This window comes from Corynebacterium maris DSM 45190 (assembly GCF_000442645.1).
Lineage (GTDB): Bacteria > Actinomycetota > Actinomycetes > Mycobacteriales > Mycobacteriaceae > Corynebacterium > Corynebacterium maris.
The window spans coordinates 1941724-2787574 of sequence record NC_021915.1 but is presented as its reverse complement, the minus strand read 5'-3'; the positions used below and the strand labels follow the sequence as shown (position 1 = coordinate 2787574).

At 66.6% G+C, this 845851-nt stretch carries 765 protein-coding genes, 18 tRNA genes, 6 rRNA genes, 1 other RNA gene, 7 pseudogenes and 1 riboswitch (1 of these 798 cut by a window edge); of the genes and pseudogenes, 465 read left to right on the top strand and 332 right to left on the bottom strand.

Going from position 1 to position 845851, the window contains the following annotated elements; all coding sequences use genetic code 11:
* The first annotated feature begins 871 nt into the window (after nucleotides 1-871).
* The 8 genes from rpmH (at nucleotide 872) to B841_RS12960 (ending at nucleotide 6579) form a co-directional block, all read left to right on the top strand.
* Entirely contained in the window at nucleotides 872-1015 is a 144-nt protein-coding gene (rpmH, locus tag B841_RS12995; protein WP_020936609.1) for a 50S ribosomal protein L34, read from the top strand.
* A gap of 19 nt (nucleotides 1016-1034) precedes the next feature.
* Nucleotides 1035-1403: a ribonuclease P protein component gene (gene rnpA / locus B841_RS12990; RefSeq protein WP_041631923.1), complete on the top strand. Its 369-nt coding sequence runs from the start codon at nucleotides 1035-1037 to the stop codon at nucleotides 1401-1403.
* A complete protein-coding gene (gene yidD, locus B841_RS12985) occupies nucleotides 1400-1675 on the top strand; it encodes a membrane protein insertion efficiency factor YidD (RefSeq protein WP_020936607.1) in 276 nt (91 codons plus the stop codon). Before rnpA ends, yidD begins: the two co-directional genes overlap by 4 nt.
* Nucleotides 1676-1735: 60 nt before the next feature.
* Nucleotides 1736-2809 (top strand): membrane protein insertase YidC, encoded by a 1074-nt coding sequence (yidC, locus tag B841_RS12980; protein WP_020936606.1) that lies wholly within the window; start codon nucleotides 1736-1738, stop codon nucleotides 2807-2809.
* A 220-nt stretch (nucleotides 2810-3029) separates the two neighbouring features.
* Nucleotides 3030-3659 (top strand): 16S rRNA (guanine(527)-N(7))-methyltransferase RsmG, encoded by a 630-nt coding sequence (gene rsmG, locus B841_RS12975; RefSeq protein WP_041632422.1) that lies wholly within the window; start codon nucleotides 3030-3032, stop codon nucleotides 3657-3659.
* Between the two features lie 120 nt (nucleotides 3660-3779).
* Nucleotides 3780-4763, top strand: coding sequence for a ParA family protein (locus B841_RS12970; RefSeq protein WP_020936604.1), 984 nt, complete (start codon nucleotides 3780-3782; stop codon nucleotides 4761-4763).
* 2 nt (nucleotides 4764-4765) lie between these two features.
* Nucleotides 4766-5923, top strand: coding sequence for a ParB/RepB/Spo0J family partition protein (locus B841_RS12965; protein ID WP_041631922.1), 1158 nt, complete (start codon nucleotides 4766-4768; stop codon nucleotides 5921-5923).
* A gap of 8 nt (nucleotides 5924-5931) precedes the next feature.
* On the top strand, nucleotides 5932-6579 hold the full coding sequence (locus tag B841_RS12960; protein WP_020936602.1) for a hypothetical protein: 648 nt from the start codon (nucleotides 5932-5934) through the stop codon (nucleotides 6577-6579).
* A gap of 3 nt (nucleotides 6580-6582) precedes the next feature.
* Here the strand turns inward: B841_RS12960 and B841_RS12955 are convergent, their stop codons facing one another.
* The 7 genes from B841_RS12955 to B841_RS13710 all read right to left on the bottom strand — a co-directional run bounded on the left by B841_RS12955 (nucleotide 6583) and on the right by B841_RS13710 (nucleotide 17417).
* Nucleotides 6583-7764, bottom strand: coding sequence for an N-acetylmuramoyl-L-alanine amidase (locus B841_RS12955; protein ID WP_020936601.1), 1182 nt, complete (start codon nucleotides 7762-7764; stop codon nucleotides 6583-6585).
* 94 nt (nucleotides 7765-7858) lie between these two features.
* A complete protein-coding gene (gene trxA / locus B841_RS12950; RefSeq protein ID WP_020936600.1) occupies nucleotides 7859-8182 on the bottom strand; it encodes a thioredoxin in 324 nt (107 codons plus the stop codon).
* Nucleotides 8183-8235: 53 nt separating this feature from the next.
* Nucleotides 8236-9171 carry a thioredoxin-disulfide reductase gene (gene trxB / locus B841_RS12945; protein ID WP_020936599.1) on the bottom strand — a complete coding sequence of 312 codons (936 nt, stop codon included), beginning with the start codon at nucleotides 9169-9171 and terminating at the stop codon, nucleotides 8236-8238.
* Between the two features lie 182 nt (nucleotides 9172-9353).
* Nucleotides 9354-10028, bottom strand: coding sequence for a sigma-70 family RNA polymerase sigma factor (locus B841_RS12940; protein WP_020936598.1), 675 nt, complete (start codon nucleotides 10026-10028; stop codon nucleotides 9354-9356).
* A 149-nt stretch (nucleotides 10029-10177) separates the two neighbouring features.
* Nucleotides 10178-13858 (bottom strand): murein biosynthesis integral membrane protein MurJ, encoded by a 3681-nt coding sequence (locus B841_RS12935; protein WP_020936597.1) that lies wholly within the window; start codon nucleotides 13856-13858, stop codon nucleotides 10178-10180.
* Nucleotides 13859-13893: 35 nt separating this feature from the next.
* Nucleotides 13894-16374 (bottom strand): hypothetical protein, encoded by a 2481-nt coding sequence (locus tag B841_RS12930; RefSeq protein ID WP_020936596.1) that lies wholly within the window; start codon nucleotides 16372-16374, stop codon nucleotides 13894-13896.
* 35 nt (nucleotides 16375-16409) lie between these two features.
* Nucleotides 16410-17417 (bottom strand): NUDIX hydrolase, encoded by a 1008-nt coding sequence (locus B841_RS13710; protein WP_084482056.1) that lies wholly within the window; start codon nucleotides 17415-17417, stop codon nucleotides 16410-16412.
* 142 nt (nucleotides 17418-17559) lie between these two features.
* On the opposite strand from B841_RS13710, the gene B841_RS12920 reads away from it, so the two are divergent.
* The 5 genes from B841_RS12920 (at nucleotide 17560) to B841_RS12900 (ending at nucleotide 21155) form a co-directional block, all read left to right on the top strand.
* Entirely contained in the window at nucleotides 17560-18987 is a 1428-nt protein-coding gene (locus tag B841_RS12920) for a CCA tRNA nucleotidyltransferase (protein ID WP_041632417.1), read from the top strand.
* A 15-nt stretch (nucleotides 18988-19002) separates the two neighbouring features.
* Nucleotides 19003-19608, top strand: coding sequence for a YqgE/AlgH family protein (locus tag B841_RS12915; RefSeq protein WP_020936593.1), 606 nt, complete (start codon nucleotides 19003-19005; stop codon nucleotides 19606-19608).
* Nucleotides 19608-20345, top strand: coding sequence for an AzlC family ABC transporter permease (locus B841_RS12910; protein WP_020936592.1), 738 nt, complete (start codon nucleotides 19608-19610; stop codon nucleotides 20343-20345). The genes B841_RS12915 and B841_RS12910 overlap by 1 nt, the downstream gene beginning before the upstream one ends.
* On the top strand, nucleotides 20342-20683 hold the full coding sequence (locus B841_RS12905; protein WP_020936591.1) for a branched-chain amino acid transporter permease: 342 nt from the start codon (nucleotides 20342-20344) through the stop codon (nucleotides 20681-20683). The genes B841_RS12910 and B841_RS12905 overlap by 4 nt, the downstream gene beginning before the upstream one ends.
* Nucleotides 20684-20762: 79 nt before the next feature.
* Nucleotides 20763-21155: a transposase gene (locus B841_RS12900; RefSeq protein WP_041631920.1), complete on the top strand. Its 393-nt coding sequence runs from the start codon at nucleotides 20763-20765 to the stop codon at nucleotides 21153-21155.
* Between the two features lie 41 nt (nucleotides 21156-21196).
* Here B841_RS12900 and B841_RS12895 read toward each other — a convergent pair whose 3' ends face one another.
* Nucleotides 21197-21520 (bottom strand): hypothetical protein, encoded by a 324-nt coding sequence (locus tag B841_RS12895; protein ID WP_020936589.1) that lies wholly within the window; start codon nucleotides 21518-21520, stop codon nucleotides 21197-21199.
* A gap of 108 nt (nucleotides 21521-21628) precedes the next feature.
* On the bottom strand, nucleotides 21629-22618 hold the full coding sequence (locus tag B841_RS12890) for a bile acid:sodium symporter family protein (protein WP_404825452.1): 990 nt from the start codon (nucleotides 22616-22618) through the stop codon (nucleotides 21629-21631).
* A gap of 52 nt (nucleotides 22619-22670) precedes the next feature.
* Between B841_RS12890 and B841_RS12885 the strand changes: the two genes are divergently transcribed.
* Nucleotides 22671-23777 carry an NADH:flavin oxidoreductase/NADH oxidase gene (locus tag B841_RS12885; RefSeq protein ID WP_020936587.1) on the top strand — a complete coding sequence of 369 codons (1107 nt, stop codon included), beginning with the start codon at nucleotides 22671-22673 and terminating at the stop codon, nucleotides 23775-23777.
* 12 nt (nucleotides 23778-23789) lie between these two features.
* Here the strand turns inward: B841_RS12885 and B841_RS12880 are convergent, their stop codons facing one another.
* The 10 genes from B841_RS12880 to B841_RS12835 all read right to left on the bottom strand — a co-directional run bounded on the left by B841_RS12880 (nucleotide 23790) and on the right by B841_RS12835 (nucleotide 34871).
* Nucleotides 23790-25385, bottom strand: coding sequence for a hypothetical protein (locus tag B841_RS12880; protein WP_020936586.1), 1596 nt, complete (start codon nucleotides 25383-25385; stop codon nucleotides 23790-23792).
* Nucleotides 25375-26289: an ABC transporter ATP-binding protein gene (locus B841_RS12875; RefSeq protein WP_020936585.1), complete on the bottom strand. Its 915-nt coding sequence runs from the start codon at nucleotides 26287-26289 to the stop codon at nucleotides 25375-25377. Before B841_RS12875 ends, B841_RS12880 begins: the two co-directional genes overlap by 11 nt.
* 199 nt (nucleotides 26290-26488) lie before the next feature.
* Nucleotides 26489-27331, bottom strand: coding sequence for a tryptophan synthase subunit alpha (trpA, locus tag B841_RS12870; RefSeq protein WP_020936584.1), 843 nt, complete (start codon nucleotides 27329-27331; stop codon nucleotides 26489-26491).
* A gap of 3 nt (nucleotides 27332-27334) precedes the next feature.
* Nucleotides 27335-28582, bottom strand: coding sequence for a tryptophan synthase subunit beta (gene trpB, locus B841_RS12865; RefSeq protein WP_020936583.1), 1248 nt, complete (start codon nucleotides 28580-28582; stop codon nucleotides 27335-27337).
* A gap of 13 nt (nucleotides 28583-28595) precedes the next feature.
* Complete coding sequence (gene trpCF, locus B841_RS12860) at nucleotides 28596-30035, bottom strand: bifunctional indole-3-glycerol-phosphate synthase TrpC/phosphoribosylanthranilate isomerase TrpF (RefSeq protein WP_020936582.1); 1440 nt, start codon at nucleotides 30033-30035, stop codon at nucleotides 28596-28598.
* Entirely contained in the window at nucleotides 30025-31014 is a 990-nt protein-coding gene (gene trpD / locus B841_RS12855) for an anthranilate phosphoribosyltransferase (protein ID WP_404825483.1), read from the bottom strand. Before trpD ends, trpCF begins: the two co-directional genes overlap by 11 nt.
* Nucleotides 31015-31053: 39 nt before the next feature.
* The gene (locus B841_RS12850; protein ID WP_020936580.1) at nucleotides 31054-31701 is read right to left on the bottom strand and encodes a glutamine amidotransferase-related protein; all 648 of its coding nucleotides are present in this window, start codon (nucleotides 31699-31701) and stop codon (nucleotides 31054-31056) included.
* A complete protein-coding gene (locus B841_RS12845) occupies nucleotides 31701-33278 on the bottom strand; it encodes an anthranilate synthase component 1 (protein WP_020936579.1) in 1578 nt (525 codons plus the stop codon). Before B841_RS12845 ends, B841_RS12850 begins: the two co-directional genes overlap by 1 nt.
* A 320-nt stretch (nucleotides 33279-33598) precedes the next feature.
* Nucleotides 33599-34342, bottom strand: a complete 744-nt coding sequence (locus tag B841_RS12840) for an MBL fold metallo-hydrolase (protein ID WP_020936578.1) — start codon at nucleotides 34340-34342, stop codon at nucleotides 33599-33601.
* A gap of 73 nt (nucleotides 34343-34415) precedes the next feature.
* Nucleotides 34416-34871 (bottom strand): SdpI family protein, encoded by a 456-nt coding sequence (locus tag B841_RS12835; protein ID WP_020936577.1) that lies wholly within the window; start codon nucleotides 34869-34871, stop codon nucleotides 34416-34418.
* A 252-nt stretch (nucleotides 34872-35123) separates the two neighbouring features.
* Between B841_RS12835 and B841_RS13705 the strand changes: the two genes are divergently transcribed.
* The 3 genes from B841_RS13705 to B841_RS12820 all read left to right on the top strand — a co-directional run bounded on the left by B841_RS13705 (nucleotide 35124) and on the right by B841_RS12820 (nucleotide 38015).
* Nucleotides 35124-35681, top strand: coding sequence for a hypothetical protein (locus B841_RS13705; RefSeq protein WP_156844822.1), 558 nt, complete (start codon nucleotides 35124-35126; stop codon nucleotides 35679-35681).
* Nucleotides 35678-36541 carry a serine hydrolase gene (locus tag B841_RS12825; RefSeq protein WP_245561051.1) on the top strand — a complete coding sequence of 288 codons (864 nt, stop codon included), beginning with the start codon at nucleotides 35678-35680 and terminating at the stop codon, nucleotides 36539-36541. The genes B841_RS13705 and B841_RS12825 overlap by 4 nt, the downstream gene beginning before the upstream one ends.
* A 187-nt stretch (nucleotides 36542-36728) precedes the next feature.
* Nucleotides 36729-38015, top strand: a complete 1287-nt coding sequence (locus B841_RS12820) for a dicarboxylate/amino acid:cation symporter (RefSeq protein WP_020936574.1) — start codon at nucleotides 36729-36731, stop codon at nucleotides 38013-38015.
* Between the two features lie 252 nt (nucleotides 38016-38267).
* Here the strand turns inward: B841_RS12820 and B841_RS14270 are convergent, their stop codons facing one another.
* The 3 genes from B841_RS14270 to B841_RS12810 are packed head-to-tail and all read right to left on the bottom strand — an operon-like array spanning nucleotide 38268 to nucleotide 39497.
* Nucleotides 38268-38879 carry a DUF1707 SHOCT-like domain-containing protein gene (locus B841_RS14270; RefSeq protein WP_020936573.1) on the bottom strand — a complete coding sequence of 204 codons (612 nt, stop codon included), beginning with the start codon at nucleotides 38877-38879 and terminating at the stop codon, nucleotides 38268-38270.
* Nucleotides 38880-38897: 18 nt separating this feature from the next.
* Complete coding sequence (locus tag B841_RS14200; RefSeq protein WP_020936572.1) at nucleotides 38898-39023, bottom strand: hypothetical protein; 126 nt, start codon at nucleotides 39021-39023, stop codon at nucleotides 38898-38900.
* Between the two features lie 27 nt (nucleotides 39024-39050).
* Nucleotides 39051-39497 (bottom strand): YbaN family protein, encoded by a 447-nt coding sequence (locus tag B841_RS12810; RefSeq protein ID WP_020936571.1) that lies wholly within the window; start codon nucleotides 39495-39497, stop codon nucleotides 39051-39053.
* 112 nt (nucleotides 39498-39609) lie between these two features.
* Here B841_RS12810 and B841_RS12805 point away from each other — a divergent pair, with 112 nt between their 5' ends.
* The 4 genes from B841_RS12805 to B841_RS12790 all read left to right on the top strand — a co-directional run bounded on the left by B841_RS12805 (nucleotide 39610) and on the right by B841_RS12790 (nucleotide 43430).
* The gene (locus B841_RS12805) at nucleotides 39610-41082 is read left to right on the top strand and encodes an NAD-dependent succinate-semialdehyde dehydrogenase (RefSeq protein WP_020936570.1); all 1473 of its coding nucleotides are present in this window, start codon (nucleotides 39610-39612) and stop codon (nucleotides 41080-41082) included.
* A gap of 73 nt (nucleotides 41083-41155) precedes the next feature.
* Nucleotides 41156-41341 carry a DUF4177 domain-containing protein gene (locus tag B841_RS12800; protein ID WP_041631918.1) on the top strand — a complete coding sequence of 62 codons (186 nt, stop codon included), beginning with the start codon at nucleotides 41156-41158 and terminating at the stop codon, nucleotides 41339-41341.
* 27 nt (nucleotides 41342-41368) lie between these two features.
* Complete coding sequence (locus tag B841_RS12795; protein WP_020936568.1) at nucleotides 41369-41827, top strand: PAS domain-containing protein; 459 nt, start codon at nucleotides 41369-41371, stop codon at nucleotides 41825-41827.
* Between the two features lie 136 nt (nucleotides 41828-41963).
* Nucleotides 41964-43430: an aldehyde dehydrogenase family protein gene (locus tag B841_RS12790; RefSeq protein ID WP_020936567.1), complete on the top strand. Its 1467-nt coding sequence runs from the start codon at nucleotides 41964-41966 to the stop codon at nucleotides 43428-43430.
* Nucleotides 43431-43434: 4 nt separating this feature from the next.
* Here the strand turns inward: B841_RS12790 and B841_RS12785 are convergent, their stop codons facing one another.
* The 4 genes from B841_RS12785 to B841_RS12770 all read right to left on the bottom strand — a co-directional run bounded on the left by B841_RS12785 (nucleotide 43435) and on the right by B841_RS12770 (nucleotide 45613).
* Entirely contained in the window at nucleotides 43435-43947 is a 513-nt protein-coding gene (locus tag B841_RS12785) for a hypothetical protein (protein ID WP_020936566.1), read from the bottom strand.
* Nucleotides 43948-44024: 77 nt separating this feature from the next.
* A complete protein-coding gene (locus B841_RS12780; protein WP_020936565.1) occupies nucleotides 44025-44549 on the bottom strand; it encodes a hypothetical protein in 525 nt (174 codons plus the stop codon).
* A 9-nt stretch (nucleotides 44550-44558) separates the two neighbouring features.
* Complete coding sequence (locus tag B841_RS12775; protein ID WP_020936564.1) at nucleotides 44559-45047, bottom strand: hypothetical protein; 489 nt, start codon at nucleotides 45045-45047, stop codon at nucleotides 44559-44561.
* A 17-nt stretch (nucleotides 45048-45064) separates the two neighbouring features.
* A riboswitch (SAM riboswitch) is annotated at nucleotides 45065-45185 on the bottom strand.
* A gap of 38 nt (nucleotides 45186-45223) precedes the next feature.
* Nucleotides 45224-45613: a PH domain-containing protein gene (locus B841_RS12770; RefSeq protein WP_020936563.1), complete on the bottom strand. Its 390-nt coding sequence runs from the start codon at nucleotides 45611-45613 to the stop codon at nucleotides 45224-45226.
* A 153-nt stretch (nucleotides 45614-45766) separates the two neighbouring features.
* Here B841_RS12770 and B841_RS12765 point away from each other — a divergent pair, with 153 nt between their 5' ends.
* Both B841_RS12765 and leuS read left to right on the top strand, forming a co-directional pair.
* A complete protein-coding gene (locus tag B841_RS12765; protein WP_020936562.1) occupies nucleotides 45767-46039 on the top strand; it encodes a hypothetical protein in 273 nt (90 codons plus the stop codon).
* Between the two features lie 170 nt (nucleotides 46040-46209).
* A complete protein-coding gene (gene leuS, locus B841_RS12760) occupies nucleotides 46210-49056 on the top strand; it encodes a leucine--tRNA ligase (RefSeq protein WP_020936561.1) in 2847 nt (948 codons plus the stop codon).
* Between the two features lie 15 nt (nucleotides 49057-49071).
* Here the strand turns inward: leuS and B841_RS12755 are convergent, their stop codons facing one another.
* Nucleotides 49072-50025, bottom strand: a complete 954-nt coding sequence (locus tag B841_RS12755) for an acrylyl-CoA reductase family protein (RefSeq protein ID WP_020936560.1) — start codon at nucleotides 50023-50025, stop codon at nucleotides 49072-49074.
* A gap of 39 nt (nucleotides 50026-50064) precedes the next feature.
* Here B841_RS12755 and B841_RS12750 point away from each other — a divergent pair, with 39 nt between their 5' ends.
* From B841_RS12750 to B841_RS12725, 6 genes are all read left to right on the top strand, one after another.
* Nucleotides 50065-50625 carry a VanZ family protein gene (locus tag B841_RS12750; RefSeq protein WP_169466623.1) on the top strand — a complete coding sequence of 187 codons (561 nt, stop codon included), beginning with the start codon at nucleotides 50065-50067 and terminating at the stop codon, nucleotides 50623-50625.
* Nucleotides 50626-50647: 22 nt separating this feature from the next.
* Nucleotides 50648-51040 carry a YidH family protein gene (locus B841_RS12745; RefSeq protein ID WP_020936558.1) on the top strand — a complete coding sequence of 131 codons (393 nt, stop codon included), beginning with the start codon at nucleotides 50648-50650 and terminating at the stop codon, nucleotides 51038-51040.
* Nucleotides 51037-51387: a DUF202 domain-containing protein gene (locus tag B841_RS12740; RefSeq protein ID WP_020936557.1), complete on the top strand. Its 351-nt coding sequence runs from the start codon at nucleotides 51037-51039 to the stop codon at nucleotides 51385-51387. The genes B841_RS12745 and B841_RS12740 overlap by 4 nt, the downstream gene beginning before the upstream one ends.
* Nucleotides 51388-51460: 73 nt before the next feature.
* Nucleotides 51461-52105 (top strand): NAD(P)-dependent oxidoreductase, encoded by a 645-nt coding sequence (locus B841_RS12735; protein ID WP_020936556.1) that lies wholly within the window; start codon nucleotides 51461-51463, stop codon nucleotides 52103-52105.
* A 78-nt stretch (nucleotides 52106-52183) separates the two neighbouring features.
* Nucleotides 52184-53662, top strand: coding sequence for a gluconokinase (locus B841_RS12730; RefSeq protein ID WP_041632410.1), 1479 nt, complete (start codon nucleotides 52184-52186; stop codon nucleotides 53660-53662).
* Between the two features lie 10 nt (nucleotides 53663-53672).
* Complete coding sequence (locus B841_RS12725; protein ID WP_020936554.1) at nucleotides 53673-54023, top strand: cupin domain-containing protein; 351 nt, start codon at nucleotides 53673-53675, stop codon at nucleotides 54021-54023.
* Here the strand turns inward: B841_RS12725 and B841_RS12720 are convergent, their stop codons facing one another.
* The 4 genes from B841_RS12720 to B841_RS14195 all read right to left on the bottom strand — a co-directional run bounded on the left by B841_RS12720 (nucleotide 54024) and on the right by B841_RS14195 (nucleotide 56862).
* On the bottom strand, nucleotides 54024-54986 hold the full coding sequence (locus B841_RS12720; protein ID WP_020936553.1) for a flavin-containing monooxygenase: 963 nt from the start codon (nucleotides 54984-54986) through the stop codon (nucleotides 54024-54026). It lies immediately after the preceding gene.
* A 65-nt stretch (nucleotides 54987-55051) separates the two neighbouring features.
* Nucleotides 55052-55657 carry a response regulator gene (locus tag B841_RS12715; RefSeq protein WP_020936552.1) on the bottom strand — a complete coding sequence of 202 codons (606 nt, stop codon included), beginning with the start codon at nucleotides 55655-55657 and terminating at the stop codon, nucleotides 55052-55054.
* Nucleotides 55658-55669: 12 nt separating this feature from the next.
* Nucleotides 55670-56065 (bottom strand): ATP-binding protein, encoded by a 396-nt coding sequence (locus B841_RS14015; protein WP_052337775.1) that lies wholly within the window; start codon nucleotides 56063-56065, stop codon nucleotides 55670-55672.
* A 23-nt stretch (nucleotides 56066-56088) separates the two neighbouring features.
* Entirely contained in the window at nucleotides 56089-56862 is a 774-nt protein-coding gene (locus B841_RS14195) for a histidine kinase (protein ID WP_169466620.1), read from the bottom strand.
* Nucleotides 56863-56973: 111 nt separating this feature from the next.
* On the opposite strand from B841_RS14195, the gene B841_RS12705 reads away from it, so the two are divergent.
* Genes B841_RS12705 through B841_RS12695 form a run of 3 tightly spaced genes read left to right on the top strand, consistent with a single transcriptional unit; the run spans nucleotide 56974 to nucleotide 59776 of the window.
* Nucleotides 56974-58041, top strand: coding sequence for an ABC transporter permease (locus B841_RS12705; protein ID WP_020936551.1), 1068 nt, complete (start codon nucleotides 56974-56976; stop codon nucleotides 58039-58041).
* Between the two features lie 33 nt (nucleotides 58042-58074).
* Nucleotides 58075-58770, top strand: a complete 696-nt coding sequence (locus B841_RS12700; RefSeq protein WP_020936550.1) for an ABC transporter ATP-binding protein — start codon at nucleotides 58075-58077, stop codon at nucleotides 58768-58770.
* A gap of 31 nt (nucleotides 58771-58801) precedes the next feature.
* Entirely contained in the window at nucleotides 58802-59776 is a 975-nt protein-coding gene (locus B841_RS12695) for a winged helix DNA-binding domain-containing protein (RefSeq protein WP_020936549.1), read from the top strand.
* 289 nt (nucleotides 59777-60065) lie between these two features.
* Here B841_RS12695 and paaZ read toward each other — a convergent pair whose 3' ends face one another.
* Complete coding sequence (paaZ, locus tag B841_RS12690; RefSeq protein WP_020936548.1) at nucleotides 60066-62153, bottom strand: phenylacetic acid degradation bifunctional protein PaaZ; 2088 nt, start codon at nucleotides 62151-62153, stop codon at nucleotides 60066-60068.
* Nucleotides 62154-62297: 144 nt separating this feature from the next.
* On the opposite strand from paaZ, the gene B841_RS12685 reads away from it, so the two are divergent.
* Nucleotides 62298-62693: a PaaI family thioesterase gene (locus tag B841_RS12685; RefSeq protein ID WP_020936547.1), complete on the top strand. Its 396-nt coding sequence runs from the start codon at nucleotides 62298-62300 to the stop codon at nucleotides 62691-62693.
* A gap of 1 nt (nucleotide 62694) precedes the next feature.
* Here the strand turns inward: B841_RS12685 and B841_RS12680 are convergent, their stop codons facing one another.
* From B841_RS12680 to paaI, 10 genes are all read right to left on the bottom strand, one after another.
* On the bottom strand, nucleotides 62695-63570 hold the full coding sequence (locus B841_RS12680) for a 3-hydroxyacyl-CoA dehydrogenase family protein (protein ID WP_020936546.1): 876 nt from the start codon (nucleotides 63568-63570) through the stop codon (nucleotides 62695-62697).
* Between the two features lie 14 nt (nucleotides 63571-63584).
* A complete protein-coding gene (locus B841_RS12675) occupies nucleotides 63585-64358 on the bottom strand; it encodes an enoyl-CoA hydratase/isomerase family protein (protein WP_156844821.1) in 774 nt (257 codons plus the stop codon).
* 6 nt (nucleotides 64359-64364) lie between these two features.
* Nucleotides 64365-65570: an acetyl-CoA C-acyltransferase gene (locus tag B841_RS12670; protein WP_020936544.1), complete on the bottom strand. Its 1206-nt coding sequence runs from the start codon at nucleotides 65568-65570 to the stop codon at nucleotides 64365-64367.
* Between the two features lie 64 nt (nucleotides 65571-65634).
* Complete coding sequence (locus tag B841_RS12665) at nucleotides 65635-66411, bottom strand: enoyl-CoA hydratase/isomerase family protein (protein WP_020936543.1); 777 nt, start codon at nucleotides 66409-66411, stop codon at nucleotides 65635-65637.
* A gap of 28 nt (nucleotides 66412-66439) precedes the next feature.
* Entirely contained in the window at nucleotides 66440-67615 is a 1176-nt protein-coding gene (gene paaE / locus B841_RS12660; RefSeq protein WP_020936542.1) for a 1,2-phenylacetyl-CoA epoxidase subunit PaaE, read from the bottom strand.
* Nucleotides 67612-68148 carry a 1,2-phenylacetyl-CoA epoxidase subunit PaaD gene (gene paaD / locus B841_RS12655; RefSeq protein ID WP_041632409.1) on the bottom strand — a complete coding sequence of 179 codons (537 nt, stop codon included), beginning with the start codon at nucleotides 68146-68148 and terminating at the stop codon, nucleotides 67612-67614. The genes paaE and paaD overlap by 4 nt, the downstream gene beginning before the upstream one ends.
* A 35-nt stretch (nucleotides 68149-68183) precedes the next feature.
* Complete coding sequence (gene paaC, locus B841_RS12650; protein ID WP_020936540.1) at nucleotides 68184-69011, bottom strand: 1,2-phenylacetyl-CoA epoxidase subunit PaaC; 828 nt, start codon at nucleotides 69009-69011, stop codon at nucleotides 68184-68186.
* A complete protein-coding gene (gene paaB / locus B841_RS12645; protein ID WP_020936539.1) occupies nucleotides 69008-69295 on the bottom strand; it encodes a 1,2-phenylacetyl-CoA epoxidase subunit PaaB in 288 nt (95 codons plus the stop codon). Before paaB ends, paaC begins: the two co-directional genes overlap by 4 nt.
* A 29-nt stretch (nucleotides 69296-69324) precedes the next feature.
* Entirely contained in the window at nucleotides 69325-70320 is a 996-nt protein-coding gene (paaA, locus tag B841_RS12640; RefSeq protein ID WP_020936538.1) for a 1,2-phenylacetyl-CoA epoxidase subunit PaaA, read from the bottom strand.
* 141 nt (nucleotides 70321-70461) lie between these two features.
* Nucleotides 70462-70920 carry a hydroxyphenylacetyl-CoA thioesterase PaaI gene (gene paaI, locus B841_RS12635; protein ID WP_020936537.1) on the bottom strand — a complete coding sequence of 153 codons (459 nt, stop codon included), beginning with the start codon at nucleotides 70918-70920 and terminating at the stop codon, nucleotides 70462-70464.
* A 154-nt stretch (nucleotides 70921-71074) separates the two neighbouring features.
* On the opposite strand from paaI, the gene B841_RS12630 reads away from it, so the two are divergent.
* From B841_RS12630 to B841_RS12620, 3 genes are all read left to right on the top strand, one after another.
* A complete protein-coding gene (locus B841_RS12630) occupies nucleotides 71075-71710 on the top strand; it encodes a TetR/AcrR family transcriptional regulator (protein WP_020936536.1) in 636 nt (211 codons plus the stop codon).
* A gap of 225 nt (nucleotides 71711-71935) precedes the next feature.
* Complete coding sequence (locus B841_RS12625; protein ID WP_020936535.1) at nucleotides 71936-73246, top strand: phenylacetate--CoA ligase family protein; 1311 nt, start codon at nucleotides 71936-71938, stop codon at nucleotides 73244-73246.
* A 125-nt stretch (nucleotides 73247-73371) separates the two neighbouring features.
* The gene (locus tag B841_RS12620; RefSeq protein ID WP_020936534.1) at nucleotides 73372-74727 is read left to right on the top strand and encodes an MFS transporter; all 1356 of its coding nucleotides are present in this window, start codon (nucleotides 73372-73374) and stop codon (nucleotides 74725-74727) included.
* 122 nt (nucleotides 74728-74849) lie between these two features.
* On the opposite strand, the gene B841_RS12615 is transcribed toward B841_RS12620, so the two are convergent.
* The gene (locus tag B841_RS12615) at nucleotides 74850-76511 is read right to left on the bottom strand and encodes a bifunctional ADP-dependent NAD(P)H-hydrate dehydratase/NAD(P)H-hydrate epimerase (protein WP_404825482.1); all 1662 of its coding nucleotides are present in this window, start codon (nucleotides 76509-76511) and stop codon (nucleotides 74850-74852) included.
* 64 nt (nucleotides 76512-76575) lie between these two features.
* A complete protein-coding gene (locus B841_RS12610; RefSeq protein WP_020936532.1) occupies nucleotides 76576-77388 on the bottom strand; it encodes an Fpg/Nei family DNA glycosylase in 813 nt (270 codons plus the stop codon).
* Between the two features lie 127 nt (nucleotides 77389-77515).
* Between B841_RS12610 and B841_RS12605 the strand changes: the two genes are divergently transcribed.
* Entirely contained in the window at nucleotides 77516-79009 is a 1494-nt protein-coding gene (locus B841_RS12605) for a DUF1846 domain-containing protein (protein WP_020936531.1), read from the top strand.
* A 55-nt stretch (nucleotides 79010-79064) separates the two neighbouring features.
* A complete protein-coding gene (trhO, locus tag B841_RS12600) occupies nucleotides 79065-79967 on the top strand; it encodes an oxygen-dependent tRNA uridine(34) hydroxylase TrhO (RefSeq protein ID WP_020936530.1) in 903 nt (300 codons plus the stop codon).
* Here trhO and B841_RS12595 read toward each other — a convergent pair whose 3' ends face one another.
* The 3 genes from B841_RS12595 to B841_RS12585 all read right to left on the bottom strand — a co-directional run bounded on the left by B841_RS12595 (nucleotide 79968) and on the right by B841_RS12585 (nucleotide 81991).
* A complete protein-coding gene (locus B841_RS12595) occupies nucleotides 79968-80459 on the bottom strand; it encodes a hypothetical protein (RefSeq protein ID WP_020936529.1) in 492 nt (163 codons plus the stop codon).
* Nucleotides 80460-80491: 32 nt separating this feature from the next.
* Entirely contained in the window at nucleotides 80492-81442 is a 951-nt protein-coding gene (locus B841_RS12590; RefSeq protein ID WP_020936528.1) for a universal stress protein, read from the bottom strand.
* Between the two features lie 87 nt (nucleotides 81443-81529).
* Nucleotides 81530-81991 (bottom strand): MarR family winged helix-turn-helix transcriptional regulator, encoded by a 462-nt coding sequence (locus B841_RS12585; protein WP_020936527.1) that lies wholly within the window; start codon nucleotides 81989-81991, stop codon nucleotides 81530-81532.
* A gap of 89 nt (nucleotides 81992-82080) precedes the next feature.
* On the opposite strand from B841_RS12585, the gene B841_RS12580 reads away from it, so the two are divergent.
* From B841_RS12580 to B841_RS12565, 4 genes are all read left to right on the top strand, one after another.
* Nucleotides 82081-82452, top strand: coding sequence for a DUF5318 family protein (locus B841_RS12580; protein WP_041631915.1), 372 nt, complete (start codon nucleotides 82081-82083; stop codon nucleotides 82450-82452).
* A 216-nt stretch (nucleotides 82453-82668) separates the two neighbouring features.
* A complete protein-coding gene (locus B841_RS12575; protein ID WP_020936525.1) occupies nucleotides 82669-84906 on the top strand; it encodes a transglycosylase domain-containing protein in 2238 nt (745 codons plus the stop codon).
* 194 nt (nucleotides 84907-85100) lie between these two features.
* Nucleotides 85101-86582, top strand: a complete 1482-nt coding sequence (locus B841_RS12570; RefSeq protein ID WP_052337773.1) for a glycosyltransferase family 87 protein — start codon at nucleotides 85101-85103, stop codon at nucleotides 86580-86582.
* Complete coding sequence (locus B841_RS12565; protein ID WP_020936523.1) at nucleotides 86576-86764, top strand: hypothetical protein; 189 nt, start codon at nucleotides 86576-86578, stop codon at nucleotides 86762-86764. Before B841_RS12570 ends, B841_RS12565 begins: the two co-directional genes overlap by 7 nt.
* Before the next feature lie 30 nt (nucleotides 86765-86794).
* Here B841_RS12565 and B841_RS12560 read toward each other — a convergent pair whose 3' ends face one another.
* Entirely contained in the window at nucleotides 86795-87871 is a 1077-nt protein-coding gene (locus tag B841_RS12560) for a YeiH family protein (RefSeq protein ID WP_020936522.1), read from the bottom strand.
* Nucleotides 87872-87920: 49 nt separating this feature from the next.
* On the opposite strand from B841_RS12560, the gene B841_RS12555 reads away from it, so the two are divergent.
* The 6 genes from B841_RS12555 (at nucleotide 87921) to B841_RS12530 (ending at nucleotide 93237) form a co-directional block, all read left to right on the top strand.
* Nucleotides 87921-88841 (top strand): LysR family transcriptional regulator, encoded by a 921-nt coding sequence (locus tag B841_RS12555; RefSeq protein ID WP_211215536.1) that lies wholly within the window; start codon nucleotides 87921-87923, stop codon nucleotides 88839-88841.
* A gap of 144 nt (nucleotides 88842-88985) precedes the next feature.
* Nucleotides 88986-89273: a 30S ribosomal protein S6 gene (gene rpsF / locus B841_RS12550; RefSeq protein WP_020936520.1), complete on the top strand. Its 288-nt coding sequence runs from the start codon at nucleotides 88986-88988 to the stop codon at nucleotides 89271-89273.
* Nucleotides 89274-89362: 89 nt separating this feature from the next.
* Entirely contained in the window at nucleotides 89363-90007 is a 645-nt protein-coding gene (locus tag B841_RS12545) for a single-stranded DNA-binding protein (protein WP_020936519.1), read from the top strand.
* A gap of 63 nt (nucleotides 90008-90070) precedes the next feature.
* Complete coding sequence (gene rplI / locus B841_RS12540; protein ID WP_020936518.1) at nucleotides 90071-90523, top strand: 50S ribosomal protein L9; 453 nt, start codon at nucleotides 90071-90073, stop codon at nucleotides 90521-90523.
* Between the two features lie 680 nt (nucleotides 90524-91203).
* The gene (gene dnaB / locus B841_RS12535) at nucleotides 91204-92715 is read left to right on the top strand and encodes a replicative DNA helicase (protein ID WP_020936517.1); all 1512 of its coding nucleotides are present in this window, start codon (nucleotides 91204-91206) and stop codon (nucleotides 92713-92715) included.
* Nucleotides 92716-93048: 333 nt separating this feature from the next.
* Nucleotides 93049-93237 (top strand): hypothetical protein, encoded by a 189-nt coding sequence (locus B841_RS12530; protein WP_020936516.1) that lies wholly within the window; start codon nucleotides 93049-93051, stop codon nucleotides 93235-93237.
* Here the strand turns inward: B841_RS12530 and B841_RS12525 are convergent.
* From B841_RS12525 to B841_RS12510, 4 genes are all read right to left on the bottom strand, one after another.
* A complete protein-coding gene (locus B841_RS12525) occupies nucleotides 93234-94583 on the bottom strand; it encodes an MFS transporter (protein WP_020936515.1) in 1350 nt (449 codons plus the stop codon). The two genes, B841_RS12530 and B841_RS12525, sit on opposite strands and share 4 nt — an antisense overlap.
* Nucleotides 94584-94652: 69 nt before the next feature.
* Nucleotides 94653-96944 (bottom strand): heavy metal translocating P-type ATPase, encoded by a 2292-nt coding sequence (locus B841_RS12520; RefSeq protein WP_020936514.1) that lies wholly within the window; start codon nucleotides 96942-96944, stop codon nucleotides 94653-94655.
* A 141-nt stretch (nucleotides 96945-97085) separates the two neighbouring features.
* On the bottom strand, nucleotides 97086-97295 hold the full coding sequence (locus tag B841_RS12515) for a heavy-metal-associated domain-containing protein (protein ID WP_020936513.1): 210 nt from the start codon (nucleotides 97293-97295) through the stop codon (nucleotides 97086-97088).
* A 75-nt stretch (nucleotides 97296-97370) separates the two neighbouring features.
* Complete coding sequence (locus tag B841_RS12510) at nucleotides 97371-97592, bottom strand: hypothetical protein (protein WP_020936512.1); 222 nt, start codon at nucleotides 97590-97592, stop codon at nucleotides 97371-97373.
* A gap of 143 nt (nucleotides 97593-97735) precedes the next feature.
* Here B841_RS12510 and B841_RS12505 point away from each other — a divergent pair, with 143 nt between their 5' ends.
* Nucleotides 97736-98116 carry a thioredoxin family protein gene (locus B841_RS12505; protein WP_020936511.1) on the top strand — a complete coding sequence of 127 codons (381 nt, stop codon included), beginning with the start codon at nucleotides 97736-97738 and terminating at the stop codon, nucleotides 98114-98116.
* A 226-nt stretch (nucleotides 98117-98342) separates the two neighbouring features.
* The gene (locus B841_RS12500) at nucleotides 98343-99194 is read left to right on the top strand and encodes a PspA/IM30 family protein (RefSeq protein ID WP_020936510.1); all 852 of its coding nucleotides are present in this window, start codon (nucleotides 98343-98345) and stop codon (nucleotides 99192-99194) included.
* Nucleotides 99195-99313: 119 nt separating this feature from the next.
* On the opposite strand, the gene B841_RS12495 is transcribed toward B841_RS12500, so the two are convergent.
* Nucleotides 99314-100639 carry an NYN domain-containing protein gene (locus B841_RS12495; RefSeq protein ID WP_020936509.1) on the bottom strand — a complete coding sequence of 442 codons (1326 nt, stop codon included), beginning with the start codon at nucleotides 100637-100639 and terminating at the stop codon, nucleotides 99314-99316.
* A gap of 225 nt (nucleotides 100640-100864) precedes the next feature.
* On the opposite strand from B841_RS12495, the gene B841_RS12490 reads away from it, so the two are divergent.
* The 13 genes from B841_RS12490 (at nucleotide 100865) to B841_RS12425 (ending at nucleotide 116731) form a co-directional block, all read left to right on the top strand.
* Complete coding sequence (locus B841_RS12490) at nucleotides 100865-101242, top strand: GntR family transcriptional regulator (protein ID WP_020936508.1); 378 nt, start codon at nucleotides 100865-100867, stop codon at nucleotides 101240-101242.
* Nucleotides 101235-102140 (top strand): AAA family ATPase, encoded by a 906-nt coding sequence (locus B841_RS12485; RefSeq protein ID WP_245561050.1) that lies wholly within the window; start codon nucleotides 101235-101237, stop codon nucleotides 102138-102140. Before B841_RS12490 ends, B841_RS12485 begins: the two co-directional genes overlap by 8 nt.
* The gene (locus B841_RS12480) at nucleotides 102137-103228 is read left to right on the top strand and encodes a hypothetical protein (RefSeq protein ID WP_020936506.1); all 1092 of its coding nucleotides are present in this window, start codon (nucleotides 102137-102139) and stop codon (nucleotides 103226-103228) included. The genes B841_RS12485 and B841_RS12480 overlap by 4 nt, the downstream gene beginning before the upstream one ends.
* A gap of 703 nt (nucleotides 103229-103931) precedes the next feature.
* Nucleotides 103932-105455: ribosomal RNA gene (locus B841_RS12475) — 16S ribosomal RNA — on the top strand.
* Between the two features lie 408 nt (nucleotides 105456-105863).
* Nucleotides 105864-108942: ribosomal RNA gene (locus B841_RS12470) — 23S ribosomal RNA — on the top strand.
* A gap of 168 nt (nucleotides 108943-109110) precedes the next feature.
* Nucleotides 109111-109228, top strand: a 5S ribosomal RNA gene (gene rrf / locus B841_RS12465).
* The 16S, 23S and 5S rRNA genes sit together here, the layout of an rRNA operon.
* Before the next feature lie 492 nt (nucleotides 109229-109720).
* The gene (locus B841_RS12455; protein WP_020936504.1) at nucleotides 109721-110035 is read left to right on the top strand and encodes a cation:proton antiporter; all 315 of its coding nucleotides are present in this window, start codon (nucleotides 109721-109723) and stop codon (nucleotides 110033-110035) included.
* On the top strand, nucleotides 110032-111003 hold the full coding sequence (locus B841_RS12450; RefSeq protein WP_156844819.1) for an MnhB domain-containing protein: 972 nt from the start codon (nucleotides 110032-110034) through the stop codon (nucleotides 111001-111003). The genes B841_RS12455 and B841_RS12450 overlap by 4 nt, the downstream gene beginning before the upstream one ends.
* Nucleotides 111000-111305, top strand: coding sequence for an NADH-quinone oxidoreductase subunit K (locus B841_RS12445; RefSeq protein WP_020936502.1), 306 nt, complete (start codon nucleotides 111000-111002; stop codon nucleotides 111303-111305). The genes B841_RS12450 and B841_RS12445 overlap by 4 nt, the downstream gene beginning before the upstream one ends.
* The gene (locus tag B841_RS12440) at nucleotides 111305-112948 is read left to right on the top strand and encodes a complex I subunit 5 family protein (protein WP_020936501.1); all 1644 of its coding nucleotides are present in this window, start codon (nucleotides 111305-111307) and stop codon (nucleotides 112946-112948) included. The genes B841_RS12445 and B841_RS12440 overlap by 1 nt, the downstream gene beginning before the upstream one ends.
* Nucleotides 112945-114459 (top strand): complex I subunit 5 family protein, encoded by a 1515-nt coding sequence (locus B841_RS12435; protein WP_318532927.1) that lies wholly within the window; start codon nucleotides 112945-112947, stop codon nucleotides 114457-114459. Before B841_RS12440 ends, B841_RS12435 begins: the two co-directional genes overlap by 4 nt.
* Nucleotides 114459-116222: a complex I subunit 5 family protein gene (locus B841_RS12430; RefSeq protein WP_020936499.1), complete on the top strand. Its 1764-nt coding sequence runs from the start codon at nucleotides 114459-114461 to the stop codon at nucleotides 116220-116222. Before B841_RS12435 ends, B841_RS12430 begins: the two co-directional genes overlap by 1 nt.
* Nucleotides 116219-116731: a Na+/H+ antiporter subunit E gene (locus tag B841_RS12425; RefSeq protein WP_041632402.1), complete on the top strand. Its 513-nt coding sequence runs from the start codon at nucleotides 116219-116221 to the stop codon at nucleotides 116729-116731. The genes B841_RS12430 and B841_RS12425 overlap by 4 nt, the downstream gene beginning before the upstream one ends.
* On the opposite strand, the gene B841_RS12420 is transcribed toward B841_RS12425, so the two are convergent.
* Nucleotides 116700-117698, bottom strand: a complete 999-nt coding sequence (locus B841_RS12420; RefSeq protein WP_041631911.1) for a pseudouridine synthase — start codon at nucleotides 117696-117698, stop codon at nucleotides 116700-116702. The two genes, B841_RS12425 and B841_RS12420, sit on opposite strands and share 32 nt — an antisense overlap.
* Between B841_RS12420 and B841_RS14005 the strand changes: the two genes are divergently transcribed.
* From B841_RS14005 to B841_RS12405, 4 genes are all read left to right on the top strand, one after another.
* Nucleotides 117697-117843: a hypothetical protein gene (locus B841_RS14005; RefSeq protein ID WP_169466617.1), complete on the top strand. Its 147-nt coding sequence runs from the start codon at nucleotides 117697-117699 to the stop codon at nucleotides 117841-117843. The genes B841_RS12420 and B841_RS14005 overlap by 2 nt on opposite strands.
* A gap of 133 nt (nucleotides 117844-117976) precedes the next feature.
* The gene (locus B841_RS12415; protein WP_020936496.1) at nucleotides 117977-118879 is read left to right on the top strand and encodes a universal stress protein; all 903 of its coding nucleotides are present in this window, start codon (nucleotides 117977-117979) and stop codon (nucleotides 118877-118879) included.
* Between the two features lie 184 nt (nucleotides 118880-119063).
* A complete protein-coding gene (locus tag B841_RS12410; protein WP_020936495.1) occupies nucleotides 119064-119324 on the top strand; it encodes a GlsB/YeaQ/YmgE family stress response membrane protein in 261 nt (86 codons plus the stop codon).
* Between the two features lie 202 nt (nucleotides 119325-119526).
* Entirely contained in the window at nucleotides 119527-120156 is a 630-nt protein-coding gene (locus B841_RS12405) for a TetR/AcrR family transcriptional regulator (RefSeq protein ID WP_020936494.1), read from the top strand.
* Here the strand turns inward: B841_RS12405 and yidC (B841_RS12400) are convergent.
* Complete coding sequence (gene yidC / locus B841_RS12400; protein ID WP_020936493.1) at nucleotides 120144-121322, bottom strand: membrane protein insertase YidC; 1179 nt, start codon at nucleotides 121320-121322, stop codon at nucleotides 120144-120146. The two genes, B841_RS12405 and yidC (B841_RS12400), sit on opposite strands and share 13 nt — an antisense overlap.
* Nucleotides 121323-121468: 146 nt before the next feature.
* Here yidC (B841_RS12400) and B841_RS12395 point away from each other — a divergent pair, with 146 nt between their 5' ends.
* Both B841_RS12395 and B841_RS12390 read left to right on the top strand, forming a co-directional pair.
* The gene (locus B841_RS12395; RefSeq protein WP_041631910.1) at nucleotides 121469-122725 is read left to right on the top strand and encodes a sensor histidine kinase; all 1257 of its coding nucleotides are present in this window, start codon (nucleotides 121469-121471) and stop codon (nucleotides 122723-122725) included.
* Between the two features lie 63 nt (nucleotides 122726-122788).
* Nucleotides 122789-123427: a LuxR C-terminal-related transcriptional regulator gene (locus B841_RS12390; protein WP_020936491.1), complete on the top strand. Its 639-nt coding sequence runs from the start codon at nucleotides 122789-122791 to the stop codon at nucleotides 123425-123427.
* A 39-nt stretch (nucleotides 123428-123466) separates the two neighbouring features.
* Here the strand turns inward: B841_RS12390 and B841_RS12385 are convergent, their stop codons facing one another.
* Nucleotides 123467-123781, bottom strand: coding sequence for a histone-like nucleoid-structuring protein Lsr2 (locus tag B841_RS12385; protein WP_020936490.1), 315 nt, complete (start codon nucleotides 123779-123781; stop codon nucleotides 123467-123469).
* Nucleotides 123782-124637: 856 nt separating this feature from the next.
* Complete coding sequence (locus B841_RS12380) at nucleotides 124638-125273, bottom strand: DUF6474 family protein (RefSeq protein WP_020936489.1); 636 nt, start codon at nucleotides 125271-125273, stop codon at nucleotides 124638-124640.
* 91 nt (nucleotides 125274-125364) lie between these two features.
* Between B841_RS12380 and B841_RS12375 the strand changes: the two genes are divergently transcribed.
* The gene (locus B841_RS12375; RefSeq protein ID WP_020936488.1) at nucleotides 125365-126897 is read left to right on the top strand and encodes a TM0106 family RecB-like putative nuclease; all 1533 of its coding nucleotides are present in this window, start codon (nucleotides 125365-125367) and stop codon (nucleotides 126895-126897) included.
* Here the strand turns inward: B841_RS12375 and B841_RS14150 are convergent.
* The 4 genes from B841_RS14150 to B841_RS12355 all read right to left on the bottom strand — a co-directional run bounded on the left by B841_RS14150 (nucleotide 126894) and on the right by B841_RS12355 (nucleotide 131191).
* A complete protein-coding gene (locus B841_RS14150; RefSeq protein ID WP_245561049.1) occupies nucleotides 126894-127442 on the bottom strand; it encodes a hypothetical protein in 549 nt (182 codons plus the stop codon). The genes B841_RS12375 and B841_RS14150 overlap by 4 nt on opposite strands.
* Nucleotides 127443-127569: 127 nt before the next feature.
* Nucleotides 127570-129231: a cupredoxin domain-containing protein gene (locus B841_RS12365; protein WP_020936486.1), complete on the bottom strand. Its 1662-nt coding sequence runs from the start codon at nucleotides 129229-129231 to the stop codon at nucleotides 127570-127572.
* 66 nt (nucleotides 129232-129297) lie between these two features.
* Complete coding sequence (locus B841_RS12360; RefSeq protein WP_041631909.1) at nucleotides 129298-130497, bottom strand: MFS transporter; 1200 nt, start codon at nucleotides 130495-130497, stop codon at nucleotides 129298-129300.
* Between the two features lie 91 nt (nucleotides 130498-130588).
* Nucleotides 130589-131191 carry a superoxide dismutase gene (locus B841_RS12355; RefSeq protein ID WP_020936484.1) on the bottom strand — a complete coding sequence of 201 codons (603 nt, stop codon included), beginning with the start codon at nucleotides 131189-131191 and terminating at the stop codon, nucleotides 130589-130591.
* A gap of 236 nt (nucleotides 131192-131427) precedes the next feature.
* Between B841_RS12355 and msrA the strand changes: the two genes are divergently transcribed.
* Nucleotides 131428-132099 carry a peptide-methionine (S)-S-oxide reductase MsrA gene (gene msrA, locus B841_RS12350; RefSeq protein ID WP_020936483.1) on the top strand — a complete coding sequence of 224 codons (672 nt, stop codon included), beginning with the start codon at nucleotides 131428-131430 and terminating at the stop codon, nucleotides 132097-132099.
* A gap of 12 nt (nucleotides 132100-132111) precedes the next feature.
* Here the strand turns inward: msrA and B841_RS12345 are convergent, their stop codons facing one another.
* Both B841_RS12345 and B841_RS12340 read right to left on the bottom strand, forming a co-directional pair.
* Nucleotides 132112-132807, bottom strand: a complete 696-nt coding sequence (locus B841_RS12345; protein ID WP_020936482.1) for an HAD family hydrolase — start codon at nucleotides 132805-132807, stop codon at nucleotides 132112-132114.
* Between the two features lie 26 nt (nucleotides 132808-132833).
* On the bottom strand, nucleotides 132834-134669 hold the full coding sequence (locus tag B841_RS12340; protein WP_084482053.1) for an alpha/beta-hydrolase family protein: 1836 nt from the start codon (nucleotides 134667-134669) through the stop codon (nucleotides 132834-132836).
* A 213-nt stretch (nucleotides 134670-134882) separates the two neighbouring features.
* Here B841_RS12340 and B841_RS12335 point away from each other — a divergent pair, with 213 nt between their 5' ends.
* Genes B841_RS12335 through B841_RS12325 form a run of 3 tightly spaced genes read left to right on the top strand, consistent with a single transcriptional unit; the run spans nucleotide 134883 to nucleotide 138377 of the window.
* Nucleotides 134883-136721 (top strand): pyruvate kinase, encoded by a 1839-nt coding sequence (locus B841_RS12335; protein ID WP_084482113.1) that lies wholly within the window; start codon nucleotides 134883-134885, stop codon nucleotides 136719-136721.
* On the top strand, nucleotides 136718-137449 hold the full coding sequence (locus B841_RS12330; RefSeq protein WP_020935830.1) for a glycerophosphodiester phosphodiesterase family protein: 732 nt from the start codon (nucleotides 136718-136720) through the stop codon (nucleotides 137447-137449). The genes B841_RS12335 and B841_RS12330 overlap by 4 nt, the downstream gene beginning before the upstream one ends.
* A 4-nt stretch (nucleotides 137450-137453) precedes the next feature.
* Entirely contained in the window at nucleotides 137454-138377 is a 924-nt protein-coding gene (locus B841_RS12325; RefSeq protein WP_020935829.1) for a DUF5926 family protein, read from the top strand.
* A 77-nt stretch (nucleotides 138378-138454) separates the two neighbouring features.
* On the opposite strand, the gene B841_RS12320 is transcribed toward B841_RS12325, so the two are convergent.
* From B841_RS12320 to B841_RS12300, 5 genes are all read right to left on the bottom strand, one after another.
* Nucleotides 138455-138997 (bottom strand): TetR/AcrR family transcriptional regulator, encoded by a 543-nt coding sequence (locus tag B841_RS12320; RefSeq protein WP_020935828.1) that lies wholly within the window; start codon nucleotides 138995-138997, stop codon nucleotides 138455-138457.
* The gene (locus B841_RS12315; RefSeq protein WP_084482052.1) at nucleotides 138915-140387 is read right to left on the bottom strand and encodes an MFS transporter; all 1473 of its coding nucleotides are present in this window, start codon (nucleotides 140385-140387) and stop codon (nucleotides 138915-138917) included. Before B841_RS12315 ends, B841_RS12320 begins: the two co-directional genes overlap by 83 nt.
* A gap of 119 nt (nucleotides 140388-140506) precedes the next feature.
* Nucleotides 140507-141940: an LCP family protein gene (locus tag B841_RS13690; protein WP_084482051.1), complete on the bottom strand. Its 1434-nt coding sequence runs from the start codon at nucleotides 141938-141940 to the stop codon at nucleotides 140507-140509.
* A 63-nt stretch (nucleotides 141941-142003) separates the two neighbouring features.
* Nucleotides 142004-142750 carry a CPBP family intramembrane glutamic endopeptidase gene (locus tag B841_RS12305; protein WP_020935825.1) on the bottom strand — a complete coding sequence of 249 codons (747 nt, stop codon included), beginning with the start codon at nucleotides 142748-142750 and terminating at the stop codon, nucleotides 142004-142006.
* A complete protein-coding gene (locus B841_RS12300) occupies nucleotides 142740-143882 on the bottom strand; it encodes an amidase (RefSeq protein WP_020935824.1) in 1143 nt (380 codons plus the stop codon). The genes B841_RS12305 and B841_RS12300 overlap by 11 nt, the downstream gene beginning before the upstream one ends.
* 34 nt (nucleotides 143883-143916) lie before the next feature.
* Here B841_RS12300 and pheA point away from each other — a divergent pair, with 34 nt between their 5' ends.
* Genes pheA through B841_RS13475 form a run of 3 tightly spaced genes read left to right on the top strand, consistent with a single transcriptional unit; the run spans nucleotide 143917 to nucleotide 146188 of the window.
* Nucleotides 143917-144861, top strand: coding sequence for a prephenate dehydratase (pheA, locus tag B841_RS12295; protein WP_020935823.1), 945 nt, complete (start codon nucleotides 143917-143919; stop codon nucleotides 144859-144861).
* A complete protein-coding gene (locus tag B841_RS12290; RefSeq protein ID WP_020935822.1) occupies nucleotides 144858-145523 on the top strand; it encodes a histidine phosphatase family protein in 666 nt (221 codons plus the stop codon). The genes pheA and B841_RS12290 overlap by 4 nt, the downstream gene beginning before the upstream one ends.
* Nucleotides 145524-145564: 41 nt before the next feature.
* On the top strand, nucleotides 145565-146188 hold the full coding sequence (locus tag B841_RS13475; protein ID WP_020935821.1) for an SAM-dependent methyltransferase: 624 nt from the start codon (nucleotides 145565-145567) through the stop codon (nucleotides 146186-146188).
* A 101-nt stretch (nucleotides 146189-146289) separates the two neighbouring features.
* Here the strand turns inward: B841_RS13475 and B841_RS12280 are convergent, their stop codons facing one another.
* The 4 genes from B841_RS12280 to B841_RS12265 form a co-directional block, all read right to left on the bottom strand.
* On the bottom strand, nucleotides 146290-146841 hold the full coding sequence (locus tag B841_RS12280) for a hypothetical protein (RefSeq protein WP_020935820.1): 552 nt from the start codon (nucleotides 146839-146841) through the stop codon (nucleotides 146290-146292).
* A gap of 124 nt (nucleotides 146842-146965) precedes the next feature.
* The gene (locus B841_RS12275) at nucleotides 146966-147313 is read right to left on the bottom strand and encodes a metallopeptidase family protein (protein ID WP_020935819.1); all 348 of its coding nucleotides are present in this window, start codon (nucleotides 147311-147313) and stop codon (nucleotides 146966-146968) included.
* Nucleotides 147310-148404: a septum formation family protein gene (locus tag B841_RS12270; RefSeq protein ID WP_041631908.1), complete on the bottom strand. Its 1095-nt coding sequence runs from the start codon at nucleotides 148402-148404 to the stop codon at nucleotides 147310-147312. Before B841_RS12270 ends, B841_RS12275 begins: the two co-directional genes overlap by 4 nt.
* 34 nt (nucleotides 148405-148438) lie before the next feature.
* The gene (locus tag B841_RS12265; RefSeq protein WP_020935817.1) at nucleotides 148439-149191 is read right to left on the bottom strand and encodes a GntR family transcriptional regulator; all 753 of its coding nucleotides are present in this window, start codon (nucleotides 149189-149191) and stop codon (nucleotides 148439-148441) included.
* Nucleotides 149192-149290: 99 nt separating this feature from the next.
* Here B841_RS12265 and serS point away from each other — a divergent pair, with 99 nt between their 5' ends.
* The 6 genes from serS (at nucleotide 149291) to B841_RS12235 (ending at nucleotide 153653) form a co-directional block, all read left to right on the top strand.
* Nucleotides 149291-150550, top strand: coding sequence for a serine--tRNA ligase (serS, locus tag B841_RS12260; protein WP_020935816.1), 1260 nt, complete (start codon nucleotides 149291-149293; stop codon nucleotides 150548-150550).
* 6 nt (nucleotides 150551-150556) lie between these two features.
* Nucleotides 150557-151507 carry a lysophospholipid acyltransferase family protein gene (locus tag B841_RS12255; RefSeq protein ID WP_020935815.1) on the top strand — a complete coding sequence of 317 codons (951 nt, stop codon included), beginning with the start codon at nucleotides 150557-150559 and terminating at the stop codon, nucleotides 151505-151507.
* Nucleotides 151508-151531: 24 nt separating this feature from the next.
* Complete coding sequence (locus B841_RS12250) at nucleotides 151532-152362, top strand: HAD family hydrolase (protein ID WP_041632394.1); 831 nt, start codon at nucleotides 151532-151534, stop codon at nucleotides 152360-152362.
* A 129-nt stretch (nucleotides 152363-152491) separates the two neighbouring features.
* On the top strand, nucleotides 152492-152911 hold the full coding sequence (locus B841_RS12245) for a hypothetical protein (RefSeq protein ID WP_156844817.1): 420 nt from the start codon (nucleotides 152492-152494) through the stop codon (nucleotides 152909-152911).
* Entirely contained in the window at nucleotides 152908-153345 is a 438-nt protein-coding gene (locus tag B841_RS12240; RefSeq protein ID WP_020935812.1) for a hypothetical protein, read from the top strand. The genes B841_RS12245 and B841_RS12240 overlap by 4 nt, the downstream gene beginning before the upstream one ends.
* Complete coding sequence (locus tag B841_RS12235; protein WP_020935811.1) at nucleotides 153342-153653, top strand: transcriptional regulator; 312 nt, start codon at nucleotides 153342-153344, stop codon at nucleotides 153651-153653. Before B841_RS12240 ends, B841_RS12235 begins: the two co-directional genes overlap by 4 nt.
* A 217-nt stretch (nucleotides 153654-153870) precedes the next feature.
* Here the strand turns inward: B841_RS12235 and B841_RS12230 are convergent, their stop codons facing one another.
* A complete protein-coding gene (locus tag B841_RS12230) occupies nucleotides 153871-154098 on the bottom strand; it encodes a recombinase family protein (protein ID WP_020935810.1) in 228 nt (75 codons plus the stop codon).
* Between the two features lie 106 nt (nucleotides 154099-154204).
* On the opposite strand from B841_RS12230, the gene glpK reads away from it, so the two are divergent.
* Nucleotides 154205-155722, top strand: coding sequence for a glycerol kinase GlpK (gene glpK / locus B841_RS12225; protein WP_020935809.1), 1518 nt, complete (start codon nucleotides 154205-154207; stop codon nucleotides 155720-155722).
* On the opposite strand, the gene B841_RS12220 is transcribed toward glpK, so the two are convergent.
* A complete protein-coding gene (locus tag B841_RS12220; protein WP_245561048.1) occupies nucleotides 155719-157773 on the bottom strand; it encodes an N-acetylmuramoyl-L-alanine amidase in 2055 nt (684 codons plus the stop codon). The genes glpK and B841_RS12220 overlap by 4 nt on opposite strands.
* Nucleotides 157774-158060: 287 nt before the next feature.
* Between B841_RS12220 and glf the strand changes: the two genes are divergently transcribed.
* The 16 genes from glf (at nucleotide 158061) to B841_RS13930 (ending at nucleotide 181852) form a co-directional block, all read left to right on the top strand.
* Nucleotides 158061-159257 (top strand): UDP-galactopyranose mutase, encoded by a 1197-nt coding sequence (glf, locus tag B841_RS12215; RefSeq protein WP_020935807.1) that lies wholly within the window; start codon nucleotides 158061-158063, stop codon nucleotides 159255-159257.
* 167 nt (nucleotides 159258-159424) lie between these two features.
* The gene (locus B841_RS12210; RefSeq protein ID WP_020935806.1) at nucleotides 159425-160051 is read left to right on the top strand and encodes an arsenate-mycothiol transferase ArsC; all 627 of its coding nucleotides are present in this window, start codon (nucleotides 159425-159427) and stop codon (nucleotides 160049-160051) included.
* A 71-nt stretch (nucleotides 160052-160122) separates the two neighbouring features.
* Nucleotides 160123-160596 carry a phosphatase PAP2 family protein gene (locus B841_RS12205; protein WP_020935805.1) on the top strand — a complete coding sequence of 158 codons (474 nt, stop codon included), beginning with the start codon at nucleotides 160123-160125 and terminating at the stop codon, nucleotides 160594-160596.
* 858 nt (nucleotides 160597-161454) lie between these two features.
* Nucleotides 161455-162090 carry a three-helix bundle dimerization domain-containing protein gene (locus B841_RS12200; RefSeq protein ID WP_020935804.1) on the top strand — a complete coding sequence of 212 codons (636 nt, stop codon included), beginning with the start codon at nucleotides 161455-161457 and terminating at the stop codon, nucleotides 162088-162090.
* A 230-nt stretch (nucleotides 162091-162320) separates the two neighbouring features.
* A complete protein-coding gene (locus B841_RS12195) occupies nucleotides 162321-164276 on the top strand; it encodes a glycosyltransferase (protein WP_020935803.1) in 1956 nt (651 codons plus the stop codon).
* Complete coding sequence (locus B841_RS12190) at nucleotides 164266-164796, top strand: phosphatase PAP2 family protein (protein WP_020935802.1); 531 nt, start codon at nucleotides 164266-164268, stop codon at nucleotides 164794-164796. Before B841_RS12195 ends, B841_RS12190 begins: the two co-directional genes overlap by 11 nt.
* Complete coding sequence (locus B841_RS12185) at nucleotides 164793-165794, top strand: decaprenyl-phosphate phosphoribosyltransferase (RefSeq protein WP_020935801.1); 1002 nt, start codon at nucleotides 164793-164795, stop codon at nucleotides 165792-165794. The genes B841_RS12190 and B841_RS12185 overlap by 4 nt, the downstream gene beginning before the upstream one ends.
* Before the next feature lie 10 nt (nucleotides 165795-165804).
* Nucleotides 165805-167829, top strand: a complete 2025-nt coding sequence (gene zomB, locus B841_RS12180; RefSeq protein WP_211215535.1) for a flagellar motor control protein ZomB — start codon at nucleotides 165805-165807, stop codon at nucleotides 167827-167829.
* A gap of 127 nt (nucleotides 167830-167956) precedes the next feature.
* A complete protein-coding gene (locus B841_RS12175) occupies nucleotides 167957-168979 on the top strand; it encodes an alpha/beta hydrolase (RefSeq protein ID WP_020935799.1) in 1023 nt (340 codons plus the stop codon).
* 425 nt (nucleotides 168980-169404) lie between these two features.
* On the top strand, nucleotides 169405-171372 hold the full coding sequence (locus tag B841_RS12170) for an alpha/beta hydrolase-fold protein (protein WP_020935798.1): 1968 nt from the start codon (nucleotides 169405-169407) through the stop codon (nucleotides 171370-171372).
* 12 nt (nucleotides 171373-171384) lie between these two features.
* Complete coding sequence (locus B841_RS12165; protein ID WP_020935797.1) at nucleotides 171385-171936, top strand: DUF732 domain-containing protein; 552 nt, start codon at nucleotides 171385-171387, stop codon at nucleotides 171934-171936.
* A 59-nt stretch (nucleotides 171937-171995) separates the two neighbouring features.
* Entirely contained in the window at nucleotides 171996-172937 is a 942-nt protein-coding gene (locus B841_RS12160; protein WP_041631905.1) for a cutinase family protein, read from the top strand.
* A gap of 199 nt (nucleotides 172938-173136) precedes the next feature.
* Nucleotides 173137-174990 carry a FadD32-like long-chain-fatty-acid--AMP ligase gene (locus B841_RS12155; protein ID WP_020935795.1) on the top strand — a complete coding sequence of 618 codons (1854 nt, stop codon included), beginning with the start codon at nucleotides 173137-173139 and terminating at the stop codon, nucleotides 174988-174990.
* Nucleotides 174991-175246: 256 nt separating this feature from the next.
* Entirely contained in the window at nucleotides 175247-180073 is a 4827-nt protein-coding gene (pks13, locus tag B841_RS12150) for a polyketide synthase Pks13 (protein ID WP_041631904.1), read from the top strand.
* A 17-nt stretch (nucleotides 180074-180090) separates the two neighbouring features.
* Nucleotides 180091-181641: an acyl-CoA carboxylase subunit beta gene (locus tag B841_RS12145; RefSeq protein ID WP_020935793.1), complete on the top strand. Its 1551-nt coding sequence runs from the start codon at nucleotides 180091-180093 to the stop codon at nucleotides 181639-181641.
* A gap of 73 nt (nucleotides 181642-181714) precedes the next feature.
* The gene (locus B841_RS13930; RefSeq protein WP_156844813.1) at nucleotides 181715-181852 is read left to right on the top strand and encodes a hypothetical protein; all 138 of its coding nucleotides are present in this window, start codon (nucleotides 181715-181717) and stop codon (nucleotides 181850-181852) included.
* An 86-nt stretch (nucleotides 181853-181938) separates the two neighbouring features.
* Here the strand turns inward: B841_RS13930 and B841_RS12140 are convergent, their stop codons facing one another.
* From B841_RS12140 to trmB, 5 genes are read right to left on the bottom strand one after another with little or no spacing between them, the layout of a single operon-like run.
* Complete coding sequence (locus B841_RS12140; protein WP_020935792.1) at nucleotides 181939-182322, bottom strand: DUF3054 domain-containing protein; 384 nt, start codon at nucleotides 182320-182322, stop codon at nucleotides 181939-181941.
* 55 nt (nucleotides 182323-182377) lie between these two features.
* Complete coding sequence (locus B841_RS12135; protein ID WP_020935791.1) at nucleotides 182378-183460, bottom strand: lysylphosphatidylglycerol synthase transmembrane domain-containing protein; 1083 nt, start codon at nucleotides 183458-183460, stop codon at nucleotides 182378-182380.
* Complete coding sequence (locus tag B841_RS12130; protein ID WP_020935790.1) at nucleotides 183457-185952, bottom strand: MMPL family transporter; 2496 nt, start codon at nucleotides 185950-185952, stop codon at nucleotides 183457-183459. The genes B841_RS12135 and B841_RS12130 overlap by 4 nt, the downstream gene beginning before the upstream one ends.
* A 23-nt stretch (nucleotides 185953-185975) precedes the next feature.
* Nucleotides 185976-186653 (bottom strand): NYN domain-containing protein, encoded by a 678-nt coding sequence (locus B841_RS12125; protein WP_020935789.1) that lies wholly within the window; start codon nucleotides 186651-186653, stop codon nucleotides 185976-185978.
* 51 nt (nucleotides 186654-186704) lie between these two features.
* The gene (gene trmB / locus B841_RS12120; RefSeq protein WP_020935788.1) at nucleotides 186705-187493 is read right to left on the bottom strand and encodes a tRNA (guanosine(46)-N7)-methyltransferase TrmB; all 789 of its coding nucleotides are present in this window, start codon (nucleotides 187491-187493) and stop codon (nucleotides 186705-186707) included.
* Nucleotides 187494-187849: 356 nt separating this feature from the next.
* Between trmB and B841_RS12115 the strand changes: the two genes are divergently transcribed.
* On the top strand, nucleotides 187850-189685 hold the full coding sequence (locus B841_RS12115) for a phosphoenolpyruvate carboxykinase (GTP) (RefSeq protein ID WP_020935787.1): 1836 nt from the start codon (nucleotides 187850-187852) through the stop codon (nucleotides 189683-189685).
* 84 nt (nucleotides 189686-189769) lie between these two features.
* On the opposite strand, the gene B841_RS12110 is transcribed toward B841_RS12115, so the two are convergent.
* Entirely contained in the window at nucleotides 189770-190552 is a 783-nt protein-coding gene (locus tag B841_RS12110) for a class I SAM-dependent methyltransferase (RefSeq protein WP_020935786.1), read from the bottom strand.
* Nucleotides 190553-190605: 53 nt separating this feature from the next.
* Between B841_RS12110 and B841_RS12105 the strand changes: the two genes are divergently transcribed.
* A complete protein-coding gene (locus B841_RS12105) occupies nucleotides 190606-191727 on the top strand; it encodes a glycosyltransferase family 4 protein (RefSeq protein ID WP_041631903.1) in 1122 nt (373 codons plus the stop codon).
* On the opposite strand, the gene B841_RS12100 is transcribed toward B841_RS12105, so the two are convergent.
* Both B841_RS12100 and B841_RS12095 read right to left on the bottom strand, forming a co-directional pair.
* Entirely contained in the window at nucleotides 191699-193207 is a 1509-nt protein-coding gene (locus B841_RS12100; RefSeq protein WP_041631902.1) for a hypothetical protein, read from the bottom strand. The genes B841_RS12105 and B841_RS12100 overlap by 29 nt on opposite strands.
* Nucleotide 193208: 1 nt before the next feature.
* Nucleotides 193209-194351 (bottom strand): porin PorA family protein, encoded by a 1143-nt coding sequence (locus tag B841_RS12095; protein ID WP_156844811.1) that lies wholly within the window; start codon nucleotides 194349-194351, stop codon nucleotides 193209-193211.
* A gap of 102 nt (nucleotides 194352-194453) precedes the next feature.
* Here B841_RS12095 and B841_RS13685 point away from each other — a divergent pair, with 102 nt between their 5' ends.
* Nucleotides 194454-195632 carry an acyltransferase family protein gene (locus B841_RS13685; RefSeq protein ID WP_281168152.1) on the top strand — a complete coding sequence of 393 codons (1179 nt, stop codon included), beginning with the start codon at nucleotides 194454-194456 and terminating at the stop codon, nucleotides 195630-195632.
* 1259 nt (nucleotides 195633-196891) lie between these two features.
* Here the strand turns inward: B841_RS13685 and B841_RS14265 are convergent.
* Both B841_RS14265 and B841_RS12085 read right to left on the bottom strand, forming a co-directional pair.
* Nucleotides 196892-198754, bottom strand: a pseudogene (locus tag B841_RS14265) (DUF3367 domain-containing protein); the annotation flags it as partial.
* Between the two features lie 10 nt (nucleotides 198755-198764).
* Nucleotides 198765-198959 (bottom strand): DUF2613 family protein, encoded by a 195-nt coding sequence (locus B841_RS12085; RefSeq protein WP_020935780.1) that lies wholly within the window; start codon nucleotides 198957-198959, stop codon nucleotides 198765-198767.
* Nucleotides 198960-199051: 92 nt separating this feature from the next.
* On the opposite strand from B841_RS12085, the gene B841_RS12080 reads away from it, so the two are divergent.
* From B841_RS12080 to B841_RS12070, 3 genes are all read left to right on the top strand, one after another.
* Complete coding sequence (locus tag B841_RS12080) at nucleotides 199052-200248, top strand: glycoside hydrolase family 3 N-terminal domain-containing protein (RefSeq protein WP_052337832.1); 1197 nt, start codon at nucleotides 199052-199054, stop codon at nucleotides 200246-200248.
* Nucleotides 200249-200297: 49 nt separating this feature from the next.
* Nucleotides 200298-201983 (top strand): VanW family protein, encoded by a 1686-nt coding sequence (locus B841_RS12075; RefSeq protein WP_052337772.1) that lies wholly within the window; start codon nucleotides 200298-200300, stop codon nucleotides 201981-201983.
* Nucleotides 201984-202094: 111 nt separating this feature from the next.
* The gene (locus tag B841_RS12070; protein ID WP_020935777.1) at nucleotides 202095-203537 is read left to right on the top strand and encodes a tryptophanase; all 1443 of its coding nucleotides are present in this window, start codon (nucleotides 202095-202097) and stop codon (nucleotides 203535-203537) included.
* A 74-nt stretch (nucleotides 203538-203611) separates the two neighbouring features.
* Here B841_RS12070 and B841_RS12065 read toward each other — a convergent pair.
* A tRNA-Gly gene (locus B841_RS12065) sits at nucleotides 203612-203685 on the bottom strand.
* A gap of 82 nt (nucleotides 203686-203767) precedes the next feature.
* Here B841_RS12065 and dcd point away from each other — a divergent pair.
* The 3 genes from dcd to B841_RS12050 are packed head-to-tail and all read left to right on the top strand — an operon-like array spanning nucleotide 203768 to nucleotide 206081.
* Nucleotides 203768-204331, top strand: coding sequence for a dCTP deaminase (dcd, locus tag B841_RS12060; RefSeq protein ID WP_020935776.1), 564 nt, complete (start codon nucleotides 203768-203770; stop codon nucleotides 204329-204331).
* Between the two features lie 42 nt (nucleotides 204332-204373).
* Nucleotides 204374-205693: a UDP-glucose dehydrogenase family protein gene (locus B841_RS12055; protein ID WP_041631901.1), complete on the top strand. Its 1320-nt coding sequence runs from the start codon at nucleotides 204374-204376 to the stop codon at nucleotides 205691-205693.
* Between the two features lie 10 nt (nucleotides 205694-205703).
* On the top strand, nucleotides 205704-206081 hold the full coding sequence (locus B841_RS12050) for a hypothetical protein (RefSeq protein ID WP_041631900.1): 378 nt from the start codon (nucleotides 205704-205706) through the stop codon (nucleotides 206079-206081).
* A 10-nt stretch (nucleotides 206082-206091) separates the two neighbouring features.
* Here the strand turns inward: B841_RS12050 and B841_RS12045 are convergent, their stop codons facing one another.
* From B841_RS12045 to B841_RS12030, 4 genes are all read right to left on the bottom strand, one after another.
* Nucleotides 206092-207702 (bottom strand): ABC-ATPase domain-containing protein, encoded by a 1611-nt coding sequence (locus tag B841_RS12045; RefSeq protein ID WP_020935773.1) that lies wholly within the window; start codon nucleotides 207700-207702, stop codon nucleotides 206092-206094.
* Nucleotides 207703-209046, bottom strand: a complete 1344-nt coding sequence (locus B841_RS12040) for a pyridoxal phosphate-dependent aminotransferase (RefSeq protein WP_020935772.1) — start codon at nucleotides 209044-209046, stop codon at nucleotides 207703-207705. It lies immediately after the preceding gene.
* Nucleotides 209047-209120: 74 nt separating this feature from the next.
* Nucleotides 209121-209759 carry a DUF1707 SHOCT-like domain-containing protein gene (locus B841_RS12035; RefSeq protein WP_041631899.1) on the bottom strand — a complete coding sequence of 213 codons (639 nt, stop codon included), beginning with the start codon at nucleotides 209757-209759 and terminating at the stop codon, nucleotides 209121-209123.
* A gap of 124 nt (nucleotides 209760-209883) precedes the next feature.
* Nucleotides 209884-213255, bottom strand: a complete 3372-nt coding sequence (locus B841_RS12030) for a (Fe-S)-binding protein (protein WP_020935770.1) — start codon at nucleotides 213253-213255, stop codon at nucleotides 209884-209886.
* A 256-nt stretch (nucleotides 213256-213511) separates the two neighbouring features.
* Between B841_RS12030 and B841_RS12025 the strand changes: the two genes are divergently transcribed.
* The gene (locus tag B841_RS12025; protein WP_020935769.1) at nucleotides 213512-214270 is read left to right on the top strand and encodes a hypothetical protein; all 759 of its coding nucleotides are present in this window, start codon (nucleotides 213512-213514) and stop codon (nucleotides 214268-214270) included.
* A 128-nt stretch (nucleotides 214271-214398) separates the two neighbouring features.
* On the opposite strand, the gene sucD is transcribed toward B841_RS12025, so the two are convergent.
* The 4 genes from sucD to B841_RS12005 form a co-directional block, all read right to left on the bottom strand.
* Nucleotides 214399-215301, bottom strand: coding sequence for a succinate--CoA ligase subunit alpha (gene sucD / locus B841_RS12020; protein WP_020935768.1), 903 nt, complete (start codon nucleotides 215299-215301; stop codon nucleotides 214399-214401).
* Nucleotides 215302-215312: 11 nt separating this feature from the next.
* On the bottom strand, nucleotides 215313-216461 hold the full coding sequence (gene sucC, locus B841_RS12015) for an ADP-forming succinate--CoA ligase subunit beta (RefSeq protein WP_020935767.1): 1149 nt from the start codon (nucleotides 216459-216461) through the stop codon (nucleotides 215313-215315).
* 203 nt (nucleotides 216462-216664) lie between these two features.
* On the bottom strand, nucleotides 216665-217189 hold the full coding sequence (locus B841_RS12010; RefSeq protein ID WP_020935766.1) for a carboxymuconolactone decarboxylase family protein: 525 nt from the start codon (nucleotides 217187-217189) through the stop codon (nucleotides 216665-216667).
* Nucleotides 217190-217192: 3 nt separating this feature from the next.
* Nucleotides 217193-217789, bottom strand: coding sequence for a peroxiredoxin (locus B841_RS12005; protein ID WP_020935765.1), 597 nt, complete (start codon nucleotides 217787-217789; stop codon nucleotides 217193-217195).
* Between the two features lie 387 nt (nucleotides 217790-218176).
* Between B841_RS12005 and B841_RS12000 the strand changes: the two genes are divergently transcribed.
* Nucleotides 218177-218662: a hypothetical protein gene (locus B841_RS12000; RefSeq protein WP_156844809.1), complete on the top strand. Its 486-nt coding sequence runs from the start codon at nucleotides 218177-218179 to the stop codon at nucleotides 218660-218662.
* A gap of 57 nt (nucleotides 218663-218719) precedes the next feature.
* Here B841_RS12000 and B841_RS11995 read toward each other — a convergent pair whose 3' ends face one another.
* From B841_RS11995 to B841_RS11985, 3 genes are all read right to left on the bottom strand, one after another.
* Complete coding sequence (locus B841_RS11995) at nucleotides 218720-220675, bottom strand: ABC transporter ATP-binding protein (protein ID WP_020935763.1); 1956 nt, start codon at nucleotides 220673-220675, stop codon at nucleotides 218720-218722.
* Nucleotides 220676-220678: 3 nt separating this feature from the next.
* Complete coding sequence (locus B841_RS11990; RefSeq protein ID WP_020935762.1) at nucleotides 220679-222409, bottom strand: ABC transporter ATP-binding protein; 1731 nt, start codon at nucleotides 222407-222409, stop codon at nucleotides 220679-220681.
* A gap of 99 nt (nucleotides 222410-222508) precedes the next feature.
* Nucleotides 222509-223006 (bottom strand): ferredoxin/ferredoxin--NADP reductase, encoded by a 498-nt coding sequence (locus B841_RS11985; protein WP_020935761.1) that lies wholly within the window; start codon nucleotides 223004-223006, stop codon nucleotides 222509-222511.
* Nucleotides 223007-223354: 348 nt separating this feature from the next.
* Between B841_RS11985 and B841_RS11980 the strand changes: the two genes are divergently transcribed.
* The 8 genes from B841_RS11980 to B841_RS11945 are packed head-to-tail and all read left to right on the top strand — an operon-like array spanning nucleotide 223355 to nucleotide 230578.
* Nucleotides 223355-225028 carry a nitrite/sulfite reductase gene (locus tag B841_RS11980; protein ID WP_020935760.1) on the top strand — a complete coding sequence of 558 codons (1674 nt, stop codon included), beginning with the start codon at nucleotides 223355-223357 and terminating at the stop codon, nucleotides 225026-225028.
* Entirely contained in the window at nucleotides 225028-225330 is a 303-nt protein-coding gene (locus B841_RS11975; protein WP_020935759.1) for a hypothetical protein, read from the top strand. Before B841_RS11980 ends, B841_RS11975 begins: the two co-directional genes overlap by 1 nt.
* A complete protein-coding gene (locus B841_RS11970) occupies nucleotides 225327-226115 on the top strand; it encodes a phosphoadenylyl-sulfate reductase (RefSeq protein ID WP_020935758.1) in 789 nt (262 codons plus the stop codon). Before B841_RS11975 ends, B841_RS11970 begins: the two co-directional genes overlap by 4 nt.
* A 40-nt stretch (nucleotides 226116-226155) precedes the next feature.
* Nucleotides 226156-227073: a sulfate adenylyltransferase subunit CysD gene (gene cysD / locus B841_RS11965; protein ID WP_020935757.1), complete on the top strand. Its 918-nt coding sequence runs from the start codon at nucleotides 226156-226158 to the stop codon at nucleotides 227071-227073.
* Nucleotides 227073-228374 (top strand): sulfate adenylyltransferase subunit 1, encoded by a 1302-nt coding sequence (locus B841_RS11960; protein WP_020935756.1) that lies wholly within the window; start codon nucleotides 227073-227075, stop codon nucleotides 228372-228374. Before cysD ends, B841_RS11960 begins: the two co-directional genes overlap by 1 nt.
* A complete protein-coding gene (locus B841_RS11955; protein ID WP_020935755.1) occupies nucleotides 228374-229054 on the top strand; it encodes a sirohydrochlorin chelatase in 681 nt (226 codons plus the stop codon). Before B841_RS11960 ends, B841_RS11955 begins: the two co-directional genes overlap by 1 nt.
* Before the next feature lie 10 nt (nucleotides 229055-229064).
* Entirely contained in the window at nucleotides 229065-230012 is a 948-nt protein-coding gene (locus B841_RS11950; RefSeq protein ID WP_020935754.1) for a sulfite exporter TauE/SafE family protein, read from the top strand.
* On the top strand, nucleotides 230009-230578 hold the full coding sequence (locus B841_RS11945) for a nucleosidase (RefSeq protein ID WP_020935753.1): 570 nt from the start codon (nucleotides 230009-230011) through the stop codon (nucleotides 230576-230578). Before B841_RS11950 ends, B841_RS11945 begins: the two co-directional genes overlap by 4 nt.
* 4 nt (nucleotides 230579-230582) lie before the next feature.
* Here B841_RS11945 and B841_RS11940 read toward each other — a convergent pair whose 3' ends face one another.
* The 3 genes from B841_RS11940 to B841_RS11930 are packed head-to-tail and all read right to left on the bottom strand — an operon-like array spanning nucleotide 230583 to nucleotide 232401.
* Nucleotides 230583-231179: a DUF3618 domain-containing protein gene (locus B841_RS11940; protein WP_020935752.1), complete on the bottom strand. Its 597-nt coding sequence runs from the start codon at nucleotides 231177-231179 to the stop codon at nucleotides 230583-230585.
* Nucleotides 231176-231670, bottom strand: coding sequence for a phage holin family protein (locus B841_RS11935; protein ID WP_020935751.1), 495 nt, complete (start codon nucleotides 231668-231670; stop codon nucleotides 231176-231178). The genes B841_RS11940 and B841_RS11935 overlap by 4 nt, the downstream gene beginning before the upstream one ends.
* Nucleotides 231667-232401, bottom strand: coding sequence for a hypothetical protein (locus B841_RS11930; protein ID WP_020935750.1), 735 nt, complete (start codon nucleotides 232399-232401; stop codon nucleotides 231667-231669). The genes B841_RS11935 and B841_RS11930 overlap by 4 nt, the downstream gene beginning before the upstream one ends.
* A gap of 325 nt (nucleotides 232402-232726) precedes the next feature.
* Between B841_RS11930 and B841_RS11925 the strand changes: the two genes are divergently transcribed.
* A complete protein-coding gene (locus B841_RS11925) occupies nucleotides 232727-233893 on the top strand; it encodes a YihY/virulence factor BrkB family protein (RefSeq protein ID WP_020935749.1) in 1167 nt (388 codons plus the stop codon).
* A gap of 25 nt (nucleotides 233894-233918) precedes the next feature.
* On the opposite strand, the gene B841_RS11920 is transcribed toward B841_RS11925, so the two are convergent.
* The gene (locus B841_RS11920) at nucleotides 233919-235391 is read right to left on the bottom strand and encodes an AI-2E family transporter (protein ID WP_020935748.1); all 1473 of its coding nucleotides are present in this window, start codon (nucleotides 235389-235391) and stop codon (nucleotides 233919-233921) included.
* Nucleotides 235392-235695: 304 nt separating this feature from the next.
* Here B841_RS11920 and dnaK point away from each other — a divergent pair, with 304 nt between their 5' ends.
* The 4 genes from dnaK (at nucleotide 235696) to B841_RS11900 (ending at nucleotide 240121) form a co-directional block, all read left to right on the top strand.
* Entirely contained in the window at nucleotides 235696-237555 is a 1860-nt protein-coding gene (gene dnaK / locus B841_RS11915; protein WP_020935747.1) for a molecular chaperone DnaK, read from the top strand.
* A complete protein-coding gene (gene grpE, locus B841_RS11910; protein WP_020935746.1) occupies nucleotides 237555-238268 on the top strand; it encodes a nucleotide exchange factor GrpE in 714 nt (237 codons plus the stop codon). Before dnaK ends, grpE begins: the two co-directional genes overlap by 1 nt.
* Before the next feature lie 167 nt (nucleotides 238269-238435).
* Nucleotides 238436-239632: a molecular chaperone DnaJ gene (gene dnaJ / locus B841_RS11905; RefSeq protein ID WP_020935745.1), complete on the top strand. Its 1197-nt coding sequence runs from the start codon at nucleotides 238436-238438 to the stop codon at nucleotides 239630-239632.
* A gap of 54 nt (nucleotides 239633-239686) precedes the next feature.
* Nucleotides 239687-240121 carry a heat shock protein transcriptional repressor HspR gene (locus B841_RS11900; protein ID WP_020935744.1) on the top strand — a complete coding sequence of 145 codons (435 nt, stop codon included), beginning with the start codon at nucleotides 239687-239689 and terminating at the stop codon, nucleotides 240119-240121.
* A gap of 13 nt (nucleotides 240122-240134) precedes the next feature.
* On the opposite strand, the gene B841_RS11895 is transcribed toward B841_RS11900, so the two are convergent.
* Nucleotides 240135-241367 (bottom strand): alpha/beta hydrolase, encoded by a 1233-nt coding sequence (locus tag B841_RS11895; protein ID WP_156844807.1) that lies wholly within the window; start codon nucleotides 241365-241367, stop codon nucleotides 240135-240137.
* Nucleotides 241364-241648 (bottom strand): hypothetical protein, encoded by a 285-nt coding sequence (locus B841_RS11890; RefSeq protein WP_020935742.1) that lies wholly within the window; start codon nucleotides 241646-241648, stop codon nucleotides 241364-241366. Before B841_RS11890 ends, B841_RS11895 begins: the two co-directional genes overlap by 4 nt.
* Before the next feature lie 179 nt (nucleotides 241649-241827).
* Between B841_RS11890 and B841_RS11885 the strand changes: the two genes are divergently transcribed.
* Entirely contained in the window at nucleotides 241828-242631 is an 804-nt protein-coding gene (locus tag B841_RS11885; protein WP_041631898.1) for a carbon-nitrogen hydrolase family protein, read from the top strand.
* A 16-nt stretch (nucleotides 242632-242647) separates the two neighbouring features.
* Here B841_RS11885 and B841_RS11880 read toward each other — a convergent pair whose 3' ends face one another.
* Genes B841_RS11880 through B841_RS11870 form a run of 3 tightly spaced genes read right to left on the bottom strand, consistent with a single transcriptional unit; the run spans nucleotide 242648 to nucleotide 246159 of the window.
* Nucleotides 242648-243844 (bottom strand): FAD-binding oxidoreductase, encoded by a 1197-nt coding sequence (locus tag B841_RS11880; RefSeq protein WP_020935740.1) that lies wholly within the window; start codon nucleotides 243842-243844, stop codon nucleotides 242648-242650.
* A gap of 37 nt (nucleotides 243845-243881) precedes the next feature.
* Nucleotides 243882-244949: an LLM class flavin-dependent oxidoreductase gene (locus B841_RS11875; protein ID WP_041632380.1), complete on the bottom strand. Its 1068-nt coding sequence runs from the start codon at nucleotides 244947-244949 to the stop codon at nucleotides 243882-243884.
* 40 nt (nucleotides 244950-244989) lie between these two features.
* A complete protein-coding gene (locus tag B841_RS11870) occupies nucleotides 244990-246159 on the bottom strand; it encodes an NAD(P)-binding domain-containing protein (protein WP_020935738.1) in 1170 nt (389 codons plus the stop codon).
* Between the two features lie 159 nt (nucleotides 246160-246318).
* On the opposite strand from B841_RS11870, the gene B841_RS11865 reads away from it, so the two are divergent.
* From B841_RS11865 to B841_RS11805, 13 genes are all read left to right on the top strand, one after another.
* Entirely contained in the window at nucleotides 246319-247698 is a 1380-nt protein-coding gene (locus B841_RS11865) for a sodium/glutamate symporter (protein ID WP_020935737.1), read from the top strand.
* A gap of 193 nt (nucleotides 247699-247891) precedes the next feature.
* A complete protein-coding gene (locus B841_RS11860) occupies nucleotides 247892-249367 on the top strand; it encodes an MDR family MFS transporter (RefSeq protein ID WP_020935736.1) in 1476 nt (491 codons plus the stop codon).
* Between the two features lie 207 nt (nucleotides 249368-249574).
* Complete coding sequence (gene clpB / locus B841_RS11855) at nucleotides 249575-252133, top strand: ATP-dependent chaperone ClpB (protein WP_020935735.1); 2559 nt, start codon at nucleotides 249575-249577, stop codon at nucleotides 252131-252133.
* A 75-nt stretch (nucleotides 252134-252208) separates the two neighbouring features.
* Nucleotides 252209-252496 carry a DUF7218 family protein gene (locus B841_RS11850; protein ID WP_020935734.1) on the top strand — a complete coding sequence of 96 codons (288 nt, stop codon included), beginning with the start codon at nucleotides 252209-252211 and terminating at the stop codon, nucleotides 252494-252496.
* Nucleotides 252497-252616: 120 nt separating this feature from the next.
* On the top strand, nucleotides 252617-252997 hold the full coding sequence (locus B841_RS11845) for a hypothetical protein (protein ID WP_020935733.1): 381 nt from the start codon (nucleotides 252617-252619) through the stop codon (nucleotides 252995-252997).
* A complete protein-coding gene (locus B841_RS11840; RefSeq protein WP_041631897.1) occupies nucleotides 252984-253412 on the top strand; it encodes a DUF4265 domain-containing protein in 429 nt (142 codons plus the stop codon). The genes B841_RS11845 and B841_RS11840 overlap by 14 nt, the downstream gene beginning before the upstream one ends.
* Before the next feature lie 47 nt (nucleotides 253413-253459).
* On the top strand, nucleotides 253460-254299 hold the full coding sequence (locus B841_RS11835) for a sulfurtransferase (protein WP_041631896.1): 840 nt from the start codon (nucleotides 253460-253462) through the stop codon (nucleotides 254297-254299).
* A gap of 32 nt (nucleotides 254300-254331) precedes the next feature.
* A complete protein-coding gene (locus B841_RS11830; RefSeq protein WP_020935730.1) occupies nucleotides 254332-255627 on the top strand; it encodes a type III secretion system chaperone family protein in 1296 nt (431 codons plus the stop codon).
* A gap of 35 nt (nucleotides 255628-255662) precedes the next feature.
* Nucleotides 255663-256022, top strand: coding sequence for a hypothetical protein (locus B841_RS11825; protein ID WP_020935729.1), 360 nt, complete (start codon nucleotides 255663-255665; stop codon nucleotides 256020-256022).
* A 38-nt stretch (nucleotides 256023-256060) separates the two neighbouring features.
* On the top strand, nucleotides 256061-256507 hold the full coding sequence (locus B841_RS11820; RefSeq protein ID WP_020935728.1) for a tetratricopeptide repeat protein: 447 nt from the start codon (nucleotides 256061-256063) through the stop codon (nucleotides 256505-256507).
* A gap of 117 nt (nucleotides 256508-256624) precedes the next feature.
* A complete protein-coding gene (pyrE, locus tag B841_RS11815; protein ID WP_020935727.1) occupies nucleotides 256625-257179 on the top strand; it encodes an orotate phosphoribosyltransferase in 555 nt (184 codons plus the stop codon).
* Complete coding sequence (locus B841_RS11810) at nucleotides 257166-257849, top strand: TrmH family RNA methyltransferase (RefSeq protein ID WP_020935726.1); 684 nt, start codon at nucleotides 257166-257168, stop codon at nucleotides 257847-257849. Before pyrE ends, B841_RS11810 begins: the two co-directional genes overlap by 14 nt.
* Before the next feature lie 54 nt (nucleotides 257850-257903).
* Nucleotides 257904-259106, top strand: coding sequence for a glycoside hydrolase family 76 protein (locus B841_RS11805; RefSeq protein WP_020935725.1), 1203 nt, complete (start codon nucleotides 257904-257906; stop codon nucleotides 259104-259106).
* Between the two features lie 14 nt (nucleotides 259107-259120).
* Here B841_RS11805 and B841_RS11800 read toward each other — a convergent pair whose 3' ends face one another.
* The 7 genes from B841_RS11800 to B841_RS11770 all read right to left on the bottom strand — a co-directional run bounded on the left by B841_RS11800 (nucleotide 259121) and on the right by B841_RS11770 (nucleotide 264408).
* Entirely contained in the window at nucleotides 259121-260026 is a 906-nt protein-coding gene (locus B841_RS11800) for an urease accessory protein UreD (protein WP_020935724.1), read from the bottom strand.
* Nucleotides 260026-260640 (bottom strand): urease accessory protein UreG, encoded by a 615-nt coding sequence (gene ureG, locus B841_RS11795; RefSeq protein ID WP_020935723.1) that lies wholly within the window; start codon nucleotides 260638-260640, stop codon nucleotides 260026-260028. The genes B841_RS11800 and ureG overlap by 1 nt, the downstream gene beginning before the upstream one ends.
* A gap of 56 nt (nucleotides 260641-260696) precedes the next feature.
* Nucleotides 260697-261431 (bottom strand): urease accessory protein UreF, encoded by a 735-nt coding sequence (locus tag B841_RS11790; RefSeq protein WP_041631894.1) that lies wholly within the window; start codon nucleotides 261429-261431, stop codon nucleotides 260697-260699.
* Complete coding sequence (gene ureE / locus B841_RS11785) at nucleotides 261412-261888, bottom strand: urease accessory protein UreE (protein WP_020935721.1); 477 nt, start codon at nucleotides 261886-261888, stop codon at nucleotides 261412-261414. The genes B841_RS11790 and ureE overlap by 20 nt, the downstream gene beginning before the upstream one ends.
* A 125-nt stretch (nucleotides 261889-262013) precedes the next feature.
* Nucleotides 262014-263726 carry an urease subunit alpha gene (gene ureC, locus B841_RS11780; protein WP_020935720.1) on the bottom strand — a complete coding sequence of 571 codons (1713 nt, stop codon included), beginning with the start codon at nucleotides 263724-263726 and terminating at the stop codon, nucleotides 262014-262016.
* A 39-nt stretch (nucleotides 263727-263765) separates the two neighbouring features.
* Nucleotides 263766-264077: an urease subunit beta gene (gene ureB / locus B841_RS11775; RefSeq protein ID WP_020935719.1), complete on the bottom strand. Its 312-nt coding sequence runs from the start codon at nucleotides 264075-264077 to the stop codon at nucleotides 263766-263768.
* A gap of 28 nt (nucleotides 264078-264105) precedes the next feature.
* On the bottom strand, nucleotides 264106-264408 hold the full coding sequence (locus B841_RS11770; RefSeq protein WP_020935718.1) for an urease subunit gamma: 303 nt from the start codon (nucleotides 264406-264408) through the stop codon (nucleotides 264106-264108).
* 498 nt (nucleotides 264409-264906) lie between these two features.
* Between B841_RS11770 and B841_RS11765 the strand changes: the two genes are divergently transcribed.
* From B841_RS11765 to B841_RS11750, 4 genes are all read left to right on the top strand, one after another.
* Entirely contained in the window at nucleotides 264907-266112 is a 1206-nt protein-coding gene (locus B841_RS11765; protein WP_084482047.1) for a DMT family transporter, read from the top strand.
* Nucleotides 266113-266562: 450 nt separating this feature from the next.
* Nucleotides 266563-267741 carry a DMT family transporter gene (locus B841_RS11760; protein ID WP_020935716.1) on the top strand — a complete coding sequence of 393 codons (1179 nt, stop codon included), beginning with the start codon at nucleotides 266563-266565 and terminating at the stop codon, nucleotides 267739-267741.
* Nucleotides 267742-267958: 217 nt separating this feature from the next.
* Nucleotides 267959-268993 carry a class II fructose-bisphosphate aldolase gene (gene fbaA, locus B841_RS11755; protein WP_020935715.1) on the top strand — a complete coding sequence of 345 codons (1035 nt, stop codon included), beginning with the start codon at nucleotides 267959-267961 and terminating at the stop codon, nucleotides 268991-268993.
* A gap of 96 nt (nucleotides 268994-269089) precedes the next feature.
* The gene (locus B841_RS11750) at nucleotides 269090-270265 is read left to right on the top strand and encodes an FUSC family protein (protein ID WP_041632375.1); all 1176 of its coding nucleotides are present in this window, start codon (nucleotides 269090-269092) and stop codon (nucleotides 270263-270265) included.
* A gap of 104 nt (nucleotides 270266-270369) precedes the next feature.
* Here B841_RS11750 and B841_RS11745 read toward each other — a convergent pair whose 3' ends face one another.
* On the bottom strand, nucleotides 270370-271302 hold the full coding sequence (locus B841_RS11745) for a PRC and DUF2382 domain-containing protein (protein ID WP_020935713.1): 933 nt from the start codon (nucleotides 271300-271302) through the stop codon (nucleotides 270370-270372).
* A gap of 364 nt (nucleotides 271303-271666) precedes the next feature.
* Nucleotides 271667-272650: a hypothetical protein gene (locus B841_RS11740; protein WP_041631893.1), complete on the bottom strand. Its 984-nt coding sequence runs from the start codon at nucleotides 272648-272650 to the stop codon at nucleotides 271667-271669.
* 110 nt (nucleotides 272651-272760) lie between these two features.
* Here B841_RS11740 and B841_RS11735 point away from each other — a divergent pair, with 110 nt between their 5' ends.
* Genes B841_RS11735 through B841_RS11720 form a run of 4 tightly spaced genes read left to right on the top strand, consistent with a single transcriptional unit; the run spans nucleotide 272761 to nucleotide 276154 of the window.
* Nucleotides 272761-274050 (top strand): adenylosuccinate synthase, encoded by a 1290-nt coding sequence (locus tag B841_RS11735; RefSeq protein WP_020935711.1) that lies wholly within the window; start codon nucleotides 272761-272763, stop codon nucleotides 274048-274050.
* Nucleotides 274051-275280 carry a formate-dependent phosphoribosylglycinamide formyltransferase gene (purT, locus tag B841_RS11730; RefSeq protein ID WP_020935710.1) on the top strand — a complete coding sequence of 410 codons (1230 nt, stop codon included), beginning with the start codon at nucleotides 274051-274053 and terminating at the stop codon, nucleotides 275278-275280.
* A gap of 11 nt (nucleotides 275281-275291) precedes the next feature.
* A complete protein-coding gene (locus B841_RS13470) occupies nucleotides 275292-275729 on the top strand; it encodes a YbjN domain-containing protein (RefSeq protein WP_156844805.1) in 438 nt (145 codons plus the stop codon).
* Nucleotides 275726-276154 (top strand): YbjN domain-containing protein, encoded by a 429-nt coding sequence (locus B841_RS11720; RefSeq protein ID WP_020935708.1) that lies wholly within the window; start codon nucleotides 275726-275728, stop codon nucleotides 276152-276154. Before B841_RS13470 ends, B841_RS11720 begins: the two co-directional genes overlap by 4 nt.
* Here B841_RS11720 and B841_RS11715 read toward each other — a convergent pair whose 3' ends face one another.
* Both B841_RS11715 and B841_RS11710 read right to left on the bottom strand, forming a co-directional pair.
* The gene (locus B841_RS11715; RefSeq protein WP_020935707.1) at nucleotides 276155-276658 is read right to left on the bottom strand and encodes a GNAT family N-acetyltransferase; all 504 of its coding nucleotides are present in this window, start codon (nucleotides 276656-276658) and stop codon (nucleotides 276155-276157) included.
* A gap of 78 nt (nucleotides 276659-276736) precedes the next feature.
* The gene (locus B841_RS11710; RefSeq protein WP_020935706.1) at nucleotides 276737-278104 is read right to left on the bottom strand and encodes an FAD-dependent oxidoreductase; all 1368 of its coding nucleotides are present in this window, start codon (nucleotides 278102-278104) and stop codon (nucleotides 276737-276739) included.
* A gap of 295 nt (nucleotides 278105-278399) precedes the next feature.
* On the opposite strand from B841_RS11710, the gene pta reads away from it, so the two are divergent.
* Nucleotides 278400-279764, top strand: coding sequence for a phosphate acetyltransferase (pta, locus tag B841_RS11705; protein WP_020935705.1), 1365 nt, complete (start codon nucleotides 278400-278402; stop codon nucleotides 279762-279764).
* Nucleotides 279765-280970: an acetate kinase gene (locus tag B841_RS11700; protein ID WP_020935704.1), complete on the top strand. Its 1206-nt coding sequence runs from the start codon at nucleotides 279765-279767 to the stop codon at nucleotides 280968-280970.
* 26 nt (nucleotides 280971-280996) lie between these two features.
* On the opposite strand, the gene B841_RS11695 is transcribed toward B841_RS11700, so the two are convergent.
* The 3 genes from B841_RS11695 to B841_RS11685 are packed head-to-tail and all read right to left on the bottom strand — an operon-like array spanning nucleotide 280997 to nucleotide 285808.
* Nucleotides 280997-283420: a serine/threonine protein kinase gene (locus B841_RS11695; protein WP_020935703.1), complete on the bottom strand. Its 2424-nt coding sequence runs from the start codon at nucleotides 283418-283420 to the stop codon at nucleotides 280997-280999.
* Nucleotides 283413-284441 (bottom strand): glutamate ABC transporter substrate-binding protein, encoded by a 1029-nt coding sequence (locus tag B841_RS11690; protein WP_020935702.1) that lies wholly within the window; start codon nucleotides 284439-284441, stop codon nucleotides 283413-283415. The genes B841_RS11695 and B841_RS11690 overlap by 8 nt, the downstream gene beginning before the upstream one ends.
* A complete protein-coding gene (locus tag B841_RS11685; RefSeq protein ID WP_020935701.1) occupies nucleotides 284441-285808 on the bottom strand; it encodes a hypothetical protein in 1368 nt (455 codons plus the stop codon). The genes B841_RS11690 and B841_RS11685 overlap by 1 nt, the downstream gene beginning before the upstream one ends.
* A gap of 183 nt (nucleotides 285809-285991) precedes the next feature.
* Between B841_RS11685 and B841_RS11680 the strand changes: the two genes are divergently transcribed.
* Genes B841_RS11680 through B841_RS11670 form a run of 3 tightly spaced genes read left to right on the top strand, consistent with a single transcriptional unit; the run spans nucleotide 285992 to nucleotide 288253 of the window.
* Nucleotides 285992-286498: an NUDIX domain-containing protein gene (locus tag B841_RS11680; RefSeq protein ID WP_041632370.1), complete on the top strand. Its 507-nt coding sequence runs from the start codon at nucleotides 285992-285994 to the stop codon at nucleotides 286496-286498.
* Between the two features lie 22 nt (nucleotides 286499-286520).
* On the top strand, nucleotides 286521-287465 hold the full coding sequence (locus B841_RS11675; RefSeq protein WP_020935699.1) for an ABC transporter ATP-binding protein: 945 nt from the start codon (nucleotides 286521-286523) through the stop codon (nucleotides 287463-287465).
* Complete coding sequence (locus B841_RS11670; RefSeq protein WP_020935698.1) at nucleotides 287462-288253, top strand: ABC transporter; 792 nt, start codon at nucleotides 287462-287464, stop codon at nucleotides 288251-288253. The genes B841_RS11675 and B841_RS11670 overlap by 4 nt, the downstream gene beginning before the upstream one ends.
* 13 nt (nucleotides 288254-288266) lie before the next feature.
* Here B841_RS11670 and cls read toward each other — a convergent pair whose 3' ends face one another.
* Nucleotides 288267-289751, bottom strand: a complete 1485-nt coding sequence (gene cls / locus B841_RS11665; protein WP_020935697.1) for a cardiolipin synthase — start codon at nucleotides 289749-289751, stop codon at nucleotides 288267-288269.
* A gap of 5 nt (nucleotides 289752-289756) precedes the next feature.
* A complete protein-coding gene (locus tag B841_RS11660; protein ID WP_041631892.1) occupies nucleotides 289757-290590 on the bottom strand; it encodes an exodeoxyribonuclease III in 834 nt (277 codons plus the stop codon).
* Nucleotides 290591-290654: 64 nt separating this feature from the next.
* Here B841_RS11660 and B841_RS11655 point away from each other — a divergent pair, with 64 nt between their 5' ends.
* Nucleotides 290655-290837, top strand: coding sequence for a DUF6440 family protein (locus tag B841_RS11655; RefSeq protein ID WP_041632368.1), 183 nt, complete (start codon nucleotides 290655-290657; stop codon nucleotides 290835-290837).
* Nucleotides 290838-290853: 16 nt separating this feature from the next.
* Here the strand turns inward: B841_RS11655 and B841_RS11650 are convergent, their stop codons facing one another.
* The 3 genes from B841_RS11650 to B841_RS11640 are packed head-to-tail and all read right to left on the bottom strand — an operon-like array spanning nucleotide 290854 to nucleotide 292952.
* Nucleotides 290854-291285, bottom strand: a complete 432-nt coding sequence (locus B841_RS11650) for a VOC family protein (protein WP_020935694.1) — start codon at nucleotides 291283-291285, stop codon at nucleotides 290854-290856.
* Nucleotides 291286-291341: 56 nt separating this feature from the next.
* Nucleotides 291342-292352 carry an N-acetylglutamate synthase, CG3035 family gene (locus B841_RS11645; protein ID WP_020935693.1) on the bottom strand — a complete coding sequence of 337 codons (1011 nt, stop codon included), beginning with the start codon at nucleotides 292350-292352 and terminating at the stop codon, nucleotides 291342-291344.
* Nucleotides 292353-292952 (bottom strand): peptide deformylase, encoded by a 600-nt coding sequence (locus tag B841_RS11640; protein ID WP_020935692.1) that lies wholly within the window; start codon nucleotides 292950-292952, stop codon nucleotides 292353-292355.
* On the opposite strand from B841_RS11640, the gene B841_RS11635 reads away from it, so the two are divergent.
* The 5 genes from B841_RS11635 (at nucleotide 292951) to B841_RS11615 (ending at nucleotide 298317) form a co-directional block, all read left to right on the top strand.
* On the top strand, nucleotides 292951-293202 hold the full coding sequence (locus B841_RS11635; RefSeq protein WP_041632367.1) for a DUF3263 domain-containing protein: 252 nt from the start codon (nucleotides 292951-292953) through the stop codon (nucleotides 293200-293202). The two genes, B841_RS11640 and B841_RS11635, sit on opposite strands and share 2 nt — an antisense overlap.
* A gap of 115 nt (nucleotides 293203-293317) precedes the next feature.
* Nucleotides 293318-295693, top strand: a complete 2376-nt coding sequence (locus tag B841_RS11630) for an MMPL family transporter (protein WP_020935690.1) — start codon at nucleotides 293318-293320, stop codon at nucleotides 295691-295693.
* A 13-nt stretch (nucleotides 295694-295706) separates the two neighbouring features.
* Nucleotides 295707-296300: a TetR family transcriptional regulator gene (locus B841_RS11625; protein WP_020935689.1), complete on the top strand. Its 594-nt coding sequence runs from the start codon at nucleotides 295707-295709 to the stop codon at nucleotides 296298-296300.
* Nucleotides 296301-296371: 71 nt separating this feature from the next.
* A complete protein-coding gene (locus tag B841_RS11620) occupies nucleotides 296372-297166 on the top strand; it encodes a LytR C-terminal domain-containing protein (protein ID WP_020935688.1) in 795 nt (264 codons plus the stop codon).
* Nucleotides 297166-298317, top strand: coding sequence for a glutamate--cysteine ligase (locus B841_RS11615; RefSeq protein WP_020935687.1), 1152 nt, complete (start codon nucleotides 297166-297168; stop codon nucleotides 298315-298317). Before B841_RS11620 ends, B841_RS11615 begins: the two co-directional genes overlap by 1 nt.
* Before the next feature lie 171 nt (nucleotides 298318-298488).
* Here the strand turns inward: B841_RS11615 and B841_RS11610 are convergent, their stop codons facing one another.
* The gene (locus B841_RS11610) at nucleotides 298489-298953 is read right to left on the bottom strand and encodes a hypothetical protein (RefSeq protein ID WP_156844803.1); all 465 of its coding nucleotides are present in this window, start codon (nucleotides 298951-298953) and stop codon (nucleotides 298489-298491) included.
* 89 nt (nucleotides 298954-299042) lie between these two features.
* Between B841_RS11610 and B841_RS11605 the strand changes: the two genes are divergently transcribed.
* From B841_RS11605 to B841_RS11595, 3 genes are all read left to right on the top strand, one after another.
* Nucleotides 299043-299657, top strand: a complete 615-nt coding sequence (locus B841_RS11605; RefSeq protein ID WP_020935685.1) for an alpha/beta fold hydrolase — start codon at nucleotides 299043-299045, stop codon at nucleotides 299655-299657.
* Between the two features lie 84 nt (nucleotides 299658-299741).
* Nucleotides 299742-301775, top strand: a complete 2034-nt coding sequence (locus B841_RS11600; protein WP_020935684.1) for a hydantoinase/oxoprolinase family protein — start codon at nucleotides 299742-299744, stop codon at nucleotides 301773-301775.
* 11 nt (nucleotides 301776-301786) lie between these two features.
* Nucleotides 301787-303400: a hydantoinase B/oxoprolinase family protein gene (locus tag B841_RS11595; protein WP_020935683.1), complete on the top strand. Its 1614-nt coding sequence runs from the start codon at nucleotides 301787-301789 to the stop codon at nucleotides 303398-303400.
* On the opposite strand, the gene B841_RS13925 is transcribed toward B841_RS11595, so the two are convergent.
* The 12 genes from B841_RS13925 to B841_RS11535 all read right to left on the bottom strand — a co-directional run bounded on the left by B841_RS13925 (nucleotide 303397) and on the right by B841_RS11535 (nucleotide 314973).
* A complete protein-coding gene (locus tag B841_RS13925) occupies nucleotides 303397-303798 on the bottom strand; it encodes a gas vesicle protein GvpG (protein WP_020935682.1) in 402 nt (133 codons plus the stop codon). The two genes, B841_RS11595 and B841_RS13925, sit on opposite strands and share 4 nt — an antisense overlap.
* Complete coding sequence (locus tag B841_RS11585; protein WP_020935681.1) at nucleotides 303798-304226, bottom strand: pyridoxamine 5'-phosphate oxidase family protein; 429 nt, start codon at nucleotides 304224-304226, stop codon at nucleotides 303798-303800. Before B841_RS11585 ends, B841_RS13925 begins: the two co-directional genes overlap by 1 nt.
* Nucleotides 304227-304278: 52 nt before the next feature.
* Nucleotides 304279-305616: an MFS transporter gene (locus B841_RS11580; RefSeq protein ID WP_020935680.1), complete on the bottom strand. Its 1338-nt coding sequence runs from the start codon at nucleotides 305614-305616 to the stop codon at nucleotides 304279-304281.
* A 47-nt stretch (nucleotides 305617-305663) separates the two neighbouring features.
* A complete protein-coding gene (locus B841_RS11575; RefSeq protein ID WP_245561047.1) occupies nucleotides 305664-306047 on the bottom strand; it encodes a hypothetical protein in 384 nt (127 codons plus the stop codon).
* A gap of 62 nt (nucleotides 306048-306109) precedes the next feature.
* Nucleotides 306110-306493 (bottom strand): monovalent cation/H(+) antiporter subunit G, encoded by a 384-nt coding sequence (locus tag B841_RS11570; protein WP_020935678.1) that lies wholly within the window; start codon nucleotides 306491-306493, stop codon nucleotides 306110-306112.
* Nucleotides 306493-306768, bottom strand: a complete 276-nt coding sequence (locus tag B841_RS11565) for a monovalent cation/H+ antiporter complex subunit F (RefSeq protein WP_020935677.1) — start codon at nucleotides 306766-306768, stop codon at nucleotides 306493-306495. Before B841_RS11565 ends, B841_RS11570 begins: the two co-directional genes overlap by 1 nt.
* Before the next feature lies 1 nt (nucleotide 306769).
* Nucleotides 306770-307282 (bottom strand): Na+/H+ antiporter subunit E, encoded by a 513-nt coding sequence (locus B841_RS11560; RefSeq protein WP_020935676.1) that lies wholly within the window; start codon nucleotides 307280-307282, stop codon nucleotides 306770-306772.
* Nucleotides 307282-309012, bottom strand: a complete 1731-nt coding sequence (locus tag B841_RS11555) for a Na+/H+ antiporter subunit D (RefSeq protein WP_020935675.1) — start codon at nucleotides 309010-309012, stop codon at nucleotides 307282-307284. The genes B841_RS11560 and B841_RS11555 overlap by 1 nt, the downstream gene beginning before the upstream one ends.
* Complete coding sequence (locus tag B841_RS11550) at nucleotides 309005-309499, bottom strand: Na(+)/H(+) antiporter subunit C (protein WP_020935674.1); 495 nt, start codon at nucleotides 309497-309499, stop codon at nucleotides 309005-309007. The genes B841_RS11555 and B841_RS11550 overlap by 8 nt, the downstream gene beginning before the upstream one ends.
* Nucleotides 309500-312556 (bottom strand): Na+/H+ antiporter subunit A, encoded by a 3057-nt coding sequence (locus B841_RS11545; RefSeq protein ID WP_041631891.1) that lies wholly within the window; start codon nucleotides 312554-312556, stop codon nucleotides 309500-309502.
* A gap of 306 nt (nucleotides 312557-312862) precedes the next feature.
* Nucleotides 312863-313387, bottom strand: a complete 525-nt coding sequence (locus B841_RS11540; RefSeq protein ID WP_020935672.1) for a hypothetical protein — start codon at nucleotides 313385-313387, stop codon at nucleotides 312863-312865.
* A 224-nt stretch (nucleotides 313388-313611) separates the two neighbouring features.
* On the bottom strand, nucleotides 313612-314973 hold the full coding sequence (locus tag B841_RS11535; protein ID WP_020935671.1) for a dipeptidase: 1362 nt from the start codon (nucleotides 314971-314973) through the stop codon (nucleotides 313612-313614).
* A 221-nt stretch (nucleotides 314974-315194) separates the two neighbouring features.
* Between B841_RS11535 and groL the strand changes: the two genes are divergently transcribed.
* From groL to B841_RS11515, 4 genes are all read left to right on the top strand, one after another.
* Entirely contained in the window at nucleotides 315195-316832 is a 1638-nt protein-coding gene (gene groL / locus B841_RS11530; RefSeq protein ID WP_020935670.1) for a chaperonin GroEL, read from the top strand.
* 438 nt (nucleotides 316833-317270) lie between these two features.
* Complete coding sequence (locus tag B841_RS11525; RefSeq protein WP_020935669.1) at nucleotides 317271-317537, top strand: hypothetical protein; 267 nt, start codon at nucleotides 317271-317273, stop codon at nucleotides 317535-317537.
* 325 nt (nucleotides 317538-317862) lie between these two features.
* Nucleotides 317863-318762, top strand: coding sequence for a polyphosphate kinase 2 (gene ppk2 / locus B841_RS11520; protein WP_020935668.1), 900 nt, complete (start codon nucleotides 317863-317865; stop codon nucleotides 318760-318762).
* A 4-nt stretch (nucleotides 318763-318766) separates the two neighbouring features.
* The gene (locus tag B841_RS11515; protein ID WP_020935667.1) at nucleotides 318767-319513 is read left to right on the top strand and encodes an enoyl-CoA hydratase; all 747 of its coding nucleotides are present in this window, start codon (nucleotides 318767-318769) and stop codon (nucleotides 319511-319513) included.
* Nucleotides 319514-319523: 10 nt separating this feature from the next.
* Here the strand turns inward: B841_RS11515 and B841_RS11510 are convergent, their stop codons facing one another.
* From B841_RS11510 to B841_RS11485, 6 genes are all read right to left on the bottom strand, one after another.
* Nucleotides 319524-320441: a sulfite exporter TauE/SafE family protein gene (locus B841_RS11510; protein WP_020935666.1), complete on the bottom strand. Its 918-nt coding sequence runs from the start codon at nucleotides 320439-320441 to the stop codon at nucleotides 319524-319526.
* Between the two features lie 129 nt (nucleotides 320442-320570).
* Nucleotides 320571-321182: a hypothetical protein gene (locus tag B841_RS11505; RefSeq protein WP_020935665.1), complete on the bottom strand. Its 612-nt coding sequence runs from the start codon at nucleotides 321180-321182 to the stop codon at nucleotides 320571-320573.
* Between the two features lie 277 nt (nucleotides 321183-321459).
* A complete protein-coding gene (locus B841_RS11500; RefSeq protein WP_020935664.1) occupies nucleotides 321460-325353 on the bottom strand; it encodes a Pls/PosA family non-ribosomal peptide synthetase in 3894 nt (1297 codons plus the stop codon).
* Nucleotides 325350-325823 (bottom strand): MarR family winged helix-turn-helix transcriptional regulator, encoded by a 474-nt coding sequence (locus tag B841_RS11495; protein WP_020935663.1) that lies wholly within the window; start codon nucleotides 325821-325823, stop codon nucleotides 325350-325352. The genes B841_RS11500 and B841_RS11495 overlap by 4 nt, the downstream gene beginning before the upstream one ends.
* Nucleotides 325824-325896: 73 nt before the next feature.
* On the bottom strand, nucleotides 325897-326211 hold the full coding sequence (locus B841_RS11490; RefSeq protein ID WP_020935662.1) for a rhodanese-like domain-containing protein: 315 nt from the start codon (nucleotides 326209-326211) through the stop codon (nucleotides 325897-325899).
* A gap of 279 nt (nucleotides 326212-326490) precedes the next feature.
* On the bottom strand, nucleotides 326491-326964 hold the full coding sequence (locus tag B841_RS11485) for an inorganic diphosphatase (RefSeq protein ID WP_020935661.1): 474 nt from the start codon (nucleotides 326962-326964) through the stop codon (nucleotides 326491-326493).
* Nucleotides 326965-327046: 82 nt separating this feature from the next.
* Here B841_RS11485 and dacB point away from each other — a divergent pair, with 82 nt between their 5' ends.
* The 12 genes from dacB (at nucleotide 327047) to B841_RS11425 (ending at nucleotide 338177) form a co-directional block, all read left to right on the top strand.
* On the top strand, nucleotides 327047-328345 hold the full coding sequence (gene dacB / locus B841_RS11480) for a D-alanyl-D-alanine carboxypeptidase/D-alanyl-D-alanine endopeptidase (RefSeq protein WP_041631889.1): 1299 nt from the start codon (nucleotides 327047-327049) through the stop codon (nucleotides 328343-328345).
* Nucleotide 328346: 1 nt separating this feature from the next.
* Nucleotides 328347-329282 carry a tRNA lysidine(34) synthetase TilS gene (tilS, locus tag B841_RS11475; RefSeq protein ID WP_020935659.1) on the top strand — a complete coding sequence of 312 codons (936 nt, stop codon included), beginning with the start codon at nucleotides 328347-328349 and terminating at the stop codon, nucleotides 329280-329282.
* A gap of 22 nt (nucleotides 329283-329304) precedes the next feature.
* Nucleotides 329305-329901, top strand: coding sequence for a hypoxanthine phosphoribosyltransferase (hpt, locus tag B841_RS11470; protein WP_020935658.1), 597 nt, complete (start codon nucleotides 329305-329307; stop codon nucleotides 329899-329901).
* A 173-nt stretch (nucleotides 329902-330074) separates the two neighbouring features.
* On the top strand, nucleotides 330075-332579 hold the full coding sequence (gene ftsH, locus B841_RS11465) for an ATP-dependent zinc metalloprotease FtsH (protein ID WP_020935657.1): 2505 nt from the start codon (nucleotides 330075-330077) through the stop codon (nucleotides 332577-332579).
* Between the two features lie 8 nt (nucleotides 332580-332587).
* Nucleotides 332588-333181, top strand: coding sequence for a GTP cyclohydrolase I FolE (gene folE, locus B841_RS11460; RefSeq protein ID WP_020935656.1), 594 nt, complete (start codon nucleotides 332588-332590; stop codon nucleotides 333179-333181).
* A gap of 4 nt (nucleotides 333182-333185) precedes the next feature.
* A complete protein-coding gene (folP, locus tag B841_RS11455; RefSeq protein WP_020935655.1) occupies nucleotides 333186-334052 on the top strand; it encodes a dihydropteroate synthase in 867 nt (288 codons plus the stop codon).
* Complete coding sequence (gene folB, locus B841_RS11450; protein ID WP_020935654.1) at nucleotides 334045-334434, top strand: dihydroneopterin aldolase; 390 nt, start codon at nucleotides 334045-334047, stop codon at nucleotides 334432-334434. Before folP ends, folB begins: the two co-directional genes overlap by 8 nt.
* Nucleotides 334434-334955, top strand: coding sequence for a 2-amino-4-hydroxy-6-hydroxymethyldihydropteridine diphosphokinase (gene folK, locus B841_RS11445; protein ID WP_020935653.1), 522 nt, complete (start codon nucleotides 334434-334436; stop codon nucleotides 334953-334955). Before folB ends, folK begins: the two co-directional genes overlap by 1 nt.
* Nucleotides 334952-335419 (top strand): DUF3180 domain-containing protein, encoded by a 468-nt coding sequence (locus tag B841_RS11440; protein ID WP_020935652.1) that lies wholly within the window; start codon nucleotides 334952-334954, stop codon nucleotides 335417-335419. The genes folK and B841_RS11440 overlap by 4 nt, the downstream gene beginning before the upstream one ends.
* A gap of 9 nt (nucleotides 335420-335428) precedes the next feature.
* On the top strand, nucleotides 335429-336652 hold the full coding sequence (locus B841_RS13465) for a DUF6779 domain-containing protein (RefSeq protein WP_020935651.1): 1224 nt from the start codon (nucleotides 335429-335431) through the stop codon (nucleotides 336650-336652).
* Nucleotides 336649-337356: a 6PGD fold domain-containing protein gene (locus B841_RS11430; RefSeq protein WP_041631888.1), complete on the top strand. Its 708-nt coding sequence runs from the start codon at nucleotides 336649-336651 to the stop codon at nucleotides 337354-337356. The genes B841_RS13465 and B841_RS11430 overlap by 4 nt, the downstream gene beginning before the upstream one ends.
* Entirely contained in the window at nucleotides 337356-338177 is an 822-nt protein-coding gene (locus B841_RS11425) for a pantoate--beta-alanine ligase (RefSeq protein ID WP_020935649.1), read from the top strand. Before B841_RS11430 ends, B841_RS11425 begins: the two co-directional genes overlap by 1 nt.
* Nucleotides 338178-338253: 76 nt before the next feature.
* Here B841_RS11425 and B841_RS11420 read toward each other — a convergent pair whose 3' ends face one another.
* Nucleotides 338254-340350 (bottom strand): PhoX family protein, encoded by a 2097-nt coding sequence (locus B841_RS11420; protein WP_020935648.1) that lies wholly within the window; start codon nucleotides 340348-340350, stop codon nucleotides 338254-338256.
* Between the two features lie 448 nt (nucleotides 340351-340798).
* Here B841_RS11420 and B841_RS11415 point away from each other — a divergent pair, with 448 nt between their 5' ends.
* Complete coding sequence (locus B841_RS11415; RefSeq protein WP_020935647.1) at nucleotides 340799-341971, top strand: globin domain-containing protein; 1173 nt, start codon at nucleotides 340799-340801, stop codon at nucleotides 341969-341971.
* A 67-nt stretch (nucleotides 341972-342038) separates the two neighbouring features.
* Here the strand turns inward: B841_RS11415 and B841_RS11410 are convergent, their stop codons facing one another.
* Nucleotides 342039-342545, bottom strand: coding sequence for a DUF456 domain-containing protein (locus B841_RS11410; protein ID WP_020935646.1), 507 nt, complete (start codon nucleotides 342543-342545; stop codon nucleotides 342039-342041).
* A 40-nt stretch (nucleotides 342546-342585) separates the two neighbouring features.
* Between B841_RS11410 and B841_RS11405 the strand changes: the two genes are divergently transcribed.
* From B841_RS11405 to lysS, 3 genes are all read left to right on the top strand, one after another.
* On the top strand, nucleotides 342586-343239 hold the full coding sequence (locus tag B841_RS11405) for a DUF6226 family protein (RefSeq protein ID WP_020935645.1): 654 nt from the start codon (nucleotides 342586-342588) through the stop codon (nucleotides 343237-343239).
* A 222-nt stretch (nucleotides 343240-343461) separates the two neighbouring features.
* The gene (locus tag B841_RS11400) at nucleotides 343462-344904 is read left to right on the top strand and encodes an alkaline phosphatase (protein ID WP_020935644.1); all 1443 of its coding nucleotides are present in this window, start codon (nucleotides 343462-343464) and stop codon (nucleotides 344902-344904) included.
* A 150-nt stretch (nucleotides 344905-345054) separates the two neighbouring features.
* Entirely contained in the window at nucleotides 345055-346671 is a 1617-nt protein-coding gene (gene lysS / locus B841_RS11395; protein WP_020935643.1) for a lysine--tRNA ligase, read from the top strand.
* Between the two features lie 78 nt (nucleotides 346672-346749).
* Here lysS and B841_RS11390 read toward each other — a convergent pair whose 3' ends face one another.
* Nucleotides 346750-347091, bottom strand: coding sequence for an ArsR/SmtB family transcription factor (locus tag B841_RS11390; RefSeq protein WP_020935642.1), 342 nt, complete (start codon nucleotides 347089-347091; stop codon nucleotides 346750-346752).
* A 56-nt stretch (nucleotides 347092-347147) separates the two neighbouring features.
* Nucleotides 347148-347696: a TetR family transcriptional regulator gene (locus B841_RS13460; protein WP_020935641.1), complete on the bottom strand. Its 549-nt coding sequence runs from the start codon at nucleotides 347694-347696 to the stop codon at nucleotides 347148-347150.
* A 392-nt stretch (nucleotides 347697-348088) separates the two neighbouring features.
* On the opposite strand from B841_RS13460, the gene B841_RS11380 reads away from it, so the two are divergent.
* The 3 genes from B841_RS11380 (at nucleotide 348089) to B841_RS11370 (ending at nucleotide 353155) form a co-directional block, all read left to right on the top strand.
* The gene (locus B841_RS11380) at nucleotides 348089-350872 is read left to right on the top strand and encodes an ATP-dependent Clp protease ATP-binding subunit (protein WP_020935640.1); all 2784 of its coding nucleotides are present in this window, start codon (nucleotides 348089-348091) and stop codon (nucleotides 350870-350872) included.
* Nucleotides 350873-351079: 207 nt separating this feature from the next.
* Nucleotides 351080-352357: a Na/Pi symporter gene (locus tag B841_RS11375; protein ID WP_020935639.1), complete on the top strand. Its 1278-nt coding sequence runs from the start codon at nucleotides 351080-351082 to the stop codon at nucleotides 352355-352357.
* A gap of 87 nt (nucleotides 352358-352444) precedes the next feature.
* Entirely contained in the window at nucleotides 352445-353155 is a 711-nt protein-coding gene (locus tag B841_RS11370; RefSeq protein WP_156844801.1) for a metallophosphoesterase family protein, read from the top strand.
* An 8-nt stretch (nucleotides 353156-353163) separates the two neighbouring features.
* On the opposite strand, the gene B841_RS11365 is transcribed toward B841_RS11370, so the two are convergent.
* The 3 genes from B841_RS11365 to B841_RS11355 all read right to left on the bottom strand — a co-directional run bounded on the left by B841_RS11365 (nucleotide 353164) and on the right by B841_RS11355 (nucleotide 356590).
* Nucleotides 353164-354555, bottom strand: a complete 1392-nt coding sequence (locus B841_RS11365) for a lipase family protein (protein ID WP_020935637.1) — start codon at nucleotides 354553-354555, stop codon at nucleotides 353164-353166.
* 83 nt (nucleotides 354556-354638) lie between these two features.
* The gene (locus B841_RS11360; protein WP_020935636.1) at nucleotides 354639-355553 is read right to left on the bottom strand and encodes an AEC family transporter; all 915 of its coding nucleotides are present in this window, start codon (nucleotides 355551-355553) and stop codon (nucleotides 354639-354641) included.
* Nucleotides 355554-355711: 158 nt separating this feature from the next.
* Nucleotides 355712-356590, bottom strand: a complete 879-nt coding sequence (locus B841_RS11355; protein WP_245561046.1) for an HhH-GPD family protein — start codon at nucleotides 356588-356590, stop codon at nucleotides 355712-355714.
* A 39-nt stretch (nucleotides 356591-356629) separates the two neighbouring features.
* Between B841_RS11355 and B841_RS11350 the strand changes: the two genes are divergently transcribed.
* Nucleotides 356630-357301 carry a carbonic anhydrase gene (locus B841_RS11350; protein WP_052337769.1) on the top strand — a complete coding sequence of 224 codons (672 nt, stop codon included), beginning with the start codon at nucleotides 356630-356632 and terminating at the stop codon, nucleotides 357299-357301.
* Entirely contained in the window at nucleotides 357298-358038 is a 741-nt protein-coding gene (locus B841_RS11345; protein WP_020935633.1) for a hypothetical protein, read from the top strand. The genes B841_RS11350 and B841_RS11345 overlap by 4 nt, the downstream gene beginning before the upstream one ends.
* A gap of 9 nt (nucleotides 358039-358047) precedes the next feature.
* Here the strand turns inward: B841_RS11345 and disA are convergent, their stop codons facing one another.
* From disA to B841_RS11330, 3 genes are all read right to left on the bottom strand, one after another.
* Nucleotides 358048-359118 (bottom strand): DNA integrity scanning diadenylate cyclase DisA, encoded by a 1071-nt coding sequence (disA, locus tag B841_RS11340; RefSeq protein ID WP_020935632.1) that lies wholly within the window; start codon nucleotides 359116-359118, stop codon nucleotides 358048-358050.
* Between the two features lie 74 nt (nucleotides 359119-359192).
* Nucleotides 359193-360605, bottom strand: coding sequence for a DNA repair protein RadA (gene radA / locus B841_RS11335; protein ID WP_020935631.1), 1413 nt, complete (start codon nucleotides 360603-360605; stop codon nucleotides 359193-359195).
* Nucleotides 360606-360705: 100 nt separating this feature from the next.
* Nucleotides 360706-361272, bottom strand: coding sequence for a hypothetical protein (locus B841_RS11330; RefSeq protein ID WP_020935630.1), 567 nt, complete (start codon nucleotides 361270-361272; stop codon nucleotides 360706-360708).
* 238 nt (nucleotides 361273-361510) lie between these two features.
* Here B841_RS11330 and B841_RS11325 point away from each other — a divergent pair, with 238 nt between their 5' ends.
* The 8 genes from B841_RS11325 (at nucleotide 361511) to B841_RS11290 (ending at nucleotide 368230) form a co-directional block, all read left to right on the top strand.
* Nucleotides 361511-362077 carry a CarD family transcriptional regulator gene (locus B841_RS11325; protein WP_020935629.1) on the top strand — a complete coding sequence of 189 codons (567 nt, stop codon included), beginning with the start codon at nucleotides 361511-361513 and terminating at the stop codon, nucleotides 362075-362077.
* Between the two features lie 5 nt (nucleotides 362078-362082).
* Nucleotides 362083-362832 (top strand): 2-C-methyl-D-erythritol 4-phosphate cytidylyltransferase, encoded by a 750-nt coding sequence (gene ispD / locus B841_RS11320; RefSeq protein ID WP_020935628.1) that lies wholly within the window; start codon nucleotides 362083-362085, stop codon nucleotides 362830-362832.
* The gene (ispF, locus tag B841_RS11315; RefSeq protein ID WP_020935627.1) at nucleotides 362829-363311 is read left to right on the top strand and encodes a 2-C-methyl-D-erythritol 2,4-cyclodiphosphate synthase; all 483 of its coding nucleotides are present in this window, start codon (nucleotides 362829-362831) and stop codon (nucleotides 363309-363311) included. Before ispD ends, ispF begins: the two co-directional genes overlap by 4 nt.
* A 69-nt stretch (nucleotides 363312-363380) precedes the next feature.
* Nucleotides 363381-364178 carry a glucosamine-6-phosphate deaminase gene (gene nagB / locus B841_RS11310; RefSeq protein ID WP_020935626.1) on the top strand — a complete coding sequence of 266 codons (798 nt, stop codon included), beginning with the start codon at nucleotides 363381-363383 and terminating at the stop codon, nucleotides 364176-364178.
* An 80-nt stretch (nucleotides 364179-364258) separates the two neighbouring features.
* On the top strand, nucleotides 364259-365662 hold the full coding sequence (gene cysS / locus B841_RS11305) for a cysteine--tRNA ligase (protein WP_020935625.1): 1404 nt from the start codon (nucleotides 364259-364261) through the stop codon (nucleotides 365660-365662).
* A gap of 15 nt (nucleotides 365663-365677) precedes the next feature.
* Nucleotides 365678-366628 carry a 23S rRNA (guanosine(2251)-2'-O)-methyltransferase RlmB gene (gene rlmB, locus B841_RS11300; protein ID WP_020935624.1) on the top strand — a complete coding sequence of 317 codons (951 nt, stop codon included), beginning with the start codon at nucleotides 365678-365680 and terminating at the stop codon, nucleotides 366626-366628.
* 109 nt (nucleotides 366629-366737) lie between these two features.
* Nucleotides 366738-367169, top strand: a complete 432-nt coding sequence (locus tag B841_RS11295; RefSeq protein WP_020935623.1) for a DoxX family protein — start codon at nucleotides 366738-366740, stop codon at nucleotides 367167-367169.
* A 98-nt stretch (nucleotides 367170-367267) separates the two neighbouring features.
* Nucleotides 367268-368230: a TIGR03885 family FMN-dependent LLM class oxidoreductase gene (locus tag B841_RS11290; protein WP_020935622.1), complete on the top strand. Its 963-nt coding sequence runs from the start codon at nucleotides 367268-367270 to the stop codon at nucleotides 368228-368230.
* 19 nt (nucleotides 368231-368249) lie between these two features.
* On the opposite strand, the gene B841_RS11285 is transcribed toward B841_RS11290, so the two are convergent.
* From B841_RS11285 to B841_RS11275, 3 genes are read right to left on the bottom strand one after another with little or no spacing between them, the layout of a single operon-like run.
* Nucleotides 368250-369158, bottom strand: coding sequence for a metal ABC transporter permease (locus B841_RS11285; protein ID WP_020935621.1), 909 nt, complete (start codon nucleotides 369156-369158; stop codon nucleotides 368250-368252).
* Complete coding sequence (locus tag B841_RS11280) at nucleotides 369159-369860, bottom strand: metal ABC transporter ATP-binding protein (protein ID WP_020935620.1); 702 nt, start codon at nucleotides 369858-369860, stop codon at nucleotides 369159-369161. It lies immediately after the preceding gene.
* 49 nt (nucleotides 369861-369909) lie between these two features.
* Nucleotides 369910-370827, bottom strand: a complete 918-nt coding sequence (locus tag B841_RS11275) for a metal ABC transporter solute-binding protein, Zn/Mn family (RefSeq protein ID WP_020935619.1) — start codon at nucleotides 370825-370827, stop codon at nucleotides 369910-369912.
* A gap of 91 nt (nucleotides 370828-370918) precedes the next feature.
* Here B841_RS11275 and B841_RS11270 point away from each other — a divergent pair, with 91 nt between their 5' ends.
* Nucleotides 370919-372043 carry a LacI family DNA-binding transcriptional regulator gene (locus B841_RS11270; RefSeq protein WP_041631886.1) on the top strand — a complete coding sequence of 375 codons (1125 nt, stop codon included), beginning with the start codon at nucleotides 370919-370921 and terminating at the stop codon, nucleotides 372041-372043.
* On the opposite strand, the gene otsB is transcribed toward B841_RS11270, so the two are convergent.
* From otsB to thrE, 5 genes are all read right to left on the bottom strand, one after another.
* Nucleotides 372040-373350 (bottom strand): trehalose-phosphatase, encoded by a 1311-nt coding sequence (gene otsB, locus B841_RS13920; RefSeq protein WP_020935617.1) that lies wholly within the window; start codon nucleotides 373348-373350, stop codon nucleotides 372040-372042. The genes B841_RS11270 and otsB overlap by 4 nt on opposite strands.
* Nucleotides 373351-373363: 13 nt before the next feature.
* On the bottom strand, nucleotides 373364-373870 hold the full coding sequence (locus B841_RS11260) for a hypothetical protein (RefSeq protein ID WP_020935616.1): 507 nt from the start codon (nucleotides 373868-373870) through the stop codon (nucleotides 373364-373366).
* Entirely contained in the window at nucleotides 373867-375342 is a 1476-nt protein-coding gene (locus B841_RS11255; RefSeq protein WP_041632351.1) for an alpha,alpha-trehalose-phosphate synthase (UDP-forming), read from the bottom strand. Before B841_RS11255 ends, B841_RS11260 begins: the two co-directional genes overlap by 4 nt.
* Before the next feature lie 10 nt (nucleotides 375343-375352).
* Nucleotides 375353-375718 (bottom strand): hypothetical protein, encoded by a 366-nt coding sequence (locus B841_RS11250; protein WP_041632350.1) that lies wholly within the window; start codon nucleotides 375716-375718, stop codon nucleotides 375353-375355.
* 78 nt (nucleotides 375719-375796) lie between these two features.
* Entirely contained in the window at nucleotides 375797-377275 is a 1479-nt protein-coding gene (gene thrE, locus B841_RS11245; protein WP_020935613.1) for a threonine/serine exporter ThrE, read from the bottom strand.
* A gap of 228 nt (nucleotides 377276-377503) precedes the next feature.
* On the opposite strand from thrE, the gene B841_RS11240 reads away from it, so the two are divergent.
* The 7 genes from B841_RS11240 (at nucleotide 377504) to B841_RS11210 (ending at nucleotide 383596) form a co-directional block, all read left to right on the top strand.
* The gene (locus B841_RS11240; protein ID WP_020935612.1) at nucleotides 377504-378466 is read left to right on the top strand and encodes a diaminopimelate dehydrogenase; all 963 of its coding nucleotides are present in this window, start codon (nucleotides 377504-377506) and stop codon (nucleotides 378464-378466) included.
* A gap of 84 nt (nucleotides 378467-378550) precedes the next feature.
* Nucleotides 378551-378623 (top strand) — tRNA-Thr (locus tag B841_RS11235).
* 145 nt (nucleotides 378624-378768) lie between these two features.
* Entirely contained in the window at nucleotides 378769-379311 is a 543-nt protein-coding gene (locus B841_RS11230; protein ID WP_020935611.1) for a hypothetical protein, read from the top strand.
* Nucleotides 379312-379376: 65 nt separating this feature from the next.
* Entirely contained in the window at nucleotides 379377-380111 is a 735-nt protein-coding gene (locus tag B841_RS11225) for a MerR family transcriptional regulator (protein ID WP_020935610.1), read from the top strand.
* Between the two features lie 94 nt (nucleotides 380112-380205).
* Nucleotides 380206-381210: a glycoside hydrolase family 16 protein gene (locus B841_RS11220; RefSeq protein WP_020935609.1), complete on the top strand. Its 1005-nt coding sequence runs from the start codon at nucleotides 380206-380208 to the stop codon at nucleotides 381208-381210.
* Nucleotides 381211-381313: 103 nt separating this feature from the next.
* Nucleotides 381314-382030 (top strand): response regulator transcription factor, encoded by a 717-nt coding sequence (locus B841_RS11215; RefSeq protein ID WP_020935608.1) that lies wholly within the window; start codon nucleotides 381314-381316, stop codon nucleotides 382028-382030.
* Between the two features lie 6 nt (nucleotides 382031-382036).
* Nucleotides 382037-383596 (top strand): sensor histidine kinase, encoded by a 1560-nt coding sequence (locus B841_RS11210; RefSeq protein ID WP_020935607.1) that lies wholly within the window; start codon nucleotides 382037-382039, stop codon nucleotides 383594-383596.
* On the opposite strand, the gene B841_RS11205 is transcribed toward B841_RS11210, so the two are convergent.
* A complete protein-coding gene (locus tag B841_RS11205) occupies nucleotides 383593-384243 on the bottom strand; it encodes an alpha/beta fold hydrolase (RefSeq protein WP_020935606.1) in 651 nt (216 codons plus the stop codon). The two genes, B841_RS11210 and B841_RS11205, sit on opposite strands and share 4 nt — an antisense overlap.
* Nucleotides 384244-384669 (bottom strand): HIT family protein, encoded by a 426-nt coding sequence (locus B841_RS11200; protein ID WP_020935605.1) that lies wholly within the window; start codon nucleotides 384667-384669, stop codon nucleotides 384244-384246.
* A gap of 79 nt (nucleotides 384670-384748) precedes the next feature.
* Between B841_RS11200 and purD the strand changes: the two genes are divergently transcribed.
* The 8 genes from purD to B841_RS11160 all read left to right on the top strand — a co-directional run bounded on the left by purD (nucleotide 384749) and on the right by B841_RS11160 (nucleotide 394069).
* Nucleotides 384749-386035, top strand: a complete 1287-nt coding sequence (gene purD, locus B841_RS11195) for a phosphoribosylamine--glycine ligase (protein ID WP_020935604.1) — start codon at nucleotides 384749-384751, stop codon at nucleotides 386033-386035.
* 84 nt (nucleotides 386036-386119) lie between these two features.
* Entirely contained in the window at nucleotides 386120-387235 is a 1116-nt protein-coding gene (locus B841_RS11190; RefSeq protein ID WP_041632347.1) for a pyridoxal phosphate-dependent aminotransferase, read from the top strand.
* A gap of 37 nt (nucleotides 387236-387272) precedes the next feature.
* Nucleotides 387273-388703, top strand: coding sequence for an adenylosuccinate lyase (gene purB / locus B841_RS11185; RefSeq protein WP_020935602.1), 1431 nt, complete (start codon nucleotides 387273-387275; stop codon nucleotides 388701-388703).
* A gap of 44 nt (nucleotides 388704-388747) precedes the next feature.
* Nucleotides 388748-389629 carry a phosphoribosylaminoimidazolesuccinocarboxamide synthase gene (locus tag B841_RS11180; protein ID WP_020935601.1) on the top strand — a complete coding sequence of 294 codons (882 nt, stop codon included), beginning with the start codon at nucleotides 388748-388750 and terminating at the stop codon, nucleotides 389627-389629.
* 93 nt (nucleotides 389630-389722) lie between these two features.
* Nucleotides 389723-390700 carry an HNH endonuclease signature motif containing protein gene (locus tag B841_RS13455; RefSeq protein ID WP_052337767.1) on the top strand — a complete coding sequence of 326 codons (978 nt, stop codon included), beginning with the start codon at nucleotides 389723-389725 and terminating at the stop codon, nucleotides 390698-390700.
* Nucleotide 390701: 1 nt separating this feature from the next.
* Complete coding sequence (locus tag B841_RS11170; RefSeq protein WP_084482041.1) at nucleotides 390702-392843, top strand: S9 family peptidase; 2142 nt, start codon at nucleotides 390702-390704, stop codon at nucleotides 392841-392843.
* A gap of 38 nt (nucleotides 392844-392881) precedes the next feature.
* A complete protein-coding gene (locus tag B841_RS11165) occupies nucleotides 392882-393565 on the top strand; it encodes a DUF2334 domain-containing protein (RefSeq protein ID WP_020935598.1) in 684 nt (227 codons plus the stop codon).
* Between the two features lie 9 nt (nucleotides 393566-393574).
* Nucleotides 393575-394069 (top strand): glutathione peroxidase, encoded by a 495-nt coding sequence (locus B841_RS11160; protein ID WP_041631885.1) that lies wholly within the window; start codon nucleotides 393575-393577, stop codon nucleotides 394067-394069.
* Between the two features lie 70 nt (nucleotides 394070-394139).
* Here B841_RS11160 and B841_RS11155 read toward each other — a convergent pair whose 3' ends face one another.
* Nucleotides 394140-396770, bottom strand: a complete 2631-nt coding sequence (locus tag B841_RS11155; protein WP_041631884.1) for an ExeM/NucH family extracellular endonuclease — start codon at nucleotides 396768-396770, stop codon at nucleotides 394140-394142.
* A 303-nt stretch (nucleotides 396771-397073) separates the two neighbouring features.
* Here B841_RS11155 and purS point away from each other — a divergent pair, with 303 nt between their 5' ends.
* Genes purS through purL form a run of 3 tightly spaced genes read left to right on the top strand, consistent with a single transcriptional unit; the run spans nucleotide 397074 to nucleotide 400279 of the window.
* Nucleotides 397074-397319: a phosphoribosylformylglycinamidine synthase subunit PurS gene (gene purS / locus B841_RS11150; RefSeq protein ID WP_041631883.1), complete on the top strand. Its 246-nt coding sequence runs from the start codon at nucleotides 397074-397076 to the stop codon at nucleotides 397317-397319.
* Nucleotides 397319-397990 (top strand): phosphoribosylformylglycinamidine synthase subunit PurQ, encoded by a 672-nt coding sequence (gene purQ, locus B841_RS11145; protein WP_020935594.1) that lies wholly within the window; start codon nucleotides 397319-397321, stop codon nucleotides 397988-397990. Before purS ends, purQ begins: the two co-directional genes overlap by 1 nt.
* Nucleotides 397991-398002: 12 nt before the next feature.
* Nucleotides 398003-400279, top strand: a complete 2277-nt coding sequence (gene purL / locus B841_RS11140) for a phosphoribosylformylglycinamidine synthase subunit PurL (protein ID WP_020935593.1) — start codon at nucleotides 398003-398005, stop codon at nucleotides 400277-400279.
* A 54-nt stretch (nucleotides 400280-400333) separates the two neighbouring features.
* Here purL and B841_RS11135 read toward each other — a convergent pair whose 3' ends face one another.
* On the bottom strand, nucleotides 400334-400789 hold the full coding sequence (locus B841_RS11135; RefSeq protein ID WP_020935592.1) for an Lrp/AsnC family transcriptional regulator: 456 nt from the start codon (nucleotides 400787-400789) through the stop codon (nucleotides 400334-400336).
* Between the two features lie 97 nt (nucleotides 400790-400886).
* Between B841_RS11135 and B841_RS11130 the strand changes: the two genes are divergently transcribed.
* Nucleotides 400887-401585 carry a LysE family translocator gene (locus B841_RS11130; RefSeq protein ID WP_020935591.1) on the top strand — a complete coding sequence of 233 codons (699 nt, stop codon included), beginning with the start codon at nucleotides 400887-400889 and terminating at the stop codon, nucleotides 401583-401585.
* On the opposite strand, the gene B841_RS11125 is transcribed toward B841_RS11130, so the two are convergent.
* Nucleotides 401582-402577 carry an acyl-CoA thioesterase gene (locus tag B841_RS11125; protein ID WP_020935590.1) on the bottom strand — a complete coding sequence of 332 codons (996 nt, stop codon included), beginning with the start codon at nucleotides 402575-402577 and terminating at the stop codon, nucleotides 401582-401584. The two genes, B841_RS11130 and B841_RS11125, sit on opposite strands and share 4 nt — an antisense overlap.
* A 119-nt stretch (nucleotides 402578-402696) precedes the next feature.
* On the opposite strand from B841_RS11125, the gene B841_RS11120 reads away from it, so the two are divergent.
* The 3 genes from B841_RS11120 to purM all read left to right on the top strand — a co-directional run bounded on the left by B841_RS11120 (nucleotide 402697) and on the right by purM (nucleotide 405804).
* Nucleotides 402697-403080 (top strand): sterol carrier family protein, encoded by a 384-nt coding sequence (locus B841_RS11120; RefSeq protein ID WP_020935589.1) that lies wholly within the window; start codon nucleotides 402697-402699, stop codon nucleotides 403078-403080.
* Between the two features lie 65 nt (nucleotides 403081-403145).
* Entirely contained in the window at nucleotides 403146-404708 is a 1563-nt protein-coding gene (gene purF, locus B841_RS11115; protein WP_020935588.1) for an amidophosphoribosyltransferase, read from the top strand.
* A 10-nt stretch (nucleotides 404709-404718) separates the two neighbouring features.
* Nucleotides 404719-405804: a phosphoribosylformylglycinamidine cyclo-ligase gene (purM, locus tag B841_RS11110; protein WP_020935587.1), complete on the top strand. Its 1086-nt coding sequence runs from the start codon at nucleotides 404719-404721 to the stop codon at nucleotides 405802-405804.
* A gap of 111 nt (nucleotides 405805-405915) precedes the next feature.
* On the opposite strand, the gene B841_RS11105 is transcribed toward purM, so the two are convergent.
* Together B841_RS11105 and ygfZ are read right to left on the bottom strand one after the other, a co-directional pair.
* Complete coding sequence (locus B841_RS11105) at nucleotides 405916-406146, bottom strand: DUF3073 domain-containing protein (protein ID WP_020935586.1); 231 nt, start codon at nucleotides 406144-406146, stop codon at nucleotides 405916-405918.
* Between the two features lie 169 nt (nucleotides 406147-406315).
* Nucleotides 406316-407449 (bottom strand): CAF17-like 4Fe-4S cluster assembly/insertion protein YgfZ, encoded by a 1134-nt coding sequence (gene ygfZ, locus B841_RS11100; protein ID WP_020935585.1) that lies wholly within the window; start codon nucleotides 407447-407449, stop codon nucleotides 406316-406318.
* 57 nt (nucleotides 407450-407506) lie between these two features.
* On the opposite strand from ygfZ, the gene B841_RS11095 reads away from it, so the two are divergent.
* Entirely contained in the window at nucleotides 407507-408409 is a 903-nt protein-coding gene (locus B841_RS11095) for an aminodeoxychorismate lyase (protein ID WP_020935584.1), read from the top strand.
* On the opposite strand, the gene B841_RS11090 is transcribed toward B841_RS11095, so the two are convergent.
* Together B841_RS11090 and B841_RS11085 are read right to left on the bottom strand one after the other, a co-directional pair.
* Complete coding sequence (locus B841_RS11090; protein WP_404825481.1) at nucleotides 408406-409116, bottom strand: FABP family protein; 711 nt, start codon at nucleotides 409114-409116, stop codon at nucleotides 408406-408408. The genes B841_RS11095 and B841_RS11090 overlap by 4 nt on opposite strands.
* Before the next feature lie 28 nt (nucleotides 409117-409144).
* Complete coding sequence (locus B841_RS11085; protein WP_020935582.1) at nucleotides 409145-409948, bottom strand: LmeA family phospholipid-binding protein; 804 nt, start codon at nucleotides 409946-409948, stop codon at nucleotides 409145-409147.
* Between the two features lie 41 nt (nucleotides 409949-409989).
* On the opposite strand from B841_RS11085, the gene mshD reads away from it, so the two are divergent.
* From mshD to B841_RS11055, 6 genes are all read left to right on the top strand, one after another.
* A complete protein-coding gene (gene mshD / locus B841_RS11080; protein WP_404825480.1) occupies nucleotides 409990-410901 on the top strand; it encodes a mycothiol synthase in 912 nt (303 codons plus the stop codon).
* 356 nt (nucleotides 410902-411257) lie between these two features.
* Entirely contained in the window at nucleotides 411258-412427 is a 1170-nt protein-coding gene (pstS, locus tag B841_RS11075) for a phosphate ABC transporter substrate-binding protein PstS (RefSeq protein ID WP_020935580.1), read from the top strand.
* A 162-nt stretch (nucleotides 412428-412589) separates the two neighbouring features.
* Complete coding sequence (pstC, locus tag B841_RS11070) at nucleotides 412590-413669, top strand: phosphate ABC transporter permease subunit PstC (protein ID WP_020935579.1); 1080 nt, start codon at nucleotides 412590-412592, stop codon at nucleotides 413667-413669.
* A gap of 19 nt (nucleotides 413670-413688) precedes the next feature.
* The gene (gene pstA / locus B841_RS11065) at nucleotides 413689-414603 is read left to right on the top strand and encodes a phosphate ABC transporter permease PstA (protein ID WP_020935578.1); all 915 of its coding nucleotides are present in this window, start codon (nucleotides 413689-413691) and stop codon (nucleotides 414601-414603) included.
* A 46-nt stretch (nucleotides 414604-414649) separates the two neighbouring features.
* Entirely contained in the window at nucleotides 414650-415423 is a 774-nt protein-coding gene (pstB, locus tag B841_RS11060) for a phosphate ABC transporter ATP-binding protein PstB (RefSeq protein ID WP_020935577.1), read from the top strand.
* 119 nt (nucleotides 415424-415542) lie between these two features.
* On the top strand, nucleotides 415543-416724 hold the full coding sequence (locus B841_RS11055) for a cytochrome P450 (RefSeq protein WP_084482038.1): 1182 nt from the start codon (nucleotides 415543-415545) through the stop codon (nucleotides 416722-416724).
* Nucleotides 416725-416746: 22 nt separating this feature from the next.
* Here the strand turns inward: B841_RS11055 and phoU are convergent, their stop codons facing one another.
* Together phoU and dusB are read right to left on the bottom strand one after the other, a co-directional pair.
* A complete protein-coding gene (gene phoU, locus B841_RS11050; protein ID WP_020935575.1) occupies nucleotides 416747-417475 on the bottom strand; it encodes a phosphate signaling complex protein PhoU in 729 nt (242 codons plus the stop codon).
* A gap of 57 nt (nucleotides 417476-417532) precedes the next feature.
* Nucleotides 417533-418657, bottom strand: a complete 1125-nt coding sequence (gene dusB, locus B841_RS11045; protein WP_041632341.1) for a tRNA dihydrouridine synthase DusB — start codon at nucleotides 418655-418657, stop codon at nucleotides 417533-417535.
* Nucleotides 418658-418898: 241 nt separating this feature from the next.
* On the opposite strand from dusB, the gene B841_RS11040 reads away from it, so the two are divergent.
* Nucleotides 418899-420398 (top strand): succinate CoA transferase, encoded by a 1500-nt coding sequence (locus B841_RS11040; RefSeq protein ID WP_020935573.1) that lies wholly within the window; start codon nucleotides 418899-418901, stop codon nucleotides 420396-420398.
* Between the two features lie 92 nt (nucleotides 420399-420490).
* Here the strand turns inward: B841_RS11040 and cydC are convergent, their stop codons facing one another.
* Genes cydC through B841_RS11020 form a run of 4 tightly spaced genes read right to left on the bottom strand, consistent with a single transcriptional unit; the run spans nucleotide 420491 to nucleotide 426416 of the window.
* Nucleotides 420491-422116, bottom strand: coding sequence for a thiol reductant ABC exporter subunit CydC (gene cydC / locus B841_RS11035; protein WP_041632340.1), 1626 nt, complete (start codon nucleotides 422114-422116; stop codon nucleotides 420491-420493).
* A 23-nt stretch (nucleotides 422117-422139) separates the two neighbouring features.
* Nucleotides 422140-423738 (bottom strand): ABC transporter ATP-binding protein/permease, encoded by a 1599-nt coding sequence (locus B841_RS11030; RefSeq protein ID WP_020935571.1) that lies wholly within the window; start codon nucleotides 423736-423738, stop codon nucleotides 422140-422142.
* Between the two features lie 9 nt (nucleotides 423739-423747).
* Nucleotides 423748-424815, bottom strand: coding sequence for a cytochrome d ubiquinol oxidase subunit II (gene cydB, locus B841_RS11025; protein WP_020935570.1), 1068 nt, complete (start codon nucleotides 424813-424815; stop codon nucleotides 423748-423750).
* Nucleotides 424815-426416: a cytochrome ubiquinol oxidase subunit I gene (locus tag B841_RS11020; protein ID WP_041631882.1), complete on the bottom strand. Its 1602-nt coding sequence runs from the start codon at nucleotides 426414-426416 to the stop codon at nucleotides 424815-424817. Before B841_RS11020 ends, cydB begins: the two co-directional genes overlap by 1 nt.
* Nucleotides 426417-426728: 312 nt before the next feature.
* On the opposite strand from B841_RS11020, the gene B841_RS11015 reads away from it, so the two are divergent.
* A tRNA-Lys gene (locus tag B841_RS11015) sits at nucleotides 426729-426800 on the top strand.
* Nucleotides 426801-426917: 117 nt separating this feature from the next.
* On the opposite strand, the gene B841_RS11010 is transcribed toward B841_RS11015, so the two are convergent.
* Nucleotides 426918-427250 (bottom strand): metal-sensitive transcriptional regulator, encoded by a 333-nt coding sequence (locus tag B841_RS11010; protein WP_020935568.1) that lies wholly within the window; start codon nucleotides 427248-427250, stop codon nucleotides 426918-426920.
* 143 nt (nucleotides 427251-427393) lie between these two features.
* Here B841_RS11010 and B841_RS11005 point away from each other — a divergent pair.
* The 5 genes from B841_RS11005 (at nucleotide 427394) to B841_RS10985 (ending at nucleotide 428460) form a co-directional block, all read left to right on the top strand.
* A tRNA-Glu gene (locus B841_RS11005) sits at nucleotides 427394-427466 on the top strand.
* A gap of 48 nt (nucleotides 427467-427514) precedes the next feature.
* A tRNA-Asp gene (locus B841_RS11000) sits at nucleotides 427515-427588 on the top strand.
* Nucleotides 427589-427879: 291 nt separating this feature from the next.
* Nucleotides 427880-427953 (top strand) — tRNA-Asp (locus tag B841_RS10995).
* A gap of 26 nt (nucleotides 427954-427979) precedes the next feature.
* A tRNA-Phe gene (locus tag B841_RS10990) sits at nucleotides 427980-428052 on the top strand.
* 114 nt (nucleotides 428053-428166) lie between these two features.
* On the top strand, nucleotides 428167-428460 hold the full coding sequence (locus tag B841_RS10985) for a GNAT family N-acetyltransferase (RefSeq protein ID WP_020935567.1): 294 nt from the start codon (nucleotides 428167-428169) through the stop codon (nucleotides 428458-428460).
* A gap of 89 nt (nucleotides 428461-428549) precedes the next feature.
* Here the strand turns inward: B841_RS10985 and epsC are convergent, their stop codons facing one another.
* Together epsC and cysK are read right to left on the bottom strand one after the other, a co-directional pair.
* Complete coding sequence (gene epsC, locus B841_RS10980; protein ID WP_404825445.1) at nucleotides 428550-429122, bottom strand: serine O-acetyltransferase EpsC; 573 nt, start codon at nucleotides 429120-429122, stop codon at nucleotides 428550-428552.
* Between the two features lie 169 nt (nucleotides 429123-429291).
* Entirely contained in the window at nucleotides 429292-430227 is a 936-nt protein-coding gene (cysK, locus tag B841_RS10975; protein ID WP_020935565.1) for a cysteine synthase A, read from the bottom strand.
* A gap of 490 nt (nucleotides 430228-430717) precedes the next feature.
* Between cysK and ramA the strand changes: the two genes are divergently transcribed.
* The 5 genes from ramA (at nucleotide 430718) to rrf (B841_RS10950) (ending at nucleotide 438967) form a co-directional block, all read left to right on the top strand.
* Complete coding sequence (gene ramA, locus B841_RS10970) at nucleotides 430718-431557, top strand: acetate metabolism transcriptional regulator RamA (RefSeq protein WP_020935564.1); 840 nt, start codon at nucleotides 430718-430720, stop codon at nucleotides 431555-431557.
* Nucleotides 431558-431577: 20 nt separating this feature from the next.
* On the top strand, nucleotides 431578-432840 hold the full coding sequence (gene murA / locus B841_RS10965) for a UDP-N-acetylglucosamine 1-carboxyvinyltransferase (protein WP_020935563.1): 1263 nt from the start codon (nucleotides 431578-431580) through the stop codon (nucleotides 432838-432840).
* A gap of 831 nt (nucleotides 432841-433671) precedes the next feature.
* Nucleotides 433672-435195, top strand: a 16S ribosomal RNA gene (locus B841_RS10960).
* 408 nt (nucleotides 435196-435603) lie between these two features.
* Nucleotides 435604-438682: ribosomal RNA gene (locus B841_RS10955) — 23S ribosomal RNA — on the top strand.
* A 167-nt stretch (nucleotides 438683-438849) separates the two neighbouring features.
* Nucleotides 438850-438967, top strand: a 5S ribosomal RNA gene (rrf, locus tag B841_RS10950).
* A gap of 334 nt (nucleotides 438968-439301) precedes the next feature.
* Here rrf (B841_RS10950) and ilvD read toward each other — a convergent pair.
* Nucleotides 439302-441005: a dihydroxy-acid dehydratase gene (ilvD, locus tag B841_RS10945; RefSeq protein WP_020935562.1), complete on the bottom strand. Its 1704-nt coding sequence runs from the start codon at nucleotides 441003-441005 to the stop codon at nucleotides 439302-439304.
* A 201-nt stretch (nucleotides 441006-441206) separates the two neighbouring features.
* Here ilvD and B841_RS10940 point away from each other — a divergent pair, with 201 nt between their 5' ends.
* Together B841_RS10940 and B841_RS10935 are read left to right on the top strand one after the other, a co-directional pair.
* Nucleotides 441207-441962: an ABC transporter ATP-binding protein gene (locus B841_RS10940; protein WP_020935561.1), complete on the top strand. Its 756-nt coding sequence runs from the start codon at nucleotides 441207-441209 to the stop codon at nucleotides 441960-441962.
* A gap of 17 nt (nucleotides 441963-441979) precedes the next feature.
* Nucleotides 441980-444538: an ABC transporter permease gene (locus B841_RS10935; protein ID WP_041631881.1), complete on the top strand. Its 2559-nt coding sequence runs from the start codon at nucleotides 441980-441982 to the stop codon at nucleotides 444536-444538.
* A gap of 69 nt (nucleotides 444539-444607) precedes the next feature.
* Here the strand turns inward: B841_RS10935 and B841_RS10930 are convergent, their stop codons facing one another.
* Both B841_RS10930 and B841_RS10925 read right to left on the bottom strand, forming a co-directional pair.
* Nucleotides 444608-444979, bottom strand: a complete 372-nt coding sequence (locus B841_RS10930) for a FluC/FEX family fluoride channel (RefSeq protein ID WP_020935559.1) — start codon at nucleotides 444977-444979, stop codon at nucleotides 444608-444610.
* Entirely contained in the window at nucleotides 444976-445314 is a 339-nt protein-coding gene (locus B841_RS10925) for a fluoride efflux transporter family protein (RefSeq protein ID WP_041631880.1), read from the bottom strand. Before B841_RS10925 ends, B841_RS10930 begins: the two co-directional genes overlap by 4 nt.
* A 155-nt stretch (nucleotides 445315-445469) precedes the next feature.
* Here B841_RS10925 and pgm point away from each other — a divergent pair, with 155 nt between their 5' ends.
* The 6 genes from pgm to B841_RS10895 all read left to right on the top strand — a co-directional run bounded on the left by pgm (nucleotide 445470) and on the right by B841_RS10895 (nucleotide 449663).
* Nucleotides 445470-447128 (top strand): phosphoglucomutase (alpha-D-glucose-1,6-bisphosphate-dependent), encoded by a 1659-nt coding sequence (gene pgm, locus B841_RS10920; protein ID WP_020935557.1) that lies wholly within the window; start codon nucleotides 445470-445472, stop codon nucleotides 447126-447128.
* A 179-nt stretch (nucleotides 447129-447307) separates the two neighbouring features.
* A complete protein-coding gene (locus B841_RS10915) occupies nucleotides 447308-447760 on the top strand; it encodes a MauE/DoxX family redox-associated membrane protein (protein WP_041632338.1) in 453 nt (150 codons plus the stop codon).
* A gap of 55 nt (nucleotides 447761-447815) precedes the next feature.
* Nucleotides 447816-448544 carry a DsbA family protein gene (locus B841_RS10910; protein ID WP_020935555.1) on the top strand — a complete coding sequence of 243 codons (729 nt, stop codon included), beginning with the start codon at nucleotides 447816-447818 and terminating at the stop codon, nucleotides 448542-448544.
* Between the two features lie 93 nt (nucleotides 448545-448637).
* Nucleotides 448638-448710, top strand: a tRNA-Ala gene (locus B841_RS10905).
* 52 nt (nucleotides 448711-448762) lie between these two features.
* Nucleotides 448763-448835: transfer RNA gene (locus B841_RS10900), tRNA-Ala, on the top strand.
* 72 nt (nucleotides 448836-448907) lie between these two features.
* Nucleotides 448908-449663 (top strand): fructosamine kinase family protein, encoded by a 756-nt coding sequence (locus B841_RS10895; protein ID WP_020935554.1) that lies wholly within the window; start codon nucleotides 448908-448910, stop codon nucleotides 449661-449663.
* A gap of 10 nt (nucleotides 449664-449673) precedes the next feature.
* Here B841_RS10895 and nadE read toward each other — a convergent pair whose 3' ends face one another.
* A complete protein-coding gene (gene nadE, locus B841_RS10890; protein WP_020935553.1) occupies nucleotides 449674-450510 on the bottom strand; it encodes an ammonia-dependent NAD(+) synthetase in 837 nt (278 codons plus the stop codon).
* Between the two features lie 35 nt (nucleotides 450511-450545).
* Between nadE and B841_RS10885 the strand changes: the two genes are divergently transcribed.
* The 5 genes from B841_RS10885 (at nucleotide 450546) to nrdE (ending at nucleotide 455669) form a co-directional block, all read left to right on the top strand.
* Nucleotides 450546-451937 (top strand): sugar porter family MFS transporter, encoded by a 1392-nt coding sequence (locus tag B841_RS10885; protein WP_052337763.1) that lies wholly within the window; start codon nucleotides 450546-450548, stop codon nucleotides 451935-451937.
* A gap of 90 nt (nucleotides 451938-452027) precedes the next feature.
* A complete protein-coding gene (ykgO, locus tag B841_RS10880; RefSeq protein WP_003857945.1) occupies nucleotides 452028-452150 on the top strand; it encodes a type B 50S ribosomal protein L36 in 123 nt (40 codons plus the stop codon).
* A 390-nt stretch (nucleotides 452151-452540) separates the two neighbouring features.
* Nucleotides 452541-452774 carry a glutaredoxin-like protein NrdH gene (gene nrdH, locus B841_RS10875; RefSeq protein ID WP_020935551.1) on the top strand — a complete coding sequence of 78 codons (234 nt, stop codon included), beginning with the start codon at nucleotides 452541-452543 and terminating at the stop codon, nucleotides 452772-452774.
* A gap of 206 nt (nucleotides 452775-452980) precedes the next feature.
* Nucleotides 452981-453430, top strand: coding sequence for a class Ib ribonucleoside-diphosphate reductase assembly flavoprotein NrdI (gene nrdI, locus B841_RS10870; protein ID WP_020935550.1), 450 nt, complete (start codon nucleotides 452981-452983; stop codon nucleotides 453428-453430).
* 73 nt (nucleotides 453431-453503) lie between these two features.
* On the top strand, nucleotides 453504-455669 hold the full coding sequence (gene nrdE, locus B841_RS10865) for a class 1b ribonucleoside-diphosphate reductase subunit alpha (RefSeq protein WP_020935549.1): 2166 nt from the start codon (nucleotides 453504-453506) through the stop codon (nucleotides 455667-455669).
* A gap of 89 nt (nucleotides 455670-455758) precedes the next feature.
* Here the strand turns inward: nrdE and B841_RS10860 are convergent, their stop codons facing one another.
* Nucleotides 455759-456481: a FadR/GntR family transcriptional regulator gene (locus tag B841_RS10860; protein ID WP_020935548.1), complete on the bottom strand. Its 723-nt coding sequence runs from the start codon at nucleotides 456479-456481 to the stop codon at nucleotides 455759-455761.
* Between the two features lie 529 nt (nucleotides 456482-457010).
* Between B841_RS10860 and ctaD the strand changes: the two genes are divergently transcribed.
* From ctaD to B841_RS10845, 3 genes are all read left to right on the top strand, one after another.
* The gene (gene ctaD / locus B841_RS10855) at nucleotides 457011-458765 is read left to right on the top strand and encodes an aa3-type cytochrome oxidase subunit I (RefSeq protein WP_041631879.1); all 1755 of its coding nucleotides are present in this window, start codon (nucleotides 457011-457013) and stop codon (nucleotides 458763-458765) included.
* Nucleotides 458766-458902: 137 nt separating this feature from the next.
* Complete coding sequence (gene serB, locus B841_RS10850) at nucleotides 458903-460186, top strand: phosphoserine phosphatase SerB (RefSeq protein WP_156844877.1); 1284 nt, start codon at nucleotides 458903-458905, stop codon at nucleotides 460184-460186.
* The gene (locus B841_RS10845) at nucleotides 460186-460929 is read left to right on the top strand and encodes an aminoacyl-tRNA hydrolase (protein ID WP_020935545.1); all 744 of its coding nucleotides are present in this window, start codon (nucleotides 460186-460188) and stop codon (nucleotides 460927-460929) included. Before serB ends, B841_RS10845 begins: the two co-directional genes overlap by 1 nt.
* On the opposite strand, the gene B841_RS10840 is transcribed toward B841_RS10845, so the two are convergent.
* The 3 genes from B841_RS10840 to B841_RS10830 all read right to left on the bottom strand — a co-directional run bounded on the left by B841_RS10840 (nucleotide 460926) and on the right by B841_RS10830 (nucleotide 465125).
* Nucleotides 460926-461666 (bottom strand): Crp/Fnr family transcriptional regulator, encoded by a 741-nt coding sequence (locus B841_RS10840; protein WP_084482037.1) that lies wholly within the window; start codon nucleotides 461664-461666, stop codon nucleotides 460926-460928. The two genes, B841_RS10845 and B841_RS10840, sit on opposite strands and share 4 nt — an antisense overlap.
* 14 nt (nucleotides 461667-461680) lie before the next feature.
* Nucleotides 461681-463678, bottom strand: coding sequence for an ATP-dependent DNA helicase (locus B841_RS10835; RefSeq protein ID WP_020935543.1), 1998 nt, complete (start codon nucleotides 463676-463678; stop codon nucleotides 461681-461683).
* Nucleotides 463679-463799: 121 nt separating this feature from the next.
* On the bottom strand, nucleotides 463800-465125 hold the full coding sequence (locus tag B841_RS10830) for a nicotinate phosphoribosyltransferase (RefSeq protein WP_020935542.1): 1326 nt from the start codon (nucleotides 465123-465125) through the stop codon (nucleotides 463800-463802).
* A gap of 177 nt (nucleotides 465126-465302) precedes the next feature.
* On the opposite strand from B841_RS10830, the gene clpS reads away from it, so the two are divergent.
* The 9 genes from clpS (at nucleotide 465303) to B841_RS10785 (ending at nucleotide 471645) form a co-directional block, all read left to right on the top strand.
* The gene (gene clpS / locus B841_RS10825) at nucleotides 465303-465602 is read left to right on the top strand and encodes an ATP-dependent Clp protease adapter ClpS (RefSeq protein ID WP_041632336.1); all 300 of its coding nucleotides are present in this window, start codon (nucleotides 465303-465305) and stop codon (nucleotides 465600-465602) included.
* Between the two features lie 9 nt (nucleotides 465603-465611).
* Nucleotides 465612-466148, top strand: coding sequence for a DUF2017 domain-containing protein (locus B841_RS10820; protein ID WP_020935540.1), 537 nt, complete (start codon nucleotides 465612-465614; stop codon nucleotides 466146-466148).
* Nucleotides 466149-466156: 8 nt separating this feature from the next.
* Entirely contained in the window at nucleotides 466157-467116 is a 960-nt protein-coding gene (locus tag B841_RS10815) for a P1 family peptidase (RefSeq protein WP_020935539.1), read from the top strand.
* A gap of 44 nt (nucleotides 467117-467160) precedes the next feature.
* Nucleotides 467161-467889, top strand: coding sequence for a rhomboid family intramembrane serine protease (locus B841_RS10810; protein ID WP_041631877.1), 729 nt, complete (start codon nucleotides 467161-467163; stop codon nucleotides 467887-467889).
* 192 nt (nucleotides 467890-468081) lie between these two features.
* A complete protein-coding gene (locus B841_RS10805; RefSeq protein ID WP_020935537.1) occupies nucleotides 468082-468546 on the top strand; it encodes a MarR family winged helix-turn-helix transcriptional regulator in 465 nt (154 codons plus the stop codon).
* Nucleotides 468547-468580: 34 nt separating this feature from the next.
* Nucleotides 468581-469414 (top strand): glutamate racemase, encoded by an 834-nt coding sequence (gene murI, locus B841_RS10800; protein WP_052337762.1) that lies wholly within the window; start codon nucleotides 468581-468583, stop codon nucleotides 469412-469414.
* A gap of 52 nt (nucleotides 469415-469466) precedes the next feature.
* Entirely contained in the window at nucleotides 469467-470234 is a 768-nt protein-coding gene (locus B841_RS10795) for an MBL fold metallo-hydrolase (RefSeq protein WP_020935535.1), read from the top strand.
* A gap of 63 nt (nucleotides 470235-470297) precedes the next feature.
* Nucleotides 470298-471026, top strand: a complete 729-nt coding sequence (gene rph / locus B841_RS10790) for a ribonuclease PH (RefSeq protein WP_020935534.1) — start codon at nucleotides 470298-470300, stop codon at nucleotides 471024-471026.
* A gap of 4 nt (nucleotides 471027-471030) precedes the next feature.
* Nucleotides 471031-471645, top strand: a complete 615-nt coding sequence (locus B841_RS10785; protein WP_020935533.1) for a non-canonical purine NTP pyrophosphatase — start codon at nucleotides 471031-471033, stop codon at nucleotides 471643-471645.
* Here B841_RS10785 and B841_RS10780 read toward each other — a convergent pair.
* The gene (locus tag B841_RS10780; RefSeq protein WP_020935532.1) at nucleotides 471642-472046 is read right to left on the bottom strand and encodes a DUF3817 domain-containing protein; all 405 of its coding nucleotides are present in this window, start codon (nucleotides 472044-472046) and stop codon (nucleotides 471642-471644) included. The genes B841_RS10785 and B841_RS10780 overlap by 4 nt on opposite strands.
* Nucleotides 472047-472068: 22 nt before the next feature.
* Nucleotides 472069-472641: a hypothetical protein gene (locus tag B841_RS10775; RefSeq protein ID WP_020935531.1), complete on the bottom strand. Its 573-nt coding sequence runs from the start codon at nucleotides 472639-472641 to the stop codon at nucleotides 472069-472071.
* 115 nt (nucleotides 472642-472756) lie between these two features.
* On the opposite strand from B841_RS10775, the gene B841_RS10770 reads away from it, so the two are divergent.
* From B841_RS10770 to acpS, 5 genes are all read left to right on the top strand, one after another.
* Nucleotides 472757-472838, top strand: a tRNA-Leu gene (locus B841_RS10770).
* Nucleotides 472839-473032: 194 nt separating this feature from the next.
* Entirely contained in the window at nucleotides 473033-482077 is a 9045-nt protein-coding gene (locus B841_RS10765) for a type I polyketide synthase (RefSeq protein WP_084482035.1), read from the top strand.
* 211 nt (nucleotides 482078-482288) lie between these two features.
* Entirely contained in the window at nucleotides 482289-482939 is a 651-nt protein-coding gene (locus B841_RS10760) for a hypothetical protein (RefSeq protein WP_020935529.1), read from the top strand.
* The gene (locus B841_RS10755) at nucleotides 482932-483411 is read left to right on the top strand and encodes a DUF559 domain-containing protein (RefSeq protein ID WP_156844797.1); all 480 of its coding nucleotides are present in this window, start codon (nucleotides 482932-482934) and stop codon (nucleotides 483409-483411) included. The genes B841_RS10760 and B841_RS10755 overlap by 8 nt, the downstream gene beginning before the upstream one ends.
* 124 nt (nucleotides 483412-483535) lie before the next feature.
* Entirely contained in the window at nucleotides 483536-483928 is a 393-nt protein-coding gene (gene acpS / locus B841_RS10750) for a holo-ACP synthase AcpS (protein ID WP_020935527.1), read from the top strand.
* Here acpS and B841_RS10745 read toward each other — a convergent pair.
* Nucleotides 483901-484533: a TetR/AcrR family transcriptional regulator gene (locus B841_RS10745; protein ID WP_020935526.1), complete on the bottom strand. Its 633-nt coding sequence runs from the start codon at nucleotides 484531-484533 to the stop codon at nucleotides 483901-483903. The genes acpS and B841_RS10745 overlap by 28 nt on opposite strands.
* A 5-nt stretch (nucleotides 484534-484538) precedes the next feature.
* Nucleotides 484539-485012 (bottom strand): thioredoxin-dependent thiol peroxidase, encoded by a 474-nt coding sequence (gene bcp / locus B841_RS10740; protein ID WP_020935525.1) that lies wholly within the window; start codon nucleotides 485010-485012, stop codon nucleotides 484539-484541.
* A 105-nt stretch (nucleotides 485013-485117) separates the two neighbouring features.
* On the opposite strand from bcp, the gene B841_RS10735 reads away from it, so the two are divergent.
* A complete protein-coding gene (locus B841_RS10735) occupies nucleotides 485118-485399 on the top strand; it encodes a DUF3618 domain-containing protein (RefSeq protein ID WP_020935524.1) in 282 nt (93 codons plus the stop codon).
* A gap of 6 nt (nucleotides 485400-485405) precedes the next feature.
* On the opposite strand, the gene B841_RS10730 is transcribed toward B841_RS10735, so the two are convergent.
* From B841_RS10730 to uxaC, 6 genes are all read right to left on the bottom strand, one after another.
* Nucleotides 485406-485966 (bottom strand): nicotinamidase, encoded by a 561-nt coding sequence (locus tag B841_RS10730; RefSeq protein ID WP_156844795.1) that lies wholly within the window; start codon nucleotides 485964-485966, stop codon nucleotides 485406-485408.
* A 66-nt stretch (nucleotides 485967-486032) separates the two neighbouring features.
* Nucleotides 486033-486242 (bottom strand): TOBE domain-containing protein, encoded by a 210-nt coding sequence (locus B841_RS10725; RefSeq protein ID WP_020935522.1) that lies wholly within the window; start codon nucleotides 486240-486242, stop codon nucleotides 486033-486035.
* A gap of 54 nt (nucleotides 486243-486296) precedes the next feature.
* Nucleotides 486297-486803 (bottom strand): gluconokinase, encoded by a 507-nt coding sequence (locus B841_RS10720; RefSeq protein WP_020935521.1) that lies wholly within the window; start codon nucleotides 486801-486803, stop codon nucleotides 486297-486299.
* Between the two features lie 181 nt (nucleotides 486804-486984).
* Entirely contained in the window at nucleotides 486985-489054 is a 2070-nt protein-coding gene (locus tag B841_RS13450; protein WP_052337827.1) for a cytidylate kinase family protein, read from the bottom strand.
* A gap of 183 nt (nucleotides 489055-489237) precedes the next feature.
* Nucleotides 489238-490641 carry a mannitol dehydrogenase family protein gene (locus B841_RS10705; protein ID WP_020935519.1) on the bottom strand — a complete coding sequence of 468 codons (1404 nt, stop codon included), beginning with the start codon at nucleotides 490639-490641 and terminating at the stop codon, nucleotides 489238-489240.
* A complete protein-coding gene (gene uxaC / locus B841_RS10700; RefSeq protein WP_020935518.1) occupies nucleotides 490638-492044 on the bottom strand; it encodes a glucuronate isomerase in 1407 nt (468 codons plus the stop codon). The genes B841_RS10705 and uxaC overlap by 4 nt, the downstream gene beginning before the upstream one ends.
* Before the next feature lie 197 nt (nucleotides 492045-492241).
* Here uxaC and B841_RS10695 point away from each other — a divergent pair, with 197 nt between their 5' ends.
* Together B841_RS10695 and B841_RS10690 are read left to right on the top strand one after the other, a co-directional pair.
* Entirely contained in the window at nucleotides 492242-492937 is a 696-nt protein-coding gene (locus B841_RS10695; protein ID WP_020935517.1) for a hypothetical protein, read from the top strand.
* Nucleotides 492938-493012: 75 nt separating this feature from the next.
* The gene (locus tag B841_RS10690; RefSeq protein ID WP_020935516.1) at nucleotides 493013-493708 is read left to right on the top strand and encodes a hypothetical protein; all 696 of its coding nucleotides are present in this window, start codon (nucleotides 493013-493015) and stop codon (nucleotides 493706-493708) included.
* 4 nt (nucleotides 493709-493712) lie between these two features.
* Here B841_RS10690 and B841_RS10685 read toward each other — a convergent pair whose 3' ends face one another.
* Nucleotides 493713-494474 (bottom strand): isocitrate lyase/PEP mutase family protein, encoded by a 762-nt coding sequence (locus tag B841_RS10685; RefSeq protein WP_020935515.1) that lies wholly within the window; start codon nucleotides 494472-494474, stop codon nucleotides 493713-493715.
* Between the two features lie 78 nt (nucleotides 494475-494552).
* On the bottom strand, nucleotides 494553-495647 hold the full coding sequence (locus B841_RS10680) for a LacI family DNA-binding transcriptional regulator (RefSeq protein WP_052337761.1): 1095 nt from the start codon (nucleotides 495645-495647) through the stop codon (nucleotides 494553-494555).
* A gap of 94 nt (nucleotides 495648-495741) precedes the next feature.
* Between B841_RS10680 and B841_RS10675 the strand changes: the two genes are divergently transcribed.
* The gene (locus tag B841_RS10675; protein ID WP_020935513.1) at nucleotides 495742-496992 is read left to right on the top strand and encodes a glutaminase; all 1251 of its coding nucleotides are present in this window, start codon (nucleotides 495742-495744) and stop codon (nucleotides 496990-496992) included.
* 244 nt (nucleotides 496993-497236) lie between these two features.
* Here the strand turns inward: B841_RS10675 and B841_RS13680 are convergent, their stop codons facing one another.
* Both B841_RS13680 and B841_RS10665 read right to left on the bottom strand, forming a co-directional pair.
* Complete coding sequence (locus B841_RS13680; protein WP_020935512.1) at nucleotides 497237-497575, bottom strand: hypothetical protein; 339 nt, start codon at nucleotides 497573-497575, stop codon at nucleotides 497237-497239.
* Nucleotides 497576-497654: 79 nt separating this feature from the next.
* Nucleotides 497655-497730, bottom strand: a tRNA-Lys gene (locus B841_RS10665).
* Between the two features lie 287 nt (nucleotides 497731-498017).
* Between B841_RS10665 and B841_RS10660 the strand changes: the two genes are divergently transcribed.
* The 3 genes from B841_RS10660 (at nucleotide 498018) to B841_RS10650 (ending at nucleotide 502400) form a co-directional block, all read left to right on the top strand.
* Entirely contained in the window at nucleotides 498018-499190 is a 1173-nt protein-coding gene (locus B841_RS10660) for a L,D-transpeptidase (protein ID WP_156844793.1), read from the top strand.
* Between the two features lie 19 nt (nucleotides 499191-499209).
* Nucleotides 499210-500187, top strand: coding sequence for an MsnO8 family LLM class oxidoreductase (locus B841_RS10655; protein ID WP_020935510.1), 978 nt, complete (start codon nucleotides 499210-499212; stop codon nucleotides 500185-500187).
* A gap of 107 nt (nucleotides 500188-500294) precedes the next feature.
* Nucleotides 500295-502400, top strand: coding sequence for an acyltransferase family protein (locus B841_RS10650; protein WP_041631874.1), 2106 nt, complete (start codon nucleotides 500295-500297; stop codon nucleotides 502398-502400).
* A 95-nt stretch (nucleotides 502401-502495) separates the two neighbouring features.
* Here B841_RS10650 and B841_RS10645 read toward each other — a convergent pair.
* From B841_RS10645 to orn, 3 genes are all read right to left on the bottom strand, one after another.
* Nucleotides 502496-502568, bottom strand: a tRNA-His gene (locus B841_RS10645).
* Between the two features lie 65 nt (nucleotides 502569-502633).
* A complete protein-coding gene (locus tag B841_RS10640) occupies nucleotides 502634-503413 on the bottom strand; it encodes an NAD(P)H-binding protein (RefSeq protein ID WP_020935508.1) in 780 nt (259 codons plus the stop codon).
* Nucleotides 503406-504044, bottom strand: a complete 639-nt coding sequence (gene orn, locus B841_RS10635) for an oligoribonuclease (RefSeq protein ID WP_020935507.1) — start codon at nucleotides 504042-504044, stop codon at nucleotides 503406-503408. Before orn ends, B841_RS10640 begins: the two co-directional genes overlap by 8 nt.
* Nucleotides 504045-504299: 255 nt before the next feature.
* Here orn and nrdD point away from each other — a divergent pair, with 255 nt between their 5' ends.
* The 3 genes from nrdD to B841_RS10620 are packed head-to-tail and all read left to right on the top strand — an operon-like array spanning nucleotide 504300 to nucleotide 508144.
* Nucleotides 504300-506468, top strand: a complete 2169-nt coding sequence (gene nrdD, locus B841_RS10630; protein ID WP_020935506.1) for an anaerobic ribonucleoside-triphosphate reductase — start codon at nucleotides 504300-504302, stop codon at nucleotides 506466-506468.
* A gap of 14 nt (nucleotides 506469-506482) precedes the next feature.
* Nucleotides 506483-507106: an anaerobic ribonucleoside-triphosphate reductase activating protein gene (gene nrdG / locus B841_RS10625; RefSeq protein WP_020935505.1), complete on the top strand. Its 624-nt coding sequence runs from the start codon at nucleotides 506483-506485 to the stop codon at nucleotides 507104-507106.
* Between the two features lie 9 nt (nucleotides 507107-507115).
* Nucleotides 507116-508144, top strand: coding sequence for a hypothetical protein (locus B841_RS10620; RefSeq protein ID WP_041631873.1), 1029 nt, complete (start codon nucleotides 507116-507118; stop codon nucleotides 508142-508144).
* 92 nt (nucleotides 508145-508236) lie between these two features.
* On the opposite strand, the gene B841_RS10615 is transcribed toward B841_RS10620, so the two are convergent.
* Together B841_RS10615 and cmrA are read right to left on the bottom strand one after the other, a co-directional pair.
* Nucleotides 508237-509166 (bottom strand): PDDEXK family nuclease, encoded by a 930-nt coding sequence (locus B841_RS10615; RefSeq protein WP_052337760.1) that lies wholly within the window; start codon nucleotides 509164-509166, stop codon nucleotides 508237-508239.
* 89 nt (nucleotides 509167-509255) lie between these two features.
* Nucleotides 509256-510056: a mycolate reductase gene (gene cmrA / locus B841_RS10610; RefSeq protein WP_020935502.1), complete on the bottom strand. Its 801-nt coding sequence runs from the start codon at nucleotides 510054-510056 to the stop codon at nucleotides 509256-509258.
* A gap of 130 nt (nucleotides 510057-510186) precedes the next feature.
* Between cmrA and B841_RS10605 the strand changes: the two genes are divergently transcribed.
* Nucleotides 510187-511326 carry a trypsin-like serine protease gene (locus B841_RS10605; RefSeq protein WP_020935501.1) on the top strand — a complete coding sequence of 380 codons (1140 nt, stop codon included), beginning with the start codon at nucleotides 510187-510189 and terminating at the stop codon, nucleotides 511324-511326.
* Nucleotides 511327-511360: 34 nt separating this feature from the next.
* The gene (gene larC / locus B841_RS10600; RefSeq protein ID WP_020935500.1) at nucleotides 511361-512545 is read left to right on the top strand and encodes a nickel pincer cofactor biosynthesis protein LarC; all 1185 of its coding nucleotides are present in this window, start codon (nucleotides 511361-511363) and stop codon (nucleotides 512543-512545) included.
* Here the strand turns inward: larC and B841_RS10595 are convergent.
* Complete coding sequence (locus tag B841_RS10595) at nucleotides 512542-513084, bottom strand: methylated-DNA--[protein]-cysteine S-methyltransferase (RefSeq protein ID WP_041632325.1); 543 nt, start codon at nucleotides 513082-513084, stop codon at nucleotides 512542-512544. The two genes, larC and B841_RS10595, sit on opposite strands and share 4 nt — an antisense overlap.
* Nucleotides 513085-513126: 42 nt before the next feature.
* Here B841_RS10595 and B841_RS10590 point away from each other — a divergent pair, with 42 nt between their 5' ends.
* Entirely contained in the window at nucleotides 513127-514122 is a 996-nt protein-coding gene (locus tag B841_RS10590) for an RluA family pseudouridine synthase (RefSeq protein ID WP_020935498.1), read from the top strand.
* Between the two features lie 91 nt (nucleotides 514123-514213).
* Here the strand turns inward: B841_RS10590 and B841_RS10585 are convergent, their stop codons facing one another.
* The 4 genes from B841_RS10585 to B841_RS10570 all read right to left on the bottom strand — a co-directional run bounded on the left by B841_RS10585 (nucleotide 514214) and on the right by B841_RS10570 (nucleotide 517813).
* Nucleotides 514214-514729 (bottom strand): RDD family protein, encoded by a 516-nt coding sequence (locus B841_RS10585; protein ID WP_020935497.1) that lies wholly within the window; start codon nucleotides 514727-514729, stop codon nucleotides 514214-514216.
* Between the two features lie 200 nt (nucleotides 514730-514929).
* Entirely contained in the window at nucleotides 514930-515601 is a 672-nt protein-coding gene (gene larB, locus B841_RS10580; RefSeq protein ID WP_020935496.1) for a nickel pincer cofactor biosynthesis protein LarB, read from the bottom strand.
* Nucleotides 515598-516452, bottom strand: a complete 855-nt coding sequence (gene larE / locus B841_RS10575) for an ATP-dependent sacrificial sulfur transferase LarE (protein WP_020935495.1) — start codon at nucleotides 516450-516452, stop codon at nucleotides 515598-515600. The genes larB and larE overlap by 4 nt, the downstream gene beginning before the upstream one ends.
* A 35-nt stretch (nucleotides 516453-516487) precedes the next feature.
* Entirely contained in the window at nucleotides 516488-517813 is a 1326-nt protein-coding gene (locus B841_RS10570; protein ID WP_020935494.1) for a lactate racemase domain-containing protein, read from the bottom strand.
* 199 nt (nucleotides 517814-518012) lie between these two features.
* Here B841_RS10570 and B841_RS10565 point away from each other — a divergent pair, with 199 nt between their 5' ends.
* Nucleotides 518013-519065 (top strand): YihY/virulence factor BrkB family protein, encoded by a 1053-nt coding sequence (locus B841_RS10565; RefSeq protein WP_020935493.1) that lies wholly within the window; start codon nucleotides 518013-518015, stop codon nucleotides 519063-519065.
* Nucleotides 519066-519079: 14 nt separating this feature from the next.
* Here B841_RS10565 and B841_RS10560 read toward each other — a convergent pair whose 3' ends face one another.
* Both B841_RS10560 and B841_RS10555 read right to left on the bottom strand, forming a co-directional pair.
* Entirely contained in the window at nucleotides 519080-519559 is a 480-nt protein-coding gene (locus B841_RS10560; RefSeq protein ID WP_041632322.1) for a Dps family protein, read from the bottom strand.
* A 236-nt stretch (nucleotides 519560-519795) separates the two neighbouring features.
* A tRNA-Arg gene (locus tag B841_RS10555) sits at nucleotides 519796-519869 on the bottom strand.
* Nucleotides 519870-519932: 63 nt separating this feature from the next.
* Here B841_RS10555 and B841_RS10550 point away from each other — a divergent pair.
* The 5 genes from B841_RS10550 (at nucleotide 519933) to B841_RS10530 (ending at nucleotide 525840) form a co-directional block, all read left to right on the top strand.
* Nucleotides 519933-522155, top strand: a complete 2223-nt coding sequence (locus B841_RS10550; RefSeq protein WP_020935491.1) for a bifunctional copper resistance protein CopD/cytochrome c oxidase assembly protein — start codon at nucleotides 519933-519935, stop codon at nucleotides 522153-522155.
* Between the two features lie 157 nt (nucleotides 522156-522312).
* On the top strand, nucleotides 522313-522798 hold the full coding sequence (locus B841_RS10545) for a single-stranded DNA-binding protein (protein WP_020935490.1): 486 nt from the start codon (nucleotides 522313-522315) through the stop codon (nucleotides 522796-522798).
* Between the two features lie 117 nt (nucleotides 522799-522915).
* A complete protein-coding gene (gene ettA, locus B841_RS10540) occupies nucleotides 522916-524586 on the top strand; it encodes an energy-dependent translational throttle protein EttA (protein WP_020935489.1) in 1671 nt (556 codons plus the stop codon).
* Nucleotides 524587-524742: 156 nt separating this feature from the next.
* Complete coding sequence (locus tag B841_RS10535) at nucleotides 524743-525201, top strand: acyl-CoA thioesterase (RefSeq protein ID WP_020935488.1); 459 nt, start codon at nucleotides 524743-524745, stop codon at nucleotides 525199-525201.
* A complete protein-coding gene (locus tag B841_RS10530; protein WP_020935487.1) occupies nucleotides 525202-525840 on the top strand; it encodes a hypothetical protein in 639 nt (212 codons plus the stop codon). It begins immediately after the preceding gene.
* An 11-nt stretch (nucleotides 525841-525851) separates the two neighbouring features.
* Here B841_RS10530 and chrA read toward each other — a convergent pair whose 3' ends face one another.
* From chrA to B841_RS10515, 3 genes are all read right to left on the bottom strand, one after another.
* The gene (gene chrA, locus B841_RS10525) at nucleotides 525852-527054 is read right to left on the bottom strand and encodes a chromate efflux transporter (RefSeq protein WP_020935486.1); all 1203 of its coding nucleotides are present in this window, start codon (nucleotides 527052-527054) and stop codon (nucleotides 525852-525854) included.
* Between the two features lie 137 nt (nucleotides 527055-527191).
* The gene (locus tag B841_RS10520) at nucleotides 527192-527587 is read right to left on the bottom strand and encodes a globin (protein WP_020935485.1); all 396 of its coding nucleotides are present in this window, start codon (nucleotides 527585-527587) and stop codon (nucleotides 527192-527194) included.
* A 10-nt stretch (nucleotides 527588-527597) separates the two neighbouring features.
* The gene (locus B841_RS10515) at nucleotides 527598-528635 is read right to left on the bottom strand and encodes a mechanosensitive ion channel family protein (RefSeq protein ID WP_020935484.1); all 1038 of its coding nucleotides are present in this window, start codon (nucleotides 528633-528635) and stop codon (nucleotides 527598-527600) included.
* Between the two features lie 153 nt (nucleotides 528636-528788).
* On the opposite strand from B841_RS10515, the gene B841_RS10510 reads away from it, so the two are divergent.
* Together B841_RS10510 and B841_RS10505 are read left to right on the top strand one after the other, a co-directional pair.
* Entirely contained in the window at nucleotides 528789-529943 is a 1155-nt protein-coding gene (locus B841_RS10510) for a cystathionine gamma-synthase (protein WP_020935483.1), read from the top strand.
* Between the two features lie 106 nt (nucleotides 529944-530049).
* Entirely contained in the window at nucleotides 530050-530775 is a 726-nt protein-coding gene (locus tag B841_RS10505; protein ID WP_020935482.1) for a GntR family transcriptional regulator, read from the top strand.
* Here the strand turns inward: B841_RS10505 and B841_RS10500 are convergent.
* Nucleotides 530772-532658 (bottom strand): FAD/NAD(P)-binding protein, encoded by a 1887-nt coding sequence (locus tag B841_RS10500; protein WP_020935481.1) that lies wholly within the window; start codon nucleotides 532656-532658, stop codon nucleotides 530772-530774. The genes B841_RS10505 and B841_RS10500 overlap by 4 nt on opposite strands.
* A 162-nt stretch (nucleotides 532659-532820) precedes the next feature.
* Here B841_RS10500 and B841_RS10495 point away from each other — a divergent pair, with 162 nt between their 5' ends.
* The 5 genes from B841_RS10495 to B841_RS10475 are packed head-to-tail and all read left to right on the top strand — an operon-like array spanning nucleotide 532821 to nucleotide 539172.
* Entirely contained in the window at nucleotides 532821-534491 is a 1671-nt protein-coding gene (locus B841_RS10495; protein WP_020935480.1) for a TIGR04028 family ABC transporter substrate-binding protein, read from the top strand.
* On the top strand, nucleotides 534488-535429 hold the full coding sequence (locus B841_RS10490; protein ID WP_020935479.1) for an ABC transporter permease: 942 nt from the start codon (nucleotides 534488-534490) through the stop codon (nucleotides 535427-535429). The genes B841_RS10495 and B841_RS10490 overlap by 4 nt, the downstream gene beginning before the upstream one ends.
* A gap of 8 nt (nucleotides 535430-535437) precedes the next feature.
* The gene (locus tag B841_RS10485; RefSeq protein ID WP_041632318.1) at nucleotides 535438-536295 is read left to right on the top strand and encodes an ABC transporter permease; all 858 of its coding nucleotides are present in this window, start codon (nucleotides 535438-535440) and stop codon (nucleotides 536293-536295) included.
* The gene (locus B841_RS10480; RefSeq protein ID WP_020935477.1) at nucleotides 536292-537935 is read left to right on the top strand and encodes a dipeptide ABC transporter ATP-binding protein; all 1644 of its coding nucleotides are present in this window, start codon (nucleotides 536292-536294) and stop codon (nucleotides 537933-537935) included. The genes B841_RS10485 and B841_RS10480 overlap by 4 nt, the downstream gene beginning before the upstream one ends.
* 7 nt (nucleotides 537936-537942) lie before the next feature.
* Nucleotides 537943-539172, top strand: coding sequence for an alkylhydroperoxidase domain protein (locus B841_RS10475; protein WP_020935476.1), 1230 nt, complete (start codon nucleotides 537943-537945; stop codon nucleotides 539170-539172).
* On the opposite strand, the gene B841_RS10470 is transcribed toward B841_RS10475, so the two are convergent.
* Genes B841_RS10470 through B841_RS10460 form a run of 3 tightly spaced genes read right to left on the bottom strand, consistent with a single transcriptional unit; the run spans nucleotide 539169 to nucleotide 541753 of the window.
* Entirely contained in the window at nucleotides 539169-539843 is a 675-nt protein-coding gene (locus B841_RS10470; RefSeq protein ID WP_020935475.1) for a response regulator transcription factor, read from the bottom strand. The two genes, B841_RS10475 and B841_RS10470, sit on opposite strands and share 4 nt — an antisense overlap.
* On the bottom strand, nucleotides 539840-541315 hold the full coding sequence (locus B841_RS10465; RefSeq protein ID WP_020935474.1) for a sensor histidine kinase: 1476 nt from the start codon (nucleotides 541313-541315) through the stop codon (nucleotides 539840-539842). The genes B841_RS10470 and B841_RS10465 overlap by 4 nt, the downstream gene beginning before the upstream one ends.
* A gap of 18 nt (nucleotides 541316-541333) precedes the next feature.
* The gene (locus tag B841_RS10460) at nucleotides 541334-541753 is read right to left on the bottom strand and encodes a hypothetical protein (protein ID WP_020935473.1); all 420 of its coding nucleotides are present in this window, start codon (nucleotides 541751-541753) and stop codon (nucleotides 541334-541336) included.
* 182 nt (nucleotides 541754-541935) lie between these two features.
* Between B841_RS10460 and B841_RS10455 the strand changes: the two genes are divergently transcribed.
* The gene (locus B841_RS10455) at nucleotides 541936-543105 is read left to right on the top strand and encodes an acyl-CoA dehydrogenase family protein (protein ID WP_020935472.1); all 1170 of its coding nucleotides are present in this window, start codon (nucleotides 541936-541938) and stop codon (nucleotides 543103-543105) included.
* Nucleotides 543106-543117: 12 nt separating this feature from the next.
* On the opposite strand, the gene pepN is transcribed toward B841_RS10455, so the two are convergent.
* On the bottom strand, nucleotides 543118-545649 hold the full coding sequence (gene pepN, locus B841_RS10450) for an aminopeptidase N (RefSeq protein WP_020935471.1): 2532 nt from the start codon (nucleotides 545647-545649) through the stop codon (nucleotides 543118-543120).
* Nucleotides 545650-545761: 112 nt separating this feature from the next.
* Between pepN and B841_RS10445 the strand changes: the two genes are divergently transcribed.
* From B841_RS10445 to B841_RS10435, 3 genes are all read left to right on the top strand, one after another.
* Nucleotides 545762-546388, top strand: coding sequence for a mycothiol-dependent nitroreductase Rv2466c family protein (locus B841_RS10445; protein ID WP_020935470.1), 627 nt, complete (start codon nucleotides 545762-545764; stop codon nucleotides 546386-546388).
* A gap of 20 nt (nucleotides 546389-546408) precedes the next feature.
* Complete coding sequence (locus tag B841_RS10440; RefSeq protein WP_020935469.1) at nucleotides 546409-546675, top strand: hypothetical protein; 267 nt, start codon at nucleotides 546409-546411, stop codon at nucleotides 546673-546675.
* Nucleotides 546676-546786: 111 nt separating this feature from the next.
* Nucleotides 546787-547260, top strand: a complete 474-nt coding sequence (locus tag B841_RS10435; RefSeq protein WP_020935468.1) for a ribose-5-phosphate isomerase — start codon at nucleotides 546787-546789, stop codon at nucleotides 547258-547260.
* 143 nt (nucleotides 547261-547403) lie between these two features.
* Here B841_RS10435 and B841_RS10430 read toward each other — a convergent pair whose 3' ends face one another.
* Entirely contained in the window at nucleotides 547404-548285 is an 882-nt protein-coding gene (locus B841_RS10430; protein ID WP_020935467.1) for a hypothetical protein, read from the bottom strand.
* A 126-nt stretch (nucleotides 548286-548411) separates the two neighbouring features.
* Here B841_RS10430 and B841_RS10425 point away from each other — a divergent pair.
* From B841_RS10425 to B841_RS10390, 8 genes are all read left to right on the top strand, one after another.
* Nucleotides 548412-548486 (top strand) — tRNA-Gly (locus B841_RS10425).
* A gap of 197 nt (nucleotides 548487-548683) precedes the next feature.
* Nucleotides 548684-548757 (top strand) — tRNA-Pro (locus B841_RS10420).
* 85 nt (nucleotides 548758-548842) lie between these two features.
* Nucleotides 548843-550243: a trigger factor gene (gene tig, locus B841_RS10415; protein WP_020935466.1), complete on the top strand. Its 1401-nt coding sequence runs from the start codon at nucleotides 548843-548845 to the stop codon at nucleotides 550241-550243.
* A 467-nt stretch (nucleotides 550244-550710) separates the two neighbouring features.
* The gene (locus B841_RS10410; RefSeq protein ID WP_020935465.1) at nucleotides 550711-551871 is read left to right on the top strand and encodes a tyramine oxidase subunit B; all 1161 of its coding nucleotides are present in this window, start codon (nucleotides 550711-550713) and stop codon (nucleotides 551869-551871) included.
* Nucleotides 551872-551913: 42 nt separating this feature from the next.
* A complete protein-coding gene (gene glnA / locus B841_RS10405; protein ID WP_020935464.1) occupies nucleotides 551914-553350 on the top strand; it encodes a type I glutamate--ammonia ligase in 1437 nt (478 codons plus the stop codon).
* A 118-nt stretch (nucleotides 553351-553468) separates the two neighbouring features.
* Nucleotides 553469-554068 carry an ATP-dependent Clp protease proteolytic subunit gene (locus B841_RS10400; protein ID WP_020935463.1) on the top strand — a complete coding sequence of 200 codons (600 nt, stop codon included), beginning with the start codon at nucleotides 553469-553471 and terminating at the stop codon, nucleotides 554066-554068.
* A gap of 21 nt (nucleotides 554069-554089) precedes the next feature.
* Nucleotides 554090-554713, top strand: a complete 624-nt coding sequence (locus tag B841_RS10395; protein ID WP_020935462.1) for an ATP-dependent Clp protease proteolytic subunit — start codon at nucleotides 554090-554092, stop codon at nucleotides 554711-554713.
* A 97-nt stretch (nucleotides 554714-554810) separates the two neighbouring features.
* Nucleotides 554811-555140 carry a Rieske (2Fe-2S) protein gene (locus B841_RS10390; protein ID WP_020935461.1) on the top strand — a complete coding sequence of 110 codons (330 nt, stop codon included), beginning with the start codon at nucleotides 554811-554813 and terminating at the stop codon, nucleotides 555138-555140.
* Here B841_RS10390 and B841_RS10385 read toward each other — a convergent pair.
* From B841_RS10385 to benA, 6 genes are all read right to left on the bottom strand, one after another.
* Nucleotides 555127-556434, bottom strand: coding sequence for an MFS transporter (locus tag B841_RS10385; protein ID WP_020935460.1), 1308 nt, complete (start codon nucleotides 556432-556434; stop codon nucleotides 555127-555129). The two genes, B841_RS10390 and B841_RS10385, sit on opposite strands and share 14 nt — an antisense overlap.
* A 151-nt stretch (nucleotides 556435-556585) precedes the next feature.
* The gene (locus B841_RS10380) at nucleotides 556586-559252 is read right to left on the bottom strand and encodes a helix-turn-helix transcriptional regulator (RefSeq protein WP_156844791.1); all 2667 of its coding nucleotides are present in this window, start codon (nucleotides 559250-559252) and stop codon (nucleotides 556586-556588) included.
* Nucleotides 559253-559267: 15 nt separating this feature from the next.
* Nucleotides 559268-560110: a 1,6-dihydroxycyclohexa-2,4-diene-1-carboxylate dehydrogenase gene (locus tag B841_RS10375; protein WP_041631870.1), complete on the bottom strand. Its 843-nt coding sequence runs from the start codon at nucleotides 560108-560110 to the stop codon at nucleotides 559268-559270.
* A gap of 3 nt (nucleotides 560111-560113) precedes the next feature.
* Entirely contained in the window at nucleotides 560114-561694 is a 1581-nt protein-coding gene (gene benC / locus B841_RS10370) for a benzoate 1,2-dioxygenase electron transfer component BenC (RefSeq protein ID WP_020935457.1), read from the bottom strand.
* A gap of 17 nt (nucleotides 561695-561711) precedes the next feature.
* Nucleotides 561712-562206 carry a benzoate 1,2-dioxygenase small subunit gene (gene benB, locus B841_RS10365; protein WP_020935456.1) on the bottom strand — a complete coding sequence of 165 codons (495 nt, stop codon included), beginning with the start codon at nucleotides 562204-562206 and terminating at the stop codon, nucleotides 561712-561714.
* A gap of 34 nt (nucleotides 562207-562240) precedes the next feature.
* Nucleotides 562241-563755 (bottom strand): benzoate 1,2-dioxygenase large subunit, encoded by a 1515-nt coding sequence (gene benA, locus B841_RS10360; RefSeq protein WP_020935455.1) that lies wholly within the window; start codon nucleotides 563753-563755, stop codon nucleotides 562241-562243.
* A gap of 519 nt (nucleotides 563756-564274) precedes the next feature.
* On the opposite strand from benA, the gene catA reads away from it, so the two are divergent.
* The 3 genes from catA to catC all read left to right on the top strand — a co-directional run bounded on the left by catA (nucleotide 564275) and on the right by catC (nucleotide 566673).
* Nucleotides 564275-565135, top strand: coding sequence for a catechol 1,2-dioxygenase (gene catA / locus B841_RS10355; RefSeq protein WP_020935454.1), 861 nt, complete (start codon nucleotides 564275-564277; stop codon nucleotides 565133-565135).
* Between the two features lie 102 nt (nucleotides 565136-565237).
* Complete coding sequence (locus B841_RS10350) at nucleotides 565238-566359, top strand: muconate/chloromuconate family cycloisomerase (RefSeq protein ID WP_020935453.1); 1122 nt, start codon at nucleotides 565238-565240, stop codon at nucleotides 566357-566359.
* A gap of 17 nt (nucleotides 566360-566376) precedes the next feature.
* Nucleotides 566377-566673, top strand: a complete 297-nt coding sequence (gene catC / locus B841_RS10345; RefSeq protein ID WP_020935452.1) for a muconolactone Delta-isomerase — start codon at nucleotides 566377-566379, stop codon at nucleotides 566671-566673.
* A gap of 91 nt (nucleotides 566674-566764) precedes the next feature.
* Here the strand turns inward: catC and pdxS are convergent, their stop codons facing one another.
* Complete coding sequence (gene pdxS / locus B841_RS10340; protein WP_020935451.1) at nucleotides 566765-567640, bottom strand: pyridoxal 5'-phosphate synthase lyase subunit PdxS; 876 nt, start codon at nucleotides 567638-567640, stop codon at nucleotides 566765-566767.
* Between the two features lie 69 nt (nucleotides 567641-567709).
* Between pdxS and pdxR the strand changes: the two genes are divergently transcribed.
* From pdxR to B841_RS10305, 7 genes are all read left to right on the top strand, one after another.
* Complete coding sequence (pdxR, locus tag B841_RS10335) at nucleotides 567710-568990, top strand: MocR-like pyridoxine biosynthesis transcription factor PdxR (RefSeq protein ID WP_020935450.1); 1281 nt, start codon at nucleotides 567710-567712, stop codon at nucleotides 568988-568990.
* A 196-nt stretch (nucleotides 568991-569186) separates the two neighbouring features.
* Nucleotides 569187-569897 (top strand): protocatechuate 3,4-dioxygenase subunit beta, encoded by a 711-nt coding sequence (gene pcaH / locus B841_RS10330; RefSeq protein ID WP_020935449.1) that lies wholly within the window; start codon nucleotides 569187-569189, stop codon nucleotides 569895-569897.
* Between the two features lie 28 nt (nucleotides 569898-569925).
* Nucleotides 569926-570552, top strand: a complete 627-nt coding sequence (pcaG, locus tag B841_RS10325; RefSeq protein ID WP_020935448.1) for a protocatechuate 3,4-dioxygenase subunit alpha — start codon at nucleotides 569926-569928, stop codon at nucleotides 570550-570552.
* A gap of 5 nt (nucleotides 570553-570557) precedes the next feature.
* Nucleotides 570558-571718 (top strand): lyase family protein, encoded by a 1161-nt coding sequence (locus B841_RS10320; protein WP_020935447.1) that lies wholly within the window; start codon nucleotides 570558-570560, stop codon nucleotides 571716-571718.
* Nucleotides 571715-572128, top strand: a complete 414-nt coding sequence (pcaC, locus tag B841_RS10315) for a 4-carboxymuconolactone decarboxylase (RefSeq protein WP_020935446.1) — start codon at nucleotides 571715-571717, stop codon at nucleotides 572126-572128. Before B841_RS10320 ends, pcaC begins: the two co-directional genes overlap by 4 nt.
* A gap of 5 nt (nucleotides 572129-572133) precedes the next feature.
* Nucleotides 572134-573324 carry a 4-hydroxybenzoate 3-monooxygenase gene (locus B841_RS10310; RefSeq protein ID WP_020935445.1) on the top strand — a complete coding sequence of 397 codons (1191 nt, stop codon included), beginning with the start codon at nucleotides 572134-572136 and terminating at the stop codon, nucleotides 573322-573324.
* Between the two features lie 68 nt (nucleotides 573325-573392).
* Complete coding sequence (locus B841_RS10305) at nucleotides 573393-574658, top strand: MFS transporter (RefSeq protein WP_041632313.1); 1266 nt, start codon at nucleotides 573393-573395, stop codon at nucleotides 574656-574658.
* A gap of 230 nt (nucleotides 574659-574888) precedes the next feature.
* On the opposite strand, the gene B841_RS10300 is transcribed toward B841_RS10305, so the two are convergent.
* Both B841_RS10300 and B841_RS10295 read right to left on the bottom strand, forming a co-directional pair.
* Nucleotides 574889-576280 (bottom strand): benzoate/H(+) symporter BenE family transporter, encoded by a 1392-nt coding sequence (locus tag B841_RS10300; protein WP_020935443.1) that lies wholly within the window; start codon nucleotides 576278-576280, stop codon nucleotides 574889-574891.
* A 26-nt stretch (nucleotides 576281-576306) separates the two neighbouring features.
* A complete protein-coding gene (locus B841_RS10295; protein WP_020935442.1) occupies nucleotides 576307-577023 on the bottom strand; it encodes an SDR family oxidoreductase in 717 nt (238 codons plus the stop codon).
* A gap of 214 nt (nucleotides 577024-577237) precedes the next feature.
* On the opposite strand from B841_RS10295, the gene B841_RS10290 reads away from it, so the two are divergent.
* A complete protein-coding gene (locus tag B841_RS10290) occupies nucleotides 577238-577699 on the top strand; it encodes a hypothetical protein (protein WP_020935441.1) in 462 nt (153 codons plus the stop codon).
* Between the two features lie 57 nt (nucleotides 577700-577756).
* On the opposite strand, the pseudogene B841_RS13675 reads toward B841_RS10290, so the two are convergent.
* Together B841_RS13675 and B841_RS10285 are read right to left on the bottom strand one after the other, a co-directional pair.
* Nucleotides 577757-578108 (bottom strand): annotated as a pseudogene (locus B841_RS13675) (aldehyde dehydrogenase family protein); the annotation flags it as partial.
* A gap of 9 nt (nucleotides 578109-578117) precedes the next feature.
* Complete coding sequence (locus tag B841_RS10285; protein WP_020935439.1) at nucleotides 578118-580112, bottom strand: helix-turn-helix domain-containing protein; 1995 nt, start codon at nucleotides 580110-580112, stop codon at nucleotides 578118-578120.
* 91 nt (nucleotides 580113-580203) lie between these two features.
* Here B841_RS10285 and B841_RS10280 point away from each other — a divergent pair, with 91 nt between their 5' ends.
* Nucleotides 580204-580896 carry an NAD(P)H-binding protein gene (locus B841_RS10280; RefSeq protein ID WP_020935438.1) on the top strand — a complete coding sequence of 231 codons (693 nt, stop codon included), beginning with the start codon at nucleotides 580204-580206 and terminating at the stop codon, nucleotides 580894-580896.
* Between the two features lie 70 nt (nucleotides 580897-580966).
* On the opposite strand, the gene B841_RS10275 is transcribed toward B841_RS10280, so the two are convergent.
* From B841_RS10275 to B841_RS10265, 3 genes are read right to left on the bottom strand one after another with little or no spacing between them, the layout of a single operon-like run.
* The gene (locus B841_RS10275; protein ID WP_020935437.1) at nucleotides 580967-581728 is read right to left on the bottom strand and encodes an alpha/beta fold hydrolase; all 762 of its coding nucleotides are present in this window, start codon (nucleotides 581726-581728) and stop codon (nucleotides 580967-580969) included.
* Nucleotides 581729-581755: 27 nt separating this feature from the next.
* Nucleotides 581756-582976: an acetyl-CoA C-acetyltransferase gene (locus B841_RS10270; RefSeq protein ID WP_020935436.1), complete on the bottom strand. Its 1221-nt coding sequence runs from the start codon at nucleotides 582974-582976 to the stop codon at nucleotides 581756-581758.
* Nucleotides 582977-583004: 28 nt separating this feature from the next.
* Nucleotides 583005-583790 carry an IclR family transcriptional regulator domain-containing protein gene (locus B841_RS10265; RefSeq protein WP_020935435.1) on the bottom strand — a complete coding sequence of 262 codons (786 nt, stop codon included), beginning with the start codon at nucleotides 583788-583790 and terminating at the stop codon, nucleotides 583005-583007.
* A 92-nt stretch (nucleotides 583791-583882) separates the two neighbouring features.
* On the opposite strand from B841_RS10265, the gene B841_RS10260 reads away from it, so the two are divergent.
* Both B841_RS10260 and B841_RS10255 read left to right on the top strand, forming a co-directional pair.
* Nucleotides 583883-584626, top strand: coding sequence for a CoA transferase subunit A (locus B841_RS10260; protein WP_041631867.1), 744 nt, complete (start codon nucleotides 583883-583885; stop codon nucleotides 584624-584626).
* Entirely contained in the window at nucleotides 584626-585273 is a 648-nt protein-coding gene (locus B841_RS10255) for a CoA transferase subunit B (protein ID WP_020935433.1), read from the top strand. Before B841_RS10260 ends, B841_RS10255 begins: the two co-directional genes overlap by 1 nt.
* Nucleotides 585274-585372: 99 nt before the next feature.
* Here the strand turns inward: B841_RS10255 and B841_RS10250 are convergent, their stop codons facing one another.
* A complete protein-coding gene (locus B841_RS10250) occupies nucleotides 585373-585807 on the bottom strand; it encodes a PACE efflux transporter (protein ID WP_020935432.1) in 435 nt (144 codons plus the stop codon).
* 256 nt (nucleotides 585808-586063) lie between these two features.
* Between B841_RS10250 and clpX the strand changes: the two genes are divergently transcribed.
* The gene (gene clpX, locus B841_RS10245; protein WP_020935431.1) at nucleotides 586064-587359 is read left to right on the top strand and encodes an ATP-dependent Clp protease ATP-binding subunit ClpX; all 1296 of its coding nucleotides are present in this window, start codon (nucleotides 586064-586066) and stop codon (nucleotides 587357-587359) included.
* On the opposite strand, the gene B841_RS10240 is transcribed toward clpX, so the two are convergent.
* Nucleotides 587356-588120: a TetR/AcrR family transcriptional regulator gene (locus B841_RS10240; protein ID WP_020935430.1), complete on the bottom strand. Its 765-nt coding sequence runs from the start codon at nucleotides 588118-588120 to the stop codon at nucleotides 587356-587358. The genes clpX and B841_RS10240 overlap by 4 nt on opposite strands.
* Nucleotides 588121-588429: 309 nt before the next feature.
* Here B841_RS10240 and B841_RS10235 point away from each other — a divergent pair, with 309 nt between their 5' ends.
* The 5 genes from B841_RS10235 to B841_RS10215 are packed head-to-tail and all read left to right on the top strand — an operon-like array spanning nucleotide 588430 to nucleotide 595775.
* A complete protein-coding gene (locus B841_RS10235) occupies nucleotides 588430-589401 on the top strand; it encodes a malate dehydrogenase (RefSeq protein WP_020935429.1) in 972 nt (323 codons plus the stop codon).
* Nucleotides 589402-589443: 42 nt separating this feature from the next.
* A complete protein-coding gene (locus B841_RS10230; protein ID WP_020935428.1) occupies nucleotides 589444-590925 on the top strand; it encodes an Hsp70 family protein in 1482 nt (493 codons plus the stop codon).
* 49 nt (nucleotides 590926-590974) lie between these two features.
* Entirely contained in the window at nucleotides 590975-593695 is a 2721-nt protein-coding gene (locus tag B841_RS10225; RefSeq protein ID WP_041632308.1) for a valine--tRNA ligase, read from the top strand.
* The gene (gene folC, locus B841_RS10220; RefSeq protein WP_020935426.1) at nucleotides 593695-595314 is read left to right on the top strand and encodes a bifunctional tetrahydrofolate synthase/dihydrofolate synthase; all 1620 of its coding nucleotides are present in this window, start codon (nucleotides 593695-593697) and stop codon (nucleotides 595312-595314) included. Before B841_RS10225 ends, folC begins: the two co-directional genes overlap by 1 nt.
* Nucleotides 595311-595775: a DUF4233 domain-containing protein gene (locus B841_RS10215; protein WP_020935425.1), complete on the top strand. Its 465-nt coding sequence runs from the start codon at nucleotides 595311-595313 to the stop codon at nucleotides 595773-595775. Before folC ends, B841_RS10215 begins: the two co-directional genes overlap by 4 nt.
* Nucleotides 595776-595846: 71 nt before the next feature.
* Here B841_RS10215 and B841_RS10210 read toward each other — a convergent pair whose 3' ends face one another.
* Genes B841_RS10210 through B841_RS10195 form a run of 4 tightly spaced genes read right to left on the bottom strand, consistent with a single transcriptional unit; the run spans nucleotide 595847 to nucleotide 598195 of the window.
* A complete protein-coding gene (locus B841_RS10210; RefSeq protein ID WP_020935424.1) occupies nucleotides 595847-596314 on the bottom strand; it encodes a carboxymuconolactone decarboxylase family protein in 468 nt (155 codons plus the stop codon).
* Nucleotides 596315-596345: 31 nt separating this feature from the next.
* On the bottom strand, nucleotides 596346-596816 hold the full coding sequence (locus B841_RS10205; protein ID WP_020935423.1) for a carboxymuconolactone decarboxylase family protein: 471 nt from the start codon (nucleotides 596814-596816) through the stop codon (nucleotides 596346-596348).
* A gap of 15 nt (nucleotides 596817-596831) precedes the next feature.
* Nucleotides 596832-597170 (bottom strand): GNAT family N-acetyltransferase, encoded by a 339-nt coding sequence (locus tag B841_RS10200; RefSeq protein ID WP_020935422.1) that lies wholly within the window; start codon nucleotides 597168-597170, stop codon nucleotides 596832-596834.
* On the bottom strand, nucleotides 597167-598195 hold the full coding sequence (locus tag B841_RS10195; protein ID WP_020935421.1) for a pirin family protein: 1029 nt from the start codon (nucleotides 598193-598195) through the stop codon (nucleotides 597167-597169). The genes B841_RS10200 and B841_RS10195 overlap by 4 nt, the downstream gene beginning before the upstream one ends.
* A gap of 39 nt (nucleotides 598196-598234) precedes the next feature.
* Here B841_RS10195 and B841_RS10190 point away from each other — a divergent pair, with 39 nt between their 5' ends.
* From B841_RS10190 to B841_RS13445, 3 genes are all read left to right on the top strand, one after another.
* Entirely contained in the window at nucleotides 598235-598543 is a 309-nt protein-coding gene (locus tag B841_RS10190) for a hypothetical protein (protein WP_020935420.1), read from the top strand.
* A gap of 49 nt (nucleotides 598544-598592) precedes the next feature.
* Nucleotides 598593-599003, top strand: coding sequence for a nucleoside-diphosphate kinase (gene ndk, locus B841_RS10185; RefSeq protein WP_020935419.1), 411 nt, complete (start codon nucleotides 598593-598595; stop codon nucleotides 599001-599003).
* Nucleotides 599004-599154: 151 nt separating this feature from the next.
* A complete protein-coding gene (locus B841_RS13445; protein WP_020935418.1) occupies nucleotides 599155-599745 on the top strand; it encodes a TetR/AcrR family transcriptional regulator in 591 nt (196 codons plus the stop codon).
* A gap of 65 nt (nucleotides 599746-599810) precedes the next feature.
* Here the strand turns inward: B841_RS13445 and B841_RS10175 are convergent, their stop codons facing one another.
* A complete protein-coding gene (locus B841_RS10175) occupies nucleotides 599811-600554 on the bottom strand; it encodes a hypothetical protein (protein WP_156844787.1) in 744 nt (247 codons plus the stop codon).
* A gap of 390 nt (nucleotides 600555-600944) precedes the next feature.
* On the opposite strand from B841_RS10175, the gene B841_RS10170 reads away from it, so the two are divergent.
* The 3 genes from B841_RS10170 (at nucleotide 600945) to rpmA (ending at nucleotide 604833) form a co-directional block, all read left to right on the top strand.
* Complete coding sequence (locus tag B841_RS10170; protein ID WP_041632305.1) at nucleotides 600945-603998, top strand: translation initiation factor IF-2 N-terminal domain-containing protein; 3054 nt, start codon at nucleotides 600945-600947, stop codon at nucleotides 603996-603998.
* A 207-nt stretch (nucleotides 603999-604205) separates the two neighbouring features.
* Complete coding sequence (rplU, locus tag B841_RS10165) at nucleotides 604206-604511, top strand: 50S ribosomal protein L21 (RefSeq protein WP_020935415.1); 306 nt, start codon at nucleotides 604206-604208, stop codon at nucleotides 604509-604511.
* 37 nt (nucleotides 604512-604548) lie between these two features.
* The gene (rpmA, locus tag B841_RS10160) at nucleotides 604549-604833 is read left to right on the top strand and encodes a 50S ribosomal protein L27 (protein WP_020935414.1); all 285 of its coding nucleotides are present in this window, start codon (nucleotides 604549-604551) and stop codon (nucleotides 604831-604833) included.
* A gap of 183 nt (nucleotides 604834-605016) precedes the next feature.
* Here rpmA and B841_RS10155 read toward each other — a convergent pair whose 3' ends face one another.
* Nucleotides 605017-605775 (bottom strand): hypothetical protein, encoded by a 759-nt coding sequence (locus tag B841_RS10155; protein WP_020935413.1) that lies wholly within the window; start codon nucleotides 605773-605775, stop codon nucleotides 605017-605019.
* A 105-nt stretch (nucleotides 605776-605880) separates the two neighbouring features.
* On the opposite strand from B841_RS10155, the gene obgE reads away from it, so the two are divergent.
* From obgE to B841_RS10075, 16 genes are all read left to right on the top strand, one after another.
* Nucleotides 605881-607395 carry a GTPase ObgE gene (gene obgE / locus B841_RS10150; RefSeq protein ID WP_020935412.1) on the top strand — a complete coding sequence of 505 codons (1515 nt, stop codon included), beginning with the start codon at nucleotides 605881-605883 and terminating at the stop codon, nucleotides 607393-607395.
* A gap of 30 nt (nucleotides 607396-607425) precedes the next feature.
* Nucleotides 607426-608640, top strand: a complete 1215-nt coding sequence (gene proB, locus B841_RS10145; RefSeq protein WP_041631866.1) for a glutamate 5-kinase — start codon at nucleotides 607426-607428, stop codon at nucleotides 608638-608640.
* A 14-nt stretch (nucleotides 608641-608654) separates the two neighbouring features.
* A complete protein-coding gene (locus B841_RS10140) occupies nucleotides 608655-609572 on the top strand; it encodes a D-isomer specific 2-hydroxyacid dehydrogenase family protein (RefSeq protein ID WP_020935410.1) in 918 nt (305 codons plus the stop codon).
* A 4-nt stretch (nucleotides 609573-609576) separates the two neighbouring features.
* Nucleotides 609577-610497: a D-isomer specific 2-hydroxyacid dehydrogenase family protein gene (locus B841_RS10135; protein WP_020935409.1), complete on the top strand. Its 921-nt coding sequence runs from the start codon at nucleotides 609577-609579 to the stop codon at nucleotides 610495-610497.
* A 26-nt stretch (nucleotides 610498-610523) separates the two neighbouring features.
* Complete coding sequence (locus B841_RS10130; protein WP_020935408.1) at nucleotides 610524-611810, top strand: glutamate-5-semialdehyde dehydrogenase; 1287 nt, start codon at nucleotides 610524-610526, stop codon at nucleotides 611808-611810.
* Between the two features lie 46 nt (nucleotides 611811-611856).
* Nucleotides 611857-612798, top strand: coding sequence for a cutinase family protein (locus tag B841_RS10125; RefSeq protein ID WP_156844785.1), 942 nt, complete (start codon nucleotides 611857-611859; stop codon nucleotides 612796-612798).
* Between the two features lie 11 nt (nucleotides 612799-612809).
* Nucleotides 612810-613409, top strand: coding sequence for a nicotinate-nucleotide adenylyltransferase (nadD, locus tag B841_RS10120; protein ID WP_041631865.1), 600 nt, complete (start codon nucleotides 612810-612812; stop codon nucleotides 613407-613409).
* Nucleotides 613410-613481: 72 nt separating this feature from the next.
* A complete protein-coding gene (gene rsfS, locus B841_RS10115) occupies nucleotides 613482-613982 on the top strand; it encodes a ribosome silencing factor (protein WP_020935405.1) in 501 nt (166 codons plus the stop codon).
* A 15-nt stretch (nucleotides 613983-613997) separates the two neighbouring features.
* On the top strand, nucleotides 613998-614633 hold the full coding sequence (locus B841_RS10110) for a histidine phosphatase family protein (RefSeq protein WP_020935404.1): 636 nt from the start codon (nucleotides 613998-614000) through the stop codon (nucleotides 614631-614633).
* 5 nt (nucleotides 614634-614638) lie between these two features.
* Complete coding sequence (locus B841_RS10105) at nucleotides 614639-615448, top strand: DegV family protein (protein WP_020935403.1); 810 nt, start codon at nucleotides 614639-614641, stop codon at nucleotides 615446-615448.
* Between the two features lie 114 nt (nucleotides 615449-615562).
* Nucleotides 615563-615850 (top strand): hypothetical protein, encoded by a 288-nt coding sequence (locus B841_RS10100; RefSeq protein WP_020935402.1) that lies wholly within the window; start codon nucleotides 615563-615565, stop codon nucleotides 615848-615850.
* Nucleotides 615851-615973: 123 nt separating this feature from the next.
* Nucleotides 615974-616642, top strand: a complete 669-nt coding sequence (locus tag B841_RS10095) for a ComEA family DNA-binding protein (RefSeq protein ID WP_020935401.1) — start codon at nucleotides 615974-615976, stop codon at nucleotides 616640-616642.
* A 3-nt stretch (nucleotides 616643-616645) separates the two neighbouring features.
* Entirely contained in the window at nucleotides 616646-618286 is a 1641-nt protein-coding gene (locus B841_RS10090; RefSeq protein ID WP_020935400.1) for a ComEC/Rec2 family competence protein, read from the top strand.
* 37 nt (nucleotides 618287-618323) lie between these two features.
* A complete protein-coding gene (gene holA / locus B841_RS10085; RefSeq protein WP_020935399.1) occupies nucleotides 618324-619259 on the top strand; it encodes a DNA polymerase III subunit delta in 936 nt (311 codons plus the stop codon).
* 11 nt (nucleotides 619260-619270) lie between these two features.
* On the top strand, nucleotides 619271-619672 hold the full coding sequence (locus B841_RS10080) for an ankyrin repeat domain-containing protein (RefSeq protein WP_020935398.1): 402 nt from the start codon (nucleotides 619271-619273) through the stop codon (nucleotides 619670-619672).
* A complete protein-coding gene (locus B841_RS10075; protein ID WP_020935397.1) occupies nucleotides 619669-620316 on the top strand; it encodes a LysE family translocator in 648 nt (215 codons plus the stop codon). Before B841_RS10080 ends, B841_RS10075 begins: the two co-directional genes overlap by 4 nt.
* 80 nt (nucleotides 620317-620396) lie before the next feature.
* Here B841_RS10075 and rpsT read toward each other — a convergent pair whose 3' ends face one another.
* Nucleotides 620397-620660, bottom strand: coding sequence for a 30S ribosomal protein S20 (gene rpsT, locus B841_RS10070; RefSeq protein WP_020935396.1), 264 nt, complete (start codon nucleotides 620658-620660; stop codon nucleotides 620397-620399).
* 172 nt (nucleotides 620661-620832) lie between these two features.
* Nucleotides 620833-621402, bottom strand: coding sequence for a type II toxin-antitoxin system PemK/MazF family toxin (locus B841_RS10065; protein WP_020935395.1), 570 nt, complete (start codon nucleotides 621400-621402; stop codon nucleotides 620833-620835).
* A gap of 155 nt (nucleotides 621403-621557) precedes the next feature.
* Here B841_RS10065 and lepA point away from each other — a divergent pair, with 155 nt between their 5' ends.
* Nucleotides 621558-623405: a translation elongation factor 4 gene (gene lepA / locus B841_RS10060; protein ID WP_020935394.1), complete on the top strand. Its 1848-nt coding sequence runs from the start codon at nucleotides 621558-621560 to the stop codon at nucleotides 623403-623405.
* A gap of 1 nt (nucleotide 623406) precedes the next feature.
* On the opposite strand, the gene B841_RS10055 is transcribed toward lepA, so the two are convergent.
* The 5 genes from B841_RS10055 to B841_RS10040 are packed head-to-tail and all read right to left on the bottom strand — an operon-like array spanning nucleotide 623407 to nucleotide 628836.
* Nucleotides 623407-624108: a YoaK family protein gene (locus tag B841_RS10055; RefSeq protein WP_020935393.1), complete on the bottom strand. Its 702-nt coding sequence runs from the start codon at nucleotides 624106-624108 to the stop codon at nucleotides 623407-623409.
* A 44-nt stretch (nucleotides 624109-624152) separates the two neighbouring features.
* The gene (locus tag B841_RS10050; RefSeq protein WP_156844783.1) at nucleotides 624153-625295 is read right to left on the bottom strand and encodes an L-lactate permease; all 1143 of its coding nucleotides are present in this window, start codon (nucleotides 625293-625295) and stop codon (nucleotides 624153-624155) included.
* On the bottom strand, nucleotides 625235-625558 hold the full coding sequence (locus B841_RS13440; protein ID WP_156844781.1) for a hypothetical protein: 324 nt from the start codon (nucleotides 625556-625558) through the stop codon (nucleotides 625235-625237). The genes B841_RS10050 and B841_RS13440 overlap by 61 nt, the downstream gene beginning before the upstream one ends.
* A gap of 40 nt (nucleotides 625559-625598) precedes the next feature.
* A complete protein-coding gene (locus tag B841_RS10045; RefSeq protein WP_020935390.1) occupies nucleotides 625599-626972 on the bottom strand; it encodes an FGGY-family carbohydrate kinase in 1374 nt (457 codons plus the stop codon).
* Nucleotides 626973-626982: 10 nt separating this feature from the next.
* Nucleotides 626983-628836 carry a BCCT family transporter gene (locus tag B841_RS10040; RefSeq protein WP_020935389.1) on the bottom strand — a complete coding sequence of 618 codons (1854 nt, stop codon included), beginning with the start codon at nucleotides 628834-628836 and terminating at the stop codon, nucleotides 626983-626985.
* Between the two features lie 89 nt (nucleotides 628837-628925).
* Here B841_RS10040 and B841_RS10035 point away from each other — a divergent pair, with 89 nt between their 5' ends.
* Together B841_RS10035 and B841_RS10030 are read left to right on the top strand one after the other, a co-directional pair.
* A complete protein-coding gene (locus B841_RS10035; protein WP_020935388.1) occupies nucleotides 628926-629570 on the top strand; it encodes a DsbA family oxidoreductase in 645 nt (214 codons plus the stop codon).
* Complete coding sequence (locus B841_RS10030; RefSeq protein WP_020935387.1) at nucleotides 629570-630133, top strand: metallophosphoesterase family protein; 564 nt, start codon at nucleotides 629570-629572, stop codon at nucleotides 630131-630133. Before B841_RS10035 ends, B841_RS10030 begins: the two co-directional genes overlap by 1 nt.
* Here B841_RS10030 and B841_RS10025 read toward each other — a convergent pair.
* Complete coding sequence (locus tag B841_RS10025) at nucleotides 630119-631840, bottom strand: FUSC family protein (RefSeq protein WP_020935386.1); 1722 nt, start codon at nucleotides 631838-631840, stop codon at nucleotides 630119-630121. The genes B841_RS10030 and B841_RS10025 overlap by 15 nt on opposite strands.
* Nucleotides 631841-632048: 208 nt before the next feature.
* Between B841_RS10025 and B841_RS10020 the strand changes: the two genes are divergently transcribed.
* On the top strand, nucleotides 632049-633479 hold the full coding sequence (locus tag B841_RS10020) for a YeeE/YedE thiosulfate transporter family protein (RefSeq protein WP_020935385.1): 1431 nt from the start codon (nucleotides 632049-632051) through the stop codon (nucleotides 633477-633479).
* Here the strand turns inward: B841_RS10020 and B841_RS10015 are convergent.
* Nucleotides 633476-634228: an aldose epimerase family protein gene (locus tag B841_RS10015; protein WP_020935384.1), complete on the bottom strand. Its 753-nt coding sequence runs from the start codon at nucleotides 634226-634228 to the stop codon at nucleotides 633476-633478. The two genes, B841_RS10020 and B841_RS10015, sit on opposite strands and share 4 nt — an antisense overlap.
* Nucleotides 634229-634416: 188 nt before the next feature.
* Between B841_RS10015 and B841_RS10010 the strand changes: the two genes are divergently transcribed.
* Nucleotides 634417-635418: a bile acid:sodium symporter family protein gene (locus B841_RS10010; protein WP_020935383.1), complete on the top strand. Its 1002-nt coding sequence runs from the start codon at nucleotides 634417-634419 to the stop codon at nucleotides 635416-635418.
* Nucleotides 635419-635423: 5 nt separating this feature from the next.
* The gene (locus B841_RS14000; RefSeq protein WP_169466613.1) at nucleotides 635424-635564 is read left to right on the top strand and encodes a hypothetical protein; all 141 of its coding nucleotides are present in this window, start codon (nucleotides 635424-635426) and stop codon (nucleotides 635562-635564) included.
* Between the two features lies 1 nt (nucleotide 635565).
* On the opposite strand, the gene B841_RS10005 is transcribed toward B841_RS14000, so the two are convergent.
* Nucleotides 635566-636831: an HNH endonuclease gene (locus B841_RS10005; RefSeq protein ID WP_020935382.1), complete on the bottom strand. Its 1266-nt coding sequence runs from the start codon at nucleotides 636829-636831 to the stop codon at nucleotides 635566-635568.
* 155 nt (nucleotides 636832-636986) lie between these two features.
* On the opposite strand from B841_RS10005, the gene B841_RS10000 reads away from it, so the two are divergent.
* Entirely contained in the window at nucleotides 636987-637481 is a 495-nt protein-coding gene (locus B841_RS10000; protein ID WP_020935381.1) for a hypothetical protein, read from the top strand.
* A gap of 6 nt (nucleotides 637482-637487) precedes the next feature.
* Here the strand turns inward: B841_RS10000 and B841_RS09995 are convergent, their stop codons facing one another.
* From B841_RS09995 to B841_RS09975, 5 genes are read right to left on the bottom strand one after another with little or no spacing between them, the layout of a single operon-like run.
* The gene (locus B841_RS09995) at nucleotides 637488-638891 is read right to left on the bottom strand and encodes an ATP-binding cassette domain-containing protein (protein WP_020935380.1); all 1404 of its coding nucleotides are present in this window, start codon (nucleotides 638889-638891) and stop codon (nucleotides 637488-637490) included.
* Between the two features lies 1 nt (nucleotide 638892).
* A complete protein-coding gene (locus tag B841_RS09990) occupies nucleotides 638893-639690 on the bottom strand; it encodes an ABC transporter permease (protein WP_020935379.1) in 798 nt (265 codons plus the stop codon).
* Nucleotides 639687-640649 (bottom strand): ABC transporter permease, encoded by a 963-nt coding sequence (locus B841_RS09985; protein WP_020935378.1) that lies wholly within the window; start codon nucleotides 640647-640649, stop codon nucleotides 639687-639689. The genes B841_RS09990 and B841_RS09985 overlap by 4 nt, the downstream gene beginning before the upstream one ends.
* On the bottom strand, nucleotides 640646-642145 hold the full coding sequence (locus B841_RS09980) for an ABC transporter substrate-binding protein (protein WP_020935377.1): 1500 nt from the start codon (nucleotides 642143-642145) through the stop codon (nucleotides 640646-640648). The genes B841_RS09985 and B841_RS09980 overlap by 4 nt, the downstream gene beginning before the upstream one ends.
* Before the next feature lie 45 nt (nucleotides 642146-642190).
* Nucleotides 642191-642952: a GntR family transcriptional regulator gene (locus tag B841_RS09975; RefSeq protein WP_020935376.1), complete on the bottom strand. Its 762-nt coding sequence runs from the start codon at nucleotides 642950-642952 to the stop codon at nucleotides 642191-642193.
* A 397-nt stretch (nucleotides 642953-643349) separates the two neighbouring features.
* Between B841_RS09975 and B841_RS09970 the strand changes: the two genes are divergently transcribed.
* On the top strand, nucleotides 643350-645200 hold the full coding sequence (locus B841_RS09970) for a BCCT family transporter (RefSeq protein WP_020935375.1): 1851 nt from the start codon (nucleotides 643350-643352) through the stop codon (nucleotides 645198-645200).
* Here the strand turns inward: B841_RS09970 and B841_RS09965 are convergent.
* From B841_RS09965 to B841_RS09935, 8 genes are all read right to left on the bottom strand, one after another.
* Nucleotides 645197-646234 carry an LLM class flavin-dependent oxidoreductase gene (locus tag B841_RS09965; protein WP_041631864.1) on the bottom strand — a complete coding sequence of 346 codons (1038 nt, stop codon included), beginning with the start codon at nucleotides 646232-646234 and terminating at the stop codon, nucleotides 645197-645199. The genes B841_RS09970 and B841_RS09965 overlap by 4 nt on opposite strands.
* An 83-nt stretch (nucleotides 646235-646317) precedes the next feature.
* Entirely contained in the window at nucleotides 646318-647673 is a 1356-nt protein-coding gene (brnQ, locus tag B841_RS09960; RefSeq protein WP_020935373.1) for a branched-chain amino acid transport system II carrier protein, read from the bottom strand.
* 60 nt (nucleotides 647674-647733) lie between these two features.
* The gene (locus B841_RS09955) at nucleotides 647734-648882 is read right to left on the bottom strand and encodes a hypothetical protein (RefSeq protein ID WP_020935372.1); all 1149 of its coding nucleotides are present in this window, start codon (nucleotides 648880-648882) and stop codon (nucleotides 647734-647736) included.
* Nucleotides 648875-650707: a maltose alpha-D-glucosyltransferase gene (treS, locus tag B841_RS09950; protein ID WP_020935371.1), complete on the bottom strand. Its 1833-nt coding sequence runs from the start codon at nucleotides 650705-650707 to the stop codon at nucleotides 648875-648877. Before treS ends, B841_RS09955 begins: the two co-directional genes overlap by 8 nt.
* An 83-nt stretch (nucleotides 650708-650790) precedes the next feature.
* The gene (locus B841_RS09945) at nucleotides 650791-652521 is read right to left on the bottom strand and encodes a hypothetical protein (protein ID WP_156844779.1); all 1731 of its coding nucleotides are present in this window, start codon (nucleotides 652519-652521) and stop codon (nucleotides 650791-650793) included.
* Entirely contained in the window at nucleotides 652521-653123 is a 603-nt protein-coding gene (locus tag B841_RS13670) for a DUF3558 family protein (protein WP_169466611.1), read from the bottom strand. Before B841_RS13670 ends, B841_RS09945 begins: the two co-directional genes overlap by 1 nt.
* 601 nt (nucleotides 653124-653724) lie before the next feature.
* Nucleotides 653725-654861 (bottom strand): MalY/PatB family protein, encoded by a 1137-nt coding sequence (locus tag B841_RS09940; RefSeq protein WP_020935369.1) that lies wholly within the window; start codon nucleotides 654859-654861, stop codon nucleotides 653725-653727.
* 27 nt (nucleotides 654862-654888) lie between these two features.
* Nucleotides 654889-656757, bottom strand: coding sequence for an ABC transporter ATP-binding protein (locus B841_RS09935; protein ID WP_020935368.1), 1869 nt, complete (start codon nucleotides 656755-656757; stop codon nucleotides 654889-654891).
* A gap of 61 nt (nucleotides 656758-656818) precedes the next feature.
* Between B841_RS09935 and B841_RS09930 the strand changes: the two genes are divergently transcribed.
* Nucleotides 656819-657439, top strand: coding sequence for a hypothetical protein (locus B841_RS09930; protein WP_020935367.1), 621 nt, complete (start codon nucleotides 656819-656821; stop codon nucleotides 657437-657439).
* A 28-nt stretch (nucleotides 657440-657467) separates the two neighbouring features.
* On the top strand, nucleotides 657468-658022 hold the full coding sequence (gene idi, locus B841_RS09925; RefSeq protein WP_020935366.1) for an isopentenyl-diphosphate Delta-isomerase: 555 nt from the start codon (nucleotides 657468-657470) through the stop codon (nucleotides 658020-658022).
* Here the strand turns inward: idi and B841_RS09920 are convergent.
* Entirely contained in the window at nucleotides 657983-659242 is a 1260-nt protein-coding gene (locus B841_RS09920; protein ID WP_041632298.1) for a carboxylesterase family protein, read from the bottom strand. The genes idi and B841_RS09920 overlap by 40 nt on opposite strands.
* Before the next feature lie 22 nt (nucleotides 659243-659264).
* On the opposite strand from B841_RS09920, the gene B841_RS09915 reads away from it, so the two are divergent.
* From B841_RS09915 to B841_RS13995, 3 genes are read left to right on the top strand one after another with little or no spacing between them, the layout of a single operon-like run.
* Nucleotides 659265-661280, top strand: a complete 2016-nt coding sequence (locus tag B841_RS09915; RefSeq protein WP_156844777.1) for a M3 family metallopeptidase — start codon at nucleotides 659265-659267, stop codon at nucleotides 661278-661280.
* Nucleotides 661281-661457 carry a hypothetical protein gene (locus tag B841_RS13915; protein ID WP_156844775.1) on the top strand — a complete coding sequence of 59 codons (177 nt, stop codon included), beginning with the start codon at nucleotides 661281-661283 and terminating at the stop codon, nucleotides 661455-661457.
* Between the two features lie 10 nt (nucleotides 661458-661467).
* On the top strand, nucleotides 661468-661611 hold the full coding sequence (locus B841_RS13995) for a hypothetical protein (RefSeq protein WP_020935363.1): 144 nt from the start codon (nucleotides 661468-661470) through the stop codon (nucleotides 661609-661611).
* Nucleotides 661612-661695: 84 nt separating this feature from the next.
* Here B841_RS13995 and B841_RS09905 read toward each other — a convergent pair whose 3' ends face one another.
* Nucleotides 661696-663804, bottom strand: coding sequence for a 4-alpha-glucanotransferase (locus tag B841_RS09905; RefSeq protein ID WP_020935362.1), 2109 nt, complete (start codon nucleotides 663802-663804; stop codon nucleotides 661696-661698).
* A gap of 121 nt (nucleotides 663805-663925) precedes the next feature.
* Here B841_RS09905 and B841_RS09900 point away from each other — a divergent pair, with 121 nt between their 5' ends.
* The gene (locus B841_RS09900) at nucleotides 663926-665776 is read left to right on the top strand and encodes an AMP-dependent synthetase/ligase (RefSeq protein ID WP_020935361.1); all 1851 of its coding nucleotides are present in this window, start codon (nucleotides 663926-663928) and stop codon (nucleotides 665774-665776) included.
* A gap of 120 nt (nucleotides 665777-665896) precedes the next feature.
* Nucleotides 665897-666577: a hypothetical protein gene (locus tag B841_RS09895; RefSeq protein WP_020935360.1), complete on the top strand. Its 681-nt coding sequence runs from the start codon at nucleotides 665897-665899 to the stop codon at nucleotides 666575-666577.
* An 18-nt stretch (nucleotides 666578-666595) separates the two neighbouring features.
* Here B841_RS09895 and B841_RS09890 read toward each other — a convergent pair whose 3' ends face one another.
* Nucleotides 666596-667633, bottom strand: a complete 1038-nt coding sequence (locus B841_RS09890; protein WP_020935359.1) for a CNNM domain-containing protein — start codon at nucleotides 667631-667633, stop codon at nucleotides 666596-666598.
* The gene (locus tag B841_RS09885; RefSeq protein WP_020935358.1) at nucleotides 667634-669016 is read right to left on the bottom strand and encodes a hemolysin family protein; all 1383 of its coding nucleotides are present in this window, start codon (nucleotides 669014-669016) and stop codon (nucleotides 667634-667636) included.
* 171 nt (nucleotides 669017-669187) lie between these two features.
* Between B841_RS09885 and hemW the strand changes: the two genes are divergently transcribed.
* The 11 genes from hemW to B841_RS09830 all read left to right on the top strand — a co-directional run bounded on the left by hemW (nucleotide 669188) and on the right by B841_RS09830 (nucleotide 679570).
* Entirely contained in the window at nucleotides 669188-670306 is a 1119-nt protein-coding gene (gene hemW / locus B841_RS09880; protein ID WP_041632296.1) for a radical SAM family heme chaperone HemW, read from the top strand.
* A gap of 107 nt (nucleotides 670307-670413) precedes the next feature.
* On the top strand, nucleotides 670414-671445 hold the full coding sequence (hrcA, locus tag B841_RS09875) for a heat-inducible transcriptional repressor HrcA (protein WP_020935356.1): 1032 nt from the start codon (nucleotides 670414-670416) through the stop codon (nucleotides 671443-671445).
* A gap of 50 nt (nucleotides 671446-671495) precedes the next feature.
* Nucleotides 671496-672632 (top strand): molecular chaperone DnaJ, encoded by a 1137-nt coding sequence (gene dnaJ, locus B841_RS09870; RefSeq protein ID WP_020935355.1) that lies wholly within the window; start codon nucleotides 671496-671498, stop codon nucleotides 672630-672632.
* Nucleotides 672629-673339 (top strand): 16S rRNA (uracil(1498)-N(3))-methyltransferase, encoded by a 711-nt coding sequence (locus B841_RS09865; RefSeq protein ID WP_020935354.1) that lies wholly within the window; start codon nucleotides 672629-672631, stop codon nucleotides 673337-673339. The genes dnaJ (B841_RS09870) and B841_RS09865 overlap by 4 nt, the downstream gene beginning before the upstream one ends.
* 43 nt (nucleotides 673340-673382) lie before the next feature.
* A complete protein-coding gene (locus tag B841_RS09860) occupies nucleotides 673383-674378 on the top strand; it encodes a PhoH family protein (protein WP_020935353.1) in 996 nt (331 codons plus the stop codon).
* Nucleotides 674375-674980 (top strand): rRNA maturation RNase YbeY, encoded by a 606-nt coding sequence (ybeY, locus tag B841_RS09855; RefSeq protein ID WP_020935352.1) that lies wholly within the window; start codon nucleotides 674375-674377, stop codon nucleotides 674978-674980. The genes B841_RS09860 and ybeY overlap by 4 nt, the downstream gene beginning before the upstream one ends.
* A 64-nt stretch (nucleotides 674981-675044) precedes the next feature.
* A complete protein-coding gene (pdxY, locus tag B841_RS09850; RefSeq protein ID WP_020935351.1) occupies nucleotides 675045-675893 on the top strand; it encodes a pyridoxal kinase PdxY in 849 nt (282 codons plus the stop codon).
* A gap of 129 nt (nucleotides 675894-676022) precedes the next feature.
* Nucleotides 676023-676943, top strand: coding sequence for a GTPase Era (era, locus tag B841_RS09845; RefSeq protein ID WP_020935350.1), 921 nt, complete (start codon nucleotides 676023-676025; stop codon nucleotides 676941-676943).
* Nucleotides 676944-677696, top strand: a complete 753-nt coding sequence (recO, locus tag B841_RS09840) for a DNA repair protein RecO (RefSeq protein ID WP_020935349.1) — start codon at nucleotides 676944-676946, stop codon at nucleotides 677694-677696. It begins immediately after the preceding gene.
* A 14-nt stretch (nucleotides 677697-677710) separates the two neighbouring features.
* Nucleotides 677711-678469, top strand: coding sequence for an isoprenyl transferase (locus B841_RS09835; RefSeq protein WP_020935348.1), 759 nt, complete (start codon nucleotides 677711-677713; stop codon nucleotides 678467-678469).
* Complete coding sequence (locus B841_RS09830) at nucleotides 678470-679570, top strand: VIT1/CCC1 transporter family protein (RefSeq protein ID WP_020935347.1); 1101 nt, start codon at nucleotides 678470-678472, stop codon at nucleotides 679568-679570.
* A gap of 21 nt (nucleotides 679571-679591) precedes the next feature.
* Here B841_RS09830 and B841_RS09825 read toward each other — a convergent pair whose 3' ends face one another.
* Nucleotides 679592-680029: a Fur family transcriptional regulator gene (locus B841_RS09825; protein WP_020935346.1), complete on the bottom strand. Its 438-nt coding sequence runs from the start codon at nucleotides 680027-680029 to the stop codon at nucleotides 679592-679594.
* A 45-nt stretch (nucleotides 680030-680074) separates the two neighbouring features.
* Nucleotides 680075-680563: an ArsR/SmtB family transcription factor gene (locus B841_RS09820; protein WP_020935345.1), complete on the bottom strand. Its 489-nt coding sequence runs from the start codon at nucleotides 680561-680563 to the stop codon at nucleotides 680075-680077.
* Nucleotides 680564-680789: 226 nt separating this feature from the next.
* Between B841_RS09820 and B841_RS09815 the strand changes: the two genes are divergently transcribed.
* From B841_RS09815 to B841_RS09805, 3 genes are read left to right on the top strand one after another with little or no spacing between them, the layout of a single operon-like run.
* Complete coding sequence (locus tag B841_RS09815) at nucleotides 680790-682172, top strand: glycine--tRNA ligase (protein WP_020935344.1); 1383 nt, start codon at nucleotides 680790-680792, stop codon at nucleotides 682170-682172.
* A complete protein-coding gene (locus B841_RS09810; RefSeq protein WP_020935343.1) occupies nucleotides 682172-682693 on the top strand; it encodes a hypothetical protein in 522 nt (173 codons plus the stop codon). Before B841_RS09815 ends, B841_RS09810 begins: the two co-directional genes overlap by 1 nt.
* An 18-nt stretch (nucleotides 682694-682711) precedes the next feature.
* Complete coding sequence (locus B841_RS09805; RefSeq protein WP_020935342.1) at nucleotides 682712-683200, top strand: hypothetical protein; 489 nt, start codon at nucleotides 682712-682714, stop codon at nucleotides 683198-683200.
* A 21-nt stretch (nucleotides 683201-683221) separates the two neighbouring features.
* Here B841_RS09805 and B841_RS09800 read toward each other — a convergent pair whose 3' ends face one another.
* Together B841_RS09800 and B841_RS09795 are read right to left on the bottom strand one after the other, a co-directional pair.
* On the bottom strand, nucleotides 683222-685303 hold the full coding sequence (locus B841_RS09800; protein ID WP_020935341.1) for a TPM domain-containing protein: 2082 nt from the start codon (nucleotides 685301-685303) through the stop codon (nucleotides 683222-683224).
* Between the two features lie 55 nt (nucleotides 685304-685358).
* On the bottom strand, nucleotides 685359-688340 hold the full coding sequence (locus tag B841_RS09795; RefSeq protein WP_020935340.1) for a TPM domain-containing protein: 2982 nt from the start codon (nucleotides 688338-688340) through the stop codon (nucleotides 685359-685361).
* A gap of 69 nt (nucleotides 688341-688409) precedes the next feature.
* Between B841_RS09795 and B841_RS09790 the strand changes: the two genes are divergently transcribed.
* The gene (locus tag B841_RS09790) at nucleotides 688410-689105 is read left to right on the top strand and encodes a YdcF family protein (protein WP_020935339.1); all 696 of its coding nucleotides are present in this window, start codon (nucleotides 688410-688412) and stop codon (nucleotides 689103-689105) included.
* 3 nt (nucleotides 689106-689108) lie between these two features.
* Complete coding sequence (locus B841_RS09785) at nucleotides 689109-690386, top strand: deoxyguanosinetriphosphate triphosphohydrolase (protein ID WP_020935338.1); 1278 nt, start codon at nucleotides 689109-689111, stop codon at nucleotides 690384-690386.
* Between the two features lie 7 nt (nucleotides 690387-690393).
* Here B841_RS09785 and B841_RS09780 read toward each other — a convergent pair whose 3' ends face one another.
* Together B841_RS09780 and B841_RS09775 are read right to left on the bottom strand one after the other, a co-directional pair.
* A complete protein-coding gene (locus B841_RS09780; protein ID WP_020935337.1) occupies nucleotides 690394-690651 on the bottom strand; it encodes a hypothetical protein in 258 nt (85 codons plus the stop codon).
* Nucleotides 690641-691075, bottom strand: a complete 435-nt coding sequence (locus B841_RS09775) for a ribonuclease domain-containing protein (RefSeq protein WP_020935336.1) — start codon at nucleotides 691073-691075, stop codon at nucleotides 690641-690643. The genes B841_RS09780 and B841_RS09775 overlap by 11 nt, the downstream gene beginning before the upstream one ends.
* 115 nt (nucleotides 691076-691190) lie before the next feature.
* Between B841_RS09775 and dnaG the strand changes: the two genes are divergently transcribed.
* Together dnaG and B841_RS09765 are read left to right on the top strand one after the other, a co-directional pair.
* A complete protein-coding gene (gene dnaG / locus B841_RS09770; protein WP_020935335.1) occupies nucleotides 691191-693098 on the top strand; it encodes a DNA primase in 1908 nt (635 codons plus the stop codon).
* A 95-nt stretch (nucleotides 693099-693193) separates the two neighbouring features.
* Nucleotides 693194-693556, top strand: coding sequence for a DUF6640 family protein (locus B841_RS09765; RefSeq protein ID WP_020935334.1), 363 nt, complete (start codon nucleotides 693194-693196; stop codon nucleotides 693554-693556).
* Nucleotides 693557-693581: 25 nt separating this feature from the next.
* Here B841_RS09765 and B841_RS09760 read toward each other — a convergent pair whose 3' ends face one another.
* The 3 genes from B841_RS09760 to B841_RS09750 form a co-directional block, all read right to left on the bottom strand.
* Complete coding sequence (locus tag B841_RS09760; RefSeq protein WP_020935333.1) at nucleotides 693582-693878, bottom strand: DUF503 domain-containing protein; 297 nt, start codon at nucleotides 693876-693878, stop codon at nucleotides 693582-693584.
* A gap of 6 nt (nucleotides 693879-693884) precedes the next feature.
* Nucleotides 693885-694148: a hypothetical protein gene (locus B841_RS09755; protein ID WP_020935332.1), complete on the bottom strand. Its 264-nt coding sequence runs from the start codon at nucleotides 694146-694148 to the stop codon at nucleotides 693885-693887.
* Between the two features lie 63 nt (nucleotides 694149-694211).
* Nucleotides 694212-696047: a glycoside hydrolase family 15 protein gene (locus B841_RS09750; RefSeq protein ID WP_245561043.1), complete on the bottom strand. Its 1836-nt coding sequence runs from the start codon at nucleotides 696045-696047 to the stop codon at nucleotides 694212-694214.
* Nucleotides 696048-696174: 127 nt separating this feature from the next.
* Between B841_RS09750 and B841_RS09745 the strand changes: the two genes are divergently transcribed.
* The 5 genes from B841_RS09745 (at nucleotide 696175) to B841_RS09725 (ending at nucleotide 702555) form a co-directional block, all read left to right on the top strand.
* Nucleotides 696175-697524: a glucose-6-phosphate dehydrogenase gene (locus tag B841_RS09745; protein WP_020935330.1), complete on the top strand. Its 1350-nt coding sequence runs from the start codon at nucleotides 696175-696177 to the stop codon at nucleotides 697522-697524.
* A gap of 479 nt (nucleotides 697525-698003) precedes the next feature.
* Entirely contained in the window at nucleotides 698004-698894 is an 891-nt protein-coding gene (locus B841_RS09740; RefSeq protein ID WP_084482028.1) for a YwiC-like family protein, read from the top strand.
* Nucleotides 698895-699073: 179 nt separating this feature from the next.
* Nucleotides 699074-700276: a non-hydrolyzing UDP-N-acetylglucosamine 2-epimerase gene (gene wecB / locus B841_RS09735; RefSeq protein WP_020935328.1), complete on the top strand. Its 1203-nt coding sequence runs from the start codon at nucleotides 699074-699076 to the stop codon at nucleotides 700274-700276.
* Nucleotides 700277-700424: 148 nt separating this feature from the next.
* Nucleotides 700425-701318, top strand: a complete 894-nt coding sequence (locus B841_RS09730) for an SDR family oxidoreductase (protein WP_020935327.1) — start codon at nucleotides 700425-700427, stop codon at nucleotides 701316-701318.
* 70 nt (nucleotides 701319-701388) lie between these two features.
* Entirely contained in the window at nucleotides 701389-702555 is a 1167-nt protein-coding gene (locus tag B841_RS09725) for a tyrosine-type recombinase/integrase (protein WP_020935326.1), read from the top strand.
* A gap of 36 nt (nucleotides 702556-702591) precedes the next feature.
* On the opposite strand, the gene B841_RS09720 is transcribed toward B841_RS09725, so the two are convergent.
* Nucleotides 702592-703017, bottom strand: a complete 426-nt coding sequence (locus tag B841_RS09720) for an OsmC family protein (protein ID WP_020935325.1) — start codon at nucleotides 703015-703017, stop codon at nucleotides 702592-702594.
* 16 nt (nucleotides 703018-703033) lie between these two features.
* Entirely contained in the window at nucleotides 703034-703534 is a 501-nt protein-coding gene (locus tag B841_RS09715; protein WP_020935324.1) for a TspO/MBR family protein, read from the bottom strand.
* 98 nt (nucleotides 703535-703632) lie between these two features.
* On the opposite strand from B841_RS09715, the gene B841_RS09710 reads away from it, so the two are divergent.
* Complete coding sequence (locus B841_RS09710) at nucleotides 703633-704109, top strand: DUF3817 domain-containing protein (RefSeq protein ID WP_020935323.1); 477 nt, start codon at nucleotides 703633-703635, stop codon at nucleotides 704107-704109.
* 137 nt (nucleotides 704110-704246) lie between these two features.
* Here the strand turns inward: B841_RS09710 and B841_RS09705 are convergent.
* A tRNA-Asn gene (locus tag B841_RS09705) sits at nucleotides 704247-704319 on the bottom strand.
* A 400-nt stretch (nucleotides 704320-704719) separates the two neighbouring features.
* Here B841_RS09705 and B841_RS13910 point away from each other — a divergent pair.
* On the top strand, nucleotides 704720-708175 hold the full coding sequence (locus tag B841_RS13910) for a reverse transcriptase domain-containing protein (RefSeq protein WP_156844773.1): 3456 nt from the start codon (nucleotides 704720-704722) through the stop codon (nucleotides 708173-708175).
* Between the two features lie 341 nt (nucleotides 708176-708516).
* Here the strand turns inward: B841_RS13910 and B841_RS09700 are convergent, their stop codons facing one another.
* A complete protein-coding gene (locus B841_RS09700) occupies nucleotides 708517-710178 on the bottom strand; it encodes a flavin-containing monooxygenase (RefSeq protein WP_020935322.1) in 1662 nt (553 codons plus the stop codon).
* Nucleotides 710179-710182: 4 nt separating this feature from the next.
* The gene (locus B841_RS09695) at nucleotides 710183-711148 is read right to left on the bottom strand and encodes an alpha/beta hydrolase (protein ID WP_020935321.1); all 966 of its coding nucleotides are present in this window, start codon (nucleotides 711146-711148) and stop codon (nucleotides 710183-710185) included.
* A 313-nt stretch (nucleotides 711149-711461) separates the two neighbouring features.
* Here B841_RS09695 and B841_RS13435 point away from each other — a divergent pair, with 313 nt between their 5' ends.
* Nucleotides 711462-712541 carry a helix-turn-helix domain-containing protein gene (locus tag B841_RS13435; protein ID WP_020935320.1) on the top strand — a complete coding sequence of 360 codons (1080 nt, stop codon included), beginning with the start codon at nucleotides 711462-711464 and terminating at the stop codon, nucleotides 712539-712541.
* A gap of 89 nt (nucleotides 712542-712630) precedes the next feature.
* Here B841_RS13435 and nrdF read toward each other — a convergent pair whose 3' ends face one another.
* The gene (nrdF, locus tag B841_RS09685; RefSeq protein ID WP_020935319.1) at nucleotides 712631-713614 is read right to left on the bottom strand and encodes a class 1b ribonucleoside-diphosphate reductase subunit beta; all 984 of its coding nucleotides are present in this window, start codon (nucleotides 713612-713614) and stop codon (nucleotides 712631-712633) included.
* Between the two features lie 448 nt (nucleotides 713615-714062).
* Between nrdF and B841_RS09680 the strand changes: the two genes are divergently transcribed.
* The 4 genes from B841_RS09680 to B841_RS09665 all read left to right on the top strand — a co-directional run bounded on the left by B841_RS09680 (nucleotide 714063) and on the right by B841_RS09665 (nucleotide 724077).
* A complete protein-coding gene (locus B841_RS09680; RefSeq protein ID WP_020935318.1) occupies nucleotides 714063-715361 on the top strand; it encodes a glycosyltransferase family 4 protein in 1299 nt (432 codons plus the stop codon).
* Nucleotides 715358-716911, top strand: a complete 1554-nt coding sequence (locus B841_RS09675) for a glycosyltransferase (RefSeq protein WP_020935317.1) — start codon at nucleotides 715358-715360, stop codon at nucleotides 716909-716911. Before B841_RS09680 ends, B841_RS09675 begins: the two co-directional genes overlap by 4 nt.
* An 86-nt stretch (nucleotides 716912-716997) precedes the next feature.
* The gene (locus tag B841_RS09670) at nucleotides 716998-721344 is read left to right on the top strand and encodes a glycosyltransferase (protein WP_245561042.1); all 4347 of its coding nucleotides are present in this window, start codon (nucleotides 716998-717000) and stop codon (nucleotides 721342-721344) included.
* 75 nt (nucleotides 721345-721419) lie between these two features.
* Complete coding sequence (locus B841_RS09665; protein WP_020935315.1) at nucleotides 721420-724077, top strand: heparinase II/III domain-containing protein; 2658 nt, start codon at nucleotides 721420-721422, stop codon at nucleotides 724075-724077.
* Between the two features lie 3 nt (nucleotides 724078-724080).
* Here the strand turns inward: B841_RS09665 and B841_RS13665 are convergent, their stop codons facing one another.
* The 4 genes from B841_RS13665 to B841_RS13660 all read right to left on the bottom strand — a co-directional run bounded on the left by B841_RS13665 (nucleotide 724081) and on the right by B841_RS13660 (nucleotide 731284).
* Nucleotides 724081-724914, bottom strand: a complete 834-nt coding sequence (locus B841_RS13665) for an ABC transporter ATP-binding protein (RefSeq protein WP_169466608.1) — start codon at nucleotides 724912-724914, stop codon at nucleotides 724081-724083.
* A gap of 7 nt (nucleotides 724915-724921) precedes the next feature.
* Nucleotides 724922-725839, bottom strand: coding sequence for an ABC transporter permease (locus tag B841_RS09660; protein ID WP_052337752.1), 918 nt, complete (start codon nucleotides 725837-725839; stop codon nucleotides 724922-724924).
* A 147-nt stretch (nucleotides 725840-725986) separates the two neighbouring features.
* On the bottom strand, nucleotides 725987-727240 hold the full coding sequence (gene wecC / locus B841_RS09655; RefSeq protein WP_020935313.1) for a UDP-N-acetyl-D-mannosamine dehydrogenase: 1254 nt from the start codon (nucleotides 727238-727240) through the stop codon (nucleotides 725987-725989).
* A gap of 324 nt (nucleotides 727241-727564) precedes the next feature.
* Nucleotides 727565-731284, bottom strand: coding sequence for a glycosyltransferase family protein (locus B841_RS13660; protein WP_084482027.1), 3720 nt, complete (start codon nucleotides 731282-731284; stop codon nucleotides 727565-727567).
* A 314-nt stretch (nucleotides 731285-731598) separates the two neighbouring features.
* Here B841_RS13660 and B841_RS13905 point away from each other — a divergent pair, with 314 nt between their 5' ends.
* From B841_RS13905 to B841_RS13900, 4 genes are read left to right on the top strand one after another with little or no spacing between them, the layout of a single operon-like run.
* A complete protein-coding gene (locus B841_RS13905; protein WP_156844771.1) occupies nucleotides 731599-731931 on the top strand; it encodes a hypothetical protein in 333 nt (110 codons plus the stop codon).
* Nucleotides 731858-732274 carry a transposase gene (locus B841_RS14245; protein ID WP_404825442.1) on the top strand — a complete coding sequence of 139 codons (417 nt, stop codon included), beginning with the start codon at nucleotides 731858-731860 and terminating at the stop codon, nucleotides 732272-732274. The genes B841_RS13905 and B841_RS14245 overlap by 74 nt, the downstream gene beginning before the upstream one ends.
* Entirely contained in the window at nucleotides 732157-732732 is a 576-nt protein-coding gene (locus B841_RS09635; protein WP_404825479.1) for a transposase, read from the top strand. Before B841_RS14245 ends, B841_RS09635 begins: the two co-directional genes overlap by 118 nt.
* 14 nt (nucleotides 732733-732746) lie before the next feature.
* Nucleotides 732747-732890, top strand: a complete 144-nt coding sequence (locus B841_RS13900) for a hypothetical protein (RefSeq protein ID WP_156844769.1) — start codon at nucleotides 732747-732749, stop codon at nucleotides 732888-732890.
* A 168-nt stretch (nucleotides 732891-733058) separates the two neighbouring features.
* Here the strand turns inward: B841_RS13900 and B841_RS09630 are convergent, their stop codons facing one another.
* Complete coding sequence (locus B841_RS09630; protein ID WP_156844767.1) at nucleotides 733059-733262, bottom strand: tripartite tricarboxylate transporter permease; 204 nt, start codon at nucleotides 733260-733262, stop codon at nucleotides 733059-733061.
* 226 nt (nucleotides 733263-733488) lie between these two features.
* On the opposite strand from B841_RS09630, the gene B841_RS13895 reads away from it, so the two are divergent.
* Nucleotides 733489-735657, top strand: a complete 2169-nt coding sequence (locus tag B841_RS13895; RefSeq protein WP_156844765.1) for a hypothetical protein — start codon at nucleotides 733489-733491, stop codon at nucleotides 735655-735657.
* Between the two features lie 83 nt (nucleotides 735658-735740).
* Here B841_RS13895 and B841_RS09620 read toward each other — a convergent pair.
* Both B841_RS09620 and B841_RS14240 read right to left on the bottom strand, forming a co-directional pair.
* Nucleotides 735741-735952, bottom strand: a pseudogene (locus B841_RS09620) (transposase); the annotation flags it as partial.
* The gene (locus B841_RS14240; RefSeq protein WP_404825485.1) at nucleotides 735941-736111 is read right to left on the bottom strand and encodes a hypothetical protein; all 171 of its coding nucleotides are present in this window, start codon (nucleotides 736109-736111) and stop codon (nucleotides 735941-735943) included. The gene B841_RS14240 and the pseudogene B841_RS09620, both read right to left, overlap by 12 nt.
* Before the next feature lie 269 nt (nucleotides 736112-736380).
* Here B841_RS14240 and B841_RS13890 point away from each other — a divergent pair, with 269 nt between their 5' ends.
* The 3 genes from B841_RS13890 to B841_RS09610 all read left to right on the top strand — a co-directional run bounded on the left by B841_RS13890 (nucleotide 736381) and on the right by B841_RS09610 (nucleotide 739695).
* Nucleotides 736381-737136 (top strand): hypothetical protein, encoded by a 756-nt coding sequence (locus tag B841_RS13890; RefSeq protein ID WP_156844763.1) that lies wholly within the window; start codon nucleotides 736381-736383, stop codon nucleotides 737134-737136.
* Between the two features lie 63 nt (nucleotides 737137-737199).
* On the top strand, nucleotides 737200-737445 hold the full coding sequence (locus B841_RS14060) for a hypothetical protein (RefSeq protein ID WP_020935306.1): 246 nt from the start codon (nucleotides 737200-737202) through the stop codon (nucleotides 737443-737445).
* A gap of 345 nt (nucleotides 737446-737790) precedes the next feature.
* Nucleotides 737791-739695: a calcineurin-like phosphoesterase C-terminal domain-containing protein gene (locus B841_RS09610; RefSeq protein ID WP_020935305.1), complete on the top strand. Its 1905-nt coding sequence runs from the start codon at nucleotides 737791-737793 to the stop codon at nucleotides 739693-739695.
* A 105-nt stretch (nucleotides 739696-739800) separates the two neighbouring features.
* Here the strand turns inward: B841_RS09610 and B841_RS14235 are convergent, their stop codons facing one another.
* Nucleotides 739801-740400: an excalibur calcium-binding domain-containing protein gene (locus tag B841_RS14235; protein ID WP_169466605.1), complete on the bottom strand. Its 600-nt coding sequence runs from the start codon at nucleotides 740398-740400 to the stop codon at nucleotides 739801-739803.
* A gap of 955 nt (nucleotides 740401-741355) precedes the next feature.
* The gene (locus tag B841_RS09600; protein ID WP_041631860.1) at nucleotides 741356-741838 is read right to left on the bottom strand and encodes an excalibur calcium-binding domain-containing protein; all 483 of its coding nucleotides are present in this window, start codon (nucleotides 741836-741838) and stop codon (nucleotides 741356-741358) included.
* A gap of 307 nt (nucleotides 741839-742145) precedes the next feature.
* Here B841_RS09600 and B841_RS09595 point away from each other — a divergent pair, with 307 nt between their 5' ends.
* Both B841_RS09595 and B841_RS09590 read left to right on the top strand, forming a co-directional pair.
* Nucleotides 742146-743195, top strand: a complete 1050-nt coding sequence (locus B841_RS09595; RefSeq protein WP_020935302.1) for an alpha/beta fold hydrolase — start codon at nucleotides 742146-742148, stop codon at nucleotides 743193-743195.
* A 356-nt stretch (nucleotides 743196-743551) separates the two neighbouring features.
* Nucleotides 743552-744334, top strand: a complete 783-nt coding sequence (locus B841_RS09590; protein ID WP_245561041.1) for a GntR family transcriptional regulator — start codon at nucleotides 743552-743554, stop codon at nucleotides 744332-744334.
* Nucleotides 744335-744350: 16 nt separating this feature from the next.
* Here B841_RS09590 and B841_RS09585 read toward each other — a convergent pair whose 3' ends face one another.
* Entirely contained in the window at nucleotides 744351-745607 is a 1257-nt protein-coding gene (locus tag B841_RS09585) for a CaiB/BaiF CoA transferase family protein (RefSeq protein ID WP_020935300.1), read from the bottom strand.
* 245 nt (nucleotides 745608-745852) lie between these two features.
* Between B841_RS09585 and B841_RS09580 the strand changes: the two genes are divergently transcribed.
* Genes B841_RS09580 through B841_RS09550 form a run of 7 tightly spaced genes read left to right on the top strand, consistent with a single transcriptional unit; the run spans nucleotide 745853 to nucleotide 752823 of the window.
* Nucleotides 745853-746614 carry an SDR family NAD(P)-dependent oxidoreductase gene (locus B841_RS09580; RefSeq protein ID WP_020935299.1) on the top strand — a complete coding sequence of 254 codons (762 nt, stop codon included), beginning with the start codon at nucleotides 745853-745855 and terminating at the stop codon, nucleotides 746612-746614.
* Between the two features lie 23 nt (nucleotides 746615-746637).
* On the top strand, nucleotides 746638-748086 hold the full coding sequence (locus B841_RS09575) for an aldehyde dehydrogenase family protein (protein ID WP_020935298.1): 1449 nt from the start codon (nucleotides 746638-746640) through the stop codon (nucleotides 748084-748086).
* The gene (locus B841_RS13430; RefSeq protein WP_020935297.1) at nucleotides 748083-749465 is read left to right on the top strand and encodes an MmgE/PrpD family protein; all 1383 of its coding nucleotides are present in this window, start codon (nucleotides 748083-748085) and stop codon (nucleotides 749463-749465) included. Before B841_RS09575 ends, B841_RS13430 begins: the two co-directional genes overlap by 4 nt.
* A gap of 6 nt (nucleotides 749466-749471) precedes the next feature.
* Nucleotides 749472-750356 (top strand): amidohydrolase family protein, encoded by an 885-nt coding sequence (locus B841_RS09565; protein ID WP_020935296.1) that lies wholly within the window; start codon nucleotides 749472-749474, stop codon nucleotides 750354-750356.
* A 41-nt stretch (nucleotides 750357-750397) separates the two neighbouring features.
* Nucleotides 750398-750721, top strand: coding sequence for a 2Fe-2S iron-sulfur cluster-binding protein (locus B841_RS09560; RefSeq protein ID WP_020935295.1), 324 nt, complete (start codon nucleotides 750398-750400; stop codon nucleotides 750719-750721).
* A gap of 23 nt (nucleotides 750722-750744) precedes the next feature.
* On the top strand, nucleotides 750745-751587 hold the full coding sequence (locus B841_RS09555) for an SDR family NAD(P)-dependent oxidoreductase (RefSeq protein ID WP_020935294.1): 843 nt from the start codon (nucleotides 750745-750747) through the stop codon (nucleotides 751585-751587).
* Between the two features lie 30 nt (nucleotides 751588-751617).
* Entirely contained in the window at nucleotides 751618-752823 is a 1206-nt protein-coding gene (locus tag B841_RS09550) for a cytochrome P450 (protein ID WP_020935293.1), read from the top strand.
* Between the two features lie 143 nt (nucleotides 752824-752966).
* On the opposite strand, the gene B841_RS09545 is transcribed toward B841_RS09550, so the two are convergent.
* The 4 genes from B841_RS09545 to B841_RS09530 form a co-directional block, all read right to left on the bottom strand.
* Nucleotides 752967-753818, bottom strand: coding sequence for an SDR family NAD(P)-dependent oxidoreductase (locus tag B841_RS09545; protein ID WP_020935292.1), 852 nt, complete (start codon nucleotides 753816-753818; stop codon nucleotides 752967-752969).
* Between the two features lie 99 nt (nucleotides 753819-753917).
* A complete protein-coding gene (locus B841_RS09540; protein WP_020935291.1) occupies nucleotides 753918-754736 on the bottom strand; it encodes an N-acyl homoserine lactonase family protein in 819 nt (272 codons plus the stop codon).
* A 35-nt stretch (nucleotides 754737-754771) separates the two neighbouring features.
* On the bottom strand, nucleotides 754772-756007 hold the full coding sequence (locus B841_RS09535) for an NAD(P)/FAD-dependent oxidoreductase (RefSeq protein ID WP_020935290.1): 1236 nt from the start codon (nucleotides 756005-756007) through the stop codon (nucleotides 754772-754774).
* A gap of 463 nt (nucleotides 756008-756470) precedes the next feature.
* Nucleotides 756471-757538: an AbrB family transcriptional regulator gene (locus tag B841_RS09530; RefSeq protein ID WP_020935289.1), complete on the bottom strand. Its 1068-nt coding sequence runs from the start codon at nucleotides 757536-757538 to the stop codon at nucleotides 756471-756473.
* Nucleotides 757539-758009: 471 nt separating this feature from the next.
* Between B841_RS09530 and B841_RS09525 the strand changes: the two genes are divergently transcribed.
* From B841_RS09525 to B841_RS09515, 4 genes and pseudogenes are all read left to right on the top strand, one after another.
* A complete protein-coding gene (locus tag B841_RS09525; RefSeq protein ID WP_245561040.1) occupies nucleotides 758010-759152 on the top strand; it encodes a type 2 periplasmic-binding domain-containing protein in 1143 nt (380 codons plus the stop codon).
* Between the two features lie 25 nt (nucleotides 759153-759177).
* Nucleotides 759178-759771, top strand: a complete 594-nt coding sequence (locus tag B841_RS09520) for a TRAP transporter small permease (RefSeq protein WP_020935287.1) — start codon at nucleotides 759178-759180, stop codon at nucleotides 759769-759771.
* 1 nt (nucleotide 759772) lies between these two features.
* A pseudogene (locus B841_RS14230) lies at nucleotides 759773-759847 on the top strand (hypothetical protein); the annotation flags it as partial.
* Between the two features lie 118 nt (nucleotides 759848-759965).
* Entirely contained in the window at nucleotides 759966-761270 is a 1305-nt protein-coding gene (locus tag B841_RS09515) for a TRAP transporter large permease (RefSeq protein WP_404825478.1), read from the top strand.
* Nucleotides 761271-761575: 305 nt separating this feature from the next.
* Here B841_RS09515 and B841_RS09510 read toward each other — a convergent pair whose 3' ends face one another.
* Nucleotides 761576-762496 carry a VOC family protein gene (locus B841_RS09510; protein WP_020935285.1) on the bottom strand — a complete coding sequence of 307 codons (921 nt, stop codon included), beginning with the start codon at nucleotides 762494-762496 and terminating at the stop codon, nucleotides 761576-761578.
* Between the two features lie 164 nt (nucleotides 762497-762660).
* Nucleotides 762661-764412 (bottom strand): alkaline phosphatase D family protein, encoded by a 1752-nt coding sequence (locus tag B841_RS09505; RefSeq protein WP_020935284.1) that lies wholly within the window; start codon nucleotides 764410-764412, stop codon nucleotides 762661-762663.
* Nucleotides 764413-764532: 120 nt separating this feature from the next.
* Here B841_RS09505 and B841_RS09500 point away from each other — a divergent pair.
* From B841_RS09500 to B841_RS09470, 8 genes and pseudogenes are all read left to right on the top strand, one after another.
* A tRNA-Ile gene (locus B841_RS09500) sits at nucleotides 764533-764609 on the top strand.
* Between the two features lie 572 nt (nucleotides 764610-765181).
* Nucleotides 765182-765631, top strand: a pseudogene (locus tag B841_RS09495) (extracellular solute-binding protein); the annotation flags it as partial.
* Nucleotides 765632-765794: 163 nt separating this feature from the next.
* A pseudogene (locus B841_RS14225) lies at nucleotides 765795-766079 on the top strand (DUF6308 family protein); the annotation flags it as partial.
* Complete coding sequence (locus tag B841_RS14190) at nucleotides 766034-766303, top strand: DUF6308 family protein (RefSeq protein WP_084482023.1); 270 nt, start codon at nucleotides 766034-766036, stop codon at nucleotides 766301-766303. The pseudogene B841_RS14225 and the gene B841_RS14190, both read left to right, overlap by 46 nt.
* A gap of 352 nt (nucleotides 766304-766655) precedes the next feature.
* Entirely contained in the window at nucleotides 766656-766952 is a 297-nt protein-coding gene (locus tag B841_RS09485) for a cupin domain-containing protein (protein ID WP_020935281.1), read from the top strand.
* Between the two features lie 268 nt (nucleotides 766953-767220).
* A complete protein-coding gene (locus tag B841_RS09480; RefSeq protein WP_052337751.1) occupies nucleotides 767221-768246 on the top strand; it encodes a UTP--glucose-1-phosphate uridylyltransferase in 1026 nt (341 codons plus the stop codon).
* A 119-nt stretch (nucleotides 768247-768365) separates the two neighbouring features.
* Entirely contained in the window at nucleotides 768366-769556 is a 1191-nt protein-coding gene (locus B841_RS09475; protein ID WP_020935279.1) for a nucleotide sugar dehydrogenase, read from the top strand.
* A gap of 753 nt (nucleotides 769557-770309) precedes the next feature.
* Entirely contained in the window at nucleotides 770310-771767 is a 1458-nt protein-coding gene (locus B841_RS09470; RefSeq protein WP_020935278.1) for a polysaccharide biosynthesis tyrosine autokinase, read from the top strand.
* On the opposite strand, the gene B841_RS13425 is transcribed toward B841_RS09470, so the two are convergent.
* A complete protein-coding gene (locus tag B841_RS13425; protein ID WP_084482022.1) occupies nucleotides 771752-772282 on the bottom strand; it encodes an arsenate reductase/protein-tyrosine-phosphatase family protein in 531 nt (176 codons plus the stop codon). The two genes, B841_RS09470 and B841_RS13425, sit on opposite strands and share 16 nt — an antisense overlap.
* A 78-nt stretch (nucleotides 772283-772360) precedes the next feature.
* Between B841_RS13425 and B841_RS09460 the strand changes: the two genes are divergently transcribed.
* The 8 genes from B841_RS09460 (at nucleotide 772361) to B841_RS13415 (ending at nucleotide 782880) form a co-directional block, all read left to right on the top strand.
* Nucleotides 772361-774127: a nucleoside-diphosphate sugar epimerase/dehydratase gene (locus B841_RS09460; protein ID WP_169466599.1), complete on the top strand. Its 1767-nt coding sequence runs from the start codon at nucleotides 772361-772363 to the stop codon at nucleotides 774125-774127.
* Entirely contained in the window at nucleotides 774124-775272 is a 1149-nt protein-coding gene (locus B841_RS09455) for a polysaccharide biosynthesis protein (protein WP_020935275.1), read from the top strand. The genes B841_RS09460 and B841_RS09455 overlap by 4 nt, the downstream gene beginning before the upstream one ends.
* 116 nt (nucleotides 775273-775388) lie before the next feature.
* Nucleotides 775389-776555 (top strand): DegT/DnrJ/EryC1/StrS family aminotransferase, encoded by a 1167-nt coding sequence (locus B841_RS09450; RefSeq protein WP_020935274.1) that lies wholly within the window; start codon nucleotides 775389-775391, stop codon nucleotides 776553-776555.
* Nucleotides 776552-777571 (top strand): ATP-grasp domain-containing protein, encoded by a 1020-nt coding sequence (locus tag B841_RS13420; RefSeq protein WP_020935273.1) that lies wholly within the window; start codon nucleotides 776552-776554, stop codon nucleotides 777569-777571. Before B841_RS09450 ends, B841_RS13420 begins: the two co-directional genes overlap by 4 nt.
* A gap of 53 nt (nucleotides 777572-777624) precedes the next feature.
* The gene (locus B841_RS09440) at nucleotides 777625-778851 is read left to right on the top strand and encodes a glycosyltransferase family 4 protein (protein ID WP_020935272.1); all 1227 of its coding nucleotides are present in this window, start codon (nucleotides 777625-777627) and stop codon (nucleotides 778849-778851) included.
* An 82-nt stretch (nucleotides 778852-778933) separates the two neighbouring features.
* Nucleotides 778934-780262, top strand: coding sequence for an MATE family efflux transporter (locus B841_RS09435; RefSeq protein WP_156844758.1), 1329 nt, complete (start codon nucleotides 778934-778936; stop codon nucleotides 780260-780262).
* An 11-nt stretch (nucleotides 780263-780273) separates the two neighbouring features.
* Nucleotides 780274-781641: a phenylacetate--CoA ligase family protein gene (locus B841_RS09430; RefSeq protein ID WP_020935270.1), complete on the top strand. Its 1368-nt coding sequence runs from the start codon at nucleotides 780274-780276 to the stop codon at nucleotides 781639-781641.
* Nucleotides 781642-781704: 63 nt separating this feature from the next.
* Nucleotides 781705-782880 (top strand): glycosyltransferase, encoded by a 1176-nt coding sequence (locus tag B841_RS13415; protein ID WP_020935269.1) that lies wholly within the window; start codon nucleotides 781705-781707, stop codon nucleotides 782878-782880.
* 98 nt (nucleotides 782881-782978) lie between these two features.
* Here the strand turns inward: B841_RS13415 and B841_RS09420 are convergent, their stop codons facing one another.
* The 3 genes from B841_RS09420 to B841_RS09410 are packed head-to-tail and all read right to left on the bottom strand — an operon-like array spanning nucleotide 782979 to nucleotide 786491.
* Nucleotides 782979-784193: an O-antigen ligase family protein gene (locus B841_RS09420; protein ID WP_020935268.1), complete on the bottom strand. Its 1215-nt coding sequence runs from the start codon at nucleotides 784191-784193 to the stop codon at nucleotides 782979-782981.
* A gap of 49 nt (nucleotides 784194-784242) precedes the next feature.
* A complete protein-coding gene (gene wecB / locus B841_RS09415) occupies nucleotides 784243-785373 on the bottom strand; it encodes a non-hydrolyzing UDP-N-acetylglucosamine 2-epimerase (RefSeq protein ID WP_020935267.1) in 1131 nt (376 codons plus the stop codon).
* Nucleotides 785374-785375: 2 nt separating this feature from the next.
* A complete protein-coding gene (locus tag B841_RS09410; protein WP_020935266.1) occupies nucleotides 785376-786491 on the bottom strand; it encodes a polysaccharide biosynthesis C-terminal domain-containing protein in 1116 nt (371 codons plus the stop codon).
* 854 nt (nucleotides 786492-787345) lie between these two features.
* Here B841_RS09410 and B841_RS09405 point away from each other — a divergent pair.
* The 6 genes from B841_RS09405 (at nucleotide 787346) to B841_RS09380 (ending at nucleotide 795071) form a co-directional block, all read left to right on the top strand.
* Nucleotides 787346-787840, top strand: a complete 495-nt coding sequence (locus B841_RS09405; RefSeq protein ID WP_041632265.1) for an ElyC/SanA/YdcF family protein — start codon at nucleotides 787346-787348, stop codon at nucleotides 787838-787840.
* Nucleotides 787841-788542: 702 nt separating this feature from the next.
* On the top strand, nucleotides 788543-789601 hold the full coding sequence (locus B841_RS09400) for an ATP-grasp domain-containing protein (protein ID WP_020935264.1): 1059 nt from the start codon (nucleotides 788543-788545) through the stop codon (nucleotides 789599-789601).
* 206 nt (nucleotides 789602-789807) lie between these two features.
* Nucleotides 789808-790476, top strand: coding sequence for a sugar transferase (locus B841_RS09395; RefSeq protein ID WP_020935263.1), 669 nt, complete (start codon nucleotides 789808-789810; stop codon nucleotides 790474-790476).
* 150 nt (nucleotides 790477-790626) lie between these two features.
* A complete protein-coding gene (locus B841_RS09390) occupies nucleotides 790627-791946 on the top strand; it encodes a type III PLP-dependent enzyme domain-containing protein (protein WP_245561039.1) in 1320 nt (439 codons plus the stop codon).
* Nucleotides 791947-792415: 469 nt separating this feature from the next.
* A complete protein-coding gene (locus B841_RS09385) occupies nucleotides 792416-793732 on the top strand; it encodes a DUF418 domain-containing protein (protein ID WP_084482019.1) in 1317 nt (438 codons plus the stop codon).
* Nucleotides 793733-793946: 214 nt separating this feature from the next.
* A complete protein-coding gene (locus tag B841_RS09380) occupies nucleotides 793947-795071 on the top strand; it encodes a trimeric intracellular cation channel family protein (protein WP_020935260.1) in 1125 nt (374 codons plus the stop codon).
* Between the two features lie 7 nt (nucleotides 795072-795078).
* On the opposite strand, the gene B841_RS09375 is transcribed toward B841_RS09380, so the two are convergent.
* On the bottom strand, nucleotides 795079-795330 hold the full coding sequence (locus B841_RS09375; RefSeq protein WP_020935259.1) for a hypothetical protein: 252 nt from the start codon (nucleotides 795328-795330) through the stop codon (nucleotides 795079-795081).
* Nucleotides 795331-795442: 112 nt separating this feature from the next.
* Between B841_RS09375 and B841_RS09370 the strand changes: the two genes are divergently transcribed.
* From B841_RS09370 to B841_RS09360, 3 genes are all read left to right on the top strand, one after another.
* On the top strand, nucleotides 795443-796252 hold the full coding sequence (locus B841_RS09370; RefSeq protein ID WP_041632261.1) for a serine hydrolase domain-containing protein: 810 nt from the start codon (nucleotides 795443-795445) through the stop codon (nucleotides 796250-796252).
* Between the two features lie 18 nt (nucleotides 796253-796270).
* Nucleotides 796271-797257 carry an alpha/beta fold hydrolase gene (locus tag B841_RS09365; protein ID WP_041631856.1) on the top strand — a complete coding sequence of 329 codons (987 nt, stop codon included), beginning with the start codon at nucleotides 796271-796273 and terminating at the stop codon, nucleotides 797255-797257.
* Nucleotides 797258-797414: 157 nt separating this feature from the next.
* A complete protein-coding gene (locus tag B841_RS09360) occupies nucleotides 797415-797888 on the top strand; it encodes a Rib/alpha-like domain-containing protein (RefSeq protein WP_156844752.1) in 474 nt (157 codons plus the stop codon).
* Nucleotides 797889-798188: 300 nt separating this feature from the next.
* Here B841_RS09360 and B841_RS13880 read toward each other — a convergent pair whose 3' ends face one another.
* Nucleotides 798189-798350, bottom strand: a complete 162-nt coding sequence (locus tag B841_RS13880; RefSeq protein ID WP_169466593.1) for a hypothetical protein — start codon at nucleotides 798348-798350, stop codon at nucleotides 798189-798191.
* Nucleotides 798351-798640: 290 nt separating this feature from the next.
* Between B841_RS13880 and B841_RS09355 the strand changes: the two genes are divergently transcribed.
* Nucleotides 798641-799225, top strand: coding sequence for a hypothetical protein (locus tag B841_RS09355; protein ID WP_020935255.1), 585 nt, complete (start codon nucleotides 798641-798643; stop codon nucleotides 799223-799225).
* 9 nt (nucleotides 799226-799234) lie between these two features.
* Here the strand turns inward: B841_RS09355 and B841_RS13410 are convergent, their stop codons facing one another.
* Genes B841_RS13410 through B841_RS09340 form a run of 3 tightly spaced genes read right to left on the bottom strand, consistent with a single transcriptional unit; the run spans nucleotide 799235 to nucleotide 801129 of the window.
* Entirely contained in the window at nucleotides 799235-799783 is a 549-nt protein-coding gene (locus tag B841_RS13410; RefSeq protein ID WP_020935254.1) for a GNAT family N-acetyltransferase, read from the bottom strand.
* Nucleotides 799780-800778 (bottom strand): NAD(P)-binding domain-containing protein, encoded by a 999-nt coding sequence (locus B841_RS09345; RefSeq protein WP_020935253.1) that lies wholly within the window; start codon nucleotides 800776-800778, stop codon nucleotides 799780-799782. Before B841_RS09345 ends, B841_RS13410 begins: the two co-directional genes overlap by 4 nt.
* A gap of 3 nt (nucleotides 800779-800781) precedes the next feature.
* Nucleotides 800782-801129 (bottom strand): ArsR/SmtB family transcription factor, encoded by a 348-nt coding sequence (locus B841_RS09340; RefSeq protein WP_020935252.1) that lies wholly within the window; start codon nucleotides 801127-801129, stop codon nucleotides 800782-800784.
* An 83-nt stretch (nucleotides 801130-801212) separates the two neighbouring features.
* Between B841_RS09340 and arsB the strand changes: the two genes are divergently transcribed.
* The 3 genes from arsB to B841_RS09325 all read left to right on the top strand — a co-directional run bounded on the left by arsB (nucleotide 801213) and on the right by B841_RS09325 (nucleotide 803739).
* Nucleotides 801213-802322, top strand: coding sequence for an ACR3 family arsenite efflux transporter (gene arsB, locus B841_RS09335; RefSeq protein ID WP_041631855.1), 1110 nt, complete (start codon nucleotides 801213-801215; stop codon nucleotides 802320-802322).
* Entirely contained in the window at nucleotides 802319-802735 is a 417-nt protein-coding gene (locus tag B841_RS09330) for an arsenate-mycothiol transferase ArsC (protein ID WP_020935250.1), read from the top strand. Before arsB ends, B841_RS09330 begins: the two co-directional genes overlap by 4 nt.
* 71 nt (nucleotides 802736-802806) lie before the next feature.
* Complete coding sequence (locus B841_RS09325; protein WP_020935249.1) at nucleotides 802807-803739, top strand: LLM class flavin-dependent oxidoreductase; 933 nt, start codon at nucleotides 802807-802809, stop codon at nucleotides 803737-803739.
* A gap of 113 nt (nucleotides 803740-803852) precedes the next feature.
* Here B841_RS09325 and B841_RS09320 read toward each other — a convergent pair whose 3' ends face one another.
* The 3 genes from B841_RS09320 to B841_RS09310 all read right to left on the bottom strand — a co-directional run bounded on the left by B841_RS09320 (nucleotide 803853) and on the right by B841_RS09310 (nucleotide 807076).
* Complete coding sequence (locus B841_RS09320) at nucleotides 803853-805262, bottom strand: amidase (protein WP_041631854.1); 1410 nt, start codon at nucleotides 805260-805262, stop codon at nucleotides 803853-803855.
* Entirely contained in the window at nucleotides 805255-805437 is a 183-nt protein-coding gene (locus tag B841_RS09315; protein ID WP_041631853.1) for a hypothetical protein, read from the bottom strand. The genes B841_RS09320 and B841_RS09315 overlap by 8 nt, the downstream gene beginning before the upstream one ends.
* Nucleotides 805438-805906: 469 nt before the next feature.
* Nucleotides 805907-807076 (bottom strand): ArsB/NhaD family transporter, encoded by a 1170-nt coding sequence (locus B841_RS09310; RefSeq protein ID WP_020935246.1) that lies wholly within the window; start codon nucleotides 807074-807076, stop codon nucleotides 805907-805909.
* Nucleotides 807077-807529: 453 nt separating this feature from the next.
* On the opposite strand from B841_RS09310, the gene B841_RS09305 reads away from it, so the two are divergent.
* Nucleotides 807530-807919, top strand: a complete 390-nt coding sequence (locus B841_RS09305; protein WP_156844748.1) for a hypothetical protein — start codon at nucleotides 807530-807532, stop codon at nucleotides 807917-807919.
* Here B841_RS09305 and B841_RS09300 read toward each other — a convergent pair.
* Both B841_RS09300 and B841_RS09295 read right to left on the bottom strand, forming a co-directional pair.
* Entirely contained in the window at nucleotides 807916-808221 is a 306-nt protein-coding gene (locus B841_RS09300) for an acyl carrier protein (protein ID WP_084482018.1), read from the bottom strand. The two genes, B841_RS09305 and B841_RS09300, sit on opposite strands and share 4 nt — an antisense overlap.
* A gap of 59 nt (nucleotides 808222-808280) precedes the next feature.
* Nucleotides 808281-808760 carry a GNAT family N-acetyltransferase gene (locus tag B841_RS09295; protein ID WP_020935243.1) on the bottom strand — a complete coding sequence of 160 codons (480 nt, stop codon included), beginning with the start codon at nucleotides 808758-808760 and terminating at the stop codon, nucleotides 808281-808283.
* Between the two features lie 110 nt (nucleotides 808761-808870).
* Here B841_RS09295 and B841_RS09290 point away from each other — a divergent pair, with 110 nt between their 5' ends.
* On the top strand, nucleotides 808871-809368 hold the full coding sequence (locus B841_RS09290) for a hypothetical protein (protein ID WP_020935242.1): 498 nt from the start codon (nucleotides 808871-808873) through the stop codon (nucleotides 809366-809368).
* An 87-nt stretch (nucleotides 809369-809455) separates the two neighbouring features.
* On the opposite strand, the gene aceE is transcribed toward B841_RS09290, so the two are convergent.
* A complete protein-coding gene (gene aceE / locus B841_RS09285; RefSeq protein ID WP_020935241.1) occupies nucleotides 809456-812191 on the bottom strand; it encodes a pyruvate dehydrogenase (acetyl-transferring), homodimeric type in 2736 nt (911 codons plus the stop codon).
* Nucleotides 812192-812568: 377 nt separating this feature from the next.
* Here aceE and B841_RS09280 point away from each other — a divergent pair, with 377 nt between their 5' ends.
* Nucleotides 812569-813000, top strand: coding sequence for a DUF3052 domain-containing protein (locus tag B841_RS09280; RefSeq protein WP_020935240.1), 432 nt, complete (start codon nucleotides 812569-812571; stop codon nucleotides 812998-813000).
* Between the two features lie 88 nt (nucleotides 813001-813088).
* Nucleotides 813089-813164, top strand: a tRNA-Val gene (locus B841_RS09275).
* A 141-nt stretch (nucleotides 813165-813305) separates the two neighbouring features.
* Here the strand turns inward: B841_RS09275 and B841_RS09270 are convergent.
* Nucleotides 813306-813728 (bottom strand): DUF6924 domain-containing protein, encoded by a 423-nt coding sequence (locus B841_RS09270; protein WP_020935239.1) that lies wholly within the window; start codon nucleotides 813726-813728, stop codon nucleotides 813306-813308.
* 162 nt (nucleotides 813729-813890) lie between these two features.
* Between B841_RS09270 and B841_RS09265 the strand changes: the two genes are divergently transcribed.
* Nucleotides 813891-815129, top strand: a complete 1239-nt coding sequence (locus B841_RS09265; protein ID WP_020935238.1) for an MFS transporter — start codon at nucleotides 813891-813893, stop codon at nucleotides 815127-815129.
* Between the two features lie 191 nt (nucleotides 815130-815320).
* On the opposite strand, the gene B841_RS09260 is transcribed toward B841_RS09265, so the two are convergent.
* The 4 genes from B841_RS09260 to B841_RS09245 all read right to left on the bottom strand — a co-directional run bounded on the left by B841_RS09260 (nucleotide 815321) and on the right by B841_RS09245 (nucleotide 818298).
* Nucleotides 815321-816025 (bottom strand): hypothetical protein, encoded by a 705-nt coding sequence (locus B841_RS09260; RefSeq protein ID WP_020935237.1) that lies wholly within the window; start codon nucleotides 816023-816025, stop codon nucleotides 815321-815323.
* A gap of 64 nt (nucleotides 816026-816089) precedes the next feature.
* Nucleotides 816090-817133, bottom strand: a complete 1044-nt coding sequence (locus B841_RS09255) for an SURF1 family cytochrome oxidase biogenesis protein (protein ID WP_084482017.1) — start codon at nucleotides 817131-817133, stop codon at nucleotides 816090-816092.
* A gap of 18 nt (nucleotides 817134-817151) precedes the next feature.
* Complete coding sequence (locus B841_RS09250) at nucleotides 817152-817646, bottom strand: low molecular weight protein-tyrosine-phosphatase (protein WP_041631852.1); 495 nt, start codon at nucleotides 817644-817646, stop codon at nucleotides 817152-817154.
* A complete protein-coding gene (locus B841_RS09245) occupies nucleotides 817630-818298 on the bottom strand; it encodes an HAD hydrolase-like protein (RefSeq protein ID WP_041632258.1) in 669 nt (222 codons plus the stop codon). The genes B841_RS09250 and B841_RS09245 overlap by 17 nt, the downstream gene beginning before the upstream one ends.
* A gap of 35 nt (nucleotides 818299-818333) precedes the next feature.
* On the opposite strand from B841_RS09245, the gene B841_RS09240 reads away from it, so the two are divergent.
* A complete protein-coding gene (locus tag B841_RS09240; protein WP_020935233.1) occupies nucleotides 818334-819467 on the top strand; it encodes a Nif3-like dinuclear metal center hexameric protein in 1134 nt (377 codons plus the stop codon).
* Between the two features lie 49 nt (nucleotides 819468-819516).
* Here B841_RS09240 and B841_RS09235 read toward each other — a convergent pair whose 3' ends face one another.
* Nucleotides 819517-820671, bottom strand: a complete 1155-nt coding sequence (locus tag B841_RS09235) for an RNA-guided endonuclease InsQ/TnpB family protein (protein ID WP_020935232.1) — start codon at nucleotides 820669-820671, stop codon at nucleotides 819517-819519.
* 64 nt (nucleotides 820672-820735) lie between these two features.
* On the opposite strand from B841_RS09235, the pseudogene tnpA reads away from it, so the two are divergent.
* The 5 genes and pseudogenes from tnpA to B841_RS09220 all read left to right on the top strand — a co-directional run.
* Nucleotides 820736-821006: pseudogene (gene tnpA, locus B841_RS13640) on the top strand (IS200/IS605 family transposase); the annotation flags it as partial.
* A gap of 54 nt (nucleotides 821007-821060) precedes the next feature.
* Entirely contained in the window at nucleotides 821061-821777 is a 717-nt protein-coding gene (locus tag B841_RS09230; RefSeq protein ID WP_020935231.1) for a zinc ribbon domain-containing protein, read from the top strand.
* Nucleotides 821774-822937 carry a bifunctional RNase H/acid phosphatase gene (locus B841_RS09225; protein WP_020935230.1) on the top strand — a complete coding sequence of 388 codons (1164 nt, stop codon included), beginning with the start codon at nucleotides 821774-821776 and terminating at the stop codon, nucleotides 822935-822937. Before B841_RS09230 ends, B841_RS09225 begins: the two co-directional genes overlap by 4 nt.
* A gap of 238 nt (nucleotides 822938-823175) precedes the next feature.
* Nucleotides 823176-823574, top strand: an RNA gene (gene rnpB / locus B841_RS13490) — RNase P RNA component class A.
* Nucleotides 823575-823628: 54 nt separating this feature from the next.
* Nucleotides 823629-825026, top strand: a complete 1398-nt coding sequence (locus B841_RS09220) for a ribonuclease catalytic domain-containing protein (RefSeq protein ID WP_020935229.1) — start codon at nucleotides 823629-823631, stop codon at nucleotides 825024-825026.
* Here the strand turns inward: B841_RS09220 and B841_RS09215 are convergent.
* Nucleotides 825023-826309: a galactokinase family protein gene (locus B841_RS09215; protein ID WP_020935228.1), complete on the bottom strand. Its 1287-nt coding sequence runs from the start codon at nucleotides 826307-826309 to the stop codon at nucleotides 825023-825025. The genes B841_RS09220 and B841_RS09215 overlap by 4 nt on opposite strands.
* A gap of 130 nt (nucleotides 826310-826439) precedes the next feature.
* Between B841_RS09215 and B841_RS09210 the strand changes: the two genes are divergently transcribed.
* On the top strand, nucleotides 826440-826649 hold the full coding sequence (locus B841_RS09210) for a hypothetical protein (protein WP_020935227.1): 210 nt from the start codon (nucleotides 826440-826442) through the stop codon (nucleotides 826647-826649).
* 3 nt (nucleotides 826650-826652) lie between these two features.
* Here B841_RS09210 and B841_RS09205 read toward each other — a convergent pair whose 3' ends face one another.
* Nucleotides 826653-828269, bottom strand: coding sequence for a CYTH and CHAD domain-containing protein (locus tag B841_RS09205; protein ID WP_020935226.1), 1617 nt, complete (start codon nucleotides 828267-828269; stop codon nucleotides 826653-826655).
* 76 nt (nucleotides 828270-828345) lie between these two features.
* Here B841_RS09205 and B841_RS09200 point away from each other — a divergent pair, with 76 nt between their 5' ends.
* The 5 genes from B841_RS09200 to B841_RS09180 all read left to right on the top strand — a co-directional run bounded on the left by B841_RS09200 (nucleotide 828346) and on the right by B841_RS09180 (nucleotide 834360).
* Nucleotides 828346-829683, top strand: a complete 1338-nt coding sequence (locus B841_RS09200; RefSeq protein WP_020935225.1) for a glutamine synthetase family protein — start codon at nucleotides 828346-828348, stop codon at nucleotides 829681-829683.
* 21 nt (nucleotides 829684-829704) lie between these two features.
* Nucleotides 829705-832764 (top strand): bifunctional [glutamine synthetase] adenylyltransferase/[glutamine synthetase]-adenylyl-L-tyrosine phosphorylase, encoded by a 3060-nt coding sequence (locus B841_RS09195; RefSeq protein ID WP_020935224.1) that lies wholly within the window; start codon nucleotides 829705-829707, stop codon nucleotides 832762-832764.
* Between the two features lie 127 nt (nucleotides 832765-832891).
* Nucleotides 832892-833257, top strand: a complete 366-nt coding sequence (locus tag B841_RS09190; protein ID WP_020935223.1) for a hypothetical protein — start codon at nucleotides 832892-832894, stop codon at nucleotides 833255-833257.
* A 108-nt stretch (nucleotides 833258-833365) separates the two neighbouring features.
* Entirely contained in the window at nucleotides 833366-833602 is a 237-nt protein-coding gene (locus B841_RS09185) for a hypothetical protein (RefSeq protein ID WP_020935222.1), read from the top strand.
* A gap of 8 nt (nucleotides 833603-833610) precedes the next feature.
* Nucleotides 833611-834360 (top strand): AAA family ATPase, encoded by a 750-nt coding sequence (locus B841_RS09180; protein ID WP_041632256.1) that lies wholly within the window; start codon nucleotides 833611-833613, stop codon nucleotides 834358-834360.
* Nucleotides 834361-834367: 7 nt separating this feature from the next.
* Here B841_RS09180 and B841_RS09175 read toward each other — a convergent pair whose 3' ends face one another.
* Nucleotides 834368-835714: an MFS transporter gene (locus B841_RS09175; protein ID WP_020935220.1), complete on the bottom strand. Its 1347-nt coding sequence runs from the start codon at nucleotides 835712-835714 to the stop codon at nucleotides 834368-834370.
* Nucleotides 835715-835773: 59 nt separating this feature from the next.
* Here B841_RS09175 and thrC point away from each other — a divergent pair, with 59 nt between their 5' ends.
* Genes thrC through B841_RS09165 form a run of 3 tightly spaced genes read left to right on the top strand, consistent with a single transcriptional unit; the run spans nucleotide 835774 to nucleotide 838278 of the window.
* Nucleotides 835774-837216, top strand: coding sequence for a threonine synthase (gene thrC / locus B841_RS09170; protein WP_020935219.1), 1443 nt, complete (start codon nucleotides 835774-835776; stop codon nucleotides 837214-837216).
* A gap of 2 nt (nucleotides 837217-837218) precedes the next feature.
* Entirely contained in the window at nucleotides 837219-837365 is a 147-nt protein-coding gene (locus tag B841_RS13990; RefSeq protein ID WP_020935218.1) for a hypothetical protein, read from the top strand.
* Nucleotides 837349-838278, top strand: a complete 930-nt coding sequence (locus B841_RS09165) for a trypsin-like serine protease (RefSeq protein ID WP_020935217.1) — start codon at nucleotides 837349-837351, stop codon at nucleotides 838276-838278. The genes B841_RS13990 and B841_RS09165 overlap by 17 nt, the downstream gene beginning before the upstream one ends.
* Here the strand turns inward: B841_RS09165 and B841_RS09160 are convergent.
* Nucleotides 838275-839081, bottom strand: a complete 807-nt coding sequence (locus B841_RS09160; RefSeq protein WP_020935216.1) for a hypothetical protein — start codon at nucleotides 839079-839081, stop codon at nucleotides 838275-838277. The two genes, B841_RS09165 and B841_RS09160, sit on opposite strands and share 4 nt — an antisense overlap.
* A gap of 106 nt (nucleotides 839082-839187) precedes the next feature.
* On the opposite strand from B841_RS09160, the gene B841_RS09155 reads away from it, so the two are divergent.
* Nucleotides 839188-839712 carry an NUDIX hydrolase gene (locus B841_RS09155; RefSeq protein ID WP_020935215.1) on the top strand — a complete coding sequence of 175 codons (525 nt, stop codon included), beginning with the start codon at nucleotides 839188-839190 and terminating at the stop codon, nucleotides 839710-839712.
* A 10-nt stretch (nucleotides 839713-839722) separates the two neighbouring features.
* Nucleotides 839723-840124 carry a cupin domain-containing protein gene (locus B841_RS09150; protein WP_020935214.1) on the top strand — a complete coding sequence of 134 codons (402 nt, stop codon included), beginning with the start codon at nucleotides 839723-839725 and terminating at the stop codon, nucleotides 840122-840124.
* Nucleotides 840125-840134: 10 nt separating this feature from the next.
* Here B841_RS09150 and B841_RS09145 read toward each other — a convergent pair whose 3' ends face one another.
* Entirely contained in the window at nucleotides 840135-840611 is a 477-nt protein-coding gene (locus tag B841_RS09145; protein ID WP_020935213.1) for a hypothetical protein, read from the bottom strand.
* Between the two features lie 250 nt (nucleotides 840612-840861).
* On the opposite strand from B841_RS09145, the gene B841_RS09140 reads away from it, so the two are divergent.
* Both B841_RS09140 and B841_RS09135 read left to right on the top strand, forming a co-directional pair.
* Nucleotides 840862-841506 (top strand): biliverdin-producing heme oxygenase, encoded by a 645-nt coding sequence (locus B841_RS09140; RefSeq protein WP_020935212.1) that lies wholly within the window; start codon nucleotides 840862-840864, stop codon nucleotides 841504-841506.
* Between the two features lie 40 nt (nucleotides 841507-841546).
* Nucleotides 841547-842278: a PIG-L deacetylase family protein gene (locus tag B841_RS09135; RefSeq protein WP_020935211.1), complete on the top strand. Its 732-nt coding sequence runs from the start codon at nucleotides 841547-841549 to the stop codon at nucleotides 842276-842278.
* 2 nt (nucleotides 842279-842280) lie between these two features.
* Here B841_RS09135 and B841_RS09130 read toward each other — a convergent pair whose 3' ends face one another.
* The 3 genes from B841_RS09130 to glnA (B841_RS09120) all read right to left on the bottom strand — a co-directional run bounded on the left by B841_RS09130 (nucleotide 842281) and on the right by glnA (B841_RS09120) (nucleotide 845054).
* Nucleotides 842281-842484, bottom strand: a complete 204-nt coding sequence (locus B841_RS09130) for a hypothetical protein (protein ID WP_020935210.1) — start codon at nucleotides 842482-842484, stop codon at nucleotides 842281-842283.
* A gap of 110 nt (nucleotides 842485-842594) precedes the next feature.
* Nucleotides 842595-843407 carry a DUF1206 domain-containing protein gene (locus B841_RS09125; RefSeq protein ID WP_020935209.1) on the bottom strand — a complete coding sequence of 271 codons (813 nt, stop codon included), beginning with the start codon at nucleotides 843405-843407 and terminating at the stop codon, nucleotides 842595-842597.
* Between the two features lie 210 nt (nucleotides 843408-843617).
* Nucleotides 843618-845054, bottom strand: coding sequence for a type I glutamate--ammonia ligase (gene glnA, locus B841_RS09120; protein WP_020935208.1), 1437 nt, complete (start codon nucleotides 845052-845054; stop codon nucleotides 843618-843620).
* Between the two features lie 123 nt (nucleotides 845055-845177).
* Here glnA (B841_RS09120) and B841_RS09115 point away from each other — a divergent pair, with 123 nt between their 5' ends.
* Nucleotides 845178-845660 carry an RDD family protein gene (locus B841_RS09115; protein ID WP_041631851.1) on the top strand — a complete coding sequence of 161 codons (483 nt, stop codon included), beginning with the start codon at nucleotides 845178-845180 and terminating at the stop codon, nucleotides 845658-845660.
* A gap of 174 nt (nucleotides 845661-845834) precedes the next feature.
* Here the strand turns inward: B841_RS09115 and B841_RS09110 are convergent, their stop codons facing one another.
* Nucleotides 845835-845851: the end of a DUF4191 domain-containing protein gene (locus B841_RS09110; RefSeq protein ID WP_020935206.1), read on the bottom strand. The gene runs 787 nt beyond the window's last position; the window shows 17 of its 804 coding nt (coding positions 788-804); the start codon falls outside the window, past its right edge — the gene reads right to left on this strand; the stop codon is at nucleotides 845835-845837.

The following is an 845851-nucleotide window of genomic DNA, read 5'->3' as shown; positions in this document are numbered from 1 at the left end:
ATGTTCCCCGTTCTGGTCGTCGTGTCGGCGGCGCCCGTGAGGAGAGGGCGTCGGTTGGCGGCCTGGATGCCGCAGTGTGTGATGCGACGACGGCGTAGGTACGCCGTCATCGCGCGGAGTGCGCGCAGCTACTGGGTGGTAGATCCTCACAACCTGCTTTAGGGCTGTGACCTTGATGCTCGCACTCTTATCCACATCCTGTGGATAATTTTATGTCACTGAGTTATCCACAGTCTACGCTTTTGGTTGTGGACGGAATAATCGGCGGCATGAACTTTTGTGACCTGCCGATTGTGCGGGTGACTCCGGAGGGCGTCGACCAGCCATGCACAGTTATTCACAGGCGGCTCCTCACAGCTATGTGAATGTGGGTGGTGGCCTTCCATTGTTGTCGAGCGGGCGGAAATGTGGCGGGAGGAGGGGAAACGTCATCTCTATGAAATCTGGCCGCCACTTTTCGGTGGCGACGTTTCCGCGCAGTACGGGTCGGGAAAAACGCGGTGAATTACATGAATGTCGTTTCGGGGACACCCGTCGTGTGCAGCGCCCCCGCCACGCGTGTCGATTTGTTCAGGGTTGTCAATCTCACGTACCCTAAGAGCGTCTGTTACATCCCCGGACAACGCTGACCGGCCTGCGAGGGCAGGTCCGAGAACGTCCGGCGATGTGCTTTGAGAGCGCTCTCGGCACCGAACACCGGGCTGCGGGAGAGGCTCCGGTATGCCGGGCCCGCCGTAGACGTGTGCGGATTGCGCGCGCCGCCGCGAGGTCATTCTGATCCGGTGCGGCACTCATATTTAAATGAACACACTGTCGCTGACGTCGGCCTACCCGTGGGGGACGACGCAAATCACACATAAGGAGCTCCACCATGGCAAAGGGCAAAAAGACGTTCCAGCCGAACAACCGCCGCCGTTCCCGCAAGCACGGCTTCCGCACCCGCATGCGCACCCGCGCCGGCCGCGCCATCGTTTCGGCCCGTCGCCGTAAGGGCCGCGCCAGCGTGACCGCCTAAGCGGAAAGCAGCCGTATCCGTGCTCCCCAAACGGCATAAACTCACCTCGCCGGCCGAATTCAAACGGACCATCAAGGGTGGGCGCCGAGCCGGGAGCCGAACACTGGTTGTGCATGTGCGCGACCGCTCGACCGAACCAGGAGACCCGGACCCGTCGCTGACGGGCGGTCCCCGGTTCGGTCTCGTCGTTTCCAAGGCCATCGGCAATGCGGTGGCCAGGCACTCGACGTCCAGAAAGCTCAGGCACAACGCCCACGCCCTCGTCGACAAGCTGCCGCGGGCGACCGACGTCGTCATCCGCGCACTTCCCGCCGCCGGCGCCTCAGACAGCGCCCAGCTGGCCGCCGACCTGGCGAAAGCCCTGCGTAAAGCAGGCGTTCCGCTGTGAGTGAGGACATCCACTACAACAGCGCCGGGGAAGCGATCCCCACGCCCCGCGGCCCCTTCGCCCGAGGCGCCGTCGCCGCGGTTCGGTTCTACCAAAACAACATCTCCGCCCTTAAGATGATGTCCACCTGTCGTTTCGAACCGACATGCAGCGCGTTTGCGCTGGAGGCCGTGTCCCGGCACGGTTTCGGCCGCGGAATCACCATGGCGGCGGCCAGGCTGAGCAAATGCGGACCCTGGCACCCGGGCGGATACGACCCCGTTCCCACCTAGCGACAGCCCTCCGGCCGGAGACTGTCCCGACGATTTCAGACCAAGGAGCTACGACCAGACGTGCTCAATTTCATCTACTGGCCGATTTCGGCCATCATGTGGTTCTGGCGCGAAGCGCTGAGCATGGTCATGGACCCGCACGCGGGCGTGACCTGGCTGCTTTCCATCGTGCTGTTGACCTGGACCATCAAGGCCCTGCTCGTGTGGCCGACCGTCAAGCAGATCAGGTCCGGACAAAAGACCGCCAAACTCGCGCCGCAGATGAAGGCCATCCGCGAACGCTACAAAAATGACCAGGCCAAGATGGCCGAGGAAACGCAGAAGCTGTACAAGACGGCCGGCGTGAACCCTCTGGCCGGTTGTATCCCGATGCTGGTGCAGATCCCGGTGTTCATCGGCCTGTTCCACGTGCTGCGCTCCTTCAACCGCACCGGTGACGGCTTCGGCGGCCTGGGGTTGACCAACGAGGAAAACCGCAGCATCGGCAACTACATGTTCTCCCCGGAGGACGTGCAGTCCTTCCTCGACGCCCGCGTCTTCGGCGTTCCGCTCTCGGCGTCCATCTCCATGCCGGCGGAACAGTACGAGGCCTTCCAGCCGGTCGACTTCGGCCGTTTCGACATCATCCTCGTCGCCGTGCCCATGGTCCTGCTCGTCGCAACCTTGACCCACCTCACGGCCCGCTACTCGCTGGGCCGCCAGCAGGCGCGTCAGGCCGCCGGCAAGACCAACGCCCCGGCCGGCGACAACGCCGAGATGATGGAGATGCAGCAGCAGATGATGGGCAAGATGATGCTGTGGGTCATGCCCGCCATCACCATCTTCACGGGCTTCATCTGGACCATCGGCCTGCTGGTCTACATGTCCTCCAACGTCCTGTGGTCCTACGTCCAGACCCGTCTGGTCTACCGCATGATCGACCGCGAAGAAGCGGCCGAGGAAGCTGAGAAGGAAGAGCTGCGCCGCGCCAACGCCCCGGTCGTCGGCGCCCGCAAGGTCGAGAAGAAGTCCAAGAAGGAACGCACCGAGGACAACCTCGCCCGCGAGCAGGCGGCCCGCGATGCCGCCCAAGCCCGCCAGCAGGCGCAGAACGCCCGCGCCCAGAGCGGCAAGAAGAAGAAAAAGAAGGGTTAACCGCCCCTCGACGCCCGCCCCGCCCCGGTCTTCGACACCTCTGTCGAAGGCCGGGGTTTTTGGGTGGGTACGCTCGGATAACCCGGTTCGTCGCAAGGCGCGCGCCCCCGCTATCGTGGAGGCCTAGACATCCCAGCGCCTCATCCACGGGGCACCTGAGCCAAAGGAGCATTCTGCAGTGTCAGCCGACAGCGAGAAGATCACCCGGTCCGACGACGCCCTGCCCACCCCGCCCGCCGTGGCCGCCGACGTCTTCGGCGACCGACTGGATCTGGCGATCGCCTACCACCGTTCCCTGGCCACCGACGGATCGGAGCGCGGCTTCATCGGCCCCCGCGAGGTGCCCCGGCTGTGGACCCGCCACATCCTCAACTGCGCCGTGATCGGAGAGGCCTTCGACGAGGGGCTCACCATCGCTGACATCGGCTCGGGCGCCGGCCTGCCGGGCATCCCGCTCGCGATTGCCCGCCCCGACCTGCAGATCCGTCTCATTGAGCCGCTGCTCAAGCGCTCGGTGTATCTGGGTGAGGTCAAGGAGCAGCTGGGGCTGGACAACGTCACCGTCGTGCGCGGCCGTGCCGAGGAACCGCACGTGCGCGAGCTGGGCCAGGTGGACGTGGTGACCTCGCGGGCGGTGGCCCCGCTGGGCAAGCTGACCGGCTGGTCGCTGCCGCTGGCCAAGGTCGGTGGCGCGATGATCGCGATGAAGGGCTCCTCCGTCGGGGAAGAGCTGGAACGGGACCGCGCCCAGATCAGGAAAGCCGGCGGCGGCGACGGCGAGATCTTCACCGTCGGGGCCGACCACCTCGAGGAACCGACCACTTTGATCCGCATCCCGCGGGTGAAGTGACGGACGAAGGGCGTGCTCCGGTTCGGGATAGTGCTCGCGCCTACTAAGATGGAAGGATGACTGCCAGAGGCAGTCTTTGTGAAGTACAGATCGTGAACCGGGAAGGCGGAGAAAGTCTCCATGGAAGACGCGCAGTGGGATGACGACTCCCTGGCAGCGGACGAACGTCGTGCCGCCGAGGTGCGGAAGCTGAACCGTCTGGTGCTGCCGAAGCCGGACGGCCCACGCCTGATCACGGTCGCGAACCAGAAGGGCGGCGTCGGCAAAACGACGTCCACTGTCAACATGGCGGCGGCGTTGGCCACGTACGGCCAAAAAGTGCTGGTCGTCGACCTCGACCCGCAGGGCAACGCCTCCACGGCGCTGGGCGTGGACCATCACGCGGGCGTCATCAGTTCGTACGAGATGCTCATCGGGGAGGCCAACGCGGCCGAAGCCATCCAGATCACCCCGACCAATCCCGACCTGCACTGCATCCCGGCGACGATCGACCTCGCCGGCGCAGAGATCGAGCTGGTCAGCCTGGTCCGTCGGGAATACCGCCTGGCGGACGCCCTGCGCAAGGGCTACGTCGCGGCGGAAGGCTACGACTACATCCTCATCGACTGCCCGCCCTCGCTGGGCCTGCTGACGATCAACGCGATGACCGCGGTCGACGAAGTGATGATCCCGATTCAGAGCGAGTACTACGCCCTGGAGGGCGTGGGGCAGCTGCTCAACAACATCTCGATGATCCGGGAGCACCTGAACACCAGCCTGCACATCTCCGCCGTGCTGCTGACCATGTACGACGGGCGCACCAGGCTCGCCGAAGACGTCAGCACGGAGGTGCGCAAGCAGTTCGGCGACGTGGTGCTGCGCAACATCATCCCGCGTTCGGTGAAGGTCTCTGAGGCGCCCGGGTACGGGCAGACCGTCATCGACTATTCGCCGACGTCCAGCGGGGCAATGGCGTACCTGTCGGCGGCGAAGGAGTTCGCCACCCGCGGCGACTACCAACCGCACGCGTCGACCGGACCGATCGGCGTCAGCCCGGAGATCGCGCGTCAGCTCGACGGCCCGATCAAGCCGGTACACTCAAGTGTCATGAGTGACGAGGAGTAGCTATGGCCAAGGAGAATCGTAGAGGGGGGCTCGGCCGGGGATTGGCCGCGCTGATTCCCTCCGCGCCCGTCGAAGAGACGAACGACAAGTCCAACCCGTCGCTGGGCGACGGCGCGGCGGACGTGATCATCGGCGGCACCAAGGGCGCCCGCAACGCGCAGGTGCCGGGCGCGCCCGTCTTCGGCGGCGGCCGCGCTTCCCGCGAGACGCCCGCCACCATGCGCCGGGTCGTCCAGCAGAGGCCGCCGGAGGCCACGGAGGAATCCGAAGCAGGGGACGTCGCCGCTTCCGCCCAGTCAGACCCCCGCGCCCACGAGCAGGCGCAAGACGAGGGGCAGTCCGGCAACGACTTCGGCGCCACCTACCGGGAGATCGGCGTCGGGGAGATCCGGCCGAACGAGAAGAACCCCCGGCAGGTCTTCGATCACGAGGAACTCGCCGAGTTAGTGCATTCGGTCCGCGAGTTCGGTCTGCTGCAGCCGATTGTGGTCCGCCGCGACGCGGACGACGACGGTTACGAGATCATCATGGGCGAGCGTCGTTGGCGCGCCGCAGCTAAGGCCGGGCTGCGTACCATCCCGGCGATCGTGCGCGACACCGACGACAGCGACATGCTGCGCGACGCCCTGCTGGAGAACATCCACCGGGTGCAGCTCAACCCGCTGGAAGAGGCGGCCGCGTACGAGCAGCTGCTGGAGGAGTTCAACGTCACGCAGACGGAGCTGGCGGACCGGCTCGGCCGCTCCCGTCCAGTGATCACCAACATGCTGCGTCTGCTCCAGCTGCCGGTCAGCGTGCAGCGCCGCGTCGCCGCCGGAGTGCTCTCCGCCGGCCATGCCCGGGCCATCCTGGGCCTGAAGGCGGGTGCGCACGCACAGGCGGAGCTGGCGGACCGCGTCATCGCCGAAGGGCTCAGCGTCCGCGCCACGGAAGAGGTCGTCACCCTGGCCAACCGCGACGGGCAGCTGCCGGATGAGACCCCGGCCCGCGCACCCGTCGAGCAGCCCGCCGCCCTTAATGAGGCGGCCGAGCAGTTGGCCGACGTGTGGGACACGAAGGTGTCGGTGACCATGGGCAAGCGCAAGGGCAAGATCGTGGTCGAGTTCGGCGACCAAGAAGATTTTGAGCGCATCATGCAGCTCATCCGGGGAGAGAGCTAGCCCCGATCATGGACGCCCGCCTGTCACCGCTGACCGCGCAGACCGCCGGGGGAATTCACCTGCAGGCCGCGCGGAGCGTGTTCTGGGAGTTGGAACCGGAGCTGGCGCGGCGTGTGGCGAAGGCGGGCAACGCGCCCTTCGAAAAAGAAGTCTGGCTGTCGACGGTCTTGCTGACCTTCGGCGCCTGCGGTTTCAACATCGGCTTCCCGCGCTCCGAAGTGCCCCGCCGCCGGGCGCGGGCGACGGTGCTGTACTGCCCGCGCGAGGACGCCCCAGGCGCCCGGCAGCTGCCGACGGCCCCCGTCAGTGAGGACGCGGCGGTGGTGACGTCGTTGTTCATCGACCCCGGCTTCGAGGGCACCGGACTGGAGGCGGTGCTGATGGACGCCGCGATCATGGACCTGCTGCAAAAAGGAGTCGAGGCCGTGGAAGCCTTCGGCTGGCGCAAAGACGCCGAAGATCCCTTGCCCATGGCGGAAAAACCACAGGACATCGGCCTGATTGACGCAGCGGTGCTGGAGTCCGCGGGCTTTGAGGTCGTCCGCGACCACCCGGTTCTGCCGCGGCTGCGCCTGGAGATGCCTCCGGCGAAAGGGTTGCTCTCTGCGGAGGCGGTGGAAAAGCTCCTCTCGGGCGCGGAGGCGCACGTGAGCTGACCTTTAAGCCTGTTCGGCGGCCAGCAGCTCTTCGAAACGGTAGGTGCCGGTGGCCATGTCGTCCTCATCCAGCAGGTACAGGCGCTTGATCGCCACCACGATCGCCTCCGAGATGGCGTCGCGCGTCGCCGGATCGGTCAGGGCCTTCACGTCGTTAGGGTTACTGAGATAACCCAGGAACAGCTCCACGGTGGGCATCTCCGTCAGGCGGAGAATGTCCCACGTGCGCGCGTGGTTGCCGCAGTTGATCAGTTTGGTGCGGGCGACGATCTCGCGCTGAATGTAACCGGAGAACATCTCCCCGGTCATGGAGGACGACCCGATCTCGGAGCCGAAGTAGAAGCTGGCCACACCGGAGGCCTTCTCGTTCGGGTAGGAGTCGAACCGCAGGCTGATCATCAAATCCGCGTCGAAGGCGTTGGCGATGTCGGCTCGGTCGCGGGTGCTGGGGTCGTCGCCGCGCTGCCGGGAGATGATCGTCTCCATGCCCGTGGAGATCATGCGCCCCTCGGTGCGTTTGGCGACGTCCCAGAGCAGCTCCTCTTCGGTGACGTCGCCGTACTTGCCGGAGACGGTCATGCCGGTGGTGGCGCCACCCAACCCGGGGTCGATGACGACGCGTTTGCCGGCGAGCTGGGGGCCGGCGTCGCGGACGTGCTCGCGTTCGCGGATGCGCAGCGGAGAGCCGCCGGTGATGCGACGCCCCAGCAGGGACAGCGCGCGCAGCGTCTTCGGCCCGCAGACGCCGTCCTTCTGCAGCCCGGAGTTGAGCTGGTAACTGCGCAGCGCCTCATGGGTGTACGGGCCGAAGTGCCCGTCGATGCGATGAACGTAGAAGCCCAGCTCCTGCAGCTGATTTTGCAGCTGGGAGACGTCGTCGCCGATCAGCTCCTGGTTCGGCTGATACTGCAGGACGCGCGCACCGAGGCGGTACGAGGCGTGGCGCAGCTCGCGCAGGGTGGTCTCGTCGATCTTGCCGCTGGGCACGATGCCGCGCGACTGCTGGAAAGCCTTGAGCACTTCAGCGAGGTCATCGTCGAAGAGTTTATCGTCCTCGCTGAAGCTACGGGTCTTCCACTTGCTCACGTCGCCTTCAAAGGACGCGAGCAAACCGAGACCGGCGAGAGTGGTGCGCACTTCGGCGACCCGTGGGCTGGACTCGCCGGGTCGAATGCTGTCCGTCACCGAACTACCTCCTTGGCCGTGTGGTGTGCGGCTGCAAACCGGTGTGGAAAGTACTTGATGGAGTAAGTACTTATGATCTTAACTAGACTAGCAGTTACAGCTGGGCTTGAATCTTATCGACGATCTCGTGCTTCGGACGCAGACCGATGACTTCATCGACCTTCTCCCCGTCCTTGAAAAACAGCACCGCCGGGATGGACATGATCTGGAACATCGCGCCGAGCGTACGCTCGTCGTCGACGTTGACCTTGGCCACGGTGACTTGGTCGCCCATCTCCGCCGCGATCTCCTCGAGCATCGGCGAGAGCTTCTTGCAGGGCCCGCACCATTCCGCCCAGAAATCCACGACGACCGGCGTGTCTGATTCGACGACGACCTCGCGGAACGTGTCCTGTGTGACGTCGATGACGTTGCTCATGTTTTCCTCCTGAAGTCTTTTTCGTCTTCTGCCTGGAAGTCTACGGTTATTATCTACGCGTCGAGCTCGGTGAGGTAGGCCTCGGCGTCCAGCGCGGCCTTGCAGCCGGAGCCGGCGGCGGTCACGGCCTGCTGGTAGTGGTCGTCCACCAAGTCGCCGGCGGCGAAGACGCCCGCCACGCTGGTGACGGTGGACGGCTGCTCGACCTCGACGTAACCGTTCTCGTCGAGCGTCAGCTGGCCGTCGAGGAAAGTCGAACGCGGGTCGTGGCCGATGGCGACGAACATCGCGGAGACGTCCAGCTCGGAGATCTCGTCGGTGGTGGTGTCGCGCAACTTCAGGCCGCCGACCTTGCCGTCGTTCTCCTCCACCGAGTCGACGACCTTGTTGGTCACCAGCTCGATTTTCTCGTTCTGCTTCGCGCGATCCAGCATGATCTGGGAGGCGCGGAATTCTTCGCGGCGGTGGATGACGGTGACCTTCTCCGCGAACTTCGTCAGGAACAACGCGTCGGTCATGGCGGTGTCGCCGCCGCCGACGACGGCGATGTGCTGGCCCTTGAAGAAGAAGCCGTCACAGGTGGCGCAGTAGGACACGCCGCGGCCGGTCAGCTGCTGCTCGCCCGGCACGCCTAGGTGCCGCGGCGCGGAACCGGTGGCCAGGATGACGGAACGGGCCTGGTACTCCTCGTCGCCGACGTAGATCTTCTTCATCTCGCCGGAGAGGTCGACGCGGTCGACGAGCTCCATGCGCAGGTCGGCGCCGAAGCGGATGGCCTGCGAACGCATCTCCTCCATGAGCTCCGGGCCCATGATGCCCTTCTGGAAGCCCGGGTAGTTCTCCACCTCGGTGGTGTTCATCAGCTCGCCGCCGTACTCGTAGCCCTCGAAGACGATGGGCTTGAGCTCAGCGCGGGCGGCGTACAGGGCGGCGGTGTAACCGGCCGGGCCGGATCCGATGATGGCGACCTCGTGGATGGCGTCGGACATGAACTGGCGTCTCCTTAGCTGTGCGCGGGCCGCACGGGCGGGCCCACAACGATTCAGGGGAAATATACGGCTCGCTCGAGGCGGCGCGGCACGCGGCAGCGCGGTGCGAACCTATGGACTGCCAGACATTGTATAGCCCGAGGCAACGAAAGTACGAGACGCTCACCGCCCTGTAAGCGGAGTCACTGCACAGCGGCCCCGTCTCCGAGAGCGGCCAACGCGTCGGCCAGCGCCACCCGCCCCCGCGCCCGGCGGGACTTGATGGTGCCGGGCTGCACGCCCTCCGACTCCGCGACGGAGGTGACCGTGTACCCGGCCCCGTCCACGGCGAGCAACGCGGTGCGCTGCTCCGGGCGCAGCGTCTCCAGCGCCGCGCGCAGCATCATCGCCGTCTCGTGCTCGGAGTGCGGGTCGTGGGCCAACCGGTCCTGGTAATCATGTGCCGCGTCATCCTGGTCCAACGTGGAGATTTCCCGCCGGAAGCGGTGGTTGCGGAAGTCATAGCCGGCGTTCATGACGAGTCGGTGCAACCACGTGCTCAAGGTGGCCTCCGCCCGGTAGGAGTCCAGGTTGCGGGAGGCCTTGAACAACGCGTCCTGCAGAATGTCCTCGGCGTCGTCCTCGTTGCCCGCGGTGTAGCGGCGGGCCACCCACAACAGGCGGGCGCGGTGGCGTTCCACGATGGTGGAAAACGCGCTGACGTCGCCGCTGAGGAAGTCTGCGACGAGGTCCATGTCGGACTCGTCGGGAAGTTCCCGGTTCTCGGCGCGTTCGGCGTCGTTGAAGTCGGCGAATAATTGTCGTCTGCGGGCACGTTCTGCGGGTGTGATCTGCGGTCGCGCAGCTGGTTCGGCCATGATTTTCCCCCCGAAAAATGCTGTTGGCGTACACCACGCATCGTATCGGCGGAAGCACCGTCGGGAGGCCGGGAAATCCCATTGAGATAGGCACGCCCGGGGAACCCTCGGCGCGTGCGGGAAGCGCCGAGGGGGTAAAGGACGCCGGGTTAAGGCTCGGTCATCTCCTCCGACGCCTCAGCCTCCCGCTCGGCGTCGTCGCGGGCGTCGGTGACGGCGTCCGAGGTCGCGGTGCGTCCGACGACGGCGACCTCGGAGACGGTCACGGAGTTTGCGACGGCGCTGCTGGGCAGTTCGGTGATCCAGAAGATCACCCCGTCGGCGGGCGGGGTGTGTTCCGCCAGTTCGATGTTGTTGCGGCCGGTGTGCAGTTCCCCCTCGGCCACGCGCGGCAGCTCGGCGAGGTCGGAGACCTCGTTGGCGGCGACGTCTTCCGGCAGGGCGTAGACGGAGAAACGGGTGCCCGCGGACGGGGACTGCACCAGCAGGTGATCCAGCAGCACCGGATCGGCGGTGGACAGCGCCAGTCCGATGCCCGGTTTCGTGCCGAGTCCCTGCGGGTACTCGTCGGAGGTCCACTGGGTGTCGGTGTCCTGGTCGGTGAGGTAGGCGGCGTCCTCCGGGTTGTCGGCGGCCGGGTTCTGCCCGGCGGCCTGCCAGATGGAGACCGCCTCGATGTCCTGCAGGATCGGCAGCTGGGGCGGGGCCGCGTTCTGCCGCTCGCCCTGGATGGAGTCGGTGCTCACGGGAGATTGCTCGCTGTCGCCGCCGATCAGCCCGGCGAGGAAGGTGGTGGCCGCGGCGATGAGGGAGACGAAGAGAATCGCCGTCACCACGATCAGGGCCATGCCGGAGCGGGAGTAACCGCGCGAGCCGAAGCCGCCCTTGAGCTGCTTCGGCGCGTCGGCGGCGTCACTGGCGACCGCCAGGTGCGGCGCCGCGCCGAGACTCTGGCGATCGTCGTCGGACGCGTCTGCCACGTCGGTTTCTGCCGCGACGTCTGTGCCGACCTCGGTGTAGGAGCCGAAGGTGTGCAGGCGGGAAGACAGGTCGCGGATCTTGGGGTTGCCGGTCTGTTCCTCATTGGCTTCCTGGGCGGCGGCCTGGTCCTCCTCGGATTCGTCGGCGACGGCGCGGGCGTCGACGGCGAGCTGGGCCAGCGTCGGGTCGACCTCGCCGCCGTCTTCGGCGGAGGCGCCGGCGAGCAGCCTGATGGCGGAGGCCAGCCCGGAGGCGTCGCGGTGGACGGTGGCCTCCGGCAGGACCGCCGGGAAGGCGAGTACCGCCGTGCCGTCGCGGGAGATGCGCAGGCGCGAGGAGTTGTCCAGGCCCAGCGGGGTGCCGGCGGCCTCGGCGTCGGCGACGACGTCCGCCAGCGGCGCCAGGGCGTAGGCCACGGCGTGCGGGTTGAGCTCGGTGGGGTCGTCCGGGTCGGTGCCCGACTGGGCGACGGTGCGCAGCGGCAGCCCGTCCACCCAATCCGAGACGATCAGGCAACCGGAGCGGTAGCCGAGGATGCGGATGTTGTCCGCCACGGCCGGGTGGTCCAGCTTGCCCAGCCGGCGGGTGTTGCGGGCGACCTCGGCGGCGACCTTGGCGGCCTCCGCGGTGGTGCGCGGGGCCAGCGGCGCCTGTCCGGAGGTGTCCACGAAGGTCAGCGCCACCTGTTTGCCGCTCTCGGCTTCGACGGCTTGCCAGAAGCGTGCGCCCGGCACGGAGCCGTGGTCGGCGATGAGGCGGAACCGGCCGTCGGAGACCGGGGCGCCCGGCACCAGCCGCGGGCCGCGGACCACGCCGGCGGACATCGGGGGCGGTACCGGCGAGGAGTTGAAGCTGTCTTGGGCGAAGAGCTGTTCGGACAGGTCCCGGGCGTCGGCCGCGGCGATGTCGATGGCCTTGTCCTCGTCCGGGGTGATCACCTTGTTCAGTCCCGGGATGCGCGTCAGCATGCGGCCGACGTTCTGGACCTCCGGCAACCCGGACTTGGCCAGGACGACGCCGGTGACGATGACGAACACCACTCCGGCGACGGCCAGTTCGACGAGGGTGCCGATGGACAGGTGGAACCCCGTGAGCACAGGCTCCAGCGCGAAGCTCAGCGCCCAGCGCACCAGCACCGCGGCGGCTATGCCGACCAGCCCGGCGGCCAGCGCCCACGCGGAGGTGCGCAGCACCGTGCGTGAGCCCAGGGGGCCGAGCTTGCGGCGCAGCAGCAGGGAGCCGATGACGGCGCCCGCCACGAAGCCGAAGCCGTTGGCCGCGGCCAACAGGATCACCACCAGCGTCGGGCTGGCGGCCACCAGTGGCGCGAGGTAGCTGAGCACGATCTTCGTGGCGGTGATGCCGGCGATGATGAACGTCGGGGTCCAGGCCTCTTCGCGGGCGTAGAACACGCGCAGGTGCAACATCACCAGGGCGTACGGGATCAGCGTGAACGCCGAGAAACTGATGGACAGGCCGAGGACGTAGGCCTCCTGGAAGTCCAGGGAGCCGTAGTGGAACAGACCGACGCCGATGTCCGGGCCGAAGGCGGTCATGAACACGATGATCGGGATGATGGCGATGAACGTCAGCTTCGTCGCCAGGGAAAGGTCCCGGATCACGCCCGCGTCGTCGCCGGCCGCCGCGTTGCGCGACAGCCGCGGCATGATCGCCGTCACCAGGGTCACGCCGATGATGCCGTAGGGCACCTGCAGCAGCAGCCAGGCCTGCGAATAGATGTAGGGGGCCGCCTCGTCGGCGCCGGAGGCCACACGGGTGGTCACGATCAAGCCGAGCTGGCTGATGGCCACGTAGACGATGATCGCGACGGCCATGCCGCCGAATTGCTTCAACCGGGCGTCGATGCCCCACAACGGGCGCAGATTCACGCCGGCCGTCTTCAGCGCGGGCAGCATGATCGCGCACTGCGCGACCACGCCCAGGGTCGTGCCCAGGCCGAGCAACACCACGTGCGGGTCCAGCAGGTTCACCGGGGCGGCGGGGTTGATCGATCCCGGCAGCAGCCCGTACAGCAGGAGCGTGGCGATGGCGATGACGTTGTTGAGCACCGGCGCCCACGCGCCCGGCTTAAAGATCTCCTTGGTGTTGAGCACCGCCATGAACAGGGAGAACAGCCCGTAGAAGAAGATCTGCGGCAGCAGCAGGTAGGCGAAGGACGTGGCCAGCTCCACGTTGACCTGGCCGTCTTCGCGCAGTTGGATGCGGGTGAGGAAGGGCGCCGCGAGCACCGCGGCGACCGCCACTATGCCCATCAGCGTGATGGTCAGGGTGAACAGCCGGCGGATGAAGGCGGCGCCCCGGTCGGGGTCCTCTCTTTCCGCCCGTACGAGCACGGGCACGACCAGGGAGGTCATGACGCTGCCGAGGACAATCTCGGTGATCATGTTCGGCAGCGTGTTCGCCGTGGTGAACGCCGAGGCGACGGCGCCGCCGAGCATCGCGCCGATGAGCAGGTTCCGGATGAAGCCGGTGATGCGCGAGATCAGCGTCGCGATCGCCATCGACCCGGTCGAGGCGACGACCTGCCGGTCGGAGGTCTTGCCGTCGCCCGCCCGGACGGGGTCCGCGGCCTGGTTCTCGCCGCCGACGTCCGAGGCCGGCGCCGCCGGAGGGGCCGCGGGGGCGGGGGCCGTGGCGGTGGCCGCCCCCGCCGTGGGGGCGGTGGTCAGCGACGACCGGTCGAGGCGGGCGCCGTCTTCCGGCTCCGGGTCGATCAGCGGTTTCGGAGCGGTCGTGGGGACGGGGGCCGGCGGCGACGGCGTGACGATGCGACGACGCAACCCCGCGGGCTGCGGGGTGCGGTTCTCATCGGTGGAAGGTGTGCTCACTGGCACTCCAATCTCGGTCGAAGGCGGGTCGGAGGTTACTGGGCGGCGTCATCGGGGGCCGGGGCCCGGGGTCTGTCCGCGCCCTTCTTGCGTCGTTGGCGGCCGAAGCGCATGACCAGCGCCAGCCCCATCACCACGATGAGCAGGGCCACCAGCACGACCAGCCCGGCGGTGCCGGTGCGGGTCTGCACGGAAATGTCCACCGGCGAAGAAATCGGCGCGCCGTCGGGCGTGGCCAACCACAGGCTGATCTGCGTCTGGTCCTGATCCGACGGGATGTCCGCGGTCATCTGCACGGTGATGGACCCCGCCGCCGGAATTAGGACGGTGCCCGGCCGGTTCAACCGGATGGCGTCGTCCGGGTCGGTGGCGGCGTAGGCGATGGTCGCCTCCACGGGCAGCGGCAGCCGGTTCTCCGCGACCAGCAACAGCGGAGAGGATTCGGAGGCGCGGGTGTAGACGTTGCCCGGCGGCAGCAGCGCCACCGAACCACGCAGCTCCTGGATCGTGTCGCGGTTGGCGTTCAGCTCCCGGGAGGCGCGGGCGACGGCGTCGTCGTAACCGCCCAGGGAGTTGCGCCCGGTGGCGGCTAGGGCGTTGAGCAGCTCATGGCGCAGCGGCTGAGTGAAGCCGTAGCGGGTGAGCGCGATGGCGGGGTCGTTGACCATCAGCCGCGTCAGGTCGTCGAGGTAGCCGGCCTGCTGGCTGGCCTGGATGATTTCGGTGTCGGTGATGACCGAAGGATCCGGGAACGGGGCACCGGGTTCGGCGCCTTCGGCCAGGGCCGCGGGAGAGCCGTTCGGGGTCAGGTACGCCCCGAGCGCGAGCGGCTCGGCGGCGCCGTCGGCGAGCACGCCGGCGGCGGCGGACAACAACCGGCGCGCGGAATCCGGGTCGAGGGTGGGCGGCAGCATGGCCAGCACCGGGTCCGGGGCCGACTCGGCGGCGGGCGGGGCGGTGTTCTCGGCCACCGTCAACCGCAGCGCGGAGGCGGCGGAGGCCGCCCGGGAGTACTCGGAGTCGACCCGGTAGTCGTAGCGGGTCGCGGTGTTGGAGTACCCGACCGTCAGCGGCTGTCGCCCGACCGTGGCCAACGTGGCGGCGAGCGAACCCTGGTAGCGCACCGCGTGGACGTTGGGGGCGAGCTCGACGAAACGGGGATCGATCGCCTCCTCGTCCCCGGCCTGGGCCGGGGCGGGGACGGTGTTGTCCGCCACCAGCACGCGCACCGGGTTCCGCGCCTCCGGGGCCGCGCCGCCCGCCCCGTCCTCGGCGGCCGCGCCGGAACTGTGGTCGGCCCACCCGGCGGCGTCGACGACGGCCGGGTCCACGTACCCGCCCGGGGCGATGACCGTGTTGGTCACCCCGGTTGTTCCGAGGGCCTCCTGGAGAACGCCCGGGCCCCGGCCGATCGCCTCATTCATCAGCGCGGCGTCATCCGCGTCGGCGACGGCGCGCAGATCCGTGTTGGCCCACGGCAGGCTGACGACGCAACCCTCGGCGGCCACGGCGCGCACCCGCTCGAGCCACGCCTGCGCGTCCTCCACGCCCCGGCCGGGATCCGAGGCGGCGGACTCGTCGTCCTGGGTCCAGGAATCGCGCAACCGCTGCGGAGCCTGCAGATCAGGACGGTCGGGCGCGACCCGATAGCCGTCACTCATCCGGTCCACGACGCTGACCAACGCCGGATCCAGCGCCAGACAAGAAGCATGGAAAAGCTCGAGGGAACCGCCGGCGCCGACGGTCGCGTCCTCGTAGACGCGCAACAGCTCATCGAGGCGGCCCCCGTCGGCCAGCTGCCCGGCGAGCTGCTCACTGCGCAACAGCAACGGCGGATCCGCCACGGCCTCGCCGGTCTCCCCCGGCGTGACGTCGACCTCGGCGGTGACCGGGTACACCAGGCTGAACGGCGGCACGGACGCCGCCGCCTCCTCCTCGGCGTCCCCGGCCGAGCCAGGGTCCTCTGCGGACAGGAGGAAACGTTCCGTCGTGACGGAGCCATCTACCCCGCGCAGGGCGAACATGACCGGGTACACCCCGGCGTCCCGGATGGTCAGGGTGCCGTCCGCGCCGGGAGCGGTCGGCACCGTGAGATTCACGGTGCGGGACTCCCCCGGCGCCAGCACCTCGTCCTGGACGGCGGTCAGGCCGTACCAGGCGTACTGGGAGTCGTGGGCGGCCAGCGCCTGGCGGGCGTCCGCGGCGCTGCCGACGGGTTGGGCGCGCCGGGCGCTGAGCTCCAGGCCGGAGACCGGCTCGTCGGAGGTGTTGCGCAGCGTGAGCGAGACGCTGAGGTCGGAACCGGCGGCCACCGGGCCGGAGTCCATCGTGGGCGAGCCGCTCAGCTGCAAGGACACTGGGATTTCGGTCTCCCCCGGCCGGATCGCCGGGTTCACCCAGGTGGTGGCCACCGCCGGATCGGCCGGGCTGGTGGGGGCCGGCAGGGCGTCCGCCTGCGGGACGCCGCCCGCGGGGGCCGCTGCGGCGACGACGGCTGCGGCCAGGGTGGCGGCCACAGTCCGCACCCTGGCCTTCATCCGGCGCAGCCGAGTCACCTCGGCGTCGCCCTTCCCTCGGCCCGCTCCTTCCGCGCCAGCTCCGGCAGCCGATCGTGGGCGATGCGCGCCAGTTTTCTTTCGTCGGCGTAGGCCAGATGCTCGATGAGCTCGCTCGCCGGGATCCAGGCGACCTCGGTCACCTCCGGGTCCTCGTCGTTGAGCTCGCCGTCGACGTAACGCAGCAAGTGGTGGTAGACGGTCTTGTGGATGCGCACGCCCTCGGAGACGAACCAGTAGTCGATGACGCCGAGCTCGGCGAGGACCGTGCCGTAGATGCCGGTCTCCTCCCACACCTCGCGTTCGGCGGTGGAGAACTGCTCCTCCCCCGGTTCCACGTGCCCCTTGGGCATCGACCACAGCAGGCGGCCGCGCCGGTCGAGACGACCGATCAAGGCGACGTAGATCAAGGAGAGATCCACCTCGCCGTCGTCGCCGACGGCCTCGGCGAGCCCGGAGATGACCAGGCCGCCGGCGCTGGTCTCGTCGCGGGTGGTCATGCGTGAATCGTGGCGCCGCCCGCCCCGGGACGGGGCGCCCCGGCCCCGCTGATTACGGGCGTTGCGCCCGCCCCGCGAGGTTTTCGACGGCCGCCCGGACCGGCTCTTCGAGCCAGTCTTCTCGGACTTCTCGCCTGCGTTCTGCCTGCTCTGGGTCTCTTTCGTCGGAGACGATCCGCCCTGGCCGCCGCGCCGGCGACGCGAGCGGTTCCGGCCACGCGAACGCTTCGCGCCGCCGCCGGACTGCCCGGCCTTCTCGTCCTTGCCGGATTCTTTGTGTGCTTCGCCCGCGGCGCCCTGCTGTTGTGACTGCTGGGGACCGCCGTGAGCGTTCTTCCCGCTGTGGGCACGACGACGCGAGCGGCGGCGCCCGCGCCGTCGCTGAGTGTTCTGCGAATTGCCGCCGCCCTGGTCAGACGCCTGCGCGTCCCCGCCGGTGGGGCGCGACGAATTCGCCGGCCCGGAACCGGGCTTCGCCGATCCCGTCCGATCGTTGTCGTTCATTCTTCGCATCGTATCCGCCACCGACCCCTTTCGGTACTTCCCGCACCGCGTCCGGGATGGTTCGGAACCAACCAAATCCCCCGCTAAGCTAACGCGCGTGACATCTATCGAGCCGACCGACCTCAGCCCCGCGACCCTGGGCATGCTCGCGCGCGCCCAGAACACCGTCCTGAGCTACGCGGACCTGCTCACCGACCTGGTCCGTGCCTTCAGCGACGCCGGCCACAGCCTGTACCTGGTGGGCGGTTCGGTGCGCGACGCCTTGCTCGGCCGGCTCTCCGGGGACCTGGACTTCACCACCTCGGCGCGCCCGGACGTCGTCAAGCGGCTTCTCGACGCCTGGGCCGACGTCGTCTGGGACACCGGCATCGACTTCGGCACCGTCTCCGCCCAGCGCGGCGGGCAGGACGTGGAGATCACGACGTTCCGCGCCGACCAGTACGACGGCGTGACCCGCAACCCCGAGGTCACCTTCGGCGACACCCTCGAAGGTGACCTGGTGCGCCGTGACTTCACCGTCAACGCCATGGCCGTGGAGCTCGTGCTCGTCGACGGGGCGTTGGACGTGCGCTTCCACGACCCCGTCGGCGGGATCGCCGCCCTGCAGGAACGGCGCCTGGACACTCCCGACGAGCCGGAGATCTCCTTTAACGACGACCCGCTGCGCATGCTGCGCGCCGCCCGCTTCGTCTCCCAGCTGGGTTTCGGCGTCGCCCCGCGCGTGCGGGAGGCGATGACGGACATGGCCACCGAGATCAAGCGGATCACCGTCGAACGCGTCCAGGTCGAGCTGGACAAGCTCATCCTCGGCGCCGACCCCGCCGCGGGCATCGATCTGCTCGTGGAGACCGGGATCCTGGACCACGTCTTCCCCGAGATCCCCGCCCTGCGGCTGACCGCCGATGAACACATGCAGCACAAGGACGTCTACGCCCATTCGCTGCAGGTGATGCGCCAAGCCATCGACCGGGAGGACGAGGGCCCGGACCTGGTGCTGCGCTGGGCGGCGCTGCTGCACGACATCGGCAAGCCCGACACGCGCGCGGCCAAGCCGGGCGGCGGCGTGACCTTCCACCACCACGAAGTCGTCGGGGCCAAGTTGACGCGACGCCGGCTGCGCGCCCTGAAGTACCCCAAACACCGGGTCAGCGACATCAGCCAGCTGGTCTACCTGCACATGCGCTTCCACGGCTTCGGCGAAGGCCAGTGGACGGACTCCGCGGTGCGCCGCTACGTCAACGACGCCGGCGAGCTCCTGCCGCGTCTGCACAAGCTCGTGCGCGCCGACTCCACCACCCGCAACGCCAAGAAGGCGGCGCGACTGCAGCGCACCTATGATGGGTTGGAAGAGCGCATCGCGGAGCTGGAGCAGCAGGAAGACCTGGCCAAGGTGCGCCCGGACCTCGACGGCAATGAGATCATGGAGATCCTGGACCTCAAGCCGGGCCCCGACGTGGGCAGGGCGTGGGCCCACCTCAAGGAGCTGCGCCTGGAGCATGGCCCCTTGGAACGCGACGCTGCGATTGCGCATCTGCGCGCGTGGTGGGAATCTGACAAGTCAGCAGACTGAGCACAGGGAGGAAACGTGCCTAACTTTTACGCGGACCGGTTGTTCAACGCCTTGGAGCGCAACGACCCGGCACCGGGCATGCTGCTGGTGGCGGCGCCGGGCATGTTCTCCCCCGAGTTCGCCCGCTCGGTGGTGCTCATCATCGAGCACTCCGACCGCATGACCTTCGGCGTCAACCTCACCGCCCGCAGCGAGCTGGCCGTCTACAACGTCATGCCCGACTGGCTGCCGGTGACCGCCAAGCCGCAGGCCCTCTACATCGGCGGGCCCGTCAACCAACAGTCCGTCGTGGGCCTGGCGGTGACCAAGACCGGGGTGGACATGAACGACGCCCCGCAGCTCAACCGCCTGGCCAACCGGCTGGCGCACGTGGACCTGCGCGCCGACCCGGAATCGCTGGCCGAACTCGTCGACGGCATGCGGTTGTTCGCCGGCTACGCCGAGTGGGCGCCGGGCCAGCTGCACGAGGAGATCGAAAACGGCGACTGGTTCCTGGCCCCCGCCCTGCCGCACGACGTCATCGCCCCAGCCGCCCAGGACCTCTACGGCGACGTCATGCGCCGCCAGCAGATGCCGCTGCCGCTGTTTTCCACCTTCCCGGCAGACACCATGGACAACTGATGACGCGCCGTTCCCCCGCGGCCGCCGAGGTGGCCGCGGGTCTGCGTGATTCCTGGGCCGTCGGCTTAGGCATGGTTCCCCTGGGCCTGGCCTTCGGCCTGCTGGTCACCCAGATGGGGTTCGCCTGGTGGTGGGCGCCGATCTTCTCCGTCGTCATCTACGCCGGCTCCATGGAGTATTTGGCGCTGGGCATGGTCACCGCCGGCGTCGGCTGGCTGCCGTCGCTGTTGACCGGCTTTCTGGTCAACTTCCGCCACATTTTCTACGGCCTGACGTACCCGCGCCACCGCATCACCCCGGGCGCGGGCCGGGCGTACGCGACCTATGCGCTCACGGACGAGGTGTATGCGATCACCTCGCGCTGGGGCGCGGACGGCACGCTCGCCGACGGCCGCCCGGTCTCCTCCACCCGCCTGCTGACCATCACCGTCTTCTGCCAGCTGGCGTGGGTGGTCTCCGGGGTGGTGGGCGCGCTCTTCGGCGCCGGGATCACGGTGGAGCTGCTGGGGCTCGACTTCGCGCTCACCGCGCTGTTCGTCGTCCTGGCGCTGGAGGCGTTCAAGGCGAACACGGACCTGTCTCTGCCGTTGATCGCGGTGGTGCTCGGCGTCGTGGCGGCCGTGTTGTTTCCGGGCCAGATCCTGTTGGTGGCCCTCAGCGCGTATTTCCTCGTGCTGCTCGCGCGCTTTTATTCTCCTCGCCTGGACGACCGGCTGACGTGGCGGTGGAGTAAGTGACGGGGCTGCCTGCGGGCGTCGGGCTGGGGACGGTGCTGGCGGTGCTGGTTCCGGTCGCCGTGGTGACGGTGTTGCTGCGCGCGATCCCGTTCCGGGCGCGACGGGCGTTGGGCGACTCAGACCTGGTGAAGCTGCTCGGCGTGACCATGCCCGTGGGCGTGATGACGGTGCTGGTGGTGTACACGCTCGCCGGCTCCGGGGAGGTGCCCGGCGGGTTGGTGGCGGGGTTGCTCGGCGTCGGGGTGACGCTGGTGGCCCACCTTCTCTTCCGTCGCCCCGCGGTATCCATTCTGACCGGCACGCTGGCGTACATGGCCTTGGTGAACTTCGTGTTTTAAGGTGTGCCCGGTCGTGGGCCGCCGCCGCGTCGGCGTGTCTCCCCGCCCTGCCTCTGCCCGACAAGGTTGACTGGGAGGCATGGTTCGTCGTGGAGAACTCACCAATAAATCCTGGGAACGCATTGCGCCCCTGCTGCCGGGCAACTCGGCCGACTGCGAGGAGAGCGGTCATCGCCAGATGGTCAATGCGGTCTTCTGGAAACTACGAACTGGAACGCCCTGGCGGGATCTGCCCGGGCGCTACGGCCCTTGGCAGACCGTTCGGGAACGGCTGCGGAACTGGACGGAGGACGGCACATGGCAGAAGATTCTTGCGGAGGCCGTCGTCAAGGATGACGCCGTCGGTGAAGTCGAGTGGGGTGTTTCCGACGACACCCTTGTCGCACACCTACACGAGCGTGCTGCCCTGATTCGATCGCGGCCCGCCCTGTGGGAAGACACAGCCGAGGAAGCTCTCGACGAAGAGGAGTGAGTGGCAGTCGTCTGGCCGTCGCAGGATGGGCCGGGGCGAGGTCAGCACAGCTCCGGGAACTTGGCCACGGTCTCGGTCCACAGCGCATCAAACTCATCGGCCTCGAGGTACGTGGCCGAGATGTCCGGGAACTGGTCGTAGGTGTCGGGGTGCGGGACGGTCTCGTTGGGCTTGTTCACGGCTCCCACGGTGTGGCCGTCGACGGAGGCACCCATGATGACCTCCTCGCCGTTCATCTCGATCATGCGGCGCAGCGTGCACCGGGTGTCATCGATTTCCTCGAGGTGGGCGACGTTGATGAGGGCGCCCACCCCAGGAACGAAGAGGTCGGTGCGGACGTAGAGGTGTCGTTTCACGTGAAACATAGTGACCTTTCCGTGGACATTATGCAAGCTTCTCACGGCATGCGTTCAGGGGATTGCTAGCTTTTAGCCTGCGCAGAGGGGGTTATTTTCTCTGCCCGGCCACCGCCGTCACGCCGCCACCGCCTCCGGCGTCTGCTTGCCGTAGCGCGCCGCCAACCAAGAGCAGATCATCAGCTGGATCTGGTGGTAGATCATCAGCGGCAGAATGAGCAGCCCCAGGCTCGCGCCCCCGAAGATCACCGACGCCATGGGCAGACCCGTGGCCAGCGACTTCTTGGAGCCGCAGAACTCGATGGCGATGACGTCGGCGCGCGGGAAGCCCAACCACTGGGAGATCACGCGGGTCAGCCACAGCATGAACACCACGACGACGGCGGAGAGCACCACGAGGAAGACGATCTCCCACACCGCCACCTGCGTCCAGACCCCGGCGACCATGCCCGAGGAGAAAGCGGAGTACACCACCATGGTGATGGAGCCGCGGTCGACGACCTTCGTCGCCTTGTGCGCGGCGAAGCCCTTGGCCCACCGGCGCACGAGCTGGCCGAGGACGAACGGCAGCAACAGCAGCAGCGCGATGTCGAGGAAGACCTGCGCGTCGATGTGCACGCCCTCCCCCGTCGACATCAGGGCCATCACCAGCAGCGGGGTGGCGAACACGCCCACGAGGCTGCTGGCTGAGGCGGCGACGATCGCGCCCGAGACGTTGCCCCGGGCGATCGAGGTGAACGCCACCGACGACTGCACCGTGGACGGCACCAGCGTCATGAACAGGATGCCGCGGTAGAGCTCGTCGGAAATGAAGAACGTCAACGGATACAACGCCAACCCCAGCAGCGGGTAAATGACAAAAGTAAACGCCAGGATCGTCAGATGCAGCTTCCAGTTCGTCAGGCCGGCCAGCGCCTCCCTCGTCGACAAGCGGGCGCCGTAGAGGAAGAACAGCAACGCGATGGCCAGGTTGGTGGCCACCGCGAACCACTCCGCGAATTGGCCGCGGGCGGGCGCGACGATGGCGATCAGGACGGCGAGGATGATCAGGACGATCAACGGGTCGACGCCCTTGACCATTTTTGTGATTCTCTGTGAGACGCTCATGGCCGGTCAGTCTACGAGCCTTAAACCGCGGCGGGTGGATAACCTGGGGGCCATGACGAACCTGCATCAGCCCCTCACCCTGCGCGGCCTCGAGATCGCCAACCGGATTTGGCTTCCTCCCATGTGCCAGTACCACTGCACGAACCGGGACGGAGTCCCCGAGGGATGGCATTTCGCGCATTACGGGGCGCGCGCCGTCGGCGGTTTCGGATTGCTGATCGCCGAGTCGACGGGCGTGACCCCGGAGGGGCGGATCTCCCCGGCGTGCACGGGGCTATGGAATGACGAGCAGGAAAAGGCGTGGGCGGAGATCGTCGCCTTCGTTCACTCCCAGGGCGCGAAGATGGGCGTGCAGCTCAACCACGCGGGGCGCAAGTCCTCGACGGTGCCGGCGTTGCCCAGCCAGCCGGACTACGGCTCCCAGACGATCCCGGAAGAGCACGGCGGCTGGCGTCCGGTGGCGCCCTCCCCCGTCGCGGGCCCGAATATGGCGACGCCGAAGGAACTCGACCGCGATGAAATCCGCGCCCTGCCCGAGCATTTCGCCGCCGCCGCGAGGCGCGCGGTGCGGGCCGGTTTCGACCTCGTCGAGATCCACGCCGCCCACGGCTACCTGCTGCACCAGTTCCTCTCCCCGCTGACGAACCACCGCGAGGACTCCTGGGGCGGTTCCTTCCACGACCGCACCCGCCTGCTCAGTTTGGTGGTCACCGCCGTGCGCGGCGTGATCCCCGACGACATGCCGCTGCTCGTGCGGCTGTCCGCCACGGATTGGGTCGACGACGAACCGGCGTGGGACCTGGAGCAGACGGTGACGCTCGCCCAAGAGCTCAAGACCGCGGGCGTGGACCTCATCGACGTCACCTCCGGCGGGCTCGTGCCCGCGGAGATCCCCGTCGGCCCGAACTACCAGGTGCGCTTCGCCGAGGAGATCCGCCGGCGTGCGGACGTCCCCACCGCCGCCGTCGGCATGATCACTTCCCCGCAGCAGGCGGAGGCGATCATCGCGGAAGACCGGGCGGACGCCGTCCTCGTCGGCCGCGAGGCGCTGCGCGACCCGCACTTCCCGCTGCGCGCCGCCCACGAGTTGGGCGTCGCCCGCGAAAAGATCGCCTACCCCGACTCCTACCACCGGGGCGCCTGGCCGGACCCGCGCTAAGGGGCAGGCCGCTCAGCGCACTTCCCGCCGGGCCGCACCCACCAAGCCGACGGCGGTGAAGCCGGCGCCGAGCAGCACCATGACGACGATAGGCAGGACGTCGCTTTCCGCGTTCACCATGGTGTGTGAGAACGGCGAGAGGTCGATCGCCCACTGCGGGAACTGGAAGATCTCCCCGACGAGCGCCACCGTCCCGGCGACCCCGACGATCAGCCACGTCGCCATGGTGGCCTGCGGACGCAGGCCGACGACGGCCGTGGCGAAGCCGAGGGTGACCCACGCCGCCGCCAACTGCGACCAGGACGCCCACGCCAGGGTGGTGTAATCCTCCGGCACGGTCGTCTCCTGCGTCCACAGCCCGAAGGCGCCCGCCCCGTGCAAGACCGCGACCAAGGCGACGGCGACGATGAGCGCCCAGCTGAAAATCACCGCCGGCGGCGTCCCCCGGCGAAGCCCCGTGGAGCGCGCCAGGTCCAGGGTGCGGTCGGCCTCGATGCGGCTCAGCCCATGGATCACGCTGACCGCGGCGACGGCGATGAGGATGCCACAGACCTGGGCGATGTAGCCGATGAACGCCTCGTAGGCGGCGGTGCCCCCGAGCAGGTCCCGGAAGATCTCCCCGGTGGCGCCCTCGCCTGCGACCAGCTCCTGGATCGAGCCGGACATGGCCATGAGGAAGGCCGCCAGCACGGCGAGCACCGCCAACCATGCGACCACGGCCGGGGTGATCTGCAGGCGGTGCAGCCCGAACATGCCCTGGACGCGGCGGTCGGGAGTGCGCTTCGGCAATGGCATGCGCACCAGGGCGGACCCGAAGGAGCGGAACCGCTCCGCGGTCATCACGGCGACGACGCCGACGAGGCAGATCGCCGCGGCGATGGCGGCGGCGGACCAGTCGTCGCGGTCGTACGGCACGATCTGGGCGCGCCAGCCGAGCGGGGTCAGCCAGTTGAGCCAGTCGATCTCCTGGACGTCCGCGGCGGCGCGGAGGAGGAAGGACGCGACGATCGTCACCAGCGCCGTCAGGGTCAGCGAGCTGCCGTCGGAGACGAAGAGCAGGACGAGTTCGGCCAGCAGCGCGCCGGCGAAAGTCATGAGAAAGACCGTCACGCCGAAGGCGAGTGCCCCGGCGGCATAAAACTCGTCGACGACGGCGCCCAGCCCGAACAAGATGACGCCGGCGCCCGCGCCGAGTACGGCGGTGGCCACGAACGTCGTCGTCAGCGCCGCCGCCGCGGGCGTCGCCGGCCTGATCCCCGTCGATCGTTGGAGTTCGCCGACGCCGTCATATTCGGTGCGGCGGTGCAACGAGGTGATGAGCAGCACCGCCATCACGGAGCCGAGCACGCCGAGCCACATCGCCACCTCCCAGGTGACCATGTCGCCGACGGTGCCGGGTTCCGCGATGTGTCCGTAGATGGCGATGGTGCCGGCGTTGGCGTTCATCGCCTCCTGCATCTCCTGCCGGGAAGCCAGCGTCGGGTAGTACTCCTGGTAGGCCACCGGGAAGGCCGCGACGAGGATCCACAGCGGGATGAGCCACGCCGCCAGGTAGCCGCGTTTGAGTCGCAGATTCAACCGGGTCAGGGTCAATGTCTCAGCGATCATGGTGGCCTCCCTCCGCGGGCGCGACCTCGTAGTGCTCCAGGAAGATTTCCTCCAGGCTGGCAGGTTGGCTCAGGACGTCTTCTCCCCCGGCGTCGAGCACGTCGCGCAACATGGCCGACAAGTCCGCGCGGTCGACGGTCAGCGTGACGGCCTCTCCGTCGCGGCTCGCCGAGGGGTGGCGGGCGAGGAAGGCCTCGGCGTCGGGCATCCGTGCCGAGACGCGGTGCGCGGAGAGGTGTCGCAGCTGCGTGAGCGTCCCGTCTTCGACGACGCGGCCGTCCTTGATCACGGTGACGTGGTCGCAGAGTTTTTCCACCTCCGCCATGATGTGGCTGGACAGGAGCACGGTCGTGCCTTCGGCGTGGGCGGCGCGGATGTGCTCGATGAAGACCTGCTCCATCAGCGGGTCGAGCCCCGCCGTGGGTTCGTCGAGGATGAGCACGTCGGCGTCGATGGACAGTGCGGCGATCAGGCTGACTTTACGACGGTTGCCCGTCGAGTATTCCCGCGTCCGCTTTCTCACGTCGAGCTGGAAAGCGTCGACGAGTTCTTTCTCTTTGCGGCGGTTGCTGGGCCGGCCGCGCAGCGACTCCAGGGCACGCAGCACTTCCGCCCCGGTGAGCGTGGGCCACAAAGCGACGTCGCCGGGGACGTAGCCGATGCGACTGAGGACCTGCGGGGTGCGGGCGGGATCCTCGCCGAGGACGCGCACGGAGCCTTCCGTGGGGTGGAGAAGTCCCAGAAGGGTGCGGATGGCGGTGGATTTCCCCGAGCCGTTGGGGCCCAGGAAGCCGTGGACGCTCCCCCGCTCCACAGTCAGGGACAGTCCGTCGAGGGCACGGAAGTCCCCGAAAGTCTTGACTAGTTCGGTAATTTCTAGTGCTGGCGCGTCTCTGTGTTTCACGTGAAACTTCACTCCTTCACGGCCGTTGTCGAGGGGGTGGAGAAGGTTCCGAAGGGCATGTCTCCAGTATGCCCGCGACGGGGGCCGCCCCCGTCGGGGCGGTAAGGCGTGGGGCGTGTTTCGAGGGGGAGTTTCACGTGAAACAAAAGACCCGGCCCCGCGAAGAAATCGAGGGGCCGGGCCGAGGGGTGGGAGAAGGCTACTTCGTGGTGGCGGCCTTCATAGCGCTGACAAATTCGGTCAGTTCCCGCTTGAGCGCGTCCATGTCGGTGATGCGCCCCGGGTTCGGGTGCTCATACTCGGTGTACTTGTCGATGATCTTCGTGATCGCCGAGCCCGAGATAGCGCCGGCCGCACCCGCCGCGATGGCGTCGGAGACGTGCTCCGGGCGCGAGATGCCGAAGCCCAGCAGCACCGGCGGGCCGTCGAACTGGGTGACGTTGTCGACGACGTCCTTCAGGCCGGTGGTTTCCGAGGCGCGTTCCGTGCCGGTCACGCCGTCGCGGGAGATGGCGTAGATGTAGCCCTTGGAGCGGGCGGAGACGCCCTCGAGGGTGGCGGCCCCGGCGTTGGCGGGTGCGATGAAGATCGGGTCGACGCCGTGGCGCTCGGCGGCCTCGGCGAAGGGCTTGCCCTCCCGCACCGGGACGTCCGGCAGCAGGATCGAGTCGACGCCGGCCTCCTGGAACTCGGTGTAGAAGTCGTCCAGGCCGCGGACATAGGCCACGTTGGAGTAGATGAGCATGCCCATCGGCAGGTCGGGGTACTTCGCGCGCAGCGTGCGGATCTGGTCGAGGGCCTTGGCCACCGTCGCTCCCCCGTCGAGGGCACGTAGGTGGGCCTTCTGGATCGTCGGGCCGTCCGCGATCGGATCGGAGAACGGCACGCCGAGCTCCAGGGCGTCGGCGCCGGCGTCGACGATCGTGGAGATGATCTCCAGGGCGTCCTCCGGCGACGGGTCGGAGAGCATGATGAAGGGGACGAAGCCGCCCTCGTCGCGCTCGGTGAGGTCGGCGAAGAGCTTCTCGTAGCGGGTGCTCATGATTTAGTCCTCCTTCAGGACGTAATGGGGATTTTCTTCCAGCGTGCGGCGCACGTGGTCGACGTCCTTGTCGCCGCGGCCGGACAGGCACACCAGGATGTCGATGGCGGTGCCCACCTCCTCGGCCTGCTTCGCGCGCTTGAGGGCGTAGGCGAAGGCGTGGGAGGACTCGAGCGCCGGGATGATGCCTTCGTGGCGGCTAAGGTACTGGAAGGCCTGCAGCGCCTCGGCGTCGGTGACGGGCAGGTACTGGGCGCGGCCGGTCTGGGCCAGGTGCGCGTGCTGCGGTCCGACGGCCGGGTAGTCCAGTCCCGCGGAGACGGAGTAGGACTCGGAGATCTGCCCGTCGGCGTCGCGCATGAGGTAGGACTTGGTGCCGTGCAGGATGCCGATCTTGCCTTCGGTGATGGCGGAGCCGTGCTTGCCGGAGTCCATGCCCTCTCCCCCGGGCTCGGTGCCGACGAGTTCGACTTCGTCATCGTCGATGAAGGAGGAGAACATGCCGATGGCGTTGGAGCCGCCGCCGACGGAAGCCACGACCAGATCCGGCAGCTTGCCGATGCGCTCGGCGAGCTGCGCCTTGGATTCCTCGGCGATGACGCGGTGGAATTCGCGCACGATCGTGGGGAACGGGTGCGGCCCCGCGGCGGTGCCCAGCAGGTAATGGGAGTCGTGGAAGGTGGCGGTCCAGTCGCGCATCGCCTCGTTGACGGCGTCCTTGAGGGTGCCGGCGCCGGCGTCGACGCCGACGACCTGCGCGCCGTGCAGCTGCATGCGGTAGACGTTCGGCTGCTGGCGGGCGATGTCCTTGGCGCCCATGTAGACGACGCACTCCAGGCCCAGCAGGGCGCACACCAGCGCGGTGGCGGTGCCGTGCTGGCCGGCGCCGGTTTCGGCGATGATGCGGGTCTTGCCCATCTTCTTGGCCAGCAGCGCCTGACCGATGACCTGGTTGGTCTTGTGGGCGCCGCCGTGGACCAGGTCCTCGCGCTTGAGGAAGATCCGCGCATACCCCTTGCCCTCGCCTTCCTTGGGCAGGTTGGAGGTTTCGGTCAGCGGGGTCGGGCGGCCGAGGAAGTCGCGCAGCAGGGCGCGGTACTCGGCCATGAACTCGTCGTCGTTCCACGCCTCGACGAATTCGCGCTCCAGCTGGTCGAGGGCGGGCAGAAGGGACTCGGGGACGAACTGTCCGCCGAATTCCCCGAAGTAGGCCGGCAGCAGGGTGGAGCCGCCGTCACGGTTGTCAGTCATGGTGGTCCTTCGGTTAGTAGGTGAAGTTGCGGATCGTATGGAAGGCGCGGTTGACGGCGGCGGAGTCCTTGCGGCCCGCCCACTCCCCTGCCCCGGCGCCGTATTCGAGGCCGGAGTTCAAGTCCAGGCCACCGCAGCCGACGGCCAGCGCCGCTTCCACGTTGTCGGGGCCCAGGCCCCCGGCCAGCAGCGCGTGCTTTTTGACGTCGTCGGGAACCGTGCCCCAGTCGAAGCTGACGCCGGTGCCGCCGTCGCCCGCGTCGAGCACCAGCCGGTCGGCGACGCCCTCGGCGACGAGCGCCTGAGCCACGGCGGGGCCGTCCGCACCGGTCATGGAGACCGCGCGCCAGACCTGGACGCCTTCCGGGACCTCCGCGCGGACGGTACGGATGAGCTCGCTCTCCGCAGCCACCGAGCCCTGGTAAGGGGCGTGGACCTGCACGGCGCCGATCCCGTCCTGGAGGAGCTCGCCGTACCCGGAGGTCCGTCGCGAGACGGCCACGTAGGTCAGGTCGGGTTCGTGGGCGATGATGTCGGCGGCGGTTTCACGTGAAACATTGCGCGGGGTGCCCTCTTCGAAGACGAGGCCGCCGTAGACGGCGCCGGCGGCGCGCGCCGCCTGGGCCGCCGACCAGCTGGTCAATCCGCACACCTTGTTCTCCCCGAACACCAGGGCACGGGCGGCCCGGTCGATGTCCTCCTGCCCGGTCAGCTGCGAGCCCACCAGGAAGGCGTTGGAGTGCGCGCCGATCCGCCGGACGGTCTCGGCGTCGCGGATGCCCGACTCGGAGACCACCACCACGTCCTCCGGGATATTACGAGTCAGGCGCTCGGAGCGGGACAGGTCGATGGACAGGTCGTGGAGGTTGCGGTGGTTGATGCCGAGGATCTTCGCGCCCAGGCGCAGCGCCCGCTCGACCTCCTCCTCGGTGATGGCCTCGGTGAGCACGTCCATGCCCAGGCGGGCGGCCTCGTCGGCCAGCGCGGCGTACTCTTCGTCGTCGACCACGGAGAGCATGAGCAGGATGGCGTCGGCGCCGTAGTAGCGCGCGGCGTGCACCTGCACCATGTCGACGATGAAGTCCTTGCACAGCACCGGGATGTGCGAGGAGGCGGAGACGGTGGCGAGGTGGTCGTAGTCGCCGCCGAAGAAGTCCGGTTCGCACAGTACCGAGATGCCCGAAGCGTAGCGGGAGTAGACCCGCGCGATGGCGCCCGGCTCGTAGTGCTCGCGGATCAGACCCAGCGACGGGGAGGAGGACTTGCACTCCATGATGAAGCGGTTGAGTCCCCTCCCCTGCCCGCCGCCGAGCGAGTCATAGAGCGAGCGCGTGGACGCCGGCAGCTCGGCCGGGTCCACGTGTGCGATGCGCGCGCGGATCTCGTCGAGGTGCCCGCGTCGGCCCTCGACGATGCCCTCGAGAACGGTCGGAAGATGAGTGTTATTCGCCATAGTTGGCCTCCTCGTGCTTGCTGAGCCAGGTGGCGACGGAGCCGTCGTCCAGCAGTGTTCTGGCCTTGTCCGCGCCGTCGCGGAAAGTGTCCACGTCGCCGTGGAGGTAGAACATCGCGCCCGCGGACGCCACGATGGCGTCCCGGTGGGCGGGCGCTCCCTCGCCGTTGAACACAGCGTAGAGGTGTCGCGCGTTTTCTTCCCCGTCGCCGCCGGCGAGGTCCGCGAAAGTGTGGACGCCCACGCCGAAGTCCTCCGGCTGGAGCGTGTAGTGCTCGATCTCGCCGGCGCGGGTCAATTCCCACACCTGGGTCGGCCCCGTCACCGCGATCTCGTCGGAGCCGTCGCCGTGGACGACCAACGCGCGACCCCGGCCGAGCTCCTTGAAGGTCTCCGCGATCATCTGCCCCTGGGCCGGGTTGGCCACGCCCATGATCTGGTACTCCGGGCGCCCCGGGGACAGGATGGGCCCAAGGGTGTTAAACAGGGTCGGGAACTTCAGTGCGCGGCGCACCGGCTGGACGTGCCCGATCGCCGGGTTATACGCCGGGGCGAATAAGAAGGTGAACTTCGAGGCCTCGAATTGGCGGACCGCGCGCTCGGGGTCGAGGTCCAGCGGAATGTTCATCGCCTCGAGCACGTCCGCGGAACCGGACTTGGAGGACACGGAGCGGTTGCCGCACTTGACCATCTTGACTCCCCCGGTCGCCGCGACGAGGGAGGCGGCGGTGGTGATGTTAATGGTGTTCTTGCCGTCGCCGCCGGTGCCGGCGGTGTCCATGACGCCCTCGCCGGTGATGGGGAACGGGCGCCCGGCCTTGAGGAAGGCGCGCGCCGCGCCGAGCAGGTCGTGGGCGGTCTCACCGCGGGTGCGCACGTGCGTCAGCAGCGCCGCGATGTGCACGTCGTCGTAGTCGCCGATCGTCAGCGGGGTGTAGGCCTCGATGCACTCCTCGACGGACGGGGCGGGGTTGTCCATGAAGGTAAGCAGCGTGTCCAGCGAGTTCTGACTGGTCATCTAGTTGGTTTCTCCTGTAATTGAATTAGTCAATAGTTGGTCGATGCAGCGGGTCAGCATCGTCGGGCCGGCCGGGGTCAAGATCGACTCCGGGTGGTACTGCAGGCCGAGTGCCATTCCGTTGGCGGTTTCCGCGGCCATGACCACGTCCCCGGCGGCGGTGCCCGTCGTCGCCAGCGGGGTCAATCCCGCCGGCGCGGTCGTACACCCCAACGAGTGGTAGCGCGCCACCGGCACGAGCCGACCCACATGATCCGGCATGTCCGGGCTGGCGTCGACGGTCAACCCCGCGAAGACCGGGTGCGCCACGCCGGCGTCGGTCAGCCGCATCGGCACGGATTTCCCGTGCTCCGGCCCGCAGGGAGCCACCTCGCCGCCGAAGTGCTCGAGCACCGCCTGAAAGCCCAGGCAGATGCCCAAAATGGGAATCTTGCCGATCGCGGCGTCGACCAGCTCCATCAGGTTGCCGGCCGCCGTGGGGTGTCCCGGCCCCGGAGAGAGCACGATGAGCGCCGGTTCGGCCGCCAACACCTCCGCCACGTCCACGGTGTTGCGGTACACGCGGTACTCGTGGCCGGTCGCAGCCAGGGACTCGACCAGGTTGTAGACGAAGCTGTCCTGGTTGTCGATCAACATGATCTTCGCCATCAGCGGATCACCTCCAGTTCGGAGCCGGCGGCCAACGCGATGGCGTTGAGCACGGCATAGGCCTTGTGCAGGGTCTCGTCGGCCTCGCCCTGCGGATTCGAGTCGCGCACCACGCCGGCGCCGGCCTGGACGGCCGCCACTCCCCCACTGACGTAGGCGGAGCGGATGACGATGCAGTTGTCCATGTCGCCGTTGCCGCGCAGGTAACCGATCGCCCCGCCATAGGAGCCGCGGCGACGCTTCTCGACGCCGCGCAGCAGCTCCATCGCCTTGAGCTTCGGCGCGCCCGTCAGCGTGCCCATGTTCATGCACGCCCGGTACGCGTCCAACGCGTCGAGCTCCGGATCCAGCTCCGCCGTCACCCGGGAGACCAGGTGCATGACCCGGGAATAGCGGTCGACCTGCAGCAGGTCCGCGACCTTGCGGGTGCCCGGCACGCCGACGCGTGCCAGATCGTTGCGCGCCAGATCCACCAGCATGGTGTGCTCGGCGATCTCCTTCGCGTCGGTGCGCAGCTCGAGCTCCATGCGGATGTCCAGCTCGCCGTTGACGCTGCCGTCGGGGTTCAGCCCGCGTGGGCGGGTGCCCGCGATCGGATACAGCTGTACCTCGCGGGTGGCGGCGGTGAACTTCAGGTTTGACTCCGGGGACGCGCCGAACAGCTCGTAGGGATCGCCGTGGACGTCCAAACCGCGGGCGTAGAACATGTACGGGCTGGGGTTGGTCTCCCGCAGCTGTCGGTAGGCGGCGAAGGCGTCCGGGCAGGGCGCGGTGAAGGTGCGGGCCGGGACGACCTGGTAGATGTCGCCGTTGTGGATGTGCTCCTTCAGGCGCGTGACCTGGGCGCGGAACTTTTCGTCGGGGATGTCGGCCTCGACGGTCAGGGTGTCGCCGTCGTGCGGAGTGACCTCGTAGGCGTGGGCGTCGGTGAGGTCGGCGGCGTCGATGAGCGCGGTGAGCTCGTCGAGCCGGGCGCTCAGCGCCGCCGGGTCGCCGGTGGCGTCGACGGCCGACAGTGTGCCGGTCTGCTGCTCGTGGTTCATGGTCAGCACGATCTCGGCCAGCACGAACTGGTAGTCCGGGTAGGTGTTCGCGCTGGGCTCGACGGCGGGCAGATCTTCGAAGGTCTCGAGGAAGTCGAAGGCCATGCCGCCGGCGAGCATGGGCAGCGTCTCCGTCTCGTCGGTGTAGCCGGCGTCGCGGGTCAGCGCGCGCAGCACCTCGACGGAGGAGACGGCCGTGAGCCGGGCGCGCTCGTCGACGGCCTCGGAAGGCGGGAACACGTAGGCGTCCTCGCCGGTCAGGTACTCGCTGAGCTGGCTGCGCAGGCGCGCGGCCAGGGCCTCGCCGGAGGGGCTGAGCTTATCGACGCGCACCTGGTCGCCAGCGCACGTCAGCCGCAGGGAGGACTCCAGCACCGCGACGGAGGCCACGCCGCTGCGGGTGGTGATGTCCGCGGACTCGAAGAGCACCGAGTCGGTGGCGGCGGTTCCGCCGACGTAGGCGAACAGGCTGGAGGCGTCGGCGTGGTAGCGCACGGGGCGCGTGAAAACTTCCGGGGCGAACGTCGCGTTCATGCGCGCCCCCTGCGGATCAATGTGCTCATGGCTGCTCGTGAGGCCTTTCAGAGTGTCGAGGTGGTGCCTGCCGGTGTGCTCCGACTCGCCGCTCTCGCTTCCTCTCCAGGCTACTGCGCTGCCAGGGGTGGACCTGAATAAGGCCCGCGAGGCTTCGGTGATCGAAGCTGGCGGGCCTGGTCGTTAGATGTGGGGATGCAACGTGGGTGGCTCGCCGGTTAAGGGCGCCACCACCAGTGAAGATTCACGTTCATGTTGCTCACAAAATGAGATTTTAGTCCCATGGGGCGAAACCCGCAACAGGACAGGGGTGAATGGGGTCACTTCATCCCGTTGCGGCGGGCGGCCTCCGTGGCGCGGGCCGCTCCCCTGTCCCACGGATTGCCGTGGCCCGGCAACACGTGCTGCGCGCCCGTCTCGGCGATCGCGTCCAGGGAAGCCGCGGCCTGGTTTCCGTCGGCGGTCGCCGCTCCGGCCACCAAACGTGGCCCGACCAAGGCGGTGTAGGGGTCCAGGGTCACCAACGCATCGCCGGTGATCACGGCATCACGTTCCGGAAGGTGCAGTGCGACGTGCCCGAAGGTGTGGCCCGGTGTGGCGATGACCTGCGGTCTGCCCGGGACTTTGAGGGTGTCACCGACGGTGAAGGAACCGACGTCCTCTATGCCTTTGACGAACAGGGCCCCGGCCAAGGCCATCGGGCCCACGGCACCCAACGACTTCGGATAGCGCAGAGGATACTTCAGGATGGGGCTTTCGTGTGCGTACTTATAGGGATGGGCGGCCAGTTCGTGCTCTTCCGGATGGGCGTAGACCGGTAATTGCAGGTCTTTCTTCAACCCCCGGGCCATGCCCACGTGATCGAAGTGGGCGTGGGTGAGCACCAATGCCCGGATATCGGACATCTGGTGTCCCAGGGTGGCCACGGCCTTTTCCAGGTGAGGCCGGGTGCGGGGAAGCCCGGCGTCGACGAGGGTGAGCCCGTCGTCGTCTTCGAGCAACCAGCAGTTGACGTTGGCGTGCTGGAGCAGATGCACGCCTTCGGCGACGTCGGTGATCAGCATGGCGGGTCCTCCAGAAAACGGGTGGGAGAATGTATGCCACCACGCTAATGAATTTCGCCGTGGCGTGCGGGCGCTACTTCACGTCCCCGTTGTTCTTGTCGTCGGCGGCGTCGGCGGCGCGGCGCAACGCGTCCATGTCCACCTTCGGCGCAGGAGCGGCGGGGGCCGGCGCATGCTCCTCCTCGTACTTCTGCGCCACGTCGATGGCCGCGGCCCGACGGGCGCCGATGTTGGCGCCCGCGCCCACGGCGGCGAGGGCCACAATCACGGCGAGCACCGGCAGCAGCCACATCCACCCTTCCGCGCGGAAGGCGACCAGCCCGCCGAACACCAGGGCCACGCCGCCCACCAGCCAGAGTGGGCCGGCGACCTGGTGCGCCGCCTCCCAGATCTCCTGCGACTTACGCACTTCAGCCACGCGGATGCCGATGACCGGGTTGCCCGGCAGCTTCCTGCGCCAGGCGAGGACGCCAATGACCAGCAGCGCGATCGCGAGGATGAGCAACACGGTTCCGAGGATTGTCGTCATGTCTGCTTACTTTACGGCCGGAGGGCCGACACCAGGCAATTCCGGGGATCGCCGTCGTTGGCCGCGCTTTGAGCCTGAATTTCCGGCTGATCCTCGTGCTCCCCGCTTTCGGGGTGATCGCCCCAACTTCCTGCCAGGGTGTGCCAAGATTTGCGTAACTCAATCGCCCACGTCTGGAGGGGCTCGCCCATGCCCGAGAATTATCATCCTCATCCTGAACATCCGCAGGGACCCCAGGGGCAGCCTTCTTGGGTGCCACCGCCGAACCCCTACTATCCGGCGACTGAGCCGCCGCGGAAGTCGAACACGGGCAAGAAAGTGCTGGTGGGCGTGCTCATCGCCCTCGCACTGGCGGTGGTGGCGGGGATCGCGGGTGCGGCGATGTTCTTGTTCGACTCCTCGCGCACGGCGGCGGGCTCTGCCCCGTCGACCGTCGTGCAGACCGTCACCGAGTTCGTCGACCCGCCGGCCGGCGAGGACGAGCAGCCGGAACCGGAGGCCGAAGGGCCGGCCCGCCCGGCGTCGCCGCAGATGCCTGCCGGTGCGACGGCGGTCAGCTCCGAAGCCCTGCGCGGGGAGCCGGCGGGAAGTTTCCGCAACGTCTACACCGGCTCCAGCGTCACCAGCGCCCCCTTCGCAGAGGCCGTCGCGCAGGCCTGGCGCGCCAACTACGACCGCACCGGGGCGCTGAATGACACGATCACCGCCTACAGCCCGGTCACCGGCGTCAGCTACTCGATGCAGTGCAACGACAACGGCTCCTACGTCACCTGCAGCGGCGGCAACAACGCCGTCGTCTACCTGGCATGAGGCGCCGCTTGTGTGTGGTCGCCGCGGCGGCGCTGCTGGTCTCCTGCTACCCTGCGCCCGAGACCCCGCGGGAGACTCAGTCACCTGCGGCCCCGCCGGCGGCCTCTTCTGTGACGGCCCATCCCTCCCCCACCGAGGATGCGACGTCCCCGTCCGCCCAGCCGGTCGATCTGCAGCCGATCATCGACGACGTCGTGGCCGTCTACGGCGGAACTGCGGGCGTGGCGGTCTCCGACGGCGGAGCGGAACTCGTCGGCGGTGATGACGGGGCGTATCCGGCGTGGTCGACGATCAAGGTGCCCATCGCCATCGCCGCACTACGGCAGGACCCCTCGCTCGGCCCCGTTGCGGCGGCGGCCATCCAGTACTCAGACAACGATGCCGCCCAGCGGCTCTGGTCCGCGCTGCCGCCGGGCGCGGTCGACGCGGTGCTCGCCGAGGGCGGCAACGACGTCCAAGTCAACACGGCGGTGCTGCGGCCGGAGTTCTCCCTGTTCGGCCAGACGGCCTGGTCACCGAGTGAGCAGGCGCGTTTCGCCGCGCACCTGCCGTGCATCGCCGACGCGGATGAGGTGGTTGCGTCCATGGGCCAGGTCACTGCGGAGCAGGCCTACGGGATCGGCCGTCTCCCCGACGCCCGTTTCAAAGGTGGCTGGGGCCCTGATCTGCAGGGAAAGTACACTGTGCGGCAGTTCGGCCTGGTCGCCGGGCCGTCCGGAGAGGTGGCCGTAGCGTTGACCGCCGCCCCGGCCTCCGGCACGTATGCCGACGCCCAGGCGATGGCCACGCAGATCGCCGACGGGGTGGCGAAGCAGTTGCCGCAGGCGCCACTGGCGGTCTGCGGCGGCGCGACATCGTGAACGTGCCCGTTGTAATGACGTGGTTATTCAGTGTGTCTAGTAGTTTTAGATTGGTAACGCCTTTCGCCTGACCAGCACACGTCGTCACATGCCCGTGGCCTGCTCCGGGGCCGCGGGGTGCGCGTGGGCGTCGATAAGCACACGATGTCGCGCTGACCGGGCAGGACCTAGAAAGAATGTACCGACCATGGACTTCAAGCGCATTGCTTCGTCACTGTTGTTCCGGATCATCGTGGCGATCATCCTGGGCATCATCTGCAGCTTCTTCTTCCCGGAATGGCTGGCCCGGGTTTTCATCACCTTCAACGAGCTGTTCGGAAACTTCCTGAACTTCTTCGTCCCCGTGTTGATCTTCGCCCTGATCACCCCGGCGATCGCAGGCCTGGGGCGCGGCGCCGGCAAGTGGCTCGGCGTCACCATCGGACTGGCCTACGGCTCCACGATCCTGGCCGGGCTGGTCGCCTACGCCGTCGCCTGGGGCCTGTACCCGTCGCTGCTGGGCGGGCAGAGCCTGGACACCAGTGTCTCCGACATTGATGAGGGTGCGCTGACCTCGTACTTCAGCATCGAGATGCCGCCGCCGTTTGAGATCATGACGGCGCTGCTGCTGGCGTTCTGCGTGGGCCTGGCCATGACCGTGGTCAAGTCGGACACGATGTACGCCGTCTCCCGCGAACTGGAGCGCGTGGTGATGAAGGTGATCACCGCCTTCGTCATCCCGCTGCTGCCGTTGTTCATCTTCGGCATGTTCCTCAACCTGGGCATGAACGGCAACCTGGGCGACACGCTCGTGGCTTTCGGCAAGGTGCTGGTGCTCTCGATCGTGATGACGCTGCTGTACCTGGCGCTGCAGTACGTCATCGCCGGCGCCGTCGCCCGCAAAAACCCGCTGACGGCGTTCAAGAACGTGCTGCCCGCCTACTTCACTGCCCTGGGCACCTCGTCCTCGGCCGCGTCGATCCCGATCTCGTACCAGTCGGCGATGCGCAACCGGCTCGACGAGAACGTCGCCGGTTTCGTCATTCCGTTAGGCGCCTCGACGCACCTGTCGGGCTCGATGATGAAGATCACCCTCTACGCCTTCGCCATCACTTATATGGCAGACATCGAGGTCTCCTTCGGGCTGGCCCTGGGCTTCCTGCTCATGCTGGGCGTGACCATGGTGGCCGCCCCCGGCGTGCCCGGCGGCGCGATCATGGCCGCCACCGGCCTGCTGGGCTCCATGCTCGGTTTCGACGCCGACATGATCGCCTTGATGATCGCCGCCTACATCGCGATCGACTCCTTCGGCACCGCCGCGAACGTCGCGGGCGACAACGCGATCGCGCTGATCGTCAACAAGTTCGCCGCCGGCAAGATCGAAAAGCGCGCCGAGCACTACGACGACTCCCGCCTGGTCAGCTCCATGAACGTCATCCAGGAGGTCGACCCTTACGCCGGCGACGGCCCGGAAGCCGGGTCCACTAGGGCGTAGCGGCCGCCTCTTACTGCTGCGCGCCTCGCGCCTGAACCGAGTGCCCCCGGAGATGTCCGGGGTCACTCGGTTTTTGTCTACGGGTGGCGGTATCAGCGGTGGGTGAAAGCTGGGTGATGAAAGACCGAGTGTCCATCCTCCCCAGGGAGGGCGGGCACTCGATCTTTCATCAAACGTTTTTCAGCACATGGCGGTGGGACGGGGTGGGGAGAGCGACATCCGGCCTCCCGGCCTCCCGGCCCCGGGGTGGGGTCAGAGGTTCTTGAACCCCAGCGGCAGCCGCTGCCCCGCCTGACGGGAGACGACCTTGAGGTCACCCAGGATGATGCGGCCGGTGACGATGATCCGGGCGGCGCCGGGGGCGGGCGGGTCGACGTTGATTTTCGGCGTATCGCTCATGATCAGCTCCGCCTCGGACTCGACGATGACCCCGGGGCTGACCACGATGCGTGCGCTGCCGAGGAGCACGTGGACGTTGATGCGCACCACCGGGGCCGAGGACGTGGCTTCCCGCATGTCCAGAAAGAGCGTGCCCAGGGTGACGGTGTACTTCGCCCCGTCAGTGACGGTCCAGGCGCCGGTGCGCTCGATGTTGGCGAACCACGCGGTCTTGTCCTCCGGGCGGGTGTGCGCCGGGGCCGGGGAATGCATCTGCGGGGCGGGCGCCCCGGTCGTCGACAAGGATTGGACGCGCCGGACCACGTCCTCGAGCTCGCCCATGTCCTCGGTGCGGGCGATGACGCCGGAGAATTCTTCGTAGTCCTGGATGTCCAGGCGGCCGTCGGCGATCGCCTGATCGAGGTGGCGCAGGGCCTGTTTGCGGTCGGCGTTGTACACCCGCCGCTGCGGGGAAGAATCGCTCATGGGAATTGAGGGTACCGCCTACTCCAGCAGTTGGTTGAAGATCTCGCTCGTCGACGGGTGCGTGTAGATCCCCCGGCCCAACTCGCTGGCGGTCACGCCGTGGCGCATGGCCAGCGCGATGAGGTCGAAGTGCGCGGGGTCCATGGCCCCACTCTTGCTCTTTTCCTCGGCTCAGGCGCGCCGGGCGGGTTCTGAGGGCTCCCCGTCGGTGAGCTGCGGGGTGTGCTCGGAGTCGTGCTCGCGCAGTCGGGTGGGCGAGTTCTCCGGGCGCGGCCGCAGCCGCAGGAGGTGGATCGAGACCAGCGTGGCGATGACCGGCAGCAGCACCCAGGCGAAGGTCCGGCCGATGAGCAGACACGAGACGATGATGCCGAACCACAGCACCGCCAGGGTGCGCGCCTTGTGTTTCGGCGTCATCGCCCGGTGATAATAGTTGTAGATGTAGGTGCCCAGGATCCTGTGGTTGATCAGGTAATTGTGCAGCCGTTGTGAGCTGCGGGCGAAGCAAAACGCCGCGAGCAGCAGAAACGGCGTCGTCGGCAGGATGGGCAGCACGACCCCCGCTGCACCGAGGGCAGTGCTGAGCACACCGATGGCGATGAGAAGTGGCTTGAGCATGGCCCCAATCTTACAACTTTAGTCCGGGAATTTACAGAGAAAAGCGGCGGCGCGGGGTCTGCACCTACGCTGGGGCGGGCACCTGATTCACCACTCTCCGGGAGGAACGTACATGACGCCCACTGTGCAGGAACTGCTGGCCAAGGTCCCCACCGATCTGCTTATCGACGGCGCGTGGCGCCCCGGTTCCACCGGCGAGACCCTCACGGTGGACAATCCCGCCACCGGCGAGCAGATCGCCACCGTCGCCTCCGCCACCTCCGAGGACGCGGTCGCGGCCCTCGACGCCGCCGCGGCCGCCCAAACCGGGTGGGCGCGCACCGCCCCGCGCGAACGCGCCGAGATCCTGCGCCGCGCCTTCGACCTGGTCACCGAACGCGCCGAAGACTTCGCCACGCTCATGACCCTGGAGATGGGCAAGCCGCTCGCCGAATCCCGCGGCGAAGTCACCTACGGCGCCGAGTTCCTGCGCTGGTTCTCCGAGGAGACCACCCGCCAATACGGCCGCCACGCCCAGGTCCCCGAAGGCACGCTGCGGATGCTCACCGCCCGCAAACCCGTCGGCCCCTGCCTGCTGATCACCCCGTGGAACTTCCCCCTGGCCATGGCCACCCGCAAAGTCGCCCCGGCGATCGCCGCCGGCTGCACGATGGTGCTCAAACCCGCCAAGCTCACGCCGCTGACCGCCCACTACTTCGCCCAGACGATGCTCGACGCCGGCCTGCCCGCGGGCGTGCTCAACGTGGTCACCTCCTCGTCGGCGTCAGCGATCTCCGAACCGCTGCTGGCCGATCCCCGCCTACGCAAACTCTCCTTCACCGGCTCCACCGCCGTGGGCAAGCAGCTGCTCAAGCAGTCCGCCGACAACGTGCTGCGCACCTCCATGGAGCTCGGCGGCAACGCCCCCTTCCTCGTGTTCGAGGACGCCGACCTGGACGCCGCCGTCGACGGCGCGGTCGCCGCCAAAATGCGCAACATCGGCGAGGCCTGCACCGCCGCCAACCGTTTCCTCGTGCATGACTCGGTCGCCGAGAACTTCGCCGCCCGCCTGGCTGAGCGCCTCGCCGCGATGACCATCGGCGACGGCCTGGACGACGGCGTCGAGGTCGGCCCGCTCATCGAGGCGGGGGCCGTCGACAACGTCGAAGCGCTCGTCGACGACGCCGTCGCCGCCGGCGCCCGCGTGCTGACCGGCGGCAAGCGCATCGACGGCGCCGGGCACTTCTTCGCCCCCACCGTGCTGGCCGACGTCACCGACGACGCGCGGGTGGTCACCGAAGAAATCTTCGGCCCCGTCGCCCCCGTCGTCACCTTCGCCACCGAGCAAGAAGCCTACGAGCTGGCCAACGCCACCGAATACGGCCTGGCCGCCTACGCCTACAGCGAAGACCCCGCCCGGCTGTGGCGACTGTCCGACGGCCTGGAATTCGGCCTGATCGGCTTCAACGCCGGCGTCGTCTCCAACGCGGCGGCCCCCTTCGGCGGCGTCAAACATTCCGGCCTCGGCCGCGAAGGCGGCGCCGAGGGCATCGACGAATACACCACCGTCCAGTACCTCGGCGTGGCCGACCCCTACCAGCGCTGAGGCCAGAGCCCCAGAGTCAGGGCCGGTGAAAAGAATGATCGCAGCGCTCTTTCGCCGTCGCTAGGCTCAAAGCATGGAATACAAAGTGCTGGACATGGACAACGCTTTGGTGGACGGGCGACTCGAGGGGGCGACGCTCGAGTCCGCCCTCAACGAGTACGCCGCCGACGGGTGGCGATACTCCGCGTTGATCACCGCCGCCCATAATCAGCTATTCCTCCTATTGGAGCGCGACGAACAGGCGAAACGAGTCGGCTGAATTCGCCGACGGACCAAGGAGAACACTATGACCGAGCACACCTCCGACGCTTCGTGGCAGGAGACCGCGGCCCGCATCGTCGCCGACTCCACCCTCGACGCCGTCATCTACGCCGACCGCTCCGGCACCATCCGGCTGTGGAATGACGCCGCGGAAACCCTCTTCGGACACACCGCGGACCACGCCATCGGCCAGTCCTTGGACCTGATCATCCCGGAGAAGCACCGCGGCGCCCACTGGACCGGCTGGGATCGCGTCATGGACAGCGGCCGGACCCGCTACGGCCACGACCCGCTCTCCGCGCCGGGCGTGAAGGCGAACGGTGAGCGGGTGTCCCTGGAATTTTCCATCGTCATGCTCAAAGACGACGCCGGGGAGATCGAGGGCATCGCCGCGATCCTGCGGGACGTGGGCAAGCGCTGGGAACGGGAGAAGGCGCTGCGTGCGAAGGTGCGCGAACTCGAGGGCCAAGCGCAGCAAGACTAGCGACCCCGACCCTTTACCCCTCTGCGACCTCTCTACCAGCGCCTACGGCACGGCCGTGACCCTCGTTGGCATACTTGCCCGAAAGGCCGGGGAGATGTCTTCCCGAGCTCACGGAACGCTTAAGGAGACTTGCACGATGACCACCACCGCCACTTTTGCCGGCATGGATTTGCTCGGCGTCTACATCGACGGCGCGCCCGCCGCCGGCTCTGACACCGCAGAGATCGTCGACGTCAACCCGTACACCGACGAGACCATCGTCACGCTGCAGGGCGCATCAACAAACGACGTCGATAAGGCGTACGCCTCCGCACGTACGGCACAACGCGAGTGGGCGGGGCTGACCCCGAACAAGCGTTCCAAGGTCATCGCGCGTGCCGCGGAACTACTCGCCGAGCGCCGCGAGGAGATCGTCGACTGGCTGATCACCGAATCCGGCTCCACCGCGATCAAAGCCAACAAGGAAGTCAGCCTGGCGATCGCGATCACCCGCGAGGCCGCGACCTTCCCGGCACGGATGACCGGTCAAATCTTCCCGTCGAACACCCCCAACAAGGAAGTACGCGTCTACCGCAAACCACTCGGTGTGGTCGGGGTGATCAGCCCCTGGAACTTCCCGCTGCACCTCTCGCAGCGCTCGGTGGCACCGGCCCTGGCGCTGGGTAACGCCGTGGTGCTCAAACCCGCGACCGATACCCCGGTCACCGGCGGGTTGTTGATCGCGAAGATCTTCGAAGACGCCGGCCTGCCCGCCGGGGTTCTCAACGTGGTCGCCGGGCGTGGTTCCACCATCGGCGACTACTTCGTCGAACACGAGGTTCCATCGTTGATTTCGTTTACCGGTTCCACCCCGGTCGGCCGCGGTGTGGGGGCGAAGGCGTTGGGTGGCCAGCACATCAAGCCGGTGTCGTTGGAGCTCGGCGGCAACGCCCCGCTGGTGGTCCTCGACGACGCCGACATCGACGCCGCCGTTGGCCAGGCCGTGGTCGGTACGTTCCTGCATTCGGGGCAGATTTGTATGGCGGTCAACCGCATCATCGTGGACGCGAGCGTCTACGACGAGTTCGTCGAGAAGTTCGCCGCCGCGGCCTCCCAGGTGGCTTACGGGGATCCGGCCGGGGACGGGGTGCTGGTCGGCCCGGTGATCAACGACTCGCAGCTGAACAACCACATCGAGCGCATCGATCAGGCCCAGGCTGACGGGGTACGGATCGTGGCTTCCGGCGAGATCGAAGGGCGTGTCGTGCCGCCGCATGTGTTTGCGGATGTGGATCCGGATTCGGAGTTGGCGCAAGAAGAGTTGTTTGGTCCGTTGGTCAGCGTGATCAAGGCCGCGGATGAGGCGGATGCGGTTCGTATTGCCAATGATCATGAGTTCGGGTTGTCGAGTTCGATCTTTACCCAGGATCTGGATCGTGGGGCCCGGGTGGCGCAGGCGTTTGCGGCCGGGATGACCTATGTCAACGAGATGCCGGTGCAAGATGAGGCGCATATCGCGTTTGGTGGTGAGCGTAACTCGGGTATCGGTCGGTTTAACGGTGAGTGGGCGATCCAGGAGTTCACCACGGATCACACCATCGGCTTCACCCGCCTGGAGGGCTAGCCGCTCAGTACAGGACGTCGTCGGGGCCGCAGTAGTACACGGCCTCTTCGATCTCCTCGGGGACCGGGGCGTGGGCGTTGACGGTCTCCGGCAGGTGGCAGTCCACCGTGAGTCCGACTCCGGCGAAGTGCCCGTCGGATTCCAGCCATGTCCAGACGCCGCCGTCCCAGACCAAGAAGCTCTCGATGCCGGTTTGTTCCAGGCCCACGTGCGCCCACTGTCCGTCGCAGAAGAACTGGATCAACCGGTCCGCGTTCTGCGGCTCACCGATGGCCTCGGCGATGAAGGGCGTGTCGCAGCGCTCGGCGGAGGCCACGTCCGTGGTCTCCGGCGCGCGCGTCTGCTCCAGCTGGGGCGCGGACGTCGGCGGCGGGGCCTGTGTCTCCGACGGTGCTGGTTCGGCCACGGATTCCTCCGCCGTAGTCGGTGCCGCGTCAGTCGCGCCGTCGCCGATGGTGCAGCCCACCAGGCTCAGCGAGGCGAGGGCGCTGACGCAGAAAACGGGCACGGGTTTCATGCCTTGATCTTAAAGCGCGGTGGTGGGGGTTCGCCGCGGACAGAGGAATCTATAATCGAATCATCACCCCCGCCCGGTCAGTAGATGACGTCGCCTGCCTCGCAATAGGGGGTGGTGAGCTCTGCGGGCGGCAGGCCGATGTCGGCGAAAGATTCCCGCAGGTAACAGCCCTGGGTCATGCCCATGCGCTTCTCGCCGTCGAACTCCGGCTGAACCCAGCGGGAACCGTCCCAGTGTATGCGCACGATCCAGTCGGTCTGGTTCTTGCCGATCTTCGCCCACTCCCCGTCGCAGTAGGACACCACGTCCAGCTCCGGGGTGTCGATGTCGGAGGTCAACCGACCCAGCTCGCAGCGCTCCTCCACCGAGGGCCCGGCAGGGGCCGCCGTCGTGGTCGGGTCGCTCACGGTCGGCTCCGTGTTCTCCGCCGGGGCGTTTTCCGTAACCGTGACCACGGAGGTGGACACCACCGTGCTGGTCGACGGCCCGACTGCGGCGGTGGTGTCGGGCGCTTCTCCCGTCGCCTGCGTCTCCTGCTCGCCGCAGGCGACGAGGGCACACGCAGCAGAGACGGCGACGATTGCCAGGGTGGGGCGGATCATGGCCTCCATCTAAGCAGCCGGCAGCACCCAGTGCAGCGTACTGACGTAATACGCGTCCGGGTCACGGTTTTCACGCCGCGAGGCGCCGTTGGCGTCGTGGCCGCCGGGGCTGTCGTCGCAAGGACTGCGGGCGTCGTCGTCCCAGGCCAAGGAGAGGCCGACGGACTCTGTGCCGTCGTAGGCGGCGAGGATGTTGCCCCGGTTGAACTTCGCCACCACGGCGTTCTCGCTGGTGGCCACCGCACAGAATTTCGCCACCGCCGCGTGCGAGGAGTGCCAGGCGCGGTGCTCCTTGCCGTCGTAGGTGACGGTGAATTCGTTGCGGCCGACGTCGGTGACGCGGGCGGTGTGAATGTCTTCGGGCGGGCACTTGGAGAATACCCGGGCCTGGATCATGTGGATGATGTGTCCGGGAGAGCAGATTTTGCAGCCGCAGTGCAGCATGCGCAGCTGCATTGGCTGGACGGCAGCATGGCGCTGGTGGATGTCTTCGGTCATGGAGATACTCCTGAAAACTCGCGATCTTTCCCCGGACCGGAGTGGCCGCAGGGCGGATCTTCCTTCGAGGGCACCACAGGGCGAATCCCGGGTTGCCAGTCGGCCGCGTCGAAGGGCGTGGGGCCGAACTTCCTGATCCGCCGATCACTCTACACCATGCAGACTAAGCTGTCTACTTAGCTCTTGCGCAGGGCCGTGGCCAGCAGGTTCTGGATCTCCTTAAGTGCCTCGTTATCGCGGATCTCGAGTGCGACGGTCGGGGTCGTCGCCGAGGAGACATAGATGTCGATCTCGCTGTCCATGTCCATCGTGCCGGCGGTTTCCACGGAGAAGCGGCTGATCGACGAGTACGGCAGCGTCTCGTAGGACTTCTTCTTGCCGGTCAGCCCCTGCACGTCGACGGAGATGATCCGCCAATCGGTGAACACCACGAAATCGCGGAAGAGGTTGAAGGCCTTGACCACGCGCTCGCCGTCGATGAGCACCCGATCCTCGGCCAGCTTATTCACCACGTCCTGCGGGTCCATGTTTCCGGCGTTGCCCATCATGCTGTCAAAAAATCCCATGTCGATGTCCTTTTCTTTGGGATGGTCGCTGCGCTGAAAGCGCGGTTCAGGATAACAGGGGCGGGCGAAAAGAGCGGAGATCGTTACCTGGGGAGCCTTCTTAATAAGTGAGGGAAATCATAGACTAAATGTGCAACCAGAAAGGAGCCCGTCATGCGACTCGTTGCACGTATCTTCTTCCAGACCCTGATCGCCCTGGGGTTTTTCGTCGGAGCCTTCTTCCTCTTCGAAACCGGCGGCACGCTGGCCGTCGTCCTCGGCTGGGGTGCCATCGTCGTCGGCGTTGCGATATTGGCTGAACTGATCGTCGCCAGCGCCTTCGGCAGGCTGCGCACCCCGGAGGACTACGGGGCCGGCTTCGTCGTCCCGCCTTACCGCCGCCGCCCCTGGTTCGGAAAGGAGGGACTCATCCATCGCCAGGCCTAAACCACGGATCAACCCTGCAGCCGTTCCTTCGACCAGACACATCGCCCTGACATCGACACTTTTAGGGCGATGTGTCTGGTCGAAGGAACACCCCGGCACCAGCGCCCCGACCCCACGCCCGCCCAGCCCATCCCCGCCCCGGGTCGTGGGGCCTACTAGACTTCCCAAGCATGACGACGCCGAGCGAAACCCCCGCCCACCGCTATAACGCGGCGAAGGCGAACGAGATCGAGACCACGTGGCAGCGGTACTGGAACGACAAGGACACCTTCAACGCGCCCAACCCCGTCGGTGACCTGGCCCCGGCTGATGGCCAGCAGCTGCCGGAGGACAAGCTCTTCGTGCAGGATATGTTCCCCTATCCGTCGGGAGCGGGCCTGCACGTCGGCCACCCGCTGGGCTACATCGCCACCGACGTCTTCGCCCGTTACCACCGCATGCTGGGCAAGAACGTGCTGCACACCCTGGGCTACGACGCCTTCGGCCTGCCCGCCGAGCAGTACGCCATCCAGACGGGCACCCACCCGCGCACGACCACGATGAACAACATCGAGAACATGCGCCGCCAGCTCGGCTCCCTGGGCCTGGGCCACGACCGGCGCCGCTCCGTGGCGACGACGGACCCGGAGTTCTACAAGTGGACGCAGTGGATCTTCCTGCAGATCTACAACTCCTGGTTCGACGAGGATCAGCAGAAGGCCCGCCCCATCGCCGAGCTGATCGCCGACCTGGAGTCCGGCGCCCGCACCACGAAGGACGGCCGCGTCTACGCCGACCTCGATGACGTGGCCAAGCAAGAGGCCGTCGACGAGTTCCGCCTGGTCTACCGCTCCAACTCGATGGTCAACTGGTGCCCGGGCCTGGGCACCGTCCTGGCCAACGAGGAGGTCACCGCCGACGGCCGTTCCGAGCGCGGAAACTTCCCGGTCTTCCGCAAGCGCCTGAGCCAGTGGATGATGCGCATCACCGCCTACTCGGACCGGCTGCTCGACGACCTCGAGCTGCTCGACTGGCCGGAGAAGGTCAAGAGCATGCAGCGCAACTGGATCGGGCGATCCCGCGGCGCCGAGGTGGATTTCACCGCCGGGGAGACCACCATCCGCGTGTTCACCACCCGCGCCGACACCTTGTTCGGCGCCACCTACATGGCGATCGCGCCCGAGGCGGAGCTCGCCGCGGAACTGGTCTCCGATGAGCCCTACGCCGCGGACGTCGATCAGCGCTGGACCTACGGCGCCGCCTCCCCGCAGGAGGCGCTGGCCGCCTACCGCCGCGACATCGCCGCCAAGTCCGACGTGGAACGCCAGGAGAACAAGGACAAGACCGGCGTCTTTTTGGGCACCTACGCCACGAATCCCGTCAACGGCGCGCAGATCCCGATCTTCGCCGCCGACTACGTGTTGGCCGGTTACGGTACCGGCGCGCTGATGGCCGTGCCCGCCCACGACGAGCGCGACTACGAGTTCGCCACCGCCTTCGGCGTCGAGATCCTCCCGGTCCTCGACGGCGACGTCTCCGAGCAGGCTTTCCTGGGCGACGCCGCCCACATCAACTCCGCCAACGACTCCGGCCTGGGACTCAACGGCCTGGGCAAGGACGAGGCCATCGCCGCCACGATCGCGTGGCTGGTGGACAACGAGCGCGGCGCCGAGAAGATCCAGTACAAGCTGCGCGACTGGCTGTTCGCCCGCCAGCGCTACTGGGGCGAGCCCTTCCCCATCGTCTACGACGACAACGGCGTCGCCCACGCGCTGCCGGAGGAGATGCTGCCGGTCGAGCTGCCCGAGGTCGACGACTACGCCCCGGCCGCCCACGACCCGAACGACGCCGACAGTGAGCCGCAGCCGCCGCTGGCCAAGGTCACCGACTGGGTCAATGTCGAACTCGACCTGGGCGACGGCCCGCGCACCTACACCCGCGACACCAACGTCATGCCCCAGTGGGCCGGCTCCTCCTGGTACCAGCTGCGTTACGTGGACCCGACCAACGACGAGAAGTTCGTCGACCTGGACAACGAGCGCTACTGGACCGGCCCGCAGCCGGAGAAGCACGGCGCCGACGACCCCGGTGGCGTGGACCTCTACGTCGGCGGCGTCGAGCACGCCGTGCTGCACCTGCTGTACTCGCGCTTCTGGCACAAGGTCCTCTACGACCTCGGCCACGTGAGCAGCAAGGAGCCCTACCGCCGCCTGTACAACCAGGGCTACATCCAGGCCTACGCCTACACCGACGCCCGCGGCGTCTACGTCCCCGCCGAAGAGGTCGAGGAACGTGACGGAAAGTTCTTCCACGGCGACGAAGAGGTGACCCAGGAGTACGGCAAGATGGGCAAGTCGCTGAAGAACGCGGTCGCCCCGGACGACATCGTGCGCGACTTCGGCGCGGACACCCTGCGCGTCTACGAGATGTCGATGGGCCCGCTGGACACCTCGCGCCCGTGGGCGACGAAGGACGTCGTGGGCGCGCACCGTTTCCTGCAGCGCCTGTGGCGCCTGGTGGTCGACGAGGACACCGGTGAGGTCTACACCGTCGACGCCGAGCTCACCGACGAGGACAACAAGCAGCTGCACCGCACCATCGCGGGGGTGCGCGACGACTACGCAAACCTGCGCGACAACACGGTGGTGGCCAAGCTCATCGAGTACGTCAACTACCTGACCAAGACGTACCCGAACGACGTTCCGCTGGCGGCCGTCGAGCCGCTGGTGGTCATGGTCTCCCCGCTGGCGCCGCACATCGCGGAGGAGCTGTGGTCGAAGCTGGGCCACGACGAGACGATCACCTTCACCGCGTTCCCGACCTTCGACGAGGCGTGGCTGGTCGACGACGAGATCGAGCTGCCCGTCCAGGTCAACGGCAAGGTCAAGGCCCGCATCATGGTGCCCGCCGACGCCGGCCAGGACGACGTGGTGGCGGTCGCGCTCGCCGACGAGAAGGTCGCCGCGCTGGTCGAGGGCAAGAACCTGGTCAAGCAGATCGTGGTCCCGGGCCGCATGGTCAACCTGGTGGTGAAGTAACCCGGCCCGGGGAGATCACTGCACCTTGACCACGGTGCGTCCGAGCCGCTTGCCGGCGAGCAGCTCGGCGCCGGCGTCGATGACCTGGTCGAGGGTGATCTCCTCCGTCATGGACGCCAGCACGTCGAGGTCCAGTTCGGCGGCGAGGAGATCCCAGGCGCGTTGCCGCAGCGGCAAAGGGGCGTCGACGGAGTTGATGCCGATCAGTCGCACGCCGCGCAGGATGAACGGCATCACCGACGCGGACACGTCGGTGCCCTGCGCCATGCCGCAGGCGGTGACCGCCCCGCCCCACTGCGTCTGTGCCAGCGCATTGACCAGCGTGTGCGACCCGAGCGTGTCGACGACCCCGGCCCACCGGCCGCGCTGCAGCGGCTTGCCGGGTTCGGCGTACTCGGCGCGGTCGACGACGTCGGCGGCGCCGAGCCCGCGCAAGTAATCGCCGTGCTCTTCGCGTCGGCCGGTCAGCGCGACGGTGGTGTAGCCGAGCCGGTGGAGCAGGTGCAACGCCACGGAGCCGACGCCGCCGGTGGCGCCGGTGACCAGGATTTCTCCGCTGTCCGGCGACACGTGCTGGGAGCGGAGGGCGTCGACGCTGAGCGCGGCGGTGTAGCCGGCGGTGCCGATGGCCGCCGCCTCCGCCGCGGTGAAACGCTCCGGCACGGTGACCGCGACGGCGGAGTCGACGCGCAGGTGCGGGGTGTAGCCGCCGTGGCGGCGCTCGCCGAGGCCGGCGCCGTTGACGGTGATCAGCTGGCCGTCGCTGACGCCGACGGCGTCGATGCCGGGCACCAGCGGGGTGGTGCGCACGACGCCCGGGTTCCCGTCGAGCGCCATCGCGTCCTTGTAGTTCAACGAAGAGTGGGAGACTGCGACCTCCAGGTCCCCGTCCCCGAAAATGTCGTGGGTTTCTTCGAGTCGCGCGGTGCGTGACCCGTTCTGATCGCGGATGATGATGGAATGGCCCATGACCCCAACTGTAGCCACGTCCGGCCTAAGGAGGCGCGCATGCGACGAGGCCCGGGACCCCGAGTTCTGGCGAGGACGGCGACCGTCGTCGCGGCTCTGGCGACCTTGGCGATGGTCGCCGCTGTGACCATGGGCAAGGCGCTCGTCGAGGTCGGTGGCCTGTGGGACGCCTCCGTGCATCGGCGCCGCAGCCTGGATTTCATGCTGTTTGAAGGGTTCGTGGAGCCGACGACCTGGTGGGCGCCGTGGTTGAACACCCTGGGCAACGTGGCCTTGTTCATTCCGGTGGGGGTGATGGCGGTGTTCGTGCGCGACCTCTTCTTCCGGCGGCCGGGCCGCAAGCCGCGCCTGTGGCGGACGGTGTCGTACGGCGGGGTGGTCGGTCTGTTGCTCAGCCTCGCGGTGGAGGTGGCCCAGTACGTCTTCGCGCTGGGGTATTCGGACGTGGACGATCTGTTGTTCAACACCCTGGGCGCGGTGCTCGGCGCGTGGCTCGCCCACCTGCTTCCGCGGCCGCTGCGGCGGGCCGCCACCGGGGTGGTCATTCTGACGGCCGCGGTCGTGGTGCTCCCCATGCTCGGCGCCGCCGTGGCGGGGTGAGAATTCCATTAGGGTCGACGGCATGAACGACAGTGGAGAGGACGAGGGCGCGGATCAGCGGGGATGGCTCGCCCGGGTGACCTTCCCGGACGGGCAGGAGCCGGACCCTCGGTTCACGCTCGCCAACGAGCGCACTTTCCTGGCGTGGACGCGCACGTCGCTGGCTTTTCTGGCGGCGGGCATCGCGCTGGAGGCCTTCGACATCGAACGCCTGAACCCGCACCTGCAGTCATGGATCGCGGTGGCGATGCTCGTCGTCGGCATCCTGATCGCGGCCGGGGCGGCGTTGCGCTGGTTGAACGTGGAGAAGGCGATGCGTCGCGGCAAGGCGCTGCCGGTGCCGGGGATCGTGCCGTTGCTGGGGCTGGCCGGCGTCTTCGCCGCGTTGATGGTGCTGGTGGGCGTCGCGCTGTGACGGACCGGCGACTTTCCCGCGGCCTGCACGAGGACCCTGGTCTGCAACCGGAGCGGACGTCGTTGAGCTGGACGCGCACGTCGTTGTCGTTGATGGTGGTGGCGGCGACGATGGTGCGCTGGTCCGCGGAATTCCCGGCGGTGATTCTGGTGCTGGCCACGTTGATGTTCGGCTTGGCCTTGGTCATCGTGCTGGATGGGCGGCCGCGGTATGAGCGCGGGGCGTGGGGGATCGCGGGGGAGGCGATGACGCCGAATATCGTCCCGGTGGCGGTGGTGACCGCGTGCATGGTGCTCTTCGGGGTGACGGAGCTGGCCCTGATCCTGCGCAGCATGGCCGGGGCGTAGGGCTCCGCCTCGGCGCGGCGCCCGCTACCGTGGGGCGTCTGCCACGAGGCACGCAACGAAAGGACTCATAGCCATGAGCATGCAGATCGGAATCATCGGCGCCACCGGTAAGGCGGGCTCGGCCGTCACCGCCGAGGCTTTAGGCCGCGGCCACGACGTCACGGCCCTGGTGCGCGACGCCGAGCGCGCCCGCGACCTCGGTGACGTGGAGGTCCACGTGATCGACGCCCTGACCATGACCTCCGACGACGTCGTCGGCCTCGACGCGGTGGTCAACGCCTTCGGCGTCGCCCCGGCACACGCCGGGCAGCATCTCGAGGTCACCGAGAACCTCATCGCCCTGGCCCGGGAACTCGGGCCGAACTCTCCGCGCCTGATCTTCATCCTCGGCGCCGGTTCCCTGACGCACCGGGGCGGGCTGTTCCTCGAGGAGATCCGGAAGGTGCCCGGCTCCGAGCACTGGATCGCCATCCCGGAGAACCAGCTCGCCCAACTGGAGTATTTGCGTGGCGTCGACGACGTCGACTGGACCGGGGTGTCGCCGCAGGCGCAGTTTTCCCCGGGGGAGGCCACCGCGCCGAAGTTGGGCATGGACGAGATCCTGTTGGCCGCTGACGGCGACTCGCACACCAGCACCGGGACCATGGCTGCGGCGATCCTCGATGAGATCGAATCCCCTGCGCATCGCGGTAGGCGCTTCACGGTCTCCGACGCCTAATTAGACTCGACGGCCAAGAGATGCCGCCGTCGTCCGCCGAGGGAGACCACCGTGAAAGAAACCAAGAAAATCCCGACCATGTCGATCCCCCTGGATCAGGCACGGGGGCCATATGTGTTGGGCATCGACGTCGGGTCCACGGCCTCGCGCGGCGGGCTTTACGACGCCTCCGGGCGCCCCGTCAAAGGCTCGAAGCAGCGCATCGCCCATGAGTTCAGCACCGGCATCGACGGCACGTCCGCGATCGACGCCGATCAGGTCGTCGACGAATGCCGTGAGGTCATCGACGGGGTGGTGGCCTTCGTCAAGGAGAATAAGCTCGAGGTCAGCGCCGTGATCATGGACTCCTTCGCCTCCTCGCTGATCCTGGTCAGCCGGAAGGGCAAGGCGCTGACCCGCTGTGTGACCTACGCGGATTCGCGCTGCGCCCCCTACGTCGGCACGCTGCGCGAGGAGCTGGACGAGCAGGAATACCACGCCCGCACCGGGGTGCGTTTCCACACCTCCTACCACCCGGCGCGCCTGGCGTGGCTGCGCGAGGAGCATCCGGAGCTGCTGGCGAAGACGGATGTGGTGATGACGATCGGCGAGTACGTCTACTTCCAGCTGGCGGGGATCCGTGGCGTGGCGACGTCGACGGCGGCGTGGTCGGGCATCGTGAATCTGCGGACCGGGGAGCCGGACGTGGAGATCCTGGATGCAGTCGGGGTGGACAAGCATGTGATTCAGCCGTTGTTCGATCCGGACGAGCCGGCCTATCCGGAGGCTACGGGGTGGAAGCGGCTCAACGGGGTGCCGTGGTTCCATGCGATCCCGGACGGGTGGCCGTCGAATATCGGGCCCGGCGCGGTGGACGAGAACACGGTGGCGGTGGCGGCGGCGACGTCGGGGGCGATGCGGGTGGTGCTGCCGGAGATTCCGGAGCGGGTGCCGGCGGGGTTGTGGTGTTACCGGTTGTCGGCGTCGTCGTGCATCGTGGGCGGCGCGCTCAATGACGTCGGCCGGGCGGTGGCCTGGCTGGAGCGCACGTTGGCCCCGGTGGAGCACGAGGAGCTGGCGGAGGCGTTGGCGGCGGAGCCGGACGACGACACCCCGTTCGTGTTGCCGTTTTTCTCCGGGGAGCGGGCCACCGGGTGGGCGGCGAATGCGCGGGCGGCGTTCGCGCGCGTCAGCGATGACACGTCGGTGCTGGATATGTGGCGGGCCACGGTGGAGGGGTTGGCGTTGTCGTATGGGCGTATCGCGGAGGAGCTGGAGACGTTGGGGGTGTCAGCGGACCGGGTGATCGCCTCGGGGCGGGTGACCAGCGAGCATCCGGCGTGGTTGCAGGTGTTGGCGGACACGTTGCGGACGCCGGTGGTTCCGTTGGCGATGAAGCGGGCGACGTTGCGGGGCACGGCGTTGATCGCCCTGGACGTCATTGATCCGGGCGGGGAGCGCGCCACCCCGCCGTTCGGTGATCCTTATGGCCCGGTTGCGGGGCGCGAGGAGCATTACCGGGGCATTCGGGAGGAGTTCGACCGTTTGTACGGGGTGCTGGTCGAGGAATCTCGGTAGCCTGGCGAGTATGAAGAACCTGGAGAAAAAGATCACGGAAGCCCTCGAGAACGCGCGTGCCGACGAGCGCGGCCGCTACGCCAAGCTGGTGGTCAATGATGGCCCGTTGCGGCAGACGGTCATTGCCCTGACGAAGGGCGGTCAGATGGCGGAGCATAATTCTCCGCCGGCCGCCTCGTTGTTGTTGTTCACCGGCACGCTCACGGTGACGGCGCAGGAGGACACGGAGATCACCGCCGGTGAGCTGGTGGAGCTGACGCATTTCCGCCATTCGGTCACCGCGCAGGAGGACAGCGTGTTCCTGTTGACCACGGTCACGAGCCAGCCGGGCACGGACAGCCATGACGGCGTGCCGGAGTAGTTAGCGCCGTTGACGCTTGTCGACGGCGCGGGTGATCGTCCGCGCCGTCTGTTGTGCGTGACGGCCGACCCCGGCGAGGGTGTCGGAGCCGACGCCGGTAATGGCGCCGTAGCCGACCAGGTGCAGCCCGTCGACGGTGGGCCGCAGCTCGTCGTCGAGGAGCCCGCGGGCCGGGCCGAGCGCGGGTTTGTAACCGGTCGCCCAGATGAAGTGGTTGACCGTGAGATCGCCGAGTGAGGCGGGTGGCCGCGTGGTGGTCATTCGGCCCTCGGCGCGCGCCCGGGCGATCTGCGGGGTGCGCACGACGTCGCCGAGCGCGCTGAGGTCTTCGCCGGCGGTGAGGCGGCGGTGCAGTTCGGCGCCGTCGATCTCTTCGGGCAGGTAGCGGGGTTCGTGGCGGGTCAGCCAGGTGACGTCGGCGATCTCGGAGAGTTCCGCGACGAGTTGGGCGCCGGAGTTGCCGGCGCCGATGACGGCGACGTCGGTGTCGCGGAAGGTCTCTGGGCCGGGGTAGTTGGCTGAGTGCCAGAATTGGCCGAGGATCGTGCCGGGGTAGTCGGCGACGAACGGGGTGGACCAGGTGCCGGTGGCCATGACCACGTGCTCTGCGCTCCAGTCGCCGCGGTCGGCCGCGACGTGGAAGACCGTGCCGTCGTGGGTGACGTCGGTGACGCGGACGGGGCGCTGGACGGGGACGTCGAACAGTCCTTCGTAGTTGGTGAGGTATTCCACGATGTGCGCGGGCCGGAGCTGGCCGGGGATGGGCGGCATGGCCATGCCGGGCAGGGAGGAGTACTCGGCCGGCGACAACAGTCTGAGGCTGTCGGCGCGGTGGTTCCAGGCGCCGCCGGGGGCGACGCCGTTGTCCAGGACGAGGACGTCCACGCCGGCGGCCAGCAGGTAATAGGCTGTGGCCAGGCCGGATTGTCCGCCGCCGATGATCAGGGTGGTGTGGTGGGCCAAGGCAGTCTCCTTTGAGGTGGGTTCGCCGCCCAGTCTATCACTTTAAGTTTCAATAAAGTGCGGGGCTAAATCAGCCTCTGCTCCCGGGCCACGGTCACCGCCGCCGTCCGGTTGTCCACCCCCAGCTTCTGATAGATGTGAATCAGATGCGTCTTGACCGTCGCCTCCGAAATAAACAGCTGCGCCGCCAACTCCCGGTTCGACGCCCCCGAGGCCAACGCCTGCAACAACTCGATCTCACGTGAGCTGAGCGCCTCCCGCGGCCGGGTCACCCGCTCCGCCAGCGCCGCCGCCACCTCCGGGGCCAGGGTGCGCTGCCCCGCGGCCGTCGCCACCACCGCCTCCCGCAGCCGCTCCTCCGGGGCGTCCTTGAGCAGATACCCCACAGCGCCGGCCTCCAAGGCGGCGACGATGCCCGCCTGGGTGTCGAAAGTCGTCAGCACCAGCACCGGCGGCCCGCCCGCCTCCTGCAGCCGCCGGGTGGCCGCCACCCCGTCGACCCCGGGCATCTGCAAATCGCACACCACCACGTCCACGCCCGGCGGCAGCTCGTCCACCGCCGAACCGTCGGAGCCCTCCCCCACGACGGTGATCTCGTCGAAAGAATCCAGAATCGAGCGCAGGCCCGCGCGGACGACCGGGTGGTCGTCGATGAGCATCACATTGATCATCACAGTCTCCTTTTAATCGATGGGCAGACGCGCGGCGATGGCCGCACCGTCACCGGGCCGGGACTCGACCGACAACACCCCGCCAAGCTCGTCCACCCGGGCCTGCAGCCCCGGCAACCCGAACCCGTCGCCGCTTCGCGCCGGGTCGAAGCCGCGGCCGTCGTCGACGACGTCGACGGTCACCGCGTCCGGCCACACCCCGTAGGTGACCACCACGTTGGCCGCGTCCGCGTGCCGCAGCGCGTTGGCCAGGGCCTCCTGCACCACCCGCACCACGGCCGCCGCGACGTCTTCCGGCACCTGGCGCTGCGCCTGCCCGGTATACGCCAGCTGCACGTTCGTCTCCTGCCCCAGCGCGCGCAGCCGCGTCCGTTCCTTATCGATGAACGCCCCCAGCGCGTCCGGCACTGAATCGAGCAGCGCCGGGGAGCTCAGCCCCGCGACGAACCGGCGGGCCTCCGCCAGATTGTCCGCCCCGCCCCGCCGATCGCGCGCACCTGCTCCCCCGTCGCGGCGCCGTCGTCTGAGGCCAGCGACTTCTCCGCCGCGCGCGAGAGCAACAGGATCGAACTCAACCCCTGCGCCAGGGTGTCGTGGATCTCGCGGGCAAGGCGCTCGCGTTCGGCGAGCCGGCCGGCCTCGTGCTGGGCGGTGGACAGCTGCGCCTGCGTGGCGCGCAACGTCTCCGCGATGCGGCGCTGCCCCTCGGCCTCCGCGCGCAGCGAGGTGTAGACGAGGTATCCCGCCACCGCGGCCAGCGTGCCGATCGCCGGGCCCAGAAACCCGCCGACCGTCGCCGCCGTGTGTCCCACTGTCACCGGCAGCACCGTCGCCACGGCGAAGGCCACGGCCACGACCACCAGCCCCGCCGCCCAGGGCAGCACATGCAGAATCAAAAAGACCAGCGGGAACAACAGCCAGATGAACTCCGCCGACAGCGCCACCAGCCCGGCCCACACCGCCAGCACCACCGCCAACCAGGCCGGCGCCCACGGCGACGACGCCGTGGATACGCCGCGCGCCTCCGCGACCGTGCCGGCGAGATACACCCCCGCCAACAGGGCGACCAGCACCGCGACGGCCGCCGTCAGGTTCCCGGCGCCGCCCGCCCCCGCCACTGCGACGGCCAACAGCCCGGCAAACAGCACGTGCAGACCGACGCGCAGGGAGGCCAACAACTGCGACAGGGAAGAAGGAGCATTCACACTCCCCCACGGTAGCCAGCCTTTCGGCGCCCGTAATCAACCGACCGGTTGATCGCAGGTTCACCTCGCCAGTCGATTGTTTTCGGCCCACGGGACAGCAGGATCAACATCATGTTCCTAGCACTGAGAGACATCGCCTCCGCCCGCGGCCGCTTCACCCTGGTGGCCACCGTCGTGGGCCTGATCACCCTGCTCGTCGTCATGCTCTCCGGGCTCACCGGCGGACTGGGCAAGCAAAACACCTCCGCCCTCGAGGCACTGGGCCCCGACCGCTTCGCCCTGGCCGAAGCCGACGGAGAGCACACCTTCACCGCCTCCACCGTCACCGCCGACGACGTCGCCGCGTGGTCCGCGGCCACCGGCGTCGACGAGGCCATCCCGCTGGGCGCCGCCCAGACGGTCATGGACGCCACGCAGGCGACCACCTCCGTTGCGGTCTTGGGCGTCCCGGCCGGCATGACGCTGCCCGACGGCCAGACCGTCCCCGCAGACGGCGCCGTCGTCAGCGAAGAGCTCGCCGAGGAGTACGCCGCCGCCCCCGGCGCGACCGTCACCCTCGCGGGCCAGGACGTGGACGTCACCGCCACCGCCGCAGACGAGTACTACTCGCATTCCCCCGTGCTCTGGGTCGCTACCGACACCTGGCGCGAGATCGCCCACGCCGCGGACGACGTCGTCGGCTCCGCGATCATGCTCACCGGCTCCCTCGCCGGCGAGGAGTGGGAGCAGGCCTCCGCCGCCAACGGTACCGACGCGCTGACCATGACCGGCGCGTTCAACGCCCTGCCCGCCTACCAGTCGGAGAACAGCTCCCTGCTGCTCATGCAGGTCTTCCTCTACGCCATCAGCGCCCTGGTCACCGTGTCCTTCCTGACGGTGTGGACGATCCAGCGCACGCGCGACCTGTCTGTCCTGCGCGCCCTCGGCGCTTCCCCGCGCTACCTGCTGCGTGACTCGCTGGGCCAGGCCGCCGCCATCCTCATCGTCGGTGCGGGCGCAGGCGCCGTGCTCGGCGCCGGCCTGGGCCAGATCGCCGGCGCCGCCGTGCCCTTCCAGCTCGATCTCTCCACCACCCTGGCCCCGGCCCTGGGCATCGTCGTCCTCGGCCTGATCGGCGCACTCGTCGCCACCCGGCGCGTCACCCGTATCGACCCGCTCGCCGCCCTCAACGCCGCCTAACCGATTCGCAGACTCCCCGAAGGAGAACTTGTCATGACTGTCCTGCACATTTCCGACGTCTACGTCAGCTACCCCGACGGCGAGGGCACCGTCACCGCCCTCGACGGGGCCAACCTGGCCGTCGACGCCGGTGAACTACACGCCATCGTCGGAGAATCCGGTTCCGGGAAATCCACCCTGCTCGCCGTCGCCGGCGGCCTGACCGCCCCCGACAGCGGACTCGTGGAGATCGACGGCACGCGCATCGACGGCGCCGCCGACCCCGAGTGCACCGCCGTACGCCGCGACGACGTCGGCATCATCTTCCAACAGCCCAACCTGGTGGGAGCGTTGTCGGTGCGCGACCAGCTGCTGATCACCGACCACATCCGCGGCCTGCGCGGAAAGGCGCTGCGGGAACGCGCCCGCCGCGCCGACGACCTGCTCGAGCGCGTCGGGCTCGGCGGTTACGGCCCGCGCAAGGTCAGCCAGCTCTCCGGCGGCCAGCGCCAACGCGTGGGCGTCGCCCGGGCGTTGATGGGCTCGCCGAAGGTGCTGCTGGCCGACGAGCCGACCTCCGCGCTGGACGCCGCGAATTCCCGCGCCATCATCGCGCTGCTGCGCGAGATCGTCGACGAGACGGGCGTGGCCGGGGTCGTGGTCACCCACAACCGCTCCTTGCTGCCCGCCTTCGACTCGGCCACGGAAGTCATGGACGGCGCCACCCGAATGTTGGCGCCGGCCGCATAAACCCCGCTGCTTTCTGGCTACCCTGGCCGGCATGGATCTCTCCCGCCCCGCTGAGCTGCGCGCCCGCCGCCTCATCGCCCAGGCACTCGCCCCCACCGCCGCCCGCCCACGACCCGGCACCGTCGCGGAGGTCATCCGCTGGATGGGCGCGGTGCAGGGACAAACCTACGACGCCGGGATTCGGGCCCTGGGCCTGCGCGCCGGGTATGGGGAGGAGGCGGTGCTCAAGGCCGTGGCCGAGCACGAGGTCGTCCGGTGCTGGCCGCAGCGCGGCACCTTACATTTCATCCCCACCGCCGACGCCCGGTGGATGCTGCGGTTGGGCAACCCGCGCGTGGCCCGGTCCACCGCCACCCGTTTCGCGGCGCTCGGGCTCAGTCCCGAGGACGTGGCCACCGCCCGCCGAGCCCTGCATGACGCCCTGCTTGCCGACGGCCCGCTCACCCGCCCCGCCGTCTATCAGACCTTCGCCGCCGCCGGGGTCGATCCGACGGACGGGCGAGGGCCGTACCTGATCCGGACCTTCGGCCGCGAAGGCGACGTCGTCCAAGGCCCCCGGCAAGGCAAGACGGAAACTTTCCTGCACCTGGACGCCCTGCGCGTCGCCCAGAACGACCCCGACCCCGATCAGGCGCTGGGTCTGCTGCTGACCCGCTATCTGCACTCCCACGGCCCGGCGACGATGAAGGACCTGGTCTGGTGGACCGGCCTGGGATCGCGCGTGCTGCGGGCCGGGCTCGACGCGGCGGAAGACGTCCTCGAGGTCTCCGCCGGCGGGGAGACCTACTGGCTGGGCGCGTGGCAGGAGGCGGTGACCGCCGAAGAGCTCGAGGCCGCCCTCGCCGCGACCTACCGCCTGCCCGCCTTCGACGAGTACCTGCTCGGCTACGCTGATAAATCTTATGCCCTGCCCGAGGAGCTGCGCCCGCAGGTGCTCACCAAAAACGGATTGAGCTGGCCTTTCGTGGTCGAGGACGGCGTGGCGGTGGGCAGGGACGTCGGCTGAGGGGCAGCGCTGACGAGCGGCGAAGAGCCTGAATTCCGGCCCCGAGCCTCAGGGGTGACTCCATAATTGGCTGCTTCCATCGTGGGTGACCTGTAATTATATGAGTTCACGCTGGTGGGGGCCGGATTGTTGCGATGGAAAACACAATGATTGGAAAATCTGATCATTGAGAGCACAGACGTTTTAGCTTCTCTCATTGCGTCCCGGCAGCCAGGCAGTGCCTTGGACCACGCAGCGAAACACCCCCGCGGCAGGCGCGGGGGTGTGGGCGGTCAGACGCTCGTCGGGGCTACTTGTCCCAGTTCGCGTAGGTGGTGTTGACCTTCTCGTTCAGGGTGAGCACGTCGTAGGTGGCCACCAGTTCGTCGTCCTGGTTGAGGATGGCCGCGTCCCAGACGACCTCGGCGTAGTCGTCGGTCACGCGCGGGGTGATGCGCTTGGCGGTCAGCTCGATGCGCACCGTGTCCCCGGCCGTGACCGGCTGGGTGAAGCGCAGGTTCTCCAGGCCGTAGTTGGCCAGCACCGGGCCCGGGGCCGGCTCGACGAACAGCCCGGCGCCCCAGGAGACCAGCAGGTAGCCGTGGGCGACGCGGTCCGGGAAGAACGGGTTGGCCTGGGCGGCCTCCTGGTCGACGTGGGCGTAGAACTTGTCGCCGGTGGTCTCCGCGAAGTCCAGGATTTCCTGCATCGTGACCTCGCGCGGGTCGGAGGCGAACTGGTCGCCGAGGCGCAGGGTGGCGCCGTCCTTGCGGAAGGGGTGCTCGGCGGTGCCGGCCTCGACCTCCGTGCGGGTGACGCGCTGGACGTCGGCGCCGCGGTGCCACTGGCCGGTCACGGCGGTCAGGTGGTTCGGGGTGCCCTGCAGGGCGGTGCGCTGCATGTAGTGCTTGATGGCGCGTACGCCGCCGAGCTCCTCGCCGCCGCCGGCGCGGCCCGGTCCGCCGTGCACGAGGTGCGGCAGCGGGGAGCCGTGGCCGGTGGAGGTCTTCGCGTCGTCGCGGTCCAGGAAGTGAAGGCGGCCGTGGTGGGAGGCGATGCCCAGGCCGATGCGGGCGGCGATCTCGTTGTCGTGCGTGACGACGGAGGCGACCAGCGAGCCCTCGCCGCGGGCGGCGAGGCGGACCGCGTCCTCGGTGTCCTGGTAGCCCAGCACCGAGACGACCGGGCCGAAGGCCTCGACGGAGTGCGCGGCGTCGGTGTCTGCGTCGTCGAACAGCAGGACGGTCGGAGCGAAGAAAGCGCCGTCGGCGTGCTCCGGGCCGCCGGTGATGACCTGGCCGCCGGCGTCGATGAGCTTCTGGGTCGCCTCGGCGACGTCCTGGGCCTGGTCCACGGAGACCAGCGGGCCCATGGTGGTGCCCTCGGCGCGCGGGTCGCCGGCCACGACCTTCTCGTTGAGGCGGGTGGCCAGTGCCTCGGCCACGGCCTGGGCGTGGGCGGCGGGCACGATCGCGCGGCGCACCGCGGTGCACTTCTGGCCGGCCTTGGAGGTGACCTCGTTGAACACGGCCTTGACGTAGAGGTCGAATTCCGGGGTGCCCGGAGCGGCGTCCTCGCCCAGGATGGCGGCGTTGAGGGAGTCGGCCTCGGCGGTGAAGCGCAGGCCGCGCTGCTGGACGGCTTCGTGGGAGCGCAGGGTGGCCGCCGTCTGCGCGGAACCGGTGAACGCGACGTGGTCGCGGTAGTCCAGGTGGTCCAGCAGGTCATGGGCGGAGCCGGAGATGATCTGCAGCGAGCCTTCCGGCAGCAGGCCGGAGTCGAGCATCAGGCGCACGCAGGCCTGGCTGATGTAGCCGGTGGGCGTGGCGGGCTTGACCACCGTCGGCATGCCGGCGATGAAGGCGGGCGCGAACTTTTCCAGCATGCCCCAGACGGGGAAGTTGAAGGCGTTGATCTGCACGGCCGCGCCGGTCATCGTGGTGTAGACGTGGGTGCCCAGGAAGCTGCCGTCGCGGGAGAGGACCTCGGTGTTGCCGTCGACGATGACGGTGGAGTTCGGCAGTTCGCGACGGGCCTTGGAGGAGAAGACGAACATCGTGGAGATGCCGCCGTCGACGTCGACGCCGTTGTCGCGGGCGGTGGCGCCGGCCTTGGCCGCCAGGCGGTAGAGCTCGTCCTTGTTGTCGTTGAGGTGCATGGCCAGCTGCTTGATGATGCCGGCGCGTTCGTGGATCGTCAGCTCGCGCAGGTTGGCCTGGCCGACGGTGCGGGCGTAATCGACGGCGCCGGCGATGTCGAGGCCCTCGGCGCTGACACGGGCGGCGACCTCGCCGGTGCTGGCGTCGAGGACGTCCTTGGCGCGGGCGCCTTCGGCCGGGCTGGTCCACTGGCCGCTCAGGTAGGAGGGGACGAGGGTGTCGGTGAGAATCGCAGTCATGGTGTGGTCCTTCCGGGGTAATGCGTGGTCCTGACCCGATCGGATTAAGTGACCGACCGGACGGTCAGGAATTATGGCTAGTATAAGTCCGCGGGCGGAATCTGTAACCCCCCGCAGGAAAATCAAAGAGAAGGGGTAGGACTAATGGCTGATGTCTGGACGATCGAACTCGGCGAGCTCGACGAGAAAATGGGCGTGAAAGTGCTGGAACAGTCGGCCAAACGGGTGGTGGCGACGATGCCGATCGACGGCAACCGGCAGTCCCTGGGACTGCTGCACGGCGGGGGGATGGTCGCCCTGGCCGAGGCCGTGGGGTCCTGGGCCGCGGTGATTCATGCCTCGACGATGGGCAAAGCGGCGGTGGGGGTGGACGTCAACGCCACCCACCACGCCTCCGGCCACGAGGGCACGGTGACGGCCACGGCCACGGCGATCCGGCTCGGCAGGCGTCTGACCAGCCACGAGATCGTCATCGAGGACGACGCCGGCCGACGGCTGTGCACGGCGCGGATCACCAACGCCATCGTCGATAAGCGGTGACTCAGTTGTAGTCATAGAAACCCTTGCCGGCCTTGCGACCGAGCTCCCCGCGGGCGACCATGTCGCGCATCAGCTGTGGCGGAGCGAAACGCTCGCCCAGGGTCGACTCCAGGTACTCGGCGATGCCCAGGCGCACGTCCAGCCCGACGATGTCGGTCAGCGCCAACGGGCCCACCGGGAACTTGTAACCCAGCACCATCGCGTTGTCGATGTCCTGCGGACTGGCCACGTCCTCCTCGACCATGCGGATGGCCTCCAACGCGATGGCCACGCCCAGGCGCGAGGACGCGAACCCGGGGGCGTCGGCGACGACGATCGGGGTTTTGCCCAGCCCGGAGACCCAGGTGCGCGCCTGTTCCACGAGCGGGGCGGGGGTGGAGTCGGCGACGACGATCTCCACCAGCTTCGACGCCGGGACCGGGTTGAAGAAGTGCAGCCCGATCACGTCGTTGCCGACGGTCAACGCCAAGTCGGAGACCGACAGCGAAGAGGTGTTCGTGGCGATCACGGCCTCTGGGGCGACCTCCGCGATCTTGGCGAAGGACGATGCCTTCAACTCCATGGACTCCGGCACCGCCTCCACCACCAGCGGCAGGCCGGTAAAGGCCGCGTGATCGGTGGAGGTGCTCAGGCGGGAGAGCCACTCGTCGACGGTGCCCGCCGCGCCGCGCTTGATAGAGCCCTCCGTGTCGCGGATGATGCGTTCGCGGGCGGCGTCGGTGGCGTCCTCATTGATGTCCACGACGGTGACGTGCGCGCCGGCCGCGAGGAAGGAGTGGGCGATGCCCGCCCCCATGCGGCCGCCGCCGAGCACGCCGACGCGGGCGGGGACGGACAGATCGGTGGGCAGGGTCTGGGTGGTGGTCTGAGTCGTCATGGGGCTGGTCTCCTTTAACGGTTCTTCTTGCGGTCGAGGAAGGCCTGCATGCGGTCGAACTTGGCGTCCGACTCAAACAGCACGGCCTGGGCGATGTTGTCGACGGCCGGGTGCGCGGACTCCGGCATGGCCATCACGGCCTTGGAGATGCGCACGGCCAGCGGGTCCTGCTTGGCGATGCGGTCGGCGAACGCCTGGGCGCCGTCGAGCAGCTCTTCGGGGGCGTGGATCTCGTTGACCAGGCTCGCGTCCCGGGCTTCGGCGCCGTCGAGGATGCGCCCGGCCAGCAGAATCTCCTTGGCCAAGGCCTCGCCGACGAGCTTGCGCAGGCGCCACAGCCCGCCGGCGGCGGCGATGATGCCCAGGCCGGTCTCCGGCTGACCGAACTTCGCGCGCTCGGTGGCGACCCGGAAGTCCGCGGCCAGCGCGAGCTCCAGGCCCCCGCCGAGGGCGAAGCCGTCGACGGCGGCGATCACGGGCGAGGGCAGTTCGGCGATGCGGTTGAACACGGTGTTGTTGATGCCGCGCAACGCGTCGTCGCGGCGGCGCTCGCGTAGCTGGCCGATGTCGGCGCCGGAGACGAAGATCCCCTTGCCGCCTGCTTCGCAGCCGGTGATGATCAGGATCTTGGGGTCGTTCTCGAGACGCGCGCAGACCTCGTGCAGCTCGGCGACCATGGTGTCGTCGATGGCGTTGCGCACCTCCGGGCGGTTGAGCCGGACGGTGACGCGGTCCTCGGTCTCCTCGAAGATCAGGGAGGTGAACTCGGTGGCGGTGGTGACGGTCATGGTCAATTACACCCTTTCAATCGCGATGGCGGAGCCCTGGCCGACGCCCACGCACATGGTGGCCAGGCCCTTCGTCCCGCCCTCCGCCTCGAGGCGGTTGAGCAGGGTGATGGTGAGGCGGGAGCCGGAAGATCCCAGCGGGTGGCCGAGCGCGATCGCCCCGCCCCAACGGTTGACTTTCTCCGGGTCGAGCTCGAGTTCGCGCATGCAGGCCAGCGACTGGGTGGCAAAGGCCTCGTTGAGCTCGACGGCGTCGAAGTCTTGGACCGACCAACCGATGCGTTCGCTCAGCTTGCGGGTCGCCGGGACCGGACCTAAGCCCATGATCTCGGGGGCGAGCCCGGCGTTGGCGGCGCCGACGACCCGGGCACGTGCCTTAAGGCCGAAGCGCTCGATGGCCGCCTCGGAGCAGACGAGGATGGCGGAGGCGCCGTCGTTGAGCGAGGAGGAGTTGCCGGCGGTGACCACCTCTCCGCCCTTGACCACCGGGCGCAGCTTGGACAGCGCGTCTTCGGTGGTGCCGGGGCGCGGGCCTTCGTCGGTGTCCACGACCGTGACGTTGCCCTTGCGGTCGGTGACCTCCACGGGCACGATCTCGGCGTCGAAGCGGCCTTCCTCGATAGCGGCCGTCGCCTTAGCCTGCGACTGCGCGGCGAAAGCGTCGGCGTCCGCGCGGCTGACGTCGCGCACGCGGGCGACCTCCTCGGCGGTCTCCGGCATGGAGAAGGTCGTCTTCTCCTGGGCCTGAAACACCGGGTTGGTGAAGCGCCAGCCGATCGAGGTGTCGAAGACCTCGCCGGGCTTGGCGAAGGCCGTGGTGGGCTTTTCGGTCACCCAAGGCGCGCGCGACATGGACTCCACGCCGCCGGCGACGACGACGTCCGCCTCACCGGTCTTGATCATGGCGGCGGCCTGCGCGATGGCGGACATGCCGGAGGCGCACAGGCGGTTGACGGTGATGCCGGGGACCGTGTCGGGGTAACCGGCCAGCAGCCACGCCATGCGGGCGACGTTGCGGTTTTCCTCGCCGGCGCCGTTGGCGTTGCCTAAGATGACCTCGTCTACGGCCGCGGGGTCGACGCCGGACTCTTCGATCACGGCGCGGATGGTCAGGGCGGCCAGGTCATCGGGCCGGACAGAGGACAATGCTCCGCCGTAGCGGCCGACGGGGGTGCGTCGGCCGGATACCAGGTAAGCGTTCGGGTTACTCATGAACGGAAACTCTCCTCGCTAAAACAGGCTCAGGAATGAAAGGGGTGGGTGTGGGGTGGGCGGGTCAGCGGCCCGCGAAAGCGGGCGCGCGCTTGGCGTTGAAGGCCGCGAAGCCTTCGGCGTAGTCCTCGGTGGAGCACAGGCGACCCTGCTCGACGTTTTCCTTGTCGACGCTCGCCCACAGACCCACGGATTCGTCGCGGATGTCGTGGACGAGCCGGCGGCTGGCCAAAAACGCCTGGGTGGCGCCCCGGGCGGCGGAGGCCGCGCGCTGCCGGGTGAAGTCCACCAGCTCCTCGGCCGGCACCGCGCGGGAGAACAACCCCGCCTGCACCGCTTCAGCGCCGGAGAGCAGGTCACCGGTGATGATCAGATCCATCGTGCGGTGCGCGCCGAGGCGCTCGGTGAACAGGTGGTGGCCGCCGGAATCCAAGGTCGCGCCCAAGTTGGCGAAGGGCGAGCCGATCTTGGCGTCCTCGGCGACGTAGACGACGTCGGTGGCGATCGCCAGGCCCAGGCCCACGCCCAGGCAGGCGCCGTGGACGGCCGCAAACGTCGGGGCCGGAAACTGGCTCATCTGCTTGAGCACCGGCGTGACTTTGTTGGCCAGGTAATCGGTGGCGTCGTCGTCCGCCGGGTCCAGGCCCTTGATGTTGCGTCCGGCGCTGAAGCCCTTGCCTTCGCCGCGCAGCACCAGCGCGCGCACGCCGGCGGATTCCGCCTCGGTGTAAGCGGCGGAGAGTTCGGCCAGGTCCGCCTCGGTCAGGGCGTTGCGTGCGGCCGGGTTGTTGAGCACGATCTCGGCGACCGCACTGTGCGAGTCAACGTGGACGTCGATCATGTGGGGATCCTCCAGGGAGTCGGATGGGTTAGGCGTCGAAGTCGACGGTGAGGTTCTTGCCCTTCGGGCGGGTCTGGCAGGTCAGGACGTAGCCGGCCTCGATTTCATCGGGTTCCAGCGCGTAGTTCTCGTCCATCTCGAAGTCGCCTTCGACGACCTTGGCGCGGCAGGTGCCGCACACGCCGCCGGCACAGGCGTAAGGCACGTCCGGGCGGGACCGCAGCGCGGCGTTGAGCACGGTCTCGTTCGCGGAGACCGGGGACTCGACGGTGGAGTCCGTGCCCTCCAAGTGGAAGCTGAGGGTGACGGTCTCTTCGTCGGACTTGATCTCGATCTGGCGGCCACGGGCGGGCGACGGGCCCTTGCCCGGATCCCCGGTGGTGAACAGTTCGAAGCGCACGCGCTCGGCCGGCACGCCGCGGGCGGCCAGCGTGTCGCGGATGAGCTGCACGTACTCGAAGGGGCCGCAGAGGAACCACTCGTCGACGGAGTCGACGTTAATGATCCGGTCGAGCAGGACGTCCAGCTTTTCCTGGTCCAGGCGGCCGGAGTACAGCGGGTTGGCGCGGCTTTCCCGGGTCAGGATGTGGTGCGCGGCCAGGCGCGTGGGGTACTTGTCCTTCAGATCGCCGATCTCCTCGGCGAACATGACGTCGTTTTGGCCCTTGTTGGAGTAGACCAGCTCGACGGTGGCGTCCTCGGTGCGGTCGAGGAAAGCCTGGGAGATGGACATCACCGGGGTGATGCCCGAGCCGGCGGCGAAGGAGACGATGTGCGCGCGGTCGGTGCGCGCGGCCTGCTCGTCGACCAGTTTCTCCGGTTCGTTCATGCTGGTCATGTGTATCTTGGGGGTGAACGCGCCCTGCGGGTTCATCACCTCCATGGTCATGCCCGGGGTCAGCTCCTCGTTGGCCCAGGTGGAAAACAACCCGCCCAGGTCCTTCTTGATGGCCACGCTGATCTTTGTCGGGTCAGAGACGTCGCAGATGGAGTAGGAGCGACGGACTTCCTGGCCGTCGAAGTCGCGGCGCAGAGCCACGTACTGACCCGGCAGGTAGTTGTAGTCCTCGCGCAGCTCCTCGGGAATGTCGAAGGTGACCTCGACGGAAGAGTCGGTGAGCGGGCGCACGGAAGACACGGTCAACGTGTTGAAGGTCGCGCGGCGGCGGGTCGTGGTCGTCGGGGGCACAGTGGAGGTCGTCATCGCAGCACCTTGAAGTAGTCGAAGGGCTCGTGGCACTCGTTGCAGGAGTAGAGGGACTTGCACGAGGTCGAGCCGAAGTGGCTGAGTTTGCTGGTGTTGAAGGACTTGCAACGGGGGCAGGACACCGGCGGGCTGAGCGTCAGCGGCACTGGGCCGGCGGCGCGTTCTTCCTGCTCGGACGGCGGCGCGATGCCGTAGTCTTCGAGCGCCTGGCGGCCGTGGTCGGTGATCCAGTCGGTGGTCCACGCCTCGTCGAGACGCAGATCCACCTGCGCGCCGGGATACCCGGCGTTTTCCAGGGCGGCCTGCACGTCCGTGGTGATGGTGTCCATCGCCGGGCAACCGGAGTAGGTCGGGGTGATCGTGACGACGGCTGTGTCACCGTCGAGACGGACCCCACGCAGGATGCCCAGGTCGGCGATGGAGATGACCGGGATCTCCGGGTCCGGGACGTCGGCGGCGGCGTCCCAGATGCGCTGCAGGGCGGCGTCGTCCGGGCGCAACGGATGGTCCAGGTTCGGCGTCGGATCCAGGGCGATGTCGGTCACGATGCTGCTGGAGAAGTCGCTCACCATGTCGCCCCCGGGTGACGGCGGGCCAGCACCTGCATCTCGGCGAGGATGTAGCCGCGGTGCTCGCTGAACTGACCGGTGCGATGACCGGACATGGCTTGTTTGGTCGTCGGGACCTGCAGGTCAGCGCGTTCGATGATGTGTGTGACGGCGGCGTCGAAATCGGCGCGCAGGCTCGACGGCGGCACGGCCACACCAGGCAGGGAAGTATGCACCTCGAGGTCCTCGAAGAGCTCGTCGACATACGGCCACATGGCGTCGAGTCCGGCCTGCATGCGGGCGTGCGACTCGTCGGTGCCCAGGCCCAGGCGCAGCAGCCACTGCGACGCGTGGTCCACGTGGTACTGCAGCTCCATGATGGCCTTGGCCGCGATGTTGGCCAGGGTCTGATCCTGGGAATCCTTCAGCGCGCCGTACAGGCCGTAGGCGTAGTAGGAGTAGAACAGCTGGCGGGCGATGGTGTGGGCGAAGTCGCCGTTGGGCTGCTCGACCAGACGAGCGGAGCGGAACTCCTCCTCGTCGCGGAAGTAGGCGAGCTCGTCCTCCGTCTTGTCCCACGCGGTGCCCGCGTAGGTGTAGAGGAAGCGGGCGTGACCGACCAGGTCGAGCGCAATGTTGGTCAGCGCGATGTCCTCCTCCATTTCCGGGGCGCGGGAGACCCACCAGCCGAGGCGCTGGGCGAGGATGAGGGAGTCGTCGGCGAGCGTCAGGGCGTAGCGCGCGACGTTCTCGTCGGCGCGGACGCCGGATTCAGCGATGGCTTCGGCCGTGATGCCGTCGCCCATCTTCTGCTTGGTCGCGGATTCGTTCGTCGTGATGCTCACAGGTGCTTCACTCCTTCTGCCTTGGTGTAGTACGTGGCGTGGCGGTAGCTCTTGCCGGAGGACGACTCGAAGAAGCCGCCCTTGGAATCCGGGTCGGAGGCGCTGACCGCGGCGGCCGGGACGACCCAGACGCTGGAGCCTTCGTTACGACGGGTGTACAGGTCGCGGGCGTTGCGCAGCGCCATCGTGGCGTCGGCGGCGTGCAGGGAGCCGGCGTGGACGTGGGAGAGGCCGCGGCCGGTGCGCACGAAGACCTCGAACAGGGGCCAGGTGTTGTTGCTCATGGAAATAGTCCTTTGTTCTGCGGGAGGGGTTAGGCGATCAGGGCGCTGTCGACGACGGGCTGGTCCGCTTGTCGGCGGGCGTAGGCCGCCGCCGCTTCCCGAACCCAGGCGCCCTCGTCGTGAGCGGCGCGGCGGTGGTTCAGGCGCTGCTCGTTGCAGGGACCGTTGCCCCGGACGACGGCCTTGAATTCGCTCCAGTCGAGTTCGCCGAAGTCGTAGTGGCCGCGCTCCTCGTTCCACTTCAGGTCCGGATCCTCGAAGGACAGGCCGAGGGCCTCCACCTGGGGGACGATCATGTCGACGAAGCGCTGGCGCAGCTCGTCGTTGGAGAAGCGCTTGATGTTCCACGCCATCGACTGCTGGGAGTTCGGGGACTCGTCGTCCGGCGGGCCGAACATCTGCAGAGCCGGGCCGTAGAAGCGGTTGATGGCTTCCTGGGCCATCTGCTTCTGCTCCGCGGTGCCGCGGGCGAGTTCATACAGAATCTCCCAGCCCTGACGCTGGTGGAAGGACTCTTCCTTACAGATGCGCACCATGGAACGGCCGTACGGGCCATAGGAGGCGCGGCAGAGGGGGACCTGGTTGGCGATGGCGGCGCCGTCCACCAGCCAGCCGATGGCGCCGACGTCGGCCCAGGTGCGCGCCGGGTAGTTGAAGATGGAGGAGTACTTCGCCTTGCCGCTGAGCAGCTGGTCGACGAGTTCGTCGCGCGGGGTGCCGAGGGTTTCGGCGGCGGAGTACAGGTACAGGCCGTGGCCGGCCTCGTCCTGGACCTTGGCCATGAGGATGGCCTTGCGCTTGAGGCTGGGGGCGCGGGTGATCCAGTTGGCTTCCGGCTGCATGCCGATGATCTCGGAGTGGGCGTGCTGGGAAACCTGGCGGACGAGGGTCTTGCGGTAGGCCGCGGGCATCCAGTCGGTGGGCTCGACGCGGTTGTCGTCGGCGATGAGCTGGTCGAAGTGGGCCTGGCCCGCTGCGTCGTCGTCGAGATGGCCGGTGGTGGGGGGAGTGAGCGTGGTGGTCATCTGTCCTCCTTCAGTCTGGCGGTGGTCGTCGGCTGAATGTGGCGAACCACTTAATTACCGATCGTTCGGTCAGTATATGAATGCGGTCTGCGTCACGTCAATGGGGGGCGGGCCGCGGGGGCGCTCCGGGGGTGATTCAGGTTACGCGGAGCGCACCGTGCGAGAGGTGCCGCGGAACTCGGCGACGGGCGTGCCGTTGCAGCTCAGCGCGACGTCCGTGATGCCGTTGCGCCCCCAGGCGGCGCGGGTGACGGCGTGGCCCTCCACGACGTCGCCGACGCGGGCGGGGGAGATGAAGTGCATCGACAGCTGCGCCGCCACGGCGATATCGCCCGGCGCGTTGCAGGCGCCGGCGAACAGCGCGTCCGCGAAGGTGGTGAGAATGCCGCCCTGGGCGGTGCCGTGGCCGTTGCACATGTCCTCGGTGACGGTGAAGTGGCCGCGCACCTCCTCGAGGTCGAGGTGGGTGACGGTCATTTTGAGCGCCTGGGAGGCGCGGTCGGCGGCGAACATGGCGCGCACGTGCTCGAAGCGGGCGTCGTCCGCGACGCCGGGGGCCAGAATCTGGTGGGCGGTGGGGTTGGTGACGGTGTGGGTCATGGAGAAACCTCGGGGTCGGGGCAATTACCTACCGATCGGAAGGTAATGTTGGGCAGTGTAGGTTGGGCCCAACCTTTCGGGGAGGGATCCGACATCCGTCTACCCCCGCCCGCTGTTGCGCGCCTTTCGACCCCATTTAAAGGAAGTGTTTGTCATGACCGAGAATTCTTCGACCTCCCTCGCCACCCCCACCCAGAACGACTCCGGTCACCGCGGCCGCCCCGGGTATTCGCGTGAGGACGTCATTCGCATCGCCGTGGCCGAATTCAACGCTTACGGCTACGAGGCGACGTCGATGGGCAAGTTGGCCCAGCGATTGGGGTTGACCAAGTCCGCGATCTACCACCACGTCTCCTCCAAGGAGGAGATTCTCGTGGGGGCCACCAGCAGGGCCCTCGAGCTGTTGACCGAGGCGCTCGACGAGGCGGGCGCCTTGGCCGGCGACTCCCGGGAGCGGCTGAAGGCGGCCATCGTGGGCGCGACCAGGGTGCTGTGCACGTACCCGGACGAAGTGACGCTGTTGCTGCGCCTGCGTGGGAACACCGACGTGGAGGAGGAGTTGATGGAGCGTCGCCGCGGCATCACCCGGGACTTCGTCGCTTTTGTGCGCGACGCGCAGGAGGACGGGGTGGTGCGCGACGACCTGGACGCCGGTCTGGCCGGGAGGTTGACCCTGGGCACCGTCAACTCGCTCACGGAGTGGTACCGCGTCGATGGCGAGCTCGGCCCCGAGGAGTTGAGCGGGGCGGTCGCTAGTCTCATCATGAAAGGCCTGCTCAGTCGCGCTTAGCCTGGGGGTGGTTCGGGGGGTTTCTCGGGGAGGGGGGCCGTTCGGGGGTGGCTATAGGATTACCTTAAATGGTTTTTCCTGTGATCACTTGCCTGGAATGGCGGTGCATGTAGTCTGACTCACAACGAACCGACCGATCGGTTAGTTTTTACTCGGGAAGTATTTTCGCACCCGGAACTGCATTGAATGGGAACCTGCGAAGGTTTTCCAGTGAAAGGACAACCCATGACTGCCGCCCTCGTCACCTCCAGCCACAACGGCCCCCAAACCGGGATCGAGTACGCCTCCCGCGATGAGATCGTGACCCTGCAGACCGCCCGCGCCCGCAACACGCTGCGCCACGCCTACTACAACGTCGAGCACTACCGCCGCGCCTTCGACGCCAAGGGAGTCCACCCGGACGACTTCAAGGAGCTCAAGGACTTCTCGCTCTTCCCCTTCACGGAGAAAGACGACCTGCGCAAGCAGTACCCCTTCGGCATGTTCGCCGTCCCGCAGGACAAAATCGTCCGCATCCACGCCTCCTCCGGCACCACGGGCCTGCCCACCGTGGTCGGCTACACCCGTCAGGACATCGAGACCTGGTCCGACTTGGTCGCCCGCTCCCTGCGCTTCGGTGGCGTCCGCGCCGGCGACAAGGTTCAGGTGACCTTCGGCTACGGCCTGTTCACCGGCGGCCTCGGCCTCCACTACGGGGTGGAAAAGCTCGGCGCCACCGCCATCCCCACCTCCGGCGGCCAGACCGAACGTCAGCTGCAGGTCATGCGCGACTTCCAACCCGACGCGATCGTGGGCACCCCCTCCTACATGCTCAACGTGCTCGACCGCCTGCGCGCCGAGGGCCAGGACCCGCGCGAGACGTCCCTGCGCGCCGGCATCATGGGCTCCGAGCCCTGGACCGAGGGCATGCGCCGCGACCTGGAAGAGGGCTTCGACATCTCGGCCACCGACATCTACGGACTCTCCGAGGTCATGGGCCCGGGCGTCGCCCAGGAGTCCATCGAGACCAAGGACGGGCTGACCATCTGGGAGGACCACTTCTATGCGGAGATCGTCGACCCGGTCACCGGCGAACCCGTCCCGGACGGCGAGTACGGCGAGCTGGTCATCTCCTCGCTGACCAAGGAAGCCTTCCCCATCATCCGGTACCGCACCCACGACCTGACCCGCCTGCTTCCGGGCACCGCCTGCTCCATGCGCCGCATCGAGCGCATCAACGCCCGCAACGACGACATGATCATCCTGCGCGGCGTCAACTGCTTCCCCAGCCAGTTCGAGGAAATCATCGTCGAGGACAGCACGTTGCGCCCCCGCTACCAGTGCGTCCTGAGCAAGAAGGGCCGCATGGACCACCTCACCCTCGTCGTCGAGCACACCCCGGGCGTTTCCCGCGACGACATCGACGCCGCCCGTCTGCGTCTGCGCCGCGCGATCAAGGACCGCATCGGCGTCTCCGTCGACGTCGACGTCCGGGACCAGGTCAACAGCGGCGAAGGCAAGGCCAAGCGCATCGTCGACAACCGCCCCGCCCAGTAACTCTCCCTCTCCTCGCTTTTCTCTCTCACGGCACCAGTGCCACCCAGTCCGTCTGGCCTGGTGCCGTTGTCGTCTCCACTTCCGGCCTAACCCCCACTGGGCCGCCCCACAGAAAGCTCCCACCGATGACCACAGAAATTACTTCTGATCAGCGGCTGCACGAGACCGCGACCAAGACCACGCAGGACACCGGCAACATCACGCCCGAGCACCGCAAAGTGCTGGCGGGCGCCCTCGTCGGAACCACCATCGAATGGTTCGACTTCTTCATCTACGCCCAGGCCGCCGGCCTGATCTTCGCCATCCAGTTCTTCAACCCGGCGACCAACGACAACCCCAGCCTCGCGCTCATCGTCTCCTGGGCCTCGCTGGGCATCAGCTTCCTCTTCCGCCCGCTCGGCGCCGTCATCGCCGGTCATCTCGGTGACCGACTCGGGCGCAAACCCGTGCTGGTGATCACGCTCGTCGGCATGGGCGGCGCCACCGCCGCCATCGGCCTGCTGCCCACCTACGCGACCATCGGCATCGCCGCACCCCTGCTGCTGGTGCTGCTGCGCATCCTGCAGGGCCTGTCCGCCGGCGGCGAATGGGGCGGCGCCGCCCTCATCGCCGTCGAGCACGCGCCCACCCGCCGCCGCGGCTTCTTCGGCGCCTTCCCGCAGGTCGGCGTGCCCGCCGGCATGCTGCTGGCCACCGTCTTCATGCTCGTCATGACCAGCGCCCTGACCACCGAGCAATTCGAGTCCTGGGGCTGGCGCATCCCCTTCCTCTTCAGCATCGTGCTCATCGTCGTCGGCTTCCTGATCCGCCGCCTGGTCGAGGAGTCCCCGGTCTTCTCCGAGATGGAGCAGATGAAGAAGAAGGCCTCCGCCCCGCTGTCGGAGCTCTTCCGCGCCCACTGGCGCACCGTCCTGATCGCCGCCGTCATCTTCGCCGGCGTCAACGCCGCCGGCTACCTGGCGATCGCCTACTTCCTGTCCTACGGCACCGGGGTCCTCGGCATGGACCGTTCGGTGCTGCTCCTGCTGACCTCGCTCACCGCGGTGGCCTGGATCGTCGCCACCCTCTTCTTCGGGGATCTCTCCGACCGGATCGGCCGCAAGCGCACCTTCGCCTTCGGCTACCTGGCCATGATCCTGTGGGCCATCCCGACGTGGCTGCTCATCGACACCGCGAACCCGCTGCTCTTCGGCGTCGCCGTGGTGGTCCTCGGTGTGCTGCTCGGCATCACCTACGGCCCCCAGCCGGCGCTGTACGCCGAGATGTTCCCCGCCAGCGTCCGCCTCTCCGGGGTGTCCATCAGCTACGCCATCGGCTCCATCATCGGCGGCGCCTTCGCCCCGATGATCGCCGAACTGCTCTTCAGCGCCACCGGCACGTCCCTGTCCATCGGCACCTACATCGCCGTCATCTCGCTGCTGTCCCTGATTGCGGTCATGGCCGTGCCCGCCGGCATCCAGCGCCGCAACCTGAGCGAGTAACCGCTCCCCGCCATCCTCACCGGCGTTCGGCCGGATCTGACGTCGACCGAAAGCCCGCGACCGCCCTGCCCCTCGACCTCGTCGAGAGGCAGGGCGGTCGCCTGTGCTCGGCCGGGCGGTGCTCAGCCCAGCGCCGACAGCCGAGCCGTCGCCCGCGGAACATACTTCGCGATCCGGCTCGCGGACGTCGGCGCCGCCCCGTCCGGGGTCTGCGCGCTCAACCACGTGGCCACGGCGTGGATCTGCACCCCGTCCGCCAGCGAATACAGGCCCGGGTGGAATTCTTCGTCCTCGGAATACTGCGGCATCTCATCGGAAGCGACCACCGAGCTGTGCGCCATCCGGGCGCCCAGCAGCCCGGAGAGCACGTCCCCGGAACCGGCGGTGGCCGCCCAGGAGGTGCCGGCGTCGACGGTGCTGACGGAGACGAGCTCGCCGGCCGGCCGGGCGATCACCGTGAACCGGCCTTTGAGCAGCACCGCGCAGCGCAGCTCACGCACCATCGCGGTGACGGCGCCGATCGGGTCCTGCTCCGGGTCGGGGACGTCCCCGGACACGGCGTCGGCCAGGCGGCGGAACTCCCCGGCGTGCGGGGTGAGCACGGTGGAGCCGGTGCGCTCGATCAGCGCCGCACGCAACTCGGGGCGCTCGGCCAGCAGGGTGACGCCGTCCGCGTCGATGAGCAGCGCCGCCTCCTCGTCCAACAGGTCCGCCAGTTCGGCGGCGGCGCCGTCGTCGACGCCCCGGCCGGGGCCGAACACCCACGCCTGCACCCGCCCGGCGTCCTCGAGCGTCGTGGTGGCCACGACCTCGGGGAAGGCGCGCACCACCTCGTCGGCCTGGGTGCCCACGTACCGCACCATCGAGCTGGTCGCCCGCACGGCGGCGTGCGTCGACAAGATCGCCGCGCCCGGGTACTGCGCGGAGCCCGCGCAGACGCCGACGACCCCGCCCGAATATTTGTCGTCCGCGGGGCCGGGTTCCACGGCGGTGATGTCCTCCGGCTGCGGGGAGACGAACGTCGCCGGCCACTCGTAATCGCGCCGGTAGGGGATGGCGCGCACCGCGAAGACCTGCGGGATTTTACCCGTCGACTGCTGCTGGGCCAGCTGGGAGGACAAGGACGTCCCGCCGGCCTCAATGTCCGCGAGAATGACCTCCCCGCACGCCGCGGTCAGGCAGTGCGCGTAGCGCAGGCCACCGAAAGTGACGGTCACGTCCGCGTCGATGTGGGCGGGGACCCGCTCCTGCAGGTCCGTCTCGAAGGGCTCGGGCAGGACGCCGGAGTCGGCCTCCACGCCGGAGGGGACGTCGACGGCCAGCACCGGAGCGTACGCCCGTCGCAGCGGCAACAACGTGTGCGCGAGCGACTCCCGCAGGCCGCCCTCCCCGCCGAGGCCCAAAACGCCGTCGATGATCAGCCGATAAGAATTCAGGTCGCGCCCCGGGAACCCCTCCAGCACCCGGCCCCCGGCCGCGAGGAAAGACTCGTGGGCGCGTTCGTGGACGCGCGCCTGCGCATCCAGCAGCACGGCATGCACCGGATAACCGAACTCCGCCAACGACGCCCCCGCGTACAGGGCGTCGCCGCCGTTGCCGCCGCCGCCCACCAGCAGCAACACCGACTCGGCGCCGGGCCGGGTGGGCTGGGAGCGCAACATCGTCTGCGCGGCGACCGCCACCACGTACGCGGCGGAACGCATCAGCTCGTCGGGTTCCTGCTGGGCGTTGATCAGCGGCTGTTCGGCCGCGCGGACGACGTCGGCGGGGAAGGCGTAACTCAAGGCGGGCATGTCGCCGACTGTACCCGCTTCGCCCTGCATTTCAGGGCGGTTTTCCCTCCTTGGATCACTCCGGCTGGCACCGCGGGCACCAGAAGAGGTTGCGGCCCTCCATCACCTGCTGGCGCACCGGGGCGCCGCAGACATAACAGTCCAGACCCGCCCGGCGGTAGACGTAGACCTCGCCGCCGTGCTCGTCGTCGCGGGCCGCCCTGCCCATCTGCTCGGGCATGTGATCGGCGCGCACGGTGTCGATCTGGCCGGTCTCCGCGCCGATCGTCATGATCTCCACGAGGTCCTCCCACAGGCCGTCGAACTGCGCGTCCGTCACCTCCTTGCCCGGGGTAAAGGGCGAGACGCCCTGCCGGAACAGGGTTTCAGCGCGGTAAATGTTGCCCACCCCGGCATAGAGCTTCTGATCCATGAGCAACGAGCCGATGGAACGCCGCGACCGGGCGATCTTCGGGCGGATCGACTCCGGGTCGGCGTCCGCGCGGAGTGGATCGGCCCCGATCTTCGCCACCGCCGCCGCGTAGTCCTCCTCCGTGATCAGCCGGCACCACTGCGGACCGCGCAGATGTGCGGCGACCGTGCCGTTGTCCAGCCGCAGGCGGATCTGCCCGCGGGCGCCGTCGTTGGGCTCGAAGCGCAGCTGGCCGATCAACCCGAGGTGGATGTAGACGATGTGCTCGGGCTCCGGGTTATCGAAGTGCATGAACAGATGCTTGCCGTGGGCCTCGGCCTCAATGAGGCGGTGGCCGTCGATGAGCGCGGCCTCAGCGGAGAAACGGCCCTGCGGACTGGTGGCGGTGAGGGCGCGGCCGGTGAAATCGCGGTTGAATTCCCGGGCGAGACGGTGAATGACATGACCTTCGGGCATAAATGACAAGTCTATCGCCGCCCCGGGCGGGCCAGAACCACGAGTGCGCAGGAAGGACGGCCGGGTCGTGGTCGGGCGCGGACACGGCGTAGAGTGCAAGGCGGTAAAAGACGACGGAAAGGCAGCCATGTCGACGAAGATCGGGTTCGACCGCGAACGCTACATCCAGATGCAGTCGGATCACATCAACGCCCGCCGCCAACAGATCGGCGGCAAGCTGTACCTCGAGATGGGGGGCAAGCTTTTCGACGACATGCACGCCTCCCGGGTCCTGCCCGGCTTCACCCCGGACAACAAGATCGCCATGCTCGACCGCCTCAAAGACGATCTGGAGATCCTGATCTGTCTCAGCGCCAAAGACCTGGAGCGCCAAAAAGTGCGCGCCGACCTGGGCATCCCCTACGAGGACGACGTCCTACGCCTGATCGACGTCTTCCGGGAACGCGGCTTCCTCGTCGACAACGTCGTCATGACCCAGCTGGAGGAAAACAACCAGCAGGCCTACGCCTTCATCAGCCGCCTGGAGCGCCTCGGCCTGAAAGTCGCCCGCCACTACCCCATCCCCGGTTACCCCACGAACAGCGCCAAGATCGTCTCCGACGAAGGCTTCGGACGCAACGACTTCGTGGACACCTCCCGCGACGTCATCCTCGTCACCGCGCCGGGCCCGGGCTCCGGCAAGCTCGCGACCTGTCTGAGCCAGGTCTACCACGAATTTCAGCGCGGCCGTTCCGCCGGCTACGCCAAATTCGAGACCTTCCCCATCTGGGATCTGCCCCTGGAGCACCCGGTGAACCTGGCGTACGAGGCCGCGACCGCGGACCTCGACGACATCAACGTGATCGACCCGTACCACCTGGCCGCCTACAACGAGCAGGCCACCAGCTACAACCGGGACGTCGAGGTCTTCCCGCTGCTCAAGACCATGCTGGAGCACCTGGCGGGGGAGTCGCCGTACCGCTCGCCCACGGACATGGGCGTGAACATGGTGGGCCGGGCCATCGCCGACGACGACGTCTGTCGCGACGCCGCGATCCAGGAAATCGTGCGCCGCTACTACAAAGCGCTGGTGGAGGAACGCGTCAACGACGCCGACGACGTTGTCTCCGGGCGCATCGCCGTGATCATGAGCAAGGCCGGCTGCTCCCCGGAGGACCGCGCCGTGGTCCGGCCGGCGCTGGATGTGGCGGCGGCCACGGAACAACCCGCCGCGGCCATGCAGCTGCACGACGGCTGCATCGTCACCGGCAAGACCTCCCCGCTGCTGGGCTGCTCCGCCGCGATGCTGCTCAACGCGCTCAAGCACCTGGCCGGCATCGACGACGAATCGCTGCTGCTCTCGCCCGCCTCCATCGAACCGATCCAGACCCTCAAGACCAGGCACCTGGGCTCCCGCAACCCGCGTCTGCACACGGACGAGGTGCTCATCGCCCTGTCGGTGTCCGCCGCCACCTCCGACGAGGCGCGCCGCGCCCTGGCGGAACTGCAGAACCTCGTCGGCTGCGACGTCCACACCACCACGATCCTCGGGTCGGTGGACGAGGACATCTTCCGCAACCTGGGCGTGCTGGTCACCTCCGAGCCGGTGTACTGGCGCAAGGCATTGTACCACAAGCGCTGAATGTCTCAGCCCCGGATCCGTGGATCCGGGTCGCCGCCGACTAGACTCTGCTCACGTGTCCCTCAGCAAAATTCTTCTGTATTACACGTTTACGCCCATCGCCGACCCCACCGCGGTCATGCTGTGGCAGCGCGACCTGTGCGAATCCCTGGGACTGAAGGGCCGGATCCTGATCAGCGAGCACGGGATCAACGGCACCGTCGGCGGGGACATGGCGGCGTGCAAGAAATACGTCCGCAAGACCAAGGACTACCCGGGCTTCAAGGACATGGAGTTCAAGTGGTCCGAGGGCGGCGCGGAAGACTTCCCTAAGCTCAGCGTGAAGGTCCGCGATGAGATCGTGGCCTTCGGCGCGGCGGAAGAACTCCAGGTCGACGAGGAGGGCGTGGTCGGCGGCGGCGCCCACCTGAATCCGGAGGAGGTCCACGCGCTCGTCGACAAGCACGGAGACGACGTCGTCTTCTTCGACGGCCGTAACGCGATGGAGGCGCAGATCGGAAAGTTCCGCGGCGCCGTCGTGCCCGACGTGGACACCACCCACGACTTCATCGCCGAACTCGACTCCGGAAAATACGACTGGATGAAAGACCGGCCCGTCGTCTCCTACTGCACCGGCGGCATCCGCTGCGAAGTTTTGAGCGCGTTGATGAAAAACCGCGGCTTCGAGGAGGTCTACCAGCTCGACGGCGGCATCGTCCGCTACGGCGAAAAATACGGCAACAAGGGCCTGTGGGAGGGTTCGCTCTACGTCTTCGACGGCCGCATGCACACCGAATTCGGCGAAGATTACGCCCGCCTCGGCCACTGCGTCCACTGCGGGGAACCGAACGACGTGTTCGTCAACTGCGCCAACGAGGACACCTGCCGGAAGCAGGTGCTGATCTGCGAGAATTGCGTCGCTGACCCGGCCACGGCCGTGTGCCTCGACTGCGCTGAGCCCGCGGGTCCTGCGTCGTAGCTAGACGACGAGCGCCAGCCGGCCGAGCGTCCAAGTCAGCCAGGCCATGGTGAAGGGCACCAGGGCCCAGAACACGCCCATCCAGGGGCGCCAGCGCAGGTAGGCGTTGAGCTTGCGGACCATGATCACGCCGCAGCCGGTGATCGCGATGATCGGCGTCAGCGACGCGCCGATCGACCACCACACCTGCGAAGCTTCGGTGCACAGCCACGTCTCCTCGCCCGCCTCACACAGCGGGCCGCCCATGAGGCGGGCGATCACGCCGAGCACCAGGGCCACGAGGACGGTCGCCACGATGGAGCCGATCAGGTAGCGGATCGCCTGCCGGGTGGACGCCCGGTTGCGCGCGGCGCGTTCGGCCGGGTCGCCGGATTGGGCGAGCTCCTCGGCCGACCGTGGCTCCGGGGGACGACGGTTGGCGAAGTCCGCGTCGTCGTCCATCAGGTCGTTTTCCGGGTGCTCACGATCATTCGGCTTTCGTGGGTGGGACATGCCCCCAGCCTAGCCCTCCGCCGGAGGGGTTCCTACCGGCGAGGCGCGGGATTGAGCAGGACGGGCGCCTGCACGTGGCGGAGGAACTCCGCTTCGGTCGAACCGATGAACACCCGCTCGATCGGCCCGCGCTCGACTGAGTCCAGGCAGATGAGGTCCCCCTTCTTCCACTTCAGGGCGTCGACGGCGCCGCCCCACCCGGATCCGGCGCCGATGTCCGTGCTGACGTCCAGGTCAGGCACGTTCTCCATCACGGCGTCCCGGGCCCGGTCGAGCATGCTCAAGGCCTGTTCGTGCCACTCGTCGGAGATGGTGCGGGCGATGTCCGCGGAAATTTTGTCGGACGTCTTCGTCAGCCCCATCGGGGAGAAGGCCACCAGCCGCAAGGGGACCTTCCAGCGGTCGGCCAGCTGCGCGGCGAAGTGCAGGAGCTGCGTGTGCTGGGTGTAGTCGGACTCCAGCAGCGCCATGTTGATGCGGGTGACCCCGCGCTTGGACAACTTCACGGCGCGCGGAGTCAAGGCCACGGGATGAGGGGACGAGTGCAACAAGGTCTCTGCCGTGGAGCCGGCGCGGAAACGGCCCTTGGGGGCGGTCGCGTTCGTGCCCAACACGAGCAGATCGGCGTCATAGTCCTCGGCGGCCTGGGTGAGCATGGTCGCCTCGGAGGTCCCGTCGCTGAACACGGCGACGCGGTCGTCCCAGTGGGACTGGTCGAGGTTGACCTCCGTGAGGGTGGACCTGACCTTCTTGGCGTAGCGTTCCGCCTGGTGGCGGTGCCATTTTTTGTATTTGGAGCTCGTTTTATTCCGGCTGCTGGTAGGCCAGATTCGGACATAGGTCATGACGACGCGGACCTGCACGATGGTGGTCCGGGCCAGCCAGGCCGCGAATTCGAGGGCTTCTGTTCCGTCGGCGTCAGGACGCCAGGCCACCAGGATCCGGAGCGGATCGGCGTCGGGGGAGGTGTCGTGTGTCGGCATTCCTTCAACCAGTGGATTGGGGACGAGCGCTGCGGCGGCGCCGGTTACCGTACGGTAACCGGCGTTCACTGGTTATATTATCGCTGTTTACTTGCCGTCTTTGGAAATCGAGTCGACGCCGTAGGAATCCGCGAGCTTGAGGATGATGTCCGCCAGCTTGTCCAGTTCCTGGGCGTCTTCCTCGCTCAATGTGGCGATCATGTCCGCGAGGTACCTTTCGCGCTCTTCGCCGACCCGGTTGAGCTCGGCGGCGCCGAGGGGAGTCAGTTCCACGCGGACGCCGCGGCGGTCCGACTCGTCGCGGACCCGGTGCACCAGTTCGCGCTGCTCGAGCTGATGCAGCGCGTTCGAGGCCGTGGGCATGCGGATGCCTTCCTCGCGGGCGACCTGGCTGATGCGCGACGGCCCGTTTTCCTGCAGTCGAGACATGATGGACAGCTGCGGCCCCGTCAGGTCGGACTGCTCCGCGATGCGGAAATACATCACGTAGAGCTTGGTCATGGCAGGACGGATACGGCGGGCAATGTTCGCGGGGGTGGACGAAGTCATGTGTCTATCCTAAACAATCGTCGACAAACATTTGCTCCCGAAACTTTTGGGGCGGAGTCTGCCGGTGGGCCCTCCGCGGTCTTCCTACAATGGAAGGCGTGATCGTCTACCGTAATGAAGTTTCGCACCGCTGGCGTCGGCAAGCCCTGCTCCGAGCTTTCGGGGAGGGGGAAGTCCTCCGGGAGAACCTGTGCGACGCCGATTTCTTGCTGGTCGCGGCGGCGACTCACCATGGCTACGCCGTCGACCGGGCCTGCCCCGTGTGCGGCCGGGACAGCTTGCGTGAGGTGCGCTGGATCTACCACGAACGCCTCGGGCGGCGTTCCGGCACGGCGCGCAGCGAGGAAGAGATCGCCGAGATCATCAAAACAGTGCCCAACATCACGGTGCACCTCGTCGAGGTGTGCGTCGAATGCCGGTGGAATCACCTTTTGACGGCGACGGTCGCGAGCCCGGAGTGACGCTCCCGAAGGGGGGAGGCGACTCTGCCACTTTCTGCCCATCGGGGAAGGAAGTAGTCTTATCCTCGGTTGTTGAAGATACGGGGAGCTCATCGGGTTGTAGCGCATCATGTGCGGATCTATGAGGTCTCGGCCGTAAAAACGCTGATCGGTCAACGCTGGTCATTAACCGCTCATTGCCACACTCTTTAAGGAAGGGCACAGGTAGCCGGAGAAGTGTCTGCACCCTCATCGAAATCTTCGTCGTCCGCGGCGAAGAAGAATCCCCCCGGGCGGAAGAACGCCTGGAAAATCATTCTCGGCGTCCTCGCCGTGATCGTCGCGATCCCGGTGGGCGCGTTCCTCGCCTACTACATCCGGATCGACGTCCCGGAGCCCCAGGAAGTGACGACGGCGCAGGTGTCGACGGTCTTTGCCTCCGATTCCTCCACCGAGCTCGCGCGCATCGTCCCGCCGGACGGGAACCGCCGCCAGATCCCGCTGGAAGAGGTGCCGGAACACGTCCAGGACGCGGTGCTGGCCGCCGAGGACCGGGAGTTCTGGACCAACAGCGGCTTCTCCGTGACGGGCTTCGGCCGCGCGGTCATCGGCCAGCTGACGGGCGACGAGTCCGCCGGCGGCGGCTCCACGATCACCCAGCAGTACGTCAAAAACGTCCTGGTCGGCAACGAGCACTCCATCGAACGCAAAGCCAAAGAGCTGGTCTATTCCATCAAGATGACCAACCAGTGGGACAAGGAGACCATCCTCGGGGCCTACCTGAACACGGTGTACTTCGGCCGCAACGCCTACGGCCTCGAGGCCGCCGCCAACGCCTACTTCAACAAGCCCGCCAGCGAGTTGACCGTCGACGAGGGCGCACTGTTGGCCGGCGTCATCCAGATGCCCAATCAGCTCGAACCCTGGGCCAACCCGGAGGGCGCCGAAAGCCGGTGGAACTACGTCCTCGACGGCATGGTGGAGGAAGACAACCTTGACCCGGCCACCCGGGACTCCCTGCAGTTCCCTGCCACCCGGGACCCCGCCGAGTACTCCGCCTACACCGAAGCGGAGGGCACCAACGGCCACATCAAAGACCACGTGATCGCCGAACTCGAGACGGTCGGCATCACCGAGGAAGAGGTCACCACCCGCGGCCTGCAGATCACCTCGACGATCGACATGGACACCCAGAACGCCACCCTGGACGCGGTCGCCACCCACCTGGCCCCCCTGCAGGACGACGCCGCCGCCGGCGTCGTCTCCGTGGAACCGGGCACCGGCGCCGTCCGTGGCTACTACGGCGGAGAAAACGCCGCCGGCTGGGACTACGGCAACGCCGCATACCAGACCGGATCCACGTTCAAGATCTTCGGCCTGGCGGCCGCCCTCCAGCAGGGCATCCCCCTGGCGGCCCAGTACTCCTCCGCCCCGCTGACCCTGCCGGGCGGGTTCGCCGTGGACAACGTCACCGGCTACTGCGGCACCTGCTCCATCGAGTACGCGCTGCACCGCTCCTACAACACCTCCTTCATCCGGCTGCAAGAGGACCTGGAGAACACCACCCAGGACACGGCCGACATGGCGCATGCCCTGGGCATGGCCCGCTCCCTGCCGGGCATCCCGGCGACCCTGACCGAAAACGGCGAACAGCCCTACGAAGGCATCATCCTGGGGCAGTACCAGTCCCGCCCCCTCGACATGGCCGCCGCCATGGCCACCCTCGCCAACCGCGGCGTCTACCACCAGACCCACTGGGTCGAGCGCGTGGAAACCGCCTCCGGCGAGGTCCTCTACGAGTTCGACGACAGCAAGGGCGAGCGCCGCGTCTCCGAACAGGTCGCCGACAACCTGCTGCACGCCATGGAACCCATCGCCGCATACTCCAACGGGGCCCAGTTGGCCGGCGGCCGGCCCTCCGCCGCCAAGACCGGCACCGCCCAGCTCGGCGACACCGGCCTGAACAAGGACGCCTGGATGCTCGGCGCGACCCCGCAGCTGTCGACCGCCGTGTGGGTGGGCACCGAAGACAACACCACCCCCATCTTCAGCCAGTGGGGCGGCAACATGTACGGCTCCGGCGCCCCCACCCAAATCTGGAAGGACGTCCTGGACAACGCCTTGGCCGACGAGGAGATCCGTTACTTCGCCACTCCCGAGCCCGTGACGTACGGGCTGAATTACTACGTCACGGGACCGTCCGCCGGCACGGGTTCCACCGGCGGCGGTTCAGCCGCCACCAGCACCGCCGCCCCGGCGCCGGCGCCGGCGACCACCGCCCCTGAGGTCAGCCCCAGCGCAGCGACGCCGGAAGGCGGCGAAACGCCGGAAGGGGACCAGGCGCCGCCGCCCGAGGGCGAGCCCGCCCCGCCGGAGCCTCCGGCAGAGCCAGAACCGGCGCCGGAACCGGCCCCGGTCCCCGGTCTGGACGAGGTCATCCCCGACGAAGTCAGCGACTTCTTCGACAGCCTCTAACCAGCCGAGGTCTTGGCCCCGCCCCGCAACGCGCACGCACACCGCGTGCGCGTTGCGCTTTGTACGGGGGCTACGGTCAATCACGTGAATGCACGGCAGAAAGCAGACCCCAGATGAGCGGAGCACCGGAGAAAGGCGCACCCCGCCGCCCCCACGGCCCGACGGAACACCCCGCCCGTCGTTCCTCCCCCGCCATGGAAGAACCCCTCGCCCGCGGCTTCATCACCTTTCTCGGCGGCCGCATCGGCCGCCACGCCGACGTCGGTGTCGCCCGATGGTGGACCCCCGTCCGTGTCCTGACCCTCACGTCGTTGGTGTTCCTGGCCTTCGGCTTCCTGAGCAAGGCGAATTGCCTGCAAGGGACACGCGGCGAGGGCGGGGGCGTCGACCTGGACTGGTCCGGCAACCGCCAATACGTCTCCGCCTGCTACAACGACGTCATCCCCCTGTACCACGGACGCGGGCTCGACCAGCCGGGCTTTCCCTACGCCTACTCCTGGCAGGAAGGCGACCTGACGCGCTACATGGAGTACCCGGTCCTCGCCGGACTGTTCCAAGGACTCACGGGCTGGCTCACCCGCCTCACCTACCCGGTGATTGAGGCGCTGCCCTTCACCATCGCGGAGGCCGCCTGGTACTTCTGCCTCACCGCCTTCCTCCTCGCCGGCCTGTGGGTGATCACCGTGCGCATCGTCGCCGACCTGGCCGGCAACCGCATCTGGGACACCGTCCTGGTCGCCGCCTCCCCGCTGGTCGTCGTCCACGCCTTCACCAACTGGGACATCCCGTCGGTCACCGCGGTCGCGGCGGCGCTGCTGCTGATGAAGAAAGGCCGACCCGGCTGGGCGGGAGTCGCCGTCGGCCTGGGCACCGCCTTCAAACTGTGGCCGCTGTTTATCCTCGGCGCCTATCTCGTGCTTGCCGTGCGCTCGCTGCAGTGGCGGCCGATGACCCGCATGACGATCACCGCCGCCGCGTCCTGGGCGGTCGTGAACGTCCCCGTCCTGCTCGCCTACCCCGCGGCGTGGAAAGAATTCCTCCGCCTCAACAGCGAGCGCGGCTGGGAATGGACCACGGTCTGGGCGGTCGTCGCCCGTGCCACCGGCTGGACGGGCTTCGACTCCGGCGCCGGCGCCCCCACCATCCTTAACGCCGTGACCTTCCTCCTCTTCGCCGGCGCCTGCCTGGCGATCTTCGTGCTCGGCCTCCGCGTGCGGCGTAGGCCCCGGGTGGCGGAACTGGTGTTCCTCATCGTGGCGGCCTTCCTGCTCGTCAACAAAGTCTGGTCGCCGCAGTACTCCCTCTGGCTGCTCATCCCCGCGGTCCTCGCCTTGCCGCGGTGGCGGCTGCTGCTGAGCTGGATGACCGCGGAAGCGCTCGTGTGGCCGGTGTTGATGTGGCACATGCACGGCGTGGAGAACAACGGCGCGCCGGGGGAGCTGTTGAATCTGGTGATCGTGATCCGAGGCGCGTTCATTATTGTGATGATGGTGCTTGTGATCCGCCAGATGCTCGGTCGCGGCCACGACAAGGTCGCGGCGGCGCACGAGGGGCTCGACCCGCTGGCGGGAGCCTTCGGGTGGGCCGACCGGCTCAGCCGCAGATCCGCCGCCGGGCGGGACGGCGCCTCCCACGCAGCGGGAGACGCCCCTGAGAAGAAAGTGTCGTCATGCTGATCACTATGTTGGGGATTGCGTCCATCGTCATCGGTTTCTTCTGCATCGCGACGGCCTTCGTCGCCGTCATGCGGAAAAAGCCGGTGTGGATCCCGGTGACGCTCGGGATCACGTCCCTGATCTTCGTCACCGTCGTCCCCGTCACCCTGGCGATCTTTTTCGCCGCCCAGACGCCCAGCTGACCCATTCTCGGGGCGCGCCGAGAAGGGTCGTCACCCGGTGAGGGAGACGCTGACTCCGACGGCGCCGACGGCCGCCACCGTTACCGACGTGGACAGCCCCAACACCAGGGGCCGCCAACCGACCTGCCGCAGGTCCGTGAACTTCACGCCGCAGCCCAGGGCGAACATCGCCATCGTCAGCAACAGCGTCTGCAGCGTCGACGCGGCGTCCAGCGCCGGGGCGGGCAGGAACCCGGACGCGGCGTCGGCCGTGGCGAGGGCGACCATGGCCAGGAACCCGAGGACGAAACCGGGGATCAGCGGGGGCCGGTGCGCCGGATCCGCGCCTTCCTCCCCGTCGTCGGCGGTCAGTCCGCGGCGCCGCACGTACACCCCGAGCGCCGCGATCACCGCGACCAGCAGGACCACGCGGGCGAGCTTGACGACGACGGCGTACTGCATGGCGGTGGAGTCCGGCCCGTCGATGATCCCCGCCGCGGCCACCACTTGAGCGACCTCATGGACGCCGGCCCCGATCCACGCCCCGGCGACGTCCGGGGCCATGCCGAGCACCCCGGCGAGGGCGGGGAACAGCGGAATGGCGAGGGTGCCGAACAGCACCACCAGCGTCAAGGCCGCGACCACGGTGGCGCGGGCGGCGCGCACCACGGTCTGCGCCCCGGCGACGGCGGCGGCGCCGCAGACGGAAAACCCCGCCGCGATCAGCAGCGTCAGGTGCTCGTCCACGCCCAGCCGGCGGCCCAGCCAGACGGTGAAGGCCATGCCGCCCGCGACGACGGCGCAGACGGTGAGCAGCACTCCCCAGCCCAGGCTCAAGATGTCGGGCAGGGCGATGGCCAGCCCGAGCAGCACGATGCCCAGCCGCAGCAGGTGCTTGGCGGCCACGGTTATCCCTGGGGTGAGGATCTGCGGCAGGTCGATGAGGTTGGCCAGTGCGGCTCCCAACACAATGGCCAGCAACAGCGGCGGCAGCACCGGAACGAGCGCGCCGATCCCCGCCGCCGCGAGGGCGCCGAGCAGGCACAGCGCCAGGCCGGGCAAGGGGGCGAACCAGGCGGGCGTGGCGGCGGCTGGGGCCACGGTGGAGGTGGAGGTACGACAAGTCATATCTTCCATTCTGGCTTGCGGGCCGAGGGGTGGGAAGACTTCCTTTGCCATGAGCACATATCATGAACGCATGAGCCGAGACGCGGAACTGACCACGATGCGACTGTTGGTTCTCATCGGCGACCTGGGATCCGTGGGCAAGGCGGCCCGGCGTCTGGGCATGGCGCAATCTAACGCGTCACGCGCCCTGGCCCGCTATGAGCGCGTCACGGGGTTGCACCTGGTGGACCGTTCCGCCAGCGGATCGCGCCTGAGCCCGCACGGTGAGCTCGTCGCCACCTGGGCGGAAGAGGCGCTCCGTGCGGTCGATGACTTCACGCATGCGGTGGCGTCGCTGCGGGCCGAGGTCGGCGGCCACCTGGCCGTCGGGGCCTCGCAGACGATCGCGGAATATCTCGCGCCGCGGTGGCTGGCCCGTTTCCGCATCGAGCACCCGGAGGTCGAGGTGACCCTCAAGGTCGCCAACTCCGAGGACACCCTGCATGCGCTGGCCACCGGCGTCATCGACATCGGCTTCGTGGAATCCCCGGCGGACGTCACCGGCGTCCGCGTCAACATGCTCCTCAGCGACGAACTCGCCCTCGTCGTCGCCCCCGGCCACCCGTGGGCGCGACGTTCCCGCCCCGTCGACGCGGCGGAACTGGCGGCCACCGCCCTCGTCGTCAGGGAGCCCGGGTCCGGCACCCGGGGCACCCTCGACGCCCTCCTCGACGACCTGGGGCGTGCCGACCCGGCCCTGGAGGTCAGCTCCAATTCCGCGGTGCTCGGTTCCGTCGTCGCCGGGGTCGCGCCGGCGGTGCTCTCCCGCCTGGTGGTCGACGCCGCCCTGCGCACGGGGCAGGTCGTGGACGTGCCCACCACGGGGGTGGACTTGCGCCGCCCGCTGCGGGTGGTGTGGCCGGACGCTCCCCTGGTGCCGCCGGCGAGCGATTTCCTCGCCGTCGCCCGCGCGGAGTCCGCCGGTGGCTGACGGGTCGGGGAGGCGCCGTGGCTGGTTTCGCTTTGACCTGCGATTGCGGTAGTCTGATCGGGTTGCTTGACGCAACGACCCTCCTGCCATACCTAATCTGGGTGTGGCCGAAAAACTACTAGACCACAGGAGGTGATGAGGTCCGTGCGTCACTACGAAGTAATGATCATTCTGAACCCTAGTCAGGATGAACGCACCGCAGCCCCGTCCCTGGACAAGTACCTGGAGATCATCCGCAAGGAAAAGGGATCCGTGGACAAGGTTGATGTGTGGGGCAAGCGTCGCTTGGCCTACCCGATCGAGAAGCAGGAAGAAGGCGTCTACGTCGTCGCCGAGCTGACCTGTAACTCCGAATCTGTTGCGGAGCTCGACCGTCTTCTCAACCTGAGCGACAACGTCCTGCGCACCAAGGTTCTGCGCACCGACAAGTAAGAACGGGAATACTGGGAGGCGGAACAGACACACCCGCCTCCGGAACGCATCATCGCCCGGATATGCACTTGTAAGGAAGAGGAATACACATGGCCATCGGAGACACACCAATCACCCTCGTCGGCAACGTCGTCGCCGACCCGGAGCTGCGCTTCACCCCGTCGGGTGCTGCCGTCGCAAACTTCCGAGTCGCCTCGACGCCGCGCGTGTACAACCGCGATGCGGGTCAGTACGAGGATGGCGAGGCCCTGTTCCTGACCTGCAACGTGTGGCGCCAGGCAGCCGAGAATGTCGCGGAAAGCCTCTCGAAGGGTATGCGCGTCATCGTCAACGGCCGTCTGAAGCAGCGCTCCTACCAGACCAAGGACGGCGACAACCGCACCGTCTACGAGGTGGAGGTCGACGAGGTCGGCCCCTCCCTGAAGTTCGCGACCGCCCAGGTCAACCGCACCCCGCGTGAAGGCGGCGGTGGCGGCGGCTTTGGCGGTGGCGGCAACGCTGGTGGCGGCGGCAACTGGGGCGGAAACCCCGGCGGCGGCTTTGGCGGCGGTGGCAACGCTGGTGGCGGCGGCAACTGGGGCGGAAACCCCGGCGGCGGTTTCGGCGGCGGTGGCAACCCCGGCGGAAACAATCCGAACCAGCAGAACCAGGCGCCGGCGAACGATCCGTGGAACTCCGCGCCCTCGGCCGGCGGTTTCGGCGGATCCGGCGCTGATGATGAACCCCCGTTCTAATGACGAGTTCGTCGCTTCACACATCGAACCACCACCCTTTTTAAACAACGAAAGGCAGGGATCATGAAACTGATCCTCACCGCTGCCGTTGACAAACTTGGCGCTCCCGGCGACATCGTCGAGGTCAAGAACGGCTACGGACGCAACTACCTGCTTCCGCGGGGCCTGGCTATCCCGGCCACCCGTGGCGCAGAAAAGGAGATCGAGGAGATCAAGCGTGCACAGGCTGCCCGCGAAATCCGCGATCTCGACCACGCCCATGAGGTGCGCGAGCAGCTCGACGGCTTGACCGACGTGACCGTGCCGGTGAAGACTTCGGCCAACGGCAAGCTCTTCGGCTCCGTCAAGGCGGGCGACCTCGCTGACGCCGTCAAGAAGGCAGGCGGGCCGACCCTGGACAAGCGCAACATTGAGCTGCCCAAGGGTCTGGTCAAGAAGACCGGTAACTACCAGGTTGTAGTCAAACTGCACCCCGAGGTTTCCGGCAAGGTGAACTTTTCGGTCGTTGCCCAGTAACTCACACAGTTACCACCGGTAATCGACGGCTCTAATACGAGCCCATGACAACAGCATGCTTATGCCCTCGCACGTGGTGCGGGGGCATTCGCATTTTTGGGGCAGTGTGCCAGGTCAAAGTGGTCGCTCTGTGGGTACCATCCTCACCCTGTGGATAGCTGTGGATAATTCACCTCAGGTTCACCTGCCGTAACGTGTGTATTCATTGCGGACGTGGGAAAAATAACCCGACCAAATGGGCTGGTCAGGAAGTTATCCACGAAAGACAACAATCTATCCACAAGACACTCGAGTTCGCTACCTGCGCATACTCCGGAATCGGGAGAAGGTGTGCCCAGTTATCCCCAAAGACTCCACAGGGCAGGGTGGGGGAGACACGCCGTTTACGCACCGTCAACCTGAGTTATCCACAAACGCTGTGGAACATTGGTTGTCAGAAGCGTCCACAGCAGGTTAATTCCAGCGAAGTTGTGCACAGGCCTTGTGCGTAACCAGAGGTCATAGCGTGCGCAGAAACAGCCCGGCCACGCGGATGAGAGTTCTCCCCAGGAGCTGGCCGGCGTCTTTCATGTCGGCCGGAAAACCCCTTACACTCAGATCCATTGACCTCCCCCGGCCCGGCGCCCTGCGCGGCTCCGCGACCCTTCGGGAGGCGACGAGCAGCCCAGCGGAAAGGCATCATGACCACCAGCAGCGGAGCCGGCGACAACACCGGCGACTTTGACAGCTTCGACGACGACTTCGTTCCGCCGCCGGAGCCGGAGGACCCCGACCAGGGCTCCTGGTCCGGAAACCGCGGCGGTGACGGACGTTTCGGCGGTAAGCGACGCTTCCGGAACCGGGGCGGCGACGAACCGCAGCGCTACGGCGATTTCCGGCAGCCCCCGCACGACCGGGAAGCGGAGCAGGGCGTGCTCGGCGCGATGCTGCTCAGCCCGAACACGGTCACCGAGGTGGTCGAGGAGCTGGCGCCGGAGGACTTCTACTACCCGGCGCATCAGCTGATCTACCAGGCGATGCTGGATCTGTACTCTTCCGGCACGGACATTGATCCGGTGATCGTGTCCGGTCGGCTCGACCGGCTCAACGAGCTGGAGCGCATCGGCGGGGCGCCGTATCTGCACACCCTGATCTCTTCGGTGCCCACGGCGGCCAACGCGCGCTATTACGCGGAGATTGTGTCGGAGAAGGCGATCCTGCGCCGGTTGGTGGAAGCCGGCACACGCGTGGTCCAGCTGGGCTACGAGGGCGCGGAGGGCGCCGAGGTCGAAGTCGTCGTCGACCGGGCCCAGCAGGAGGTGTTCGCGGTCGCGCAGAACAAGTCCGTGGAGGACTACCAGGTGCTGGGTGACCTGTTGACCCCGACGCTGGATGAGCTCGCCGCTTTTCAGCGCGACCAGGGCACCGCCATCGGCGTGCCCACGGGCTTCACTGACCTGGACAATCTGACCAACGGCCTGCACGGCGGCCAGATGATCATCATCGCGGCGCGTCCGGGCGTGGGTAAGTCGACGTTGGCGCTCGATTTCATGCGTTCGGCGTCGTTGGGGCACCACAAGTCTTCAGTGATCTTCTCTCTGGAGATGAGCGCCTCGGAGATCGTCATGCGCCTGCTGAGCGCGGAGACGGCCATCAAGCTGACGGACATGCGCGCCGGCAAGATGGAGGCCTCGCAGTGGGACAAGTTGACGGACCGGCTCAATGAGATCCAGGACGCCCCGCTGTTCATCGACGACTCCCCGAGCCTGACGATGATGGAGATCCGTTCGAAGGCCCGCCGCCTGAAGCAGGCGCACGGGCTGGATCTGGTCGTGCTGGACTACCTCCAGCTGATGAGCTCCGGCAAGCAGGTGGAGTCGCGCCAGCAGGAGGTCTCGGAGTTCTCGCGTCAGCTCAAGCTATTGGCGAAGGAGTTGGATGTGCCCGTGATCGCTATTTCGCAGCTGAACCGTGGGCCGGAGAACCGGCCGGACAAGAAGCCGCAGCTGGCGGATCTGCGTGAGTCGGGTTCGCTGGAGCAGGACGCGGACATCGTCATGCTGCTCAACCGCCCGGATTCGCAGGAGCGCGACAGCGAGCGCGCGGGCGAGGCGGACATCATCGTCGCGAAGCACCGTGGCGGGCCGATCGACACGGTGCCGGTCGCGCACCAGTTGCATTACTCGCGTTTCGTGAACATGGCGCACGGCTAAAGCCCTCCGGGAGGGCGATGGCCCTCCGAAGGGAGAGGGGAATCGACCGGGGACGGGGCACCCGGTCGATTTATATTCATCAAACATCATTCTTTTGTGTCACTACTGATCAAACTATGTGATCTACGTCATTGGTCATTTTTGTGGGCTAGGTCGCACCCGTCGGATTTAAGCGCCCCGAAACACGCACTTTTAGGCTGTTTTGGGGCCGTTTTAGGGCAGCCTATCTAAAAATCTCTCCTTTTAGGATTGCCTTACCAATCGCTCTGACCAGTGCAAACTCCGCTACTATCGGGAGCATCGCCAAGCAACAACAACTTTAAGGAGAGCGCGATGAGCATCAAGACCATCAACGCCGACGCGGCCTGTGCAACGACCTTCGCGCGGCTCGACGACACCCCGATGGTGGCCCGCACGGAGGACAACACCCTCCTGCTGAACCTGCCTCGGAGCATCGACGATCTCGCAGAGGTCACCGGCCCCCGCAAGAAGGGCTTCTTTTCCCGCCTGTTCGGACGCTAAGCGTCCAACACCTTCCCCCGCTGTTCGGGCAGGGTGAAGGCAGCCACCGCGGCAATCGCGAAAGACAGCGCGAACAACCCGAACAACCACGCCGCCCCGCCGAACGCCATGACCGGCGGAACGATCAACGGGGCGACGATCGACGCGATGCGGCCGAACCCCGCCGCCGCGCCCGTGCCGGTGGCACGGATATTCGTGGGATACAGCTCCGGGCCGATCGCATACAGCGCGCCCCAGGCGCCCAGGTTGAAGAACGACAGCAGGCAGCCCGCCGCGAGAATCATCCATTCTTCGCTGGCGAGGCCGAAAAGCCCCGCTGAGGCGGCGGAACCGACCAAAAACACCGCCAGGGTCAGGCGCCGTCCCCAGCGCTCGATCAGCCAGGCGGCCACCGCATAGCCCGGCAGCTGCGCCACGGTGATGATCAGCGTGAAGCTGAAGGAACGCACCATGGTGAACCCGTCGGCCACGAGCAACGACGGAATCCACGTGAACGCCCCGTAATAGGACAATGAGACACAGAACCACACGATCCAGAACGCGATCGTGCGGCCCCGCAGGGCGGGGGACCAGATCGACGTCTCCTGCGCCGCGGCCATGTCCTTGGCGACGCCCGGGGACGCCGCGTTTTCCGCGTCGATGCGGGCCAGCTCCTCGGCCGGGACGTCGGCCTCGAAGCTGCGCACCACGTCCTCGGCCTCCTCGCGGCGGCCTTTTCTTTCCAGGAAGCGCACCGATTCCGGCATCCCCCACCGCACATACAGGGCGTAGGCGGCCGGGACCATGCCGATCAACAGCGCCCACCGCCAGCCGTTGTCGGAACCGGCGACCACGAAGGTGCCGATCACGGCCGCGGCGACCCAGCCGACGGCCCACCACGCCTCGAGCAGCACGACCATGCGTCCGCGGATCTTGCGCGGCGAGAACTCGCTGACGAGGGTGGAGGCGACGGGCAGCTCCGCACCGAGGCCCAACCCCACCACGAAACGCAGGGCGATGAGTACGGCCAGACCAGTGGACAGGGCGGAAGCGCCCGTCGCCACGCCGTAGACCAGCAGGGTGACGGCGAAGACTTGCCGACGCCCGAATTTATCGGCCAGCAGTCCGCCGAAGGTGGCGCCCAGCGCCATCCCCAAGAAGCCGACGGAGGCGATCCAGGAGGTTTCCGTGGAGGTGAGGTTCCAGTGCACGGCCAGCGCGGCCATGATGAAGGAGATCAGCCCGACGTCCATGGCGTCGAGCGCCCACCCGACGCCGGAGCCCACGAGCAGACGCCGGTGCTTGCCGGTGACCGGGAGGCGGTCGAGCCGCTGGTTCCGGGTGAGTCGAGGGGCGGGGGAGCTCATTGCGGGGACGTCCTTTTAGGGCCGACGACTGTGACGGCTAAAGGATAACCCCCGCGCGCTGCTCCGCAGTTACTGGTGGCTGGATTTAAAACCGCGCAACGTCAGCGAGTTGAGCACCACGAACACCGACGAGAAGGCCATCGCCATGCCCGCCAGGCCGGGGTTGAGGAACCCGACGGCCGCGACCGGGATGAGCACCACGTTGTAGGCGAAGGCCCAGAACAGGTTGCCCCGGATGGTGGTCAACGTGCGGCGCGACAGGCGGATGGCGTCGCCGGTGGAGCGCAGGTCGTTGTTCATCAGCGTGATGTCGGAGGCCTCGATGGCGACGTCGGTGCCCGCCCCCATGGCCAGCCCCAGGTCCGCCTGGGCCAGGGCGGCGGCGTCGTTCACGCCGTCACCGACCATGGCCACCCGCTTGCCTTCGGCCTGCAGCTTGTCGACGGCCGCGACCTTGTCCTCCGGCATCACGTCCGCGATGACGTTGTCCGGGTCGATGCCGACCTCCTGGGCGACCGCCGCGGCGGCCTTGGCGTTGTCGCCGGTGAGCAGGTGCGGGGTGAGGCCGAGCTTCTTCAGCTGGGCGACCGCCTCGGCGGAGGAGGTCTTGATGGTGTCGCGCACGACGATCACGCCGGCGGGCACGTCGTCGACGTAGACGGCGACGGGGGTGGCGCCCTGGGACTGGGCGTCCTCGAAGGCCGTGGCCAGGTCGGCCGGCAGATCGCCTGCGGGGCGGCCCACGGTGACGGTGCGGCCTTCGACCACGGCGGTGACGCCGCGGCCTGCGGTGTTGGCGAAGTCGGTCGCCTCCGGGGTGACGACCGCGCGGTCCGCCTCCGCGACGACGGCCTTGGCGATGGGGTGCTCGGAGCCGGCTTCGACGGCCGCGGCGAGGGAGAGGACCTTGTCCTCGTCGTGGCCTTGGGTGGCGTGGACGCCGGTGACGGACATGGCGCCCTCGGTGACGGTGCCGGTCTTGTCCATGACGACGGTGTCGACCTGACGGGTGGACTCGAGCACCTCCGGGCCCTTGATCAGCAGGCCCGACTGCGCGCCACGGGAGGTGCCCACCAGCAGGGCGGTCGGGGTGGCCAGGCCGAGGGCGCACGGGCAGGCGATGATGAGCACGGCCACCGCCGCCGAGAACGCCCAGTTCACGTCGTTGCCGATGGCGAGGTGGATGATGAGGGCGAGGATCGCGATGACGATGACCGTCGGCACGAAGATCGCGGAGATCTTGTCCACCAGGCGCTGAACCGGCGCCTTCTTCGACTGGGCCTCGGTGACCAGCTTGGCCATCTGCGACAGCGTGGTGTCTCCGCCGGTGCGGGTGACCTCCACGAGCAGTCGGCCGGAGGTGTTGATCGTGGCGCCGGTGACCGCCGTGCCCACGGCGGCCTCGACGGGGACGGACTCGCCGGTCAGCATCGATTCGTCGATGGCGGAGGTGCCCTCCAGGACGCGGCCGTCGGTGGCGATCTTTTCTCCCGGGCGGACGACGAAGACGTCGCCGACCTGCAGCTGTGAGACGGGAACGCGGACCTCGGCGCCGTCGCGGAGCATGACGGCGTCCTTGGCGCCCATGTCCAGCAGGGACTTCAGGGCGGCCGAGGACTGGCCCTTGGCCCGGACCTCGAACCAGCGGCCGAGCAGCAAGAAGGTGATGACCACGGCGACGGTCTCGAGATAGATGTGGTCCATGCCGTCGTCACGCGGCAGCAGGCTCATCTCCATCACCATGCCGGGTTCGCCGGCGTTGCCGAAGAACAGCGCCCACAGCGACCAGAGGTAGGCGGCGGTGGTGCCCAGGGACACGAGCGTGTCCATGGTGGTGGAGCCGTGGCGCAGGTTCACCCACGTCGCGCGGTGGAAGGGGGCTCCGCCGTAGAGGTAGATCAGGGTGGTCAGCACGAGCGCCGCCCACTGCCAGTTCACGAACTGCAGGTCCGGGATCATGGAGACCGCGACGACCGGGATCGACATGATCGCCGACCAGATCAGCCGGGACTTCAGGTCCTTCGTCTCCGCCTCGCGGGCCTGCTCGTGGCGGTCGCCGACCGCCGCGCCGTCGGCGACGTCTGCGTCGTCGGCTTCGGCGGGGGCGTTCGGGTCGGCCATGGTGAAAGCGTCGTAGCCGGCGTTGCGGACGATCTCGATGAGTTCGCCCTCGTCGAGCTTGGTGGGGTCGTAGTCGATGGCGGCGGACTCGGTGGCGTAATTGACCGTCGCGTTCGCCCCGTCGGCCTTATTGAGCTTGCGCTCGACGCGGGAAGAGCACGAGGTGCATGTCATTCCGGTCACGCCGAGCTCCAGGTGCGCCACGTGGGTGGCGTCCACCGGGGTGGGGGTCTGTGTCATTGTCCTTCACTTCTCGTAGTGGGGTCGGCGGTAGTGTTCTGACCCCTACTATATACCCCCGTGGGGTATCTATCAAGGGTAAAAAACCCGCCACCCCGGGAAACGTGTCCTGGCGGGGTGGCGGGCGAGGTCGGAAGGGGGCTAGGCCTTGACGGTGTAGCCGGCCTCCTCGACGGCGGCGGCGACCTGCTCATCGGTGAAGTCCTCGCCAGCGACGGACACCTGTCCGGTCTCGTGCGAAGCCGTCACGGTGGAGATGCCGGCGATTTCGCCGACTTCTTCCTTGACGGACATTTCGCAATGTCCGCAGGTCATGCCTTCGACGGTGTAATTCTTGACGTTCTCTGCCATGGGTGCAACCTTTCTTCGGGGGGCTCTCCACCTCCGACCGTATACCCCTGAGGGGTACCTATCAAGGGGTGGCGGTCAGTCGTCCTCGTTGACGACGAGGCCGGCGGACTCCACGGTGCCCTCAATCCATTCGTCGCTGATCAGCTCACCGGTGACCTCTAGGGTCCACTCGTTGGAAGCCTTCTCCGACTGGGCCAGTTCTGCACCCTGCATGCCGGGAAGCTCGCTGACCTGCGTGATCAGGTTCTCCCTGGAAAAATCGTTGAGAGTGCCGTGCAGGGTGTAAGTCTTCTGCATCAGACTGCAGTCCTTTCCGTGCGGGAGGGAATGGACTCCGTCCCGCTAGTGTTGTGGTGAACGAAGGATGAATTCACACTAGGTCAACCGCTAGGGTGGGGCCCGAGTTCATGACAAACCCCACATAAATTTAGGAGTAACTTATGGCAACCATCGACATCACCGAGGACACTTTCGAGCAGACCGTCACCGGCGAGGGCATCGTCTTCGTCGACGCCTGGGCAGAATGGTGCGGCCCGTGCAAGCAGTTCGCGCCGACCTACGAGAAGGCCTCCGAGCAGCACTCCGACGCGACCTTCGCCAAGCTGGACACCGAGGCCAACGAGCAGCTGGCCGCGGCCCTGCAGATCCAGGCCATCCCGACCCTGATGGCCTTCCGCGACGGCATCCTCGTCTACCGCGAGGCCGGCGCTCTGCCGCCGGCCGCCTTCGAGGACCTCATCGGCCAGGTCAAGGGCCTCGACATGGACGACGTCCGTAAGCAGGTCGCCGAGCAGAACGCCGCTCAGGAAGAGCAGAACTAACCCCTCGCGGGCACTGCCCCGACAGCACCCGGCCACCCTGGATCACAGGGAGGGCCGGGTTCTTCTTTTTGCCGGATAGAAAGGGTTTTCGCGCCGCAAGACCGGCCGGGCCCCACTGAAATCCGTAGACTCGCAGACATAGAAGGACTCAAAGCAGCGATTCGAAGCTCGGGCCGGTCCCTGATCTGTCCGGCCCCGACGACCCACAGAAAGAAGGACACCGACCATGGCTAATCCGTTCAGCAAGGGCTGGAAGTACCTGATGGCTTCCTTCGACCAGAAGATCGACGAGAACACCGACCCCAAGGTGCAGATTCAGCAGGCGGTGGAAGCAGCCAAGAAGCAGCATCAGGAGATCACCAGCCAGGCGGCTTCGGTCCTGGGCAACAAGCGCCAGCTTGAAATGCAGATGGACCGTCTGGTCAAGTCTCAGGACGATTACGCGGAGAAGGCCCGCAACGCCATCAAGCTCGCGGATCAGGCCTCCGTCGAAGGCGACTCGGAGAAGGCTTCCCAGTACTCCAACACCGCTGAAGTCCTGGCGTCCCAGCTGGTGGCCGTGGAGCAGGAGATCGAGCAGACCAAGACCCTGCACGAACAGGCCACCCAGGCGGCCGAACAGGCGCAGACCCAGCAGCAGCAGTCCGAGGCGCGGCTCAAGGAACAGCTCGCGGAGGTGGACAAGCTCATGGCGCAGGCCGATCAGGCGGAGATGCAGCAGAAATCCAGCGAGGCGATGCAGTCGATCAACACCAGCCTTTCTCCCGACGGCAACGTCCCCACCCTGGACGGCGTGCGTGAGAAGATCGAGCGCCGCTACTCGGACGCGCTCGGCCAGCAAGAGCTCCTGGGCAACACCGTCAACGACCGGATGGGCGAGATCGCGGCGGCGGGCACCGACATGAAGGCCTCCGCCAAACTCGACGAGATCCGCGCGTCCCTCAAATCTGAGACCTCTTCCCTGGAAGCGGGGAAGAAGGCCCCGAACCAGGCGGCCATTGAGGACGCCGAGGTGGAGGGCGGCGATGAGGCGGCCGCCGGCAATGCCGACGAGAAGGGCCAGGCCGGCCAGAAATAGGCCCCGGCCGCACTATGCGCGCGCATAGTGCTTCCTTGCGGGCCAGGGACCTCAGCCGTAAAAGAATTCTGGCCCGGGTCCTCATCTAAGGAACCGGGCCAGAGCCGTATGTAGATCATTCAGTCACGGCGGATGATCAGTACCCCCCGAATGCCGGAATGAAAACCGTCGCGCAGGTTCACGCGCTGGGTTTCACTCAGGGTGTATTCGTGCAGCGTCTCGCACGCGAACTGCAGCAACGGGCGATCGATCTCCGGGGGCAGGCCACCGCCGGAGAGAAGGTGCGCCTGATCCCGCTGGTCCGAGGTCGCGGCGTTCTCATACCACCAGGTCGCGTATTGCTGGCCGACGTCGAAAGGCGTCTGGAAGCCGGCGGACGCCCAGACCTCCTCCGGCAACGGCACATAGCGTGAGCGCAACTTCCGACGCGGCGCCATCATCGACGGCTTCGGTGCGGAGGTACGCTTGGCGCCGGGTTTCGGGGCCTCCGGCGGGTGCTTCGCCAGCTCCGCCTCGACCTCGGAGGGCTCGAAATCGTCGTAGTCGTCGATCTCGTCCGTGTTGGTAGGGGTGTCCTGCTTCTTCGCCGGTCCCGGGCGGGGCGGAGTGCCGGCTAAGTCGCCGGGCTTTGGCATCGGTCGCGGCGACGCCGGGGTGGCGGCCGAGGTGTCCGTGGGGGCTCCGGCGGCGTGCCCGTCGGAGGTCGCCTTGTCCTCGCCTTCGTCGCCTGTGTCGTCGGCCTCGGCGGGCGCGTCCGTGGCCTTCGGAGTGGGCGACGGCGGTGTGGTGCGGGCGGTGGCTCCCTGGACGACGGTGCCCGGGACGGTCTTCATGCCAGGCTCCTCGAGGGGCTCCGCGTCGCCGAGCGGACGCTCCCGGATGGATGGCGGGAGGGGGCCTTCCAGCACCTGCAGTTGCATGGCCTCGGCGAAATCCTCGCGCGGGTCCAGGATGGTCGTGGTGTCGCAGGAGTGGCGCAGCGCGGAGGACATGGAATCCCAGCCGAAGCCGTAGAGGTGCACGCGCACGCCGTTGTTGGAGGCCTCCTGCACGCCCGGGATCATGTCGGCGTCACCGGAGACCAGCACGAAGTCGGAGACCTGGCTGCGGCAGGCGGCGGTGACCATGTCGGCGACCAGGCGGGTGTCCACGGCCTTCTGCGTGCGTCGGTCGCCCCATTCGATGAGGGTACCGGTGCGCAGCTGCACGCCGTCGCAACCGCGGAGAGCACGCTGGTAACGGTGGGGCCCGGAATCGGGGATGCCGTCGTACCAGTTCTGGCGGTGGATGGGTTGGTGGAGTTGGTTGGTGATCATGTTGCCCAAGACCGCGACGACCTCGGGCAGGTCAATTTCTAATTGTGAGCGGGCCCCGGTCTCCCACGAGTTATAAAAGCTCGCGAGCAGGTAAGAGGTGTCGACGAAGACGAGTGTGCGTTCAAGCATGGCTCCTAAATTCCGTATCTTTTGTCGGTCTAAATTTTATTGAGGTACGCCTTCCAGCATGCACTAAGTTCCTCCGCCACGTCGATATTTGGCGGATAACAGGACGCTGGAATGCGCCTTAATTAATTCAACGCGTGCGGTTGAACGATAGTTCCCGGCAATATAGGTTAGTTACTTGAGTAACTAACTAACTCACTGACCCTGCTGACGTGGAGAGAGATGACGATGGACAACGCGGCGGCGCCACTGTTCCGGCAGATAGCGACGCTTCTCGAAGATTCGATCGTGGACGGTGATCTCCAAGAAGGTGATCGCGCCCCCTCGACCAACGAGCTGGCGAGCTTTCACGCGATCAACCCCGCGACCGCGCGCAAGGGCCTGAACCTGCTCGTCGATCTGGGCGTCCTGGAGAAACGGCGGGGAATCGGGATGTTCGTCCTGTCCGGGGCCACGGAAGCCATCAAGGCGCGTCGCCGGGACGACTTCGCCGCCGCCTACCTGGCTCCACTCGTCGACGAGGCCGTCCGCCTCAACCTCACCCGCGATCAGTTACATGACCTGCTCAACCGAGTGGCAGAAAGCCGAGGCCTCTACGATGACTGATCCCATGCCGTTGATCCGCGCAGATTCCCTGAACTGCGGTTACGGAAAACAGCCCGTGCTGCACGACGTCTCCTTCTCCCTGGCCGCCGGCCTGGTGCACGGCCTGATCGGCGCCAATGGCACCGGTAAGACAACGCTTCTGCGCACCCTCGCCGGCCAACTGCAGTTCTCCGGCGAACTCGTCGTCTTCGGCGTCCACCCCTTCGACACCCCGGCGGTCATGGATCAGACGACGCTCGCCGGCATCGACGCCCCGCTTCCCGACGGCTGGTCCGCCCGCCGACTCTTCGCCATCGGCGCCGCCCGTCACCGCCGCTGGGACGCCGCGCGGGCCGACGACCTCCTGGAGCGTTTCGGGGTGCCGGGCCCGACGAGCTACAACCGACTGTCCCGCGGCCAGAAATCCGCGCTCTCGATCATCTACGCCTGCGCCTCCGGGGCGGAACTGCTGCTTCTCGACGAACCGTATCTCGGCCTCGACGTACAGAAACGCGCGCTGTTCTACGAGGTCCTCGCCGAGCAGATGGCCCGTCCGGACACGACCGTCGTGCTGTCCACCCACCACCTCCACGAGGTGGAGACGCTGCTGGACACGGTGCTCTACCTTGACGGCGGCGGCGTGGCGATGAACGGATCCATCGACGAGCTCGCTGATGCGGTCATCGAGGTGGCCGGGCCGACCGAGGATGTCGACCGGATGCTGGGGCGCCTCGGCACCCCGTTGGAATTAGTGCGGGAAGAGCTGTCGGTCGGCAGCCGGGTCGTGCTCGATCTCCGGAGCTCTCCGGCGGCCGCCGAGTCCGTCTACGAGACAGCAAGTCAGGTCAGTGGCCGGATCCGCGTCGGCGAAGTCACCCTCGAGCAGGCAGTGCTCGCCCTGGGAGGTGAGCGGGCGTGAACACAGTCACCAACCACCTCCGGCTCGCCCTCCCGCTGGTCTTCGGCGGCGTCTGGTTCCAGGTCGCGACGCTGCTCGTGCTCGGATTCATTGTCTCTGTGAGCGTCTGGGACGGCAACGACACCTGGATGTACGCCATCGTCTTCGGGTTGATCACCGTCGGAACCATCGTCGGTTACCGCCCGGAGGCGGCGCGTTACCGGGCGCTCAACCTCTCCAGCGGTCTTTATCAGCGGCACTTCCGCATTGGCCTTACCTTGCTGCTGTTCGTCATCGCAGTCTTCTTCGCGGTGATCCTTATGCGGACGGACTACGCCCGTTGGTGGGTGATCGTCGGCGTCGTGCTGGTGCTCTACGGCGTCCAGATGGTGACGGAGACGAACCTTTCTCAGCCCGGCACGCTCGCGGACCGGGTGCGCGAGGGCTCCGTGCCGGCGGCTAAGGACGTGCGGGGAGAAGATTTCGTGGTCGAGGATCTCGAGCAAGAGCTCATCGTCCGGCCGCAAAGAAACTTCTGGGTGGGGGCGTGGATCGGCATCGCCATCGCCGGCGCCGTATGGCTGCTGATGATCCGATTCTGGGGCGGTCCGGCGGCGGAGAGCTCCGCTGTTCCCGCAGTGGTCAGTGTCGCGGTGATGATGACCGTGGCGAACGGCACCTTCAGAGACAACTTCTCCCAATGGGTGGCTTTCGGCGGATCGCGGATGCGGTGGGCGAAGAAGACCCGCTGGGTGATGCTGATCAACCCGCTGGCTGGAGCAGTGGCTACCGCTGCACTGGTGTTGCTCGGTGCGGTGGAGACGGTGGATGGGGTGCTGGGGCTTCTCGCCGCGGCCTTGTGGGCGCCGGTGCTCGTGGTGCTGCTGCAGCTGACGACCAGAGGGACAGCGGTCTACCTGGTGGCATCTCTTGCCCTGGCTGTCGCCGGCATCGCCGCCCTTATCGCTGGTTACGAAGAGGTCTTGTTTGCTCTCGCCGTGGCGTGCTTCGTCGGGTTCGAGATCCTCCTGCCTCGCATCGCCCGTGCGTACAGCCCTTTTTCTGGGGGTGTGTGGGTGTGGTTCGGTATGCGTAAATCGGCTGCGTGAGTGGTTGGTTCGTGCTAGGGCGTTGTAAGCGTGGTTGTGTGGGCGTGTTTTTAGTGTGTTGAGCTGGCGATTTGTGTTGTTCGGGGTGTGGTGTGTAAGTTTAATTCTTGTCAGCGAGACCGACAGCGCCCCGCCAGACAGTGAGACTCTGAAAGAGGGTCCGGCACTGTGCAGGTGAGTGGCGAGAGGAAAACAGTCGCGGACCAAACCAAGAATGAAGCCACACCGGCTACCGTGCGCCCACCTTGTGGGGGTATCGTGAAAGCAGTGTGTGCGTGTGTTGTGTGAGAACTCAATAGTGTGCCAATGTACTTTTGTTTAGTGCCACGTGCCGTGCCTTTTTGGTGTGGTGGGTGGTCGTGACGATTGTGTCTGCCCTCACGTCCTGGCCTTGATGGTTGGGGTGTGGTGGTGGTGCCGGGTGATGGGCTCCTCCCAGTGACGGAGTCCTCATCCTTAAAAGCTGGCCTGCGCGTTGATCGTGTGGGTGTTGCTGGTGCCGGCAGAGACAATCTCACATAGATGGCCGCTTCCTTGATGTGCCCCGTCAAGGGTTGAGGAAGTGGCGTGAGTTTTGTGCTGACATTTGTCGGTAAAAGTTTTGGATAACGAGTGACGCCACCACGTGTGGTGGTGTGCTGGTTGTTTATGTTGTTTGTTGGGAGTACAGGCTTTTCACGAGCTTGAAATCTTTGACAGATTTTTTGTGGAGAGTTTGATCCTGGCTCAGGATGAACGCTGGCGGCGTGCTTAACACATGCAAGTCGAACGGAAAGGCCCCTGCTTGCAGGGGTACTCGAGTGGCGAACGGGTGAGTAACACGTGGGTGATCTACCCCGCACTTCGGGATAAGCCCGGGAAACTGGGTCTAATACCGGATATTCACGCCCCTTTTGTGTGGGGTGTGGAAAGATTTATCGGTGTGGGATGAGCTTGCGGCCTATCAGCTTGTTGGTGGGGTAATGGCCTACCAAGGCGTCGACGGGTAGCCGGCCTGAGAGGGTGTACGGCCACATTGGGACTGAGATACGGCCCAGACTCCTACGGGAGGCAGCAGTGGGGAATATTGCACAATGGGCGCAAGCCTGATGCAGCGACGCCGCGTGGGGGATGACGGCCTTCGGGTTGTAAACTCCTTTCGCCCACGACGAAGCCCTTCGGGGTGACGGTAGTGGGATAAGAAGCACCGGCTAACTACGTGCCAGCAGCCGCGGTAATACGTAGGGTGCGAGCGTTGTCCGGAATTACTGGGCGTAAAGAGCTCGTAGGTGGTTTGTCGCGTCGTCTGTGAAAGTCCAGCGCTTAACGCTGGGATTGCAGGCGATACGGGCTTACTTGAGTGCTGTAGGGGAGACTGGAATTCCTGGTGTAGCGGTGAAATGCGCAGATATCAGGAGGAACACCAATGGCGAAGGCAGGTCTCTGGGCAGTCACTGACACTGAGGAGCGAAAGCATGGGTAGCCAACAGGATTAGATACCCTGGTAGTCCATGCCGTAAACGGTGGGCGCTAGGTGTGGGGACCTTCCACGGTTCCTGCGCCGTAGCTAACGCATTAAGCGCCCCGCCTGGGGAGTACGGCCGCAAGGCTAAAACTCAAAGGAATTGACGGGGGCCCGCACAAGCGGCGGAGCATGTGGATTAATTCGATGCAACGCGAAGAACCTTACCTGGGCTTGACATACACCGGACCGGGCTAGAGATAGTCCTTCCCTTGTGGCTGGTGTACAGGTGGTGCATGGTTGTCGTCAGCTCGTGTCGTGAGATGTTGGGTTAAGTCCCGTAACGAGCGCAACCCTTGTCTTATGTTGCCAGCACGTTGTGGTGGGGACTCATGAGAGACTGCCGGGGTTAACTCGGAGGAAGGTGGGGATGACGTCAAATCATCATGCCCCTTATGTCCAGGGCTTCACACATGCTACAATGGTCGGTACAACAGGTCGCGATACCGCAAGGTGGAGCTAATCCTTAAAGCCGGCCTTAGTTCGGATTGGGGTCTGCAACTCGACCCCATGAAGTCGGAGTCGCTAGTAATCGTAGATCAGCAACGCTGCGGTGAATACGTTCCCGGGCCTTGTACACACCGCCCGTCACGTCATGAAAGTTGGTAACACCCGAAGCCGGTGGCCCAACCCTTGTGGGGGGAGCCGTCGAAGGTGGGATCGGCAATTGGGACGAAGTCGTAACAAGGTAGCCGTACCGGAAGGTGCGGCTGGATCACCTCCTTTCTAAGGAGATTTTATTGTCAGTCACCCGCGGCAGTAGCCGTGGTGTGCGCCTGGTGGTTGAGACGCCGTATGTGTGTCTGCCACCGTAGTATGGAGTGGAACACCGCCTGTCGCACAAGAATGTGCGTCGGGGTCATGGTCGTCACGAAGCAAAAGCGCTGCCCCTATGGTGGGTGGTGGTTGGCACACTGTTGGGTGTCTGGGACAACATGGTCCTGGGTAAACCGTTCACATCGTCATGATCTGTGCTCGTTCGGGCTGGGTTGTGGTGGGTGGGGGTTGTGTTGTGTGAGAACTGTATAGTGGACGCGAGCATCGTACACACCATCAAAGGTGGTGTGTGTGATTTCTTTATTGTTTGTGATTTTGTACGTGTAAGACCACAGGCAACACCTTTGGGTGTTGTTGTGTGTGTTTTTTAAGGGCGTACGGTGGATGCCTTGGCATACTGAGCCGATGAAGGACGTGTGAGGCTGCGTTATGCCTCGGGGAGTTGCCAACAAAGCGTTGATCCGAGGATGTCCGAATGGGGAAACCCCATCACCGTTATGGGTGGTGACCGTCATCTGAATTCATAGGGTGTGCGGGGGTGACGCGGGGAAGTGAAACATCTCAGTACCCGCAGGAAGAGAAAATAACAATGATTCTGCTAGTAGCGGCGAGCGAACGTGGAGGATGGCTAAACCGTGTGTGCGTGATACCCGGCAGGGGTTGTGCATGCGGTGTTGTGGGCTCGCAACATATCCTGGTCTGCCGGCTGGGAGCATAGACGCGTGTGGTTAGTGGAAGTGCCTTGGAATGGGCTACCGAAGTGGGTGAGAGTCCCGTACATGAAGGCCATGTGTGCTGTGTTGTTGTGGTGCCCGAGTAGCAACGGGCTCGTGAAATCTGTTGTGAATCTGCCGGGACCACCCGGTAAGCCTGAATACTCAGTATGACCGATAGCGGATAGTACCGTGAGGGAATGGTGAAAAGTACCCCGGGAGGGGAGTGAAATAGTTCCTGAAACCGTGCGCTTACAAGCCGTCAGAGCACTTCTTATGTGTGATGGCGTGCCTTTGGAAGAATGAGCCTGCGAGTCAGCGGCATGTCGCGAGGTTAACCCGTGTGGGGTAGTCGTAGCGAAAGCGAATACTAACGAGTGTGTTTAGTGGCATGTCCTGGACCCGAAGCGGGGTGATCTACCCATGGCCAGTGTGAAGCGATGGTAAGACGTCGTGGAGGCGCGAACCCACTTAGGTTGAAAACTGAGGGGATGAGTTGTGGGTAGGGGTGAAAGGCCAATCAAACTCCGTGATAGCTGGTTCTCCCCGAAATGCATTTAGGTGCAGCGTCGTGTGTTTCTTCCCGGAGGTAGAGCTACTGGTTGGTTGAGCGGGACTACAATCTTAGCAATGTCAGCCAAACTCCGAATGCCGGTGAAGGTATAAGCACGGCAGTGAGACTGTGGGGGATAAGCTTCATAGTCGAGAGGGAAACAGCCCAGATCGCCGGCTAAGGCCCCTAAGGGTGTACTAAGTGGAAAAGGATGTGTGATCGCGAAGACAGCCAGGAGGTTGGCTTAGAAGCAGCCACCCTTGAAAGAGTGCGTAATAGCTCACTGGTCGAGTGGTTGTGCGCCGACAATGTAGTGGGGCTCAAGTACACCGCCGAAGCCGCGGCAATATCCCTTGGGGATATTGGGTAGGGGAGCGTCGTGCATGGGGTGAAGCCATACCGTAAGGGGTGGTGGACTGTGTGCGAGTGAGAATGCAGGCATGAGTAACGAGAGTAAGGTGAGAATCCTTACCGCCGGATGACTAAGGGTTCCTGGGTCAAGTTCGTCTTCCCAGGGTGAGTCGGGGCCTAAGGCGAGGCCGACAGGCGTAGTCGATGGATAACGGGTTGATATTCCCGTACCCGTGTGTATGCGCCCAGTGGTGAATCAGTGATACTAACCACCCACAACCCATTGTCTGGGCCTTCGGGTCTGGTGATGGTGCGTGCGTGGGGCCTGAACTGGTAGTAGCCAAGTGATGGGGTGACGCAGTGGGGTAGCCGTGCCACTTATTGGATTGTGGTGTAAGCGTGTAGGACGAGGTATAGGCAAATCCGTACCTCATATGTCTGAGACGTGATGCGCAGCCCTTATTAGGGTGATGTCGGTGATCCCGTGCTGTCGAGAAAAGCCTCTAGCGATGTATGCACATGGCCCGTACCCGAAACCAACACAGGTAGTCAGGTAGAAAATACTAAGGCGGTCGGGTGAACTGTGGTTAAGGAACTCGGCAAAATGCCCCCGTAACTTCGGGAGAAGGGGGGCCCAACACGGTGAACACCTTTACGGTGGGAGCTGTGGTGGGTCGCAGAGAATAGAGGGAAGCGACTGTTTATCAAAAACACAGGTCCGTGCGAAAACGATTAAGTTGAGGTATACGGACTGACGCCTGCCCGGTGCTGGAAGGTTAAGAGGACCAGTTAGGGGACGTAAGTCCTCGAAGCTGAGAATTTAAGCCCCAGTAAACGGCGGTGGTAACTATAACCATCCTAAGGTAGCGAAATTCCTTGTCGGGTAAGTTCCGACCTGCACGAATGGCGTAACGACTTCCCTGCTGTCTCAACCACAGACCCGGTGAAATTGCAGTACGAGTAAAGATGCTCGTTTCGCGCGGCAGGACGAAAAGACCCCGGGACCTTCACTATAGCTTGGTATTGGTGTTCGGTTCGGCTTGTGTAGGATAGGTGGGAGACTATGAGACAGCCACGCCAGTGGTTGTGGAGTCGTTGTTGAAATACCACTCTGGTCGGATTGAATGTCTCAACCTTGGCCCATGATCTGGGTCGGGGACAGTGCCTGGTGGGTAGTTTAACTGGGGCGGTTGCCTCCTAAATGGTAACGGAGGCGCCCAAAGGTTTCCTCAGCCTGGTTGGTAATCAGGTGGTGAGTGTAAGTGCACAAGGAAGCTTGACTGTGAGAGTGACAGCTCGAGCAGGGACGAAAGTCGGGACTAGTGATCCGGCACCAACGTGTGGATGTGGTGTCGCTCAACGGATAAAAGGTACCCCGGGGATAACAGGCTGATCTTCCCCAAGAGTTCATATCGACGGGATGGTTTGGCACCTCGATGTCGGCTCGTCGCATCCTGGGGCTGGAGTAGGTCCCAAGGGTTGGGCTGTTCGCCCATTAAAGCGGCACGCGAGCTGGGTTCAGAACGTCGTGAGACAGTTCGGTCTCTATCCGCCGCGCGCGTGGAAACTTGAAGAAGGCTGTCCCTAGTACGAGAGGACCGGGACGGACGTACCTCTGGTGTGCCAGTTGTTCCGCCAGGAGCAGGGCTGGTTGGCTACGTACGGACGGGATAACCGCTGAAAGCATCTAAGCGGGAAGCCTATTTTGAGATGAGGTTTCTGTTGAGGTTCCCTAAAGATGATGGGGTTGATAGGCCAGATCTGGAAGCACAGTAATGTGCGGAGGTGACTGGTACTAATTTACCGACTAACACACACCCTTTGTGATCGTTTTGCCGCACAAACAACAACGATATGAGAAACATAATTCGCGTCTACTATGCAGTGTCTGACACGACACCACCCCCAGTGGGGATGGTTGCCCAGGACACACATGCGCCGGCCTTCCTGTACGGGAGGGTTGCGGTGGTGTTGTTCTGATGGGTGTGTCGGTGGTTGATAGCGGTAGGGAAACGCCCGGTCCCATTTCGAACCCGGAAGCTAAGCCTACCTGCGCTGATGGTACTGCACTCGGGAGGGTGTGGGAGAGTAAGACACCGCCGACCAACAACAAAACACAACTACATACAGTATGTACAGAGAGGGTATCTCTCATGATGACAACATCATGAGAGATACCCTCTTTTCGTGCTTTCCTCTCTGCGAGGGCAGGGAGAATTTCGCTAAGCTGGCCTTATCAGACCCTAAGCAGAGCACCCCATCCCTACGCTGACGTCGTATGCCCGCCGAAGGAGGGAGCGCCCCATTCAGCCTTTTTTGATTGTTGTTGTCGTCGTCCTGCTCCTGAACTTCGCAGTGGCGATGACAGTGGTGCTCCGACGCCGCGAATCACGCAGTTGGCTGCTGATTCTCTTGCTCTCCAGTACCACTGGCGCCGCCGTGGCCGCGGTGCTTGCTCTACTCCTCCCCCCTGACATGACCAGGGCGGTAGAGGTATCCGCGATCTTCGCGGGGCTGGCCGCGCTCAGCGCGGTGGTCGCGGTCGTCGCCCATCGACAGAGAGGTCTCGCCCGAAGCGGAAACGGAGGGGAAGGATCGTGATCATTGATCTCCTCAGTGGCGCCGTCATCGTCGTTGGCGTCGTGTTCTTCACTGCCGGCACGATTGGTCTCATCCGTTTCCCAGACACCCGTAGCCGGCTCCACGCTCTGACCAAAGCGGATAACATCGGTCTCGCACTGGTGCTGATCGGGGTGGCGTTACAGGTGGGATCCGGCTCCACGGCCGTACTGTTGCTGATCGCCTGGGTCCTCGTGTTGGGGGCGGCGTCTGTCTCCGCCCAGACTCTGGCTGGCGTGGAAGCGGACAACTCCAGTGAGGTCGCATCTGCCGGCAGCGGTGAGAGCGCATGATGCAGACTCCGGACACGATCACGGCCGTCGACCTCATCCTGACCCTGGCTGCGGTGGCCGCCGTCGCGTTGGCAGTGTCGCTGCCCAGCCGTCGCACCCAGGTGGGGGCCTTTCTCAGCCTCGGGGTGATCCTGAGCCTCATCTGGCTGCGGCTGGGTTCCCTCGACGTCGCCTTTGCCGAGGCTTCGCTGGGAACCGGTCTGCTCAGCGCGTTATTGGTGTGGCTCGTCGTGGAACCACGCACCCACCCGGACGCGCGCAGGACGAGCCGTGGCTCAGCGTGGTTCACCGGGGCTGCGGCCGTCTTGGTCGGAGCCCTGATCACCCTGGGGGTCACGGCCGCCTTCCTGCGGACCGACCAACGTTTGCCGGCCTGGACTGCGGCGGTCGACGCGGAATTGCCGGCCGCCGGCCTGGAGCACGACGTCAGCGCGGTGCTGTTGGCTTTCCGTGGTTACGACACCCTGCTGGAGTCGGCTGTGCTGTTGCTCGCCGGCGTGGTGGTGTTGTCGCTCAGCAGAGACGGTGGCCTGAACCAGGCGTCGGATCCGCAGCCGGAGCTGCCGTCGATCTTGAACTACTTCACCCGGCTGACGGCGCCGCTGTTGCTGTTGTTGGGGCTGTGGCTGTTGTTTGCCGGCAGTTCCACGTCGGGCGGGGCGTTTCAGTCGGGGGCGATCCTGGCGGGCTTGATGATCTTGCTGCGTACCGCGGGAGTGAACGTCGCCGCCTTCACCCGGACGTGGGGTCTGCCGTTGTTGGTCGTCGGCGTGATCGTCTTCATCCTGGCCGGGGCGATCGCCCCGCTGGCGGGGGAGGCGTGGCTCAGCTGGGACATGGACGCCGCTTTCGCGGTGATCCTGACGGTCGAGGTTCTGCTCACCATAGGAATCACCACCGGTCTTTACGCCTTGTACCTGGGTCTCAGTGATCCAGGCCGCCGGATCAGAGAGGATGCGACGTCATGATCGACATGTTGTCTACCCTCACCGTTCCCCAGTGGTATCTGGGGCTAGCCGCGGTGCTCGTGGCCGCGGGCCTGATCCGCATGCTGCTGGCCGCCGACCACGTCGCCCGCCTTGTGGCGATGAATATTCTGGGCTCAGGCACATTGCTGACTCTCATCGCCCTGGCGGCGCGGTCGGAGGAGATCGATCCGGTGCTTTCTGCGCTGGTGATCACCGGACTGGTGATCACGGTGGCCTTCACGGGAGTCGCCGCGGTGCTGATCCGCAGGATAGAGGTCTTCGACGCACAGGAGGCCGACTGATGACGACTGCAGAGTTCAGCCTCGGCGCCCTGGTCTTGGCGCCGCTGCTCATTGCGGCGGTGGCGGTGTTGCTCCCGGCGCCCGCACGCCGCGGAGCCGGGTTGGTCGCGACCACCACGGTCGCGGCGCTGACCTGGCCGGTGGTCACGACCGTCGCGACCGGACAGCCGGTGGAGCTGGCCGTGGGCGGCTACGACGCCCCGCTGGGCATCACTCTGCGCGCCGACGGGTTGTCGGCGCTCTTCCTCCTGCTGACCACCGTCGTCGGTGCCCTGGTCACCGTGTATGCGGTGCTGGTGCCGGCGTCGACGGGACAACGGTTGGTGAGCGAGGCGTCGTCACGCAGCGGTGACGCGCCTGATCTGCAGTGGCGTCCCGGGCACCCGGCGTTCTGGCCGCTGTGGCTGGGCTGCTGGTCGGGGCTGAACGCGGTGTTCGTCTCCGGGGACCTGTTCAACACCTACGTCGGCCTCGAGGTCGTCGGCCTGACCGCGGTGGGCCTGGTCGCCCTGGGCGGCCGGCCGGCGTGGCGGGCGGCGCTGCGTTATCTCTTTGTCGCGGTCGCCGGGGCGATGCTTTTCCTCGTGGGCGTCGCGCTTCTCGTGGCGGCCACCGGCACGCTGGATATCCTGCAAGCGGGCCAGGTCATCCAGGCCGACCCGGGCACCCACTCCGCGGCGGCGTTGGCGCTGGTGCTGATGACCGTGGGCCTGGCGATGAAAGTGGCGCTCGTGCCCATGCACGGCTGGTTGATCCCGGCCCACTCCAACGCCCCGGGGGCGGTGTCGCCGCTGTTGTCGGCGCTGGTGATCAAAGCGTCGTTGTTCGTGCTGTTGCGCCTGTGGGTCTGGCTCGCGGCCCCGGCGGCGCTCATCGAGCCGGAGCCCGGGGCCGTCGAGTCCTCCGTGCTGGAGCCGGTGACCGTGGCGCTGAGCTGGGGCCTGGCGGTGCTCGGCGTCGCCGCGATCTTGGTGGGCTCGTTGCTCGCGTTGCGGCAGAACCGGCTCAAACCGTTGATCGCCTACTCCACCGTCGCGCAGGCGGGCTACTGGTTCCTGTTCTTTCCGATCCTGGTGGATCGGGAGTCGGACCTGCTCGAGGAGCAGGCGGTGACGACGCTCACCGACGACGCGGTCATCGCCGCCGCCACCACCGGCACCGTGGCCCTGGTGCTGGGCCACGGCTTATCCAAGACCGCGGTGTTCCTCGTCGCCGGCCACCTCAAACACGTGTACGGCACAGACGAGTTGGCCCGGCTGCGCGGCGTCGGCGTCCGCCATCCCCGCCTGATGATGGCCCTGGGGTTGGCCGGGGTCGGACTCGCCGGCGTCCCGTTCTCCCTGGCGTTCAGCGGGAAGTGGGAACTGGCGACCGCGGCGGTCTCCTCCGGTGACATGTGGATCGTGGGCGTCATGGTGTTGGCGACGCTGTTGTCCGCGGGGTATGTCCTGCGGATGGTTTCCCCGTTGCTGCGCACCGACGCCCCGTCGGAAGACGAAGAAGAGCGCGTCCCCGCCCAGCCCCAGACGCGCCGTGAACGTGCCGCCCAGCTGGTGCCGTTCACGCTCGGCGGGCTGACCGTCCTGACCGGATTCACCGGTTTCTGGGTCGCAGACATGATGGAGGTGGGGGCCCCGTGGTGACCGCGTTGTCCGAAGAAGTCCTGACCCTGATCCCGGTCGTCCTGCTGTTCGTGTCGTTGGCGGCGGCGGCGCTGATCTTCCCGATGAAGGAACACCAGGTCGGGTTGCGCTCGACGGTGAACATCGGCCTCGCCGTGGTGAAAGTCGTGCTGGTGCTGCTGTTGTTTCCGGTGGTGCTCGACGCGGATCTGCGCCCGGAATTCAGCATGCCCTTCCTGGGCGGGATCGAGCTGGTGCTCCGGGTGGATCCGCTGGCCCTGTACTTCGCCACCCTGTCGTCGGTGCTGTGGCTGATCACCACCGTCTATGCCATCGGCTACCTGCGGGAAGGGCAGAGCCGCAGCAAGTTCTTCGGTTTCTTCAGCCTGTGCGTCACCGCCACGGTGGGCATCTCCTTCTCCGGTAACCTCATCACCTTCCTCGTCTTCTACGAGATGCTGACCCTGGTGACCTACCCGCTGGTCGCGCACTGGGGCGATAAGAAGTCGCTGCGGGCGGCGCGGACGTACCTGGCGTTCACGCTCAGCGGCGGCCTCGCGCTGCTGTTCGGCGTCGTCTGGCTGACCATCTACGCGGGCCCAGTGGACTTCGCCCCGGGCGGCGCCCTCGGCGTGGCGGAGCTGGCAGAACATTCGCCGGGGATCGCGATCGCTATTTTCGTGCTGTTGGTGGGCGGCTTCGGGGTGAAGGCGGCGCTGTTCCCGCTGCACGCCTGGCTACCGAAGGCCATGGTCGCGCCGGCGCCGGTCTCCGCGTTGTTGCACGCCGTGGCGGTGGTCAAGGCGGGAGTCTTCGGCATCGTCCGGGTGCTTGACGACGTCTACGGCATCGAGGTCGCCGCCGGGTTGGGGGTCCTGCCGCCGCTGCTCATCCTCGCCGGCTTCACCGTCATCTACGGCTCCTACCAGGCGCTGCGGCAGACCGACCTGAAGGCGCGGCTGGCTTACTCCACGATTTCGCAGGTCAACTACATCACGGTCGGGTTGGCTTTGGCCACGGTCACAGGCGTCGCGGGCGCCCTGGCACACCTGGTGCACCAGGGCGTCATGAAGATCACGCTCTTCTTCTGCGCGGGCCTTTACGCCGAGGTCTTGGGCGCCAAGGACGTGCGCCAGCTCCGCGGCCTGGGCCGGCGCATGCCCGGCACCTCCGTGGCGTTCACGGTCGGCGCCTTCGGCATGATCGGCCTGCCGGCCACGGCGGGATTCATCTCTAAATTTCAGTTGGGGCTGGGCGCCTTGGATTCCGAGTACCCCTGGGTGGTCGCCGTGTTCATCGCCTCCTCGGTGATGAACTCCATGTACTTCCTGCCCGTGGTCTACCGGCTCTGGTTCCAGGCCCCCGAGCCGACGGAGGAAGAGGAGACCCCTGACCGCGTGACCGAGCCGAAGTCCATGCTGTATCCGGCCCTGACCACCGCCGCCGGAACGCTCGTGTTCGGCCTGGTGGCGTCCGCCTCGTTTCTGCCGCTGGATATTTCGCGGCAGATCGCGGAAGGGGTGTTTCAGTGATGTTCTTCCTCGCATTCTGTCTGCCGGCCGTTATTCTCGCGGTGATCGCCGGCGCCGGGCTGCTGCCGGACGGGGTCCGGCCCCGAGCGCGGCGCGCCGCCGCTGCCGTCGCCCCCGCCACGGTGCTGCCGGCCGTCGTCCTGGCCGTACAGGGATCGGCCACCGTCGAGTTGCCGTGGCTGCTCTTCGGGTCGACGGCGGCCCTCGACGAGGTGGGCCGGCCGCTGCTGGTGACGGCAGGCGTGCTCTACGGCGCGGCGTTGGCGGCCGTGGGGTGGCGCCGGAGCGCCGACGCAGAGGTGCGCGCCGCCACGTTGTCCGGCTTCCTGCTGGCCAGCTACCTGGGCAACATCGGCGTGTACGTCGCCGCGGACACGGTCAGCTTCTACCTGGCGTTCGCGGTGATGAGCTTCGCCGCCGTCGGGCTGGTCATCCACTACCGCAGTGATCAGGCGCGCCGGGCGACGGTCATTTACCTGGTGATGGCGGTGCTCAGCGAAACCGCGTTGCTCGCGGCCCTGATGATGACCGTCCACGCCGGCGGCGCGGCCGTCGCCGACGCCCCGCAGGCGGTCATCGACGCCCCCCGCACCGGCCTGATCTTGGTGTTGTTCTTCCTCGGCTTCGGCATCAAGGCGGGCGTCGTCCCGCTGCACGTGTGGCTGCCGTTGGCGCACCCGGCCGCGCCGCCCGCCGCTTCGGCGGTGCTCTCTGGGGCGATGGTCAAGGCCGGCGTGGTCGGTTGGTTGCGGTTCTTCCCCCTCGGCGAGGCCGGCGGGGGCGGCGCGGTCCAGGCGCTGGCATGGACGTTGCTGGCGTTGAGTTTGCTCGGGGCCTTCGGCGCCGCGGTGGTCGGCGTGCTGCAGAACGACCCGAAGGTCATCCTCGCCTATTCCACGATTTCGCAGATGGGATTCCTCGGCGCCGTGATCGCCGCCGGGGTGCTCATGCCCGGCGCGGCGCCGGCGGTGACGGCCGCGGTCGTCCTCTACGGCGTCCACCACGGCTTTGCCAAGGGGGCGTTGTTCCTTGGGGTGCCGGTGGTCAAGCGGCACGGCCGGGGCCCGCTGGGGGCGGTGGTGCTTCTCGGCATGGCCTGGGCGGGTCTGGCGATCGCGGGCGCCCCCTGGACTTCCGGGGCTTTCGCGAAATACATGGGCAAGGAGGCCGTCGTGGAGGTGTCCGTCTGGGGCGTCGGGCTGGATGAGATTCTGCCGCTCGTGGCGACCGGCTCGACGGTGCTGCTGCTTCGCGCCGCGTGGGTGATGTGGCACGGCGAGCGTTCCCGCGGGCGTATCGACGGTGAGCTGCTCGGCTGGCTGGCCGTGTGTCTGGCGGGGCTGACCGTGCCCTGGTGGGTCGGCCGGCAGTGGCTCGGGCTTGAGGCGCCGACCTGGGACTGGTCGACTCTCTGGGACATGGCGTGGCCGATTCTGCTCGGGCTGGCGCTCGCCCTGCTTGCCCGGCTGCGACCTGTCAGCGGCTCGAAGATCCCGCCGGGCGACCTCGTCGGGGCCGGGGACGCGGCTGTCCTGGGACTCGGCCGCTGGGGTGGCCGGGCGCTGGACGGGCTGCACGACGGCACGCGGCGCCTCGGGGCGGGCGTCGGCACGCTGGGCGCCCGCGTGGCCGAGACCACCCAGCGTGGCCTGGAGCGCGCCGACACGACGCAGCGCACCTGGCCGAACACCGGTAAAGCCACGCTGCTGCTGATCGGGGCCGGTGTGGTCGTCTTCCTGCTGACGTGGGGGGCCGGATCATGAGGTGGTTGACGGCCATTGTGTTGCGCGCCCTGCTGTTGACGGCGGCGTGGGTCTCACTGGCCGGCTGGGACGCGGACTACGCGGCGTACGGCCTGCTCAGCGTCGGCGCCGCGACTGCGTTGAGCCTGGCGCTTCTCCCGCCGGCGCGGGACGGCATGCGCGGTTGGCCTGGTCGGGCGTGGGGCTCGGTGCGCCTGGCCGGGTGGTTCCTCGCTCAGGCGGCGGTCGGCGGCGCGGACGTGGCGTGGCGGGCGGTGCAGCGCACCCCGGACATCGAGCCGGAGGTCGTCTCCGCGCCCTTCCTGCTGCCGGCGGGATCCGGCCGACAAATGGCGATGCTGCTGATGAACCTCATGCCCGGCACCATGGTGCAACGGGCGGTCAGCGACGGAGTGGAGTTGCATACCCTGTCGCTGGAGTTGAACCCCGTCGAACAGTGGGAGCAGCTGCAGCGGCGGGTCGCACGGGCCTACGGGGTCAGCCCCACGCCTGGCGCCGGAGAGCCGTGAAGGTCCGCCGCACGCCGCTGAGGGGATCGACGAAAGCCAGCTCCCGGGAAATCAGGTGCAGCGGCACCCCCAGATCCTCGTCCTCGGCGGGGTGGATGACCGGGTAGATCCCGTCGCCCAGGATGGGCACGCCGGCGGCCCACATGTGCAACCGAAGCTGGTGGGTGCGGCCCGTCTCCGGACGCAGTCGGTAGCGGGCCTGGCGGGGCCGGGGGCCATGGACCGCTTCGATCTTTGCCTGTTCGGTCTCCGACAGCGCAGTGACGTCGTCGAGGACAGTGAAGGCGTTGGCTTCGCCGTCGACGACGCTGCCCTGAATCTCCCCGTGGACCTTGTGCATGCGCGAGGCCCAGCGGACCGGGGCGGCGTCGGCGAGTGTCGCGTCGTGGTCGGCGATCGCCTCGTAGACCTTGTCCACCTTCCGCTCCGCGAACAGCCGCTGGTAGGCGCCGCGGACCTCGCGGCGTTTGGTGAACACCAGGACGCCGGAGGTCTGCCGGTCGAGGCGGTGGGCGGGCACTAGATCGTTGTTGCCGGTGGCCCGACGCAGCCGGACCGTGGCGGTTTCGGTGATGTGGCGGGCGCGCGGCATCGTCGCCAAGAAGGGCGGTTTGTCCACCACCAGCAGCGCGTCGTCTTCCTCGATGACCCGGATCTCGTAGGGCACCGGGGTTTCCGGTGCGGGCATGCGGTAAAACCACACGTCCTGGCCGGCGGGGATCAGCGAGTCCGGGTGCAGGGGCGTGCCGTCGCGCAAGACCACCTCACCGTCATCGAAGCGGGCGCGCAGGGCTTCGGCGTCGTCGGCGGGGTGGCGGTGGCGCTGGGTGGAGATCAACGTGTGCAGGAAGTCCCGGGCGCTGACCGGGGCGTGCCCCTCGGGCACCCGGGCGCGGGTGGGGTTGAGCCCGTCCCGGATGGGCAAAGGTTCCCGGCGACCCCGTGAGTGTATTAATCTGTCTGACATGAACTTCGACGATATCTTGAATGCCGCCACCGATTTCTCATCGGAGGGCGTGGGTGCGATGCTGCGTGACGCAGCCATCTTCCTCTATGAGCTGCTGTACCCGGCTAACGCTGGGCCGGCCGAGGACGTCATCATCCCGGCCTAAAATATTTTAAAATCACTGGTAGTAACCAGTCCCGAGGCAGGTATTAACCGGCTACACTGGAAGGTGTAAAGGGAACTCAGGGTCTTGGCGGCCCGGAAGTTTCCACGCGCACCCGGACTGAAAGGGCAACGCCATGACCACCCACGAAGACATTGTTGTTGTAGCCGTCGACGGCTCGCCGGCCTCTGAAAACGCAGTGCGATGGGCCGCGAACACCGCGAACAAGCGCGGCATCCCGCTGCAGCTCGCGACGAGCTACACCATGCCGCAGTTCCTGTACGCGGAGGGCATGGTGCCGCCGCAGGAACTTTTTGACGACCTGCAGAACGAGGCGATGGGCAAGATCGACGACGCCCGCCGCATCGCGCATGAGACCGCCCCCGAGATCAAGATCGGCCACACCATCGTCGAAGGCTCCCCCATCGACATGCTGCTGGAGATCTCCAAGACCGCCACCATGATCGTCATGGGTTCGCGCGGCCTCGGCGGACTCTCCGGCATGGTCATGGGTTCTGTCTCCGCGGCCGTGGTCTCCCACGCCGAGTGCCCGGTCGTCGTCGTCCGCGAAGACAACCCGCTGGACGAGACCACCAAGTACGGCCCGGTCGTGGTGGGCGTGGACGGCTCCGACGTCTCCCAGCAGGCCACGGAGGTGGCTTTCGCGGAGGCCGACGCCCGCGACTCCGAGCTGATCGCCGTGCACACCTGGATGGACATGCAGATGCAGTCCTCCCTGGCGGGCGTGACCGCCGCGCAGGCGGACTGGAACGAGATCGAGCAGCAGCAGATTAGCCTGCTGGAGGAGCGCCTTCAGCCGCTCGTCGAGCAGTACCCGAACGTGCAGGTGAAGAAGGTCATCACCCGCGACCGTCCGGTCCGCGCCCTGGCGGAGCAGGCCGAGGGATCGCAGCTGATGGTCGTCGGCTCCCACGGCCGCGGCGGTTTCAAGGGCATGCTGATCGGCTCCACCTCCCGCGCGCTGCTGCAGTCCGCGCCGTCGCCGTTGATGGTGGTCCGCCCGGGCGTCACCGCCTGACGCCGGCCAGCGGCTCATCCTCTGAGACGCTACAGAACCCGTCTTCTCTCCCAGGTCGGGAGAGGGGACGGGTTTATTGCGGTTGAGTCTCAATCTCTTCGCAGCCCGGCTAAGGTCGCACGTTTCTTATATAAAGGGGACATAACCCTGAAAGCACCCGAACAAAGAAACGAGGACAACACACATGGCTCTTTCACTGGGATGGATCGCCTGGATCGTCATCGGCGGCCTGGCCGGCTGGGTCGCTTCCATGATCAAGGGCACTAACGCTCAGATGGGACTGTTGGCGAATATCGTCGTCGGTGTCATCGGCGGCCTGATCGGTGGCTGGCTGCTGGCCTTGCTGGGCTTCGACGTCGCCGGCTGGGGATGGATCCTCAGCTTCTTCACCTGTCTCTTGGGTGCGGTGATCCTGCTGACGATCGTCAACGCCATCCGCCGTTGACGTTGTGCCCGACCTCTGCCCCGCCCGCCGGCCCCTCGCTTACGCGAGGCCTGCGGGCGGGTCTTTTCATTCTGTCTGGTGGCATCGGCCCGGCGGGTTAGTCTGAACGTACCGGTTTGTCTATATTGGAGTTGAGACTTTCCCTCCCCGCGGCGACCGCCAGCGCCGAGGGAGGGCCCCGAGCGGAGAGGAAAGATCCGAGATGGCCTCAGGCACAGCCAAGAAGAAGACGACGAGCCGCCGCCGAAACCGGCCGAGCCCCCGGCAGCGGCTCTTGGCGTCCGCCACCAACCTATTCACCACCGAAGGAATCCGGGTCATCGGCATCGACCGCATCCTGCGGGAAGCGGACGTGGCCAAGGCCTCCCTGTACTCCCTGTTCGGATCCAAAGACGCCTTGGTCGCCGCCTACATCCAGGAACTGGACGAAGAGTACCGGGCCGAATGGGCCGAGCGCACCACGGACATGGCCGACGTCGACGGCAAGGTGCTGGCCTTCTTCGACATGGCGATCGACAAGGAACCGGAACAGAACTTCCGCGGCTCCCACTTCCTCAACGCCGCGAACGAATACCCGAAGCCGGACACGGACGGCGAACGCGCCATCGTCGCCGCCTGCCTGGAACACCGCAAGTGGATGCACACCACCATGACGGCACTGCTCAGCGAAAAGAACGGATACCCCTCCGGCACCCAATCCGATCAGCTGCTGATCTTCCTCGACGGTGGACAAGCCGGCGCCCGCCTGCTGCGCGAGGTCGGGCCGTTGAAGACAGGTCGCGACCTGGCGCGGCAGATGCTCGCCGAGCCGCCCGCCGATTACTCGATCTGACCCTTATCGTCTCCGTCACCGGCGTCCTGCCCGTCAGCCCCCTCCGGCCGACGGGCCTTTTTCTTTTCTTCGTTGCGCTGCCGGCGCCGGTCATTACGGGCCTTCGTCTGGGCACGCGTGCGCTCCCGGCGGGCCTTCTTCTCCTCCGCCGCGGCGTCCTTTTTCCGTTGCAGGAACTCGTCGATCTCTGCGCGGATGGCCGCGGCCTCCTCCGGGGCGGCGCGCCGGGCCTCGCGGCGGCGCTGCTTCACCCACTTCTCCTCGTCCTTCTCCTCGGCCCGGGCGGCGTAGAAGGCCGCGCGGTTGCTCTCCCGCAGTTCGCGGTGTTCCTCCAGCTGGGGCCACTTGCGGGCCACCGCCGTGTTGATGACGGCCGTCTGTCCCAGCGTCCAGAGCCCGTTGCAGAACCAGTAGAAGATCAGCGCGACCGGAATCGGGCCGAACAACCCCAGCAACAGCAGCAGCACCGGCACGATCGCGGAGACCGCCACGAGAAACTTGAATGTGCCTCGGGCCGTGCCGGACGACCAGTCGAGCGTCCGCCAGCTCCACAGCAGACCGAGAATGAGGTTCAGCGTGGTGAACACAATCGCGGCCAGCAGGAACGGCACGACGAAGGAGCGCACCTCTGTCGTGGTGGTGCCCAACTCCAGCAGCCGCTCATCGGACATGGCCAGGTACGCCTGCACCGGCTGGCCGCCGATCTCCGCCTGGAGGAAAGACTCGATGTCGGCGCGGGACAGCACCCCGATGGGAGCCTCGGCGTCCGCGCGCGAATCCGGCCGGGCCATCCACAACAGCATGCGGTACAGGCCGAGGAACACCGGCAGCTGGATCAGCGCCGGCACACAACCCGCGGCGAGGCTGTAATTATACTTCTCCTGCAACTCTTTCTTGCCGTCTTCGAGTGCGTAGACGTCCTCCGGTTCGGTGGAGTCGCCGTAGCGTTCCTGCAGTTTCGCCAGCTCCGGGCGCATGAGGACGGAGGCGCGGCCAGAGCGTTTCATGATCCAGGTGAACGGGGCGATCAGGGCGCGCACCGTGATCACCAGGCCGACGATGGACACGACCCAGGCGGTGGACTCGTCCATGCCGAACACATCGTGCAGCAGCAGGTGCCACAGTTTCATCACGGCGGAAACCGGGTAGACGAAGATCTCCAGCAAAGGTGTCCCTCTTCTTCAGGCAGAGCCGACGGCAGACAAATACGATCTTGATGGTACGTGCAGTGGGCGCCGGAACGGGCAATCGGCGTGGACGAGCTCCGCACGGTGACGCTGAGGCACGCCACCCGCTGGGTAGGCTCAGAGCCATGAGTTCCCCGGTGAAGGCGTCGTCCCCGACGTCCGACGAGTTCATTCTCAACGAGACGGCGATGCGGCAAGGCATCCACGTTCTCACCCTGATGCTGCTGGCCGTCACGGTCGCCTCCTCCTTCGCCCTCGAATTCATCGACGCGGCGATGAACCTGCTGCTGGTGGCGGTGTTCGCCGTGTTTTACTTCGTCGGATTCGACAGCCTGGACAAATGGGGTGAGACGTGGCGGCAAATGTGGGTCGTGGCGATGACGGGGGTGTGGATCCTCGACATGCTCATCTCCCCGGTGGCCATCTATCTGGTCTTCTCCCTGTACTTCGTCCTGCTGCGGGCCATGGACGACCTACGCGGAGCCGTCAGCGTCGTCTTCGTCACCGCGATCGCCATCGTGCTGCAGATGCCCGGCGGGGTGACGCTGGGGGCGGTCATGGGGCCGACGGTCGCGGCGGCAGTGACGCTGGCGATGCATTACGCGGTGCGGCGGATGCAGCGACTGACCAGGGAGCGGGAACAGGCGGTGCGGGAACTGGTGAGCACCCGACACCAGTTGGCGGAGACGGAACGCTCGGCGGGCGTGGTGCAAGAACGTGAACGCCTCGCGCACGAGATCCACGACACGGTGGCGCAGGGGTTGTCGAGCATCCAAATGCTCCTGCACGTCGCGGAGCGCGACCTGAAGCGGGAGAGGACGCCGGAACAGATAGGCAACGCCCTGCAACGCATCGAGCTGGCCCGCTCCACGGCGGCCGACGGCCTGGCGGAGGCCCGCGCCATGATCGCGGCCCTGCAACCCGCCTCCCTGGCCCAGACGAGCCTGTCCGGCGCCCTGGAGCGCATGGTGGAGTCCTTCTCCCAGGTCGGCGAGCTGGACATCACGGTCGAGGTGGAGGACGGCGGGACGGGGAAGGACCACCAGCTGCCCATGGGCGTGGAAGCGGCGCTGCTGCGCATCGCGCAGGGGGCCGTGGGCAACGTCGTCAAGCACGCCGGGGCGACGCGCTGCCGGGTGACGGTGACCTACCTCATCGACGAAGTCAGGATGGACGTCGTGGACGACGGCGCCGGCTTCGACGTCGAGACGGTGGAAGGCACGCCGGCGGGCCTGGGCCACGTCGGGCTGTCCGCCATGCGGTCGCGGGCCAGGGAACAGGGCGGTGAGCTGTTCGTGGAATCTGCGCCGGGCGGGCCGACGGCGGTGTCGGTGGCGATCCCGCTGCAGGCGGACCAAGACTCCGCGGTGCCGGAGGAATAGGAGGCACCGGCTATTATGAGCAGATAGTTATCTCGCCGTAGATATGAAGGGAACCTAAAGTCGATGATTCGCGTGCTGCTTGCGGACGACCATGAGATTGTCCGGCTAGGGCTCCGGGCCGTGCTGGAAGAGGCGGAGGACATCATGGTGGTCGGCGAAGTCGCGACCGCCGAGGCCGCCATTTCCGCCGCTCAGGCCGGGGGCATCGATGTGATCCTCATGGATCTGCGTTTCGGCGCCGGCGTGGAAGGCACGAAGGTGACCACCGGCGCGGAGGCCACCGCGGCGATCAAGGCGGCGATGGATAACCCGCCGAAGGTGCTGGTCGTGACCAACTACGACACGGACGCCGACATTCTCGGCGCCATTGAGGCCGGTGCGGTGGGCTACCTGCTCAAGGACTCCCCGCCGTCGGAGTTGCTCGCGGCCGTGCGTTCCACCGCCGAAGGCGATTCCGCTTTGTCGCCGGTGGTCGCGGACCGGTTGATGACGCGGGTGCGTACGCCCCGGATGTCTCTCACGCCCCGGGAGCTGGAAGTGCTGCAGCTGGTGGCTTCGGGCTCGTCCAACCGCGAGATCGGCCAGGAGCTGATGTTGTCGGAGGCGACGGTGAAGTCTCACCTGGTGCACATCTACGACAAGCTGGGGGTCCGGTCGCGGACTTCGGCGGTGGCCGCCGCTCGCGAGCAGGGCGTGCTCTGACGGTCGCATGACCGAACGCCGAGGATGTTCCTCGGCGATTTAGGCGTGGGCCTCCTGGTAGGCCTTCATGATGCTGTGGGGGATCTTGCCGCGGTTGGCGACGTCCATGCCCTTGCTCTGGGCCCACTGGCGGATGTCCGCGGGGTCGGCCTTTTCCAGGACATTGGCGGTTTCTTCGCGGGCGACCTCCAAGTAGCGGGCGAGGAGTTCCCGGAACTCTCGGGCGTTGTCTTCGGAAAGGTCGAGTACGTAATCGGTGCCGTCCAAGCTGAAACGAACGACATTCAGTTCTTCTTCAGTCAAGGCAGAGCCATCCAGATCGTCGAAGTATTGGGTGATTTCACGGCGTGCCATGGGTATTCTCCTTTGTGTTCATGCTCTTTTTTCTTATGCCATAAACTGTGAAAATGGGGTGGAACGAAGGGGGAAGGTACGCCATCTTTATATCATATTTTAAAATACTATAATTTGTGTTTCCTGGTCAAGCGATTCTTCCTACAAGATAAGCGGTGTGGCTGGAGATGGCGGGGGAAATCGTTGAAATGTCTGTGTGAATTATTTCCTCAGATATGAGGAAATGGATGGAAATTGTTTTCTATTCGTGGCGGGGGCGACTCCAGAAAGAGGCGGTGAACCAGTCTCCCGGTAATGACGTGTCGCGATTATCCCTGGTCGGGCTGCGGGGCATCACGGGATGACGACGTAACTGGCGGCCACGCCCCTTCCTCCTGGCCACGTGCGTGCCCGGCGGCGTCGAGGCCGTTGCGTTCGATGACGTCCTGGAGGGCGGGCGCCGTTGGTCGGCTTTCTGGCCGAAAAGCACGCTGGGTCGGGGCGGCGCGCGCTGCCGGTGTGGCGAAGATAGTTGTCGCTGCAACTTTCATCTGAAGAGAGAGGGGGTGGGGGCGACCATGGAAAACACTTTAGCTTTCCGTCGCCGCCTCCTCTTCCGGGGGTATATCCCCGGCACTCTGGCTGGAGGGGCATGAGGTCGCGGAATCGCCTGCGCATGGCCCCGAACTCAGTTGACTAGGCGGCCTCAGCTGGTCGGATGCGCTGAATCCGGGCGGGACGTCGGTGTGTGGCGGGCCCCGCCGGCACACCTGTGTGCCGGAAGGTGTGCGGGGGTAGGGCTGCGGTCCCGGTAAGGGTGGGGGCCGAAGGCATGTAGATACTTCTTTGTTTCCCGGGCGATACCGCCGACAACACGCTAACCGCGGGTGATCTTCTGCTGAATCTCCTGCGCCACCTTGTCCAGGTCCCGGTTGATCGCGGACAAGGAACGACGGCGCTGCTCCGGGCTCATGTATTCCGCGTTGTCGACGGCGATGACGAGCTCATCCAGGCGATCTTCGGCGTCGCGGGTGAATCCGGTCGGCAACTCCGCTTCCGTCAGCGTGGCGCGCACGCCCTCGATGCGGGCCTTGACCTGCCCGCCGTGCCCCGAAAACTGCGCCAGCTGGTCGCTGCTGATCCCGGCCTGATTCGCCCGTGCCGTCACCAGCTGTTCCCGGCCAGCGGTGATCGCCCGATAAATCAGCGGCAGCAGCACCGGCGCGGCGACCCGGGCGGCCCCGATCCACCGGCGCACCCGCTGCGGATTGACCTTGCCGGCCTTGATCTTCTCGTACTCCTGCTTGGCCTGCTTCTCCTCATGCTTACGCTTGTTCTTGAGGTTCTTCTGCTCGGTCTTGACCAGGTCCTTCTCCAGGTTGGCCAGCAACTTCTCGCGGCGCGTCTGCGTCTTCGCGGACTGCTTGACTTCCTGGCGGGCACGGGTCTGCGCAGACTTGATCTCCTTCCGGGCCTTGGCGCGCTGCTTACGGATCGTCGAGAGAATGCCCATGGTTATCGTGTCCTGCCTAAAGTTTCGTCGTTCCCTAACGCCATTCACCTTACCGTTTTCTGTCCACTAAGCTGTCAAGGTTGTGAGCGCTATGGACCCGCGGCAGGTGACGGCATCCGACCTCGTCGGCTGCCGGTACCGCTATGTCCAGCGCCAACATTTCCCGGACGTGCCGCCCACCGACTCCTCCGTCGCCCGCCGGCAACGCGCCGACGCTGAATTGCAGGCGATGTTGGCGCTGTTGCCGACCCGCCGCGGACTCGGCGACGGCCGCCGCAAGCTTTTCCTGCGCGTCGACCTCCCCGGCGCCGATGACCCCGACGACGCCGAGCTGTCCACCCTCGCGGCCATCGCCGCCGACGCCACCTTGATCACCGGCGCCGTGTTCACCGGTTCTGACGCCGGCCACCGGTGGCGGGTGGTCGTCGATGTGCTCGTCCGGCGTGAGGACGGTAACTACGCCCCGGTCATCGTCAGCAACCACCGCGTCGCCCGGCCAGACAAGCATTCCGTGATGCAGGCCGTGGCCACCAACCGGCTCGGCCTCAGCCGGCCGCTGGAGGTCGGCTACCGGCCGCGCCACCACGTCGTCGACGGCTACCGGCTCGGACTCGCCGCCCGCGCGCTGGCAGAGATCGGGCGCGACAGCGGCCGCGGCGGCGCCATCGGGCAGGACCGCACCACCGTTTTCCTCACCGACACCGCCGGATTCCAGCCGGCGCTGACCGCCGCGTTGGAGGCCGGCTGGCCGATTGTGGCCCGCCGCGTCAAGGAATGCGCCACCTGCCGCTTCTGGTCGCGCTGCGAGCCAGAACTGGTCGCCGCCGACGACATCAGCCTCGTGCTTCCCGGCGACAAGGCGCGCGATTTCCGCCAGGGCGGAATCACCACCGTCACCGGCCTCATCGACGCCCGCGCCGGCGAGCCCTCCGCGTTGGCCGCCGCTTGGCGCAGCGGCACGCCCCTGCTGCGACGCCTCGCGGCCGGGGCGGTCACCGGCCCGCACGCCGACGTGGAAATCGACGTCGACATGGAGGCCTACCTCGACCACGGCGCCTACCTGTGGGGCGCTTTCGACGGCGCCGACTACCACGGCTTCGCCACCTGGGAGGGTCTCGGCGGCGCCGCGGAGGCCGAGAATTTCGCCCGCTTCTGGGATTGGCTCATGACTAGGCGCGCAGACACACACGCCGCTGGCCTGACCTTCGCCGCCTACTGCTATTCCGCCAACGGCGAAAACCACTGGTTCCGCTCCACCGCCACGCGCTTCGGCGGCCGTCGTTTCGGACGCGTCGTGGTGCCGGAGCTCGACGAGGTCGACGCCTTCATCGCCTCCGACGAGTGGCGCGACGTCTTCGTCTGGGTGCGCCGTCACCTGATCGGACCGCACGGCGTCGGCCTGAAAATCGTCGCCCCCGAAGCCGGGTACACCTGGGCGGACGAAGGCTTCGACGGGGAGGACTCCGTCCACACCTGGCGCCGGGCGCAGGCGGCCGACGAGACGGGGATGCGCGCCCGGGCCACTCTGCTGCGCTACAACGAGGACGACACCCGGGCCACCGCCGCCGTGCGCGCCTGGCTCCGCGACGGCGCGCCGGGCGTGCCCTCCGCCGAGGACTTTTAGTAGAAGTGCACCGCCGCGTCGTCCGCGCCGGAGCAGGTCACCAGCTTCTCGTTGCGGGGAGCGCACGTCAGCGTGTACTCCTGCTCGGTGACCGGACTGTAGACCTCGACCTGATTGCGCAGGTGGTCGCGGATATCGTCCTCGGTGGCGTTGAGTCCCTCGATCAGCGCTTCGTGGGTGGCGATCACGAATTCACAGCTGGTGTTCTCGTTGCCGGCCCAGATATTGGTGCCCCAGCCGTCGCCGTGGATGCAGATGGTGGAGGGTTCGCCGGCGATGGTCACTTCGCTGCCCACCGGTTCGTAGGGGAGGTCGTCGGCCGGGACTTCATCGCCGGGGCCGCCGGTCTGGGTGGTGGTCTCGACCGCGGCGTCAGTATCCGTGGTCGGCGCCGGCGGTGCCTCGGGCGGTGCGGTGTCTTGGGTGGGGGCGTTGTCGGTGGCGGTGACGGTGGTGACTTCGCCGTCAGCCTCGCCGTCGGCGCATCCGGCTAAAGCGAATGCGGCTGCGGCCGTCAGCGCCGCCACTTTCACAGGTGTCCTCATGCTCATGGCGCTCCTCGTCGGGGCATGGTCGTCGGGTACCCGCCAGGGTAGACAGTGTGGGCTCGGTCAGAGCTTTTCGTGATGCGACTGTGAGGTTTCCGCAACTGGGTCGATGCGGTTCTCCGGCCTACACCACGACGACGTCGAAGGTCATGCCCTGAATCTCGTGGCCGGCGATCGTGCACCAGCCGTGCATGTCGGCGCTGACCACGCCCAAATCCATCTCCATTGATTCCCCTTCCGCCAGCCGCCCGGATTGCACGCCCGAGGCCATCTTCAGGTCATGGGCCTGCGCGTCGTCGTTGGTCAGCGTGATGATCACCTGGTTGCCCGCGGGGACTTCCACGACCGCCGGGTCGAAGGCCATGCCGACGGCACGGACGTCCACGGCGGTGACCTCCTCGGTGCCGGTGGGCGCCACCGCGGCAGTCCCGCCGGTCTCCTTCAGGCCACCGAAGAGCGCGAGAATCAACGCCAGCACCGCTATGCCCGCGGTGACCTGGCCCCACGGAGTGGTGGGCTGTTCCGGGCGCGGGAAGTCCTTTTCCTTCAGCAGCACCGCCTTCTGCGACTTCACCGAGCGGAGCAGCAGCGGGACAAAGGCCGCGAAGGATCCGAAGACCAGCACGCTGAGCACGACCTTGAGCCAGGAATTGTCCGCCAGCTGCCAGAAGATGAAGCCCAGGTTGATCAGGGTCAGCCGGAACAGCCCGCCCCGGTTGAGTTCCGCCAGGCCCGCCCGCTTGGGAGCCGGGCCGCCGCCCATGGTGGTGGGCAACAGGTAGCTCATCACGCCGATGAGCAGCTGGGCGGCGAAGCCGATGAGCAGCGGCATCGTCGGCAAGTCCACCAGGTAGATCTCCGAACCCGCGGCGATCAGCTGCACGGCGTAGAAGACCACCGCGCCGATCAGCCAGAGGACGGCCAGCAGGATGGACGCCGATGGGTAGGTGATGCGGTCGCGGGGGTCCTTGGCCACGTCGAGGACGTTGGTGAGCCAGGCCTGGAACCCGACGATCCAGCCGGCCGCGTACACCATCAGCCCACCGCCGGCGAGGAGCCCGGAGTCGAGGATTCCGCCGACTGTCGCGGCGACGACGCCGATGCTCAACAGCCAGATCATGGGCACCGACCGGTCCTTGAGGCCGTTGATGCGCCAGATGGACGGGAAGAGCACCGTTAGGGAACCGGCCGCGGCCAGCCCGAGGAACCCGCCGAGGTTGATCACGGTGTGCCCCATCAACAGCTGCAGGTGCAGCTCATCGGGCAACCCCATGGACAGGAGGGCGCCGAAGACGGCGCCGACCGGCAGCGCGAACCCGGAGAGCACGTAGGCGAAGACCGCGGTCCGGAAGCGTTTGCTTTTCTCGGAGCGCAGCCACTGCTGGGCCAGCACCACGGCGTGCCAACCCAACGCCACGGCCACGGCTGCGGCGCCGATCTGGGTGAGGATCCAGTGCCGCTCCCACCAGTAGACGAGGACCTCGCCCAGAATCGTGACGACGATGCCGGCGTTGAGCAGATAGGTGCGCCGGAGCTGCCAGGGGCGGGCCGAGTCCGGCAGGCGTTGCCGGAGGAACTTCTCCGTGAAGTGTTGCGACCACAGCACAATCGAGTTGGTGAGCACGCCGAGGGTGAAGATATGGATGAGCACCCAGCGGTATTCGGGGATCCAGAGGTGCGTCACACCGGCGACGAGGAAAATGGCCATCCACACTGTGACGGGCCGGGCGGCCTTGCGGTGCCAGGTGTCGGAGCGCCACTCTTTGGTCGGAAACTGCTGGCTCATGCGGATCAACGTTACTACATTAAAAACGTCATTTCCCGGTCAAAAAGCCGGGGCGGGTGAAGCGTCTCAGCGCTGCCGTTCGCGCGCCGCCATGACGGCCGCGACGGCCACCGCCACGAAGAGCACGGCCGTCAACACCGCGATGAAACCGGTCCAGGGCAGCGCGCTGAACGCCCAGCCAGAGGCGCCGCCGAGCAGCGACGACCCGGTGTAATAACAGAACAGGTACATGCTCGAGGCCTCCGCTCGGTTCTCGGTGGCGATGACGCCGATCCAGCTGGAGGCGGTCGAGTGCATGGCGAAAAAACTCGCGGTGAACACGAACAACCCCGTCAACGCCAGCCACAACCACCCGGCGGCGACCGCCCACAGCCCCAGCCACATGCCGACCGCACCGCCCAACATGACCGTGCCCCGGCCGATCCGGTCGGAGAGCGCGCCGGCGCGCGCCGAGGACCAGGTGCCGGCGAGATACATCACGAACACGGCGCCGACGAGGGCGGGGGAGAGCCCGAAGTCGTCGATGAGGCGGAACCCGAAGAAGTTGTACACCGAGACGAACACGCCCATGCCGACGAAGGCCACCGCGAACAGGGCCACGAGACTGGGGGTGCGCACATGGCGGGCCATGGCGGCCACCTCGTGCCGTAGCGTGATGGAACGCGGCGTGAAGCGGCGCTGCTTCGGCAGCGCCACGGCGGTGATCACGGCGAAGACGAGCGCCACGACGGCCGTGATGAACAGGGCCCACCGCCATGAGGTGAACTCGAGCAGACCCGCGGGGATCAGGCGGCCGGACAGGCCGCCGAGGGTGTTGCCGGAGATGTACAGGCCCATCGCCCGCCCCAGGTCGCGCTGGTCGACCTCTTCGCTCAGCCAGGTCATCGCCACCGCCGGGGTGCCGGCGACCAACGCCCCCTGCACGGCACGCATGACGATCAGGGTGCCGGCGTCAGGGGCCAGCGGCAGCAGCAGGCCGACCGCGGTGGCGGCCAGGGCGGAGATGATCAGCACCCGGCCACGGCCGTAGCGTTCGGAGAGTATCGAGGCCGGCACGATGCAGACGGCGAGCGCGCCCGTCGCCGCGGACACGGTCAGGGCCGCCGCCGTGGGGGAGACCTCCAGGTCGGCGGTCAGCATCGGCAGCATCGCCTGGGTGGCGTAGAGGGCGTTGAACACCGCCAGGCCCACCGCGAGCATGGCCAACGTGGCCCGTCGGTAGTCTCGGTGGCCTCGCCGTAACCCTTGGTGGTTCTCCTCGCCCATGGCGTCTATGGTGCCCCACCGGGGCCGGAAAGCGCGGCAGCCACCCGCCCCCGATTCGGGGCGGGCGGCTGGCAGAGAGAAGTTACGTCGTTTACTTCTTGGCGTCGGCGTAACGTGCGGCGACGTCGTCCCAGTTGAAGACGTTCCAGACGGCCTTGACGTAGTCGGCCTTGACGTTCTTGTACTGCAGGTAGAAGGCGTGCTCCCACATGTCCAGCATCAGCAGCGGGGTGAAGTCGACGGAGACGTTGCCCTGCTGGTCGGTCAGCTGCTGGATGATCAGACGATCGGCGATGTGGTCGTAGCCCAGCACTGCCCAGCCGGAGCCGTGGAGGGCCAGCGCGGCGTTGGAGAAGTGGTCCTTGAACTTCTCGAAGGAACCGAAGTCGCGGTTGATGGCCTCGGCCAGCTCACCGGTCGGCTCGCCGCCACCGTTGGGGGACAGGTTCTTCCAGAAGATGGTGTGGTTGGTGTGGCCACCCAGGTTGAACGCCAGGTTCTTGGACAGGGCGCGCACGGCGTCCTGGTTGGTGCCTTCCTCGCGCAGCTTCTCCAGGGCCTCGAGGGCGGCGTTGGCGCCGGCGACGTAGTTGGCGTGGTGCTTGGAGTGGTGCAGCTCCATGATCTCGGCCGAGATGTGCGGCTCAAGGGCGTCGTAGGCGTAATCAAGTTCCGGCAGCTCGTAAACAGCCATGGTCTAGTTTCCTTTCTTCGGGTGTTTCGTTCAGCGTCGCACCAGCCGAAGCAAGTGCAGCGCTCTAAGACTCCACTATAGGCAAGAATGGGATTTCGGCAACGAAGTTATGTCTGAATTGCTTGGCCTAACGCGCGGGCGCCTTGGGAGCGCCGATGAATTTATTTCCGCCGGAATCTTTTCGGGCCGGCTGACGTTGAAGGGACACAGACACTCTGTTTGAGGAGGCACCGCCCGTGTACTGGATGTTTCAACCCACCCCTGAACTGCTGCCCGAGGGCCAGACCCTCAAGGGCGGCTCCATGCCCGTTCTGGAGAACCCGCGGCCGCACGCCGTGCTCGGCACCCCCATCACCGGGCCATGGCAGGACGGCCAGAAGTCGATCATCGTCGCCATCGGCTGCTTCTGGGGCGTCGAGCGGATGTACTGGGAGATGGACGGGGTGGAAGGCACCTCCGTCGGCTATGCCGGCGGCGTGACCCCGAACCCGACCTACCGCGAGGTCTGCTCCGGGCGGACCAACCACACGGAGGCCGTCGAGGTGGTCTACGACCCGGAGAAGATCAGCCTGGACGCCATCGTCGCCGCCGCCCTCGAGGCGCACGACCCGACCCAGAAGAACCGCCAGGGCAACGACGTCGGCACCCAATACCGCTCCGCGATCTACACCGTCGGAGACGGCGCGGAGGCGGAGAAGGCCCGTGTGCGCGACATCGTCGACCACTACGCCCAGCTGCTCGCGGGCAAGGGCTTCGGCGACGTGACCACGGAAGTCAAGACGCTGACGGAGACCCCCGCCGGGAAGTACTATCTGGCGGAAGATGTCCACCAGCAGTACCTGCACAAGGTCCCGGACGGATACTGCCCGCACCACTCCACCGGGGTGGCCTGCTCCCTGCCGGCCTAGCCCACGGCGGGTTCAGAACTCGATCTGGCTGAGGGAAGCGACCGGGGTTTCCTCCTGTGGCATGGCCCGATGTGGCGCGATCCCTTCCCGCACCAGGTAGATGGCCTGCCACCCGGCGAGGCGGGCGGCCGCGACGTCGTTGTGCCAGTCGTCGCCGATCAGCAGCATGCTGCCCGGGCCAGCCACCCCTAACCTGGCCTCGGCCGCCGCATAGGCACGCGGATTCGGTTTCGCCGCCCCGAGGTCCGTGGCCGCCAACAGCCGCAGGCCGTCGAAATCAAGTCCCGTCGCGCTGAGCTTGCGGGCCTGCATCTCCGTCGCGCCGTTGGTGAGGATCCCGACCTCCCGGCCAGAGGCCGCCGCCCTCTCTAAAGCGTCGGCCGCGTCCGGGTAAGTCCGCCAGGCGGCGCGGTAGGCCTCGACGTAGACGTCGTAGATCCGCAAGGCGGTGGCGTCGTCAAGCTGATCGTCGCCCAGAAACTCCCGGCACCGCCGGATGCGCTGCCCGGTGTGGGTGACGGTCCCGCGTTCGAATTCGAGGAACCACCTGCGCTCGATTTCCGCCCACCGCCGCCACTGCTCCTGCGGGGACGGCAGCCCAAGTTTGGTGGCCAGATGCACGGCCCCGGCGCGCGCCGCGGCGTCATGGTCGACCAGCGTGCCGTCCAAGTCGAAAAGCACGACGCCCACTTCGGATCCGATCTGCATGGTCTTCGATCCTAAACCCGGGTCGATCAACGTTTGATCAGGTGGACCCGCACCCACTGTTCGATGTGGCGGGCCAGCCGGTCGTCGAAGTCGACGACCACCTGCTCGCCGAGCACGCCGACCCAGTAATACGGCATTTCTCCGTGGTACTGGTGGGCGTGGCCGCCGGGGAACTTCAGGGAGCTGATCTGGTCAAGGCCGACCTGCCAGCCGGTGATGAACGGCGCCCATCGCATGCCCTCGAACACGTCGAGTTGTTGTGCCTTAGGCGCAGGCACCCCACGGGAGCCGGGCTCGCGCAGCCAGGCCGGCTGGGTGAAAAACAGGTTCCAGTCCCAGAAGGTGATGGGGTCGGAGGCGTGTTGCGCGAAGACGATGCGCGGGGACTGCCAGTCCTCCGCGAGGTCGGCCCCGGAGAAGTCGTGGCGCAGGTGCGCCGGCACCGCGGCGAAGCGGACGTGACGGCCGCGGTCGAGAACCGGGAGCCGCTCCGGGGAACCGGGGTCACGCGTTTCGGTCAGCGCCCGGTGGATGCGGGTAAACCGCGGCGGCCCGGAAAAGACGGCCCCGTCGACCTGCTCCAGCAGCTGCGCGTAGTCCCGGAAGGAGTCCACGATGCCGTAGGCGCCGAGGGACTCGCCGGAGACGTAGAGCTTCGGCCGCGTCGCCGGATCCATCTCCGCCAGCCGTTGCCGCACCGCGTCGATGAGGATACGGGAAGAGACGACGGGGGAGTCGTGGTCGGTGACGTAGGCGACGGCCGAGGGCAGGTAGGAGTACTGCATGGCGACCGTGACGCAGTTTCCGCCGGTGAGAAACTCCACGGAGCTGACGGACCAGTCCGCCAGCCAGCCGGTGCCGGCGGCGGCCATCATCACGATGGTCGGGCGTCGAAAAGCGCCGGTGCGGTCCATTTCGCGGAGCACCTGGTCGGCCTGCTGCCGAAAATCCCGGCCGCGGCGCAGGCCGACGTAGATGCGGATCGGCTCGCGGACGTCTTCGTGGCCGGTCACCGCGCGGATGTCGCGCGCCCGGGGGCCGCCGGAGACCAGCGCACGACCCTGCGATCCCAGGGCGTACCACGGCTCGTGCGACCACGGGGAACCCGAGCGCTCCGGCTCCCAGGGCTGCACGGTGCCGGGGAAGATCGACAGGTTGCGTTCCTGGGCGCTGCGGCCCACGGAGTTGAGCAGCCGACGGATCACGAACCGGTCGGACGTGACGCCCAGGACAAGAACCAGCGCGACCAGCGCCAACGGCCAGCTGACCACCGGCGGCAACCAGCGCGACAGGGTGCGGCTCATCCGGTTGATCGACTGCTGGGCCGTCTCGCCCACAAGCAGCAGGGCGCCGTAGCCCAGGGTGCCCACGAGCAGGCCGGCGACCGCGTCCCGCCGCCCTTCCCGGCCGGGCGTGCTCACCAGCTGCGCCTGTTGCTCCTGCCGCAGCAGTGACGTCACCGTCACGGTGGCGGTGACCGTGCCCATCACGGCGTGCAGCACCTCGTGGGTGCGCTGCGTGACCCGTGCCCGCGGCCGCCACCCCACCAGATCGAAGCCCCGGCTGACGGTGAACCGCACACCCGTGGCGGCGGCGTGCCCGAAGCCCTGGCAAAACGCCACGTTCAAAGCGGTGACCCACCACGGGCGCGGCAGCAGGGACGGCGAGATCGCCCACCACGTCGCGGCCTCCGCCCCCAATATCCCGGCGCCGAGCTGCTCCGGCAGGCGACGCCGCTTGGTCATGCGCACCCCCGGCAGCAGATCCGCATAGACCTCGAGGGCCACGACGGCGACTTTCAACGCCCCGACGGCGCCGCGGCGGGCGAGGTTGCGCAGCACGACACGGGGGCTTTTTGACATAGCGACAATTGTGGCAGATGCCCCCGCCCCGCGCATGCGGGCCCGCAACCGCCCGCACGCAGGCATCCCCACGGCCCAGGATGCCGGGCCCGCCGGAAGCGGGCACAATGAAGAAGACGCACATGCACTAGCCGACCCCATCCACCGCGCCCCGGGAGGTATGACGTGGACCAGCACCTGTTGGCCGAAACCATCACCAAAATCGACGACCTCATGGAGCGGTTGGCCAACGCCGAGGAGTCCAACCGCGCCGCCATCGACAAGGTGCACCCCGACCACCGCGACGGCGCGCTCAACCTGGTCCACTACACCACCCTGCGCTCCCGTGACATCCGCCCCCTGCAGGCCCGGCTGTCCGAAGTGGGCGCCACCCGGCTGACCACCACCGAACCCTCCGTGATCCCCCGCCTCAAAGTCGCGCGCAACGTGCTCAGCGCCTACGCCGGCCAGGAGCTGAAATACGGCAGCGAAGAAGTCACCGGCGCCTTCAACCTGGCCGACGACATCCTCGAGGCCAACGCCAACCAACTGCTCGGCGAGCACCTCGACGGCACGCACTCGCGCATCATGGTGACCTTGCCGACGGAGGCCGGCGACGACCCCGACCTGGTGCGCGGCTTCGCCGAGGCCGGCATGGAACTGGCCCGCATCAACTGCGCCCACGACGCCCCGGAAGTGTGGGCGCGCATGATCGACAACGTCCACGCCGCGGCCGAGGCCGTGGGCCGGGAGATCAAGGTGGCCATGGACCTGGCCGGGCCAAAGCTGCGCACCGGCGACATCGCGCCGGGCCCCGCCATCGAGCGGGCGCGCGTCACCCGCACCAAAGTCGGTGAGATCATCACCCCGGCGAAGCTGTGGCTGACCCCCGCCGGCACATCCGCCCCCGAGCCGCCGGCCAAACCCGGCCGCCCGACGCTGTCCCTCCAGGTGGACCCGGCGTGGCTGGACGACCTCACCGAAGGCAGCGAACTCCGGCTCGTGGACGTCCGCGACTCCAAACGCGTCTTTTACGTCCGGGACGTCCACGAGGCGGACGGGATGCGCTGCGCCTACGCCGAAGGCGAACAAAACGCCTACCTGGCCAACACCACCCTCATCGAGCACGACTGGCAGCGCACCCGGGTCTCCGGCATCGAGGCCAGCGAGCAGAAACTGCGTCTGGCCACGGGCGACCGGCTGACCCTGACCACCGACCAGACCCCGGTCGACCCCTCGCAGGCGGACCGCCACATCATCGGCTGCACCCTGCCGGAAGCCGTCGAAGCCATCCAGGTCGGGGAAAAGGTGCTCTTCGACGACGGCGCCATCGCCGCCGTGGCCGCGGCCAAAGACACCGTTGGCGAGCACACCGAAGTCACCCTCGACATCACCCGCGCCGGACTCGGTGGCACCAACCTGGCCGCCCACAAAGGCATCAACCTGCCCGACACGGAACTGCCGCTGCCCAGCCTGACCGACGAGGACCTCGAGGCCTTCCGTTTCGTCGCCCGGCACGGAGACATCGTCAACGTCTCCTTCATCCGTAACGCCGAGGACGTCGCCGACGTCCTCGACGCCTTGGCCGAGATCGCCGACGACATCGAGGCCGAGTCCGGCCACGAGGCCGGCGACCGGGCCCGCGGACTGGGCGTGGTGCTCAAAATCGAGACCATTCCCGCCTATGAACAGCTGGGCTCCGTGCTCTTGGAAGGCATGCGCCACCCGAACCTGGGGATCATGGTCGCCCGCGGCGACCTGGCCGTCGAACTCGGCTTCGAGCGCATGGCGGAGGTGCCGCGCTTCATCATGAACCTGGCCGAATCCGCCCACGTGCCCACGATCATGGCCACCCAGGTGCTGGAATCTTTGGCCAAGTCCGGGCTGCCCACCCGTGCGGAAATCACCGACGCCGCCTACGCCCTGCGCGCCGAGTCCGTCATGCTGAACAAGGGCCCCCACATCAACGACGCCATCGCCATCCTCAACCGGATGTCCGCCAAACTGGGCAACAGCCAACGCAAGAACCGCATCCAGCTGCGCAAGATCGACAGCTGGGAAAACACGCTGTGAAGATCGTCTCGCACCGCGGCAACGCCCCGGGATTCTCGGAACTGACCCCGGCCGCCTTCGAGCACGCCCTGGGCCTGCCCATTCACGGCGTGGAATGCGACGTTCGCATCAGCGCCGACGGCGTGGTCGTCGTCCACCACGACGTCACCGTCGACCGCACCTCGGACGGCAGCGGACCCGTGGCCAAGAAAACCCTCGCGGAGCTGCGCGAACTCAACATCGGCACCGACGAGAACCCGCAGGGCATGCTCACCCTCGACGAACTGTTAGGCATGGTCGCCGACGCCGGGGACAAACACCTCTACCTGGAGATCAAGGACCCCCTGCTGACCAGCCAGGTGATCGAGGAACAGGTGGCGCTGCGGCTGCGCCGCGCCGGGTTGCTCACGGATCCACGGATCCACGTCATTTCTTTTTCGCACGCGGCGATGCGGCGCATGGCGCGGCTGACGCCTGACCTGGAGCGCTACTACCTGCGTCACGACCGGGAGATCCGCTTCAACCGGAAAGATCTGTTGCTGTCGCGGCCGACGGGCCTGGGGCTGTCCATTCGGGCGGGGCGGAGCAGGCCGGCGTTGGTGGGCTCGCACGGTCTGCCGAGCTACATGTGGACGGTCAACGACGCCGAGGACATGCGCTTCGCCGAACAGCTGGGGGTGGAGGTGCTGGCGACGGATGATCCGCAGCTGGCCCTCGACGTCCTCGAGAGCGCCAGGCCTGTAGATTAGGCGCATGGCCAAGAAGAACCGTAAGAACAAAGACGCCCTGCCCGAGGGCATGAGCCGGCGCCAGGCGAAGCTCGCCGCCCGCGCCGCCGAGCGCGCCGCCCTGGAAAAAGACCCCCGCCCGTTCGCCGGATTCACGGCAGAGGCCGAGCTGGTGGCCCTGCAGGAATTCATCGCCTCCGGGTACGCGAAGGTGGACGTCACGGGCGCCGACCGCGACATCTACGTGTGCAGCATTTTGCCCGGCGCCGGCGCCGTGCAGGTCCGCGACTCCGAATTCGGCGGCGACGCCTTCGTCGCCCTGCAGGTCAAGGGACGCTCCCACAACCCGGGCCGCGACCTGGCGTACGCGCTGAACTGGGCGAAGGACGCCCGCCCCGGCGAGACCCTGCAGTCCACGGTGGCGGACGGCACGCAGCCGGAGCTGTCCGAATTGATTGACACGGACGCGGAGCTGGACGTGCAGATCCAGGATGACTTCAACTGGTGGGTGCCGGAGAAGGCGGACGTGCCCGTTGAGATCCAGCACGCCATCCAACAGGCCAATGAGACGGTCGTGATCACCCGCCGCATCGAGGCCGACGTGCCGGGCGCCGCCTGGTTCGCCGACCAGGGCGGCGGCAAGACCTACGTCCGCTGGGTGCGGGTCGACGACAACGAGACCGCCCTGCTCAACGCCTTGGCCCGCATCGCCGCCGCCGGCGACCTCGCGTTCGGGGAGGGCACCAAGTTCGCCGGCGTGTTCCGCACCCACGGCCTGATCGTGCCGGTCTGGGATCTGCCGGAGGACGCGCAGCCGCAGGACTACGTCGCCGAGCTGGAGCGCGTGGACGGTCTGATCTCCGCGGAGCTGGGCAACGACGCCCAGCTGAACCCGGAGGAGCGCAAGCAGCTCGAAAACATCAAGTCCCGTCAGGTCACTATCCGCTAGTCGACGACCCGTCGTCCGCCTCACGCCACGCCGCCCCCGTCCGGGCCGCGTGGCGTGCTTTCGTGGTGGGGCCCGGGTCAGTCGTCGTCCGGGATGAGGCGTTCGGCGGCCCTGAGCAGCGCCTGTTTTTGCGCCTGCGTCGTGGTGACCAGGTTGAGCTGGTCACCGGCCCACAGCCCGTCAGCGACCAGCTGCACGAGGTAGCGGGCGGTGGCGTCGTCGTCCTCGCCGACTTTGTCCAGCGACGGGTTCCACTTGTCGAGCACCTCGCGCCAGATCTGAGCGTGCACGGGATGGTCGAGGGCGTCGAGGGAGACCAGCAGGTCGCTGCGCGTGGCCCGGTGGGCGGCCATCGCCAGGTTCCCGCGCAGCCGCTGCGCCGGGGTGGCTTCTGCGGCGGGGCAGCCGACGATCTGCTCGAGCCGGTCGTCCCAGTCCGCGGCCATGTACCGGTGCAGATCGGTGATCATGTCGTCGCGGGAGGGGAAGTGGTAGATCAGCCCGGACTTGCTCAGCCCGCTGGCCTGGGAGACGGACTCATAGGTCACCGCCGACAGCCCGGACTTTTCGACGATCTCCTCGATCGCCTGCAGGATCTGCGTCTTCTTGTTCGTGCGCATAACTCGTCTCCTTAGGGTTGCCGCGGAACAGGATGGCGGTCAGCGCCGCCGCCAGCACGGCCACGGCGGTCAACACGGCCATGACCGCAAGATAGCTGGCGTCGTAGGCGGAGGCGTCGAAGCTCTCCGAGTCGGAGACCTGCCGGGCGTAGAACATCGTGATAAGGCTGCCCGCGACCGTGACGGACAGCAGGGTCCCGAATTCGTAGGAGACCTCTTCCACGGCGGCGGCCATGCCGGCCCGGTGCCGGGGCGCTGAACCGACGATGGCGGTGGAGGCCACGCCGAACGCCGCGCCGGTGCCCGCTCCGACGCCCACCATGCCGGCGATGACCGGCCAGAGCGTGTCGCCGGCCACGCCCGCGTAGACGGCAGCGCCGCCGAGGGCGACGACGGTGAAGCCGCCGGTGATCAAGGTGCGAAAGCCCAGGCGGTGCAGCAGCGCGCCGCCGGCGATGGAGGTGGGGAAGGAGGCCAGCGCCCCGGCCGCGGTCAACAACCCGGCCTCCAGCGGGCTGAACCCGGCGCTCAGTTGGAAGCGCTGGGTGGTCAGCAGCTCGGCGCCGGCGAGCACGAACATGCCCAGGCCGGCGGTGAGCACCCCGCCGGTAAACAGCCGGTCGCGGAAGACGTCGAAAGTCAACAGCGGCTCGGTCAGCCTGCGTTGGCGCAGGACGAAGACCGTCGCGCCGATGGCCAGGGCCGCCGCGCTGAGGGCGAGCACGACGGGCGAGCGCCCCGCCGAGAGTTCCTTGATGAACATGACTAGTCCGAACATCGCCACCAGGGCGTACAGGCTGGAGGCGAAGTCCCAGTGCTTGTCCGGGTGCGGCTCATTCGGCGGCGCCAGCGCCGGCAGGGCGATCAGGCTGACCAGCACGACGGGGACGTTGATGAGAAAGACCGAGCCCCACCAGAAGTGCTCGAGCAGCGCTCCGCCGATGACCGGCCCGGCGGCGGCGCCGAGCAGGGCCACCGACGCCCACACGCCGATGGCGGTGCTCAGCTCCTTCGGGTCGCGGAAGGTCTGGCGGACCAGCGCCAGGGTGGCGGGCATCATCGTCGCGGCGCCGAGTCCGAGCAGGGCACGGGCGGCGACCAATGCCCAGGCGCTCGGAGCGAAGGCGGCCGCCAGGGAGGCGACGCCGAAGATGACCAGGCCGGCGGTGAACATCCGGCGGTGGCCGATCTTGTCGCCCAGGGTGCCGGTGCCCAGGAGGAAGCCGGCGAGCACGAGCGGGTAGGCGTTGATGATCCACAGGGCTTCGAGCTCGCTGGCGTCAAGTTCCGCGCGCAGGGTCGGCAGCGCGGTGTAGAGCACGGAGTTGTCCACCCCGACGAGAAACAGGCCCAGGCTCAAGAGCAGGAGAAAAATCCAGCGTCGTCGCATGGGAAGTAACTGTAACGCATGTTCGGTACAGTTGCTGGGTCGGGAGGCCAGTACGCACAATCCCCGCCGTCCTCCAGGTCAAGGGGGACGACGGGGATCTCGCCGCACGGTTTCTGTGCTTAACGCATCGACTCCCACATCGCTTCGGCGGGGGCCTCGTCCCACATCACGACGTTGCCGACGGAGGTGTCCAGGAACCCGGACACCGGCACGGTTTCCGTGGACACGCCACTGCCCATCGCCAACGCCACGCGGGCCAGGTGCCACACGTGGTCGTTCTCGCCGACGGTGAAGGTGGCGGCGCCGCTGTTGATCAGGCTGAACATCCGCACCGGGTTAATCAACGTGCCGGGCGAGGCGATCTCACCCATTAGCGCCGCGAAGAACTCGCGTTGGCGCTCCACGCGGTCGAGGTCGCCCATGGGGGTCGCGCGAGTGCGCACGTACCCCAGCGCGGTGGGCCCGTCCATCTCCTGGCACCCGGCTTGGACGTCCAGGTTCGCCAGCGGGTCGTCGATCGGATACTCCGGGCACAACTCGACGCCGCCGACGGCGTCGACCAGCCGGGCCAGCCCGCCCATGCCGATTTCCGCGTAGTGGTCGATGTGCAGGCCGGTCTCGGCTTCGACGGTTTCGGTGAGCAGTTGCGGGCCGCCGTAGGCGAAGGCGGCGTTGATCTTGTTTTCCCCGTATCCGGGGACGGTGACCAGGCTGTCGCGCGGGATGGAGATCAGCCGGGTCTCCCCGCCGCCGAGACGGGGGATGTGCAGCAGCATGATCGTGTCGGTGCGCCCGGCGCCCATGTCGCCGCCGGTGCCGAGCTCCGCGGCCTCATCCTCGGTCAGTCCTTGTCGGGAGTCGGAGCCGACGAGCAGCCAGTTGGTGCCCGGGGTGTTGGCCACCTGCTGCTCCGGGGTCGATTGGACGCGCACGAGACGGGCGTCCGCCCACAGCGTGACCACCACCGTCAAGACCGCGATGAGCGCGACGACTACGCCGAAGCAGCCCAGGCAGCCGGGGCCGCGGCGTCGGCGGCGCCGCGGCGCGCGCTGCCGGACCGGCCGGGAGGCACGCGGCGGGGCCTGCGGGGGCTCCGAAGAGCGGGGGCGGGGCTGTGGATGGGGTGGCCGCTGCTGCGACGACGGTGATTGCGGCGGGTATTGGGTCGGGCGCTGTTGCCGGGGCGGTTGCTGCTGGGCCGGTTGTCCGGCCCCGCGCACGTCGAAGCGGGTCTGGTCCGGCTGCGCCGGGCCGGGGCGGGCCGCGGACGCCCCGCCGGCGGCTCCGGCGGCTCCGGCGGCTCCAGCAGCTCCTGCCCTGCCCGCCGCACGGCCCGAATCGGGGTCACGGCGTGGGCGGCGTCGCGGCGGGTGCTTGGGGTTGGTGCGGGCGCCCGGCGTGCCCTGCGACGCCCGCTTGGCCGGGGGACGACGCCGGACGGGGCGTCCGTAGCGGTCGACGATCGGTCTGCCGTCGGCGCCGAGGACGTACTCATCGTGGGATGGCCGGCCGTCGTTGGGTGGGCGGGACCCCTCGCGTCCTGAGTCTGTCATGGGCATAGCGTAGCCCGCAGACCCGCTCCGCAGGAACTGTTCTCGGCGCGTGTGCGCCCACGCTCACAGCCCCAACCAGCTCAGATCGCCGCCGAGGGCGGTGTAGCCGACGAACGCGACCGCGTCGATGAGAAAGTGCGCGATCACCAGCGGCCAGACGCGGCCGGTGCGGTGGTAGAACCATCCGTAGACCAGGCCCATGACGATGTTGCCGAAGCCGGCGGACACCCCCTGGTACAGGTGGTAGGAGCCTCGCAGGATCGAGGACGCCGCCAGCACGGCCGGCAGGCCCCACCCGAGGTGGCGCAGCCGGGTGAACAGCCACATCACCACGACCACTTCTTCGCCGAAGGCGTTGGCCAGCGACCACAGCAACAGCACGGGCACTTCGATCTCCGGGTGCGCCATGCCGGTGGGCACGACCACCTTCGATAGCCCGGTGTGCACGGAGAAGACGTAGAGGCCGAGGCCGGGCAGCCCGATGACGGCGGCGAGCACCGCGCCCCACCCCAGGTCGGACCAGCGCCACCGCGGGATGCGCACGCCGTCGATGATCAGTAAGAACAACGCCAATCCGCCCCAGGCGAACAACACTCCGGCGCTGCACAGCTGCAGCGCCAGATCCAGCCAGGGAAACTCGGACTGGGAGACGTTCAGGGTGACTTGTTGTTCGTTGAGGGCTTCCTCGGCCAGCAGGTCGTCGATCAGTCGCAGCACGCTGCGTAAGCCCGACATGCCGAAGGTGACGGTCAGGACCAGCAGGATTTCCGCGCGCAGCCGTGTCTTCCGGGGCATGGTCTCAGCGGTCATCGGTCAGCTCCTGCGCCAGGCCGAGCAGCGTGGCTCCGTCGACGGTGACGGAGCCCAGCTGCACGGCCGTCGGTGGCCGCCCGGCCCGGGGCCACGGCACCGAGATCGCCGCCGTGCCCGCCACGTTGAACAGCGACGCCCACGGCGACCACTGCGTCTGGGCCCGGAAATTATCCTCCGGCGCCTGCCGGGCGAAATGCCCGATGGGCGGGGGATCGGCGGCCAACGTCGGGGTCAGCAGCACGTCCACGTCCCAGGACTCGTGCAGTGCCCGCGGCAACGCTGCCGCATGCGTCCGGGCGGCGGCCAACCGGGCGCCGGTGACCTCGCGGCCGCGCCAGCGCAACCAGGCGGCGAGCCCCTCGGCCTCCGGCAGGGGCGCCAGCTTGGCGGTGAACAGGTCGGTGAAAGCCTCGAAAGTCTCCGCCGCGTACTCCCAGGGGCGCACGCGGCGGACGGTGTGCCCGGCGTCGGCAAGCCGCTCGGCGGCCTGCTCGGCGCTGCGCAGCCAGTCCTCGTCCACCTCGACCGGGGCGAACAGCGGCTCGAAGAGCACCCCGACCCGGACGTGACGACGCCGCGGAACGAGGCCGTGCAGGAACGCGGAGTCGGCCACCGAACGGGTGAGGAACCCCTGCGCGGACAGCCCCTCGTGCGCCGGCATGAACCCGACGAGCCCGGTCGCGGCGGCCGGCACCCGGATCGACCCGCCCCCGTCGGAGGCGTGCGCCGCCCGCACCAGCCCGCGCGCCACCATCACCGCGGCGCCGCCCGACGAGCCACCCGGAGTACGGCCCGGATACAGCGGATTATCCGGCGCCGGCAGGCCCACCGGCTCGGTGTGGATGGTCAACCCCAGCTCCGGGACGGCGGACTTGCCCGGAATCACCGCGCCCTGGGCTTCCAGGCGGGCGAGAAAAGGCTCGGTGTACTCGGCTGGCCGGATGCGCCGCACCGACCCGAAGGTCGTGGGCATCCCGGCGACGTCGTATAAGTCCTTCGCCGGGATCACCCACCCGTCCAACCGTCCCGCCCCGGTGGGACGCCTGTCCAGATCGACGTGGACGAAACCGTGTTCCTCCGGTGACAGCGCGGCGAGATGAGCGGCGAGACGCTCAAGGGTGTGGACCATGCGTTCTACTCTAAGGCTGGATAAGCTGACGGTCATGACTACCACCGTCGCCTACCTGGGGCCGGCCGGAACGTTCACTGAGGCCGCACTGCAACAATTCACCGACCGCGGCGCCTTCGGCACCGCCGACGTCACCCCGCTGCCGTGTGCCTCCCCCGCCGCCGCCCTCGACGCGATCCGCGACGGCCGCGCGCACTACGCCGTCGTCGCCATCGAAAACTCCGTCGACGGCGCCGTCACCGGCACCTACGACGCCCTCGTGGAAGGCGACCGCTCCGTGCAGATCTTCCACGAACTCGAAATCGAGATCGCCTTCGACGTCATGGTCCGCCCCGGCACAACGCTTGCCGACGTCACCACCTTCGCCACCCACCCCATCGCCCACCAACAGGTGCGCCACTGGCTGGCCAAACACGCGCCCCACGCCGAATTCGTCCCCGCCTCCTCCAACGCCGCCGCCGCCCAACTCGTCGCCGAAGGCAAGGCCGACGCCGCCGCCGCGCCGGGCCGCGCCGCCGAGATCTTCGGGCTGGACACCCTCGCCGAAGGCGTCGCCGACCGCAACGACGCCCGCACCCGCTTCGTCGTCGTCGGCGCCCGCGACGCCCCCACCGCCCGCACCGGCAACGACACCACCCTGGTGGTGTTCACCCTGCCGAATGAACCCGGCACCCTGGTCTACGCCCTGCAGGAATTCGCCCAGCGCGGCGTCAGCCTCTCCCGGATCGCCTCGCGTCCGAACCCCGACAAGACCCGCACCTACCGCTTCTACGTCGACGCCGTCGCCCACATCGACGACCTGCCGCTGGCCGAAGCGCTGCGCGCGCTGTGGCTGCGCGCCGAAGACATCTCCTTCTTAGGCTCCTGGCCCTCCGCCCACGAAGACGGCCGCGACGACGCCCTGGCCGCCGACCTCGCCCGCCTCGACGAAGCCACCGCCTGGGTCACCGCCGCCCGCACCGGGAAGGCGGACCAGTGACCGGACGCCTCATCCTCGTCCGCCACGGACAAACCACCTCCAACGTGGTGCGCAAACTCGACACCCTCCCACCCGGCGCGGAACTGACCGCCATGGGCCGCTACCAGGCGCACCGGGTGGGGGTGGAGCTCGCCGAATTCTGCGGCGTCGCGCCGGGGCACAAGGGGCGCATCCAGTCGGTGACCACGTCGGTGGCGATCCGCGCGCAACAGACCTCCATGATCCTGGCGCGCGCCCTCGAGCACGCCGCCACGTTGCCGCGCCGGGCGATGAACGTGCAGGTGCGTGCGGGCATCCACGAGGTCGCCGCCGGCGACTACGAGATGCGCGGCGACGACGACGCCCATCGGGAATACGTGCAGGCCATGTTCGGGTGGTTACGCGGCGACCCGGAGGCACGCACCCCGCGGGGCGAAAATTACACGCAGCTGCTCGGCCGATACCGGCCGGTGCTGGAAGAGTTGGCGGACACGCATCCGGATGGGGATGCGGTGGTGGTCAGCCACGGCGCCGCAATCCGGACGGTGGCCTCGCATGCGGCGGGCCTGGAGCCGACGTTCGCGTTGGAAAACTACCTGAACAACTGCCGTTTCGTGGTGCTGGAACCGAACGGCCGGAACTTCGGCCAGTGGTCCGTGGCCCGGTGGGGCGACTCGTTCTAAAACCAATGGCGGCGCCGGGGAATTAGTCCTATAACGGGAGTATGAACAACCAAGAGATGTGGGAATCCCGTTACCGGGACCAAGACGGACACACGCCCGACGGGGTGGATCCTCACCCGGTGGTGGTGGAACAGGCCGAGGAACTGATCGCCCGGGCATCGTCTGCGGGCGGGGGAGCGGGCGACCTGCAGGCCGCCGACCTAGGATCCGGGGCCGGACGCCACACGGTGGCTCTCGCGGGGTTGGGGATGCGGGTCACGGCCGTGGATTTCGCGGATTCCGCCCACGACGTAGTCGGCCGCGACGCGGAGCATCGTGGCGTCACTGAACGCATCACGTCGGTGACGGCGGACGTGGCGGAGTGGTGGCCGGACGGGTCGGTGAAGTTCGATCTGATCGTGGTGGCGTATCTCCACTCGGGGCTGGAACCGTTGCGCCGGGCGCTGCAGTGGCTGGCGCCGGGCGGACGGCTGGTCTGGATCGCCCACGCCCCCGACAGCCCGCACGGCCCGCCGCCGTCGGTGCCGAGGGAGAGCCTCACGGAATACCGCGAGCTGCTGGGCGGCCTCGACGAAAAGCAGGCTCGAGTACTGCGACTGGAGGAATATCAGCTCGACGAGGAGTTTCTGGACGTGCTCGCGGTGCTCGAACGGCTGCCCCAGTGACTTGACCTGCCCGTGGGGGACTCAGAGACAACCGGTGAGCAGAGCCACCCGGATGCTCAGCGAACCAAGGAGGCTAGAGGGGTGCCCGTCGATGGTGTCACTCATTCTTTTCCTTCTCGACGCAGGGGCACGGGGCAGGACACCTGTCCCCGGAGCCGCCAGTACAGCGCCACCGCCGTGAGCGCCAGCCCACCCGCCGCCAGATAGGGCTGTGCCGGAGCGAACCAGGTCAACGCCCCCGAGTATCCCACTGCGAGGAGCACGAGCTTATTGCACACCGGGCAACCGACCGCGAACCAGGCGAGTATCCCGCCGACCATCCCGAAACGCCCGGCCCGGCGCTGCTGCGGGGTTTCCGTGCCGTCGTCGTCATCGTCGTCGCCGCCGGGCGTGCGCACGAAGGTGGCGATGAGCATGCCCGACAAGATCGAGGTCAGGATCCACACCGGGTAGTTCCACCCCACCGCGGGGATGTCGCGGGTGAAAAAGGGGTTGGGTATCAGGACGCTGGGCAGGCCGATGAGCACTGCCACGACGAGCGCTGCGACCGCTGCGACGAGGATGTGGCGGCCGGTCCACAGGGACAGCGCGGTCAGCGCGTCCGGACGTTTCTTGTGGGAACTCTCCAGTTCCAGGACCGCCGAGTAGTTCATGCGCGCCACTCTGCCACACATCGACTACGGAGGAGAGGCACCTACGCGACTTAGCCGATTCTGGGCCGTGGTCATCATGGTGCGTGGTCACGCCCCTACTGGGGCGGGGAGGCTGACGGAGACGTCAGCCCCAGCCGAGGAGATGCAGCTGGTCTTCCTCGATGCCGAAGTAGTGGCCGATCTCGTGGAAGACGGTGACCTCCACCTCGTGGGCGAGCTGCTCCTCGGAATGGCAGATGGCCTCGAGGGCTTTCTTGTAGATGAAGATCGCGTCCGGCAGGAAGCCGGTGTGGTCGTGGGTGCGCTCGGTCAGGGCCACGCCCTCGTATAACCCCAGGATGGTGGGGTCGTCCTCGTTGTGGTCGCGCACCAGGATCACGACGTTACGGAGTCGACGGGCGAACTCATCGGGGAGTTTGTCCAGCGCGTCGTCGACCATCTCGTCGAAGCGCTCCTCGCTCACGGAGATCATGGGGCGGGCGCGCCTCCTTCTGCCGGGGCAGGTCCGTCCTCGGGGGCGGGGGCCGGTGGGCGCACCGGGTCGCGCTCCGGCGGGGGCGTCGGCTGCTCGCCGTCGATGGTGAAGCCTTCGGGGCCGTCGGTCGCGGAGCCGTTGAGCACGGAGAAGAACTCGGTCTCCTCGTTGGCATGGACCAGCCCGCAGTTCGTGGAGCGCGATCCTCCCTCCCAAGAGGCCGACGGGATGACGTTCCAGTAGGGCTGCAGCGTCGACTGGTACAGATCTTCTTCCTCCCCGAGGTAGTCGATGGCCGCGTCGGTGCACACCTCCCGCAGGTGGGCGTCTTGTTCTTCGACGCCGGGGGCGCCGTCGGGGAAGACGCCGGAGAGGTCGGCGACGGCGGTGATCTCGATGTGGTGGTCTTCATCGCAGCCGACCACGTTCAGCGAGTCAGAGCCGTCGACGAATTGGCATTCTCCGGGCTGGGCGACGCGCGCCTGGTCCTGCTCAGCGGCATAGCCGGTCGTCTTGACGGGCTGGCCCGAGGAGTCGGTGGACTGCACGCCGCAGAGCAGGGTGCGGTCGCCGGCCGCCCACCGTTCCGGCGGGGGCAGGATCGAGGCGACGGAGTACCGACCCAGCGGATCGTAGTTGCCGTCGAGGTAGCGCACGGTCGGGTTCAAGCACAGTTCTTCGCGCAGCTGCGCCTGACGGGTGGTGTTGGGGATCTCGGAGTCGCGGCCGAATTCACTGGCCGGATACGCGGCCAGGTCCTCCCGGGAGGAGACCTCGAAGCGGTGCGGCTCCTCGCAGGAGATGCGTTCGAAGGATTCGACCTCTCCGTCGGGGGTGAACTCCCAGGTCAGGCAGGTTCCGGCGTCGGCGGTGGTGAAGGGGGTGGCGCGCGGGACGTCGGTCGCGGATTCGCCTGGCGCGGTGCTGGTGGACGTCGTGGCGTCGCCGCCCGCCGCGGTGTCCGCGCCATTGCCGTCCGCGACGTATTGGTAGGAGCCGACGGCGACGGCCGCTGCGAGCGCGCCGATGAGCCCGACGTTCACCGCAGTTGCGGAGCGCCAGGCACGGCGGGAGCTGCTGCTACTCATTGTGCTCCTATTGTGCACGCGTCGGGCCCGAAAATCATATTGCTCGGGCGATATGGGAATGAAGCCGATACCTGTCTGAACGATACAAGGAGGCGCACCATTCCACCGGCCGGTCGCCGGCCAGGGATTGCCGGACCACATGTAGCAGGGCGGTGCCGGGGTCGACGTCGAGCTCTGCGGCGACCCGGCGGGTGGCGGAGACCGCCGTGACGGTCTGTTCCGCGTGCGTCACCGGGGCGCCGTAGTCTTCCGCCAGGATCGCGTACACGGAGCGGTAGACGTCGTTTTCCAGCAGATTCGGGGCGATGTCGGCGTTATACCAGGCGTCGTCGATGGAGTAGGCCTGGTCGTCGCCGAGGCGCAGTCTACGCAGGTGGATCTGCGGTTGGCGCGGATCCACGCCGAAAAAGGCGGTGACCTCGGGCGGGGCGGGGGCGCGTTCGGACGACAGGATGCGGGACGAGGCCCGCACTCCTTGCGTGGCCATCTCCGCGGAGAAAGACGCCAGCTCCATGCGAGAAATCAGTGGGTTGGGGGCGACAAAGGTCCCTTTGCCGCGGATGCGGTGCAGTCTGCCCTCGGCGACCAGATCCCCGATGGCGCGCCGCACGGTGATGCGCGAGACCCCGTAGAAGTCCTCGATGGCGCGCTCTCCGGGGAGCATGTCTCCCGAGCTCAACACGGTGGAGCACAGTTCCTCGAGGATGGCGCGCAGCTGAGCGTGTTTCGGCGGCGGCCCCTCGGTGATCTCACGGGGCAGAAGGTAAGAAGCGTCATGCTCAGACATGGTTTCCATCCTACCGGACTGGTTATGACCAGTGGGGGCCTTCGCGCGGGGGCGGGGCGTGGGCGCGGTGAGCGGGAAGTCGCGGTAAGGTCTGAAGGTGTGATTGACCTCAAATTCCTCCGCGAAAACCCCGCCGTCGTCCGTGAAAGCCAGGTCAACCGGGGCGAAGACCCCGCCCTGGTCGACCAGCTGCTCGCCGCCGACGAGCGTCGCCGTGAAGCCATTTCCGCCGCCGATGTCCTGCGCGGCGAGCAGAAGGCCTTCGGCAAGAAGATTGGCCAGGCCTCCCCGGAGGAGCGCCCGGCGCTGCTGGAGGGCTCCAACGAGCTCAAGGCCAAGGTCAAGGACGCCGAAGAGCGTCAGAAGGGAGCCGAAGCCGAGGTCCACGACCTGCAGTTCAAGCTCTCCAACGTCGTCGCCGGCGCCCCCGCCGGCGGCGAGGACGACTTCGTCGTGCTCGAGCACATCGGCGAAAAGCGGGAGTTCGACTTCGAGGTCAAGGACCACCTGGAACTCGGCGAATCCTTGGGCATGATCGACATGAAGCGCGGCACCAAGGTCGGCGGGGCGCGTTTCTACTACCTCACCGGCGACGGCGCCTTCCTGCAGCTGGGCATGATGATGCTGGCCGCCCAGAAGGCCCGCGACGCAGGCTTCAGCCTCATGATCCCGCCCGTGCTGGTCCGCCCGGAGATCATGGCCGGCACCGGCTTCCTCGGCGAGCACTCCGACGAGGTCTACTACCTGGAGCGCGACGACCTGTACCTCGTCGGCACCTCCGAGGTGGCCCTGGCCGGCTACCACTCTGACGAGATCATCGACCTTTCCGACGGGCCGCTGCAGTACACCGGCTGGTCCTCCTGCTTCCGTCGCGAAGCCGGCTCCTACGGCAAGGACACCCGCGGCATCCTGCGCGTGCACCAGTTCGACAAGTTAGAGATGTTCGTTTACTGCGACCCGGCCGAGGCCGAAGAGCAGCACCAGAAGCTGCTGGACATGGAAAAGGAGATGCTCGCAGCGATCGAGGTCCCCTACCGCGTCATCGACGTCGCTGGCGGCGACCTGGGTGCCTCCGCCGCCCGCAAGTTCGACACCGAAGCCTGGATCCCCTCGCAGGGCACCTACCGCGAGCTGACCTCCACCTCGAACTGCACCACTTTCCAGGGCCGCCGCCTCAACACCCGCTACCGCGACGCGGACGGCAAGACCCAGACCGTCGCCACCCTCAACGGCACGCTGGCCACCACCCGCTGGCTCGTCGCAATCCTGGAAAACCACCAGCAGGCCGACGGCTCCGTCGTCGTCCCGGAGGCGCTGCGCCCGTTCGTGGGCAAGGACGTCATCGAGCCGGGGAAGTAACGGTAGATGGAGTTCAAGATCGCCGGCGGGCAATTTCGCGTACCCGCCGATCTGCCGGAGGTGCCCGACCATCCGGTCGAGGCCAAGGAGCGCTTCTACAATGGCTTCATCATCCGCGCGCTCAAGGCCATCCTGCGTGCCCAGGGCGTCAAGGTCACCTGCTTCGGCGCGAAGAACCTGCCCTTAGAGGGCGGGGCCCTGCTGGCGATGAACCACACGAACTACTACGACTTCATCCTCGGTGAAATCCCCGGCCACGTCCGGGGCCGCCGACTGGTGCGCTTCATGGCCAAGAAAGAAGTGTTCGACGCCCCGGTGGTCGGAACGTTCATGCGCTCCATGGATCACATCAGCGTCGACCGTAAGCGGGGCGGCACCTCCATCGACGAGGCCGTGAACCGGATCCAGTCCGGTCAGATCGTCGGCATCTTCCCCGAGGCCACCATCTCCCGCAGCTTCGAGCTCAAGGACTTTAAGACGGGTGCGGTGCGCATCGCTGCGGCCGCCGACGCTCCGCTGGTCCCCATGGTCACCTGGGGTGGGCAGCGCATCTGGACCAAGGGGCTGGACAAAAACCTCGGCCGTTCTCACGTCCCGGTGTTTATCCGGGTCGGCGCGCCCGTCGATTCCTCGGGGACCCCGGAAGAGGCCACCGCCCGGCTGAAAGCCGCGATGCAAGAGCTGCTCACCCAGGTCCGTACCGACTACGAGACTGAATACGGTCCCTTCCCGGAAGGGCTGGCCTGGCGACCGGCCTCCCTGGGTGGGGCCGCGCCGAGCCTGGCTGACGCCGACCGCATCGAAGCCGCCTACCGGGCGGAGCGCGACGCGAAGCGGGAGGCGAAAACCGCCAAGCGTGGAAAATCCACTGCCCGCCGCATCGACCGGAAAGCCGATCGCGCGCTGGGCAATGGCCCAGGACTGCTGCGTCGACTAAAGTCGCTGCTTAGACGCTAAAAACAAGGGGTTGACACTGTGGAGATGACCAGGCCGGCGCCGAAGCTGGTGGCGAGTGACATTGACGGCACGCTGCTCAATTCAGCCGACCGGGTGATTCCGCGGCTGCGTGAAGTCATCGGCCGCGCCACCGCCGCCGGCTGCGAAGTCGCGCTGGCCACCGGTCGTCCGCACCGCTGGATCTACCCCGTCCTGGAGCAGCTGCCGATCCGCCCCGTCTGCGTGACCTCCAACGGCGCGGTGCTCTATGACTCCGCCGCCGACCGCGTCCTCGACTCCCACGTGCTGGCCTCCGACACGATGGAGCACGTGCTCAGCGTCGCAGAGCGGGCACTCGCCTCTGAAGGCGGCGTCGCCGTGGCCGCTGAACGGGTCGGCGTGTCGTCGAAAGACCTGGCCGAGGACCTCTTCGTGATCGGCCCCGGTTACATGCACACCTGGGAGGAGCAGGGCTTCGGCATGGCCGAGCGCGACGAGGTGATTTCTCGTCCGTCGGTGAAAATGATCCTGCGCAACAGCCGGCTGACCGCCGCCGAGATGTACGACGCGATCATCCCGCACGTCGATCCGGAGCAGGCCTACATCACGTATTCGATGAACGAAGGCCTCCTCGAGGTCGCCGCCCCCGGCGTGACCAAGGCACTCGGAGTGGCGACTCTGGCACGGATGCACGACGTGGATCAGCAGGACACCATCGCCTTCGGCGACATGCCCAACGACATCGAGATGCTCAAGTGGGTCGGCCACGGCGTGGCTATGGCCAACGCCAACCCTTCCGTGAAGGACGCCGCCGACGAGATCACCGCCGCCAACGACGACGGCGGCGTGGCCGACGTGCTCGAGCGCTGGTTCTAGGGTTCTTCTTTAGGGGTCGGGACGCCTCGTGGGTTCGCCCTTGGTGACCTCGTGAGATGCGTTTAGACATGGACATCATCTCTGTTTTAACCATTGATTTCCACCATGGAAAGCAATAGGTTGAACACCATGGACAGCAAAGAAGCCCGGGCCGCCCTTGAAGCGGTGGCAGAGGTGGAGGGCGACGCCCGACCACGGCCCTGGTGGCCAGGGGCCCTCGTGGCGCTTTCCTACGGTGCCAGTTTATTCGCTCTTACGCTCAACACTGTTTTCTGGACCGTATTCTCATTAGTCATCCTGGTCGCGGCTGCAGCGGCGTGGTTCGCTGTGCGCGGCCGCTCCGTCCGCGAGTCCGTCCGGCAGCCGGTCGGGGTGCAGGAAGCCTGGTCCTGGCGGACGCACTGGCCGATTCTCCTGTTTCTCATTCTGATTCCCTTCCCGAGTCTGCTGAAGGTCTTCGGTGAGCCGTCCTGGCCGTCGGCTCTGGTGGTCGGGCTGCTCGGTGCAGCGGCCGGGTGGGTGCTGGTGGAAAAGGACCGCCGCCGATGAACACACCACATGACTTCTCCCTGCAGAGCACAGAAGCGCACGCCGCCCTTGACGTGGTCGCCGATGCAGAGGTCCGGGCGAAAGCACCTGGAAAAACTGGTTTTGCGGCGGTGTTCGCGGTCCTCGTCGGCCTAGGCGTCACCGTCACGATCATGAATCTCCTCCCGTGGATGCTGGGCGTCATGGCCGCGATCGTCGTCTACTACATCGTCTGGATCTTTTGCAGGCCCGGAGTGCGCGACTCCGCCCGGCAACCGGTGGACACCTCTACGAGTCGTGAACGCAGCCGCTGGTCCGCGTTCTTCCCCGTGTTGGCGATTTCCGTCGCCAACGTGCTGCCGCCGCTGTGGTGGTTGGCCGTGCCCGCGGGCCTCGTCGTCGCCCCGTTGACCTGGCGGGTGGCCATGAAATATCAGGACGTGTATTTCCGATGAGTGAACTCGACCCCGTCATCCACCCGATCAACCGGCTACGCATCTGCGCCACGCTCAACGCCGCCGGCGCCACACAAGGCGAGGTGCACCGCGAAATGAAATTCGCGACCTTGCGCGATCACGTGGGGGTTTCCGACGCGACGCTGTCCAAGCAGCTGAGCCACCTCGAGTCAGCCGGGTACGTGCACCGCAACCGCGAGTACGGGCTCAGCCGTGACCGCGACGTCGTCTGGGTGCAGCTCACGCAGAAAGGCAAGGCTGCATACGACGGGCACGTGGCCGCGCTCCGAGAGATCGCGGGGCAATAGGGCGGGGGATCCTTTGTGGACGTGTCAGGGCCAGAAGGCGTTGGCACACATGGCAGAAGTCCCTGGCGCAGATTCCGAGAGCCGACCTGTCGCAGTGCCCGGTTATGTGGACTTGTGGGTTTCTTCTGCCGTGCGGGTAGTGTTCCAGTCTCTTTGCACAATGCCCGGTAGACCGTCGCTTGGCTAACTCCGAAGACTTCGCCGATTTGGACGACGGTCATGTCTTTTTGCTCAACAGCTTCCGGGCAGTGCGCAGCTTGTCCCCGCTGAGCATCGGTGGCCGACCTCCGACCCGGCCCCTCGCTCGGGCGGCCTTCAGCCCGGCGCTGGTCCGTTCCCGGACGAGGTCACGTTCGAACTCCGCCAATGAGGCGAAGATGTGGAAGACCAGCTTTCCACCGGAGGAAGACGTATCGATGCTTTCCTGCAAGGACCGAAACGCCACCCCACACTCCTGCCGGTCGTGTCCATTAGCGTGGTGTATCTGTAACTGCCGGTAACCGACCCCATGGAAGACGTGGGCCCCGCCGCGATCGGGCACAATGAGCGATATGGTCGCCGTTCATCACACCCCGTTGATCGCCACGATCGATCAGGGGACCACCTCCAGCCGTTGTCTCATCCTCGATGCCGCCGGGCAGGTGCTGGGTTCCGCCCAATTCGAACACGAGCAGATCTTCCCCCGCCAAGGCTGGGTGGAGCACGACGCCCTGGAGATCTGGGACAACGTGCGGCGTGCGGTCTCCGCCGCGATGGTGGAGATCGACGCCGCACCCCAGGACGTCGGTGCGATCGGGCTGACCAACCAGCGGGAGACGGCCGTGGTGTGGGACAAACGCACGGGCCGGCCCATTCACAACGCCATCGTCTGGCAGGACACCCGCACAGCGGACGTCGCCGGGGACGATCCGAGACGCTGGCTGGAGCGCACGGGCCTGCTGGCGAACTCCTACCCGGCGGGCCCGAAGATCGCGTGGATTTTAGATCACGTGGACGGTGCCCGGCAGCGCGCGGAAGCCGGCGAGCTGTTGGCGGGGACGATGGACACGTGGCTGTTGTGGAACCTCACGGGCGGAGCGGCGGGCGATGCGGGGCGCCCGGCCCTGCACGTCACGGACGTCACCAACGCCTCGCGCACGTTGCTGATGGATCTGCGCACCCTGCAGTGGGATCCGCAGCTGTGCGAGGAGGTCGGGGTGCCGCCGGCGATGTTGCCGGAGATCCGGCCGTCGATCGGGGAGTTCGGCCGGGCGCGCAGCCGCGGCATCCTGCCCGGAGTGCCGATCACGGGCGTGCTCGGAGATCAGCAGGCGGCGCTGTTCGGCCAGGCCTGTTTTGCGGAGGGCGACGCCAAAAACACCTACGGCACGGGGCTGTTCATGCTGCTTAACACCGGGCCCACTCCGCATATCTCGCGGCATGGGCTGTTGACCACGGTGGCGTGGCAGGTGGCGGGGCAGGCGCCGGTGTACGCGCTGGAGGGTTCCGTGGCCGTCGGCGGCTCGTTGATTCAGTGGCTGCGCGATCAGCTGGGCATCGTGCGCGACGCCGCCGAGTCCGAGACGCTGGCCGCGCAGGTCGACGACAGCGCTGGGGTGTACATCGTGCCGGCGTTTTCGGGGTTGTTCGCGCCACGCTGGCGTGCCGACGCCCGCGGCGTCATCGTCGGGCTGACCCGGTATGTCGACCGGCGCCACCTCGCCCGGGCGGCGCTGGAGGCCACGTGCCTGCAGACGTTGGAAGTCACCGAGGCGATGTCCGCCGATTCCGGGGTGGCGCCGGAGCGGCTGCGCGTCGACGGCGGCATGGTGGCCAACGACCTGCTCATGCAGCTGCAGGCGGACGTGCTGGGGATGGACGTGCAACGCCCCGCCAACATTGAGACGACCGCGCTGGGCGCGGCGTATGCGGCGGGGCTGGGGGAGGGGATCTTCTCCAGTCTGGAGGAGATCGCGGGGCTCGTCGGCGTCGAGAGGTCCTGGTCGCCGACCATGGGAGACAAGGACCGCAGGAAGCTTGTCGACGGCTGGAACACCGCCGTCGAGAAGTCCTACGGTCTGGCCGACTAAGCGGTCTGGACGTCGGTGGTCTGGGTCGCCGGGTCGTAGGTGATGGAGCCGCCCTCGAAGTCGACGCGGACCTGATCGCCCTCGCCGGTGGCGTACTCCTCGTTCAGCGGCAGGCCGAGCGGGCCGGCGTCGAGGCCCTGGGCGGCCCAGGCGTCGGCGATGCCGCCCCACAGGGCGCGGGCGCCGACGGCGTCGGAGTCGATGATCAGGCCACGGTCGAAGAGTGCGACCTCCAGGCCGGTGTCGGCGGCGCCGGTGACTCCGCCGTTGGGCTGGCCGAGCACACCGCCGTAGAGCTGATAGACCTCGTTCCACTTGCGCTCGACGTCGGAGCCGCCGGCGATCGACAGCTGCTCCCCGCCGAGATTCGGCAGGTCGGTGACCCCGGCGCCGCGGGTGAAGCCGGCGGCGACGTTCTCGGAGGCTTGGCCCTCGAGGGCGCCGCCGTCGAGGAGTGCGGTGAGCACGAGCAGGACGACGGAGGCGCCCGCCGTGGCGAGTGCTTCCTCGTCGCCGGAGGTCAGCGACTCGACGAGGTGGGTGATGGTGCCGAAGGCGGGGCCGGCGGCCTGCGAGGAGCCGTCGTCGCTGCCGGTGGCCGGTTCCTGGGCGGCGTCGTTGGTGTCGGCGGCCTTGTTGACTGTCGAGGACGTGGTCGGGCTCGTCGAGCTCGTCGACGAGTTCGTGTCGGAGCCGGCCAGGCCGCCGCCGATGGCGTTGTAGCGCTGCGACGCGATGTCGCGGATGGTGTCCAGCTCGGCGTAGAGGTACTGGCCCGGGCACTCGTTGTAGTGGAAGTCCCGGTGGGCGTTGATGTTCGGGAAAGTGTCGCCCTGGCCCTGCGCGTAGCGGGACCCGGAGAAGGAGAACTCGGCGTAGTGCTCGTCGGTGCCCTTCGGGTCGAAGCCGTGGACCGCGGCCTTCCAGCCGGCGAGCTCGCCGATGGCCTCGAGGGCGGCCTGCGTCGGCTGGGCGTTTTGGTAGTTGCCCATCAGGGACACGCCCCAGGTGTTCTGGTTGAAGCCGCCGACATGCGCGCCCTGGACGGCCTTGTCCAGTCCGCCGGCGCGGCCTTCGTAGATGTTGCCGTACTTGTCGACGAGCGCGCCGTAACCGACGTCGCACCAGCCGAGGTTGCTCGCGTGGTACTGGTAGATGCCGCGCACGATGCCGGGCGACTGGTTCTCCGAGTAGTTGTTGGAGCCGGCGGTGTGGTGCACCGTCACGGCGCTGACCGGGTCGGAGTAGCTCGGCGAGCCACAGCGGATGGACTCGTTTGCGCGCCAACCGGCACGGGAGATGACCTCCGGCATGCCGTTGGTGTTGGAACCGTCGACGACCTGGGTGATGCCGTCGTCGGCGATCTTGCCGTCGATGAACACGGCCTCGATGTCCGAGGCGCTCAAGCGGGAACCGGCCTGGGCGACCTCGGTGACGTCGGCGACGGGCTTGATGTCGTCGTAGCTCGGGGGCACGGGCGCGCCCGCCCCGGCGGCCGGAGCGGGAGCCTGGGCCGGCGCCGGAGACTGCTCGGCGGGAGCCTGCTCAACCGGAGCTTCCTGAACCGGCGCCTGCTCAGCAGGCGCCTCCTGGGCCGGGGCCTCTGCGGTTCCGGCGTCGCCCGGGAGTTCGAGGTCGACGCCGCTGACGTTGACCTGCACGCGCGTGGTGGGCTCGACGTAGATCAGCTCCGTGCCGGTCTTGCCGTCCTCGCTGACGATGTTGAGCGGATCGGTCTGGTACCACTCGCTCCAGGAGCCGTCCTCGCGCTCGGCGCGGACGAAGGCGGCGATGTCCGCCTCGCCGTACCAGGTCAACGCGAACATGGAGAAGGGTTCGTCAGAGGCGAACTCTTTGACGGTGCGGGCGTCCTCGCCGGTGCCTTGGGTGGCGATGGCGGCGTCGTCGACGACGACGTTGTCGCCGCTGGAGAGCGAGACGGCGGTTTCGTCCGCGGTGATCGGGTCCGACCCGTCGGACTGGGTCTGAAGGACGGTGTTGCCGCCGAAGACGGCGGCGATGACGAGGGCGACGACGAGGAGTGTCGCCAACGCAGGCATCAGCCATGCTGGCGCGGTGTGAGCGCTCGCATTAAGGCGGCGTCGTTGCTGCACTGTGGAAACTCCCTAAAAATAAATATTGATCAACGCCCCGAGTGGTGAGCGCTGGTAGTCCAAACGATAGGCAGTCTATCCGAGATTCGTGATTCTTGGGAAGCAAGTAGTCAAAGTTGTATGTGTTTCTGGTGTTGCTTGTGGTATAGTTGTGAGTTTGCTGTGAGGCATCGGGTGGCCGTGTCGACGAGCGGGAGTGGCCGTAGCGTCGATAAGCTGGGGACATGACTTACGATCTCTTCGTCGTCGGCTCCGGTCTCTTTGGACTCACGGTCGCGGAACGCTTGGCCAGCCAGCTGGATAAAAAGGTGCTCATCGTCGAGCGCCGCGAGCACCTCGGCGGCAACGCCTACTCCGAGGCCGAGCCGGAAACCGGCATCGAGGTCCACAAGTACGGCGCCCACCTCTTCCACACCTCCAACAAGCGGGTGTGGGACTACGTGAATGAATTCACCGACTTCACCGACTATCAGCACCGCGTCTTCGCCATGCACGACGGCAACGCCTACCAGTTCCCGATGGGCCTGGGCCTGATCAACCAGTTCTTCGGCCGCTACTACTCGCCCGACGAGGCGCGCGAACTCATCGAGTCGCAGAAGGGCGGCCGCGACCCGAAGGAGGCGAAGAACCTGGAGGAGAAGGCGATCTCGCTGATCGGCGAGCCCCTCTACGAGGCCTTCATCAAGCACTACACCGCCAAGCAGTGGCAGACCGACCCCAAAAACCTGCCCGCCGCCAACATCACGCGCCTGCCGGTGCGCTACAACTTCAACAACCGCTACTTCAACGACACCTACGAAGGTCTGCCCGTCGACGGCTACACCGCCTGGCTGGGGCGCATGGCGGAGCATCCGAACATCGAGGTGCGCCTGAACACCGACTGGTTCGACGTCCGCGACGAGCTGCGGGCGGCCTCGCCGGACGCCCCGGTCGTCTACACCGGCCCGCTCGACCGCTACTTCGACTACGCCGACGGCACGCTGGGCTGGCGCACCCTGGACTTCGACACCGAGGTGGTGGACACCGGTGATTTCCAGGGCACGCCGGTGATGAACTACAACGACGCGGACGTCGACTACACCCGCATCCACGAGTTCCGCCACTTCCACCCGGAGCGCGAGGACGTGTATCCGAAGGACAAGACCGTGATCATGAAGGAGTACTCGCGCTTCGCGGACCAGGAGGGTGACGAGCCGTACTACCCGATCAACACGCCCGAGGACCGGGACATGCTCAAGTCCTACCGTCAGCGCGCGGCGGAGGAATCCCGGCAGAACAAGGTACTGTTCGGCGGCCGCCTGGGCACGTACCAGTACCTGGACATGCACATGGCGATCGCGTCGGCGTTGATGATGGTGGACAACCACCTGACGCCGCACTTTGTGGAAGGCGCTCCGTTGGAGCAGGAGCGCGGGCACTAGCCGCGCCGACGCCGGCCCCTCCCCGCAGTGCGGCGAGGGGCTTTTTCGGTGCCTTTTCGGCGAGGAAACCTTTGCGGGGCGGCCGGTGTGGGGAGTAAAGTTAACTTCAGGTTAACGGGCGGGAAAGCCAGGCTGACTCGCCCCGGATCGGAAAAGGAGCCCCCGTCATGATTGACCGTAACCGTTACCGCATTGTCCGCGAAGACCTTCACCGCGCTTACGACGATCAGCTGGACCCGGCCGTCATCGACCGGGTCCTGGACGAGACCGCCGCCGAAGCAGAGGCCACCGCCTCCGTCACGACGTTTTTGCCCGTCACCGTGGGCCGCGCCACCATTGACAAGCTCGAGGAGCTGGCCGTCACGAGCGTGGTCGGCGGGCTCAAACCCCGGCCGGAAGTGCTGTTCGTCTCCGGGCGCAACGCCGGGCGCTCCCAGTTCGCCGCGGCTTACGCACACCACCTGGCGGGCGATCGGGTCTTCGTCCGCGCCGTCGGGATCGAGGGCAACGACGACCCCTCCGAATCCGTGCTCAAGGTGCTCCGCGAGCGGGGCATCAGCGAAGCAGGGCTGTACAACAAGGAGATCATCGCGCGCACCGTCCACCGCAGCGACGTCATCGTCCTGCTCGGGGTGGAGGAGACGCCGGATCTGCCCGGCGACCGATACGAGTACTGGCCGGTGGCGGACCCGGCCGGGCGATCGGAGATGAAAGTCCGGGAGATCGCCGACAACATCGAGCGGCGGGTCCGCGAACTGCTGGACCGGCTCGGGGTGCTGGCGGGCGTCGCCTAAACTGAGGCGTCATCGACGCTTTCATCCTGGATCTTTTCCTCGGCGTCCGCGCCCAGTGGCTCACGCCCCCGGTGCGGGCGCTGACCGAACTGACCCGCCCGTCCGTGGTGCTGCTGTATGCGCTGGCCGTGGCGGGCGTCGCCGTGTTCCGGTCTCGACCCCGGTGGCTGTACCTGCCCGTCGCGGTGTTGTCGGCGAACCTGCTCAGTCACGCGCTGAAAGCGGTGATCGGCCGGGAGCGTCCGGGCCTGGAGCTGCAGCTGATCTACGAGTACAACCCCGCCATGCCGTCCGGGCACGCCATGGGGGCGGCGGCTTTCGCCATGGCGGTGACTTTGCTGCTGGCCGGGCGACGCCCGTGGCTGGTGGCGGGGCTGTGGGCGCTCGCGGCGGCCACGGGGATGACACGGCTTTATCTGGGCGTCCACTGGTTCACGGACGTGGTGGCGGGCTACGTCCTCGGGGCCGCGGTGGCGGCGGGGGTCTGGTTGCTCTGGCGATTCTTTGGTCGCCGGCAAGGTGCACCCGAAGTGGCGCACTGCTAACTGTGGCCGGGGTGTGCCGACGGTTTCGGTGACTGGATCCCGTGGCTCGACCTGGCATTATCGGGTAGCGAACAGGTCTTTCCCCGCCATTTAATTTGACCAGTCCTTTAATCCCGGATAGGTTAACGGTAGGTAAACGGCGCAAGGCTGGGGTTGATTGCCCTTCCTGTTCGGGGGCTCCCGCCCCGCGCACTGACAGGGGAGCTGGCTGTGAGCATCGCTGGCATGATCCGTCCGCCCCGCCGGTCAGCCGGCTGGCGAAGCTGGGCGTTCGCGCCGGCGCACACGCCGCGGTGGGGTGAGCCATCGCAGCGACGAACAACGTCGCCGGGGCTGGATGTCCCTGCCGGGCGCCTTGCGGGGGTGGGGGCGGGGGAGCGGGAAATTTTTTCCGGATTCCCGCCCGCCGCAAAGCCATAAGTGTAGGGTCATGCTTGGCAGCAAAGGTTAACCCTAAGTTAACTCCGGGTGGCCGGCAGTTCCACCGGTCCCCCCCTACGTGAGGACCCTCGCGGGTATATCGCCAGTTCAACGGTGGCAGGGGTGCAACCCCTTCCGGTTGACAGGATCTGCCTACCCGGGTAGGTTAACACTAGGTGAACAAAGAACGGCCTGACGGTTAACTTCAAAAGTTGGATCCGTCATCACGTTCCCGACTTGCAGATAAGGAGGGCAGATCCCATCAAAGTCATCACTATGGCGCCGGACCCTGGCCCCGCTTCCGGGGCTCACGGCCGCTAAGCGCGCACCCTCGACGTCCCTTATCACGTCGTCGGAATGCCTGCGCACCACAACCGAAGAACTAGCAAGTCCATCCGAGACTCAACGAGGGTCTCCACACTTTTCAAGGAGGGCGACATGAACGCCACCATTTTCAAGACCATCCGTCACGACCTGCACAACCGTTACGGCCATGCCGTCGACGCGGAGACCATCGACCTGATCGTCGACGAAACCTACGCGGCCCACAAGCGCACCGCCGCCGTCGAGCAGTTCCTCCCCATCTTCGTCGAGCGTGAAGCCGTCGAAAAGATCGAGGCACTCTGCGCCGACGAGGGCGTCGCCTCGGACGCCCGCAAGCGCATCGTCTTCGTCTCCCGTGGCAACCGCGCGCTGGCCGACGCCGCCGCCGCGATCGCGTCCCGTCTCGGCGGCGACGCCGTCCTGACCGCGTCTGCGGCCACCCACCCGGAAAACGTCCACGACTCCCAGATGGAGTCCGTGGCCGCCGAACGCGGCGTGGACATGCGCGACACCGCGATCTACCGCGGCGGCGAGCGCACGCTCGAGTCCGTCGCCGCCGTCGTCTACCTGACGCCGAACGAAACTCACGACATCAACGCCCTGCGCGCCTTCGTCTGGGACTTCCAGCGCACCGACGGCATGACCCTGGAGCAGACCCGCGAGCTCGCCGACGACCTCGGCGCCCGCGTCCAGGCCCTGCTGCTGAACCTGGACGTCCCGGTCGCCTCCGGCGCCGCCCTGGCCGCTTAACCGGCAGGGCCGGGTCAGTACCGGATCGACGCACGCCGCCGTTTCCCGCACCTCGAGTGCCGGGAACGGCGGCGTTTGGTGTGTCGCAGGTCCCAGCCAGCCCCGCAGTGCCGTGAATCTCGCCCGGGTTGCGCGCGCCGCAGGCGTGTACGGCTCTCGATTGTCGCCGCCACCCATTACGCTGGGTCGACAGAAGTGTCCACCAGGGCCGAAAGGAAGTAGCTCCCACCGTGACCGACACCACCACCGCTCCCGAGGTGCTTTCGCGCATTCTCCTTCCTCGCATCGGTGAGCCGCACGACGTGCGCATGCTCTATCTGATCGAGGCCGACCACAACAAGGACCGCGCCCACTGGGGCGACCGCTCCTCCCTCACCGTCCCCGCCGGCGCCGAGGTGTCCTTCCAGACGTACTTCAACGCTTTCCCCGCCTCCTACTGGCGCCGCTGGTCGCAGCTGGACACCGTCCTGCTCACCCTGACGGTCGCCGGCAGCGCCAACGTCTCCGTGTACCGCTCCAAGTCCGACGGCACCCGCGTGGCCGTCGAGTCGCGCCTGATCACCGACGAGACGGCGACGTTTGCACTGGAGCTGAAGAACTTCGAGGACGGCGGCTGGCTGTGGTTCGACGTCACCTGTGAAACCGAGACCACCATCTCGGAGGCCGCCTGGTGCGCCCCGCACGCCCCGGCGGCGCAGACGATGCCCGACGGCTCCACGGTCGGCCCCTTCGACAAGCGGGTGACCGTGGGCATCCCCACCTTCAACCGCCCGGCCGACGCCGTCAACGCGCTCACGGAACTGGCGATCGACCCGGTCGTCGACGAACTCATCGACGCCGTCCTCATGCCGGATCAAGGCAACCAGCACCCCGCCGACCACCCCGGCTACGACGAGGCCGTCGCCCACTTCGGCGACCGCTTCCGGGAATTCCGCCAGGGCAACCTCGGCGGCTCCGGCGGCTACTCGCGCATCATGTACGAGGCCATCGCCGACGCCGAGACCAATAGCCCGTACATCCTGTACATGGACGACGACATCGCCATCGAACCGGACTCGATCCTGCGCGCCGTACAGGCCGCCCGCTACGCCGCGAGTCCGATCATCGTCGGCGGCCAAATGCTCAACCTGCAGGAACGCTCCCAGCTGCGCACCATGGGCGAACAGGTCCACGGCCACGACTTCATGTGGGGCGCCGCCCCGCACTCGGTCTACGACCACGACTTCGCCAAGTACCCCCTCGGCCACAAGCGTCGCCCGGAGGACGAGAAGCGCCCGGACGTCTACGACTCCCGCGCGCTGCACCGCCGCATCGACGTGGACTACAACGGCTGGTGGATGTGCCTGTTCCCCCGCGTCGTCGCGGAACAGATGGGTCAGCCGCTGCCGCTGTTCATCAAGTGGGACGACACCGAGTACTCGCTGCGCGCCGGCAAGGCCGGATTCCCCACGGTGACCTGGCCGGGCGCCGCCATCTGGCACATGGCCTGGGCCGACAAGGACGACGCCATCGACTGGCAGGCCTATTTCCACCTGCGCAACCGCCTGATCGTCGCCGCCCTCAACCACGACGGCGACGTCGACGGCATCATCGCCTCACTGCGCAAGACGACGCTCAAGCACATCATGTGCATGGAATACTCGACCCTGGCGATCCAGCTCGAGGCCATGCGCGACTTCCTCGCCGGTCCCGAGCAGCTCTTCGACGTGCTGGAGACCTCCCTGCCCCGGATCCAGAAGATCCGCCAGCAGTACTCCGACGCCCGCGTCATCGAATCCGCGGCCGAGCTGCCCGCCGCCTCCGGCGCCCCGGGCGTGCCCACCGCGGACATCGGCGGCCGCCTGGGCAAAATCAAGAAGATCCCCTGGCTGCTGAAATCCGCGAAGCACCTGCTGAGCAAGGAAGACGGGCGCCACCACGAGGTCCCGCAGCTGAACCTCACCGCCGGCGAAGCCCGCTGGTTCACGCTGGCGCGCGTCGACTCCGCCACGGTGACCACCGCCGGCGGCACAGGAGTGACCTTCCGCAAGCGCGACCGCGACCTGGCCAAGCGGCTGTGGGACGAGACGACCGCGCTGCACAAGGAGATCGAGCGCGACTTCGACGAGCTACGCGCCACCTACCGCGCCGCGCAGGACCGGCTGACCAGCCGGGAGGAGTGGAAGAAGGTCTTCGATGCCCAGTGACCCGTTGCATAAGCTCAACGAGGCCGAAGTCGACGCTTTGATCCGGATCCAGGGCGTGGCCCTGGAGATCCCCCGGGTGCAGCAGGTCGCCCGCGGCCTGTCGTACTTCGGCGAGCACGCGCTCGGCTGGATGGGCACGGCTGCGGCGGGCGCGGCCGTCGACAAGCGTCGTCGCCGCCAGTGGGTCGCGATGGGCGTCTCCGCCTTCACCTCCCACGCGGCTTCCGTCGTGATCAAACGCATCGTCCGCCGCCGTCGGCCGGTGGACCCGCGCATCACGGTCGGGGTCGGCACCCCGTCGACCCTGTCGTTCCCGTCCTCGCACTCGACGTCGAGCACCGCCGCACTGGTGTCGCTGGCGCGGCTGACCGGGTCCCCGTGGCCCTTGGTCGGCGTCCCGGTGATGATGGTGTCCCGCACGGTGCTTGGAGTCCACTACCCGACCGACACCATCGTCGGTGCGGCGATCGGCGCCGCCACCGCGGGAGCAGTCCACGAGATTGAGAGGCGAACCAGGTGAGCCAGCAGCCCTACCCGTCCGAACACACGCCGGGCATCCTGCACTCGGAACCGCACACCGAGGGCATCGACAACACTCGCAAACGACAGCCCCCGAAGAACCTGCCGGACGCGATGGTCAAGTCCCTGCGTCCGAAGCAATGGGTCAAAAACGTCCTGGTCGTGGCGGCCCCCCTGGCCGCCGGCGCAGAGGCGTTCACGGCGCGCACCGCCCTGGACGTCCTGCTCGCCTTCGTCGTCTTCTGCCTGGCGGCCTCGTCGATCTACCTGGTCAACGACGCCCGCGACGTCGACGCCGACCGGGAGCACCCGACCAAGCGCTTCCGCCCGATCGCCTCCGGCATGCTGCCCATCGGCCTGGCCTACGCCATGTCGGTGGCCCTGATCGTCCTGGCCGTCGGCCTGTCGCTGCTGGCCTCCTCCGGCGTCGGACTGGCGATCGTCGTGGCGGTCTACATCGGACTGCAGCTGGGCTACTGCTTCGGCTGGAAGCACATCCCGGTGATCGACATCGCCCTGGTCTCCTCCGGCTTCATGCTGCGCGCCATGGCCGGCGGCGTGGCCGCGGGCATCGTGTTGTCGCAATGGTTCCTGCTGGTCGCGGCCTTCGGCTCGCTGTTCATGGCCTCCGGAAAGCGCTACGCGGAATACCTGCTGGCCAAGAACACCGGCGCGAACATCCGTAAGTCGCTCGAAGGCTACACCGACACCTACCTGCGTTTCGTCTGGACGATCGCCGGCGGCGGCGTGGTCATCTTCTACTGCCTGTGGGCGTTTGAGCTGTCCAACAGCGTCGGCGGCGCCGCCGCGATCTGGTACCAGATTTCCATGGTGCCGTTCATCATCGCGATCCTGCGCTTTGCCGCCACCATCGACCGCGGCGACGGCGGCGCACCCGACGAGATCGCGCTCTCTGACCGGGTGCTGCAGATCCTGGCCGTCGTCTGGGTGCTGACCATCGTGGTGGCGGTGTACGTCGTTCCGGCGCTGGCGACCTAATCTGGAACACATGGCCACTGCGCTCACGTCTCGCAGGACCGCCGCCCCACGGCTGACCGTGGTGACGGCGGTCCTTTCCGCGTCAGTCCTGGCGGTCTTCGCCTTCGTCGGCGGTTGGCAACGTCGGTGGATCAGCGACGACGGACTGATCGTGCTGCGTACGGTACGGAACCTGCTGGCCGGCAACGGGCCGGTGTTCAACGCCGGTGAACGCGTCGAAACCAACACCTCCACGCTCTGGCAGTACGTCATTTACTTAGGCGGCCTGCTGACGGACGCCCGCCTGGAAACCATCGCGATGTGGGCGGCCCTGCTCTGCACCACGGCGGCTCTGCTCATCGCCGCGCTGGCCACCGCCCGCCTCTGGGGTGCGCGGGGCGGTCTGCTGATCTTCGTCCCCGCCGGCGGGCTGGTGTATCTGGCGCTGCCCCCGGCCCGCGACTTCGCCACCTCCGGTCTGGAGTGGGGCCTGTCCCTGCTGTACCTGGCGGTGCTGTGGGCGCTGCTCGTCCGCTGGGCCGAGGGCGCCCGGCCGGCGGGTCGCCACCGCGCCCCGGGGGTGGATTGGGCGGTGTACCTGCTCGCGTTCTGGTGCGGGCTGTCCTGGCTCGTGCGTCCCGAATTGGCCCTGTACGGCGGACTGGTGGGTATCCTGCTGCTGGTCGCGGCCCGCTCCTGGAAGACCGCGGCGGGGATTCTCGCCGTCGCCCTGCCCGTCCCGCTGGGGTACCAGATTTTCCGGATGGGCTACTACGGGCTGCTGACCCCGCACACCGCCGTGGCGAAATCGGCGAGCGACTCCATGTGGGGCGAAGGCTGGGGATACGTCCGGGACCTCACTGACCCGTACACGCTGTTCTTGGCCCTGGCGGTGCTGGTGGGCATGGCGGCGGCGCTGCTCTGGCGGGTCTCCGCCCGCCCCGCCGATTCTGCCGTCACCTCCTCCGCGGGGGAGGCGCGGGCCGGTCGGATGCGCGTGCGTTCCCGGACCGGCGTCATCGCGCTCATTCTCGCGGCCGCCGGGCTGCACATTTTGTACGTGATCCGGGTCGGCGGCGACTTCATGCACGGACGCATGCTCCTGCTGCCGTTGTTCGCGCTGCTGCTGCCGCTCATGGTGGTGCCCGTCGTGGATCTTTCCCGCCGGGATTCCGGTCTGGCCCGGTGGGCGCCGGTGGCGGCGCTGGGGTTGGGTTTCTTCGTGCTGCTGTGGTGGACCGTGGCCACCGTCGACCGCGGCCATGAGGTGGATTGGCAGGAGTATGAGGAAGGGGAGCTGGGCGTCGTCGACGAGCGGGAGTTTTGGACGAACGCCACCCGCCGGGAGCCCGGCGATCCGCCGCGGACGGCGGACGACTTCCTGCAGGCGAAGGTCCTCGGCGACTTCGACGACTCCGTCGACGAGATCATGTCGCGCAACGGCGCGATGATGGTGCCGATCATCGTGAGCAGCGACCCGGAGACCTACTCCTGGTTCACGCAGCCACGTCAGGAGCAGGACACGAACCTGCGCGCGCTGCCCCCGACGATGTATCTGATCAACTTAGGGATGACGGGGATGCATGCGCCGCTGGACATGCGCGTGCTGGACACCGTGGGGCTCTCCAGCCCGGTGGGAGCCCGCCAGCCCCGCGATCCGGACGGGCGGGTCGGCCACGACAAGTGGTTGCCCTATGAGTGGCAGATCGCGGACACCGACGCGGATCTGGACGAGGTGCCCGCCTGGTACGACCGGGAAGAGGCGTTGTTGGCGCGTGCTGCGCTCCATACCCCTGAATTCGTGGAGCTTTTTGAATCTTATCGGGCCCCCCTGACGGCGGGGCGCTTCTTCGATAACATCGGCTTCGCATTGACCACTGGGCGAACCCTGGAATTCTCCTTGGATCCCCGTGATCACCTTGAGGAAAGCACGGTCACTGCGATTGAGGATTACGTCCGGGACACAGACGCCGGCCGCCCCGCGGCGGACGTGAACGCGGTAGTCCAGCCCCCCGATGTGGAGATCGCATGGCCCGCGACAATTAAGACGGAGTAGCTTCGTGGTCTATGCTTCAAAAGCAGATCACGGTAAAGTAACGATTTTTACCATCCCGTGTTAACGCCGGTGCTTGCGCCGACGATAAAACCGTAGATGACCTCACAACCCACAACGAGGAGAAAGCATGTCCGCACTCGCTGGACTCCATCGTATCCGCCGCGCGGTCCTGGCCTTCGTCGTGGCCATGCTGCTCGGCACGTCTTTGGTCGCCGCCGGAACCGGCACCGCGCACGCATCCCGTGGCGTACTGCGCGAGAGCGCGGGATGTGTATGGGACGCTCATGGGTGGTGGGTCCAGCGTTGCAACGTCTGGTCAGAAGCCAACGGACGTGATATCCCGGTGCAGATCGTCGCCGCCACCCAGGGCGGAAACGCCGCGTACTACATGCTCGACGGCCTGCGCGCCACAGAGCACTCCAACGCCTGGCTCGTGGACACGAACGCCGCCCAGACCTTTCAGGGCGACAACATCACCTTGGTGATGCCGGTCGGCGGCAAGGGCTCCTTCTACGCGGACTGGGACGGCCCGGCCACCTATGACCTGGAGAACCCGGTCAACTACCAGTGGGAGACCTTCCTCACCCAGGAACTGCCCGCTTACCTGGAGCGCCACTTCGGCGTGGCCCGCAACAACAACGCCATCTCGGGTCTGTCGATGGGCGGCACCGCCGCGCTGAATCTGGCCGCCAAGCACCCGGACCAGTTCCGTCAGGTGCTGTCGTTCTCCGGGTACCCGACCACCACGCTCCCGGGCGCCCAGACGGCCCTGCGCGTGGCATTGCTGGACGCCGGCGGCTTCAACCTCAACGCCATGTACGGCTCCCTGGTCAGCCCCCGCCGTTTCGAGAACGACCCGTTCCTGAACATGGACGGGCTGCGTGGCTCCGACGTCTACGTCTCCGCGGCTTCGGGTATCCCATCCCCGGCCGACGCCAATATCGCGTGGAACCACCAGCTCTCCGGCGCGGCGCTGGAGTCCCTGGCGAATGTGAGCACCAAGATTTGGGCCGCCAAGGCGAATACGACCGGCATCGGCATCCGGGAAGATTACCCGGCGACGGGCATGCACAACTGGAACCAGTTCGGCCATCAGATGGAGAAGACCAGGCCGCTGGTCCTCGACGTCATGAACGCTCACCGCTGGTAACTGATCTCACCCCGATTCGGCGCCCGTTTCCTCATCAGGAAACGGGCGCCTTCTCGTTTCCGCGGGCACAGCCCTGCGCGTACGGTCTGTGGCGCGCGGGATGGGCCCGGATGGGGGCAGTCCCAGTTTTCCCAACTTTTTCTCTGGCCCCGCCGAGTGTCTCCAGCTAAAGTCTCAAGTTGTACTTAAACTTGGTGTGGATCTGCCAGGACGGCACGTCTTCGGGGCGACACCTCCGAGCACGGCGCAGTCCCTGGCGGCAGACACCCCAACTGCATAACAATTCATCCGGTGGCGAGCCGTCGCATCCGCCATCCCGGGAGAGGGGAACTCTCGGGGTCGGGGGAGGCCGCGAGGACCCACGGGGCTTATTTCGGCTGCCCGTCCACCGTGCTACTCCCTGACAACGTAAGAGGACTGTTTACATGCGCGACACCGCATCTTCTTCCCCCTTCGGCAGGCTCAAGCGCCGCACCCTAGCGGCCGTCGCCGCCCCGACCGCCCTGGTGCTCGGCTTTGGCGCCCTGCCCGTCGCTGGCGCCCAAAGCTCCCTGACCGATGGCATCGCCCCGGGCAACCCCCCGGCGCGCTCTGAGATCGACACCACGTACCCGGAGGTCGACGGCCTCCCGGCGGGCGTCGAGGTGGACCGCGTGGTGTGGAAGAGCCCCCGCCACGTCGAGCTGTGGATCCAGTCCGCCGTCATGCCGGAAGGTTCCCACGCGGATTCCGATGGCCTGATGCAGGTGGAGATGCTGCTGGCCCGCGACTGGCACGCCAACCCGGAGCGCACCTTCCCCGAAGTGTGGGCGCTGGACGGCCTGCGTGCGCGCGAGGACGAGAGCGGCTGGACCATCGAGACCAACATCATCCAGCAGTACGCCGACAAGAACGTCAACGTCATCCTCCCGATCGGCGGCCAGTCCTCCTTCTACTCCGACTGGAATGAGCCGGACAACGGCGTGCACTATAAGTGGGAGAGCTTCCTGCGCGACGAGCTCGTCCCGATCCTGGACAACGAGTTCCGCTCCAACCAGAACCGCGCCGTGGTGGGCCTGTCCATGGGCGGCACCGCCGCGATGAACCTGGCGCAGCGTAACCCGCAGCTCTTCGACTTCGTCGGATCCTTCTCCGGCTACCTGGACACCACGTCCGTGGGCATGCCTCAGGCGATTGCGGCGGCGCAGATGGACGCCGGACGCTTCGACGCCACCAAGATGTGGGGCCCGCTCGGTTCGCAGCGGTGGATCGACAACGACCCGAAGCTGGGCGTCGGGGCGCTCGAGGGCAAGACCGTGTACGTCTCTTCCGGATCAGGCCAGGACCCGAACCCGAACCCAAACGCCGCCGGCATCGGCCTCGAGGTGCTCTCGCGCCTGACGTCGCAGACCTTCGTCGACTACGCCCAGGAAGCCGGAGTCCCGGTCATCACCAAGTTCCGTCCCTCCGGTATCCACTCGTGGGACTACTGGCAGTTCGAGCTGAATGAGGCGTGGCCGTACATCGCCGATGCCCTGGCCATCCCGGAGGAGGACCGGGGAGCGGACTGCGACGTCGTCGGCCCGATCGCCGAAGCCACCCAACAGACCGACATCGGATCCTGCGTCAACGACGCTTACCCGGTGGCGGACGGTGAAGCCCAGGACTTCCGCTCCGGCACGGCGTACTTCTCGGAGGACACCGGCGCCCACGCCCTCTTCGGTCTGATCGACGCGAAGTACGCCGAACTGGGCGGCCCGGCCAGCTGGCTCGGCTTCCCGACCACCGGTGAGCAAACCACCCCGGACGGCGTCGGCCGTTACGTCCACTTCGAAAACGGCTCCATCTACTGGACCCCGGGCACCGGCGCCCACGCCATCCCGGAGGACATGGTCGACCACTGGGAAACCAACGGCTGGGAGACTGGCGACCTGGGCTACCCGGTCGGCGAGGCCACCGCGATCAACGACGGCCTGGTCCAGGAGTTCCAGGGCGGTTACCTGACGCGTAACCCGAACGGCGACACCCACCACATCGTCCACGGCGCCATCGCCGACAAGTACGGCGAGACGGGCACCGCGGACTCTGCGCTGGGCTTCCCGACCTCTGAGGAAATCGCCGTCAGTGGTGGCGCGTTCCAGGAGTTCGAGAACGGCAACATCTACTGGTCGCCTCAGACGGGCGCGCACGTGATCTACTACGGCGCCATCTTCGACGCCTGGGGCGAGGAGGACTGGGAGCAGGGGCCGTACGGCTGGCCGACGACGGACCAGACCGACATTTCGGCCGGCGGCCAGACCATCGACTTCCAGAACGGCACGATCAGTCAGGTCAACGGCCAGATCCGCACCGAAGGGGGCGAAGGAGAAACTGACAGCGAGACCAATGGTGACGTCGAGGTAAACCTGAGCTAGGTGAGGCATTCTATGACCATGAAAAGCCACTTTTCCCGGATCGGCCTGGTCGCCGCCGCCTTCGGCGCGTCGGCGGCGTTGCTCGTCGGCTGCGGCGGAAGCACGGTGACCAGCGACGACGTCGAGTCTGAGACGACGGTGGCCCCGCTGGAACGTTCCGGCACCGAGACCACCGGCGCCGCCGACCCCACGGAGTCGGAGGACGCCGAGGAAACCACCACCCAGGAACGTCCTGACGGGCAAGGCGGTGCGGGTGTCGCCGCGCCGCCGCCCCCGGAGGACCAGGGCGCCCGGGAGATCTCCGAGATCCCCGAGACAGAGGTGCCCACGTCCCCAGAGGACGAGGAGTATCTGGCCACGCTCACTGACGCCGACGTCGACGTCGCGGGCGTGGAGCCCTCCCTGCTGGGTACGGCGACCACCGTGTGCGCCTCTGAAGGGGGCACGAACGTCACGGCGAGCGCCGTCGCGGGCCAGCTCATCGAGCAGGGCCGCACCGAGCTGGACCACGGCCAGCTCACCGAGCTCATCGAGGAGTCGGCGCGCGCCACCTACTGCCCCTGATGGCCGGGCAGCGGTGCGCGTGGGCATGCCCCAGGCCTGAAGAACTGCGTTAAGGAACAATGCGAAGAAAAGTGCTCACGATCCTCGCCGTCCTCGCTGTGCTCGTGCTCATCGTCGGCGGCGCCATGACCTGGCTGCAGACGACCGAGGACGGTGCGCTGCCGGACGTTCCCGGGCTCACCGACGAGGCGTCCCCGGATGACGAGCCGCCCGCGGAACCGGAGCAGCCGGCGTGGTGCCCCCGGGTCGAGTTCATTTCGGCCCCGGGCACCTGGGAGTCCGCCCCGGACGACGATCCCATGAACCCGCAGGCGAACCCCTACTCGTTCATGCTGTCGATCACGCAGCCGCTGCGGGATACGTATGAGCCCGACGACGTGAAGGTGTGGACGTTGCCGTACACGGCGCAGTTCAAGAACATCAACGCCGAGCACGAGATGTCCTACGACGAGTCCCGTTCGGAGGGCACGTCCCGCCTCAACGGGGAATTAGGCTACATGAACGAGGAGTGCCCGGGGACGGACTTCATTCTGGCCGGGTTCTCGCAGGGCGCGGTCATCGTCGGCGACGTCGCCGATCAGATCGGCGCCGGGCTCGGGCCCGTGCCGGCCGACAAGATCAGGGGTGTCGCCCTGGTCGCGGACGGCCGCCGGGAAAACGGCGTGGGGGTCAATCCCGGCAACCCGCTGTCGGGCATCGGCGCGGAAATCGCGTTGGAGACGGTCAGCAACCTGGTCCAGGTGGTGGTGCCGGGCGCCACGATGCGCGGGACCCGGCCGCATGGTTTCGGTGAACTCGCCGACCGCACCATGCAATTCTGCGCGCCCAACGACTCGATCTGCGACGCCCCGCAGGACATTTCCAATGCGCTCGGCCGCGCGTTGGATTTGGCGGCCGCGGACGGCGTGCACGCCCAGTACGCTTCCAACCCGAACGTCATTCCGGGCACGACGACGCCGGAGTGGATCGTCGACTGGTCGCACGGGCTGATCAATCAATGACCGGTGAGGAGGGAAAACGCCCCGGCAGCGACCCCTGAATGTGTAACATTGCGAAATGTTTGCCAGACTAACTGATACAGAAGGCGAACCTGTTAGGTTGGCCGTGAAAATTCCTCACTGCGCCCGCCGGAGACACGGACGGCGCAGACCCGGGTGAACGTTCGAGTTCACCGCATCATCAGGACAGACGGAGACGCACATGGATCTTGAGAAGGCAATCGCCCAGTTCTTCAACGAGAAGGGCGAAATTCAGCTGGCCCCGCAGCTGACTCTGGCGGGCCTGTCGGAGCTGATGTACCAGGGCGACCTGCAGACCGGCGGCGGTGAACGCCATTGCCTGCGCTTCTGGGACTATTCCGAGTCTCGTGCGGGCGTCGCGGTCGATTACAACCGCACCGAGATCAACACCCGCATCAAGTCGGTGGCGGCCCGGCTGCAGCAGGTGGCCAAGATCGGCGACCGCGTGGCCATCCTCGCCGGCAACTCCCCGGAGTACCTCTTCGCCTTCATCGGCGCCCTCTACGCGGGCATGGTGCCGGTGCCGCTGTACGACCCGAACGAGCCGGGCCACGGCGAGCACCTCAAGGCGGTGCTGGCGGACTCCACGCCGACCGTCGTGCTGACCAACAAGCACGCCGCCGGGGCCGTGCGCGAGCACTTCGCGGACACCCCGTCGCGGGAGCGCCCCCGCATCCTGGCGGTGGATTCGCTGCCGGATTCGTTGGCGGAGAGCTACGTCAACCCGTCGACCACCCTGCAGGGCCAGCAGCTGATGGCCTCGGCGACCACGATGCCGATCGACCAGACCGCTTTCCTGCAGTACACCTCCGGTTCGACCCGCACCCCGGCCGGCGTGGTGCTGACCAACCGGTCGATCCTGACCAACGTGTTGCAGATCTTCACCGCGGTTCAGCTGAAGATGCCGCTGCGCCTGGTGACCTGGCTGCCCCTGCACCACGACATGGGCATCATCCTGGCGGTCTTCGTCATCCTGCTCGGCCTGCCGATGGAGATGATGAACCCGCGCGACTTCGTGCAGCAGCCGTCCCGCTGGGTCAAGCAAATCTCCCGCCGTAGTGAGGACGACATCCACACCTACGCCGTCGTCCCGAACTTCGCCCTGGAGATGGCCGTGCGCTACGGCACGCCGGAGGAGGGCTCCGACGCCCGTTTCGACAACATCGACGGCATCATCATCGGTTCTGAGCCGGTCAGCGAGTCCGCCGTCAACAACTTCGTCGAGGCCTTCACCCCCTTCGGCCTGGAGCCGACGGCCCTGCGCCCGTCCTACGGCCTGGCGGAGGCCTCCCTGCTGGTGTCCACCCCGCAGACGCAGGAGCGCCCGCTGATCAACTACTTCGACCGCGACAAGCTCGCCGACGGCGAGGCCGTGGAGGTGGAGAAGGGCTCGGAGAAGGCCGTGTCCTTCGCCTCCAACGGGCAGGTCGTGCGCCCGCAGGCGATGACCATCGTCGACCCGGAGACCAAGGACGAGATCGTCGACGGCCTGGTCGGCGAGATCTGGACCAACGGCGGCAACACCGCCGCCGGCTACCTGGACCGCCCGGAGGAGACCGCCGAGACCTTCGGCCAGACGCTCGGCGAGCGCCTGGCGGAGGGCTCCCGCGTGGCCGACGCCCCGGATACTGGGTGGTTGGCGACGGGCGATCTGGGCGTCATCGTGGACGGCCAGCTCTACATCACCGGCCGACTGAAGGACCTGGTGATCATCGCCGGCCGCAACCACTACCCGCAGGACATCGAGGCCACCGTCCAGGAGGCGAGCGAGCACGTGCGCGCCGACTCCGTCGCGGCCTTCGCCGTGCCGGGCGACGACGTCGAAAAGCTCGTCGTCCTGCTGGAGCGCGCCGACGACGCCGAGACCACCGGCGACGCCGAGGCCGTGGAGGCCGTGCGCGCCGCCGTCAGCTCCATCCACGGGGTCACCCCGGACGAGATCCGGGTGCTGGCGCCGAACGAGATCGCCCGTTCCTCCTCGGGCAAGATCGCCCGACGCGTGAACCAGCGCAACTACCTGGCGGAGAACGCCTAAACTCCCCAGCCGATGATCCTCCCGCCCCGGCCGGCGGGAGGATTTCGCGTTTTCGGCGCCGCGAGATGCCCGCCTCACCCCGGCGGAACAGACTTTCTGCGGTATCGCAGCCTAATGAGCTGGGGAAAGAAACATCGTGGAACAATGTGACGATAGACAGCCATAGACCTTAGTGGCGTTTACGACGACAATTGTCATAATCAACGGCAACAGCCCGGCAACGTCCCTCTTTTAGTTAGTAAGGAAGATCCTTCGGATGAGCTCAACCTCGATGACCGAGTCCCAACTCCGGGAGTGGCTGAAGAACTGGGTCGCGCGCACCACGGAACTGAGCGTGGACGAGATCACCGACGCCACCCCGATGGAACGCTTCGGTCTGTCCTCCCGTGACGCCGTGGTGCTGTCCGGAGAGCTGGAAAACCTGCTGGACACACAGCTCGACGCGACGATCGCCTACGAGTATCCGACGATCGCCCAGCTGGCGAAGCGACTGGTCGACGGGCCCCCGGCCGAGACCGCCACCCGCCGTACCTCCCGCCCCGCCGCGCCGACGGCCGGCGCCCCCGGCACCCACGACATCGCCGTAGTCGGCATGTCCGCCCGCTTCCCCGGCGCGAAGAACCTCGACGAATACTGGCGCCTGCTCATCGAAGGCCGTTCCGCCACCGGCGAGCGCCCGGAAGGTCGGTGGGCGGAGTACGCCGCCGACCCGGTCACCACCGCCAAGATCGACGCCGTCAGCACCGCCGGCGGCTACCTGGACGGCATCGACGTCTTCGACAACGAATTCTTCGGCCTGTCCCCGGTGGAGGCCGCCAACATGGACCCGCAGCAACGGCTGCTGTTGGAGGAGGTCTGGCACGCCTTAGAAGACGCCCACCTGCCGCCCAGCCAGCTGCGCGGGGCTGCCGTCGGCGTGTTCATGGGCTCGTCCAGCAACGACTACGGCATGCTCATCACCGCCGACCCGGCGGAGGCCCACCCCTACGCGCTGACCGGCACCGCCAGCTCGATCATCCCCAACCGCGTGTCCTACGCCTTCGACTTCCGTGGGCCTTCCGTCAACGTCGACACCGCCTGTTCGTCCTCGTTGGTCGCCACCCACGACGCCGTGCGTGCCCTGCGCGCCGGCGACGCCGACGTGGCCCTGGCCGGCGGCGTGAACATCCTGGCCAGCCCGTTCGTCTCTACGGCGTTCGGCGAACTCGGCGTGATCAGCCCCTCCGGAGGCATCCACGCCTTCTCCGACGACGCGGACGGCTTCGTCCGCGCCGAAGGCGTCGGCGTGCTCGTGCTCAAGCGCGTCGCGGACGCCCTGGCCGACGGCGACGACGTCCTCGCCGTGATCAAGGGTTCCGCGGTCAACTCCGACGGCCACTCCAACGGCCTGACCGCCCCCAACCCGGAAGCCCAGGCCGACGTGCTGGAACGCGCTTACGCGGACGCGGGCATAGACCCGGCCGACGTGGACTACGTCGAGGCCCACGGCACCGGCACCATCCTCGGCGACCCCATCGAGGCCACCGCCCTCGGCGAGGTCCTGGGCACTGGCCGCGAAGCCAAGCACCCGACGCTGCTGGGTTCCGTGAAGACCAACCTGGGCCACGCCGAATCCGCCGCCGGGGTCGCCGGCCTGGTCAAGGTCGTGCAGTCCATCCAGAACGACACCCTGCCGCCGTCGATCAACTACACCGAACCCAACCGCTACATCGACTTCGACGCCGAAAAACTCGAGCTCGTCGAAGACCCCCGCGAATGGCCCGAATACTCCGGCCGCAAGATCGCGGGCGTCTCCGGCTTCGGTTTCGGCGGCACCAACGCGCATGTCGTGGTCAGCGAATTCGTCGCCGAAGACTACCTCGACGACGGCGAGCCCGCCCCGCAGTCCACCCCGTCGCAGCTGATCGACCCGGACAATCCCAATGCCGTGGCGCTGCCGGTCTCCGGGCTGCTGCCGTCGCGCCGGGCGAAGGCGGCCGCCAACCTGGCCGATTTCCTGGAGGGCCGTGACGACGTCGACCTCGTGCCGGTGTCGCGTTCCCTGGCGGGGCGCAACCACGGCCGCAGCCGCGCCGTCGTCACGGCGGACAACGTCGCGGACGCGGTCAAGCGGCTGCGTCAGGTCGCCGAGGGCAAGACGTCGATCGGGTCGGTCGCGGCGGATTCCCCGTCGCCCACGGGCCCGGTGTTCGTGTACTCGGGCTTCGGTTCCCAGCACCGCAAGATGGCCAAGAAGCTGCTCGAGATGAGCCCGCTGTTCACCGCCCGGATGGAGGAGCTCGACGGGTACGTCGACTTCGAGTCCGGCTGGTCGATGCTGGAGATCATCCGCGACGACGAGCAGACCTATGACACGGAGACCGCGCAGGTCACGGTCACCGCCATCCAGATAGCGGTCACCGACCTGCTGGCCAGTTTCGGGGCGAAGCCGGCGGCGGTGGCGGGTATGTCCATGGGCGAGATCGCCGCGGCGTATGCCGCGGGCGGGATCTCCGCGAAGGACGGCATGCTCATCGCCTGCCACCGCGCCCGTCTCATGGGCGAGGGCGAGGAGATGATCGCCGGCACCGAGCAGGAAGGCGCCATGGCCGTCGTCGAGCTCACCCGCGAGCAGCTCACCGAACTCGTCGACGCCGACGAGGCGCTTAACGGCGTGGAGCCGGCCGTGTACGCCGGGCCGGGCATGACCACGGTGGGCGGGCCGGCCTCGGCCGTCGATACGCTGGTCGCCCAGCTGGAGGAAGAGGGCAAGTTCGCCCGCAAGCTGCAGGTCAAAGGCTCTGGGCACACCTCTGCGCTGGATCCGATCATGGCGGACCTCGCCGGTGAGATCGCCGGCATCGCTGCGCAGCCGACCACGATCCCGGTCTTTTCCTCCGTGGACCGCGGCGAGGTCTACCCCGCCGGCTCGGTCATCCACGACGACCAGTACTTCCTGCGCATGACGCGCCAGCCGGTGTGGTTCCAGGACGCCACCGAGCAGGCGCTGGCCGCCGGGCACACCACGCTCGTGGAGATCGCCCCGAACCCGGTGGGGATCATGGGCATGATGAACACGGCGTTTGCCGTCGGCAAGGCCGACGCGCAGCTGTTGTACGTGCTCAAGCGCAAGGTCGAGGAAGCCGACTCCATCCGGGACCTGCTGGCGAAGCTCTATGTCGCGGGCATGCCGGTGGACTTCGGCGCGCTCTACGGCGACGGCGAGCGCATCGACGCCCCCGTCACCGAGTTCAAGGAATTGAGCTACTGGACCAACGCGCGTCCCAGTGCGGGGTCGGCCGCCGGCCTGCCGGGAACGAAGGTCACGCTGCCGGGTGGCGCGGTGGCGTTCAGCACGAACGCCGACCAGGCGCCCTCGGCGCTGGCGCTGCTGGAATCCGCGGCCGCCGCGGTCAACGCCGAGGCGCAGCTGGTGGCCACCAAGGGGCACAGCACGCTGCCCGCCTCCGGTGAGGTGACCACGATGGTGGAGTCGGGCCTGGGCGGTCTGAATCTGGCGGTGTACGCCGTCGACGCCGCCGGCGAGACCACCCTGATCGAGGAAGGCTTCGCCAGCGCCCTGGCCGGCGTCGAGCCCGTGGGCTATGACGCGGCGCCGGCCCCGGCGGCCCCCGCACCGGGAGGCTTTGACGACGACCTCGACGTCGAGGCCGTGCGGTGGGACCCGGACAGCGGCGAATCCGTGGAGGAGCGCCTGCGGGCGATCGTCTCCGAGTCGATGGGCTACGACGTCGAGGACCTGCCCGGCGAACTGCCGCTGATCGACCTGGGCCTGGATTCTTTGATGGGCATGCGCATCAAGAACCGGGTGGAAAACGACTTCCAGATCCCGCCGCTGCAGGTGCAGGCGCTGCGCGACGCGTCCGTCGCGGACGTGGTCGCCATGGTCGAGGACGCCGTCGCCCAGGGTGGCGCCGAGCCGGTCGGCGAGGTCGACGCCGCGATGAGCCCGGTCCAGGGCGAGGGCGTCGGTGCGGCGACCGCCGAGCAGGCCACCCCGGAGGAGCAGGGCCAGGGCGTGGGCGTGGCCCCGCGCGACGCCTCCGAGCGCATGGTCTTCGGCACGTGGGCCACGGTCACCGGTTCCGCCGTGGCCGGCGTGACCAGCCCGCTGCCGGAGCTGACCGACGAGCAAGCCCAGCGCATCGCCGAGCGCCTGACGGAGCGCTCCGGCATTGAAGTCAGCGCCGCGACGGTGCGCGAAGCCACGACTTTGGAGCCCCTCGGCGATCTGGTCCGCGAGGGACTGGAGACCCCGGTGGAAGGCAATATCCGCATCCTGCGCCCCCGCCCGGAGGGCTCGGAGAAGCCGGCCGTGTTCTTATTCCACCCGGCCGGCGGCACCACCGTCGTCTATGAGCCGCTGACCCGCCGCCTGGACGAGGACGTCCCGGTCTACGGGGTGGAGCGCCTCGAAGGTTCGCTGGCAGAGCGGGCGGCGGCCTACGTCTCCGACATCGCGGCCTACTCCGAGGGCCGCCCGGTGGTCCTCGGCGGCTGGTCCTTCGGCGGCGCGCTGGCCTACGAGGTCGCGCACCAGCTGCAGGACACGGACGTCGTCGTCGACCACATCGCGCTGCTGGACACCACCCAGCCGGCGAACCCGGCGCCGAAGACGATGGAGGAGACCAAGGCGCGCTGGCGCCGCTACGCGGACTTCGCCAAGAAGACCTACGGCCTGGAGTTCGAGGTGCCCTTCGAGCTGCTGGAGACCGCCGGGGAAGAGGCGCTGCTGGGCATGTTGGAGCAGTACCTGGCCACCACCGACGCTTCCGCCCACGGCCTGTCCGCCGGTATCCTGGAGCACCAGCGCGCCAGCTTCGTGGACAACCAGATCCTGGGCAACCTGGACTTCGCCCGTTGGGTGTCGGTCGAGGTTCCGGTGCTGTTGTTCCGCTCCGAGCGGATGCACGACGGCGCCATCGAGCTGGAGCCGGCGTACGCGGAGATTGACCCCGACGGCGGGTGGGCCGCTATCGTCGATGATTTAGAGATTGTGCAGCTGCCGGGCGACCACCTGGCGGTGCCGGACGAGCCGGCGATCGGGATCGTCGGGGCACACATGATGAAAAGGATCAGGTGAGTAAGCCAGTGACAGCGATGAGCACCGCCGACAAGCTCGCGGACCTGCGCGAGCGGCTGGAGACGGCGCAGGACCCCGGTTCGGAGCGCGCGCGGACCAAGCGCGACGAGGCCGGCCGCTCCACCCCGCGCGACCGCATCGCCCGCCTGCTGGACGAGGGCTCTTTCACTGAGATCGGCGCTTTGGCCAAGACCCCGGGCGTGGACGACGCCGTCTACTCCGACGGCGTGGTCACCGGCTACGGGCGCATCGACGGCCGCCCGGTGTGCGTCTACGCCCACGACAAGACCGTCTACGGCGGCTCGGTCGGGGTGACCTTCGGCAAGAAGGTCGTGGAAGTCATGGAGATGGCCATCAAGATCGGGTGCCCGGTCATCGGCATCCAGGACTCCGGCGGCGCCCGCATCCAGGACGCGGTGACGTCGCTGGCGATGTACTCGGAAATTTCGCGGCGCCAGATGCCGTTGTCCGGGCGCAGCCCGCAGATCTCGATCATGATGGGCAAGTCCGCCGGCGGCGCGGTGTACGCGCCGGTGACCACCGACTTCGTCATCGCGGTCGACGGCGAGGCGGAGATGTACGTCACCGGCCCCAATGTCATCCGCGAGGTCACCGGCGAGGACGTCACCTCCGCGGAGCTCGGCGGGGCGCGGCAGCAGGAGCTCAACGGCAACATCCAGGCCGTCGTCGACTCCGAGGACGACGCCTTCGACCTGGTCCGCGACCTGCTCGGTCACCTGCCGCTGACGTGTTTCGACGAGACGCCGGCGGTGCTGGCCCCCACGGACGAGGACGTCTCCGGCGAGGACGAGCTGGTGCTGGACGAGTTCATCCCGGACGACACCAACGCCGGCTACGACATGATGGACCTGCTGGTCCAGCTCGGCGACGACGACGATCTCATCGAGCTGCAGGAGAACTTCGCCCCGAACATGATCACCGCCTTCGGGCGCATCGACGGCCAGACGGTGGGGTATGTGGCGAACAACCCCATGCACCTGGCGGGCTGCATCGATGCGGACGCCGCCGACAAGTCGGCGCGGTTCATCCGCATCTGCGACGCCTACAACATCCCGATCGTCTTCGTCGTCGACACCCCCGGCTACCTGCCCGGGGTGGAGCAGGAGAAGGCCGGCCTGATCCACCGCGGCGCGAAGCTCGCCTTCGCCGCGGTGGAGGCGACCGTGCCGAAGGTGACGCTGGTGGTGCGCAAGGCCTACGGTGGCGCGTACGCGGTGATGGGGTCGAAAAACCTGGCCGGAGACATTAACCTGGCGTGGCCGACCGCGCAGATCGCCGTGATGGGTTCCGCCGCGGCGGTGGTGATGATCCAGGGCAAGCAGCTCGACGCGATCACGGACCCGGAGCAGCGGGCGCACATGAAGAAGGTGTTCATGGACTTCTACGACGAGTCCATGACCAGCCCGTACGTCGCCGCGGAGCGCGGGTACATCGATTCGATGATCCAGCCGCACGAGTCCCGGCTCGCGCTGCGCCGGGCGCTGCGTCAGCTGCGCACCAAGGACGTCCGCGACCTGCCGAAAAAGCACAACATCATCCCGATGTAACACGATGGCCGCCGTGGCCGACAGATAGGGAAGAAGAGCTTGCCGACGTCCCGCCCTGTCGCAGGGCGGGCGCGTGGTCGGCAGGCCAGACCGTGAACACCGCCAACTATCTCTGGAGGCACTCATGCTTAGCTCCGCAGTGGACATCATCTTCGAGCTCGTCAACTACATCGTGATGGGCGCCAATTACCTGGGCGTCAGCGTCCTCTAGCCTGGCCGGGCCCAGGTCAAGACCAGAAGCGCCGGGCATCCCACTCAGACTGAGTGGGATGCCCGGCGCTTCGTCGTGTCCGTGCTTTAGACCGCGACCGTCGTTTTCCGCCGGGTGACGGCCGTGGCCACCGCCCGCCAGCCGAGCATGAGGATCACGGACATGACCGAGGCGACGATGATGAACGACCAGTGGGGGAAGGCCTGGTTGCGGATGCCCCAGATACTTAAGCCGACGACGACCACGATGAGCCACGCGACCCAGCCCGCTGGGTGCAGCTTCGCCCCGTCCCACTTGGCGGCGGCGATGACGACCCAGGCGGCGGCCACGCCGATGAGGAAAGGCCACAGCGTGGACAGCCAGCCGCCGAAAGTGAACGGCATGTCGTCGGACTGGTGCGCCATGCGGGCGAGCAGGGCGAACACGGCGATGGCGACGACGTCGGCGATGATGGCACTGGCGCGGCTCATGGTGGGCGACCTCCAGGGTGCGGGGTGGGGCAGTGTCGCCGATGAGTCTAGCTCTTTAGGCGCTCTGGGCTGATTCCTGCGCACGCCGGCGCAGCTGGTGGGGGCCGCTGAAACCGTCGCGGGCGTAGTGGACCACGTAGACGATCCATCCGATGACGGTGATCAGTGCGAAGGAGATCACCCGGTAGACCAGCGCGGCGGCGGTCGCGTCGACGGCGGTCATGCCGGTGGCCACCAGCGTGGCGATGATCGCCGCCTCCACCGTGCCCAGGCCGCCCGGGGTCACCTGCGCCGAGCCGGCGAGTTTGGCGGTGATGTAGGCCAGGGCCACGCCCATGACGGTGGTCTGGTTTTCCCCGGCGGTCAGCCCGGGCAGGTGCCCGCTCACCGCCCACACGGCCAGCCACAGGGTCGCGGCGTCGAATAGTCGATTGGCCAGCGAATAGATGGAGACGACCGCGAAGGAGCCTCCGGAGAAATGCACGGAGTCCAGTTGCCGGATCTGCTCCACGGCGCCGTTCACACCCGCCTGCCGGTCGCGTCGCAGCAGCCCGTTCAGGCGCGGCAGGAGGGAGCGGATCCACCGCTCCAGGGTGGCCGGGTTCTTCATGATCCAGTACACGCCCGCCCCGGCGGCGAGCATGAGCAGGAAGCTGACCCCCAGCGACCACACGGAGACCTGCGCGCCGAGGAAGAGTACGGCGGCGGCGCCGATGAGCACCAGCCACATCGTGGAGATCGCGGAGCTCATGATGAAGAACCAGCCGCACAGCAGGATGCTCGCGCCCCAGCGCCGTTGCACCTGGAAGGTCAGCACCGCAGAGAAGGCCGGGCCGCCCGGCAGGGACGTGGACCAGGCGTTGGAGGCCAGGGTCAGGGCGTTGGTCTCGTACAGGGGGACGCGCACGGAGCCGGCGCGCAGGAGCAGGCGCATCACTTCGGCCATCGCCAGGATCGACAGCAGGGCGCTGAGCGCGGCCAACACCAGCGGCCCGGGGGCCGTGTCGCGCAGTTCCGCGACGGCCTGGCCGATGAACGGCAGCTGGTCCCGGAAGGCCAGCAGCACGATCACCAGGATCGCCAACGACGCCGACCACTGGAACCAGCGGTTGGCGGCGAGGGCGCGCAGGGACTTCATCGACGGTCGGGGCCGCCCTGCTCGCGCTCCTCCTGCAGTCGGCGCATCAGCTCGGCGAAGGGGATCAGCTCGGTGTCCTGGTTGGTGGACACGCCGCTGCGGGCGGCGTGCGAGTCCTCGGCGACGGTGACCTCGTCGACGGAGAGATCCTCTTCCTCGGGCACGACCGGGTCAGGCACGGCCGGCTGCTCCGCGGTGACGTCGTTGCTGGGCAGCGGCGGCGCGGTCTCTTCGGCGGCGTCGGCCTCCGCCGCGGCTTCGGGTTCGACCTCGGCGGCGGTGGAGGCGGCCCCGGCGCCGACGGCCGCGGGTTCGCGCTCGCGGTGGACGGGGGCGTCAACGCGCTCGGTGACCGGGTCGTCGTCGCCGCCGTGGCCGCCGATGGAGTGGTAGATCTTCTTGACCCACGCCGGCGCCCACCAGTTGTCCTCGCGCAGCAGGTGCATGACGGCGGGCACCAGCAGCAGGCGGATCACGGTGGCGTCGATGGCCAGGGCGAAGATCAGCCCGAAGGCGATGTACTTCATCATCACGATGTCGGAGAACGCGAAGGCCGCGGCGACGAAGATCATGATCAGTGCGGCGGAGGTGATGATGCTGCCGGTACGCGCGGTGCCGTAGACGATGGCCTCGTCCGAGGTGGCGCCCTTGTCTCTGGCCTCGACCATTCTGGAGGCCAAGAAGACTTCGTAGTCGGTGGACAGGCCGTAGATGATGACGATGATCAGCACCACCACCGGGCTCATCAGCGGGCCCGGCGTGAAGTTCAGCAGCCCCGAACCCAGCCCGCCGACGAACATCAGGGTGAGGATGCCCAGGGTGGCTCCCAGGCCCAGGACGGTCATGATGATCGCCTTGGCGGGCAGGATCAACGAGCCGAACACCAGCGCCATCAGCAGGAAGGTGGCGACCACGATGTAGATCGCCATCCAGGGCAGGCGTTCGAAGAGCGCCTCGATGGACTCGGTCTCCATGGCGGGGGTGCCGCCGATGTAGAGCCCGACGCCTTCCGGGGCCTCGATGGCGCGCAGCTGGTCGAGGACGTACTGGTTGTCGTCGCGGTCCTCGATGCCGGCGGAGAGCACGGTCGTGCCGTCGACGGTCTGCGTCATCGGGCTCAGCGGCTCGGTCAGGCCTTCGACGTCGCGGGTCTGCATGACCACGTCGACGAGCTGGGCGTTGGTGGCGTCGGTGACGACGAGCTTGATCGGCTCGGTGCGGAAGTTCGGGAACTTCTCGTTGAACTCGTCTTGGGCGACGCGCGTCTCCTGGGTCGGCGGCAGGTAGGTTTCGTTGATGCCGCCGAACTTGGTGCCGGCGACCGGCAGGGTCAGCAGCACCAGTCCGCCGGCGACCACGACGGTGAGGACCTTGGCGTTTTTCGTGGCCCAGGCGGGGATCTTGAACCACCAGGTGTCCTCAAGGCGGCGGGCGGTGCGGTTGGTGCGCCGGATGGACCACTTGTCGATGTTGTGGCCCAGCATGCCGAAGACCGACGGCAGCACCGTCACCGACAGCAGCGCCGCCAGTACGACGGCGGCGATCACGCCGTAGGAGACGGACTTGAGGAAGGCCTGCGGGAAGATCAGCAGGCCGGACAGCGCCACCGCGACGATGAGCGCGGAGAACACCACCGTCTTGCCCGCGTGCGTGGTGGCCTGGGCGACGGCGTCTTCGACGGATCTGCCCTTGTCCAGCTCCTCGCGGAAGCGGGAGACCATGAACAGGCCGTAGTCGATGGCCAGGCCGAGTCCCAGCAGGGTGACGATGGCCTGGGCGAAGACGTTGACCTGCAGGACGCCCGCCAGCATGGACAGTACGCCGAGGGAGCCCAAGATCGTCAGAATGCCGACGATCAGCGGCATGGCCGCGGCGACCACGGAGCCAAAGACGAACAACAGCAGCAGGGCCACGAACGGCAGTCCGAACATTTCGGCGCGGCCGATGTCGTTGGCCATGCCGTCATCCAGGGCGTCGGCGACGGCGGTGGCGCCGCCGACCTGCACGGTCATGCCCTCGGGCAGGGCGTCCGCCGGCGGGACGAGGTCGTCTTCGATGGCCCGGAAATCCTGCAGCGTCTGCTCGCCGTCGCCGGCCAGGCCGATGGCGGCGAAGGCGGTCTGCCCGTCGTCGGTGATCAGCTGGGCGTTGCGGGTGCCGAAGTAGCTGGTGACGTGCGCGATCTGTTCGTCGTGCTCGGCCTGTAGTCGCTCCAGGTGGGCGGCGCCGGCCTCAAAGACCTCCGGGTCGTTGATGCCGTCCGGGGATTCGAACAGCAGGATGACGTCGCCGGAGTCGTCGCGTCCGAAGACCTCCTGCTCGATGGCGGCGGCCGTCGTGGACGAGGCCGTGGGATCCTCCCAGCCTTCCTGGCTCATCCGGTCGTCGAGGCGGGTGCCCCAGCCGAAGAAGAGCAGCAGGACGACGCCGATCATCACCAGCGGGACGATGCGGCGGTGCCGGTAGGAGAAATAGCCCCATTTGAGGAACACGTGGCGTTGCCTCCTTGACGCAGTTAGTGGTGCTTCGTGTTGACGAGGGCGGACAGGGGACGAAACGGCTGGAGCCAGGCGCCTTCGTCGGGCAGCTGATCCAGGTTGACGCGCGGCAGCGGTTCCCGAAACACGCCCGGGATGTCCTCCAAGTCGAGGAATTCAATCGACTGTGAGGATACCGCCCAGGCGGCGTGCTCGTGGAAGCCGATGACGGTGACGGGGACGCCTTCGTCGTGCAGCTCCTCGAGCGTGTCCTGGAAGTTCTGCCCGTCGGCGGAGGCCACGACCAGCCCCTTGAGCACGCCCTCCTCGTGGCGGCGGCGGATGTGCGCCAGCATGTCGGGGTCGACGTCCGAGTCGTCGGTGATCTTCGGCTTGGCGAAGACCGCGAAGCCGACGTTGCGCAGGGCCTCCACCCAGGGGCGGACGACGTCGGCGCTGCCCGGGGCCACGTTGGTGAACACGGTGGCCTCCGGCTCGATGTGGGTGCCGGAGCGCCGGGCGATCTGCTCGGCGCGGGCGATCAGCCACCGGCCGATGGCGTCGAAACGCGGCCGGTACGCGGCGGTCGGGCGGCCGCCGAGGATGGCCCCCAGGCCCATGTCCAGGTTGGGGGCGTCCCAGATCAGGAGCAGATCGTCCGGGCCGGTGACGGCGCCGGAGTTGTAGTGGTGGGCGGCTTCGTGGATATCTGACATGGCGGGGCTCTTTTCAGGTGAAAATCAATAAGTGTTTAAGTGACACCCACCCTATTCCGGATTCGGTGCGTCGGTACGCTCCCACAGGTATTCCCGGATGACGTGATCCTTGGTCAGCCCCTTGCCCTCAAACTTCGTGATGACTTGCCGGTCGGTCAGGATCGGGCAGTCGTCCCACGGCCACCCCTTGTAGTCCAGCAGCGGCTCCACGTCGACGAGTTCGTCGATCCACTCGGCGTAATCGGCGTGGTCAGTGGCCACGTGCAGCACGCCGCCCGGCTTGAGGCGGGAGGCGAACAAACGCAGCGGGCCGGACTGGATGATGCGGCGCTTGTTGTGGCGCGCCTTCGGCCACGGGTCAGGGAAGAAGACGCGGATGCCGTCCAGCGAGTTGGGCGCGATCATCCGGACGAGCACCTCGATGCCGTCGCCGCGGACCATGCGGACGTTGTCGGTGCCGGCGCGGACCACGGAGCCGAGCAGCTTGGCCAGGCCGGGCTTGTACAGCTCGACGGCGATGACGTTGGTGTCTTCCTCCAGCGGCGCCATCGCCGCGGTGGAGGTGCCGGTGCCGGAGCCGATCTCGACGATGGTGGGGTGCCCGGTGCGGCCGAACCACTCGTCGAGGTCGATGCGTTCGTCGGCGAGCACCCTGCCCAGGTGCGGCCAGTGCTCGTTGAACAGGGCCTGCTGGTTGTCGGTCAGCGTGCCGCGGCGGAAGCTGACGGTGCCCAGGCGCGGGTAGTCCAGGCCGTCGTTGAAGTCCGTCTGGAGCGGGCGGCCGGCGGGCAGCTCACCGAGCGGCTCCTGCCGGGGGGAAGTGTCTTCAGGGCTATTCACCACTCCTATTGTTCACGTGACGTGCGCCTGTTCCAATTCCTTGCGGTGGAAAACGGGCGGCTGCGGCGAGAGTCGGCCGGCGGGGCTGGGGCGGGGCGGAGGCCGGAAGTCGGGGCTGGGCCGGAAATGAGAGTCTTTTCCCGGGGAAACTGTGTGTTTACGGGCCCCGAAAGGGGGTGGATGGACAGTGGCATACCCCATGTACGTATGTGACCTATCCTGCATTACACTGGGAAAAGTGCTGGTAGTGACCACTGGTCAGACGTACGACCATTGAGTATGACCCACGTGGGCGATAATGCCCGATATCGTTGGGGGGAGTACTCCCATCGCGAGCATTCAGTCAGGAGATGTGCATGACCACCGCAATCAAGGGCCTTGTCGGAGAAACGCCGACCCAGAATGAGGAGTTGATCACCTGGATCAACGAGGCCGTCGACCTTTTCCAGCCGGAAAGTGTGGTCTTCTGCGACGGTACCCAAGAAGAGTGGGACCGTCTCACCGGTGAACTGGTCGAAGCGGGAACGCTGATCAAGCTGAACGAGGAAAAGCGCCCGAACAGCTTCCTCGCCCGTTCGAACCCGGCCGACGTCGCGCGCGTCGAGTCGCGCACCTTCATCTGCTCGGAAAACGAGGAAGACGCGGGCCCCACCAACAACTGGGCCCCGCCGGCCGCCATGAAAGAGGAGATGCGCGAGCAGTTCCGCGGCTCCATGAAGGGCCGCACCATGTTCGTCGTGCCCTTCTGCATGGGCCCGATCAGCGACCCGGAGCCGAAGCTCGGCGTCCAGCTGACCGACTCCGCCTACGTCGTGCTGAGCATGCGGATCATGACCCGCATGGGCCAGGAGGCGCTGGACAAGATCGGCGTCGACGGCGACTTCGTGCCGTGCCTGCACTCCGTGGGCGCCCCGCTCGAGCCGGGCGAGGAAGACGTCGCGTGGCCGTGCAACGACACCAAGTACATCACGCACTTCCCGGACACCAAGGAAATCTGGTCCTTCGGCTCCGGCTACGGCGGCAACGCCATCCTGGCCAAGAAGTGCTTCGCCTTGCGCATCGCTTCCGTCATGGCCAAGGAAGAGGGCTGGATGGCCGAGCACATGCTCATCCTCAAGCTCACCAACCCGGAGGGCAAGTCCTTCCACATCGCCGGCGCCTTCCCGTCGGCCTGCGGCAAGACCAACCTCGCCATGATCACCCCCACCCTGGAGGGCTGGACCGCCGAGGTCGTCGGCGACGACATCGCCTGGCTGCACCTGCGCGAAGACGGCCTGTACGCCGTCAACCCGGAGAACGGCTTCTTCGGCGTCGCACCGGGCACCTCGTACAGCTCCAACCCGATCGCCATGCGCACCATGGAGCCGGGCAACACCCTGTTCACCAACGTCGCGCTCACCGACGACGGCGACGTCTGGTGGGAAGGCATGGACGGCGAGAAGCCGGCCCACCTCATCGACTGGCAGGGCAACGACTGGACCCCGGACTCCCCGCAGCCGGCCGCCCACCCGAACTCCCGCTACACCGTCGCCATCTCCCAGTGCCCGACCGCGGCGCCGGAGTACGACGACTGGAAGGGCGTCAAGCTCGACGCCATCCTGTTCGGCGGCCGCCGCGCGGACACCGTCCCGCTGGTCACCCAGGCCACCAGCTGGAACCACGCCACCATGATCGGCGCGACCCTGTCCTCCGGCCAGACCGCCGCCTCCGCGGAGGCCAAGGTCGGCTCCCTGCGCCACGACCCGATGGCCATGCTGCCGTTCGCCGGCTACAACATCGGCGACTACCTGCAGAACTGGATCGACATGGGCGCCAAGGGCGGGGACCGTCTGCCGGAGGTCTTCCTGGTCAACTGGTTCCGCCGCGGCGAGGACGGCCGCTTCCTGTGGCCGGGCTTCGGCGAGAACTCGCGCGTGCTCAAGTGGATCACCGAGCGCGTCGAGGGCAAGGCCGGCGCCGCCGAGACCCTCGTGGGCCACACCGCCCGCGCAGAGGACCTGGACCTGAGCGGCCTGGACACCCCGATGGAGGACATCGAGGCCTCGCTGGCGGTCATCCCGGACGAGTGGGCCGCCAACATCGAGGACAACGCCGAGTACCTGACCTTCCTCGGCCCCCGCGTCCCGAGCGAAGTGCACGAGGAGTTCGAGGCGCTCAAGACCCGCATCACTGAGGCACAGAAGCAGGCGTAACACCTCCTTCCGGCCTCGTCGGCCGAGCCGAATCCGGCCCGCCCCTCCTCAGGAGGGGCGGGCCGGATTTCTCTTTCCCTGTTCTCAGCGCTTCTGGGCAACCACCACCAGGTTGCTCACCAAAAACTCCCGCAGCACCGGCACCCGCACCAGCCACCACGCCCACGACGGGTGATAGCGGGGAAAACACAGCCGGACGTCGGCGAGCCCGCGCGCCTCCAACGACCGCGCCCACGCCAGCCCGTCGGCGCAGGAGACGTCGAACAACGACGTGCCGAACACGTTCTTCGGGGGATGACCGTGCTTACGCGTGTGGCGGTCGCGTGCGAACTCCCCGCCCACGTAGTGCTCCCACACCCCGGTCTCATGCCCGCCGAAGGGGCCGAGCCAGACCGTGTAGCTCAACACCGCCAACCCGCCGGGGCGCGTAACCCGCACCATCTCGTCGCCGAGGGCCGTGAAATCCGGGACGTGCTCGGCCACGTTGGAGGAATACACCACGTCGAAGGCGTCGTCGCGGAACGGCAGGGCGGCGCCGTCGCCACGCACCCCGGCGGCGACCTCGATGCCGGCGGCGGACATCTCGCCCACGTCCGGCTCCAGGCCCACGTAGCCCGCGCCCCGGGCGTGGAAGGCGTCGGCGAAGTAACCGGGCCCGCCGCCGACGTCCAGCACGGACGCCCCGGCCAGGCCGGCGCCCGTAATGTCGAGGGACACCGCGGCGATTAACTCGGCAGTGTCCTCGGCCAACCCGCCGTAGAAACGCGCTGGGTCGGCCTGTTCCGAGGGGAAGGAGCGCAGCAGCCCCATGGAGCGGGACAGCGTGGCGAGGGAGGCGGTGGCAGGAAAACGGGCGTGGCGGTTCATCCTCGTCAGTGTAAGGCGACGCCACGGCGATAAGTAGGCTGGTGACGGAAACCATGAAGATTCTTTTGTTGTGTTGGCGCGACTCCACCCACCCGCAAGGCGGCGGCTCGGAGCGCTACCTCGAGCACGTCGGCGAGTACCTCGCGGCCCGCGGCCACGAGGTGGTCTACCGCACCGCCGGGCACACCGAGGCCCCGGTCAAGACGGAACGCGGTGGGGTGCGGTATGTGCGGGCGGGCGGAAAATTCACCGTCTACCCGCGGGCGTTGGCCTCGATCCTGCTGGGCCGGCTGGGGATCGGCTCGCTGCGCGGGGTGGACGTGGTCGTGGACACCCAAAACGGCGTCCCGTTCTTCGCCGCCCTCGTCGCAGGCCGTCCCACCGTGTTGTTGACCCACCACTGCCACCGGGAACAGTGGCCGGTGGCGGGCCGGCTGCTCGGCCGGTTCGGCTGGTTCCTCGAATCCCGGGTGGCCCCGCGGATCTACCGCGGACGGCCGTACCTGACGGTGTCGCAGGCGTCGAAAAGCGAGCTGGCGGAGCTCGGCGTGGACGCTGACGACGTCCGCATCATCGCCAACGGGGTCGACCCGGTGCCGGGCAGTCTGCCGCAGCTGACCGACGACGGGGCGCTGCACCTGGTGACGCTGTCTCGCCTGGTGCCGCACAAGCGGCTGGAGCACGCGATCGACGCGGTCGCCGACCTCGTCGACGAGCACCCCAACGTCGTCCTCGACGTCATCAGCTCCGGCTGGTGGGAGGACAACCTGCGCTCGTACGCCATCCAGCGGGGCGTCGCCGAGCGGGTCATCTTTCACGGCCAAGTCACCGAGGATTACAAGCACGCGCTGCTGGCCCGCGCCGCCGTGCATCTGATGCCGTCGCGCAAAGAGGGGTGGGGGCTGGCGGTGATGGAGGCCGCCCGGCACGCGGTGCCCACGGTCGGCTACCGGGTCTCCGGGGGCCTGCGCGACTCCATCCGGCACGAGGAGACCGGTCTGCTGGTGGAGACGCTGCCCGGCTTCATCGCCGCCGTCCGCGAGCTGCTCGACGACCCGGCCCACCGCAGTCGGCTCGGCGCGGAGGCGCTGGCCTGGAGCGGGCAGTTTTCCTGGGACGACACCGGCGCACAGTTCGAGGAACTGCTCACGGGATTGACCGCGCAAGATTCCTAGACCGCAGAGCCCACAACCCCGCCAGCATCAGCGGCACCGCCAACCACCAGGCCAGCAGCGCCACCCCGGCCGCAGGCAGCCCCCGGGCGGGGGCTCCGGTCTCCACGACGCGCTCGCCGTCCACGACGACGCCGACGCCGAGCTCCGCCAGCGCCTCCACATCACGCTTCGCCCACGCGCGCTGCGCCGCCTCATAACGCGGGGACGGCGCGTCGACCCGCACCCCGTCGACGACCAGCTCCCCGGACTGGACCACCGACAGCGCCTTGGTGAAGGGATCGACGACGACCATGCCGTCAGCACGCGTGCTCAGCCCGGAGCGGCCGGGGAAAAACACGTCGCGCCCGTCCGCGAATTCCACCAGTCCCTCATCCACGGCGACGTGCACCGGCGCAATCTGCTGCACCGCCTTGGGCGCGTCCGGCACCTGCAGAATCGCCAGCACCACGATCAACCCGGCCGGGATCGGACGCGCCAGCCCGGCCAGAGCCACGTAGGCGGGCAGCGCGAGCGCCACCAGCTTCTGGCCGTCGCGGAGCAACCCCGCGCCCGGCACGGTTTCCACGAGCCAGCCGACGGCGCCGGGTAAAAGCCAGACCGCGATCGCCCCACTGAGGCCCGCCGCGGCGAGGACTAGCAGCACCGGCGGGCAGCGGCGGGCGCTGAGCAGGAGAACGACAAAAAGCAGGACGCCGGCCAGCGCGAAGCCCACCGTGCGGGAGGCGGGCACGGCGGCGGCGTTCCAGATCCCGCCGAGCCCCAGCAACGCTCCCAGGGTGCCAGCGTGTTCTTCCGCCCGCGGCGCGAAAGCCGCGACCGAGGCCGCCGACGAGGTCGTCGCCCCCGCCCCGGCCAGCAACCCCGGCACCACCCAGGGCAGACAGCACGCCACGCCCACGGCCAGCGCGCTGAGCCGGTGCCGGCCGCGGGCGGTGACGACCGCCGTGGCCGCGGCGAAGAGCCCACCGGTGGGGGTCAGCGATGCAGCGAAGATCAGCAGCCCCTGCGGCAGCGGCCGGCCCGTGAGCCCGGCGGCCGCGATGGCGGGCAATAGCCAGGCGGCCACCACCAGCGACCAGTGGCCCTGCAGGAGGCGTTCGACGGCGAACGGGTTCCACACGGCCACGGTCATCGCCGCGGCGATCGGCAGCGCCGTGACCGGCGACCCCGCCCGGCGCCGAACCACCGCGGTGAGCCAGGCGGCGCCGGCGGCCGCCCCCGCGGAGGCGACGACGATCACGACGCGCGCGAACCAGGAGGCCGGCAGCAGCGTGCCGACGAGCGCCAGCAGCCCGTCCTGCGGCACGTTGCGCGCCGCCAAGTCGCCGAAGCCCAGCGCCGCGGCGGTCAGCGCCGGGTGATCCAGCACCAGCATGTCGCGCGCGGCAAGTTGCCCCGGGCGGAGCAACGGCCAGGTGAGCAGGCCGACGAGCAGGACGGCCCAGGCGGCCAGCGCGGCGACCACCCCCGGGCGCGGCATTCTAAAGCTCGGCGGGGGCGGTCAGGGTGCGGGCCCGGTTACCGCGGACGCGGACGACGTGCACGACCAGCGCGGCGATCAACGCCAGGGCCACGGCGTTGGCCACCCACGCCAGGATCTGCAGCCCACGCAGCACCGCCAGGTCGGGTCGGGCCTTGTCCGCCTGCTGTTCCCGGGTGTCGGCGTCCCAGTCGGCGTCGGTGTGCAGGAGGGTGCGCAGCGGGTGCGCCGCCCCGTCGGTGGCGGCGATGAGGTCAGCGGCGTCCTCGTCGTCCGTGGCCAAGTAGAGGTGCAGGGTTTCCCGCACGTCCAGCACTGTGCCGGTCTCCGGTTCGACGAAGACGGTTCGGTCGACGGCGTAGTAGGGGTCCAGGGCCACGCCGGTGTCGTCGGCGAAGCCGCGGTCGGCGCGCTCGGCCGGAGTGTAGAAGCGCTCGGCGGGGCCGAAGAAAGTCTCCTCCGACGGCCACGGCAGGGCCGTCCCGTCGAGGGTCTGGGAGAATTCCCAGGCCTCCAGCCCGGAAACCTCGGTTTCACCGACGTAGTCGATGGGCGTGGGCTCCTGGGCGAGAACGTCAAAGTAGAGGTAGGAGCGCCGTTCGGTGGTGAAGGGGAAGAACCACTGCAACCCTTCGCGGACCTCCGGTTCCCCGGCGGCGTCGATCTGCAGGGCGGGGGAGGTGATCGTCGTGTGGGCGCGGGGCTCGGGGACGGGGAAGTTGGAGTCGCGGCTGATCCGCAGCTCGTCCTCGATCTCCAGGGCGGTCGGACCGGCGACGTCGACGGTGATGTGGGTGGTGACGTCGGCCTCGATGTATTTCTCGGCCGGGGCCGTGGCCGTGGTGCGCTCCACCTGGGCGGGGCCGGTGACGTGGAAACAGCTCAGCGGGGCGGCGTCCCCGTCGGCGCACTCTTCCCGGCCGGCGTTGCCGGGGGTAGGGGCGCCGTCGCGGAAGGCGGCGACGTCGAGCAGCTGCGCCTCGGCGGGGGCGGTGCGATACGTCGAGGAGACGTTCGTGTCCTGCAGCTTCATCAGGTTGATGAGCAGGGGCGGGGCGACATGCCCCGCCACCAGGGCTACGGCGACGCCGATGAGCAGCCACAGCATCCACCGCCGGTTCGGGGTGGTCGTTGATCTCTTCACTCGCGCGTCCTCGTCGATGGGGCTGGATACACTGTTCGCTACCAAGACAAGCACGTGCGGCAGTCAGATGTGAGCGAGGTGGGCGAAATAGCCACGGCCAGTGTGTCACCATCATATAAAAGGGGCTTCAACCCGTCGTTGGAGGGACTGCGCGCCGTGGCCTCCTTCGGGGTGCTCGCCACCCACGTGTCCTTCCAGACCGGCATGGACCCCGCCACCCCGGTGGGGTCGGTGCTGGCGCGTTTCGATTACTTCGTCGCGGTGTTCTTCGCGCTGTCGGCGTTTTTGCTCTGGCGGGGCCAGCTGGGCGGGCGTCGCATCCGCACCGGCGGGGACGTCGCCCGCTACTGGCGCAACCGCCTCGGTCGCATCCTGCCCGCCTACCTGGCGTGCGTGACGGCGGTGGTGCTGTTGCTTCCCGACGCCGCCGGCATGGACGTGGGCCAGATCCTGGCGAATCTGACCATGGCCCAGATTTACGTCGCCGACGGGCTCGCCCCCGGGCTGACGCACCTGTGGTCGCTGTGCGTGGAAATGGCCTTCTACGTGGCACTCCCGGTGTTGGTGCTGCTGGCCCCGGCGCGGCGCACCGGGCGTATCGTGTTGACGGTGCTGGTGGCGGCACTCAGCCTGGGGTGGGCGTTTCTGCCGTTCGTGGAGGCCACCCCGGCCGAGGGGGTGGCCAACCGGCAGATCTGGCCGCCGGCCTATGCGTGCTGGTTCGCGGTGGGGATCCTCGCCGCCGAATGCGAGGGGCGGGTCGGCCCGCGGGTGCGGCGGGTGCTGCGTATCCGTTGGCTGTGGTGGGCGCTGGCCCTGGCCACGGCCTGGGTTGCCGGCCAGGAGTTTTTCGGCCCGCTGGGGCTGACGCACCCGTCGCCGGGGGAGTTCGTGCTGCGCATTCTGGCGGGCACGGTGTTCGCCGCGGCGTTGGTGGTGCCCTACGCGCTGGCCCCGGCGAACGGGTGGTTGGCGTCGCCTGTGATGACGTGGCTGGGGCGGATCTCGTATTCGGTGTTTTTGTGGCACCTGGCGGTCATGGCGGTGGTGTTCCCGTTGAGCGGGATCGATTACTTCCAGGGCGGGCAGGATTTCCTGCCGGTCTTCGTGCTCACCGCGGCGATCACGGTGGTGGTCTCCGCGGCGAGTTATGTCTTCGTCGAGGAGCCGGCCCGGCGCTTCGTGCGTGCGCTGGGGGCGCGCGGGTCGTCGACGTCGACGACCAGGCACGACACCGTGAGCGCGCAGACGGCTGCCAGCGCGAGTTCGTCCCCGGCGTAAGCGGCGTCGGGCCAGGGGGCACGTGCCAGCCAGGCGCCGGCGATCGCCCCGGCCGCACCGGTCAGCAGCGGCGCCGGGATGACCGTGAAGCGGCGGATTGCCGCGGCGACGAGCACGGCGGCCAGGCCCGCCCAGCCGACCGCGACGGTCAGCGCCACGACCACGGCCACGAGCAGGCCCCACCCGGAGCCGGGGCGCTCCACCAGGGTTGCGGCCGCGTGACGACGCCCGCGGGTCACCACCAAAAACACCGTGCACAGCAGCGTCAGCGCCGCTGCCGCGATCCCGCCGCCGAGCAACGCCGCCCGGTAGGCCGGGTCGCCCGCGAAGGAGAAGGTGACCTGTCCGCCGAGGCCGGCCGGAATCACAAAAGCCTGCATGCCCGCGTCCACCCGGCGCGGCTGCAGCGCGACCCCGTCGAGCTCGGCCTCTAGTCCGGGGTTCGCGGAGCGGGCGGTCAGCAGCAGGCGCTGCGAGTCGGCGGGCTGGATCTGGGTGCCGGTGTCGGTGAACGCGGGGCTGGGGTTAAAGCCGGGTTCGGTCAGGGTGACCCAGCGGGCGTCGGTGCGCAGGCGATGCTCACCGGGCTCCAGGGTGAGCTCGGTACCGGCGGGATGCGCGACGCCGTCGATGAGCACCTCGTCGTCGCCGTCGCCGAGGCCGACCTCGACGGCCATCTCGCGCGGGACGGTGAAGTCGCGGATGATCACCCCGGTGTCCACGACGATGCGCTGGAAGAGGAATTGCCGCACCTCGGGGGAGGTGTCCGGCACGGTGACCGCCCGCTCCACGGGGTGGTCTTCGACGGCGAGTTCCGCGACGCCCACGGGCGCAGGTCCCACGAGCGTGACCCGCACCGTGTCCGTCGCCGGGCCCGGCACGACGACCTCGGTCTCCTCGTCCGCGGCCAGGGGGACCTCGACCCGGGGTGCGTCCGAGTCCAGCGGGCCGGTGGAGACGACCACCGTGGTGTCCTCCGTGGCGGTGACCCGCAGATTCGCCTGCGCCGGGAAATCCCCGCGCAGCTCGATCCACTCGCCCTCCGCCGGACCGGGCGTCGGCCACCACGCGGTGCGTTCGTCGCCGTCGACCGCCGCCGTGATCGAACGCGCCGGGTCCGCCCCGCCGAAGCTGGTGGCGTCGGCCGCCGAACTCGACGCGGCGACCCGCCCGCCGTGCTCGTCCACCCGGGTCAACGGGCCGGCCGACGGGTAGTCGAGGACGCGGTTGCGCACGTCCGCGCCTTCGGCGGGCGTGGCCAGCGGCGCGGAGACCGCAGAATCCAGGGTGCCGTAGTTGCGGGCCACCAGCATCGGGGTGTCGGTGACTACCTCCGCGCCGGAATCGACCAGCTCGCGCGGACCGGGCCCATAGAGCATGTCCAGCAGCGCGAGCGATTCCCCGCCGCCGGCCACCGCCACCGGATCCTGCTCCGTGACGGCCATGCCCGCGGCGTCGTCAAGCAACACCACCTCGATCTCCCCGTCGCCGAAAGCGTGCACGCGGGTGTCGGCGGCGTCGGCGATCGCCCCGGCGTCGACCGGTTCGCCGCCCACGCCCTCGTCCAAGTCGTGGCGCACCAGCACCGCGCCGACCCCCAGGCTGCGCAACGCTCGCGCGCCCGCCGCCGGGTCCTCGTGCAACGCCGCCATCACCCCGTCGAGCCCCCGGATCGCCTCCGGATCCACCAACGGAATCGCATCCCGGACCGCCCACGGCACCTGAAGCAACGGCTGCGCCGGCTCATCGCGCGTCCACCCCCACTCCTGCCGCGCGAAAGACGCCTCCGGGGTGATCAGCGTGCGCGTGCCCGCCGCCCGCTCGTTGAGAAAATCCGTCGCCGCCACCCAATAGTCGGGCACCTCCTCCCACGTCCCGCGCGGCAACAGGCGCCCCGACCACGCCGGCGCCACCGCAGCGCAGGCCACCACCACGACCAACCCCGCCGCCGCATGCCGACGCCCCGGCGCCAACCACTGCGCCCGCCCCCGCGGAAACGACAACGCCGACCCCATCCCGGCGAGCCCCACCAACAACGGCAGGCGCACCAACGGATCAAACTTGTGCACGTTACGCAGCGGCGCGCCGAGCCCGTCGAGAAACTCCAGCCACACCTGCCCGAACGGCCCGTGCGCCGCCCCCAACACGGCCACCCCCACCGCCAACATCGTGATCCACAACCCCCGCGCCGGTACCCGGTGCGCCGGCGCGGTCCGCGCCAGGCCCACCAATCCCACGACCGCCACGGCCATCGTCACCAGCACAAACACCGGCCACGTCACCAACATCACGCCCGCGACGCGCTCGGAGTCCGCGAACGGCGACCAACTCGTCGTCCCCCGTAAAATCTCCGCCAGATTCAGCCACCGGGTGGTCACGAAAGACGACTCGATGAAATCCGTGAACGGCGGCGAATACCGCCCCAACACCAATAGCGGCCCGATCCACCACGAACTGACCACCGCGCATCCGACCAGCCACGCCACGGCGAACCCGGCGACGCCGCGCCGGGAGTTCTCCCCCGGGCACGCGATCAGCCGCCAGGCCAGCGCCACGCCCGCGGGCAGGCAGGCGGCCAGCGTGGCGGTGGCGTTGACCGCACCCATCAGCGCCACAGGGATCAGGGCGGCGGCCACGCAGCGCCAGCTCAACCGCGCGGTGAGGAAGGCGGCGAGGACCCAGGGGGCCAGCATGACGGGCCAGGTCTCCGAGGAGATCGCCGTCAACGTGCTCAGGGTGCGCGGCGACAGCGCATACAGCGCGGCCGCCATCACCCGGAAGACCGGGGAGCCGACCCGCAGCCGGTCAGTGAGCACCAGAAAGCCGGAGAACCCGACGCCGGCGACCACCGTCCACCACAGCCGCTGCGCCACCCAATCGGGCAGCGGGTCCGCGAGCACGAAAAACAGGCCCTGCGGGAAGAAATACCCGTAGGCTTGGTTTTGGAGTTGGCCGAGCGTGAAGTCGTCGGTCCACGCGCTGGCGGCGCGCGACAAAAAGCCGACGGGGTCGGCGACGAGGTCGAGCTTGGTGTCGGCGGCGACACGCCCCGGCGACTGCGCGAACATGACCACGGCCAGCACCAGCCAGCCGATCACGTGCGTCAGGGCGCGCGGGCGCATCCGCACGGGGTTACTCGCGGGAGCCGTACTCGGGATCGCCCAAAAGCGCCTGTTCGGCGGGCACCGCGTTGGATTGCGGAATGGCGCCGCCCGAGAAGGAGGCCACCCCGAGCACGCCGACGACACCGAGCGCCACGCCGACGACGGCGCTGGCCACGACGGGGCCCAGCGTGCGACGGTTGAGGGAATCGGATTCGAAAGCCATGCGGATAAATCTACCAGTGCGGGGCGGATACTGGAATCATGGACGAGACGCGCAATACTGGAGCGCATGACGAAGGGGGAGCGCTTGTGACCATTGATCGACGCCGCCCGCGGGCGCTGGGTGCCCTGGGGGCGGCCCTCGCGCTGCTCGTCGCCGCCTGCGCCCCGGCAGAAGAGGCGCCGTCGCCCGTCGCGACGGACACCAGCGTGACGACGTCCACCACGACGTCGACGAGCCCCCGGCCAACCCCGACGCCGACGCCGGCGCCAGAACCGACGCCCGAGGAGATCGCCGCGCAGCGCGTCCCGGACGACGAGCGCGCCACCATCGCCTCCCTCATGGTCGTCGGCGTGACCGACTACGACGACGCCCTGGCCAAACTGCGCCAAGGAGTCGGCGGCATCTTCATCCCCAGCTGGGCGGATTCGCGCCTGTTGCACGAACCCGGGCGCGACGTCGCCGCCCTACGGGAGGCCGTCGGTCGGCCGTTTTCCGTCTCCATCGACTTCGAGGGCGGGCGCGTGCAGCGCCACTCCGAGGTCCTCGGCGACCACCCCTCGCCCCGGGAGCTGGCCGCGACGATGAGCCCGCAGCAGGTCGAGGAGGCCGCCCACGGGCTGGGGCGCACCCTGCGCGCCCACGGGATCACCGTCGACTACGCCCCGGTGCTCGACATCCATGCCGCCGGCCTCGAGGTGGTCGGGGACCGGGCCTTCAGCGCCGACCCGTGGGTCGCCGGCGACTACGGCGCCGCCTTCGCCCGCGGACTGAACCGGGCCGGGGTGGCCCCGGTGTACAAGCACTTCCCAGGCCACGGGCGTGCCAGCGGTGACACCCACCACGTCGCCGCCGTCACCCCGCCCTGGCCGGAGGTCGCCGCCCACGACGCGGCCGCCTGGGCCGTCGCCCTTAAGCAGCGCCCCGCCGCCGTCATGGTCGGGCACATGATCGTGCCCGGCCTCGGCGAGCACGTCCCCGCCTCGTTGAATCCGGAGGTCTACCGGGTGCTGCGCGAAGGGGATTACCCCGGTGGTCAGCCGTTTCACGGTTTGACCTACACCGATGACCTGTCCGGCATGCGGGCGATCACCGACGCGATGAGCCTGCCCGAGGCCGTGGCGCGTGCGCTGGCCGCCGGCGCGGATCAGGCGCTGTGGTCCTCTGGCGCGGAGATCGGCCCGGCCGTCGACGCCGTCCAGCACGCCTTAACCCAGGGAGAGATCTCCCCGGAGGCCGTGGACGCCGCGGCGCAGCGGGTCCAACTCCAACTGGTCTACGCGGGGTTGTGAGCGCGGCAGAACTAGGAGCTTTCCGTTCGCTGCAACTACCCTGGACGTCGTGAGCGGATCAACGAGCAAGCGTAGTAACGGCCGGGGCTGGAAAGTCGCCCTCGGCGTTGTCGTCGGCTTAATCCTCATCGCCGTCGTGGCCTACGGCGTCGACTACTTCGCCAACAAGGACAAGGTGCCGCGCGGCACCGCCGTCGGCGGCGTGGAGATCGGCGGCATGGACAAGGCGGAGGCCAGCCAGACTCTGCAGGCAGAACTCGGCGGCGTGGAAACCGACCCCGTCACCGTCGCCGCCGGGGAGCTGACCAGCCAGCTCATCCCGGCGGAGTCCGGCCTGGGCATCGACTGGGACGCCACCGTCGCCGCCGCCGGTGAATCCTCGGCGAACCCGCTGGTGCGTATCGCGGGGTTGTTCACCACCCGGGAAGTCGACGTCGTCTCCCAGACCGACGAGGCCGCGCTGAACCCGCAACTGGACCGCGTCGCCGGGGAGCTGTTCGTCGCCCCGGCCGACGGCGCCGTGGGGATTGAGGACGGCGAGGTGCGCGTCACCGACCCCGTCGTCGGCCAGGAAGTCGACCGCGCCGAATTACAAGGCGAGGTCACCGACGGCTGGCTCGACCCCGCCGGCGTCGAGGTCGAGGCCCTGCCGCTGGAGCCGGCCATTAATCAGGACGTCGTCGACGACGTCGCCAATGGTGTGGCCGCCGAAGCCGTCTCCGGCCCGCTCGTGCTCAGCGGCGACGATGACGTCGACGGCGTCATCGAGCCCGCCCGCATCGGTGAATTCGTCGCCTTCCGCAATGAAGACGGCGCCATCCTCCCCGACGTCGACGTCGAGGCGGCCACCGCGATCCTCGACGAACAGCTGGCCGTCACCGAGACCGAGTCGATCAACGCCCAGATCCTCTCCGACGGCTCGATCACCCCGCACCAGGACGGTCGTGCCGTCGACTGGGAGACCACCATGGACGGCTTCGTCGAACGCGTCCTCGGCGACGAGCCCCGCGAGTGGGACGCCCTCTACGAGGACGACCCCGCGGGATTCACCACCGAGATGGCGCAAAACGCCGAATTCAACCAGGTCATGGGCGAATTCACCACCTCCGGCTACTCGACGACCTCCGGGCAGAACATCGCCGTGATCGTCGGCGACGTCTCCGGCGCCATCGTCGCCCCCGGTGAAGTCTTCTCCCTCAACGAGTTCACCGGCCCCCGCGGCACGGCCCAGGGCTACGTCGAAGGCGGCATCATCGAAGACGGCCGTGCCGGCACCGCCGTCGGCGGCGGCATCAGCCAATTCGCCACCACCTTGTACAACGCCTACTACTTCGCCGGCCTCGAGGACGTCACGCACACCCCGCACAGCTACTACATCTCCCGCTACCCGGCCGGGCGTGAGGCCACCGTCTACGAAGGCGCCATCGACCTGGCCTTCCGCAACCAGACCGACGTGCCGGTGCGCATCGAGGCCACCGTCGGCGGCGGCTCGTTGACCGTCCGCATCATGGGCGTGGACCAGTACAACGTGGAATCCGTCAACGGCGGCCGCTGGGCGGCCACCCAGCCGCGCGAGATGAGCGTCTCCGGCAGCGAGTGCATCCCTTCCAGTGGCAACCCGGGCTTCACCACCTCGGACACCCGCATCGTCCGCGACAAGGCCGGCAACGAGGTCTTCCGCAACACCGAGACCACCGTCTATGACCCGCAGCCCATCGTCCGCTGCACGGGCTAGCCCGCTGTGGTCAATGTCACTTCATTTGCCCTCGTGTGGGACGAGTCGGGGTAGCCGCGTAAGCTTCCCGCTGGGTGAACCGCAAGGGCTGCGGTCACCGGAGGAGTGAGAATGTCCAGGGTTAAGTTTCACGGCGACCAGCAGTACCCGCTGGAGATGCACAAGGTTCGTATCATCCAGAAGTTGAACCTGCTGCCGATCGAGGAACGCCTCGACGCGCTGCAGCAGGCCGGTTACAACACGTTCCTGCTGCAGAACGACGACGTGTTCCTCGACATGCTCACCGACTCCGGGGTCAACGCCATGAGCCAGGAGCAGCAGGCCGCGATGATGCAGGCCGACGACGCCTACGCCGGCTCCTCCACCTACACCCGCCTGGAAAGCAAGGTCCGCGAGCTCTTCGGGATGCGGTACTTCCTGCCCGCCCACCAGGGCCGCGCCTGCGAGAACATCATCTTCTCCACGCTCGTCGACGACGGCGACGTCATCCCGATGAACTACCACTTCACCACCACCAAGGCCCACATCACGGCCAACGGCGGCACCGTGGCGGAATACCTCCACCCGGAAGGCATCGACGTCACCGCGGAGCACCCGTTCAAAGGCAACATGGACGTCGCGCAGCTGCGCGAGCTGCTCGCCTCCGACGCGAATGTGCCGCTGGTGCGCATGGAGGCCGGCACCAACTTGATCGGTGGCCAACCCTTCTCGCTGGAGAACCTGCGCGAGGTCCACGCCGTCGCCCAGGAGTACGGCATTCCGCTGGTATTGGATGCCTCCCTACTGCAGGACAACCTGTACTTCATGAAGAAGCGGGAAGAGCAGTGCGCCGACATGGAGATCCGCGAGATCGCCATGGCCGTCGCCGACGCCTGCGACATCTTCTACTTCTCTGCCCGCAAGCTCGGCTTCGGCCGCGGCGGCGGCATCTGCATCCGCGAGGAAGAGACCTACAAGCAGATGCGCGGCCTGGTGCCGCTGTTCGAGGGTTTCCTCACCTACGGCGGCATGTCCGTCCGCGAGATGGAGGCCATCACCGTCGGCCTGGAAGAGACCATGGACTACGACATGATCTCGCACGGCCCGGAATTCATTGAGTACACCGTGCGCGAGCTGGACGAGCGCGGCGTGCCCGTGATCAAGCCCGCCGGCGGCCTGGGCGCACACCTCAACGCGATGGACTTCGTCGACCACATCCCGCAGACCCAGTACCCGGCCGGCGCGTTGAACGCGGCGCTATACCTGACCTCCGGGGTGCGCGGCATGGAGCGCGGCACCATGAGCGAGGAACGCGACGCCGAGGGCGTCGAGCCGCTGGCGAACATGGAGCTGGTGCGTTTGGCATTGCCGCGGCGCGTGTTCACGCTCTCGCAGCTGAACTACCTCATCGACCGCGTGACCTGGCTGCACGAGAACCGTGAACTCATCGGTGGTCTGGAGTGGGAGGAGGAGCCGGAGATCCTGCGCTTCTTCTACGGTCGGGTGCGCCCGACCTCGGACTGGCCACAGAAGCTGCTGGCCAAGTTCCGCGAGGACTTCGGCGACTCGCTGTAAAACACACGCCATGTTTCACGTGAAACATGAATGACAAAAGGGGGCGACCGTATCGGTCGCCCCCCTTTTTGAAGTGGAGCCGGTGACGAGAATCGAACTCGCACCCTCAGCTTGGGAAGCTGATGTTCTACCACTAAACTACACCGGCATTCGCCCGCATCGCTGCGTGCCAAATAACTGTAGCACTGGGGCCCGGCCCACGGAGAAACCGGGGCACGTAGACTGGTGTCGTGCTTCTCTCAGACCGTGACATCAGATCCGCCGTAGACTCCGGCCGCCTCGGCATCGAGCCATATGAGCCACGATTGGTGCAGCCGTCGAGCATCGACGTCCGCCTGGACAAATACTTCCGGGTGTTCAACAACTCGCGATACACCCACATCGACCCCAAGCAGCCGATGGATGACCTGACCACCATGGTGGAGGTGCCGGAGGAGGAGCCTTTCGTCTTGCATCCGGGCGAATTCGTGCTCGCCTCCACGTTGGAGATGTTCACCTTGCCGGAAGACCTCGCCGGCCGCCTGGAAGGAAAAAGTTCTCTGGGTCGTTTGGGGCTGTTGACCCACTCGACCGCCGGTTTCATCGACCCGGGTTTCACGGGATGCATCACCCTGGAGCTGTCGAACGTGGCGAACTTGCCGATCACGCTGTGGCCGGACATGAAGGTCGGCCAGCTGGCGATCTTCCAGATGTCCTCGGCCGCCGAGGTGCCCTACGGCACGGGTCAGCTGGGGTCGAAGTATATGAACCAGCGCGGCCCCACGCCCTCGAAGTATTATCTGAACTTCCGCTAGGTTTCACCCCTCGTTAAGGCCGCGTCGCTATCCTAGGCGTTTATGCGTATGTCGGTGATCGGCACCGGGTATCTCGGTGCCACCCACGCGGCCTGCATGGCGGAACTCGGCCATGAGGTCATCGGCGTGGATGTGGATGACAATAAAATCAACCAGCTCACAGGCGGCGAGGTGCCGTTCTACGAACCGGGGCTGCCGGAGATCCTGCGCAGGAATCTTGACGACGCCCGCCTGCGCTTTACCGCCGACTACGCCGACGCCGCGGCCTTCGCCCACGTGCACTTCCTGGGCGTGGGCACCCCGCAGGAGCGCGGCTCCTATGCCGCGGATCTGACGTATGTTAACGCGGTAATCGACACGTTGGTGCCGCTGCTTGAGGGCGATCACCTGATCGTCGGCAAGTCGACGGTTCCGGTGGGCACCGCCCAAGCCCTGCAGGAACGCGCCGACGCGCTGGCCGGGCCAGACACGAATGTGGAGATCGCCTGGAACCCGGAGTTCCTGCGCGAATCCCACGGCGTGGAGGACACCATCCACCCCGACCGCATCGTCATCGGTCTGCGCGACGGCTCCCGGGCGGAGGGCGTGTTGCGGGAGGTCTATGCCTCGCAGATCGCCGAGGACATCCCCTTCCTAGTAATGGACCTGGCCACCTCCGAGCTGGTGAAGGCGTCGGCGAACGCGTTTTTGGCCACCAAGATCAGCTTCATCAACGCCGTCGCCGAGGTCTGCGAGGCCGCCGGCGCCGATGTGACCAAGCTGGCCGACGCCATCGGCTACGACGAGCGCATCGGCCGGAAGTTCCTCGGCGCGGGCTTAGGCTTCGGTGGCGGGTGTCTGCCGAAGGACATCCGCGCGTTCATGGCCCGGGCCGGCGAGCTGGGCGCTGACCAGGCGCTGACTTTCCTGCGCGAGGTGGACGCCATCAACATGCGCCAGCGGGAACGTCTGGTGCTGATGGCCAAGGAGTTCCTCGGCGGCTCGGTGATGGGCCGGCGCATCACGGTGCTGGGCGCGGCGTTCAAGGCCAACAGCGACGATGTGCGGGATTCGCCGGCGTTGTCGGTGGCCGGTCAGCTCAACCTGGCGGGAGCTGACGTCAGCGTGTTTGATCCGCAGGCGATGGGCAACGCGCGGAAGGTGTTTCCGACGCTGACCTACGCCGACACCCTCGACGAGGCATTGACGGGCGCGGATCTGGTCATTTTGGCCACCGAGTGGCGCCAGTTCCGGGACATGGACCCGCGCCACGTGGGTGAACTGGTCGCGCAGCGGCGGATCATCGACGGCCGCAACGTGCTCGACGTCGACGCCTGGCAGGCGGAGGGGTGGACGATCGGCGCCCTCGGCCGGAGCCTGTGAGGGCAGGGTAATGTCTGAGGGCATGAAGGTGTTGACCGTGTATGACCCGGCCCAGGTGCCGCATGAGACCATTGCTGATTTCCTGTACTGGTATGACCTGACGATGGAGTTCGTCGAGGACCGGGACTACGACTCCACCGACGGCACCGCCGAGGTGCTGCTGCCGTGGCTGACGAAGGCACGCGAAGAGTTCCCGCCGAAGGTCGACGGCGCGGACAACACCACCCGCTACATCATCGGTTCCACCTATATTTACGCACGCTTCGCCGATGACGTCGCCGACGAGGCCTTCGCCCGCGGCCAGGCGCGTGCCCGAGAACTCGGCCTCGGCTCTTATGTCGCCGGTTCCGGTCAGACGGTGCTTCCCGACGGAACGGTCGTGGCCTGACACCCGGCTCTCACGGACGCAGGTGGTTGACCGCGAACATCAGCTCCTGCGGCCGCACCTGCGCCAGCCTGCCGGGGTGTCGCCCGGGCCGGGTCACCACGTTCTCATGCAGCGCGGCCGCGACAGCTTCGGCCAATGACATGCCGCCCTCCAGCCGTTGCTGCACCCGCGGCAGTAACGTCGCGATGGTGCGGGTCTGGGAGCCGTCGACGAGTTGGGCCAGCGCGGAGAGATCCAGCTGGCCGTCGCCCACCCGGATCACCTGCAGGCCTTTGGCCTGGGGCGGGCGCTTGCCCCGGACGTCGATACGCGGGCGCCGCGGCGCGGGCAGGGGATAGGGCTCCTGCGCCGGGACCGGTTCTCGGAGTTTGGCGGCGCGCTCGGTGACGTCGAGGGGCAAGTAGTCGTCCATGAGGATGACGCGGTCCGCGACGTCCAGATACGCGCCCGATCCGCCCGTGACCAGCACGGTGGACACGCCCGCGCCCTCCCAGAGGCCGCGGATGCGGTCGATGAGCGGGGTGATCGGCTCCCTGTCGGCGGGCACGAGCAGGCGCATGCGTTCGTCACGGATCATGAAGTTCGTCGCCGAGGTGTCCTCATCGATGAGCAAGCAGCTGGAACCGGCCTCGAGGGCCTCGCTGAGCCAAGCGGCCTGGGAGGTCGACCCGGAGGCGTTGGGCGTCGAAAAGTTCGTCGTGCCTGCGCCGGTGGGCAGCCCATCGATGAACTGGGAGATGTCGACCCCGGTGACCGCGCGGCCGTCCTCGGCGCGCAGGGCGACGGCGTCGTCCACGGACACGATGAGCTCGCGCCCGTCGCCCGCCACGTGGTCATAGACCCCGGACTGCAGGGCACGCAGCAGCGTGGACTTGCCGTGGAAGCCGCCGCCGACGATCACGGTGACGCCGCGGGCGAGGCCCATGCCGGTGACCTCGCGGCCCGACGGCAGCCGGTAGCTCCGCCGCAGCGACTCCGGGGACTGGAAGGTGACGGCTGTGCGTAACGGCTCGTCGCTGTCGCCGGAGCGGCGCGGGAGCACGGAGCCGTCGGCGACAAAAGCCACCAAGTCGTCGGCGCGCACCTGCTCGCGCAGATCTTCCTGATCGACCTTGAGGCGGATGGCCTCCTGCAGCTTCTCCGGGTCGGCGTCGACAACGGCCCGCGTAACGACGTCGGGCAGCACCTCGGTGAGCAGCCGCGCCGCCACCCGGCCGCGGATCCTTCGACCCTTCGCGGGCAGCGCCGCCTCCATCCGTAGCTCCAACCCATGACGGGTGAAGACCACGGTGGAGCGCACCAAGACCTGCTGGCCTGGTCGGTCGATGCCCAGCTGGCCGTTCTCCTTGCCGCGCGGGCTCAGCTCCGCGATCGCTCCCACGAGCCGGCGAGTCAGGTGATCGCCCGCTGCCCCGGGATGCCAGACGGCCAGATCGTGGATATTCCCCAGGACAGCGCGCTCGAGCACGACCCGGATCAGCGAGGGCGGGGCGAAGGGGTCCGCCTGCACCTTATCCAGGTGCAGCGTCACGCCCGGGGCGACGGCATGCTCCCCGCGCAGCGACTTGTACGCGCCGTAACCTTTACCGTCGAGCGCAGTGAGCCGGGACGCCAGCGACATCTACTGGCGATAGCTGGCCAGGAAGTTGCCCAGCCGGTCGAGGGCATTTTCCAGCTGTGAGGCCCACGGCAGCGTCACCACCCGGAAGTGCTGGTGGTCCGGCATGTTGAAGCCGGTGCCCTGCACCATGAGGATCTTTTCCTGGCGCAGCAGGTCCAGCATCAGTTGGGTGTCGTCGTGGATCTCGTAGACGTTCGGGTCCAGCTTCGGGAACGCGTACAGCGCCCCCTTCGGCTTGACCGCAGACACGCCCGGGATTTCGTTGAGCTTCTCGTAGGCGATGTCGCGCTGGCGCAGCAGCCGGCCGTCCTCGCCGGTCAGCCCGTAGATGGACTGCCGGCCGCCGAGGGCCACCTGGATGGCGTGCTGGCCCGGCACATTCGAGCACAGCCGCGTTCCGGCGAGCAGCTCCAGGCCCTCGATGAAGCCCTTGGCGTACTCCTTCGGCCCGGTGACGATGACCCAGCCCGCGCGGTAACCGGCGACGCGGTAGGCCTTGGACAGGCCGTTGAAGGTCAAGGTCAGCACATCGGGAGCGACCTCCGCCATGGAGATGTGCTGCGCGCCGTCGTAGAGGATGCGGTCGTAGATCTCGTCGGCGAGGATCATCAGGTCGTGTTCGCGGGCGACCTGCGCGATGTCTTCCAGCACCTTGCGCGGGTACACCGCACCCGTCGGGTTATTCGGGTTGATCACCACGATGGCCTTGGTGCGCTCCGTGATCTTGGAACGGATGTCCTCGATCGACGGGTTCCAGTCGTCCTCCTCGTCGAGGACGTAGTGCACCGGATTGCCGCCGGCCAGCGTCGTCGAAGCGGTCCACAGCGGGTAGTCCGGCATGGGGATGAGGATCTCGTCACCGTCGTTGAGCAGCGCCTGGGTGACCATGGAGATCAGCTCGGAGACGCCGTTGCCCAGGTAGACGTCGTCGACGTCGAAGTGGGGGAAGTCCTCGATGACTTCGTAGCGGGTGACCACCGCACGGCGCGCCGGCAGGATGCCCTTGGAGGTGGAGTAGCCCTGCGAGGTCGGCAGGTTGGCGATCATGTCGCGCATGATCACGTCCGGGGCGTCGAAGCCGAAGACGGCGGGGTTGCCGGTGTTCAGCTTGAGGATGGTGTGGCCCTCGGACTCCATGCGCTCAGCCTCCGCGGCGAGCGGTCCGCGGATGTCGTAGAAGACGTTCTTCAGCTTGTCCGCCTGGTCGAAGGTACGCGACGTGCGACGGGCCGAGGCGGCCTTCTTCTTCGGCTGCTCCGGCGCCTGCTTCGCCGGGGCCGTCTGTTTGGTAGTTTCTTTTTCGTTCTGCGGCGTGTCTGTGGTATCTGGCTCGTTCTCGCTCATAGGGACATGGTGCCACACGGAGCAATGCCCAGGGAAAAGTGCCGGAGGGCCACCCCGCGCGTGCGGGCCGGATGCTACTTCTTCTTGAACTTGTCCAACGAGCGCTTCGCGAATCCCATCGCCTCATTCGTCAGTTCACTGGCCAACTGCTGCCGCTGCGCCTTCAACTCCGCTTGGCGGGCCTGCTCCGCGGCCTTGCGCTCTGCGTTACGGAGGGCGTCGGCGGACTGGATCTCGCGCAACCGCTCCTTCTCAATTTGCTTCGGCGACGGCGTGTACCAGGACTTCGGGCCAATCTTCATGATGTACAACAAGATCCACACCATCGGAATCACAAAAATCAGCAGACCCGCGAGCTCCCCGACCGCGGTCATGAGGATCGGGGTAGCGACCAAAGCGCCGACCGTGGTCAACCCCAAGAGCCCGGCCTTGATGTTCTTCGACGACTTATGCGCCGCCGCAATCTCCTGGGCGGAGTACACGGCGTCCAGTTCCTTGCCGGAGCCGTCCGGGTTTTGCGGAATGTCTAGGAAGTACTGGTCCAGATCACTGCGCACGTTGGCGTGGGTCACGCCTTTGCAGCGGTCGTCGTACTCGTCAATGGTCAGACGGCCTTCCGCGAACGCGCGCCCCAGGGCAGCCATCGCTGAATTCCGCTCTTCGTCACTGAGACGAACAGCAGGATTACGACGGTTGTCATAAGGGATGCTCATAGTCCCGATTCTAGACACAGGCCCACGTCGATGAATCGGGGAAGACCCTGATTTCCGTATGCTCTCCGCGAATGCCGAAATCCCCTGACTCCGGAACGGAATCAGGGGATTGAATCACAAGAACTCACTGGCGGCCAGACTCGTCGTCCTGCTCATCGACGTCCGGCTCGACGCCTTTCGGCGCCGGAGGAGCGGGAGGAGCGGGAGGTGCCGGTGGCGTTGGCGGCGTGGCGGGCGCCGCAGGGGGAGCGGGTTTTTCTGCAGCTGCAGAATCTGCGCCAGGCGTCTTGGGAGGGGCAGGGGCACTCGGCACGGAGGGGCTTTCTGAACGTGCAGAATGTGAACCAGGCGCCGCAGGAATAGCAGGTGTACTAGGAGCCTGTGGCGCAGCAGTATTTTCTGCGGCCGCAGAATCTCCACCCCGTGCTTGCGGTGCGGGCGGCGCTGTCGGTGCTGCCGGGGCATTAGGTGCTGCAGGAGGGATGGGGATGCTTGGCACGGAGGGGCTTTCTGCACGTGCAGAATCCGCACCCGGAGCAGACGGTGCCGGCGGGACTCCTGGAGGAGTCGGCGCGGTTGGCACACCCGGAGCATTCGGTACTGGAGGTGCTGACGTCTTGGCAGATTCTGCAGCTGCAGAATTTCTGCCCGGTGCCGCAGGCGCTGCAGGGATCGATGGTGTGCTCGGAACAGCCGGGTTTTCTGCACGTGCAGAATGTGTGCCTGGCGCAGCAGGTGCCGGGGAAGTAGGCGCGCCGGGCGCACCAGGTATTGCAGATTTTTCTGCAGCTGCAGAATTTCCACCCGGGGCGGGTGGTGCGGGCGGGGCTGGGGGAGTGCCCGGGGCGGCTGGTACGGCCGGCCTTTCTGCAGCTGCAGAATCTATACCCGGCGCAGGCGGGGCAGGCGGGGTTCCGGGAGGAGTCGATGCGCCCGGGACACTCGGGAGGCTCGGGGTCGGAGGCGCAGGCATCTGTGCAGAATTCATGCCCGGCGCAGCAGGGGCTGTGGGCACTGCCGGGGAAGTAGGCGCACCGGGCACGCCAGGTACTGCAGATTTTTCTGCTGGGGCAGGGGGTGTGCTCGGGGCAGAGGGTGCCGCGGGGACGCCCGGCGCGGTAGGAGTTCCCGGAGCAGCAGGCGTTTCTGCGGCTGCAGAATTCGCGCTCGGAGCAGAAGGCGCCGCCGGCGCACTCGGAGTAGCCGGAGCCGCAGATGCCGCCGTCGACCCGCCTTCCGGCGGAGTCGTGGACTTCTCGGGCCCCTTCTTCTTCGGGGTGATGCTGAGCTCGAGGCGTTTCGGCTCGACGAGGAATTCCTTCTGGCGGGGTGCGGGCAACTGGTCGTCGACAAGCACGCTGTCACGCAGTCGCACGGCGACGTCGCGGACCTCCGGCTTGGGGCCTTCGGAGTCTTGCGTCAGCGCCTTGACGCCGCCGTCGAACATGGTGGTGCAGAACGGGCAGGCGGTGGCGATTTCCTCGGCGCCGGTCTCCATGGCCTGTCCGGTGCGGAACTCGTTGACGCGCTGGCCGATGTTCTCCTCCATGAACATGCGGGCGCCGCCCGCGCCGCAGCAGAAGGCCTCGTTGCGGGATTTGTTCATCTCGCGTAGCTCGATGCCGGTCGCGCCGAGCAGTTCGCGCGGCGGGTCGAAGACCTGGTTGTGGCGGCCGAGGAAGCAGGGGTCGTGGTAGGTGATCGGCTTGCGCTGGTCCGGGGTGCGCGGAACCGGGGTCAGCCACTTGTCACGCACCAGGCGGTTGAGCAGCTGCGTGTGGTGGAAGACGTCGTAGTGGCCGTCGAAGTCCGGGTACTCGTTGCGGATGGTGTTGAAGCAGTGCGGGCAGGTGGTGATGATCTTGCGTTGGCCCTGCGGCACGCCGTCGAAGACCTCGTCGAGCGTGTCGATGTTCTGGGCGGCCTGCATCTGGAAGAGGAACTCGTTGCCCGCACGGCGCGCCGGGTCGCCGGTGCAGGTTTCGCCGGTGGACAGCACCATGTACTTCACACCGGCGGTGTGCAGCAGGTCGACGACCGCGCGGGAGGTGCGGCGGCCCTGTTCGTCGTAGGCGCCGGCGCAGCCGACCCAGAACAGGTACTCGGTGTCGTTGAAGTCGTGGACGTCCTCGCCGAAGACGGGCACCTCGACGCCGTCGCGGCGGGCCTGTTCGACCCACTGGGCACGCTCGGAGTTGTTGCGGCCCCACGGGTTGCCCTTGTTTTCGATATTGGTGAACATGCCGGCCAGCTCGGAGGGGAAGTCCGCGTCGGCCAGCACCTGGAAGCGGCGCAGGTCAGTGATGTGGTCGATGTGCTCGATGTCCACCGGACACTGGTCCACGCAGGCGCCGCAGTTGGTGCAGGACCACAGGACGTCGTCTTCGATGACGCCACCTTCACCGGCGAGCTTGAGCACGTCGAGGCCCGCGTGCGAGTCGTCCGCCTCGAGGACGCTGGGATCGCGCAGCACATCGGCGTCGGCCATCGCCGCGTCGCGCAGGTCCATGATGACCTTCTTCGGGCTCAACGGTTTGCCGGTGTTCCACGCGGGGCACAGGTCTTGGCAACGGCCGCACTCGGTGCAGGTGGTCGTGTCCAGCAGCATCTTCCACGAGGCGTCGGTGGTGAAGCCGACGCCGGTGACGGTGTCGTCGTCGACGGTGTCCAGGGTGACGCGGTTGCCGTGCTGGTCGGTCATCGGCTTGAGCTTGCCGTTGGCGGGCTTGCCGTCGGGGTTGCGCTGGAAGAAGAGGTTGAAGAACGCGGTGAAACGGTGCCACGCCACGCCCCACGTCAGGTTGATGCCGACAAAGACGAGGAAGACCATGCCGGAGAGCAGCTTGATCAGAGCGATGACGCTGACCAGCACCGGCGAGGCGGGGAACAGGTTCGCCAGGTGAATCGTGAAGAAGTCGGCCCACAGGGAGCCGCCGCCGAAGGTCGCGATTTTCGAGGCCTTGACCAGCAGCATGCCCAGCCCGGAGAGCAGCACCACGGCTTCGATGACGTAACCGGGGATCATGTGCGAGCCGTAGAAACGTGACGCGCGTTCTTTGTCACCGAGCTTCAGGCGCACGCCAATGAGCACCAGAATGCCGATGACCGTGGCCAGGCCGAGGATCTCCTCCACGAAGTGGTAGATCGGCCACCCGGAGAGGATCGGCCAACCGCCCGCCGGATTGAACGTCTGGATGAAGGCTTCGAACCAGACGACGATGCCGAACATGAATCCCAGCATCACCGCCAAGTGCGCGGCGCCTGCGAGCGGGCGTTTGAACATCTTCGTGTGGCCGAAGGTCTGCCGCAGCGTCGTGCCCAGGCGTTGCCATGGGCGGTCGAGCCTGCCGGGCAACGGCTTGCCGGCGGCGACGAGCCGGAAGATCCGGTAGGCGCCATAGAGGAATAGCGCGAAGGCCGGGATGGCCAGGACGACGCCGATCACCCCGAGGGTGATCGTGGCCGCCGAGACCGCTTCGTCAGCGGAGTAGATCATGCGTGGCTTCCCTTTGCATTTTTAAAACCGAGTGGTCGATACCACCATAAAGCGGTCTGGGGATAACGCGGCAGTCGCCATCGGGTTTTATTCGGGAACGGCAGTTTGGGATCTGCTCGGGAAGACTGCGGCTCCGAACCATCATCCCGCCGGTCCTCGGTAACTTGGGGAGCAATGACACCTCATCGGCTTCTGGCCACCGTCGCGGGCACCCCCCGCCGCGGTGCCTGCGCGCACCGGGAGGAGAAGCACCACGATGAGCACCGGTAACGACGACCGAAGCCCGCTCCGTGCCCTCTTGGGTCTCGTCCTGGTCGCGGCACTGATCGCGGCGCTGGCGATCTATGGCCCCGGCCTGCTCCGCAGTGTGCGGGAGGGGGACAACCCGTTGCCTTGGCCCGCCGAGTGCACGGTCGAGACCGCGGACGGCGCAATCGGACTTGACCGAAAGCAGGCGCAGCTGGCCACCACGGCGGTGGCGCTCGCGGACCGGGGAGCTGAGACGCCGGACGTTTCGGGCATTGATGACGCCGTGCTGCGGCGGCTCGCGGAAGGCCCGCCCGAAGACGCCGGACCGAGCTTGACCTGCAGCGGAACAGCCGCCGGCGACCTTCCTGACGAGCAGATGACGGCCAGCGGCCTGACCCCGCGTGCCGAGCAGGTGCGTGCGGCGATGACCGAAGTCTTCGGTGAGCTTCCCCTGGGCGGCTTCACCCCGGGCGGCTTCGATTACGGCCACGGTGAAAACTCGACGCACTATGACGGGCGTGCCATCGACGTCTTCTTCCGCCCAGCCACGGAGGATAACCGGCGGGCGGGGTGGCGGTTGGCTCAGTGGTTGATCGCCCATGCCGATGAGCTGCACGTCCAGTACGTCATCTTCGATGACCGGATTTGGAGCGCCCACAGCTTCCGCGGGCAGTGGCGGAACTACCGGGCGCCTGAACCTGCCAACGAGATCCTGCGGCACCTCGACCACGTGCACGTGGATGTGCTGGGCGGGGGAGCGACCTAGGCGGGGCAGGGTGCGCGAAGAGCTTGGGTCCCGTTACCCCATAGGCGTTGCCCCATAGGAAGCGATTTTGTGTGCTCCGGCCCGGAAAACTGAGTCCTATGGGGCAACGCCTATGGGGTAACAGACGGTCACGGGCATGATTCCACGCGAAGCTTCCCGACGAGTTCCTTCATCAGGTCGGCGGTCTCCGTCGGGGTGGTGCCCACGTGGACGCTGGCGGCTTCCAGAGCCTCCTTCTTTGCTTGGGCGGTGCCGACGGAGCCGGTGACGATCGCGCCCGCGTGCCCCATGGTCTTGCCCTCCGGGGCGGTGAAGCCGGCGACGTAGCCGACGACGGGCTTGCTCACGTGCTCGGCGATGTACTCGGCGGCGCGTTCCTCGGCGTCGCCGCCGATCTCGCCGATCATGATGATGGCCTCGGTGGCCGGGTCCGCCTCGAAGGCCTCGAGCGTGTCGATGAAGGTGGTGCCGATGATGGGGTCGCCGCCGATGCCGATGGCCGTGGAAATGCCGACGTCGGAGAGTTCGTACATCATCTGATAGGTCAGGGTGCCGGACTTGGACACCAGCCCCACCGGGCCTGAACCGGTGATCGAGGCGGGGATGATGCCGGCCAGGGAGACCTCCGGGGTGATGACGCCGGGGCAGTTCGGGCCGATGATGCGGGTGCCGCCGACCTTCTGCGCGTGTGCCCACGCCTCGGAGGTGTCGTGGACGGGGATGCCCTCGGTGATGACCACGGCCAGCGGAATGCGGGCGTCGATCGCCTCGATGATCGCGGACTTGGCGAAGGCCGGCGGCACGAAGATCACCGTCACGTTCGCGTCCGTCTCCTCCACTGCGTCGGCCACGGTGCCGAAGACGGGCAACTGTGTGCCGTGCAGGGTGAGGGTCTCGCCGGCCTTGCGGGGGTTGGTGCCGCCGACGACGTTCGCGCCGGCGGCGAGCATGCGGGTGGCGTGCTCACGGCCTTCGGCGCCGGTGATGCCTTGGACGATGATGCGGGAATTCTCGTCGAGGAAGATCGCCATGGTGGGCTCCTTTAGGTGGTGACGGGCGCGAGCTGCTCGCTGGCGGCGAGCTCGGTGACTTTGTCGGCGGCGTCGTCCATGCTGGACACCAGGGTCAGCAAGGGGTGGTCGTAGTTGGCGAGGATGCGGCAACCCTCCTCGACGCTATTGCCGTCGAGGCGCACGACGATGGGCTTGGAGGCGGCGTCACCGATCTCCCGGAGGGCGCCGACGATGCCTTCGGCGACTGTGTCGCAGGCCGTGATGCCGCCGAAGACGTTGACCAGCACGGCGGTGACTTGCTCGTCGTCAAGCACCCGCTCCAGGCTGGTCGCCATGACCTCCGCGGAAGCCCCGCCGCCGACGTCGAGGAAGTTGGCGGGCCGTTGCCCGCCGTGGCGTTCACCGGCGGCGGCGACCACGTCGAGGGTGGACATGACCAGACCAGCGCCGTTGCCGATCACGCCCACCGAACCGTCGAGCTTGACGTAGTTGTAGTCGTGCGCGGAGCCGTTGTCGCGGTCGTCGTGGCGGAACGCGGCGTTGCCGTCCAGGGTGACCTTCGCGTCGAGGGCGAGGATCTCGCCGTCGGCGGTGAGCACGAGCGGGTTGACCTCCACCAAGGTGGCGTCTTCCTCGTGGTAGACCTCGTAGATCCGCTGCAGCACGGGCGCGACCTTCGCCGCGACGTCATCGCGGAAGCCGGCTTCTGCCACGATGCGGCGGGCGGTGGCGGCATCGATGCCCGTCAACGGGTCGACCGGGACCCGGGCCAGGGCTTCCGGCCTGTCCTCGGCCAACTGCTCGATGTCCATGCCGCCCTGCGTCGAGCACAGCGCCAGATACGAGCGTTCCGCCCGGTCGAGCAGGACGGAGAAGTAGTATTCCTCCGCGACGTCGACGGCCTGAGCCACCATGACCTTGTCCACGGTGTGGCCCTTGATGTCCATGCCCAGGATCTCCTCGGCGGCGGTGGCGGCCTCTTCCGGGGTGCTGGCCATCTGGATGCCGTCGGCCTTGCCTCGGCCGCCGACCTGCACCTGCGCCTTGACCACCGTTGGGCCGCCGATGCGTTCCGCGGCGGCGCGGGCCTCGGCGGGGGTGGTGGCGACCTGGCTGGGCAGGACGGGGACGTGGTGGGCGGCGAAAAGTTCGTGTGCCTGGTACTCGAAGAGGTCCATGGTCGTGCTCCCATCGCTGGTGCGGTCAACGGTGACGCCGACGTGCTCGGAGCGCCGTTAGCCCCGCAGTGTAGCGACATTGCCACGGGCGTGACGGGAGACCGAGAAAGCCGAAAAGCCGCCGCCCCTTCAGTGAATATCCACTGAAGGGGCGGCGGCGAGCGGCGCTGAGAGCTAGCGACGCGCCGATAAGCGGGAAACGCTTAGCGGGCGGCTTCGATCTGCACGGCCTGGGCGACAGCCTCGACGACTGCGGCGACCTTGACGGCCTCCCAGACCTGCTCCTTGGTCAGGCCCTCTTCGCGCACGGTGTTGGCGTGTGCGACGACACAGTTCTCGCAACCGTTGATGGTGGAGACTGCCAGGGACCACAGCTCGAAGTCGACCTTCTCCACGCCCGGCTTGGAGATGATGTTCATGCGCAGGCCCATCTTGACCTGCGCGTAGTCATCACCCAGGAAGTGACGGGCACGGTAGGCGACGTTGTTCATCGCCATGACGGTGGCGGAGCCCAGGGCTGCCTCGAAGGCCTCCTCGGACAGGTGCTCCTTGGCCTCCTCGGAAATCTCCGAGAAGACGGTGTCGTTCTTCGTGGCGGCTGCGGAGGCCAGCAGGGTGCCCCACAGCTGCTGCTCGGACAGCTCGGTCGAACGGGTCAGAGTGCCCAGGTTGAGCTTCTGATCCTTGGCGTACTCCGGAAGCGCGCTACGCAGGTTATCGATAGACATACTTTACTTCAGAGCCTCCTGGACCACGTCCATCTTGTCGATGTTCTTGGTCGGGTCGTTGGCTTCCCAGTTGCAGGCGCAGACTTCCTCGGACTGCAGGGCGTCCAGGACGCGCAGGACCTCGTCGACGTTACGGCCGACGGCGTCCGGGGTGACGGAGACGAACTGGATGATGCCGTCCGGGTCGATGATGAAGGTCGCGCGGTCGGCGACGCCCTCCTCGTTCTCGACGCCCAGCTCACGGATGAGCTCGTGCTTGATGTCGGAGAACATCGGGAACGGGACGTCCTTCAGCTCATCGTTGGTCGCGCGCCAGTTGAAGTGGGAGAACTCGTTGTCCACGGAGCCGCCCAGGACCTGGGTGTCGCGGTCCTGGAACTCCTCGTCGAGCTTGCCGAAAGCGGCGATCTCGGTCGGGCAGACGAAGGTGAAGTCCTTCGGGTAGAAGAAGACGATCTTCCACTTGCCCGGGTAGGTGTCCAGGGAGACGGTCTCGAAGTAGTCGTCCGGCTGCTGGGCGTTAGCCTCGGACAGGTTGCCGCCCTTGAGGGCGAGGAGCTCGAACTCCGGGAACTTCTCTCCAACGGTCATGATTGCCATAGAAAAACTACCTCTTCTGATAGTGGAATCTGCTGTCTGGTGCTCCGCATACGTGAGCGTTGTCTCTAACGATATAGAAACGTGGCCCATTCGCAATAGGAGGGCGGGAAATTCATACCCAAACGGGTGTAAATTTTCGCCATTAACATCAGTATACCTATTTCTTTATTTATTGCCAGAAAATATTCATGCTGCCCTATAGGTGCATGTGTGCGGGCTACAAGGCCGCGAGGGAGAAGAGGCCAGGAAGGTGACATGCAGGAAAATTTTTCGTCGACCACAGGGCGTGAGGCGCGGCCTACGGTCACTCCCCGGCACAGGGACGGGAAAGCGGAAGTGGTCCTGGTGGGGCTGCATAGCCTCACCGACGGTGGCACGATGGCGGGCATGGCAAACGTGCTCGCGACTCATGTCAGGGTGACCCTCCAGGTCGAGGTCGGCCCCGCCGGCCTCCCGCTGTCCGACCTGCAGTGGTTGCTCTCCCGGCTCGGCCGGCTCTTTGAACTGAGCGCCTGGGTGGCTGATCCGGGCATGCTGACCGACCCGGAACGTGCCGACACACAGGCCGCCGGCTCCCGCATCCCGCGGCTGCCGGTGCGCTACACCACCGGCCTCCGCCCGGAGGTCGACCCGCAGCTCGTCCGCGTCACCGCCGATCCGTCGAGGATGACGTATCTGCTTCCCCACACCATGCTGTGGGCGCTGGTGCAGCTGCTGCGCGGGGCGCCGGGCTCGGACGAGGTGATCACCCTGTCGGTCCCCGACGCCACCCTGTGGTCCCTACAGGAAATGCGCGCTCAGCCCGATCGCACCAAGCGAGTCCAGGACGAATTCACTCTTCGGGTGCAACAGGTGGAGGAGCACTTCGGCTGATCCGGGCCGGTCCTGTGGGGCGGGCTTAACGACGCTCGGCCCCGGACAGCTCCGTGACTACTCTTCTTCCGCGAACTGTGACTGGTACAGCCGGTGGTAGGCGCCCTCGGCGGCGATCAGCTCGTCGTGGGTGCCCTGTTCGACGATGGCGCCGGACTCCATGACCAGGATGAGGTCGGCGTCGCGGATCGTCGACAAGCGATGCGCGATGACGAAGGAGGTGCGCTCGGCGCGCAGGGCGCTCATCGCCTCCTGGACCAGCACCTCGGTGCGGGTGTCCACCGAGGAGGTCGCCTCGTCCAGGATGAGCAGCGCCGGCCGGGCCAAAAAGGCGCGGGCGATGGTGATCAGCTGCCGCTCGCCGGCCGAGAGCGAACCGCCGTCCTGGGAGATCTCAGTGTCGTAGCCCTCGGGCAGCGTGTGCACGAAGCGGTCGACGTAGGTGGCCTTCGCCGCGGCCAGGACCTCCTCGTCGGTGGCGTCGAGGCGGCCGTAGCGGATGTTGTCCCTGATGGTGCCCTCAAACAGCACGGCGTCCTGCAGCACCATCCCCACCTGGGAGCGCAGCCCACGGCGCGACAGCTCGGAGATGTCGGTGCCGTCAAGGGTGATGGCGCCGCCGTCGAGTTCGTAGAAGCGCATGATGAGGTTGACCAACGTGGTCTTGCCCGCCCCCGTGGGGCCCACGATCGCGGCGGTCTGACCGGGTTCCACCCGCAGGCTCAGGCCACGGATCAACTCCTGGTCTTCCGAGTAGGAGAAGTCCACGTCATGGAACTCCACCAACCCGCGGGCGCGGCCGTCGAGGCGGGCGCCGGCGGTCTCGGGGCGCTGCTCCTCGGCGTCGAGAAGCTCGAAGATGCGCTCCGCGGAGGCCACGCCCGACTGCACCATCTGCAGCATGCCGCCCAGTTCGCTGAGCGGCTGGTTGAACTGCCGCGAGTACTGGATGAAGGCGGTCGCCTCGCCGAGGGTCATCTGCCCGCCGGCCACGCGCAGGCCGCCGAACACCGCGATGGCCACATAAGACAGGTAGGAGATGAACTGCATGATCGGCATCATCAGCCCGGAGAGGAACTGCGCGGACGCGGCCGCCTCGTAGAGCTCGCCGTTGCGGCGGTCGAAGACCTCGCCCGCCTGCTCCCGGCGCCCGAAGATCTGGATGAGGTCGTGGCCGGAGAAGGTTTCCTCGATGTGGCCGTTGAGCATGCCGGTGGAGCGCCACTGGGTGGCGAACTGGCGCTGTGAGCGCGAGCCGATCACCGCCAGCACCCCGGCCGTCAGCGGGATCGCCAGCAGCGCCACGAGCGCGAGCTGCCAGGAGACGGTGAACATCATCACGGTGATGCCCACCAGCATCATGAGCGAGTGCACCGCCTGCGACAGCGTCTGCTGCAACGCCTGCTGCACGTTGTCCACGTCGTTGGTGGTGCGCGAGAGGATGTCGCCGCGCTGGCCGCGGTCGAAATAGCTCAACGGCAGCGAGTTGATCTTGGCTTCCACGTCGACGCGCAGCCCGTAGACCACGCGCATGACCATGCGGTTGAGGATGAAGCCCTGCAGCCACATGAAGAACGAGGCAAAGACATAGAGGGCGATGATCAAGAGGATCAGCTGGCCGAGCCGGTCGAAGTCGATGCCCGTCCCGGGGGTCAGCTCCATGGCGGTGAGCATGTCGGCGAAGGTGTTCTGTCCTTCGGCGCGCAGGCCGGCGATGACGTCCTCGCGGGTCAGCCCGGCCGGCATCTGAGAGGAGATCGCGCCGGAGAAGATGACGTCCATGGCGCGGCCGGTCACGAGCGGGGCGTAGACGGTGAGCACCACCGATATCGTCACCAAGAGTAGGACGAGGCCCATCTTCGCCTTGTGCGGGGCGATCAGGCCCAGCAGGCGGGCGCCGGCAGCGGCGAAGTTCTTCGCCTGGCGCGGCGCGGACCCTTCGCCGGCTTTCTCCTGCAGCTCGAGCAGTTCTTCCTCAGTCAGGTCCTGGAGCTCATTGCGCGTGCGTGCCATGGCCTATGCCTCTTCCGCGGTCATCTGGGAGCTGACGATTTCCCGGTAGGTCGTCGAGGTCTCCAACAATTCTTCGTGGGTGCCGCGGGCGGTGACGGCCCCGGCCTCCATGACCAGGATCTGGTCGGCGTCGACGATGGAGCTGACGCGCTGCGCGACGACGATGACGGTGGCGTCGGCGATCGTGGGGCGCAGCGCCGCCCGCAACCGGGCGTCGGTCATGACGTCGAGGGCGGAGAAAGAGTCGTCGAAAAGGTGGATCTTCGGCTCAGCCACCAACGAACGGGCGATCGCCAGCCGCTGGCGCTGCCCGCCGGAGACGTTGGTGCCGCCCTGGGAGATCGCCATGTTCAGGCCGTCCTCGTGGCGTCGCACGAAGTCCGCCTGGGCGATCTCGAGGGCCTCCCAGAGGTCGTCGTCGGTGGCGTCGGGGTCACCGATGCGCAGGTTGCTGGCCACCGTCCCGGAGAAGAGGTACGGCTTCTGCGGGACCATGGCCACCCGGTCGACGATGTCCTGGCGCGCGAGTTCGGTCACGGGCACGCCGTCGATGAGCACCCGCCCGCCGGTCGGGGCGTAGAGCCGCGGGATCAGCGACAACAACGAGGACTTGCCGGAACCGGTGGCGCCGATGATGGCGGTGACCTGGCCGGGTTCGGCGGTGAAGGAAATGTCGTCCAGCACGGGGGCGTCGGCGCCCGGGTAGGTGAAGTCGACCCCCTCGAACGTCACGACGCCGCGGGCCGGGGCCGCCGGGGTGGGCTCGGCGGGCTCCGCGATGGACGGTTCACGCTGCAGCACCTCGGTGACGCGGCGGGCGCAGACGATGGCACGCGGCAGCATCATCGCCATGAACGCACCCATCATGACGGCGGCGAGAATCTGCAGCAGGTACTGCAGGAACGCGGTCAGCGAGCCGACCTGCACCAGGCCCTGGTCGACGCGGATCCCGCCGAACCACATCACCGCGCCGGTGGCGACGTTGAGGATCAACATGATCACGGGAAACATCAGCACGAACAGGTTGCCGATCTTCAGCGACAGTTTCGTCAGGTCGGCGTTCGCGGCGTCGAAACGCCGTGTCTCGTGGTCCTCGCGGGTGAAGGCGCGGACGACGCGCACGCCCGTGATCTGCTCGCGCAAGATCCCGTTGATGCGGTCGATTTTGCCCTGCAGGCCCTGGAACAACGGCATCAGGGCCGCGATCAGCGCGCCGACCGCCACCAGCAGCACCAGCACGGAGACCCCCACCAGCCAGGACAGGCCGGGGTCCTCGCGCAGGGCCATGACCACCCCGCCGACCATCATGATGGGCACCGGCGCCATGAAGTTCAGCACCATCAGGAAGGTCATCTGGACCTGCTGCACATCGTTGGTGCCGCGGGTGATCAAGGTGGCGGCCCCGAAGTGGGAGACGTCTTCCGCGGAGAAGTCCGTCACGCGGTCGAAGACGTCGGCGCGCACGTCGCGGCCGACGCCCATGGAGGTACGCGCGCCGAACCAGATGGCGATGCCCGCCGAGATGACCTGCACGAACGCGACGATAAGCATGACGCCGCCGATGCGCCAGATGAACGGGACGTTGCCCTGGGACACGCCCTCGTCGATGATGCGGGCGTTGAGTGAGGGCAGGTACAGCGTGGCCAGGGTGGAAATCGTCTGCAGGACGACGATGGCCGCGATCGCGCCCAGATAGGGCTTTGAGCGCGCGGAGAGCAAGCGGAGCAGTTCCACGGGAATCCTTTGTGGGGTGAAGCGTGGGCTGGAGGCGTGGACGGAGGTGGCGTCACGCGCCGGGTCCGCTTAAATTTAGCAGCTTGACGACGCCTGGCCTCACTGGTCGCACACGGGCACCGCGCGGGCCCGCAGCACGGTTTCCCGCCATCCGCCGGCGCCCCGGCGCACCGACTCGTCGAGGCGGCGCCATCCGGTCCAGACGGTGTGCGGCAGGGAGCGGAAGGCCAACAGGTCGGTGACGTCGCCGAGGGCGGTGGCGATCAGCGTCGTCACGTCGACGGCGTCGGGGGCCGCGCCGGCGGTGGCGTCGAGGACTGCGTCGTAGTGGCCGTCGAGCTCCTCGCGGAGCACGTCGCGGCCCACGGTGACGTTGCCGATCACCCGCAGGTGCGGGCGGGTGTAGTGCTCGGGGAGGGGCTCGACGGCGCCGTCGATGGCCTGCGTGAACTTGATCAGCCCGGGTGCGGCGGGGCGGGCCTCGAGGATGTCGACGTGGACCTCCCGCATGCCGTTGCAGATCAGCTGCTCGGCTGCGTGGAGGCCGACCGGGCCGGCGCCGATGACGGCGATGCGCAAGGGGGTGCGGTGAGTCATGTGGGAAGCCTTTCTTGGGCGATTTGTCTGCCATTGGTAGACCGCTTTGTCTAAGAATTAGCACCCCAGGCGGCGGCAGGGAACGTTTCCCCGCTTTTAAATTCAGGGGCCGGCGGGGGTGGGGGTCGGGACCGGGGATAAAATTCAGCCTGCACATAGGCGTGAATATGCAGGTATCGGCCGTTTCTGGTTCTGGACTCTTCGGGCGCGGGTGGGTGAACCGAACTGATCCAATTGTTTAGACCGAGTGGTTCGGTTAAGTTTCATTCCAGACAGCGAACGAGCGCCTAGAGTGGGTGCCGACAAACCGGAACTAGACAAACCAGTCCGGAGAAAGGTGTGCCCGACGTGACCACAGCAACCGACACCAAACCGAAGCGCCGAGCCCCCAAGCCCGAAGGCCAGTGGAAGATCGACGGCGACGCGCCCCTCAACCACGAAGAAGAGGTCAAGCAGGAAGATCCGGGCCTGGCCGTCAAGCAGCGGATCATCGACATTTACTCCAAGGAGGGCTTCGCCTCCATCCCCGACGACGACCTGGCCCCGCGCTTCAAGTGGGTCGGCATGTACACCCAGCGCAAGCAGAACCTGGGCACCGAGCACACCGGCAAGGACAACTCGGAGCTGCAGGACGAGTACTTCATGATGCGCATCCGCTTCGACGGCGGCCAGTCCTCCCCGACGCGCGCCCGCGCCATCGGCGAGATTTCCCGCGACTACGCGCGTTCCACCGTCGACTTCACCGACCGCCAGAACATCCAGCTGCACTGGGTGCGCATCGAGGACGTCCCCGCCATCTGGGAGAAACTCGAGTCTGTCGGCCTGGACACCCTCAACGGTTGCGGCGACGTGCCGCGCGTCATCCTGGGCTCCCCGGTCGCCGGGGTGGCCAAGGACGAGATCATCGACGCCCAGCCGGCGATCGACGTCATCAAAAACGAACTCCTGCCGAACCCCGAATTCCAGAACCTGCCGCGCAAGTACAAGAGCGCCATCTCCGGCAACGCCCGCCAGGACGTCACCCACGAAATCCAGGACGTCTCCTTCCAGGCCGTGCAGCACCCGGAGTTCGGCCCCGGCTTCCAGTGCTTCGTCGGCGGCGGCCTGTCCACCAACCCGATGCTCGCGCAGTCCCTCGGCGTGTTCGTCACCCTCGAGCAGGTGCCCGAGGTCTGGGCCGGGGTGACCAAGATCTTCCGCGACTACGGCTACCGCCGTCTGCGCAACCGCGCCCGCCTGAAGTTCCTCGTGGCCAAGTGGGGGCACGCGAAGTTCCGCGAGATCCTCGAAGAGGAGTACCTGGGCTACCGGCTGCCCGACGGTCCGGACCCGGCCGCCAACCCCGTCGACCGCGACCACATCGGCGTGCACGAGCAGAAGGACGGCAAGTTCTACCTGGGCGCCAAGCCGACGCTGGGGCACATGACCGGCGAGCAGCTGATCGCCCTGGCCGATCTGGCGGAAAAATACGGTCTGACCCGACTGCGCCACACCCCGTTCAAGGAGCTGCTGTTCCTGGACCTGGAAAAGGATCAGATCGAGCCGTTTTCCGCGGAGCTGGACCAGCTGGGCCTGTACACCACCCCCAGCGAATTCCGCCGCGGCCTGATCTCCTGCACCGGCCTGGAGTACTGCAAGCTCGCGCACACGACCACCAAGTCGCGCGCCATCGAGCTCACCGACGAGCTGGAGGAGCGCTTCGGCGACCTGGATTCGCCGATCACCATTTCACTCAACGGCTGCCCCAACGCCTGCGCCCGCACCCAGGTCTCCGACATGGGTTTCAAGGGCCAGACGGTCACCGACGCCGACGGCAACCGCGTCGAAGGCTTCCAGGTCCACTTGGGCGGCACCGTCGGCGAAGGCGCCAACTTCGGCCGCAAGATCCGCGGTCACAAGGTGCTGTCCACCGAGCTGACCGACTACGTGGTGCGCGTGGTCAGCAACTACAAGGACAAGCGCGAGGAAGGCGAGATCTTCCGGGACTGGCTCCTGCGCGCCGACGAGGAAGACATCAAGTAATGGCCTTTCGTCGCAAGCCGAACCCGAACCGCAACCACCCCACGCACTGCCCCTACTGCGGCGGCATGGACCTTTTCCCCGATGAGGAAGGCGACTTCGCCTGGAAGTGCGAGGAGTGCCTGCGCATCTTCTCCGTGATGTTCCACGGCCAAGACGACCCGGAACACGCGCCCGCACCGGCGCTCTCCACCGAGCAGGCCCTGCAGAATTCACTGCGTAGGCACGGTCATGATGCGGTGCTGAAGAAAACGGGCGACACTGGGGCGACCCCTGCCAAAGAACACGAGGTGGAAGAACAATGACCAGCAGCGTCAACTTATTGGGCGGCGGCGGCCCCGCGCACCGGGACCCGGACATCAGTCCGGCCGGCACGACGGGCACCGCCCCGTTGCCGGAGGACGTCGTCGCCCGCAACGCGGAACTGGTGGAGGAGTGGGCGGATACGCTGTACGACGAATCCGCGCAGAACATCATGGAGTGGGCCCGCGAGCACGCACCGCACCCGCTGGTGATGACCATGTCCATGGAAAACACCGTCCTCGCCGAGCTCTCGGCGCGCCACTTCCCGGGCCTGGACGCCATCTTCCTGGACACCGGCTACCACTTTCCGGAGACCGTCGACGTCGCCGACCAGGTGGAGCGCCGCTACCCGGACAACCGGCTCACCCGGGTGAGATCCATCCTCACCACGGAGGAACAGGACGACACCTACGGCGTCAACCTCTACCGCAACAATCCGACCGCCTGCTGCCGCATGCGCAAGGTCGAGCCCATGGCCGCGGGCCTGAGCCCGTACACCGGCATGATCGACGGGCTGCGCCGCGACGACGGCCCCTCCCGCGCCGAGGCGCCCGCCCTGTCGCTGCACCGCACCGGGCGGCTGAAGATCTCCCCGATGATCACCTGGACGCTGGAGGAGACCGACGCCTACATCGCGGAGCACGATCTCATCGTCCACCCGTTGACCACCCAGGGGTATCCCTCCATCGGCTGCGCGCCGTGCACCCTGCCGGTCGCCGAAGGCCAGGATCCGCGCGCCGGGCGCTGGGCCGGGTCGGGTAAAACCGAGTGCGGCCTGCACACCTAATTTCTTAGCCTCAACTACTTTCAGCCAAGTGAGCCAACACATGACCCAAACAGTGACTGACACAACTCTGTCCCCGCACCTGCGGGACCTGGAAAACGAATCCATCCACATCCTGCGCGAGGTCGCGGGACAGTTCGACAAGATCGGGCTGCTCTTCTCCGGCGGCAAGGACTCCTGCGTCGTCTTCGAGCTCGCCCGCCGCGCGTTCGCCCCGGCGACCGTTCCGTTTGAGCTGCTACACGTGGACACCGGGCACAACTTCCCGGAGGTCCTCGACTTCCGCGACCGTCTCGTGGAGGAGACCGGCGCCCGCCTGCACGTGGCCAAGGTCCAGGACTGGATCGACCGCGGCGAGCTGCAGGAGCGCCCGGACGGCACGCGCAACCCGCTGCAGACCGTCCCGCTCGTCGAGACGATCGCCGACCGCGGTTACGACGCCGTCCTGGGCGGCGCCCGCCGCGACGAGGAACGCGCGCGTGCCAAGGAGCGCGTTTTCTCCGTGCGCGACTCCTTCGGCGGCTGGGACCCGCGCCGGCAGCGCCCCGAGCTGTGGAGCCTGTACAACGGCGAAAAGCTGCCGGGCGAAAACATCCGCGTCTTCCCCATCTCCAACTGGACGGAGACGGACATCTGGGAATACATCGGTGCCCGCGGCATCGAATTGCCCAGCATCTACTTCTCCCACGACCGCGAGGTGTTCAACCGCGACGGCATGTGGCTGACCCCGGGCGAATGGGGCGGCCCGGGCAAGGACGAGCAGCTGGAGGTGCGCACCGTGCGCTACCGCACCGTGGGCGACATGTCCTGCACCGGCGCCGTCGAGTCCGACGCCGCGTCGATTGACGCGGTGCTCGCGGAGATCTCCACCTCCACCCTCACCGAACGCGGCGCCACCCGCGCCGACGACCGCCTGTCCGAGTCCGCCATGGAAGACCGTAAGAAGGAGGGTTACTTCTGATGAGTAGCTCCGCACCCGTGATCGAATCCGCCTCCGACGTCATCGCCGACCGCGAGACGCTGCGGCTGTGCACCGCCGGCTCCGTCGACGACGGCAAGTCCACCTTCGTCGGACGCCTGCTGCACGACACCAAGAGTGTGCTGGCCGACACCCTCGCCTCGGTGGAGCAGTCCTCCGCCGACCGCGGCTTCGACGGCCTGGACCTCTCTCTGCTGGTCGACGGCCTGCGCGCCGAGCGCGAGCAGGGCATCACCATCGACGTCGCCTACCGGTACTTCGCCACCGACGAGCGCGCCTTCATTTTGGCCGACACCCCGGGGCACGTGCAGTACACCCGCAACACCGTCACCGGCATGTCGACCTCCCAGGTCGTCGTCCTGCTCGTCGACGCCCGCCACGGCGTCGTCGAGCAGACGATCCGGCACCTGACCATCGCCTCCCTGCTGGGCGTGAAGACGGTCGTGCTCGGCGTCAACAAGATCGACCTCGTCGACTACTCCGAAGACGTCTTCCGCGGCATCGAGGAGAAGTTCACCGCCAAGGCCAAGGAACTCGGCGTCGCCGAACCGCACGCCGTGCCGATCTCCGCGCTCAAGGGTGACAACGTCGTCGAGCAGAGCCAGAACATGGGCTGGTACGCCGGCCCGACCGTGCTGCAGATCCTCGAGGGCGTCGAGGTCGGCCACGGCCGCGCCGACGAGCACGACTTCCGCCTGCCGATCCAGTACGTCATCCGCGAGCACGCCACCGACTACCGCGGCTACGCCGGCCGCATCGAGGCCGGCTCCGTCTCCGTCGGCGACGAGATCACCCTGCCCTACGGCCGCACCACCACGGTCACCCACATCGACACCGCCGACGGCCTGGCCGCCGCGCAGACCGCCGCCGCCGGAGAGTCCGTCACGCTGCGGCTCGCCGACGACATCGACCTGATCCGCGGCGACCTGATCACCGGCCCGCAGCGCCCCGAACCGGTCCGCTCCTTCGCGGCCACCGTCGTGGGCCTGACCGAGCAAGACGTGCGGGCGGGCCAGACCGTCAAGATTCGCTACGGCACCTCCCTGATCCGCGGCCGCATCGCCTCCGTCGACCGCGTGCTCGACATCGACGACGCCGCCGGTGACAAGGAATCGCCGGGGTCCCTGGGCCTCAACGACATCGCGCACGTCACCGTCGAGGTCGCGAGCGAGCTGCTCGTCGAGGACTACGCCGCCCGCGGCGCCGTCGGCAACTTCCTGGTCATCGACAAATCCTCCGGCACCACCCTGGCCGCCGGCTTCGTGGGAACCAGGTTGCGCTGATGGCCCCGCCGCTGATCGTCCTGTCCCACGGATCCCGGCACCCGCACGCGCACGCCGGGGTGGCGAAGTTGGCCGCGGCCACGCTGCCGCTGCTTCAGCCGCAGACACGATCAGCGGCCATCGCCCATCTGGAGTTTCACCGCCTCACCCTCGATTTCGTCGTCAGCACGCTCGGCGACGACCGCGAAGCCGTGGTGGTGCCGCTGCTGTTCACCCGCGGATACCACACCACCGAGGACGTCCCCGCCGAGATCGGGGAGGCCGAACGAGACCACGGCGTGAAACTCATCTTGGCCGACGGCCTGGGCAGCGGCCCGGACCTGGCGGACATTCTCGCCGAGCGCGCTCGCGCCGACGCCCCCGCCGACGCCCGCCTGGTGCTCTACCCGGTGGGCTCGTCCCGGAAGCAGTCGCAGGACGACGTCGACGCCCTCGCGGCATTGGTCGCCGAGCGACTCGACCGCCCCGTGGACGTCGTGCCCGCCACCAACGCCACCCGCACGCTCACCGACGTGGAGGCCGAACACGGCCCCATCCACGTGCTCCCACTCTTTGTCACCCACGGACTGCTGCTGGACAAGGCGGCGTCCTCCCTCAGCGCGGACTCGAGCATCTCCGCCCCGCTGTTTCCCGACCTGGCGCCGCTCGTTGCGGCCCGCTACGCCGCCGCCTTGAGATAAGGACACCACGATGACGACCCTGATCCTGATCGCGCTCGCGGGCTTCGCCGCCCAACTCGTCGACGGCGGCCTGGGCATGGGCTTCGGCGTGACGTCCACGACCATGCTCATCACGCTGGCGGCGCTGACCCCGGCGATGGCCTCCGCCGTGGTACACACCGCAGAGGTGGGCACCACGCTGGTGTCCGGCCTGAGTCATTGGCGCTTCGGCAACGTGGACTGGAAGGTCGTGCTCAAGATCGGCGTGCCGGGCGCCGTCGGCTCCTTCACCGGCGCGACGGTGCTGTCGCACATCTCCTCGGAGGCCGCCCGCCCAGTGATGGCGTTGATCCTGGCGGCGATCGGAGCCAACCTGGTCTGGCGCTTCTCCCGCGGCAGAACGCGACGCACGCTGAACACGCGGCCGCATTCGACGGGCTTCCTCGGCGGGCTGGGCGTCTTCGGCGGCTTCATCGACGCCTCCGGCGGCGGGGGCTGGGGGCCGGTGACCACCTCGACGCTGCTGTCGATGGGCCGCAGCGAACCGCGCCGGATCATCGGCACCGTCAACACCGCCGAATTCCTCGTCTCGCTGGCGGCGACCCTGGGCTTTGTCATCGGCTTGTGGGACGACCTGGTGGCCAACATGGCCGCCGTCGTCGCGCTGCTGATCGGCGGATGTGTCGGCGCGCCCATCGCCGCCTGGCTGGTCACCCGCATCAACGCCGTCTTCCTCGGCGGGATCGTCGGCACCTTCCTCGTCGCGATCAACCTGCCCACCGTGCTCGCGGCTCTCGGCGCCGCCGGTGGCGTGCAGGCCGCCGTGGTCGCCGCGGTCCTCGCCGTCGGCCTGTCGCTGGCGGTGGTGGGCGTACGGCGGGCCCGCCGTAACCCTCAGCCCGATCCGCAGGAAGACCAGCAGCAGGAGCCCCAGGGGGAAACGGCCCCGACGACGCGAGAGGCTAATGTCGGGGGATGACCGCTTCCGAGATTCTGTTCGTTTCCGCCACCACCGAGGAAGCCGCGCACCTGCCCCCGGGCAGCGATGTGCTGGTCACCGGCGTCGGCACCATCAACGCGACCATCGCGCTTAGCCGTCGCCTGGCGGACGGGCTGCCCGGCAGGCTAATCAACGTCGGCACCGCCGGGGCACTCATCGACGGCCATGCCGGCGTCTACGAGATCACCTCGGCGCTCCAGCACGATTTTTCCGACGACATGATCTCCATCATGACGGGCCGCCCCTACCCGAACCTCGTGGAGATCCCGGCCGTCACCGATCTGCCGAAGGCCACGCTGGCCACCGGCGACGCCTTCATCTCCGACTCGGAGACCCGCACGCGCCTGGCCGGCCGTGCCGAGCTCGTGGACATGGAAGGCTACGCCGTGGCCCGCGTCGGCGCCGCCTACGGGGTGCCGGTGACCTTGCTCAAGCAGGTCAGCGATTCGGCGGACGAGGCGGCTTCGCTCACCTGGTTCGACGCGGTGGACCGCGGCGCCCGGGAATTGGCCCGGGCGGTCGCGGTCGTGCGGTCGTGGAACTAAAAGATCAGGAGTCCTGGGCGGTGTCCCGCACCCGCTGGGCGGCCTGCTGAGAATCCTCCTGCAGGTCCTGGGCCCGGTCCTGGCCTTCGCCCTTCACCCGGTCCATGCTGTCCTGGGCGGATCCCTTGAGGGAATCGGCGGCTTCCTGCGCCTGCGGCTTGAGATTCTCGCCCATCTCCTGGGCGGCTGACTTCGCTTCCTCCATGGCCGGCTGCGCCTTGTCCTTCACGGTGCTCGCCGCGTCTTGCTCGGCGCGGCTGGCCGGGATCAGCGAGCCGATCAACCAGCCAGCCCCGAGGGCGATCAGGCCGGCGGCCAGCGGATTGCCGCGGGTGCGTCGCTTGATGGTCTCCGGTGCCTGATCAGCCATCTGGCTGGCCTTGTCGCCGGCCTGCTGGATCGCGCCAGGCCCGTCGTGGTCGTCGGCAGAGCCCATGACAGACTCTTTGATATCGGTCCACTTGTTGCGGACCTTCTCGGTCTGTCGGTCGACGACCTTGTTGGGGTCCATCTTTTCGGCGAGCGCGTCGACGTCGCGTCCCAGCTCGGCCCGGGTCTGATCGATGTCGCGGCGGATCTCGTTCGGATTCGGATTACTCATGGGGTCTCCTTGCTCGGGTTAACGGTCGGGGGAATGTCTTGCATGGTGTCCTGGGTCTGGGGCAGGCCCTTCATCTCGTTGAAGCGGTTTTTGCCGATCACGGCCAACACAGCCAGGGCGATGGCCCACACACCGGCGACGATCAACGCGGCCCAGCCCAGGTGGATGACGCTGCCGAGAGCCCACATCAGGGCCAGCGAGAGAAACATCAGCAGGAAGAAGGCGGCCACGCCGGCGCCGGCGAACATGCCGGCCCCGGTGCCCGCTTTCTTGGCGGTGTCGGTGGCCTCAGCTTTGGCCAGTGCGAGTTCTTGGCGCATGAGCGTGGAGAAGTGGTCCGCAAAGCTGGAGAACATCTCGCCGAGGGATTCGGTGCGGGCGCGGACCTCCGGCTCGGTCATGGGAAGGTCATCGGAGGCGGCGTGCGCCCCGGCCCCTTCCAGCCTCGGGTCCGGGCGTCCGAGGGGGTTGTCGTGCGGAGTGGAACTCATCGGCGCTCCTCCGGGTCAATGACGGGGCTCTCGGGAAGGTAGCCCTCGAGGGAGGCATCCGGATCACCCGTCAGATGGTGCTTGCCACTGGTATCCAGTGTGTCGCCCGGGGTGTTTTCCGGGGTCAGACCAGCAAGACTGCTATCGGCAGCGGCCGGGGTGGCCGGCGTCGTGTCCTCGCGCGCAGTGGTGCTGAGCTGCTGGCGTGGCGTCGAGCTGACTGCCTGGTCATCGTCATCGTCGTTATCGCTCAGACCGCGGGTCAATCGCCCTGCGACGAGCCCGACCCCGGCGGCGATGGCCAAAAATGCGCCGGGGCGGCGGGCCGCGAAACGACGCACGTCGTTGAGTAGTTCCTTCGGCTGCTTGTTCTCCAGCTGCGTGGTGAAATCCTCGGCCCGCTGAGCGGCCATGCTGACGAACCTGGTGACCAGGTCGGACTCGGGGCGTTCCCCGCGGGAAATACGGTGGATGTCGTCGGTGACCGTACGCGACTGCTCCGCCAGACGCTGCTGCTGGGTGGAGGCCTGGGAAAAGAGCTCGTCCTGGGCGGAGGCGCCGAGAGACTTGACGTGCTCGGTGGCCTCGTCAGCGACCTGGCGAGCTTCCTGTTGGGCGGTGCCGGCTACCTCGCGGGCAGCGTCCTGCGCCTTATCGGCGACCTGTCCTGCCTCATCTTGGGCGGCTTGCGCGGTCGGGTTTTCGTTCCCGGAATCTGAGTTAGTCGTCATGAGAGATGTCCTTAAAGTTCAGGTCAATGTCTTCGTCTGACATATGGCTCAGAGCTAATTGCTCCTCAAGGAAAGTGTCTATGATCACTGCAGTATTGGCGACCATGCTTTAATGACCAGGGAGTTTGGGTGAATTTTTTTCGGCGCGTCAAAGTGGCGAGGTCATTGCGGGAGGAAAGAGGACTGTTATAACGTCCCTGGCGCACCCCGAACGGCGCTGCGGGAAAGGGCGATGCCCGCTTATGCTGAGGGCACTGGGGCAGAAGAAATATTTTATACGAGCCTTCGCCCAGGCAGGTCGGGAGAGCGAAAGGAAAGACGCGTCATGCCGGATCAGGATTACGTGGACGAAACCCTGGAGGCGGCCGATGCGCCGCCACCGGAAAGCGACGAAAAGCCAGACGGCCCCGCGAAACTGACCGGGGCCAGTTGGAAGTACGCCCTCAAGCGTGCCGTCAAGGAATTTTCTTCCGACGGCGTGACCGACTTGGCCAGCATGCTCACCTATTACACGGTCTTATCGCTGGCGCCGGCCTTGCTGGCGGTCTTCTCCATCATCTCACTGGTGTTGCGCAACAACGCGGACACCGTCACCTCGATGTTGGATCAATGGGCGCAGGAGTACGTGCCCGCGGATTACCAGGACTTGGTCCTCGACCTGATAGGGACCCTGACCGGTTCCGCCACTGGCGGCGTGATCGCGCTGATCATCGGCATCGCCACCGCTTTGTGGTCGGCTTCCGCCTACGTCAAGGCCTTTTCGCGCAGCTCCAACATCATTTACGCGCGCGGGGAAGGGCGCGGATTGGTCATGCAGACCGCCACCATGCTGCTGACCACCCTGGCCATGCTGCTCGGCCTCGTCCTGATCTTGGTCGCCTTAGCGCTTAACGAGGCCCTGGTGTCCGCCTTGTTGGGCCCGATCGCCGAACCGTTGGGTCTCGGTGGGGCACTGACGTTCATGACCGAGACATTCTTGCCGGTGTGGGCGTGGGTGAAGTGGCCGGTCATCTTGGCGCTACTCATTGTTCTGGTCGCGGTGCTCTACCATTACACGCCGAACGTCCGGCCCCCGAAATTCACCTGGCTGAGCCTCGGCTCCGTGGTCGCCATCCTGGGCATCGTCATCGCCGGCGTCGCCCTGTACATCTATTTCCGCTTCTTCGGCGGGTACAGCTCCTACGGCGCGGTCGGCGGCGTCATGGCCCTGCTGCTGACGCTGTGGGTGTTCAACATCGTTCTGCTGCTCGGCGTCGAGGTCGACGCTGAGGTAGAGCGCGCCCGGGAGCTGCAGGCGGACCTGCCCGCGGAAGACAACATTCAGCTGCCCCCGCGTGCGGTGAAAAAGGCGAAGAAGCAGAAGAAGTCCGACGAGAAACTGGAGCAGGAGGCCCGGGAACTGCGGGAGGCCCATGGCGGGGGAGACGACGCCGACCGCCGGGACGGCGGCGACCGGGGCGGCAGCACCCCCAGCTCGCAGGTCGAGAACTAGGTTCCGGGCCTGCGCAGGGGATGCCTCACTCGCGTTCCGACGAGGGCGTGGACCCCTTGGATTCGTCGCCGGCGACAGCGCCCTCGGTGACGTCGTCCATCAAGTCGTGTTCGGAGGCTGACTCGGCGAGATCGTAGTCGCCCGACTTGCTGGCCGCGGTGCTGCCGCTGCCGGAGGGCTTGCGGGCGCCAATGTTTTTCAGATGGTCGCGCACGGCGATGAAGGCTTCCCTCGAGCTCATCGACTGCCCCCTCGACGTGGCTATCTCCACGTCGTCGATGGTGATCTCGCCGGCACGTAGCGCCACCATCTCGGAGTGGTAGCGGATCCACACCGCCACCACGGCGGCGATGGGCACGGCGAGGAAGGCGCCGAGGATCCCGAAGAGCGCCGAACCGACGGTCACGCTCAGCAACACGATGGCGGCGTGCAGGTTCATCGCCTTGGACTGCAGCACCGGCTGGAGGACGTTGCCCTCCACCTGCTGGACGACGATGATCAGCGCCAACACCAGCAGGGCGTTGGTGAAGCCGTTGGTCACCAAGGCGATGATCACCGCCAAGGCGCCGGCGGTGAAGGCACCGACGATGGGGATGAAACCGGCGAAGAAGGTGATTACCGCCAGTACCAGGGCGAGCGGGACCTGCAGGATGATCAGGCCGATGCCGATGAAGAAGGCGTCGACGAAGGAGACCAGCGCCTGGGTGCGGATGAAGCCGGACAGCGTGTTCCAGCTGCGGGTCAGCACCTCAGAGAGGTGCCAGCCAGCGTTGGAGCCGGTGTAGCGACGCACCATCGGCAGGAAGCGGTCGCCGTCCTTGAGCATGAAGAAGGTGACCACGGCCATGATGAACATGGTGGCCACCACCGTCGTAGCGATGGAGATGCCCGAAGTGACCCCCGAAATAATGTTCTGCGACTGCTCCTGCAGGAACGTCACGGCGTCGTTGACGACCTGGTCGAGGTTGATGCTGCCGGTGTCCAGGTTCAACGGCGGTCCCTGCAGCCAGTCAATGATGGAGTTCACTCCGTCGACGAGCTGATCCACGATCTGGCCACCCTGGCTGCGCACGGTCGGAGCCATCGCGGCGAAGACTCCGATGATGAGGGCGAGAAAAATCACGATTGACAACAGTGAGGCGAGCGCGGCCGGCACGCCCAAGTTGCGCAACTTCCGGGTCGGCGGCCACAGGAGCGTGGCGATGATCAGCGCCAGAATGACTGGCAGCAGGCCCACCCAGATATAGCTCAACAGCCGGAAGGCGATGAACGCCGCGATGACCACGACAATGAACCGCAGTCCCCAGCCGGCGATGACCTTGCCGTCGCGGGCGAGGATGGCGGAGCGGTCGTAGAGCTCCTTGGCGGATTCAGTGCTCGGGACCCCGGGGTTGGCGCGGGGAGCCTGCGCTGATTCGACGGCCGTTTCCTGGTTGTCCACGAGGCCCGGCACCTTGTCGGCGAAATCGTCCGACTCGCGTTTGTTGTGGCTTTCCATCGCCTCTCCGTCCTCTTGCAAGCGAGCGAAATTGCATTCGCGCGGATTCGTTCTTTACCCGTGCCAGCATACGTCTCCTTAGCTGGGGAGGGGCGGCGCGCCGAGGCGGCGGAAAGGGCGGAGGTCAGCGCGTCGAGCAGAGAAATGCGGAAAGTTGAGCCCATCGGGAACAAGTTTGTGGGTAGGGTCGTTGAAGGCAGTGTGAGGTTGAGTGCACTCAACTCAAGTGATCTGATACAGTGGTTTCAGAAGTTGAGTCAGAGACAGTCAACTTGAAGAAAACAACAACAACAGGAGGAAAATTATGGGACGCGCAGTTGGCATTGACCTTGGAACGACGAACTCGGTCGTCTCCGCCCTGGAGGGCGGCGAGGCCGTCGTTATCGCAAACTCCGAGGGTGCCCGCACCACCCCGTCCGTCGTCGCCTTCGCCAAGAACGGCGAGGTGCTCGTCGGTCAGTCGGCGAAGAACCAGGCGGTCACCAACGTCGACCGCACCATCCGCTCCGTCAAGCGGCACATGGGCACCGACTGGTCGACCAAGATCGACGACAAGGATTACACGGCCCAGGAGATCTCGGCCCGCACCCTGATGAAGCTGAAGCGCGACGCAGAGGCCTACCTGGGTGAGGAAGTCACCGACGCCGTCATTACCGTTCCGGCCTACTTCGAGGACGCCCAGCGTCAGGCCACCAAGGAAGCCGGCCAGATCGCGGGCATGAACGTCCTGCGCATCGTCAACGAGCCGACCGCGGCCGCTCTGGCCTACGGCCTGGAGAAGGGCGAGCAGGAGCAGACCATCCTGGTCTTCGACCTGGGCGGCGGCACCTTCGACGTCTCCCTGCTGGAGATCGGCGACGGCGTGGTCGAGGTCGTCGCCACCGCCGGCGACAACGAGCTCGGCGGCGACGACTGGGATCAGCGTGTCGTGGACTGGCTCGTGGAGAAGTTCCAGTCTTCTAACGGCGTCGACCTGTCCAAGGACAAGATGGCGATGCAGCGTCTGCGTGAGGCCGCCGAGAAGGCCAAGATCGAGCTCTCCAGCTCCCAGCAGGCGTCCATCAACCTGCCTTACATCACCGTGGACGCGGACAAGAACCCGCTGTTCCTGGACGAGACCCTGTCCCGCACCGAGTTCCAGAAGATCACTCAGGACCTGCTGGACCGCACCAAGACCCCGTTCAATCAGGTCATCAAGGACGCGGACATGTCGATCTCCGAGGTCGACCACGTCGTGCTCGTCGGTGGCTCCACCCGTATGCCGGCCGTCACCGAGATGGTCAAGGAACTGACCGGCGGCAAGGAGCCGAACAAGGGCGTCAACCCGGACGAGGTCGTCGCCGTCGGCGCGGCCCTGCAGGCCGGCGTCCTGCGCGGCGAGGTCAAGGACGTGCTCCTGCTCGACGTCACCCCGCTGTCGCTGGGCATCGAGACCAAGGGCGGCGTGATGACCAAGCTCATCGAGCGCAACACCACCATCCCGACCAAGCGCTCCGAGACCTTCACCACCGCGGAGGACAACCAGCCGTCGGTGCAGATCCAGGTCTTCCAGGGTGAGCGCGAGATGGCCGCGGCCAACAAGCTGCTCGGTTCCTTCGAGCTCGGCGGCATCGCCCCGGCGCCGCGCGGCGTCCCGCAGATCGAGGTCACCTTCGACATCGACGCCAACGGCATCGTCTCCGTCTCCGCCAAGGACAAGGGCACCGGCAAGGAAAACACGATCACCATCCAGGACGGCTCCTCGCTGTCCGAGGAAGAGATCGACCGGATGGTCAAGGACGCCGAGCAGCACGCCGAGGAAGACAAGGCACGCCGCGAGGAGCAGGAGACCCGCAACTCCGCAGAGTCCATGGCCTACCAGACCCGCAACTTCCTGGAGGAGAACTCCGACAAGGTCTCCGAGGACGTCAAGACCAAGGTCGAGGAAGCCGCCAACGAGGTCGATGAGGCGCTCAAGGGCGATGACCTCGACGCCATCAAGGCCGCCGTGGAGAAGCTGTCCACCGAGTCCCAGGAGATGGGCAACCAGATCTACCAGGCTCAGGCCAACGAGGGCGCCACCCAGGCGGACGGCGCTTCCGAGTCCGCCGACGACAACGTCGTCGACGCCGAGGTCGTGGACGAGGACGACAACACCGACACCACCAAGGACGGTGACAAGTAATGACCAACCCCGGCATGCCGAATGATCCGGGCGATCCGGATCAGAACGACGAGCAGAACATGAGCCCGGACGAGTTCGAGGCCGCGGCTGAGGATGCGGCGGAGGCGCAGGGCGTCGACGAAGACGACGACCTGTACACCACCCAGCCGGATCCGACCGTCGACGGCGAAAGCGAGCCGGTCGAGGAAGATGACTTGGCCGCCAGCGTCGACGAGGCCCTCGCCGATGTGGAGGCAGAAATCGCCGAGGCGGAAGCCGTCGAGGACGCCGAGTCCGCGGAACCGACCGTCGAAGCCCAGCTTGCGGAGCGCACCGAAGATTTGCAGCGGCTGAGCGCGGAGTACGCCAACTACCGTCGCCGCACCGAGCGCGACCGGGAGAACATCGTGCTCAACGCGAAAGCCACGGTACTGACCTCCCTGCTCCCAGTGCTGGACGATCTGGACTTGGCCAAGCAGCACGGAGACCTGGAGGAGGGGCCGATGAAGGCCCTCGCCGACAAGATCCGTGACACCCTCAACGGGCAGAAGCTCGAAGCCTTCGGCGTCGAAGGCGAGGCCTTCGACCCGGAGATCCATGAGGCGGTTCAGGACCTGTCCTCCGGTGAGGACAAGGTGATCGGCACCGTCCTGCGCAAGGGTTACCGCACGGGCGAGCGTCTGCTCCGGACTGCGATGGTCATCATCGCGGACCCGGCCGCCGACGACGCCTAACCACTGGCACGCACCCTCACACCGCCGCCCCGCCTCGGCCCCGACTCAGGGAGCCCGTGCGCTCGGGCGGCGGTGCCTTTAAATTTATTAGTTAACAGACAAAACTTTTTAGCCCCTGCCGACAACGGCGTACCCGATACACAATGCAAGGAAAGGAGGAGAAACCCATGACTGCACCACGCGAATGGGCGGACAAGGACTTCTACGCCGATCTCGGCGTCTCATCGTCCGCGTCCGCCGAAGAGGTCAAGAAGGCGTACCGCAAGCTCGCCCGCGAAAACCATCCGGACAAGAACCCGGGGGACACCGCCGCGGAAGAGCGCTTCAAAAAGGCGGCGAACGCCTACGACGTCCTCGGTGACGAAGACAAGCGTAAGGAATATGACCAGCTGAAAGCCATGCTCCGCTCCGGCGGGTTCGGAAGCTTCGGTGGAAGCGGAGGCGCCGGTTTCCCCGGCGGGTTTCGGACGACGAGCGAAAACTTCGACTTCTCGGACATCTTCGGATCCGGAGGAGGACCCAGTGGGGGATTTTCTTCGGACGGCGGTTTTAGCGATATCTTCGGCGGCATTTTCAACCGTGGCGGTGGTGCTGGCGGCACAGCTCGGCCGAAAAGGGGGGCCGACGTCGAAACGGACGTCACCCTTGAGTTCCGGGAGGCGGCGCAAGGGATCACGATCCCGCTTCAGCTAAGTGGCGACGCACCCTGCTCCACCTGCCACGGCTCCGGCGCCCGCAGTGGTCGACCGACCACCTGTGACCAGTGCCGGGGTACCGGTTTCGTCAGTGAGCAGAAGGGCGCTTTCGGGCTGTCCCAGCCGTGTTCCAAGTGCCATTCCACCGGCCAGGTGATCGAAGACCCCTGCCCGACGTGCCGGGGCACCGGTACCGTCCACCGCACCCGCTCCATCACCGTGCGCATTCCCGCCGGCGTCATCGACGGCCAGAAGGTCCGCTTGGCGGGGCAGGGCGAGGCGGGCCCCAACGGCACCCCGGCCGGCGATCTGTTCGTCACGGTGCACGTGCGCCCGGACGAAGTGTTCACCCGCACCGGCGACGACCTCGAAGTCACTGTCCCGGTCTCTTTCGCGGAGCTGGCTCTCGGCGGCACCGTCGCCGTACCGACCTTGGACAACCACGTGAAGGTCAAGGTCCCCGCCGGCACCCCGGACGGACGCACCCTGCGGGTCCGCGGCCGCGGCGTACCCAAGCGCGGCGGTGAGGCCGGTGACCTGCTGGTGACCGTGCAGGTGCAGGTGCCGAAAGACCTGGATCCGGCGGCCACGAGTGCTCTGCGCTCCTATGCCCAGGCGGAAAAGGACTCCGGCTTCAACCCCCGCAGCGGGTGGGCCGGCGCCAAGTAGCGCCACGATCCCACCCCGACGCACCATGACCACAGGAAAGGAGGTGATCCGGATATGACCTCTCCCAAAAGGAAAGACACGTTCAGCGACGACCTGTCGGAGGTCTTCGTCATCTCCGTCGCGGCGGAGTTGTCGGGCATGCACGCCCAGACACTGCGCACCTACGACCGGATGGGGCTGGTCACGCCCATGCGCACCTCTGGCGGCGGACGCCGCTACACCCGCGGGGACGTGGCCACCCTCCGGGAAATCCAGCGCCTGTCGCAGGAAGAAGGCGTCAACCTCGCCGGCATCAAGGCCATCATCCGCCTGACCGGTGAGAATGAAAGGCTCCGGGAGAAACTCGACGCCGCTCGTGCAGAGAACCGCCGGCTGCGGGAACAGCTCACCCGCGGCGCGGTGCCGCCGGGCAGGGAAATCGTCCATGTCCCGCAGTCCACCGCCGTGGTGATGTGGCGACCGCGCCGCAGACGGGCCACCTCCGGATAACCGGCTCCGCAGGTCAACCGCCGCGTCGCTGGGCGACGACCCGCGCAAACTCCCGCAGAAACTCCGTGTCCTCAGGATGCGGAGTTTCTGCCGTTCCCGCTCCCGGGAAGTAGCTGGAATGATCGCCGAGCCCCTCCAGCTCCCACACGTTGGCCCCGAACCTGCGCCCCGCCGGATCCGGGCCGTGCACCCCCGTCAGCGGGGCAGTCGTCAACGAGATGGGGTCGCCGACGGCGGTGGCGGCGTGGACCTGCGGGTCATCGGAATCCAACGCCAAGTCCGAGACGTGATCGACGCCCATGCCGGGCGACCCGACCACCACGAGGTCGTCCGCGGCCAGCCCGCCGTGCTCGATGGAGGCGGCCGCGCCCGCGACCACGGAGCCGTAACTGTGACCGACCACCATGCGGTGGTGATCGGGGTAGCGGCGAGCGAGTTCGTGTTGGAACTGCGCCAGCGCCGCCCCTCCTGCGGCGGCCGGGCGCGGGTCCAAACCGGAGGGCACGTCAGGCGGCGCCGCGTACCCCAGCCAGACGACTCCGGCGCCGCCGGCCGCCCCGGCCAAGGCGCGGGTGTGATCGACTTGTCGTGACCAACCGGCGGGGTCGGAGGAGGAGACCCCGGCGACGAAGGTGGTCACCGACTCGGCCCCGGCCACGTCACCCACTGCCGCGACCAGCCCGCCGTCCGGTGTTTCCAGTAAGCGCAGGTCCGGGTGCTGGCGAGCCAGGTCCACGATATGTTCCGGGGCGCTCAACAGCAGGTATTCATGGATGACGTCCAGTTCCTCGTCGGGGAAGTCCGTCCAGCTCTCGGCGGGCGGAGGAAGGGAGTCGGCGCATAAAGCCTCGATCTGCCGGGCGCACGCCAGATCGAGGACCTCGCCCATGGCACGCAGTGAATTCAGCATGGTGAGCACGGCGGGGGAGCGGTCCGTGAGCCGGTCGGCGACGGCGATGACGGCGGCGAGCGCAGTGTCCAGGTGGTGTTGTAGATCGGCGGTGACGCGGAGGGCGTCCACGATGCCGGCGATGGTTTCCGCCGGCTGCCGGTATTCTTCTGCGGTCGCGGCCAAGACACGGAAAGCGCCGTCGGCGGCCGCGCCGGATAAAGCGGTGCCGGCCAGCGCCGCGCGTTCCTCCAGGAGGTGCTCTTGCGTCGTGGTGACCTCTCCGCCGAACCCGGACCAGGCGCCCATGTGTCCGACGAGGCGAGCTGTGGAGAGCGGAAAGTCTGGGGCACTCACCGGCGTCCGCCCCAGCGCAGCGCGGCGGCGGTGTGCCCATCGGCGTCGACGACGTTCTGCGCCAGCCGGCTGATCTCCCGCCAGCGCGTGGCGCCGATGCGTTGGATTTCCTGCAGGCGGCGGGTCTCTGAGTCGGCGGCCCGGCGGAGGGCGGCAGCGGTGCGGGAGCCGTCCGCGTCGGGACCTGGGGCGGTGAGCAGGTGACTGGGGTGGCGGTTGCGCTCGGCGATGCGGGCGGCCGCGGCGTCGATGGTGAGGTGGTCTGCCAGTGAGTGCGTCATGTCTCGCAGTCTGACTGCACCACCGCGCGACAGGAGTCGTGTGCCGAGAAGCAGTGTGGATAAGCGGGGTTATCCACAGCGGGGCCCGGGTGACTCCGGCTCCTCGGGTGCGGGGAGGTGTGCCAGCTGTTAGCGCGAGGGCCGTGGAAAGAACGCGGCCGTCTCTCTACGCTGGGGGCATGCGAGTAGCAGCAGTGCAATTGACCACCGGGGCGGACCTGGATGAGAACTTGACGATCGCCGAGGACGCGGTCAGGCGTGCCGCTGAACGGGGCGCTCGGCTGATCGTGTTGCCTGAGGCCACCAGCCAAGCCTTCGGCACGGGTCGGCTGGACACGGCGGCGGAGGGTCTCGAGGGGAAATTCGCCACCGCTCTGCGGCTGTTGGCCGCGGAGCTGGAGGTGGTGATCGTCGCCGGCACCTTCCGGCCCGCCGACACGATCGAGCGCGACGGCAAGACCATCAACCGGGTGTACAACACCGCGCTGGTCACCGGCGCCGGTCTGCACGTCGGCTACGACAAGATCCACACCTACGACGCCTTCAACTACCGCGAGTCCGACACCGTCCACCCGGGGGAGGAGACGCTGGTCGTCGAGGTGGACGGAGTGAAGGTGGGGGTGGCCGTCTGCTACGACATCCGGTTCCCGGAACAGTTCAAGGAGATGGCCCGCGCAGGCGCAGAGATCATCGTCGTGCCCACGAGTTGGGCGGATGGCCGCGGCAAGCTGGAGCAGTGGCGCATCGTGAGTGCGGCGCGTGCCCTGGACTCCACCTGCGTGATCGTCACGGCCGGGCAGGCCCGGCCCGGCGGCGAGGAGGCGGCCGGGGAAGAGTCCGGACCGACCGGGATCGGCCATTCGGCGATCATCTCCGCCACGGGGCGCATGTGGGCGGAAGCCGGTTATGAGCCGGAGATCCTGATCTGGGACGTGGAAAAAGAGCACGTGGCCAAGACGCGGAAAGCGCTGCCGGTGCTTTAATCCTGCCGCACCGAGGTCAGAGCAGCGGCCGCGGCCAGAGTTCGGCGGCGTCGAAACGTTGGATGTGGATGCGCGGCCACGGGGTGTCGCGGGCGCTGAGCTCGACGACGGTTTCGTCGACGGCGTCGGCCGGGCCGGTGATGAGGAATTCCGCCGCGGCGAGATCCTCAGGCGTCACCGCGGCGTCGAGAAGTTCGCCGGTGGTGGCGGCGATGACGGGGGAACGCTGCAGGGAGCGTTCGGTGGGCCACCACGCGTTGGTGGCGGATTGACTGACGGGGGTGACCGTCAACCAATCCACGTCGGCGGCGAAGGCGTCGAAGAAGTCGACCCCGGTGAGCTCGCCGGGGTATTCGGCGGCGAGGACCAGATGGACGGGCGGGGTGTCGTCGTGTCCCGCCCGGTCGAGGATGAGGGCCTTGGCGGCGGCCGCGCCGGCGCCGTAGGCGATGAGCACCGCCGGTGCGTCGGTGGGGAGGGTGAAGTCGCCGCGGGCCGCGCCGATGGACCAGAGGTCGCCCACGCGTGCGGTCGCCAGCAGTGGGGAGGCGGAGCCGCCGTCGACGGACTGGATGTTGAATTCGACGGTGCCGTAGTCGTTGACGGGGTAGGCGGGCGTCAGGTTGCGCCAGATGCCGGGCAGGTAGTTGGTGGTCACCGGCAGGTACTGTCCCGGCTGGTAGGACAGCGGGGTGCCGCATTCCAGGTGAACGGTGCTGCGTCGCTGCGAGTGGCGGATGACTTCGGTGACTTCGCCGACGGACACCGCCGGGATACCGGAGAGGTCGGCGGTGTGGGCGGAGGCCTGCATCGCGAAGCAGATGGAGGTGACGGCGCGTTCGGCGGGGGCGAGCAGACGGGAATCGAAGGAGGCGTCTTCGCTGACCAGGGTGCGCAGCCCGGTGAGGAGCATGTCGTTGAAGCGTTGGTAGAGCTCGGTGGGGAAGCCGTGCCGACGGTGCGACATCCCGAGCTGGCGCATGCGCACCAGCGCTTCCTGCGACACGGCGCCGGAGGAGTCGCTGCGTTCTAAGGCCCAGGCCACAGAGACCGCCAGCTCCCGGTGACTGGCGGAGGCGCGCATGGGAAAAATTTGCCGGGAGGCGAGTTCGGCCGCGTACAACTGGTTCTGGACGAGGTCGCGGAACCGGCCGGCGTGGGTGCGCAGCAACGCGCCGACTGGAGCGAGCGTGTCAGGTAAAGCGTCGGGCATGGCCCTATTCTGCCCGACGCCGCAGAGGCCGTGCGCTTCAGTCGATCGGGTAGCCGGTGGCGGGTCCTTCGGTGGCGGGGATCCAGCCGAGCGCCGGGGCGACATGCTCGGCGAAATTCTGCAGGATCGACACGTTCAAGTCCACTCCCATCTGGTTCGGGATGGTCAACAACAGGGTGTCGGCGGCGGCGATGGCGGGGTCGGCCTTCAGCTGTTCGATCAGTGTGTCCGGTTCGGCGGCGTAGGAGCGGCCGAAGGTGACGTTGGTGCCTTCACCGAGGGAACCGATCTGATCCTTGCCGGTGGCGGAGGCGGCGAACAGCTGACGGTCGCGGTCGGTGACGATGGGAAAGATGGAGCGGGAGACGGACACGCGCGGGGTCCAGTCGTGTCCGGCCTCCTTCCACGCCTTCCGGTAGACCTCGATCTGTTCGGCCTGGACCTCGCCGAGGGTGCGGCCGTCGGCTTCGGAGACGAGCGTGGAGCTCATCAGATTCACGCCGTCCGCGGCGGCCTGTTCGGCGGAGGCGTTGGTGCCGGAGCCCCAGAAAATGTTCTTGCGCAGGCCGGGGGAGTGGGGGAAGACGGGTAGCGGGGTGCCGGCGCGGTACATGCGCGGGTACTGCTTCTCGGCGGGCGCGGCGGTGGCCACGCCGTGGCCGTCGATGGCGGCCAGGAAGGACTCGAACTTGGCGCGGGCCATGTCGGCGCCGTTGTCGGCCTCGGCGGTGTAGCCGAAGGCCTCCCAACCTTTGTCGGCGGGCTCGGGCGATCCACGGGAGACGCCGAGGGCCACGCGCCCGTCGGAGAGCAGGTCCAGTGCGGCGGCCTCTTCGGCGAGGTAGAGGGGGTTTTCATAACGCATGTCGATGACGCCGGTACCGACCTCGATGTGCTTGGTCGAGCCCGCGATCGCGCCGAGCAGCGGCATGGGGGAGGCACCCTGCGGGGCGAAGTGGTGGACGCGGAAGGAGGCGTTGTTCACGCCGATCTCGTCGGCGGCCTGGGCGATGGCCAGGCCGTCCTTGAGGACCTGGGCGGCGTCGGGGCCGGCCTGGTTGCCGAGGGCGTAGTGGCCGAAGCTTAAAAATCCGAATGCTTTCATGCCCGCCATGATAGTTGACGTGTCACCATCGGGCAAGGGGTCAGTTCAGGCGTCGATACGCTTCCCTGCCCGCCCGCCGCCCCGCCCGGGTCGCCCCGACCGTCGACGCCGTCGAGCCGTAGCCGACCAGCAGGACCCGCCCGTCGGCGGCCGGCGAGACCTCGTCGGCCATCTCGATGCCCTCCGGCCCACGCAACTTCATCGGCGCCAGGTGGCGCAACGCCGCCCGGAAACCCGTGTTCCAGAAGATCACGTCCGCCTCTACCTCCGTGCCCGGCGGCAGCGGGTCCCAGGACTCCGGCAACACCAACTCCTCGTTGTCCGACGGGCCCAGGCCCTCCGCCTTGTCGCTCAACGGCTCACCGAAGACCACGCCCGTCGGCGTGATCCGGTCGAACATCCCGCGCGAGACCAGCAGCCCGCGCTCCACGCCCGCCACATAATCCGGGATCAGGCCGATGCCAGTGGTGCGCACCACCGACGCCGGCTGCTTGCCGGCGAACGTCCGCTCCCGCACGGACTTCTCCACGTCGACGCCCCACTGCGCGTCCTCGCCCTCCCAGCGCACGGTGAAATTTGGCGGGCGACGCGTGGCCCACACCGTTTCCGCGGCCACATCCTCCAGCTCCAGCAGGAACTGGATCGCCGACAGGCCGCCCCCGACCACCAGCACTTTCTGACCCGCGAAATCCTCCGCCCGCACGTAATCGCTGGTGTGGAGCTGGGTTCCTTGAAATGAACCGATCCCCGGCAGATAGGGCACGTAGGGGTTGGTCCAGGTTCCCGTCGCGTTGAGCACGGCGTCGGCGGTGAAGTCCCCCGCCTGGCTGGCCACGTGCAGTGCGGACGTCGGGTCATCGGAATCGACGGGGGAGACGGACTTCACCCGCACCGGGCGCACGACCTGCAGGTCAAACTCTTCCTCATAGGCGTCGTAGTATTCGGCGACCAGCGTGCTCGAGGGGACGGTGGGGTCCGGGCGCTTCATCTTCAGGCCGGGCAGGTCGGCGATGCCGTGTGCCTTGCCCAGCGTCAGGGAGTCCCACCGGTGCCGCCACGCCCCGCCGGGCCCGTCGTTGCGGTCGAGCACGAGGAAGTCGCCGTCCGGCCCCGGGGTGAGGTCGCGGCGGGCCAGTTCGTGGGCGGCGGCGAGGCCGGCCTGGCCGGCGCCGATGATGATCGCGCGGAAATGGGGCATGGGGGTGGTCATGGGGCCAGCTTAAACCATTTTGTGGACGTGTCAACAAGTGGGCGGCTTGAAAAACCCTACCAATGGCTTAGGATTACCTGGATCTTAATCGTGATCGGCGCAACATCCCGTGCCCTTGCCAGGGACGCCGTGCACATATGAACGAAAAGAAGGTGAACCGTGGACTACACACCCTATGATCTGCTGATGGACGTGGGCTGGATCTCCCTGCTGATGGTGATCGGCAACATCCTGCGCAACCGCATCCGCGTCTTCCAGCAGCTCCTGCTGCCGGCCTCCATCACGGCCGGGCTGCTCGGCCTGCTGTTCGGGCCGGAGGTCCTCGGCTGGATCGGGTTCTCCGACCAGATCGGCGCCTACACCACCCTCCTCATCGCCGTGGTGTTCGCGGCCATGGCCTACTCCATGAACCTCGGCGGCACCGTCACCAAGGGTGCGCGCACCATGTGGAGCTACTCCACCGGCATGTTCATGGCGCAGTGGGGCCTGTTCATCCTCATTGGCGTGTACTTCTTCGCCCCCGTCTTCGGCACCGAGGACTGGTTCGGCATGATGCTGCCCGTCGGCTTCGTCGGCGGATTCGGCACCGCCGCCGCCGTCGGCTCCTCCCTGGAGGCCGCCGGCGCGACGGCCGCCAGCTCCCTGGGCTTCACCGCCGCGACCGTCGGCACGCTGGCCGCCATCGTGGGCGGCGTCATCGTCGCCGCCTGGGGCGTGCGCACCGGCCGCGCCTCCGGCTTCACCGACGGCCAGCTTCCCGACGAGATGCGCACCGGCTATATCGAGAAGATGGAGGACCGCCCCTCCATCGGCCGGGCCACCACCAACCCGTCGGCCATCGAGCCGCTGGCCCTGCACGCCGGCATCGTCATCTTCACCGTCCTGGTCGCCTACCTGGTCAACGGTTTGATCAACGACATCTTTCCGGCGGTGTCCATCCCGCTGTTCGCGATGTCCTTCGTCATCGGGCTGCTCGGCCGCGGTCTGCTCACCGTGACCAAGCGCCCCGAGTACCTGGACAAGGAGACCGTCAGCACCATCTCCGGCGCCTCCACCGACTACCTCATCGCCTTCGGCATCGCCTCCATCGTCCCGGCCGCCATCGCCGACTACTGGGTCGAACTGATCATCCTCTTCGTCCTCGGCGTGATCTTCTGCGTCATCTTCCTGTTCGTCGGCGCCCCGGTCTATTTCGGAAAGCATTGGCTCGAGCGCGGCATCTTCGGCTGGGGCTGGGCCACTGCCGCCGTGGCCACCGGCATCGCCCTGCTCAAGATGGTCGACCCGAAGCAGAAGTCCGGCACCCTGAACGAATACGGGCTCGCCTACGTGGGCTTCGCCCCGTTCGAGATCGGCATGACCATCCTCGCCCCCATCGCGGTGCTGGCGGGCGTGACCGCAGGCTTCGGCTGGATCTCGCTGATCGTCGCCGTGGTCGTCCTCGGCATGGCGTTTGTGTTCAAGTGGGTGCCCGGCAGGGGAGGCAAGGGAACCGGTGCGCCCGATTCTCCGCCGACAGAAAATTCGTCGGTGACGTAGCTGCGTCCGGCTCCGGCAGCGGTTGACAGCGGAGCCGGCATCGTCGAAACTATTTTTCTGGCGTCGACGCCCGCCAACGAGGTGTGTGCCGTCATTTTTGGTCGGTCGGGAACAGGATGTTCCCGGCGGGCCCTTTTATTTTCTTTAGCCTCGCTTTTGCGCCGTACGACTTCCGAAAGGATCTGGAGCCGCCATGTCCTCCAGCGCCGACAGCCCCCGCTTGCCTGACGCAGCCCCCACCACCATGTCCCGCGACGCGATCGTCGTCCTCGCGGTGCTCGTCTTCACCGCCTTTCTCATGCTGGTCAACGAAACGACCCTGTCGGTCGCGTTGCCGACGATCATGGCGGATTTCGACGTCACCGCCGCCACCGCCCAATGGTTGCTGACCGGCGTGATGTTGACCATGGCGATCATGATGCCCACGACCGGGTGGATCCTGGACCGTTTCACCACCCGGCAGGTCTACCTCTTCGCGGTGCTCGCCTTTTTGGCCGGCACCGTCGTCGCGGCGGTCTCGCCGACGTTCGCGGTCATGCTGATCGGGCGTGTTCTGCAGGCCATCGGCACCGCGGTGATCTTGCCGCTGCAGATGACCGTGGTCATGACCGTCGTGCCCGTGCACCGTCGCGGCGCCGTCATGGGTCTCGTCTCCGTGGTCATGGCCGTCGGCCCCGCCCTCGGGCCGACCATCGCCGGTCTGATCCTGTCGATCGCGGATTGGCACATGATCTTCTGGGCGTTGGTTCCTCTCGTGGCCGTCGCTGGCCTGATCGGGGCGTGGAAACTCCGTAATGTCGGAGAACTGCGCTCCACGCCGTTGGACGTGTTCTCCGTGATTCTCTCCGCCTTCGCCTTCGGTGGCCTGATCTACGGGCTGAGTTCCATCGGCATCATCATCGACGGCGGGCCGACCGCGACTCTCGCGATCGTCCTGTCCGTCATCGGCGTCCTCGGTCTGGGACTCTTCGTCTGGCGTCAGCTCAGGCTGAGCCGGCAGGGGCGCGCCCTGCTGGATCTGCGTCCGCTCCGGGTGCGCAACTACACGTTGGCGATCACGTCGCTGCTGTTTTTGCACGCCGCGCTGCTCGGCGTGGTCAACACGCTGCCCCTGTACCTGCAGGGCGCGTTGCTGACGACCGCGCTGGTCGCCGGCCTGGTCAACCTGCCCGGCGGCATCCTGGAGACCATCGCCTCGCCGATCAGCGGCGCGCTCTTCGACCGGATCGGAGCCCGTGTGCTCGTGGTCCCCGGCGCCGCCGTCATGGCCGGCTCCCTGTTCTGGTTGTCCACCGTCGACCAGGCCACCGACGTGTGGACCGTCGTGGTCATCTTCGCGATCCTCTCCGTGGGGCTGGCATTTTGCCTGACCCCGTTGATGACCTTGTCGCTGAGTTCGCTGCCCAAAGACCTGTACTCCCACGGTTCCGCGATCCTCAACACGTTGATGCAGCTGGCCGGCGCCGCCGGCACCGCCGTGCTCATCGCGATCTATTCCTATGGCAGCCAAGCCGGTGGCGGCACCGCTGAGGCGCAGGCCGACGGCTCGGGGGCCGCTTTCTTCGTCGCTGCCTGGCTCAGCGTCGCGGCGCTGGCCTGCGCCCTGTTCCTCCGGAAGCCGTCCGCGCAGGAGAAGGCCGTCACGGTCACTGAGGTTGGGCCGGAGTGACGGTGGGCGTCGCCACGGCTGCACGGTGAAGGGCGGGGGCGCTAGCTCCGGGATGAATTCTTGCATGACCCTTCTCCCTGACGCCTTTCTTTCTCTAAACTTGAGTCTCACAGGCTCAAACTTTTTTGGGTTGAGTGGAATAGACTCAACCCTAGAGCGTTGTACTTGGTGACAAAAGAAATTTAGGAAAGAAAGGAACTCGCCCTCATGAGCCAGTTCAACCCCACCACGAAGACGCAGGAAGCCATCCAGACGGCCCTCCAGCAGTCTTCCGCCAACGGCAACCCCGACATCCGGCCCGCGCACCTGCTGGCTGCGATCCTGGGGCAGGAGGACGGCGTCGCCGCGCCGGTGCTCAAAGCCACCGGCGTCGACCCCGACACGATTATCCGCGAAGCCAACGAACTCATCGACGGCTACCCGAAGGCCGAGGGCGCCGGCATGGCTAACCCGAACTTCAACCGCGACGCGCTCAACGCCATGACCGCCGCGCAGGAGCTCGCCGGTGAACTCGGCGACGAATACGTCTCCACCGAGGTGCTGCTCGCCGGCGTCGCCCGCGGCAAGTCCGACGCCGCGGAGCTGCTGACCAAGCGCGGCGCCACCTATGACGCGATCAAGGAGGCCTTCCCGGCGGTGCGTGGCTCCAAGAAGGTCACCACCCAGGACCCGGAGGGTCAGTTCCAGGCCCTGGAGAAGTACTCCACCGACCTGACCGCCCGGGCGCGCGAAGGCCGCATCGATCCGGTCATCGGCCGCGACCAGGAGATCCGCCGCGTCGTGCAGGTGCTCAGCCGCCGCACGAAGAACAACCCCGTGCTCATTGGCGAGCCCGGCGTCGGCAAGACCGCGATCGTGGAAGGCCTCGCCCGCCGCATGGTCGCCGGCGACGTCCCGGAATCGCTCAAGGGCAAGACCCTGGTCTCGCTGGACCTGTCCGCCATGGTCGCGGGCGCGAAGTACCGTGGCGAATTCGAGGAGCGGCTCAAGGCCGTCCTCGAGGAGATCAAGGAATCCGACGGCCAGATCATCACCTTCATCGATGAGCTGCACACCATCGTCGGCGCCGGTGCGTCCGGCGAAGGCGCCATGGACGCGGGCAACATGATCAAGCCGATGCTCGCCCGCGGTGAACTGCGACTGGTCGGCGCCACGACCCTGGACGAGTACCGCAAGTACATCGAGAAGGACGCCGCCCTCGAGCGCCGTTTCCAGCAGGTCTACGTCGGTGAGCCCAGCGTGGAAGACACCATCGGCATCCTGCGCGGCCTCAAGGAACGCTACGAAGTCCACCACGGCATCCGCATCCAGGATTCCGCCCTGGTCGCGGCCTCCGAGCTGTCCAACCGCTACATCACCAACCGCTTCCTGCCGGACAAGGCCATCGACCTGGTCGACGAGGCCGGTTCGCGTCTGCGCATGGAGATCGACTCCTCCCCGGAGGAGATCGACGAACTCGAGCGCATCGTCCGCCGCCTCGAGATCGAGGAGATCGCGCTGCAGAAGGAGACCGACGCGGCCTCCCAGGAACGACTGGCCGACCTGCAGATCCAGCTCGCCGACGAACGCGAGAAACTCGGTGAGCTCAAGGCCCGCTGGGCCAACGAGAAGGGCGCGATCGACCAGGTCCAGGCGGTGAAGGAGGAGCTCGAGCAGCTGCGCAACGAGTCCGAGATCGCCGAGCGCGACGGTGACTACGCACGCGTCTCCGAACTGCGCTACGGGCGCATCCCCGAGCTCGAGAAGCAGCTCGAGGACGCTGAGACCGCGGCGGAGGACCGTCACGGATCCGGCATGTTGGCCGAGGAAGTCACCCCCGACGTCATCGCCGACGTCGTCTCCGCCTGGACCGGCATCCCGGCCGGCAAGATGATGCAGGGCGAGACCGAGAAGCTGCTGCACATGGAGTCCGTGCTGGGCAAACGCGTCGTCGGCCAGCACGAGGCCGTGGGCGCCGTCTCCGATGCGGTGCGCCGCTCGCGCGCCGGGGTCTCCGACCCGAACCGACCGATCGGCTCCTTCCTCTTCCTCGGCCCCACTGGCGTGGGTAAGACGGAGCTGGCCAAGACGCTGTCGGAGTTTCTCTTCGACGACGAGCGTTCCATGGTGCGCATCGACATGTCCGAGTACGGGGAGAAGCACTCCGTCTCCCGCCTGGTCGGCGCCCCTCCGGGATACGTCGGTTACGAGACCGGCGGCCAGCTCACCGAGGCCGTCCGTCGTCGCCCGTACAGCCTCGTGCTCTTCGACGAGGTGGAGAAGGCCCATCCGGACGTCTTCGACGTGCTGCTGCAGGTGCTGGACGACGGTCGCCTCACCGACGGCCAGGGGCGCACGGTGGATTTCCGCAACACCGTCATCATCCTGACCTCCAACCTGGGCGCCGGCGGCGACCGCGAGCAGATCATGGCGGCGGTGAAGTCGGCCTTCAAGCCGGAGTTCATCAACCGTCTCGACGACGTGGTCGTCTTCGAGCCCCTGTCGCAGGAACAGCTGGTCGGTATCGTCGACATCCAGCTGGGCGCGCTCGCCGAGCGACTGTCCGAACGCCGCCTGACCCTGCGGGTCTCCGACGCGGGCAAGAGTTGGCTCGCGGACCGCGGTTATGACCCGGCCTTCGGCGCCCGACCGCTGCGTCGCCTGATCCAGCAGGCGATCGGCGACAAGCTGGCCAAGAAGCTGCTGGCTGGTGACGTGCGCGACGGCGACACCGTGCACGTGGACGTCGCCGATGGCGGCGAGTACCTGGACATCAACGCGGTCTAAATTCCTTCTCCGCGTGCCAGGCGGCCTCCCCGATATGCGGGAGGCCGCCTTCGTGTTTTCGCTACGCTCGGGCACATGACACAGGACAAGAACCCGGAAAAGACCCCAGGCGGCCCGTCCGTCAAAGACGGCGAACTCTACGAGTCGCTGCGCGAGGACGGCGCCAGCAAGGAAAAGGCCGCCCGCATCGCCAACGCCGCCGCGAATTCCTCCCGCGAGGACGTCGGCGAAAAGGGCGGCGAGGCGGGCAGCTACGAAGATTGGACCGTCGACGAATTACAGGAAAGGGCCGCGGAGCTCGACATTGAGGGCCGCTCGAAGATGAACAAGGACGACTTGATCGAAGCACTGCGCAACCACTGAAACTCTGCGGGATGACACCGCCACGGGAAAAGGGCGGTCTACGTGGTGACGGCTCGTTGCGCTGGGTGTGACCGGCGTGGCGGCGTTAAGGTACGGCACACGAGGCAGAAAGGCATCCCCATGGCGAATTCGGCGAACACGCCCCTGAACAACCCGGACCCCAACTGGGTCTGGGCCACCCCGGCGATCGGCGTTCCGTGGTGCACCTGCGGCGTAGACCCGTTGACGAAGCAGCCGCCGCACCAGGTCACCCGCCCGCTGGTGACGAAGTACGTCACTGAGACACTCGGTTCCCTCCCGGAGCGGATGACCAACCGGGAGATCGCGTTGGTCGTGCAGAGCCTGTGGCGCTTTCCGGACATCACGCCACCGATCGCGGAGTCGTTGATGCGCTCGGTCAAGGCGGTCAACGCCCAGATGGCCGAGGACTATCCGCTGGCCACCGCGATGGCGGCCGTCAAGCATTTCTCCAACACCTGGGCGGGCGATGACAGGCCCTGAGCCGAGCGCCCGCACCATCATCTTGACCAGGGTCGATGTGCCGGGCGTCGACACGGAGGAACTCGCCGCGGACGACCTCGGCGAGGGACAGTTCGTAATCCGGTCGATCCCGTTCGTCGACACGCACCTGGCGCTGGGCGACATCGTCGCCTGCGTGCGTGTCGACGGCCGCTGGTGCGTGGACTCCGTCACCGCCCGCGGCGGGAACTCCACCCTGCGGGTGCTGCCCGGAGCCGTCGACGTCGTCTCTCCGCTGGAGCAACTCGGTTGCCGGGTCGAGACCGGCCCCGCCGGGCTGATCGCCGTCAATGTCGGACCCGACGCCCCGGTCAGCGGCATCGGGGAATGGCTCACGGGCCTCGCCGCGGAGGGGCTGATCGACGTGTCGCCCGGCTACCTGGCGTCACGGGAGTGACCTGGCCGTCCGGCGAATGACAGCAAACATCCATACACTGACGAAGTATGACCACAGTGGTTTCCGCTCATCAACTGAACGACGCCATCTACCAGGGCAAGAACAACGTCGTGCTCGCCTCCCTCTGGAACGACGCCGACGTCACGGGTTACGCCCGCTACAGGTCGATGCACATCCCCACCGCCCAGTTCTGCGAACCCCAATCCGCGCTCGTCGGCGTCCCCGGCTCACAACAGGGCCGCAACCCGCTGCCCGCGGTGCCGCACCTGCAGCGCGCCATCCAGACGTGGGGGCTGCGCACCGGCCGGCCCGTCACCGTCTACGACGAGGGCCGCGGGCTGTTCGCCAGCCGGGCGTGGTGGATCCTGCGCTGGGCGGGCGTCGAGGACGTCCGCATCCTCGACGGCGGCCTGAAGCACTGGGAGGCGGCCGGATTCGACTCCGTCGGCGGCCCCGGCAACCTGGGTACCAGGGCGAACGTCACCGTCCGACCGGGGCAAATGCCCGTGGCCACCGTCGACGACGTCCGCGCACGGCAGGACGCTCCCCTGATTGATTTCCGTGAACCCAACCGCTTCCTCGGCCGCCGCGAGATCCTCGACCTCAAGGCGGGCCACATCCCCGGGGCCGTCAACCTGCCGGTGTGGACGCTGATGAACGACGACAACACCTTCCGCTCCCCGGAGGAGATCCGCGCCCACTTCGCCCGCGTCGGAATCACGGAGGACAACGCCGCCTCCGCCATCGTCTACTCGGGTTCCGGCATCCACTCTTCCCTGGGCTTGGCGGCGATGGGGCACGCCGGCCTGCCGTTCGCCGCGCACTTCGTCGGCGGTTGGTCGCTGTGGTCGGCGAATCGGGCCAACCCGATCGCGCGCGGCGATTAATTAGTTTGCCTGCCCCGGTAAGGTCGTGAGACGTGGCTTATCTACTGCTCGCACTCGCACTCTTAGCCGCCGTGGCGGGAGTCGCCCTGTGGTACCTCGACGCGCGGCAACGCGCTGCCGCGACCACAGACGAGAGCACCCCGGCCGCGACTGACGCCGCCCACTCCGGGCCTGCGGCGGGCCCCGTGGAAGCGGACGAGGCCAGCGACGACGTGGCCCCCACCGCGCCTGCCCCGTCGGCCGAGCCGACCGCGGCTGAAGAAGAACCCACCCCGGGACCGCCGGCGCCCGCACGTCCTGTGATGGCAGCCCCTCCAGCGCAGGAGCCGCACCCAGAGCCGGAGCCGAAGGCGGACACACCAACGCCGAAGGACGAGCCCGTTCCAGAGCCGGAGGCAGAACCAGAAGCGGAACCGGCCGTCAAGCCGACCGCGAAAACCACCGCCTCGTCCCGCGCCTCCGGGCTGCAGCTTCCGGGCGCGACCCGCCGGGAACGCAAGTCCTGGGCGGAGGAGCGTGGCTTCACCTTCACCCGCACCGACGAATACCTGGTCGACGAGTGGCGTCGGGGCGCGGCGGCGACCGGGGCCCCCGCCCGCGACATCGTCATCGGCGACGCCTTCGGCCACGAACTGCTCCTGATGGACTTGGGCGGGATCAACGTCATGGCCATGCGCACCGGCGCCGCCTCCGACACGGTGGTCGATTTCCGCCGCGAGGACCTGTCGGCGGGCACCGTGGGCGAGGGCGACCTCGTGCTGGTCGACCAGGTGGAGGGGTTCAACGTCTACGGCACGATGGCGAACACCGCTCGGCGCTTCCTGGACAGCAGGGTCCGCATGGCGCTGGGGACCTTCCCCGAGATCGTCACCGCCGTCTGGCTGGAATCGGACTGGGTGCTCGCACAGACGGTGCGCGGCACCAAAGCCGAGGACTGGGACGAGATGCTGGCGCCGCTGGCGCTGATCGCCGACGCCGCGCGAGTTCTGCCGCCCCGCGGCGGCACGGAGCCGGAGCTGAAGATCGCCGACTTCACGCCCTCGCGGCACATGGAGCCGCTGCCCGTGGACGCGTCCTTCGCAGGCGGCGTCGACGCGGATCAACGACCGGACGTGTCCGAACCGTCGTCCGCGCCACCAGTGTCGCGCCCCGACGAGCCCCTGGAGTTGCCCAGCCGGTCCCGGCCGCAGGCTCGCGGCGTCGTGGAACCGAGCAGCCTCGGCGGGGACGAGGTCGACGCCATCGCCGACGGCCGCGGCCCCAGCGCCTCCGACCCGACGCGGATGCCGCGCCGGCAGGACCGCGGACCGTCGATCTTCGGGGATTAGAGGTCGGGCCTCGCCGCCGTTGTTAGCGTGGGGGCATGACAGCAGATGAGGCGGTCGGACTTCTTTTGGCGGAGATGGAGCGAACGAGCTCTCCGCTTTCAGCGGCCACGGCCCTCGGCACGCTGGGCGTCAACCCGTTTCACGTCGCTGAGAACCAGATCAGGTTCTTGCTGGTCGCAGTACGCGACAGCGGGCGGTTTCAGCTGAGCAGGGTGGGGGCAGGGGGCGACGAGACCATCCCTTCGTCAGTGCCCGTGACCGAGCTCCTCGACGAGCTCCACCGTTCTCCTTCCCACCACCCTGACCCATTGGAGATGCTCAAGCCAGGACGGACAGATCCCCTGGCCGCGGACCGGGTCGAGGCGATGAAACACATGCTCATCCGCCGCGCGTGAACTCACGGCTTGAGCAAAACCCTTTAGGATCGACACCCATGTGCCCTGCTTCTGATTCCCCGGAGCCCGACGCCCGACTGCTCAGCGCCGCTGAAGCGGTGCAGACGGGACGCTTCGGCGACGCCGTCGCCCTCTACGAGCAGCTGCTTACCGACGCCCCGCAGGACCCCACCCTGCTGCGCGCGCACGCCGCCGTGTCCGTGCTGGTCCGCGCCGAAAACATCGACCGGTCCACCGACCCGATCGGCCGCTCGGACGCGGCGCCGCAGCACGTGGCGAAAGCCTTGGACGCCGCCGACGTGCTGGTGCTCTTCGACCAGCCCGCCGATGCGGTGGATCGGCTCTCCGCGTTGGTGGAGAGCCTTCCGAAAGACGACGTCGCTCCCGTGCGGCAGCGCATCCTGGAGCTGCTCACCCTGGTGGAGCCACAGGATCCGGCGGTGGAGCGGGCCCGTCGCCGCCTGGCCAACGCCACCTTTCAGTGACGGCGCCGCTCGACTATGCGCGCGCATAGTCGCGCCACATTCACGGCCCACGCCGGCCCGCCCACTAGGCTGCAGAGGCAGATACGACATCCCGCACCCCGATGAGGAGTTTGCCCCATGAGCGCACCACAGGTCGATACCGATCAGTTGCAGCAGCTTGCCGAACTGGTCAAGGAGCACGCCGTCGTGCACGGCCGCGTCACGCTGTCCTCCGGCAAGGAAGCCGACTACTACGTCGACCTGCGCCGGGCCACCCTGCACCACGAGGCCTCCCGCTTGATCGGCGCGCTGCTGCGAGAGCTCACCGCCGACTGGGACTACGTCGCCGTCGGCGGGTTGACCCTCGGCGCCGACCCGGTGGCCGCCTCCGTGATGCACGCCGACGGCCGCCCGATCAACGCTTTCGTGGTGCGCAAGGAAGCCAAGAAGCACGGCATGCAGCGCCGCGTCGAGGGCCCGAACATCGTGGGCGAGAAGGTCCTCGTGGTCGAGGACACCACCACCACGGGCAACTCCCCGTTGACCGCGGTCCACGCGCTGCGTGAGGCCGGCGCCGAGGTCGTGGGCGTGGCCACCGTGGTGGACCGGGCCACCGGCGCCGGCGACGTCATCGAAGCCGAAGGTATCGAGTACCGCTACCTGCTGGGATTGGACGACCTTGACCTCGCATAACGACCCGGCGACAGAGGAGAAGGGCCCCACCGAGTGGGGCGAGGGGCGCCACGGGGTGGGCCCGTGGGAGCAGGAACACCCGGGGACGCCGCGGCCCGTCGATGAGCGCTATGACCCGGAGTTACTGGACGAAGGCGATCGCCGCAACGTCGTGGACCCGTATCGCTACTGGACGCGCGAGGCGATCGTCGCAGACATCGATACCCGACGGCACCCGCTGCACATCGCGATCGAGAACTTCGAGAACGACGCCAACATCGGCACCGTCGTACGCACCGCCAACGCTTTCGCCGTGGACACCGTCCACATCGTCGGCCGCCGCCGATGGAACCGGCGCGGAGCCATGGTCACCGACCGTTACCAACACCTGATGCACCACCCGGACGTGCACTCGTTGCTGGTCTGGGCGCTGCGCAACGACCTGACCGTCGTCGCCATCGACAACACCCCGGGCGCAATCCCCCTAGAAACCGCCGAATTGCCCCGCGAGTGCCTGCTGCTGTTCGGCCAGGAAGGCCCCGGCGTCTCTCCCGAAGCGCAAGCAGGCTCCCTGATGACGTGCTCCATCGCGCAATTCGGGTCGACGCGCTCGATCAACGCGGGCGTGGCCGCCGGCGTCGCCATGCACACCTGGGTGCGGCAGCACGCCGATTTGTCCTCCTCCTGGTGAGTGCTTTCGTTACGATGGAGTAACGAACCACGAACCAGGAGCGACGACAACAACGTGCACGAAACATGGGCCCACCGCGCTGACCTCGCTGAAAGCGCCATCAACGACCGGCATTCCGCCCGTGTCTGGGGACTGCCCAGGACGAACCTCGCCGTGGTCAGCTGGCCGCCCGTGTCGAAAGAAAAGGTGTTCGTCCACTGGCACTACTGGTGGCAGGCCCACTACCTGGATTGCCTCGTCGACGCGGCGATCCGCCGTCGCACCAAGGCCCGTCACGCCATCGTCAACAACACCGTCCGCGGCATCGGCCTGCGACAGGGCGGCAAGTTGTCCAGCAACAAATACTACGACGACAAAGCCTGGATGGCGCTGGCGTTGGCGCGCGCCGGGAAACTCAAGAACGTCGCCGTCCCGAAGCAGCTCGCCGACCTGGAGTTCGACGTGATCTCCGGCATCGACGCGCTCACGAGAGTGCTGCCGTGGCGGGCGGGGGAGACGTTCTACAACGTCCCGTCCAACGGCCCGGCCGCGATCATGATGGCACGCACCGGCCGCCTGGATCAGGCGGTCTCCGTCGTGGACTGGATCTTCGACAATCTCCTCGACGAGCAAGGGCTGGTCATGGACGGCCTGCGCATGCGCATGCACGGTCCGGAGACGGTGACCGACATCCATCCGTACAACCAGGGCACCGCGTTGGGGGCGTGCCTGGAGATCGCCCTGGAACTGCGGGAACGGGCGGGATTCAGCCACACCGAGAGCATCACCGGCGTCCACGACGCGGAACGCATCGACGACGCCATGCGCTTCATCACTCGCATCCGTGGGGTGGTGCAGGCCGTGGCCACGCACATGGCGACCCCGGGGCGGGTCATCGACTGGGACACCGGCGACGGGGACGGGGGCCTGTTCAAGGGCATCCTGGCGCGGTACCTGGCGGATGTGGCGGTGCGGTTGCCGGCCGATTCGCCGGCGAACCGGGCGACGAAGAAAGTGGCGGCGCAACTGGTGATGGCCTCTGCGGCGTCGGTGTGGAACCACCGCCTGGAGGTCGACGGCCTGCCGGTGTTCGCGACCGACTGGACGGAAGGCGCGCGCCTGCCGCACAACTACGGTCTCGGCCCGGCGAAGCTGTCCGAAGCCGTCGGCGGCGTACGCATCGACGAGCGGGACCTGTCGGTGCAGCTGTCGGGCTGGATGCTCATCGAGGCGGCCGCCAGGGTCAGCGCCGGCCAGGCCGAGGCCGGCCAGCGCTGACGCACGAAGCTGCGCTAGTACTTGCGCAGGTGCAACGGGCCCTGCCCGCGGAAGCGGGAGCGCAGCTCGTTGCCGATCACGGTCACCAGGCCATAGAGGTCCTCGGTGTAGGAACCGATGGCACGGACCGCCAGGCCCGGGCCGTCGATCAGCGTGATCCCGTGATGGACGGTCTGGGCGTAATTCGCCGCATGCTCGTCCATGACCTCGCGTAGCTCCTCGACCAGGGTCTGGTCGATGCGGTGATCCACCGCCAGCAAGGAGGCGAAGTGGGTCTGATCCTCCAGGTACAGCAGGGAGTCGGAACTCAAGGTCCCGTCACCCGGGCGCAGCAGGAGATTATCGACGACCGCGAGCTGCTCGCCGACCTCGATGGCGGTGCGCATCCGGATCTCGTCGTAGCGGAACAAGGTGCCGTCCGGCGCCCAGCCCGGGGTGACGATCTCCGCGGTGAGGAAAGACGCGCTCGGGTGCATGCGCACCCGCATGTGCTGCTCGTAGGTGGCGTCCTCGTAGGCTATCAACTGGTCCGGAATGTACTCGAGGACTGCGTCGGGGCCGAGCTCGACGTCGAAGTCCTGCAGCGAGTAGTTGCCCGGGGTCTTGTAGATCTTCGTGGCGGACTGGCCGGTGAGCAGCATCGACGCGCCTTCTTCAACGTTGATGTTGAAGTGGTAGTCGTCGCCGGCGAAGTAGGCGCCGCCCGGGTTGATGATCGTGTAGTAGACCTGCCCGGTGTCGTCGAGGTAGTGCGGGCGCATGACGCGCAGCGCACCTTCGTGGTACTGGTGGCGGGCCACCGACTTGCCGTGCCGGTGCGCGATGTCCAGATCGAGCTTGCCGACGGGTGCGCGCATCGTGTGCAGTTTCCGGAGGCTGCGCGGCTCCGTGTCGATGGTGGTGGTCGTGGCGTTCGGCATTAACCGACCAGATCCTTCATCAGCACGTCCTTCTTCAGCCAGTCGATGATCTGCTGCAGACCGTCGTCGGTCTTCAGGTTGGTCATCGCGAAGGGCTTGTCGCCGCGGAACTTCTTGGAGTCGGCCTCCATGACGGACAGGTCGGCGCCGACGTAGGGGGCCAGGTCGGTCTTGTTGATGACGAAAAGGTCAGACTTGATCATGCCCTGACCGGCCTTGCGCGGAATCTTCTCGCCCTGGGCGACGTCGATGATGTAGATCGAGAAGTCGACCAGCTCGGGGGAGAAGGTGGCCGACAGGTTGTCGCCGCCGGACTCGATGAACACGACCTCGAGGTCCGGGTGGCGCTCCAGCATCTCTTCGTAGGCGGCGTCGTTCATCGACGTGTCCTCACGGATGGCGGTGTGCGGGCAGCCGCCGGTCTCCACGCCGATGATGCGGTTTTCCGGCAGCACCGAGTTGGAGGCCAGGATCTTGGCGTCCTCGAGGGTGTAGATGTCGTTGGTGATCGCGGCGGCGGAGACTTCGCCGTCCAGAGCACGCGTCAGACGCTCGATGAGCTGAGTCTTGCCGGAGCCGACGGGGCCGCCGATGCCAATTTTGATGGGTTCCATGATGATGCCTTTCTTGGGTGTGCGTTGTGGTTTATCGCGTTCGGTTTTGCCCGATATTAGGACATGAACATTCGGGAACGCTGTGCTTCGTGCTGCATTTGCGCGACCTCGAGGCCCGGGGCGGTGGAGCCGACGTCGAGGAGCCCCAGCCCGTTGATGACGCCGAGGCACTCATCGATGACCGGGTAGGCGCCGACGAGCACCCGCTGCCCGGCGTCTTGGCCGATGGGGATGCCGCGGATGGCGTTCTGGGTCAGCGACGCGGCCAGCTGCATGAGGTAGCTGCGGGTGGCCAGGTCGGTGGGCATGCCGGCGGCCGCCAGCGCGAGCCCGTGGCCCAGCGCTGGGCAACCGTGCAGCTTGCCGGACTGGACCTGCTCGACGTACCAGGTGACCAGCGGGTGGTCGGGCACGGCGATCGCGATGATTTTGCACATGCGCTTGCCCATCGACTTATTCGCTTCGCGCACCTGGCGCGAGACGAGGGTGGCGTGGGCGAGCGCGTCGAGCTCGGCGAGCGTCTCCTGTGCATCTTCGGTGGGAAGGGACACGGCGTCGGCGGAGAGCTTGGCGATGAGCGCGTCGTTGTAGCAGGCCTGACGCAGGTACGCGTACAGCCACTGGGAGTAGGAGTCCGCCGAGTCGACGAGATCGCGATTCAGGTAGGTCTCCATGCCGAAGGAGTGGGCGAAGCCGCCGGTGGGCAGCGCGGAGTCCGTCAGGTGGAGCATGGTCAGCAGGGCCGCGTTGCCGCCGCTGAGCTCCATCGGGTTAGTGGGAGTGTTCTGCATGGCGGAAAGCCTCCGGCATCACACGGTCTTCGCGGCTGTAGGCGACCTCGAGGTGGTCGAGGTGGTGCTCGACGGTGTGGTCGTACTGCACGACCATCACCGGCTGCCCGTACTCGGAGTCCGCGTCGAAGAACTGGGCCTGCAAGTGACGGTTGCCCAGCGAATGGGCGACCACCCCCATCTCGTAGGTCGAGATCGGCTTGATCACGATGACGTCGGTGGGAGCCGCCTGGACGGTGATCAGCGTCGTCTCGTCGCGGTGGAGGACGTCTCCGTCGCGCAGTTCACGGATGGACGACGGCAGGCGCAGGCCGATCTCACGGCCAGCGTCCGTAGTGCCGCGCTGGATACGCTTCGTCAACTCGAGGTTGTCGAGGACGAGGCGTTCCTCGGTGAGCGCGGACAGCTCCTCGGCAGATAAATCTGATCGAGTACCGAGGATGTCGGTGATGAGCATCGAACGGACTCCTTTCGGGGTTATGACGTCGATGCTGGGCGCATCGACGTGAGGGAGAGAAAAAGAATGCACCACGGTCCGGCCCTGAGGGGCAAGACACGGGGTGCATTACTTAGGACAGGGCTTTAGAACAGGAAGTAGCGCTGGCCCATCGGCACGGTGTCGACCGGCTCAGACATGATCAGTTCGCCGTCGACGCGAACTTCGTAGGTCTGCGGGTCGACCTCGATGTTCGGGGTCGCGCCGTTGAACTTCAGGTCGGACTTCTTCAGCTCGCGGATGTCCTTGACTGCGGCGTAGGCACGCTTCATGCCCAGCTTCTCCGGAACGCCGTCCTCGATGGAGGACTGCGACAGGAAGGTCAGGCTGGAGGAGTACACCGCGTCGCCCTTGGATCCCCAGCTGTTGCGGTAGGACACCGGCTGCGGGGTCGGGATGGAACCGTTGGAGTCGCCCATCTCGCTGCGGACGATCTGCCCGCCCTTGATCACCATGTGCGGCTTGACGCCGAAGAACTTCGGCTGCCAGATGACCAGGTCGGCGAACTTGCCGACCTCCACGGAGCCGACCTCGTGGGCGACGCCGTGGGTGAGGGCCGGGTTGATCGTGTACTTGGAGACGTAGCGCTTGATGCGGTTGTTGTCGTTGTCGGCGGAGTCGCCCTCGGCCGCGCCACGCTGCTTCTTCATCTTGTCTGCGACCTGCCAGGTGCGCAGGACGACTTCACCGACGCGGCCCATGGCCTGGGAGTCGGAGGAGGTGATGGAGAAGATGCCCAGGTCGTGCAGGACGTCCTCGGCGCCGATGGTGGCGCCGCGGATGCGGGAGTCGGCGAAGGCGACGTCCTCCGGCAGATCCGGGTTCAGGTGGTGGCACACCATGAGCATGTCGAGGTGCTCGTCGATGGTGTTCGTGGTGTACGGCAGGGTCGGGTTGGTCGACGCCGGCATGATGTTCGGCAGGCCCGCCAGCTTGAGGATGTCCGGTGCGTGACCGCCGCCGGCGCCCTCGGTGTGGTAGGTGTGGATGACTCGACCGGCGATGGCGTCGATCGTGTTGTCCACGTAGCCGCCCTCGTTGAGGGTGTCCGTGTGGATGGCGATCTGGACGTCGAGGTTGTCCGCGGCCTCCAGGGAACGGTTGATCGAGGACGCGGTCGAGCCCCAGTCCTCGTGGACCTTCAGGCCGATGGCGCCGGCGCGGATCTGGTCCTCCAGCGGCTTGAGGGTGGAGGCGTGGCCCTTGCCCAGGAAGCCGACGTTGATCGGCAGGTCCGCAGTGGCCTCGATCATGCGCTGGATGTGCCACTCGCCCGGGGTGATGGTGGTGGCCTTGGTGCCCACGGACGGCCCGGTGCCGCCGCCGATGAAGGTGGTCACGCCGTTGTCCAGGGCGGTCTCCGCCTGATCCGGGGAGATGTAGTGGATGTGGGTGTCCAGGCCACCGGCGGTGATGATGTGGTGCTCACCGGCGATGATTTCGGTGTTGACGCCGACCGGGATGTCGATGTCGTCTTGGACGTCCGGGTTGCCGGCCTTGCCGATGCCGGAGATGCGGCCGTCGGTGATGCCGATGTCGGCCTTGTACACGCCGGTGTGGTCGATGATGAGGGCGCGGGTGATGACGGTGTCCGGCACGCCTTCGTCACGGGTGAGGCGGCCGTTCTGGCCCATGCCGTCACGGATGCTCTTGCCGCCGCCGAAGGTGACTTCTTCGCCGTAGTTGGTCAGGTCCTTTTCCACGCGAGCGACCAGATCAGTGTCGGCCAGGCGCACACCGTCGCCGGTGGTCGGACCGTAGAGGTCTGCGTACTGCTTGCGAGAGATCTCGAAAGACATTTATCTAAGTTCTCCTATGGTTCCGGTCTACTGAACGGGTTAGTTGATCGGTCCGTTGACCTGATCGTTGAAGCCGTGGACCTCGCGGGCGCCGCCGAAGTCGACGAGGTTGACGCTGCGCTTGTCACCCGGCTCCAGGCGGACTGCGGTGCCGGACGGAATATCCAGGCGCTTGCCGCGGGCGGCCTCGCGGTCGAACTCGACGGAGTCGTTGACCTCTGCGAAGTGGAAGTGGGAGCCGACCTGGATCGGGCGGTCGCCGGTGTTGACGATGTCGATGGAGACGGCCTCGCGGCCCTCATTGCCGATGATGGTTTCGTCTGCGTTGACGAAGTATTCGCCGGGGATCACTGTAATTTCCTCCAGTATGTCGAAATGGTTAGCGGATCGGGTCGTGCACGGTGACGAGCTTGGTGCCGTCCGGGAACGTGACCTCGACCTGAACGTCGTCGATCATTTCGGCGACGCCGTCCATGACGTCGTCCTTGGACAGAATCTCGGCGCCGGAGCTCATGAGCTCGGCGACGGTCTTGCCGTCGCGGGCGCCCTCCATGAGTTCGGAGGTGATGTAGGCGACCGCTTCAGGGTGGTTGAGTTTGACTCCCCGCTCCTTGCGGCGGCGGGCAACATCGGCGGCAACGGTGATGAGCAGTTTCTCCTGCTCACGTGCGGTGAGGTGCATGTCTCTCCTTTTAGTTTGACACTGCTTGACGCTCGGGATCCGGCCTTTAGTCCTGGTAAGTCCGGCTTAAGTACTACTTATAGCACAATGGCCGTTGAATGAAGGCGGATCGCGGTGTGTAGTTGTTCTGCCGGGTGCGGAGGCCCAAAGCCCTGATCCGGCTGTCGCGGGCCCCGCGCGTGTCCTCAACACTGGCCGGTGTTTCCCACTCTAATGAAAAATCATGCTTTAAGGAGGGAATATTCTCCCGTGCGAGACCAATGAGCTTTAAGCTACTGTCGGCATTATGTGGATCGGGCGTGCGTCCGCTCTCGGCGTTGGTTAGGGTCCTGCGGGACACGGTCGCCGAAGTGAACGGGCGTCCGAATGCACCTTGGCCACCGCTGAACTGTCCCGCATGGGGCGAGTCGATTACGAGGAGGATATTTGCAATGGCGGAGCCAACCAGCTTCAACATACAAAACTGGTTCACCTCTATGGGATTAAGTAGGTTTCCTCATGTCTGACGCAACGAATACGGGGGCTGCTTCACCGAAGTCCGGTGGGAAGGCCTTGCCGGAGCGGTACACCCCCAAGTACGAAATGAGCCACGGCAAGGCCGTGCTGATCCTGCTGATCGGTACGGCCTGCCTCGCTTTCTCCGCGATCTGGGTCAAGGGCGCGAACTTCGAGCCGGCCACTTCCGTGGTGCTGCGCTGCTGGCTGCCGATCATCATTTTCCTTCCCTTCGCCTGGCGCGAGTACAAGAAGAAGGGTGGGCTCAACAAGGCCGGTTTCGTCTGGTCGGCCATCGCCGGTTTGATTCTGGGCATCGACTTCACGGCCTGGAACTACTCGATCTTCTTCGTCGGCGCCGGCATTGCGTCGGTGCTGCTGAACTTGCAGGTGATCATCCTGCCGCTGCTGGCCTTCTTCATCGACCGTGAGCGCGTCCCGGCCAACTACTGGTTCGTTCTTCCGGTCATGGCCGTCGGCATCGTCGCCGTCGGCGGCGTGTTCGACATGCTGCTGCCGGGCTACGAGGCTGCCGCCGGCCCCGCCGAGCTGTGGGGCATCCCGACCGCGGTGCTGGGCACTCTGGCGGGCCTGGTGTCCGGTGTCGCTTACGGTACGTACCTCTACACTTCCCGTAAGGCCACCGTGGTCAACCCGGGCAAGTATGTCCAGCCGATCTTCATCGTCACCATCTTCCAGGGCATCGCCCCGATCATCTGGATGCTCATCCGCGGCGAGGGTTTCAACTTCACCCAGGGCGTCCTGATCGACGGCCAGCTGCCGATGGATAACCCGGAGGCCATGGCCGGTGACCCGATCGACGCCATGAACTGGGTCAACATGATCCTGCTCGCGGTGCTGGGTCAGTTCATCGCCTGGACCTTCGTCCAGATCGGCTCCGCCAACATGAACCCGACCTTGGCCGGTGGCCTGCTGTTGCTGTCCCCGGTCTCCACGATCTTCATCGCCGCCATCATCTACGGCGAGATTCCGACCATGCTGCAGGTGATCGGCGTGGTTCTGGTCCTGGGCGCAGTGGCCTACCAGAATGGCCTGCACAAGATTCTGGAGCGCAAGGACCTGCTGTCCCCGGACGGCATCCCGGAGGAGGAGATGGGCTCCCGACCGGAGGGTGCCGTTACAAGTGATGGGGCCGCCGGCTCCACTCCAGTCTCGGACCCTGCTCCAGGGGTGGATGACAAGCGGTAGTTGGTCGCTCGTCAACGATCCCCGCTTCTCAAGTGAAAATAGTGCCGCGTCATCGGACGCGGCACTATTTTTCTTTCCTTTACCTCGCACGATGGCCGAAGGGTGGGGAACTACATGCTTCGAAAGTATGAAGGCCACCCCTCGAAAGGGGTAAGGGGATCCCGTGTGATTGATGTCACCTTTCCTGGATTGCCCTCTTGTTCTGGATGTTCACGTGCCTTGTGCCCATTCGGACACCCCCGCGTAAAGGTATTATTAAGCTGGGAAAATGCCGGATCACTCCCCGGTTTGCTGGCCGTGGGGGCGGGCCCCGGTTCTGTCGAAAAGGTCCACGGCCAGGCCGGGGATGGCGGCAAGTGTTGGTTGCGAGATTGTTTTCACCGGGAGTGCCGGTTAAATTTAAAGGTGCAATCATTCGAGCTGCACCTTTCAGAGAAACAGGATCACCTGATGTCTTATACCGACACGACGGGGACAACTGCAGCGGCCATCAAAGATGAGGCCGGAACCGCCCCCAAGTACGAAATGACCCACGGCAAGGCCGTCGCCATCCTCCTGATCGGCACCGCCTGCCTCGCTTTCTCCGCGATCTGGGTCAAGGGCGCGAACTTCGAGCCGGCCACTTCCGTGGTGCTGCGCTGCTGGCTGCCGATCATCATTTTCCTTCCCTTCGCCTGGCGCGAGTACAAGAAGAAGGGCGGGCTGAACAAGGCGGGCATCATTTGGTCGGCCATCGCCGGTTTGATTCTGGGCATCGACTTCACGGCCTGGAACTACTCGATCTTCTTCGTCGGCGCCGGCATTGCGTCGGTGTTGCTGAACTTGCAGGTGATTATCCTGCCGCTGCTGGCCTTCTTCATCGACCGTGAGCGCATCCCCCGCTCCTACTGGTTGGTTCTGCCGGTCATGGCCGTCGGCATCGTCGCCGTCGGCGGCGTGTTCGACATGCTGATGCCGGGCTACGAGGCCGCCGCCGGCCCCGCCGAGGTGTGGGGCATCCCGACCGCAGTCCTGGGCACCGTCGCCGGCCTGGTCTCCGGCATCTGCTATGGCACTTACCTGTACACCTCGCGTAAGGCCACCGTGGTCAACCCGGGCAAGTACGTCCAGCCGATCTTCATCGTCACGATCTTCCAGGGCATCGCCCCGATCATCTGGATGCTCATCCGCGGCGAGGGCTTCAACCTCACCCAGGGCGTCCTGATCGACGGCGAGCTGCCGACGGTCAACCCGGAGGCCATGGCCGGTGACCCGATCGACGCCATGAACTGGGTCAACATGATCATGCTCGCGGTGCTGGGTCAGTTCATCGCCTGGACCTTCGTCCAGATCGGTTCCTCCAACATGGACGCCACGCTCTCCGGTGGCCTGCTGCTGCTGTCCCCGGTCTCCACGATCTTCATCGCCGCCGTCATCTACGCCGAGATCCCGACCGTTCTCCAGGTCGTCGGCGTGGTTCTGGTCCTGGGCGCAGTGGGATACCAGAACGGAGTCCACAAGCTCTTTATCAAGGGCAAGGACGTCAAACCGGTGGGCCTGGAAAAGCAGCACTCCACCAGTTACCGAGAAGGGGACTTCGCGGAGGTCGGCACAATCCGCACGGACACCCGCACCCCTCGGGAAGAATAGCTGAGGACCCCTCGACTTCTATCGGATGAGAAACACGCCGCGTCACCTGGACGCGGCGTGTTTCGCTTTCCGTCTCCCCGCATTCAGTGGTGAGGGGGTGGGGACGGCGGGCATGTCAGCCTTAAAGAAGGCATACTGACAATTAACGCGCTGCACGTGGCGGCGCGACCTGTGCACTGAACGCACCAACACGCATATGTGACGGAGGAATATAGATATGCCTATCGCAACTCCCGAGGTCTACAACGAGATGCTCGACCGCGCCAAGGAAGGCGGCTACGCCTACCCCGCGATCAACTGCACCTCGTCCGAGACGATCAACGCCGCTCTGAAGGGCTTCGCCGAGGCGGAGTCCGACGGCATCATCCAGTTCTCCACTGGTGGCTCCGAGTTCGGCTCTGGCCTGGGGGTGAAGAACATGGTCGCCGGCGCGAGCGCCTTGGCCGCCTTCGCTCACGAAGCCGCGAAGCACTACGGCATCAACGTCGCCCTGCACACGGATCATTGCCAGAAGGAAAAGCTGGACACCTTCGTGCGTCCGCTGCTCGAGATCTCCCAGGAGCGCGTCAACGCCGGTCAGTTGCCGCTGTTCCAATCCCACATGTGGGACGGCTCCGCCGTTGAACTGGAGGAAAACCTGGAGATCGCCCAGGAATTGCTGGCGAAGTCCACGGCCGCGAACATCATCCTCGAGGTCGAGATCGGCGTCGTCGGCGGTGAAGAGGACGGCGTGACCGGCGAGATGGGCGACAAGATGTACACCACCCCGGGTGACTTCGAGAAGACCGTCGACGCCTTGGGCCTGGGTGAGAAGGGTCGCTACCTGCTGGCCGCCACCTTCGGAAACGTCCACGGCGTGTACAAGCCGGGCAACGTCAAGCTGCGCCCGGAGATCCTGCGCCAGGGCCAGGACGTCGCCGTCAAGAAGGCCGGCCTGGAGGCCGGCGCGAAGCCGTTCGACCTGGTCTTCCACGGTGGTTCCGGCTCGTCGGTCGAGGACATCGAGGAGGCGCTGTCCTACGGCGTGATCAAGATGAACGTCGACACCGACACCCAGTACGCCTTCAGCCGCCCGATCGTCAGCCACATGTTCCAGAACTACGACGGTGTGCTGAAGATCGACGGCGAGGTCGGCAACAAGAAGGTCTACGACCCGCGCAGCTACCTCAAGAAGGCTGAGCAGTCCATGGCCGAGCGCGTCATCGAGTCCTGCCAGGACCTGCACTCCGCAGGCAAGTCCGTCTCCAAGTAAGACCCGAACTGCGATTTCTCCCCGCCTTCCCGTACGGAGGGCGGGGAGTTTTCTGTGGGTATGGCGCAGCTCCTGCGGGGCGATAAGCTCAGGGGCATGGCAAAGCAACGCATGGGCACGAGGGAGAGGCTCAAGGTCATCGACCAATCCCTGCAGGCGCGGTCGCGCCGCCTGCGGACACGTGCCATCTCCATCATTCAGATCACCATCGCGGCGGGCGTGGCCTACTGGGCCGCGCAGCAGTTGCTGGGGCACGAGATGCCGTTCTTCGCCCCCATCACGGTGGTCATCATTCTCGGGCTGTCGGGCGTGGACCGCATCAAACGGGCGCTGGACATGTCGCTGGGCAGTGTCCTCGGCGTGCTGGTCGGTGACTTGTTGTCCCTGTGGCTGGGGCCTGGCGCGTGGCAACTGGCCATCATCGTGGCGGTGTCGTTGACGCTGGCGTCGTTCGTCACCACTTCCCAGATGGTCAACAATCAGGTCGCCATCGGCGCGATCCTGATTTCCACGATCATGCCGCCCGGTGCGGAGATGACTGGTCTGGACCGCACGATGGACGCCATCGTGGGCTCACTCATCGGTTTGTCGGCGGCGGCGCTGATCCCGTCGGCGCCGCTGCGCCGGGGTAGGGAGCAGGCGGCGAAAGTGCTGGAGATGGCCTCGTCGGTGTTGGACGATATCTCTGACGGTCTGCGCGAGCGCGACGTCGAGAAGATCGATGAGGCGTTGACCGCCGCCCGCGGTTCGCAGGACAGCATCAACGCCATGGAGACGGCGGCGCGCTCGGGAATGGAGACGTCCCGGTTGTCGCCGATTCTGTGGAGTGCGCGCAGGCACGTGCGTCACTTCGAGCGGGCGGTCAACCCGGTGGACAACATGGTCCGTAACGCGCGTGTTCTGGCCCGGCGGGCGCTGGTCCTCACGGAGGACCGGGACGAGGTCAGTGAAGCGCAGTTGGAGATCCTCGACGAATTGGCGGCGGTGTCGCTGTCGCTGAGCGACGTGTTCGAGGGCAAGGATGAGTCGGAGGAGGCGCTGGAGATTCCGGAGCTGGTCAACCGGTTGCGTGCGTTGGGGGCGAAAGCGGGCATGGACGTCGTGGACGACAAGTCGGTGCTGTCCGCTTATGTGATCTTGGCGCAGTCGCGGTCCATCATTTCGGATCTGCTGGAGGTCTGCGGCATGTCGCGGGAGTCTGCGGTGGCTGTGTTGGCCCCGACGTCGGAGACGCCGGCCTACCCGCCGGAGGTGTGGGAGGACGACGCTTAAGACGCCCCGATGAATCAACGAACCCCTCGGCGACCTCCTTGTGGAGGCCGCCGAGGGGTTCTGGCGCTAGGGCCGTGGGGTGCTACGCCCAGCCGGTCGCTGGCTTAGCGACGGTCGCGGCGACGGGCCGCTTCTTCGTCGGTGAGGTCGGTCTCGACGCGCTCCTTGGCGACGTCCTCGGAGACGGTCTCGGTGTCACGGACGGTGTCCTTTTCCAGGCTGACCTTCTCCACCGGGACGGTGTCCTTGGAGACGTTCACGCGCTCTTCGCTGAGGGTGACGGAGGCTTCGTCCTCGCCGAGGTCGGCGTTGCGGACGGCGGCGGCGTCATCGGCGTCCAGCGGGGTGCGCTCGACGTGGACCTCTTCGCGCTCGACCGGGACCTCGACGGTCTCGGTGTCGTGGACGACGTACTTGCGCAGGCGGGCCTCGCCGGCGTCGACGCGGTCCTTGTCCACGTTCAGGCGCTCCTCAGAACGGATGACGCCGTCGGTCTCGGTGCCGGCGACACGGTTGCGGTCGGCGTCAGCGACGCGGTCAGCCTCGGCGACGCGCTCTGCATCCGTCTCGAGGCCGGCGCCGGTGGCGAAGCCTGCTCCAGTGTTGGGACGGTTGACGTCGGCGACGTCCTGGTCGGCACCGCCGCCGACGCCGGCGGTGCGGGGCTGGTCGGTGAGACCGGCACGGTCGCGGTGATCCGGCTCGTAGGTGGTCACGTTTTCAGTGGCGTCCAGGCCGTAGTGGGCGTACAGGGACTGCTGCTCGTCGGTGGACAGGTGGGCCTCATCCTCCAGGTTCGGGGCGTCCTTGATGCGGTCCTTGTTGAATGCCAGGCGCAGGTCCTCGCCGGCGAGGGAATGGCCACGGAGCGGGACCAGGGAGGAATTCATGCCGAACAGGCCGTGGTTGACCTCAACGAAATCCGGCTGGCCGGTGGTGTCGTTGATGTACACCTCCTTGACGTTGCCCAGCTTGTCGCCGTCTACGTCGTAAGCGGTGGCGTCGAGCAGTTCGCGGATCTGACGGTTGGTAGCCATGTGATGTTCCTCCAGTGAAAAGTTGTTGTTCGTGCTGTATCTAAATTCTGCGATCGAGAAGCGCTGAGTGCGCCTCATCGACCAACACCAACCACGTTAAGAACGTTCGCTGAAGATTGCATGGATGATTGTTCAAGTAAATATGAGTGCTGACTCGCGCCTTGAAATACGGCACGTATGCGCCTACCGCCATGAGTCGCCGGGGCGGGGACGCTAAAAGGGGTGGATACGCAGCCCCGATTTGGAAATTTTGAAAATCATGAGTAGGGGGAAAACGACAACCGGGCGATCCTGAAGGTTAAAGATTCCTCAAAGTCACATCACAGATGGGTAAAAATTTGTCAATAGTGATATTGGTCACATTCTATATTCTCACGGCCTGGAGGTCCCGCAGGTGTCGATAAAACGTCACCCGCGTGACCGGACGTTTGCCGCGCACCCCGTCCACGGTGACGGCGATGTCGCTGCCACCGCTTTGCACCGCGCGTCCGCGCAGCAGGGAGTCGGGGTCCACCCCGCCGGGTTCCAACGGCGCCTGCTCCACCAGCCAGGCCAAGGCCTTCGTCTCCGACCAGGCCTGCACCTGCACCGGCGGCATCGATCCGGCCATCCTTTTGCCTACCCAGCCACGCAGCCCGCGGCCACCGCGCCGGTTCTCCGGCACGGTCGCCGGGGTGGTCATGCGCACCGCCGCGATGCCGGGCGCGTCGGCGGTGGGCACTAGGCGGACGCCGAACTGGCCGTAGAAACGGGCCTCTTCCTGACGCTTTTCCGCGAAGACGAGGGTGTCCTCGTCGACGACGACCTCGCCGACGAAGGCCCTGTCGTCCCAGGCGGTGATCGTCGCGGAGCCGGCGACCACCAAACCAGCGTCGTTGCGGATCGTGGGCATGGGGCGCACGGAGCCGGCCGCCGCTAGCCGGAACGCGGCCTCCGGCGACTCAGGCAACGACCAGGTCGTGGCGGCGGGAGAACCGGGCGTGGCCGGAACGTAACCGACGGTCGCCCACAGGTAATCGGCGCGCATCATGCGGGTGAGCACCGCGGACAGGGCGGCGTCGGAACCGACCACCACCACCCGCAATTCCTCCTCGGGCCGCTGCGGGGCGGGCCGCGGCTCGCGCAGGTGCTCGACGTCGGGCTGCGCCGCGATCTCATCGAGGGACGGCGTCGGGTCGACGGGCAGGGCCTCGGCGGCGGCCTCATCGAGAATCCGCAGCTCCTTCCGGGTAGGTACGGCGGAGACGTCGACGGTCTCGAGCCGGCGGACGTCGACAAGTTCGCGGAGCACAGACACGTCGGGAACCCGGAACTCCGGGGCCCCGCACCGCATAACGATAAGGCGCATGAAACAGGATTCTAGTCCCTGAACGGGTAGGATTAATCAATGTCCTAACGTCCGTCGATCCGTGCCGGGTCCGGACAAACCCAAAAACCGGGAGAGACTGAGACAAGCACATGGCTGCAATCGTGATCGTGGGCGCCCAGTGGGGCGACGAAGGCAAGGGCAAGGCCACCGACATCCTCGGCGGACGCGTCGACTACGTGGTCAAGCCGAACGGCGGCAACAACGCCGGACACACCGTCGTCGTCGGCGGTGAAAAGTACGAGCTCAAGCTCCTGCCCGCCGGGATACTCTCCGAGAACGCCACCCCGGTGCTGGGCAACGGCGTAGTGGTCAACCTGGAGGCGCTGTTCGAGGAGATCGACGGACTCGAGGCCCGGGGCGCCGACACTTCGCGGCTGCGCATCTCCGCCAACGCCCACCTGGTCGCCCCCTACCACCAGGTGCTCGACCGGGTGCAGGAACGTTTCCTGGGCAAGCGCGCCATCGGCACCACCGGCCGCGGCATCGGCCCGACCTACGCGGACAAGATCGGCCGCGTCGGCATTCGCGTGCAGGACGTGTTCGACGAGTCGATCCTGCGCCAGAAGATCGAGTCCGCCCTCGACGTCAAAAACCAGATGCTGGTCAAGATGTACAACCGCAAGGCGATCGACCCGGAGGAGATCGTCGACTACTTCCTCGGCTACCGCGATCGCCTCGAGCCGATGGTCATCGACTCCGAGCAGGTGCTGAACCGGGCGCTGGACGAGGGCAAGCACGTGCTCATGGAGGGCGGCCAGGCCACCATGCTCGACGTCGACCACGGCACTTACCCGTTCGTGACCTCCTCGAACCCGACCGCCGGCGGCGCCTGCGTCGGCGCCGGCGTCGGACCCACGCGCATCACGTCCGCGCTGGGCATCATCAAGGCCTACACCACCCGCGTCGGCGCGGGCCCGTTCCCGACCGAACTCTTCGACAAGTGGGGCGAGTACCTGCAGGAGGTCGGCGGAGAGGTCGGCGTCAACACCGGGCGTAAGCGCCGTTGCGGCTGGTACGACTCGGTCATCGCCCGCTACGCCTCCCGCGTCAACGGTTTCACCGACTACTTCCTGACCAAGCTGGACGTGCTCACCGGCATCGGCGAGATCCCGATCTGCGTCGCCTACGAGGTCGACGGCGAGCGTTTCGACGAGATGCCGTTGACCCAGTCCCAGGTCCACCACGCCACCCCGATCTACGAGACGATGCCCGCCTGGGACGAGGACATCACCGGCGTCACCCAGTTCGAGGACCTGCCGCAGAAGGCACAGGACTACGTGCTGCGCCTCGAAGAGCTCTCCGGCTGCCGGATCTCCTACATCGGCGTCGGCCCGGGCCGTGATCAGACCATCGTGCGCCACGACGTGCTGGAGGCGTAAATGACGGAACCGGACGACGTGGCCCCGCAGCCGATCTCCCGCCTGGGCACGCCCATGAGCGGCAACGCCACCAAGGTGCTGCTGCTCGGCAGCGGGGAGATCGGCCGGGAACTGACCATCTCCTTTCAGCGCCTCGGGCTGGAGGTGCATGCCGTCGACCGGTACCCGAACGCCCCGGCCCACCAGGTGGCCCAGTTCGCGCACGTCGCCGACGTGCGCGACCCGGAGCAGATCCTCGGCCTGGTGCAACGCCTGCGGCCGGACTACGTGGTGCCCGAGATCGAGGCCGTGGCCGCCGACGCGTTGGCCGAGGTGGAGGCCCGGGGCAGCGCCGAAGTCATCCCCGTCGCGCACGCCTGCGGGCTGACCGGCGGGCGCCAGGCGATCCGGACGAAGGCGCACCAGGAACTCGGCCTGCCTACGACCGCCTACCGCTTCGCCACCGACCGCGAGGAATTTGCGGCGGCGTTTGAGGAGCTCGGTTATCCGTGCGTGGTCAAGCCGGAGTCGGCGACCTCCGGCCGCGGCCACAGCACCGTGCGCGGGCCGGAGGACGTCGACGACGCCTGGCGGCACGCCCAGCGCGTGCCGGCCCCCGGCCCCGTGACCGTCGAGCGCTTCGTCGACTTCGACTACGAGGTCACCATCATCGCGGTGCGCTCCATCGACCCCGCCACCGGTGAGTTGGCGACCTGGTTCTGTGAACCGATCGGGCACCGTCACGAAAGCGGTGATCTGGTCGAATGTTGGCAGCCGATGCAGATGAGCCAGCGCGCGATGGACAACGCCCGCTCCGTCGCCGCCCGCATCACCAACGCCTTGGGCGGGCGCGGCGTCTTCGGCGTCGAGCTGTTCGTCGCCGGCGACGACGTGTACTTCTCCTCGGTCACCCCGCGCCCGCACGACACCGGGTTCGTCACGCTGCAGTCCCAGCGCTTTTCCCAGTTCGACCTGCACGCCCGCGCCATCCTGGGTCTGCCGATCGACGTCACGCTCACCACCCCGGGCGCCTCCGTGGTGCTGCATGCCGACGCCGCGTCGCGCACCGTCAGCTACACCGGGCTCGCCGATGCGCTGGCGGTCAGCGAAACCGACGTCACCGTCTTCGGCAAGCCCACCACCTACGAGGGGCGTCGCATGGGGTTGGCGATCTCCACGGGCGAGACCGTCGAGGCCGCCCGCCAACGCGCGGCGGAGGCGGCGGCGAAACTCGTCGTCGAAACCCGCTAGCCTTGGCGGACATGGATACTCTTCCCGCAGTCAGCGCGGCCCGGATCCGGGCCGTCTTGGAGGAACGCGGACTGGACTACACCGTCAACGACGTCGACGACACCGGCTTCACCACCGGCGACATCGATTATTGGGTGTTGCTGTCCGGGGAGCCCGCCAGCGTCGTGTCCGTCACCGCGACTGATTCTCGGGTCGTCGGCTCCGGGCGACTGGACCGGGTGCGGGAGTTCATCGACGACTGGCACGCGCACACCCACTGGCCGGTGTGCGCGCCGGCCCGCACCGACGGCGGCGGGGTGCGGCTGAGCGCGCACATGAGCGCCGACTGGTCCGTCGGCGTCACTGAGGAGCAGCTCATGGATCAGATCGACATGGGCGTGGCCATCATCGCGGCGGCGTTTCGCGAGTTCGGCGCCGCCCTCGCCCTCGACGAAGAAGGAGAGGCATGACGCAGCTACCGGAGTTTGACGACGCGCGGGTGCGCGCCGCCGTCGACGCCATCGGCGCTCCCTGGACGGAGTCGCCCACGGGCGGGACCGTCACGTTCTTCCGATCCGGGTATTTCGTTCCGGCCGCGACCGAGGACAAGCTCATCCTCACGGGCCTGCTGGATCTGGACCTTGACGCGCAGCTGCGCGACGCCGCCGTCGAAGCCGTGGAAACGTGGCACCGCACCCGGTGGTTCCCCAAGGCCACCTGCTCGGAGGTTTCCGTGGAGGACGGGTGTTTCCGGGTCCTCATCGAGACGACCGCCTACTACGAGCACGGCGTCAGCGATGCGCAGCTGGAGTCGCAGCTGCGTTCGTTCATCGCGGCCGCGGAGGAGTTGGCGCAGGAGATGGCGCAGACCCTGGGCGTGACGCCGGACTGGTGATCAGCGGCGGGCGGTGACGATCTCGGAGAGCGCGCCCGCCGAAAGCATCATCGGCTGGTGGGGGACGCCGGAGTCGTCGTATTGCTCGCCCGTCGGCTCGAAGCCGTACTTGGCGTAGTAGCCCGTCAGTTCCGACTGGGCGGACAGGTGCACGTCGCGGCCGGGATAGGTCTCGAACGCCAGACGTTGGGTCTGGAACATCAGCTCCTGGGCGAGCCCGGTGCCGCGGTCGGAGTCGGCGACGACGAAACGGCCCAACTGGGTCACGTCCTGGCCGTCGACGACGTCCGGGTAGATACGGGCGGTGCCGACCAGCTGGGTCGGCCCGTCACCCCGACGCCACGCCAGCATGTGCTTCGTGGTCGGTTCGGCGTCGATGTCGTCGATTTCGGCGTAGGGGGTGGCCTGCTCGTGGACGAAGACGTCCACGCGCAGCTTGTACAAGCGATGGACTTCCAGAGCAGCCATCTCGGACAGGGAACTCACCGAAAAGAATGTGGTCATGCCGCTGAGTTTAACCGCCCCGCGCGTCCGTTGCGTCCGGTGCCGGGCGCCACCGAAGACGGGGGCGAGGGGGAGTGTTTAGATGTGGTACTCCGGGCCGGCGTGCTTGACCATGTCGTCCCATTCGACGATCTTCTTGCGCTCGCGGCCTTCGGCCTCGCCGGCGGCGCGCTCGGCGGCGTCGAGACGGTGCCAGCCTTCCCAGGTGGTCACCGCGACGTCGCTCTGGGCGAGACGGTCCAGGATGTCCTGGAGTTCGCGCTTCGGGGCCGGCTCCAGCTTGCCGGCCTCGTGGTCTTCCAGCAGCATGGCGGTGGTGTCCTTGGCGTCGGACTTGGTGTTGCCGATCAGGCCGACCGGGCCGCGCTTGATCCAGCCGGTGGCGTACAGGCCCGGGACGGCCTCGCCGCCGGGGCCGTCGAGCACGCGGCCGCCGTCGTTCGGCATCACCGACTCATTCTCGTCATACGGCACGCCCTCGACGCCCTCGGGGCGGTAGCCGATGGCGTGGTAGACCTGCTGGGCCTCCCAGGTGGTCTCCTCGCCGGTGCGGGTGACGTTGCCGGCGCCGTCGAGCTCGGTGCGCTCGGTCTTCAGCCCGGCGACCTTGCCGTCTTCGCCGAGGATCTCCACCGGGGCCTCGAAGAGGTGGATGTAGATCTTGTGCGGCGCTTCCTTGGGCTCGCGCATGGCGTAGCCCTCCAGGATCTGGCAGACCTGGTCGACGGCCTTGGCTTCGCGACGGGCGCTTTCGGAGGCCTCGTCGTAGTCGATGTCGTCCGGGTCCACGATGACCTCGATGGTGGGGGAGTGGTCGAGCTCCTTGAGCTCCTGCGGGGTGAACTTCACCTGCGCCGGGCCGCGGCGGCCGAAGATGTGGACCTCCTTGATGCGGCTGCGGGAGAGGTTTTCGTAGACGTTGTCCGGAATTTCGGTGACGCGCAGTTCGTCGGCGGTCTTGGCCAGCACGCGGGCGATGTCGAGGGCGACGTTGCCCACGCCGATGACGGCGACCTTCTCGGCGTCCAAGTCCCAGTCGCGGCTGAAGTTCGGGTTGCCGTCGTAGAAGCCGACGAACTCACCGGCGCCGTGGCTGCCGTCGAGGTCGTGGCCCGGGATCTGGAAGTCGCGGTCGTCGGTGGCGCCGGTGGAGAAGACGATGGCGTCGTAGTACTCGCGCATGTCCTCGACGGTGATGTCCTTGCCCACCTCGATGTTGCCCAGGAAGCGGATCTCCTCCTGCTCGAGGACGCGGTGAAGCGACTTCACGATGCCCTTGATGCGGGGGTGGTCCGGGGCGACGCCGTAGCGGATCAGGCCGAAGGGGGCCGGCATCTTCTCGATGAGGTCGACGCGGACGTCGACGCCGGACTTGACCAGCAGGTCCGAGGCGTAGATGCCGGCGGGGCCGGCGCCGACGACGGCGATGCGGAGGGGGGAAGCCATGGAGTTCACATTCCTTCACAAATGTACGTACAGAGTGGTCTATTAATGCACTAACCACTCAGTCTACTTATGGACTGGGGGGACACAATCGTCACCCTCAAATTTATGCAATGACCGAGCCTATGGGTAATAACGTCCCGAAGGTGTGCTTGATTGTGGCGCAATTCAGTAAAATCCGCTGTGATCTCCCCCGCTTTCAGTTAAGCTAGTCGAGGAAATCACACAGATTGAGCCGAAGCCGGGTAGGGAGACCACCTACGATCCTACGGCCGGTGGCGATAGAAAGGCGTGGCCTATGTCCGACAACCGATCCGTCCTCCTCACCGTCGAGGGGCGCAGCTTCGATGGCATTGACCTGGACGGCCTGGCCTCCGGAAACCATCTCCTCCGCGTCGACCTGGGTGAACTGGCGGGCCTGGCCGCCGTCATCGACAGTGCCGCAGACCGCTCCGACATCTTTTACGTGGGCACCGGCAACCTCGACTTCGACGCCCGTGCCGCCGCGGCGATCGGCGTCCCGTTGCTGATCGCCTACGACCGGAGCGGCCCGCACGTCGAGCGCGCGATCCGCCAGGCCACGGACCTCGGCGCGGTGGTGGCGGAAGCCTGCGACGGACATCGCCTGGCCTGGGCGGTCGGCCCGGCGCTCGAGGTCGAGGCCCCGCAGGTGATGAGTCAGGCGGTGTTCGAGCACCGCCTGCTGAACAAGGCGAAACGGATCGGCGCGCACATCGTCCTGCCCGAAGGAGAGGACAGCCGTATCCTGCGGGCGGCCCACCGGCTGCTGGCCGACGACATCGCGCGGTTGACCATCCTGGGCAACCCGGACCAGGTCAACGTGCGGGCAGAGGAACTCGGCTTGGACCTGTCCAAGGCGGACATCCTCAACCACCACACCAGCGACCTGGCGGAGCGCTTCGCCCGCACTTTCGTCGAGCTCCGCAAGAAGAAAGGCGTGACCCTGGACCAGGCCCGGGAGACGATGAAGGACGTCTCCTACTTCGCCACGATGATGGTCCACGAAGGAATCGCCGACGGCATGGTCTCCGGCGCGGTCAACACCACCGCCCACACCATCAAGCCGGCCCTGCAGATCATCAAGACGACCCCGGAGGCCTCCGTCGTCTCCTCGATCTTCCTCATGGTCTTCGAAGGCCACCACTGGGCGTTCGGCGACTGCGCCGTCAACATCAACCCCACCGCCGAACAGCTGGGCGAAATCGCCGTCGTCTCCGCGCGGACCGCCTCGCAGTTCGACATTGACCCGCGCGTGGCCATGCTGTCCTACTCCTCCGGCACCTCCGCCTCCGGCCCGGAGGTCGACCGCACGACTACCGCCGTGGAAAAGGCCCGTGAACTCAACCCGGGCCTGCTCGTCGACGGCCCGCTGCAGTTCGACGCCGCCGTGGACCCCGGGGTGGCGGCCAAGAAGATGCCGGACTCCGACGTCGCCGGCCGCGCGACCGTCTTCGTCTTCCCGGACCTCGAATCCGGCAACATCGGCTACAAGGCCGTCCAACGCACCGCCGATGCACTCGCAGTCGGGCCCATCCTGCAGGGTTTGAAGAAACCAGTCAACGACTTGTCCCGCGGCGCCACCGTCCCGGACATCGTCAACACCGTCGCCGTCACCGCGGTCCAGGCCGGGGAAGGGAAGTAAATGAGCTACGCCTTCGTCATCAATTCCGGCTCCTCTTCGATCAAGTTCCAGATCGTCGATCCCGCGGCGGACGCCTCGGAAGCGCCCCTGGTCTCCGGCGTCGTCGAGCAGATCGGCGAGCCCAACGGCCGGCTGACCGTCCATTACCAGGGGGAAAAGCATTCCGAGCAACGCCCCATCGCGGATCACACCGCGGGTCTGCACACGGCGATTAAAAGGCTGGAGGCGCTCGGATGCGGGCCGAGCGACCTCCACCTCGTGGCCGTCGGCCACCGCGTGGTGCACGGCGGCCTGGTCTTCTCGCAGCCGGAGGTGATCAACGACCAAGTCGTCGACATGATCCGCGACCAGATCCCCCTGGCCCCGCTGCATAACCCCGCCAACATCGACGGCATCGAGGTCGCCCGCGAACTGCTGCCGGACATCCCGCACGTGGCCGTCTTCGACACCGGCTTCTTCGCCCACCTGCCGCCGGCCGCCGCCATCTACGCCATCAACAAAGACGTCGCCGGCGACCACCAGGTCCGCCGGTACGGCTTCCACGGCACCAGCCACGAATTCGTCTCCGCACAGGCCGCCGCCATGCTCGACCTGCCCGACGCGGCCGTCAACCAAATCACCCTGCACCTGGGCAACGGCGCCTCCGCCGCGGCCATCCGCGGCGGTGAACCGGTCGACACCTCGATGGGGATGACCCCGCTCGCAGGCCTGGTGATGGGCACCCGCACCGGCGACATCGACCCCGGCGTCATCTTCCACCTCTACCGCCACGCCGGGATGAGCATCGACGAGATCGACCAGTTGCTGAACAAGAAATCCGGCGTCAAGGGCCTCGCCGGCGTCAACGACTTCCGCGAGCTACGCGCCATGATCCAGGAGGAGGACCAGGACGCCTGGCTGGCGTACAACATCTACATCCACCAGCTCCGCCGTTTCCTCGGCTCGTACATGATCTCCGTCGGCCGCGTCGACGCCATCACGTTCACCGCCGGCGTCGGGGAGAACGACCGCTTCGTGCGTGCCGACGCCTTGGCCAACCTGGAAATGTACGGCGTCAAGATCGACCCGGAACGCAATGCGCTGCCCAACGACGGTCCGCGGGAAATCTCCGCCGACGACTCCCAGATCAAAGTCTTCGTCATCCCCACGAACGAAGAGCTGGCCATCGCCCAGAAGTCCGTCGCGTTGGTCGCCGACCACCGGTAGACGAGGGGGCGCCGCAGCGGCCGGGATCAGAACCAGGTCACCGGCCGCACCTTGTTGGCCATGTCCACCAGCGCGTAACGGTGCTGCGAATAGGGGGACATCCGCGCCAAATCCTGCAGCGTGTCCGACAACCCGTGCCGCAGCCCCCGCTGGGTGAAGGGGTACTCGAACAAGGCGTTCGCCGCCGACGCCTGCTCCAGGCCGGCGTCGCGCAGGAAATTTAAGCCCGCCGACATCACCGCGATCTTGATCTGCAGAAACCGCGGCTCGTTGGCGGGGATCTCCTCCAGTCTCCGGGACGCCCGCCGGATCCGCGACTCCGTGAGCTCGCCGCTGACCAACTGCAGAATCGTCGTCAACTTCGCCATTCGCTGATGCCGCGAGGACACCGGCACCCGGTCCAGGGCGCGGACGGACATCTCGATGAGCTCCTCCGCCATCAGCTGCCGGGACAACCCGAACGCGGACGACATCGTCGTCGGGTTCGTCGCCCAGATCATGCCGTACAGACGAATCGCGTGAAAACGCAGGATTTCCGGATCCTCCGTCAGATGCGACCAATTTTCGGACAGCCGCTCGAAGAGCGGATCCTCGACCTCCCCCAAATCACCCTCCAGCTGGGAGGCGGCGGCCGCCGCCGCCGGATTCAGCAACGGCGTATGATCCAGGCCTTTCTCCTGCAGCATCAGATCATCCACGGCCGCCAACCCCAGCTTCGGGGCGGCCTCCCCGGGCAGGATGTCCAGCACCGCGGCGAAATGCTGCTGGGCGGTGACGAAGTCGTCGAGAAGCAGCGCCGTCACCCCCGAGTACCACTGGAACCGCCACGTTTTCCCCAGTCGGTCCCTGAGCGTGGCCAACCAGCTGCGGGCCTGCTCGGTGAACCCCAGATCGAGCATCGTGCGCACCACCCCGAAGGGGATCTCGGCGGAGTGCTCGTACTCAGCGGTCTGCATCGCTTGCCGCAGCGTCTCCAGCGTTTCCAGCGGCTCCGTGTACGACGAGCCCGACAACATCGCCGCCCCCACGTCCGCCCGGTCGATCAGCGGCGCCGGCAACGCCGCCACGATCTCCTCTGAAGTGATCTTGACCGTGCGGTCGATGCCGTCGATGAGCTGATCCGTGCGAAACACCAGGTGTTTCGTGCCGAAAGTCGTACGCTGCGGAGAAAACAACGAATGCTGCGCCGGGTGCTGAATCCCGTCGCGCAACGCGATGACCTCCCGCAACACCCCGTACAGTTGCGTCTCCAACTCTGCGATCGAGGTAAATCGGTGCTCCGGGTTCGGATCCGTGGCACGCATCAGCAACCGGTAGAACGACAGGAAACGACGGAAAATCGGCTCCTCGCTCGGCGAGGGCAACCCGTCGACGAAGACGCCGTCCTTCTTCGGTATGTGCACCGTCATCACGGCCAACGTGCGGCCGATCGTATAAATGTCGCTGGCGATGCTCGGCCCCTGGGACGCCACTTCCGGAGCCTGGATCCCCTTCGTGCCGTAGATGTAGCCGAAGGCGCCGATGCCGGACACCGCCCCCAGGTCGATCAGCTTGACCTGATCCTCCGTGACGATGACGTTGTCCGGCTTCAAGTCGTTGTAGACGACCCCGCGGGTGTGCAGATACTCCAGCGCCGGCAACACCTCCAGCAGGTAGGCGATGGCCGTGTCGATGGGAAACAACCCGTCCGGCTGGGCGTCGCGGCGCTTCCGCAGCGTCGGCCCGCCCACGTACTCCATGACGATGAATCCGCCCGGCACGCGGGGATCGTCGATGAAGTTGTAGATCTTCACGATGCCCGGGTGCGTGATGTCCGCCAGAAACTCCCGCTCGGCCACGACCGTGGCCGCCTCCTGCTGGTTCTTCTTCGACTGCAGGCCTTTGAGCACCACCAGCCGATCCGAGACGAACTTGTCGTTGGCCAGGTACACCCAGCCCAACCCGCCGTGGGCGAGCACCCCCAGGATCTCGTACTGCCCGGCCACCAGCGCCCCGGTCTCCAGCTGCGGCGCGGGCACCCCCTTGGCCACCGCGTCGGCCGGGTCCCGCAGCGCGTCCTCCGGCCTGGTGGGCGGGACGAAAGGGAGGCTGACCATGCCGTCCGCCACCGGCCGGGCGGTGCGGCGCGCGCCGCGGCGGGAGCGAAACGTGCTGATCGCCTCGCGGTGCGAACGCTCGGCCGTGTTCAGGCGTTGCTCGTCCCGGGTGTCGCGCAGCTCGTCGAGGTCTTTGAGCAACTCCGCGATGTCCTCTTCGGCGTCGTCCGTGTCCTGCTCGTAGTCATCGTCGTCGGCGAACGGGTCGAAGGCGACGGCCTGGGTGCCGTGCGTGTCGACGGGCTCGGACAGCCCGGTCACCGGAGTCGACGCGCCGTCGCCCTCCGCCTCCTGGTCGGCCCCCTGCTGCTCCGGCAGAGGACGGATGCTGCGGTCGGTGTCCTGCTCACTCATCGGTCGATTCCTCTCGGTACTGCAGATCCGGCGGGCCCAGGCTGGTCAAATACGGCCCGAACCACCGGTCGAACATCGTCCACCACGTCCCGTCCCGCCGGATCCGTTCCATCGTGGAGTTGACCTGGCGCACCAGCCCTTCCGTGTTGCGTTCCTCCGCCTCTTTCGCAATCGCCACCCCGTAGTGTTCCTGGCCCACCGCGGCGCCGGTCAAGTGCGTGAACGGGTCCTGCGAGGCCATGCCGGAAAGCACCGTGTTGTCGGAGATGATCGCGTTCGCCTGATTCTGTTGCAACGCCATCAGGCAGTCTGACCACCGGCGGGTGAGCAGCAGCTGCGACTCGGGCGCGTGGAGCCGGGCGTGCTCCAACGACGTCGAGCCTTCCGCTATGCACACCGTTTCCCCGGTCAGGTCCTCGTAAGTGCGGACCCCGGATCCCTGTACGGTGAGCAGGCGCACGTCGGCGTTCATGTACGGGGTGGAGAACTCCAGGATTTCCTGGCGGTCCTGCGTGATCGACATCGTGCTGATCACGACGTCGACGGTGTCATTGAGCAGGGCGTTCTCCCGCTCGCCGGCCTCGATGAACCGAAAATCCACGGCATTGGAGTTGCCGAAGATGTCGCGGGCGATTTCCCTGGCCAAATCCACCTCGAAGCCTTCCAGCTGGCTGGTGACCGGGTTGCGGAAGGACAGCAGGTTCTGGGACTGGTCGATGCCCACGATCAGGCGGCCGCGGTCGACGATCTGGGGGACGCGCTCTTCCGGCGGGGCGTCGTCCGGGCGGAGCGAGCCCACGACCTCCTCCGTCTCCGGGGCGGACGGCGGGACGTTGCCGGCGTCCTCGATCACGGAGCCGGCGGGAAGCGGCGGGCCCGCCGGTTCTTGGGCCTGATTCTGCGCCTGCTGGAGGGAAGACGCGGTCTGTTGTTCCGAAGACGGCGGAGGCTCCGGGAGGGGAGCGCAGGCGGCCAGCGTGGCGGCGGCCGCGAGCAAGGCGGTCAGGACACGGGCGCGCATCACAGGTACTCCTGGAGTCGGGCTCGGATGCCGATCCACACGCTCAATACGGCGATGACGGCCAGTACCAGCACCACCGCGGCGACGGAACGGTTGGCGCCGGCGCCTTCCTGCACGAACTCACGCATGGTGGCGCGGGCGTCGTCGATGAGCTCGGCGAGGGCGCGGTCCAGGCGGGCGTAGGATCCCGCCGCCGTGGGGGCTTCGCCGGGGCGTTGCAGTGCGCTGTTGGAGAGCCGCAACGCCTCATCGTAATTGCCGTTGTCCAAAGCCTCGGTGAAACGGTTGTGGGAGTTTTGCCAGTCGGTCAGCGCCGAGCGGGCCTGCGCCACCGTGGACTCGTCGGCGTCCGGCGCCTCCGCGTAGGAGTCCAGGGCCAGGTTGACCGTGAACACCGTGGAATTGAAGGACTGCGTCGACTGGGTGACGGACTCCCGGCGCACCAGGGCGAGCGTCTCCGTCGTGCGGGCCTGCTGAGCCTGAATCCGGGACGCGGTCAGCGAGTCCCACGGCTGGGCGGCTTGCTCGAAGCCACGGGTGCCGGCTTGCCAATTGACGAAGTTGGAGCCCGCCACCCAGCCGGTGGCCACCACCATCGCCAACGTGGCGGCCACAAAGCCGCGGTTGAAGCGGCGGCGAGTGGTTCGCCACAGCCACCACTGCGCCAGCAGCAGGAAGCCGATCGCGGCGAACAGCCCGGACAACGGCACCCACTGCGGTTGGGTGAGCTCCTGCTGCTGTTCGCCGACGCGGTCGCTCGTCGCGGTGAACAGGTCGGCGGCCGTCGGCAGAATGCGCTCGCGCATCAGCGCGGAGGCATTCGCCATGTAGGTGATGCCCACGGGATTGCCCACCCGGTTGTTGGCGCGTGCGGTCTCCACCAGGCCGGTGTAGACGGGCAATTCCCGTTGCACCTGGGCGACCAGTTCACGCAGCCGCTCCTCGTCGGGGGGAATGCCGACGGCGGCCTCCGTCGCCGCCGAGGTGGCTCGCTCGATGGCGGCGTGATAATCCTCCAGCCGGTCGGCGTTGCCCACGCCGGGTTGCACGAAATTGGTCGTGGCGATGGTGTCCGCCAACGACAGGTTCGAATACAGGTTATGCGTCGAGTACGACAGCGGCTCCGTGGAGGACAGCAGAACCCCGAGCCCCTCCTGGCGGTTGGCCGCGGACTGCGACATGGAATATCCCGCCGCCCCGATGGCCACGGACATCACCAACGTGATCGCGACCATCTTGCCCGGCGTGGTGGCCAAGAAGGAGAGGATGCGACGCAGCCGGTGCCAGGGGCCGGCGAGTGTTCCGGAGAGGAAACCGGAGGCGGTGGTGCGGGAGCCGTTGGCGCGATCCGCCGCCAGCTCATCCATCCAGGCATCGTTGTATGGGGAGACGTCCTCCGCCCTCGTGTCAGGCGCGGCGGGACCTCCCGGATTCGTCTCCGTCCTGTGACGGCTCCCAACGCCGTTCATCTGTTTAACACTAGCCCCTCATCCCGCCAATTAGCCATGGTCGACACCCCCTGCGGGGCCACCGCGGGTAGCCTCGTGGACATGGAAGGCGATGGAAACGGATGGGCGGCCGCTCCCGGCGGCTCGCGGGTGTGGGGACGTCACGGGGCGGCGGGACTGTTTTTGATCGCTGCGGAACCCGAACCGGAGTTGTTGATGCAGCATCGCGCGTTGTGGACGAATGCGGGCGGGACCTGGGCGTTGCCCGGCGGTGCCCGGGACTCGCATGAGGACGCCGCGGACGCCGCCGTCCGGGAATCCGTGGAAGAAACCTCCCTCGACCCCCGCCTGATCGAGATCCACCGCAGCGAAGTCACCGCCGGCCCTTTCCCGGCCGACCCGGATCGCCCTGCCTTGGCCGGAGGGTGGACCTACACCACTGTGCTGGCACTCACCCGCGACGGCGCGCGCATCGACGTCGACCCGAACGAGGAGTCCCTCGAGTTGCGCTGGGTGCCGTTGCATAAGGTCGAGGACTTGCCGCTCATGCCAGCGTTCCGGGAGGCGTTTCCCAGGTTGAAGACCCTGTCCACGGAGCTATTTCAGTGACTTCTGTGACAGGGTTGAGCGCATGATCGAAGTTTCCGGGCTCACCAAGGATTACGGGAAGGTCCGCGCCGTCGACGACTTGAGCTTCACCGTCGCCCCCGGCGTGGTCACCGGCTTCCTGGGCCCCAACGGGGCGGGCAAATCCACCACCATGCGCATGATCCTGGGCCTGGACGCGCCGACCGCGGGCTCCGCCACGATCGGCGGGCGCCGCTACGCCGACATCGCCCGCCCCTTGACCAAGGTCGGCGCCCTGTTGGACGCCAAGGCGGTGCACCCCAGCCGCTCGGCGGCGGCGCATCTGCGCTGGCTCGCCCACTCCAATGGATTGCCCGCCAGACGGGTGGACGAGGTGCTGGGCCTGGTCGGATTGAGCGCTGTGGCGGGGAAGAAAGCCGGCGGTTTTTCCCTCGGCATGGGGCAACGGCTCGGCCTGGCGGCGGCGCTGCTCGGGGACCCGGAGGTGCTCATCCTGGATGAGCCGGTCAACGGACTCGACCCGGAGGGCATCCGGTGGGTGCGCGGCCTGCTCCAGGCGCTCGCGGGGGAGGGCCGCACGGTGTTCGTCTCTTCGCACCTGCTCGCGGAGATGGCCATGACCGCCGACCACCTCATCGTGATCGGCCAGGGGCGCCTGGTCTCCGAGTCCTCGATGAGCGAGTTCATCCGCCGCCATTCGGCCACGTCCGCGATCGTGCGCACACCCGACTTACCGGCGCTCCAGGACCTGCTGCGGACGGAGGGCCTCGATCACCGGGTCGACGTGGACCCGGAGGGGCGCCAGTTCCTGGAAGTCCCCGACCGCACCACCGACGAGGTCGGTGCGTTGGCCTTCGCCGGCGGCGTCGCGCTGACCGAACTGACCCAGCGCCGGGCCTCCCTGGAGGACGCGTACATGCAGATCACCCGGGACAGCGCCCAGTACCGGGCGCAGCCCGCGCACCCGGCGCAGGAGGAGAAGCGATGACGGTGCACCACACCCTGCTCTCAGAGTGGACGAAGCTGCGCACCACCGCCTCGTTCTGGTGGACGACCGGCCTGGTCCTGGTGTTGTCGATCGGCTGGGCGGCGTTGACCACCTGGTCCCTGACGTTGTTGTCGGGGGATCTCGGTGGCCCGGGCGCCGCTGTGGTGGGGCCGATGATCACCCCGGACATCGTGCTCACCGGGTTCACCAGCTTCGGCATTCTGATCATCATGATTCAGGCGGCGATGACGGTGACCACGGAGTACCGCTACGGGCTGCCGTCGATAAGTTTCCTGGCCACCCCGCGCCGCGGGCAGGTCGCCCTGGCGAAGGCACTGCTGTACGCCGCGCTCGCCGCAGTGATCTCGGGCGCGGCGGCGGCCGGCGCCTACGTGGTGGCCCTGGGGGTGCTCGCCGGTGACTCGCCGGGCGTGTTCACGCCGTTCTCCGATCCCGCCGGCCAACGGGCGCTGTGGGCGGTGCCGTTGGCGATGTTCGTGCTGGTGTTCCTCTGCCAGGGGGTCGGCATGCTGGTGCGGCAGTCCGCCGGCGCGATCTTCCTGCTGGTGCTGTGGAACCTCGTCTTCGAGACCGCGGTGCGTCTGCTGCCGCGGTGGGGCGAGGACATTCACACCGTTTTACCGTTCGTGAACATGGATGCCGTCATCCAGAACACGCCGGTCTACGGGGCGGAATGGGGAGTGTGGGGGTCGTTGCTGATCTTCGTGGCCTGGTCGTTGGCGGTGTGGCTCGTCGGCGTGTTCGCGCTGCGCGCCCGCGACGCCTGAGGCCGGCGCCCGGCTACTGCAGCGCGCTGGTCAGACGCATGACGTTGTCGATGTAGCGTCGCCAGAACCCGCGCTTATTCCATTCCTCCAGCGTCAGCGGGATGGACACCGACTTATAGGTCTCGCCCAGCAGGTACAGGTCGTCGAGCAAATCACCCTCCGCCACGAGCAGCGTCGATTCGTAGTTGAGCCCGAAAGAGCGCATGTCCAGGTTCGAGGAGCCGAAAGCCGCGACGGGGACGCCGGACTCGGGGCCGTGGTCAGCCAACAGGAACTTCGTGTGCAGGATGTACGGGGCCGGGAACTGGTGGATGTGCACCCCGGCCTCCAGCAGCGCCTGGTAGTAGGAGGTCTGGGCGTGGTGCACCACGAACTGGTCCGCTTGCTCGGACACCAGCAAATCCACCCGGACCCCGCGGTAACAGGCGGTGGTCACCGCCGACAGCAGCGCCTCGTCCGGAATGAAGTAGGGGGAGCAGATCACCAGGTGGTTTTTGGCGTGGTGGATGATCGAGATGAAGGTCCGCAGGTTCGGTTCCGTGGTGTAGCCGGGACCCGAGGGGATCATCTGTAAGACGTTGGTGTCGCCGGGGCGTCGCTCACCGTCGTCGACCGGGGGAGAAATCGCCAGGGACTCGCCGGATTCGCTGTACCAGTCCACGGCGAAGACCGTCTCCATGGACGTGACGATCGGGCCGGTCAGCTCCACCATCACGTCGATCCACTGGCGCCCCGCCCGGCGGTGGTTGGCCATGAGGTAGCCGCGGTCGATGAGATTGAGGGAGCCTAAGAACCCGATCTCGCCGTCCACGACGATGATCTTGCGGTGGTTGCGCAGGTCCGGGCGACGGAACCGGCCCCGCCAGGGCGCCAGCGGCAGCATCATGCGCCATTCGACGCCGATCGCGCTGAGCCTTTTCCCGAGCTTGCGGGAGCCGGGGTATTTCAGGGAGCCGATGTGGTCGAAGAGCAGCCGCACCTTCACCCCGCGGTCGGCGGCACGGCCGAGGGCCCGGTAGAACTCGTCGGTGCTCTCGTCCCAGGCCTGGATGTAGACCTCCACGTGGATGTAGTCGCGGGCGGCGTCGACGACCTCCACGAGGCGGTGCAGCGCATGCTCGTAGTCCGCCCACAGCCCCTGGTTGTGGCCCACCGTGGCGGGAAACGTGGTCAGGGTGCGGTTGAGCCGCAGCATCGACTCGATCTCCGGGTCGGGGTCCATGTCGACGGGGTGATCCGGGATCTCCCGCTGCGCGTCGCCGACCATGACGTTGGCCTCCTGCTGAATGCGGTGGCGACGTCGGCTGACGAAGTTGGAGCTCATCATCAGATACAGCGGCAAGCCGACGATCGGCAGGAAGAGGATCAGCAGCAGCCAGGCGTTGGCGGAGGAGGGTTTCCGGTCCTCCGGGATGACTCCGATGGCGAGCAGTTTGATGCCGTATTCGAGGATCAGGCCGATCCACTGCCACGTCGTCAGGTCGACGTCGATGCTCACGACAGTCAGCGAACTTCGTCGTAGGCGGGCGCACTCTGGCCGGCGCCCGCAAAGTCCACCACCACCGGGGCGTGGTCGGAGGCGCCCTTGCCGGAGCGCTCCTCGGTGTCGACGAAAGCGTCCTTCGCCAGCTCGGCGAGCGATTCTGAGGCGAGCTGGAAGTCGATGCGCATACCCTCGCCCTTCTGGAAGCGCATGCCCTTGTAGTCCCAGTAGGTGTACTTCTCATGCGTCAGCCCACGGGTGACCTCGGTCAGACCGGACTCCAGCAACATGTCGAAGGCCGCACGTTCCGGTTCCGTGACATGGGTCTTGCCCTCGAAGACGGAGATGTCCCACACATCCTCGTCCCGCGGGGCGATGTTGAAGTCACCGGTGAGCACGAGCTGCTGGCGCGGATGCTCCGCCAGCTGATGTTCCACGTGAAACCCCAACTGGTACAGCCACGCCAACTTGTAGTCGTAGTGCGGGTCGCCGATCTCCCGGCCGTTGGGCACGTACAGGCTCCACACCCGGACGCCGCCGCAGGTAGCGCCCACCGCGCGGGCCTCCCGGTCCTGCGGCTGCGCCGGATCCTTGTGGAATCCGGGCTGGCCCGGAAAGTGGTCGGCGACGTCCTCCAGCCCGACGCGGGAGAGGATGGCCACCCCGTTCCACTGGTGGTAACCGACGTGGGCCACCTCGTAACCGAGTTCAATGAAGGTCTCGTAAGGGAACTTGTCGTCCTTGACCTTGGTTTCCTGCAGCGTGAGCACATCGATCTCGTGGCGGGTCAAGAAATCGACGATGCGGTCGGCGCGGCTGCGGACCGAGTTCACGTTCCAGGTGGCGATTCGCATGGCTAACAGCCTACCCGGGCAAAAGCCGCGGGCGTCGGTCGGTGGGAAACTAGACTCCGTGGACATGAACAGATTTCGCACCATTCATAAAGAGAGTGAAGGAATGACGCGCCGGGTCATCCTCGTCGACACGACCACGGGGGTCTGTTACCTGGAGTTTGCGCGCGGCTCCGCGGGCGGGCTGACCCCGCTGTTGGACGCGCACGGCAAGCCCGTGGTGGCCTCGCCCGGGGAGTATCTGACCTGATCGGCCCGCGGCCGGGTCAGCCCGCGGCCGGATCAGATCCGGCGGGGACGTTGACCGCCCACAGCACGCCGTACCGGTCGGTGACCTGCCCGTAGTGCGCGCCCCACGCGACCGGGGCCAACGGCATGGTCAGGTCCGCGCCGGAAGCGGTGAATTTCGCGAGCATGTTCTCCGCCTCCGCCACCGTGGCGTAGTTCAGCAGAAAAGAGTAGGCGTGGGAGTCCAACGCGTCCGCGGTGGGCGTCAGGACGTCGTCGCCGCCCGCCAGGCTCAGTCCGTCGGCGACCAACGTCCCGTGCGCCAGGGCGTCTGCGGGCGGGTCGAAGGGGAATGCGCCGGTGAGCTCCCCGTAGGTGGTCAGCTCGAGTTCGCCGCCGAAGATGTACTGGTAATAGGTCAGTGCTTCGGCGCCGGTGCCGGGGAAGGACAAGTACGTGTACGCGTGCATGTGGAAGTCTGCTCCCAGTGGGTGGTGCGGGCGAGGACGACGGGGCACGCCCCAGCCTACGTGTCCCGGCGGGCGTAGCGGTGCCGGTGCTGCTCCAAGAAACCGAGCTTGTCGTAGAGTGCGATGCCGGCGGCGTTCGACGAGACGACCTGCAGGTACGCCTTCTCGGCGCCGCGGTCGGCGCCCCAGTACACGGTGTCCGCGCCGAGGCGGGTGCCCAACCCCTGCCGGCGCCACGTCGGGGTGACCTCCACTGCGGAATATCCCAGCCACACCGTCTCGTCGCCGGATTCGGTCAGGGTGGCGCGCGTGATGGCGACGGTCTCGCCGGCCGGCGTGGTCAGCCGGGCGAATCCCATGGTCCCGTCGATCTGGTCGTGCAGGAGTTGAAGCGCCCGGGCGGGCAGTTCCCGGCCGCGGAAGTGGTAGAGCGTCAGCCAGTCGGCGTCGGGCTGCGGGTCGACGGAAAAAGTGAGCCCGGCGGCGCCGCCGTCGACGGGCGGGGCCGGCAGGTCACTCAAGTCCTGCAGGTCACGGACCATGACGAGGATCTCCGGGCCGAGCGTCCAGCCGCCGGCCGCGACGAGGCGTTCGGCGGGTTTGCCGATGCGCTCGGGGATGTGCAGCTGCACCGGCAGGTCGTGGCGGGCGTAGAAGGCTTCGATCTCGGTCAAGGGCAGATCCACAAAACCCGCGGAAGGGCCCAGCGGAGTCGCGGAGTTGGAGCGCTCCGTGATGCCGTCGCCGGCGCGCATCAGCCACTGCCCGTCCTCGGTCCACGTGTGTTCGACGCCGGGAAAAGCCTTGGCGTAGGCGGTCTCCACGTGCCGGATGTCGGAGTTGCGGATCATCCGCGGACTGAGCCGTTTGATGATGTGGATCTGTTCGTCCGGGACGATGATCTCATCGAGCGACGACGGGAAGCCGCCGACCTCCTGCGGGCGCACCGTCAGCGGGGCCAGGGCGGTGACGTGGCCGATGACGTCGGAGAAGATCTCGCCGAGCCGGCGGCGGACGACGATGCGTTCGCCGACGGAGACGTCGTCGGAGCGGAAGATGCGTGACATTTAATGTCCGAAGGGGTCGTCGTCGACGCCCGGGGTCCAGGTCCGGCCCGGTTCGGTCCACCCGTTGGCCTTGATGGCCTTTTTGGCGGCGCGCTTGTTCCGCCCGATCAGGACGTCGGTGTAGACGTAGCCGTCGAGGTGGCCGACCTCGTGCTGCAGGCAGCGGGCGAAGAAGCCGTAGCCTTCGACCTCGACGGGGTCGCCGTTTTCGTCGGTGCCGGTGACCTTGGCCCAGTGGGCGCGGCCGGTGGGGAAGGATTCTCCGGGAACGGACAGGCAAGCTTCCTGGTCGTCGTCTTCGTCCGGCATGGTCTTCGGGATCTCGGAGGTTTCCAGCACGGGGTTGACGAGGGTGCCGCGGCGCATGCCGCCGTCCGGTTTCTCGTTGCCGTCCGCGTCCTCGACGTCGGGGCAGTGGTAGACGAAGAGGCGCTTGTTCACGCCGATCTGGTTGGCGGCGAGGCCGACGCCGTTGGCGGCGTCCATGGTCTCGTGCATGTCCGCGATCAGCTCAGCGAGTTCGGCGGGGGACTCGGTGACTTCTTCGGTCGGGGTGTGCAGGACGGGGTCGCCGTGAATGACGATGGGACGGATGGTCATGGCATACAGTTTAAGCATGGCCGAACTCAGCGACATCGACGCCCGCATCCTCGCCTTCGAGGAACGGGCGCCGCGTTCGATCGGGGCGAAGGAAGAGTCGATCCGCGCGGAGTTGGGGATCAGCCCGGTGCGCTATTACCAGCGTCTCAACCTGCTCATCGATCTGCCTGCGGCGATGCAGGAGCATCCGACGTTGACGGCCCGGCTACGGCGGATCCGGGACCGGCGTGCGCAGGAGCGGGAAGGGTGACAGGGGCTTCCTCCGCCATAGTTGCAGAGACGGTGCAACTTTGCGTGAAGTGTGCAAAATGCTTTAAGCTCTCACTGTTTCCTGTGCCCCTCCTCCCTTAAGGACTTCGTGCCGCATGGCCACCTTCTTGTATCGACTCGGTAGCCGCGCCTACCGCACCGCCTGGCCGTTTCTGGCCTTCTGGCTCGTGTTGCTGATCGCCGTCGGCACGCTCGCCGGCGTCTTCGGCAAGACGCCTTCCTCGAACTTCAGCATGCCGGGGCTCGACTCCGTGACCACCATGGAGAAGATGCAGGAACGCTTCGACGACGCCGAAGACTCCACCACCGCGCCCACCGGCAGCATCGTCGTCCAGGCCCCGGAAGGTCGCACCCTGGTCGATCCGGAAGTCAACGCCGAGGTCAACGCCCTGCTTGACGACGTCCGCGCGACCGGCGTGCTCGCCGACCCGGAGACGATCGTCGACCCCGTCCTGGGGGAGCAGGGGCTGCAGGCCCAGATGGTCCCGCAGCTGCAGGCACAGGGGGTGCCCGAAGAAAAGATCGCCGCCGACGTCGCGGCCGTCAGCCCGCTGAGCCCCGATGAGACCACCGGCATCGTCACCGTCCGATTCGACGCCGACGAGGTCGGCGACATCCCCGCCGAGGACATCCAGGCGGTCACCGACGTGCTCGACGCCCAGGATGAGAGCGCGTTGACCGTCGCCTACAACGGCAACGCCTTCAGCGCGGCCGCCGCCGAGATCAACCTGACCTCCGAGCTGGTCGGTCTGCTCGTCGCCGCCGTGGTCCTGCTGGTGACCTTCGGCTCGGTCGTGGCCGCCGGCATGCCGCTGATCTCCGCGATCATCGGCGTGGGCGTCGGCGTGTTGGGCATCAGCCTGGCCACCGTCTTCACTGATGCGGTCAACGACATCACCCCGGTCTTGGCCTCCATGATCGGCCTGGCCGTGGGCATCGACTACGCCCTGTTCATCGTCTCCCGCTTCCGCAACGAGCTGATCAAGGCCTCCGGCGCGAACGACCTCGAGCCGAAGGAGCTGGCGCAGAAACTGCGCGGCATGAGCGTGGACACCCGCGCCCACGCCATGGGCATGGCCGTGGGCACCGCCGGCTCCGCCGTGGTCTTCGCGGGCCTGACGGTGCTCATCGCACTGGCCGCGCTGTCCATCATCAACATCCCCTTCCTGACCGCCATGGCCCTGGGCGCGGCGGCCACCGTCGCCATCGCCGTGCTCGTCGCCCTGACGCTGCTGCCGGCCCTGCTGGGACTGCTGAGCGTCCGCGTCTTCGCCGGCCGCGTGCCCGGCGTGAAGGCCCCGGACCCGGAAGACGAACACCCGACGATGGGGCTGCGCTGGGTCCGCCGCATTCGTCACCGGCCGGTGCTGCACCTGGTGGCGGGCGTCGTCGTGCTCGTCCTGCTGGCGCTGCCGGCGGTCAACATGCGCCTGGCCATGCCCACCGACGGCACCGCCAGCCCGGACACTCCGCCGCGAGTGGCCTACGAAATGACCGAGGACGCCTTCGGCGCGGGCCGCAACGCCCCGATGATCGCCGTCGTCGACGCCGTGGACCTGCCCGACGAGCAACGCCCGGCCGCCTTCGGCGCCGCCACGCAAGAATTTCTGGGTGTGGACGGGGTGGCCAACGCCCAGGTCGTCGGCACCACCGAGAACTTCGACACCGCTCAGATCCTGATCACCCCCGAATTCGGCGCCACCGACGAACGCACCTCCGACACCCTCGACCGGTTGCGGGACGCCGCGCCCGGCTTCGCGGACGAGACCGGCGCCACCTACGGCGTCACCGGCGTCACCCCGATCTTCGACGACATCTCCCAGCGCCTCCAGGACGTGCTGCTGCCGTACATCGCCATCGTGCTGGTGTTGGCCTTCGTGCTCCTGCTGCTGGTGTTCCGCTCCATCTGGGTGCCGTTGATCGCCGCCCTGGGCTTCGGGCTGTCCGTGGTGGCCACCTTCGGCGTGACCGTGGCCATCTTCCAGGAGGGGTGGTTCGGGCTGATCGACGACCCGCAGCCGCTGCTGAGCTTCCTGCCGATCATGCTCATCGGCCTGGTCTTCGGCCTGGCCATGGACTACCAGCTCTTCCTGGTCACCCGCATGCGCGAAGGTTGGGCGAGCGGCAAAACCGCCGGCAACGCCACCGCCAACGGCTTCAAACACGGCGCCCGGGTGGTCACCGCCGCCGCACTGATCATGATCTCCGTGTTCGCGGCCTTCATGCTGCAGGAGATGGTCTTCATCAAGACCATGGGCTTCGCCCTGGCGATCGCGGTGTTCTTCGACGCCTTCATCGTCCGCATGATGATCATCCCGGCCACGATGTTCCTGCTCGGCGAACGCGCCTGGTGGCTGCCGGCGTGGCTGGACAAGATCGTGCCCCGGGTCGACGTCGAGGGAGAGGGCATCCGCCACCTGACTGTGGAGGATGGGCAGGAGCCCGGCCGAGAGCCCGCAGCGGCCCGATAAACTCGGAGGCGATATGTCCAGTCTGCGAGAAACCAAGAAAGCCGCCACCCGCGCCACCTTGGCGCACGCCGCCGCCCGCACCGCCCTCGACGGCGGCGCCGAAGGGCTGACGGTCGCCGCCGTGGCGGAGGCGGCGGGGGTCTCCCCGCGCACCTTCCACAACTACTTCGCCTCCATGGACGAGGCGCTGGTGGCCTTCATCGTCGACCGTTCCGCCGATCTGGCGACGCGGTTCGACGAGGTCCCGGCGGGCGTCGGCATCTTTGAGGCGGTCGAGCGCGTGCTCGTCGCCGGCCTGCACGAGGATCTCGGGGAACGCGGGGAATGGGATTCTTTCGCCGTCCTTTTCCAGGTCGGCGATGTGCTGCAGACGTTGACGGGGGCGCAGTCCCGGCCGGGACTGGCCAGGCGCCTGTACCCGGTGTTTGCGGCGGTGTTGCCCGCTGACGGTGGCCTCGACGACTTTGAGGTGCAAGTGACCATTCAGGCGGCGGTGGCCGTGGCCCGCACCGCCCTGGAGGCCTACTACGACCTGCCGGAACCGCGTGACGTGGCGGCGGGGGAACGGTTGGTGCGGCGAGCTTTCGCCGCCGTGCGGTTGGCGTAGCCGGGTCCGCGATGAATATTCTGGCGCGCCGGTAAAGACAAGACCCCGCCAAGCGGGTTAATGTTACGGGTGTGACGAATGTGAATCCGGAGAACTCCACCAACCAGCCCGCCCCGGAAGGCAAGGACGCCGCCGGGGGACTGCCGCTGCGCGGCCTGGCGATGGTGCTCATCGCCGTCGCCGTCCTGCTCGGACTCTGGGGCCTGTACTCCCTGACCCAGGGTGACGGCAACGGCACCGTCGCCACCTCGGGCGACGAGGCCGAGACCTCCGCCACCATCGAGCAGGGCGGGACCGGCGACGCCGGCGACGCCGACCAGGATCCGAACGCGCCGGACGCCGCTGCAGAGGATGGCGGCGACGACGGCAGCGAGGGGGAAGATGGCGAAGCCGCCGCCGGAAACGGCCGTGACGGCGCGGATGCCGACGCCGACGACGACGAACGTGACGCCCGGCGCGACGACGAGGACGGGCGCGACACCCGTGGTGAGGCCGCCGCGTCGGACCGCTCCGCCGGAGCCGCCGGCGCCGGCACCTCTGCCAAGTCTGAGCCTGTGGTCAACGTCCTGAACAACTCCACCGTCAACGGCCTGGCCGAAGACATCTACGACCGCCTCGAAGAAGAGGGCATCGCGGTCGGCGAGCACGGCAACCTGCCGGGCGAGGTGACCACGCTCAAGGAAACCACCCTGTACTACCACCCGGGGGACATCGCCGGCGAGCGCGCCGCCCGCGACCTCGGCGACCGCATCGGCGACACCAACGGCGTGCCCGTGCGCATCGAGCCCAACATCGACGGCTTGCCCGAGGAGACGACCGGCCCCGGCAAGGTCACCCTCGCCCTGATCGGAGAGGTCGTCCTCTGATGACCGTCCCGATCCCGCCCGTCCCGAAACTCGAGTTCAACCGCTCCCCGAAACACACCCTCGGGGTGGAGTGGGAACTCGGCGTCATTGACCCGCAGACCCGCGACCTGGTGCCGAAGGCCGTGGAATTGATCGACCTCGTCGCCCCCAAGCATCCGAAGCTGCACTTCGAACGCGAATTCCTGCAGAACACGGTTGAATTGGTCACCGGCGTGCACGATGCCGTCCCGGCTGCCATCGACGAGCTCACTCGCGGTGTCGACGCCTTGCAGGAAGGCGCCGAGGAGCTCGGCGTGCGCCTGTGGGCTTCCGGTTCGCACCCCTTCTCTGATTTCCGGGAGCAGCCGGTCAGCGCGAAGATGACCTACGCGGAAATCATCAACCGCACCCAGTACTGGGGTTCCCAGATGTTGATCTGGGGGATCCACGTGCACGTGGGCATCTCCCACGAAGAGCGCGTGTGGCCGATCATCAACGCCCTGATGACGAAGTACCCCCACTTGCTGGCCCTGTCGGCCTGCTCCCCGGGCTGGGACGGCATCGACACCGGCTACGCCTCCAACCGCACCATGCTCTACCAGCAGCTGCCGACCGCCGGCATGCCGTACCACTTCACCTCCTGGCAAGAATGGGAGGAATTCGAACGAGATCAGGCGATTTCCGGGGTCACCAGCCACACCGGCTCCATGCACTTCGACATCCGGCCGGCCGCGAAATGGGGCACCATCGAGGTCCGTATCTCCGATGCGACCAGCAACCTGCGGGAGTTGTCCGCCATCGTCGCGCTCACGCACACCCTCGTCGTGCACTACGACCGCATGCTCGAGCGCGGGGAAGAGCTGCCCACCCTGCAGCCCTGGCACCTCGCGGAGAACAAATGGCGAGCGGCGCGCTACGGCCTGGAAGCCCTGGTGGTCACCTCCCGCGACACCGAGGAAAGATGGGTGACCCAGGAGCTCAGTGAACTCGTGGACGAGCTGACGCCGCTGGCCGAGGAACTCGGCTGCGCCGCGGAATTGAACCTGGTCCCCGAGATCTTGGAACGCGGCGCCGGCTACGCGCGCCAACGCCGTATCTTCCAGCGCACCCGCGACTGGAAGAAGGTCGTCGACGCCACCTGCGACGAAATGGAACAGCTCCGACCCCTGTGACGGCGGTGGGGGCGAACGTCATGCACTCCTATCGGAACACCGTGTGAGCTCCCTAGTCTGACCTGCAACATACTTTCGGGTCATCTGGCTAAGGGGCTTTCCTGGTTCGGGACATTCACAACTTCATCGGCGGAGAGCACCCGCCGGGCGCCTCTGGCGCGTCGAGGTGGGCTACTTCAGGACGTCGATGGCCGTCGGCAACGGGCCAAAAATCACGGAATCCAACGTTACGGTGGCGCTCAACGCTGCGGTCGACGCCTCAGCCCCCGGCACGGCCCCGCCCGACTGGTCCGGTTCGAGGGACGCCGCGCCCGAACGGCCGGCGGAGCACTGGTTGAGCAGGAAACGCAGATTAGTGGAACGCACCTCCCGCTCATCATGCGCCACCCTGGCCTTCATCGCCGGCACGTCGGCGACGCTGACCTCATACTGCAAGACTCCCTCGGCGACGGGGACCGCTTGCGCGCCGGGCAGGTTCGCGGTGATGAAGGGGCGTTCCGAAGACGTGGCCGTGAGGGTGCAGGCGCCGTCGTCCTCCGTGATGATGGCGGCCCCGGCGGCTGGAGTCGTGCCGAGGATGAGGGCTGCGGCGGCGATGGCGCCCAGACCGCGCCACCTCATCTTCGACAATGTCATTTGTTTTAACTTAGTCGTCGTATTTATTTAGTGGGACACTAAGAGGTTGAGGTTCGATAACGTTTCTATAGCTTTCTACAATGGGGGACATGACCCGTAACGTCGTTTTCCTCCACCCCGCCGGCACCCAACCCGACTCCTGGGTCGGCGTGGTCAACGCCCTGCCGCCGGGCGTCACACCCTGGTTGCCGAACGTGTCCACGGGCGACCTGGGCTCCCAGTTCGCGGACGTCGAAAAGCTGCTCGACCGCAACGAACTCCGCGACGTCGCGTTGGTGGCCTTCGGCACCGGCGCGCCCGCCGCCGTCCTGTTGGCGGCGCGGCAGCCGCACCGCGTGAATTCCCTGGTGCTGGCCTCCCCGCTGTTGCACGTCGATCCGGAGCGCACCCAGGCCATGGCCCGCGCCCTGAAGTGGGTGCCCGGTTTCCTGCTCAAGCGCCGGGGGATGGACAAACACGAGATGCTCGCCCGCCTCGCAGAAGGCCCCGTCCATGAGCCCGCCGCCGCGCTGGCGGAGATCACCGCTCCGACGCTGCTGCTGTCCACCCAGGAGAAACAGGTCGCCGAACAAGTCTCCCAGACCGCCGAGCGGATGCCGCAGGCCACGGTGCGCGTCATCGAGGACGTCTCCGGCGCCTGGTACGAAGACGACCCGGACCGGTTCAGTTCCGAGGTCTTCCAGTTCCTCGACCAGGGGCGGTAGGGGGCGCAAAACTCCCCCGGGCGCCGACTGATTTCAGATACCGTCGAAGACATGTAATCACGACCCCTCGACTCAGGAGCGCCTGTGACCCCCGACCCCCACACCGAATCCGGATCCGACCTGCATATCGCGGCCGACACCGGCGGCACCTTCACCGACATCGGCATCCGCCTGCCCGGCGGCGGCCTCGCCGTGTGGAAGGTGGCCTCCACCCCGGACGCGCCGGACGACGCAGTGATCGAAGGCGTCACGGAGGCGCTCCGCCGACAAGACGGCGACCCGGCGGACGTCACCCGGCTGGTCCACGGCACCACCGTGGCCACCAACACCGTGCTCACCCGCGACGGCGCCCGCGTCGGGCTGGTCACCACCCGCGGTTTCCGCGACGTGCTCGCCATCGCGCATCAGGCCCGCCCCTCGCTCTACGACAACACCGTCCACCGCGCGCAGCCGCTGATCGGCGACGACGCGATCGTGGAGGTCGACGAACGCGTCGGCTCGGGCGGCGACGTCATCGCCGCGCTGGATGAGGGACAACTGAAGCAGGTCGCCGAGGAACTCCGTGCGTTGGGCCTGGATTCTCTCGTGGTCTCCTTCATCAACGCCTACTCAAACGACGAGCACGAACGCCGGGCCGTGGAGATCCTGCGCCGGGAAAACGTCGCTCCGATCGTCGTGGCGGCCACCTCCATTTCCGCAGAGATGCGTGAATATGACCGCACCTCCACCGCCGCGATCAACGCCTACGTCCAGCCTAAGGTCGCCGGCTACATGGGGCGGCTGGAAGAGCGGATCGAGCAGATGCAGATCCCCTCGCAGCTGTGGATCATGCAGTCCAACGGCGGCCTGCTCAACCCGGTCACCGCCAGCGAGCACAGCGCGCGCACGGTGCTCTCCGGACTGGCCGGCGGCGTCGCCGGCGCGAGCCGGTGGGCACGTCACCTGGAGCTGGACAACGTGGTCAGCTTCGACATCGGCGGCACGAGCACGGACATCGCCTTGATCCGCGGCGGCGAACCGGACGAAACCACCACCGGCGAGATCGACTCGATGCCGCTGCGCTTGCCGAGCATCGACCTGCACACCATCGGGGCGGGCGGCGGCTCGATCGCCTGGCGCGACTCCGGCGGCAGCCTGCGCGTCGGCCCGCACAGCGCGGGCGCCGACCCCGGGCCCATCGCGTACCGCCGCGGCGGCACCGAGCTGACCGTCACCGACGCGCATGTGGCGCTCGGCCGGCTGGGCACGGAACTGCTCGGCGGGGAGTTCACTCTGGACGTCGAGACGGTGAACCGGCAGATCGCCTCCCGGGGCGAGGAGATGGGGCTGGACCCGCAGGAGACCGCGGAAGGCATCATCAAGGTCATCACCGCCACGATGGCCCGCGGCATCCGCAAAGTCAGCGTCGAGCGCGGCATCGACGTGCGTTCCTGCCACCTCATGGCCTTCGGCGGCGCCGGCCCGCTGCACGGCGCCGACCTGGCCCACGAACTGGGGATGCGCTCGGTGGTCATTCCGCCGCATCCGGGCATCGCCTCGGCCGTCGGCATGCTGGATGCGCCCGTACGCCATGACTTCGCCGCCCCCGTGCACGCCGACGCCGGCACCGGCCTGGGCGACTTGCCCGCCGAATATCGACGGTTGGAACAGCGCGCAGAGGAGGAGATGGGCACCGCAGACTTCGAGGGCGAGTACCTGGTCGACGCCCGCTACGTCGGCCAGAGCTACGAGCTGACCATCCCCTTCCTGGACGATTTCGACGCCCAGCTCGAGTCCTTCCACGCCGCACATGAGCGACGCTACGGATTCCGCGACGAGGACGCGGCCATGGAAATCATCGTCGTGCGCCTGATCGCCGTCATCGGGCACGACGACGCCCCGCAGGAGCTGCACGAAGGCAGCGGCCCAGAACCCGAGCCCACCGGCCGCCGCGACGTCTACGTCGACGGACGGTGGCTGGACGTCCCGCTGTATGACCGCGCGGCGCTGCCGCCGAATTCCACGATCGCGGGACCGGCGATCCTCAACCAATTCGACACCACCACCTACGTCCGCCCGGACCAGGACTGCCGGTGCGACGCCCACGGTTTCCTGCACCTGACGCCGCGGAAGAAGTAAGGGATAAAGCAATGACGAAGCAGACGAATCACAAGAATTCCGACGAGCTCAACGCCGTCGAGCTGGAGATCGCCCGCAATCGACTGGCGTCCATCGCGGAAGAGGTGGGCACCGCTTTGATCCGCACCTCCTACTCGCCGAACATCAAAGACCGCCGCGACTGCTCGGCCGGCATCTACGCCCCGGACGGCGAGCTCCTCGCCCAAGCCGAGCACATCCCCCTGCACCTGGGGCTGATGCCCACGGTCATCCGCAACGCGCTCGCCGAATACGGCGCCGAGAACTTGCGCCCCGGCGACGTGCTGATGACCAACAACCCCTACCTGGGCGGGCCGCACCTGCCGGACATCTGCGTGATCACGCCCGTGTTCCGGGGAGAAGAGCTGGTCGCGGTGGTGGCGAACATCGCCCACCACGTCGACGTCGGCGGCATGACGCCCGGCTCCATGGCCGGCCACTCGCAGGAAATTTTCCAGGAGGGCGTGCGCATCCCCACCATGCGCCTGTACGCCGAAGGCGAATTACAACGCGAGGTGCTGGCGCTGCTGATGATGAACATCCGCACCGCCGATAAAACCCGCGGCGACCTCATGGCGCAGGTCGCGGCGAACCGGCTGGGGGAGCGACGCCTGTTGGAGCTTCTCGACGAATGGGGGACCGACGGCTACGCCCGCGCCGGCCGCTCGCTGATTTCGTATGCGGAACGACGTACCCGCGCCGCCATCGCCGAACTCCCCGACGGCGCCGGCACCTTCACCGACTACCTCGAGCACAACGGCGTCGAGGAAGAGAAGATCCCGATCACCGCGACCGTCACCGTCGACGGCGAGGAATTACACATCGACCTGACCGAGACCGCCGACCAGGTCGCCGGCGCCGTCAACTGCTCCTTCGCCGTCTCCGAGGCGTGCGTGGCGTACGTGATCAAGACGCTGACCGACCCGACGTTGCCGTCGAACGCGGGGCTGATGGCGCCGATCACCGTGAAGACCCGGCCGGGCAGCCTGGTGCACGTGCAGTTCCCGGGGGCGGTGGCACACGGCAACATCCAGACTTCTCAGCGCATCGTCGACGCCATTTACGGGGCCTTCGAAAAATTCACCGACGGCGTCGTCCCGGCGGCTTCCTCCGGCTCCATGAGCATGGTCACCGTCGGCGGCGTCGACCCACGTGACGGAACCTATTACTCGTACGTGGAAACCTACGGCGGCGGGCAGGGCGCCGCGGCGAGCGGCCCCGGCGCCTCCGCCACGCACACCCACATGACGAACACGCGCAACACCCCATGCGAGGTCATCGAACGCGAATACCCGCTGCGTGTCGACGCCTATGAAATCGCCCGCGGCACCGGCGGCGAGGGACGCCACCGCGGCGGCGACGCCCTCCTCCGGCGGCTGACGCTGACCCGCGGGCAGGCCGCCGTCGTCGCCGGCACCTCGCGGGTGACCACCGCCCCGTGGGGACTGGACGGCGGCCACGACGGCGCCCCCGCCCGCGTCCTCCGGCGCGGGGCCGACGGCGTCGAGGAGGAACGGGCGTCGATGAGCCACTTCACCCTGGGCGAAGGCGACAGCGTGTCTATCCAGACCGCGGGCGGCGGCGGGTACGGCTCGGCCGGAAACTAGGTTTCGGGCCGGTCGAAACCGACGATCAGCCACACGATCAGCAACAGCGTGCCCGGAAACCCGATGCCCAGCGGCCAGAAGTAGACGGCCCCGGCAGAGACGGACAACACCGCCAGCACCGTGACGTTGAGGAGGAACGCCGCGGCCCAGAAGATGAGGAAACCCGTCAGGATGCGGCGGGCGCGCGGGTTGCGGGTCGGGCGGGCGCCCCGGCGGCGCGGGCTCCGGGGAGGGGCAGGGCCCGTCGTCGGCGGGCGAACGGGCTCGCCCCGTTCGGCACGAGTGAGGGCGGCCTCGGCGAGGGCGTCGAAGTCCTCCGTGTCGATTTCGCCGCGCCCGACCGCCTCTTGTAGTTCTGCGAGGTAGCGGCGGATATCGGGGTCATCCGCGGGGGCCATCAGAAGCGCTGCGGTTCCTCGCCTAGGAGGAACACGCGGCCGGACACTTCCCGCGGGGTGATCTCCACGAAGTTGTACTTCAGCGACGGCGTCCACGGCTTCAAGGGCAGGTCCTCCGCGGCCAACACCTCGGAATGGGACGTCAGGATGCGGGCCTCGCCCTTGACGATGACCGACCAGGCGGAGCTTTCATCCAGGTCGGCGTCGTCGGCCTCAAAGAGGACGTCCTTGTGGAAGGCGAGGTTGAAGAGCTTCGTTCCCTCCGCGGTGCGGAAGAAGATCTTGCCGTCGTGGACGGTGTAGTTCAACGGGAACAGCTCGATGTCTTCCCCGCTGCGCACGACCAGGCGGCCGAGCGTCTTGGTGGACAGCCGCTCGAGGGCGGCCTCGGTGGACAGGGACTCGGTGTAATCGTTGTGGGTGCTCATGGCTCCATTATCTCATTAATCGCTCTAAGTTATGGAGACTTCGGACACGTTTCTAGGACGGGTCCGGGCGTCGCACCCCGAGCAACAACGCTCCGCCTACGAGCAGCACCAGGCCGATGCCGATGATCCCCGCCCGGTCGTCGCCGAACACGCCCACGAACCAGCCGAACATCAACGGGGTCAGCCAGCTCACGGCCCGGCCCGTGGTGACATACAGGCCGAAGAGCTGCCCGTCCCGGCCCGCGGGGCTGATCCGGGACAAGAAGCTGCGCGACGCGGATTGCGCCGGGCCGACGAACAGGCACAGGATCAGCCCGAAGATCCAGAACATCGCCGGCCCGTCGACGACGAAGAGAGCGACGGCCGTGGCGACCATCGCTGTCAACGAGAACACGATCACCGGCTTGGGTCCGACTTTGTCGTCGAACCATCCGCCGGCCAGGGCACCGAGCGCGCTGAACACGTTCGCCGCCACGCCGAAGAGCAGCACGTCGCCGGCGTCGAGCCCGTAGACGCTGACCGCCAGGATCGCCCCGAAGGTGAACACCCCGGCCAGGCCGTCGCGATAGACGGCGGAGGACAACAGGAAAAACACCGAGTTCCGGTCCACGCGCCACAACGTGCGGACATCCCGGATCAACGTGCGGTAAGAGTCGAGGAACCCGGTCCGGGCCTGTCCGCTGGGCGCGATCTCCGGCACCCGAAAGAGCACGGGCAGGGCGAAGACGAAAAACCAGACTGCGGCGAACAACGCGACCAGGCGGATGTTCAGTCCCCCGGCCACCGGCAGATTCAGCGCGCCCCGGGTCTCTCCCTCCCCGGCGACGAAACCGACGTAGCAGGCCAGCAACAACACGATGCCGCCGAAATACCCCATGGCCCAGCCGAACCCGGAGACCTTACCCACGGTGTCCCGCGTCGAGATCTGCTTGAGCATGGCGAAGTAGTTGACCTCGGCGAATTCAAAAGTCACCGACGCGGCCGCCAGAATGCCGATGCCCAACCAGAAATACACCTGGTCGTCGTTTCTGATCAACGCCAGCAGCGCCATCAACGCCACCGTGACACCGGTCCACACCCCCACGGAACGGCGGCGGGCGCCGCGGACGTCGGCACGCTGTCCCATCACGGGGGCGATCAGCGCGATGGCCAAGCCCGCGGCGCCCATCGCCCAGCCGTACCACTGCGCCGGGGTGGCGGAGATCTCCACGCCGAGGACGGTGACGGAGTCGTCGAGGTTCTGACCGACGGAATCCGTCAGATAGACGGAGAAGATGAAGGTGATCAGCACCGCATTGAGCGCGGCGGAACCCCAGTCCCACAATCCCCAGGACACCACGGTGCCCCGGTCGGTGCGCTGCGCGCTTGTCCCGGAAGAAGCGGTGGTCATGCGCTCACAGTAGCCGGGGCGGAGGCGCCTCGCTGGACGTTCGCCGGCTAGGGGCCCTCAGCGGCGCGGGCTGCCCGGTCGGCGCGGCGCGCAGCCGCCAGGAGGATCCCGATTTCGAGCGCCATGCCGGCCCCTGCCGCCGCCATGCCCCACATGCCGCCGAGGAGCGTCTGCGCGATGATCGCGGCGGCGACGGCGCCGGCGGCCACCCAGCCTGTGCGGTTGACCAGGGGAAGAGCGGCCGTGTGGGCCGCCCGCCACGCTTTGTCGGAGGCTTGTGTGCGGTGGGTCAGTATGCCCGCCCCGCCACCCCGCGGCAGGCGCCCGGCGGCCGCGCCCCGGGTGACGGAGATACTCACCACCGCGATGAGCGCCACGGAAAACAACAGGGTCACGGGACCTGCGAGAGCCGACTCCATGCGTCCCAGCATGCCACGGCCACCCAGTGAAAATGCCCCGCCTGCAGGCGGGGCATTCGCAGGGGTGCGTGGGGCTAGCGGCGGGTGCGGGCGCGACGCTCCGCCGGAGCGTCGTTGCGCGACATGTCCTCCTTCGCCCCGTAAAGGGCTTCACGCCGAGACACGCGGCCCAGGCGCTGTGCGGTGACCGGGCTGGTCATCAACGCGAAAAGGATGAGCAAGACCAAGATGCCGAGGTCGCCGCGCTCGGCGACCGAGAAATCCTCGGAACCGACGATCCGGATGATCGTGCCGGTGACCACCAACAACAGACCGGTCGTCTGTGGTTTGGTGATCGCGTGGATGCCGGACATGGTGTCCTTGAAACGGGTGACGCCGACGGCGGCGGAGAAGACGAAGATCGAGCCGGCCAGGATGAAGACCAGCGAAATGACGTCTGCGATGAGTATCCAGTTCATTAGTTACCGTCCCTCTTGCGGAAGCGCGCGACCGAGATCGAGGAGATGAACCCGAGCAAGGCGATGACCAACATGGCGTTGGCGATGGTGGTGTCCAGCGTCCAGCAGATGTAGACGGCCAAGGCGCACTGGAGCATCGCGATGAACCCGTCGAGGCCGATCATCCGGTCCAGCGAGTTCGGGCCCACCAGGATGCGGAAGGTCATGATGAGAAACCCCAGCGCGAGGAAAACCGCCGCCACCAGGAGAAACGAGGTATAGAGTGTGTCGTTCACGTCAGACTCCTTCGAAAATCTTGATCATGCGGCGTTCCAGGTCGAGCACGTTCTGGATTTCGCGTTCGATGTCGTCTTCGTCGTCGGCGTCGAGGACGTGAATGGTCCAGATGCGGTTCGCGATGTCGATGTCGGAGACTGAACCGCCCGGCTGCAGGTTATAGGCGCAGGTGGCGAAGTATAGGACGAACTCGTTGGACACGCGCATGGGGACTTTGAGGATGGCGGTCTTCGGCGGCGCGGCGGGCCGCAGCGCCAACCAGGAGACCTTCACCGACGCGAAGGCCAGGTCCTTGAGCCAGATGCCGATGAAGGCCAGCAGACGCAGCCAGCTGACGTTGACGCCGCGGGTGGGCATCGCCGGCAGCGGCAGGGCGAAGATGACCAGCAGGCCGATGAGCAGTCCGCCGACGAGGTTGGGCCAGTTGAACTCGCCCATCATCAGGCACCACAGCACCACGATCCAGATCAGGTACATGGGGTGGAAGCGGGCAGTGAATTTTTGCCAGAGCATTAGCGGTCCTCCTCGTTGCCCGACGTGGACTCGGACATCAGGTGCTCGCGTTCGTCGAGACGGTCGGAGCCGTCGTCGAGACGTTCCTGGTCGATCGTGCGACCCGGGTCGTCCTCCCAGTTTTCGCCGAGCACCGCGGTGCGGTACACGTTCGCGTCTTGGGCGCTTTCGGCGGCGCGGGAGGTGATGCTGGAGATCGGCCCGGCCAGGACGGTGATGGACACGCTCGCCAGGATCAGCGTCGTGGTGGAGGCGACCATGCCGAAGGGCAGCCTGCCCACGTCCTTGCGGTCCTTGATGTTGACTTCATCGGTGACGTCGGCCAACGGCGCCGGACGCGCAGTGGCGATTTCGCCTTCGGGGGCGTCCTTGCGGTCGCGCCAGAACGCCTTCGACCAGACCAGCACCATCACGTACAGGGTCAGCAGGGAGGTGATCACGGCGCCGGCGACGAGCACCCACGCCAACCAGGCGCCCTTTTCTGCGGCGGCCTCGAGCAGGATGATCTTGCCGATGAAGCCGGAGAACGGCGGGATGCCGCCGAGGTTGATCGCCGGGATGAAGTACAGCACCGCGATGAGCGGGGCGGTGTACATCAATGAGCCGAGGCGGCGCAGCGAGGTGGTGCCGGCCTGGCGCTCAATGAGGCCGACGACCAGGAAGAGGGCGGTCTGCACCAGGATGTGGTGCACGGCGTAGAAGATCGCGCCGGACAGCCCCATCGCGGATCCCAGCCCAATGCCCATGATCATGTAGCCGATGTGGCTGACCAGGGTAAACGACAGCAATCGTTTGATGTCGTTTTGCGCCATGGCGCCGAGGATGCCCACGATCATGGTCACTAACCCCACCCATAAGAAGAGGTCGTCGAAGATGCCGTCGGTGAACACGGCGGTGCGCATCCGGATGATGGCGTAGACGCCGACTTTGGTCAGCAGGCCCGCGAAGATCGCGGTGACCAGCGACGGTGCGGTGGGATAGGCGTCCGGGAGCCATGCGTCCAGCGGGACGACCGCGGCCTTGATGCCGAAGGCGACGAGCAGGGTGCCGAAGATCGCGGCGCGGGTGCCGACGGGAACGTCTTCCATGCGTTCACCGATCTGGGCCATGTTGACGGTGCCCACGGAGGCGTAGACCATCGCCAAGGCGAAGAGGAAGATCATCGAGGAGATCATCGAGACCACCACGTAGCCGATGCCGGCGCGCACGCGGGAAGGCGAGCCGCCCAGGGTGAGCAGCACGTAGGAGGCCACCAGGAAGATCTCGAAGCCGACGTACAAGTTGAAGAGGTCGCCGGCCAGGAAGGACAGGTTCACGCCCATGCTCAGCAACATGTAGGAGGGCAGGAACACGGCCACCGGCTCGTCCTTGCCGCCGTCGCGCACGCCTTGGGCGATGGCGTACCACATGACGCAGAGCAGGACGACGGAAGAGACGAACAGCATCGTCGTCGACAGGCGGTCGGCGACCAGGGTGATGCCGATGGGGGCGTCCCAGCCACCGATCTGGACGGTCTGGATGCCTTCCAAGTCGGTGATGACGATCATCAACAGGCTGAGCACGGAAAGCAGGGTCAGCGAGCCGAGCGCCACGAAGCGCTGGGCTCCCGGGGTGCGGCCCAACAGCAGCGCGAGCGCCGCGGCGAGAGCCGGCAACAACACCGCCGTCGGGATCATGTACGGCATGTAGGGGATGAGGGCGTCGGTGAGCGACTGCAAGAAATCAATCATCCTGGGCTCCCTTCACCGGCTCCTCGAAGGACTTCGGGCCGAAGGAGTCGCCTTCGCTGGTCATGCGCCCGGTTTCCGGGTCGTCGGAGGCGTCGTGGTCCGGCGCCGCGGCAGCGGAAATGGGGCGCGCCGCGATGGCCTGGTCTTCCTCGTCGTCCTCCACGACGTCGACCGTGCGGTAACGGTATTGGCGGTAGATCAGGGCGAGGATGAACGCGGTCAGCGACATGGCGATGACGATCGCGGTCAGGATCATGGCCTGGGCCAGCGGGTCGGCGACCTGGCCCTCCCCGTATATCTCGCTGTCGCGGAACATCACCGGCGGGGAACCGGCGGGGCCGCCGGCCTGCAGGATGAGGAGGTTGGCGCCGTTTCCGATGAGCAGGATGCCCAACAAAATTCGGGTGAGCACGCGGTCAGTGACCAGGTAGACGCCGGCGGCGATCATTGTGCCCGACGCGAGTAAGAGGAAGAGATTCGCTTCCATTTACTGCTCCTCCTTTCCGTGGTTGTCGTCGTCGCGCGCCGCGTCTTCGGCGGCCGCGATCCTGGACTTGGTGGCGGTCGAGGAGCCGGCGACTCCGCCGGCGCCACGGGGGCTGGAGGCCATCGGGCCTTCGGTCACGCCCTGGGACTGGCGGCGCTGTTCGGCGGCGCGCTGCAGCGAGCGGGCGCGGTCGCGGGCGCGCTGCTTGCGCACCTCCTCCTCGAGGTCGAGCTGTCCGCCCATGGAGTCGAGGACGTGTTTGATCAGGCCGACGACGATGAGGTAGACGCCGACGTCGAAGAGCAGCACAGACGGCACATGCACGTCGCCGACGAGCGGGAGGGCGATGTCCCAGCTGTAGGACGTCAACGGCGGGGCGCCGAAGAACATCGGCGCGAAAGCCGCGATCAGGGAGGCGATCAGGCCGGTGCCCAGGATCTTGCCCGCGTCGATGGGCAGGGCCTCCTCGAGTTCGGCGCGGCCGCCCGCGATGTAGCGCAGGGTGAAGGCCAACGCGGCGACCAGGCCACCGGCGAAACCGCCGCCCGGGGCGTTGTGGCCCGTGAAGAAGAAGTACAGGGACAGCACGATCATCGTCGGGAAGAGCAGGCGCGTGACCACGTCCACCATCATGGAGCGGTTCTGCGCCTTTTCCCCTTCGACGCCGGAGGCCAGCCAGCGGCGGCCGCGGACGCTCAGCGTCGGGCGCCGCGAGCCGCGGGTGAAGGAGCGGGTGCGGTAGATCAGGGACGCCACGCCGGTGGCGGCGATGACCAGCACGGAAATTTCGCCGAAGGTGTCCCAGGCACGGATGTCGACGAGGATGACGTTGACCGCGTTGGCGCCGTGGCTGACCTCGTAGGCCAGATCCGGCATGTAGGACGAGATCGGGGACTCGGTGCGGGCGTTCATCGCGAACATTGCGACGACGCTGACGGTCAGCCCGACGGCGATCGCCAGCCACGCGCGCAGGCGCCGGTTCTTGGCGGTCTGGGACTTGTCGACCTCCGCCGGGAGCTTGCGCAGCACCAGCATGAACAGCACCATGATGACCGTTTCGATCAGGGTCTGGGTCAGCGCCAGGTCAGGGGCGCCCTGCAGGGCGAAGAGCATCGCCAGCGCGTAACCGGTCACGCCCACGAGAATCACGCCGGACAGGCGGTTCGTGGTGATCGTGGCCGCGATGGCGGCGAGAACGATGATGACGGAGGCGATCGCCTGGCCGGGCGAATCCCACAGCACCATGCGGACGTCGTTGCGCTCGCCCAGGAACAGGGCGATGCCGGGCAGCAGGATGAGGACCGAGAAAATGATCCCCAGGTTGCCGCCGAGGGAGCCGCGCTGGGTGGAGGCGGTCAGACGCAGCGAGATGTTGCGGAAGAAGGTCAGCACCAGGTCGTAGCCGTGGTCGGCGGAACCCAGCGCGGGTTTCTCGAACTGCGCCTTGGCCACCACGTCGCGTTGCCAGAACATCACGACGCCGGCGACGATGATGATCGCGGTGAGCAGCAGCGGGAGCGTGAACCCGTGCCACAGCGCGAGGTAGGTGTCCTCCGCGCCGGCGGGCAGCGGGGTGACGTTGTCCAGGTGCGTGCCGATGGCGTGGTCGAGTGGGTGGGTCCAGAAACCGAAGACGACGGTCAGCAGGTTCAGCACAGCCGGGGCCAGCCACAGGGCGGGGCCGATGGGGTGCATCTTGTCCACGGCCTCCGAGGTGCCGCCGCCGGTGGGGTGCGTCGCCGGCTTGGTGGCGAACGCCCCGTAGAGGAAGCGCAACGCGTAGGCCATCGTCAGGATGGAGCCGACGACGAGGCCGACCAGCATGAGGTTGCGCGGCATGCCCGCCAGCATCGGCTCTTCGAGGACGGCGCCCAGCGCGGCCTCCTTGGCCACGAAGCCCCACAGCGGCGGGACGCCGGCCATGGACAGTGCGCCGACCCAGCCGAGGACGGCGACCCAGGGAGCCTTCTTGCCCAGGCCGGAAATCTCGTTGACGTCGCGGGTGCCCAGGGTGTGGTCGATGGCGCCGACGATCATGAACAGGGCCGCCTTGAACAGCGAATGGCTGAACGTCAGCGCCAGGCCGGCCATCAGCGCCTCGCGGGAGCCGATGGAGATCACCGACATGATGAAGCCCAGCTGCGACACGGTGCCGTAGGCCAGGATCAGCTTCAGGTCCTTCTGTTTCAACGCCATCCAGCCGCCGAGCAGCATGGTGAAGATGCCCAGCGACACGACGATCAGGTGCCAGCCCTCCACGACGTGGAAATCCGGCGCGAGGCGGGCCACCAGGTAGATGCCCGCCTTGACCATCGCCGCGGAGTGCAGGTACGCGGACACCGGGGTCGGCGCGGCCATGGCCCCGGGCAGCCAGAAGTGGGCCGGGACGATCGCGGACTTGGACAGCGCGCCCGCCAGGATCAGGATGACCGCCGGCAGAATGTACGGGGTGTCCGCCAGCTGCTCGATGCCGCTGATCTCGGACAGGGTCCAGACGCCGGTCTGCTGGCCGAACAAGATGATGCCGACGAGCATGGCCAGGCCACCCAGGGTGGTGACCATGAGTGCCTGACCGGCGGCGTGCCGGGACGAGGCGCGTTCGCCGTAGTAGCCGACGAGCAGGAAGGACAGCACCGACGTGATTTCCCAGAACACGTACATCAGCAGGAAATTGTCGGAGATGACCAGGCCGTACATGGCCGCGGCGAAGGCGACCATTTCGCCGCCGAACTTCATCAACCGCGGCGGGTTAGAGTCGAAATACCCCCAGCAGTAGAGGAGCACGAGGGCGCCTACGCCGAGAATGATCAGGCTGAACAGCGCCGCGAGTGAATCCAGGCGGAAATCAAGGTTAAGGTGCGCGGCGGGTACCCACTCCACGGAGGCGTCGAGTGAGCCCCCGTCGGCGAAAGCGCCGGTGAGAAAGAGGCTGAGGACCCAGAAGAATCCAGCCGCAGGTACCAAGGCCAATAGCGCAAATCCGGCGCGCCCCAGGTACCGAATGGCAACCGGTGCGAGGAGCGCCGCCAGGGTGAGGATAAGAAGCAGAATAAGCACGTATCCGTAACTCCCCTATTAGCGTCGATGTGGCAGGGTCAATGAGCCGGTTGCCCATGTCGACGCCAAAACCATGCGTGCGCCTTCTGCCTCCCGTCATCGGAGTCTCACGACGGCGGAAGGGCGGAGAAACACCCAGAATCGTAGGCGGCGTCATCAGCGGCGCGGCCAACGAAAGCCAGTCTAGCGATTGCTGACACGCCATGGGAATCCGATCTAACTGCACCTTATATATAGGCGCTGCTATGCGCCCGCGGCGGCACCCCTTGGCGAGCGACATCACACCCGTGGGGTGGGGCCGGCCACTTAACCGTGGATGCGGTGGGCAGCCGCAGACATGGCGGAGGCGATGGAGGCCTGCGGCGTGGCGCCGAAGCCGAAGGCCCACTTGGCGCGCTCGTGGTGATGCGGGTGGTGCGCCAAGATGAAGGTCGCGGTGGCCTCATGCAGCTCGACTTGACGGAAAGTGAGGATCTCCAGGCCGCGCCCGGCCCGCGACAGCAACTGGGTGCAGGCGGAGACGGGGCCGGTGGCGACGATCTCGTGGGCCCCGCCGCGGCCGGAGGAGGCGTGATCGGTGAGCTCTGCGCGAAAACGGAAGCGACCGCCACGCAGCGACTCGGCTCCCGTCAGCTGCAAACGCAAGGACGGCGTGGGGGAGAGCAGGGAGCTGAAGGTGAGCCAGTCCGCGAATTCTAATGCCAAGGCAGGCAGGTCTTTGCGCAGCGGCAGCGGAAGTCGATGCCCCGGGCCGAAACGCCCCTCGAGCGGATCGAGGGCACGGGTCTGGGTGGAAAGGGTGCGCTGAAGGGAGGGGGAAGGAGTGAACATTCTCGGTCGGTCCTTTGATCTACGTGATGAGGTGCGTGAGGGGACCGACCTCGTGGCTGGTGGCTCTAACGACTACTCCCCCGTGCGCGGGGGTCAGTCCCTATGCCGCGCCGGGGTGCGTAGCCACCAGTACTCGTGCCTGCAGGCCGAGGAGAACGTTCGTGATCATGCGCCCGACTATAGCGCGGGTCACACCGACGGGCAAAGGCGCGGCGGGAAATCGCTTATCGACGGCCGTAGTGCAGCAGGAACGCCGCTTCCGCGGCGGCGACCCGTTCGATCTCGGTGGGGTCGACGGACTCGTTGGGGGAGTGGATCGCCGCCTGTGGCTCCTCGACGCCGAACAGTGCGATCTCCGCGTTCGGGTAGGCCGACTGCAGGGCGGAGGTCAGCGGGATGGACCCGCCGGAACCGACCTCGGCCAGTTCGTCGGCGCCGTAGGCCTCGGTCAGGCACTCACCCAGCAGGGCGATGGCGGGCTGGGAGGTGTCGGTGGCGAAGGCGTCGTTGACGTCGGCGATCTCCACCTCGACGTGTGCTCCCCACGGGGTGTGCGCCTTGATGTGGGCGGCGAGCTTGTCAGCGGTGTCGGCGGCGTCCATGCCGTGGGGCACGCGCAGGTTGATCTGCGCGCTGGCGGTGGCGGGCACCGCGTTGACCGCCTCGGCGACCGGGGTGGAGGTGAAGCCGGTGACCGTCACGGCCGGCCGCGCCCACACGAGGTCGGCGGGGGCGTCACCGCCGCCGAGCAGGGCGACGCCGTCGAGGACGCCGGCGTCGGCGCGGAAGGTTTCCGCATCATAGGGGGCGCCGCCCCAGGAGCCGGGGGCGTCCACGCCGTCGATGACGGTGCGGCCGGCGTCGTCACGCAGGCTGTCCAGGGCGCGGGTCAGCGCGGCGACCGCGTCCGGCGCGGCCCCGCCGAACATGCCGGAGTGCAGGGCGCCGGTCAGCGTGTTCACGGTGACGGTCACCTGCGCACCGCCGCGCAGGCCGGTGGTCAGGGTGGGCACGCCGACGGCGGCGTTGCCGGTGTCGGCGATGAGGATGACGTCGGCGGCGAAAAGCTCCGGACGCCGCGCCAGCAGGTCGTCCAGGCCTGCACCGCCGTTTTCCTCGGACCCTTCGACCAGGACGATGAGGTTTAAGTCGGTGCCGCCGGCCTTGTCGACGGCACGCAGCGCCGCCAGGTGCATCGCGAGGTTGCCCTTGCAGTCCGCGGCGCCGCGGGCGTACCAGCGGCCGTCGTGCTCGGTGAGGGTGAACGGGTCGGCGGACCAGGCGGCGTGGTCGCCGGCGGGGACGACGTCGTAGTGGCTGTAGAGCAGGACGGTCGGCGCTTCCGCGGCGCCGTCACGGCGGCCGATGACCGTGCGTGATCCGTCGGAGGAGTCGATGGCCTCGACGGTGAGGCCGTGTTTTGTCAGTGCGTCTTGGACCCAGTCGGCGGCGGCATGCGTCTGGTCGACGAGGGCGGGGTCGCCGTGGACGGAATTGAAGCTGACGAGTTCGGACAGTTCAGTGAAGATGCGCTCGCGGTCTCCCGCGACGTCGGTGACAAGGGTAGAAATGTTGATGTCGGTCATGCCCCATAACTTACTCGGGCGCTCTGACGGATAATCTTGCACTCGGCGGAGGGGAGTGCTAAAAAAGGGGTTAGCACTCTGAAGTTGAGAGTGCCAGAATTTGAGAGCCGAGTGGGATGAAGGCTGGGTCACACTCCCCAGCCCTGCCGTCGCGGGCGCCTGCTTGGGTTCGACGTGAGTGTCGTCGCCGATAAACACCAAACGAGGAGAACTACACCACCATGGCAAAAATCATCGCCTTTGATGAGGAAGCTCGCCGCGGACTCGAAAGCGGCCTGAACACTCTGGCCGACGCGGTCAAGGTCACCCTAGGCCCGAAGGGCCGCAACGTCGTCCTGGAGAAGTCCTGGGGCGCCCCGACCATCACCAACGACGGCGTCTCCATCGCCAAGGAGATCGAGCTCGAGGACCCGTACGAGAAGATCGGCGCCGAGCTGGTCAAGGAAGTAGCCAAGAAGACCGACGACGTCGCAGGTGACGGCACCACCACCGCCACCGTCCTGGCTCAGGCACTGGTCTCCGAGGGACTGCGCAACGTCGCCGCTGGCTCCAACCCGATGGGCATCAAGCGCGGCATCGAGGCCGCCGTCGAGAAGGTCTCCGCCGAGATCCTCTCCACCGCCAAGGACATCGAGACCGAGGAGCAGGTCGCCCAGACCGCCGGCATCTCCGCCGCCGACTCCGAAATCGGCAAGCAGATCGCCCGCGCCATGTACGCCGTCGGCAACGGCGCCGTGAACAAGGACTCCGTCATCACCGTCGAGGAGTCCAACACCTTCGGCGTCGAGCTCGAGGTCACCGAGGGCATGCGCTTCGACAAGGGCTACATCTCCGGCTACTTCGCCACCGACGTCGAGCGCCAGGAGGCCGTCCTGGAAGACCCGTACATCCTGCTGGTCTCCTCCAAGATCTCCAACGTCAAGGACCTCCTGCCGGTTCTGGAGCAGGTCATGCAGTCCGGCAAGCCGCTGCTGATCATCGCCGAGGACCTCGAGGGCGAGGCACTGTCCACCCTGGTCGTCAACAAGATCCGCGGCACCTTTAAGTCCGTCGCCGTCAAGGCCCCGGGCTTCGGCGACCGCCGCAAGGCGCAGCTGCAGGACATGGCCATCCTCACCGGCGGCCAGGTCATCGACGAAGAGGTCGGCCTCTCCCTGGAGACCGCAGACCTGTCCCTGCTGGGCCAGGCCCGCAAGGTCGTCGTCACCAAGGACGAGACCACCATCGTCCAGGGTGCCGGCACCTCCGAGCAGATCGACGGCCGCGTCAAGCAGATCCGCGCCGAGATCGAGGCCTCCGACTCCGACTACGACCGCGAGAAGCTGCAGGAGCGCCTGGCTAAGCTGGCCGGCGGCGTCGCCGTCCTCAAGGTCGGCGCAGCCACCGAGGTCGAGCTCAAGGAGCGCAAGCACCGCATCGAGGACGCCGTGCGCAACGCCAAGGCAGCCGTCGACGAGGGAATCGTCGCCGGCGGCGGCGTCGCCCTGCTGCAGGCGGCCAACGTCCTGGAGAACGACCTGGACCTGACCGGCGACGAGGCCACCGGCGTGCGCATCGTCCGCGCCGCCCTGTCCGCCCCGCTGAAGCAGATCGCCTCCAACGCTGGCCTGGAGGCCGGGGTCGTGGCCGACAAGGTCAAGAACCTGCCGGTCGGCGAAGGCCTGAACGCTGCCACCGGCGAGTACGTCGACATGATGGCCGCGGGCATCAACGACCCGGCCAAGGTCACCCGCTCCGCGCTGACCAACGCCGCGTCCATCGCCGCGCTGTTCCTGACGACTGAGGCTGTCGTCGCCGACAAGCCGCAGCCGGCAGGCGCCGCGCCGGGCGCCGACGAGATGGCTGGCATGGGCATGTAAGTCGCCCGCCCCGGTTGACGCTCACGCGTCCACTGACCGCCCGCCGCCCGCCGTACGAGTCGTACGGCGGGCGGCGGGCGGTGTGCTGTCTGCGGCTAAGTGTGTTTTTACCCCCGAAAAGGGTGGGTTTGGCGGGATCGTCACGCCCGCTCGAATGGTGTGCTCTTTAATGGAAATGAAGGAAAGGTAAGCCTAAGTTAACTTTGCGTTAACCGGGCGCGTGGCGTTTCCGCAGGTGGACGCTTATCCGCCTGATTGTTTTGCAGGCAAATATTAATAAAAGGTGCTCTGCGCTGGCGCGATGTCCGAAAAAACTTTCCGGAAAAAGCCGCACACCACAACAATTGTGTGCCAGAATGACTCCCTGTGATGCCCAGAGGGGTGTCGAAAATGGAAACTTTTGCCAGCGGGTCTGGCTCTTTCTCAAGGAGAAAACACATGGATTTCGTGGACATCGATTTCATCCAAGAGGCACTGGACAACTTCGCGACCTTCGGTGACGCCGCAGCCGACATCCTCGGCGGCCTCGTCGAGCTCTTTGAGCCGAGCGAGGTTAAGGTAGATGGCGAAACGGTCGACGGCCCGAGCATCGTTGAGTCCCTGTCCTCCGCCCTGGATTCTGATGCAGGCGACGACGCCACGCCCACCGAGGGTGACACCGAGGACGGCTCCTCGCTCTCCTCCCTCTCCTCCTCCGCTGAGTAAGCCCCTCCCAGCCATTGAGGCCAGGAACCTTTCTCTTTCTCGTCACCACTCTGATTAGGAGCCATTCATGAACATTGAACTGTCTTCCGCTCTCGCGGATGTTTTCGGCCCGCTCGCTGACATCGCCGGCGGCATCGTCGACCTGCTCGGCCTGCTCTAAGCCACACCCCTCAGCCGGAATGATCTCGGCACAGGAACCCGAACCCCGCTCATTCGAGCGGGGTTCGTTTTGTCTGCATGGGGCGGGGCTGGGTGGGCGTTGATGAACGGGGCCTGCAGAACCTTTAACAAGCTTGGAAGAGAGGCTGCCGGTAAACTCCGTGGTATGGCTGAAAACAAGGATGACGAACTGCCGATGCTTGATCTGGCGGAGACCGAGGGTTACGTGGTCGACGACTCGGACGAGGATGATCCCACGCTGCTCAAGGAGGACGGCACCCCCGTCGAAACCTGGCGTGAGAATTACCCGTACGACGAGCGCATGACCCGGTCCGACTACGAGCACATCAAGCGGGCCCTCCAGATCGAGCTGTTGAAGTGGCAGAACTGGACCAAAGAAACCGGCCAGCGCCACATCATCCTGTTTGAAGGCCGGGACGCCGCCGGCAAGGGCGGCACGATCAAACGCTTCAACGAACACCTCAACCCCCGTGGGGCGCGTACCGTCGCGCTAGAGAAGCCGACCTCGAAGGAAGCCACGCAGTGGTACTTCCAGCGCTATATCGCGAACTTCCCCTCGGCCGGCGAGATCATCTTCTTCGACCGCTCCTGGTACAACCGCTCCGGTGTGGAACGCGTCATGGGCTTTTGCACCGAATCCCAGCACGCCGAGTTCCTCCGTGAGGTGCCCATGCTCGAGAACATGCTGCTGGGCTCCGGCATCTCGCTGACTAAGCTGTGGTTCTCCGTGACGCAGAAGGAACAGCGCACCCGCTTCGCCATCCGTCAGATTGACCCGGTGCGGCAGTGGAAACTCTCGCCGATGGACCTGGCGTCCCTGGACAAGTGGGACGATTACACCCGCGCCAAGGAGGAGCAGTTCCGCTACACGGACACCGACGAATCGCCCTGGATCACGATCAAATCGAATGACAAGAAACGTGCCCGCATCAACGCAATGCGCTATGTGCTGAGCAAGTTCGAGTACACCAACAAGGACCACGACGTGGTCGGTGAACCGGACCCGTTGATCGTCAAGCGCGGCCGCGAACAGATCGGGGATTAGGGCAGTGGCAGACCTTGTGCACAGGCAGTCCCTCAACCAGGGGTTGGTGCAGTTGCTGACCTTGAACAGGCACCCCAAGCGCAATGCCTTGGACACAGCCATGTGCCTGGCCATCGAGGAAGCACTGCTCGGCGCCGTGGAGGAGGGCGCGCGGGTCGTGGTGCTCACCGGCGACGGCACCGTGTTCAGCGCCGGGGCGGATTTGACGTCGCAGGCCTTCGCGGATGAGCTCTACCCCGCCCTGGAGAACATGCTGGACACGATCCGCACGCTGCCGATCGTCGTGATCGCCGCGGTCAACGGACCGGCCATCGGGGCGGGCACGATGCTCGCCATGGCCTGCGACATCCGACTCGTCGCCGAAGACGCGTATTTCCATGTCCCCGTCGTGGACGTCGGGATCGCCCTCGATGAGATCACCATCCGCACCCTCGAGCTGCTGGTCGGCGGCGCCCGGGCTCGCCAGATGTTGCTCACCGGCGCCCGGCTGACCGCCGCCGCGGCGGTCGACTCCGGTTTCGCGGTCGCGGAGGGGGACATCAACACCGCGCTGATGTTCGCGGACATGTGCGCATCCAAGGCGCCGCTGACGGTCAAGCAGATCAAGATGGAGTTCGCCCACAGCTCCGGGCGCCCTTTCGGCAGGGAAGATCGCGCCACCGCGCAGCTGAACGCCTGGTGGTCCGAGGACCTGCAGGAAGCCCGCCGGGCGCGGGAAGAAAAGCGGCGTCCGGAGTTTCACGGGAAATAACCCGTTCGGCTCAGGCCGGGTCTGTGATCATGTCCGGGTGTTCCCGCAACCGCTGCCGGTTGGCTTTCGCCCGCCGGGCGCCCACGATCGAGACGACCAGACCGACGACGAGGAGTACGACACGAATGACGGTCAGCCACTGGCCGTCGTCGACCCCGAGGTAGGGAAGGATCTTCGGCACGTTGAGCACCAGCAGCAGCGTGCCGACGGCCCCGCCCAGCAGCGTGGAGTTCATGCGGCTGACCGCCCAGGCCGCGATCGGGGCCCCGAGCACGCCGCCGATCAGCAGCGCCAGGGTGATCGTCAGGTTCGCCACCAACTCATCCCACAGCCCGAACACGAAGCCCGTGACGGCGGCCACCGTCACCAGCACTTCAGCGGTGTTGACGGTGCCGACGACGCGACGTGGTTCCATGCGGCCGTCGGTAAGCAACGCAGAGGTGGTCACCGGCCCCCAGCCGGCCCCGCCCGTCGCGGAAATGAACCCGCCCACCAGTCCCAACCCGCCGAGCAGCCCGGCTGAGTGCGGGGTGGCGTTCATGGTGCGCTGCACCTGCCCGCGGGAGAAACGGATCAGCAGATACAGCCCGATGCCCGCCAAAATCGTCGCCGTCAGGGGAGTGGCCGCGGACAGGGAGAGATTCGCCAGGAACGTCGCGCCGACGAACGAGGCGATCGCCCCGGGTATGCCGATGGTGAAGACGATGCGCCAATTGACGTTGCCGAACCGCCAGTGACTGAAGCCGGACACCAGCGTGGTGCCCAGCTGGGCGGTGTTGACCACCGCGGAGGCCGTCGCGGGCGCGAGCATCGCCCACGTGGTCAGGATCGTCATGGAGGTGGCGCCGAATCCCATGCCCAGACCGCCGTCGACGAGTTGCGCGGCGAAACCCGCAAAAGCGATGAGCAGGAGAGAGGGGAACTGCATGGAGTCATCCTTCTAGGGGCCGCCGCGGTCAGAAGTGGGGCGGGATCGTCGGGACAGGACATAAGTGTACGGCCCCGACCACCGAAAATGCGGTGGTTGGGGCCCAAGGGTGAGCAGTGGGGGCGGTAGTTAGTCCTCCACGACCTCGACGGTCAGCTCCTTGAATTGGTCGCCGTCCTGGTAGTCGATGCGGGTCGGCGTCATCGGGTTGCGGCGCTTGCTGGAGTCCAGGGCCTTCTTCACTGCCGCGTTCCCCGCGAACTTCGGGTCAGACTTGAGGGCTCCGACCATGGCCTCCCAGGCTTCGTCCTTCGACGGGTAACCGGTTTCGCGGTACCAGAGGGGTGCTGCTGGGTCGGTCGATTCCTTCGTGCTGGTGTCCGCGATGCGGAAGCCGTAGGTGCCCGCCTGTGCCTTCGCGTCGGAGGCTTCGCCGGCGGCTGCGTCCGCGCTCTTGGCGGACTCGGTGAGCAGCACCGCCAGGCGGTGGGAAGACCCCTCGTGCCAGTAGCCGATGGAGGTCGGGGTCATGGGGTTGCGGCGGCCGGCGCCTTCGAGGGCCTTGAGGAAGGCGTTGTCCGTCGGAAAGCCGTCGTCATTGCGGAAGGCGGTCATCATCGCCTGCCACGCCTCGTCGCGGCTGGCGTAACCGTCTCCGCTGTGGTGGACGGGGGCGTCGGAGCCGTCTTTGTCGCTCTTGGTGGTGTCGAAGATTTTAAAGCCGTACGTAGTATCAGTCATGCCGCCCAGTATGGTGAAAATCCGTGGCTCGGTGGGGCCAGGGCACTAAGTCGGGGCAATTCATACGGTCACGGACAGTGTGGATTCAGACGTAAATGAAAATAAATACATGCCACAAGACCGTGGGGTTTCCCGGGTAACGGTGAGATTATCCCGGCGACCCGACGTCCACGCCGATCGCGAGTCAGCTCTGCTCGCGGACCAGATCTACAGTCGCCGGCAGAAGGCGCACGCCCTCGTGCTCAGCCAGGCCTCCGGAGGGGAGGCCCCGGCCGAGCTAAGCGCGCGGCACCGGCTCGATGGGGTTGCCCTGCCAGTCGGTGTTGGCCGGCACTTGATCGCCGCGCATGACCAATGAACCGGGACCGATGCTCGCGCCCCGGCCGATGACGGCGGCCGGCAGCGCCACGGAGTGGGCGCCCAAGGTGGCGCCCGCTTCGACGGTGACGTGGTCCAGGCTCATGACCCGGTCCTGGAACAGGTGCGTCTGCACGACGGTGCCGGGGCCGACGGTGCCGCCCTCGCCGACCGTGCACAGGTCGGTTTCGGGGAACCAGTAGGTTTCTATCCAGGCGCCCCGGCCGATCTTCACGCCCAGCATGCGCAGGGCGACGTTCAGCTCGCCGGTGCCCAGGGTGTGGTTGAAGAACCACGGCGCGGCGACGGCCTCGACGAAGGCGTCCTGCAGCTCGTTGAGCCACACGAACCAGCTCCACAGGGGGTGATCCGCGGGGCGGTGGGTGCCCACGCACACCCACTTGACCACCACGGTGATCAGCACGGCGAGCAGACCGGCGGCGATGAGCGTCAGTCCGGAGGCCAGCCACATCCACCCGAAGCCGTAGGCCACGTGGACGGTCTGCAAGACGCCCAGCACCAGTGCCAGCAACATGGCAGAGGTCATCGGCGCCAGCAGGCGCAGGGTCTCGATGGCGCCGCGAGCGATTTTCACGCTCGTCCCGGGGCGGTAGGTGCGGTCCTCGCCGCCGTCGGCGGTGACTTCGACGCGGCGCATGCGCTCCGGCGGGCTGCCCCACCAGTTGGAGCCGGACTTGGCTTTCTTCGGGGTGGAGGACAGCACCGCCACCAGGGAATTTTTCGCCAATTTGCGTCCCGGCCCGGTGATGCCGGAGTTGCCCACGAAGGAGCGGCGACCGATTTTCGTGTCGCCGGCGAGCATCCAGCCGCCGCCGAGCTCGTAGCCGCCGACCAGGGTGTCGTCAGCGAGGAAGGCGCCGTCTTTGACCTCGGCGAGCTTCGGCACCATGATCGCGGTGGACATCTCGACGCCGCGGCCGATCTTCGCGCCGAGGGAGCGGAACCACAGCGGGGTCAGCTGGCCGGCGTAGAGTGGGAAGAGGTAGGTGCGGGCGTCGTCAAGCAGCCGGACGACGGTCCACAGCCGCCAGCCTTGGGCGGAGCGCACGGGGAACACGCCCGGCCGCAGGCCGAGGGAGACCACGCGCACGCCGAGCCAGGTCATGAACATGTACGCGGCGAACGCCAGCAGCGCGCCGAGCGGGGCGAACAGCATCGCGCCGATCAGCGCGTTGCCGCCGGTCGCCTCCAGCAGCCAGACGACCAGTGCGACGCCGAGGGCGAGCGCGACCAACGGTTGCAGAGCCAGGCCGATCGACGTCGCCCCGTAAAACATGACCCAGTAGGGGCGGCGCGGCGGGTGGGCGTCCGGGAAGCGGTGCTTGGAGCGGCCGACCTTCGCCGCCGGCGAGCCCGACCAGCGGGAACCGGCCTTGACGGGGGTGCGGCCGGTGGCGGTCGAACCGGCCTCGACGTGGGCGCGTTCACCGATGACGGCGCCCGGCAGCAGGTGCGAACGGGCGCCGATGCGGGCTTCGCGTTTGATGGTGATGGCCCCGACGCGCAGGACGTCGCCGTCGACCCAATAACCCGTCAGATCCACGCCCGGCTCGACCGCGGCATGGTCCTCGATGGTCAATAGGCCGGTGACCGGCGGCAAGGTGTGCAGGTCCACTCCCTTGCCCAGGCGTACGCCGAGCAGGCGAGCGTAGCCGTTGACCCAGGTGGCGCCGGCGATGCCGCGAGAGCCGGAGGCGTCCGCCCACCGTTCCGCGGCCCAGATGCGCAGGTGGGCGCCGCCACCGCGCGGGTACTCGCCCGGGGCGATCCCGGCGGTGAGCAGCCGGGCGCCGAACGCGCCGATGGGGATGCGGCCGATGGGGGTGCCGAAGACGACGAGCACCGTCGCGACGATCCACCACGGGGTATGCACGGCCCAGCTGAGGTCCAGTGCGGCGGCGACGTTGCTGATCAGTAGCAGCCACGACACCCAGGTGGCGGCCTGCAGCGTGGCGGCGACCACTTGAAAGAGCGACTGTGCGATGCGGGCGCCGGCTCCGACGGGGCGGACGGCGCGCTCGGGGACCTGCTCGTCGGTCTCTAAGTCGACGCCGGCCTCTGCCGCGACGACCGCCACGCGCTCGGCGAGTGCGCCCAGGCGCGGATGGTCGTAGAGGTCGCGCACGGACATGGTGGGCACGCGGTCGCGGATGCGGCCGACGAGGGTGGCCGCCGCGAGGGAGGAGCCGCCCAGAGAGAAGAAGTCCGCGTCCGGGCCGTCGATGCTCACGCCGAGCACGTCGACCCAGAGTTCCGCCAGCCACGCCTCGGTGGGACTCAGTCCGGCGGCCACGCCCACGTCCGGCAACGGCCAGGGCAAGGCCTTCTTGTCCACCTTGCCGGAGGTGCGGATCGGCAGTTCTTCCATGACGTGGATGCGCGGCACCAGCGCCGCGGGCATGGTGTCGGCGAGCCGCTCGGTGGCTGCGCGGTGGTCGAACTCGACCGTCGGATCGGCCAGGGAGACGTAGCCGACGAGCACGTTCTGGTCGGCGCCGGTCTTTTGGACGGCGACGGCGGAGTTGTAGACGTTGTCCAGGGCGGCGACGTTGGCCTCGACTTCACCGAGTTCGATGCGGCGGCCGCCGATCTTGACTTGGTCATCCACCCGTCCGATGAAATAAAGACCGTCGGCCTCCAGGCGGACGTGGTCGCCCGAGCGGTAGGCGCGCTCCCAGCCGACGGACGGCATGGGGGCGTATTTCTCGGCGTCTTTCTCGGGGTCGAGGTAGCGGGCCAGGCCCACGCCGCCGATCACGAGTTCCCCGACTTCGCCCTCGGCGACGGGCTGGTCGCGTTCGTCGACGACGACCAGGTCCCAGCCGGCCAGGGCGGTGCCGATGCCGACGGGCTGCCCCGGGTACAGGCGCGCGGCGGAGGCGACGACGGTCGCCTCGGTCGGCCCGTAGGTGTTCCACATTTCACGGTCCTCGGTGGCCAAACGCTCCACGAGTTCTTGGGAGCAGGCCTCGCCGCCCACGATCAGCAGGCGGACGTGGTCGAGGGCCTCGGCGGGCCACAGGCCGGCCAGGGTCGGGACGGTGGAAACGACGGTGATGTCGCGGCGGATCAGCCAGGGCCCTAGATCCATGCCGGAGCGCACGAGCGTACGTGGCGCCGGAACCAGGCAGGCGCCGTGACCCCAAGCCAGCCACATCTCCTCGCAGGAGGCGTCGAAGGCGACGGACAGCCCGGCCAGGACACGGTCCTCGGGGCCCAGGGGACCGCCGGGGGAGTCGACGAGGAAGAGTTCTGCCTCGGCGTCGACGAACGCGGCCGCCGAGCGGTGGGAGACCGCCACGCCCTTGGGTTTGCCGGTGGAGCCGGAGGTGAAGATGATCCAGGCGTCGTCCTGCAGGTGGGGGCGTTCGACGTCGACGCGGCCGTCATGGGTGCGGTGGGTGAGCATGCGGAAGCCGTCGTCGGTGAAGACGGCGTGGATGCCGGCCTCGGAGAAGACGAGTTCGGCGCGTTCGTCCGGGTCGTCGGCGTCGACGGGGACGTAGGCGGCGCCGGCGGCGAGAGTCGCGAGGATGGCGATGTAGAGCTCTTTGTGCCCGGAAGTCATCCGGACGCCCACGCGGTCGCCGCGGCGCAAGCCGTTGGCGTGCAGCTCATCGGCCCACACGTGGACCGCGGCCATGAGTTCGGAATAGGTCAGGACGTCGTCGCCGTCGTCGATGGCGGCGGCGTCGGGGTGGCGCGCGGCGGTGGTGGCCAGGACGTCGTACAGGGTGCGCGGCGCCGGGGCGTACGGGCCGCGTAAGAATTGCGGTTCGAGCGGGTCGGTCACGGCTGTGCGGGATCCTCCCCGGCCGCTTCTTCCTCGGCGGCGAGGATGGAGGAGGCCAGCTTGCGCAGATGCTTCAGCTGCTTATTCGTGGACGCGTCCAGGGCCCGGTCTTCGGCTTCGGTGACCAGGTCAACCAGATCGCCGTGGGCTTTTTGGCCCTTCTTCGTCACGGCCACGATCTGACGGCGGCGGTCCTGGGCGTCGCGCTCGCGTTTGGCCCAGCCACGCTCCTCGAGGGCGTCGATGAGCCGCACCATGTCGGAGGCGTCGATGGCCAGGGCCTCGGACAGCGCAGACTGCGAGGAGGCGGTCGCGGAAATCAGGCAGGTCAGCACCCAGTATTCGCGCAGGGTGGTCCGGCGCTCGGCCAGGGCGTCTTCGACCTCCTCGCGGGTGCGGCGACGCAGCCGCTCAAGTTGGAAGGAGGGGGATTCCAGCAGGGTCACGGGGATGAGAGAATGTGTCGGCATGGTAGGCGATGGTATTCTTCCCACCGTTACACATTCAAATCATAGGCCCGCGCCCATTAATTGGTCAGCCCACTCACTTTTCGGTCGGCAGTTCTGAGGCCACCCACGCCAGCGTGCCGCCCTCGACGTTGACCAGGTGCTCCGCGCCGGCCGTGGACTGCAGGTATTCGCACACCTGCAGGGAGCGCCCGCCGGAACGGCAAATGACGTAGACCTCTTCGTTGGTGTCGATTTCGTGGAGGCGGCCGATGATTTCGCTCATGGGGATGTTGACGGTCCCTGCGGCGTGCACCTCCGCGTACTCATCGGTTTCACGCACGTCGATGAACTGCACGTCCGGGTTCTGCTTGTGGATCTCGGCCATTTCGGTCACGGTGATGTTTTTCATGGGGTCGAGTCTGCCAGAATGCCCCTCCGGGCCGATACCGGGCGCCTCTCGGCTGTTACCCCATAGGCGTAACCCCATAGGACGGGTTTTTGCGCGCTTTAGCCAGGAAAACCGACGCCTATGGGGTTACGCCTATGGGGTAACGGGGGCGAAGCCTGCTGCGACAGAGAAACCGAACAGGCGTCAGGCGGCGTTTCCGCCGGAGAAGGCAAAAACCGCCCGTCCGACCTGCACCCAGGTCGAACGGGCGGCGCCGTGATCACACGGGCGTCGGCACGCTTACTTGAAGCGCTCGACGGACTCCTCGTAGATCTTGACGGCCTCGGCCTTGTCGCCCCAGCCGGAGCCCTGCACGTGCTTGCCCGGCTCCAGATCCTTGTACCGGAGGAAAAAGTGCTCGATCTCGTCGCGGGTGAACTTCGAGACGTCGTCGATGTCCTGGAAGTCGTCGTAACGCGGGTCGTCGAGGACGCAGAGCAGCTTGTCGTCGCCGCCGGCCTCGTCGGTCATCTTGAACACGCCGACGATGCGCGCCTTGACGATGACGCCCGGGAACACCGGCTCCGGGGTGATCACCAGGGCGTCCATCGGGTCGCCGTCCTCGCCGAGGGTCTCGTCGATGTACCCGTAATCGGCCGGGTACGCCATCGGGGTGAACAGGTAACGGTCCAGGTAGACCTTGCCGGTCTTGTGGTCGATCTCGTACTTGTTGCGCGAGTTCTTCGGGATCTCGACGGTGACTTCAACCTTCACGGTGCATCTCCTTGGTGATCGGCTACGGAAAGGAAGGAACTCCTACATCGTAGCCGGGGCGCCGGGCGCTAGTCTGACACACATGCAGGCAAAGAACGTGACGGCGGGAATCATGACCGTTGTGCTGGGCGTGACGGTCGCCGGCGCAGCCGTCCTCGGCGTGGAAATCCACGGCCGCTATTCCGACCTCGACCACGGCGAGGCCTATTCCCTCGCCGACCCGCAGCGCTCCCTTCTGCCGGTGACGCAGCAGTCGCCGGCGCCGGTCGACGACCAGGCCCTGGCCGCCGCCCTCGACGCCGCCGCCGACGACCCCGTGCTGGGCGTCATCCACGGCCGTGTCACCGACGTCACCGCCGGCGAGACCGTGTGGGACGCCGATTCCGCCACGGCGCTGACCCCCGCGTCGGCCACCAAGGTGCTCACCGCCGCCGCCGCGATCCACACTCTGCCGGCCGATCACACCCTGACCACCGAAGCCGTCCCCGCCGCGGACGGCGACACCTTGGTGCTCAAGGCCGCCGGCGACGTCTGGCTCGATCAGGACGACGTCGACGACCTCGCCGCCCAGATCGCCGACAGCGGGCAGACCTACGCCCAGGTCGCGGTGGACGTCTCCGCGTGGGCGGGGGAAAGCTACCTGGACAGCTGGGACCCCGACAACGTCGCCTCCGGCTACATCGCCCCCATGGAGCCGGTCATGCTCAACGGCGCGCGGATCGGCGCCACCGCCGGCGACGTCCCGCGCAGCCCCACCCCGGCCCGCGACGTCGCCCAGGCGCTGGCTGATCGCCTCGGCGCCACCGTGGTCACCGGGGTCACGGCCCCGACGGAGGCGACCGTGGTGGCCAGCGTCGAGTCCCCGCCGCTGCGGGAGCGCCTCGAGCACATGGTGAAGTGGTCCGACAACGTCATGGCCGAGGCCATCGGGCGCGAAATCGCCGCCGCCCGCGGAGCGGAAGCCAGCTTCGCCGGCGCCACCGACGCCACCCTCGACGCGCTGGCGGAGCAGGGCTTCGACGTCTCCGGGGTCACGCTCGTCGACAATTCCGGCCTCTCCGACCGCAACCTCATCCCGCCCGCCCTGCTCGACGACGTGCTCGTCGACGCCGCCACCGGCGAGGAACTGCGCCCCCTGCTCGGCACCCTGCCCGTCGCCCGGGGCGTGGGCACCCTGGAAGACCGGTACGCCGACCTGCCCGGCCGCGCCTGGGTGCGCGCCAAAACCGGCACCCTGACCGGCACCAACGCACTCGCCGGGACCGTGATCGGCGACTCCGGCCGCGTCTACACCTTCGCCCTGCTGTCCAATGACGGCGGCGACGCCCTCGCCGTGCGCCGTGCGCTCGACGAGTTCGCCTCCGTCCTGCGCACCGCCTGAGATGCCCCCGACCATCGGCGAGATCACCGTCCCGCGCGTCAGCCCGCACCTGCTGGCCTGCCGCCGCGCGCTGCGCCCCTACCGTGGGCGCGACGTGCTGGTCGGCCTGTCCGGCGGGCCCGACTCGTTGGCGCTGCTGGCCGCCTGCGCCGCCGAGGGGGTCCCCGCCGAGGCGCTGATCGTCGACCACCGCTTGCAGCCGGGTTCCGGGGACGTCGCCCGCGCCGCCGCGGCCGAAGCCGCCCGGATGGGGATGGCCGCGCAGATCCGCCCCGTCGAGGTGCCGCGCGGGGAGAACATGGAGGCCGCCGCGCGCCGGGTCCGGTACGCCGCGCTCGGCGAGGCCGCCGTCGGGCGTCCCGTCCTGGTGGGCCACACCGGCGACGACCAGGCGGAGACCCTGCTGTTGACCGCGCTGCGCGGCAACCCCGCCGGCATGCGTGCGGTCTCGGGTCAGGTGCACCGGCCGTTGCTGGGGGTGCGCCGGGCGGACACCGTCGGCGCGTGCCGCGAGCTCGGGTTGCGGCCCTGGTCCGACCCGCACAACGACGACCCCGCTTTTCGACGCGTCGCCGTGCGCACCCGGGTCATGGATCTGCTCGCGGAGATCACCGGCGCGGACCCGGTCGTCCCGCTGGCCGCCGGGGCGGACAAGCTCGCCGAGGACGACGCGCTGTTGGATGAGCTGGCCGGCGCACCCACCGACGACTGCGCGGAACTCGCCGCCCAGCCGACGGCCCTGCGGCGGCGGCGCATCACCGCGTGGCTGCACGCCCGCGGCGGCGCCGTCAACGCCGCCACGGTCGCCGCGGTGGAGGCGTTGTGCGTCGACTGGCGCGGCCAAGGCGGGGTCGCCGTCGGCGGCGTGGGCGGGGCACGGTTGGAAGTGCGCCGGGTAGGTGGCAAACTGACACTTATTCCGAAGGCCTCGGACTAGGCGACTTTTAGGAGATAACCTCATGCACGACACCAAGGATTTCAACGTTCCCCCGCACCGCTACGGCGACGACGTCGAGTCAGTGCTCATCAGCGAAGAGCAGCTGACCCAGCGGGTGCAGGAGATGGCGGACAAGGTTTCCGACCACTACCGCGCCGAGTCCGGCCCGGACAACGAACTGATCCTGGTGTGCGTGCTCAAGGGCGCGGTATTTTTCCTCACCGACTTCGCCCGCGCCCTGTCCATCCCCTCCGAGCTGGAGTTCATGGCGGTGTCCTCCTACGGAAACTCCACCAACTCCTCCGGCGTCGTGCGCATCCTCAAGGACCTGGACCGCGACATCGAAGGCCGCAACGTGGTCATCGTCGAAGACATCATCGACTCCGGCCTGACCTTGAGTTGGCTGGTGCGCAACCTGCAGGGCCGTAACCCGAAGTCCCTCAAGGTGGTCACCCTGCTGCGCAAGCCCGAGGTGCAGACCGTCGCCGTCGAGCTTTCCGACGTCGGCTTCGAGATCCCCAACGAATTCGTCATCGGATACGGCTTGGACTACGCGGAGCGTTACCGTGACCTGCCGTATGTGGGGACCCTGCAGCCGCGCGTGTACAGCGACAACTAGACTTCGGGCAGTCACCAACTTTCGGAGGGTGTGCACCGCCCTCTGAGATCAGGGCGGGGGAACGAAAACACGCCGCGCGGCGTTATGAAGAGGCACCTGCTTTACCCCGTCCCTCCCCGACTAACTAGACGAAAGGTGTTCGGCTCCGGCGTCACGACCAGGCAGCTGTACCTATGAAGAACAAGAGAATCCTCCAGATCGGCCTAGGCGCGGCCGTCTTCCTCGTCGTGCTCTTCATCTTCACGACGCTGACGGACGACACCCGCAGCTACCTGCGCGTCGACACGTCAGTCGCCATGGAGCAACTGAACGGCGGCAACGTCGAAGAAGCGCAGATCGACGACCGCGAACAACGCGTCCGCCTCACCCTGCGCGAGCCGATCACCGTCGATGAGACCGAAGACGTCGAGGAGGTCATGGCCCAGTACCCGGCCCGGGCCACCGACCAGGTCTTCAGCTCCGTCCGCGACTCCGGCGCCGAGAGCTACACCACCGAGGTCACCCAGGACAGCTTCCTGATGAGCATGCTCGGCTTCCTGCTGCCGATGCTCATCCTCTTCGGGCTCCTCTTCTTCTTCCTCACCCGGATGCAGTCGGGCGGCATGTTCGGCATGGGCGGCAACAAGGCCAAGGAGCTCACCGAAGACAACCCCACCAACACTTTCGAAGACGTCGCCGGCGCGGAAGAGGCCGTCGACGAGCTGCAGGAGGTCGTGGACTTCCTGCGCCACCCCGAACCCTACGAACAGCTCGGCGCCAAGATCCCCAAGGGCGTGCTGCTCTCCGGGCCGCCCGGCACCGGCAAGACCCTGCTGGCGCGCGCCGTCGCCGGGGAGGCGGGCGTGCCCTTCTACTCGATCTCCGGCTCCGACTTCGTCGAGATGTTCGTCGGCGTCGGCGCTTCCCGCGTGCGCGACCTGTTCAAGAAGGCCCGCGAAAACTCACCCTGCATCATCTTCATCGACGAGATCGACGCCGTCGGCCGCCAGCGCGGCTCCGGCACGGGCGGCGGCCACGACGAGCGCGAGCAGACCCTGAACCAGCTGCTCGTCGAGATGGACGGCTTCGGCGACCGCGAAGGCGTCATCCTCATCGCCGCCACCAACCGTCCCGACATCCTCGACCCGGCGCTGCTGCGCCCGGGCCGCTTCGACCGCCAGATCCCGGTCAGCGCCCCGGACGTCGCCGGCCGTGAGCAGATCCTCAACGTCCACGCCAAGGGCAAGCCCCTGGCCCCGGACGTCGACCTGCACGCCCTGGCCCAGCGCACCGCCGGCATGTCCGGCGCGGACCTGGCCAACGTGCTCAACGAAGCCGCCCTGCTGACCGCCCGTATCGGCGGCAACGTCATCACCCCCGACGCGCTGGAGGAGGCCACCGACCGCGTGATCGGCGGGCCGCGCCGCAGCAGCATGATCATCTCCGAGCAGGAAAAGAAGGTCACCGCCTACCACGAGGGCGGCCACACCCTGGCCGCCTGGGCGCTGCAGGACATCGAGCGGGTGTACAAGGTCACCATCCTCGCCCGCGGCCGCACCGGCGGGCACTCCATGATCGCCGGCAACGACGACAAGAGCATGTACAACCGCGACGAGCTGTTCGCCCGCCTCGTCTTCGCCATGGGCGGCCGCGCCGCCGAGGAAGTCGTCTTCGGCGAACCCACCACCGGCGCCAGCGCCGACATCGAGCAGGCGACCAAGATCGCGCGCGCCATGGTCACCGAATACGGGATGTCCCCGCAGCTGGGCACCGTCAAATACGGCGAAGAAAACGGCGACCCGTTCTCCCGCATGAGCGGAGGCGGCACACTGGACTACTCGCCGGAGGTCGCCGCCGAGATCGACACCCAGGTCGCCTACCTCATCGACCTGTCCCACCGCCGCGCCTACGACATCCTGGCCGAGCACCGCGACTACCTGGACACCCTCGCGGAGAAACTCCTGGAGAAGGAGACGTTGCGCCGCCCCGACCTGGAAGCGCTCTTCGACGGCATCGAACCGCAGCCCATCGGCGACCTCTACCCGGACGACCCGTCCAGCTACCCGCGCCAGGAAGGCCGCGAACCGGTTAAGACCCCGGTGGAACTCGCCCGCGAGCGCGGCGAGGAACCCCCGAAGCGCATGAGCCTGCTGGAGGCCTCCAAGAAGGCCCGCGCCGCCCGCCAGGCGGAACTGGAAGCCAAGGGCGCCGGCGCAGCCCGGCCGCTTGGCGCAGACGCCCCCGCCCCGGCCCAGGGGCCCGGCCCCGGCTCGAGCGCCGCCCCGGCCCCCGGCCACTACGGGGACACCCCGCCGCCCGCCGACTGGCACGTGCCGGGCTGGCCGCCGCAGAACACGCCGCAGCAGCAGCCCCCGGCGCACCAGGCCGAGGGCGGGTCCACCGCCTCCCGCGAACACCCCGGCATGCGCAACTATGCGCCGGGCCAGTCGCCGCAGGACAGCGAGTCCGAGCCGGACGAGAAGAAAAACGGGCAGCGCGACGAGCCGATGATCGGGTTCCGTCTGCCCGAGCACGAACGTCCCGAGCACCCGGAGACCCCGACTCCGAGCGACGACGAGACCACGCAGATTCCGCGCGTGATCGACCCGCTGGACGCCGCGGACGACCCCGACCTGAAGCTGCCGGACGCCTCCCCGCGCCCGCCGCAGGACCCTGATTCGCCCACCACCAAGGAGTGACCGAGCACATGTCCGACACCGAGCGTTCCCTGCCCGAGGGATTCGACCAGAAACGCGCCGAGGCGGCCGTCCGTGAGCTGCTCATCGCCGTGGGCGAAGACCCCGACCGGGAGGGCCTGCTGGAGACCCCGGCGCGGGTGGCCCGCGCCTACGCGGAGACTTTCGCCGGGTTGCACGAGGAGCCCACCGCGGTGTTGAACAAGACCTTCGACGAAGGCCATCAGGAGCTCGTGCTGGTGCGCGACATTCCGATCTACTCCACGTGCGAGCATCACCTGGTGCCGTTCTACGGCACGGCGCACATCGGCTACATCCCGAACCAGGACGGCAAGGTCACGGGCCTGTCGAAGCTGGCCCGCGTGGCGGACCTCTACGCCCGCCGCCCGCAGGTCCAAGAGCGTCTGACGGCGCAGATCGCGGACGCGCTGGTGGAGAAGCTGGACGCGCAGTCGGTCATCGTGGTCATCGAATGCGAGCACCTGTGCATGGCCATGCGCGGCATCCGCAAGCCCGGCGCGATGACGACGACGTCGGCGGTGCGCGGCGGGTTCAAGAATTCGGCGGCCTCGCGCGCCGAGGTCCTCAGCCTGATTAGGAGTTAGCGGCATGCGGGTTCGTGATCTGACCGTGCAGGGGCGGTGCCTGGTGATGGGCATCGTGAACGTCACCGAGGATTCTTTTTCCGACGGCGGCAAGTGGATTGAGGTGGACAACGCGATCGCGCACGCCCGTGAGCTGGTCGCCCACGGCGCCGACATGATCGACGTGGGCGGCGAGTCCACGCGTCCGGGGGCGACCCGGGTCGACCCTGAGTTGGAGGCGCGTCGGGTGGCGCCGGTGATTGCGGCGCTGTCGCAGGAGGGCATTCCGACGTCGGTGGACACGATGCGGGCGGCGACGGCCCGGGCCGCGGCGGAGGCGGGGACGTCGATGATCAACGACGTCTCCGGTGGGCTGGCGGATCCGGAGATGTACCGCGTCATGGCGGAGACGGATCTGCCGGTGTGTCTGATGCATTGGCGCACGGTGGCCGGCGCCGCCTTCGCGGAGGCCTCCGGCGCGGCGGATCACGGCGACGGCGTCGTGGCCGACGTGCACCGGGTGCTGGATGAGCTGGTGGACAAGGCGCTGGCCGCCGGGGTGGACAAGGACAACATCGTGTTGGATCCGGGGCTGGGCTTCGCCAAGACCCGGGAGGACAACTGGTCGTTGCTGCAGGCGTTGCCGGAGTTCATCGCCGGCGAGTTCCCTATCCTGGTGGGTGCGTCGCGCAAGCGTTTTTTGGCGGAGGTGCGCTCGGCGCGCGGCCTTAAGCCGTCGCCGGTGGACGCGGATCCGGCGACCGCCGCCGTCACCGCCATTTCGGCGCATCAGGGCGCCTGGGGCGTGCGGGTGCACGACGTGCCGTCGTCGCGGGACGCGGTCGACGTGGCCGCCGCCTGGAACACCGGAGGAAAGGATTGTCATGGCTGACCGAATCGAACTTAAAGGGCTGGTCTGTTACGGCTACCACGGGGTGCTGGAGCACGAGAAGCTGCATGGACAGACGTTCACGGTGGACGTGACCTGCTGGCTGGACACGGCCGAGGCCGCGCGGGACGACGATCTGACCAAGACCGTCAACTACGCGGAGCTGGCGGAGTTGGCCCACGAGATCGTCACCGGCCCGCCACGCGAGCTCATCGAGACCGTCGCCGGGGAGATCGCGGACTCCGCCCTGGAGCACTACGACCCGCTGCACGCGGTCGAGGTGACCATCCACAAGCCGCACGCCCCGATTCCGCTGCCGTTTGCGGACGTGGCCGTCGTGGCGCGGCGTTCGCGCAAGAATCGCCCGCGGTTCAGGAACGCCTGATGCGCGCGGTGTTGTCGGTCGGGTCGAACATGGACGACCGGTGGGCGCTGCTGCGCACCGTCGCGGAGGATTTCGCGGCGGAGATCGTCGCCGAGTCGCCGGTGTACGCCACCCCGCCGTGGGGGGTGACGGACCAGGACGAGTTCCTCAACGCCGTGCTCGTCGTCGAGGTCGCGGGCACCCCGCTGGAGCTGCTGCGCCGCGGCCAGCGGCTGGAGGACGCCGCGGAACGGGTGCGGGTGCGCCGCTGGGGGCCGCGCACCCTCGACGTCGACGTCGTCCAGGTGCTGGACGACGGCGCCGAGATTCTCAGCGACGACCCGGAGCTCACCCTGCCGCACCCGCACGCCCACGAGCGTGGCTTTGTGCTGGTGCCGTGGTTGGCCGCCGATCCGGCGGCGACGCTGCGTGGGCGGCGGGTGGCCGCGCTCGTCGAGAAGCTGGCTGCGGCCGAGGTCGCGGAGATCCGCCCCGTCGGCACCCTGACCGGCGGGCCGGACGTCGGGGTGAGTGGGCGGTGACCCGCACCCCGGTCGTCGGGCTCGTCGTCGTCGGGGTCGTGCTGGCCGCGGCCACTGGCATCGTGACCTGGGGGTTCTACGGAAATTTCGTGCCGATCCACTGGGGCGTGTCCATCACGTTGTGGATGATGGCGATCATCTGCTTCGCCGCCGCCCGCAAGGTGAAGTCCTCCATGGACGGCGGCGCCATCGGGCTGGACCGCAGCCAGCTGGACCCCATGACCGTGGCGCTGTTTCTGGTGTTGGCGAAAGCGTCGGCCTGGACCGGCGCGGTCGTGGCCGGGGCCTACCTGGGGATCGCGACCTACGTGGTGCCGAACGCCTTTGACCTCGTCGCCGCGGCGCAGGACCTGCCCGGAGTGCTGACCTCGTTGCTCGGCGGGATCGTGTTGGCCGCGGCGGCGCTGTATCTCGAACGACATTGCGAGACACCGCCGCCCACGGACGGCGAGCGGGTTGGTTAAGGTAGACCCATGACTTCAGGGACGGGCGACCAGCGCACTGAACCCACCGCCGAGCGCACCGACGGCGGCTGGAGCCTCGCGCAGCAGGACAGGGGCCAGCTGTGGCTCGCTGTGCTGGTGGTGTTGGCGATCGTCGCCAGCGTCATCATGCTGCTCACCGACAGTGCCACGGCGCTGAAGTTCGCGCTGATCGCCGCACTGTGGGCGGCGGTCATCGGGTTCATCCTCGTCGGCCGTTACCGTAACCAGGCCCGCTCGGCGAAGGACGAACTCGCCTTGCGGGAGCAGACCCTGCAGGCCGAGCTGGAGAAAGCCAAGTACGAGGCGGAGGCCGCCGCGGCGAAGGCCGCCGCCGCGCCGTCCCCGGCGGACCTGGAGGTCCTCGAGGAGATCAAGCGCGAGCTCGCCGTCGTGCGCTCTCAGCTGGAGGAGCTCAGCGGCCGTGAGTTCGGCTTCGAACCGGCCGCCCTGCGCGCCGAGGCCCGCCGCATCATCGAGCTCGAGGCCCGCGCGTACGCGAGCACCCAGGAGCGTATCGACGCGCTGAGCAGGGCGTCGGAAGAAAAGCCGGATGAGCCGGTGGAAGCGGAGGTCGACGAGCTGCCCGAGTTCGATGACACGCCGCTGGCGCCCAGCCTCGACGCGATCGCCGGCCGGCTGGGCAGCCAGCCGAGCCCGCGCACCGCGGATTTGAACCCGCTGTCCGCGATCATCACGGAAAACGCCCGCCGCAAGGAAGAGGAGGCGGCGCAGGCGAAGAAGGCCACCGAGTCCGGTGAGAAGCCGGAGGGGAAGCCGGCGGAGAAGAAGCAGGCTGCGGACGCTCCAGCCCCGGCCGCGCCGCAGGCCCCGGCCGCGCCGGAAGCGAAGACTCCGAAGAAGAGCCCGGTTCCTTTCCCGTACGCGGACGATAAGGACGCTCCGGCGGTGAAAAAGGACAAGGAACAGCTCAAAGGCAAGAGCACGAAGGCCGACCAGTCTGACCAGTCAGAGCAGGCGTCCCCGGCGGAGGCGCCGAAGGCTCCGGCACAGAAACAGGCCCCGGCACAGACCCCGGCCCCCGCTCCGAAGCAGAAGCCCGAGCAGAAAGCGGAGGCCGCCACGGCCGAAGCGGCGGAGCAGGACGAGGATTATTCGGGTGGCCGGCGCCGCCGCGAGAACAACCAGGGCATCTCCGTCGCTGAGCTGCTGGCCCGGGCCAAGCAGCGGGATGACGAGGACGAGGGGCAATGAGGGCTCCCCGCCTGACGGTGGGCGCATTCATCGACGAGACGGACGACACGAAGTTTGCCGAGAGTCTCCGCGGGGTCGGCCATGACGTCACGACGCTGCACGATCCGGAAGAGGCCGCCGACTACGAACTCATCGTGCTGTCCGTGCGGGAGACCGACCTGCCGGACCTGGTGCGCCAGTTGTCGACGCAGGCGCGCCGCGGCCAAATTTACCTGCACACCTGCCTCGGCTACGGCGTCCAGGTGCTCGACGACGTGGAAACCCACGGCGCCGTCGTGGCCGCCGCCCACCCGCTGACGCCGGAGCTGTGGGTGACCGCCGCCACCGACGAACTCGGCGAGACCATCGTCGAATTGCTCGTGGGGGAACTCGGCGGCGCCAGTCGGGCCGTGCCCGACACCCAGCGCGCCCGCCTGGCGGCCGCGCGCACCCACCTGAGCTTCGTGGAGACCGTCCGCCGGGATGCGACGACGATGTTGGCGGAGGCCCTCGGCAACGTCGAGACCGCCCGCGAGATCGTCGACGCGGGGGGACGTCGGCACGGTCTGTTGGCCGACGTCGACGGGCCCGGCGGCGTCGACGCCCAACACGCCGGCATCGAGGACCCTGGGCTGGCCCGGGTGTTCCGGGAATTGGTGCGGCGCACCGCCCAGCAGAAAAGCGCCCACGACGCTGAATTGTGGGCAATACAGAAGGAGACATGATGGTATTCACCCCAGGACAGGCACACGTCCTCGATTCCGTGGACGGCGCCGGGCAGTTCGGCCGCGCCATGAACAAGACCGGTCGCCCCGTCGCCCTGGTGCCGCTCAACGAGGGGCTGCACGCCGGTCACATCGCGTTGATCCGCGCGGCCAAGCGGCTGCGCAACACCCTCGTCGTGGTGGCCTGGACCGGTGAGACGATCCCGGAGGACTTCGCCGAGGAGCAGGTCGACGCCGTCTGGCATTACCGCGGCGACCAGCTGTGGCCGGGCGGCATGCGCACCACGATCACCCCGCTCGAGGTGGGGATGGAGCCCGCGGCCGTGATCGGCCGTGAACTGACCCGCCTGGTCAGCCTGATCAACGTGCTGCACCCCTCCGACGTGGTGGTGGGGGAGAAGGACTACCAGACCGTCGTGGCGCTGCAGCAGGCCATCACGGATCTCCACCTGCCCGTGCAGCTGCACGGCGTGCCCACCGTGCGCACCTCGGAGGGGCTGGCGATCTCGTTGCGTAACGCCGGCGTCGACGAAGACGCCCGGGAGCAGGCGCTGGCGCTGTCCGCGGCGTTGACGGCCGGCGCGCACGCCGCCGAACACGGGGCGGAGCGGGTGCTGGAGACCGTGCACGGCGTGCTGGACGCCGCCGGGGTCACGCCCGAGTACGTGGAGCTGCGCGGCCTGGATCTGGGCCGGGCCCCGGAGGAGGGGGACGCGCGGTTGTTCGGCGCGGCCACCGTCGGCGGGGTGCGTCTGACGGACAACGTGGGCCTGCCGATCGGCATCGGTTTCCGCAACCTGGAGCCGGAACAGGACAGCTGACCGGCGCCGCCGCGCCGTATATGACGCACTGCCGGGGCTCCCTTGCTGCGGGGAGCCCCGACAGTGTCGTCAGGGGTTAGACGCCGATGCGGCCGCCGTCGGCGCGCCAGGCGACGACCGCCGCCGGACGCGGGACGCTGTCGCCGCCGTCGGGCCAGTGCGACGAGGGGTCTTCGACGGTGGAGTCATCGGCCTCTCCCGGGTGCTGGACGTTGACCAGGACCCGCTCGTCCATGACGATCGGGCCGCAGGTCTCGGCGTCGGTGGGCATCGTCATGAAGCACTTGAGCTCGCCGCGGTTCGGGCCGGTGGTGGTCACGGCGTACAGGCCGTCGTGGGAACCCAGGGCGTTGCCGTCGGTGGAGATCCACAGGTTGCCGTGGGTGTCGAAGGCCAGGTTGTCCGGGCACGAGATCGGGGAGACCCGCTCCTTGTCGAAGCCGCCGAAGTAGGTGTAGGCCTCGTCCGGGTCGCCGCAGACCAGCAGCAGGTTCCACGCGAAGGACTCGCCGGCGTGATCGTCCTCGATCTCCATGACCAGCCCGTTCTTGTTCTCGCGGACGGGGGCGTACTCGGTGGCGTCCTCCCAGTTCGCGCGGTCGCGTTCCTCGGCGGCGCCGCGGTACTTGTTGTTGGTCAGCGCGAGGTAGACCTTGCCGTCGACCGGATTGGCCTCGAAGTCCTCCGGGCGGTCCATCTTGGTGGCGCCGACCTCGTCGGCGGCCAGGCGGGTGTAGACGCAGACCTCCTCCGGGGAGAAGCCGTCGACGTGGGACTCGGCGGTGCCGTCCTCCTGGACGGTGACCAGCGGGTGCCACGTGCCGGTGCCGTCGAAGGCGCCGTCCTCGGGCAGCTGGCCGGAGCCGTCGATCTCCGAGGCGGGGGAGTTGCCCTTCAGGGAGGCGACGTAGAGGGTGCCGGAGTCGAGGATGCTCATGTTGTGGGCCTTGTCGCCCTCGACGATCTGCTTGTTGGAGACGAACTTGTAGATGTACTCGAAGCGCTCGTCGTCGCCGGAGTAGCAGACCACGGTGCCGTCGTCGGCGACGTAGATGCTGCCGGCCTCGTGCTTGAAACGGCCCAAGGCGGTGTGCTTGACCGGGGTGGAGACGGGGTCGAAGGGGTCGATCTCGACGATGTAGCCGAAGCGCAGGAATTCGTTGGGCTCCTTGGACATGTCGAAGCGGTCGTGCAGTCGCTCCCACTGACGGCCCGACGCGCCCTCCGGGGCGCCGATGCGCTCGGCGTCCTCCTTGGCGCGGCCGGTCAGGTCGGCGGAGTTGGCGAAGTACTGGTTGATGTTCTCCTCGCCGGAGAGGTAGGTGCCCCACGGGGTCAGGCCGCCGGCGCAGTTGTTGAGGGTGCCCAGCACGGTCGTGCCCTCCGGGTCCGCGGAGGTCTTCAGCATGTCGGAGCCGGCGGCCGGCCCGGTGAAGCGGAAGGGGGTGGTGGCGGTGATGCGGCGGTTGAGCGGACCGAATTCGCGCTTGAGCTCGCCGGTGTCCCCGGCCTTGGAGACTTCGAGGATGGTGTGGCCGTGGGCGGCCAGGCCGATGTTGATCTGCTCGTCCGTCGGGTTGTCTTCGTCATAGCCCGGGTGCATCTGCGGCTCGGTGGTGTATTCGTGCGAGGCGACGAAGACCATGCGCTCCGGGTCCTCGGGGTGCTCGAAGAGGCCGCCGAAGTCGTTGTTGAAGCCGAACTGGCGCTCCTGGGCCTCGACGCTCTGGTTGTCGACGTCGAACTCGGGGGCGTCCTCGAAGATCGGGTCGCCCCAGGCGATGAGGATGGAGTGATCGTAGCCCTCGGGCAGGGTGATCTGGTCGTCGGTGTTCATCTCGACGGGATCGAACCGCATGCCCTCGACGGAGGTCAACTCGACGTCCGCCTCGGTGGTGGAGCCGGCACCGGAGGAGGACCCCGAGGAGGAGGCGGCGGCGGTTTCTTCGGAGGGGGAGCAGGCGGCCAGGGCGGCGGCGCCGCCGACGGAGACGACGGTCAGGCTGCCGGCCTTCAGTGCGGAACGGCGCGACATCAGGTCGCCGAAATAGGTGTTGTCGGACTGGTTTCCGCACTCGCCGAAGCAGGCGTTGCCGCATTTGTAGGTGCAGGTCATGCTGGATCGGCTGGACATGAATTTATTGGCGAAAAGGTTGAGGCCCTTGAGCGACACGAAAGCTCCCACTGTGTAAAAGCGATTAATGACACGGGAAAATGTAGGCGGGCCAGGTGTCGGGCAGGGGCGTTCTGGGTTAAATGTCGTTGAATTCGGAAAGTCGTTTCAGCGAACTGGCTGGACAAGGTGTGGCGAAGGGGGTGGCGGCCCCGTCGGCTGCTGGTTACACTGAGTGATAGATGTATCTATTTCTCTGAGTGTGATTGTCGATAGGTTGAGCTCCTCCATTGGGTCACCCCTTTAATTAGGTAAAGGCCGTTTAAAAGCGAAATTTTGTGGGCGGGGAAGATTAAACACCGCTATTGTCGTCCTTAATCGCTTCCGTCTCTGCAGGGCGGGGGCGACGCCGCCAAGAACGCAGCCGTGTCGGCGGCCGCAGGCGCCGCACCGGCGCCTGCGGTGAGGAAGACAGCCCCGCACACGGCTCACGAGCTCGAGGAGAACCATGTACGTCAGCACCCCACCCCAGGTCAAGGAACAGCGACTTTCGGAAGAGCACGCGGCTTTGGTCAAAGCGACCCTGCCAGCGGTCGGCGAAAACATCGAAACCATCGCCCGGAACTTTTACGAAAGGATGTTCACGGCGCACCCGGAGCTGCTGCGCGACACGTTCAACCGCGGCAACCAGAAGTCTGGCGCCCAGCAGAAGGCGTTGGCGGCGTCGGTGGCGACTTTCGCCACCATGCTGGTCGACCCGGAAGCCCCGGATCCGGTCCACATGCTCAACCGCGTCGCCCACAAGCACGTCTCCCTGGGCATCGTCGAAGATCAGTACCCCATCGTCCATGAGAACCTCATGGCCGCGATCGGTGAAGTCCTTGGCGACGCCGTCACCGAGGACGTGGCCGACGCCTGGTCCACCGTCTACTGGCTGATGGCCGACGTCCTGCTCAATCAGGAGGAGGAGCTCTACGCCTCCGACGACGTGAAGCCGGGGGACGTCTTCCGCGAAGTCGAGGTCACCGACAAGCAGTCGCTGACCGAAAACGTCACCACCTACACCCTCCGGGGCGATCTGGTGAAGCCCCGCCCGGGCCAGTACACCTCCATCGGCGTGGTCCTGCCGGACGGCGCCCGCCAGCTGCGCCAGTATTCGATCGTGGCCGGTGACGAAAACTTCTACCGCATCGCGGTGGAAACCGACGGCGAGGTGTCCAACCACCTCAAGCAGAAGGTTGACACCGGAGACACCATTCAGGCCACGCTCGCCGCCGGCGACCTGGTCCTGGAGGACGGCGACAACCCGGTCGTGCTGATCTCCTCCGGCATCGGCTCCACCCCGATCATCGGCATGCTCTCCTACCTGACGCGCACCCAGTCGGACCGTAAGATCACCTGCCTGGTCGCCGACGAGAGCGAGGCCACCCTGGCGCAGAAGGCGGAGGGAGACTCCTTCGTCGAGCAGCTGAAGAACGCCTCGGTGTTCTTCTCCTACCGCGACCACGGTGAGATGCTCAAGCCCAGCGAGCACGACGTGGCCGGCGCCGACGTCTACATCTGCGGCGGCAGCGCCTTCCTGCAGTCCGTCCGTGACGACCTGGAGACCCTGCCCGCCGATCAGGCCCCGGCCGTGATCCGGTACGAGCTGTTCAGCCCCAACGACTGGCTGGTCAACTAGCGCCTGCTCGTCGACGTTCACCGCGTGGCGTCGTCTCCCCTCCCAGAGGGCGCCGGCGCCGCGTCGGTCAGGCGAAGAAGTGCACCACCGCGCCGATCACGAACGCTGAGGCTGCCACAGAGGCGCAGGCGAATTCGATCAGCATGCCCAACCCCATGGACTTCAACGCCTCCCAAGAGGTCCTCCCCGCCGCGGTGAGGTCGCGGCGCCGGGCCAGCTCGGCGAGCAACAGGCCGAGCGCGAAGCCGAGGAACAGCCCCACCACCGGGACCACGAACATCCCGACCACCCCGGCCACGACCCCGACCGCCACCGGGCCGTTGGGGATGCGTTCGCGGCGCATCTTGCGCCCCGTCAACATCAGCGACGCGCTCATCCCGATCACCGCCAGAACCACGCCGATCAGGCCGGCCGTCCACGACGCCGTGGAACCCAGCAGCCAGGCCCAGACGAGGAGCGTGCCGATCGTCAACAACGACCCCGGCAGAATCGGGAAAACTGTGCCCAGCACGCCGACCGCCAGCAACAACGCGGCGACGACGGTGGCGATGGCCTCGAAGACAGTCGTATCCATGCCGCCAGTATCCCACCGCCCGGGCGCGTAGATTGGGCACATGACGACGTGGTGGGAAGAGCACAACGCGATGGCGCGCGAACACGGGGTCGACGTCCCGCTTCTCGACGACGCCGTGACGTTGCTTGACGACGTCGAGGCCGCCTTCGCCAGCACCGGCGCCGCCACACCCGGATGGCCCGCGCCGGACGTCGACCACTCGGACAGCCGTATCTACGAGCGGGTCACCGAACCGGAACGCTTCGCGATCGTCGCCGCCCGGGCCGAGGCCTGGGTAAGCGTGCTGACGGCGCGTGGCTGGGCCACATCCTGGACCCGCGGAATCCAGCGAGTGCTCGTGCCCGCGCGCCGGGAGGCGGCGCCCATGGTGCTCCAAGTCAGTCACAACCACGGGGCGACGTTTGTGACAGTCGGCGTCGGCGATCCGCCTTTCATGCTGCAGGAACACCCCGACTGCGCCTGCGACGGCTGCGACATGGGTTCCGAAACGTTGCTCCAAGGCATCGACGAAGACATCTTTTCCATCGTCGACGGCTCCCTCGAAGTGGTGGAAGGGGCGGGGCAGCGCACGCTGCGGACCTCCTTCAGCGGTGCGCGCAGCACCACGTCGAAGCGGCGGCCGGTGCGCGGCGTGTTCGGCGGGCCGTGGGACCAAGACTGGTCGCCACGTCGGCTGATCAAGATGTCGTTCTAAGGCAGTGACCGGCAACCGGGTTCAGGAAATACGGTCGGCACGAGAAGTTCTCCTGAAACTGATCTGCTGTTGCCGGACACGTAAGCAATCGTTCATTCCGGGGACACTTTCACGGTTTAGCGTGATCCTGGATCGCAACACGCCGTGTGGCCGATGCGACCTGCCGCTGACCAGTCGCGCACCACATCTGTGCCGTGCGGGCTTTTTGAGAAAAGGATTGATATGGCTATTTCCCCTTATGCGCTGCGCACCGTCGCAACCGTTTCCGCCTCCGCCGTCGTGCTCGCCGGTGCTTTGGTTCCCGTCGCCAACGCGCAGAGCAGTGATGGGCTCAATTTCCCGTCCTCCTCGCTCTCCTCCACCCCGGGCCAGGATAATCAGGAAGGCACAGGCGGCCCGAAGAACATCATTTACATGGTCGGTGACGGCATGGGCTACAACCACGTCGCCGCAGCCAACCTCTACGAGTCCGGCCAGACCAGGTACCAGGTCGAGGGTGAAGCCGCTCCGGAGCAGCTCGAGGAGCTGGAAGGCGAGGCCGTCCAAGTCTACGAGGGCGACGACTGGAACCACTTGGCGATGGCCACCTTCCAAGAGGGCAACTCTTACGACGGTCTGCGGGCGTGGAGCGACCACAATTACGTCAACGAAGACTTCACCGACTCCGCGGCCGCCGGCACCGCCATGGCCACCGGCGGGAAGACCAGCAACGGCTCCCTGGGCGTCAGCTCCGACGGCGAGGCCATGGAGAACACCTCCGAACGCGCCAAGGCACAGGGCAAGGCCGCCGGCGTCGTCTCCGACGTCCCGTTCAGCCACGCCACCCCGGCCGCCTGGGCCGCGCACAATGCCGACCGCAATGATTACCATGCCATCGCCGACGAGATGCTCGCCGGTGACCTCGACGTCATCATGGGCGCCGGACACCCGCTCTACGGCGTCGACAACGAGCTGCTGGCGGAGCCGAACTACCGATACATTTCCGAAGAGGGTTTCACGGCCGCCTCCACCGGCGAGACCGATTTCGAGTACTTCGAGGAGGACGCCGCGTTTGAGGCGCTGGCCAACGGCGAAGTCGAGGAAGGCACCCAGTACTTTGGCCTGGCCCAGGTGGCCTCCACCCTGCAGCATGACCGCACCGGCGCTTCGGCGGTCCCGTACGACGTCGAGCAGAACGACGTCATCGACCTGGCCACCATGTCCGAGGGTGCGCTCAACGCCCTGAACACCGACGACGACGGTTTCCACCTCATGATCGAAGGCGGCGCCATCGACTGGGCGGGCCACGCCAACGACATCGCCCGCGACATCGAGGAAGTCCAGGCCTTCAACGACACTGTCGACGTCGTCGTCGAATGGGTGGAGGAGAATTCCTCCTGGGACGAAACCCTGCTGATCGTCACCGCGGACCACGAAACCGGCTATCTCTCCGGACAGGACGAGCTGCCGGGGTGGAAGGCGCTGCACGGCGGAGCGGGTGAGGTCCCAGAGCACGAGTACTACTCCGGCAACCACACCAACCAGGTGGTCCCGTTCTTCTACAAGGGCGCTGGATCCGAGGACATCGCCGCCAACGTCGCCGGCACCGACCCAGTCCGCGGCGACTACATCGACAACACCACCGTCGCGAACCTGACGTTCAACGAGTGGTGGAACGAAGATTAATACGCGCGCCCTGAGCCGGTGACGGCAGCGGGCGAGCCTGCACGATGAGGAGCGGTTCTCGGCACACGCCGAGAACCGCTCCCGTGCTCTTTCCTTCCGGACACGGTCGGCTTCTCGTCTCCGCCCGGTGATCGGCTACCCTTAGAAGCCGTGAGTGACGCAAAGAATTCCCAGGACAAGCGCGACCTTCCCGAGCAGCTGAAGATTCGCCGTGACAAGCGTTCCAAGCTGCTCTCCGAAGGCCATGAGCCGTACCCGGTCGTGGTCGACCGCACCACGTCCCTGAAGGATCTGCGCGCCAAATACGTCGTCCTCGCCGAAGGCGAAGAGCCCGCGGGCGCCGAGGGCGTGACCTACCTCGAGGCCGGCGGAGAGACCCAGGACGAGGTCGCCGTCGCCGGACGCATCATGTTCCAGCGCAACACCGGCAAGCTGTGCTTCGCCACCCTCCAAGAAGGCGACGGCACCCAGCTGCAGGTCATGCTCTCCCTCGCCGAGGTCGGGGAAGACGCCCTGGCCGCCTGGAAGTCCGACACGGATCTGGGTGACATCGTCTCCGTACGCGGCCGGGTCATCTCCTCGCGCCGGGGCGAGCTGTCGATCATGGCGAAGACCTGGTCGATGGCCTCCAAGGCGCTGCGCCCGCTGCCGGTGGCCTTCGCCGAAATGAACGAGGACCAGCGCGTCCGCCACCGCTACACCGACCTGATCATGCGCGAAGAGGCTCGTAAGAACGCCATGACCCGCATCAAGGTCATGCGCGCCCTGCGCAACTTCCTCGAGGGCCAGGATTTCCACGAGATCGAGACCCCGATGCTGCAGACGCTGCACGGCGGCGCTGCAGCTCGGCCCTTCGTCACGCATTCGAACGCGCTCGACCTCGACCTGTACCTGCGCATCGCGCCGGAGCTGTACCTCAAGCGCGCGGTCGTCGGCGGCCTGGAGCGCGTCTTCGAGGTCAACCGCAATTTCCGCAACGAAGGCATCGACTCCACGCACAGCCCCGAGTTCGCCATGTTGGAGACCTACCAGGCGTGGGGGACCTACGAGGACGGCGCCCGTCTGATGCGTGAGCTGGTGCAGTCCGTGGCGCAGCAGGTCTTCGGATCCACCACCGTGACGTGGGCTGACGGCACCGAGTTCGACCTCGGCGGCGACTGGCCCGTCATCGAGATGTACCCGTCGCTCAACGAAGCATTGCAGCGCGAGCACCCGGGCCAGCCCGAGGTGACCATCGACTCCAGCGTCGAGGAGCTCAAGGCCATCGCCGAGGTCATCGGCCTGGACGTGCCCAAGGACGGCGGCTGGGGCCACGGCAAGCTCGTCGAGGAAATCTGGGAGCTGCTCTGTGAGGATCAGCTGGAGGGCCCGATCTTCGTCAAGGACTTCCCGGTCGAGACTTCCCCGCTGACCCGCCAGCACCGCGAGAAGCCGGGCGTGACCGAGAAGTGGGACCTCTACATCCGCGGCTTCGAGCTGGCCACCGGCTACTCCGAGCTCGTCGACCCGGTCATCCAGCGCGAGCGCTTCGAGGACCAGGCCCGCCTGGCCGCCGGCGGTGACGAGGAGGCCATGGTCCTGGACGAGGACTTCTTGTCCGCCATGGAGCAGGCCATGCCGCCGACCGCCGGTTGCGGCATGGGTATCGACCGCCTGCTGATGGCCCTGACCGGCCTGGGTATCCGGGAGACGGTGCTGTTTCCGATCGTCAAGCCGGAAAGCAAGCAGGTTCAGAAAGGCACGGGCGAGCAGGACAGCGCCAAGTAGGCCTGAACCCACACACAGGCGACGTCGGCGGGCCGGCACCGAGATTCTACGGTGCCGGCCCGCCGACGCTTCTACGCATCAGTGCGAATGGTCGCGGGGCGTGGAATGGGTGGCGCCGAGGTAATGCAGAACTTCATGGGCGTGCTGATCCACCAGCGAATAGCGGACTTCCCGGCCCTGCCGCTCCGCCGCGAGCACGCCGACCGTGGCCATGTGGGTCAACGCGGCGGAGGCGGTGGGCACCCGGATACCCGTCAATTCCGCCAGTTCGCCGACGCTGGCCTTGCCGGGCCCCACATAGTGCATGGCCAGCAACAGCCGCAGCCGAGTGGGATCGCCCAGCAATTTAAATAGCGGGGACCATTCTTCTGCGAGTTCGAGCAGCGTCGCGGGGATCGAGGGAGAGGGACGGTCGGTCATGGCTTCATCTTATCGACGTAACGGAGGCGGCGGCCCCGTCTCTGAAGCCGCCTGGCTCAGGCCTGGCGGGGGAGGGCGACCGCGCGCCGGTAAATGACCGAGGGCAGCTCCACCGCCTCCACGTCGCCTCCGGCGTCGCGCAGCGCACAATGCCAGTGCGACCACACCGCCTGAAACACAGCGACCCGGTGGCCCGCCGCCAGCCGCAGCGTCAAGGCGTCCGCCTGCGGCGCGGCCCGGCGCAGGGTGGCGAGCAACAGATCGGTCAGGCGGATGAGCAACGTCCCGGCGGCGTCGCGCACGGCAGTGTCCTGGGCGAGGAGCATAAAGAAGTCGCGGGAGGCGGCCGCGTCGAGGATGGTGGTCTCCTCGATGAGACCGGCCAACGCGTCGTCTACGTCAGCGAGCAGGCCGGGGAGAGAGTCGACGGTGGGCGACACTCCGCCGAGGACCTCGACGAAGGGGGCCAGACTCGGCAGCGCGGCGGATTCCTTCGTGGCGAAGTAACGGAAAAACGTGCGCGAGGACACCCCGGCGAGAGCGGCGATCTCATCGACCGTGGTGGCGGCGGAGCCCCGGGCCAAGAACAGCCGGACCGCGGTCAATCTGATAGTTTCCTCGGTGAATGCTCGCTGTCGCTCGCGGAGGCCCATCGGTTCTGCTTTCTGCTTGACAGTACCTACTGCGGTAATAGCATATCAGTCTGACAGCCTCCGACACCTGGGAATACGGCCCCCGCGCGAGTCGATCGGAGGGTGGGAAACAGAGGTTTCCCGCCTGCGCCGGGCAGGTTCTGCGCCGGGATGCCCACCTGCGGGTTTCCCGGGGCTCGTCAGTCGCCCCTAAACCCCTGTTCGCTACCGGCGTACATGTCTCCTACCTGCATAAACAGCCCTTTTTTCGCCTTCCGGTTTTGGAGGTGGGACGGTTTCGGCTCCCTCCCGCGTTACAGTGGGGGACAGCTAAAGACAATTAGACCGGTTAGGGAGACTCAGACATGTTCGAAAGGTTCACGGACCGGGCCCGTCGCGTCATCGTTCTCGCACAGGAAGAGGCGCGCGCGCTCAACCACAATTACATCGGAACCGAGCATATTCTGCTCGGTCTCATCCACGAGGGTGAAGGCGTCGCCGCCAAGGCCCTCGAGTCGATGGGCATCAACCTCGAGGACGTGCGTCGCGAGGTCGAGGAGATCATCGGCCGCGGCACCCAGCCGCATACGGGACACATCCCGTTCACCCCGCGCGCCAAGAAGGTGCTCGAGCTGTCCCTGCGTGAGGGGCTGCAGATGGGGCACAAGTACATCGGCACCGAGTTCCTGCTGCTCGGCCTCATCCGCGAGGGTGAGGGCGTGGCGGCCCAGGTGCTGACCAAGCTGGGGGCCGACCTGCCGCGTGTGCGTCAGCAGGTTATCCAGCTGCTCTCCGGCTACGAGGGTGGTCAGGGTCAGGGGCAGGAAGGCGGCCAGGGTGGCGGCCAGGGTGCCCTCGGGGCGGGCGCCGGGGCAGGCGCCGGTGCGGGCGCCGCCGCCGGCGGCCGCGGCGGTCAGCCGGGCGGCGACCGCTCCAACTCCCTGGTTCTCGACCAGTTCGGCCGCAACCTGACCCAGGCAGCCAAGGACGGCAAGCTGGATCCGGTCGTCGGCCGCGAGAAGGAAATCGAGCGCATCATGCAGGTGCTCTCCCGCCGCACGAAGAACAACCCGGTCCTGATCGGTGAGCCGGGCGTCGGTAAGACCGCCGTCGTCGAGGGGCTGGCCTTAGACATCGTCAACGGCAAGGTCCCGGAGACGCTCAAGGACAAGCAGGTCTACTCGCTGGACCTGGGATCGCTGGTCGCCGGTTCCCGCTACCGCGGTGACTTCGAGGAGCGCCTGAAGAAGGTGCTCAAGGAGATCAACCAGCGCGGCGACATCATCCTGTTCATCGACGAGATCCACAACCTCGTCGGAGCGGGCGCGGCTGAGGGCGCCATCGACGCGGCGTCGCTGCTGAAGCCGAAGCTCGCCCGCGGTGAGCTGCAGACCATCGGTGCGACCACGCTCGACGAGTACCGCAAGCACATCGAGAAGGACGCCGCCCTGGAGCGTCGCTTCCAGCCGGTGCAGGTCGACGAGCCCAGCATGGAAAACACCATCCTGATCCTCAAGGGACTGCGCGACCGTTACGAGGCGCACCACCGCGTCTCCTACACCGACAGCGCGCTGTCCGCCGCGGCGAACCTCGCAGATCGCTACATCAACGACCGTTTCCTGCCGGACAAGGCCGTCGACCTCATCGATGAGGCCGGCGCGCGCATGCGCATCAAGCGCATGACGGCTCCGGAGTCGCTGCGTGAGGTCGACGAGCGTATCGCCGACGTCCGCCGCGAGAAGGAGGCGGCCATCGACGACCAGGACTTCGAGAAGGCCGCGGGCCTGCGCGACAAGGAGCGCAAGTTGGGCGAGGAGCGCTCGGAGAAGGAGAAGCAGTGGCGCGCCGGCGATCTCGAGGACATCGCCGAGGTCGGCGACGACCAGATCGCTGAGGTCTTGGCGCACTGGACCGGCATCCCGGTGTTCAAGCTCACCGAGAACGAGTCCTCCCGCCTGCTCAACATGGAAGAAGAGCTGCACAAGCGCATCATCGGGCAGGACGAAGCCGTCAAGGCCGTGTCCCGTGCCATCCGCCGCACCCGTGCGGGCCTGAAGGACCCGAAGCGCCCGTCCGGCTCGTTCATCTTCGCCGGCCCGTCCGGCGTGGGTAAGACGGAGCTGTCGAAGGCACTGGCGGAGTTCCTCTTCGGCGACGACGACGCCCTGATCCAGATCGACATGGGCGAGTACCACGACCGCTTCACGGCGTCGCGCCTGTTCGGTGCTCCCCCCGGATACGTCGGCTACGAGGAGGGCGGCCAGCTCACCGAGAAGGTGCGCCGCAAGCCGTTCTCCGTCGTGCTGTTCGACGAAATCGAGAAGGCCCACAAGGAGATCTACAACACCCTGCTCCAGGTGCTGGAGGAAGGCCGTCTCACCGACGGTCAGGGACGCATCGTGGACTTCAAGAACACGGTCCTGATCTTCACCTCGAACCTGGGCACGCAGGACATCTCCAAGGCCGTCGGCCTGGGCTTCAGCGGCTCCAGCGCCACGGATTCGGACGCCCAGTACGAGCGGATGAAGAACAAGGTCGACGACGAGCTGAAGAAGCACTTCCGTCCCGAGTTCCTCAACCGCATCGACGAGATCGTGGTCTTCCACCAGCTCACGCAGGAGCAGATCGTCGAGATGGTCGACCTGCTGATCAGCCGCACGAGCACGGCGCTCGCCGAGCAGGACATGGACGTCGAGCTCACGGACCAGGCCAGGAACCTCCTGGCCAACCGAGGCTTCGACCCGGTCCTCGGCGCCCGCCCGCTGCGTCGCACCATCCAGCGCGACATCGAGGACGTCATGTCCGAGAAGATCCTCTACGGCGAGCTCGGCGCCGGCGAGATCGTCACCGTCGACGTCGAGGGGTGGGACGGCGAGTCGAAGAAGACGGACGAGGCCCGCTTCACCTTCACCCCGCGTCCGAAGCCGCTGCCGGAGGGCGCCTTCTCGGAGATCTCTCCGGAGGCCGCCGACAGCGTCCGTGAGGTCGACCTCGAGGACGAGGACGGCACTGACACGGACGGCGACAATCCGGAGGACGACCAGCCGGACGACCTGACCCCGGACGTGCTGGCCGGCGGCGAGAGCGGTTCGGACGACGACTCCGACGGCGGACCCGCCGGCGGAGCCGCCCCGCAGCCGCAGAACTAAGCTGTACGACACGACGCCCCCGCCCCACCAGAATTCTGGTGGGGCGGGGGTTTCGTCGTTCGCTCATCGGCACAGGTGGTGGAAACCAGCTAAAAAGAGCGACCCACCTGCGGATTTATTGGAAATACCAACGGTTTGGCACGATGGTGCCGTACATGATTGTGTGTCGGGTGCCCGGCACCTCATCTGATCCCTTAGGTAGAGGCCATGACCAATCCACGCCCCCAGGGCGGGACCAAGGCCGCGACCGTCCTGCAGGATGACGCGGTAGATCTGAACACTGCGGGGATCACCGCAGAAGAACAACGGGAAGCCCAGGAAAAGTACCCGCTGAGCTTCCTTCACCTGACTGGCGTCACGAAGACCGTGATTGACTGGATCGTGGTCGCAGTCGCCGTCTGGGTGTTGATCACCGCGGTCAGCGCCATCGGCTCCGGATTTGGCATGGCCGTCGGTGACCGGGCCGCGGACATCTTCCAGCTCGCACAAAATCCTTTCGTCGGCTTGATGATCGGCGTGCTGGCGACGGTGCTGACCCAGTCGTCTTCGACGACCACGTCCATCACGGTGGGCATGGTGGCGGGCGGGCTGCCCATTGAGATCGCCATTCCGATTCTCTTCGGGGCCAATATCGGGACCACGGTCACCTCGACGCTGGTGTCGCTGGGGTTGTCCGGCGACAAGGTGATGTTCCGGCGCGGTTTCGCCGCGGCCAGCGTCCACGACATGTACAACCTGCTCGCCGCCCTGATCTTTTTCCCGCTGGAGTTGATCTTCGCCCCGCTGCAACGCAGCTCCGCGTGGCTGTCGGAGCAGCTGGCCGGCGAGGACGCCGGCCCGGTGGGGGCGCTTTTCGACGGTGCGGGCGCCGCAGTCAGTGTCGTCACCGAACCCGGTGTCGCCCTGTTGGAGTGGGCGGTGACCCCGCTCGGCGTCGTCACCGGTGGCGTCACTCTGATCCTCATCGGCGTCATTCTGATCCTGGCGGTCATCAGTTTCATCGGCAAAATGCTCAAGGCCCTGCTGGTGGGCACCGCACAGAAGATGTTCCACAACGCCATCGGCCGCGGCCCGATCTCGGGCGTGGCGTCCGGGACCCTGGTGACGGTCCTGGTCCAGTCCTCGTCCACCACCACGTCCCTGGCCGTGCCGCTGGCGGCCACCGGCAAGTTCTCCCTCCGGCAGATCTTTCCTTTCGTCGTGGGCGCCAACATCGGGACCACCGTCACCGCACTCATCGCGGCCTTCGGATTCAGCGGGGTGGAAGGCCAGACGGCGCTGCAGGCGGCGTTCATCCACCTGCTCTACAACGTCTTCGCCGCCCTGCTGATCATGGGGGCTCCGGGGCTGCGCACACTGCCGATCAAGGCGGCGTCACTGCTCGCCCGGCTCGGCGCAGAAAACAAGATGTATGTCGTCGGCTGGGTGGCCGGAGTCTTCCTGATCCTCCCCGCCCTTCTCATCGGGGCGACGATGCTGCTGTAGGGGCGGCCCCCCTTTTCGCGGGCACAGCGTCCGGACACAGTGTCACATTTGCTCAGGAAAGCAGTGCCTGTATATAAGGTTGTGCTCATGCCTGAGAGCCGTATCGCTGCCATCGGTGACCTACACCTTGGCCGACGCAACCGGTTGTGCCAGCCTGACGTGGTTGAACCGTGGTTCAGGCGGGTCGTGGACATAGCCGTGGAACGCGGGTGTCGCGCGCTAGTCATCACCGGTGATTTCTTCGACAAGAAGGCCGTCCATGACCCTGAGCCGCTGCTCGCCTGCGGGGAACGCATGCTGCGCCACGCAGTGGTCGAGGGGTTGCCCGTGGTGCTCGTCTGGGGCAACCACGACGTCGCCTCTGGACTGCACCGCCAGCTTCCAACCCTCGACGGCGTGTACGTGGCCGGCACGGAACCCGCGCTCATTGAGGTACCGGGAGTCGACGTCGTGTTCCCGGCAGTCAGCGTCGAAGTCAACCGGGATCCGCGGAAGGTGGTGGGCAAGTGCCCGGCCACCTTCCGGCCTTCGCTGGCCATCCTGCACACGTCCATGGAAGGGCAGTGGGACACCTCCGAGTGCCTGCCGACCTCGTTGGCGGAGATGAGGGGACGCGGTTACGCCGGCTGGGTGTTGGGCCATGTCCACGACCGGATTCACCTGCTGGAACGACCGTTCATCGGCTACACGGGGGCGCCGTGGCGCCGCCGCCCGGACGTGCCCGGCGGCAGCGAGTACATCGAAGTCAGCGTCCCCAGCGGCGGGGACGCGGCGACCGCGACGGTGGTCCCGGTCTGACGCGGAGTTTAAAATGCGCCGCAGTTGTCGGGCACCGGGACCTCATAGAAACGGTCGATGAGGTAGTTCAACGCCTGTGGCTGGGACATGAGCATGCCGACGGCGTGGTCGACGGCGAAACGCTCGCCGCCGGTCAACGACGGCATCGCCTCCTCCAGGTAAAAGACAGGAGTACCCGCGGCGCAGTAAGTACGGCCGAGCTGGCGGACCTGGTCGTTCGGGATCACGTCGTCGTGGTCGCCGCCACTGATCATCACCGGGGCTGTGGGTCCCCGCTGGCCGAGGTTCTGCGCGGTCAGTGCGTCCGTGAGGTAGGGATCGGCGAACGCCGCCTCAGAAAGGCTCGCTCCGCTGGCGGTCAAAGAGTTCGTCGGGCGCATGCCCCAGTTCACAGCACTGTCGCCGATGCATCCGGCGGCGTTGTCGTCGACGAATGCCCGTCCCTCATCGGAGAGGATACCGTCGAGCGCGGCGGCGAACTCAGGGTCACGTGCGGAAAAACCGGCCATCGCATAGCCCAGCACCCCGGAGATCAGAGAGCCATCGACGGCGGTCATCACCGCCGGCAGATCCGCTGGCGGAGCCCCCGAGTAGGTGCCCTTGACATTGAGTTCCGGGGCGTATTCCACGGCCAGTTCCGCGGCGGCGGCCGCTGCGCCCCCACCCTGCGAATAGCCGGAAAAAGCGAGTGGTGAATCGGTGGGTGCGCTGGCGGCACGCAGCCCGGCGCGGGCGGCGTCGAGCACCGCATGCGCTTCTTCTGTGTGGTGGACGTAGGTGTGCGGCCCTGGGGTGCCCAAGCAGATGTAGTCGGTGACGACCACCCGAATGCCTTGCAGAGACGCCGCGTAGTACATCGGTATTTCATAATTGACGCCCACTGACTGGCCGACGGGGTCAACGGCGCCGGTCAACCAGGGGCCCCGGGAGGGGGCGCAGGCGTCGCCGCCGCCGCGGGTGCCGGGTGCAAAAACGATCGTCGGGGTGGGGCCGTCTCCCGGCCAAGCGTGCGCCGGCTCGATGACGACGCCGGAGACGGCCGTCGGGGCGCCGTCCGCTCGGGTGGAGGTGTAGAGGATCTTGCTGGCGTGGCCGGGCAGGTTCTCGCCGCCGACGTTGAGCAGGTGTGGGGCGTCCTGGGTGCGCAGCACCGTCCCGGGGTCGGCCGGCAGGCGTTCCGGCGGGAGGTAGAAAGGGTCGGTGGGGTCGAAGAGGAACGGGTCGACGGGGGTGGAAAAAGAGTGGGCGGCGGCGTCGGCGAGTTGTTCCGGGGCGGGGGCCGGTTCATGCGCTGGGGCGGGCGGGGCGAAGGCGTCGCTGGGGATGGCGGCCGCCGTCGGCGCCAGCGACAGTGCGGCGAGGAGGGGGGCCAGCGTTGTTGTGAGATGGTTCCACGGCATACCCGTTCACCGTAACCGGGGAATTTCCGGCGAGTGCGTAGACGGCTGGAGTGCCCCCGTCCGAGGGCGCGGCACCGCCGCCGCTATTGGCCGAACAACGCCGCGATTCCCAGCATCACCGGTAAGGCCGCGAACGTGGTGATGAATACGGTGTCGCGGGCGACGATGGTGCCTTTGCCGTAGGTGGCGGCGAAATTGTAGACGTTCTGGGCAGACGGCAACGCCGCCAGGATGAGCACGGCGTAGAGCTGTTCGGCCTCCAGCCCCCACAGCAGACCCACGCCCCAGGCGATCGCAGGCATGCCCACCAACTTCATGGCGGAGGCGGTGAGCACCGAGGGCCGGTCCTCGCGCACCTGCAGCACTCGGGTGGCGCCCAGCGAGGCGCCGAAACTGACCAGCACGAGCGGGACCGCCGCCGCGCCGAGGATGCTGGCGGGGGCGAGGATCGGCTCCGGCACGGACCACGGCGAAAGGGTGAACACCAGGCCCACGAGCGTCGCCACCATCACCGGGGTAAACAGGGAGCGCCGCAGCAGCTGGGAGACCTTCACCCCGCCGGAGGCCAACCCCGCCAACAGCAGCGGGTTGATCAACACGGCCTGAATGATGATGATCGGCGCCATGTAGGCCGCGTCGCCCAGCACGTAGCTCATCACCGGCAGTCCGATGTTGACGGCGTTGACGTACAGGCTGGCGCCCGCGCCGGCGGCGGTGGTGGGCAGGTCCCGACGCAGGAAAATCACCGAAATCACGCAGTAGGCCACGCCGGTGAGCACCGTGGCGACCAACGTGACCAGGATGACCGGCGACAGGAGGTCGGAGGCGTCCGTCTGGGAGACTTCCGAGAACATCAGGGCGGGCAACGCCGCGTAAAACACCACCCGGTTGATCACGCCGCGGTCGGCGTCGGTGCGCAGCACGCCGCTCCGGTTGAGGAGGTAACCGACGGCGATCACCAGCAAAATGATCGCGAAAGCCGTGATGATGTTGAGCATGTTTCAGGGCACCTTGGAGCGGAAATACAGGCACGGCCGGGCACGCGGCCACGGAGGATGAGCGCCAGTATAGGAATCCCCGCCCCGCGCCGAGCGGGATCCATCTTGTGTCCGCCCCCGAAAAAGTTCAGCGGGCGCCCCTGGGCCCGCGGCGCCGCCTACCCCGGCAGGTGGAACCTGCCGTCTTCGTTCTGCTCCGCCAAGCCGTCCTCGATGAGGGAGAACAGGGCGCGAGAGCGTTGTGAGGCATCCGGCCACACGGCGTCGATGGCGCCCATGCCCACCGGCTCACTCGCGGAGCGCAGCACGGCCATGATCTTACCCCGGACCTGCCGGTCGGTGCCCACGAACTTCTGCACCCGCTTCTTCGCCGCGGCGGCGTCCTCCGCCGACGGCGCGGGGCGGCCGGCGGCCTGCCAGGCGCAATGCGCCCGCACCGGGCACACCTCACATTCCGGGCTGCGGGCGGTGCAGACCGTGGCGCCCAGCTCCATCACGGCCACGGAGACGGTGGGGCCGGTGCCGTCGTGGGGAAGCAGGGCGGCGACCTTCTTCAACTCGGCCTTGGCGGCGGGCGGCTGCAAGAAATTCCCCTCGATCAACCGTTCATGCACGCGACGGACGTTCGTGTCCACCACCGGCACGTTCTGACCGAAATGGAAGCACGCGATCGCACGCGCGGTGTAATCACCGATGCCCGGCAGCGCCAGCAGCGCGTCGACGTCGGCCGGGACCTCGCCGTCGTGCTCAGCGACGATCGTCCGGGCGCACTCCAGCAGTCGCAGGGCCCGTCTGGGGTAGCCGAGGGTGCCCCAGGCGCGCAGCACCTCGTCGGCGCCCGCCGCGGCGAAACTCGCCGGGTCCGGCCACCGGCGCACCCACTCTTCCCAGATCGGCGCGACCCGGGCGACGGGAGTCTGCTGGCTCATCACCTCGGACAGCAGCACGCCCCACGCCGTCGTGCCCGGCCGTCGCCAGGGAAGATCCCGTGCATTGGCGCGGTACCACTCAACTAAAATCTCGTTCACAGTCGACACAATGCACCCAGTTTAGGCCGGAAGTGTAAAACTACAGGTATGCCAACCCACTACTCGCCCAAGGAAGCCTGGGAGCAATTGCTCGCCGGGAACGAACGTTTCGCGGCTCAGCAGGCCAGCCACGCGAACACCGACCTGGACCGCCGTGCGCAGTTGCGCGACGGGCAGAACCCCATCGCCGTGGTGCTCGCGTGCTCGGATTCGCGGGTGCCCGTCGAGTTGATCTTCGACGCCGGCCTCGGCGACCTCTTCGTCGTGCGCACCGCCGGCGAAATCCTCGGGGAATCGGTCATGGGGTCCATCTCCTACGCCGTCAACTCCCTGGAGGTGCCGCTGGTCATCGTCTTAGGCCACGAGTCCTGCGGCGCGGTCGCCGCGGCCCGCGCCGCCGTCGACAACGGCAAGATCCCGGACGATCATCAGCGGGTGCTGGTGGAACGCGTCGCCCCGTCGATCATGGTGGCTAAGTCTGAGGGCAAGACCGAATCCTATGAATTCGAACGCCGCCACGCCGCCCAGATGGCGGAGCAGCTCGCCGGCACGATGCCGCGCCTGGGACAGAAGCTCAAGGACGGCTCCGTGGGCCTGGTCGCGGCCCGGTATCTGTTGTCCGACAGCCGCGTCGAAACGATCATGTCCGCGGGAGTCGGAGACACGCCCAAGCGCAGTGGCTCCCTGGCCACGGATGGGGTTCTAAAGTTAGGGGTGTGACATACCGCAGCTCCGACTCCAAGCGACTCCCCGAAAAATACTACGTCCGCCGCCGCATCGCGGCCGCCGTGGCGCTGTTGGTCGTCGTCGCCCTGGTCATCTGGGGTCTGGTCGCTTGGGGCGGATCCCGCGGCGATGGCGGCGAGGAGACCACCACCGAGACCACCTCGCCGATGGCCGCCCCGGCCGCCGAAGGGTCGGAAGACGAGCTCGCCCCCGACGAGGGCGAAGAGGCGACGGGGGAGACGCCCACCTCGAATGAACCCGTGCCCGAGGACGAGGAGCTGCCGGCCTCGCCCTACCCGGAGGCCGAGGACGAAGAGACCGAGGAGCCGGAGTCGGACACCTGCGCGCTGCGGGACCTGAACATCGTCGCCAACAGCGACCAGCCGACCTACGCCGCCGGGGACCTGCCCACCTTCTACATGACCGTCGAAAACCCCACCGGGGCGGACTGCGAGATCGACCTCGACGAGCAGACCCTGCGTTTCGAGGTCTACGACCTGGCCACCAATGAGCGCGTCTGGTCCGACGTCGACTGCTACGACGCCATCGAAAGCGGCGAGGAAACCTTCGAGTCCGACTCCAGCCGTTACTTCGAGGCCGTCTGGTCAGGCACCGCTTCTTCGCCGGGGCAGTGCACGGACCGTCCGGAGGTGTCGGGCGGCAGCTACTTCCTGCACGCCGTCGTCGGCGACAACCCCTCCCCGGCGTACACCTTCAACCTCACGGGATAGCGCGCCGCTTCAGCGGCGCCAGCCGCGGAGCCCGTCGTGGATGTGCCGCGCCCAGAGCGCGCCGACGGCGTCGACGGCCGCCAGGTCCTCTTCCGACGCCTTGAGCAGGCTGCGCACGTCGCTGAAGGCGGCGACGACCTCGTCCATCAGGAAAGGCTGCACCCGCGGGATGCGGGAGAGCACGCGGTAGCCGCGGGGCACGATCCACTGCGCCAGCGCCTCCTCGGTGGCGGGCAGCCCCAGGATGCGGGAGATGTTCGTCGACTTCAGCAGGTCCGCGTCGGCGAGCCGGTCGAGGGAGACCAGGGCGTCGGCAAGCTGCTCGTCGGAGGGCGGGCCCGCAGAAACCAGGTAGTCGCGCAGCAGCATGGAGATTTCCCGGTCGTTGTCGCCGCGCAGCTCCGTGAGCTGAAGATTCAGTTGCCGGCCGTCGGTGCCCAACTCCAGGACGTCACGGTCGAGCTCCAATCCGACGCGCTTGAGCATCACCTCGCGCTCCAACACGGACGCCACCGAGTGGACGGTGGCGTAACCGCCCAGTTCTGACGTGAATAGGCGCTGGTTGGCGGTGTCGAGGCGGGTGCGGTAGCGCTCCATGGTGGCGATGGCCTGGTTCGCACGGGCGAGAATGGTCGCCGGCTCCTCCAGGACGTGACGGACGCCGTCGACGTACAGGGTGATGATGTTCATCGACTGGCTGACCGCGACCACCGGGCGACCGGTCTGCAGGGCCGTGCGTTCGGCGCTGCGGTGCCGGGTGCCGGATTCCTGGGTGGGGTGGCTGGGGGAGGGCACCAGTTGGACGTTGGCGCGGCGGATGCGGGTGCCGTCGTCGCTCAAGATGACGGCGCCGTCCATCTTGCACAGTTCCCGGAGGCGGGTCGGGGCGAAGGGGACGTCGAACTCGATGCCGCCGTCGCACAGGCTGATCACGTCGGCGCCGTCGCCGACGACGATGATGGCGCCGGTGTTGCCGCGCTGGATGCGGGCCAGCGCGTCACGCAGGTGGGTGCCGGGGGCGAGGCGTTGCAGCGTCTCGTCCAGGGTGGGGGCGTGCTCTGGGGCGGTCGACTCGGTCATGCTCGAAAGTGTATGCCGTAGGTCAGCGCAGGTCCGGCCTCGCCTTCGGGGGCGGGCGGCCGGGCGAGTTCTTCCTAGCCACGCCGCGGCGCCACCGCCGTGATCGCCTCCCGCAGCGTCGAACACGGCGCGACGCGCATGCCGGGCACCTGCAGGTCCTCGCCGTCCGGAACGACGGCGTACTGATAGCCCAGGCGGGCCGCCTCGCCGAGGCGGCGGGAGAGATTCGGCACGCGACGCAGCTCCCCGGCCAACCCCACCTCGCCGATGACCACCGTCTTCGGCGGCAGCGGCGACTCGTGCAGGCTCGACCACGTCGCCAGGGCGACCGCCAGGTCCGTGGCCGTTTCCGTGATGCGCATGCCGCCGACGGTGGCCACGTAAGCGTCCTTGTCGTTGGTGCGTTCCCCGGCGCGCGCTTGCAGCACGGCCAGCACCATCGGCACCCGGTTGGAGTCCAGGCCGGTGACCACGCGCCGGGGGCTTTTGGCCACCGGGTCCACGGTCAGGGACTGTACTTCGGCGAGGATGGGGCGCACGCCGTCCATGGCGACGGTCACGGCGGAGCCGTCGGGGGTTTCGCCGCGGTGGGAGAGGAAGAGTCCGGAGGGGTCGGGAACTTCGCGGATGCCGTCGGCGGTTTGCTCGAAGCAGCCGACTTCGTCGGTGGCGCCGAAGCGGTTTTTGATGCCGCGCAGCATGCGCAGGCTGGTCTGGCGGTCGCCTTCGAAGTTGAGGACGACGTCGACCAAGTGCTCGAGCACACGGGGGCCGGCGACGTTGCCGTCTTTGGTCACGTGTCCGACGAGCAGGATGGGGATGCCGGTGGTTTTGGCCAGGGTGGTCAGCGCGGCGGTGACGGCGCGGGATTGGGCGACGCCGCCGGCCACGCCTTCGACTCCGGAGGCGTGCATGGTCTGCACGGAGTCGATGATGATCAGGGAGGGTTTGAGCTGGTTGACGTGGCCGAAGATGACGTCCAGGTTGGATTCGGCGGCGAGGTAGAGCGTGTCTTTGAGCGCGTCGGTGCGTTCAGCGCGGGCGCGGACCTGGCCGGCGGATTCCTCGGCGGTGACGTACAGCGCGGTGCGGGTGCCGGCGCCGTCGTCGGCGGGTTGCTGGGCCCATTTGGAGGCGACTTCCAGCAGGAGGGTGGACTTGCCGACGCCCGGTTCACCGGCCATCAGCACCACGGAGCCGGGGACGACGCCGCGGCCCAAAACCCGGTCGAGTTCGCCGATGCCGGAGGAGACCACATGCGAGGCGGTGGCGTCGATCTTGGTGATCGGCTGGGCCGGGGTGGTGGGCGTCAGCCCGGCGGGGGCTGTGCCGCTGACGGCGGCTGCGGCGGCGGAGCCGGCTTTGGTGGGCGCGGCGGATTCTTGCAGGGTGCCCCAGGAGCCGCATTCCGGGCAGCGTCCCAACCATTTGGGGGAGGCGTAGCCGCACTCCGAGCAGGTGTGGACGCTTCGTGGTTTCTTGGCCATGCCTCAGAATCCTAGAGCGGGTGGCGGACACCGCAAATACGGCGAGCGCCCGGAACCCGCCGGCCGTGCGGCGGGTTCCGGGCGTCTGAAAGCTGCGGGCTTAGGCCGGACCCGGGGTGGAGTAGTCGCGGTCGACCTCTCCGGCCGGCAGGGTGTGCGCGGCGACGGTGGCGTCGAGCTCGATGTCGCCGAAGTCGAAGGAGAAGACCACCGGCACGTTGCCGCCGTAGGGGAAGTCCTCGTTCTCCAGAGAGGTTTCGGTGTACTGGATGCAGGCGATGTCCTCGTCGGCCTGCGGCATCGCCTCCAGGTTGTCGGCGGTGTCACCGATGAGCACGCAGTCCTGACCGATCGGGTCGACGGCGTCCATCTCGACGTCCTGGCCGTCGACGGTGACGGACTCGAGGGTGACCGGTTCTCCGGAGTAGTCCTCGTTGGAGGCGCCGAACTTCAGGGCGGCCTCGCCCGTGACGTCGTTGAGCAGGACGGTGACGTCGCGCACGGACACGGCCGGATCGGTGCTGGCGGCGAAGTTGCCGTCGACCGCGGCGACCTGGTCGGCGGTCTGGGTGACCTGCCCCGCCGAACAGGCGGACAGGGCCAGGGCGGAGACGCCGGCGGCGGCGATGATGCTGCCGCGGCGGGCGGCCGACTTCAGAGACTTCACGGGGTGTCCTCCACACTATTCGTCAGAATCGGTATAACAGGACTCCACCCTAGTTGGTTACCCGCGCCGAGACCGACTTCCGGTGGAAGCTCACGTCCGGGTCGGGGGTGGTGGGGTCAAACCTTCGGCGGAGTTCGCCGCCCCGGCTGCGGGGGTTGCGGCCATGGTAGAATCGGGCGGTTGAGAATACCTTGAATGCGTGATGCGCGAAGGTTGCGCTAGAGCCGGAGGAGTGGGAATGGAATACGAGGTCGGCAAAGTCGTGGTGTATCCGCACCACGGTGCGGCCGAAATTACGGACATCGAGACCAGGCAGATGGGGGACGAAGAGCTCCAGTTTCTGGTTCTGAAGATCCTCCAGTCCGACCTGACGGTCCGGGTGCCGATCAAAAACGCCGAGTTCGTCGGCGTCCGCGACGTCGTGGGCGAGGACGGCCTGCGCAAGGTCTTCGGCGTCCTGCGGGAAACCGACGTCGAAGAGGCGGGCAACTGGTCGCGCCGGTACAAGGCGAACCAGGAGCGGCTGGCCTCCGGCGACATCAACAAGGTCGCCGAGGTCGTCCGCGACCTGTGGCGCCGCGACCAGGACAAGGGCCTGTCCGCGGGCGAGAAGCGCATGCTGGGTAAGGCCCGCCACATCCTCGTGGGCGAGCTGTCGCGCGCCAAGCCCGTCGACGACGACAAGGTGGCCAAGTTCGAGAAAGACATGTCCGACATGATTGCCCGCCATAACGCGGAGAAGAACGCGGACGAGATCTCCGACGACGTCGACCTCGACGACCTGAGCTTCGACGACGAGGATTAACTGAGGTGGCCAGGCGGGTCTACGCGGTCGTCGCCGCGGCGGGGCGGGGGACGCGGCTGGGGGCGCAACTGCCGAAGGCCTTCGTCAGCCTGCGCGGGCGCACGCTCGTGGAGCGTTCCGTGACCGCGATGATCACCTCCGCGATCGTCGACGAGGTCCTCGTGCTCGTCAGCCCCGACATGGAGTCCTACGCCCGGGAGGTGCTGGGCAGGGCCGGTCTGCTTGACGACGCCGCCGAGGTTCCCATCCGCCTGGTCCACGGCGGCGGCGAACGCGCCGACAGCGTGTGGGCCGGGTTGCAGGCCATCGCGGCCACCGAAGCCGTCGTGCTCATCCATGACGCGGCGCGCGCGCTGACCCCGCCCGGCATGATCGCCCGGGTCGCCAACGCCGTCCTGCACGGGCGTGACGCGGTCATCCCGGCCGTGCCGGTCGCCGACACCATCAAGCGGGTCGACGTCGACTCGGAGACGGTGCACGGCACCCCGGACCGCGCCAGCCTGCGGGCGGTGCAGACCCCGCAGGGCTTCGACCTGGCGCAGCTGCGGGCCGCCAACGAAAAATACTTCGCCGCCGCCGACCCAGGCTTCATCGCCACCGACGATTCCTCGCTCATGGAGTGGCACGGGAGCTCGGTCAAGGTCGTGCAGGGCGACCCCATGGCGTTCAAGATCACCACCCCCATCGACCTGACCCTGGCCCGCACCATCGTGGACGAGGCCGAACCGACCGTATTCGAGGTGTCCGGAGAATGACCGAACCCATCATCCCCCGCGTCGGCACGGCTTTCGACGCCCATCAGATCGAAGCCGGCAAGGACTGCTGGATCGCCGGCCTGCGCTTCGAGGGTGCCGACGGCTGTGAGGGCCATTCCGACGGCGACGTCGTCTCCCACGCCATCGTCGACGCCCTGTTGTCCGCCGCGAACCTCGGCGACCTGGGCTCTTTCGTCGGCGTCGGCCGCGCCGAGTACGACGGCGTGTCCGGCGCCCGCCTGCTGCGGGAATGCCGCGAATTGTTGGAACGGGAAGGCTTTGTCATCGGCAACGCCTCCGCCCAGCTGATCGGGCAGACCCCGAAGATGGGGCCGCGGCGCGAGGAGGCGCAGCGGGTGCTCAGTGAGGTGCTCGGGGCGCCGGTGTCGGTGTCCGCGACCACCACCGACACGATGGGGTTCACGGGCCGCGGCGAAGGTCGCGCGGCGATCGCCACCGCGGTGGTCTGGCGGGGCTGATCGTCCCATTCGGGGGAAAATCGGGTGCTCTTCTCCCGTGCGGCGGCGTCGGGCAGTAGAGTTGCGCGCATGGAAATTCTGATTCGCGACACCCCGGACGAGGTGGCGGTCACGGCCGCCGACATCGTCGCCACCTACGTCCGCCGCGGAGCGGTCTTAGGGTTGGCCACGGGTTCCACCCCGGTCGCGACCTACCAGGAACTGATCCGCCGCCACCGCGAAGAGGGGCTGTCCTTCGCCGGGTGCACGGCCTACCTGCTGGACGAGTACATCGGCCTGTCCCCGGAGCACGAGCAGAGCTACTACCGTTTCATCCGGGACGAGTTCACCGCCCACATCGACATCGACGACGCCGTCGTGCACAGCCCCGACGGGCTGAACCCCAAGCCCTGGCTCGCCGCGGAAAAGTACGACGCCGCGATCCGGGAATCCGGGGGCATCTCGGTGCAGATCCTGGGCATCGGCACCAACGGCCACATCGGCTTCAACGAGCCGGCGTCCCCGCTGAAGGCGCGCACCCGCGTCGAGACGCTGCACGCGCAGACCGTCAGCGACAACTCCCGGTTCTTCGACTCCATCGAGGAAGTGCCCACCCACGCCCTGACCCAGGGCCTGGGCACCATCCTCGACTGCGAACAGCCGCTGCTGCTGGCCACCGGCTTCGGCAAGGCCGACGCGATCGCGGCCATGGTCGAAGGCCCGCTGAGCGCCTCCTGCCCGGCCAGCGCCCTGCAGATGCACGACCGCACCACCCTGGTCATCGACGCCGACGCCGCCAGCGGCCTGGTGCGCACGGACTACTACCGCCACGTGGAGGAGTCCCGCCCGGCATGGAGCGCCGTCGACGGCCGCCCGGTCGAGGCCTGATTCCAGCCCCTCGGGCAGTGCCCTCGGCGGTCAGGCGCTGCGTGGCCGGAAACTGCGGCCCACCCCGTAGACTGGGGCCCGTGACCCTACGCATCTATGACACCGGTACCCGTTCGCAGCGTGAGTTCGTCCCTTTGAGGAAGGGCCATGCGTCGATCTACCTGTGCGGTGCGACGCCGCAGGCGCAGCCGCACATCGGCCATTTGCGCAGCGGCGTGGCATTCGACGTGCTGCGCCGCTGGTTGCTGGCCACGGGCTACGACGTCGCTTTCGTGCGCAACGTGACCGACATCGACGACAAGATCCTGACCAAGGCCGCGGAGCACGGCCGCCCCTGGTGGGAGTGGGTCAGCACCTACGAACGCGAGTTCACGGCCGCCTACGACGCCCTGGGCGTGCTGCCGCCGTCCGTCGAACCACGTGCCACCGGCCACATCACCCAGATGGTCACCTACATGCAGCGTCTGATCGACAACGGCTACGCCTACGTCTCCGACGGCTCCGTCTACTTCGACGTCGTCGCCTGGACGCGGGCGGAAGGCTCCGACTACGGGTCGCTGTCCGGCAACCGCGTCGAGGAGATGGAACAAGGCGAGACCGATCACACCGGTAAACGCAACCAGCTGGACTTCGCCCTGTGGAAGGCCGCCAAGCCCGGCGAGCCGTCCTGGCCCACCCCCTGGGGCGAGGGCCGGCCGGGCTGGCATCTGGAGTGCTCCGCCATGGCCACCTGGTATCTGGGCGACAGCTTCGACATCCACGCCGGCGGCCTGGACCTGCAGTTCCCGCACCACGAAAACGAGATCGCCCAGGCGCATGCCGCGGGCGACGACTTCGCCGCCTACTGGATGCACAACCACTGGGTTACCATGGCCGGGGAAAAGATGTCCAAGTCCCTGGGCAACGTGCTGGCGGTGCCGGAGCTGCTGAAAATCGTGCGCCCGGTGGAATTGCGCTACTATCTCGGTTCGGCGCACTACCGCAGCGTGCTCGAATACTCCCAACCGGCGTTGGAGGAGGCTGCGGCCGGTTACCGTCGCATCGAGGATTTCCTCCACCGCGCCGTCGACGTCGTCGGCGACGTCGAGGTCGGCGCGTGGACGGACGCTTTCGCCGAGGCCATGGACGACGACCTCGCCGTGCCGCGCGCCCTGGCCGAGATCCACAACACCGTGCGCGCCGGAAACTCGGCGCTGGCGGACAAGAACACCGAGGAGATTCGCCGCCTCGCCGAAACCGTCCGCGCCATGACCGGCGTGCTCGGCGTCGACCCGCTCGCACCGCAGTGGGCGGACGCCGGCGCCTCCGACGACGGCTCCACCCACCACGCCCTCGACGTGCTGGTCCGCGCAGAGCTCGAGCGACGCACCGTCGCCCGCGCCGAGAAGGACTGGGACGCCGCAGACTCCGTCCGCGACCGGCTCAACGAAGCCGGCGTCGACGTCACCGACACCCCCGACGGCCCCCAGTGGTCGATCAAGTAAGAAAGAAGCACCCGTATGGCAGCTAACCCCAACCACGACCGCCGTGGCGTCCGCAAGAGCAACAAGAAGGGCGCCGTCAAGGGCTCCGGCGGCCAACGCCGCCGCGGCCTGGAGGGCAAGGGCGCGACCCCGAAGGCGGAGGACCGCGTCTACCACGCGGCGCACAAGCGCAAGATCGAGCGCAAGCGCCGCGACTCCGGCCGCCACACCAAGGAGGCCACCACCGAGCTGGTCGTCGGCCGCAACCCGGTCATCGAGTGCCTGCACGCCAAGGTCCCCGCACTGGGGCTCTACGTCGCGCAGGGCACCGGCAACGACAACCGCCTGTCGGAAGCCGTGGCCATCGCCAACTCCCGCGGCATCCCGATCCTCGAGGTGCCGCGCCAGGACCTGGACAACATGACCGGCAACGGCATGCACCAGGGCCTCGGCCTGCAGATCCCGCCGTACAAGTACGCCGAGGTCTCCGACCTGATCGCCGAGGCCGCCGATGCACCCGCCCCGGGCATGTTCGTCATCCTCGACAACATCACCGACCCCCGCAACCTCGGCGCCGTGATCCGCTCCACCGCCGCGTTCGGCGGCAGCGGCGTGATCATCCCGGAGCGCCGCTCCGCCGGAGTCACCGCCGTCGCCTGGCGCACCTCCGCCGGCACCGCGGCGCGCCTGCCGGTGGCGCGCGCCACCAACCTGACGCGCACCGTGCAGGAATTCCAGAAAAACGGCTACCAGGTCGTCGGCCTCGACGCCGGCGGCCAGCACACCCTGGACACCTACGACGGCGGCACCGACCCGGTGGTCATCGTCGTCGGCTCCGAAGGCAAGGGCATCTCGCGCCTAGTGCGCGAAAACTGCGACGTGATCATGTCGGTGCCCACCACCGACTGGGTCGAATCGCTCAACGCGTCCGTCGCCGCAGGCGTGGTCTTGAGCGAGTTCGCTCGCCAGCGCCGCGTCGGCAAGTAACACCCGCCCCGGAGGCTGTCTCCGGCGCAGATCCGACCCGGGCGGGGTTACACTGGCGGATTCCTCGCGGCGGCGACCGGTCGCCGCTTGATCCCGCCCAGGAGGCGCCATGGCCGACCAAAACCACCCCGCCCGCACCGATTCCCGCCCGCGCCGCTCGCAGACGCTGACCCGGCTGGCGCTCGGCGGGGCGATGACTTTCGCCGGTGTCTCGCATCTGACCACCGCCCGAAAAGAATTTCAGGCGCAGGTGCCCGACTGGTTCCCCGCCAGCAAAGACCTCGTGGTCCTAGGCTCTGGCGTCGCGGAAATCGGGCTCGGTGCGGCCCTGCTAGCGCTGCCGAAGCACCGGAAGGTCACTGGCACGGCCCTGGCCGCGTTCTACGCCCTCATCTTCCCCGGCAACATCGCCCAATACGCCGAACGCACCGACGCCTTCGGCCTTGACAGCGACGCCAAACGCCTGGGCCGCCTGTTCGGCCAGCCCGCGTTGATTGCCGCGGCACTCTGGGCCGGCGGCATCCCCGCCCGCCGCTCCTGAGGGAGCCGGGTCACCTCTCCCCGACGGTGGCGAAGCCGCGGAGCAATGGGCAAACTTGAGGCACACGACCTCGTAGCCCAGCCGAAAAGACACCCACCATGACCGTCATCGGGTTCCACGCCTCTCACGAACAGATCGGCCCCGCCACGCTGCTGCGCGACGTGCAGCGCGCCGAAGCCGCCGGCTTTGACGCCGCGTCCTGCTCCGACCACCTAGAGCCCTGGTCCGCGCAGCAGGGGCACTCCGGCTTCGCCTGGTCCTGGCTCGGCGCCGCACTGGCGACCACCTCCCTGCGCTTCGGGGTGGTCACCGCCCCCGGCTACCGGCATCACCCGACGATGATCGCCCACGCCGCGGCCACCCTGGCCGAGATGTTCCCCGGCCGCTTCTGGTTCGCCCCGGGCAGCGGCGAATTCCTCAACGAACACGTCACCGGCAAACCGTGGCCGGACAAAGAGGCCCGGCAACGCCGCCTGGGGGAGTGCCTGCAGGTCATCCGCGAACTGCACGACGGGGCGCGGATCACCCACCACGGCGAAGTCACCGTGGACCGCGCCCGGATCTGGGACGTGCCCGACCCCCGGCCACCGATGATCCTGCCGGCGCTGACCACAGAGACCGCCCGACGTTTCGCAGCCCAAGTCGACGGCCTGACCACCGTCAACCAACCCCTGAACGACCTACGCGACATGCTCGCCGCCTACCGCGCCGGCGGAGGCACAGGGAAAGCGATCCTGCAGGTGCACCTGAGCTGGGCGGAGACCGAGGACGAGGCCGCGGCCATCGCCCACGAACAGTGGCGCACCAACGTCTTCGCCCCACCCGTCATGGCGGACCTGGCCCTGCCGGAGGACTACGAACGCCGCGCGGAGGAAGAACAGGTCACGGTCGACGACGTCCGCGGCGCGGTGAACGTCTCCGCCGACCTCGACCGCCACGTCCACTGGCTGCAGCAGTACCGGGACATCGGCTTCGACGAAATCTACCTGCACCACGTGGGGCAAGACCAGGGGCCGTTCATCGAGGCCTTCGGCGCACACGTGCTGCCACAGTTGCGCTGAGAAAGCGCTGGCCGGAAGATCACTGTGTCGACGGGGGAGAAGACGTCTCCGGGAAGCACACGCTGCCGCCCGTGTGCTTCGCGGCGGCCACCTCGTCGCGGGTGGCGCGCCGGGAGCGGGCGGCGCCGATGGCGCGGCAGATCAGGTAGATCGCGAACGACAGCGAGGTGACCATGACGCTGACCGGCAGGCCCGGGGCCAGGGACAGGATCAGCCCGCCGACGGCCGCGATTTCCGCGAAGAGCACGGCCCACAGCACCGCCCGCAACGGCGAGGAGGTGATCTGTACGGCCGCCGCGCCCGGGGTGATGAGCATGGCCATCACCAGCAGGGCGCCGACGATTTGGACGCCCTGGGCGCTGGCCAGGCCGACGAGCACCGCGAAAGCAATCGACAGCGTGCGCACCGGCAGCCCGGCGGCCTGCGCCATGACGGGGTCGGCGCTGGCGAACAGCAGCGGCCGCCACAACAGGACGACCGCGCCGACCACGACCACCGTCACGGCGGTCAGCAGCCACGTCGACGCCGCGGAGATGCCCACGACCTGGCCGGTGAGCAGGCTCATCGCGGTGGAGGAGTTGCCGGGGTACAGGTGCAGGAACAACACGGACAGGCCGAGCCCGAAGCTCATCACCACACCGATGGCGGAGTCCTGCTGCCCGCGCATGCCCAACAGGGCCAGGACGATGGCGGCGACGATGGCGCCGGCGACGGCGCCCAGGCCGACGTTGAGGCCGAAGAGCAGCGCCGCGGCCGCGCCCATCAGCGCCAGCTCGCTGGTGGCGTGCACGGAAAACGACATCTGGCGCAGCACGATCAGGGGGGTGATCACCCCGGACAGCAGCCCCAGCAGGGCAGAGGCCACGATGGCCTGCTGCACGAAGTCCGCGCTCAGCAGCGCGGCGGTGTCGGCGAAAAACGCGTCCATCTACAACACCACCAGCCGGTCGCCGAGGCGATGGACTTCCACGTGTGCGCCATAGAGCCGGGACAGCACCTCGGTGCGCATGACCTCGTCGACGGTGCCCAGAGTGTGGCCGTGCGGGGCGAGGTAGAGCAGCCGGTCCACCACGCCCATGACGGGGTTGACGCTGTGGGTGACGAACAGCACGGAGGTGCCGTGCTCGCGGCGGCGTTGGTCCAGCTTCGCCACGGTGTCCTGCTGCCGGGCGAGGTCCAGGCTGAGTAAGGGTTCGTCGGCCAGCAGCAGCTGCGGGTCGTTGGCCAATGCCTGGGCCTGGCGGATCAGTTGTTGTTGCCCGCCGGACAGGGTGCCCACCCGGCGGTCGGCGAGGCCCGTCGCCCCGACGGCCTCTAACAGGGCGTCGACTCGCTCACGGCGGGGGGAGCGGCGGCGCACGACGCCGTGGGACAGTGACAGGGACACGAGGTCGCGGGCCCGCATGGGTAAATCTTGCGGGAACATCCGCTGTTGCGGGATGAAGCCGACACGCGCGTTGACGTCCACTCTCCCCCCGGTGAGGCGCCGGGTGCCCAGGACGGTGCCCAGGAGGGTGGATTTTCCGACTCCGTTGGGGCCGAGGACGGCGATGAATTCGCCTGGTTCAATCGTGAGATTGAGCCCCGACCACAAGGGCTCGATGGCGGCGTCGGTGAAGCTGACCAGCATTCTCAACATCCTACTTTTGCGGCACGGATCATGCTCTCGGGAAGAGACGTCATGCGGCGACGGTTTCCAGCTCGTCGATGATCTGGTGGAAGTAGTCGAGGAAGTCGGTCCCCTCCGGCGGGGTTTCGCCGATCTCGACGACGGAGACGCCCGCGTCTTCGGCGGCGTCGCGGATGCGCTCGCTCATGTCGGTCTTGGTCTGCGGGTTGTGGATCAGCAGCTCCAGGTCGCCGGAGTCGATGAGCTCTAAAAACGCCGCGAGGTCGGCGGCGGCGGGTTCGGTGTGCCGCAGCGCCGCGGAGCGGTAGGACTCCGGGGTGACGTCTTTCATGCCGGAGTCCGCGACGAGGTAGTCGGCGATGGTTTCGGTCTGTGCCACGCGCAGGTCCGGCAGGGCGGCGACGCGCTCGGCGAGGGCGGCCATTTCGTCGATGACCGGCTGGGCGTCGACCTCGGCCTCCGGATCGAGCGCCGTGACGGCGGCGGCGAGGTCGGACGCGACGGCGGCGACGGCCTCGGTGTCGTACCAGATGTGTTCGTTGCTCTCGTGGTCATGGTCATGGTCATGCCCGTCGTCGTGGCTGTGGTCGTGCCCGGCCAGCGGCAGTGCGTGGATGACCTCGGGTCCGTCGCCGCCTTCCGTCAGGTCGCGGTAGAGCCAGGCGTCGTAACCGCCGCCGCCGACGACGACCAAGTCGGCCTCGGAGGCGCGCACCAGGTCGGCGGCGGCCGGTTCGAAGGAGTGGGGGTCGACGTTTCTGGCTTCCACGATCGGGTGGACGGCGGCGTCTTGGTCGGTGAGCACGGCGTCGGCGACGTCTCCCCAGATCGCCGTGGAGGTGACCACGCTGAGCCCGTCGTCCTCGGCGGCCTCCCCGGTGGTCGAACAGGCGGTGAGGGCGAGGGCGCAGACGGCGAGGGCGGCCGTGGCGGCACGGCTGGCGCGGCGGCGGGGGACTGGGTGCATGACCCCATCATTGTCCTTAATGAAAATGATTGTCAAGGTGAAAATCAATTGAAAACTCGCCGACTTGCCTGCCCCGGTAGATTCTTTAGACATGGCACCCAGGTCTTCGCGCGCACCCCGCAAGGGCACGTTGGCGTCGTTGGCGGCCGACCTCGGTGTGTCCCGCACCACCGTCTCCAACGCCTACAACCACCCAGATCAGCTCTCCACGGCGCTGCGCACCAAAATACTCGCCGCCGCCGAAGCCCGCGGTTACCCCGGCCCCGACCCCGCGGCCCGCTCCCTGCGCACCCGCCGCGTCGGCTCCATCGGCGTCCTGCTCACCGAGCAGCTGTCCTACGCCTTCGAGGACCACGCCTCCGTCGACTTCCTCGCCGGGCTCGCCGAATCCTCCTACGGCACCGAAAACTCACTCACCCTCGTGCCCGTCGGATCCGGCGACGACCTGGCCGCCGGCCCCGAATTGATCCACCGCGCCGTGGTCGACGGTTTCATCGTCTACTCCGTCGCCGCCGACGACCCCAACCTCGACGCCGTCCGCTCCCGCGGCGTCCCCATGGTCGTCTGCGACCAGCCCTACGACACCGATCTGCCGTACGTCGGCATCGACGACGCCGCCGCGATCACCCCCGCAGCCGAGGCACTCGTCCACGCCGGCCACCGTCGCATCGGCGTCCTGGCCAAACGCCTGACCCGCATACGCCACGACGGGCCCGTCGACGGCCACCTCCTCGACGACGCCACCCTGCACGTCCAACGCGGACGCATCACCGGCGCCCTCGACGTCTTCGCCGCCGCCGGCATCGACCCCGCCGGCGTGCCCGTCGTCGCCCGCCACCACAACGACCACGCCACCGCCGTCGACGCCGCCCGCGAACTGCTCACCGCCCACCCGGACCTGACCGCCGTGCTGTGCACCACCGACTCCATGGCCTTCGGTGTGTTGGCCTACGCCCGCAGCCAGGGCAAAAGCGTGCCGAGGGATCTCTCCGTCACCGGCTTCGACGGCGTCGAGCTCGCGCGCACCCGCGGCCTGACCACCGTCGCCCAACCCAACAAGGCCAAAGGCGCCGCCGCCGGCGCCATGCTCGGCGAACTCATCGACGCCCACGCCGCCGACCGGCCCATACCGTTAAAGACGCCGCGCAAGATCCTGCCCACCTCGTTCCTGCCCGGCGCCACCGTCGCCAACCCAGCCCCGGGGCGCGAGATTTAACGCAGCCCGAACTCCGGGTCGCGCCCGCTGAAGGCCATCAACTCATCGCCCGCCGACGCGCCCTCCGGGACCTCACGCGGCTCGGCGAACCGGCCGCCGTCCTGCAGCGCCTCGCCGAGCCCCTGCAGGCCCCGGAGCTGACGCCGCGCGAAATCCGGGTCCAGCCCCACTCTCATACCCTGCGAACGCGCCAGATCCCAGGTGTGCATGAACACGTCCGGAATGAAGTATCCGTTCGTCACCTGCTCCACCGTCTTTCCTTCGTCGGGGCCGGCGGCGTAGACGGCCTGCGCCCGCGCCGGATCCTCCAGCACCTCCTGCGCCGCCCGGGCCAACTCGTACCAGGCGCCCAGAGGGTCGGCCTGTGCGTCGACCGTCAGGTGCAGGTCGACTCCCGCCCGCGCCAGATTGTGTGGATACCAGTGAGTCAGGTGGGCGACGACGTCACGCGCGAGCCACTGCTCGCAGGGGGTCTGCGCCTCCCAATCGGTGACCTGGACCGCCACGGCGGTGAACCCGGCGGCCACGGCCTGACAACGCGCGGCGCGGTCTGAAGGAATGCCCGTGTGCGCGGCGCGGGCGGCGGCCAGCTGCGTCAACCACTCCGCCGCCGCGTCCCGGTCGGGCACCCGCACTGCGGCCAGGGTCTCCCCGTCACCGACCTTCACCCCCAGGTCGTCCGGGCCGAGGGCGGCGAACCCGTTTTCATCCGTGACGTCATCGCCGACGAACACCGTGCGCCCGGCCCCCACGTGCGCGCGCTCCGCCGCGATCCAGGTTCCCTTGGTCACCGTGGCCGCGGAGAACTCCACGATGTTCTTCCCGCCGGCCACGGTCGTGCCGTGCGCATAAACCAACCGCGCCTGCTCCAACAGCGCGGCGGCGGCCGCCGGGTCCCGGGCGGCCAATGGCGCCACGTGAAACACCGTCTGGAAAGGCTTGCGCTCCACATAGGCGGAGCCGTCGGAGCGGGTCAACGAGTCCAGTTCCGCGGCCACCGACTCCAGGGCCGCGGCCATCTCGTCGGTGAGGGTGACGCCGTGCTCGCCGGACTCCGCCCCGTGCGAACCCGCCAACACCACCGGCGCCCGCAACGGGCACACCCGCCGCAGATCCTCCCGCCCGCGGCCGGAGAGAATGGCCACCGTCGTGCCCGGCAGCCCGGCCAAACGGGCCAAGGCCCCCAGGCCCCCGCGGTGCACGGGCACCGCCGACGGGTCGGGGACGATGCCGGCCAAGGTGCCGTCGAAGTCGGAGACGACCAGCAAGGTTTCCGCCGTCGCCACATCATGCAGGCTGGGGTTCATGACCCCAACCTACCTACAGGGCCACCAAACGTATCGACGGCGGGTCGACCGCCTCCTCACGCGCCGTGAGCACCAGCTCCGTCGGGGTGGTCAGGGACATGTCGAACTCCGCGCCGGGGACGATCAGCTCGGTCAGGTGCCCGTGCGACCAGGCGTCGGAACCCGAGCACTCGCCGTCGACGGGGCCGAGGTCGACGATGTCGAAGGTCACGGCGTCGGCCTCGTCGACGGTGGCGGGCTCACCGTCCGCGCTATATTCCACCCGCGCCTGGATCGGCGCGCACCCGGTGGAGCCGGTGGCGCTGCCCGAGCCGAAGATCAGCCCCACGGAGCCCGCGGCACCCGGCGGGACCGACGACGGTTCGCCCGGGGCGGTGTAGATGTCGGTGACCTGCCACATCGGCCCGGCCACCGACACCGGTTCCGGAAGGGGTTCTTCCTGACCGCCGCCGCAGGCGCTCAGGGCCAGCGCGCAGGCGGACAGCAGGGCCGCCGCGGCCGGTATCGTCCGTGCCCTCATGCGCGCGACTCGTCCACGGAGGCGTCGTCAAGCGTGCCCAGGCAGCGCAGGAAGGAGCGCGCCCACAGGCGCACGTCATGGGTGGCGACCTGCTCGTGCATCGCGAGCATGCGCTCGTGCAGCGTCTGCGGATCGTGCTCGAGGCCGCGCACCGCGTTGACAACCGCGCGCTTGAGCGACTCCAGGTCAAAGGGGTTGCACAGGTGCGCCCGGTCCAGCTCTGCGGCGGCGCCCGCGAACTCGGAGAGCACCAGCGATCCGGAGCCGTCGCCGTGGCAGGCCACGTACTCCTTGGCCACCAGGTTCATCCCGTCCTTGAACGGGGTGACCAGCATGACGTCGGCGAGCGCGTAGTAGTGGTGCAGCGTCTGTTTCGGCAGCGAACGGTGCAGATAATGCACCACCGGTCGGCCGATGGCGGCGAAACGGCCGTTGATCCGGCCGACGGCCTCCTCCACCTGCGAACGGGCGTGCTGATAATGGGCGATGCGCTCGCGCGACGGCGTGGCCACCTGCACCAGCACGACCTCCGCCGGGTCCAGCGCGCCGGCTTCCAGCAGCTCCTCGAAAGCGAGCAGCCGCTGCAGAATGCCCTTGGTGTAGTCCAACCGGTCCACGCCCAGCAGCACGGTCTCCGGGTCGCCGATCTCGCCGCGCAGCTTATCGACGGTGGCCGGGTCACTCTCCCCCAACGAGTCCATGTCGATGGAGATCGGGAACGCCCCGACCCCGACGCTGCGACCGTCGGCGGCGGTGATGCGGGCGCCCACCCGGCGGGTCGCCGGGGTGCCTTCCACAATGAGGCTGTCGGGCTGCCCGATGTGCGATCCACCGGGGCCGGCCACCTTGCGCACCAAGTCCAGGAAATTAGCGACGTTCGACTCCAGGTGGAAGCCGATCAGGTCCGCGCCGAGCAACCCGCGCACCGTCTCCTCCCGCCACGGCAGCTGGCGGAACAAGTCGGCGCTGGGGAAGGGGATGTGCAGGAAAAATCCGATCGTCAGGTCAGGACGCGTCTGCCGCAGAATGCCCGGCACGAGCTGCAGTTGATAGTCCTGCACCCACACGGTCGCGCCTTCCGCGGCGACTTCCGCGACCGCGGCGGCGAAACGCTCGTTGACGTCGCGGTAGGCGTCCCACCACTCACGGTCGTACACCGGGGTGACGATCAAGTCGTGGTACAACGGCCACAGCGTGGCGTTGGAAAAACCCTCGTAGAACAGCTCGTAGTCCGTCGCGGTCAGCTCCACCGGGTGCAACAGGACGCCGGATTCCGTGCGAAAAGGTTCCGGGGCGGTGTCCGCCACCCCGGGCCAACCGACCCAGCAGCCCGAAAAACGCTCGAGCACCGGCGACAACGCGGCGACCAGCCCGCCGGGCGACGGCGTCCACGTGCGGGCGCCGTCAGCGTCCGTCGTCAGGTCGACCGGCAGCCGGTTGGCCACCACCACGAAATCGTTGTCACCGCTCAAAGCCACGCGCTTACGCTCCGCCGGTCGTCTTCTTCGTGGTTTTCTTCGTCGTCTTCTTGGCGGGCGTCTTCTTGGCGGCCTTCTTGGTCGTCTTCTTCGTCGTCTTTTTGGTGGTTTTCTTCGTGGTTTTCTTCGTCGTCTTCTTGGCGGGCGTCTTCTTGGCGGGCTCCTCCGGCTCCTCCGGCTGCAGCTCCTCCAGGACCTTCTTGTGGACCAGACCCTCGGGCTCCACCCCGAGCATCGACATCAACGTGACGCCGTCGAGGTAATCTTCCGCGAAGGTCGCGACGACGGCACGGGCGTTGCGTGCGGTCTCGGCCTCGATGGCCTCGATTTCCTCGGGGCTGGGGCGGGTGTCGTGTACCTTCGGTGGCACGTAATCCTCCTGTGGCGTGGCTGAACGGATGTAGGGGGCCGTCACGTGAGAAGGCCCCGGCAGGTTCTCCATTCTACGCTACGACCCCGGCTTCCGGCGCACCCGGCGTGGCGCCCGCCCGGGCCGCGGAAACGGCTGGAAAGCGTGCCGACGCGCCGCCTTGATCGCCGCGTACGGGCGGAACACCCGCGGGCGGCGAATCCGGCGGGCGATCCACTCGCCGAGCACCACGCCCGCCGCCAACGCCCCCGCCGTGGCCAGCGCCACGAAAAGATTGGTGAAGCCCACGAGCATCTGGTCCTGCACCAGCGCGTACATGCTGCGGTACAGCATGAGCCCCGGCAGCATCGGCGTGATGCCCGCAATCGTCGTGATCACCGGCGGGATCAGGAAGCGACGGGACAACAGGCCACCGGACAGACCGATGATGGTGGCCGTCAGCGCCGCCGCCGCCACCCCGCCCACGCCGAGAGGGATGAACACCAGGTAGTAGAAGGACATGCCGAACAGCGCGGCGAAGAACGCCACCACCACGGCGGAACGTTCGGCGAACATGGCGATGGCGAAGCCGGTGCAGATCAACCCCGCGCCCAGCAAGCGCACCAGCAAGGACGAGAAGTTCGGCGGCGCCTGCGTCTCCAGGGGAGGCAGGGCGAAGCCCAGCGTCTCCGCCAACTGAATGCCCATCGCGACGCCGGCGACGATGCCCGCTGTCATCAGGATCGTCTCGAAGAACCTGGCGGAGCCCGTCGCGGAGGCGCCCATGATGCCGTCCTGCAGCGATTGCGTCAGGCTCAGGCCGGCGACCAGCACCACGATCCCGGAAGCGATGATCTGGCTGGGGGAGACCGGCACGCCGAGATACCCCGCAAAGTTGTACAGCAACGCCGCGGGCACGGTGGCGATGACGCCGCCGATGATCTGCTGGAAAAACGCCGGCAGGCCGTTGCGCCCCAGATAGGTGTTCAAGGCGGTGATCACCGTGCCCATGATCGCGGCGATGACCACCGCCAACGCGTCGCCGCCGAGCGTCAGCGTCACCGCGCCGCCGAACAACCCCCACCCGAGCACGGCCATCTTCGCGCCGTAATTGGCGGGCTTGGCTTCCAGCTCGGTGAGGATCTTGGCGGCCACCTCCGGGGTGGTGGCGCCCGCCTGGATGGAACGGATCAACCGGTCGACCTCGGAGAGCTTGGAAAAATCCGTGTCCAGGCCGCGGATCACCCGGAAGATGACCAACGGCTGCCGACGCGGCGTGCCGATCGACGCGTGCATCGTGATCGTCGTCTTCGTCACGTCCACGTGCACGTAGTGCAGGCCCCAGGCATTCATCACCGCATGCAGCTGGGCCTTGGCGTCCCGGTTCGCGGTGCCCGAGGACAACAGGATGTCGCCGATGCGGGCGGCGATGTCCATCACGCCCGTGACCTGGCTGGAGTCCGTCAGATCGATCGGCGCCAGCGGCGACGGCGGCGGGGCGGCCTGTGCGGCGTCGATCGTGGCGATGCGGACGGTGTTGCGCCACCGGCCACGGATCTTGGCCAACAAGCTGGTCATCGCGAATCACACTCTCCCCACACTGCGCCCCTGGACGTCGGAGCTTGGCGCTCCCCACCGCTGAAGTTACCGGAGCCACGGTAGCGCCACGGTGACCAGGGCGCACACGGGTGAGAGATTTCAGACATAGTGGTATCCGTCATATCGTCGCTACAGGCGAATTCATGCATTTAGACTGGCGCCCGTCAGTCATCCGCCAACACACCGACAACACCAAAGGGGTACACAATGGCTACTATCCGCGCCGCAATCGTCGGCTACGGCAACCTGGGCAAGTCCGTCGAGAAGCTGCTGGCCAAGCAGCCCGACATGGAGCTCGCCGCCGTCTTCTCCCGCCGAGAGACCCTGGAGACAGACGCCCCGGTCCTGCCGGTCGACGACTTCGCCGAGCACACCGACAAGTTTGACGTCGCCCTGCTCTGCCTCGGCTCCGCCACTGACATCCCGGAACAGGCCGTCGGCTTCGCCCGCCACGCCAACACCGTCGACACCTACGACAACCACCGCGACGTGCCGCGTCACCGCGCCGACATGGACGCCGCCGCCAAGGAAGCCGGCACCGTCGCCATCGTCGCCACCGGCTGGGACCCAGGCATGTTCTCCCTCAACCGCACCATCGCCGACGCGCTGCTGCCGGGCAACGAACAGCACACCTTCTGGGGGCCGGGCCTGTCTCAGGGCCACTCCAACGCCGTGCGCCGCATCGACGGCGTGCAGAAGGCCGTCCAGTACACCCTGCCGGACGAGGACTCCCTCGAGCTGGCCCGCCAGCGCAAGGCCGGCGACCTGGACGGCAAGTCCGCCCACGTGCGCAAGTGTTTCATCGTCGCCGACGAAGCCGACCACGAGCGCATCGAGCACGAGATCCGCACCATGGAGGACTACTTCGTCGGCTACCAGGTCGAGGTCACCTTCGTCGACGAGGCCACCTTCGACGCCGAGCACACCGGCATGCCCCACGGCGGGCACGTGATCACCGCCGCGGACACCGGCGGCTTCAACCACACCATCGAGTACATCCTGAAGCTGGAGCGCAACCCGGACTTCACCGCCGCGTCCCAGATCGCCTACGCGCGTGCCGCCCACCGCCTGCGCGAACAAGGCGTCTCCGGCGCCTTCACCGTCCTCGAGGTCGCCCCGTACCTGCTGTCCCCGACGCCGCTCGACGAGCTCATCGCCCGCGACGTCTAAACCGCCCGGGCCGTGGTTTCCCCGGTCACATCAGCTCGGCTAAGATCAGGGAAGTGCACCTGTGGCTTTATGGTCGCGGGTCACGCTGGAGTGGCGCAATTGGCAGCGCAACGCACTTGTAATGCGTAGGTTGCGAGTTCAAGTCTCGTCTCCAGCTCAACGTAGGCAGAACGCAAGGGGCGCTTCCATTGTGGGGGCGCCCCTCGCACCTTTCGGGAACTGTGCTGCCGCCAGGGTTGTGTTCGCCCCGAAAGCCGCCTTTTCCTAGCCGATAAAAGAAGAACACTCGTAGGCTGGGGCGCATGAAGCGTCTCGTTCTGTTGCTGCCGGTGGTTGCGCTCGCCGGTTGCGGAAACTACCTCAACGTCGAGGCGCAGGGCATCTCCGGCATGTCCACGGACGGCGCCGGAAACATCACCGTCCACCTGTATGTGTGCGAGGGCAACGCGGTGGACCGGCTCGAATTGGTCGGAGGCTTTTACGACGGTCCGTCGGGGACGAACAACCCTCCGCTGGGGGCGTTGGAGCTGGCGGAACCCGCCTCCGGACACGTCGTCATTGACCTGGCTGATCCGGCTCCGTGGGAGATCGTGGAACCTCTCGCGTTGCCCCTGGACAAGGATAAATGGGTCATCGCCGGGCCACGCGTCGTGGACGGCGGCTCATCCATCCCGTTCACGGTCGAGAAATACATCTCTGGCGTGTCGCTGACCGTCGGAGAGATTGAATCGCTCGAACCCGACGTCGTCGTGCGCGACATGTTCGAGGCGCCCAACCAGGTGTACGGGCCGCCGGAGGAGTTCGCCGCGTACGGCGAGCGGTGGTGCGCAGACCGCGACCGGTGACCCCGGCGAGAAAAGCCTGCCGCTGGCTTGCCCTTGCCGCCGCGTCAACCGGCACACTGAACCACGTGACCGATTACAGCATTGGCGAGGCCGCCGAGATCCTCAACGTCACCACCCGCACCCTGCGTCATTGGGACCAGGTCGGGCTGCTCGTCCCGGGCTGGCGCACGTGGGCCGACCACCGGCTCTACACCGACGCCGACATGGAGCGGGCGCTGCAGATCCTCGTGTACCGGGAGGCCGGGTTGCGGCTGGGGGAGATCGGCGAGCTTATCGACGCCCCGGGCACCGCCGCCGAGAAGCTGCGGCGCCAGCGGGGCGTGCTCGTCGACAAGATCGGTCAACTGCACCGGATGATTCGGGCGGTCGATGAGCTTCTGCAGGAAGGAAAAGACATGGACATAAACGACAAAATCTCCCATTTCGAGGAGGCGCGGCGACGCTGGGGAGACACGCCCGAGTGGGCGCAGTCCCAGGAGGCGTCCGCGAACATGGGCGCCGACGAGGTGACGAAGGTGCGGCGCGGACAGGAGGAATTCGTGGACCGGCTCGTCGACGCCGCCGAAGGCGGGGTCGCCCCCGGTTCTGCGGAGGCCGCGGAGCTGGTCGCCGCGCACCGGGAAAGCATTTCGGGTTGGTACGAGGTGACGATGTCGCGACAGGTGATCCTGGCGCGGATGTATGTGGGCGACGAGCGTTTCGACGCCGCGTACCGCGAGCAGTCCCGTTATCTGCTTGCGCTTGTCGAGGGGCAGGCGCGGCGGGAGGGCGTAGATCTTGACGACGTGCAATGGGGGTGATCAAAGGGTCGGAAGTGGCAGATGGGGCGTAAGGTGCGAAAGAAGTGCCCCCATTACCTAAGGAAATAATATGAAAAGCCGTACAGGAAGCTTAGTGTCGCGTCTCGTCGCCGTGACGGGCAGTCTCGCCGTCGGCATGGGCCTGCTGGCCACCCCGGCGCTCGCGGCGGAGGGCCCCGACCTCGATGAGCCCTACAGCTGGGTGGAGGAGTTTGACTCGTGGGAGGCCCTCGACGGGTGGAACATCTTCAACCAGCCGGACTACAACAACGACGACGCGCTGTACACCAAAGACGCGCTCGAGGTGGTCGACGGACAGCTCGTCATCACCACGCGGCGCCACTGCGTCGACGAGGACATTGACCTGCACGATCGGAGCAATCACCACCTGCTCACGGACGACAACGCGTCCGTCGCCCCGTGCGCGGACGATGAATACGAAAAGTTCACCTCCGGCCGACTGCAGAGCCCCGACATCGCCCGCGGGGAGTTCGACGTTGCGGTGACCGCCAGCATTGAGACCGGCGATACCCGCGGCGTACGCAGCGCAATCTGGATGCAAAACGAGTCCGCCGCCTGCAGCGCGGACCCGACGCAGGCCTACGGCGAACTCGACCTGGTCGAGCACTTCTCCCACGAGGCCCGCTCCGTGTGGTCGCCGTCGAACACCCATCTCGGATGTCGGCCCTTGGGCCAGAACGGCACGAACAACGCTCCCCGTGAGCTGCGGGTGGGCCCGGAAATCACCGGGGAGACGCACACCTGGTCGGCGTCGACCACGCGGGATCAGGTGGCCTACTTCTTCGACGGCGAGCCCATCGATCGCGAGTCCTGGCGCCATGACACGGTGCTGGGCCACGCCCAGGTCGACGACTTCAACCTCGCGCAGTGGGACTACGACGAGATCCTCAACCAGAACTGGAAGCTGATTTTGAACCAGAAGGTGGAGAACGCGGAATGGACTAAGCCGGCCTCCCCGGACGAGGATTTCCCGGTCCGCACCATGACCGTCGACCGCGTTGAGGTGAACGGCACGCCCTTCACCGAGGTCGCTTCGGCGCCGAATCCTGGGGAACGTCTGTCATCTTTCTCCTCGTAGGGCGGTGACGGAAATTTTTCACAGCCTGCATTCAGTGACTGTGCAGTGGGGGTGCATGGCGAAGGGGTTGGATTGTTCGGGTCATCGAGGAAAGTAGTGGACAATGGAAGACATGAACGAACACACCACCCCGGTCAAAATTCTCGTCGTCGACGATGAACCCAATATCGTCGAGCTGCTCAACGTGAGCCTGAAATTCCAGGGTTTCGAGGTCGTCTCCGCCAACTCGGGGCAGGAGGCGATCACCCTCGCCCGCGAAGTCCGCCCCGACGCCTTCATCCTGGACGTCATGATGCCCGGGATGGACGGCTTCGAGCTGCTGAGCAAACTCCGCGACGAAGGCCTCGACGGTCCGGTGCTCTATCTCACCGCCAAGGACGCCGTCGAAGACCGCATCCACGGCCTGACCATCGGCGCCGACGACTACGTGACCAAACCCTTCTCCCTGGAGGAGGTCATCACCCGCCTGCGCGTCATCCTGCGCCGCGGCCGCGTCGCCGAGGACGAGGAGAAGGACGCCACCATCCGGTACGCGGACCTGACGCTCAACGACGACACCCACGAGGTCACCAAGTCCGGTGAGATCGTCGACCTGTCGCCGACCGAATTCAACCTGCTGCGCTACCTCATGCTCAACGCCGAGGTCGTGCTGTCCAAGGCGAAGATCCTGGACAACGTGTGGCACTACGACTTCGGCGGCGACGGCAACGTCGTCGAGTCCTACATCTCGTACCTGCGCCGCAAGGTCGACACCGGCGACGTGCCCCTGATTCACACCGTGCGCGGCGTCGGCTACGTGCTGCGCACCCCGCGTCAGTAGGTGCGCATGACGGTGCCGGAGGATCGTCGGGACGATCAATCCCACACCACCCGCGCGTTGTCGTTGCGGGTGTCGTTGGTGTTGATCATCGTGATCGTCTCCTCGATCGGGCTGTTCGGCAGCTCCATCGCGGTGCATTATTCGATGCGTTCCGTCCTGATCTCCCAGGCCGACGAGGAACTGGCGTCCGCCTTGACTGGCTGGACGCAGAACCCGGAGCTCTACAGCTCGGGGGCGGTGCACACCTCCCCGGATTTCTCGGTCCTGGTGTTGACCACCGACCGGGAGATGTACATGCTGCACAACGAGGAGCGCAGTCGACCGAACTTCAGCCAGGTGCAGGTCAACGGACCTCCCCGCACCATTGATTCGGTGCCGGAGGCGGAGACGAACACGCAGTGGCGGGCGGTCGGCAGCGTCAACTCCGGCAACATGATCTACATCGTCGCCAAGTCGCTGGACCCGATGAAGCGGGTCCTGGCGGGGTTGGACGCGGTGCTGATTTTCATCAACCTCATCGCCCTGGTGCTCATGGCCATCATCGGCGCCGTCTTCGTGCAGCGCGCCCTGGCCCCGTTGCGGGAGGTCAAGTCCACCGCCCGGGCCATCGCCGGCGGCGACCTCAGTCGCCGCGTGCCGTCCTGGTCGCCGAACACGGAGGTCGGCCAGTTGTCGTTGGCGCTGAACTCGATGCTGGGCAGGCTGCAGGAATCCCTGGAAACCGCCCAGCACTCGCTGACGGTGGCGCAGAGCAAGGAAGAGCAGATGCGACGCTTCGTCGGCGACGCCTCCCACGAGCTGCGTACCCCGCTGACCAGCGTGCGCGGTTACACGGAGTTGTACCGCTCGGGGGCGACCGACGACGTCGACCGGGTCCTGGACAAGATCGAGGAGGAGTCCGGCCGCATGAAGCTGCTGGTGGAGGACTTGCTCGCCCTGACCCGGGCGGAGGGGTCCCGGTTGAACCTGCGGACGGTGGATCTGCTGGAACTCGCGCTGTCCGCGGCGTCGACGGCGCGGGCGGCCTTCCCGGAGCGCTCCATCGAGGTCGTCAACGACACCTCGGAGGTGCCCGTGGTCAAGGGCGACCCGGACCGGTTGCATCAGGCGCTGCTCAACCTCATCACCAACGGGCTGCGCCACGGCGGCGAAGGCACGGCGGTCACGCTGCGGCTGCACCGCGACCCCGCCGAGGACGGTCACGTGCTCATCGACGTGATCGACGACGGGCAGGGGATGGCCGAGGACACCGCCGCGCATATCTTCGAGCGCTTCTACCGGGCGGACTCCTCCCGCTACCGCGGCTCCGGCGGCGGCTCGGGCCTGGGCTTAAGTATCGTGCGGTCGATCATCGGCCAGCACGACGGCGCGATCAAGGTCGCGTCGAAGGAAGGGGTGGGCACCACTTTCCGGATCACGTTGTCCCAGGCCGAGCAGGAACAGCCCGGGACCCCGGAGCCGGAGGAAGATCCGAAGCCCGGCAAGCCCAAGGGCAAGCTCTTCAACGGCAAGGCGAAGAATAAGGAGCCGAAAGGGTCGGAGACCCCGACCCGCGACGACGGCTAGGGGCGCCAGTCCAGCGCCTCGAGCACCGGCCCAGTGGCCTGGGGGAGATTCTCGTGGATCATCCCGTCGATGCGCACGAGCTCACCCAGCTGCGCGGAGCTGACCGGCACGACCCGGTCCGCGGAGGAGACGATGGACACCACGCGCGTGTCCGCGGGGACGGTGGCCTCCCACGGCTCGGGCCGCAGAATCTCGGCCACGCCCGGCCCGGCGATGATGCCGGCGGCGTGCAACAACCAGGGCCGCCCCTGATAGGGCACCCCGCGGAAGGCGGCGCCGAGGCCGACCAGCGTGCGCACGGTCCCGGGCGAATAATGGTGCGCCAGCCGCAGACCCAGATGCCCGCCGAGGGAATGGCCGACCACGTCGATGCGGCCGGTGGGGGAGGCATCGAGAAGCTCCTGCGTGGCGCTCACCAGCTGGGCGAAGGACTCGTCGACGCGGGCGGTGCCGCCGTCGCCGTAGGCGGGGGCGGCCACCGGGATCCCCTCCCGGATCAGCGCGGTCAGGGGCAGTTCGAAGTTATTCGGCGACGCCAAAAAGCCGTGTAGGAAGACGACCGGCGTGCCGGGCCCCGCCGCTATCTCCGTCAGGGAGGGCAGGGCGGGCAGCGTGCCCCGGTGCGGAAGCCAGGACAGCAGACCCACTCAGTTGGGGCGGCCGGAGTCGTCGCAGTCGAGGGCCTCGCGCAGCTTGGCGGCGGCCTCGTCCATCTTCGCCGGGTCGGTGGAGTCGGCGGGCATGGCCTTCGCCAGGCTGTAGCCGGACATGTCGTCGGCGGGGAAGAGGTGGATGTGCAGGTGCGGCACCTCGAAACCGGCGATGAGGTAACCCGCGCGCTGGGAGCCGAAGACGTCGATGATCGCACGCCCGATCTGCTGGGCGACCTCGTTCATCTGCGTCCAGATCACCGGGTCCAGGTCGGTCCACTTGTCCACCTCCTGCACCGGCACGACCAGAACGTGGCCGTATTCGACCGGCTCGATCGAGAGGAAGGCGACGACGTTGTCGTCGCGGTAGACAAAGCGGCCGGGCAGATCGCCCTCGATGATCTTCGTGAAGACGGTACTCATGCCCACTATCCTACCCCGCTGACGCCGCCCCTGGGGCGCTGCACGCTGAGGCGGGAGCGCCGCCCGCTACGATGAAGGCATGCGCATCCTCGTGATTGGTTCGGGCGGCCGTGAACACGCCCTGCTCACCGGCCTGGCCGCCGACGACACTGTCTCTGATCTGCACGTAGTCCCGGGCAACGCGGGAATGGAGACGGTGGCCACCGTCCACGCCGACGCCGGCGCGGTCGACGACGGCCCCGCCATGGTCGCCCTGGCGCAAGAGATCGCCGCCGACCTGGTGATCATCGGACCGGAAATCCCGCTGGTCGCCGGCGTGGCGGACGACCTGCGCGCGGCCGGAATCAAGGTCTTCGGCCCCGGCAAGGAGGCCGCCCAGCTGGAGGGCTCCAAGCAGTTCGCCAAGGACGTCATGGCCGCGGCCGGCGTGCGCACCGCCGCCGCCGAACAGCTCATGCCGGGCGCCACGGAAGAAGCCATCGACGCGGCGCTGGACAAGTTCGGCCCGCGCTGGGTGGTCAAGGACGACGGCCTGGCCGGCGGCAAGGGCGTGGTGGTCACCGAGGACCGGATGGCCGCCCGCCAGCACATCGACGCCGTGCACGCCGCGACGAACCCGGTGCTGCTCGAAGAATTCCTCGACGGCCCGGAGGTGTCCCTGTTCTGCCTCGTCGACGGCGAGACCGTCGTCCCGCTGCTGCCGGCCCAGGACCACAAGCGCGCCTTCGACGGCGACGAGGGCCCCAACACCGGCGGCATGGGCGCCTACACGCCGCTGCCGTGGCTGCCCGTGGACGGGGTGCAACGCATCGTCACGGAGGTGTGCGAACCCGTGGCCAAGGAAATGGTGCGCCGCGGCACCCCGTACTCGGGACTGATGTACGCGGGCCTGGCGTGGACGGTCAACGGCCCGGAGGTCATCGAGTTCAACGCCCGCTTCGGCGACCCGGAGACCCAGCCGGTGCTCGCGCTGCTGAAGACCCCGCTGGGCGGGGTGCTCGACGCGGTGGCCTCCGGCACCCTGGACCAGCTCGAGCCGCTGGAGTGGGAGGACGGCTACGCCCTGACCGTGGTGCTGGCCGCCGCCGGCTACCCCGCGGATCCGCAGACCGGCGTCGCCCTCGGCGGCGAAGGACTCGACGACCCGGCCGTCGTCCTGCACGCCGGAACCACGCGTGACGACGCCGGCGGGTACGTCTCCGCCGGCGGCCGCGTCCTCAACGTCCTCGGCGTCGGCCCGACCTTGGCCGAAGCCCGCCGGGAGGCCTACGCGCGCGTCGATAAGATCGACTTCGACGGAGCCCTGTACCGCACCGACATCGCCGGCCCGGCGACCGAAGGGCGCATCACCATCCCAGAACAGTAGGTCGTGACCTTAATGAACACCCCGGAACGCCCCCACCCCGCCCACCTCGTCGCAGCCAGAGGGGTGGTCGAACCGTTCCGGGTCATGAAGATGCTGGACCTGGTCGCCCGCCGCACCCAAGCCGGCCAGGACACCATCATGCTGTGCGCCGGACAGCCCGCCACCGGCGCGCCGAAAGTCGTCCTCGACGCCGCCGCCGACGCGCTCTACGCCTCCCCGCTGGGCTACACCGAAGTCGTCGGCGACCGGGCGCTGCGCGAAGCCATCGCCGCCTGGCACTCCGACACCTACGGCGTGACGACGTCCGCCGACCACGTCATCGTCACCACCGGCTCCTCCGGCGGCTTCGTCGCCGCCTTCACCGCCCTGCTCGAGGTCGGCGACACAGTCGCCCTGCCGCGGCCCGGCTACCCCGCCTACCGCAACATCCTCAAGGCCCTCGGCGCCGAGGTCGTCGACCTGGTGTGTGGCGCGGAGACGAACTTCCAGCCCACCGCCGCGATGCTCGACGCCCTGCCCGCCGAGGACAAACCCACCGCCGTGCTGATCACCAGCCCCGGCAACCCCACCGGCACCATCATCGACCCCGCGGAACTGGCGCGCATCGCCGCCTGGTGCGAAGACAACGGAGCCACGCTGATCTCCGACGAGGACTACCACGGGATGAGCTTCGGCCCGCCCACCGCGACCGCCCGGGAATTCTCGGATCGGGCCATCGTCGTGGGCACCTTGTCCAAATACTTCTCCATGACCGGCTGGCGCGTCGGCTGGCTCATCGTCCCCGAGGATCTCGTCGAAACCATCGAAAACCTCCAGGCCTCCGTCGCCTTATGCGCCCCCGCCATCTCCCAGGTCGCCGGACGCGCCGCCTTCACCGACGCCGCCCGCGCCGAACTCGACGGCCACATCGACGACTACCGTGACACCCGCGCCGCCCTGCTCGAAGAACTCGCCGCCCTGGGCCTGGACAACTACGCCGAACCCGACGGCGGGCTCTACCTGTGGGTCGACGTCTCCTCGCTGACCGACGACTCCGAAACTTGGGCACGCGAACTCGTCGACGAGATCGGCGTCGCCGTCGCCCCAGGCGTCGACTTCGACCCCGTCGACGGCGCCGGCTGGGTGCGGCTGTCGTTGTGCGGGCCCGCCGCCGACGCCCGCGAAGCCGGACGCCGCCTCCGCGAACACCTGGGCAGGTGACTGCCCCTTTCCCCAGGCGCGTGCCATAATCAGGGGCGTGGCTGAGAAAAAGAAGATCGTAAACGTCCTCGCGTCCCGATACGCGTCCCTCGAAATGGCCGACGTCTGGAGCCCCGAATCCAAGATCATCATGGAACGGGAACTCTGGATCGCGGTGATGAAAGCCCAGAAACAACTGGGCGTCGACATCCCCGACGCCGCGGTCGCGGCCTACGAGGCCGTCATCGACGACGTCGACGTCGACTCCATCACCGAGCGCGAAAAAATCACGCGCCACGACGTCAAGGCCCGCATCGAGGAATTCAACGCCCTCGCCGGACACGAGCACATCCACAAGGGCATGACCAGCCGCGACCTGACGGAAAACGTCGAGCAGCTGCAGATCCACCGCTCCCTGGAGCTGGTGCACGCCAAGGCCGTCGCCGTGCTCGCCCGCATCGGCGAGATCGCCGCCCGCTACCAATCCCAGGTCATGGCCGGGCGCTCCCACAACGTCGCCGCCCAAGCCACCACCCTGGGCAAGCGCTTCGCCTCCGCCGGCGACGAAATGCTCGTCGCCCTCGAACGCGTCGAAAACCTCCTCGGCCGCTACCCCCTGCGCGGCGTCAAGGGCCCCATGGGCACCTCCCAGGACATGCTCGACCTCCTCGGCGGCGACGAAAACAAACTCATCTCCCTCGAGCGCTCCATCGCCGATTTCCTGGGCTTCAACCGCCTCTTCGACTCCGTCGGCCAGATCTACCCCCGCTCCCTGGACTTCGACGCCGTCTCCGCGCTCGTCCAGCTCGGCGCCGGCCCCTCCTCGCTGGCCACCACCATCCGCCTGATGGCCGGCAACGAAACCGTCACCGAAGGCTTCAAAGAAGGCCAGGTCGGCTCCTCGGCGATGCCGCACAAGATGAACGCCCGCTCCTGCGAACGCGTCGGCGGCATGCAGGTCATCCTCCGCGGCCACCTCACCATGGTCGCCGACCTCGCCGGCCAGCAGTGGAACGAAGGTGACGTCTTCTGCTCCGTCGTCCGCCGCGTCGCCCTGCCCGACGCCTTCTTCACCCTCGACGGCATGTTCGAGACCTTCCTCACCGTCCTCGACGAATTCGGTGCCTTCCCCGCCATGATCGACCGCGAACTCGAACGCTACCTGCCGTTCCTGGCCACGACCCGCCTGCTCATGGCCGCCGTCCGCGCCGGCCAGGGCCGCGAAGAAGCCCACGAGATCATCAAGGAACATGCCGTCGCCGTCGCCCTGAACATGCGCGAGCACGGCGGCGGACAAGACCTCGTCGAGCGGTTGGCCGCCGACGCGCGCTTCCCCCTCGACCAAGCCCAGCTCGAGGCCGCGCTCGAGGACCGCCACGCCTTCATCGGCGCCGCCGAATCCCAGACCGGCCGGGTCATCACCCGCATCGAAGAACTCGCCGCCGAGCACCCGGAGGCCGCCGCCTACACCCCGGGCGACATCCTCTAGGCCCGCTCACCGACGGGGCGCATCGGCAGGCTAAAATGCTGCCCATGCGCCCCGAGCTGTCTGACTACACCCACCTGTCCGCGGGCAAAGTCCGCGAACTCTACGAGATCGACGACGACCACCTCCTGATGGTGGCGACCGACCGCATCTCCGCCTACGACCACGTCCTCGAACCCGCGATCCCCGACAAGGGGCGCGTGCTCACCGCCATGAGCGTCTTCTTCTTCGACGCCATCGACTTCCCCAACCACCTCGCCGGCCCCCTCGACGACGAACGCATCCCCGCCGAGGTCCTCGGCCGGGCACTGGTGGTCAAGCGGCTGAAGATGCTGCCCTTCGAAGCCGTCGCCCGCGGTTACCTCACCGGCTCCGGACTCGTCGAATACCGCGACACCGGCACCGTCTGCGGCATCCCGCTTCCCGACGGCCTCACCGAGGCCTCCCGCCTGGAGCCGCCCATCTTCACCCCCGCCACCAAGGCGGAACAGGGCGACCACGATGAAAACGTCAGCTTCGACGTCGTCGTCGAGAAGCTCGGCGCCGAGCGCGCCGAAGAACTGCGGGACGCGACCCTGTCGATCTACTCCCGTGCCGCCGCCCTGGCCGAAGAAAAGGGCATCATCCTCGCCGACACCAAATTCGAGTTCGGCCTCGACGCCGACGAGCGCCTCGTGCTCGCCGACGAAGTGCTCACCCCCGACTCCTCGCGCTACTGGCCCGCCGACTCCTACACCGTGGGCAAAGTCCAACCCAGCTACGACAAGCAGTACGTGCGCAACTGGCTCACCAGCGACGACTCCGGCTGGGACAAAGCCTCCGACGACACCCCGCCCGCCCTGCCGGCCGACGTCGTCGAGGCCACTCGCGAACGCTACATCGAGGCCTACGAGAAACTCTCCGGCCAGAAATTCAGCGATCACATCTAACCTCCTGTGGACAACCGCCCGGTGAGCTGAGTTATCCACAGCCCCGGGTGGTTCTGTCTTTGGCTGGGGAGCCCCGTCGATAGCGTGGCGGCCATGAACCTCATCGACATGCTGCGCGCCGTGCAGTCCCAGGGCATGGGACTGCTCGAAGCCGTGCACCGCATGCCGAAAACCGAGCTGACGGCCCTGGGGCTGGCCGGCTCCACCGCCGGTCGCTGGCTGCGGCTCGCCGACGTCTTCTTTGGCCCCACCCGCCGACGACGCGCCCAAGCCGACGCCGTCGCCGCCGCCCGCGTCCGCGAACTCAACCGCGCCGTCGACAACGCCGAAGCCCGCGCGCACGCCCGCCGCAGCCTCAAAGGCGGCAAAAACACCGACGCCCGTGGCTGCCGCACCTTCACCGTCACCGGCCCCGAACGCGTCATCGCCGCCACCCTCGCGGCGATCGAGAAGGCCGCCCGCCGACTCCGCAGGGACAACCCGCGCCTGAGTTACGAGCAGGCCATGTTCGACGCCCTGCTCGCCGGCCACGGCCAACCACAAGAAAAGCTCACCCCGCACGTCGTCATCGGCCTGCCCGACTGGGCCACACTCCTCCGCGACGACGGCGACGAAAGCGTCTTCGCGCTGACCGACGGCACCACCATCACCGGCGCCGAACTCGTCAGCCGACTCATGGACGACTTCCACCTCGTCGGCCTCTACGACCCCTGCACCGGGCCCATCAACCTCTATGGCTCCCGACGCCAATCCAACGCCAAACAATCCGCCCTCCTGGCCGCCGAAGCCATCCTCTGCGACTGGCCCGGCTGCACCACCGCCGCCGACCAAGCCCAAGACCACCACATCGCGGCCTGGCGCGCAGGCGGACACACCAACATCCGGAACCTGGCGAAACTCTGCCGCAAACACAACGGCGACAACGACGACGACCCCAACGCCCCGCCGCGTAACGGCCGCGTCGAACGCGAGGGCGGCGACGTCGTCCACCACGGCCCCGACGGGGTGACCAGACGCAACACCCACCCCATCAAGAACCTCTCCGCCAGAGCGCTGGCCGCCCGCCGGTAGCATGGCGCGCATGCCTGAACACACTCCTGCACAGCCCCCGATCGCGACCAAGAAGCCCGTCACCCGGAGTTTCCACGGTCGCGATTTCGTCGACGACTACGAATGGCTGCGCGACAAAGACTCACCCGAGACCATCGACTACCTCGAGGCGGAAAACGCCTACACCGAAGCACAGACCGCCCACTTGAAGGATCTCGCCGACAACATCTACAACGAGATCACCTCCCGGGTGAAACAGACCGACATGTCCATCCCGGTCCGGGCCGGCGACTGGTGGTACTACGGACGCACCGAAGAGGGCAAGAACTACGGCTACTCCTGCCGCCTGCCCGTCGAAGAGGGCTCCGACCCCTGGACGCCACCGACAATTCCCGAGGGAGGCGTGCCGGACGGCGAGCAGATTATCCTCGACCTCAACGAACTCGCCGAGGGGCACGAGTTCTTCTCTCTCGGCGCGTCGACGGTGACGGATTCGGGCCGCTATCTCGCGTACTCCATTGACACCGAAGGCGACGAGCGCTTCGATCTGTTCGTCAAGGACTTGGAGACCGGCGAGCTTCTCGACGACCGTCTCACCGGCGTCTTCTACGGCGCCACCTGGGTCGACGAGGACTACATCTTCTACCAGCGCGTCGACGAGGCCTGGCGCCCGGATTCGGTGTGGCGCCACAAGATCGGCGCCCCGGAGTCCGAGGACGTGTTGGTCTACCGGGAGGAGGACGAGCGGTTCACCGTCGGCGCGGGCGGCACCCGCAGCCGCAAGTACCTGATGATCGAGTCCGCGTCGAAGATCACCACCGAGACGTGGGTGCTGGACACCACGAACCCGGAAGGTGAGTTCACGGTGTTGTGGCCGAGGGAGCACGACGTCGAATATTCGGTGGATCACGCGGAGGTCGCCGGGCAGGATCGGTGGATCGTCACGCACAACGCGACGGGGAAGAACTTTGCGGTGGGGGAGACGGGCGTCGAGGAGCTTCCGCCCCTGCGCGAGCTCAACCCCCTGCTGCCGCACGACGAACAGGTGCGCGTCGAAGGGGTCGACACCTACCAGGGCCACATCGTCGCGGCTTATCGACGCGGCGCCATCGGCCGCCTCGCCATCATGCGCCTCGGCGCCGACGGGTACGGGTCCTTCGAGGAACTCGACTTCGACGAGGAGCTCTACACCGTCGGCGCCGGCGGTCAGCCCGAGTGGGACGCGCCGGTCATCCGCGTCAGCTACGTTTCCTTCACCCAGCCCACGCAGCTGTTTGATTACCGGGTGGCGACCGGCGAGCGCACCCTGCTCAAGGAGCAGGAGGTCCTCGGCGGTTATGACCGCAACGACTACACCGCCTACCGGTTGTGGACCACCGCGCAGGACGGCACCCGGATCCCTGTCTCGGTCGTCCACCGCGCTGACCTCGACACGTCCACCCCGCAGCCGACGCTGCTCTACGCCTACGGATCGTATGAGTCCTCGACGGACCCGGGCTTTTCGATCGCGCGGCTGTCACTGATGGACCGCGGCCTGATTTTTGCGGTGGCGCATGTGCGCGGCGGCGGGGAGATGGGCCGGCGCTGGTACGACGACGGCAAGATCCTCAAGAAGAAGAACACCTTCACCGACTTCATCGACGTGGCGGATGACCTCGTCGACAGGGGACTGACCTCCTACGACAAGATCGTCGCCGAGGGCGGGTCGGCGGGAGGCATGCTCGTGGGCGCGGTGGCGAACATGGCGCCGGAGAAGTTCGCCGGCATTCAGGCGATCGTGCCTTTCGTCGACTCGTTGACGTCGATGCTCATGCCGGAGCTGCCGTTGACGGTCACCGAATGGGACGAGTGGGGCAACCCTTACGAAGATCCGGAGGTCTACGATTACATGGCCTCCTACTCCGGTTACGAGAACGTCGCGGCCCAAAACTACCCGGACATCCTGGCGGTCACCAGCCTCAACGACACGCGCGTGTTGTACGTGGAGCCGGCGAAGTGGATCGCGGCGCTGCGGGACAAAGCCACGGGTGGGCAGTTCCTGCTCAAGACGGAGATGTCGGCCGGCCACGGCGGGGTGTCGGGCCGGTACAGCAAGTGGCGTCAGACGGCGTTCGAGTACGCGTGGACCGTCGATAAGGCGACGGGCGGCGCCGTCACCCGATAGTCGGGCGGGAGGCCGGGTTTCGTGGGATAATCGCCTGCATGTCTGGCCATCTGCTTGTCTCGATTTCGAGCATTTTCGCGGAGACTCGGCCGGGGGTGCAGAAACTGGTGCGCACCCTCGACGCCGAGGGCATTCCCGTGTCGTTGTTGGTGGCCCCGCGCATCGACAGTGATTGGCGCCTGTCGAAGGACCCGGAGACGCTCGAGTGGTTGCTCGGCCAGAAGGAGGAAGGCCGGGCGATCATCCTCAACGGTTTCGACCAAGCCGTGCAAGGTCGTCGGGCGGAGTTCGCGAACTTGGGCGAGCATGAGGCGCGGTTGCGGTTGCAGGGGGCGACGAGGCAGATGACGCGGGTCGGCTTTGACCCGGACGTCTTCGCCCCGCCGCGGTGGCGGTTGTCGCCGGGGACGTTGGCGGTGTTGCCCGAATTCGGGTTTACTGTGGCGTGTTCGACGCGCGGGGTCCATAAGCTTGTCGACGGTTCGTTTCTCCAGGCCCGCAACCTCTCCGTCGGCGAGGGGTTCGGCTCGGCGAAATGGTGGCGCACCTCGCTGATCAAGGCGGCGGACCGGGGAGCGTCGAAAGGCAACACCGTCCGACTGTCGATCTCCGGCCGCAACATCGTCGACGGCAAGACGGTCCGCGACTTTCTGCGGGCGGCGACGATGGCCCGGGAACGTGGATCTACACCTTCTGACTACAGACTCTTCGTTTCCGCGTAACCTGTCGGTATGACAACTCTTCGTGACATCCCTGTGACCCTTAATAACGGCACCTCCACCACCCTCGACGAGATCGCGCCGGGCAAGCTCGTGCTGCTGGTCAACACCGCCTCAAAATGTGGCTACACCTCCCAGTACAGCGGGCTTCAGTGGCTGCAGGACGCCTATGGCGAGCGTGGCTTCACCGTCGTCGGGGCCCCGTGCAACCAGTTCAAGGGGCAGGAGCCCGGTTCCGACGAGGACATCGCGGAGTTCTGCTCCCTCAACTTCGGCGTGGACTTCCCGCTGCTGGCGAAGCTCGAGGTCAACGGCGAGGGAACGCACCCGCTGTATGAAGAGCTGAAGGCCGCCGAGGACGCTGAGGGGCAGGCGGGGGACGTGGCGTGGAACTTCGAGAAGTTCCTCATCGACGTCGACGGCGCCGTGGTCGGCCGAGTGCGCCCAGTTGTCGAGCCGCAGGACGCGTCCGTGGTCGAGTGCATCGAGGAGAACCTGCCGGCTTAAGCGGGCCACGACGGAAAACACCTCCGCCCTCCCCGGTAAACCGGGGAGGGCGGAGGTGTCGTCGTCTGCGCTAGCGGAAGAAGCTGAAGAAGCGTTCGAGGGCGGCGCCGATCGACGCGAAGATCGCGGCGACCGAGCTCATCAGGCTCGAACCGGTCGGGGCCGGCGCGGGCGTCTCGTCCTCGTCCTCGACCGGCGGCGTCGGGGCGTCGACGGTGAGGTTGAAACCGACCTTGATCGGGTCGTGGTCGGAGGAGCGGAACGGGTTGTCGGCCTCGAAGAAGTCCACCGTGTTGTAGTTGCGGCGGGAGTATTCGTAGGCGATGGACTCGTCGGCGTTGATGTTCCACACGACGGCGTCCTGCACCAGCTCCATGGCGGCCTCGTTGCCGAAGGCGTGGTCGAGGGAGCCTAACTGGCCGTCGAACTGGTAGGTCGGTTCGTGGCCGGCGTATTCGGTGTTGATGTTGGTGAAGCCGTTGGCCTCGAGGGTGCGGATGGCGTCTTCGCGGGCGTAGGCGTTGAGGTCGCCGAGGACAAAGACCGGGGCGTCCACCCAGTCTTCCTGGGCGTCGAGGTGGTCGAGCAGGGCCTGGGATTGGGCGTTGCGGACGTTGGGGTTGTTGCCCTGGCCGTCGTTTTGGTCGCTGTCGCCGCGGCTCACGGAGCCTTTGGACTTGAAGTGGTTGGTGACGGCGACGAAGGAGTCGCCGCCCTCGACGGGCTGGAACTCCTGCGCCAGCGGCTGGCGGGCGGTGCCGGTGTAGGCGTCGCCGTCGAAGATGCGGGATTCGCCGACGGTTTCGACGGTGGCGGGGTTGTAGATGAAGGCGACGCGGATGACGTCTTCGTCGGTGCCGAGATCGGCGGGGGATTCGACGTAGGCCCAGCGCTGCTGGCCGGCGTCGGCGTTGAGGGCGTCGACGAGGGCGGCGAGGGCGTCGTCGCGCGCGTCGACGTCGCCGGTGAGGCCGTAGGTGTTTTCGATCTCTTCGAGGCCGAGGACGTCGACGTCCATCATGTTGATGGCCTGGACGATTTTGGCCTGCTGGTCGGCGAACGCCTCTTCGCTGTAGGCGCCGCGGACGTCGCACCAGTTGGCGCCGACGGGGTTGCCGTCGACGTCGGTGTAGTAGTCGCAGCCGGGTTCGTCGACGCCGAGGGAGGTGAAGTAGTTGAGGACGTTGAAGGAGCCGACGGTGAATTCGCCGTCGACGGCGTCGATTTCGGCGAGGGCTTCGGCGCGGGAGTCAGCCCAGGTGATGGGTAGCTCGGCGGCGGAGTTGTCGCCGGTGATCGGGGTGGTGGGTTGGAAGCGCCAGCTGTCGAAGCCGTAGTCGACGACGACGGGGTGCTGGAAGTCGACGTGGTCGCCGGTGCGGATCGACTGGTGTGGGGCGCCGTCGACGGCGAGGTAGGGCAGGGGCACGTCGGTGGCGTCGTGCATGTAGTTGGGGGTGCGGCCGTCGTCAAGCGTGACCAGCCGGGCGTCGTTGCTGGCCTGCAGGTCGTTGGCCGCCGTGCCGGGCAGGACGACGTCGGTGGGGGTGGAGAATGCTTCGGTGCCCGGGGTGAGGCCGAGTTCGCCGTGGGTGTTGAGGGCGTAGTTGTCGGTGACGGTGTAGTCGCCGGTCGGCTGCACCAGCATGCCTTCGTAGGGTTCGCGGGCGTCGTCGCCGGCGGGCAGGACGTCGATGGTGATCGGGGTGACCGGGTCGAGCTCGGCGTCGGCCGGGGTGACGGCGGCTCCGGAAAGCTGGGTGACGTCGTAGTATTCGCCGGCGGTGCCCGTGACGACGACGGACTCACCGATCTCCGGGTACGCCTCAGCGCCGCGGTGACCGAGGTGGACGAAGACGCCGTGCGAGGCGTCGCCGACGTTCTGGGCGTCGCCGCCGGTGCCGGCGGTCTGCAGGTAGAAGCCGTTCTTGCCGCCGTCGGGGTAGACGCCGGTGACGACGCCTTCGGTGGTCACGGTCTGGCCGTTAAGCGGGGTGGCGTCGCCGGTGCCCTGGATCTCGGCGATCGGGGTGACCTCGCCCGGCTCCGAGGCGGGGACGTCGTCGCCGCCGCCGGCGTCTCCACCTGTCGCGGATTCGTCGGCGGAGTTGGTGGGGGTGGGGGCGTCGACGATGAAGTCAGCGGCGTTGTCGTCGGTGTCGACTTCGACGGGGATGCGCTGAACGGACTGGTCGGCGTTCGGGCTGGCCGCCGCCGCGCCCTCGGCGACGTCGATGGCGCCCCAGCCGAGGAGATCGATGGTCGTGCCGGCGTCGTCCTTCAGCTCGGCGGCGGCGGTGCGGGCGCCGAAGCCCAGGTCGTCGCCCGCGTCGAAGTCCGGGGTGGGCAGGGCCCCGGTGTCGTTGTTGCCTGCCGCCGTCTGCACCAGGTAGTGGCCGCCGGCGGGGATGGCGCCCGTCAGCGTCACCACGTCGTTCTGGGGGTTGCCGCTGGCGGAATAGCGGGTCAGGGTGTGGTCCGCCAGGTCGATGACGTCGTCGGTGGGGTTGTAGAGTTCGACGAAATCGTTGGCGAAAACCGAACCGCCGTTGCCGCCCGCGGAGTACACTTCGGAGATGACGACGTCACTGCCGTCTGGGGCGGCGACGGCGGCGGGGACGACGAGGAGGGCGGAAGCTGCGCCGAGGGCGACGGAGATCGCTGCGGCACGCATGCTCCGGGGGCGAAGGGATCGAGACATCACTGAGTAGGCCTTCTTATGAGGGGAATCGGAAAAGCGTGCTCGCCACGTGGGTGAGCACAGCCGTGGATTCGTTGTAGCGCATGCGCTCACCGGGCGCTGGGCGAGGCGGTGACGGCCCCTGGGGGTTTGCTTTCGGCTGGTCGAGAATTCACTTGTCCGCCATTTTCCGGCCCGGTGACGTTCATTCGCCGGCGCCCCGGGGGCGGGAGGGCACACCGTTTCCGGCAGAGAATATGAACCGTGTTTCTGGACCTATACACTGAAGCACGTCCAACTGGCAGCAGAAAGTTAGGGAATGTCATGGCCCGTGTCGTTGTAAATGTCATGCCGAAAGAAGAGATCCTGGACCCCCAGGGTCAGGCGGTCGTTCGGGCCCTGGGGCGGATCGGCGTCGAAGGCGTCTCCGATGTCCGCCAGGGCAAGCGTTTTGAACTCGAGGTCGACGATTCCGTCACCGCCGAGGAGCTGGAGAAGGTCGCCGCGACGCTGCTGACCAACACCGTCATCGAGGACTACGAGATCGTCGGCGCCGAGGTGAAGAAGTAGTGTCCGCGAAGATCGGCGTCATCACTTTTCCCGGCACGCTTGACGACGTCGACGCGCTGCGGGCCGTCCGCACCGCCGGCGCCGAGGCCGTCAGCCTGTGGCACGACGACGAGGCCCTCAACGGCCTCGACGCCGTCGTGGTCCCGGGCGGTTTCTCCTACGGCGACTACCTGCGCTCCGGCGCGATCGCCGCGTTGTCCCCGATGATGCGCTCCGTCGTCGAGGCCGCGGGCAAGGGCCTGCCGGTGTTGGGCATCTGCAACGGCTTCCAGATCCTCACCGAGGCCGGCCTCCTGCCCGGCGCGCTGACGCGTAACCAGGGGTTGAACTTCCATTGCGTCGACACCTACTTGGAGGTGCAGAACACCGACACCGCCTGGACCAGTGGTTTCGAGGTCGGTCAGCGCATCATGGTGCCGTCCAAGCACGGCGAGGGCCGGTTCCAGGCGTCCGCCGATACCATCGCGGAGTTGGAGGGTGAGGGGCGCGTCGTCTTCCGTTACACCGACAACTACAACGGTTCGATCAACGCGATCGCCGGCATCACCAGCGAAAACGGTCGTGTGGTCGGCTTGATGCCGCACCCGGAGCATGCCATCGACACGCTCACCGGCCCGTCCGTCGACGGTCTGGGACTGTTCTTGTCCGCCATTTCCGCGGTCGCGGCTTAAGAGAGGAAAGCAATGACTGTCCACAACGACACCGTTGAGGCCGCGCAGGCCACCCCGGAGCTCGAGCAGCCTTGGGAGGAGCTCGGCCTCAAGGAGGACGAGTATGGCCGGATCCGCGAGATTTTGGGCCGCCGTCCCACCGACGCGGAGCTGACCGCGTATTCGGTGATGTGGTCGGAGCACTGCTCCTACAAGTCCTCGAAGACGCATCTGCGTTACTTCGGGCAGACCGCCACCGAGGAGATGAACTCCAAGATTTTGGCCGGCATCGGCGAGAACGCCGGCGTCGTCGACATCGGCGACGGTGACGCGGTGACCTTCCGCGTCGAGTCGCACAACAGCCCGTCGTTCGTCGAGCCCTACCAGGGTGCGGCGACCGGCATCGGCGGCATCGTCCGCGACATCATGGCCATGGGCGCGCGCCCGATCGCCGTGATGGACCAGCTGCGGTTCGGCCCGGCCGACGCCCCGGACACCAAGCGGGTGCTGCCGGGCGTGGTGTCCGGCATCGGCGGCTACGGCAACTCCCTCGGCCTGCCGAACATCGGCGGCGAGACCGTCTTCGACGAGGCCTACTTGGGCAACCCCCTGGTCAACGCCTTGGCGGTGGGCACCTTGAAGGTCGAGGACTTGAAGCTGGCGTTCGCGTCCGGCACCGGCAATAAGGTCATGCTCTTCGGTTCCCGCACGGGGCTGGACGGCATCGGTGGGGTGTCGGTGCTGGGGTCGGCGAACTTCGAGGAGGGCGAGGAGCGCAAGCTGCCGTCCGTCCAGGTCGGCGACCCCTTCGCGGAGAAGGTGCTCATCGAGGCGTGTCTGGAGCTTTACGGCGCCGGCGTGGTTGACGGCATCCAGGACCTCGGCGGCGGCGGGTTGGCGTGTGCCACGGCGGAGCTGGCCGCGGCCGGTGACGGCGGCATGCGCGTCAACCTGGACAACGTGCCGCTGCGCGCGGAGAACATGACCGCCGCCGAGATCCTGGCGTCGGAGTCGCAGGAGCGCATGTGCGCTGTCGTGGCTCCGGAGAACCTGGACAAGTTCTACGATATCTGCGCGAAGTGGGACGTCACCGCCGCGGAGATCGGCGAGGTCATCGACGAGAAGGACCGCTACGTCGTCTACCACAACGGTGAGGTCGTCGTGGACGCCCCGGCGTCGACCATCGACGAGGGCCCGGTCTACGAGCGTCCGTTCGCCCGCCCGGAGTGGCAGGACGAGCTGCAGCGGCTGCAGCCGGTCGAGCGTCCGGAGGACCTGAAGCAGGCGCTGCTGGACATGGTGTCCTCGCCGGCGCTGTGCTCGCGGGACTTCATCACGAAGCAGTTCGACCGCTACGTGCGCGGCAACACGGTCAAGGCCCAGTACTCCGACGCCGGCGTGCTGCGGATCAACGAGGAGACCGGCCGCGGCGTGGCCGTCTCGGCGGACGCGTCGGGCCGCTACGCCAAGCTGGACCCGAACATGGGCGCCCGTCTGGCGCTGGCGGAGGCGTACCGCAATGTGGCCGTCACCGGTGCGAAGCCGGTCGCGGTGACCAACTGCCTCAACTTCGGCTCCCCGGAGAACACTGACGTGATGTGGCAGTTCCGCGAGGCCGTGCACGGGCTCGCCGACGGCGCCGTGGAGCTGGGCATCCCGGTCTCCGGCGGCAACGTCTCCTTCTACAACCAGACCGGCGACGAGCCGATCCTGCCGACCCCGGTCGTCGGCGTGCTCGGCGTCATCGAGGACGTCCACCAGGCCATCGGCCACGATCTGGGCACGGTCGACGAGCCGGAGGTGCTCGTCGTCCTGGGTGAGACGAAGGACGAGTTCGGTGGCTCCATCTGGCAGCAGGTCTCCGGCGGCGGGCTCAACGGCCTGCCCCCGCAGGTGGATCTGGCCGACGAGGAGAAGCTGGCGGAGTTCTTCGTCGGCAACACCGGCCTGACCGCCGCGCACGACGTCTCGGAGGGCGGCCTGGCGCAGGCGGTCATCGAGATGCTGCTGCGCGCCGGCAAGGGCGTCGACCTGGACCTGTCGAAGGTGCACGAGGACGATTTCGTGGCGCTGTTCTCCGAGTCCGCGTCGCGTGCCGTCGTCGCCACCACGGCCGACCGGGTCGACGCGCTGCTCATCCGCGCGGATGAGTTGGGTATCCCGGCCGCGACCATCGGCGCCACCGACGACTCGGCGGAGTTGACGGTCGGCGGCGTGTCGCTCGCGATCTCCGAGCTCTACGAGGCGTGGTCGCAGACCCTGCCGGAACTCTTCGGCCACGCGGTGGGCGCGAACTCCGTCGTCGAGTAAGAACGACTGACGCCCCTGTACGGCGCCTCCCCTCGACGAGGGGAGGCGCCGTCGTCATTCGACGGGGACGGCGCGGTCGTCGACGATGGTGCGCATCACCAGTGTCGAGGTGATCTTTTCGACGCCCGGCAGCGTGCTCAACTTTTCGTCGCGCAGCCGTTGGTAGTCGGCGAGGTCGCGGGCCACCAGCCGCACCAGGAAATCGGGGTCGCCGAAGAGTCGTTCGGCGGTGAGCACCTCGGGGATGTCGGCCAAGCCCTGCTCCAGGGCGGCGACGGTGTCGCGGTCTTCTTTGCCCAGCGTGATGAAGGCGGTGACCTGGGTGCTAAACCCCAGCGCCGCCGGGTCGACGCGGGCGTGGAATCCTGCGATGACGCCGTCGCGTTGCAGGGCGCGGAGCCGTCGTAGGCACGTGGAGGAGGACACTCCGGTGTGATGGGCCAGTTCTGCGGCGGAGATGCGCGCGTTGTCCTGCACCAGTGACAAGATCGTGCGGTCGACGGGGTCCATGTGCACGATTCTGGCACATCTACTAGGAAAAGCGCGGCAGATGACGGTAACGGCCGCCGTTTTCCCGCCACCCCGTCACCGGGGCAGACTCACGACCATGGATATCGCGACGGTGTTGAGTTTCTGGGCGCTGGCCCTGCTGCTGGTGGTCACCCCGGGCCCGGATTGGGCGTTCGTGCTGGGCCACGGCCTGCGCGGGCGTGGCCTCGCCGCGCCGTTGGCGGGCATCGCGCTGGGCTACCTCGGCTTGACGACGGTCGTGGCCGCCGGGCTGGGCGCCGTCGTCGCCGCCCGGCCGATGGTGATGACCCTGGTGACGCTTACGGGGGCCGCGGTGCTGGCCTGGATCGGCGTCTCCATGCTGCACTCCGCGCTGGCCCGGCCCGTCGACAAGCACGGGCCCACCGTGGCCGCGGAATCAGCCCCGGCGCCGCCGGCCGGCGGGGGAGGGGTCGCCACGCTGGAGCGCGCCCGGGCCCGCGTGGAGCCCCGCGCCGTCCAGGTCATCGCCCAGGGCGCCACCGTCAGCGGGCTCAACCCCAAGGGCCTGATGCTGTTCATCGCCCTGCTCCCGCAGTTCGTGGACGCTGGCGCTGTCTGGCCGGCGGCGGCGCAGATGTTCGCCTTAGGATGCGTCTTCATCGTCTCCGCGGTCTCGGTCTACGCGCTGTTGGGCGTCGTCGCCCGCACGACGCTGTCCGCATCCGCACGGGCTTCCCGCATCCTCACCGGGGTGGCCGGGGCGGCGATGATCCTGGTGGCCGTCATCATGACGGCCGAGCACGTCCTGACCTAATCGACGTGGTTCGGGGCGGCGTTCGAAATCAACGGCATCGGCCGGTAGTCCGCCCGCAGATCGCGCAGCACCTGCGCGTGCTCGTGCAGCCGCTTGTCCTCGTCGGTCACCGGAAGGAACTGCCGGGCCTCCAACGGCTCGTCGTCCTCGTCGATGCCGATATAAGAGACGGTGGCGTGGATGGCTTCGGTGAGGTGCTCGCGCCCGCCGCGCGGGCTGCCCGAGCGCACATGGATGGACATCTGCATGCTGCGCCGGTCGGTGCGCATCATCCGGGCGTCGACCTCGATGAGGTCGCCGATGGCGATGGGCTTGTAGAAGCGGATGCCGCCGGCGTAGACCGCCACGGTCCGCTCCCCGGACCACTCCATCGAGCACGCCACGCCGGCCTCGTCGATCCACTCCATCGCGGTGCCGCCGTGGACCTTGCCGCCCCAATTGACGTCGGTCGGCTTCGCCAAAAAACGGGTGACCAGGCGCGGGGCGTCCGACGGTCCCTCGTAGGTCTGCTTCTCCATCTCCGCCTGAATCGCCTGACGCAGCCCGATGCGGGACTTCGCGGCCTCCTCCACGCGCTGCTCCTCCGCGGTCTCCGGCACGAACGGCGGCACCGGGGTGGACTTGCCGGTGGCGGTGTCCTTGGCCACGAAGATGACCAGACAGTCACAGGCGCGGGTGAACACGCCCTCCCGCGGATCCGCGGAATAGACCTCGTTGACGATGTGCATCGAGGAGCGCCCGGTCAACGCGACGCGGGAACGCACCTCCACCAGATGCCCCGACGGGATGGGGCGGGTGAAGTGGATGTGACCGACGTAGGCCGTCACGCAGTACGTCGACGACCACTGCACCGCACACGCGTAGGCCGCCTTGTCGATCCACTCCAACACCCGCCCGCCGTGCACGCCGAAGGAACCGGCCTGCAGAATATCGGTGGGCGCCGCCATGAAACGCAGCGTGACTCTCGGTGACTTGGTGGTGGTCGTCGTCATAGGGGTGACTCTTTCAATTGCAATCGAATGGTCGGCGGACAGGGGCCGCAGTGATGGCACTTAACACTAGTCCACAACATACGCTAAGGGCCCCGATGAAAAGCGCTATCATTCAGTCCATGAGCAAGCCCGTCGATCCAGACCAGATGCGCCAGGCCGTCGTCACGCTGCAGGAGTGGATCCACGGCCCGGCCACGGCCCCGCGACCTCCCCGCGGCGACCTGGCGGCGGCGGTGCGCCTGAGCGCGCGCACCCTCGCCCAGGACGCGCCGGGCCATTCCGTCGAAGTGCGGGTGCCACCATTTGTCGCGGTCCAGTGCGTGGCGGGCCCGCGGCACACCCGGGGGACGCCACCGAACGTCGTGGAGACCGACCCGCACACCTGGCTGCGGCTGGTGACCGGGCGCACGGACTTCGCGGACGCCGTCGCGGCGGGCCTCATCGACGCCTCCGGGGCGCGGGCCGGCGACGTCGCCGACCTGCTGCCGCTGCTCAGGGTGTGAGCGACGGGGCGGGCAGGGGAGGCGGCAACTTCGTGAAACGCGTGAGCGGTACTACAGTAAGCGGCGTGACGACAGCTCCGCACATCCAGTCCCTGACCCCCGTGACCGGCGACCTCGATGACCGCGACGAGACCAAACCCCGCGAAGAGTGCGGCGTGTTCGGTGTCTGGGCGCCAGGCGAAGACGTGGCCCGGCTGACGTATTTCGGGTTATTCGCTCTCCAGCACCGCGGCCAGGAAGGCGCCGGCATCGCCGTCGGCGAGGACGGCAACGTGCTGGTCTTCAAAGACACCGGGCTGGTCTCCCAGGTGTTCGACGAGACGACGCTGCGTTCCCTGCAGGGCAGCGTGGCCATCGGCCACACCCGCTACTCGACGGCCGGCAACCAGTCCTGGCACAACGTGCAGCCGATGTTCCGCACCTGCCCGGACGGCACCGACGTGGCGATGGGCCACAACGGAAACCTCGTCAACTACCGGCAGCTGCACGACGAAGCCGTGCGGCGCGGCCTGATGTCCGACGACGAGCATGACGGGAAGCCCGGCGGATCGTCCTCGGACACCGCCGTGATGTCCGCCCTGCTGGCCGCCGAGGTCGCCGACGGCGCGAGCGTCCTGGACGCCGCCCGCCGCCTCCTGCCCCGGTTCGAGGGCGCCTTTTGCCTCACCTTCACCGACGGCCACACCCTCTACGCCGCCCGCGACCCGCACGGCGTGCGCCCGCTGGTGCTGGGCAAGATGGACGCCGGCTGGGTCGTGGCCTCCGAGTCCTGCGCCCTCGACATCGTCGGCGCCGCCTTCGTCCGCGAGATCGAGCCCGGTGAGCTCGTCGCCATCGACGAGGCCGGCGTGCACTCCGAGCACTACGCCGAGATCTCCCACCGGGGCTGCGTCTTCGAGTACGTCTACCTCGCCCGCCCGGACTCCTACATCCGCGAGCGCTCCGTCAACGCCGTGCGCATCGACATGGGCAAGCGGCTGGCCCGCGAATTCCCGGCCGACGGCGACCTGGTCATCCCCGTCCCGGAGTCCGGCATCCCCGCCGCAGTCGGCTACGCCCGGGAATCCGGCGTCCCGTTCGGCACCGGCCTGGTGAAAAACGCTTACGTGGGGCGCACCTTCATCCAGCCGTCGCAGACGCTGCGCCAGCTGGGCATCCGGTTGAAGCTCAACCCGCTGCGTGAAGTCATCGAGGGCAAGCGACTGATCGTCGTGGACGACTCGATCGTGCGCGGCAACACGCAGCGCGCCCTGATCCGCATGCTGCACGAGGCGGGCGCCGCCGAGGTGCACGTGCGCATCGCCTCCCCGCCGGTGAAGTGGCCGTGCTTCTACGGCATCGACTTCGCCAGCCCGGGTGAGCTGATCGCCAACAACGGCGACTACTCGGATGAGGCCGGGGTCATCGAATCGATCCGCACCGCGATCGGCGCGGACTCCCTGGGCTTCGTGTCCATCGAGGAGATGGTGGAGGCCACCGAACAGCGCGACGAGGAGTTGTGCACCGCCTGCTTCAGCGGCACTTACCCGCTGGGCCTGCCCGACGACGGCCCCAACGCAGATGCAGTCCGTAAGATCCAGAACAACCGGGCGGCCGACCAGACCGGCCCCAGCACCGAACTCAAGTAGGAGAGCGACAATGACCGACCAGAACACCCCCGACACCACCGGTGCCTCCTACGCGGCGGCCGGCGTGGACATCGAAGCCGGCGACCGCGCCATCGACCTGCTCAAGGGGCACGCCGCCCGCGCCTCCCGCCCGGAGGTCCGCGGCGGTCTCGGCGGCTTCGCGGGGCTTTTCGCCCTGGGCGAGTACAAGAACCCGCTGCTGGCGGCCGGTTCCGACGGGGTGGGCACCAAGCTGGCCGTCGCCCAGGCCATGGACAAGCACGACACCATCGGCATCGACCTGGTGGCCATGTGCGTCGACGACCTCGTCGTCTGCGGCGCCGAGCCGCTGTTCCTGCAGGACTACATCGCCATCGGCAAGGTCGTTCCCGAGAAGATCGCCGAGATCGTCTCCGGCATCGCGGAGGGCTGCGTCCAGTCCGGCGCCGCCCTGCTCGGCGGCGAAACCGCCGAGCACCCCGGCGTGATGGAGCCGGACCACTACGACGTCTCGGCCACCGCCGTCGGCGTCGTGGAAGCCGACGAGCTGCTGGGCCCCGACAAGGTCCGCCCCGGTGACTCCATCATCGCCATGGCCTCCTCCGGCCTGCACTCCAACGGCTACTCCCTGGCGCGGCACGTCCTGCTCGAGCGCGCGGGTCTCCCGCTGGACGGCTACATCGAGGAATTCGACCGCACCCTCGGCGAAGAGATGCTGGAACCGACCCGCATCTACGCCAAGGATTGCCTGGCGCTCGCCGCCGAGTGCGAGGTCCATACCTTCTGCCACGTCACCGGCGGCGGCCTGGCGGGCAACATGGCCCGCATCGTGCCGGAAGGCCTCATCGCCGAGATGAGCCGCACCACCTGGACCCCGGCGCAGATCTTCCGCACCATCCAGAGCCTGGGCAAGGTGGAGCAGGCGGAAATGGAAAAGACTTTCAACATGGGCGTCGGCATGGTGGCCGTGGTGTCCGCGGCGGATCGGGATCGGGCGCTGGCGATGCTGACCGCGCGTCACATCGACGCCTGGGAGTTGGGCACGGTGCGCGCCGCCGAAGAGGGCGAGGCCGACGCCGAGCGCGCGACGCTGACCGGCAGCCACCCGAACTACTAGGGGAAAAACAACGCAAAAGGCGCGCCTCCCAGTGTGCACCGGGAGTGCGCGCCTTGTTCGAAGCTTCCAGGATTGCCAAGCGCTGCAGGGCGCTTTGGAAACAACTAGCGACTAGCGGCGGGAACCGGAGGAATCGTCCTCGTCGTCCCAGTCGTCGTACCCGTCCGCATAAGCTGCGTACTGGTCGTCGACGTCGTAATCATCGTCCTCGTCAGCCCAATCACGTGCTGGTGGCTTGCCGGCCAACTCGCGCTGGAGCCTGTCAAGGTCCATCTCGGGAGAACTGTACTTCAGCTGGCGTGCAACCTTGGTCTGCTTTGCCTTTGCTCGACCGCGTCCCATGGCCTGACCCCCTTGAGGTGTGTGGAAAGCGTCCAGGGAAACATTCGGACGTTCCATCGACTATCTACTGTGTATGCAATCCTGCCAAACACAATAGCCTGTTTGCCCGAAAAAATCCCCACCGGCTTCCGACAAACCCCTAAGAGGGTCGAAAATCGCCGTCGAAACGTTATTCTTCGCCGCCGGAACGCAGCCGCTTAATGGCCTCCCGGCCAGCCTTATCGCCCTCGTCGGTGGGGATGGAATCGGGGTCGACGGAAGCCGCGACGGGGGCGCGCTCGGCGTCGTCGGCGGGGGTGATCGTCAGCTCTCCCGCGTCGAGGGCGCTGCGCTTGACCACCCCGAGGGCGATCGGCCCGAAGTCGCAGTCGTGGACCACGGTGCCCAGGCGGCCGACGGTGCGGCCGTTGAAGGAGAGCGTGTCGCCGGCCACCGGGGTGGTGGGGGCCGAGCCGTCGAGGTGCAGCAGAACCATCAGACGTGGGGAGCGGCCGAGGTTTTCCACGCGGGCGACGGTCTCCTGCCCGCGGTAGCAGCCCTTGGTCAGGTGGACGGCGCCGTGGCGCTCGCCGCGGCCGATGAACTCCGGGACCTCGTGGGGGATGGATTTGGCGTCGAGGTCCGCGGCCTTCTCCGGGATCAGGGCGCGCACGCGTTCGGCGGTATAGGCCATCAACCCGCCGAGGGAGGCGCCGGCGGCGAGCAACGTGTCGACGCCCTCGTTCAGCGCCCCGCGCTCCAACGCCAGGTCCCGGCGCGCGGCGCCCTGCCAGTCCACCCGGCGGACGAAGGCGGCCTCGGCGGCGAGGTCGGCGGGGATCTCGACGGCGTCGCCGAGCAAGGTCAGGAGCCCGAGCTCGGTGCGTTCGAGTTCGACGGCGGACCAGAAGATCATCTTGCTCAGGAAGTCCTGGAAGCTGTCCGCCTGGTCGGAGGGGACGTCGAGGTAAAAGGTCTCGCCCACGCGCACCACGTCGGCGTGGTGGAGGATGCGTCCCTGAATGTCGAGGTCCAGGGCGCCGGCGGCGAAGCCGTCCTCGACGTCGTCGAGCTTCTGGCTCAGCACGGTGTTGAGGAAGGTGGCGGCGTCGTCGCCGGTGACTTTGAGCACGACGCGGTGGGAACGGTCGACGACGACCGTCGTCGAGGCGATGGCGCGTTGTTCGCCCAGCGGGTCGCCGTAGTGCCAGGGGACTCCGGCGGTGTCCACCGCCGTGTCGTCCTGGAGCTCGGCGGCGCCGGGGCGCTGCAGGAGCGGGGAGAGGTAACGATCGGGATTGACGTCGGTAGATGTATCACTCACGTCTTCGATGGTAGTCGCAGCGTCAAACCTGGGCGGGCTGGCATAATGGGGTTCACCATGGTTTCTCTGGTTCAGCCTCAGCCGATCATCTACGTGCTCGAACCTTTCGGCGGTTCCGCACGTCTCCACAATCCGATGTTGCCGCACGTTTTCCACGACGACGCCGCCGTCACCCGCGGCGACGGCGTGTTCGAAGCGATTCTGCTGCTCGGGGGTGAGCCGACGAACCTTGACCGCCACGCCGCCCGCTTCGCGTCCTCTGCGGCGCGGCTGGGGCTGCCGGCCCCGTATCTGGGGCAGTGGCGCGAGGTCACTGCCGCGGCGGCGCAGGCCTGGCACGCGCAGCACGGGGAGAAGCACCCGGCGGCGCGGTGCACGTGGACCTACACCCGCGGGCGGGAATCCACCGGCGTGCCGTCGGCGTGGGTGACGGTGGGGGCGGAGCCGCGGGAGCATGCCCGTGCCCGGGCCGAGGGAGCGCGGGCGTTGACTGGGCCGCGCGGTTATCAGGTGGACACCGGAGACAAGGCGGCCCCGTGGCTGACGACCGGGGCGAAGACCCTCAACTACGCGGCGAACATGGCCGCGCTCCGGCATGCGAAGCAGAACGGCTTCGATGACGTGATCTTCGTCGACACGGAGACGGGCCGGGTCTTGGAGGCCACGACGTCGACGGTGATCGTCGTGAAGAAGGGGCGGCGTCTCCGGACGCCGAGGCCCGGCCAGGACATTTTGTCCGGCACCAGTCAGCAGGCGCTCTTCGAGTACGCCGGCCAACGGGGATACAAGTGCAAGGTCAAGGACCTCTACGTCGACGACTTGCTGTCGGCCGAATCTGTGTGGCTGGTCAGTTCCGTGCGCCGCGGGGTGCGGGTCACCGCAGTGAACGAGGTGGAGTTGCCGGCGCCGAAGAATGCGGCGGAGATCGCCGCACTCATCGACGCGGCGTTGGCTGACTAACCCGCGATGCGCTTGAGCTGGGCGGAGCGGGAGGGCGTGAGTTCGCCGTCGATGACCCGCTCGTCGACCCAGCCCAGGTCGTTGTTCGGCATCAGGCCGTAGAGGCGCTTGCCGGGGCCGTGGCCGGTGGGGCCGGTTTCGGTGACCATCGTCGACGCCGATTCGACCTGCCAGGCGCGCTCGTTGTAGGGCTCGCCGTAGAGGATCTCGATGACGCCGTCCGAGCTGGTCAGCGTCACCTGGATCTCGTCTTTCTCGGAGATCCGCCAGTAGCCGACCTCGCGCTGGTCGGCGCCCGTCGCGGCGCCGTCGTCGTCGAGGCGCCACGTGCGGGACTCGAAGGAGAGGAAGTCGCGGCCGTCGTGGGCGAAGGTCAGCTGCTGGCCGAAAGAGAATTCGCTGCCGTCGGCGTCGCGGCCCTGGCCTTCGCCGCGCCAGACGCCGACCAGCGGCAACAGGGCGAGCAACGCGTCATGCAGGTTGGGGCCCAAGCGCAGGTTGGCGGTGTCCTCGTCGACCGGCAGCGGCTCGGGGCCGGCGGGGCCGATGTTGCGGTGCGCGGTGCCCTTGGACTGCTCGGCGGCGAGGTTGACCGCGTCGGAGCCGGAGAGGTTGTCCGGGTCGGCGGGCTGGGCAGGGGTGGGAGCCTGCGACTCTGCGGCCGCCGCGTCGGCGGGGGTGTCCTGCGGGGTCTCGTTCGGGTCGATGTTATTTCCCTGAGTCATGCGCCCCAGCCTAGTCGCTGAGGGCGGATTCGCCGTCGTCGGCCGCGGCGAGATCGCTCATGGCGACCACGGTGTTGAAACGCTGCGATTCGAAGGAAATGGAACCGCCGCCCACGGACACCGCCGACGCCTGACCGCCGAGGGGCAGGCGTCGAGTGTCGAAGTTCAAGGTCAGGGCGTCTTCGGCGTCGTCGACTCTGCCGGCGGGGGCGGTGAGGACGTCGACGACTTCCATGTGGAATTCCGGCCCGTCGAGACGGAGGGTGACCAGCCCGGAGATCTGCTCGTCGAAGCCGGGCGGGGTGCCCGTCAGTTGGGCTTCGGCGGCCACCCCGCCGCCGGGGGAAATGTCGTAGGGGTGCGAGATGTCCAGGTCCGTCATGTGCAACAGCTGGCCGAAGGCGACCCCGTCGAGGGAGACCCGGCGCAGCAGCATCTCCGCCGGCGCGCCGACGATGTCGCCGCGCAGCGCCTGCTGCGGGGAGACGCTGACCTGATGGAGCTCGGTGCGCGTGTTGGCGATGCCGAGCCCGGCGACGTCCACGTCGAGGGAATCCACCGAGGCGTCGGGGAGCTCCCCGGTGAGCAGGACTTGGGCGAAGGGGAAACCGCCGAGGTAGACCCGCGGGCTGGCCCTGAGGTCGGAGACTTCCTCGATGTCGGAAGAGAGGGAAGCCTCGGCGCGGGAGGCCAGCGCCGAGTCTGCGGCCCAGAGCAGAAGAAAGACGACGACGAGAGCGCCCGCCGCGCGCAGGCCCCGCAACCGCGGGCGGGAGGGGCCGGTGCGGTCGGCTGCCGCCGTGGAAGTGTTCACACCATATATTCCTACCCGATAGCCTGGGGGACATGACGAACCTGAAACTGACGTGGACCACCCTGCCGGACGATGCCGCCCTCGCCGAGCAGGTCGCCGAGCTGGCCTCCCGGGCGGAGGGCGCCGACGGCATCGCCCCGCTCTCGGAGCAATTCCTGCTCGGGCTTGACGACGCCCGTCTGGGCCACCGACACCTGCTCGCCGTCGAGGACGGGCAGGTCCTCGGGGCCGCGGCGCTGGCGGGGGACGAAGCGGAATTCTTGGTCGACCCGCAGGCGCGCCGCCAGGGCATCGGCGCCCGGCTCTACGCCGGGCTGGCCGAGGAGGTCGCCGAGTTGAAGGCCTGGGCGCACGGCAACACCGACGGCGCCCAGGCGCTGGCGGCCCGCCGGGAGGCGCAGGTCACCCGCCGGTTGCTGGTGATGGAGGTCAGCGGCGACGCCCTGCGTGACTCCGTGGACTTCACGCCGCCGACGGAGATGACGGTGGCCGACCTCGCTGACTCCCGCCGTCGGTGGGGCGCCGACCCGGTCGAGCGGGCGTGGCTGGAGGTCAACAACGACGCGTTCTCCTGGCACCCGGAGCAGGGCGGCTGGGATCTGGCGCGGCTGCGGCGGGCCATGGAGGTCGACTGGTTCGACCCGCGGGACGTGTGGTTTATCTGGGACACGCCCGCCGGGGAAGAGCCGGGCCAGGAACCGCCGGCATTGGCGGGTTTCCACTGGACGAAGTGGCATGACGCGGACACCGCTGAGGTGTACGTCGTCGGGCTGTCCGGCGACTACCGGGGGCGTGGACTGGGCGGGCCGGTGGTCAGCATGGGGCTGGCGCACCTGGCGGAGGGGGGCGCGCAGCGGGTGATCCTGTACGTCGAGGATGACAACGAGGCCGCGGTGAAGCGGTACCGGGAGCTCGGGTTCACCGTGGCGGAAGAGCACGTGGTGTATTCCTGAGATTGAGTGGCGACGGGGGTGGCGAATCCGGCGATAATCACCCCCGAGGGGGCGGAAAGGTAAAATTTTTCGCCCTGGAAGGTCGTGGGGAGGCCGATTAATGGTGCTGGTCAAGGGCTGTTCCGGAAGCGGTTAACCTCTCGTTCATCTTTTAGGACCTTTTGGGTTAACGTCCGTACCCTACATTCACATCGGTGAGCAAGGCGGGCGTCTGCGCCCGAGGGCATACCTCAGCGGTGAGTTTCCTGTGAAAGTCACCCAGCGCACTGCTTGAACCGCCACTACCCTGGCAAGGGTCTTGGCAATTGCTCGGACTTCCATCTGAAATGAACCTGCACTGGAAAGGCATTATTCCTGTGATTCGTAACCTTAAGCGTTCTGTCGCTGCGCTCGGCGTCGTCGCCGCCGGCTCCTTCGCTCTCGTCGCCTGCAACGATTCCGGTGAGGGTGAGGACACCACCACCACGGACACCACCACCGCTGAGACCACCGCCGCCGAGGGCACTGACTCGGAAGACGCTGATTCTGAGGCGTCCGCGGACGGCCTGTCCGGCCAGTCCGGCCAGCTCGTCGGCGAGGGCGCTTCCTCCCAGCAGAACGCCATGGACTACTTCGGCCAGCAGTACGCCGAGGCCGTCGACGGCGCGTCCTTGGCTTACACCGCTTCCGGCTCCGGTTCCGGCCGCACCAACTTCATCGCCGGCCAGTCCGACTTCGCCGGCTCTGACTCCCCGCTGGCTGAAGAACAGGTCGCCGAGGCCGCCGAGCGTTGCGAAGGCAACGACGCCTGGCACCTCCCGCTGGTCATCGGCCCGGTCGCCATCGCCTACAACCTCGAGGGCGTCGACGAAGAGCTGAACCTGTCGATCCCGACCGTCGCCCAGATTTTCAACGGCGAGATCACCAACTGGAACGATGACGCCATCGCCGAGGAGAACGAGGGCGTCGAGCTCCCGGACCAGGACATCAGCGTCGTCTACCGTTCGGACGAGTCCGGCACCTCCGACAACTTCCAGATCTTCCTGAACACTGCCACCCCGGAGAACTGGGACACCACCGGTCAGCAGTTCCCGCAGGAGGTCGGCGCCGGCGCCAACGGCTCCAACGGCGTGGCCACCGAGGTGTCCAACACCCCGGGCGCCATCACCTACGTCGAGTGGGGCTTCGCTGAGCAGCAGGGCCTGGGCGTGGCCAACCTGGACTTCGGCTCCGGCCCGGTCGAGCTCAACGCCGAGAACGTCGGCGTCGCCCTGGACGCCCTGGAGTTCGAGACCGAGGGTCACGACATGGTCGTCAGCACCGACGCCCTGTTCTCCCAGACCCAGGAAGGCTCCTACCCGCTGATCCTGACCCCGTACTCCATCGTCTGCTCCGCAGGTTACGATGAGGAGACGTCGAACATGGTCAAGGACTTCCTGACCGTCTCCCTGGATTCGCAGGACGACATGCTCCAGAGCCTGGGCTTCATCCCGGTCGAGGGAGCGCACGCCGAGCGTCTGCAGGAAGCGATCGACGCTATCCAGTAAGACTTCGTGATACGGAGTTGGTGCCAGCCCAGAGCTGACAAAATTCGGTAGGCGCCAGCTTGCCCCCGGCGCTTCAGGCGTCCGGGGGCGCTCGCGCGTTTAGAGCCAGTGCCGAGATGACGTCGTCGGCGAACCGCTAAACTTCAAAAGGATTGTCACCTAATGACTAACAACGATCGGCCCAATTCGGCGTTCCCCGCAGGGGACGCGGAACAGCACACCGAGCCCATCGCCAACAGCACCGCGACCATCGGGTCCTCCAACCAGCCGGAGGAACCCCAGGCCCCCGCCACCCGCATTCAGTCACGTGGCTCCGGCGTCAAGCGCCCGGGCGACCGCGTCTTCGAGTTTTTCTCGACGGCTTCCGCGACGCTGATCACCGTGCTGATCATCGCGATCGGCCTCTACCTCATTGCGCAGTCGATCCCGGCGATCACCCGTAACGAGGGCGGTCTCTGGGGATTCTTCACCTACAACGGCCCGTGGCAGACCAACAACCTCGACGCGATGCAGTTCGGTATCCCGAACATGTTCGCCTCGACGGTGCTGATCTCGGTCATCGCTTTGGTCATCGCCATGCCGATTGCGTTGGGCATCGCGATTTTCCTGTCGAACTACGCGCCGAAGCGCCTGGTCAAGCCGATGGGCTACCTGGTGGACATGCTCGCCGCAGTGCCGTCGATCGTGTTCGGGCTCTGGGGCTGGCAGGTGTTGGGCCCCTGGCTGTCGGACTTCTACGTCTGGCTGCACGGCTGGGCCGGCGGCTTCTTCCTCTTTGAGACGTACATGAACTCGCCGTCCTTCGCGACCGGCCGCAACATCCTCACCGGCGGCGTCGTGCTGGCGATCATGATCCTCCCGATCATCGCCGCCACCGCCCGCGAAGTGTTCGTCCAGACCCCTCCCGGCCAGGTCGAGGCCGCCCTGGCCCTCGGCGCGACCCGATGGGAAGTCGTCCGCATGACCGTGCTGCCGTTCGGCCTGTCCGGCTACGTCTCCGGCTCGATGCTCGGCCTGGGCCGCGCCCTGGGCGAGACCATGGCGCTGTACATGGTCGTCTCGCCGTCGTCGGAATTCCGGTTCTCGCTGTTCGACGGCGGCTCCACGTTCGCCACCGCCATCGCGAACGCCGCCCCCGAGTTCAACAACCCCATCAGTGCGGGCGCCTACATCGCGGCCGGCCTAGTGCTGTTCCTGTTGACCTTCATCGTCAACACCATCGCCCGCGCGATGGTCAAGTAAGGAAGGCGAGGAAAACATCATGACTACCGCTGTATCCGACTCCTCGAAGACCGCCGGATCCGACATCTTCATCGATATCTCCCCGCGGCGTAAGTTCACCAACAACGTGGCCTCCGTCCTGGTGTGGGCCACGATGCTCATCGCGCTGATCCCGCTGGTCTGGGTGCTCTGGACCGTGATTTCCCGCGGCCTCAGCCCGATCCTCACCGCCGAGTGGTGGACGACCGACCAGTCCACGACGCTGCTGTCCCTGCCGGGCGGCGGCGCCCTGCACGCCATCATCGGCACCGTCGTGCAGACCCTGATCGCCTCCCTGGTGTCGATCCCGATCGGCGTCTTCACGGCGATCTACCTGGTGGAATACTCCTACGGATCCCGTCTGGGCAAGATCACCACCTTCATGGTGGACATCCTTTCCGGCGTCCCGTCCATCGTCGCCGCACTGTTCGTCTACGCGTTCTGGATCACCTCCTTCGGCTTCAACCGGTCCGGTTTCGCCGTCGCCCTGTCACTGATTCTGCTGATGATCCCGCTGGTGGTGCGCAACACCGAAGAAATGCTGCGCGTCGTGCCGATGGATCTGCGCGAAGCCTCCTACGCCCTCGGCGTGCCGAAGTGGAAGACGATCTACAAGATCGTCCTGCCGACGGCCCTCTCCGGCATCGTCACCGGCATCATGCTCGCCATCGCGCGTGTCATGGGCGAATCGGCCCCAGTGCTGGTTCTGGTGGGCTCCACCAACGCCATCAACTGGAACCTCTTCGACGGCCCGCAGTCTTCGCTGCCGCTGATGATGCTGGACATGTACAAGTCCGGCACCGCCCCGGCGACCCTGGACAAGCTGTGGGGCGCGGCCCTGACCCTGGTGCTCATCATCGCGCTGCTCAACATCGCCGCCCGCTGGATCGCCGCCAAGTACTCGGTCAAGAAGTAACCCACCGAACCGCACACCAACCACTCATTTGCATCAGGAGACATTGATGTCCAAGCTCGTTCTCAAGGATCTCGACATCTACTACGGCGACTTCCACGCCGTGCAGAACGTCAACCTCGATATCCCGGCGAAGTCGGTCACCGCCTTCATCGGCCCCTCCGGCTGCGGCAAGTCCACCGTGCTGCGCACCCTGAACCGCATGCACGAGGTCATCCCGGGCGCTTACGTCGACGGGGAGATCCTGCTCGACGGCAACAACATCTACGACAGGCGCGTCGACCCGGTCGCCGTCCGCAACACCATCGGCATGGTCTTCCAGAAGGCCAACCCGTTCCCGACCATGTCCATCGAGGACAACGTCGTCGCCGGCCTGAAGCTCTCCGGCGAGAAGAACAAGAAGAAGCTCAAGGAAGTCGCGGAGCGTTCCCTGCGCGGCGCCAACTTGTGGGAGGAAGTCAAGGACCGGCTGGACAAGCCGGGCGGCGGGCTCTCCGGCGGTCAGCAGCAGCGTCTGTGCATCGCCCGCGCGATCGCCGTCCAGCCCGAGGTCCTGCTCATGGATGAGCCTTGCTCGGCGCTCGACCCGATCTCGACGCTGGCGATCGAGGATCTGATCCACGAGCTGAAGAAGGACTTCACCATCGTGATCGTGACCCACAACATGCAGCAGGCCGCCCGCGTCTCCGACCGCACGGCCTTCTACAACCTGGAGGCCACCGGCAAGCCGGGCCGTCTGGTCGAATACAACGACACCAAGAACATCTTCGAGAACCCGGAGATGAAGGAGACCGACGACTACATCAACGGCCGTTTCGGCTAGACGCTCGCCGACTCGACGTCCGCCCCGCACCTGATCGCAGGTGCGGGGCGACGTGCTTTCCGGCGGGGGGAAATTAAAACCGTTAATATTGGCTTTAATGTTCCCAACCAGGAGACGCCGTGAACGAACCCCAATCAGCAGCATCTTTGCCCGCCGCCGACCCCACCGCCACGCAGCCCGTCGCCTACGGTGACGGGCTCCACGCCCGCGGCTGCCCCGTCGTCCACGGCCCCGGCGGGGAGGTGATCGTCGTCGGCCACGAGGAGACCCGGCGCGTGGCGGAGGACGCGGAGACCTTCAGCTCGTCGGTGTCCCGCTTCCTGCAGATCCCCAACGGTCTGGACGGCGAAGAACACCGGCGATTCCGGGCCCTGTTGGACACCTACCTCGACGCGTCGGTGGTCCAGAACCTCTCCGGCGGCTTCCACGCCGTCGCCCGCGAGGTGGTGGCGGAGCACCTCACGGGCGAGACGGTGACCGTCGACGCCGTCGGCGACCTCGGCGACACCTTCGCCGTGCGCACCATGCTGGACTGGCTGGGGTGGGCGCCGGAGCTCGAGGACAGGTTGGTGGCGTGGGTCAAGGAGAACAACGTCGCCACCCGCTCCGGTGAGTTGGAGCGCACCGCCGCCGCGGCCGCGGAGTTTGACGCGATCATTGACGCGGCGGTGGGCCCCAAACTGGCCGACCCGGGCGAGGACGTCACCTCCCGTCTGATCGAGGATGACAGCTTGGGTCGCCGTCTCACCCGCGAGGAGGTCGTCTCCATTCTGCGGAACTGGACCGGCGGGGATTTGAGCTCGATGTCTTACTGCATCGGGGTGCTGCTGAAGGCGCTGGCGGACAATCCGCCGCTGCAGGAGCGGCTCCGCGCCGGCGTCGGCGGCGCGGAGTTCGAGGCCATCGTCGACGAGGTGCTGCGGCGGGATTCGCCGTTCGTCTCGAATCGACGGGTGACCACCTGCCCGGTCACGCTCGGCGGCGTGGAGGTCCCGGAGGGAAACCAGATCCGACTGCACTGGACCGCCGCGAACCGCGACCCGGAGGCGTTCGAGGATCCGGACGGATTCGACCCGGAGGCGCACGCGGACAAGAACCTCGTGTGGGGCGCCGGCCCGCATTATTGCCCGGGTAAGGCGCTGTCGATGGTGGAGCTGGAGGCCTTCCTCACCGAACTGCTACGGGCCGCGTCGGTGCGCAACCCGGACTGGGAAGAGGCGCAGCCCGCCGCGGTGCGTGAAATTCATCCGGTCGGCGGATGGAGCAGCCTGCCGGTCACTCTCGTCCGGCTCGACGGCTGACGGGGCGGGGCCCAAGGCGTCGTTAAGCCCCGGTCCAGTACAGCCGCCGCAGTTCCTCGAAACGTTGCGGCGTGTCCAGCTCCGGGGCTGGGGTCTCGTCGAGGTACTCCTCCGGCTTCATGCCGGTGATCAGGTAGACGATCCGGGAGGCCACCGCCACGCAGTGGTCGGCGTAACGTTCGTATTCGCGCGCGAGCATGGCGACGTCCACCGCCTCCTTGCTCGAGTATTCCCAGTCCTCCCGGGACACCAGCGCCACCAGATGGTGGTAGAGCTCGTCGACGGCGTCGTCGTCCTCCGCCATGTCGAGGGCGACGTCGGTGTCCGGCTCCACCAGCACGCCGCGGGTCTTGGCGGACATCTCGCCGACCAGACGGTGCAGCTCGGCGAAGTAGGCGCCGACGGCCTCCGGGATCGCGGTCTCCGGGTGCCGTTTCCGGGCGGTGTTGGCGATGTGCATGGCCAACCGGCCCATGCGGTTGAAGTCATTGACGATGTAAATCGAGGAGATGACCTGACGCAGGTCGCTGGGCGTCGGGTGTTCCAGGGCCAACAGGTTGACCGCGCGTTCCTCGCTGCGGGCGCGGATCTCCGCGAGCGTGTCTTCGTGGGACAAAGCGTCTTCGGCGCTCTGCAGCGATCCGCGCAACAGCGCATCAGAGGCCTTGTCCATGACGGCGCGCACCGTGTCGCACATGACGATCAGGTCATGCGCGAAGTCGTCGAGATCTTCACGGTAGGCGGTACGCATAGCGGTAATCCTAAAGTAGAACGGCGCCTGTCGCCGGGCATGTCGGGAAGAACACAATTAGCCGCCGGAGTGCATGATTTCCGCGCCCTCCGGCACGGTGGCGTCCTCCGGATCGTCGAGCCAGCCGTCGGGGAGGGCGACCTTCGCCGGCGCCCCCTGCCGGCCCCGGGCGCCCTCGGGATCATTGGCCAGGTCAGTGGAATCGGCGTAGGGGGCGAGCTTCTCCCGCAGCTCCGTCAACGAGCTGATCTTCGCCAGGGAGGCGCGCAGCTCGCCGCCGACGGGAAAGCCCCGGAGATACCAGCCCATGTGCTTGCGCAGGTCGCGGGCGGCGCGCTCCTCTCCGTCGTGCTGGGCGAGCAGCTCCGCGTGACGGTAGATGATGCGGGTGACCTCGCCGAGCGTCGGCTGCGCGGGCAACTCCTCGCCGCGCAGCTGGGCGGAAAGCTCCGCGAACAGCCACGGGCGGCCCAGGCAGCCGCGGCCGACGACCACGCCGTCGCACCCGGTCCGGGCCATCATCTCTTCTGCGTCGGCGGCGGCGAAGATGTCGCCGTTGCCCAGGACGGGCACGCCGCTGCCGGACATGTGGTCGACCAGACGGGCGATCTCGCCCCAGTCGGCTTCCCCGGAGTAGCGCTGCGCTGCGGTGCGTGCGTGCAGCGCGACGGCGGCGGCGCCTTCCGCCGCGGCGATGCGGCCGGAATCCAGGTGGGTGTGATGTTCGTCGTCGATGCCCACCCGGAACTTCACGGTCACCGGAATGTCGGTGCCCTCGGTGGCCTTGACGGCGGCGGCGACGATGTCGCCGAAGAGGCGCCGCTTGTACGGCAGGGCGGAGCCGCCGCCCTTGCGGGTGACCTTGGGCACGGGACAACCGAAGTTCATGTCGATGTGGTCGGCGAGGTTCTCGTCGACGATCATCTTCGCCGCTTCGTAGGTGTATTTCGGGTCCACCGTGTACAGCTGCAGCGACCGCGGGTTCTCGTCGGCGGCGAAGGTCGTCATGTGCAGCGTTTTGTCGTTGCGCTCCACCAGCGCGCGCGCCGTGACCATCTCGCAGACGTACAACCCGGAGACGGTGCCGGTCTTCTCCAGCTCCTGCTCGCGGCACAGGGTGCGGAAAGCCACGTTGGTCACGCCTGCCATGGGGGCGAGCACGACGGGGGAGTCCAGGGTCATCGAACCGATGGACAGGGAACGGGCAGAGGGGGAGAAAGTCTGTGTCACCCCTATATTGTCGCTGCCCCAGGCGCCACCGGCAAAATGGGCCGGACGGAACACGCCTCCCCATAATGGGGGCGGGGGAGGAGGGTGGCAAGCGTCATGACTCTTTTAGCGGACTTAGGTTACAGTATTTATCTGTAATCTATCCGGGATTGCCCCCATTAATGTGGTGCATATCAAAAAATAAGGAGAGCGAATGTCCGAGCGCATCGCCAATGCTGAGTTGGCCGCGAAGGTCATGTCCGCAGATGAGGCCGCCGAGTTCGTCAACCACGGCGATAAGGTCGGCATGTCCGGCTTCACGGGCGCCGGTTACCCCAAGGCCCTGCCGGCCGCCATCGCCGCCAAGGCGAAGACGGCCCAGGGCGCCGGCGGCGAATTCAAGATCGACGTCTTCACCGGGGCCTCCACCGCCGACGCCGCCGACGGCGTGCTGGCCGAAGCCAACGCGATCGGCTTCCGCACCCCGTACAACTCGGACCGCACGCTGCGCGGCCAGTTCAACCAGGGCGAGGCCCACTACTCCGACATCCACCTGTCCCACCTGGGCCAGCAGGTCCAGCAGGGCTTCTTCGGCACCATGGACGTCGCCATCATCGAGTGCACGAAGATCAACGAGGACGGCAGCCTCGTCCCGTCGTCCGCCGTGGGCAACAACGTCGAGTACGCCGACGCCGCCGACCGCATCATCCTCGAGGTCAACTCGTGGCAGTCCCTCAACCTGGAGGGCATGCACGACATCTACGCCCCGGAGCAGCTCTGGGACCGCACCCCGATCGAGATCAACGACGTCGGCGACCGCATCGGCGAGACCTTCCAGCGCATCGACCTGTCCAAGGTCGTCGCCGTCGTCGAGACCGACGACGCCGACCGCAACACCTCCTTCAAGGAACCGGACGACGTCTCCAAGCAGATCGCCGCGAACTTCCTGCAGTTCCTGGAGGACGAGGTCGCCGCGGGCCGTCTGACCTACGACAACTACATCATGCAGTCGGGCGTGGGTAACGTCCCGAACGCCGTGATGGCGGGCCTGCTGGACTCGAAGTTCGAGAACATCACCGCCTACACCGAGGTCATCCAGGACGGCATGCTGGACCTGATCGACGCCGGCAAGATGACCATGGCCTCCGCCACGTCCTTCTCCCTCTCGCCGGAGTACGCGGAGAAGATGAACGAGAAGGCCGACTTCTACCGTCAGCACATCATCCTGCGCCCGCAGGCGATCTCCAACCACCCGGAGGTCATCCGCCGCGTCGGCCTGATCGCCTCCAACGGCCTGATCGAGGCCGACATCTACGGCAACGTCAACTCCACCAACGTCTCCGGCACGAAGGTGATGAACGGCATCGGCGGCTCCGGCGACTTCACCCGCAACGCCTACATCTCCTCCTTCGTCACCCCGTCCGTGGCCAAGGACGGCGCGATCTCCTGCATCGTCCCGTTCTCCTCGCACATCGACCACACCGAGCATGACGCGATGGTCTTCGTGACCGAGTACGGCTACGCCGACCTGCGCGGCCTGTCGCCGCGTCAGCGCGCGGAGAAGATGATCTCCGTGGCGCACCCGGACTACCGCCCGCTGCTGCGCGAGTACGTCGAGCGCGCCAACGAACTCGGCGGCCACACCCCGCACGACCTGGCGACGGCGTTTGAGTTCCACACCCGCCTCGCCCAGACCGGCACCATGAAGAAGTAACGCCTTTTCCCGCCGCCGGGAAAGCGAGCGCCGCCGCCCCGCGCCGATCTCTTGTCAGATCAGCGCGGGGCGGCGGTTCTTCTTGCCGGGGCTCACCCCGCCGTCACGGGCGCGGGCAGCACATCCACGCTGACCTCGTCGACGACCACGTCCACGTCCTCGGCGGAGGCGTGCGTGACCACGATGACGCTGCGGTCGGCACGCGCACCCGGCAGCCGCTCTGACAGCAGCATGCGCAGCAGCCGATCGGCGCTGGCGGAGTCGATGTGCTCGGTCGGCTCGTCGATGAGCAACACCGGCGCCTCGGAACACAGGGCACGGGCGAGCAAGAGACGCCGACGCTGGCCGGAGGACAGGGACCCGGCGCCGTCGGCGAGATGCAGATCCAGGGATTCCACCCAGTCCGTGAGCCCCACGGCCTCGAGGCACTCCCACAGCAGCTCATCAGTGGCGCGCGGGTTGGCCACCTTGAGGTTCTCGCGGATGGTCGTGGCGAAGACCCACTCGTCCTCGGCGTGGTTGCGCACGCTGGCGCGCAACACGTCCGCGTCGACGGAGTCGACCGCCCGGCCGCCGAGCGTCAGCACGCCGGAGGCGGCCGGCACCAGGCCCGCGACGGTCTGCAACAGCGTGGTCTTGCCGCAACCGGAGGGCCCGCGCACGACCATGCGCGCGCCGGGCTCCAACCGGAAATCCCACGTTGCCTCACCGTAGGGGCAGGTCAGGTCCCGAGCCTCGAGGGCGACGTCCGCCAGGTCCAGCGGATGCGGGTCGGCGGCGGCCGGCAACGCAACCTCCGAACCCTCGCCGACCAGATCGACCAAGCGGCGGGCGGAGCGGGAGGCCTCGTCTGCGTGGACGGCGGCCTTGGCCAGCTGGCCGTGCGCCTCGAAGGCGGCGAGAGGAAGCATGACCAGCATGCCCAGCCACACTGGCTCGCCGGTGTAGGTCAGCACCGCGAGGACGAGCACCGCCGCGGCGGTCAGGCCGGTGGCCCAGGACTGGACGCCTTCCCCCACCGCTTCCGGGCGCTCGGCGGCGACGCTGGCGGCGGAGGAGCGGGCGGAAGCTTCCCGGGTGGCGGCGGCGTGTGTCTCGCCGAGCCCGGCGGCGGCGAATTCGGCGCGGTGGGACAGCGCCTCGTCGATACGCAGGTTGAGTTCGTCTTCGGCGTCGATGCGGCGCCCGCGGCGGGAGGCGCGGATGGCCAGCCACGGGGTGACCACGCCGGTGAGCAGGAAGCCCGCGACCATGATCACGGCGGCCACCGGGTGCAGCAGGCCCGCGATGAGCACCGAGGCCGCAGACAGGACCAGCGCCACCCCGGCGGGCACGATGGAACGCACGATCAGGTCGGTGACCCGCTCCGTGTCGGAGACCAGACGCAGCAGGCCGTCGCCGCGGCCGAGCAGATGCGCCTTGCCGGAGGAGTCGAGGGCGATGGCGTCGAAAAGCCGGGCGCGCAGGCGGGTCAACGCCCCCAGCGCGATCTTGTGGCTGGTCATGCGGTCGAGGTAGCGGAACACCGCCCGCGAAATGCCCAAGGCACGCACCGCGGTGATCGCCACGCCCAGGTCGAGCACGGGCGGCATCTGCCAGGCGCGCGTGATCAGCCAGCCGGACAGCACCGTCAGCGTCAGCGCGGACAACAGTGTGACGGAGCCGGCGGCGATCGCCAGCGCCAGCTGCCGGTGCTTCACCCCGGCCAGGCGCAGCATGGCGCGCAGGTAGCGAAAAGCAATCACAGGTGAACCACCTCGTCGGCGATGGCGACCATCCGGTCGTCGTGGGAAGCGATGATGACGGTGTCTCCGCGGGCGGCGCGGGCGAGCAGGGCGTCGATGAGCTCGGCCACGAGCTCGGGGCTCAGGTGGGCGCTCGGCTCATCCAGCAGCAGCACGGGGGCGCCCCCGTCGGCACGCGCCAGAGTGCGGGCCAAGCCGATGCGCTGGCCCTGGCCGGCGGAGACCCCGCGGCCGGCGGCATAGACCGCGTGGTCGGGCGGCAGGTCGAGGCCGACGTCGGTGGATGCGGAGGCGGCCAACGCGGGCTCGGCGCCCAGCAGCGTCGTGTTCGAGGCGACCGTGCCGGGAGTCAGCACCGGGCGAGCCGGCAGGTAGGAGATCTTATCCGCCGGCGGGGCGGTCACCCGGCCGGTGACGGCGGCGTCGGGAAGCATGCCGAGCACGGCGAGGAACACGGTCGACTTGCCGGAGCCGTTGGGTCCGTAGAGCACGGTGACCGTGCCCGGCCGGGCGGTGAAGTTCAGGTGGGCGGGACGGACGCCGTCGCGCCCGCCGATCGACAGGTCCGCGGCGGAGACGGTGGCGTCGGCGGCGGGGGAGAGGTACCCGCCGGCGGGCGCCGCCCCGTCGGATTCGAGCAGGTCGAGGATCTCCTCGGCGGCGCTGAGCCCGTCCGCGGCGGCGTGGTAGTTCTGCCCCACCTGCCGCACCGGGTTGTAGACCTCCGGGATGATGATGAGCACGATCAGGCCGGCCACCAGGTCCATCTCCCCGTAGACCAGGCGCAGACCGATGTTCACCGCCACCAGCGCGACGGAGAGCGTCGCCAGGAACTCCAGGGCGAAAGAAGACAGGAACGCCAGCCGCAGCACCCCCATCGTGGCTTTTTCATGCGCCTCGCCCGTGGAGCGCAGCTGACGAGACGGCTGGCGGACGGCGCCGAGCGAACGCAGCGTCACCGCCCCGGACAGCAGGTCCGCCAACTGCCCGCCGAGTGCGGAGGTCACGCGCAGACGACGTTCGGTGTGCACGGCCGTCAGCTTGCCGATCAGCACCATGAACAGCGGAATCAGCGGCAACGTGATCAGGGCCAGCACCCCGGAGAGCGGATCAAGGAAGAACACGACGAGCAACGCGGCCGGGGTGGCCAGCACCAGGGCCACCAGGGAAGGCAGAAATTCGGAGAGGTACGGGCGAAACTCCGCGACGCCGTCGGTGAGCACCGTGCGCCAGTGTGCGGACTGCTCCTGCACCTGGCGGGGGTCGCGGCGTCGCAGCGCGTCCAGCGCTTTGACCCGCAGCGTGTCCACGACGTCGCCGACCGACCGGGAGCCTTGCCGCTTGGCCACGTAGCTGACTCCGCCGTGCAGCAGGACGACCGCGACCAAGGCGACGACCGGCCACGTGAGGGCATCCCACTGCGGTGCGCCGAACTCGGCGGTCTGGATGATGGCCTGCGCCGCCACCCACCCGATCAACACGCCGCGAGCCAGCACCAGGACGGTGGAGGCGGCCTGGGTGACCCCGGCACGGGCGATCAGCCGGGAGACCGGCGGGATGAGCGACAGCAGACGCTTATCGACGGGCGAAGCCATGCATTCCTATCAGACGTTGGTGGTGGTGTTCTTCCGGCGCGGACGGATCTTTTCCTCCGGCGGGTGGGGCTCGGCCGTGACGCGCTTGCGGAAGACCCAGTACGTCCACCCCTGGGCCAGCAGGATCGCCGGCAGGAGGAAGAGCATCGCCCAGCTCATGAAGGTCAGGGTGTAGTCGGAGCTCGATGCGTTGTAGATGTCCAGCGAGACGCCGCCGACCATCGTCGTGGGCATCAGTTGCGGGAACAGCGACCCGAAGATCTGGACGGTCAGGGCGAGCACCGCGATCGACGTCGCGGCGAAGGCCCAGCCGTCCCTGCCCTTGGCCAACGTGGAGACGCCGAGGAGCACGGTCGCGCCCAACACGGCGACGGCCCACCAGGTCTCGGGGCGGCCGTGCACGTCCTGCGTCCACAGGGAGAACGCGAAGACGACGAGGACGGTCGGCAGCGTCAGCCACTTCAGGCCGATCTGATGGACGCGGGCACGGACCGGGTCGGTGGTTTTGAAGCCGAGGAACATCGCGCCGTGCAGCAGGAACAGCAGGACGAACGCCAGGCCGCCGAGCAGCCCGTACGGGTTGAGCAGGCCGAGCAGACCCTCGACGCCCGAATCGATCTGCCGGTCGGCGTCGATGGGCACGCCGCGGAGGATGTTGGCGAAAGCCACGCCCCACAGCAGGGCCGGGACCCAGGAACCGATGGCGGTGCCCACGTCGCAGAGGTTGCGCCAGCGCTGCGTCTCCACCTTGGTGCGCCACTCGAGGCCGACGCCGCGCATAATCAGCGACAGCAGAATTAACAGCAGCGGCAGGTAGAAGCCGGAGAACAACGTGGCGTACCACTCGGGGAACGCGGCGAACATCGCCGCGCCGGCGGTGATCAGCCATACCTCGTTGCCGTCCCAGACGGGGCCGATGCTCTTGACGGCGGCGGTGCGACGCTCGGCGCGTTCTTTCGCGTCCTTGCCGCCGAGGAACGGCAGGAGCATGCCGACGCCGAAGTCGAAGCCCTCCAGCAGGAAGTACCCGGCGAAGAGGACGCCGATGATGATGAACCAGAGAATCTGGAGATCCATTATTTCTCCTCCTCCGACGTGTCGGCCCGGGGGTCGGTGAGCACGGCGGTGCTGCCCGCCGAAGCGTCGCCGGAGTCATCGGCGCTGTCGCCGTCGCCGAAGGTCAGCGGGGCGACCCCGTCGTCGTCATCCGGGGCGTACTCCTTGTGGGCGATGTCCTCGGCGGCGCCCGGCGGGAGCGGGCCGGCGATCGTGTGCCGGCGCAGCAGCCAGAACCAGACGATGGCCAGCACGCCGTAGAGCAGGGTGAACGCGATCAGGGAGGTCCAGACGGTGCTGAGTGAATGGTCGGAGACGCCGAAGTCCACGATCATCCGGATCTCGTCGCGGCCGAGCGGATCGTCGGTGCCCATGAATTCCGGGTTCGGGTGCACGATCCAGGGCTGACGGCCCATTTCGGTGAAGATCCACCCGCACCAGTTCGCCAGGAAGGGGAAGGGGATGACGATCAGGCTCAGCCACCCGAACCACTTCTGGCCGTAGACGCGGCCCTTGCGGGTGACCCAGAAACCGACGGCGGCGATGATCACCGTGGCGGCCATGAAACCGATCATGCCGCGGAAAGACCAGTATGTGACGAACAGGTTCGGGGTGTAGTTCCCCGGCCCGAACAGCTGCTCGTACTGCAGCTGCAAATCAGTGACGCCCTCCAAGGTCACCCCGGTGAACCGGTTGCCCGCCAGGAACGACAGCACGAACGGCACGCCGATCAGCTGGATCGCGGTACCGCAGTCATTCATCGTGGAAATCGACAGAATCGAGAACAACGGGTCGGTCTCCGTGGTGCAGAGCGCCTCCGCGGAGGCCATCTTCATCGGCTGCTGGACGAACATCAGCTGCGCCAGGCTGTGTCCGGTCAGGGACACCCCGATGATCCCGAGGACGGAGACCCACAGACCGAACCGGAGTGTGGCGCGCCACAGTCCATGGGCGTCGTCGGTGAAACTGCCCGGCGCGGAGCTGCCGCGACGGATGGTCCGGACCATCCACCAACCGGAAATACCTGCGACCAGGGTGCCGGAGACCATGAAGGAACCGAAGATCGCGTGCGGCCACCCCGCCAGGGCGGTGGGGTTGGTCAACAGTGCGACGATGTCCACGAGCTCGGCGCGACCGGTCTCCTCGTTGAAGCGCGCGCCCACCGGGTGCTGCATGAACGAGTTGGCCACGATGATGAAGTAGGCGGACAGGTTGACGGCGATGGCCACCATCCAGATGCACACGTTGTGTAGCCAGCCGGGCATGCGTCCCCAGCCGAATATCCACGCCCCGAGGAAGATGGATTCGATGAAGAAGGCGGCGAGGCCTTCAAGGGCGAGGGGAGCGCCGAAGACGTCGCCGACGAAACGGGAGTACTCGGACCAGTTCATGCCGAACTGGAATTCCTGGACGATCCCGGTCACGACGCCCATGGCGAAGTTGATCAGAAAAAGAGTGCCGAAAAAACGGGTGGCCCGATACCAGTGTTCTTTGCCGGTGCGGAGCCAGGCCGTCTGCATCGCCGCGACCATCGGCGCCAGGCCAATGGTCAGCGGCACAAATATGTAGTGATACACGGTGGTGATGCCGAATTGCCACCGTGAAACATCAACTAGATCCACAGATTGACCTTCCACGAAAACAAAGCACGCCGGGTCCCTTGGGTTCCCACGGATGGCGCGCTGAGCGCAGTTCCGGAGCCGGAGAGAGCGTGCGTCGAATTGAACGACACCTCAATACTCACTCAAGTCATCCGAAAGTTCCAGTCACAATGACGGAAGTGTGATGAAAGAGTCATTATAAATAGGTGGGAGCCAGGATCGGCGGGGTGGGGGTGGGGCTTTGCGCGGGTCGAGTTTTTGCCCACGGTGGACACAGGCTAAGATTGTCCGTGTTTCCGGTCGACGTCTTCAGCGTCCGGCGGGTAAACGGTAGGGCCTCTAGCTCAGCGGTAGAGCTACGGACTTTTAATCCGCAGGTCGCGGGTTCGATCCCCGCGGGGCCCACGCTGCTTCTGCGCCAGGCTTGGGCGGGGAGGGCAAAAGGGGCGCACCCAGGGAAGGGTGCGCCCCTTTTGCATTTCTGGCCGCGGGCCGTGACCCCGGTTCAGTCCGGTGGCCCGGTCAGGACTTCACCATGCGACGGATGGCGTCCATGGCTTCGGTGAGCTTTTCCTCCGCCATCTCTCCGCCTTCCTCCACGGCGTCGGCGACGCAGTGGTCGATGTGGTCCTCCAGTAGCGCGAGGGCCACGTTTTCCAGTGCGGACCTCACCGCTGAGACTTGCGTGAGGATGTCGATGCAGTACTGGTCTTCGTCGATCATGCGGTGGATGCCGCGGGCCTGCCCTTCGATGCGGCGCATGCGGGCGAGGTACTTGGCCTTGTTTTCGCCGTAGCCGTGCGTGTGATTCTCGCAGGCCGGTGACTCGGTGGATTCTGGGTTCGTCGCGCTCATGGCCCCATTCTACCCTATACCCGGGCAGGGTATAAAGGGCGGGGATAGTGGGTCCATGAGCTGCGGTTTTGAACTTTGGTGCATGCTGGGTATACTTTTAACACGTTGCACCGGATCGCATCAGTGCGAGAAAGTTCAGCAAGGCCCCCATCGTCTAGTGGCCTAGGACACCGCCCTTTCACGGCGGCGACACGGGTTCGAACCCCGTTGGGGGTACGGAGATTGCGTGCTGCCATAGTGCGAAATGCTCTACAAAATGAATATGGCCCTGTGGCGCAGTTGGTTAGCGCGCCGCCCTGTCACGGCGGAGGTCGCGGGTTCAAGTCCCGTCAGGGTCGCAGTTCGGGTAAGCGCCGACATCACGTCATTGTGGTGTCGGCGCTTATTTCTTTCGGGCCCACATGCTGTTTGCTGGTCGGGCCTCGGCGTGGGCCGTCGCCCTTCCCTGCGTGGTGGACGCCCGCCCCGGCCGGCGAGGGGCTCGTGGGGCGTGAGGTGGTGGGGCTGCAATGGTGGCGGTCGGGGAAAATGCTCGTTGAACAGGTGATTTGTAACTTCATGGCCCTGCTGTGTAATGTTATTCCTTGTGCACAGCGGGAAACCCTGAAGCACAAAACCACATAAAGTAAGGCCCTGTGGCGCAGTTGGTTAGCGCGCCGCCCTGTCACGGCGGAGGTCGCGGGTTCAAGTCCCGTCAGGGTCGCCGAGATCATCGTGACGATGATTTCTGGCCAGATAGCTCAGTTGGTAGAGCGTCCGCCTGAAAAGTGGAAGGTCAGCGGTTCGACCCCGCTTCTGGCCACATGTGGTTCACCCCCGCAACACATAGTGTTGCGGGGGTGTTTTTCTGTCGGGAGAAGGTGGTGCTGGCTAAACTGATGGGAAAAGACACATCACTACTTCCCTGGGGGAATCCATGACTGAATTACAGCGCACCATCACCCATGATGAGGCGGCCTCCCGCTATGTCCTGACCGTGGACGGCGTTGAAGCAGGCTTCTGCGCGTACCGCGAGGCTGACGGCGTCCGCGACTTCGACCACACCGTCATCGGCCAGGATTTTCGAGGCCAGGGGCTCTCCGGGCCGTTGATTAAGGCGTCGTTGGACGACACCCGCGTAGCCGGCAAACCGATCGCGGCCTCCTGCTCGGCGATCGAGCACTTCCTCAACAAAAACGAAGAGTACAAGGACATGCTTGCGGACGCTTAAGCAAGGCTGCTCGCATGCAAGAAGGCCCGCCCCCTTCCTCCCTTGACGGGTGGGTGGGTGCGGGCCTTCGACGCCTTTTTGGGCGTGGATCAGATCACGTAAAAGCCTGGGTCCACGAGGGGCTTGTCCTCGCCGCGGTGGCGGGAACGGATCTTGGCGGGCACACCCGTGGCTATGCTATCCGACGGCACATCCTTGGTGACGACGGCGTTGGCGCCCACGGAAGAGTTCTCCCCGACGGTGACGGGGCCGAGCACTTTGGCGCCCGCGCCCACGGTGACGTTGTTTTCCAGGGTGGGGTGGCGCTTGGTCTGGGTCAGCACCTGACCGCCGAGCGTGACGCCGTGATAAAGCATCACATCGTCGCCGATGATGGAGGTTTCGCCGATGACGATGCCCATGCCGTGGTCGATGAAGAACCGTCGGCCGATCTGCGCGCCCGGGTGAATTTCAATCCCGGTGAGGAAGCGGGTCAGTTGGGATAACACGCGGGCGGGGCCCTTGATGTTGCGTTGCCACAGACAGTGCGAGACCCGATGCGCCCAGATGGCGTGCAGTCCGGAGTAAACGATCGCGTTTTCCACGTCACCGCGCGCCGCCGGGTCGTGTGCACGGGCGTTTTTGAGGTCTTCCCGGATGGTTGTGACCACGTTCATCAACATGGCTCACGAGTCTAACAGGGGCGTGGGAAGGCGAAGAGACGAGACAATTTAAAATTCAACTTGGCGGTGGCGGCGACGCTCGCCGAGCTTGTGTGGGCCCAGAAAACCACGAAGGCCGGGAAGTCGGTCACTGACTTTCCGGCCTTGAACGCGGCGACGAGAAGAGGTTTTAGTCGCGGATGTCCTCGTAGAGGATGGTGGAGACGTAGCGCTCACCGAAGTCACAGACGATGAAGGCGATGGTCTTGCCCTCATTCTCCGGGCGGGCGGCGACCTCCAGGGCGGCCTTGACGTTGGCGCCGGTGGAGATGCCGCCGAGGATGCCGTCCTGCTCCGCCAACTTGCGGGAGTAGGCCACGGCGTCCTCGTTGGAGACGGTGATGATTTCGTCGACGACGGTGCGGTCGTAGGTCTCCGGAATGAAGTTGGCGCCCAGACCCTGGATCTTGTGGGCGCCGGCCTTGCCCTCGGACAGCAGCGGAGACGCGGTCGGCTCGACGGCGATCGTCTTGATCTCCGGGTTCTGCTCCTTCAGGTACTTGCCGGCGCCGGAAATCGTGCCGCCGGTGCCGACGCCCGCGACGAGGATGTCGATCTTGCCGTCGGTGTCGTTCCACAGCTCCGGGCCGGTGGTGTTGTAGTGGATGCGCGGGTTCGCCTGGTTGGCGAACTGGGAGGCCAGGACAGAGTTTTCGCGCTCGGCGGCGATCTCGTTGGCCTTGTCCACGGCGCCCTGCATGCCGGCGGAGCCCGGGGTCAGGACGATCTCTGCGCCGTAGGCGCGCAGCAGGACACGGCGCTCATTGGACATGGTCTCGGGCATGGTCAGTACGACGTTGTAGCCACGGGCAGCGCCGACCAGGGCCAGGGCGATGCCGGTGTTGCCGGACGTCGCTTCGATGATGGTGCCGCCCGGCTTCAGGTCGCCGGACTCCTCGGCTGCGTCGACAATGGCCATGCCGATGCGGTCCTTGACAGAATTAGCGGGGTTGAAGAACTCGAGCTTGCCCAGAATCGTGGCATTGACGTCCTTGGCCAGGCCGTTGACCTTGACCAGCGGGGTGCCGCCAATGGTGTCCAAGATGTTCTCGTAGATCTTTGCCATCGATGTACTCCTTCGGGAGACGAAAGTTGATTTATATTCGGTTCGGTCGCGCAATGATAGGTCGGCGCGGCGATGTACGGCTCGACCATTGCGTGCCATGATACACAAGTTTACTAGACCGCTTGGTATGATCCAACTAGACTGAAATGTTTTGCATGGTTTCGACCTGGCAGATTTCTGATAGAGCCCTAAAAATCATCTGTTACGTGGGGCGAGCTTGAGTGGTGTGAGGGCGTAAGGCTTGCGCGGCGACACGACCCTTAGCATAAGTACTCTCATATATCCTCTCGTGTTCGGCGCAGGAGCGGTTCTTTTCCCCGGAAACTGAACCTTTGTGCGCCACTGGGTGAGGTGAGGGCGAGAGCGGTGGAGTGGGGTCAGGTTTTATTACCCCCGAAAATGCGGTTACGATACCCAATTGAAGCAATATTAAGCCCGTGTCCGTTGCCCCTTCGGGTGCACCTGATCGGGGTATTTCCAAGGAGAGACGATGGAGTCCCAACGCATCAAGGACGACGATGACGCGATCCGCGCAGCCTTGACCTCACTGAAGACAGCTACCGGAATTCCGGTGACGATGTACGGAACGCTCCATTCAGACAACCGCATTCAGATCACTCAATGGATCGGACTGCGCACCCCCACCCTGCAGAACATGTTCATCGACCAGGGCACCGGAGTCGGCGGGCGGGTGGTGACCACCCGTCGTGCGGTGGGCGTCTCCGACTACACCAGGGCCAACGTCATCAGCCACGAGCATGACCGCGCTATTCAAGAAGAGGGTCTGCACTCCATCGTCGCTGTGCCGGTCATCGTCCAGCGGGAAATCCGGGGCGTCTTGTACGCCGGCGTCCACTCGCCCGTACGTCTCGGAGACAAGGTGATCGAAGAGGTCGCCATGACCGCCCGTTCTCTGGAACAGGATCTCGCCATCAACTCGGCGCTGCGTCGCGTCGACGGAGGCAAGGGGGCCGCGAAGTCCGGCCGGGTCATGAACAGCGCTGAATGGGAACAGGTGCGCGCCACCCATTCGAAGTTGCGCATGCTCGCCAACCGGGTGGAGGATGATTCGCTGCGCAAAGAGCTGGAATCCCTCTGTGATCAGATGGTCAGCCCGGTTCGGGTCAAGCAGTCCACGAAACTTTCTGCACGAGAGCTCGACGTCCTCTCCTGCGTCGCGCTGGGGCACACGAACGTCGAGGCGGCTGAGGAGATGGGCATCGGCGCAGAGACGGTGAAGTCCTACCTGCGCTCTGTGATGCGCAAACTCGGCGCTCACACCCGATATGAAGCCGTGAACGCGGCACGGCGTATCGGCGCACTGCCCTAAGTATGACTACTGTTTGAAGTGTGAAGGAAACATTTCAAGTAGCCGGTGGCGCCCGACTGGCCGGTTCGGTGCGCGTGGACGGAGCCAAGAACAGTGTCCTTAAGCTCATGGCTGCGGCTTTGTTGGCCGAAGGCACCACGACGCTGACCAACTGCCCTGAGATCCTCGACGTCCCGTACATGCGGAGCGTGCTGGAGGGGCTCGGCTGCGTCGTCCAGATCGACGGCCCGACGGTCACCATCACCACTCCCGCCGAACTGAAGGCCGACGCAGACTTCGACGCCGTCCGTCAGTTCCGGGCCTCTGTCGCGGTCCTCGGCCCACTGACTGCACGGTGCGGTCGAGCGGTCGTGGCATTGCCCGGTGGCGACGCCATTGGCTCCCGCCCCCTGGACATGCATCAGACTGGGTTGGAAAAACTCGGGGCGACCACCCGCATTCAGCACGGTGCGGTGGTTGCAGAGGTAGATGAGCTGCGGGGCGCAAAGATCCGACTCGACTTCCCCTCCGTCGGCGCCACAGAAAACATCCTCACTGCCGCAGTCCTGGCCAAGGGGCGCACGGTGCTGGACAACGCCGCCCGTGAGCCGGAGATCATCGACCTCTGCGACATGCTCATCTCCATGGGGGCGCAGATCGACGGCGCCGGCACCTCCACGATCACGATCGACGGAGTGGACAAACTCGAGCCCACGGAGCACGAAGTCATCGGTGACCGCATCGTCGCCGGCACATGGGCCTACGCGGCGGCGATGACCCGCGGCGACATCACCGTCGCCGGAATCGCTCCACGTCATCTGCACCTTGCGCTGGAGAAGATCAAGTTTGCCGGGGCCGACGTGGAGACCTACGAGAGTGGATTCCGGGTGCGGATGGATGGGCGGCCGACGGCAGTCGATTACCAGACCCTGCCTTTCCCCGGTTTCCCCACAGACTTGCAGCCGATGGCGATCGGCATCTCCACCATTGCCGAGGGAACCAGCGTCATCACGGAGAACGTTTTTGAGTCGCGGTTCCGTTTCGTCGATGAGATGCAGCGACTGGGGGCGGACGCCACCGTCGACGGCCACCATGTAGTGATCCGCGGCATCGAACAACTTTCCTCCACGGGCGTCTGGAGCTCCGACATTCGTGCGGGCGCCGGGCTGGTGCTCGCCGGCCTCGTCGCTGACGACCAGACGACGGTTCACGACGTATTCCACATCGACCGCGGGTACCCGAACTTCGTGGAGAACCTGCAGAGACTCGGTGCGGACATCGAAAGAGTCCAGGTAGAGCCGTGATTCGCAGCTAACGCCCCAACCATGTGGTTGGGGCGTTTTTAGTGGGTGATCAGGGAAGGCGAAGTGCTATGTCTTTGCATTTCACCTGGTTATGGTCTGTTTTTGGGGTGCGTAAATCGGCTGCGTGAGTGGTTGGTTCGTGCTAGGGCGTTGTAAGCGTGGTTGTGTGGGCGTGTTTTTAGTGTGTTGAGCTGGCGATTTGTGTTGTTCGGGGTGTGGTGTGTAAGTTTAATTCTTGTCAGCGAGACCGACAGCGCCCCGCCAGACAGTGAGACTCTGAAAGAGAGTCCGGCACTGTGCAGGTGAGCGGCGAGAGGAAAACAGTCGCGGACCAAACCAAGAATGAAGCCACACCGGCTACCGTGCGCCCACCTTGTGGGGGTGTCGTGAAAGCAGTGTGTGCGTGTGTTGTGTGAGAACTCAATAGTGTGCCAATGTACTTTTGTTTAGTGCCACGTGCCGTGCCTTTTTGGTGTGGTGGGTGGTCGTGACGATTGTGTCTGCCCTCACGTCCTGGCCTTGATGGTTGGGGTGTGGTGGTGGTGCCGGGTGATGGGCTCCTCCCAGTGACGGAGTCCTCATCCTTAAAAGCTGGCCTGCGCGTTGATCGTGTGGGTGTTGCTGGTGCCGGCAGAGACAATCTCACATATGAGCTACTTCCTTGATGTGCCCCGTCAAGGGTTAAGGAAGTGGCGTGAGTTTTGTGCTGACATTTTGTCGGTAAAAGTTTTGGATAACGAGTGACGCCACCACGTGTGGTGGTGTGCTGGTTGTTTATGTTGTTTGTTGGGAGTACAGGCTTTTCACGAGCTTGAAATCTTTGACAGATTTTTTGTGGAGAGTTTGATCCTGGCTCAGGATGAACGCTGGCGGCGTGCTTAACACATGCAAGTCGAACGGAAAGGCCCCTGCTTGCAGGGGTACTCGAGTGGCGAACGGGTGAGTAACACGTGGGTGATCTACCCCGCACTTCGGGATAAGCCCGGGAAACTGGGTCTAATACCGGATATTCACGCCCCTTTTGTGTGGGGTGTGGAAAGATTTATCGGTGTGGGATGAGCTTGCGGCCTATCAGCTTGTTGGTGGGGTAATGGCCTACCAAGGCGTCGACGGGTAGCCGGCCTGAGAGGGTGTACGGCCACATTGGGACTGAGATACGGCCCAGACTCCTACGGGAGGCAGCAGTGGGGAATATTGCACAATGGGCGCAAGCCTGATGCAGCGACGCCGCGTGGGGGATGACGGCCTTCGGGTTGTAAACTCCTTTCGCCCACGACGAAGCCCTTCGGGGTGACGGTAGTGGGATAAGAAGCACCGGCTAACTACGTGCCAGCAGCCGCGGTAATACGTAGGGTGCGAGCGTTGTCCGGAATTACTGGGCGTAAAGAGCTCGTAGGTGGTTTGTCGCGTCGTCTGTGAAAGTCCAGCGCTTAACGCTGGGATTGCAGGCGATACGGGCTTACTTGAGTGCTGTAGGGGAGACTGGAATTCCTGGTGTAGCGGTGAAATGCGCAGATATCAGGAGGAACACCAATGGCGAAGGCAGGTCTCTGGGCAGTCACTGACACTGAGGAGCGAAAGCATGGGTAGCCAACAGGATTAGATACCCTGGTAGTCCATGCCGTAAACGGTGGGCGCTAGGTGTGGGGACCTTCCACGGTTCCTGCGCCGTAGCTAACGCATTAAGCGCCCCGCCTGGGGAGTACGGCCGCAAGGCTAAAACTCAAAGGAATTGACGGGGGCCCGCACAAGCGGCGGAGCATGTGGATTAATTCGATGCAACGCGAAGAACCTTACCTGGGCTTGACATACACCGGACCGGGCTAGAGATAGTCCTTCCCTTGTGGCTGGTGTACAGGTGGTGCATGGTTGTCGTCAGCTCGTGTCGTGAGATGTTGGGTTAAGTCCCGTAACGAGCGCAACCCTTGTCTTATGTTGCCAGCACGTTGTGGTGGGGACTCATGAGAGACTGCCGGGGTTAACTCGGAGGAAGGTGGGGATGACGTCAAATCATCATGCCCCTTATGTCCAGGGCTTCACACATGCTACAATGGTCGGTACAACAGGTCGCGATACCGCAAGGTGGAGCTAATCCTTAAAGCCGGCCTTAGTTCGGATTGGGGTCTGCAACTCGACCCCATGAAGTCGGAGTCGCTAGTAATCGTAGATCAGCAACGCTGCGGTGAATACGTTCCCGGGCCTTGTACACACCGCCCGTCACGTCATGAAAGTTGGTAACACCCGAAGCCGGTGGCCCAACCCTTGTGGGGGGAGCCGTCGAAGGTGGGATCGGCAATTGGGACGAAGTCGTAACAAGGTAGCCGTACCGGAAGGTGCGGCTGGATCACCTCCTTTCTAAGGAGATTTTATTGTCAGTCACCCGCGGCAGTAGCCGTGGTGTGCGCCTGGTGGTTGAGACGCCGTATGTGTGTCTGCCACCGTAGTATGGAGTGGAACACCGCCTGTCGCACAAGAATGTGCGTCGGGGTCATGGTCGTCACGAAGCAAAAGCGCTGCCCCTATGGTGGGTGGTGGTTGGCACACTGTTGGGTGTCTGGGACAACATGGTCCTGGGTAAACCGTTCACATCGTCATGATCTGTGCTCGTTCGGGCTGGGTTGTGGTGGGTGGGGGTTGTGTTGTGTGAGAACTGTATAGTGGACGCGAGCATCGTACACACCATCAAAGGTGGTGTGTGTGATTTCTTTATTGTTTGTGATTTTGTACGTGTAAGACCACAGGCAACACCTTTGGGTGTTGTTGTGTGTGTTTTTTAAGGGCGTACGGTGGATGCCTTGGCATACTGAGCCGATGAAGGACGTGTGAGGCTGCGTTATGCCTCGGGGAGTTGCCAACAAAGCGTTGATCCGAGGATGTCCGAATGGGGAAACCCCATCACCGTTATGGGTGGTGACCGTCATCTGAATTCATAGGGTGTGCGGGGGTGACGCGGGGAAGTGAAACATCTCAGTACCCGCAGGAAGAGAAAATAACAATGATTCTGCTAGTAGCGGCGAGCGAACGTGGAGGATGGCTAAACCGTGTGTGCGTGATACCCGGCAGGGGTTGTGCATGCGGTGTTGTGGGCTCGCAACATATCCTGGTCTGCCGGCTGGGAGCATAGACGCGTGTGGTTAGTGGAAGTGCCTTGGAATGGGCTACCGAAGTGGGTGAGAGTCCCGTACATGAAGGCCATGTGTGCTGTGTTGTTGTGGTGCCCGAGTAGCAACGGGCTCGTGAAATCTGTTGTGAATCTGCCGGGACCACCCGGTAAGCCTGAATACTCAGTATGACCGATAGCGGATAGTACCGTGAGGGAATGGTGAAAAGTACCCCGGGAGGGGAGTGAAATAGTTCCTGAAACCGTGCGCTTACAAGCCGTCAGAGCACTTCTTATGTGTGATGGCGTGCCTTTGGAAGAATGAGCCTGCGAGTCAGCGGCATGTCGCGAGGTTAACCCGTGTGGGGTAGTCGTAGCGAAAGCGAATACTAACGAGTGTGTTTAGTGGCATGTCCTGGACCCGAAGCGGGGTGATCTACCCATGGCCAGTGTGAAGCGATGGTAAGACGTCGTGGAGGCGCGAACCCACTTAGGTTGAAAACTGAGGGGATGAGTTGTGGGTAGGGGTGAAAGGCCAATCAAACTCCGTGATAGCTGGTTCTCCCCGAAATGCATTTAGGTGCAGCGTCGTGTGTTTCTTCCCGGAGGTAGAGCTACTGGTTGGTTGAGCGGGACTACAATCTTAGCAATGTCAGCCAAACTCCGAATGCCGGTGAAGGTATAAGCACGGCAGTGAGACTGTGGGGGATAAGCTTCATAGTCGAGAGGGAAACAGCCCAGATCGCCGGCTAAGGCCCCTAAGGGTGTACTAAGTGGAAAAGGATGTGTGATCGCGAAGACAGCCAGGAGGTTGGCTTAGAAGCAGCCACCCTTGAAAGAGTGCGTAATAGCTCACTGGTCGAGTGGTTGTGCGCCGACAATGTAGTGGGGCTCAAGTACACCGCCGAAGCCGCGGCAATATCCCTTGGGGATATTGGGTAGGGGAGCGTCGTGCATGGGGTGAAGCCATACCGTAAGGGGTGGTGGACTGTGTGCGAGTGAGAATGCAGGCATGAGTAACGAGAGTAAGGTGAGAATCCTTACCGCCGGATGACTAAGGGTTCCTGGGTCAAGTTCGTCTTCCCAGGGTGAGTCGGGGCCTAAGGCGAGGCCGACAGGCGTAGTCGATGGATAACGGGTTGATATTCCCGTACCCGTGTGTATGCGCCCAGTGGTGAATCAGTGATACTAACCACCCACAACCCATTGTCTGGGCCTTCGGGTCTGGTGATGGTGCGTGCGTGGGGCCTGAACTGGTAGTAGCCAAGTGATGGGGTGACGCAGTGGGGTAGCCGTGCCACTTATTGGATTGTGGTGTAAGCGTGTAGGACGAGGTATAGGCAAATCCGTACCTCATATGTCTGAGACGTGATGCGTAGACACTTTGGTGTTGATGTCGGTGATCCCGTGCTGTCGAGAAAAGCCTCTAGCGATGTATGCACATGGCCCGTACCCGAAACCAACACAGGTAGTCAGGTAGAAAATACTAAGGCGGTCGGGTGAACTGTGGTTAAGGAACTCGGCAAAATGCCCCCGTAACTTCGGGAGAAGGGGGGCCCAACACGGTGAACACCTTTACGGTGGGAGCTGTGGTGGGTCGCAGAGAATAGAGGGAAGCGACTGTTTATCAAAAACACAGGTCCGTGCGAAAACGATTAAGTTGAGGTATACGGACTGACGCCTGCCCGGTGCTGGAAGGTTAAGAGGACCAGTTAGGGGACGTAAGTCCTCGAAGCTGAGAATTTAAGCCCCAGTAAACGGCGGTGGTAACTATAACCATCCTAAGGTAGCGAAATTCCTTGTCGGGTAAGTTCCGACCTGCACGAATGGCGTAACGACTTCCCTGCTGTCTCAACCACAGACCCGGTGAAATTGCAGTACGAGTAAAGATGCTCGTTTCGCGCGGCAGGACGAAAAGACCCCGGGACCTTCACTATAGCTTGGTATTGGTGTTCGGTTCGGCTTGTGTAGGATAGGTGGGAGACTATGAGACAGCCACGCCAGTGGTTGTGGAGTCGTTGTTGAAATACCACTCTGGTCGGATTGAATGTCTCAACCTTGGCCCATGATCTGGGTCGGGGACAGTGCCTGGTGGGTAGTTTAACTGGGGCGGTTGCCTCCTAAATGGTAACGGAGGCGCCCAAAGGTTTCCTCAGCCTGGTTGGTAATCAGGTGGTGAGTGTAAGTGCACAAGGAAGCTTGACTGTGAGAGTGACAGCTCGAGCAGGGACGAAAGTCGGGACTAGTGATCCGGCACCAACGTGTGGATGTGGTGTCGCTCAACGGATAAAAGGTACCCCGGGGATAACAGGCTGATCTTCCCCAAGAGTTCATATCGACGGGATGGTTTGGCACCTCGATGTCGGCTCGTCGCATCCTGGGGCTGGAGTAGGTCCCAAGGGTTGGGCTGTTCGCCCATTAAAGCGGCACGCGAGCTGGGTTCAGAACGTCGTGAGACAGTTCGGTCTCTATCCGCCGCGCGCGTGGAAACTTGAAGAAGGCTGTCCCTAGTACGAGAGGACCGGGACGGACGTACCTCTGGTGTGCCAGTTGTTCCGCCAGGAGCAGGGCTGGTTGGCTACGTACGGACGGGATAACCGCTGAAAGCATCTAAGCGGGAAGCCTATTTTGAGATGAGGTTTCTGTTGAGGTTCCCTAAAGATGATGGGGTTGATAGGCCAGATCTGGAAGCACAGTAATGTGCGGAGGTGACTGGTACTAATTTACCGACTAACACACACCCTTTGTGATCGTTTTGCCGCACAAACAACAACGATATGAGAAACATAACTCGCGTCTACTATGCAGTGTCTGACACGACACCACCCCCAGTGGGGATGGTTGCCCAGGACACACACACCGGCCTTCCTGTACGGAAGGGCTGCGGTGGTGTTGTTCTGATTGGGTGTGTCGGTGGTTGATAGCGGTAGGGAAACGCCCGGTCCCATTTCGAACCCGGAAGCTAAGCCTACCTGCGCTGATGGTACTGCACTCGGGAGGGTGTGGGAGAGTAAGACACCGCCGACCAACAACAAAACACAACTAAATAACAACCGGTGGCCCGGTCGACGACAAGGAATTCTTGCCGTCGGCCGGGCCACCGGCTTTTTGTATCCGGAAAACAAGGCGTCTCTTGACGTCGCGTTCCGTGCCGGCGTCGAACGTAGGTGTTGGGGTAGCAGGAGGCGGTGTCCCACGTTAGGAGTCTTGATGCCCGTCTGAAGGAGACACAGCATGCCGTGGACACGGCCTAATCCCAGGAGCTATCCCCGCCCCGCGACATAAAAACCTCCCTGCCCTAAAGGGCAAGGAGGTTCATTCAGTGAGGTGCCGCCGTCGGAACGGGCGAGGAAACCGCCGGCTAGTACAAGACAGCGCCTTCAGCGGAAGAATGCACCAGCTTGGCGTACTTGCCCAGCACGCCACGTAGGCGCGGGTTCTCCGGCGCCTCCCAGTCGTGGCGGCGCTGCGCCAGTTCGTGCTCGTCGACGTGCAAATCGATTGAGCGGTTCGGGATGTTGACGGTGATCTCGTCGCCGTCCTGGACGAAGGCGATGGGGCCGCCGTCAACGGCCTCGGGGGCGACGTGGCCAATGCACAGGCCGGTGGAGCCGCCGGAGAAACGACCGTCGGTGATCAGCAGGACATCCTTGCCGATGCCGGCGCCCTTGATCGCGCCGGTGATGGCCAACATCTCGCGCATGCCGGGTCCGCCCTTGGGTCCTTCGTAGCGGATGATCACGACGTCGCCGGCCTTCAGCTCCCCGCCCAGGACTGCGTCCATGGCCGGCTGCTCCCGATCGAAGACACGGGCGGTGCCCGTGAATTCTTCGGCGTCGAAGCCGGCGGTCTTGACGATCGCTCCCTCCGGGGCGAGGGAGCCGCGCAGGACCGACAGGCCGCCATTCTCGTGGATCGGGTTGTCGAGGGCGCGCAGAATCTTGCCGTCCGGATCCGGCGGGTTGATGCCCTCGAGGTTTTCGGCCACGGTCTTGCCCGTGACGGTGAGGCACTCGCCGTCGATGAGCCCGGCGTCGAGAAGCGCCTTCATGACGACGGGGATGCCGCCGATCTTGAACACGTCGTTCATGACGTAGTCGCCGAAGGGCTTGACGTTGGCCAGGTGCGGAACCTTGTCGCTGACTGCGTTGAAGTCGTCGAGGGTCAGCTCCACCTCGGCCTCCTTGGCGATGGCCAGCAGGTGCAACACGGCGTTGGTGGAGCCGCCGAGGGCCATGACCACGGCGACGGCGTTGAGTAGCGAGGCGCGGGTGACGACGTCACGGGCGGTGATGCCCTTCTCCAGGAGATTGACCACGGCCTCGCCGGAAGCGCGGGCGTACTCGGTGCGGTTGCGGTGGATCGCTGGCGGGGCGGCGGAGCCCGGGAGGGACAGCCCCATGGCCTCTGCGGCGGAGGCCATCGTGTTGGCTGTGTACATGCCGCCACAGGCGCCCTCGCCGGGGCAGACGGCGCGCTCGACGGCGTCGAGGTCTTTCCCGCTCATCTTGCCGGCGCGGCAGGCGCCGACGCCCTCGAAGGCGTCGATGAGCGTGACTTCCTTCTCCGTGCCGTCCTCGAAGGTGGCGGTGCCCGGCATCGTCGAACCGTTGTAGAGGAACACCGACGACAAATCGAGGCGGACGGCCGCCATGATCATGCCCGGAATGGACTTGTCGCAGCCGGCCAACACCACGGAGCCGTCGAGACGCTCAGCGGACATGACCGTCTCCACGGAGTCCGCGATGACCTCGCGGGAGACCAAGGAGTAGTGCATGCCCTCATGACCCATGGAGATGCCGTCGGAGACGGAGATCGTGCCGAATTCGAGCGGGTAGCCGCCGGCGATGTGGACGCCGTCTTTGGCGAATCCCGCCAGTTTCTTCAAGGTGAGGTTGCAGGGGGTGATTTCGTTCCAGGAGGAGGCGACGCCGATCTGCGGTTTGTCCCAGTCGTCGTCGCCCATGCCCACGGCACGGAGCATGCCCCGCGAGGCAGTGGCCTCCAATCCGTCCGTGACTGAGCGGGAACGCGGTTTGATGTCAACGTGGTCGTTTTCACTCATACGCCCACTATAGAAACACGGCGCACAAAATGTGCGGGCCGCCGCACATTCCCTCGACGCCGGAAAGCAACGGAAAATCAGGGGGTACCCTGATGTTTCTGACAGGTAGGCCGGTTACCGTTGGTACAGTACGGCGGAACTGTTTTTGCAGCGTTTATCCGCAGAACCTCATCGAAGATGTTAAGGAAACCCACCCCAGCTATGTCGCACCCTGCCAGCACCGCGCCGACCCGGGAAGCCGCGGCCCGTGCCGTCGACCTGCACAAGGCCTACGGCTCCGGAGACACCGCCGTGATTGCCCTGGACCACGTCAACGTCGAGTTCGGACGTAACGAGTTCACCGCCATCATGGGCCCGTCGGGCTCCGGCAAATCCACCCTCATGCACACCATGGCGGGTCTGGACGCCGCCACTTCCGGTGACGCCTACATCGGCGACACGAACCTCTCGGGGCTGAAGGACAAGGAGATCACCGCTCTGCGCCGAGACCGGTTGGGGTTCATCTTCCAGTCCTTCAACCTGGTGCCGACGCTGACCGCCGCAGAGAACATCACTTTGCCCAGCGACATCGCCGGCCAGAAGCTCGATACGGACTGGTTCGACGAGGTCACCAGCCGGCTGGGGCTGGCTGAGCGACTCAGCCACCGTCCGGCGGAGCTTTCAGGCGGCCAGCAGCAGCGCGTGGCGTGCGCCCGGGCGCTGGTCTCCCGACCGGAGATCATCTTCGGTGACGAGCCCACCGGTAACCTAGACTCGAAGTCCGGCACCGAGGTCCTCAACATTTTGCGCACCGCCGTCGACCAGGACAACCAGACCGTCGTCATCGTCACACACGACGCGCGGGCGGCGTCCTACGCCGACCGCGTCATTTTCCTCGCCGACGGCCAGGTCGTCGACGAGCTGCGGGAACCGACGATGGAAACCATCCTTGCGACGCTGACGGGGATGGATAACTAGTGGCACGCAACTCAACCATGCGCAAGGTGTCTTTGCGCAACATCGCCTCCCATAAGCTCCGGCTGGCGCTGACCGTCCTGGCCGTCGTGCTGGGCACGGCGTTCATCTCGGGCGCGTTCATGTTCACCAATGCGCTGTCGAACACCTTCGACTCCGCGGTCAACAGCGCCTATTCGGACGTCGACGCCGTCGTCAGCGGCGAAGAGGGGGCCCCGGGGGTGACCGTCGAGCAGCGCGAGTCGATCGACGGTGAGGACATGGTCGCCCGCACGAATGTGACCGCCTCGACCACGGTGGTCGTGGCCACGGGCGGTGCGGAGGACCCGGAGCCGATCCAGACCGGCGGAGGCACCTCCTCGCTGACCATCTGGTACGCCCCGGAAGACGTCGTCGGCAACCCGATCGAAATGGTGGATGGCTCGGCGCCCGAGACCGCGGAGGAAGTCGCCGTCAACGCCGCCGGCGCCGAGAACTTCGGGGTCTCCGTCGGCGACGAGTTGCTCGTCGTCGATCCGGAGACCCGCTACGAGGTCACCGTCACCGGCATGTACGAGCAGGAGCTCGACCAGGGTGCGTCGCTGATGATTTCAGTGCCGGAAAACGTCTACCTCGACCGCTACACCGACGGCACACACGCTGGGGAGCTGCTCGTGGCCGGGACCGACGGCACTGACCCGCAGGAGCTGGTCGATTATCTGACGGCCACCTACCCGGAACTGGGCGTCGAGACGGGAGAACAACTCGCCGAGGAGGTCTCCGAGCTGATTTCCACGGCGCTGGACTTCGTCAACTACTTCCTCATCGCCTTCGGGCTGGTGGCGTTGCTGGTGGGAACGTTCCTGATCGCCAACACCTTCTCGATGATCGTCGCGCAGCGCACCAAGGAATTCGCGCTGCTGCGCGCTCTCGGCGCGTCCCGCGGCCAGATCACCCGCTCGGTGATCCTCGAGGCGTTCATCGTCGGCCTGATCGGTTCCGCCCTCGGTGTGCTGGCCGGAATGGGCCTGGTGGCCCTGATCAAGGCGTTCATGGCGTCCCAGGACGCCGCGTTGCCGGGCTCGGGTCTGGGCTTGTCGACGTCCGCGGTCATCGTGCCCATCGTCCTGGGCACGGTGGTCACCATCATCTCCGCATGGGCCCCCGCCCGGAAGGCGGGGCAGGTGGAGCCGGTCGAGGCGATGCGCTCCACGGAGGCGTCGACGAGCCAGCCGCTCATCGTCCGCACCGTGGCCGGCGTTATTCTGCTCGCCGTCGGCATCCTGCTCGGCCTCGGCGGTGCGCTGTGGGAGGACGGCACCACCGCCAACCGGGCGTGGCTGGTTGGCGGTGGCGCACTCAGCCTCATCGTCGGCTTCTTCTTGGCCGGCCCGGCCCTGTCCCTGCCGATCGTCCCGACCTTCGGCCGCCTCATCGGCGCGCCGTTCGGCGCCATCGGAAAGCTGGCCTCGACCAACTCCCGCCGCAACCCGCGCCGCACCTCCACCACGGCCTTCGCGCTGGCACTGGGCATCGCCCTGGTCACGGTGATCGGCATGCTCGGCCAGACGATGAAGAACTCCGTCTCCGATCTGCTGGAGTCGAACATCAGCGCAGATTACGTCCTCACCGGCCCGACGACCGGGTCGTTCCCGACGCCGCGCGAGGTCCCGCAGCGGGCGGCCGAGACCGACGGGGTGGCAGAGACCATCACCTACAGCTCCATCCCGGTCGCCTCCGACGGCATCTACTCGAGCAGTTTCGGCCCGGGCGGAGGCGTCAGCAACGTCATCCAGGGCGATCCGGCGGACATGGTGGCCACCGAGGCCATCGAAGGAACCACCGACATCAGCGAAGACGGGATGATCGCCACCGAGTCCTTCGCGGCCGAACAAGGCTGGTCGGTCGGCGACGTCCTGGAACTCACGGCCCCGGGCATCTCCCCGGCCGCCACCGACGTGGAGGTCGTCGGCATCTACGAGGACAACGACATCCTCAACAGCAGCGTGATCTCTCAGGGCGCCGTCGAACGCCTGGAGCTGCCGAATGACATCACCCAGATCCTGGCCGTCGGCGTCAACGGTGAGGAAGGCATCGACATGGATCAGTTGCGCGCCAACCTCGAGGACTCCGTGGCGGATCTGTTGGTGGTGCAGGTAATGAGCCAGGAGGACGTGACCGGCATGGCCGGGCAGTCCGTGAACCAGATGCTCAACATCCTGTACTCGCTGCTGGCGCTGGCGATCATCATCGCGATTCTGGGCATCGTGAACACCCTGACCCTGAGCGTGATCGAGCGTCGTCAAGAGCTCGGCATGCTGCGGGCCGTGGGCGCGCAGCGTCGACAGGTGCGCACCATGATCATCCTGGAATCCGTCCAGATCGCCGTCTTCGGCGCGGTCGCGGGCGTGCTGCTCGGCCTGTTCCTGGGCTGGGCGTTTTTGGAGGCGCTGTCGAACACCGGCATCGAGAACATCGCCGTCCCGTGGGCGATGGTCGGCGGGGTGCTCGTCGGCTCCTTGGTCGTCGGCGTGCTCGCCGCGATCTTCCCGGCGCAGCGGGCGGCCAAGACCCCGCCGCTGGACGCGATCTCCGACTAGCGAAGCACCGCCATCACGACTGCGGGGCGCCCCTTCCCATTCGGAGGGGCGCCCCGCCTGCTTTCCGCCTCAGAAGGACCAGTTCTCCCAGACCCGCCCGGCCCACACCCCGCCACGGTGCGCCGCCACGATGCCGACGGCGACGGTGACCGCCAGGTAGCGGGCGAAGACACCCCACCGGCGGGCAAGCACCAGGTCCGCCAATTCTTTCGCGAACGTCGACCACGTGGACAGGGCCGCGGCGAAGCCCACCCCGACGAGCAGCGGCGCCCACGACCACACATCGCCGGACCCGGCCGCGAAGCCCAGGATGAGACAGGCCACCACATTGGCCGCGAACGTGCCGGGCCGCCCGCCCGGCCAACGGGAGAAGGCCCAGCGGCCCAGTCCGCCGAAGAAACCGCCGACGAACACGGCCGCCACCGAAATCACCGCGCTCATGTGTCCCTCCCGGCCCGGTCACTGAGCCGGTGACCGAGCAGCACCGCCCCGACACAGCCCACCGCGGTCGATAGAACGTAGGCGATCGCCGCCTGCCAGGTGCCCGACGCCGTCAGCAACGAGAAAGTCGCGAACGTGGTGAAGCCGCCGAGCACCCCGGCCCCCCAGAACGCGCCCGGCCGGAAATACCCCAGGGCGAGGCATCCGAGCACGTTGATCACCAGGATCCCGACATGGCCGTCCAGCCCAGCCAGGAGGAAAAGATGGCGGGCCACGGCCCCTGACGCGGCGCCCAGGCCGACCGCGATTGCTTCCCGAAACACACTGTGCAGCATAGACCGCGCCCCAGGGCAGGGGAGCGGGTAACCCCGTCCGGGCCTGATGGACGCCCACATACCGTGCAGGAAATCTCTTTTAGAGAAACAATGGGGGGACGACGTGACTCACTTTCCGGGCCTTTGTCCGGAAGAACCCATGAAGGAGTGCCGCTATGGCTCATGAACGCGCAGGCCAACTCGCCCGTCCCGAAGATCTGATTGACATCGCCGAGGTGGTGTCGGCGTACTACACGCGCGACATCGACGCCGGCGACGTCGCCCAGCAGGTCGCCTTCGGCACCTCCGGCCACCGCGGTTCCTCCCTGGACAACGCCTTCAACGAGCAACATATCCTGGCCACCACGCAGGCGATCGTGGACTACCGCCGCGACAACGCCATCGGCGGGCCGGTCTACGTCGGCCGCGACACCCACGCGCTGTCCGAACCGGCGATGCTCTCCGCACTCGAGGTGCTCATCGCCAACGAAGTCGACGTCCTCGTCGACGACCGCGGCCGCTACACCCCGACGCCGGCGGTCTCCCACGCCATCCTCAGCCACAACGCCCAGCTCGACGGCGGCGTGACCGGCACCGCCCCGAAGCGTGCCGACGGCATCGTCATCACCCCGTCGCACAACCCGCCCCGCGACGGTGGCTTCAAGTACAACCCGCCGTCGGGCGGCCCCGCGGACACCGACACCACCGACTGGGTCGCGCAGCGCGCCAACGAGTACCTGCGCGCCGGGCTGGAGGGCGTGAACCGGACCTCGGTCAGCGGCGTCCTGGACAAGCGCGCCGGCAAGTACAACTTCCTGGACACTTACGTCGCCGACCTGCCGAGCGTGGTGGACCTGGCCGCCATCAAAAAGGCCGGCGTCCGCATCGGCGCCGACCCCATGGGCGGGGCCGCCGTCGACTACTGGGGCGCGATCGCCGAGACCCACGGCCTGGACCTGACGGTGGTCAACCCGCTGGTCGACTCGACCTTCCGCTTCATGACGCTGGACACCGACGGCAAGATCCGCATGGACTGCTCCTCCCCGGACGCGATGGCCTCGCTGATCGGCAACCGCGAGAAGTTCGACGTCTCCACCGGCAACGACGCCGACGCCGACCGCCACGGCATCGTCACCCCCGACGCCGGGCTGATGAACCCGAACCATTACCTGGCCGTGGCCATCGAGTACCTCTTCTCGCACCGGCCGAACTGGGCTGCGGGCACCGCCGTGGGCAAGACCCTGGTGTCCTCGTCGATGATCGACCGCGTCGTCGAGTCCCTCGGTCGCACCCTCGTCGAGGTGCCCGTCGGCTTCAAGTGGTTCGTCCCGGGGCTCATTGACGGCTCGATCGGCTTCGGCGGCGAAGAGTCCGCCGGCGCTTCTTTCCTGCGTCACGACGGCACCGTCTGGTCCACCGACAAGGACGGGCTGATCCTCAACCTGCTGGCCGCGGAAATCACCGCCGTGACCGGTAAGACCCCGTCGCAGCGCTACGCGGAACTGGCCGAGAAGTTCGGCGCCCCGGCCTACGCGCGCACCGACGCACCCGCCGACCGTGAGCAGAAGGCCGTGTTGAAGAAGCTCTCCCCGGATCAGGTCGCCGCCACCGAGCTCGCCGGTGAGCCGATCACCGCGAAGTTGACCGAGGCCCCGGGCAACGGCGCCGCGATCGGCGGGCTCAAGGTCACCACCGACAGTGCCTGGTTCGCCGCCCGTCCCTCCGGCACGGAAGACAAGTACAAGATCTACGCCGAATCCTTCCAGGGCGAAGAGCACCTGGCGAAAGTGCAGGAGGAGGCCCAGGCGGTGGTCTCCGAGGTCCTCGGCGGATAGCGCGGCGGACGCTTCTGTCAGGGAACTCGCAGCGAACACTGCGCGTCTAGGACTATCGTCCGGTTGAAGATTGAACTAAAGTACGGGCCGTGTCCACAATCGAAGCACCGCATGACTCTGAGCCCGCCGGGGCGCGCGGCAGCGTAGCCACCGGGAACGCCACTGGCGCCTCCCGGTGGCTGACGCGCGGCCGGGCGCTCGACGTCGTCAGTTTCATCGCACGGTTCTACATGGCCTACATCTGGATCTCCGCGGGCGTGGCCAAGCTGGACAGCCACATGGAGACCACCCAGACGATCATGGCCTACGAGATCTTCACGCCCGAGTGGTCGGACCTCCTGGCCAGAATGATCGGCCCGCTGGAGATCGCCGGCGGCGTCCTATTGCTGCTCGGCGTCTTCCTCCGCCACGCCAACGTCGTGGCCATCGTGGTGCTGAGCCTGTTCATCGTCGGCATCGCCCAGGCGTGGTCGCGGGGTCTGATCATCGACTGCGGCTGCTTCGGCGTCGAGCAACTCTCTGCGGACCCGCGCGGCGAGTACGCTACAACCATCGCCCGCGACGTCGTCTTTATTGCGCTGAGCGCATGGAGTATCTATCGTCCGTTCAAGAAGTGGGCCATCTACCCGTAGCGGTGCACCGCCGACACGGTCGACCAACAACCATCAACGTGGGAAAGCAGAACCAGTGAGCAGCACGAAAGTCACCGACCCGAACGCGAAGGGCAGCTCGGGTTTCCTCTGGGCCATCGTCGCCGTTTTGATCATCGCCGCCGTCGTGGTCGGCTTCATCGTCTTCCGCGGCCAGAGCGCGACCGTCGACCGCTACGCGGAACGCGACCGCACCGAGGTGGCCGCGGAAGCGGAGTACTCCGACGGCGCCATCACGCTGGCTGCCTCAGGGGCGCCCGCGGGGGCGGAAGAAGTCGAGATCTACGAAGACTACTCCTGTTCCTACTGCGCCGACCTGGCGGAGCAAACCGATGAGCGCATGCTCGAGGAAATCGAGGAGGGCAACGTGGTGGTCCACCTCCGCCCGCTGAATTTCCTGGATCAGGGCAGCGTCGGCCACTCCACCGAGTCCCTGGCCGCGTCCCTGGCACTGATTTCCCGCGGTGAGGTCGAGGCGTACTGGAACTTGCGCGAGGTCATGATGGAAGAGCAGACCGAGATCTACAACCAGTGGGGCGCCGATGACTTCGCCGACGCCGCCGCCGGCCTGGGCGCTTCCGACGAGGCGGTCGACGCCATCCGTGCCGAAGAGCACTTGGATGAAGCCGTCGAGCTCGCGGAGGGCAACGCCTCTCGCCTCGAGGAGCAGACCGGCTCCGTCTCCTCCCCGCGCATCGTCCAAGACGGCCAAGCCATCGCCGAGCAGGATCCGACCCAGTGGATGAACGAAGTGCTGGGCGCCTAGACTCCTGACAGCGCGCCACCCCGCGACCAGCCGATTTGGTTCGGTCGCGGGCCGGTGTGTATATTCATATGAGTTGAAAAGTTCAACATGAGCGGGGCCTTGGCGCAGCTGGTAGCGCACCACACTGGCAGTGTGGGGGTCACGGGTTCGAATCCCGTAGGCTCCACCGCAGAACGTCGCCCACGGGCGGCCGGACGCTTCAAATAAATATCTCAGACGGGGCCTTGGCGCAGCTGGTAGCGCACCACACTGGCAGTGTGGGGGTCACGGGTTCGAATCCCGTAGGCTCCACGTTCAGTCGGCCCGGCACGCATCGCCCTGATGCGCGCCGGGCCGGCTTTTTCGTCGCTAAGGTGGGCGGGCATGAGCGAGGCAGACTTTTTCACCAAACGCCCCGACGAACCCCGCGCCGCGGAAGCCGAGGCCGCCGGCCTGCGCTGGTTACGCGAGGCCTCAACGGCGGTCGTCGATGTGCATGACGCTGACGAGCGTTCGCTGACCATCACCCGCATCACGCCGGTGCGCCCCACGCCGGCCGCTGCGCGGCGGGCGGGCGTCGAATTGGCGCGTATCCACGACGCCGGGGCGGAGGCCTTCGGCAGTCCGCCGCCGGGGTGGGACGGCCCGAATTACATCGGCCGCCAACGGCAGGACTGCATCCCGACCGATGACTGGGGACAGTTCTACGCGGAGCAGCGGGTGCGGCCCTTCGCGCAGAAGGCGGTGCGGGTCGGGCACCTGGACGAAGCCGGCTTGACGGTGGTGGAGCGGGCGCTGGACGCCGTGACCGCCGCCGGGATCACCGATTCCGTGGCGCGTCTGCACGGAGACCTCTGGGCGGGCAACCTGTTGTTCGGCGCGGACGGCCCAACGTTCATCGATCCCGCCGCCCACGGCGGACACCGGGAAACTGATCTGGCGATGCTGGCGCTGTTCGGGGCCCCGCACCTGGAGGAGGTCCGGGCGGGCTACGAGTCGGAGCACCCGCTGCCTACGGGTTGGCTCGACCTGACCGCGATGCATCAACTGCATCCGCTGGCGGTCCACGCGGCCAGCCACGGGCCATCCTACGGGCAGGCGCTCATCGACGCCGCCCGGCGGACGCTGACGATGCTGTAGGCGCAGGCCCTCAGCGCCACCAGGTGTCCGCGGGGCCTGGGGCCACATGGCGTTTGTGTTGGCCCGTACGCCACAGCTGCCCGATGCGTTCTGCCGCTTCCTGCGGCACCTCTTTGCCTTCCAGATAGTCGTCGAGGTGGGCGTAGCTCACGCCGAGGGCGACTTCATCCGGCAACGCCGGGCGGTCGTCCTCGAGGTCGGCGGTGGGCACTTTCTCCCAGGTGGAGCGCGGCGCGCCGAGGTGCTCCAGCAGCTGGGCGCCCTGGCGTTTGGTCAGGCCGGCCAGCGGCATCAGGTCGGCGGCGCCGTCGCCGTGCTTGGTGAAGAACGCGGTGAGGTTCTCCGCAGCGTGGTCGGTGCCGATCACGAGCAGGTTTTTCTCGCCGGCGATGGCGTATTGCGCGATCATGCGTAGGCGGGCCTTGACGTTGCCCTTGTTGAAGTCGCCCAGCTTGTCCTGCCCCAGGGCGGCGGCGGTGTCGTCGGCGATGGCTGCGGTGGAGTCCGCGATGTTGACCGTGACGTCGTGGTCGGGGGCGATGAAGGTCATGGCGACGTCGGCGTCGGCCTGGTCCGATTGGACGCCGTGGGGGAGGCGGACGCCGTAGAACTCGGCCTCGTGGCCGTGGGCACGTCGTTTTTCCACGGCCAATTGTGCGAGTTTGCCGCCGATCGTGGAGTCCTGCCCGCCGGAAATGCCGAGGACGAAGCCGGCGGCGTTCGTCGTGGCGAGGTAATCGACCAGGAATTGCACGCGGGCCTCGACCTCCTCAGCTGAATCGATAAAGGGCCTCACATGCAGCGTGTTTATGATGTCTTCTTGCAGTTTTTTGTCATCGGGGTTCATGTCCGCCATCGTAGCGTGAGGCATGATCGATGTTTATGAGTAACACCATTGGGCATTCGCCTTCTTCGACGCCCGCCACGCGTCGCTACGTGCGCACGGTGGCGGCCGTGGCCGCGTTCGGCGGTCTGCTGTTCGGTTATGACACTGGCGTCATGTCGGGGGCGCTGCTGTTCATCAGCCCCGAGTTCGACATGACCGCGGCCCAGGAAGGGTGGGTCACCTCCATGCTGCTCGTCGGGGCCGCGGTGGGCGCGCTGCTCGGCGGCCGCATCGCCGACTGGCTGGGGCGCCGTCTCACCCTGATCATCGGCGGCCTGATCTTCATCACCGGGTCCCTGTGGTGCGCATTCGCCGGCTCGATCGCCTCCCTCGGGGCGGCCCGCACCTTCCTTGGCGTGGCGGTCGGTGCGGTCAGCATCGTGGTGCCGATGTACATCTCGGAGAAGTCCCCGGCGGGCGTGCGCGGCAAGATGGTCTCGCTGAACACCTTCATGATCGTCGTGGGCCAGTTGACCGCCTATTTGGTCAACTCCGTGCTCGCCGGCACGGGCAGCTGGGAGGCCATGCTGGGGATGGCGGCGATCCCGGGCGTGATACTCACCGTCGGCATGATCTTCCTGCCGGACACCCCGGTCTGGCTCGCGCGGCAGGGGTGCATGGAGGAGGCCCGGGCCACCGCCGCCCGCGCCGGCATGGGGCTGGATGAGCTCTCCGCGGCGGAGGACGGCCGCGGCAGTCGGGGCGGCGGGGGAGAATGGGCGGCCTTCCGGGCGCACCGGTGGATTCGGCTGACGGTGATCATCGCCGCCGTCATCGGGGTGATCCAGCAGATCACCGGCGTCAACGCCATCATCTACTTTGCCCCGACCCTGATGAACGAGGTCGGGATGAGCGTGGAGAACTCCATCTACACCTCCATCGTCGTCGGCGTGGTCAGCGTGCTCGCCTGCTGGGTGGGGCTGCAGATCATCGACCGGGTCGGGCGAAAGCGGCTGCTGCTGATCGGGTTGTCCGGCAACGTCATCTCCCTGGTTGTGTTGTCGGTGACCTACCGCGCGGCGGAGGGCAACCAGGGCCTGGCGCTGGTGTCTTTGGCCGTGATGGCGGTGTTCATCGCCTTCCAGCAGGCGGCGGTCTCGCCCACGACCTGGCTGCTGATCTCCGAGATCGTGCCGGTGAAGGTGCGCGGGTTGGGCATGGGGCTGGCGGGTCTGGCCCTGTGGGTGGCCAACTGGGCCGTGGCGCAGTTCTTCCTGCCGATGGTCGAGGCGCTGTCGGCCACCGGCACGTTCCTGATCTTCGCTGTTCTGGGCCTCGCCGCCGTGGGGTTTGTGGCCACTCTCGTCCCGGAAACGAAGGGGCACAGCCTCGAGGAAGTCGGAGCGTCTTTCCGCAGGCGGTTTGGTGGCGACGTGTCTGTGGGGTAGTGTCATACGTCGTGTCATGGTCGGGTTTTCCCGTCACCGTGCGAGCAAGTTTATCCGCCGCAGATTAGCGCAGAGAGAAAGGAGCGCCCGATGAAGGTCCGCAATTCGCTTCGGTCGCTGAAAAACAAGCCGGGCGCCCAGGTTGTGCGTCGCCGCGGCAAGGTTTACGTGATCAACAAGAAGGAGCCGCGCTTCAAGGCCCGTCAGGGCTAGTCGCCGACTTCCTGCGAAAGTGGGTCGTCCACCACATGTTGTGGTGGGCGGCCCACTTTTTCATTTTCGCCCCTGGTCGGTGGTGGGTGCCACTTCGGGGTGGGGGCAACGTTTCGGTCACGGGAATTCGGGACGAGCTGGGGGAGTTACACGGTTGTAATTTCATCGCGGTGAACCGGGTGCCCGCGGAGGGACAACATGTGGGCCGGCAAAAGGTGTCGTGCTGGGAATACCACGTTTGCAACTACTAGATGTAGTGTTTCTTGCGCTTATTGACCACAAAGTATAGTGTCTATGGTGTCGCCAGGAACAAGGCGCGGCGGCGGTCCGGAAGGTGGCCCGCCCCACAGAACACCATTCACATTTGAAGATTCGACGAGGTTTACTCCCATGGCTATCACCCTGTACACCAAGCCCGCTTGCGTTCAGTGCAACGCCACCCAGAAGGCCCTCGACCGCGCCGGCCTCGACTACACGATGGTCGACGTCTCCGTGGACGACGAGGCCCGCGAGTACGTGCTGGCCCTTGGTTACCTGCAGGCGCCGGTCGTGGAGGTCGACGGAGAGCACTGGTCGGGCTTCCGCCCGGAGCGCATCCGTGGCCTGGCCGCACAGGCCGCCTAACTTCCACATCTCCGTGAAGGGGGACGGCACGTCCGTTCCGCCGGGAGTCGGAACGGCCCGCGGCGGTCTGACGTCGGCCGCCCGCCACCGCCCCTGTCCCGCCGTCTTGCTGCGCCAGTGAGGCGGCGGTTTTCTTTGGGCCCGCAGCCCCGAGTTCCTGTCACCCGCCCGCCGCACAACGCTTCAGAAGGGAAGTGAGTCGTCACATGCTGATCGTGTATTTTTCCTCCGTCACGGAAAACACGCGACGCTTTGTCGACAAATTGGACCTGCCCAGCGTGAGGATTCCGTTGCACAAACGCGACGAACCGCTCATCGTCAACGAGCCTTACTGTCTGATCCTGCCGACCTACGGCGGGGGAGCCTCGCTCAACCATCAGAACTCCCGGCCCGTGCCCGTGCAGGTCATCCGCTTCCTCAACAACGAGCACAACCGCAGCTTCATCCGCTGCGTCGCGGCGGGCGGAAACACCAACTTCGGCAGCGACTACGGTAGGGCGGGTGAGATCATCTCGCAGAAATGCCAGGTGCCCTACGTCTACCGCTTCGAGCTCATGGGGACTGAGGACGACGTCACGATCCTCCGCAACGGCCTGCTGGACAACGCTGAGCAGCTGGGTTTCGTGCCCCGCGAAGACGTCGCCAGCGGCGTGTAGCCGCCATTAAACTTCATCCATACCGCCGATTGACCATTACAGCCTCCACCGATCCAGGGAAAGGGTCTCATCTGTGACTTCCACCGTCAGTAAAACCATCGCCACCCCCGTCAAGCAGGACACGCAGCTGGACTACCATGCGCTCAACGCGCTGCTGAACCTCTACGACGACGACGGCCAGATCCAGTTCGAGAAGGACCGCGAGGCCGCGAACCAGTACTTCCTGCAGCACGTCAACCAGAACACGGTCTACTTCCACGACCTCGAGGAAAAGCTCAAGTACCTGATCGACAACGAGTACTACGAGCAGGCGGTGCTGGACCAGTACGACTTCGACTTCGTCAAGGACCTGTACAAGCGCTCCTACTCCTACAAGTTCCGTTTTCAGTCTTTCCTGGGCGCCTACAAGTACTACACCTCGTACACACTGAAGACCTTCGACGGAAAGCGCTACCTGGAGCGCTTCGAGGACCGCGTCTCCATGACCGCCCTGTTCCTGGCGGAGGGCGACACCGCCCTGGCGGAGAACCTGGTCGACGAGATCATGACCGGCCGCTTCCAGCCGGCCACCCCGACCTTCCTCAACGCCGGCAAGGCGCAGCGCGGCGAACTCGTGTCTTGCTTCCTGCTGCGCATCGAGGACAACATGGAGTCCATCGGCCGCGCCATCAACTCCGCCCTGCAGCTGTCCAAGCGCGGCGGTGGCGTGGCGTTGCTGCTGAGCAACATCCGGGAGGCCGGCGCCCCGATCAAGCACATCGAGAACCAGTCCTCCGGCGTCATCCCGGTGATGAAGCTGCTCGAGGACTCCTTCTCCTACGCCAACCAGCTCGGCGCCCGCCAGGGGGCCGGCGCGGTGTACCTCAACGCCCACCACCCGGACATCCTGCAGTTCTTGGACACCAAGCGTGAGAACGCCGACGAGAAGATCCGCATCAAGACCCTGTCGCTCGGCGTGGTCATCCCGGACATCACCTTTGAGCTGGCGAAGAAGAACCAGGACATGTACCTGTTCTCGCCGTACGACGTCGAGCGCGTCTACGGCAAGCCCTTCGGCGACGTCTCCGTGACGGAGAAGTACGCCGAGATGGTGGAGAACCCGCAGATCCGCAAGTCCAAGATCAACGCCCGCGACTTCTTCCAGACCCTGGCGGAGATTCAGTTCGAGTCCGGCTACCCGTACATCATGTTCGAGGACACGGTCAACGAGTCCAACCCGATGCGCAAGGCCGGCCGCATCAACATGTCCAACCTGTGCTCCGAAATTCTGCAGGTCAACACCCCGTCCGAGCTGAACGAGGATCTGACCTACGGTCACATCGGCGAGGACATCTCCTGCAACCTGGGTTCGCTGAACATCGCCATGACCATGGATTCGCCGGACTTCGGCAAGACCGTCGAGACCGCCATCCGCGGCCTGACCTCCGTCGCCGACCAGACGTCGATCGATTCCGTCCCGTCCATCCGCGAGGGCAACGACGCCTCCCACGCCATCGGCCTGGGACAGATGAACCTGCACGGCTACCTCGGCCGCGAGCACATCTACTACGGCTCCGAGGAAGGCCTGGACTTCACCAACGCCTACTTCGCCGCCATCATGTACCAGGCGTTGCGCGCGTCGAACACGATCGCCCGTGAGCGTGGCGCGACCTTCGGGGACTTCGAGCTCTCCGACTACGCGGACGGCTCCTTCTTCGACCGCTATGATCCGGCCGAGTTCGCGCCGCGCACCCCGCGCGTGCAGGAGCTCTTCGCCGCCTCGTCGATCCACACCCCGTCGGCGGAGGATTGGGCACAGCTCAAGGCCGACGTGATGGAGTACGGCATCTACAACCGTTACCTCCAGGCGGTCCCGCCGACCGGTTCGATCTCCTACATCAACAACTCGACGTCCTCGATCCACCCGATCGCCTCCAAGATCGAGATCCGCAAGGAAGGCAAGATCGGCCGCGTCTACTACCCGGCTCCGCACATGGACAACGAGAACTTGGATTACTTCCAGGACGCGTACGAGGTCGGCTACGAGAAGATCATCGACACCTACGCCATCGCGACGAAGTACGTCGACCAGGGGCTGTCGTTGACGCTGTTCTTCAAGGACACCGCCACCACCCGCGACATCAACCGGGCGCAGATCCACGCCTGGCGCAAGGGCATCAAGACGCTGTACTACATCCGTCTGCGTCAGATGGCTCTCGCCGGCACCGAAGTCGAGGGCTGCGTCTCCTGCATGCTCTAACGGCTCCCTGAAAACGGCCGCGGCTCCTCATTCCGAGGGGCCGCGGCCGTTCTGCGTCCGGGACAGGCTTGACGACGAAAGCGTGGTCTTTAGTGGGCGTCGTCGGCCGAGGCTTCACGGACTTCCTTCAGGATCACCCGGGACGCGCTCTCGGCGTCGTCGGCTCTGCCGTCCGCGATGGCCTGCGCCACGTTCTCGTGGGCCGCGAGGCCGTCCTCGTCCGGGTTCTTCGGCTGCAGGCCGAACTGGGTTCGCCCGCGCAGCGCGGAATCGAGGGAGGGGGATAAGGCCATGAACATGTCGTTGCCGGAGGATTCCATGAGCAGGGTGTGGAAGCGCATGTCCGCCGTCAGGAACGCTTCCGTGTCGCCGGCGCCTGCGTCGCCGAGTCGGCGCAGCGTGGCCGCCAGCTCCACAAGTTCTTGCCGCTGTTCCTCGGTGGCGGAGGTCGCCGCGTTATAGGCGGCGATCGGCTCGATGGCGATGCGCAGCTCCGTCAACGCGCGCAGTTGCAGGGGGCGTTCATGTTCGGTCTCGAGCCGCCAGTCGATGACGGTGGGGTCGAACACCGCCCAATGGGCGCGAGAGAGCACGGTGATGCCCACGCGCCGAGACGAGGACACGAGGCCGAGTTGTTCGAGCGCCCGCATCGTTTCACGCGCTACGGTGCGGGAGATGGCGAATCGGTCGCTGATGTCTTGCAGAGTGAACGTGCGTCCTTCGGGGAGTTCGCCGGAGATGATCCGGCGACCGATGTTGTTCAACACTGAGGCCAGCAACGGGGTTGCGGAACCGGTCGCACTGGGAGTCACGGGGTTGCTCCTTTAACATTGAGGACTTCTAAAGATAATCTTATAGTGTATTGTCCAAGAAATTAATAAAAATACCCCCATATATGCACATGAATTTCTGCCTCGCAGGCGAGGGCCTCCGTCTTGCCGGGAGGTGGCTGTAGGGGGCCAAGGCTTGCAGTCAACCCACAGGAAGAATCCAGTTACCGGGCATGCGGAGGTGCCCCTCTTCATGGCCTCAACCTTTAGGATGACGCTGTTCGGGGGTGGGGTGGCGGGTCTCGCCCCTCCGCCTTTCGTGCAGGTCGGCCCCATTTTGGTGGCGTAAGTCACCCGCCACCCGCTTCTTTGCGTGATTTCCGGCGCAGGTGGGGCCCCGTCCGGAAAAATCCGACTTGGGTTCTCCCGTGGGCGGGCTAAACTGGCGGTGTCTCTAGCCACAGGTGGGCTAGTAGTGCGTTCGCCCTTTCCGGGACTGCCCCGGAAGGGGCGGCAAACAAATTTGGGCACACCGACTACCGACAGGTGTGCCTTACGTCAGGAGGATCACATGACTGCTGTGGCGCCTAGGGTGGACGACTACGTCTCGCCCGAACGTCCAGGTCCGGCAGGCACTGAGCGTAAGGGCTCATGGGCCTGGGACATACTCACCACCACCGACCACAAGAAGCTCGGCATTATGTACATCATTATGTCGTTCCTGTTCTTCTTCATCGGTGGACTGATGGCGCTGCTGATCCGTGCGGAGCTTTTCTCCCCGGGTCTGCAGTTCCTGTCCAACGAACAGTTCAACCAGCTCTTCACGATGCACGGCACCGTGATGCTGCTGCTCTTCGGCACCCCGATCGTCTGGGGCTTCGCCAACTATCTCATCCCGCTGCACATCGGCGCCCCGGACGTGGCCTTCCCCCGTCTGAACGCCTTTGGCCTCTGGATCACGTCCGTCGGCGGCATCATCATGCTGTCCGGCTTCCTTACCCCGGGCGGCGCCGCTGACTTCGGCTGGACCATGTACATGCCGCTGGCCGACCACGTCCACACCCCGGGCATTGGCGCGGATATGTGGATCATCGGCGTCGGCCTGACCGGCATCGGCACGATCGCCTCCGCGATCAACATGATCACCACCATTTTGACCCTGCGCGCGCCGGGCATGACGATGTTCCGTCTGCCGGCCTTCGCCTGGTCCATCTTCACCACCTCGGTCATCGCCCTGATGGTCTTCCCGCTGCTGACCGCTGCGGCCCTCGGCGTCCTGTACGACCGCAAGCTCGGCGGACACATCTTCGACACCGCCAACGGCGGTGCGATCCTGTGGCAGCACATGTTCTGGTTCTTCGGTCACCCGGAGGTCTACGTCCTGGCCCTGCCGTTCTTCGGCATCATCTCCGAGGTCATCCCGGTCTTCTCCCGTAAGCCGCTCTTCGGTTACATCGGCCTGGTCTTCGCGACCCTGGCCATCGGCGGACTGTCCATGGCCGTGTGGGCGCACCACATGTTCGTGACCGGCGCGGTCCTGTTGCCGTTCTTCTCCTTCATGACCTTCCTCATCGCGGTTCCGACCGGCGTGAAGTTCTTCAACTGGGTGGGAACCATGTGGAAGGGCCACATCACCTGGTCCACCCCGATGATCTTCGCGGTCGGCTTCGTCGCCACCTTCCTCTTCGGTGGCATGACGGGCATCATGCTGGCGTCCCCGCCGCTGGACTTCCACCTCGCGGACTCCTACTTCCTGATCGCCCACTTCCACTACACGCTCTTCGGCACCGTGGTGTTCTCCTCGTTCGCCGGCGTGTACTTCTGGTTCCCGAAGATGACCGGCCGCATGCTCGACGAGCGTCTGGGCAAGATCCACTTCTGGCTCACCTTCGTCGGCTTCCACGGCACCTTCCTCATCCAGCACTGGCTGGGCAACATGGGCATGCCGCGCCGCTACGCCGACTACCTGGACTCGGACGGCTTCACCCTGTTCAACCAGATCTCCACGATCTTCTCCTTCGTGCTGGGCGCCTCCGTCATCCCGTTCCTCTGGAACGTGTTCAAGTCCTGGCGCTACGGCGAGGTCGTCACCGTCGACGACCCGTGGGGCTACGGCAACTCCCTGGAGTGGGCGACCTCCTGCCCGCCGCCGCGCCACAACTTCACCTCGCTGCCGCGCATCCGCTCCGAGCGCCCCGCGTTCGAGCTGCACTACCCGCACATGGTGGAGCGCATGCGTCGTGAGGCGCACGTCACCTCGCACGACGAGCGTGCCGCGACTTCGCAGTCCGGAGAGCCGCAGGACGCTCACGCCGGCGTGAGGTAACCCCCTCCTTCGCCCACCTTCCTGACTGCACTGACCCCCAGCCCGCCGTGTTCCACGGCGCCGGCTGGGGGTCAGTCGTATATTCCCTATTCGCGGCAAAGCGTGCCACAATAGACACCGTGTCTGAGCCTAAGAATATTTCTGCTACCAGTGACTCCCTGGCGGAGTCAGCCTCTCTCCAGGTGGAGCTGCAGCCGGGGCTGAAGCCCGCTGTGGTGACGACTAGCGGACGCGACCGCTCCGGAGTCACCGCGGCCTTCTTCCGGGTACTGGCCTCCCACGGCGTCCAGCTCCTCGACGTGGAGCAGGCCCAATTCCGCGGCCGCCTTTCGCTCGCCGCTTTCGTCGGCATTAAACCGGAGAGCCTCGACGTCCTCGAGGAGGGGCTGCGCGAAACGCTCAAGAGCTACGGGCAGACCGTCGACCTCGAATTCGGCGAGGGCACCACGACCCACTCCCGCCCGCGCTCCACGCACGTCGTGGTCGTCCTGGGCAACCCCGTCACCGCCGCGGACGTCTCGGCCATCGGTCAGACGCTGGCCAACTACGAAGCCAACATCGACCGCATCCGCGGCATCGCGGATTATCCGCTGACCGGCCTCGAGCTGTCCGTCACGGTGCCCAACCCGGCCCCGGGCGGCGCGGAGAAACTCCGTAAGGCGCTGGCGGAGCTGACGCCGGAACTGGGCGTCGACATCGCCATCGAGCGCTCGGGGCTGACCCGCCGTTCCAAGCGCCTGGTGTGCTTCGACTGCGACTCCACCCTGATCACCGGCGAGGTCATCGAGATGCTGGCCGCTCACGCCGGCCGTGAGGAGGAGGTCGCCGCCGTCACCGAACGCGCCATGCGCGGTGAACTCGACTTCGAGGAGTCCCTGCGCGAGCGCGTCAAGGCGCTGGCCGGACTGGACGCCTCCGTCATCGACGAGGTCGCGGCCGACATCGTCCTGACCCCGGGCGCGCGCACCACCCTGCGCACCCTGAAGAAGCTCGGTTACCGCACCGCCGTGGTCTCCGGCGGCTTCATTCAGGTGCTCGAGGGGCTGTCCGAGGAGCTGGAGCTGGATTACGTCCGCGCCAACACCCTCGAGATCGTCGACGGCAAGCTCACCGGCAACGTCATCGGTGAGATCGTCGACCGGGAGGCGAAAGCCACCCTGCTGCGCGAATTCGCCGACGACTCCGGCGTGCGCATGGACCAGACCGTGGCCGTCGGCGACGGCGCCAACGACATCGACATGCTCTCCGCGGCGGGTCTGGGCATCGCCTTCAACGCCAAGCCGGCGCTGAAGGAAATCGCGGACACCTCCGTCAATCACCCGTTCCTCGACGAGGTGCTCTACATCCTGGGTGTGCCGCGCAGCGAAATCGACGTCGCCGAGGAAGAGGCCGGCACCCTGCGCAAGGTCGCGCTGCAGTAGTGGTCGAGCCCGACCTGCTGCGCGGCGCCCACGAGTTGTTGGCCGCGCGCACGAGCACGGACCGGCGCAGCCGTACGGAAGATCCCGACCGCCCGGAGACGGTGCAGGCGATGCAGATCGCCCTGCACATCCCGAAGGCCGATCCACCCGCGCGGACCCCGCTGCTGGAGGCGGCGGCGCAGGCGGTCGTCATGGTGTGCCTGGATTCCCGCGCGGTCACCGACGAGCGGTGGCGGGCCGGGTTGACCGGCTGGTACGACCGGCTCATCCGCAAGGTCGCCCGCCGGGCCCGCAACACCCCGTGGCAGGACGCGCATGCGGTGCCCGGCGTCACCGCCGACGTCGACGGGGCACAGGCGCGTGCCTTCGTGCCGTCGGCCGTCACCGAGGTGCCGGCGTCGGTGAAAAAGCTGCAGATCCGCGGCACGGACCTCGAACCCGACCCGGCGCGGCCGATCGATCCGGCGGTGCCGCTGATCGCCGTCGACAAGGCGTTGCACATGTCGACGGGCAAGGCCGCCGCCCAAGTCGGCCACGGCTCCATGCTGCTGGCCGCGCAGCAGCCCTTTGAGTGGGTGCTGCGGTGGGCCGAGGCCGGTTATCCCCTTCAGGTCCGTGGGGTGGCGGCACAGGAGTTGGCGGAGCTCGCCGCCCGTTCCGACGCGGTGGCGGTGCGCGACGCCGGTTTCACGGAAATCGCCCCCGATTCCCTCACCGTCGTCGCGACGCCGGGAGGCTTCTAGCCGCCCTCGGCCACGTCGCGGAGACCGGCGGCGTCGGTGATGGCGACCCATTCGCGGCCGGCGTCGACGAGGCCGCGTTTCCGGAGCCTGGTCATGGCGCGGGAGGCGGATTCGATGGTGGTGCCGGCCATGCCGGCGATGTCGTCGCGGCGCACCCGCGCCTGGATCAGGTGCGAGCCGTCGGAACGCACCTGCCCCATCCTTTCGTCGAGGTCGAGCAGTACCGCGGCGACGCGCTGCTCGACGGTCTTGGTCGCCTGGTCGACCTCCCGGGTGCGGGAGGCGGCCAGCCGCTCTTGCTGCATCTGCAGCAACGAGACCGCGAAGGCGGGGTAATCGGTGACTACGTCGCCGAGCGCCCGGGCCGGAAGATACAGCGCGCAGGTGGTGTCCATCGCCCAGGCGGAGTCCATCGCTTCGGCGGTGCTGGTGTGCAGCGGGCCGATGACGTCGCCCGGGGCGGCGACGTCGACGGTGATCTCTTTGCCGTCGACGGTGTCTCTGGTGACCCGCACCCGGCCGGCGACGATGAGGTAGCTGCCTTCGCTTTCCTCCCCGGCGAGCAGGATCGGGTCGTTGTCCGCCCAGGACCAGGCGGAGAGTTTCTCGTCCAGCTCCAGGTGCTGCTGTGGGGTGAGCTCACCCAACAGCGGGCTCATCCGCATCGCCCGCAACCGCACGTCGAGGGAGCACTGGTGGGGTTGCGCACAGCTGGAACGGACGGGATTGCGAGCCATGGCCCCGAGTGTAGCTACTGAGCGACCAGCCGCTTGAGCGCCCCGGTGACCACGGCCGGGTCAGTGGTCTCCCAGAACTGCGGCAGGGAGGCCTTGAGGAACCCGCCGTAGCGTTTGGTCACCAGCCGATTGTCCAGCACCGCCACCACGCCCCGGTCCGTGACCGAGCGCAGCAGCCGGCCGGCGCCTTGGGCCATGAGCAGGGCGGCGTGCGTGGCGGAGACCTCCATGAACCCGCTGCGGCCCGCGGCGTTGGCGGCCTCGGAGCGGGCCTGCAGCAACGGGTCATCGGGGCGGGGAAAGGGGATGCGGTCGATCATGACCAGCGACAAGGCGGTGCCGGGCACGTCCACGCCCTGCCACAGCGTCAAGGTGCCGAAGAGGCAGGAGTTCTCGTTCTTCGAGAACTTGTCCACCAGCGCGCCGGTGGTGTCCTCGCCCTGGAGATAGATGTCGAAGGGGAGGCGCGGGCGCAGCTCCTGGGCGGCCTGCTCGGCGGCGCGGCGGGAGGAGAACAACCCTAAGGTGCGGCCGCCGGCGGCGGTGATCAGCTCGGCCATCTCGTCGAGGGTTTCGGCGGCGAGCCCGTCGCGGCCCGGCTGGGGCAGGTGTTTGGCGGTGTAGAGGATGCCGGACTTCTTGGGGTCGAAGGGGGTGCCGGCGTTGAGTCCGTCCCACGTGCCCTTCGGCAGCCCCCAGGAGGCGGCCATCGCGTCGAAGTTGCCGCCCACCGTCAGGGTCGCAGAGGTCAGCACCACGGTCTGCTCGGCGAAGAGCCGGTCGTGCAGCAACCCGGCGACCGACAGCGGGGCCACGGCGAGTGTGTCGCCCCAGCGGTCGCTGCGGTCCAGCCACACCACGTCGCTGGCCTCCTCCGCGTCAACGACGTTGTCGCCCTCGCCGGCCTCGTAGACCTCCAGGATGCGCACTACCGCGTCGTGCAGATCCTGCAGGTGGTTGCTCAGGTTCTGCCGCTCGGCGAAGCGTTCGGGGTTGTTGGCGGCCTCGCCGTCCGGGGTGCGGGCGATGGCCTCGCGCAGGGACCACAGGCCGTCGCGAAGCCCGGTCAGCGACGCCAGCACCGGTTCGTCGATGGCGGTCCACCGGCCGGGTCCCTGTAATTCGGTGACGGCGTCGAGGTCCTCGGCGAGTTCCTCCAGCTTCTTGTCGCGTCCCTCGGCGCCCAGTTTCTCGGCGCGCTTGGCGGCCATCTTCAGGCTGCGGGAGGAGATCTCGGCGGTGGCCACCGCGGTGATGCGCCCGTCGAGTTCGTGGGCCTCGTCGATGACCACTGCGTCGTGCGCGGGCAGGATATCGACGTCGGCCAGGGCGTCGATCGCCAGCAACGCGTGGTTGGTCACCACCACGTCGACGTCGCGGGCCTTCGCCTTGGCCAACTCCGCGAAGCACTCCTCGCCGTGGGGGCAGCGGGAGGCGCCCAGGCACTCGCTCGCAGACACCGACACCTGCTTCCAGGCCAAGTCGGAGACGCCCGGCTCCAGGTCGTCGCGGTCGCCGGTCTCCGTGTCGTTGGCCCACTCGTGGACCCGGGAGACCTGCTTGCCCACCCAGGACACGTCCGTCTCGTCGAGCAGCGAGTCCTCCGGCTCACTCTGCGCGCGGGCGATCTTGTTCAGGCACAGGTAATTCGAACGGCCCTTCATGATGGCGAAAGACGGGCGGCGCTCCATCTCGGGCTCGAGGGAATCGGCCAGGCGCGGCAGGTCACGGTCGACGAGCTGGCGCTGCAGCGCCAGCGTGGCGGTGGACACCACCACCGTGGAATCGGCGGCGTGGGCGTGCCGGATGGACGGCACCAGATACGCCAGCGATTTACCGGTGCCGGTGCCCGCCTGCACGGCCAGGTGCCGCTCCTTTTCCAACGCCGCGGTCACGGCGTTGGCCATGGCCATCTGCCCGTCGCGTCGGACGCCGCCCAGGGCGGAGACGGCCGCGTCGAGAAGCTCCTCCGTCGAAGAGACGAGCGGCTGGTCGGAAGAGGTCGAGGTCACTGTGGGGCGTCTTCTTTCATTCGCGGCAGGGCAGGGAGAAACGCCTCCGCGGGGCGAGGGGAGGCGGTGCGTGGCGAGTCTAACGCCGAGGGAGGGGCAGAACCGAACGCGCCGGGCCCCGTCATTCGCCGTAGGGGTCCGGGAACCCGCTGAACCGGGTGGGAATCGCCGGCTCATCGCGCGAGAGCGCCAACCCCTCCCACGGCAGCGTGCGGATCTGCTCCGCCAGGTGCGCCCGGGAAGCCTCCAGATCCGGCAGCCCGTCGACGACCTTACCGTCGCGCATCAGCGGGATCGTCAGATCGGTGCTGTCCAACTGCCCGCAGTCCGGGGTCGGGGTGCCGAAGGGATGGACGATCTCCTCGACCGCGACGCCGGTGGCGCGGTAGGCGCGCACCGCCGTCTTCGTGCCGCCGGTCATGGCCTTGCCGGAGGAACGTTTGACCACCGGGTGCCCGTCGACCTCCACGAGCTTGTACACCAGCCCCGCCGTCGGCGACCCGGAGCCGGTGACCACGGAGGTGCCCACCCCGTAGGTGTCCACCGGATCGCCCCGCAGCCCGGCGATGGTGAACTCGTCCAGGTCGGAGGAGACCACGATCTTGGTGTTGTAGGCGCCGCGCTCGTCGAGCTGGCGGCGCACACGCCGGGTGATCATGCCTAAATCGCCGGAGTCGATGCGCACCCCGCCGAGCTCGGGGCCGGCGACGTCGAGGGCGGTGTTCACTCCCTCGGTGATGTCGTAGGTGTCCACCAGCAAGGTGGTGGACACCCCCTGCGACTCGATCTGGGAGCGAAACGCCGCGGCTTCGTTCGGGGAGCCGTCCTCGTTGACGTGCAGCAACGTCCACGCATGCGCGGAGGTGCCGGAGGCGGGGATCCCGTAGCGGTGGGAGGCCTCCAGGTTGGAGGTGGCCACGAAACCGGCCAGGTACGCGGCGCGGGCGGCGGTGACGGCGGCGTACTCATGGGTGCGGCGCGAGCCCATCTCGATGATGGGCCGGCCGTCGGCGGCGGTGACCATGCGCGACGCCGCGGAGGCGACCGCGGAGTCGGAGTTCATGATCGACAGGATCACGGTCTCCAAGATGACGCACTCGGCGAAGGTGCCGCGCACCGTGAGGATGGGGGAGTAGGCGAAGTACAGCTCGCCTTCCCGGTAGCCGTCGACCTGGCCGGAGAAACGGTAGTTGCGCAGGTACTCCACCGTGTCTTCGTCGAGGAAGTCCATCTCCGCGAGCTGTTCTTCGGTGAAGACGAAGTCCTGGATGGCCCGCAGCACCCGGTCGGTGCCGGCGACGACGCCGTAGCGGCGCTCGTTGGGCAGCCGCCGGCTGAACACCTCGAAACTGCTCTGCCGGTGGGCGGTCCCGTCGCGCAGGGCGGCCTGCAACATGGTCAGCTCGTACTTGTCGGTCAACAACGAGGTGGATCGACCGGCGGGCATGGAGGGGAAAGTCCTGTTCACGAATCCCACCTTAATACAGTCTCTTTTTCTGCCGACGGGATATGTGCCCGGGCGGGCGGGGACTGCACATGCGGGGCGGGGCGGACTAGACTCGGTGGCATGAACGCCGGAAACCACCTTAACCCCATGACCGCCGGGGCGAGCGCCCCGTCGGCGATGACGTCGCCGGCGGCCAGCCCGGAGCTCGACGAGCAGATCGAGCTCGACGTCGCCACCGCCGAAAACCTGCCGTGGCTGTGCATCGTCTGGGATGACCCGGTCAACCTCATGAGCTACGTCACCTACGTGTTCCAGACGATCCTGGGCTACGACAAGAAACGCGCCACCGAACTGATGATGCAGGTGCACACCGAAGGCAAGGCCGTGGTCTCCTCCGGGGAACGCGACAAGGTCGAGGGCGACGTGAAGAAGCTGCACACCGCGGGCCTGTGGGCCACCATGCAGCAGGCGGGATAGGCTGACTCCGTGCAACCTTGGCGTAAGAAGAAGGGCCTGATGCGGTCCGCGAAGTTCGTGACCACCCTCGACCCGATGGAGCGGGAGGTGCTCGGCGACCTGGCTTCGTCGGTGGCGGAGGCGTTGATCCAGCGGGCCCGCTCCGCCCCGAAGGATGAACTGGCGGAGATGATGGGGATGGCCTCCGGCAACAAGGACGCCCCGGAAGATCCGTCGTTGGCGCGGCTGCTGCCCGACTTCGAACGCGAGGGCGACGAGGAGTACGAGGGCGACAACTCCCTGCTGCGCGCCCTGCACGAAAACGACATCATCAAAAACAAGCTGGAGAACCTGCAGGCCATCACCGTCGCGGTGGGGCCCGACGGCGGGGTGGAGATCTCCCTGACCGAGCAGGAGGCGCAGCAGTTCATCGCCGCGCTCAACGACCTGCGCCTGTTCCTGTCTGCCGCGGAGGTCCGCAGCGAGGGCGAGCAGCAGGACCGCGACAACCTGGTCGAGTGGCTGGCCTTCAACCAGGACAGCCTGCTGACCGCGATGATGGACTAGGCCCGGCCATGGCCCGTGGCTCACTTATCGACGTCCCCGGCCTCCGCCTCGGGCACCGGTCCCTGGGGGACACCGGGGTGACGGTGGTGCTGGCGGAGGACCCCGCGGGCATGACCGCCGGCGTGGACGTGCGTGGCGGCGGGCCCGGCACCCGCGAGACCGACCTGTTGGCCCCGCACAACACCGTGCAGCGCGCCCACGCCATCGTCTTGGCCGGCGGCTCCGCCTTCGGTCTGGCCGCCGCCGACGGGGCGATGACCGAGCTGGAGGCCGCGGGCTACGGCTTCCCCGTGTTCGGCGAAGACGCGCCGGGCCCGCGGGTGCCGATCGTGCCGGGCGCGGTCATCTTCGACCTGGTGGTGGGGGATCCGGCGCACCGGCCCACCGCGGCGGACGGGGCGGCGGCGGTGCGTACCGCGCTGGCGGAAGGAAAGGACGTCCGCTCCGGTGCGCTCGGCGCGGGCTGCGGCGCCACCGCGGGCGTGCTCCGCGGCGGGTTCGGCCAGGCCAGTCTGGGCGTGGGGGAGCACGTGGTGGCGGCCGGGGTCGTGGCCAACCCCGTCGGCTCAGTCGTCGACCCGGTCACGGGGCTGCTGTACGGCGATGCGTCGGCCCCGGCCGTGGACACGGCGGCCTTCGCCCAATTGGAGCGGCCCACCCCGAGCCTGAACACGACCATCGGGGTCATCGCCACCGATGCTCCGGTCACCAAGGCGCAGGCCGCCCGCTTGGCGATGACCGGACACGACGGCGTCGCCCGCGCCGTGCGGCCCGCGCATTCCCCGCTGGACGGCGACACGCTGTTCGCGGTCTCCACCGCCCCGGACGCCACGGGCGTGACCCCGGATATTCTGCACGAGCTCTCGGCCGCCGCCGCGGACGTCGTCGCCGCTGCGATCGTGGCGGCGGTGGTCGCGGCGGAGTCGGCTTACGGCGTCACGGCGTGGAGTCAGGTGCGGAGGAGCTGAGTCTCGGGCGGGGGCCGGAAAGCCTCTGTAATCTGGAGCCCACCATGACTTATCCGAATCCTTACTCGAGCCCGTACGACGGGTACCGGCCCCGACCGGGAGGTCAGCCGCCGGCCCAGTCTGGGCGGCGTCCGCCCGCCGGCCGGCGCCAACCCGTGTTGTCACGCACGTCGCGTCTGGGCACGGGCGTCGCCTACGCCCTCGGCTACGTCGTGCTGATCTGGGCCGTGCACCTGGTCAACCTCCTGTTTTTCGGCGGGACGTTGAATTTCTTCGGCATCCATCCGCTCGACCTCAGCTCCCTGTGGGGCATCCTGACGTCCCCGCTGCTGCACGCCAACTTCTCCCACCTGATCTCCAACACCGTGCCGGGCGCGGTCTTCGCGTTCCTCATCGGCGTCTCCGGGCACCGGGTCTTCTGGGAGGTCACGGCCATCGTCGTGCTGTTCGGGGGAGCGGGGGTGTGGCTGTTCGGCGGGATCGGCACCAACCATATCGGCGCCTCGGGTCTGGTCTACGGCTGGCTGGGCTACCTGCTGGTGCGCGGCATCTTCAACCGGTCCCTCTCCCAGATCGCGCTCGGCGTGATCTTGGGATTCATGTACTCGGGGTTGGTGTGGGGTGTGCTGCCCGGCGTGCCCGGGGTGTCGTGGCAGGCGCACTTGTTCGGGGCGCTCGGCGGCGTCGGCGCCGGCATGTTCATCACTTCGGACGACCCGAAGGCGTTGCGGGAGAAGCGGAAAGCGCGGGAGCTGCGGCGAGGCCGGCGCTGACGGCGACGAGCAGGAGGCCCGTCCGGGCATTGTGCGAGGGATGATCGTGGGGTTCCTCCCCTTTGGGGGGTGTTAGGCCGCGTCCTGGCCGCGCGGGATCCCCGCAGGTGATACGGGTCGTGCCGGGCCCGGCACGGGCAGCGGGCACAGACAGTGAATGCATCTTATTTTCTCTGCCGTAGCATACTTGCCATGGCCGACAACTCACCCCAGTCGCTGAACGACGAAGAAACCGAAACGTGGCTCAACGTCTGGTCCTTCTACTCCGGCGTGCCCGCCATCCTCGACGCCCAGCTCAAACGCGAGGCCGGCGTCTCCCACTACGATTTCCTCGCGCTGCAGACGATCTCCCATGCGGTCGACGGCCAGATGGGCATGAGCGAGGTCGCCCAGGCCTCGGGCATGACGTTGTCCCACCTCTCCCGGGTGATCACCCGCCTGGAAAAACGCGGTCTGGTGCTGCGCTCCCCGAACCCCACGGACGGCCGCTCCACCCTGGTCGAACTCACCGGCGACGGTTGGCAGTTGCTGCGCGACGTCCTGCCCTCGCACGTCAGCGAGGTCCGGCGCCTGCTCTTCGACAACCTCACCGAAGAGGAAAACCGCCACGTCGGCGCGGCTTTGCGCAAGATCGTCGGCAACATCACACACCGCTGACGCCGCGAAACCGCGCCCCCGACCGGGCGTTAAGATGAACGGCGTGAACGCCACCCCCGCCTCCGCCCGCGCCGCCGCCCCCATCGGAATCTTCGATTCCGGGGTCGGCGGCCTCACCGTCGCGCGCACCATCCTCGACCAGCTGCCCCACGAATCGGTCATCTACGTGGGCGACACCGGGCACGGCCCCTACGGCCCGCTGCCCATCGCGCAGGTGCGCGCCCACGCGATGCGCATCGCTGACAACCTCGTCGAACGCGGCTGCAAGATGCTGGTCATCGCCTGCAACACCGCGTCTGCGGCCTTCCTTCACGACGCCCGCGAGCGCTACGACATCCCCGTCGTCGAAGTGATCCAGCCCGCCGTCCGCCGTGCCATGGCCACTACCCGCAACGGCAAAGTCGGCGTCATCGGCACCGCCGGCACCATCAAGTCCGGCGCCTACCAAGACCTGTTCGCCCTCAACCCCACCATCTCCACTACCGCGGTGGCGTGCCCGGCGTTCGTGGAGTTCGTCGAACGCGGCGTCACCTCCGGCCGGCAGATCCTGGGCGTGGCGGAAGGTTACTTGGAGCCGGTGCAAAGCGCGGGCGTCGATACGCTCGTTCTCGGCTGCACGCACTACCCGCTGCTCTCCGGGGTCATCCAGCTCGCGGTCGGCGACTCCGTCTCGCTGGTCTCGTCCGCGGAAGAGACCGCCAAGGACGTGTTGCGCATGCTCACCGAACACGACCTTCTCGCCGACCCGGCCGTGTACGGCGCGCCCACCCACGTCTTTGAGGCCACCGGCGACCCGCAGCGCTTCCGCGAATTGGCGAGCCGTTTCTTGGGCCCCCGAATCGGCGCGGTCAGCCACACCCGGCTGTGACCGACGGCGCGTTAGGTTCGAAAAGCACCCTGATTCGTGGCACAGTAAACACATGAAGCTGACCATCCTCGGCTGCTCGGGCAGCCTCGGTGCCCCGGGAAACCCGGCCTCGGGATACCTCCTGTCCCCCGATGACGGATCGAGCGTCATCGTCGACTTAGGGCCCGGCACGCTGGCCGCGCTGCAGGAAATTCAGAACCCGGCCGACGCGCACGTGCTGTTCAGCCACCTGCACGCCGACCACTGCCTCGACTTCCCGTCGCTCATGGTGTGGCGCCGCTTCCACCCGGAGCTCAAAGCCACGCAGCGACACCGCTGCCTCGGCCCCGCGCACACGCCCGTCCACCTGGGGCGGCTCACCGCGGACGAGCCGGACGACGTCGACGACTTCTCCGACACCCTCGAGTTCACCGCTTGGCGCCACGGACACACCGAAACCGTGGGCGGCGTCGAGGTCACCCCGTTTACGGCCAGCCACCCCGGTGAGGCCTACGCCTTGCGCATGCAGGACCCCGTCAGCGGAAAAGTCGTCGCCTACAGCGGCGACTCGGCGGACCACCCCAACATCGTGGCCGCGGCCCGCGGGGCGGACCTCTTCCTGTGTGAAGCGGGGTGGGGGCCGACCAGCGAAGGCAAGATCATGGGCATGCACATGTCTGGCGAAGAAGCCGGCCGCATCGCCGCCGCGGCCGGCGTCAAGCGCCTCGGCCTGGTGCACATCCAACCGTGGACCGACAAGGAAGCCACCCTGGCGGCCGCGCGCACTGAATTCGACGGCGAGGTCATCCTCGGCGAACCCGGCATGGTCTTCGACGTCTAAGTCTCCCCGCCTCTTCCTGGGCGCAGTGAGCTGACCCGGAGGTGGCTGAGTACCCTGGTGCGCATGACTGATTTCACCCGTGCCGACGGCCGCGACCTCGACCAGCTGCGCGCAGTGCGCATCACCCGCAACTTCACCTCCAACCCGGCGGGCAGCGTGCTCGTCGAGTTCGGCGAGACCCGCGTCATGTGCACCGCCTCCGTGGAGACCGGCGTGCCGCGCTTCAAGCGCGACTCCGGGGAAGGTTGGCTGACCGCCGAATACGCCATGCTCCCGGCCGCCACCCACGAGCGCAACCGCCGTGAATCCATGTCCGGCAAGGTCAAGGGACGCACCCACGAGATCTCACGCCTGATCGGCCGCTCCCTGCGCGCGGCCGTCGACCTGAGCGAGCTCGGCGAAAACACCATCAACCTCGACTGCGACGTCCTGCAGGCCGACGGCGGCACCCGTACCGCCGCGATCACCGGCGCCTACGTCGCCCTCGCCGACGCCATCGAGGTGCTCAAGGCCCAGGGCGTCGTCCCGGGCAACCCGCTGCTGCCGCCGGTCGCCGCCGTCTCCGTCGGGCTGGTCGACGGCCACGTCTGCCTCGACCTGCCCTACGAGGAAGACGTCCGCGCCGAGGTCGACCTCAACGTCGTCATGACCGAGGCCGGCAAGTACGTCGAGGTCCAGGGCACCGGTGAAGCCGGCGACTTCGGCCGCGAGGAGCTCAACGCGATGCTCGACTCCGCCGAGAAGGGCATCCGCGAACTGCAGGCCGCCCAGCGCGCCGCCCTGGAGGCCTAGGATCATGCGCTTGCTCGTCGCCTCGAACAACGCGAAGAAACTCGGCGAACTCGAACGCATCCTCGCCGCCGCCGGCATCAATGGCGTCGAACTGGTGCCGCTGTCCGCCGTCGCCGACTACGACGAACCCGTCGAAAACGGGCGCACCTTCGCCGACAACGCCCTGATCAAGGCGCGCGCCGGGGCCCGGGAAACTGGCCTGGTCACCGTCGCCGACGACTCCGGCCTGGCCGTGGAAGAACTGGGCGGCATGCCTGGGGTGCTCTCAGCGCGGTGGTCCGGCGGCCACGGTGACGACGCGGCGAACAACGCCCTGCTGCTCGCGCAGATGTCGGATGTGCCCGACGAGCGCCGCGCCGCGGCGTTTGTCTCCGTGTGCGCGCTGGTCACCCCGGACGGGCAGGAGCACGTCTCCGAGGGGCGTTGGGAGGGGCGCCTGCTGCGGAAAGAAGTGGGGGACAACGGCTTCGGCTACGACCCGCTTTTTCTTCCGGGGGAGGAGATCGACGGCGCGGGGCGTTCTTCTGCCCAGTTGAGCGCGGCAGAAAAAGACGCCCTGTCGCACCGGGGCAAGGCGCTGACAGGGCTGGTCGAGGTGATCCGCGGGCTGGCCGGTTAAGCCGCGGACGGCTGGTCCAGCTGGAACTTCTCGGTGACCTGCTTGCGGCGGTTGTTTTCCACGTAGAAGGACAGGAACGGCACCACGCCGCCGAGGATGGTGGTGACCCACCACTTCGGCTCCCAGCGGGCCTTGAGCCCCAGGTTGAAGGTGGCGATCACGAACGCCAGGTAGCACCAGCCGTGCAGGATGGCGACCCAGCCGAAGCCGCTGACGTCCATGCCCAGGACGTACTGCATGATCATGCGGATCACGAGCAGCAGCAGCATCACGCCGGTGATCCACGCGGTGGCGGAAAAGAAGGTGAGCGCAGTGCGCACGCGGCGCTGGCGCTCGGGGTGAACCTTGCGCAGCGGTTTCTGCCGGGTCTGAGAGACGGAAGAGTTGCCGGGGGTCGTCATAAAATGCTTCCTCTGGGTGTTTCTAGGTGTTCAGGTGCTTGTCGTCGGCGCGGTGCGGGCGGCCGGTGTCGGAGTCGCGCCCGCGGCGCGGGGTGTTGAGCGCGTTGAACTCCTCGACGTTCAGGGACGGGCGCGAGGGCAGGAAATCCTCGTCGATCTTAGTGACCTCCTGCTTGGCCTCCCCGAATTCCTCGAGATCCGCTTCGTACAGGAAGTCATCGTCGTCGGCCTCGTTCTTGGCGTGGCGCGCCTCGTTCTCGTACTTGACGCCCATGCGGTAGGCGTAGATGAAAAACACGGCGAACAGTGGCCACTGGAAGGCGTAGCCGAGGTTCTGGAACGTGCCGGAGCCCGCCTGGAAACGGGTCCACTGCCAGTAGGCCAGACCCAGGCAGGCGAGCACGGCGACGACGAGCAAGATGATGTGCCAGGCCTTGATTTGGAACTTCTCGCGCTGGGGCGGGGTGCTTTCCGCTTGGTCGAGGCCTTCCACCGCGTCGTCGGGCGTGGCGGAGGCATGCGGCTGGTGGGTGTCCCCGAGCTCGCCATGGCCGCTGCGAGCCCGAGTGTCGCGGTCATCCTCGAATTCGGTCACACACGTCATCATATCCAAGGTCGTTCAAAAGGTGGACTTTCTCGCGGTTTCCATTCCCGCCCAGCCTCGAGGGTATGATGCGAAAGGTCCCCTGGGCGTGATTCCGGGGGTCGTTGCGCCCGTGGCGGAATTGGCAGACGCGCTGGATTTAGGTTCCAGTGCCTGAGGGCGTGAGGGTTCAAGTCCCTCCGGGCGCACTTTTTAGAGTTCCGCGGCGCTGTCACTATGCGCGCGTAGCGCGTGGGGCGTCGAAGGGGTGGGGCGTCGGTGGCGCGGCTGAATTCTTTGGGCCCGCCCAGGCCCGTGATGGGGTACTTTTGTTTGGGCTTGTAACAGTCGTATTGTTTCTATCGACTAACTAATATCAGGGATTCGTGAGGGTGCGGCACCAATGCGTCCTCGCGCATGCCCGTGGAGGCGCCGCCCGCGGCGTCTCACGACAACCCCACTGGTGCCGGATCACCCAGCCGGCCGCCTGAGTAACAGGAGAGCTTCGCCCGTGACCGATCGTCTGATCAACCGCCTTGAGAACGAATCTTTCGCCCTGACTTTCGCCGGTCAAGGCTACGATTGGCGGGCGAGCCTGGCCACCGCGCTGGCGGCCGGGGTCGGTTCCACTGTCTCGGCGGACCTGGCGGAGGCGGACGCGCTCCTGGAGCCGGTGGCCGATGCGCTGGCCGCCGCCCGTCCGCACGGCTTTGATCCGGTGGGGTGGGCCACCGAGGCCCCGTCCGGGGTGGACACGCAGGCCGCCGCGGTGTCGGTGCCCGGCATCCTCGTCGCCCAGGCCGCGACGGCCGAGTCGCTGCGCCGTCAGGGGTTGTCCCTCCGCGGCGCCGTCGCCGTCGCCGGGCACTCCCAGGGCGCGCTGGCCGCCTACCTCGCCGAGGGCCGCGCCACCGCCGCCCAGCTGCTGGCCGTCGCTCAGCTCATCGGCGCCGCCGGAGCACGCGCCGCACGTGCCGCCGGGCTGGTGCGGGCGGGAGAGTCCTCCCCGATGATCTCCATCGCGGGAGCGACCCGCGAGCAGGTCGAGGACGCCATCGCCGCAGCTAGCCTCACCGACGAATGCGTGGTCGGCCTCGTCAACGGCCGCGAGCACGTCGTGCTGGTCGGCGCCCCGGCCCACAACGAGCGGGTCGTCGCCGCGCTGGAAGCGGCCGCCGCGAAGACGGCGAAGGCCATCGAGGCCAAGCGCCGCGGCGGTTCCGCCCCGAACCTGCGCATCAACCCGCTCGACGTGCAGATCGGTTTCCACCACCCGGCGCTCGCCCCCGCCGTGGAGCAAGTCGTGGCCTGGGCCAGGGAATGCGGCCTCGATACCGCCCTGGCGAAGGACGCGTCCCAAGCCGTGCTCACCGCCTTCGTCGACTGGCCCGCCGACGTCACGCGCCTGGCGGACGCCGGCGCGCAGTGGATCCTGGATCTGGGCCCGGCGGACGGCGTGGTCTCCTTGACCGAGCGCGCCGTGCGCGGCCGCGGCGTCGGCGTCCTGGCGGTGGCCTCCACCGACGGGCAGGCGCAGCTTTTCGACGCCGGCCTGGCCCCCGCCCGCCCGACCCCGTACGCGGAGTATGCGCCGCGCGTCGTCACGCACGACGGCGACAAGCGGCTGGTGACCAAGTTCACCCGGGTCACCGGCCGCAGCCCGATGTTATTGGCCGGCATGACCCCGACCACCGTCGACCCGGAGATCGTCGCCGCGGCCGCCAACGCCGGCCACTGGTCCGAGCTCGCCGGCGGCGGGCAGGTCACCGAAGCCATCTTCAACGACAACCTCGCCCGACTCAACGAGCTGCTGGAGCCCGGCGTGGCCGTGCAGTTCAACACGATGTTCCTGGACCCCAGTGCCTGGGGCAAGCACATCTCCCAGGGCAAGTGGGTGCCCAAGGCGCGTGCCAACGGCGCGCCCTTCGACGGCGTCACCGTCTCCGCCGGCGCCCCCGACCCGGAGGAAGCCACCCAGCTCATCGCCGACCTGCGCGCCGGCGGCTTCCCCCACATCTCCTTCAAGCCCGGCGCGATCGCCCAGATCCGCCGCGTGCTGCGCATCGCCGACGCCGTCGACACGCCCGTCATCCTGCAGGTCGAGGGCGGCAAGGCCGGCGGCCACCACTCCTGGGAGTCCCTCGACGAGCAGCTGATCGCCACCTACGACGAGATCCGCGCCCGCGACAACGCCGTGTTGGCCGTCGGCGGCGGCGTCGGCACCCCGGAACGCGCCGCCGAATACCTCACCGGTTCCTGGGCCGAGAAATACGGGCTGCCGGCCATGCCGGTCGACGCGATCATGATCGGCACCACCGCCATGGCGGCGAAGGAGGCCACCGCCACCGAGTCCGTCAAGCAGGCGCTCGCCGACGCCAAGGGCACCGACCAGTGGATCGGCGCCAGCACCGCCGAAGCCGACATCGCCTCCGGGCTGAGCTCGCTGGGCGCGGACCTGCACGAGATCGACAACTCGTTTGCCCGCGCCGGGCGCCTCGTCGACGAGGTCGCCGGCGTCGCCGCCGCCGTGGCCGCCCGCCGCGACGAGATCGTCGACGCACTGAACAAGACCTGTAAGCCCTACTACGGCGACCTCGAGACCATGACCTACCGCGCCTGGCTCGAGCGCTACCTCGAACTCGCCGGCCCGGACCACCGCGGCTGGCTCGACGTCACCTGGCACTCCCGCTTCGTCGGCATGCTCGAGCGCGCCGAGGCCCGCCTCACCGAGATCGACCACGGCGCCTTCACCCCGGTCGTCGAGCTGGGAATCGACGACGACCCGCAGCTGGCCGTCGACACGCTCGGCGAAATTTACCCCGGCCTCGACGACGTCCTCGAACCCGCCGACGCCGCCTGGTTCCTGCGCCACTGCCGCAGCAAGGGCAAGCCCGTGCCCTTCGTCCCCGTCATCGACGCCGAAGTGCGCCGCTGGTTCCGCGCCGACACCTTCTGGCAGGCCCACGACGAACGCTACGGCGCCAACGCCGACGCCGTGTGCATCATCCCGGGCCCGGAGGCCGTCGAGGGCATCGAGCGCGCCAACGAACCCATCGCCGAGCTGATGGAACGCTTCAACGCGGCCGCCGTCACCGCCGCCACCGAGGCCGGCGCCGAGGAAATCCCCGCGCCGGGCCTGGTCGAGCGGATTCTCGCCGCCCCGGCCGTCGAGTGGGCCGGACGCCAGCAGAACTCCCCGGTCACTGCTCTGGGCACCGAGTGGGAGCTCGCCGCCGACGGCCGTTCCGCACAGCTGCCGACCGGCGCGACCCTGACCCAAGAAGACGACGCCCACGTCGTGCTCACCGTCCCGCTGACCGGCTCACTGCCGGGCAATCAGGCCCACGACCTGCAGATCCGACTGTCGCTCGCCGCCGACGCCCCCGCCGGCGCCGTCCCGATCATCGCGCGCGCCGACGCCGAGGCCGCCACCACGGAGCTGACTCGACTGGCCGCCGGGGGAGAGCTGCCGCAGGTCGTCGACGGCGTGGCGACGCACTCCGTCACTGTGAACGCCGCCGACCTCGCCGACTACGACACCGTCACCGCCGGTTACCTGCCGGCCGACGTCGCCGCCGCGGGAACCGCGCCGGACGTGCTGGTGGGCAAGGCCTGGCCCGCCATCTTCGCCGCCATCGCCGACGCCGAGATCCCCGGCACGGACGGCGCCAAGGTCGTCGAAGGCATGCTCAACCTGGTCCACCTCGAGCACCGCATCGAGCTGCACGCCCCGCTGCCGACCGACGCCGACCTGGAGGTCACCGCCCGCGTCGACGCCGTCACCGACACCATCGTCGGCCGCGTCGTGGAGATCACCGCCGAGATCGCCGGTCTGGCCACCCTCACCGAGCGCTTCGCCATCCAGGGCCGCCGCGGCGACGCCCCGGCGCCGGCGCCGACCGCCGCGGACGCGACCGTCGACACCGCGCGTTCCTTCCGCGCCCAGGCCAGCGTCACCGCGCCGGCGAGCATGCGTCCCTTCGCCATCGTCACCGGCGACCGCAACCCGATCCACGTCGCCGACGCCGCGGCGCGTATGGCCGGGTTGAGCGACGGCGTCATCGTCCACGGCATGTGGACCTCCGCCCTCGGCGAAATCGTCGCCGCCTCCGACGGCGCCGGCCGGGTCGTGGAGTACACCGCCACCATGCTCGCCCCGGTGCTGCCGGGCGCGCAGGTCGACTACGTCGTCGAACGCACCGGGGTGGACGCCCGTCCGGGCCGCGGCGAAGTCCGCTCCGTCACCGCCACGGTCGACGGCGAGACCGTGCTGACCGCCACCGCCGTCATGGCCGAGGCCGACGTCTTCTACGGATTCCCCGGCCAGGGCATCCAGTCCCAGGGCATGGGCATGACCCAGCGCGCCGCCAGCCCGGCCGCCAAGCAGGTGTGGGACCGCGCTGACCGTCACACCCGTGCCAAGCTGGGCTTCTCCATCCTGGAGATCGTCCAGAACAACCCCGCCGAGGTCGTCGTCGGCGGCTGCCGCTACCAGCACCCCGACGGCGTTCTCTACCTGACGCAGTTCACCCAGGTCGCCATGGCCACCCTGGGCTGCGCGCAGATCGCCGAGATGCAGGAAGCCGGCGTGCTCAACGACCGCGCCTACTTCGCCGGTCACTCCGTCGGCGAATACAACGCCCTGGCCGCCTACGCCCAGGTGCTCTCGCTGGAGGGCGTGGTGGAGATCGTCTACCGTCGCGGCCTGACCATGCACCACCTCGTCCCGCGCAACGCCGCGGGCGTGTCCGAGTACGCCCTGGCCGCCCTGCGCCCCTACAAGATGGGCCTGTCCGGCACGGACGTGCAGGACTACGTGGCCGACATGGCGCACCGCACCGGCGAGTTCCTCGAGATCGTCAACTACAACATCGACGGCCGCCAGTACGCGGTCGCCGGCACCCTGTCCGGGCTGCAGGCCCTGGCCGCGGACGCGGAAACCCGCGGTCCGGGCAACAAGGCGCTGGTGATGATCCCGGGCATCGACGTGCCCTTCCACTCCTCGAAGCTGCTCGGCGGCGTCGACGACTTCCGCGCCCACCTCGACGAGCTCATCCCGGACGAGGTCGACGCCGAGGTACTCGTCGACCGCTACATCCCGAACCTGGTGGCGCGCCCCTTCGAGCTGACCGAGGACTTCGTGCGCTCCATCGCCGGGGTCGTCGACTCGCCGTACATCACGGCGCTTCTCGACGACTTCGCGGCCGCGGCCAAGGATGAGACCGCGTTGGCACGTACCCTGCTCATCGAGCTGCTGGCCTGGCAGTTCGCCTCCCCGGTCCGCTGGATCGAGACCCAGGACCTCCTGCTGACGGGCCTGGACGTGAACCGTTTCGTCGAGGTCGGCGTCGGCGCGTCGCCGACGCTGAGCAACATGCTCGGCCAGACCATGAACCTGCCGCAGTACGCCGGTTCCGAGCTTGAGGTGCTCAACGTCGAACGCGACCGCTCGGTCGTCTTCGCCGAAGACGCCGTGGGCAAGCCGAGCGCTGACGTCGCCGAGGACGCCGCAGACGAGGCAGGCGACGTCGACGTCCCCGCCGAGGTCACCGCCCAGGCGGCCGACCCCGCGCCGACCCCGGCGGCGGTGGCCTCCGCCCCAGCCGGCGAGCGTCCCGCCGACCTCGACTACGGCGCGGCCGACGCCTTGGAGCTGCTCGTCGCCGTGTGGACCAAGGTCCGCCCGGACCAGATCGGCGCCGCAGACACCATCGAATCGCTGGTCGAAGGCGTCTCCTCCCGCCGCAACCAGGTTCTGCTGGATTTGGGCAACGAGTTCGGCACCGGCTCCATCGACGGCGCCGCCGACGCCCCTTTCTCGGAGCTGTCGGCCACCATCGTCACCATGGCCCGTGGCTACGGCGCCTTCGGCCCGGTGCTCACCGAATCCGTCGCCGACTCCCTGCGCCGGGTCACCGGCCCGACCGGCAAGAAACCCGGCCACATCGCCGAGCGCGTCACCGGGCACTGGCAGCTGGGCCAGGGTTGGGTCGACCACACTATCGCCGCCCTGGTCATGGGCACCCGCGACGGCGCCTCCCTGCGCGGCGGGGACCTGGCGACCCTGCAGCCGGCCGCCCCAGCCAGCGCCGCCGAGCTGGACACGCTCATCGACGCCGCCGTGCAGTCGGTCGCCACCGTCCACGGGATGCAGGTCGCCCCGCCGGCTGCCGGCGGCGCCGCCGGGGGCGTGGTCGACTCCGCGGCCTTGGGCGAGTTCGCCGAGCAGGTCACCGGCGCCGACGGCGTCCTGGCCACCACCGCACGCGACCTGCTCAAAGCGCTCGGCCTGGATCAGCCCGAATCCGCCTCCTTCGACGCGGCCGACGAGAACGCCGAGCTCTTCGACCTGGTCTCCCGCGAGCTGGGCTCCGACTGGCCGCGCCAGGTCGCCCCGCGCTTTAACGCTGAGGAGGCCGTGCTGCTCGACGACCGCTGGGCCTCCGCCCGCGAAGACGTCACCCGCGCAGGCCTCGGCCAGATCGATCCCGCCGCACTCGACGTCACCGGCGCCGGCGAGGAAGTCGCCCGCCAGGCCGAGTACTTCGAGCTGCCCGAGCTGGCCGCCCAGGCCCGCGACACCGCGGCCCTGAACTTCGCCGAGGACATCGCCGTGGTCACCGGCGCCTCCCCGAACTCGATCGCGGCGGCCGTCACCGGCAGCCTGCTCGCCGGGGGCGCGACCGTGGTGGTCACCACCTCCAACCTGGGGCATCAGCGCCTGGAGTTCTACAAGGAGCTCTACCGCACCCACGCTCGCGGCCACGCCGCCCTGTGGGTCGTCCCGGCCAACCTCAGCGCCTATTCTGACCTCGACGCGCTCATCGGCTGGATCGGCGAGGAACAGACGGTCACCGTCGGCGCGGAGGCCAAGGTGGTCAAACCCGCCATGGTGCCGAGCCTGCTGTTCCCGTTTGCGGCCCCGCGTGTGGCCGGCTCGCTGGCCGACGCCGGCGGCGCCGCCGAAACCCAGATGCGCCTGCTGCTGTGGTCCGTCGAGCGCCTCATCGCCGGCCTGTCCGCCCTCGGCGCCGACACCCACCTCGGCCACCGCCTGCACGTGGTGTTGCCGGGCTCGCCGAACCGCGGCCGCTTCGGCGGCGACGGCGCCTACGGCGAAGCCAAAGCCGCCCTCGACGCGGTGGTCACCCGTTGGCACGCCGAACCCGTCTGGGGCGCGCGCACCAGCCTGGTGCACGCCCTGATCGGCTGGGTGCGCGGCACCGGACTGATGGGCGGCAACGACCCGCTCGTCGAGGCCGTCGAAGCCAAGGGCGTGACCACGTACTCCACCGAGGAGATCGCCGAACGTCTGATCAGCCAGGCCAGCGCGGACGTGCGTTCCGACGCCGCGTCCTCGCCGGTCACCGCGGACTTCACCGGTGGTCTCGGCGAGGCCGACATCAACCTCGCCGAGCTGGCCGCCGACCGTCCGCAGACGACTGCTGAGGAATCCGAAGACACCGAGCGTACGCTGCCGGCCCTGCCGACCCCGTATCGCCGCATCGACTGGACCGACGCTGACTTCGGCAAGATCGGGCAGAAACTCGAGGACATGGTCGTCATCGTCGGCGGCGGGGAACTCGGCCCCTACGGCGCCTCCCGCACGCGTTTCGACGCCGAACTCACCGGCGACCTCACCGCCGCCGGCGTCACCGAACTGGCCTGGAACATGGGCCTGATCTCCGCGGCGGAGGACGGCACCTTCCTCGACGCCGACGGCGCCGACATCGCCGAAGAAGACATCTACGACCGCTACCACGACGAAGTGCTGGCCAACGTCGGCATCCGCCGCTACGGCGACGAGGTCGGCCTCGTCGACAACCTCGCGCCCGAGCTGACCACCGTCTACCTCGAGCACGACCTGACCTTCCAGGTCTCCGACGCCACCACCGCCCGCAGCTTCGTCGACTCGGACCCCGAGCACACCACCGCGGTCGTCGCAGACGACGGCGAATGGACCGTCACCCGCACCGCCGGCGCCCCGGTGTCGGTGCCGCGCCGCATGGCCATGTCGCGCTTCGTCGGCGGTCAGATGCCCACAGGCTTCGACCCCTCCGTCTACGGCATCCCGGCCGACATGCTCGAGAGCATCGACCGGGTCGCGGTGTGGAACCTCGTCTGCACCGTCGAGGCGTTCCTGTCAGCCGGCTTCACGCCTGCGGAGCTGCTCTCGGCCGTGCACCCGGCGCGCGTGTCCTCCACCATGGGCACGGGCATGGGCGGCACCGGTTCGATCCGTGGCATGTACGTCGACCGGCTGCTCAACGAGCCGCGCGCCAACGACATCCTGCAGGAGGCGCTGCCGAACGTCGTGGCCGCGCACGTCATGCAGTCCTATGTGGGCGGTTACGGCCAGATGATCCACCCGGTCGCGGCGTGCGCCACCGCCGCGGTCTCCGTGGAGGAGGGCGTGGACAAGATCCGGCTGGGCAAGGCCGACGCCGTGGTGGCCGGCGGCATCGACGACCTGTCCGTCGAGGGGATCGAGGGCTTCGGCAACATGAACGCCACCGCCGACTCCGCCGAGATGGAGGCCAAGGGCATCGAGCACCGCTACTTCTCGCGGGCGAACGACCGCCGCCGCGGCGGTTTCGTCGAGGCCGAGGGTGGTGGCACGCTGTTGCTGCTGCGCGGTTCGCTGGCCTATGAGTTGGGGCTGCCGGTGTTGGGCGTGGTCGGTTTCGCCGAGTCCTTCGCCGACGGCGCGCACACCTCCATCCCGGCGCCGGGACTGGGCGCGCTGTCCGCCGCCCGCGGCGGCATGGATTCGCGCCTGGCGCAGGCGCTGGCGGCACTGGACGTCACGCCGGACGATGTGTCGATCGTGTCCAAGCACGACACCTCGACCAACGCCAACGACCCGAACGAGTCGGACCTGCACCACCGCATTGCCCGGGCCACGGGGCGCGACGAGGCCACGCCGCTCTACGTCATCTCGCAGAAGTCGCTCACCGGCCACCCCAAGGGCGGCGCCGCGGCCTTCCAGGTGATCGGCCTGACCCAGGTGCTGCGCTCCGGTCTGGTGCCGGCGAACCGTTCGCTGGACTGCGTTGATCCGGCGCTGCGTGAGCACGGCGAGATGGTGTGGCTGCGTAAGCCGTTGGATCTGCGCTCGGCGCCGCCGAAGGCCGGCGTGCTCACCTCGCTCGGGTTCGGGCACGTCTCCGCGCTGGTGGCGATCGTGCATCCGGGCGCCTTCCTGGCGGCGGTGCGCGCCGAGCACGGCGAGCAAGCGGCCCGCGACTGGCAGTCCTCTGCCGAGCAGCGGGAGAAGGCCGGTCTGCGCCGTGTCTCGCGTGCGATCCTGGGCCAGGAGTCGCTCTACGAGCGTCCCGCCGAGCGCAACCTCGGCGGTGGCGGCGCCACGGCCAAGGAACGGGAGGTGGCGGTGCTGCTCGATGACCGCGCCCGACTGGTGGACGGGGTGCTGCAGCCCGGGGAGTAGTTTCTAGCCTGTCCGCGGGACGTCGGGGCGGGGCGGTGGGGCCTGGGGTGCAAACATATGTTGCGCTCCAGGCCCTTTGCCATAGTGAAACACAATAATCAGGCGGACGGAGCAAAAGTTTGCAGGGGTAAAACACGACGCGGGAACCCATGCCGGCATCGGGATAGTCCAAGGAAGCGAAGTACCATTTTTCGACGACTGGAGAAGCAACGTGGGCTATCACGGAGGCCTCATTGATGGCCGCTTGGGCGAGCAGGGGATTGTTTATGACGGCATGCCTCTGATCCCCGGTGAGCAACCGACGCCGGAAGCCTTGCGCGACGTGCGGACCCGCATCGCCGCCGCCCGTGGATTGCACGTACGCAGCCGGGCAGTGGACGCGGCGATCAACGACAATTTCACGAAAATCACCCCCGGCCACGTCATCGCGAATGAACTCGGCCGTCCCCGCTGGCTGCAGCTGCATCAGGCCCGTTCACACCCGCGAGGTTTCGTCTACCCCGCCGGCGCGTGGACAAGGGCTGTGGCCCACCTCCGGGAGCACCCCACCTGGGTGGCCGAGAGCTGGAGCGCGGCTGCGTTGTACGGGGTCGGGGACTTCAGCGATGGGGCGGACACGGCGGTGTATGCGGCCGGAGACCGCAGTGCGCCGAGGACCGCGTTGCGGGCGGCGATGCGCAGAAAACCGGCGGAGCTTCCGGTATGGGCGGTGTATGAATATGGCGCACGGTTGCACGTGACGCCGCCGATGCTGACGGCGACGTTGTCTACGGTCAGTGCTGCAGGAAGAACACGTGTGGCCGACGCCGGCGCTGCCATGGATCCGACCCCGTGTGCTGCGGGCGGTGCAGGTCGTGGATAGATTTCGTCGGGTGCTCGGAGTCACCGGCGATGATGTGGTCTGGGCGGGGAAAAACCGTCTGGACCGTAGACTCCTCGCCCAGGTGGTCGGACTTTCCAGCGCGGGCATGGATTCGCCACCGGAGACGATTCTGCGGTTGATCGCCAACCGTGCCGCGGCGACCGTGGGAATGCGCTTCACTCCCCAGGTGCCGTTCCGGCAAAAGGGCAGGACGGTCACGGTGCTGGACCTGGCCATCGAGGAATGTCGACTGGGGTTGATGTTTGACGGCGCTCAGCATTGGGATAAGGCCCGGCGGGAGAAGGACGCGCGCATCAACGTGGCTCTGGAGCGCTCCGGATGGCGGGTGCTGCGGGTGTCGCACGGGATGTTCGAGGACGCGGATCAGTTGTCGCGGTTGATCCTGGATCTAGTCACTGACGGCGTGCAGGGTGCAAAAGTACGAGCCGCTACAGGCCGTTTGCAGGGGTAAAGCACATAACGCGGCGGGTTCGTGTGGAATTTTGCACTGGTGGCGCGCACTGGCCGCCGGCCCCGCACGAATCCGGTGCGTCTCCCACCCCGGGCGCGAGGTAACCGTGCCAGAATAGGCAACCATGATCGGCATCGACATCGTCCACGTCCCCGCGTTCGCCGGACAGCTGGCCACCCCGGGCAGCACCTTCCAGAACGTGTTCACCGCCTTGGAGTTGCGCGTCGCCAGCACCAAACCGGACCGGGCCGCGCACCTGGCGGGCCGGTGGGCGGCGAAGGAGTCGTTCATCAAGGCGTGGTCGCAGTCGATCTACGGACGCCCGCCGCTGATCGGGATGGATTCGGTGGACTTCTCCGAAATCGAGGTCCGCCCCGACCGGTGGGGGCGGGTGGCGCTGTTTCTCAGCGGGGTCGTCGCGCAGCAGGCGGGCGATCCGCAGACGCACGTGAACATCTCCCACGACGGGGACTACGCCGTCGCGGTGTGTCAGTTCGTGGCGACCGCAAACAAGTAGGCCACCAACATGCGCTTGACCTCGTTGACCACGGAGTTGAAGTATTCCTCGCCGCGTTCATGCAGGTCACGCACGGCGTAGTTGAGCATCGACGATACGGTGTGCACCAAAAACCCGGCCAGACGCTGGCGGTCGGCGTAAGCGGCGGTGCGGTTGAGTGGGCGCAGGATGTCGGCGATGATCTCGATGACCTCGCGTTCGGTGTGCGCGCCGGTGTGACGGGTGGACGGGGTCGACTGCATGGCGTGCCACACGGCGCGCCGGGAGGGGTCTTCGCGCCACATCTTGGCCAGGTGGTCGATGAATTCGGAGAGGATTTCCGGCCACTGCAGGGCGGGCACCTGACGGGAGAAGCGGTGCAGTTCGTTGACGGCCTGGGCGGTGTCGACGCGGTCTAATTCGCAGATCAGCGAGTATTTGTTCGCGAAGAACTGGTAGATCGTGCCGATGGGCACTTCGGCGCGCTTGGCCACTTCGTCGAAGGTGAAGGACTCGAATCCGACGTCGACGAGCACGCTTCTCGACGCCTGGAGGATCCGGTCGAAGCGCTCCCGGCTGCGTGCCTGCGCGGGCCGGCGCCGCGGAAGGAGCAGTTCGTCGTCCATGCCGATTACGCCGTGATGTCCCTCAGGATGCGGGCGACGTGGCCGGTGGCCTTGACGTTGTACTTGGCCAGGGCGACCTTGCCTTCTTCGTCGATGAGCAGGGTGGAGCGGATGACGCCTTGGACGACCTTGCCGTAGTTCTTCTTCTCCCCGAAGGCGCCCCAGGCGGTCATGACGGATTTGTCCTCGTCGGACAGCAGGGGGAAGTTGAGGTCCTGGTCGGCCTTGAACTTGGCCAGCTTGTCCACCGGGTCCGGGGAAATGCCGACGACGTCGATGCCCAGATCGCCGAGGGCGGCGAGGTTGTCGCGGAAGTCGCAGGCTTCGGTGGTGCAGCCGGGGGTGGCTGCCTTGGGGTAGAAGTACACGAGTACCTTACGGCCCGCGTAGTCGGACAGGGAGACGGTGTTTCCGGCGTCGTCCGTGAGCGAGAAGGCGGGGGCGGTGTCACCGACGGTCAGGCGTGCTGCTTCATTCATGCCGTCCACCTTAGCCTGTCAGCCGTTGCCGTCACGTGAGGGCACGAACGATTACACTGGCTGTGAGCTTCAGACGAAAAGACGATTCACTAGGGAGAATAATCCGTGGCACGCAACATTGATGAGATCCAGCGCGACATCGCCCGCAACCGTTCGCAGTTGGCCAACACCTTGGATGAGCTGGCCAACCGCACCAAGCCGGCCAACTTGGCCGAGGACGCCAAGCAGGGCGTCGTCAGCAAGCTGCAGGACCCGACGGTGCAGAAGGTGCTCGCCGGCATCGGCGTCGCGGTGGTCGGGATCGTCGCTTTCAGCATGGCCCGTGGCCGTAAGCGCAAGAACGACATCAAGGAGATCCAGAAGATGCTCGCGGAGCGCTCCTTCTAGCGCGGACTACACGAGCTCGGCGCCGGCCTTCTCCATCTCCTCGAAGGCTTTGTCGCCGCGGGCGTTGTCCACGGCGGCGCACATGCCGGTGAGGATACGCACCTCAAAACCTTCCTGAAGGGCGTCCAGGGCGGTCGCGCGGACGCAGTGGTCGGTGGCGATGCCGACCACGTCCAAGGAGTCGACGCCGCGCTCACGCAGCCAGTCGGCCAGCGCCGTGCCGTCGGCCTTGCCCTCGAAGCCGGAATAGGCGGCCTCGTATTCGCCCTTCCGGAAGTACGCGTCGATCGGGGCGTCCTTCAGCGCGTCGTGCATCTGCGCTCCGGCGGTGTCGGCGACGCAGTGGCGCGGCCAGGAATCTACGAAATCGGGGTTCTCGGAGAAGTGGGCCCCCGGATCGATGTGCCAGTCCTGGGTGGCCACGACGTGGGCGTAGTCGTTGACCTTAGCCAGGTCGCCTTCCAGATAGTGTCCGACGGCGGCGGCGACCTCGTTGCCGCGGGCGGTGCCCAGGCTGCCGCCGGGGCAGAAGTCGTTTTGAACGTCGACGATGATGAGTGCGCGCATGAAAATCGGGACCATCCTTCAATCCGGGGACTATGGGGATGATCCCGATGGTAGTGCGCCGACTGGTTAGTGGGAGCCGATCATGACGTCGGTGGACTTGATCACGGCCACGGCGTCCTTGCCCTCGACGAGGCCGAGGTCTTCGATGGCGGAGTTGGTGATGTCGGCGGTGATGATCACGTTTTTGGCCACCTCGATCTTCACGATGCCGTTGACGAGGCCTTTTTCAATCGAGACGATGCGGCCGGTGAACTGGTTGCGGGCGGAGAGCCTCATTATCAGATCCTTATTGATCGCTCATGCAGATGTCCCCGCCGATTCTAACGACGTTTAGTCGAGTGCACTGATCCAGGCGATGGTGGCCGCCACGATCTCGTCGGGGGTGCCGGAGATATCGAAGATTCGTCCCCGCTCATCGGCCTCGAGGTGCTCGAGGGTGTCCAATTGGGAGTCGAGCAGGCTGGCGGGCATGAAATGCCCCGGACGCTCCTCCATGCGTTCCTGCAGCAGTTCGACGCTGCCGTGTACGTGCACGAACACGGCGTCGGGGGAGACCTCCCGGATGGCGTCGCGGTAGGAGCGTTTGAGGGCGCTGCAGCCGATGATGCCGCCGTCGGGGTGGTCCATGAGCCATTCGCCGATGAGCTTCAGCCACGGCCAGCGGTCGTCGTCCGTGAGTGGCTCACCGGCGGCCATTTTGTCGATGTTGGACTGCGGGTGCAGGTCGTCGCCGTCGTGGTAGGGCAGGCCGATGCGGGCACCGAGGAGATCGCCGACCGTGGATTTTCCGGAGCCGGAGACGCCCATGACGACGATGTGGCGGGGGGAGGGGGACATGATCTTTTCTGCTTCCTGGGGGTGGTCGAATACGTGTGGTGCGGGTGGGGAGGAACTCCCGGGTGGGGCGTGCGCCGGGGCGCGGTACACGCCAGCCCCTCACTTAAGGTATTATCTTAGCGTTCAGGCTGGCGGGAGGCCAGACCCCTCCCCGTGGGTGGGCGCCCGCCCACGGGGAGGGTCAGTTGCCCGCCTGGTTCTGCGGCGGCACGTTTTCCGGGTACTTCGAGCGGTACATCTCTACGATCAACTCGGCCACCTGCTTGTAGGTGGTCGAGGCGGTGTTGATGACCAGGTCGTACTCCTCGTCCACGTTCGGGTCCCACTTGTAGAGCTTGCGGCTCATCTCCGCGCGCAGACGATCCTCGATCTCACACTGTTCGGCCGCCGCAGAGGCGGACAGGCCGGCCTTGTGCATGACGCGCTCGATGCGTTTGTCCAGCGGGGCGATCAGCCGCACGTGCAGCGTGCCGACGACCGGCCCCAGCACCAGGGCGCCGTTACGGCCCAACAGGACGCCGCCGTTTTCGGCGTCCGCGAGCACGCTCTTGGTGTTGTCCTGGGCGATCCGGTGGTTCGACGCGGTGTCCATGGCCACGGCCATGTCGGTGTTCTGCGAGCCGGAGTAGGACAGGTTGCGCATCCACCGGTTGAAGCCGGAGTCGGACAACAGGGTCGTGCGATCGGCCTGCGCCAGCGTCTGCGAGCTGAATTTCTGCCCGATGTAGGGGACCTGAAGCAACTCCGCGACCATGGGGCTGATTTCCGTGGCGCCGGAACCGCGCTGACCGAAGATCGTGACGATCGGCGGGTTCGGGGTGCCCGGCCGACGCATCAGCGTCGTGCGGCCATCGCCCAAGTTCGACTCGCCGACCAGGGTGCGTTCCGCGTCCACGCCCTTGGCGCCGGCGATGGCGTTCTGGGTGCGGCGCTCCGTCAAGTCCTCGACGACCTGCATGTGGGTGGCGCTGTCCAGGCGGTAGAACATCACGGAGATCATGGCGGCCAGCGCCAGGATCGCCGGAATGGCGCCGGTGGCCACGCGCAACCCCATGGCCACGGTCGAGCCTTCCAGAACCGCCACGCCGGCGGCGTAGCCGAAGACGCCGATCACGAAGCCGCCGACCCAGCCGCCGATGCCCTGGCCGACTTTGCGGGTGAACGACAGGATGGAATAGGAGCCGCCTTCGGAGCGGATGCCGGTCTTCCACTCGCCGTAGTCGACGGTGTCCGCCTGCATGGAAAACATCATCGCGTTGGAGCCGCCGACGCCCAGGCCGACGATGAACCAGGCGACCAGGGCGATGGATAAGGTGCCGCCCGGGATGAAGAAAATCATGGCGTAGCCGACCGCGGCCAACAAGGCGGCGAGCATGTAGCCGTTGCGTTTGCCGTACCGGCGGGTGATGGCCGGGGCGAAGGAGGCGAAGAAGATCATGCCGATGGTCTGCGCCAGCTGCAGGAAAGCGAAGTAGGCGGCGTTGCCGGTGATCGCGCGCACGTAGTACAGGCCCACCGCGTTGAACACGAAGTTCGAGGTGAGGAACAGCAAAGCGGTGAGCAGCAGGATCTGCAGCGGCCGGTTCTGGCGCAGCATCTTGAAGGTTTGCCTGAAGGAGATGCGGCCTGCGGCGCGCGGGACGACTTCCCGGGAGTTGGCGAAGCAGATCAGGTACAACACGATCGCGATGACCGCCAGGATGATGCAGGTGATCATGAACTGCATGCGGATGCCGTCACCCTGGGTGTCCTCGAACTGCGGGGCGACGACCCAGGCCAGGGCGACCGACGCCAGCGACGAGGCGATGGCGCGGGAGCCGGAGAGCTTGGAGCGATCCACCGGGTCTTGGGTCATGGCCGAGGCCAGGGAGCCGTAGGGGATGTTGACGAAGGAGTACGCCAGCTGGAACAGCGCGTCGAAAATGAAGATCCAGGCGATCGCCGCGACCTCGTCCAACCCCGCCGGGGTGGAGAACAACGCGACGAAGAAGACGGCCAGGGGCGCGGGACCGAAGAGCAGGTAGGGCCGCAGCCGACCCCACCGGCTGTTGGTCTTGTCGACGACGTTGCCGGCGATCAGGTCGGCGAAACCGGCCCAGATCTTCGTGACGCCGTAGATGGCGCCGGCCACGCCGGCGGACAGCCCCACGATGTCGGTCATGTAGACCATCAGGAACATCGACGTCATCATGAACGACAGGTTGTTCGCGACGTCGCCGAGCGAATAGGTCAGCACCCGATGACTCGGCATGCTGCCCGAGGGCGCGGAGGCCTTCGGGGTAGTGGTGGTGGACACGGTTTCCTCCTCGTGGAAAACCACGGGGAGAAGGTCGTGCCCGTGCGGGTCAGTCCGCCTCGCTCCCCATGGAGCGGCAATCAATGATGTCTAGTTGTCTTTCGGTCGTGGAAGAGCATGGCGGGCAACCCCTTTCCTTTAACTCCGCAGAGCGGCGACGTGGGTGCGGATCCGGTCGACGGCGGCCACGTCGTCCGCCAGCTCCAGGTCGAGCGTGGCCACCAGCGCCGCCACCGGGTCATCCAGCTGGCGGGCGCCGTCGAGCTCCATGGCGCGGGTGTCGGCGATCTCGTGGGAGGCGTCGTCGCGCAGCAGGAAGGCGATCCAACCCGCGATGGAGAAAGCCGCGGCGTCACCGGTGCGCCCGGCGGCCAATTCGGCCTTCATGATGGGCACCGCGCGCATGCGCTGCTTGGTGCCGCCGTCGACGGCGATCTGGGCGAGGTTGTGGCGGATGCGCGGATTCTCGAAGCGCTCGATCAGGCTGGCCCGGTACTCCGGCACCTTCAGCTCCGGGGCGGTCAGGTGCCGCTCCGCCTCGTCCCACAGGGCCTCGACGCGGGCGCGGACCTGCTCGTCGCCGATGGCCTCGGCCACGGTGGCGTGCCCGCGCAGCTGCCCGTAGTAGGCCATCAACGAGTGCGAACCGTTGAGCAGCCACAGCTTGCGACGCTCGAACTCCTCGATGTCGTCGACGAATTCCACGCCCGCGCGCTCCCACTCGGGCCGGCCCGCCGGGAACTCACCCTCGATCACCCAGGAGGCGAAGGGTTCAGTGACCACCGGGGCGGCGTCCTGGCGCCCAGTGTGCTTTTCGACGTCCGCCAGCAGCTCGTCGTCCGTGGCCGGGGTGATGCGGTCGATCGAGGTCGACGGGAAACTCACCTCGCGCTCGATCCACTCGGCCAGGTCCGGGTTGAGCTCGCGGGCGAACCCGATGACCGACGCCTGGGTCAGCCGGCCGTTGTCCGCGACGTTGTCGCAGCTCACGATCGCCACCGGGCCGGCGTCGCGCAAGCGCCGCGCCGCCAGGCCCAGCACCAGCTTGCCGGCCGCGGTGACCAGCGGCCGGTCGAAGCCGAAGGGGTCGCCGACCGCCTCCTGCAGGGTCGCCGCGTCCGCCTGGACGTCGGGGCTGTCGACGTTGAGGGAGCCGTCGTCACGCAGGTGGTAGCCGGCCTCGGTGACGGTGAGGGTGATCACCGCGATCTGCGGATCGCTGAGCAGGTCCACCAGCCGGGTGGTGTTCGCGGCGTACGCCGGGTCCACCAGGGACGTGATGACCTCGAAGTCGTCGCCGTCGCCGGAGCGGGTCACCAGGGTGAACAACCCGTCCTGATCACCCAGGACATTCGCCATCCGGGGGCTGCGGCCGGTGAAGGAGGCGTAGCCCCACTGCGGGTTCGCCGGGTCCTGCTCGGCCTGCTGGGTGTACCAGACCTGGTGCGCGCGGTGGAAGGCGCCGAGGCCCAGGTGCACCAGGCGGATCGGCGGCGTCGGAGTGTCTTTCGTGCGGGTCAGTGTGTTCTGCTCGGTGCTCATAGCTTGAAAACCCTCCTCGGGGAAGCGTCGATCAAATCGACGATGATGTCGGCGGCGCGGTCCTCGGTCAACCGGTGCTCGGCGACCAGGCGGGCCAGGTAACCGGCCTCCACCCGGCGCGAGGTGTTGTGGCGCGCCGGGATGGAGCAGTAGGCGCGGGTGTCGTCGATGAACCCGGAGTAGCGGGAGAAACCGGTGGTGCCGGTGGTGTAGGAGCGGAAGCGGCTCATGGCGTCGATCTCGTCGATGAACCACCACGGCGCACCTGCGTAGACGGACGGGTAGTAGCCGGCCAGCGGGGCGATTTCGCGGGAGAAGGTGGTTTCGTCGATGGTGAAGATGACGAAGTGGAAGTCCTTGTTCTCGCCGAAGTCGCTGAGCATCGGCTGCAGCGAGCGGGTGTATTCCATTTGGAACGGGATGTCGTGGCCGACGTCGGCGCCGAACTTCTGGAAGGCGCCGGTGGAGTGGTTGCGGTAGACGCCCGGGTGCAGGGTCATCACCAGGCCGTCGTCCTGGCTCATCTCCGCGAAGCGGTAGGTCATGTTCGCCTCAAACGCCAGGGCCTCCTCGAAGGTGGCCTCGCCGCGCATCCCCTTGTCCAGCAGGCGCTGGGCCTCGGCGTCGCTCAGCGGGGTGGTGTCGGCGTTGTGCGTGCCGTGATCGGAGGAGGTGGCGCCGTGGTCGAGGAAGTACTGACGACGGTTGCGCATCGCGGCCAAATACCCCTGGTAGCCGGTCTGGCCGTCACCGGCGGCCTCGATGAGCGTGGTCACGTTGTCCGCGAATTCGGGCTTGTACATCTTGGTGTAGGCGTCCGGGCGGAAGGTCGGCAGCACGCGCGGGGTAAAGGTCGGGTCCTCGGCGAGTGCCTTGTGGTGCGCCAGATCGTCCAGCGGGTCGTCGGTGGTGGCCAGCACCTCGAGGTTGAAGTCCTCGGCCAGGGCGCGCGGGCGGAAGTCCGGGCGGGCGAGGATCTCGGTGAGCTCGTCGTAGATGGCGTCGGCGTTGTCCGCCGAGATGCGGTCCGGGTTGATCTGGAAGACGTGCTCGAATTCCTGCTCCACCCAGTAACCGGTGGCAGTGCCGGCGTAGAGGTGCCAATGCGCGCAGAAGATGCGCCACGCCTCGCGCGGGTCGGCCTCGTGGCCGCCGACGCCCAGGTCGGCCAGGTCCACGCCGGCGGTGTGCAGCACGCGGGTCAGGTAATGGTCCGGGCTGATCAACAGTGCCGTGGGATTGGGGAAGGGCTCGTCGGCGGTGAACATAGCCGGGTCGAGGTGCCCGTGCGGAGAGATGATCGGCAGATCCTCCACGTGCGCGAGCAAGCGGCGGGCGATGTCGCGGGTGCCGGGGTCCGCGGGCAACAGGCGGTCGGGGTGAGCTGCGTGTGAGGTACTCATATTCCCATTCAAGCCGCAGTGACCGGGACAACACAACGAGTTGCACGAAATTGCCGTCACGGTCTTTCGTGGGAGGCGGTTTTTAACGGGCGGGATGGGGTTCTGTGCTGGTGAGAGCCTTCCTGCAGGCCGCCGTCGATTAGGCTGGGCGGGCCGACTCCGGCTCTTCGCACACCTCTCACCGATCGGACGCCCACATGAACGCATCGACGCCCGCCCGCCGCCTCACCTCGCTGCTTCTCACCGCCCCCGTGGCGCTGGCGTTGCCCGCCTGCGGCGCCGGCGCCGTCCATCTCACTCCCGAGCAACTGGAGGCGGCGCTGCTCACGGAGGAGGAATTTCCTCTGCAGGCCAGCGCGGACACCATGGCGCAGGACGCGGTCACCCTGGACGCCGACAGCCAGCTGTTCAACGACTACACCGCGGAATCCGTCGACGAGCAGTGCGCTGCGGCCTTACACGGCGTGTACCCGGACGACGGCGTGCAGGCGCCCACGGCGATCGGCGACTACGCCACCGGCAAGCACCGCATCATCGTCCGCACCATGTCCCTGCCGGAGCAGGCGGAGCTGGACCTGGAGGAAGGCTTCGCCGCGATCGCCGAGGCCTGCGACGGACAGACGCTGGCCGGCGCCGACGGCGAGGGGCTCACGCTCACGGCGCTCAGCGACGACGCCCCCGCCGGCTTCCACCAGTCCGTCACCTCCTCCTCCCCGCTGTGGGCGGAGCTGATGGCCGAGCTGACGGCGTTGCTGGACACCCACCGGGTCGTGTCCCAGGACGGCAACAACGCCGTGGAGGTCATGGGGATCGGCCTGTCGGAGACCGAGGCCCGCGACATCCTCGAGGCGCAGGAGGCCAAGCTCGCCGACGCCGTCGCCGCTGCGCGTTAATTCGCCGCCGCGCCCCACGGTGACTGGCTAGGCTGAAAGGCACTCGCCCCCGCTGACCGACGATGGGATTACGGCATGACTGTTGCCACCACGAAGACAGCCCGCCCGCTCGTGGCGTTGGCCGCCGCGGCTACGGCGAGTCTGGCGCTGAGCGCCTGCGCCACCGAGGGGCCGGTCGTGCTGTCCGCCGACCAGTTGACGGAAGCCTTGCTCACCGCCGGGGACATCCCGGTGGACGGCGGCGCGGTCATCGACGTCACCTCCGAGGAAGCGGCCGCGATCACCGCCGAGCACATGTCGCTCACGGACGCCGAACTCGACGGCGCCGACGAGGCGTGCCGGGCGGCCTTCGACGAGGTCTACCCGGCGGACGGGTTGACGGCGAACACCGCCACGGGCACCTACGAAGCCGAAGACGAGTCCACGATGACCGTCACACTGTCCTCTTTCCACGAGCGGCCCGAGGTCGACCTCGGCGAGCGGTATCAGCGGATCGGGCAAGCCTGCGACGGGCAGACGTTGCTGGGCGACACCGGAGTCGGCGCCGTGTTTTATGGCCTGGCCAGCGATGACGCCCACGGGTTCATCATGCGGTCGGCGGGCGCGGCCGGCGGGGCGGGGGAGTCCGGCCCCTTCGAAACCACCGTGTTGGTGGAACAGCGCGACAACCACCTCATCGAGGTCGTCGGCCAGGACATGAGTGAAGAACAGGCCGTCGACGTCCTGCACACCCAGGCGGACAAACTCGCCCGGGCGATCGAGCAGGCCTGAAGACTTACGCCCAGGCGGACACCGAGTCGATGAGCACGGCCCGCATCTGCCCCTGCCACTTCGGGCCCCAGGTCAGACGGCGCACGCCCAGGGACCGCAACGTGTCCCGGTCGGCGGGGGCGTCGTCCACGGGGTCGACGGTGACGTTGACCGGCACCTCGGTGGACTCGACAAGACGGCCGATCAGGTCGGGTTGGGTGGCGGCGACCGGGTACACCGCGCGGGCGCCGGCCTCCACCATCGCCTGGATGCGGCGGGTGGCCTCGCCCTCCGGATCCTCAAACTCGGCGGTGCCGTGCTTCAGGGCGTCGGTGCGGCCGTTGATGACCAGCTCCACCCCCTGCCGGTCGGCCTCCGCGCGCACGGCGGCGATGTAGTCGGCGTGCTCCGTCAGCGTGCGCACCCGCTTGCCCTCGCGGTGGACGGTGTCCTCGATGTTTAAGCCGACGGCGCCGACGGCGATGACCTGGCGGGCCAACTCCGCGCCCGGCAGACCGTAGCCGGACTCCACGTCCACGGAGACCGGGACGTCCACGGAACCCACGATGCGGCGGGCGATCGCCAGATACTGGCCGAAGTCCATGGCTTCACCGTCCTCGGCGCCGATGGCGTCGGCCACCGGGTGCGAACCGATGGTCAGGCCCCGGAAACCGGCGTCGACGCACAGACGCGCGCTCCACACGTCCCACACGGTGGGCAGCACGAGCATGTCGCCGGAGGCATGGGCGGCGGCGAAATTCTTGGCGAGTTCACGATTGACGGTCACGATGGGGGTCCTCCTGGGAGACGGCGTTCACGGCGGGGACTGGGAAGAAATGTCCCTCAGTCACCCATCGTGGCAGAACTAACCCGCCCGGGTGGAGGACTCCCGCACGATCAACCGGGCCGGCAACACCCGCGGCTTCGACAAGGGGCTGTCCAGACCGCGGGCCAGAGCCATGGCGTTGGCGGCGGCGACGCGCCCGACGGCGCGCAGGGGACCCGCCACCGTCGTCAAGGAAGGACGGTGCACGCCGGCCAGATCCGTGTTGTCGAACCCCACGATCAGCAGATCCTCCGGCGCGGTCACCCCGGCGCGCCGGGCCTGGTCCAGAAAACCGACCGCGACCAGGTCGTTGAAACAGATCACGGCGTCCGTCGGCTGCGTCCGCCACACCTCGAACGCCCGGCGCCCGCCGCGGATCGTCGGCTGGTCCACCTGCCGCTGGCGCACCGTCATGCGTGTCAGCTTCTGGGCCCGCTCCGCCGACAGGGCGGCGGCCCGGGTGAGCACCGCCGGCCGGTCCGTGGGGTCGGTGTTGCCGGCCACGTCCAGCAGCGCCCGCCAGCGCACCGCGTCCGACCAGGAATCGGCGGGGCCGGACAGGTAGGTGATTGATCGGGCGCCCTGATCGTGGAGGTGCGCGGTCACGCGGACCATGCCGTCGTAGTCGTCGACCAGCACGCTGGGCACGCCGGGGACGGGTCGGTTGACCGACACGGTGGGCACGCGGCGCGCGATTTTTTGGATCTCCCCGCCGCTCAAGCGGGTGGAGGCCAGGATCAGGCCGTCCACCAGCGGAATCATCCGTTCAATGGCGGCGTGGGTCCGGGGCACGGATTCTTGGACGTCGGCGGTGAGCACCGCCATGTCCCCGACCCGGGCGGCGTGCTCCGCCCCGCGCCAGACTTCCTGGAAGAAAGGGTTGGCCACGTCCGCGAGCACGAGGCCGAGCGTGTTGGTCGCCGGGTCGGGTTTGGGGCGGGTGTCCAGGGTGCGGCCGTAACCGAGTTCTTCCGCGGCGGCGCGGATGGCGGCGGCGGTGCGGCCGGACACCCGGTCCGGGCGGCTGAAGGCCCGCGACACGGTCGACGCGGACACCCCGGCCCGGTGCGCGACGTCGTAGATGGTCACGGGCGGGGACGTCTTCGGTGCAGGCCTCGGGTTCGACTCCGACATGCCCCTGAGGTTAGCGCCCGGACACGAGGCCGGGGGAGTTTCCCGGTACTGTGCAGACATTGACCGGACAGCGATTTTGGGGAGGATTGAACGCGTGCACAACTTGATCAGCGACTACCTGGGGGAGATCCTCGACGACGTCCGCGACCACGTGGACGGGGAGATCCCGACCTACATCACCTCCCTGACCAAGGCGGACCCGGACTGGCTGGGCATCGCCATGTGCACGACCTCCGGGCGCGTCTATGAGGCGGGCGACGCGGAGGTGTTGTTCACGATCCAGTCGGTGTCCAAGCCCTTCATCTACGCTCTGGCCCTCCAGGAGTGCGGGCTCGAGCGGGTGCTGGACGTCGCCGGGATGGAGCCCTCCGGCGAGGCGTTCAACGAGCTTTCCCTCCGGGAGGAGGACAAACGCCCCCTCAACCCCATGATCAACGCCGGGGCCATCGCGGTGAATCAGTTGATCAACGGCGAGGACTCCTCCGTGGAGGATCGTGTCGACGTCATTTTCGACTTCCTGTCTAAATTGGCCGGCCGCGAGTTGGAGATGGACGAGGAATCCGCCGTCGACGAGTTGGAGAAAGCCGACCGTAACCTCTCCATCGCGCACATGCTGCGCAGCCACGACGTCATCGTCGACGCCGCCCACGACGCCGTGGACAGCTACACCCGCCAGTGCTCCGCCCTGGTCACCGTCCGCGACCTCGCGGTGATGTCAGGGACCCTGGCCAACGGCGGCGTGCAGCCGGTCACCGGGGAGAAGTTGCTGGATCCCGAAGTGTGCCGGCAGACGTTGTCCGTGATGAGCTCCTGCGGCATGTACGACGCGGCCGGCCGCTGGATGGCGCGCGTCGGCATTCCCGCGAAGTCCGGCGTGTCCGGCGGGCTGATCGGCATGCTGCCCGGCCAGCTGGGCATCGCGACGCTTTCTCCGCGCCTGGATCCGGCCGGCAACTCGGTCCGCGGCGTCGACGTCTTCGAGGACCTGTCCACGGACATGGGGCTGCACCTGATGTCCACCGAACACCGCACCGGCTCCCACGCCGTGCGCTCCGTCGACCGCAGCGGCGAAGACACCATCATCACTCTGCAGGGCGTGGTGACCTTCACCGCCGCGGAAGAGATCCTGCACAAGCTCAACAGCCTGGATTTCGTCTCCGAGCGCGTCGTCTTGGACGTCAGCCGCGTCATCGACTCCCATTCGATGGGCCGGCGCATGCTCAAGGAGCAGCTGCAGCGCATCCGGGAGGCAGGCTACGACATCGCGGTCGTGGATCCGGACGCGGAGCTGCGCGGACGTCAGCTTTCCGACGGTTCCCAGATCCCGCTGGCCGAAGACCTGTAGGCGGGCCCTCGCTGTGCCTCTGCCTCGCATTCCGAGGGGTTTTAAGCCCCACATGTGTGTCCGGGAATCCGGGTAGGCCCAGCACAGCGACCCTCATCCTGGGTGTCATGGCCCGTTAGCCCACCCCCGATGCTCTCGCCCGCTGGGCCCGTTCGGTTGGTTGTCGGCGTGATCGCCCACCGAGGAACACCCCCGTTTACCTGCCTCCAGCCCCTGCCGGGGCGCTGGATCCGGGTCGAGGCAATTATGTGATCCTATTGTCTTGTCTTTTCGGCCATTCTCCTGCCGGGCGCAGCAGAACGTCCATCATGGCTCCTACCGGGTGCGGGTCGGAGAAAATCCCGTTCGTCACCGTGGTGGGGTCCCAGTCGGCTGGGAGATCCTGGAATCCTCCAGTAAGCCTTCCGGGAATGATGGCCTGATTGTTCTTGATGGCGGTGAGAATTGCGACCACGTCCTCGCGAGTGGCATGGAAGGAATTCTTTCCATTGGCTGCAGTCGCATCGGCGATGCTGGTCCACTCCCCGATTTCCGCCATGTCATCGAGAATATTGACGATGATTTTATCCGGATCTGTCTCCATGCTTGCGACACTATTGTGCGGGTCGGGCGCCCGCACGCAAACAACCCCTCTCCGGAGAATCCCGGAGAGGGGTTGTTGGTGGTGCGCCATCCTGGGATCGAACCAGGGACCCACTGATTAAGAGTCAGTTGCTCTGCCAGCTGAGCTAATGGCGCGTGCCGCCGGACTGTGCTTCACAGTGTCGCTCTCGCTTCTCTGTGCTGCGTTGTCTGTGCAACGAGAAGAAATATTACGCACTAAAGTTAAAAAGGTAAAATCGCCTGGTCATTGCGCGTTTTTCGGATCTTTTTAATGTTGCTTCATGCATCGTGCTCTCCCCCGGGTCCGCGAAGGTACTTCCAAACGGCTTAGGGAGCAGATAGTCTACATGGGTTATGTGTTGGGGCGGTCGACAGGTCGCGGCCGCAGCCCAGGGGGAAGAGTCGTTGTGAGGGGAAGAATGATGAAGAGGAACGCTGCGTTGGCGTTGCTTGCTTTGGCTTCGGTCGTCGGCTTGACGGCCTGCACCATTGAGACCGCGGGCGCGCAGCTGGGAGAACAGACCGCGTCGGCCGAGGCCAACGCGCCGGCCGCCGCGCCGGAGGTCTCGGTCAAGGACGGGGCCACGGGCGTCGACCCCAGCGAGCCGGTGACCGTCACCGGCGGCGCGGACGGCCTGGACGAGGTCGTCATGACCAATGAGAACGGCAAGGTCGTGGAGGCGGAGCTGTCCGCCGACGGCCAGAGCTGGTCGACGGACGAACCGCTCGGTTACAACCGCACCTACACGCTCACCGCCACCGGCAACAACGGCAAGACCACGGAGCGGGTCTTTTCCACCGCCACCCCCTCGGCGACGACCGGCGTGGCGCTGGCCCCGTTGCCGGATTCCACCGTCGGCGTCGGCCAAGCCATCAACTTCATCTTCACCAACGCCCCCACTGACCGCGTCGCCGTGGAGGACGCCATCACGGTGACCACCTCGAATGACACGGAGGGGGCGTTCTACTGGGTCAGCGCCAACGAGCTGCGCTGGCGCCCCGCCGAGTTCTGGGAACCGGGCACCGAGGTCACCGTAGAGGCGGACATCTACGGCCTCGACATGGGCGACGAGCTCTACGGCAGCGACGACAACGCCACGAACTTCACCGTCGGCGACCACGTGGAAACCATCGTCGACGACGCCACCAAGACCATGACGGTCTACCGCAACGGCGAGGCGCTGCGCTCAATGCCGGTGTCCCTGGGCCGCGACGGCACCCGCTGGGCCACCCCCAACGGCACGTACGTCGTCGGCGACGAGTACTCCGAACTGCTCATGGATTCCGCGACCTTCGGTTTCGCCTACGAGGACGGCGGCTACCGCACCCCGGTGGACTACGCCACGCAGCTGTCCTACTCCGGCATCTACGTCCACGCAGCCCCGTGGTCGGTGGGAGCGCAGGGCAACACCAACACCTCGCACGGCTGCATCAACGTCTCCACCGAGGACGCCGCCTGGTTCCAGGAAAACGTGCGCCGCGGAGATCCTGTGATCGTGAAGAACACCACCGCCGGGACGCTCAGCGGCACCGACGGGCTGGGCCACTGGAACATTGACTGGGACACCTGGGAAGCGGGCAACGCCACCTACTAGCCCCGGTTAGGCTGGGGGCATGCGCTTTTCTGTTCTGGACCGGGCCAACACGATTGCGGGCCTCAGTGAATCGGAGACCCTCCGCGGGGTGATCGAGCACGCCCGGAGCGTCGAAAAGCTGGGGTTCGAGCGCTTCCTCGTCGCCGAGCACCACGCCGTGCCGGGGATCCCGGGCTCGCAGCCGGCGGTGCTCGCCGCGGCGGTGGCGGCGCAGACCTCGGACATTCGCGTCGGCACCGGCGGGATCATGCTGCCGAACCGTCAGCCGCTGCTGGCCGCGGAGCAGATCGCCACCTTGGAGGCGCTGTTTCCCGGCCGCATCGACGCCGGCGTCGGCAACTCCGTCGGCTTCACCGCCCCGGTACGCAGGGCGCTGCGCCAGGGCGATCCCCGCGAGCTCAAGGGGCGCTACCGCGACGACCTCGTCGAGATGCTCAGCTACCTCGACGGCACCGCGGAGGTCACCGCCCGACCGCTGAACGACGCCCGCACCCCCGTCTGGATCCTCGCCGGATTCAAGTCGGTGGCCCTGGCCGCGGAACTCGGCCTCGGCGTCATCATCGGCGGGCCCTCCCTGGTGGCGGGGGAGGGCGACTCCCACCAGGGGCTGGATTACTACCGGAAGAACTTCCGCCCGAGCGCCTTCGCCCCGGAGCCGAAGGTGATCGTCTCCCTCGACGTCGCGGTCGCCGACACCACCGACGCCGCCCGCGACCTGCTGCTGCCCGAGACCTGGGCGGCCACGCTGTCGCGGCGCACGGGCACCTTCGATTACCTGGAGCCGGTGGGCGAGCTGGACGAGGCCGCGCTGTCGACGCAAGACCGCGGGCGCCTGGCGGACCGGCTGTCGGCGGCCGTCTACGGCACCCCGCCGGAAGTGGGGGAGCGGCTGGGTGAGATCGCGCGTTACACCGGGGCCGACGAAGTGCTGGTCACCGGCGGCATGAGCGATGTGGATGGACGGGCGCGCTCGGAGGAGTTGCTGGCGCAGCTCTGAGAGCAATCTCGCGACCACCAGTCGGAATGGGGGAAACTGGCCGCCCCGGGCTACACTGGTTCAGCAGTTTTTAGCGCTAGAACTTTTGATGGGGGCGGTTAGTGGCCATGTCTGCCCGTTCACATACCTACCGGTGGGACCTCAACGGGCTCCGTGGCGTCGCCATCGGACTGGTGGTCTTATTCCACGTCTTCGGTGACCGTGTCTCCGGCGGCGTGGACGTCTTTCTCCTGCTGTCCGGGTACTTCTTCCTCGGCTCGCAGCTGCGCTACGCCACCCGTCGCAACGCTTCCCTCAACCCCTGGTGGCCCATCTGGCGCACCCTCCGGCGCCTGATCCCCAGCCTGGCGGTGGTGCTGGCCACGACCGTCGCGCTGGTCTTCTGGCTGGCCCCGCACTTGATGAGCCCCGAGCTGGCCAAACAACTGCCCGCCAGCCTCTTCCACTACCTGAACTGGGAGTTGATTCGCCAGGACGCGGACTACGCGGCCGCCTCCGCCGACACCTCCCCGCTGCAGCACCTGTGGTCGATGTCGGTGCAGGGACAGTTCTACCTCGTCGCCATCTTCTTCGCCCTGGGATTCGCCGTGCTCGTGCGCCGCCGGGGCTGGGACGACGCCCGGGTGCGCCGGGTCGCGGGCCCGATCCTGATCGGCCTCACCGCGCTGTCCTTTGCCTGGGCCTGCCGGGGCGGGCTGATCGGCACGCCCGCGAACTACTATTCGACGTTCTCGCGCATGTGGGAGCTGACCCTGGGCGCGGTGCTGGCGCTGTACCTGCCATACCTGCGGATCCCGCAGCGACTGGCGGGCCCGGCCACCGCCGTCGGCCTGGCCATGATCGCGCTCACCGGCTTCCTCATCCCGGTGTCCCTGGCGTTCCCGGGTCCGGCGGCACTGCTGCCGATCGGCGGCGCCGTGCTCATCATCGCCGGTGGCGGCGACAACGCGACGTCCCGGTTCCTGGCCGCCCGCCCCGCGACCTGGCTGGGTGGGGTGGCCTATCCGCTGTACCTGTGGCATTGGCCGCTGCTGATCATCCTGACCACCGCGACGGGCAACCAGACCCCGCCGCTGTGGCTGGGCGTGGCGGTCATCGCCCTGTCGCTGGTGTTGGCGGACCTGACCCACCGTTTCGTGGAAACGCCGCTGACCCAACGCTCCCGCCGCCCCACGCGCGACCAAAAACCCATGCGCTCCGCCCTGCGGTCGCTGCGGGACCGGCCCGGTCAGCGCCGCGCGGCCAGCGGCGCCGTGGTCAGCATGATCGTCGTCGCGCTGCTGAGCGTCAGCCCCGTCTACGCCTCGTATCTGACGAGCCTGGACAACCAGGAATCCAGCCCGACGCTGCACCCCGGCGCCGCGGCGCTGGACGGCCCCGCCGCGCCCGACTGGGCGCCGCTCCAGCCGGACCCGGCCTTCGTCGCCGGCATCCGGCCCGCGCCCACCGTGGACAAGTGCATGATCCACCGGGGCGCACCCGTGGACCGCTTCGCCGACGAGGAGTGTGTCTACGGCGACCCCGCGGCCGAGGCCACGGTGGTGCTCGCCGGCGGATCCCACGCGGAGACCTGGATGACGCCGCTCGATGAGCTCGGCCGTGCCCACGGCTTCCGGGTGGTGCCGCTCCTGCGGCAGGCCTGCCCGGTCGTGCTCGGTGAGCACTACGGCGTCAGCGACGACTGCGCCGCCTGGTCGGAGGGGGCGGTCGAGCGCATCCTCGAGCTGGACCCAGACGTGGTGATCTCCACGACGACCCGGCCGATCCACTCCGGCGGCCCTGGCCCCGACCTGGTGCCCGCCGGCTACGAGAACTTCTGGCGGACACTGGACGAGCACGGCGTGACCTTCTTCGGCCTGCGCGACAATCCGTGGGTGCACGGGCGCGATCAGGGCGTGCCCGACGCCAACCGGTGCCTGCTCAACCACGCCGCCGGCGGCGCCACGTTCGTCGACGACCCCGATCCGCTGATCGCCTGCGCCGTGCCGCGCGCCGAAACCTACGCGCCGGTGGATCCGGCCGCCGCCGTGCTGGCGCAGTACCCGTCGGCGGTCGCGGTGGACACCGCGGACTGGTTCTGCGGGCCGGAACTCTGCCTGCCGGCCATCGGCAACGTCCCCGTCTACCGCGACGACGACCACGTCTCCAACGCGTATGCGGCCACGCTCGCCGACCTGCTGTGGGAGCGGTTGCGGCCGGCGCTGGGGCGGTAGGTCAGCGGGAGTGCTGGGGCGTGGCGATGCCCGGCCCGCGGCAAAAAGAAAGACTTAACCCCCGACCTCATATGAGGTCGGGGGTTATTCTTCGGGGTGGCTGACGGGGCTCGAACCCGCGACACCCAGGATCACAACCTGGTGCTCTACCAGCTGAACTACAGCCACCATCGCTGCCTCAAAAGCAGCGAGATTAACCTTAGCCCACGGCCTCGAAATAGTAAAAATCGCTGCTAGACGCCGTGTTTCCGGAGATCTTCCCGTACGGAGGCGGGTTCCCCGGACAGCGGCAGCCCGGTCGGGTCGTGCACGCCGTCCAGCCGGTCCGACGTATCGGCCTCGAGGGTGGCGAACGCCTCCGGCCAGTCGTCGACGGGCTCGCCGGGGCCGGAAAACAGCTCCAGCGTGCGACCGGCCGCGGCGGGCGTGCACACCGCCTCCACCAACGCGGCCGCGATGTGGCGGCGTCGCACCCCGCGCATGGCGCTCAGTGGAGTGGCGTCACCCTGCTCGAATTCGGGGCGGTCGTCGCCGGGGGAGTGGCCGTCGAACCAGCCGGGCCGGATGATCGTGTGCCGCAGCGCGGAGGCGCGCAACAACCGCTCGCCGCGGCGGCGCCACTCGAGGATCTCAGAGAACGCGGGGATGTCCTGGGTGACGGCGATCGCGGACATCAGCGACACGGGCGTGCCCGCCGGCAGCGTCTCGACGGCTGTGGCGATGACCCGGTAGTTGCTCTCCGGTTCGGCGTCGTTGCCGTGCGCGAGCACCACCGCGTCTACGCCGTCGACTACCGGCGCGAGCTGGCGGGCGTCGGTGGCGTCGGCCTCGTGCAGCGTCAGGTTCGGGTCATCGAGGTGGCCGCCGAGCACGCGCCGGGCGCGGCGGGTGGAGCGGTTGACGGCGCGCACCTGCAGGCCGTGGTCGAGCGCGTGGGCGACGGCGAGTCGGCCGTTGGAGCCGGTGGCGCCGACGATCGCGAGGGTGGTGGGAGGTGGTGCGACGTTACTCAAAGTGCTCCTGGAAAGCGTCGGTCGACGCCTGCTTGGCCTCCTGCGCCTCCGGGGAGGCGGGCCCGGGGACGTCGACGAAGACGGTGCGTCGGTAGTAGTCGAGTTCGCGGATGGATTCGACGATATCGGCCAGCGCGCGGTGCGACATCCCCTTGTCGGGCTGGTTGTAGTACGCCTTCGGGAACCAGCGGCGGGCCAGTTCCTTGACCGAGGAGACGTCGACCATGCGGTAGTGCAGGGCGGCGTCCAGGCGCGGCATCTCCTTGCGGATGAAGGCGCGGTCGGTGGCGATCGAGTTGCCGGCCAAAGGCGCGGGATGCTCGGGATGGCAGTGCTTTTCGATCAGGGCAAGGACGGCGTCCTCGGCCTCTGCGATGGTGACGGTGGAGGAGCGGATCTGGTCGGTGAGCCCGCTGGTGGCGTGCATTTTGGTGACGAAGTCGTCCATGTGGGCGAGGTTCTCTTCGCTGGTGTGGACGACGAGGTCGACGCCTTCGCCGAGGATGTTCAGGTGGGCGTCGGTGATCAGCGCCGCGACTTCGACGATGACGTGCTTGTCCAGGTCCAGGCCGGTCATTTCGAGGTCGATCCAGACGAGGCGGTCGTCTTTTGCGGGCGTGTCCGGGGTCATTTTGTGGGTCCTTTTGGGTTGTTTCGCATTGATGATCCCACCTTATCGGAGCGGGTGGGGCGGGCTGGGTTCTCATGTGTACGTCCTCCGCGGGGCACTAAATGCTGCATGATGAATCCGCCACAGCCACTACATGTAGTGCTAGGCGGCTATGGGTGTGATATGAATATGCAATCACCGTGGGGTAGGGTTCGGTTTAGCCCGATTACATCCGTGTAATTACATGGATCCCGCCACCGCAACAAAGGACCCGCCATGACCGCGCCCGTCACCCCAGCCGCCGCCCTGTCCCCGGCCACCGAGGACCTCGCCCGCACGATCGCCGTGCGCAAGAAGGACGGCCGTACCGTGGCGTATCGCCCGCGCAAGATCCTCAACGACCTGAACTCCGCCGAGCGCGTGTTCGGCGTCGAGTTCCACGCGTCGAAGGCCCAGCTCGTGGAGACCGTAACCCGGCGCGCCGCGGAACACCGCACGATCGACGGCGCCGAACTCTTTCGCATCGTGGAGGACGTGTTGGCGCAGGCCCCGGCGGTGTTGGCCGCCTTCCGTGAGTACAAGCGTCGTCAAGATGAGTTGATCGCCGATTCCACGGACGTGGCGCGCGCGATCGCCCGGGTCGTGGAGGGCGATGCCAAGGTGCTGGCGGAAAACGGCAACAAGGACGCACGCACCTTCACCACGCAGCGGGAGATCCTCGCTGGCTCGGTGACCAAGGCGAAAGGACTGCAGCTGCTGCCGACGGACATTCGTCGCGCGCACATCAAGGGCCTGATCCACGTCCACGACCTAGATCGCTCGCCGTTTGCGGCGATGCCGAACTGCTCGCTGCCGGATTTTGAGTACTTGCTGAGCAACGGCTTCGTCCTCGGCAACGCGCGGATCGAGCCGCCGCGCTCGATCGGGGTGGCGACGACGTTGCTGGTGCAGCTGCTGGGCGCGATCAGCGGGGAGCAGTACGGCGGCATCTCGATCCACGAGATCGACAAGCTGCTCGAGCCGTACGCCGAGATGACCCTGGAGAAGAACCGGGCGCTGTTTCACGACGCCGGGGCGCCGGACGCGGACGGGTGCGCGAAGAAAAAGACGGTCAAGGACATCTACGACGCCATGCAGGCCTTCGAATATCAGGTCAACACCCTGACCACCGCGGCGGCACAAACCCCGTTCACCTCCATCTCCTTAGGCATGGGCACGTCCTGGTGCGCACGCGAAATCCAGCAGGCGATCCTTGCGGTCCGGGAGAAGGGCATGAGCGGGGAGACCGCCATCTTCCCGAAGATCCTCTTCTTCGTCGACGAAGGAATCAACCTCGCCCCGGGCGACCCGAACTACGACGTCAAGCAGGACGCGATGCGCTGCTCCATGCGCCGCATCTACCCGGACCTGATCTCTGTGCCGCGCATCCGGGAGGAGAAGGGCGGGCAGCTGATCACCCCGATGGGGTGCCGCTCTTTCCTGCACCCGTGGACCAACGCCGATGGCGAGCACGAACTCGTGGGCCGCAACAACCTGGGCGTGGTCTCGATCAACCTGCCGCGCATCGCCGTCGCCGCCGAAGGATCCCTCGAGGACTTCTTCGCCGGCCTGGACGAGGCCATGGACCTGACGGTGCGCGCGTTGAAGATCCGCGAGGACGTCGTGCTCTCCGCCGACCTGGACAACGCGCCGGTGATGTACACCCAGGGCGGCATGGGCGACCCGACCGGCAAGACCAGCGTGCGCGACTTCTACACCGGCGAGAATCACAAACGCTCCTCGATCTCCATGGGCTATATCGGCGTCCACAACGCCATGGTCGCGCTGACGGGGCAGCGGCGCTGGCACGACAACGCCGAGCACCGCGCCCTGTCACGTCGCATCCTGGAGCGCATGAACACGCGCGTCGACGCCGCCCAGGCGGACTTCCACGCCCGCATGTCCGTCTACGCCACCCCGTCGGAGTCCCTCTGCGACCGCTTCGCCGAACTCGACCGCGCCCGCTTCGGCGAGATCGCCGGCGTCAACGACACCGAGTACTACGAAAACTCCTTCCACTTCCCGAGCCACCTGGACACCAACCCGGTGGCCAAGATCCGCTTCGAAGCCGAGTACATGCCCCTGACCCCGGGCGGGTTCATGTACTACGTCGAAGCGCCGAACCTGCTGGCCAACCCCGCCGCCTTCGAGGCCATCTGGGACGAGGCCTTCGACCACGTCGGCTACTTCGGGATCAACTCGCCGGTGGACGCCTGCTTCGTCTGCGACTTCGAGGGCGAATTCCGCTGCGACGCCGACGGCTACGTGTGCCCCGGCTGCGGCAACCGCGACGAGTCCCAGGCCTCGGTCACCCGCCGGTTGTGCGGCTACCTCGGGGCGCCGATGAAGCGTCCCGTGGTCGCCGGCAAGCAGTCCGAGATCACCGCCCGCGTCAAGCACATGTAGAAGGAGGCCGTCTCATGTACCGCGCGCCAAACACCCCCGCCGAACGCTTGACGACGATCGCCCGCGCCGATCAACGCTCCCGCACCTGGGCACAAATCGACGTTATGCGCATCGCCGACTACAAGCCTTTCCAGGTCCTCGACGGCGAAGGCCTGCGCTGCTCGCTGTATGTCTCGTACTGCCCGTTTCACTGCCTCGGCTGTTACAACAAGGCCGCGCAGAAGAAGGGCTACGGGTTCGCCTACACCGCGGAGCTGGAGGAACGCATCCTGCGGGATCTCGCCGAACCACATGTGGCCGGCCTGACGCTGGTCGGCGGCGAGCCGTTCCTCTCCGCGAAGCATCTGCTTGGCCTGGTGCGCCGCATCCGCACCGAGCTGCCGGGCAAGACCGTCTGGTCCTACTCCGGCTACACGTGGGAAACCCTGCAGATCTTTGACGACGAGCGCCGCGATCTGCTCCGCGAACTCGACGTGCTCATCGACGGCCAGTTCATCGCCGAAGAGCGCGACGAAGCACGCTTGCCGACGTTCGCCGGATCTTCCAACCAGCGCCTCATCGACGTGCCCGCCTCCTTGGCCGACGGCGTCGTCGTGGACTATGAGGCGGCGGTAGTGCCGGGGAAGACCGGTCGGTAGTCTGAAAAGATGATCATAGTGATAGCGGCAGTCGGTCTCCTCCTGATCGCCTTCTGGGTGTGGGCCGCCCTGGTGGCGCGCCGGTGGAAGAAGACCGCCGACGAACTCGCCGAGCGTTCCTGGCCGACCCGGAAATTCGACGCCAGCATCGACTCCGACCCCCACCGGCTGGCCGTGGCCACCGGCGGGCGCTCCGGATTGCTGACGGTCCTGCTCGTCCAGGCCCGCCGCCAGGGGCTTCTCGACGTCGGTGAACGCGGCCTCGAGGCGACGCAGACCCTCCGCCCGGACTCGCCTGACCTGGTTGAACGCGTCGCCGCTGAAGCCACTGCCGAAAACGCCGCTACGGTGCTGCAAGACCTGTCCACCGCGCTCTGGGAGGCGGCACGGAAAACCGCGGGCCGGCTCCAGCACGGTGGACTGTGGCGCAGCGACGAAGAATACGAGGCCTACCGGCCGCTGCGCGAAGCCGACCAGTCCTTCGTGGGCACCAAACAATGGACCTACGTGGTGACCTTCGTCCTGTTGTTTCTTCTGCTCGGCTATGAAGCCTTCACCGGCGAGCCGATGCTGTCGGTGATCATCTTCGCCATCGTGCCCTGGCCGCTGGCCTACTCCTGGTGGGTCGCCTCCAAAGTCCAGCGCGTCGCCTACCGCCTGGTCACCGACGCCGGCTACGGCTACCGCCGCACCCTCTACATCCGCAACGCCGAACAAAAACTGCGCGACACCTACACCGAGCGCTACATCAAGGACCTGAACCCGAAGATCAAGAAGCTGCTCACGCGTCCGCTGAAGCTCTCCGACTTCGACCTCCGCGTGGCGCTGTTCGGCACGCTCGCGCTGAAGGAGGACAAGTCCTTCCAGCGGCAAGTCAAGAGGCTCGGCGATTCCGTGAAGTCCGCCTCCGTCGCGGCCTCCCGCGCCGGGGAGGGGGAGACCGGCCTCGATACGATGCTCAACGACTATGCGCGCTTCGGCGACGGCGTGCAGCGCGACGAAATCACCGCCACCGCGAACCTAGACAAGAAGGTGTAAGGCGGGACCCGGCTGTTGCCCCATAGGCGTTACCCCATAGGCCTCGTTTTCACCCCGGTTTCCGCTGTTTTCGGAGCCCTATGGGGCAACGCCTATGGGGTAGTAAGGTGGCGCGCCCGCCGGGCGAGCGCCTGCGCGATCAGATCCACCATCGGGACGCTGCCGTCCGCCGCCGGAACCATGTCGGCGTGCCCGATCCGCAGAACCGTGTACCCGAGGTTCTGCAGGGCCTTTTCCCGCTGCCGCTCTTCCCGGAGAACCTGATCGGTGGGCTTGCCGTACGTGACCCCGTCGTACTTGATCTGCCCGTCCACCTCCACGACCAGCCAACCGTCGATGAGCAGATCGACCCGGATCTGCCTGCCGCCCACTGCCACGCGGGCTTGCGTGCGCACCTTCTTCACCCCGGGCAGCGCCGCCAGGTGGATGAGCGCACGGGCCTGCGATTCCTTGGGGCTCTCGGACTTCTCGTCGCACAGCTGGACCGCCCGTCGGTAGGTGGCGATGCCCCGCAGCCGGAGATGCTCTCCCGCGGCGGTGAGCCGTTGCACGTTCAAGCCGGGAAAGCGCCGCAGCGCGGAGTCAATTACGACGACCCCTTCGACCACCCCGTGATGGCGGGCGACGTCGACCAGGGTGCGCTCGACGCCGGTGACGCGGAGGCCGTCTACCACCACAATCTCGGTGCGCGGCACGCGGCTGCCGTAGTAGCGCGTACGCGGCGCCCGCTGAGACTTCGGGGGCGTCCGGTCGCTGTTCACATAACCCAGTTCGACGGTGTCGTCCCAGCTGAGCACCTCGATGCCGAGGATGCGGGCCGCCGACAGGGAGCACAAGACCGCCCGGTCCGCGGCCATGCCGAAGGCCCGGGCCCGGACTTCGGCCCGCTCCCACGGTGGCAACCTGCGGTAGGTGGCGGCGTCGACGGCGATTTCTGGGGTGAGCGACAGGAGCGTGCCGTCGGCAAGCTGGGCGCGGGTGGCGGTGTCGTAGCTGGTCAGGCGGCGAAGGTCGGTGAGCATGCCGCCCAGCGTGACAGGGCCGGCGCACACTGGGCGGGCCGCCGACGCCGGTTTGTGGATGAGCCCCGCCCATCCACAGGAACGACCGACTAGCTCATCTTCGAGTAGAACCACCCCATCAGCGGTGAGAGCAACCCGCTGGGGGCGTAGGTGGAGATGAAGTCCATGCCCTTGGACAGCGGGCCGGGAACGACGCGGCGTCGATTAGCGGACAGCGCTTCCAGGGTTTCCTCGGCGCAGGACTCGTAGGTGGTCCAGAGGAAGTCGGGCACGACTTTGTCCACGATGGATTTCTCGGCCTCGGGGATCGTTGCTTCGCGCACGGGGCCGGGCGCCAGCAGGGTGCAATGCACGCCGGTCTTCTTCAGCTCGTAGTGCAGCGCCTCCGTGAAGGTGTTGACCCCGGCTTTGGTGCCCACGTAGGTGGCGTTATTGGGGATCGGCACGTTGCCGGCCGCGGAGCCGACGTTGCAGATCGCGCCTTCGCCGCGCGGAACCATCTGGTCGACGGCGAGCCTGGTCAAGCGGAACACCGCCGTCGCGTTCAGCTGGTATTGGGCGACTTCGTGGCCCCAGTCCTGCTCGGCGAAAGGCCCGAAGGTGGCGATGCCGGCGGAATTGACCATGATGTTGACCTCCACCTCGGCGAGCCGTCCCAGGAGCTCATCGACGTCCGCCTGCTCCGACAGGTCGCACGGGTAGACCTCGACGTCGACGCCGTGGGCGGCCTCGATTTCGGCGGCGATCTTCTCCAGCACCTCCCGGCGGCGGGCGACGAGGATCAGATTGTGCCCGAGCGCCCCGAGCTGACGAGCGATCGCCTCACCGATGCCCTGGGAGGCGCCGGTGATCAGGGCGCGGGCGGTGCGCGACGGGGTGGGAAGTGCCATGTGTGAGCTAACTCCTAGCCGAAAAGGGGTCGTAGATTGCCTCAACGGTAGTGGAACCGGGGGCGAAGAGCCGCGATCTGTCTTAAGGTGAGGAAGCTGTCTGGCTGATCGTCGCGAAAGGTGCGCTACCGTGTCCCCATTGTCCTCTCCTCTTCGTCGGGTCGCCGCCGCGGTGGCCGGGGTGGCCGTCGCCGCCACGCTCGCTCCCGCAGCGGCCGCCGCGCCGGTGGCCCCGGGCGCCCCTCTGCGGATCTCCCCGGCCGACCCGAGCCTGCCGGGCATCCCCGACGAGTTCGACACCTTCGCCTGCTCCCAGGGCGTCTCCGGTGAAGTCCGCCGCCAGGACGGCACCACCGGCCCGGTCATGCTCACCGCCGCGCACTGCGTCAACAGCCTGCACCCGGAGATGCCGTTCGCGGCGGAGGTCAAGGTGCCCAAGCACGGCGGTGACCAAGTCGTCGGCACGCGCGGGGCGTCCGGCGGGCCCATGGCCGAAAACGCCGAGGTGTCCTCCGTGGACAGCACCGTCGAGCTGTTCACCTCCCAGGACTGGGCCGTCGTCGACCTCGACCCGGCCGTGCCCACCTCCCGGCTGTCCGAATCCATCGACTACCACGGCAACCCCAGCGGCCACGGCGTCGCCATGACCGGCGTCCGCGACTACCGGAACGTCCCCGGCGGCCAGGTCCGCGTGGACAACTTCGGCCAACCCATCTGCAAGGACGGCATGGTCTCCGGGCGCTCCTGCGGCGTGCAGATCGCCCGCACCCAGCACGCCGTGTTCAGCTGGGGCCTCAGCTACGCCAGCGGCGACTCCGGCGGCAACAACTTCGACCCCAACACCGGTGAGGTCATCGGCGTGACCAGCCAGGGCGTCGGCCCCTTCGGCCGCACCCAGACCGCCGACGCCGCCCTCCAGGACGCCTACGACATCCCCGACGGCCAGGTCAACGACCACTTCACCCTGCCCGAATCGGCCGCCCCGCACGACACCGACTTCCGCGCCTTGGAACAGGACGGCTCCCAGGCCCTCGGTTGGATGGAGCACAATGGCTACGCCGCCGCAGAAACCGCCGCGCCGGGCGAGCAGAGCACCCAGGAACCGGCCGCCCCGGCCAGTGTTCAACAGCACACCGACCAGCTGCTTGAGCACGTGCAGTCCGGTGACGTCGACGCCGCCCTGGACACCGCCCGCCACGCCGTCGACGCCGCCCTCGGCGACGCCCAGGCCCAGTGGTCCGACGCCCTGCCCGCCCCGCTGCACTTTTAATCCCCTCGCCGCGGGCACCGCGTAGCGTGAAGTCATGAAGTTGTGGATCGACGCAAGCGCCGGAGTCGCCGGCGACATGCTGCTGGCGGCCCTGGTGGACGCGGGCGCGGACCTGGACGAGGTGCAGCGGGCCGTCGACGCCGTCGTCCCCGGCGCGGTGCGCCTGCGGGCGGAAACCGTGCGGCGCGCCGGGCAACGCGCGCTCAAAATTCACGTGGACGCCACCGACGAGGGCCAGCCGCACCGCACCTGGACGACGATTCGTGCCTTGTTGAACGAGGCGGCCCTCCCGGAGCGCACGCGCGCCGACGCCCTGGCCGTCTTTGAGCTGATCGCCCGCGCTGAGGCCACGGTGCATGGCGTGGACCCGGAGACGATCCATTTCCACGAGGTCGGCGCGCTGGATTCCCTCGCCGACGTGGTCGGGGTGTGTGAGGCGATCCGGCAGCTGGGAGCGACGACGATCAGCTCCTCGCCGGTGGCGGTCGGTTTCGGCCGCATCACCGCCGCGCACGGCGACATCCCCGTGCCCGTGCCGGCGGTGGCGCAGCTGCTGCTCGGCTGGCCGACGACTTCCGGCGCGCTCATCGGTTCAGACCGCCTGGTGGGGGAGTTGACGACCCCCACCGGCGCCGCGCTCATCCGCCACTTCGCCGCGCAGGCGGGCCCGCTTCCCGACGGCACTGTCACCGGCGTCGGCGTGGGCGCGGGGACGAAGGACACCCCGGGGCGCCCGAACGTCACCCGCGTCTTCGTGCTTGCCGGCGAGCGTCCTGACCCCAACCCCGACACCGGCAGGTTGGTGCAGATGGAGGCGAACGTCGACGACCTGGATCCCCGCCTCTGGCCGGGGGTGCTGCAGGCGCTGCTGGACGCCGGCGCCCGAGACGCATGGCTGACGCCCATCTTGATGAAGAAGGGGCGTCCCGCCCACACCGTGCACGTGTTGGCCGACGAGGCGGACGCGGAGACAATCCGCCGGACGCTGTTTCACGTCACCACCACCTTCGGCGTGCGCTGGCGGTCCGTGGCGCGGGAGGGGCTCGACCGGCGGTGGGAGAGCGTCGACGTCGAGGGCCACGCGGTGCGGGTCAAGATCGGCTCCCGTGGCGGCGAGGACCAGACCCGCCAACCAGAGTTCGACGACGTCGCGGCCGCCGCCCAGGCGCTGGGGCTCAGTCAGGAAGAAGTGCTGCGCCGGGCACAGGGGCAGGGTTAGAGGGCGGTGCCGGTCGTCGGTACGCTCAGTGAGCTGAAGTCGACGCCTTCGTGGCGCAGCAGCCAGATTTTGGCGGCCATGCCGCCGCTGTAGCCGGTCAGGGAACCGTCGGCGCCGACGACGCGGTGGCACGGCACGATGATCGAGACCGGGTTGTGCCCCACCGCGCCGCCGACGGCCTGCGAGGACATGGACTGCCTACCCAGACGGGCCGCGGCCTGCTTGGCCAACGCCCCGTAGGTGGTGGTCTCCCCATAGGGGACGTCGGCGAGCAGCGCCCACACGGACCGCCGGAACTCGCTGCCCGCCGGCGCCAGAGACAGCTCACCGGGGTCGGGGCGCTCGCCGTCGAAGTAGCGGTCCAGCCAGTCCGCGGCGTGCGTCAGGGCGGGCACACCGGAGTCTTCGACGACGTCTTTCGGCATGGTTTTATCGGTGTGGCGGTGGTGTTCGAACCACACGCCCAGCAGCTGCCCCTCGGTGCCGGCGAGGAAGAGTTCGCCCAGCGGGGACGGGTGGCGAGCGCCGAAGATAGCCATGGCCGCCATGGTAGTCGCCGGTCCTGCTATGGTCCGGAAGTCATGGAACCGACCGCATCGACAGCCCCCTCCGAGATGGAGGTGCCCGCCGCCCACGCCGGGCGCCGACTGGATAAATTCCTGCGCGCCCAGTTCAAGGGGGTGCCGGCGGGCCTGATCTTCCGGCACCTGCGCAAGGGCGGGATCCGGGTCAACGGGCGCAAGGCCGACGGCGGTTACCGCATCCAGGAGGGCGACGTCCTCACCCTGCCGGCCTTCGAGGTCCAGGACGCCGCGCCGAAGCAGCCGCCGCCGAAGGCGCTGGTGGCCCGGCTCAACCGGGCGATCGTGTACGAGGACGAGCAGCTGTTGATCGTCGACAAGCCGGCCGGCGTGCCCGTGCACGTGGGCACGGGGCACCGCGGCGGGGTCATCGAAGCGCTACGCGCCGACCGGCCGCACGAACCCGACCTGGATCTGGCGCACCGGCTGGACCGGGAGACTTCGGGGTTGTTGATCCTCACCAAGACACCGGCCATGCTGCGTTATTTGAGCGAGCTTTTCGCCCAGGGCGACGCGGTGCGCCGCGACTACGTCGCCCTGGTCAGGGGCGCGTGGCCGGAGCGACTGACAGAGCTGACCGACCCGATCGCCCGCACCCCGCGCGGAGTGGTCGTCGCCGCCGACGGTGATCCCGCACTGACCCGAACCAGGGTGCGCCGCCGCTTCGGGGACGTCGCGACGCTTCTCGACGTCGAGTTGATCACCGGGCGTAAACACCAGATCCGCGTGCACACCAGCCACGCCGGCCACCCGATCGCCGGCGACGACAAATACGGTGACGCGGCTTTCACATCTCGGGTCGGAGGCAGCGGTTTATTCCTGCACGCCACGGGGCTGTCATTCCCGCTTCCCGACGGCGAGACGCTCACCGTGACCTCACCGACGCCGGACTCCTGGCAGCGAATCTTCGACCGGCTGGCGGGACGACCACCCGCCGGCAACCGCCGGGGCGGGCAGCGCCGCAGGGGAGGCCGGCGTCCGGGCAGGCGCGGCTAAGCGGCTCATCCGGTTCTGGAGTGCGTAACGGTGGCCGAAGGACACTACTTCATCGCTGACATGGAAAACCGTTGGACGAACGTGACGGTTGTCAGCCTTGGCTGGTGATCGCGGTGCCGACCACCCTGGTCCCGGAGAGCCGGTCATGGATGGTGCTACCGTCGCCCAGCACGACGCCCAGGATCATGGCCGCAAGCAACGGGTAGGTGATAAACGCCGCCCCCAGCGTCAGGGGATCCTTTTTGTCGAAACCGCCGAAGACTGCGCCGATGGCCACCATGTGTCCGAGTTGCCAGGGAATGGCGATTTTAAGGCAGTTGCGCGTCAGTGCCCGCCCGAAGGTGATCGGCGTGCCCGCTCTTTTCGTGACGATAAGGTGATGGTGGCGCTTGCCTGGCGTTGCTCCGTGGCGGGCCTCCTGCCGGGCCGCCAGGAGCGCGGCGAGAATCGGGGGCGCCACGCTCACGGCGTAGGCAAAAGGCGGCTTTTTCCCCCAGCCGGTGATCTGCCCCACCACCCCGAGGGGAACGGTGGCTGCGGCCAGGCCCAGATAAGCGCCACAGTCACGCAGGTAGGCACGCGCGCGGGAAACCGCCAGGTAATGCATGGTGCCAGCGTAGCAAAACGCGGCCGGGCGCAGTGTGCGAAGAATCTCTCTGGGCAGGGGACCCCAAGATCAACGCACTTGACATCCGAGAGAGCCAGATCAGGGACACAAATGCCAGCATGGACTGCAATTCTCGCAACGAAAATTGCCGGGTTGCTCCGAAGTGCCCACCGTAAATCGGGGGCCTCCCCTGCAGCCGGCTACCTGGCCGCGATCTGCGCGGCCAAATGCCCCGCGCCGTACCCGTTGTCGATGTTGACCACCCCGACGCCCGGGGCGCACGAGTTGAGCATGGTCAGCAGCGGAGCGACGCCGCCGGAGCCCGCGCCGTAGCCCACCGAGGTCGGCACCGCCACGACCGGGCACGAGACGAGTCCGCCGACCACGCTCGGCAACGCCCCGTCCATGCCGGCGGCGATGACGATCACTCCGGCGCTGTGCAGCTCCTCTTCGTAGCTGAGCAACCGGTGGATGCCGGCCACGCCGACGTCCGCGATCAGCGACACTGCCCTGCCCAGGTAGCGGGCGGTGTGCATCGCCTCTTTGGCCACCGGCAGATCCGAGGTGCCGGCGCACAGCACCAACACGGACACCCCGCTGGGCTCCGGGGCGGCGGCCGGGTAGGCGAGGAAGCCCGCGTCGGGGTCGTAGAAGACGTCGTCGAGCACCTCCAGCACGGCGTCGGCGTGCTCGGGACGGGCGCGGGTGAACAACGTCGTCTGCTCCACCTCGCGCAGGCTCAACGCGATCGCGCCGACCTGCTCGGGCGTCTTTCCTTCGCAGTAGATGGCCTCCGGGTAGCCGCGACGACGTGCCCGGTCGACGTCCAGGTGCGCGAAGTCGCCGACCTTCCTGCTCCGCCCGTCGTTCACAGTGATCCCCTCGCATTCAGGATCGACAAGGTCATCGCGCCCGACTGGATGCCGCGCAGATCCACCGTGGCGTAGGTGAACCCGGCGCGGGTGGCGGAGGCCTCGATGTCGCGGGCGATCTGCGGTTCGGCGGCGCGCGCCATTTCGTCGGTGGGCAGCTCGATGCGCGCGATCTCGCCGTGGTGGCGGACCCGGGAGTCGCTGAATCCGAGCTGGTAGAGGGTCAGTTCCAAGGCCTCGACCTGGGCGAGTTTTTCCTCGGTGACCTCGTGGCCGTGCGGGATGCGCGAGGCCAGGCAGGGGGCGGCGGGCTTGTCGGCCACCGGCAGGTCGAAGGCGCGGGCGACGGCGCGCACGTCGGCTTTGGTCAGCCCGGCGTCCGCCAGCGGGCGCAGTACACCGTGTTCGGTGGCGGCGCGGGCGCCGGGCCGGTCGATGCGACGGGCGTCGTCGGCGTTTTCGCCGTAGGCGACCGCGGCTAGATCGTGTTCGTCGATGACGGCGGCGTCGATGCGCTCGAACATCTCGTTTTTGCAGAAGTAGCAGCGGTCCACGTCGTTGTCGCGGTAGCCGTCGACGTCCTGCTCGCGGGTGGTGATCTGGAGGACCTCGGCGCCGATGAAGGCGGCGGTGTCTACGGCCAGGGCGCGTTCGCGGGCGGCGAGTGACGGGGAGACCGCCATGATCGCCAGCACGCGTTCGGGGCCGAGGGTGTGGCGGGCGACGGCGAGCAGGGACGCCGAGTCCACGCCGCCGGAGTAGGCGACGCCGAGGCGTCCCTCGTCGGGCAGGTGGGCGGCGACGGCGTCGATGAGGTGGCCGGCGGCGTCGGCTGGCTGGGGGAGCGGCATGGGGTCTCGGGCCGAACCTTTCACGAAAAAGAGAGTTAGCGCTGGGGTTCCAGGCGGTGCAGGATCTCGCCGGCGTGCTCGATGACCAGGGTGTCCGGGTCGGCGTCGAACTCGGCCCAGTCGAGGGCCTCGGGATCCGCGTAGCCGAGATTGTAGGCCTCGCACACTTCCGGCGGGACCTGGGAGGCCAGGGTGACGTTGATGCGCAGTTTCTCCTCGCCGGTCTCCGGGTCGTAGGTGCCCAGGCCGCGGACGTGGGTGGAGTGGGCGATCTCGCCCCAGGGATGGTCCTTGAACGTGTCCCACTGCTTGGTGAAGTATTCGATGCAGTGGTAGCCGATCTCGCCGATGCCGGGGTGCATCTCGGAGATCTGGGTGATGTGCGGGGCGTAGACGATGATCTCGCCGCCGTCGGCGCACACCGGCTCCATCTTGTACACGCCCTTCGCGCCGGTCCACAAGTCCTCGTACATCTCCGGGACCTTGGACACGATGCGCGGGTACGGCCGGTCCAGCCACGTGATGTGGGTGCGGGAGGCGACCTGCGCGTTCGCGGCCCAGGCGGAGCGGGTGTCGCCGTAGGCCACGGAGTGCAGGATGGAGTCGTCCTCGTCTTCGCCGCTGGTGGCCACGTACGTCACGGCGAGCTTCTCGCCCGGAATCATGTCCGCGGCCGTGTCGATGAGCTGGCGCACCGGGGTGATGCCGAGGGTGCCGATGATGTCGGAGGCGGTGATCAGCGCGCCGACCCAGTGGGAGATGTCGATGACGTCGTGGACGGAGCAGCCCGGGAAGAAGTATTTGTTGCCGCCCGAGAAACCGACGACTTCGTGCGGGAAGACGGGGCCGACGACCAGGTTGACGTCGGCTTCGGCGACGATCTTGTTGATCTGGACGGCCATGGCCCGATCGGCCAACAGTCCGTGGGTCAGACGTGAGATCTCTTCCGCCGGGACGGTGCCGAGCGTGGCGATGGCCTCCGGGTTGTGCCAGTCGTGGTTGAGCACGCGGGCCTTGGGGAAACGGTCCGCAATGGAGCCGGACGGCACGCCGAGCAGCTTCGCGATCGACGGCTCGTCCATCGCCGCGTGGGTGCCCAGGGCGATGAGGATGGTGATGGATCGGGCGCGGTCGGCGAGGGCGTCGTAGGCGGCCTGGATCATCAGGTCGTGCGGGCCCGAGCGGGTGCCGTCCGGGATGACGATGCAGACGGTTTTGTCGTCCACCTCGGCCCCCGCCAGCTGCTCGAGCACGAAGGCGCGCGCCTGCTCGTCGGTGAGCCGCTCGGTGGCGCCGCCGAGCAACGCGGCGGATTCGGCGAGGCCCTCCGGCACGGGGAGGGTGAGATTCTCTTTGAACATACCTATAGTCTTCCCCGCGGATGGGGCGTTTTCAAGTGCCCTATACTGCGGAAACCCAGTCGTTGTTTAGGGTGGTACAGGTGACTACTGCTGAGAAGGCGCCGCAGCGCGAACGCCACCCCGCGTCGAAGGGGCCGAACCCGGCTGAGGTGGACGGCTTCACCTGGTACGTGCGTAGCCGATGAGGGGCGGGCTGACTGTGTCCGACCGCTGGTATGTGTTCCGGCGCGCCGCCGTGTCCTTCTGGCTGGGCAGGGGGCTTGACGACGGCGCCAAACTCACCTTCTTCACCGTGCTGGCGTTCGCACCCACCGTGCTGTCCCTCTACTCGATCTCCACGCTGGTCGTGGCGAATAACCGGGCGGTGGTGGACGAGATCACCGGCTCCTTCATCGACTCCTACGTTCTCGACGAATACGAACAGCTGAGCAGGGACATCGTGGGGATGGTGACCGGCTCGGCGGCCGAGGGCTGGGTGGGCCTGATCGTCGCGGTGGTGATCTCCCTGTTCTCCGCCTCGGCGTATGTGCGGGCGTTGTCGCGTACCGCCAACAACGCCTTCGGGGTACGGGAGGGCCGTAACGTCATCCGCCTCTTCGCCACGATGGCGTTGGTCATGGCGATGATGGTGGTGGGAATGCTGGTGATCCTGGCGGCGGTGACCGTCAACGCCACCGTGGTGGATGCCGTGCTCAGCCCCATCGCGGCGCCGCTGGGGCTGGAGGGCCTGGTGGCGTTTCTCACCGACAACTTTCTGCCGGTGTGGCAATGGGTGCGGTGGCCGCTGGTCGTGGGCGTACTCATGTTGATGCTGGATGTGCTCTACCATTTCACCGCCAACCTCAAATTGCCGGTGTTTCGGTGGATCTCCGCGGGCGCCATCACCGCCACCGTCGGCCTCGCGCTGGTGGCGGGCGCGTTCTGGATCTACCTGAGCTACTTCACCGGCTTGAGCTCCTATGGTGCGATCGGAACGCTGCTCGCCGCCTTATTCGCCTTGTGGGCGGCCAATACCGTCGTGGTCTTCGGACTGCTGGTCGTGGTGGAGACCGAACGCGTACGTCTGTTGCGCCGCGGCCAGGAGGCCGAGGAGGATTTTCCGCTGCCGATGCGCTCTGGGCGGGCGTTGACACTGCAGAAGAAAGTCAGTTCGCGGCTGCTCAAGGAGGCCCGGCAGATCCGTCGGGAGGGAAAAGAAGGCCCCGGGCATGACGAAGGGCCCGGGCGCGGGGACGCGCCGGCGGGCCCTTAAAACGCCGGAGAGGTTTAAGCCTTGTCCAGGTGTGCGCGGACGAACCACTGGAACTTCTCCAGCTCCGCGGCCTGGGCGATGAAGACGTCCTCGGTCACCGGGTCGACGTCGCCGGCGAGCTTCATGGAGGCACGCACCTGCTCCAGCACCTGGGTGTAGGTGGCGTCGATGGCGGAGAGGTGATCCTCCACGCTGGCCTTCTGCGGGGCGTACTTCAGCGGGGTGCGGTCGGTGGTCTGGCCGACCGGGGTGCCGTCCGGTTCGCCGCCGAGGGTGGAGATACGCTCGGCGACTTCGTCGGCGTAACCGCGCACGAGGTCGACCTGCGGATCGATCATCTCGTGCACCGCGATGAAGTTCGGGCCCACGACGTTCCAGTGGGCGTGCTTCAGGATGAGGTGGAGGTCGTTGTAATCGTTGAGGCGCCCTTGCAGCTCAGTGATCAGCTGGTTGGCGTGGTCGTTGGTCAATCCAGGAACTGTGTATGTGCTCATACCTTCTAGTTTGGTGAAATAGTTCACCCATTTCAAGGATGACGCGGTGGGCCTGCGGCTTTTCCTGGAGCCACCGCCCTGGATCCTTCGGCGCAATGTCGGCGCGCTGTGGGCGATGACGCAGAGAGGGGACGACCGTCAGGGACGGACCAGGCAGGAAGAATGTGCCCATTCGGTGGCCATAAGAGGGGAGAGGGGCACCCTCGGGATGTCCCGAAAGTGCCCCTGAACTGCGGTGCCCCCAGCAGGACTCGAACCCGCGACACACCGGGTAGAAGCCGGTTGCTCTAATCCACTGAGCTATGGAGGCGCATGTACGTGTGCGTACGGGCAAGAATCTTAGCTCATGGACTCAGGAAGTAGGGTAAAGGCCATGTCCACGAAGACCACCGACGCTCCCGTCGATACGCATTCCTCGGGGGCTTCCCGGGCCCGACCCACGTGGCCGCTGCACCTGCTGGCGATCGTCGTCGCCGGTCTGGTCGGCGGAACCATCGCCTATTCGTTCCTTTCTGAGTCCCTGGCCGCGCTCGGCATCCCCGACCCCGGCGCGGTCACCACCTACGGCCTGCCGTTCTTCCGTGCCGTCGCCTGGATGCTGGCGGCGCTGTCCATCGGCTCGTTCATGTTCTCCGCCTTCTACATTTCCCCGAGCGTCCCCGACGGGGACAACACCCGGCTCAACAGTGCGACCCTCACCGTCGACGGACACCTGGCCGCGCGAACGGGCGCGGTGTCGGCGTTGCTCTTCGGGCTGATCGGCCTGCTCATGATCCCGCTGGTGTTGTCGGACACATCCGGCACCCCGCTGACCGGCGTGCTCAACCCTTCGGCGATCGCCGTGGCGTTGGAACAGGTCGCGACGTCGCAGGCGTGGCTGGTGTGCGCGCTCATCGCGGGCGTGGTCGGCGCCGTCGGCCTGGCCTTGCGCACCTGGCCGTCGCAGCCGGTGCTGCTGCTCGGGGCGATCGGCATGATCGTGCCGCTGGGGATGGAAGGCCACGCCGCCTCGGGTGGTTCGCACGATTACGGCACCAACGCTTACCTGTGGCACCTGGTGTTCATGGCCGTGTGGATCGGCGGGCTCATGGCGCTGATCGCGCACGCCCGCCGACTGGGCCCCGACCTGGAGACCGCGGTGCGCCGCTACAGCGCCGTCGCCTTCTTCGCCATTGCAGCCGTCGCCGTCTCGGGGTTGGTGAGCATGATTATCCGCATCGAGCTCTCCGACCTGTTCACCACCCGCTACGGGCTGATCATCGTGGCGAAGATCGCGGGCACCCTGATCCTCGGCCTGGTGGGGCTGGCGCACCGCTGGTTGACGATCCCGCAACTGAACACCGATCCCCGCGCCTTCACCCGCCTGGCGATCGGCGAGGTCGTGATCATGGCCGCCGTCGCGGGCATCGCGATCACCATGGGGCGCACCCCGCCGCCTCCGCCGCGGGACCCGAACCTGTCGCCCATGCAGATCCAGATGGGCTACAACCTGTATGAGGCGCCGACCTTCTTCAACGTGTGGACGATCTGGCGTTTCGACGTCATGTTCGCCAGCATCGCGATTTTGTTGGCGGTCTTTTATCTGTGGGCGCTGTGGCGGGTGAAGAAAGCGGGCAAGGACTGGCCGGTCTCCCGCACCGTGTGGTGGCTGCTGGGCTGTGTGAGCCTGGCGCTGATCATGTCCTCCGGCATCGGCATGCACATCCCGGCCTCCTACTCGATGCACATGGTCGGCCACATGCTGCTGAGCATGGTCGTGCCGCTGTTTCTGGCGATGGGAGGCCCCCTCGGGCTGATCATGACCGCCTGGGACTCCGGCGAGCCCGGTAAACCGAACGTCCACGACTGGGCGTACGCGTTCACGCGCACGCGGTTCCTGCGCCTGCTGACCATCCCGTGGGTCAACCTTCTGCAGTTCCTGATCGTCTTCTACGTCCTGTACCTGTTCATCCCGCTCTACGACCTGGCGATCAGCGAGCACGCCGGGCACTTGATCATGAACTTCCTGTTTTTGATCTCCGGGTACTTCTACTTCTGGGAGCTCGTCGGCCCCGACCCGATCCCGGGGCGCGCGCCGACCACGATTCGGCTGGTGTGGCTGGTGGTCTCCATGCCGATCCACCTCATCCTGGGCGTGTACCTGATGCAGCTGAACGTGATCATGGGCGAGGAGTTCTACCGCTCCCTGGAGCTGCCGTGGGACCCCGACCTGTTGGCGGATCAAAAGAGCGGCGGCGGCATCGCCTGGGCGTTTGGTTCCTTCCCGTTGACGTTCGTGTTCATGCTGATGCTGGTGTGGTGGCGCCGCGAGGAGCGGGTCGTCGAAGCCAAGATCGACGCGGACTTCGACGAGGCCGCGTTGAAGCGCGAACGACGCGCGGCTGCCAAGGCCGGCGCGGCCGCCACGTCCGGGACCGACGAACGGCCGGGCCCGTCGACGTCCACCGCCGCGGGCGCGCAGGCGCAGGCCGCGGAAGACGAGGAGGAAGAGCTCGACGAGTTCGAGGCCTACAACCGGATGCTGCAGCGCTACAACGAAGGCGAGGGAGGGTCGATCAGCGACTACTACAACCGGGGCTTCCCAGACCAGAAGTAACCGCGGGGGTGTGGACAACCCGGCGGTGGGCCGGGTTGTCCACAGGGGCGCGGCCGCCGGCCCTGGGGGAGGGCGGGGCCGGTGGCAGGGTGAGCGGTGAGCGCGGCACCCACGCCGCGCCGACGCAGCCACCGAACACCTCAGGGGGAAACACATCATGGCTCAGCAAACCGTCACCGTCACCGGCAACCTCACCGACAATCCCGAAATGCGCGGCCCGACCACCAACGGCGGCCTCAAATGCAACCTGCGCATCGCCTCCTCGCGCGCTTTCCGCGACGAGAACGCCGAGGGCGGCTGGCGCACCTACGATCAGCTCTACATCTCCGCCGAGGCCTGGGGTGACCTCGCGGTCAACATCCGCAAATCCCTGCGCAAGGGCATGCCTGTGATCGCCACCGGCACGCTGATCACCCACGAGTGGGTCACCGGGCAGGAGCCGAATGAAATCCGTCACCAGCGGATCGTGCTCAAGATCCAGCAGATCGGCCTGGACCTGAACCGTTACGTCATCGGGTGTCGCCGCACCGACGTCCAAGAGCACAACGCGGAGAACCTCGACCTGCCGGAAGGCGAGGCCGAAGACTACATCGACCGGCCCGTCTCCGGCGGCGCCCCGGAGCCGGAACTGCAGCCGGCGTGAAGGGCAGGCGGCGCTGAGGCGGCCGCCGACGATTCAGCCGGGCAGGAACCTCCGTTCTAGCAGCTGGTCATGTAACCTTTGTTGGGACTACCACGTTTCATCGACAAAGGGGAAACATTGGCTGAATTCATCTACACGATGAAGAACGTACGCAGGGCCATCGGCGACAAAGTCATTCTGGACAATGTCACCATGGCCTTTTACCCGGGCGCCAAGATCGGCGTCGTGGGCCCGAACGGCGCGGGCAAGTCGTCGCTGCTGAAGATCATGGCCGGCATCGACCAGCCGAACAACGGCGAAGCATTCCTGGATCCGGGCGCCACCGTGGGCATCCTGCTCCAGGAGCCGCCGCTGAACGAAGAAAAGACCGTCCGCGGCAACGTCGAGGAAGGCCTCGGCGAGATCATGGACAAGAAAAACCGCTTCGAGGAGATCGCCGAGGAAATGGCGACCAACTACAGCGACGAGCTCATGGATGAGATGGGCAAGCTGCAGGAGGCCCTCGACGCGGCCGATGCTTGGGAAGTCGACTCCAAGATCGACCAGGCCCTGGAAGCGCTGCGCTGCCCGCCGGCGGACGAGCCGGTCACGCACCTGTCCGGCGGCGAGCGCCGCCGCGTCGCGCTGGCGAAGCTGCTGCTGACCCAGCCGGACCTGCTGCTGCTCGACGAGCCGACGAACCACCTGGACGCCGAGTCGGTGCTCTGGTTGGAGAAGCACCTCGCCGAGTACCCGGGCGCCGTCCTGGCGATCACGCACGACCGCTACTTCCTGGACAACGTCGCCGAGTGGATCTGTGAGGTCGACCGCGGCAAGCTCTTCCCGTACGAGGGCAACTACTCCACCTACCTGGAGAAGAAGGCCGAGCGCCTTGAGGTCGCCGGCAAGAAGGACCAGAAGCTGCAGCGCCGCCTCAAGGACGAGCTCGCCTGGGTGCGCTCCTCCCCGAAGGCACGTCAGGCCAAGAACAAGGCCCGCCTGGAGCGCTACGAGGAGATGGCCGCCGAGGCCGAGCAGTACAAGAAGCTCGACTTCGAGGAAATCCAGATCCCGACCCCGCAGCGCCTGGGCAACAAGGTCGTCGAGGTCAAGGGCCTGGTCAAGGGCTTCGACGACCGCGTGCTGATCAAGGACCTGTCGTTCACGCTGCCGCGCAACGGCATCGTCGGCGTCATCGGCCCGAACGGCGTGGGCAAGTCGACGCTGTTCAAGACGATCGTCGGCCTCGAGGAGCCGGACTCCGGCACCGTCGACGTCGGCCCGACCGTCGACATCAGCTACGTCGACCAGAACCGCGCGAACATCGACCCGGAGCAGACCGTCTGGGAGGTCGTCTCCGAGGGGCTGGACTACATCCAGGTCGGCCAGAACGAGATCCCCTCGCGCGCATACCTCTCCGCGTTCGGCTTCAAGGGCGCAGACCAGCAGAAGCAGTCGAAGGTGCTCTCCGGCGGTGAGCGCAACCGCCTGAACCTGGCGCTGACGCTGAAGCAGGGCGGCAACCTGCTGCTGCTGGACGAGCCGACGAACGACCTCGACGTCGAAACCCTCGGCTCCCTGGAGAACGCGCTGCAGAAGTTCCCGGGCTGCGCCGTCGTGATTTCGCACGACCGTTGGTTCCTGGACCGTACCTGCACCCACATCCTCGCCTGGGAAGGCGACCATGAGGAGGGCAAGTGGTACTGGTTCGAAGGTAACTTCGGCGACTACAACAAGAACAAGATCGAGCGCTACGGCGAAGAGGCCGCCAACCCCAAGGCCTCCACTCACCGCAAGCTGACCCGCTGACGCAGGTCTGCCCGCCGCCTCCGCCCGCCGGTCGTTTGCTTTACGAAAGCATGCGTCCGGCGGGCGTCGGGCTTTCGTATAGTGTGGATGTACGCGCGACGACTCTGCGCGAACGTCCCAGACCTGCCTGTGAAGTAAGGAACACCCGCCGACATCATGAACACCGCCCAGAACGCCTCCGGAAACTCCACCCTCCACACCCATACAGTTCCGGTCCGCTGGTCCGACTTCGACCGCTACGGTCACCTGATGAACGCGAACTACATCGAATTGGCGCAGGAGGCACGCCTGGAGTTCGCCAACGACTACTTCACCGCCAAGGGCCACGACTTCTCCGTCTTCGTCCGCCGCATCGAGGCCGACTACCTGCGCCCGGTGCTGCCCGACACCACCGCCATCACCGTGGAGACCCAGGTCGTCGAAATCGGCAACACCTCCTTCGTCACCCGCCAGGAGCTCAAGGACCGCCAGGGGCGTACCGCGTGTGTGGTCGAATGCGTGCAGGTCGCCATCGACATGACCACCGAGCGCCCGCGCTCCATCACCCAGCGCGAGGTCGGCATCCTCACCCAGACGGCGGACTCCGAGGTCGACGCCGAGGAGATCGAAGACTAAGTGCGGGAATCCTTGTCCATTACGGCGGGCGCGCCGGGGCTGTTGTCCCTGGTGGGTCGCGCCAACGACCTCGACGCCTCGGCCTCGGCACGATTCCGCGACCGCGGCGACGGCACGGTGGACGTCTTCGTCACCACGCCTTTCGAGGTGACCGCCTCCCGCCGCGTGCAGGGGGAGGCCTCCCGGGACGGGGCGGTGGTCTCCGCCTACGACCTGCTCACCGCGCTGCAGAACGACTCCGAGGACATCGGCCCGGCGCGCGACCCGAACTGGCCCGGCGCGTTGCCGCCGACCGACGGTTACGAGGAGCTGGACACGCTGCCGGTGCAGGTCGTGCGGCAGCTGGCGGATGAGGGACAGTCGCTGGCGCGGCAGTTCTCCGGGCCGATGGGCCCGCCGTCGAGCCTGATGAATCAGACGGTGATCACCGTGACGCACGACGGCAGCGGCACGACGGTGGAGATCCCGATGCGGATGATCTTCACGTGCACCGCCCTGGGCCTGATCCCGGGGTTCGCCGCGCCGATCGAGGTGCCCCGGCATCTGCGGGTGTCGGCGGCGGGCCGCTGGGTGCGCATCGACGCCCCCTTCGGCAGCGTGTATCACACCACCGGCCTGGGCAACGTCCTGGTCTTTTAGGTCTTAGCCGCTTATAGCAGCAGGAACCCGGCCGCGGCCCCGAACAGCGCCACCGCCCAGGCGGGCAGCTTCCACATGGCCAACAGCAACCAGCAGAGCGCGGCGACGGTCAGCGACGCGACGCCGGTGACGCCGTGGGCGAGCACCGGATCCCAGAAGGCCGCCAGCAACAACCCCACGACGGCGGCGTTGACGCCGGTGAACGCCGCACGCAGCCACGGCAGGTGGCGCCAGCGGCCCCAGAAGTGCAGACCCGCGACCATCAGCAGGGCGCTGGGCGAGAAGATCGCGACGGTCGCCAACAGCGCGCCGGCCACCCCGCCGTCCACCGCGCCGAGGTAGGTGGCGAAGGTGAACATCGGGCCGGGCACCGCTTGGGCGGCGGAATAGCCAGCGAGGAAGGTCTCCTGGCTCATCCATTCGCCCTCGACGGCGTAGTTCTGCAGCAGCGGCATGACCACGTGCCCGCCGCCGAAGACCAGGGAGCCGGTTTCGAAGTAGGCGGCGGCGCGGGTGAAGACGTAGCCGCCGACGGTGCGCGCCCCGACCCACAGGCCCACGAGCAGGACGACGAACAGGCTGAGAGCGAGGGCCGCGGCGCGTCCGGAGACGGGCCGAACGCCGTCGGGTCGCCCGTTTTCCGGGTCGGCGTCGTCGTGCTTGCGGAACAGGAGTGCGCCCAGCGCGCCGGCGGCGAGGATGATCGCCAGGTGCGTGAACTGGGCGGGCACGCTCAACACCGTCAGCGCGGCGGCCACGGCGATGGTGGCGGTCCGCGGGGTGTCCGCCAGAGTGCGGGCCATCCCGGCCACGGCGTGGAAGACCACGGCGACGGCCACGGCGAGCAGTCCCTGGACCCAGCCTGCCTCGGCGACGGCGGCGGCGTCCGCGTCGGCCAGCGCCAGGCCAAAGATCAGGAGAATGAGCGCCGAGGGCAACGTGAAGGTCAGCCAGGCGGCGAGCATGCCGAGCCAGCCGCCGCGGTGATACCCCAGCGCCATGCCCACCTGGGAGGAGCCGGCGCCGGGCAGGAACTGGGAGAGGGCGACGACGTCGGCGTAAGCCGGGTCGCCGAGCCAGGCGCGCCGGTGGACGAATTCTTCGCGGAAGTACCCGAGGTGGGCGGTGGGGCCGCCGAAGGAGGCCAGACCGAGGAGCCCGAATCGGGCGGCGACCTCGCCCGGGCGGGTCGGGGAAGGGGAGGAGGTGCTCACGTCGCTCGACCCTAGGGGGAGCGGGGCGGTGGCGCAGGGCGAGGGCTGGCGTCGGCGCGCTGTTCGTCGGCACGCACAAACCCGGCCCCGCGCTGAGGGGCCGGGTCGGGCGGCGTGCCTGGCCACTGCGGGCGCGGTCAGGCCTTGTTGATCACCATGTAGGCGACCTGCTGCATGTGGTTCCACAGGGCGTGGCGCTGCGCGTCGTCGATCGTGTCGGCGTCGATCTCGGCCAGCGAGTTACCCATCAGCTCCAGCCAGCGCTCGGCTGCGGCGGCGTCGATCTCGAAGGGGAAGTGGCGCCTGCGCAGCATGGGGTTGCCGCGCTGTTCGGCGTAGGTGCGCGGCCCGCCCCAGTACTGGATGAGGAACCACCGGAGGCGGTCTTCCGCGCCCTCCCAATCGTCATCGGGGTACATGGGGGCCATGATGTCGTCGACCTTGACCTGCTCGTAGAAGCGCTTGACCAGGCGTCGGAAAGTGTCTTCGCCGCCCACGGCGTCGTAGAGGGAAGTGGCGTTGGCGTCAGTCATGGCGCCCAGCCTATTCGCCTTGGGCCTGGCGGTAGTCGGCCGGGCCGACGGCGCCGATGCCGTGGGGGTAGGGCATGGTGACGTCGTTGTCGCGCAGCGCGTCGACGATCTTCGCCTGGATCAGGCGCTGCACGCCCCACTGCTCGCCGGGCAGGGTCTTGACGGAGACGCGGTAGGAGATGTGGTCTGGTTCGACGGCGGTCACGCCGTTCATCATCGGCTCCTCGAGGATGACGTTGCGGATCGACGCCTCCTGGGCGGTGGCGCGGGCGGTGTCGAGGATGACGTTCCAGGCCTCCTCCGTGTCGTTGGACAGGCCGACCGGGATCTGGATGCGGGCGATGGCGTATTCGTCGGAGAGGTTGCCCACGCGCAGGATCTCGCCGTTGCGGACGTACCACAGGGTGCCGTCGATGTCGCGGATGGTGGTGATGCGCAGGGAGATGTCCTCGACGTCGCCGATGATGCCGTCGCCGGCGTCGATGGTGTCGCCGACGCCGTACTGGTCCTCCATGAGCATGAAGATGCCGGAGAGGAAGTCCTTGACCAGGGACTGGGCGCCGAAACCGAGGGCGACGCCGACCACGCCGGCCGAGGCGATCAGCGGGGCGATGTTGACCCCGATTTCGGACAGGATCGCCAGCACCGCGAAGGACCAGATCACGATCGCGATGGCGGACTTGAACACCCCGGCCAGGGTGCGCACCCGGGATTGGCGGCGTTGTTCCTGGCTGTCGCGCATGGCGCGGACCTGGTCGTCGACGTCTTCTTCTTCTCCTCCGCGGCGACCGAAGGCCCGGGAGATCTTCAGGGGCCGACCACCGGCGGCGATGTTCTTGTTGGCCAGGCGATCGACCAGGCGGCGCAGGGCCCAGTGGGCGATGACCGCGACGATGAGGATGATCAGGATGGTGATCGGCTTCTGGATCAACCATTCCTGGGTCGCGGGATTGTCCCACCAGGTGGTGACGGCGTCGACGGCCTCTTCGGGCGTCTGGGGCGTCTGGTCGGGGGATTCTTGGGCTAAGAGTCTCGGTTGAAAAGTCATCCCTGTCAGCCTAATGGCGCAGCCTGAAAATTCCCTTCGTCCGACATGAGTGCATATTAATGATGGGCGAGCAGTCGGCGAACGAACAGCTTGGTCTAGAGTGGGCTGCACCGAGATTTCTGTACCTTTACGACCACTAGGAGTATTTTCTCTATGGCCGCTGATAACCAGGGTTTTTCCACCGCCGCGATCCACGCCGGATACCAGCCTGATGCGCTGTACGGATCGATCAACGCACCGATCTACGCCTCCACGACCTTCGCCCAGGACGGCCTGAACGAGCTGCGCGGCGGATACGAGTACAGCCGTGTCGCCAACCCGACCGTCACCGCTTTAGAGAAGACCGTGGCCGCCCTGGAAAACGGAACCCACGGCGCGGCCTTCGCCTCCGGGGCGGCCGCCACCGACATCGTCCTGCGCATCCTGCTGCGCCCGGGCGATCACCTGATCCTGGGCAACGACGCCTACGGCGGCACCTTCCGCCTGATCGACGCGGTGCTCTCCGAGTGGGGCGTCGAGCACACGATCGTCGACACCGGCGACGTCGACGCCGTGGCCGCCGCGGTGACCGACAAGACCAAGCTGATCTGGCTGGAGACCCCGACCAACCCGGCGCTGAACATCTCCGACATCGAGGCCATCGCGCAGGTGAAGAAGCAGGCCAAGCTCATCGTCGACAACACCTTCGCCTCGCCCTACCTGCAGCGCCCGCTGGGCCTGGGCGCCGACGTCGTCCTGCACTCCACCACCAAGTACCTGGGCGGGCACTCCGACGTCATCGGCGGCGTCGTGGTCACCGACGACGACTGGCTCGACGAGCAGATGCGTTTCTACCAGGGCGGCGTCGGGCCGACCTCGAGCCCCTTCGACGCCTACCTCACCGCCCGCGGCATCAAGACCCTCGGCGTGCGCATGGACCGCCACTGCGACAACGCCGAGGCCGTCGCCCAACTCTTGGACGAATCCGACCAGGTCAAGCAGGTCCTGTTCCCGGGCCTGAAGTCCCATCCCGGCCACGAGATCGCGGCGAAGCAGATGGACCGCTTCGGCGGCATGGTTTCCGTGCGCTTCCACTCCGAAGACGCCGCCCGCACCTTCTGCACCTCCACCACGCTGATCTGCCTGGCAGAATCCCTCGGCGGCGTCGAATCGCTCATCGAGCACCCGGCGACCATGACGCACCAGTCCGCCGCCGGCTCCCAGCTGGAGGTCCCGCGCGATCTGGTGCGCATCTCCATCGGCATCGAGGACGAGGCCGACCTGCTGGCCGACGTCCGCCAGGCGCTCGCCGCCGTCGCCGCGCTCTAAGCCTCCGCGGCGCGCAACCGGGCGGAACGTACGATGAGAGGGTAAAAGTAAGCGGGGACGGATCCCGCCCCCGCCCCTTCTCATCGCCTTCAGGAAGACCACCACAGTGAGCACACCTCCGCGCCGGCAGCCCGCCTACCTCGAGATCGCCGACAACGTGCGCGGCATGATCGAACGCGGGGAACTCCAACCGGGGGACAGGCTGCAGACCGAACGCGAACTGGTCGAACACTACGGCGTGGCGCGTATGACCGTCCGCCACGCCCTCGACATCCTCCAGCTCGAAGGGCTCATCGACCGTAAACGCGGCCGCACCGGCGGCACCTTCGTCCGCGTCGTGCCCCCGCTGCTGGAACTCACCCGCATGGACGGCTTCCTGCCCCAGCTACGCGAACGCGGCCAGACGGTCACTTCGCATGTGCTCATCGCGGAAGAGACGAGGGCGAACCCCACCGTGGCCCAAGGACTCGCCGTGAGTCCCGACGACCCCGTCTACCGGGTCATGCGGGTGCGCCGGGTGGAAAACGTGCCGATGCTCATCGAGGAATCCTTCTTCCCGCACGCGCTGTTCCCCGACCTGCTGGACCGCGACCTCTCCCACTCGCTCTACGAACTCCTGGACGCCTACGGCCGCCGCCCGACGCGCAAGGAGGAGTCCGTCGCGCCCGGCGTAGCCACCGCACTGGAGCAGGAGCGGCTGGAGATCTCCCGCAACCTCCCGCTGCTGCGGATCACGCGCACGGCGGTCGACGCCTCCGGGGCGGTCGTCGAGTATTCGGAGGACACGCTGCGTTCGGACGTGGCGCGCGTGCAGGTGATCACGACTGGCTAAAGCCCCGCCGCCGCCAACAGGCTCAGCGCCGTCTTGTCCGTCTCCTGCAGCATCAGCGGATCCGTGCCCGGCATCGGGGAGATCGTGGTGTCGGGCAGCTGCCCGTGCGTGGGAATGCCGATGACGTGCAGCCGTGGATCGACGTTCCCGTCGACGCCGACGCACCGGCGGGTGGCGGGGTCGACCTCCGGGGAGCCGGTCGGGCCGAAGGGGCGGATCCGCTCGCCGAGGGAGGACCACAAGGGGTCCCCGCCGGCGGGGCGGACGTCGGGTTTGTGCATCCACGCGTCGATCAGGGTCGTGGCCCGGACCTCTTCGCCGCCGGTGGTCGGCGAGCTCATGACCCAGGCGCCGTCCCGGGCCTCCAGGTGGGGGCGAGCCCCGAGGAAACGCACCAGCCCCGCATCGACGAGGGCGAGCAGCTGCCGGGTGCGAAACAGCGGGGGACCGGAGCCCGCCATCTGGCCGATCGCCATCATCGTCGCGAACATGTTCGCCCGCGACACCCATGTGTACCGACCTTCCGCACCGAGGATCTGGGCGGGCTTGCGCGAGACGCTGACCGACCACAACGCCGCCTTGAGTGGGGAATCCCGCCCTAGGGCGGCTTCGGCGACATCGTCGGCCAACCGGTCGGCGACAATGCCCGTGACCTCGTCGACGCCGCCGGAGACGCCGGCCAACGGCTCCACCCACGGCCGCAGGCTGAACGGCTCCGTGCTGTGCGGCGCCAACGCCTCGTCGAGCTCCGCCGGGGCCGTCGCGTCGATCACGGCCACAATCTCCTCGTACGACGTCCGCACCGACGCCGGACGCACCCGGGACAACACCCGGTAGTAGGCCTCGTAGGCGTCGCGCACGATCGCCGGCCACACCTGGACGTCGAAGTCGATGCCCTGCTCGACCGCGCCCGCCAGTTCGTCGATCACCGCCCGCAGCCGCGTGATCCGCGCCCCGGGCGGCAACCCGCCGAAATCCGACTTCGGCAGATACGGATAGCCGCGCCCAGAAGAGGCCACGAGCGTCGGCTCCCGCCCGCCGGGCTCATAACGCATCCCCGAACGCGCCGCCGGATCCTCGACGAAACGCCCGCCCCGATCCACCGTCAGCAGCGCCATCACGTCGAAAAACCCCATGCCCAGCCCGCGCACCAGCACGGTCTCACCGGCGGGGACGACAGAAAGATCCTGATCCAGCGGATTGTCGGGACGAACCCAGGTCGGCCCGGCCGCGGCCAGGCGACGCTCCTCCGCGCCAGGCCCGGGGACCGTCCAACCGGTGGCCAGCACCACGGCGTCGGCGGTGACGACGGCGCCGTCGGCAAGTCTGACCTCGTCGCGGCCGTCGCGTTCGCTGACCCCCACCGCCCGGCTGCGATGGGAGATGACCTCGACGCCGTCGGGAAGCCGGGCCAACGCGACGTCATACACCCACCGCAAATACGCGCCGTATAAGGCGCGCGACGGATTGGACTCCGGGCGGGTCGCGGCGATCTCGTACAGGAAATCCTCGGCGACGGACGGGGCCGGGGGATGGGCGTCGAAAAGCTCGGCCTTGGCGGGATCGATATCCTCGCGCTGCCCGCGCAGCAGTTGGATCCACTCGTATTGGGTCGGCCCCTCCACCACCGGGGCTGTGACGGTGGAACCGGGTTCGGTGAACAGCGTGACCCGTGCGGCCAGCGTGTTCATGCACAGGGTGCGGGTCTGCTCCGTCTCCCATACTCGGCCGGCGCCGTGTTGGGCGTCGTCAATGACGTGAATGGTCAGCGGGGTTTCAGTGGAGCGCTCGCGCAGGGCGGCCGCGACCCGCTCGATCACGCTGATGCCGCGGGGACCGGCGCCGACGACGGCGATCGACGGTGCGGTGGAGGAGGGGATCATGATGCCTTTCCGGTCAAGGTGTAGACCACTCGGTCTTTGAAGTTTGCACTTATTAGTCTATCGTGCGTTGATAGTCATGAATAGATAGAGGTTGACGGTCCCGTAGCCGGTGACACGGACCCCGTGAATAAACCGACGTAAACGCGTCAAGGAGCGAAAGACGTGAGTATAACCATAGGAAGGTCCACGCGCGTCGGCGCCGTCGTCGTCGCGCTGGCGCTGAGCGCGTCGGCGGTCGCGGCGTGCAGTCCGGCGGCGACGGAAGACACCGACGCCACGGTGCTGACCCACCTCGAGCCACAGACCTTCACCACCCTGTACCCGCCGGCCGCGGGTTTCTACCCCAATGGCGTGATCGTCAACAACATCACCGACCGGCTGCTTCACCAGGACCCGGATACCCTCGAACTACACCCGTGGATCGCCACGGATCTGCCCGAGGTCAACGGTGACAGCACCGTCTTCACCTTCGACATTCGCACCGACGTCACCTACTCCGACGGCAGCCCGCTGACCGCCGAGAACGTCGTGCGTAACTTCGACCTCTATGGTCTCGGCGACTCCGACCGACTCCTGACGGTGTCAGAACAGATCACCAATTACGAGCGCGGCGAAGTCATAGACGAAGACACCGTGCGTTTTCACTTTTCAGAACCCGCCCCCGGTTTTGCGCAGGCCACCAGCTCCTTCAACGCCGGCCTACTTGCGGACGCCTCCCTCGACCTGACCCAGGAGGGCTTCGGCCCCGGCAACGCCACGCAGATCATCGGCTCCGGCCCCTTCGTCATCGCCGATGAGACGCTCGGCACCGAGCTCATCCTCGAGGCCCGTGACGACTACGAGTGGGCCCCGCCCAGCCACGAACACCAGGGACCGCCCCGTCTCGACAGAGTCAACGTCACCGTCGCCGGCGAGGAATCCGTCCGGGTCGGCGCGCTGACTTCCGGCCAGGCCGACACCGCCCGCCAGATCGAAGCCCCCGTCGAGCGCCACCTCATCGACCGCGGCCTGGAGGTCATCTGGAACCCCACCTCGGGGGTCAATAACCACCTGAGCATGCGTTTCCAACATCCGCTGCTCGAGGATAAACGCGTGCGCCAGGCCATCATTCACGGCGTCGACCGAGACGAGATTCTCTATACGCTCTTTTCCGACTCCTACCCGAAGGCGACCTCTGCGCTCGCAGAGAATGCCCTGGGGTATAAAGAACAGCCCGCCCAAGCCTATGAGTACGACCCAGACAAAGCCGCGGCCTTACTCGAAGACGCCGGCTGGACGGAGTTTGACGGGGACGGCTACCGCGTCAAGGACGGCCAGCGGCTCAGTTTGACCGTCAATGAAGCACTGCCACAACCCCGCTCGCGGGAAGTCATCACCAAGATCCAGGAGCAGCTGAGTCGACTCGGGGTCCAGATCAACCTGAACCCGGGTGACCAGGCGACCCAGAACGCCGATTCGAAAGACATGGATAAGATTCAGCTGCGCCACACCATGGTGGGCCGAGCCGACTACGACGTGATCAAATCCGAATTCTCCGTCGACAACCGCGACGAGCTGGCCGCCGTGGACCCGGAGACCGGTGAACCCGCCGACCCTCACCTCGAGGAGCTGCTGCAGAACATCGCCTCCAGCGCCGAGGAGGCCGATCGCGCCGACTACACTCGCGCCGCGCAGGACTACCTGACGGAGCAGGCCTATATCCTCCCGCTCTTCGAGGAGCCCGTGGTCTACGGCGTACAGCCCTACATCCAGGGCTTTCAGCCCGAAGCGATCGGCCGCCCGTCCTTCTACGGCGCGTGGATCGACTCCGAATTCAAGGAGGGACAGCAGTGACCGCCCCCATGATCGCCCGCCGCGTCGGCCAGGCCATCCTCGTCCTCTTCATCACCTACACCCTGGCGTTCTTCATGCTGGCCGCCCTGCCCTCCGACGGCGTCATGGCCCGCTACGCCAGCCCCGAGCTCGGCCTCTCCGCCGCTGAAATCGCGGCTATCCGGCAGGAGACCGGCGTCGATGAGCCACTGATCCAACGTTACGTGCAGGCTCTGTCCGGGTTCGCCACCGGCGACTTCGGCTACTCCGTCCAAACCGGCGCCGCCGTGTCCACCCTCCTCGCCGAGGCATTGCCCGGCACCCTGGTGCTCGCCGTCAGCGGCTTCGTCCTCGCCATCATCCTGGCGTTGGCCATCGCTTTGCTGTCGACGTTCCAGCGGTTCAGGGCCGTGGGCGGCTTCTTCCGTTCCCTGCCCTCGCTGCTGGTCTCCCTGCCCAGCTTTTGGCTCGGCATCATCCTGATCCAAGTCTTCTCCTTCTGGCTCGGCTGGGTTCCGATCATCAACGCCGGACCGGTGGCCGCGTTGATCCTGCCGACGATCACCCTGGCTATCCCCGTCGCGGCACCATTGGCGCAGGTGCTCATCCGCTCCATCGACGACGTCCAGCGCCAGCCGTTCATCGACTCGGTGCGCTCCCGTGGCGCCGGTGAAGGCTGGGTGTTCTGGAAGAACGTGTTGCGCAACGCCATGCTGCCCACCCTGACTATGGCGGGTCTGCTCTTCGGTGAGCTGGTTGGCGGCGCCGTCGTCACGGAGGCGGTGTTCGGCCGCGCCGGCGTCGGGCAGATGACCGTCCAGGCCGTCTCTAACCGCGACACCCCGGTGCTGCTGGCGGTCGTGGTCATCGCGGCCACCGCCTTTGTTCTCATCAACCTGATCGTCGACCTGCTTTACCCGGTCCTCGACCCCCGTCTGCGAAAGAAGGTGCAGGCATGAGTCTGACCATGAATGCCGCCCCCGCACTGGGTGGCGGACGCTCCCGCCGCCCCCGTCGCCTCGACCACAGCCCTTGGGTCCGCCCCGGAACCCTCCTCGCGAGCCTAGTCCTCATCCTCGCGGTGTCGTGGGCCCTGGCACCGGGTCTATTCGCTACCCACGACCCCTACATCGGCGATTCCCGCGCGCTGCTGGCCCCCAGCGCCGAACACTGGTTCGGCACCGACTCCGTCGGCCGCGACCTGTATTCCAGGGTGGTCCACGGCTCGCGCCAGTCACTGCTGGGGGCGGCCATCGCGGTGCTCGTCGGCCTGGTCGTGGGCACGTTGATGGGTCTGATCGCGGGCACCCGGCGCGGTGCGGTCGATGCGGTGCTCATGCGCATCGTCGATGTTCTGTTGTCGATCCCCGCCTTACTGCTGAGCCTGTCCGTGATCATCCTGCTCGGTTTCGGCACGACCAATGCCGCGATCGCGGTCGGCGTGACCTCGGTGGCGACCTTCGCCCGCCTGTCGCGCTCACAGGTGATCTCCGTCGCCGGCTCCGACTACGTGGAGGCCGGCTACGGCTCCGGCGGCACGGGCCTGCAGGTGCTCTTCCGCCACATCCTGCCGAATTCCCTCGGGGCCGTCCTGGCGTTGGCGGCGCTTCAGTTTGGCTCGGCCATCCTGCAGCTGTCTGTGCTCGGCTTCCTGGGCTACGGCCCGCCGCCGCCCGTCGCCGAATGGGGTCTGCTGATCTCTGACGCCCGCAACTACATGGCGACCGCCTGGTGGCTGACGGTTCTGCCCGGGCTGGTCATCGTCGCCGTCGTCGTCTCCACCAACCACCTCAGCCAGATTATCCAGAAGGAGGTCAACCGATGAGCCCGCTTTTGTCCATCGACAACCTGGTCGTCTCCTACGGCACTGGCCGAGGCCGCCGCAGTCGACGCGCAGGGTCCCGCGGGGAAGGGGAAGTGGTCCACGCCGTCAACGGTGTCTCGGTGACGGTGGAAAAGGGGCAGATGACCGCCATCGTCGGCGAGTCCGGCTCCGGCAAATCCACCACCGCGAAGGCGGCTCTGGGACTGTTGCCGGCGAACGCAACCATCGACGCGGGACAGATCCGTTTCCAGGGCACGGACACCACCGCCTACCGCGAGCGCCAGTGGCGGGGCCTGCGCGGCCGTTCCATCGGTCTGATCCCGCAGGATCCGACGAACTCGCTGAACCCGGTCAAGACGATCGGCGAATCGGTGGGGGAAGGATTGGCCATCCACACCACCCTCAGCCGCGGTGATATCCGGGCCCGAGTCATCGACCTGCTGGCGAAAGTGGGCATCGACGATCCCGCGCGCCGCCACGACCAGTACCCGCACGAGCTGTCCGGCGGCATGAACCAACGCGCACTCATCGCCGCGGCGCTGGCGCTCGAGCCGGAGCTGATCGTCGCGGACGAGCCGACCAGCGCGCTCGACGTCACGGTGCAGAAGGTCATTTTGGACCTGCTCGACGAGATGCGGCAAGACCTGGGCATCGGCATTTTGTTCATCACCCATGATCTCGCCGTCGCGGGCGACCGGGCGGATCGAGTCGTGGTCATGCAGAACGGCGAGGTCCGTGAATCCGGCTTGGCGGCTTCCGTGCTCAGCGACCCGCAGGACGACTACTCGCGCGGTCTGCTCGCCGACGCCCCGTCCCTGGCCGTGGCCCGCGTGAATCCGCGTCCGCCGCTCGGCGACGACGTCTTGGTGGAGGCCAAGGACGTCACCAAAGACTTCGGCGACTTCCGGGCCGTCGATGGGATCTCCTTCGAGGTCGCGCGCGGATCGACCCATGCCATCGTCGGCGAGTCCGGCTCCGGCAAGACGACGCTCGGGCGAATTATCAGCGCTTTTGAAGATCCGACCGACGGGCAGGTTCTGCTGGACGGCGTGGATCTCGGTGGGCTGGACAAGGCTGGCCGCCGGGCCTTGCGCAAACGCGTGCAGCTGGTCTACCAGAACCCCTACGCCTCGCTGGATCCCCGGCAGCGCATCGGTGACATCATCGCCGAGCCGTTGCGCAACATGGCCGGCGCCACCAGGGCCGAGGCCGCGCAGAAAGTCGAGACATACCTGGGTCGCGTCGCCCTCGACCCCGCGGTGGCCGCGCGCCGCCCGCACGAGCTCTCCGGAGGTCAGCGTCAGCGCGTCGCCATCGCCCGCGCCCTGATCGTCGAGCCTGACCTGATCGTGCTGGACGAGGCGGTCTCCGCGCTGGATGTGACGGTGCAGGCACAGGTCCTGCGTCTGTTGAACGAGCTCCAACGGGAGCTGGGCCTGACTTACATTTTCATTTCCCACGACCTGGCCGTCGTCCGCCAGATCTCCGATACGGTGTCGGTGATGAGCCAAGGGCGGCAAGTAGAGGCGGGCCCGACCCACGAGGTGTACACGAACCCGCAGACCGACTTCACCCGCACCCTGCTCGACTCCATCCCCGGCGCCAAGCTCCGCAGCGGCCAACTGAACCTAGGATTATAGATTTACCGTGACTGACACAGCAGACATCATCAACTTCCTCGCAGACCTGTCGGCCGACCACCCGTTGGCGCAGGCGCGCGCCCGGCGCGACGACGCCCTCCACAACGCGCAACTCAGCTTCTCGGCCCTGTTGGAACCTGAGCGGCCGGGCACTTTTACCCTGGCTGAGCGTTACGCCGTGGCCACCTACGTCGCCGGCCTGCATCGTGCCGACCGGGCGCACGCCTTCTACGCCGACCTGCTCGCAGACGAAAGCGACAGCCTCCCGGGCCACGTCGACGCCGCCATCGAGCGCGGCTTATCGGCGGGCCCCTACGGCGTCTTCCGAGAGTCCGAGTTAACCGATTTCAGCGAGCCGGGGGGATTTTTCCTCCACGACGGCCCCACGGAACGCTTGGCCGGCGCCTTCGACATCGCTCACCTGCTCGTCTACCACCCGCGCGACTCCCGCCCCGAAGCTATCGGGCACCTCTACGCCACGGGCTGGTCTTCCGACGACATCGTCAGCCTGGCCCAGCTGGTGTCGTTTTTGGCCTTCCAGCTGCGCGTCGTGCACGGGTTGCGCGTGGTGAGCGGGCAGTCAGTCACGGGCTCCGACACAGCCACCCGTGGTGCGGGAGAGCAACCGGACTGGCGGGTGACCGACGACGTGCTCACCTACGAGGAACTGGCCCGGCCCGAACGTTTCGTGGACCACCCGCTGGGGTGGCACGGGTGGGTGCCACCCGTCGACAAGAAGGACCTGACCGCCGAGCAGGTGGACTCGCTGATCAAGCCCGAGCGCGCCGACATGCCCTACTTCCGGCTGCTGGCCCGCGACCCGGCGGCGCTCAAGGCCCGCACCCTGACGGATCTGGACATCTTCTACAACACCGACGGTGGCCTCGGTCGCGCCGAACGCGAGCTGGCCGCCACCGTTGTTTCGCGGCTCAATGGCTGCATCTATTGTGCGTCGGTGCACCAGAGGCGAACGAAGGACGAGGGCGGGGACGCGGAGCGCGTCGATGCGCTGCTTGCGGACGGCGTCGACGTCGACCTCGGCTCGAAGTCCTGGAATCAGCTGCGGGACCTCTCCGTTGCCCTGACCGTCACGCCGATGTCCCTGACCGCGGAGCACATCGCCGGGCTCGACTGGGCGGAGGCGCTGGACGCCGTGTACTCGGCGGCCTTTTTCAACTGGGCCAACCGGCTGATGCTCTTCCTCGGTGAGCCGGAGGTGCCGCGCCGCTTCCGTTAGACCAGCCGGTAACCCGACCCCCGGATCGTCTCGATCCGCTCCGCCCCGATCTTCTTGCGCAGCGTCCGCACATACACGTCAACGACGTTGGACCCCGGATCAAAATCCATGCCCCACACCATCGACAACAGTTGCGCGCGCGACAGAATCTGGCCCGGGTGGCGCAGAAACGTCTCCAACAACCCCACCTCGCGCCGGGAAAGGTCCTTCCACTTCTCGTCGATGCGCACCCGCTGGGTGCGCAGGTCCAGCACCATGTCGTCGCGGCTGAGCTGCACGGAAGAGTCCCCGGTCGGCTCGGCGCCCGGGGAGGAATCCGCCAACCGCAGCCGCACCCGCGCCAAGAGCTCGGCGAACTGGAAAGGTTTGGGCATGTAGTCGTTCGCCCCGCCCTCCAACGCCTTGACGCGGTCCTCTACCTTGGTGCGCGCCGTCAGCACGAGGACGGGGATCTGCACGCCCAGGGCACGCAGCTGCTCCAGCACGTCCGCGCCGTCCATGTGCGGCAACCCCAGGTCCAGGATCATCAGATCGAAATCCCCCGTCCGGGCCATGGCGAAGGCGGGCGGGCCGGAATCGACCACATCACAGGCGTAGCCGGCGGCGGTGAGGCCGCGCTCAATGAAATCCGCGATGCCGCGGTCGTCCTCCGCAATCAAAATCCTGCTCACTGCGTGTTCTCCTTCTCCTGCTCAACCTGCGGGGCAGGCAACTCCATGCCGAACACCGACCCCAACCCCATTATCGACTCCACGTACGGGCGCCCGCCGTGGGCCTCGGCGATGGCCTTGACGATGGACAACCCCAGGCCCGCGCCGCCACCCGGCTGAGACATCCGCGCCCGCTCGCCGCGGCTGAACCGGCTGAACAGCGTGTCCAGCTGTTCCTTCGGCACACCCTGGCCCCCGTCGCGCACCCAGACACGCAGCACCCGGGCGGCGCCCTCGCCATGGAACTCGGTGCCGATCTCCACGGGACCGTCGCTGTAACGCAACGCATTGCCGTAGAGCTCCAGCACCGCCTCGGTCACCCGCTGCTCATCCACCACCGCCGTGCCCTCCGCGACCTGCACCAGCCGCACCCGGTCAGAGATCGTCGCCGCCTTGTCCTCCACGTCGATGGTCAACTCCGCGACGTCGACCTCCGCCGGCGTCACCAACTCCCCGGAATCCGCCACCGCCAGCGTCAACATGTCGTTGACCATCCGCGCCATCCGATCCAGCTCCGCGGTGGCCAACTCAATGGACCGGGCGCGCTGCTCCGCCGTCGAAAACTCCAGCAGCTCCAGCTGGCCGCGCACCACCGTGATCGGGGTCCGCAGCTCATGTCCGGCGTCGTCGACGAACTGCCGCTGATCCCGGTAAGCCACTTCAATGCGATCCAACATCGCGTTGAAGGTGGTGGCCAGGCGGGCGACCTCGTCGTTGCCTTCCACCGGGACGCGCCGGGTCAGGTCGGAGTTGTTAATCTGGGAGGCGACTTTCTCCAGTTGGCGGACGGGGGCGATGATCTGTCCGGAGATCAGCCAGGCGATGAGTACCGACGCCACTAGCCCCGCGGCGGCGAAGGTCGACAACATGCGCACCTGCTGATCGGCTTCCGCCCGCGCCTCTTGGCTGAGGTTGGCGACGGCGAAAGCCGCGGACTGTTCCCCGCCGCCGACGTCGATGCGGCCCCAGTGGGTGCGGCCGCGCTCCGGATGGTCGTAGATGCCGGAGGACTGCGCGGCGGCGAACATGACGTCCAACAGCGGATCGTCTTCGGTGAGGGGATCGGCGTGGACGTCGTCGATGGAGGTGAAGTCGTGTTGTAAGACGGTGTCGCCGACCAGGCCGACGAAGATTTCCTCGTCGTCGGGGATCTGCCGGGTCATGAAGGCGTTGATTAATGTGTACGGGTCGTCGTAGTGTTCCCCGGTGTTCGGGTCGCGGCCCTCTTGGGCGAAAAGTTGGAACTCCTGCAGCTCCTGGGTGACGTCGGAGTTGGAGTTTTCGACGACTTTCGCGATGAGCAGGGAGCGGGTGATGAGCACGACGCTGATCAGCGCCGTGGCCACGACCACGGTGATCCAGAAGACGATGCGCCACCGCAGGGACGCAGGCGCGCTCAACCGCGACGCCGCGGCGCCGGTCGGGGTGCTCATGGCCGACCGCCGTAGAAATTAATCGTCCCACTCATCATCGTCATCATCCCAGTCATCGTCGTCCCAGTCGTCGTCCCACTCATCGTCGTCGTCCCAGTCGTCGTCCCAGTCCGGGTAGGTGTGGACCGCCACCGGCGGTTGCGGGGGAGCGGGCTGGGCGGGCTGGGCGGGCTGGACCGGCGCAGCGGGTACGAGGGGAGCGGGATCGGCCCCGCCGGTCTCTTCGGCCGACTCATCCGGCGCGGCAGAGCCGGGCTCCGCCGACCGTTCCGCTTGACTCGTCGCCGTGCCCTGCGCCGGCGACAGTTCGATGGTGGCGTCGGCGGGGGCGACCTGCGGGGCCTGCTGGTTGTTCGCCAGCGCGCCGCCGCCGAAGGCCACCAGGAGGAGCAACCCCACAATGGAGAGAACCGGGGCATAGCGCTTTACGACAGACATAACGGGCGCTCCTTTGATGGGCTGGACGAGACGACGTGGGCACTGGCGGCCGGGGGCCGTCGTGTTCTCTCAGTGTCCCCGGGCGTCGTGAAACGTCGATGAAGCCAAGATGAAGATTCTTTCATCGTTACCCTCGGGGGAGACGACACCGAAAGTACCCGAATGACAGGAAAGCTCCCCACATGAACACCGCAGAGCATAGCCCCCGCGTTATCGAACTTCTTCCCGACGACCTGCTCGAGACCCTGCGCGATCGTGCCGCAGGCTACGACGAGCGCAATGAATTCTTCACCGAGGACCTCGAGGACCTCAAGGCCGCCGGTTACCTGACCATGCTGGTGCCGGAGGAGTTCGGTGGCCACGGCTTCACCCTCCAGGAGGTCTCCCGGGCGCAGCGCCGCCTCGCGCAGGCTGCCCCCGCCACCGCGCTGGGCGTCAACATGCACCACGTGATCATGGGCGTGGCCTACACGATGTGGCTGCGTGGCATCGACACCCTGAACTGGGTGTTCGAGGACGCGGTCAACGGCGAGATCTTCGCCTTCGGCATCTCCGAGGGCGGCAACGACGCCGTGCTCTTCGATTCCGTCTCCACCGCGGAACCCACGGACGAGGGCGGTTACACCGTCACCGGCACCAAGATCTTCACTTCGCTGTCGCCGGTGTGGGACAAACTGCTGGTCCATGCCCGCCGCAGCGACAAGGACGAGCTCGTCTTCGGCTTCATCGAACGCGGCGCAGAGGGCATTGAGGTCAAAAACGACTGGAACACCCTCGGCATGCGGGCCTCCCAGTCCTGCACCACCAAGCTGCACGACGTGGCCATGAAGCCTGCGCACGTCGGCGCCCACACCCCGCTCGGCCCGAACCCCGACCCGCTGGTCTTCGGCATCTTCGGCCCCTTCGAGCTGTTGTTGGCCAGCGTTTACGCCGGCATCGGCGAGCGCGCGGTCAACCTCGCCGTGGAGATTACCGGTAATCGCCGCAGCCACGTCAACAATGCCCCGTACTCCCACGACCCGGACATCCGCTGGCAGATCGCCGACGCCGGCATCCTCATGGACGGGGTGCTGCTCCAGCTGGACAAGCTCACCGACGACGTCGACCACCTCACCGAGCGCGACTACGGGTCCAAGTGGTTCCTGCACTTCTCCGGCGTGAAAAACCGCGCCACTGAAGCCGCCAAGACGGCCGTCGAACTGGCGGTTCGCACCACCGGCGGGGCGCAGTACTTCCGCACCTCCGAATTGCAGCGCCTTTACCGCGACGTGCTCGCCGGTCTCTACCACCCTTCCGACAACGAATCCCTGCACGCCTCCTACGCCAAGGCGCTGCTCGGCCCGGTCAACTAAGGCCGACCGTGATTACTCAGCGGCGTCGGCGCGCCGCAGGCGCAGGGCCCGGCGCTGCCGGTCCTGGCTTTCCGACGTCAGGCGGCGCAGCCCCGCCGGCAGGTCTGTGCGGGCCAGGAACTCCTCCGCCCGGGCGACGCCTTCCTCCGTGACGTCCCAGGAGGGGTAGATCCCGGTCAGCGTGTTTAGCGCCATCTCCGTGGACTGGCGCTCCCAGATATCGAGGGCCACGTCGTAGAAGGTGGCGTTGAACTGCTCGAGGAGGGGCGCGGCGCCGGCGTAGGTCAGCCCCGCCAGCTTGTGACGGGCCGCCAGGTTGGACAGATCGCCTGTGATCAGCTCGTCGACGACCTCCCGCTTGTTCTCCTCGTCGGGCAGAACCGCGCGGGCCAGGACGGCGGACATGGCGCCCGAGGCGGTCTGATCCTCGGTGAGCAGCTCCGCGATGTCCTGTTCGCCGCGTTGCCCGCGGGCGACGAGTGCGGTCAGCGCCCGCCAGCGGGTGTCGGCGTCGTCGGACTGGGCGAGTCTGCCGGTGAAGAAGTCGGCGGCGTCGTCGGTGATTTCGACCCGGGCCAGCGCCTGCTCATAGACCAGGGCGGTCTCGGGGGAGGATGCTTGCGCGCCGACGAGCAGGGCGTCGGCCAGCACGGTCGAAGCGGCGGCCCAGTCCTGGTCGGCGTAGTCCCGCTGGGCCTGGACGGCCTGGCCGAGAATACGCTCCAGGACGGCGAGCTCGGTTTCGGCCCCTGCTCCGTGGGCGACGAGCGCGATGAAGTCGCGGGCGCGCAACGTCGCGCCGCGGGTGGCCTCCCAGGCCGCGGACCAGCACAGGGTGCGGGCCATCGGGTCGGCGATCTTGTCGATGTGGGCCAGCAGGAAGTCCATGGAGGCCTCGTCGAAGTCCTGGATGGCGTAGGTCAGATCGTCGTCGTTGACCAACACCAGGTCGGCGGCCTCCACACCGGTAAGTTCCGGCACCGGGGTGGAGGCGCCGGAAATGTCCAGCTCGAGCTGGCGGGTGCGGGTGACCCGGCCGTCGATAAGCGAGTAGAGGCCGACGGCGATGCGGTGGGTGCGCAGCGTCTCGCCGTTCTGAGCCACGGCGAAGGAGGTGTACTTTCCGTCTTCGACGGTGAAGTCGGCGGAGAGGTGGTTGACTCCGGTGGTCTTGAGCCACTCGTCGGCCCACCAGGACAGGTCGCGGCCGGAGGAGTGCTCGAGGGCGCCGAGCAGGTCGTCGAAGGTGGCGTTGGACCAGGCGTGATTCACGAAGTGGCGGCGCACCCCGGCGAAGAAATTCTCCCGGCCCACATACGCCTGCAGCTGCTTGAGCACGCTGGCGCCCTTGGCGTAGGTGATGCCGTCGAAGTTCTGCTCGACGGTCTCGATGTCGGAGGCGTCGGTGGACACCGGGTGCGTGGACGGCAGCTGATCTTGGGCGTAGGCCCAGGCCTTCTCGACGTTCGCGAAAGTCACCCACGCGGTCTCGTACTGCGTTTCCTCCGCCTGGGAGACCACGGCGGCCCAGGTGGCGAAGGACTCGTTGAGCCACAGGTCGCCCCACCAGCGCATGGTGACCAGATCACCGAACCACATGTGCGCCATCTCATGCAGGATCGTCTCGGCGCGGCGCTCGTACTTGTAGTGCGTGGCCTGCGAGGTGAAGACGTATTCGTCGCGGATGGTCACGCAGCCGGCGTTTTCCATGGCCCCGGCGTTGAACTCGGGCACGAAGATCTGGTCGTACTTGGTGAAGGGGTAGCGCACGCCGAAGTTGCGGTGGAAGAAGTCGAAGCCCTGCTTGGTCTCCGTGAACAGCCGCTCGGCGTCGAGGTGTTCGGCGACGGAGGCGCGGGCGTAGAGGCCCAGGGGGATCTCCACCTCGCGCGGCTGCTCGGCCGGGGTCTCGTCGTGGTGGGTGAGTTCGCCGCGCCAGAGGTCGGTGAACTCGGCGTACTCGCCGACGCACAGGCCGATCAGGTAGGTCGGCAGCGGGTAATCGATGGTGGAGGTGTGCACGGCCTTGCCGTCCTCGATGACGGTGGTCTGCGGTTCATTGGAGATCACGCGCCACGCCGGGTCGGTGGTGACCGTGAGGTCGTAGGTGGCCTTCATGTCCGGTTGGTCGAAGCAGGCGTAGACGCGCTTGGCGTCGGCGGTCTCGAACTGGGTGTAGTGGTAGATCTTCCCGTCGGCCGGATCGGTGAAGCGGTGCAGTCCTTCACCGGTGCGGGAGTAGGGGATGGTGGCGGTGACCATGAGGATGTGCTGGCCCGGGGCGAGGTCGTTCAGCGGCAGGCCGGCCTCGGCGTCGTAGTCGGAGACGTCGAGTTCTTCGCCGTCCAGCAACGCCTGGTGAACGTCGTCGGTGCGCAGGTCGATGAAGGTGGAGCCGGAGTGCGTGGTGCTGAAGGCGACCACGGTGCGGGAGGTGAAATGCGTCTGGCTGCCGGTCAGGTCGAGGGTGACGTTGTAGTGCTCGACGTCGATGAGGGCGGCGCGGGCGGCCGCCTCGGTCTCGGTGAGGTTGAGAGAAGTCATGGGGGACAGCGTAATCGGGGTGAATGTAGGGGCCACGGGCACGTCCGCGGGACATAGGCTAGGGTGGGAAACGTACCGAAAATACTTGAAAGATAAAGAAAGGCGTGCCGCCATGGCCACCACCGTAAAATTCTGGTTCGACGTCTCTTGCCCGTTCGCGTGGAAGACCTCCCGCTGGATCAAGGAAGCGGAGAAGGTCCGCGACCTCGACCTCGAGTTCATCCCGATGTCCCTGTCCATCCTCAACGAGGGCGCCGACATCCCGGCCGACTACGCCGACAAGATGAAGGCCAACTGGGGCCCGGCCCGCGTCTTCGCCAAGGTCAAGAACGAGCAGCCGGAGAAGATCGACGAGCTGTACACCGAGATGGGCGAGATCGTCCATGAGCAGGGCGAAAACTCCAAGGACGACTTCGGCGGCTTCAACGACGTGATCAAGCGCGCCCTCGACGCGACCGGACTCGACGCCTCCTACGCCGACGTGGCCGACACCGACGAGGTCGACGAGGATCTGCGTAAGTACCACCAGGCCGGCCAGGACGCCGTCGGCTCCGACTCCGGCACCCCGATCGTCCAGGTCGAAGGCAACGCCTTCTTCGGCCCCGTCATCACCCGCTTCCCGGAGGGCGAGGGCGCCGGCGAGATTTTCGACGCCTACGAAACCCTCGCCGCATACCCCTACTTCTTCGAGATGAAGCGTAACCGCACCGAGATGCCGCAGCTCGACGGCTGGAAGTAAAAACCACGTAGACTGGACCCATGGGATTTACCGTCACAGCAATCGTCATCGCGGTGCTCGCGGGCATCGGAACCTTCTACACGTGGGACCGTAATAAAGGTCTGTCCATGGGGCTGGCCGTGATCACCCTGCTGGCCGGCGCCGTCGGCACGGTCGGCGCCTTCGTCGCGGCCCTCAGCTTCTTCTTTCGGATCCTGCCCATCCTGCTCATGGTCGGCGGCGTCTGGCTGATCTGGAAGGTGATCCAGAAAAACCGGGGCCGCGACCGCACCGACGTGCAGTACTGACCGGCCCCTCGCCGCTTCCGCGCCCACCACGACCCCGCTTCCTGTCCCTGTCCGGGCAGGTTGGCGGGGTCGTGGCCGTATGCGGCCGGTTCCTTCGCTAGAGTCTTGAGCATGCGCGTTTACCTCGGAGCAGACCATGCTGGATTTGAAGCGAAAAACTACGTCAAGGAACAACTGACCGCCAAGGGCCACGAAATCATCGACTGCGGCGCCCACGTCTACGACGCCGCCGACGATTACCCCGCCTTCTGCATTGAAACGGCCTCCCGCGTCGTCAACGACCCGGGCTCCCTTGGCGTCGTCTTCGGCGGTTCCGGCAACGGCGAGCAGATCGCCGCCAACAAGGTCAAGGGTGCTCGCTGCGGACTGGCCTGGTCCGTCGAGACCGCCCAGCTGGCCCGCGAGCACAACAACGCCCAGCTCATCGGCGTCGGCGGCCGCATGCACACCCAGGAGGAGGTCCTCGCCATCGTCGAGGCTTTCCTCGACGGCGAGTGGTCCGGCGCGGACCGTCACCAACGCCGCATCGACATCATGCTCGAATACGAGCGCACCGGCGTGGCCCCGGAAGTCCCGGAAGCTTAAAGCCGCACCCGCCACTGCCCACGGGGCGCCGCCCCTTGAGGGTGGGGTATGAGGGGCAAAGAAAATACCTCTCGCTGCGCGAGGCCTGGAATCTGGCCCGCATGGCGAGAGGTATTTTTTATGGGGAGGGGAGGGGTCGCGGTTTACTCGAAGCCGAAGTCCAAGCCGCCGAACAGGCCGCCGTCGTCGCCGCCGAACCCGAACAGGCCGCCGCCGTCATCGCCGCCCATGTCTCCACCCATGTCTTCGCCGCCGCCCATGTCTTCTCCACCCATGTCGCCGCCCATGTCCTCACCGGCCATCGCGTCTTCGTAGCCTTCGCCGTAGCCGCTGGCCCAAGCGTCGCCGCCGTAACCGACGCCGGACATGCCCGCGAACATGGAGGTGAACATCATCATGGAGGTGGCGGTCCACATGCCGGAGATCATCGCCGGGGCCCACCACTGGGCGGAGTACCAGCCGGCCGGGACCGGACGTCCGGCCACGTTGCCGCCGGGGTAGTAATTCGGGGTGTCGTCGGTGGCCACCGGCGACGCCGTCAACGTCTGACCGTCATGCTCGACGGTGCGGCGCTCCGTGACCTTGCCGGCGTTGCGCTGCCCCTCCAGCGGCGGCAGCTCCGGCCCGGCGCCCATGTCCATGAGCTCACGGGCGGCGTTGACGTAGTGCATGCCCTCCAGCGCCGACTCACGGGCCAGCTGGGCCTGCTTGATCGTGGCGGCGGTGGAGACCTGCGAGGAAGCGGCGTTGTAACGCTCCGAGGCGTCCGCCATGGCCTGAGTGGACGCCGCGTCCGTGCCGGAGATCGTCAGCACCTGCGAACCCAGGCGCTCCGTCCAGCGACGGGCGTCGGCGAGGGCGTCGTCGAGCCGGGAGGCTTCCAGCTCCTGTTTCTTGTTCTTCTCGTTGCGGTTCATGAAGTACAAGCCGGCGGCGCCGGCGAGGATGAGGATGAGCAGTAGCTCCACGGTGTAGGTCACTTCCGGTGTAGGTCGGCGGTCAAGGAACCCGGGCCAGCCGATCATCGGAGACGTCCCGAGTGTTTCTATTTCCTTCTAGTCTATTCAACGTCACAGACGCCGGGGATGTTCCCCTATCGGCCAGGGGATTTCACGCCGCACCCCTTGATGGGTTAGACTCTTCCACGCACTGGGGATGTCGTATAGTGGCTAATACCTCAGCCTTCCAAGCTGAAGACGCGGGTTCGATTCCCGTCATCCCCTCCAATTTATTTCAGGCGCCCCGCGTGGGGCGCCTGAAGTCTTTTCCGGCTCCTCTCCGGCCTTTTGTGAAGGTGGCGCGGGCAACGGAGGGGGCGCGCAGAAGACGCGCGGGGGACTAAAGCGACCCCAATGAATCCGCCGTGACGGGGTAGGCGGTAAAGTGACTTCTTGTGATCGCTGCGGTGCATTCCGCGGTGACACGGGGCGTGGCGCAGTTTGGTAGCGCACCTGCTTTGGGAGCAGGGGGTCGCAGGTTCAAATCCTGTCGCCCCGACTCACGGGGCCGTTTTTACGCGGCCTTGAGAAAAACTTCAGAATTCATATTTAGTCATCATCAACGAATCCAGGAGAGTAACTACGTGAAGACTTCCGTCGAGAAGCTCAACGACACCCGCGTCAAGCTGACTGTCAACGTTCCCTTCAGCGAACTCGACACGGAATTCGACCAGGCGTACGCCGCTATCGCGCAGCAGGTCAACATTCCGGGCTTCCGTAAGGGCAAGGCTCCGCGTCAGCTCATCGACGCGCGTTTCGGCCGTGGCCCGATCCTGGAGCAGGTCATCAACGACATGCTGCCGGCGAAGTACCAGGAGGCCTGCGAAGAGCACAACCTCAAGGTCATCGCGCAGCCGCAGATCGACATCTCCCAGGTCGAGGACAACGACTTCGTCGAGTTCACCGCCGAGGTCGACGTCCGTCCGGAGTTCGACGTCCCGGACTTCGCGGACTTCTCCGTCACCGTCCCGGCCCTGCAGGTCGACGACGAGGCCGTCGACGCCGAGCTGGACGAGCTGCGCGCGCGTTTCGGTGAGCTCAAGGACACCAAGCGCAAGATGAAGACCGGCGACTTCGCCGTCATCGACATCGAGGCCGAGGTCGACGGCGAGAAGGTCGAAGAGGCCTCCACCGAGGGCCTGTCCTACGAGATCGGCTCCGACGACCTGATCAAGGGCCTGGACACCGCGCTGCGCGGACTGAAGACCGACGAGGACGCCGAGTTCACAGCGACCCTCGAAACCGGCGAGCACGCCGGCAAGGAAGCGACCATCAAGGTCCGCGTCCAGCAGACCAAGGAGCGCAAGCTCCCGGAGCTTGACGACGAGTTCGCGCAGATGGCTTCCGAGTTCGACACCGTCGACGAGCTCCGCGAGTCCACCAAGACCCAGCTCGAGGAGTCCAAGAAGGGTGACCAGGCCGCGGCCATCCGCGACGAGGTGCTCAAGCTCGCCCTGGAGAAGGTCGACTTCGCTCTGCCGGAGTCGGTCGTCGACGAGCAGGTCCACTCCCAGCTGCACCAGCTCCTGGGCCAGATGGCGCACGACGAGGCCGCCCTCGCTCAGCTGCTCGAGGCGCAGGGCACCACCCGCGAAGAGTTCGACAAGCAGTCCCGCGAGCAGGCCGAGGAGTCCGTCCGCACCCAGCTGTTCCTGGACACCCTGGCCGAAGAAGAGGATCCGGACGTCTCCCAGCAGGAGCTGACCGACCACATCCTGTTCACCGCCCAGTCCTACGGCATGGACCCGAACCAGTTCGTCCAGCAGCTGCAGCAGGGCAACCAGATCGGCAACCTCTTCGCCGACGTCCGTCGCGGCAAGGCGCTGGCGTCCGCCATCTGCCGTGTCGAGGTCAAGGACGACGAGGGCACCGAGGTCGACCCGAAGCAGTACTTCGGTGAGATCGAGGAAGACGAGGACGCCGACCTGACCGGCGCTGACATCGCCGCTGGCGAAGAAGACGCCGCCGAGGGCGACGACAAGTAGTCTCCCAGTGCATTGACGCCGGATAGAGGCCCGGCCACGCAGAAGCGTGGCCGGGCCTTTTTCGTGTCTGCTGGTTGCCGGGTAACGGGGATCAGGTGAGGCCCCGCGGGCGCGCAAGAATGTTTGAGCGGAAATACCCGATGTGTCGGCGACGCCCATCTGCCCAGCCCGTCCACGACGGGGGTGGAAGAATTTTGCCCCATCATGTGTATGTGTCCGTAGGTCGATTTCCCCCGTATGGGGGTAGCCGGGCGATACCTGCCTATGTACTGTCTGACCTGCGGGATCAGGCGCTGGCGGTGCGGAAGCGGCGGCATGATCATCCAAATTAGGTACTGTGGTGGGAGACCACCCGCACGGTATGCGTAGTGTGGGCGCCTCCGGGCACGGCGGTTGCGACATCACCGTTTACCCCGTTGGAGAAGTGCCCGCATGCCGTGCGGTCCGTAATCTACAGAAGGCAGAATGTGAGCGACCCTTACGCTAACGGACCGAAGATCGACCTCCTCTGGCTCTCCGAGCCCGACATGATCGAAGCGGGGGTGACTGATTCGGCGGCCTGCGTGGAGACCATGGAAGAGACCCTCATCCTGTTGGCCGACGGCGACTACCGCATGGCCGGAGCATCAGGAAACTCGCACGGCGCCCAGATCAACTTCCCCGACAACCCGGAGCACGAGGGCATGCCGGCCAACGGGCCGGACCGTCGTTTTATGGCGATGCCGGCGTATATCGGCGGCCGCTTCCGGTCCACCGGCGTGAAGTGGTACGGCTCCAACACGGAAAACCGTCAGCACGATCTGCCGCGTTCCATCCACGTGTTCGTGCTGAACGACACCGTGACCGGCGCCCCGAAAGCCGTCATGTCGGCCAACCTGTTGTCCGCGTACCGCACCGGTGCGGTGCCGGCCGTGGGCGTCAAGCACCTGGCCGTCGAGAACGCCGAAACCGTCGGCATCATCGGCCCGGGCGTCATGAGTCGCACCATCTTCGCCTCCTCGCTGACCCAACGACCCAGCATCAAGCACTTGAAGATCAAGGGCCGCTCCGCCGGCTCCACCCAGCGCACCGCCGACTGGTTCCGGGAGAATTTCCCGCAGCTGGAGTCCGTGACCGTCGTCGACACCGAGCAGGAAGCCATCGAAGGCTCCGACATCCTCATCGGCGGCACTTCCACGTCGCCGGACGGACCGCAGGGCTTCCCGTATTTCAAGCGCGAATGGCTCAAGCCCGGCGCCCTGGTGCTTTGCCCGGCGGCGGCTCGTTTCGACGAGGACTTCATCAAGGACGAGTCCACCCGTCTCGTCGTGGACTACACCGGCCTCTACTCCGAGTGGTTCCACGAGAACGGCCCCGACGTGACCTATGAGCAGCTGCTCGGTATCCCGGGCAACCGCTGGTGGGACATGAAGGAAGAGGGCGTACTGCCGGAAGAGCGACTGGTCAACATCGGTGACATCGCCTCCGGCAAGGCCCTGGGACGTCAGAACGACGACGAGATCTTCTGCTACTCCATCGGCGGCATGCCGGTCGAGGACGTGGCGTGGGCCTTCGATCTCTACAACAATGCGGTGGAGAAGGGCATCGGCACCCCGCTCAACCTGTGGGACACGCCGACCCTGTCTTAACGACGCCGACCGCACCCCTTACCTAGGAGCAATGAACGAATAATGTCATTTTCCACCAACGACGAATTAGTTTCTTATCTGCGTGATGAGGAGGTGGAATACCTTGATATTCGCTTCACGGATCTCCTGGGTACGGAGCGCGCCCTGACCGTTCCCGCCGCAGCTTTCACGGAAGAAGCAGCGCAGGAGGGCTTCGCCTTCGACGGCTCTTCCGTGGCGGGCTTCACCACCGTCGACCAGTCCGACATGACGCTCATGCCGGACGTCGCGACCGCGCACCTGGACCCGTTCCGTCGCCGCAAGACGGTCAACATGAAGTTCTTCGTCCACGACCCTTTCACGTACGAGCCCTTCTCCCGCGACCCGCGCAACGTCGCACGCAAGGCGGAAGAGTACCTGGTGTCCACGGGCATCGCGGATTCCTGCAGCATCGGCGCGGAGGCAGAGTTCTACGTCTTCGACTCGGTGCGTTACTCCACCGACGTCCACCGCTCCTTCCATGAGGTCGACTCCGACGAGGGCTGGTGGAACTCCGACGCCGAGACGATGATCGACGGATCCCCGAACCTGGGCAACAAGATCCGCGTCACCGACGGCTACTTCCCGACGGCCCCGTACGACAAGACCATTCCGGTGCGCGACGAGATCGCCCACAACCTGGCGCAGGTCGGCTTCGAAATCGAACGCTTCCACCACGAGGTCGCCACCGGCGGAATCCAGGAAGTCAACTACCGCTTCAATACGCTGCTGCATGCGGCCGACGATCTGCAGACCTTCAAGTACGTGGTCAAGATGACCGCGGATCAGATGGGCCAGGTCGCGACCTTCATGCCCAAGCCGCTGCTGCACGACGGTGGTTCCGGCATGCACGCCCACCAGTCGCTGTGGAAGGACGGCAAGCCGCTGTTCTACGACGAGGAAGGCTACGGCGGCCTGTCCGACATGGCACGCCACTACATCGGCGGCCTCATGGCGCATGCCCCGGCGGTGCTGGCCTTCACCAACCCGACCGTCAACTCCTACCGTCGTCTCTACTCCGGCTTCGAGGCGCCGGTGAACCTGGCCTACTCCCAGCGCAACCGCTCGGCCGCGATCCGCATTCCGGTCACCGGCCCCTCGCCGAAGGCCAAGCGCATTGAGTTCCGCGCCCCGGACCCGTCGGGCAACCCCTACCTCGGGTTCGCCGCGCAGATGATGGCCGGCCTGGACGGCATCATCAAGCGCATCGAGCCGGGCGAGCCGATGGACAAGGACCTCTATGAGCTCGACCCGGAGGACGCCGCGAAGGTGGAGAAGCTGCCGGAGTCTCTCGAGGAGTCGCTGCGTGCGCTGGAGGAGGACAACGAGTTCCTGACCACCGGCGACGTCTTCACCGCCGACCTGATCGAGTCCTACATCGGGCTGAAGTACGATCGGGAGATCAACCCCATGCGAGAGGGGCCGACCCCGAAGGAATTCGAGCTCTACTTCAACTGCTAGAGCCAGTGTTTTGACCATGGCCCGCGTGCAACGCTGTTAGCGAACACGTGGGCCATGGTCGACTGTGCGCTAGTAGGGTGGAGGCATTGAAATCGACGATTACAGGAGCAAGAACGATATGACTGACAAGATCCAGATGACGTCTCCGACCGGAGGCATGAACCTGGGCGACTCCGTCTACGAGCGCCTGCTGCGTGAGCGCATTATTTTCCTCGGCCAGCAGGTGGACGATGAGATCGCGAATAAGCTCTGCGCACAGATTCTGCTGCTCTCTGCGGAAGATCCCACCCGCGACATCTCGCTGTACATCAACTCGCCGGGTGGCTCCGTCACCGCCGGTATGGCGATCTACGACACGATGAAGTACTCGCCGTGCGACATCGCCACCTACGGCATGGGCCTGGCCGCCTCCATGGGCCAGTTCCTGCTTTCCGGTGGCACGAAGGGCAAGCGTTTCGCGCTCCCGCACGCCCGCATCATGATGCACCAGCCCTCCGCCGGCATCGGCGGCACCGCGGCCGACATTTCGATCCAAGCAGAGCAGTTCGCCGCCACCAAGCGCGAGATGGCCGAGCTGATCGCAGAGCACACCGGGCAGACCTTCGAGCAGGTCACCAAGGACTCCGACCGTGACCGCTGGTTCACCGCAGCGGAAGCCAAGGATTACGGCATGGTCGACCACGTGATCACCAACGCCCAGGGCGCTGTCGGAAACTAAGGGATCGAAGGAGACAAAATTATGAACAACGCACGTATGCCTGAATCCCGTTACGTTCTGCCGTCGTTTGTCGAGCAGTCCTCGTACGGAACCAAGGAAACCAACCCCTACTCCAAGCTCTTCGAGGAGCGCATCATCTTCCTGGGCACCCAGGTCGACGACACCTCCGCGAATGACATCATGGCACAGCTGCTGGTGCTGGAGTCCCAGGATCCGGACCGCGACATCACGATGTACATCAACTCGCCGGGCGGCTCGTTCACCGCGCTGATGGCCATCTACGACACCATGCAGTACGTCCGCCCGGACGTCCAGACCGTCTGCCTCGGTCAGGCGGCCTCCGCTGCGGCCGTGCTGCTGGCCGCCGGCGCCCCGGGCAAGCGCGCCGCGCTGCCCAACGCCCGTGTGCTCATTCACCAGCCGGCCACCCAGGGCACCCAGGGCCAGGTCTCCGACCTGGAGATCCAGGCCGCTGAGATCGAGCGCATGCGCCACCTCATGGAGACCACCCTCTCCCGCCACACCAACCGGAGCGCGGAGCAGATCCGCATCGACACCGACCGCGACAAGATCCTCACGGCAGAGGACGCTCTCGAGTACGGCATGATCGACCAGGTCTTCGAGTACCGCAAGCTCAACGCGTAACCGCACCGCGGCGCACGATAAAGCCGGGCACCTCCCAACAGGGGAGGGGCCCGGCTTTGAGCTTTTTTCTTAGCCTACGGCGGTTACTGTCAGTCCCATGACGGTTCTACACATCGGAGAGATCAACGACGTCGAGGACGGGCACGCCCTCGTCGTTCCACCGGAACAGACGGGCCATGACCAGGCGATCGCCGTGTTCCGGCAGGGCGAAGAATTTTTCGCCGTCGACGACGTCTGCACGCACCTGGGCGCTTCCCTCGGGAAAGAGGGGCGCAGGAGCTGCGCCGACGGGGTCGTCACCTGCTGGCTCCACAAAGGCACCTTCGACGTGCGCACCGGCGAGGCGGTCAACTACCCCGCCCGCGGGCGGCTGGGCGTCCACGAGGTGGAACTGCGCGGCGGGGAGATCTGGCTCAGCGTGCGCTGAGCTGTTTCTCCGACTCCGCGGCACTCTGGATGTGAGTCACTGTGCGCTCCGGGTTGAGGCGCAGGGCCATCAATACGATCCCGGCGGCGGCGACGATGACGGCGGCCAGCGTGTAGAGCGCGACGGGGGACCAGCCGCCTTCGTTGAGGTAGCCGATCACGATCGGCGCGAGCACCGCGCCCAGCCGAGAGACGCCGATGGCTGCGCCCACCCCGGTGGCCCGCACCGTGGAGGGGTATGCCGCCGGGGTGATGGTGTACAGGCCGGTGATGCACCCGTTGAGCAGCATGCCCACGGCGACGCCGAAGAGGAACATCAGAGTCGGCAGCGAGGTGGAGCCGATGAACCCGACCAGTACGACGGTGCTGCCGAAGGAGAAGAAGACCAGCAATTTACGGGCGTCGACCCTGGTCGTGAGCGCCCCGTAGAGCAGCGACCCGATCGTCCCGCCGAAGGAGAGCATGATGCCGCCGACGATGCCCTGCTGTGCGGACAATCCGGATTCGGTGAGCAGTCGCGGAGTCCACTGGTTGGCGAAGTTGAAGGCGAAGTTGATCAGGGAGAAGGCGATCCAGATTTTGATGGTGGCGGCCAAGAAACGGGAAGAGAAAATCGCGCTGAGCGGAGCCTTCCCACTGTCCGGGGACGACGCCGCGGGACTCAGCGGCTCCGTCTTGCCCAGCCGGGCAGCGAGGGAGACGATCTTGTCCTGCTGGCCGCGCGCCACGTGGAAATCTGCGGATTCCGGAACAAAGATCCATGTCAGGACAATGGAGACTGCGGTGAGAATGGCGCCGGTGAGGAACACGGATTCCCATCCGTGGTCGGGAATGAGCTGTGCGGCCAGCACGCCACAGAGGGACGCGCCGAGGCCGTATCCGGCGGAATAGATGGACATGGCCAGGCCCCGGAACCGAAGGTTGGAGTACTCGCTGACCAACACGGTGACGGCGCTGAGGATGCCGCCGACGCCGATGCCGGTCACCAGGCGCCAGAGCATGAGCTCCGTGAAGGAGTCGGCCGTCGCAGTCATGAGGAGGCCGAGGAGATCGATGCTCAGGGCAATGAGGATGATCTTGCGGCGTCCGAGCTTGTCGGCGAGCGGCGCGAGAATCACGGCGCCGATGCCGATGCCCAACAGCGCCGCGGACAGAAGCCAACCCAGTTGGCTGGAGGAGAGCCCGAACTCCTCAGTGACTGCGTTGGCGGAGAAGGCCATCGCCACGAGGTCGTAGCCGTCGAGGGCGTTGAGGAAAGCGGCGATCGCGATGATCAACCACTGATAACCCGACATGCGAGTGTTATTGATGATGGTACGAATATCCACGGGTAGAAGTGCTTTCTGGAAATAGCTGCAGATCGCTACCCGGGGCTCCGGTGTCACGCAGGGGGACGGAAACTTTTTTCATCGTATAAGACCGCAGACGGGAGCCGCCCTTATATATTCATCGGCTGTTCATCAGCGCTGCGAGCTCGTTTCGGGTACGCACGCCCAGTTTCCGGTACACGCGGGTCAGGTGATACTCGACTGTCTTGGGGGAGAGGTAGAGCTCCTGCGCGACTTCCTGGTTGGTGGCCCCGGCGCTGACGAGCTTGGTGATCTCCTCTTCCTGCGGAGTGAGCTCACCGCTCTGGCGGACCCGGCTGCCCAGCCCACTCGCGCGGCGTTCGCGACGGCATCTTTCGACGAATTCGTGCGCTCCGAGGGCGGCGAAAACCTCCTGGGCGGTGCCGAGAACTTCATCGGCGCGTCGCCGGCGTCCCAGCCGGCGCAGGGTGCGTCCGTAGTCGTAGAGCATGTTCGCCTGGTAGGTCGGCATATGCAGGGTGGAGATCAGGTCAACGGCGTCGTCGTAGACAGCCAACCCCGCCTCCGTCTTTCCTTGCTGCACCATGATGCCGGCGCGGGCGACCGCCAGGCGGGCGGTGACGGAATCTAGGCCGGATCCGGCGTTGCGTTCCTCCGCCCGGGAGATCAGGGCGTCGGCTTCGTCGATGCGCCCGGAGATCACGAGGTGGTTCGCCCAGATGTGTTCCCACACCCAGAAACCGGGGTGGCCGAAGTCGATCTCGGCCTGCATTTCCTCCAGGGCTTCGCCGGCACGATGGGCGGCGACCTGGTCGTTGTTGACGTTGGCCAGCTGAAGCCGGGCGATGTGGGAGGCGATGCGCTGGATGGGGAAAGAGTCGGAGCTGATCACCAGGCGGGAGGCATAGGAGTTCGCCAGTTCTTTTTCGCCGCGGAGGCTGGCGATCTGGGAGCCGGACCACAATAGCAGCGGCTCCAAAAAGTGAATGCCGAAGCGCTCGGCGCGGGCCAACCCGCGTTCGACGGCGCGTTGTGCTTCCTGGAATTCTCCGAGGACGATCAGACAGCGGGCGAGCCAGGCGTCCATCCACAGGTCGATGCGTTCTGAGCTGTCGATGTAGCGGGAGCGGCTGAGCCGCTGGCGCGCGTAGACGGGGTCGTCCTGGGCGAGCGCGACCCAACCGACCGCCATGTCCCGGCGTTGGGCCAGCACGGGGGTCTCGCCGGGGAAGGACTGGTCGCCGGTGACCTGCCCGGTGGTGGCGGCTGTACCGATCATCGCGACGTAGCGCGCCTCCGGGCGCATACTGGATCCGGGAACGGCCCACCGGTCGGTGACCTCTGCCCAGCTGATGATCTGCTCGGGGCGCCACTCCAGCAGACTGAGCAACGCTTGACGGGACGCGACGCGGGCGCGGTCCTGGGGACTGGTGTTGCCGTCTTCTTCCAGTGTGGCCCAGGCGCGGGTGATCAGGTCGACGGACTCGGAGCGTCGCCCCTCATGCATCGCGATGTGCCCGCGCAGAGAATACACGCGGGAGTCACCGGTGACGGGGGAGAAGGCGTCAGCGTACTGCCGTGCCTGCGGGATGTCTGAGGCAGAGACCAGCGCTTCGATGGAGGAGAGCTGCCGTTCCCGGACGAGGGCGGGGTCTTCCGTGACACGGGCCGCCATTTGGAAGGCGTCGGCGGCGGAGCGCCACCAACCGCCTGCGGCGCGCTCTTCACCGTAACGGTTCAGCGCGAGGGCGATGTCTTCGTCGGTGCCCTGCACACCAAGAGCCTCATGGAGCAGGGCGGCGCTCTCCTGACCGCGTTCGCGGTAGAAGTTGGCTGCCTTCTGGTGCAGCCGGTGTGATTCAGAGGGGCTCAGCAAGGAACGGACCACCGCGCGGTCGGTGGGGTGGACGAAGTTGACCACGTGGTTTTCCGACGGCATGGCCCGCTCCAGAATGCCGAGCGCGAAAGCTTTTTCCACGACGTCCTGGTCATCGCCGGCGAGGTAGTCGATGAAGTGGCCGGAGGCGACTTCCTCTTCCTGTTTGAGGGCAGCCGCGATGAGCACGAGACGCATCCGGGGGGAGCTGTTGTCGCCGAGGCGTCGGCGGAAGGCCGCGTGCCAGGAGCGGGGGATCGGAATGCGTGGGTCGACGACTTGCCAGTGGTCGGCGGAGCCCGCGTCGAGCACTTCCTTGATCAGGCCGGGACGGCCACCGGTGATGGAATGAATTTTGGCGGCCGTGTCGGGGGAGATGTGCGCGCCGACGTGGGCGAGCGCGAAGGCGCGGACGTCGTCGACGTCATAAGGGGGCAACCCCACATGGATGTCGGCCATGTCGCGCAACTGCGCCATGGAAGGCTCACCCACCCCGTTGGCGTCGTCGAGGGCCGTCAGCACGACCGCGATGCGGGCGTGTTTGAGGGAGCGGGTCACTTCGAAGAGTTCGCGCAACGAGGCCTCGTCCGCCCAGTGGGCGTCGTCGATGACGAGGAGAACTGAAGATTTGGGTTTATCGAAAGCGGTGAGCAGATCGACGCTCTGCTTGCCCGCCCGATTCAATAAAAACTCGACTACGGCCCCAGGCTGGTGCGCGCGCCAGGACAAGGAGGTGACGCGGTACGACGTCCATCCTTGGCTGTTGGCGAGCAGGTCCTGGAGCAACTCAGTTTTACCGGCGCCATGCGGGCCGGTGAGCATGACAAACGCCCCGCTCCCTGGTTTCAGCGCCGCCAGAAAATCCGTCAGGTTGCGAAGAACCTGCACGGGAGAGCGGCGTGAACCAGTGATGAGCGAGGGCGTCATGGAAATGCAGGCAAATTAGCCCTGATCGCCGCCTGCCACGGGAAGGACGCTGCCGGTGATGTAGCTGGCTTCGGGAGAAGCCATGAACACGATTGGAGCGGCCTGCTCGTCGAGGGTTCCGTAGCGCTTGAACAGGGACGAGTCGATCGTCTGGTCGACGATCTCCTGGTACCACTGCTTTTCCTGCTCACCCTCGGGGCCGGGGCCACGCTGGACCTTACGCTCCGGGGCAAGCGTGCCACCGGGGGCGGTGGCGACGACGCGGACGTTCTTCTCGGCGGCTTCGAGGGCGAGTGCCGAGGTCAGAGCGTTCACGCCGCCCTTGCTGGCCGCGTACGGGACGCGGTTGACGCCACGGGTGGCGACGGAGGAGACGTTGACGATGGTGCCACCGCCGTTGTCAATGAGCGCGGGAAGTTCTGCGCGCACCGACCACAACGTGGTGAACAGCGAACGCGTCACTTCCTTTTCAATCTCTTCGGGGGCGTAGTGCTCGAAGGGCTTGGCCCAGATCGTGCCACCGACGATATTGATGGCCACGTCGAAGCCGTCGAAGGCCTCGGTGGCCGCCGCGACCATGGACTCGGCGCCTTCCCAAGTCTCAAGGTCCGCGGTTGCGGAGCCGATGCCGCCGCAGGAGACGTCGAACAACCCTTCGGCGACCTCATGGACCAACTCAGAGCGGTCCACGAGGAACACCGAACCATTTTCATGGGCGATGCGGTTGGCGACGGCCAGGCCGATTCCTTGGGCGGCACCCGTGACCAGCACCCTTTTTCCCTTAAACCGGTTGGGGGTGAAAATCTCCGGTGCGCCCTCGACTCCGGCGCCGACGGGCATCTCTCCGTGTGCGCTCATTACTTAGTTGTCCTCCGTTACGTTGGTCTCGATCGCCTTGTTCATCGTCTCCACTGCCTTGACGGTGTGGCCGTCGACGACCTTCTTGACGGCGTCCAGGTCCTTATTCTTCAGCGCCTCGATGAAGGCCAGGTGATCCTCCGGAATGCCGGATTCGACCCCGTAGCCGTCGTCGAGCTGAGCGACCATGACTTCAGCGGTGCGCAGCTGACGGTAGGCTGCGAGCATCGCCGGGTTGCCGGAGCGCTCGAAGAGGAACTCGTGGAACGCGCTGTTCGCTTCGATGAAGCCCTTCGCGTTCTTGAAGGAAGCTCCGTCGATGTGCTGGTTGGCGGCCTCGGCGCGCTTGGTCAGCTCCGCGAAGTCCTCCTCATCCAGCTGATCGATCAGGAGGGAAGCCACACCGATCTCCAGGGCACGCAGAGCCTCGAACTGGGCGGCCGAGTCGCTCTTGGTGCGGTGGATCTCGCCGGACTCCACCTGGCTGGAGGAGACGGAGAGAGACTGCTTGTCCTCGGTGGTCTTGGAGCTGACCTCGACGGCGTCGCCTTCGTCGCCGCCGTCGGAGGTGCCCTGCGGGGTGAACTTCTCGTAGTAGAAGCTCGCCGGAGGGGTGTCCAGGCTGTTGAGGTGGGTGCGCACGGCTTCGACCATCGGCGGCGGGCCACAGAGGTAGACGTCGGCGTCGCCGTTGTGCAGGTGCTCCTCCACGTCCATGTGGTCGGTGACGAAGCCCTTGCGCTCGTGCTCCTCATCCGGGCTGGAGACGACCGTGAACCAATCGAAGTCGGCGAGCTTGTCCTTGAAGGAGTTCAGCTTCTCGACCTCGACGATGTCGTGGTTGAAGGTCGCACCGTAGATCAGACGAACCGGGTCCTTGAACTCCTCGTCCTCTGCCAGGCGCTCCAGGATGGCCAGAATCGGGGCCAGGCCGGTGCCGCCGGCGAGCAGCAGGATCGGGGCCACCGGCTCGCGCAGGAAGAACGAGCCCATCGGGCCGGTCAAGTTCAGCTCGTCGCCGACCTTGGCCTCCTCCGTGAGGTAGGAGGTCATGAGGCCGCCGGGGGTGTACTTGACCAGGAACGTGACGATGTCGTCCGACGGACCCGAGGAGAACGAGTACGAACGGTGGAAGTCGGCGTTCGGCGGGGCGATGTTCATGTACTGGCCCGGCAGGTAGTTGAGCTTGTCGCGCTCTTCCAGGCGGACGGCGAACTTGACCGTGGACTCGCTGAGGCGGTCGAGCTCGGTGATCGTGCCGATCAGCGTCGATGCGCCGGTCTTGGCCTGTGCCGAGGGGATCGGCACCTGCACGACCATGTCGGTCAGCGGGTACGTCTGGCACTGCAGGATGTAACCGTCGTCGGCCTCGGCGTCCGTCATCGCCTCGTCGACGTAGTCGCCTTCTTCGTACTCACCGGTCTCGCAGAACGCCTTACAGGTGCCGCAGGCACCGTCACGACAGTCGAAGGGCAGGTTGATGCGCGCTTTGTAAGCGGCATCAATGATGGTCTGGTCCTCTTCGGTGGTGATGAAGCGGGTGATGCCGTCTTCGAAAGTCAGGGCAACTTGAGGTTGCGCCATAGTCTGATCTCCTGTTTCTAGATCTGGTAGACGTCGACGACGTGGTGGATGTAGTCGTTCTTGAGCACGACCTTCTTCTTGGCGATCAGCGGCTCGTCGCCGGAGACGTCGAGGGTCAGCCACGTGGTGCCGAAGTAGTGGTCGGTGGTGTTGTAGCGGAAGTAGTAGGAAATCCAGTTGTAGCGGACGTCCACTTCGCCGTCACGACGCTCGAGGATCTCGAGGTTGGTCGTGTAGTGGTTGGTGCGCGGCTCCGGGATGGAGGTCGCGGCGGAACGCTCGGTGCGGATGCGGAAGATGCGGTCTTCGAGGCCGGCGCGGTTCGCGTAGTAGATCAGCGAGATCTCGGACTGCGGGTCCGTGGTCAGGGTCTCATCGTCGTCCCAGGCCGGCATCCAGTACTCGGCGTCCTTGCGGTAGCACTCGAGCCAGGTTTCGAACTCACGGTCGTCGAGCAGCCGGTTCTCTTTGAAGATGAAATCGTAGATTTCGTCGCGGGTGATATCGGACATAGCGGAACTCCTCAGGTGTTTGTGGGGTGGGCGATTACTGACGGCGGCGGCGACGACGACGGCCGCCGGTGCCCTCAGAGGACGAGGAGCTGCTGGCGGTGGCGGCCTTGGCGGCGGCCTTGGCCTTGGCGAACTCGGCGGTGACCTCGGCGGACTGCTCTTCGTTGCGGACCTGCTTGCTCGTGCGTGCCTGGTAGTCGGCGTCTTCGGCCTCGACGGCCTTTTCCATGACCTCTTCCCAGTAGCCGTGCTGGATCGGGTACAGACCCTCATCCTCGGCGCGGGAACCGGAGGAGAGAACCTCGTTCATGCCCAGGTCGCGAGCGACGTCGTTGAGTCCCTCGACCTGCTGGGTGAGGCCACGGGTCATGTCGTTCCACGGGAAGGAGCTGGCCTGGTAGGTCTTCTGGGAGGAGCGGAATTCCTCCAGGTCATCCGGGGTGGCCATGCCGGTGGCGTTGAAGAAGTCCTCGTACTGGCGGATGCGGTTCGCGCGGTTCTCCGCGGACTCGCCCTTCGGGGCGATGCACCAGATCGAGACCTCGGTCTTGTCCACGCTGACCGGCTCGAGGCGACGGATCTGGGTGGAGAACTGGTCCATGATGTAGACGTTCGGGTACAGGCAGAGGTTGCGCGAGGCGTTGACCATGAACTTGCCGCGCTCTTCACCGTGCAGCTCCTTGAGCTCCTCCAGGCGGTCGTAGACCGGGCGGTCCTCCGGGTTGCCCCACTCCTGCCACAGCATCAGGTGGCCGTAGGGGTAGGAGAAGTAGCCGCCGCCCTGCTCACCCCAGCTGCCGGCGTCCATGGCGGTGGTCTCGTTCTCGGACTCACCGGTGCCGCGACGCGAGGTGGTGGCGGCGTAGTTCCAGTGGACGGAGGAGACGTGGTAGCCGTCGGCGCCGTTTTCGGCCTGGAGCTTCCAGTTGCCGTCGTAGGTGTAGGTGGAGGTGCCCTTCAGGACCTCGAGGCCGTCCGGGGACTGGTCGATGAGCATGTCCAGGACGACGCGGGTGTCACCGAGGAACTCCTCCAGCGGGACGACGTCGTCGTTCAGGGAGCCGAAGAGGAAGCCGCGGTAGGACTCGAACTTCGGGACGCGACGCAGGTCGTGGGAGCCGTCCGTGTTGAAGTTCTCCGGGTAGCCGCCGGTCGCCTCGTCCTTGGCCTTGAGCAGGGAACCGTCGTTGGAGAAGGTCCAGCCGTGGAACGGGCAGGTCAGGGTGGTGCGGTTGTCGACCTTCTTGCGGCAGAGCATCGCGCCACGGTGGGAGCAGGAGTTGATCAGGCAGTTGAGCTTGCCGTCGCGGGAGCGGGTGATCACCACGGGCTGACGGCCCATGTTGGTGGTGAAGTAGTCGCCCGGGTTCTCGACCTGGGACTCGTGCGCGAGGAAGATCCAGTTGCCCTCGAAGATGTACTTCATCTCGAGCTCGAAGAGCTCCTCATCGGTGAAGATCTCGCGGTTGACGCGGACGATGCCTTCGTCCGGGCGGTTGTCCAGGGCGCGGGAAAGAATCTCGCGGGTTTCAGCGGTAGGGCTCGACATGTGATACATCCAATCGTTATGCGGACAGGGTTTTCTCACGATCGGTAGTGAGTGTGGCAATCATGATGCCCTTTAATGATGCAAGTCACACTAGGGGAATCCCTAGGACTGGCTAAGGGGTGGTCGTTCGGAAGTGTAGCATGGGTCAATAAATGCCCCTCATGCAGCGCATATGTAAAAAACTCGGGCCGAAAAAATCTTTTTGAGGTCTGAATTGAATTTCTCACCAATAGTATTAACCAAGGGTAAATCCTAGGATCGAATATGGGGTTAGGGTCACCTAAGGGGTTTTGCCATTGCACCCATTTCGACCCCCTGTGCTGCATAAAATTCGTAATACTATATATTTTCAGGGGTGGTTTTTCAATGGGAATCCCTAGGGCGCCCCTTGCGGTTATTGGTGCGCTGGGCCACACTCTTTATCTATCCGGAGAGCGCATCACAAGGTCACCTTCACTGCATGATGGCCTCCTGGAGCACGAGACCATCTGACCCTGAATCTTTGACGAGGAGATCACTATGACTGATCAGACTGTTCACGAAGACCCGAGCGCCCACGCGTCCGGCAACGCCGCCACCGACAAGTTCAAGGGCGAGTCCGTCAAGGCCGACACCACCCCGGAGCGCGCTCGCGCGATCTACCAGGACGTGTTCAAGGCCATCGGTGAGATCACCCACAAGCACCAGATCACCTACGACGAGTACCGCGTGCTGAAGAACTGGATGATCCAGGTCGGCGAGTACGGCGAGTGGCCGCTGTGGCTGGACGTCTTCGTCGAGCACGAGATCGAGAAGGTCAACTACGACCGCAAGGGCTACACCGGCACCAAGGGCTCCATCGAGGGCCCGTACTACGTCGAGGACGCACCGAAGCTGCCGTGGAAGTGCGAGATGCCGATGCGCGACAAGGACAAGGCCGCCACCCCGCTGATCTTCAAGGGCCAGGTCACCGACGTTGACGGCAACGGCCTGAGCGGCGCGACCGTCGAGCTGTGGCACGCTGACGAGGAGGGCTACTACTCCCAGTTCGCCCCGGGTATCCCGGAGTGGAACCTGCGCGGCACCATCGTGACCAACGAGAACGGCGAGTACGAGATCAAGACTCTGCAGCCGGCTCCGTACCAGATCCCGACCGACGGTCCGACCGGTTGGTTCATCCTCTCCCACGACGGCCACCCGTGGCGTCCGGCCCACCTGCACCTGCGCGTCAAGCACCCGGGCTACCGCGAGATCACCACTCAGCTGTACTTCGAGGGCGGCGAGTGGACCGAGAACGACGTCGCCACCGCCGTGAAGCCGGAGCTGGTTCTGGACCCGAAGAAGAACGACGAGGGTCAGAACGTCGTCGAGTACGGTTTCAAGCTCGACAAGGAAGACTAATCTCAACCATTAGTCTCTAGACTCGTGAGATGAGCCCCGCACCCCAGGTTTTTGCCGGGTGCGGGGCTTTTCCTCGTTTAGCAACAGCTTAAGGAGCCATTCATGTCAGACATGACCATTTCTCGGGTAGATACCCGCATCCTCGACGTCCCGTTGTTCCGTCCGCACGGATTCGCCACTTTCACCGCGACGGCGCAGCCGATCCTGCTGGTGACCGTGGAGCTCGAAGGCGGCGTCACCGGTTTCGGCGAGGGCGTGGTCCCGGGCGGAGCCTGGTGGGGCGGCGAGACCGTCGAGACCATGAAGGCGATCATCGACGGCTACCTCGCGCCCGTCATGGTCGGCCGTCCCGTCACCGACCTGGCCGGCATCGTCGCCGACTTCGAGAAGTCCGTGGCCAACATGCGTTTCGCCAAGGCCGCCTGCGACATCGCGATGCACGACGCCTGGGCCCGCGCCCTGAACGTCCCGATGCGCGATCTGCTCGGGGGCCGGGTGCGCGATGAAATCGACTGCACCTGGGCACTGGGCGTCCTGCCCCTCGACGAGGCCATCGCAGAGATCGAAGAGCGCATCGAGGACTACGGACACAAGTCCTTCAAGCTGAAGATGGGCTCCGGCGACCCGGCAGAGGACACCGACCGCATCGTCCAGCTGGCCGAGGCCCTGGACGGCAAGGTCAGCCTGCGCATGGACGTCAACGCCCGCTGGGACCGCATCACCTCGCTGAAGTACCTGCCGAAGTTGGCCGAGGCCGGCCTGGACCTCTTCGAGCAGCCGACCCCGGCCCACGACCTGGACACCTTGCGCGAGATCACCACGCGTATCGGCGTGCCGGTGATGGCGGACGAGTCCGTGTGCTCGCCGGCTGACGCGCTGGCCGTGGTGCGGGCGAAGGCCGCGGACGTGATCGCCATCAAGACCACCAAGCTCGGTGGCCTGCTGGAGTCCAAGAAGACGGTGGCCATCGCGGAGACCGCCGGCCTGGCGTGCCACGGGGCGACCAGCCTCGAGGGCCCGTTCGGCACCGCGGCGTCCCTGCACTTCGCCGCCGCGACCCCGGGCATGAACTACGGGTCCGAGTTGTTCGGCCCGATGCTGCTCAAGGAGTCCTACACTACGGAGGACATCGTCTACACCGACGGCGTCGTCAAGGTTCCGGAAGGCCCGGGCTCTGGCCTGGAGCCGGACTGGGACAAGATCAACCACTTCACCCGCAAGTAAGAGCAAAGGAATAACACATGCTGTTTCTCGCCCGTATGGACGTCAACTTCCCCACCGACATGGACCCGGAGGTCATGGCCGACTTCCAGGCACAGGAAAAAGAATACTCCGCTGACCTGCAGAACCGCGGCATCATGAAGGCCATCTGGCGCGTGGTCGGCGAGTACGCCAACTACTCCGTCTACGACGTCGACGACCACGATGAACTGCAGTCGATCTTCCAGGGCTTCCCGATGTTCAAGTACATGGACGTCAAGGTCACCCCGCTGGCGAAGCACCCGAACGCGCTGAGCTACTACCTGCGCGAGGACTAGCCTCCGCCTGCGCCTCACCCGCGCACACGACATGACCCGGCTGATCCGCTCACCGCAGATCGGCCGGGTCATCGCTGTCTCGGGGAAGGAGCTACCAGCCGCGCTCCGAGAGGCGGTGCGGGGCGGGCAGGTCGGCGACGTTGATGCCGACCATGGCCTCGCCCAGCCCGCGGGAGGCCTCGGCGACGACGGCCGGGTCCTCGTAGTGGGCGGTGGCCTTGACCACCGCGGCCGCGCGCTGCGCCGGGTTGCCGGACTTGAAGATGCCGGAGCCGACGAACACACCGTCCGCGCCGAGCTGCATCATCATGGCGGCGTCCGCCGGGGTGGAGATGCCGCCGGCGGTGAACAGCGGCACCGGCAGCTTCCCTTCCTTCGCCACCTGCTTGACCAGGTCATACGGGGCGGCCAGCTCCTTGGCGTGGACGTAAAGTTCGTCCTCCGAGACAGCCGACAACGCCGCGACCTCCGCCTTGATCTGGCGGATGTGCCGGGTGGCCTCCGAGACGTCGCCCGTGCCGGCCTCCCCCTTGGAACGGATCATGGTCGCGCCCTCGTTGATGCGGCGCAGCGCCTCACCGAGGTTGGTGGCGCCGCACACGAACGGCACCCGGAACGCGCGCTTGTCCACGTGGTGGACGAAGTCGGCGGGGGAGAGCACCTCGGATTCGTCGATGTAGTCGACGCCGAGCTCCTGCAGGATCTGCGCCTCCACGAAGTGACCGATGCGCACCTTCGCCATGACGGGGACGTCGACGGCGGCGATGATGGAATCGATCAGGTCCGGATCGGACATGCGGGCCACGCCGCCCTGGGCGCGAATGTCGGCGGGCACGCGCTCCAAGGCCATGACGGCGACGGCGCCGGCGTCTTCGGCGATCTTGGCCTGTTCCGGCGTGACGACGTCCATGATGACGCCGCCGCGGAAGGTCTCGTGCAGGGATGGTGCTGAGGTGGTTTCGGTCATGGAACATCATCGTGCCAGCGTCCCTGGACTATTATGTAGGCCAAAACGAAACAATCTTTTTGGACCACTGTGGCTGACACCATTCCTGCGCGCATCGTCGCGACGATCCGTGAACGTATTTCCTCCGGCACGCTGCTCCCCGGCGACGGGCTGCCGTCGACCCGTACCCTGGCCGGGCAGTTGGGGGTCGCCCGCGGCAGCGTGGTCGCCGCTTTTGAACAGCTCGTGGGCGAGGGCTTTTTGGTGTCCGGGCCGGGCGGCACGCGGGTCAACCCGGACTTGCCGCCGCGTCCGGCCCGGTCGGGGCGGGCGCGACCGGGCGTCGATAAGCCGGACCCCGGTCTGTTGCGCCCCGGCGTGCCGGAGACCGGGCAGTTGGCCAGCACGCTGTGGCGGCGATGTTGGCGGGTCGCGGCGGCTGACCCGGTGGTCCACCCCGCGCCGGGGTCGTGGCGGCTGCGCGAATTGATCGCCGAGCATGTGCGCGTGACCAGGTCGGTGGCCGTGGATCCGGCGTCGGTGATCGTCACGGCGGGCGCGCGCGACGGTTTGCGCACGTTGCTGCAGGTCGTGGAGGGGACGGTGGCGGTGGAGGACCCGGGCTACCCGTCGCTGCACCGGGTTTCGCGGGCGATGGGACGCAAGCTCGTGCCGGTCGGGACGGACGGCGACGGCATCAGTGTGGCGCAGTTGGAGGCAGTGCGTCCGGCGGTGGTGCTGGTGATGCCGAACCACCAGTATCCGACGGGCCGGCAGATGCCCGCGAGCCGGCGCTTTGAGCTGATCGAATGGTCGCGGCGCAGCGGCGCGTTGATCGTGGAGGACGACTACGACTCGGAGCTGCGGCGGGCGCATCCGGCGTTGGCGGCCCTGGATCCGGGGGCGGTGCTGTTGGGTTCTTTCGCCAAGACGCTGACCCCGGCGCTGGGGCTGGGGTATCTGATAGTCCCGGAGCGGCTGCGGGAAGCCGTGGCGGGTCAGGCCGTGCCGGTGTCGGGGCTGGTGCAGGAGGCGATGGCGGAGTTCCTCGCCGCGGACGGGGTGCGGCGGCACACCGCCCGGATGCGTCGGGGCTACGGGCGCCGCCGCCTGCTCTTCGCCGAGGTGTTCCCGGAGGGGGTTCCCATGGACGGCGGGCTGCACGCGGTCATCGAGTTGCGTCCGGGCGCGGATGAGGCGGCGGCTGTGGCCCGGTGTCGGCGGGCGGGGCTGGCGGTGTCCGGGCTGGGGGATTATTGGACGGCCGCCGACCGGCCGGGCGTGGTGGTGGGCCTCGGCGGGGTGGGGGAGGAACGGTTGCGGGAGGCGTTGGAGCGGCTGCGCGGCCTGCTGCTGAGCTACTTGCCCTAAACCCCTGAAGGTCACCCCTGGCTGGACCCTGGGTCAAAAACGGGGGAGAAAACAGCAGGCGGCAGGTTTGATAGCCCCTTTCGCCCTGTTCGCCTAGCGAACCCCTTGCCGTGCGGGCGGTCACATTCCTAGTGTGAACGACATCACTGGCGCCCATGAGTTGAGGCGCCCGCCCAGCAGGAGGAAAGGACCACCCATGACTGACCGCCTCACCCCCCACAACGCCCCCGTGGAGGACGCCTTCGCGCCGCTCCACTTCCCCGACTACCGCACCACCGTCAAGCGCAACCCGAACAACGACCTGATCCTGGTCCCGGAGCGCCTCGGCGAACTCACCGGCCCCGTCTTCGGCGAACGCGACCTCGGCGGCGTCGACAACGACATGACCCACGCCAACGGCGGCGAAGCCATCGGCCAGCGCATCCTCGTCCACGGCCGCGTCCTGGGCTGGGACGGCAAGCCCGTGCCGAACACCCTCGTCGAGGTCTGGCAGGCCAACTCCGCCGGCCGCTACCGCCACAAGGGCGATTCCTGGCCCGCCCCGCTCGATCCCCACTTCAACGGCGTCGCCCGCACCCTGACCGACGCCGACGGCAACTACAGCTTCTACACCGTCATGCCCGGCGCCTACCCCTGGGGCAACCACCACAACGCCTGGCGTCCCGCCCACATCCACTTCTCCCTCTACGGCCGTCAGTTCGGCGAGCGCCTGGTCACCCAGATGTACTTCCCGAATGACCCCTTCTTTTTCCAGGACCCGATCTACAACGCCGTGCCGGCCGACGCCCGCGAGCGCATGATCTCCGTCTTCGACTACGACGAGACCCGCCCGAACTTCTCCCTCGGCTACAAATTCGACATCGTCCTGCGCGGCCGTCACGCCACCCCGTTCGAGACCCAGCGCTAACCCGACTTCCGTCTGAAAGGACCACACCATGATCGACACCGGTAAAACGGGTGAGTTCCGCTACCCTGTCTCCACCATCACCGACCAGGATGAAACCACCGCCGGCATCACCCCCTCGCAGACCGTCGGCCCTTACGTCCACATCGGCCTGACGCTGGAAGGCTCGGAGCAGGTGGCCACCGCCGAGGACGGCGACGCCCGCGAGATCTCCTTCACCGTCTTAGACGGCGACGGCGCCCCGGTCGCCGACGCCATGGTCGAAATCTGGCAGACCCGCCCCGACGGCACCTTCAACGCCCCCAACGACCCGCGCACCGGCGCCGCCGCCACCGTCGACGGCTTCCGCGGCCTCGGTCGCGCCATGGCCGACGAGACCGGCACCGCCACCTTTACCACCCTGCTGCCCGGCGCCTTCGACGGCCAGGCCCCGCACCTGAACGTCGGGGTCTTCGCCCGCGGCATGCTCGAGCGCCTGTTCACCCGCCTGTACTTCCCGGAAAACTCCGACGCCAACGCCGCCGACCCGGTGCTCGCCGAGGTGGGCGAGCAGCGCCGCGGGGCACTGGTCGCGGAGCAGACGGAGCGGGGATACCACCTGACCATCCACGTCCAGCACGACGACCCGGACGTCGAAACGCCCTTTTTCCGGGTGTGATCGCCATGGGCACAAGCAACCTCTCCCGCAACACCTACAGCGACCGCGCCGCCCACGGCGACGGCGTCCCCGCCGCCGCGACCCGGGTGTCGGACGCCGCCTGGCTCGACGCCATCCTGGAGTTCGAACGCGCCCTGGCCACTGCCGCCGCGGACGTCTCCGTCATCGACGCCGACGCCCGCGCCGCCGCGATCTCGGTCATCGACGCCGTCGAACTCGATTTCGACGCGGTGTCGGCGGCCTCCGCCGCCGGGGCGAACCCGGCGATCCCCATCGTCGCGCAGCTGAAAAAACAGGCCGAAGACCAGGGCGTGAGTACCGCCGGCATTCACCTCGGGGCCACCAGCCAAGACGCCATCGACACCGCCATGGTGCTGTGCCTCAGGCGCGCCGCGTCCCACACCCTGTCGCGGACCACCGAGATCGAGCGCATCCTGCGCATGATGGCGGTCACCCACCGCGCCACCCCGATCATGGGACGCACCCTGGGACAGCAGGCGTTGCCCACCACCTTCGGGCTGGTCGCCGCCACCTGGCTGCAGATCGGCAGCGCCGCCCGGGCCGCTTTCGAAGACGCCGTCGACGCCCTGCCCCTGCAGTACGCCGGCGCCACCGGCACCCTGGCCGCCACACACCCGCACGGCCTGCGCATCCACGACCGGCTCGCGGAGCTGTTGGAACTGGAGACGTGGCCGCTGGCCTGGCACTCCGACCGGCAACCCCTGGTCGCCGTCGCCTCCGCCGCCGCCCGGTTGGCCGGCGCGGCACGCAAAGTCGCCGGCGACGTCATCTTCTACTCCGCCACCGAGGTCGGCGAAGTGCGCGAAGGCGCCCCGGGCGGATCGTCCTCGATGCCGCACAAGGCCAACCCTGCGGCGGCGATCGCCTGCGACGGCTACGCCCGCCGCACCCCGGCGCTGGCCGCCACCATGTTCGACTCCCTCGACTGCCGGCTGCAGCGCGGCACGGGCAGCTGGCACGCCGAATGGCAGACGATGCGCGAACTCATCGCCGCCACTGACAGCGCCATCGCCCGCATCCACGTCAGCCTGGCCGGACTGATCGTCGACGCCGACGCCATGGCCGCCAAACTCCCCGACAACCCGGACGTCGGCCACGCCGCCGCCCTGGTCGACGACATCCTCGAAAGGACCGCAGACCTATGACCAACCCCGACTACGACGCCGGACGCAGCGCCGCCCACGAGGTCGGCATGACCAACCGCCGCGCGGTCCTGGGCGACGCCCACGTGGACCGGGCGATCGCCAACCAGAGCCCGGTCACCGAGAAGTTCCAGGACTTCATCACCCGCACCGCCTGGGGCGACGTCTGGAACCGCGACGCGTTGGACCACACCCAGCGACGCCTGCTGACCATCGCGATCCTCACCGCCGTCGGCAACGACGGCGAGCTGGACATGCACATCAAGGCGGCCCTGCGCGCCGGCGTCGACGCCGAGACCATCGGCGAAGTGCTGCTGCACACCGCCGTGTACGCCGGCGTACCCAACTCCAACCACGGCTTCAAACTGCTCGACGCCGCCGTGGCAGAACACAACGACACCCAGGAGAAGTGAGAGCCATGACCCACACCCCCGTCGCCATCATCGGCGCAGGCCCGGCAGGACTGACCCTGTCGCACCTGCTGCACCAGCACGGCGTCGAATCCGTCATCTTCGAATCCCGCTCCCGGCAGGACGTCGAAGAAACCGTCCGCGCGGGCGTGCTCGAGCAGGGCGTCATCAACATGATGCGCCAGACCGGCGTCTCCGAGCGGATGGACGCCCACGCCGACATCGACGACGCGATCGACATCTCGATCAACGGCTCCCGCACCCGCATCGACCTCAAGGAACTGACCGGCCACCAGATGGCGGTCTGGGCGCAGCACGAGTACCTCACGGACTTCATCGCCAAGCGCCTCGCCGACGGCGGCACCATCTTCTTTGAGACCCAAGTCGATGACGCCGACGGCTACGACGGCGACAAGGTGGTCATCGACTACACCACCGCCGACGGCCGCCACGAGCAGATGACCGCCGACTACGTCGTCGCCGCCGACGGCTCGAAATCGCCCTACCGCGGCCCGATCCTGGAACAGGACGGCGCCGTGCGCTCCCGGCACGAATACCCCTACGCCTGGTTCGGCATCCTGGTCAACGGCCCGCAGACCCAGAAGGAACTGATCTACGCCACCCACGAAGAGGGCTTCGCGCTGATCTCGACCCGTTCCAAAGACGTCCAGCGCTACTACCTGCAGTGCGACCCGAACGACACCGTCGACCAGTGGTCCGACGAGCGTATCTGGGAGCAGCTGCACAAGCGCGTGGACGGCGAAGGCCTGACCGTGCAGGAAGGCGAGATCTTCGACAAATCCGTCCTGAAGTTCCGCTCCGCCGTCACTGACCCGATGCAACGCGGCCGCCTGTTCCTGGCCGGCGACGCCGCCCACACGGTGCCGCCGACCGGCGCCAAGGGCCTGAACCTGGCCGTCGCGGACGTCTCCGTCCTCGCGCCGGGGCTGGTCCGCGCGATCAAGCGCGGCGACAACGACCTGTTGGACAACTACTCCGCGATCGCGGTGCCGCGCATCTGGCGGGCCCAACACTTCTCCTACTGGATGAGCTCCATGCTGCACTCCGTTCCGGAGCAAGGCTACTTCCAGCACCGTCGCCGCCTCGCCGAGCTGGAGGCCATGATCTCCTCCGAGGCCGGTCGCCGCTACCAGGCGGAGCAGTACGTCGGGATCGATCTGCCGAAGTTCGAGGTGTAGCGCCCGTGAGCTCTCTTACCACCGCCGCTGACCGCGGGGCCGGCGCCGCCGTCGCGCGCAAGTCGCCGATGATCGCCGTCGTGCTGTGTTGGGTCGCCGTGCTCCTCGACGGCTTCGACATGGTGGTGCTCGGCGTCGTGCTGCCCGCCATGATGGAAGACCCGCAGCTGCAGCTCACCGCCGGGGAGGGCACCCAAATCTCCACGGCGGGGCTGTTTGGCATGATGCTCGGGGCCCTGGCCATCGGCCGGCTCACCGACGCGGTGGGCCGGCGCTGGGTGATCATCGGTTCCGTGTTCTCGTTCTCCGTGCTCACGCTGTTTCTGGGGTTCGTGGACCAGCTCTGGTTGTTCATCCTGCTGCGCTTCCTCGCCGGCGTCGGCCTGGGTGGCTGCATGCCGACGGCGATTTCCATGGTGACCGAATTCCGCGGCCGCGCCAAGGCCGGGTCCTCGGCGACGTTCACCACCACCGGCTACCACGTCGGCGCCGTGCTCACCGCGCTGCTGGGCATCGTCATGCTCGCCGACTTCGGCTGGCAGTCGCTGTTCGTCGTCGGCGCGCTGGCCGGCATCGCGGTCACCCCGATCATGATCTGGAAGCTGCCGGAATCCCCGCAGTTTCTGCAGTCCAAGGGCAAGGACGAGGAAGCCGAGCGGGTGGCCGCGGAATACGGCATCGAACTCAACGACGAGATCGACGCCGCCGAGAAGGAGGACGCGAAGGGCTTCGCCTCCCTGCTGACCCCGCGGTACCGCCGCAACACGATCTTCATCTGGTTGACCTCGTTCATGGGGCTGCTGCTGGTCTACGGGTTGAACACCTGGTTGCCGCAGATCATGCGCGAGGCCGACTACGACATGGGCAACTCCCTGGGCTTCTTGCTGGTGCTCAACGTCGGCGCCGTCGTCGGCCTGATCATCGCCGGCCAGATCTCCGACAAGACCAACCCACGCTCCACCGGGATCCTGTGGTTCGTGCTCTCCGGCGTGTTCCTGGCGTTGATGGCCATCAAGCTGCCGCTGCTGGCCCTGTATGCGATCGTCTTCTTGACGGGCGTGTTCGTGTTCTCCTCGCAGAACCTCGTCTACGGTTTCGTCGGCGCCAACCACCCGTCGTACCTGCGGGCGACCGCCATGGGCGGGGCGGCCGGCGTGGGTCGTCTCGGCGCGATCTCCGGCCCCTTGTTGGGCGGGTTGCTGCTGTCGCTGGGCATGGCCCATCCGTGGAGCTTCTTCGCCTACGCCGCGGTCGGTTTCCTCGGCGCGGCGCTCTTCGCGGTCACCCGCCCGCTGCGGGTGACCAGGAAGATGCTCGTGACGCATCCGCAATAACCGCTGGCCGCAGTCGCCTCAGCGCGGAACGCCCGCGCGGCTGTCCGACCCCGTCACCAGGCGCGCGCATGGTGACGGGGTTTTCTGCATGCACGGAATCTTCCGCAGGCGTTGGCGCCGCGGGGCCGGCGATGCGCGCGCATAGTGGGCGGGCATGGAAACGGCGACTCCCCCGGGCGGAACCGTTCACAGTTCACGTCCGCCCAGGGGAGCGCGCGGGGCATAAAGAGTCAGCGTCGTGCACCGGACCTGACGTCGTGCTCGCAAGGAACGGAAGCGGCGGGGCTGGAAGTGGAGGCCTCCGGCGCCTTCGTCGACGTAGCCTCAGTGTTCGCGGCCCTCTCGGTGGAGTCGGCCACGGTGCCTTTGTCCTTTTCTTCCGTCACCGGCGCCGCCTTCTGCGGTTTCGGGTCCAGCAGCCAGGCGACGAGGCAACCGAAGACGATGCCCCAGAACGGTGCGGTGATGCCCAGCAGCGTCAGCTCAGAGACGGTGACCAGGAAGCACACGAGTGCGCCCGTGGAGTACGCCCCCTTGAAACCGGCGAGGAAGGCGTTCTTCAGCGGGGTGAGCATCGCGATGCCGGCCAGGGCGGCGATGAAGGAGGCGGGCATGGCCAACATGAAACCGACGAAGGCGGGGGCGAACAAGCCGACGACGATGGCGCCGACGGCGGTGACCATGGCGGCCGTGTAATGGCGTTCCTTGTTCGGCCCGGAAATGATCAGGGCGTTCGTCGGGCCGGTCAGGCAAGTGGTGACGTTGCCGATGAACGCCATCGGAATCGACACCAGGCCGCTGGCCGCGGAGGCGAGGTTGACGCTGGGCTTGTGGCCGGCGGCGGAGAGCACCGCCACGCCCTGGCCGTTCTGGACGATGACCACGGTGATCGCGAGCGGGAGGACGAGCTCCATCATGGCGCCGAGGGAAAACTCCGGCGTGGTGAGCACTGGGGCGGCGACCACGCCGTCGTCGAAGATCCCGGAGTCGACCCGGCCGGCGGCGAACGCGATGAGCGTGCCGACGACCGCGGCGATCGCCACCGGTGGCGCGACCGCCGCGATCTTCGGGAAGACGGTGAGACCGACGAACACCACGATCATGGAGATCGTGATCAGCGGGTCGTCGACGGCGGCGGTGATCAGGTCGAGCCCGAAGCGCAGGAAGATGCCGGCGACCATCGCCATCACGATCGTCGCCGGCAGCAAGGCCATGATGCGCCCTATCAAGCCCGTCCATCCGAGCAGGAAGACGAGCACGCCCGTGGCCAGATACGCGCCGATGACTTCGCCGAAGCTCAGGTGCATCAGGGCGTCGCCGACGATGACGGTGCCGGGAATGGTCCAAAAGTAGGCCTGGGGGCTGCGGTACAGGTACGTCAGCAGCAGGGTGAGGATGCCGTTGCCGAGGAAGGCGCCGAGAATCCAGGAGGAGGTCTGGTCCGGGCTGAGGTTGCCGGCCGCGGCCGCGGCCAGGATGACGGCGATCGGGCCGGAGGCTGAGAACACCAGCGCCACCAGACCGTTGCCGATCTCCTGCGGGCCCAGGTCGCGGCGAATGTCCCGCAGCGTGGGGCGGGGCAGTTCCGGCCGTTCGACCGCGAGCAGGGGAGAGAGTTTCATGGGTGTCCTTGTTCCGCGCGGGCGTCTTAAGCCTGGTCGCGGGGCATGATGTGGATGTGGTCGATGTTGACGTGCTTGGGCTGGGAGGCGACCCAGCGGATGGATTCGGCGACGTCGGCCGCAGACAAGTTGAGCTTGTCGGCGTACACGGCCGCCGCCTTGTCCTGGTCGCCCTTGAAGCGGACGAGGGAGAAGTCCGTCTCGACGCGGCCCGGGTCGATCTGGGTGACGCGGACGGGGTCGCCGACGTGCTCGAGGCGCAGCACGCGGGTGAGCGCCCCTTCGCCGAACTTGGCGGCGTTGTAGCCGGCGCCGCCGGCGTAGGCCGTGAAGGAGGCCATGGAGCCGATGTTGATGACGTGGCCTTCAGACGCGATGAGTTTGTCCAGCAGCGCCTTGGTCATGCGCAGGGTGCCGAGGACGTTGACGTCGTACATCCACTGCCAGTCGTCGAGGTCGGCGTCCTTGATGGAGTCCAGCCCCATGGCGCCGCCGGCGTTATTGACCAGCAGGTCGACGCGCTCGACCTGGGCGGTGAGCCGGTCGACGGACTCCTGGTCCGTCACGTCCAGTTCAATGGCGGTGCCGCCGACCTCGTCGGCTACGGCCTGAATTTTGTCGGTGCGGCGGGCGGCGGCGATGACGTGCCAGCCCTCCTGGGCGAGTGCCCCCGCAGTGGCCTTGCCGATGCCGGAGGAGGCGCCCGTTACAATTGCGATCTTTTTATCGGTGGGGATGCTCATAGGGGGCATTGTGCTCTACGGCACAGATCGCTGCATCGAGGCTACCCCCGGCCGGTTGGCGACTGGCCGTATTATATGATGAAATATCGACGAATTCGCTGTTCAGGGCCGAAAAAACAGGTTCGCTACGCGCACGAAAATACCCCCTTTTTCTTATGCCCGCGGCGACCGGGCACTGCACTGTCCGCTCTGCCTGACCAGAAAGAAGCTGCTGATGTCCGACGAGCACACCTTCATCAGACGACTGAACGGCCCCGTCCTCATCCTTATGGTCATGGCGGCGCTGGGGATTATGGTGGTCGCGTGGTCCGTGATCGGAAGCTCGCCGGTCACCGCGATCGGGGTGACGGTGCTCGTGGCGGCGGCCGCGCTGGCCCTCGGCCTGCTGGCGCTGCGGGTGAAGTTGACGGTGCGGTCCGATGGCGTGACGGTGTCCATGCTGGGCAATTCCGAGACCATCCCGGCAAGTTCGATCACCGGCGTGAGCCGGGGGCCGGTCACGGGCATCAAAGAAGGGGCGGGTCTGCGGTTCGTCGGGCAAACCGGGCGGGACACCGGCTATCTCGTCGGCGGAGAAACCGTTCGCATCGACGCTGCGGCGCATTCCTATCTGGTGTCTTCCGACGCCGTCGAGGACGTCATCACGGCGATCGAGAAGATCACTGCGCGTCACTGACGGCGGTTGTCCTTATATATATAAGGACAACCGCCGTCAGTGACACATAGCCCAGACCTACCGGATGCGGCGGTGAATCGACTTGTAGGACAGGTAGGCGTGCAGACCTTCAAGCCCGTATTCCACGCCGAGTCCGGAGTCGTGCCGGCCGCCGAAGGGGGCGGAGTGGTTGGATCCGAAGAAGTTGATGCCCACGGAACCGGAGTCGATCTGGCGGGCGATCCTGAGCGGCGGAGGAGATGGTCTCGGCGGCCATGTCCACCACTTCGTCGTAGCACGACGCCAGGGCGAGGATACGGGTGGGGATGTAGCAGGTCTGGCCGGTGTTGCGCATGCAGGAGCGAATCAGCGCCTGCGATATGGCGTCTTGTGCAGCATCGACCGCCCCGGAACTTTGTTGTTGCCCGCCATCTCCCACCTACTCCTTGTCCAGGGGGTCGAACAGGCCACGCAGCTCGCGCCGGCCCGGCACCCCCAGCTTCTTGTACACGCGCGTCAAGTGGTACTCCACCGTCTTCGTCGACAACGTCAGTTGCTGCGCCACCGACCGGTTCGACGCCCCGTCCGCCACCAATAAGGCGATCTGCTCTTCCTGCGGGGTCAACCCCAGCCGGGTCTCCGAACGCTCGCCCACTCCGCTGGCCCGGCGCTCCGCCGCGCACCTCCGCGCCATGGTCGGCGCCCCGATCTCCGTGTAGACCTCCCCGGCGCGCCCGAAGATCTCGTCCGCCTGGGAGCGGCGACCGTAGCGGCGCAAGGCCTGCCCGTATTCGAAGAGCACCCGCGCCAGGTAGGTCGGCATGTGCCGGCCCTCGAGGGCGGCGACGGCGTCGTCGAAGGTGGCGAACCCGGCTTTCTTCTCCCCGCGCTGCAGCCGGATGGTGGCGCGGATCATGGCGTTCTTCGCGTTCAGCGAGGACAACCCAGAGGGCAAGTGACGGGATTCGGCGGCGCTGATCAATTCGTCGGCTTCGTCCACGCGCCCGGCCCGCAGCAGCGTGGAGGCGTAGATGTCTTCCCACGGCCAGAAACCCGGGTGTTGGGTGTCGGTCAGCGCCACGATGCGCGCGAGATCGGCGCCGGCGCGCAGCGCCACGGGCAAATCCGCCGAGGAGGCGGTGACGATCATCCGGCCCATGGCCGCGGGCAGGCGCTGCAGCAGGAAAGCGTCTTCGCCCACGGTCATCCGCGAGAAATAGTAACGGCGCAAGGCCGCGTCGCCGCGCATGCCGGCGGTTTGCGCGGCGGTCCACAACAGCAACGGCTCCAGCAGGCGCACCCCGCGCGACTCCGCGCTGGCCAAGCCGCGCTCCACCGTCTCCGCCGCGCCGGCGAGATCGCCGAGGACATACTGGGTGCGCGCCAGCCACGCGTCCTGCCAGATCCGCAACAACGGCGTCTCCCCGGCCCGCAGCCGCAGGTGCTCCCGCGCGCTGAGCGGATCGTCGTGGGCCAGCGACACCCAGCCACGCAGCAACGCCAGTCGCTGGCGCCCGGCGTCGGTGTGCATCCGGGGCACGGCTTTCGGGGTGGCCCCGGTGATTACGGTGCGCCCCAGCATGACCAGGGCGTGGGCCTCGTCGGCCTCATCGGTGCGGGGCACCGCGTGCGCGGCGGCCTCGGTGGCGCGCTGCAGCAGCTGCCGCGGCTGCCAGTCCGCCAGGGCGAGCAACGGCCCGCGCACGGAACCGGGCCGAATCAATTCCCGCGCCCGCTGGCGGTGCCCGGAGTACAAGGAAAGATAGCCCTCGACGGCTTCTCGACGCCCGGCCTCACCCTCCGCTGCGGCCGCCGGGTCAGTCAGGTGCACCCAGGCGGTGGAGACGTCGCCGCGCCGGGCGTGTTCCTCGGCGGCGCGCAGGGAGCCCGGGGTGGGTGGCGACGGGCGGTGCCAGTGGTCGGCGGGGTAGGAGTCGAGCAGTTCGTCGATGCGCTCGGGGCGCCCGCCGGTGCGGCGGCGGATGTCTTCGAGTGCGGCGACGGGCAGCGGGGCGCCGGTGCGGTTGTGGACGTAGTCCGCCAGTTGCGCCAGCGACAACGGCGGCACCCGATAGGTGGCGGTGGCGAAGCGGGTGACGCGTTCTTCGCTCGCGGCGGCGATGACCACGGGGCGGGGTTGGGGCCCTTGGTGGATGGCGGTGAGCAGGGTGCGCAGGGAGTCGTCGTCGATGAAATCGAGGTCGTCGATGAGGGTGACCGCGGCGGGCGGGGAGGGCAGCAGGGCGCTGACCGATCCGGGTTGGTGACGGTTGTGGGGCAGGAGTTGGAGCCGGTGCACGCGTTCTTCGGCCAGGGCGTGGGCGAGTTCGTCGAAGAGGCGGCGGGTGGCGCCGTCGAGGAGCAGGAGGTGGCCCTGTCCGGGGATCCGCGAGGTCACCAGGTGCGCCAGGCGCGTGATCAGAGGATGACTCATGCGCTCAGCTTACTGCCGGGCTTTTCCGTAGGGTGGCGGGCGAGGCGCCCCAGACAGGGGCGCAGACACAAGTGTCAAGGAGAGTGTTTTCATGTCGAACGTCACGATCATCGGCGGCCACGGAAAAGTCGCGCTGCTCGCCGCTCCGCTGTTGGTGGAGGCTGGCCACACGGTGCGGTCGATCATCCGTAAAGAGGAGCAGACCGCCGATGTGGAGGCGACTGGGGCGAAGGCGATGGTCGCGGACGTCGAAAAGCTCGACGAGAACGGCATCGCCGAGGTGCTGTCCGGAAGTGACGCCGTGGTCTGGTCCGCCGGCGTCGGCGGCGGCGATGACGAGCGCACGTGGGCGCTGGACCGCGACGCCGCGATCCGCACGATGGACGCCGCCCGGGCCGTCGGCGTCAACCGCTTCATCATGGTGTCCTTCTACGGTTCCCGGCTCGTCGACGGCGTCTTCCCCGGCGTCGACGAGGGCGAGACGATGTACGCCTACTTCAACGCCAAGGCGCAGGCGGACGATTACCTGCGCATCAAGAGCGGCCTGGATTGGACGGTGCTGGGCCCCACGGAGCTGACGCTGGAGGAGCCCACCGGAAAGATCACCGTGGCGCAGCTGGATGAATCGGGCACGCAGACGCCCGCCACCTCCCGGGCGAACGTGGCCCGGGTGGTCGCCGCGGCGGTGGACAACCCGGCCTCGATCGGCTGCACCGTAAACTTCTACGACGGCGACACCCCGATCGAGAAGGCGCTCGAGCAGGGCGTCGACTACGTCGGCTGACCACCGACAAAAGAACGCCGCCGTGGCCCCGGAAATCGGGGGCACGGCGGCGTCGTCTTTTCAGGCGTGACTAACCGGCCAAGAAGGCCGTGAGGGCCTCGTTGACCTGGTCCGCGGCCTCGTAGGTGGGCACGTGCGCGCCCGGGGTCACGGTCACGGTGGTGGCCGGGCCGGCGACGCCGTCGGCGATGGTCTGCAGCGCGGCCGGGGGAGTGGACTCGTCCTCCGCGCCGGCGAGGGTGAGCACCGGGACGGTGATCTCCGACAGGCGCTCCCGGAAGTCCCAGCCGGCCAGCGCGTCCGAGCAGGCGGCGTAGCCGATGCCGCGGGTGGTGGAGATCATCGCGCGGTACCAGTCGGTCGTGGCCGGCAGGGCGCCGCGGAAGCCCTTGGTCACCCACAGTCCGACGACGCCTTCCAGCATCGGGGCGACGCCCTCGGCGCGGGTGAGTTCGGCGCGCGGGTTCCACTTGTCGGCTCCGCCGAAGTAGGCGGCGGTGCACAGGAACGCGGCGCGGGTGACGCGCTCGGAGGTCGCGGCCAGGTACTGGGCGAGGGCCCCGCCCAGCGACAGGCCGACGACGGCAAACTCCGTGACGTCGAGGCTGTCGAGCGTCTCCAAGACGTCGTTGGCAAGGTCGTCGATGGTGGTCTCGCCCGGCTCGACCTCCGGGTCGGGCGACAGGCCGTGGCCGCGGTGGTCGAGGGCGATGACGCGGTGGCCCGAGCTCAGCGCGTCGAGCTGCGGCAGCCACATGTCCGTGGTGGAGGCGATGGAGCCGAGCAGGACCACGGCCGGGCCGGATCCGTATTCAACGTGGTGCAGAATCATTGTCGTGTCACTCCTTGTAAAACTGGGTTAGACGGTCTCGATGACGGCCGCCATGCCCTGGCCGCCGCCGATGCACATGGTCACCAGTGCGCGGTGCTTGCCGGAGCGGGCGAGTTCGTGGGCGGCGGTGACGATCATGCGGGCGCCGGTCGCGCCGACCGGGTGGCCCATGGAGATGCCGGAGCCGACCGGGTTGAGGCGCTCGTCGTCCGCGGAGATGCCCCACTCCTTGAGCACCGCCAGCGCCTGGGCGGCGAAGGCCTCGTTGAGCTCGATCAGGTCGATGTCGTCGAAGGTCAGGCCGAGGCGCTCAAACAGCTTCGCGGTGGCGTTGACCGGGCCGATGCCCATGGTCTCCGGGGCGACGCCGGCGACGGCCCAGCCGGAGAGCTTGGCGACGGGGGTCAGGCCGAGCTCCTCGGCCTTGGCGGCCGTGGTGACGACCACGGCGGCGGCGCCGTCGTTCTGGCCGGAGGCGTTGCCCGGGGTGACGGTGGCCTCGTCGTCTTGCCGGCCCATCATCGGGCGCAGGGTGGACAGCTTCTCCAGGGTGGTGTCGCCGCGCGGGTGCTCGTCGGTGTCGAAGACGATCGGATCACCCTTGCGCTGCGGGATGGTCACGGGGACGATCTCCGCGTCGAACAGGCCCTGCTCCTGCGCGGCGACGGCGCGCTGGTGGGACTCGTAGGCCATCTTGTCCTGGGCCTCGCGCTCGATGTCGTGCTCGCGGCGGAGGTTCTCGGCGGTTTCGATCATGCCGCCGGGGATCGGGTGGTTCTTGCCGCCGGCGGTCTCGCGAGCCTCGGCGAGACGGTCGCGGAAGACCATGTTGCCGCCCTTCTTGCCCCAGCGGACGTCGGCGTCGACGGTGTACTCGACTCCGGACATGGACTCGGCGCCGCCGGCGATGATCAGGTCAGCCGCGCCGGACTGGACGTGCGCGGCGGCGGTGGCGATGGCCTGCAGGCCGGACCCGCAGCGGCGGTCGAGCTGCATGCCGGGCACGGACTCGCCGAGGCCGGCGTCGAGGGCGACGACGCGGCCCAGTGCGGGGGCGGCGCCGTTGGGGGATGCCTGGCCCAGGATGAGGTCGTCGATCTGCTCGCCCTTCAGACCGGTCTTGTCGACGAGGGCCTTGACCACGGTGGCGGCCAGGTCCTGGACGGGCACGTTCTTCAGCGCGCCGCCGTACCGGCCCACTGCGGTGCGCAGCGGGGAGCACAGGACGATGTCGGTGGGGTTGGTCATGGTGAGTGCCTTTCTGTGTCTTTTCGGGTTAAAGGTGCTGGGTGGAGATGTAGTCGGAACTGATGTCCCGCGCCGCCTGGCGGACGGCGGGGATCACGTGCCGCTGGAGGGTCTCCAGGGTGTATCCGGCGGTATGCGTGGACACGTTGATCGCGGCGACCGTGCGCCCGGCTGAGTCCACGATAGGCGCCGCGACGGAGCGGAGCCCTGGTTCGAGCTCCTGGTCGACCACGGAGTAGCCGACGTCGGCGACCGTGGCGATGGCCTGGCGCAGCTCAGCCTGACTGTCTGCGGTCTCGGAGGTCAGGGCGGTCAACTCCGCCGCGGCGAAGTAGTCGTCGAGTTCATCCGGGGGCAGCCCGGCCAGCAGCGTCCTGCCCATCGAGGTGGCGTGGGCGGGGAAGCGGGTGCCGATGTTGATGTTGACGCTCATGATGCGCCGCACCGGCACCCGGCCGATGTAGACGACGTCCGTGCCGTCGAGCACGGACAACGACGAGGATTCGCCCAGCGTCGCGGACAACGACTCCATGTGGGGCTGGGAGATGTCCGGCAGCTCCTGGGAGGAGACGTAGCTGTAACCCAGCTCGAGAATGCGGGGGGTGAGCCAGAACTCGGTGCCGTCGGTGCCCGCGTACCCCAGGCCGACGAGGGTGTGCAGGAATCGGCGGGCGGTGGCCCGGGCGAGTCCGGTGTTCTCGGCGACCTGGGTGAGGCTTTGTCGGCGGCGGTCCGCGTCGAATGAGGTGATCACGCTGAGGCCCCGGGCGAGCGACTGCACGTATGCGCTGTCGCCCGTAGTGTGGGGTGTCACGTCGGCGGCTCCTTTCCTTACTGCAATGGTTGCACCAAAGTTCGCTCTGTGAACCCTTGTGCGCTTCTCGCACCAAGTGTACAGTGTCAATCATGCTTGACAAGACTCTTCCTAGTACGGATGCCGCAGTGGCCGACATCCCCGACGGTGCGTCTGTCGCCGTCGGCGGGTTCGGCCTCGTGGGTATCCCCGCCCGTCTCATCGACTCCCTGCGCACCCAGGGGGCGAGCGACCTGACCATCGTCTCCAACAACCTCGGCACCGACGGATTCGGCCTGGGCCTCCTCCTGGAGGACGGCCGCATCAGCCGCTCCATCGGTTCCTACATCGGTTCCAACAAGGAATACGCCCGCCAGTACCTCTCCGGCGAGCTTTCCGTGGAGTTCACCCCACAGGGCACCCTCGCCGAGCGCATGCGCGCCGGCGGCGCCGGCGTCCCGGCCTTCTACACCAAGGCCGGCGTGGGCACCCAGCTGGCCGACGGCGGCCTGCCGGTGCGCTACAACTCCGACGGCACCGTCGCGGAGACCTCGAAGCCGAAGGAGACCCGCGAGTTCAACGGTGAGCTCTTCGTCCTCGAGGAGTCCATCCGCACGGACTACTCCTTCGTGCACGCCGCGAAGGCCGACCGTTACGGCAACCTGGTCTTCGAGAAGACCGCCCGCAACTTCAACCCGGACGCCGGCATGGCGGGCAAGGTCACCATCGCCCAGGTGGAGGAACTCGTCGACGTCATCGATCCGGACGACGTGCACCTGCCCGGCATCTACGTCGACCGCATCGTGGTGGTCGGCCCGCAGGAAACTGGCATCGAGAATCGGACGGTGAGCAAGTAATGACTTGGACTCGTGAAGAAATGGCGGCCCGTGCCGCCAAGGAACTGGACAACGGCCAGTACGTCAACCTCGGCATCGGCATGCCGACCCTGATCCCCGGCTTCCTGCCGGAGGACCTCGAGGTCGTCCTGCACTCCGAGAACGGCATCCTCGGCGTCGGCCCGTACCCGACCGAGGACGAGCTCGACCCGCAGCTGATCAACGCCGGCAAGGAAACCATCACCGCCGGAGAAGGCGCCGCCTACTTCTCCTCCTCGGACTCCTTCGCCATGATCCGCTCCCGCTCCATCGACGTGGCCGTCCTGGGCGCCATGGAGGTCTCCGAAACCGGTGACCTGGCGAACTGGATGATCCCGGGCAAGATGGTCAAGGGCATGGGCGGCGCGATGGACCTGGTCCACGGCGCCAAGAAGATCATCGTCATGATGGACCACACCACCAAGAAGGGCGCCTCCAAGGTCCTGCCGGTGTGCAAGCTCCCGCTGACCGGCGCCAAGTGCGTCGACCTCATCGTGACCAACTACGCGGTCTTCTCCGTGGACTCCGAGGAGGGCCTGACCCTGCTCGAGTGCGCCGAGGGCGAGACCGTCGAGTCGGTCCGCGAAGTCACCGAGGCAGAGTTCAAGGTGCACGACGCCCTCGTCTAGCACCTTGTGCGTTGACGGTCTCGTGCGTTGACGCGGCACTGGGCCGGCCCTTCCCCGATCAGTCGGGGAGGGGCCGGCCCAGTTGCGTGTCTGGCGGGCTCAGCGGGGATCTTCCTGCCGCACCACGGTCGCCGGCGGCGGCAGAATGCGGTCGAAGACCCACGCGAACACGAACGTGTAGATGAGAAAGAAGATCAGCAGCCCCAGCTCGAGGATGAACGCCTCCACCAGGCCCACCCCGAGAATCAGCGCGATGATCGGCACCAGGAAGAAGACGAGCCCGCCCTCGAAACCGAGCGAGTGGACCACGCGGCGGCCGAGCGTGCGCTTCTGCGATTGCTGGCGCTTCTCCCAGTTTTCGAACAACGTGTTCCAGATGAAGTTCCAGATCACCGCCACCACCGAGGACACGACGGCGATCAGCGTCGAATTGCCGCCGCCCAGCCCCAACAGGGTCAGGGACACGGACACGAAGAGGATGGCGATGGCTTCATACGACAGGACGTAGATGATGCGGCGTTTGACGGGTGACATGTTTTCCTTCTCATGAGCGTTCATGGGAAGCCGCGTTACCGGTTCACGTCCACGATCGACTGCTGGGCGACTGTAAAAGGTAACACAGCGGCCGGATCCGGGTAATCACGGAGTACGCCGTCCCTACGCGCAGGGGAAATGTGGTCAGATGGAATAGCGCCCGGCCTCGGCCAGTTGAATTGACGTGAGCGCTAGAGTGGGCGTGAGACATGAGGTCAAAGCTGGCCCGCGACAAGAACGGATTCCCAACCAGAAAATGGCACGTATGCAAGAAAGCGCAGATCTGCTGAAATGCTCCTTCTGCGGAAAGAGCCAGAAACAGGTCAAGAAACTCATTGCCGGCGGCGGCGTCTACATCTGCGACGAATGCATCGAACTCTGCAACGAGATCATCGAAGAGGAGATCGGCGCAGAGGACGTGAAGGATGAGGCCGCCGACGTCGCGCTGCCGCGCCCGTCGGAAATCTCCGCCTTCCTCGACCGCTACGTCATCGGCCAGTCCGACGCCAAACGCACCCTGGCCGTGGCCGTCTACAACCACTACAAGCGCATCCAGGCGGGCATGCAGGCGGACACCGCCCGGCACCGGAAGCGGGGCGACGACCACGAGGGCGTCGACATCGCCAAGTCGAACATCCTGATGCTCGGCCCCACCGGCTCCGGCAAAACCTACCTGGCCCAGACCCTGGCCAAGCTGCTCGACGTGCCGTTTGCCATCGCCGACGCCACCAGCCTGACCGAGGCCGGCTACGTCGGCGAGGACGTCGAGAACATTCTGCTGAAGCTGCTGCAGGCCGCGGACTTCGACGTCGAGCGCGCGCAGCGCGGGATCATCTACATCGACGAGGTGGACAAGATCTCGCGCAAGTCGGACAACCCGTCGATCACCCGCGACGTGTCCGGCGAAGGCGTGCAGCAGGCGCTGCTGAAGATTCTCGAGGGAACCGTCGCCTCCATCCCGCCGCAGGGCGGGCGCAAGCACCCCAACCAGGAATTCATTCAGCTGGACACCACCAACGTGCTGTTCATCGTCGCCGGCGCCTTCTCCGGCCTGGAAAAGGTCATCGCGGAGCGGGTCGGCAAGAAGGGCCTCGGCTTCGGCTCCGAACTAGAGACCGCCGACGACCGGGAGAAGCAGGACCTGTTTGCGAGCGTGCAGCCGGAGGACTTGGTCAAGTTCGGGCTCATCCCGGAGTTCATCGGCCGACTGCCGGTCGTGGCCACCGTCGACAACCTGGACCGGGAATCCCTCGTCCGGGTCCTGACGGAACCACGCAACGCACTGGTCAAGCAGTATGAACGACTCTTCGAGATGGACGGGGTCAAACTCACCTTCGAGGAGGAGTCCCTGGGCGCCATCGCGGACAAGGCCCTGGAACGCGGCGCCGGCGCCCGCGGCCTGCGCGCCATCATGGAGGAGCTGCTGGTCCCGGTGATGTACGACATCCCGGACCGCGACGACGTCGCCGAAGCCATCATCACCCCCGAATGCGTCCAGGGCGACGCGCAACCGGAACTGGTGCTGCGCGACGAGGCGGAGAAGACCGCCTAAAAATCCTCGTCGGCGTAGACGCTCAAACTGGTCTGCGCCTGCGTGGTCGACTCCAGCGGGCTCAAGTAACTGCTTTGCCCGGTGTCCGGGATGTTCGAGGTCAAGAAAGCCAGCACCGTGTCGACGGTCAGCCGGTGCATGCCGGCCAGGTTTTCCTCGGAATCGAAGTCGATGCCGAGCAGGTTGTGGGTCTGCAGCTTGTTGGTCAGCCGATAGAAGGGCAGCGCGCTGATCAACGTGATGAGGTCGTCGGCGTTGATGCCCGGGCGGAAGGCCCCGGCGTCCTGGCCCATCAGCAGCAGCCGATCCAGCCGCAGCTTCAGTCCGGTCTCATCGATCAGCGGGGGCTGTTCGTCCATCTGCAGGACGTTGACCAAGTTTTCCGACACCACCAGGCGCAGTGACTGCGGGTGGAGCGTGAACTGCGTGAACACCGCGTCGACGAGGACGCGGATGCCTTCGACGGGCACGGCGGAGTCCACCTGGAACGTCTCTTCCGGGACGTGCAGCCGCTGCAGTGCCTCGGCGACGGCCTGCTGGTAGAGCCCCTTTTTGTCGCCGAAGTGGTAGTGGATCATGCGCTTGGACATGCCGGCGTCGCGGGCGATCGCCTCGAGCTTGGCGCCCTCGAACCCGTCGCGGGCGAAGTGCTCGACCGCGACGTCGACCGTGATTTCCGTCGCCCCGGCCTCGTGGTGGTCGAATGCTGCTCCGTCGGGCGAGCCCGGCTCGGCTGAGTCGGTGGACTTGTCGGAGCTCATCGCAACCATCCTTTGAATTAAATATCGGTGATCGGTGTGGTGGTCAAAAGTTTGGTTTAGGACACAACTGGTTTCTATCGTGCCCGAAAGGGGTGGCACCGGGAATCTGTAACGTGCCAGATCCCGAATAATAAGTAAAAGTGCAGGGGCGGCGGGGGTAGCGACTACGTTTCGCCTTCCCCTGCCCACCCCATTCCTGGGGTGGCGCGCGCCACGCCATAATTTATTAGAGTGAGCGGGAGAACCCATTGATTGACTTGCCCCGCCATCTGGTGCGGGGCGCCCCCGACAGAAAGTGGACGTCGTCTCATGACCACCGCCAAGATCACCGTCACCGGCGCCGCCGGAAACATCGCGTACTCGTTGCTGTGGCGCCTCGCCGCGGGAGAGGTCTACGGGCCCGACACTCCGGTCGAGCTTTCCCTGCTGGAGATCCCCCAGGCCACCGACGCCGCGGAAGGCGTGGCGATGGAGTTGGCCGACTCCGCTTTCCCGTTGCTGCGGTCGATCACCGTCACGGACGACGCCAACACCGCCTTCGACGGGGCGAACGCCGCTTTCCTGGTCGGCGCCAAGCCGCGCGGCAAGGGCATGGAACGCGCGGACCTGCTCGCGGCCAACGGCGGCATCTTCGGTCCCCAGGGGGCGGCCATCAACGAACACGCGGCGGATGACGTCCGCGTCCTCGTCGTGGGCAATCCCGCGAACACGAACGCCCTGATCGCACAATCCGCCGCCCCGGACGTGCCGGCGGAGCGTTTCACCGCCCTCATGCGCCTGGACCACAACCGGGCCCTCGGGCTGCTGTCCACGCGCCTGGAGGTTCCCACCACGGACATCGAGGACGTCGTCGTCTGGGGCAATCACTCCGCGACCCAGTTTCCGGACCTGACCTACGCCACGGTGGACGGCCGCCCGGCCCTGGAGCTGGTGGAACAGGAGTGGTACGAGTCCGAGTTCATCCCGCGCGTGGCCAAGCGCGGCGCCGAGATCATCGAGGTGCGCGGCAAGTCATCGGCAGCCTCCGCGGCCTCGGCGGCGGTCGATCACATGCACGACTGGATCCACGGCACCGAGGCGTGGTCCTCCGCGGCCGTCGTCTCGGACGGCTCCTACGGCATCGACGAGGGGCTGGTCGCCGGTGTGCCGACGGTGGCGCGCAACGGAAAGTGGGAGATCGTGCAGGGGCTGGAGCTCAATGACTTCCAGCGCGGCCGCATCGAGGAGTCTGTGCAGGAACTGCGGGAGGAACGCTCCGCAGTCCAGAATTTGTTGGGTTAGGTTTGCTGGGTTAGGTCGGACACACAAGGAGACTGGGCGGTTATGCGCTTCGGGATTGATTTCGGCACGACACGTACGGTGATGGCGGCGGTGGACCGGGGCAACTACCCGGTGGTCCACTCCGCGGATCCGGAGGGGGATTTCTTCGACTACCTCCCCTCGGTAGTCGCCATCGACGCCGCCAGGGGAGGAAAGATCGTCGCCGGGTGGGAGGCGCTCGCCTTGGAGGGGGCGGAGTACACCCGCTCTTTCAAACGCATGTTGAGCGGGGAGGGCGTCACGGCGCGCACCCCGGTGCGCATCGGCGATGAGCTGCGCCCGATCAGCGAGGTGTTGTTGGCCTTCGCGGAGGAAGTGGCCCGCCAGCTGCGTCGCTACCAGGCGGAATTAGGCGACTACAGCGCCACGGAGGCGGTCCTCGGGGTGCCGGCGAACGCCTCGAGCGCGCAACGGCTGCTGACGATGGACGCCTTCACCCGGGCGGGCGTCCGGGTGCTGGGACTCGTCAACGAGCCCAGCGCCGCGGCCTTCGAATACAGCCACCGCCATGAGCGCACCCTGAACACCAAACGTTCCAGCATTCTGGTCTACGACTTGGGCGGCGGGACCTTCGACGTGTCGTTGATCAAGATCGACGGCAACGCCCACGAAGTGATCACCTCCCGCGGCGTCAGCCGCCTGGGCGGGGACGATTTCGACGAGCTGCTGCTTTCCCTGGCGTTGGCGAAGGCCGGCCGGCAGGACGACGCCTTGGGTCGCCGCGCGAGCATGCGGTTGCTCGAGGAGGCGCGCACCGCGAAGGAGCAGCTCAAGCCACAGTCGCGGAGGCTGATCCTGGACGTCGCCGACACCGACGTGACCGTGCCCGTCACGGAGTTCTACGACGAGGCGGAGGCGCTGGTGACCCTCACCATGGACCTGCTCTCCGACGTGGTGGGGCACGAGGAGTCGCTGACGGACACGGACATCGCCGGGATTTACCTGGTGGGTGGCGCCAGTGCCCTGCCGTTGATTCCGCGGACGCTGCGGGAACGCTACGCCCGCCGCGTGCACCGCTCTCCGCTGCCGGGCGCGTCGACGGCGGTGGGGCTGGCGATCGCCGCGGATCCGGAGTCGGATTTCCACCTGCTGGACCGCCGGGGCCGCGGCATCGGCGTGTTCCGGGAACGCGACGGCGGGGCCGGCGTCGTCTTCGACCCGTTGGTCGAACTGTCGGCCAGCCCCGACGAGGACGGGGTGACCCGGGTGGTGCGCCGCTACGAGGCGGCGCACAACATCGGCGTGTTCCGGTTCGTGGAGTACACGTCGCTGGACGAGAAAGGCCAGCCGGGCGACATGTCGGTGCTGTGCGAGGTGACGGTGCCGTTTGACCGGAAGTTGCCGCCCGTGGCGCAGTTGAAGGACGTGCCGGTGGAGCGCCGGGACGGCGGCCCGGAGGTCGTCGAGCGCATCCGGGTCAGCCCGGACGGCATCGCCAAGGTCGCCATCGAGGTTCCGGCGATGGGGATGGTCGTCACCAAGTAGCCTCTCCCGCCTGGCCGCGTGTGCTGGGCCCGGGGCCACGACGGCTATGATGGTGCCCGTGACTGAGCAGAGCATGGGAAAGAATCTGGGTACCAATCGTGCCGACGCGCTCCCTAAGTCGTGGGAGCCGAAAGAGCACGAAACGACGATGTACGACCGCTGGGTCGACGGCGGCTACTTCACGGCGGACGCGGAGAGCGAAAAACCCGCGTACTCCATCGTTTTGCCGCCGCCGAACGTCACCGGGCAGCTGCACATGGGCCACGCCCTGGACCACACCCTGATCGACTCGATCGTGCGCCGGAAGCGGATGCAGGGCTATGAGGTGCTGTGGCTGCCGGGCATGGACCACGCCGGCATCGCCACCCAGACCAAGGTGGAGGAGATGCTGCAGGAGACCGAGGGCAAGGACCGCTACGACTACGGCCGCGAAGAGTTCATCGCCAAGGTCTGGGAGTGGAAGCAGCAGTACGGCGGGGACATCCAGTCGCAGATGCGCGCCATCGGCGACTCCGTCGACTGGTCCCGCGACCGCTTCACACTCGACGAGGGGCTTTCCCGCGCGGTGCAGACGATCTTCAAGGCGCTCTACGACCAGGGCATGATCTACCGGGCCAACCGACTGGTGAACTGGTCGCCGTCGCTGGAGACCGCCGTCTCCGACATCGAGGTCGTCCACAAGGACGTCCAGGGTGAGCTGGTGTCCATCCGCTACGGCTCGCTCAACGACGACGAACCGCACCTGATCGTGGCCACCACGCGCGTGGAGACGATGCTCGGCGACGTCGCGATCGCCGTGCATCCAGAAGACGAACGCTACCGCGACCTCATCGGCGCCGAGTTCGCGCACCCGTTCCGCGACGACCTGAAGCTGAAGGTCATCGCCGACGACTACGTCGACCCCGAGTTCGGCTCCGGCGCCGTCAAGGTGACCCCGGCGCACGACCCCAACGACTACGCCATGGGCGTGCGCCACGATCTGGCCATGCCGACCATCATGGACAAGACCGGACACATCGCCGACACCGGCACCGACTTCGACGGACTGGACCGCTTCGAGGCCCGCGTCAAGGTGCGCGAGGCCCTGGCCGAGCAGGGACGCATCGTCAAGGAAGTCCGCCCCTACGAGCATTCCGTGGGCCATTCCGAGCGCTCCGGCGAGCCGATCGAGCCGCGCCTGTCGCTGCAGTGGTTCGTCAAGGTCGATGCACTGGCGAAGATGTCCGGCGACGCGATTCGCGAAGGCGACACCGTCATCCACCCGGAGGCGATGGAGCCGCGCTACTTCGACTGGGTCGACGACATGCACGACTGGACGATTTCGCGCCAGCTGTGGTGGGGCCACCGCATCCCGATCTGGTACGGACCCGACGGCGAGGTCGTGTGCGTCGGGCCGGACGAGCAGCCGCCGGCCGGCGAAGGCTGGGAGCAGGACCCGGACGTCCTGGACACCTGGTTCTCTTCCGCGCTGTGGCCGTTCTCCACGATGGGGTGGCCGGACAAGACCCCCGACCTGGAGAAGTTCTACCCCACCTCGGTGCTGGTCACCGCCTACGACATCCTGTTCTTCTGGGTGGCGCGCATGATGATGTTCGGCACTTTCGCCGGCACCCTGACCCCGGAGCTGCTGGGACGCGGCAAGGACGGGCGCCCGCAGGTGCCGTTCACGGACCTGTACCTGCACGGCCTGGTGCGCGACGAGCACGGCCGCAAGATGTCCAAGTCCCTGGGCAACGGCATCGACCCGATGGACTGGGTGGACAAGTTCGGCGCCGACGCGCTGCGCTTCACCCTGGCCCGCGGCGCCAACCCGGGCATCGACCTGCCGGTGGGCGAAGATCACGCGCAATCCTCGCGTAACTTCGCCACCAAGCTCTTCAACGCCACCAAGTTCGCCCTGCTCAACGGCGCGGACGTGGGCGAGCTGCCGCCGCGCGAGGAGCTGACCGACGCCGACCGCTGGATCCTCGACCGCCTCGAGGAAGTCCGCGGCAAGGTCGACGCCTACCTGGAGGACTACCAGTTCGCGAAGGCCAACGAGGAGCTCTACCAGTTCACCTGGTCGGAGTTCTGCGACTGGTACCTGGAGATCGCCAAGACCCAGATCCCGCGCGACGAGGTCACCCAGCAAGGCACGAACACCCAGATCGTGCTCGGTCGGGTGCTGGACGTGGTGCTGCGTCTGCTGCACCCGTCGATGCCGTTCATCACCGAACTGCTGTGGACCACCCTGACCGAGGGGGAGACCGTCACCGTGGCGCCGTGGCCGACGGCCGCGGACACCAACGGCGGCGCGACGGCCGACGAGGTCGCCGCCCGCCGCATCGAGGACGCCGAGAAGTTGGTCACCGAACTGCGTCGGTTCCGTTCGGACCAGGGCGTCAAACCCTCGCAGAAGGTGCCGGCCGCCATCGACTTCGCGGCGGCCGACTTGGCCGGGCAGGAGCCGCTGGTGCGTTCGCTGGCGAAGGTGACCGCCCCGGAGGACGATTTCGAGGAGTCTGCCTCCCTGGAGCTGCGCCTGTCGCAGTCCACCCTGACCGTCGCGCTGGACACCTCCGGCACGGTGGACAAGGTCGCCGAGCGCAAGCGCCTGGAAAAGGAACTCGCGGCGGCGAACAAGGAACTGGACGGCACCGGCAAGAAGCTCGCCAACGAGGCGTTTTTGTCGAAGGCGCCGACCGAGGTCGTCGATAAGATCCGGGCCCGCCGGCAGGTGGCCCAAGAAGAGGTCGAGCGACTGACCGCCCGACTGGGGGGATTGAAGTAGTGGCCGATTCCCGCGACGAGCACACCCCCGACGAGGCCGAGGCGCTGGAGAAGATCCGGGAGGCGCTCGAAGACATGAACGGGCCCGCCACCGTCGACGACCTCGACGAGGAGGGCGACGCCGAGGGTGGCGAGGACCTCAGCGAGTTCGGCGACGTCAAGCTCACTGACCACGGGCTGACGCTGAACCTCGGCGGCGCCAACCTCGACGAAGAGCGCGCGGCCCCGGCGTCCGAGGCGATCGGCGACGCCGACTGGGCCGAGCTGGCGCGCGTCGACGCGGAGTTGAACCAGCGCTGGCCGGAGACGAAGATCGAGCCGAGTTTAGAGCGCATCGAGCTGCTCATGGATCTGCTCGGCTCCCCGCAGCACTCCTTCAAATCGATTCACGTCGCCGGCACCAACGGCAAGACCTCGACGGTGCGCATGATCGAGTCGCTGTTGCGCGCCTTCCACCGCCGCACCGGCCGGGCCACCAGCCCACACCTGCAGTCGGTGACCGAGCGCATCACCCTCGACGGCGTGCCCGTCCACCCGCGCGACTTCGTGCGCACGTGGGAGGAGATCAAGCCCTACGTCGAGCTGGTGGACCAGCGCACCGGAACCCCGATGAGCAAGTTCGAGGTTCTCACCGCCCTGGCCTACGCCGCGTTCGCCGACGCCCCCGTGGACGTCGCCGTCGTGGAGGTCGGCATGGGCGGGGAGTGGGACGCGACCAACGTCATCCACCCCGAGGTCGCCGTGATCACCCCGATCGGCATGGACCACACGGACTACCTGGGCGAGACGATCGAGGAGATCGCGGCGGAGAAGGCCGGCGTGATCAAACGCCGGGCGGACGCGGATGACCCGTTGACCCCGTCGGACAACGTCACCGTCGTCGCGGAGCAGGACCCCGCCGCCCTGCAGGTCGTGCTGGAACGCGCGGTCGAGGTGGACTCCGCCGTGGCGCGCGCCGGCAGCGAATTCGGGGTGCTCGAATCCGGTATCGCGGTCGGCGGCCAGCAGCTCACCCTGCGCGGCCTGGCCGGCGACTACGACGACGTCTTCCTGCCCCTGTCCGGCGAACACCAGGCCCGCAATGCGGCCGTGGCACTCGCCGCCGTGGAGGCGTTCTTCGGCGCCGGCCCCGGCCGCCCGCTGGACGTCGACACCGTGCGCCGCGGCTTCGCCCAGGTCACCTCTCCGGGCCGGCTGGAACGCATGCGCTCGACCCCGACGACGTTCATCGACGCCGCCCACAACCCGCACGGCGCGAAAGCGTTGGGGGAGGCGCTGGAGCGCGACTTCGACTTCCACCGGCTCATCGGCGTGGTCGCCGTCCTCGGCGACAAGGACGCCCCCGGCATCCTCGCCTCCTTGGAGCCGCACCTGTCGGAGATCGTGGTCACCCAGGTTTCTTCCCCGCGGGCGCTTGACGCGTATGATCTGGCGGAGACCGCCCGCGAAATCTACGGCGAGGAACGCGTACACGTGGCGGATTCGTTGCCCGGCGCCTACGCCCTGGCCGTTGAACTGGCGGAGGACGCCGACGTGCAGTCCGGCTCCGGCATCGTGATCACCGGCTCCGTCGTCGCCGCCGGCGAGGCCCGCACCATGTTCGGAAAGGACCCCCAATGACGGACCCGCAGCACGACGCCACGTCCGACCACGCCGTGAATCCCGGCCCCTTAGGCCCCGGCCACGCCCCCGCCAAAGACCCCCTGAAGGGATTGCGCGGGGTGATGAGCGGAGTGCTGGTGCTGGAGGCGCTCACCGTCTGGCTGTCGCTGACCGTGATCCTCAAAATCGACAGCGGCGTGCTGTGGACGCCGTTCAACATCTGGTTCACCGTCATCCTCGGCGCCCTGTACTTCGTGATGGCGTTCCTGCAGCGGCTGCCGAAGGCACTGCAGATCAACCTGGCGCTGCAGGCCGTCGGCCTGGTGGGCTTCCTCGTCCACTGGTCACTCGGCGCGATGGTCGTGATCTTCATCTTCGTGTGGTGGTATCTGCTGGCCCTGCGCCGCAACTTGATCGAGCGCATGCGCCGCGGCCTGCTGGTCACCCAGCATCTGGGCACGGCCGACGACGTCAAGTAACCGCGGCGACAACGCGCCGCACGGATCATTCTCCGTGCGGCGCCTCGTGTATTTAAGGCCCAGCCACCCCGTCACCCGGTGGGGCCGTGGCCCGAGGCGATCGAGATGCGGTTATACGTGTTGATCATGATGATCGCCCACTCCAGGGCGACTAACTGCCCGTCGGTGAAGTGCTCGGCGGCCTGCACCGGGGCGTCGGCGTGGCGCCTGCCCCGCGGCAGCAGAGTCAACGCCTCGCAGAGCTCGAGCGCGGCCTTTTCCTGTGCGTCGAAGACGTCGACCTCGCGCCAGGCGGGCAGCACGTCCAGCTTTTCCTGCGGCACCCCGGCCTTACGGGCGGCCGGCACGTGTGTCGTCAAGCACGCCGCGCAGCCGTTGAGCTGGCTCGCGTGCACCATCGTCAGCTCCACGAGCGCCTCGGGCAGCTCCACCTCGGCGTATTTCTTGCCCAGCAGGGAGGCGGCCTTGTCTTGCGCCAGGAAGACGTCGCGAAGCTCCTGGTCGAGCTGCGGGCCAACGGGGGTGTTCTGGTCAGTCATGAAGTGATCCTTCCTGTTTTGGGTGCCCCGCTCATCGCGTCAGCGGCGGATGTCCCGAGGCAATCGAAATGCGGTTGTAGGTGTTGATGAGGATGATCGCCCACTCCAGGGCGGCGACCTGCTCCTCCGCGAAGTGCTCGCAGGCACGCACGGCGGCGTCCGCGTGACGACGCCCCGGCGGCAACAGGGTCAGTTCCTCGCAGAGCTCGAGCGCGGCCTTTTCCTGCGCGTCGAAGACGTCGACCTCCCGCCAGGCGGGCAACACCTGCAGCTTGGTCTCGCTCACGCCGGCGCGTCGGGCGGCGGGCACGTGGATGGACAGGCAGGCGGCGCAGCCGTTGAGCTGGCTGGCGCGCACGCTGATCAGCTCGATCAGGGCGGTGGACAGGTCCACGTCGGGGTAAATCTTGCGCACCTGACCGGAGACTTTGTTGAGGGACTTGTAGACCTCGGGGAAAAACTTGTCCAGGTAGGGGCCGTAGCTCGGGGTGGAATCAGTCATGGGGTTCTCCTGATGTCAGAGGTGTCGGCGCAGCCAGGTCAGGTCATCGGGGGAGGGTTTACGCCAGGTGACGGGCCCGGCGTCTTTCTCCAGGCGGGCTTTCACGAACGGGCAGACGGCCACGACGGTCAGGCCGTCGGCGGCGGTGGCGGCCAGGGCGGCGTCGAGGAGCGTGGACGCCAGCCCACGGCCGCCGTACTGTTCTTCGACTTCGGTGTGGAAGAAGAGGCGTTCGCCGTCTGTGTCGCGGAAGTCGGCGCGACCGGCGACTTCGTCGTCGGCGTAGGTGATATGGAAGGACTGCCCCTGTGGGCGGACGTCCACGGGGTTGCCGAGTGTGTCGCTCAGGCTCATGATTCGGTCCTCAATTCCGGGCGGGCGACCGGGTCGGGGCTGACGCGGGGGCGGATGCGGGCGTTGGGGAAGCCGGGGGCGGGCAGGCGGTCCAGGCCGTCGGCGTCGTGGGAGACGTAACCGCGGGTGACGCCGAAGCGCTCGGCGTGGTTTTCCCATTCCTCGCGGAACTGGACGATTTCATCGTGGTCGCGGCCGATGAAGTTCCACCACATGACCACGTCTTCGGTGAAGGGCTCGCCGCCGATGAACACCAGCCGGGCGCGGTCGGCGCCGTTGTTGCGGATGCGCAGGCGGGTTTCGCCGACGCCGGTGTAGGCCAGTTCGCGGGGCGCGACGGCGACGCCCTCGAGGTCGATTTCGCCGGCGTCGACGAGCAGGCCGTGTTCGAAGTCGGGGTCGACGTCGAGCTCGAGGACGGCGCCCGGGTCCAGCCGCAGCTCCGCGCCGACGAGCGGGGTGAAGGCGGGGATGGGGGAGGAATAGCCCAGCAGCTCGCCGATGAACACCAGCGCCTCGCCGCCGTCGAAGGCGACGGGTGCGGGGGCGTGGTGGTCGAAGCGGCGTTCGCCGTGGCGGGCGGAGTCCGGCAGCACGGTCCACAACTGCACGCCGTGCAGAATGGTCGTGGATTGGGTGGACACCTCCGAGTGGCAGATGCCGGCGCCCGCGGTCATGAGGTTGACCTCGCCGGGCTTGACGACGGCGTGGTGGTCGCCCGAATCGTGGTGGGTGACGTCGCCCTCGAACAGCCAACTGACGGTCTGCAATCCGGTGTGCGGGTGCGGGGCCACGTCCATACCGCCGGTGTCGCTGACGTCGTCGGGGCCGTAATGGTCGACGAAGCACCAGGCGCCGATAGTGGAGCGCTGGCGTTGCGGCAGGGTGCGGTGCACGGTCATGGCGCGCGGGCCGCCGAGGGGGACGGCGCGGGCGGTGATGATCTCCACCTTGGCCCCGTCGGCGCAGACGGGCGCGGTCGTGGCGAGATCGATTTCGCTGGGGGCGGGCTCGGTGTTCGACATGGCCCCACGCTACCCGCGCGGCGATTAGACTGGCGGGCCATGCGCATCCTCTATTTCTCGCTCGCCGCGGTCTTCTCGGTGGTGGCCATCGCCCTGCGTGTGCTGGGCCAGCCCACCTGGACGGCCGTCGTCGCCATCGTCGTGGCCGGAATCTTTTTGGCGCTCGGGTTCGTGGTGACCGCGAAGAACCATGAACCGGAGCCGATCGTGCTGGACGAGGAACAGACGGAGACGGTCCGCCGGATGAAATCCGAGGGCAACCACGCCGGCGCGATCCGGCAGGTGCAGCTGTGGTTTCGCTACGCGAGCACCGAGGACGCGGGCGCGGTCGTGCGTGGGGTGAAGTGAGCCGGACCTCGGCGCACTGTCGGGAAAAGAATTGGGTAGAGTCTTGTCCATGACTGAACGCACTCTCATCCTCATCAAGCCGGACGGCGTCAAGAACGGCCACGTCGGCGAGATCATCGCCCGCATCGAGCGCAAGGGCCTGAAGCTGACCGCTCTGGACCTGCGCACCACTGACCGCGAGACTGCGGAGAAACACTACGAGGAGCACAAGGATAAGCCGTTCTTCGGTGAGCTCGTCGACTTCATCACCTCCGCTCCGCTGGTGGCGGGCATCGTCGAGGGCGAGCGCGCCATCGAGGCGTGGCGTCAGCTGGCCGGCGGCACCGACCCGGTGTCCAAGGCCACCCCGGGAACCATCCGCGGTGACTTCGCTCTGACCGTCGGCGAGAACGTCGTCCACGGTTCGGACTCCCCGGAGTCCGCCGAGCGCGAGATCTCCATCTGGTTCCCCAACCTCTAGGCACGACGTGTTGCGCCGCCGCTCCCTGGACAAGGGTGCGGCGGCGTCGTCTTTTCGTGTTCGTCCGAGGCATGGGGAAGAAACGGGAATTGCATGCCGCCCCCCATTCAAATAAGTTGTTATGCATGAGTTTGTCGCTTAAGGGTTGGACATGACCGTTGTGCGTCGTGCGCAGCAAGCCCGCGCGGTTGAGAAAAAGAGGCAGATTCTCGACGCCGCCGTCGCGCTGATGTTTGAAAAGGGCGTGCCGGGGGTGACCCACCGTCAGGTCGCCGCCCGCGCACAAGTACCGGTGGGATCCATCGGCTACTACTACAACACCCGCGAAGACCTGCTGGTCACCGCCGTCGCAGAGTTGGGGCGTCGTCGACGACGAGACGCAGAAACGATTCTGCGCGAGGTGCGCGCCCCACTTCCGCCGGAAGCCACTGCGGACCTGCTCCTGCGGATCATGGTCGGCGAGGAGCCCACCGGGGACATGCTGACGGACTGGCTGGCGATCATGCTCGACGGCATCCGGGAGTCCGAGCCGCTCCGCGCGGCGCTCGACGGAGTGCGCTGCGATCTCTACTTGGATTTCCGCGTGCTGCTCGACGCAGCCGGGTATCCCGGCGTCGAGGAAAGCAGCGTCAACGCCCGCATCGGCGGCGCCGTCCTGGTGGCCGTGGTCGAACAACGCGAGGACGTGCTCGCGTCGGTGCGCGGCGCCCTCGTCGACCTGCTGGAAAAGCAGCCGGGGTGAGAGGGGAGGGGGCCCTTATGTCCGACGTATCCACTATGCGCGCGCATAGTGCACGGAGTGCGGGATCACCGCCGCGGAAGTTCGGCGCCCACCCGCACACCCACCTCGCTCAGGGACAGCCACCAGTGCCGGGTGGCCGAATCCAGCCCGATGTTGGCGATGCGGACCAGCCCCAGCTCCGCCAGTTCCCGGCCCGCGGCCGTCACCTCCTCCACCGACGTGCCCGTCAACTGCGCGAGCTTCCAGGCGCGCACCTGCACCCCGTCGATGGCGCCGACCCCGGCCAGGGTGGCGACCAAGTCCCCGTGCCGCTCGAATGCTTCCAGCCGGGCCTCGGTGACCTCTGAAATGTCGGTGGAGGCCACAATGGCGCGGGCCCGCCGTTGCCCCACGCGGGCGTCACGGCCCTCCACCCGGCGCACACTCCACGCCCCGAACACGGTCAGGCCCGCGGCCAACCCCGCCGCGGAGAGCCACCCGACCAGCGGACTGGCGAAGATGCGTTCGTCGATGACGTCGAACACCGGGGCGGAGGCCACCAGACTGCCCGCCCAGCCGAGCACCGGCACCGCCGCGTAATGCGGCGGATAGTCGCCGGGGCGGTGATCGTCGAGTCGCATCCCGGTCCGCAGGCGCGGGCCCAGCACGATCAACGACGCGACGACGCACACGACGGCGATCAGCACTTCCCATCCGCCGAAGTCCAGAAAGCGGCTGAGCGCCACGCCGAGGGCCATGGGGGCGGCCACCGCGGTGGCGTGCGGCCACGAAATGATGTTCCGCCGCCGGTACACGCTGACACTACTCATCGCCGAGTACCTTAACCGGTGTGTCACAATGGAGGGCAGCTGTCGTCCCCTTTGCCGCAGAAGGCGCGGGTGCGGAAACAGCGCAAGATTTCACTCACATAATTGCAGACATCATGGCCCCACACTCCCGGGGCGCTCCGCGACGGCGGCGGCGGGCACGTCAGGACATGCCCGCCAGCGCCCGGAGGCCTCGAGGAGAGCGGATCGGCCATATCAACGACGGGAGTTTCACCTGTGGCGACGAACGACACCACTGACGCACACGACGACAACGACAAGGAATCGACGCCGACGCCGAAGCGCCGCGCAACCCGCAAGACCACCCGCAAAACGGTGAAGAAGACCGCCCCGGCGGCCAAAAAGACCACGAAGAAAACCACCAAGAAAAGCGTGAAGAAGACGGCGAAGAAAACCGCCGCGCCCGCCCAGCCCACCACCTCCCCGGCCGAGTCGGCGACTAGCCTCGACCGCGCCGCCCTCGCCGAGAAGACCCGGGTGCACGCCCTGGCCAAGCAGCTGGGCATGACCTCCAAGGAGCTCATCGTCGCCCTCGACGCCGTGGGCTTGGTCAAGGTCGCGCAGTCGGCGCTCTCCCGCGAGGAGGCCGGCCGCGTCCTCGATCACCTGGCGGGCGTCGACCCCACCCCGCCCGCCGCGGAACCGGAGCAGGCCCCGGCCGCTCAGGAAGACACCGCCGAACCCGCGGAGCAAGCGGAGCCGGAACAAAAAATCCGCACCCGCGTGCGCAAGAACGTCGAAAACGAAATCCACCAGATCGAAGCCAAGGTCGACGCCGACCTCGCCGACGCCGTCGAGGACGCCCACAGCGACGAACCCCTCGAAGACGTCACCCCCGAGATCACCCCGGCGCCGGAAGACAAGCCCGCCGCCGCGGCCTACGCCCCGCTCTTCGTGGCCCCGGCGGCAGACACGCCCACCCGCTCCAAGGACCGCGACGACCAAGACGAAGACGACGCGACCCCGGCGAAGCGTTCGCCGGCGAGCTCACGCCGCCGCGCCCGCCGCAGCACCCGGGCCGCCGCCCCGGCGGAGACGACCGCACAAACCGAGCCCACTGAGCCCGCCGCGCCCGCCGACCAGGTCGACGAGACCCGGCAAGAGGAAGAAGCGGACCTGCCGACCGAACCCGTCGCACTGAAGGGCTCGACCCGTCTGGAGTCGCAGCGACGCCGCCGCAACGAAATGCGCGAGGCCGGCCGCAAGCAGAAGCGCGTCGTCTCCCAGGCGGAATTCCTCGCGCGCCGGGAATCCGTCGAGCGCACCATGGTCGTGCGCGAACGTCACCGGGTGGAGGACCCGGAGCACCCGGGCCTGGTTACCCAGGTCGGGGTGCTGGAGGACGACCTGCTCGTCGAGCACTTCGTCACCTCGGACGCGCAGGCGTCGATCATCGGCAACATCTACCTCGGCCGGGTGCAGAACGTGCTGCCGAGCATGGAGGCCGCGTTCATCGACATCGGCACCGGCCGCAACGGCGTGCTCTACGCCAGCGAAGTGGACTGGAAAGCCGCGGGCCTGGGCGGTCGCAGCCGTCGCATCGAGCAGGCGCTGAAGTCCGGCGACCAGGTGCTGGTGCAGGTGTCCAAGGACCCGATGGGGCACAAGGGCGCCCGCCTGACCACCCAGATCTCTTTGGCCGGCCGCTACCTCGTCTACGTGCCGGGCGGAAGGTCCGCGGGCATCTCCCGCAAGCTGCCCGCCCCCGAGCGCAAGCGCCTCAAGGACATCTTGGGCCGCGTCATCCCGGGGCAGGGCGGGGCGATCATCCGCACCGCCGCGGAGAACGTGCCCGAGGAGGCCATCGGCGCCGACGTCGACCGCCTGCACGCGCTGTGGGAGGACGTACAGCGTCGCGCGGAGAAGGAGAAGGCGTCCAAGGGCGCCCAGCCGGTCACCCTGTACGAGGAGCCGGACATGTTGATCAAGGTCGTGCGCGATCTGTTCAACGAAGACTTCACCCACTTGGTCGTCGACGGCAAGCGTTCCTGGAACACGGTGTCGGCCTACGTGAAGTCGGTGGCCCCGGACCTGGTGGACCGCCTCGTGCGCTATGACCGTCGCGACCACGACGACCAGGACGCCTTCGCCCACTACCGGATCGACGAGCAGCTGGAAAAGGCCCTGCACCGCAAGGTGTGGCTGCCGTCCGGCGGCTCGCTGGTCATCGACCGCACCGAGGCGATGACCGTCGTCGACGTCAACACCGGCAAGTTCACCGGCTCGGGCGGCAACCTCGAAGAGACCGTCACCCGCAACAACCTCGAGGCGGCCGAGGAGATCGTCCGCCAGATGCGGTTGCGCGATCTGGGCGGCATGATCGTCGTCGACTTCATCGACATGGTCCTGCCGGAAAACCAGGACCTCGTCCTGCGCCGCCTCAAGGAGGCGCTCGGCCGCGACCGCACCCGCCACCAGGTCTCCGAGGTCACTTCCCTCGGGCTGGTGCAGATGACGCGTAAGCGCCTGGGCACCGGACTGCTGGAAACCTTCTCCACCGACTGCGAGCACTGCGGCGGACGAGGACTGATCCTGCACGAGGACCCGGTCGAGCACCACGAGCACGACCACGGGGGACGTCACAACCGGGGCAAGGGCTCTCGTTCGCAGTCCAAGCGCGAAGAGCGGAAAGAGCAGACGAAAAAGACCGCACCCAAGCGCGAGGAACGGGAAACCGGCAAACACGCGGGCACAGACGCGGAAACCTTCGAGCAGATCGCCGCAGCCGTGGTCTCCGGTGGCGAGCAGGCGGAAGACACCGAGCGGGAAGAACGCTCCGGCAAGTCCTCCTCGCGTCGCCGTGGCGGACGCGGCCGCGGTCGCGGCCGGGGTCGTTCCGGCGATGACCGCCAACGGCAGGACCACGACGCGCAAACGCCGCAGGAGGACACGCTGAGCGAGGTCGACGCCATCGTCTCTGCTGCGATCGACGCCGCGACCCAAGCTGATCCCGAAGAACCGTCGGACGCCGATTACGTCGCCGAGACCAGCGGAACGGGAGAGAAGACGTTCCAGCAGGCGGTCGCCGAGTTTGAGGCCTCCCCGCGCCGGCGTCGCCGCACCCGCGGCAACTCGCGCTCCGATCACCGCCCCAAGCGGCAAGACTTTCAGGACACGCCCCGCGAGGACACCCGCCGATCGGAGCAGAAGCAGGAACAGCGGCAGGAGCCGGCGCCGGAAAAGCAGGTCGCGCAGAAGCAGGCCCCGCAGAAGGCCGCGGTCCAGGCCTCGCCGGGCCGGCGGGGCCGCCGACGCGCGGTGCGCAAGAGCGTCGTGCCGCAGCAGCAGGAGCAGCCGACGAAGCAGAAGGAGACGGGCGGGGCCGAGCGTCCCGCTCAGGCCCCGGCCGCTGCGAAGCAATCGGGCGGCGGGCGCGGACGCCGACGCGCGACCCGCAGGCGCTCGTCGGGTTCAGGGCGCCAGTAGCCCCGGAGACATGATCGGAACCGGGGGCGGTTTGGAGAAACCGTCCCTTTCACGGTATTCTTTGACAGTCGCTGTTTTAAAGAGAGTGCGCGGGTCCCGATCTGTGGTTGCCCGCGCCCTTTGAAACGCAGGAATGAACACATTGTCCATTCAGCGCCCGGTTCAGTCTGGGGGCTGAGCCGAGTATAGATAAGGGGTAACCCTCCTATGTACGCGATCGTCAAGACCGGCGGCAAGCAGTACAAGGTTGCCGAAGGTGACCTCGTCAAGGTCGAGAAGATCGAGGGTGAGCCGGGATCGTCCGTGGCTCTCACCCCCGTTCTGCTCGTCGACGGTGCCGATATCAAGTCGAAGTCCGATGAACTTTCCAACGTGCAGGTCGACGCCGAAATCGTCGAACACGCACGTGGCAAGAAGATCGACATCATGAAGTACAAGAACAAGACCGGCTACAAGCGTCGCCTGGGACACCGTCAGCCCGTGACGGTTCTCAAGATCAACGGCATCAAGTAGTCTGCAGGCTAAAGAAAGGTAGAAGGAGGGACATCCCATGGCAACTAAGAAGGGCGCATCCAGCTCCAGCAACGGCCGTGACTCCGAGGCCAAGCGCCTTGGCGTGAAGCGTTTCGGCGGCCAGCAGGTCAAGGCCGGCGGAATCATCGTCCGTCAGCGCGGCACCAAGTTCCACCCGGGTGAGAACGTCGGCCGTGGCGGCGACGACACCCTGTACGCTCTCGCAGATGGCGCCGTGCAGTTCGCGATCAAGCGCAACCGTCGCGTGGTCAACATCGTCCCGGCCGAGGTTCCGGCCGAGGCTGAGGCAGCCACCGTTTAAGGGCTTCTCCCTGACGTCGGGATAAAGACGTTGACACTGAAACCCGTTTCTCGCCGTGCAGGTGAGGAGCGGGTTTCAGTGTTTTCTGCATGAATCCTGCGCGTGCCAGACAGTTCGCCGGCCACGCGGAGGCGCTCCCCACGGACGTGATCACAAGCTACGTCATCCTGGGAGGCGGAGCTCCTAGAGCCCCCGCTCCTCGTTGTGCTGGCTGTAGTCGATGACGGCCTCGGGGAATTCCAGCAGCCGCCAGTCGTGGCGGGTCTGGTAGGCGGTGTCGCGGGTGACCCAGTCGAAGAAGATCTGCCGCACTTCCTCCTGCTCCCGCACCGTCGCCAAGTAGTGGCGGCTCTGCGCGCCGAGGCGGTACTCGACTTGCCAGGACTCCTGTTCGGGACGGTAGACTGCTTGCACGTAGTATTCCGGTTTCTCATCCATCCCGACGATGAGGAAATCCTCGGCGAAGTCCTGTTTGCCGTGGTCGGCGTGCGCGTCGACCTGGGCCTTGCGCACCGCGTCCAACAGGTGTGGCAACTCCGCCCGGGAAAACGTGGGCATCTCGATGTCGGCGGTCTCGGTGGTGAATTCGTCGGTCTCGTCGCCGCAGAAGATCACCGCCTTGTCCGTGGCGGACGCCAGTCCGAGGTGATTGCTCAGGCTCAGCGCGGACAACCACTGGCCGGTGGCGTTGACGGAGGATTCGTCCACCGCGATCAACAGGCATCGGTCGCCGGTGAGGCGGACCGCGCCGTCGGCGAGTGCGACTCCGGCGGGCCGTTCGCCGGCGTTGACGGCGTCCCGCAACGCGATCAAGCGGTCGTCGGCGGTGACCTCGGCGGCATCGACGCGGAAGCGTAGGCGCTGCCAGGCGTTTTCGCCGACCAGGACGGGAGTGCCGTGCTGGTTGACGTCGGGCGTGAAGATGATGAAGTCGTAGCTCATATGCACCACAATCCTATTTGGTTCCGTTAAAACCGGCTTTAATGTTAGATAGCCTACCGGTGCTACCATTTTCTTAGTCTTATCTACCCCTGTGAAGGAAAAATTATGGCCCAGTTCGTAGACCGCGCCGTGCTGCATCTGTCAGCAGGAGACGGCGGCCACGGCTGCGTGTCCGTCCACCGCGAGAAGTTCAAGCCGCTCGGCGGCCCCGACGGCGGCAACGGCGGCCACGGCGGCGACGTCATCCTGGAAGTCTCCAACCAAGTCCACACCCTCCTCGACTTTCATTTCCGCCCGCACATCAAGGCCGAGCGCGGCGACAACGGCGGGGGCGACAACCGCAGCGGCGCCCGCGGCGAAGACCTCATCCTCGAGATCCCCGTGGGCACTGTGGTGCTCGACCGCAAGGGGGAGGTGCTCGCGGACCTGACCGTGCCCGGCACCCGCTTCATCGCGGCCCAGGGCGGCTTCGGCGGCCTGGGCAACGCCGCCCTGGCCAACATCAACCGCAAGGCCCCCGGCTTCGCCCTCAAGGGGGAGCCGGGCGAGGAAATCGACCTGACCCTCGAGCTGAAGTCCATGGCGGACGTCGGCCTGGTCGGTTTCCCGTCGGCGGGCAAGTCCTCGCTGATCTCCGTGCTCTCCGCCGCGAAGCCGAAGATCGCGGACTACCCGTTCACCACGCTCGCGCCGAACCTCGGCGTGGTCAACGTCGGACACGAGAGTTTCACCATCGCCGACGTGCCCGGCCTGATCCCGGGGGCGTCGCAAGGCAAGGGCCTGGGCCTGGACTTTTTGCGTCACATCGAGCGCACCGCCGTGCTCGTGCACGTGGTGGACACGGCCTCGATCGAGCCGGGCCGTGACCCGGTCAGCGACATCGAGGCGCTGGAACACGAGTTGGCCGACTACCAGTCGGAGCTGAGCGACGACATCGGCCTGGGCGATCTCCGGGACCGCCCGCGCATCATCGTGCTGAACAAGGCCGACGTCCCGGAGGCCCGGGAGTTGGCGGAGTTTTTCAAGGAAGACCTCGAGGAGCAGTTCGGCTGGCCGGTGTTCATCATCTCCGCCGTCGCGCGTCAGGGGCTCGACCCGTTGGTGTACAAATTGCTCGAGGTGGTCAAGGAAGCCCGCCGCAAGCGACCGCGGCAGCGACCCGACGCAGAGCACACGATCATCCGCCCGAAGGCCGTCTCTTCCCCCAAGCGGGGGAAGCACGCGCACTTCACGGTTTCCGAGGATCCGGAGGCTCCCGGAGCCTTCATCGTCGAGGGCGAAAAGATCGAGCGCTGGATCAATCAGACGGATTTCGAGAACGACGAGGCCGTCGGCTACCTCGCAGACCGGCTCGCAAAGGCGGGTGTGGAGGACCAATTACGCAAGGCCGGGGCCCAGGAAGGTGCAACAGTCACCATCGGCGATATATCCTTCGAGTGGGAACCGTCCCTTGCGGGCGACCCGACTCTGGCCAGCCGTGGGAGCGACGCCCGACTCATGGGCACTGACCGCGCCTCCGCAGCAGAGCGCAAGCGTGCCTCCCAGGCACGCCGCGGCTTGATCGACGAATACGACTTCGGTGATGGGGAGGTCGCGGATCGCGATCGCTGGCAAGGCTAGAGAGACCTGACCTCTAGACGAAACTAGGACATGGATTCACTACCTCGCACTCCGTACGACACCAGCCCAATGCTGGGGGCCGAATTCCCGCAGCCGTTGGCAGCGGCTGAGGGGCCCGCTTTCGGTCACAGTTCGCCGCTACGGGATGACATCGCGAGGGCGAAACGCATTGTCATCAAGCTCGGCTCCTCCTCCGTGACGGATCCGGAGAAGGGCGTCGACTCCGAGAAGATCGACGCTTTCGTGGACGCCCTGCAGGCGCGCATGGCCGCAGGAAGCGACATCATCGTCGTGTCCTCGGGCGCCGTTTCCGCCGGCATGGCTCCAATCGGGCTGAAGACCCGACCGACGGAGCTGGCGGTCAAGCAGGCCGCCGCCACCGTCGGTCAGGTTCATCTGGCCGCCGAGTGGGGCCGTTCCTTCGCCCGTTTCCACCGCACCATCGGCCAGGTCCTGCTGACCGCCAGCGACGCGGGCCGCCGCGACCGCACCCGTAACGCGCAGCGCACCCTGGAGAAGCTGATCCAGTTGCGCATCATCCCGATCGTCAACGAAAACGACACGGTGGCGACCTCGGAAATGCGCTTCGGCGACAACGACCGCCTCGCCGCGATCGTGGCCGCCCTGACCGGCGCGGACGCGTTGTACCTGCTGTCCGACGTCGACGGGCTCTTCGACCGCAACCCGGCTGAGCCGGGCGCCAAGTTCGTGGAAGAAGTCCGCACCGGCCACGACCTCGCGGGCGTGGCCGCCGGCGACGGCGGCAAGCTGGGCACCGGCGGCATGGCGACGAAGGTCTCCGCCGCCCGATTGGCCTCGCGTTCCGGTGTGCCGGTGCTGTTGACGTCGTCGTCGAACATCGGCCCCGCCTTGGCGGACGCCTCCGTGGGCACCGTGTTCCATCCGCGCCCGGAGCGCCGCCTCAACGCCTGGAAGTTCTGGGCGCTCTACGCCGCCGACGCGGAGGGCGTGCTGCGCCTGGACGCCGGCGCCGTCGAGGCGGTGACTTCCGGCGGCACCTCACTGCTGCCGATCGGCATCACTTCCATCTCCGGCGACTTCAAGCGCGGCGACATCGTCGACATCGTCGGCCCGGACGGGGAGGTCCTGGGCCGCGGCGAAGTCAACTACGACTCCGAGATCCTGATCGACATGGTGGGCAAGCGCAGCAAGGACCTGCCGGCGAACCGCCGCCGCCCGGTTGTGCACGCCGATTACCTCTCCAACTACGCCACCCGCCTCTAGGTAGGGTGGGGTGCATGAAATTCACCATGTACCCCGCCCCCTGGGACAACGTCGTCGACGAGGTCGCGGCCGCCGGCCACGAATTCGTCGACCGGATCGAAGACGCGGATTTTCTCATCTTCAACGGTGGGCCGCGGCACTTCCCGGACCCGTTGCCGGAGAACATCGGTTTCGTGCAGCACGTGTTCACCGGCGTCGAGCATCTGATCGGCAGCGGCACCATCAAACCCAATGTGCGCTGGGCGAATTCGGCCGGCGTCTACGGCACTCCCGTCGCGGAGATCGCGATGGCGTTGCTGCTGGCCCAGCTGCACCAGGTCAAGGCCGTCACACAAGCGGGAAGCTTCGACATCCGCTGGGAGGCCGACGAGAAGCAGGGCTGGCTGTTTTCCGGCCGCACCGTCGCGCTGATCGGGGCAGGTGGCATCGCCAAGGCCATGATCCCGATGCTGCGCCCCTTCGGCGTGAAGATCATTGCGGTCAACCGCTCCGGCGACGACGTCGACGGCGCCGACGAGACCTTCGCCATTGACCGGGCGGAGCACGTGTGGGGCGAGGCGGACGCCTTCGTCCTGACCATGCCGCTGACCGACGAGACGCGCGGCGTGATCGACGCCGAGGTGCTGGGCAAGATGAAGCCCAACGCCGTGGTGGTCAACGTCGGCCGCGGCCAGCTGGTGGTCACCGACGACCTGGTCGACGCGCTGCGCGACGGCGTCATCGCCGGCGCCGCCATGGACGTCACCGAGCCGGAACCGCTGCCGGAGGGCCACCCGCTGTGGGAGCTGCCGAACGCCACGATCACCCCGCACATCGCCGCCACCGCCCGCATCGCGCGGAAGATGATCGCGCCGCAGATCGTGGACAACGCCGCGGCCTTCGAAGCCGGCGAACGCATGCCCACCGAGGTCGACGTGGAAGCGGGGTACTGACTCCGTGCGTTTCACCATGGCCCCGGTCCGCCACGACGTCGTGGTCGAGGACCTCACCGCCGCCGGGCACACCTTCGTCGAAGACCTGTCGCAGTCGGATTTCCTCGTCTTCGACGGCGGCCCGGACGAGCTGCCGCTGCCGCTGCCGGAGTCAGTGGGATTCGTACAGACCCAGTCCGCCGGCATTGATCCGCTGCACGCCGCGGGGGTGCTGGAAAAATCCGGCGTCCGTTGGGCGAACGCGGCGGGGCTGTACGCGGACACCGTCGCCGAATCCTGCCTGGGCCTGCTGCTGGCGGTGACGCACCAGCACAAGGCGGCGGGCATGGCCGGCTCCTTCGCGGTCAGCGACGAGATCGCGGCGAAGACCCGCTACCTGACGCCGGACACCACGGTCGCCGTGGTGGGCGCCGGCGGCATCGGGCAGCGCATGATTGAGCTGCTCGCGCCCTTCCGCTGCCGGACCGTGGCGGTCAACCGCACCGGCCGGCCCGTACCAGGGGCCACGGAAACGGTCGCGCTGGCCGCCGCCGGGCACGTGTGGGGTGAGGCAGACGTGTTCGTTGTGCTCCTGCCCCTGACGCCAGACACCCGCGGGCTCATCGACGCCGAGGTGTTGGCCAAGATGAAGCCGCACGCGGTGGTGGTCAACGCCGGCCGCGGCCCCCTGATCGTCACCGATGACCTGGTCGCCGCGCTGCGCGACGGCACCATCGCCGGCGCCGGGCTCGACGTCACGGACCCGGAGCCCCTGCCGGAAAACCATCCGTTGTGGGCCATGCCGAACGTGGTGATCACTCCGCACACCGCCAACACCGAGCAAAACATCCGGGCGTCCATCGGGGCGTTGGCGGCGCGCAACGCCGAATTCTTTGCGGCTGGTCAACGCATGTCCACAGAAGTGGATATAAAAGTCGGCTACTGAGGCGCGGGCTATGTACGCTGGTGGCCATGACTGATCTCACTCCCGAACGACAAACCGAACGAGAAGAAGTCCTGAGCAAGGCACGCGCTGCGAAGCAGATCGCTCCGCAGCTGGCGAAGCTGCCGACCCCGCAGAAGAACGACATTCTGCTGGCCGCCGCCGATGAATTGGTGTCCGCCACCGACGACATCCTGGCGGCGAACCAGGAGGACATCGACACCGGCCGTGAGCGCGGCCTGGCGGAATCCCTCATCGACCGCCTCAGCCTGGACGCCGAGCGCATCGAAGGCATCGCCGGAGGCCTGCGCCAGGTCGCCGGCCTGAAGGACCCGGTGGGCGAGGTCCTGCAGGGTGGGGTGATGTCCAACGGCATCCAGATGAAGCAGGTCCGTGTGCCGCTAGGCGTCATGGGCATGGTCTATGAGGCCCGCCCGAACGTCACCGTCGACGCCTTTGGCCTGGCCTTGAAGTCCGGCAACGTCGCGCTGCTGCGCGGCTCGAAGTCGGCGCGCAGCTCTAACGCCAAGCTGGTGGAGGTGCTGCAGCAGACCGTCGTCAAGCATGGCCTGCCCGAAGAGACCGTGCAGCTGCTGCCGTGCGACACGCATGATTCCGTCCAGGACCTGATCACCGCCCGTGGTCTGGTCGACGTGGTCATCCCGCGCGGCGGCAAGAACCTCATCGACGCCGTGGTCATGGGCGCCACCGTCCCGGCGATCGAGACCGGCACCGGCAACTGCCACTTCTACATCGACCGCGACGCGGACCTGGACACCGCCATCGAGATGCTGCTCAACGGCAAGACCCGCCGTTGCTCGGTGTGTAACGCCACCGAGGTCGTGCTCATCGACGCCGCGCTGGATGACGCCGACAAGCTGCGTATCGTCACCGCCCTGCAGGAGGCCGACGTCACCGTCCACGGCGACGTCTCCGAGCTGGAGGCCTTCGGCGCCACGGACGTCGTCCAGGCCGAGGAGGTCGACTGGGCGGAGGAGTACCTCTCCTTCGACATCGCCGCCAAGGTCGTCGACGGCGTGGAAGCCGCCATCGCGCACATCGCCGAGTGGGGCACCGGCCACACCGAGGCCGTGGCGTCGCTGAACGCCTACACCTGCCAGAAGTTCGCCAACGAGGTCGACGCGGCCGCCGTGATGGTCAACGCCTCCACCGCCTTCACCGACGGCGAGGTCTACGGCATGGGCGCGGAGATCGGGATCTCCACCCAGAAGCTGCATGCCCGCGGCCCGATGGCGCTGCCGGAGCTGACTTCCACCAAGTGGGTCCTGGAGGGCACCGGCCACACCCGCCCGTAGCGTAGGCTGTGTTCTGTCTGTGAATCGGGCGACTACACTGAGAGATATGCGCAAAATTCTCTCTAGTCTGGCCGCCGCGGTGATGACGTTAGGCGTGGTCGCCCCCGCCCCTGCCTCTGCAGAGCAGGAGCAGGGCGTATGCCCGGAGGTGGCGGTGGTCGCCGCCCGAGGCAGCGAGGAAAACGTCGATCTGGGACCGACCCGTTATGCGCCGGATTCCGCGTGGGAGTCCAACGGCTATGAGGGCTACCAGATCGGGATGTTCCTGCGTTTCGCCGAAGCCCACCACGTGGAACAAACCGGTGAGTCGCTGCTGGAGGACGTGCCGGTGATCGCCCTGGATCCGGAGGTGTACCCCGCCGCCCTGCCCCTGCCGGTGCTCGTCGAGGAGGGCGAGGAGGTGGCGGCGCGGGAGCTCGTTCAGCGTGTCTCCGAGCTGTTGGACCAGATCTCCGTACCGGAGATCGCCCGCATCTCCTTGGGCGAATTGGCCCGCAGCGTGAACTCCGGCGTCACCAATACGATGAGCTACCTGGCCGGATGGGAGGCCGCCACCGGCTGCGAGCCAGACTACGTCCTGGCCGGGTACTCGCAGGGCGCGGTCGTGATGACGGCGCAGGAGCGCAAGCTGGCGGAGGATGACCGCCTGGCCGGGGTGGTCTATCTGGGTAACCCGTTGCTCAAGGCGAATGATCCTTCCCTGGTCGGGGGAGCGGCTCCTGGCGGGGGCCTGCTGCAACGCGTGCCCGCGGAGTGGGAGGACGCCGTAGCGGAGGCGCCCCGGGTCAACTACTGCCTGCCCGCCGACGTCGTCTGCAATCTTTCCGTGACCGGCGCCGTGGACGCGGCAAAAGAGACGTACTTGTCCGGCGAGTTAGAGGACTTGGGCGCGCACACCCACTACTTCACCGGCAAGGCCCCGCGGGAATATGACGAGCGCGCCGCCGAAAGCTTCGCTTCGTGGATCCTCGCCGCCCAGGGGCGCTAGACTTCGTGACCATGACTACCCCTGCGCGCATCGGCATCATGGGCGGCACGTTTGACCCGATCCACAACGGACACCTCGTCGCGGCCAGCGAAGTCGCCGACCGCTTCGACCTGGACCGGGTCGTGTTCGTGCCCACGGGGGAGCCGTGGCAGAAGGCCGATCGCCGAGTCAGCCCCGCCGAGGACCGCTACCTGATGACGGTCATCGCCACCGCCGCCAACCCGCGGTTCACGGTCAGCCGGGTCGACATTGACCGGTCGGGGCCGACCTACACTATCGACACCCTCAAGGATCTGGGGGAGCAGTTTCAGGGGGCGGAGCTGTATTTCATCACCGGCGCCGACGCGATGGCCTCGATCATGAGCTGGCACGACTGGGAAAAAATGTTCGACTTGGCGCATTTCGTGGGGGTCACCCGCCCGGGGTACGAGTTGAGCGAGGAGATGCTGCCGGAAGGGCACGATGACCGGGTGGAGCTCATCGATGTGCCGGCCATGGCGATTTCTTCCACCGATATCCGGGAGCGCTCCGCCGCCGGCCGGCCGGTGTGGTATCTGGTTCCGGACGGGGTGGTGCAGTACATTGCCAAGAACGAGGTCTACGGTGAATAGCGCTCGGGCCCGCGTTCGTGGAAGACTAGCGGGTGACTATCAAAACCACTCTTAAGTAGGAATGTTTATTCATTGACTGCCACTGACGAATCCCGCCGTTTGGCGACCATCGCCGCCCTCGCCGCCGATGAGCGGAAGGGCTCCAACATCGCCGTGTACGACGTCTCCGACGTCATGGCGATTTCCGACGTCTTCGTCGTGATCACCGGCGACAACGAACGCCAGGTGCGCGCGATCGTCGAAGAGGTCGAGGACAAGCTCACCGAGGCCGGAGTCGAGCCGCTGCGCCGTGAGGGCCACCGCGAAAACCGGTGGGTGCTGCTGGACTACGGCCAATTCGTGGTCCACGTCCAGCGCACCGCCGAGCGCGAGTTCTACGGCCTGGACCGCCTGTACCGCGACTCCCCGCTCATCGAGGTCGACGGCGTGGAGCCGCCGGAGCGTCCGGGCGCCTACGCCGACGACGTGGACGTGCGCTCCGTCGAATCCATCGACGAGATTCCGCTGGCCGGCGAAGGCCCCGCCGAGGGAGACTCCGACGACGACTATTACTACTACGACGACGAGCAGTAGGACACCAGCGACTTCATGTACCGCCGCCTGATTTTGTTGCGCCACGGGCAGACGTATTACAACGCCACCCGTCGGATGCAGGGACAGTTGGACACCCAACTGGACGACGTCGGCCGTGAGCAGGCGGCGCTGGCGGCGGAGCGGTTCGCCGCGGCCGGCATTTCCCGGGTCATCGCCTCCGACCTGGAGCGCGCCTTCGACACCGCCACCATCATCGGCGACCGGATCGACGTGGCCGTGGAAACGGACGCCCGGCTCCGGGAAACCGATCTGGGGCAGTGGCAAGGCTGCACGCACGCTGAAGTGGACGCGGAGGACCCCGACGCCCGGCTGCGGTGGCGCAACGACGCCACCTGGGCCCCGCCCGGCGGCGAGTCGCGCCTCGACGTGGCCCGCCGCGCCCGGCCCGTCGTCGACGGGCTGATCGAGGACTTCGGCGCGTGGCCCGGCTCCTCGGTGCTGCTGGTCGCCCACAGCGGAACCATTTCGGCGTTGACCTCGCATCTGCTGGGGCTGGACGTGTCTCAGTACCCGCTGTTGACCAGCCTGCACAACACCGCCGCCGCAGTGCTGACGGATCGCGCGAAGGCGGAGGACGAGCCGGAAGGCCAGTGGCATCTGCAGGCCTGGAACCTGGGCGGGAAGGTCTAGTCGCCGTGGCTGTGCGCATTGTCGTGGATTCCTCGGCCGGCGTGCCCGAGGACGTCGTCAAGGAACTCGGCATCACCGTCGTTGACCTCCATGTGATGGACAAGGAGACGGAGACGACGACGTCGGGGTTGTCCTCGTTGGAGTTGGCGGCGGCGTACGCCCGCCAGCTGGAGCGCGGCGGCGACGACGGCGTGGTCGCCCTGCACGTGGCCAAGGAGCTGTCGTCGACGTATTCGGCGGCGGTCGCCGCGTCTGCGGTGTTTGACGGGGCGGTCCGGGTCATCGACACCGCCAGCGTGGGCATGGCCGTGGGCGCCGCGGCGATGGCCGCCGCCAAACTCGCCCAGGAAGGCGCCGACCTGGATGCGTGCGAGAGGTTGGCCAGCGACACGCTGCGACGGTCGTCGACGTGGGTGTATCTGCAGAAGATCGACGATCTGCGTAGATCGGGCCGGCTGTCGACGGGCACGGCGATCATGTCCGCCGCCGTGTTGGCGATCAAGCCGATCATGGAGATCCACGACGGCAAGCTGGAGCTGGCGGGCAAGACGCGCACCCAGGCGAAGGCCTTCAGCAAGGTGGCGGAACTGGTCGTCGAGCGGGCGGCGGGGGACCCGGTGTTCGTCGCGGTCCAGCACGTCGACACGGAGCCGGCCGCGCTACAGTTGCGCGATCTGCTGGAGGAAGTCCTGCCGGAGGGTTCCAGCTTCATGTTGGCGCCGTTGAGCCCGGTGCTCACGGTGCACACCGGGGCGGGCGCGATCGGCGTGTCCGCAGTGTTTTCCACCGCCCCGGACACCGGCGACGACGACTGAGGCCACCCCGCCCGGTGAGAGGGAGGTCACGTTTCTTCCTTCCAATTCTTCCGTTCGGCGCCCCGGCTCTAGGGTGGAGGGCATACTATTCCTAGCGGAAAGGACACGTCAGCAGTGAATATCTGGGTGCGGTTGGTCGGGGAGAGCGTCCTCGGGGCGGTGCTCATTGCCGTGGGGGCGTTGTTGATCGGTGAGTCCCCGGAGACCACGTGGGGCATGGTGGTGGCCGTCGTCCTGCTGGTTGTGGGCGTCGGGTTGATCGTGGACCTCGTGCTCGCCGCGGCTTTCGGCAAGATCAAGACGCCGTCCAACCTGGGTGCGGGCGTCGCTCCGCCGGGAACCAGCGCCGCTGAGCGCTACGACCTCGAACGCGCCACCGGTGAACAGGCGCAGTTGAATTAACGATCTTCTTCCCGGCCGGGGAGGAAGAACATTCCACAGGATCAGTGACGTGTCACCGGGGTTATCCCCGGTCGGTGGCCGGACCCGGCGGAGCAGGCCGGCCGCCGTTTTAGTCTCAGGGGCATGGCCGTCATTGACAGACTCACCGAACTGACCCGTCCGACCGGGGAGGAAGACCTCCTCGACGTCTCTTATCCGACTCCCCGCCTGGCGGTCACGCCGAAACAGGCGGTCATCGCCGCCGCCGTGGTGGTCGTGGCCGTCGCCGTGTGGGCGGTGTGGTTCCTCCAGCGCCCCGACCCCGTGGAGCCGTCCCTGGCCGCGTTGCCGGAGGTGGGGCAGGAGGCGACGCCGGGCGAAGAGACCGACGAGATCGTGGTCTCCGTGGTGGGGGCGGTGGAGAAGCCGGGGTTGATCACGGTGCCGGCGGGCTCCCGGGTGGCCGACGCCCTGCTGTCCGCGTTGCCGCTTCTCGACGCCGACGTCACCGCGCTGAATCAGGCGCAGCTGCTCGTCGACGGCCAGCAGATCCACGTCCCCGCCCGACCGGAGGCGCCCGCCCACGACGGGGCGCCGGAGGCACAACCGCCCGCAGGCAGCGGGCTGGTGTCGTTGAACTCCGCCGACGTGACGGAGCTGACCACCTTGAACGGGGTGGGGGAGGCGACCGCCCAGGCGATCATCGACCACCGCACCAGTGCCGGCGGGTTCACCGCGATTGAGCAGCTGCAGGAGGTCAAAGGCATCGGACCGGCGAAATTCGAGCAGCTCAAAGATCACGTCGGCTTATAGGCGATGGCGGAGCTACGACTGGTCCCGGCGGCGCTGACGGTCTGGGCCGCCGCGCTGCTGGTCCTGCTCACCGGGCAACCTTGGCCGTCGTTGGCGGCGGTGCTGCTCGCCGCCGGCGCGTTGGCCGCGGCGCGGCAGCCGGGCCAGACGACGCTGACCGCGGTGTTGGGCGGGGCCGTCACGCTGATGACCTGGCTGCGTGCCCGGCAGGCCGCGGAGACCGACCTGGGCGGGCAGATCACCGGCACGCTGAACACGGCTGCGGGCACGACGTCCGCCGGCGGCGGGATACTGCGTTTGAGCGTCCCCGGTTACCCGGCCCAGCTGACCGCGTTCACGGACGAGTCCGGGCAGGGGCTGCCCGCCGGCGCCACCGTCGCCTTAGAGGCCACCTACTCGGAAGCGGGCTCACCCGGGCTGTCCCCGGTGGTCGCTGACGCGGAGATCCTCTCGGCGGGTCCGCCCACCGGATGGGCGGCGATCGCGGCACACGTCAAGGACACCTTCGCCGCCGCCGTCGACGCACGGCTGTCCGGGGAGCACCGCGGCCTGATCCCCGGGATGGTGCTCGGCGACGTCTCCCTGCAAAGCGACGCCGCGCAGCAGCTCTACATCGACACCGGCCTCAGTCACCTGAGCGCGGTGTCCGGATCCAACGTCACCATCGTCACCACCGTGGCTATCATGGCCTGCCGGGCCATCGGCGTCGGCCCGCGCGGCCAGACGGCGGTCGCGGCGCTGGCCCTGGTGGGGTTCGTCGGGCTCGTCGGCCTGGAACCGAGCGTGTTGCGCGCCGCGGTCACCGGCCTGGTGGGGTTGGCCGCCGTGCTGGGATCCGCGCAGATGGAACCGGTCCACGCCCTGTGCGTCGCGGTGATCGTGCTGCTGGCCGTCGACCCGGACCTGGCCGCCGCGTGGGGTTTCGCACTGTCGGTGGCCGCCACCGCCGGCATCGTGGCGCTCACCCCCTTGCTGGACGCCCCACTGTCACGGACCAGGCTGCCGCTGCTGCTGGTGCGCAGCCTGGCGGTGTCGATCGCCGCCGACGTGGTCACCGCCCCGCTGATCGCCATGATGGCGGGGGAGGTCTCGCTGGTCGCGGTCGTCGCGAACGTCGTCGTCACCCCGGCCACCGCCCCGGTGACCGTGCTCGGGCTGTTCGCCGCGGCCCTGGCGCTGCTGCCCGGGCCGGGCGCCGGCCTGCTGATCACCGTGGTCTCGCCGTTGACGTGGTGGATCCACGCTTCCGCGGACTGGCTGGCCTCCCTGCCGGTGGTCACGGTGTCGGCGGACCCGGTCTGGGTGCTGATCGTCTACGGGTGGATCATCGCCGCCATCCTGGCCGGTAAGACCTGGCTCGTGGTCACCGTGGGACTGGTGGGGCTGCTGAGCTATGCGCGCGCAGAGTCACCCGCCCCCGAGATCCCGCTGGAGCTGCTGGTCACCCACACCGTCGCCACCGTCGACGACGTCGACGCCGCCCCGCCCGGCACCCAAGCCATCATCGTCACCGACCCCGACGGCCGCCGCGCCGACCGCCCCAGCGCCACCGTCGACGGCGTGCCCGTCCTCTTCCCCGCCCGCGACGGCCCCGTCACCCTGCACACCGACGGCACCCAACGCGCCGCCGACGGCCGGTTCTGACGTCTGCGCCGCACCCCCGGTGTGGCACCATGAACGCATGGACATTCCGCAGGTGCACCTCATCCTCGGCGACGACGAATTCCTCGCCGAGCGGGCCCGCCATCGCATCCTGGACCGCCTCGGCCCCGAGGTGGAAAGCACCGTCATGCGCGCCGGGGAAGTCACCGGCTCCGAAATCATCGAGGTCTCTAGCCCGTCGCTGTTCGCGGAAGACCGTGCCATCGTCTTCCAGAAGACGGAGGACGCCGGCAAAGACGCCGCCGACCTGCTGCTGAAATCCGCCCGCGATCCCGCCCCGGGCATCTACTTCCTCATCGAGCATTCCGGTGGCGGGCGCACCAAGACGCTGGTGCCCAAATTCTCCAAGATCGCCGAAGTCCACGACGTCGCGGCGATCAAGCCCTCGCAGCGCACCGGCTGGGTGATGCAGGAGTTCCGCGCCCATGGCGTCCGCCCCACCCCCGACGTGGTGCAGGCCCTGCTCGAGTCCGTCGGCTCCGACCTGCGCGAGTTGGCCTCGGCCATCGAGCAGCTCATCGCGGACGCCCAGGGCGAGATCACCGTGGGCACCGTGCGGGCCTACTACACCGGGGTGGCGGAGGTCTCCGGCTTCGACATCGCGGATCTCGCGGTGACGGGCAAGACCTCCCAGGCGCTGGCCTCCACGCGGCGCGCCCTGCAGCTGGGCATCTCCCCGGTGGCGTTGGCGGCGGCGCTGAGCTCCAAGGTCGGCGGCATCGCCCGGTTGTATTCCACCCGCGGCGGCAACCCCAAGCAGCTGGCGGGCACGGTCGGCATGGCGCCATGGCTGGTGGAAAAAACTCAGCGCGTCGCGCGGCGGTGGTCGGGCGAATCAGTGAGTCAGGCGGTGGTGCTCATGGCGGACCTGGACGCCGAGGTCAAAGGCCAGGGCGGGGACCCCGAGTTCGCGATAGAGAACGCCGTGCGCCGCATCAGTGAACTGGCGGGCTAAACTCCGGTGTCATGAACGAACAACCCGAAGCCCTGCCCGAGGATGTCCAGGAACTGGTGACCAAACTCTTCGCCATGACCCGCGAGGGGGACCTGACGCTGCTGGAGTACGTCCGCCAGGGCGTCAACGTCGATTTAGCCAACCAGGACGGCAACACTTTCCTCATGCTGGCCGCCTACAGCGGGCGGGAGGAACTGGTCAAGGGGTTGCTGGCGGAAGGCGCCGACCCGGACAAGCTCAACGGCCACGGCCAGAGCCCGCTCGCGGGGGCGATCTTCAAGAAGGAGGACGGCGTGGTCGAGGCGCTGCTGGAGGCGGACGCCGACCCGCTGGCCGGGCACCCGAACGCGGTGGACAGCGCAAAGATGTTCGGGCGCACCGACCTGCTCCCGCGGCTGACCCGGCAGCAGTGACTCTGACGAACCTGGCGGCGTTGGTCGGGTTGAACCTGGTCGGCGCGTTGTCGCCGGGCCCGGACATCATTCTGATCACCCGGACCGCCACCCAGTCGCGCCGGCACGCGGTGGCCGTCACCGCCGGCATCCAGTTAGGCGTGCTGTTCTGGTGCACCGTGACCGTGTTCGGCGCGGCGGCGGTGCTCAACGCCTTCCCCGAGGTCCTCGGCGTGATTCAGATCCTCGGCGGCGCGTGGCTGCTGTGGATGGGCCGCGGCATGCTCGCCAGCGGGTGGCGCAACCGCACCAGCCCGCCCGTGGACTTGGAGGACGCGGAGAGCCGGATGGGCAGTCTCGGCCAGGCGTTCCGGCAGGGGTTGACGACGAATCTGTCGAACCCGAAGATCGTGCTGTTCTTGGCGGCGTTGATCGCCCCGCTGTTGCCGCGCAGTCCTTCGGTCGGCCTGGCGGTGACGGTGGTCTTGGCGTTGTCGTGGTCGTCGTTGGCGCTGCACCTGGTGCTCAGCCTGGTGATCTCCACGAAGGCGGTGCGCCGCCGGTTGCTGCGCGCGGGCCCGTGGATCGACGTCGTCGCCGGGTTGTTTTTCCTGGTGGCCGGCGCGGTGCTGGTGGTCAACGGCGTCATCGACGTCGTGGACTAGCGAGGCGGGCGCAGACGAGAAATCGCCCCGCTCCCTGATTCAGGGTGCGGGGCGATCGTCGTCAAGCGAAGGCGGAAAGATTAGCCCATCTTGTTGAAGGCGAGAGCCATCGCGGACTTCTTGTTCGCCGCGTTGTTGCGGTGGAAGACGCCCTTGGAGACGGACTTGTCCAGCGCGCGGGAAGCGGTGCGCAGCTGCTCCTCGGCCTTGGCCTTGTCGCCGGCCTCGACGAGGGCGCGGAACTTGCGGATCTCGGTGCGCACAGCGGTGCGGACGGCCTGGTTGCGCTGACGGGCCTTCTCGTTGGTCAGGTTGCGCTTCTGCTGAGACTTGATGTTTGCCATGGTGAGCTACCTCTTGAACTAGATCGGAATCGATGCTGTTTTCCCTTGTCACCGCTGGGAGACGCGACGCCGATTACGAAGAGCGAACCCAAGGTCCTGCCCGCCCCGACCGGCGTTCCCGGATGAAGGATAACCTCAGGGAGTTTAGCAGGCCGGTGGGCCCGTTCCAAACCTAGTTCCAGTCGAAACGTGAGCGCAGGGCGCTGGCAACGCGCTCGAAGCGGGCGCGGGGGAACAGCGCCCCGGCGCGTCGTAACGCATGGTCCGGGACTTCCAGCACCCGGTCGAGCCGGATCCAGCAGGGGCGGCCCAGCGAGTCCCACTGGCCGGAGCCGATCTCCATCCAGTTGCCGTCGTGCGAATGCGTGGAGTTCGGGGAGATCAGCAGGCCGAGGACGCCGCGGCGGCGGGTGCGTCCGACGACCAGCATCGCGCGTTCGGAGTGCTGTTTGGCGGCTGCGTCGACGGGGGCCAAAAACCACACGATCTCCCCCGGGTCCGCCTGGCCGTCCAGGTCCGGGGCGTAGAAGATGGTGCGGGCGTGGTCGTCGGTGTCGCCGACTTCGAGCGGGGCATGGCCGCGGTGAGAGTTGTCTTCCGGTGTTTCTGCGCCCGCGTTCGGACCGAGGCCCAGTTGATTGCGCAGCGCTTCCAGACCGCGGTCTAGTGCAGACTTCTTCGTGGCCTTGCGTTTTTCGCCGCGCGAAAGAAGTGCGTTTCGGGCCCGCCCGCTGAATTTCATGCGGATCATCCTGGTTCGACGTCGAGGTGGGGAATGTGAGGGGTGTCTGAATAATTCATCCCCATCGCCACTCTAACCGTTACTCCACTTAAGTAAAATGTGTTGTCACTGTAGAGTTAGGGGGATTCAACTAGGAAGGGATTGAAGCCCAGACAATGGCGAATAACTTTGCGGAGCAGACGTTCACCGATCCTGCCAAGATCAGGAACTTCTGCATCATCGCGCACATCGACCACGGCAAGTCGACGCTCGCCGATCGCATTCTGCAGCTGTCCGCCGTCGTCGCGGATCGCGACATGCGCGACCAGTACCTCGACAACATGGACATCGAGCGGGAACGCGGCATCACGATCAAGGCGCAGAACGTCCGCCTGCCGTGGGTGCCGCGTTCCGGGGACCACGCCGGCGAGGAGATGGTCCTGCAGATGATCGACACCCCGGGCCACGTGGACTTCACCTACGAGGTCTCCCGTGCGCTGGAGGCCTGCGAGGGGGCGGTGCTGCTCGTCGACGCGGCGCAGGGCATCGAGGCCCAGACCCTGGCGAACCTGTACCTGGCGATGGAAAACGACCTGGAGATCATCCCGGTCCTGAACAAGATCGACCTGCCGGCCGCGGACCCGGAGAAGTACGCGCTGGAAATCGCCAACATCATCGGCTGCGAGCCGGGCGACGTGTTGCGCGTGTCCGGCAAGACGGGCGAGGGCGTGCCGGAGCTGCTGGACCGGCTCACCGACACGATCCCGCATCCGACCAGCGAGCACCCGGTGGACGCTCCGGCCCGGGCGATGATCTTCGACTCGGTCTATGACACTTTCCGCGGCGTGGTCACCTACATCCGCGTGGTCGACGGTCAGCTCAAGCCGAACCAGAAGGTGCAGCTGATGGCCACGGGCGCGACCCTGGACATCAACGAGATCGGGGTGGTCTCGCCGACGCCGAAGCCGTGTCAGGGGTTGGGCCCCGGCGAGGTCGGCTACATCATCACCGGCGTGAAGGACGTCCGCGAGACCAAGGTCGGCGACACCGTCACCTGGGCGCGGGGCGGGGCGGACGAGCCCCTGGAGGGTTACGCCGAGCCGGTGCCGATGGTGTATTCCGGGCTGTTCCCGATCTCCCAGGCGGATTTTCCCGCGCTGCGTGAGGCGCTGGAGAAACTGCAGCTCAACGACGCGTCCCTGTCATATGAGCCAGAGACGTCCGTGGCGCTGGGCTTCGGTTTCCGCTGCGGCTTCCTCGGCCTGCTGCACATGGAGATCACCCGCGACCGCCTCGAGCGCGAATTCGACCTGGATCTGATTTCCACGGCGCCGAGCGTGTCCTACCGCGTGCACACCGAGTCCAACGAAGAAATCGTGGTGCACAACCCCTCCGAGTGGCCGGAGGGCAAGCACCAGGCGGTGCACGAGCCGATCGTGAACATGACGCTCATCGTGCCGTCCGAATTCGTCGGCCCCACGATGGAGCTGTGCCAGACCAAGCGCGGCCAGATGAAGAACATGGACTACCTGTCCGAGGACCGCGTCGAGCTGCGCTACGTCATGCCGCTGGGCGAGATCATCTTCGACTTCTTTGACCTGTTGAAGTCTCGCACCAAGGGCTACGCCTCGCTGAACTACGAGGAGGCCGGCTCCCAGGAGGCGGACCTGGTGAAGGTGGACATCCTGCTGCAGGGTGAGCCGGTGGACGCGTTCAGCGCCATCGTCCACCGTGACGACGCCCGCCACTACGGGCTGAAGATGACCAAGAAGCTGCGCGAGCTGATCCCGCGCCAGCAGTTCGAGGTGCCCATCCAGGCGGCCATCGGTTCGCAGATCATCGCCCGCGAGAACATCCGCGCCCTGCGCAAGGACGTGCTGGCGAAGTGTTACGGCGGTGACATCTCGCGTAAGCGCAAGCTGTTGGAGAAGCAGAAGGCCGGCAAGAAGCGCATGAAGAACATCGGTTCCGTGGAGGTCCCGCAGGAGGCGTTCGTCGCGGCGCTGTCCACCGACGAAGGATAGGTCAGCGCGGCTCGACGTCCTCATGCACCCGCACCACGCCCCGTCGTCGCCCGTGGAGGCGCACCACCTCCACGAGCCCGGTCAACAGCAGGCACAGCCCGGTGGCGATGAGGATGGCGTGGACGCCGACCGCCCGGTAGGCCAGGGCCCCGGTGATCGCGCCGGCCGACAGCGACGCCCACATCACGAAGTGCTGCAGCCACTTGGAGTGGGCCCCGCCGAAGAACGTGTCGATGAAGCGCTGTCCCATTTTCACCAGCGTGCCGGTCATGTAGGTCAGCGCGATGTCGACTTCGCCGTCGCGTTCGAAAATCGAGTTCATCGCCCCGATGCCCAGGGAGGCGAACATGATCCCGATGCGCGGCTGGTCCATGAGGATGAGGACGCTGGAGATCACGAACAAAATGTCCATGTTCGCGATCACGACGTCGCGCACCCAGTGCAGCGGCACCCAGCGCCGCGCCAGCCGGCGCACCAGCGCCCCCTGCATCACGCCGACGAGGAAGAGGATCAGGCAGCTGCTGGCCAAGACCGCCAGGTCCCAGTCGGCGCTGACCAGGGAGGTGGCGGCGCGGGTGGTGTTTCCGGACATGAAGGACAGGAACACGCCGCCGAGAAAGAGAAAGCCGATGGAGTCGACGAAACCGGCGATGAACGCGTAGCTGGCGGCCAGGCCGCGTTCCCGCTTGCTGTAACCACTCATGTCCAGGCATTTTAGCCCCACCGCGGCGGGCGGGGTTATCCCGGTCAGCCCACCAGCACAACCGTGAGCACCGACAACGCCAGGATGACCGGGATCGCCATGCCGAGTGTCCAGACGAAGACGGGCCGGCGGGCGGGCGGGTCGGGGCATAGACGCACCGCCAGCTCTATTCGGGCGGGCGAGGACATCGTCAGCAGCGAGGCAGAGACGTTCTGCGCGGCCGTGGCCGACGCCACCGACGCTCCGAGTGCCGCGGCGGCCTGCGCCTGGGGGCCGGCGAACATGGCGTTGGCCCCGCTGTTGGACCCGGTGATGAACCCGCCCACGCCCCCGAGGACGGGGACGAAGAACAGGAAGACGCCGCCGAGCCCGGCCAGGGCCACGGCGATTTGCCCCGACATCCCGGATTCGGACATCACCGCCCCGAGCAGGATGAACAAGGCGGTGGCGGGGCCGACGTGCGCCCACGTGCGCACCGCGTGCGACGCGGTGGGCGCGACGTCGGCAAGCGAAGAGCGCAGCGTGAACAGGGCCGTCAGAACCAGCCACGGCGCGGGGGAGGCCAGGTAGCGCCAGCCGGTGCCGTCGAGCCCGAGGACACGCACCGTCACCGACGCCGCCAGCACCCCACCGAGCAGCAGGCCATAGGGCGCCAGGGCACGCAGCTCGGCCGCGGAGACAGCCAGGCGACGGCCGTGGCGCAGCCGGTGGGCGAGCAGGTGGACCGCCAGGGTCACAGCGGCGCCCACCGCCCCGGCCGGGGCAGTGCCGAAGACGAGGTTGGCGACCGTCACACTCACCCACAGCACCAGCCCGGAGGCCACCGCCAGCCCGACCGCCCGGGCCCGGTCGCCGCGCTCGGCGGCGATGAGCGCGGCCGCGACGCCCGCGCCCAGGAACACGGGGAGACTGAGCAGGGCGCTCATCACGCCCAGTTCCCGGAAACCGGTGCCCGACAGTTCCGCGGCGATCAGCGTGCCCGGCCCCATGGACCCCCACGGCACCGCGCACAACCCGAGCAGCCCGATGGGGGCGGCCTTATGTCCCGCATAGCCCAGGCCGATCAGCAGCGGCACCGCGATGGTCACGCCGACGCCGAAGCCGGTCAGTGATTCCGCCAGCGGGGTCACCCCGTGCACCACCGCCAGGGCAGGCGCCACCCCGGAGCCAGGCAACGGCGCAGCCATTCCGACAGCCTGGCTTGATCGCCCATGCGCCGCCCGGCTTCCGCGAAGGCCACGCCGCCGCCGATGATCACCATGACCTCGACCACCAGCGGCCACCAGCTCCCGGCCAGCTCAGCGACGCTCGCCCACGACAGGTCGAACTCCGTCGCCGCGACCACGACCGCGGACAGCAGACCCAGCACCGCCGCCGACAGGGTGGACCGCCGTGCCAACAATGCCCCGATCACCACGAGCAGGGGAAGCACGGCCAACAGCACAGTCACGGCCACATGGTAGCTCTGCAACAAGTGCGCGCGGAGACATTCATTCTGGCGGGCCCGCCGTATCACCGAGAGCGGAATACAGCCGTCGATGCCGTGCCCGCAGACCCCGGTAGCCCGCGTGGGCCACAGCGTCGGGGGCGACGGCGTCGACATCGCCGCGGCCCAGCGGCATGATCCCGTGCTCCAGGCCCAGCGCCTCCGCGGCGACGAGCGCCGCCCCGGTCAAGGCGGCGTCCCCGCCCGTGCTCACGCGGGTCACCGGACGCCCGGTGACGTCGGCCAGGATCTCCAACCACGGGCGCGAGGCCGCCCCGCCGCCGACCACCGGCAGGGGCCGGTCGACGGGCTCCTCGGCCATGGCGTGGGAAAGCCCGAACGCGACGGACTCCAGCAGCGCCCGGTACATCTGCGCCGGGGTCGTCGTGGCGCGGATGCCGGTGATCGCGGCGCCCAGCGCGTCGTCGCGCACCGGGAAACGCTCCCCGCTCAGACTCGGCAGCGCGAGCAGCCCGCTCGGGGCGCGCGGACCGGTGGCCAGCACCGCGTCCGCCTCCGCGGGCGAGGCCCCGCCCAACAGATTCTCCCGGCCCCAGTCGGCGAGGGCGCCCGCTGAGGACAACGCGGCGATGTGCAACCGCCGCCCGCCCGGCGCGGCGAGGCGGTGTACCGCGCCGGGCAGGTCCACGTCTTTTTCGGCGAGGAAGGCGTACCAGCCGGAGGTGCCCAGGTAGACGTAGTCGTCGCCCGGAGCCAGGCCGACGATGCCGGCGGTGGTGGCGACGGCGTCGCCGGGGGCGAGCACCACGGGGACGCCGTCGACTTCACCGAGCGGGCCGTCGGTGATCGCGGGCAGCATGTCGGCGGTGACGCCCGCCACCCGGCACACGGCGGGGGAGAAGTCGCCGGTGGCGGCGTCGATGAGCCCCGTCGTGGAGGCGGTGGTGGAGTCCACGTGCGCGCCCAGGCCGAGGTGGTGGGCGAGGTAGCCGGACGGGGAAAACAGAATGCGCGCCGGCGTGAGCCCCGCGCGCACGAACATCGCCGCATTCGAGGTGGCGGACTGTTCGTTGCCGGTGATCCGGTTCCAGTCGCCGAGGGCGCGGTGCAGGGCGTCGGCCTCGGCGCGGGCGCGGGTGTCGGAGTACAACACGGCCGGGGCCATCGGCGACCCGTCGGCGTCCAGACAGATCAGATCTTGCATTTGGCCGGTCAACGCGATGGCGTCCGCCCCGGGCAGGCGGGCGGCGCAGGCGCGGGCGGCGGCGACCCAGTCGGCGGGGTGTTGCTCGACGCGGCCGTCTGCGCCCGTGTCCGTGGGGTACGGCTCGAAAGCCTCGCCGTGGTAGGAGCCGTCGGCGGGGTCGATGAGGGCGGCTTTCGCACCCGAGGTGCCCAGGTCCAGCGCGAGGATCATGCGTGCAGAACTACTCCTTGGGAGTGGTTTTTTCTTCCTTGGGGTCCGGGTTGGGCTCCCATCCGTCGGACCAGGTTTCGGTTTCGTAGTCGTAGCCGACGTCGTTGCCGTCCTCGTCCTTGCGGCGGTACCACTCGGTGACGTTCTCGGCGGTGGAGTCGAAGTCCGCGCCCGCGCCGCGGCCCTCGGGGGCCTCGGCGACGGCGAATTCGAAGTCGTCGCCGTGCGTCTCCAGGCCGCGGACGACGGCGTTGTCGACGGCGGTGCGGGCATAGGTGCGGCGGATGGCGGAGGGGTCGGTGCTCAAGTCCTTGACGAAGGAGACCATCATGCCCAGCAGCACCAGACAGAACGGCAGGGCGATGAGGATGGTCAGGTTCTGCAGTCCGGACAGGGCGTCCTCGCCGCCGGCCAACAGCATGACGATGGCGATGCCGACCATGCACAGGCCCCAGAAGACCACGACGAAGCGGTTCGGGGTCGGGTTGCCGCGCGTGGACATCGTGCCCATCACCGTGGAAGCGGAGTCCGCGGAAGTGACGAAGAAGATCGCCAGGATGAGGATGAGGATGAACGGCGTGACCTGCGACAGCGGCAGCTGAGCGAACATGTCGAAGAGCACCTGCTCGGAGGAGGAGCTGCCGTCGAAGCCGGCGACGCCCTCGCGGTTGAAGACGATGGCCGCACCGCCGAAGACGGTGAAGGCCAGGATGAGGATGAAGGTGGGCACCGCCATGCACACCAGGGCGAACTCACGCAGGGTGCGGCCGCGGGAGATGCGCGCGATGAACATGCCGACGAACGGGGTCCAGGCGATCCACCACGCCCAGTAGAAGGCGGTCCAGGCGCCCTGGAACTCGACGGTCTCCGCACCCCAGGACAGGGATTTGCCCATCATGGCCAGCAGCTCGTCGAAGTAAGTCAGGGTGCCGGAGGGAATCAGGTTGAGCAAAAAGAGCGTCGGCCCGGCCAGGAACACGAAGGCGACGGCGGCCAGCGTGAGCGTGATGTTGACGTTGGACAGGTAGCGGATGCCACGGGCCACGCCGGAGACGGCGGAGAAGATGAACGCGATCGACAAAATCGCGATGATGACGATCAGGACGTTGTTGCCGACCTGGCTCATGCCGGAGACGATGCGCACGCCCTCGCCGATCTGGATGGCGGACAGGCCGAGGGTCGCGGCGGTGCCGAAGAGGGTGGCCACGATCGAGAGCATGTCGATGAGCTTGCCGACGGGCCCGCCCGTGTTGTTTTCGCCCAGCAGGGGAGCGAACACCGAACTGATCAAAGAGACGCGCCCACGGCGGTAGATGGAGTAGGCGATCGATCCGCCGACCAGGGAATACAGTGCCCAGGCGGACAATCCCCAGTGGAAGTGGGACTGGGCCATGGCCTGGTGCAGCGCGGCGGGGGTCTCCGCGTCGACGGTCTCCGGGGGCGGGGAGAGGTAGTGCCACAGCGGTTCGGAGGGGCCGAAGAAGAAGATGCCGACGCCGATGCCGGCGCCGAACATCATCGCGACCCAGGAGAAGCGGGAGAATTCGGGCTTTTCGTCGTCGCGGCCGAGGGTGATGCGGCCGAAGCGGCTGAAGGCCAGGATGACCATCACGACGATGCCGAGGATCATCACGATGTTGAGCAGCCAGCCGACGTTTTCCATGGCCCAGGAGAACATCGTGGAGGAGACGGTGGACACGGAGTCCGGGTTGATCAGGCCCCAAGCGATGAACGCGAGGATGAGGATCGCCGTGAGGGCGAAACTGATTTTATCGAGTCCGAAGCGGTTGCGTTGTTGATCGACGCCGATGCCCGGGACGAGCCCTGGGTGGAGGTCGTCCGGATAACTGGTCTGGTTGGACATTCCTGTAAGTGTTCTCTTTTGCGCAGGCGTCCGCAACTTCTCGGCCCTGGTGGGGAATGGAAATAGGGGTTGTCGTGTTGGATGGAAGTATGAAAATCGATATCTGGTCCGACTACATTTGTCCGTTTTGCACCGTCGGCGAACGGCATCTGGCGCTCGCCCTGGAGAAGTTCGCCGGCGCCGACGACGTGGAGATCACCTGGCGCAGTTTCCAGCTGGATCCCTCGGCGCCGACGGAGCCGACGGAGAAGGCCCCCGAGTACCTCGCCCGCTCCAAGGGGATGAGCCTGGCGGAGGTGAAGCAGATGAACTCCGGCCTGGCGGAGCGCGCCGCCGCCGTCGGCCTGGATTTCCAGTGGCGCGACTCGGTCGTGGCGAACACCTTCGACGCTCACCGGGTGGGTCATCTCGCCCGCGCGGCGGGCAAGGGCAACGAGTGGGACACGGTGGTCAAGCACGGCTATTTCACGGAGGGCGCCAACGTCGCCGACCACGGTGAGCTCACGGAGTTCGCGGCTCAGGTGGGCCTGGACGCGGACCGCGTCCAGGAGGTGCTGGCCTCCGACGAGTACGCCACCGACGTCGTGCAGGAAATCACCATGGGTCGCCAGCTGGGGGTCCAAGGCGTGCCCTTCTTCGTCTTCGACGGCCGCTTCGCGGTCTCCGGCGCGCAGCCGGTCGAGCTTTTTGAGCAGGCCCTGGCACAAGCCTCGGAGAGCTCAGGCGAACAATAATGCGGGTGTGGTTCACCTCTGACCTGCACCTCGGCCACCGCTTTGTGGCCGGGCTGCGGGGATTTTCCGACGTCGACGAGCACGACGCCCTGATCCTGGCGGGCCTGGCCGCCGTGCCCGCCGGAGACCGGGTGTGGGTGCTGGGCGATCTCAGCGGCCGCCACGACGACGAGGACCGTGCGCTTGATGTGATCGCCGAACACGCCGGGCACCTCGAACTGCACTTAGTCCCCGGCAACCACGACTCGTGCCACCCGATCCACAAGTCGTCGTTCCGGATGCAGCGCCGTTTCCTCGAGGTCTTCGAGTCCGTGCAGGCGTTCCAGACGTTGCGGTGGCAGGGGAGGGCGGTGCACCTGTCGCACTTCCCGCGCCCGGGGCAGGACCACGAGGGGATGGCCTCGCGCTACGACGACGTCCGGTTGCGCACCGAGTACCTGGTGCACGGGCACCTGCACTCCCCGCAGCCGGTGACCGGCCCCGGGCAGGTCGACGTCGGCGTGGAGGCGTGGGGCTTTCGGCCGGCGCCGCAGGAGAGCGTCGAAAAGCTACTGCTGGGCTGAGTCGGCCTCGGTGGCGCGGACGTGCTCGGCCAGGCCGGCGATCTCCGCGATCGACACTTCCCGGGTGGTGTTGGCGTTGCAGTGATCCAGCAAGTGGTAACCGGCGCGCTGCAGCTGCAGGTGGTGTTCCCACCGGGCCGCGGCGATGGGGCGGTGATCCTCGGCGACGGACTGGATGGCCCGGCGTTCGGACAGCAGCTCGTACTGCAGGTCGCGGCGTTCCTCCAGGGCGCCCTCCGGGGAGCGGGTGGCCAAGGCGCCCAGGAGCGAGCCCATGGCCTTGCGACAGCGGCCGACGAGCCGGATCTGGTCCGTCGCGGCGGCGCGCGGACGCCAGAACCACAACGCCAATGAGCCGAAGACAATGGACAGCACCACCTCCGCCGTGCGGGAGACGACGACCTCGCCCAGCGGATCGGCCACCGCGTTACCCATCAACAACGCCAGCGGCGTGGTGAAGATGACGCAGACGGCGTAGTTTTTGACCACGAACACCTCCGCCCCGAATTGGCACACCGCCAGCGCCACCAGCAGCGTCCACCCCTGGAAATCAAGCAGGTGGAACACCGCGAACAAGGCGATGCCCAGCAGGGAGCCGATGACGCGGTGGACGCCGCGGATCTGGCCGGGGGTCTTGTCCGGCCCCCACTGCAGCATCAGCAGCGCCGAGACGATCGCCCAGTCCGGCCTATCCAGCCCGAGGGCGATGCCTGCGACCGAGGCCCCCAAACACGCCAGGAAAATCTTCTGCGCCGTCACCGAGGCGTGCGAGCTCCAGTCCATTGACCGGTAGACGCGGTAATTGCGTGACGGCCGGGCCAGCGGGATGTGGGCGCGGTTCGCCTGGACCAGCGCGGGCACGTCGCTCAACAGCTCGGCGTCGGCGTCGACCACCCCCAGCTCCGCGCCGCGGGCCACGAGCCGCAGTTGCGCCTCCCGGGTGCGGTGGACCAGATGCGCCTGGTTCGGCTTGAGCACTCGGCCACCACGGATCACGCCCGCGTCCTCGAGGGCGGACCAGGCGGCGGCCAGCGCCGTCTGGCACTGGTTGCGTTGCGCCAAGGTGGGCGAGGGCGTCTCCTCGAAGTCGGCGACGACCTTGTCCAGGGTGAGCACCGCGCGGTGCTCCGGGACGTGCGGGGACAACAGCGCTGGCAGCAGCCCAAGGATGACGCCGCTGACGGCGCCGACGCTGGTCCACAGGCCGACCTCCACCGGGTCAAGCCCCAGGCGCGCGACCATCGTCGAGGCGCCGGCGACCATGACGATGAAAAACGACCCCGGCGGGCGCAACCGCAGCGCGTTCTGCACGAAACCGCCCACGGTGGCCATGCAGGTGGCGAACAGGGCCGGGAGCATCAGCCACCACTGGGATCCGCCCGCCCCGATCTGGGCCCAGGCGACGGAGCCGACGAAGGCGCCGACGGTCGCGCCCGTCGACAGCAGCAGACCCGCGATGAGCATGATGCGCCAGCGCGTGCGGTAGGGGTGGCCCTCGCCGTAGATCACGGCGCAGCCGCCCGCGGCGATGAGAAACATTTCCTGGTGATACCCCAGCAGGAGGGCCACGGCGCCGGGCAGGAAGATCGCCAGGGCCGCGCGCAGTGCGCCGGGCCAGCGTGGGGCGGAGGAGTTGAAGGCGGTCAGCAGTTGCCACGGGTTGACGCGGGAGGGTAATTGCTCTGCCGCGTGCCGGTCGTCGCTCACTGTATCGTTCTGCCTCTTTATACTCTTTATGTATTCTTCGTCTGCCCGATCAGGCGTCGGGCGGTGGTCAGCGTCATTCTATGCCGAGGAGGCAGGCCGGGCCCGCACCCACCTGCAGACAGCTCGGTTCAGGGTTCTAGACAGATGTGTCTGCAGGGGGTAGTGTGATCTCCCGTCAACGAGATGTGAAAGTGAAAAGAGTACACAAATGATCGTTTCCGGACTGATCTTGGGTGCCGTGCTGGGCGTCGTCCTGCAGCGCGGGCGCTTCTGCGTCACCGGCATGCTGCGCGACATCTGGCTCAGCGGAACCTACCGCAATCTGGTGGCGCTGCTCATCGTCATCGCCGTCCACGCCGTCGGCCTGGCGGCGCTGACTTCCACGGGCGTCATTGCGCCGGATTACTCGACCTTCGCCCCGGCGGCGGTCATCGTCGGCGGCCTGATCTTCGGGTTGGGCATCATCCTCGCCGGCGGCTGCGCCTCCGGCACCTGGTACCGCTCCGGGGAGGGCCTCGTCGGTTCGTGGATCGCGTTGGTCATGTACGCGGTCTCTGCGGCCGCGATGAAGTACGGCCCGCTCGCCGGCTTCGATTCCTGGATGAAGTCCTGGGACACCGGCCTGACCACCGTGCCGGAAGCCCTCGGGGTCTCCCCGTGGTGGTTCGCGCTCGCCATCGCCCTGGTCACCGCCGCCCTGGCCCGCCACTTCCTGCTCCAGGACGCCGCGAAGCCGAAGGTCACCCTGAACCAGCCGTGGTACAAGAAGCCGCTGCACATGTACACGGCCGGCGCGATCGTCGGCGTCATCGGCGTCATCGCTTGGCCGCTGTCCGCCGCCACCGGACGTAACTCCGGACTGGGCATCACCACGCCCACCGCGGACACCCTGACCTACGCCACCACCGCCGATCCGGCCCGCCTGAACTGGGGCACCCTGCTGGTCCTCGGCCTGCTGGTCGGCTCCTTCATCGCGGCCAAGGCCACCGGTGAATTCCGCGTCCGCGTTCCGGACGCCAAGACCAGCGTGCGCTCCGTCTGGGGCGGGCTCATGATGGGCGTCGGCGCCTCCCTGGCCGGCGGCTGCACCGTGGGCAACGGCATGGTCGAGACCTCCCTGTTCAGCTTCAAGGGCTGGATCGCGATGGTCTTCATCTTCCTGGGCGTCGGACTGGGCGCGAAGCTGTGGATCAAGCCGAAGTCCGGCTCCGCTACGCCGACCACGGCCGCCCCCGCCGCCGGCACCTACTCCACCCCGCAGTCCCTGGACCATGGCGCCCCCGCCAACCCGGTCGACCCGATCACCCCGCCGGCCGGCCCCGCCGGAACGGGCAACCTGGCGGTCGCCACCGGCCTGATCTCCATGGCTCCCCGGCCTAAGGTCTCCGAGAAGGTCCGCACGCTCTCGGAGGGCCGCTACGCGCTGGACACCATGGGCGCGGTCTGCCCGTTCCCCCTGGTCGAAGCCAAGGACGTCATGAACACCCTGCAGCCGGGCGACGAACTGATCATCGCCTTCGACTGCACCCAGGCCACCGACTCCATCCCGCAGTGGGCGGCCGATGACGGGCACAGCGTGAGCGACTTCCGTCAGAACGGCGACGCCGGCTGGGAAGTCACCCTGGTCAAGGGCGGCTAACGCGCCTCGACCCGCACGATCATCTCCAGCGTGTTGACCTCACCGGGGGTCAACAGCGTGCCCTTCTGATCGGAACCCAGGAGGGCGGGCTCCACGCACACGAACGTGTTCCACTCCCGCGGCCCGATGTCCGGCATCCCGTCGGCCTTACGCTCGCCCGGGTTCCAGATCACCGTCGAGTCCGCGCCCCGCGAACTCACGGTGATCACTCTTTTCTCGTCCACGATGCGCACCTCCGGGGCACCCGACACGATCTGGTCGACCAGCCCGTCGAAGGTGACTTCTTCCGGCAGGGTGATCTCCGCGCCGGAGTCGCGGTCGACGCCGCGCAGGGCGCCGAGCCCCTCCAGGTGGACGTCCTCGACGTCGCTGACCGCGAAGTACGGGTGGTAGGCCAGTTGCACGCGGCGGGATTCGTCGGTGGTGTTGGTGGCGCTCAGCCGGAAACGCAGGCTGTTGCCCAGCTCGCCGACGTCCAGGCGCAGGCTGATCCCGTCTTCGGCGTATTCACCGGAAAAACCGACGTCGGTCTTGGCGACCTCCCAGCGGCGCCGACGCGCCCACCCGTGCTGCTGGTCGCCGAGGAACTGGGCGAACCAGGGCGCGATGATCGGCACCCCGCCGCGGATCGCCGCGCCTTCGCCGAAATCACTGGTGGAAGAAACGTAGAAGAGATCGCCGAGCGGGGTCTCGGCGGAGGTGACGTGAGCTCCGTTGGCGTGGATGGTCAAGTTCCGGTTCTTCAGCATGAGGCCCAAACTACCCCTGCGCCATGGTTTTCGCGCAGGATACGGGGAGGACGTCCACGCAGGGGGTACTATGTCCGCATCCACCTCAGGGGCCTCATCCGGCGGCCCGCGAACTGAGTGAGGCTTTAGGGCACCCATCCCGGAGCGCGGATTCACTTTCACCGTGTCATTTTTGAAAGGACTGCGTCATGTCTACTTCTCACATCGTCGACCCGGACACGACCGGGCACTGGGAGGACGCCAAAAAGAAAGAAGACCGCTCCGCGCTGATCACGGTGACGGTCTTCCCGCTGTTCATATTGGCGGGCGCCGCCGTCGCCTACTTCTTCCCGCAGCCGTTCCTGCCGCTGAGCGACTACATCACCTACTTCCTCATGATCATCATGTTCGCCATGGGGCTGACCTTGACGATCCCGGACTTCACCGAGGTGCTCCGCCGCCCCGGGCCGATCGTGCTGGGCGTGATCCTGCAGTACACGATCATGCCGCTCGGCGCGGTGCTCGTCGCCTGGGCGCTGGACCTCAACGCCGCGTTGGCCGTCGGCCTGCTCATGCTGGGCACCGTCCCCGGCGGCACCTCCTCCAACGTCATCGCCTACCTGGCCAAAGGCGACGTCGCCCTGTCCGTGACCATGACGAGCGTGTCCACGGTGCTCTCGCCGATCGTCACCCCGGCGCTGATGCTGCTGCTGGCCGACGCCCGCACCGACATCGACGCCGCGGGCATGGCCTGGTCGCTGATGCAGACCGTCCTGCTGCCGGTCCTCGGCGGCCTGGTCATCCGCTACTTCTTCAGCTCCCTGGTGGAGAAGGTCACCGCCGTCCTGCCGCTGATCTCGATCCTGGGAATCGGGGGAGTCGTGTTCCCCACGGTCGCCGCCAGCCGCGACCTGATCGCCACCGTGGGCCTGCTCGCCGTCGGCGCCGTTCTGCTGCACAACCTCATCGGCTACGTGCTGGGGTACCTCGCCGGCATGGGCTTCCGGCTCGACAACCGCGCCAACCGCACCATGTCCGTGGAGGTCAGCACCCAGTCCGCCGGCCTGGCCTCCGGCATGGCGGGCAAGTTCTTCAGCCCGGAGGCGGCCCTGCCCGGGGCCATCGCGGCGGTGCTGCACAACATCACCGGGGCGATCTACGCGGCGATCATGCGCAATATTCCGCTCGAGGAGAAGCGTCGGGTACGGTAAGTGGCATGCAGGCTCCTGATTCCCGCGAACACGTGGGACTATCGCATGAGGAAACCTCCGAATTCGACCGCTTGACCAGCGTCTTTGAGGTCCATGAAGAACACCTCGCGGACCCGTCGCTGCTGGTGCGTTTCTACTCCAGCTAGCTCACGCCGCCGCCCTGTGGGCGGCGGCGAAATGCGTGCCCAGCCGGATGGGCGTGCCCCGATTCCGGGAGACGAAGCTGTGCCCGCCGGGGAACCGGAACCGCATCAGCCCGGTGTCCGCCGGATCAATCTCCACCCGCACCCGCCCCACCGTGACCAGGGCGTGACAGGCCGAACACAACGGCACCAGATTCCACAGATCCGTCGGCCCGCCGGCCGACCACTCGTGGAGATGGTGGAATTCGAGGAACCTGGTGTGGTTGCAGCCAGGCATCGCGCACTGGTGGTTCCACCGGGTCATCAGCGCCCTGACCTGCCCGTCGCTGACCAGCCGGCGACCGCGCCCGAGCGTGAGGTGCACCCCCTTTTCATCCAGCAGGTGCGCCCGGATCTCCCCGCCCAGCACCGCCGCCACCAGCGCGCTCGCCGGGGCCGCGGGCTGCGTGGGCAGGTAGGCGTGGCCGTCTTCGGTGACGGTGAGGTTGACCTGCGCGCCGGGCGTGCGCAGCTTGTTCGTGGGCCGCGACCGGGTCATCTGGATCATGCCGGTCAAGGCGCTGAGCAGGGCGTTGCGGGTGGGCACCCCGAAATTGGTGGTGGACAGGTCGACGCCGGTGGCTTCGTCGACGGCCTCGACCTCCACGGGGGTATCTTCCGCTTCGGCGAGGGCGGCGTCGAGCCGCTCGGCGTCGTCAAGCACCGCCGGATCGATGTCCGCGAGGTCGCGCAGGTTCGCCAGTTCGGCGATCTTCAACGCCGCGAGCAGTTCCGCGCCGAGCACGGGGTTGAGTTCGCCGTGGAAGCGCACCCAGCCGGTCTCGTCGTCGACGATGACCCGGAACCGGTCGGCCGGCGGGGCGGGGGCGGCGTTCTCCCGACCGGCCAGCGCCTGTTCGAGTTCGCGCAGCGTCATCTGCCCGGCCAGCGCCACGAGTTCGGGTTCATTGTCGGCGGTGAGATGGCGCAGCAGCACCCGGATTTTGGAGTAGGACACGCGGCCGGCGAGGAAGGCCTGCGCGGCGAGCTCAAAGGCGCTGAGCTGCGTTCCCACCCGCAGGTATTCGAAGGCGGTGGATTCCCGGACGTCGCAGTGGCGCAGCAGCCAGATCACGGTGTTGGGCGCGCCGTGGTCGCGGGCGAGGCCGCGGGCGTGGAATTCGGCGAGGGCGAGCAGGAACAGGGCTTTGCTTCTGGTCATCTCCTCGTGGGAGTCGGCCAGGGTGGACACAAGGGCGGTATCGGTCAAGGAAGCGGGCAGCGTGGTCATTGTTTCCCCCAAATTTTGGCACGCATGTTCGGTGACGCCCCCTACGTTAAACCACGGGGCGGACATGTGCTCGAACAGAGTTTCGAGAATCTCTTGACCTGCGCTTATCCACTATGCGCGCGCATAGTGCACAGCTCCCGCGGTACTCTTCGGCCATGCAGAACACGACCATTCCCGACTGGGTGGCCGCCGAAATCGCCGCCGGCCGCACCGAGCTGCAGCCCTTGCTCGACCGCGCCCCGTTTCCCACTGCGGCGGTGCGCACCGTCGCTGAATCCGGCGACTTCCACATCACTGGCGGGCACGTGGCCCGGATTTCCCGCCCACGGCTGGGCACCTGGTTCCCGCAGCACGAACCCCGGCTCACCGACGCCGGGGCAGGCGCCTGGGCCCTGCCCGTCACCGTCACGGCCGAGCTTCTCGACGGCGCCGTCGTCCCCGTCCCGCGGGCCGTCGCCGGCCTGCTCGGCGTGCCGCGCCACTACCAGCGCACCCTGACCTCTGAGCTGGGCGGACAACTGGTCCACCTCGGTGAGCGGGACGCTATCACCGGCCCCATCGATCGCTTCCTCGCCGCCCTGAACGCGCGCGCCGGCGAGCGCGTGGAGCTGGTCTTCGACCCCGCCGGCCGCTTCACGGTGCGCCGATGACCACGGCTACGTAGCGGCCCTGGCCAACAACGCCCTGGTGTACTCGTGCCGCGGATGGGCCCACACATCTTCGGTCGCGCCGTGCTCGACGATCTGGCCCTCATGCATCACGGCCACCGTCGAGCACACCTGGCGCACCACCGACAGGTCATGGGAGACGAACACCAGGGTCAGGCCGTGATCCTCCACCAACTCATCCAGCACCCCCAGCACCTGGGCGCGCACGGAGACGTCCAGCGCGGACACGGGCTCGTCGGCGAGCAGGATCTCCGGACGGCCGGCCACCGCCCTGGCGATCGAGATGCGCTGGCGCTGCCCGCCGGAAAACTCCGCGGGAAAACGACGGGCGGCGTCCGCCGGCAACCCCACCTCGGCGAGGGCCTGCGCCACCCGCCCCACGTCGCCGCCGCCCTCCGCCACCGCCTTGCCCACGCGCAGCCGCGGATTGAGCGAGGACTGCGGATCCTGGAAGACGACGTGCAGGCCGGCGTCGACCCGCACGGAACCGGAGTCGGCCTCCGCCAGGCCGGCGATGATCCGCAGCAACGTGGTCTTGCCGGCGCCGGAACCGCCCACCACCCCGAGACGTTCACCGCGGTGCACCGTCAACGACACCTCCCGCAGCGCCTCCCGGGTGCTGACGTCTTCGACCCGGATGACCGGCTCACCGACCTCGGTCACCCGCGCCGGGGCGCCGGGGCGCGACGCGGCGACCAACGCCCGGGTGTACTCGTGCCGCGGACGGCGCAGCACCTGCTCGACGGGGCCGGATTCCACGACCCGGCCGTCGCGCATCACCCCGACGCGCCCGCACATCCGCGCGATCACCGCCAGGTCGTGGCTGATGAACACCAACGACATGCCGCGCTCCGCCACGAGCCGCTTCAGCAGTCCCAACACCTGGTCCTGACTGGTCACGTCCAGCGCCGTGGTCGGCTCATCCGCGATGAGCACGTCCGGGTCACCCGCCATGGCCAAGGCGATGAGCACCCGCTGCCGCTGCCCGCCGGAGAGCTCATGCGGGTAGGAGCGCTGCTTCTCCGCGGCCAGACCGACGTCCGAAAACAGCTTCTCGACGCGCGCCCGGTCCCCGCCGCAGGCCTCACCGACCTGCCGGCCGACCGTCATCATCGGATCCAGCGCGGTCATCGGCTCCTGAAACACCATCGCCACCTTCGACCCGCGCAGCGCCCGCATCTTCTTGTCCGGCAGATTCAGAATCTCCCGCCCCGCCAGCGACACCGACCCGGTGGCGCGCATCCCGTCCGGCAGCAGCCCCAGCACCGCCAGCGCGGTCATCGACTTGCCGGAACCGGACTCGCCGATGATGCCCACCCGCTCGCCGGGGCCCACGGTGAAGGAGACGTCCTCGAGAATCCCGCCGACACTTAACCCGGTGACCTCCAACATCTCAACGCCTCCGCTTCGGATCCAGGGCGTCACGCAGACCGTCGCCCAACAAATTGAAACCCAACACCGCCACCGCGATCGCCAACCCCGGCCACAACGCCAACTGCGGCGCCGAACCCAGATACGCCTGCGCACCCTGCAACATCCGGCCCCACGACGGCGTCGGGGGAGCGGTGCCCAACCCCAGGAAAGACAACGCCGCCTCCGCCAGGATCGCCAACGCGAACGCCACCGTCGCCTGCACCACCAATATGCCGCCGATGTTCGGCAGCACATGCCGCCACGCGATCACCGGGCCCGGCACCTTCGACACCCGCGCCGCCGCAATGTAATCCTGCGTCATCACCTGCAACGTCCCCGCCCGCGCCACCCGCGCGAACCCGGGGATGCCCGCCACACCGATCGCCAGCATGGACGTCACCGTCGACGGGCCGAACACCGCGCCCGCCACGATCGCCAACAACAACGCCGGAAACGCCAACACGATGTCCGCACCCCGCATAATCAGGGTCTCCGGCCACCCGCGGCGCATCCCCGCCCACACGCCCAAAGCGGTGCCGAACACCGCCGCGACGCCCACGGCCACCAACCCAACCAACATCGTGATCTGCGCGCCCGCCATGATGCGCGACAACACGTCGCGCCCCAACCGGTCCGTGCCCAACGGATGCTCCCACGACGAACCGGCGAGCCGCTCCGCCGGCACCGCCAGCAACGGATCCTGCGGCGTCCACACCAACGACACCACCGCCAACGCCACCGTCACGCCGACGATGACGGCCCCGATCTTCAGCTTCATGCGACCACCGCCTCGTCGTCGCGACGACGCCGCCGCAGCCGTGGATCCACCAGCCGGTACAACAGATCCACCACAAAATTCACGGCCAACGTGAACACCACCAGCAACATCACGATCGTCTGCACCGCCGTCAGATCACGGTTCGACACCGCGTCCAGCAGCATCGACCCCAACCCCGGCAACACGAACACCTGCTCGATGACCACCGCGCCGACGATCAGACTCGTCAACTGCACGCCCGTCACCGTCAACACCGGCAACGCCGCATTCCGCAGGCCGTGCCGCCACAACGCCTCGTCCCGCGACTGGCCGATCGAACGCGCCGTGCGAATGTAATTGGTGTCCAACACCTCGACCACGGCGCCGCGCACATACCGCGTCATGATCGACGCCTGCACCAGCGTCAACGCCACCACCGGAAGAATCAACCGCCGCAGAAACTCGCCGAAGTCCACCCCCGGCGGCACCCACCCGTTCGCCGGCAGCCACCCCCACCGCACGGAAAACACCGCCACCAGCAGGACACCGGCCAAAAAACTCGGCACCGCCATCCCCACCTGACTGAACGCACTGATGACCACACCGTCCGCCCGGTACGCCCGCCGCGCCGCCCACACCCCCAACGGCACCGCCACCAGCAAAGACAACACCATCGCCGTCCCGCACAGGATCAACGACACCTGCAACCGGTCCCACACCAACGGCGTGATGTCCTGCCGAGACGCCAACGACGTCCCGAAATCACCCGTGAGCAGACCACCGACCCACTCGACATACTGCACCGCCAACGGCCGGTCCGTGCCCAACTGCGCAGACAACTCCGCCACCGCCTCATCCGTGGCCGTGACCCCCAGCGCCACGCGCGCCGGGTCGCCCGGAATCGCCCGCAACAGCAGAAAAATCACCACGCTGGCCACCGCCAGGGAACCTAAAAACCGTGCGAGGAGCCGAAGAATCATGCGCTTCTCCCGATCTCCGCGAGGGGTAGGGCGTCGGTGACCACGTTGGCTTCCACGCCGGTCACACCTGGCGCGGTGAGCACGATGTTCGGGGTGTTGACCAACGTCAGCGACCCGGCCTCGGCCATGATCTCGTCCACCGCGCGCCGCATGTGGCCCACCTGGTCGTCGCCGGAGTCCGCGCGGGCGAGGTGCTCGCGGACCGGCTCGGAGTCGAAGCGCAGGTAGTGGTCGGGGTTTCCGAAAAGCACCGGGACGTCGCGGGGCTCCACGTGCGCGATCAGCGACATCTGGTAATCGGCGGAGCCCATCACCTCGGACAACCACACGGCGGGAAACTCGGAGGAGACCAGCGAGACGTCGAAGCCGATCTGGCGCAATTCGGAAAACAACAATTCGGCGGCGGTCTCGGCGTAGGGCAGCGACGGGATCTTCATGGTCACCTGCGGCCGGTCGTCCTCGGAATAGCCGGCCTCGCGCAGCAGCCGCCGGGCCCGCTCCGGGTCGTGGGAGTAGTAGTCGCGGCCGGTGAACCACGGGTCGGTGGGAGGCACGGGGGCGCCGCCGGTGTCCGTCGCCAAGCCCTCATAGACGACCTGGCTGACGGCCTCGCGGTCGACGCCGTAAGCCACGGCCTGGCGCACCCGGACGTCGTCAAAGGGGGCGGCGTCGTTGTTCATGCTCAGCAACAACTCTCCGTTGGTGGTGCCCACCTCGACGCCGAACTCCTCGGGCAGCGTGTCCAGAAGCTCCGGGGCCTGCAGCGACCACACCACGTCGACGTCCCCGGAACGCAGCGCGTTGACGGAGCCGACGGCGTCGGAGAAGTACCGGATGGCGGCGTCACCGTCCGCGGGCTCGCCCCAGTAGTCCGCGCGCGCGGAGTAGGAGACGGACTCGCCCACGGCGAAGCGTTCTACGGTGTACGGCCCGGTGCCGATCGGGTCGGTCGCCAGGGTCTGTGTGCCGGTCGGCGTCATCATCGCGCCGGTGAGCGTGCCCATCGACCACAGCCATTCATTGGAGGGGTGCGCCAACGTCACTTCCAGGGTCAGCGGGTCGACGGCGCGGGCCTGGGCCACCGGATCCATCTGCGATTTCAACCCGTTCGTCCACTCGTTTTGCACGTAGTCGATGGAAAAAGCGGCCGTCTCGGCGGTGAACTCCTCGCCGTTGGAAAAGGTGACCCCGTCGCGCAGGTGGAAGGTGTAGGTCAGTCTGTCGTCGGAGACGTCCCACCCGGTGGCCAGGTGCGGGACGATCTCGCCGTCCTCGTCGATGCGCACGAGCGTCTCATAGACGTTGGCCATCAGCGCCTGCGGGATGGCGGCGCCGCCGGTCGAGGTGAAATCCAGGGAAGCGGGGGCGGCGACGGTGCCGACGACGACGCCGTCGTCGACGCGTCCGACCTGGGTGGCGGTGGATCCCGCGGAGCAGGCCGGCAACGCCAGGGCCAACACCACGGTGCAGGCGAGGACTACCCGGCGGATCAGCATGGACAAATCATAGGCCGTCCCTGGAGACCGGGGTCAAGCGGGAGCTTAAATGTCCAGTGATCCCCAGAGCGGGATGGACGTGCCGTTGATGTGCGTCGTGCCCAGGCTGAGCACGTCGCCGAGGTACCGGTAGTCCGCGAACTCCACGGGCACGCCGTTCTGGTCGTAGACGTGCAGCAGCGTCTGCAGAAGCGGCGAACCAGGGGTCACGCCCAGCTTCTCGGCGTCGTCCTCCGACGCCTCACGCAACCGCAGCGAACGCCGAATGGTGTCGAACTTGACGCCCTGGCGGGCCAGGTGGCTGTGGATGGAACCGGAGCTGGTGTCGAACCCGAGGACGTGGACGCCGGCCTCGATGCGGAAGCTGACGTTCTCGATCATGAACGGGGTGCCGTCCGCCAGGCGGACGCGCTCCACGGACACGATGGGATCATCCGACTCCAACTCGAGCTTTTCGGCGATCTCCTCGTCCGCGGGGCGGCGGGTGATCCACTCCGTCCGCTGGCCGGGCTCGTAGCCGAGCTTTTTCAGCCACTGGCTGGTGGACAGCACCGTCTCGAAGGACGCGGCGTTGTTGTCGCCCGTGTCCAGGACGATGGAGCGGCGGCCGCGGCCGGAGGAGATCAACCCTTCGGAGCGCAGGGTGGACATGGCCTGGCGAACCGGACCACGTGAAGAATCGAACTGTGCACACAACTCCGCCTCCGACGGCAGTGTGTCGCCGGGTTCGTATGTGCCGTCGCGAATTTCTTTCCGCAGGTATTCGGCGATTTTCTCGTGCTGCTGCGGTCGGCGAAGGGGTGCCATGGGCGACTCCTTGAGATGATGAAAGCGGGTAACGGCCTAAGTTGTAAATAATACTACCACTGGCGAAAATTCAACAAAAGGCACGCGTCCCCATGAGCTTACGCGGGAACGGGTGGACATGCGGCCGAGGTCGGGGAGCTCTATTAAAGTGCGGTGCGACATACACACGACGGGGTGGGAAAGAGGGGCGTCGCATGGCCGGGGCAGGGGTCTACGCCTACCGGTCCGCGAGATCTGCGAGGTCGCCGACGCCGAAGCCTGCCACGCGCTCTAACCCCAGGTCCACCTGGAGTTCACGCCACCGCCAACAAAAACGGGGGGAAGGGGGTGCAAACCAGTCTGTTCTTCGCAATCATGGGGGTATTCTCTCTTTTCTCGAAAGATAAGGAAACTCGTCATGTCCTCAGAGACGCCACCCCTTACTTCGGAGCCCCGAAGTAAGGAAGAGTACGAACAAAAACCCAAAAAGCCTTTCCTCGGCCTACAATCGGACCCCGCCATCACACTGGGGGCCGTCGGGTTCATCGTCATCTTCGTCGTCGGGGCGATTCTGGCGGGTGAATCCGCGCAGAATTTCTTCGCCACCGTCGCCGACGGGTTGAACACCAACCTCGCCTGGCTCTACATCGGCGGAGTCTCGGCGATCTTCCTCTTCCTGATCGCCATCTTCATCTCCCGGTTCGGCACCCTGCGGTTGGGCGACGACGACGAAAAGCCCCGCTACCCGCTGCACATCTGGTTCGGCATGCTGTTCGCCGCGGGCATGGGCGCGACCCTGATGTTCTGGGGCGCGGCCGAACCGCTGCACCACTCCTATAACCCGCCGCAAGGCGACATGGCCTCGATGTCGGACGCCGCGGTCACCCAGGGCTTCGGCTACGCCTTCTACCACCTGGCCACCCACATGTGGGTGGTCTTCACCATGCCGGGCCTGGCGCTGGGCTACTTCATCTACAAACGTAAACTGCCCCCGCGCATCTCCTCGGTGTTCGCCCCGATCCTGGGCGGACACATCTACAAGTGGCCCGGCAAGTTCATCGACGCGTTGTCGATCATCGGCACGACTTTCGGTATCGCCGTGTCCGTCGGCCTGGGTGTGTTGCAGATCAACGCCGGCCTGAACATCATCTGGGACGTCCCGCTGGCCGGCTGGGTCGAGCTGCTGGTCATCATGTTCATCACCGCCGTGGCCTGCATCTCGGTGGCCTCGGGCCTGGACCGCGGCATTAAGATCCTGTCCAACATCAACATCGGCATGGCCGTCGCGCTGCTGGCGTTCATCCTGCTGACCGGCCCGACGCTGACCCTGCTCAACCAGACGGTCGAAAGCTTCGGCATTTACGCTTCCACGCTGCCTGAGCTGATGTTCTGGGTCGACGCCTCCAACAGCAACCCGGGTTGGCTGGGCTCCTGGACGGTGTTCTACTGGGCCTGGACGATCTGCTGGTCGCCGTTCGTGGGCATGTTCATCGCCCGCATCTCCCGCGGCCGCACCGTCCGCGAATTCATCGGCGGCGTGCTCGCCCTGCCGTCCATCTTCACCGTCGTGTGGATCTCCATCATGGGCCGCACCGGCATTGAAATCGAGCGCAACGACCCAGGCAGCATGACCGGCCCCGTCGTCGACGACGGCCAAACGGAAGCGGCCCTGTTCACCTTGCTGGACAACCTGCCGCTGACCGCCATCGTGGCCCCGATCGCGATCCTGATCATCATCGTCTTCTTCATCACCTCGATGGACTCCGCCGGCCTGGTCATGGACATGTTCACCACCGGCGAGGAAGCCAAGACCCCCACCTACTACCGCGTCACCTGGGTCATCGGCATCGGCGCGGTGACCGCGGCCATGCTGATCATCTCCCCGGAGACAGGCATCGCCACCCTCCAGGAGGTGGCCATCATCATGGGCCTGCCCTTCCTGATCATGCAGTTCATCATGATGTTCTCCTTGATCAAGGGCATGAGCGACGATGCGGCGGCCGCCCGCCGCATCCGCACCAGGCAGTGGGAGAAGACCGACTCCCCGGAGAAGCTGGAGGAGCACGACGCCCGCCCGGCGCCGGGCTACGACGAGGACGGCGACCCCCTGCCGGAACCGGTCCTAGAGTACGACGAGGACGGCAACCTCGTCATCCCCGGCGACGTCGTCATCGGCGGCGAAATCGTCAACCGCGACGAGGCCGGCAACGTGACCCGCGACCTACGGGTCGTGGAGCAGGTCCGGCCCCGCGCCTGGGACGAAGACTAGCGCTTTTCATTCCAGTCGCCCGGGGCCCCGGCGGCCTCCGCCGGGTCCAGCTCCCACGCGTCCGCGAGGATCTCCATCGAACGCACCGCGTGCGCGTGGGAGGGGCCCTGGAAAGACACCATCAGCTCGTCGGCCTGCGCCGTCTGCGTGAACCCTTCCAGGTACTCACGGACCTGCTCACCGGTGCCGGTGGCGGTGAACTTCAACATTTCGATGATCTGCTGCCCCGAATGAGATTCGACCAGCCGGTCCAGCTGGGCCTCCGTGATCGGCGCCCGGCTGTTGACCATCTGCTTCACCCGGTTTCGGCGCACGATCTCCGTCTGCCGCTCCGCCTCCTCCTGCGTTTCTGCGGCGGTGACGTTGACCGCCGCGATGACGTACGGCTCGGAGAGCACGTCGGAAGGCTCGAAGTTATCGCGGTAGTACTTCGTCGCCTGCATCAGGTGGGTGGGGGCGAAGTGCGAGGCGAAGGAATACGGCAACCCGAGCTTCGCGGCGAGCGTGGCGCCAAACATGGAGGAACCCAGGACATACAGCGGGACGTTCGTGCCCGCCCCGGGGATCGCCTGCACTCCCGGGATGTGGGAGTTGCCGGTGAGGTAACCGTGCAGTTCGACGACGTCGTCCGGGAAGTGCTCCGCGGCGTTGGGGTCACGGCGCAGCGCCCGGCCGAGGGTGTTCATGTCCGTGCCAGGGGCGCGCCCCAGACCTAAGTCGATGCGGCCCGGATTGAGCTCGGCGAGGGTGCCGAACTGCTCGGCGATGACGTAAGGGGAATGGTTCGGCAGCATGACGCCGCCGGCGCCGAGCCTAATCCGCTCGGTCTTCGCCGCGATGTGCGCGATCAGCACCGCCGGGGAGGACGACGCGATGGACGGCATGTTGTGGTGCTCGGAGTACCAGATGCGCGAGTACCCCAGCCGCTCCGCCGTCTGCGCCAGCTCCAGGGAACGCGCCATGGACTGACCGGCGCTTTCTCCTTCATAAATGGTACAGAAATCGATGACGGACAAGGGGAGGCGGGCAGTCATGGTGGCCTGGCCTTTCGTTGACGGGGAACAAGGATTCTCATTCCCAGCCTACGGAAGGCCCACCGGGTGCGCCCCGGCCGCTGTTAGCTTTCGGTCAGCACCTGCGGCTGCTGCGTGGCCGGCGGCGGCGTGGGCTGCCCGCGACGGGTGGTCAGATCGATGATCAAGCCGATCACGACGGCAACCACCGTCGGCAAGACCCAGCCCAGTCCGGCGCCCTGCAGCGGGGCCCAGTCGACCAGGGCGGTGACGCCGAAGCTGGTCAGCGCGGACCAGATGACGGCGACCCACACGCCCAGCAGGTAGGTCCACCGGAAGCGGCCACGGCCGAAGATCGGCTCAATCAGGGCGATGAAGATCAGGGCGATGGCCGGCGGGTAAATGAAGCCGATGATTGGGGCGGCGATCGACAAGACGGTGTCCAGGCCGGCGGTGGCCATGGCGAAGGACGCGAAGGCGAAGATGACCGCCCAGGTTTTGTAGCTGATGCCGGGCAGCAGCTCGGTGAAGAATTCGCTGGTGGCGGTGATCAGGCCGACGGCGGTGGTCAGGCAGGCGAGCACCACGATCGCGGCGAAGATGATCTGGCCCGGGACGCCCATCGTCAGGTTCGCCGCGGAAGACAGGATGGAGGCGCCGTTGTCGTAGGAGCCTCCGTCGGGGATGACCTGGCCGATCAAGCCGAGCCCGATGTAGATCGCGCCCAGCAAGACGCCGGCGCCCACCCCGGCGACGATGGCGGCGGAGGCCAAGGGCTTGCCCTCTTTCACGCCGTTGTAGCGCAGCGCGGAGATGACCACGATGCCGAACGCCAGCGCGGCGATGGCGTCCATGGTCAGGTAGCCCTCCAGCAGGCCGGCGGCCATCGGCGCGTCGGTGTAGACTTCGTTCGGGGCTCCGGCGGCGTAGTCGAAATTGACCAGGGCGAGGATGATCAGCAGCGCCAGCAGCACGACCAAGACCGGGGTGAGGTATTTGCCCAGCGTCGAGGAAATCGTGTTCGGATTCCACGACAGGGCCAGGGCCACGCCGAAGAAGATGAAGTTGAAGATCCCCGACGCCAGCATGGAATCCCAGCCGGTCAGCGGGGTCACGGCCATCTCGAAGGACACGGCGCCGGTACGCGGCAGAGCGTAGAACGCGCCGATGGACAAGTAGGCGAGGATCGGGAAAATGAGGCCGAACACGCGGCCCGCCCGGGAGGCCAAGTCACGGACGCTGTGGCCTGACAGCGCGATCGCGATGATGCCCAGCACGGGCAGCAGCACGCCAGCCCCGAGGAAGCCGATGATGGCGGGCCAGAAGTTCGTGCCCGCGTCCACGCCGAGCTGCGGCGGGAAAATCAGGTTGCCGGCCCCGAAGAACATGGAGAACAGCATGAGTGACGTGACCACGATGAGGGACACGTGGGATTTCTTGGGGGCGGTCGTCGTGGACATCATTCTCCTTATGCCGGTGATGTGGGCAAACGCTACCGGGCCACTGTGAGGTAGATCAATTTAGGAGAGCAGGCGGGTGACCGCCGACAGGGGGATCCCCACCCAATCGGGGCGGTTATCCGCCTCATAGACTACCTCGTAGAGCGCTTTATCCAGCACATACGCATCCAGCAGGGGGGTGCGTCGGATGCCATAGCCCGCCAGGAAAGCCTCCGACGCCTCCGCCACCCACTTCTGCGGGTCCGGGCTGTCGGCGTGGAAGTGCGCCGCGTAATCCAACGACCGTAACACCCCGGCGACGTCCCGCAGCGGGGAATCCGGCAACTGCCGATCCGCCAGCGAACGGGCGGGCTCGCCCTCGAAGTCGATGAGCAGGTAGCGGTCATCGGTGCGCAGCACCTGCCCCAGGTGCAGGTCGCCGTGCACCCGGTGCACCGTGGTCATCTCCCCGGCCAGGGACGCGTACAGGTCATGCGCTTGATTGGCGTGCTTTTCGACGTCCGGGTTACGCGCCGCCAATTGCTCCAGGTGCCGGTCCAATTCGCCCGCGCGAATCTCTGCGTGTTGCTCCTCCACTCCGAACTCCGCCGCCAGCGCCACGTGCACTGCCCTGGTGGCCTCGCCCAACATCCGCGCCTCCTCGGCGAAGGAACCGCCGGTGCGGGCGTAGCTGAGCGCCAACTCCCACCCGTCGCGGCCGCCTTCGATGAATTGCTGCGCCATCGCCAGGGTGTAGGTCTCGCGGCCGATTTCCTGGGTAACCCAGCCATACACCCCGGCGACGTGCGGGCAGTCGCCGATGCGCGACAACAGCTCCACGTCCGGGTTCAGCCCGGCCTCCAGTTTGCGGAAGGCCTTGAGCATCACCGGCGGATCCGCTTCCACGATCAGGGAGGTGTTCGACTGCTCGCCCTCAAAAGCGCGGACCGGGGCGTCGGCGGGGTAGGGGAACGAGCCATGCACGGTGCCCAACCGCGATTCCGCCAACGAACGGGCATAGGCGCCCGCCGGCTGCGACCGGTGTAAGGCGTCGCCGTCCGCGTCGGTCAGCACCTGGTAGAAATCCTGAACCCCACCATGGGTGACCTGCAGCAGCTCATGCCGGTAGTGCCCGACCAGGCGCGAATCAATCACGTCGACGGCGTCGATCGCCTCGGACTTGGCGCCGTAGAAACGCGCCTCAGCCAGCATCTGCTCATAGTTAGTCATCGTTGTCCTCGCCGCTCATGTCGTACCAGAAGAAACCGTGCGGAGGCAGAGTCACCGTGATGGGGTAATGCTTAACCTCCGGGAACAGCTCGCCGCCCGTCAGCTCCCGCGGGGTGACACCCTCAAACTCCGAGACATCCAGCTTCACTGCCTGCGGGCGCGAGGAGAAGTTGTTCACGCACAGGATCGCTTCGCCCTTGTGTTCGCGGAGGAAAGCCAGCACATGCTCGTTGCCCGACGGCACCTCCCGGTAGGTGCCGCGGCCGAAAGCCTTGTACTGCTTACGCACCAGCACGTGCTCGCGCGTCCAGTGCAGCATGGAGTTCTCGCGCCGCATTTGATTTTCCACGTTGACGGTGGAGTAGCCGTACTGATCGTTCATGATCGCCGGCAGGTACAGCCGCTCCGGATCCGCCCGGGAGAAACCGCCGTTGCGGTCCGAGGACCACTGCATCGGGGTGCGCACCCCGTCGCGGTCGCTGAGCCAGATGTTGTCGCCCATGCCGATCTCATCGCCGTAGTACAGGAACGGCGATCCTGGCAGCGACAACAGCAACCCGGTCAGCAGCTCCACCTTGTTGCGGTTGCCGTTGAGCAGCGGGGTCAGACGGCGGCGGATGCCCACGTTCGCCTTCATCCGCGGGTCCTTCGCATACGTCGAGTACATGTAGTCGCGTTCTTCGTCCGAGACCATCTCGAGCGTCAGCTCATCGTGGTTACGCAGGAACATGCCCCACTGCGCCGTCTTCGGGATGTGCGGCGTCTCCTTCAAAATCTCCGAAATCGGAGTACGCGACTCCTGATCCAAAGACATGAAGATCCGCGGCATCACCGGGAAGTGGAACGCCATGTGGCACTCGTCGCCGCGGTCCGGCTCGCCGAAGTACTCGACGACCTCCTCCGGCATCTGGTTGGCCTCCGCCAGCAGCATGCGCCCCGGGTACTCCTCGTCAATGACCGCACGAACCTCCTTGAGGAACGCGTGGGTCTCCGGCAAGTTCTCGCCGTTGGTGCCTTCCCGCTCGTACAGGTAGGGCACCGCGTCCAGACGCAGCCCGTCCAACCCCAGATCCAGCCAGAAGCGCATGACGTCGAGCATCGCCTCCTGCACTTCCGGGTTGTCGTAATTCAGATCCGGCTGATGCGAGAAGAAACGGTGCCAGAAGTACTGCTTGCGCACCGGGTCCCACGTCCAGTTCGAATCCTCGGTGTCCACGAAGATGATGCGGGCCTCGGAATAGAGTGTCGGGTCATCCGACCACACATAAAAGTCCCCGTACGGGCCCTCCGGATCATGGCGCGACTCCTGGAACCACGCGTGCTGATCGGACGTGTGGTTCATCACCAGATCCGTGAGCACGCGGATGCCTCGACGGTGAGCCTGGTCCATCAACTCGACGAAGTCGTCGACCGTGCCGAACTCCGGCAACACCTCACGGAAATTACGGATGTCGTACCCGCCGTCACGCAGGGGGGAATCGAAAAACGGCGGCAACCAGATGCAGTCGATGCCCAACCACTGCAGATAATCGAGCTTCTCCGTCACACCCTTCAACGTGCCGGAGCCACTGCCCTCCGGATCGTAAAAGGCACGCACCAACACCTCATAAAACACGGCGTCCTTGTACCAGTCGTGTTCCGGGCGCTCCCACGGGTTGTCACCGGGGGCAGGAGTCGGAGTCTCATACTCCTCCGACTCATGCTCGATCACATAACCTTCCGCGTCCGTCGCCGGACGAGGAACCGGCGCCTCCTCATCCGTGTTTTCGGCCAGAGGATGCGTCGGATTCTCATCCGGGTTCACCGGCGGTTCAGGGCTGTCCATGAATGCATTTCCAAATTCGGAGTCCATGGGCACCAGCGTAGGGATTTCCACCCACCCCTGCAGGTGACCCCGGCGACATTCCCTTATTTATCAGGGCTCTGTGCAGCAGAATCAAACACCCAACTGCCGATGACCCCGGGCACCACCGGATCCTTGTCGCCGAGCAGATCCTTCAGATTGCCCTCTCGCTCCACCTGCGACGTCACGGCCTTCGCCTTCGTCGCCTGCTCGGTGCGGCCACCCGCTCCGCGCGCCGGGGGAGTGTTGACGATGTGCCCGCCGCGGGCCATGCCTGCGCCGGACCCTCCGCCGGCTCCTGCTGAGCGGGCCATCGTCTGCTGCCCAGCAGCCGGATGCGCTGACTGCCCGCCGACCCCGGCCGGAGGCGTGCCGCCGGCCGCACCCGGAAACACCGTATTCGCCAGCCGCGGCATTCCGGACGGAACCGGGACCGGGCGGGAAGCGGCGCCACCGCTTGTCGACGCTCGCCCGCCGCCACCGTTCTGTGCGGCGGCGCCCAGCCCGGCCAGCGCCGGAATCGGGGACCCTCCCGCCCCGAGAGCGCCCGCAGGAACACCACCCGTGCCCGCCAGACCGGGAAGCCCGGTGGGCGACGTGGGGACGGAACCAGTGCTGAAACCGGAAGCAGGTGAAGCACCGCCCATCCCGCCGGTGATCGACGCCGGCTGCGGCATACCCGTACCTGCGGAGGTGGTGTCGAACATCCCCGGATCCAGCAGCTGCCCGCCCGGGTTCTCACCGATCCGGTCGAGGATCTCTGTCGCGCCGTCGATGTCGGTGAAGTTCTCCGGATGCGTCGCGATCTCCCGGTTGACGGTCTCGGCGAACTCACGGGGAAGCTGCAACGAATTCACCGCCGCCTGCAACCCTTCATGTGCACTGACGGTGCCCATACCCGCCTGCATGATCTGCGCAGAGCTCGGCGGTGACGGGTCCGTCAACGCAGTCACCAACGGTTGCGACGGCGCCAGGATCGGGAGGAAGTACGACGGGAAAGCCGTGGCCAAACTCCTGTCGGTCGCTTCAGCCAACGCCTGCGCCTCCGGAAGACCAGCGCTGCGGACCGCCCGGACCATCATGAGCATCGAGGTCACCAACGCATGGCCCTCAGACTTCGCGGCGTCCAAAAGAGTGACGTGGGTGTGCATCGCCGTCGCGTTCGCCGCAAAGCGGTCAGCTGCGCCGGCAGTCTCATGGATTGCGTTCGTCGCGGCGTCGATGGCTGCGCCGCTGTTCGTCCCGGCCAGCCCGGCTGCGATGCCTCGCAGGTCGCTGGCGATCGTCTGGGTGGAATCCACCAGGTTGAGCCAGGTTAACGCCGCGTCCTTCGCCTGCGCCGCCTGTGTCTGCGAGAACTGGCCGTGCAAGGTCCGCAGATCCGGTGACGGCAAAATAACTGGCGGAGCGCTGATCAAAGCGCCCCACCCGCCGCCGCTCTTAGCTGCAGACGCCACCGAATTCTCGTGCATGCTCGAGCCCATGTCCGCCCGGTCGATGGCGAATGTGGCCGCATCTTCCTGAGATGAGAAGGCCTCCAGGTTGGAGGTGAGGTTGTCTCGAAGCCAATGGATATCCCTGGAAATCTGCTCCAAAGTGCCGTTGGCGGAGCTTGCGCCCTCGCGAAGAATTGATCCGTGGGTAGTGCCCATTTGGTCCATCCCAGAGACTGGTGAATAGGAGGGCCCCAGTGTGGTTCGCTGGGCTTCTAGCGCAGCTCTTGAAGTCTCGTCTTTTATGAGGAACATTTTCTGAACCGAATTTTGCAGCGATTCATTTACGATGTGCAGTGTCATTACTTCCCCCGAAGTTGAAAATAGATTGACTCAAGTGCCTTTAGAGCCGGGTGACATAAATCTTCTTGCGGAGCCCCAGTAAAAGGGTTGTCATAGACTACTGAGATGAGCCCTTGGCTCGTTTCTGTGGCTATAAAACAGGATGCATTATCAGATGGGAATGCATAGAAAAAAGAACCAGGGACCGTCTTGGTTAAGCGCGGTTCTATGATTAGGTCGTTGTCCTGAAAAACTTGTTTTGTCAGTGCGTCTGAAATCAGACTGAAGTCACCTTTGGACAAGGTTTTTTCTTGCGCCCGCAAGGTGCAGATTATCGACTCACTTCCTTCAATCCCCCCAGTGCCATTATTTATCATCCCCGCCTCCAGTAACACCTCATCCGGAATTTCTTCGCATAGGTCGATGAGCTCAACTTTGTTCGGGTTGAATTCCCCGATCTCGATGAATTCTTCTCCGAGATAGAACCCGGGAGGTAGCTCGGTTTGGGTGGTGGCCGCGACGTCGGTGTCAGTTTCCGGTGCTTGGCTGGTGGCCGGTGCACAGGAGCTGAGTAGCGCAGCTGTGGTGATGGCAGCAATGGCGCTGAGAATTCTTTTTCCCACTGGGTCCCCCGATCCCTTGGTGTGGCTGTGTGATGATGCGGCCTCGTCCTGGTGTGGGCGCGTTCCGCCCCATGAATAGTGCCTCACGCGGCGTGATCCTGCAGGCCTTCCCCTGGCTGCGGGCTGGCTCTGCGCACTATGCGCGCGCATAGTGCGCAGAGTGGCTTTCACGGGGTGGAACGCACCCATGTACTTAGACTGGACTGCCGCCGGAATGGTTCCCGGGCCAGCGGGAGGAGTTTTACTATGCGCGCGCATAGTAAGTCACTGCAGGTAGAAGGATTTTCTCTTGGCATAAACAAGGCCCGGCGCACTATGCGCGCGCATAGTGGAGGCACTGGGATGCACCGCACTGAAGAGAGCAAAACACCCGGGTGTGGCGCGGATATGCGCCCTACCCGGGTGTTGTGGACTCCCCCGAATCCATCCCCCGAAACGGCCCCGGTGGTGCGGCCGGCGAAGCTCTTCAGCCTCGCAGAAATAAATATGCCTTACCGGGCGGGTTCTGTCGCAGCGTCATTGCTCAATGAGTTGTGCGCACTTGCTCGGTGACTTCCCGGGAATTGGGCTACTCCCAGGGAGCAGGCAGGGAAGTGGCAGCTTATTCCGCTTTTGCGATGGCGTCGGCGATGCGGCTGATGGCTTCCGCGAGTATTTCCGGGGACGTCGCGAAGTTCAGCCGGGCGTGGTGGGCGCCCCCGGGGCCGAAGGTGACGCCCTCATTGAGGGCGACCTTCGCGTTCTTGACCAGCCACGAGGCGGGCTTTTCCAGGTGCCCGATCGCGGTGCCGGAAAAATCGATCCACATCAGGTAGGTGGCCTCCGGGCGGGTGACCTTGATGCCGGGGACGTTTTCCTCGAGTTCGTCGGCGACCCAGTCGCGGGTGGAGCGCAGGTAATCGATTTGCTTGTCCAGCTGCGGCCCGCCGTCGCGGTAGCAGGTGGCGGCGGCCCAGATTCCGAGCGTGCCGACGCCGTCCTTGGCCACGCCGGTCAGGCCGCGCCAGGTGCGCACGTCCTCGTCGTTGGAGAAGATCATCTGCGCGCACTTCAGGCCGGCGATGTTCCACGCCTTGGAGGTGGCGGTGACGGTGACGCAGACCTTCTCGGCCTTCTCGCCGAGGGAGGCGGCGGGGACGTGGGTGCCGTCGAAGACGATGGCGGCGTGGATTTCATCGACCAGCAGGCGGGCGTCGTACTGGTCGGCCAAGTCGATTAGGTCGGTGAGCAGCTCGGCGCTGAGGGTGTAGCCGAGCGGGTTGTTCGGGGCGGCGAGCAGCAGGGAGCCGGCGCCGGCGCGGAAGGCCTCTTCGATTTCGGCGAGGTCGAGGCCGCCGGCGGCGCGGACGTCGATGCGCTCCCGTCCCGCGGTCTCCGGTAGCTCGAGGAACGGCGGGTAGGTGGGCACGGGCACGACGACGGGGGAGTCGGGGCGGGTGAAGTACTGGATGCCCAGCAGCATGCCGCGCACGACGTCGGCGACGGGGAAGACTTTCGCCGGGTCCGGGCGCCAGCCGAAGCGCTGCGCGTAGAAGTCGGAGAGCGCTTCCGGCAGGTCGCTGGTGGCGGGGGTGTAGCCGAAGGACTCGTTCTCGACGGCACGGCGGACGGTGTTTTTGACCGCCGGGTCGGTGGGGAAGTCGCTTTCGGCCACGAACAGCGGCAGGACGTCGTCGGGGTAGACGGTCCACTTGCGGGTGTTGCGGGCTTTCAGGTCGGCGAGGCTGGGAAATTTCATACCCGCCAGCGTACTTATCCCGCCGGGTTACTCATCTTCGTCGGTCGCGTCTGCGGTGAAGCCGAACTTCTTCAGCCGTTCCCGGTCGGCGGCCGAGGTGGAGGCGGTCAGTTGCAGCAGCTGCGAGTAGATGCCCCCGGAGCCGGCGAGCTCGTCGGGGGAGCCGATCTCGTCGACGCGGCCGCTGTCCAGGGTGATGATGGTGTCCACGTCGGCGATCGTCGACAAGCGGTGGGCGATGATCAAGGTGGTGCGGTCTTTCATCAGCTCGTCCAGGCCGGCCTGCACGGCGCGTTCGGAGCGGTTGTCCAGGGCGCTGGTGGCCTCGTCGAGCACCAGGACCGGGGCGTCCTTGAGCATGGCGCGCGCCACGGAGACGCGCTGTTTCTGCCCGCCGGACAGGCGCAGGCCGCGTTCGCCGATGACGGTGTCGTAGCCGTCGGCGAATTCCATGATGAAGTCGTGCGCGTTGGCGCGCTTGGCCACGGCCACGACTTCCTCGTCGGTGGCGTCGGGCTTGCCGTAGGCGATGTTGTCGCGGATCGTGCCGGAGAACAGGTTCGGTTCCTGGAAGACCACGCCGACGGAGGCGCGCAGCTGTTCGGAGGTCAGGTCGCGCACGTCGTGCCCGCACACGGACATGGAGCCGGAGTTGAGCCGGTATAGCCCGAGCAGCAGGTTCACGATGGTGGATTTGCCGCCGCCCGACTCGCCGACCAGGGCGATCTTCTGGCCTTCCCGGGCGGTGAAGGACACGTCGCTGAGGACGGGTTCGCCGACTTCGTAGGCGAAGGTCACCCCGTCGAGCTCGATGACCGGGGTGTGCGGGCTGGGGCGCAGTGGGGCGACGGCGACGTCCTGCAGCGCCGGCACGTCGGAAGCCTGCGTCGCTTCGACGAGCTGGGCGTTGGCGGTCGGTTCGAGCTCCTCGGCCATGACCTTGAAGTAGTCCTTCGACCCGGCGATGGCGCGCTGGGCGGCGTCGACGATGAAGCTCATCATCTGCACCGGCTGTTTGGCCATGTTCACCAGCGTCAGCAGCATCACCATGTCGCCGAGCGTGAAATTGCCGTTGAGGGTCTGGAAGAACAGCACCAGGTAGATCGCCAGAAAAATGACGTTTAAGGCGCTGCCGCGGGCGGTGTCCATCCGGTGCCACCAGGAAGACTGCGGGCGGGTGATGTCGACGGTCTTGCCGTAACGACGCCCGAAGTCGCCCAGCTCCCGGATCTCGGCGGTGAAGGACTTGACCACCTTGACTTGGCTGACCGTCTCGGAGAAACGTCCGTTGGCCAGGTCCACTTGCTCGTTCTTCGCGCCTTCCAGTCGCTGCCACCGCTTGGAGGTCAACGCCGTCAGCCACATGTAGATCGGGAAAAGGGCGGCCAGCAAGAGAGTCAGCGGCCAGTAGTAGAACGTGGTGATCACCAGGATCGCGACCACCTGGATGATCATCGGCAGGAAGTTGTTCGCCGCGGACTGCAGAAACTGCGTGATCGAGGTGATCGAGCGGTCCAGGCGGGCGATGACGGTGCCGGTGACCTGGTTGTCGAAGTATTTCTGCGGCAGCGCCAGCAGCTTGGCGTAGTAGCGCGTGGACAGGATCTGTCGCAGCCGCGCGCCCATCACGTCGCCGTAGTAGCCGCCGACGTTGGTGGAGACCGTGTTGGCCAGATCCGCGGCGAACAGCCCCAGGGCGAGCCAGACGATCGTGCCGGCGACGTCGCCGGCGGTCACGTCGCCGCTGAGCGACGCCACGATCGTGTCGGTGGCCTCTCGCAGGAGGAACGGGGACACCAGGCCGAAGCCGGCGACCAGCGACGCACAGAGGAAGATGAGGAGGTAAAAAGGCCACAGCGCGGAGGCGTTGCGGAGGATCCGGGCGAGGGACTGCACGGGGTGATGCGCTCCTAAAACGGGACTCGATGATGAATAGCTGATGCTAGCAACAACGCCCATGCACCGCCTCAGGCCGCGGGCGGATAAACTGACGGTCACCGTTTTATCCGCGATCGACGACGATGAGAAGGAAGGTCCGCCCGTGAGGTTTGCCCTGGCCGTCGTGCTCACCGCTGGTCTTGTTCTGGCCGGCTGCTCAAGTCCCGACGAAGAGACCGGCCCGGGGGAGTCGCTGGAGGTCAACGAACCGGTGGAACCCGGCGCCGACTTCGAGGCCCAGGACGTGAACACGCGCACCGTGGACTCCAGCGAGTTCGCCCAACCCGTCCTCGACGAAGGACTGAACGTGGAATACCACTTCCAGGGCACCTCCTGGGGGCCCTACGGCGGCACCGCCGTCACCGTCGCGGTGACCAACCTCAACGACGAGGCCCTGCCCCCGGAGGCCCTGGGCGAGCCGGAGCTGCGTTACGACGACGGCACCGGCTCCACCACCGCCAGCCTGTTGGAGACCACCGTGCCCGAAGGCTCCCCGCCGGCGCAGGTCCCGCTCGACCTGCCGTTGGGCACCGGGGCGACCACCAACCTGCGCTTCACCTACGACGTCTCCCGCAGCAGCCTCTACGACGCGGAATTCGAGATCGGCAACATCATCTACGAAGGCAACCTGGTCAACTGACGACGGCGCTACGGCTAGGGTGGAGGCCATGACTGAACTCGTTGTGCTCGCAGACAGCCAGGGCCGCCCCGCGGGCACGGCCCCCAAGGCGGACGTGCACACTGCCGACACCCCGCTGCATTTCGCCTTCTCCGCCTACCTGCTGGGCGCCGACGGCCGCCTGCTCATGACCCGCCGCGCCCTGAGCAAGAAAACCTGGCCGGGTGTGTGGACCAACAGCTTCTGCGGACACCCCGGCCCGGGCGAATCCAACGAAGACGCCGTGCGCCGCCGCGCGGCGGAAGAAGTCGGCATCGACCCCGCCGACCTCGGCGAGGTCCAGCCGGTGCTGCCGGACTTTCAGTACCGGGCCACGGATTCCTCCGGCGTCGTCGAAAACGAAATCTGCCCGGTGTTCATCGTCACCCTCGCCGACGGCGCCACCTTCACCCCCAACCCCGACGAGATCGACTCGCATGACTGGCTGACGGTCGAGCAGCTGTGCGCCGCCGTGGACGCCGCCCCCTTCGCCTTTTCGCCCTGGCTGGTGGAAGAGCTCGCGGATCAGCGCCTGCGCGTCGGGTTGAAGGCCTCCCGCACGTAACCCAACGGGTCGACCACGTGGTCGAAGGAGCCGTCGATAAGCGAAAAACGACGCGCCACCTGTCCCTGCTTATACGGCTCCCACCCGGGCTCCCCGGTATGCGCGTAGCCGACCAACCAGTCGTTCAACGGGGAGTCGTGGACCCCGAACAGCGGCCGGATCTCCCGGCAATGACGGGCCGGCTCCTCCTGGGAACCGACGAACTCCGCCATCCACACCGGGCCCGGGGCCCGCTCGGCGACCTCGCTGACCCACCGACGGTTGCAGGAATCGCCGATCAACCGCCCGGCCAACCGGTTCGGATCGATCTCCTTCGCCGCCGCCAACCAGTCACGGAAATTCCCCTTCACCCCCATGATCGGGGCGAGCATCCGCGCCGCGAAAGCGCCGCTGCCGCGCTTGTCCGCCGGCTCGCCTAGATCGTAGAACTCATCTCGGGTCGAGGTGATCACGATCGGCACCCTCGCCATCTTCTTCGGCTCCAACGGATGCGGGCCCAACGCCATGTCCGACCAGATCAGCCGGCGGAAAACTCCGTAGCCGCGCTTGATGCGCGCCGGGTTCGCCCGCGACAGGTGCTTGCGCGTCAGCGGGGTGTTCACGCACTGGCGCAGCAGCCCCTTGCGCTTTTTGTACGGCACGCGCGGGAAACACGGCGACATCGCCAGCACCCGCTGAAACGTCTCGCGGTAGTGGTCCTTGCGGCACAGCCACAGCGCGGTCGTCGCGCCGGCGGACTGGCCCACCACCGTCACGTTGCCGGCGTCGCCGCCGAAGGACTCTATGTTGCGCTGGATCCAGTCGAGGGCGAGCTGACAGTCGTGGACCGCGCGGTAGTGCGCGGGGTCGTCGTCGTGGAAGCGGGCGAGCCCGGCGAGCATGACGCGGTAGCCGATCTGGACGGTGATGACCCCGCCGCGGGCGTTCGCGCTGCCCTCGGCGCGGGGGTCGGTGTGCGAGCCCTTTTCGTAGCGCCCGCCGTGGATGTAGACCACGACCGGAAGATCGTCGGAGGCGGCGGTGCCGGCGGGGACGGTGATCGACAAGGCGATCGCGTCCGGGCGGGGGACCGTGGCGTCGATGTCCCCGCCCTCCGCGGCGGGTTCGGCGTCGAGGTACTCGCCGGGAATGTGGGAGTACGGGATGGAGTGAAAGTGGGTGACGTCATCTTCCGTCACTCCGGTGATTCTGCCCGCGGGCGCTGCTACTGTGACGGCCATGCCGGAAGTATAGGCCACTAGGATGGCGGGTGTGATTGACGTGAACCCCCTTGTGACCTCTTCCCAGCTTCCCTACGGCCTGCCGGACTTTATGGCCGTCGAACTCGACCACGTCGTGCCCGCCGTCGAACGCGGCATTACCGAACACGACGCCGAGATCGCCGCGATCTGCGCGGTGGACGAACCCACCTGGCAGAACACCGTGGAGGCGCTCGAAGCCTCCGGCGAGACCCTCGACCGGGCCACCGCCTGGTTCTTCAACCTGCAGGGCACCGACGCCGACGAGCGCTTCGACGCCGTCGCCGAAAAGATCGTGCCGATGCTCTCCGCGCACTCGGACGCGATCTACCAGAACGCCGAGCTCTACCGCGCGCTGCAGGCGGTCACCCCGCCGGGCGACGAGGAATCCCGCCGCCTGCACGAGCACCTGCTGCGTGCTTTTCGACGCCGCGGCGCCGAACTCGACGACGCCGGCAAGGCGCGCCTGACCGAACTGAACCAGCGCCTGAGCGTGCTCTCCGAGCAGTTCGGCCGCAACCTGTTGGCCGACACCCAGAAACTCGCCGTGCGCTTTGACGACGCGGACGAGCTGGCCGGGCTGTCCGAGGCCCGCATCGAGGCCGCCCGCCATGATGACGGCGGCTACGTGCTGCCCCTCGAGCTGCCCACCACCCAGTCCGCCCAGGCGGAGCTGAAGTCCGCGGCCTCTCGCCGCGCGCTGTTCGAGGCTTCGCGTGCCCGCGGCCGCGAGGACAACGTGGCCGTGGCCACGGAGTCCGTGCGCCTGCGCGCCGAACGCGCCCGCCTGCTCGGCTACGACACCCACGCCGACTACGTCATCGAATTGGAGACCGCCGGCACCGCCGACGCCGCCCGCACCCTGCTGCGCGATCTGGCCCCGGCCGCCAGCGCCAACGCCGAGGCCGAACGCAAGCTCGCCGGCGAACTCGCCGGCGGCCACGACCTCGACGGCGCCGACTGGCCCTACTGGCAGGCCCGCCGCCAGGAACGCGACCTCTCCCTCGACGAAGCGCAGCTGCGTCAGTACTTCCCCCTGAACCAGGTGCTCGTCGACGGCGTCTTCTACGCCGCCGAGCGCCTCTACGGCGTCACCGTCAAGCCGCGCCCCGACCTGCGGGCCTACCGCGACGATGTGGACGTGTGGGAAGTCCTCGACGCCGACGGCGCCGGTGTGGGCCTGCTGCTCACCGACTACTTCGCCCGCGACTCCAAGCGCGGCGGCGCCTGGATGTCCACCTTCCGCCGCCAGGCACGCCTGACGGGCGAGCGACCCGTCGTGGTCAACGTCATGTCGATCACCCGCCCCGCCGACGGCTCCGAACCGCTGCTGTCCATCGACGAAGTCACCACCTTGTTCCACGAATTCGGCCACGCCCTGCACGGGCTGCTCTCCGATGTGCGCTACCCCTCCTTCTCCGGCACCAGCGTCCCGCGCGACTGGGTGGAATTTCCCTCCCAGATCAACGAGAACTGGGCGTTTGACCCCGCCGTGGTCCGCAACTTCGCCCGCCACGTCGACACCGGCGAGACCATCTCCGACGACTGGTTGGCCGCGGTGCAGGCCTCCCGCCAATTCGGCCAGGGCTTCGCCACCGCCGAATACCTCGCCGCCGCCATCATCGACCTGGCCTGGCACTCCCTGACCCCGGAAGAAGCCGAGCAGTACACCACCGCCGCCGACGTCGAGGCCTTCGAGTCCCGCGCCCTGGACGAGGCCGGCCTGCGCGTCGACGAACTCGCCCCGCGCTACGCCACCACCTACTTCAACCACATCTTCGCCGGCGGCTACTCCGCCGGCTACTACTCCTACCTGTGGGCCGAGGCCTTAGACGCCGACGGCTTCGACTGGTTCACCGAACAAGACGACGTCCGTGCGGCCGGGGAGAGGTTCCGCGCACTGATCCTGTCCAAGGGCGCCTCCCGCGACTACCAGGAGGCCTTCACAGCCCTGCGCGGCCGCGACAAAGACGTCCAGCCGCTGCTGGCCCGCCGCGGGCTGGCCGGCACAGGCGTGTAAGTGAACGTCTTCGACTCGATCGCCCAGCAGCTGACGGCCATGCCCCTGTGGCTGCAGCTGCCCCTGGTCCTGCTCGTCCTCGTCCCGCTGGCCGGCGTGCTGGGGTGGGCGCTGCTGCGCGCCGTCGACCTCACCGCCTTCTACCTGAATCGGTGGTTCAACCCGGACGTTGACTAGACTCGACGCCATGGCCAATCCGGAGGAACTGCGCAAGCAGGACAGCAATCTGCCGAAACGTCGGCGCAAGTACCCGCAGTCGCTGGTGACGAAATCCCTGTGGGTGCTGCTGGCGCTCGTCGTCGTCGCCTGGCTGATCAGCCTGATCCTGTAACCCCACCCGACCCCGCACGACGACGCCCGCACCGGGGCGGCCCCTGAAACAGGGCCACCCTGGTGCGGGCGTTTCGGCCGTGCGTTAGCCGCGTCGGGAAGCGGCGCCGACCCGGCGGAACAACTCGTTGTCCGCGAGGTCCTCGATGAGGACGACCTTCCCGGCGCCGTCGGCCAGCGGGAGGCGCCAGTTCGGGTGCTGTTCGGAGTTGGTGCCCGGCTGGTTTTGGATCTGCACGTCGCCGACCAGGTCGACCAGGTTGGTCACGGTCAGCGCCGAGGGGGTGCCGGCCATGAAGCGGTGCAGGCCGACGAGCAGGTCGGCGACGTCGCCGCGCTGCCCGCGCGCCAGACCGGTGAACGTCGTGTCCTGCGCGGCGGTGCCCTCGAAGCCACCGGCCTGCCGCACCCGGTCCAGGACCTGGCCCTGCCAGCGCAGGTCCTCTGTTTCTTCGTCGGCCGCGTCGGTGGTGAGCAGGCCCAGCTCGTCGCGCAGCCGGATGTGCTCGCCGACCAGGTAGCCGGCCGTCGGCGGCAGGTCGTGGGTGCCCACCGCGGACAGCGCCAGTTGGCGGTATTCGTCCTGGTGGCGGGGGCCGTCCTCCCGGTCGCTGGACTCGAACCACAGCACGGAGGTGCCCAGCACCCCGCGCGAGGTCAGCACGTCCTGCACCCAGGGTTCGAAGGTGCCCAGGTCCTCGCCGATGACCACGGCCCCGGCGCGCTCGGCCTCCAGGGTCAGCACGCCGACCATGGCCTCGTAGTCGTAGTTGACGTAGGTGCCCGTGGAGGGGTGCTGCATGCGCGGCATCCAGAACAGTCGGAACAGGCCGAGGATGTGGTCGGCGCGCACGCCGCCGGCATGCCGCAGCACGGTGTTGATCATCTCCCGCCACGGTTCGTAGCCGGCGGCGGCCAGTTCCGCGGGGTTCCACGGCGGCTGCGACCAGTCCTGGCCCTGCTGGTTGTAACCGTCCGGCGGGGCACCCACGGAGGCGTCGGCCGCGAGCCAGGGGGCGAGGTTGTGGGCGTCGGCGCCGCCCGGGTGCACGCCCACGGCCAGGTCGGTGACCACGCCGACGGCCATGCCGGCGTCGACGGCGCGTCGCTGGGCGGCGGCGAGTTGTTCGTCGCACAGAAACTGCAGCCACATGTAGAAGTCGACGAGGTCGTCTGCGTGGTCGTCGTCTTGTCGGGCGCACCACTCGGCGAAGTCGACCAGGCCCTGGCCCTCGGTCGCGCGGTAGGCGGCGAAGGCCTCCCGGCGTTCGGCGGTGGGATTCACGGCGTGCAGCGCCCGCAGCGCCTCGAGTTTGGCGGCGTAGATCGGGTCGCGTTCGATGACTTCGCCGGAACGGTTGCGCGGGTGGAAGCGCTTGGCGGCGGCGTCGATCTGCGCGCGGACCTTCTCGTCGGCCTGCGTGTACTCGGGGACGTCCTCGACGTGCAGGTAGATCGGGTTGGTGAAGCGCCGGGTGGTCGGCAGGTAGGGCGAGTCCTCCACCGGCGGGACCGGCTCGGCGGCGTGCAGCGGGTTGACCAGCAGGAAGTCCGCGCCGATCTCCGTGGCGACGGTCTTCGCCAGCAGCCCCAGGTCGCGGAAGTCGCCGATGCCCCAGGAGGCTTCGGAGCGCACCGAGTACAGCTGGGCCATGACCCCGAAGCGGCGTTCGGAGAGGTAGGCGTCCGCGGTGGTCAGCCGGGCGGGGGAGACGATCAGCCGGGTGCTGGCCTCCAGCTCGCCGGAGGTCAAGGTGATGGTGTGGTAGCCGGTCGGCAGGTCGGCGGGCAGGCGGAAGGTCGCCTCGCCCCAGGTGGTGCCCGCCACGGTCACCGGTTGGCGCCAGTTGTGTTCCTGGGTGACCTCGCGGCGGGTGCCGTCCTCGCAGACGATCGCGACCTCGGCGGGGGAGCCGTGGTGCACGTGCACGTCGAAGGTGGCGGCGTCGCCTTCGACGGCCGCCACCGTCAGCGGCAGCGGCCGGGTGGCCAGCTCCTCGCGCATGGTCTGTTGGGCGGCCTGAATGTCCGACTCAGCGGGTTCTTCGGCCTCACCCAAGTCCACGCCCATGGCGCGGAGCAGTTTGACCAACGTGTCGGCCGTCGCGGTGACGGTCGTGCCACTGCTGTCGGTGTACGAGGGGGCGAGGCCGTAGGCCTTCGCCAGTTCATTGAGCGCATCCAGATGAGTCACATCCGCCATCCTGCCAAAAAGGTCCGGTTCCCGCGCGGGGATCGGGCTGACCTACCGAGAATGCCCGGGGGTGCGGGTACGGTGAGCGGTGACTGCAATGCGACCAGAAAGGCACGCCACCGTGACCGCCACCGACCCTTCGCAGGAATTCCACACCCCCGCCGGTTTCGAGCTGGCGCCGGACGAGAACTGCCTGTCCGCCATGCTGGCGGGGGCGTTCGCGCACCCCTACACGGTGCTGTTCACCCGCCCCGCCAACTACGAATGGATCAACGTCACCGCCCGTGACTTCGCCACCGAGGTCAAGGAGGTGGCCAAGGGGTTGATCGCGATGGGCGTGGAGCCGGGGGACCGGGTCGCGCTGCTGTCGACGACCCGCTACGAGTGGTCGCTGCTGGACTTCGCCATCTGGGCCGCCGGCGCCGCCAGCGTGCCCATCTATCCCTCCAGCTCCCTGGCACAGATCCAATGGATCATCGAGGACTCCGGGGCGGTCGTCGCGATCACCGAAACCCGGGAGAACACCTCCCTGATCGAGCACCTCCTCCTGCAGGAGGACGGCACCCCGCAGCTGGCCGGTTCCCCGAGCCGGATGCGCCGCATCCTGGAGATCGACGCCTCGGCGATCGACACCCTCAAATTCGAGGGGCGCACCGTGCCGGACGCGGACGTCGAGAAACGGATAGCCGCCATCCGCCATGAGGACCTGGCCAGCATCGTCTACACCTCCGGCACCACCGGCAAGCCCAAGGGCTGCCACCTGACCCACTACAACTGGATCTTCCAGGCCCGCGCCATTTTGACCAACCCGATCGGGGCGATCGCCAAGCCGGGCACCCGCATGCTGACGTACCTGCCGATGGCCCACGTGCTCGCCCGCGCGGTGTCGCTGGCGCTGACGATCTCGGGGGCCACCCAGTCGCACTGGTCGGACACCGCCACCCTGACCGTCGCGCTGGACCGGGTGCGCCCGCACCTGATGCTCGGGGTGCCGCGCGTCTACGAGAAAGTCCGCACCGCCGCCTACAACAAGGCCGCGGACAGGGGCGGGATCCCGGCGGCGTTGTTCACCAGCGCCGAGAAGACCGCCATCGAATACTCCCAGGCACTCGACACCGAGGACGGCCCCTCCCGGACGTTGAAAACCCGTCGCGCGCTCTTCGACCGGCTGGTCTACGCCAAAATCCGCGACGCCTTGGGCGGACACGTCGAATACTGCATCACCGGCGGCTCCACCATGTCCTCGGATCTCTCGCACTTCTACCGCGGTCTGGGCGTGCCCGTCTACGAGGGCTACGGGCTGACGGAAACCGCGGCGGCCTGCGCCGTCGACTTCGCCGACCAAAAGATCGGCACCGTCGGACAGCCACTGAACGGCTACGGCGCCAAAGTCACCGCCGACGGAGAAATCCTCGTCTGCGGCGGCGGCGTGTTCCAGGGCTACTGGAACAACGACGAAGCCACCGCCGAGGTGCTCGAGGACGGGTGGTTCAACACCGGCGACCTCGGCGAAATCGACGACACCGGCCACATCACCATCACCGGCCGCAAGAAAGACCTCATCGTCACCGCCGGCGGCAAAAACGTCTCCCCGGGCCCCATGGAAGAAATCCTGCGCCAGCACCCGCTGATCTCCCAGGCGTTGATCGTCGGCGACGGCAAGCCCTTCATCGGGGTGCTGGTCACCCTCGACGACGAGGAGTTCCGTCGCTGGAAGGACGACCGCAACATCCCGGAAAACCGCAAGCTGGGAGACCTGGTCACCGAACCCTCCCTGCGCAGCGAAATCCAGGACGCCGTCAACATGGCAAACAAGAGCGTCAGCCACGCCGAAGCCATCAAGAAGTTCTGGATCTTGGACCGCGACCTCTCCGAGGAGGAAAACGAACTGACCCCCACCCTCAAGGTCAAACGCAACGTCGTCTTCCAACGCTTCGCAGAGGACATCAACGCGCTCTACGATGGACGCTAGCCACGCCGGTGTGTCTTAACGCCCCAGGGTGGGTGATCTCGCCTAGAGTCAGGCACGACGAACACGAGTCCTCGTCTTCACACCGAAGGCGTCCGGGTCGGTGAAAGGAGTAGCACCTCGATGCAGAAAGTCGCCGCACAGCTGCGCCACCGGGAGCTGACCCAGGAAATCTACAACATCGGGGACGAGGTCGCCGAGTACATCGAGCACCTCGTCGAAGCCGTCCACGACTGGGACGGCGACCTCGCCGCCGAATGCCTCGCCGAATTCTCCGAAATCGTCGACGACGCCCGCCACGACGCCCGCCGCATCATCGGCGAGCTGCTCGGTCTGCGCCAGGCGCTGACCTCCGGGGTGCGCGCCGGGGTCCTGTCCGCGTCGTCTTCCGTGGACGCCCGCATTCCGGAGCCGGAGCTGCTCGACGCCGACGGGCTCGAGGAACTGCACCCGGTCTCGTCGACGCCCGTCGCCGTGCGCGAGCTGGCCGACGCCCTCGACGCGCGCACCGCCCTGGCGGTGCAGCATCTGACCGAGCTGGTGGACTTCACCCTCGAACAGACCGACCGCGTCGCCCGCGACTTGGACGCCGTGTCGCTGCCGCGCCACTACGCGCGCATCGGCGAGCTGGTCACCCAGGTCACCCGCGGCTGGTTGGACACCGTCGTCGAGGCGCACCCGGGGTACACCCGCACGATGCGGGGAGCGAACCCGCCGGAGTTTTTGGTCGAGCGCGCCCGCGTCGACGCCATCGTCGCCCGCGTCGCGGCGAAGAAGGCCCGGGAACGCGACTTCGCGTCCTAGGCCGTTCCCCGTCCCGGTTTAACGGCCCGCCCGGTCGAGCTTCTGCTCGATCTCCGGCCACAGCTGGTTCATGATGTCGTCCCACGTGATCAACCCGAGGATGGTGCGTCCCTCGGTGACCAGCGCCAGCTGATCGTTGTGCTCGCGCATCAGGTCCAGCACGTCGCGGATGGCGGTCGCGGCGTCGCACTGCAGCGCCGGGTAGGAATACCGCGCGGCCGGCTCGTCCGGGTCCGCCAGCACGGTGTCCTGGGCGTGGACGACGTGCGGCAGCGCGGAGCCGGGCTTATCGATGAGCACCCGTAGGTAGTTCTCGGCGCGGGCCTTCGCCTGCACGTCGGCGACGGTGGCGGTGGACGGCAACGTGGAGATCGCGGAGCCGTAGTCTGTCACGGCCTGGCCGATGTCGCCGGACTCGATGGCGATGACGCCCTCGAGGTTCTCGGCGGAGTCCTTGTCCAGGGTGCCGGTCTCCGCGGAGTGGCGCACCAGGTGGTGCAGCGTCTCGGTGTCGTAGCCCTTGGCGGCGGCCCGGTCGACGGGCATCTCCCCGGTCCGGGCGACCAGCTTGTTGGCGATCTTGTTGATCCACAGCAGCAGCGGGCGGAAGACGGCCACGAACCACCGGGCCGGCACCGCGATGATGCGCAGCGCGGATTCGGGGTGGGCGATGGCCCAGGACTTCGGCGCCATCTCGCCGATGACCAGGTGCAGGAACGTCACGATGAACAGCGACACGATGAAGGCGATGACGTCGGCCGCCCCGGCGGACAGGGACGCCGCCTCAAACAGCGGCGTCAACAGGCCGTGCACCCACGGCTTGGTCACCGCGCCGAGCGCGAAGGTGGCCGCGGTGATGCCCAGCTGCGCGCCGGCGAGCATGACGGTCAGCTCGTTGAGGCTGCGCAGGCCGGCACGGGCCGCACCCGAGGTCTCCGCCTCTTCTTCGAGACGGTGGCGGCGGGCGGAGAGCAGCGAAAATTCGATGACCACGAAAAACGCGGAGGCCGCGATGATCAAGACCGTCACCGGCAAAGCGATGTACCACTCAGTCATCTACTTGTCCTCCTCGTTCTCGTTCTCATCTTCGGGTTCGATCAGGGTGAGCTTGATTTCACTGGGCACGTTGCGCTCGACTTCGAGGATTTCCGCGTGCAGCGAGCGCTCGGGGATCTCGTCGCCGTCGATGAAGTCCTCGGGCAGCGCCTCCAGCTCGAAGACGACGGTCTCGCCTTCCTCGATCAGGCCGCCGGACTCGGAGAGCAGCAGGCCGGAGAGGGTCTCGTAGTCGCCGGTGGGCAGTTTGTAGCCGACGGCGCGGATGACTTCATCGACGGGGGTGTCACCGTCGGCGATCCACTCGTCGTCGGCGGACTCGGTGATCTCCTCGGTCTCGGAGTCCTCGTGGCGGTCGGTGAACTCGCCCAAGATCTCCTCGCCCAGGTCCTCGAGGGTGATGATGCCGACGAAGCCGCCGTATTCGTCGATGACGCAGGCGATCTTGTCGTTGGCGGCGCGGAGCTCGGAGACGGCGTCCGGCAGGCTCATCAGTTCGTGCAGGATCGTCGGTTCCGCCATGAGCTCGCGTACGGGCGTGTCCTGGTCCAGGGAACGGTCCAGGACGTCGAGCAAGCTGATCACGCCGACGGGCACGTGCTCGTCGTCGATGACGGGAAAGCGGGTGTGCGAGTTGTCCATCTCCTGCCGGGCTTCGGCGACGGTGGATTCGGGGGAGAGGACCGCCACGCGGGAACGCGGGATCATGGCGTGGTCGACGTCTTGCCGCGGGAATTCCAGCATGCGGTCGAGCACCAGGTAGGTGCGCCCGTCGAGGTCGCCGGAGTCGCGGGAATTCTCGATGACGCGCTCGAGGTCCTCGCGGTTGGCGGAGGAGTCGACGTCGTCGACCGGTTCCATGCCCAACAGGCGCAGGAAAGTGTTCGACGACCAGTCGAAGAAGCGGATCAGCCAACCGAACAGCAGCAGGTAGATCTGGGTGGGCCGGGCGAGTGCGAGGGAGGATTTATAGGGGGCGGCGAGCGTGTAATTCTTGGGGAAGAGTTCCCCGAAAATCATCTGAACGATGGTGGCCAGCGTCAGGGCTAAGACGGTGCCCACGCCGATGCTGACCGCCTCGGACACGCCGAACCCTCCGAAGATCGTGCCGAGGGCCTGCCCGACCAGCGGTTCGGCGATGTAGCCGACGAGCAGGCCGGTGACCGTGATGCCGAGCTGGGCGCCCGACAGCATGAACGAGGTTTTCCTGGTGATATCCAGGGCCCGCCCCGCGCGGGCGTCGCCGTCGTCGGCGGCCAGGCGGAGCTCATTGCGGTCGACCGACATGTAGGCGAATTCCTGGGCGACGTGAAAGCCGTTCCAGACGATGATCAGGCCGATGATCACCAATCCGACCAGCAACAAAACTATGGCTTCAATCATGCTGCACCCCCTTCCGCACAACTGTGGGGTCGGGGGCTGCGACTGTCGGGGTCGGGCACTATCCATCCTCTTCTCGCCCGTGAGGGGCGGTATCGTGGTAAAAGCAGATAAAGCAAAAGTACACGAAACCACCGTTCGGCGGGAGAGGTCGGGTGGACTATCGTGGGCGGCATGTTTGGTGTCTATGTCCACGTCCCGTTTTGTGCCACCCGCTGCGGGTATTGCGACTTCAACACCTACACCCCGGGTGAGTTGGGGGCGGCGTCGTCGACCGACGCCTACCTCGAGGCGCTGGAGCGCGAACTCGACGCCGCGGCGGCGCAGCACGGGCGGCCCGCGCAGACGGTGTTCGTCGGCGGCGGCACCCCCTCACTGCTGGGCGCGGCGGGTCTGACGCGGGTGCTGGACGCGGTGCGCAACTCCTTCGGCCTGGCGCCGGGGGCGGAGATCACCACGGAGTCGAACCCGGAGTCGGTGTCGCCGCAGTTTTTCGAGGGCATCTTGGAGGCCGGCTACAACCGGGTCTCCCTGGGGATGCAGTCGGCCGCGTCGAATGTGCTGCGCATCCTGGAGCGCGCGCACACCCCGGGCCGGGCGGTCGACGCGGCGAAGGAGGCCCGCGCCGCGGGCGTGGAGCACGTGAACCTGGACATGATCTACGGCACGCCCACCGAAACCGACGACGACGTGCGCCGCACCCTGGACGCGGTGCTGGACGCCGACGTCGACCACGTCTCCGCCTACTCGCTGATCGTCGAGGACGGCACCGCCATGGCGCGCAAAGTCCGCCGCGGCGAGCTGCCCGCCCCGGACGAGGACGTCTTCGCCGACCGTTACGCGATCATCTCCGAGCGGCTGGAGGGCGCCGGCTTCGACTGGTACGAGGTCTCCAACTGGGCGAAGCCGGGCGGGCAATGCGAGCACAACATGATCTACTGGCGCGACGGCGACTGGTGGGGCGCCGGCCCCGGCGCGCACTCGCACCTGGGCGACAGGCGTTTCTACAACGTCAAGCACCCGGCGCGGTACTACGCGGCCGAAGGGTTGCCGATCGCGGCGACGGAGGAGTTGACGCCGCAGGACCGCCACACGGAGCGGATGATGCTGGGGCTGCGGCTGCGCGAGGGCGTTCCGCTCACCTGGGTGGGGGCCGGGGCGCGGGCGCTCGTCGACAAGTACGTCGCCGACGGGTTGCTGCGTGTCGACGGTGATCGTCTCGCGGTCACGGACCGTGGCCGGTTGCTGGCGGACGGCATCGTCACCGACATCTTGATCGCCGAGGAGGGCTGAGTTCCGGGGACGTTTCGAAGGCACGCTTCCCGCCTGCACGAGGGCATTTGCCCCGCGCCGGTCAGTGATTACACTGGGCAATTAGCAATCGAGGAAGGTGAGTGCCAATGGCGGGAGCGACGGATCAGCGACGCGGGCAAGTTCTGCGCGCCATCATCGCCGACTACATTTCCCTGCACGAACCGGTGGGGTCGAAAGCGCTGCTGGAGAGACACCACATCAACGTCTCGTCCGCGACCATCCGCAACGACATGGCGGTGCTGGAGTCCGAGGGCTACATCACCCAGCGGCATGCGTCGTCGGGCCGGGTGCCCACGGAGAAGGGCTATCGGGCGTTCGTGGATTCGATCCACGACGTCAAGCCGTTGTCCACCCCGGAACGCCGCGCGATCGTGACGTTTTTGGAAGAGGGCGTCGACCTGGAGGACGTGCTGCGCCGCAGCGTGCATCTGCTGGCGCAGCTGACCCGGCAGGCGGCGGTGGTCCAGTTGCCGACGCTGAACACCTCGCGCGTCAAGCACTGCGAGGTGGTGGCGCTTGGCCCGATGCGATTGCTGCTCGTCCTGATCACCGACACCGGCCGGGTGGACCAGCGCAACGTGGAGTTGGCGGCGCCCGCCGCCGAGGAGCAGGTGCACCGCCTGCGCGACCTGCTCAACGAGGCGCTGCAGAACAAGACCATGGCGGAGGCGTCGACGAGTCTGGCGGAGCTGGCGGATCAGGTGCCGCCGGAGCTGCACGAGCATATGCTGCGGGCGGCGACGGTGCTGCGGGAGACGCTGGTGGATCAGCCCAACGACCGGCTGATCATGGCGGGCGCGTCGAACCTGACGCGGATCGCCCGGGATTTCCCCGTCGGGCTGCCGGACGTGATCTCCGCGCTGGAGGAGCAGGTGGTCATGCTCAAGCTGATGGCGGACCTGCCGGATCTGGGCAATGTGTCGGTGGTGATCGGGGAGGAGAACGAGGAGAAGCAGCTCCACGTCACTTCGATCGTCACCAGCGCGTACGGTAACGAAGAGGACGGCAAGCTCGGCGGCCTCGGTGTGGTGGGGCCGACCTACATGGACTATCCGGGAACTATGTCGAAGGTCTCGGCCGTTGCCCGGTATGTGGGTCGCATCCTGCAGGGTGAGTAAGATCGCCCACCAGTCAACAACAATAATTCACTTAGAAAGACTCTTATAACGTGGCTCGTGACTATTACGGCATCCTGGGCGTCGACAAGTCCGCGTCGGACGCGGACATTAAGAAGGCGTACCGCAAGCTGGCTCGCAAGTATCACCCGGACGTCAACCCCTCCGAGGAGGCGGCCGAGAAGTTCAAGGAACTGTCCACCGCCTACGAGGTGCTGACGGACGCGGACAAGCGCCGCGTCGTGGACATGGGCGGCGACCCGATGGAGTCCGGCGGCGGCATGCCGGGCGGCGGACAGGGCGGCTTCGGCGGTTTCGGCGACATCTTCGAGGCCTTCTTCGGCGGCGGCGCCGGCGGCTCCTCGGGGCCGCGCTCGCGCGTGCAGCCGGGCAACGACGCCCTGCTGCGCACCGAGGTCACCTTGGAGGAGGCCTACGCCGGGGTGCGCAAGGACGTCACGGTGGACACCGCCGTGCTGTGCGACCGGTGTGAGGGCAGCGGCTCGAAGACCAAGGCCAAGCCGGTCACCTGCCATTCCTGCGGCGGCAGCGGCGAAGTGCAGTCCGTGGAGCGCTCCTTCTTGGGCAACGTGCTCACCACGCGTCCCTGCGGCACGTGCGAAGGCTTCGGCGAGATCATCGAGGACCCGTGCGACCACTGCGCCGGCCAGGGCCGCATGCGCAAGCGCCGCGACCTGACGGTGACCATCCCGGCGGGCATCGACGACGGCATGCGCATCCGCATGTCCGGCCAGGGCGAGGTCGGCCACGGCGGCGGACCCGCCGGTGATCTGTACGTGGAGGCCCGCGTCAAGCCGCACCCGGTGTACCGCCGCGACGGCGACAACCTGCACGTCGACGTCAAGGTCCCCATGGTCGACGCCGCGTTGGGCGTCACCTTCACCGCCGCCGACCTCAAGGGCGAGGAGGTCAGCCTGGAGGTCGCCCCCGGCACCCAACCGGGCCAGACCATCGTGCTCGAAGGCGAGGGCATGCCGCGCCTGCGCCGCGAAGGCCACGGCAACCTCATCGCCCACGTCAACGTCATGGTGCCCAACGAGCTCGACGACAAGACCCGCTCCCTGCTGGAGGAGATCCGCGACTTGCGCGCCGAGAACTCCTCCGTGCACAGCGACGACGACGGCGACGGCGGGTTCTTCTCCCGCCTGCGCGACCGGTTCCGGCGATGAGCCTGCCGGTCTTTCTCACCGACTCCCTGGCCGGCGAGCGGCTCACGCTCACCGGCGGGGAGGGCCGCCACGCGGTGACCGTCAAGCGCATCCAGCCGGGCGAGCGGGTCCTGCTCATCGACGGCTCCGGCGACGCCGCCACCGTGGAGGTGGCGGAGGTCAGCGGCAAGGACACGCTGGTCGGCGAGGTCATTGAGCGTCACCCGCACCAGCCGCCGCGGCCGTACGTCGTGGTGGTCCAGGCGCTGCCGAAATCCGAGCGCAGCGAACTGGCCGTCGACCTGGCCACCCAGGCCGGCGCCGACGAGATCATCCCCTGGCAAGCCGCCCGCTGCGAGGCGAAGTGGACGGACGCCAAGACCCCCAAGCACGTCGCCAAGTGGGAGGCCGCGGCCACCGCGGCGGCGAAACAGTCGCGGCGCACGCGCATCCCGCCGATCAATAAGCCGGTCACCACGAGCCAGCTCGCCGAGCTCATCGCCGGGCACACGGCCTACGTGCTGCACGAGGACGCCGCCGAACCGATCGGGGCGGTGGACCTAGACGTCGACAAGCTCTACCTGCTGATCGGCCCGGAAGGCGGCGTCGGCGAGGAGGAACTCGACGCCCTCGGGGCACGTGCCGTGCGCCTGGGCCCGGAGGTCTACCGCACCGCCAGCGCCGCCATGGTGGCGCTGTCGGCCATCGGGGCGCTCAAGCGCTGGTAAGCTCACCCACAATCGTTTAAGGAAAGGCAGGGCCGGCGCCATAGTGGCTGACGTGGTCAAAACCAAGATCGAACTCGACTCCGCCTACGCGGGCGAGGTGCTCGGAATCAACGACGACAACCTCCGGGTCCTCAACAACCTCATCGACGCCGACCTCTTCGCCCGCGGGCACGTCGTCACCGTCACCGGCCCCGGCTTCGAAGTCGCCCGCGCCGGCAAGGTGCTGCGCGAACTGGAGGCGATCGCCCGCCGCGGGCACACCATCTCCCCGGACGGGGTCAAACACGCCCTGAACATCGTCACGGTGGAAACGCCCCAGTCGGTCAGTCAGATCATGGGCTCCGACATCATCGCCCGCCGCGGCAAGGCCATCCGGCCCAAGACGGCGGGGCAGAAGAACTACGTCGACGCCATCGACGAGCACACCGTCGTCTTCGGCATCGGCCCCGCCGGCTCCGGCAAAACCTACCTGGCGGTGGCCAAGGCCGTGCAGGCGCTGCAGGCCAAGCAAGTCCAGCGCATCATCCTCACCCGCCCCGCCGTCGAGGCCGGCGAAAAACTCGGCTTTTTGCCCGGCACCCTCAACGACAAGATCGACCCCTACCTGCGCCCCCTCTACGACGCGCTGCGCGACATGCTCGACCCGGAGATGATCCCCAAACTCATGGAGGCCGGCGTCATCGAGGTCGCCCCGCTGGCCTACATGCGCGGGCGCACCCTCAACGACGCCTTCGTCATCCTCGACGAAGCCCAAAACACCACGCCCGAGCAGATGAAGATGTTCCTCACGCGTCTGGGCTTCGGCTCCAAGATGGTCGTCACCGGCGACGCCACCCAGGTGGACCTGCCCCGCGGCACCAAATCCGGCCTGCACATCGTGCGCCACATCCTGGACGGCGTCGAGGACATCCACTTCGCCGACATGTCCTCCACCGACGTGGTGCGCCACCAACTGGTCGGGCGCATCGTCACCGCCTACGACAGCTACGACGAAGACAACGCCCGCCGCGCGGCGCAGCGAAAGGAAGCCCAGCAATGAGCATCGAAGTCCTGAACGAATCCGGCTACGGCGGAGTCAACGAAGAAATGCTCGTCGACGTCTGCTCCTTCGTCTTAGGCGAAATGGACATCCACCCCGACGCCGAAGTCACCCTCACCTGCGTGGAAGAAAAGGTCATCACCGACCTGCACGTGCGCTGGATGGACCTGGACGGGCCCACCGACGTCATGAGCTTTCCCATGGACGAGCTGACCCCCGGCACCGGCGGGCGCCCCGACGCGCCGGGGCCGGGCCCGGCGATGCTCGGCGACATCGTGCTGTGCCCGGAGTTCGCCGAGAAGCAGGCCGCCGCCGCCGGGCATGGGCTGGGCCACGAGTTGGCCCTGCTGACCGTCCACGGCGCCCTGCACCTGCTCGGCTACGACCACGCCGACGCCGAGTCCGAGCGCGAGATGTTCGCCCTGCAAAACGAGTTGCTCGCCGACTGGTACGACGACGTGACCCGCCGCGGCGTGGAGTTCCAGCCCAAGCCCAGCGGGGCGGCGGCCTTCCCGAGCGCCGCCGACCGCGCCGCACTCGACGAGGTCGTGCCCGGCGGGGGACTGCCCGCGATCGGCGAACCCCGCGCCGACGACAAGTAATACCTGAATAAATCCGGCGGGGCGATGCCCGGCCCCCGCCGGACAGGGTGCACAATTGCTTGTCATGAACATCCTGTCGATCCAGTCCGCCGTCGCCTACGGACACGTCGGAAACTCCGCCGCCGTCTTCCCGCTGCAGCGCATCGGCCACGAGGTGTGGCCGGTGCACACGGTCAACTACTCCAACCACACCGGCTACGGCGCCTGGCGCGGCCCGATGATCCCGGCGGCCGACGTCGCCGAGGTCATCGCCGGCGTCGGCGAGCGCGGCGAATTCGCCTCCATCGCCGCGATCCTCTCCGGCTACCAGGGCGGGCCCGACATCGCGCACGTCATCGTCGACGCCGTGGCCAAGATCAAGGCGGAGAACCCCGAGGCGATCTACGCCTGCGACCCGGTGATGGGCAACGCCAAGAGCGGCTGCCACGTCTCCGACGACATCCCGCCGCTGCTGCGCGACGTCGTCGTCCCGCACGCCGACGTGATCACCCCGAATCAGTTCGAGCTGGGCTTTCTCACCGGCCGGCAGGCCGGCGACCTGGACTCCACCCTCGCCGCCGTGGACGCCGCCCGCGCCATGGGACCGAACACTGTGCTGGTGACCTCCGTGCTGCGCCCGGAGCGCAGGGAAGGCACCGTGGAGATGCTGGTGGTCGACGACCGCGGCCGGTGGATCGTGGAGACGCCGTACCTGCCGTTCAAGATCAACGGCTCCGGCGACGTCACCGCCGCGCTGTTCACCGGCCACTACATCAAGCACCGCGACGCCGCCGACGCCCTGGCGCGCACCGCCTCCTCGGTCTACGACCTGCTGGAGACCACCTACCAGGCCGACTCGCGTGAGCTGCGGCTGATCGACGCGCAGCACTACTACGCCGAGCCGCGCCTGCAGTTCCAGGTCCGCGAGATCTGACTCCGGCGCGCGGGGTCGGCCCGCCCGGCACTCTGCGCGCGCATAGCGGATAACCGCAGGTTGGGCGATGATCAATGGGCGCGATAGGATGGAGGGCACTATTTCATCCGCACTACCCCAAGGAGACAGGTGCACAGTTTCACCGACACCCCGGAAGGCTTTCGTTCCGGTTTCGTCAGCTTCGTCGGCCGCCCCAACACCGGAAAGTCGACCCTGACCAACGCGCTCGTCGGTGAGAAAATCGCCATCACCGCGGACCAGCCCGAAACCACCCGCCACCCGATCCGCGGTCTGGTGCACCGCGACGACGCCCAGATCATCGTCGTGGACACCCCGGGCCTGCACCGCCCGCGCACCCTGCTGGGCGAGCGCCTCAACGAGGTGGTCAAAGAGACCTACGCCGACGTCGACCTGATCGGGCTGACCATCCCGGCCAACGAGAAGATCGGCCCCGGCGACCGCTGGATCCTGGACAACGTGCGGGAGGCGTCGCCGAACACGCCGATCATCGGCGTGGTCACCAAGACCGACGCCGTCTCGCGCGACGAGGTCGCCGCCCAGCTCATGGCCGTCTTCGAGCTGCTCGGCGGGGGAGACGTGGACGTGGTGCCGGTCTCCTCCGTCAACAACGAGCAGATCGACGTGCTTTCCGACGTCATCGTCAAGAACCTGCCCGAGGGCCCGAAGTTCTACCCCGACGACCACCTGACCGACGACGACACCCAGACTCGCATCTCCGAGCTGATCCGCGAGGCCGCGCTGACCGGGCTGAAGGACGAGCTGCCGCATTCGGTGGCCGTCGAGGTCGACGAAATGCTCGAGGACGACGAACGCGACCGCCTCAACGTCTACGCCGTGCTGTATGTGGAGCGCCCCGGCCAGCAGAAGATCATCGAGGGCCGCGACGGCCGGCGCCTGAGCCGCACCGTGCAGCAGGCCCGCCGCGAAATCATCGAGTTGCTGGGCCGCAACGTGTACCTGGATTTGCGCATCAAGGTGCTCAAGAACTGGCAGTCGGACCCGAAGTCGCTGGGCCGGCTCGGGTTTTAGATGCGCCGCGGCTCCTACCGCGACCGCGCGGTGGTGGTGCGCACCTACGACTTCGGGGAGGCCGACCGCATCGTGGTGCTGCTGACCCGCGAGCACGGGCTGGTGCGCACCGTGGCCAAAGGGGTGCGCCGCGGGAAAAGCCGCTTCGGCTCCCGCCTGCAACCTTTCGTGGCTCTGGACGTGCACCTGTACCGGGGCAAGAACTTGGCCACCGTCGCGGAGGCCGACACCGTGGCCTACTACGGCGCCGGGATCATCGAGGACTACGACCGCTACACCGCGGCCAGCGCCGTGCTGGAGACCGCGGAACGGCTCGCCGGCGTCGAGGCCGCCGCGGGTGACCCGTACCTGTACGAGTCCGTCACCGAGACCTTCGCCCGCATGCAGTCCACCCGGCACCCGTCGTTGGTGCTCGACGCCTTTTGTCTGCAGGCGATGCGCCACGCCGGCTGGGCGCCGGGGTTGTTCGACTGCGCGCAGTGCGGGGCGCGCGGCCCGCACCACGCGTTTCACCCCGGGATCGGCGGGGCGGCGTGCGTGCGGTGCCGGCCGTCGAAAAGCGCGGAGGTGCCGGAGGAGACCCTGCATCTGATGTGGTTGCTGGCCCACTCGCACTGGCCCGCCGCCCGGCAGATCGCCGAGGCCGACGGCGGGGCGCAGCTGGTGGCGGCGGCGCACCGGCTGACCGTGGCGCACCTGCAGTGGCACGTGGAGACCACAATCACCAGTGTGCAGGTCATGGATCAGCGATAGGGCACAATAGAGGCGTGAGTGAGCCGAATAACCCCCAAGCAGCGGCGCTGAACCCGCCGACGATCCCCGCGGAGTTCCTGCCCGAGCACATCGCCTTAGTGATGGACGGCAACGGCCGCTGGGCGCAGCAGCGCGGCATGAAGCGCACCGAAGGACACAAACGCGGCGAGGCCGTGCTCATGGACGTCGTCGACGCCTGCCTGGCCCTTAAGGTGCCGTACCTGTCCGCCTACGCGTTCTCCACGGAGAACTGGCGCCGCGCCGCCGACGAGGTCCGCTTTTTGATGGGTTTTAACCGCGACGTGCTGCGCCGTCAGCGCGACGTCCTGCACGAGAAGGGCGTGCGCGTGGTGTGGGCGGGCCGGCGCCCGCGGCTGTGGCGCTCGGTGATCCGGGAACTGGAGGCCGCCGAGGAGATGACCGCAAACAACACGCGTATGACGCTGGTCATGTGCGTCAACTACGGCGGACGCGCCGAACTCATCGACGCCGCGCGCACCATCGCCCACGAGGCCGCGGCCGGACGGCTGCGGCCCGAGGAGATCACTGAGAAGACTTTCCCGCGGTTCCTCTACGACCCGCGGATGCCGGACGTGGACCTGTTCCTGCGCCCCTCCGGGGAGCGGCGAACCTCCAACTTCCTGCCCTGGCAGTCGGCCTACGCGGAAATGATCTACCAGGACAAGCTCTTCCCCGACTTCACCCACGAGGACCTGTTCGACGCCGTGGTGGAATACGCCCGCCGCGACCGCAGGTTCGGAGGCACGAAGTAAATGCCCGTGCAGAAACCGCCCACGCGCGCGCAAATCAACACCTGGCGCCGCTACCTGGCCAACGAGCGCGCCGAGGCCGCCGTCTACCGGGAGCTCGCCCGCAAACGTGAGGGCGCCGAGCGGGAAATCCTCCTGGAACTGGCAGAAGCCGAATCCCGGCACGAGCAATACTGGCGCGACAAACTCGGCGACTACGTCGGCATGCCCCGGCAACCGGACTTAAACACCCGCGTCATGGGCTTCATGGCCAAACACTTCGGCTCGGTGTTCACCCTGGCGCTGATGCAGACCGCCGAATCCCGCAGCCCCTACATCGACGATAAGGACGCCTCCCCACAGATCGCCGCCGACGAGCGGATGCACGCCGAAGTCGTCCGCGCCCTGGCCGCCCGCGGCCGGGAACGGATCTCCGGGGGATTTCGCGCCGCGATCTTCGGCGCCAACGACGGCCTGGTCTCCAACGTGGCGCTGGTGCTCGGCGTGCTGGGCTCCGGACTGGGGTCCACCGCGATCCTGTTGACGGGCATCTCCGGGCTGCTGGCCGGCGCGCTGTCCATGGCGGCGGGCGAGTACGTGTCGGTGAAATCCCAGTCGGAGCTGCTCGAGGCCTCCACACCCGACGCCGCCGCCCACACCCTGCCCGGGCAGGTCGACGTCAACGCCAACGAACTGGCCCTGGTCTACCGGGCCCGCGGCATGAGCGCCGAGGACGCGGCAGACAAGGCGGCGGACACCTTCGCCCGCATCTCCACGGCCCCGCGCCACGACGCCCGCGACGCCCACGCCCCCGCCCCGGCGCCCGCCGCGCCGGACGAGCAGAGCCACGGCGGGGCCTGGGTGGCCGCCCTGTCCTCCTTCGTGTGCTTCAGCCTCGGCGCGTTCATCCCCCTGATCCCGTTCCTCTTCGGCGCCCCGGCCGCCGTCGGCGCGATCATCGCCCTGGTGCTGGTGTCCGTCGCCCTGCTGATCACCGGCGGCATCACCGGCCTGCTGTCCGGAAAACCGCCCGCCGCGCGCGCCCTGCGCCAACTGCTCATCGGCCTCGGCGCCGCCGGCGTCACCTACGTGCTGGGGCTGCTCTTCGGCGCCCTCTTAGGCTGAGCCCTCTTAGACTGAGGCGGGCTACGCTTCCTTCCCGGCCCCCGCCTCGGCGCACGCGCCGCAAACGCCGTAGATCTCGGCGTCATGCCCCGTCAAGGTAAAACCGTGCTGGCTGGCGACCCCCTTGGCCCACGCCTCGACGGGACCGCCGTCGATCTCCTCCGTGAAACCGCACTCCGTGCACACCAGGTGATGGTGATGCACATCCGAATGACACGCCCGGTACAGCGTCTCCCCGGACGCCATATGCAACGCGTCGACCCCGCCGACCTCCGCCAAGGACTGCAAGGTGCGGTACACGGTGGTCAACCCCACCTTCGTGCCGCGCTCCTCCAGCTTTAAGTAGATATCCTTGGCGGAGCTGAAGTTGTCGAGTCCTTTCATGAGCTCGACGACGGCGGTGCGCTGCCGGGTGTTGCGCGCCCCGAGCTTCGGGACCCCGGAGTTCACGGGGGACATGAATGCTGCTCCTGACATGACGGGACTGGGATGTGTCCCTCCATGCTACTTCGACGTCGGCGACGGTGACTCCGGGGTCGCGGGAACCAGGCCCGGCATGTTCTCGTGCACGTGGGTGGGAGGATCCACGATCGCGGCCTTACTGATGGAGACGGTGGACTCCTCCACGTCCGTCCCCCGGGCGCGCCGGGATTTCCGGCGGGCGGCCAGTTCGTCCTGCTGCCCCTGCCGTTGGCTGACCTGCTCGCCGAGGCGGGCGGCCAGGTCGATGACGTCGATCGTCTCGGGCGTGACCAGCCGGTAGGAGACTTCTCGGCCGGAGCGCCGCGACTCCACCAGCCCCGCGCGCTTGAGCACGCGAAGGTGCTGGCTGATCAGCGGCTGGGATTTCCCCAGGTGGGAGACGAGCTCATGGACGACGTGCGTCCGCTCGTGGAGTTTGATCAGGATGTCTAGGCGTAGAGGGGAATCGAGGGCGGCGATGACGGTGGCCGCCTTGTGCAGGGATGTGGGATCGTGTTGGCGAATGGTCACGCTGCGATCGTTCCTTCAAAGGTTTTCTTACGCCCTAGTCCGAAAGAGGCTTTCCAGGAAAGAGTTTCGGCGAAATAGAGTGAATTGTAAAGGCGAGGGGCATTTTTCAATATTATACAGGTGTCCTAGATATGTTGCGGTGGTGGACCCCTGCTAAACAGGGAACACGCGCAGGCTAGACTGGGCGCGAGTTGACCGCCTATCACAGGAGAATGAGTTCAGAGCCATGGCAGCTTCCGTTCTTGACACCGTCATCAACCTCTGCAAGCGCAGGGGTCTGATTTACCCTGCGGGTGAAATCTACGGCGGTACCCGCTCCGCCTGGGACTACGGCCCGCTGGGCGTGGAACTGAAGGAGAACATCAAGCGTCAGTGGTGGCGCCACATGGTCACCCGCCGCGACGACGTCGTGGGCGTGGACACCTCGCTCATCCTGCCGCGCCAGGTGTGGGTGACCTCCGGCCACGTGGAGGTCTTCACCGACCCGCTGGTGGAGTCCCTGCACACCAACAAGCGCTACCGCGCCGACCACCTGATCGAGGCGTACGAGGAAAAGCACGGCCGCAAGCCGGAAAATGGCCTGGCCGACATCAACGACCCGGAGACCGGCCAGCCGGGCAAGTGGACCGAGCCGAAGGCCTTCTCCGGCCTGATGAAGACCTACCTGGGCGCCGTCGACGACGAAGAGGGGCTGCACTACCTGCGCCCGGAGACCGCGCAGGGCATCTTCGTCAACTTCAAGAACGTCATGACCTCGTCGCGCATGAAGCCGCCGTTCGGCATCGCCAACATCGGCAAGTCCTTCCGCAACGAGATCACCCCGGGCAACTTCATCTTCCGCACCCGCGAGTTCGAGCAGATGGAGATGGAGTTCTTCGTCAAGCCGGGCGAGGACGAGGACTGGCACCAGTACTGGATCGACAACCGCCACCAGTGGTACATCGACCTGGGCATCGATCCGGAGAACCTGCGCCTGAACGAGCACGCGCCGGAGGACCTGTCGCACTACTCCAAGCGCACCGTCGACATCGAGTACGCCTACGGCTTCCAGGGCACCAAGTGGGGCGAGCTCGAGGGCATCGCCAACCGCACCGACTACGACCTGCGCGTGCACTCAGAGGCCTCCGGCGAGGACCTGAGCTACTACGACCAGGAGGCGGAGGAGCGCTGGATCCCCTACACCATTGAGCCGGCCGCCGGCCTGGGTCGTGCGCTCATGGCCTTCCTCATCGACGCCTACACCGAGGACGAGGCTCCGAACGCCAAGGGCGGGGTGGACAAGCGCACCGTCCTGAAGCTGGACCGCCGCCTGGCCCCGGTCAAGGTGGCCGTCCTGCCGCTGTCGAAGAAGCCGGAGCTGGCGGAGCCGGCGCAGAAACTCGCCAACGAGCTGCGCGAGTTCTGGAACATCGACTTCGACACCTCCGGCGCGATTGGCCGCCGTTACCGTCGTCAAGATGAGACGGGCACCCCGTTCTGCGTGACCTACGACTTCGACACCCTCGAGGACAACGCCGTCACCGTCCGCGAGCGCGACTCCATGGAGCAGGAGCGCGTGCCGCTGGATGAGCTGCAGGGATACCTGGCCCAGCGACTGATCGGCTGCTGATGCACTACACCAGCTGGGACCGCGGAGACCGCGACCGCCCCAGGCTGCTGGCCGAAGACGGACCGCTGGAGCTGGCGGTGTTCGACACCGCCGCGGAAAAGGCGGCCGTCGCGGGGGAGACCTGGGAGTTGAGTTACTCCAAGGACCTCGGCGCCACGGCCACGCTTGCCGACGGCCGGGTCTACCGCGCCGCCGGCAAGTTCCCGCGCGACAAACAGCTCAAGGTCTCCCTCAACGGGCACTCGTTCACCCTCGTCAACGAGAACAAGAACGACTGGATCATCGACGACAACCACGACAACAAGATCGCCCAGTTCACCGGCTCGCACCACGGCGTGCGCAAGGCGATCCTCGAGTTCGAGGGGGAAGCGGAGGACCACGGCTTAGACAGCGACGACGTCGTCGCCCTGAGCTGGTTCGCCCGCTTGGCGCTGGAGTCGCGGATGGATCAGACGGCGAACGCGTTGATCGTCACGCTGATCATTCTCAGCATCGCCGGGGTTCTCGCCTTTATCATCTAGGCGCGATAGATTGGCCCTGTGCCTAATCTCAGCAGCGACCGCGCCGGAATCTTCACCGACGATTCCGGCGGCCAATGGGTCTGGGACGGTTCGGAGCTTCGCGACGGGACCGGGCAGACCCTGGCCATCGTCCGCGCCGACGTCATCGTCACCAGCGGCCAGCGCCTCCTCGTGGAACATTCGTCCGGCCCCATGTATTTCCGGGTGCGGGCGACCACCGACGACGGCCACGTCTACCGGGTGACCCAACCCGGCATGACCGTCTCCCGGCTGATCGGGGATTGCGCCGGGCGACGCTACCGGCTCAACCGGACGTCCGTGTTCCGTAAGGAGCGCGCGGTGGAAACCGCGGACGGCAAGGTGGCCGCGTACGTGCGGCCGCTGCTCACCGGCGACGTCGAGGTCCGGGACGGCCCGCACCCCGACGCCCTGCCGCTGCTCGACGCCGTGTTCCTCACCTGGGCGTGCGTGCTGGTGGACGCCCCGGTGCGCCGCACCCTGATCTAGCTGTACTGGCCGGGCAGCGCCTTAGAAGGAGCCGCCGCGGCTGGAGAACCCGCCGCCGCCTCCGCCGAAGCCGCCCCCGCCACCGAAACCGCCGCCGAAGCCCCCTCCGAATCCGCCGCGTCCGCCGCCGCCGAGCAGCTGGCCTAACACGATGCCGGTGACCACGTTGCCGACGCCGCCGCCGACCTGCTGGGTGGTCATGCGGCGCCGGTACTCGGACACGTCCGACTGCGCCTGCTTCGACGCCCGCTGCGCCTGCTGGGCCGCCTGGCGGGCGTACTCGGTGGCCTGGCGCGTGTGCGTCTTACGCCCGTGCATCGCCTGGGCGGACAGCTGCTTCGCGTTCGCCAGGTACGTGCGCGCCTGGGCCTGGACCACCGCACCACGCGAGGCGATGAGATCCTCCGCGGACTGGATCTGCGACTGGGCGGCGGCCAGCTGCTTGTCCAGCAACGCCAACTGGCGTTCCTGCGACGCCGTGGACTCACGCACCGCGTCCAGCTGGACGTCCAGCCTGCTGTCCGAGTCCATGAGCTCGGAATAAGCGCCCAGCGGGTCACGCGCGGCCTGGGTGCGGACTTGCTCCAGCACGGAGGAGGCCTCCGCGACGGCCTCGTCGAGGGCCTCCCAGTCGGCCTGCGCGCCCTGCTTCACGCCGCGTTTCTTGAGCTGTTCCGCCTCCTGGATTTCCTCGGTGACCTCGTCGATCAGCGGCTGCAGGCCCTCCTGCGCGGTGACGATGTCCTGGTCGGCGTGCTCCACGCCCACCAGCAGCGTCTCGGTCAGGTCCAGGGCGCGTTCGGTCTCCCGGATGGCGTTGACCAGCCCGCCCTGCTGGCCGGCGGGCTTATTTTCCAGCTCGCGGCCCTTCTCCAGCTGCTGCTCCGCCTGTTCGAGGGCGACTTCGGCCATCTCCACGTTGTCGTCGATGGATTCCAGCATCGCCTCGTCGTAGCGCGACTGCAGATCCGAGAGCGTGGCCCGGGCCGGTTCCACGCGGGCGCGCAAGGCGATGGTCTGCTGCGTCAGCTCGTCCAGCTTCGGTCCGGCGTTGACCAGGAGGTTACGCAGCTCGGCGAACTCCGCCGATTGCTCGTCCAGGGACTCTTGCGCCAGCCCGCACGTGGAGATGATGTCCACCAGCATCGCGCGTTTTTGCGGTTCGGTCTCCGGGATGGCGTCGTTGAGCTTCTGCTGCGTCTGGTGCGCGCGCTGCAGGGCGCCGCTGGCGTTGTTCATCGCCCGGGTGAACGGGCGGGTGCGCTCCGCGCCGAATTCGGCAACGGCGATGTTGAGCTCTTCCCGGGCGTGGCGCACCGACTCGTCGGTGGCGACGATGGCTTCCTGGGCGCGGGTCTCCAGGGTCTCCACCGGCAGGCGCAGCATCGCGTCCGTGTCGTCGGGAGAGAGCTCCCGGGCGGTTTCCAGCTGCTGGGCGGAGGTCTTCTTCTTGTTGCGGCGCGACACGGCCCAGATGCCGGCGCCGGCGCCGACCACGGCCACCCCGCCGGCGCCCAGCCAGGCGGCGGACTCCCCGGAGATCTGGCCCGAGGTGGCGGCGCCCTCGACGACGGCCAGGCCGGCGCCCGCCCAGTCGGACTCGACGAGGGGGCCGTACATGGCGGAGTCGATGTCGTCGAGCTCCTGCTCCGTCCAGTATCCGGCGCTGGTGTCTGCCCCGAAGTTGTATTGCCGGTCCTCGGTGGCGATCGCCGCGACCAGGGTGTTGCCGCCGCCGTTGGCCGCCGCGGCCTGCTCCGCCCACTGCTGCGGGGTGTACTGGCCGAACGACGGCAGGTACACGATGAAGATCGACTTCTGGTTCTCCGTCATGAACTGGTTGATCGCGTCCTCGATCTCGGCGAGCTCGCTGGCGCTCAAGACCCCGGAGGCGTCCGTGACCCGGTTGGTCAACTGCCCGGGCGGTACCGTGCCCGCCGGGGCCTCGGCCTGCGCCTGCTGCCATTGCAGCGGCTCCGCCGGGGCAGGGGCGGGGGAGGGCGCTTGCTGGGCCGCGGCCAGTGGCGTCAGGGACACCAGTGCGGCGGCGCCCAGGGTGGACGCGCCACCGAGAAGAATCGAGCGGAAACGCGAGGAAGTCATGCACCCAAGACTACCGGGAACCGCCCTGTGGGGATTGGGCGATGGCGGCAGAAAACTAGAACGAGCCGCCCCGGCTGGAGAACCCGCCGCCTCGGCTGCCACGGTTGCTTCTGGTGCTGCTTCCGCCCCCGAAACTTCCGCCTCGGCTGGAGCTACGGCGGGAACTAGACGATCTGGAGCTAGAGCCGGAGGATCTGCGGCTGGAACTGGAACTCGAGTTGCCGCTGGAGCTCGAGCTCCAGCTGGAGTGGGAGCTGGTCGAAGAGCTGGAGGCGGCGATGGCGGCTGCCCAACGGGCGGCTCTGTTGGTGGCCTTCCGCGCAGCTTTGTTCTCGTTCTCTCGTTCTTGGGTCGCCCTGCGTGCTTCTCTCAGCGTTGCCATGCGAGCTTCTCTATGCGCTGCGGTGCGCGCGGCTTCCTGCTCCGCCTCCACTTTTTCCTGGTGAGCTGTGATGTCTTTTTGCGCCTGCTCGGCAGCCTGCTTCGCATGCTGGGTAGATGGTGTCGCGTATTCGATTGCTTGCCATAACGGGGCCGCGGCTTCTCGGAGCTGCGTCGCTCGTTCGACCAGTCGCCGAGCGTTCAGCAGGGAGGCGCGGGTTTCGGTATTCACTATCTCCTGATGAGTGACGATGAGGTTGTCCGCCACCTGGATCTGTTCCTGGGCGGGTAACAGGTATTTATTAAGTCGCGTCAGCTGTCGCTTCTGTGCGTCAATGACCGTGTGAGCGGCTCGGAGCTGTTCTTCTAACGCGGTGTCCGCCTCCAAGAGGGCGACATACGACCCTAAGGGGTCAGTTGCGCCGCGGGTTTCCGCTTCCGCCAACACGATCGAGGCTTCTGCGGCGGCGGTGTCCAAGGCGTCCCAGTCAGCAGGCAGATACAGTGACGCGCCACGTTTCTTGAGCTGCGCCGCCTCCTTGATTTCTTCGGTGGTTTCTTTGATGAGCGGTGGCAGCCCTTCTTGGGCGATGGTGAGGTCGTCTTCCGCATTTCGAATGCGCAGCAGCAGGTCATCGGTCAGTTCCACCGCCCGGGTGGTGTCCCGGATGATGTAAGACAACCGTCCTTGCTCCCCGGCTGGCTTGGCTTTGAGTTCGTAGCCGATCTGCAGTTGTCGTTCAGCGTGGTCGAGGGACTCGGTGGCCTTGCCCACGTTTTCGCTGATGGACGAGAAGAGGGCCGGTCCGTAACGGGCTTCCAGATCAGAGAAGACGACGCTCATCCTCTTGAGACGAGTCCGCAGGGCGACGGTTGCTCGGGTGAGCTCATCGAGATGCGCGTGAGCGTGCAGGAGAAGTTCTCGCCGGTCGGCGAATGCGCTGATTTGTTCGTCGAGTTCTTCTTGGGCCAGACCATAAGCAGAGATGAGATTGATGAGTCTGATGCGTGTGCGCGGCTCTTGTTCCACGTCAGAGCCAGATTGTGATTTCACGGAGTGGAACCACCGCCGTTTGAGACTGTAGCCGAGTTTCTTCAGCGTGCGGGAAAAACCGGTGGAGTTTTCGGCCTGCACCGTGGGAACGACCAGGAAGAGTTCTTCCCGCTCACGCTGCGTGTGCTGGAGGACGTGATCGGCGTTATCGAGCGCTCGAGTAAAGGCACGGGTGCGGCCTATCCCGAACTCACTATGGGCGTTGTCGAGCGCTTCTTGGCCCCGGAGCACGGAGGCTCGAATGGCGACGGTGATTTCTTCGGCCCGGCGACGCAAGGTGGTGGTCGCCAATAAGGACAGCTCGGAGGGATCTGCGGGGGAGATGCTGCGGGCAGTGGCCATCTTTTTCGCAGCTTTCTTTTGCGCCACATACCGGACGATCGCTAAGGCGCCGACAGCGGCGATAACGAGCATGGCCAGCAGGAGCCAGCCGGTCCCTGCGCCGTCGTTGCGGGCAGGCCTGCTCGGGGAGACTTCATAGGCGGGCCGTGTCGGGGAGACCTGGGCGGGTTCAGCGGCGACTGCGGCGGGGTCGACGCCTGCCGCGGAGATCTCCGTGGAGAAGGCCGCCTCGATGGCCGCGAACCCGCCGCCCGCCCACCCGGACTCTTCTAAACCGGTGCGGGTGGCTGCCTGTAGGTAATCGAGCTGCTCCTGGTCCCAGTAGCCGGTCTCCGAGAGCGGGCCGACGCTGTGCGCCACGTCGTCGGTGAAAAACATGGCCGTCAGTGTGGCCTCATCCGCCTCATCGGAAACCTGGGCGGACCATTCGCTGAGATCATATTCCGCGGTGGGCACGTAGACCACGAAGAGATTTCTGCCGGCCTCCTCCGCGAGCTCATCGATCGCGTCTTCCATCTCAGCCGCCTGAGCTGGATCCAACACGCCGGAGAGGTCCGTGACATAGGGCGGGTCCTCTTCCGGGACAGCGGCAGCGGTCTCCTCCACCTTCTCCGGCTCCGCCTGGGCTGGCGGTTCCGGCTCAGCATCGTCGTCGAGCCCGAAGAAGCTGGCGATACCGCCCACCACATCGTCCACGGCCTCGTTCATCCGAGCTGACGCAGTCGCATCCTCCACTGCCGCGAATCCCACGCCCGCCCAGTCGGAGTCCACCAGTGACGGGAAGATGGCGTCCTCGACGTCGTCGAGCTCCCACTCGGCCCAGTACCCGGCGGAGGTGTCCGCGGCCAGGCCGTAGTGGCGGTCCTCGGTGGCCACCGCCAAGACCAGGGTGTTGCCCCCGCCGTTGGCGGCGGCCGCAGCTTCGGCCCACTCCATCGGGGTGTAGTCGCCGAAAGAGGGGAAGTAGACCAGGAAGATCGACTTCTGGTGATCCGTCAAATACTGCTGGAGGGCGGCGGCCAGCTGCGCGTTCTGCTCTGGGCCCAGCACGCCGGAGGCATCCGTCACCCGGTCGGGCAGCTGGCCGGGTGGGAGAGTGTCGGCCAGCGCAGGGGCCTGCGCCTGGAGCACCTCCTGGGCGGTGGAGGCGACCGCCGGAGCTGCGTGGGCCACGGCTGCCGGGGTCAGGGACAACAACGCCAGGGCGGCCAAAGAAGACACGATTTTAGGAAACACCGAGCGCACACGGGAGGAAGGCATGCCTAGCACACTACTGTGAGAACCCTGCCTACAGGGTATCGGCGAGAAACCTGTCATACTGGGGACAGCATGAACACACCATTCCGCACCGGGGCCCTAGCCCTGCTCACCGCCCTCCCGCTCGCAGCGGCCAGCTGGCCCGCCCGGATTCTCTGGCACTCCGCCCGCCGCTCCCGCAGCACCCCGGCGACGGTCGACTCCGCCGCCATCTTAGGCACCGCACAGTACGACGGCCGCCCCTCCGCCCAGCTGCGCGGCCGCCTGGACCACGCCGTCGACGTCGCCGCCCGTTTCCCCGACGCGGTGCTGCACCCACTCGGCGGCAAACTGCCCGGTGACCGTTACACCGAGGCCCAGTCCGCCGAGAAATACCTGCGCGACGCCGGCGTCACCGGACGCATCAACGCCGTGCCCGTCGGCTCCAGCACCAAAGACTCCTTCGAGGAACTCGCCGCCCGCAGCAAGGTGGGCCGCTGCCTGGTGATCACCGACCCCAACCACTGCCTGCGCGCGGAGAAAATCGCCCGTTCCGCCGGCATCGACGCCGTCGCCTCACCCACCCCGTACTGCCCGTCGCAATTTCCGGACCGCTCCTGGTGGGAATCCGTGGTGCACGAAAGCGGCGGACTAGTCGTCCTGGACGTCTCCCACCTCCTGGGCCCCGCGGCGGCGGATATGCTGGAAACCACACTGCGCAGGCTGCAACTGCTGTTCAAGCCGTCGCGCCGGGACCGAATCAACCAGCTGGAAGACACCGACACGTAACCGATGCCCCCGTACACCTACACCGCCCACGACACCGCCCGCATCTTCGCCGAAGGGGCGAAGGGCAGCCAGTTCGCCGACGCCGAACCCGACCACCGCAGCGACTTCGACCGCGACCGCGCCCGCGTGCAGCACTCGGCGGCGCTGCGCCGGCTGGCCGACAAAACCCAGGTCGTCGGGCCCCGCGACGGCGACACCCCACGCACCCGGCTGACGCACTCGCTGGAAGTCGCCCAGATCGCCCGCGGCATCGGCTCCGAACTGGGACTCGACCCCGACCTCTGCGAAGTCGCCGGCCTGACCCACGACATCGGCCACCCGCCCTACGGCCACAACGGGGAACGCGCCCTCGACGCGCTGGCCGCCGACTGCGGCGGCTTCGAAGGCAACGCCCAGAACCTGCGCATCCTGTCCAAACTGGAGCCCAAAACCCTGGACGACGCCGGCCGCAGCGTCGGATTAAACCTCACCCGCGCAGCGCTGGACGCCTCGTGCAAGTACCCGCGCACCCGCACCAACCCGGACGGCACCCTCAACCGCAAATACAGCGCCTACGACTCCGAGGCCGACGTGCTGGCCTGGCTGCGCGACGGCCACGACGACGACTCGCCGCCCATGGAGGCGCAGGTGATGGACTGGTCCGACGACATCGCCTACTCCGTGCACGACGTCGAAGACGCCGTCGTCTCCGGCCGGATGTCCTTCACGGTGCTGTGGGACCTGGTGGAACTGGCGTCGCTGGCGGACAAAGGCTCCCAGGCCTTCGGCGGCACCCCCGACGGACTGCTGGAGGCCGCCGACCGCCTACGCCAACTCGACGTGATCAACGCCGCCGCCGACTTCAACCACTCCCTGCGCGGCTACGTCGACTTAAAACGCATGACCTCGGAACTGGTGGGCCGCTACGTCGGCGCCGCCGTCGCCGCCACCGACGAGACGGCCGAGCGACCCGTGGGCCGCCAACACGGCCGCCTGATCGTGCCCGAACACGCCCAGGCGGAAGTCACCCTGCTCAAAACCGTCGCGGTGCTCTACGTCATGGGCATGCCGGTGCACCAGCAACGCCAACACCGCCAACGCGACCGGATCTACCGGGTCCACGACTATCTGCTGGCGGGCGCGCCGGGCACGTTGGATCCGATGTACCGGCAGTGGTACCGGGAGGCGGAGACGGACGCGCAACGCCAGCGGGTGGTCATCGACCAGATCGCGTCGATGACGGAGGCCCGCCTGGAGCGCATCGCGAAGCACTCCGCCGGCCTGGCCGGGTTCATGGGCTAGGCGTCGATCAGCGGCACAGGGTGATGCCGAGGTCGTCGAGGATCCCGTTGATGCGGGAGGTGTCGGCGTCGTCAAGCCCCCAGTCGGAGGCGATGATCTTGCCGGCGCGGGCTTCGCGGAGCAGGTCCGCCATCCCGTCGAGGTTGGTGGGGGCGGGGCGCGGGTTGACGCAGTCGCGGTAGCTGATCGCGGTCAGCGCGTCGAAGAAGTCCTGGCGGCAGCGCAGGCGGTGGTTGATGAGAATCGGGTTGTCTCTAAGAGGCATCGGGGATCTCGCAGAACGATTCGTAGTGGTCGTGGGTGTAGTACCAGACGTCCGGGTCGGTGTCGGCGTCGCCGCCGGTGACGATGCGGCGGGCGCCGCGGTGATCAAGGCCCGGGGTGTCCACCGTGTATTCCCGGTAGTAGCCGAGCTCTTGGTCGGGCAGTTCGCCTTCGTAGTTGCCGAAGCGGGTGCCGTCGTTGTCCGGATACTCGAAGGGGCCGCCCGCGACGATGTCGGCGGCGGTTTCCTCGGCCTCGTCGGGAAGTGAGCCCATCTCGCAGGCCGGCAGGCCAGAGACGGTCGACCCGGCGGGGGCTTGCTCATCGGTGAGCAGGTCCACGCCGAAATATCCGCCGATGGCAACCAGCAACGCTGCGCCGATTGTCCCGAGGACGGTCTTTTTCTGCGGGGCCTGATGAGCCATGCGCTCATTGTGGCACCCTGAAGGCCAGCTAATAAAACTCTATAAACCCTAGGTTAATGGCGGGCGGGGAAGCGTCCCTCGGCGCGGTTTGCCCGCCCCGGTAAACTACGAAGTTATGGCACAGGGACGAATTCCGGAGAGCGACATCGAAGCCATCCGCGAGCGCGCCCCGATCGATGAGATCGTCGGCGAATACGTGCAGCTCAAACCGGCGGGCTCCGACTCGATGAAGGGGCTCAGCCCCTTCAAGGACGAGCGCACCCCCTCCTTCCACGTGCGCCCGGCGCGCGGCTACTACCACTGCTTTTCCACCGGCAAGGGCGGCGACGTCTTCAGCTTCCTCATGGAGATGGAGCAGCTGTCCTTCCCGGAGGCGGTGGAGTCCGTCGCCCAGAAAATCGGCTACACCATCCGTTATCAGGGCGGGTCGACGGGGGCGCGGAAGGAGAAGCCGGGCACGCGCCAGCGGTTGATCGCCGCGAACAAGGCGGCCCATGAGTTTTACCGCGAGCAGCTGGAGACCCCGGAGGCCGCCCCGGCCCGCGACTTTTTGCTGCAGCGCGGCTTCGCGCGCGAGCACATCTACGAGTTCGGGTGCGGCTACGCCCCGGCGGGGTGGGACACCTTGACCAAGCATCTGTTGCGCACGGGCTTCGACTTTCAGGAGCTGGAGGCCGCGGGCTTGGCGAAGATGGGCCGGCGCGGGCCGATCGATCAGTTCCACCGCCGCCTGTTGTGGCCGATCAAGGATCTGGCCGGCAATGTCATCGGCTTCGGCGCCCGCAAGCTCTTCGACGACGACAAAATGGGCAAGTACATGAACACCCGCGACACGATGTTGTACAACAAGTCGAAGGTGTTGTTCGGGCTGGATCTGGCCAAGCGCAACATCGCTCAGTCGCATCAGGCGGTGGTGGTGGAGGGCTACACCGACGTCATGGCCATGCACGCCGCCGGGGTGACCACCGCCGTGGCCTCCTGCGGCACCGCCTTTGGCGGCGACCATCTGCAGGTGCTGCGCCGGTTGATGCTGGACGACAACTATTTCCGCGGTGAGCTGATCTACACCTTCGACGGCGACGAGGCCGGCCAGAAGGCCGCCATGCGCGCCTTCGAGGGGGATCAGAACTTCACCGGCCAGTCCTTCGTCTCCGTGGCGCCGGAAGGCCTGGACCCGTGCGACCTGCGCTTGGAGCGCGGCGACGCCGCCGTCCGCGACCTGGTGGCCTCCCGCATCCCGATGTTCGAGTTCGTCGTCGACTCCCTGATCGCCGAGTACTCCCTCGACACCGCGGAGGGCCGACTGCAGGCGCTGCGGCGCGCGGTGCCCGTGGTCGCCGACATCCGCGACGATGCCCTACGCGTCGAATATGCCCGCCAGCTGGCCGGCTGGGTCGGCTGGCCCGACCCGGACGAGGTCATCCGCCAGGTCCAGGCCGAATCCCGGAAGCCGAAGCGGAAGAAGGACGACGCCCGCCGCCGCGCCACCCGCTTCGAGCACGGTGAGTCCCAGCCGGTGCAGGACATCCCCCTGCTGATCGCCCCGAACCCGAAGGACCCGCGCCTGTGGCCGGAGCGCGAATCCCTCAAGATCGCCCTGCAGTACCCCAGCCAGGCGGGCTCCTACTTCGACGGGCTCAGCTCCGACACTTTCACCAACGAGGCCTACTCGGCCGTGCGTGAGGCCATCGTCGCCGCCGGCGGATGTGCGTCCGGCGGGGACGGGGGAGTGGAGTGGATCGCCGCCGTCGCCGGCGAGATGGCGGACCTCTCCGGCCGCAACCTCGTCTCCGAGCTCGCCGTCGAAGCACTCGCCACCGAAGACGACCTGGCCACCTTCACCGACTCCGTGCTTTCCCGGCTGCAGGAGCAGCGCGTGAGCAACCAGATCGCCCAGTTAAAAAGCCAACTGCAGCGCATGCGCCCCGCCGACGACGAACAGGCCTACAACACCTTGTTCGCCGACATCATCGCCCTAGAGCAGGCGCGACGCGAGTACAACCACCGGGCGTTTCGGATGTGAGACGCTTACCCTGGGGGTCATGAAGCAGACATTCTTTCAGCTCAGCGGCCGTGCCGGGTAGGGCGCGGGCCTGGGGCCGGCGGATCCTCACCGGGGTGGCCGCCGCGACCGCGGTCGGGGGAGCAGCCGTCGACGCCAACCGCACGCACCTGTTCAATCCCGCCTGGCCGCCGCATGCGCGTTTTCACGACGCCCAGACCATTTCCCTGGCCGCGCTGTTGGGCGGCGGCTTATACGCTCTGCACCGCCGTGATGACGCGGCCGCCGGCGCCGCGTTGCCGGCGCTGTTCTGGGCGTCGATGGCAAGCGCTTTCCTTTACCCGGGCACCGGCGGGCTGCAGGCGGAATTCCCGGAGCTGATCCCGCGCATCCGCGGGGTATGGATCGACGAGCGCTTCGCGGCCGGGACGATGCTGGGGTTAGGCGCGGTGGGCTACGTGCTCACCCGGCGCCGGTGACCGGCCGACCGCGCCCCTCGGCGGGTCACTCCTCGTCGGAGCGCAGCATGTCCCGGTGCGCGGACAACAGCTCGAACTCCGGCCGGAAAGCCACCAGGCGTTCGATTTCGTCGAGCACGTCCACCACGTGCGCGCGGTCCGCGGCGACGACACTGGCGCCCACCAGCGCGCGGCGGTGCAAGTCCAGGTGCCCGACCTCGGCGGCGCTGACCGGGAACTTCCGCCGCAGCTCCGCGACCACGGGGCGCACCAGCGAGCGCTTCTGCTTCAGCGAATGCACGTCGCCCATGAGCAAGTCGAACTCAATCCACCCGATCCACATGAGCGCTCACCGCTTGTCGTCGAGGTCATCGCGCTCCAAGATCTCCTGGCCGTCCACGCGCGAGTCCTTGTTCAGATTCTTGACCTCGCGCATCCGTGGCTGCGGATCGAGCTTGTCGGCGATCGCCTTGCGGGTGGAGGAGACCACCGATTTCGTCACCGGCGAATTGATCACGGCCTGATAGCCGTCCTTGATCTGATAAAAACGCTTGCGTCCCGCCCGGGTGCCGAAGACGTACCCCGCGGCGGCTCCGATGACGAACTGAATCATGAGAAAATACTTCCTTCACTCGTCGAACAACATTCCCCGGGGCGGCCCCGAACACTGACGGAACTAGTCTACCTGCTCGACTTCCCCGATCGTCTGCGCCGCCCGCACCAGACCCAGGTGCGAAAACGCCTGCGGGAAATTCCCCGCCAGCCGGCCATGCTCCGGAGAATACTCCTCCGACTGCAGTCCCAGATCCGTGCTCACCGACAACAACCGCCGCATCTCCGCGTGCGCATCGTCCAGCCGCCCGGAAAACGCGTACTGCTCCGTCAACCAGTAGGAACACATCAAAAACGGATACTCGTCGCCCTCCAGGCCGTCGAAACCGGTGGTGCGGTAGCGGTGCAGGAACCCGGCGTCATCCAGCAGGTCACACTCAATGCGCGCCACCGTGGCCAGCATCTTCGGGTCGTCGTAGTCCACAAACCCGATCTGGGCGAGCTGCAACAACGAGGCGTCCACCTCCGTGCCGCCGTACACCTGGGTGAAAGACTCGATCTCGTCGTTCCACCCGCGCTCAAAAATCTCCTCGCGCAGACGCTCCCGCAACTCCCGCCACGTGTCGAGCTCCCCGTCCTCCACGGGATAATCATGCTTGTCGACGGCCGCGATCCCCCGGTCGAACGCCGCCCACATCATCGCCCGGCCATGCGTGAACCAGTCCGGCTCACCGCGCATCTCCCACAGCCCGTGGTCCTTGACGTCGAAACGCGCCTTCTGGAAGCGCAACAACGCCCGCTGCAGATCCCACGACAACTCCGACTCCGGCACACCCGCGTCCCGGATCTTCTCCAACGCGACCATCACCGTGCCCACCACGTCCGCCTGATACTGCTCCGCCGCCCCGTTGCCGATGCGCACCGGGCGCGACCCCTCATAACCGGGCAGATGATCCAACTCGAACTCCGGCAGATGTCGCTCACCGCCCAACCCGTACATGATGCGCAGGTCATGCGCGTCACCTGCGATCGCTCGCAGCAGCCAATCCCGCCACTCCTCCGCGCGCCGAGAAAACCCGGAGCGCACCAGCACCTCGATCGACAGCGCCGAATCCCGCAGCCACACGTAGCGGTAATCCCAGTTCCGGCTGCCCCCGAACTCCTCCGGCAACGACGTCGTCGGGGCGGCGACGATGCCGCCCGTCGTGGAATCCGTCAATGCACGCAACACCACCAACGAGCGACGCACCTCATCCTCGTACTGGCCCGACAACTCCGGATGCGCCGCCCACTTCGACCAATACTCCCGGGTGGTCTCCATCGCCTCGGAATAATCCATCGGCTCCGGCGCATCGTCATAGGAGCGATGCCAGGTCAACACCCAATTGGCCTCCTCGCCCTCCGCCAACCGGTGCGTTCCGTGGTGACAGTTGGTCTTCGGAGACCGCCGCAACTCCGGGCCCGCCACCTGCACCGCGTTCGGCCCCGAAATCGCGCAGATCAACGCATCGCCGTCGACGTCGGAGTCATACGTGAAAAACGGGGTGGCCGCCCCGTAATCGAACCGCAGCCGCAGCACCGTCTCCACCTCCACGACGCCGCTGAGACACCGCACCCGCCGCACCAGGTCATGCCGGACGTTGCCGTCGGCGTCCGGCGTGGTCGGCATGAAATCCACCACCTCCGCGGTGCCCGTCTCACTGGCCCACACGGTGCGCAGAATCATCGAATACCCCACATAATGCCGCTCCGTGACCTCCCCGCCAGCGATTCCGATCCGCCAATGGCCGTGCGACTCATCGCCGACCAACGACGAAAACACCGCCTGCGAATCAAACCGCGGCAGACACAACCAATCCACGCTGCCGTCGCGGGCCACCAGCGCGCCCGTATGCGTGTCAGAGACCAACGCGTAGTCCTCCAACGGGGTCGAGCCGGAACCTGCCTGCCGCTCTGCCATCATCATCTCTCCCACACTCGTCTTCCACGGCCATGCTTGCGCCACCACCGGGGCGCATCACCCGCCCAGCCTAAAGAAACCCACACCCCCACGCACCGCCGCCGCCACCGCACTACCGTGGAGAACCATGACGGAGAACAACGCCCCCACCCCCCACACCTTCCTCATCCTCGGCGGCAACAGCGACCTCGCCGGACGCCTGCTCATCCCCGGCATCGCGGACTACCTCTCCCTCACCCCGCAGGCGAGCATCCGCATCGTCGGCAGCAGCCGCAGCGACGACCACGACTACCCCGGCTTCATCCGCGACGCCCTCGCCGACGCCGACGCCGACGGCATCACCGACGACGTCATCGACCACCTCGCCGACACCGCCACCTGGGTCACCGCCGACGCCACCGACCTCGACGACCTCACCACAGCCGTCGAGCACGCCGTCCACCGCGACCCCGACGCCCGCCTGGTCATCTACTACGGCCTCGCCCCCGAAGTCACCGACGACACCATCGACCACCTCCGCCAAATCACCCTGCCCGACAACACCGTCCTGGCCATGGAAAAACCCTTCGGCGTCGACGCCCCCTCCGCGGCCGAACTCGAAGACAAACTCGCCGCCACCGTCACCGAAGACCACATCTTCCGCGTCGACCACTTCCTCAGCCAAGCCGCCACCATCAACCTCATCGGCGCCCTCGAAGCCAACCACCTCCTCCAAGCCGGCTGGAACAACACCGCCGTCGAAACCATCGACATCGTCTACGACGAAGCCCTCGGCCTCGAAGGCCGCGCCGACTTCTACGACTCCACCGGCGCCGCCGAAGACATGCTCCAATCCCACCTGCTCAACACCGCCGCCCACATCCTCGCCGCCACCGACCCCGACACCAGCGTCAACGACGTCCTCGACGCCGCCACCGCCGACGTCAGCGCCGCGCGCCGGGCCCGCTACACCGCGGGCACGGTCGAGGGCCGCGAGCTGCCCGCCTACGCGGACGAAGAGGGCGTGGATCCCCAGAGACAGACCGAGACGCTGGCGCAGGTGACCTTCACCGTGGACAACGACCAGTGGCGGGGCGTGCCGGTGACGCTGCGTTCCGGCAAGGCCATCGGCAATGCGCTACAGGCGATCACGGTGACCTATAAGCCCACCGAGCAGCACCCCGACGCTCCGACCACCCGCCTGGTCGTGCCTTTCGAGGACAAGATCGCCGTCGACTTAAACGTCGCCGACCACGGCGACCCGGAGGCGCTGCAGCAGGTGCGCCTGAACAGCGCATTGTCGCCCTCACGGCTGACCCCGTACGGGCGCATCGTCAAAGCGATCGTCACCGACGACCACGACGTGGAGGTCCCTGCTGGGGCACCCGAGCGGGCGTGGGCCATCATGCAGCCGGTGCTGGACGCGTTTTCCTCCGGTGAGGTGCCGCTGGACGAATACGAGGCCGGCTCCCACGGGCCGCAGGAGTGGTTCGACTGACGCTGCCCTCTAGGGGGGCGGGGCGAAAAACTGGGCTGAGCCTAAAGACGGCCCCCGCCCGCCACTTTCCGCCGGAACTATCGCTTTTCGGGTTGAACTCGGCTAACTTCAAAGATGATCCGAATTAAATCTGAAATATTGGGCTTATAGGTGGTGGGTACGTGGGGAAAATGGGCTCTCCTCAGCGGGGGCAGGTCGATGAGCGGACGTCCGGTTCAATAGCCCTCGCGGCACTGGCGTCGGCGGAGTTCAATGCCAGCGGTGTGCCCCCGGCGGAGCAGCAGGTCGACCGGGAGCCCCTGGCGGAGGGTGAATCCGCGAACAGGTAGTCCCCTCTCCGGCGGCGGGCACGGTGAACATACCCGTGCCCGCCGCCGCCTTTCCCGGGCCCTCATGGGGCGCCCAGCAGGGAGGCATCTCAAACTTTCGATTGATATAGACTGGCGATGACAGTCAGCAATCGGACAGGGGAGAAGTGCATGACCATCGCGCACACCGCAGCGCAGACATCCGCCACGCCGACCACGCCGGCTCGGGCGGGAAAGAAACGTCGGGGCAGGGGCGTGTCCCCGTGGATCTCCAACCAGCACGGGGCATGGGCCATGCTCATCACCCCAGCGGTCTTGGGGTTGGTGGCCGGGGCGCTCGCCTGGGCCCGCGGCGGCGGCCCGGCCGGTGACCTCATCGCCCTGGTGGCCGTGCTCGTGGCCTGGTTCTTCGGCTACGGCGTCTTCTTCGCCTTCGGCCTTGCGGCACGGGCCCGCACTCCCCGCCGACGCCGGAAATACCTCGCCCCCGTCTACGTCTACGGCGCGATATGCCTGGCGGCGCTGCTGGTCGTGGCGCTGGCGCGTCCGGCCACCGCCTGGTGGGCGATCCCCTACGCCCCGCTGGTGGCGGTCGCCGTCTACGAAACGCTGCGCGGCAGATCACGCTCGCTGCCCTCCGGGGTCTCCACGACGATCGCCTCCGCGCTGCTGGTGCCCGTGCTCGCGGACGTCGGCGGGGCAGAGCTGACCTGGACCCACGGGGCGACGGTCTCAGCGACGTTTCTCGCCCTGTATTTCTCCGGCACCATCCCGTTCGTCAAAACCATGATCCGGGAAAAGGGCAACGAGTCTTTCCTGCGCCTGTCCGTCGGCGCGCACGTGTTTTCCCTCGTGGTGGTGGCGGCGATGGTCTGGGCGGCGTCGCTCAATGTCTGGGCCGCGGCGGTCATGGTCGCCGTCATGGCCATTGCGCTGGTCCGGGCCGTGTGGTTCCCCGTCACCGCCGGCCGGGGGCGGGCATGGACGGCCCGCGACGTCGGCGTCGCGGAAATGCCGGTGTGCCTGCTCGCCGCACTCGGCGTGCTGCTGGCGGTCTCGTAATTACTGAGGAGAACCTGAGATAGTGGCGGTTGTTCTGCCTGGGAAAGAGTTGTCAGATAAGGTAGCGCACGCTGTGTGCAACACAGCGACAGTGCCACACACTCCGCCTCCGGGGCCCGTTTCCTGGGAGCTGGCGTACAGGGGTGTGGTCGAACACCGCGTAGCCTGCAAGGAGAACCATGGCGAGACCGAAGATCATGACCGTCTACGGAACCCGACCGGAGGCGATCAAGGTCGCCCCGGTGATCAAAGCGCTCGAACGCGATGAGCGTTTTACCTCCGTGGCCGTGTCGACCGGCCAGCACAAGGAGATGCTGGATCAGGTCAACGCGATGTTTGAGATCACCCCGGCCCATGATCTGGCGTTGATGAAAAACGGCCAGTCTCTTAATCAACTGGTCTCGCGCGCACTCGAGGGACTGGACAAGATCATCGTCGCCGAGCGCCCGGACGTGATCATCTCCCAGGGCGATACCTCCACGGCGATGGCCGCGGCGGTGGCCGGGTTCAACCGTGGGGTCAAGGTCGTGCACCTGGAGGCGGGTCTGCGTACGGGCAACATCTATTCGCCTTTCCCGGAGGAGGCCAACCGCAAGATCATCGGCCAGGTCGCCGAGCTGCATTTGGCGCCGACCTCGGAGTCGAAGGAGAACCTGCGGACGGAGAATTTCCGGTCCCGCAACATCGCGGTGGTCGGCAACACCGTCATTGACGCGTTGTTGAAGGCCTCGAGCTGGGAGACCTGCTTCGATGACCCGCGCCTCAACGCGTTGACCAGTACGGATCAGCGGGTGGTGTTGGTGACCACGCACCGGAGGGAGAATCTGGATGCGATGGCCGAGATCGGCGCCGCGGTCCAGGAGTTGGCCGTGCAGTACCCGGATGTGGTGTTTGTGTTGCCGCTGCATCTGAATCCGCGGGTGCGCGAGGCGGTGTTGCCGCACGTGGATGCGTTGGCCAACGTGATGATCACTGATCCGTTGGCCTATGACCAGTTCACCCGGTTGATGGCACGGTCGAGCATTGTGTTGACCGATTCCGGTGGGGTGCAGGAGGAGGCCCCGTCGTTGGGTAAGCCGGTGTTGTGCATGCGGGAGAACACGGAGCGCCCGGAGGCGGTGTTGGCTGGCACGGTCAAGCTGGTGGGCACCGATCGGGTGCGTATTGTGGCGGAGACCTCGATTCTGCTGGATTCGGCCGGGGCGTATGAGGCGATGTCGAAGGCCGTCAACCCGTACGGCGACGGGAAGGCGGCGAAGCGTTCGGTGGCGGCGATCGCCCAGTTGCTGGGCGTCGGTGAGCGGTTGCCGGACTTCGCTCCGGAGGTCGAGGTCGCGGAACCGGGGATGGATGAACCCCGCCTGAGCGACCAGCTGGTCTGACGCCCACCTGGGCGGGGGTGCGGACGGGCGTCCAATTTGACAACCCGCCCGCAGTCACTTTCTTCCTCGACACCGCGGGGCAGGGTGCCTACACTGGGGCGCACCATTGACCCCGTGGCCGCCGCCGGCTGCCGAGAAAGGAAGACAGATGTCGAACGATTCCGCAGCTCAAGACCCCCGCACCATGTACCCCAAGGTCGACCCGCCGCGCCAGAAGCAGCCGGAGCCCGGCCTAGACGTCAAACTCGACCCGCGCGCCGACGTCGGCTTAGACAGCTATGAGGGCACCGGCCGGCTCAAGGGTCGCAAGGCCCTGGTCACCGGCGGCGACTCCGGCATCGGCGCCGCCGTCGCGATCGCCTACGCCCGTGAGGGCGCCGACGTGGCCATCGCCTACCTCCCGGAGGAGCAGCCCGACGCCGACCGCATCGTCGCCGCCATCGAGGACGCCGGCCAGAAGGCCTTCGCCTACCCCGGCGACTTCGCCGACCCGCAGTACTGCCGCGACCTGGTGGACAAGTCCGTCGAGGCCCTCGGCGGGCTGGACATCCTGGTCAACAACGCCTCCCGCCAGATCTGGGCGGATGGGCTGACCGAGATCTCCGACGAGCAATTCGACGCCACCATGAACGTCAACCTCGGCGGCAACTTCCGCGTCACCAAGGCCGCCTTGCAGCACCTTCAGCCGGGTGCGTCCATCATCTTCACCACCTCCATCCAGGCCTACCAGCCCTCGCCGACCCTGCTGGACTACGCGATGACCAAGTCCGGCCTGAACAACCTGTCCAAGGGACTGGCCACCGCCCTGGCCGGCGAAGGCATCCGTGTCAACGCCGTGGCCCCCGGGCCCTTCTGGACCCCGCTGCAGCCCAGCCACGGCCAGCCGCAGGAAAAGGTCGAGGGCTTCGGCCAGCAGGCCCCGCTGGGACGTGCCGGCCACCCCGTGGAGCTGGCGGGCGCCTACGTCTACCTCGCCTCTGACGAAGCCAGCTACACCTCTGGCGAAACCCTCGGCGTCACCGGCGGCACCATCACGCCTTAACGCTGTGCCGCGGCGCACGTTCCCTCCGGGGTAGGGAACCCGCGGCGCCGCCCGCACAGTCCAAAGGGGCATGGACACCTTTACAACGCCCGGGCACGACCCCGTCGGAGACATCCGCCTCACCCTCCTCCCGACGGGGCGGTGGCGCGGGGAGACCACCGTCCGCCTGCCGGACGGTGAGGTCGTCGCCGTCGCCGCCGAAGGCGACGGCAGGGAAGAGGCGTACGAACGCACCCGCCAACGCGCGCTGGTGCGCGCCGTCGGCGGCCCCGCCATCGCGCTCACCCCGGAGATGACCCTGCTCGAACTCGTGGACCGCACCCTGGACGCCATGCGTGCCGACCAGGTCGGCCGGGGCAACAAGATCCAGACGATCAACATGTACGAACGCCACGTGAAATTCCTGCGCGGCGGCACCGGCGACATGGCCATCGGACACCTGCCGCTGACCGAATGCACCGCCGCCGTGATCATCGCCTGGCTGGAGCACCTCTCCCGGCGCGCGCCCACCTCCGCCCGGCACACCAAGGTCCTGCTGCTGCACAGCTTCGACCTGGCGATGCGCCACGGCGTGACCCTCTGGGCGCACAACCCGGCCCGGCGCGCGCACCTGACCCAGCCCGAGCCCTACGTGCCGGTGGAATTGACCGAGCAGGAGATCTCCGGGTTGTGGCGGCGCATCCTCGAGTGGGAAAAGACGGGCAAGCGCACCGATCTCTCCGGCATCATCGGATTCCAGATCGCCACCGGCGTGCGGTCCGGGGAAGTGCTCGCCGTGCGCTGGCGCGACCTCGACCTCACCGCCACACCCGCCACCGCCACGATCTGCGGGACGATCGTGCGCCCTGACGGGGTGCTGACCCGCCAGCCCACGCCGAAGAGCTCCGCCGGACACCGCACCCTCTCCTTGCCCGGCTGGTGCGCCGACATGCTGCGGGAGCGACGCCGTGCCGCGACGGCCGAGCTGGTCTTTCCCAACGCCAACGGCGGGATCCTTGACCCGCACAACATCGGGCGGCGGTTCCGCGACGCCCGTGGCGAAGAATACGGCCACATCCGGCAAAAAGACTTCCGCTCCACGGTGGGCACCGTCGTGGCCAACGCGTACGGCTCGGCGGCCGCCGCCCGCCAACTGGGCCACCGCGACCCCGCTATCACCCACCGCCACTACATCCGCCCCGCCACCGAGGCCGGCGACCACACGTCCGTCCTCGACGAATTCGGCCCGGCGGCCTGACCCCCGCCGCAGGGAGGGCAGGGGAGCGGTATGCCGTCAGCGCGGCTGCACGGCGGCGGTGGCGGCCACCCCGTGGTTGACTGAACGCTTCACCGTGCACAGCCGGTCGATGACCCGCTCCGCCTGCTCCACGAGCTTTTCCCGCGCGGGGCCGTCCACCCCCGGCATCTCTGCGGTCAGCGTCACCGCGATCGACTCGATCAGGTCGGCGGCCTCATCCACGGACGCCGCCACCGTCGCCGTCATCTCGTAGTCCGGGCCCAGCTTGTGCGCCAACTGCGCCTCCGCGGACAACGCCGCACACCCGGCGACGGCAGCCTGGAGCAGCTCACCCGGGGTAAACGCCCCTTCCGCGCCGGCCATGCCGATCTGCAACTCGGCGCCACGGTCATTGCGCAGCGTGAAAGTCCGCGCAGCGGTGCGCTCTGCGGATAGGGCGGGGGCAGCCTCGTGCTCAGCCACGGGAGACCACCCGGCCTCAGTTCTTCGCCGCGATGGCCGTCGACAACGCCGTGGCAAACGCCGTCCATCCCGCGTACGGCGCCAACGCCGCACCCCGGGCGGGGGAGGACTCGTAGGCGCGGCGAGTCAGATCCGCGGAGCTGAGCGCCAAGGCGCCCGCGCCCGCCGCCGCCAACCACGGCCGCTTCGAACGGAAGAACAACCCGCACCAGCCGGCGTTCAACGCCAAGTTCACGCCGAGCGCCGTGGCGTGCCCCTTAGCCTGCTCCCGCTGGCCCGTGTCCACCAGATCCGTCAGCACCATGGAATTCACCGCGGCGATGTCGGCGTACAACGCCGTCCACGCCACCGGGAAGACCGCCGCCGGCGGCTGCCAGGACGGCTTGCGCAGCGACTTGTACCACCGGTTCTCCGGATCCGTCAGGGCCGTGCCCACCGCGGCGGCCGCCACGACCGCACCCGTGGTGGCCGCCGTGACGCCGTTGGCGTACTTCTTCAGTTCAGAGGTAAAAGACATGGCCCCACCTTATCCACGCGCGTGAGGCCCCGCCCACGAGTGTGTCCCGGCTCGCTTCGGCTAGGGAGAACACCCATGTGACGGATAGCCTTGGCGACATGACACCAAAGAGCCTCCACCGGATCGCAGCCGGCCTGGAAATGATCACCTGGACCCTGCTCATCCTGGGAATGATCCTGAAATACAGCGGCGTCACCGACGGACTCGTCCCCATCGCCGGCCCCATCCACGGCTTCGGCTTCCTCTGCTTCGCCGCCATGACCCTTCTCATCTGGATCAACAACCGCTGGCCCTTCTGGCTCGGCGCCCTCGGCCTGATCATCTCCGTCATCCCGTGGGCGGCCCTGCCGTTCACCCTGTGGGCCGACCGCAAGGGCCACCTCGAGGGTGACTGGCGCTACCGCGACAACGACGCCAAGCCCGCCCACGCCGCCGACTGGGTCCTGGCGCAGGTCGTACGCCACCCCGTGCGCAGCATCCTCATCCTGCTGGTGATCATCGCGGTCGTCTTCACCCTGCTGCTCACCATGGGACAGCCCTACGACCCGGACGCCATCGTCGACTCCGTCAACTAAGCCTGCTCGGCCGCCCGGGGTAGGGGAGTGGTGCACTCCGCACCCCGTAGCGGTGGGTCGGCGCCACGAAACTTATCGACGCCCGCCCCACGAAAACGAAGAAGGCCACCGGCTTCCCGGTGGCCTTCTTCTCTGTGCTCCCCCAACTGGTCTCGATCCAGTGACCTTCCGATTAACAGTCGGATGCTCTGCCAACTGAGCTATGGGGGATTAACTTTTCGTTGCTCTGTACTTCCTTGCGGTGTCCGTTGCAACGATTAGTAACTATAGCCAGAGGTGCTTAAAACACACAAATCGCCTGGTAGATAGTGGTTTTAGATACGTTCGTAGGTTTTTACTACTAGTGGGTGCCTTCAATGTAACGGGGCAATACCCTGCACTCCAAGGACACGGCACAGTTCTCACCGGCTATCCTTAAACCTTTGATAAGGGAAAGACACTCTTTGGAGCCTTGGATGTCCGCCCTACAGCGTTGCTAGATAGCCGGTTAAAGCGACCCTGGGATCAATAAGAAGCGACGTCCTGCGATTGAAGAGTCATCAAGTAAACGCATCGGAGAGGGAGATTAGATTTGATTAATGAATATTCCGACCTTCTGAAGGAGCTAGCAATGGCATACCGGAAGGCGAAGGTCGACCTCCTCCACTCCGGCGAGGGAGCACGTGCTGCGCTTCGTGAATATGAGGAAAACCTCTATGAAAACCTTCGCCATTTGGCCTCTCCTATCGTTTCCCAAGATGAGGAAGAGATGCTAAAGCTCTTCGGGGACTGGGGTTTTTTCCTGTCTCCCGCAAATACGAACTATCACACAATCCTTAAGAATGAGGGAGTCAGTAGGGGACATCTTGGGAATAACTCTTTCCACGATTACGACCCAGCCCGCCAGTGGGAAGAACTCATCCGGCAAGGCGCTTTCCCTTCTTCAAAAACTGATGAAAAATCTTCTCATTCAGTAGAAGTCAACTTTCGTCTAATGGCGAAAATAAGTGTACATTTTCATGTTTTTTCTGCATTTTGGGTACGGCAAATCGGGGAGGTGTTCGACCAACGGTTTACCTCAAGCTCTTATGCCAATAGAGTTCGGCGCAATCATAAAGGTGAGTATAATGAGTGGTCCCCCGGTACATTCAAACCCTACTTTGAGGGGTATAGAGAGTGGCGTGATGGGGGAATTGAAGCTGCCGATCTATGTGTTCAGGAAAAGCGTCGAGCTATCATTTTTAATGCTGATATTTCAAATTTTTATCATAATGTTCACCCCTCTTTTCTTCGTAGGAAAGAATTTCGCAACTTAGGGCTCGGACGTGCTCCGAAAAGTGCTTATGCGGGAAACTGTCAGCGAACGATAGATATTTATGATAATGAAGGAGACGTATCTCTGGATTTTATTCATAATGTATTCGTCAAAATGCTGGAATCATGGGCGAATAACCCGAAGCCCCATTTAAGGCCCTGTCCCGAGGGGGAAGAGGCGGGACAGGATGCGCATTTCGGACTTCCTGTAGGCTTCCCCGCCAGTGGTCTTGTGGCAAACATGGCCATGCATTTCTTCGATATCGAGGTTGAGAATCAAATCAAGCCACTTTACTATGGACGATACGTTGATGATATTATCCTAGTGTTTGAATGGCATGATCAGCTTAGTACTGTCGATGATGTATGGGAGTGGATTGCCAAACGGGTAGAAGGGATTAATTTATTAAATTCCCCAACGGGGGGAAAGGGGTCCCAGGAAGGAAATATTTGGAAATATCAACCCCCTTTTCTTCCATTCTCTGATTTAGAGTTTTCGCCCCCTAAAACACGCGTCCATTTGTTGGATGAGTACTCAGGTCCGCAAGTGCTGAATTCTCTAAAAAAGGTTGCTCGAGAGAACTCTAGCGAGTGGCGGTTACTTCCTACGGGTGTGTCGGGTGTCAATTTTTCAGCGGTCAACCTAGCACTGGCCCAAGATGAGGATGGTTTTGGCGCTTCTGCTCTGAATAAAACACGGTCATTTACTATGTCGAGAGCAGAACTGGCGATTCAATTTAGCCGATTGAACGAATTGTGGCGCTCTTGCACCCCCTCAACTTGGAGCGCCCAGCGTGAAGATTTCATGCAACAATTCGCAAGACATATGTGCGCTCCGCACACGTTCGTCATTGTGGCCAATTATGTTAAGAGGGCATTTCGAATAGCAGCATTGACTGGTGATCACCGTTCCTTAAGTGTTCTTATCGATAACTTGAAAAAGATGTGGAAAAGCCTCAGTGGCGAATCGATAATCTTTAAATTAAAAGGTTTTCACGTGGATGGCGAAAAGGGAATTTCTATAAATGCTTTGAAATCAAATTTCATGGAAGAATTTTTATACAATTTGATTGAAGAAATTTCTGCCGTTCCTGATACCAGCTTAGCCAGCCCAAAAAAAGTAGAGATAGTTGATAGCATGGTGGAAATTATTGATGGAAACCCCCGTCTATACGGCCTCTGGTATAGAAATGTGGAAACTTTTCATTCCCTCTTCTCCAGGGACCTTGCTGCCATTCCTTTTAAAGACATCTTGAAACCTCATCCCCTTCGCGAAATGGGGGATCTTAAGGATATTTTTGGAAAAAATGAAGAGGGCGGTTTTGGGGTTTCCCCCTTCAAGTTAATACAATATGACCTACTCTCCAATAGGCATATCGCGGGTGTTGGTGGATTGCTATGGGCCGCTGTTACTAGTTTAGACGCTGTTAAAAATGAAGAAAATAATTTTTCTTCAAAATCACGTGTGGTCGCTGATATTTGGCATCAAACTGGAGAAAATGATGATTTGCCACAGGGGCGTGCAGCCGAACAGCACTTTCTTGAGACTGCCCAAGGAAAAGAGGGGGCTAGGCAGATTCATGAGATGGGGCGGGTGGCTGGCCTCGTTTTCCCTACTGAGCCACTGTATATGGGGGAAATTTCCTATTTCAGCGACCGGGGAACTTCTTTGGAGATAGCCAAGATGCTGCAAAGCCTGTCTCAAAACAAGCCACTGCCATGGACGGTAGTGACGCGAGGTTATAACGACGACGACCTCACGGAGATTTTGGGTGACCCGGTTCTTTGCTGGGAGGGGAAGATGCAGACTGCTTCAGGGATGGATGAAAGTAAACAGAATGATTTTATCGCTAAATCTAGCAACCCCACTATCGCTAATAAAGCTATTCCTGGTGAGAGTGGAAAAGTTCGGGTTGCGATCTGTTCGATTCAAACTACAGACAGCGATAGCACTTTAGCTGTCGTAGGGGAACCTAATCTCTCTACGGCCCGTTACGAAAAATTAGCACATACTATTAATGATATAATAGGGGTAAAAGAAGGCAGGCCTGATTATGTAGTTTTTCCTGAAATGTCACTGCCCGCTAAGTGGTTTATTCGTTTTGCGCACAAGCTCGCAAACTTTGGAATCAACTTAGTCGCTGGAGTGGAGTATATCCATCGGGGAAGCTTACGGGTTTCCAACGAGGCCTGGTATTCGCTCATTTTTGAGAAGGAGCACTTGAAGGTTCCAATTTTTGGTTATCAAATTAAGAGTGCGGCTGCTGGTGTCGAAGCTAGAAATTTATTAAATATCAATGGCTCTAGAGTGGTCAATTCAAGAGATCTAGATTTGGGATCACCCTCTCCAAAAATTATCGAGCATGGCGACTTTAAATTCGCTATATTGATCTGCTCCGAACTGACAAACATTAATTTTCGGTATAAGCTGCGTGGCAAAATCGATGCGCTCTTCGTGGTGGAGTGGAATAAGGATCTGAATACTTTTGAACCTCTCGTTGATTCCGCGGCTCTAGATCTGCATATTTATGTAATACAAGCGAATAACAGGCTTTTTGGAGATAGCCGAATTCGCGCTCCATATAATAAGCCGTGGAAACGAGACGTGGTTCGTGTTCGTGGGGGTATCCACGATCACTTTCTGGTGGGTGAGGTTGACGTGAAGACTCTCCGACGGTTTCAAACCCGTGCCATATCTACTGATGAGACCTATAAACCGGTTCCAGATGGTTTCCATGATGTAATGGACGCGGAGCGAAAGATTTTTCCATGATCGAGGGTCGGGTCACTTCAAAGGGAGTTCTTAACTTTAAGTTCTGTTACGAGGGGTGTTTCAAACGGCGCCCCACAGGCGCTAAGCAGACTGTCTCCTCAAGGCACCGCTAATTTATCGAAATACGCATACGGGGGGCGTTATTTCAGCCTGTTGGTGACCCGTTCTATGGGATTATGTTGCAGGGGAGACGCAGAGGTTGGGCGATTTGGTCCTTCAGGGGGGAGCGTCGGTGTGATTCTGTACTTGATGAAACGACTTCCGTAGCACTGCCTAATTGTAGGGATAGCGATGAATTCTGCTGACCGGCCTGGCATGGAAAGCTAGGCCGGTCACGTCACTCAGACCACCGGAGCCATTTCCTCCTGGCGCTGCTCGGCACGCTCACTGGCGCCTGCATCCATAACGAAGCCGGAGTATCCGGACGAGACGATCTCGTCGCAGATCGCTCGGTAGGCGTCGGCACCACCGGCATAGGGCATGAACACCCGGGCCTTGCCCGGCACATTGGAGCCCATGTACCAGGACGCGGCCTGCGGGTAGAGGGTCTGATCCGCGATGGCGTTGACATCGGCCACCCACTGCTCTTGTGCCTGTAGAGAGGCTTCGACCACGCCGACCCCGGCATCTTCCAGATCGAGCAGGAAGTCGGTGATCCACTCGACGTGCTGCTCGATGGACAGGATCATGTTCGTCAGCACCGAGGGGCTGCCCGGACCGGTGACGGTGAACATGTTCGGGAAACCAGCGACCGCGAGACCGAGGTAAGACTTCCCGCCCTCGGCCCACGCCTCAGACAGCGGACGCCCCTCAGAACCGGTGATGTTGAGCCGCAGCAGCGGGCCGGTGATGGCGTCGAATCCGGTGGCCATGACCAGCACGTCGCAGTCGTACTCGACGCCATTCACCACGGGGCCGCGCGTGCCGATCTTCTCAATGGGGTGTTCCTTCACGGACACCAGATCTACGTTGTCGCGGTTGTACGTCTCGTAGTAGTCGGTGTCCACGCAGATACGCTTGGTACCGATGGGATACGCGTGCGGGGAGAGCAGCTCCGCGGTCTCCGGATCCTGCACGATCTCGCGCACCCGCTCGCGGACGTATTCCGCCGTGATCTCGTTGGCTTCCAGGTCGCTCATCGTGTCGGTGAACGCGTTCATGAACGTCGGCCCGCCCTGCGCCCACCGGGCGTCGAGCTCGGCGCGGACCGTCTCGGCGTCCAGCTCCAGCGCGCGACCGATCGGCTGCTTGACGATCACCCCGGCGGCCGTCGACTTCGCGTGCTCACGCAGGGCCGGGTACACCGCCTTGACCTGAGCCATCTCGTCCACGCCGAGCGGACGGTTCTGCGCCGGCACGGTGAAGGTCGCGGTGCGCTGGAACACCGTCACGTGGTCGGCGGCTTCCGCGATCCGCGGGATCGACTGGATACCCGAGGAGCCGGTGCCGATGACGCAGACGCGCTTGCCGGTGAAGTCCACGCCCTCGTGCGGCCACGCGCCGGTGTGGTAGACCTGGCCGGCGAAATCGGACAGGCCCTTGAAGTCCGGCACCTGGGAGGCGGACAGGCAACCGACCGCGGTCACCACGTACTTCGACACCGTCTTGTCACCGGCAGCAGTCGTCGTGGTCCACGTCTGCGAATCATCGTCCCAGGCCATGGAGGCCACCTCCGTGTTGAAGCGGAAGGTGTCGCGGATCCCGATCTTGTCGGCCACAAAGTTCGCGTACTCCAGGATCTCCGGCTGGGTGGCCCAGCGCTCGGACCAGGTCCACTCCTGCTGGATCTCGTCGTCGAAGGAGTAGGAATAGACGATGGACTCGGCGTCGCACCGCGCGCCGGGGTAGCGGTTCCAGAACCAGGTGCCGCCGACTCCGGAGCCGCGCTCGAAGCCCTGGACGGTGAGGTTGTTCTTGGTGCGCAGCAGGTGGGTGGCGTACATGCCGGCGAAACCGGCTCCGACCACCACGACGTCGACGTCAGGCGTTGTCAGTGCAGACATGGGATTAGACCTCCTCGCTGGCGCCGGCCAGCTGATTGCTGTGGGAGCGCAACTTGGCGCTGATCATGTCGACGAGCTGGTTGCCCGCCGGAAGGATGTTGAAGAAGGAAATGAAGCCGTGCATCTGGCCGGGGAAGACGTGGCTGTCGACCTGGACGCCCTCGGCGGCGAGGCGCTGGCCGTAGGCCTCGCCCTCGTCGCGGAGCACGTCGTGCTCGGCGACCACCAGGTAGGCCTCGGGGAGGCCGGCCAGCGACTCGGCCTGCAGCGGCGCCGCCTCCTGGTGGGAGCGCTGGTCCAGGGGCGCGTAGTGGTCCCAGAACCACTGCATCGACTCGGTGGTCAGCAGGGTCTGGTTGACCTCCGCCAGGTAGCTCTCGCGGGTGAAGTCGGCGTCGGTGACCGGGTAGATCAGGACCTGGAGGTCGATCTTCGGCCCGCCGGCGTCGCGGGCGCGCAGGGTCATGGCGGCGGTGAGGTTGCCGCCGGCGCTGTCACCGCCGACGATCAGCGGGGTGCCGGGCGCGGCCAGCTGCTCGCGGTTGATATCGATCCAGTTCAGCGCGGTCCAGCAGTCGTCGACCGGCGCCGGGAAGGGGGCTTCCGGGGCCTTGCGGTAGTTGACCAGGACCACGGTGTGGCCGGTGTCGACGGCCAGCTGGCGGCCGATGGCGTCGTAGGCGGCGATGTCGCTGACCACCCAGCCACCGCCGTGGATGTATAGGAATACGCCTTCCGGATTCTCGGAGGGCTTGAGCACGCGGATGGTGAACTCGTCGGCGTCATCGGAAGAGCGCAGCTGGATGTCCTCCGCGGAGTGGACCTCCGGGCCGGGGCCGATGGCGTCGATGCTGGCGAGCGCGCCCAGGCGCGCCTCTTCCGGGGATTGCTGGTGCATCGGCGTGGCGTCGGGTCCGGCCGCAGCGGCAGCGGCGGCGAGGAAGTCGAGGGAATGCTGATCAAGTGCCATGACTGGCCCTCCTGTGATATTTCAATGACCGGCCCCTGAGTGTGTTCCGTGTCATATTTTCTGGGGTGCCCTCACGCTAACCCGCCGCCATGGGCGGGGGCATCGGGCAAGTGGCGGGAGATCCACTAGTAGCTGTGACAGGTGGCGAACCTGCAGCGCAACCGGAATATTTTTGCGCCAGAAACGACATCCCGCACCGGTGGTGCCGCGGAATAGAGGGGACCCGACGGGGGGCAAAGTGACGAATAAGCCGCCGCAGCCCCGATATGCTCAACCCCACACACCGTGACCGCCGACCCGAAACTTCACCTGCATGGACGCCTTCCACAGCCTGTTCACCGACGAAGCAGATTTCGCCGACGACCTTTTCACACTGTCCACCGTGATCGACCGGCAGGTCGAGGACCGCGTCGGGCTGGCGGAGTTCGTCTCCCAGGTCGCGGGACGGCTCCGGCGCGGGGTCAGCCTCCACGCCTTCGGCCGGGTCATCCGCTGCGCTCCCGACGGGCGGCTGCTCACCGGCGCGCCCGGGGCGGGGCCGGGCAGGCGGACGGGGTTAGACGTGGACATCCGGATTGATCCGCCGCTGGCGGAGCAGGCCGCACGGCTGGTGGACCAGCGGTTGACGCACGCGGCCCGGGTGCTGCTGCACCATGAACCGATGCCCGAGGAGGAACGCGGTTTCGCGGAGAAGCTCCGCTGGCTGTTGAGCGCGATCGCGACCGGGGAGGAGCGCCGCGCCATCCGCCGCGAGATCGGGTGGGACGACCAGTCGCGCGTCACGGTGCTGGCTGTCTCCGGCGTCGGCGACAACCAGGGCGGCGCGGAGCGGCTGGCGGCGTCGATGTCGCCGTCGCCCGTGGTGATGGCCTATGTCGGGGAGGTGCTCGCCGTGGTCGTGGCGGGCCGGCCCCGGCTGGAGCTCGACGTGTCGGAGGGCATGTCGGTCGGGGTGGGCGAGGAGGTGCCCGCCAGCGAACTGCACACCTCGTGGCGCTCGGCGCTGACCGCGCTGCGCTACGCCATGCCCAGCCGGCGCAACCGCGGCCCGTACCGGCTGTTCGACGCCGTCATCGTCGACGTCGCTAACGTCGGCGCCCTGCGGGTGCTGGCGGATGTGGCGGGGCAGTCGGACGTCAGCGAGTTGGCGGACGTTCGCGGGCTGGCCGCCCTGGCCGGCGGCGACCTGCCGAATATGCTGACGGTGCTGGAGGCGGTGGCCGCGACCGAATCCATTAGGCAGGCGGCGCAGCTGGTGCACATGCATCACAACACGGTCGCCCAGCGCGTCCGCGACGCCGAAGCGGCGCTGGGGTACCCGCTGACGGAGCCCTACGGCCGCACGCGTCTGATGGTCGGGCTCATTCTGTACCGGTTGTCAGCCGAGGCTTAAGAAACGACAGCGCCCCGCCGGGCCCGAAGACCCGGCGGGGCGCACCCCAGCTCAGCGGAGTTCAAGTTCACACAAGAGCTAAAAACAGACTAGAAGTCCCAGTCGTCGTCGCTGGTCTCCTCGACCTTGCCGATGACGTACGAGGAGCCCGAGCCGGAGAAGAAGTCGTGGTTCTCGTTGGCGGACGGATCCAGGCTGGTCATGACGCCGGGGCTGAACTTGGTCTGGTCCGTGGAGAACAGCGCCTCGTAGCCGAGGTTCATCATGGCCTTGTTGGCGTTGTAGCGCAGGAAGGCGTTGACGTCCTCGGTCCAGCCCAGCGGGTCGTAGACCTCGGCGGTGTAGATCGTCTCGTTCTCGTACAGGTCCAGCAGCAGCTCCACGACCTCGTCCTGCAGCTCCTCGCGACGGTCGCCGGCCTGGCGCTGGAACTTGTAGCCGATGTAGTAGCCGTGCACGGCCTCGTCGCGGATGATCAGGCGGATGATGTCGGCGGTGTTGGTCAGCTCGCCTTCGCTGGACCAGCGCAGCGGCAGGTAGAAGCCGGAGTAGAAGAGGAAGGACTCCAGCATGACGGAGGCGATCTTCTTCTTCAACGGGTCGTCGCCCTGGTAGAAGTCCAGGATGCGGCGGGCCTTGTACTGGATCTGCTCGTTCTCCCGCGCCCAGGCGAAGGAGCGGTCGATCATCTTGGTGGGCGCCAGCGTCATGAAGATATTGGAGTAGCTCTTCGCGTGCACGGACTCCATGAAGCTGATGTTGGTGTACACGGCCTCTTCGTGCATGGTCTCCGCGTGGGGGATCAAGGAGACGGCGCCGACGGTGCCCTGCAGGGTGTCCAGCATGGTCAGGCCGGTGAAGACCTTCATGGTGGAGTTCTGCTGCTCTTCGGTCAGGCGGTTCCAGGACTGGATGTCGTTGGAGACCGGGACGGCCTCCGGCAGCCAGAAGTTGGAGGTCAGGCGGTTCCAGATTTCCAGGTCGACGTCGTCGGGGATTTCGTTCCAGTTGATGGATTCGACGATGTCGCCCTTGGAGTACTGGGCGGGGGAGGAGATGTGCGGGGTGGTCACGGTGTCCTTTCGTTGAGCGGGGGACGCTGGCGGGCCGGTCGGTGCGGTCCTCAGGCAGGTGATCGTCTGTATCGTCAGACCATAAACTATACAGTCCGGTGGTGGGGCATAAAGTTCACCGCCACTGCCGGTGAGCTGGCTAAATGCCTGCCCGAGCTGGTCGATGGTGATGAAGCTAACCCTGCTGGGGTAGCGGTGACCGTGACCGAAAATCGGCCGGCGCGTCTAGGTTTGGGCTGTGGTTAAATCCTAGCGGTAGCGAAGCCGAAAGGCCCACGGCAGGGTCCTTCGGCGTGAGACTGTTTGTTCGTGACCGCCTTCTCATCCAGCCTCACGTGTGCGACAGCGGGCCGCGCCATCGGCCCCGTGGTAGCGTTTACTGGGAAAACCTGGCTTTTCTATACTCTTCGGACGACGTATGCTGACTCCGTGAAAGTGGTACCTACCTGTGAAGATCCTCGTACTTTCTCAGTACTGGCACCCGGAGAACGGGGTCCCGCAGCGCCGTTGGACATGGCTGTCCAAGATTCTTGTCGACGCCGGCCACGAGGTCACCGTCATCGCCCCACCGCCGCACTACCAGCGCAAGATCGAGCTGAGGCAGTGGTGGGCGACCCGCAAGGGTCGGACGATCGCTGACGTCGACGAGGGGCCGTCAGGGGAGAAGATCATCCGCAGCGGCTTTTTTCCTGCAGGACCGTCGTTGACGCAGCGGGCAGTCAACCAGGCGACGGTAGCGCTCGGCGCCATCCAGACGATGCTCCGAAAGAAGGGTGCGCTCAGGGATTACCGGCCTGACTTGATCATTGGCACCGTGCCGGCGCTGCCCACCGCGGCCGCTACACGCATCGTGGCCGCGGTGCTGCGCCGCCCGTATCTCATCGACCTGCGCGACGCCTGGCCCGATCTGCTGCAGCAGTCCGACCAGTGGAACAAGGGGACCGGCAAGACCTCCCTCCGAGAGAAAACCCTCAAGCGCGGGCCAATGCAGGTGGTGACTTTTGGCACCAGGAGAGTTTTGAACGACGCGCTCAAGCACGCGGCGGGGATTTCGGTGACGTCGAGCTACCTGGCGGACGTGTTGTGCGAGCGGGAGATCCTCCACACCGACGGGAGTAGCCCGGAGATCGTGACCATCCGGAACGTCTTCCCACCGCTCTCGGACCGCAGCGTCGATCTCGCAAGGAAGAGACACGACGGCTTGAATGTTCTGTACGCGGGAACGCTTGGCCGCGCCCAGAATCTATCGAATGCCCTCGAAGCCGCCAAGATCGCCCAGGAGCGGGGTGTGACGATAAAACTCCGGCTCGTCGGCGCGGGGGTTGCCCGGGAGCAGCTGACGAGCCAGGCCCGCGAGTTGGGGATCGACGCGACGGTCGAACCACGTCAGCCGGCGGAGGAGATGGCCGAATTCTACGACTGGGCCGACACTGCGCTGGTGCATTTGACCGACTGGGAGCCACTCAGCCGGGCGGTGCCCTCGAAGACCTACGAGCTGATGGCGCAGCGGATGCACATATCCGGCGTCGTGTCCGGCGAAGCGGCCGAACTCATCCAGGCGCACGGCGCCGGAGACGTAGTAGAGCCGGAAGATCCGCAGGCGCTGGCGGAGCTATGGGTTGAGCTCGCCGGTTGTCCCGAACGCCTGTGTATCCGTGGCGGCGGCCCGCAGTGGGTCGAGTACGAACGAGAATCCGTGGCGCCGGGGCGTTTCCTTGGCCTCGTAGAACGAGCTGCCGACCGATGACCCTTCTGCCGCACCTATTTCGTATGCTGTCGCTGCTGGCCAGTGCCTCCTGGAACCTTGCAACCGAGGACCCGTGGGGTTTTGCTGGCAAGCTCGCCGAGCGGATCCGACAATCGAATGGCCCCGTCCTCTCATTGCTGCCCACCGAGCCGCTCACACGCCTTGCCGCTGCGCCGACGTCAAAGGCGAGACAACTCATCGACACTGGCCACTTCACCGCCGGTATCCAACACGTCGCCGAGCTGGGGTCTGCAGCGAGCCGGAGCGATATTCACCTGGCCAAGCGCACGCTGGAGCGTCTGGAACAGCTCACTACCCGCCCGCCAACCGTCACCCACATCAGTCGAAGCACCGATGAGCACCGCGTCCTCCACGTGCTCACCAACAGCAAACCATTCACCCAATCCGGATACACCGTTCGGTCCCACAACGTGCTGACTTGCCAGCAGGAGGCCGGGATTCAGGTAGAAGCGGTCACCCGCCTGGCGTACCCCGTGCTGGTGGGCAAGTTCCCGACATCGGCTACACAAGTGGTCGACGACATCGCCTACCACCGCATGCTCCCCTGGAGTTATCCGGCGGGGCTGCGAAAACGAGACACTCTTGCAGTCCGCGACCTGGTCGGCAGGGCCCATCATTTCAGAGCCACCGTGTTACACACCACAACCGATTACAAGAACGCGGTTATTGTTGCCCGAGCGGCTGCCGAGCTAGACATCCCGTGGGTGTACGAAGTTCGCGGCGAACTTGAGAACACCTGGCTGTCGCGCCAGCCGGTAGATAAACAGACCGAGGCTGAAGCAAGCGAGTTTTATAACCTCGCACGCTCGCAAGAAGCCCGATACATGCAGGCTGCCGACGCCGTCGTTGCGCTCAGTGAGGTGTCCCGCGATCAGCTGGTCGAACGCGGGGTCAGACCGGGCAAGATCCACGTCATTCCGAACGCTGTCGAGTCAGACCTTGTCGGCCGGGATTTCGACCGGTCGGCGATACGTCGAGAGCTGGGCCTCGATCCGGAGGTCACCTTGGTCGGAACGGTCACGTCTGTCGTCGATTACGAGGGACTGGAGGTGTTGATCAGGGCGCTAAAACACCTGCCCCACAAAGTGTCGGCGCTCATTGTCGGAGATGGCACAGCCCGCCCGAGACTAGAGTCGTTGGCTCACCAACTTGGCCTCGAACAACGGGTGATCTTCACCGGCCGCCAGCCGCAGAAGTCCATCTGGCGGTGGTACGCGGCGCTGAACGTATTCGTTGTCCCGCGTCGTGACATACCTGTAACTCGCACCGTCACTCCGCTTAAACCGTTGACGGCACAAGCATTAGGAATTCCTGTGGTCGCCTCCGATCTGCCCGCGTTGCGTGAGGTCACCGGCGGGCTGGCGAGGTATGTCGCTCCGGATGATTCTGAAGCGCTTGCTGAGGCACTGGCTTCCCTTGACCCCAGTGGGCGTAAGCAGGAGGGGAACGAGGAATGGCTGACAGGACGTACCTGGGCTGCGAACGGGGAACGGTACCGCATGCTGTACGACTCGTTAGTCGCTCGATAATTCCAGAATGAAGGCTCGCCACCAAAGCAGCCTCGAGACGGTGAACCGATTAACCTATCTCTCTCAGAGCCACGAAAGGACTCAGAATGTATCCGGACGAACACCGAGTTGCGGCGCGCACAGAACGACAGATCGCTGCGGCCTCGCTGGCAGATGCCGATGCTGCGCTGCCAACGGACGCATCCCCAGTTCTGGAGAAGCTCGCGGCGGAACGTTCCGAGCTCAAGAAAAAGCTCACCATAGCGCAGCGACAATCGAATAAATTAAGTGACGAAAATCGTGCGCTCAAACGTAAAATAGGAGAGCTGCGCCGGTCGAAGACAATGCGCGCCGGACGCATGGCATTGGCCCCGCTAAAGTTCGGAAGAACCGTCCTCACCCAAACGAAACCCGCTGCGGCGCAGATTTTGCACCGGGTCCGTGACCGCACCGCCGCCGGGAGACCGACCCCGACGTCGGGTGCGCAAGGAGTACGGCGCCGGGAAGTGCTCGAGGCTTTTGCGGGGTCCCCGTCCGCCGGGAACCTCGAAAGCGCGCTGCGATATTTGTGGGATGACTGTGGAGAGATCGACGCCGCCTATGGGCTGTTGGACGAAAACCGCGAGCTCACGGTCAAATTTAGCGGCAGTTCCGCCACGATGGTCAAACGGATCGAAGGCGCCTGGCGGTTGCGCCATCAAGGGCTTCTGATCCCAGAACGCTCGACCGACTGTGCCTACTTCGCCGAGCCTGGGCGCGTCATGTACACGGTGCACTCTTCGCCGGTGTACAACTCGAATGGCTATTCCACCCGCACGAAGGGCGTGGCTGAGGGCATGAAGTCTGCCAGCGTCGATGTTGTCGTCGTTGCCCGCACTGGTTATCCCTGGGATTCCACCATTGACGGGGAGTACCCGCAGGCCCACCGCACCGTCACTGAGCTCAACGGCGTTACCTACGTGCACACTCCGGGCGGCGACCTCAACCACGAGCCCCTCGATCACTATTTTCACCAGGCAGCAGATGCTTTTGTCCGGGAGGCACGTCTTAACCGGCCGCAGCTGATCCAATCAGCGTCGAACCATCGCACAGCGCTCGCCGCTCTCGTCGCCGCTCGCCGCGTCGGTGTCCCTTTCGTGTACGAAGTCCGCGGCCTGTGGGAGGTCACCGAGGCATCGAGCAAAGAAGGTTTTGTAGATACAGAGCGCTACGAGGAACAAAGGCGCTTAGAGAACGTAGTCGCGCAAGAGGCTGATCTCGTCTTGGCGATCACGCCTCAGATCGCGGACGAACTTGTGCAGCGCGGCGTGGACCGAGATCGCATTGTTCTTGCACCTAACGCGGTCGACCCTGAAGCTTTTCTTCCGCTTCCTAAAGATGCCGACTTTGCTCGTGCCAAAGGAATCGATCCCGATCTACCCGCCATCGGCTTCGCCGGCAGCTTCGTTTCTTACGAAGGACTGAATGTTCTGCTGTCCGCTTCGAAACTACTAGACCAGCGCGGAATCAAACACCAGATCGCTCTAGCGGGCTCGGGCCCAGTAGAGAAAGACCTGCGCTGGCAGGTCGCCGACGAGAAGATCCGGAATGTGCACTTCTTGGGTCGGTTGCCGAACCAGGACATGCCCCGCTTGTACAGCACGTTCGACATCGTCGCCTGCCCACGCTTATCTCAGCCAGTTACGGAATTGGTCTCTCCACTCAAACCTCTGGAATCCTTCGCCGCTGCTACGGCGACGGTGGTCTCCGACGTCGCCCCCAACCTCGTCCTGGCTGGAAAGAGCGAGGAACGCGCACTGGTCTGCCGGTCCGGCGATGCGGAGTCTCTGGCAGACGCTCTCCAGCGCTTAATTGAGAACCGCGACCTGCGCATGACTATTGCCCGTGCCGGGCGACTGTGGACTGTGCGTGAACGCAACTGGTGCCGCCTGGGCACCATCATTGCTGACGCCCACGAGACGGCCCACGAAAATTACCGCACAGTGGCAGCTGAAGGACGCGACCTCAGCGATGTTCGCGTGGGACTCATCGCTGATGAATTCACTACTGCTACCATCACGCAAAAATTTACCGCCACTCCTGTCGGGCGTCGCACTTGGCGCGAGCAGATCGCCGCCGAGAGGATCGACCTGCTGTTCGTCGAGTCTGCCTGGCACGGCAACGATGACGACTGGCACCGTGGTGTGGGGCACTACTCTGACGAAGAATCCTCGGATTTGCGCGCCCTCGTTGAAGAGTGCCGCAACTGCGGCATTCCCACCGTCTTCTGGAACAAGGAAGACCCGGTTCACTTCAAACGCTTCGCCCCGAATGCCGCGTGGTTCGACCACGTCTTCACCACTGACGCCGCCAAAATCCCCGACTACCTGGCGACCGTGGGCCACAACAACTTAACCGTTTCAGCGCTACCGTTCTGGGCCGAACCTAAAATTCACAATCCGCTGGGGACAAGCCGGAAGTTTAGCTCCTCTGTGGCATACGCCGGCACATACTATGGGGAGCGCTACGCTGAGCGCTCGCAGAGGCTGTTAGACCTGTTGACAGTAGCCGAGCCCTATGGCTTGGACTTATATGATCGGCAGGCTCACGATCCTGATTCGCTCTACCGATTCCCAGACGAATTCCAGCAATACGTACGCGGTTCTTTGCCCTACGACGAAGTCATTGACGCCTATAAGTCCCACCTAACCAATATCAACGTCAACTCCGTGACCGAATCGCCGACAATGTATTCGCGCCGGGTTATCGAAATCGCAGCTTCCGGCGGGGTGGTGCTCTCTTCGGAAGGGCGTGGTATTGAAGAGACACTCGGTTCCGCCATCGCCACCACCGCAGACCCAAAGGTTGCGTGGGCTTGGCTGTCCGACTGGGCCCAACACCCCGAGGAACGTGTGCGCGAAATATGGCTTCAGATGCGCACGGTCTACCGGTCCCATACCTCAGATACGGCCCTGGCGATCCTGTGCCGGACGGTCGGCATCTCTGCTAGGGGCATCCGCCGACCGCGAGTGATGGCACACATAGAGGGCATTTTGTCTGCCGACCGGGCCTGTGAAATCGCCGCTCAGTCTCTGAGACCGCTTGCGGTGCACTGCGCCAGCTTCGACGATGACGCGAAAGACTTCCTTACTAAGGCAGGAATCGACTTGGTCGAGGACGCTGAGCTGGCTTCAGAGAGCGAGTGGGTCCTCACTATCAAACCGAATCAGCGTCTTGCGCGCACACATACTGAGGACCTCTTTCTCGCCACTCGGTTCGGCGACTGGGACGCCATCGGGTGTGAAGTAGCCGACGGCAGTGACTCGGGACGACCGGTAGCAGAAAGCACCGACGCTGTTGGTCCAGGCGGTGTCCTGATGCAAGCCGGGGAATTTAACCAGTATCCGGATCGCATCCGAGGTAACTGCGTTCGGTTGCTTATAGCGCCACCGACTCCGGGTACCTTGACGGAAATCGAGGCGGTGGACGAAGGGGTGGGGTCTTCCTTGGAAGGAAAGACGGTTCTCATGGTCGGCCACGACTTTAAGTTCACAGGGGATCTCAGGGGTCGTCTTGAACGTGAAGGGGCACGCGTCTTGATCGATAAGTGGGACGGGCACAATCAGCATGATGAAGAGCATTCGAAGCAGCTCCTGGCTCAGGCCGACGTCATCTTCTGCGAGTGGGGACTGGGCAATGCAGTCTGGTACTCACGGCACGTTAGTTCTGAACAGCGCCTGGTGGTTCGTGTCCACCTGCAGGAAATCAACCTTCCGTACCTCACACGCATGGACCACGGCTCTGTCTCCTCCTATGTCTTCGTCGGTGAGTTGATCCGGGCCGCGGCGGTTACCTCTCACGGTGTTCCCGAAGAGAAGACAACCGTGGTGCCGAACCTTGTTGATACCGCTGCACTAGCGAGACCAAAATTGAACGGAGCCGACCACAACATTGGCATCGTCGGTATCGTGCCCCAACGTAAACGGCTAGATTTGGCTCTCGACCTCCTCGAGAAGCTCTTGGCAGCCGACGAAAACTTCACACTGCATATCAAAGGAAAGCGCCCCAGCGAGTACGCGTGGATGAAGGCTCGTGACCAGGAGTCGGAGTATTACAAGCTACAGTACGAGCGAATCGACGACATCAACGCGCAGTTTCCAGGGGCCGTGATTTTTGACGGGTTCGGGGATGACATGGCCGAGTGGTATCGAGAAATTGGGCATGTCATTTCGGTCAGTGACTTTGAGTCATTCCACCTGACCATTGCGGACGGAGCGGCCTCTGGCGCAACACCTGCTTCCCTCGCTTGGGACGGGGCAGATCTGATCTACCCGGACACGTGGTTGGCGGCGGACCTCGAAGAATTAGCGAATCTCATCCTCGACCCGGCCCATCGAGACAAGGCACCGCAGTTCATCGAGGACAACTTCGGGCAAGACGCGGTGCTGGACCAGCTGGTTCGCGAACTGACGTAAGGTGTATAAAGCGACAAACCGGCACGTCGCAGGTATCTACCGCGTTCTCCGCGCGGAGAGAAAGGACTGGTTGACGTGAAGAACACTGAGATTCCAGAGGAGCTCTGGGAATTTCTTCCGTACGTCAACGCTGATCAGGCACTTGATGCGACCCGGGCTTTCCTGAACCGTGACTACCTTGAGATCACCCATGACTTGGCCGGTGACTTCTCCTTGGCGGAAATATGGGATCCGGAGTGGTCCCGAGCCGACGGACGCAAGGCCCATGCTTGGTTTTTCGTGAGAAATTGGGTGTCCTGTCGTGACCGACTTACCCCGGAAGAACGGGGTTGTTTGGTCGACACAGTACGTCAGGGCCTCGGGCTCTGGTTTGACTGTTCAACGGCCACGAACTCAATGGCCTACCACGATGAAACGACTGCACAGCGTGTCATGAATTGGGCGGTGTTCCTATACACGTACGCCGATGATGTGGATGAGAAACTGACGGCGGAGCTGGTGCAAGCAATACGCCAGCACGCCGACCTATTGGCGACGTCAGAATTCTATGCCGGACTTAACAATCACGGGATGTTTCAAGACATATCTCTGCTCGTCGCCTCCGGGCTGGGTTTTCTCGAAAAAGAAAAATGTATCGAATTTGAGGACGTGGCGTTCACACGCCTCGAGACCTATTTCAGCACGTGTTTTACCGCCGACGGCATTCACACGGAGAACAGCCCCAGTTATCACCTCATGGTCTCGCGCTACCTGAAACAAGTCCTGGACTATGGTGAGGTCGTGGGGCAGATGGAACGTTTCAGCCACCTGCGGGAAATCGCTACGAAAGCGGACATGTACGCCGCATTCGCACTCTCCCCCTCGGGCTCGTTCGTGCCCGTCAGCGATACCAGCTCCCGTCCGGTCGGGGAAGCGACCGCGCGTAATTCTTTCGGCGACGGACACTTCGTCGGCGTAGTCAGCCGCGGCAAGCGCGGCCTCCTACCCGCAGCGAAAACCTTTGTCGCTGAAGACTCCGGTTACGCGGTGTACCGTTCCGGTTGGACAGACTCGGCGGACAACTACCTGTTCTTCTCCGCCGCTTATAACGCTAATTATCACAAGCACTCGGATGAAATGAGCTTGTTCTACCGGGCCGGTGGGCACGACATTATCGTCGAGGCTGGGCCCAATGGATACGAATATCAGGATCCGTTAACCAAGTATGCGTTTTCCAGTTGGGCGCATAATTCACTGGTTGTCGATGGACAGAGCCTCCCCCGGGTGGATGATAAAGCGGAGCTGACCACATTGGAGGACAACGCTTCGACCGACACCAGCCTGGACGTCACCGGCATGACGAGGCGTTTCGAAGGCGTCACCTGGAGTAGACGGCTCCAGTTGGATGGCGCAACGAAAGGCCGCGAGGTCACCGTCACTGACCGCGTCGATTCTGTGGGGAAACGCGCCTACACTTTCATCTGGCATTTTGGCCCTGATATCGATGCGTTGGTACGGGGTAATGTCGCAGAGCTTTTCCATCGAGACACTCGAACCAAGCTTGCTGAGCTCTCATGGTCCGGCGCTCCGGTCAACGGGGTTCGTCAAATCAACGGTCAAGAATATCCACGCTTTCAAGGGTGGCACTTTCCACGTATGGGGACCGCGATACCGGCAGATGCGCTTGAAGTGGATGTGGAGGGCTCTTCCTTCGAGATCTTCTGGACTCTGCGCAGCAGTGACTTTCGCCTCCGCGACCGGGGGATCACCCCGTACTCGGAATGGAAAACATACCAAGGCGAAAAACCAGTGAATTACCTCCTCGACCTGCCGAAGGACATGAAAGACGGATCCTGCCGCCAAGTGGCGGTGGTGTTCAGCGCGATTTCGGAGAAGTGGGATTTCACCTACAACTATCGAGACTCGATGAAAAATTACCCCGGTGCGGTACTTTACATTCTCGATGATTTTGGGGATCAAGGTTGTTATTATCTCTGCAATAACCAAGAGCCCGCCGAGTTTCGCAGTGTTCAAGCACTTCTGCAACAAGTCATCCAACATCTAGGACTATCGACTAGCGAAGTAATCACGATCGGTTCGTCGAAGGGCGGGACCGCTGCTGTCATTCACGGTGTGACATTAGGGATACGTCACGTTTATGCTGGCGCGCCCCAGTACCACTTAGGTGACTTCCTTGAGGGGACTCATGACAATGTGGTCAAATACATGGCCGGTGAAAACAGCCCGGCAGGCGTCAGCTGGTTGAATGAAGTGGTCGGGGGGCTGCTCGCCGGTGGACAATCATCAACGCGCATTACCGTGGTGGTGGGGGAGCGCGATCGGCATCTCCAGCGCCACGCTACTCCGTTGATTAACTGGGCTGACGCTCTAGGCTACCCGACTGAACTCCTAAAAATTCCGGGAACTCCGCATTCTGAGCTCGGGTCGGCCTTCCGCACCTTTGTCTCCACGCTTTGTTCTGAGCAGCGAGGACAAGAGTTTTTGCTACCCAATACAGCGACAATTGATCCTGAGAACGGGACCTTCGGCGTAGGAGTCAGTCTGCCAGGAGGGTGGGGCGCGGTAGCGCAGCTTTACTTTGGCAATGAGAAGGTGGGGCAGAGGGCTCGTCTTATCGACGGAATGGCTCAGTGGAAGATCACGGAGCGAGGACGCTATAGCGCCCGCATCTACGCGGAAATTCCTGGAGTAGAGCAGCGTCGTGGTTTTCGGTCCGGCAGTGCTTATATCTGAGCTTCAAGAGGAGCCAGCGGGGCCCGTATCATCAAGCATTTTGGCGGCCTCGCTGTCGAGGATGATTTGCTTAGGAACGAAGTCCCGCTTCATTCTTCTGATCATTTGCGCCGCTGTCTTTCGGTCGCCTTCTGAAGAGAGCGTGGTCCATTTTCGATAGAATCTGGTCACTTGGTCGGTAGGCCCATCCGCGATGAGTTCTCCCTCGTGGAGCCAAAGGACTCGTTTACATTGATTCCGAACCTCGTTGATGCTGTGCGAAGCGAGAAATACCGTGGCGGCGTTATCAAGGAAGGAGTTCATACGCGATCTTGCTCGAGCGTTAAAAGCAGCATCACCCGTTGCCAAGGCTTCGTCTACAAGCAGGACCTTTGGAGGGACTGCAGTTGCGATAGCAAACCGTAAACGCGCCCCCATACCTGATGAGTAGGTCTTCATGGGGCGATGGATCGCGTCACCGATGTCAGCCCACTGAGCGACCTCGAGTTCGATATTCTTCGCCTCTGACAAGGAAAGTCCTTTAGCCAATAAACCAAGGCGAACGTTTTGTAGACCAGTGAGGTGCTGTTGCAGGGCAGCCGAAACACTCAATAGCGTCGGCTGGGAGCTGACGAGGATTGAGCCCGTACTCTGGCTTTCGCTGCCGGCTATCAAAGACAAGAGAGTGGATTTTCCTGATCCATTTTGACCGATGATACCGATAGACTCACCTGCGCTGACGGCAAATGATACAGGTTTCAGAGCTTCCACAACTATCCGTTTTCTGCGGGGAGTGAAACCTACTTCCTCGCCTTCCGGAGTTAGTGAAAAGGTTTTTCCGAGGCTGCGGGCGACCACTGTGGGGTTATTTAACACTTGAGTAGCGCGCCTCCGCTCGCCAGAAGAAGATGAGACCGAAAATCAATAAACCGAAGGACCAGGTTGACAGGTAGAGCCACTCCTGCCAGGTCGGAACGGTACCGAGCATTACACTATTGCGCACGGCTCGAAGAAACTGATAGATCGGGTTAGCCAGCATTATTTCTTGAATGACGGGCTGGGTGGCAAACCTTTCTACAGAATAGAAAATACCCGACAAGAAGAAAAGAACACGCGTCAGCACTCTGATTAACGCTTTAGTGTCCGGGACAAAGGCCGTGACCCGTGCACCTATCAGCGCCGCTCCCAAACAAAAAATATGGATAAGAAGATAGACCGGAATGACGAAAACAATTGTCCAGTGCAAGGGTTGATCCAGCTGAAACAAGACACAGGCAACAACAGCCAAAACAGCAGGCGCGACATTATCGATCGCCTGCTTAACAGTGGAGCTAATAGCTAAAGATGCCTTGGGAAACTGGAACGAGTTAATAAGGTTTCGTGAGCTCTGGATCAGGCCTGAACCAGCGGAGAGACCTCCAGACACGAATCCGAAGAAAATCACGCCGAGGATAAGAAAACCAATAAAATTGTCGATGCCCCGCGAAACGTTCAGAATCACGCCGAAGACGAAGGCGAAAAGCGCTACCTGCAGGACGGGATTCAGAAGTATCCAGAGCTGACCAAGGAACATGCCCCGCCCCGTGCCAAGAGCACTGGAACGTGCCTGAGTCCAGATAAAATGACGGCGCACCCACAACTGACGGAAGTAAGTGGGGAGAGATGGTCGAGCTTGAAGGCTCTGGAGGCTTTCATCATCGACGAGAATTAATTTGCTTTCCGTCGCATGCTGCCCACTTGTGGCATCCTTCGAAGGAGATGAGGAGCCCGTGCTTTGTGCCATCCAATACACCTTTCTTCGAGTTTTGCGCCGGCAGAATTATAACTGGGCTTTGCATAAATCTGCTGAGCCCCAGTCAATTAAGCGGTTGCAGATAGCATAAAATATGCGGGCGATGATCTATCTCGACGGTCACGAGGCATCGGTTGACTAACGCCACAATCCCTTGGTATCAATGATCTCTTTGCCCTTAAGTGCTGTCGCGGGGATGAGCTTAAACTCATCGTGATCGACGAGAAGCACCACCACGTCGGCCTCATCGAGCGCTTGGGTACATTCAGCCAAACTCACGTTCTCGAAATGCGCTAGGGAAGCGGGGAGCTCCGCAGCATTAGGCTCAACGGCGAGCACCGAGACGTCAGGGAACCTCTCGGCGATTGCTTCAGCGATCTCGAGCGAAGGGGACTCACGCAAATCATCGATGTTGGCCTTGAACGCCAATCCGAGCGCCGCAATCTGGCCAGCGCCCGAGCGCTTGACTGCGTCGGCGACTCTGTCGACAACCCACTCAGGTTTTCTGTCGTTTACTTCCCGTGCGGTACGAATCAAACGGGCTTCTGCCGGGGCCGCGGAGACGATAAACCAAGGATCGACTGCGATGCAATGGCCCCCCACGCCTGGCCCTGGCTGCAGGATATTTACCCGAGGATGGTGGTTAGCGAGATCAATGAGTTCCCAGACATCGATGCCGATTTTATCGCAGATCAGCGAAAGCTCATTGGCGAAAGCAATATTGACGTCTCGGAACGAATTCTCAGTAAGCTTCGCTAGCTCGGCGGTTCGCGCATTGGTGCCGAGCAGCTCCCCAGTACAGAAGGAAGCGTAGATTTTGGTCGCTCGTCGAGTAGCTTCTTCACTCATCCCGCCAATGATGCGGTCATTGGTAAGAAGCTCCTCCATGGCGTTGCCCGGGAGGATTCGCTCGGGGCAATGCGCAAAATAAATAATCGGTTTGTTCTCTGGATTCTCTTCCTCGTCCGCCGCAAGATCGGGGCGCAGCTCGAGAACGCGTTGTGCCATCTTGTCTGTAGTGAGTGGGGGAGACGTTGATTCGAGAACGATAAGTTCATCGCCTTGCAGCTGGGGAGCAATCGCCTCAACGGCCGAGTAAATGTACTTCATATCCACGTCACGCATCTCAGTGAACGGAGTGGGGACGGCGATAATGTACACATCGGCACGGGGGGTGTCGGTAGACGCCCGAAAGCGTCCAGAATGCAAAGCCTTCTTCAACTGCTCTTCGAGCCCAGGCTCGACGATGGTGACTTCACCGCGATTTATTTTTTCGACCTTCTCAGCCACGACATCGACGCCACTGACACTGAGACCGCTGTTCGCCATGACAACTGCGGTCGGAAGACCAATGTAACCGAGTCCGACGAAGGCGATTTGATAATCTGACATTGGTAGGGAGAACCCTTCTCTAGAATGTATGCACGTTCTCAGCGCTTCTCAACAATGATGGCAATGTTTCATCGCACCCTATCAACTTTTGGGGGCCACGCTCAGGCGAAATGATAATTGAGACCTTTCCTGCCGCACCAGCCCCTATGGAGGGAAGAAGGGCAGGCTGGAGAAAATCAGGTCTGGGTCAATATCTTAATCCGAATCGACGTTTTTAGTTAGTTTAATTTGCACGAATCCACCCCGCGTGGTCTCAATGATTTGAAGCGATTGGGACAGAGGAGGGGTGGCATAGCTCGTCGAGGAGCGCACGAATACGTGCGCTCAGCGGTTAAGTTCGCGCAATAACCTATAGTACATAGGTGTCTCATCATCCATGCGTGAGTGAATTGACCCGGGGGTTGTGCTTCGCTGAATGAGTTCTAGTTCTTTGTGTATCGTCTGCTCGAATGTAAGCTGGTTATGCACTCTGCTGGCCGCCCCACGGGACAACGTTGCAAATAAATCTGGATCATCAGCGACATTCTGCATCGCTTCCGCCAGAGCAACTGGGTCCTCGGCAGGAACCACAATCCCCGATTCGGCATCGACAAATTCAGGTATAGCGGCGACGTTGGTGGTGATGGGGACGAGACCAGACGCCATGGCCTCTCCTCGTGAAACACCCTGAGTATCCATCCTGCTGGGCACGAGGAAAACACCAAAATCTTTATGAACTTCGGAAATTTCAGCTTGGGTGAGAAAACGTTGATGAATTTCTACGTTGGGAATATCACGCAACGGCTCCATAGTTTCCTCGAATAAGGGACCATCTCCGTAGAAGTGGAAATCAAACGCATCAAAATTTGGAGATGTGCGCTGAAGTTCAAGAACTGCAGCAACGCTGAGGTCGTTGGCATATATTTTCGACGCATATGGGCGGATTGAAAGAACCCGGAACCGCTGTTCCACAGGCTTCTCGTTGAAAGAAAAGCGATTTGTATCCACGATGTTGTGAATTACAGAGTACTGTTCTCGAGGTAATGAGATTCCTACGTCTTCAAAGAAGGTTTGAGCAAGCCAATCTGAGACAAACACGAAATGCCACTTCAAAGGGATGTTTTCTAGAACTTCCCGCCAGAATGACATTCGTCTTTTTGATTCTGCGATTGCGCGCTCACGCTTCTGCGGAGTGTCGAATACGATCTTTCGGCGCCACCAAGGTTGGGCTTCAAACCCGTGGATCCAAACCGTCACCCCCTCTGAGATTGGCGCATCCTTGAAAGCTCCCCAAACCTCTTCGTTCAGGAAATGGATGAGGACGCGATCTAACTGGCCGCTCGTAGCGACTCGCGTCAAGACCTCCTTATTTCCCGTCAGGACCTCAGTTCCCTCGTACTCACGATATGAAAGCTCGAACGAATTATCGTCCAAGCAGAAAACTTCGCTCACAAAATTCTCACTTTGGTAGCGTCGCAGCCGGCTCGCAATGAATGCATTTTTGTACAGCGAATCATACGAAGGATAGTTGTTGGTAACTAGCAGAGAACGGTTAGTTAAGACGGGAGGATGCGCCACCGAATTCCTTCGGGATCGAGAATACAGCTTCAGTGTTGTGGTTCCTGGGCCGCGGACGCGGAGTCCAGCACGTACCTTTACCGTGTTTTCCGGCCAGACGAGGGGGTTATTACGCCCGGTAAACAGAGTTGTGTGGCCGACGCGTTGGTTATTTTCATCGAAGTAGAGCAGCGCGAGCATGACATCGAGTCCCGGGGTGAATCCGAGATAGACTTCATCGCCCTGGGACTCGGGAAGCATGAAGGGCGTGAGTAGTTGGTCGTTGTAGACGTATTCGTGTTTGTCCTCGGGCAGGGTGGACTCGATTTCGAGTTCCCCGAGGGCATTGGCCTGGTACATAACCTCACTGCCCTCACCATGATCACCAAGCATGTTGATAACCGGCACGGAACTCTCGACCGGTGGTTTCGAGTAGAACCGCAGTGTTGTGGTTCCTGGGCCGCGGACGCGGAGACCGGCACGTACCTTTACCGTGTTTTTCGGCCAGACGAGAGCATTGTTACGCCCGGTAAACAGGATTGTGTGGCCGACGCGTTGGTTATTTTCATCGAAGTAGAGCAGCGCGAGCATGACATCGAGTCCCGGGGTGAATCCGAGATAGACTTCATCGCCCTGGGACTCGGGAAGCATGAAGGGCGTGAGTAGTTGGTCGTTGTAGACGTATTCGTGTTTGTCCTCGGGCAGGGTGGACTCGATTTCGAGTTCCCCGAGGGCATTGGCCTGGTACATAACCTCACTGCCCTCACCATGATCACCAAGGATCGTAGCTGGTTGCAACAGGTTATGGGGAGGGGCTGGAAAGACTTCCTTAGAGGGATCCAGATTACGGGCATAGAGCTGAAAGTCAGTCAGCGAAGCGCCTTGATCGATGACGGGGGTCGTAACATGTTCCAGTGCAGAATCCGGCGCTGAACATCCACCTTCACAGAGCTCGAGCGTAGACACAGAGAGCGCGTGCGTCTTGAGGGCCGGGTCAAGTTGATGTTTAGCTAGAAACTCGTCTGCATCTGCGGCCATCAAAGAGAATTTGAAGGGCACCTGGGGTTGAATCGTCCACGAAGTCCCTTGATTCTCGCGTACCATCTCCTCGCCCGACCACCGATAGCGCTCAGCATGGCCCACCCTAGAAACCTTTGCCCAAGTGAATACGTCCAACATGTCTCGCACATACTCTGGCCCATACCAAGAGTGCGGATCAATGAAGCCAATATACTGAAACGACCGATTTCGCATCATTGTTTTAGCTTCTTCGACATCACTAGCAACGTAGCTCCACTGGGAGGCGGATGAAAGTACTTCTGAAGCTCGACTAATGAGTAAAAGATCGATGTTGTCGTGGGTTTGTTTGTGCACCGATTCTGTTACGTTAAGCGCTTGTGCCAGTTCATCGACAAAGCCGATGAGGAGGACAGCATCGTCGTCTGCTCGCGGGGAAGTGACACCGGCTCGATGTAAAATTTCTTTGAGTCGATGCCGATACGTGTGCTCACGAAAAACTTTTCGTACACCTAATTGACGAAGCCGGTCTGTCCCATTAGGAGTCTGCTCAATTTCAGTCAACCGTTCTCGTAATCTCTGTGCCCCATCTGTCGCTACGGTGAGATCCCCGAAAAGGAGGTTCAGCCCTCTGGAATAATTACTGATAACACCGGTATTTGAAGCTAAGAGCTCAAATACTCGGCGCGCGAACATCGATTGGCTTTGCTTAACAGAGTTGAGGTTGAGGCTGTAGGTGTAACCCTTGTATGCGACACCGATATCTTCGGGTAGTAGGTGCCCCACCACGTTTCCTCTAAATTCTTCGGGAAACCATTGCGCTTCGTTGGTGGTGCCGAAGTTACGGTCGTAAATATCGAATTTTCCGTATTCACGTAAAACAGGTACTAGCTCAGCAAAATCGCGATTTCGGTCTGCGTATTTTTGGTAGTAGGCGCCTGCGAATGAGCAGCCTTTGAACCGCGTAAATTCTTCCAGAGGATTATGGTAAAGAGGTTGTGCTGCAAAAGGAAGGAAAAAGACCTTGTCATGTCCAAGAGCAGCCCGGTATCGGGGAACACAATCGACGTCGGTAGTGAAAACGACATCAAAAACGCTAGCAGTATCTAAGAATGTGGAGAAATGCACCGGATCTTCCTTATTCCAGAACACGGCCGGAATATCGCGCCTCTTACACCAGTCCACTATAGCGTGGAGCTCTGGCCCACATCGTTGGACAGCATTCCACCACGAATTATTATGACCGCGCCACGCTGATTCCACGAAGAGTAGATCAGGCTGAGCTTCCTCTAATTCAGCCTTCCAATTTTCCATCGTTAAGGGATGAAAATTCGCTTCAGGAGCGTACGAGGACATGGAAAGGTTGTCGAGGACGCAGGCAATTGAGGGGGCGGAAGAGTCTTTGTTGTTTCGTCGGACCCAAGCTCGCTTGATATGGAGACGATTGCTCTCGATGTTAGTAGGAATTACAGAAATCTGCTCTTCTGACATGGGTCAGTCCTCCTTTACGTTCCATTGATACTAGTCGTGTCCCTCAGGGACTGCTTATTGACCCACATTTAGCAAGCGCTGCTAACAAAGCGAAATGTTTTAGCCCGGGTTTTTCACGGCGATCAGCGGACACGGGCCCACAAAGAAGAGAAGTGACCCCCTGACCAGGTAAATTTGGAGTTACCACGCTACAAATCATCAGTCAGAAAGGTCACCTTCAGGGTGAAGCTACCACCATTGATATCGGGGCTCCATCCCCGCGCCAGATCTGCTCCAACGCCGGATTATTGGCCTTCGCGCACACCGCCACAAACTTGGCTGTCGCCGACACCATCGACGACGCGTTGACCGACCAGCAGAACCCGAACCTGACGCACACCGTCGGCTTCACGGTGACTTCGTTGGCGCTGGCGTTGATCCTCGGCGTTGATGACGTCAGCGACATCGACCTGCTCGACCCGCTGGTGTCCACCGGGCTGATCACCCAGGCGGGCGTCAGATTCCACGATCCACCGCCGCCACCACGAACTGGCCCCACTCGGCGATCACGTGCGCACCCCGCTGGCGGCGGCGATGAACACCCTGCGCACCCGGGCATGGAACACGCTCGGGCCGCGCAACCCGGCTGTACGGGCCACTGTCGATAATCCCCTGTTCATCGACCTGGATGCCACCGACATCACCGCGCATTCGGACAAGGAACGGGCCTCAACGACGTGGAAAAAGCACTTCGGATTCCACCCCCTCTGTGCATTCATCGACCTCGGTGATGACCACGGCGGCGAAGTACTCGCCATCCAGCTGCGCACCGGGAAAGCCGGGGCCAACAGGGTGGCTGACCACCTCGACGTCCTCGACGCAGCCTGGCCGTCCTGTCGGATCACGCGGACGGCAAACCCTGGGGCAAACGCCTGCTGCTTCGCTCGGATGCCCGCGGCGGGACACAGAAGCTCATCGAGCACATCGACTCACTCGAGCACGGTTATCTGATGGGGTTTCGCGACAGCGATGCGATTGGGATTATCGTCTCCATCACAGGCCACGAGGCGAAGTCGCATATCCTGCGCCCGGACGGCCGACCCGCGACACTGGCCACCGGGTTCATCGCCGATATCACCGACCGGGTTCGCTCTTGGGCGCCGCAGCGCCCACCAACAATCGGCATCACCCTGGATAACTATCCGGCCGGGATTCGGGTGGTCATAAAGGCCAAACACCCCGCATCCGGTGCGCAACTGGCGATCACCGACGTCGACGGTCGCCGCGTGCGGTTGTTTGTGACCAACCTGTGTGGCCAGCCGCAGCGCCTGGACCGCGCCTACAGCAGACGCGGGCGCTGTGAGCAACGGATTAAGAATCTCAAGGACCTGGGGCTGGCGAAGCTTCCGCATTATGGGGCCGGAATGAACCAGGCGTGGATCTTGTCGGTGATGCTGGCGCACACCTGATTGTCCACACCGGAATGCTCGACAGCACCGCCAGCCATGAGCACCGGTGGTGGGGGTGGGAACCGAAAACGATTCGGGCCCGGATCATCAGCATCGCCGCCGTCGTCATCCGGCATGCCCGCCGGCTGATTCTGCGGGTGGATCGGGCCGCGCCCTGACAGTCGTTGCTGCGCGCGGTGCTGGGCCACCAACAGCATCACCGGGCACCCGCCTGACACCGGCCCCTGAGCTGGTCGCACCGTTTCCTGTTTCTGCCGCCCTTGTCCGCCCCACCATGAGAAAGGCTGTCGCACATCAACGCCTTCCCGAGCACCCGGGACGGTCAGTCATGCGGTGACCAGCGATCCGGTTGCGGACATGTCAGCGGCCCTGTCGACGGACTTCCCGTGAAAAATCCAGGCTAGCACCAGCCACAGGTTCAGCACCGAGGAGCCGATGGCGTAGACGCCGAGCATCGACAGCACCGCGATGCCGGCGTACAGGTACGGGCGCGGGACGTGGAGCAGCTTGCCCCACATCGGGAGATTCACTGTACATCACAGTTCGCTGAACAGACCACCCACGTTGTGTCTCGTTGCCCGACGATGTCACCGAGGTGACTTAACGTATCAGCCCTGACGAGTGACTACCACACTAAATTAATAAAATTCGGGTAAAGTCGCATACACTATAAAGTTTGGTTGACCAGCCTGAGTGGTTAACTAGCCTTTGCAGATTTAACTACTGCACCCAATAAACATTAAAAACGAGGAAATAATGTTATTTAAAACCGCGAATTTTGTAAGTATTGAAACTAGCGCTTCCGGTATTGAAGGGACACACCTGACCGAAACAGGGGATCTTACCAGTTTTGAAATTTTAACAGCTGCGGGAATCGGCTCGGGTCCTGAAATAACCTTTGACATGACGTTAGGAATGTCTGATTTAACAGGAATTACCGTACCCGAACTTAGCGAATGCGTTGGTGAGTGGATGGCTGTTGCTGAGCGGTCCACTCCTCGAAGTAACGACTATCTCGTATTCGCTGACCCGTACGGGTACTGCCCCGTTTTCTACGCGATAGTTCCGGGGCGTGCAATAATTTTATCGGACTCATTTTATGGTGCTCGCGCTGGCCTAGTGGAATGGGGGGTTGATCCAACGCTTGATTTCGAAAATTACCTTACAACTGTGTCTGCTAAGTCTGTCCATTTTGCAAACCCCAGCGTTCATCGGACGATGGCGCGCGAAATCAAAATCCTCTCGCTCGATAAAGCATTACTGATAACCAAAGAGACCATTAGAACTATATCCCGCAACGTATTAGAGAAAGCATCTTCAATAGATAATTTTGAAGAAGCTATCGCGCGTGGCGTTTCATATGCCACTGATTCGTTGAAGAATATCTTTAGAACGTATGATCTGGATAAAACTCTGTTTCTTTCTGGTGGAGTTGATTCTCGCCTTCTTCTTGCGCTATGTCTTAAAGCTGGCATCAAAGATGATGTTCAAATTCGGACAGCTGACCCCCGCAAATTTGCCACAAAATATTCGCGTACCGTCATCAGGAATGATGTCCGAATATCTAATGCTATACGCCAGGATTTAAAAATGTCGTGGTGGCGGAAAAGTGAATCATCCAATTTCGCGGTCGATTTTCGTGAGTCCCTGGCTTCTTTTCAGTCGTATCGCTCTAATTTCTCGTACGCTTATTCGCCGCAGAATAGTGTTAATATAGCCACCAGTCCAGTCATTGCTCTGCGAGGCGGGGGTGGAGAGATGCTGAGGTCTACAAACACCAGCATTCGAATAAGTCAAAAGATTCACTCATTGGAATCCTCTGGAGAAGTAGAGGGTGACTCCAATGTAGATAAATTACTTAGCTGGTATATGCAGACCGGGAGATTAACCGGTTTGTTTGATGATACCATCGCTGGCTTTATGACAGAGGTGTTTGAATCCCTTGGCCCAGGCTCAATCATTGAGATGATGAACATGCATTACTTGAAGACGCGTAATCGAACACACTTTGGGCACGCCCGTTTTTCCCACGTTGGTAATGAAGTCGCATTTCATTTCTTATCTAACGCATATTTCCGGCGAGCTGCTGAATTGTGCTCATTTGAAGACCGGTCAGAAGGACTGGTGGTTAATGAAATTTTCAAACAAACCGCCCCAGAACTTTTACAGTATCCTTTTGAAAATGATGACTGGACGCAGAAACTCACAGCAGAACCTAGGCATTGGATAAGTGAGGATGACAGGCTGTGGCAGCGTGAACTTGATGCTTTACAGGAAGTTGAACCGGAAAGGCTTCAGGCAGATGGGTGGGGACGCGCGGATCGTGGCATCGGCTTCGAACCTATCTCACAGGAAAAACAAGCAGACTTTATCCGCCGTTGTTTCAGTTTAGTAGAATCTCACGTATGCCAGGATAAGCTACCCGAACTGAGTGTTTTTCATCAGAGACTTTTCGCTGTGGTCAACAAACAGCCGCAACATTTAGCAACTCTGGTTTCTAAAGTAGCTTCAGCTGCAGATGTATTCTTTCCAACCGTCAGGAAGGGAAAGTCAACTATTTTGTCCTGTTTCACGGTGCAGAGAGAAGTTAAGCCGGTGATTCGATCATCAAAACCTTCCGTCTTGGAAGTTCCTCAAGATGGTTGGAACAATATTCCGCTTGTCAACTTCAGCCCTATTGCCGTCCAGTGCTCCGGCGGAATTATGATCAGCTCTCAAGTGGCCGGAGCTCTGAGCGCCGGAACGCAGTTCGCATACTACCTTTACAAGGATGGAGAGCGGATTGGTATGGAATGGTACTCATCGCGGCCACAAATGCTGTTTGAAATGGATTTAGAGCCCGGCCTTTATCATTCTAAAGTATTTGCTCGATCCGGCCTTAAGGACTCCCCGATTACTAAAGATACGCCGATGATTAAAATTTGATTGTGTGAGTCTTAGCCCGGATTTCCCGGGGTATCGTCGAGCAGGAGTGTTGATGATCCTGACCTTAAATGGCTCTCCCGGATTTAGAGTGCGTTGATTTTGGTATGTAGCTGCCCGGAGTGAATCAACGATCGCAAGATGTAGTGCCCGAGGTTCTTGAACCCCAGGGCGATTCCCCGCAGGTGCTCCAACCGGCCGTTGATTGCTTCGACCGGCCCGTTGGATGCGCCGATATCGAAGTACGCCAGCACGTCCTTCTGGCGTCGTGAAGGGTGCGGCCGAGTTACTTGATCTCCTCCAGGCCTTTGGGCATGGTCGATGAGCGCAGCGCGCTGATCACCTTCCGCATCAGCTTCTTACCCTCCGATCGCTTCGGGTGTTGGTAGGCGGCGATAATCGGCTCATCCGGATCTGGAGTGCGTAGGCGACGCTGAGTGATGTTCCGGGGTGGCACAACATATAGGGGCCCTGACAGGTCGCAAGATGAAAGCTGCGAAGAAATCATCTCAACCGACCAAGATCTTACATGTTGTGCCTCCCCGAAGCACTACCTACCGCTGTCTACGCACCCCAGATCCTGAAGAGCCACTTAAATTCTAGTCGCGGTACAACTAACCACCCCGAGCGCTTAGGAAAGCGCCGATGCAGGGTAGTTTTCTCAGCGTTAAGAGTAAACAAGGGGGTGTCCCCCGAAAGGGGCGCGATCTGGCAGAATCACTACGCATGGTAGCTCCTCCAGGTATGATTCAATGTCAGTCCTCCCGACTCGGTGGACTCCCGATCCATTACGCAATTACCGAGCGCTCTACTCCTGATGGGCTCGTCGTGCTCATGCCAGCCGCGCTCAGCTCCAAACGTGAAGATAGAAAACGCATATATTTTACCCGTGGAAAATGGGTTAATGAATGGCCAAATGCTGAAGTGGTATCGTTCTCTGATCCAGCGGTGCAGCAGGATGAGCGATTAAACGGGGCGTGGTACATTCACCCAGAACATGATGTAGTAAGGACAATCAGCGAGATCGTTGGCGAGATAGCCACCAGTGGAGGCATCCCTTATTCACGGATCGTCTTCTACGGTTCATCCCTTGGTGGCTTTGGCGCTATTGGAGCGGCCGCCCACCTTGATGGCTCGCGGGCGGTCGCTGAAGTTCCCCAGATTGATTTCGCTAATTGGTTTGCCGGTTCGATAAAAGCAGTGGAAAAATACATCATCGGCATGCCGTTAGAAAAATATAGGTTCCTGCATCCGGAGCAAATATCTCTGCTGGACCGCCTAGAACTCGCAGGTCGAATACCTGAATACAAGCTGATCTCGAACCCTCAAGATCCCTGTATTGATGAACAGCGCGCATTTTTCGAATGGTCGCATTCGAGCCCGGTTCCGTGCTCTGGCCCGGTCGAGATGCTCCTGACGACTCGGGTGGAGGGTCATCGGGTTCTAGACCGAAAGGACGTCTGCCCTCATATCAGTCCCTAGCGCACAAGCCTGATCCCGTTTAGTAGGCACGCTGGAACTAGTGTCCTGGGCCTGCTGGGCTTCATGATGCGCCGCTACAACATCCCGGTGGCCCCGGTGCTCATCGCCGTGGTGCTGGGCCCCATGGCCGAAACCGAGCTGCGCCGCGCCCTCGCGGTCTCTGAGGGCGACGTCTCCGTCCTGATCAGCAGCCCGTTCACCATCACGGTCTACCTGCTGTTGGGCATCGCGATGCGGTCACCGTCGTCCAGCACGTCCGCAGCCGCGCCAGCCAGAAGTCCGATGTCGCCGCCCCGGCCGCACCCGTAGACGAAGAGGAGGCCAAGGTCGGCGTCTAACTCACTACCCCTTTGCTTGCTCATCACCGCCCTCGCGCACCCACCGTGCGCGGGGGCGTCGTCAAGTCCAGGAAGGAGGGGAGTGACCAATGACGCGAGAGTTATGACAGCGTTGCCCAGTTATTCATGCTGACGTAACTGTTTATTACTTTCGCTTTCCTATCTTCAGAGCCAGCGCCGCGACCAGGCCCTTGCCCCTGGTTTCGGTGCTCCTCGGCGCTTTCCACCGTTGTGTGGGGCTAACCAGCGCCGCAGGGTTCTCGAACATCCGGCGCCTGCGCGCCAACAGACAACAAGATCGGACAGCAAAAAAACGATGAACGCACAGCCGAGACCCGGCCACACATCCTCCCTCCGCCGGGCCACCGCCGTCGCCTCCGGTATCGCCGTGGCACTGGCCGGCCTGGTCACCCCGGTGGCCATGGCCCAGGAATCCGGATGGGACAACGACGCCTATCGTGGCTCCGTCGAAGTCGTCGACGACGCCGGAGACGACACGGTGCTCTCCGGGGTGGTCTTCGACGACCAAAACCAGAACTCCGTCCGCGACAAGGACGAGCCGGGCGTCGAGGGCGTGGCGGTTTCCAACGGCCGCGACGTAGTGCTCACCGACAGCGAGGGGCGCTACGAGGTGCCGGTCGACGACAACACCACCGTGTTCATCACCCAGCCCGCCGGCTACCAGGTCCCGGTGGACGAGCACAACGTCGCGCAGTTCTACTACCACCACGTCCCGGAAGGCTCCCCGGAGCTGCGCTACGGTGGCATCGATCCGACCGGTGCGCTGCCGGACGCGGTGAACTTCCCGCTCATGCAGTCGCAGGGCACCGCGGCGGCCGACCAGCACTGCGTCATCGGCGGCGACATCCAGACCTACACCGTCGAGGAAGTCGAGCTCGCCCGGGCCGGCGCCTTCGCCGACCTCGCCGAGCGCGACGACTACAGCTCCTGCGGCGCGCTGTTCATCGGCGACGTCGTCGGCGACGACCTGTCATTGTACCCGGACGTCAAGGACATGACCGGCACGCTCAACGGCCCGGCGCGCTTCTTGCCGGGCAACCACGACCTGGACTTCGACGCGACAGACGGCGAGCACAAGTTCGACACCTACCGCGCGAACTTCGGCCCGGAGTACTACTCCTTCGACGTGGGCAACGCGCACGTGGTGGCGTTGGAGTCGGTGGAGTACCCGGTGGCCGGCGGCGGCTACAACGGCGCGGTCGATGAGGAGCAGCTGGAGTGGCTGCGCCAGGACATCGCGAACACCCCCGAGGACAAGCTGATCGTGCTGGCCACCCACGTCCCGCTGATGTCTTTCGCGGACCAGGACTCGGACGTGCACCAGATCGATCAGGTCCAGGAGATCTACGAGATCATCGGTGACCGTGAGGCCATCGCGGTCAGCGGCCACACTCACGCGCTGTCGAATATGCGCGAGGGTGACAGCCTGGCGGGCTGGCGGGAGCTCTACGGCGTGGAGGCGCTGCCGTTCACCCACATCGTGGCCGGCGCGATCTCCGGCGACTGGTACAACGGCCGCACGCTGGACAACGGCCTGCCGGAGGCCGTCGGCCGCGACGGTTCCCTGCCGGGCGTGCTGACCCTCGACATTGACGGCAGTGAGGTCTCCGAGTTCTACACCGTGCGCGGTGAGGAGCAGTCCATGCAGATGGCGCTGTCGCTGAATACCCCGGCTTACCGGGACTGGTACGAGGCCAACCTGGACAACGCCGGGGAGGCCGAGGCTTTCGCTGACCCGCTGACGGTCCCGGCGGGCGAGGTCTCTGAGACCTGGCTGACCACGAACTTCTGGATCGGTTCCACCGGCTCCACCGTCGAGGTCTCCTTCGATGGCGGCGAACCGGTGCTGGCCGAGCGCACCCAGCAGATGAACGGCGAGGACGTCAACGTCGGCGCCGAGTGGTCCGACCCGGCGGCCGTGCAGCAGCAGCTGGTCCACGGCGGCAGCGTTGCTGACCGCGCCTCCCACATCTGGCGTTTGCCGCTGCCGGCCGACCTGACCGCCGGTGAGCACACCGCGGAGGTCACCGCGACCGACGTCCACGGCAACGCCTACACCGAGACGCTGACCTTCACCGTCGACGGTGAAGGTGAGGTCGCGGACGATGTGGACGAGGACGAGAACATCGACGAGGGGAACACCGGCGGCGATGGCCTGGCCGACTTCTCCAGCAACCTCTCCAGCTCCCTGCTCCGCTAATCGCTGAAGCGGGTGAGGTCGCCCGGATAACCTTGCGCATCACGAACCCGGCCCACGATCAGCAGCATGCGATCGTGGGCCGGGTCGGTGTTTTATGGAGCGAGGTTACTCGCAGCCGATGCCGTCGCCGTCGCGGTCTAGGTGGGAGCCGTAACCGGGGGAGCCGGCATAGACGGGAGCGGCGCCTGCCGCCCGCGCCGCAGCGCAGTTCTTGTAGTACGTGCTGGCGGGGGCGGGTGCCGGGACAGGTGCGGGCGCGGGTGCTGGCGCCGGGACGAACTGCTGCTGCTGTTGGATCCGAGTCCGCTCGGCGGCAGCTGCCGCTTCCTCTTGAGCGATGCGCTCACGTTCCGCTTCTTCTCGGGCGACCCTATCTCGCTCTTCCTGCTCTCGGGCCGCTTCTTCCTCGCGGGCCTGCTCCTCAGCAGCCTCCTCGGCGGCCTGCCGCTCCGATTCCCGGGCGGCGGACTTCTCTGCCTCTCGCTTCTCCGACTCCTTGGCGGCAGATTCTTCCGCCGCCTTCTCCTTCGATTCCTCGACGCGGCTCTTCTCAGCCTCCCGCTCCTTTTCCGCCTTCCGCTTTTCTTCCTCACGCTCATCGGGGGTCGGGGTGGGAGTTTGGGTCGGCGAGGTGACTTCCTCCGCAGCAGGCTGGACGTCCACCGGTTCCGGCGTGGGCATGATCAGAATGCCGATCAGAGCCATGACGACGGAAGCTCCGGCGACCCGCCCCCACCGGCGAGGCTTCCGGTGCGGGGGCTGTATAGCCGCCATTTCGTGGGTGGCGAAGGGGTTTCCTGGAGAGGGTGCTTCAGTTTCCGCTGCTGCAGCATAGTTCTCGTGGGCTTTGTGATCCCGGTGTCGGCAGTACAACAACCACGCGGCGGGAAGGGCGAATGCCAGTGAGGCAAGAAAACCACCGATTCTCTCGGAGGCACTGCCTTCGCTTAAGAAACCTACGGCTCCGATGCCGAAAAATATTACTACGATCCAAGCGACAATGGTCCCAATTCTCGATGGTTTCTTTTGTTCTTCGCTGTGATGGCTAGCGGTGTCCACGGTGACCCTTTCGGCAAGCGTCTACCCCTTGTGGGTAAGCGCTGAACAGGTGAATCAGCCGCAACAGCTCGGGGAGAATCTGGAAGCAGAGGGCCGAATCAGAATGTTTTTAGGATACACACAGGAAGAAGAAAGGGAAATGGCAAGGGTAAGTTAGGTGTCTCACTATTTATTGTTCCACTCGCGGGTTCGGGCGGGCCCCAAGGGGCGTTAATAACGGTGACAGGCCTTGCAGTAGTGGCTGTAGGTGGACTGGCGAACCAGGGGGAACTGCCACCACTGCGCGGCAAGGGAGCTCGGTCTGCCTAGTCTGGAGCGTCTGGCCCTGACGATTTCTACGCTGCGGTGAGCATCGTGCAGGCGGGTGAAGAATCGACTACCGGCAGGGCGCGCAAGTGGTGCGCACCAGAGTTAGACGGTCGGCAGAAATATTTGAAGCTAGGTACCCACCAGTGGTAGCGCGGGCGGTGTTGGTGGCCGTGCACTCAGCGCTGCGGCGTCCGTGCTCTTTCGACCATGGTCCTGCAGTGCGGGCGCGGCCCATGATCACATCCTGGTGGTCGTAGGCCGTGTCTTCGCTTTATGGGGCCGTGGGGCGAGATTACTCGCAGCCGATGCCGTCGCCGTCGCGGTCCAGGTGGCGGCCGTAACCGGGGGAGCCGGCGTAGACGGGGGCGGCGCCTGCCGCCCGTGCCGCAGTGCAGTTCTTGTAGTACGTGCTCGCGGGTGCCGGGGCCGGGGCAGGCGCAGGGGCCGGTGCCGGGGCGGGGGAGTTTGCGATGCCGGCCCGGCGGGTGTTTACGTCCGAGCCTGCGCCAGCTCCAGCTCCCGCGCCTGCGCCAGAGGATGAGTCGGCGGGGGCCGTCGTCGTGGCCGCCGCGGGCTCGGTGGTGGGTTCTGTGGTGGGTTCGGCCGATTCAGTCACCGTGGTGGTCTTGGTGGTGGTTTTCGTGGTGGGGGAGGCGGTCGTCGTGACGGTGGAGGTCACGGTCGGGCCAGGCACCTCGACCTCGACTGTCTCGGAGCCGCAGGCGGACAGCGGGGCGATGACGGCGACGAGCGCGCCGATCATGGCGGTCTTCATGCGACGAGAGGGGGATCCGAATTGGGGACGGAACAGAGACATACAAACCCTGACTATGAGCTGGCAAGAACCTTAATACTTTTAATGTATCCCCTGGGCGGCGATTCCCCTAGCGGCTCCCCCTTTCGGGTATGCCCTGGGAATGGCGGGTCTACGGGGTTCAGGGGTGGCGGCTTGTGGGGCGGCGAGCCTCGGGGGCGGGGGAGGTCTATGTCAATTGTGTTGACAGGATTTCATTCCCCGGCGCATGACCAGCCACTGCGTCTAGAATGTGGCCTAACCCACAGGCAACGTTGATCGGAGCGTCATGTACCACAACGATTTCTACACCCCCGAAGTCCACGGCCCTTACGAGATGATCGGCATTGGCCGCCTCGACCTGGAAAACGGCGAGGTGATTGAGAACTGCGAGCTGGCGGTGGCCACCCGCGGCGAGCTCAACGAGGCCAAGGACAACGCGATTCTCATCCCGACCTGGTTCACGGGCACGCACCAGGCGTGGCTGGAGTCCTACATCGGTCCAGAGCACGCGCTCAACCCGGAGAAGTATTTCATCGTCATCGTCAACCAGATCGGCAACGGGTTGTCCACGTCGCCGCACAACACTGATGATGAGTCCATCGCCATGTCGAAGTTCCCGTTCGTCTCGATCGGCGACGACGTCGTCGCCCAGGAACGGTTGCTGCGTGAGCACTTCGGGGTGACCGAACTCTTCGCCGTCGTCGGTGGATCCATGGGCGCGCAGCAGACTTACGAGTGGGCCGTGCGCTTTCCCGACAAGGTCAAGCGCGCCGCCCCGATCGCCGGCACCGCCCAGAACACCCCGCACGACTACCTGTTCACCCAGGTGCTTATGGACGCCGTCACCTCGGATCCCGGGTTCAACGACGGCGAATACGGCTCCCACGAGGACGTCATGGAGGGGCTCAAACGGCATGCCCGAGTGTGGGCAATCATGGGGCTGTCCACGGAATGGTGGAAGCAGGAACGCTGGCGGGCCCTGGAACTGGAGAGCCGCGATCAGGCGGTGAGGGAATTCTTAGAGCCGACTTTTGCCGCGCTTGACCCGAATTCGCTGATCGCCATGGGGCGCAAATGGCAGTACGGCGACGTCGCCCGCCTGCGCGGCGATGACCTGGCCGCGGCGCTGGGGCAGATCACGGCGAAAGTCTTCGTCATGCCGATCAGCGAAGACATGTTCTTTCCCGCTCGCGATTGCGCTGCCGAGGCGGAGCTGATCCCGAACGCTGAACTCCGCGTCATCGAAGACATTGCCGGGCATTTCGCGCTGTTTAACTTCGAGCCGACCTATATGGAGCAGATCGACCGGCATCTCGGGGAGTTGTTCGCGTCCTGACCGGAGTGGTGGGTCGACCTCACCCCTCGGCAAAGAATTGTCAGGTGATGAAATGGGGACTGTGGTGAGTGATGTCGTGGCTCAGGCCGTGAAAGTGGTCCCGGCCCCGAAGTCGATCCCAAGATCATCGCCCGCTGGTTGAGTGTGGCGGCAGGCGGGTGTATCTTCCTGAAACATCGTGGCGACGTGTGGGGTGCCGCCTCTGTCGTGCCCCGGTAGGTAAGTCGGGCCACTGTTTCGACTTTTGGATGATGGTAGGGGACCGCGCGCTATACGGGTGTACTAAATTTGTGGGGAGTGCGGAGCTGTGGGGCCCGGCATGGCTTCCCACACACATAGCGCAGCTCGCTTGTCGTATGAAAGGAATCGCCCTGCCGATGAATGCCTCATTTGATTCAAACGACAGTTCCAACCACCAGCACGAGACTGACGATGAAGAGAGGAACCTGAAGTCGATCCTTGCCCGCCAACTAGGCGTCGAGGATGGCAATGGTTCGCTGGCTGGCCGCATCGCCATTGACGTGGGCATGCGGATCATCCAAGGGGAATTGCTGCCGGGCAGTGACCTGAACTCCGTGGATTTGGCCAGTGATTTCAACAGCTCCCGGACTCCGGTGCGTGAAGCACTTCTCATGTTGGAGAAGCAAGGGCTGGTGGAAGTGCCGGCGCGGCGCCGCCCAGTGGTCAAAGATTATCTGAATGTTCGCGTGGACAAGATCTACGAGACCCGCGCACTGTTGACCGGTTACATGTCCATGTCGATCTGCCTCAACTGGGTGGGTGACGACCTGGACAAGCTCTGGCAGCACGTTGAGGAGATGCAAGCGGCCAGCAGCGCTGGCGATGTCAATCGTTTCTTCTGGGCCAACGTCCACTTTGGCGAGGACGCCACCCGTATCGCAGATAACCAGTTCGTGGCGGAGACAGTCGATTCGTTAGGACTGACTAGCTTGGGGCTGCGACGCAGGTCGATGGCCTTGCCGGGACGGATGGAGGCATCCACCCGTGATCACGTGCGCCTCCACGAGGCCTTCCGTGCCAGAGACACGTCCCTGGCCCGGGCGCTGTCCATGGGAATCATCCGGGACGCATACTTCGCCCTGTCCGGCGGCAAGGCGAGTCGCTGGCCCTTCGACTGATCGTCTCGGTGCGCTTTTAGGAGACCTGGATCGTCGCGTCGTCCCCAACGGGGCTCTGGACGACGCCGGTGAGCCGCAACGTGTCGATCTCGTCGCCGGACAGGCCTAGGACGTCCGCCAGGATGCCCGCGGTGTGCTCGCCGAGTGCCGGGGGGAATTCGGCGGTGTCCTTGCGTGATCGACTCAGTTTGATGGGGTTGCCCAGGGTCTCCACGGAGGTGCCGTCGGCGTCCTCGAGGCGGACGACCATCTCGCGGTGGAGCACCTGTGGGTTCGACAGCGCCAAGTCCAGGTCGTTGACCATTCCCACGGGGATGCCGGCTTCGTTGAAGAGCTCAACCCATTCCTGCGCAGGGCGGGTGAGGAAGGCCGGCTCGATGATCGCCCAGAGCTCTTCCTTATTGCGTAGGCGATCACCGTTCTTGAGGAAGCGGGGGTCCTCGATGAGCTCCGGATGGCCGAGAACCTCGGCCATGGCGCGCCACATGCGCTCGGTGTTGGCGGTGGTGACGATGTCGCGGCCGTCCTGGGCGGTGAACTGGCGGTAGGTGGGGATGGCGTCGTGTCCGCTGCCCTGTCGGCCGGGGACTTCACCGGACTCCAGGTAGTAGGTGCCCTGGTAGCTGAGCATATTGACCAGGCAGTCGAGCATCGAGATGTCGATGAAATCGCCGCGGCCGGTGATGGTGCGGTTGTGGAGGGCGGCGAGCACGCCGATGGCCATGTTGAGGCCAGCGGCCAGGTCACCGACGGGAAGTCCGGTACGCACGGGGCTTCCGCCGCGCTCGCCGGTCAGGCTCATGCTTCCGGAGAGCGCCTGGACGATCATGTCGTAGGCCGGCTTGTCGCGGTCGGGCCCGTCCTGGCCGAAGCCACTGATGGACGCCCAGATCACCGAAGGGTTGGCGGCCAGTTCTTCGTCTCGGTCGATGCCAAGTCGGCCGAGCACGCCAGGACGGAAGTTCTCGATGACCACGTCCGACTCTGAGATCAGCCGGCGCACCAACTGCGGGGCCCCGTCAGATTTGAGGTCGATGACGATGCTCTTCTTGTTGCGGTTGATGGTGTGGAAGTAGGCGCTGTCGCCGCGGATGAAGTGCGGCGGGACGGTACGGCTGAGGTCTCCGGCGGGGGCCTCCACTTTGATGATCTCTGCCCCCAGGTCACCGAGGATCTGTGTGCCGTAGGGGCCGGACAGGAACTGGGTGAAATCCAGGATGCGCACCCCCTGAAGAGGGCCGTTGTTGTCGCTGTTGTGCTGGGAAAAGGTCATGTCTCCTCGTTTTCCGCGCATTTCGGGGACGGGGCCTCGACGCGCTGCCAAGATGAGTGGATGTGGGTTGGGATACAGCCAAAGGGCCGGTGTGAGAAGCATACGATAAAAAAACTTTACTGTCGACACTTGACGAGATGTTGGTCACGTTTGTAGGGTGGGTGTCACCCACACCGCACTACAGCCCGAGCCAAAGTCGACACTTTGAGTCGGCCGGGGAGGGCGACATACATGAAAGGAACAACATGCGCTTGAAGGACGAGGTTGCCATCATCACTGGTGGCGGATCAGGAATGGGACGCACTGGAGCCTTGCGTTTTGCCGAAGAGGGCGCGAAGGTTGTCGTCGCCGACCTCAATGGCGTGGCCGCCGAGGAGACCGCGCAGATGGTGAAGGACGCTGGCGGCGAGGCTGTGGCCGTTCAGGGCGACGTCGCTACGCTGGAGGGAAACCAGAACGCCGTGCAAGCCGCGCTGGATAATTACGGCAAGCTCTCCATCGTGTGGGCCAATGCCGGTGTGGCCACCTCAGTGAAGCCCCTGCTGGAGGCCGATGAGAAGGACTCCTCCCACTTCGACCTGATGTACCGGGTCAACGTGAAGGGCCCGTGGTACATGGCCCAAGCCGCTATGCCGCACCTGAAGGAGCAAGACGGCTCCATGGTCATCACGGCCTCGCTCTCGGGCCTGACCGCCCGTCCGGGCAACTCCGCTTACTCCGCGACCAAGGGCGCTGCAGTCCAGCTGACTCGTGCACTGGCCGTCGAGTTCGCCCCGAATGTCCGCGTCAACTCCATCTGCCCAGTGGCCACAGAAACCCCGATGCAGGACGTGTTTACGCCCGGCGAGATGGGCGACGTGATGAAGCCCAAGATCGTCGCCGGCATCCCGATGGGGCGCCTGGCCAACACCCAGGACATGGCGGACGCCGCCCTCTTCCTGGCCTCACGTGAAGCCGGCATGATCACCGGTCACAACCTGCCGGTTGACGGAGGTTCGCTGTGCTAAAGCTCGACACTAAGGAAAAGACATTGTCCCAGATTGACGAATTCTACGGTTCCTTCATCGATGGCCGGATGGCTTCGGCCACTGGCGCCGACATCTTCGAGTCCTACAACCCCGCGAACGGGGAAGTGCTCACCACCATTCAGGCCGGCGGCGCAGCCGAGGTCGACGAGGCCGTGGCCTCCGCCAAGGCGGCTTTCCCCGCGTGGCGCGACATGCCGGGTGTGGAAAAGGGCCGCATTCTGCTCGCGATCAGCGAAAAAATCAAAGAGAATACCGACCGCTTGGTTGCGCTGGAATCTCTCGACAACGGCAAATCCCGCATGGACGCCCAGTTCGACGTCATGACCTCCGCCCGCTACTTCGAGTACTACGCCGGCGTCGCAGACAAACTCGCGGGTGAAACCATCCCGCTGGGGGAAACACACATCTCCTACACCCGCTCCGAGCCCTTCGGCGTCACCGCCCACATCGTTCCCTGGAACGCCGCGTTTCAGCAGGCTGCCCGCGGTGTGGCTCCGGCCCTGGTCGCCGGCAACACCGCCGTGGTCAAGCCGGCGGAGGATACCTCGGTGACCACCGTCGAACTGGCCAAGATCGCCCTGGAAGCCGGACTGCCGCCGGGCGTGCTCAACGTGGTCACCGGCCTGGGCAAGGACGCGGGTGCGTCCTTGGTCAGCCATCCGGGCGTCGGCCGCGTCACCTTCACCGGTTCGGTGCCCACTGGACAGGAGATCATGCGTGCCTCGGCCGAGCACCTCAACCCGCTCACTCTGGAGCTGGGCGGCAAGGCCCCCAACATCATCTTCGAGGACGCCCCGATCGAGGCCGCGATCCGCGGCTCTCTGATGGCCATCAACATCAACGCTGGCCAGGTGTGTGCCGCGGGCAGTCGACTGCTCGTCCATCGCTCGCTGCATGATGAGGTCGTCGATGGGCTCGTGGAGCTCAACCGCAAGGTCGTCCTCGGTCCCGGCACCTCGGACGCCACCATGGGCCCGATCACCACTGCCGCCCAGTACCAAAAGGTGCAGGAATACTTGCAGATCGGCAAGGACGAAGGCGCCCAGGTGGCCATCGGCGGCAACGTCGCCACCGGTGAGGGGCTGGAGGGCGGCCAGTTCATCGAGCCGACCATCTTCACCGGCGTCGACAACTCCATGCGCATCGCGCAGGAGGAGATCTTCGGCCCGGTTCTCTCAGTCATTCCCTTCGAGACTGAGGAAGAGGCCGTGGCCATCGCCAACGACACCAAGTATGGCCTGACCGCCGGGTTGTGGACGCAGAACCTCGGCCGGGCGCACCGCGTCGCCGCACAGATCGAGGCGGGGCAGGTCTCCGTCAACGACTTCTTCGCCGGCGGCATCCAGGCCCCCTTCGGCGGTTACAAGCAGAGTGGCTTCGGACGCGAGAAGGGCATGCACGCCGTTTCTGAATACCTCCAGACCAAGACTGTGAGCATGAAACTGTCATGACCATCACCGCTGAGCAGCAGAGTCTGCAGACCTCCCTGTCCGTTGTCATCGAACGATGCCGGTCCCTCGACCACCGTTCCTTGAGCCGCCGTGCGGAAACCACTGCCCGGCACAGCGTTCTGGACTGGTTCGGCTGCGCCGTCTCCGGCGCCAGCCAGCTCGAAGCTCAGCGGTTCCTGGGGGCACTCGCCCCGGCCGAGGGCCAGACCGGGATCGTCGGCACGCACCGACGGTTGCACTGGCGCGACGCGGTGGTGGTCAACGGAGTCAACGGCCACGTCCTCGACTTCGATGACATGCTGCCGGCGTTTTCTGGCCACCCCAGCGCCGCCATCCTGCCGGCGGTGCTCGCGGTGGCGGAGCACCACGACCTGGGCGTCAATGACCTTGTCACCGCCTTAATCGCCGGCACCGAACTAGGTGTCTGGGTGGCCCTTCAAGTACTGCCCGGCCACTACGACGCTGGTTGGCACGCCACCGGCACCATCGGCGCCTTCGCCGCCGCGGCGGCGACGGCCCATCTGCTGGATTACAGCCACGAGCAGTGGGTCACCGCCCTCGACGTCGCCGCCACCCAGTCGGCGGGTCTTAAGGCGATGTTTGGCACCCCTGCCAAGCCCATGCACGCCGGCAACGCCGCCCAGTCGGGCGTCATGGCGGCGCGTCTGGCCACGACGATGACCTCGAGCGGCAAAGCCCTGGCCGGCCCGTCCGGATTCATCGCCAACTACAGCGGCGCGGGGAGCCGATCCGCCGCCCAAGTAGAAGACACCTGGGCGATCGAGGGCATGCTCTACAAAACCTACGCCTCCTGCTTCATGACGCAGGCGTCCGTCGACGCTGGCCGTCAGTTCGCCGCCGAAACAGGAGAGCTAGGCGTCGAGACTGCGCCCCGAATCACCATTACGGCCAGCCCCAAGCTCGCCGACGTCTGCGCCATCGCCGACCCGCAGACTCCCACTGACACGAAGTTCAGCCTGCAGGCCACCTTCGCCCTGGCGGCGTCGGGTCACGACATGAGCCGGGAGGAATCCTTTTCCACGGGCAACCTTCACTCCGAGGCGTACCGTGACCTGCTCAGCCGCACCCGCCTTATTTTCGACCCAGACCTCTCGGGTTCCGAGACCTGCGTGGTGGTTCACGCCGAACTGCCCGCAGGCGGCACGTGGGCGACCCGGATCGACCGGGGAACGCCCGCCGCCGACCTCTCAGAACGCGAGGAACAACTCCATAGCAAATTCACCCAGCTGACGGCCCCGCACCTCGGTGCACCCGCCACCCGCGCCCTGGCAGAGACCATTCTGCGCGGAGACGGATCCGTCCCAGAACTCATCGTCGCCGCGAGCACACTCGCTCGGCGCGCCCCCGAAAGGACTTAAGAGAATATGGCTACAGAAAGACTCAGTCTCGAGGACGTGGTCGCCATCGATGTGCACGCCCACGCCCTTAACAGCGCCCACGACTGCACTGGCGATGAAGTCGGCCAGGCCATCAGAGAGGACCAGGCCAAGCGGTGGAACTCCGACCTTGTCAACATCGACGTCGACGGCACCGCTGAGTACTACCGCGAGCGCAAGATGATGGCCGTGATCTTCGCAGTCGACTCCGAACGTCACCGCGGTGACGTCCGGGTTCCGAACTACGAGGTCGCCGACGCCGCCGCCCGCCACAGCGACGTGCTCATCCCCTTCGCCTGCATCGACCCCTACCGCGGCAAACCGGGTCTGGAAGAAGCACGTGACCTCATCGAAAACCACGGCATCCGCGGCTTCAAATTCCATCCCAGCGTCCAGGGCTTCGCCCCTGACGATCCGCTGGCCTACGAGATGTACGAGCTGATCGCCGAGCACAAGCTCATCGCCCTCTTCCACTCCGGACAGACCGGCATCGGACGCAACGAGCCCGGCGGCGGGGGAGTGCGTCTGAAGTACTCCAATCCGATGTACTACGACGACATCGCCGTCGACTTCCCCGACATGAAGATCATCATCGCGCATCCCTCTTTCCCCTGGCAGGACGAAGCGCTGGCGGTGGCCCGCCACAAACAGAACGTCTACATCGACCTGTCCGGCTGGTCGCCGAAGTACTTCGACGACAAGCTCGTCCAGCACTCCAACTCCTTGATCAAGGACAAGGTTCTGTTCGGCAGCGACTTCCCGCTGCTGACCCCGGATCGCTGGCTCCAGGACTTCGCCAAGCGCGAATTCAAAGATGAAGTCCGCCCCATGATCCTCAAAGACAACGCCGTCCGACTCTTCGATCTCGCTTAACACCTCTGTCTTCACAGACACAGCAGGAAAGGAACGCAGCCATGACCACCAAAATCACCAACCAGAACCAGGACAACGCCATAACCGACGCCGACAACCAAGAGTTCACGGTCTACCTCGCCCTCTCTGAGGAGGAGTACACCGTCCCCGCCGACAAGTCGATCCTGCAGACCCTCGCCGACGCCGACGTCCCCGTCATCTCCTCGTGTCAGGAAGGCACCTGTGGCACGTGTGAGACCCCCGTCCTCGAGGGCGAGGTCGACCACCGCTGCCGCGTCCTCGACGAGGAAGAGCGGGAAGCCAACGAATCCATGATGATCTGCGTGTCCCGGGCGAAGTGCAGCCGCCTCGTCCTGGATATGTGACCCCACGAGCGAAGGCCACCGACATGAACTTCACCACCAAAACCGCTGTCGTCACCGGCGGCGCCAGCGGCATAGGCTTCGCGCTGGCCCAAGAACTCCTCCGCGAAGGAGCCAACGTCGTCATCGCCGACGTCGAACAGGCCGCCCTGGACCGCGCGATTGCTGAGCTAGATGACTACCGGGGCAAAGTCCTCGGCGTGCGCACCGACGTAAGCGACTTCGCAGACGTCCAGAACCTCGCCCACGAGACCGTCGCCCACTTCGGCGCGGTGCACATCCTGTGCAACAACGCTGGCGTAGAGACCGGCGGCAGCTTTAGCGCCATCGCTGACGAGGCGTGGCGCTGGGTGATGGACGTCAACTTCTTCGGCGTCCTCAACGGTTGCCGCGTCTTCCTCCCCCTACTGGAACAACACGAGCAGGCGCACATCGTCAACACCGCCTCCGTGGCCGCCTTCGCCTCCGGCACAGCGACCATGACCCCCTACTGCGCCTCCAAGATGGCCGTGCTGGGCCTGAGCGAATCCCTCGACATCGAGCTACGCGGCCGCAACAGCCCCGTCTCCGTCTCCGTCCTCGCGCCGGGCCCGGTGAAGACCCGCATGACCGAAGCCGAGCGCAACCGCCCGGTCGACGTTCCCGCCGCCGAGGAGGACGAACGCAAGGCGGCGATTGCCACATTGGCACGGATCACCGAGGAGAGAGGACTGGATCCCCGCGACGTCGGCCGCCAAGTCATTGAGGCGATCCAGGACCGGCGCTTCTTTATCCTCACCCATCCGGAGATCGCACTCACCGGCGTACGCACCCGCCTGAACTGGATGGAAACCGGCGTCGCGCCTGCCCCGCGCGTCGCCGGCACCTAAAGACCGCTTGTTTTCGAGAAAGGACACATTATGACCACCGCCACCCCCACCGCCATCGACGCCCCCGTCTACGAGGGTGACCCGTTCAGCATGGAAGCCCTGCGCGACCCCCACAAGTTCGACGGGGAAGTCCGAGAGCTGGGCCCTGTCGTCTACATCAAGAAGTACGATTACTACGCGATCACCCAGTTCACCGAGCTGCAGAAGGCGCTGCGCGATTGGCGTCGCCTTTCTTCGGCTGACCGCCCCTTCTACGAGGACAACCCCTACCGTCCGAAGGTGCTCGTCCTCGAAGATCCGCCGACCCACACCATCTCTAAGAACGCCGTCATGTCTGTGCTCGCGGGCGACAACCTGGTCAAATTCGAGGAATACTTCACAGCAGAGGCTGAAAAACTCGTCGACGAGTTGCTCGCCGACGGCCCCATTGAGATCGACGCCTTCAATGACCTCGCCGTGCGTTACGTCCTCAAAGTCTTTCCGGACATGCTCGGGTTGCCCGAGGAAGGCCGCGAGCTGCTGCTGAAGTTCGGCGACGGCGTGTTCAACGTCTTCGGTCCGGAGTCCGAATTCCAGGATCAGAAGCTCGCCCGGGCCGCTGAGGCACAGCAGTGGGTCGAGGACAACACCTGGCGCACTCAGCAGAAGGAAGGCAGTGTCGGTGCCCAGCTCTACGCCATGGTCGACGAGGGCAAGCTGGAGGAGGAACACGCCCGCCAGCTGCTCAAGTCCATCTTCGCGGCCGGCTTCGACACCACCACCGCCTCCATCGCCTCCATGTTCCGCGCCTTCGCCGACAACCCGGACCAGTGGGAGCTGCTCAAGGAAAATCCTGACCTGCTGGAGAACGCCTGGGAGGAGGCCATCCGCTACTACCCGGCCTCCCGCTACGGCGGTCGGGTTGCCAAGAAGGAAGCCGTCCTCGGCGGCGTCCGCATTCCGGAGGGCAGCGAGATCTTGACGATGTGGCTGGGCGCCGGCCGCGACCCGCGTCAGTTCGAAGACCCGGACTCCTTCCGAGTGGATCGCGACATGAGCAAGGGCCACCTCTCCTTTGGCTTTGGCATCCACACGTGCGCCGGCAACCTGGTCGCCCGCCTGGAGGCGCGGGTCCTGCTGCGTGCGGTGCTCGAGCGAGTCGAGCGCATCGAGCTCGCCGGCGAGCCTCGTCAGGCCGTCAACTACCAGGCCTTTGGCCATGAGTATGTCCCGGTCCGACTGATCCCGCGCGATTAGGGCACCCCTTTACACGCGCCGCGCTCGGCTCCCTTTAAAAGAGGGGGCCGAGCGTTTTTGCGTAGACCCCGAGCGTGCGCAGAACATCGAAGCAATGTCGGCCCCGTCCTTTTGGGACGGGGCCGACGGGGTAGGGATGAAGGTTAGTCCCCCAGTGCGATCGGACCGACGTGCTGGCCTCCGCCATCGATGTTGAGGACGGTGCCTGTCATGTAACTGGAGGACGGGGACGCAAGATAGACGGCGAGCCCCTCGAGTTCCTTAAGGTCGCCCGGTCGCCCGAGCGCCGACATCTTGGCAAAGGATGAGGTCAGAGCTTGCGCGGCGGGGTTGTTTTTGCGGATGTTGGTCTCAAACAGCCCCGGGGCGAACGCGTTGACAGTGATACCTTGTGGCGCCAACTCTAGGGCGGCGTTGCGCACCAACCCGATCACGGCCGTCTTGGAGGCCGCGTAGGCATATCCGACCAGAGGATCAGCGCGGACCCCGGCCAGCGAGGCCGTCACGATGATCCGGCCGCGACCTTCGGGAGTCATATACCTGGCTGCCACAGACATGGAGTTGACGGCGCCGGTGAGGTTGACGTCAATGACGTCCTGCCAGCGCTGCCGGTCAAAAGAGGTAATGGTGCCGGTGTCGTTCACGGGGCCGGGGCCCGCGGAGATGCCTGCGTTGGCGAAGATGACTTGAAAAGGGCGGGTGGCGGCAATCTCTGCCACGGCCGTATCGAAGGCGTCGTAGTCGGTGATGTCGACCTCTGCGGCGTAAGCGTCGATACGTGTCTCGGCAAGGGAACTGGCCGCCGACTGAAGCTGCTCTGCGTTGCGGTCCAGTAGCGTGACCTGGGCTCCGGCCTGGCCTAAGGTCTGAGCGATGTGAAAACCGATGCCGCTGGCACCGCCGGTGATCAGGGCGTGGGTGCCGCGGAGATCGAAGAGGTTGATCAGCTTCTCGCTGACCTGTTCCTCGGTGATTGCGGAGGGGGCGACAGTCATGTGGGGGAACTCCTTATGTGTTGGGTATGGGAAAGAAAAGGCGAGCACCGCACGCAAGAATCAGTTGCTGCGTGCGGTGGTGAGCGGGTGCCGTCGCGGTCAGCGCAGCGGAGTGAGCGGGTCGCCGAACTCCGCCCAGTCGCGGTAGTCGTGGGCGATCCACAGGTGAGCGTTCTCCTCGGCGACGATCTCCGCGAGACGGTCAATGCTGCGCACGGCGATCTCCTGGTCCCAGTCGGTCGGCGCGGCGACCCGGTTGGTCAGGGCTTCACGCAGGTGGACGACGTCCGCACTGAGGATCACGTTGCGGCTCGGCAGGCGAATGAGCATCGCCAACTGTCCGGGGGTGTGCCCAGGCAGGTGAAGAAGCTCGATCGCCCCGTCGCCGAACAGGTCATGACGCGGAGTATCCACCGTGGTCCAGTCGAAGCCTGCAACGTCCTCGGACAGGAAGTCCTCGTCCATGACCAGATGTTGGGACTCGGGGTTAGGGTTCTGCCCGTATTCGATCTCGCCGGGGCCAACGAAGAACTTGGCCTGCGGGAAGAGATAGAGGCCCCCGGCGTGGTCACAGTGGATGTGGGAGACGACCATGTGAGTGACGTCGCTCAGACTGTAACCGAGCTTGGCCAGCTGGTGCTCGAGCTTATGTTCGGGGCGGGATTCGATCATGTCGGTCTCAGGCCGGTCGCCGAAGAGGTTCGCCGGACCGTCGCAGACCTTCGGATGGAATCCAGTGTCGAAGAGAACCAATCCCTGCTCGTGCTCGATGAGGTAAGCAGGCAACGGGATCTTGACTTCGCCGGACATACCGTTGACCATGTGGGCGGAGTCGATGGTCATGGTCGGGGAATCGAGGCCGTAGAGGGTTTTGGCGGTGGTCTTGACGCTGGTGGGGGTGGGGGAAACAGTGGTCATGACGGGTCCTTTTCTAGATGAAGTGGTAGGAGGAATCAGGAGGTGGCGGGGGTGGCCTTGGCCACCAAAGTGCGCAGCTTGAAATCGACGCCGGCGGCCGTCTCCAGGGAGACGGTGGTATCGGCGCTGAAGAGTCGTCGGACCACGGTTTGATCGCCCGGCGAGTTCAAGGATTCTGCGGCCACGAGCACGTTGTCGCGGAAGGCGAGAACGGTGAACTTGCCCTTGTCGGGATCTCCCGTGACCCGGACTTCGTCGTCGGTGCGGACGATGCCGGTCATCTGCAACCGGTAGCGTCCCTGGGTGGACCAGAACCACGGGGTGGCGCGGTACGGGCTCGGGCCTTCCAGAATCACTTTTGCCACGTGCTTGGCTTGGTCGGTGGCGTTTTGGACAGATTCCAGCCGCAGGGGAGCGTCGTTGAAGGGTGTGGGGAAAACCGCGCCGTCTCCAATGGCGTAGACGTCCGGGGCTGAGGTGCGCAGACTTTCGTCGACGAGGATTCCCTGCTCGATGGCGAGACCGGAGTTTTCCGCGACCTGGGTGTTGGGGATGACGCCAATGCCGGCGACCACGAGGTCGGCGGGGTAGCGGTTTCCTGTCGTGGAATGCACGGCGACGGCGGCGCCGTCCTGGTCCATCTCGATGGATTCGACGCCTTCCTGTAAGTGCATGGCGATACCGTGCTCACGGTAGCGTTCTGTCAGCCACTGGCTCATGAAGGGGGTCAGGGCCCGGGCCATCGGCCGCTCGGCCATCTCCAACACAGTGACCGTGCAGCCGTGCTTGAGGGCGGCGACGGCGAACTCCATGCCGATGAAACCGGCGCCGATGACGACGATGTTATTGACTGCCTTGATTTGCCGCTTCAAGTGCTCCGCGTCCGCGGCCGTCTTGAGGCTGTGCACGCCGCGGGCGTCGGCGCCAGGGCAGGTGAGCTGCCGGGGAGAGGCCCCTGTCGCGAGGACGGCATTATCGTATTCCAACACCCCGTTAGTGGTGGTGATCATTTTGCGTTCCGGGTCGATCCAGTGCGCGGATTCTCCAGACAGCAAAGTGACGTTATGTTCCGTGAAAAAACTCGGGTCCACCAGTGGAAGGGGGACAGCGTCGAAGTCCTCCCGCATATAGTCTTTAGACAGAGGAGGGCGTTGGTAGGGGGTTTCGCGTTCTGGGGTGACAACGGTGATGGGGGCTGTGTAGCCGCCCTCCCGCAGGGAGACGGCTGTCTGGATGCCGCCGTGGCCGCTCCCGAGGATGACAGTGCTCATGGGGCGGGCTCCTCTCGAGAATGTTTCAGGGTTCGATGCCTGCGCTCATCGCGGTGGGCGCGGTATCGAAGCATGGCTGAAGATGTGGGTTCGGTGGGGAGAAGAGGGTGCTCTTCCCTGATCCGCCAAAGAGTCGACACTTTGACGTTGTTCTTATGATGTGTGATGGGACACATGAAGTCAAGGGGAGTGTGGTGTGACACCGGGTCCGGGGGTGGCGGGCAATGGTCCCGCTCCCCCTAGACGGGGAGGGGCAGTATTTATTGCTTAAGAAAACGCTGTTCAGGGCACTTTTTATTTGCAGGTCGCGGTTTTGCAAAAGGGCAGCCCCAAGAGGGTGGGGTGAAAAGTATTTTATATTTTGGGACAGGCGAGAAAGGGTGACCCCTAAAAGGGCCCGCTTCCGGGCAGTGATCCGAGAAAGAGTCGACACTAGGGGTTTGGCCCACGTCCCCGGTACGCCTTAGGGGCGGGAGAGTAGGGCGATGATGCGCGGCAGGGAGGCCGCCACGATAAGGATGAGGATGAGCCGCGTTACCTGGATGGCGACCACGGCTGGGTCGGTGCCACTCTCGCTGGAGATGGCCAGCACGACGTCGATGGCACCGGGACTGGTGGCCAGATACGCGTCGAAGTAGTTGATTTCGACCCATGCCGCGATGGGTACCGCCAGGAGCGCGCAGGCCGCGATCAGGGCCGCAATCAACAAGACCGTCAAGGGAAGCTGCCGGACAAAGTTTTTCAGCGCTGTCATGGATAAGGCGCCCCCGGCCAGCCACCCGATGGAGAGGAAGGCCAGCGCCCGCAGCACCTCTGGGGGCTGCAGGTTAAGCGTCTCGGGGAAGGCTATCGACAGCGTGACCGCCAGCAGCAGCGGGCCGAGCACACTGGGGGCAGGAAGCTTCACGAGCGAACCCAAAGGCCCGCCGACCAATGCGATCGCCACGACAATCACGATCATCCACCACGTCTGCCCCACCGCTCCGCCGGAAGCAGGCGTGCCGCCAGAGGGGGTGCCGATCAGCCCCGTGACTGCCGGCAAGGACAGCGCCACCGCCAATAGGCGAAGGTATTGCGTGAGGGCGACGTAGCGGATATCGGCGCCGATCTCTTTGGCTATCGCGGGCATAAAAGACGCCCCACCGGCCAGCATGGATAAAATTCCGGTCTTGCGGTCGATCGACGGTTGGGCCCAGGCCAGGACGAATCCCGCCATGCATCCCATGCCGATGGTAAAAGCGGCGACCACGAGCCCTGGCAGCACGAACCCGAGAAGCTGAGGCAGAGATTCCCCAGCCAGCGGCAGGCCTGCCAAGATCCCCACTATACCGGCGCCGAAGGTGTAAACCGTGCGGTTGACCGGCAGTTCCTCCCCGCTGGCCAGCGCGGAGGCACCCGCCGTCACAATGCCCGCCACAATCCATGCGGCCGGCACCTGCCAGCGGCTGAGTAGCCAGCCCAGGGCGAGGGACGCCAAGACTACGGCCACCCACCGGCGGGCTGTCTTGGGGTCGATGTCTATCCGCTTCATGGAGTGTCTGTCCCCTTCCTTCCGCTTCGGCTCAATGTCTCGGGTGCGGGCATGTCAACCCTTTGTGTCGACAGTACTCATGATTGGGGGAGTGGATTTGCCGAGCGACCCATTCCCCTCTCGCCCGGGGAGTGGGGCGGCTATATTCCCGCCACGGGAGGCCGCCCGAAAAGGCGCTGGTGTATAGCCTTTTGGGGGCAAGCACTTTTCTCCCTCGACAATTTTTCCCGACCCGAGACCTGGGCTGTGGATAACAATTAAGTCTAACAGTGTCTCAAATCACTTGCGTGACTGTCATCACAATCTTATACTGTCGACACTATCGCTCAGTGTGAAATATCAAGGGAGTTGCACATGCGTAAACGCAAAGTTTGGCCACCAGTGTGGGGCAGGGGGAAGGGTTGCAGACGGGTGACAGGGCTGGTGTTGGCCGCCGCTGTGCTCCCTGTGGCAGCTTGCGGGCAGGGCGGCATGCCTACGCAACTGGTGGCGGATGGGGGTGAAGTGCCCGTCACTGTCGTCAAGGCGAACCCGCCCTATGGTCCAGATCACATGATGAGTACCGCGATGACCCAGTTTGGGGACGTGGTCACGGAAACGGCTGAAGGGCAAGTGGCCTTCGAGCACTTTTTCGCCGACTCGCTAGTCCGTCAGCCTGAAGTGGCCACCAGCCTCGCCGGGGGCGTGATCGACTTGGGATACCTCGGGATGGCGTACACGCCAGCCTCGTTCCCCATCGACAGCTGGGCTTCACAACTCGGTTACGGCGGGGACGAGCGTCCCGTGGTGGGGTTGCTGGCCGGCGCGGCCGCCACGGTGGAGTGGGCGTACTCGATCCCCGAGTTGTCCACCGAGCTGGAGACGGCTGGCGTGTACCCGCTTATCCCGCGTCTGCAGAACCATGACAACTATCAAATGTTGTGCAATGAGCCCGTCACCAGCTTGGAGGACGCAGCTGGCAAACGGGTGCGCGTCGGCGGCGAACTCTACTCCAACGCCGTAGAGGCGCTCGGCATGACGCCGGTGACTCTGTCTGGATCCGAGATCTACGAAGCTTTCGAACGTGGTGTCGTCGACTGCTTCGTGGGGGCGGAACCGGATATGACCGGCTTGGGCCTGTGGGAAGTCGGCAAAAACTTCGTCCGGGTCGGATTCCCCGGCTGGAGCAGCATCTCGCTCGCCTCCAGCGAAGCCTTCATGGAGTCACTGACACCCGAACAAAAGGCCGCCTTCGACGACAACCGCGCCGAGTTCATGAAGATCTACTACGAAGGCTACTTCGACGAACAAAAGCTCTTCCATCAGAAGCAAGAAGAGATGGGGATCAGCACTCTGGCCCCTGAACAGGATTTGCGACAGGCCATCGATACACACTTTGCCACCCTGCGTGACGACATGGCCGACAATCCCCCCGGCAACGTGGAAAAACCCGATGAGGCGATCGTCCGCTACGAAGAATTGCGTCAAAAGTGGACCGACATCGTCGTCGACCTAGGTTACGACCAGGGGTACGCAGATCATCGCGAGTGGGCAGAAGCACTCGGCGACGGATCGGTCGACCTGCAGCCCTGGGCGGACAAGTTGGATGAAGAAATTTTCTCAGACCTGCCATGATCGGCCACTCAACTAAAGGATGACCATGAACAACACGACCCTCGACCCCACGGGCGCACTCCCCGTCCGAACCAGCCCGCTTGAGCGCGCTGCCAACATTGTCGTCCGCATCTCCGTCATCGTCGCCGGTGTCGCCTTGCTGGGTATGGTGGCCAACGTGTTTTTCGACGTGACGCTGCGCACGGGCATCAACACCCCGATCCAGGGAACCAACCAGTTCGTTTCCTACTGGTGGATGCTCCCCCTGACCTTCTTTGGGCTGGCCGCCGCCCAGAAATTTGGCGAGCACACCGACTTGCCGCTCGTCTACGATCGCCTCACCCCACGCGGCAAACCCGTCATGATGATCATCGCCCTAACCTGCATCAGCGTCTTCGTCGCCTTGATCGGCTGGTTCGGCCTAGAAAACGCTTTTGCCCAAGCCTCGATCGGCGAATACGACGCCTCCACCGGCGTCAGCACATGGCCACCTCGTTTCGCCGTTCCCCTCGCTTGTCTGTTTTTCCTGACCGTCTTGGTGGCTCAGATCATCCAGGAGGTTAAGGCGCTCCTGAACACCCCAGCAGAATTCACGGACGCGGACGCAGGTTCAGCCAGCACAGAAAGGGACACTTTCTAATGTCTATCACCACCATCGAAACCCCGAACCTCGAGACCGCCGCCACATCGCCGCCCGAGGCTCCACCCAAGCGTAAGTCCCGGAAATCGCGCCTTCTCTTGACTGGTCTCATTGCCCTGTTGGTCGGGGAAATTGTTCTCCTTCAAGCCGGGCTCCTCGACACCAAAACGCAGGTCGCCGCCGTCTGTCTGGTGATGTTGCTGACTCTGATGGGACTACGTGTGCCCATCGCGGTGGCCATGGGAGTTTCAGGGCTCTACGGCATTTGGCGCATCGGCGGCGTTTCCGTCATGGAACGCAGTCTGATTGACCTGCCGGCCTCCTCTGCGGCGAGCTGGTCGCTGAGCGTCATCCCCATGTTTATCTTCATGGGGCTGCTGCTCTGGCGCAGCGGCGCCACATCCCGTATCTTCGACGCCTCCCGGGCCTGGTTGAACTGGCTGCCCGGCGGCACCGCCGTCACCACCAATATGGCGGGCGCTGGCCTCGCCGCCGCCAGCGGATCGACCATCGGCATCACCTATGCCATCAGCCGCATTGGCATCCCGGAAATGCTCAAAGCCGGATACGACAAACGCTTGGCGTTAGGTTCCGTCATTATGGCCGGACTGCCCGGCCAATTGATTCCGCCCAGCTTGCTGCTCGTGGTCTACGCCGGCATCGCCAACCTTCCCGTGGGGCCGCAGTTACTGGCGGGTATCGTGCCGGGGCTGTTGCTGGTGCTGGTGGTCAACGCGACCATCGTCGTGCTGGCCTTGCTGTTTCCGAGTATTGCTGGTGAGAAGATCACAGGCGTGACCTGGTCGGACCGCTGGGTTTCGCTGGGCCGGGTGTGGCCGATGCCGTTGCTGATTACCGTGATACTGGGAGGGCTATACGGAGGAGTGTTCACCGCCACTGAGGCGGCCGCGGTTGGCAGCGTGGGAGCCCTGATCATCACCGCTGCTTACGTCCGTGGCAGGGAGTTTTGGTCGGCCCTCGGCAGTGCCGTCAGCGGGACTGTCATGGCGACCGGATCTGTGTTCTTCCTGCTCATCGGCGCCTCCTTTGTCACCCGCATGCTGGCGCTGAGTGAGGTTCCCTTCATGTTCACTGAATGGGTCCAGGGCATGGGGCTCACCGCTCTCCAGTTCGTGGTGGCCTCCATCGTCATCCTCATCGTCTTGGGGATGTTCATGGACCCAATTTCCCTGATGCTGTTGAGCTTGCCGGTCCTGTTGCCGACGTTGACTGCCCTAGGCGTCGACTTGCTGTGGTTTGGCGTGCTGGTTGTCATTTGCGCGGAGGTCGGAATGCTGACTCCGCCGGTGGGCGTCCTTGTTTTCTTGGTGCACAAAATTGCTCAGAGCAAGGAGGTTAACCTGGGGCAGAACGTTTCCCTGGGATCCGTGTTCAGCGCCGCGCTCTTGGGCGTGCCGCTCACGCTCCTGGTAATTTTCCTGCTCATCGTGTTCCCAGATCTAGTGACCTGGCTGCCCGCCAGCGGCTCTGCTTCTTGATGCGACATGTTCAGCCGCCCGTCATAGAAACGGACGAGGGAAGCACCGTCGCCCCGATCCCCACGCCGGTGTGTCCTGTGCTCTCATAAGACTGGCCTCTCTTATGGCAACGCGACCCCGCGACCTCATCGGTTGCGGGGTCGCTCCACTGCCTTGAGCGAGATGACGAGCCGTCCCCCAGTCGTTGATCTGCGTCGGTTTCTCGCCACGTGAAACCATTGCTGGACAATGAGGTCAACGACCTCGCCGACGGGAGGGGTGTATGGCGGGGAGTGGGGGCTGGCTGTGAAGAAAGTCGACCGCTGCTAGACGGTGAGCTTCTCAGCGGTGGCAGACTTCACGCGGATCAGCGAGTTCCAGGGATCGCGGAATTCCAGGGTGCGGCCGTCATCGGCGGCCTCGACCTGGTGCTCCTTCAGTCGGTCGGCGAGCGCTGCGCGGTCGGCCTCGGTGGGCACGTCGATGTCGACGCGGCCCAGACCGTAGGCGGCGGCGCGCGGGCCTGCCCCCTTGGAGCGGAACACGTTCAGTCCGATGTGGTGGTGGTAGCCGCCGGCGGCGACGAACACGACGGTGTCCAGCTCGCCGGTGACCTCGAAGCCGAGCACGCCGGCGTAGAAGTCGCGCGCCTTGCCGGTGTCGCCGACCTGCAGGTGCACGTGCCCCAGGGTGGAGTTGGCCGCGTTCAGCGCGTTCTGGTCGGCGTGGCTTTGGAGGTAGTCGTTGGGGTCCAGCGGGTTGGTGGCCTGGGCGTAGAGGCCGTTATCCTCGCGGATCCACTTGTCCTTCGGGCGGTCGTGGTAGAGCTCCACGCCGTTGCCTTCCGGGTCGTTGAAGTAAAACGCCTCGGAGTAGATGTGATCGCCGGTGCCGGTGAAGGAGTTGGGGTAGCGCTGGGCGACGTTGAGCACGGCGGCGGACAGCTCAGTCTCGGTGCCGTAGAGGATGGCGGTGTGGAACAGGCCGGCGCCGCGCGGATCAAACGGCGGCAGGTCAGTGACCTGGCGCAGGATGACGCTCGGCTCGGAGTTCTTGCCCAGCACGGCTGCCTCGCCTGTCTGCTGGAGGACGTCGAGAAGCATGCCCTCGTTGTAGAACGTGATCATGGCGTCGAGGTCGCGGACCAGCAGTTCGACGGCGCCCATCGTGGTGCCGGCGGCGAGCAGCTCCTCGGCGGGGCGTTCGATCAGGGAGCTGGGGTGCGGGTTTTGCTTGAAGATGGGCATGGGTGGTCCTTTCATGGCGCGTCACAGATATGTTGAAACTTAAAGTAATTTCATACTATGTAACCTACCACAGGTCATCTTTATTCCCGGGGCGGGGAAAGTCCGTAGCAGGGACGTGCAGTGAGTGGTTTCCCGGCTGGATGAGGTCAGGTTCGTGAGCCGCTCTACTCGAATCCCGCGTCCTGCCGCCACACCATCTCGTGGGCTACCGTCACCCCGGCGCCCTGTCTGGTCACGTCTGGCGTCCGCAGAAACTGCATGCGCACCTGATCGCGCCCCACCCGCGCGATCGCGTACCCGTGGGAATCCAGCTCCACGTGCCGCAGGTGCGGATTCGCCGCCGTCAGATACTTCTGCGCCACCTGCGACAACGCATTGCCTTTCGGGAGGCCCAGAATCTCATCCACATTCGGCGCCGACACCGAGGAGGTCACCAACTCGCACCCGAACTCCCGGCCCTCATGGGACAGCGCGTGCGCCCACTCCGTGTGGATGTCCCCGGTCAGCACCAACGTCGTCGAAGCGCTCGAGGCCAGCAACTCCACCAGGCGGCGCTGCTCTGCGACGTAGCCGTCCCACTGATCCGGATTCAGCGACACCCCGCCGCCACGCACCACATCAGCGGACGAACCTGTCGAGGACCCCGACGAGGCGCCCACCCGGTGCTCCGACAAAAACTCCGCCACCGGGACAGTGCGCTCATCCTCCCGCAACGTCACCAGATTCATCGGCGACAACATCACCGAACTACCCAGCACATTCCACACCGCCGAGGACGTGGAGATCTTGGCCCGCAGCCACTCGAACTGTTCCGACCCCGCCATCGTACGTGCCGGGTCCACCACGGCCGCGAAATCGAAAAGGTCGGCCGCCTGATCCCGGTAGGTGCGCAGATCCATCATCGTCAGCTCCACCAGATCCCCGTACTGGAACGATCGATATAGGTGCCCGCCCTCCGACGGGGAGATCGCCCGGATGGGCAACCACTCGAAATACGCTTGCATCGCCGCGTCGCGCCGGGTGGTCCACGCGCCTTCGGTTTCTGGCTGGTGATTGGCCGCGCCACCCCGCCAGTTGTTGTCGGCGATCTCGTGGTCGTCCCACACCGTCACCCACGGCAGCGCCCCGTGCGCGGCCTGCAGTTCCGGGTCGGTGCGGTACAGCCCGTAGCGCGTGCGGTAGTCGGCGAGCGTGACAATCTCATGCGCCGGCTCCAGCAGCCGGAACGGCCCGAAGCCGGCATACTCGCCCTGCCCGTATTCGTAGATGTAGTCGCCGAGGAACACCATCAGGTCCAGATCGCCGGCCCGAGCGCGCACGGCCACGTCCGAGTACGCGGAGAAGAACCCCGACTCCCAGTTCGCACACGAGGCGACCGCGATGTTCATCTCCTCGACGGAAGCACTCAATGCTGGGGCGGTGTGAGTGCGACCGATGGGGGAGACCGCGCCCGCATGCTGCCCGTCGGCGACGGTGAAGCGGAAGAAGTATTCCGTGTCCGGTTCCAGACCCCACGGGTCGACGTGCACGGTGTGGTCGTGCGCGGCGGAGGCGACGGCATGTCCTTGCTTGACGACGTCCATCAGCTCACCGTCCCGGGCCACCGTCCACGTAAGCGTCACGTCAGGTCCGAGACCCGAACCCGGCGCGGCGGCCGCGGACGGGGTCACGCGTGTCCACAGGATCACCGTGTTCGGCACCGGGTCGCCGGAGGCCACCCCATGCAGGAAGGGCAGGTCACCCTGCGGGTTGGGCGCCGGTTGGGCGGCGGTGGAGGACAGCTCCCCGGAGGAGGACTGCGCAGGAGTGGAACTTGCGCCCGCGGTGAAGCTCACGGCCATGGCGCCGGCAGCGGAGGAGGCCTGCAGGAAACGACGACGGGTGGTGGGGTCACGGTGCTGATCATGCGTAGTCATACGTGTCAGTATCCGGCACGAACAAAAGCTTTGTGCATTACGGCAGGCGACCCTCTCGTCGGAGGTCACCCGAAGTTCAGGCAGTCACAGGGATGCGGATATACTAGAGGAGTTTTATAAGGGGCTATAGCTCAGTCGGTTAGAGCCGCGGACTCATAATTCGTAGGTCGCGGGTTCAAGTCCCGCTAGCCCCACCAATGTCCTCGGTCGCGACATGATGGACACACCGGCAGACGGCGTTCTGAATGTGTCAGGACGCGGTCTGCCGATTTTTGTGTGTCGCGGCTTCCAGAGCTGTTGTTAATGATTGCGAGGAGTATCAGATGACGCCTCTGCTCTAACTACGCTCCGCTGTAGCTTTTATCAGCCGTGGGCACCTGCCTGGCAGACACGGTTCCCAACATAGAGAGCAACGTCTGGCGGTTCATCAGCTTGCTGCCCTGGTCAGGTCGTAACCGGCCGGTGGCTCTCCGTGCCCGTATGTTGCTGCCCTCCTCACCGCTGGTGGTGGCCTGCACGTGGCGGGGACCTATGTCCCGCCCACGCTGGTAGTAAAGGCCCCGTCTGTTGCTCCTCGTCACCCCTTAAGTTAAGCCGGAATGAAATCTGCACTAATTCAAATCCGGCAGAAACGCCGTAAGCTGTCCTGATGGAGCTATCGATTTTTGACTGCGGATCGGACGCGGCTTTTCGGCGATATGGTCTGGCCGTATGCTCGCGTCTCGTGGGCTCAAGCCGTGATCGTTTCGCCTATCCCTGGAGGCCTACTTTGTCTCGTTTCACCCACCGTTCCGTCTTCTCCATCGTTGCACTGGGTGTATCCGCGTCACTGCTGACCGCCTGCTCCGAGCCGGTGGAGGACACCGCGGCGACGAACGGCGCCGCCGACAGTGGCGAGACCACCACGCTGACCGTCTACACCTCCGAGCCGGAGAGCAAAGTCGACGAGATTAACCGAGCCTTCATGGACTCCAACCCAGACATTGAGGTCGAGGTCTACCGCGCCGGCACCGGTGACTTGAACGCGCGCATCGCCACGGAGAAGGAAACCGGGCAGATCGAGGCCGACGTCCTGTGGGCCGCTGACTCCCCGACCTTCGAGGGTTACGCCGCGGACGGTGATCTGGCAGAGCTGCAGAACGTCGACGCTGACGCCGTCATCGATGAGGCGGTCGATGAGGAGGGTCACTACGTGGGTACACGCATCATCCCGACCGTTCAAGACTGGTCTGACGGTGCCGTGGGGTTTTACTGACCCGGCCCAGGCCGTAGAGCTTTTACGGGCCTACTATTTGTCCCGCGCGCAGGACGATGACCTTGAAGGACCGTGGTACAAGGCGAGGGCAAGCCGCGGTTACGTCGGCGCGTAGTTCGACCGGTGGAAATATGGAGAGCCGGAAGGAATAGAGCATCCCGACGCTGATCGGTTCACTGCAGAAGACATTCTGGCGGTGCAGACGCTCAGCGTGCGCGTGCGAGGCTGGGGGTCTGTGGACCTGGTTGAACGGAGACAGGAATTCTTCGCCGACATGTTGGATCAGATCCCCACAGACGTTGACTTATGGGAAACGGATGAGCGCGCGGAGCACGCAGTCACGTCGGCTCTCGAGCTGGAAAAGAGCTGCGGTGTTATGACCAGGTGGGTGCGACCACCGCCGCGAAGTTGATCGCCCGGAAACGCCCCCGGTTGTATCCGATCTACGATTCTGTGGTCGTCGAAGAGCTGGGACTGAAACGAAGGCTATTTCACGAGCTGCGGAAAGAACTCACGGAGAATCCGGCCTTGCGTGCATTGTGCGCGCAGTTGCGGACGGCGGCAGAGCTACCGGCGTCGATAAGCATCCTGCGTGTCTTTGATGTGATGACCTGGATGAGCACAAGGACCTCGTGATCACTCTCCCCGCTGGCGTAGCTGCCGACAAAAGGTGAGGGTCATAGGCCCCGCCCTTATGCACCTGGCTTTAGCGCCAGTGACCGGTGGTCTCACCAGGGTGCTTCGTGCACGCCATCGTCATCCCAGTAGTCGTCTGTCTGGTTTGGCCGACCTCGATGTTCTTGCAGAAGTGGGTCAATGCCGCGGTACATTGCCCGTCCCTGGGGGCTGGGGCTTGTTTCGCTCCTGGCGGTGGCTGGCTCGGAGGTGAAGGCTTGAAAGATGAGGGCGCAGGGGTGGCGGAGGCGCAGCCGAGCACAGGATCCTGACTAGGCTGGCGGACAACGTCTAAAGGATAAGGAATCTCGTGATGGCCGCTGCCAATAAGCCGACGACGAAGTTGCTCGAAGAGGGCGAACTATTCGACACAAAACAGATGTCCGCGACCGGCGGCGCCACGATGCCGCGGCATAAAGCGTCCCGGGAGTCGGCGCTGATCGTGACCCACGGGCAGTGCGTGGTGAAGTTCGACGAGGAAAACCGCGTCCTGGAGCAGGGTGAATCGGTGATCCTGCCGGAGGATGCGTGGCACGCGGTGCAGGCGGACCCGGAGTTCACAGCCGTGCACATCATGCCTAAGGGCATTCGCTTCACCTTCTCCGGGTAGCTGTCCGCGTGCGTCCATCATGCGGGCGTCAACCTGTCCTACGTATGGCCTGCCCGAGGCCTCTCAGGATCGTGACACTTACGTGGCGCTATGGGTGGGGAAGGGGTGCAACGCTTGCGTAGTCGCACGGATTCAATGCTCGGGGTTAGAGGGGGGATCCCTGGGGTGGGGCGTGTTCTGCCAGCGCTGTGCGGGTTTCCTGACGTATTGATCACGCCTTTCTGCTGATGTTGCAAAAAATGTGTAGACAACCTGTAGGTTGTGCATTATGACTCAGACAAACCACAGTAACCATAATGGCGTCATGACGGTCGTCGTGCCGGCGGCTGGCATGGGCACTCGGTTTCTGCCGGCCACGAAGACGGTGCCGAAGGAACTGCTTCCGGTGGTGGACACCCCCGGCATCGAGTTGATCGCGGAGGAGGCCGCGGAGTTAGGGGCGTCGCGTTTGGCGGTGATCACCGCTCCGTCCAAGGATGGGGTGCTGGCGCACTTCGGTGATTTCTCGGGCTTGGTGGAGACGCTGGAGTCCCGGGACAAGGGCGAGCAGGTGGCCAAGGTCAAGCGTGCCGGTGAGTTGATTCAGCCGGTGGCCGTGGAGCAGGAGCAGCCGCTGGGATTAGGACATGCGGTCGGGCTGGCGGAGAGCGCGCTCGATGAGGATGAAGATGCGTTCGCGGTCATGCTGCCGGATGACCTGGTGTTGGCTGAGGCCGGTGGCGCGGGTGTGCTGGAGTTGATGTGCCGGGTGCGGCAGCAGTTCGGCGGCAGCGTGCTGTGCGCGTTCGAGGTCGAGCGCGATGAGGTGTTCAATTACGGTGTCTTCGAGGTCGAGGAGATCGACGGGGCGTCCGGGTTGCCGGGTGAGTTAGTGAAGTCGGTGGCCGGGATGGTGGAGAAGCCGGAGCCAGCGGCGGCCCCGTCGACGTTGGCGGCTGCGGGGCGGTACTTGCTGGACCGTTCCGTGTTCGATGCCTTGCGTCGCATCACCCCGGGCAAAGGCGGCGAGTTGCAGCTGACGGACGCGATTGAACTGATGATTCAGGAAGGGCACCCGGTACACGTGGTGGTGCACACGGGTAAACGGCATGATCTGGGTAATCCGGCCGGGTACATTCCGGCGAACGTGGACTTCGGTCTGCGTCACCCCAAGTATGGCCCGGCGTTGTATCGCTCCATCAAGCAGGTCATCGCTGACTTCGAGGCCGAGCAGGAGCGCCTGGCGACGACGGAGGCCGATGAGCTGGTGGAAAAAGCCGCAGAATCACCCCTGTCGGTGTCGCCGGGTCGATAATGGGCTCGTACCGCCTCACACCTTCTCCCCCGTCTTCATTTCCCTGCACTATTTCATCGACAGCCGGATGTTCAGGTAACGGGCCATCCCCACATATCTCTAACTTTTGAAGAGGAATTATGAGTGAAACGACCTCGGCGCGTCCCCGCGTCGCCGTGTACGGCCTGGGATACGTCGGTCTGGCGATGGCGGTCCTGCTGGCGCGTAAAGCGAATGTGACCGCGATTGACATCGACGAGAATAAGATCGACATGATCGCCCGGGGCGTCAGCCCGCTGATCGACGCGGACATCGTTGAGCAGCTGCCGCAGTACACAGACTCCATCACCGCCACCGCCACGGCTCCGACCGATCACAGTGAGTTCGACTTCGTGGTGATCGCGACACCGACGAACTACGATCCCGACCGCAACTACTTCGACACCTCGTCGGTGGAAGCGATCCTGACGTCGATCAACGACGAGGACACGTCGACGGCCGTGGTCATCAAATCCACCATCCCGATCGGCTACACCGCCCGGATGGCGGAGCGCTGCTCTAACGTCAAGCTCATCTTCAGCCCGGAGTTCTTGCGGGAGGGCAGGGCGCTCTACGACAACCTCCACCCTGACCGGATCGTCGTGTCGAACGAGCATCCGGAGGGCGCAGCCTTCGCCGAGCTGTTAGTTTCCTGCACCGACATGGAAAACCCGCCGACCCTGCAATGCGCCTCGACGGAGGCCGAGGCCATCAAGCTGTTCGCCAATACTTTCCTGGCCACGCGCGTGTCCTTTTTCAATGAGCTGGACACCTACGCGCTGCGGCACGGGTTGGATTCCTCGGCGATCATCAAGGGGGTGAGCTTAGATTCCCGGATCGGCGACTACTACAACAATCCCAGTTTCGGTTACGGCGGTTACTGCCTGCCGAAGGACAGCCGCCAGTTGCTGGCCAACTACGCTGGCGTTCCGCAGTCGCTGATCTCGGCGACGGTGGATTCCAACGCCGTGCGTAAAAAGTTCATCGTGGACGCCATCGCCTGCGACAACCCTGCTGTCGTCGGGGTCAACACCTTGGCGATGAAGGCCGGTTCCGATAACTTCCGTTCCTCGTCGGTCTTCGACATCATCAGCGGGCTGCAGGAGCGCGGTATTCGAGTGTTGGTTTTCGACGAGGCCATCGAGAACCCCGCCGAATTCGATTTCGACGTGGTCGACTCCCTGGAAGAGTTGAAGCGGGAGTCGGACGTCATCCTCGCCAATCGCGTCACCCCTGAGTTGGCGGATGTGATGGACAAGGTGTTCACCCGCGACATCTACCACCGCGACTAAAGTCCTGTCCCGACCCGTCGGGCATGCATTAGAGGATCTCCCACCTTTCTGCGGTGGGAGATCCTCTCCTTTCGCCCGGCTCAGGAGAGCCAGTTCCTTTCACCCAGACGGGATGTCTGGCGCGATTGCTTGCTGTTTTGATCAGCGGCGCCCGCGGGCCGGTCGAGCGAGTTCCGTGGGGCCGCAGAAACAAGGGGCACTCTTCGGGGGTGATCGGAGGGGGCGGTGCCGCGGCTAATTTACGCGCGGATCATTCATATATTTGATCTAAAAAGTATTCTCATTCACCTTTCTCCTGCCTGAAAGAAGTTTGAGGATAGAAAATGCGGTGGAGGGGGTGTCTCTCAGGATCGCTGTGTATACATAGTTTTGCCAGGTGGCCGTGAGGGCGGGTGCTCCTAGGCGTCGACGTCGTTCAAAAATTACGCTCCTTTTGCGGGGGAGATAAATTTTCCCGCAGCGTAGGGCGTTTTTGGTGAGATGTTTTCGCCAGGCGAGTGGCGCGGGCGGGTTGTGGATAAGTTTGCCAACTTGTCTTCCTAACTCTAGTTGCCGTGTTACTCTATCGATGTTCCCGCTGACAGGGGAGTCTCAGCAAGTAAGGATTTTTCTTTGCTGTTTCTGAGATCTCGCCGGGGCAGAGATGCATCGCACTCCCGTTCAGACGTGAATGCATGCCAATCCCAGACCTTTTGCAAGGTTGCTTCCCTACTTACTTCCCTGAACAACTTCTCCTAACTGGATGTGGTGTTGATGAACGAATGGAAAATGATCACTCGAGCGATCCGCTCGCGGTGGTGGGTAATCGTGCTCGTGGCCGCAGCGGTCACTGCGCTCGGAGCCACGGTTGTGGCGCAGCGCCTTGAACTGTACGAAGCCAACGCCCGCGTGGGCATCCAGGTCATGGCGACCACGGACGACAGCTCCGGGCTGTACCAGGGCTCTCTCGCGGCGGAGTCGAAGGTCGCCTCCTATTCGGAACTGATCAGTTCGGATCAGCTCCTGGAGATCGCTTCGGTCAACTCCGGCCTCTCCGCCGAAGAACTCCGGGTCAACGTGAGCACTGAGCGGCTCGAGGACACCGTCCTTTTCGATGTCAGGGCCATCGCTCACTCCCCGGAGGCCGCGGTCCTCCGCGCCAACGCCGTCGCCGACGCCTATCCGGATTTCGTGGCCGAGTTGGAAATTCCGAACGCAGATTCCAGCCCGCTCGCCTACGCCGTCGTGATGGATTCGGCCCGGCCGCTGGAGGCGCCCCTGCCCCCGACGAATACGCAGCTGATCATCCTCAGCCTGGTCGCGGGGCTGGCGCTGGGCCTGGGGCTGGCGCTGCTCATCGACTTCCTGGACAAGCGCATCCGCCGCACGGAAGACATCCGCGAGATCGCCGCCGACACGCCGATCATCGGCGAAATCCCCGAAGGCAAGCGCGCCGGCGAGAAGGGGCTGGTCGACTTCCAAGGTGGTTACTCCCCGGTGGCGGAGGCAATGCGCAATCTGCGCACTCAGATCCGCTTCCTCGGCGGCGGCCCACAGGTGATGATGGTCACTTCGGCCATGCCGGGGGAGGGCAAAAGCTTCGTCACCAGCAATCTCTCCCGTTCCTTCGTGGAGGCCGGCGAGCGTGTGCTGCTGCTCAACGCTGATTTGCGGGCGCCGACCATCGAGAAGATCTTCCACGTCTCCGGCCGCACCGGCCTCTCCAACGTTTTGGCCGGCCAGGTTGATCTCAAGGACGTGGTCATCCCCGGCAAGAACGGCGACCCGGACATCGTCCCGACCGGTCCGACTCCGGCAAACCCTTCCGAGCTGCTCGGACTGGACCGGATGAAGCATCTTTTGCTCGAGGCGCGGAAGCAGTACGACATCGTCCTCATCGACGTGTCCCCGGTGGTCGCCGTCACGGACCCGCTCGTCCTGGCACCCCATGTCGACGCCGTCATCGTGGTCAGCCGCATTGGTTCCAGCGCCTCTCCGCGGCTGGCTCGTACGCTCCAGCTGCTCACGAACGCCGGAGTGTCCACCAGCGGCATCGTGGCTAACGGCGTGTCGCGCGCCACTGCGCTCCAGGGCTCCTTCAACCTCCGCTACGGCTCCTACGGTTCGGGGAACCTGGAGGTGGCGCCCCTGTACGCCACCAGGTCAACTCCGACGGAAGAAGCGGCCCAGCTCCCGGCCGGTTCCACCGCCGCCGGTCACGTCGGAAACTGATCCCTCATGGCCCAACTGAATTCGTCCCACCCTTCCCACCCCGCGATGGCGGTGAGAGCGTCTTCGATGCACTCGGCCACGAGAGCAAACTCAGATTCCGGGTGGCCGAACGGGTCGGCGACGTCACCGCGGAGGACACCCTGCCGCAGCCGACGCAGGTCGCGCCAGGAACCGCCCGGATGGCGCCGGACAATCTCCGCCAACTCCAGCACCGTGAACGTCTTGTCCGCGGCCGCCGGAGTCAGCGCGACCACCGCCTCCGCGTGGGCATCTTCCATGCAGAGAACCAAGCCCGCCCGCGCCACCGCCGCGGCGGTGAGCGGCCGGGACCTAAAAGCGTCGATGAGATTCGCATCGACGTCCCGGGCGGCCAGCTGGGCCGCCGCAGAAGAATCCATCACTAGCCCCGGACGAGCCCAGATTCCAATGCTGGAAGCCCGAGGGAAGCAGACCAACGAATTCCAAATCCCCTCTGCCATCGGGGAGCGGCAGATATTTGCCGTACACACAAACATCACATCTGGCACACAAACACCTTACCTATGGAGGACAACGTGACCGTCCACTTTGAGAAACGGCGCCGCGAGGGAAGCGTGCCTTGGGCATTTGCCGACCTGCTGCTGTGGGTGCCGGCCGGCCTTCTCGCCACCTGGGTGCGCCTCGATTTCACCGTGCTGGTCATCAGCGGATTGACCAGCTGGGTAATCAGCACCTTCCTGATTATGGCCGTGCTCCACCTGCTCATGGGATCACTGCTCGGGGCTTATCCCCCCAAGACTCGCTTCGACCCCCTGGGCAGGCAGAGCCTTGGCGTGATCGCCCTGTCGGCCACCGTGGCCGGAATCGTCGGGGTCGTGATCCTCTCGGCGGCCCCAGTCGTCGAACTGCCTCGATCGGTGCCGTTGATCTCCGCCTTGCTCGTCATCCTCGGCGCCTTCCTGCTGCGTACGGCCCTGCTGGCCTGGAACACCTACCAGCTCCACAGCCGGGAGCCAGTCATCGTCATCGGCGCCGGTTTGCTGGGCCGCCACATCATCGCCGAACTCGGCGATCCGCAGCTGGGCAACGACATGGCGATCAAGGCCGTCCTCGACGACAACCCGCGCATGCACGGCGCTCGTCTCCACGGCGTCAAGGTTCGGGGCGGTCTCGATCAGATTTCGGAGGTCGCGGCACAGACCGGGGCCACGACCCTGATCGTCGCTATCAATGGCCTCGGCCCGACCGTCAAGAGCAAGATCACTGCCGTCGCCGCAGAACTCGGACTCAAGGTCCTCGTCGTGCCGACGATGGAGGAGATCAACCGGATCGGTTCGCTGGAACTTCAGGAACTGGACCTGACCTCGCTGATGGGACGTGACCAGATCGTCCTGGACGAAGACTCCATCAGCGGCCTGATCCGTGGCCGGCGCGTGCTGGTCACCGGCGCCGGTGGCTCCATCGGCTCCGAACTGGCCCGCCAGATCCACAAGTACGGGCCCAGCGAGCTGATCATGCTCGACCGCGATGAGGGCGGCCTGCACCACACCCAGCTGTCCATCTACGGCCACGCCATGCTCGACTCGAAGAACATCGTGCTCGCCGACATCCGCGATGCCGCTCGCCTCAAGGAGATCTTCCTCGAGTGCCGACCGGAAGTCGTCCTGCACGCCGCGGCGCTCAAGCACCAACCCCTGCTGGAGATGTACCCGCAGGAAGCCTGGCTGACCAACGTGGAAGGCACCCGGAACGTGCTGGACGCGTCAGTGGCTTGCCGCACGGAGGTCGTGGTCAACGTCTCCACGGACAAGGCCGCCAACCCGGTCTGCGCGCTAGGCGACTCCAAGCGCATCGCCGAGCGGATCACCGCCGCCTACGGCGCGGAATACCCCGGCACCTGGGTGTCGGTCCGTTTCGGCAACGTGCTGGGCTCCCGCGGCTCGGTCATCGAGACCTTCCGCCGCCAGATCGAAACCGGCGGGCCGGTCACCGTCACTCACCCCGAGGTGCGTCGCTACTTCATGACCATTCCGGAGGCCGCCCAGCTGGTGCTCCAAGCAGCGGTCGTCGGGGAATCCGGCGAAACGCTGGTCCTGGACATGGGCAGCCCCATGCCCATCGTCGAACTGGCCCAGGGCCTGATGAAGATCGCCGGCCGCGACGATCTCGAGATCGTGTACACGGGTCTGCGCCCCGGCGAGAAAATGTCCGAAGAACTACTCGACGACCGCGAGGACCCTATCCGTGCGGATCGCCACCCCATGATCTCCGAAGTACGCGTCGAGCCGCTGACCCAGCTGCCGGATTGCGCACCGGACGCCAACAACACTCTCCGTGCCCTGGCACGGACTGCTCACAGCGAGGAGCCGAGCCTGCTATGACCATCCATACCCTCCCCACGACCGACGGCACCACCTACGACGGCAAGACCGTCCTGGTCAGCGGCGGAACTGGAAGTTTCGGCCACACCGTCGTCGAAAGAATCCTGCGCACCGACGTCAAACAAGTGCGCGTCTTCTCCCGCGACGAAGCCAAACAGGATCAGATGCGCCACCGCATCGGGGACGACCGGGTCCAGTACATCATCGGCGACGTCCGAGACGAGGCGTCCGTGCGCGGCGCCATGCGCGGCGTCGACCACGTCTTCCACGCAGCGGCCCTCAAGCAGGTCCCCAGCTGCGAGTTCTTCCCCGAACAGGCCGTGGCCACCAATGTCCGTGGCTCCCACAACATCATCAATGAGGCGGAAGAAGCCGGCGTGACCTCGGTGGTGTGTCTGTCCACCGACAAGGCCGTCTATCCGGTCAACGCCATGGGCATGACCAAGGCCTTGATGGAGAAGCTCGCCCGAGCACATGCCCGGCGCGTCAACGGCGTCTCCACCACGGTGTCCTGCGTGCGCTACGGCAACGTCATGTACTCCCGCGGATCGGTGATCCCGTTGTTCGTCAATCAGCTGAAAGCCGGCAAGACCCTGACGGTGACGGACCCCACCATGACCCGTTTCATGATGACCCTGCGCGAGTCCGTCGACTTGGTCGAGCGTGCCTTCCGCGACGCCACCCAGGGCGACGTGTTCATTCAGAAGGCGCCGGCCACCACGGTCGGCGACCTGGCCAACGTCATGTGTGAGCTGTTCGGCCACGCCCCCGCGTACGAGAGCATCGGCGTGCGTCACGGTGAGAAGCTGCACGAGACTCTGGCGACCCGCGAGGAGCTGACTTTCGCCGAGGACTTCGGAGACCATCTGCGTTTGCCGGTCGACGAGAAGCGCCTCGACTATGACCACTTCGTCTCCGCCGGCGTCGAGGGGCTTAACCGCGGCGAGGATTTTGATTCCGACAACGTTGAGCGGATGACGGTGCGGGCGCTCGGAGCCAAGCTGCTTGAGGTTCCTGAGCTGCGGGTAGAACTCATCGACGCCGGCCGCGACCTTCACCTCCTCGACGAGAAGTACGGCACGGACTTGAGCTGCCTGGTGCCGGATCCGAGCCGTCGCGATTCGAAGTGGGCGATGGCGCGTTAAGTCTTCTTCGCTAGCCCGGCCCCCGCATGGGCCGGGCTAGCGGTTGTTTTCCGCTGTCCCGTTGATTCACCTCAGGCCGGCCCCCGGCTCGCATCACGAAAAGGAATGCCTTCTCTATGGATAACCCGAAAATCTACCTCTCCTCCCCGGACGTGACCTCAGTAGAGGAAGCCGCCGTGGTCCGCGCCATGCGCTCCGGTTGGATCGCCCCGCTCGGACCTGAGGTCAACGCCTTCGAAGCGGAACTGGCCGAATACAGCGGGCGCGCCCACGCCGTGGCCTTGTCGTCGGGCACCGCGGCGCTGCACCTGGCGCTGCTGACCATGGGTGTCGGGCCCGGCGACAAGGTCCTGACCTCCTCGATGACGTTCGCCGCCACGGCCAACGCCATCCTCTACACCGGCGCGGAGCCCGTGTTCGTCGACGCCGACGAGACCGGCAACATGAACCCGGACCTGCTGGAAGAGGCCTTCACCACCTTGGAGGCAGAGGGCGAGAGCTCGTGTGTGGTCGTCCCGGTCGACCTGCTGGGCAAGGTGGCCAACCACGAACGCATCGGTGAGATCGCCACCCGCCACGGCGCCGGCGTGCTTTCCGACGCCGCGGAATCCCTGGGCGCCACTCGTCACGGACGCCCCGCCGCGGGCTTTGGCTCCGCCGCCGCCGTGTCCTTCAACGGCAACAAGATCATGACCACCTCCGGTGGCGGAGCCCTGCTGACCGATCACTCGGACATCGCCGACCATGTGCGCTACCTGGCCACCCAGGCCCGTCAGCCCGTCGTGCACTACGAGCACACCGACGTCGGCTACAACTACCGGCTGTCCAACATTCTCGCCGCCCTGGGCCGTGCGCAGCTGTCGCGCCTCGACGAAATGATCGAGCGTCGCCGCCAGCACCGCCTGCGCTACCACGAGCTCTTCGCCGACGTCCCCGGCGTGAGCATGTTCGGCGAACCCTCCGGCGCGACCGGGGGAGACACCCGGGATAACTTCTGGCTGACCTCGATCATCGTCGACCCGGCCGAGGCGGGCTTCACCGCCGAGGAGCTCCAGCTCCACCTCGCCGAGCACAACATCGAGGCCCGCCCGCTGTGGAAGCCGATGCACCTGCAGCCGGTGCACGCGCATCGCCGCGCCTTCGTCGACGGCACTGGCGAGCGGCTCTTCGAGACCGGGATCTCGCTGCCCAGCGGATCGGCGCTCACCGACGAGCAGATCCAGCGGATCACCGACGCCATCGACGCCTTCCTGCCGGCCGACGTAGCGGCGGCGCGGCGATGAACATCCTCCTCTCTTCTGTGGGCCGGCGCCCCTACCTGGTGCGCTGGTTCTGTGAGGCGTTGACGGCCAACGGCATCGACGGCAAGGTGATCGCCGCCGATCTGGATCCGCGTTCGCCCTCCCGCGCGTTCGCCGACGACTTTGTCGAGGCCCCCCGGGTGACCGATCCCGGTTACCGACAGTGGCTGCAGTCTTTCCTCGCCGACCATGAGGTCCGCCTCGCCGTGTCCATCAACGACTTCGAACTCTCCACCTGGGCCCAGCTGCCGACCACGCCCGAGTGGGACCCGCTCGTGCGCCTGACCGCCGAGAGCCAACGCCTGGTGGAGGACAAATACGCGATGAGCCTCGCTTTCGCGGAGCAGGGCATGAACGTGCCCCAGACCTGGCTCGGTGGCTCCACCGGCCGGGCGGTCGACGAAACCCGGGAGGGCTGTGGCTTCGTGGTCAAGGGGCGCTTCGGCAGCGCGTCCCGTGGCCTGCGCTTCACTGACGTCGCCGGGCTCAACGCCGCCGTCGCCGAGGCCACCCGCGAAGTCACCGACCAACAGGGCCGCCCCGCCCACGAACAACGCGCCATCGACCCCCGCGAACTGGTTATCGTCCAGGACCGCATCGTCGGCCCCGAATATGGCCTCGACGTCGTCTGCGACCTGGACAACACCTACGCCGGGGTGCTCGCCCGGCGCAAGATCGACATGCGCTCCGGTGAAACCGACCGGGCCGAATCCGTCGCCGCGGACGACTTCGTCGACGTCGCACGCCGACTCGCTGACGTGGTGCCGCACGCGGGCACCATCGACGTGGACGTCATGGTCGACGCCGACGGCACCCCGTACGTCATCGACGTCAACCCGCGTTTCGGCGGCGGCTACCCGTTCTCACACTTGGCGGGCGCGCGCGTCCCGCACGCCTACGTCGCCTGGGCCGCCGGGCTGCCGGCGCCCGACGAATGGTTGCGGACCGACGCCGGCGTCGTCTCCGGCAAGTACGTGGAGACGGTCCGGATCATCTGACCCGGCCTTCGTCGCAACCCCGCTCGTTCATCCAGACCAAGAAAGACATCGCCATGAAGGTTCTCCTCGTTTCCCAGTACTTCCCGCCGGAAGACGCCACCATCGCCGCCACCATCGCCCATGACCTGGCCTACCGGGGCCACGAGGTGCGAGTGCTGACCGGGTTCCCGAACTACCCGCACGGCAAAATTTTCGACGGCTACCCGCAGCGCTGGCGCCAGTACGAGCGTCACGGCGACGTCGACGTGCTGCGCGTGCCGCTGTTTGCCGACCACTCCTTGAACCCGGTGGCACGCACCGCCAACTACGCCTCCTTCGGACTGTCCGCCGCGACGGCGCGCAGCTTCGCCCAAGACGTCGACGTCGTCTACATCTACGCCACCCAGATGACCCCGGCGCTGGGACCCTGGCTGTGGCGCATCCTCGGCGGGGCGCCGTACGTGCTGCACGTCCAAGATCTATGGCCGGACTCGATCACCGGGTCCTCCCTGGTCGGGGGGTCCCGGGCGGGCAAGGCGATTGACGCGGCGCTTAACCCGTGGCTGCGCAACGTCTACCGCCGCGCCGGCGGCGTGATCGGCATCGCCCCGACGATGGTCGAAACCCTGATCGAGCGGGGCGCCCCCGCCGAGCGGACCAGCCTGGTGTACAACTGGGCCAACGAAGACGACCCTTCGAAGTATCAGAAGCGCCCCGCCGACGATCCGCGTGTCCGCTTCCTCTACGCCGGCAACGTCGGCGACATGCAGGACGTGGAGACCATCGTGCGGGCAGCGAAACTCGCGGAGGATGCGCCGGTGAAGGTCACCGTCATCGGCGGGGGAGTGGCCAAGGAACGGGTGCAGAAGGTCGCCGCGGAGCTCGACGTCACCAACGTCGAATTCCGTGACCCCGTGCCCCTCGAAGACATGGCAGACGTCTACGCTGAGGCCGACTTCTCGCTGGTCACGCTCAAGGATTTGCCGAATTTCCGGGGGACGATCCCCTCGAAGTTCCAGAGCTCCCTGGCCGAGGGTCTGCCCGTGGTCACCACGGTGCAGGGCGATCTGCGGGGGCTGGTCGAGGACCTCGACCTCGGCTTCACCGCCGAGTCGGAGGATCCCGCCTCCCTGGCCGCCGCCATGCGTCAGGCCGCCGCGTTGACCGCCGTCGGCTACGACGAGTTGCGCCGCCGCACCCGAGAGACCTACTACCGGGAATTCTCGCTGCACTCGGGCCTCGACGCCATCGAGGCCACCCTGGTGGACGCGGCGGGCGTCCGAGAGCTGCAGAACAACTAGATCAGCACCCGCCCACCATCGAAGGAGTCGAGGAAGCCCATGAACGCCGTCGACGCCCTTCACGACATCAGAGGTCGCCATCGTGTTTAAAAGCCTTGTCCTTCGGCTGATCCGCAGTCAGCGGGTGGCCTTCGCCGTGTTCGGCAACGGGATGTTCAGCCTCGCCAGCTTTGCCCTGTCCATTGCCGTCGCCCGGTCGAGTTCCATCGAAGAGTTCGGCGCCTTTTCTTTCGCGCTGGTCGCATACCTCTTCGCCTCCGGCCTGATGCACGCCGCGCTGACCGACACGTCGCTGTCACGCCCGGACGACCCCGCCACCTTCACCCGGGCCTGCCAGCGAGCGTCGCTGCTGGGCCTGGTCACCGCCGTCGTGCTGGTGACCTGGGGCGCGGTCGCGGGCAACGACTACCTGCTGATCTTCGGCTTCGCCGCCCACGGGGTGCTGATGATGGACTTCCTGCGCACCTTCGACTCGGCCGCCGGTTCCGCCGCGCGCGCCATGGCCGCGACCTCCCTGTGGGCGCTGGGTTCGTTGAGCGCCAGCCTGATCGCGATCTTCGTCGGCCTCAACCCGGTCGTGGTGTTCGCGGCCTGGGCCTTCAGCGGCGCCCTCTGCGGATACGCCACGATGGCCGTCGTCAAAGCGCCGCTGTTGCCGATGTGGCAGCGGGAACGCCTCGACACCCAGGCGGCCGGATACTTCTCGGGCGACTACCTGATCGGCCAGGGCGGCATCCATTTGACCACCGGCCTGCTCGGCATCGTCGGCGACGCCCGCGTCCTCGGCGGCGTGCGCGGAGCCGGCACCCTGCTGGGGCCGATGAACCTGATCGCCACCACCGCCAGTTCACTCATGCTGCCGTTTTTGGCACGTGACAACGACGATCCCGCCCAACAGCGTCGATCGGCCCTGGCCGCCGTGGCGGTGCAAGTCGCCGTCCTCGCCCCCCTGCTCGTGGTGGTCCAATTCATCCCGGATTCCCTGGGCGAACAGTTGCTCGGCGAAACCTGGCAGGTCGCCGCCCTAGCCATCCTGCCCCTCAGCCTGGACTCGATCTTCTCCGTGGCCACCGGCGTCGCGATCTCCGGTCACCGCGTCAACTTCGCGGGGGCCCGGAGCCTGTTGATCCGCTTCGGTCTCGGCGTCCCCCGCCCGTTCGTGGTGCTGTTCGGCGCCTACCAGTGGGGCGTCGCCGGTGCCGCTTGGGCGATGGCGTTCTTCGCCGTGATCAGCGCCGTGATCTGGTGGATCAGCTACTGGGATCTCGGACGTCAGGCGATCCAGAAAGCCGCGGAGGAAAACACGGACGAAGAATCCGAGAAGCCCGCGGTCAACGTCGACGGCGAGTACACCGCCACGGAACCCCTCAGCGTCGCTCAACCACAGCGACCGACCAGCCACAGAAAGTGAAGATAATCGAAGTGTCCGGATACCCGAAAACATTGGTCCGCAACACCGTGGGCGCCGGCAGATACCGCCGCGGCCGACAGGACAAAGACCTTTTCCTCCACCCGCCGTCCCCGGAGGAGATCGCCCGCCGTCAGATCGAGGGATTCAATCGCACGTGGGCCCACGCGCTGATGCTGCCCTTCTACCAAAAGATAGCGGCCGAGCGTGACCTGCCGACCGCCATCACCGGGTTGGACGAGTTGGACGCATGGCCGGTGATCACCAAAGACGTGCTGCGCGCTCACGAAGAGCTGCTGTGGGACGGAATGGACCGTTCCCGGGCCTACACGACCTCGGGATCGACCTCCACGCCCTTCAGTTTCCCCGCCGACGACCGCGACTTCGCCCCCCGGTACTCCGCCATGTGGTCCTACCGCGCGGCCGCCGGCCTGGCGCCCTTCGACGGCTTCGCTGCTTTCCACGACATCCACCCCGGGTCGGTGACCTCCCGCGTCGGCATCCAGGCCAACCTGCTCAAACAACGGCTCAAAGACACGTTGAACAACTCGTGGATGTTTGAGCCCCTGCCGACGGACGAATCCGAACTCGACGAACAGTTGCTCCGTCTCACCCGGAAACGGCCGGAATACCTGGTCGGGCGCACGTACTCGCTCAACCGGCTGGCGCGACGCGCCCACGAGACCGGCATCCTGCGCAAGGCCGACTACACCCCCAGATACACCATCCTGACCAGCGAAAGAATCACCGAGGAAGACGTACGGATCGTGGCCGAGGGTTTCGACACCCAAGTCCTCTCCGAATACGGCTCCGTCGAACTCGGGGTGATCGCCGCGTCGTTGCCCGATCAGACCTGGCCGATGCGGGTCATCTGGCACTACACCATCCTGCGCGCCGACCCGGAAGGCAACGCCTTGGTGACCACCATCGCCGAGCGCGGTTTCCCGCTGATCAACTACCAGCTCGGAGACACCATTGAACCGGAGCTGACCGGGCCAGGCGGCACGGTGCTCGAACTCGGGCCGGTCAAAGGACGCCTGGTGGACATCCTCACCCTCCCGGACAGTGACGACGTCCACCACACCTACGAGGGATGGAGCCTGGCGGAAGCCGTGCTCGAGCTGCCCGACGTCCACGCCGTCCAGCTCGTCGAACACGAGGATTCCGTGACGATCCTGGTCGTCGCGCCGGGAATCGATGAACGCCGCTACCGGCGCCGCGCCGCTGAATCCGTGCAGTCCACTTACCCAGAACTGAAAGAAGGCTCAGTCCAGTTGGCGTTGATCGACGAGATGATTCCCAGCACCCGGGGCAAAAAATTGCTCATGGTCCCGGAACACAACGTCGACCTCGACTCGCTGAACGTGGCTTCGCTGAACTGAGCGCGTGGCCGCAGCCAGCACCACATCACCCCTTTGCCACCTCTATTGCAGGAGCTTAAGACTATGACTTCATCACAGACCTCCGCATCCGTTGACCGTTACCGGGTGGTCATTCCCACCGCGTTTTATGTGCCCGCTTTCCTGGGCGGCGGCCCAATTCAGACGCTGAAAGCGTTGATCGAGGAGTCGCCGGAAAACTTCGACACCAAGGTCATCTGCGCCAACCACGACCTCGGGGAGACAGCGCCGCTGGTGGAGCGTCCGAACGAATGGCACACGGTCGGCCGCGCGGACGTGCGCTACGTGCAGGACGGGATGCGTCCGCTGGTGGATGCGTTCCGCGCCACGTCGGACGCCGATGTCGTGTATCTCAATTCCTTGTTCAACCCCACTTTCTCGCTGCTGCCCCTGGCGCTGCGTTCTTTGGGGTGGTGGAAAGACGCCGACGTGCTGGTCGCCCCGCGCGGTGAGTTGTATCCGGGCGCGTTGGCCCAGAAGCCACGGAAGAAGCAACTGTTTCTCCGGGCGTTCAAAGCGCTCGGGCTGCCCAAGAAAGTGGTCTGGCACGCGTCGACGGAGGATGAGGCGCAGCAGATCCGCGCTCTCTTCGGCGCAGACTCCCGCATTGCGGTCCGCGAGAATGAGACCTCTCTGCCCCGTGCGGCGACTCAGCGACAGGCCCGGGAGCAGGGGCCGTTGCGGCTGGTCTTTGCTAGCCGGCTTCATCCGAAGAAGGGGCTGGACATTCTGCTGACGGCGCTCGCCGAGGTCACCGAACCCGTCGAAGTGCGGATCGTGGGGGCCTTCGCCGACGACGAGTACGAGCAGATCTGTGACGCTCTCGTGCGGGAGTTGCCGGAAAATGTGTCGGTGCGTTTCTGCGGCGGCCTGCCCCGCGAGGAGGTCCTCGCCGAGATGCGTCACGCCGATATGATGGCCTTCCCGACGACCGGCGAAAACTTCGGGCACGTCATCGCAGAGGCGTTGTCTGAGTCCTGCCCGGTCATGTGCAGCGAGAACACACCCTGGACCGAGACGCTCACCGCTGGCGGTGGCGTCGCGGTGGCGCCGAACTCGCCTGAGGCCTGGACCGCCGAGCTCAACGGCTACGCCGCCCGCGGTGCGCAGGCGTGGGCGGACGCCACCGACGCCGCGGGCGTCGCGTACGACGCCTGGCGCAACGCCCCGAAGGGGCGACACGTCTTCGAGTTAGTCCGGCAGCAGTCCGTTCGGATCTGACCGGGCGCCGAACCTAAAACCGTTTGCCCCGCATCCTCGCCCGAGGATGCGGGGCAAACGGTTTTAGTCATGTTCCTTCCGTTAGCGCGGTAAGCGTCTTATCTGCCTGCCGCCACCGGGGAAAAAGAGGTGGGCTGATGGTGCTGACCCACCTGGGCCTTAACTGCGTCGTCAGGATCGGCCGACACCCGCTGCGGCGTAGACAGCAGCAGGATGAGGTAGACGCCAAGCATGGACGCGCCGGCGGAGAGCAACCAATCCTCGAAGAAGGTATTCACGAGCACGCCAACCGTCAACGCCAGCATGACCGGGTCTCGGCGGGACCACCAGACATAGCTGAGGACGACGAACACCCCGACGAAGGACAGGATCATCCCGAACTCCGCGAACAGCCGGAAATACGAGTTGTGGTCGACCATGAAAGGCGTCGCGCCATGGCCGGCTCCCAACCACCGATTGACGCTGATGAACTCGACCGCCGCCTCCCATCGATCCGACCTAGTGTTGGAGGTGCGCAAAATGGAGGTGGAGTCAGCACTGAGCTGCTCAAGCGCCCATGTGACCCAGAAGTACAGCGGGTAGAGCACCGGGATAGCCACACCGGCCAGGACAATGCGGTAACGCCATCCGAGCTGGGCGCCGAGAACCACCAACAAGGTGACGATGGCGGCCATGAGCGCCGCTCTCGAACCGGTGGCGGTGATGAGCACCAGGCCGGCCGGCACCGCCCAGAGCCAGGTTTTCAGGCCCCTCCACAGCGAAGATCCGACGAAGAGGAATGTGACGATGCCCAGCGTGTTGGCGTTGGTGAACATGCCGCGGGCGCGGCCTTCCCACCAGCCGTCTGGCAGCAGAAGGAAGACGGCGCACACCGCGACGATGACGAGGAGGACCAGGAAGACGGTTCGTCGGATGGTCTCCGCGCTCAACAGCGTCCGGAAGGTGAGCAGGAACAACAGCAGGATGACCCAGGCCCCCGCCGCCGTAAGTGTGTCCATCGGCATCCTCGACCAGAGCAGGCTGACAAAAGCCAACACGGTGAAGATGCTGAAGGGCAGCAGGGGCGGGAGGACGGAGGGGGTCGTTTCCCGGATTTTTTTGATGGCCGCAGGTAAGTGTGGCAGCAGCACGACGGCCAGAGCGACACGCATCGCGGGATGCCCGAATTGGGTCACAGACAGCAACGACAGGCCCAGCCCCAGCGCCAGGGCGAAGGCCGGACGTCGATGGAAGAGAATGATGAGCCAGATCAGGGCGGGCGCAAACGCGATTCCGGTGAAGATGAGAGTCAGGGTGAGGGGCACTGTGTCCACAGCGTCTCCTAGTGCGAAGTGAAAGGGTGGGGTGATTGGTGAGCGTCCGTCATACGCGCACACCGGTGCGCATGTGGTGCGTTGTGGCGGTGGATCGGATCAGGTTGAGCACGCGTCGGGAAGAATCCGCGATGCGGTAGTCGTCCGGCGTGACGGTGGCGCCCTGGGCGTCCCACTGCCGCAGCGTCAGCTCGATGGAGTCGATCACGTCGACCGGGGCAAGTCCGGTGCAGATGATCGCGCCGGTGTCGATGGCCTCGGGGCGTTCGATGGCGTCGCGTAGCGTGACCGCCGGGAAACCCAGGATCGTCGACTCCTCAGAGATCGTGCCCGAGTCGGAGACCACACACTTCGCGTTGAGCTGTAGGTGGTTGTAGTCGTGGAAGCCCATCGCCGGGTGGAAACGGACGTCGCCCTCGGCCTTCAGGTCGTACTGCTCGAGCCGCTTTTTCGTGCGCGGGTGTGTGGACACCAGCACCGGGCAGTCGAAGTGGTTGGCGATGGCGGCCAGGGATTCGACGACCTGGGTGAGCCGGTCTTCCCGGTCGACGTTTTCCTCGCGGTGCGTGGACGCCAGGATGTAGCCGCCCGCGGTCAGCCCGAGGTCGGCCAGCACGGTCGAGTCCTCAATCTGCGGTCGGTAGTGCTCCAAGACTTCACGCATCGGTGAGCCCATGACGATCACGTTGCCGGGGTGCATGCCCTCGGCCAGCAGGTTCCGACGGGAATGCTCCGTGTATGTCAGGTTGTAGTCGGCGACATGATCCACCAAGTGGCGGTTGATCTCCTCTGGCACGTTCGGATCGAAGGAACGGTTGCCGGCCTCCAAGTGGTAGACGGGCACCTTCATGCGCCGGGCCATCAGCGCGGAGATGCAGGAGTTAGTGTCGCCGAGGACCACCATGGCGTCGGGGGAGTGCTCCTTGATCGCAGCCTCGGTGCCGCGCAGGATGTCGCCGAGCATGGATCCCAACGACGACGGGTCGGAATCCATCTGCACGTCCGGTAGCGGCAGGCCGAGGTCGTCGAAGAAGACCTGGTTGAGGTTGGCGTCCCAGTTCTGCCCGGTGTGGACCAAGATGTGGTCCGTTGATTCGTTTAAGGCGGTGATGATCCGGGAGAGCCGGATGATCTCGGGGCGGGTGCCCACCACGGTCATGACTTTCAGGCGTCCGCTCACGGTTATACCTCTTCCGGGAAAGTGTCGGGATCTGCGGGGTCGTACATCTCGCTGATCCAAAATTGGGTGTACAGGGTGTCATCGCCGGTGTTGGTGATGTTGTGGCTCCAGCCGATCGGCATGTCCACCGCCACCGGTTCCTCACCGGTGGCGTCCAGATCGACGCGCTCGTCGGTGCCGGACCTGCGGATGCTGATGCGGGCGGAACCGGAGAGCACGACGAAGCGCTCGATCTTGCGCAGGTGCAGGTGATCGCCGCGGGTGATGCCCGGGACGGTGGTGGAGAAGCTGGTCTGCCCGCCGCCGGCGACGCGGACGGTCTCGAAGAAGCTGCCGCGGGGGTCGGAGTGCGCGACCAAAGGGATGGCGGGGCGGCGCAGGAAGGAATGCGACAGGTACGCGGCCATGAGCTCGGAGGTGAACCCGTCGGCCAGGTCGGGCAGCTGGCCGCGCTCGGAGTAGGGTCCGTGGATGGCCTGCAGGCGGGCGAGCAGGTCGGGGACCGTGGTGTGGCGCAGCGGGGCGACGTCGTCGGTGACCGCGCGGCGGCCGGCCGGGGCGTCCGACAGCAGCAGCTCCGCAGCGTGGCGGGCGGCGAGCAGCGTCAACGGCGTGTCACCGTGGACGGTGGGGGCGTCGCCGTCGAGCAGTGCCTCGATGAACGTGGCGGTGACCATGTTGTGGCGGGGACGGCCGTGCTCGCCGAAGAGATTGGGTAGCAGCCACTCGGTCGCGGTGGCGCCGACGGCGTCGGCCACGGCGGCGATGGCGTCGCCGCCGGAGGATTTGGCCTCGCCGTAGTCGGTCCCGGATTGGGTGGTGCCGGCGACGACGACACGGGACGGCGGGGAGCCGGCCTCGCGCAGGGCCGTCGCGGTCCGGTGGGCCGCGGCCAGGGTGTGGTCCGCTGCGTCCTGTGGTGTCTGGCCTTCCGCGGGACGGTTGCAAGCGGCCAGGTGGATGACCGTGTCGGCGCCGTCGACGGCGGTGAGAAGCTCCGCCTCCTGCCCCGGGCGCGCCGATGCTGTGCGCACGTGGTGGCCTTGTAAGCGGGCATGCAGGCCGACGTGCCAGCCGAGGAAGCCGGAAGCCCCGACGAGTGTGAGGGTCTGACTCACTGCGTGCTCACCGCCGTAAGGGAGGCGGCGGCCGGGCCGTTCAGGGATGGATTGCAAGCTGGGTGGGATGATCTCACGCGATGCTCCTCATGATCGTTTCTGATGAGCTGGAACTGCCTGGGAACGAATCGACCTGACTCCTCGACGGCCGGGGCCAGGGAGTCGGGCCATGTTCGGTCTGCCGGAGCGTGGAAGGTTCGCCGCAAGGTTGCCAAGTTGTCTACAGAATTCTTCCAGAATGGGCACATTACACCCTAGCCCGCCGCGGCGTCGGTGGGGCGGGTAGGCGTCTATTTTCTACTTTTCCTGCAGCTATCTCCCCAGTGGGGGTAGCTTTGGGGGAGCCGGTCGGCGGGTAGTCGTAGGTTTCCGCAAGTGCGCGTAGGTGTATATTCAACTTTTTCAGTTTGGGCAAGCGTGAGCGCCTCCCGTCGGCGTATGCCATCCGCGCGGCCTCCCGGCCTGGCGAACATGAACGAGTAGAGCGAGCATATGACCATGACATTGACCTCACCTGCAGAACGTGACACACGGCGACTTGTGGTGAGTTTGGCGCCGCGCCGCACGGCCCGGGTCGACCAGACAGGAGAGATCCGGATCCCACGTCAGGTGCGCCGGTGGTCAGCGCCGACCACCGGACGCCCGCACTCCCAGGGGGATCGCAGATCTCTTCGCGAGTGTGGCCGAGATCGCGGGGGTGGGCGCCGGTGCCGATGAACCCACGCAGATCAGGGTGGGGCAAACGCGCGTCCCGAAAGCCATCACGCCAGCGGCAGGTCAGACGTCTGGGGAGGCGGCGGAGAACGGCCGCCCAGGTGGTGACGGCACTCATTGGGGTGGGGCTTATCGGGCTCGTGGCCGTCATCGTCCTGCTCCTTAACCCGCCGCAGCACAGGCCAGAATCGGCTGACGTCGTCGTAGTCATCGCGGGGGCTAACGACGGGCGGCATGACCTGGCCGTGGGGCTACTCGAGGCGGGCACTGCGGACAATCTGGTCGTCTCCCACCAGGGCGGACCGACGAAGGACCCGGCGGGGTACGCCCTGTGCCGCGGAGAAGCTGTCCCGGAACGCATCGACATATGGTGCATGCAGCCACGCCCCTCCACTACGACGGGCGAGGCGCAGACCTTTGAGGAGCTGTCGCAGGAGCAGGGGTGGCAGACCGCGGTAGCGGTGACCAATCGCCCGCATCATTATCGGGTGCGTCTCAATTTCGAGCAATGCACGAGCGTGGAACCGACCGTCGCCAGCCTTGAAAGCATGAACTGGCGCCAAGCCCCGTACCTTGTGTCACGTGAGCTGGGGGGCTACGTGAAACATTTCTTTACGCAACCATGCCGGGGGTGATCTTGCCAGGTCGGCGGCATCCCGCATGCCACGCTGCCGTGACGGCCGGCGCACGGCCAGGGATTTAGTGTCGCCCGCCTCGATGGACTCGACAGGGAAACCCTATCCGGTCAGCGCCGGAGGGGCCTCAGCCGCCAGCGACTACAGCAATCTCCGGACGCGGAAGGCGGGAACGATCCCCATCGGCCCGTATCTCACTCACCGCGGGCGTGTGATGCCGCAGTGTATACAAGCCCAACGGTGTAGGCGGGCCGCCGACCAGGGACTGCGCTGGTGACGGGACCGAACCCGGTCTCCTGGATGGGGTGCACGTCATCGGCGCTTGCCTGTGTGCCGCTGGGTGAAGCCGCGTTCATTGCATCCCCGTGGGCTGAAGTCTTCCTGGCGGAGGAGGGGCCAAGCTGCCAAGGATTTTGGACCGTTCCTACTGCTCGAAGTCGTGTAGCGCGGCTAACGGTTATTGCTGTACTCGGTGGGGAGGCGGCCCTGGGAGTGTCTCAGGGGTTCGGCGGCGCTCGCCGCCTCGAGGGCGGGGGAAGGATCGGTTTCTCCACCGTCGAGTTGTGGATTTCCGATCAAAACTTAAAAATAATATGTAAAAACATGTAAGTCGGCGTGGTGTATGGTTCACTTTTGCTGAATGTGTTTGCCGGGTCTCCCGGTAGACGCCTCAGGTCACAGCCACAACATAAGGAGTCTGCAGTGGGAAGCGCCACCCCCATGAAGATCGTCATCGCCTCTGCTGGACGGCGCGCTCATTACCTGGAATGGTTCCGGGATGCGCTAAACGCCCAAGGCATCGACGGTGAGGTCATCGCCATGGAGTATCGAGACACTAGCCCGGGTTTCGGCCTCGCAGATCAGGCTGTCCGGATGCCGGCCTACAACAGTGCGGAATACCCGGAGGCGATCCGGAGTTGGTTCGCCGAGGAGCGCCCAGACCTGTTTTTCTGCATGAACGACTATGAGATCCAGGCGTTGTCCGGCAGCCTCGCCGACGAGTTGCGCGAGTTGGGGTGCCTGGTCACTGTGCTTACCCCGGAAAGGCAGGCCCTCGTCCTCGACAAGTACCGGATGACGATGGAATTTAAGAAACGCGGAATCCCCACCCCGGCCACCTGGCTGGGGTCCGACGTCGACGAGGTCGTGGAGACGGCCCCGCGAGGTTCCCGGTTCGTGGTCAAGCATCGCATCGGCAGCGGCTCGTCCGGCCTGGAGTTTCCGGAGCTCGACGGTCTGCGTGAGGCGGTCGCTCGGTCTGCCCGGTCTGCGCTGGGGGAGGACGGCCGGTCCGCCGAAAACAACCCTGCGGCCGTCCTTGTACAGGAGTTTCTTCCCGGTAACGAACACGGCGTCGACGGGGTGTTTTCCCTCGACGGCAGCTCCGAACTGCTCGGTGTGTTGGCGCGGCGGGTAGATAAGATGCGGGACGGGGATCCGGATGTGGCGACGACTGCGTCGCCGGAGCCGTTCCGAGAAGTGATCGCCCAGGTCGGGGAGGTCTTACGGCCCAGCGGATCCATCAACATCGACGTGCGTGAGGATGTCCATGGGGTGGCTCGTGTCATTGACGTCAACCCCAGGTTGGGCGGCGGGTACCCCTACTGCCACCGCGCGGGCGCGGACATGCCGGCGGCGCTGATTCGTAGCGCACGCGGCCTCCCCCATGACCCGGAGCTGCTGGAGTACGAACCAGGCGTGACCACCGTCCGCCGAGAAGAGTTCACGGTCATCTCCCGGGGCGGCGTGTTCGTCCGGTAGGCGCTGGCGCGGCATCGAGTGCCTTCCGCCCCATCTCGGGGGTGGGAGGGGGTGCTTCCCTTCGATAAAACAAATCTTGTAGTGACATGTATGGAATTGTGGCGCCCGCATACTTATCATTGAGCCCGTCACGCGCGGGGTGCCGGCGGACTGCCTGCACCCAATTCGCTGCGCTTTCACCTTCGAACCTGAGCGAGTACCTGACAATGAAAATTACCCGTTCCACTCTCAAGCGAGCGCTGGACGTCGCGGTGGCTGTCCCCGCCCTGATCGTTGCGTCGCCGGTAATGGCGGCCACGGCCGTCGCCGTCCGTCTCTCCCTGGGCGGGCCGGTGTTGTTCCGCCAGGAGCGGCCCGGCCTGGGCGGCACCCCTTTCACGATGTTGAAATTTCGTTCCATGCTGCCCGAGGATCCGGCCCTCGCTGACTCGGACGATGAAACCTACCGGTTGACCAGGGTGGGCAAGTTTATTCGCGCCACCAGCATTGACGAGCTTCCCACCCTGTGGAACGTGCTGCGTGGCGACATGAGCCTGGTCGGCCCCCGTCCGTTGTTGATGCAGTACCTGGACCGATATACGCCGCAACAAGCTCGTCGGCACGACGCGCGCCCGGGACTGACGGGCCTGTCGCAGGTGTCGGGCCGGAACGCCCTGAGCTGGGAGGAGCGCATCGACCTGGATGTGGAATACGTGGACAATCAGTCGCTGGCACTGGATTTGCGTATTCTGCTGCGCACCGTCGGTGTCGTGCTGAAGCGCGAGGGGGTCGCGGAGGAGGGGCTCGGCACGATGTCGGAGTTCTGGGGGACGTTGGCGGAACAGGGCACGCAGGCTGAAAGGGCCGTTACGGTTGAGGGCGTCGCTCGCGGATAGGGGACGTTGCGTGGTCGGCGGCCTGTCTCTTCTGGCGGGACCGGGGGCCCATTTTCAACGTTGGCTGAAACTTAGCTGAAATTCTTGTGCTGTTATGTAATACTCATGCCGTACCTCAAGATGTCTTTACAACTGCAGGGAGTCTTTGCCGTGGACCGTTCCGAACTTTTCACCGACTTGAAACCCCCGACCACACCTGCCTGGGTGGTGGATGAGCCGCTGCTGGGCCGATTCCTCGGCAACTTCCAGCGGGCCTTGGAGAAGCACTGGCCGAATTCGATTCTGGGGTATTCGTTCAAGACCAACTCGCTGCCGTGGCTGATTTCGTTCATGCGCGACCGTGGGGCGTGGGCGGAAGTCGTGTCGGACACCGAGTACGAATTGGCTCTTCGGCTCGGGTATGCTCCCGACCGCATTGTCTATAACGGGCCCATCAAGGGGCGCGAGCGACTGCGTCGCGCCCTGCAGGAAGGCTCGATCATCAACCTCGATTCCAAGCGCGAGGTGGCTTGGACCGCCGAACTCGCCCGTCAGTGGCCGGAGGAGGAGTTTGCGGTCGGGCTGCGCGTCAACTGGGACCTGGCGTCCCGTGTTCCCGGAGAAAGCGTCGTGGGGGACAAGGACGACGGCCGGTTCGGCTTCGACTACCAAAATGACGAGTTCGATGACGCGATTGCCGAGTTGCGGGCGGCAGGCGTGAGGGTCTCCGGGCTGCACATGCACCGCAATTCCTTCCACCAGAGCCTGGAGGTCTTCCAGGCGTCGGCCACGGTGGCCGCGGAGCTGATCACTTCCCGCGAGCTAGAGCTGGATTGGGTCGACGTCGGCGGCGGCTTCTTCGGCAGTGTGGAAGGCAGCCCCACTTTCGACGACTACGTCTCAGTGATCCGGAAAGTATTGGAGCCGGTGGTCGACGTGGACAAGACCCGCCTTATCGTCGAACCGGGTGGCTCCCTAGTCGCGGTCCCGATGGAATTCCACGCCAGCGTCCTTGACGTCAAAGAGATCAACGGGAAAACCTATCTGGTCACCGACGCCAGCCGAACCGACATCGACCCGTTGTTCCGGCGTCGCCGCCCCTTCGCGGTGGACCTCGAGACTAATTCGACGCACACTCTCCCAACGCAGATTGTCGGTGGGTTCACCTGCATGGACGATGATCGTCTGACCACGCTGGAGGATGCCCCTGCTCTGCAGATCGGGGACCGCATCGTTTTTTCCAAGGTCGGCGGATACACCATGTGCTACCAGTCGATGTTCATCGAGTACCTGCCGGCGGTCTACGTGCGAAGCAGCGACGCCCTGACCCTGGTACGACGTCCATGGGGGGTCTCTGACTTCCTGCAAGGCAACGCGTGGGTCGACGACGGGCGGCTCGTTGACTCGAATACGTCGCCCGCAGTCGATGATGAGCCCGAGGTGGGACTGGCTGACGTGCAGATGCCGTACAGTTCGGTGAACACCATTTAGACCCTGCCCTGGGGGGGGGAGGTCGCTGCCCGGTGACCTCGTCCATCCCTTTGGAGCCATCTGCAACCGGCAGTGTGGCAGGGGTCCCGCCGGAAAATACCCCTTCATTTCCAGCGGAACTTACTCCGTTGTCACCTTCGTCATGGTGTACCCCGACTAAGTGGCGGTCATGTGGGCGCAGCTCATGATCTGAGGCATCACGGCGAGGGAGGCCGTTTAGTTTCTATCCCGTCTGATCCGCAGGGAAACATCACGGCGTCGAGCGTGCTGATTCCGCCCCAGCCTGTACTCTTCACGCACGTCGGCACAGCGGTCAACACCATCCATCCGGGGAGACGAAGCGGCCTGGCCGGACGATGTTCCGCGATTCTCCCACCCGTACTAAGTCAGATTCAATCATTTGCTCGTCGATCTCTTTGAGTCGGCGCAGACGCGCACTCCTGTGCGACCTGGACGACAGGACACCGACATGATCGCCCGTGAACCAGTGACGAACTCCGGATCCCCTGCAGTTGGAGGGAGTAGGGCCTTATCTGCTCCGAGGAAAGAAAGGGAAGTTGCCGTTCACCCGCGGCCACGCCGAATTCAGGGCCTGGATGCGGCACGCGGATTCGCCCTCATCGGCATGATCATCGTTCACAGCATGCCCAGCCGTAACCCGGACACTGGCGGGGTGTCCCTCCTCCACCAGATTTTTTCCGGGCATGCTGCCCCGCTTTTTGCTCTATTGGCGGGCGTGTCCCTCGCGTTACTCACAGGTGGCGCCACTGCGCATGACGGGCGTCGCCTGCGTTGTGACCGCGTGATGATCATGACCCGGGCATTAGTGCTGTTGGTATTCGGTATGGCCTTAAACTTCATGCCGTTGCCGGTTTTCAGCATTCTCCCCTTTTATGGGATCTACTTTTTGATGGGAATTTTGTTCGTGGGAGCCAGGTCTTACACGTTATGGCTCTGGGCGGGGTCTTTTGCCTTATTCGGACCTTTCTTGGCGCATGCAGTCGGCCAGTCTGAGGCGTTTGAGTCAATTTCTGCGCCCACTCTGGTGACAGCAGTGAGTGAGCCCCTAGATGTGATCGTTTCCCTCGTCGCCGTCGGTTACTACCCGGCGCTTACGTGGATGGCCTACATTCTCCTAGGCATGGCGCTGGGAAGAATGGATCTGAGCCGTCGACGGGTCCACTACCTCATGATGTTCGGGGGTGCCCTAGTCGCAGGCGTGACGGTGGTCATTTCATCGCTATTGGTGCGCTGGTTCGACATTCCTGGACGGTTGCTTGAGCAGTCGTGGCTCACCGACGCTGAGATCACGGAAATCCTGGAGTTCGGTGGGCCCCTCCCGATCGATTCCTGGTGGTGGATGGCCGTCAATGGGCCGCACACGAATACTCCCCTGTCGCTGCTGTCGACGGCGGCGATCGCAGTGTCGGTCTTGGGGGTGTTCTTGTTCCTCGGAACTTTTGCAGAGCGCGCGTTGGCGTTTCTGGCGGCGCCGGGTTCCATGACTTTCACGATGTACAGCGCACACCTGGTGTTGATGGCCTTCGCCCCCGTCTACAGCTACCCCGTGTTCTGGACGCTGCTGCAGATCACCGCGGCCATCATTGTTGGGCTCGCCTGGAGTATCCTGTTCAGGCAAGGCCCGTTGGAGCGGGTTATTTCGAAGACTTCCAAGTGGGCCGGGCACGCTGCGGTACCTGAAACACCCAGGCGGGGTGACAGTAAAGACCGGCGGAAAAACTCTGCTGTCTCGAAAGCCCCGCCGGGACGGGGAAACAGGGGATGAGGGGTGGGCGAATTGATGAAGCACTCTCGCGGAGAAGTCACCGCCCAGGTAACTGGCCCATGACTTTATGGTCCGGGTAACGCCCGACGACAGGGACTACGACCCCTATAAGAGCAATGACCCGTACGGATATTGAGGGCCCGGACTGTTAGCGGGTGGTGTCCCAGGGACGTCGATAAGCGCTCTGTGCAGCCGGGACATACACTCTTGTGCCATGTCCCCTGACGTTGATCCCCAGATTTTGACGATCTACCGTCTCTCCGACGTGGTCGGTGTGCTGCTGATGGGCATGATCGGCGGCACGGTCGCCCGCCAGCGCGGTTACGACATCATCGGTTTCTTCTTCATCGCGCTGTTCTCCGCGCTCGGCGGCGGCATGATCCGCGACGTGCTGATTAATGAGGGCACGGTCGCGGCGATGGCGCAGCGCGAGTACCTCATCCTGGCGTTCACCGGCGCGATCATCGCCCGCTTCGTGTACTTCAAGGGCCGGGCGTGGGAAATCTTCCAGGCGCACGGTGACGCGGTGGTCTCCGGGTTGTGGGCGGCTACCGGGTGCGTGAAGGCGTTGACGTTCGGGCTGCCGGCGGTGGCGTGCGTGATGATGGGCATTTTCACGGCGGTCGGCGGCGGCATGATCCGCGACGTGGTGACCGGCCAGGTGCCGGGTGTGTTCGGCGACAATCAGCCGACGGTGATTCCCGCGATCGTGGCCACCTCCACCGTGCTGATCAGCGATCAATTCGGATACCTGGCGGTGGGCATGCTGTTGGGCCCGGTGCTGAGCATCGCGTTGTCTGTCTACGGCTACTGGGCCGGATGGCGGATCAGCACGGACCCGGAGTTCGCGCCGGTGAATGAGGGTGCGGTGCAGTTGGCGTCGGCGGCGAAGAAAGCGGAGGAAAAGGGCCGCCGGGTCGGGCGTAAGCTGGAGCCGTCGCGGGCGCGGGCGTGGCGCCACCAGCAGATGGAAAAGGCCTTGCAGCGCCGCATCGACCGGGATGTGCGGCGCGGCAAGAAACCCGCGCAGGCGGAGTCCGACGCCCAGGATCTGCTGGATGAGTTCACCACCGAGTTTGAGGCCGTCTCCTCCGAGGCGGGGGACACTGGGGCGACGGCGTCGGGCTTCGGGATGGACATCGGCGGGGATTCCTACGACGACTACGACGCCGACTCCGGCGAGGACCACGCCGCCGTCGCGGAGGATTCAGTCGGCACGTTTGACGGGCAGCGCTTCAGCCAGGAGCTGGTGGACATGATCCTGGCCGATGACAAGCTCACCGATGATCTGCTCAGCCGGCTGGAGCGCACATACCGGGAGAAGAACGGGGAGGGCTAGCGCCCACTTACTCGGTGGTCTCCACGTCGTCGTCTCCCTGCACCGTGGTCACAGCGGTCTCCGACTCCTGGGTGCCACCCGGGTTGTCCGGGTCGTCGTCGGGGCGGGCGAAGATGGCGATGACGATGAAGATGGCCACCAGGATCGCGACCCAGATGCCGCAGCCGGCGGGGCGCTTGCGCGGCGGGCGGGCGTTGTCGGGCAGTTCGTTGTGAAAGCCTTCGGGCGGGTTGTTGGGGTCGGGCTGCGGCTGGGCCATGGGGATCCAATCGTCGTCAAGCGTGCAATAAGGTCTCTTCCCGCGAGGATAATGAAAATCCCGGCGGTTGTGCGGATAAGCATGCATAACGCACCTCGCTAGGATGGGCGACATGAGCGCTCTGCAGCAGGTAAGACAATGGCCCGTAAAGAACGCGTCGGCGGCGGTGATCGCCGACGGCCGAGTGGAAAAAACCGGTGACACCAACCGCCTTTTCCGCCTGGCGAGTGTGACCAAACCCGTCGCCACGTGGGGTTTTCTCATCGCGGTGGAGGAAGGAGTCTTCGAACTCGACGACCCGTTGGGGCCGGAGGGCTCCACCGTCCGGCATCTGCTGGCGCATGCTTCGGGGGTGCCCATGGACAGCCGGGAGGCGGAGCGGGCCCCGGAGGAGCGCCGCATCTACTCGTCCGCCGGCTTCGAGATCCTCGCCGAGGCGGTGGAGGAAGGCTCCGGGATGTGGTTCTCCGAGTACTTGAAGGAAGCGGTCTTCGATCAGCTGGGCATGGACAACACGGAACTGTATGGCTCGGCAGGCCACCACATGACCTCGACGGTGGAGGATCTGACCACGTTCCTGCAGGAGGTGCTGGACCCGCAGTTGCTGCATTCGTCGACCGTGGAGGAGACCTTTACGGTGCAGTACCCGGATCTGGACGGCATCGTGCCGGGCTATGGCCGGCAGAGGCCGTGCCCTTGGGGCCTGGGGTTTGAGATGCGTGGGCAGAAGGACCCGCACTGGACGGGGCCGTCGATGCCGGAGGACGTGGCCGGGCACTTCGGCCAGTTCGGCACCTATATCTGGGCGCATCGCCCGACGCAGCGCGCGATGGTGGCGTTGACCGACCGGAACTTCGGTCCGTGGGCGAAGCCGTTGTGGGCGGAGACCAACGACGCGATCTGGCAGGAGCTGGAGCGCTGACTGGCTAGACTCAGTCAGATGAACACATATCGTCGAAGAGCCGGCCGACGGTGGGCGGTGCTGGGTCGCGGCCGCGCGCTGTCCAAGCGCCGGAAGCGGTATCTGACCGACGTCGACCGGCGCGGGTTCACCGACTCCGACGGCGTGCGCATCGCCTGGTACGAATACGGCCCCGAGGACGCGGAGACCACCGTGGTATTGATCCACGGCTACACGCTGGCTGCGGAGTCATTTCACCTGCAGACGGAGTATCTGCGCAAGCGATGGCCGGGGGTGCGGTTGCTATTGATGGATCTGCGCGGCCACGGGATGAGCGATAAACCGTCGGCCGCGCAGTGCAGCGTCGACGCCGCCGCGCACGACGTGCTGCGGGTGCTGGCCGAGCGCGTGCACACGGGGCGGGTCATTGTGCTCGGGCACTCGTTGGGCGGGCCGGTGTCGCTGGCCGTGCTGCGCCGCGCACCGCAGGAGCTGTACGACCGGGTGGCCGGGGTGATCCAGGTGTCCTCCGCGATTGAGGAGCTGGCCGCCGCCGGCCTGGCACGCATCCTCAACACGAAGATCGCCCACCTGGTGTTTGATTTCCTGCACTCTAAGCCGCGGGGCGCGTGGCGGCTGCGGGAGCGCATCGCGGGATTGATCGCCCCGGTGCTGGCCATCGGGTTTTTCATGCGGGAGACCGACGACGAGCTGATTGAATTTCACGCGGCGTTGATCAACGAGACCCCGACGCGCACCCTGGTCGGCTTCTTCGACGATCTGCGTGTGCATCAGGAGCTCGCCGCCGCGCCGAGGCTGCAGAGGCTGCCCGGTTTTGTGCTGGTGGGGCAGAAAGACCTGGTCACCCCGATCGCCCAATCAGAGCGGATCGGGCGGGAGTGGCCGAAGGCGTGGTTGCAGATGGCGCACGGCGCGGGGCACATGCTGCCGCTGGAGGCGCCGAAGAGCGTGAACGCGGCGGTGGACCGGTTGTTGCGGCACCTCGCGGGCGCCCCAAGCAGGTAGATGGTTCACTCGCCGGTCGTGGTGGTTTGGAACCCGGTGCCGCCCGGTACGCACCTGTGGCCCCGGGTAGGGTTTTCTGAGTGCTCGCGTATCCCGGCGCGGCAGCTTGATTCTCCCGAGGAGTCTGATGACCGTGTTCTGTCGAAAACTATCCGCCATGCTCGCTGCCTTCGCCGTCAGCGGCGGCGTCCTGGCCGCTCCCGTCGTCGCTGCGCCCCTGGCCCCGGCCGCGGAGACCGCGCAGGCTTCCCCGGAGGCCCCTGAGACGCAGTTGTTCGCTTACCCCCGTCTTTACCTTCTCCAGGGCGAGACTGACGCCTTCGCCCCGTTGCGTGAGGACCTTCCCGCCGGGACTGCCCTAACGCTCGACGAGGGGGAAGCACTTGCCGCGCTTCGGGCAGAAGGATGGACCGTCTCCGTCGCGGACAGCGTCCTGACCGTGACTGCGCCCCGTCACGCGGAAGGCGACTATGAGATCCCGGTCGTCGTCGCGTTCCCGGATCAGACCGCTCAGGCCACGTCCTTGCCCGTCTTCGTGGACTATCTGGCGGACGTCCCGCTCAGCGTGCGGGCACCCGTGTTCGCCTATCTGCAGCTGGCGCAGTCCTCGACGAGTTCGACGATGCCCTGATTCCCCGACCGCGCCCCGGGCTCGTTCGCGGCCATGCACATCCGGCTGGTGTGGGGTTGCTGCGCGGGAGGAAAGGCTTCTGGCTTAATCCCGGAGCGCGAAGCTGTTGTCAGGGGAGGGAAAGAGGCCGCGGCGACGCGCCGGGCGGTGGCGGTGAACTCGCTGGCGAGAGCGGTCCCAGTGCCCGGTGCGCGGCCAGGTCATGGCCGTCGAGGGCCTGGGAGGCTTTGTCCCTCGGCGGGCGCATCAGTGGTGAGCGTCGTTGACGTCGCCTGGCGCGGCTGGGGTGGCTGATCGCGCCTAAGCAGGGCCCGAAGGGGGTCCGTCGGCGGGGGTGGCGATGACCGGCAGCGTGATGTCCCGGAGCCGGCCGGTGCCTGATTTCTTGGTGGCGATCGGCGACGAGACGAACGTGATGGACAGCGTAAATGCCGTGGCCATGGCGAGGATCTTTGTCTTCACCTCATTCATCATGCTCTTTGTGTGCGGGGCGGGTGGGAAATGTCGTGGTTTGACAGCGTCGTGACGCTGCGGGCGGGTGGCTGGCTGGGCAGGGGCGTCGGTGACGGCGTGGGGTGGCGACCCCATGTCCAGGGGGTTTGCCGGTGCCGCTGCGGTGGCGGCGAGGCGACGGTTGGGGGAGCGCCCCTTGTGGCTTGAGTGAATAAAACTCTCGTCTAATCATTGTTTCGGAAACAAATCTGTTACCGTTCCGAGACATAAGTGGCTGTTAATCTCCTGAGGGGTCGCCCATGTTCTCTTATCTTGCAGTCTTCCGCCGGCAGGGCGTCGTCCTGCTGGCGGCGGCGCTGGCCGCGCCGCTGCTGCTGGCGGCCTGCAATACTCCCCGGCAGGTGGAACCAGCGCAGGCCACCAGCGCACAGACGTCAGAACCCGCGAACACCGAGGCCCTCCCGCCGGACGCCGCGCTGGGGGAGGACCTGGTGCTCGGTTGCTCCCCGGCGATGCCCTGCGAGGTGGGCTTCCGGGTCGACGACATCCGCGTCTCCTTGTCGTGTGAGGAGGGCCGTTCCGATTTCCACGCCCCCGTGGGGGAGGGGCGACTGCTGATCACCGTTGAGGGCGAGGCCACCGCGGTGCGCACCGCGCAGGACGAGCACTTCCACACCTTCCGCCGACCCAGCTTCGAGGACGCCCTCGGCCCCATCGAGGACGCCGCGATGACCTCCCCGTGCCGGGCCTCTGAACAGGAGAAGTGGACCCACCCGCTGGAGGAGGGGCAGACCCGCCCGCTGGGACAGACGTGGGTCATGCCGGCGCAGGCGGAATACATGGTCCTCGGGCGGCACCGCTTCGAGGTCCCGGAACTGACGTGACGGCCGGGCTCACTCCGTAGGCGAGAAGTTCTCCCCGGGGCGGAAGGTGACCACCGCGAAACGACGGGCATTGACGGTGAAGTAGCCGTCGACCGTCATCCCCACGGCTGTGTGCACCGCCATCGATTTGGCGTTGTCGGCGTCGATGAATCCGGCGGCCAGCTCGTAGCCGTCCAGCCTCCGGGACACCTCGGCGAGCAGCGGGCGCATCAGCCCGCGGCCGCGGTGCGACGACGCGATGGCCACCGGGCCGTACATCGCCCACCGCTTATCGTCGTGATGGCGCCGCATATACAGCCCCAGGGAAGCGGGCGGGCCGCCGGCCGGAGTCTGGGTCATGGTCATCGCCACGGCCACGACCGCACCGGAGTCATCCACGCCGACCACCACGCCGGGCCCGGCCTCCACGCGGGCGAGCATCTCTTCCGTGAAACTGCCCTGCACGAAGCCCTGCTGCGCGCGCTCCTGCGCGCTCAACCCCTCACCGCGGGAGGCGGCAAGCACGGCGAGAACACCCGCCCGGTCGCCGGGCGAAGAAAGGCGGAACGTGATCGTCATGACTCCACCGTAGCCAGCAAGTCAGCGACCTTCCGGGCGGTGGCCTTCGCCGACGGCCCCACCCCCGCCAGCGTCGCCGAGCCGGGCCCGGTCCAGTCTCCGTAACCGACCAGGAACAGGCCCGAATGCTTTGGCCTGCGCCCGCGCAACAGAGGCCGGATGGGGCGCAGCGCCGGGCGAAAACCGGTGCACCAGATCAGATGCTCCGCGTCGACCTCGCTGAGCGAGCCAAAGATCGGCGTGGCCTGCAAGTCCCCGGACCGGCGCGCGTGACGCACCTCCGGGAGGGTGACGATGTCACCCAGGTGCGGATCCGCGCCGGGATCGCCGTGTCCGCGCAGGATGGACAGGGTGCGCTCGCGGCTGCGGCGGAAGAGGGCGCGACCGTCCACGTCATCGGGCATCCATCGCGGGCGGTCGCGGGTGTACCAGGTGACGTCGGCGACGCGGGTGAGTTCCGCGGCGATCTGGGCGCCGGAATTCGCCGCCCCGACCACCGCCACCGAGGAGTCACGGAAAGGTTCCGGTCCGGGGTAGTTCGCCGAGTGCCACTGCGTGCCGACGAAAGTGCCCGGGTACGACGGCACGAACGGCGCGGACCAGGTGCCGGTGGCCGCCACCACGGTGCGCGCTCGCCAGGTCTTCCCGCCGCCGCGGACGGTGTAGATCCCGTTGGCGTAGTCGACCGTGTCCACGTGCACGGGGCGCTCGATGGGGAAGTCGTAGCGCTCTTCGTAGGCGGTGAGGTAGTCCACCACGTGGCTGGCCGGCGGGTAGCCCGGGTACTTCGGCATGGGGATGCCCGGCAGGTTGGAAAATTCCGCGGTGGAAAACAGCGTCATCGACGGCCATACGTGGCGCCAAGCGCCGCCGGGGGAGGGCTGGTCGTCGATGAGTATCCCGTCCACCCCGTGCTTGCGCAGGTAGTACGCGGTGGCCAGGCCCGATTGCCCGGCGCCGATGACGATGGCGCCGTAGATGTGCGTGTCAGCCATGGCCTACCCCATCTCCAGGACGGTGCGCAGCTGCGCGAAGATCTCCGGGCGGACGGTGTGGGTGACGCTGCGCCCGTCGCGGCGGCGATCCAGGAGACCGGCGTCGGTGAGTTTTTTCAGGTGGTGCGACACGGTCGGCTGGCTGATGCCCACCAGCTCGGTGAGCTCGCCGACGGTGGCGGGCCCGCAGCCGCCGGCCGCCAGGCGGGAGAGGATCTGCAGGCGGGTGGGGTCGGCGAGCACTTTGAACAGCCCGGCGTAGCGTTCGGCGTCGGCCTCGGTGAGCGGGCCGCTGCCCAGAGAGCAGCAGCCGCTGAGGCCGACGGGGGGAAGGATCTGCGGCACGGTCATACCCTTCAGGTTATATTGGCCGATGTCGATATGGGAAGTACGCTTTGCATCGACACTCATCGATATGACGCGAAAGGCGGGCCATGCCCACAGCCACCGCACCTGCCAAAATGAGCTTTTTGGATCGCTACCTAGGACTCTGGATCATGCTGGCCATGGCGCTGGGACTCGCCCTCGGACGCAGCGTCCCGGGCCTGGGGCCTTTCCTCAGCTCCCTGGAGGTCGGCGGGATCTCCCTGCCGATCGCCCTGGGCCTGCTGGTGATGATGTACCCGCCCCTGGCGAAAGTCCGCTACGACAAAACCCGCGAGATCGCCGCCGACAAGCGCCTGCTCACGGTCTCCCTGTTGCTCAACTGGGTCGTCGGGCCGGCGGTGATGTTCGCCCTGGCCTGGATCTTCCTGCCCGATGAACCGGAGCTGCGCACGGGCCTGATCATCGTCGGGCTGGCCCGCTGCATCGCCATGATCCTCGTCTGGTCCGACCTCTCGTGCGCCGACCGGGAGACCACCGCCGTGCTCGTGGCCATCAACTCCGTGTTCCAGGTGGTCATGTTCGGCGCGCTCGGCTGGTTTTACCTGCAGGTCCTGCCCTCCTGGCTGGGCCTGGAGACCACCTCCGCCGCCTTTTCCTTCGGTGCGATCGTCACCTCCGTGCTCGTCTTTTTGGGCGTCCCGCTGCTGGCCGGCGCCGTATCCCGAGTGGTCGGGGAGAAGGTCAAAGGACGCGCCTGGTACGAAAAGACGTTCCTGCCCAGAATCTCCCCGCTGTCGCTGATCGGCCTGCTGTACACGATCGTGCTGCTCTTCGCCCTGCAGGGCGAACAGATCGCCGCCAACCCCTGGGCAGTCGCCCGCCTGGCCGTGCCGCTGCTGATCTACTTCGTCGGCATGTTCTTCCTCTCCTTGTTCACCGCCAAAGCCGCGGGCATGAACTACGCCCAATCCGCCTCCGTGGCGTTCACCGCCGCGGGCAACAACTTCGAACTCGCGATCGCCGTCTCCATCGCCACCTTCGGCGCCACCTCCGGACAGGCCCTGGCCGGCACCATCGGCCCGCTCATCGAAGTCCCCGTCCTCGTCGGCCTGGTCTACGTCATGCTGTGGGCGGGGCCGAAACTTTTCCCCGGCGACCCGAGCCTGCCCGCCTCCCGGCAGGCGCCCACCCCGAAGAAAGAAAGTGTGACCGCATGACCTCCCGTCCCGCCGTCCTGTTCGTCTGCGTCGGCAACGGCGGAAAATCCCAGATGGCCGCCGCCCTCGCCGTCGCCGAAGTCGGCGACCGCGTCGAGATCCACTCCGCCGGCACCACCCCGGGCACCAAACTCAACGCCGAGTCCGTCGCCGCTATCGCCGAAGCCGGCGCCGACATGTCCGGCGGTGTCCCGAAGGGCGTCGATGAGCAGTTGCTGCGCGCGGTGGACCGCACCGTCCTCCTCGGCGGGGACGCCCACCTCACACTGCCCGCCGACGCCCGCGGCACCTGCGAGCGCTGGCTCACCGACGAACCCGCCGAGCGCGGCGTCGACGGCATGGAACGCATGCGTCTGATTCGCGACGACATCCACGCCCGCGTCCGCACCCTGCTCGCAGAGCTCGACGACTGACCCGCCGAGCGCGGAGGCAGGGGGCGATAACCTGAGGTAACACCGCCCTCCATCCCGCAGAAAGGCCCGGAATGCCTCGCACCTTCCCGCTGTCGGTCATCGACTTCGCCACCATCTACCCCGAACAGAGCGCCCACGACGCGATCGCCACCTCCGTCGCCCTGGCCCAACGCGCCGAAGAACACGGCTTCAACCGCATCTGGTACGCCGAGCACCACAACGCCGCCGACCGCGCCTCCTCCGTCCCGTCCCTGCTCATCGCGCACGTCGGCGCCCAGACCAGCACCATCCGCCTCGGCGCGGGCGGGGTGATGCTTCCCAACCACGCGCCGTACTCCGTCGCCGAGCAATTCGGCACCCTCGCCGAGATGTACCCCGGCCGCATCGACTTAGGCCTCGGCCGTGCGCCGGGCACCGACGCGAAGACCGTGGGGCGCGCGCTGCGGCGGCCTTTCGACGCCTCGGACAACTTCCCCCAGGACGTCGTCGAGCTGAACCACTACCTCAAGGGTTCCTCGCAGATCCCCGGCGTGCAGGCCTACCCGGGCGTGGGCACGAACGTCCCGATCTACGTCCTGGGGTCATCGATGTACGGCGCCTCGTTGGCTGCGGCGCTGGGGCTGCCGTACGCCTTCGCCTCGCACTTCGCCGGCGAGCACCTGCAGGACGCGGTGAACTACTACCGGGAGAACTTCCGGCCCTCCGAGGACCTGGCCGAGCCCTACGTGCTGGCCGGCGTCAACGTCGTCGCCGCCGGCACTGATGAGGCCGCGCAGGAGAAGTACCAGGACGTCGTGGCCAAGCGGGTGCGACGCCTCGGCCCGCGGGGGCGGACCACCTTGCGCTTCGCAGGCGTGGGCACCGGGGGCAAGGCCGCCGCGTACCTGGAGGACTTCGCCGAGCAGGCGCGCGCGGACGAGCTGCTGATCAACTTCGAAGGCGCCACCCCGGAGCAGGCGCGCGATTCGATGGACTCCTTCGCCCCGGCCTGGGAGCTGTCTTAGATGGTGTTACATGCCGTATGGCCCAACGAGGATTGGTGTTATCCGGCCGCCCCTTGAGTGACGAGGAATGCGGGCCTACTTCGTCAGCCATAGGCCCGCACAGTGATCCCTCGCTACTTCACTGGCGCTCTTTTCCCTCCCAGGGGGTCGTTTTTCTCCACCATGCGGCCCACCTGCAGCAGTGTTTGCTCATCGAAGGCACGACCGATGACTTGCAGCCCCACCGGCATGCCGTCTTTGAGTCCGGCGGGCACACTCAACGTCGGCAAACCGGTCAGGTTGGAAGGGCCGGTGTAGCGGATGAAGTTATCGATCAGATCCACCTGTTCGCCGTTGAGGTCGGCGGTGGCGGAGCCGAGCTTGGGAGGCGTCACCGGCAGGGTGGGGGTGATGATGACGTCTACGTCGGTAAGCGCCGACGCGAACTCCTGCTTGATCTGACGGCGGGCCTGTTGCGCCTGCAAGTAGTCCACGGAGGAGAACAGCTCGCCCAACTCGAAGAGGAAGCGGATGTCGGCTCCGAAGTCATCCGCCCGGTTGACCAGGTCGTTGTGGTGGATAGCGGAGGCTTCGGAGAGGCTGATCGCCAGTTCCGCCCATTCGGAGACAGCCAATGCGGGGATCTTCACTGTCTTGAGTTGCGCGCCTTGTTCAACGAGGGCGTCGATCTGGGCGCGTACGAGCCGTTCGATCTCGGAGTCAACGGCGCGGAAGAAGTAGTCTTCCTCTACACCGATGATCAATTCGGAAGGGTCTCGGTCCAGGTTCGACAGGTAGTCGCCCACGGGCACGTCGACGGCGGTGGGGTCCTTCGGGCTGAAGCCCGCGATCACCTGTAGCAGGGCGGCTGCGTCTTCGACGGTTTTGGACATGGGGCCGATGTGATCAAGTGTCCAGGCGAGGGGGAAGCACCCGTCTTTAGCCACCCGCCCATGGGTGGGTTTGAGTCCCACCAGGCCGCAGGCCGAGGACGGGATGCGAATGGAGCCGGCGGTATCGGTGCCCAGGGTGGAAAAGCTCATGTCTGCGGCTACCGCGGCTCCGGAGCCGCCACTGGATCCGCCGGGAGTTTTCTCCAGGTCCCAAGGGTTGTGGGCGGCGCCAAAGTGGGGATTGTTGTTGTCGATGCCCCAGGCGTACTCGTGCATGTTGAGCTTGCCGGTCAGCACGATGCCGGCGTCTTTCATCCGGGCCACCGAGGAGGCGTCTTCCTTCGGTACGAAATCCTTGTGGATCTTGGAGGCCATCGTGGTGGTCTCCCCGCCGACATAGAGATTGTCCTTGATCGCCATCGGCACGCCGTGCAAGGGACCCCGGGCCTGCCCGGCCTGAATTTCCTCTTCGGCTTGCTTGGCCTCCGCCAGCGACTTGTCGTCGCGGAAGCTGACGTAGGCGTTCACCTTATCGTTGAGGGCGTGGGCATGATCCAACAGCGACTGCGTCACCTCGACCGGGGAGATCTCCTTGTCGGCGATCATCTTGCCGACCTCGACGGCGGACTTCTGCAGCAAGTCTTTACTCAACGTGATCTCCTCCAGGGATGTTGCGCACCGCGATGTCTGCGTCATCGAGGGTGACGACGTCCAGGTTCTTCTTCAGCCCCTGGATCTCCTTCCACTTCGCCTCGAGCTTCTCGAGGTGCTCCGCAGAGGGATGGATGTCACGCGCCACGAGCGCGTCCTTCACTGAAAAACTCATGATGCCTCCCGCCCACAAGGGCAATAAGGGGAAGTGAGGGTACTCACTTAATCTGCATATTCCACCATAGTTAACATTTGGTAAAAATTCATGAAGTGGATCACATTGGCGTGGGTGCGGCTATTGCCCTGCGTGAATCATGGCAGCGGAGCACGGTAGACGTGGGGAACGTGGGGAACGTGGGGGCGGGAAGCGGCGAATAGTCCTCCGACGCGACACCCCGCGTCGTCGGCGGGAGTATGGGCACTCGCGTGGCGCGATTGTTCCTGCCGTCCCCACTGTCTGCCTTTCCGCGGGGCGGCGGATTACGGGGTCAGGAAGGGAGGCGACTGAACATCCGGGCAATCATGTGTGGGCGGGGAGGTCCACCGGCTGACCCCTTCCCAACGGTTCACCCTGCTTTCTCGCTGACCACCTCTTATGGCGTGCCCACACGCAATACCTTCCGCACGACCGTGTGAAAGGGACGCTACGGCGTCATGACGACGATCGCGCCGGTGCCGACGACTACCGCCACCGGGGCGATGACTAGGCCCAGCAAAATGAAGGTGCGCCAGCGAACCTGCACCCCCTGCCGCCGGGCTTGATCGGCCCACAGCAAGGTGGCCAGCGACGCCCACGGGGTGACGATGGGCGCGGCGTTGACGCCCACCAGCAAAGCCATCAGGCCACGGGCGGAGTCGACGGCCGGTTCCAGCGCGAGATAGGCGGGGATGTTGTTGATCAGGTTCGCCACTGCGCCACCTGTCAGCGCCAAGACGAATGCGCCCCTGGCGCCGTCGCCTTGTCCGCCCAGCCACTCGAGGAGCGGGTCCAGCAGTCCCGCGTGGTGCACCAGAGCTGCCAGGGTGGTCAGCAACAGCGCAAAGGCGAGGGTGTTCCAGGGGATGAGGTTCCAGCGCACCTCCTGTGGGGTCCAGCGATACAACAGCCACACTGAGACCACCGCGGCGACGGTGGTGGGGACCCAGAAAGCGAGGGGCGTGAGCAACAGGATCAACAGTGCCCCGATGAGGAGGGCGAAGACCCTGGCCCGGGGGTTGAGCTCTCCGGTCAGCGGTGTGGCGCCGGTCCGGGAATTCGTGGCCTCCCGCAGCAGGAGGGGGCAGGCCGCGGCTACGAGAATCAGCGCGAGCGACGGCAACCAGGACTGCCTGAGGTAGTCCACCAGCCCTTGGACATACTCCGTCTGCAACGCGAGCAGATTCGTCAGATTCGAGATCGGCAGCAACAGCGAGCCCAGGTTGGCCGTCCACACCACCGCGAAAGTCGCGCCCAGTACGTTGAGGCCGGCGTGCCTGGCCATCTTGATCGCCAACGGGGTCAACAAGATCGCGGTGGTGTCGAGGGAGAAGAAGATCGTGGTCAGCACGCAGGAGATAATGATCAACAGCCAGGACTTCAGCTGGTCGCTGCGTGTTCCCTCCGCGCCTATGCCCAGCCGTCGTTGAAGGGAGAGGAGAAGCCCGGCGAAAGTGTTTTCCGTCTCCGCGGCGTTGACGACGACGGACATCGCCGCCACAAAGCCCAGGATCGGCGCCACCCGCGCCAACAACTCTCCGAAGGCGGCCGTGTCCGACAGGAAAAGTGCGAGGAGGCTGACCGCCGACCCCACCCCAAGGACGATGCCTGTCTTCACCGCTCACTCCTCCGCGCCACCAACCGGCGTGATCGCCGGATTCTTTTCCAAGCTACTGCAGGGCCTGTGCAGGGGGCCGCTGGACCACCGGCGTCGCCTCCGTGCCGTCCTTCCGCGACACGCGGGGCGCGTCGAGGGCGGGGACACCCCTTCCGTTCTGCTACCTTTCTCCTGTGCGCGTCCTGGAAGGCGCGGCGCGGGCTGGGGGAGTCCGCGGTTCTTCCCTCCTCACTCTCAACCTGAGCTTTAATAAACGGGGGTTGAAGTATTACTTGAGAGTTGCTGGTGTGACTGGAGTGGGGACAAGATTGGTGGTGTCCAACTTCAGGGACTCACGATCCCCGAAGTGCTGACAGCTCAAGACCGAGGCCGTTGGGGAAGACGATCCTCGTCTTAAGCACCACCTGCACATCGCGTACGGGTGGTGCTTCACGCTGCCGAAAGGACGCCGACGTGACAACTGCGACCACCCGTACCCACGCACCTGTCCAGCCGAAGTTTCCTTCGGCTGACACCGCTGAGTGGGGCGCCCTGACCATGCCTGTGAACCGCACCGCCGTGTTGCGGATTTCCCGCATGCCCAAGAAGCTGCGCCCCGCCGTCGAATCCGCGATGGCCTACAGCCTGCCCAGTGAAACCGGCGTCCACCCCACCGGCGCAGACCCGCTGACCACCGACCTGTGCACCCAGTGGCAGCGCGACCGCGCCGTCACCGACTGCTACGCGCTGTCCTGCTGCCAACTGCTCTCCGGCGTCGAGACAGAGCTGCGCCAATTCGCCCAAGCCATGGATATCCTCGCCGAAGAGCACGACTTCGACGGCGCCGTGCAGTTGCTGGACTAGGCCTCCGCGGCGGCGTGCTCGTCCAGATAGTCCGCGAACTCGCCGACGGTGCTGAAACCCAGCACCGTGGCGTCATCCAGCCGCACACCGAAGGCCTCCTCGCAGCGGACGGTGATCTCGATCATCGACAACGAGTCGACGCCCAGATCCGAGGGAGACGTCCCCGCCGTCACCTGCTCCGACTCGACGCCGGTGGCTTTCTCCACGATCTCGCCGATCCTGCCCAGCGTGGTGGTGGGGGAGTCGACTTGTTCTTCTTGCTGCAGTTTGGCCGCCAGCTGATCCGCCAATGATCCTTCCATGTCGCCCAGCCTAATCCAGCCGGCCGTCTTCGCGCGGATAAGAGACGGGCGCGCCCGGGTCAACCGGCGAAACGGTAGACGGTGAAGCCGCGGGAATTCTGCCGCAGGTGACCGTCCTCGACCATGGCCATGTCGGTGTAGCTCTCTCCGTGGCTCTCCGTGACGGATACGTGCAGGTCGTACTCCGCGAACCGGGCGGTCGCCTGCGTGATGATCCGCAGCCCCAGCCCCTGACCCCGGTAGCTACGGCGGATCCCCAGCGGCCCCAACATCGCCCACGTGCGTTTCGGGTGCTCCGCCGCCATGTACTCCATCAGCGCCCCCGGCGGCACCGGACCTCGCTGCGCGTCAGGCAGGGTGATGACCAGCGCAGCGACAATCAGATCCCCTTCGAGAGCCACGAGCAACCCGTTGGCGGCCTCCACCTCGGGGATCCACTCGCCGGTGAGCTGGCTGCGGGAAAAGACGAAACCGTCGTCGAACACGTCCTGAATCTGCTCATGGTCGTCGGGGCGAGAGAAACGGAAGTCGAGGGCCACGGGCAGGCACACCTTTCGCAGATGGAGTTGGCCTCACCAGGGTAGCTAAAACCCGCCCCGACCGTGGCAGGATGACAGGCAGAGCACACCGGCCTGACAGGAAAGACGCCATGACCCACCACGACCGCCACCTCCGCGACCAGATCGCGGCGACGTGGGGCGATCACACACATCAATCTCCCGGCGCCACGAGCGCCAGCGCCGCCGAGCGGTTGAAGAAATACCGACCCACCGCGCTGAAGAAGACGGCCTCGTGGATCTCCGTCGGCTTCGCCGCCATCGCTTTGCTGACGTCTTTCACTGACGGGGGCTACACGGGCGGGGACATGGTGCGCTACCTGCTGGGCAGCGTGCTGCTGGTCGCGATGCTCGCGCTGCCCGGGGCGTACTGGCTGCTGCGCAACAACAGCGACCAGCTCACCGTCCAGGGGTGGGTGGAGCGGGAGAAATCCCGCGAACAACTGGCGCACATGCTGGTGGGCCGGGAAAGGGATCTGCTCGGTCAGCCCGACCCGCCGCCGTTGCTGCCGAAGCGTCGCTGGGGGATGGTCATCGCTGTGATGTTTGTGTTGATGATACTCGGCGGCACGGCTCTGCCGACGGCGTAATTGTCTCGACGGTGACAAACGCCCGGCCCCGCCCCTCGATGTGAGGGGCGGGGCCGGGCGTCGTCACGCTCAGTGGCGCTGTGGCGGTTACGCCTTGGTCGGGTCGTCGATGTCGTACTTCTTTGCCGCGTCTTGTGCGACGGAGTAGTCGAGCTTCCCGTCGCGGGCCAGGCCCAGCAGGGAAGCGACCACGATCGACTCGGCGTCGATGTTGAAGTAACGACGCGCGGCCTCACGGGTGTCCGAGAAGCCGAAGCCGTCGGCGCCCAGGGTGATGTACTGGCCCGGAACCGTATGGCGGATGGATTCCTGCAGGTCGGACGCGAAGTCCGAGACCGCCACGTACGGGCCTTCCGTCTGCTTGAGCTGCTTCGTGGCGAAGGCTTCGGCCTTCTCCTCCGAGGGGTTGAGCAGATCCTGCTCGGCGGCGCGGTGGCCGTCGCGGGCGAGCTCCGTCCAGGAAGTCACCGAGTAGACGTGCGCCTTGACGTCGTGCTCCTCAGCCAACAGCTGTTGGGCCTGCAGCGCCCACTGCATGCCCACGCCCGAAGCCAGCAGGGACACCTCGTGGGTGCCCTCCTCGCCGCGGGAGTAGAGGTAGATGCCCTTGTGCAGGCCCTCCACGTCCAGGTCCTCCGGCTCGGCCGGCTGGTGGATCGGCTCGTTGTAGACGGTCAGGTAGTAGATGACGTTCTCGCCGCGGCCCTCGCCGTACATGCGGTCCACGCCCTCGCGCAGCAGGTGCGCGACCTCGTAGGAAAACGCCGGGTCGTAGGAGACCACTGCCGGGTTCGTCGACGCCAGGATCTGCGAGTGGCCGTCCATGTGCTGCAGTCCCTCGCCCGTCAGCGTGGTGCGGCCGGCGGTCGCACCGATGAGGAAGCCACGGGTCATCTGGTCGGCGGCCGCCCACATGACGTCGCCGGTGCGCTGGAAGCCGAACATCGAGTAGAAGATGTACAGCGGGATCATCGGCTCACCGTGGGTGGCATACGAGGTGCCGGCGGCGATGAACGAGGCGGTCGAACCGTCCTCGTTGATGCCCTCGTGCAGGATCTGGCCGTCGGTGGCCTCGCGATAGGACAGCATCAGATCGTGGTCCACCGGCACGTAGTTCTGGCCGGCCGGGTTGTAGATCTTCAGCGTCGGGAACCAGGAGTCCATGCCGAAGGTGCGGGCCTCGTCCGGGATGATCGGCACGACGCGCTTGGCCAGATCCTTGTCGCGCATCAGCTCCTTGAAGGTACGCACCAACGCCATGGTGGTGGCCACCTGCTGCTTGCCCGAGCCCTTACGGACCACGCGCAGCTTATCGATGTCCGGCACGCTCACCGGCTCGTACTTCTCGCGGCGCTCCGGCAGCGCGCCACCGAGCTCCGCGCGACGCTCCTTCAGGTACTTGATTTCATCCGCGTCCTCGCCCGGGTGGTAGTAGGGCGGCAGGTACGGATCCTTCTCCAGCTCCTCATCGGAGATCGGGATGTCCTGCTTGTCGCGGAAGAGCTTGAGATCGTCCAGGGTCAGCTTCTTCATCTGGTGGGTCGCGTTACGGCCCTCGAAGTTGTGCCCCAGGCCGTAGCCCTTGATGGTGTGGGCCAGGATGACCGTCGGCTTGCCCTTGGTCTCCAGCGCGCGCTTGTAGGCGGCGTAGACCTTGCGGTAGTCGTGGCCGCCGCGGCGCAGCGCCCAGATCTCGTCGTCGGACAGGTCTTCGACCAGCTTCAGGGTGCGCTCGTCGCGGCCGAAGAAGTGCTCGCGCACGTACGCGCCGTCGTTGGCCTTGTAGGTCTGGTAGTCGCCGTCCGGAGTGGTGTTCATGACGTTGACCAGAGCACCCTCCTTGTCCTTCTCCAGCAGCTCGTCCCACTCGCGGCCCCACACGACCTTGACCACGTTCCAGCCGGCGCCGGTGAAGAACGACTCCAGCTCCTGGATGATCTGCGTGTTGCCGCGCACCGGGCCGTCGAGGCGCTGCAGGTTGCAGTTGACCACGAAGGTGAGGTTGTCCAGGCCGTACAGCGGGGCCATCTGCAGCAGACCGCGCGACTCCGGCTCATCCATCTCGCCGTCACCCAAAAACGCCCACACGTGCTGATCCGTGGTGTCCTTGATGCCCCGGTCGTTCAAGTACTTGTTGAAGCGAGCCTGGTAGATCGCGTTCATCGGGCCGATGCCCATGGACACGGTCGGGAACTCCCAGAACTCCGGCATGCCGTGCGGGTGCGGGTAGGACGGCAGACCGTTGTTCTTGCCGCGGGAGACTTCCTGGCGGAAGCCGTCCAAGTCGTCCTCGTCCAGGCGACCCTCCAGGTACGCGCGGGCGTACATTCCCGGCGACGCGTGGCCCTGGAAGAAGATGTGGTCGCCGCCGCCCGGGTGATCCTTGCCGCGGAAGAAGTGGTTGAAACCGACCTCATACAACGCCGCTGCGGACGCGTAGCTGGAAATGTGCCCGCCGACCTCGATCCCCGGACGCTGCGCACGGTGGACCATGATCGCCGCGTTCCACCGCATCCAGCGGCGGTAACGCTTCTCAATTTCCTCGTCGCCCGGGAACTCCGGCTCCATCGTGGTGGGGATGGTGTTCACGAAGTCCGTCGACGTCAGCGACGGCAACGGAACACGCTTCGCGGAGGCACGCTCCAGCAGACGCAGCATCAGGTAACGCGCGCGGTCCGGAGAAGACTCCGAAAGCAGCCCGTCGAGGGAGTCCATCCACTCGCGGGTCTCCTCCGGGTCGTTGTCGTGCAGGTACGACGCGACACCGTCGCGGATCAGCGGAAAATTGGAATCATCGCGGCGTACGTCCTGGGGATCAGCCATTGTCTCTCCTCCTGTGGGGGTCGACTGTATGTGAATTAGGGCGCGCCGGAATAGGTGGGTGGCGCGTCATCACTCCCAGGATACGTCTAAAGCCGGCCAGACGATGCGCAACATTCATGAACCGGGGCGGGCGTAGGTCACACTCCGTCGGATGGGATGGAGGGTTCTCGAGGTCTCGCGGCAGGGCGCGGACAGCCCTTCAGGGGGTGGCTGCCGGGGGATTTTCCTTCCGCCACGCCGCCGTCATTTACGGCCGAATATGGGAAAAGGGGCGCTACAGCTTGTATCCTATGATTGCGTGGGTCACACTGAACCCGCGAAAAGACATATCGTCCAGCGGAAAATCCGCCGGACAAGCATAAAGGAGGAACAACACAGTGGTGGACGCTCCGGGCGCCGTGAACAACGAGAACGCCCAGGACAATGTACAGCGGCTGGGGCTCCAGTCGGACATGATCGTCCAGGAACTCGGCTGGGACGAGGACTGCGACTCATCGCTGTCCGAGGCGGTCGAGGACTTCATCGGCGAGGAGCTGGTCGACTTCGACACCGACGAGCTCGTTGATGCAGTGCTGCTGTGGTTCAGGGAAGAAGACGGAGACCTGGTCGACGCACTGGTCGACTCCGGTCGCAGCCTCTCCGAGGAAGGCATCGTCTGGCTCCTCACCCCGGGCGCCGGCCAGACCGGCACCATCGCCCCCGGCGAGATCAACGAAGCCGCACAGCTGTCGGGCATGGTGAGCACCACCTCCGAACGCTTCGGCGACTGGCAGGGCACCCGCCTGGTCGCCCAAGGCGGCAAGAAGTAGCTCCAGGCCAGCGCGTTTTTCGCCCCGGCGGAGAGCGTGCTATCCTATTTTTCTGTTCCCACCGCCCATCCCGGCGGTCGGTTCATCAGGGCCCTTAGCTCAGCTGGAAGAGCGCCTGGTTTACACCCAGTAGGTCGGCGGTTCGAACCCGTCAGGGCCCACCACTATTGCAGCAGGTCACGGTAGGTTTTCGATTACTTATCGTGGCCTGTTTTCTCGTCCGTGGGCACATTGTGGGGATTTACTGTCAGGGGCCAAGACGCCGCAAGGAAGCACATCGCACCCGCCACAGGGAGCGCTGGAGCTTAATCGAAGCCGCGGTACACGCCGCCGTGATCGACGGCCCCGGCATACTCCCCGAAGCCCAGGTTTCCTAAAGCCAGGTTGTTCTGCGGCTCCGCAACCTTGTCTGCGGGGCACCGGAAGGATCCCTGGCCGTCTTCCAGGACGAGCACCAGAATCTCCTGCGGAGCGAGCACAGCGTGGGAGTCGACTACAAAGATCGCCTGCTCTCGCAGGCCCTCCGCTGCGGCGATCTCGCGGATCTCATCCTCCCTGGCTTCCGCCCAGTCAGTGTCGTCCACGGGAAAGAAGCTCGCCTGGAAGCCCTCTTCCCCGTAGGGGCCGTCGCGGCCACAAGAGTCTGCCGCCAGACCGCGTCGTCGGCGTAATCGGTGCGGCACCAGAAGGGAGTCCATGTCCGACTCGAATCCGGGAAAGGTTCTCATGCGTCATTGTCTACCCCAGGGAGGCGCGACGCCGTGGTCAAGGAATATTCAGCGGCGGGGTCATCCTTAGGTTCCGTTCCGCACAAAACGCCGGTGACGCCCGCGGCGCTGGGCTAGGGTCACCGGTCTATACCGACTTCCTACGCCAGGAGCTTCACGGCCATGACCATCGTCTCCCAGCCGCTTGCCCCCGCCCGCCCCCGGTCTGGAAACGCGACGTGGATCGTGGTGGTGGTGTGCGGTGTCATCGCGGCGATGCACATCTGGAAACTGCCCAGCGCGCTCACCGACGTGCAGTCCGCTCTAAGCATCGACTTGGTGCAGGCCGGCGTGCTGCTGGGACTGGTGCAGCTGGCGGGCATGCTCGGCGGGATCCCGGCGTCCATCATCGGCGAGCGCGTCGGCCTACGCCGAACCGTGGTCTTAGGGCTGCTCCTGCTGGTGGCGGGCACGGCGATCAGTGCGCTGGCGACCACCTCAGAGATGATGATGGCCGCCCGCGCGCTGGAAGGCGTGGGCTATCTCGCGGTCGTGGTGATGGCGCCGGCATTGATCCGCCGCGAAACCCCGACCGACCGGCTGACCATGGCGATGGGAGCCTGGACGGGATTCCAGGGGATGGCCACCTTCATCGCTGTGCTGGGCGGCTCGTTGTTGTTGGAGGCCACCGACTGGCGCACGTGGTACTGGATCATGGCCGCGGTCACCGCCGTGGGGATTCCGCTGCTTTTGAAGTACACTGCCCCGGATCCCCAGCGGGAAGGCGGGGTCGGAGCGGCTTTCGGCCGGGTGTGGGTGACGGTGCGCAGCTGGAAGCCGTGGGTCGCCGGTGCAGTGTTTGCCTGCTACACCGTCCAGTGGACCGCCGTCGTCGGGTTCCTGCCCACCGTCTATGAGGAGTACGGCGTCAGCACCATGGTGGGCGGGGCACTGTCTGCGGTGGCCGGCGGCGTCAACGCCGTGGGCGCGGTGCTGTCCGGGTTGCTGTTGCGCCGGGGATTGCCCGTGCGCCCGATGGTCGTCACCGCGTTCGTGGTCATGGGGGTCGCCTCCGTCGGCGTCTACGCCGTCAACTGGTCCGAGCTGCCCGGCACGTTCATCCCGCAGTTCGTGCTGGTCTGTGTCTTTTCCATGGTCGGCGCCCTGATCCCGACCTCCATGTACCGTATCGCCGTGGATCTGGCGCCACCCGGGGGTTCGGCGCCCGGCGTGGTCGGGCTGATGCAGCAGCTGCAGAACAGCGGCAACTTCTTCGGCCCCATCTTGCTGGCGTGGCTGGCGACCCAGTCCCAGGGCTGGCACACCTCCTGGTGGCTGACCGCGACGGCTGGTGCGATCGGCATCGCGTTGATCATGCTCTTCTCCGAGAAGAGGCTGGGCTTTTCCCTGCGGGAGACTTAAAGGGGCGGTGCAGTTCACTGCGCGCGAGCGCACCCGTGTTTTAGGTGCGCAAAAGTCCACAGTCGTCGGGTCGATTGTGTGTTTTAGGGCTGCACACGCCCAGCAGTGACCACAAAACTTGCAGGGTGGCACAGGGGCACGGGCCGCAGGGCGTCGTTGGCAGCACAAGCCCGGCACCGCCCGACAGCGGCTTAAGCCCCTTCCTCCAGCACCACATCCAGCGCCGAGAGGTCCGCTCCCCGCGGCGCCCAGAGCACCACCGGCCGGGCGGTGTCGCCCGCGAACAAGACGTGCGGCTCGTAACCCTCGGGGGAGACGTCCGTCGCGATCTGCATCTCGGCGTCCTCGTCGCCGAAATCGGCGTCCAAGTCGAAGGCGACGTCGTTGACGCGGTCGCCGTTGGTGAAGCGGAAGCTGCCGGAGGTCGTCGATCCCGGATCCAGCATCAGGTTGACGTCGCCGACCTGATCGGCGGTGCCCGCGGCACGGGCATAGGCGGGGACCAGCTCGAGGATCTCTTCCGGGGTAGTGCGCTGGACGGCGGAGTGGTCGTAGTAGACGCGCTCGAAGAGCTGCTCCTCGTCCAGGTCGCGCAAGCCCAACAGGGAGACCAGCGGGTAGCGGCGGAAGCGGCTCATGCCGCAGGCGGAGTCGGCGACCACGTCCTCGAAGGTCACCTCGCGGCGGGGCGGGAAGCCGGCGTCGGTGAGCGTGGCCAGGGACTCGGTGAGCAGCCGGGTGTCGTCGGCGCCCGGGGTCGTGTCGACGGTTTCTGCGGTCAACGTCACCCCGGCCTGGTGCCCGGGGCTCTGGTCGTTGCTGGACGTGGTGATGCGCTGGGCGGGGGAGACCTGCCCGGCGGGACGCTTTTTGTTCGTGCGCTTCTTCTTGGCCATGCTCCCAGGCTAATCAGTCGCGACCGGGTTGGCAGGCCAATGCGCTGGCCGGGGCCAGCCCGGGTCAGAAACGTTCGCGGTCGCGTTTGCCCAGGCGCCCGTAGAAGTCCGGCTTGGCGTCGCCATAGCGGTCGCGGACGTTGCGCGAACGCACCACCTGGCGGGTCATGCCGTCCGGGTCGTCGGCGAGCCACGCGTCCTCGTCCACCCCGGCGCCCACCCCGGCGCCCGGGTCGGGGTCGCCGGCGGGGGAGGAGGCGGCGTCCTCGCTGATCTCGTCCTTTTCGTCGTCGACTTTGCGACGTTCCTTGATCTCGGCGTAGACCAAGTACATCAGGCCCAACGGCCCCATGATGCCGATGGCGATCCACTGGAAGCCGTAGCTCAGGTGGGAGCCCCGGTCGAGCTTGGGCACCGGCATCGCGTACAGTACGCCGGGCTCGCCGTCGGAGAGCTGCACGTAGTCCTCGGCCAGGTCGGTGCCGGTCAGCTCGCCGATTTGCTCAGTGCTGATGGAATAGACCTGCTGGTAGCCCTGCTCCTGCAGCGGCGCGCGGGTGGCGGAGACCTGCTCGCCCTGGCGGACCATGCCCACCAGGGAGACGGTGCCGGTGGGCGCCGGCTCGATCTCCGGGACGGTGACGCCGTCGCCGGTAGGCGCCCAGCCGCGGTGGACCAGGATCTGTTCCCCGCTGGACAGTTCGAAAGGCGTCAGCGACTGAAAGGCGGGGTTTTTGTCGACGGGGCGCATGCGTAGCAGCACCTCGTCGTCGGGCAAGTAGCGTCCCTGCAGGACGACGCGGGTCCATTCCTGCTCGTCGGAGATCGCGCCGGTGCCGTCCATGACCTCGGTGACGGGGACGGGGTCGCGGTCGTAGGCGGCCTCGATCTGCTCGTTGCGGGCGACGATGTCGTCGTCCTTGTTCAACTGCCAGGGGGCCAAGGCGGTGAACGCGAAGTAAGAGAGCGCGAGAATGAGCGCGGCCAGGATGAACCAGTTCGGCTTGAGGAATTGCTTCCACCCCGCCGACCGCTTCTTGCCGCGCCCAGTTCCGTAACGCTTCTCCACTGTGGTACTCACGGCTCTTACTCTACCCACGGGGGCCATCGCCCCCAAGCAGCGGAATTAGAGGCGCGCGCGGATCCAGTCCACGATGCCGGGGGCGGCGGCCTCGATCTGATCGCGGGTGGTGCGGAAACCCTCCGGCCCACCGTAGTAGGGGTCGGCGACAGACGCGTTGTCTTCCGCGGCCGGGTCGAAGTCGCGCAGCAGGGCCACCTTGTCTTCCTCGGCGCCGCTGGCGATGAGCTCGGAGCGGTGTCCGGTGTCCAGCGCCACGATCAGGTCGGCGGCAAGGGTGGCCGGGCCGACCTGGCTGGCGATATGGGTGGCGCCGTCGTAGCCGGCCTTGCGCAGCTCCTCCACGGCGCGACGGTCCGCACCCTGGCCGACGTGCCAGCCGCCCATGCCGGCGGAGGTGATCTTCACCTTGTCGGCCAGACCGGCGTCCTCGATTTTGTCGCGGACGATGACCTCGGCCATCGGGGAACGACAGATGTTTCCGGTGCAAATGAAGTCGATGTGAATGGGTCGTTCCTTATGTTCAGTCTGACCAGTCACGAATGACGGCCTCCAATTCTGTCACGGTCGTTGCGGTGTAGGCGGCCTGCGCCCACTCAGCTTCGTCGCCGTATCCCCACGTCACGGCGACGGTATCGATGCCAAAGTGCGCTGCCCCCTCGATGTCGTGGGAGCGGTCGCCGACCATGAGGGTATCCGAGGTCCGGTCGGCGATCCCCACCGAGTCCACAACGTGCTGAATCACCGCGGATTTCGACCGCCGGTCCCCGTATTCCTCCGCCGCGCCTAAGAAGTCGATGTGTCCCAACACCCCGATCTGCTCCAGGATGCCCCGGGCGAAGCTTTCGCCTTTGCTGGTGGCCGTGGCCACGAAGTAGCCGGCGTCTTTGAGCCGGGCGATGAAGTCCACCATGCCCTCGAAAGGCTGTGCCTGGCTCCAGCCGCCGCCGCGGGTGAAGGCCATGTAGGCGTCGAAGGCCGCCGGCACCAGGTCTGCGTCCATCAGCCGGCCCAGGGTGTTTTCCATCGGCGGGCCGGGGATCTTCGCCGTGAAGTCCTCCGAGGGGCGCGGCACGCCGACGGCGTCGAGGGCGTGGAGGAAGCCGGCGCGGATGCCGGGGAAGGAGTCGATGACGGTGCCGTCGACGTCCAGGAAAATGATGCTGCGACCAGCGGGCACGGAAAAGTTCATGGCCATAGTGTGGCAGAAACGTAGACTAGGTGCCCATGACTACCGTTGCCGACCTGACGAAGCTTCTCGACGCCACGTATCCGCCCGCCCTCGCCGAGTCCTGGGACTCCGTCGGCCTGATCTGCGGCGACCCCGCCGACGACGTCGAACTCGTCGCCTTCGCCCTCGAGGCCACGAACGCCGTGGCCGACGCCGCCGTCGAGGCCGGCGCCCAGCTGCTCGTCGTCCACCACCCCCTGCTCATGCGCGGGGTGGACTCCGTGGCCGCCGACACCGCCAAGGGCTCGGTCATCCACACCCTGATCAAGGGCGGCTGCGCGCTGTTCGCCGCGCACACCAACGCCGACTCCGCGCGTCCCGGCGTCAACGACAAACTCGCCGAACTCGTCGGGATCACCCCGGGTCGGCCGATCAAGCCGGTGCTGCTGGGCGCCACCGACAAGTGGGGCGTCCACGTCCTGGCCAAGGACGCCGAGACCGTCAAAAACGCCTTGTTCACCGCCGGCGCCGGCCACATCGGCGACTACGCCGAATGCTCCTTCGACATCGAGGGCACCGGCCAGTTCACCCCGCTGCCCGGTGCGGATCCCACTGAAGGCGCGGTGGGCGAGAATTACCGCAGCCCCGAGCTGCGCGTGGAGTTTGTGGCGCCGCGCCGTCTGCGTCACACGCTGATCGACGTCCTGCGCGGCGCACACCCGTATGAGGAGCCCGCCTTCGACGTCGTGGAGTTGGCCCAGGACGTCGACCTGGCCACGGCCACGGGGCTGGGCCGGGTGGGCGTGCTGCCGGAGCCGATGACTCTGCGGGAGTTCACCCAGCAGGTCGCCGACGCCTTGCCGGAGACGGTGTGGGGCGTGCGCGCCGCCGGGGATCCGGAGCAGCTGGTCAGCACCGTCGCGGTGGCGTCCGGGGCGGGTGATTCGATGATGGGGCCGGCGACGTCGTTGGGCGCCGATGTGCTGGTGACCTCTGACCTGCGTCATCACCCGGTGGACGAGCATCTGCGCGCCGGGGGGTGCGCGGTGATCGACGCCGCCCATTGGGCCAGCGAATACCCGTGGACCATGCAGGTCAGTGAGATTGTGGAGGATGAGGCGGGCGTCGATACGCTGGTGATCCCCCTCCGCACGGACCCATGGACCGTTTCCGCACACCCCAACGGGTAGAAATAGGAAGTTTAACGGTCCCCCCGGATAAATCCGGGGGATTTCTAGCTCAGACCGCACGCACAACGCCCCCGGAGGGAGGTTGCACATGTCTTATGTCCTCAACACTAGTGTGGCCCCGTTCTGCCACAGCCAAGATCACCCTGGCGGCGTTGCGGTCCCGACCCGCGGTATAGTCACAGGCTTCGCACCGGAGGGTTCGTTCTCCGAGTCCGAGTGCTTGCTTGGCTCTCGCGAAACACTCAGAACACGTCATCGTCGTATAGGCGGGCGTAACCAGCACCACCTTCCGGCCAGCCCGCGCGGCGTTGGTAATCAGCGCACGTTTGGCCGCACCAATAGCCGCGTCAGCGGACTTTCTGGCCATCGTGGACTTGGCGAGGAAGGCAGGGTTGAAATCTTCCACCGCGATCAGGCCGTGGTTATCGGTGATTTTCTTCGCCCACCCCCGGGAGTCATGCTGCGTCTGCCGGGCAGCCTTCTTGTGCAGTTTCGCCGCCTGCCGACAGGCACGCTTGTAGCCGTTCGACTGTTTGCGTCCCTTGCGGTGGCGACGCGCCATCTTCCGCTGTGCTTTCGCAAGCTCGGCGGCACACCGCTTCCGGTGCCCCAGGTAGGGCAGATCATGCTTCTCATCGGTGGTGGTCGCGGTGGTGGACACGCCCCAGTCGATACCGATACCCGCATCGGCTTCCGGTGCCTGTTCCTTTTCGCGGCGAGTGACAAACGAGGCGTACCAGTGCCCCAGACTGTCCTGGTAAACACGCACACTTTTGGGTGGGGAAGGAAGTTCCCGCGACCACACCACAGGGATGGACACACCCTTGGGCAGCCGCAGGCGGCCTTCCCGGAGAGAAAATCCCCTGATGCTGTATTCCAGGGAGGGCAGCGCACGTTTCTTCGTCTTGACGGTGGGTGTGCCCCGACCCTTCACTGTGAACGAGTGCTGCAGCGCCTGCGCGTAGGTGCGCAGGATCGCCTGCTGGGCGACCTGCGAGCCGTTCCGCATCCACGAGTTGTTCTTGCGCAGCTCGGTCAGCAGCTTGCCCAGCTTCGCCAGGGTCGGCTTGTTGCCGATTTTCCGTTGATGGACGGCTTCGTTCCACAGGAATCGGCAGCGTCCCCATTCGTAGAGGAGGGCGCGCTGCGCGTGTGCGCCGGGGCGCAGGCGGTAGGTGTAGCGCACGATCTCTTCCACACCCACAATGATAGATATCCACGCTGTGTAGTGCCGGAATGGCGGGCAGGCTCATCCAAATCCCACCGGGGAGGTCGCCGCCGAACGAGAACGCATCATCATCGAGCTGGGCACCATACCCGATCACGTAGACTTACTGGTTGAATGTGGCCCGTAATACGGTATCTACCGATTCATCAATCAGATCAAAGGAAGGATCCTCTCGTGCCCTGCGCCAAGAATTTCTTCCCCTTACGTCCAGACTCCCCACACTGTGGACCAACTCGTACTTTGTCGCCACTGTCGGCGGCACAACCCTGGAGGTTGTCAAGCACTATGTCGAAAACCAGCGCAACGTCTAGCCCACCCCTTTCCTCCCCATGCCTCAAGGCAGGGGTTTCCAGGGGTGGTCTTCGATGAAACTCGATCCCGCCCTCCATCCCGTCTTGCTCGAGCTCGCCCAGACCCAGCGCACCTTGACTGCGGCGCCGGAAGCGCTGGTGACTCCGGAGCAGCAGGAGCTCGAGAAGTTGCAGGCAGAGCAGAAGCGCCTGCGTTCCGCGTTCAGCGCCGCCCAGATGGCCGTCGACGACATGGAATCCGAGATCCTGCGCATCCAGGAAGACGAGCGCAAGCTGCGTCGCCGCGAGCGCGACAACAAGAAGCAGCTCGAGGCCGAAACCGACGCGGAGCGTCGCCGCGACCTGGAGCACGACCGCTATTCCGCGAAGTCGCGCATCGCCGATCTGATGGGTGAGCTGATGGAAGCCCACAACGAGATCGCCGCGCTGCGCAACAACCGCGACGTCCACGCCGCCCACGTGGATGAAAATCTCCGCCAGATCGGGCTCGCCGAGCGGGCCGCGGAGGCCGCCAACGAGGCCGCCAGCCACATCGAGGATCCGCAGACCCATATCGATGAGCTGCGCGCGAAGTTGCCGGCTGAGGTGGTCACCGCCTACGACGAGCAGCGGGCGGAAAACGAGGTCGGCGTGGCCTACTTCAACTCCCGCACCTGCGGCTCCTGCTTCCTCGTCCTGCCGGCGGGGGATCGCTCCGTCATCGGGCGCGCGCCCGCCGACGAGCTGCCTCAGTGCCCGAACTGCGGCTCCTACCTGGTGCGCAGCAAATGAAGCTGAGCATTTACGCCGACGGCGGCTCACGCGGCAACCCCGGGGTGGCGGGTTCCGGCACGGCCGTGTTCGACGCCGCGACCAATGAGTTGCTCCGGGAGATCGTCTACGTGGTGGGCAAGAAGGCGACCAACAACGTCGCCGAGTACCACGGACTGTTGCGGGGGTTAGAGGCCGCCGCTGAGCTGGGCGCCAGCGAGGTCTACGTGTTCATGGACTCCAAGCTGGTGGTCGAGCAGATGTCCGGGCGCTGGAAGATCAAGCACCCGGACATGCAGAAGCTGGCGGCGCAGGGGCGTAAGCTCGCGGAGCGTTTTGACCGGGTGGCCTACACCTGGATTCCGCGCGCCCAGAACGAGATCGCCGACAAGCTCTCCAACGACGCGATGGACGCGGCCGCCGCGGGGCATGAACCCGGGGTGGTCGGCGGGGACGCGCCCGCCGAGCGACCCGTTGCACCGGAGCCCGCCGCCCCCGCGGAACCGGCGGCGCCGGCGGAGCGGGCCGGCGCGGTCGACTGGTGGAAGGACACCTCCCACCCGCCGACCCGGCTGGTGCTGCTGCGCCACGGCCAGACCGACTATTCGTTGCACAAGCGCTACGCCGGCCGCCACGACGCCGAGCTCAACGCCACCGGGCGCACCCAGGCGGCGGCCGCGGCCCAGGCCCTGGCGGCCGAGGGTGGCATCGACGCGATCGTGTCCTCCCCGCTGGCGCGCTGCAGCGCCACCGCCGACGCCGTGGGGCAGAAGTTGGGCCTGCGGACCCGCACCATCGAAGACCTGCAGGAATGCGACTTCGGCGACTGGGACGGCCTGACCTTCGCGGAAGCCCAGGACGACGACCCTGCCCACCACGCCGCCTGGGTCGCCGACGGCACGCTCTGCCCTCCCGGCGGGGAATCCTACGAGCAGGTCAACGACCGCATCACCCGGGTGCGCCGCCAGCTGGTCGAGGAGTATCCCGGCCAGACCGTGCTGGTGGTCAGCCACGTCAACCCCATCAAGTCACTCGTGCGCCAGGCGCTCGGCGCAGACGCCGGCATCTACCAGCGCATGCACCTGGATCTGGCGTCGATCTGCGTCGTGGACTTCTTCCCCGAGGTCGCCGAGGTGACCCCGGTGCTGCAGAGCTTCAACGCCACCGCGCACCTGCGGTAGGCGTCGCCGCCGCTGCGGAGTGTGGTGAAAACTGGATGGTGAAAAACCACCGGTCGGCTGAGCAGGGAACCGGTCCGGTCCCGGTTATTCATCAATCAGTGTTCCGCAGCTGCCGGTCCGGCGCCCGCGACGCCCCCGGAGACGCCCCAGCCCACGTTCACGCCGGCCCGCCGCGGCAGCGCAGCGACCCCGGGATTACGCGCCCGGCCGGGCCGAGGGGTAAAGTTTTTTACGCGAATGAGTCGGCCGGGTGATCGCGGCGAATGAACCGCCCGCGTGATGCGGGCAGGCAGGAGCCGAGGAAAGTCCGGACTCCGAAGAGCACGGTGGTTGCTAACGGCAACCCGGGGTGACCCGCGGGCATGTGCAACAGAGAGTAGACCGCCCGGTTTTTGACCGGGTAAGGGTGAAAGGGTGCGGTAAGAGCGCACCGGCGTGGCAGGTGACTGCCGCGGCCAGGTAAACCCCACCGGGAGCAAGGCATCACGGCCTGCCACACGGCAGGCCCGATCAGGTGTTGGAGGGCTGCTCGCCCGAGCCTGAAGGTAGCTGCTTGAGGCGCCCAGCGATGGGTGGCCCAGATGGATGATCACCGCCGCCAGCGGCACAGAATCCGGCTTATACGCCGGCTCATTCGCGTCCCACTTTTTCTCTCGGCGCAGCGGGCGGGCGCGTGCCACAATGGTGCGGTATGAGGCTGTACGCGGCAGCGCTGAATTTCCGGCGGGTGGCCGAAGAATTCCGGGTGCCCACCGATTTTTCCCCTGCCGTGCATAAGGCCGCGGCCGCAGCGCGCGACAGGTTCGCCGCCCGCCGCCGCGACGCCCGCGACCTTCCCTTCGTCACCGTCGACCCGCCCGGCTCGCGGGATCTGGATCAGGCGGTGTGCATCACCCGCCGCGGCGACGGTTACCGGGTGCGCTACGCGATCGCGGACGTCGCGGCGTTCGTGGCCCCGGGCGGGGCAGTGGAGGCGGAGTCGCTGCGCCGCGGGCAGACGATTTACCTGCCGGATGAGCCCGCGCGCCTGCACCCGGCGGTGCTGTCGGAAGGCTCGGCGTCGCTGCTGCCCGGGGTGGACCGGCCGGCGGTGCTGTGGACGATGGATCTGGACGCCGCAGGGGAGGTCGAGGACGTCTCGGTGGAGCGGGCGCTGGTGCGCTCGCGCGCGCAGCTGGACTACGACTCGGTGCACGCGGCGACGCAGGTGGGCCAGGCGCCGGCGGCGATAGCGCTATTGGGCGAGGTCGGCCGGCTGCGGCAGGCGTCGAGCCTGCGCCGGGACGCGGTGAATCTGCGCATCCCCTCGCAGCGGGTGCGCCGCAACGGCGACGGCCGCTATGAGCTGGTCATTGAGCCGCGGCACCCGGTGATGGACTACAACTCGGAGATCTCCCTGCTAACGGGCATGTGCGCGGGGCAGATGATGGTCTCGGCGGGGCAGGGCCCGCTGCGCACCCTGCGGCCGGCGGGCGACGGCGCGGAGGAGATGTTCCGCCAGGAGGCCCGCGCGCTGGGCTACCGGCTCGCCGACGACGACCACGTCGGGCATTTCCTCGCCGGCGTGGACGCGGACGCCCCCGCGGGGATGGCGGTGATGCGGGAAGCGCAGAAGCTGTTGCGGGGCGCGGGCTACGGACTGGTGGACGACGACGGCGCGGAGGTCCACGCCGGCATCGGCGGGTACTATGCGCATGTGACGGCCCCGCTGCGCCGGCTCATCGACCGTTTCGCCGCCGAATACTGCCTGGCGATCTCCGGCGGCTACGAACCGCCGGCGTGGGCGACGCAGACCGTGGCGCAGGCGGCGGGCACGATGAGCAGGACCTCGCAGCTGGCGAACACCGTGGACCGGGCGTGTCTGAACCTCACGGAGGCGACCGTGCTGGCGCCGTGGCTGGACCATAATTTCGCGGCCACGGTGCTGCACTCAGACCGGCGCCGCGGCCACTCCCGGATTTTCGTGCACGAGCCGCCGGTGTTGGCGCACACGCTCGGCAACCCCGCGGACGGCACCCGGATCACGGCGTCGCTGATCAAGGCGGACACCGACAGCCGGGAGGTGCTCTTCGCCTGGCCCGCGGACTAGGCCTCAGCCGGGGTGATGACCCCGGCGCGTTCCCCACGGTGCAGCTCGACGACCAGCAGACCGTCCTCGGCCAAGTCGGCGGCGAAATTTCCGGCCGCCTTCTCCGGCACGAGCGCCCACACCCCGGAGGCCAGGCCCGCGGCGGTGGCGCGGGCGGCGACGGCGCCGCGGGTCAGGCACAGGGCGGCGAGCTCGTCGCAGGCGTCGACGCCCAGCAGCGGGTGCAGCTGCCGCTGCGACTCGGCGAGCAGCCGGCCGATGTCCTCGCCGCGGCGCGAACGCAGGGCACGCGCGGTCGACAGCGCGCGGCGGGTCTCCGCCTCGTCGAAGTTCAGCCAGCCGGCGGCCTCCGCGACGCTGGGGGTGCCGTCGACGCCGCGCACCTTGTGCACGGCGCGCAACCAGTCGAGCACGCGCCCGGGGGCGTCGGGAAGCGACCGCAGCGACTCCGCGCCGAAGGCCTTGCAGGCGTCGTCGACGAAGCGGCGGTGGCGGCGCACCGTGTCCACGCCCGGCGAGTGGTCCGGCTGGCGGTCCTCCGGCAGCCCGACGACAAAGGCGCGGTGTGCGGCGTCCACCGGGTGGGGCGCCTGGGTGACGGAGCCGTCAGCGTAATCGATGACGCTGACGGTCTCACCCAGCCCGCGCAGCGTCGCCGTGTGCCGGGCGCGCAGCGGGGGAAAGGCGGAGAACATCTCGTTGCTCTGCGCGCAGGTCTCGGCCAGCCGGGTGCGCACCGGCGCCTGGTCGATCTCTGCGTCGCCGGCCTGCAGCGCCAGCGCCACGGCGGCGTCGACCGCGGCGTCCGCGCCCAGGCCCACCCCGCGGGGAATGTCGTTGACCACCGTGACGTCCAACCCGCCGGTGTCGCGGGAGAGCAGCTGCCGGTGGATCAACGTCCACACCAGCCCGCCCAGCCGCGCGGCCGCGCCCCCGACCGGGACGGGAGCGACGGTGGGGCGGCCGTGGTCGTCGACGCCCGGCTGCTGCTGCGCGCCGCGCCGGCGGATCTCCTCGTCGCTGATCTCGTCGGTGACGGGCTGCGCGCCGGGCCGGTGCGTGGTGACGGTGACGCGGTCGTCGGCACGCGGGGAGTAGGCCACGGCGGCCCGCAACGAGGACAACCCCATCACCGCGGCGCCCCCGTAGTGGTCGACGTGCTCACCGATCACCGGGTAGGTCGCCGGGGCGTCGGCGACGGCGGCGGGCTCACCGACCGCCTTCCGGTGGGCCTGAGCGACGCGCTCAGCGGCGGACACGGTGGGGATGGGCCAGGACGGCATAGGGGCAGGACTCCTTCGACGAAACCTTGGGACAACCCCTCCGACATTACTTCCTCGCCGACCCCGCCCGGCGCTCCGCGGGTAGCCTGGGGCCGTATCCGAACACCTGAATCATATTGAGGAGGACGACATGGCGATCGAAGAAAAGTGGTTTTTCGACCCGTCGACCGGCGGCATCGAGCAAGGGAAGGTCTCCGGCTGGGACAAGCGCATGGGCCCGTACGACAGCCGTGCGGAAGCCGAGGACGCGCTGCGCATCGCCCGGCAGCGCACCGCGCAGGCGGACGCCGAGGAAGAGGCCGAGGACGACTGGGGCGAGCCCGCCTCCTGGGAGAAGTAGCCGCTACTTCTTTCCCCGCGTCCGCCGCGTGATCCTGTCGTAGGCGGCGCGGATCTCCTCCACCCCTTCGGCGTACTCACGCAGCGCCGCCCGGCCGACCTCGCGCTCCCGCTGGTAGAGCAGTCCGTAGCCGAAGGTGTCCTCGCCGCGGCGGTGCGCGGCGCGGGCGAGTTCCAGCAGCTTGTCGCGGCTGGTGGCCGCGTCCTGAAAATCCCCCAGCGAAGACTGCAACGACTTGCAGGCCCGGTACAACCGCTTGGTTTTCACCGCGGTGGCCGCCCCGACCGCCTCCGCCGCATAGCGCAGCTTCTTGGCGGATTTCCGCACGTCGTGGAACTTCTCCTCCCGGACGGGCAGCGGCACCTTCTCGTTGTACCGGCTGTCCACCGCGTCGCGATGACGCTTCAGCAGCTTCCGGTAGGCCTGCTCCAGCTGCTCCAGCAACACCCGCTCCGGGGAGGACTTCTTCGGACGCTCGGCCGGCTGCGCCGGGGCAGGCGCCACCGTATGCGGCTCAGCGAGCAGCAGGTCGAGATCGTCGAGCAACTGCAGATACCGGTCCGAATTCAACGCCGCCACCACCCGACGGTGCGCGCGGGCGTACTCGGCGCCCATGTCCTCGCGCACATGACGACGCGCCTGCTCATCGACCGTGCCGGAGTCCTCGGCCTCCAACAGCGACACGAACCGCTCTTCCACGACCTCCGCGTCGCGTGCCTGCCCCAGGATCCGGGCCAGCATCTTCAACTCGTCCTGCACCCGGTCGACGTGCTCCCCGGCGAGCACCCCGCTGAACGTGCCGAGGTGGCTGCGCAGCTCGCGGGTGGCCACCCGCATCTGGTGCACCGAATCCCACTCGTCGCGGCGGACCCGCGGGTCGTAGGCCACGAGCTTGTCGCGGTTGGCGCGCAGCGCCTCTAAGACGCCGGCCACCGCGGAGTCCTCGTCGATCCCCGGATCCCGCAGGTGCGTCGGCAGCGGCGCGTCATTCGCCGACTCACCCAACGCGCTGGTGAGCTTGGACGGTGAGGACGACACCCGCGCCCCCGCCCCGATGAACAACCCCGTCGCGGCCTGCAGCAACCGGGCGCCCTCCGGCTCCCCGGCCAACTGCTCGCTGAGCTCGAACTCCCACTCCCGCCACGTGCTCGATGTTCCGCCCGGCAACAACGAGTGCGCGGTGACACGGTCGTCGCACAACTGCGCCCACGGCAGGTCGTCCGCCCCCGTCACCGCGGACTCCGTGCGGTGGTTGTCCACCTGCGCCACCGGCGCCAACGGATGATTGCGCACCACCGAACGCACCTGCGCCAGCAGCTCCTCCGGCACGGCGAACTGGCCGTCGACCGGCTCGCCGAGCTCCGCGTGCAACTCCACGCGCCCGCCCGTGGCCGGCAACTTCAGATGCCACCCGTCGTCCTCGCCGCCGGTGCGACGCCGCAACGTGATCTTCTCGCGGCTCAACCGCAGATCCTCGGTGTCGTAGTAGATCGCGGACAACTCGTGCACGCGCGGCTCACCGAGCGCCTTTACCTGCGGCAACCGCAGCAGATCGGGCACGGCGGTGTCCGCGGAGACGGCGAATTTGGCTTCCACTTCGAAAAACTTGTTGATCGACATGTCGCTCCTTAACGGGACGAAACTGCATTATCAACCAGCCTACCTGCCCGAACACACCTTCAGTATGGTGGGAAACATGAACTCACAACAGGAATTCGTGCTCCGCACCGTCGCCGAACGCGACATCCGGTTCATCCGGCTCTGGTTCACCGACATCTTCGGCCGCCTGAAATCCGTGATGATGAGTTCCTCCGAACTCGAAGGCACCTTCGAGGAAGGCGCCGGCTTCGACGGCTCCTCCATCGAAGGCTTCTCCCGGATCAGCGAATCCGACACCCTCCTGCTGCCGGACCCCTCCACCTTCCAGGTGCTGCCCTTCGACGACGACGAACCCGAACTGCAGACCGCCCGCATGTTCTGCAACGTGATCAACCCCGACGGACAGCCCTCACTGGCGGACCCCCGCTACATCCTCGGCCGCCAAGTCACCGCCGCCGCCGACGACGGCTTTTCCTGCATGGCCTCCCCGGAACTCGAGTTCTACGTCCTCGACATCGACCCTCACACCGGGGCGATCCGCCGCACCGACACCGGCGGCTACTTCGACCAGTCCGTCAACCAAAAATCCCCCATGCTCCGCCGCCGCGCCATGCACGCCCTGGAAGCCATGGGCATCTCCACCGAGTTCGCCCACCACGAAACCGCGCCCAGCCAACAAGAAATCGACCTGCGGCACGCCGACGTGCTGACCATGGCCGACCACGTCATGACCTTCCGCTACATCCTCAAACAGGTCGCCGCACAAGACAACGTCCACGCCACCTTCATGCCCAAACCCTTCCAAGAACACGCCGGCAGCGCCATGCACACCCACTTCTCGCTGTTCGAAGGCGACGACAACGCCTTCCACGACCCGGACGACGAAATCTCGCTGTCGCGCACCGGCCGGCAATTCATCGCCGGCGTCTTGGAACACGCCCCCGAGATCTCCGCGGTGACCAACCAATGGGTCAACTCCTACAAACGCCTGCAATTCGGCAGCGAAGCGCCCACCGCCGCCACCTGGGGCGTCTCCAACCGCTCCGCCCTGGTGCGCGTGCCCACCTACCGCCTGCACAAAGCCGTCTCGCGCCGGGCGGAGATCCGCTCCCTCGACGCCGGAGCCAACCCCTACCTGGCCTACGCCGCCGTGCTCGCCGCCGGACTCAAGGGCATCCGCGAAGAATACGAACTCGACGACCCCGCCGAAGACGACGTGACCTCCCTGACCCACCGCGAACGCCGCGCCATGGGCTACCGCGACCTGCCCACCAGCCTGGACGACGCCCTGCGCGAACTGGAACGCTCCGAATTCATGGCCGAGGTGATGGGGGAGCACATCTTCGAGTTCTTCCTGCGCTCCAAATGGGATGAATGGCACAACTACACCGAGCAAATCACCCCGTTCGAACTCGACACCACCCTGCACTACTGATCGAAGAGAAGGACAACAGCAGTGGTTGCCAAGCGCACCGTCCCGTCGCCCGCCACCCTGGGACTGACCGGCCCGCACGCCGCCGAGGACCTGGAATGGCTGGGGTGGGCCAACGACGACTCCGTGGAACTGTTGTGGACCCTCGCCGGCGCCGGCGACCCCGACATGACCTTAAACACCCTGCGGCGCCTGATGACGGCCCTCGGCGACGACGCAGCCTACCTCGACGCCGCGCTGCGACGCGACGACGTGCTCCGCGTGCGGCTCTTCGCACTCTCCGGCGGCTCCACCCTGCTGGGCGACCACCTCATCGCCAACCCGGAGATCTGGGTGGAACTGGCCGAACCCATCCCCGAAGCCCACGAGATGATGGCCATGATGCTGCGCAGCGTCGAGGCCGAACCCATCGACGGCGCCGCCGACTTGAGCGCCCCGGGCACCTACCGCGCCGGGCTCAGCGGCGGGAAGGCGAAGCTGGCGCTGCAGCTGACCTACCGCACCCTGATCATGCGCATCGCCGCCTGCGACCTGGCCGGCACCTTCGCCGCCCGCCGCGGGGTGGGGGCGGGGCAGCCGGAGCTGGACTTCACCACGGTCACCCGCCTGCTGACGTCGCTGGCCGACGCCGCGCTGACCGCCGCGCTGGCCGTGGCGGTGCGCACCGTCTACGGCGACGCCGACCCGGACACCAGCCTGGCGGTCATCGCGATGGGCAAGTGCGGCGCCCTGGAGCTGAACTACATCTCCGACGTCGACGTCATCTTCGTCGCCGAGCCCGCCACCCCACGGGCGAACCGCCTGGCCGCGGAATTCAACAAACTCAGCTCCGCCTGCTTCTTCGAGGTCGACCCGAACCTGCGCCCGGAGGGCCGCTCCGGCGCCTTGGTGCGCACCCTCGACAGCCACCGCGCCTACTACCGGCGCTGGGCGGAGACCTGGGAGTTCCAGGCCCTGCTCAAGGCACGCCCCATGACCGGGGACATGGCCTTGGGCGCCGAATACAAGGCGATCGTCGACCCGCTGGTCTGGACCGCCTCGCAGCGCGAGTCCTTCGTCGACGACGTCCAGGCCATGCGTGGTCGCGTGCTGGAAAACGTGCCCGGCGACATGCAAAGGCGCGAACTCAAACTCGGCGCCGGCGGGCTGCGCGACGTGGAGTTCGCCGTCCAGCTGCTCCAGCTGGTCCACGGCCGCAGCGACGAGACCCTGCGCGTGACCACCACCACGGAAGCGCTGCGCGCGCTGGTCACCGGCGGCTACATCGGCCGCGAGGACGGCACCGCCCTGATCGACGCCTATGAATTCCTCCGCCTGCTGGAACACCGCCTGCAGCTGCAGCGACTGCGGCGCACCCACGCGCTGCCCGCGGAGGACGACGACTACGAATGGGCCTGGCTGGCCGCCGCCACCGGCTACACCGCCACGGCGCAGCGCTCCGCCGTCGAGGAACTTGAGCGCGACCTGCGCCAACGCCGCCGCACCGTGGCCAACCTGCACGCCAAACTCTTCTACCGCCCGCTGCTGAACTCCGTGGTCACGATGAGCGTCGACGAACTCGCGCTGTCCAAGCAGGCCGCCACGCTGCAACTGGGCGCGCTGGGCTACCGCCACCCGGACCGGGCGTTTCAGCACCTGTCCGCCCTGGCGTCCGGCACCTCCCGCAAGGCGAAACTGCAGGCCATCTTGTTGCCGAGCCTCCTGGAGTTTTTGGGCGATACCGCGGATCCGGACGCCGGCTTGCTCAACTACCGGAAACTGTCGGAGGCGGCCTTCGACAAGACGTGGTTTTTGCGCACCCTGCGCGACGAAGGGGTGGTGGCCGAACGGCTCATGCTCGTGCTCGGCACCAGCCCCTATGCCTCGGACCTGATCATCGCGTCCCCGGACGTCGTCAAGCTGTTGTCCGACGGCTCCACCGGCCCGAAGCTGATGGACCCCGCCCCGGACCAGGTCTCACGCTCGCTGGTCGCCGCCTCCAAGCGCTACGCCGACCCGAACAGGGCCGTGTCCGTCGCGCGCTCGCTGCGCCGGGCGGAGCTGGCGCGCATCGCCATCGCCGACCTGCTCGGGTTCATGGACGTCGACCAGGTGTGCCTGGAGCTGTCGCTGGTGTGGAACGCGGTGCTCGAGGCCGCCCTGCGCGCCGAAATCCGCTACAGCCTCGCCCACGGCGAGTGGGAGGAACCACCCGCCCGCATCTCCGTGATCGGCATGGGCCGACTCGGCGGCGAGGAACTCGGCTACGGCTCCGACGCCGACGTCATGTTCGTCATCGAATCCGCCGACGGCGTCGAAGACTCCGAAGCCGTGCGCTGGGCCTCCGGCATCGTCGAATCCCTGCGCCGACGCCTGGCCAAGCCCTCCAACGACCCGCCGTTGGAAGTCGACTTGGGGCTACGGCCCGAAGGCCGCTCCGGGCCGGTGGTGCGCACCGTCGCCTCCTACGCCCGCTACTACCGCAAGTGGGGTGACACGTGGGAGCTACAGGCGTTGCTGCGCGCCGCCCACGTCGCCGGCGACGCGGACGTCGGCCGCGCCTTCCTGCACGCCGTCGACCCGTTCCGCTATCCCGACGCCGGCGTCGGCGAGGACCAAGTGCGCGAAGTCCGCCGCATGAAAGCCCGCATCGACGACGAACGCCTGCCCCGTGGCGCGGACCGCACCACCCACACCAAACTCGGCCGCGGCGGGCTCACCGACATCGAATGGACCGTGCAGCTGTTGACGATGATGCATGCCCACGAGATCCCGGAGCTGCACAACACCTCCACCCTGGAGATCCTCGACGTCCTCGAGCACCGCGACGACCCGGCCATCATCTCCGCCGAGAAGGTCCGCATCCTGCGCGACGCCTGGCTCATGGCCACCAACGCCCGCAACGCGCTGGTGCTCGTGCGCGGCAAACGCCACGACCAGCTGCCGCAACCCGGCCCGCAACTGGCGCAGGTCGCCGGCGCCGCCGGGCACGACGCGGATCAGCCGCACGAGTTCCTGGAGACCTACCTGCGCATGACCCGCCGGGCGCACAACGTCGTTGAGGAAATCTTCTGGGGCGAGCCCGCCAGCCACGAATACACCTAGTCGCGGGACTGCGGGAAGACCCTGAAAAGACCCTGACTTTCGCCCGGAGCCCGGGCCACCAGTGCCCCGACTCGGTTAGCGTGGGGGCACAAGTACCCACGCCCGACCATATTTGGAGCTGATCCCCATGGCCCTGAACCTTTCCGTCAACCTCACCGACGCCACCTTCGCCGACCTCGCCGCCATCGTCGAAGCCGCCAAGCAGGCTGGCGCCGGCAACGACACCGCCGTCACCGTCCGCACCGAAGGCGACGACCGTTCCGAGGTCACCCTGAGCATCGTCGTCGACGAACCCACCACCGGCCCGAGCACCCTCGAGCAGCAGGCCGACAAGATCGCGCGGCGCGCCAGCGAAGACACCGACGAGTTCATCGACGCCGCCGGCCAGATCTCCGACCAGGTGCGCAGCACCGTCACCACCGGTTCCGACGCCGCGCTGCGCCTGATCGCCGAACTGCTCAAGGGCGGCCCGAACGACACCCGCCGCCGCTGAAGCTTTCACCAGACAACCCGCAGGGCGCTGCCATTGTGGCACCGGCCTGTTCCTAGCCTGCGCTTTTAAGCTGGGCGGGACCTCAACCCCCGGAAGGACCCCGCCACCGTGAACACCACTGACCGCACCCCGCGCACCCGCCGCCGCGACCGGCTGGCCACCTTTGTCGCCGCCGGCCTCGCCGCTTTGCCGTTGCTGGCCGGAGCAGGCGTGGCCGCGCTCTCCAACGACTCCCTGACCTCACCCGTGCCCGACACATCCGCCTCCGCCGCCGCCACGCCGGGCGTCGGCCTGGGCGCAGAACTCATCGAGGATCTGCGCGAAAAGGGGCCGGACGGGCGATAATGGCGGCCATGCTGGTCACCGCGCTGCGTCTTCGTTCCCATCCGCCCCTCGAGGACGTCCTCGAGCCCTACCTGCTCCACTTGCCGGCCGTGCGCCACCTTGCCCGCCTGAACGCGCTCGAGCTGCGTGCCCCCGTGACTTTCCTCGTCGGCGACAACGGCGCCGGCAAATCCACCCTCGTGGAGGCCCTTGCGCTGGCCCTGGGTTTCGACGCCACCGGCGGGCCCCTCGGTGGCTTCGACCCCACCCGCAGGCCCCGGCGCACCGGCACCGAATCCGCGCTGCACCGCCAACTCGTGGTGCGCACCGCCGCCCCGATCCTGCGCGGGTTCTATCTCCGCTCTGAAACGCACTTCGACCTGGTCCGCGACGCCGACGACGCGACAGCGAAGGCCGGGCGCAACACGCTTGATCCGCGTTCCCGGTTGCAACAGCGCTCCCACGGCGAATCGATCCTCGACTTAGTCGCCGAACACGTCCACGGGGAGGGGATCTATCTGTTGGACGAGCCAGAGGCGGGTTTGTCCGTCATCCGCCAGATGGCCTTGCTCGCTGAGATCCACCATGCCGCGGGCAGGGGAGCGCAGTTCGTCATCGCCACGCACTCGCCCATCCTGCCGGCGGTGCCGGGCGCCCAGATCGTGGAAATCAACGAGGCCGGCCTGACGCCGACGTCTTTCGAGGACCTCGAATCCGTGGCCGCGACCCGGGAATTCCTCGCCGATCCCGCGGGAACGGCGCGGTACCTGGTGGAATAAGCGGCGTCTACCCTTCGTCGACGACCTTGATCGGCGGAGTGCCGCGGTCGCGGCGTTTGACCGCGGCACGGGAGACGAGGCTGCCGATCATGCCTAAGGCCCACATGCCCACGACCGCGCCCCAGGCGAGGCGGAAGTCTTCCCAGCCGTAGGCCTGGCCGTCGGAGGAGAAATCCAGCAGCAGTCCGACCAGCTGGGAGGCGATCATGGCGGCGACGAATCCACCCATGTTGCCCAGGCCGGTGCCGGTGGCCACCGAGGTGCGGGGCAGTCTTTCGCGCACGCCGTCGAAACCGAAGTTCGAGGTGGTGGTGAAAAACGCCATGATGACGTTCACCACGATCAGCGCCACCAGCCCCCGCGGCTCGGTGGGCAGGAAGAACACGATCCAGGTGAGACCGATGGTCAGGGCGGAGAGGAAGGCGGCGATGTCGCGGTTGCGGCCGGTGCGCTGGGAGACGAAGCCCATCACCGGGCCGGCGAGCACGCTGGTGACGGTGTTGATCGTCAGCACCAGCCCGACCTCCGCGGAGCCCATGCCCATGCCCAGCAGGATCAGGGGGCTGCCCCACAACAGGGTGAAGATGATCTGGAACAGCATGCTGGAGTAGTGGATGAAAAACGCCTGCCAACACACGGGGTGGCGCAGCACGAAGGCGAGGTTCTCCCAGAAGGAGCGGGTCGCCTCGATCTCGGTCTGCGCCTCACCCGGGCCTGAGTCGTCGCCCGTGGCGTCGTCCCGGTCGCCGTCGGATCCGGCGTCGGGGTTGTCGGAGACCGCCACCCCGGCGGCCAGGGCGACGAGTATGCCCACCGCGCCAAGCGAGATAAAGGCGGTCGACCAGCCTTGGGCATTGAGCAGCGCCAAAAAGGGCACCGCCGAGATGAACTGGCCGAGCTGCCCCAGGCTGGCGGTCAGTTGGGTGAACAGCGGGGTCCAGCGCAGCGGGAACCAGTAGGGAAGGATCCGCATGACCGACAGGAAGGCGGAGGCGTCGCCCGCGCCGATCAGTACGCGGGCGAGCAGTGCGACCCAGTAGACGTCGGTGAAGCCGAGCAGCATTTGGCCGACGGCCATGATCAGCGCGCCGGTCAACAGGACGCGCTTGGGTCCGAAACGGTCGATGAGCAGGCCCGTCGGGATCTGGGCGAGGGCGTAGACGCCGACCTGGACGACGGTGAACACGGCGATGCGGGAGGCGTCGACCTCGAAACGCTCGATGGCGTGGACGCCGGCGACGCCGAAGGAGGTGCGGCCGGTGATCGCCACGATGTAGAACAGCACCGCGCCGGACCAGACGATGACCGCCCTGCGAGTGAGGCGGGTCCGGGGGTCTGTGGCACCAGTTTCCATAGATCACACCGTAGTCCCTGCATCGCACACCCGTGCCCGGGAGGGATAAGGTGGAGGGCGTGGATTACATTTCGACGCGCGACAGCAACCGCACACCGGCCAAGTTCACCGACATCCTGCTCGGCGGCCTGGCCCCCGACGGCGGTCTTTACCTTCCGGCCGAGTACCCGAAAATCAATGAGGCGGAGTTGAACACGTGGCGTGCGCTCCTCGCGGAGCAGGGCTACGCGGTCATCGCCGCTGAAGTTCTCAAGTTGTTCATCGACGACATTCCGGCCGACGACATCGAGGCGATCGCCAAGCGCGCCTACCGCACCCCGGTCTTCGACCACGAGGAAATCGTGCCGGTGACGAAGCTGGAGGACGGCCTGTACGTCGGGCACCTCTCGCAGGGGCCGACGGCCGCCTTCAAGGACATGGCGATGCAGCTGCTCGGCGAGCTCTTCGAGTATGAGCTGGGCCGCCGCGGCGAGGAGCTGAACATCCTCGGCGCCACCTCCGGCGACACGGGCTCGGCGGCCGAGTACGCGATGCGCGGGCGCGACAACATCCGCGTGTTCATGCTCACCCCGGCCGGGCGCATGACCCCGTTCCAGCAGGCGCAGATGTTCGGCCTGGATGATCCGAACGTGTTCAACATCGCCCTGGACGGCGTGTTCGACGACTGCCAGGACGTGGTCAAGGCCGTCAACGCGGACGCGGACTTCAAGGCGCGGTACAAGATTGGCGCCGTGAACTCCATCAACTGGGCCCGCCTGATGGCCCAGATCGTCTACTACGTCTCCTCCTACCTCAAGGTGACCGAATCGAATGACCAGCAGGTCTCCTTCAGCGTGCCCACGGGCAACTTCGGCGACATTTGCGCCGGTCACATCGCCCGCCAGATGGGGCTGCCGATCGACAAGCTGATCGTGGCCACCAACGAAAACGACGTCCTCGACGAGTTCTTCCGCACCGGCGACTATCGCCCGCGGTCTTCCGCGGAGACGCAGGAGACCTCCAGCCCGTCGATGGACATCTCGCGCGCCTCGAACTTCGAGCGCTTCGTCTTCGACCTTATCGGCCGCGACGCCGAGCGCACCGCCGAGTTCTTCGGGGTGCAGGTGCGCGCGGGCGGTTTCTCGCTCAGCGAGGACGAGGCTTTCCCCGACGCCGCGCAGAAGTACGGCTTCCTGTCCGCCACCTCCAGCCACGCCGACCGGGTGGACACGATCCGCGACGCCCACGAGCGGCTGGGTTACCTGATGGACCCGCACACCGCCGACGGTGTCAAGGCCGCCCGCGAGTGGGCGGGCCGGGTCGACGGCCCGATCGTCTGCCTGGAGACCGCACTGCCGGTGAAGTTCTCCGAGACCATCGCCGAGGCCATCGGCCAGGCGCCGGAGACGCCGGAGCGTTTCGCCGGCATCCTGGACGCCGAGCGTCACGTGACGGAGCTGCCGAACGACGCGGAGACCGTCAAGACGTTCATCGCCGAGTCCATCGCGGGCACGGAGGTCTAGTCATGGGGCAGGAGTTCTTCGGCGGGCCGGAGTATTTCACGGAGTTCGACCCCGAGAAATTCGTCCGCGACCTGAAGGCTCAGGCCGAGGCGGATAAGGCGGAGGACAACGACGACGCCGCCGTCGAGGGTGATGACGACGACGCGTGACCGCGGCCGGGCGGTCTCGTGGGCGCTGTGGCTGTGCGCCGTCGTGATCGTCGGCGCGCTCGCCGCCGCCACCGCGTGGGCCGGGCTGAACCACACCTCGGAGCGGCTGGACGCGGCCGATCCCCGAGCCGGGGCGTCGGCCGCGACGGAGCTGGATCCGGGGGAGGCGACGCCGGCCGCGGACGTCGCCGTGGCAGAAGGCGGGCCGTGGGCGCCGGGCACCACCTTCCACCTGACCGACGCCTACCCCTCACCCGGGGTGCCCTTTAACGTCACCGAATGCACGGCGACCTTCAGCTTCGCCGACGCCACGGGCCGCGCCTACGCGGTCACGGCCGGGCATTGCGGGGAAGCCGGTGACTTGGTGTGGCCGACCACGGCCAGCACCGTGGCCGACTTCGCCGCCGAGGTCGGCCGCGTCATCTACACCGACCTGACGCTGACCGCGGACGTCTACCACGACGTCGGGCTCATCGAGATCACCGATTCCACCCGCCCCATGACTTTCGCCGGCTCCGCCGACCAGCCAGCGGACCTGCTGTTGGGCGAGCCCGCCCGACTCGAGGGCGAGCGGGTGTGCAAGATCGGCGGCACCACGGACGTCACCTGCGGCGTCGCGGGCGGGCAAGAGCGTCAGCAGCTGCACGTCGACGACGGCGGTTTCGCCGTCACAGAGGGCCGCACCGCCGCGCTGTGCGCCGCCCGCGGGGACAGCGGCGGCCCCGTCACCGCCACCGTCGATGGCCGCCGCGTCATCGTGGGGCTGGTCTCCGGCACCCGCGCCGACGGCGCACCCGTCGAGGACTGCGCCGATCCGGCCGCCGCCGGCATGACCCTGTCGTACACCCCGACCCCGACGATCGTGGACGTCCTCTCCGACGTCGTCCCGGAGGCGCTGCTCGCCCGGCCTTAGTCGACCGGGTGGCGTGGGGAGGTGGAGTTCCAGCCCCAGATCAGCCCGTCGGCGGTGACGTCGGCGGAGTCCATGTATTCGCCCATGCGCCCCGTGCCGTGGGCGGCCAGGGCGATGTAGCCCAGCGACTCCGGCTTGGTCAGCTCCTCCCAGCTGTCCAGCGCCCGGTCATAAGACACGGACGACGCTGGCATCCACGTCAAGGTGGCGTGGCGCTGGAAGTTCGGGGAGGGGCTCTCGGCGACCGCGATGTGCGTCGCCTCGCTCTCGACCGCGTAGACCAGCAGGTCGGCCAGCTCCTCGTCCGGCACCGCGGAGAAGCAGAACCCCCACAGGTCGATCCTTAAGTTCTCGGCGGTGGTCACGGAGACGCTGTCGGCGCAGGCATCCCGCGTCAAGGTGTTCAGGTGCGCGGCCAGCGCCCGGGTGGAGCTCTCCGTGGCCACCGTAGCTTCCGGGACCGTGCCGGTCACCGTCAGCCCGGTGGGGGACTGGGCGACCTCGGCGCCCGTGATGAACTGCGGGTTCAGCCGGGCGAGCACCGGCGCAGGATCCGCCGGGGGCGGGGGCGGGGGCGGTTCTGCGTTGACCGCGCCGGGGTCCCTGGCGTCGACAACGGCGTGCTCGCGGGTGCTCTCCCACGCGCCGAGGCTGACCGCGCCGACGGCGACGGCCACGGCGGCGGCCACCGTGACGACACGTCCGGCGAGGTTACGCCGGCGCGACGACCGGGCGGGTGCTGGGGCGCCGTCCCGCGGGGCGTGGGTGGCGCTGACGGGCAGGGCGGAGGAGGGGCTGCTCATTATGGCATCAGAGTGTAGTCGAGTCGGGCCACGAGACCCGGCAGCTAGAATCGGCGCGTAGCCGACTTTTCCTCGGCGACCTCGACAAGCAAGGAGCCCCATTTCAGTGTCTGCCCCGGATTTCATCCGCACCCTCCGCGAGAAGATCGGCCACGACCCGCTGTGGCTCCCGGCCGTCACGGCCGTGGTGCTGCGCGATTCCACCGACGATTCCCCGTGGGCGGTGCCGGAGGTGCTGCTGGTCAAGCGCGCCGACAACGGCGCGTGGACCCCGGTGACCGGCATCTGCGAACCGGGGGAAAACCCCGACGCCACGGCCGTGCGCGAGGTCAAAGAAGAGACGGGCTTGGACGTGCGGATGGACGCCCTGTTGGGCGTCGGGGCGATGAGCCCGGTGGTGCACGCCAACGGAGATCAGGCCACGTACATGTCGATCGCGCTGCGGCTGAGCGTCATCGGTGACGACGCCCCGGTGGTCGGTGACGAGGAAAACGTCGAGGCGGGCTGGTTCTCGGTCGCGCGGATGCCGGTGACCAACCCGCAGTTTCGCATGATGGTCGCTGACGCCGCCGCCCAGCGCAAGCACCCGTCCGGGTTCACGCCGCGGACGGGGTTCCACAAGCGCAACTAGCCTGGTGGCCATGGACACCACATTTCCCTTAGGCAAGCCCGCCAACCCCGCCTGGTTCACCGGCGAGGTGCACATGGCGTCGATGCAGGAGCCCGCCGAACTGCAGGCGGCCAACGTCACCTTCGCGGCCGGCGGCCGCACCAACTGGCACACCCACCAGGTCGGCCAACTCATCGTCGTGGTCGCCGGCGAAGGTTTCTACCAGGAAGAAGGCCAAGAGCCGCGGCTGATCAAGGCCGGCGACACCGCCTGGGCCGGCCCGAACGTCAACCACTGGCACGGCGCCACCCGCGACGCCGGCATGGTGCACGTCGTGGCCAACCTGAAGGACGCCGACGGCGACTTCGCCGACTGGGGCGCCCGCGTCACCGACGACGAGTACGAGGCGGCGCACGCGGCCGTCGGCAAATAAGGACATGCCGTCAGCGGTGCTCCTCCGGCCACTTCTCGGGCCCGCCCCAATAGCGGTCGGCGAAGGGGGAGCGGTGCCGCCGCCAGCCGCCGCCCAGCGCGTCGCGCAGCTCGGCGGGGGAGTCGACGAAGCAGATGATTTCCAGCCACGGGGGCACGGATTCATCGGTGACGTCCACCGCGTCGTGGGTGCGCCCGCAGACGATGATGTGCGGCGGCCCGGGGGTGGCGGTGACGAGTAGTCCTCCTGCCGCGGCCAGGTCGTAGACGAGCTCGGCGTCGGCGGGGGAGGCGTGAAACAGCGTGCCGTAGAAGGTCGTCGCGCCGGGGCCCAAAAAAGAGGCCTCGAAGGAGCTCGGCGCTCCGCTGCGCTCGTCCACCAGCAGCGGCCCGTGTTCTGGGGCGGCGAGCCCGTGCGCGGCCAGGACCTCCCGGACGGCGGGGACGTCGGCGGGGGCCTCGAGTGCGGTGAAGGTCAGCGTGGTCATGCCCGCGATCGTAGCGGGGCGGCGCTCCCCGGCCGGTGAGGCAAACTTTCGGTTGAATTTCCGGAGAGGTATTGTGCGTTCCCTCACGCGCGGATAGGTTAGGCATGCCTTTAGTTTGTTAGGTTGTCCTAAAATGCTGTGTCGAAAGGTCCCTCATGCCCCGCACCGTCACCGCCCCGCCGGTCATGCACTTCACCGGATCTCTCGCCCGTCCCTGACCCCGCCCCCTGGCCCAAGAAAGGAGCCCGTCATGATCTCCTCCACCGCACTGCTGTCACAGCGACTCCGGCAACATACGCTGAGCCACCACGACGCCGTGGCCCACGGCGATTTTCTCACCCGGCTGACCAGTGGCGACCTCAGCCGGGAAGCGTACACCGACTGGCTCAGCCAACTCTGGTACGTCTACACCGCGCTCGAGGAAACCGTCTGCCACGCCGAAACCGGGGCACTGCTGTCCTGCCTCGCCGACTCCCGGCTGCAGCGCACTCACGCCCTGGAAGCCGACCTCGTCCACCTCGTCGGCGAGAACTGGCTGGAAACCATCGTCCCGCGCCCCGCCACCACGGTCTACGTCGACCGCCTCTTTCGCATCGGAAACGACGAACCGGCCGTCATCGCCCACCACTACGTCCGCTACCTGGGGGACCTGACCGGCGGGCAACGCATCAGCGAACAGGTCGCCCGCCACTACGGCGTCGGCGAGCAGGGGCGCAACTTCTCCGACTTTGCGGCGTTGGGATGCCCGCAGCGCTACCTGGCGGACTACCGCGCGCTCATGGACACGCTGCCCATGACCGCGCGGCAAACGCAGGAGCTGCTGTCCGAGGCCAACCAGGCCTTCGCCTGCAACGCCGCGCTGTTCAGGCAGCTGGGCGAGGACCACCCCGGGTAACTACGCTGGGAAGAAAATCCCACTTGAGCGAAGGAAATACATGCCTGACTCGCCCCTGCAGAAATTGGACACCGACGGCGTCGAGCGCATCTTATGCGTCGTCGCCCACCCGGACGACCTGGAATACGGCATCTCCGCGGCGGTGGCCGCCTGGACTGCCGCCGACATCCAGGTCGACTATCTGCTGATGACCGCGGGCGAAGCCGGGATGCGGCGCGCCCCGGCCGAAGCGGGCCCGCTGCGCGCCCGGGAGCAGCGCGCCGCCTGCGACGTCGTCGGCGTCAACGACCTCACCATCCTGGACTTCCCGGACGGGCTGATGGAGCCGGGGCCGACGGTGCGCAAGGCGATCGCGAAGCAGATCCGCACGCTGCGCCCGAACATCGTGGTCACCTCCAACTTCGACCTCGAGGTGCCGTGGGGGATCAACCACATCGACCACCGGGTCACCGGCGAGGCCACCGCCGACTCCATCCGCGACGCCGACAACCGCTGGATCTTCACGGATCTGCTCGACGAGGGTCTGGAGCCGTGGAAGGCCGACCTCTTCCTCGTCGGTGGCGTGGCGGAGCCGGACACGTACGTCGACGTCACCGGCGAGGCCCTGGAAAAGGGCGTTGCCTCCCTCGAGGCCCATGAGGCCTACCTGGCGGATCTCCCGGACCATCCGGCGCCGAGGGCGATGCTCACCGAGATGGCCACAGAATGTGCCCGTGCCGTCGAGGACGGCTCCACGGACTGCGCCATCGGTTTTCGCGCCTGGCCGATGTAGCCTCAGGCGAAGACGACGGCGAGCAGTGACGCGCCCGTCGCCACGGTGGCGAGCAGAATCACCGCGACAAAGATCCACGGCACATACTTCGACATCGGATCGTCGACGGGGCGGACCTCTTCGGCGAGGCTCATGGCGCGTGCATGCGCGATTTCTCGTTCAACGAGTCGGGCCAGGTATTCGTCCTGGTCAGCTTTGTGTCTCATAGCGTCCACCTTCCGGAAGTGGGGTTTGTCCCCGATGCTAAAGGCCACCCGCGCGGAATCCGCACCGCCACCCGTAGTGGAGTAGACCGAAAGACTGAAAGCAGATCCGCTCAGGACGCGTCGGCGTAGCGCGCCCGGCCCAGACAAAACACCCCGTACAACCCCAACCCGACCCCGATGACCACCAGCAGCACCGCCCCGAAAGGCTGCTGCCCGATATACCGGAAGGCCGCGTCCAACCCGGCGGCCTTCTCCGGGTCGCGGGTCAGCGCCGCCCACACCACCAACCCGCCCAAGACGGCGAACGCCACCCCGCGGGCCACATACCCCAGCACACCGACCACCACGATCGCGGAGCCGACCTTGCCCGCCTCGGCGCCGGCTTCCAGCTGCTTGGTGAACCTGCGTGTCACACCCAGAAACACGCTGCCGACCCCCACTCCGACGATCACGAGCCCCGCCACGACCACCAGCGCCACTCCCGCCGGCTGCTCCAGCGCCGTCGCCGTGACGTCGGTGGCGGTGTCTCCTTCCGACGTCGAATCCCCGCGCGCGAAAGTCGACGCCGTCCACGCCAGCGACAGATACACCACCGCCAGCACTGCGCCCTTTATCCGGGTCGACCACTCCGGTCCCACCACCGCCTGCAACAACCGCCACAGGCCCAGCGCCACCAACCCGGCCACGGCCACCCACAGCGCCACGCGCCCGCCCGGGGCCTGGGCGATATTCGACAACGCCCCCGCATTGGAGGCCTCCTCGCCACCGAAACCCAACGCGATCTGGAGAACCAGCCAGCCGAGGAGAATGTTGAGCAGTCCCATCACCACGTAGCCGAAGCGGGCGACGGCGGACAGCGCCGGATGGTTTTTGACCTGCCGGGCTGCGTCTTGGCCCTGCCGGCCAGCGGATTTCAGGTTCATGGCCTCCATTGAACGCTGACGCGAGGCAGCGGGCAAGGTTCTCCGGCACATGCCGAGCAGAGGGCGTCTGGGCGGGCGCCTGCTCGGCGACGATGACGGTGCGGGGCAACCAGGCACCTGCGCACGTCGATAAGCTTTGAGCACGAAAAATCCCCGTGCTCACCGCGGAAAGCGGCGGGCACGGGGAGAGTCGCGGAAGAGCGAGAGAAACTAGCAGTCGTAGTACATCTCAAACTCCAGCGGCGTCGGACGCAGGCGGGCCGGCAGGACTTCCGTTTCCATCTTGAGGTCGATGTAGGTGTCGATGAGGTCCTTGGTGAACACGCCGCCCTCCAGCAGGAACTCGTGGTCCTTGCGCAGCGCCTCCAGCGCGCCTTCCAGAGAGGTCGGGCCCTGCGGGATCGCGGCGGCCTCCGCGGCGGGCAGCTCGTAGAGGTCCTTGTCCACCGGGTCGCCCGGATCGATGCGGTTCTTGATGCCGTCGATGCCGGCCATCAACATGGCGGCCAGGCCCAGGTAGGCGTTGCCCGACGGGTCCGGGGTGCGGAACTCCACGCGCTTGGCCTTCGGGTTGGAGCCGGTGATCGGGATACGGATCGCGGCGGAGCGGTTGCGCTGCGAGTACACGAGGTTGATCGGGGCCTCGAAGCCCTTGACCAGGCGGTGGTAGGAGTTCAGGGTGGGGTTGGTGAACGCCTGCACGGCGGAGGCGTGGTACAGCAGGCCGCCGATGTAGTAGCGGGCGATGTCCGACAGGCCGCCGTAACCGGACTCGTCGTAGAACAGCGGCTCGCCGTCCTTCCACAGCGACTGGTGCGCGTGCATGCCGGAACCGTTGTCCCCGGCCAGCGGCTTAGGCATGAAGGTGGCGGACTTGCCCCACTCCATGGCGGTGTTTTTGATGATGTACTTGAACACCTGCAGGTCGTCGGCGGCGTGCAGCAGGGTGTTGAAGCGGTAGTTGATCTCCTGCTGGCCGCCGGTGCCCACCTCGTGGTGGAAGCGCTCGATGTCGAAGCCGGCGCCCATGAGCTTGCGCACCATGGCGTCGCGGATCTCGACGGTCTGGTCGTGCGGGGCGGTGGGGAAGTAGCCGCCCTTCATGCGGTTCTTGTAGCCGAGGTTGTGGCCGCCGCCGAGGTCGGTGTGCTCGCCGCGGTTCCACCAGCCTTCGTCGGAGTCGACCTCGTAGAAGGCGGCGTTGGCCTCCGCGGAGTAGCGGACCTTGTCGAAGACGTAGAACTCCGCCTCCAGGCCGAAGGAGGCGGAGTCTGCGATGCCCGTGGAGGCGAGGTACTCCTCGGCCTTCTTGGCGATGTTGCGCGGGTCGCGGGAAAACGGCTCCAGGGTGAACGGGTCGTTGACGAAGAACTGGATGTTCAGCGTCCGCGAGGAGCGGAAGGGATCGATCTTCGCGGTGGCGGGATCGGGCAGGAGCACCATGTCGGACTCGTCGACGGTGGTGAAACCGCGGATGGAGGAACCGTCGAAGGCGAGGCCGTCTTCTGCCGCCTCGACGGTGAATTCGGAGGCCGGGATCGAAAAATGGTGCTCAGTGCCAGGGACGTCGGTAAAGCGGACGTCGACGAACTCGACGCCTTCGTCAGCGATGTAGTTGACGATATCCTGGGTGGATTCGAAGGCCACGGTGACTTCCTCCGCGTGTTAGGCAATAAGTGATGAGCCCCAGCGTAAACGATCCTGGCGTTCGGCAAAGAACCGCGTCTACCTATTTCTTCCTGCCTGTGGCTCCGGCTAGGCTTGCGTCACATGGCGCACAAGAACAAGCGGAGCTGGCTCGACGGGCCGGAAATTCCGGCGGAATTTGACGATGATCCCAGCAACCCGGGCAGGTGGCCTGGGGATAAGATGGGACTTCCTCAGTCCGGGGCGGGGGCGATGGCGTCCGTCGGTCGCCGTGCGATGGCGGTGTTGATCGACTGGGTCTTCTGCTGGTTCATCGCCTCGTTTGTGGTGAGATTCACTGATGCGCTCGGCAGCGTCTCCACGGTGACGCTGCTGCTGTGGATGCTGTTGGGCGTCGTCGGCGGCTGGCTGTTCGCCCGCACCCCGGGGATGATGTTCCTCCGCATGGGCGTCGCCCGCGTGGACGTGGGCGGGACCCGGGTGGGGCTCTGGCGCGCGGCGGTGCGCACCCTGCTCACCGCCTTCGTGCTGCCGGCGGCGCTGGTGGACCAGGACGGCCGGGGCATGCACGACCGCGCCACCGGCACCGCGGTCATCATGGCGTGACGACGCCCGCCGTCACGCCTTCATCCCGTCGACGCACTTCGGTGCGGCGGCGGGATTTTTCTGTGCCTGCGGCGCCCCAGGAGGCTGCGAAAGCATAATGTCCCGCACCGCCACGGAAGGCAACCGTGGCTGTGCGGGACGCATAACGGGGGAGAGGCGGCGTGCGGTGGGACGCTACTTCTTCTTCGAGC

Excerpts from the sequence above, each read along its gene's own strand:
- rpmH (WP_020936609.1), top strand. The coding sequence starts at position 872 with ATGGCAAAGGGCAAAAAGACGTTCCAGCCGAACAACCGCCGCCGTTCC.
- B841_RS12970 (WP_020936604.1), top strand. The coding sequence starts at position 3,780 with ATGGAAGACGCGCAGTGGGATGACGACTCCCTGGCAGCGGACGAACGT.
- B841_RS12965 (WP_041631922.1), top strand. The coding sequence starts at position 4,766 with ATGGCCAAGGAGAATCGTAGAGGGGGGCTCGGCCGGGGATTGGCCGCG.
- B841_RS12960 (WP_020936602.1), top strand. The coding sequence starts at position 5,932 with ATGGACGCCCGCCTGTCACCGCTGACCGCGCAGACCGCCGGGGGAATT.
- trxA (WP_020936600.1), bottom strand. The coding sequence starts at position 8,182 with ATGAGCAACGTCATCGACGTCACACAGGACACGTTCCGCGAGGTCGTC.
- trxB (WP_020936599.1), bottom strand. The coding sequence starts at position 9,171 with ATGTCCGACGCCATCCACGAGGTCGCCATCATCGGATCCGGCCCGGCC.
- B841_RS12940 (WP_020936598.1), bottom strand. The coding sequence starts at position 10,028 with ATGGCCGAACCAGCTGCGCGACCGCAGATCACACCCGCAGAACGTGCC.
- B841_RS13710 (WP_084482056.1), bottom strand. The coding sequence starts at position 17,417 with ATGAACGACAACGATCGGACGGGATCGGCGAAGCCCGGTTCCGGGCCG.
- B841_RS12920 (WP_041632417.1), top strand. The coding sequence starts at position 17,560 with ATGCTCGCGCGCGCCCAGAACACCGTCCTGAGCTACGCGGACCTGCTC.
- B841_RS12910 (WP_020936592.1), top strand. The coding sequence starts at position 19,608 with ATGACGCGCCGTTCCCCCGCGGCCGCCGAGGTGGCCGCGGGTCTGCGT.
- B841_RS12900 (WP_041631920.1), top strand. The coding sequence starts at position 20,763 with ATGGTTCGTCGTGGAGAACTCACCAATAAATCCTGGGAACGCATTGCG.
- B841_RS12895 (WP_020936589.1), bottom strand. The coding sequence starts at position 21,520 with ATGTTTCACGTGAAACGACACCTCTACGTCCGCACCGACCTCTTCGTT.
- B841_RS12890 (WP_404825452.1), bottom strand. The coding sequence starts at position 22,618 with ATGAGCGTCTCACAGAGAATCACAAAAATGGTCAAGGGCGTCGACCCG.
- B841_RS12885 (WP_020936587.1), top strand. The coding sequence starts at position 22,671 with ATGACGAACCTGCATCAGCCCCTCACCCTGCGCGGCCTCGAGATCGCC.
- B841_RS12880 (WP_020936586.1), bottom strand. The coding sequence starts at position 25,385 with ATGATCGCTGAGACATTGACCCTGACCCGGTTGAATCTGCGACTCAAA.
- trpA (WP_020936584.1), bottom strand. The coding sequence starts at position 27,331 with ATGAGCACCCGCTACGAGAAGCTCTTCGCCGACCTCACCGAGCGCGAC.
- trpB (WP_020936583.1), bottom strand. The coding sequence starts at position 28,582 with ATGACTGACAACCGTGACGGCGGCTCCACCCTGCTGCCGGCCTACTTC.
- trpCF (WP_020936582.1), bottom strand. The coding sequence starts at position 30,035 with ATGGCGAATAACACTCATCTTCCGACCGTTCTCGAGGGCATCGTCGAG.
- trpD (WP_404825483.1), bottom strand. The coding sequence starts at position 31,014 with ATGGACAACCCCGCCCCGTCCGTCGAGGAGTGCATCGAGGCCTACACC.
- B841_RS12850 (WP_020936580.1), bottom strand. The coding sequence starts at position 31,701 with ATGGCGAAGATCATGTTGATCGACAACCAGGACAGCTTCGTCTACAAC.
- B841_RS12845 (WP_020936579.1), bottom strand. The coding sequence starts at position 33,278 with ATGAACGCGACGTTCGCCCCGGAAGTTTTCACGCGCCCCGTGCGCTAC.
- B841_RS12840 (WP_020936578.1), bottom strand. The coding sequence starts at position 34,342 with ATGCTGATCACCGACGTCGCCGAAGGCGTGCATCTGCTCCAGCACGCC.
- B841_RS12835 (WP_020936577.1), bottom strand. The coding sequence starts at position 34,871 with ATGACGACAATCCTCGGAACCGTGTTGCTCATCCTCGCGATCGCGCTG.
- B841_RS12825 (WP_245561051.1), top strand. The coding sequence starts at position 35,678 with ATGAGGCGCCGCTTGTGTGTGGTCGCCGCGGCGGCGCTGCTGGTCTCC.
- B841_RS12820 (WP_020936574.1), top strand. The coding sequence starts at position 36,729 with ATGGACTTCAAGCGCATTGCTTCGTCACTGTTGTTCCGGATCATCGTG.
- B841_RS14270 (WP_020936573.1), bottom strand. The coding sequence starts at position 38,879 with ATGAGCGATTCTTCCCCGCAGCGGCGGGTGTACAACGCCGACCGCAAA.
- B841_RS14200 (WP_020936572.1), bottom strand. The coding sequence starts at position 39,023 with ATGGACCCCGCGCACTTCGACCTCATCGCGCTGGCCATGCGCCACGGC.
- B841_RS12810 (WP_020936571.1), bottom strand. The coding sequence starts at position 39,497 with ATGCTCAAGCCACTTCTCATCGCCATCGGTGTGCTCAGCACTGCCCTC.
- B841_RS12805 (WP_020936570.1), top strand. The coding sequence starts at position 39,610 with ATGACGCCCACTGTGCAGGAACTGCTGGCCAAGGTCCCCACCGATCTG.
- B841_RS12800 (WP_041631918.1), top strand. The coding sequence starts at position 41,156 with ATGGAATACAAAGTGCTGGACATGGACAACGCTTTGGTGGACGGGCGA.
- B841_RS12795 (WP_020936568.1), top strand. The coding sequence starts at position 41,369 with ATGACCGAGCACACCTCCGACGCTTCGTGGCAGGAGACCGCGGCCCGC.
- B841_RS12790 (WP_020936567.1), top strand. The coding sequence starts at position 41,964 with ATGACCACCACCGCCACTTTTGCCGGCATGGATTTGCTCGGCGTCTAC.
- B841_RS12785 (WP_020936566.1), bottom strand. The coding sequence starts at position 43,947 with ATGAAACCCGTGCCCGTTTTCTGCGTCAGCGCCCTCGCCTCGCTGAGC.
- B841_RS12780 (WP_020936565.1), bottom strand. The coding sequence starts at position 44,549 with ATGATCCGCCCCACCCTGGCAATCGTCGCCGTCTCTGCTGCGTGTGCC.
- B841_RS12775 (WP_020936564.1), bottom strand. The coding sequence starts at position 45,047 with ATGACCGAAGACATCCACCAGCGCCATGCTGCCGTCCAGCCAATGCAG.
- B841_RS12770 (WP_020936563.1), bottom strand. The coding sequence starts at position 45,613 with ATGGGATTTTTTGACAGCATGATGGGCAACGCCGGAAACATGGACCCG.
- B841_RS12765 (WP_020936562.1), top strand. The coding sequence starts at position 45,767 with ATGCGACTCGTTGCACGTATCTTCTTCCAGACCCTGATCGCCCTGGGG.
- leuS (WP_020936561.1), top strand. The coding sequence starts at position 46,210 with ATGACGACGCCGAGCGAAACCCCCGCCCACCGCTATAACGCGGCGAAG.
- B841_RS12755 (WP_020936560.1), bottom strand. The coding sequence starts at position 50,025 with ATGGGCCATTCCATCATCATCCGCGATCAGAACGGGTCACGCACCGCG.
- B841_RS12750 (WP_169466623.1), top strand. The coding sequence starts at position 50,065 with ATGCGACGAGGCCCGGGACCCCGAGTTCTGGCGAGGACGGCGACCGTC.
- B841_RS12745 (WP_020936558.1), top strand. The coding sequence starts at position 50,648 with ATGAACGACAGTGGAGAGGACGAGGGCGCGGATCAGCGGGGATGGCTC.
- B841_RS12735 (WP_020936556.1), top strand. The coding sequence starts at position 51,461 with ATGAGCATGCAGATCGGAATCATCGGCGCCACCGGTAAGGCGGGCTCG.
- B841_RS12730 (WP_041632410.1), top strand. The coding sequence starts at position 52,184 with ATGTCGATCCCCCTGGATCAGGCACGGGGGCCATATGTGTTGGGCATC.
- B841_RS12725 (WP_020936554.1), top strand. The coding sequence starts at position 53,673 with ATGAAGAACCTGGAGAAAAAGATCACGGAAGCCCTCGAGAACGCGCGT.
- B841_RS12715 (WP_020936552.1), bottom strand. The coding sequence starts at position 55,657 with ATGATCAATGTGATGCTCATCGACGACCACCCGGTCGTCCGCGCGGGC.
- B841_RS12705 (WP_020936551.1), top strand. The coding sequence starts at position 56,974 with ATGTTCCTAGCACTGAGAGACATCGCCTCCGCCCGCGGCCGCTTCACC.
- B841_RS12700 (WP_020936550.1), top strand. The coding sequence starts at position 58,075 with ATGACTGTCCTGCACATTTCCGACGTCTACGTCAGCTACCCCGACGGC.
- B841_RS12695 (WP_020936549.1), top strand. The coding sequence starts at position 58,802 with ATGGATCTCTCCCGCCCCGCTGAGCTGCGCGCCCGCCGCCTCATCGCC.
- paaZ (WP_020936548.1), bottom strand. The coding sequence starts at position 62,153 with ATGACTGCGATTCTCACCGACACCCTCGTCCCCTCCTACCTGAGCGGC.
- B841_RS12685 (WP_020936547.1), top strand. The coding sequence starts at position 62,298 with ATGGCTGATGTCTGGACGATCGAACTCGGCGAGCTCGACGAGAAAATG.
- B841_RS12680 (WP_020936546.1), bottom strand. The coding sequence starts at position 63,570 with ATGACGACTCAGACCACCACCCAGACCCTGCCCACCGATCTGTCCGTC.
- B841_RS12675 (WP_156844821.1), bottom strand. The coding sequence starts at position 64,358 with ATGACCGTCACCACCGCCACCGAGTTCACCTCCCTGATCTTCGAGGAG.
- B841_RS12670 (WP_020936544.1), bottom strand. The coding sequence starts at position 65,570 with ATGAGTAACCCGAACGCTTACCTGGTATCCGGCCGACGCACCCCCGTC.
- B841_RS12665 (WP_020936543.1), bottom strand. The coding sequence starts at position 66,411 with ATGATCGACGTCCACGTTGACTCGCACAGTGCGGTCGCCGAGATCGTG.
- paaE (WP_020936542.1), bottom strand. The coding sequence starts at position 67,615 with ATGACGACCTCCACTGTGCCCCCGACGACCACGACCCGCCGCCGCGCG.
- paaB (WP_020936539.1), bottom strand. The coding sequence starts at position 69,295 with ATGAGCAACAACACCTGGCCCCTGTTCGAGGTCTTCGTGCGCACCGGC.
- paaA (WP_020936538.1), bottom strand. The coding sequence starts at position 70,320 with ATGACCACCACGCTCACTCCCCCCACCACCGGCCATCTCGACGACGAC.
- paaI (WP_020936537.1), bottom strand. The coding sequence starts at position 70,920 with ATGACCCACACCGTCACCAACCCCACCGCCCACCAGATTCTGGCCCCC.
- B841_RS12630 (WP_020936536.1), top strand. The coding sequence starts at position 71,075 with ATGACCGAGAATTCTTCGACCTCCCTCGCCACCCCCACCCAGAACGAC.
- B841_RS12625 (WP_020936535.1), top strand. The coding sequence starts at position 71,936 with ATGACTGCCGCCCTCGTCACCTCCAGCCACAACGGCCCCCAAACCGGG.
- B841_RS12620 (WP_020936534.1), top strand. The coding sequence starts at position 73,372 with ATGACCACAGAAATTACTTCTGATCAGCGGCTGCACGAGACCGCGACC.
- B841_RS12610 (WP_020936532.1), bottom strand. The coding sequence starts at position 77,388 with ATGCCCGAAGGTCATGTCATTCACCGTCTCGCCCGGGAATTCAACCGC.
- B841_RS12605 (WP_020936531.1), top strand. The coding sequence starts at position 77,516 with ATGTCGACGAAGATCGGGTTCGACCGCGAACGCTACATCCAGATGCAG.
- B841_RS12595 (WP_020936529.1), bottom strand. The coding sequence starts at position 80,459 with ATGTCCCACCCACGAAAGCCGAATGATCGTGAGCACCCGGAAAACGAC.
- B841_RS12590 (WP_020936528.1), bottom strand. The coding sequence starts at position 81,442 with ATGCCGACACACGACACCTCCCCCGACGCCGATCCGCTCCGGATCCTG.
- B841_RS12585 (WP_020936527.1), bottom strand. The coding sequence starts at position 81,991 with ATGACTTCGTCCACCCCCGCGAACATTGCCCGCCGTATCCGTCCTGCC.
- B841_RS12580 (WP_041631915.1), top strand. The coding sequence starts at position 82,081 with ATGGAAGGCGTGATCGTCTACCGTAATGAAGTTTCGCACCGCTGGCGT.
- B841_RS12570 (WP_052337773.1), top strand. The coding sequence starts at position 85,101 with ATGGAAGAACCCCTCGCCCGCGGCTTCATCACCTTTCTCGGCGGCCGC.
- B841_RS12565 (WP_020936523.1), top strand. The coding sequence starts at position 86,576 with ATGCTGATCACTATGTTGGGGATTGCGTCCATCGTCATCGGTTTCTTC.
- B841_RS12560 (WP_020936522.1), bottom strand. The coding sequence starts at position 87,871 with ATGACTTGTCGTACCTCCACCTCCACCGTGGCCCCAGCCGCCGCCACG.
- B841_RS12555 (WP_211215536.1), top strand. The coding sequence starts at position 87,921 with ATGAGCACATATCATGAACGCATGAGCCGAGACGCGGAACTGACCACG.
- B841_RS12545 (WP_020936519.1), top strand. The coding sequence starts at position 89,363 with ATGGCCATCGGAGACACACCAATCACCCTCGTCGGCAACGTCGTCGCC.
- rplI (WP_020936518.1), top strand. The coding sequence starts at position 90,071 with ATGAAACTGATCCTCACCGCTGCCGTTGACAAACTTGGCGCTCCCGGC.
- dnaB (WP_020936517.1), top strand. The coding sequence starts at position 91,204 with ATGACCACCAGCAGCGGAGCCGGCGACAACACCGGCGACTTTGACAGC.
- B841_RS12530 (WP_020936516.1), top strand. The coding sequence starts at position 93,049 with ATGAGCATCAAGACCATCAACGCCGACGCGGCCTGTGCAACGACCTTC.
- B841_RS12525 (WP_020936515.1), bottom strand. The coding sequence starts at position 94,583 with ATGAGCTCCCCCGCCCCTCGACTCACCCGGAACCAGCGGCTCGACCGC.
- B841_RS12520 (WP_020936514.1), bottom strand. The coding sequence starts at position 96,944 with ATGACACAGACCCCCACCCCGGTGGACGCCACCCACGTGGCGCACCTG.
- B841_RS12515 (WP_020936513.1), bottom strand. The coding sequence starts at position 97,295 with ATGGCAGAGAACGTCAAGAATTACACCGTCGAAGGCATGACCTGCGGA.
- B841_RS12510 (WP_020936512.1), bottom strand. The coding sequence starts at position 97,592 with ATGCAGAAGACTTACACCCTGCACGGCACTCTCAACGATTTTTCCAGG.
- B841_RS12505 (WP_020936511.1), top strand. The coding sequence starts at position 97,736 with ATGGCAACCATCGACATCACCGAGGACACTTTCGAGCAGACCGTCACC.
- B841_RS12500 (WP_020936510.1), top strand. The coding sequence starts at position 98,343 with ATGGCTAATCCGTTCAGCAAGGGCTGGAAGTACCTGATGGCTTCCTTC.
- B841_RS12495 (WP_020936509.1), bottom strand. The coding sequence starts at position 100,639 with ATGCTTGAACGCACACTCGTCTTCGTCGACACCTCTTACCTGCTCGCG.
- B841_RS12490 (WP_020936508.1), top strand. The coding sequence starts at position 100,865 with ATGGACAACGCGGCGGCGCCACTGTTCCGGCAGATAGCGACGCTTCTC.
- B841_RS12485 (WP_245561050.1), top strand. The coding sequence starts at position 101,235 with ATGACTGATCCCATGCCGTTGATCCGCGCAGATTCCCTGAACTGCGGT.
- B841_RS12450 (WP_156844819.1), top strand. The coding sequence starts at position 110,032 with ATGATGCAGACTCCGGACACGATCACGGCCGTCGACCTCATCCTGACC.
- B841_RS12445 (WP_020936502.1), top strand. The coding sequence starts at position 111,000 with ATGATCGACATGTTGTCTACCCTCACCGTTCCCCAGTGGTATCTGGGG.
- B841_RS12440 (WP_020936501.1), top strand. The coding sequence starts at position 111,305 with ATGACGACTGCAGAGTTCAGCCTCGGCGCCCTGGTCTTGGCGCCGCTG.
- B841_RS12430 (WP_020936499.1), top strand. The coding sequence starts at position 114,459 with ATGTTCTTCCTCGCATTCTGTCTGCCGGCCGTTATTCTCGCGGTGATC.
- B841_RS12425 (WP_041632402.1), top strand. The coding sequence starts at position 116,219 with ATGAGGTGGTTGACGGCCATTGTGTTGCGCGCCCTGCTGTTGACGGCG.
- B841_RS14005 (WP_169466617.1), top strand. The coding sequence starts at position 117,697 with ATGAACTTCGACGATATCTTGAATGCCGCCACCGATTTCTCATCGGAG.
- B841_RS12420 (WP_041631911.1), bottom strand. The coding sequence starts at position 117,698 with ATGTCAGACAGATTAATACACTCACGGGGTCGCCGGGAACCTTTGCCC.
- B841_RS12415 (WP_020936496.1), top strand. The coding sequence starts at position 117,977 with ATGACCACCCACGAAGACATTGTTGTTGTAGCCGTCGACGGCTCGCCG.
- B841_RS12410 (WP_020936495.1), top strand. The coding sequence starts at position 119,064 with ATGGCTCTTTCACTGGGATGGATCGCCTGGATCGTCATCGGCGGCCTG.
- B841_RS12405 (WP_020936494.1), top strand. The coding sequence starts at position 119,527 with ATGGCCTCAGGCACAGCCAAGAAGAAGACGACGAGCCGCCGCCGAAAC.
- B841_RS12395 (WP_041631910.1), top strand. The coding sequence starts at position 121,469 with ATGAGTTCCCCGGTGAAGGCGTCGTCCCCGACGTCCGACGAGTTCATT.
- B841_RS12390 (WP_020936491.1), top strand. The coding sequence starts at position 122,789 with ATGATTCGCGTGCTGCTTGCGGACGACCATGAGATTGTCCGGCTAGGG.
- B841_RS12385 (WP_020936490.1), bottom strand. The coding sequence starts at position 123,781 with ATGGCACGCCGTGAAATCACCCAATACTTCGACGATCTGGATGGCTCT.
- B841_RS12380 (WP_020936489.1), bottom strand. The coding sequence starts at position 125,273 with ATGGGCATTCTCTCGACGATCCGTAAGCAGCGCGCCAAGGCCCGGAAG.
- B841_RS12375 (WP_020936488.1), top strand. The coding sequence starts at position 125,365 with ATGGACCCGCGGCAGGTGACGGCATCCGACCTCGTCGGCTGCCGGTAC.
- B841_RS14150 (WP_245561049.1), bottom strand. The coding sequence starts at position 127,442 with ATGAGGACACCTGTGAAAGTGGCGGCGCTGACGGCCGCAGCCGCATTC.
- B841_RS12365 (WP_020936486.1), bottom strand. The coding sequence starts at position 129,231 with ATGAGCCAGCAGTTTCCGACCAAAGAGTGGCGCTCCGACACCTGGCAC.
- B841_RS12360 (WP_041631909.1), bottom strand. The coding sequence starts at position 130,497 with ATGGGCGAGGAGAACCACCAAGGGTTACGGCGAGGCCACCGAGACTAC.
- B841_RS12355 (WP_020936484.1), bottom strand. The coding sequence starts at position 131,191 with ATGGCTGTTTACGAGCTGCCGGAACTTGATTACGCCTACGACGCCCTT.
- B841_RS12345 (WP_020936482.1), bottom strand. The coding sequence starts at position 132,807 with ATGCAGATCGGATCCGAAGTGGGCGTCGTGCTTTTCGACTTGGACGGC.
- B841_RS12340 (WP_084482053.1), bottom strand. The coding sequence starts at position 134,669 with ATGTCAAAAAGCCCCCGTGTCGTGCTGCGCAACCTCGCCCGCCGCGGC.
- B841_RS12335 (WP_084482113.1), top strand. The coding sequence starts at position 134,883 with ATGGAGCGGTTGGCCAACGCCGAGGAGTCCAACCGCGCCGCCATCGAC.
- B841_RS12325 (WP_020935829.1), top strand. The coding sequence starts at position 137,454 with ATGGCCAAGAAGAACCGTAAGAACAAAGACGCCCTGCCCGAGGGCATG.
- B841_RS12320 (WP_020935828.1), bottom strand. The coding sequence starts at position 138,997 with ATGCGCACGAACAAGAAGACGCAGATCCTGCAGGCGATCGAGGAGATC.
- B841_RS12315 (WP_084482052.1), bottom strand. The coding sequence starts at position 140,387 with ATGCGACGACGCTGGATTTTTCTCCTGCTCTTGAGCCTGGGCCTGTTT.
- B841_RS13690 (WP_084482051.1), bottom strand. The coding sequence starts at position 141,940 with ATGACAGACTCAGGACGCGAGGGGTCCCGCCCACCCAACGACGGCCGG.
- B841_RS12305 (WP_020935825.1), bottom strand. The coding sequence starts at position 142,750 with ATGACCGCTGAGACCATGCCCCGGAAGACACGGCTGCGCGCGGAAATC.
- B841_RS12300 (WP_020935824.1), bottom strand. The coding sequence starts at position 143,882 with ATGGTCCACACCCTTGAGCGTCTCGCCGCTCATCTCGCCGCGCTGTCA.
- pheA (WP_020935823.1), top strand. The coding sequence starts at position 143,917 with ATGACTACCACCGTCGCCTACCTGGGGCCGGCCGGAACGTTCACTGAG.
- B841_RS13475 (WP_020935821.1), top strand. The coding sequence starts at position 145,565 with ATGAACAACCAAGAGATGTGGGAATCCCGTTACCGGGACCAAGACGGA.
- B841_RS12280 (WP_020935820.1), bottom strand. The coding sequence starts at position 146,841 with ATGAACTACTCGGCGGTCCTGGAACTGGAGAGTTCCCACAAGAAACGT.
- B841_RS12275 (WP_020935819.1), bottom strand. The coding sequence starts at position 147,313 with ATGATCTCCGTGAGCGAGGAGCGCTTCGACGAGATGGTCGACGACGCG.
- B841_RS12270 (WP_041631908.1), bottom strand. The coding sequence starts at position 148,404 with ATGAGTAGCAGCAGCTCCCGCCGTGCCTGGCGCTCCGCAACTGCGGTG.
- B841_RS12265 (WP_020935817.1), bottom strand. The coding sequence starts at position 149,191 with ATGTCTGAGCATGACGCTTCTTACCTTCTGCCCCGTGAGATCACCGAG.
- B841_RS12255 (WP_020935815.1), top strand. The coding sequence starts at position 150,557 with ATGGAGTTCAAGATCGCCGGCGGGCAATTTCGCGTACCCGCCGATCTG.
- B841_RS12250 (WP_041632394.1), top strand. The coding sequence starts at position 151,532 with ATGACCAGGCCGGCGCCGAAGCTGGTGGCGAGTGACATTGACGGCACG.
- B841_RS12245 (WP_156844817.1), top strand. The coding sequence starts at position 152,492 with ATGGACAGCAAAGAAGCCCGGGCCGCCCTTGAAGCGGTGGCAGAGGTG.
- B841_RS12240 (WP_020935812.1), top strand. The coding sequence starts at position 152,908 with ATGAACACACCACATGACTTCTCCCTGCAGAGCACAGAAGCGCACGCC.
- B841_RS12235 (WP_020935811.1), top strand. The coding sequence starts at position 153,342 with ATGAGTGAACTCGACCCCGTCATCCACCCGATCAACCGGCTACGCATC.
- glpK (WP_020935809.1), top strand. The coding sequence starts at position 154,205 with ATGGTCGCCGTTCATCACACCCCGTTGATCGCCACGATCGATCAGGGG.
- glf (WP_020935807.1), top strand. The coding sequence starts at position 158,061 with ATGACTTACGATCTCTTCGTCGTCGGCTCCGGTCTCTTTGGACTCACG.
- B841_RS12210 (WP_020935806.1), top strand. The coding sequence starts at position 159,425 with ATGATTGACCGTAACCGTTACCGCATTGTCCGCGAAGACCTTCACCGC.
- B841_RS12200 (WP_020935804.1), top strand. The coding sequence starts at position 161,455 with ATGAACGCCACCATTTTCAAGACCATCCGTCACGACCTGCACAACCGT.
- B841_RS12190 (WP_020935802.1), top strand. The coding sequence starts at position 164,266 with ATGCCCAGTGACCCGTTGCATAAGCTCAACGAGGCCGAAGTCGACGCT.
- zomB (WP_211215535.1), top strand. The coding sequence starts at position 165,805 with ATGGCCACTGCGCTCACGTCTCGCAGGACCGCCGCCCCACGGCTGACC.
- B841_RS12175 (WP_020935799.1), top strand. The coding sequence starts at position 167,957 with ATGTCCGCACTCGCTGGACTCCATCGTATCCGCCGCGCGGTCCTGGCC.
- B841_RS12170 (WP_020935798.1), top strand. The coding sequence starts at position 169,405 with ATGCGCGACACCGCATCTTCTTCCCCCTTCGGCAGGCTCAAGCGCCGC.
- B841_RS12165 (WP_020935797.1), top strand. The coding sequence starts at position 171,385 with ATGACCATGAAAAGCCACTTTTCCCGGATCGGCCTGGTCGCCGCCGCC.
- B841_RS12160 (WP_041631905.1), top strand. The coding sequence starts at position 171,996 with ATGCGAAGAAAAGTGCTCACGATCCTCGCCGTCCTCGCTGTGCTCGTG.
- B841_RS12155 (WP_020935795.1), top strand. The coding sequence starts at position 173,137 with ATGGATCTTGAGAAGGCAATCGCCCAGTTCTTCAACGAGAAGGGCGAA.
- pks13 (WP_041631904.1), top strand. The coding sequence starts at position 175,247 with ATGAGCTCAACCTCGATGACCGAGTCCCAACTCCGGGAGTGGCTGAAG.
- B841_RS12145 (WP_020935793.1), top strand. The coding sequence starts at position 180,091 with ATGAGCACCGCCGACAAGCTCGCGGACCTGCGCGAGCGGCTGGAGACG.
- B841_RS12140 (WP_020935792.1), bottom strand. The coding sequence starts at position 182,322 with ATGAGCCGCGCCAGTGCCATCATCGCCGACGTCGTCGCCATCGCCGTG.
- B841_RS12135 (WP_020935791.1), bottom strand. The coding sequence starts at position 183,460 with ATGAAGTCCCTGCGCGCCCTCGCCGCCAACCGCTGGTTCCAGTGGTCG.
- B841_RS12125 (WP_020935789.1), bottom strand. The coding sequence starts at position 186,653 with ATGTCAGATATCCACGAAGCCGCCCACCACTACAACTCCGGCGCCGTC.
- B841_RS12115 (WP_020935787.1), top strand. The coding sequence starts at position 187,850 with ATGACCACCGCAATCAAGGGCCTTGTCGGAGAAACGCCGACCCAGAAT.
- B841_RS12110 (WP_020935786.1), bottom strand. The coding sequence starts at position 190,552 with ATGAACCGCCACGCCCGTTTTCCTGCCACCGCCTCCCTCGCCACGCTG.
- B841_RS12105 (WP_041631903.1), top strand. The coding sequence starts at position 190,606 with ATGAAGATTCTTTTGTTGTGTTGGCGCGACTCCACCCACCCGCAAGGC.
- B841_RS12100 (WP_041631902.1), bottom strand. The coding sequence starts at position 193,207 with ATGCCGCGCCCGGGGGTGGTCGCCGCGCTGGCCGCCTGGGCCGTCCTG.
- B841_RS12085 (WP_020935780.1), bottom strand. The coding sequence starts at position 198,959 with ATGGCTTTCGAATCCGATTCCCTCAACCGTCGCACGCTGGGCCCCGTC.
- B841_RS12070 (WP_020935777.1), top strand. The coding sequence starts at position 202,095 with ATGTCCAGGGTTAAGTTTCACGGCGACCAGCAGTACCCGCTGGAGATG.
- B841_RS12055 (WP_041631901.1), top strand. The coding sequence starts at position 204,374 with ATGCGTATGTCGGTGATCGGCACCGGGTATCTCGGTGCCACCCACGCG.
- B841_RS12050 (WP_041631900.1), top strand. The coding sequence starts at position 205,704 with ATGTCTGAGGGCATGAAGGTGTTGACCGTGTATGACCCGGCCCAGGTG.
- B841_RS12045 (WP_020935773.1), bottom strand. The coding sequence starts at position 207,702 with ATGTCGCTGGCGTCCCGGCTCACTGCGCTCGACGGTAAAGGTTACGGC.
- B841_RS12040 (WP_020935772.1), bottom strand. The coding sequence starts at position 209,046 with ATGAGCGAGAACGAGCCAGATACCACAGACACGCCGCAGAACGAAAAA.
- B841_RS12035 (WP_041631899.1), bottom strand. The coding sequence starts at position 209,759 with ATGAGCATCCCTTATGACAACCGTCGTAATCCTGCTGTTCGTCTCAGT.
- B841_RS12030 (WP_020935770.1), bottom strand. The coding sequence starts at position 213,255 with ATGATCTACTCCGCTGACGAAGCGGTCTCGGCGGCCACGATCACCCTC.
- B841_RS12025 (WP_020935769.1), top strand. The coding sequence starts at position 213,512 with ATGAGCACCGGTAACGACGACCGAAGCCCGCTCCGTGCCCTCTTGGGT.
- sucD (WP_020935768.1), bottom strand. The coding sequence starts at position 215,301 with ATGGCGATCTTCCTCGACGAGAATTCCCGCATCATCGTCCAAGGCATC.
- sucC (WP_020935767.1), bottom strand. The coding sequence starts at position 216,461 with ATGGACCTCTTCGAGTACCAGGCACACGAACTTTTCGCCGCCCACCAC.
- B841_RS12010 (WP_020935766.1), bottom strand. The coding sequence starts at position 217,189 with ATGTCTATCGATAACCTGCGTAGCGCGCTTCCGGAGTACGCCAAGGAT.
- B841_RS12005 (WP_020935765.1), bottom strand. The coding sequence starts at position 217,789 with ATGGCAATCATGACCGTTGGAGAGAAGTTCCCGGAGTTCGAGCTCCTC.
- B841_RS12000 (WP_156844809.1), top strand. The coding sequence starts at position 218,177 with ATGGCAAACGTGCTCGCGACTCATGTCAGGGTGACCCTCCAGGTCGAG.
- B841_RS11995 (WP_020935763.1), bottom strand. The coding sequence starts at position 220,675 with ATGGCACGCACGCGCAATGAGCTCCAGGACCTGACTGAGGAAGAACTG.
- B841_RS11985 (WP_020935761.1), bottom strand. The coding sequence starts at position 223,006 with ATGACTCACCGCACCCCCTTGCGCATCGCCGTCATCGGCGCCGGCCCG.
- B841_RS11975 (WP_020935759.1), top strand. The coding sequence starts at position 225,028 with ATGGCCTTTCGTCGCAAGCCGAACCCGAACCGCAACCACCCCACGCAC.
- B841_RS11970 (WP_020935758.1), top strand. The coding sequence starts at position 225,327 with ATGACCAGCAGCGTCAACTTATTGGGCGGCGGCGGCCCCGCGCACCGG.
- cysD (WP_020935757.1), top strand. The coding sequence starts at position 226,156 with ATGACCCAAACAGTGACTGACACAACTCTGTCCCCGCACCTGCGGGAC.
- B841_RS11960 (WP_020935756.1), top strand. The coding sequence starts at position 227,073 with ATGAGTAGCTCCGCACCCGTGATCGAATCCGCCTCCGACGTCATCGCC.
- B841_RS11955 (WP_020935755.1), top strand. The coding sequence starts at position 228,374 with ATGGCCCCGCCGCTGATCGTCCTGTCCCACGGATCCCGGCACCCGCAC.
- B841_RS11950 (WP_020935754.1), top strand. The coding sequence starts at position 229,065 with ATGACGACCCTGATCCTGATCGCGCTCGCGGGCTTCGCCGCCCAACTC.
- B841_RS11945 (WP_020935753.1), top strand. The coding sequence starts at position 230,009 with ATGACCGCTTCCGAGATTCTGTTCGTTTCCGCCACCACCGAGGAAGCC.
- B841_RS11940 (WP_020935752.1), bottom strand. The coding sequence starts at position 231,179 with ATGAGTAATCCGAATCCGAACGAGATCCGCCGCGACATCGATCAGACC.
- B841_RS11935 (WP_020935751.1), bottom strand. The coding sequence starts at position 231,670 with ATGAGTTCCACTCCGCACGACAACCCCCTCGGACGCCCGGACCCGAGG.
- B841_RS11930 (WP_020935750.1), bottom strand. The coding sequence starts at position 232,401 with ATGACGACTAACTCAGATTCCGGGAACGAAAACCCGACCGCGCAAGCC.
- B841_RS11925 (WP_020935749.1), top strand. The coding sequence starts at position 232,727 with ATGCCGGATCAGGATTACGTGGACGAAACCCTGGAGGCGGCCGATGCG.
- B841_RS11920 (WP_020935748.1), bottom strand. The coding sequence starts at position 235,391 with ATGGAAAGCCACAACAAACGCGAGTCGGACGATTTCGCCGACAAGGTG.
- dnaK (WP_020935747.1), top strand. The coding sequence starts at position 235,696 with ATGGGACGCGCAGTTGGCATTGACCTTGGAACGACGAACTCGGTCGTC.
- grpE (WP_020935746.1), top strand. The coding sequence starts at position 237,555 with ATGACCAACCCCGGCATGCCGAATGATCCGGGCGATCCGGATCAGAAC.
- dnaJ (WP_020935745.1), top strand. The coding sequence starts at position 238,436 with ATGACTGCACCACGCGAATGGGCGGACAAGGACTTCTACGCCGATCTC.
- B841_RS11900 (WP_020935744.1), top strand. The coding sequence starts at position 239,687 with ATGACCTCTCCCAAAAGGAAAGACACGTTCAGCGACGACCTGTCGGAG.
- B841_RS11890 (WP_020935742.1), bottom strand. The coding sequence starts at position 241,648 with ATGACGCACTCACTGGCAGACCACCTCACCATCGACGCCGCGGCCGCC.
- B841_RS11885 (WP_041631898.1), top strand. The coding sequence starts at position 241,828 with ATGCGAGTAGCAGCAGTGCAATTGACCACCGGGGCGGACCTGGATGAG.
- B841_RS11880 (WP_020935740.1), bottom strand. The coding sequence starts at position 243,844 with ATGCCCGACGCTTTACCTGACACGCTCGCTCCAGTCGGCGCGTTGCTG.
- B841_RS11875 (WP_041632380.1), bottom strand. The coding sequence starts at position 244,949 with ATGAAAGCATTCGGATTTTTAAGCTTCGGCCACTACGCCCTCGGCAAC.
- B841_RS11870 (WP_020935738.1), bottom strand. The coding sequence starts at position 246,159 with ATGACCACCCCCATGCCCCATTTCCGCGCGATCATCATCGGCGCCGGC.
- B841_RS11860 (WP_020935736.1), top strand. The coding sequence starts at position 247,892 with ATGTCCTCCAGCGCCGACAGCCCCCGCTTGCCTGACGCAGCCCCCACC.
- clpB (WP_020935735.1), top strand. The coding sequence starts at position 249,575 with ATGAGCCAGTTCAACCCCACCACGAAGACGCAGGAAGCCATCCAGACG.
- B841_RS11850 (WP_020935734.1), top strand. The coding sequence starts at position 252,209 with ATGACACAGGACAAGAACCCGGAAAAGACCCCAGGCGGCCCGTCCGTC.
- B841_RS11845 (WP_020935733.1), top strand. The coding sequence starts at position 252,617 with ATGGCGAATTCGGCGAACACGCCCCTGAACAACCCGGACCCCAACTGG.
- B841_RS11840 (WP_041631897.1), top strand. The coding sequence starts at position 252,984 with ATGACAGGCCCTGAGCCGAGCGCCCGCACCATCATCTTGACCAGGGTC.
- B841_RS11835 (WP_041631896.1), top strand. The coding sequence starts at position 253,460 with ATGACCACAGTGGTTTCCGCTCATCAACTGAACGACGCCATCTACCAG.
- B841_RS11825 (WP_020935729.1), top strand. The coding sequence starts at position 255,663 with ATGACAGCAGATGAGGCGGTCGGACTTCTTTTGGCGGAGATGGAGCGA.
- B841_RS11820 (WP_020935728.1), top strand. The coding sequence starts at position 256,061 with ATGTGCCCTGCTTCTGATTCCCCGGAGCCCGACGCCCGACTGCTCAGC.
- pyrE (WP_020935727.1), top strand. The coding sequence starts at position 256,625 with ATGAGCGCACCACAGGTCGATACCGATCAGTTGCAGCAGCTTGCCGAA.
- B841_RS11800 (WP_020935724.1), bottom strand. The coding sequence starts at position 260,026 with ATGCCGAACGCCACGACCACCACCATCGACACGGAGCCGCGCAGCCTC.
- ureG (WP_020935723.1), bottom strand. The coding sequence starts at position 260,640 with ATGGAACCCATCAAAATTGGCATCGGCGGCCCCGTCGGCTCCGGCAAG.
- B841_RS11790 (WP_041631894.1), bottom strand. The coding sequence starts at position 261,431 with ATGCAGAACACTCCCACTAACCCGATGGAGCTCAGCGGCGGCAACGCG.
- ureE (WP_020935721.1), bottom strand. The coding sequence starts at position 261,888 with ATGCTCATCACCGACATCCTCGGTACTCGATCAGATTTATCTGCCGAG.
- ureC (WP_020935720.1), bottom strand. The coding sequence starts at position 263,726 with ATGTCTTTCGAGATCTCTCGCAAGCAGTACGCAGACCTCTACGGTCCG.
- B841_RS11770 (WP_020935718.1), bottom strand. The coding sequence starts at position 264,408 with ATGCACCTCACCGCACGTGAGCAGGAGAAACTGCTCATCACCGTTGCC.
- B841_RS11765 (WP_084482047.1), top strand. The coding sequence starts at position 264,907 with ATGTCTGACGCAACGAATACGGGGGCTGCTTCACCGAAGTCCGGTGGG.
- B841_RS11760 (WP_020935716.1), top strand. The coding sequence starts at position 266,563 with ATGTCTTATACCGACACGACGGGGACAACTGCAGCGGCCATCAAAGAT.
- fbaA (WP_020935715.1), top strand. The coding sequence starts at position 267,959 with ATGCCTATCGCAACTCCCGAGGTCTACAACGAGATGCTCGACCGCGCC.
- B841_RS11750 (WP_041632375.1), top strand. The coding sequence starts at position 269,090 with ATGGCAAAGCAACGCATGGGCACGAGGGAGAGGCTCAAGGTCATCGAC.
- B841_RS11745 (WP_020935713.1), bottom strand. The coding sequence starts at position 271,302 with ATGGCTACCAACCGTCAGATCCGCGAACTGCTCGACGCCACCGCTTAC.
- B841_RS11740 (WP_041631893.1), bottom strand. The coding sequence starts at position 272,650 with ATGCGCCTTATCGTTATGCGGTGCGGGGCCCCGGAGTTCCGGGTTCCC.
- B841_RS11735 (WP_020935711.1), top strand. The coding sequence starts at position 272,761 with ATGGCTGCAATCGTGATCGTGGGCGCCCAGTGGGGCGACGAAGGCAAG.
- purT (WP_020935710.1), top strand. The coding sequence starts at position 274,051 with ATGACGGAACCGGACGACGTGGCCCCGCAGCCGATCTCCCGCCTGGGC.
- B841_RS13470 (WP_156844805.1), top strand. The coding sequence starts at position 275,292 with ATGGATACTCTTCCCGCAGTCAGCGCGGCCCGGATCCGGGCCGTCTTG.
- B841_RS11720 (WP_020935708.1), top strand. The coding sequence starts at position 275,726 with ATGACGCAGCTACCGGAGTTTGACGACGCGCGGGTGCGCGCCGCCGTC.
- B841_RS11715 (WP_020935707.1), bottom strand. The coding sequence starts at position 276,658 with ATGACCACATTCTTTTCGGTGAGTTCCCTGTCCGAGATGGCTGCTCTG.
- B841_RS11710 (WP_020935706.1), bottom strand. The coding sequence starts at position 278,104 with ATGGCTTCCCCCCTCCGCATCGCCGTCGTCGGCGCCGGCCCCGCCGGC.
- pta (WP_020935705.1), top strand. The coding sequence starts at position 278,400 with ATGTCCGACAACCGATCCGTCCTCCTCACCGTCGAGGGGCGCAGCTTC.
- B841_RS11700 (WP_020935704.1), top strand. The coding sequence starts at position 279,765 with ATGAGCTACGCCTTCGTCATCAATTCCGGCTCCTCTTCGATCAAGTTC.
- B841_RS11695 (WP_020935703.1), bottom strand. The coding sequence starts at position 283,420 with ATGAGTGAGCAGGACACCGACCGCAGCATCCGTCCTCTGCCGGAGCAG.
- B841_RS11690 (WP_020935702.1), bottom strand. The coding sequence starts at position 284,441 with ATGCGCGCCCGTGTCCTGACCGCCTTGCTCGCGGCCGCCGCCACGCTG.
- B841_RS11685 (WP_020935701.1), bottom strand. The coding sequence starts at position 285,808 with ATGGATGAGCTGGCGGCGGATCGCGCCAACGGCTCCCGCACCACCGCC.
- B841_RS11680 (WP_041632370.1), top strand. The coding sequence starts at position 285,992 with ATGGAAGGCGATGGAAACGGATGGGCGGCCGCTCCCGGCGGCTCGCGG.
- B841_RS11675 (WP_020935699.1), top strand. The coding sequence starts at position 286,521 with ATGATCGAAGTTTCCGGGCTCACCAAGGATTACGGGAAGGTCCGCGCC.
- B841_RS11670 (WP_020935698.1), top strand. The coding sequence starts at position 287,462 with ATGACGGTGCACCACACCCTGCTCTCAGAGTGGACGAAGCTGCGCACC.
- B841_RS11660 (WP_041631892.1), bottom strand. The coding sequence starts at position 290,590 with ATGCGAATCGCCACCTGGAACGTGAACTCGGTCCGCAGCCGCGCCGAC.
- B841_RS11655 (WP_041632368.1), top strand. The coding sequence starts at position 290,655 with ATGAACAGATTTCGCACCATTCATAAAGAGAGTGAAGGAATGACGCGC.
- B841_RS11650 (WP_020935694.1), bottom strand. The coding sequence starts at position 291,285 with ATGCACGCGTACACGTACTTGTCCTTCCCCGGCACCGGCGCCGAAGCA.
- B841_RS11645 (WP_020935693.1), bottom strand. The coding sequence starts at position 292,352 with ATGTCACGCATCTTCCGCTCCGACGACGTCTCCGTCGGCGAACGCATC.
- B841_RS11635 (WP_041632367.1), top strand. The coding sequence starts at position 292,951 with ATGGCATACAGTTTAAGCATGGCCGAACTCAGCGACATCGACGCCCGC.
- B841_RS11640 (WP_020935692.1), bottom strand. The coding sequence starts at position 292,952 with ATGACCATCCGTCCCATCGTCATTCACGGCGACCCCGTCCTGCACACC.
- B841_RS11630 (WP_020935690.1), top strand. The coding sequence starts at position 293,318 with ATGGCCACCTTCTTGTATCGACTCGGTAGCCGCGCCTACCGCACCGCC.
- B841_RS11625 (WP_020935689.1), top strand. The coding sequence starts at position 295,707 with ATGTCCAGTCTGCGAGAAACCAAGAAAGCCGCCACCCGCGCCACCTTG.
- B841_RS11615 (WP_020935687.1), top strand. The coding sequence starts at position 297,166 with ATGACCGTCCCGATCCCGCCCGTCCCGAAACTCGAGTTCAACCGCTCC.
- B841_RS11610 (WP_156844803.1), bottom strand. The coding sequence starts at position 298,953 with ATGACATTGTCGAAGATGAGGTGGCGCGGTCTGGGCGCCATCGCCGCC.
- B841_RS11605 (WP_020935685.1), top strand. The coding sequence starts at position 299,043 with ATGACCCGTAACGTCGTTTTCCTCCACCCCGCCGGCACCCAACCCGAC.
- B841_RS11595 (WP_020935683.1), top strand. The coding sequence starts at position 301,787 with ATGACGAAGCAGACGAATCACAAGAATTCCGACGAGCTCAACGCCGTC.
- B841_RS13925 (WP_020935682.1), bottom strand. The coding sequence starts at position 303,798 with ATGGCCCCCGCGGATGACCCCGATATCCGCCGCTACCTCGCAGAACTA.
- B841_RS11585 (WP_020935681.1), bottom strand. The coding sequence starts at position 304,226 with ATGAGCACCCACAACGATTACACCGAGTCCCTGTCCACCGAGGCCGCC.
- B841_RS11580 (WP_020935680.1), bottom strand. The coding sequence starts at position 305,616 with ATGACCACCGCTTCTTCCGGGACAAGCGCGCAGCGCACCGACCGGGGC.
- B841_RS11575 (WP_245561047.1), bottom strand. The coding sequence starts at position 306,047 with ATGCTGGGACGCATGGAGTCGGCTCTCGCAGGTCCCGTGACCCTGTTG.
- B841_RS11570 (WP_020935678.1), bottom strand. The coding sequence starts at position 306,493 with ATGAACTGGATACTCATCGCAGACGTCATTTCGCTGGTCTTCATCCTG.
- B841_RS11560 (WP_020935676.1), bottom strand. The coding sequence starts at position 307,282 with ATGCTCTGGCAAAAATTCACTGCCCGCTTCCACCCCATGTACCTGATC.
- B841_RS11555 (WP_020935675.1), bottom strand. The coding sequence starts at position 309,012 with ATGATTGATTTCTTGCAGTCGCTCACCGACGCCCTCATCCCCTACATG.
- B841_RS11550 (WP_020935674.1), bottom strand. The coding sequence starts at position 309,499 with ATGGAAGCGAATCTCTTCCTCTTACTCGCGTCGGGCACAATGATCGCC.
- B841_RS11540 (WP_020935672.1), bottom strand. The coding sequence starts at position 313,387 with ATGTTCACTCCTTCCCCCTCCCTTCAGCGCACCCTTTCCACCCAGACC.
- B841_RS11535 (WP_020935671.1), bottom strand. The coding sequence starts at position 314,973 with ATGACCGACATCAACATTTCTACCCTTGTCACCGACGTCGCGGGAGAC.
- groL (WP_020935670.1), top strand. The coding sequence starts at position 315,195 with ATGGCAAAAATCATCGCCTTTGATGAGGAAGCTCGCCGCGGACTCGAA.
- B841_RS11525 (WP_020935669.1), top strand. The coding sequence starts at position 317,271 with ATGGATTTCGTGGACATCGATTTCATCCAAGAGGCACTGGACAACTTC.
- ppk2 (WP_020935668.1), top strand. The coding sequence starts at position 317,863 with ATGGCTGAAAACAAGGATGACGAACTGCCGATGCTTGATCTGGCGGAG.
- B841_RS11510 (WP_020935666.1), bottom strand. The coding sequence starts at position 320,441 with ATGCAGTTCCCCTCTCTCCTGCTCATCGCTTTTGCGGGTTTCGCCGCG.
- B841_RS11505 (WP_020935665.1), bottom strand. The coding sequence starts at position 321,182 with ATGACTGATACTACGTACGGCTTTAAAATCTTCGACACCACCAAGAGC.
- B841_RS11495 (WP_020935663.1), bottom strand. The coding sequence starts at position 325,823 with ATGCCGACACATTCTCTCATCCCCGTGACCCTGCTGGAATCCCCCTCC.
- B841_RS11490 (WP_020935662.1), bottom strand. The coding sequence starts at position 326,211 with ATGAAAAACATCACCGTGACCGAAATGGCCGAGATCCACAAGCAGAAC.
- dacB (WP_041631889.1), top strand. The coding sequence starts at position 327,047 with ATGCAGGCAAAGAACGTGACGGCGGGAATCATGACCGTTGTGCTGGGC.
- tilS (WP_020935659.1), top strand. The coding sequence starts at position 328,347 with ATGCCCCCGACCATCGGCGAGATCACCGTCCCGCGCGTCAGCCCGCAC.
- hpt (WP_020935658.1), top strand. The coding sequence starts at position 329,305 with ATGCACGACACCAAGGATTTCAACGTTCCCCCGCACCGCTACGGCGAC.
- ftsH (WP_020935657.1), top strand. The coding sequence starts at position 330,075 with ATGAAGAACAAGAGAATCCTCCAGATCGGCCTAGGCGCGGCCGTCTTC.
- folE (WP_020935656.1), top strand. The coding sequence starts at position 332,588 with ATGTCCGACACCGAGCGTTCCCTGCCCGAGGGATTCGACCAGAAACGC.
- folP (WP_020935655.1), top strand. The coding sequence starts at position 333,186 with ATGCGGGTTCGTGATCTGACCGTGCAGGGGCGGTGCCTGGTGATGGGC.
- folB (WP_020935654.1), top strand. The coding sequence starts at position 334,045 with ATGGCTGACCGAATCGAACTTAAAGGGCTGGTCTGTTACGGCTACCAC.
- folK (WP_020935653.1), top strand. The coding sequence starts at position 334,434 with ATGCGCGCGGTGTTGTCGGTCGGGTCGAACATGGACGACCGGTGGGCG.
- B841_RS13465 (WP_020935651.1), top strand. The coding sequence starts at position 335,429 with ATGACTTCAGGGACGGGCGACCAGCGCACTGAACCCACCGCCGAGCGC.
- B841_RS11430 (WP_041631888.1), top strand. The coding sequence starts at position 336,649 with ATGAGGGCTCCCCGCCTGACGGTGGGCGCATTCATCGACGAGACGGAC.
- B841_RS11425 (WP_020935649.1), top strand. The coding sequence starts at position 337,356 with ATGGTATTCACCCCAGGACAGGCACACGTCCTCGATTCCGTGGACGGC.
- B841_RS11415 (WP_020935647.1), top strand. The coding sequence starts at position 340,799 with ATGTACGTCAGCACCCCACCCCAGGTCAAGGAACAGCGACTTTCGGAA.
- B841_RS11410 (WP_020935646.1), bottom strand. The coding sequence starts at position 342,545 with ATGGATACGACTGTCTTCGAGGCCATCGCCACCGTCGTCGCCGCGTTG.
- B841_RS11405 (WP_020935645.1), top strand. The coding sequence starts at position 342,586 with ATGACGACGTGGTGGGAAGAGCACAACGCGATGGCGCGCGAACACGGG.
- B841_RS11400 (WP_020935644.1), top strand. The coding sequence starts at position 343,462 with ATGGCTATTTCCCCTTATGCGCTGCGCACCGTCGCAACCGTTTCCGCC.
- B841_RS11390 (WP_020935642.1), bottom strand. The coding sequence starts at position 347,091 with ATGACCGACCGTCCCTCTCCCTCGATCCCCGCGACGCTGCTCGAACTC.
- B841_RS11380 (WP_020935640.1), top strand. The coding sequence starts at position 348,089 with ATGTTCGAAAGGTTCACGGACCGGGCCCGTCGCGTCATCGTTCTCGCA.
- B841_RS11375 (WP_020935639.1), top strand. The coding sequence starts at position 351,080 with ATGACCAATCCACGCCCCCAGGGCGGGACCAAGGCCGCGACCGTCCTG.
- B841_RS11370 (WP_156844801.1), top strand. The coding sequence starts at position 352,445 with ATGCCTGAGAGCCGTATCGCTGCCATCGGTGACCTACACCTTGGCCGA.
- B841_RS11365 (WP_020935637.1), bottom strand. The coding sequence starts at position 354,555 with ATGCCGTGGAACCATCTCACAACAACGCTGGCCCCCCTCCTCGCCGCA.
- B841_RS11360 (WP_020935636.1), bottom strand. The coding sequence starts at position 355,553 with ATGCTCAACATCATCACGGCTTTCGCGATCATTTTGCTGGTGATCGCC.
- B841_RS11350 (WP_052337769.1), top strand. The coding sequence starts at position 356,630 with ATGCCAACCCACTACTCGCCCAAGGAAGCCTGGGAGCAATTGCTCGCC.
- disA (WP_020935632.1), bottom strand. The coding sequence starts at position 359,118 with ATGACCGAGTCGACCGCCCCAGAGCACGCCCCCACCCTGGACGAGACG.
- radA (WP_020935631.1), bottom strand. The coding sequence starts at position 360,605 with ATGGCCAAGAAACCACGAAGCGTCCACACCTGCTCGGAGTGCGGCTAC.
- B841_RS11325 (WP_020935629.1), top strand. The coding sequence starts at position 361,511 with ATGGAATACGAGGTCGGCAAAGTCGTGGTGTATCCGCACCACGGTGCG.
- ispF (WP_020935627.1), top strand. The coding sequence starts at position 362,829 with ATGACCGAACCCATCATCCCCCGCGTCGGCACGGCTTTCGACGCCCAT.
- nagB (WP_020935626.1), top strand. The coding sequence starts at position 363,381 with ATGGAAATTCTGATTCGCGACACCCCGGACGAGGTGGCGGTCACGGCC.
- rlmB (WP_020935624.1), top strand. The coding sequence starts at position 365,678 with ATGGCAGCTAACCCCAACCACGACCGCCGTGGCGTCCGCAAGAGCAAC.
- B841_RS11295 (WP_020935623.1), top strand. The coding sequence starts at position 366,738 with ATGGCCGACCAAAACCACCCCGCCCGCACCGATTCCCGCCCGCGCCGC.
- B841_RS11290 (WP_020935622.1), top strand. The coding sequence starts at position 367,268 with ATGACCGTCATCGGGTTCCACGCCTCTCACGAACAGATCGGCCCCGCC.
- B841_RS11285 (WP_020935621.1), bottom strand. The coding sequence starts at position 369,158 with ATGGACGCGTTTTTCGCCGACACCGCCGCGCTGCTGAGCGCGGACTTC.
- B841_RS11280 (WP_020935620.1), bottom strand. The coding sequence starts at position 369,860 with ATGCTGGTCAGCTTCACCGACGCCGCCATCGAGCCCTTGTGGTCGGGG.
- B841_RS11275 (WP_020935619.1), bottom strand. The coding sequence starts at position 370,827 with ATGCACCCAGTCCCCCGCCGCCGCGCCAGCCGTGCCGCCACGGCCGCC.
- B841_RS11270 (WP_041631886.1), top strand. The coding sequence starts at position 370,919 with ATGGCACCCAGGTCTTCGCGCGCACCCCGCAAGGGCACGTTGGCGTCG.
- otsB (WP_020935617.1), bottom strand. The coding sequence starts at position 373,350 with ATGAACCCCAGCCTGCATGATGTGGCGACGGCGGAAACCTTGCTGGTC.
- B841_RS11260 (WP_020935616.1), bottom strand. The coding sequence starts at position 373,870 with ATGAGGGCACGGACGATACCGGCCGCGGCGGCCCTGCTGTCCGCCTGC.
- thrE (WP_020935613.1), bottom strand. The coding sequence starts at position 377,275 with ATGACCAGCTTGTTGGCCAAGATCCGTGGCCGGTGGCGCAACACCGTC.
- B841_RS11240 (WP_020935612.1), top strand. The coding sequence starts at position 377,504 with ATGGCTACTATCCGCGCCGCAATCGTCGGCTACGGCAACCTGGGCAAG.
- B841_RS11230 (WP_020935611.1), top strand. The coding sequence starts at position 378,769 with ATGAAGCGTCTCGTTCTGTTGCTGCCGGTGGTTGCGCTCGCCGGTTGC.
- B841_RS11215 (WP_020935608.1), top strand. The coding sequence starts at position 381,314 with ATGGAAGACATGAACGAACACACCACCCCGGTCAAAATTCTCGTCGTC.
- B841_RS11210 (WP_020935607.1), top strand. The coding sequence starts at position 382,037 with ATGACGGTGCCGGAGGATCGTCGGGACGATCAATCCCACACCACCCGC.
- B841_RS11200 (WP_020935605.1), bottom strand. The coding sequence starts at position 384,669 with ATGAGTACCGTCTTCACGAAGATCATCGAGGGCGATCTGCCCGGCCGC.
- purD (WP_020935604.1), top strand. The coding sequence starts at position 384,749 with ATGCGCATCCTCGTGATTGGTTCGGGCGGCCGTGAACACGCCCTGCTC.
- B841_RS11190 (WP_041632347.1), top strand. The coding sequence starts at position 386,120 with ATGAAGATGCTGGACCTGGTCGCCCGCCGCACCCAAGCCGGCCAGGAC.
- B841_RS11180 (WP_020935601.1), top strand. The coding sequence starts at position 388,748 with ATGCGCCCCGAGCTGTCTGACTACACCCACCTGTCCGCGGGCAAAGTC.
- B841_RS13455 (WP_052337767.1), top strand. The coding sequence starts at position 389,723 with ATGAACCTCATCGACATGCTGCGCGCCGTGCAGTCCCAGGGCATGGGA.
- B841_RS11170 (WP_084482041.1), top strand. The coding sequence starts at position 390,702 with ATGGCGCGCATGCCTGAACACACTCCTGCACAGCCCCCGATCGCGACC.
- B841_RS11165 (WP_020935598.1), top strand. The coding sequence starts at position 392,882 with ATGTCTGGCCATCTGCTTGTCTCGATTTCGAGCATTTTCGCGGAGACT.
- B841_RS11160 (WP_041631885.1), top strand. The coding sequence starts at position 393,575 with ATGACAACTCTTCGTGACATCCCTGTGACCCTTAATAACGGCACCTCC.
- B841_RS11155 (WP_041631884.1), bottom strand. The coding sequence starts at position 396,770 with ATGTCTCGATCCCTTCGCCCCCGGAGCATGCGTGCCGCAGCGATCTCC.
- purS (WP_041631883.1), top strand. The coding sequence starts at position 397,074 with ATGGCCCGTGTCGTTGTAAATGTCATGCCGAAAGAAGAGATCCTGGAC.
- purL (WP_020935593.1), top strand. The coding sequence starts at position 398,003 with ATGACTGTCCACAACGACACCGTTGAGGCCGCGCAGGCCACCCCGGAG.
- B841_RS11135 (WP_020935592.1), bottom strand. The coding sequence starts at position 400,789 with ATGGACCCCGTCGACCGCACGATCTTGTCACTGGTGCAGGACAACGCG.
- B841_RS11130 (WP_020935591.1), top strand. The coding sequence starts at position 400,887 with ATGGATATCGCGACGGTGTTGAGTTTCTGGGCGCTGGCCCTGCTGCTG.
- B841_RS11125 (WP_020935590.1), bottom strand. The coding sequence starts at position 402,577 with ATGACGACGACCACCACCAAGTCACCGAGAGTCACGCTGCGTTTCATG.
- B841_RS11120 (WP_020935589.1), top strand. The coding sequence starts at position 402,697 with ATGAGCAAGCCCGTCGATCCAGACCAGATGCGCCAGGCCGTCGTCACG.
- purM (WP_020935587.1), top strand. The coding sequence starts at position 404,719 with ATGACCGACCAGAACACCCCCGACACCACCGGTGCCTCCTACGCGGCG.
- B841_RS11105 (WP_020935586.1), bottom strand. The coding sequence starts at position 406,146 with ATGGGACGCGGTCGAGCAAAGGCAAAGCAGACCAAGGTTGCACGCCAG.
- B841_RS11095 (WP_020935584.1), top strand. The coding sequence starts at position 407,507 with ATGGTTTCTCTGGTTCAGCCTCAGCCGATCATCTACGTGCTCGAACCT.
- pstC (WP_020935579.1), top strand. The coding sequence starts at position 412,590 with ATGACTAACAACGATCGGCCCAATTCGGCGTTCCCCGCAGGGGACGCG.
- pstA (WP_020935578.1), top strand. The coding sequence starts at position 413,689 with ATGACTACCGCTGTATCCGACTCCTCGAAGACCGCCGGATCCGACATC.
- pstB (WP_020935577.1), top strand. The coding sequence starts at position 414,650 with ATGTCCAAGCTCGTTCTCAAGGATCTCGACATCTACTACGGCGACTTC.
- phoU (WP_020935575.1), bottom strand. The coding sequence starts at position 417,475 with ATGCGTACCGCCTACCGTGAAGATCTCGACGACTTCGCGCATGACCTG.
- dusB (WP_041632341.1), bottom strand. The coding sequence starts at position 418,657 with ATGACCCTGGACTCCCCCGTCGTGCTCGCCCCCATGGCAGGCGTGACC.
- B841_RS11040 (WP_020935573.1), top strand. The coding sequence starts at position 418,899 with ATGTCCGAGCGCATCGCCAATGCTGAGTTGGCCGCGAAGGTCATGTCC.
- cydC (WP_041632340.1), bottom strand. The coding sequence starts at position 422,116 with ATGCTGCGCCTGGCCGGGGTGAAGCACCGGCAGCTGGCGCTGGCGATC.
- B841_RS11030 (WP_020935571.1), bottom strand. The coding sequence starts at position 423,738 with ATGGCTTCGCCCGTCGATAAGCGTCTGCTGTCGCTCATCCCGCCGGTC.
- cydB (WP_020935570.1), bottom strand. The coding sequence starts at position 424,815 with ATGGATCTCCAGATTCTCTGGTTCATCATCATCGGCGTCCTCTTCGCC.
- B841_RS11010 (WP_020935568.1), bottom strand. The coding sequence starts at position 427,250 with ATGAGCGCGACGAACCCAGAATCCACCGAGTCACCGGCCTGCGAGAAT.
- B841_RS10985 (WP_020935567.1), top strand. The coding sequence starts at position 428,167 with ATGACTGAATTACAGCGCACCATCACCCATGATGAGGCGGCCTCCCGC.
- epsC (WP_404825445.1), bottom strand. The coding sequence starts at position 429,122 with ATGTTGATGAACGTGGTCACAACCATCCGGGAAGACCTCAAAAACGCC.
- cysK (WP_020935565.1), bottom strand. The coding sequence starts at position 430,227 with ATGGCAAAGATCTACGAGAACATCTTGGACACCATTGGCGGCACCCCG.
- ramA (WP_020935564.1), top strand. The coding sequence starts at position 430,718 with ATGGAGTCCCAACGCATCAAGGACGACGATGACGCGATCCGCGCAGCC.
- ilvD (WP_020935562.1), bottom strand. The coding sequence starts at position 441,005 with ATGAGTGAAAACGACCACGTTGACATCAAACCGCGTTCCCGCTCAGTC.
- B841_RS10940 (WP_020935561.1), top strand. The coding sequence starts at position 441,207 with ATGTCGCACCCTGCCAGCACCGCGCCGACCCGGGAAGCCGCGGCCCGT.
- B841_RS10935 (WP_041631881.1), top strand. The coding sequence starts at position 441,980 with ATGCGCAAGGTGTCTTTGCGCAACATCGCCTCCCATAAGCTCCGGCTG.
- B841_RS10930 (WP_020935559.1), bottom strand. The coding sequence starts at position 444,979 with ATGAGCGCGGTGATTTCGGTGGCGGCCGTGTTCGTCGGCGGTTTCTTC.
- B841_RS10925 (WP_041631880.1), bottom strand. The coding sequence starts at position 445,314 with ATGCTGCACAGTGTGTTTCGGGAAGCAATCGCGGTCGGCCTGGGCGCC.
- pgm (WP_020935557.1), top strand. The coding sequence starts at position 445,470 with ATGGCTCATGAACGCGCAGGCCAACTCGCCCGTCCCGAAGATCTGATT.
- B841_RS10895 (WP_020935554.1), top strand. The coding sequence starts at position 448,908 with ATGAGCGAGGCAGACTTTTTCACCAAACGCCCCGACGAACCCCGCGCC.
- nadE (WP_020935553.1), bottom strand. The coding sequence starts at position 450,510 with ATGAACCCCGATGACAAAAAACTGCAAGAAGACATCATAAACACGCTG.
- B841_RS10885 (WP_052337763.1), top strand. The coding sequence starts at position 450,546 with ATGAGTAACACCATTGGGCATTCGCCTTCTTCGACGCCCGCCACGCGT.
- ykgO (WP_003857945.1), top strand. The coding sequence starts at position 452,028 with ATGAAGGTCCGCAATTCGCTTCGGTCGCTGAAAAACAAGCCGGGCGCC.
- nrdH (WP_020935551.1), top strand. The coding sequence starts at position 452,541 with ATGGCTATCACCCTGTACACCAAGCCCGCTTGCGTTCAGTGCAACGCC.
- nrdI (WP_020935550.1), top strand. The coding sequence starts at position 452,981 with ATGCTGATCGTGTATTTTTCCTCCGTCACGGAAAACACGCGACGCTTT.
- ctaD (WP_041631879.1), top strand. The coding sequence starts at position 457,011 with ATGACTGCTGTGGCGCCTAGGGTGGACGACTACGTCTCGCCCGAACGT.
- B841_RS10840 (WP_084482037.1), bottom strand. The coding sequence starts at position 461,666 with ATGGCTCGCAATCCCGTCCGTTCCAGCTGTGCGCAACCCCACCAGTGC.
- B841_RS10830 (WP_020935542.1), bottom strand. The coding sequence starts at position 465,125 with ATGCCCGCCGGTCGATCCACCTCGTTGTTGACCGACAAGTACGAGCTG.
- clpS (WP_041632336.1), top strand. The coding sequence starts at position 465,303 with ATGACGTCGCCGGCGGCCAGCCCGGAGCTCGACGAGCAGATCGAGCTC.
- B841_RS10815 (WP_020935539.1), top strand. The coding sequence starts at position 466,157 with ATGGCCCGTGGCTCACTTATCGACGTCCCCGGCCTCCGCCTCGGGCAC.
- B841_RS10810 (WP_041631877.1), top strand. The coding sequence starts at position 467,161 with ATGACTTATCCGAATCCTTACTCGAGCCCGTACGACGGGTACCGGCCC.
- B841_RS10805 (WP_020935537.1), top strand. The coding sequence starts at position 468,082 with ATGGCCGACAACTCACCCCAGTCGCTGAACGACGAAGAAACCGAAACG.
- murI (WP_052337762.1), top strand. The coding sequence starts at position 468,581 with ATGAACGGCGTGAACGCCACCCCCGCCTCCGCCCGCGCCGCCGCCCCC.
- B841_RS10795 (WP_020935535.1), top strand. The coding sequence starts at position 469,467 with ATGAAGCTGACCATCCTCGGCTGCTCGGGCAGCCTCGGTGCCCCGGGA.
- rph (WP_020935534.1), top strand. The coding sequence starts at position 470,298 with ATGACTGATTTCACCCGTGCCGACGGCCGCGACCTCGACCAGCTGCGC.
- B841_RS10785 (WP_020935533.1), top strand. The coding sequence starts at position 471,031 with ATGCGCTTGCTCGTCGCCTCGAACAACGCGAAGAAACTCGGCGAACTC.
- B841_RS10780 (WP_020935532.1), bottom strand. The coding sequence starts at position 472,046 with ATGACGACCCCCGGCAACTCTTCCGTCTCTCAGACCCGGCAGAAACCG.
- B841_RS10765 (WP_084482035.1), top strand. The coding sequence starts at position 473,033 with ATGCGTCCTCGCGCATGCCCGTGGAGGCGCCGCCCGCGGCGTCTCACG.
- acpS (WP_020935527.1), top strand. The coding sequence starts at position 483,536 with ATGATCGGCATCGACATCGTCCACGTCCCCGCGTTCGCCGGACAGCTG.
- B841_RS10745 (WP_020935526.1), bottom strand. The coding sequence starts at position 484,533 with ATGGACGACGAACTGCTCCTTCCGCGGCGCCGGCCCGCGCAGGCACGC.
- bcp (WP_020935525.1), bottom strand. The coding sequence starts at position 485,012 with ATGAATGAAGCAGCACGCCTGACCGTCGGTGACACCGCCCCCGCCTTC.
- B841_RS10730 (WP_156844795.1), bottom strand. The coding sequence starts at position 485,966 with ATGCGCGCACTCATCATCGTCGACGTTCAAAACGACTTCTGCCCCGGC.
- B841_RS10725 (WP_020935522.1), bottom strand. The coding sequence starts at position 486,242 with ATGAGGCTCTCCGCCCGCAACCAGTTCACCGGCCGCATCGTCTCGATT.
- B841_RS10720 (WP_020935521.1), bottom strand. The coding sequence starts at position 486,803 with ATGTCCCCCTCCCCCCGCCACATCGTCGTCATGGGCGTCTCCGGCTCC.
- B841_RS13450 (WP_052337827.1), bottom strand. The coding sequence starts at position 489,054 with ATGCCGAGTCATCGGGTGCTGACCTATTCGCTCGGCGACGTCGCGAAC.
- B841_RS10705 (WP_020935519.1), bottom strand. The coding sequence starts at position 490,641 with ATGAGCACCGAGCAGAACACACTGACCCGCACGAAAGACACTCCGACG.
- uxaC (WP_020935518.1), bottom strand. The coding sequence starts at position 492,044 with ATGAGTACCTCACACGCAGCTCACCCCGACCGCCTGTTGCCCGCGGAC.
- B841_RS10695 (WP_020935517.1), top strand. The coding sequence starts at position 492,242 with ATGAACGCATCGACGCCCGCCCGCCGCCTCACCTCGCTGCTTCTCACC.
- B841_RS10690 (WP_020935516.1), top strand. The coding sequence starts at position 493,013 with ATGACTGTTGCCACCACGAAGACAGCCCGCCCGCTCGTGGCGTTGGCC.
- B841_RS10680 (WP_052337761.1), bottom strand. The coding sequence starts at position 495,647 with ATGTCGGAGTCGAACCCGAGGCCTGCACCGAAGACGTCCCCGCCCGTG.
- B841_RS13680 (WP_020935512.1), bottom strand. The coding sequence starts at position 497,575 with ATGGAGACAGATCCGGATAAAATCATCGTCAATATTCTCGATGACATG.
- B841_RS10660 (WP_156844793.1), top strand. The coding sequence starts at position 498,018 with ATGAAGAGGAACGCTGCGTTGGCGTTGCTTGCTTTGGCTTCGGTCGTC.
- B841_RS10655 (WP_020935510.1), top strand. The coding sequence starts at position 499,210 with ATGCGCTTTTCTGTTCTGGACCGGGCCAACACGATTGCGGGCCTCAGT.
- B841_RS10650 (WP_041631874.1), top strand. The coding sequence starts at position 500,295 with ATGTCTGCCCGTTCACATACCTACCGGTGGGACCTCAACGGGCTCCGT.
- orn (WP_020935507.1), bottom strand. The coding sequence starts at position 504,044 with ATGACCCCGGACACGCCCGCAAAAGACGACCGCCTCGTCTGGATCGAC.
- nrdD (WP_020935506.1), top strand. The coding sequence starts at position 504,300 with ATGACCGCGCCCGTCACCCCAGCCGCCGCCCTGTCCCCGGCCACCGAG.
- nrdG (WP_020935505.1), top strand. The coding sequence starts at position 506,483 with ATGTACCGCGCGCCAAACACCCCCGCCGAACGCTTGACGACGATCGCC.
- B841_RS10620 (WP_041631873.1), top strand. The coding sequence starts at position 507,116 with ATGATCATAGTGATAGCGGCAGTCGGTCTCCTCCTGATCGCCTTCTGG.
- B841_RS10615 (WP_052337760.1), bottom strand. The coding sequence starts at position 509,166 with ATGCTCACCGACCTTCGCCGCCTGACCAGCTACGACACCGCCACCCGC.
- cmrA (WP_020935502.1), bottom strand. The coding sequence starts at position 510,056 with ATGGCACTTCCCACCCCGTCGCGCACCGCCCGCGCCCTGATCACCGGC.
- larC (WP_020935500.1), top strand. The coding sequence starts at position 511,361 with ATGAAGTTGTGGATCGACGCAAGCGCCGGAGTCGCCGGCGACATGCTG.
- B841_RS10595 (WP_041632325.1), bottom strand. The coding sequence starts at position 513,084 with ATGGCTATCTTCGGCGCTCGCCACCCGTCCCCGCTGGGCGAACTCTTC.
- B841_RS10590 (WP_020935498.1), top strand. The coding sequence starts at position 513,127 with ATGGAACCGACCGCATCGACAGCCCCCTCCGAGATGGAGGTGCCCGCC.
- B841_RS10585 (WP_020935497.1), bottom strand. The coding sequence starts at position 514,729 with ATGCATTACCTGGCGGTTTCCCGCGCGCGTGCCTACCTGCGTGACTGT.
- larE (WP_020935495.1), bottom strand. The coding sequence starts at position 516,452 with ATGCCGCTCCCCCAGCCAGCCGACGCCGCCGGCCACCTCATCGACGCC.
- B841_RS10570 (WP_020935494.1), bottom strand. The coding sequence starts at position 517,813 with ATGTTCAAAGAGAATCTCACCCTCCCCGTGCCGGAGGGCCTCGCCGAA.
- B841_RS10560 (WP_041632322.1), bottom strand. The coding sequence starts at position 519,559 with ATGAGCACATACACAGTTCCTGGATTGACCAACGACCACGCCAACCAG.
- B841_RS10550 (WP_020935491.1), top strand. The coding sequence starts at position 519,933 with ATGTCCACGAAGACCACCGACGCTCCCGTCGATACGCATTCCTCGGGG.
- B841_RS10545 (WP_020935490.1), top strand. The coding sequence starts at position 522,313 with ATGGCTCAGCAAACCGTCACCGTCACCGGCAACCTCACCGACAATCCC.
- B841_RS10535 (WP_020935488.1), top strand. The coding sequence starts at position 524,743 with ATGAACACCGCCCAGAACGCCTCCGGAAACTCCACCCTCCACACCCAT.
- B841_RS10520 (WP_020935485.1), bottom strand. The coding sequence starts at position 527,587 with ATGACTGACGCCAACGCCACTTCCCTCTACGACGCCGTGGGCGGCGAA.
- B841_RS10515 (WP_020935484.1), bottom strand. The coding sequence starts at position 528,635 with ATGACTTTTCAACCGAGACTCTTAGCCCAAGAATCCCCCGACCAGACG.
- B841_RS10510 (WP_020935483.1), top strand. The coding sequence starts at position 528,789 with ATGGCCGCTGATAACCAGGGTTTTTCCACCGCCGCGATCCACGCCGGA.
- B841_RS10500 (WP_020935481.1), bottom strand. The coding sequence starts at position 532,658 with ATGATCCCCTCCTCCACCGCACCGTCGATCGCCGTCGTCGGCGCCGGT.
- B841_RS10485 (WP_041632318.1), top strand. The coding sequence starts at position 535,438 with ATGAATGCCGCCCCCGCACTGGGTGGCGGACGCTCCCGCCGCCCCCGT.
- B841_RS10480 (WP_020935477.1), top strand. The coding sequence starts at position 536,292 with ATGAGCCCGCTTTTGTCCATCGACAACCTGGTCGTCTCCTACGGCACT.
- B841_RS10465 (WP_020935474.1), bottom strand. The coding sequence starts at position 541,315 with ATGAGCACCCCGACCGGCGCCGCGGCGTCGCGGTTGAGCGCGCCTGCG.
- B841_RS10460 (WP_020935473.1), bottom strand. The coding sequence starts at position 541,753 with ATGTCTGTCGTAAAGCGCTATGCCCCGGTTCTCTCCATTGTGGGGTTG.
- B841_RS10455 (WP_020935472.1), top strand. The coding sequence starts at position 541,936 with ATGAACACCGCAGAGCATAGCCCCCGCGTTATCGAACTTCTTCCCGAC.
- pepN (WP_020935471.1), bottom strand. The coding sequence starts at position 545,649 with ATGACTTCTCTCAACCTCACCGAGACCGAGGCGGCCGCCCGCGCCGCC.
- B841_RS10445 (WP_020935470.1), top strand. The coding sequence starts at position 545,762 with ATGGCCACCACCGTAAAATTCTGGTTCGACGTCTCTTGCCCGTTCGCG.
- B841_RS10440 (WP_020935469.1), top strand. The coding sequence starts at position 546,409 with ATGGGATTTACCGTCACAGCAATCGTCATCGCGGTGCTCGCGGGCATC.
- B841_RS10435 (WP_020935468.1), top strand. The coding sequence starts at position 546,787 with ATGCGCGTTTACCTCGGAGCAGACCATGCTGGATTTGAAGCGAAAAAC.
- B841_RS10430 (WP_020935467.1), bottom strand. The coding sequence starts at position 548,285 with ATGATCGGCTGGCCCGGGTTCCTTGACCGCCGACCTACACCGGAAGTG.
- glnA (WP_020935464.1), top strand. The coding sequence starts at position 551,914 with ATGTCATTTTCCACCAACGACGAATTAGTTTCTTATCTGCGTGATGAG.
- B841_RS10400 (WP_020935463.1), top strand. The coding sequence starts at position 553,469 with ATGACTGACAAGATCCAGATGACGTCTCCGACCGGAGGCATGAACCTG.
- B841_RS10395 (WP_020935462.1), top strand. The coding sequence starts at position 554,090 with ATGAACAACGCACGTATGCCTGAATCCCGTTACGTTCTGCCGTCGTTT.
- B841_RS10390 (WP_020935461.1), top strand. The coding sequence starts at position 554,811 with ATGACGGTTCTACACATCGGAGAGATCAACGACGTCGAGGACGGGCAC.
- B841_RS10385 (WP_020935460.1), bottom strand. The coding sequence starts at position 556,434 with ATGTCGGGTTATCAGTGGTTGATCATCGCGATCGCCGCTTTCCTCAAC.
- B841_RS10380 (WP_156844791.1), bottom strand. The coding sequence starts at position 559,252 with ATGACGCCCTCGCTCATCACTGGTTCACGCCGCTCTCCCGTGCAGGTT.
- B841_RS10375 (WP_041631870.1), bottom strand. The coding sequence starts at position 560,110 with ATGAGCGCACACGGAGAGATGCCCGTCGGCGCCGGAGTCGAGGGCGCA.
- benC (WP_020935457.1), bottom strand. The coding sequence starts at position 561,694 with ATGGCGCAACCTCAAGTTGCCCTGACTTTCGAAGACGGCATCACCCGC.
- benB (WP_020935456.1), bottom strand. The coding sequence starts at position 562,206 with ATGTCCGATATCACCCGCGACGAAATCTACGATTTCATCTTCAAAGAG.
- benA (WP_020935455.1), bottom strand. The coding sequence starts at position 563,755 with ATGTCGAGCCCTACCGCTGAAACCCGCGAGATTCTTTCCCGCGCCCTG.
- catA (WP_020935454.1), top strand. The coding sequence starts at position 564,275 with ATGACTGATCAGACTGTTCACGAAGACCCGAGCGCCCACGCGTCCGGC.
- B841_RS10350 (WP_020935453.1), top strand. The coding sequence starts at position 565,238 with ATGTCAGACATGACCATTTCTCGGGTAGATACCCGCATCCTCGACGTC.
- catC (WP_020935452.1), top strand. The coding sequence starts at position 566,377 with ATGCTGTTTCTCGCCCGTATGGACGTCAACTTCCCCACCGACATGGAC.
- pdxS (WP_020935451.1), bottom strand. The coding sequence starts at position 567,640 with ATGACCGAAACCACCTCAGCACCATCCCTGCACGAGACCTTCCGCGGC.
- pcaH (WP_020935449.1), top strand. The coding sequence starts at position 569,187 with ATGACTGACCGCCTCACCCCCCACAACGCCCCCGTGGAGGACGCCTTC.
- pcaG (WP_020935448.1), top strand. The coding sequence starts at position 569,926 with ATGATCGACACCGGTAAAACGGGTGAGTTCCGCTACCCTGTCTCCACC.
- B841_RS10320 (WP_020935447.1), top strand. The coding sequence starts at position 570,558 with ATGGGCACAAGCAACCTCTCCCGCAACACCTACAGCGACCGCGCCGCC.
- pcaC (WP_020935446.1), top strand. The coding sequence starts at position 571,715 with ATGACCAACCCCGACTACGACGCCGGACGCAGCGCCGCCCACGAGGTC.
- B841_RS10310 (WP_020935445.1), top strand. The coding sequence starts at position 572,134 with ATGACCCACACCCCCGTCGCCATCATCGGCGCAGGCCCGGCAGGACTG.
- B841_RS10305 (WP_041632313.1), top strand. The coding sequence starts at position 573,393 with ATGATCGCCGTCGTGCTGTGTTGGGTCGCCGTGCTCCTCGACGGCTTC.
- B841_RS10300 (WP_020935443.1), bottom strand. The coding sequence starts at position 576,280 with ATGAAACTCTCTCCCCTGCTCGCGGTCGAACGGCCGGAACTGCCCCGC.
- B841_RS10295 (WP_020935442.1), bottom strand. The coding sequence starts at position 577,023 with ATGAGCATCCCCACCGATAAAAAGATCGCAATTGTAACGGGCGCCTCC.
- B841_RS10290 (WP_020935441.1), top strand. The coding sequence starts at position 577,238 with ATGTCCGACGAGCACACCTTCATCAGACGACTGAACGGCCCCGTCCTC.
- B841_RS10285 (WP_020935439.1), bottom strand. The coding sequence starts at position 580,112 with ATGAGTCATCCTCTGATCACGCGCCTGGCGCACCTGGTGACCTCGCGG.
- B841_RS10280 (WP_020935438.1), top strand. The coding sequence starts at position 580,204 with ATGTCGAACGTCACGATCATCGGCGGCCACGGAAAAGTCGCGCTGCTC.
- B841_RS10275 (WP_020935437.1), bottom strand. The coding sequence starts at position 581,728 with ATGATTCTGCACCACGTTGAATACGGATCCGGCCCGGCCGTGGTCCTG.
- B841_RS10270 (WP_020935436.1), bottom strand. The coding sequence starts at position 582,976 with ATGACCAACCCCACCGACATCGTCCTGTGCTCCCCGCTGCGCACCGCA.
- B841_RS10260 (WP_041631867.1), top strand. The coding sequence starts at position 583,883 with ATGCTTGACAAGACTCTTCCTAGTACGGATGCCGCAGTGGCCGACATC.
- B841_RS10255 (WP_020935433.1), top strand. The coding sequence starts at position 584,626 with ATGACTTGGACTCGTGAAGAAATGGCGGCCCGTGCCGCCAAGGAACTG.
- B841_RS10250 (WP_020935432.1), bottom strand. The coding sequence starts at position 585,807 with ATGTCACCCGTCAAACGCCGCATCATCTACGTCCTGTCGTATGAAGCC.
- clpX (WP_020935431.1), top strand. The coding sequence starts at position 586,064 with ATGGCACGTATGCAAGAAAGCGCAGATCTGCTGAAATGCTCCTTCTGC.
- B841_RS10240 (WP_020935430.1), bottom strand. The coding sequence starts at position 588,120 with ATGAGCTCCGACAAGTCCACCGACTCAGCCGAGCCGGGCTCGCCCGAC.
- B841_RS10235 (WP_020935429.1), top strand. The coding sequence starts at position 588,430 with ATGACCACCGCCAAGATCACCGTCACCGGCGCCGCCGGAAACATCGCG.
- B841_RS10230 (WP_020935428.1), top strand. The coding sequence starts at position 589,444 with ATGCGCTTCGGGATTGATTTCGGCACGACACGTACGGTGATGGCGGCG.
- B841_RS10225 (WP_041632308.1), top strand. The coding sequence starts at position 590,975 with ATGGTGCCCGTGACTGAGCAGAGCATGGGAAAGAATCTGGGTACCAAT.
- B841_RS10215 (WP_020935425.1), top strand. The coding sequence starts at position 595,311 with ATGACGGACCCGCAGCACGACGCCACGTCCGACCACGCCGTGAATCCC.
- B841_RS10210 (WP_020935424.1), bottom strand. The coding sequence starts at position 596,314 with ATGACTGACCAGAACACCCCCGTTGGCCCGCAGCTCGACCAGGAGCTT.
- B841_RS10205 (WP_020935423.1), bottom strand. The coding sequence starts at position 596,816 with ATGACTGATTCCACCCCGAGCTACGGCCCCTACCTGGACAAGTTTTTC.
- B841_RS10200 (WP_020935422.1), bottom strand. The coding sequence starts at position 597,170 with ATGAGCCTGAGCGACACACTCGGCAACCCCGTGGACGTCCGCCCACAG.
- B841_RS10195 (WP_020935421.1), bottom strand. The coding sequence starts at position 598,195 with ATGTCGAACACCGAGCCCGCCCCCAGCGAAATCGATCTCGCCACGACC.
- B841_RS10190 (WP_020935420.1), top strand. The coding sequence starts at position 598,235 with ATGCGCATCCTCTATTTCTCGCTCGCCGCGGTCTTCTCGGTGGTGGCC.
- ndk (WP_020935419.1), top strand. The coding sequence starts at position 598,593 with ATGACTGAACGCACTCTCATCCTCATCAAGCCGGACGGCGTCAAGAAC.
- B841_RS13445 (WP_020935418.1), top strand. The coding sequence starts at position 599,155 with ATGACCGTTGTGCGTCGTGCGCAGCAAGCCCGCGCGGTTGAGAAAAAG.
- B841_RS10175 (WP_156844787.1), bottom strand. The coding sequence starts at position 600,554 with ATGAGTAGTGTCAGCGTGTACCGGCGGCGGAACATCATTTCGTGGCCG.
- rplU (WP_020935415.1), top strand. The coding sequence starts at position 604,206 with ATGTACGCGATCGTCAAGACCGGCGGCAAGCAGTACAAGGTTGCCGAA.
- rpmA (WP_020935414.1), top strand. The coding sequence starts at position 604,549 with ATGGCAACTAAGAAGGGCGCATCCAGCTCCAGCAACGGCCGTGACTCC.
- B841_RS10155 (WP_020935413.1), bottom strand. The coding sequence starts at position 605,775 with ATGAGCTACGACTTCATCATCTTCACGCCCGACGTCAACCAGCACGGC.
- obgE (WP_020935412.1), top strand. The coding sequence starts at position 605,881 with ATGGCCCAGTTCGTAGACCGCGCCGTGCTGCATCTGTCAGCAGGAGAC.
- proB (WP_041631866.1), top strand. The coding sequence starts at position 607,426 with ATGGATTCACTACCTCGCACTCCGTACGACACCAGCCCAATGCTGGGG.
- B841_RS10140 (WP_020935410.1), top strand. The coding sequence starts at position 608,655 with ATGAAATTCACCATGTACCCCGCCCCCTGGGACAACGTCGTCGACGAG.
- B841_RS10130 (WP_020935408.1), top strand. The coding sequence starts at position 610,524 with ATGACTGATCTCACTCCCGAACGACAAACCGAACGAGAAGAAGTCCTG.
- B841_RS10125 (WP_156844785.1), top strand. The coding sequence starts at position 611,857 with ATGCGCAAAATTCTCTCTAGTCTGGCCGCCGCGGTGATGACGTTAGGC.
- nadD (WP_041631865.1), top strand. The coding sequence starts at position 612,810 with ATGACTACCCCTGCGCGCATCGGCATCATGGGCGGCACGTTTGACCCG.
- B841_RS10110 (WP_020935404.1), top strand. The coding sequence starts at position 613,998 with ATGTACCGCCGCCTGATTTTGTTGCGCCACGGGCAGACGTATTACAAC.
- B841_RS10095 (WP_020935401.1), top strand. The coding sequence starts at position 615,974 with ATGGCCGTCATTGACAGACTCACCGAACTGACCCGTCCGACCGGGGAG.
- B841_RS10090 (WP_020935400.1), top strand. The coding sequence starts at position 616,646 with ATGGCGGAGCTACGACTGGTCCCGGCGGCGCTGACGGTCTGGGCCGCC.
- holA (WP_020935399.1), top strand. The coding sequence starts at position 618,324 with ATGGACATTCCGCAGGTGCACCTCATCCTCGGCGACGACGAATTCCTC.
- B841_RS10080 (WP_020935398.1), top strand. The coding sequence starts at position 619,271 with ATGAACGAACAACCCGAAGCCCTGCCCGAGGATGTCCAGGAACTGGTG.
- rpsT (WP_020935396.1), bottom strand. The coding sequence starts at position 620,660 with ATGGCAAACATCAAGTCTCAGCAGAAGCGCAACCTGACCAACGAGAAG.
- B841_RS10065 (WP_020935395.1), bottom strand. The coding sequence starts at position 621,402 with ATGAAATTCAGCGGGCGGGCCCGAAACGCACTTCTTTCGCGCGGCGAA.
- lepA (WP_020935394.1), top strand. The coding sequence starts at position 621,558 with ATGGCGAATAACTTTGCGGAGCAGACGTTCACCGATCCTGCCAAGATC.
- B841_RS10055 (WP_020935393.1), bottom strand. The coding sequence starts at position 624,108 with ATGAGTGGTTACAGCAAGCGGGAACGCGGCCTGGCCGCCAGCTACGCG.
- B841_RS10050 (WP_156844783.1), bottom strand. The coding sequence starts at position 625,295 with ATGGCTGCGCCGTTGCCTGGCTCCGGGGTGGCGCCTGCCCTGGCGGTG.
- B841_RS10045 (WP_020935390.1), bottom strand. The coding sequence starts at position 626,972 with ATGATCCTCGCGCTGGACCTGGGCACCTCGGGTGCGAAAGCCGCCCTC.
- B841_RS10040 (WP_020935389.1), bottom strand. The coding sequence starts at position 628,836 with ATGTCCAACCAGACCAGTTATCCGGACGACCTCCACCCAGGGCTCGTC.
- B841_RS10035 (WP_020935388.1), top strand. The coding sequence starts at position 628,926 with ATGAAAATCGATATCTGGTCCGACTACATTTGTCCGTTTTGCACCGTC.
- B841_RS10030 (WP_020935387.1), top strand. The coding sequence starts at position 629,570 with ATGCGGGTGTGGTTCACCTCTGACCTGCACCTCGGCCACCGCTTTGTG.
- B841_RS10020 (WP_020935385.1), top strand. The coding sequence starts at position 632,049 with ATGATCGTTTCCGGACTGATCTTGGGTGCCGTGCTGGGCGTCGTCCTG.
- B841_RS10015 (WP_020935384.1), bottom strand. The coding sequence starts at position 634,228 with ATGCTGAAGAACCGGAACTTGACCATCCACGCCAACGGAGCTCACGTC.
- B841_RS10010 (WP_020935383.1), top strand. The coding sequence starts at position 634,417 with ATGTCTACTTCTCACATCGTCGACCCGGACACGACCGGGCACTGGGAG.
- B841_RS14000 (WP_169466613.1), top strand. The coding sequence starts at position 635,424 with ATGCAGGCTCCTGATTCCCGCGAACACGTGGGACTATCGCATGAGGAA.
- B841_RS10005 (WP_020935382.1), bottom strand. The coding sequence starts at position 636,831 with ATGACCACGCTGCCCGCTTCCTTGACCGATACCGCCCTTGTGTCCACC.
- B841_RS10000 (WP_020935381.1), top strand. The coding sequence starts at position 636,987 with ATGCAGAACACGACCATTCCCGACTGGGTGGCCGCCGAAATCGCCGCC.
- B841_RS09995 (WP_020935380.1), bottom strand. The coding sequence starts at position 638,891 with ATGTTGGAGGTCACCGGGTTAAGTGTCGGCGGGATTCTCGAGGACGTC.
- B841_RS09990 (WP_020935379.1), bottom strand. The coding sequence starts at position 639,690 with ATGAAGCTGAAGATCGGGGCCGTCATCGTCGGCGTGACGGTGGCGTTG.
- B841_RS09985 (WP_020935378.1), bottom strand. The coding sequence starts at position 640,649 with ATGATTCTTCGGCTCCTCGCACGGTTTTTAGGTTCCCTGGCGGTGGCC.
- B841_RS09980 (WP_020935377.1), bottom strand. The coding sequence starts at position 642,145 with ATGCTGATCCGCCGGGTAGTCCTCGCCTGCACCGTGGTGTTGGCCCTG.
- B841_RS09975 (WP_020935376.1), bottom strand. The coding sequence starts at position 642,952 with ATGGCACCCCTTCGCCGACCGCAGCAGCACGAGAAAATCGCCGAATAC.
- B841_RS09970 (WP_020935375.1), top strand. The coding sequence starts at position 643,350 with ATGTCCTCAGAGACGCCACCCCTTACTTCGGAGCCCCGAAGTAAGGAA.
- B841_RS09965 (WP_041631864.1), bottom strand. The coding sequence starts at position 646,234 with ATGACTGCCCGCCTCCCCTTGTCCGTCATCGATTTCTGTACCATTTAT.
- brnQ (WP_020935373.1), bottom strand. The coding sequence starts at position 647,673 with ATGTCCACGACGACCGCCCCCAAGAAATCCCACGTGTCCCTCATCGTG.
- B841_RS09955 (WP_020935372.1), bottom strand. The coding sequence starts at position 648,882 with ATGACTAACTATGAGCAGATGCTGGCTGAGGCGCGTTTCTACGGCGCC.
- treS (WP_020935371.1), bottom strand. The coding sequence starts at position 650,707 with ATGGACAGCCCTGAACCGCCGGTGAACCCGGATGAGAATCCGACGCAT.
- B841_RS09945 (WP_156844779.1), bottom strand. The coding sequence starts at position 652,521 with ATGACACTGCACATCGTAAATGAATCGCTGCAAAATTCGGTTCAGAAA.
- B841_RS09940 (WP_020935369.1), bottom strand. The coding sequence starts at position 654,861 with ATGAAATTTCCCAGCCTCGCCGACCTGAAAGCCCGCAACACCCGCAAG.
- B841_RS09930 (WP_020935367.1), top strand. The coding sequence starts at position 656,819 with ATGCACCGCCTCAGGCCGCGGGCGGATAAACTGACGGTCACCGTTTTA.
- idi (WP_020935366.1), top strand. The coding sequence starts at position 657,468 with ATGACTGAACTCGTTGTGCTCGCAGACAGCCAGGGCCGCCCCGCGGGC.
- B841_RS09920 (WP_041632298.1), bottom strand. The coding sequence starts at position 659,242 with ATGGCCGTCACAGTAGCAGCGCCCGCGGGCAGAATCACCGGAGTGACG.
- B841_RS09915 (WP_156844777.1), top strand. The coding sequence starts at position 659,265 with ATGGCGGGTGTGATTGACGTGAACCCCCTTGTGACCTCTTCCCAGCTT.
- B841_RS13995 (WP_020935363.1), top strand. The coding sequence starts at position 661,468 with ATGGCCAATCCGGAGGAACTGCGCAAGCAGGACAGCAATCTGCCGAAA.
- B841_RS09895 (WP_020935360.1), top strand. The coding sequence starts at position 665,897 with ATGCAGAAAGTCGCCGCACAGCTGCGCCACCGGGAGCTGACCCAGGAA.
- B841_RS09890 (WP_020935359.1), bottom strand. The coding sequence starts at position 667,633 with ATGACTGAGTGGTACATCGCTTTGCCGGTGACGGTCTTGATCATCGCG.
- B841_RS09885 (WP_020935358.1), bottom strand. The coding sequence starts at position 669,016 with ATGATTGAAGCCATAGTTTTGTTGCTGGTCGGATTGGTGATCATCGGC.
- hemW (WP_041632296.1), top strand. The coding sequence starts at position 669,188 with ATGTTTGGTGTCTATGTCCACGTCCCGTTTTGTGCCACCCGCTGCGGG.
- hrcA (WP_020935356.1), top strand. The coding sequence starts at position 670,414 with ATGGCGGGAGCGACGGATCAGCGACGCGGGCAAGTTCTGCGCGCCATC.
- B841_RS09865 (WP_020935354.1), top strand. The coding sequence starts at position 672,629 with ATGAGCCTGCCGGTCTTTCTCACCGACTCCCTGGCCGGCGAGCGGCTC.
- ybeY (WP_020935352.1), top strand. The coding sequence starts at position 674,375 with ATGAGCATCGAAGTCCTGAACGAATCCGGCTACGGCGGAGTCAACGAA.
- pdxY (WP_020935351.1), top strand. The coding sequence starts at position 675,045 with ATGAACATCCTGTCGATCCAGTCCGCCGTCGCCTACGGACACGTCGGA.
- recO (WP_020935349.1), top strand. The coding sequence starts at position 676,944 with ATGCGCCGCGGCTCCTACCGCGACCGCGCGGTGGTGGTGCGCACCTAC.
- B841_RS09830 (WP_020935347.1), top strand. The coding sequence starts at position 678,470 with ATGCCCGTGCAGAAACCGCCCACGCGCGCGCAAATCAACACCTGGCGC.
- B841_RS09825 (WP_020935346.1), bottom strand. The coding sequence starts at position 680,029 with ATGTCCCCCGTGAACTCCGGGGTCCCGAAGCTCGGGGCGCGCAACACC.
- B841_RS09815 (WP_020935344.1), top strand. The coding sequence starts at position 680,790 with ATGGCAGCTTCCGTTCTTGACACCGTCATCAACCTCTGCAAGCGCAGG.
- B841_RS09810 (WP_020935343.1), top strand. The coding sequence starts at position 682,172 with ATGCACTACACCAGCTGGGACCGCGGAGACCGCGACCGCCCCAGGCTG.
- B841_RS09800 (WP_020935341.1), bottom strand. The coding sequence starts at position 685,303 with ATGACTTCCTCGCGTTTCCGCTCGATTCTTCTCGGTGGCGCGTCCACC.
- B841_RS09795 (WP_020935340.1), bottom strand. The coding sequence starts at position 688,340 with ATGCCTTCCTCCCGTGTGCGCTCGGTGTTTCCTAAAATCGTGTCTTCT.
- B841_RS09790 (WP_020935339.1), top strand. The coding sequence starts at position 688,410 with ATGAACACACCATTCCGCACCGGGGCCCTAGCCCTGCTCACCGCCCTC.
- B841_RS09785 (WP_020935338.1), top strand. The coding sequence starts at position 689,109 with ATGCCCCCGTACACCTACACCGCCCACGACACCGCCCGCATCTTCGCC.
- B841_RS09780 (WP_020935337.1), bottom strand. The coding sequence starts at position 690,651 with ATGCCTCTTAGAGACAACCCGATTCTCATCAACCACCGCCTGCGCTGC.
- B841_RS09775 (WP_020935336.1), bottom strand. The coding sequence starts at position 691,075 with ATGGCTCATCAGGCCCCGCAGAAAAAGACCGTCCTCGGGACAATCGGC.
- dnaG (WP_020935335.1), top strand. The coding sequence starts at position 691,191 with ATGGCACAGGGACGAATTCCGGAGAGCGACATCGAAGCCATCCGCGAG.
- B841_RS09760 (WP_020935333.1), bottom strand. The coding sequence starts at position 693,878 with ATGTGGATCGGGTGGATTGAGTTCGACTTGCTCATGGGCGACGTGCAT.
- B841_RS09755 (WP_020935332.1), bottom strand. The coding sequence starts at position 694,148 with ATGATTCAGTTCGTCATCGGAGCCGCCGCGGGGTACGTCTTCGGCACC.
- B841_RS09750 (WP_245561043.1), bottom strand. The coding sequence starts at position 696,047 with ATGGCAGAGCGGCAGGCAGGTTCCGGCTCGACCCCGTTGGAGGACTAC.
- B841_RS09745 (WP_020935330.1), top strand. The coding sequence starts at position 696,175 with ATGACGGAGAACAACGCCCCCACCCCCCACACCTTCCTCATCCTCGGC.
- B841_RS09740 (WP_084482028.1), top strand. The coding sequence starts at position 698,004 with ATGACCATCGCGCACACCGCAGCGCAGACATCCGCCACGCCGACCACG.
- wecB (WP_020935328.1), top strand. The coding sequence starts at position 699,074 with ATGGCGAGACCGAAGATCATGACCGTCTACGGAACCCGACCGGAGGCG.
- B841_RS09730 (WP_020935327.1), top strand. The coding sequence starts at position 700,425 with ATGTCGAACGATTCCGCAGCTCAAGACCCCCGCACCATGTACCCCAAG.
- B841_RS09725 (WP_020935326.1), top strand. The coding sequence starts at position 701,389 with ATGGACACCTTTACAACGCCCGGGCACGACCCCGTCGGAGACATCCGC.
- B841_RS09715 (WP_020935324.1), bottom strand. The coding sequence starts at position 703,534 with ATGTCTTTTACCTCTGAACTGAAGAAGTACGCCAACGGCGTCACGGCG.
- B841_RS09710 (WP_020935323.1), top strand. The coding sequence starts at position 703,633 with ATGACACCAAAGAGCCTCCACCGGATCGCAGCCGGCCTGGAAATGATC.
- B841_RS13910 (WP_156844773.1), top strand. The coding sequence starts at position 704,720 with ATGGCATACCGGAAGGCGAAGGTCGACCTCCTCCACTCCGGCGAGGGA.
- B841_RS09700 (WP_020935322.1), bottom strand. The coding sequence starts at position 710,178 with ATGTCTGCACTGACAACGCCTGACGTCGACGTCGTGGTGGTCGGAGCC.
- B841_RS09695 (WP_020935321.1), bottom strand. The coding sequence starts at position 711,148 with ATGGCACTTGATCAGCATTCCCTCGACTTCCTCGCCGCCGCTGCCGCT.
- B841_RS13435 (WP_020935320.1), top strand. The coding sequence starts at position 711,462 with ATGGACGCCTTCCACAGCCTGTTCACCGACGAAGCAGATTTCGCCGAC.
- B841_RS09675 (WP_020935317.1), top strand. The coding sequence starts at position 715,358 with ATGACCCTTCTGCCGCACCTATTTCGTATGCTGTCGCTGCTGGCCAGT.
- B841_RS09670 (WP_245561042.1), top strand. The coding sequence starts at position 716,998 with ATGTATCCGGACGAACACCGAGTTGCGGCGCGCACAGAACGACAGATC.
- B841_RS09660 (WP_052337752.1), bottom strand. The coding sequence starts at position 725,839 with ATGGCACAAAGCACGGGCTCCTCATCTCCTTCGAAGGATGCCACAAGT.
- wecC (WP_020935313.1), bottom strand. The coding sequence starts at position 727,240 with ATGTCAGATTATCAAATCGCCTTCGTCGGACTCGGTTACATTGGTCTT.
- B841_RS13660 (WP_084482027.1), bottom strand. The coding sequence starts at position 731,284 with ATGTCAGAAGAGCAGATTTCTGTAATTCCTACTAACATCGAGAGCAAT.
- B841_RS14245 (WP_404825442.1), top strand. The coding sequence starts at position 731,858 with ATGAACACCCTGCGCACCCGGGCATGGAACACGCTCGGGCCGCGCAAC.
- B841_RS13900 (WP_156844769.1), top strand. The coding sequence starts at position 732,747 with ATGCTCGACAGCACCGCCAGCCATGAGCACCGGTGGTGGGGGTGGGAA.
- B841_RS13895 (WP_156844765.1), top strand. The coding sequence starts at position 733,489 with ATGTTATTTAAAACCGCGAATTTTGTAAGTATTGAAACTAGCGCTTCC.
- B841_RS13890 (WP_156844763.1), top strand. The coding sequence starts at position 736,381 with ATGGTAGCTCCTCCAGGTATGATTCAATGTCAGTCCTCCCGACTCGGT.
- B841_RS14060 (WP_020935306.1), top strand. The coding sequence starts at position 737,200 with ATGATGCGCCGCTACAACATCCCGGTGGCCCCGGTGCTCATCGCCGTG.
- B841_RS09610 (WP_020935305.1), top strand. The coding sequence starts at position 737,791 with ATGAACGCACAGCCGAGACCCGGCCACACATCCTCCCTCCGCCGGGCC.
- B841_RS14235 (WP_169466605.1), bottom strand. The coding sequence starts at position 740,400 with ATGGCTCTGATCGGCATTCTGATCATGCCCACGCCGGAACCGGTGGAC.
- B841_RS09600 (WP_041631860.1), bottom strand. The coding sequence starts at position 741,838 with ATGAAGACCGCCATGATCGGCGCGCTCGTCGCCGTCATCGCCCCGCTG.
- B841_RS09595 (WP_020935302.1), top strand. The coding sequence starts at position 742,146 with ATGTACCACAACGATTTCTACACCCCCGAAGTCCACGGCCCTTACGAG.
- B841_RS09590 (WP_245561041.1), top strand. The coding sequence starts at position 743,552 with ATGAAAGGAATCGCCCTGCCGATGAATGCCTCATTTGATTCAAACGAC.
- B841_RS09585 (WP_020935300.1), bottom strand. The coding sequence starts at position 745,607 with ATGACCTTTTCCCAGCACAACAGCGACAACAACGGCCCTCTTCAGGGG.
- B841_RS09580 (WP_020935299.1), top strand. The coding sequence starts at position 745,853 with ATGCGCTTGAAGGACGAGGTTGCCATCATCACTGGTGGCGGATCAGGA.
- B841_RS13430 (WP_020935297.1), top strand. The coding sequence starts at position 748,083 with ATGACCATCACCGCTGAGCAGCAGAGTCTGCAGACCTCCCTGTCCGTT.
- B841_RS09565 (WP_020935296.1), top strand. The coding sequence starts at position 749,472 with ATGGCTACAGAAAGACTCAGTCTCGAGGACGTGGTCGCCATCGATGTG.
- B841_RS09560 (WP_020935295.1), top strand. The coding sequence starts at position 750,398 with ATGACCACCAAAATCACCAACCAGAACCAGGACAACGCCATAACCGAC.
- B841_RS09555 (WP_020935294.1), top strand. The coding sequence starts at position 750,745 with ATGAACTTCACCACCAAAACCGCTGTCGTCACCGGCGGCGCCAGCGGC.
- B841_RS09550 (WP_020935293.1), top strand. The coding sequence starts at position 751,618 with ATGACCACCGCCACCCCCACCGCCATCGACGCCCCCGTCTACGAGGGT.
- B841_RS09545 (WP_020935292.1), bottom strand. The coding sequence starts at position 753,818 with ATGACTGTCGCCCCCTCCGCAATCACCGAGGAACAGGTCAGCGAGAAG.
- B841_RS09540 (WP_020935291.1), bottom strand. The coding sequence starts at position 754,736 with ATGACCACTGTTTCCCCCACCCCCACCAGCGTCAAGACCACCGCCAAA.
- B841_RS09535 (WP_020935290.1), bottom strand. The coding sequence starts at position 756,007 with ATGAGCACTGTCATCCTCGGGAGCGGCCACGGCGGCATCCAGACAGCC.
- B841_RS09530 (WP_020935289.1), bottom strand. The coding sequence starts at position 757,538 with ATGAAGCGGATAGACATCGACCCCAAGACAGCCCGCCGGTGGGTGGCC.
- B841_RS09525 (WP_245561040.1), top strand. The coding sequence starts at position 758,010 with ATGCCTACGCAACTGGTGGCGGATGGGGGTGAAGTGCCCGTCACTGTC.
- B841_RS09520 (WP_020935287.1), top strand. The coding sequence starts at position 759,178 with ATGAACAACACGACCCTCGACCCCACGGGCGCACTCCCCGTCCGAACC.
- B841_RS09515 (WP_404825478.1), top strand. The coding sequence starts at position 759,966 with ATGTTGCTGACTCTGATGGGACTACGTGTGCCCATCGCGGTGGCCATG.
- B841_RS09510 (WP_020935285.1), bottom strand. The coding sequence starts at position 762,496 with ATGCCCATCTTCAAGCAAAACCCGCACCCCAGCTCCCTGATCGAACGC.
- B841_RS09505 (WP_020935284.1), bottom strand. The coding sequence starts at position 764,412 with ATGACTACGCATGATCAGCACCGTGACCCCACCACCCGTCGTCGTTTC.
- B841_RS09485 (WP_020935281.1), top strand. The coding sequence starts at position 766,656 with ATGGCCGCTGCCAATAAGCCGACGACGAAGTTGCTCGAAGAGGGCGAA.
- B841_RS09480 (WP_052337751.1), top strand. The coding sequence starts at position 767,221 with ATGACTCAGACAAACCACAGTAACCATAATGGCGTCATGACGGTCGTC.
- B841_RS09475 (WP_020935279.1), top strand. The coding sequence starts at position 768,366 with ATGAGTGAAACGACCTCGGCGCGTCCCCGCGTCGCCGTGTACGGCCTG.
- B841_RS09470 (WP_020935278.1), top strand. The coding sequence starts at position 770,310 with ATGAACGAATGGAAAATGATCACTCGAGCGATCCGCTCGCGGTGGTGG.
- B841_RS13425 (WP_084482022.1), bottom strand. The coding sequence starts at position 772,282 with ATGTTTGTGTGTACGGCAAATATCTGCCGCTCCCCGATGGCAGAGGGG.
- B841_RS09455 (WP_020935275.1), top strand. The coding sequence starts at position 774,124 with ATGACCATCCATACCCTCCCCACGACCGACGGCACCACCTACGACGGC.
- B841_RS09450 (WP_020935274.1), top strand. The coding sequence starts at position 775,389 with ATGGATAACCCGAAAATCTACCTCTCCTCCCCGGACGTGACCTCAGTA.
- B841_RS13420 (WP_020935273.1), top strand. The coding sequence starts at position 776,552 with ATGAACATCCTCCTCTCTTCTGTGGGCCGGCGCCCCTACCTGGTGCGC.
- B841_RS09440 (WP_020935272.1), top strand. The coding sequence starts at position 777,625 with ATGAAGGTTCTCCTCGTTTCCCAGTACTTCCCGCCGGAAGACGCCACC.
- B841_RS13415 (WP_020935269.1), top strand. The coding sequence starts at position 781,705 with ATGACTTCATCACAGACCTCCGCATCCGTTGACCGTTACCGGGTGGTC.
- B841_RS09395 (WP_020935263.1), top strand. The coding sequence starts at position 789,808 with ATGAAAATTACCCGTTCCACTCTCAAGCGAGCGCTGGACGTCGCGGTG.
- B841_RS09385 (WP_084482019.1), top strand. The coding sequence starts at position 792,416 with ATGATCGCCCGTGAACCAGTGACGAACTCCGGATCCCCTGCAGTTGGA.
- B841_RS09380 (WP_020935260.1), top strand. The coding sequence starts at position 793,947 with ATGTCCCCTGACGTTGATCCCCAGATTTTGACGATCTACCGTCTCTCC.
- B841_RS09375 (WP_020935259.1), bottom strand. The coding sequence starts at position 795,330 with ATGGCCCAGCCGCAGCCCGACCCCAACAACCCGCCCGAAGGCTTTCAC.
- B841_RS09370 (WP_041632261.1), top strand. The coding sequence starts at position 795,443 with ATGAGCGCTCTGCAGCAGGTAAGACAATGGCCCGTAAAGAACGCGTCG.
- B841_RS09365 (WP_041631856.1), top strand. The coding sequence starts at position 796,271 with ATGAACACATATCGTCGAAGAGCCGGCCGACGGTGGGCGGTGCTGGGT.
- B841_RS09360 (WP_156844752.1), top strand. The coding sequence starts at position 797,415 with ATGCTCGCTGCCTTCGCCGTCAGCGGCGGCGTCCTGGCCGCTCCCGTC.
- B841_RS09355 (WP_020935255.1), top strand. The coding sequence starts at position 798,641 with ATGTTCTCTTATCTTGCAGTCTTCCGCCGGCAGGGCGTCGTCCTGCTG.
- B841_RS13410 (WP_020935254.1), bottom strand. The coding sequence starts at position 799,783 with ATGACGATCACGTTCCGCCTTTCTTCGCCCGGCGACCGGGCGGGTGTT.
- B841_RS09345 (WP_020935253.1), bottom strand. The coding sequence starts at position 800,778 with ATGGCTGACACGCACATCTACGGCGCCATCGTCATCGGCGCCGGGCAA.
- B841_RS09340 (WP_020935252.1), bottom strand. The coding sequence starts at position 801,129 with ATGACCGTGCCGCAGATCCTTCCCCCCGTCGGCCTCAGCGGCTGCTGC.
- arsB (WP_041631855.1), top strand. The coding sequence starts at position 801,213 with ATGCCCACAGCCACCGCACCTGCCAAAATGAGCTTTTTGGATCGCTAC.
- B841_RS09330 (WP_020935250.1), top strand. The coding sequence starts at position 802,319 with ATGACCTCCCGTCCCGCCGTCCTGTTCGTCTGCGTCGGCAACGGCGGA.
- B841_RS09325 (WP_020935249.1), top strand. The coding sequence starts at position 802,807 with ATGCCTCGCACCTTCCCGCTGTCGGTCATCGACTTCGCCACCATCTAC.
- B841_RS09315 (WP_041631853.1), bottom strand. The coding sequence starts at position 805,437 with ATGAGTTTTTCAGTGAAGGACGCGCTCGTGGCGCGTGACATCCATCCC.
- B841_RS09300 (WP_084482018.1), bottom strand. The coding sequence starts at position 808,221 with ATGGAAGGATCATTGGCGGATCAGCTGGCGGCCAAACTGCAGCAAGAA.
- B841_RS09290 (WP_020935242.1), top strand. The coding sequence starts at position 808,871 with ATGACCCACCACGACCGCCACCTCCGCGACCAGATCGCGGCGACGTGG.
- aceE (WP_020935241.1), bottom strand. The coding sequence starts at position 812,191 with ATGGCTGATCCCCAGGACGTACGCCGCGATGATTCCAATTTTCCGCTG.
- B841_RS09270 (WP_020935239.1), bottom strand. The coding sequence starts at position 813,728 with ATGAGAACCTTTCCCGGATTCGAGTCGGACATGGACTCCCTTCTGGTG.
- B841_RS09265 (WP_020935238.1), top strand. The coding sequence starts at position 813,891 with ATGACCATCGTCTCCCAGCCGCTTGCCCCCGCCCGCCCCCGGTCTGGA.
- B841_RS09260 (WP_020935237.1), bottom strand. The coding sequence starts at position 816,025 with ATGGCCAAGAAGAAGCGCACGAACAAAAAGCGTCCCGCCGGGCAGGTC.
- B841_RS09255 (WP_084482017.1), bottom strand. The coding sequence starts at position 817,133 with ATGGCCCCCGTGGGTAGAGTAAGAGCCGTGAGTACCACAGTGGAGAAG.
- B841_RS09245 (WP_041632258.1), bottom strand. The coding sequence starts at position 818,298 with ATGAACTTTTCCGTGCCCGCTGGTCGCAGCATCATTTTCCTGGACGTC.
- B841_RS09240 (WP_020935233.1), top strand. The coding sequence starts at position 818,334 with ATGACTACCGTTGCCGACCTGACGAAGCTTCTCGACGCCACGTATCCG.
- B841_RS09230 (WP_020935231.1), top strand. The coding sequence starts at position 821,061 with ATGAAACTCGATCCCGCCCTCCATCCCGTCTTGCTCGAGCTCGCCCAG.
- B841_RS09225 (WP_020935230.1), top strand. The coding sequence starts at position 821,774 with ATGAAGCTGAGCATTTACGCCGACGGCGGCTCACGCGGCAACCCCGGG.
- B841_RS09220 (WP_020935229.1), top strand. The coding sequence starts at position 823,629 with ATGAGGCTGTACGCGGCAGCGCTGAATTTCCGGCGGGTGGCCGAAGAA.
- B841_RS09215 (WP_020935228.1), bottom strand. The coding sequence starts at position 826,309 with ATGCCGTCCTGGCCCATCCCCACCGTGTCCGCCGCTGAGCGCGTCGCT.
- B841_RS09210 (WP_020935227.1), top strand. The coding sequence starts at position 826,440 with ATGGCGATCGAAGAAAAGTGGTTTTTCGACCCGTCGACCGGCGGCATC.
- B841_RS09205 (WP_020935226.1), bottom strand. The coding sequence starts at position 828,269 with ATGTCGATCAACAAGTTTTTCGAAGTGGAAGCCAAATTCGCCGTCTCC.
- B841_RS09200 (WP_020935225.1), top strand. The coding sequence starts at position 828,346 with ATGAACTCACAACAGGAATTCGTGCTCCGCACCGTCGCCGAACGCGAC.
- B841_RS09190 (WP_020935223.1), top strand. The coding sequence starts at position 832,892 with ATGGCCCTGAACCTTTCCGTCAACCTCACCGACGCCACCTTCGCCGAC.
- B841_RS09180 (WP_041632256.1), top strand. The coding sequence starts at position 833,611 with ATGCTGGTCACCGCGCTGCGTCTTCGTTCCCATCCGCCCCTCGAGGAC.
- B841_RS09175 (WP_020935220.1), bottom strand. The coding sequence starts at position 835,714 with ATGGAAACTGGTGCCACAGACCCCCGGACCCGCCTCACTCGCAGGGCG.
- B841_RS13990 (WP_020935218.1), top strand. The coding sequence starts at position 837,219 with ATGGGGCAGGAGTTCTTCGGCGGGCCGGAGTATTTCACGGAGTTCGAC.
- B841_RS09165 (WP_020935217.1), top strand. The coding sequence starts at position 837,349 with ATGACGACGACGCGTGACCGCGGCCGGGCGGTCTCGTGGGCGCTGTGG.
- B841_RS09160 (WP_020935216.1), bottom strand. The coding sequence starts at position 839,081 with ATGAGCAGCCCCTCCTCCGCCCTGCCCGTCAGCGCCACCCACGCCCCG.
- B841_RS09150 (WP_020935214.1), top strand. The coding sequence starts at position 839,723 with ATGGACACCACATTTCCCTTAGGCAAGCCCGCCAACCCCGCCTGGTTC.
- B841_RS09145 (WP_020935213.1), bottom strand. The coding sequence starts at position 840,611 with ATGACCACGCTGACCTTCACCGCACTCGAGGCCCCCGCCGACGTCCCC.
- B841_RS09140 (WP_020935212.1), top strand. The coding sequence starts at position 840,862 with ATGATCTCCTCCACCGCACTGCTGTCACAGCGACTCCGGCAACATACG.
- B841_RS09135 (WP_020935211.1), top strand. The coding sequence starts at position 841,547 with ATGCCTGACTCGCCCCTGCAGAAATTGGACACCGACGGCGTCGAGCGC.
- B841_RS09130 (WP_020935210.1), bottom strand. The coding sequence starts at position 842,484 with ATGAGACACAAAGCTGACCAGGACGAATACCTGGCCCGACTCGTTGAA.
- B841_RS09125 (WP_020935209.1), bottom strand. The coding sequence starts at position 843,407 with ATGAACCTGAAATCCGCTGGCCGGCAGGGCCAAGACGCAGCCCGGCAG.
- B841_RS09115 (WP_041631851.1), top strand. The coding sequence starts at position 845,178 with ATGGCGCACAAGAACAAGCGGAGCTGGCTCGACGGGCCGGAAATTCCG.